This window comes from Corynebacterium callunae DSM 20147 (assembly GCF_000344785.1).
Taxonomy (GTDB): domain Bacteria; phylum Actinomycetota; class Actinomycetes; order Mycobacteriales; family Mycobacteriaceae; genus Corynebacterium; species Corynebacterium callunae.
On record NC_020506.1, the window covers coordinates 1959483 to 2839551 of the forward strand.

General features: G+C 52.3%; 761 protein-coding genes, 20 tRNA genes, 9 rRNA genes, 1 other RNA gene, 16 pseudogenes and 1 riboswitch (1 of these 808 running past the window's edge). Of the genes and pseudogenes, 308 read left to right on the forward strand and 499 right to left on the reverse strand.

All coding sequences use genetic code 11. The features are described 5' to 3' along the window. The 6 genes from H924_RS09205 to H924_RS09230 form a co-directional block, all read right to left on the reverse strand. Window positions 1-2094: the 5' portion of a peptidoglycan D,D-transpeptidase FtsI family protein gene (locus tag H924_RS09205; protein WP_015651691.1), read on the reverse strand. The gene continues 9 nt to the left of window position 1, outside the view; 2094 of the gene's 2103 nt are visible here — the first part of the coding sequence; it begins with the start codon at window positions 2092-2094; its stop codon lies off the left edge, out of view. Further along, window positions 2091-2927, reverse strand: a complete 837-nt coding sequence (locus tag H924_RS09210) for a hypothetical protein (RefSeq protein WP_015651692.1) — start codon at window positions 2925-2927, stop codon at window positions 2091-2093. Before H924_RS09210 ends, H924_RS09205 begins: the two co-directional genes overlap by 4 nt. Continuing rightward, on the reverse strand, window positions 2924-3937 hold the full coding sequence (gene rsmH / locus H924_RS09215; RefSeq protein ID WP_015651693.1) for a 16S rRNA (cytosine(1402)-N(4))-methyltransferase RsmH: 1014 nt from the start codon (window positions 3935-3937) through the stop codon (window positions 2924-2926). Before rsmH ends, H924_RS09210 begins: the two co-directional genes overlap by 4 nt. A gap of 238 nt (window positions 3938-4175) precedes the next feature. Further along, the gene (mraZ, locus tag H924_RS09220) at window positions 4176-4607 is read right to left on the reverse strand and encodes a division/cell wall cluster transcriptional repressor MraZ (protein WP_015651694.1); all 432 of its coding nucleotides are present in this window, start codon (window positions 4605-4607) and stop codon (window positions 4176-4178) included. A gap of 641 nt (window positions 4608-5248) precedes the next feature. Further along, entirely contained in the window at window positions 5249-5638 is a 390-nt protein-coding gene (locus H924_RS09225; protein WP_015651695.1) for a DUF3040 domain-containing protein, read from the reverse strand. Between the two features lie 130 nt (window positions 5639-5768). Then, window positions 5769-6194, reverse strand: coding sequence for an SAV_6107 family HEPN domain-containing protein (locus H924_RS09230; RefSeq protein ID WP_015651696.1), 426 nt, complete (start codon window positions 6192-6194; stop codon window positions 5769-5771). Between the two features lie 188 nt (window positions 6195-6382). Between H924_RS09230 and H924_RS09235 the strand changes: the two genes are divergently transcribed. After that, entirely contained in the window at window positions 6383-6955 is a 573-nt protein-coding gene (locus tag H924_RS09235; RefSeq protein ID WP_029703288.1) for a GNAT family N-acetyltransferase, read from the forward strand. Here H924_RS09235 and metF read toward each other — a convergent pair whose 3' ends face one another. Next, entirely contained in the window at window positions 6956-7936 is a 981-nt protein-coding gene (metF, locus tag H924_RS09240) for a methylenetetrahydrofolate reductase [NAD(P)H] (RefSeq protein WP_015651698.1), read from the reverse strand. Between the two features lie 112 nt (window positions 7937-8048). Here metF and H924_RS09245 point away from each other — a divergent pair, with 112 nt between their 5' ends. After that, window positions 8049-9149: a polyprenyl synthetase family protein gene (locus H924_RS09245; RefSeq protein WP_015651699.1), complete on the forward strand. Its 1101-nt coding sequence runs from the start codon at window positions 8049-8051 to the stop codon at window positions 9147-9149. A gap of 5 nt (window positions 9150-9154) precedes the next feature. Beyond that, window positions 9155-10720, forward strand: a complete 1566-nt coding sequence (locus H924_RS09250; RefSeq protein WP_015651700.1) for an alpha-(1->6)-mannopyranosyltransferase A — start codon at window positions 9155-9157, stop codon at window positions 10718-10720. 70 nt (window positions 10721-10790) lie between these two features. Here the strand turns inward: H924_RS09250 and H924_RS09255 are convergent, their stop codons facing one another. Next, window positions 10791-11162, reverse strand: coding sequence for an Rv2175c family DNA-binding protein (locus H924_RS09255; protein ID WP_015651701.1), 372 nt, complete (start codon window positions 11160-11162; stop codon window positions 10791-10793). Window positions 11163-11360: 198 nt separating this feature from the next. Between H924_RS09255 and pknB the strand changes: the two genes are divergently transcribed. The 3 genes from pknB to H924_RS09270 all read left to right on the forward strand — a co-directional run bounded on the left by pknB (window position 11361) and on the right by H924_RS09270 (window position 16271). Further along, window positions 11361-13586: a Stk1 family PASTA domain-containing Ser/Thr kinase gene (gene pknB / locus H924_RS09260; RefSeq protein WP_015651702.1), complete on the forward strand. Its 2226-nt coding sequence runs from the start codon at window positions 11361-11363 to the stop codon at window positions 13584-13586. A gap of 6 nt (window positions 13587-13592) precedes the next feature. Next, complete coding sequence (locus H924_RS09265) at window positions 13593-14816, forward strand: glycosyltransferase 87 family protein (RefSeq protein ID WP_015651703.1); 1224 nt, start codon at window positions 13593-13595, stop codon at window positions 14814-14816. A gap of 138 nt (window positions 14817-14954) precedes the next feature. Next, window positions 14955-16271 carry a glycosyltransferase family 87 protein gene (locus tag H924_RS09270; protein ID WP_015651704.1) on the forward strand — a complete coding sequence of 439 codons (1317 nt, stop codon included), beginning with the start codon at window positions 14955-14957 and terminating at the stop codon, window positions 16269-16271. Between the two features lie 68 nt (window positions 16272-16339). Here the strand turns inward: H924_RS09270 and H924_RS09275 are convergent, their stop codons facing one another. Beyond that, the gene (locus H924_RS09275) at window positions 16340-17728 is read right to left on the reverse strand and encodes a class II 3-deoxy-7-phosphoheptulonate synthase (RefSeq protein ID WP_015651705.1); all 1389 of its coding nucleotides are present in this window, start codon (window positions 17726-17728) and stop codon (window positions 16340-16342) included. 84 nt (window positions 17729-17812) lie between these two features. After that, entirely contained in the window at window positions 17813-18316 is a 504-nt protein-coding gene (locus tag H924_RS09280) for a polyadenylate-specific 3'-exoribonuclease AS (RefSeq protein ID WP_015651706.1), read from the reverse strand. A 130-nt stretch (window positions 18317-18446) separates the two neighbouring features. Between H924_RS09280 and H924_RS09285 the strand changes: the two genes are divergently transcribed. Next, window positions 18447-20870 carry a glycosyltransferase 87 family protein gene (locus tag H924_RS09285; protein WP_042392670.1) on the forward strand — a complete coding sequence of 808 codons (2424 nt, stop codon included), beginning with the start codon at window positions 18447-18449 and terminating at the stop codon, window positions 20868-20870. Window positions 20871-20899: 29 nt separating this feature from the next. Here the strand turns inward: H924_RS09285 and H924_RS14385 are convergent, their stop codons facing one another. The 13 genes from H924_RS14385 to ctaC all read right to left on the reverse strand — a co-directional run bounded on the left by H924_RS14385 (window position 20900) and on the right by ctaC (window position 34984). Continuing rightward, window positions 20900-21046 carry a hypothetical protein gene (locus tag H924_RS14385; RefSeq protein WP_015651708.1) on the reverse strand — a complete coding sequence of 49 codons (147 nt, stop codon included), beginning with the start codon at window positions 21044-21046 and terminating at the stop codon, window positions 20900-20902. Between the two features lie 36 nt (window positions 21047-21082). After that, window positions 21083-22306, reverse strand: a complete 1224-nt coding sequence (locus H924_RS09290; protein WP_029703295.1) for an acyltransferase family protein — start codon at window positions 22304-22306, stop codon at window positions 21083-21085. A gap of 285 nt (window positions 22307-22591) precedes the next feature. Next, entirely contained in the window at window positions 22592-23326 is a 735-nt protein-coding gene (locus H924_RS09295; protein WP_015651710.1) for a lysophospholipid acyltransferase family protein, read from the reverse strand. A gap of 139 nt (window positions 23327-23465) precedes the next feature. Next, entirely contained in the window at window positions 23466-24428 is a 963-nt protein-coding gene (locus H924_RS09300; RefSeq protein WP_015651711.1) for an ROK family glucokinase, read from the reverse strand. 79 nt (window positions 24429-24507) lie between these two features. Continuing rightward, window positions 24508-25653, reverse strand: coding sequence for a glycosyltransferase family 4 protein (locus tag H924_RS09305; protein ID WP_029703297.1), 1146 nt, complete (start codon window positions 25651-25653; stop codon window positions 24508-24510). Window positions 25654-25680: 27 nt separating this feature from the next. Next, a complete protein-coding gene (locus tag H924_RS09310) occupies window positions 25681-26700 on the reverse strand; it encodes a C40 family peptidase (RefSeq protein WP_015651713.1) in 1020 nt (339 codons plus the stop codon). 211 nt (window positions 26701-26911) lie between these two features. Beyond that, window positions 26912-27547 (reverse strand): C40 family peptidase, encoded by a 636-nt coding sequence (locus H924_RS09315; RefSeq protein WP_015651714.1) that lies wholly within the window; start codon window positions 27545-27547, stop codon window positions 26912-26914. A gap of 11 nt (window positions 27548-27558) precedes the next feature. After that, window positions 27559-27730: riboswitch (cyclic di-AMP (ydaO/yuaA leader) on the reverse strand. 736 nt (window positions 27731-28466) lie between these two features. Then, window positions 28467-30080 carry a cytochrome bc1 complex cytochrome b subunit gene (gene qcrB, locus H924_RS09320; protein ID WP_015651715.1) on the reverse strand — a complete coding sequence of 538 codons (1614 nt, stop codon included), beginning with the start codon at window positions 30078-30080 and terminating at the stop codon, window positions 28467-28469. Beyond that, window positions 30077-31303: a cytochrome bc1 complex Rieske iron-sulfur subunit gene (gene qcrA / locus H924_RS09325; RefSeq protein ID WP_015651716.1), complete on the reverse strand. Its 1227-nt coding sequence runs from the start codon at window positions 31301-31303 to the stop codon at window positions 30077-30079. The genes qcrB and qcrA overlap by 4 nt, the downstream gene beginning before the upstream one ends. Continuing rightward, window positions 31300-32190, reverse strand: coding sequence for a cytochrome bc1 complex diheme cytochrome c subunit (gene qcrC, locus H924_RS09330; RefSeq protein ID WP_211208100.1), 891 nt, complete (start codon window positions 32188-32190; stop codon window positions 31300-31302). Before qcrC ends, qcrA begins: the two co-directional genes overlap by 4 nt. An 81-nt stretch (window positions 32191-32271) precedes the next feature. Next, window positions 32272-32889 (reverse strand): aa3-type cytochrome oxidase subunit III, encoded by a 618-nt coding sequence (gene ctaE / locus H924_RS09335; RefSeq protein ID WP_155861951.1) that lies wholly within the window; start codon window positions 32887-32889, stop codon window positions 32272-32274. 566 nt (window positions 32890-33455) lie between these two features. Continuing rightward, window positions 33456-33887 (reverse strand): aa3-type cytochrome oxidase subunit IV, encoded by a 432-nt coding sequence (gene ctaF, locus H924_RS09340; protein ID WP_015651719.1) that lies wholly within the window; start codon window positions 33885-33887, stop codon window positions 33456-33458. 17 nt (window positions 33888-33904) lie between these two features. Further along, window positions 33905-34984, reverse strand: a complete 1080-nt coding sequence (ctaC, locus tag H924_RS09345) for an aa3-type cytochrome oxidase subunit II (RefSeq protein WP_015651720.1) — start codon at window positions 34982-34984, stop codon at window positions 33905-33907. 520 nt (window positions 34985-35504) lie between these two features. On the opposite strand from ctaC, the gene asnB reads away from it, so the two are divergent. After that, complete coding sequence (gene asnB / locus H924_RS09350) at window positions 35505-37427, forward strand: asparagine synthase (glutamine-hydrolyzing) (protein WP_015651721.1); 1923 nt, start codon at window positions 35505-35507, stop codon at window positions 37425-37427. A gap of 159 nt (window positions 37428-37586) precedes the next feature. Here asnB and H924_RS09355 read toward each other — a convergent pair whose 3' ends face one another. Next, complete coding sequence (locus H924_RS09355; protein WP_015651722.1) at window positions 37587-37931, reverse strand: HesB/IscA family protein; 345 nt, start codon at window positions 37929-37931, stop codon at window positions 37587-37589. A 331-nt stretch (window positions 37932-38262) separates the two neighbouring features. Here H924_RS09355 and H924_RS09360 point away from each other — a divergent pair, with 331 nt between their 5' ends. Further along, the gene (locus tag H924_RS09360; RefSeq protein ID WP_015651723.1) at window positions 38263-38991 is read left to right on the forward strand and encodes a DUF3043 domain-containing protein; all 729 of its coding nucleotides are present in this window, start codon (window positions 38263-38265) and stop codon (window positions 38989-38991) included. A gap of 110 nt (window positions 38992-39101) precedes the next feature. Then, a complete protein-coding gene (gene cobT / locus H924_RS09365) occupies window positions 39102-40175 on the forward strand; it encodes a nicotinate-nucleotide--dimethylbenzimidazole phosphoribosyltransferase (RefSeq protein WP_015651724.1) in 1074 nt (357 codons plus the stop codon). Here the strand turns inward: cobT and H924_RS09370 are convergent. Further along, the gene (locus tag H924_RS09370) at window positions 40172-40888 is read right to left on the reverse strand and encodes an SDR family NAD(P)-dependent oxidoreductase (protein ID WP_015651725.1); all 717 of its coding nucleotides are present in this window, start codon (window positions 40886-40888) and stop codon (window positions 40172-40174) included. The two genes, cobT and H924_RS09370, sit on opposite strands and share 4 nt — an antisense overlap. A gap of 219 nt (window positions 40889-41107) precedes the next feature. Next, window positions 41108-42211, reverse strand: coding sequence for a branched-chain amino acid aminotransferase (locus H924_RS09375; RefSeq protein ID WP_015651726.1), 1104 nt, complete (start codon window positions 42209-42211; stop codon window positions 41108-41110). A gap of 185 nt (window positions 42212-42396) precedes the next feature. Here H924_RS09375 and H924_RS09380 point away from each other — a divergent pair, with 185 nt between their 5' ends. Next, window positions 42397-43944: a leucyl aminopeptidase gene (locus H924_RS09380; protein ID WP_015651727.1), complete on the forward strand. Its 1548-nt coding sequence runs from the start codon at window positions 42397-42399 to the stop codon at window positions 43942-43944. A 7-nt stretch (window positions 43945-43951) separates the two neighbouring features. Here H924_RS09380 and H924_RS09385 read toward each other — a convergent pair whose 3' ends face one another. Next, entirely contained in the window at window positions 43952-44347 is a 396-nt protein-coding gene (locus H924_RS09385) for a hypothetical protein (RefSeq protein WP_015651728.1), read from the reverse strand. Between the two features lie 126 nt (window positions 44348-44473). On the opposite strand from H924_RS09385, the gene sucB reads away from it, so the two are divergent. The 5 genes from sucB (at window position 44474) to H924_RS09410 (ending at window position 51326) form a co-directional block, all read left to right on the forward strand. Further along, complete coding sequence (sucB, locus tag H924_RS09390) at window positions 44474-46552, forward strand: 2-oxoglutarate dehydrogenase, E2 component, dihydrolipoamide succinyltransferase (protein WP_015651729.1); 2079 nt, start codon at window positions 44474-44476, stop codon at window positions 46550-46552. A 116-nt stretch (window positions 46553-46668) separates the two neighbouring features. Then, window positions 46669-47424: a lipoyl(octanoyl) transferase LipB gene (gene lipB / locus H924_RS09395; RefSeq protein WP_015651730.1), complete on the forward strand. Its 756-nt coding sequence runs from the start codon at window positions 46669-46671 to the stop codon at window positions 47422-47424. A 124-nt stretch (window positions 47425-47548) separates the two neighbouring features. Beyond that, complete coding sequence (gene lipA / locus H924_RS09400) at window positions 47549-48595, forward strand: lipoyl synthase (protein WP_015651731.1); 1047 nt, start codon at window positions 47549-47551, stop codon at window positions 48593-48595. Between the two features lie 162 nt (window positions 48596-48757). After that, window positions 48758-49540 (forward strand): DUF4191 domain-containing protein, encoded by a 783-nt coding sequence (locus H924_RS09405; RefSeq protein ID WP_029703630.1) that lies wholly within the window; start codon window positions 48758-48760, stop codon window positions 49538-49540. A 166-nt stretch (window positions 49541-49706) separates the two neighbouring features. Beyond that, window positions 49707-51326 (forward strand): aspartate:alanine exchanger family transporter, encoded by a 1620-nt coding sequence (locus H924_RS09410; protein WP_015651733.1) that lies wholly within the window; start codon window positions 49707-49709, stop codon window positions 51324-51326. Between the two features lie 58 nt (window positions 51327-51384). Here the strand turns inward: H924_RS09410 and H924_RS09415 are convergent, their stop codons facing one another. Further along, window positions 51385-51858, reverse strand: coding sequence for an RDD family protein (locus H924_RS09415; protein WP_015651734.1), 474 nt, complete (start codon window positions 51856-51858; stop codon window positions 51385-51387). Window positions 51859-52185: 327 nt separating this feature from the next. On the opposite strand from H924_RS09415, the gene glnA reads away from it, so the two are divergent. From glnA to H924_RS09430, 3 genes are all read left to right on the forward strand, one after another. After that, window positions 52186-53619: a type I glutamate--ammonia ligase gene (gene glnA / locus H924_RS09420; protein WP_015651735.1), complete on the forward strand. Its 1434-nt coding sequence runs from the start codon at window positions 52186-52188 to the stop codon at window positions 53617-53619. A 240-nt stretch (window positions 53620-53859) separates the two neighbouring features. Continuing rightward, on the forward strand, window positions 53860-54162 hold the full coding sequence (locus H924_RS09425) for an ACT domain-containing protein (RefSeq protein WP_015651736.1): 303 nt from the start codon (window positions 53860-53862) through the stop codon (window positions 54160-54162). Window positions 54163-54234: 72 nt separating this feature from the next. After that, window positions 54235-54933: a hypothetical protein gene (locus H924_RS09430; protein WP_015651737.1), complete on the forward strand. Its 699-nt coding sequence runs from the start codon at window positions 54235-54237 to the stop codon at window positions 54931-54933. Window positions 54934-54998: 65 nt separating this feature from the next. On the opposite strand, the gene H924_RS09435 is transcribed toward H924_RS09430, so the two are convergent. From H924_RS09435 to thrC, 4 genes are all read right to left on the reverse strand, one after another. After that, the gene (locus H924_RS09435; protein WP_029703635.1) at window positions 54999-55844 is read right to left on the reverse strand and encodes an SGNH/GDSL hydrolase family protein; all 846 of its coding nucleotides are present in this window, start codon (window positions 55842-55844) and stop codon (window positions 54999-55001) included. Between the two features lie 25 nt (window positions 55845-55869). Continuing rightward, the gene (locus tag H924_RS14190; protein ID WP_015651739.1) at window positions 55870-56037 is read right to left on the reverse strand and encodes a hypothetical protein; all 168 of its coding nucleotides are present in this window, start codon (window positions 56035-56037) and stop codon (window positions 55870-55872) included. A 306-nt stretch (window positions 56038-56343) separates the two neighbouring features. Next, a complete protein-coding gene (locus H924_RS09440) occupies window positions 56344-56877 on the reverse strand; it encodes an NUDIX hydrolase (RefSeq protein ID WP_015651740.1) in 534 nt (177 codons plus the stop codon). A 117-nt stretch (window positions 56878-56994) separates the two neighbouring features. After that, window positions 56995-58440 carry a threonine synthase gene (gene thrC / locus H924_RS09445; protein ID WP_015651741.1) on the reverse strand — a complete coding sequence of 482 codons (1446 nt, stop codon included), beginning with the start codon at window positions 58438-58440 and terminating at the stop codon, window positions 56995-56997. Between the two features lie 144 nt (window positions 58441-58584). Here thrC and H924_RS09450 point away from each other — a divergent pair, with 144 nt between their 5' ends. Further along, the gene (locus H924_RS09450) at window positions 58585-58833 is read left to right on the forward strand and encodes a hypothetical protein (protein ID WP_015651742.1); all 249 of its coding nucleotides are present in this window, start codon (window positions 58585-58587) and stop codon (window positions 58831-58833) included. An 88-nt stretch (window positions 58834-58921) separates the two neighbouring features. After that, entirely contained in the window at window positions 58922-60271 is a 1350-nt protein-coding gene (locus H924_RS09455) for an MFS transporter (protein WP_015651743.1), read from the forward strand. Between the two features lie 61 nt (window positions 60272-60332). Here the strand turns inward: H924_RS09455 and H924_RS09460 are convergent, their stop codons facing one another. The 4 genes from H924_RS09460 to H924_RS09475 form a co-directional block, all read right to left on the reverse strand. Continuing rightward, on the reverse strand, window positions 60333-60794 hold the full coding sequence (locus tag H924_RS09460; protein ID WP_015651744.1) for a hypothetical protein: 462 nt from the start codon (window positions 60792-60794) through the stop codon (window positions 60333-60335). 158 nt (window positions 60795-60952) lie between these two features. Beyond that, window positions 60953-61615, reverse strand: a complete 663-nt coding sequence (locus H924_RS09465; protein ID WP_404825320.1) for a biliverdin-producing heme oxygenase — start codon at window positions 61613-61615, stop codon at window positions 60953-60955. Window positions 61616-61741: 126 nt separating this feature from the next. Continuing rightward, the gene (locus tag H924_RS09470) at window positions 61742-64879 is read right to left on the reverse strand and encodes a bifunctional [glutamine synthetase] adenylyltransferase/[glutamine synthetase]-adenylyl-L-tyrosine phosphorylase (protein WP_015651746.1); all 3138 of its coding nucleotides are present in this window, start codon (window positions 64877-64879) and stop codon (window positions 61742-61744) included. A 29-nt stretch (window positions 64880-64908) separates the two neighbouring features. Next, window positions 64909-66249: a glutamine synthetase family protein gene (locus tag H924_RS09475; protein WP_015651747.1), complete on the reverse strand. Its 1341-nt coding sequence runs from the start codon at window positions 66247-66249 to the stop codon at window positions 64909-64911. Between the two features lie 198 nt (window positions 66250-66447). Between H924_RS09475 and H924_RS09480 the strand changes: the two genes are divergently transcribed. Next, window positions 66448-67482, forward strand: a complete 1035-nt coding sequence (locus H924_RS09480) for a hypothetical protein (protein WP_015651748.1) — start codon at window positions 66448-66450, stop codon at window positions 67480-67482. 214 nt (window positions 67483-67696) lie between these two features. Then, window positions 67697-69505, forward strand: a complete 1809-nt coding sequence (locus tag H924_RS09485) for a CYTH and CHAD domain-containing protein (protein WP_015651749.1) — start codon at window positions 67697-67699, stop codon at window positions 69503-69505. A gap of 92 nt (window positions 69506-69597) precedes the next feature. On the opposite strand, the gene H924_RS09490 is transcribed toward H924_RS09485, so the two are convergent. Next, window positions 69598-69780 carry a hypothetical protein gene (locus H924_RS09490; RefSeq protein ID WP_015651750.1) on the reverse strand — a complete coding sequence of 61 codons (183 nt, stop codon included), beginning with the start codon at window positions 69778-69780 and terminating at the stop codon, window positions 69598-69600. Window positions 69781-69941: 161 nt separating this feature from the next. On the opposite strand from H924_RS09490, the gene H924_RS09495 reads away from it, so the two are divergent. Beyond that, window positions 69942-71246, forward strand: a complete 1305-nt coding sequence (locus tag H924_RS09495) for a galactokinase family protein (RefSeq protein WP_015651751.1) — start codon at window positions 69942-69944, stop codon at window positions 71244-71246. A gap of 37 nt (window positions 71247-71283) precedes the next feature. Here the strand turns inward: H924_RS09495 and H924_RS09500 are convergent, their stop codons facing one another. The 5 genes from H924_RS09500 to H924_RS09515 form a co-directional block, all read right to left on the reverse strand. Continuing rightward, the gene (locus H924_RS09500; RefSeq protein ID WP_015651752.1) at window positions 71284-72693 is read right to left on the reverse strand and encodes a ribonuclease R family protein; all 1410 of its coding nucleotides are present in this window, start codon (window positions 72691-72693) and stop codon (window positions 71284-71286) included. Between the two features lie 39 nt (window positions 72694-72732). Beyond that, window positions 72733-73149, reverse strand: an RNA gene (gene rnpB / locus H924_RS13735) — RNase P RNA component class A. A gap of 95 nt (window positions 73150-73244) precedes the next feature. Further along, a complete protein-coding gene (locus tag H924_RS09505) occupies window positions 73245-74429 on the reverse strand; it encodes a bifunctional RNase H/acid phosphatase (RefSeq protein ID WP_015651753.1) in 1185 nt (394 codons plus the stop codon). Between the two features lie 23 nt (window positions 74430-74452). After that, a complete protein-coding gene (locus tag H924_RS09510; protein ID WP_015651754.1) occupies window positions 74453-75172 on the reverse strand; it encodes a zinc ribbon domain-containing protein in 720 nt (239 codons plus the stop codon). A 21-nt stretch (window positions 75173-75193) separates the two neighbouring features. Continuing rightward, complete coding sequence (locus H924_RS09515) at window positions 75194-76351, reverse strand: Nif3-like dinuclear metal center hexameric protein (RefSeq protein WP_015651755.1); 1158 nt, start codon at window positions 76349-76351, stop codon at window positions 75194-75196. A 99-nt stretch (window positions 76352-76450) separates the two neighbouring features. Between H924_RS09515 and H924_RS09520 the strand changes: the two genes are divergently transcribed. Genes H924_RS09520 through H924_RS09530 form a run of 3 tightly spaced genes read left to right on the forward strand, consistent with a single transcriptional unit; the run spans window position 76451 to window position 78674 of the window. Further along, on the forward strand, window positions 76451-77107 hold the full coding sequence (locus H924_RS09520; RefSeq protein WP_015651756.1) for an HAD-IA family hydrolase: 657 nt from the start codon (window positions 76451-76453) through the stop codon (window positions 77105-77107). Further along, on the forward strand, window positions 77094-77594 hold the full coding sequence (locus H924_RS09525; protein ID WP_015651757.1) for a low molecular weight protein-tyrosine-phosphatase: 501 nt from the start codon (window positions 77094-77096) through the stop codon (window positions 77592-77594). Before H924_RS09520 ends, H924_RS09525 begins: the two co-directional genes overlap by 14 nt. 33 nt (window positions 77595-77627) lie before the next feature. Then, the gene (locus H924_RS09530; RefSeq protein ID WP_015651758.1) at window positions 77628-78674 is read left to right on the forward strand and encodes an SURF1 family cytochrome oxidase biogenesis protein; all 1047 of its coding nucleotides are present in this window, start codon (window positions 77628-77630) and stop codon (window positions 78672-78674) included. A 162-nt stretch (window positions 78675-78836) separates the two neighbouring features. Here H924_RS09530 and H924_RS09535 read toward each other — a convergent pair. Both H924_RS09535 and H924_RS09540 read right to left on the reverse strand, forming a co-directional pair. After that, window positions 78837-78909, reverse strand: a tRNA-Val gene (locus H924_RS09535). Window positions 78910-79027: 118 nt separating this feature from the next. Then, on the reverse strand, window positions 79028-79459 hold the full coding sequence (locus H924_RS09540; protein ID WP_015651759.1) for a DUF3052 domain-containing protein: 432 nt from the start codon (window positions 79457-79459) through the stop codon (window positions 79028-79030). A 710-nt stretch (window positions 79460-80169) separates the two neighbouring features. Between H924_RS09540 and aceE the strand changes: the two genes are divergently transcribed. Beyond that, a complete protein-coding gene (gene aceE / locus H924_RS09545; RefSeq protein WP_015651760.1) occupies window positions 80170-82938 on the forward strand; it encodes a pyruvate dehydrogenase (acetyl-transferring), homodimeric type in 2769 nt (922 codons plus the stop codon). A gap of 108 nt (window positions 82939-83046) precedes the next feature. Here the strand turns inward: aceE and H924_RS09550 are convergent, their stop codons facing one another. Genes H924_RS09550 through H924_RS09560 form a run of 3 tightly spaced genes read right to left on the reverse strand, consistent with a single transcriptional unit; the run spans window position 83047 to window position 85721 of the window. After that, window positions 83047-83838 (reverse strand): ABC transporter ATP-binding protein, encoded by a 792-nt coding sequence (locus tag H924_RS09550; protein ID WP_015651761.1) that lies wholly within the window; start codon window positions 83836-83838, stop codon window positions 83047-83049. Window positions 83839-83844: 6 nt separating this feature from the next. Continuing rightward, entirely contained in the window at window positions 83845-84732 is an 888-nt protein-coding gene (locus tag H924_RS09555) for an ABC transporter permease (RefSeq protein ID WP_015651762.1), read from the reverse strand. Then, on the reverse strand, window positions 84729-85721 hold the full coding sequence (locus H924_RS09560; protein ID WP_015651763.1) for an ABC transporter substrate-binding protein: 993 nt from the start codon (window positions 85719-85721) through the stop codon (window positions 84729-84731). The genes H924_RS09555 and H924_RS09560 overlap by 4 nt, the downstream gene beginning before the upstream one ends. A 269-nt stretch (window positions 85722-85990) precedes the next feature. Between H924_RS09560 and H924_RS14590 the strand changes: the two genes are divergently transcribed. Beyond that, a complete protein-coding gene (locus H924_RS14590) occupies window positions 85991-86752 on the forward strand; it encodes a DUF1707 SHOCT-like domain-containing protein (RefSeq protein ID WP_015651764.1) in 762 nt (253 codons plus the stop codon). Here the strand turns inward: H924_RS14590 and H924_RS09570 are convergent. Further along, a complete protein-coding gene (locus H924_RS09570) occupies window positions 86749-87780 on the reverse strand; it encodes an alpha/beta fold hydrolase (protein ID WP_015651765.1) in 1032 nt (343 codons plus the stop codon). The genes H924_RS14590 and H924_RS09570 overlap by 4 nt on opposite strands. 57 nt (window positions 87781-87837) lie before the next feature. Here H924_RS09570 and H924_RS09575 point away from each other — a divergent pair, with 57 nt between their 5' ends. The 3 genes from H924_RS09575 (at window position 87838) to H924_RS09585 (ending at window position 90250) form a co-directional block, all read left to right on the forward strand. Beyond that, on the forward strand, window positions 87838-88212 hold the full coding sequence (locus H924_RS09575) for an acyl carrier protein (RefSeq protein ID WP_015651766.1): 375 nt from the start codon (window positions 87838-87840) through the stop codon (window positions 88210-88212). Between the two features lie 125 nt (window positions 88213-88337). Then, window positions 88338-89162: an HAD-IIA family hydrolase gene (locus tag H924_RS09580; RefSeq protein ID WP_015651767.1), complete on the forward strand. Its 825-nt coding sequence runs from the start codon at window positions 88338-88340 to the stop codon at window positions 89160-89162. A 41-nt stretch (window positions 89163-89203) separates the two neighbouring features. Then, window positions 89204-90250, forward strand: coding sequence for an App1 family protein (locus H924_RS09585; protein ID WP_015651768.1), 1047 nt, complete (start codon window positions 89204-89206; stop codon window positions 90248-90250). 6 nt (window positions 90251-90256) lie between these two features. On the opposite strand, the gene H924_RS09590 is transcribed toward H924_RS09585, so the two are convergent. The 4 genes from H924_RS09590 to H924_RS09605 form a co-directional block, all read right to left on the reverse strand. Then, a complete protein-coding gene (locus tag H924_RS09590) occupies window positions 90257-91198 on the reverse strand; it encodes an aldo/keto reductase (RefSeq protein WP_015651769.1) in 942 nt (313 codons plus the stop codon). Window positions 91199-91370: 172 nt separating this feature from the next. Further along, window positions 91371-91799 (reverse strand): hypothetical protein, encoded by a 429-nt coding sequence (locus H924_RS09595; protein ID WP_015651770.1) that lies wholly within the window; start codon window positions 91797-91799, stop codon window positions 91371-91373. Between the two features lie 311 nt (window positions 91800-92110). Beyond that, complete coding sequence (locus tag H924_RS09600) at window positions 92111-92920, reverse strand: serine hydrolase domain-containing protein (protein ID WP_015651771.1); 810 nt, start codon at window positions 92918-92920, stop codon at window positions 92111-92113. Between the two features lie 205 nt (window positions 92921-93125). Then, a tRNA-Ile gene (locus H924_RS09605) sits at window positions 93126-93199 on the reverse strand. A 160-nt stretch (window positions 93200-93359) separates the two neighbouring features. On the opposite strand from H924_RS09605, the gene H924_RS09610 reads away from it, so the two are divergent. The 5 genes from H924_RS09610 to H924_RS09630 all read left to right on the forward strand — a co-directional run bounded on the left by H924_RS09610 (window position 93360) and on the right by H924_RS09630 (window position 97549). After that, window positions 93360-94925 (forward strand): alkaline phosphatase D family protein, encoded by a 1566-nt coding sequence (locus tag H924_RS09610; RefSeq protein ID WP_015651772.1) that lies wholly within the window; start codon window positions 93360-93362, stop codon window positions 94923-94925. Window positions 94926-95001: 76 nt separating this feature from the next. Further along, window positions 95002-95074: transfer RNA gene (locus tag H924_RS09615), tRNA-Asn, on the forward strand. A 149-nt stretch (window positions 95075-95223) separates the two neighbouring features. After that, window positions 95224-95296, forward strand: a tRNA-Asn gene (locus H924_RS09620). A gap of 118 nt (window positions 95297-95414) precedes the next feature. Then, window positions 95415-97253: a glycoside hydrolase family 15 protein gene (locus H924_RS09625; RefSeq protein ID WP_015651773.1), complete on the forward strand. Its 1839-nt coding sequence runs from the start codon at window positions 95415-95417 to the stop codon at window positions 97251-97253. Between the two features lie 53 nt (window positions 97254-97306). After that, a complete protein-coding gene (locus tag H924_RS09630; protein ID WP_015651774.1) occupies window positions 97307-97549 on the forward strand; it encodes a hypothetical protein in 243 nt (80 codons plus the stop codon). Here H924_RS09630 and dnaG read toward each other — a convergent pair. Beyond that, window positions 97546-99447, reverse strand: coding sequence for a DNA primase (gene dnaG / locus H924_RS09635; protein ID WP_015651775.1), 1902 nt, complete (start codon window positions 99445-99447; stop codon window positions 97546-97548). The two genes, H924_RS09630 and dnaG, sit on opposite strands and share 4 nt — an antisense overlap. 39 nt (window positions 99448-99486) lie before the next feature. On the opposite strand from dnaG, the gene H924_RS09640 reads away from it, so the two are divergent. Together H924_RS09640 and H924_RS09645 are read left to right on the forward strand one after the other, a co-directional pair. Continuing rightward, a complete protein-coding gene (locus H924_RS09640) occupies window positions 99487-99993 on the forward strand; it encodes a ribonuclease domain-containing protein (protein ID WP_015651776.1) in 507 nt (168 codons plus the stop codon). Further along, window positions 99994-100236, forward strand: coding sequence for a hypothetical protein (locus H924_RS09645; protein WP_015651777.1), 243 nt, complete (start codon window positions 99994-99996; stop codon window positions 100234-100236). A gap of 69 nt (window positions 100237-100305) precedes the next feature. Here H924_RS09645 and glmS read toward each other — a convergent pair whose 3' ends face one another. The 4 genes from glmS to H924_RS09665 form a co-directional block, all read right to left on the reverse strand. Next, window positions 100306-102177 (reverse strand): glutamine--fructose-6-phosphate transaminase (isomerizing), encoded by a 1872-nt coding sequence (gene glmS, locus H924_RS09650; RefSeq protein ID WP_015651778.1) that lies wholly within the window; start codon window positions 102175-102177, stop codon window positions 100306-100308. A 178-nt stretch (window positions 102178-102355) separates the two neighbouring features. Further along, window positions 102356-102904, reverse strand: coding sequence for a mannitol dehydrogenase family protein (locus H924_RS09655; protein WP_404825321.1), 549 nt, complete (start codon window positions 102902-102904; stop codon window positions 102356-102358). 336 nt (window positions 102905-103240) lie between these two features. Next, window positions 103241-104521, reverse strand: a complete 1281-nt coding sequence (locus tag H924_RS09660; RefSeq protein ID WP_015651780.1) for a deoxyguanosinetriphosphate triphosphohydrolase — start codon at window positions 104519-104521, stop codon at window positions 103241-103243. Beyond that, window positions 104522-105193, reverse strand: a complete 672-nt coding sequence (locus H924_RS09665) for a YdcF family protein (RefSeq protein ID WP_029703646.1) — start codon at window positions 105191-105193, stop codon at window positions 104522-104524. A gap of 40 nt (window positions 105194-105233) precedes the next feature. Here H924_RS09665 and H924_RS09670 point away from each other — a divergent pair, with 40 nt between their 5' ends. Then, the gene (locus tag H924_RS09670; protein WP_029703648.1) at window positions 105234-107276 is read left to right on the forward strand and encodes a TPM domain-containing protein; all 2043 of its coding nucleotides are present in this window, start codon (window positions 105234-105236) and stop codon (window positions 107274-107276) included. Between the two features lie 3 nt (window positions 107277-107279). Here H924_RS09670 and H924_RS09675 read toward each other — a convergent pair whose 3' ends face one another. From H924_RS09675 to H924_RS09685, 3 genes are all read right to left on the reverse strand, one after another. Then, complete coding sequence (locus tag H924_RS09675) at window positions 107280-107777, reverse strand: hypothetical protein (protein ID WP_015651783.1); 498 nt, start codon at window positions 107775-107777, stop codon at window positions 107280-107282. A 17-nt stretch (window positions 107778-107794) separates the two neighbouring features. Further along, window positions 107795-108367, reverse strand: coding sequence for a hypothetical protein (locus H924_RS09680; protein WP_029703650.1), 573 nt, complete (start codon window positions 108365-108367; stop codon window positions 107795-107797). Window positions 108368-108434: 67 nt separating this feature from the next. Continuing rightward, window positions 108435-109820 (reverse strand): glycine--tRNA ligase, encoded by a 1386-nt coding sequence (locus tag H924_RS09685; protein ID WP_015651785.1) that lies wholly within the window; start codon window positions 109818-109820, stop codon window positions 108435-108437. A 386-nt stretch (window positions 109821-110206) separates the two neighbouring features. Between H924_RS09685 and H924_RS09690 the strand changes: the two genes are divergently transcribed. Beyond that, window positions 110207-110593, forward strand: coding sequence for an ArsR/SmtB family transcription factor (locus H924_RS09690; RefSeq protein ID WP_015651786.1), 387 nt, complete (start codon window positions 110207-110209; stop codon window positions 110591-110593). Window positions 110594-110632: 39 nt separating this feature from the next. Beyond that, window positions 110633-111046: a Fur family transcriptional regulator gene (locus H924_RS09695; protein WP_015651787.1), complete on the forward strand. Its 414-nt coding sequence runs from the start codon at window positions 110633-110635 to the stop codon at window positions 111044-111046. On the opposite strand, the gene H924_RS09700 is transcribed toward H924_RS09695, so the two are convergent. From H924_RS09700 to hemW, 11 genes are all read right to left on the reverse strand, one after another. Further along, window positions 111043-112116, reverse strand: a complete 1074-nt coding sequence (locus H924_RS09700; RefSeq protein WP_015651788.1) for a VIT1/CCC1 transporter family protein — start codon at window positions 112114-112116, stop codon at window positions 111043-111045. The genes H924_RS09695 and H924_RS09700 overlap by 4 nt on opposite strands. Window positions 112117-112118: 2 nt before the next feature. Then, complete coding sequence (locus tag H924_RS09705; protein ID WP_015651789.1) at window positions 112119-112868, reverse strand: isoprenyl transferase; 750 nt, start codon at window positions 112866-112868, stop codon at window positions 112119-112121. A gap of 9 nt (window positions 112869-112877) precedes the next feature. Next, window positions 112878-113606: a DNA repair protein RecO gene (gene recO / locus H924_RS09710; RefSeq protein ID WP_029703654.1), complete on the reverse strand. Its 729-nt coding sequence runs from the start codon at window positions 113604-113606 to the stop codon at window positions 112878-112880. A gap of 19 nt (window positions 113607-113625) precedes the next feature. After that, window positions 113626-114543, reverse strand: a complete 918-nt coding sequence (era, locus tag H924_RS09715) for a GTPase Era (RefSeq protein ID WP_015651791.1) — start codon at window positions 114541-114543, stop codon at window positions 113626-113628. Window positions 114544-114707: 164 nt separating this feature from the next. Continuing rightward, window positions 114708-116030: a hemolysin family protein gene (locus H924_RS09720; protein WP_015651792.1), complete on the reverse strand. Its 1323-nt coding sequence runs from the start codon at window positions 116028-116030 to the stop codon at window positions 114708-114710. Beyond that, entirely contained in the window at window positions 116031-116633 is a 603-nt protein-coding gene (gene ybeY, locus H924_RS09725) for an rRNA maturation RNase YbeY (protein WP_015651793.1), read from the reverse strand. It abuts the gene before it with no gap. Then, window positions 116633-117652 (reverse strand): PhoH family protein, encoded by a 1020-nt coding sequence (locus H924_RS09730; protein ID WP_404825334.1) that lies wholly within the window; start codon window positions 117650-117652, stop codon window positions 116633-116635. The genes ybeY and H924_RS09730 overlap by 1 nt, the downstream gene beginning before the upstream one ends. Before the next feature lie 78 nt (window positions 117653-117730). Then, window positions 117731-118456, reverse strand: coding sequence for a 16S rRNA (uracil(1498)-N(3))-methyltransferase (locus H924_RS09735; RefSeq protein WP_015651795.1), 726 nt, complete (start codon window positions 118454-118456; stop codon window positions 117731-117733). Then, window positions 118456-119598: a molecular chaperone DnaJ gene (gene dnaJ / locus H924_RS09740; protein WP_015651796.1), complete on the reverse strand. Its 1143-nt coding sequence runs from the start codon at window positions 119596-119598 to the stop codon at window positions 118456-118458. Before dnaJ (H924_RS09740) ends, H924_RS09735 begins: the two co-directional genes overlap by 1 nt. A gap of 87 nt (window positions 119599-119685) precedes the next feature. Beyond that, window positions 119686-120714, reverse strand: a complete 1029-nt coding sequence (gene hrcA / locus H924_RS09745; protein ID WP_015651797.1) for a heat-inducible transcriptional repressor HrcA — start codon at window positions 120712-120714, stop codon at window positions 119686-119688. Between the two features lie 30 nt (window positions 120715-120744). Then, entirely contained in the window at window positions 120745-121887 is a 1143-nt protein-coding gene (hemW, locus tag H924_RS09750) for a radical SAM family heme chaperone HemW (protein WP_029703656.1), read from the reverse strand. 86 nt (window positions 121888-121973) lie between these two features. Between hemW and H924_RS09755 the strand changes: the two genes are divergently transcribed. Continuing rightward, a complete protein-coding gene (locus tag H924_RS09755) occupies window positions 121974-122501 on the forward strand; it encodes a hypothetical protein (protein ID WP_015651799.1) in 528 nt (175 codons plus the stop codon). Window positions 122502-122519: 18 nt separating this feature from the next. Here H924_RS09755 and H924_RS09760 read toward each other — a convergent pair whose 3' ends face one another. The 3 genes from H924_RS09760 to H924_RS09770 all read right to left on the reverse strand — a co-directional run bounded on the left by H924_RS09760 (window position 122520) and on the right by H924_RS09770 (window position 125698). Continuing rightward, on the reverse strand, window positions 122520-123200 hold the full coding sequence (locus H924_RS09760) for a hypothetical protein (protein ID WP_015651800.1): 681 nt from the start codon (window positions 123198-123200) through the stop codon (window positions 122520-122522). Between the two features lie 285 nt (window positions 123201-123485). Continuing rightward, complete coding sequence (locus H924_RS09765; protein WP_029703658.1) at window positions 123486-123854, reverse strand: hypothetical protein; 369 nt, start codon at window positions 123852-123854, stop codon at window positions 123486-123488. Further along, window positions 123851-125698 carry an AMP-dependent synthetase/ligase gene (locus tag H924_RS09770; protein ID WP_015651802.1) on the reverse strand — a complete coding sequence of 616 codons (1848 nt, stop codon included), beginning with the start codon at window positions 125696-125698 and terminating at the stop codon, window positions 123851-123853. The genes H924_RS09765 and H924_RS09770 overlap by 4 nt, the downstream gene beginning before the upstream one ends. 322 nt (window positions 125699-126020) lie before the next feature. Between H924_RS09770 and malQ the strand changes: the two genes are divergently transcribed. Both malQ and H924_RS09780 read left to right on the forward strand, forming a co-directional pair. Continuing rightward, entirely contained in the window at window positions 126021-128168 is a 2148-nt protein-coding gene (gene malQ, locus H924_RS09775) for a 4-alpha-glucanotransferase (protein ID WP_015651803.1), read from the forward strand. A 165-nt stretch (window positions 128169-128333) separates the two neighbouring features. After that, entirely contained in the window at window positions 128334-130199 is a 1866-nt protein-coding gene (locus H924_RS09780; RefSeq protein ID WP_015651804.1) for an ABC transporter ATP-binding protein, read from the forward strand. Window positions 130200-130257: 58 nt separating this feature from the next. Here the strand turns inward: H924_RS09780 and H924_RS14195 are convergent, their stop codons facing one another. The 3 genes from H924_RS14195 to H924_RS09795 are packed head-to-tail and all read right to left on the reverse strand — an operon-like array spanning window position 130258 to window position 132676. Then, window positions 130258-130398, reverse strand: coding sequence for a hypothetical protein (locus H924_RS14195; RefSeq protein ID WP_015651805.1), 141 nt, complete (start codon window positions 130396-130398; stop codon window positions 130258-130260). 6 nt (window positions 130399-130404) lie between these two features. Next, window positions 130405-130614, reverse strand: a complete 210-nt coding sequence (locus H924_RS09790) for a hypothetical protein (RefSeq protein ID WP_015651806.1) — start codon at window positions 130612-130614, stop codon at window positions 130405-130407. 25 nt (window positions 130615-130639) lie between these two features. Next, entirely contained in the window at window positions 130640-132676 is a 2037-nt protein-coding gene (locus H924_RS09795; RefSeq protein WP_015651807.1) for a M3 family metallopeptidase, read from the reverse strand. 32 nt (window positions 132677-132708) lie between these two features. On the opposite strand from H924_RS09795, the gene H924_RS09800 reads away from it, so the two are divergent. From H924_RS09800 to H924_RS09810, 3 genes are all read left to right on the forward strand, one after another. Next, on the forward strand, window positions 132709-133887 hold the full coding sequence (locus tag H924_RS09800) for an alpha/beta fold hydrolase (protein ID WP_015651808.1): 1179 nt from the start codon (window positions 132709-132711) through the stop codon (window positions 133885-133887). Window positions 133888-133952: 65 nt separating this feature from the next. After that, on the forward strand, window positions 133953-135749 hold the full coding sequence (gene treS, locus H924_RS09805; protein ID WP_029703660.1) for a maltose alpha-D-glucosyltransferase: 1797 nt from the start codon (window positions 133953-133955) through the stop codon (window positions 135747-135749). Between the two features lie 3 nt (window positions 135750-135752). Beyond that, on the forward strand, window positions 135753-136850 hold the full coding sequence (locus H924_RS09810) for a phosphotransferase (protein WP_015651810.1): 1098 nt from the start codon (window positions 135753-135755) through the stop codon (window positions 136848-136850). Window positions 136851-136853: 3 nt separating this feature from the next. On the opposite strand, the gene idi is transcribed toward H924_RS09810, so the two are convergent. The 4 genes from idi to H924_RS09830 all read right to left on the reverse strand — a co-directional run bounded on the left by idi (window position 136854) and on the right by H924_RS09830 (window position 140303). Beyond that, on the reverse strand, window positions 136854-137420 hold the full coding sequence (gene idi, locus H924_RS09815) for an isopentenyl-diphosphate Delta-isomerase (RefSeq protein ID WP_015651811.1): 567 nt from the start codon (window positions 137418-137420) through the stop codon (window positions 136854-136856). 27 nt (window positions 137421-137447) lie between these two features. Further along, complete coding sequence (locus H924_RS09820) at window positions 137448-139112, reverse strand: hypothetical protein (RefSeq protein ID WP_015651812.1); 1665 nt, start codon at window positions 139110-139112, stop codon at window positions 137448-137450. Then, complete coding sequence (locus H924_RS09825; RefSeq protein ID WP_029703662.1) at window positions 139109-139678, reverse strand: DUF3558 domain-containing protein; 570 nt, start codon at window positions 139676-139678, stop codon at window positions 139109-139111. Before H924_RS09825 ends, H924_RS09820 begins: the two co-directional genes overlap by 4 nt. Window positions 139679-139778: 100 nt before the next feature. Next, on the reverse strand, window positions 139779-140303 hold the full coding sequence (locus tag H924_RS09830; RefSeq protein ID WP_015651814.1) for a hypothetical protein: 525 nt from the start codon (window positions 140301-140303) through the stop codon (window positions 139779-139781). A 53-nt stretch (window positions 140304-140356) separates the two neighbouring features. Here H924_RS09830 and H924_RS09835 point away from each other — a divergent pair, with 53 nt between their 5' ends. The 3 genes from H924_RS09835 to H924_RS09845 are packed head-to-tail and all read left to right on the forward strand — an operon-like array spanning window position 140357 to window position 143745. After that, entirely contained in the window at window positions 140357-141463 is a 1107-nt protein-coding gene (locus H924_RS09835) for a MalY/PatB family protein (protein ID WP_015651815.1), read from the forward strand. Continuing rightward, a complete protein-coding gene (brnQ, locus tag H924_RS09840) occupies window positions 141464-142753 on the forward strand; it encodes a branched-chain amino acid transport system II carrier protein (RefSeq protein WP_015651816.1) in 1290 nt (429 codons plus the stop codon). Between the two features lie 11 nt (window positions 142754-142764). Beyond that, window positions 142765-143745: an LLM class flavin-dependent oxidoreductase gene (locus H924_RS09845; RefSeq protein ID WP_015651817.1), complete on the forward strand. Its 981-nt coding sequence runs from the start codon at window positions 142765-142767 to the stop codon at window positions 143743-143745. Between the two features lie 30 nt (window positions 143746-143775). On the opposite strand, the gene H924_RS09850 is transcribed toward H924_RS09845, so the two are convergent. After that, window positions 143776-144294 (reverse strand): hypothetical protein, encoded by a 519-nt coding sequence (locus H924_RS09850; protein ID WP_015651818.1) that lies wholly within the window; start codon window positions 144292-144294, stop codon window positions 143776-143778. An 11-nt stretch (window positions 144295-144305) separates the two neighbouring features. After that, complete coding sequence (locus tag H924_RS09855; protein WP_029703668.1) at window positions 144306-145241, reverse strand: AEC family transporter; 936 nt, start codon at window positions 145239-145241, stop codon at window positions 144306-144308. A gap of 106 nt (window positions 145242-145347) precedes the next feature. On the opposite strand from H924_RS09855, the gene H924_RS09860 reads away from it, so the two are divergent. From H924_RS09860 to H924_RS09875, 4 genes are read left to right on the forward strand one after another with little or no spacing between them, the layout of a single operon-like run. Beyond that, window positions 145348-146850, forward strand: a complete 1503-nt coding sequence (locus tag H924_RS09860; RefSeq protein WP_029703670.1) for an ABC transporter substrate-binding protein — start codon at window positions 145348-145350, stop codon at window positions 146848-146850. Continuing rightward, window positions 146847-147788, forward strand: coding sequence for an ABC transporter permease (locus tag H924_RS09865; protein ID WP_015651821.1), 942 nt, complete (start codon window positions 146847-146849; stop codon window positions 147786-147788). The genes H924_RS09860 and H924_RS09865 overlap by 4 nt, the downstream gene beginning before the upstream one ends. 13 nt (window positions 147789-147801) lie before the next feature. After that, window positions 147802-148629: an ABC transporter permease gene (locus tag H924_RS09870; RefSeq protein WP_015651822.1), complete on the forward strand. Its 828-nt coding sequence runs from the start codon at window positions 147802-147804 to the stop codon at window positions 148627-148629. Then, the gene (locus tag H924_RS09875; protein ID WP_029703673.1) at window positions 148616-150055 is read left to right on the forward strand and encodes an ATP-binding cassette domain-containing protein; all 1440 of its coding nucleotides are present in this window, start codon (window positions 148616-148618) and stop codon (window positions 150053-150055) included. Before H924_RS09870 ends, H924_RS09875 begins: the two co-directional genes overlap by 14 nt. Here H924_RS09875 and thpR read toward each other — a convergent pair. Next, entirely contained in the window at window positions 150052-150603 is a 552-nt protein-coding gene (gene thpR, locus H924_RS09880; protein WP_015651824.1) for an RNA 2',3'-cyclic phosphodiesterase, read from the reverse strand. The two genes, H924_RS09875 and thpR, sit on opposite strands and share 4 nt — an antisense overlap. A gap of 494 nt (window positions 150604-151097) precedes the next feature. On the opposite strand from thpR, the gene H924_RS09885 reads away from it, so the two are divergent. Beyond that, window positions 151098-151859, forward strand: coding sequence for an aldose epimerase family protein (locus H924_RS09885; RefSeq protein WP_015651826.1), 762 nt, complete (start codon window positions 151098-151100; stop codon window positions 151857-151859). Here the strand turns inward: H924_RS09885 and glcB are convergent. Then, the gene (glcB, locus tag H924_RS09890; RefSeq protein ID WP_015651827.1) at window positions 151856-154069 is read right to left on the reverse strand and encodes a malate synthase G; all 2214 of its coding nucleotides are present in this window, start codon (window positions 154067-154069) and stop codon (window positions 151856-151858) included. The two genes, H924_RS09885 and glcB, sit on opposite strands and share 4 nt — an antisense overlap. A gap of 496 nt (window positions 154070-154565) precedes the next feature. Between glcB and aceA the strand changes: the two genes are divergently transcribed. Beyond that, window positions 154566-155864 carry an isocitrate lyase gene (gene aceA / locus H924_RS09895; RefSeq protein ID WP_015651828.1) on the forward strand — a complete coding sequence of 433 codons (1299 nt, stop codon included), beginning with the start codon at window positions 154566-154568 and terminating at the stop codon, window positions 155862-155864. A 1219-nt stretch (window positions 155865-157083) separates the two neighbouring features. After that, window positions 157084-157464, forward strand: a pseudogene (locus H924_RS14735) (FUSC family protein); the annotation flags it as partial. 367 nt (window positions 157465-157831) lie between these two features. On the opposite strand, the gene H924_RS14200 reads toward H924_RS14735, so the two are convergent. Next, on the reverse strand, window positions 157832-158479 hold the full coding sequence (locus H924_RS14200) for a metallophosphoesterase (protein ID WP_015651830.1): 648 nt from the start codon (window positions 158477-158479) through the stop codon (window positions 157832-157834). Between the two features lie 99 nt (window positions 158480-158578). Here H924_RS14200 and H924_RS09910 point away from each other — a divergent pair, with 99 nt between their 5' ends. Next, entirely contained in the window at window positions 158579-160444 is a 1866-nt protein-coding gene (locus H924_RS09910) for a BCCT family transporter (protein WP_015651831.1), read from the forward strand. A 56-nt stretch (window positions 160445-160500) separates the two neighbouring features. Here H924_RS09910 and H924_RS09915 read toward each other — a convergent pair whose 3' ends face one another. Further along, a complete protein-coding gene (locus H924_RS09915) occupies window positions 160501-160773 on the reverse strand; it encodes a three-helix bundle dimerization domain-containing protein (RefSeq protein WP_015651832.1) in 273 nt (90 codons plus the stop codon). Between the two features lie 428 nt (window positions 160774-161201). Here H924_RS09915 and H924_RS09920 point away from each other — a divergent pair, with 428 nt between their 5' ends. The 4 genes from H924_RS09920 to H924_RS09935 all read left to right on the forward strand — a co-directional run bounded on the left by H924_RS09920 (window position 161202) and on the right by H924_RS09935 (window position 165593). Then, window positions 161202-162200, forward strand: coding sequence for a hypothetical protein (locus H924_RS09920; RefSeq protein WP_015651833.1), 999 nt, complete (start codon window positions 161202-161204; stop codon window positions 162198-162200). A gap of 88 nt (window positions 162201-162288) precedes the next feature. Then, window positions 162289-163911 carry a lamin tail domain-containing protein gene (locus H924_RS09925; RefSeq protein WP_015651834.1) on the forward strand — a complete coding sequence of 541 codons (1623 nt, stop codon included), beginning with the start codon at window positions 162289-162291 and terminating at the stop codon, window positions 163909-163911. Between the two features lie 106 nt (window positions 163912-164017). Continuing rightward, window positions 164018-164401: a hypothetical protein gene (locus tag H924_RS09930; RefSeq protein WP_015651835.1), complete on the forward strand. Its 384-nt coding sequence runs from the start codon at window positions 164018-164020 to the stop codon at window positions 164399-164401. A 307-nt stretch (window positions 164402-164708) separates the two neighbouring features. After that, window positions 164709-165593, forward strand: coding sequence for a hypothetical protein (locus tag H924_RS09935; protein WP_015651836.1), 885 nt, complete (start codon window positions 164709-164711; stop codon window positions 165591-165593). 63 nt (window positions 165594-165656) lie between these two features. Here the strand turns inward: H924_RS09935 and lepA are convergent, their stop codons facing one another. Further along, window positions 165657-167504 (reverse strand): translation elongation factor 4, encoded by a 1848-nt coding sequence (gene lepA, locus H924_RS09940; protein ID WP_015651837.1) that lies wholly within the window; start codon window positions 167502-167504, stop codon window positions 165657-165659. Window positions 167505-167742: 238 nt separating this feature from the next. Here lepA and H924_RS09945 point away from each other — a divergent pair, with 238 nt between their 5' ends. Beyond that, window positions 167743-168345, forward strand: coding sequence for a type II toxin-antitoxin system PemK/MazF family toxin (locus H924_RS09945; RefSeq protein WP_015651838.1), 603 nt, complete (start codon window positions 167743-167745; stop codon window positions 168343-168345). Between the two features lie 197 nt (window positions 168346-168542). Next, window positions 168543-168806 (forward strand): 30S ribosomal protein S20, encoded by a 264-nt coding sequence (gene rpsT, locus H924_RS09950; protein ID WP_015651839.1) that lies wholly within the window; start codon window positions 168543-168545, stop codon window positions 168804-168806. Between the two features lie 53 nt (window positions 168807-168859). Here the strand turns inward: rpsT and H924_RS09955 are convergent, their stop codons facing one another. From H924_RS09955 to obgE, 16 genes are all read right to left on the reverse strand, one after another. Then, the gene (locus H924_RS09955) at window positions 168860-169531 is read right to left on the reverse strand and encodes a LysE family translocator (RefSeq protein WP_015651840.1); all 672 of its coding nucleotides are present in this window, start codon (window positions 169529-169531) and stop codon (window positions 168860-168862) included. A gap of 4 nt (window positions 169532-169535) precedes the next feature. Beyond that, the gene (locus tag H924_RS09960; protein ID WP_015651841.1) at window positions 169536-169937 is read right to left on the reverse strand and encodes an ankyrin repeat domain-containing protein; all 402 of its coding nucleotides are present in this window, start codon (window positions 169935-169937) and stop codon (window positions 169536-169538) included. Between the two features lie 54 nt (window positions 169938-169991). Then, a complete protein-coding gene (gene holA / locus H924_RS09965; protein WP_029703677.1) occupies window positions 169992-170939 on the reverse strand; it encodes a DNA polymerase III subunit delta in 948 nt (315 codons plus the stop codon). 55 nt (window positions 170940-170994) lie between these two features. Beyond that, entirely contained in the window at window positions 170995-172647 is a 1653-nt protein-coding gene (locus tag H924_RS09970; protein WP_015651843.1) for a ComEC/Rec2 family competence protein, read from the reverse strand. Continuing rightward, window positions 172644-173339: a ComEA family DNA-binding protein gene (locus H924_RS09975; protein WP_015651844.1), complete on the reverse strand. Its 696-nt coding sequence runs from the start codon at window positions 173337-173339 to the stop codon at window positions 172644-172646. The genes H924_RS09970 and H924_RS09975 overlap by 4 nt, the downstream gene beginning before the upstream one ends. Before the next feature lie 64 nt (window positions 173340-173403). Then, window positions 173404-174228 (reverse strand): DegV family protein, encoded by an 825-nt coding sequence (locus H924_RS09980; protein WP_029703678.1) that lies wholly within the window; start codon window positions 174226-174228, stop codon window positions 173404-173406. A gap of 30 nt (window positions 174229-174258) precedes the next feature. Continuing rightward, on the reverse strand, window positions 174259-174969 hold the full coding sequence (locus H924_RS09985; RefSeq protein WP_015651846.1) for a histidine phosphatase family protein: 711 nt from the start codon (window positions 174967-174969) through the stop codon (window positions 174259-174261). 13 nt (window positions 174970-174982) lie between these two features. Continuing rightward, window positions 174983-175456 (reverse strand): ribosome silencing factor, encoded by a 474-nt coding sequence (gene rsfS, locus H924_RS09990; RefSeq protein WP_015651847.1) that lies wholly within the window; start codon window positions 175454-175456, stop codon window positions 174983-174985. A gap of 178 nt (window positions 175457-175634) precedes the next feature. Further along, a complete protein-coding gene (nadD, locus tag H924_RS09995; protein ID WP_015651848.1) occupies window positions 175635-176294 on the reverse strand; it encodes a nicotinate-nucleotide adenylyltransferase in 660 nt (219 codons plus the stop codon). 56 nt (window positions 176295-176350) lie between these two features. Continuing rightward, the gene (locus H924_RS10000) at window positions 176351-177349 is read right to left on the reverse strand and encodes a hypothetical protein (protein ID WP_155861953.1); all 999 of its coding nucleotides are present in this window, start codon (window positions 177347-177349) and stop codon (window positions 176351-176353) included. A 48-nt stretch (window positions 177350-177397) separates the two neighbouring features. Next, on the reverse strand, window positions 177398-177976 hold the full coding sequence (locus H924_RS10005) for a PE-PPE domain-containing protein (RefSeq protein ID WP_052160420.1): 579 nt from the start codon (window positions 177974-177976) through the stop codon (window positions 177398-177400). Between the two features lie 17 nt (window positions 177977-177993). Further along, window positions 177994-178341 carry a hypothetical protein gene (locus H924_RS13675; protein WP_211208101.1) on the reverse strand — a complete coding sequence of 116 codons (348 nt, stop codon included), beginning with the start codon at window positions 178339-178341 and terminating at the stop codon, window positions 177994-177996. Between the two features lie 135 nt (window positions 178342-178476). Continuing rightward, complete coding sequence (locus H924_RS10010; RefSeq protein ID WP_015651850.1) at window positions 178477-179775, reverse strand: glutamate-5-semialdehyde dehydrogenase; 1299 nt, start codon at window positions 179773-179775, stop codon at window positions 178477-178479. Between the two features lie 114 nt (window positions 179776-179889). Further along, complete coding sequence (locus H924_RS10015) at window positions 179890-180804, reverse strand: D-isomer specific 2-hydroxyacid dehydrogenase family protein (RefSeq protein WP_029703682.1); 915 nt, start codon at window positions 180802-180804, stop codon at window positions 179890-179892. Window positions 180805-180868: 64 nt separating this feature from the next. Continuing rightward, window positions 180869-181978, reverse strand: coding sequence for a glutamate 5-kinase (proB, locus tag H924_RS10020; protein WP_131385812.1), 1110 nt, complete (start codon window positions 181976-181978; stop codon window positions 180869-180871). A 229-nt stretch (window positions 181979-182207) separates the two neighbouring features. After that, the gene (obgE, locus tag H924_RS10025; RefSeq protein WP_015651853.1) at window positions 182208-183716 is read right to left on the reverse strand and encodes a GTPase ObgE; all 1509 of its coding nucleotides are present in this window, start codon (window positions 183714-183716) and stop codon (window positions 182208-182210) included. Between the two features lie 229 nt (window positions 183717-183945). Here obgE and H924_RS10030 point away from each other — a divergent pair, with 229 nt between their 5' ends. Continuing rightward, on the forward strand, window positions 183946-185880 hold the full coding sequence (locus H924_RS10030) for a solute carrier family 23 protein (RefSeq protein WP_015651854.1): 1935 nt from the start codon (window positions 183946-183948) through the stop codon (window positions 185878-185880). A gap of 63 nt (window positions 185881-185943) precedes the next feature. Here H924_RS10030 and H924_RS10035 read toward each other — a convergent pair whose 3' ends face one another. Further along, a complete protein-coding gene (locus H924_RS10035; RefSeq protein WP_015651855.1) occupies window positions 185944-186861 on the reverse strand; it encodes an aldo/keto reductase in 918 nt (305 codons plus the stop codon). A 64-nt stretch (window positions 186862-186925) separates the two neighbouring features. Between H924_RS10035 and H924_RS10040 the strand changes: the two genes are divergently transcribed. Next, complete coding sequence (locus tag H924_RS10040) at window positions 186926-187582, forward strand: hypothetical protein (protein ID WP_015651856.1); 657 nt, start codon at window positions 186926-186928, stop codon at window positions 187580-187582. 77 nt (window positions 187583-187659) lie between these two features. Here H924_RS10040 and rpmA read toward each other — a convergent pair whose 3' ends face one another. From rpmA to H924_RS10055, 3 genes are all read right to left on the reverse strand, one after another. Next, window positions 187660-187926, reverse strand: a complete 267-nt coding sequence (gene rpmA / locus H924_RS10045) for a 50S ribosomal protein L27 (protein WP_015651857.1) — start codon at window positions 187924-187926, stop codon at window positions 187660-187662. Between the two features lie 49 nt (window positions 187927-187975). Beyond that, window positions 187976-188281: a 50S ribosomal protein L21 gene (gene rplU, locus H924_RS10050; RefSeq protein ID WP_003859302.1), complete on the reverse strand. Its 306-nt coding sequence runs from the start codon at window positions 188279-188281 to the stop codon at window positions 187976-187978. A gap of 226 nt (window positions 188282-188507) precedes the next feature. After that, complete coding sequence (locus H924_RS10055) at window positions 188508-191531, reverse strand: translation initiation factor IF-2 N-terminal domain-containing protein (RefSeq protein WP_015651858.1); 3024 nt, start codon at window positions 191529-191531, stop codon at window positions 188508-188510. Window positions 191532-191736: 205 nt separating this feature from the next. On the opposite strand from H924_RS10055, the gene H924_RS10060 reads away from it, so the two are divergent. The 3 genes from H924_RS10060 to H924_RS10070 are packed head-to-tail and all read left to right on the forward strand — an operon-like array spanning window position 191737 to window position 193977. Further along, a complete protein-coding gene (locus tag H924_RS10060) occupies window positions 191737-192438 on the forward strand; it encodes a hypothetical protein (RefSeq protein WP_015651859.1) in 702 nt (233 codons plus the stop codon). 42 nt (window positions 192439-192480) lie between these two features. Further along, window positions 192481-193524: a pirin family protein gene (locus tag H924_RS10065; RefSeq protein ID WP_015651860.1), complete on the forward strand. Its 1044-nt coding sequence runs from the start codon at window positions 192481-192483 to the stop codon at window positions 193522-193524. After that, complete coding sequence (locus tag H924_RS10070; protein ID WP_015651861.1) at window positions 193525-193977, forward strand: carboxymuconolactone decarboxylase family protein; 453 nt, start codon at window positions 193525-193527, stop codon at window positions 193975-193977. It begins immediately after the preceding gene. A 52-nt stretch (window positions 193978-194029) separates the two neighbouring features. Here the strand turns inward: H924_RS10070 and ndk are convergent, their stop codons facing one another. Both ndk and H924_RS10080 read right to left on the reverse strand, forming a co-directional pair. Further along, on the reverse strand, window positions 194030-194440 hold the full coding sequence (ndk, locus tag H924_RS10075; protein WP_015651862.1) for a nucleoside-diphosphate kinase: 411 nt from the start codon (window positions 194438-194440) through the stop codon (window positions 194030-194032). A 48-nt stretch (window positions 194441-194488) separates the two neighbouring features. Continuing rightward, entirely contained in the window at window positions 194489-194809 is a 321-nt protein-coding gene (locus H924_RS10080; protein WP_029703692.1) for a hypothetical protein, read from the reverse strand. A gap of 49 nt (window positions 194810-194858) precedes the next feature. Between H924_RS10080 and H924_RS10085 the strand changes: the two genes are divergently transcribed. Next, the gene (locus tag H924_RS10085; RefSeq protein ID WP_015651864.1) at window positions 194859-195200 is read left to right on the forward strand and encodes a GNAT family N-acetyltransferase; all 342 of its coding nucleotides are present in this window, start codon (window positions 194859-194861) and stop codon (window positions 195198-195200) included. A 56-nt stretch (window positions 195201-195256) separates the two neighbouring features. On the opposite strand, the gene H924_RS10090 is transcribed toward H924_RS10085, so the two are convergent. The 4 genes from H924_RS10090 to H924_RS10105 all read right to left on the reverse strand — a co-directional run bounded on the left by H924_RS10090 (window position 195257) and on the right by H924_RS10105 (window position 201537). After that, window positions 195257-195682, reverse strand: a complete 426-nt coding sequence (locus tag H924_RS10090; RefSeq protein WP_015651865.1) for a DUF4233 domain-containing protein — start codon at window positions 195680-195682, stop codon at window positions 195257-195259. Then, entirely contained in the window at window positions 195679-197154 is a 1476-nt protein-coding gene (gene folC, locus H924_RS10095) for a bifunctional tetrahydrofolate synthase/dihydrofolate synthase (RefSeq protein WP_029703694.1), read from the reverse strand. The genes H924_RS10090 and folC overlap by 4 nt, the downstream gene beginning before the upstream one ends. Before the next feature lie 26 nt (window positions 197155-197180). Further along, window positions 197181-199892: a valine--tRNA ligase gene (locus H924_RS10100; RefSeq protein ID WP_029703696.1), complete on the reverse strand. Its 2712-nt coding sequence runs from the start codon at window positions 199890-199892 to the stop codon at window positions 197181-197183. Window positions 199893-199959: 67 nt separating this feature from the next. Beyond that, window positions 199960-201537 (reverse strand): peptide ABC transporter substrate-binding protein, encoded by a 1578-nt coding sequence (locus H924_RS10105; RefSeq protein WP_015651868.1) that lies wholly within the window; start codon window positions 201535-201537, stop codon window positions 199960-199962. Window positions 201538-201735: 198 nt separating this feature from the next. On the opposite strand from H924_RS10105, the gene H924_RS10110 reads away from it, so the two are divergent. Then, a complete protein-coding gene (locus H924_RS10110; RefSeq protein WP_015651869.1) occupies window positions 201736-203190 on the forward strand; it encodes an Hsp70 family protein in 1455 nt (484 codons plus the stop codon). On the opposite strand, the gene H924_RS10115 is transcribed toward H924_RS10110, so the two are convergent. Both H924_RS10115 and H924_RS10120 read right to left on the reverse strand, forming a co-directional pair. Beyond that, window positions 203187-203774, reverse strand: coding sequence for an LOG family protein (locus tag H924_RS10115; protein WP_015651870.1), 588 nt, complete (start codon window positions 203772-203774; stop codon window positions 203187-203189). The two genes, H924_RS10110 and H924_RS10115, sit on opposite strands and share 4 nt — an antisense overlap. A gap of 9 nt (window positions 203775-203783) precedes the next feature. Next, window positions 203784-204755 carry a malate dehydrogenase gene (locus tag H924_RS10120; protein WP_015651871.1) on the reverse strand — a complete coding sequence of 324 codons (972 nt, stop codon included), beginning with the start codon at window positions 204753-204755 and terminating at the stop codon, window positions 203784-203786. A 390-nt stretch (window positions 204756-205145) separates the two neighbouring features. Between H924_RS10120 and H924_RS10125 the strand changes: the two genes are divergently transcribed. Further along, on the forward strand, window positions 205146-205919 hold the full coding sequence (locus tag H924_RS10125; protein WP_015651872.1) for a TetR/AcrR family transcriptional regulator: 774 nt from the start codon (window positions 205146-205148) through the stop codon (window positions 205917-205919). 21 nt (window positions 205920-205940) lie between these two features. Here the strand turns inward: H924_RS10125 and H924_RS10130 are convergent, their stop codons facing one another. Together H924_RS10130 and clpX are read right to left on the reverse strand one after the other, a co-directional pair. Beyond that, window positions 205941-206873 (reverse strand): AEC family transporter, encoded by a 933-nt coding sequence (locus H924_RS10130; protein ID WP_015651873.1) that lies wholly within the window; start codon window positions 206871-206873, stop codon window positions 205941-205943. Beyond that, a complete protein-coding gene (clpX, locus tag H924_RS10135) occupies window positions 206874-208157 on the reverse strand; it encodes an ATP-dependent Clp protease ATP-binding subunit ClpX (RefSeq protein WP_015651874.1) in 1284 nt (427 codons plus the stop codon). A gap of 144 nt (window positions 208158-208301) precedes the next feature. On the opposite strand from clpX, the gene H924_RS10140 reads away from it, so the two are divergent. Continuing rightward, on the forward strand, window positions 208302-209411 hold the full coding sequence (locus tag H924_RS10140) for an SGNH/GDSL hydrolase family protein (RefSeq protein ID WP_015651875.1): 1110 nt from the start codon (window positions 208302-208304) through the stop codon (window positions 209409-209411). Here the strand turns inward: H924_RS10140 and H924_RS10145 are convergent. Both H924_RS10145 and H924_RS10150 read right to left on the reverse strand, forming a co-directional pair. After that, window positions 209408-210046: a CoA transferase subunit B gene (locus H924_RS10145; RefSeq protein WP_015651876.1), complete on the reverse strand. Its 639-nt coding sequence runs from the start codon at window positions 210044-210046 to the stop codon at window positions 209408-209410. The genes H924_RS10140 and H924_RS10145 overlap by 4 nt on opposite strands. Next, on the reverse strand, window positions 210046-210789 hold the full coding sequence (locus H924_RS10150; protein ID WP_029703698.1) for a CoA transferase subunit A: 744 nt from the start codon (window positions 210787-210789) through the stop codon (window positions 210046-210048). The genes H924_RS10145 and H924_RS10150 overlap by 1 nt, the downstream gene beginning before the upstream one ends. Before the next feature lie 70 nt (window positions 210790-210859). Between H924_RS10150 and H924_RS10155 the strand changes: the two genes are divergently transcribed. Genes H924_RS10155 through H924_RS10170 form a run of 4 tightly spaced genes read left to right on the forward strand, consistent with a single transcriptional unit; the run spans window position 210860 to window position 215740 of the window. Then, window positions 210860-211627 carry an IclR family transcriptional regulator domain-containing protein gene (locus tag H924_RS10155; protein ID WP_015651878.1) on the forward strand — a complete coding sequence of 256 codons (768 nt, stop codon included), beginning with the start codon at window positions 210860-210862 and terminating at the stop codon, window positions 211625-211627. Window positions 211628-211650: 23 nt separating this feature from the next. Then, window positions 211651-212883, forward strand: coding sequence for an acetyl-CoA C-acetyltransferase (locus H924_RS10160; RefSeq protein ID WP_015651879.1), 1233 nt, complete (start codon window positions 211651-211653; stop codon window positions 212881-212883). 3 nt (window positions 212884-212886) lie between these two features. Continuing rightward, window positions 212887-213639 (forward strand): 3-oxoadipate enol-lactonase, encoded by a 753-nt coding sequence (pcaD, locus tag H924_RS10165; protein WP_015651880.1) that lies wholly within the window; start codon window positions 212887-212889, stop codon window positions 213637-213639. Window positions 213640-213649: 10 nt separating this feature from the next. Next, window positions 213650-215740 (forward strand): helix-turn-helix domain-containing protein, encoded by a 2091-nt coding sequence (locus H924_RS10170; protein WP_015651881.1) that lies wholly within the window; start codon window positions 213650-213652, stop codon window positions 215738-215740. On the opposite strand, the gene pcaC is transcribed toward H924_RS10170, so the two are convergent. The 8 genes from pcaC to catA all read right to left on the reverse strand — a co-directional run bounded on the left by pcaC (window position 215729) and on the right by catA (window position 222350). After that, window positions 215729-216100, reverse strand: coding sequence for a 4-carboxymuconolactone decarboxylase (pcaC, locus tag H924_RS10175; protein ID WP_015651882.1), 372 nt, complete (start codon window positions 216098-216100; stop codon window positions 215729-215731). The genes H924_RS10170 and pcaC overlap by 12 nt on opposite strands. Then, window positions 216100-217182, reverse strand: a complete 1083-nt coding sequence (gene pcaB, locus H924_RS10180; RefSeq protein ID WP_015651883.1) for a 3-carboxy-cis,cis-muconate cycloisomerase — start codon at window positions 217180-217182, stop codon at window positions 216100-216102. The genes pcaC and pcaB overlap by 1 nt, the downstream gene beginning before the upstream one ends. Further along, window positions 217179-217793 carry a protocatechuate 3,4-dioxygenase subunit alpha gene (pcaG, locus tag H924_RS10185; protein ID WP_015651884.1) on the reverse strand — a complete coding sequence of 205 codons (615 nt, stop codon included), beginning with the start codon at window positions 217791-217793 and terminating at the stop codon, window positions 217179-217181. Before pcaG ends, pcaB begins: the two co-directional genes overlap by 4 nt. Before the next feature lie 11 nt (window positions 217794-217804). Continuing rightward, window positions 217805-218497 carry a protocatechuate 3,4-dioxygenase subunit beta gene (gene pcaH / locus H924_RS10190; RefSeq protein ID WP_015651885.1) on the reverse strand — a complete coding sequence of 231 codons (693 nt, stop codon included), beginning with the start codon at window positions 218495-218497 and terminating at the stop codon, window positions 217805-217807. 158 nt (window positions 218498-218655) lie between these two features. Then, window positions 218656-219816 (reverse strand): HNH endonuclease signature motif containing protein, encoded by a 1161-nt coding sequence (locus tag H924_RS10195; RefSeq protein WP_015651886.1) that lies wholly within the window; start codon window positions 219814-219816, stop codon window positions 218656-218658. Between the two features lie 160 nt (window positions 219817-219976). Further along, window positions 219977-220270, reverse strand: coding sequence for a muconolactone Delta-isomerase (gene catC / locus H924_RS10200; RefSeq protein ID WP_015651887.1), 294 nt, complete (start codon window positions 220268-220270; stop codon window positions 219977-219979). A 16-nt stretch (window positions 220271-220286) separates the two neighbouring features. After that, window positions 220287-221408 carry a muconate/chloromuconate family cycloisomerase gene (locus tag H924_RS10205; protein ID WP_015651888.1) on the reverse strand — a complete coding sequence of 374 codons (1122 nt, stop codon included), beginning with the start codon at window positions 221406-221408 and terminating at the stop codon, window positions 220287-220289. An 84-nt stretch (window positions 221409-221492) separates the two neighbouring features. After that, window positions 221493-222350 carry a catechol 1,2-dioxygenase gene (gene catA / locus H924_RS10210; protein WP_015651889.1) on the reverse strand — a complete coding sequence of 286 codons (858 nt, stop codon included), beginning with the start codon at window positions 222348-222350 and terminating at the stop codon, window positions 221493-221495. A gap of 463 nt (window positions 222351-222813) precedes the next feature. Between catA and benA the strand changes: the two genes are divergently transcribed. The 7 genes from benA (at window position 222814) to H924_RS10245 (ending at window position 232790) form a co-directional block, all read left to right on the forward strand. Further along, window positions 222814-224307, forward strand: coding sequence for a benzoate 1,2-dioxygenase large subunit (gene benA, locus H924_RS10215; RefSeq protein WP_015651890.1), 1494 nt, complete (start codon window positions 222814-222816; stop codon window positions 224305-224307). Between the two features lie 34 nt (window positions 224308-224341). Further along, window positions 224342-224848, forward strand: a complete 507-nt coding sequence (gene benB / locus H924_RS10220) for a benzoate 1,2-dioxygenase small subunit (RefSeq protein ID WP_015651891.1) — start codon at window positions 224342-224344, stop codon at window positions 224846-224848. Between the two features lie 11 nt (window positions 224849-224859). Beyond that, window positions 224860-226398, forward strand: a complete 1539-nt coding sequence (benC, locus tag H924_RS10225; protein WP_015651892.1) for a benzoate 1,2-dioxygenase electron transfer component BenC — start codon at window positions 224860-224862, stop codon at window positions 226396-226398. Further along, window positions 226395-227225: a 1,6-dihydroxycyclohexa-2,4-diene-1-carboxylate dehydrogenase gene (locus H924_RS10230; protein WP_015651893.1), complete on the forward strand. Its 831-nt coding sequence runs from the start codon at window positions 226395-226397 to the stop codon at window positions 227223-227225. The genes benC and H924_RS10230 overlap by 4 nt, the downstream gene beginning before the upstream one ends. 72 nt (window positions 227226-227297) lie before the next feature. Next, window positions 227298-229991: a helix-turn-helix transcriptional regulator gene (locus tag H924_RS10235; protein ID WP_015651894.1), complete on the forward strand. Its 2694-nt coding sequence runs from the start codon at window positions 227298-227300 to the stop codon at window positions 229989-229991. A 146-nt stretch (window positions 229992-230137) separates the two neighbouring features. After that, complete coding sequence (locus H924_RS10240) at window positions 230138-231487, forward strand: MFS transporter (protein ID WP_015651895.1); 1350 nt, start codon at window positions 230138-230140, stop codon at window positions 231485-231487. A 76-nt stretch (window positions 231488-231563) separates the two neighbouring features. Further along, complete coding sequence (locus H924_RS10245) at window positions 231564-232790, forward strand: benzoate/H(+) symporter BenE family transporter (protein WP_015651896.1); 1227 nt, start codon at window positions 231564-231566, stop codon at window positions 232788-232790. 63 nt (window positions 232791-232853) lie between these two features. Here the strand turns inward: H924_RS10245 and H924_RS10250 are convergent, their stop codons facing one another. From H924_RS10250 to H924_RS10270, 5 genes are all read right to left on the reverse strand, one after another. Beyond that, window positions 232854-233480 (reverse strand): ATP-dependent Clp protease proteolytic subunit, encoded by a 627-nt coding sequence (locus tag H924_RS10250; protein ID WP_015651897.1) that lies wholly within the window; start codon window positions 233478-233480, stop codon window positions 232854-232856. A gap of 34 nt (window positions 233481-233514) precedes the next feature. Continuing rightward, window positions 233515-234108, reverse strand: a complete 594-nt coding sequence (locus H924_RS10255) for an ATP-dependent Clp protease proteolytic subunit (protein WP_015651898.1) — start codon at window positions 234106-234108, stop codon at window positions 233515-233517. Between the two features lie 190 nt (window positions 234109-234298). Beyond that, entirely contained in the window at window positions 234299-235642 is a 1344-nt protein-coding gene (tig, locus tag H924_RS10260; protein WP_015651899.1) for a trigger factor, read from the reverse strand. A gap of 113 nt (window positions 235643-235755) precedes the next feature. Continuing rightward, window positions 235756-235829 (reverse strand) — tRNA-Pro (locus tag H924_RS10265). A gap of 547 nt (window positions 235830-236376) precedes the next feature. Then, window positions 236377-236451: transfer RNA gene (locus H924_RS10270), tRNA-Gly, on the reverse strand. A 561-nt stretch (window positions 236452-237012) separates the two neighbouring features. On the opposite strand from H924_RS10270, the gene H924_RS10275 reads away from it, so the two are divergent. Then, entirely contained in the window at window positions 237013-237279 is a 267-nt protein-coding gene (locus H924_RS10275) for a helix-turn-helix transcriptional regulator (RefSeq protein WP_015651900.1), read from the forward strand. Window positions 237280-237452: 173 nt separating this feature from the next. Beyond that, window positions 237453-238292 carry a hypothetical protein gene (locus tag H924_RS10280; protein WP_015651901.1) on the forward strand — a complete coding sequence of 280 codons (840 nt, stop codon included), beginning with the start codon at window positions 237453-237455 and terminating at the stop codon, window positions 238290-238292. Between the two features lie 63 nt (window positions 238293-238355). Here H924_RS10280 and H924_RS10285 read toward each other — a convergent pair whose 3' ends face one another. The 4 genes from H924_RS10285 to H924_RS10295 form a co-directional block, all read right to left on the reverse strand. Then, a complete protein-coding gene (locus tag H924_RS10285) occupies window positions 238356-238829 on the reverse strand; it encodes a ribose-5-phosphate isomerase (RefSeq protein WP_015651902.1) in 474 nt (157 codons plus the stop codon). A 74-nt stretch (window positions 238830-238903) separates the two neighbouring features. Next, entirely contained in the window at window positions 238904-239248 is a 345-nt protein-coding gene (locus H924_RS13680; RefSeq protein WP_052160422.1) for a CPBP family intramembrane glutamic endopeptidase, read from the reverse strand. 8 nt (window positions 239249-239256) lie between these two features. Continuing rightward, window positions 239257-239628 (reverse strand): CPBP family glutamic-type intramembrane protease, encoded by a 372-nt coding sequence (locus tag H924_RS13685; RefSeq protein WP_052160423.1) that lies wholly within the window; start codon window positions 239626-239628, stop codon window positions 239257-239259. 195 nt (window positions 239629-239823) lie between these two features. Then, on the reverse strand, window positions 239824-240435 hold the full coding sequence (locus tag H924_RS10295) for a mycothiol-dependent nitroreductase Rv2466c family protein (protein WP_015651903.1): 612 nt from the start codon (window positions 240433-240435) through the stop codon (window positions 239824-239826). Window positions 240436-240575: 140 nt separating this feature from the next. On the opposite strand from H924_RS10295, the gene pepN reads away from it, so the two are divergent. After that, window positions 240576-243173 (forward strand): aminopeptidase N, encoded by a 2598-nt coding sequence (gene pepN / locus H924_RS10300; RefSeq protein WP_015651904.1) that lies wholly within the window; start codon window positions 240576-240578, stop codon window positions 243171-243173. Window positions 243174-243322: 149 nt separating this feature from the next. Continuing rightward, the gene (locus tag H924_RS10305; protein ID WP_015651905.1) at window positions 243323-244408 is read left to right on the forward strand and encodes a type I restriction enzyme HsdR N-terminal domain-containing protein; all 1086 of its coding nucleotides are present in this window, start codon (window positions 243323-243325) and stop codon (window positions 244406-244408) included. Here H924_RS10305 and H924_RS10310 read toward each other — a convergent pair. The 8 genes from H924_RS10310 to H924_RS10345 all read right to left on the reverse strand — a co-directional run bounded on the left by H924_RS10310 (window position 244405) and on the right by H924_RS10345 (window position 252789). Next, a complete protein-coding gene (locus tag H924_RS10310; RefSeq protein WP_015651906.1) occupies window positions 244405-244608 on the reverse strand; it encodes a helix-turn-helix transcriptional regulator in 204 nt (67 codons plus the stop codon). The two genes, H924_RS10305 and H924_RS10310, sit on opposite strands and share 4 nt — an antisense overlap. A gap of 9 nt (window positions 244609-244617) precedes the next feature. Beyond that, a complete protein-coding gene (locus tag H924_RS10315) occupies window positions 244618-245073 on the reverse strand; it encodes a hypothetical protein (RefSeq protein ID WP_015651907.1) in 456 nt (151 codons plus the stop codon). A gap of 95 nt (window positions 245074-245168) precedes the next feature. Continuing rightward, window positions 245169-246287, reverse strand: coding sequence for an MFS transporter (locus H924_RS10320; protein WP_015651908.1), 1119 nt, complete (start codon window positions 246285-246287; stop codon window positions 245169-245171). Between the two features lie 79 nt (window positions 246288-246366). Beyond that, entirely contained in the window at window positions 246367-247602 is a 1236-nt protein-coding gene (locus H924_RS10325) for an alkylhydroperoxidase domain protein (RefSeq protein ID WP_015651909.1), read from the reverse strand. Window positions 247603-247615: 13 nt separating this feature from the next. Then, window positions 247616-249244 (reverse strand): dipeptide ABC transporter ATP-binding protein, encoded by a 1629-nt coding sequence (locus H924_RS10330; protein WP_015651910.1) that lies wholly within the window; start codon window positions 249242-249244, stop codon window positions 247616-247618. Between the two features lie 3 nt (window positions 249245-249247). Next, complete coding sequence (locus H924_RS10335) at window positions 249248-250132, reverse strand: ABC transporter permease (protein WP_029703704.1); 885 nt, start codon at window positions 250130-250132, stop codon at window positions 249248-249250. Window positions 250133-250137: 5 nt separating this feature from the next. Then, window positions 250138-251079 (reverse strand): ABC transporter permease, encoded by a 942-nt coding sequence (locus tag H924_RS10340; RefSeq protein ID WP_015651912.1) that lies wholly within the window; start codon window positions 251077-251079, stop codon window positions 250138-250140. Continuing rightward, window positions 251080-252789 carry a TIGR04028 family ABC transporter substrate-binding protein gene (locus H924_RS10345; RefSeq protein WP_015651913.1) on the reverse strand — a complete coding sequence of 570 codons (1710 nt, stop codon included), beginning with the start codon at window positions 252787-252789 and terminating at the stop codon, window positions 251080-251082. It lies immediately after the preceding gene. Window positions 252790-252935: 146 nt separating this feature from the next. On the opposite strand from H924_RS10345, the gene H924_RS10350 reads away from it, so the two are divergent. Both H924_RS10350 and H924_RS10355 read left to right on the forward strand, forming a co-directional pair. Next, a complete protein-coding gene (locus H924_RS10350) occupies window positions 252936-254885 on the forward strand; it encodes an FAD/NAD(P)-binding protein (RefSeq protein WP_015651914.1) in 1950 nt (649 codons plus the stop codon). Window positions 254886-254989: 104 nt separating this feature from the next. Continuing rightward, entirely contained in the window at window positions 254990-255733 is a 744-nt protein-coding gene (locus H924_RS10355; protein WP_015651915.1) for a DedA family protein, read from the forward strand. A 2-nt stretch (window positions 255734-255735) separates the two neighbouring features. Here the strand turns inward: H924_RS10355 and H924_RS10360 are convergent, their stop codons facing one another. Further along, window positions 255736-256461 carry an SDR family oxidoreductase gene (locus H924_RS10360; protein WP_015651916.1) on the reverse strand — a complete coding sequence of 242 codons (726 nt, stop codon included), beginning with the start codon at window positions 256459-256461 and terminating at the stop codon, window positions 255736-255738. Between the two features lie 116 nt (window positions 256462-256577). On the opposite strand from H924_RS10360, the gene H924_RS10365 reads away from it, so the two are divergent. Continuing rightward, entirely contained in the window at window positions 256578-257063 is a 486-nt protein-coding gene (locus H924_RS10365; RefSeq protein WP_245533863.1) for a TetR/AcrR family transcriptional regulator, read from the forward strand. Then, on the forward strand, window positions 257053-257307 hold the full coding sequence (locus H924_RS14595) for a hypothetical protein (RefSeq protein ID WP_245533864.1): 255 nt from the start codon (window positions 257053-257055) through the stop codon (window positions 257305-257307). The genes H924_RS10365 and H924_RS14595 overlap by 11 nt, the downstream gene beginning before the upstream one ends. A 2-nt stretch (window positions 257308-257309) precedes the next feature. Here H924_RS14595 and H924_RS10370 read toward each other — a convergent pair whose 3' ends face one another. Continuing rightward, window positions 257310-258470: a cystathionine gamma-synthase gene (locus H924_RS10370; RefSeq protein ID WP_015651917.1), complete on the reverse strand. Its 1161-nt coding sequence runs from the start codon at window positions 258468-258470 to the stop codon at window positions 257310-257312. Window positions 258471-258652: 182 nt separating this feature from the next. On the opposite strand from H924_RS10370, the gene H924_RS10375 reads away from it, so the two are divergent. Genes H924_RS10375 through chrA form a run of 3 tightly spaced genes read left to right on the forward strand, consistent with a single transcriptional unit; the run spans window position 258653 to window position 261260 of the window. Next, window positions 258653-259690: a mechanosensitive ion channel family protein gene (locus H924_RS10375; protein ID WP_015651918.1), complete on the forward strand. Its 1038-nt coding sequence runs from the start codon at window positions 258653-258655 to the stop codon at window positions 259688-259690. Between the two features lie 11 nt (window positions 259691-259701). Continuing rightward, the gene (locus tag H924_RS10380; RefSeq protein WP_015651919.1) at window positions 259702-260103 is read left to right on the forward strand and encodes a globin; all 402 of its coding nucleotides are present in this window, start codon (window positions 259702-259704) and stop codon (window positions 260101-260103) included. A gap of 26 nt (window positions 260104-260129) precedes the next feature. After that, complete coding sequence (gene chrA, locus H924_RS10385) at window positions 260130-261260, forward strand: chromate efflux transporter (protein WP_015651920.1); 1131 nt, start codon at window positions 260130-260132, stop codon at window positions 261258-261260. Here chrA and H924_RS10390 read toward each other — a convergent pair. From H924_RS10390 to H924_RS10410, 5 genes are all read right to left on the reverse strand, one after another. Next, window positions 261257-261886 (reverse strand): hypothetical protein, encoded by a 630-nt coding sequence (locus H924_RS10390; protein ID WP_015651921.1) that lies wholly within the window; start codon window positions 261884-261886, stop codon window positions 261257-261259. The genes chrA and H924_RS10390 overlap by 4 nt on opposite strands. Next, window positions 261886-262347: an acyl-CoA thioesterase gene (locus H924_RS10395; protein WP_015651922.1), complete on the reverse strand. Its 462-nt coding sequence runs from the start codon at window positions 262345-262347 to the stop codon at window positions 261886-261888. Before H924_RS10395 ends, H924_RS10390 begins: the two co-directional genes overlap by 1 nt. A 180-nt stretch (window positions 262348-262527) precedes the next feature. Further along, window positions 262528-264198 (reverse strand): energy-dependent translational throttle protein EttA, encoded by a 1671-nt coding sequence (ettA, locus tag H924_RS10400; protein WP_015651923.1) that lies wholly within the window; start codon window positions 264196-264198, stop codon window positions 262528-262530. Window positions 264199-264313: 115 nt separating this feature from the next. Beyond that, window positions 264314-264865: a single-stranded DNA-binding protein gene (locus tag H924_RS10405; RefSeq protein ID WP_015651924.1), complete on the reverse strand. Its 552-nt coding sequence runs from the start codon at window positions 264863-264865 to the stop codon at window positions 264314-264316. Window positions 264866-265035: 170 nt separating this feature from the next. Then, on the reverse strand, window positions 265036-267159 hold the full coding sequence (locus H924_RS10410) for a cytochrome c oxidase assembly protein (protein WP_015651925.1): 2124 nt from the start codon (window positions 267157-267159) through the stop codon (window positions 265036-265038). 201 nt (window positions 267160-267360) lie between these two features. Between H924_RS10410 and H924_RS10415 the strand changes: the two genes are divergently transcribed. The 4 genes and pseudogenes from H924_RS10415 to H924_RS14205 form a co-directional block, all read left to right on the forward strand. Beyond that, window positions 267361-267433 (forward strand) — tRNA-Arg (locus H924_RS10415). 329 nt (window positions 267434-267762) lie between these two features. After that, window positions 267763-267835, forward strand: a tRNA-His gene (locus tag H924_RS10420). 123 nt (window positions 267836-267958) lie between these two features. After that, window positions 267959-268858, forward strand: a pseudogene (locus H924_RS10425) (ABC transporter ATP-binding protein); the annotation flags it as partial. Continuing rightward, a pseudogene (locus H924_RS14205) lies at window positions 268858-269013 on the forward strand (RNA polymerase-binding protein RbpA); the annotation flags it as partial. The pseudogenes H924_RS10425 and H924_RS14205, both read left to right, overlap by 1 nt. Before the next feature lie 102 nt (window positions 269014-269115). On the opposite strand, the gene musI reads toward H924_RS14205, so the two are convergent. The 7 genes and pseudogenes from musI to H924_RS10465 form a co-directional block, all read right to left on the reverse strand. Further along, window positions 269116-269757, reverse strand: coding sequence for an ABC transport system MusEFGK2I component MusI (musI, locus tag H924_RS10435; RefSeq protein ID WP_003860887.1), 642 nt, complete (start codon window positions 269755-269757; stop codon window positions 269116-269118). Between the two features lie 22 nt (window positions 269758-269779). After that, window positions 269780-270694 (reverse strand): carbohydrate ABC transporter permease, encoded by a 915-nt coding sequence (locus H924_RS10440; protein WP_015651928.1) that lies wholly within the window; start codon window positions 270692-270694, stop codon window positions 269780-269782. A 3-nt stretch (window positions 270695-270697) separates the two neighbouring features. Then, window positions 270698-271543 carry a carbohydrate ABC transporter permease gene (locus tag H924_RS10445; protein WP_015651929.1) on the reverse strand — a complete coding sequence of 282 codons (846 nt, stop codon included), beginning with the start codon at window positions 271541-271543 and terminating at the stop codon, window positions 270698-270700. Window positions 271544-271731: 188 nt separating this feature from the next. Beyond that, a complete protein-coding gene (locus H924_RS10450; RefSeq protein ID WP_015651930.1) occupies window positions 271732-273063 on the reverse strand; it encodes an ABC transporter substrate-binding protein in 1332 nt (443 codons plus the stop codon). A gap of 363 nt (window positions 273064-273426) precedes the next feature. Beyond that, entirely contained in the window at window positions 273427-274671 is a 1245-nt protein-coding gene (locus H924_RS10455; RefSeq protein ID WP_015651931.1) for a DUF4032 domain-containing protein, read from the reverse strand. Window positions 274672-274753: 82 nt separating this feature from the next. Then, a complete protein-coding gene (locus H924_RS10460) occupies window positions 274754-275884 on the reverse strand; it encodes an ABC transporter ATP-binding protein (RefSeq protein ID WP_015651932.1) in 1131 nt (376 codons plus the stop codon). Between the two features lie 205 nt (window positions 275885-276089). Continuing rightward, a pseudogene (locus tag H924_RS10465) lies at window positions 276090-276839 on the reverse strand (glycosyltransferase); the annotation flags it as partial. Between H924_RS10465 and H924_RS10470 the strand changes: the two are divergent. The 3 genes and pseudogenes from H924_RS10470 to H924_RS13975 all read left to right on the forward strand — a co-directional run bounded on the left by H924_RS10470 (window position 276837) and on the right by H924_RS13975 (window position 279366). Beyond that, complete coding sequence (locus H924_RS10470) at window positions 276837-277520, forward strand: tyrosine-type recombinase/integrase (RefSeq protein ID WP_245533865.1); 684 nt, start codon at window positions 276837-276839, stop codon at window positions 277518-277520. The pseudogene H924_RS10465 and the gene H924_RS10470 overlap by 3 nt on opposite strands. A 302-nt stretch (window positions 277521-277822) precedes the next feature. Further along, window positions 277823-278110: pseudogene (locus H924_RS14740) on the forward strand (lactate racemase domain-containing protein); the annotation flags it as partial. 64 nt (window positions 278111-278174) lie between these two features. Further along, window positions 278175-279366, forward strand: a pseudogene (locus tag H924_RS13975) (IS3 family transposase). A gap of 43 nt (window positions 279367-279409) precedes the next feature. On the opposite strand, the pseudogene H924_RS14210 reads toward H924_RS13975, so the two are convergent. Next, window positions 279410-279573: pseudogene (locus H924_RS14210) on the reverse strand (TIGR00299 family protein); the annotation flags it as partial. A 153-nt stretch (window positions 279574-279726) separates the two neighbouring features. Between H924_RS14210 and H924_RS10485 the strand changes: the two are divergent. From H924_RS10485 to orn, 3 genes are read left to right on the forward strand one after another with little or no spacing between them, the layout of a single operon-like run. Then, on the forward strand, window positions 279727-280494 hold the full coding sequence (locus tag H924_RS10485) for a hydroxypyruvate isomerase family protein (RefSeq protein WP_015651937.1): 768 nt from the start codon (window positions 279727-279729) through the stop codon (window positions 280492-280494). Between the two features lie 56 nt (window positions 280495-280550). After that, window positions 280551-281351 carry a mycolate reductase gene (gene cmrA, locus H924_RS10490; RefSeq protein ID WP_015651938.1) on the forward strand — a complete coding sequence of 267 codons (801 nt, stop codon included), beginning with the start codon at window positions 280551-280553 and terminating at the stop codon, window positions 281349-281351. Window positions 281352-281353: 2 nt separating this feature from the next. Beyond that, window positions 281354-282013 carry an oligoribonuclease gene (gene orn, locus H924_RS10495; RefSeq protein WP_015651939.1) on the forward strand — a complete coding sequence of 220 codons (660 nt, stop codon included), beginning with the start codon at window positions 281354-281356 and terminating at the stop codon, window positions 282011-282013. A gap of 9 nt (window positions 282014-282022) precedes the next feature. Here the strand turns inward: orn and H924_RS10500 are convergent, their stop codons facing one another. Next, complete coding sequence (locus tag H924_RS10500; RefSeq protein ID WP_015651940.1) at window positions 282023-283267, reverse strand: enterochelin esterase domain-containing protein; 1245 nt, start codon at window positions 283265-283267, stop codon at window positions 282023-282025. A gap of 191 nt (window positions 283268-283458) precedes the next feature. Then, window positions 283459-284610 carry a L,D-transpeptidase gene (locus H924_RS10505; RefSeq protein ID WP_404825335.1) on the reverse strand — a complete coding sequence of 384 codons (1152 nt, stop codon included), beginning with the start codon at window positions 284608-284610 and terminating at the stop codon, window positions 283459-283461. Window positions 284611-285209: 599 nt separating this feature from the next. Here H924_RS10505 and H924_RS10510 point away from each other — a divergent pair. The 3 genes from H924_RS10510 to H924_RS14215 all read left to right on the forward strand — a co-directional run bounded on the left by H924_RS10510 (window position 285210) and on the right by H924_RS14215 (window position 286147). Further along, a tRNA-Lys gene (locus tag H924_RS10510) sits at window positions 285210-285282 on the forward strand. 91 nt (window positions 285283-285373) lie between these two features. After that, window positions 285374-285449, forward strand: a tRNA-Lys gene (locus H924_RS10515). Window positions 285450-285793: 344 nt separating this feature from the next. Further along, on the forward strand, window positions 285794-286147 hold the full coding sequence (locus H924_RS14215) for a hypothetical protein (RefSeq protein WP_015651942.1): 354 nt from the start codon (window positions 285794-285796) through the stop codon (window positions 286145-286147). Window positions 286148-286204: 57 nt separating this feature from the next. Here H924_RS14215 and betT read toward each other — a convergent pair. The 3 genes and pseudogenes from betT to H924_RS10540 all read right to left on the reverse strand — a co-directional run bounded on the left by betT (window position 286205) and on the right by H924_RS10540 (window position 290887). Next, window positions 286205-288351: pseudogene (betT, locus tag H924_RS14745) on the reverse strand (choline BCCT transporter BetT). Between the two features lie 514 nt (window positions 288352-288865). After that, window positions 288866-289528, reverse strand: coding sequence for a hypothetical protein (locus H924_RS10535; protein ID WP_035108097.1), 663 nt, complete (start codon window positions 289526-289528; stop codon window positions 288866-288868). 90 nt (window positions 289529-289618) lie between these two features. After that, window positions 289619-290887: a glutaminase gene (locus H924_RS10540; protein WP_015651946.1), complete on the reverse strand. Its 1269-nt coding sequence runs from the start codon at window positions 290885-290887 to the stop codon at window positions 289619-289621. Window positions 290888-291181: 294 nt separating this feature from the next. Between H924_RS10540 and H924_RS10545 the strand changes: the two genes are divergently transcribed. Together H924_RS10545 and H924_RS10550 are read left to right on the forward strand one after the other, a co-directional pair. After that, complete coding sequence (locus H924_RS10545) at window positions 291182-291712, forward strand: gluconokinase (protein WP_015651947.1); 531 nt, start codon at window positions 291182-291184, stop codon at window positions 291710-291712. Between the two features lie 51 nt (window positions 291713-291763). Beyond that, complete coding sequence (locus H924_RS10550) at window positions 291764-292324, forward strand: nicotinamidase (RefSeq protein WP_015651948.1); 561 nt, start codon at window positions 291764-291766, stop codon at window positions 292322-292324. A gap of 54 nt (window positions 292325-292378) precedes the next feature. On the opposite strand, the gene H924_RS10555 is transcribed toward H924_RS10550, so the two are convergent. Beyond that, a complete protein-coding gene (locus tag H924_RS10555; RefSeq protein ID WP_015651949.1) occupies window positions 292379-292654 on the reverse strand; it encodes a DUF3618 domain-containing protein in 276 nt (91 codons plus the stop codon). A 176-nt stretch (window positions 292655-292830) separates the two neighbouring features. On the opposite strand from H924_RS10555, the gene bcp reads away from it, so the two are divergent. Both bcp and H924_RS10565 read left to right on the forward strand, forming a co-directional pair. Next, entirely contained in the window at window positions 292831-293307 is a 477-nt protein-coding gene (gene bcp, locus H924_RS10560) for a thioredoxin-dependent thiol peroxidase (RefSeq protein WP_015651950.1), read from the forward strand. A 26-nt stretch (window positions 293308-293333) separates the two neighbouring features. Next, complete coding sequence (locus tag H924_RS10565; protein ID WP_015651951.1) at window positions 293334-293999, forward strand: TetR/AcrR family transcriptional regulator; 666 nt, start codon at window positions 293334-293336, stop codon at window positions 293997-293999. Here H924_RS10565 and acpS read toward each other — a convergent pair. Together acpS and H924_RS10575 are read right to left on the reverse strand one after the other, a co-directional pair. Beyond that, complete coding sequence (gene acpS / locus H924_RS10570) at window positions 293996-294400, reverse strand: holo-ACP synthase AcpS (protein ID WP_015651952.1); 405 nt, start codon at window positions 294398-294400, stop codon at window positions 293996-293998. The genes H924_RS10565 and acpS overlap by 4 nt on opposite strands. A gap of 10 nt (window positions 294401-294410) precedes the next feature. Then, window positions 294411-295853 carry a DHA2 family efflux MFS transporter permease subunit gene (locus tag H924_RS10575; protein ID WP_015651953.1) on the reverse strand — a complete coding sequence of 481 codons (1443 nt, stop codon included), beginning with the start codon at window positions 295851-295853 and terminating at the stop codon, window positions 294411-294413. A 694-nt stretch (window positions 295854-296547) separates the two neighbouring features. Between H924_RS10575 and H924_RS13690 the strand changes: the two genes are divergently transcribed. Then, complete coding sequence (locus H924_RS13690; RefSeq protein WP_015651954.1) at window positions 296548-297072, forward strand: hypothetical protein; 525 nt, start codon at window positions 296548-296550, stop codon at window positions 297070-297072. Between the two features lie 1235 nt (window positions 297073-298307). Next, a complete protein-coding gene (locus H924_RS13695) occupies window positions 298308-299534 on the forward strand; it encodes a hypothetical protein (RefSeq protein ID WP_015651955.1) in 1227 nt (408 codons plus the stop codon). Between the two features lie 198 nt (window positions 299535-299732). On the opposite strand, the gene H924_RS10590 is transcribed toward H924_RS13695, so the two are convergent. Further along, window positions 299733-308720 (reverse strand): type I polyketide synthase, encoded by an 8988-nt coding sequence (locus H924_RS10590; RefSeq protein WP_015651956.1) that lies wholly within the window; start codon window positions 308718-308720, stop codon window positions 299733-299735. A 650-nt stretch (window positions 308721-309370) separates the two neighbouring features. On the opposite strand from H924_RS10590, the gene H924_RS10595 reads away from it, so the two are divergent. Next, on the forward strand, window positions 309371-309973 hold the full coding sequence (locus H924_RS10595) for a M23 family metallopeptidase (RefSeq protein WP_015651957.1): 603 nt from the start codon (window positions 309371-309373) through the stop codon (window positions 309971-309973). A 263-nt stretch (window positions 309974-310236) separates the two neighbouring features. Here H924_RS10595 and H924_RS10600 read toward each other — a convergent pair. Continuing rightward, a tRNA-Leu gene (locus H924_RS10600) sits at window positions 310237-310321 on the reverse strand. 111 nt (window positions 310322-310432) lie between these two features. On the opposite strand from H924_RS10600, the gene H924_RS10605 reads away from it, so the two are divergent. Next, window positions 310433-310873, forward strand: coding sequence for a hypothetical protein (locus H924_RS10605; protein ID WP_015651958.1), 441 nt, complete (start codon window positions 310433-310435; stop codon window positions 310871-310873). A 132-nt stretch (window positions 310874-311005) separates the two neighbouring features. Further along, window positions 311006-311302 (forward strand): DUF3817 domain-containing protein, encoded by a 297-nt coding sequence (locus H924_RS10610; protein ID WP_042393001.1) that lies wholly within the window; start codon window positions 311006-311008, stop codon window positions 311300-311302. Between the two features lie 63 nt (window positions 311303-311365). Here H924_RS10610 and rdgB read toward each other — a convergent pair whose 3' ends face one another. From rdgB to murI, 4 genes are all read right to left on the reverse strand, one after another. Continuing rightward, a complete protein-coding gene (gene rdgB / locus H924_RS10615) occupies window positions 311366-311971 on the reverse strand; it encodes an RdgB/HAM1 family non-canonical purine NTP pyrophosphatase (RefSeq protein ID WP_015651960.1) in 606 nt (201 codons plus the stop codon). Then, window positions 311972-312709 (reverse strand): ribonuclease PH, encoded by a 738-nt coding sequence (gene rph / locus H924_RS10620; RefSeq protein ID WP_015651961.1) that lies wholly within the window; start codon window positions 312707-312709, stop codon window positions 311972-311974. It lies immediately after the preceding gene. Between the two features lie 116 nt (window positions 312710-312825). Further along, window positions 312826-313593, reverse strand: a complete 768-nt coding sequence (locus H924_RS10625; RefSeq protein WP_015651962.1) for an MBL fold metallo-hydrolase — start codon at window positions 313591-313593, stop codon at window positions 312826-312828. Between the two features lie 113 nt (window positions 313594-313706). Next, window positions 313707-314558: a glutamate racemase gene (gene murI, locus H924_RS10630; protein ID WP_015651963.1), complete on the reverse strand. Its 852-nt coding sequence runs from the start codon at window positions 314556-314558 to the stop codon at window positions 313707-313709. Window positions 314559-314638: 80 nt separating this feature from the next. Between murI and H924_RS10635 the strand changes: the two genes are divergently transcribed. Continuing rightward, window positions 314639-315295 (forward strand): hypothetical protein, encoded by a 657-nt coding sequence (locus tag H924_RS10635; protein ID WP_035108099.1) that lies wholly within the window; start codon window positions 314639-314641, stop codon window positions 315293-315295. Here H924_RS10635 and H924_RS10640 read toward each other — a convergent pair. From H924_RS10640 to clpS, 5 genes are all read right to left on the reverse strand, one after another. Next, entirely contained in the window at window positions 315292-315783 is a 492-nt protein-coding gene (locus H924_RS10640; RefSeq protein ID WP_015651965.1) for a MarR family winged helix-turn-helix transcriptional regulator, read from the reverse strand. The two genes, H924_RS10635 and H924_RS10640, sit on opposite strands and share 4 nt — an antisense overlap. A gap of 107 nt (window positions 315784-315890) precedes the next feature. Next, a complete protein-coding gene (locus H924_RS10645; RefSeq protein WP_015651966.1) occupies window positions 315891-316628 on the reverse strand; it encodes a rhomboid family intramembrane serine protease in 738 nt (245 codons plus the stop codon). After that, window positions 316618-317559, reverse strand: a complete 942-nt coding sequence (locus H924_RS10650; protein WP_029703939.1) for a P1 family peptidase — start codon at window positions 317557-317559, stop codon at window positions 316618-316620. Before H924_RS10650 ends, H924_RS10645 begins: the two co-directional genes overlap by 11 nt. Before the next feature lies 1 nt (window position 317560). Further along, entirely contained in the window at window positions 317561-318103 is a 543-nt protein-coding gene (locus H924_RS10655; protein WP_015651968.1) for a DUF2017 domain-containing protein, read from the reverse strand. A gap of 8 nt (window positions 318104-318111) precedes the next feature. Further along, window positions 318112-318408 carry an ATP-dependent Clp protease adapter ClpS gene (gene clpS, locus H924_RS10660; protein ID WP_042393004.1) on the reverse strand — a complete coding sequence of 99 codons (297 nt, stop codon included), beginning with the start codon at window positions 318406-318408 and terminating at the stop codon, window positions 318112-318114. A gap of 275 nt (window positions 318409-318683) precedes the next feature. Between clpS and H924_RS10665 the strand changes: the two genes are divergently transcribed. The 4 genes from H924_RS10665 to H924_RS10680 all read left to right on the forward strand — a co-directional run bounded on the left by H924_RS10665 (window position 318684) and on the right by H924_RS10680 (window position 323662). Beyond that, the gene (locus tag H924_RS10665; protein ID WP_015651970.1) at window positions 318684-319235 is read left to right on the forward strand and encodes a CAP domain-containing protein; all 552 of its coding nucleotides are present in this window, start codon (window positions 318684-318686) and stop codon (window positions 319233-319235) included. Next, complete coding sequence (locus H924_RS10670) at window positions 319232-320569, forward strand: nicotinate phosphoribosyltransferase (protein WP_015651971.1); 1338 nt, start codon at window positions 319232-319234, stop codon at window positions 320567-320569. Before H924_RS10665 ends, H924_RS10670 begins: the two co-directional genes overlap by 4 nt. A 180-nt stretch (window positions 320570-320749) precedes the next feature. Further along, complete coding sequence (locus tag H924_RS10675; RefSeq protein WP_015651972.1) at window positions 320750-321517, forward strand: SDR family NAD(P)-dependent oxidoreductase; 768 nt, start codon at window positions 320750-320752, stop codon at window positions 321515-321517. A gap of 144 nt (window positions 321518-321661) precedes the next feature. Continuing rightward, window positions 321662-323662, forward strand: a complete 2001-nt coding sequence (locus H924_RS10680) for an ATP-dependent DNA helicase (RefSeq protein ID WP_015651973.1) — start codon at window positions 321662-321664, stop codon at window positions 323660-323662. Between the two features lie 73 nt (window positions 323663-323735). Here the strand turns inward: H924_RS10680 and H924_RS10685 are convergent, their stop codons facing one another. From H924_RS10685 to nrdF, 5 genes are all read right to left on the reverse strand, one after another. Then, entirely contained in the window at window positions 323736-324617 is an 882-nt protein-coding gene (locus H924_RS10685; RefSeq protein ID WP_015651974.1) for a DUF2189 domain-containing protein, read from the reverse strand. Between the two features lie 69 nt (window positions 324618-324686). Continuing rightward, a complete protein-coding gene (locus tag H924_RS10690; protein ID WP_015651975.1) occupies window positions 324687-325427 on the reverse strand; it encodes a peptidyl-tRNA hydrolase in 741 nt (246 codons plus the stop codon). Next, window positions 325420-326715, reverse strand: a complete 1296-nt coding sequence (gene serB, locus H924_RS10695) for a phosphoserine phosphatase SerB (RefSeq protein WP_015651976.1) — start codon at window positions 326713-326715, stop codon at window positions 325420-325422. Before serB ends, H924_RS10690 begins: the two co-directional genes overlap by 8 nt. Before the next feature lie 113 nt (window positions 326716-326828). Further along, window positions 326829-328583, reverse strand: a complete 1755-nt coding sequence (gene ctaD / locus H924_RS10700; protein WP_029703934.1) for an aa3-type cytochrome oxidase subunit I — start codon at window positions 328581-328583, stop codon at window positions 326829-326831. Window positions 328584-329123: 540 nt separating this feature from the next. Further along, entirely contained in the window at window positions 329124-330128 is a 1005-nt protein-coding gene (gene nrdF, locus H924_RS10705; protein WP_015651978.1) for a class 1b ribonucleoside-diphosphate reductase subunit beta, read from the reverse strand. Window positions 330129-330657: 529 nt separating this feature from the next. Here nrdF and H924_RS10710 point away from each other — a divergent pair. Together H924_RS10710 and H924_RS10715 are read left to right on the forward strand one after the other, a co-directional pair. Further along, the gene (locus tag H924_RS10710; protein WP_015651979.1) at window positions 330658-331146 is read left to right on the forward strand and encodes a ferritin; all 489 of its coding nucleotides are present in this window, start codon (window positions 330658-330660) and stop codon (window positions 331144-331146) included. A 161-nt stretch (window positions 331147-331307) separates the two neighbouring features. After that, the gene (locus H924_RS10715) at window positions 331308-332057 is read left to right on the forward strand and encodes a FadR/GntR family transcriptional regulator (protein WP_015651980.1); all 750 of its coding nucleotides are present in this window, start codon (window positions 331308-331310) and stop codon (window positions 332055-332057) included. 52 nt (window positions 332058-332109) lie between these two features. Here the strand turns inward: H924_RS10715 and nrdE are convergent, their stop codons facing one another. The 4 genes from nrdE to ykgO form a co-directional block, all read right to left on the reverse strand. Continuing rightward, window positions 332110-334215: a class 1b ribonucleoside-diphosphate reductase subunit alpha gene (gene nrdE, locus H924_RS10720; protein WP_042392718.1), complete on the reverse strand. Its 2106-nt coding sequence runs from the start codon at window positions 334213-334215 to the stop codon at window positions 332110-332112. An 85-nt stretch (window positions 334216-334300) separates the two neighbouring features. Next, window positions 334301-334744: a class Ib ribonucleoside-diphosphate reductase assembly flavoprotein NrdI gene (nrdI, locus tag H924_RS10725; protein WP_015651982.1), complete on the reverse strand. Its 444-nt coding sequence runs from the start codon at window positions 334742-334744 to the stop codon at window positions 334301-334303. A gap of 118 nt (window positions 334745-334862) precedes the next feature. Then, the gene (nrdH, locus tag H924_RS10730; RefSeq protein WP_015651983.1) at window positions 334863-335096 is read right to left on the reverse strand and encodes a glutaredoxin-like protein NrdH; all 234 of its coding nucleotides are present in this window, start codon (window positions 335094-335096) and stop codon (window positions 334863-334865) included. A gap of 408 nt (window positions 335097-335504) precedes the next feature. Continuing rightward, window positions 335505-335627, reverse strand: a complete 123-nt coding sequence (gene ykgO, locus H924_RS13985; protein ID WP_003857945.1) for a type B 50S ribosomal protein L36 — start codon at window positions 335625-335627, stop codon at window positions 335505-335507. Window positions 335628-335786: 159 nt separating this feature from the next. On the opposite strand from ykgO, the gene nadE reads away from it, so the two are divergent. Then, window positions 335787-336617, forward strand: coding sequence for an ammonia-dependent NAD(+) synthetase (gene nadE / locus H924_RS10740; RefSeq protein ID WP_015651984.1), 831 nt, complete (start codon window positions 335787-335789; stop codon window positions 336615-336617). Here the strand turns inward: nadE and H924_RS10745 are convergent, their stop codons facing one another. From H924_RS10745 to pgm, 8 genes are all read right to left on the reverse strand, one after another. Then, window positions 336618-337367, reverse strand: a complete 750-nt coding sequence (locus H924_RS10745; RefSeq protein WP_155862021.1) for a fructosamine kinase family protein — start codon at window positions 337365-337367, stop codon at window positions 336618-336620. It abuts the gene before it with no gap. A gap of 2 nt (window positions 337368-337369) precedes the next feature. Next, entirely contained in the window at window positions 337370-337783 is a 414-nt protein-coding gene (locus H924_RS10750; protein ID WP_015651986.1) for a pyridoxamine 5'-phosphate oxidase family protein, read from the reverse strand. A 103-nt stretch (window positions 337784-337886) separates the two neighbouring features. Beyond that, window positions 337887-338909, reverse strand: coding sequence for an MDR family oxidoreductase (locus H924_RS10755; RefSeq protein WP_015651987.1), 1023 nt, complete (start codon window positions 338907-338909; stop codon window positions 337887-337889). A gap of 44 nt (window positions 338910-338953) precedes the next feature. Then, on the reverse strand, window positions 338954-339178 hold the full coding sequence (locus H924_RS14220) for an LLM class oxidoreductase (RefSeq protein ID WP_131386815.1): 225 nt from the start codon (window positions 339176-339178) through the stop codon (window positions 338954-338956). Between the two features lie 274 nt (window positions 339179-339452). Further along, window positions 339453-339525 (reverse strand) — tRNA-Ala (locus H924_RS10765). A gap of 43 nt (window positions 339526-339568) precedes the next feature. Further along, window positions 339569-339641: transfer RNA gene (locus tag H924_RS10770), tRNA-Ala, on the reverse strand. 184 nt (window positions 339642-339825) lie between these two features. Then, complete coding sequence (locus H924_RS10775) at window positions 339826-340554, reverse strand: DsbA family protein (protein WP_015651989.1); 729 nt, start codon at window positions 340552-340554, stop codon at window positions 339826-339828. A gap of 453 nt (window positions 340555-341007) precedes the next feature. Then, entirely contained in the window at window positions 341008-342648 is a 1641-nt protein-coding gene (gene pgm / locus H924_RS10780; RefSeq protein ID WP_015651990.1) for a phosphoglucomutase (alpha-D-glucose-1,6-bisphosphate-dependent), read from the reverse strand. A 108-nt stretch (window positions 342649-342756) separates the two neighbouring features. On the opposite strand from pgm, the gene H924_RS10785 reads away from it, so the two are divergent. Both H924_RS10785 and H924_RS10790 read left to right on the forward strand, forming a co-directional pair. Then, complete coding sequence (locus H924_RS10785; RefSeq protein WP_015651991.1) at window positions 342757-343053, forward strand: fluoride efflux transporter family protein; 297 nt, start codon at window positions 342757-342759, stop codon at window positions 343051-343053. Beyond that, window positions 343050-343376 (forward strand): fluoride efflux transporter FluC, encoded by a 327-nt coding sequence (locus H924_RS10790; RefSeq protein ID WP_015651992.1) that lies wholly within the window; start codon window positions 343050-343052, stop codon window positions 343374-343376. The genes H924_RS10785 and H924_RS10790 overlap by 4 nt, the downstream gene beginning before the upstream one ends. Here the strand turns inward: H924_RS10790 and H924_RS10795 are convergent. The 4 genes from H924_RS10795 to H924_RS10810 form a co-directional block, all read right to left on the reverse strand. Next, entirely contained in the window at window positions 343373-344104 is a 732-nt protein-coding gene (locus H924_RS10795; protein WP_015651993.1) for a DUF1648 domain-containing protein, read from the reverse strand. The two genes, H924_RS10790 and H924_RS10795, sit on opposite strands and share 4 nt — an antisense overlap. A gap of 69 nt (window positions 344105-344173) precedes the next feature. After that, on the reverse strand, window positions 344174-345550 hold the full coding sequence (locus H924_RS10800) for a dicarboxylate/amino acid:cation symporter (RefSeq protein ID WP_015651994.1): 1377 nt from the start codon (window positions 345548-345550) through the stop codon (window positions 344174-344176). A gap of 176 nt (window positions 345551-345726) precedes the next feature. Further along, window positions 345727-348288, reverse strand: coding sequence for an ABC transporter permease (locus tag H924_RS10805; protein WP_015651995.1), 2562 nt, complete (start codon window positions 348286-348288; stop codon window positions 345727-345729). After that, the gene (locus H924_RS10810; protein WP_015651996.1) at window positions 348285-349133 is read right to left on the reverse strand and encodes an ABC transporter ATP-binding protein; all 849 of its coding nucleotides are present in this window, start codon (window positions 349131-349133) and stop codon (window positions 348285-348287) included. The genes H924_RS10805 and H924_RS10810 overlap by 4 nt, the downstream gene beginning before the upstream one ends. Window positions 349134-349469: 336 nt before the next feature. Here H924_RS10810 and ilvD point away from each other — a divergent pair, with 336 nt between their 5' ends. Beyond that, window positions 349470-351188 (forward strand): dihydroxy-acid dehydratase, encoded by a 1719-nt coding sequence (ilvD, locus tag H924_RS10815; RefSeq protein ID WP_015651997.1) that lies wholly within the window; start codon window positions 349470-349472, stop codon window positions 351186-351188. A 146-nt stretch (window positions 351189-351334) separates the two neighbouring features. Here ilvD and rrf (H924_RS10820) read toward each other — a convergent pair. The 3 genes from rrf (H924_RS10820) to H924_RS10830 all read right to left on the reverse strand — a co-directional run bounded on the left by rrf (H924_RS10820) (window position 351335) and on the right by H924_RS10830 (window position 356567). Beyond that, window positions 351335-351451: ribosomal RNA gene (rrf, locus tag H924_RS10820) — 5S ribosomal RNA — on the reverse strand. Between the two features lie 124 nt (window positions 351452-351575). Next, window positions 351576-354657: ribosomal RNA gene (locus tag H924_RS10825) — 23S ribosomal RNA — on the reverse strand. A 386-nt stretch (window positions 354658-355043) separates the two neighbouring features. Further along, window positions 355044-356567, reverse strand: a 16S ribosomal RNA gene (locus H924_RS10830). Together the 16S, 23S and 5S rRNA genes form the textbook arrangement of a ribosomal RNA operon. A gap of 2 nt (window positions 356568-356569) precedes the next feature. On the opposite strand from H924_RS10830, the gene H924_RS10835 reads away from it, so the two are divergent. Next, window positions 356570-356836 (forward strand): hypothetical protein, encoded by a 267-nt coding sequence (locus H924_RS10835; protein ID WP_015650010.1) that lies wholly within the window; start codon window positions 356570-356572, stop codon window positions 356834-356836. A gap of 349 nt (window positions 356837-357185) precedes the next feature. Here H924_RS10835 and murA read toward each other — a convergent pair whose 3' ends face one another. After that, a complete protein-coding gene (gene murA, locus H924_RS10840; RefSeq protein WP_015651998.1) occupies window positions 357186-358442 on the reverse strand; it encodes a UDP-N-acetylglucosamine 1-carboxyvinyltransferase in 1257 nt (418 codons plus the stop codon). 60 nt (window positions 358443-358502) lie between these two features. Here murA and H924_RS10845 point away from each other — a divergent pair, with 60 nt between their 5' ends. Next, window positions 358503-359105: a cob(I)yrinic acid a,c-diamide adenosyltransferase gene (locus H924_RS10845; RefSeq protein ID WP_029703049.1), complete on the forward strand. Its 603-nt coding sequence runs from the start codon at window positions 358503-358505 to the stop codon at window positions 359103-359105. Between the two features lie 28 nt (window positions 359106-359133). Here H924_RS10845 and ramA read toward each other — a convergent pair whose 3' ends face one another. After that, complete coding sequence (ramA, locus tag H924_RS10850) at window positions 359134-359979, reverse strand: acetate metabolism transcriptional regulator RamA (protein ID WP_015652000.1); 846 nt, start codon at window positions 359977-359979, stop codon at window positions 359134-359136. Between the two features lie 676 nt (window positions 359980-360655). Between ramA and cysK the strand changes: the two genes are divergently transcribed. Both cysK and epsC read left to right on the forward strand, forming a co-directional pair. After that, window positions 360656-361591, forward strand: a complete 936-nt coding sequence (gene cysK, locus H924_RS10855) for a cysteine synthase A (protein WP_015652001.1) — start codon at window positions 360656-360658, stop codon at window positions 361589-361591. 108 nt (window positions 361592-361699) lie between these two features. Further along, window positions 361700-362266, forward strand: coding sequence for a serine O-acetyltransferase EpsC (epsC, locus tag H924_RS10860; RefSeq protein ID WP_015652002.1), 567 nt, complete (start codon window positions 361700-361702; stop codon window positions 362264-362266). Between the two features lie 64 nt (window positions 362267-362330). Here the strand turns inward: epsC and H924_RS10865 are convergent, their stop codons facing one another. From H924_RS10865 to H924_RS10915, 11 genes are all read right to left on the reverse strand, one after another. Continuing rightward, complete coding sequence (locus H924_RS10865; RefSeq protein WP_015652003.1) at window positions 362331-362624, reverse strand: GNAT family N-acetyltransferase; 294 nt, start codon at window positions 362622-362624, stop codon at window positions 362331-362333. Between the two features lie 105 nt (window positions 362625-362729). Beyond that, a tRNA-Phe gene (locus H924_RS10870) sits at window positions 362730-362802 on the reverse strand. Window positions 362803-362834: 32 nt separating this feature from the next. After that, a tRNA-Asp gene (locus tag H924_RS10875) sits at window positions 362835-362908 on the reverse strand. Window positions 362909-363038: 130 nt separating this feature from the next. Continuing rightward, window positions 363039-363923, reverse strand: a complete 885-nt coding sequence (sucD, locus tag H924_RS10880; RefSeq protein ID WP_015652004.1) for a succinate--CoA ligase subunit alpha — start codon at window positions 363921-363923, stop codon at window positions 363039-363041. Window positions 363924-363948: 25 nt separating this feature from the next. Next, a complete protein-coding gene (gene sucC, locus H924_RS10885; RefSeq protein WP_015652005.1) occupies window positions 363949-365136 on the reverse strand; it encodes an ADP-forming succinate--CoA ligase subunit beta in 1188 nt (395 codons plus the stop codon). Between the two features lie 286 nt (window positions 365137-365422). Beyond that, a tRNA-Asp gene (locus tag H924_RS10890) sits at window positions 365423-365496 on the reverse strand. A gap of 44 nt (window positions 365497-365540) precedes the next feature. After that, window positions 365541-365613: transfer RNA gene (locus H924_RS10895), tRNA-Glu, on the reverse strand. Between the two features lie 162 nt (window positions 365614-365775). Then, entirely contained in the window at window positions 365776-366513 is a 738-nt protein-coding gene (locus H924_RS10900) for a DsbA family oxidoreductase (RefSeq protein ID WP_015652006.1), read from the reverse strand. Window positions 366514-366732: 219 nt separating this feature from the next. After that, window positions 366733-367446 (reverse strand): CPBP family intramembrane glutamic endopeptidase, encoded by a 714-nt coding sequence (locus H924_RS10905; RefSeq protein WP_029703048.1) that lies wholly within the window; start codon window positions 367444-367446, stop codon window positions 366733-366735. A 206-nt stretch (window positions 367447-367652) separates the two neighbouring features. Further along, window positions 367653-367725, reverse strand: a tRNA-Lys gene (locus tag H924_RS10910). Between the two features lie 139 nt (window positions 367726-367864). Then, complete coding sequence (locus H924_RS10915) at window positions 367865-369373, reverse strand: acetyl-CoA hydrolase/transferase family protein (protein WP_015652008.1); 1509 nt, start codon at window positions 369371-369373, stop codon at window positions 367865-367867. Window positions 369374-369786: 413 nt separating this feature from the next. Between H924_RS10915 and dusB the strand changes: the two genes are divergently transcribed. Next, window positions 369787-370932 carry a tRNA dihydrouridine synthase DusB gene (gene dusB / locus H924_RS10920; protein ID WP_015652009.1) on the forward strand — a complete coding sequence of 382 codons (1146 nt, stop codon included), beginning with the start codon at window positions 369787-369789 and terminating at the stop codon, window positions 370930-370932. Window positions 370933-371027: 95 nt separating this feature from the next. After that, the gene (gene phoU / locus H924_RS10925) at window positions 371028-371777 is read left to right on the forward strand and encodes a phosphate signaling complex protein PhoU (protein ID WP_015652010.1); all 750 of its coding nucleotides are present in this window, start codon (window positions 371028-371030) and stop codon (window positions 371775-371777) included. A gap of 94 nt (window positions 371778-371871) precedes the next feature. Here phoU and pstB read toward each other — a convergent pair whose 3' ends face one another. From pstB to mshD, 5 genes are all read right to left on the reverse strand, one after another. After that, a complete protein-coding gene (gene pstB, locus H924_RS10930) occupies window positions 371872-372645 on the reverse strand; it encodes a phosphate ABC transporter ATP-binding protein PstB (RefSeq protein ID WP_015652011.1) in 774 nt (257 codons plus the stop codon). 42 nt (window positions 372646-372687) lie between these two features. After that, on the reverse strand, window positions 372688-373611 hold the full coding sequence (pstA, locus tag H924_RS10935; RefSeq protein WP_015652012.1) for a phosphate ABC transporter permease PstA: 924 nt from the start codon (window positions 373609-373611) through the stop codon (window positions 372688-372690). Between the two features lie 15 nt (window positions 373612-373626). Beyond that, window positions 373627-374694 carry a phosphate ABC transporter permease subunit PstC gene (gene pstC, locus H924_RS10940; RefSeq protein WP_015652013.1) on the reverse strand — a complete coding sequence of 356 codons (1068 nt, stop codon included), beginning with the start codon at window positions 374692-374694 and terminating at the stop codon, window positions 373627-373629. Between the two features lie 135 nt (window positions 374695-374829). Further along, window positions 374830-375960, reverse strand: coding sequence for a phosphate ABC transporter substrate-binding protein PstS (pstS, locus tag H924_RS10945; RefSeq protein WP_015652014.1), 1131 nt, complete (start codon window positions 375958-375960; stop codon window positions 374830-374832). A gap of 319 nt (window positions 375961-376279) precedes the next feature. Beyond that, on the reverse strand, window positions 376280-377158 hold the full coding sequence (mshD, locus tag H924_RS10950) for a mycothiol synthase (protein ID WP_015652015.1): 879 nt from the start codon (window positions 377156-377158) through the stop codon (window positions 376280-376282). A 59-nt stretch (window positions 377159-377217) separates the two neighbouring features. Here mshD and H924_RS10955 point away from each other — a divergent pair, with 59 nt between their 5' ends. After that, complete coding sequence (locus H924_RS10955; RefSeq protein ID WP_015652016.1) at window positions 377218-378003, forward strand: LmeA family phospholipid-binding protein; 786 nt, start codon at window positions 377218-377220, stop codon at window positions 378001-378003. A 7-nt stretch (window positions 378004-378010) separates the two neighbouring features. Here the strand turns inward: H924_RS10955 and H924_RS10960 are convergent, their stop codons facing one another. Beyond that, window positions 378011-379081, reverse strand: a complete 1071-nt coding sequence (locus tag H924_RS10960; protein WP_015652017.1) for a diacylglycerol/lipid kinase family protein — start codon at window positions 379079-379081, stop codon at window positions 378011-378013. Between the two features lie 40 nt (window positions 379082-379121). Between H924_RS10960 and H924_RS10965 the strand changes: the two genes are divergently transcribed. Next, window positions 379122-379811 carry an FABP family protein gene (locus tag H924_RS10965; protein WP_015652018.1) on the forward strand — a complete coding sequence of 230 codons (690 nt, stop codon included), beginning with the start codon at window positions 379122-379124 and terminating at the stop codon, window positions 379809-379811. Between the two features lie 5 nt (window positions 379812-379816). On the opposite strand, the gene H924_RS10970 is transcribed toward H924_RS10965, so the two are convergent. Beyond that, the gene (locus H924_RS10970) at window positions 379817-380761 is read right to left on the reverse strand and encodes an aminodeoxychorismate lyase (protein ID WP_015652019.1); all 945 of its coding nucleotides are present in this window, start codon (window positions 380759-380761) and stop codon (window positions 379817-379819) included. A 106-nt stretch (window positions 380762-380867) separates the two neighbouring features. Between H924_RS10970 and ygfZ the strand changes: the two genes are divergently transcribed. Together ygfZ and H924_RS10980 are read left to right on the forward strand one after the other, a co-directional pair. Further along, window positions 380868-381980: a CAF17-like 4Fe-4S cluster assembly/insertion protein YgfZ gene (ygfZ, locus tag H924_RS10975; protein WP_042393007.1), complete on the forward strand. Its 1113-nt coding sequence runs from the start codon at window positions 380868-380870 to the stop codon at window positions 381978-381980. Between the two features lie 252 nt (window positions 381981-382232). Further along, window positions 382233-382451 (forward strand): DUF3073 domain-containing protein, encoded by a 219-nt coding sequence (locus H924_RS10980; protein WP_015652021.1) that lies wholly within the window; start codon window positions 382233-382235, stop codon window positions 382449-382451. Window positions 382452-382877: 426 nt separating this feature from the next. Here the strand turns inward: H924_RS10980 and purM are convergent, their stop codons facing one another. From purM to H924_RS10995, 3 genes are all read right to left on the reverse strand, one after another. Then, window positions 382878-383954, reverse strand: coding sequence for a phosphoribosylformylglycinamidine cyclo-ligase (gene purM / locus H924_RS10985; RefSeq protein WP_015652022.1), 1077 nt, complete (start codon window positions 383952-383954; stop codon window positions 382878-382880). Between the two features lie 73 nt (window positions 383955-384027). Further along, complete coding sequence (gene purF, locus H924_RS10990; RefSeq protein WP_029703047.1) at window positions 384028-385524, reverse strand: amidophosphoribosyltransferase; 1497 nt, start codon at window positions 385522-385524, stop codon at window positions 384028-384030. Window positions 385525-385613: 89 nt separating this feature from the next. Continuing rightward, window positions 385614-385991 (reverse strand): sterol carrier family protein, encoded by a 378-nt coding sequence (locus H924_RS10995; protein ID WP_015652024.1) that lies wholly within the window; start codon window positions 385989-385991, stop codon window positions 385614-385616. A 37-nt stretch (window positions 385992-386028) separates the two neighbouring features. Between H924_RS10995 and H924_RS11000 the strand changes: the two genes are divergently transcribed. Further along, window positions 386029-387036, forward strand: coding sequence for an acyl-CoA thioesterase (locus tag H924_RS11000; protein WP_015652025.1), 1008 nt, complete (start codon window positions 386029-386031; stop codon window positions 387034-387036). Between the two features lie 132 nt (window positions 387037-387168). Here H924_RS11000 and trhA read toward each other — a convergent pair whose 3' ends face one another. From trhA to H924_RS11025, 5 genes are all read right to left on the reverse strand, one after another. Further along, on the reverse strand, window positions 387169-387948 hold the full coding sequence (trhA, locus tag H924_RS11005; protein ID WP_015652026.1) for a PAQR family membrane homeostasis protein TrhA: 780 nt from the start codon (window positions 387946-387948) through the stop codon (window positions 387169-387171). A 113-nt stretch (window positions 387949-388061) separates the two neighbouring features. Then, complete coding sequence (gene purL / locus H924_RS11010; RefSeq protein WP_015652027.1) at window positions 388062-390350, reverse strand: phosphoribosylformylglycinamidine synthase subunit PurL; 2289 nt, start codon at window positions 390348-390350, stop codon at window positions 388062-388064. A gap of 16 nt (window positions 390351-390366) precedes the next feature. After that, window positions 390367-391038, reverse strand: coding sequence for a phosphoribosylformylglycinamidine synthase subunit PurQ (gene purQ / locus H924_RS11015; RefSeq protein WP_015652028.1), 672 nt, complete (start codon window positions 391036-391038; stop codon window positions 390367-390369). Beyond that, window positions 391035-391280 (reverse strand): phosphoribosylformylglycinamidine synthase subunit PurS, encoded by a 246-nt coding sequence (gene purS / locus H924_RS11020; RefSeq protein ID WP_015652029.1) that lies wholly within the window; start codon window positions 391278-391280, stop codon window positions 391035-391037. The genes purQ and purS overlap by 4 nt, the downstream gene beginning before the upstream one ends. Window positions 391281-391367: 87 nt before the next feature. Further along, window positions 391368-391847, reverse strand: coding sequence for a glutathione peroxidase (locus H924_RS11025; protein WP_015652030.1), 480 nt, complete (start codon window positions 391845-391847; stop codon window positions 391368-391370). A 201-nt stretch (window positions 391848-392048) separates the two neighbouring features. Here H924_RS11025 and H924_RS11030 point away from each other — a divergent pair, with 201 nt between their 5' ends. Further along, window positions 392049-394652, forward strand: a complete 2604-nt coding sequence (locus tag H924_RS11030; protein WP_015652031.1) for an ExeM/NucH family extracellular endonuclease — start codon at window positions 392049-392051, stop codon at window positions 394650-394652. Window positions 394653-394700: 48 nt separating this feature from the next. Here H924_RS11030 and H924_RS11035 read toward each other — a convergent pair whose 3' ends face one another. The 8 genes from H924_RS11035 to purD all read right to left on the reverse strand — a co-directional run bounded on the left by H924_RS11035 (window position 394701) and on the right by purD (window position 405071). Continuing rightward, window positions 394701-395384, reverse strand: a complete 684-nt coding sequence (locus tag H924_RS11035) for a DUF2334 domain-containing protein (RefSeq protein ID WP_015652032.1) — start codon at window positions 395382-395384, stop codon at window positions 394701-394703. A 44-nt stretch (window positions 395385-395428) separates the two neighbouring features. Next, window positions 395429-396781 (reverse strand): C4-dicarboxylate transporter DctA, encoded by a 1353-nt coding sequence (locus H924_RS11040; RefSeq protein WP_015652033.1) that lies wholly within the window; start codon window positions 396779-396781, stop codon window positions 395429-395431. A 297-nt stretch (window positions 396782-397078) separates the two neighbouring features. Continuing rightward, window positions 397079-399202 carry a S9 family peptidase gene (locus tag H924_RS11045; protein ID WP_015652034.1) on the reverse strand — a complete coding sequence of 708 codons (2124 nt, stop codon included), beginning with the start codon at window positions 399200-399202 and terminating at the stop codon, window positions 397079-397081. Between the two features lie 269 nt (window positions 399203-399471). Then, a complete protein-coding gene (locus H924_RS11055; protein ID WP_015652036.1) occupies window positions 399472-400365 on the reverse strand; it encodes a phosphoribosylaminoimidazolesuccinocarboxamide synthase in 894 nt (297 codons plus the stop codon). Window positions 400366-400611: 246 nt separating this feature from the next. After that, window positions 400612-400761, reverse strand: coding sequence for a hypothetical protein (locus H924_RS14390; protein ID WP_169330526.1), 150 nt, complete (start codon window positions 400759-400761; stop codon window positions 400612-400614). 390 nt (window positions 400762-401151) lie between these two features. Further along, window positions 401152-402591, reverse strand: coding sequence for an adenylosuccinate lyase (purB, locus tag H924_RS11060; RefSeq protein ID WP_211208130.1), 1440 nt, complete (start codon window positions 402589-402591; stop codon window positions 401152-401154). A 34-nt stretch (window positions 402592-402625) separates the two neighbouring features. After that, complete coding sequence (locus tag H924_RS11065) at window positions 402626-403735, reverse strand: pyridoxal phosphate-dependent aminotransferase (RefSeq protein ID WP_029703044.1); 1110 nt, start codon at window positions 403733-403735, stop codon at window positions 402626-402628. A 70-nt stretch (window positions 403736-403805) separates the two neighbouring features. Beyond that, entirely contained in the window at window positions 403806-405071 is a 1266-nt protein-coding gene (gene purD / locus H924_RS11070) for a phosphoribosylamine--glycine ligase (protein WP_015652039.1), read from the reverse strand. A 121-nt stretch (window positions 405072-405192) separates the two neighbouring features. Between purD and H924_RS11075 the strand changes: the two genes are divergently transcribed. Next, on the forward strand, window positions 405193-405606 hold the full coding sequence (locus tag H924_RS11075) for an HIT family protein (RefSeq protein ID WP_015652040.1): 414 nt from the start codon (window positions 405193-405195) through the stop codon (window positions 405604-405606). Here the strand turns inward: H924_RS11075 and bioD are convergent. Then, on the reverse strand, window positions 405586-406161 hold the full coding sequence (gene bioD / locus H924_RS11080; RefSeq protein ID WP_015652041.1) for an ATP-dependent dethiobiotin synthetase BioD: 576 nt from the start codon (window positions 406159-406161) through the stop codon (window positions 405586-405588). The genes H924_RS11075 and bioD overlap by 21 nt on opposite strands. Window positions 406162-406234: 73 nt before the next feature. On the opposite strand from bioD, the gene H924_RS14225 reads away from it, so the two are divergent. Next, a complete protein-coding gene (locus H924_RS14225) occupies window positions 406235-406372 on the forward strand; it encodes a hypothetical protein (protein ID WP_015652042.1) in 138 nt (45 codons plus the stop codon). A 55-nt stretch (window positions 406373-406427) separates the two neighbouring features. Further along, window positions 406428-406568 (forward strand): hypothetical protein, encoded by a 141-nt coding sequence (locus H924_RS14230; protein WP_155861957.1) that lies wholly within the window; start codon window positions 406428-406430, stop codon window positions 406566-406568. 436 nt (window positions 406569-407004) lie between these two features. Here H924_RS14230 and H924_RS11085 read toward each other — a convergent pair whose 3' ends face one another. The 5 genes from H924_RS11085 to H924_RS11105 all read right to left on the reverse strand — a co-directional run bounded on the left by H924_RS11085 (window position 407005) and on the right by H924_RS11105 (window position 412923). After that, window positions 407005-408351 carry a sensor histidine kinase gene (locus tag H924_RS11085; protein WP_318532990.1) on the reverse strand — a complete coding sequence of 449 codons (1347 nt, stop codon included), beginning with the start codon at window positions 408349-408351 and terminating at the stop codon, window positions 407005-407007. A gap of 185 nt (window positions 408352-408536) precedes the next feature. Further along, a complete protein-coding gene (locus H924_RS11090; protein WP_015652044.1) occupies window positions 408537-409244 on the reverse strand; it encodes a response regulator transcription factor in 708 nt (235 codons plus the stop codon). 109 nt (window positions 409245-409353) lie between these two features. Next, window positions 409354-410109, reverse strand: coding sequence for a MerR family transcriptional regulator (locus H924_RS11095; protein ID WP_015652045.1), 756 nt, complete (start codon window positions 410107-410109; stop codon window positions 409354-409356). Between the two features lie 43 nt (window positions 410110-410152). After that, complete coding sequence (locus tag H924_RS11100; RefSeq protein WP_015652046.1) at window positions 410153-411187, reverse strand: alanine racemase; 1035 nt, start codon at window positions 411185-411187, stop codon at window positions 410153-410155. Next, window positions 411184-412923, reverse strand: a complete 1740-nt coding sequence (locus H924_RS11105; protein ID WP_015652047.1) for a pyruvate dehydrogenase — start codon at window positions 412921-412923, stop codon at window positions 411184-411186. Before H924_RS11105 ends, H924_RS11100 begins: the two co-directional genes overlap by 4 nt. A gap of 207 nt (window positions 412924-413130) precedes the next feature. Between H924_RS11105 and H924_RS11110 the strand changes: the two genes are divergently transcribed. From H924_RS11110 to H924_RS11120, 3 genes are read left to right on the forward strand one after another with little or no spacing between them, the layout of a single operon-like run. After that, the gene (locus H924_RS11110) at window positions 413131-414633 is read left to right on the forward strand and encodes an MFS transporter (RefSeq protein WP_015652048.1); all 1503 of its coding nucleotides are present in this window, start codon (window positions 413131-413133) and stop codon (window positions 414631-414633) included. Next, window positions 414623-415153 carry a TetR/AcrR family transcriptional regulator gene (locus tag H924_RS11115; RefSeq protein WP_015652049.1) on the forward strand — a complete coding sequence of 177 codons (531 nt, stop codon included), beginning with the start codon at window positions 414623-414625 and terminating at the stop codon, window positions 415151-415153. The genes H924_RS11110 and H924_RS11115 overlap by 11 nt, the downstream gene beginning before the upstream one ends. Window positions 415154-415179: 26 nt before the next feature. Beyond that, window positions 415180-416505, forward strand: coding sequence for an MFS transporter (locus H924_RS11120; protein WP_015652050.1), 1326 nt, complete (start codon window positions 415180-415182; stop codon window positions 416503-416505). Here the strand turns inward: H924_RS11120 and H924_RS11125 are convergent. The 15 genes from H924_RS11125 to H924_RS11190 form a co-directional block, all read right to left on the reverse strand. Then, window positions 416502-417317: a Cof-type HAD-IIB family hydrolase gene (locus tag H924_RS11125; protein ID WP_015652051.1), complete on the reverse strand. Its 816-nt coding sequence runs from the start codon at window positions 417315-417317 to the stop codon at window positions 416502-416504. The genes H924_RS11120 and H924_RS11125 overlap by 4 nt on opposite strands. Window positions 417318-417397: 80 nt before the next feature. Further along, window positions 417398-417829, reverse strand: coding sequence for a hypothetical protein (locus H924_RS11130; protein ID WP_015652052.1), 432 nt, complete (start codon window positions 417827-417829; stop codon window positions 417398-417400). Between the two features lie 91 nt (window positions 417830-417920). Continuing rightward, on the reverse strand, window positions 417921-419189 hold the full coding sequence (efeB, locus tag H924_RS11135; RefSeq protein WP_015652053.1) for an iron uptake transporter deferrochelatase/peroxidase subunit: 1269 nt from the start codon (window positions 419187-419189) through the stop codon (window positions 417921-417923). Between the two features lie 2 nt (window positions 419190-419191). Further along, window positions 419192-420340 (reverse strand): iron uptake system protein EfeO, encoded by a 1149-nt coding sequence (efeO, locus tag H924_RS11140; RefSeq protein WP_015652054.1) that lies wholly within the window; start codon window positions 420338-420340, stop codon window positions 419192-419194. Further along, window positions 420333-421193 carry an iron uptake transporter permease EfeU gene (efeU, locus tag H924_RS11145; protein ID WP_015652055.1) on the reverse strand — a complete coding sequence of 287 codons (861 nt, stop codon included), beginning with the start codon at window positions 421191-421193 and terminating at the stop codon, window positions 420333-420335. Before efeU ends, efeO begins: the two co-directional genes overlap by 8 nt. A 568-nt stretch (window positions 421194-421761) precedes the next feature. Next, window positions 421762-422154, reverse strand: a complete 393-nt coding sequence (locus H924_RS11150) for a hypothetical protein (RefSeq protein WP_015652056.1) — start codon at window positions 422152-422154, stop codon at window positions 421762-421764. 114 nt (window positions 422155-422268) lie between these two features. Then, on the reverse strand, window positions 422269-422952 hold the full coding sequence (locus H924_RS11155; protein WP_015652057.1) for a hypothetical protein: 684 nt from the start codon (window positions 422950-422952) through the stop codon (window positions 422269-422271). An 82-nt stretch (window positions 422953-423034) separates the two neighbouring features. After that, on the reverse strand, window positions 423035-423508 hold the full coding sequence (locus H924_RS11160) for a hypothetical protein (protein WP_015652058.1): 474 nt from the start codon (window positions 423506-423508) through the stop codon (window positions 423035-423037). A gap of 12 nt (window positions 423509-423520) precedes the next feature. Then, on the reverse strand, window positions 423521-423643 hold the full coding sequence (locus H924_RS14695; RefSeq protein ID WP_281167546.1) for a hypothetical protein: 123 nt from the start codon (window positions 423641-423643) through the stop codon (window positions 423521-423523). Then, entirely contained in the window at window positions 423640-423834 is a 195-nt protein-coding gene (locus H924_RS14235) for a helix-turn-helix domain-containing protein (RefSeq protein ID WP_155861958.1), read from the reverse strand. The genes H924_RS14695 and H924_RS14235 overlap by 4 nt, the downstream gene beginning before the upstream one ends. 203 nt (window positions 423835-424037) lie before the next feature. Beyond that, complete coding sequence (locus H924_RS11170; protein ID WP_015652060.1) at window positions 424038-425153, reverse strand: AAA family ATPase; 1116 nt, start codon at window positions 425151-425153, stop codon at window positions 424038-424040. A 3-nt stretch (window positions 425154-425156) separates the two neighbouring features. Then, window positions 425157-425624, reverse strand: a complete 468-nt coding sequence (locus H924_RS11175) for a hypothetical protein (RefSeq protein WP_155861959.1) — start codon at window positions 425622-425624, stop codon at window positions 425157-425159. A gap of 506 nt (window positions 425625-426130) precedes the next feature. Next, window positions 426131-426718 carry a hypothetical protein gene (locus H924_RS11180; protein ID WP_015652062.1) on the reverse strand — a complete coding sequence of 196 codons (588 nt, stop codon included), beginning with the start codon at window positions 426716-426718 and terminating at the stop codon, window positions 426131-426133. A gap of 37 nt (window positions 426719-426755) precedes the next feature. Then, window positions 426756-427136, reverse strand: a complete 381-nt coding sequence (locus tag H924_RS11185) for a hypothetical protein (protein WP_155885564.1) — start codon at window positions 427134-427136, stop codon at window positions 426756-426758. Beyond that, complete coding sequence (locus tag H924_RS11190) at window positions 427114-427302, reverse strand: helix-turn-helix transcriptional regulator (RefSeq protein ID WP_015652064.1); 189 nt, start codon at window positions 427300-427302, stop codon at window positions 427114-427116. Before H924_RS11190 ends, H924_RS11185 begins: the two co-directional genes overlap by 23 nt. 142 nt (window positions 427303-427444) lie before the next feature. Between H924_RS11190 and H924_RS11195 the strand changes: the two genes are divergently transcribed. Beyond that, complete coding sequence (locus H924_RS11195) at window positions 427445-427999, forward strand: hypothetical protein (protein ID WP_015652065.1); 555 nt, start codon at window positions 427445-427447, stop codon at window positions 427997-427999. Between the two features lie 242 nt (window positions 428000-428241). Beyond that, window positions 428242-429210 carry a tyrosine-type recombinase/integrase gene (locus H924_RS11200; RefSeq protein WP_245533870.1) on the forward strand — a complete coding sequence of 323 codons (969 nt, stop codon included), beginning with the start codon at window positions 428242-428244 and terminating at the stop codon, window positions 429208-429210. 72 nt (window positions 429211-429282) lie between these two features. Here H924_RS11200 and H924_RS11205 read toward each other — a convergent pair. Continuing rightward, window positions 429283-429355, reverse strand: a tRNA-Thr gene (locus H924_RS11205). A gap of 147 nt (window positions 429356-429502) precedes the next feature. Here H924_RS11205 and thrE point away from each other — a divergent pair. The 5 genes from thrE (at window position 429503) to otsB (ending at window position 434218) form a co-directional block, all read left to right on the forward strand. Then, window positions 429503-430969 carry a threonine/serine exporter ThrE gene (gene thrE, locus H924_RS11210; RefSeq protein WP_029703038.1) on the forward strand — a complete coding sequence of 489 codons (1467 nt, stop codon included), beginning with the start codon at window positions 429503-429505 and terminating at the stop codon, window positions 430967-430969. 83 nt (window positions 430970-431052) lie between these two features. Then, window positions 431053-431385: a hypothetical protein gene (locus tag H924_RS11215; RefSeq protein ID WP_015652068.1), complete on the forward strand. Its 333-nt coding sequence runs from the start codon at window positions 431053-431055 to the stop codon at window positions 431383-431385. 11 nt (window positions 431386-431396) lie between these two features. Next, entirely contained in the window at window positions 431397-432860 is a 1464-nt protein-coding gene (locus tag H924_RS11220) for an alpha,alpha-trehalose-phosphate synthase (UDP-forming) (protein WP_015652069.1), read from the forward strand. After that, window positions 432847-433338, forward strand: coding sequence for a hypothetical protein (locus H924_RS11225; RefSeq protein WP_015652070.1), 492 nt, complete (start codon window positions 432847-432849; stop codon window positions 433336-433338). The genes H924_RS11220 and H924_RS11225 overlap by 14 nt, the downstream gene beginning before the upstream one ends. Window positions 433339-433447: 109 nt before the next feature. Further along, window positions 433448-434218, forward strand: coding sequence for a trehalose-phosphatase (gene otsB, locus H924_RS11230; RefSeq protein ID WP_015652071.1), 771 nt, complete (start codon window positions 433448-433450; stop codon window positions 434216-434218). Here otsB and H924_RS11235 read toward each other — a convergent pair. Then, window positions 434215-435318, reverse strand: coding sequence for a LacI family DNA-binding transcriptional regulator (locus H924_RS11235; protein WP_404825336.1), 1104 nt, complete (start codon window positions 435316-435318; stop codon window positions 434215-434217). The genes otsB and H924_RS11235 overlap by 4 nt on opposite strands. A 112-nt stretch (window positions 435319-435430) precedes the next feature. Here H924_RS11235 and H924_RS11240 point away from each other — a divergent pair, with 112 nt between their 5' ends. Genes H924_RS11240 through H924_RS11250 form a run of 3 tightly spaced genes read left to right on the forward strand, consistent with a single transcriptional unit; the run spans window position 435431 to window position 437921 of the window. Next, a complete protein-coding gene (locus H924_RS11240) occupies window positions 435431-436336 on the forward strand; it encodes a metal ABC transporter solute-binding protein, Zn/Mn family (protein ID WP_015652073.1) in 906 nt (301 codons plus the stop codon). Window positions 436337-436346: 10 nt separating this feature from the next. Next, window positions 436347-437039: a metal ABC transporter ATP-binding protein gene (locus H924_RS11245; protein WP_015652074.1), complete on the forward strand. Its 693-nt coding sequence runs from the start codon at window positions 436347-436349 to the stop codon at window positions 437037-437039. Beyond that, the gene (locus H924_RS11250; protein WP_015652075.1) at window positions 437040-437921 is read left to right on the forward strand and encodes a metal ABC transporter permease; all 882 of its coding nucleotides are present in this window, start codon (window positions 437040-437042) and stop codon (window positions 437919-437921) included. 58 nt (window positions 437922-437979) lie between these two features. Here H924_RS11250 and rlmB read toward each other — a convergent pair whose 3' ends face one another. From rlmB to H924_RS11280, 6 genes are all read right to left on the reverse strand, one after another. Then, a complete protein-coding gene (rlmB, locus tag H924_RS11255; protein ID WP_015652076.1) occupies window positions 437980-438921 on the reverse strand; it encodes a 23S rRNA (guanosine(2251)-2'-O)-methyltransferase RlmB in 942 nt (313 codons plus the stop codon). A 34-nt stretch (window positions 438922-438955) separates the two neighbouring features. Then, the gene (cysS, locus tag H924_RS11260; protein ID WP_015652077.1) at window positions 438956-440338 is read right to left on the reverse strand and encodes a cysteine--tRNA ligase; all 1383 of its coding nucleotides are present in this window, start codon (window positions 440336-440338) and stop codon (window positions 438956-438958) included. A 126-nt stretch (window positions 440339-440464) separates the two neighbouring features. Beyond that, window positions 440465-442444, reverse strand: a complete 1980-nt coding sequence (locus H924_RS11265; protein ID WP_015652078.1) for a sucrose-specific PTS transporter subunit IIBC — start codon at window positions 442442-442444, stop codon at window positions 440465-440467. Between the two features lie 167 nt (window positions 442445-442611). Beyond that, window positions 442612-443877, reverse strand: coding sequence for a glycoside hydrolase family 32 protein (locus tag H924_RS11270; RefSeq protein WP_015652079.1), 1266 nt, complete (start codon window positions 443875-443877; stop codon window positions 442612-442614). 48 nt (window positions 443878-443925) lie between these two features. Then, on the reverse strand, window positions 443926-444690 hold the full coding sequence (gene nagB / locus H924_RS11275) for a glucosamine-6-phosphate deaminase (protein ID WP_015652080.1): 765 nt from the start codon (window positions 444688-444690) through the stop codon (window positions 443926-443928). Then, on the reverse strand, window positions 444691-445815 hold the full coding sequence (locus tag H924_RS11280) for an N-acetylglucosamine-6-phosphate deacetylase (protein WP_015652081.1): 1125 nt from the start codon (window positions 445813-445815) through the stop codon (window positions 444691-444693). A 207-nt stretch (window positions 445816-446022) separates the two neighbouring features. Between H924_RS11280 and H924_RS11285 the strand changes: the two genes are divergently transcribed. Genes H924_RS11285 through H924_RS11295 form a run of 3 tightly spaced genes read left to right on the forward strand, consistent with a single transcriptional unit; the run spans window position 446023 to window position 448642 of the window. Beyond that, complete coding sequence (locus tag H924_RS11285) at window positions 446023-446967, forward strand: dihydrodipicolinate synthase family protein (RefSeq protein ID WP_015652082.1); 945 nt, start codon at window positions 446023-446025, stop codon at window positions 446965-446967. A gap of 3 nt (window positions 446968-446970) precedes the next feature. Continuing rightward, on the forward strand, window positions 446971-447894 hold the full coding sequence (locus H924_RS11290) for an ROK family protein (protein ID WP_015652083.1): 924 nt from the start codon (window positions 446971-446973) through the stop codon (window positions 447892-447894). Between the two features lie 49 nt (window positions 447895-447943). Further along, on the forward strand, window positions 447944-448642 hold the full coding sequence (locus tag H924_RS11295; protein ID WP_015652084.1) for an N-acetylmannosamine-6-phosphate 2-epimerase: 699 nt from the start codon (window positions 447944-447946) through the stop codon (window positions 448640-448642). Here the strand turns inward: H924_RS11295 and H924_RS11300 are convergent. Further along, window positions 448611-449819: a sialidase family protein gene (locus H924_RS11300; RefSeq protein WP_015652085.1), complete on the reverse strand. Its 1209-nt coding sequence runs from the start codon at window positions 449817-449819 to the stop codon at window positions 448611-448613. The two genes, H924_RS11295 and H924_RS11300, sit on opposite strands and share 32 nt — an antisense overlap. Next, a complete protein-coding gene (locus H924_RS11305) occupies window positions 449809-450531 on the reverse strand; it encodes a FadR/GntR family transcriptional regulator (protein ID WP_015652086.1) in 723 nt (240 codons plus the stop codon). The genes H924_RS11300 and H924_RS11305 overlap by 11 nt, the downstream gene beginning before the upstream one ends. A gap of 310 nt (window positions 450532-450841) precedes the next feature. Here H924_RS11305 and H924_RS11310 point away from each other — a divergent pair, with 310 nt between their 5' ends. The 4 genes from H924_RS11310 to H924_RS11325 all read left to right on the forward strand — a co-directional run bounded on the left by H924_RS11310 (window position 450842) and on the right by H924_RS11325 (window position 456419). Then, window positions 450842-452458 carry an ABC transporter substrate-binding protein gene (locus tag H924_RS11310; protein WP_015652087.1) on the forward strand — a complete coding sequence of 539 codons (1617 nt, stop codon included), beginning with the start codon at window positions 450842-450844 and terminating at the stop codon, window positions 452456-452458. 192 nt (window positions 452459-452650) lie between these two features. Then, complete coding sequence (locus H924_RS11315) at window positions 452651-453616, forward strand: ABC transporter permease (protein WP_015652088.1); 966 nt, start codon at window positions 452651-452653, stop codon at window positions 453614-453616. Then, complete coding sequence (locus H924_RS11320) at window positions 453616-455610, forward strand: dipeptide/oligopeptide/nickel ABC transporter permease/ATP-binding protein (RefSeq protein ID WP_015652089.1); 1995 nt, start codon at window positions 453616-453618, stop codon at window positions 455608-455610. The genes H924_RS11315 and H924_RS11320 overlap by 1 nt, the downstream gene beginning before the upstream one ends. After that, on the forward strand, window positions 455610-456419 hold the full coding sequence (locus tag H924_RS11325; RefSeq protein WP_015652090.1) for an ABC transporter ATP-binding protein: 810 nt from the start codon (window positions 455610-455612) through the stop codon (window positions 456417-456419). Before H924_RS11320 ends, H924_RS11325 begins: the two co-directional genes overlap by 1 nt. Before the next feature lie 9 nt (window positions 456420-456428). On the opposite strand, the gene ispF is transcribed toward H924_RS11325, so the two are convergent. Genes ispF through H924_RS11340 form a run of 3 tightly spaced genes read right to left on the reverse strand, consistent with a single transcriptional unit; the run spans window position 456429 to window position 458284 of the window. Continuing rightward, the gene (gene ispF / locus H924_RS11330) at window positions 456429-456911 is read right to left on the reverse strand and encodes a 2-C-methyl-D-erythritol 2,4-cyclodiphosphate synthase (protein ID WP_015652091.1); all 483 of its coding nucleotides are present in this window, start codon (window positions 456909-456911) and stop codon (window positions 456429-456431) included. Beyond that, window positions 456904-457674, reverse strand: coding sequence for a 2-C-methyl-D-erythritol 4-phosphate cytidylyltransferase (ispD, locus tag H924_RS11335; RefSeq protein WP_015652092.1), 771 nt, complete (start codon window positions 457672-457674; stop codon window positions 456904-456906). The genes ispF and ispD overlap by 8 nt, the downstream gene beginning before the upstream one ends. Before the next feature lie 13 nt (window positions 457675-457687). Continuing rightward, window positions 457688-458284, reverse strand: coding sequence for a CarD family transcriptional regulator (locus H924_RS11340; protein ID WP_015652093.1), 597 nt, complete (start codon window positions 458282-458284; stop codon window positions 457688-457690). A 497-nt stretch (window positions 458285-458781) separates the two neighbouring features. Here H924_RS11340 and H924_RS11345 point away from each other — a divergent pair, with 497 nt between their 5' ends. From H924_RS11345 to disA, 3 genes are all read left to right on the forward strand, one after another. After that, window positions 458782-459363: a hypothetical protein gene (locus tag H924_RS11345; RefSeq protein ID WP_029703030.1), complete on the forward strand. Its 582-nt coding sequence runs from the start codon at window positions 458782-458784 to the stop codon at window positions 459361-459363. Window positions 459364-459502: 139 nt separating this feature from the next. Beyond that, a complete protein-coding gene (gene radA / locus H924_RS11350) occupies window positions 459503-460897 on the forward strand; it encodes a DNA repair protein RadA (protein WP_015652095.1) in 1395 nt (464 codons plus the stop codon). 36 nt (window positions 460898-460933) lie between these two features. Then, window positions 460934-462019: a DNA integrity scanning diadenylate cyclase DisA gene (disA, locus tag H924_RS11355; RefSeq protein ID WP_131384256.1), complete on the forward strand. Its 1086-nt coding sequence runs from the start codon at window positions 460934-460936 to the stop codon at window positions 462017-462019. An 87-nt stretch (window positions 462020-462106) separates the two neighbouring features. Here disA and H924_RS11360 read toward each other — a convergent pair whose 3' ends face one another. Next, window positions 462107-462820, reverse strand: a complete 714-nt coding sequence (locus H924_RS11360) for a hypothetical protein (RefSeq protein WP_155861962.1) — start codon at window positions 462818-462820, stop codon at window positions 462107-462109. A 73-nt stretch (window positions 462821-462893) separates the two neighbouring features. Beyond that, complete coding sequence (locus H924_RS11365; protein ID WP_015652098.1) at window positions 462894-463523, reverse strand: carbonic anhydrase; 630 nt, start codon at window positions 463521-463523, stop codon at window positions 462894-462896. A 66-nt stretch (window positions 463524-463589) separates the two neighbouring features. On the opposite strand from H924_RS11365, the gene H924_RS11370 reads away from it, so the two are divergent. Next, a complete protein-coding gene (locus H924_RS11370) occupies window positions 463590-464471 on the forward strand; it encodes an HhH-GPD family protein (RefSeq protein WP_029703026.1) in 882 nt (293 codons plus the stop codon). Here H924_RS11370 and H924_RS13990 read toward each other — a convergent pair. Both H924_RS13990 and H924_RS11375 read right to left on the reverse strand, forming a co-directional pair. Continuing rightward, the gene (locus H924_RS13990) at window positions 464450-464620 is read right to left on the reverse strand and encodes a DUF4236 domain-containing protein (RefSeq protein WP_015652100.1); all 171 of its coding nucleotides are present in this window, start codon (window positions 464618-464620) and stop codon (window positions 464450-464452) included. The genes H924_RS11370 and H924_RS13990 overlap by 22 nt on opposite strands. A gap of 85 nt (window positions 464621-464705) precedes the next feature. Next, window positions 464706-467489 (reverse strand): ATP-dependent Clp protease ATP-binding subunit, encoded by a 2784-nt coding sequence (locus tag H924_RS11375; protein ID WP_015652101.1) that lies wholly within the window; start codon window positions 467487-467489, stop codon window positions 464706-464708. 288 nt (window positions 467490-467777) lie between these two features. Here H924_RS11375 and H924_RS11380 point away from each other — a divergent pair, with 288 nt between their 5' ends. Continuing rightward, window positions 467778-469211, forward strand: a complete 1434-nt coding sequence (locus H924_RS11380) for a GuaB1 family IMP dehydrogenase-related protein (RefSeq protein WP_015652102.1) — start codon at window positions 467778-467780, stop codon at window positions 469209-469211. 110 nt (window positions 469212-469321) lie between these two features. Here the strand turns inward: H924_RS11380 and H924_RS11385 are convergent, their stop codons facing one another. From H924_RS11385 to dacB, 16 genes are all read right to left on the reverse strand, one after another. Then, window positions 469322-470773 carry an MDR family MFS transporter gene (locus H924_RS11385; RefSeq protein ID WP_015652103.1) on the reverse strand — a complete coding sequence of 484 codons (1452 nt, stop codon included), beginning with the start codon at window positions 470771-470773 and terminating at the stop codon, window positions 469322-469324. A 41-nt stretch (window positions 470774-470814) separates the two neighbouring features. Then, window positions 470815-472350, reverse strand: coding sequence for an MDR family MFS transporter (locus tag H924_RS11390; protein WP_042392742.1), 1536 nt, complete (start codon window positions 472348-472350; stop codon window positions 470815-470817). A 141-nt stretch (window positions 472351-472491) separates the two neighbouring features. Next, window positions 472492-473412: a DUF559 domain-containing protein gene (locus H924_RS11395; RefSeq protein WP_015652105.1), complete on the reverse strand. Its 921-nt coding sequence runs from the start codon at window positions 473410-473412 to the stop codon at window positions 472492-472494. 189 nt (window positions 473413-473601) lie between these two features. Further along, entirely contained in the window at window positions 473602-475188 is a 1587-nt protein-coding gene (lysS, locus tag H924_RS11400) for a lysine--tRNA ligase (protein WP_015652106.1), read from the reverse strand. Between the two features lie 40 nt (window positions 475189-475228). Then, window positions 475229-476047: a pantoate--beta-alanine ligase gene (locus tag H924_RS11405; protein WP_015652107.1), complete on the reverse strand. Its 819-nt coding sequence runs from the start codon at window positions 476045-476047 to the stop codon at window positions 475229-475231. Continuing rightward, window positions 476044-476745, reverse strand: a complete 702-nt coding sequence (locus H924_RS11410) for a 6PGD fold domain-containing protein (RefSeq protein ID WP_015652108.1) — start codon at window positions 476743-476745, stop codon at window positions 476044-476046. Before H924_RS11410 ends, H924_RS11405 begins: the two co-directional genes overlap by 4 nt. After that, on the reverse strand, window positions 476745-477530 hold the full coding sequence (locus tag H924_RS11415) for a DUF6779 domain-containing protein (RefSeq protein WP_015652109.1): 786 nt from the start codon (window positions 477528-477530) through the stop codon (window positions 476745-476747). Before H924_RS11415 ends, H924_RS11410 begins: the two co-directional genes overlap by 1 nt. Before the next feature lie 10 nt (window positions 477531-477540). Next, window positions 477541-478008, reverse strand: coding sequence for a DUF3180 domain-containing protein (locus H924_RS11420; protein WP_015652110.1), 468 nt, complete (start codon window positions 478006-478008; stop codon window positions 477541-477543). A 4-nt stretch (window positions 478009-478012) separates the two neighbouring features. After that, window positions 478013-478501, reverse strand: a complete 489-nt coding sequence (gene folK / locus H924_RS11425; protein WP_015652111.1) for a 2-amino-4-hydroxy-6-hydroxymethyldihydropteridine diphosphokinase — start codon at window positions 478499-478501, stop codon at window positions 478013-478015. Next, complete coding sequence (folB, locus tag H924_RS11430) at window positions 478501-478881, reverse strand: dihydroneopterin aldolase (protein ID WP_015652112.1); 381 nt, start codon at window positions 478879-478881, stop codon at window positions 478501-478503. Before folB ends, folK begins: the two co-directional genes overlap by 1 nt. Then, complete coding sequence (gene folP / locus H924_RS11435) at window positions 478874-479728, reverse strand: dihydropteroate synthase (RefSeq protein WP_029703019.1); 855 nt, start codon at window positions 479726-479728, stop codon at window positions 478874-478876. The genes folB and folP overlap by 8 nt, the downstream gene beginning before the upstream one ends. Next, a complete protein-coding gene (folE, locus tag H924_RS11440; protein WP_042392747.1) occupies window positions 479729-480334 on the reverse strand; it encodes a GTP cyclohydrolase I FolE in 606 nt (201 codons plus the stop codon). It lies immediately after the preceding gene. Then, window positions 480312-482831: an ATP-dependent zinc metalloprotease FtsH gene (gene ftsH, locus H924_RS11445; RefSeq protein WP_015652115.1), complete on the reverse strand. Its 2520-nt coding sequence runs from the start codon at window positions 482829-482831 to the stop codon at window positions 480312-480314. Before ftsH ends, folE begins: the two co-directional genes overlap by 23 nt. Before the next feature lie 155 nt (window positions 482832-482986). Then, window positions 482987-483571 carry a hypoxanthine phosphoribosyltransferase gene (gene hpt / locus H924_RS11450; protein WP_015652116.1) on the reverse strand — a complete coding sequence of 195 codons (585 nt, stop codon included), beginning with the start codon at window positions 483569-483571 and terminating at the stop codon, window positions 482987-482989. A 51-nt stretch (window positions 483572-483622) separates the two neighbouring features. Then, window positions 483623-484567 (reverse strand): tRNA lysidine(34) synthetase TilS, encoded by a 945-nt coding sequence (gene tilS, locus H924_RS11455; protein ID WP_015652117.1) that lies wholly within the window; start codon window positions 484565-484567, stop codon window positions 483623-483625. After that, a complete protein-coding gene (gene dacB, locus H924_RS11460) occupies window positions 484568-485851 on the reverse strand; it encodes a D-alanyl-D-alanine carboxypeptidase/D-alanyl-D-alanine endopeptidase (protein WP_015652118.1) in 1284 nt (427 codons plus the stop codon). Between the two features lie 122 nt (window positions 485852-485973). Here dacB and H924_RS11465 point away from each other — a divergent pair, with 122 nt between their 5' ends. Beyond that, the gene (locus H924_RS11465; RefSeq protein WP_015652119.1) at window positions 485974-486450 is read left to right on the forward strand and encodes an inorganic diphosphatase; all 477 of its coding nucleotides are present in this window, start codon (window positions 485974-485976) and stop codon (window positions 486448-486450) included. 71 nt (window positions 486451-486521) lie between these two features. Here H924_RS11465 and H924_RS11470 read toward each other — a convergent pair whose 3' ends face one another. From H924_RS11470 to H924_RS11505, 8 genes are all read right to left on the reverse strand, one after another. Continuing rightward, a complete protein-coding gene (locus H924_RS11470) occupies window positions 486522-488063 on the reverse strand; it encodes a polyamine aminopropyltransferase (protein WP_015652120.1) in 1542 nt (513 codons plus the stop codon). Next, on the reverse strand, window positions 488051-488476 hold the full coding sequence (locus H924_RS11475) for a DUF350 domain-containing protein (RefSeq protein WP_015652121.1): 426 nt from the start codon (window positions 488474-488476) through the stop codon (window positions 488051-488053). Before H924_RS11475 ends, H924_RS11470 begins: the two co-directional genes overlap by 13 nt. Window positions 488477-488493: 17 nt before the next feature. Next, window positions 488494-488907, reverse strand: a complete 414-nt coding sequence (locus tag H924_RS11480; RefSeq protein WP_015652122.1) for a DUF4247 domain-containing protein — start codon at window positions 488905-488907, stop codon at window positions 488494-488496. Further along, a complete protein-coding gene (locus tag H924_RS11485; protein ID WP_015652123.1) occupies window positions 488904-489404 on the reverse strand; it encodes a DUF2617 family protein in 501 nt (166 codons plus the stop codon). The genes H924_RS11480 and H924_RS11485 overlap by 4 nt, the downstream gene beginning before the upstream one ends. Then, window positions 489405-490013 (reverse strand): DUF4178 domain-containing protein, encoded by a 609-nt coding sequence (locus H924_RS11490; protein WP_015652124.1) that lies wholly within the window; start codon window positions 490011-490013, stop codon window positions 489405-489407. It lies immediately after the preceding gene. A gap of 38 nt (window positions 490014-490051) precedes the next feature. Next, on the reverse strand, window positions 490052-490930 hold the full coding sequence (locus H924_RS11495) for a PRD domain-containing protein (RefSeq protein WP_029703016.1): 879 nt from the start codon (window positions 490928-490930) through the stop codon (window positions 490052-490054). Between the two features lie 8 nt (window positions 490931-490938). Beyond that, window positions 490939-492381 (reverse strand): glycoside hydrolase family 1 protein, encoded by a 1443-nt coding sequence (locus H924_RS11500; protein ID WP_015652126.1) that lies wholly within the window; start codon window positions 492379-492381, stop codon window positions 490939-490941. A gap of 79 nt (window positions 492382-492460) precedes the next feature. Then, on the reverse strand, window positions 492461-494431 hold the full coding sequence (locus H924_RS11505) for a beta-glucoside-specific PTS transporter subunit IIABC (RefSeq protein WP_015652127.1): 1971 nt from the start codon (window positions 494429-494431) through the stop codon (window positions 492461-492463). A gap of 343 nt (window positions 494432-494774) precedes the next feature. On the opposite strand from H924_RS11505, the gene H924_RS11510 reads away from it, so the two are divergent. The 3 genes from H924_RS11510 to H924_RS11520 all read left to right on the forward strand — a co-directional run bounded on the left by H924_RS11510 (window position 494775) and on the right by H924_RS11520 (window position 499568). After that, window positions 494775-495065: a rhodanese-like domain-containing protein gene (locus tag H924_RS11510; protein ID WP_015652128.1), complete on the forward strand. Its 291-nt coding sequence runs from the start codon at window positions 494775-494777 to the stop codon at window positions 495063-495065. A 166-nt stretch (window positions 495066-495231) separates the two neighbouring features. Next, window positions 495232-495678 (forward strand): MarR family winged helix-turn-helix transcriptional regulator, encoded by a 447-nt coding sequence (locus H924_RS11515; RefSeq protein ID WP_029703014.1) that lies wholly within the window; start codon window positions 495232-495234, stop codon window positions 495676-495678. Between the two features lie 8 nt (window positions 495679-495686). Continuing rightward, complete coding sequence (locus tag H924_RS11520) at window positions 495687-499568, forward strand: Pls/PosA family non-ribosomal peptide synthetase (protein ID WP_015652131.1); 3882 nt, start codon at window positions 495687-495689, stop codon at window positions 499566-499568. A 62-nt stretch (window positions 499569-499630) separates the two neighbouring features. Here the strand turns inward: H924_RS11520 and H924_RS11525 are convergent, their stop codons facing one another. Continuing rightward, a complete protein-coding gene (locus H924_RS11525; protein ID WP_015652132.1) occupies window positions 499631-500875 on the reverse strand; it encodes a PucR family transcriptional regulator in 1245 nt (414 codons plus the stop codon). 269 nt (window positions 500876-501144) lie between these two features. Between H924_RS11525 and H924_RS13700 the strand changes: the two genes are divergently transcribed. After that, entirely contained in the window at window positions 501145-501366 is a 222-nt protein-coding gene (locus H924_RS13700) for an oxygenase MpaB family protein (protein WP_015652133.1), read from the forward strand. Beyond that, a complete protein-coding gene (locus tag H924_RS13705; protein ID WP_015652134.1) occupies window positions 501363-501560 on the forward strand; it encodes an oxygenase MpaB family protein in 198 nt (65 codons plus the stop codon). Before H924_RS13700 ends, H924_RS13705 begins: the two co-directional genes overlap by 4 nt. Before the next feature lie 166 nt (window positions 501561-501726). Here H924_RS13705 and H924_RS11535 read toward each other — a convergent pair whose 3' ends face one another. After that, window positions 501727-503307, reverse strand: coding sequence for a succinic semialdehyde dehydrogenase (locus H924_RS11535; RefSeq protein ID WP_015652135.1), 1581 nt, complete (start codon window positions 503305-503307; stop codon window positions 501727-501729). 187 nt (window positions 503308-503494) lie between these two features. Continuing rightward, entirely contained in the window at window positions 503495-504544 is a 1050-nt protein-coding gene (locus H924_RS11540; RefSeq protein ID WP_015652136.1) for an oxygenase MpaB family protein, read from the reverse strand. A gap of 99 nt (window positions 504545-504643) precedes the next feature. On the opposite strand from H924_RS11540, the gene H924_RS11545 reads away from it, so the two are divergent. Then, the gene (locus tag H924_RS11545; RefSeq protein ID WP_015652137.1) at window positions 504644-506146 is read left to right on the forward strand and encodes an NAD-dependent succinate-semialdehyde dehydrogenase; all 1503 of its coding nucleotides are present in this window, start codon (window positions 504644-504646) and stop codon (window positions 506144-506146) included. Between the two features lie 458 nt (window positions 506147-506604). Here the strand turns inward: H924_RS11545 and H924_RS14840 are convergent, their stop codons facing one another. Together H924_RS14840 and H924_RS11555 are read right to left on the reverse strand one after the other, a co-directional pair. Further along, entirely contained in the window at window positions 506605-506805 is a 201-nt protein-coding gene (locus H924_RS14840) for a hypothetical protein (protein WP_155861963.1), read from the reverse strand. Window positions 506806-507076: 271 nt separating this feature from the next. After that, window positions 507077-507922: a hypothetical protein gene (locus H924_RS11555; protein ID WP_015652139.1), complete on the reverse strand. Its 846-nt coding sequence runs from the start codon at window positions 507920-507922 to the stop codon at window positions 507077-507079. Between the two features lie 1298 nt (window positions 507923-509220). On the opposite strand from H924_RS11555, the gene H924_RS11565 reads away from it, so the two are divergent. After that, entirely contained in the window at window positions 509221-511383 is a 2163-nt protein-coding gene (locus H924_RS11565; RefSeq protein WP_042393015.1) for a catalase, read from the forward strand. A 96-nt stretch (window positions 511384-511479) separates the two neighbouring features. Here the strand turns inward: H924_RS11565 and ppk2 are convergent, their stop codons facing one another. From ppk2 to H924_RS11625, 13 genes are all read right to left on the reverse strand, one after another. Continuing rightward, complete coding sequence (gene ppk2, locus H924_RS11570) at window positions 511480-512379, reverse strand: polyphosphate kinase 2 (protein ID WP_015652142.1); 900 nt, start codon at window positions 512377-512379, stop codon at window positions 511480-511482. A gap of 128 nt (window positions 512380-512507) precedes the next feature. Beyond that, window positions 512508-512645 (reverse strand): PorA family porin, encoded by a 138-nt coding sequence (locus H924_RS11575; protein ID WP_015652143.1) that lies wholly within the window; start codon window positions 512643-512645, stop codon window positions 512508-512510. An 80-nt stretch (window positions 512646-512725) separates the two neighbouring features. After that, on the reverse strand, window positions 512726-512899 hold the full coding sequence (locus H924_RS14245) for a PorH family porin (RefSeq protein ID WP_015652144.1): 174 nt from the start codon (window positions 512897-512899) through the stop codon (window positions 512726-512728). A gap of 486 nt (window positions 512900-513385) precedes the next feature. Beyond that, window positions 513386-515029: a chaperonin GroEL gene (gene groL / locus H924_RS11580; RefSeq protein WP_015652145.1), complete on the reverse strand. Its 1644-nt coding sequence runs from the start codon at window positions 515027-515029 to the stop codon at window positions 513386-513388. Window positions 515030-515353: 324 nt separating this feature from the next. Next, window positions 515354-515635: a hypothetical protein gene (locus H924_RS11585; RefSeq protein ID WP_015652146.1), complete on the reverse strand. Its 282-nt coding sequence runs from the start codon at window positions 515633-515635 to the stop codon at window positions 515354-515356. Further along, window positions 515632-516954: a TRAFAC clade GTPase domain-containing protein gene (locus tag H924_RS11590; RefSeq protein ID WP_015652147.1), complete on the reverse strand. Its 1323-nt coding sequence runs from the start codon at window positions 516952-516954 to the stop codon at window positions 515632-515634. The genes H924_RS11585 and H924_RS11590 overlap by 4 nt, the downstream gene beginning before the upstream one ends. Continuing rightward, window positions 516951-517955: a hypothetical protein gene (locus tag H924_RS11595; protein ID WP_015652148.1), complete on the reverse strand. Its 1005-nt coding sequence runs from the start codon at window positions 517953-517955 to the stop codon at window positions 516951-516953. The genes H924_RS11590 and H924_RS11595 overlap by 4 nt, the downstream gene beginning before the upstream one ends. Continuing rightward, the gene (locus H924_RS11600) at window positions 517955-519919 is read right to left on the reverse strand and encodes a GAP1-N2 domain-containing protein (protein WP_015652149.1); all 1965 of its coding nucleotides are present in this window, start codon (window positions 519917-519919) and stop codon (window positions 517955-517957) included. Before H924_RS11600 ends, H924_RS11595 begins: the two co-directional genes overlap by 1 nt. Before the next feature lie 11 nt (window positions 519920-519930). Continuing rightward, on the reverse strand, window positions 519931-522132 hold the full coding sequence (locus H924_RS11605; protein ID WP_015652150.1) for a hypothetical protein: 2202 nt from the start codon (window positions 522130-522132) through the stop codon (window positions 519931-519933). Beyond that, window positions 522133-524937 (reverse strand): hypothetical protein, encoded by a 2805-nt coding sequence (locus H924_RS11610; RefSeq protein ID WP_015652151.1) that lies wholly within the window; start codon window positions 524935-524937, stop codon window positions 522133-522135. Then, window positions 524937-528533 (reverse strand): tubulin-like doman-containing protein, encoded by a 3597-nt coding sequence (locus H924_RS11615; protein ID WP_015652152.1) that lies wholly within the window; start codon window positions 528531-528533, stop codon window positions 524937-524939. The genes H924_RS11610 and H924_RS11615 overlap by 1 nt, the downstream gene beginning before the upstream one ends. Window positions 528534-528609: 76 nt before the next feature. After that, window positions 528610-531357: a vWA domain-containing protein gene (locus H924_RS14440; RefSeq protein ID WP_015652153.1), complete on the reverse strand. Its 2748-nt coding sequence runs from the start codon at window positions 531355-531357 to the stop codon at window positions 528610-528612. An 8-nt stretch (window positions 531358-531365) separates the two neighbouring features. Then, entirely contained in the window at window positions 531366-531920 is a 555-nt protein-coding gene (locus tag H924_RS11625) for a hypothetical protein (RefSeq protein ID WP_015652154.1), read from the reverse strand. A 261-nt stretch (window positions 531921-532181) separates the two neighbouring features. On the opposite strand from H924_RS11625, the gene H924_RS11630 reads away from it, so the two are divergent. From H924_RS11630 to H924_RS11670, 9 genes are all read left to right on the forward strand, one after another. Further along, the gene (locus H924_RS11630; RefSeq protein WP_015652155.1) at window positions 532182-533555 is read left to right on the forward strand and encodes a dipeptidase; all 1374 of its coding nucleotides are present in this window, start codon (window positions 532182-532184) and stop codon (window positions 533553-533555) included. A gap of 328 nt (window positions 533556-533883) precedes the next feature. Then, a complete protein-coding gene (locus H924_RS11635) occupies window positions 533884-534444 on the forward strand; it encodes a hypothetical protein (RefSeq protein WP_015652156.1) in 561 nt (186 codons plus the stop codon). A 389-nt stretch (window positions 534445-534833) separates the two neighbouring features. Continuing rightward, on the forward strand, window positions 534834-537911 hold the full coding sequence (locus H924_RS11640) for a Na+/H+ antiporter subunit A (protein WP_015652157.1): 3078 nt from the start codon (window positions 534834-534836) through the stop codon (window positions 537909-537911). Beyond that, on the forward strand, window positions 537912-538403 hold the full coding sequence (locus H924_RS11645) for a Na(+)/H(+) antiporter subunit C (protein ID WP_015652158.1): 492 nt from the start codon (window positions 537912-537914) through the stop codon (window positions 538401-538403). Next, window positions 538396-540165, forward strand: coding sequence for a Na+/H+ antiporter subunit D (locus H924_RS11650; RefSeq protein ID WP_015652159.1), 1770 nt, complete (start codon window positions 538396-538398; stop codon window positions 540163-540165). Before H924_RS11645 ends, H924_RS11650 begins: the two co-directional genes overlap by 8 nt. Continuing rightward, window positions 540162-540671 (forward strand): Na+/H+ antiporter subunit E, encoded by a 510-nt coding sequence (locus H924_RS11655; RefSeq protein ID WP_015652160.1) that lies wholly within the window; start codon window positions 540162-540164, stop codon window positions 540669-540671. The genes H924_RS11650 and H924_RS11655 overlap by 4 nt, the downstream gene beginning before the upstream one ends. A gap of 3 nt (window positions 540672-540674) precedes the next feature. Beyond that, window positions 540675-540950, forward strand: coding sequence for a monovalent cation/H+ antiporter complex subunit F (locus H924_RS11660; protein WP_015652161.1), 276 nt, complete (start codon window positions 540675-540677; stop codon window positions 540948-540950). Next, window positions 540951-541331 carry a monovalent cation/H(+) antiporter subunit G gene (gene mnhG, locus H924_RS11665; RefSeq protein ID WP_015652162.1) on the forward strand — a complete coding sequence of 127 codons (381 nt, stop codon included), beginning with the start codon at window positions 540951-540953 and terminating at the stop codon, window positions 541329-541331. Between the two features lie 174 nt (window positions 541332-541505). After that, window positions 541506-542720 carry an Nramp family divalent metal transporter gene (locus H924_RS11670; protein WP_015652163.1) on the forward strand — a complete coding sequence of 405 codons (1215 nt, stop codon included), beginning with the start codon at window positions 541506-541508 and terminating at the stop codon, window positions 542718-542720. Between the two features lie 13 nt (window positions 542721-542733). Here H924_RS11670 and H924_RS11675 read toward each other — a convergent pair whose 3' ends face one another. Genes H924_RS11675 through H924_RS11690 form a run of 4 tightly spaced genes read right to left on the reverse strand, consistent with a single transcriptional unit; the run spans window position 542734 to window position 545411 of the window. Next, a complete protein-coding gene (locus tag H924_RS11675) occupies window positions 542734-543336 on the reverse strand; it encodes an alpha/beta fold hydrolase (protein WP_015652164.1) in 603 nt (200 codons plus the stop codon). Window position 543337: 1 nt separating this feature from the next. Then, window positions 543338-544474 carry a glutamate--cysteine ligase gene (locus H924_RS11680; RefSeq protein ID WP_015652165.1) on the reverse strand — a complete coding sequence of 379 codons (1137 nt, stop codon included), beginning with the start codon at window positions 544472-544474 and terminating at the stop codon, window positions 543338-543340. Between the two features lie 53 nt (window positions 544475-544527). Then, the gene (locus H924_RS11685) at window positions 544528-545193 is read right to left on the reverse strand and encodes a LytR C-terminal domain-containing protein (RefSeq protein ID WP_015652166.1); all 666 of its coding nucleotides are present in this window, start codon (window positions 545191-545193) and stop codon (window positions 544528-544530) included. Between the two features lie 5 nt (window positions 545194-545198). After that, complete coding sequence (locus H924_RS11690; protein WP_029703004.1) at window positions 545199-545411, reverse strand: DUF3263 domain-containing protein; 213 nt, start codon at window positions 545409-545411, stop codon at window positions 545199-545201. A 16-nt stretch (window positions 545412-545427) separates the two neighbouring features. On the opposite strand from H924_RS11690, the gene H924_RS11695 reads away from it, so the two are divergent. The 4 genes from H924_RS11695 (at window position 545428) to cls (ending at window position 549420) form a co-directional block, all read left to right on the forward strand. Beyond that, window positions 545428-546009 (forward strand): peptide deformylase, encoded by a 582-nt coding sequence (locus tag H924_RS11695; RefSeq protein WP_015652168.1) that lies wholly within the window; start codon window positions 545428-545430, stop codon window positions 546007-546009. Next, window positions 545999-547015, forward strand: a complete 1017-nt coding sequence (locus tag H924_RS11700) for an N-acetylglutamate synthase, CG3035 family (RefSeq protein WP_015652169.1) — start codon at window positions 545999-546001, stop codon at window positions 547013-547015. The genes H924_RS11695 and H924_RS11700 overlap by 11 nt, the downstream gene beginning before the upstream one ends. A 91-nt stretch (window positions 547016-547106) precedes the next feature. After that, window positions 547107-547898 (forward strand): exodeoxyribonuclease III, encoded by a 792-nt coding sequence (locus H924_RS11705; protein WP_015652170.1) that lies wholly within the window; start codon window positions 547107-547109, stop codon window positions 547896-547898. Window positions 547899-547902: 4 nt separating this feature from the next. Next, window positions 547903-549420, forward strand: coding sequence for a cardiolipin synthase (cls, locus tag H924_RS11710; protein ID WP_015652171.1), 1518 nt, complete (start codon window positions 547903-547905; stop codon window positions 549418-549420). Window positions 549421-549433: 13 nt separating this feature from the next. Here the strand turns inward: cls and H924_RS11715 are convergent, their stop codons facing one another. Beyond that, window positions 549434-550630 carry a multidrug effflux MFS transporter gene (locus tag H924_RS11715; RefSeq protein WP_029703002.1) on the reverse strand — a complete coding sequence of 399 codons (1197 nt, stop codon included), beginning with the start codon at window positions 550628-550630 and terminating at the stop codon, window positions 549434-549436. A 278-nt stretch (window positions 550631-550908) separates the two neighbouring features. On the opposite strand from H924_RS11715, the gene H924_RS11720 reads away from it, so the two are divergent. Continuing rightward, window positions 550909-552219, forward strand: coding sequence for a Na/Pi symporter (locus H924_RS11720; RefSeq protein ID WP_015652173.1), 1311 nt, complete (start codon window positions 550909-550911; stop codon window positions 552217-552219). Here the strand turns inward: H924_RS11720 and H924_RS11725 are convergent. The 4 genes from H924_RS11725 to H924_RS11740 are packed head-to-tail and all read right to left on the reverse strand — an operon-like array spanning window position 552216 to window position 555286. Further along, the gene (locus H924_RS11725; RefSeq protein WP_015652174.1) at window positions 552216-553037 is read right to left on the reverse strand and encodes a PhzF family phenazine biosynthesis protein; all 822 of its coding nucleotides are present in this window, start codon (window positions 553035-553037) and stop codon (window positions 552216-552218) included. The two genes, H924_RS11720 and H924_RS11725, sit on opposite strands and share 4 nt — an antisense overlap. A gap of 10 nt (window positions 553038-553047) precedes the next feature. Then, on the reverse strand, window positions 553048-553806 hold the full coding sequence (locus H924_RS11730; protein ID WP_015652175.1) for a multidrug ABC transporter permease: 759 nt from the start codon (window positions 553804-553806) through the stop codon (window positions 553048-553050). Further along, window positions 553807-554754: an ABC transporter ATP-binding protein gene (locus H924_RS11735; RefSeq protein WP_015652176.1), complete on the reverse strand. Its 948-nt coding sequence runs from the start codon at window positions 554752-554754 to the stop codon at window positions 553807-553809. A 4-nt stretch (window positions 554755-554758) separates the two neighbouring features. Beyond that, entirely contained in the window at window positions 554759-555286 is a 528-nt protein-coding gene (locus tag H924_RS11740) for an NUDIX domain-containing protein (RefSeq protein ID WP_015652177.1), read from the reverse strand. Window positions 555287-555699: 413 nt separating this feature from the next. On the opposite strand from H924_RS11740, the gene H924_RS11745 reads away from it, so the two are divergent. Genes H924_RS11745 through H924_RS11755 form a run of 3 tightly spaced genes read left to right on the forward strand, consistent with a single transcriptional unit; the run spans window position 555700 to window position 560618 of the window. Continuing rightward, the gene (locus H924_RS11745; RefSeq protein WP_042393021.1) at window positions 555700-557037 is read left to right on the forward strand and encodes a membrane protein; all 1338 of its coding nucleotides are present in this window, start codon (window positions 555700-555702) and stop codon (window positions 557035-557037) included. A 1-nt stretch (window position 557038) separates the two neighbouring features. After that, on the forward strand, window positions 557039-558085 hold the full coding sequence (locus tag H924_RS11750) for a glutamate ABC transporter substrate-binding protein (protein ID WP_015652179.1): 1047 nt from the start codon (window positions 557039-557041) through the stop codon (window positions 558083-558085). Further along, a complete protein-coding gene (locus H924_RS11755; RefSeq protein ID WP_015652180.1) occupies window positions 558069-560618 on the forward strand; it encodes a serine/threonine protein kinase in 2550 nt (849 codons plus the stop codon). The genes H924_RS11750 and H924_RS11755 overlap by 17 nt, the downstream gene beginning before the upstream one ends. Before the next feature lie 125 nt (window positions 560619-560743). On the opposite strand, the gene H924_RS11760 is transcribed toward H924_RS11755, so the two are convergent. Both H924_RS11760 and pta read right to left on the reverse strand, forming a co-directional pair. Then, the gene (locus H924_RS11760; RefSeq protein ID WP_015652181.1) at window positions 560744-561943 is read right to left on the reverse strand and encodes an acetate kinase; all 1200 of its coding nucleotides are present in this window, start codon (window positions 561941-561943) and stop codon (window positions 560744-560746) included. 2 nt (window positions 561944-561945) lie between these two features. Continuing rightward, window positions 561946-563328, reverse strand: coding sequence for a phosphate acetyltransferase (gene pta, locus H924_RS11765; RefSeq protein ID WP_015652182.1), 1383 nt, complete (start codon window positions 563326-563328; stop codon window positions 561946-561948). 479 nt (window positions 563329-563807) lie between these two features. Between pta and H924_RS11770 the strand changes: the two genes are divergently transcribed. Together H924_RS11770 and H924_RS11775 are read left to right on the forward strand one after the other, a co-directional pair. Next, a complete protein-coding gene (locus H924_RS11770; protein WP_015652183.1) occupies window positions 563808-565175 on the forward strand; it encodes an FAD-dependent oxidoreductase in 1368 nt (455 codons plus the stop codon). Window positions 565176-565304: 129 nt separating this feature from the next. Beyond that, window positions 565305-565853: a GNAT family N-acetyltransferase gene (locus H924_RS11775; protein WP_015652184.1), complete on the forward strand. Its 549-nt coding sequence runs from the start codon at window positions 565305-565307 to the stop codon at window positions 565851-565853. An 80-nt stretch (window positions 565854-565933) separates the two neighbouring features. On the opposite strand, the gene purT is transcribed toward H924_RS11775, so the two are convergent. Together purT and H924_RS11785 are read right to left on the reverse strand one after the other, a co-directional pair. After that, window positions 565934-567148, reverse strand: coding sequence for a formate-dependent phosphoribosylglycinamide formyltransferase (gene purT / locus H924_RS11780; RefSeq protein ID WP_015652185.1), 1215 nt, complete (start codon window positions 567146-567148; stop codon window positions 565934-565936). Between the two features lie 200 nt (window positions 567149-567348). Continuing rightward, complete coding sequence (locus tag H924_RS11785; protein WP_015652186.1) at window positions 567349-568638, reverse strand: adenylosuccinate synthase; 1290 nt, start codon at window positions 568636-568638, stop codon at window positions 567349-567351. A 119-nt stretch (window positions 568639-568757) separates the two neighbouring features. On the opposite strand from H924_RS11785, the gene H924_RS11790 reads away from it, so the two are divergent. Then, a complete protein-coding gene (locus H924_RS11790; RefSeq protein WP_015652187.1) occupies window positions 568758-569609 on the forward strand; it encodes a hypothetical protein in 852 nt (283 codons plus the stop codon). On the opposite strand, the gene H924_RS11795 is transcribed toward H924_RS11790, so the two are convergent. The 8 genes from H924_RS11795 to H924_RS11830 form a co-directional block, all read right to left on the reverse strand. Further along, the gene (locus H924_RS11795) at window positions 569606-570781 is read right to left on the reverse strand and encodes an FUSC family protein (protein ID WP_015652188.1); all 1176 of its coding nucleotides are present in this window, start codon (window positions 570779-570781) and stop codon (window positions 569606-569608) included. The two genes, H924_RS11790 and H924_RS11795, sit on opposite strands and share 4 nt — an antisense overlap. 127 nt (window positions 570782-570908) lie before the next feature. Then, window positions 570909-571943 carry a class II fructose-bisphosphate aldolase gene (gene fbaA / locus H924_RS11800; protein ID WP_015652189.1) on the reverse strand — a complete coding sequence of 345 codons (1035 nt, stop codon included), beginning with the start codon at window positions 571941-571943 and terminating at the stop codon, window positions 570909-570911. Window positions 571944-572201: 258 nt separating this feature from the next. After that, window positions 572202-573419 carry a glycoside hydrolase family 76 protein gene (locus tag H924_RS11805; protein ID WP_015652190.1) on the reverse strand — a complete coding sequence of 406 codons (1218 nt, stop codon included), beginning with the start codon at window positions 573417-573419 and terminating at the stop codon, window positions 572202-572204. A 126-nt stretch (window positions 573420-573545) separates the two neighbouring features. Further along, window positions 573546-574217 carry a TrmH family RNA methyltransferase gene (locus tag H924_RS11810; RefSeq protein ID WP_029703000.1) on the reverse strand — a complete coding sequence of 224 codons (672 nt, stop codon included), beginning with the start codon at window positions 574215-574217 and terminating at the stop codon, window positions 573546-573548. Next, window positions 574201-574755 carry an orotate phosphoribosyltransferase gene (gene pyrE / locus H924_RS11815; protein WP_015652192.1) on the reverse strand — a complete coding sequence of 185 codons (555 nt, stop codon included), beginning with the start codon at window positions 574753-574755 and terminating at the stop codon, window positions 574201-574203. The genes H924_RS11810 and pyrE overlap by 17 nt, the downstream gene beginning before the upstream one ends. Window positions 574756-574892: 137 nt before the next feature. Next, a complete protein-coding gene (locus tag H924_RS11820) occupies window positions 574893-576302 on the reverse strand; it encodes a type III secretion system chaperone family protein (RefSeq protein WP_015652193.1) in 1410 nt (469 codons plus the stop codon). Between the two features lie 42 nt (window positions 576303-576344). Next, the gene (locus H924_RS11825) at window positions 576345-577169 is read right to left on the reverse strand and encodes a sulfurtransferase (protein ID WP_015652194.1); all 825 of its coding nucleotides are present in this window, start codon (window positions 577167-577169) and stop codon (window positions 576345-576347) included. 54 nt (window positions 577170-577223) lie between these two features. After that, window positions 577224-577949 carry a helix-turn-helix domain-containing protein gene (locus H924_RS11830; RefSeq protein WP_015652195.1) on the reverse strand — a complete coding sequence of 242 codons (726 nt, stop codon included), beginning with the start codon at window positions 577947-577949 and terminating at the stop codon, window positions 577224-577226. A gap of 167 nt (window positions 577950-578116) precedes the next feature. Between H924_RS11830 and H924_RS11835 the strand changes: the two genes are divergently transcribed. After that, window positions 578117-579523: an MFS transporter gene (locus H924_RS11835; RefSeq protein ID WP_015652196.1), complete on the forward strand. Its 1407-nt coding sequence runs from the start codon at window positions 578117-578119 to the stop codon at window positions 579521-579523. On the opposite strand, the gene H924_RS11840 is transcribed toward H924_RS11835, so the two are convergent. The 4 genes and pseudogenes from H924_RS11840 to H924_RS11855 form a co-directional block, all read right to left on the reverse strand. Next, window positions 579524-579925: a DUF4265 domain-containing protein gene (locus H924_RS11840; protein WP_015652197.1), complete on the reverse strand. Its 402-nt coding sequence runs from the start codon at window positions 579923-579925 to the stop codon at window positions 579524-579526. Window positions 579926-579930: 5 nt separating this feature from the next. Beyond that, entirely contained in the window at window positions 579931-582489 is a 2559-nt protein-coding gene (gene clpB, locus H924_RS11845; protein ID WP_015652198.1) for an ATP-dependent chaperone ClpB, read from the reverse strand. A gap of 18 nt (window positions 582490-582507) precedes the next feature. Next, the gene (locus H924_RS11850) at window positions 582508-582846 is read right to left on the reverse strand and encodes a hypothetical protein (RefSeq protein WP_015652199.1); all 339 of its coding nucleotides are present in this window, start codon (window positions 582844-582846) and stop codon (window positions 582508-582510) included. Between the two features lie 23 nt (window positions 582847-582869). Next, window positions 582870-584238: pseudogene (locus H924_RS11855) on the reverse strand (sodium/glutamate symporter). 160 nt (window positions 584239-584398) lie between these two features. On the opposite strand from H924_RS11855, the gene H924_RS11860 reads away from it, so the two are divergent. The 3 genes from H924_RS11860 (at window position 584399) to H924_RS11870 (ending at window position 588043) form a co-directional block, all read left to right on the forward strand. Beyond that, window positions 584399-585559, forward strand: a complete 1161-nt coding sequence (locus H924_RS11860; protein ID WP_015652200.1) for an NAD(P)-binding domain-containing protein — start codon at window positions 584399-584401, stop codon at window positions 585557-585559. 95 nt (window positions 585560-585654) lie between these two features. Beyond that, complete coding sequence (locus tag H924_RS11865) at window positions 585655-586698, forward strand: LLM class flavin-dependent oxidoreductase (RefSeq protein WP_015652201.1); 1044 nt, start codon at window positions 585655-585657, stop codon at window positions 586696-586698. 178 nt (window positions 586699-586876) lie between these two features. Further along, window positions 586877-588043 (forward strand): hypothetical protein, encoded by a 1167-nt coding sequence (locus tag H924_RS11870; protein ID WP_015652202.1) that lies wholly within the window; start codon window positions 586877-586879, stop codon window positions 588041-588043. Here the strand turns inward: H924_RS11870 and H924_RS11875 are convergent. Beyond that, on the reverse strand, window positions 588040-588828 hold the full coding sequence (locus H924_RS11875; RefSeq protein WP_015652203.1) for a carbon-nitrogen hydrolase family protein: 789 nt from the start codon (window positions 588826-588828) through the stop codon (window positions 588040-588042). The genes H924_RS11870 and H924_RS11875 overlap by 4 nt on opposite strands. A 92-nt stretch (window positions 588829-588920) precedes the next feature. Between H924_RS11875 and H924_RS14255 the strand changes: the two genes are divergently transcribed. Both H924_RS14255 and H924_RS11880 read left to right on the forward strand, forming a co-directional pair. Then, complete coding sequence (locus H924_RS14255) at window positions 588921-589166, forward strand: hypothetical protein (RefSeq protein ID WP_035107640.1); 246 nt, start codon at window positions 588921-588923, stop codon at window positions 589164-589166. After that, window positions 589163-590314 carry an alpha/beta hydrolase gene (locus H924_RS11880; RefSeq protein ID WP_015652204.1) on the forward strand — a complete coding sequence of 384 codons (1152 nt, stop codon included), beginning with the start codon at window positions 589163-589165 and terminating at the stop codon, window positions 590312-590314. Before H924_RS14255 ends, H924_RS11880 begins: the two co-directional genes overlap by 4 nt. Window positions 590315-590344: 30 nt before the next feature. Here the strand turns inward: H924_RS11880 and exaC are convergent, their stop codons facing one another. The 5 genes from exaC to dnaK all read right to left on the reverse strand — a co-directional run bounded on the left by exaC (window position 590345) and on the right by dnaK (window position 596548). Next, window positions 590345-591865, reverse strand: coding sequence for an acetaldehyde dehydrogenase ExaC (exaC, locus tag H924_RS11885; RefSeq protein ID WP_015652205.1), 1521 nt, complete (start codon window positions 591863-591865; stop codon window positions 590345-590347). Window positions 591866-592143: 278 nt separating this feature from the next. Next, window positions 592144-592581, reverse strand: coding sequence for a heat shock protein transcriptional repressor HspR (locus H924_RS11890; protein WP_015652206.1), 438 nt, complete (start codon window positions 592579-592581; stop codon window positions 592144-592146). A gap of 63 nt (window positions 592582-592644) precedes the next feature. Beyond that, window positions 592645-593835 carry a molecular chaperone DnaJ gene (gene dnaJ / locus H924_RS11895; protein WP_015652207.1) on the reverse strand — a complete coding sequence of 397 codons (1191 nt, stop codon included), beginning with the start codon at window positions 593833-593835 and terminating at the stop codon, window positions 592645-592647. Window positions 593836-594053: 218 nt separating this feature from the next. Continuing rightward, the gene (gene grpE, locus H924_RS11900; RefSeq protein ID WP_015652208.1) at window positions 594054-594701 is read right to left on the reverse strand and encodes a nucleotide exchange factor GrpE; all 648 of its coding nucleotides are present in this window, start codon (window positions 594699-594701) and stop codon (window positions 594054-594056) included. Beyond that, window positions 594701-596548: a molecular chaperone DnaK gene (gene dnaK / locus H924_RS11905; RefSeq protein WP_015652209.1), complete on the reverse strand. Its 1848-nt coding sequence runs from the start codon at window positions 596546-596548 to the stop codon at window positions 594701-594703. The genes grpE and dnaK overlap by 1 nt, the downstream gene beginning before the upstream one ends. Window positions 596549-596855: 307 nt before the next feature. On the opposite strand from dnaK, the gene H924_RS11910 reads away from it, so the two are divergent. Continuing rightward, window positions 596856-598307, forward strand: a complete 1452-nt coding sequence (locus H924_RS11910) for an AI-2E family transporter (RefSeq protein WP_015652210.1) — start codon at window positions 596856-596858, stop codon at window positions 598305-598307. Between the two features lie 90 nt (window positions 598308-598397). Here the strand turns inward: H924_RS11910 and adhP are convergent, their stop codons facing one another. From adhP to H924_RS11955, 9 genes are all read right to left on the reverse strand, one after another. Next, window positions 598398-599435, reverse strand: a complete 1038-nt coding sequence (adhP, locus tag H924_RS11915) for an alcohol dehydrogenase AdhP (RefSeq protein WP_015652211.1) — start codon at window positions 599433-599435, stop codon at window positions 598398-598400. A 269-nt stretch (window positions 599436-599704) separates the two neighbouring features. After that, a complete protein-coding gene (locus H924_RS11920) occupies window positions 599705-601978 on the reverse strand; it encodes a choice-of-anchor G family protein (RefSeq protein WP_029702994.1) in 2274 nt (757 codons plus the stop codon). Between the two features lie 615 nt (window positions 601979-602593). Continuing rightward, window positions 602594-603508, reverse strand: a complete 915-nt coding sequence (locus tag H924_RS11925; protein WP_015652213.1) for a sulfite exporter TauE/SafE family protein — start codon at window positions 603506-603508, stop codon at window positions 602594-602596. 46 nt (window positions 603509-603554) lie between these two features. After that, entirely contained in the window at window positions 603555-604280 is a 726-nt protein-coding gene (locus tag H924_RS11930; protein ID WP_015652214.1) for a sirohydrochlorin chelatase, read from the reverse strand. A gap of 112 nt (window positions 604281-604392) precedes the next feature. Next, window positions 604393-605706: a sulfate adenylyltransferase subunit 1 gene (locus tag H924_RS11935; RefSeq protein WP_015652215.1), complete on the reverse strand. Its 1314-nt coding sequence runs from the start codon at window positions 605704-605706 to the stop codon at window positions 604393-604395. Beyond that, window positions 605706-606620 carry a sulfate adenylyltransferase subunit CysD gene (cysD, locus tag H924_RS11940; protein WP_015652216.1) on the reverse strand — a complete coding sequence of 305 codons (915 nt, stop codon included), beginning with the start codon at window positions 606618-606620 and terminating at the stop codon, window positions 605706-605708. Before cysD ends, H924_RS11935 begins: the two co-directional genes overlap by 1 nt. Further along, a complete protein-coding gene (locus tag H924_RS11945; RefSeq protein ID WP_015652217.1) occupies window positions 606617-607414 on the reverse strand; it encodes a phosphoadenylyl-sulfate reductase in 798 nt (265 codons plus the stop codon). Before H924_RS11945 ends, cysD begins: the two co-directional genes overlap by 4 nt. Then, window positions 607411-607674, reverse strand: a complete 264-nt coding sequence (locus H924_RS11950; protein WP_015652218.1) for a ParB N-terminal domain-containing protein — start codon at window positions 607672-607674, stop codon at window positions 607411-607413. The genes H924_RS11945 and H924_RS11950 overlap by 4 nt, the downstream gene beginning before the upstream one ends. Beyond that, window positions 607671-609407, reverse strand: coding sequence for a nitrite/sulfite reductase (locus tag H924_RS11955; protein ID WP_015652219.1), 1737 nt, complete (start codon window positions 609405-609407; stop codon window positions 607671-607673). Before H924_RS11955 ends, H924_RS11950 begins: the two co-directional genes overlap by 4 nt. Before the next feature lie 415 nt (window positions 609408-609822). On the opposite strand from H924_RS11955, the gene H924_RS11960 reads away from it, so the two are divergent. Further along, window positions 609823-611196, forward strand: a complete 1374-nt coding sequence (locus tag H924_RS11960) for an FAD-dependent oxidoreductase (RefSeq protein ID WP_015652220.1) — start codon at window positions 609823-609825, stop codon at window positions 611194-611196. Window positions 611197-611299: 103 nt separating this feature from the next. On the opposite strand, the gene H924_RS11965 is transcribed toward H924_RS11960, so the two are convergent. Beyond that, window positions 611300-611716: a VOC family protein gene (locus H924_RS11965; RefSeq protein WP_015652221.1), complete on the reverse strand. Its 417-nt coding sequence runs from the start codon at window positions 611714-611716 to the stop codon at window positions 611300-611302. 71 nt (window positions 611717-611787) lie between these two features. On the opposite strand from H924_RS11965, the gene H924_RS11970 reads away from it, so the two are divergent. Next, the gene (locus tag H924_RS11970; RefSeq protein WP_015652222.1) at window positions 611788-612195 is read left to right on the forward strand and encodes a hypothetical protein; all 408 of its coding nucleotides are present in this window, start codon (window positions 611788-611790) and stop codon (window positions 612193-612195) included. Window positions 612196-612202: 7 nt separating this feature from the next. On the opposite strand, the gene H924_RS11975 is transcribed toward H924_RS11970, so the two are convergent. From H924_RS11975 to H924_RS11985, 3 genes are read right to left on the reverse strand one after another with little or no spacing between them, the layout of a single operon-like run. Continuing rightward, on the reverse strand, window positions 612203-613030 hold the full coding sequence (locus H924_RS11975; protein WP_015652223.1) for a nitroreductase family protein: 828 nt from the start codon (window positions 613028-613030) through the stop codon (window positions 612203-612205). A gap of 36 nt (window positions 613031-613066) precedes the next feature. Further along, the gene (locus H924_RS11980; RefSeq protein ID WP_015652224.1) at window positions 613067-613792 is read right to left on the reverse strand and encodes an AAA family ATPase; all 726 of its coding nucleotides are present in this window, start codon (window positions 613790-613792) and stop codon (window positions 613067-613069) included. Continuing rightward, complete coding sequence (locus tag H924_RS11985; protein WP_015652225.1) at window positions 613789-614502, reverse strand: AAA family ATPase; 714 nt, start codon at window positions 614500-614502, stop codon at window positions 613789-613791. The genes H924_RS11980 and H924_RS11985 overlap by 4 nt, the downstream gene beginning before the upstream one ends. An 18-nt stretch (window positions 614503-614520) precedes the next feature. Between H924_RS11985 and H924_RS11990 the strand changes: the two genes are divergently transcribed. After that, window positions 614521-615747, forward strand: coding sequence for an MFS transporter (locus tag H924_RS11990; RefSeq protein ID WP_042392772.1), 1227 nt, complete (start codon window positions 614521-614523; stop codon window positions 615745-615747). Here the strand turns inward: H924_RS11990 and H924_RS11995 are convergent. After that, on the reverse strand, window positions 615701-617026 hold the full coding sequence (locus H924_RS11995) for a M20/M25/M40 family metallo-hydrolase (protein ID WP_015652227.1): 1326 nt from the start codon (window positions 617024-617026) through the stop codon (window positions 615701-615703). The two genes, H924_RS11990 and H924_RS11995, sit on opposite strands and share 47 nt — an antisense overlap. Window positions 617027-617265: 239 nt before the next feature. On the opposite strand from H924_RS11995, the gene H924_RS14395 reads away from it, so the two are divergent. Beyond that, complete coding sequence (locus H924_RS14395; protein ID WP_015652228.1) at window positions 617266-618792, forward strand: cytochrome b/b6 domain-containing protein; 1527 nt, start codon at window positions 617266-617268, stop codon at window positions 618790-618792. Here the strand turns inward: H924_RS14395 and H924_RS12005 are convergent. The 4 genes from H924_RS12005 to H924_RS12020 all read right to left on the reverse strand — a co-directional run bounded on the left by H924_RS12005 (window position 618779) and on the right by H924_RS12020 (window position 622329). Then, complete coding sequence (locus H924_RS12005) at window positions 618779-619825, reverse strand: ATP-binding cassette domain-containing protein (RefSeq protein ID WP_015652229.1); 1047 nt, start codon at window positions 619823-619825, stop codon at window positions 618779-618781. The genes H924_RS14395 and H924_RS12005 overlap by 14 nt on opposite strands. Then, window positions 619816-620460, reverse strand: a complete 645-nt coding sequence (locus tag H924_RS12010; RefSeq protein ID WP_029702988.1) for an energy-coupling factor transporter transmembrane component T family protein — start codon at window positions 620458-620460, stop codon at window positions 619816-619818. The genes H924_RS12005 and H924_RS12010 overlap by 10 nt, the downstream gene beginning before the upstream one ends. Before the next feature lie 5 nt (window positions 620461-620465). Then, window positions 620466-621212, reverse strand: a complete 747-nt coding sequence (locus tag H924_RS12015) for a hypothetical protein (RefSeq protein WP_015652231.1) — start codon at window positions 621210-621212, stop codon at window positions 620466-620468. Window positions 621213-621390: 178 nt separating this feature from the next. Next, window positions 621391-622329: a nucleoside hydrolase gene (locus H924_RS12020; RefSeq protein WP_015652232.1), complete on the reverse strand. Its 939-nt coding sequence runs from the start codon at window positions 622327-622329 to the stop codon at window positions 621391-621393. Between the two features lie 161 nt (window positions 622330-622490). Between H924_RS12020 and H924_RS12025 the strand changes: the two genes are divergently transcribed. The 3 genes from H924_RS12025 to H924_RS12035 all read left to right on the forward strand — a co-directional run bounded on the left by H924_RS12025 (window position 622491) and on the right by H924_RS12035 (window position 624517). Further along, window positions 622491-623084 carry a DNA-3-methyladenine glycosylase I gene (locus tag H924_RS12025; RefSeq protein WP_015652233.1) on the forward strand — a complete coding sequence of 198 codons (594 nt, stop codon included), beginning with the start codon at window positions 622491-622493 and terminating at the stop codon, window positions 623082-623084. Between the two features lie 87 nt (window positions 623085-623171). Continuing rightward, a complete protein-coding gene (locus H924_RS12030) occupies window positions 623172-623774 on the forward strand; it encodes a DUF1707 SHOCT-like domain-containing protein (RefSeq protein WP_015652234.1) in 603 nt (200 codons plus the stop codon). A gap of 113 nt (window positions 623775-623887) precedes the next feature. Beyond that, window positions 623888-624517 carry an NADPH-dependent F420 reductase gene (locus tag H924_RS12035; RefSeq protein ID WP_015652235.1) on the forward strand — a complete coding sequence of 210 codons (630 nt, stop codon included), beginning with the start codon at window positions 623888-623890 and terminating at the stop codon, window positions 624515-624517. 12 nt (window positions 624518-624529) lie between these two features. Here the strand turns inward: H924_RS12035 and H924_RS14625 are convergent, their stop codons facing one another. The 5 genes and pseudogenes from H924_RS14625 to H924_RS12050 all read right to left on the reverse strand — a co-directional run bounded on the left by H924_RS14625 (window position 624530) and on the right by H924_RS12050 (window position 628780). After that, on the reverse strand, window positions 624530-624637 hold the full coding sequence (locus H924_RS14625; RefSeq protein ID WP_245533873.1) for a hypothetical protein: 108 nt from the start codon (window positions 624635-624637) through the stop codon (window positions 624530-624532). Then, a complete protein-coding gene (locus tag H924_RS12040; RefSeq protein ID WP_015652236.1) occupies window positions 624610-625392 on the reverse strand; it encodes a CAT RNA binding domain-containing protein in 783 nt (260 codons plus the stop codon). The genes H924_RS14625 and H924_RS12040 overlap by 28 nt, the downstream gene beginning before the upstream one ends. A 33-nt stretch (window positions 625393-625425) precedes the next feature. Further along, a pseudogene (locus tag H924_RS12045) lies at window positions 625426-626824 on the reverse strand (glycoside hydrolase family 1 protein). Between the two features lie 50 nt (window positions 626825-626874). After that, a complete protein-coding gene (locus H924_RS14630; RefSeq protein ID WP_245533874.1) occupies window positions 626875-627294 on the reverse strand; it encodes a PTS sugar transporter subunit IIA in 420 nt (139 codons plus the stop codon). Continuing rightward, window positions 627183-628780: pseudogene (locus H924_RS12050) on the reverse strand (PTS transporter subunit EIIC). The gene H924_RS14630 and the pseudogene H924_RS12050 overlap by 112 nt, the downstream one beginning before the upstream one ends. 403 nt (window positions 628781-629183) lie before the next feature. Between H924_RS12050 and H924_RS12055 the strand changes: the two are divergent. Both H924_RS12055 and H924_RS12060 read left to right on the forward strand, forming a co-directional pair. After that, window positions 629184-630497 (forward strand): pyridoxal phosphate-dependent aminotransferase, encoded by a 1314-nt coding sequence (locus H924_RS12055; RefSeq protein WP_015652238.1) that lies wholly within the window; start codon window positions 629184-629186, stop codon window positions 630495-630497. A gap of 70 nt (window positions 630498-630567) precedes the next feature. Then, window positions 630568-631827 (forward strand): YibE/F family protein, encoded by a 1260-nt coding sequence (locus H924_RS12060; protein ID WP_015652239.1) that lies wholly within the window; start codon window positions 630568-630570, stop codon window positions 631825-631827. Here H924_RS12060 and H924_RS12065 read toward each other — a convergent pair. Together H924_RS12065 and dcd are read right to left on the reverse strand one after the other, a co-directional pair. Then, window positions 631824-633143, reverse strand: coding sequence for a UDP-glucose dehydrogenase family protein (locus H924_RS12065; RefSeq protein ID WP_029702983.1), 1320 nt, complete (start codon window positions 633141-633143; stop codon window positions 631824-631826). The two genes, H924_RS12060 and H924_RS12065, sit on opposite strands and share 4 nt — an antisense overlap. 105 nt (window positions 633144-633248) lie before the next feature. Next, window positions 633249-633818 (reverse strand): dCTP deaminase, encoded by a 570-nt coding sequence (gene dcd / locus H924_RS12070; RefSeq protein ID WP_015652241.1) that lies wholly within the window; start codon window positions 633816-633818, stop codon window positions 633249-633251. 93 nt (window positions 633819-633911) lie between these two features. Here dcd and H924_RS12075 point away from each other — a divergent pair. Beyond that, a tRNA-Gly gene (locus tag H924_RS12075) sits at window positions 633912-633982 on the forward strand. A 106-nt stretch (window positions 633983-634088) separates the two neighbouring features. Here H924_RS12075 and H924_RS12080 read toward each other — a convergent pair. Together H924_RS12080 and H924_RS12085 are read right to left on the reverse strand one after the other, a co-directional pair. Next, window positions 634089-635786, reverse strand: a complete 1698-nt coding sequence (locus H924_RS12080) for a VanW family protein (protein WP_015652242.1) — start codon at window positions 635784-635786, stop codon at window positions 634089-634091. A 62-nt stretch (window positions 635787-635848) separates the two neighbouring features. Next, the gene (locus tag H924_RS12085; protein WP_029702981.1) at window positions 635849-637000 is read right to left on the reverse strand and encodes a glycoside hydrolase family 3 N-terminal domain-containing protein; all 1152 of its coding nucleotides are present in this window, start codon (window positions 636998-637000) and stop codon (window positions 635849-635851) included. Between the two features lie 166 nt (window positions 637001-637166). Between H924_RS12085 and H924_RS12090 the strand changes: the two genes are divergently transcribed. The 3 genes from H924_RS12090 (at window position 637167) to H924_RS12100 (ending at window position 641124) form a co-directional block, all read left to right on the forward strand. Then, a complete protein-coding gene (locus tag H924_RS12090) occupies window positions 637167-637613 on the forward strand; it encodes a universal stress protein (RefSeq protein ID WP_029702979.1) in 447 nt (148 codons plus the stop codon). 108 nt (window positions 637614-637721) lie between these two features. Next, window positions 637722-637925, forward strand: a complete 204-nt coding sequence (locus H924_RS12095; RefSeq protein ID WP_015652246.1) for a DUF2613 domain-containing protein — start codon at window positions 637722-637724, stop codon at window positions 637923-637925. A 124-nt stretch (window positions 637926-638049) separates the two neighbouring features. Next, window positions 638050-641124: an alpha-(1->3)-arabinofuranosyltransferase domain-containing protein gene (locus tag H924_RS12100; RefSeq protein ID WP_015652247.1), complete on the forward strand. Its 3075-nt coding sequence runs from the start codon at window positions 638050-638052 to the stop codon at window positions 641122-641124. On the opposite strand, the pseudogene H924_RS13995 reads toward H924_RS12100, so the two are convergent. Beyond that, window positions 641036-642091: pseudogene (locus H924_RS13995) on the reverse strand (acyltransferase family protein); the annotation flags it as partial. The gene H924_RS12100 and the pseudogene H924_RS13995 sit on opposite strands and share 89 nt — an antisense overlap. A 40-nt stretch (window positions 642092-642131) precedes the next feature. On the opposite strand from H924_RS13995, the gene H924_RS12105 reads away from it, so the two are divergent. Both H924_RS12105 and H924_RS12110 read left to right on the forward strand, forming a co-directional pair. Next, a complete protein-coding gene (locus H924_RS12105; protein ID WP_029702975.1) occupies window positions 642132-642950 on the forward strand; it encodes a porin PorA family protein in 819 nt (272 codons plus the stop codon). 2 nt (window positions 642951-642952) lie between these two features. Then, complete coding sequence (locus H924_RS12110) at window positions 642953-644395, forward strand: hypothetical protein (protein ID WP_015652250.1); 1443 nt, start codon at window positions 642953-642955, stop codon at window positions 644393-644395. Here H924_RS12110 and H924_RS12115 read toward each other — a convergent pair. Continuing rightward, window positions 644351-645469, reverse strand: a complete 1119-nt coding sequence (locus tag H924_RS12115) for a glycosyltransferase family 4 protein (protein ID WP_015652251.1) — start codon at window positions 645467-645469, stop codon at window positions 644351-644353. The genes H924_RS12110 and H924_RS12115 overlap by 45 nt on opposite strands. A 69-nt stretch (window positions 645470-645538) precedes the next feature. On the opposite strand from H924_RS12115, the gene H924_RS12120 reads away from it, so the two are divergent. The 4 genes from H924_RS12120 (at window position 645539) to H924_RS12130 (ending at window position 647478) form a co-directional block, all read left to right on the forward strand. Further along, the gene (locus tag H924_RS12120) at window positions 645539-646132 is read left to right on the forward strand and encodes a hypothetical protein (RefSeq protein ID WP_015652252.1); all 594 of its coding nucleotides are present in this window, start codon (window positions 645539-645541) and stop codon (window positions 646130-646132) included. Continuing rightward, window positions 646129-646893, forward strand: coding sequence for a class I SAM-dependent methyltransferase (locus H924_RS12125; RefSeq protein ID WP_015652253.1), 765 nt, complete (start codon window positions 646129-646131; stop codon window positions 646891-646893). The genes H924_RS12120 and H924_RS12125 overlap by 4 nt, the downstream gene beginning before the upstream one ends. 155 nt (window positions 646894-647048) lie before the next feature. Then, window positions 647049-647117, forward strand: a complete 69-nt coding sequence (locus H924_RS14810; RefSeq protein WP_404825337.1) for a hypothetical protein — start codon at window positions 647049-647051, stop codon at window positions 647115-647117. Beyond that, window positions 647098-647478, forward strand: coding sequence for a HigA family addiction module antitoxin (locus H924_RS12130; RefSeq protein WP_015652254.1), 381 nt, complete (start codon window positions 647098-647100; stop codon window positions 647476-647478). The genes H924_RS14810 and H924_RS12130 overlap by 20 nt, the downstream gene beginning before the upstream one ends. A gap of 148 nt (window positions 647479-647626) precedes the next feature. Here H924_RS12130 and H924_RS12135 read toward each other — a convergent pair whose 3' ends face one another. From H924_RS12135 to H924_RS12145, 3 genes are all read right to left on the reverse strand, one after another. Continuing rightward, the gene (locus tag H924_RS12135) at window positions 647627-649459 is read right to left on the reverse strand and encodes a phosphoenolpyruvate carboxykinase (GTP) (RefSeq protein ID WP_015652255.1); all 1833 of its coding nucleotides are present in this window, start codon (window positions 649457-649459) and stop codon (window positions 647627-647629) included. Between the two features lie 118 nt (window positions 649460-649577). Next, a complete protein-coding gene (locus H924_RS12140) occupies window positions 649578-649970 on the reverse strand; it encodes a hypothetical protein (protein WP_015652256.1) in 393 nt (130 codons plus the stop codon). 2 nt (window positions 649971-649972) lie between these two features. Further along, the gene (locus H924_RS12145; RefSeq protein ID WP_015652257.1) at window positions 649973-651121 is read right to left on the reverse strand and encodes a hypothetical protein; all 1149 of its coding nucleotides are present in this window, start codon (window positions 651119-651121) and stop codon (window positions 649973-649975) included. A gap of 399 nt (window positions 651122-651520) precedes the next feature. Between H924_RS12145 and trmB the strand changes: the two genes are divergently transcribed. From trmB to H924_RS12170, 5 genes are read left to right on the forward strand one after another with little or no spacing between them, the layout of a single operon-like run. Next, window positions 651521-652288, forward strand: coding sequence for a tRNA (guanosine(46)-N7)-methyltransferase TrmB (trmB, locus tag H924_RS12150; RefSeq protein ID WP_015652258.1), 768 nt, complete (start codon window positions 651521-651523; stop codon window positions 652286-652288). Beyond that, window positions 652288-652974 carry an NYN domain-containing protein gene (locus H924_RS12155; RefSeq protein WP_015652259.1) on the forward strand — a complete coding sequence of 229 codons (687 nt, stop codon included), beginning with the start codon at window positions 652288-652290 and terminating at the stop codon, window positions 652972-652974. The genes trmB and H924_RS12155 overlap by 1 nt, the downstream gene beginning before the upstream one ends. A gap of 7 nt (window positions 652975-652981) precedes the next feature. Beyond that, window positions 652982-655282 (forward strand): MMPL family transporter, encoded by a 2301-nt coding sequence (locus tag H924_RS12160; protein WP_015652260.1) that lies wholly within the window; start codon window positions 652982-652984, stop codon window positions 655280-655282. A gap of 4 nt (window positions 655283-655286) precedes the next feature. Then, complete coding sequence (locus H924_RS12165; protein ID WP_015652261.1) at window positions 655287-656369, forward strand: lysylphosphatidylglycerol synthase transmembrane domain-containing protein; 1083 nt, start codon at window positions 655287-655289, stop codon at window positions 656367-656369. Continuing rightward, window positions 656366-656731: a DUF3054 domain-containing protein gene (locus H924_RS12170; RefSeq protein ID WP_015652262.1), complete on the forward strand. Its 366-nt coding sequence runs from the start codon at window positions 656366-656368 to the stop codon at window positions 656729-656731. The genes H924_RS12165 and H924_RS12170 overlap by 4 nt, the downstream gene beginning before the upstream one ends. A gap of 401 nt (window positions 656732-657132) precedes the next feature. Here H924_RS12170 and H924_RS12175 read toward each other — a convergent pair whose 3' ends face one another. The 12 genes and pseudogenes from H924_RS12175 to H924_RS12225 all read right to left on the reverse strand — a co-directional run bounded on the left by H924_RS12175 (window position 657133) and on the right by H924_RS12225 (window position 676692). Then, window positions 657133-658683 carry an acyl-CoA carboxylase subunit beta gene (locus H924_RS12175; protein WP_015652263.1) on the reverse strand — a complete coding sequence of 517 codons (1551 nt, stop codon included), beginning with the start codon at window positions 658681-658683 and terminating at the stop codon, window positions 657133-657135. Between the two features lie 20 nt (window positions 658684-658703). Then, a pseudogene (locus H924_RS14815) lies at window positions 658704-659798 on the reverse strand (alpha/beta fold hydrolase); the annotation flags it as partial. Between the two features lie 95 nt (window positions 659799-659893). Next, a pseudogene (locus H924_RS12180) lies at window positions 659894-663527 on the reverse strand (beta-ketoacyl synthase N-terminal-like domain-containing protein); the annotation flags it as partial. Window positions 663528-663766: 239 nt separating this feature from the next. After that, entirely contained in the window at window positions 663767-665629 is a 1863-nt protein-coding gene (locus H924_RS12185; RefSeq protein ID WP_015652265.1) for a FadD32-like long-chain-fatty-acid--AMP ligase, read from the reverse strand. Window positions 665630-665819: 190 nt separating this feature from the next. Beyond that, the gene (locus H924_RS12190) at window positions 665820-666740 is read right to left on the reverse strand and encodes a cutinase family protein (protein WP_015652266.1); all 921 of its coding nucleotides are present in this window, start codon (window positions 666738-666740) and stop codon (window positions 665820-665822) included. Between the two features lie 3 nt (window positions 666741-666743). Beyond that, window positions 666744-667271, reverse strand: coding sequence for a hypothetical protein (locus H924_RS12195; RefSeq protein WP_015652267.1), 528 nt, complete (start codon window positions 667269-667271; stop codon window positions 666744-666746). Window positions 667272-667273: 2 nt separating this feature from the next. After that, the gene (locus tag H924_RS12200) at window positions 667274-669241 is read right to left on the reverse strand and encodes an alpha/beta hydrolase-fold protein (RefSeq protein WP_015652268.1); all 1968 of its coding nucleotides are present in this window, start codon (window positions 669239-669241) and stop codon (window positions 667274-667276) included. A 492-nt stretch (window positions 669242-669733) separates the two neighbouring features. Further along, the gene (locus tag H924_RS12205) at window positions 669734-670759 is read right to left on the reverse strand and encodes an alpha/beta hydrolase (protein WP_015652269.1); all 1026 of its coding nucleotides are present in this window, start codon (window positions 670757-670759) and stop codon (window positions 669734-669736) included. Window positions 670760-670909: 150 nt separating this feature from the next. Next, entirely contained in the window at window positions 670910-673072 is a 2163-nt protein-coding gene (gene zomB, locus H924_RS12210; RefSeq protein ID WP_281167548.1) for a flagellar motor control protein ZomB, read from the reverse strand. Window positions 673073-673227: 155 nt separating this feature from the next. After that, a complete protein-coding gene (locus H924_RS12215; RefSeq protein ID WP_015652271.1) occupies window positions 673228-674229 on the reverse strand; it encodes a decaprenyl-phosphate phosphoribosyltransferase in 1002 nt (333 codons plus the stop codon). Next, window positions 674226-674732: a phosphatase PAP2 family protein gene (locus H924_RS12220; protein ID WP_015652272.1), complete on the reverse strand. Its 507-nt coding sequence runs from the start codon at window positions 674730-674732 to the stop codon at window positions 674226-674228. Before H924_RS12220 ends, H924_RS12215 begins: the two co-directional genes overlap by 4 nt. Further along, the gene (locus H924_RS12225) at window positions 674722-676692 is read right to left on the reverse strand and encodes a glycosyltransferase (protein ID WP_015652273.1); all 1971 of its coding nucleotides are present in this window, start codon (window positions 676690-676692) and stop codon (window positions 674722-674724) included. Before H924_RS12225 ends, H924_RS12220 begins: the two co-directional genes overlap by 11 nt. A gap of 332 nt (window positions 676693-677024) precedes the next feature. On the opposite strand from H924_RS12225, the gene H924_RS12230 reads away from it, so the two are divergent. Beyond that, window positions 677025-678422 carry a DUF5129 domain-containing protein gene (locus H924_RS12230; protein WP_015652274.1) on the forward strand — a complete coding sequence of 466 codons (1398 nt, stop codon included), beginning with the start codon at window positions 677025-677027 and terminating at the stop codon, window positions 678420-678422. On the opposite strand, the gene H924_RS12235 is transcribed toward H924_RS12230, so the two are convergent. Further along, on the reverse strand, window positions 678375-678893 hold the full coding sequence (locus tag H924_RS12235; RefSeq protein WP_015652275.1) for a phosphatase PAP2 family protein: 519 nt from the start codon (window positions 678891-678893) through the stop codon (window positions 678375-678377). The genes H924_RS12230 and H924_RS12235 overlap by 48 nt on opposite strands. A 341-nt stretch (window positions 678894-679234) precedes the next feature. Between H924_RS12235 and H924_RS12240 the strand changes: the two genes are divergently transcribed. Further along, the gene (locus tag H924_RS12240) at window positions 679235-681010 is read left to right on the forward strand and encodes a flavin-containing monooxygenase (protein ID WP_042393027.1); all 1776 of its coding nucleotides are present in this window, start codon (window positions 679235-679237) and stop codon (window positions 681008-681010) included. Between the two features lie 89 nt (window positions 681011-681099). On the opposite strand, the gene glf is transcribed toward H924_RS12240, so the two are convergent. Continuing rightward, window positions 681100-682305, reverse strand: coding sequence for a UDP-galactopyranose mutase (gene glf, locus H924_RS12245; RefSeq protein WP_015652277.1), 1206 nt, complete (start codon window positions 682303-682305; stop codon window positions 681100-681102). A 375-nt stretch (window positions 682306-682680) separates the two neighbouring features. Here glf and H924_RS12250 point away from each other — a divergent pair, with 375 nt between their 5' ends. Then, on the forward strand, window positions 682681-684804 hold the full coding sequence (locus H924_RS12250) for an N-acetylmuramoyl-L-alanine amidase (protein ID WP_015652278.1): 2124 nt from the start codon (window positions 682681-682683) through the stop codon (window positions 684802-684804). Window positions 684805-684848: 44 nt separating this feature from the next. On the opposite strand, the gene H924_RS12255 is transcribed toward H924_RS12250, so the two are convergent. From H924_RS12255 to H924_RS12265, 3 genes are read right to left on the reverse strand one after another with little or no spacing between them, the layout of a single operon-like run. Next, window positions 684849-685607 (reverse strand): FAD:protein FMN transferase, encoded by a 759-nt coding sequence (locus H924_RS12255; protein ID WP_015652279.1) that lies wholly within the window; start codon window positions 685605-685607, stop codon window positions 684849-684851. Continuing rightward, window positions 685607-686083, reverse strand: coding sequence for an FMN-binding protein (locus tag H924_RS12260; protein WP_015652280.1), 477 nt, complete (start codon window positions 686081-686083; stop codon window positions 685607-685609). The genes H924_RS12255 and H924_RS12260 overlap by 1 nt, the downstream gene beginning before the upstream one ends. 16 nt (window positions 686084-686099) lie before the next feature. Next, a complete protein-coding gene (locus tag H924_RS12265) occupies window positions 686100-687578 on the reverse strand; it encodes a ferredoxin reductase family protein (protein WP_081602485.1) in 1479 nt (492 codons plus the stop codon). 10 nt (window positions 687579-687588) lie between these two features. Here H924_RS12265 and H924_RS14265 point away from each other — a divergent pair, with 10 nt between their 5' ends. Continuing rightward, window positions 687589-687741: a hypothetical protein gene (locus H924_RS14265; RefSeq protein ID WP_155861965.1), complete on the forward strand. Its 153-nt coding sequence runs from the start codon at window positions 687589-687591 to the stop codon at window positions 687739-687741. Between the two features lie 22 nt (window positions 687742-687763). On the opposite strand, the gene glpK is transcribed toward H924_RS14265, so the two are convergent. From glpK to serS, 4 genes are read right to left on the reverse strand one after another with little or no spacing between them, the layout of a single operon-like run. Next, window positions 687764-689293: a glycerol kinase GlpK gene (gene glpK / locus H924_RS12270; protein WP_015652283.1), complete on the reverse strand. Its 1530-nt coding sequence runs from the start codon at window positions 689291-689293 to the stop codon at window positions 687764-687766. A gap of 35 nt (window positions 689294-689328) precedes the next feature. Next, window positions 689329-690165, reverse strand: coding sequence for a Cof-type HAD-IIB family hydrolase (locus H924_RS12275; RefSeq protein ID WP_015652284.1), 837 nt, complete (start codon window positions 690163-690165; stop codon window positions 689329-689331). After that, window positions 690162-691052: a lysophospholipid acyltransferase family protein gene (locus tag H924_RS12280; protein WP_081602505.1), complete on the reverse strand. Its 891-nt coding sequence runs from the start codon at window positions 691050-691052 to the stop codon at window positions 690162-690164. Before H924_RS12280 ends, H924_RS12275 begins: the two co-directional genes overlap by 4 nt. Window positions 691053-691072: 20 nt before the next feature. Continuing rightward, a complete protein-coding gene (serS, locus tag H924_RS12285; protein WP_015652286.1) occupies window positions 691073-692332 on the reverse strand; it encodes a serine--tRNA ligase in 1260 nt (419 codons plus the stop codon). A 131-nt stretch (window positions 692333-692463) separates the two neighbouring features. Here serS and H924_RS12290 point away from each other — a divergent pair, with 131 nt between their 5' ends. The 3 genes from H924_RS12290 to H924_RS12300 are packed head-to-tail and all read left to right on the forward strand — an operon-like array spanning window position 692464 to window position 694786. Further along, on the forward strand, window positions 692464-693279 hold the full coding sequence (locus tag H924_RS12290) for a GntR family transcriptional regulator (protein WP_015652287.1): 816 nt from the start codon (window positions 692464-692466) through the stop codon (window positions 693277-693279). Between the two features lie 35 nt (window positions 693280-693314). After that, window positions 693315-694445 carry a septum formation family protein gene (locus H924_RS12295; RefSeq protein WP_211208103.1) on the forward strand — a complete coding sequence of 377 codons (1131 nt, stop codon included), beginning with the start codon at window positions 693315-693317 and terminating at the stop codon, window positions 694443-694445. Further along, the gene (locus H924_RS12300) at window positions 694442-694786 is read left to right on the forward strand and encodes a metallopeptidase family protein (RefSeq protein WP_015652289.1); all 345 of its coding nucleotides are present in this window, start codon (window positions 694442-694444) and stop codon (window positions 694784-694786) included. The genes H924_RS12295 and H924_RS12300 overlap by 4 nt, the downstream gene beginning before the upstream one ends. Before the next feature lie 5 nt (window positions 694787-694791). Here H924_RS12300 and H924_RS12305 read toward each other — a convergent pair whose 3' ends face one another. Both H924_RS12305 and pheA read right to left on the reverse strand, forming a co-directional pair. Further along, on the reverse strand, window positions 694792-695466 hold the full coding sequence (locus tag H924_RS12305; RefSeq protein WP_015652290.1) for a histidine phosphatase family protein: 675 nt from the start codon (window positions 695464-695466) through the stop codon (window positions 694792-694794). Window positions 695467-695472: 6 nt separating this feature from the next. Next, window positions 695473-696417, reverse strand: a complete 945-nt coding sequence (pheA, locus tag H924_RS12310; protein ID WP_015652291.1) for a prephenate dehydratase — start codon at window positions 696415-696417, stop codon at window positions 695473-695475. A 39-nt stretch (window positions 696418-696456) separates the two neighbouring features. On the opposite strand from pheA, the gene H924_RS12315 reads away from it, so the two are divergent. The 6 genes from H924_RS12315 to H924_RS12340 all read left to right on the forward strand — a co-directional run bounded on the left by H924_RS12315 (window position 696457) and on the right by H924_RS12340 (window position 702946). Further along, complete coding sequence (locus H924_RS12315; protein ID WP_015652292.1) at window positions 696457-697596, forward strand: amidase; 1140 nt, start codon at window positions 696457-696459, stop codon at window positions 697594-697596. Further along, the gene (locus tag H924_RS12320) at window positions 697593-698348 is read left to right on the forward strand and encodes a CPBP family intramembrane glutamic endopeptidase (protein ID WP_015652293.1); all 756 of its coding nucleotides are present in this window, start codon (window positions 697593-697595) and stop codon (window positions 698346-698348) included. The genes H924_RS12315 and H924_RS12320 overlap by 4 nt, the downstream gene beginning before the upstream one ends. Window positions 698349-698768: 420 nt before the next feature. Next, window positions 698769-699551 carry a class C sortase gene (locus tag H924_RS12325; RefSeq protein WP_015652294.1) on the forward strand — a complete coding sequence of 261 codons (783 nt, stop codon included), beginning with the start codon at window positions 698769-698771 and terminating at the stop codon, window positions 699549-699551. Window positions 699552-699694: 143 nt separating this feature from the next. Further along, window positions 699695-700909 carry an LCP family protein gene (locus H924_RS12330; RefSeq protein ID WP_081602486.1) on the forward strand — a complete coding sequence of 405 codons (1215 nt, stop codon included), beginning with the start codon at window positions 699695-699697 and terminating at the stop codon, window positions 700907-700909. Between the two features lie 143 nt (window positions 700910-701052). Beyond that, a complete protein-coding gene (locus H924_RS12335; protein ID WP_015652296.1) occupies window positions 701053-701427 on the forward strand; it encodes a hypothetical protein in 375 nt (124 codons plus the stop codon). Between the two features lie 307 nt (window positions 701428-701734). Next, window positions 701735-702946, forward strand: a complete 1212-nt coding sequence (locus H924_RS12340; RefSeq protein WP_015652297.1) for a DUF3500 domain-containing protein — start codon at window positions 701735-701737, stop codon at window positions 702944-702946. Between the two features lie 67 nt (window positions 702947-703013). Here H924_RS12340 and H924_RS12345 read toward each other — a convergent pair whose 3' ends face one another. Then, window positions 703014-703928 carry a DUF5926 family protein gene (locus tag H924_RS12345; RefSeq protein WP_015652298.1) on the reverse strand — a complete coding sequence of 305 codons (915 nt, stop codon included), beginning with the start codon at window positions 703926-703928 and terminating at the stop codon, window positions 703014-703016. After that, window positions 703912-704673: a glycerophosphodiester phosphodiesterase family protein gene (locus H924_RS12350; RefSeq protein WP_015652299.1), complete on the reverse strand. Its 762-nt coding sequence runs from the start codon at window positions 704671-704673 to the stop codon at window positions 703912-703914. Before H924_RS12350 ends, H924_RS12345 begins: the two co-directional genes overlap by 17 nt. 289 nt (window positions 704674-704962) lie before the next feature. Here H924_RS12350 and H924_RS12355 point away from each other — a divergent pair, with 289 nt between their 5' ends. From H924_RS12355 to H924_RS12370, 4 genes and pseudogenes are all read left to right on the forward strand, one after another. Beyond that, window positions 704963-705679, forward strand: a complete 717-nt coding sequence (locus H924_RS12355) for a FadR/GntR family transcriptional regulator (protein WP_015652300.1) — start codon at window positions 704963-704965, stop codon at window positions 705677-705679. Next, window positions 705676-706644: pseudogene (locus tag H924_RS12360) on the forward strand (asparaginase). The gene H924_RS12355 and the pseudogene H924_RS12360 overlap by 4 nt, the downstream one beginning before the upstream one ends. A 10-nt stretch (window positions 706645-706654) precedes the next feature. Beyond that, on the forward strand, window positions 706655-708061 hold the full coding sequence (locus H924_RS12365; protein ID WP_029702957.1) for an aspartate ammonia-lyase: 1407 nt from the start codon (window positions 706655-706657) through the stop codon (window positions 708059-708061). 20 nt (window positions 708062-708081) lie between these two features. Further along, entirely contained in the window at window positions 708082-709542 is a 1461-nt protein-coding gene (locus H924_RS12370) for an amino acid permease (protein WP_015652302.1), read from the forward strand. Between the two features lie 71 nt (window positions 709543-709613). On the opposite strand, the gene H924_RS12375 is transcribed toward H924_RS12370, so the two are convergent. From H924_RS12375 to H924_RS12385, 3 genes are all read right to left on the reverse strand, one after another. Then, window positions 709614-710867 (reverse strand): Nramp family divalent metal transporter, encoded by a 1254-nt coding sequence (locus tag H924_RS12375; protein ID WP_015652303.1) that lies wholly within the window; start codon window positions 710865-710867, stop codon window positions 709614-709616. A gap of 110 nt (window positions 710868-710977) precedes the next feature. Continuing rightward, complete coding sequence (locus H924_RS12380; protein ID WP_015652304.1) at window positions 710978-712831, reverse strand: pyruvate kinase; 1854 nt, start codon at window positions 712829-712831, stop codon at window positions 710978-710980. A gap of 276 nt (window positions 712832-713107) precedes the next feature. After that, window positions 713108-714055 carry an L-lactate dehydrogenase gene (locus H924_RS12385; RefSeq protein WP_015652305.1) on the reverse strand — a complete coding sequence of 316 codons (948 nt, stop codon included), beginning with the start codon at window positions 714053-714055 and terminating at the stop codon, window positions 713108-713110. Window positions 714056-714454: 399 nt separating this feature from the next. Here H924_RS12385 and H924_RS12390 point away from each other — a divergent pair, with 399 nt between their 5' ends. The 9 genes from H924_RS12390 (at window position 714455) to H924_RS12425 (ending at window position 723170) form a co-directional block, all read left to right on the forward strand. Beyond that, a complete protein-coding gene (locus H924_RS12390) occupies window positions 714455-715990 on the forward strand; it encodes an alpha/beta-hydrolase family protein (protein ID WP_245533875.1) in 1536 nt (511 codons plus the stop codon). A gap of 11 nt (window positions 715991-716001) precedes the next feature. Next, window positions 716002-716640, forward strand: coding sequence for an HAD family hydrolase (locus tag H924_RS12395; protein ID WP_015652307.1), 639 nt, complete (start codon window positions 716002-716004; stop codon window positions 716638-716640). Window positions 716641-716791: 151 nt separating this feature from the next. Then, a complete protein-coding gene (locus tag H924_RS12400) occupies window positions 716792-717337 on the forward strand; it encodes an NADPH-dependent FMN reductase (RefSeq protein WP_015652308.1) in 546 nt (181 codons plus the stop codon). Window positions 717338-717359: 22 nt separating this feature from the next. Continuing rightward, the gene (locus H924_RS12405) at window positions 717360-718052 is read left to right on the forward strand and encodes a FadR/GntR family transcriptional regulator (protein ID WP_015652309.1); all 693 of its coding nucleotides are present in this window, start codon (window positions 717360-717362) and stop codon (window positions 718050-718052) included. After that, window positions 718049-718837 carry a metallophosphoesterase family protein gene (locus H924_RS12410; protein WP_015652310.1) on the forward strand — a complete coding sequence of 263 codons (789 nt, stop codon included), beginning with the start codon at window positions 718049-718051 and terminating at the stop codon, window positions 718835-718837. Before H924_RS12405 ends, H924_RS12410 begins: the two co-directional genes overlap by 4 nt. Before the next feature lie 101 nt (window positions 718838-718938). Next, entirely contained in the window at window positions 718939-719919 is a 981-nt protein-coding gene (locus H924_RS12415) for a PepSY-associated TM helix domain-containing protein (protein ID WP_015652311.1), read from the forward strand. Between the two features lie 3 nt (window positions 719920-719922). Then, complete coding sequence (locus H924_RS14270; RefSeq protein WP_015652312.1) at window positions 719923-720348, forward strand: PepSY domain-containing protein; 426 nt, start codon at window positions 719923-719925, stop codon at window positions 720346-720348. A gap of 206 nt (window positions 720349-720554) precedes the next feature. Beyond that, window positions 720555-721865, forward strand: coding sequence for an MFS transporter (locus H924_RS12420; protein WP_155861967.1), 1311 nt, complete (start codon window positions 720555-720557; stop codon window positions 721863-721865). Window positions 721866-721907: 42 nt separating this feature from the next. Further along, window positions 721908-723170 carry an alpha-hydroxy acid oxidase gene (locus H924_RS12425; RefSeq protein ID WP_015652314.1) on the forward strand — a complete coding sequence of 421 codons (1263 nt, stop codon included), beginning with the start codon at window positions 721908-721910 and terminating at the stop codon, window positions 723168-723170. Between the two features lie 32 nt (window positions 723171-723202). Here H924_RS12425 and H924_RS12430 read toward each other — a convergent pair whose 3' ends face one another. Both H924_RS12430 and msrA read right to left on the reverse strand, forming a co-directional pair. After that, window positions 723203-724432 carry an amidohydrolase gene (locus tag H924_RS12430; RefSeq protein ID WP_015652315.1) on the reverse strand — a complete coding sequence of 410 codons (1230 nt, stop codon included), beginning with the start codon at window positions 724430-724432 and terminating at the stop codon, window positions 723203-723205. Window positions 724433-724485: 53 nt separating this feature from the next. Further along, window positions 724486-725148 carry a peptide-methionine (S)-S-oxide reductase MsrA gene (gene msrA / locus H924_RS12435; RefSeq protein WP_015652316.1) on the reverse strand — a complete coding sequence of 221 codons (663 nt, stop codon included), beginning with the start codon at window positions 725146-725148 and terminating at the stop codon, window positions 724486-724488. A gap of 316 nt (window positions 725149-725464) precedes the next feature. Between msrA and H924_RS12440 the strand changes: the two genes are divergently transcribed. After that, complete coding sequence (locus H924_RS12440; RefSeq protein WP_015652317.1) at window positions 725465-726067, forward strand: superoxide dismutase; 603 nt, start codon at window positions 725465-725467, stop codon at window positions 726065-726067. Window positions 726068-726180: 113 nt separating this feature from the next. Here H924_RS12440 and H924_RS12445 read toward each other — a convergent pair whose 3' ends face one another. The 3 genes from H924_RS12445 to H924_RS12455 form a co-directional block, all read right to left on the reverse strand. Next, entirely contained in the window at window positions 726181-726876 is a 696-nt protein-coding gene (locus tag H924_RS12445; RefSeq protein ID WP_015652318.1) for a potassium channel family protein, read from the reverse strand. Beyond that, complete coding sequence (locus H924_RS12450) at window positions 726869-728188, reverse strand: TrkH family potassium uptake protein (RefSeq protein ID WP_015652319.1); 1320 nt, start codon at window positions 728186-728188, stop codon at window positions 726869-726871. Before H924_RS12450 ends, H924_RS12445 begins: the two co-directional genes overlap by 8 nt. A 143-nt stretch (window positions 728189-728331) precedes the next feature. Then, window positions 728332-729252, reverse strand: coding sequence for a LysR family transcriptional regulator (locus H924_RS12455; RefSeq protein WP_015652320.1), 921 nt, complete (start codon window positions 729250-729252; stop codon window positions 728332-728334). Window positions 729253-729320: 68 nt separating this feature from the next. Between H924_RS12455 and H924_RS12460 the strand changes: the two genes are divergently transcribed. Then, complete coding sequence (locus H924_RS12460) at window positions 729321-730577, forward strand: MFS transporter (protein WP_042393034.1); 1257 nt, start codon at window positions 729321-729323, stop codon at window positions 730575-730577. A gap of 115 nt (window positions 730578-730692) precedes the next feature. After that, on the forward strand, window positions 730693-732309 hold the full coding sequence (locus tag H924_RS12465) for a cupredoxin domain-containing protein (protein ID WP_245533928.1): 1617 nt from the start codon (window positions 730693-730695) through the stop codon (window positions 732307-732309). On the opposite strand, the gene H924_RS12470 is transcribed toward H924_RS12465, so the two are convergent. Continuing rightward, window positions 732273-733685: a TM0106 family RecB-like putative nuclease gene (locus H924_RS12470; RefSeq protein WP_029702946.1), complete on the reverse strand. Its 1413-nt coding sequence runs from the start codon at window positions 733683-733685 to the stop codon at window positions 732273-732275. The two genes, H924_RS12465 and H924_RS12470, sit on opposite strands and share 37 nt — an antisense overlap. A gap of 220 nt (window positions 733686-733905) precedes the next feature. Here H924_RS12470 and H924_RS12475 point away from each other — a divergent pair, with 220 nt between their 5' ends. Further along, window positions 733906-734541 (forward strand): DUF6474 family protein, encoded by a 636-nt coding sequence (locus H924_RS12475; protein ID WP_015652324.1) that lies wholly within the window; start codon window positions 733906-733908, stop codon window positions 734539-734541. Between the two features lie 73 nt (window positions 734542-734614). On the opposite strand, the gene H924_RS12480 is transcribed toward H924_RS12475, so the two are convergent. Together H924_RS12480 and H924_RS12485 are read right to left on the reverse strand one after the other, a co-directional pair. Then, on the reverse strand, window positions 734615-735253 hold the full coding sequence (locus tag H924_RS12480; protein WP_015652325.1) for a LuxR C-terminal-related transcriptional regulator: 639 nt from the start codon (window positions 735251-735253) through the stop codon (window positions 734615-734617). A 139-nt stretch (window positions 735254-735392) separates the two neighbouring features. Next, window positions 735393-736640 (reverse strand): sensor histidine kinase, encoded by a 1248-nt coding sequence (locus H924_RS12485; protein ID WP_029702944.1) that lies wholly within the window; start codon window positions 736638-736640, stop codon window positions 735393-735395. On the opposite strand from H924_RS12485, the gene H924_RS12490 reads away from it, so the two are divergent. Further along, window positions 736639-737220: a DUF2020 domain-containing protein gene (locus H924_RS12490; protein WP_015652327.1), complete on the forward strand. Its 582-nt coding sequence runs from the start codon at window positions 736639-736641 to the stop codon at window positions 737218-737220. The two genes, H924_RS12485 and H924_RS12490, sit on opposite strands and share 2 nt — an antisense overlap. Here the strand turns inward: H924_RS12490 and H924_RS14275 are convergent. Both H924_RS14275 and H924_RS12500 read right to left on the reverse strand, forming a co-directional pair. Continuing rightward, a complete protein-coding gene (locus H924_RS14275; RefSeq protein ID WP_015652328.1) occupies window positions 737217-737369 on the reverse strand; it encodes a hypothetical protein in 153 nt (50 codons plus the stop codon). The genes H924_RS12490 and H924_RS14275 overlap by 4 nt on opposite strands. Continuing rightward, a complete protein-coding gene (locus H924_RS12500; protein ID WP_015652329.1) occupies window positions 737370-738218 on the reverse strand; it encodes a class E sortase in 849 nt (282 codons plus the stop codon). A gap of 175 nt (window positions 738219-738393) precedes the next feature. Between H924_RS12500 and yidC (H924_RS12505) the strand changes: the two genes are divergently transcribed. After that, window positions 738394-739707 carry a membrane protein insertase YidC gene (gene yidC / locus H924_RS12505; RefSeq protein ID WP_015652330.1) on the forward strand — a complete coding sequence of 438 codons (1314 nt, stop codon included), beginning with the start codon at window positions 738394-738396 and terminating at the stop codon, window positions 739705-739707. On the opposite strand, the gene H924_RS12510 is transcribed toward yidC (H924_RS12505), so the two are convergent. From H924_RS12510 to H924_RS14400, 4 genes are all read right to left on the reverse strand, one after another. Beyond that, window positions 739704-740345, reverse strand: a complete 642-nt coding sequence (locus H924_RS12510) for a TetR/AcrR family transcriptional regulator (protein WP_015652331.1) — start codon at window positions 740343-740345, stop codon at window positions 739704-739706. The genes yidC (H924_RS12505) and H924_RS12510 overlap by 4 nt on opposite strands. Before the next feature lie 266 nt (window positions 740346-740611). Further along, window positions 740612-740881, reverse strand: coding sequence for a GlsB/YeaQ/YmgE family stress response membrane protein (locus tag H924_RS12515; protein ID WP_015652332.1), 270 nt, complete (start codon window positions 740879-740881; stop codon window positions 740612-740614). A 372-nt stretch (window positions 740882-741253) separates the two neighbouring features. Then, window positions 741254-742150, reverse strand: coding sequence for a universal stress protein (locus H924_RS12520; RefSeq protein ID WP_015652333.1), 897 nt, complete (start codon window positions 742148-742150; stop codon window positions 741254-741256). Between the two features lie 287 nt (window positions 742151-742437). Continuing rightward, window positions 742438-742575, reverse strand: coding sequence for a hypothetical protein (locus H924_RS14400; RefSeq protein ID WP_015652334.1), 138 nt, complete (start codon window positions 742573-742575; stop codon window positions 742438-742440). Here H924_RS14400 and H924_RS12525 point away from each other — a divergent pair. Continuing rightward, window positions 742574-743575, forward strand: a complete 1002-nt coding sequence (locus H924_RS12525; protein ID WP_015652335.1) for a pseudouridine synthase — start codon at window positions 742574-742576, stop codon at window positions 743573-743575. The genes H924_RS14400 and H924_RS12525 overlap by 2 nt on opposite strands. A gap of 119 nt (window positions 743576-743694) precedes the next feature. Here H924_RS12525 and rrf (H924_RS12530) read toward each other — a convergent pair. The 3 genes from rrf (H924_RS12530) to H924_RS12540 all read right to left on the reverse strand — a co-directional run bounded on the left by rrf (H924_RS12530) (window position 743695) and on the right by H924_RS12540 (window position 748927). Beyond that, window positions 743695-743811 (reverse strand): 5S ribosomal RNA (rrf, locus tag H924_RS12530). Window positions 743812-743935: 124 nt separating this feature from the next. Continuing rightward, window positions 743936-747017 (reverse strand): 23S ribosomal RNA (locus H924_RS12535). Window positions 747018-747403: 386 nt separating this feature from the next. Then, window positions 747404-748927, reverse strand: a 16S ribosomal RNA gene (locus tag H924_RS12540). Window positions 748928-748929: 2 nt separating this feature from the next. On the opposite strand from H924_RS12540, the gene H924_RS12545 reads away from it, so the two are divergent. Then, entirely contained in the window at window positions 748930-749196 is a 267-nt protein-coding gene (locus H924_RS12545) for a hypothetical protein (protein WP_015650010.1), read from the forward strand. A gap of 746 nt (window positions 749197-749942) precedes the next feature. Here the strand turns inward: H924_RS12545 and H924_RS14750 are convergent. The 3 genes and pseudogenes from H924_RS14750 to H924_RS14760 form a co-directional block, all read right to left on the reverse strand. Beyond that, window positions 749943-750398, reverse strand: coding sequence for an integrase core domain-containing protein (locus H924_RS14750; RefSeq protein ID WP_318532973.1), 456 nt, complete (start codon window positions 750396-750398; stop codon window positions 749943-749945). Next, entirely contained in the window at window positions 750340-750816 is a 477-nt protein-coding gene (locus H924_RS14755) for an IS3 family transposase (protein WP_015650012.1), read from the reverse strand. Before H924_RS14755 ends, H924_RS14750 begins: the two co-directional genes overlap by 59 nt. Window positions 750817-750862: 46 nt before the next feature. Continuing rightward, window positions 750863-751226: pseudogene (locus H924_RS14760) on the reverse strand (transposase). Between H924_RS14760 and H924_RS14820 the strand changes: the two are divergent. Continuing rightward, window positions 751174-751413 carry a GNAT family N-acetyltransferase gene (locus tag H924_RS14820; RefSeq protein ID WP_404825328.1) on the forward strand — a complete coding sequence of 80 codons (240 nt, stop codon included), beginning with the start codon at window positions 751174-751176 and terminating at the stop codon, window positions 751411-751413. The pseudogene H924_RS14760 and the gene H924_RS14820 sit on opposite strands and share 53 nt — an antisense overlap. A gap of 364 nt (window positions 751414-751777) precedes the next feature. On the opposite strand, the gene rrf (H924_RS12560) is transcribed toward H924_RS14820, so the two are convergent. The 3 genes from rrf (H924_RS12560) to H924_RS12570 all read right to left on the reverse strand — a co-directional run bounded on the left by rrf (H924_RS12560) (window position 751778) and on the right by H924_RS12570 (window position 757010). Next, window positions 751778-751894 (reverse strand): 5S ribosomal RNA (gene rrf / locus H924_RS12560). Window positions 751895-752018: 124 nt separating this feature from the next. After that, window positions 752019-755100: ribosomal RNA gene (locus H924_RS12565) — 23S ribosomal RNA — on the reverse strand. 386 nt (window positions 755101-755486) lie between these two features. Further along, window positions 755487-757010: ribosomal RNA gene (locus H924_RS12570) — 16S ribosomal RNA — on the reverse strand. Between the two features lie 2 nt (window positions 757011-757012). Between H924_RS12570 and H924_RS12575 the strand changes: the two genes are divergently transcribed. After that, the gene (locus H924_RS12575) at window positions 757013-757279 is read left to right on the forward strand and encodes a hypothetical protein (protein WP_015650010.1); all 267 of its coding nucleotides are present in this window, start codon (window positions 757013-757015) and stop codon (window positions 757277-757279) included. A gap of 350 nt (window positions 757280-757629) precedes the next feature. Here the strand turns inward: H924_RS12575 and H924_RS12580 are convergent, their stop codons facing one another. After that, window positions 757630-758004, reverse strand: a complete 375-nt coding sequence (locus H924_RS12580; RefSeq protein WP_015652337.1) for a GntR family transcriptional regulator — start codon at window positions 758002-758004, stop codon at window positions 757630-757632. Between the two features lie 202 nt (window positions 758005-758206). Here H924_RS12580 and H924_RS12585 point away from each other — a divergent pair, with 202 nt between their 5' ends. Next, entirely contained in the window at window positions 758207-759715 is a 1509-nt protein-coding gene (locus H924_RS12585) for an NYN domain-containing protein (protein ID WP_029703546.1), read from the forward strand. 51 nt (window positions 759716-759766) lie between these two features. On the opposite strand, the gene H924_RS12590 is transcribed toward H924_RS12585, so the two are convergent. After that, window positions 759767-760597: a PspA/IM30 family protein gene (locus tag H924_RS12590; RefSeq protein WP_015652339.1), complete on the reverse strand. Its 831-nt coding sequence runs from the start codon at window positions 760595-760597 to the stop codon at window positions 759767-759769. Window positions 760598-760856: 259 nt separating this feature from the next. Further along, the gene (gene trxA, locus H924_RS12595; protein WP_015652340.1) at window positions 760857-761231 is read right to left on the reverse strand and encodes a thioredoxin; all 375 of its coding nucleotides are present in this window, start codon (window positions 761229-761231) and stop codon (window positions 760857-760859) included. Window positions 761232-761416: 185 nt separating this feature from the next. Here trxA (H924_RS12595) and H924_RS12600 point away from each other — a divergent pair, with 185 nt between their 5' ends. After that, a complete protein-coding gene (locus H924_RS12600; RefSeq protein WP_015652341.1) occupies window positions 761417-761623 on the forward strand; it encodes a heavy-metal-associated domain-containing protein in 207 nt (68 codons plus the stop codon). A 232-nt stretch (window positions 761624-761855) separates the two neighbouring features. Beyond that, the gene (locus H924_RS12605) at window positions 761856-763175 is read left to right on the forward strand and encodes an MFS transporter (protein WP_015652342.1); all 1320 of its coding nucleotides are present in this window, start codon (window positions 761856-761858) and stop codon (window positions 763173-763175) included. Here the strand turns inward: H924_RS12605 and H924_RS12610 are convergent. The 10 genes from H924_RS12610 to H924_RS12650 form a co-directional block, all read right to left on the reverse strand. Beyond that, on the reverse strand, window positions 763172-763702 hold the full coding sequence (locus H924_RS12610; RefSeq protein ID WP_015652343.1) for a PadR family transcriptional regulator: 531 nt from the start codon (window positions 763700-763702) through the stop codon (window positions 763172-763174). The genes H924_RS12605 and H924_RS12610 overlap by 4 nt on opposite strands. A gap of 196 nt (window positions 763703-763898) precedes the next feature. Then, a complete protein-coding gene (dnaB, locus tag H924_RS12615) occupies window positions 763899-765446 on the reverse strand; it encodes a replicative DNA helicase (protein ID WP_015652344.1) in 1548 nt (515 codons plus the stop codon). Between the two features lie 586 nt (window positions 765447-766032). After that, on the reverse strand, window positions 766033-766485 hold the full coding sequence (gene rplI / locus H924_RS12620; protein WP_015652345.1) for a 50S ribosomal protein L9: 453 nt from the start codon (window positions 766483-766485) through the stop codon (window positions 766033-766035). A 53-nt stretch (window positions 766486-766538) separates the two neighbouring features. Beyond that, a complete protein-coding gene (locus H924_RS12625) occupies window positions 766539-767150 on the reverse strand; it encodes a single-stranded DNA-binding protein (protein WP_015652346.1) in 612 nt (203 codons plus the stop codon). A gap of 36 nt (window positions 767151-767186) precedes the next feature. After that, window positions 767187-767474, reverse strand: coding sequence for a 30S ribosomal protein S6 (gene rpsF, locus H924_RS12630; protein ID WP_015652347.1), 288 nt, complete (start codon window positions 767472-767474; stop codon window positions 767187-767189). Window positions 767475-767599: 125 nt separating this feature from the next. Then, complete coding sequence (locus H924_RS14280; protein WP_155861968.1) at window positions 767600-767767, reverse strand: hypothetical protein; 168 nt, start codon at window positions 767765-767767, stop codon at window positions 767600-767602. A gap of 119 nt (window positions 767768-767886) precedes the next feature. Beyond that, window positions 767887-768078: a hypothetical protein gene (locus H924_RS12635; protein ID WP_015652348.1), complete on the reverse strand. Its 192-nt coding sequence runs from the start codon at window positions 768076-768078 to the stop codon at window positions 767887-767889. Continuing rightward, complete coding sequence (locus tag H924_RS12640; RefSeq protein ID WP_015652349.1) at window positions 768075-769532, reverse strand: glycosyltransferase family 87 protein; 1458 nt, start codon at window positions 769530-769532, stop codon at window positions 768075-768077. Before H924_RS12640 ends, H924_RS12635 begins: the two co-directional genes overlap by 4 nt. Before the next feature lie 76 nt (window positions 769533-769608). Next, a complete protein-coding gene (locus H924_RS12645; protein WP_015652350.1) occupies window positions 769609-771804 on the reverse strand; it encodes a transglycosylase domain-containing protein in 2196 nt (731 codons plus the stop codon). Between the two features lie 91 nt (window positions 771805-771895). Continuing rightward, on the reverse strand, window positions 771896-772258 hold the full coding sequence (locus H924_RS12650; protein WP_029703548.1) for a DUF5318 family protein: 363 nt from the start codon (window positions 772256-772258) through the stop codon (window positions 771896-771898). A gap of 144 nt (window positions 772259-772402) precedes the next feature. Here H924_RS12650 and H924_RS12655 point away from each other — a divergent pair, with 144 nt between their 5' ends. From H924_RS12655 to H924_RS12665, 3 genes are all read left to right on the forward strand, one after another. Further along, window positions 772403-772864 (forward strand): MarR family winged helix-turn-helix transcriptional regulator, encoded by a 462-nt coding sequence (locus H924_RS12655; protein WP_015652352.1) that lies wholly within the window; start codon window positions 772403-772405, stop codon window positions 772862-772864. Between the two features lie 27 nt (window positions 772865-772891). Next, the gene (locus H924_RS12660; RefSeq protein ID WP_015652353.1) at window positions 772892-773833 is read left to right on the forward strand and encodes a universal stress protein; all 942 of its coding nucleotides are present in this window, start codon (window positions 772892-772894) and stop codon (window positions 773831-773833) included. A 65-nt stretch (window positions 773834-773898) separates the two neighbouring features. Further along, a complete protein-coding gene (locus H924_RS12665) occupies window positions 773899-774387 on the forward strand; it encodes a hypothetical protein (protein ID WP_015652354.1) in 489 nt (162 codons plus the stop codon). Window positions 774388-774430: 43 nt separating this feature from the next. Here H924_RS12665 and H924_RS12670 read toward each other — a convergent pair whose 3' ends face one another. Both H924_RS12670 and trhO read right to left on the reverse strand, forming a co-directional pair. Then, complete coding sequence (locus H924_RS12670; protein WP_015652355.1) at window positions 774431-774760, reverse strand: antibiotic biosynthesis monooxygenase family protein; 330 nt, start codon at window positions 774758-774760, stop codon at window positions 774431-774433. A gap of 129 nt (window positions 774761-774889) precedes the next feature. After that, a complete protein-coding gene (trhO, locus tag H924_RS12675) occupies window positions 774890-775831 on the reverse strand; it encodes an oxygen-dependent tRNA uridine(34) hydroxylase TrhO (RefSeq protein WP_015652356.1) in 942 nt (313 codons plus the stop codon). Between the two features lie 242 nt (window positions 775832-776073). On the opposite strand from trhO, the gene H924_RS12680 reads away from it, so the two are divergent. Then, entirely contained in the window at window positions 776074-777165 is a 1092-nt protein-coding gene (locus H924_RS12680) for an inositol-3-phosphate synthase (RefSeq protein ID WP_015652357.1), read from the forward strand. A gap of 234 nt (window positions 777166-777399) precedes the next feature. Here the strand turns inward: H924_RS12680 and H924_RS12685 are convergent, their stop codons facing one another. Further along, window positions 777400-778887 (reverse strand): DUF1846 domain-containing protein, encoded by a 1488-nt coding sequence (locus tag H924_RS12685; RefSeq protein WP_015652358.1) that lies wholly within the window; start codon window positions 778885-778887, stop codon window positions 777400-777402. A 105-nt stretch (window positions 778888-778992) separates the two neighbouring features. Here H924_RS12685 and H924_RS12690 point away from each other — a divergent pair, with 105 nt between their 5' ends. Next, window positions 778993-779802 (forward strand): Fpg/Nei family DNA glycosylase, encoded by an 810-nt coding sequence (locus H924_RS12690; RefSeq protein WP_015652359.1) that lies wholly within the window; start codon window positions 778993-778995, stop codon window positions 779800-779802. A 214-nt stretch (window positions 779803-780016) separates the two neighbouring features. Next, entirely contained in the window at window positions 780017-780505 is a 489-nt protein-coding gene (locus tag H924_RS12695; protein ID WP_015652360.1) for a YdcF family protein, read from the forward strand. Here H924_RS12695 and H924_RS12700 read toward each other — a convergent pair whose 3' ends face one another. Further along, window positions 780506-780991 carry a methylated-DNA--[protein]-cysteine S-methyltransferase gene (locus tag H924_RS12700; RefSeq protein WP_015652361.1) on the reverse strand — a complete coding sequence of 162 codons (486 nt, stop codon included), beginning with the start codon at window positions 780989-780991 and terminating at the stop codon, window positions 780506-780508. Window positions 780992-780995: 4 nt separating this feature from the next. Continuing rightward, window positions 780996-782009, reverse strand: a complete 1014-nt coding sequence (locus tag H924_RS12705; RefSeq protein ID WP_035107907.1) for a zinc-binding alcohol dehydrogenase family protein — start codon at window positions 782007-782009, stop codon at window positions 780996-780998. A 127-nt stretch (window positions 782010-782136) separates the two neighbouring features. Between H924_RS12705 and H924_RS12710 the strand changes: the two genes are divergently transcribed. Further along, on the forward strand, window positions 782137-783102 hold the full coding sequence (locus H924_RS12710; protein ID WP_015652363.1) for an ABC transporter substrate-binding protein: 966 nt from the start codon (window positions 782137-782139) through the stop codon (window positions 783100-783102). 121 nt (window positions 783103-783223) lie between these two features. Further along, window positions 783224-784396 (forward strand): MFS transporter, encoded by a 1173-nt coding sequence (locus H924_RS12715; protein WP_015652364.1) that lies wholly within the window; start codon window positions 783224-783226, stop codon window positions 784394-784396. Window positions 784397-784399: 3 nt separating this feature from the next. Here H924_RS12715 and H924_RS12720 read toward each other — a convergent pair whose 3' ends face one another. From H924_RS12720 to H924_RS12735, 4 genes are read right to left on the reverse strand one after another with little or no spacing between them, the layout of a single operon-like run. Further along, complete coding sequence (locus tag H924_RS12720) at window positions 784400-785887, reverse strand: gluconokinase (protein WP_015652365.1); 1488 nt, start codon at window positions 785885-785887, stop codon at window positions 784400-784402. A gap of 39 nt (window positions 785888-785926) precedes the next feature. Beyond that, window positions 785927-786580 carry a VanZ family protein gene (locus H924_RS12725; RefSeq protein ID WP_015652366.1) on the reverse strand — a complete coding sequence of 218 codons (654 nt, stop codon included), beginning with the start codon at window positions 786578-786580 and terminating at the stop codon, window positions 785927-785929. A 10-nt stretch (window positions 786581-786590) separates the two neighbouring features. Further along, window positions 786591-787253 (reverse strand): VanZ family protein, encoded by a 663-nt coding sequence (locus tag H924_RS12730; protein WP_245533876.1) that lies wholly within the window; start codon window positions 787251-787253, stop codon window positions 786591-786593. Window positions 787254-787279: 26 nt separating this feature from the next. Then, window positions 787280-787915 carry a VanZ family protein gene (locus tag H924_RS12735; RefSeq protein ID WP_015652368.1) on the reverse strand — a complete coding sequence of 212 codons (636 nt, stop codon included), beginning with the start codon at window positions 787913-787915 and terminating at the stop codon, window positions 787280-787282. A gap of 118 nt (window positions 787916-788033) precedes the next feature. Here H924_RS12735 and H924_RS12740 point away from each other — a divergent pair, with 118 nt between their 5' ends. After that, window positions 788034-789344, forward strand: a complete 1311-nt coding sequence (locus H924_RS12740) for a dihydrolipoyl dehydrogenase family protein (protein WP_015652369.1) — start codon at window positions 788034-788036, stop codon at window positions 789342-789344. Here H924_RS12740 and H924_RS12745 read toward each other — a convergent pair whose 3' ends face one another. Both H924_RS12745 and H924_RS12750 read right to left on the reverse strand, forming a co-directional pair. After that, complete coding sequence (locus H924_RS12745; protein ID WP_015652370.1) at window positions 789345-790577, reverse strand: NAD(P)/FAD-dependent oxidoreductase; 1233 nt, start codon at window positions 790575-790577, stop codon at window positions 789345-789347. A gap of 121 nt (window positions 790578-790698) precedes the next feature. Then, window positions 790699-791010: a hypothetical protein gene (locus H924_RS12750; RefSeq protein WP_015652371.1), complete on the reverse strand. Its 312-nt coding sequence runs from the start codon at window positions 791008-791010 to the stop codon at window positions 790699-790701. Window positions 791011-791191: 181 nt separating this feature from the next. On the opposite strand from H924_RS12750, the gene H924_RS12755 reads away from it, so the two are divergent. Then, complete coding sequence (locus H924_RS12755; protein ID WP_015652372.1) at window positions 791192-791800, forward strand: malonic semialdehyde reductase; 609 nt, start codon at window positions 791192-791194, stop codon at window positions 791798-791800. A gap of 63 nt (window positions 791801-791863) precedes the next feature. Here H924_RS12755 and leuS read toward each other — a convergent pair whose 3' ends face one another. The 6 genes from leuS to H924_RS12785 all read right to left on the reverse strand — a co-directional run bounded on the left by leuS (window position 791864) and on the right by H924_RS12785 (window position 799127). Next, on the reverse strand, window positions 791864-794722 hold the full coding sequence (gene leuS, locus H924_RS12760) for a leucine--tRNA ligase (protein WP_015652373.1): 2859 nt from the start codon (window positions 794720-794722) through the stop codon (window positions 791864-791866). Between the two features lie 60 nt (window positions 794723-794782). Beyond that, window positions 794783-795154 carry a HigA family addiction module antitoxin gene (locus tag H924_RS12765; RefSeq protein WP_029703551.1) on the reverse strand — a complete coding sequence of 124 codons (372 nt, stop codon included), beginning with the start codon at window positions 795152-795154 and terminating at the stop codon, window positions 794783-794785. 249 nt (window positions 795155-795403) lie between these two features. Further along, window positions 795404-796138 carry a maleylpyruvate isomerase family mycothiol-dependent enzyme gene (locus H924_RS12770; protein ID WP_015652375.1) on the reverse strand — a complete coding sequence of 245 codons (735 nt, stop codon included), beginning with the start codon at window positions 796136-796138 and terminating at the stop codon, window positions 795404-795406. Beyond that, window positions 796139-796978: a fumarylacetoacetate hydrolase family protein gene (locus H924_RS12775; protein ID WP_015652376.1), complete on the reverse strand. Its 840-nt coding sequence runs from the start codon at window positions 796976-796978 to the stop codon at window positions 796139-796141. A gap of 6 nt (window positions 796979-796984) precedes the next feature. Then, complete coding sequence (locus H924_RS12780; protein WP_015652377.1) at window positions 796985-798112, reverse strand: cupin domain-containing protein; 1128 nt, start codon at window positions 798110-798112, stop codon at window positions 796985-796987. A gap of 223 nt (window positions 798113-798335) precedes the next feature. Next, a complete protein-coding gene (locus tag H924_RS12785; protein ID WP_015652378.1) occupies window positions 798336-799127 on the reverse strand; it encodes an IclR family transcriptional regulator in 792 nt (263 codons plus the stop codon). 64 nt (window positions 799128-799191) lie between these two features. On the opposite strand from H924_RS12785, the gene H924_RS12790 reads away from it, so the two are divergent. Both H924_RS12790 and H924_RS12795 read left to right on the forward strand, forming a co-directional pair. Beyond that, entirely contained in the window at window positions 799192-800538 is a 1347-nt protein-coding gene (locus H924_RS12790) for an MFS transporter (RefSeq protein ID WP_015652379.1), read from the forward strand. Between the two features lie 104 nt (window positions 800539-800642). Further along, window positions 800643-801977, forward strand: coding sequence for an FAD-dependent monooxygenase (locus H924_RS12795; RefSeq protein WP_015652380.1), 1335 nt, complete (start codon window positions 800643-800645; stop codon window positions 801975-801977). A gap of 392 nt (window positions 801978-802369) precedes the next feature. Here H924_RS12795 and H924_RS12805 read toward each other — a convergent pair whose 3' ends face one another. Further along, window positions 802370-803635 (reverse strand): dicarboxylate/amino acid:cation symporter, encoded by a 1266-nt coding sequence (locus H924_RS12805; RefSeq protein WP_015652381.1) that lies wholly within the window; start codon window positions 803633-803635, stop codon window positions 802370-802372. A 302-nt stretch (window positions 803636-803937) separates the two neighbouring features. Here H924_RS12805 and H924_RS12810 point away from each other — a divergent pair, with 302 nt between their 5' ends. Beyond that, window positions 803938-804453, forward strand: coding sequence for an SdpI family protein (locus tag H924_RS12810; RefSeq protein WP_015652382.1), 516 nt, complete (start codon window positions 803938-803940; stop codon window positions 804451-804453). A 130-nt stretch (window positions 804454-804583) separates the two neighbouring features. On the opposite strand, the gene H924_RS12815 is transcribed toward H924_RS12810, so the two are convergent. Genes H924_RS12815 through H924_RS12830 form a run of 4 tightly spaced genes read right to left on the reverse strand, consistent with a single transcriptional unit; the run spans window position 804584 to window position 807680 of the window. Next, a complete protein-coding gene (locus tag H924_RS12815) occupies window positions 804584-805492 on the reverse strand; it encodes an ABC transporter substrate-binding protein (protein WP_015652383.1) in 909 nt (302 codons plus the stop codon). 12 nt (window positions 805493-805504) lie between these two features. Then, window positions 805505-806212: an ABC transporter permease gene (locus tag H924_RS12820; RefSeq protein ID WP_015652384.1), complete on the reverse strand. Its 708-nt coding sequence runs from the start codon at window positions 806210-806212 to the stop codon at window positions 805505-805507. Further along, window positions 806209-806874, reverse strand: a complete 666-nt coding sequence (locus H924_RS12825; RefSeq protein WP_015652385.1) for an ABC transporter permease — start codon at window positions 806872-806874, stop codon at window positions 806209-806211. The genes H924_RS12820 and H924_RS12825 overlap by 4 nt, the downstream gene beginning before the upstream one ends. Further along, window positions 806871-807680: an ABC transporter ATP-binding protein gene (locus tag H924_RS12830; RefSeq protein WP_015652386.1), complete on the reverse strand. Its 810-nt coding sequence runs from the start codon at window positions 807678-807680 to the stop codon at window positions 806871-806873. Before H924_RS12830 ends, H924_RS12825 begins: the two co-directional genes overlap by 4 nt. Window positions 807681-808099: 419 nt before the next feature. On the opposite strand from H924_RS12830, the gene H924_RS12835 reads away from it, so the two are divergent. From H924_RS12835 to trpA, 6 genes are read left to right on the forward strand one after another with little or no spacing between them, the layout of a single operon-like run. Next, window positions 808100-809656 (forward strand): anthranilate synthase component 1, encoded by a 1557-nt coding sequence (locus tag H924_RS12835; protein ID WP_015652387.1) that lies wholly within the window; start codon window positions 808100-808102, stop codon window positions 809654-809656. Then, the gene (locus H924_RS12840; protein ID WP_015652388.1) at window positions 809653-810279 is read left to right on the forward strand and encodes an anthranilate synthase component II; all 627 of its coding nucleotides are present in this window, start codon (window positions 809653-809655) and stop codon (window positions 810277-810279) included. Before H924_RS12835 ends, H924_RS12840 begins: the two co-directional genes overlap by 4 nt. 36 nt (window positions 810280-810315) lie before the next feature. Further along, on the forward strand, window positions 810316-811356 hold the full coding sequence (gene trpD / locus H924_RS12845) for an anthranilate phosphoribosyltransferase (protein ID WP_015652389.1): 1041 nt from the start codon (window positions 810316-810318) through the stop codon (window positions 811354-811356). 2 nt (window positions 811357-811358) lie between these two features. Next, on the forward strand, window positions 811359-812783 hold the full coding sequence (gene trpCF, locus H924_RS12850) for a bifunctional indole-3-glycerol-phosphate synthase TrpC/phosphoribosylanthranilate isomerase TrpF (RefSeq protein ID WP_015652390.1): 1425 nt from the start codon (window positions 811359-811361) through the stop codon (window positions 812781-812783). Window positions 812784-812795: 12 nt separating this feature from the next. Continuing rightward, complete coding sequence (gene trpB / locus H924_RS12855; protein ID WP_015652391.1) at window positions 812796-814067, forward strand: tryptophan synthase subunit beta; 1272 nt, start codon at window positions 812796-812798, stop codon at window positions 814065-814067. After that, window positions 814067-814909 carry a tryptophan synthase subunit alpha gene (gene trpA, locus H924_RS12860; RefSeq protein ID WP_015652392.1) on the forward strand — a complete coding sequence of 281 codons (843 nt, stop codon included), beginning with the start codon at window positions 814067-814069 and terminating at the stop codon, window positions 814907-814909. Before trpB ends, trpA begins: the two co-directional genes overlap by 1 nt. A 140-nt stretch (window positions 814910-815049) precedes the next feature. Here trpA and H924_RS12865 read toward each other — a convergent pair whose 3' ends face one another. Both H924_RS12865 and H924_RS12870 read right to left on the reverse strand, forming a co-directional pair. Further along, window positions 815050-816585: a PTS ascorbate transporter subunit IIC gene (locus H924_RS12865; protein WP_015652393.1), complete on the reverse strand. Its 1536-nt coding sequence runs from the start codon at window positions 816583-816585 to the stop codon at window positions 815050-815052. A gap of 34 nt (window positions 816586-816619) precedes the next feature. Continuing rightward, window positions 816620-817417, reverse strand: a complete 798-nt coding sequence (locus tag H924_RS12870) for a PTS sugar transporter subunit IIA (RefSeq protein WP_015652394.1) — start codon at window positions 817415-817417, stop codon at window positions 816620-816622. Between the two features lie 191 nt (window positions 817418-817608). On the opposite strand from H924_RS12870, the gene H924_RS12875 reads away from it, so the two are divergent. The 4 genes from H924_RS12875 to H924_RS12885 all read left to right on the forward strand — a co-directional run bounded on the left by H924_RS12875 (window position 817609) and on the right by H924_RS12885 (window position 820482). Continuing rightward, window positions 817609-818493: an ABC transporter ATP-binding protein gene (locus H924_RS12875; RefSeq protein ID WP_015652395.1), complete on the forward strand. Its 885-nt coding sequence runs from the start codon at window positions 817609-817611 to the stop codon at window positions 818491-818493. 125 nt (window positions 818494-818618) lie between these two features. Further along, the gene (locus H924_RS13720; protein WP_155861970.1) at window positions 818619-819326 is read left to right on the forward strand and encodes a hypothetical protein; all 708 of its coding nucleotides are present in this window, start codon (window positions 818619-818621) and stop codon (window positions 819324-819326) included. 24 nt (window positions 819327-819350) lie between these two features. Next, window positions 819351-820061, forward strand: a complete 711-nt coding sequence (locus H924_RS13725; RefSeq protein WP_155861971.1) for a hypothetical protein — start codon at window positions 819351-819353, stop codon at window positions 820059-820061. Window positions 820062-820098: 37 nt separating this feature from the next. Then, window positions 820099-820482, forward strand: a complete 384-nt coding sequence (locus H924_RS12885; protein ID WP_015652397.1) for a Rieske (2Fe-2S) protein — start codon at window positions 820099-820101, stop codon at window positions 820480-820482. Between the two features lie 47 nt (window positions 820483-820529). Here H924_RS12885 and H924_RS12890 read toward each other — a convergent pair whose 3' ends face one another. After that, the gene (locus H924_RS12890; protein WP_029703556.1) at window positions 820530-821615 is read right to left on the reverse strand and encodes an NADH:flavin oxidoreductase/NADH oxidase; all 1086 of its coding nucleotides are present in this window, start codon (window positions 821613-821615) and stop codon (window positions 820530-820532) included. 482 nt (window positions 821616-822097) lie between these two features. On the opposite strand from H924_RS12890, the gene H924_RS12895 reads away from it, so the two are divergent. Continuing rightward, on the forward strand, window positions 822098-823072 hold the full coding sequence (locus H924_RS12895) for a bile acid:sodium symporter family protein (RefSeq protein ID WP_015652400.1): 975 nt from the start codon (window positions 822098-822100) through the stop codon (window positions 823070-823072). A gap of 151 nt (window positions 823073-823223) precedes the next feature. Then, the gene (locus tag H924_RS12900; protein ID WP_029703560.1) at window positions 823224-824000 is read left to right on the forward strand and encodes a DUF1684 domain-containing protein; all 777 of its coding nucleotides are present in this window, start codon (window positions 823224-823226) and stop codon (window positions 823998-824000) included. Between the two features lie 111 nt (window positions 824001-824111). Here H924_RS12900 and H924_RS12905 read toward each other — a convergent pair whose 3' ends face one another. Beyond that, a complete protein-coding gene (locus tag H924_RS12905; RefSeq protein WP_015652402.1) occupies window positions 824112-824300 on the reverse strand; it encodes a hypothetical protein in 189 nt (62 codons plus the stop codon). Between the two features lie 47 nt (window positions 824301-824347). After that, window positions 824348-824509 carry a hypothetical protein gene (locus tag H924_RS14285; protein ID WP_155861972.1) on the reverse strand — a complete coding sequence of 54 codons (162 nt, stop codon included), beginning with the start codon at window positions 824507-824509 and terminating at the stop codon, window positions 824348-824350. Between the two features lie 231 nt (window positions 824510-824740). On the opposite strand from H924_RS14285, the gene H924_RS12910 reads away from it, so the two are divergent. After that, complete coding sequence (locus H924_RS12910; RefSeq protein WP_015652404.1) at window positions 824741-825493, forward strand: SDR family oxidoreductase; 753 nt, start codon at window positions 824741-824743, stop codon at window positions 825491-825493. A 63-nt stretch (window positions 825494-825556) separates the two neighbouring features. Here the strand turns inward: H924_RS12910 and H924_RS12915 are convergent, their stop codons facing one another. Then, window positions 825557-827083, reverse strand: a complete 1527-nt coding sequence (locus H924_RS12915) for a peptide MFS transporter (protein WP_015652405.1) — start codon at window positions 827081-827083, stop codon at window positions 825557-825559. Between the two features lie 1021 nt (window positions 827084-828104). Here H924_RS12915 and H924_RS12920 point away from each other — a divergent pair. The 3 genes from H924_RS12920 (at window position 828105) to H924_RS12930 (ending at window position 834642) form a co-directional block, all read left to right on the forward strand. Continuing rightward, entirely contained in the window at window positions 828105-828587 is a 483-nt protein-coding gene (locus H924_RS12920) for an RrF2 family transcriptional regulator (RefSeq protein WP_015652406.1), read from the forward strand. A gap of 47 nt (window positions 828588-828634) precedes the next feature. Next, a complete protein-coding gene (locus tag H924_RS12925) occupies window positions 828635-829837 on the forward strand; it encodes a globin domain-containing protein (RefSeq protein ID WP_015652407.1) in 1203 nt (400 codons plus the stop codon). A gap of 470 nt (window positions 829838-830307) precedes the next feature. Next, window positions 830308-834642 (forward strand): lamin tail domain-containing protein, encoded by a 4335-nt coding sequence (locus tag H924_RS12930; RefSeq protein WP_042392801.1) that lies wholly within the window; start codon window positions 830308-830310, stop codon window positions 834640-834642. A gap of 124 nt (window positions 834643-834766) precedes the next feature. Here the strand turns inward: H924_RS12930 and H924_RS12935 are convergent, their stop codons facing one another. The 6 genes from H924_RS12935 to H924_RS14640 all read right to left on the reverse strand — a co-directional run bounded on the left by H924_RS12935 (window position 834767) and on the right by H924_RS14640 (window position 840875). Further along, window positions 834767-836266, reverse strand: coding sequence for an MFS transporter (locus tag H924_RS12935; protein WP_029703561.1), 1500 nt, complete (start codon window positions 836264-836266; stop codon window positions 834767-834769). A 622-nt stretch (window positions 836267-836888) separates the two neighbouring features. Then, window positions 836889-837701, reverse strand: coding sequence for a hypothetical protein (locus H924_RS12940; RefSeq protein WP_155861973.1), 813 nt, complete (start codon window positions 837699-837701; stop codon window positions 836889-836891). 44 nt (window positions 837702-837745) lie between these two features. Then, window positions 837746-838549, reverse strand: a complete 804-nt coding sequence (locus H924_RS13730; protein WP_155861974.1) for a HipA family kinase — start codon at window positions 838547-838549, stop codon at window positions 837746-837748. Between the two features lie 447 nt (window positions 838550-838996). Next, window positions 838997-839767 (reverse strand): slipin family protein, encoded by a 771-nt coding sequence (locus H924_RS12950; protein WP_042392804.1) that lies wholly within the window; start codon window positions 839765-839767, stop codon window positions 838997-838999. A 366-nt stretch (window positions 839768-840133) separates the two neighbouring features. Next, on the reverse strand, window positions 840134-840502 hold the full coding sequence (locus H924_RS14635; RefSeq protein ID WP_015652413.1) for a hypothetical protein: 369 nt from the start codon (window positions 840500-840502) through the stop codon (window positions 840134-840136). A 7-nt stretch (window positions 840503-840509) separates the two neighbouring features. Continuing rightward, complete coding sequence (locus H924_RS14640) at window positions 840510-840875, reverse strand: hypothetical protein (RefSeq protein ID WP_245533877.1); 366 nt, start codon at window positions 840873-840875, stop codon at window positions 840510-840512. A gap of 190 nt (window positions 840876-841065) precedes the next feature. Here H924_RS14640 and istA point away from each other — a divergent pair, with 190 nt between their 5' ends. Beyond that, complete coding sequence (istA, locus tag H924_RS12960) at window positions 841066-842625, forward strand: IS21 family transposase (RefSeq protein ID WP_015652414.1); 1560 nt, start codon at window positions 841066-841068, stop codon at window positions 842623-842625. Continuing rightward, on the forward strand, window positions 842622-843374 hold the full coding sequence (locus tag H924_RS12965) for an ATP-binding protein (RefSeq protein ID WP_015652415.1): 753 nt from the start codon (window positions 842622-842624) through the stop codon (window positions 843372-843374). The genes istA and H924_RS12965 overlap by 4 nt, the downstream gene beginning before the upstream one ends. Before the next feature lie 100 nt (window positions 843375-843474). Here the strand turns inward: H924_RS12965 and H924_RS14290 are convergent, their stop codons facing one another. The 4 genes from H924_RS14290 to thiD all read right to left on the reverse strand — a co-directional run bounded on the left by H924_RS14290 (window position 843475) and on the right by thiD (window position 850285). Next, window positions 843475-843708: a GIY-YIG nuclease family protein gene (locus H924_RS14290; RefSeq protein ID WP_015652416.1), complete on the reverse strand. Its 234-nt coding sequence runs from the start codon at window positions 843706-843708 to the stop codon at window positions 843475-843477. Between the two features lie 97 nt (window positions 843709-843805). Further along, window positions 843806-848740: a DEAD/DEAH box helicase gene (locus H924_RS12970; RefSeq protein ID WP_015652417.1), complete on the reverse strand. Its 4935-nt coding sequence runs from the start codon at window positions 848738-848740 to the stop codon at window positions 843806-843808. Window positions 848741-848803: 63 nt separating this feature from the next. Beyond that, window positions 848804-849313: a DUF4395 domain-containing protein gene (locus tag H924_RS12975; RefSeq protein ID WP_015652418.1), complete on the reverse strand. Its 510-nt coding sequence runs from the start codon at window positions 849311-849313 to the stop codon at window positions 848804-848806. A gap of 171 nt (window positions 849314-849484) precedes the next feature. Next, window positions 849485-850285, reverse strand: coding sequence for a bifunctional hydroxymethylpyrimidine kinase/phosphomethylpyrimidine kinase (gene thiD, locus H924_RS12980; protein ID WP_015652419.1), 801 nt, complete (start codon window positions 850283-850285; stop codon window positions 849485-849487). A gap of 75 nt (window positions 850286-850360) precedes the next feature. Here thiD and H924_RS12985 point away from each other — a divergent pair, with 75 nt between their 5' ends. Together H924_RS12985 and H924_RS12990 are read left to right on the forward strand one after the other, a co-directional pair. After that, window positions 850361-850705 carry a hypothetical protein gene (locus H924_RS12985; RefSeq protein WP_015652420.1) on the forward strand — a complete coding sequence of 115 codons (345 nt, stop codon included), beginning with the start codon at window positions 850361-850363 and terminating at the stop codon, window positions 850703-850705. Window positions 850706-850830: 125 nt separating this feature from the next. Then, complete coding sequence (locus H924_RS12990; RefSeq protein WP_003860938.1) at window positions 850831-851037, forward strand: heavy-metal-associated domain-containing protein; 207 nt, start codon at window positions 850831-850833, stop codon at window positions 851035-851037. An 81-nt stretch (window positions 851038-851118) separates the two neighbouring features. Here the strand turns inward: H924_RS12990 and H924_RS12995 are convergent, their stop codons facing one another. Next, entirely contained in the window at window positions 851119-852420 is a 1302-nt protein-coding gene (locus H924_RS12995; RefSeq protein WP_015652421.1) for an MFS transporter, read from the reverse strand. Window positions 852421-852872: 452 nt separating this feature from the next. Next, window positions 852873-853604, reverse strand: coding sequence for an isochorismatase family protein (locus H924_RS13005; RefSeq protein ID WP_015652423.1), 732 nt, complete (start codon window positions 853602-853604; stop codon window positions 852873-852875). 453 nt (window positions 853605-854057) lie between these two features. Here H924_RS13005 and H924_RS13010 point away from each other — a divergent pair, with 453 nt between their 5' ends. Continuing rightward, window positions 854058-857900 (forward strand): hydantoinase B/oxoprolinase family protein, encoded by a 3843-nt coding sequence (locus H924_RS13010; RefSeq protein ID WP_015652424.1) that lies wholly within the window; start codon window positions 854058-854060, stop codon window positions 857898-857900. 67 nt (window positions 857901-857967) lie between these two features. Here H924_RS13010 and H924_RS13015 read toward each other — a convergent pair whose 3' ends face one another. The 5 genes from H924_RS13015 to H924_RS13035 all read right to left on the reverse strand — a co-directional run bounded on the left by H924_RS13015 (window position 857968) and on the right by H924_RS13035 (window position 862177). Further along, a complete protein-coding gene (locus tag H924_RS13015) occupies window positions 857968-858717 on the reverse strand; it encodes an IclR family transcriptional regulator (RefSeq protein ID WP_015652425.1) in 750 nt (249 codons plus the stop codon). 318 nt (window positions 858718-859035) lie between these two features. Continuing rightward, window positions 859036-859383 (reverse strand): branched-chain amino acid transporter permease, encoded by a 348-nt coding sequence (locus tag H924_RS13020; RefSeq protein ID WP_015652426.1) that lies wholly within the window; start codon window positions 859381-859383, stop codon window positions 859036-859038. Continuing rightward, window positions 859376-860089, reverse strand: coding sequence for an AzlC family ABC transporter permease (locus H924_RS13025; RefSeq protein WP_015652427.1), 714 nt, complete (start codon window positions 860087-860089; stop codon window positions 859376-859378). The genes H924_RS13020 and H924_RS13025 overlap by 8 nt, the downstream gene beginning before the upstream one ends. Window positions 860090-860091: 2 nt before the next feature. Continuing rightward, window positions 860092-860697, reverse strand: coding sequence for a YqgE/AlgH family protein (locus H924_RS13030; protein WP_015652428.1), 606 nt, complete (start codon window positions 860695-860697; stop codon window positions 860092-860094). Next, window positions 860690-862177: a CCA tRNA nucleotidyltransferase gene (locus H924_RS13035; protein WP_015652429.1), complete on the reverse strand. Its 1488-nt coding sequence runs from the start codon at window positions 862175-862177 to the stop codon at window positions 860690-860692. The genes H924_RS13030 and H924_RS13035 overlap by 8 nt, the downstream gene beginning before the upstream one ends. 262 nt (window positions 862178-862439) lie before the next feature. Between H924_RS13035 and H924_RS14645 the strand changes: the two genes are divergently transcribed. From H924_RS14645 to H924_RS13070, 7 genes are all read left to right on the forward strand, one after another. After that, window positions 862440-863417: an NUDIX hydrolase gene (locus H924_RS14645; protein WP_029703570.1), complete on the forward strand. Its 978-nt coding sequence runs from the start codon at window positions 862440-862442 to the stop codon at window positions 863415-863417. Window positions 863418-863479: 62 nt separating this feature from the next. Further along, window positions 863480-866044 carry a hypothetical protein gene (locus H924_RS13045; RefSeq protein WP_015652431.1) on the forward strand — a complete coding sequence of 855 codons (2565 nt, stop codon included), beginning with the start codon at window positions 863480-863482 and terminating at the stop codon, window positions 866042-866044. Window positions 866045-866115: 71 nt separating this feature from the next. Continuing rightward, window positions 866116-869547, forward strand: a complete 3432-nt coding sequence (gene murJ, locus H924_RS13050) for a murein biosynthesis integral membrane protein MurJ (RefSeq protein WP_015652432.1) — start codon at window positions 866116-866118, stop codon at window positions 869545-869547. A 340-nt stretch (window positions 869548-869887) separates the two neighbouring features. After that, window positions 869888-870538 carry a sigma-70 family RNA polymerase sigma factor gene (locus tag H924_RS13055; protein ID WP_015652433.1) on the forward strand — a complete coding sequence of 217 codons (651 nt, stop codon included), beginning with the start codon at window positions 869888-869890 and terminating at the stop codon, window positions 870536-870538. A 176-nt stretch (window positions 870539-870714) separates the two neighbouring features. Continuing rightward, the gene (trxB, locus tag H924_RS13060; RefSeq protein WP_015652434.1) at window positions 870715-871668 is read left to right on the forward strand and encodes a thioredoxin-disulfide reductase; all 954 of its coding nucleotides are present in this window, start codon (window positions 870715-870717) and stop codon (window positions 871666-871668) included. Between the two features lie 178 nt (window positions 871669-871846). Next, on the forward strand, window positions 871847-872170 hold the full coding sequence (trxA, locus tag H924_RS13065) for a thioredoxin (protein ID WP_015652435.1): 324 nt from the start codon (window positions 871847-871849) through the stop codon (window positions 872168-872170). A 103-nt stretch (window positions 872171-872273) separates the two neighbouring features. Then, complete coding sequence (locus H924_RS13070) at window positions 872274-873464, forward strand: N-acetylmuramoyl-L-alanine amidase (protein ID WP_015652436.1); 1191 nt, start codon at window positions 872274-872276, stop codon at window positions 873462-873464. 53 nt (window positions 873465-873517) lie between these two features. Here the strand turns inward: H924_RS13070 and H924_RS13075 are convergent, their stop codons facing one another. The 8 genes from H924_RS13075 to rpmH all read right to left on the reverse strand — a co-directional run bounded on the left by H924_RS13075 (window position 873518) and on the right by rpmH (window position 879186). Next, window positions 873518-874153, reverse strand: coding sequence for a hypothetical protein (locus H924_RS13075; RefSeq protein WP_015652437.1), 636 nt, complete (start codon window positions 874151-874153; stop codon window positions 873518-873520). A gap of 16 nt (window positions 874154-874169) precedes the next feature. Then, window positions 874170-875327: a ParB/RepB/Spo0J family partition protein gene (locus H924_RS13080; RefSeq protein WP_015652438.1), complete on the reverse strand. Its 1158-nt coding sequence runs from the start codon at window positions 875325-875327 to the stop codon at window positions 874170-874172. Between the two features lie 60 nt (window positions 875328-875387). After that, a complete protein-coding gene (locus H924_RS13085) occupies window positions 875388-876311 on the reverse strand; it encodes a ParA family protein (protein ID WP_015652439.1) in 924 nt (307 codons plus the stop codon). A 127-nt stretch (window positions 876312-876438) separates the two neighbouring features. Then, window positions 876439-877068, reverse strand: coding sequence for a 16S rRNA (guanine(527)-N(7))-methyltransferase RsmG (rsmG, locus tag H924_RS13090; protein ID WP_015652440.1), 630 nt, complete (start codon window positions 877066-877068; stop codon window positions 876439-876441). A gap of 205 nt (window positions 877069-877273) precedes the next feature. Beyond that, window positions 877274-878227, reverse strand: coding sequence for a membrane protein insertase YidC (yidC, locus tag H924_RS13095; protein WP_015652441.1), 954 nt, complete (start codon window positions 878225-878227; stop codon window positions 877274-877276). Between the two features lie 96 nt (window positions 878228-878323). Next, window positions 878324-878596: a membrane protein insertion efficiency factor YidD gene (yidD, locus tag H924_RS14020; protein ID WP_245533931.1), complete on the reverse strand. Its 273-nt coding sequence runs from the start codon at window positions 878594-878596 to the stop codon at window positions 878324-878326. Window positions 878597-878603: 7 nt separating this feature from the next. After that, window positions 878604-879011, reverse strand: coding sequence for a ribonuclease P protein component (gene rnpA, locus H924_RS13100; RefSeq protein WP_015652443.1), 408 nt, complete (start codon window positions 879009-879011; stop codon window positions 878604-878606). 31 nt (window positions 879012-879042) lie between these two features. Continuing rightward, window positions 879043-879186: a 50S ribosomal protein L34 gene (rpmH, locus tag H924_RS13105; protein ID WP_003855320.1), complete on the reverse strand. Its 144-nt coding sequence runs from the start codon at window positions 879184-879186 to the stop codon at window positions 879043-879045. Window positions 879187-880069 lie beyond the last annotated feature (883 nt).

Sequence of the window (880069 nt, forward strand, 5' to 3'; positions counted from 1 at the left end):
TTGCAGCACTATCGGTTCTGGAACTTCAGACAGCGGAATATTGTCACGGTTAAGCAACCATGTAGCGATGTCCTTGAACAAAGGCGCGGCGGTTTGGCCGCCTTCACCGTGTACACCACGCTCTGGTTCATCGAGCATGATGGCCACCACAAAACGTGGATCATCTGCCGGAGCAATGCCCGCAAAGGTAATCCAATACTCGGAGTTGGAATATGCTCCGGTGTTTTCATCAATCTTCTGCGCGGTACCAGTCTTGCCAGAGATTTGATAGCCGTCGATAGCAGCACCAGTGCCGGTACCCTGCTGCACCCCGGTGGGGTCTGATTGGGTAACCGCACGGAACATATCAACGGTCATCTTCGCAGCTTCAGGGCTGACAACTTGAACCTTGTCTGGTTCTGCCTGTTCAATAACAGCTCCATCTGCATCGGTTGCGCTCTTTATGATGCGCGGTTCAATGCGCTCGCCACCGTTGGCGAGGGTTTGATAAATTCCCGCCATTTGCAAGGTGGTAATTGACATGCCCTGCCCAATTGGCAGGTTTGCAAAAGTACCACCTGACCATTGTTCTGGAGCTGGCAATAGGCCCTCGGATTCACTGGGCAATTCAATGCCAGTGGATTGACCAAGGCCAAAAAGATCCAAATACTGTGCAAATTTATCTTCGCCGAGGCGCTCTGCCAGCATCAGGGTTCCCACGTTGGAGGACTTACCAAAAACACCTGCGGTGGTATAAGGAACAACTCCGTGCTCCCATGCGTCCTTCACTGTGACTCCAGCCATCTCGATGCTGCCTGGAACCTGCAGGACCTCCTCAGGGGTGGTGAGGCCTTCTTGAATCACGCCAGCAGCGGTGATGATTTTAGCTACCGAACCCGGTTCAAAAGGATGGGTAATCGAGGGGTTATCGAAACTCTTGCCCTCTTCGATCTGCTTGGCGGTATCTTCGTTGGGATTAATGGTGCCTGTATTGGCCATTGCCAAAACCTCTGCAGTTTTAGCATCAAGTACTACGGCAGAAGCATCATCTGCTCCGGAAGCTGCTTTGGCTTGTTCGAGGGCCTGCTGCACATAAGTCTGCAAATCTAAATCAAGGGTGAGCTCAACGCTGGCGCCATCCACTGCTGGAATTTGATCCCTGAGAGTGCCCGGGATAGCTTGGCCCAGAATCGACATATCCTGAGTTGAGCGACCATTGTTTCCAGCAAGTAAAGAGTCATTTGAGGCTTCAAAACCAAATTGGCCGTTACCGTCCATGCTGATACGTCCGACGATATTTTCGCCAATGGCTCCGTTGGGATATTCGCGGATATCTTGATGGTCTGCTGCCACGCTGGGCAACTCATCGGTGATCTCAGTAGCGATGTCTGGATCTACGTTGCGAACCAAAACCTCGTATTGGCTTTCCGCATTGAGCTTTTCCAGGATTTCCGAGGAACGGATATCGCTGACATCCTTGCCATGGGATTTGATGATCTCAGGAATACGGGTGGCAATATTTTCCATCCGCTCCTTGACCTTCTCATTGAGGATGGTCTCTTTTTCCTCGCCGGAAGCGCGGTCATATGCCACACCTTCTTCAATGGTGACATAGCTGGCCACATTCGCTGGATCAGTTTCCTCGGCTGCCAGGCGTAGTGCCAGATCTGTGCCGGTGCGCAGCTCTGCGCGCATCACATTAGGTGACACTGTGAGGGAACGTGCCTGCATGGTGTATGCCAGTTGGTTACCTTCACGGTCGGTGATGGTGCCACGACGCGCCGGATCAACATAAACCCTCGTGCGCTGTTCAGAGGCATTGAGGGAAAGTTCTGGACCCCAAATTATTTGGACCCAACCCAGGCGGAAAATGAGCACGCCAGCTACCACTAGCGCGATGAGCGTAACGGCATTGACGCGACGCTTCTGGGCGCCAGTTTGGCTTGGTGATGTAGGTCTAAAAGTGGTTCCTTGGGACTCGGGAATTCCTTTGCGCCTTTTAAGTTCACGCTCCCGCGCAGCCCGACGACTCTCATCCTGATATGCCGAACGGCGGGACGTGTCCTCACGTCCCGCTCGTTGGTTTCGACTTCGTCCATCGCTGGGGAAAGTCACTGCCCTGCGCCACCTGCTTGGTTAGTTGTAGCAGCGTATGGAAGTGCGCCGCTCTGATAAGGAGGGGTAGCTGCAGTCTGTGGAACAGTTGCTGCTGGGGGAATTGCCTGCAGATTATTGGTCACTGCGTTGGTTTCATTGGGATTGCTAGAGGCCTGGTTAGGGGAAACCTGACCATTGATGTCAATTATAGGGCGAGTTTCCGCATCTGCTGGGCGCTTTTCAATGACCTCGCCATTGCCCTGAACTTCCAGGACACCTGGTTCAACTGGGGAGACCATGCCCATGTCAGCGGCATTGGCAGCCAGCGTCGAAGCAGAGCGAGCCTCTTCTACGTCGCGGGTCAGGGATTCAATGCGGTTGCTGAGGTCAGTTTCAGTGGACTGCAGCTCCTGCAATTGGAAAGTCTGCTGGGTTGAAGTACCGGAAAGTGCCATCGTTGCGAAAACACCACCGCACAGCAAAATCACGATCATGATTGCGGTCTTAATAACCTTAGGATCCGCGCGTTTAGCAACAACGCGGCGTCCGCGTACTGAAATTACCTGCTGCGACCCAGTTTTGTGCTGGAAACGGCGTTTGTGGGTCGGTTGCGCGCCCGGGTTTACCAGGGCCCGCGTGGTGTGACGACGCTGGTCTAGTGCGCGTCCGGTTTCAATGCTTGTCGACGCGCCCCTGCCCGCGGTAGAGAAGTCGCGACTGACTGACGCGCCGCGGGGGTTGCGGGGTTCCAAACGAGTGGCTTCAGGCCGGCGTGCTGTACGAACAGTGCGCGCGGTGCGTCGCTCACGGCGCACATCCGATTCAGTGCGGGAGCCGTTGGTCATTGTCATGATCGATCTCCTGGCTGGTTGGTGATTCTCTCGATGGCCCTCACCTTGACTGGTGCGGCGCGGGGGTTTTCTTCAATTTCTGCCTCTGATGCAGTTTCTGCACCGCGCGTAACCTGCTTAAAAAGCGGAGCGGTGCCCGGCAAATCCACTGGCAAACCTCGCGGGGTTTTGGAAGTGGTCAAATCGGTAAAGAACTTCTTCACCAACTTGTCCTCATGAGATTGATAACTCATAAACACTGCACGACCACCAACGTTGAGCGCATCAGTAATCTGTGGCAGCACATTCTTGAGGGAATCAAGCTCGTTGTTAACTTCCACGCGCAGTGCCTGGAAGGTGCGCTTGGCAGGGTGACCGCCGGTGCGTCGAGTAGCTGCAGGGATCGCGTCATAGAGCAACTCCACCAGGCGAGCGGAGGTGCTAAAAGGTTCTTTTTCGCGTTCTTTCAACACTGCAGAGGCGATCTTGCCGGCGAAGCGTTCATCACCATAGGTCTTTAGAATGCGAGCGATATCACCATGGGAATAGGTGTTGAGGATATCTGCTGCAGTGATGCCCTGGGAAGGATCCATACGCATATCAAGTGGTGCGTCGGTGCGATAAGCAAAGCCTCGCTCCACTTGATCTAGCTGCATAGAAGAAACACCGAGATCAAAAAGCGCTCCGGAAATGCCATGTTCGCGGGCGATATCAAAGATTTCGCCTTCCTCGTTTTCAAGGACTTCAGCGAGTCCATCAAAGCGAGTTTGAACGCCAACAAAGCGTTCGCCAAAGGGAGCTAGACGCGCGCGTGCATCACGCAGCGCATTTTCATCTCGGTCCAGGCCAATCAGGCGTGCCTGGGGGAAAGTATTCAAAAAGAATTCTGAGTGTCCACCCGCACCTAAAGTGGCGTCGACAATAACAGCGTTCTCCCCCATTGCTTCAACCTGCTTAGCAATAAGCGCTGCCATGCGGTCACGCATTACGGGAACGTGACCGTGGTTCCCATCAATTGAGAAATCTTCCATGAACGCCTTCCCCCCTTTTTCTCTCAACAATTAACAACAATCTGTACCCATGTTTTTGAACAAAAAAACCGCGTGACAATGTCAAAGCCACTAGTCACGCAGTCCTTTTTTCAATATTCATGGAGTGCGTACAGGGCCCCACCCGAGAAGTTCCGATCTGATGTTGGGGAAGTACACCAGAGCTCATCCTCCTCGAGCGGAGTCCATACACGCGCTCCCTGCCTAAAAGAATTACTCACTAGAGCAACCCTCCCAGGACATCATCTTCAGCTGCAGAGAATGCAGCCTCCGTCTCTTCCTGATACGTAGCCCAGGCCTGAGCGTCCCAAATTTCTAGAAAGTCCACTGAACCGATGACGACACATTCTTTCGTCAGCCCCGCATAAGTGCGATGTGCCGCCGAGAGCGTAATGCGCCCTTGGCCATCTGGTCTTTGTTCATCCGCGCTTGCTGCAAGGTTTCGAATAAACGCACGTGCCTCTGGATTTGTCCGGGATACCGCTGCCGCCTTGCGAGCCCTGGCAGCGAACTCCTCTTTTGGATAAACCGCGAGGCTGTGATCTTGACCTTTAGTGACCATCAGCCCTCCTGCTAGTTCCTCTCGAAACTTCGCAGGAAGAGTCAACCTGCCCTTGTCATCAAGTTTTGGGGTGTAGGTACCAAGGAACATCCTTGAGGTCCCCTTTCCCAGCAACTCTCCGGCATCGGCAGATCAGATTCATTTCTGACGGTGCGTAGTGATCTCTCATGCAAGACCACTATGCACCGCTGACGCCCACATTACCCCACTTTCCCCCACTTGAATCAAGTACTAACACCATTTTCCCCCAAAACACATCAATAACACCAGGTCAAAGCATCTAAATGAAAGTGGGGCACTTTATGTGTCGCCCCCATTTTCAATATCACATGACACACTTCGCTCCCCTCCTTTAACTTTGACCACTTAGGTTTAAAGTTCTTTCTTCCATCTCAAAAACCACCTTCTTACTGGGAAAAGTCGGGGAAGTCCCAGCTTAATCTCAGGAAAAAGGTTGTTTTTTAGATATTCTTTAATATCTAGTTATTTATTTCTTTTTGGGGAGTATGAAAGTGGGGGAAAATGGGGCAAAAGCTGGTTTCTTAGCCCTAAAGCACAAATGACACCCATCACACAAACAATTTCAACTACTCCTAGAATTCAAGGGCCGAGCGGGAAAACAAAAACACCTTGCCCTAATCCCAACTACTGCGGGATTAAAAACAAGGTGTTGATTATTAAAGCGCTAAAGCGTGATGCACCGCCCCGCCTTAGCGCTTATGGATGTGAAATTATTTTCCTTCAAAACGGCGACGGAAGTTCTCTTCCATTTTATCACCAATGGAAGATCCCCCATGGCCACGTGATGGCGTTGGAGAAGACATTGAAGAAAAGGAAATCTTTCCAGAGCCATTCCCACGCAACATCCACACACCCGAACCAAACATGACAAGAAATCCGATAATTCCAAGTGCAACAAACCACAAAGTCTGCTGACTTAGCGCAACTCCAGCGACCAGGAGAACAAGCCCCAGAACAAACAGTGCGATTCCCCTCAGGGTTAATCCACCGCCGCCCAGACCACTGTCACTTGTGACCACTTTTCCGAATTTCGGATCATCAGCCATAAGCGCCTGCTCAATTTCGCGCAGCGCCCGTTGCTCCTGCTCTGAAAGCGACATGATGTCCTCCCGGTACCTTTTGTAGAGACGTTTTACTTCTATGCCTTATTAACGCTCAGAATATCCGGAATGTTCCCCGCAATGTTAATAGTTTCCAAAAAGGGTTAATCGGTCCCTTTAGGTATGGAATTTAAGCAGCCTCCGTAGACCATCCCAATCCTTGTTCGACCTCGTCATGGAAATTACGAACCTTGCCCAGGAACTCATCCAAGCCTTCAGTACTGAGATCAATCTCTAGCCCACTGGCAGCCCGGGAGCGGATTTGAGAGTATTTCGAAAGCTCTTCTGCCCACATTGCCGATTGAGCATTTACCAAGCGCAACTGCTGCCAAGCACCACGTGGCTTACGCTTACGCTTGGACACAGGACTGCCAGCAATCACGGCACCTGCAGTACGTAGGGCCGATTGGTAGCCAATTTCAAGCGCGAGGGTGAGCTCCCCATCATTGCGATGCTTATGCGCCTGGCGAAGCAGGATGGCAGATTTGGCAAGAAACTCTGCCTCTTTGCCATTAGCCTGCATAAAACGCGTAGTTGCTGAAATGATCTCACCCATCACGCTCACGCCCTTCGTTTTCCAGTTCCTCGTCTTTTTCTTAACTTGGAACCAATGCTAAACGGTGAGGTGGACATCACTTTTAATTATTCGAACAATTGTTTTAAAAAATGCATTTTGGATGCACCCTTAAGACTTTTCAGCACAAGTGCCCGACCAATGGTGCAAGATCTGGTTTGATAGTGAAGGTGTCCCTTTTGATTCGCAGACTAAGCATTCCTGAATTCACCACCAATGCCCCAGTTCTTGTTGATGTTTACATCACGGCAATGGGTTATAGCCCCACCATTAGGGACACGCGGATCGCAGTTTGGCGTCGAAATTCCCAAAACCCTGGATTCACCTCAGTGTGCGCATTGCTTGATGACCAAGTCGTTGGTGTGGCCTATGGCTTTTATGGCAGTCCCGATCACTGGTGGCAACACCAATTGCGCCGCGGTTTACGCCATAAAGGCGGACCGACTACGGCGGAATTAGAAATTGTGCAAAATTACTTCGAGGTCGCTGAAGTACACGTTATGCCAGGATTTCAAGGGCATGGCATCGGTAGGAAAATGATGTTTGAGCTGTTGAGAGAGCAACAAAGAGCCCATGCGATCTTATCCACGCCTGAGGTGGATCAAGAGTCTAACAATGCTTTTGGGCTCTATCGCTCGCTGGGCTTTTATGATCTGTTGCGATCTTTCCGATTTGATGGAGACCTCAGAGATTTTGCCGTGCTAACAGTCGAGTTACCTCTTAAAGAGACAAAAACTCACTAATTAGCGCACGGCATCTTGGCCGTGTTCCGCACCCCATGCTGGAGCCATTCCTAGGTTGTGCAGCACTTCCTGGGTAGCTCTAGTGAAATTGAGGGTCATAAAGTGAAGGTCAACGGCACCTTCAGCAATAAGTCGCTCAGCCATTTGAGTGGTGTATTCAATACCCACCTTACGGATTTCATCTTTATTGGCTTCTTCATCACCATTGGCTGCCGCCAATAACCTTTCCTCAAGTTCCCGGGGCAGCTGCGCTCCAGAAAGCTCAACCTGGCGACGAACTGATCGCAAACTCGTGATCGGCATTAATCCAGGGATAATTGGCTTTGCACCATGGACAGGATCAGCCGCAACCAAACGATCGCGCAAGCGCAGATAATCTTCAACATCAAAAAACATCTGAGTAATCGAGTATTCAGCACCGGCACGCAGTTTAGCCAAGGTAAATTCGGTGTCTTCTTCTAAAGTACGGGCGCGGAAATGCCCCTCTGGGAAAGAAGCAATTCCTACGTCGAAGTGCTGAAACTCCGGAGATTGCTTAATCAACTCAATTAGTTCATTGGCATAATTAAGTCCGCCTGGAGTGCTCTGCCACTCCCCCAAAGGGTCTCCAGGTGGGTCACCACGCAAGGCCAATAGATTTGTGAGGCCAAGCTCGGAATACTCCTGCAGGATTTGTTCCATCTCTGCTCTGGTGTGGTTGACCAAAGTCAGATGCACCAATGTCGTCAAAGGCTGTCGAGATAACCGGCGTGCAATACGAGAGGTACGTTCGCGCGTTGATCCACCTGCTCCATAAGTAACAGAAACAAATGAAGCGCCGAGATCATGGAAAACTTCTGCCGCTCGGTAGAGTCGCCCTTCGGCTGCGTCATCGCGAGGTGGCATGAACTCCACGGAGAAGGGCACTCGACCTGGCGATGGGCGCTTTAATACATCACTAATAGCCCACTGAGACGAGGCTGGGATGTTAGATGACTGCATGCCTGAGTATCTTAGTGGGAGGAAGTCGTTTTTTTAGGACTATGCACCAGCATAAATTCAGGCCACTAAAACGCTCACAACTCGCACCACTATCTTGACGAAGGACGACCACTTGAGCACCCTTGATGCCCACGACCTTGACCTCAACCGCATTCCTACGGTTGTGCATGATCGTCTCAGCAAATTCCTCGATTCCAAAGAGGGTGATATCGCAGCAATTGGCACTCCGGTGTCAGAAGCAGTGGCCTATTTGCGTGCTTTTGTTCTTAATGGTGGAAAGCGCATCCGCCCGCTTTATACCTGGGCTGGATTTGTGGCTGCAGGAGGCCTGGAAAATAACACTGAAAAATTGGAAGCTGTTCTGGATGCTGCTGCCAGCCTAGAGTTCATCCAAGCTTGCGCACTTATTCATGATGACATTATTGATTCTTCCGATACTCGCCGTGGCGCCCCTACCGTGCACCGTGCTGTGGAGAGCTACCACCGAGAAAATAACCTCGAAGGAAATTCTGCTCACTTTGGCGAATCTGTATCCATTCTGGCTGGTGATATGGCTTTGGTCTGGGCTGAGGATATGTTGCAGGATTCTGGGCTTTCCACTGAAGCTCTCGCGCGTTCTCGCGCAGCCTGGCGCGGTATGCGCACCGAGGTTATCGGTGGCCAACTCCTCGATATTTATTTGGAAGCCCAGGCCAATGAATCAGTGGAATTAGCAAACTCGGTCAACCGTTTTAAGACGGCTGCTTACACCATCGAAAGGCCGCTTCATTTAGGTGCCTCAATTGCTGGTGCTAGCCCAGAGCTCATTAGTGCCTTGCGAAACTACGGTCATGACATCGGCATTGCTTTCCAACTCCGCGATGATTTGCTCGGAGTTTTTGGCGATCCTGCAATCACGGGAAAGCCTGCGGGTGATGACATTCGAGAAGGCAAGCGCACCGTTTTGCTTGCCAAAGCTTTAGAAAAAGCAGATAAAGAATCCCCGGTGGCAGCTGCAGAAATTCGCGCCGGTATTGGCCAGGTATCTGAACCTGCAGATATCGCGCAGCTTGCGCAGCTTATTCGAGATACTGGAGCTGAAGCTGAGGTAGAAAACCTCATCACGGATCTTACGACCTCCGGGCTGGCTCATCTAGAAGCTGTGTCCATGCCAGCTGAAGTCAAAGAGCTTCTGCGAAGTCTTGCCATCCGCTCTACTGAACGCCGGATGTAGCACAAATGAATAATTCTTTTCTAAAAACACTGCGCCACTCCAAGCTTTTTGAAACCTTCACCAATCCAGTTGTCCTTGCCATTTGTGCAGGAATCATGCTCTTTTTGGGATCTTTTGGCGGTGGCGCCATCCGCTATCGAGGCGGAATACTCGATGCTTTGGGTCTTAATTTCTTAGCTTTTGGCCACGGTCAGGGAATTTCCAATACGGTCCTGTGGATTGGTCAGATCCTTTTAATTGGTTCCTGGGTCCATTTGGGACATCGCCTTTTTAAGGCTGGTTTTGACGTCGAAAAGCGCCTTAACCTAGTTAAGCGCACCCTCGTTGCCTTGCTGGTACCCCTGTTTTTTGCAGCGCCTATGATGTCGCGCGATGTGTATTCCTACCTTATGCAGGGCGCTATGCTGCGCGATGGATTTGATCCTTATACCGAGGGCGCTGCGGTAAACCCTGGTCCGATGTTGTTGGAAGTCTCCCACGACTGGCGCAACACTACGACTCCTTATGGTCCACTGCATCTGTGGATTGGTGACATGATCACCACTCTGGTGGGAGATAATGTCACCCTCGGTGTACTTGCTTATAAGGTGCTCTCCATTGCTGGTTTTATTGCCATCGCTTATGGCGTTTCTGGAATTGCCAAGCATTTTGGGGCTGATCAGGCAGTTGCGCTGTGGATCGGTGTAGCTAACCCGGTAATGATCATTCACATGATCGGTGGCATGCACAATGAATCGCTTATGGTCGGGCTGGTCAGCTGTGGCCTCTTGCTGGTGTTGCGCAAGAAATTTGGGCTGGGTGTGGCACTAATTGCGGTTGCGGTTTCTCTTAAAGCTACCGCTGCAATTGCACTGCCTTTTGTAGTGTGGATCGGCATGTTTTTCCTGGCAGAGCACCTGGCCGAGAAAAAGGGAAACTCCACCCCTACCCTGGCGCAGAAATTTATCTCATTTGTGGCAGCCGGTGCAGCCGGTGTTGTCATCACTGGCGTAGTGGTCAGCGCAATTACCTGGATGTCCGGTGCGTCATGGGGTTGGATTAGCGAAATCAGTGGAAATAGCAAGGTTATTAACCCTCTGGCATTCCCGTCTTTGGTGGCAAGCCTCATTGGCATTCCGGCCAGTGTTTTTGTGAACGACTACGATTTTAATGGCGTTGTGGGGGTTCTTCGGAAGATTTCCATGGTGTTTATGCTGGTCGGCCTAATTGTGTGTTGGTGGCTTTTCCGTCGCACGCCCCGGCGCGCCATCGCAGGTACTGCAGCAGCCTATGCCGTTGCGTTTATTTTTAACTCTGTCACTTTGCCGTGGTACTACGCCAGCCTGTTTTCTTTGGTGGGCACCTTCAGTCCGCCATCATGGTTGCTGCGATTTTTTTCGGCTCTATCGGTTTTTATTGCGTTGATGTTTACCGGCAGTGGAAATCACCAGCTTTATAACATAGCGATGGTGATCATTTCAGGCCTTTTCGCGTGGATTGCCACTGTGGTCATTTTTGATGATGCCGAAGGTAATACCGTGAAATCAGCCAAGCCAGAACCGAGCCTTGACGGTCCCATGCTAAAGCCATAAAACGCTAACCAAAACAGCAGGGGCGAACTAGAAAACCTAGTTCGCCCCTGCTGTTTTTAAAGGATTTGGTCTAGAATGCCATCGCCTGTGCGCGGCGCATAACCTCACGAGCGAGATGGCCATGCAAAGCGTCAATAGGACGGCCTGGCAGGGTGTCATCCTCGGTGAAGAGGAACTTGAGGATTTCTTCGTCGGTGAAGCCGCCGTCGGAAAGCAAAGCGATAACGCCGGGGATAAAGCGGTTGGTATTTTCCTTCTTGGTGCTCAAGAAGGCTTCTGGGATATAACGGATACCATCGCGCTGGACGGTGATCAGCTTGTGTTCGCTGACCATATCCATCACCTTGGTCACCACAACGTTTAGACGCTCGGCGATTTCCGGAATGCTGAGCAAAGGCTCATCTGCGGGCAGGACTTCATGGGATGCGTAGTTGGAACTCACAGCACTAATTTAGCCTTAGATAGCCCATTCGGTGAATTAGCCCAGCTCGGAACTCTGCCAAAACTATATTTTCGCACTTTTGCGCTCCCCTAAACCAAACGATAAACCGCCACAAAAATCACCTCAAAATCACCGGAAAATCAGTCAAAGCGGGACCTCACTACCACTTTTAAGGCAGCTTCCGACATACTGGAACTCATGGCAAACTTGAAGGTCGGTGACGTTCTAGAGGACAGGTATCGGATTGACGCCCCCATCGCGCGGGGTGGCATGTCCACTGTTTATCGCTGTGTAGACCTCCGCTTGGGCCGGTCGGTGGCGTTAAAGGTGATGGATCGGGAATATGTTAATGATCCAATCTTCCGACAGCGTTTCCGGCGTGAAGCGCGCTCCATGGCGCAGCTTAATCACCCAAATCTTGTAAATGTTTATGATTTTTCTGCCTCCGGCGGCCATGTTTATTTGGTGATGGAGCTTATTACCGGCGGTACTTTGCGTGAGCTTTTAGCAGAGCGTGGACCTATGCCCCCTCATGCTGCGATCGCGGTGATGCGCGGGGTCCTTACTGGTCTTTCCGCAGCCCACAGTGCAGGCATGGTGCACCGCGATATTAAGCCTGACAATGTACTGATCAACAGTGATCACCGCGTAAAACTTTCTGATTTTGGTTTGGTGCGCGCAGCTTATGCTGGGCAATCCCAGGACAATCAGATTGTGGGAACTGTGGGTTACCTCTCCCCCGAGCAGGTGGAGGGTGAGGAAATCGGTCCGGCCAGCGATGTTTATTCCGCTGGCATTGTGCTCTTCGAGCTGCTCAGCGGCCAAACTCCATTTAGCGGCAAGGACGATATTTCCCATGCCTATGCGCGCCTTTCAGAGGTAGTGCCAGCACCGAGTTCGCTTATCGACGGCGTACCGTCCCTGGTGGACGAGCTGGTTGCCACGGCTACAGCGCGCGAGCCGGAAGATCGTTTTTCCGATGCTGCAGAGTTTCTTAATGCTTTGGAAGACGTAGCCGATGAGCTTCATCTGCCCCGTTTCAGAGTGCCGGTACCGGTTAATTCCGCAGCGCACCGCGCTAATGCCCAAGCGCCGGCTGCCCCGCCGACGGATATGTTCACTACCCAGATACCAAAGGTAGAAGCAGAAGACCACACGGCGGTCATCCCAGTGGCACCGACCCCAGGTCCAGAGACCTCTATTCTGCCTGAGTACAACCCGCCAGCAGCACCGGACTACGCCGATGTAGATTTTGCACCTGCTGCTGGCGCTGCCGCTTTCCCCGAAACCAATCTGCATGTGGAGGAACAATCGCTGGTTCCACAGGAGGAACCAGATATTCCGGCGGTAAGTAATCGTTCACGGTTAAAGGTCACGTTGTGGTCTATTTTTGTGGTGATCATCATTGCCGCGGTGGCTGTTGGTGGCTGGTGGTTTGGTTCGGGGCGCTATGGCGAAATCCCGCAGGTTTTGGGGATGGATGAGGTCCAAGCGGTTGCCATGGTTGAGGAAGCCGGCTTTAGTGCTCAAACGCAGCCGCAGTATGACAATGAGGTGCCAGCCGGTTCCATCATTGGTACTGAACCGTCTTTTGGTGAGCGCCTTCCTCGCGGTGAGGATGTAAATATCCTCGTCTCTCAGGGGCGTCCCGAAGTACCGGATCTCGGCGAGGACCGATCCGTGTCTGCCATTCGTACAGCTTTGGAAGATCGCACCCTTGTGTGGGTGGATGGTCCAGGAGAATATTCTGATGCTATTCCAGAAGGCCAGGTTTCATCCACTACCCCCAGTGCTGGAACTGACTTAGATGTCGGTTCCCCGGTGCAGGTTCATTTAAGCCGAGGTCCAGCACCAGTTGCTATTCCAAATGTGTCTGGAATGAAAATTGATAAGGCAATAAAGGTCTTGGAAGGTGCGGGCTTAGTAGTTGGCACCACCTCGGAAGAATTTGATGCTGCTACCCCAGCTGGAGAAGTTTTTGGCACCGAACCAGCCGCTGCCGCAGAGGTCAAACGTGGCAGCAGCGTGGTGATCAAGGTTTCTAATGCCATTGAAGTGCCAGATGTGCTGGGAATGAATGAGCAAGAGGCAACGGAAGCTTTGGCTGAAGCTGGCTTGGTTGTTGCGTCGACAAGCGTTATTCCCGGTGAGGCGGCAAGCTCGGCGGACACCGTCGTTACTGTCCGGCCTGAGTCTGGTGCATTGGTAGATCCGGCAAACCCGCAGGTTACCTTGGGGCTGGCAGGCGAGGTTGAGGTTCCGAGTGTGGTCGGCAGGAAAGTCAGCGATGCCCGCAAAATTCTGGAAGAGGCCGGATTAGTGCTGGTTGGCGAGGCCGATGATAAGGATCGCGTCTTTTCTCAGACTCCGCGTGCTCGCAGTGAGCTTTCGGTTGGTGGCGAAGTAACAATTAAGGCATTTTAGAAAATAATGTTCGGATTAAATAAGCAGGTGCTGGGCACGCTCGGCGCAATTTTAGTGTTCCTAGGAGTTTTGGCCACTCTCCTGTTCAGCTGGCCTTTAGGCTGGCGTACCCCCATTGACCTTGAGGTTTATTGGCAGGGTGCACGCCAATTTTGGACTGCCACCAACCTTTATGAGCTGCGCTATCCCACACGCACCGGCACCTTACCTTTTACCTACCCTCCTTTCGCAGCCATCATTTTCACTCCAGCGTGGTGGTTGGTAGATATCTTTGGCATTCTCTTCACCAGCCATATCTTCACTCTCGCCTCGCTGCTGATGCTTTTTGCCATCTCCAAACTGCTCCTCAGCATCGCCGGCATTCACGACCGTCGCTGGACCTTTATCGGCGGGGTGGCCATGTGCCTGAGCATGTCGGTTCATTCCACTCTCAGCATTGGCCAAATTAATATCGCGTTGCTTACTTTGACGCTTTTCGACGTCACCCGCTCGCATCACGTCGACAAGCTAAACGGGTGGGCACAGTGGGTGCCCCTCGGCGTTCTTAGCGGCGTAGCCGCCGCCATTAAGCTCACTCCCCTGGTCTTTGGGCTGTATTTCCTGATCTTATGGATGATCACAAAATCCCCGCGCGGATTAATTGGCATGCTGGGTGGCTTTTTCGGTGCGACTGGAATCGCCTTTATTTTGCAGCCTGCCACCAGTTTGAACTATTTCACCCAGGTACTCTTCGCCACGGACCGCATTGGTGATCAAAGCATTGCCAAAAATGTTTCACTGCGCGGTGTTGTAGAGCGTTTCCCAGAGCTTGGCGCTGCCGCGACTTGGGTTTGGTTAGTTGCAGTGTTGGTTGTATTGGCCCTAATTGCCCTAGCAACTTACCGCATCTTGGCCCAAGGCCAATCGCTAAAACATATTCTCCTCGCGGTTAGCGTAGTGTCTCTGGCTGCGCTCCTGTGCTCGCCGGTGAGCTGGTATCACCACTGGGTGTGGTTGGTACCGCTGGTGGTGGCGCTCTGGCTAAATGGTTTCCACAAGCTTGCACTCTGGGGAGTTTTTACCCAATCGCTGGGGTCTTTCCACATGTACCTGCCCACCGGAAATGGCGCTGAACTTCAGTGGAATCTGCTGATGCATCTACTTGCTACTCATTATTTGTGGTATTCCTTGGCGGTAATTGTGGTGCTTATTGTTAAGAAAATTCCGGTATCTCAGGCTGTAGCTCCTTAGCTCATGTACTTTAACCCCGGTGGGATGGTCTATAATGGCAGTTTTGGCACTTAATAACCGCATCATTCTCGCGACTTCCTAAGGGGTCACAAGGCTTGAATAATCTGCCAGATAATTATCAGGAAAGGACCTCTTATCTTGCCGTCTTCCAATTCCTCCTTAAGCAAGGAAGCACAGGATGCAGCACCAAGTCAGCTTTCCCCTTTTAACCTCACTTCGCGGGATTTACTGAGCTTTATTTCTTTGCTCGGAGTTGCTGCTGGACTCATTGCCAATAAATACCTGGTGGATAAACTGGATTGGCGTATTGATACTGCGGTATACCGCAAAGGCGCATTAGCGCTGGTAAACAACCAATCTCTTTATGAACATCCCTTTGACATGGGTGATATTGATCTTCCCTTTATCTACCCGCCAATTGGCGCTGCCATCTTTTATCCATTTGGCTACTTTAAGTTTTTTAATGATGAGCTCGCCAGCAATTTAATGGTGGTCATTTCTTCTTTACTTATGCTGCTCTGCCTCTATTTGGTGGCAAATGCAGTGCTCAAGGATCAAGACCGACAGCTGTCCTTTGCCATTGCAGCTATTGCCTGGCCCATTGTGCTGCTGATGGAACCAGTTATTCTCAATGCTGATCTGGGCCAAATTAACGTCATCATCATGGCCTTGGTGGTTTATGATCTTTTGCCCATCAAACGCCGAATTCCGCGGGGTGTCCTCATTGGACTCGCTGCAGCCATCAAGCTCACTCCTTTGGCTATGTTGCTGTACTTCCTAGTGAAGAAGGATTTCCGGGGAATTTTTAACGCGGTAATCTCCATGCTTGTTTTCACCGCCTTAGGCGCACTGATTACTTGGCAAAACACCAAAGAATTCTTCCTCACCACCTTGTTTAACCTCAATGCCGATGGTGAATCAGGTGTGAGTACTGTTTACCAATCCAATAGCTCTTTGCAAGCGATGATCTATCGCTGGTGGCCTTCCCAAGACGCTGCTACTGCTAGCTCACTACCAATGTTGCTGTGGATTGTACTTTCCCTCATTGCAATTGTGGCAGTAGGCCTGCTCATGCATCAGCTTTTTGCGCGTGGTTTGCAGGTGGAGGCAGTCATGGCCAATGCCATGCTCATGCTGCTTATCTCTCCTATTTCCTGGTCTCACCACTGGGTCTGGTTGCCATTGTGGGCGTTAGTCTTTTTCCTTCGTTATTTCCAGCATGCACAGCGTCCCCGTGCACTACTTATCAGCGGCATTATTCTGAGCGTCATTCAGCTGATCTTGCCACCCAAGTGGTGGTTTGGTCGCGATGGCGTCAATGTCTTCGATCTTCCACTGTTGGAGAAATTTATGATCTCTGACTGGACGTGGCTATCCATTGGGCTCCTTATTGCTTTGGCCGTCAGCCTGAAAGCCTTCCCGCGGTTGACTAATTCCGCAGCGACTCAAGCCTAAAATTAGCTACACGTTTAAAGCCCCGCCGATCTTTTTTCAAGATCAGCGGGGCTTTAGTGCGCTAACTACTAGTTACGTAGCATTTCTGCCACGAGGAAGGCTAGCTCTAGAGACTGCTGAGTATTCAGGCGAGGATCGCAAGCGGATTCATAGCGTCCTGGCAAATCAACATCGGTGATATCTTCTGCGCCACCGAGGCACTCAGTAACATCTTCACCGGTGAACTCAATGTGGATGCCACCTGGGTGGGTACCAAGGGCACGGTGAACCTCGAAGAAACCCTGAACCTCGTCGATGACCTTGTCAAAGTGACGAGTCTTATATCCATTGGAAGCAGTGAAAGTATTGCCGTGCATAGGATCAGACTGCCAAATGACCTTGTGTCCGGAAGCCTCGACGGCCTGGATAACACCCGGCAGGACGGAACGAACCTTATCGTGGCCCATGCGAGCAACGATGGTCAAACGGCCTGGCTCGAAGTTAGGGTCAAGTTTATCTGCATAAGCGATTGCTTCTTCAGGGGTGATGCCAGGACCAATCTTGATTCCAATTGGGTTAGCAATCATGGATGCAAAGTTCACATGGAAATCATCCATGCCACGGGTGCGCTCGCCGATCCACAGCTGGTGTGCGGAGAGATCATAAAGCTCCTCGTTGCCTTCTTCATCGGTAGCCAGACGCAGCATAGAACGCTCATAGTCCACCAGCAATGCCTCGTGGGAGCAGTAAATGCTGGCAGCACGCAGAGACTCATCAGAGACGCCACAAGCCTCCATGAAACGCAGGCCAGCGTCAATTTCACGAGCCAGTGCTTCATAACGAGCGCCGGCTGGAGAATTTGCTACAAACTCGCGGTTCCATTCGCTCAGGCGGTAAAGATCAGCAGTGCCGGAACTGGTAAGCGCACGAACCAAGTTCATCGCTGCGGATGCATTTGCATAAGCGCGAATCATGCGGGCTGGATCGTGACGGCGAGCCTCAGGGGTGGCTTCAACACCGTTGACGATATCGCCACGGTAGTTAGGCAAGCCATTGCCATCTAGATCAGAGGAACGTGGCTTGGCATACTGGCCAGCAATACGTGCCATCTTGATAACTGGAGTGGATGCGCCGTAGGTAAGCACTACTGCCATCTGCAGCAAGGTCTTGATATTAGCCCGGATATGAGGCTCGGTGTTGGACTCGAAAGTCTCAGCGCAGTCACCACCCTGTAATAGGAAAGCCTTGCCGTTAGCTACGTCTGCCAGCTTTTGCTTAAGTTCAATAACTTCTGGTGCCACCACAATTGGAGGCACAGACTCTAGAATCTTGCGTACGTTTTCAGCTTGGCTGCGGTCCCAGGTCGGCTGTTGTTTGGCGTCACGGGAAATGGTGTCCTCAAACTGCTGCTGCATGCCTTCTGGCAATGGTGGCAAATCAGGGAGAACTTCTTTAGGGATGTCTACTGTCCAACTCACACCCCTATTCATAGCACGATTGAGATGTTTTATGGAATGGAACTTTCAGCCATTTCTCTCCCGAAGTGTGAAACAGGCTGCTGGCTACACCCGGTTTCGGGCACCTAAAGGTAATGCCTGCATACATACTCGGAATTTTGCCAAGTTATGGCGGGCATCAACCAGAGCATCATGATTGCCCTGTGGCAGCGCTGGCAAGGTGGGATATCCGGCCATTTCCCAAAATTGCTTAAGTTCGCGGGTATAGCGCGGAATTTCACGAGGTAAACCAGCCATATCACCCCACAGTTGAGCTAATAAGACATGGTCATAAGCGCCCACCCAGGCCCAAAGTTCAATTGGCCCTTTACCAGCGGTGAGAAACTCAAAAACTTCCCGTCGAATAGTGTCATTGGACTTCCACACCGGGGAGGAAGGATTAGGCAGCTTATCCAATACATTAACCCGCACCCAGCTATTTGCCTTAGCCGGATCAAAGCTCGTGGAGACTGCATAATATTCGCGGCCATCTTCCGCGACAATGCCAATGGAAACTAATTCAATTGTGCGTCCATCTTCAATGAACTCGGTGTCATAAAAATAACGCACGGAATCAAAGGTCCTTTACAGCCGGAAATAAGTTAACTGTGTTTTATCCTAGCCGGTAATCCCTGCAGGGCTAGACAAAAGTCCACCTCTGAATCCTGAAGTTTGTCTGCCAACAGCTAGACTGCTTCTTATGTCCGGAGATCAGGCCCCAGCTGGAATAGCGGGAATAAACAGCACGTTTTCACAGGGTAATTATTTTACCCATCCCACTATCCGCAAGGTGCTTTTCATCTTGGCAGCAATTGCCACCACTCTTACCTTGTGGCCGTCTATTTTTAATGTGCGAGCTATTGAGCAATTCACCTTCTTTTATCACATCGATAGTGATGTTTATAGAGCAGGCGCCATGGCCTTTTTACATGGAGAAAACCTCTACACCCAGGATTATCAAGTAGGTGGCATTCAGCTTCCCTTCACCTATCCCCCAATTGCTGCTGCAGTTTTTGTACCGCTGGGAATAATCCCGGGAAATATCGCGGGAATCTTGCTCACATTGTTATCTGCTGTTGCATTGTGGTGGTGCATTGCCATTGTTTTGCGACGTACCCTTAGCAACTTTAAGGATGCAGATTCTCGCCTATTGAGCTTTATCATTTTGCCGCTCGCGCTTTCGACCGAACCGGTGTTTCAGACGATTCAATTTGGCCAGGTCAATATTTTCCTCATGACCTTGGTACTAATGGATACCTTCACCAAAAAGCCTTGGCTGCCCCGAGGTTTTTGGATTGGTTTGGCAGCATCCATCAAACTCACCCCGGCAGTTTTTGGTCTCTACTTCCTCATTAAGAAGGATTGGAAGGGCGCTGGCGTTTCTATCGCCTCCGGCGTTGGTTTTTCTGCCCTGGCATTCTTGCTGGCACCGGCGAGCTCCAAGATTTATTGGACTGAAACTCTTAGTGATCCCACCCGCATCGGCAACCTTTCCTATATCACCAACCAATCGGTTCGCGGTGCCTTGAGCCGATTGATGCATGAGAATCAGGGTCTCGTCGAAAAGCTCTGGTATGTGGCCGTGGTTGCCTGCCTGGTAGGTATTGCGGTGGCAATGTGGCGCGCAGTGCGCGCGGGCAACACCCATGGTGCGCTTTTGCTGAACTCACTGATCGCGTTGCTGTGTTCCCCGGTTTCCTGGTCACATCACTGGGTGTGGCTGATTCCTTTAACGCTGGCGTTGGCTGCAAGTGCGTGGAACCAGCGACATAGCGCTCCGGCAACAGCCGCAGCAGCCGCAGTACTTTCTACCTTGACCGCCGTGCCGATGTTTATTCCGACATTTTGGAATATGCCTTACGATCCTTCTGCAGCTCCATCCTGGCCACTGCTTTTGCAGCCCTCCGGGAACTCTTATGTGATGGTGGCATTAATTATTACAATTTGCGCCATTGTAAATCCAGGGATTTTTGGCAATTCCACCCCGGCCAACAATCCGGCTAACAATCCAGCCAAAAATCCGGCTGACAAAAAGGACTCTCCGATTTTGGAAGTCGCCTTGGGTCTGCTGGCTATATTCCTCGGTGCGAATATTTGGTTTAAGGGTAATGAGTTTAATGAGACCCTTGTTCAATATCCGCTTCAAACCCTAGATGGTCGTGGTCTCACTCAATTTGGCGATGTGCTGGTCACACCGCTTTATCACGTAGCCCCAGGGATGACGCTTGCGGTAGTTGCGGTGCTCAATCTGATTGCTTTACTGGGCATCCTCTGGCTGCTGGTGCAGCGTTTTGCTCCAGCACAGCGCCGTACGCTGATGCTTTTGGGTGCCTTGGTTTTTGCGCTGATTTCCTTCCCAGTCCAGGATGCGCTGCAATTTGGCTCTTTAACCTTGGTGTCACTGGCCTTAATCTGCATCGATATGTTCGGGCCGAAATCGCTTGGCCGCCATGGCCTATTCATTGGCATCGCTGCCGGAATTAGCGGTTGGCCAATTTTGATTGTGCTTGGCTTGCTCATTCTGCGTCGCTTCGAGGTAGCCATTGGGTCTTCCGTGACTGCCGTCGCGCTGTGGACGTTTGGCGCGTTTATCAACCCTAAAGAATTGAGTCGCGCACTCATCGAGCAATGGTTTAGCGGGCGTGATGGGCGCGATAATATCTCCATCTTTGCCTTTTTGGCGCGCTGGGTGTCAGACTCCCCCGCCATGATGATCTCCTGGTTCATAATCGGTTTGGCAATTGGCTGCTGGGCGATTTACCGTAGCTTTAACCGTGGCGATCTTGCCCTTGCCAGTGCACTGAGCATTGCTTTACCCGTTTTGGCGCTGCCCACCGTTGAATTACACCATTGGGTGCTGCTGATACCTTTGCTCGCAGTATTGCTACAAGGTGGTCGCTTGACCCAGTTCTATTTGCTGCTTTTTGTTTATGCCTTCTCTTGGACACCGCAGCACCTGTCCTATGGCAGCGTGTTTCCGCTTAATGATCCAGCCCCCACCAGCTACGTCGCCCACTTTGGCTGGTATCTCCTAGTTGAGCCACTGGCGCTGGCACCAGCCGCCATTGTGCTTGCACTCTTCATCAACACTGCATTGCCCTTAAAACACCAAAAAGGCGCCTAAAAGCGCTTTTCGACGAAAAGATGATGGTGTTATTTCTTCTTTCTTTGAGGGAAAAATAACACCGCAGCAATTGCAATAACCACCAATGGTGCAATTATCTCCCGTGCCCAATCTAAGGCTGCAACCAGGATATATACGAGGATTAGTAGAGAAACTGCAAGCAATTTAAAACGCATTGTCACATCCTTTTGGCTAATTTGGTTTTCTTGATCTTAGGCCTGGGATCGGGAATGTGAACGCACCAGGCGCTTGTTAGAGATCTCTAGCTTCTTTTGTTTTAGATCTACTGGAGCAGGCAAACGTGGTGGAACAACAGTCCATCCCAATACTGGAACTCTGGAAATCAAGTGCACCATATATGCACCGAGCATTGCACACATAAACGCGATAACCATCCAGGTACTAGTCCACTGCCACATACTTGGAGAAGTGTTATCAATATGCATAAAGTTCCAGCGCAGCCCATAACCAAAGAAGATGGTCAGACCCAAGGCGTGTCCAATGTAAATAGGCAAAGTGTGGCGGCCGAGAAACTTTAGCAAGGTAGCAACCGGAGGGATTTTGCCCAGCCATACACACAACACAATTCCAGCTGGCAGAGCCAACAGTCGGAGCAACAGTGCGGAAACATGGTCTAGATCCATGGGGGTTAATTGTCCGCCCAACGCAGTGGCAAAGCCATTCTTTGCATGAATTAGGGACCGCAAGATCACGCCATATGATTCCCGGTCACGTATGGAATCAGAAAAAACTTCCACTGCGAGACTTGCCACATAAAGCATAAAGGCGATAACAATGGTGGTGGGATTAGTTGCTGCCTTGGCAAAATTATTAATTAGAGGCCGGAAATAAGCGCCAATAAAAAATGCCGGCATAAAGATAATGGTCTTGCGCACCAGTTCATATTCACTAAAAGCTGGCATAAAAAGCCATGGCACAAACATCAACGCCACAATTGCCCAGCCAGGGAATTTACGAGTAGCCCAGAGTGCGATATTAAAAATCATCAGGAAGAAAAGGAACCAATACATATTCGCAGCCGTAACCATCACTGCGAGATACCGGTTGCTTTCTGGCAAAGGAACTCCAGCTACAACAAAGGCTTCCAGGTTGTAGGAGTAAAGATTGATGGGAGCCCAAAAGAGATAGGGCACCAAATAAAACCAGATTCGGCCTCGGAAAAGCTGGCCAAAGGATTGGTTAAGAACCTTTACTGAGAAAAATCCGCTGACCAAAAAGAACAGCGGCATGCGCAAGGGGTCGAGGAGCAGATTCAGGTGCGCTAAGAAGGTGTTATTGGCTTCTGGCACAGCCATGGTGACATGGAGCAGCACCACGCCAAGGATTGATAATCCTTTTGCGATGTCTGGCCAGTCCATCCTTTGTTTTGGGGCAGTGTCCTTAAGCGGTACTAGCCCCAAATCTCCAGTGTTCACGTTAACGCGAGCTCCTAGCATTCGGCAGCGAACTCAAAAAGCTCTGTTGAAAGCCTTTTTAAGGCACTCGCGCAACCAAATATCGAATCTTTAAGCAGACTTGAAACTGCCAGAAAATCATTGAAATTTCAGTAAATTCAGTGACTTTCCGAAGTCTTAACTTATTGTTCTCCTAGGATACCTGCCATTTAACAAAAAATAAAAAGCTAATAGGGCTTCTGAGTGTCATCTCACGCTCTTGCAAGAACCGCATGAGGCCACACTCACCCCTCCCCCGCTCTGCTTTTATGCAGGTTCAGTACCTGGTGGGAAGCCTTCGCCAGCGGCCAAAGACTTCTTCACATCAGCTGCATAGGCATCCACATATGGCTGGCCGGTGAGATCAGCCAAAATAAACATCACGTGATCAGTAAGCCGTCGCGCTGCTTCATAGCTGCCCAGTTCCAGCCCTTGTTCTGCAACAAAAGCGCGCGGATCGATGGGTGTTCCCACCTTCACCTTCACTTTGGCAGGGCGCGGAATAGTGGTGCCAATTGGGTTAGCATCGCGGCTGCCGATCATGGCGATGGGAATGATTTCCTCGCCGGTTTCCATAGCCACATAAGCCATGCCAGTTTTACCCTTGTAAATTCGGCCATCAGGTGAGCGAGAGCCCTCTGGATAAATTCCAAAGAGGTCTCCCCTACTCAATACCTTTTTGGCGGTATTCATGAGGGAATCCATGGCATTGTCGGCGGTGCGATCTAGCGGTTCCTGGCCAACTGCCGTGAAAAACCACTTTTGAAAACGGCCCTTGAGGCCAGTTCCAGTGAAGTACTCGGCCTTCGCTGGGAAGGTAATCTGCCGTGGGCACAACAAAGGGAAATAGAAGGAATCCATCACTGCCTGGTGGTTGGAGGCCAAAATGGCGGCACCTTCACTAGGGATGTTTTCTCCGCCTTCAATTTCTGGCCGATTATAAACACGCAAGAATGGGCCAACCAGGACGTATTTGAATACCCGGTACCAATTGTTGTTCATGGTTTCAAGGATCCCTTTCTCCGCATAAATTAGCCAGAGGTTGTACCTCCGGAGTTTCCTTTACAAGACTACTTCACCCTGCCAATAATTTGCCTTAACTTCCACGATTGCATGGCAGGGTGCGTCGAAAAGCACTCTTTTAAAGCGCTTTGCGCGCCAGGTCTGAAACGCCGATCATGCCGGCATCCGCGCCGAGCTGTGCAGTGCCCACGCGCGCCACGGGGCGGTAGCCTGCACCGACGATGCGGGTGGAAAAATGCTCCACCGCAGCTGGTAGATACAGGTCAGCGTCCTGCGAGACTCCGCCACCAATAACAATCAAACCAGGATCAAGCACATCAGCCACAATGGACAACGCCTCACCAAGCCAGGTGGTGAAATCAGCCATGACTGCCAAAGCCAAGGAATCACCCTCACGAGCAGCCTGCGCAATGGTCTTACCACTCACATCGGTTGCTGCTAAGCCATCAAGATGTTTGAGCAGCTCGCTGTCAGCAAAAATAGGCTGCGCAGCCAACTCGCGTGCAGTTTCAACCAGGGCTGTACCCGAACAATAACGCTCTAAGCAGCCACGTTTACCGCAAGGGCAGGGCCGACCATTAGGAACTACCCGCAGGTGCCCAAATTCAGGAGCCGTGCCATAAGCGCCGCGATAAATCTTGCCATCGGCAATCAGCGCAGCACCCACGCCAGTGCCGAGGGCTAACAGCACCCAATTGTCCTCGCCCTGCGCGCTACCAAATTGATATTCGCCCCAGGCTGCAGAGTTTGCGTCATGTTCAAGCCGAACTGGCAGCTGCAGCAAATCCTCCAGACGCGAGCGCACTGGCTCATCACGCCACGGCAAATGCGGAGCAAAGCGCACACGCTCACAATCAGGATCAAGAAAACCTGCGACGGCTAGGCCGACCGCATCAATGGGAAATTCCGCCTGCAGCTGTGCAGTTAGGCTGGCTATTCCCTGCTCGATGGCGTGGGTAGTGTGTGGTGAAGGTGCTGACAGGCTCTTAACAATTCGCCCGGTTTCGTCGATAACTCCCGCACGCATATTGGTCCCGCCAATGTCGAAGCCCACCGCATAGCTGGTCGGATTCAGTGGCATTTACTTGCGCCTCGCGTTCTTGACAAAGGTATTTTGAAAATAATCTTTCAAAGTATATCTAGCAATTGCCCATGAACCATCATTCTGGCTCTCCTTGCAAAATCTCTGTCAGGCGTTGCCCCATGATTTCCCAAGCCCACTTTTCCTCCACATGAGCCCGCCCCGCAGCCCCCATTTCCGCGCGGAGCTGCGGATTATCCAACAATTTCAACAATGCTTCAGAGAGCTTGTCGACGTCCCGTCCCTCAACAACAACGCCACTAGCGGGGGTTAAGGTTTCCGGGGCTCCGCCGGAGGTGCCGGCTATAACCGGCACCGCACAAGCTTGTGCTTCCAGATAAACAATTCCCAAGCCTTCAACGTCTAAGCCCTTGCCACGTGTACGTGCTGGCATGGCAAAAATATCGGCAGTTGCCAGGAGGTCAATCATCTCCTGATGATCTAAGCGTCCCAAAAATTGCACATTTTTACTCAGCTGCGTGGCAAGCTTGCGTAACTTTGCTTCATAGGGACCGCTGCCCACGATGAGTAGCTGCGCAGTTGGATACTTCCTTAACACCGCTGGAAGGGCCTTAATCAGGCTGTCTTGTCCTTTGCGCGGGACTAGCCGAGAAATACATAGAATCAACGGATCTTGCGAATCAAGACCGTGCGCTGCGCGAGTGTTGAGCTTTTGGATTGTTGAGGCAGGTTTAAAAGTATGAATATCCACGCCCGAGGGCAAATGGCGATATTTAGCGTCTTCGCCAAAGGCATCTTTAAAACGATGCAAGGTGTAATCCGAAATATAGGTGATGAGGTCCACCTCTTTGCCGATTTTTCCCAGCAGGTTCCGAGACACCGGCAACATAGACCAGCCCACCTCATGGCCATGGGTAGAAGCAATGATCATATTTGCGCCGGCCTGGCGGGCAGCAGGCGCCATAAGCGCTAAGGGTGCTGCTGCACCAAACCACACATTGTCAATATTTCTGGCCTTAATAATCTCTGCCATAGCCTGCGCGGTGGTGGGTGAAGGCAACATTACCGACCGTGGCCAGCGAATAACCTCAAAATCAAGAGTGGCATCATAGGCTTGTGCCTCCTGAGAATCTTGAGTGGAGGCAAAAACCGTGATTGTGGAGGGATCCTGCGTGCCGATAAAATCTCTTAGATAACTTTGAATTCCACCCACCCGTGGTGGGAAATCATTTGTTACTACTAGTGTTCTGCGAGATGTGGGCACGAAAGGCCTCCTTTGAAAGGTGAAAAACTAGTAGCGGCGGGCTCCATAAAAAGGTGCTGAATCAACAGATACCACCTGAACGGGAATTCCGTAATCCGAGGCGTGCACAATCTTGCCATCACCGATATACAACCCCACGTGAGTTGCCCCCGGATAATAGCCAATCACATCGCCGGGTTGCAGCTGGTCCTTGCTGACCGGGGTTCCACCTTCCATTTGAGCCTGCGAAGTACGTGGCAGGGTTTTGCCCATTTGCTGATACGCCCAATAGATTAGTCCAGAACAGTCAAACTCATTGGGGCCAATTGCTCCCCAGCCATATGGTGCGCCCAGCTTTGAAAGCGCGGCATCCACAGCTGCAGATGCTCCAGTTCCGGCACCGACAAAATCACTAAGGTTAATGTCCAATGGACCATTCTTAGCAATCCACACCTGGCGTTCCTCAGGTGACAGCTGGTTTACTCGATCCCTAATCTCAATTTGTTGGGCATCCAGCTCTTGCTTTTCCTGATTGAGTTTTTCCAACCGCGCTTTAAGATCCCCAAGTTGGAACTCTGCCTCGGCTTTCATCCGGTTAGCTTCATCCAAGGCATCTGCAGACTTCTTAGACTCTGCTTGGAGTGATTGCACTACTTCACTGGTGGATTTAGACAGAGTGCCAAGGTAGCTCATGCGATCGATGGCATTTTGGGGATTTTCTGCTGATACCGCAATGGTCAGGGGATCTAGCACCGTGCCACGATATTTGGCTTGTGCAATCTTATCGATGTCTCCCCGATTTGCCTGCACGTTTTGCGCAGCTTGATCAGCTTCCTGCTTAAGCTTGGATACCTGCTCTTGGATTGCTGCGACCTTAGCTTCACGATCAGTCACATCGATTTCTAATTGCTTGACTTCCTCATTCTGCGCTGAGACCGTTTGCGAAATAGTGTCCATCTCTGCGATGAGTTGGTCCACTTCGGTGGCAAAAGCTGCTTGTGGGCTTTGCAAAAGTGAGCACACCAGCACGCACGAGCTCACCAGACCAACCCAACGACGTGTAAACATAAAACTCCCTAATGCAGATTTCAGCAAAACAGCTAATACTCCCCCAGTAACCTTAGTGCGGTTACAAGTAGAAAAACTAGGTCCATCAATGTGGAAAATCTTAGCCTAGTTACTTATCTTCTTCCGGGAGCGAATCGTTTCATTTGAACATTAAAAATCCTCCACCTGAAAAGTACAGATGGAGGATCGTGCTGCAGGAGTTTCTAGGAAATTAGAAACGAACTGCAGAGTAGAAAGGCATGTAGTCGATTGGGCTCTCAGACAAAGGAGTGCTCTCGTTAAGTGCGTGGATCACGGTTCCGTGTCCGGAGTAGATTCCCACATGGCTAGCGCCAGAGTAGAAAGCTACGATATCGCCAGCCTGAAGATCAGAGTATGCAACTGGGGTGCCCTGTGCAGCCTGAGCCTGGGAGGTACGTGGGATAGACTTGCCAACCTGGCTGTATGCCCAAGAGGTAAGACCAGAGCAGTCAAACGCGTTAGGGCCAGCAGCACCCCAGCCGTATGGGGAACCGATCTTGGAACGAGCTACATCGACGATAGCTTGTCCGGTGCTTTGTGCAGGAGCTGCTTGAGCTTCTCCTGCAGGAGCATCAACAACTGCTGAGTAAGCAACAGGTGATGCCTGGTTTGCAAGGGATGGAATCCACTGATCAATACCAGGAACGTTATTAATTCCTTGTACGTTCTCAATGCCCGCAACCTCGACACTGTAACCAGTGTCAGGGATTACTACCTCTGCCGCTTGCGCTGGCTGCGCAATTGCTGCGGTAGCGCCGAGCGCAACTGCAGATGCCGCTACAACATTACGAGTTGCGTTCGAATTTACTTGACGGTGCTTGCCCACTGATGAAACTCCAAATCTTCCTGTTTGCCTACCGAGTTAGCTGTCGGGTTCGGAGCGGAAGGCCCCTATCTCCACTCTTTCCATCTGTGCATATACACATCCGGCCCTTGTGGGAAATTCACCCCAGGAACACGTGTGGTTCCCCGGCTCGCATCGTTGCTATCCTCTCGGCTTTGAGCCTTAAGAAATACCGCCTAGCGACTAAGCATTTTCTATTGTTTCTCTGATGCTGGCGGATTAGATATTTCCAATCCGTCCTGCAAGGTCTCAATAAGGTTACGAAACCGCATCAAGACTTGTCTAGTTCCGCTTTCAATTCCATGCCGTTACACAACTGTTATCGTTGATTGATTTGACCGAGACTAACTTGCATTACTCACTTATCTCCGGGACTATCTTTTAGCCCAAATACCACCGATTGAGCCCTTAACAGGGACTTCGACAACCATTGCGGTTTATCGAAATGTAATAAAAGCTCTTAAAAACGACACACCTTCCGCCACTGGGCAACCTATGTGACCTTTCCCACACTTGGATTTAAAAAGAGTCATTAAGCTTCACGAACCCTCAAAACTCGGGATTTTCCGGAGATTTTGAAAGCCATTTAAGATGCTTTTGGTGCGCCAAACGACAGAAATTTTCTCCGACTTTCACTCATTGAAATGAGCTTGATGACCAACTCAAAATAAGCGTCAGCTAAAGCAAGTTAATGACTGATTTTCTAGCATTTTTATACCTATATATAAGGAGTAAGTTTTACTGTCCCTCAGTCCTTCTAAAGGGGCTAAATAGTTCCTCCATACCAATCGCCAAAGATTCCAGCATAGCCCCACCATCGCAATATTGAGATACCTCACGGGCATGTAGACATAAAAAATGGACCCTCCGAAGAGAGTCCATTTCTAATTAAGCTAGTGACTTAGTGGTTTCCCTTGTCACGCTCAATATTTGCTTCGTTGAGGGCACGCAATGCTGCGGCCTCCTCAGCGTGGTTATCGTGCTGGATATGGCCAGCCTTTTCCCTGATATCAACAGGATCTGGGCTGAAGAATCCGCCGCGAGTCTCAACCTCTGCAAAGCCGAGCTGGTTCATCTGCTTTGGAACAGCTGCGCCGGCGTAAGGCAGTGGGATTGGGTGACCATGGTCATCCACAGGTCCCAGAGGCTGGTGAACTTCAATGAAGGCACCGTTTGGCATCTGCTTGATGATACCGGTCTCAATACCGTGCTCGAGAACCTCACGGTCAGAACGCTGCAAGCCAATGCAGATTCGGTAAGTGATGAAGTATGCGATCGCAGGAGCCAAGATCAGACCGATACGGCCGATCCAGGTCATTGCATTCAAGGAGACGTGGAACTGCATCGCGTAAACGTCGTTACCACCGGAGATGGTCAGCAGCCCGTAGAAGACCAGAGCCATAACACCAAGGGAGGTACGAACTGGAACGTCGCGTGGACGCTGCAGCAGGTTGTGGTGGGCATCGTCACCGGTGAACTTACGCTCAAGGAATGGGTAAGAGATGAGTAGGCCAACCAGAACCATCAGCATCAAAGCAACCCAGAACACTGCAGGAATGGTGTAGTTACCAAGGTAAAGCTCCCACGCAGGCATGACACGAGCAGCACCGTCAGTCCACAGCATATAAACGTCAGGCTGGGAACCAGCAGAAACCTGTGAAGGGTTGTATGGTCCCAAGGTCCAAATTGCGTTAATGGTGGTAACACCAGCAAGCAAAGCCAAGAAGCCGAAAACGATCAGACCGAATGCAATTGCCTTAACTGCGAACAGCGGCATAATGCGAACACCGACGACGTTGTTCTCTGCACGTCCAGCTCCAGGGAACTGGGTGTGCTTCTGGTACCACACGAGTGCCAGGTGAGCTGCGATCAGGCCAAGGATGATTCCTGGAATGATCAAAACGTGTGCGATGTAGAAACGATCCAGCATGACCTCGGATGGGAAGTCTCCACCGAAGATCATCCAGTGCATCCAAGTACCGATGATTGGCAGACCGACGATGATCGCGGACATAATGCGCAGACCAACGCCGGAAAGCAGATCGTCAGGAAGGGAGTAACCCATGAAGCCTTCGGCCATGCCGAGGAGCAACAGGACTACACCGATGATCCAGTTTGCTTCACGTGGGCGACGGAATGCGCCAGTGAAGAAGATACGGAGCATGTGAACCAGCATGGAAACCACGAAGAGCAGTGCTGCCCAGTGGTGCATCTGGCGAATGAATAGTCCACCGCGAACCTCAAACGAGAGGTTCAGTGCGGTCTCGTATGCACGAGACATCTCCACACCGTTAAGTGGAAGATAAGCACCGTCGTAAATGACCTTGGTGATAGAAGGGTCGAAGAACAGGGTCAGGTAGACACCGGTCAGCAACAGGACGATGAAGCTATAAAGCGCAATCTCGCCGAGCATGAAGGACCAGTGGGTCGGGAAGACCTTGTTGATCTGGCGACGGATACCCGCAGCCATGGTGTATCGGGAATCAAGATTGTTTCCCACGGTAGCTAGACTCATGACTTACGCTCCCAGAATGCCGGGCCGACAGGCTCAATGAAGTTACCTGCGGCTACGAGGTAACCCTCTTCGTCAACAGTGATCGGCAGCTGTGGCAATGCGCGGGCAGCTGGTCCGAAGACTGGCTTGCCGTAGTGCAAAGCATCGAACTGCGACTGGTGGCACGGACACAGGATGCGGTTGGTCTGAGCCTCGTAGAGAGAGGTTGGGCAGCCAATGTGCGTGCAGATCTTTGAATATGCGTAGTAATCGCCGTAGTGGAAGGTCTCTTGACCTTCGCGCTCAACAACCTTCTCAGCATCTGCAGTACGCAGACGGATCAACATAACAGCGTTACGAGGACCGTGAACCGAGTGCATCTGGTGCTCATATACGTCCTTTGCAGGATCGTATTCTGCACCATCGTTAACCATTTCTTCTGGCAATGGGAAGACAGTTTCCATGGAAGCTGCAGCGAGATCCTCAGGACGCATACGAACCAAGCGGGAAACACCGGTGGTTGACCAGTGCTCGCCGGTTGCATCGGTGTGAGACTCTGCAATTGCTGCGGTATCGCGGCCAAGGTAAACCTTGACGTTGTTCTCGATCAAGGTCCAACCGGAGGTCCACAAGGTGCCGTCGCCCTGAACATCCATTGGGCCTTCCTTGGGCTTCCAAGGGTTCTTGATCATGCCACCAAGTGGCGCAATGATCGTCAAACCTGCGAGGACTGCTCCACCGCCAGCAAGACCCATGAGCAACTTACGACGACCAAGGGTGGAAGTCTGCCAAGAATCGTTCAGCAAGGCAACGAGGGTACGGCGGTCAACTTCTTCAGAAGGACCATCGTGACGACGCTGTACTGCGATCTCCTCAGGAATGAACTTCTTTACGTAAAGAGTTACGGCGAAGCCAAGTCCCAAGATGCAAAGACCTGAGGTGATACCCAGCATTGGGGTGTAAAGGGTGTAAAGGAAAAGACCTTCGTCTCCGTGGCCCTTGTAGTGCCAAGGCCAGAAGATGTAGGTAGCAAGGAATCCCAGGCCGCCGATGATTCCCAGAATGAGCCAGAAGTTAATGAGGCGAGATGCTCGCTTCTCTGCTGGGTCATTAGCAATTGGGAAACGCTCTTTGCGGTAAGCGATGGTGACGTCGTCAAGCTCAGTGCCTAGACGAGCCAGATCCTCATTGCTCATAGCGTTGAGTTCTTGCTTGGTGTACTGCTTGTTGATGTTGTTGCTCATGAACGTGATCCAATCCACATAGCGGCGGCCACGAGGACCAAAATGCCGAATACCCACATGAAGAGTCCCTCAGCAACTGGGCCCAAGCCACCAAGTGAGTAGCCACCTGGGGACGGGGTTTCCTTGCTGGACTTAATGAACGCGATGATGTCCTTCTTCTCATCAGCGGAGAGCTGACGATCGGAGAACTTAGGCATGTTCTGTGGACCTGTGAGCATTGCCTGGTAGATTTCCTGCTCATTTGCAGCATCCAAGTTTGGTGCGTACTTACCGGAGGAAAGCGCTCCACCACGACCGGTGAAGTTGTGGCAAGATGCACAGTTCAGACGGAAGAGGTCTCCGCCGCGAGCGACGTCGGCAGGATCGATCTGTCCGTCATAGTTCTCGCCACGGAGTTCTTCCATGGCGAGGGTGCCGTCTTCGTTATAAACGAGTTCAGGTCCGCCACCATTGGCTGCAACGTATGCAGCAATAGCCAAGGTCTGTGCCTCGGTGTAACGAGGTGCCTTGCGCTCAGCCTGAGCTTCATTGCGCAGCATTGGCATACGACCGGAGTGAACCTGGAAGTATACGGCGCCTTCGCCAACACCAATGAGGGAAGGACCACGGTCCTGTACACCCTGGAGGTTGACACCGTGGCAAGTAATACAAGCAACGTCATAGAGGTCTTTACCCTCTGAGATAAGTGCTTGCTCATCAACATCTGCGGTTGCGATCTGGGCATCAGGAGTGATCGCGGTAGCGAGAATTCCTGCTCCGCTCAGTCCGATGGTCAGCGCCAAAGCGCCGGCCACTGTACGCCGGACTTTACGGCGATTCTTGACCTTCTTTGCCGAGGGCTTAGCCGTGGTGGCTGCCTCGGTGGTCTGCGGGTTGGTTTCCATCATTTCCCTTTGAATCTCGACTTGGAAGTGAAGGGCTTAGGGCTGCCACTCAGGGAATTCCCTAAGCGTTGGCAGTCTTCAGGCCTACTGAATGAAATAGATCGTGATAAAGAGGCCGATCCAAACCACGTCAACGAAGTGCCAGTAGTAGGACACAACCATTGCTGCGGTTGCCTGTGCCGGGGTGAACTTAGCTTTCTGGATTCTCATCAAGACAATCACGAAAGCAAGAATTCCTGCGATCACGTGGGCTGCGTGGAACCCGGTGGTAATGAAGAAAGCTGAACCATAGACACTGCTTTGAATGGTTAGTCCATGATGAACTAGTTCAATGTACTCATAGGTCTGACCCAAAACGAAGGTTGTACCCAGAATAATCGTTACCAAGAACCATTTGCGGAGGCCGTATACGTCACCCCTTTCGGCCGCAAAGACTCCGAACTGGCAAGTAACCGATGAGGAGACCAAGATGACCGTAATCAACAATGCCCAAGGCACGTTTAGGTGCTCGGACTGCTCTCCCCATGATCCATTTGCCAGTCCATTCGCACGGGACACGAAGTACATCGCGAACAAACCGGCGAAGAACATTAATTCCTGAGACAGGAACACAATGGTGCCAACACTGACCATATTGGGACGGTTCAGTGCTGCAACACGTTGTGGTGCTGCCATACCTGTATTTCCAACTGCGCTCGTCACGTTATCTAGTATGGCCGTTTAGCTCGCTAAAGTCACTTCATGCCCCCCGTTTCAATTGAAAGTTTGAACCCCGGTTTTTCGGTGAATTTGACCCACTTTTTCCAAATCTTTTTTGAATAATCGTGGAACTTTTAGGTACTTTCATCCGACTACTACATAAGTGCAGGTTAAAGCGTTCACAGCTAACGCAAATTTGAATCTTAAGCTCTACAATCTGCAATGCCAGCAATTTTGAGAGTGTAAATTAGCTTCCGCGCAGCATTTTGCATGAGATACACGTCACAAGCTTTTAGCCCGAAGCGGGAACTCTCTTCCAACTTTCGGTTGACCCCCGCGCTCCTGCGTTTTTGCAGCTTATTGCAGGGTTATTTAGCCCCACTCCCCCACTTCGCCGCACCACTACAGTTTTCTTTAATGGTGCGGGAACTTTTTAACTTGGAATTGCCTGGCATCTCCCCCATAAACCAAATTTGGAATCTCACTATTCCTTATTTAAAAGGCATTAGAAAACCCGCTTAACACAATGTGTTAAGCGGGTTTCAACTGTTAGGCATAAGCCTTAAGTCTTAGTGCTTCTCGCGTGGAACTCCGTACTGGAAGTTGAGCTTTGCAGTGGTGAAAACCAATAGCAGTGCGCCAACAACGATCATCCAGTAGTGGAAGTAAACCAGGCCGAATCCTAGGAATCCGACCGCGCCGGCCATAGCAGCAGGCCAGATGGAGCTTGGGCTGAAGAAGCCCAAGGTACCAGCCTTGTCAGCAACCTCTGCCTCTTCCCAGTCCTCAGGAAGAACGTCAACACGAACTTCGGTGAAGTGCAGGTAGACACCAAGCATCATGGTTAGACCAGCGGAGAGAACCAAAGCTACAGCGCCAACCCATTCAAGACCAGGGGTGCTGCCCTTATCATCAACGTGCATGGTTGCGAAGATGTAGGTAACAGCCATCGCGGCCAAGAATACGGTCAAGCCGTACATAATTTTTGCTGAAGACTTCATAGTTTTACAGCTCCTTCTTAAGCGTTGCTCTCGGTGTTTGCACCGTCGCGGGTCTCGGTACGCTCGGAAACGAATGGGCTGGTGGAGGTTGCGTAAGGAGCCTCACCGATGTGCTCAAGAGCCTCAGCGTTGGTTGCCTGTGGGTTTGCATCGCGGAAGCTGATGTACTCAGCGAAAGAGTCACGATCCACAACGCGAACTTCAAAGTTCATCATAGCGTGGTAGGTGCCACACATTTCAGCACAACGGCCAACGAATGCGCCTTCTTCCAAGATTTCAGAAATCTGGAAGGTTCGCTGAGACTGGTTAGCCTCTGGGTGTGGGTAAGCATCACGCTTGAATAGGAACTCTGGAACCCAGAAGGAGTGAGCAACGTCAGCGGAAGCGAGGTTGAACTCGATTGGGGTGTTGCTAGGAAGGACGAGAACTGGAATCTCATCGGTGGTGCCGAGAGTTTCGATTCGGTTGAACTCCAAGTAAGAAACATCGGACTTGGACTTACCGTGAATTGGGTTGTCGCCAGCTGGATCCTCCTGAGAAGCCTCGGCAGCTGCCTGACGCTCCGCATCGGTGCCCTGGTATTCCTGGTTGTTTGGTGCCAGATCAGCATTGATCTCGGAGTAACCGAACTTCCAGTTCCACTGGTATGCAGTCACATCGACGGTAACCTCAGGGTTCTTATCCAGGGCGGTAACCTTGTCCTGGGTCTGAACGGTGAAGAAGAACAAAACCATGACAATAATAATTGGCACGATTGTTAGTACCAGTTCCAAAGGAACGTTGTACTGCAGCTGCTTAGGGAATTCGCCCTCGCCGCGCTTTTCAGCCTTCTTTGCGTTCCACGCGAAGATGGCGGTGAGGAAGAGTCCCCACATGATGATGCCGATGATCCAGGCAGCAACCCAGACCCAGGACCAGAAGTTACCCATCTCGATTGCTTCAGGGGTGATGCCGTCAGGCCATCCCATACGGAGGAATTCTCCTAGCGCACCACCTGGAGGGGCCACTTCACAGCCTGCCATGGCGAGGCCACCTAAGCCCAAGACACCGCCAAGCAGGGCCTTGCGCTTTAAACCACGCTTATTTTGCTGTTCCACGTGTGTTCTGCCTTCCTGTCCACACAAAAACCAGAGACCTTACGGTCATTTCTATCTTCGCAGAATAGCCTATTTGCCAGCCGTTTCCATATCTTGCAATTGGGCATTTATTCTTCTGACACTTAAGTCTAAGCAGGCAGCAAAGCACGTCTAACTGCGCCGATAGCCAGGAAGTTAATGGTTATAGCGCAATTGACCGGTTAATACATGTTGGCCACGTCACATACCATCATCCTTTTGATTGCCCTTATAACTCCCCCACCATTACCCCCACAGGCCTTTTATGGTGCATTTATTGCTCTGACGTAGTCTTGCAACGCTTTTTTCAATTGCTTCACAGGTAAGTTTCTCTCCCCTACTCCGCCTTTTTACGCTGTTTAGGCGAGCCCTTTTTACTCTGTCTCGCAATTCGCCGTATCGTTGAGGTTGTTTTCACACCGGGTGTCATTAGGGTCGTAACTTTAAAAGTTCACAGATCCGATTAGAGATACCTTTCACCTATTTCAGGAGGACCTTTCCCATGTGCGGCCTGCTCGGCATTTTGACTGCTAACGGAAATGCAGAAGACTTTGTTCCTGCTCTCAAGCGGGCCCTTCCGTGCATGCGTCACCGCGGCCCTGATGATGCAGGTACCTGGCACGATGTGGATGCTGCTTTCGGCTTTAACCGACTATCTATTATTGACATCGCACATTCCCATCAGCCTTTGCGTTGGGGTCCAGCAGATGAGCCTGATCGTTATGCCATGACCTTTAATGGCGAGATCTACAACTATGTTGAGCTTCGCCAAGAGCTAATTGAACTTGGTTATTCCTTTAATACTTCCGGCGATGGCGAGCCAATTGTGGTGGGCTTCCACCACTGGGGCGAGTCTGTTGTTGAGCACCTTCGCGGTATGTTTGGCATTGCTATTTGGGATACCAAGGAAAAGACTCTCTTCCTGGCTCGTGATCAATTTGGCATCAAGCCACTGTTCTTTGCCACCACCGAGCAGGGCACGGTATTTTCCTCAGAGAAGAAGACCATCCTAGAGATGGCTGCTGAGATGAATCTAGATCTCAGCCTTGATAAGCGCGCAATTGAGCACTATGTAGATTTGCAGTACGTGCCAGAACCTGAGTCACTGCACGCTAATATTAGTCGTTTGGAATCCGGTTGTACCGCCACTGTAAAGCCAGGTGGAAATCTGGTTCAAAAGCGCTTCTTCAAACCACGCTTCCCAGTCCAGCCTGTAGTCAAGGGCAAGGAGCAAGATCTCTTTGATCGTATTGCTAGAGTGCTCGAGGATTCCGTCGAAAAGCACATGCGCGCTGACGTGACTGTCGGCTCGTTCCTGTCTGGCGGCATCGACTCAACAGCTATCGCGGCGCTTGCAAAGCGCCATAACCCAAATCTTTTGACCTTCACCACTGGTTTTGAGCGTGAGGGCTACTCCGAGGTTGATGTGGCTGCAGAATCTGCCGCTGCGATTGGTGCGGAGCACATCGTTAAGATTGTTTCCCCTGAGGAATATGCCAATGCCATTCCAAAGATCATGTGGTACTTGGATGATCCAGTAGCCGATCCTTCTTTGGTTCCTTTGTACTTTGTGGCAGCCGAGGCACGTAAGCACGTGAAGGTTGTGCTGTCCGGCGAGGGTGCAGATGAGCTCTTCGGCGGTTACACCATTTATAAGGAGCCTTTGTCCTTGGCACCTTTTGAAAAGATCCCTTCCCCACTGCGTCGTGGTTTGGGCCAGCTCAGCAAGGTTTTACCAGATGGTATGAAGGGTAAGTCCCTGCTAGAGCGCGGTTCTATGACCATGGAAGAGCGTTATTATGGCAATGCTCGCTCCTTTAACTTTGAGCAGATGCAGCGCGTTATTCCTTGGGCCAAGCCGGAATGGGATCACCGCGAAGTCACTGCTCCGATTTATGCACAGTCTCGCGGATTTGATCCAGTGGCTCGTATGCAGCACCTCGATCTATTCACCTGGATGCGTGGCGATATCTTGGTCAAGGCTGACAAGATTAATATGGCTAATTCCCTTGAGCTGCGTGTTCCATTCTTGGATAAGGAAGTTTTCAAGGTTGCAGAGACCATTCCTTATGATCTCAAGATTGCCAATGGAACTACCAAGTATGCGCTGCGCAAGGCTCTAGAGCAGATCGTTCCACCTCACGTTTTGCACCGCAAGAAGTTGGGCTTCCCTGTTCCAATGCGCCACTGGTTGGCAGGCGATGAGCTCTTTGGTTGGGCACAAGATACCATTCAGGACTCTCAAACTGATGAGATCTTTAATAAGAAGGCTGTTATGGAGATGCTCAACGAGCACCGCGCCGGCACCTCGGATCATTCTCGTCGTCTGTGGACCGTACTTGCCTTCATGGTGTGGCACGGCATTTTTGTGGAAAACCGCATCGATCCACAGATTGAAAACCGCGAATACCCAGTCGAGCTCTAAAAGCTTTAAAAGCTAAGAGTTCAAATTGGAGTGGGGACGCCGCCTAAAACCGGGCGTCCCACCCCAAAAAACCTAAGACCCACTAAAAGAAAATCTGCGCTGTGCCCTCCCCCAAAGGAAGGACACAGCGCAGATTTTTTAAGTTGTGGAGAGTACTTCTTAGTTGAAGGAGTCGCCACAAGCGCAGGAGCTGCCTGCGTTAGGGTTGTCGATGGTGAAGCCCTGCTGCTCAATGGTGTCAGCAAAATCGATCTGAGCGCCAAGCAGGTAAGGGGTGCTCATCTTGTCTACAACAAGACGGATACCGCCAATGTTGTCTTCCTTGTCGCCGTCCAGGGTGCGGTCATCAAAGTAGAGCTGGTAACGCAGGCCAGAGCAGCCACCTGGCTGAACGGCGATACGCAGTGCTAGATCATCGCGACCTTCTTGGTCAATGAGAGCTTTAGCCTTGGATGCGGCCGCCTCGGTCAGGATAACGCCGGTGTTGGTTGATGGAGCGGTCATCGCTTTAGTCTCCTTAACTATCGGCCCAATATGGGCCGGAACTTCAATGATGGCTTGCAGTTTACTCCCCGGGGCCTTAAATCCTAGGAGCCACAGCTCTAAAAGATTCAAGTGCTTGGGAAACAATGTTGATAGTGCCTACCCTACCTAGACTCACATGGTAGGTAAACCTTAGATTTTTTATGAAATTTTCCAGACCTTCATTTAAGGGACTCGACTTAGGCTTTCACCTGTGCAAATTCCTCCATTAAAAGGTCTTCTGCACAATTACAACAGCTCGATGGGCACCCCTATTCCCGAAATTTAAGGTTTTCCTTGTAGCCTGTTGAGTGTGAAACTTCCGTGGGATAAAAATAAGTCAACCGAAGGAGCAGAAAGCGCAGCTAATGGCGCGCAAAGCTCCACTCCTAGCTCAACCACTGCGCAAAGCTCAGAGCCTGCTCAGCCTTTACCAAAGGGTTATACCCCTCCAAAGGGTCGCCCAACTCCCAAGCGCCGTGAAGTTGAGCTGGAGCGTGGCATCGTTGGCCGCCAGTCTCTTGCTCCTACTGAAACTTATGGACAGCAGCGTCAAAAGCGCAAGGAGCTTAAGGCTTCTATGTCTAAGGAAGAGTACAAGGCTTATAAGCAAAAAGAGCGCGATGCTCGCCTCAAGCGCCAGCGTGAAGCACAGGCTGCGATGGATCGTGGCGAAGAAGCTTATTTGATGGATCGCGATAAGGGCGAGGTTAAGCGATTTGCCCGCGATTGGGTAGATGCCCGCCGTTTTGTCTCCAACTTCGTGATGCCAGTTGCCATTGCACTGTTGATCATCATGCTTATTGGTAACTTCTATCCAGAGTTTGCAGCCACTGCATCTATCTTTGCAATGTTGTTGATGGCAGTGTTCTTTGCGGAGGGTATCGCCACCGGTTTCCGCGTAAACAAGGCTGCTCGTGCGAAGTTCCCAGAGACCACCGAAACTGGCTTTGGCCTGGGCTATTACGCCTATTCCCGCTCCGTGCAGCCACGTAAGTGGCGCACTCCTCGCGCCCGCGTTGAGGTCGGCGCAGAGGTCTAGCACTGCGAACAGGGCGACGTCGAAAAGCGTGCTTTTCGACGCAACCCCGGCAGCCTTTGGCTCGATGGCGCTAGAGTTGAATTCGATTTGATCAACATTGAGGAGTTCCCATGGTTCCAGCTGAGCTTTTTGCGCGCGTAGATTTTCCCGATCATAAGGTTTTGGTCGCGGCACAAGAATTCCACGGCACTTTAAGCAAGCCGGCGGGATCTTTAGGCGTACTGGAGAAGCTGGGCGCATTTATTAGTGCTTGCCAGGGACAGGTTCCTCCGCATGCATTAGAGCGTGCGCGCGTGGTGGTTTTTGCTGGTGACCATGGCGTTGCCACTAAGGGCGTCTCTGCTTTTTCGCCTTCTCACACTGTGCAAATTGCGGAAAATATTGCAGCTGGTGGCTCTGCCATTAACGTCATTGCGCGCCAGTCAAACGCCGGTGTGCGCCTAGTAGATGTGTCATTGGACCATGACGCTTGGGGCGATGAGCGCGTTTCTCGTTCCTGTGGCTCCATCGATGTTGAAGATGCTATGACCGAGGAGCAATTGCTGCGTGCCATTGAAATTGGCAAGCGCATTGCTGATCAAGAAATTGATTCCGGTGCCGATATTTTAATCCCCGGTGATATCGGAATTGGCAATACCACCACCGCTGCTGCCCTCGTAGGTACTTTCACCCTGGCAGAGCCAGTTGTGGTGGTTGGTCGTGGCACCGGCATTGATGATGAGGCCTGGAAAATTAAGGTATCCGCGATTCGTGATGCCATGTTCCGCGTGCGCGAGCTACGCCAGGATCCGCTGGCCATTGCACAAAAAATCGCCTCCCCAGACCTGGTCGCCCTGGCTGCTTTTATTGCCCAGGCCGCCGTACGCCGCACCCCAGTGCTTCTCGACGGGGTGACTGTGACCGCCGCTGCTTTGTTAGCAAATAAATTTGCGCCAGGTGCTCGCCGTTGGTTTATTGCAGGCCATCGATCCCCTGAACCTGCTCATGCCATTGCACTTGATGCGCTAGCACTAGATCCCATCTTGGATCTCGGCATCAACTTGGGTGAGGCAGCTGGCGGTGCAGCTGCCCTGCCCATTCTCAAAATGGCCGTTGACCTCATGATTGATATGTCCCCTGCCCCTGCAGCTGCTGAGACTGCTGACCTTGAGGACTCTGAGGCAACTGAAGCCGCTGAGATTTAAACCTGATCGCGTGGGGTGATGCGAATCTTGTCCACATTCATATGCTTGGGCAAATTCGCAATCCACCGCACTGACTCAGCAATATCTTCCGCGCTGAGGTTCAATACATCCTCATAGACGGCGTCTGCCTTATCTTTATCTCCACCAAAACGCACCAAGGAAAATTCTTCGGTAGCAACACGGCCAGGCGCAATTTCGGTCACGCGCAAAGGCTGAGTGTGGGTTTCCAAACGCAACACGCGGTTAAAAGCTGCCACGCCAAATTTTGCTGCGTTATATCCAGCACCACCTACATAGGGGTTTTCACCAGCAACTGAGCCCACGTTGATGATCTGTCCATCACGGGCGATAAGACGATCCATAAATGCGCGGGTAACCCTCAAAGTTCCTAGCACGTTGGTGTCATACATCCACTGCCAATCCTCAAGGTTGGCATTGCGAATGCTATCGAGGCCTTTAGCGCCACCTGCATTGTTGACCAGCAAGTCCAAATCACCCACGGCAGCTGCAGCAGCGTCAACAGAATCTTGATCAGTTACGTCAAGTTGAATTGCAGTGCCACCGATTTCTGCTGCCAGCTTTTCCAGTCGGTCCAGGCGACGAGCGGCCACGTAAACATGCCAACCATCTGCAGCTAGGGCGCGGGCGCTTGCAGCACCGATACCACTTGATGCGCCAGTAACCAATGCAGCCTTTTGTGTGTTCTCACCCATGTGGGTCCTCCTCAGTTCGGTTTTACCTCGTCCAGGATGCCACCGCTCAAGCATTGCCGACACCCCCGCAGCCCCCGCCTGCTCCCCCACTTGCATTGCTGCGGTGGGGAGGCAAATTTTGACAACACAAAACCCGCTGAGAAAAGGCCTTTAAACAGGACTTTTTCAGCGGGCTTCAGAGATGATCAGCGAGGCTTCAACTCCTCGTGGTTAAAGAATTTAACCAACCAGGTTGTGCAGCCAATTGTGCTTATCTTCGACGGTGCCGTGCTGGATTCCGGTGAGGGTTTCGCGCAGCTTCATGGTGATCTCGCCAACCTCATTGTTGTTGACAGTGAATTCTCCATGCTTGGACATTACGGTGCCAACTGGGGTGATGACAGCTGCGGTGCCGCAAGCAAAAGCTTCAATCATCGCACCGGACTTAGCATCCTCTTCCCATTCGCTGGTGGAGATGCGGCGTTCTTCAACCTCATAACCCAAATCTGCAGCGACCTGCAGCAGGGAGTCGCGAGTAATACCTGGCAGCAATGAGCCGGAAAGTTCAGGGGTTACTAGTTTGACCTTATCGCCATTGCGGTAGATAAAGCCGAGGTTCATTCCACCCATTTCTTCGATGTAGCGGTGTTCGATGGCGTCAAGCCACACAACCTGATCGCAGCCCTTTTCCGCAGCCTGAGCCTGAGCCAACAGGGAGGCAGCGTAGTTGCCTGCAAACTTTGCAGCACCGGTACCGCCGGGAGCTGCACGAACATAGTCTTCACTGAGCCATACCGACACTGGCTTAATTCCGCCAGAGAAATATGCTCCAACTGGGGAAGCAATAACGATGAACTTATAAGCATTAGCTGGGCTAACACCCAAGGAGACCTCGGTGGAAATCATGAATGGACGCAGGTAGAGGGATGCTTCTCCACCACTTGCAGGTACCCAATCTTGATCAACCTCTACAAGCAGCTCCAATGCTTTGATGAAGGTTTCTTGTGGCAATTCCGGCATTGCCATTCGTGCTGCGGAACGCTGCAGGCGCTCGGCATTTGCTTCTGGGCGGAAGGTCTTGATGGAACCGTCTTCATGGCGGTATGCCTTGATTCCCTCAAAAATTGCTTGTCCATAATGGAATACCGTGGTGGCAGGGTCCATCGGGAGCGGAGCATAAGGTACTACCTGGGCATCATGCCAGCCTTCAGCTTCTGTCCAGTCGATGGTCACCATATGGTCGGTGAAGAACTTACCAAACTTAGGGGCGGTAAGAATTTCCTTCAAGCGATCGGGTGACGTCGGATTTTCGGTACGGGATACTGTGAACTCAATTGACGTCATAAAAATTAAGTTACACCCGCAGCCTTCTGTAATCACTAGCTGGGTGGACTTTTTGGGACAAATTTCAGATTTTGTCTCACGATTTTTCACGATCGCTAGGCTTGGAGAAAGTTGTTACTAGGAAAAGCCAGTGCCATCCACGCATTGCGCTGTCCCTTACCCATCTAGAAAGGAACGATCAGTTCATGGCTAAGCAGGCTTTTAGCACCCACGCCCCCAAGAAGGTCACTAAGGATGCCGCCCTTCCCGTACGCGGATATCTTGCAGAACTTTCCTTGGATAAAAAACTGCCAAAGGACATTGATGCACTAGTTCTAGCTGTTTTTGCTGGCGAGGACTCCCTCGAGCTCTCCGGTGGCGAACTCCTGGATTTCATCTTCAACACCGAGCAGCAGGCTGAAATCCTGCGCCAGCTGGAAGCTGTCGGCGCCACCGGCAAAAAGAGTGAAATCACCCGCATCCCGGGCGTCACCGGAGTCGGTCCAGTCATTGCTGTCGGCCTCGGCAAGGCTGAAGAGCTTGACGACGAAACTCTGCGCCGCGCCACCGGCACCGCTGCCCGTTCGCTTAAGGGGCTTGCCACTGTCGCTACCACCATTGGTGATTTGGGACTAGAAGCTGCAGTTGTTGGATTTGGTCTCGGATCTTACTCTTATACCGGCCTGCGCAAGGCCAAAGATGACGCCAAAGAAGAAAAGCCAACCACTATCCACTTCATCAGCACCAACAAGGCTGATAAGGATGTCTTTGTAGCAGCACAGATCATTGTGGAATCTGTGGTCTTGGCCCGCGACCTGGTCAATACCCCTTCCTCCCACCTCTACCCAGAGTCTTACTCTGTCATCGCTGCCAATGAGGCTGCCAAATTTGGCCTAAGCACCGAGATTCTTGATGAAAAGCAGCTTGAAGAGCAAGGCTTCGGCGGCATCTTGGCTGTCGGTAACGGTTCTTCCCGTAAGCCTCGCCTACTCAAGGTGGAATGGAAGCCACGCAAAGCCACCACATCTGTTGCTCTAGTTGGCAAGGGAATCACCTTTGACACCGGCGGAATTTCTCTGAAGCCAGGCGCCGGCATGGAAAACATGGTTTCTGACATGGGTGGCTCCGCCACGATGCTGGCTACCATTATTGGTGCAGCACGCCTGAATCTTCCTCTCAAGGTCACCGCTTATCTGCCAATGGCAGAGAACATGCCTTCCGGCGAAGCCTTCCGCCCGGGTGATGTGATTACCCACTTTGGTGGCCTTACCTCTGAAATCCTTAACACCGATGCTGAAGGCCGTTTGATCTTGGCCGATGCCATTGCATACGCCTCTGAAGACAAGCCGGACTACCTGCTTGATACTGCGACGCTGACCGGTGCACAGCTTGTCGCATTAGGCCTGCGCACCAGTGGTGTTATGGGTGATGGTCAGTTCCGCGACACCATTGCAGAAACCGGCCGTGGTGTCGGTGAACCAGCCTGGGCAATGCCAATCCCAGAAGAGCTTGATGAAGAAGTGAAATCCCCTGTTGCCGACATCCGCAACACCACCAACTCTCGTTTTGCTGGCATGTGTGCTGCTGCACGTTATTTGCAGGAGTTTGTGGGCGAGGGAATCTCCTGGGCTCACGTTGATATTGCAGGTCCTGCCTATAACACTGCGGGTGCCTATGGTTACACCCCGAAGCGCGCAACCGGTCAGCCGGTTCGCACCTTCATTCAGGTCTTGAAGGACCTGTCTGAAAAGTAATTAGGACTTAGCTATCAGGATGCTCGCCGCGCTCAAATTTTGCGCGGCGAGCTTTTTGTTCCTCGCGCTTTCTAATGATGCGTTCTAATTCTATTCTTTCGCGCATTCTTTGGGGGTAACCGGTTTCTTCAACGTCATAAACTGGAATTCCAAGTTTTTTGATAAGCACATCAATTCCTTTGGGGCCGCCAATTCTTCGGCGCACAAAAACTCCGCGATCATCAACAAGGACAACTGACATCTCATTGACCAGCGTTTCCGGCTCCACATAGGCCTCTACAAAGGGCTTATCTTTAATCCATTGCTGGAGAAATTCAAGGTCATGTGGGCGCACCGTATCGCCAGGACCGCGTGGCGGCCGCAGATTTGAGCGAGGTGCTTTACGACCAAATAAATTGAACACAAACCCATTGTAGGGGGCATTTGGGGAGGTTGATATGACCCGAAGTCCACACTTAGCAATTCAAGTCGGTATTCTTTGGTTATTAGTTTCCAAATTAACGACACGACTTGCGAGGAGTCTTAAATAATGGCGTTCTCCGTAGAGATGCCCGAACTGGGCGAATCAGTAACCGAAGGCACAATCACCCAGTGGCTGAAGTCGGTTGGCGACACTGTTGAAGTTGACGAACCCCTTCTTGAGGTCTCAACTGACAAGGTTGACACCGAAATTCCTTCTCCAGTTGCCGGCGTAATCCTTGAGATTAAGGCAGAAGAGGACGACACCGTCGATGTCGGTGGCGTTATTGCCATCATCGGTGACGCGGATGAGTCCGCGGATTCCGCCCCAGCAGCTGAAGAGACTCCAGCTGCCGAAGAGGCTCCAGCAGCAGAGGAAGCTCCTGCAGCTGAAGAAGCACCTAAGGCTGAGGCTGCACCAGCAGCATCCGGTGCAGCAACCGACGTTGAAATGCCAGAACTTGGCGAATCCGTCACCGAAGGCACCATTACCCAATGGTTGAAGCAAGTTGGCGACACCGTCGAAGTTGACGAGCCACTACTTGAGGTTTCCACCGACAAGGTTGACACCGAAATTCCTTCCCCAGTAGCCGGCACCATCGTCGAAATCCTGGCCAACGAAGACGACACCGTCGACGTCGGCGCAGTTATCGCACGCATCGGTGATGCAAACGCAGCTCCAGCAGCTGAAGCAGCACAAGCTAAGGAAGAGCCAAAGCAAGAAGCTCCAAAGGCTGAAGCAGCACCTGCCAAGGAAGAACCAAAGCAAGAAGCACCTAAGGCTGAGGCTGCACCAGCAGCATCCGGTGCAGCAACCGACGTTGAAATGCCAGAACTTGGCGAATCCGTCACCGAAGGCACCATTACCCAATGGTTGAAGCAAGTTGGCGACACCGTCGAAGTTGACGAGCCACTACTTGAGGTTTCCACCGACAAGGTTGACACCGAAATTCCTTCCCCAGTAGCCGGCACCATCGTCGAAATCCTGGCCAACGAAGACGACACCGTCGACGTCGGCGCAGTTATCGCACGCATCGGTGATGCAAACGCAGCTCCAGCAGCTGAAGCAGCACAAGCTAAGGAAGAGCCAAAGCAAGAAGCTCCAAAGGCTGAAGCAGCACCTGCCAAGGAAGAACCAAAGCAAGAAGCACCTAAGGCTGAGGCACCAAAGGCAGCTCCTGCACCTAAGAAGGAAGAGGCTCCAGCAGCTTCTGCTTCCGGCGACAACGTTCCTTATGTCACCCCACTGGTTCGCAAACTGGCTGAAAAGCACAATGTTGATCTCAACACTGTGACCGGTACCGGCATCGGTGGCCGTATCCGCAAGCAGGATGTCTTGGCAGCAGCCAATGGCGAGACCGCTCCGGCACAGGCTTCCGCTCCAGTATCTGCAGCTTCCACCAAGTCTGTTGATCCTGAGAAGGCTAAGCTCCGCGGCACCACCCAAAAGGTCAACCGCATTCGCGAGATCACCGCTAAGAAGACCGTTGAAGCGCTACAGATCTCTGCACAGCTCACCCAGCTGCACGAGGTTGATATGACCCGCGTTGCTGAGCTGCGTAAGAACAACAAGCCAGCATTCATCGAGAAGCACGGCGTCAACCTGACCTACCTGCCATTCTTCGTGAAGGCTGTTGTTGAGGCTTTGGTTTCCCACCCGAACGTCAATGCGTCCTACAACGCAAAGACCAAGGAGATGACCTACCACTCCTCCGTCAACATCTCCATCGCTGTTGATACCCCTGCAGGTCTGCTCACCCCAGTTATCCACGATGCACAGGATCTCTCCCTACCTGAGATCGCAAAGGCAATCGTTGATCTGGCTGACCGCGCTCGCAACAACAAGCTCAAGCCAAATGATCTTTCCGGTGGTACCTTCACCATCACCAACATTGGTTCTGAAGGCGCCCTGTCTGATACCCCAATCCTGGTTCCACCACAGGCTGGCATCTTGGGCACCGGTGCGATCGTGAAGCGTCCTGTTGTTATCACCGAGGACGGCATCGATTCCATCGCTATCCGTCAGATGGTATTCCTGCCACTGACCTACGATCACCAGGTCGTTGACGGCGCAGATGCAGGTCGTTTCTTGACCACCATCAAGGATCGTCTGGAAACCGCTAACTTCTTGGGTGACCTCGAGCTTTAAGCTCCCTGAAGTAGCACGTCAAACCGCTTAGTTCCCCTTCGGGAGCTAAGCGGTTTTTTGTATGGACCGGGCCGGTGTGACGAGACACCAAAAGAGGGCTAGGGTTGATAGTCATCATGACTGCACCACGAGACCCCTTCTTCCCCGCCGATCTCTCAATTAGAGCATCGGATCAACCCATTGAAATTCAGCGATTGGGTCTTATTGATTATCAAAAAGCCTGGGATTATCAGGCTGAGCTCGCAGCCCAGCGCGCCCGCGATGAAATCAATGACCAATTGCTCATCTTGGAACATCCTTCGATTTATACCGCTGGCAAACGCACTCAGCCGGAAGATCTTCCTACAAATGGCCTACCAGTAATTAATGCTGATCGCGGTGGTCGCATTACCTGGCATGGCCCCGGACAGCTAGTGATGTACCCCATCATCAAGCTGGCTGAGCCAATCGATGTAGTGGATTATGTACGTCGCTTAGAAGAAGCACTGATCCAGGTGGTGCGCGATATCGGAGTTTCCGATGCCGGTCGCGTGGATGGTCGCTCTGGTGTTTGGGTGCCAGCTCACGACGGTTGGGTTGATAGCAAGGTCGCGGCGCTGGGAATTCGTATTACCCGAGGCGTGACCATGCATGGTTTATCCATTAACTGCAATAACACCCTGGACTTCTATGAACACATTGTGGCTTGTGGAATTGCCGATGCCGGCCTAACCACCCTCACTCGTGAACTGGAACGCAATGTCACCACTGAGGAGTTAGTCGAGCCCATGATCAAAGCTTTAGATGACGCCCTCGCCGGACGGCTGATTGTGGCTAATCACAGTTTTGCTAGTGCTCCAGATCCCACCAAGGTTCGCCCTAATCGGGGGTAGCAGGTGAAATTAGCCTGCAACCCGCAGCGTTGCAGGAAAGAGCAACACCCTGACTCAGAACGTCGAAAAGCGTTTTTAGTTTCTCTTTAAAAATTAACTATTTGAAAGATGTAAGGTTGCATTTGTGACTATCGCACCTGAAGGACGACGACTATTGCGCGTCGAGGCACGTAACTCGGAAACCCCGATTGAGACGAAGCCTCGATGGATTAGAAACCAGGTTAAGAATGGACCTGAGTACAAGGACATGAAGGAAAGGGTCGCCGGCGCTTCTTTGCACACTGTGTGCCAAGAGGCCGGCTGTCCAAATATTCACGAATGTTGGGAATCCCGCGAGGCAACGTTCCTAATCGGTGGTGCTAACTGCTCCCGCCGTTGCGATTTCTGCATGATTAACTCTGCGCGCCCAGAACCACTTGACCGCGGCGAGCCACTGCGCGTCGCTGAGTCGGTGCGCGAAATGCAGCTTAATTACTCCACCATTACCGGTGTGACCCGCGATGACCTCGATGATGAGGGCGCTTGGCTCTACGCCGAGGTTGTACGCAAAATCCACGAGCTCAACCCAAATACCGGTGTTGAGAACCTGGTTCCTGACTTCTCCGGCAAAAAAGACCTGCTCCAGGAAGTTTTTGAAGCCCGTCCTGAGGTTTTTGCCCACAATGTGGAGACCGTGCCACGTATTTTCAAGCGCATTCGCCCAGCTTTCCGCTATGAGCGTTCCCTTGACGTTATCCGCCAGGCACGTGACTTTGGTCTAGTTACCAAGTCCAACCTGATTCTGGGTATGGGTGAAACTGCTGAAGAAGTTAACTCGGCACTGCAGGATCTGCACGATGCTGGCTGTGACATCATCACCATTACGCAGTACCTGCGTCCAGGCCCCCTCTTCCACCCCATCGAACGTTGGGTAAAGCCTGAAGAGTTCGTTGAGCATGCTGAGGCTGCTAAGGAAATGGGCTTCGCAGCTGTTATGTCTGGTCCTTTGGTTCGCTCCTCCTACCGTGCAGGTCGCCTGTACGCACAGGCAATGGAGTTCCGTGGCGAGGAAATCCCCGCTCACCTAAGCCACCTGAAGGATGGCGCTGGCGAGTCCACCGCGCAGGAAGCTTCCACTTTGTTGGCTCGTTATGGCGCTTCTGAGGAAACCCCAGTTGTAGCTTTTAACTAGTTTTTCAAGCTCGAGCGCACTTTAACCTGCCCTGAATTCTTATTATTCAGGGCAGGTTTTTTGCTGCTTTAAAGTTGTTATGAACTGTCTAAAGTGTTCCCGGCAAATCCTCAAAGTTCCTCTATTTTCGCAGTTCTTGCCATATCGCCTATTGTTAAGAACATGGCAGACGCGAAGAAGCAGGCGGATAAAGCCGCCAAGAAGCAGATCAGAGCAGCTAAGAGCGCACAACGCAAACAAACCTGGTCCCAAATGTGGCAGGTTTTCAAGATGCAGAGCAAGAAGGATAAAGCACTTATTCCTTTGATGCTGCTGTCTATTCTTGGCATCCCGCTTATTCTTTTCTTGCTCGGAATGATCTGGGGCGGCCAGTGGTGGATGCTTCCCATCGGTATCGCCGCCGGCATTGTACTGGCAATGTTTATTTTCACCCGTCGTGTTGAGCGCGATGTTTATAAGCAGGCCGAAGGTCAGCAGGGTGCTGCCGCATGGGCGGTAGAAAACCTCCGCTCCGGCGCTGGCATGACCTGGCGTACCAAGACTGGTATCGCAGTGACCACCCAAATGGATGCGGTTCACCGCGTTATTGGACTGTCCGGCGTGGTTTTGGTTGGTGAAGGTGCAGCTCACCGCCTCAAGCCTTTGATGGCTCAGCAGCGCAAGCGCCTCAACCGCGTTGCTCCTGGTGTTCCAGTTCATGAGATCATCACCGGCGAGGAAGAGGGCCAGACCCCTATTTCCAAGCTGCAGCGCGAGCTGGTCAAGCTTCCTCGCAACTACAAGAAGAATGAAGTTGCTTCTTTGGCCGCACGTATTGAAGCAATGGACAATGTTGGAAACGGCCCTGGTGCTGCTCTTCCAAAGGGTCCTTTGCCAAAGGGTGCAAGCATGTCCGGTATGAACCGTCGTGCTCGTCGCCAGGCTGAGCGTAAGGGCGATAAGTAACATTTCCGCCACTGCCTAAGCTTGAAGCAGTTTTTAAGCGCACTTTCCCACATTTGGGAGGGTGCGCTTTTTTGGATGATATACCTTTTTGCCCCCAAAGGTAGTATGTCTGGAACCACAGGTCATTACCGAGTAATTCCCCGCACAACGTGCGATTATTAGCTTTGTGAGCCTGCTTATTGAAAACCAATTATTAGCCTTGGCCTTAATCATGACCCTGGGATTGCTTTTGGGCCGAATCCGGGTTTTCGGATTCCGCCTGGGCGTCGCGGCGGTCCTCTTTGTGGGCCTAATTGTTACCACTATCGAGCCCGAGATCACCATCCCTCCCCTCGTCTACGTGATCGGCTTGTCCCTCTTCGTCTACACCATCGGCCTCGAAGCCGGCCCGGGCTTCTTTAAGTCCATGAAAGCAGTGGGACTGCGCAATAACAGCCTTGCTTTTGGCTCGATTGTGGCCGCCACCGCGCTGGCTTGGGCGCTAATCAAGCTCTTTAAAATCGACGCCGCCTCCGGCGCCGGTATGTTGACAGGTGCGCTAACCAACACCCCGGCAATGGCCGCAGTGGTTGATGCCCTACCGGCGCTTATCGACGACCAGAATCAGCTTCACGCCGTCTCTGAACTCCCCGTCATCGCCTATTCGCTGGCCTATCCCCTTGGTGTACTCATTGTCATCATCTCCATCGCGATCTTTAGCTCCGTGTTCAAAATTGACCACAATAAGGAAGCTGAAGAAGCGGGAGTTGCAGTACAACAATTGCTGGGCAAACGCATCCGAGTTACTCATGAAGATCTCCCCGCCATCAGCAATATTCCGCAGCTTCTTGATCTCCACATCATCGTTTCCCGCGTTGAGCGCGGTGGCACCCAGTTCATTCCTGAAGCTGGCGATAGAACCCACGCTGGTGATATCCTCACCGTGGTGGGTACCGAAGAAGAGCTCGACATTGCCCAAAACAAGCTGGGCGAGCTTATCGACGGACACCCCTACAAAAATCTGGACCTTGATTATCGCCGAATTTTTGTCTCAAATGGCGCCATCGTTGGCATTCCACTGAAGAATTTGCGTCCCCGCTTCCACGGCATGCTGATCACCCGCATTAGGCGCGGTGATACCGACCTGGTTGCCGATCCAGATATGACTTTGCAATTGGGTGACCGCGTGCGTGTGGTTGCTCCTGCAGAGCGCATGGATGAAGCCACTCGCCTCCTGGGTGACTCCTATAAGAAGCTTTCGGATTTCAACTTGCTGCCCCTCGTGGCTGGATTGGCACTGGGTGTACTGCTGGGCATGATTGAGATCCCACTACCTGGCGGTAGCTCCCTGAAACTAGGCAATGCGGGTGGACCGCTCATCGTTGCGTTGTTGTTGGGTTCGATGGGGCGCAGCGGAAAAATTGTTTGGCAGATCCCCTATGGCGCTAACCTTGCACTGCGACAATTTGGTATCACCCTGTTTTTGGCAGCTATTGGTACCACGGCAGGTGCGGGCTTCCGCAAGGCGCTTAGCGATCCTGAATCCCTCAAAATCATTGGTGTAGGTGCGCTGGTTACGCTATTTATCTCTTTGAGCGTGCTGATCATCGGCCATAAGCTCATGAAGATTCCTTTTGGTGAAACTGCAGGCATTTTGGCCGGTAGCCAAACCCACCCTGCGGTGCTGAGTTATGTTTCTGAAAGCACTAAAAATGAGCTCCCAGCCTTGGGTTATACCTCGGTATATCCCTTAGCTATGGTGTCAAAGATTCTGGCTGCGCAGGTGCTATTGTTCCTGCTCCTTTAGGTACCCCCATAAAAAACGCCCGGTAGCCTGCTGGCTCCGGGCGTCGAAAAGCGTGGTTTTAACCGCGAATAACGGCAGTACCGGTGGCTTTATCATGCAGGCCACGGCCATCGGAATCAACCATAACTGCAGGCAAAATCAAAATGGTCAGCAAGGAGCGGACCAAAGCGCGCCACCAGCCCACATGGGCGGTGGCGTCTACTCGTGCGATGCCCATGCCCAAGATTGCGTGGCCCGGGGTGCGCGCGAAGAACCAACCGCTGAGCCAGCCGAGGATAACAAAGATGATCAGTGTGGTCGTTGCGACATCGCCGAGAGCATCGGTGAAATTGCTGAGCACGATGGCGATGATCCAGGAGAAAATCCAGTCAATACACACGCCACCAATGCGGCGCATAACGGAAACTAGCGAGCCGGCACCGCTTTTGGGAAGTCCGAGTTTTTCTCCGGGCCAACGGCCGGGGGCATCGGGATCATCAAAGTCTGCGGGAATTTGAGGTCCGTCGAGCCAACTTCTTTTCGGCTTTGCCATTTCTAAAACCAAATCCAAACGTGTTGAGGGCGAAAATTCAAGGGATGCAGTCTGCATTTTTGCGCCTTTGAAAAACGACACTCAAAGGGGTTTACAGAGTGTCATAAATCGACAAAATTTCGCAGATTTTCCAAAATATAGAATTCTGTCGGTGCAGTTCAAAGATATTTTTTACAAAAGTTTTGATAGATCGACAGATAATGCTCTATACTTTAAAACGTCGCAAGGACTACATTTGCAGCCAAGTCTACTACCTGATCTCAAATGGTCGGGAATTGTGACAAAGCTTCAGATAAACCTTTCCGCCCATGTCAATGAGGAGTTACCGTGGCGTTTAAAACCCCGGAAGAAGTAACCAAGTTCATCAAAGATGAAAACGTCGAGTTCATTGACGTTCGATTCACCGACCTTCCCGGCACCGAGCAGCACTTCAGCATCCCTGCCGCTGCGTTCGATGAGGATGCAATCGAAGAAGGCCTGGCATTCGACGGATCTTCCATCCGTGGATTCACCACCATCGACGAGTCCGATATGAACCTGCTTCCGGACCTCACCACCGCCACCATCGATCCTTTCCGTAAGTCGAAGACCCTGAACATCAAGTTCTTCGTTCACGATCCTTTCACTCGTGAGGCTTTCTCCCGTGACCCACGTAACGTGGCTCGTAAGGCTGAACAGTACTTGGCATCCACCGGAATTGCAGATACCTGTAACTTCGGCGCAGAGGCTGAGTTCTACCTCTTCGATTCCGTTCGCTACTCCACCGAGATGAACGCTGGTTTCTACCACGTTGATTCCGATGAGGGCTGGTGGAACCGTGGCAACGAGTTCAACGTCGATGGCTCCCGCAACCTGGGTTCCAAGAACCGCGTCAAGGGTGGCTACTTCCCAGTTGCTCCTTATGACCAGTCCGTAGAAGTACGTGACGATATGGTTCACAACCTGACTGAAGCTGGCTTCAACCTCGAGCGTTTCCACCACGAGGTTGGCGGCGGCCAGCAGGAAATCAACTACCGCTTCAACACCCTGCTGCACGCGGCTGATGATATCCAGACCTTCAAGTACATCATCAAGAACACCGCTAAGCTGCACGGCAAGGCTGCAACCTTCATGCCTAAGCCACTTGCAGGCGACAACGGTTCCGGTATGCACGCTCACCAGTCCCTGTGGAAGGACGGCAAGCCACTCTTCCACGATGAGTCCGGTTACGCAGGCCTTTCCGATATCGCTCGTTACTACATCGGCGGTATCCTGCACCACGCTGGCGCAGTTCTTGCCTTCACCAACCCAACCTTGAACTCCTACCACCGTCTGGTTCCAGGCTTCGAGGCCCCAATCAACTTGGTTTACTCACAGCGCAACCGTTCTGCTGCTGTTCGTATCCCAATCACCGGTTCCAACCCTAAGGCTAAGCGCATTGAGTTCCGCGCTCCGGACCCATCAGGCAACCCATACTTGGGCTTCGCTGCAATGATGATGGCTGGCCTTGACGGTGTTAAGAACCGCATTGAGCCACACGCTCCAGTGGACAAGGACCTCTACGAGCTTCCTCCAGAGGAAGCTGCATCCATCCCACAGGCTCCTACCTCCCTCGAGGCATCCCTCAAGGCACTGCAGGAAGACTCCAACTTCCTCACCGAGTCCGATGTCTTCACCGAGGATCTCATCGAGGCATACATTCAGTACAAGTATGACAACGAGATCTCCCCAGTTCGCCTGCGCCCAACCCCACAGGAGTTCGAGCTCTACTTCGATTGCTAAGTCGAGCTAAAACAGGAATTAATTCCTAAACCTAGCCTCTGAGAATCATCGAGATTCTCAGGGGCTTTGTTGTGCTTGGATTTTTTGGGGGGTTTCTAGAAACTAAAGAAGATAGAAGCGCATGTGGTACCCACGATCGGGGTAGAAAAATACAAAATACTCTATTTACACAGCAAGTTTTCCGCGAATGTGAATTAACATGAATTGTTCATATTTTTCACATTAAACAGGGAGACTTTCTTGAAAAAGATTCCTGCGATCTTCACTGCCCTTGCCTTGGCAGGAACTTCAATCGCGATTCCACAGGCAGCTTCTGCGCAAACCATTTCATATGCCGACCTTTATACCCCTGAAGATTCTCCATATGGTGCATTAAATGCCTCCCCATCCCGCTCAATGGCCGCAGTGTTTGGCGGCCTTCCAAGCGACCGAAGCCTCTATTCATTCGAAATCACCTGGGGAAACTCGCCATACCCAGTGACATTAAGTGCCACAGGGTCAATCTACTTTGACAATTATGTTTACGTCGCTCTTGAACCTTAGGCTATCTACCCAGAGCATTTTGATGTTCCCTATACTGTTGTCGTCAACTACGCCGATGGAAGTACGGATACATTGAATGGACTTCTCGAAGTAAAGCCAGTGCAGGCTTTGGTCAAGGACGGCGAACCAATCCCAGAAGTTTCCACACCAATGGCAACTACCACCGTCACCACTACAGTGACCCCAGCCCCCGTAACCGAGACGGTCACTTTGGAACCAACTCCGACTACCGTCACCGAAATCGTTACAGAAACTGCTACTGAAACGGTCACCGAAATCCCTGAGACCTCCACAGTCACTGTAACCAAGGAGCCAACTCCTACCACTGTGACTGCAACCCAAACGGTAACCCCAGCCCCAGTTACTGAAACTGCAACTCAAACCACCACGGTTACGGAGCTTCCAGATCCAGCGACCATAACCGTAACTGAAACCGCTGCTGAGGCAACCTCCACTGTCACCGTGACTAAAGAGCCAACTCCTACCACTGTGACCGAGACAAAGACCGCAACTCAAACGGTCACCGCAGCTCCAGTAACCGAGACTAAGACTGCAACTGCGACCACCACGGTAACTAAGGAGCCAACTCCCACCACTGTGACTGAGACCAAAACAGCAGCTCCGGTCACCAAGACGGAAACCGTCACCACCACCGCAAAGCCTGCAGCTGAAAGCGGCAGCAGCGCAAATGGTGGCGTCCTCGCTGCCATTCTTGCTCTTATTGCAGCAATCGGCGGCGGCGCGTTCTTCTGGTTCACCAACCTTCAATAAGCACGAAGTCTCCACACGCTGAAGGCTACTAAGAACTTCTTAGTGGCCTTTTTGCATCCTTAAAACTACAACTCAATAACCGCCCGCACTGCGGCAGCCACAGCTTCGTGGCCGGCTTGGGTCATATGCTCTGGATAAGCATCGGTGTCAAAACCTTCAAAATCACCCCAGCGCTGTGCCGGAGGCGCACAAACTGTGTGTTCCGCAGCTCCAGAGGGCAAAACATAATCGGCACCGTTTCTCACCGCAGCCTCAGCAATTTTCTGGTTTAAAGAATTAGATAAATTCAGCGCCCATTGTTGATCCTCGGCCGATACCGCAGTCAACGCCGGACACTCCCCCGCTGCCAACAAAGACACATAGCCTGTTGAAATCACCTGAGCTTGCGGCGCACGCTGATGAATCTCAGCGTAGGCATTGTCCAAATTTGTGCCGAGTTCACTGAAATCAATAGACACTTGATCGCGACAATCCGCGGTGCCAGCCTCCATTTCCGCACGGATACAGCCGGTTACATCACCAAAACCAATATCGTTGGCCCCGATTGTTAATGTCACCAGCTTGGTATCTGAATTCAGCTCATCAAATTGTGGCGGAAGTGTTTCATCGTCAGTGTCGCGGGTATTAAAAAGATCGCCAATCATTGCGCCCTGACAGCTGACATCATCCACATCCGGATCCACCAACTGCGGATAGTTCCCCTCCGAACGCCGACAAAAAGAATCGCGCAGTGCACCAAACCGAGAACCCGTGGAAGCATAGGAATCACCGAGAGCCACGTATTTTGAGGCGCTTATCGACGCCCCCTCGCTAGGTGCCACCATCCCCTCAGGGGAGGTTAAGCGTGCAGGCTCAGCGCTACAGGCGCTGAGTACCAAAACACTAAGAAGGGTGCCGACTAATCGTTTCATACCCTTCTTTTTAGTCTTCTTTGCCTTAAATTCCGATTAGCTCGGATGCGATGACATCAGAAAGGCAGATTGTTCCATTTGGTTCGCCTCTAAAGAGGAGAAGGTGATCAGCATTGATGATGACTTCCAGCTGACGTTCAAGGGTGAAGGTCTCCCAGACCTTCATTTCATTTGCACGGATTCTTAATCCCATTTTTCCTTCTCCTCTCATAACTTCCCGGAATAAACATTTTGTGCTTCAAATCACTTTTTTAAACTCTTGCGTTGTACATCATTCTAGGGGGTAAACGTTGAAATCTTGAAGTTCATGATCGATACCACCCGCTTTTAACCCCGGAAATCACCCCTGATCAGGTGAAATGTGAGGGTTTATTCATGTTCCAAAACAGACATCCCCTTCAAGAACAAACATAACGGGGGTACTGTTTTTAATCAAAAAACCGTCACCCCGCACGGTTTGGGTGCGGGGTGACGGTGGAGGGCGGCGTCGAAAAGCGGTTTAAGCTTGTCGCTTTTCATAACCCATGCGGGGTTTAAAGCCCTGTGGGTGTTTGAGCTGCGCTACCGCATCGGCGATCACCATGCGGAAACGCTGGTTGGTTACCGGCATATTTGAAATCGGGAACCAAGCAACCTCAGTGTTTTCATCATCGGCTACAAAGGGCACATCCGAGGAACCGCTAACTACACAACGCATGGTGGTGTCCATATAGCTGGTGACATCACCATTGTCATAGGTAACTGGGCCAACCTTGCCCACCCCCAGCAAAGCCTCAACAGAAACCTCTAGACCGGTTTCTTCCAACACTTCACGCTGGGCCGCAATATGTGGCTGTTCACCTGGATCAACGATGCCGGTAGGAGGCGTCCACTCGCCGTTGTCTGCACGCTTAACCAGCAAAACATCGGGTACCACGTGGAAGGGAGATCCCGGGGGCACATCGCGAATAATCAAGGCCGTAACTGAAGGCAGCCACAGTGGATCATGGCCGATATGCTCACGCAATTTAACAATAAAATCTGGGATTGCCACTGGCTCTGTCCCCTTTCCCTTTTGGATTGCTTAATGTTTTTAGGCTACGCCATGCAGTGTAGGCATTTTTAAAGGCCAGGCCCCTTAGAACTGGGCCTGGCCTGATGCTTAGTTTCCTTATTTCACGGTGGAGTTTGCGATGGATTCCACGATGAATTGCTTTACTGCCTCGGTATCATTTGGCAGCTCACTAACCTTAAAAGGAGCGTCCATAATCTTGGCAAAACGCTCTGGCAACTCAGGCTCAGAACCAATAGCCTCGACGATGGTATCGGCAAACTTCACTGGCAGAGCGGTTTCCAACACGATGATTGGAGTGGAGATCTCTGCTGCCCACTGACGAGCCACGTGCACACCATCAGCAGTATGTGGATCAATCAGCACACCGTGTCGCTTATTAACATCCGCGATGGTCGCTACACGATCAGCGTGGGTGGAACGGCCGGAAGCAAAACCATATTCAGCTGCTGCCTGTGGGAACTGCGGATCCTGTGAAAGATCAAAACCGCCCTGACGGACCTGAGTGCCAAAAAGATCATTTACGCGCGCTGCATCGCGGCCCAAAAGATCAAAGATGAAACGCTCAAAGTTGGATGCGCGGGAAATGTCCATGGAAGGTGAAGAGGTCTCATAGGTATCTGCGGAACTGCGCACGCGGTATTCGCCGGTGCGGAAGAACTCATCGAGCACGTCATTTTCATTGGTAGCCACAATGAGACGATCGATGGGCAGACCCATTTGGCGGGCGATGTGGCCTGCACAAATATCTCCGAAGTTGCCGGTTGGTACAGAGAAGCTGACCTTTTGATCATTGCTTTCGGTGGTGCGAATCCAGGAGGAAACATAGTAAACAACCTGAGCCATCAGGCGTGCCCAGTTAATGGAGTTCACTGCGCCGATGCGCTGCTCACGCTTGAAATCTGCATCAGCAGAAACTGTCTTCACAACGTCTTGGCAATCATCAAAGACACCGTCAAGTGCAATGTTGAAGATATTCGGATCATCGAGGCCAAACATCTGAGCCTGCTGGAATGGAGTCATACGGCCGGCTGGGGTCAGCATAAAAACGCGAATTCCCTCGCGACCACGCATGGCATATTCCGCGGAAGATCCGGTATCTCCTGAGGTAGCACCAAGGATGTTGATGGTTTCATCGCGGCGGCGTAGCTCATATTCAAAAAGTTCGCCGAGTAGCTGCATGGCCATATCTTTAAAGGCTGCAGTTGGACCTTCGGAAAGGTGACCAAGGAAGATATTGCCTTCCAGCTTGGTTACCGGAACGATTTCTTCGCTAGAGAACTTAGGGAAGGTATAAGCGCGGGCAGTGATTGCCTTGATATCTGCTACGGGAATGTCATCGACAAAAAGGCTAATGACCTCAGCTGCTAGAGCTGCATAGCCCTCGGTTGCGAGCACCTCACGCCACTTGGTGAGAGCGGCATCATCAAGCTGAGGATATTCGGCAGGCAGGTAGAGGCCCCCATCTGGGGCGAGACCACCGAGCAAAATATCGCTAAAGCGGGCAGGGGTACGGCTAGAATCACGCGTCGAAATGTAGTCCACGCCTTATAGACTATCCCAAGGGGTGACACAATACTCCCCCATGCCGTCCCAAATTTCGGAGATTTACTCACTTTTAATGACTTAAGCAACGTGATCACCTAAAGTGTTCCTGATCACTCTCCGCCATAGTTTTAGGATGTGCCCATGGCTAGCTCCACTTCTTCACCGCAGAATGCCTCCCAGTCCCTCAATAAAGCAGACCAACGTCCAGGTGTTTTTGCTCAAAAATCCGAACTAACCGCGGTAGAGATTCTCAACCCAGAACCAGTATCCAAATGGAACCTTTTTGTTCTTATTGGTTGCAGCCTCTTGGTTGTTTTGTTGGTTTTCCTCGGCCCGTGGATTTACCCGCACGTAGCTGAACTCAGCGCTACGTTGTGGAATGCTTCCTAAAATTTAGTGGCTGTGAGCTTCGACCATATTCGACTAAAAAGACCCCCTGGTATTACTTTTTCTTCCTAGAGGTCTACCCTGAAATATTGTGAAGAACTCCGCCGAAAAAACTTCGCCCAATCCCAAAGAAAAAGTCACCGCACGAGCAATAATCGTGTGGGCAGCAGCCTGCTTGGTATATATCGCCGCAGTGACCAGCCGCACCAGTTTTGGTGTAGCTGGCGTTGAGGCGATTGATCGTTTCCAGGTAGATGCCACTCGCATTGCAGTTTTTACTTCAGTGCAGGTCGGCGTTTATGCCTTTACCCAAATCCCCATGGGCATGCTCATTGATAAATACGGCCCGCGCAAACTCCTTGCCATCGGCGCCCTGATTATGGGTGTTGGCCAGATCATTTTGGGCTTTACAGATGTTTATGGCATCGCAATTATCGCCCGCATTCTCATTGGTGCCGGCGATGCCTCTATCTTCCTCTCCGTAATGCGCATTTTGCCTTCATGGTTCCCACTCAAGGCAACCCCCATCTTCACCCAGCTCACCACCAGCCTGGGCCAGCTTGGCCAATTCATTTCCGCAGTTCCTTTCTTGGCGCTGCTGGGGGCATCCGGCTGGACCATTGCCTTTGTCAGCCTGGGAGCGGTGGTATCGATCATCGCCATTGCAGCGTTAATCGCTGTGCGCGATACTCCAGAGCTCCCCGCTCCTGTCGCTTCTGAAGTTGCGGTGGAAACTCAGCCCGTGGAAACCACCCACACCCCAGTGAAAAATAGCCTCGGCACCAGCTTAAAGCTCATCCTCCGAAATCCTTTGTGCTGGCAGGGCTTCTTTATTCACTATTCCCTCATGGTGTGGCTCAACGTGTTTAACCTGATGTGGGGCCTTCCAATGATGACCCTTGGTATGGGACTTTCCACTGCCACCGTAGGCATCGTGCTGAGTGTTAGTACTTTCTGTTTGGTTGTTTCTGCACCGCTAATGGGAATTATCTCCGCTCGCACCGGTTACCGACGCGATGTTATTGCAATCGCATTCTCCTGTGTGCAGGCTTTAGCGTGGCTTATCTTCCTCTCTTCTGAAACACCACGTGGCGTGGTTGCTATTGTGCTGGTCAACGTTGCTATGGGTCTTACCACCGCTGCCTCCAACTTTGGATTTGATAGCATCCGCGAACGCTTGGATCGCAATATCCTGGCTGCTGGCACTGGTTTGGCCAATATGGGTGGCTTTATTTCTGCGATGGTGGCATCCCAGATTGTCGGTATTTTGCTTGACCATTCCGCACATGGAAATACCTACACCTGGCATGATTTCCGCGTGGCTTACATTGCAGTAATCATTATTTGGGCCCTTGGTGTTTTGGGATTTGTGGTGGCCCGTCTCAAGGGTGGACCTGGTCGCCGTATGCTCACCCGCATTCGCCATTCCACTTCCCACTAAGCGCCAAGCACCCCAGCGGCCGTGGCCACTGGGGTGCGGGGATGCGTCGAAAAGCTAAAAATTAGAAGCGTGGACGGTTAGAACCTGGTCCAAAAGGGCCAAAAGGTCCACCGAAATTACCGTATCCGGGGCCGAATCCTGGTCCACGTCCACGACCGCGATCGCGGCCGGAAATTAGGCCTTGCACAAAGTTGTTGACAGCTTCGCCGATCTCACCGACCACGTCCTCGTTATAGGAACGCTCATCGCGGTGGCGACGGCGTGGCTCATCTTCTTCATCGATAAGATCTTCCACATAAATCGGTCCCTCATCAGAGATGCCCTCATATTCCATTTCAGCATCCTCAAATGGGGAGAAGACATCATCAGGCTGCAGATCGCCATCAAACTCGATGCTTAGAACATTGTTCTCAAAATGAATTTTTTCATCAGGGTCTACGCCAAGTTGATGTGCATAACCAATAACTGCACTGAGCTCAGCAAATGTTGCATCTGAAAGGTCGATGGAGAGTTTTATTGCCATGGTGGAATCCTTGCTGTTGAAGTCTGGTTAAGCTCTTGTCTCCGACAGTACGTCCACCAACATGGGCTGTAAACCGCTTAGGGGCAAAGATCAGGGAATTCCCCCAAAACTGGCAGCGACCCTGAGTTTTATCCCAGCGCGCTTTAGCCCAGCGTCCTTTATCTCAGCGCCGCGAAAACTTGCTGGTTGAGCTTGAAGGCAAGCGCTGCCTCATCCGCCATCGCCGCGCGCTCTGCTTCTTGAAGATCCAGAGCATCAAGCTGGGCGCGGTAATTGTCCTTATATGGCTTAATCTTGCCGATTTCCTCAAAATTATAAAAATTCAAGGCCTCATCAGGAATTCCATATTCACGGTTAACCAAACGCGCAATAACCTGCCCACCAGAGAGATCCCCCAGGTAGCGGACATAATGATGCGCCATCAAGCGAGGAAAATCCGCCGCGGCAGCAATCTCATCCAAGCGTTTGACATACTCCGCGGTGGCCGCGGTGGGTACCACTTGAGCCCGCCAGTCAGGATTGACGTTGAGGGCATCAAGGTCTTTTTCCAGCGCTTTTCGACGCTCCAACTTGCGGTCAATCAACGTCCGGGAGCGAGGATCAGCGCTGCAGCGCTGTGCTGCATTTTCCAACGCAGAATAAAACAGCCAAGATTGTTCCTGCAACGCAATAAAAGCACTTTTATCCAACTTTCCACCCAGCAAGTCATGGATAAAAGCTGAATTTTCCGCATCCTCATGTGCTTGGGAGGTGTGACTGCGCAACTGCTCAGAAAGGCTCGGAGAACCTGCTTGGGAGTTCTTCATAGTCGAGGTAGACATTGTGTTTCCTTAAGAAGGGACTAAATTGTGGGTAATCGGAGCACTTTTGAGGTGCTCGTTTTCCCTACCTTCAAGAAGACCTTAACTTAGGCTACCCACACTAAGATATCGCTCTTTAGTTTGAGGCTATTTTTCTCCCACGTCCATAGAATCCACGCCCCAGAAGACCTCATCTACCACCTGTCGACTCTTGCGAGTGACCTTCAGATAGTGCTCCAAATACTCCTGATACTCGTTAGGATCCCAGCCAGAAGCACCTGCAATCTGGGCCAACTGAGGGCCCGGAGTAGGAAGCTGATCGGCCTTTTTACCCTTCACCAGCACCAAAGCATTTCGTGCTGCCGTGGCAGTGAGCCATGCTTCCCGCAAGATTTGGGCCTGGGTTGGATTAATGATTTCCTTTTCTTCCACCACATCCAATACTTCCAAGGTGGAAGTATTGTGCAGCTCAGGAATCTCATGGGCATGCAGCATGGTGAGCAACTGGACCGTCCACTCGATGTCAGAGAGCGCTCCCCTACCGAGTTTGGTGTGAGTGTTGCGATCCGCACCGCGTGGCAGTCTTTCACTGTCCACGCGAGCTTTCATCCTTCTCACATCCCTAATTTGGGACTGAGATGCACCATTTTCGGGATAACGGAACCTATCAATAGATTCCAGGAAACGGATACCCAATTCTTTATCGCCAGCAACCCAGGCAGCACGAAGCAAAGCTTGAATTTCCCAGGTCTCGCCCCATTTTTCGTAATAATTTACATAGGACTCGATGGTTCTAACCACTGCACCTGAGCGACCTTCCGGACGCAAGCCTAGATCAACCTCAAGTGGTGGATCGCCTGATGGCTTGGCAAGGCGGGCGCGCATGGAATCGCAGATATCAATTGCCCAGGTAATTGCCTCATGCTCAGACACTCCCTCGGCAGGTTCACATACAAACATCACATCCGCATCTGAACCATATCCAAGTTCAGCACCGCCAAGGCGGCCCATTCCAATCACAGCAATCTTGGCTAGCGGATGATCTGGTTTTTGGGGATCCAAAAGGACGGCGCGAATTTCCGCATCAAGCGCAGAATCCAGCACCGCATCCCACACCAGCGACAAACTCCAACAAACTTCCTGAACGGTCAACATATTGAGCAGGTCAGCTGAGGCAATGCGAGCCAACTCTTGACGGCGTAGGGAGCGTGCCGCCTGGATGGCACGATCAGGAGAATCATGGCGCGAAACTGTTGCCTTGAGTGCCTTAATCACCTGATCAGGTGCAGTTTCCAACAATTTCGGGCCAGTTGCGCCATCACCCAATTGCTTCACAAAATCCGGGGTGGAAATAATGAGCTCAGAAATATATGGCGAGTTGCCCAAAATTCGCATGAGTCGCTGTCCCACGATGCCCTCATCACGCAACATGCGCAAGAACCAACTGCGATCTAAAGCAGCGTCGGAGAGTTTGCGGTAGTTCAACAACCCAGCATCGGGATCGGCTGTTTGAGAGAGCCATTCCATCAACGTAGGCAGCAACATCGACTGAATTTTTGCCTTACGGCTGGCACCGGCGGCAAGGGCGGTGAGGTGCTCGTAGGCACGAACCGGATGCTTATAGCCCAAGGCTGCAAGCTGTAGTTTCGCGGCTTCTGGTGAAAGTTTGATGGCGTCCACGCTGAAGTTGACCACAGAGTTAAGGAGTGGCCGATAAAACAGCTGGCTATGCAGGGATTGAATCTGCAAACGAACCTTGCGCAAGTGATTTTCCATGGCTCGGGCAGAGCTGTGCTCGCCTGATCCAGTAAAGCCGGAGGCGCGCGCCAACCATCGCATATTCATGCGATCTTCGTTCTTTGGCATCATATGCGTGCGCTTAACACGTTCTAGCTGCAGGCGGTGTTCCAATAATCGCAGAAACTCATAGGACTCAATGAGATTATTGCCGTCTTCACGGCCTACATATCCTTGTTTTACCAGGGCTTGAAGTGCCTTAACTGTGGAACGTACCCGCAATGCTTCATCTGATCGGCCATGAACCATCTGCAAAAGCTGCACGGCAAATTCCACATCCCTCAAACCACCGCGACCAAGTTTAAGCTCACGATCTCGGAGGTCTTCAGGGACGTTATCAAGCACCCTACGGCGCATTGCTTGGATATCCTCCACGAAGGATTCCCGCTGGCTAGCACCCCAAATAAGAGGTGAAAGTTGTGCTACATATTCCTGACCGAGCTTAATATCGCCGGTCATCGGGCGAGCTTTAAGCAGTGCCTGGAATTCCCACGTTTCCGCCCAGCGCTTGTAGTAGGCCATATGCGATTCAAGAGATCGCACCAGCGCACCGCTTTTTCCTTCGGGACGCAGGGCTGCATCAACTTCGAAGAAAGAACTGCATCCAATACGGATAAACTCGGCGGCCATACGGGTTGCGCGGGAGCTAGCTGGTTCTGCAATGAATACGACGTCAACGTCAGAAATATAGTTAAGTTCCTGGGCGCCACATTTACCCATGGCCATCACTGCCAAGGTGGCGTCAACTGGTTTTTCACCATAAACGTTGGTTATCGCAACTGATAGACCAGCCGTGAGTGCTGCATCGGCTAGGTCACTGAGCTGCATAGTAACGGTGGTAAATGGAAGTTGTTCCTGGCCGGTACGACGCGCGTCGTTGGGATAGGTACCCGCTAAGTCAAGTGCTGCAATGCGCATAAGGAGGGTGCGATAAGTCCACTTCAGCACCCTTTCAGCTTCTGCACCTGTAATGCCACTCTTATAAAACCCTGGAGTGGAGAGATCCTCGCTAGCTGGGTTTTCCGCCTCTGGATGATCTTCAACTTGAAGTTCAGCCGGGGTTGCCTCAACGCTCGACAACATGCGGTTGAACATCTCTTCCCTACTGGGGGCATCTTCGAGCAGCAACTTCCATTGCTCTGGATTAGCAACCAGGTGATCACCAATAGCTGAAGAACCCCCCAGCAAAGCGATAAGCCGAACTCTTAGCTTCAGATCAGTACGGATGGCTTTATCAAGCTCATCTTTAAGCCCCGGGTTCTTTTCTTCCAAGACTTGATAAAGCCTGATCAGGTGGTTAAGTGCCACGTCAGGATCGCCGGCACCGGAAAGCGCCCATAACAAATCAATGGATTCCACATTGCGCCATCCCAGCTGTTCAAGATCAGCCAAGGCATGCTCAGATTTCAGCGATAGCGAAGCTACCTTTGGCAAAGGGTCTCGGACGAAGCCGACAACTTTGCGATCATTAATTAGCGGGCCTGACATGTTAAAAGCACCTCTCCCCAAAAACCGGGTTAATAGTCAAGATTGTTACGAAGTTCCCATGGGGTGATCTGTTCTTGATAATCGCGCCATTCCTGCCACTTATTGCGCAGGAAATACTCAAAAACATGTTCTCCAAGAATATCGGCGACCAGCTCTGATTTTTCCATCAGTCGCAAAGCGTGATCAAGGCTGGAGGGGAGGTCATTGTATCCCATCGCGCGACGCTCGCGATAGCTCAAGTTGGAGATATCGTCCTCGGCTGGATCATCAAGTTCATAGCCTTCTTTAATACCTTTAAGACCAGCACCCAGCATGACAGAGAAAGCCAGATATGGATTACACGCAGTGTCAGGCAATCGGATCTCAACCCGGCGCGATTCTTCCTTGTTGAGTCGGTAAGTAGGCACACGGACTAGCGCTGAACGGTTGGAGACTCCCCAGGTTGCAGCAGTTGGAGCTTCATTTCCATAAACAATGCGCTTATAGGAGTTCACCCACTGGTTGGTTACAGCAGTAAATTCAGGGGCATGGCGCAAGATACCGGCGATAAATTGCTTTGCAGTCTTTGACAACATGTAGGGATCATCTGGATCGTGGAAGGCATTGGTATCGCCTTCAAACAATGACATGTGGGTGTGCATTGCGGAACCTGCATGCTCCTGGAAAGGCTTAGGCATAAATGACGCGCCCACACCCTGGTCTCTTGCGACCTGCTTCATGATGTAGCGGAAGGTCATGATGTTATCTGCCATGGTCAAAGCATCAGCATGGCGTAAGTCAATTTCTTGCTGGCCAGGCGCAGTTTCATGGTGGGAGAACTCAACTGGGATTCCGAGTTCTTCCAGTGCAACCATGGCGTTGCGGCGGAAATTCGGGGCCTCATTGAACGTTGCCTGGTCAAAGTACCCACCATTGTCAGTAGGAACTGGTGGCTGGCCGTTAGTTCTAAGGCTTTGCACCAGATAGAACTCAATTTCGGGTGAAATCATGCAGGTTAGGCCTTCATCGGCAGCTAATTGGACCTGTCGACGCAAAACCTGGCGGGGGTCCGAGAAGGAAGGTTTTCCATCTGGCATTGTCACATCGCAGAAAAGACGTGCTGCCTGCAGTTTGGAAACCCCAGCTTCTAATGGCAGCACCTGGAAGGTTGATGGATCGGGGCGCGCAATAGTGTCAGCCTCAGAAACGCGGGCATAGCCTTCAATGGCTGAACCATCAAAACCAATTCCCTCTTCTAGCGCAGATTCCAACTCTGCTGGAGCCACGACAACTGACTTCAAATGCCCAAGAATGTCGGTAAACCACAAGCGCACAAACTTGATATCGCGTTCTTCAATGGCGCTAAGGACAAATTGCTGTTGGCTGTTCATGTTCACTAATTTACGCAGCGACTGGACACCAATTGTGAAAACTACCCCTTCTTGCCACCTATGGGGGTAGGTTTTCAGGCTAACAGTGCATGTTATAAAGTTTTCCCTCCGCATGGGGGTAGGCGGAGTCCGATGTGGCTAGTTAATTAGGAAGTGCAAGAAAATTAGAACACATCTACGAACTAACGGAGTTTGATTGTGACCACTTCATATGAACTACCCACCAACCCTGGATTTTCCTCCTCTGAGATACGTTATCGTGCTGACCTGGTGGAAGAGATCATCAAGAAACTATCCTTGAGCGCACAAATGGGCTGGACGCCACAAGATCTACGGCATGAGCTCAAGGTCCATGTTGATCCGCTGCTTAATACTGTGATCAATGAGCAGGTTGGTGCAATTCCACCAGAGCTCTTTGATTATTGGTGGAATCAAACCACTCCGGATCCATTGCCGATGCCTTCTGTTACCACTTTGCAGGCTATTATCAACGGCCTCAACCAGCTTGAACCGCTACCTGATTGGCCTTTGCTCCCTTCCCCTTTTAGAAGTGAACTCGATTGCCCTGCTTTTGCAGATACTGCTCACTATGGAATTCGCCTCGAGATTTCGCGGCTACTCAAGAACGCAGAATCCACCAATCTGGAAGCAGAAGCCCAACATCTTCTCATGGAAGCAGAAAAGCATTATCAGCGACTTCGCTGCGAAACTCTCCTTCGCCGTTCTTATAATTCAACGTCGCTGCAAGAAGAGAAGGTGATAGCAAAGCGGATCTACTTACCTGCGCCCTGGGTTCGGAAACAGTTCCAACTCCTATTTGCTACCGCAGCAGCATATGACTGCGGGGCGTGGATTTTCACCAAGTCAGGGATTGCCACCGTAATTGGAGTTGAAGACGATGTAATTCATGTTGCCGAGCTCTTTGAAAGCCTTAATCGGCAAAGAGAACGCTTTATGAAGTTAATGTCGATCCAGCCAGTTGCCCACTCGACCGAATCCACTAGTTCCTTGCGCCGCACTTTTATGTCGAACTACACCGCGCAAATGTCTGAGATTCTTTTTGACGCTTTTAAATCCGTCTTAAGTGAGCTTGAAAAAGAAGCACCGAATGCTTCTCAATCACTCCATGCCGCCTGTGTGGATCGCCGGAATAATTTCCGTCTATCAATGCCGGACTTTTACTCTTCACGAAACAGCTGGGAGGAGCTAATGCGATATGCGATCGATAGGTAATCAGATTCTTGATCTCCCATAATTGATTTGATGCGACCTATTCAGAAATGATTATGAAAAGTGCAATCAACCGGGGGTTAACATGCTGTGCGGGAGTTTTCCCGCGTAGCATGTGAAGTACATAGAAGGTCCTTCACCGGCCACCTTTCTTGGTATCCGATCAACTTTGATCAATGACATATCACTGAGCAGCATGAGAAACGGGTAGGTAATAATGAACCAGCATTTGGAAGTGGAAGCAAAGTTTTCAGTTAGTGAATCCACACAGATTCCAAATCTTGGCGAGATCACAGGGGTTGACCGAGTAGATCGCACCGAGATTCATAACCTAAGTGCAGTTTATTTTGACACCGAAGATCTTCGACTTACCCGTTCTAAAATCACGTTGCGCCGTCGCACCGGTGGAAATGATGCTGGCTGGCACATTAAATTCCCAGGCGAAGTTGGTCGTCGTGAAGTTCAAGCAAGTCTCGACGCTGAAGGCGCTAGCGAAAGCAGCGCACCTAAAGAGTTACTAGGTCATATCCGTGCCTTGGTTCAGGGACGCCCCTTGCTTCCCATCGCACAGGTAGATAATGAGCGCCATATGTCTTACCTGGTTAACGCAGAAGGTGAACTACTTGCCGAGTTCTGTGACGACCATGTTTCCACAGTGTCTTATCTTCCAGGTGGCGTGCGCAAGCAATGGCGCGAATGGGAATTAGAACTCAGTGACGCCGCCCTGCAAGATGAAACTGGCATGGCATTGCTTGAAAATGCTTCCCAGACCTTGCAAGCGGCTGGTGCTTTCCCATCCTCTAGCCCTTCCAAGCTATCTTCTGCGTTAGATAATTCCATCAATTACGCGCCTACTCCTCCACAAATGGCAGAGCTAGAGGAGGGCGATCCGGCACGCGGTGTACTGGCTGCTATTGCGGCCAATGCCACCAAGATTGCGGAATACGATCCCAAGGTGCGTGCCGATGAGTATGATTCCGTACACCAAATGCGCGTAGCCACCCGGGAGTTGCGCAGCCACCTGCAAACCTTTGAAGGCATTCTCGGCGGCGAGGAATACCTCAAGATCGAAAAAGAATTAAAGGTTCTGGCCACTATCCTGGGTCGTGCGCGCGATGCAGAAGTTATTGAAGAACGCCTTGCTTCTTTGGTGGAAACTGAGATCGGTGACGCGATTGAAGAAAGCACCAAACAGGAATTGCTGGAAGATCTACGCGCCGAGTACCAGCGCGAGCATGCTCGTGTAGTACGTGCTCTCGATGATGATCGCTACACCAATCTTTTACAGTCTTTGGAAGATCTCCTAGTTAATCCCCCATTGGTCACTGAAGGAGAGGAAGAAGCTGAAAAGGCAGTAGAAATTGAACCTGCCACTGAGCAGTCTGAGCCTGCAACAGCAGAAGCTGCCTTCGTCGAAGAGACAGCCGACAACGCAGAAACTGAAGAAACCCCAGCTGATGATTCCGTAGAAGCAGCTCCTGAAGCTGAGGTTACTGAAGAGCCCGTCAATGCTGCACCTCAGGAAAATAAGGAAAAGAAGCCTGCCAAGGTTGATGCCGCGCTAGTGCTGCTCACCCACCTCGATAAGGCTCACGCCAAGCTCGTCAAACTGGATAAGAAGGCTCGTAAAGAGTGGGCAAACTCCGAGCTTTCTGCCCTAGAGCGCGAAGAAAACTACCATAACGTGCGTAAAGCTGCGAAGAAGTTACGCTATAGCGCCGAGGCAGTTTCCAAGGCTACTGATGTCAATACCAAGAAGCTCTACAAAGCTTGCAGCACGTTGCAGTCTGTACTGGGTGATTTCCAAGATGCGATTACCTCTCGCGAGGAGCTCTTGCGTCGCGCTAAGGCAGCCAGCCGTCAACAGCGCGACACCTTTGCCTATGGTGTGCTCTACCAGCATGAACACACACTTTCCCGCTCCTACTTGGAGGGCTACCCAGAAGCCTTCAAAGAAGTAGAAAAGGCTTATGAAAAGCTCGAGGAAGAAACCGCTAAGCGAGTTAAAAAGTCTCAGCGCAAATAATCACTTGCTGCGCTAGCACCTACACAAAGGTGGGCTGATCCAACATAGTTGTTGGATCAGCCCACCTTCGTTTTACCCCTCACACAACGGGATTAATCGTCTGCTTCATCCCAATCGTCCCCAGCTTCGGTGCGAGCTGCTGCAATTTCGATGGCTTTGCGTGCTTCAGCTTCGGAATCATAAGGACCCATGCGGTTTTCAAAACCAGCGCTTTTACCTTGGGAGACCTCTTTGGTGGAAAGATCATAAAACCACTTCTCGTCTGCATCACTCATACAGTCCAGCTCCAATCCCATGAATACGATTTTCCAATAGTCGCCCCCACTATAGTGCCGTCCTTTGTTGTAGCGCAGACACTGAAAAATCCGCGTCAGCCATACTCAGGCTAGAGTGGATCTGTTCTATTGTTTTCTATTTGGGGGAGGCTTTTAGCCCAATGGCCATTTGGCAGCCAGAATTACTCAATCCGCAGGGTCAACCCATTGAGTTAGCCCCGAATTCCATGTTGGAAACTTGCGTAGCACACCACCGGCATCACTTTAATAAGGAGCCTAAAGGTGCTGCTACAGCTCCCTCCACATGGTCGATGATCGGAGAACATACCGATTATGCAGGCGGCGTGGTCCTCAGCACCATGAGTAATTGGGCAACTGCGGTTGCCGTGGGTCCAAATTCTGAGAAAACAATCAATGTGGTCCTCATCGGGGCGCAGGGAAACGTCGAAAAGCACTCAATTAGCACCGCCGAGGTCAACGCGCGCGCCCAGGCCCAGTTGCTCACACATGATAATTTGGGTCGCGCGGTCACTCCCCCGCTGCCAGAGGGCGGTATTGCCGCCCGGCTGGGTGGCATTGCCTGGACCATGATCCATAAGCAAATGCTTTCCCGTGACACTAAAGGTCTTAATATCACTGCCCTAAGCAGCATTCCCAATGGCGTGGGTCTTGGCGAATTTGCAGCTTTGGACATTGCCTTAGCCCTGGCGCTTTTCCAGGAAGAAATTGATGAAGCTCCAGTTCGCGCCCGGATCGCTGATATTTGCTCTCATGCGGCGTTTATGTTTAGTGAGTCGACAGCTTTGCGTGCGCGCCACACCACAGCTTTGCGCGGGGAAAGCGGCAAGATGTCAGTTATTGATTATTCCGATGGCTCAGTAACTCAAGCACCCCATCCGGTTAGTCGGACTGCTGGTTTACAGGCCTACTTGGTTGCGGCGCCCCATGATCATAAATTGGACGTAGCGCTGCACACTCATCGTCGCCACGCTTTTATTGATGAGGCAAGCAGGGCTTTTAGTACGGAATCTTTGCGCCGGCTACCCGATGCCGCCACCCGCGTGGTGGATTGGCTGCAGGCAGTTTTGGAGGTCACGGGCCGTCAAGATCTGCCAACCGTCGAACAAGCTGGGCATTGGTTGCGGTTCTGGGAGGCAGAAACCCAGCGCGCACAACAGACCTCCAGCGCACTGCGCTCGCGTCGACTCCCCCAGCTTGCAGCTTTGCTGGCCACCTCGCAACGCGAATTAGACGAGGTCTACGGCATTTCCACGCCAGACAGCGCACTTGCGCAACTGTGCATGGAACGCGGCGCATTCTCGGCGCGCTGCTCCAGCGCCGGGGTGTCAAAGGGCATCATTGCGCTTATCGACGAAAAACGTGGTGGGAATTTCGCAGCTGACCTAGCTGCGGACGGACTAACTGTCATCCCGTTGGGCCACGGCGAAACCGCAGCCCAAGCCTAGTTCCTAATTAGTCAGCTTTAGTGAGCTTTAGTCAGCCTTAATCAGCGGGCCAGGCAAAAAGGACTTCCCTTTTCACCACATCTGCCTTAACTAGGGTTACCTCTTGGTGTGTTCCTTGCATCGGTGCGCCACTACATTTAGCCAACACCGGCGGATTGAGAATAAACAGTCGAGCCTGGTTTTTCTCAGGCTCACTAGTCAATACCACCGATTGGAAATTCTGACCCTCCCAGAATTTCAATACCGTTGCTTCTGCCAAATCCAGGCAAGCATTATCCACCTGGCTGGCATGGATGGAGGTGAATTTCATGGATTCCAGCACCTGCTCTTCCACGGCAGTCACCCAAGCTGGCACCTCGGTGTTGGTGGCAATAGCCAAACAATGCTCAGTAGCAAAGCGATCGATCAAACGCCTCAGAGGTGCGGTGACGTGGGAATAATAACCGCCTACTCCGGCATGAACCTCAGGGGTGCCATTATGCACACTGACATAGCCTGAACCTCTTAAAAGCTTTTGGGCCTCGCGCTGAATAGCCATTCCTTGGGGAGTATTGGGATCAACTCCTTGCAGGAATTCTCCTATGGCTTGCTCAGGCGCAATCTCAAAACCCAGCGCTTTTGCTTCTGCCCTAAAAGTGGCCTCAGCTTCTGGAGTTGCCGGAGCCAAAGTACGTAGTAAACCGTGTCCGGCCTGAACCATCATGTCCCCCGCAACCATGCCACAGAGTAGGGAAATCTCTGAGTTGTAGTCCATGATGGGCAGGCGAGGTTCAATGACAATTTCATAGTGCTCGCCAGCTTCTTCATTAGGTACTTTAACTACCCGTTGGCTGGGAATGGCCAAGTTGACAGCATCGCGGCGCAATGCGCTTTCTTGCCTTAATCGCCCAACTTCAGGCAGGTGAACAATAGAAGGATGCAGCTTTCCAGCTTCCAGATCTTGCTGAGCTTGTTCATAATCCAGGCGTGCCTGGGATTGCACCATGGCACGACGCACTGTGGAACTTTGGACTTCACCCAGGGAATCCAATTGGATTGACCACACCACTGCGGGCCTTAATTCTCCTGCAAGCAAACTCGCTGCGCCTTCGGAAAGTTCTTCTGGATGCAAACGAGCTGGAGCATCGGGCAGGTAAATGGTTTGACCGCGGGCGATTGATACCGCTTCTAATTCACTTCCGGGTTGCACAAAAGCTGCAACATCTGCAATGGCATAGTGCACCAAAAACCCGTTGTCGGTGGCTTCAATAAGCACTGCTTGGTCAAGGTCTTTGGAACCAATTGGGTCAATTGTGACAAAGGGAAGGTGGCTTAGGTCCTCGCGTTGTGCAGCAAAACGGTCGGTTGCCGTGGCTGCTTCCTGATGGATGTGAGGCTCAAAACCACGTACCACCCCGAATTCCTCTGCAACTGGATCAAAGTCTAGGGCTGCGGCATAAAGCTTCATGCGCTCCAATTGTTCCATACCTAAGGTGGCGATGCAGGGCGAATGAGCCGATCTATAAGCCGGATTCTGTCCCACCTGACTTAGCAAGCTAAGACTGTGGCGGTGATCATCCATCTCGTCGCAGCCATTGCTGACTGCCTCTAGCAGCTACCTGCAGGCTAGGCGAGCAGCCATAACACCTGCACAGACATACCATTAGATACGTCCTCATGCCTTGCTCCCGGTGGGGTTTACCTGGCCAGACCAGTCACCTGACCTGCCGGTGCGCTCTTACCGCACCCTTTCACCCTTACCGCCGGCAAAACCGACGGCGGTTTACTTTCTGTTGCACTTTCCCGCAGCTCGCGCCGGGTTGTCGTTAACAACCACCGTGCTCTGTGGAGTCCGGACTTTCCTCGGCCGATGCCTAATTGCTCACGCAACTGGTTCACCGAACGCAATCACCCAATCGACTCATTCGCAGAAACTCACATTACACCTGTTTCCACCAGCTTCTAAAATACCCCCAAACCTGAAGGTTCAGGTCTGAGGGTAAGTGCTATTAGCGCAGCTTAAGCATCCAAATGGGAGGTGTCATTAAAAAGACGCAAACAACTAGGACCATCGGCATGGAATTCCGTAATAGACAAGGAAGCCAAATCTAGGTGAGCTTTTTTGAAGAAAGCTGGACCAGCATCAAGGGCCTGCCTAATCAAGGACTTAATCGGGGTGACATGGCTAACCACCAGCACATTGGCAGCGCCGTATTCTTCTTGCAGCTCTTGCCTTACTCCCTTGATACGACGGTGTACTGCCTGCAAGGATTCACCACCAGGAGGTGCAACTGAGGTATCTTTAAGCCATTTATCGTGCAGCTCAGGATCCAAATCTCGGGCCTCATCAAAGGTCTTGCCATCCCAGAGCCCAAAATCAGCTTCGATCAGGCCATCCACAATGCGGACATCCATGCCCAATGCCTGAGCTACTGCCTCTGCGGTTTGACGGGTGCGTGTTAAAGGAGAGCTCACAATGGCATCAATGCCACCACGCTGGGCCAAACGTCGCGCAGCTGCAGCTGCTTGCTGCTCACCCAAAGATGACAGTGGCGGATTGGAACGACCGGAATATTGACGCGCCGCCGACATTGCAGTTTGGCCGTGTCGGAGCAAAAGGAAGCGAGTGGGATCGGTGGTGGCACCATTCCAATTTGCTGGTTTGGTGACATCACAGTTGAGGTCCTTGGCACTGCCCTCAGCGCCCGAGCCAGTGTCAGCGCCAGCGCCAGCGCCAGCGCCAGCGCCCGAGCCCGCAGCTGAATCAGAGCCACCCACCGGTCCTTCAGGCTTACCAGCTGCAGCTGCATCCATGGCCACGTTGGAAAGCGCGTCGGCACGCTTATTTTTCTCACGTGGAATCCAGGTGTAGCTCACCGGACCAATAGCTGCGGCAATCTCGCGGGCTTCGTTAGCCATGACCTTCATATCTGGATGCTTAATCTTCCAGCGTCCAGACATTTGTTCAACCACCAATTTGGAGTCCATATAGACATCCACCTCGGTGGCACCAAGTTCACGAGCAGCCTTGAGGCCTTCCAAAAGCCCACGGTATTCTGCGACGTTATTGGTTGCTTTGGTGCCCACCACATAGGCAATTTCACGGAGTACTTCAGCTTTGTTGTCTGAATACACCACGGTGCCGGAGCCAGCAATGCCAGGGTTTCCGCGGGAGCCACCATCAGCTTCAATAATTAGTTTCATAGAATCTGCCTCAGCCTTAAGTCTTAGGAAATATCGCGGATCAGGTAGGAACCGCACTCTGGGCAATGAGGAACTTCATTGGCAGGAGTGTTGCGGATCTCAGCGATGCCATTGGCTGGCAGCACCATCGCACAACCACCACAGGAACGGCCGTTAAAGAGAGCTGCGCCAATGCCATTTTCAATACGCTGCTCGCGGAATTCCGCGATGACATCTGCAGGTAATTCTTCTTCAAGGCGAGCGATAAGTACAGAAGGATCTTCTACTTCCCCGGCGCGCACGGTTGCTGCTGCAACAGCGTCGCGAGCCTCTGTAACCTTGCGCTCTGCATCCTTCACACGAGATTGGGAAAGGTCGCGGTTGTTGCGCAGCGCGTGGACTTCATTATGAGCTTCTTGGAGCTCGCTCATGAGGTCTGCGATACGGGACTTTGAGGTGTAGATATCGTGGGTGAGGTCGCGGCGACGGTCCTCATCGGTTTCCGCACCGAGAGCATCCTGGCCGTCCTTCTTGCGCAGACGTAGCTTGCGCTCATCAGCTTGGATGCGCAGGATTTCGGACTCCATGTCATCAACAGCCATTTGAGCAGCAGCTGCTGCATCACGCAGTCGGGTTTGTTCAGCAATTGCCTTGTCCAAAGCAACCTGTTCTGGGCTTTCCTTGGTGGCCAGCTTGGCGTCTTTTAGGCGCAATGCGGTTGCTAGATCGAGCAAAAGCTTCTGCTTTGACTGTTCCAATTTCATGGGGGTTCTCCTCTTTAGTTCTCAGTTATCGCCAACATCGTGCGCGGACTTTGTTGCCATTGTCCACGGATCGGTGCGGATGGAAAGTACAGTGACCTCGGTTTGTGGTGCCTGGGCCGCAAGCAGTTCTTTTACCTGCTGGGTCCAAGGGAATTCACTTGACCAATGCGCAGTATCTACTACTGCTGGGCCACCCTCGCGTAGATATTCGTCTACCGGGTGGTGCCGCAGATCGGAGGTAACGTACACGTCTACTCCGAGCTTAATCACGTCACTTAAGAAACTATCACCTGACCCTGATGAAACAGCTACGCGGGATACCATTTGATCAGGATCACCCGTTGCGCGCACACCCCAAGCCGTGGTGGGAAGTTGATCGGCAACTTGTTGCACAAAATCGTCCAGGCGCATTGGTGTTGGCAGATCTCCTACCCGGCCCAGACCATAGGCATTTTCCAAATCGCCAGTAGGTTCCATCTCCACGATGTCAAAGGCCGGTTCCTCATAGGGATGTTCCTCATGCAAAACCGCAATCAGGGCGCCGCGTAAGCGCCTCGGGGCGACAAATTCCAGGCGCAACTCGGCGTCTCTAAAGAGCTTTTCGACGCTTCCCTCCGTCGGATTGGCACCCTCCAAAGGCTTAAACTGCCCAGTTCCTTCGATTTCAAAGGCACATTCGCGATAATCACCAATGGCGCCGGCTCCTGCGTCGAAAAGCCTCTTTTTTAAATGCTCTGCATCTTTATGCAGCATGTGCACGCCCCATTTATCCATGGCGCCGAGATAACGCGGCGCAATAGGACGGCCCGGGGTGATGCCCACGAGCTCTGCGAGTTTGTCATTAACTCCAGGACGCGCGGAATCCGCATTGGTATGAGCGGCAAAAAGCGCAACACCTCCGCGGATGAGGGTGTGCAACACCTTACCTTTGGGTTCATCGGCAGCAACGGAAGTTACCCCACGCAGCAGGAGCGGATGGTGGATAATGAGCATGTCCGCGCCCATTTCCACGGCTTTTTCGGCAACTTCTTGGGTGCAATCAAGAGCCAGTGCGATCTTTTTAACCGAGTCTTGAGGATCGCCACAAATAAGACCAACCTTGTCCCAGCTTTCCGCAAGGGCTGGCGGATATGCCTGATCCATGAGGCGGCGAATATCTGCGACGGTTAAAACACTCACTATTTAAACTCCTGATCAGCTTTTTATGCCCGAGCTTTTATTCTAGCCGAGCCCAGAGACCGCCACCGGAGCGAAGGTTTTTCTGGCAAAGTAAAGACTATGAAAGATAATTCCAATAAGACCTTGCTCTTTGATCTTGATGGCACCCTGGTGGATTCCTTCCCGGGAATTCGCACTTCCTTCCTCCATACCTTGCAAGAAATGAACTGGGAGATTCCTACGGAGGAACGCATCAATCGAGTCCCTGGCCCTCCCATGGAATGGACTTTGCAGGATTTGGGTATGTCACCTGCCCAGGCTCAAGAAGGTCTCAAGATTTATCTCAAGCACTATGGCGAGGTCGGCTGGGATATGTCTTCTGATTTCCCAGGTATGCGCGATTTACTGCTACGCCTTCAAGATGAGGGCTTTAGATTGTGCACTGCCACCTCCAAGGGCGAGTTTTTTGCTGAGCAGGTTTTAAAGAAATTCAATATGTTTGAGCTTTTTGAATTTATGGGAGCTGCTCAGGAAGATGGTCCCCGTCGTACAAAACCTGCAGTTATTAAACATGTTTTGGATAGTGTGGGATTAACTGATCCAGCAAATATCCTTATGATCGGTGATCGTTCCCACGATATTGAGGGTTCAGCCGAATTTGGCATTGATTGCGTGGCAGTGACCTGGGGTTATGGTGAGGCTTCCGAGTGGGAAAAGGCTCGTTATACCGCAACCTCCGTCGCCGAACTAGAAGGGATTATCCATGAGTGGGTCTAATTTCACCTTGCCTCTAGAAATCGTTTTTGTTTGCACTGGCAATATTTGCCGTTCCCCCATGGCTGAGGTCATCGCCCGTGCCAAGGCGGAAGAAGCAGGTCTTGGAGATAAAGTGAACTTCTCCTCCTGCGGTATGGGTGATTGGCATGTGGGCCAGCCTGCAGACAAAAGAGCTGTAGCTGAGCTCAAATCCGCCGGCTACGACGGCTCCACCCACCGTGCAGCGCAACTCGGTCCGGAGCATATGCGGGCTGATCTTTTTGTGGCACTCGATTCCGGCCATGCCCACGAGCTTGCAGCCACCGGCGCACCCAATGACAAAATCCGCCTCATGCGTTCTTTTGATCCAGAGTCCGACCCTGAAGACGATGTTGCGGATCCTTATTATGGCACTCAGCAGGACTTTGCTTTGACCCGTCAAAATATTGAGGATGCAATGCCAGGTCTTTTGGACTGGGTTGTTAATCACACCTCTGATCGCACTTAGCTCTTTGGAGTTTTAAGTTCTAAGGTGTCAAGTGTGGAAAGCAAGCTGACTGGCACGCACACCGATGCCGAGAATAATCAGAAGAGCTCTGCCCATGCGAGCTATGCAGGCGCTTCTGGCGCTCGTGGCCCCAAGCCTAAGCACAAGGGGCTCAAAGCATTTTTAACCCCCGGGTGGATAATCTCTGTTCTGCTCATTGTCTCTTTTTCCTATGCCGCTATTTCTATGCTCGCCCCTTGGCAGCTGCATAAGGATGAAGACATCGTGGCCCGCAATGAGCAGATCAAGGAAGGCTTCGAGCGCGAGGTTGTCCCCTACTCTGAGCTTTTCGACGCGGCCGGCGTGGTCCCTCAAACCTCTGAGTACTTCCGGGTATCTCTAACCGGGCACTACCTGCCAGATAGTGAAGTATTGCTGCGTCTGCGCCCCGTTAATGATGGACCAGCTTTCCAATCATTAACCCCATTTGAGTTGGAAGACGGCCGCGTGGTACTGATCAACCGTGGTTTTGTCTCCTCGGAGGGCACAATCGTCCCGGAGATCACCCCAGCACCCTCCACTCCAACCACCATTGTTGGCTTTGCTCGCAAGAATGAAAACGTGCCGGGTTCTACTCCAATGGAAGACAGTGGATACAAGCAGGTCTATGGCATTAATACAGAGCAGATTTCAGAATTTACTGGACTAGATCTAGGCACTGACTTTGTACAGCTGGCAGAAAACCAGCCTGGTGTTCTCAGTGCTATGCCCATCCCGCAGCTCGACCGCGGCAGCCACCTCTCCTACGGCTTCCAGTGGATTGCCTTTGGAATTATGGCTCCCATTGGCCTGGGCTACTTTGTTTGGGCCGAGTTCCGCGAGCGTCGCCGCGAAAAGCTGGAGCAAGCAGAAATGGCGAATTTCAGCACTGCTAAGGATTCCGCTCCAGAGGAACTTGCACCAGCAGCTCCGCTTGTTGAACCCGCTGCAGAAAATACTGCACCCGCAACTGGCTCCACCCGCCGGATGCGTGCCCGCTATGGAAATCAGCACCCAAATCACTATGAGCAGCTATCCAAGCGAAATGATCAACGCTACTAAGGCACTGAACTAAACTTCCCCCAGGTTCCTTAAAAACCTGGGGGAAATTTTTATGCCTCGCTCCACTCAAACCCTAAACCTCGGATTCAAGATCTCGGATTCACGCAAAAAACCTCGGATTCAGCACTCTTTCCGAGGTATTGAATCCGAGGTTTTTAATTGTGCGCCCTGACGGGCTCGAACCGCCGACCTGCTGGGTGTAAACCAGCTGCTCTTCCAGCTGAGCTAAAGGCGCGCACGTGCTTTACAGACTGTCTGGCAGCTGTTTAAGCAACGAGAGAAATAGTAACACATCATTCCCAAAGTCTAAAAATCGCTGGTCAAACGCTATTTAGACGGGGTGAATGACGTTTTTACTCCTTCTTATTTCCGCGCTGTACAAGGCAAGAACCCTGCCAAGAGCCGAGGCGTTCAGCCTTGGTTTGCACCAAACCTGCCAATTGAGCGGATTCAGAGATAACTCCTGGAGTCAATGCTCCGTCTTTTCCTACACCAGGGCTCAAAAGCCAGATTCGACCGTTCTCTGCGAGGGAACGGATGGAATCCACCAGTCCGTCGACGAGATCACCGTCATCCTCGCGCCACCAGAGCAGCACGACATCGCACAGCTCGTCGGTTTCTTCATCGAGTAGTTCCTCGCCAATAGCGTCCTCGATGGACTCACTAATGAGCGAATCACAATCTTCATCCCATCCAACTTCTTGAACAGTCTGACCCGATTGAATGCCGAGTAGTTGAGCATAATCCTGGGCACCTTGCTTGACTGCGCCCGGAGCGTCGGCCACTTTAATGTTCCTCCTTGTGATTGGCCTCGTATTTTGAGATCTGCGAGCTTTGCTCTTCAGCACCTCCGAGGCGTTTTCTATATACGGAATGCACATTACCGCCCTACCCCCATAAAGAACCACATTTCAGGCCAAATTTTTTTCCTTTTTGCCCCCATTACCTCAAAAAACGGCGCTTTTCGACGCACCCCTCCCGCACCATTCAGCAACCTTGACGCCCCGCCGGGCGTCAACCATAAACATGGTCACTTCAGCTCCCTAAAGTGCAAAAACTATTTTTATGCGCATCAAAAATGTTTGTGAGAGAAAGGTCACATCGAACTACCCATTTTCCACATGGCGGAATTTAACCCCCTTAAAACTTAACAAAACTTTGCAGATGAGGGTGTAATTGCAGCTAGTTGTGTTAATAAAGAAAACTGCAACCTCAACAAAAATGGCGACTTTCCAAGTAACCCCCTCCAATGGTCACACTAAATCCATTAAGCATGGGTTAATGATTAATAGCTTGTTAAACACAGCACACAATATTGCGTATTCTGGGTGATGACTTATGCGTTCATCCAAACTCTGTTTTATGAATGTTCACTGCACTCACGCCAGTAGCTCTCTGGGCACCGGTATGAATGCCGTGAATTAAAACGGCGTGAAGGTGCCGGAGATCCGGAATTGCATAACTGAAATAAAACATTCCAACAGGAGGTGTGGAAATGGCCGATCAAGCAAAACTTGGTGGCAAGCCCTCGGATGACACCAACTTCGCGATGATCCGCGATGGCGTTGCATCTTATTTGAACGACTCTGATCCGGAGGAGACCAACGAGTGGATGGATTCCCTCGATGGACTGCTCCAGGAGTCTTCCCCAGAACGCGCTCGCTACCTAATGTTGCGTCTGCTTGAACGTGCATCTGCAAAGCGTGTATCTCTTCCCCCAATGACGTCGACTGACTACGTCAATACCATTCCTACCTCCATGGAGCCTGACTTCCCTGGTGATGAGGAAATGGAGAAGCGCTACCGTCGCTGGATCCGCTGGAATGCGGCCATCATGGTTCACCGCGCCCAGCGCCCAGGCATCGGAGTAGGCGGACACATCTCCACCTACGCCGGCGCTGCCCCACTTTATGAAGTTGGCTTCAACCACTTCTTCCGCGGCAAGGATCATCCAGGCGGCGGTGACCAGATCTTCTTCCAGGGTCACGCTTCCCCAGGTATGTACGCCCGCGCTTTCATGGAAGGTCGCCTCAGCGAGGATGACCTAGACGGCTTCCGTCAGGAAGTTTCCCGTGAGCAGGGTGGCATCCCTTCCTACCCTCACCCACATGGCATGAAAGACTTCTGGGAGTTCCCAACCGTGTCCATGGGTCTTGGCCCAATGGATGCTATCTACCAGGCACGCTTTAACCGTTACCTCGAAAACCGTGGCATCAAGGACACTTCAGAGCAGCATGTCTGGGCATTCCTTGGCGACGGCGAAATGGACGAGCCAGAGTCCCGTGGCCTCATTCAGCAGGCCGCACTAAACAACCTGGACAACCTGACGTTCGTGGTGAACTGTAACCTGCAGCGTCTTGATGGCCCTGTGCGTGGTAACACCAAGATCATCCAAGAACTTGAGTCCTTCTTCCGCGGTGCCGGCTGGTCCGTCATCAAGGTTGTTTGGGGTCGCGAGTGGGATGAACTGCTGGAGAAGGATAAGGACGGTGCACTTGTTGAGATCATGAACAGCACCTCCGATGGTGACTACCAGACCTTCAAGGCAAACGACGGAGCATACGTCCGCGAGCACTTCTTCGGTCGCGATCCTCGCACCGCAAAGCTCGTCGAGGACATGACCGATGATGAGATCTGGAAGCTGCCACGTGGTGGCCACGATTACCGCAAGGTTTATGCAGCTTATAAGCGCGCACTCGAGACCAAGGATCGCCCAACCGTCATCCTCGCGCACACCATCAAGGGCTATGGCTTGGGCCATAACTTCGAGGGCCGCAACGCCACCCACCAGATGAAGAAGCTGACCCTTGATGATCTGAAGCTCTTCCGCGACAAGCAGGGTATACCAATCTCAGATGAGGAATTGGAAAAGAACCCATACTTGCCTCCTTACTACCACCCAGGTGAGGACGCTCCAGAAATCAAGTATATGAAGGAACGTCGCGCTGCTTTGGGCGGTTACCTTCCTGAGCGTCGTGAAGACTACGAGCCAGTCGTGGTTCCGCCAATCGACAAGCTACGTTCTGTCCGCAAGGGCTCCGGTAAGCAGCAGGTTGCCACCACCATGGCTACCGTGCGTACCTTCAAGGAGCTTATGCGCGATAAGAACATCGCCGACCGTCTCGTACCAATCATCCCTGATGAGGCTCGTACCTTCGGTCTTGACTCCTGGTTCCCAACCCTGAAGATTTACAATCCTCATGGCCAGAACTACGTTCCTGTGGACCATGACCTCATGCTCTCCTACCGTGAGGCTCCAACCGGACAGATTCTGCACGAAGGTATCAATGAGGCTGGCTCCATGGCTTCCTTCATTGCAGCTGGTACTTCCTACGCCACCCATGGCAAGGCAATGATCCCGCTGTACATCTTCTACTCCATGTTTGGTTTCCAGCGCACTGGTGACTCCGTGTGGGCTGCAGCTGACCAAATGGCACGTGGCTTCTTGCTCGGCGCTACCGCAGGCCGCACCACCCTTACCGGTGAAGGCCTGCAGCACATGGACGGACACTCCCCTGTGTTGGCTTCCACCAACCCAGGTGTCGAGTCTTATGACCCCGCCTTCTCTTATGAGGTTGCACACCTCATTCACCGCGGCATTGATCGTATGTATGGTCCTGGCAAGGGTGAGAATGTAATCTACTACCTCACCATCTACAACGAGCCAGTTCCACAGCCTGCAGAGCCCGAGAACCTCGACGTTGAGGGTCTTCACAAGGGCATTTACCTTTACTCCCGTGGCGAAGGTACCGGCCATGAGGCCAACATCTTGGCTTCCGGCGTTGGTATGCAGTGGGCTTTGAAGGCACAGGGCATCCTCGAGGAAGAGTACGGCGTTCGCGCTAATATCTACTCCGCAACCTCTTGGGTTAACCTTGCTCGCGACGGTGCACGTCGTAACAAGGCTGCGCTGCGCAACCCAGGCTCCGATGTTGGAGAGGCATTCGTCACCACTCAGCTGAAGCAGACCTCTGGTCCTTATGTTGCAGTGTCTGACTTCTCCACTGATCTGCCTAACCAGATCCGTGAATGGGTTCCAGGCGATTACACCGTCTTGGGTGCAGATGGCTTCGGTTTCTCCGATACCCGTCCTGCTGCCCGTCGTTTCTTCAACATCGACGCCGAGTCCATCGTCGTTGCTGTGTTGAACTCCTTGGCTCGCGAGGGCAAGATCGACGTCTCCGTAGCCGCACAGGCTGCTGAGAAGTTCCAGATCAGCGATCCAACCGCTGTTTCTGTCGATCCAGATGCTCCTGAGGAATAAATTCCTTAATTAGAAGAAGGGCATGATCTCGATTTCAAATCGAGATCATGCCCTTCTTTTTGATGCAAGGCCACGGGTGGCTGCAGTTTTTCGTCGAAAAGCGGGGTTTTAACCCAAAAATGCCTTATCAGAAAGGGTCGCGCCCTTGATATTGGCGAACTCTTGGAGGAGGTCGCGCACCGTGAGTTTGGACTTGGTGGCCTGATCAGCCTGGTAGACGATCTGACCTTCATGCATCATGATCAGGCGATTTCCCAGACGCAAGGCCTGTTCCATATTGTGCGTGACCATAAGAGTGGTGAGGCCACCATCGGCCACAATCTTCTGGGTCAAGGTAGTCACCAACTCTGCGCGCTGGGGGTCGAGAGCCGCCGTGTGCTCATCAAGCAGCATGATTTTAGGTTGCGTAAAACCGGCCATCAACAGCGACAAAGCCTGGCGCTGACCGCCAGAAAGCAAGCCGACCTTAGCACCCAGGCGATCTTCTAGCCCCAGTTCAAGGCGTTCCAACTCGCTCTTAAAAAGCTGTCGACGCTTGGAGCTCAACGCCATTCCCAAACCACGGCCTTTGCCGCGAAGCAAAGCAATCGCAAGATTTTCCTCAATGGTGAGGTTGGGAGCGGTTCCGGCCAAAGGATCCTGGAAAACACGACCAACATAGCGGGCGCGCTTATGCTCAGCCATCCTGTTGACGTTGATGTTATCGATGCTGATATTTCCAGAATCAATTGTTAAACGGCCCGAAACAGTATTGAGCAAGGTGGATTTACCAGCGCCATTGGAACCAATGACGGTGACAAAATCTCCCTCAGCCATTTCCAAATTGAGGTTTTGCAAGGCGCGGCGTTCGTTAACCGTGCCTGGGAAGAAGGTCTTATTAATATTTTCGATCTTCAACATGGCTGCTTAACCCACCTTTCCGGAGGCCGTAGCTGCTGGCTTACGCTTGAACTTAGCTTTCCAGCGTGGCACGAGCATTGCAATAACCACCAAGATCGCGGAGATTGCCTTCATATCATTGGGGTCTAATCCCAAACGCAAAGCCGCGAAAATGATCAATCGATAAACAATTGCACCAATAATGACGGCGAGAACTGCCAACCACACGCGCCTTTGTCCAAAGATCGCCTGGCCGAGAATGACCGAAGCCAAGCCGATAACAATAAGGCCAATGCCCATGGAGATATCGGCAAAGCCCTGATACTGCGCAATGAGCGCACCGGCAAGACCAACAAAACCATTAGACAGGGAAATGGTAAGAACTTTGGTGAAGTCCGTGGACACTCCAAAGGACTGCACCATTGGGCCATTGTCACCGGTGGAACGCAATGCCAAACCGATATCAGTGTTGAGCAACCACACAACCAAGACACCCAGAACAGCTACTGCAACCGCAATAATTGCAGGTCCAGCCCAGGTACCCAGCAAACCAGCATCACGCATTGGGCTAAAGAGGTTATCCGTGCGCAAAAGTGGCACATTGGCACCACCCATAATGCGCAAGTTAATAGACCACAGCGCAATCATGGTGAGGATACCGGCGAGCAGTCCATCAATTTTGCCCTTGGTATGCAATAAACCAGTGATCATGCCAGCGATAAAACCAGTAACAAATCCAGCGATGGTAGCCAGGATGGGATTCCAACCGGCCATCAATGCCATCGCAGCGGTGGCGGCACCGGTGGTGAGGCTGCCATCCACTGTCAGGTCGGGAAAGTTAAGCACCCGGAAAGTGAGGTAGACGCCAAGCGCTACCACACCATAAAGAAGACCAAATTCTAAAGCGCCAATCATACGCGGTCGGCCTTGTCCAGGATCTCCTGAGGAATGGTGACACCCTGGCGGGAAGCTGCGTCTTCATTGATAACGTAGGTGAACTCAGTTGCAGTCTCAACTGGCATGGTGGCAGGATCGGCGCCTTCCTGAAGGATACGCAGTGCCATCTCGCCAGTCTGGCGGCCAAGCTCGGTGTAATCAATACCCAAGGTAGCTACAGCGCCACCCTCAACGGTGCCGGACTCAGCAGCGATAACTGGGATCGTCTTCTGCTCAGCTACCTGTACCAGGGAGGAGATGCCGGAAACAACCATGTTGTCAGTTGGAACGTAGATAGCATCAACATCGCCAAGTGCTTCCACTGCCTGCTGGATCTCGCTGACAGAGGTGACAGTCTGGGTCTTGACATCAATGTTCATGGACTTAGCAACCTCAGTTACCTCGTCTACCTGAACCTGGGAGTTAACTTCGCCGGAGGCGTAGACAATTCCGATATTGGAAGCATCTGGAACCAGTTGCTTAAGCAGATCTAGCTGCTCATCAATTGGAGCCATATCGGAGGTGCCAGTGACGTTGCCGCCAGGTGCTTCATTGGAATCAACCAACTCTGCAGAAACAGCATCAGTAACTGCGGTGAAAAGAACCGGGGTATCGGTGATGTTCTGAGCAGTTGCCTGCGCTGCTGGGGTGGCAACAGCCAAAACAAGATCAAGATCATCAGAGGCGAACTGCTGCGCAATGGTCAAAGCAGTACCCTGCTCACCATTGGCGTTTTGCTCCTCGAAGGTAACGTCGACGCCAGCATCTGCAAATGCCTCTTTGAAGCCTGCGGTAGCAGCGTCAAGTGCTGGGTGCTGCACCAATTGGTTAATGCCGATGGTGTAAGACTCCCCACCAGCAGAATCGGCGGTGGCTGAGTCCTCACTGGAATCGCTGGAGCACGATGCCAGGGTCAGTGCACCGACAGTGACAATGCCGGCAAGGATCTTCGAACGAGAAGAAAACATGGCATATCTCCTTATTTAAAAAAATGTGGGGCACAAAGTGTCGACTAAAGTCCCTTCGTGGAGCACCTTGTGAGGTGTCTCATATTTGAAGATACTTGTTCCTATATTCATATGTGCAATCTTTATTGCGGAGCGGGTACACCTTTCAATACCCCTATTGAAATTCACCTGTCCTAAAATCTGCTATATCCTGCTGAATTGGTCCTACCTGGAGCTCCTTATAAAGTCTCCAACATCTCCCCTTTGATGTCGCTAGAGTGGGATTTATCATGAATGCCTTCCCACAAAAGCCCAGTGATTCAGACCGTGAGTTTCTCCAAGCAGAACTCACACGTTTAGTAGGTCAAGGACGCTTGGATCTAGACACTTACCAAGACATTGTGGATGTAGTCTGGTCAACCGACGACAATGCCGAGCTTATGCGGATCCGCGCGCGATTCTTTGGCGCTGGCCCCGGAGGTATTCCCGGCTCCGCTCCCGGCGCGACCCCCAATGCGCCTTATGGTCCACAAGCCACACATTTTTCCGCCCAACCGCCCATTCCGTCGGCACAACCGCCTGCAACTCCCCCGGCACAGGCACCACAAAGCCACTTTCAAACAGGGGCTGGCATTCCCATGGGTGGACACTTGCCCCAATCATTCAACTCGGGACAGCAAGATATTCCAGAACAATCCAATATGGGATCCATTAAAAAGTCTGGTGAGTGGCTAGTACCTGCTTATTCTTCCTATAAACTTAATGGCGCAGATTTACATCTTGATCTGCGCAAAGCTACCGCTGCGGCATCAGTTATTACTTTTAATGTGACCATGAATATGTCCAGCATGGTGTTAATCGTTCCACCGGGTGTATACGTGGATGTACAGATGGCATCCAAAAACTGGTCTGAGTTTAAGGTTGATACTTCTGCCCCACTTCCCGGTGCGCCGCGGGTTATTCTCAGCGGAGTCTCTCGTGCCTCCACTTTGAAGGTAATCACCAAACACCCAAATGAGCCCCACGGCTTTTGGGAGCAGGTTTTTGGCTAGAGCTGGGTCGAGGTGATGCCTTGTTTTTCCAGCAGCGCCGCCAAGGCATTGTTCAAAATGGCTGGCGCTTCCAAAGGCAACATATGTCCAGCTCCAGCTGCCACCTGAAGTTTCGCCTCGGGCCACAGTTCACAAATTCGGTTGGCCTGGCTAATTGGGGTGACATCATCTTTTTCACCGGCCAGCACATAACCTTCCAAACCTTTTAGTGCAGGTGCGGCATCTAGCTCATCATGTTCTTGGAGATCATCAAAAAATCCCACAAAGGTATCAAGTGGGGTTTCATGAATCATGGCGGCATGAAAATTAATTACATCCGAGCTGGTATCCCTTTGAAAAACTGCGGTAGCTAAAGCTGGTGCCAAGAATTTGGTGGCATATTCGCGAAATTTTTGAGCGTCTTCCGGAGCTGCCTCAGCAGCGTTTTTCACATTATCGGCGATCGGTGAAGCCAATACCTGAGGCAACCCCTGCGCGGATAGAGATTCAATAGAAGTTGCTACTAAAACCAACCCCACAATTCTTTCTCGCAAAGCAGCAGGTGCTCTCTTAATAAGATTGAGCGCTGTTAAACCTCCCAGGGAGTGCCCGACTAAAATTAACGGGCCATTGGTGGCGTGAGCGTTGATGGCAGCTACGACATCATCAGCAGTCCCAGTTACCGTGCACCGCTCAGGCGCCACGGGGCCGGTGGCTCCGTGGCCGCGCGCGTCGATAAGCACGCTTTTAATCTGTGGAAAATAAGTTTCCAAGAAGTCAACCTGCATATAATAGACCTCGGCGGCAAGCGTAAAGCCGTGGATAAACACCACTGTAGCTTCAGGTTTATCCACTGACCTCGGCCCGACCACATAGGTGTGGATATCGATTCCACCCGATTTCACGGTGTTGTGGAGGTCCACATGTGAAAGCCCTGGGGTACGGCTTTGGCTATAGCGTTCACCTGTTTTAAGGAACTTTTTGGTCCTTCTTTTTTTGCTCAGACCGAGGTTTAATCCACGTACCTGCTTCTTTTTCTGCCAAGCCATGCCCCACAGCCTACAAGTGCGAACAGGGCTGTCTGCGCAATGGGGTAATTTGGGGGAATGAACTCTTTTGAAGGCAAATTAGACTCCTTTAGCTCCGCCAACTCCGCCAACTCCGCGAGCTCCATTTCAGGCACCGGCATTTCAGGCACTGGCGAGGCCAAGCATGCCAAGGCGGCTACGGAAGCTGGCGCCGATGGTGCTGTTTTTAAGGATTTGGCTCAAATTGTGCAGGAAATCGGCGGAATTTCTGCAGAAAATGTCTCGCCAGAATCCCGCTTTAGCGAAGACCTTGCCATTAGCTCCCTTAATTTAATTGAGCTTATTGTCAACGTTGAAGATAATTTTGGCGTGCGCATTGAGGATTCCGACGCCCAACACTTTAAGACTGTGCAAGATGTCACCGATTTCATTCAGGCGCATAGGGCTTCATAAAGTCCGCCCCAGAGGTCGCCTCAGAGTCCGCCTCAGAGTCCGCCTCAGAGTCCGCCCGGACATCTGAAAAACCAAAGAGCCAAAGCACCAGACATAGGACCCCAAAATAGAGCACAATAGAGTCCATGACTGTGAATATCTCTTATTTGACCGATATGGACGGCGTCCTCATTAAAGAGGGCGAAATGATCCCTGGCGCAGACCGCTTTTTGCAGGCACTAACAAATAACAACATCGAGTTTATGGTGCTTACCAATAACTCGATTTTCACCCCTCGTGACCTCTCGGCGCGACTGCGCACCTCTGGCCTTGATATTCCTCCAGAGCGCATTTGGACTTCTGCCACTGCCACCGCGCATTTCCTTAAAGCTCAGGTTAAGGAAGGCACAGCCTATGTTGTTGGAGAGTCAGGTTTGACCACTGCGCTGCATACTGCAGGCTGGATTCTGACTGATTCTCATCCTGAGTTTGTGGTGTTGGGCGAGACCCGCACATATTCTTTTGAGGCAATCACCACTGCTATTAACCTGATTTTGCAAGGTGCACGTTTCATTTGCACCAACCCAGATGTCACCGGTCCTTCCCCACAGGGCGTTTTGCCGGCCACTGGTTCGGTGGCAGCTCTTATTACCGCAGCTACCGGCGCTGAGCCTTATTACATTGGCAAGCCAAATCCGGTCATGATGCGAAGTGCGTTAAATACCATCGGCGCACACTCGGAAAATACCGTCATGATTGGTGACCGCATGGATACAGATATCAAGTCTGGTCTAGAAGCTGGTCTGCGCACTGTGCTGGTCCGCAGTGGAATTTCCGATGACGCTGAGATCCGTCGTTATCCTTTCCGTCCCACCCGAGTAGCCAATTCTATTGCTGATTTGGCCGATACCTGGCACGATCCTTTTGGCGATGGTTCTTTTGAGGCGCCGGAGTCTGCCGACGAGGCTTAAGTATCCTGCGAACAACCCGCTAGTTGTCTAGGGTTGAACCCATGGCACTTGCAGATATCGTTCGCAAAATTGAACACCGCACCAACGCCGCAACCCTTGAGTGGTCGCGCAATAAAGGCTGGAAACCAGAGGTCATTGGCTTTTCGGGTTATGGATCTGGCCACCGGGTGCGGGTGTTAGCCCGCGTTATCATGACAAACCCTAATAAGGAGCTTGTCGACGCCGCCTCCCGGACCGCTGCGGGTACCTTAACCGAGCAGGCCCAACGAGGTTGGCGCCAATTTTTCACCATTCAGGTAGGAAACCTCCCCGTCAAAGTCACCGTCGGTGATAAAACTGTGGAATCTCATACCGATCAAAGTGGCTATGTGGATCTACTCATTGAAGATCACAATCTAGAACCAGGCTGGCATGCAGTTGAAATTACTGCAGAGGGTTCAGAGACTGCTGCTGCGCGGGTTCTCATTGTTGATGATAACGCTCGTATTGGTCTTGTTTCCGATATTGATGACACCATCATGGTCACCTGGCTCCCCCGTGCGGTACTTGCTGCATGGAACTCCTGGGTGCGTCACACCAATACTCGCAAGCCAGTCCCCGGTATGAATAAGTTCTATGCTGAGCTGCTCAAAAATGACCCTCAAGCTCCGGTATTTTATCTTTCCACCGGTGCGTGGAATACCTTTGAAACCCTGCAGGATTTCCTAGCTAAGCATGATCTCCCCGATGGCCCCATGTTGCTTACTGACTGGGGTCCCACCCCGACTGGATTATTTAGGTCTGGACAGGAACACAAAAAGGTCCAGCTGCGTAACCTCTTTATTGAGTACCCCAATATCACCTGGATTTTAGTTGGTGATGATGGCCAGCACGACCCGCTTATTTATGGCGAGGCCGTAGCTGAACACCCCAATCGTATTGCTGGCGTTGCCATCCGCGAGCTCTCCCCTAGTGAGCATGTGCTTTCACACGGCACCACTGGAGCCTTGTCCACCATCACAACCAATGGTGGCCAAGGTGTCCCTATTGTGCATGGCAAGGATGGTTTTGAGCTCTTGCAGAACTATTCAACCAAGCCTTTTATCTAAATCCTGTTAGCTGGCCTGCGCAAAGGAATCTGAAGCTGCGTCAAGCGCCTCAACCTCTTCTGCCGAGAGCTTGAGGGTTGCTGCTGCAACCAGCGCAGGAAGCTGCTCTGGCTTGGAGGCAGAGGCAATTGGGGCGCTAACGCCCTTAGCCAGCTGCCAAGCCAGCGCAACAGTGGCAGGCTCAACACCGCGGGAGTCGGCGATTCCCACGAGCTTATCGACGACAGCAAAACCCGCATCGGTGGCATATCCCTCAACAAAACCAGCACGGTTTTGGCCTTCTAGATCAGCTGCAGAACGGTACTTACCGGTGAGGAAACCAGAGGCTAGCGCAAAGTAAGTAAAGGTGGCAATGCCATATTCTTTGGCCAGTGGCAAATAGCTTTGCTCAAAATCAAAGCGGTGCACCAGGTTATACTGAGGCTGGATCGCTGCTGGAAAAGTGAGGTTATTAGCGGTGGCATATTCCAGCCACTCACGAATGCGCTCTGGGGTGTAGTTGGAGAGTGCAAAGTTGCGTACCTTGCCGGACTTCACCAATGAATCATAAGTTGCTGCCTGATCTGCGATAGCCACATTTTCATCGTCATAGTGGCTATAAAAAAGATCAACATAATCAGTTTGTAGGCGCTCAAGGGATGCGTCTAGAGCGGCGACGACTGAATCATGCTGCTGATTGTCATAAGGAGCCAAGCCGCCCATCTTGGTAGCCAACATGATCTGCTCGCGGTTGCCGCGAGCAATAAACCATTCACCGAGAATGCGCTCTGACTGTCCACCGGTGCCGTCACCAATCCAGGATGCATAAAGGTCTGCGGTATCAATATGCGTGCCGCCTGCCTCTACAAAGGCATCGAGAACAGCAAAAGAGGCATCACGGTCAGAGGTCCAGCCAAAAGTGTTGCCACCGAGGACGAGGGGCAGTTTTGGGATGACAGTTGATGTCATGGAGAAATCCTTTTCCAGGAGTTTGTGTTTGGGGAATTTGCCTCAACAAGTCTAGGAGAAATAGCAAACCCCTGTGGGGCCTCTCTCTTCCTCTAGAGAGGCCCCACAGGGGCAAAGCTTTAGTACCTCGAATCCGGGAGGGATTCTAAATTGCTCAAGCAACTAACGGGAGTTAGTCAACAATGCGCAGCTGTACTTCAAACCGGTGTTCATCCGCTAGGTTTTCTAGTACCTCTCGGAACTTGTTTAGTTCCTGATGGGTTCCGGTAATCACCTCTCGGCACTCAATGAGGCCAAGTTCAAAAGGATCACGGCGCCAAGCCGTAAACCAATGAGCGGTGAGCGGATCCTTATTAGAACCACACAGTTCCGAAGGGCTCGGAATGCACACCACCATTGCGGATTCAATAGTCTGACGTAGCGCACTTGGCATAGCACTAATTTCTAAAACAGCAGTATGCGCGGGGCGTGCCACATCTTCAAAAGAATCTGCCACGGAGGTTTTTAGTTGGGGTAATCCCATGTCCTCCCAGAAGTCTGCCTTAAACAGGTCCGCCTGATGACGGGTCCGGGTGGGCACGGTTAATGCATTGTTCGTCATGTCGGGTTCCTTCGGCAACACTTGACAACCTTCAACCTTTCACCGCGCTAAAGCACAATAAAAAATTGAAGGAAGTAAGACGAGGTTCGTCTTCCCCAACGGCCTCGCGTGTGCGTCAATTTCCTTCAAAGACTTAAGGGCGATTTTGGTTGAGTTAAAGCCCCCCGGCAACCCTCAAGTTGAGGTTTATCCCCCATTTAATAAACCTCAAGTAGAGCTTTAAACTTTGCCCTATTTCCCCACCTTTTGCTCGTCACATGGTTCACAAAAGACTCAAATAGCCCCAGTTTCCCCAGCGCAAGCCCTAAAAATTAAGCGTTGAGCTCCGCCCACACCTCATCATTAAAAGGCATCCAAGCTTCTTTAGCCCAAGGGCCAAAGTCACGGTCGGTCAGTACCACACATGCCCGGCCAGTTCCCGGCACCATCCATAAGAAGGTTCCCGACTGTCCAAAATGTCCCACTGTGTCAGCTGGCAAAGTATTTCCGGTCCAGTGCGGATTCTTTTCACCCTTGATCTCAAAACCCAAACCCCAGGGGCACGGCTTTTGCATTCCATAACCTGGCACCGTGCCAATAAGGTCTGGAAATTGCACAGTGCAGGCCTCTGCAAAAGTCTCTGCAGCGATCAAAGTTGGTTTAATAATTTCTTGAGCAAATTTGCTGAGATCTGCAACGGTACTGCGTGCCCCAAAACCTGCAGAGCCCCACAGCTTGGAGTTCTTCATACCTAAAGGTGAAAAAAGCGCTTCTTGCAGATATTCCCTATAAGGCATTTCAGCCTCTTGGGCTACCGTATCTGCCAAAATATCCATGCCCGCAGAAGAATAGATTCGACGCTCCCCCACGCCTTTTTCTACAATCGGCATATTTGCCGCTACTCCAGATGCATGCGACAACAGGTGGCGCACGGTAGAACCCTCAGGACCCAAAGGGGTATCTAGCTCAAAAATACCTTCCTCAATTGCAATGAGGAAACCATAGGAAGCTAGCAATTTGGTCACACTCATCAGCTCAAATGGGTGGTCCACATCGCCGTGGGTATAAACCTTGCCATCAACAAGAACACTGGCCGCCACATTGGGAACGGGCCAGGTATCAAGTGTGTTGAAGCTTTGCATAGTCCCCGACACTAGTAAGCAATCTGTTAGATTCCTGGCAACACTTCCGCGACACGCCCAAAAACTAAGCACTTACCCCATGGTTACACCCGCACAATCCATCTGTTTCTCCGCCTCCACCGCCCCAGCAAGACAGATAAAAGACCAGGTAGATACACCAAACCCCACCTACGCCAAGATCTCTTAGGGTAAGTGGGGTATGTCGTGGGGCCACCGGGGCTCGAACCCGGGACCAATGGATTATGAGTCCACGGCTCTAACCGACTGAGCTATAGCCCCGACCGTTGCTTTTAGACAACGTGAACATTATAGCCACGCGCTGTGGCACACATTAAAACACCCACCCAAATTAGTGGATTGCACTGCACAACCAAGACAAGTGGAGGATTATCAAGCTATCCGGATTTCACCCAAGCCACTAAGCGGAATGAAAGACACCATGTCACACCTTCATTTATCCAGGCGTAGCTTCTTACAATCCTCAGCTCTAACCCTTGGTCTCGCCGCGGTTCCCATCGAGTTTGCCGAAGCTCAATCACTCGAGCACCGCTTTTTCCAGCATGGTGTTGCCTCCGGAGACCCGACTCCTACCTCAGTCATCATCTGGACACGCGTGAGCCCAACCCCGGAAGCTATCCCCGGCAGCGGACTTGGCCCCGACACCACCGTCACATGGGAAGTCTCTGCCTCCTCGGACTTCTCCACCATCACCCGGCGCGGCACCGCCACCACATCCGCAACCAGTGATCACACCATTCACATCGATGTCAGCGACCTCGAACCTGCCCGCCGTTATTTCTACCGCTTCATTGCCCCAAATGGCGAAATCTCCACCGCCGGCATCACGTCGACAAGCACGCTTTTCGACGAACCCCTCAGCCGATTGCGCTTTGCGCTTGCCTCCTGCGCCAATTGGGAAGCGGGCTATTTTGCCGCCTACGGCGACATAGCCCGCCGTGCACAGGCAGGTGAGCTGGATGTACTGATCTTCCTTGGTGACTATATCTACGAATATGCGCGTGGCATGTTCGCTGGGAAAAATGGCGCTGTACGTGATCATGAACCTGCCTGGGAGACTGTCTCACTGGCCGATTATCGGGTGCGTTATGGCCACTATCGCAGTGATACCCAGCTCCAAGCAGCACACGCGGCCTTGCCGTGGATTGCAATGTGGGATGACCATGAAACTGCCAATGATGCCTGGCGGGAGGGTGCACAAAACCACAGCGCCACTGAAGGTGACTGGCCAACCCGTAAGGCAGCAGGATTCCAAGCCTATCTGGAGTGGATGCCAATCCGCGCTACCTCTACCCTTTTCCGGTCTTTCCAATTTGGCGATCTGGCGACCTTGTCCATTCTTGATTTACGTAGTTTCCGAGATCTTCCACCGACGTATCAGCAATGGGCGCAGGGACAAAGAGCCACCACCATGATGGGAACCGAGCAATTTCAATGGCTGAAAGACACCGTGGAATCGACAACCACGGCCTGGAATATCATTGGCAGCTCAGTGATGTTTGCCCCTATGCAACTTTCCGGGGCGCCACTCGCGCAACTTCCCGAACCACTGCCTGCCAATTTGGATCAATGGGACGGTTACTCCCAAGAGCGTGACCGTCTGTTGAGCATCCTGGCTGGCACTGGCCTGCCAACATTGTTTTTGGCTGGTGATATTCACTCCGAGTGGGCCAATTCCATCAGGTTTAACAATCAAGAAATCGGCATGGAAGTAGTGTGTAGCTCCATCACCTCGGCCAATGTTGATGATTTCCTGCATATTGCAGAAGACAATCCAGTGTCGCTCAACGCAGAAAACTTCATCCGCGCGAATAGTCCCCTGGTGCGCCACGTTGATGTTGATTCCCACGGTTATTCCACCGTGATACTTTCCCGCGAGGCTGTGCAAGCTACATGGCATCGCGTGGCAGATCTTTCCCAAGCTGCTTCGCCAGTCTCCCCGATGATCCAATTAGAGTGGAAACCAGGCCAAGGATTTACCTCCTAAGCTGGCGATTTGTAACTCTTTTAGGCTTAAAGATATAGTTACATCTCGTTGCAGGGAAGAAATTCCAACAACGTATTCCTCCATAGCTCAGTTGGCAGAGCATTCGACTGTTAATCGAAGGGTCACTGGTTCGAGCCCAGTTGGAGGAGCAAATACTTTACCCACAGACTTTCAAAGTTTGTGGGTTTTTTGCTTGCTATAACCCGTTCCTACCCGTTCCTGCCTGCCGATTTTGCAATAGGTACAGTTCTGACTATGCTTGATCAACGTTAGATGGAAGCACTTCCAGACAACATATTCCTCTATAGCTCAGTTGGCAGAGCATTCGACTGTTAATCGAAGGGTCACTGGTTCGAGCCCAGTTGGAGGAGCAAATACTTTACCCACAGACTTTCAAAGTTTGTGGGTTTTTGCATTGTTTTCTATAGCACTAAAGAAATTCTGCACTTTTCCTTTCCCTGTAGAGCAGATTCGTTCTACGCTGGCTGCATGACAACTCCCAGTAACACCCAGCAGCACGATATTCCCCTCGATACTCTGCTTGAAGATTATGCGTTTATCTCCGATACGCACACGGGAGCACTGCTATCCAAGCTGGGCAGCATTGACTGGCTCTGCCTGCCACGATTTGATTCCCAAGCCATGTTCACCCGCTTACTCGGCGACCGCGAGCACGGCCACTGGAGCTTAAGAATCGCCAATGGTGAAGTAATTAGCCAAAGCTATTTGGGAGATTCCTTTGTTGTCCAAACCGTATGGCGCTCCCCCACAGGTACCGCGCGGGTAGTCGATTTTATGCCCATCCATGGAAACGAACAGCCAGATATCACCGATCTGGTGCGCTCGGTGCACTGCATTGAGGGTGAAGTGGAAGTTGAATCCATTTTGCGTCTGCGTTTTGATTACGGTGAGTCCACCCCGTATTTCCGCACCACCAATATTGATGGCATGAGCATTGTGCAAGCAGTAGCCGGCCCCAATGCAGTGTATGTACGCGGACCAGAAATGCCCCACCGCCCCTCCAAAGACTGCCACAGTGGATCTTTTATCCTCAAAGATGGAGACACCGCAGAATGGGTACTTACTTGGGCTCCCTCCTTTGATGAACATCCACCAATGCCCGATTACACGCAGTCTTTAAAGAGCACCCTGGCTTTTTGGTCCAGCTGGGCTGATCAGCTGCCACCCCAAAATCTTTATGATGCTGAAGTTCGCCGCTCCATGTTGGTGCTGCGAGCCCTCACCGATCTACGCACTGGTGGCATTGTGGCCGCACCCACTACTTCCCTACCTGAAGACTTTGGCGGTGTTCGCAACTGGGATTATCGCTTTGTCTGGCTGCGCGATTCCGCCCTGACCATTGAAGCCCTGGTGGAATATGGATTTTCCACCGCTGCTTTGCAATGGCGCACTTGGTTACTGCGCGCGATTGCAGGTGACCCGGAAAATTTGAGGATTATGTACGGCCTCGGAGGCGAAAGGCACCTGCCAGAGCGAGAACTCCACCACCTACGAGGATATGAGGATTCAACTCCAGTACGAGTGGGCAATGGTGCAGCTGAGCAATACCAAGCCGATGTTGTTGGCGAGGTTATGGTTGCATTGGAAACTATTCGCCGTGCAGGTTGTGCCGAAGATGAATTTTCTTGGGGCATGCAAAAGGCAATTTTGGAATTCCAAGAGGCCAATTTTGATCGCAAAGATCAGGGCATCTGGGAGATGCGTTCCGAGCCGCAATTTTTTACCCATGGCCGCGCCATGATGTGGGCTGCTTTTGATCGCGGCATCAAAGCCATCGAAGAATATGGCCTAGATGGTCCAATTGATCGCTGGCGACAGTTACGCGCGCAATTGCGCGAAGAGATTATGGAGCACGGCTTTAATACCGAGATTCAGGCGTTTACGCAGTGTTATGACAACACCACTATGGATGCCTCGCTCCTACAGCTCGCCCAAATTGGGTTTATCCCCTATGACGACCCCAAAATGCTCAGCACCGTAGCCCGCATTGAACAAGAGCTTCTCGACGCCGACGGCTTCCTACACCGCTATCCCACCGATGGCTCTGATGGACTAACCGGCGATGAGTATCCTTTCCTCATTTGTACGTTTTGGCTGGTGGAGCAATATGCCCACACTGGACGCCTGGAAGAAGCCAAAACAAAAATGGAGCGCATTCTCTCTATACAAAGCCCCTTGGGACTGCTTGCTGAGGAATACTCCACCACCCATAAACGCTTGGCTGGAAACTTCCCCCAGGCCTTTTCTCATATCGGCTTGATCAGCGCTGCAAGAGCCATCAACTTCGAGGAGGCACGAAACAGGTAAGATCGGACTTGTTATTGCCACATCACATCTTTTGTAGGGAGAGTTATCCACACATGATCCAGTTAGTGATCGGCGCTGCAGCTGGCTACGTTCTAGGAACAAAAGCAGGACGCAAGCGTTACCACCAGATCAAAAAAGGATATGAGGCTGCGGTCGGCTCACCCGCCACTAAAGCAGCAGTTAATGCTACTCGACGTGTGATTGCCAACAAGCTTGATCCGCAGCCCCGTATGAAAGAAGTAAAGAACCTGCGTACCACTGATGGGCACCAGGTTCTCGAGCCAGATCAGGACTAGCCCCGGAAAGCACGATCGAGTAATTCTCGACGTGCTTGTTCCAGCGCTACCAGATCGGCAAAAAGGGAATTATATGCCTGCTCATCATCTGAGGGGCGCATTCTTTGCAATTGACTCTTGAGAATAGCAATCTGATTGCCTACTCGAGTCTCTTGCAAACGCGAGAGCACACCATCGGTATATGATTCCAAATCTGAGGTTTCAACCTCGATCTCTTCCATGGCCAACTCTGACACCAAAGAAGTACCCAAGAGGTCAGTCATATTCTCCGAGACACTAGGCAGCCATTCTTTGCCGTCCAGTGCTTGGGCACAACCACCAGCAGCAGCAATGGCATCACGCACCATTCGATAAGCCGGATTGGTAAAACTATCCTGTGGCAAGCCATCAAAATATGAGCCGGCAAGCTCAGGGTATTGCAGGGCAATTTTTAGCGATTCCCTTTCCTGCCACAACACCGGGTTGCGTGGATTAGGTAGCGCCATCGTGGGGCGTGCCTGCTGGTTTTCTTGAGGCTTATCAAAGCGAGTTGCGCGCAGTGGTTTCTTATCTCGCTTGGGCCGGCGGACTTCATCATGGACCTGGCGTAGCACTTCGGCTGGATCAGCCCACCCCACCCAGCCAGAAAGCAAACGAGCATATTCTGACTGCAGCGTCTTATCGCGGATCTCGGCCACAATCGGCACCGCCCGTCGCAAAGCAGAAAGACGCCCTTCGACAGTATCCAGGGCATATTCGCTGATGATTGACTGCAACACAAACTCAAACATCGGAATGCGACGTGCCACCAGATCACGCACTGCAGCATCGCCACGCTCCAGGCGCAGATCGCAAGGATCCATGCCGTTAGGCGCAACCGAGACAAAAGACTGCCCCGTGAACTTCTGGTCGCCCTCAAAGGCTCGCATGGCGGCCTTCTGGCCAGCTTCATCACCATCAAAGGTATAGATGAGCTCTCCGCGGAAGTAATTGTCATCTAGCATCAGACGGCGCAACATCTGCAGGTGATCTTCACCAAAGGCAGTGCCACAGGCTGCCACTGCAGTATCAACGCCCGCAGCGTGCATTGCCATGACATCGGTGTAGCCTTCCACCACCACAGCCTGATGCCCGGCGGCAATGGCCTTCTTGGCGGTATCCAGGCCAAAAAGCACCTTGGACTTCTTATACAACAAGGTTTCGGGCGTGTTCATATATTTGCCCATTTTGTCGTCATCAAAAAGCTTGCGGGCTCCAAAGCCAATTACATCACCAGAAAGGTTTTTAATGGGCCATAATAAACGGCGCTGGAATTGATCGATGGGGCCACGCTTACCCATTTTGGTTAAACCTGCGGCCTCTAATTCCTTAAACTCAAATCCCTTTTTAAGAAGATGTTTGGTTAAAGTATCCCAGCCAGCAGGGGCATATCCGCATTCAAATTGGTAGATATGCTGCTGGCTAAAACCGCGCTGTAATAAGAAATCGCGGGCAGGTTGTGCCTCGGGGGTTTCTAATTGTTCACGATAAAACTGGTGTGCTGCCTTATTGGCTGCAATTAAACGCTGGCGGGTGCCAGGTTCTTCGCGGTTGCCAGGTCCACCACCCTGATAATTGATTTGGTAGCCAATTTTTTCAGCACAGATTTCCACCGCCTCCGGGAAAGAGATATGTTCCATTTCCATAAGGAAGGAAAACACGTCTCCACCTTTGCCGGTGGAAAAGCAGTGATAATAACCGCGGTTGGGACGTACGTGGAAGGACGGGGTTTTCTCATCTTTAAATGGGGAAAGCCCTTTGAGAGAATCTGCACCCGCTGTTTTAAGCTGTACATAATCTCCGACGATCTCTTCGATCGGCGTTCTTTCTCGGATTGCTTGGATATCACTTTCCGGAATGCGTCCCTTAGCCATGCCCATCACTTTAGCCCTTTCCAAGCGTGTGCCAATATTAGTGATATGCAAAATGGCAAGAAGGCTCTTGGCGGTGTGCTCGGATTCGTTGTGTTGCTTGGTGCAGCGTGGTTTGGCATTGACCTTAATGACTCCAATAATCAGGCAACAAGCGCATCGAGCACCCTTTCCTCTACTACTTCAGCTAAAACTTCATCCTCCAAAAGCTCCTCGCCCACCAGCTCCGCCGCTGCTAGTGGTACCAGTGGCTTAGATACCTGTTCTTTGGGCGAGTTGCCACAACAGGCAGATCTGGTGGTCGATGATATTCTCGCCGGTGGACCATTTGAATATCCCGATAATGATGGGGTGCGCTTTGGTAACTACGAGGGTGTGCTGCCCGATGAGTCCAATAATTACTATCGCGAATATACGGTGGAAACACCAGGGCTGAGCCACCGTGGACCCCAGCGAATTGTAACCGGCGGAACTAATCAAACTGATCCCGAAGTGTGGTACTACACCTCAGATCATTATGAGACTTTTTGTGAGATTACCGATGCGGAGAATTAAATGAACATCGTTCTTAGTGGAACGTTTAAGACTCGTCAGGACTTCTTTGTGCTCCTGGGACGCGCTGCCTGGGGTATTGAGCGCCCGGCGCCCACCAACTTGGATGGGATGGTTGATTTGATCCGCGAAACCGGTGTCAGCCGCATTAGCGTCACAGGCACCTGGTTGGTGGATGCGCGGGAATCCCTCAAAATTGAAGAGGTCTGTGATGATTTAGGCGTAACGCTTAACATCAACTTCTAAGACATCAAGAAAAAGAGCCTGTCAGGTGGAAAACCACCTGACAGGCTCTTTGCGTCGAAAAGCGCGCTTTTATTCGACGGTAACGGACTTAGCCAGGTTACGTGGCTGGTCGACGTTGAAGCCCTTTGCGGTGGCTACAGCGCAAGCAAAAATCTGCAAAGGCACGGTAGCAAGCAAAGGCTGCATCAGGGTTGGAGCCTGTGGGATGCGGATGATGAAGTTAGCGTAATCGTTAACAGCCTCATCGCCTTCCTCAGCAATAACGATGGTGACAGCGCCACGAGCACGGATTTCCTGGATGTTGGAAACAACCTTGGAGTGCAGGGAGTCACGACCACGTGGGGAAGGAACGATAACGAATACCGGCTGGCCTTCCTCAACCAAAGCGATAGGACCATGCTTGAGCTCGCCGGCAGCAAAGCCTTCAGCGTGCAGGTAAGCAATTTCCTTCAGCTTCAAAGCGCCTTCAAGGGCAACTGGGTAGCCGACGTGGCGACCCAAGAAGAGCACAGACTTCGCGTCAACCATGTCCTGGCCGAGCTTCTTGATCTGCTCTTCATTGTCAATGACCTCTTGGATCTTCTCTGGCATCTCACGCAGGCTCTGCAAGACAGTAGCTACTTCATCAGCAAACTGGTTGCCGCGCAGCTGAGCGAGGTAGAGGCCAAGCAGGTAAGAAGCGGTGATCTGAGCCAAGAATGCCTTGGTAGATGCAACTGCGATCTCAGGACCTGCATAGGTATAGATAGAAGCATCTGCTTCACGAGGCAAGGTAGAACCAACGGTGTTACAGATTGCAACAACCTTGGCACCCTGCTCGCGAGCGTGGCGCACAGCCATCAAGGTATCCATGGTCTCGCCGGACTGGGACAATGCCACAACAAGGGTCTTCTCGTTGAGGATTGGGTCGCGGTAACGGAACTCGTGAGCCAGCTCCACCTCGGTTGGGATGCGGCACCAGTGCTCAATTGCGTAACGAGCAACCTGGCCTGCATAAGCTGCAGTACCACAAGCAACAATGACGATCTTGTCGACGCTACGCAGAATAGCTTCATCGATGCGCAGCTCATCAAGAACGAGCTTGCCATCTTCATCAAGACGGCCCATCAAGGTATCGCGAACAGCTGCTGGCTGATCGTGGATTTCCTTCTCCATGAAGGAACCGAAGCCGCCCTTTTCAGCAGCTGCAGCGTCCCACTCCACGTCGAAAGGCTTGCCAACTGCTTCAGAACCATCAAAGTTGGTGATGGTGTAATCATCAGCGGTGATGGTAACAACCTGGTCATTAGCCAGCTCTACAGCCTTGCGGGTGTAATCAATAAAGCCAGAAACGTCAGATCCGAGGAAGTTCTCGCCCTCGCCGACGCCGATAACCAAAGGAGAGTTACGACGAGCTGCAACGATGCGGTCATCGTGATCAGCATGAATGGCTAGCAGGGTGAAAGCACCCTCAAGGCGCTGACCTGTCAGCTGCATAGCAAGGGTGAGGTCACCGTTTGCCTGAGTATTGTAAATTTCAGCAAGCAAAGAAGCAGCAACTTCGGTATCGGTATCGGATACAAAGTTGTAGCCCTTAGCGGAAAGCTCAGAGCGCAGTTCCGCAAAGTTTTCGATGATGCCGTTGTGTACTACGGCAAGCTTGCCATTGGAAACAACGTGGGGGTGAGCGTTGGCATCGGTTGGGCCACCATGAGTTGCCCAACGGGTGTGTCCAATTCCCAAAATAGAATCTGGAAGAGGTGCTTTAGCGATTTCTGCATCTAGTGCAGCAACCTTTCCGGCCTTCTTTCGGTAGCTAATCTCACCATTGGCGTGAATAGCAATACCTGCGGAGTCATATCCGCGGTATTCCAGGCGACGCAGTCCTTCAACGACTACATCTAGAGCAAAGTAATCACGGGAGTCGCCCGCTTGGCCAATATATCCAACAATTCCACACATGGGCAAGACTTTACAACAAGTTCCCTATAAATACTTGTTTAAGTCCCACCTTAGCGCACCCCTGGAGATTGACCTTGGGTTTGCCCAATTAATTGTAACCTAAATCAAACAGCACATCCCCCTGAAGGAGATGTGCTGTTGCTATTTTTGTCACAAGCTTATAGCTTTTAGCAAGTTTTTAAGCTTGAGCAAAAACACTGAAAAAAGCATCAAACAGTGGATGATCCGCTGCCACGCCGGTCAATTTCGTCACAAGCGCGTCGGTCTTTTCACGGTCACCCCGAGCGACCGCAAGCTGTTGCTGCAAAACCACGGCTTCCGGATCAGACTCGACATTAAATGCCAACGCTGCCCCAACTGCAGCAACCAGGTTGTCGGCTGCAAATCCGCGTTCGGCCAATTCTGCAGCTGGGCCGATGAGACGCTCGTTGACAGAAATCTTGCGGATTGGCGCACGTCCCACACGCTCGACGGTGTCAGGCAAGGAAGGATTGGCAAAACGCTTGAGAATCTTATCCACGTAAGCCTGCTGAATCTCCGGTGCAAAACCGAACTTTTCGACGAGCAACTGCTTGGTTTCATCAAGCACCGCGGCTACCTTTTGGTGCACTGCTTCATCTTCAAGCGCATCGGAAATCTTTTGGATTCCAGCTTGGTATCCAAAATAAGCAGTAGCTGCGTGTCCGGTGTTCACCGTAAACAGCTTACGGGTGATATAAGGAGCCAAATCCTCAACCCAGGTTATGCCCAGAACAACTGGTGTATTATAAACGTAGACATGTCTCTGCTCTTTCTACTGACAGGACAACTTAAGTTGTGTAAACGATTGCTTTACTCATAGCTAACCCCACGTCTAGTACAAATGTCCACACAGTAGATACTAAAAACGGAAATACTCCCACTCAAAAGTCATGGCGCAGCTCACAAAAATATGCCTAAATTTCCCAAAATGCACCTAACATGTGATCCACCCCACTTCGAATGTGGTTTTACCCCCCAACTCCGCCGAACACACCCCCGGGGTTATTTTCCCCTATCGGCCACTAGCTTAAGGCGTCGAAAACTAGCCTAAAAATCCAGAGATTTCGGCAGCATTTTTGGCCAATCTTTCCAGGCGCGATTCAGTCATCGAGGCAATTTGATCCACCACTACTCGCGCTCGTTCAGCATCAGAGGTGGCTTCTAAAAACCATGGTCTAAACATGGGATCCAAAGAACCCGGCGCGCCCAGCATGAGGTATTCATAAACTCGGAAGACACGCTCGCGCTGTCGATCTTGGCGCGCCATATGCCCAGGATCATCCATGACGTATAACACCGCCAGGGTTTTAAGGAGTTTCACTTCGCGCGCTGCTGCTTCTGGAATCACCAGATCACCATGCATCCGGCCAACCTCAATACCTTGTTCGCGGGCAGCTGCTTTGGTGGCTGCAATTGTGGCACCGACATAACGTCCCACCAGCTCTGAGGTCATCGCTTTAAGCGCCGAATAAGCACGCAAAGTGAAATCAAAGTCCGCGGCAGCTACCACCACAGGAAGTTCCCGCAGCGAAGCAGCACCTTCAATAAGTTCAGCTGGATCTCCGCCAAAGGCACGAGCGCCCTTGTGCGCTAGTGCTGCTAATTCCACCAAATCCCACAGCACTTTAAGATCAATGCGGCCTGAGACTATGCCATCTTCCACATCGTGCACGGAATAGGCAATGTCATCGGAGAAGTCCATAACCTGGGCTTCCATTGGCGGACGGAGATCACTATGCCCTTCGCGCAGCCATGCCAATAGTTCAGCGTCTTCGTCATAGGCGCCGTATTTACGGTTGACGGAACCATCAGCATTAGTTTTGGTCCACGGGTATTTGCACGCAGCATCCAAAGCTGCGCGAGATAGATTAAGTCCAAAACTCTTGCCCTCAGGAGAAACCACCTTGGGTTCCAATCGGGTAAGAATGCGCAGGGTTTGGGCATTTCCCTCAAAACCGCCACACGCTTGAGCGACTTCATTAAGGGCAGTTTCACCATTGTGTCCATAAGGTGGGTGCCCAATATCGTGACATAGACCTGCCAAGTCACACAGATCTGGATCAAGATCAAGGCCTGCACCAATGCCACGCGCAATTTGGGCAACTTCCAAAGAGTGAGTCAATCGAGTGCGCGGGGTATCTCCGTCATTGGGCCCAACCACTTGCGTTTTATCAGCTAGTCGTCGCAAAGCAGCGGAGTGCAACACGCGCGCCCGGTCGCGCGCAAAGGCGCTGCGGGAGTCGGGCACCTGATCGCCAAGCTGGCTTAATTTGGGTGCCTCGTCAAAAAGGCGCGCATTATCTGCAGGTTGATAGGGGTACATCTATTTCTTTAGCCTCCGCAGCTGGTCATGGCGGGCGCGCCGAGACGGCCTAATAAACGCCTGAATCGAGCGCAACATATCTTCAACCTTAACGGCCGCCCGCTGCCCCAGCACTCGCGACACGTCTTGCACCACTACCCCGCCCCACTCATGGGTCAAACTAATAAAATAGCTTTTCGACGCGCACCTGGTGGGGCTATAGGGAGTCGGGGCGGGAAAGGCCGCAAACCCAAGGCGGCGCGCCAAGCGCACCGCCCGATATGAATGATTGGGATCGGTAATAATAAGCACTCGTCCCACTTGTGCTGGATCAAGTGGCATATAAGAGGTATAGGTGTCATTGCCATGGGCAGAAATATGTAGCTTTTCCGCAGGAACCCCAGCTGCACGCAAATAAGTGCCAGCTACCTCGGCTTCACTAAAACGATCCCCGGGTAGATTTCCACCCACCGTAAATACCTGCTGACTTTGATGTTGCTGCCATAACTCAGCAGTGTGTTTCAGCCGAGCCTCAAATTGTTTGGAGGGCCGGCCATCATATTGTGCGGTTCCCAAAACAAGCAAAGAATCCACCTGTGTTGGGTCATTGGGCGAATGCTGTCGCGCGAAAAGCACAATGCGAGCTAGGGGCTGCGTGATTAGTAGACCTATGCCAATTAAGAATTTACTCATCCACACCAGTCTGCCAGGGGTTCTCGGTATGGTGGTATCCATGAATCCACGTTTGGTGCCTTTGCAAAAAATTGCTGCCCGTTCCTGTGTCTCCCTTGCTATCGGGGTTGGTGCATTATCTTTTATGGCGCTGCCCCTCGCCCAAGCTGAACAACTCTCAATTCTTGCGGAGGCGCCAGATTATTACACCGAAAACGTTACTGATTACACCGGCCTTTTAACCTCCGCGGAACAAAACGATATTCAAACCGCAATTGATGGCGTAAAGGCTTCCGAGCAAAAGGTTATTCTTGTCGTCTACCTTAACTCCTTTGATGGCACCGATGCTCAGACTTGGACTGAGCAAGCCTTGGATATTAACGGTTCCGGCAATGTGCTTATTTATGCTGTTTCCCCGGAAGAGCGTCAATATGGCATCGCTGGTGGGGATCAGTGGACTTCTACCGAATTAGATAATGCCAATGAGGCTGTATTCCAGTCGCTATCCCAAGATGATTGGGCAGGTTCCGCTTTGAACTTGGCAGAATCTATTAGTGGTGGTGGTTCCGGCGGTTCTGGCGGTTCCACAGGATCCTCTGATTCTGGACTGTGGTTGGGTGCGGCTGGTGTGGGTGCAGTAGCTGCCGGTGGTGGTCTGTGGGCTTATAACCGCAACCGCAAAAAGAAGAGCAACTCAACCACTTTGGAAGACGCGCGTAAAATTGATCCTCGCGATACCACTCGCCTCATTAACTTGCCGCTAGAGACTTTAGAGAGCCTGGCGCAGGAAGAACTTAGTTCAACTGATGAGTCCATTAGAAGGGCCAAGGAAGAATTAGATATTGCCACTGCTGAATTTGGGCCCGAGCGCACCCGCAGTTTCATTCGCGCGATGAATAACTCCACGGGTACTTTGCAAAAAGCCTTTGAGATCCAACAGCGCCTTAATGATTCCATTCCAGAATCCGAAGCTGAAAAGCGCTCCCTGTTGGTGGAGATTATTTCCTCCTGTGGACAAGCAGATGACACCCTCGATGCTGAAGCTAAAAACTTTGCCGATATGCGCAACCTGCTTATTAATGCCAGTTCACGCCTAGATGAGTTCACTCGTCAATCGGTAGATCTGCGCACCCGCCTGCCCCAAGCACATGCCACACTAGAAGGCTTGAGCAGCCGCTATTCCGCTGAGGTCTTGGAGAGCATCAATGACAACGTTGATCTCGCAACAGCCTCGGTAGAAGAAGCTGAAAAAGTATTGGCTCAAGCCTATGAATTGGAAGCAAAGCCTGCTGGTGAACAAGGTGGCCTAATTGATGCCATCCGTCATATCGAACATGCTCTAGCTACTGCCGATAAATTGCTTAAAGGTGTAGAAAACGCCGACACCAATATTGCCACCGCACAAACTAACATCGCAGCGCTGATCAAAGAAGTAGAAGGTGAAATTGCGGAGGCAGCTCAGCTGAAGGTTAATGCCTCCAACGATGGTGCCCATGCCGATTGGGCAGCTCTTGATGATGCTGTTCGTGCTGCATCGGCTGCGCTCAGTACCGCCTCTACCACTGCTAGCAGTGATCCCTTAGGCACATATACCAAGCTGGTCGATACTGACTCTGCACTAGATACTCAACTAGATGCCTTGCGAGCTTCTGCCACCGATCAGGCTAATCAGCTGCGTATTTTTGATCAGCAGTTGGCGGCAGCCCAGCAGCAAATTCAAAGCGCCGAGGATCTGATCTCAACTCGTGGACGCATTGTTAAATCTGAGGCCCGTACCCACTTGGCCAATGCCCAAAAGCTTCTGGCCATGGCACAACAAAACCGAGTACGCGAAACCCGCACCGGAATTGACTATGCCCGCCAGGCTGCAGTCGCCGCACAAAGAGCAAGCGCTGCAGCCAAATCCGATATCAACGATTACAACAACCGCGCACGCCGCAATAACTCAGGTGGAGGTGCAACCGGAGCCATTGTTACTGGCATGGTCCTCAATTCCATCCTCAACAGCGGCCGCGGCGGTGGATTCGGTGGCGGCTTTGGAGGTGGCGGTGGCAGCTTCGGTGGTGGTGGCGGTGGCGGAGGATTCCGCGGCGGACGCTTCTAAAACCTAGATTTTGGGTCTGCGTACAGCTGAATCAACAAGTACGCAGGCCCAGCTTAGGAATACCGCATCCACAAAAGGCAGAGCATCTTCGCCTGCGGTGCCCACAATAAACTCAACTTTGCCACTGGTCATGGGGCGCATGCGGGCTACTTCAAGACCATCATTGCTAATGATTCTTTCTTTGCGCCAAGGGGAAATGCGCTTTAGTTCATAGGTTCTTTTACCACATATTGCTTTGAGATCAGCAACGGTAAAAGACTCCTGCATGACGGTATAGACCTCGCCACCGGATAGAGTGGCACGGCACCGAAATTTCATAGTTCCGGGGGTTGATTCAATAAGGAGCCGTTCATCAGCAACATAAAGAACGTCTGAACGAACATCGGAAATTACCGCACCTGAGCCGTCGAAAAGCTCATTGCCTTGCCAAACCCAGGTTTCCTCGGCATGTCGCCCAAAAATACCTGCTTTTGGGCGCTCTAAACCTTCTCTACCTTCCATACCTAGATCCTCATCTACTAGTTGAAAGTCATGAAAATGATGATCGGGGTAAGGATGATCAAGAAAATAGTCAAGCCCCAGCTGGAACCCAACATCTTGGATTCCAAGGTTTTACGAGCAATCCAGGATAAGAAGATCTCCTGCTCTGCAGGTACATTAAGGCCCTCTTCAAATTCCAATACGGAAGCACGCATGCCATTATTGATGCCGCTAAATTGGGCTACCTTTTGGGAGTTGGCGTCATCGATAATCCAATTGCTTTTTTCCTCATTGATGGCGGTCATTTCAACACCTGCCATATCAATGTCAACGCGCTTGGACTTGGAAAAACCCTTGTCTGGAGCGCTGGCCTGGAAAACACGACCATCGGGCAGAGTGGCGGTAGCTTTTCCGGCGATGTCGAAGGATAGATCCCAGTGCTGCTCCCCTACCGTGGCAGTGGTGTCAAAGGCTTTAGCGGTTGACTCACCGAAGGTTGCAATTTTGGTTTTGTCTGCCCCACGAAGCAAATCAACAAAAAGCTTTCCTTCCTTCTTAAAGCGCTTGCCCCAAGAGGTGTAGGAATTCACAATCAGATCCTTCGTTGTCATGCGAACAGAATAGCACCGGCCAAGGGTTGGCCGGTGCTATACGTGATTTAGTAGGTTGCTCTAAAAACTAGCAACCAAGAAGGCGCTGAGCCAAGAAGCCCTGCAGCTCTTCAATTGGAACACGAACCTGCTCCATGGTGTCGCGCTCGCGCACGGTTACTGCCTTGTCCTCGAGGGTATCGAAGTCAACGGTGACACAGAATGGGGTACCAATCTCATCCTGGCGGCGGTAACGGCGTCCGATTGCTCCGGAGGTGTCGTAGTCAACATTCCAGAACTGACGCAGGGTTGCCGCCAATTCCTCGGCCACTGGGGTCAGGGTGTCCTTCTTGGACAGTGGCAAGACTGCGACCTTAACTGGTGCCAGGCGGCGGTCCAGCTTCAAAACAACGCGCTTATCGACGCCACCCTTGGAGTTTGGTGCCTCATCCTCGTGGTAAGCATCCATGAGGAACATCATCATTGCGCGGCCGAGACCAGCGGCAGGCTCAATAACATAAGGAATCCAGCGCTCGCCGGTTTCCTGGTCAAAGAAAGAAAGATCTTCGCCGGAACCTTCAGAGTGCACGCGCAGGTCATAGTCGGTGCGGTTAGCAATACCCTCTAGCTCGCCCCACTTGGTGTTGGCAAAGTTGAAGGCGTACTCGATATCAACGGTGCGCTTGGAGTAGTGGGAAAGCTTCTCTTTGGGGTGCTCATAAAGACGCAGGTTTTCTGGCTTAATACCGAGGTTGAGGTACCACTGGTGGCGGGTATCAATCCAGTACTGGTGCCATTCTTCGTCCTCGCCTGGCTTAACGAAGAATTCCATTTCCATCTGCTCAAATTCACGAGTACGGAAAATGAAGTTACCTGGGGTGATCTCGTTACGGAAAGACTTACCCATGTTGGCAATACCAAATGGAGGCTTCATGCGTGCAGAGTTCATCACGTTTTTGAAGTTGACGAAGATGCCCTGTGCGGTTTCTGGACGCAGGTAGTGCAAACCCTCTTCATCATCCACTGGACCCAAAAAGGTCTTGAGCATGCCGGAAAAAGCCTTAGGCTCGGTCCAGCTACCTGGTTGACCGGTCTCAGGGTCATTGATATCAGCAAGGCCGTTTACTGGTGGGTGACCATGCTTTTCTTCATAAGCCTCAAGCAGGTGGTCTGCGCGGTAGCGCTTGTGGGTGTGTAGAGATTCAACCAGTGGATCGGTGAAAACCTCAACGTGGCCGGAGGAAACCCAGACCTGGCGAGGCAGGATGACAGAGGTATCAACACCAACCACATCAGGGCGGGAGGTTACCATTGCACGCCACCACTGGCGCTTGATGTTTTCCTTTAGTTCAACGCCCAAGGGACCGTAATCCCATGCAGAACGAGTACCGCCGTAGATCTCGCCACAGGGGTACACCAGTCCACGTCGTTTACACAGGTTAACCACGGTGTCGATGATCGATTGCTGAGCCACGTCGGATGCTCTCCTCCAGGTCGAATGAAAATTACTCAAAGCTTTTAGTCCCCACTGGGGACATACTGATCCAATCTTAGACCAACTAGCTTCACCCTCGGCTGATAGGCCTTAAATTCTCCGAAACTTTTAGAAATTTTCAGCGCTAGCTATCCCGCTCTCTGCTCATATACATCTCTATTCGGCAGAAATCACTGAACAAAGAAAAACTTGCACGTTATTCAATTAGCACAATAAATACACGATATAATTATAAAAGCCCTTGTGACAAAAGGAAGGTGCACAAAAGGGTTTTAATAACCCCTATATAAAAACCTAGTATATTTCTGTGCTAGTTCCCTGAAATTCCTAACCACAGGATTTCATTATAGGAATGAGGTCTTCAAATGATTCCGAACTCCACACGCAACTTCTTTAGATCCGCAAATGATGGCCATGGCTCTCATTCTTATGGCGAGCTGAGCCCTGAGATATCCACCAATTTTGACACCAAAGAAGTGTCTTTGCTGGGCAATGTTATCCGAGCATTGGATTCCCCGCTGCGCATTGAAATTGTGCTGGCCCTCAATGAGCGACCTCATTTTGTGCATGAACTAGTCAAACGCCTTGATAGCTCACAGCCACTCATTAGCCAGCATCTTAAAGTTCTTAAATCCGCGCATGTGGTGGAAGCAGAACGAACAGGCCGTCAAATGACATACTTCTTGGCTGAGCCTCTGGTCATGGATATTTTCAGCTTGGCTCTCAAAGCTGCAAAATCTGAGCAAGTGTAGACTTCCACTAAACAAAATTCATGTTGAGGAGGACTTCCGATGGCTATTAAGCAAAGCTCCACTCCAAAGTTGGGGGTCCGCAGCACCCGACAGCGCAAAGCTGTAGTGGATGTGTTGGAAAACATGGATAACTTTGCTTCGGCCAAGGAAATTCACCTTGAGTTATCCACCCGGGACCACGCGGTTGGTCTCACCACGGTATATCGCACCTTGCAATCCTTGGCAGAAATAGGTGCCGTTGATGTTCTCAACGTCACCGGTGGTGAAACGCTGTATCGGCAGTGTCATGCAGCCGGCCATCACCATCACCTGGTGTGCACTAACTGCGGGCGCACCGTTGAAATTGACGGTGGACCAGTAGAAACTTGGGCTCAGGAAGTCGCACGGGAGAATGGTTTTAGTGTCAGCAGCCATGAAGCAGAGATTTTTGGCCTCTGCCAGAACTGTCGCTAAAGCACCATTCCAAAAGCTAAGCCCAGTACATAGGTAATTAGCGCTGCGCCATAACCAATTCCGAGTTGGCGCAGCGCTCTAAATGCAGGTGGCTTTCCAGATAACACACCAGTAATGCCACCGGTTGCCATCAAAGAGATACCAACCAGGAGAAGCGATACTACCGCTGCTGGCAGCTGATCCATGCCTAAGAGATAAGGCAGGATCGGGATAAAAGCACCTAAAGCAAAAGCACAGAAGCTAAAAAGTGCAGCTGAGCGTGCCGAACCTGCATCATGAACAATTGGATCGGCTAGCGTATTGGACTTAATGCGTTGTTGATTTTCAAACTTGAGGAACACCCCAGCAGCCTTTTCCCGCGCTTCAGCCTCGCTAAGGCCACGAGCCCGGAATACCAACTCAAGTTCATTTGCTTCCACATCAAGTTCACCAATAACTTCATGAGCTTTGGGATCTGGGGTGGAGGCATCAAGTAACTCCGTTTGGGAACGCACCGAGATAAATTCGCCCGCAGCCATAGATAATGCACCCGCCAAAAGCCCTGATACACCGGTGATAATTACCACCTGCGGTGCAACACCGCTGGCCATCACACCCATGACTAAGGCAACATTGGAGACCAGCCCATCGTTAATACCAAAGACTGCAGCTCGAAAATTGCCGCTCATTCTTTCCCGACCACGGCTGGCTAGGCCTCGGACAACCTCAGCGTGAATTCTCTCATCTGCTGACATTTGTTTGGCGGCATCTGCGTCGGAGTCATAGGGACTTCGAGATTCAGCAGATTGCAATAAAGCAAGAGTAAAAACTGAACCAAAACGACGGGCTAGAAAACCTAAGAGCCTCGTTTTTAGATCAGCCCGCGGGGGATTGAGGGCGGCGTCGCCAAGCTTATTTAACCAATAAGCCTCGTGGCGAGCTTCGGCCTCAGCCAGGGCAAGCAGAATTTCCCGCTCCTCACCCTGACGCCGATCGGCGAGGCCGCGGTAGGCGGCGGCCTCGGCTCGTTCATTAGCTAGGTAGCCACGCCACCGTTTAATTTGTTGGGCGGTTGGCTGATCCTGATTCATTTTTAGGCACTTCCGAAGCGACGATCACGCTGAGCGTACTCGAGAACCGCATCAAAAAGATCCTGTTGGGTGAAATCTGGGAAGAGTTTATCCTGGTAGACCATCTCTGCATAAGCAGACTGCCAAAGCAGGAAGTTAGAAGTGCGCTTTTCGCCCGAGGGTCGCAGGAAAAGATCCACATCGGGCATATCCGGCTCATCGAGGAAATTGGAGAAGGTTTTCTCATTAATATGCTCAGGGCGCAATTGCCCAGCCGCTGCTAAACGAGCGATCTCACGGGTGGCATCAATAATTTCAGCGCGACCACCATAGTTAACACACATGGCAAGTGTCATCTTGGTGTTGTTTTTGGTTAACTCTTCAGCAGCTTCCAGCTCCTGAATAACCGAACGCCACAGCCTTGGGCGACGGCCTACCCAGCGAACTCGCACGCCCTTTGCATTTAGAACATCACGCTGACGGCGCAAAACATCTCGGTTAAAGCCCATGAGGAAGCGAACCTCATCGGTTGAACGTCGCCAATTCTCGGTGGAGAAAGCATAGGCAGAAAGATAAGGAACACCCAGTTCTAGGCAGGCATCCACCACATCCATCAACACAGCCTCGCCACGTTTGTGGCCTTCGGTTCTTTTCATACCGCGCTCCGTGGCCCAGCGACCATTGCCGTCCATCACCAAAGCAATATGCTTGGGTAGAAACTTGGCAGGAATATCGGGTTTCACAAATTCGCTCACAAAGAACCATTGTGCCATGAACCGCACTTAAGCTTGGTCTAGTACTGCCAAAGTAGGCAGCTTCCTTTCCATATGCCACTGCAAATGTGCCGTAGCCAGACGATGCACAGTGGCCTGCAGCTCAGGATGTTCGGCAGTTACGCGCAGCGGTTGCCCATTTGCCACCAGCCACATCATATGCAAAGTTTCAGAAGATACCTCGGCGCTGCCTTGTGGCCTACAGTAAAGGCACACCGCTCCCCCAGCTCCGGGGTGAAAGGCAGTGTGCGGGCCACTGCGACCGCAGGCGGCACAGTCATAAAGGCTTGGTGCCCAGCCGGCGTGATTCATCGCCCGCAAAATAAACTCATCCAAGGCCAAAACGGGATGTTCGGCATCTTGGATAGCTTGTAGGGCGCGGGTGGTTTCCGCAAAAAGATGGGCGTCTTCATCCATGCCCACAATTTGGGTTGCAATATCTAAAATTGCCGAAGCACAAGAATAACGGGTGAAATCCTCAATAATGCCGGAGGCATAATAGGCCACAGTATCTGCGCCAGAAATGGTGGCCAGATTACGGCCGGGATACAGCTGGACATCAAGCTCAACAAAGAGCTGCAGCCGGGAGCCAAACCTCGATTTAGATCGACGTACTCCCTTGGCTACAGCTCTAACCATGCCATGGTCGCGCGTGAGTAGGACAATAATGCGGTCTGCTTCCCCATAATCATGGGTCTTCACCACCAGTGCTCTATCTCTAAAGCTTTCCCTACGCACCGCTTACCTTTAACTTTGTTTAGAATCCGAGGCGGTTAAGTGCCTTTGGATCGGACTGCCAGTTCTTCAAGATCTTAATACGCAGATCCAAGAAGACATTTTGGCCCAGAATCTTGATGATATCCTTGCGAGAATTGTGGATGATTCGACCCAGGCGCTGGCCATTGCGACCCACAATAATATCCTTTTGACCAGGACGTTCCACATAAATAATAGCGTGGACAGTCAAAACTCCATTGCGTTCTGGATCCGGCAGAATCTCATCAACTTCCACGGCAATTGAGTGTGGAAGTTCATCTTTAAGGCCAGCTAGTGCAGCCTCGCGGATGGCCTCAGAGATGCGGGTATCGCTATCTTCATCGGTGAGGTGATCGTCTGGGTAGAACTTTGGTCCTTCAGGAAGCTGGCTGGTCATGACCTCAATCAAGGTCTCAATGTTTTCGCCGGAGGTAGCCGAAACCGGTACCACCTCGCTCTTTCCGTCGAGAAGCTCATGGACAGCCATGAGCTGGGCCGCAACCAAGTCACGGGACACACGGTCCGCCTTGGTGACAATGCCCAAGATCTTGGTCTTAGGGGAAACGTTGCGCACAGCATCCAGGATCCAGCGATCGCCAGGACCAATTTTTTCATTGGCAGGGATGGTGAATCCGATGAGGTCAACATCTGCATAGGTGTCTTTTACTGCCTCGTTGAGACGCTCGCCCAGCAAGGTGCGGGGGCGGTGCAAACCTGGGGTGTCTACCACGATGATCTGCGCATCCTTGCGGTGTACCAAACCGCGAATAGGGTGGCGAGTGGTCTCGGGCTGGTTTGCGGTGATAGCAATTTTTTCGCCCACCAGGGCGTTGGTCAACGTTGATTTGCCGGTGTTTGGGCGTCCAACGAAGCTGACAAAACCTGAACGGAAACCTTCAGGGGTGTCATTAAAATTCATAAATCCTCTAACTGATTTGGGGATGTTCGAAATAGTTCTCCCCCTCTTGCACTGTCGCACCCCAAAAAAATTTGTGCTGCAGATAAAACAAAAGGGACTATTTACCTTGGTCTTCCAAGCATAGTCCCTTTGGGGGCCGATTCCCCCATCTATTTTATAGATCGTTATTCATCTTCTACTTCGCCAGGTTCTGAGACCACGACCACCACCGAGTGCATACGCAAACGTCCGCGACGATTTCGCTCGCCTTCGGCAGTTAGTTTTAAGCCCGAGCTTTCCACAGTTGCCCCTGGTAATGGCACGCGACCTAGCTCAAAGGCAATAAGGCCACCGACGGTATCCACTTGATCTTGGATCTCCTCAGAGAATTCTAGATCTTGTTCCAATTCTTCTTTAATATAATCTTGTAGATCTTCCAAAGAAAGCCTGGACACCACACGGTAGGTACGCTCCCCGATCTTTTCAATCGGAGCTACTTCGCGGTTGTCATATTCATCGGCGATCTCGCCCACGATTTCTTCCAAAATGTCTTCAATGGAAATCAGGCCAGCAACGCCACCGTATTCATCAATCAAGATGGCAATGTGGTTATGTTCCTCCTGCATTTCCTGCAGCAAGGCATCCAAGGACTTGGAATCTGGCACAAAGGTAGCTGGACGCATGACCTCATCAACAGTTACTGAACGTCCACCATCGGTAGCATAGTAAGTTTTTTGCACCAGGTCTTTGAGGTACACAATGCCGATGATGTCATCGACATTTTCACCAATAACTGGGATACGGGAGTGACCGGAACGCACACAAAGCGCTGTGGCTTGGCCTGCAGTTTTACCGGATTCGATCCAGATCATTTCCGGACGAGGCACCATCACCTGGCGCACCGTGGTGGAGGCGAGATCAAAAACGGATTGGATCATCCGCCTTTCTTCTATCTCCACAATGCCGTGTTCCTGGGCGATATCAACCATTTCGCGCAGTTCCACTTCAGTGGCGTAAGGGCCATTTCTAAAGCCTGGACCAGGTGCGATGATATTGCCCACCCAAATCAGCAAGCGAGCCAGTGGACCCAGTATCTTGGCAAAAATACCGAGCATTACTGCTGAGCGCAGCATCACGGTATAGGGGTTTTTCCTACCGACAGTACGGCCAAAAACACCCACTACGGCGAAGGTAACTAGGGAAACACTGATAATGGCAGCAGCGATTCCCCAAGCCCAATTGTCAATAACGCTAATGGCAATTGCGCCTGCCAACACCGCTGCAGAAGAATCCAGAAGAGTGCGCAACATGACGAGCATGTTGATATGCACAGCTCGAGAATCAATAACATGAAGTAGGGCCGCGGAGCCGGTTACTTCATCCTTATGCATTTGTTCTACGCGCGCCCGCGAGACCATAGACAGTGCTGATTCCACTGCTCCGAAAAAGCTCGAGAGCGTCAGCGCCAAAACCGTCGCAATGCCTAACCAAATGACATAGTCGTCCACTTAAGGTTTGTCCTCCGCAGTAGGCTCTGCAAAAGCGTCATGATCAGCATTCATCTGTTCATCCAGGTCCAAGCGATCAGCTGCAGTGGGGAAAGCACCCGCGCCTGAAGGCTTTGGCTGGAACTTAATTCCACGCGCCTCAACGTTGTCATACCAATCAGCCAAGAGTTCATTTTGCAATGCGAACATCTCGCGCTCCTCAGCTGGATCAACGTGATCATAACCCAGCAGATGCAAGCTGCCGTGCACGGTGAGCAAAGCTAATTCATGGGCTAGATCATGGCCAGCTTTTTCAGCTTGCTTGGCAGCAAACTCTGGGCACAGCACAATATCGCCAAGCATCGAAGGGCCTAAATCTGCACCATCCGGACGAGCATAGCCTGGGGTGAGCTCATCCATGGGGAAGCTCATCACATCGGTTGGGCCTTCCAAATCCAGCCACTTTAGGTGCAGATCAGCGATGGTTTCCAGGTCCACAATGTGAATTGAGGCTTCGGCATCAGGGTGAATATCCATTTCGCCGAGGGCAAAGGAAAGCACGTCAATGAGCATTTCCTCATTTACGCCGTCGTAACCTGATTCATTAAAAACTTCGATGCTCATTAGTTAGATTCCTCTCGGGATTCTTTTCGAGCTTCCTCACGAGCACGAGCCCGCTCCGCAGCACGCTTTGCTTCTAAATCTTCATAATCTTCATAAGCATCCACAATGCGTCCCACCAGCTGGTGGCGAACCACGTCGGCAGAATGCAATTCTGCGAAGTGAACATCAGCAACATCGCGGAGAATATGACGCACCAAGCGTAAACCAGATTTCTGGCCACCGGGCAAGTCAACCTGCGTGATATCGCCAGTTACCACCATCTTGGAACCAAATCCCAGTCGGGTAAGGAACATTTTCATCTGCGCAGGAGTGGTATTTTGCGCCTCATCGAGGATCACAAAGGCATCGTTTAGGGTGCGGCCACGCATATAAGCAAGTGGCGCAACTTCCACAATGCCGGCTTCCATTAGCTTTGGAATAACCTCGGGCTCGACCATATCGCGCAGTGCATCATGCAGGGGACGTAGATAAGGATCGATCTTTTCATTAAGCGTGCCCGGCAAAAAGCCCAGTTTCTCGCCTGCTTCCACAGCAGGGCGCGTCAAAATAATGCGACTAACCTGCTTGGCTTGCAGAGCTTGCACAGCCTTTGCCATCGCCAAGTAGGTTTTACCGGAACCTGCGGGTCCCAGTCCAAAGACAATGGTGTTTTCATCGATGGCATCCACATAGGACTTTTGACCTAAGGTTTTTGGGCGAATTACCTTGCCACGACGGGCGATAATGTCACCGGTAAGAATCTCCGACACGGTTTGCGGAGTTTCCACGTTGATAATGCTGATGACATTTTTAACCGTTTCAGGGCTGATCACATGGCCGCGACGCGCAATGGCTTGCAACTCGTCAAAGATCTTTCCGGCACGCGACACCTCAACGATAGGGCCGGTGAGTTCAATGCGGGTACCTCGGACGTGGATATCGCAATCAATTTGGTTGTCTAGAACGCGCAGGTTTTCATCATGAATACCTAATACAGTCTGGGCATATTCACGCTCTAGGTTGTAGATCGTGGTTACCACATCGGTGCGGGTGCTTCGCGGGGCGGTCACAGTGCTGTATTCGCCTGCTTTCTGGGATGGATTTTATTTGAATTAACACTACCAGCGCTCAGAGAGTACACCGATGGCTGCCAAAGCCACCATGCCTGCTGAGGCTGTTCTTAAGACTTCGGGTCCAAGCTTGACGGAATGTGCTCCGCGCGCACTAAAACGGGCGATTTCCTCCGGAGCAATGCCACCTTCTGGGCCAATAATGACCACCACATTGCCCGAAAAATTTAATTCTCGAATCGCCGCGGTTGCTTCCTCATGCAGGATAATTGCCAGGTCTGCGTCGTCGATAAGCTTTTCGACGTCCTCCGCCGCTGCCACCCCACTGATTTCAGGGATGGTTGAGCGCCGTGATTGTTTGGCAGCCGCTTCCGCGGCTGCCTGCCATTTGGCCAAGGATTTTGCTTCTTTTCCTGCCCATTTAGCCACACAACGGCTCGCCTGCCAGGCCACAATTTTATCGGCGCCACCCTGGGTGAGCAGATCAATGGTCAGCTCAGAGCGCTCCGATTTGGGGATGGCTTGCACAATGGTGACCTGTGGATTTGGCAGTGGAACTTGGTCCACCGAATCCACAATCACATCCATGCGGTCTTTACCGCTGAGGGCCTGAACCGTACAGGTTCTCGCGGTGCCACGGCCGTCGATAAGCGTAATCTTTTCCCCCACCGTTATGCGTTTAACGGTGACAGCGTGACGGCCTTCCGGGCCACTGAGGGTGGCTAATTCGCCGACGGCGGCCGTGGTGTCGGAAATGAAGACAGGAAGCGACATTACTTGCGGAACTTATTCTTCAGCTTGTCAAAAAATCCAGCTTCTTCGCCTTCGCGGTGTACCGAGGAATTATCCTTGCGGTGGCTGCGGATTTTCTCCAGCAATTCGCGGGTGCGATCATCCAGATCAGTAGGTACAAACAGATCCACATGTGCCATGAGATCGCCCTGGCCCTCAGCGCGCAGCCGTGGCATGCCCTCGCCGTCCAAAGTAATCACGTCGTTGGGCTGAGTACCTGCAGGAACGCTGATCTTAACTTCCTGGCCATTAAGGGATTCCACCTCTAGCTCGGTACCCAAAGCTGCATCGATCATTGGAACACGGATGCTGGCGTGCAGATTGTCACCATCGCGGGTGAACACTGCGTGTGGACGCACCATTACCTCAATGTAGAGGTCACCGGCAGGACCGCCACCAGCACCAACTTCGCCCTGGCCAGCCATGCGGATGCGCATACCTGACTGAATGCCGGCTGGAATACTAGCTACAATATCGCGACGGGCACGGACGCGACCATCTCCTGCGCACTCATCACAAGGATCAGGGATGATTTCGCCGGTGCCATTACAGGTATGGCAAGGGCGAGAAGTCATCACATTGCCCAGGAAGCTGCGCTGTACCTCTTGGATTTCACCGGCACCATTACAGGTGCCACAGGTAACTGGCTTCTTATCGGAGGCAGATCCGGCACCATGGCACTTGGTACACAGCACGGCAGTGTCCAAGGTGAGATCCTTCTTCACGCCACTAAAAGCCTCTTCCAAGGTGATGGACGTACGCCATAGGGTATCGCTGCCAGGCTGAACGCGGGAACGAGGTCCACGGGAGCCACCTGCTCCGCCACCAAAGAAGGCATCAAAAATATCGCCCAGGCCACCGCCACCAAATCCGCCGTCGAAGCCACCAGCGCCGGCGCCGCCACCTTGTTCCATGGGATCTCCACCCATGTCTACAATGCGGCGCTTATCTGGATCGGTGAGTACCTCATGAGCTACCGAAGCCTCACGGAATTTCTCCGCTGCTTCCTCGCTGGGGTTCACATCTGGGTGGTATTTGCGGGCAAGCTTTCGGTACGCCTTCTTGATCTCTGACTCGGTTGCATTGCGATCGATTCCGAGAATGCCGTAATAGTCACGTGCCACGGTGGGTGATACTTCCTTTGGTTAATTTAGAGGATGAAAAACTGACAAAAAAAGATTATGAAACAAGTGGTTTATTATACCCGCAACCTATTCTCCTGCGAGCACACGACCAACATACTTAGCAACGGCTGAAACCTTGGAAATTGTTCCCGAATAGTCCATATATGTTGGGCCCACCACACCTAAAGCACCCAAAGCACTGCCCTGAGAACCATAAGCGGTGGTAATCACCGAAGCACTATGCAACTCCACATCCTCATTTTCCCCGCCAATATGCACTCGCACCTGTTTTAGGTCAGTGACATTAGAAAGCAATTTGAGCATGACAACTTGTTCTTCTAAAGCTTCCAATACCATAGGCAATGTTGCCGAGGTCTCTCTATTAAGCCTGGTCAAATTGGAGGTACCGGCCAAAATCAGCCGATCAGAGGGCTGATCAACCAAGGTATTAACCAAGACATCACAACAGCGCCTTAACGCCCCGCGGATTTCCAAAGGTGCCCGCGAGGCCAATTCCCCCAAAGCAGCCGAAGCAGCAGTAAGAGTTTTTTCTGAAAGGGTGCCGTTGATTAGATCGCGCAAGACATTAACGTCTTCTGGAGCTAAAGGTTCTTCTAATTCCACATTGCGCTGATCTACTCGGCCGGTGTCAGTAATAAGAACCAGCAGCAGACGCATTGGTGAAAGGGATACCACTTCACAGTGTTTTACCCGCGCGGTTTTAAGAGTGGGTAGTTGCACTACTGCGGCTTGATGAGTGAGCTGGGAAAGTAGCTGCACCGAACGGCGCAACACATCCTCTAGATCCACTCCCCCTTCAAGAAATCCCAAAATGGCACGGCGTTCTGCCAGGGAAAGCGGTTTGATGTCATGGATGGAATCCACAAAAAGGCGATAGCCCTTTTCGGTGGGCACACGTCCAGAGCTGGCATGCTCCTGAACAATGTAGCCATCTGATTCCAAAACCGACATATCATTGCGAATCGTTGCAGAGCTAACGTTGAGCTTATGTCGCTCCAGAAGTGATTTGGATCCAACCGGCTCCTGGGAGGCGATATAATCCGCAACGATAGCCCTTAATACTTCGTATCTGCGCTTTTCCGTTGAGTTCGCCATGATTGCTACCCTACTAATCTTTTTGAGCTTTTAGGATTCTTCACTTAAGAGGATATCGGCGATGATCCCGTCGGCAAGCAAACGCCCAGCACTGGTCACCGCAATATTGCCGGCAGCCGTCACCTGCAACAAGCCGCCCTTAATATGGCGTTCAATAACTGGATGCGCCGCAGCCGAGAAAATTTCGCGTGGCAAGCCCTGCTTTAGACGCAAGCCCAACATCACTCGCTCAGTGTGATGATCTGCGGCGCTGAGGTGCTCAGTTTCCTTAATCGGCAGCTCACCCGCAGCAATCTGGGCGGCATATCGAGCGGGGTGCTTGACGTTATAAAAACGGCGATCCCCCATATGAGAGTGCGCGCCGGGGCCTGCACCCCACCAGTCACCGTCAACCCAATAGCCCATATTGTGCTTGCATTCCCCACCTGGCTTAGCCCAATTGGACACCTCATACCAATCAAAACCATTGGCGCGCAGGCGCTGATCAATAATTTCATAACGGTCTGCGTAGGTATCCTCATCCGGCTGAGGCAGCTCGCCTTTAGAAACCTTGCGGGCCATCGCAGTGCCATCTTCCACAATCAGGGAATAGGCAGAAACATGATCCACATCGGCTTCCAAAATGGCATCCAAAGTGGCACGCACATCATCATCGGTTTCAGTTGGCGTGCCATAAATCATGTCCAAATTGACATGTTCAAAGCCCGCAGCCTTTGCTTCCTTGGCCGCCGCGACTGGGCGCCCCGGGGTGTGCTTGCGGTCCAAGACCTTTAAAACGCTTGACGACGCCGACTGCATGCCCAAAGAAATTCGATTATATCCAGCCTCTTTAAGCTGGCTAAAAAACTCTGGAGAGGTGGACTCAGGGTTTGATTCCGTGGTGATTTCCGCGCCCGGGGCAATGCCAAAAGTATTGCGAATTCCATTAAGAACCCGGGTGAGGCCAGCGGCTCCAATGAGCGAGGGCGTGCCACCCCCGATGAAAATGGTTTCCGCAGCCTGTGGGTTCTCCAGGGAAGCCACAGCCATTTCCAATTCCACTTCCAATGCGTCCAGATAGCTATCTGGACCCGCAGATGTACCTAACTCACCTGCAGTATAGGTGTTGAAATCGCAGTAACCGCACCTTGTTGAGCAAAACGGCACATGAATATACACACCAAAAACTGACATACCCTCCAGCGTAGTGTGTACCCCCTATACATGATTAATTGACACTTAACATTCCAATTAGCTGTCAAAGAGGTAGAGTTCACCCTATGAACCGGAAGTTTGTTGCAGCCTCATTGGCCGCTGCGCTCCTATTCCACGCGGCCCCCGCTCATTCTTCCGTGACCCCTACCTCAACTAAGCCAGCTACCGTGGTTGATTCCGTGGTTAGTGATCCTGAGGTTGTTTCCCCTTCAGCCCCAAGTACCTCAGATTTTTGGCAAGATGCTGCAGGTCAACCGGGTGAAGTATTGCGCATCCCCTATCAGGGTGATCATCAACTTTCCGATATTAAGGTAGAAACCTCAAAGGCCTTTGATGATTTCCGCACCCTGGTGGAGCTGGACAATAATATTTTGGTTTATATCCCCAGTGACTTCCAGGGCGCTGCTCAAGCCTCAGCAGTTTTCACCGTCTCAGATGACTTTGGAGAGATCGATACCTTTGCCATCAAGGTGGATTACCCAAGCGGTGAGGTGGCTTTAGAAGAAAACCATTCGCTGCTTTTTAAGATCATTTGTGAGCTGGCTTATCGCCTACCCCAGCTGCCTTTTGCTTCCCGCATTTTCGGGATTTAGGCCGTTTTTAGCGCCTACTTAGGAAACAGCGTTGCGTTTTTGGGCGAGCTTATCGGCCACCCTAGCTACCACTGCATCCACCCGCGCGCGTTCCAATAAGAATGCTGGCGGATTGCTGCCACGCATGGTGCGCACATAGGCAGGATTAGCTGTTGCTACCGCTTCCATCCAAGCCCGGGTTGCACTTTCTACCACTGCTGCCACGCGCCCATAAAGCAAAGGCAAGGACAACGAGTCCAAATCATTGGCTACTTTATTGGTTTGCGCCAGCACCCAATCAACCGTTAATTCCAAACGCTTGACCACGGCCTCGGTGCGCGCATCCAAAGCAATTGAAAGATCACGAACGTCGATGAGTCCGCCATCAATTTCAAAGTCTTTTTCCAAATCTGGTGCGGTAAGCCTTTCGGGCTTGTCGACGTGCACCTCCACCGCGTCCCGGGCGCTTACAGTGCCCTGACGCAGTCCACTGGTCAGCGCGTGACGCAGACCAGAAAGTTCCGCAACAACTCCGCGCGAGTCATCGCGCGCCTCAGCCACAATCTCTTCAAATTCGGCAAGGCAGTCTTCTACCAATTCCACGTCCCAGTCGGAAATGGCTTCCATGAGGTGCTCAATGTATTCAGCGACTTCATCGCCGATATTGAAGATCTCCTGGGTGAGTTCGCGATGGCGTAGCTGTGCGGTGGTGCTGTTCATCTGTGCCGACACACCTTCCTTTTCTGCAATCCGAGCTGGTTTTTAACTAGCATTCACACCAGGAGTTAGCAATAACACCAATGGTTTTATTGCACCCCTTGAGACCCTCAAGTAACACTTGAGAGTTTTCTCTAACGGGTCTTGACTTTATGGGAATCAGCTTAGAAAAGCAGGGTGGCGCGCCGGTGAATTCTTGCAAAAATCTGTCAACAAAAAATCCCACTGGTGTCACTGTTTTTACAGTGACACCAGTGGGGTCTTGAGCACTTGTGTTCCTAAAGTGTTTTACCAGGGCAGCGGTGGGAATTTGAGCGCTGCTACAAGTTCATTAAGAATGTCGGTGGCTTCTCCACGTGGTTTCTCATCAGAAAGCCGCGAGAGATACTTATCCACTACCTTCAATGCTGCAGGCTGGCCCATGCAATCCACCACATACTGCGGATTATCCTGTGCAAAAAGCCATTCAGCATCACCAAAGGACAAGCCTGGGTTAGAGCCCAAGGTAAAGAACTCTTCATCATCATCTGCGCCGGTGGCGGTGATATAGGCAAAATCTTCCATTACTCCGACCGCGAAAATGGTGGATTCCTCACCAATTTCAGTTTTGGTCCACTGGGAACCATCCCAATCAAACTGCACGTCGCCCCCGCTCATCGGTTATAAATGTGGTCGATGGCATCTGCATAACGCTGCACAACAATATTGCGCTTCACCTTCAAAGTTGGGGTGAGCTCGTTGTCAGCCTCAGTGAGATCGCGGTCCAGAATATAGAATTTCTTGATCGCCTCTGAATGAGAAACCGTGGCATTAGCATTGTTAATTGCATCCTGGACCTCTGCACGCAGCGCTGCATCGGTAGCAATATCAGAGACCGAACGGGACTCCGGAATATTGTGGTTAAGCTTCCAGCGTTTGAGCATATCGGGATCAAGTGTGACCAACAGGCCAACAAAAGGCTTTCCATCGCCCACGATCATGGCCTGGCTAATCAGTGGATGAGCCTTAATAATGTCTTCCATTGGGCCTGGGGAAACATTCTTGCCACCTGCGGTAACAATTAAATCCTTCTTGCGGCCGGTGATCATCAAGTGACCGGTATCCATGAGCTCGCCGAGGTCGCCGGAGTTAAACCAGCCATCGTGCAAGGCTTCAGCAGTAGCTTCTGGGTTATTCCAGTAACCTTGGAATAGCATCTCGCCCTTGAGCAGGATTTCTCCCACTTCATTAATGCGAATAGTCATGCCACCCAGTGGTTTGCCCACGGTGCCGATTTTTTGATCTTCAAAGTCAACGGCAGCGGCTGCAGCTGATTCGGTAAGACCATAACCCTCATAAATTGGAATGCCGATGCCGCGGAAGAAGTGCAGCAATTCCTGACCCATTGCAGAGCCGCCAGTGATGGCATATTGCACCGAGTTACCCACTGCTGCGCGAATCTTGGAGTAGATCAGGCGATCAAAAACCTTGTGGGAAAGCAGCACCGAACGGCTTGGACCTTCTGGGGTATCCAAAGCCATGGAGTATTCAATTGCGGTCTTTTCAGCACGTGCAAAAAGTGCGGCCTTAATTGGACCACCATCAGCTGCATTAGAAGCTGCAGCATTGCGAACCTTTTCAAAAACACGGGGCACACCCAAAATCAGGTTGGGTCGAGAACGCTGGAATTCCAAGGTCAAGCTACTAAAATCTGACCAGTGGGACTGAGTTGCGCCGGCAATAGCAAAAGCCAGGTGTACCGCACGAGCCAGCACGTGAGCCAAAGGCAAGAAGGTCAAAAGGCGGGTACCAGGGACTGCGATTGCACCGATTGGATTGGTAAGCAGTCCGCGTACCTCAGCCAACCAGTTGTAGTGGGTAAGGATGCAACCTTTAGGACGACCAGTGGTACCGGAGGTATAAACCAAAGAAGCAAGATCAGAGGACTTGGTGTTGTGGATGCGCTCCAACACCAAATCATCCGAAAGGTCACGACCCTCAAATTTCAAGGTATCGAACGCGGAGGCATTAATTTCCAAAATGCGACGCAACTGGGAGGAAGAACCCTTCAAAGCTGGGGTTCCATCCTCACCGAGCACCAGATTCTTCATGAGATCGGTGTGATCAGGAGTTTCGGTGATTGCCAATACGGCGCCAGAATCTTCAATAATCCACTCCACCTGAGACAGTGAAGAGGAGCTATAAATTGGAACGCTGGCAGCACCAGCAGCCCAAATAGCAAAATCTAGGACGGCCCATTCATAACGGGTATTGGCCAACAAAGCGACACGGTCACCCTGTTCAACACCGGTAGCGATAATGCCCTTGGCTACCGCGAAAACTTCATCCTGGAATTCCTGAGCGGTAACGTTAACCCATTCAAAATTGGCGGGCTTAGTAAAGAGCACGCCATAGGGGCGAGCTTTTACTTGATCCAAAAGCGCAGTAAGGCAGGTTTCAGATTCCCCAATTGTGTATTGGGCAGGTTCTGAATACTCCTGCAGGGAGTTTTGTGCTGTCATCGTGAGATTCTTGCCTTTCAAATTTCATAAGGATGTGATTCCTACGGTGGGCAGGTGTTCTCTATTGCTCTATAGCTTAGGTGCCATCTTAAGGAATCTCTTTGTCCAGGTTGTCCAATACCCATCTCAGCAATGTGCATGCGAATGCAAAAAGTGCCCTAGTACTGAAATAATCTCGCACTCGTCGCTTTGTACACAGATCTCGCTTAGCTGCATTTATGCTGTGTCACTGCCATGTTTTGCAGTACAGCACTACCCTCATTTTCACCCATAATGCAGGATTAGGTGTCAGCGAGCGATATTAGTGGCATGATATTGACTTGTGACTGCACGAGGACCTTTGAATGAATTGGCCGTCCTATACGGCGTATCCACTTCCTACACCGATTACAAGGGCGCACATGTAGAGGTCAGCGACGACACTCTAGTGAAGATCCTCCGCGCCTTAAAGGTGGATCTTGGTGCCCCAGAGACCACCGACCCTAGCGATGAGGTACTCAACCAAGCCATTGCGCGCTTCCACGACCGCGAGTTCTCTCGCCCTTTGCCACCTTGTGTGGTGGCAATCCAAGGCACTGAAGTAACTTTCCCAGTCCATGTGCATGACGGTGCTCCCGCAGCCGTTCATATCACCTTGGAAGATGGCAGCACCCGCGAGACTTTCCAGGTAGAAAACTGGACGCCACCCCGCGAGATCGACGGCATTACCTGGGGCGAAGCCTCCTTTAAGATCCCAGCTGATCTGCCCTTGGGCTGGCACCAGCTTCACCTCACCTCTGATGAGTTGGAATATAGCTGTGGTTTGATCATCACCCCGGCGCGCCTGTCTACTGCTGATAAGTATCTGCAATCACCTCGTACCGGTGTGATGGCCCAGATTTACTCCGTGCGCTCTACCCTGTCCTGGAGCATGGGCGACTTTAATGACCTGGGCAAGCTGGCCAGTGTGGTGGCCCAAGACGGCGCTGACTTCCTGCTGATTAACCCCATGCACGCAGCTGAGCCACTGCCACCAACCGAAGATTCTCCTTATTTGCCAACTACTCGTCGCTTTATCAATCCGATTTATCTGCGTGTAGAAGATGTTCCAGAGTTCAATCAGCTTGATATTGAACTTCGTGATGATGTTGCCGAGCTGGCTGAGGAATTCCGAGAGCGCAATCTAAGCGCTGAGATCATCGAGCGTAATGATGTTTATTCCGCCAAACTGCAGGTTTTGCATGCTATTTATGATCTCCCCCGCACTGCTGAGCGGGAAGCATCCTTTGTGGACTTTGTGCAGCGCGAAGGACAAGGGCTCATTGACTTTGCAACCTGGTGTGCAGACCGTGAAATTGAGCAATCTGCCTCCGCCCATGCAGAATTGCCAGATCGCGATGAACTAACCATGTTCTATATGTGGTTGCAGTGGCTGTGTGATGAGCAGCTGGCCGAAGCTCAAAAACGCGCCCTTGATGCCGGTATGTCCATCGGTATCATGGCTGACTTGGCAGTTGGTGTGCACCCAGGTGGCGCCGATGCCCACAACTTGGAATATGTGCTGGCTCCTGATGCTTCCGTCGGAGCTCCACCAGATGGCTATAACCAACAGGGCCAGGACTGGTCTCAGCCACCGTGGCACCCAGTTCGTTTGGCAGAGGAAGGCTATATTCCTTGGCGTAACCTGCTGCGTACCGTATTGCGTCACTCCGGTGGCATCCGCGTAGATCACGTCCTCGGCTTGTTCCGCCTCTTTGTTATGCCTCGTATGCAGTCGCCTGCAACCGGTACCTATATCAAGTTCGACCATGAAGCTTTGGTTGGCATCCTGGCGCTTGAGGCAGAGTTGGCAGATGCGGTGGTTATTGGTGAGGATCTTGGCACCTTTGAGCCTTGGGTTCAGGATGCTTTGGCGCAGCGCGGCATTATGGGCACCTCAATCCTGTGGTTTGAGCATTCTCCAACCCAGCCTGGGCCACGCCTGCAAAGTGAATACCGTCCGCTCGCATTGAGCTCGGTCACCACCCACGATCTACCTCCAACTGCGGGATACTTGGCTGCGGAGCATATTGAGTTGCGTGAAAAGCTGGGCGTTCTCAGCACCGATCCAGAGGTTGAAGCAGCCGAGGATCTGCAGTGGCAGGCTGAAATTCTTGATGCTGCGGTAGCGGCTGGTGCCTTGGCTCCAAGTGCTCAAGAAGATGGCAGTTACGTGGGTCTCCCTCGTGAACAGCGCGGAAGCCTGCCAGAGCTCATGGCTGGTTTGCATGCTTTTGTTGCTGGTACACCGTCCGCACTGACCTGTGTATCCCTGGTGGATATGGTTGGCGATAAGCGCGCGCAGAATCAACCAGGCACTACTCGCGATCTCTACCCCAACTGGTGTATCCCACTCTGCGATAACGACGGCGAGCCAGTAAGTATTGAGGCACTTCGGGATAACGAGCTTTATCACACCGTGGCCGAGGCAGCCCGCCGCCCACAACAGTAGAAACTCCGCCTCATTTGCACTAACCAGCTGGGATTTAAGTTCTGCATGATGCAGAACTTAAATCCCAGCTTCTTTCTTAGGCTCACATAGCTTGTGGGCACTACATTTGTAGTGAACAATAAGCTTTTCTTTAACCGCCCACTTTTGTCTAGAAGGCCACCACCCATGCGACTTCTCGGTCGAATTCTTAAAACCACGTCTGCCCTTTGGCCCTATTATCTCGGAATTATTCTGGTCTCAATTGTGGTAGCTGGGCTATCACTTATTTCACCGTTTATTCTCCGCGAAGCTACCAACTCCATTGTTTCCGCGACAACCGGTGAATCTTCTATTGATACCGTTACTCGCACCATCATTTTCTTAGCCCTGGGGCTTTTTGCTGCCAGCTTGCTCAACACACTTATGAGCAATATCGGTGGCTATTTTGGTGATGTGATGGCATCGCGTATGCGCCAGATCTTGGCCACGCGTTATTACGCCAAATTGCTGGCGTTGCCGCAGAAATACTTTGATAATCAGGTCACGGGCACCATCATCGCCCGCCTTGATCGCTCCATTAATGGCATCACGCAGTTTATGCAGAGCTTCTCCAATAACTTCTTCCCCATGCTCATCACCATGGTGGCAGTACTGATTATTTCCGCGTTTTATTATTGGCCACTAGCTATTTTGTTGGCTGCGCTCTTCCCTATTTATATGTGGTTGACCGCGCTGACTTCCAAGCGCTGGCAAGTTTTTGAGGCCGATAAGAACAAAGAGATTGATATAGCCAATGGTCGCTTTGCCGAGGTTGTCGGCCAGGTCAAGGTTGTAAAGTCCTTTGTTGCAGAAACTCGGGAGCTCTCTGATTTTGGTGGACGTTACGGCCGTACCGTAGCTATTACTCGCCCGCAGTCCAATTGGTGGCACCGCATGGATACCTTGCGTGGTGCTGCACTAAATATCATCTTCCTGGCCATCCACCTGCTCATTTTTTATCGCACTCTGCATGGTTATTTCACCATTGGCGATATGGTGATGCTTATTCAGCTTGTCACCATGGCACAACAGCCTGTTTATATGATGAGCTACATTGTCGACGCCGCCCAACGCGCCATCGCTGGTTCCCGCGATTATTTCGAAGTTATGGCCCAGCCTGTTGAGCCCACCGCCAACAAGGAGCTCGTCGCAGCCACCGAAACCAGCGACACCCCACAGCTCAGCCCAGTCAACCCGGTACCACTTCCTGCCGGGGAACCCGCCTTACTTTTCGACGACGTGACTTTCGCTTATGAAGAGGGCAAGCCCGTTATTTCCAATGTCACGATCAGTGCCCGTCACGGTGAAAAGATCGCGCTGGTTGGTGAATCAGGTGGCGGTAAGTCCACACTGGTGAACCTGCTATTAGGTCTTTATAAGCCTAATTCCGGCAACCTTGCGGTTTGTGGTCAAGATGTTAGGGAGCTTACTTCGGAGCAGCTGCGTGCTTCGGTCGGTGTCGTCTTCCAGGACGCTAGCCTCTTTTCTGGAACCATCGCAGAAAATATTGCTTATGGTCGCCCCGGCGCTTCAAAAGAAGACATCATCAGGGTAGCTAAAAAGGCCAATGCTCACGAGTTTATTGCCAACTTCCCCGAGGGTTATGACACCATCGTCGGTGAGCGTGGTTTGAAGCTTTCTGGTGGCCAAAAGCAACGAGTGGCAGTCGCCCGCGCCATGCTCAAAGATGCACCCCTGCTTGTCCTGGATGAGGCCACCTCTGCGCTTGATACCAAGTCCGAGCGAGCTGTCCAAGCAGGTCTAGAGCAGCTTATGGAAAACCGCACCACCTTAATGATCGCCCACCGCCTGTCCACCATTGCAGGTGTGGACACCATTGTCACCATCAAGGACGGCAAGGTTGATGAGATCGGTTCACCAGCAGAGCTAGCTGCATCAGGCGGTATTTACGCCGAGCTCTTGCGCCTAACCAACTCTACTGCTGAGGCAGACCGCGAGCGCCTGCGTGCCTTTGGTTTTACTGGTGATGCACCCGTTGAGGAAGAAATCTAAAAAGCGCATAAAAATTCCGCCTCACTTGAAATCTCTCCAAGTGAGGCGGAATTTCTTTTTAGAACAAGGACACCAACCATGCGACAACCACAATGATCAACAAGACAACAAGTGCCTGAGTCACACGGGATTGTGGGTATTTACGCTTGCGCTTGGGAAGTTCTTGATCGCGTTTGCGGAGCTCTTCTGGATTAGCCATAAGACGTCAGTTTTCCTTTCGGGAAGCAATAGGTTGCTGTGGCTGTTCGCGGTGAAAGATCCGCAGTGCAGCAGCACCAGCGAGATCGATCACTCTTAACAAGGGAACTGCCAAAAGTGCGCAGACCAGCACTGATGCCATGATTACCAGTGGTGATTGGATCCACAGCGGGGCTGTCGTAAGGTGCTGTGTAATCCAGTCGAGGAATGCGGTCATGGCTGTTTAGCTTACACGCCGGGTATTAGATAGCCCCAGCCAAACCACGACGTCGCAACAATGGGTCAAGGTCTTTGCTCCGGCCGCGCAAGTTTTCAAAGGCTATGGAGTAATCAGTTGATGCACCCTTGGAAAGCACCAATTCCCTAAACCTGGCACCTGCCTGACGCGCAGCTTCCGCAGATTCCGCAGTACCTGCGGCGCCAGTTTCCACGAACCAATCAAAGCCATCGGCATCCAAGGCTTCAGCCCACAAATAAGAGTAATAACCTGCGGAGTAACCACCGGCAAAAATGTGGTTGAAGTAGGTGGAGCGATAACGCGGAGCTACCTTCTCCACATCCAGACCAGCTGCTGCCAAGGCATCTGCTTCAAATTGCTCGATGTCATTAACTGCTGCGGCTTCGGAAGCGCTGAGGCTATGCCAAGCCAAGTCAATGATGGAGGCTGCCAGATATTCAGCGGTGGCAAAACCTTGACCAAATTGCTTGGCTGTTTCAATAGCTTGCAACATGGAATCAGGGATCACGGCGCCGGTGTCCACATGGCGGGCATAGTTACGCACCACCGCTGGATCAAAAGCCCAGTTTTCATTGATCTGGGAAGGGAATTCTACATAGTCACGTGGTACGGAAGTTCCGGAGAAACTTGGGTAACGCACCTGGGAAAGCAAGCCGTGTAGGCCGTGCCCAAACTCATGGAAGATGGTGGTTACTTCATCAAGGCTCAACAATGCTTGGCCGGACGTGGGCTTATTAATACCCATGACGTTGACTACTACTGGCTTGGTACCCAGTAGTTCTGATTGATCAACAAAGCTCGACATCCAAGCACCACCGCGCTTGGAGGGACGTCCATGATAATCAGTCAAAATCAGACCAATTCCAGAACCATCAGAGTCCTTGACCTCCCACACATCAACACCTTCGGCATAGCCGCGCAAATCTGGACGAGCTTCCACAGTGATACCATAGAGGCGATTAGCGGCAAAGAAAACGCCATCTTCCAGCACCTGGTTCAGTGGGAAATATTGACGCAGCTGAGCCTCGTCAAGGGCATAGTCACGCTCGCGAACCTTGGTTTCCCAGAAGCTCCAGTCCGCAGCATCTACCTTTTGGCCATGGGATTCTGCTTCCTCGGCAGAAAGCTTGTACTCGGCTTTGGCATTTGCAGAGGCAGCAGGTGCGAGATCATAAAGCAGGGCGCGAACTGCTGCGACATCATCGGCGGTTTCTTCCTCGATGACATAATCAGCGTGAGTATCATAGCCCAAAAGCGCAGCGCGTTCTGCACGCAGGCGCACGGTCTCCAAAAGCACGTCCTTATTGGACAAAGCACCACGTTTTTGGGAAGCCTCATAAAGCTTGGCACGAGATCCAGGCGAGCTTAAAACAGCTTGTTCAGCCTGCACGGTGGGTAATTCCAAAGGAACCACATAACCTGCCGCACCGGTCTCCCGGGCGTAATCGGCAGCGGCAGAAATACGCGCCGGGCTAAATCCTGCTAATTCTTCCTCGGAAAAGTTAACGGCTAGTTCGCGGGTGTCTTTAAGGAGGTTGCGGCCAAATTCCTCAGACAGCGCCGAAAGGCGCTGGTTGATTTCAGAAAGCTGGGCCTTTCCGGCGGCGTTGAGTGCTGCCCCGCGGCGTCGAAAAGCTCTTTTGGTATGTGCTAAAAGGCGCTGAGATTCTTCATCTTCCGGCGCGCTCACTGCTTCCACGCGAGCAAAAAGTTCAGCATTATGGAAAATAGCGTCAGAATGCGCGGAGAGCTTTGGCGCAATTTCCTGGGCAATTTCATCCATCTCAGGGGAAGAATCGGTGCCCTGCAGGTTGAAAAAGACGGCCGCCACACGGTTAAGGGCCTGACCTGCACGTTCTAGGGCCTCAATGGTGTTTTCCCAGGTTACAGGCTCAGGATTAGCAGCAATGCCAGCGATCTCGGCATCGTGCTCGGCAAGTGCGATTTCAAAGGCGGGTAGAAAATCCGCGGTGGAAATATTGGCAAAATCGGGGAGCTGATAGGGCAGGTTACTTGGCTTTAGTAGATGATCAACAGTCATAAGGCTCGATCCTAGTTGCTAAGGTTTTGTCCATGTCTGTCACCTCAGTCACCATTACCTGCCCGGCAGGTCAAATTACCGGCGAGCCTCACTACTTTCGCTCCATTCCCTATGCCAGCGCGCAGCCTTTTGCGGACGCTCAAAAGCTGCCACCCCGTGACATCGACGCACGTGGCACAGTGCAGGGTTTGCAGCTCTCGGTTGCTACCCCGGAGGCGCGTTTTGGCGCTGATTTGCCGGTTATCGTTTATATCCACGGTGGCGGATATGACAGTGGTAGCCGTTTTGAACCCCGCACCGCACCGGAATTTATGGTCTCGCAGGGGTTTGTGGTGGTCGCGGTGGATTATCGGCTGAGCCTGGAGGGTTTTGTTCGCTTCCACGATGATGAACCGCACCGTTATCGCGGCATCGATGATTGTGTGCTCGCGTTGGAGTGGGTGCAAAAAAACATTGAGTTTTTCGGCGGCGATCCCACCAATGTCACCTTGATCGGCCAGTCCGCGGGCGCTGGTATTGCGCTCTGGCTTACTCGCCTTGACCACTATAAAGGCGCTTTTCGACGCGTGGTTGCGCTCTCCCCCAGCTTCCCGCGCCAGCCATTTCAGGCCCGAAAGGGTGCTTTGCGACGCAGCCTCGGAAAACCAGTCACTCGCAAAGCATTAGCTGCCTTGGATCCCGCAAAACTAGCAAAGAGTTATGGGCGATTTAAGCGACGCTTTTTTAATGATCTGCCCTTAGGGCCTTTTCCTTATGACCCCAATGAATTAGCCGATATTGACCTCATCATTTCCTCTACCCGCGATGAAATGTATCACCACGAGCTGGGGCAAAAACTAGATCAGCGTGGTGTTGGTACCAAACTCATTGCTCGCTTATTGGGTATTAAAAATGTCAATGATTACCTCAAAGCTGCGCGCACTATTGATTCCCGGGTGGTGGGTCGAACCATTGGTGATGCCATGATCAGAAAATATGTCGCGCAGACAGAAAAAGGCTGGTGGATTGAGTTCCCCGGGAGACATTGTGAAGACCTCACCTTAATCTTCCAACAAGATTCACAGGCACATCACATTATTGCTGATTTTGCGCGCGCTAAAAAGCCCACCTGGCCACTTTATGAACCCACAAAACGCCAAGCATTATCGCTGGTAGATGGCCACGCCAAGGTGGTGAGCGATCCACTGAAGATGGTGCGCCTGGCTTTTTAAGACAATGTGGGTGTTCTTTTGCTGCTCGCCTGCAAAGCTGCTGCGATATCTCTATTGTGGCTTTTATGACTGACACCTCACCGCTCGGTTCAGAGCTAATCCCCGAGTCCTCTGTCCGCCCTGTGATTGATGCCGAAGGTTATATTGTCGAGCATGAATCCGAGGAGTATCCCTCACCCACGCCCGCTCCCGGTGAGCAACCGTGGGAAAAGAGCCAAAGGGAATGGTACAAAGAGGCAGTCTTTTATGAGGTGCTGGTTCGCGCCTTTTATGACCCAGAAGGCAATGGATCAGGTTCTCTCAAGGGCTTGACCGAAAAGCTGGATTACATCCAATGGCTGGGTGTGGATTGTATTTGGATCCCACCTTTTTATGATTCCCCGCTGCGCGATGGTGGATATGACATCCGCAATTTCCGTGAGATCCTGCCTGAATTTGGCACGGTCGAAGACTTTGTGGAGCTTGTTGATCAAGCCCACCGCCGTGGACTGCGTGTTATCACCGACCTCGTCATGAACCACACCTCCGATGAGCACCCCTGGTTCCAGGAATCACGCCGCGATCCAGAAGGTCCATATGGAGATTTTTATGTTTGGGGCGATGATCCCAACCTCTATAGCGAAGCGCGCATTATCTTCATCGATACTGAGGATTCCAACTGGACCTATGATCCAGTGCGCAAGCAGTACTACTGGCACCGCTTCTTCTCCCACCAGCCAGACCTCAACTATGACAATCCTCAAGTCCAAGAAGCCATGCTGGATGTTTTGCGCTTCTGGTTGGATCTGGGTCTTGATGGATTCCGTCTGGATGCTGTCCCCTATCTCTTTGAGCGCGAGGGCACCAATGGTGAAAACCTCAAGGAAACCCATGACTTCCTAAAGAAGTGTCGCGCAGTTGTAGAAGCTGAATATCCTGGCCGAATTCTGCTGGCTGAGGCTAATCAGTGGCCACAGGATGTAGTTGAATACTTCGGTGAAAAAGAAAAGGGCGATGAGTGCCATATGGCATTCCACTTCCCTTTGATGCCACGTATCTTCATGGGTGCCCGCCAAGGATCCCGCACCCCTATTAGTGAGATCCTGGCCAACACCCCAGATATTCCTAAGACTGCACAATGGGGCATCTTCTTGCGCAATCACGATGAGCTCACCCTCGAAATGGTTTCCGATGATGAGCGCGCCTATATGTATTCCCAATTTGCTGTTGAACCACGTATGCGCGCCAATGTAGGCATTCGCCGTCGCCTTAATCCTTTGTTGGAAGGTGACCGCAACCAGTTAGAACTCCTGCACGGCTTGTTGCTTTCGCTGCCTGGTTCACCAGTGCTGTACTACGGCGATGAAATTGGCATGGGCGATAACATCTGGCTGCCTGACCGCGATGGTGTGCGCACTCCAATGCAGTGGTCCAGCGACCGCAATGGTGGATTCTCCAAGGCTGATCCTGAGCGTCTGTACCTGCCAGCCATCCAAAACGATCAATACGGCTACGCCCAGATGAATGTGGAAAGCCAGCTTAAGCGTGAGAATTCCCTACTGCGCTGGATCCGCAACCAGATTATGATCCGCAAGCAATATCCAGCCTTTGGTGCAGGTACCTACCGTGAGGTGGATTCCACCAATGATGCGGTATTGACCTTCCTGCGTGAACACCGGGGCCAAACCCTGTTGTGTGTTAACAATATGTCCAAGCACCCACAGGCTGTCTCGCTTGATCTGCGCGAATTTGCTGGACGCACCCCTCGTGAAGTTTCTGGTGGTCAGCTCTTCCCCACCATTGCTGAGCGGGAATGGGTTGTTACTCTGGCTCCACACGGTTTCTTTTGGTTTGATCTTTCCGAACACGATCAGGAGGACTAACACATGAGTATTGGTCAGCACATCATCAATGAGCGCTTTTATGGCGCTAAATCCCAGACCATCAACAATGTGGAAATTGTTGCCGCTGAGCCGATTGGTGAAAACACCCTTGCTATCGCACGCATCAATAGCACGCTCTACCAGCTCCTGGTCAATGTTGATGGCAAAGATGTGCTGCTCAATCATGTTGCTGAAGTAGGGCCTGGATTGGGCGAATGGGTTTCAAATTCGCCCTTCCCTACAGGTCCTTTTAGGGCGCTCAGCGGTGAACAATCCAATAGCTCCTTTATCACCACTGGTGAAGAGTCTGTGATTGTAAAATATTTCCGCAAATTGGAACCAGGACGCAATCCTGATGTGGAATTATTGTCCAAGATTCCCAACTGCCCCAATATCGCGCCAGTGCTGGGATTTTCCGAAGTGCTGCTGGGAAATTCTCGTTATACCCTGGTCATGGCGCAGCAATTTATCCCCGGTAAAGATGGATGGGCTCATGCGCTATCCACTACTGCAGATAGTTTTGGTGCGGATGCAGACCTCATCGGCCAGGCCACTCGCAATGTACATACTGCCCTGGCTGAAGCCTTCCCCACCGCAGTTGTCCCGGCGAGCGACATTGCACAGGGGCTTATCAACCGCTTGGAGTCTTTGATCTTCCAAGCTCCCGAGCTTGCACGTTTTAAAGAAGCAGCCACTGCGGTTTATCGCGGGCTCAGCCAAGATGTGCATATTCAAAGGATTCACGGAGATCTGCACCTAGGCCAAATGCTCAAGACCGATGACCGCTATATTCTCATCGATTTTGAGGGCGAGCCAGCTCGGCCTTTGGAAGAGCGCAAATTGCCCGACTCTCCGCTGCGCGATCTTGCTGGTGTGATTCGTTCAATCGATTATGCGGCACATTTTGATGGTGGCGCACATCAGAGCTGGGCTGATGAAGCAACTGCCATGTTCTTAGCTGGTTATGGCAGCATCGATGATCAAGAGCTGCTTAATGCCTATATTTTGGACAAAGCGCTTTATGAGGTTGCCTATGAAACAAATAACCGCCCCGATTGGGTTCATATCCCTCTCGAAGCGGTGCAGCGTGCTTTGAACTAAAGCCTAAACATCAAAAGCTTCCAAAATTGCCTGACGCAGCTCTGAATTGCTTAGCTGATCCACCATCCACGGTGAGAACGCAAAAGGAGCTGCATCCACGGCGTCGAAAAGCTTTTGGGGCTCAACCCACTCGAATTCCTCTACCTCGGCGGCAACCGGTTCCACGTGCTCGCCGATGGCGAGCCGAACCAGGTGGACCGGGCAAATTTCCCACTCCACGATGCCAGTCGCATCAACTGCGCGATATTGATAATCGCCGAGGATCTCCTCAATATCGAGGAAAGAATCCTCCTGCAAGTTCAATTCCTGCTGGCCACGGCGACGAATGGCATCCGCATTGGTTTCATCCGGAGCAGGATGCCCACACATGGAGTTGGTCCACACGCCTGGCCAGGTCTTTTTACCCAAAGCGCGACGCGTGATCAGCAGTTCTCCACGCGGATTAAGAATATAAGTGGAAAACGCAAAGTGGAGCGGCGTGTTCGTGGTGTGCACGGTGTCCTTGGGTGCAGTTCCGATGGCATTGCCTTCAGAATCCGCAAGGACAACCAGTTCAACCTCAGTAGTCATGCCCTCCACCTTAGCTAACTTCCCGCGCTAACCCCGCACCCAGTCACCAATCACGCCCGGAATCACCGGCCCACGATCGCCCAAAAGCGCTGCAATATTTCGATCCTCCTCCACCGCGGAAGTCACCGATTTAACCTTGCCCGTATTCTTTTGCCCGCCGGCCGGTGCACCCATGGGCATCATCGGCATCATTGAACGACCCATGCTTTGCGACGCCTTAACGCCGCCCGTCCCCGGCGCGTTGAGTGCATTGCTGCCATGCGCGCTTGAACCAACAACCGGGCTGGTTTGTTTAGATTGCAGACGAGACTTGCCAGCCGTTCCGGTCGAACCACCCAAACCTGCACCACCCATCATCGGTGTCATTGCGCTGCCCAGCGCCGAAGCGCTTTGGGTTCGTGCTCCCATTCCGGATTCTGATTTAAGTGCAGAGCCTGCCGGATTCATCTTCCCCAATGATGTGGAATTACCAAGGGAATGCTTGCCGGTGCCACTTCCCACCATGCCAGCGCCGGGAATTGCACTCATACTATTTAGTGCGCTGCCTGCTGTTGAACCGCCACCTCCCAAACCTGCGTTAACAGAGGTTGCAGCTGGCAGGGTGCTTGTTGAGCCAAATCCTCCGGTCGAGGCTGCCGACGTTAAAGCATCCCCAATTTCTAGCCCTTCCACGTTTTCTGCCACGGTGCCAAAAGAACCGGCACCTACTTGGGAAGCTGCCCCCACAGCTTGTCCAATACTTTGCAGACCTGCAGGAGTGAGACCCGCAGCGCTCCAAGACTGCCCACTTCCGGAAATCTCATCCATGCCCAAAGCGATCTCATCTGCCGAACCATCTGCGTTAGTTATCTGCATGAGGTTATTTAGCGGTGGCATTCCGGACATAACGTCAGTTTGGAAAGTTGCGTGGAATGATGCCAAGAATGCTTGTTCAGCAGCTGCTCTTTCTATTGGATCCACAATTGCGCGAATGGATGCCGCTGCCATCATGACCTGTAAACGATGGCCAGTGTAAATGCGATTTAGAGTGCCAACAGAAGCCGCCATCACCCTGGCATTGGCAGCAAAGGTTGCCCCCGCGTTTGCTACCTCTGCAATATTTTTTGCCGCCTGCTCAAAGGTTTCACCAGAGTTTTCCTCCTGCAATTGACGAGCAATGCTGGTCAACGATGCAGAAACATCACTAATTGCCGACGCCATAGAATTCCAAGAACCCTGCGCCTCCAGAACCGCCCCCGAGTTGGTTCCGGAAAATTGGCTGCTCAACCTATCAATGGATCCTACCGGCCTTACAACCGGAGGATTAAAAACAAACGGCTCAAATCGCGGTGTTGGTCTTTGTGGAAAAAGTACTGATTCCTCAGCAACTCGCCCACCGGTATCTGCAATGTCCATCCCCCTGGCAAAAAGTTCATCCTGCCCAGACAAAGCATCAACCGAGGCATTAAGCGCAGCTCTTAGCCATTCGATTTGTTCTGCATATGAAGCAAGAACTACTTGCGATGATCCCACGCCAGAAGTAATTACTGCAGAATGACTAGATCCCAGTTGATCTAGACCAGAAACACTCGAGAATGAATTGAGCAAGTTTCCTCGAGAAGCTAGTTGTGAAGCTGAAATTGCTTCTTGTTGTTGTTCGACGAGTTTTCCAATAGCACTGCTTACACTTGATAAGTTGATCTTTAAGTTCATGAAGATCCCCCCGCTCCCAAGATCAATTCTTCCAAAATCCTCACCGCTTCCGGGCATAAGACATTCGGTTCCCATCCAGAACCTACTTCGTAGTAATCAACTACAAATCTGCCCCAGTCATAGTCAACTGCCGCTTCGCATTGACGGGCTTGCGACGACATTTCGTGGATATAGAGCCCAGGAATCCTTGATTGATTCCAGTCGACTGGATTCAGTCCGGATTCTTGTACCCTGTCACGATTAATTTGGTCTGTCGCAATTAAGAAGACACCTTTAAACTTGTCGAAATCATTTGGGGCAAAACTGCACCCCATTGCTCCAAACTGCATATCACTGGAGTTCGCAAGCTGTCTTCCCAACCCAAGGCTGGAAAAGCGCTCATCACTGAACACTTCACAAGGATCAAATTGGCTGGCAAAAATCCCTTCTGTTGCTGGTTCCACGGCTAATGTCCCCGATGTGCTTTGGCTTTCGGTAACTGTCACAGTCGTTGAAGAGCTCGCCCCCGAGACACAGCCAGAGAGCATTAACGCGGTCATGCATAGAAGTAACCAGGCCCGCCGCATAGAAAACCCCGAATCTTTGTAGTCGTAATGAATGCCTTGGAAAGGCACTCATTAGGGTTAGACTGCGAAAGATCCGGGGTGGTTCCCAAAAATTTAAAACTTATCCAAGATTGTTCAAATTGCCACTATAAATGACATTTCCGATCTTGAATTCTGCTGACCATAAAGAGCTATTCGACGTATTAAAAGCGTATTGCAAGTTGGTCGTTGCACCTGCTCCTAAAGGAAGGTCGAGGGTGATATTGTCATCGCCGGTCAACGGTTCAATATCTGTCTTGGAACCATCGGAATCTTCCAACTTCAAAGTGGGGGTGCCAAGTGCGTCGGCAGGCAGCGGAGCGTCGTTAAGGTTCTTAATGGCTACATAAATAATGGATCCACCGTTGGTTCCATAACCTGTGCCCTGAAAAATAACTTCTAAGTGCAGACCTGGATCTTCAACAACTTCCTCACCAGTTGGGGCAGTAATCGGATCAACTTCTTCTGCTTGAAAAACGGGAGTTGCCGAGGTAGTTACCTCGATAGATTCAGTCGGTGTTACTCCTGCTTGGGTGTCACCATTTTCGCCCGAACAGCCTGCAAGAAGTGCAACTGCAAGTAGCGCGGGAATCGTCCTCAACTTCACGTCGGGCTCCTTCTTAGTTATAGGTTCTTAAAAAGTTTACTAGCCTAGATGGTATGCGCTTTCCGGAACTCCAAGAACTTAAAAACCGCCAAACCTTAAAATGGACCCGTTATTCACCCGATGTCCTCCCCCTGTGGGTCGCTGAAAGTGATTTTGGAACCTGTCCTCCACTTAAAGAAGCCCTCGCAGATGCCGTGGAACGTGAGGTATTTGGTTATCCTCCAGATCACACCGGTCTCAATGATGCCCTTGCTGGATTTTATGAGCGCCGTTATGGGTACAAGCCACAACCAGAAAATATCTTTGCCATCCCCGATGTGGTCCGTGGACTCAAGCTCGCGATTGAGCACTTCACCAAGCCAGGTTCTGCAATCATCGTTCCGCTGCCTGCATACCCACCATTTATTGAGCTGCCTAAGATCACTGGCCGGCAAGCAATCTACATTGATGCCTTTAAGTACGATCTCAAAGACATTGAAGAGGCTTTTGCCGCTGGCGCAGGCTCCATCTTGTTCTGTAACCCTCACAACCCACTGGGCACGGTCTTTTCTGAGGACTTCATCATCAAGCTCACTGACTTAGCTGCAAAATATGATGCACGCGTCATTGTTGATGAAATCCACGCTCCTATGGTTCTTGATGGCGAGCATGTGGTTGCCGCAGGTGTCTCTGAAAACGCCGCCAACACCTGCATCACCATCACTGCAACTTCAAAGGCCTGGAATACTGCTGGTCTAAAATGCGCGCAGATCTTCTTTAGTAATGAGGAAGATGTAAAGGCCTGGCAGGGTCTTTCTGGAATCACCCGCGATGGCGTTTCTATTTTGGGTCTGATCGCAGCAGAGACTTGCTATAACAAGGGTGAGGAATTCCTGGATGAGGAATTGGAGATCCTGCGTTCAAATCGTGACTTTGCAGCAGCTGAACTAGAGAAGCTGGGAGTGAAGGTTTTTGCCCCTGCAGCCACTTATCTCATGTGGCTCGATTTCTCGGAAACCAAGATCGCTGCAGCGCCTTCGGAAATTTTAAGGGAGCAAGGTAAGGTCATGCTGAACGACGGCGCAGCATTTGGAGGTTTCAAATCCTGCGCCCGTCTTAATTTTGCATGTTCCCGAGAAACCCTTGAGGAGGGGCTGCGCCGAATCGCCAGCGTCCTATAAATGAAAAAAGCTGTTCTTATCACTTCTTTGATGCTCTTTTCCATGTTCTTCGGAGCTGGAAATCTCATCTTCCCACCGATGCTTGGTTTATCGGCAGGTACTAATTATCTGCCGGCAATCCTCGGCTTCTTGACCACCGGTGTACTCCTCCCAGTTTTGGGAATTATCGCAGTGGTGGTCTCGGGAGAAAATGTTAAGGACATGGCTGGCCGCGGTGGCAAAATCTTCGGAATCTTCTTCCCGATTGCTGCTTATCTCTCCATTGGTGCCTTCTACGCTCTACCCCGCACCGGAGCGGTGAGTTATGCCACGGCGGTCGGCGTCGATAATGCGTTTTATTCTGGTATTTTTAACTTCATTTTCTTTGCGGTTGCACTGGCATTGTCGTGGAATCCGAATGGCATTTCAGACAAGCTCGGCAAGTGGCTAACTCCACTGCTATTGCTTCTTATTGTGGTTTTAGTGGCTTTGTCCATGCTGAAACTGCATGGCACCCCGGGTGCTCCAAATGAGGTTTATGCAGCTCAGCCTGCTGGTGCTGGTCTGCTTGAGGGTTACATGACCATGGACACCATTGCGGCTTTGGCTTTTGGAATCGTGGTTATTTCTGCCTTTAAGTACCAGAAGGTACAAAAGGTACGCACTGCTACTGTGTTGTCTGCGTTTATTGCCGGTGGCCTCTTGGCTGCTGTTTATTTGGGCTTGGGTCAGATTGGTCAGGTTATTGAGGGTGATTTTGCCAATGGCACTGAGATTCTTAATACTGCTGCGCTAATCACCATGGGTGAGCCGGGCCGGATTATCTTTGTGGCCATCCTCATTTTGGCTTGTATGACCACTGCGGTTGGCCTGATTGGTGCCACCTCTGAATTCTTCAACTCTTTGCTGCCTGGCATTAACTACCACACCTGGGCTGTAATTTTTGCGCTGGTTTCCTTTGGCGTAGCAACCACTGGTTTGGAAACCGTACTGGCTATTGCAGCACCTGTTATTGGCTTTATTTATCCAGCAGCAATCACTTTGGTATTCCTCACCCTGATTGAGCCTTTGCTTTTCCGCTTTAAGTGGACTTTCTTGTTTGGCATCTGGGTTTCTGTGATTTGGGCACTGTTTATGACAGTTCCTGCCCTGACTCCTTATGTAGAGTGGGCACCATTGCACAGCATGTCGCTCGGTTGGATTGTCCCTGTTTTGCTGGCATCAGTTATCGGAATGGTGCTAGATGGGAAAAATGGGAACAAAAAGAGCAGCCCTCGGGTTGGAAAGAAAGCTACTGTAGCCGTTTCCTAAGGAGAATTTAGTTGTCTATCCCACTTTCACTCATTGACTTCGCCACCATTTTCGAAGGTGAAAGGCCTGGTGATAGCTTCAAACGCTCAGTGAAGACTGCTCAAAAAGCTGAAGAACTGGGCTTCAAGCGCATCTGGTATGCAGAGCACCACAATATGGAGCACATTTCCTCAGCTGCTCCAGCCGTGTTGATCTCTCATATCGGTGCGTATACCAACACCATTCGTCTTGGTGCCGGTGGCGTAATGCTGCCCAACCACTCCCCTTATGTCATTGCAGAACAATTTGGTACCTTGGCTGAGCTCTACCCAGATCGCATTGACCTGGGACTTGGACGCGCACCAGGTACTGATATGAACACCCTGCGTGCCCTGCGCCGCGATCCTCAAGCTGCGGAAACCTTCCCGCAGGATGTTGTGGAACTGCACTCCTACCTCGCGGGCCGTTCTCGTCTGCCAGGTGTTAATGCCATCCCAGGCAAGGGCACCAACGTTCCGCTCTACATTTTGGGTTCTTCTCTCTTTGGTGCACAGTTAGCTGCGCAGCTTGGTTTGCCTTATTCCTTTGCTTCGCACTTTGCTCCAATGCATTTGGAACATGCAGTTGAGACTTATCGTAAGACTTATCAGCCTTCTGAAGCTCACCCTGAGCCTTATGTTATTGCTGCTGTTAATGTCACCGCTGCGGATTCTCGTGAACTAGCTGAGGAGCATTTTGCCAAGGTTGCACGCAAGCGAGTGCGCAGTATGGCAGCCCGTGGCCGTCGGGTTACTGAGGAACAGCTTGATGCGCTGATGGAATCTCCTGCGGGTCGCCAGATCGTGGATATGTTGCGTTATACCGCCATCGGCACCGGCGCAGAGGTCAAGGAATATCTCGAGGGCTTCACCAAAACTGCGCAGGCAGATGAGCTGATGATCTCCTTGCAGTCCCCAGATACTGAGGCAACCTCTCGCAATATGGAGATTCTGGCCGAGGCCTGGATTTCCTAAAGCATCAGTTTTTCGTCGAAAAGCGGGTTTTTAAAGCCGCCCCAAACGGTCAACCTCAAGTGTGTGGTGAGTTTCTAGAAGGTGCTCAACCAATTCAAAAGGTTGAGGTGCAGCGCCCTCCGGAAAAGTCACCACATAAGGCTTGATGGAGGAAACTCCATCACTTTCCACGCGCTCGCTGATATACGAAGGCAAAAACGCCATAAACGAGTGCAGCGCATGGTCGGACCAAAGCTGCACCCGCGTCAAATCCGACACCGGGAAATGCACCCCGGAATGGACAATGTTGATGGAATCATCAACCACCAACACCGCTTTTCGACGGCGCACCCACACGGTAATCATCGATAACACCGCGGCTAAAACGCCGCAGGCCGGGGCTGCTGCAGCAATCGCATAAAGAGTGCGCCAGGTACCGGTGGCTTCATCCCAAGCCACAATAAAGTAAAACAAAAATGGCAAGCAGACCAGAACGAACAAGATGCAGATCATCATCGCTTTGGATGTCATCAGTGCGGGGATGCCGGTTCGAACTTTAACTGCTTTCATGAGGCTTAATGCTAACCTGCTCCACCAAGTATCAAGGAGATAGCCACCAATACTGGGAAAGAAATCAGCGTTGAGACCACCCCGGTATCACGCGCCATCACCTCCGCTGTCCTAAATCTCAAGGCGTAGGTATACACATTTTGAGCAGTTGGCAGCGCTCCCAAAATAGTGGCAGCTAATAATGCCGAGCCTTCCATTCCCAAAGACCACGCCATAGCAGCCGCGACCAATGGGTGAATGAAATTCTTAAAAGCCACCGCCATAAATACATCCCGGCGCGCCACTTGGCCCTTTTCCAGGATGCGGCTATGGGAAAGCGAAAGCCCAAACACTACCAAAGCAAGTGGCACAGATGCGTTGGCCAACATGGAAATTGGTTGTTCAATAACAACAGGCACGCTAAATGGGCTAAGGGAAATTGCAATGCCGGCAATCGCAGCCAGCACCATCGTATTTGTTAATGGGGTGACCACCAGGTTGCGCAGCAGATTGGTGGACTGCTTATTGGTCAGCAGATCCATCATCGTCATGGTGACCGGCGCATAAAAAGCCACCTGGAATAAGATCACCGGCACTACTACTGTGAAATCATCCAGAATATAGGCAGCCAGCGGAATACCCAGATTTCCGGCATTGGCATAAGACGCGGCCAGCATGCCAATTATCGATACCGCAGCGCTTCTTTTCATAAAGAACTTCATCACGCAGAAGAAGGCGAAACCCACCACCAGTGCAGACATCGCAATGACCACGAGGTTTAATGAGAAGATCTGGGAGACCTCCGCTTTGGTGACACGATCAAAAAGCAGCGCGGGGGTTGCCACATAATAAACAAAAAGCCCTAAGCTTCTTTGTGCATCTTTACCTAGGGTGCCACGCCGGCCCAGTACTACACCCACTCCAATAACGATGAAGACCACTGTGAAGCCCATTAGCACCTGTTGCATGCTCGTTATTGTGCCACCACGCAAAGGTGAGCAGTGAGCTGATGGACTACCCCAAGCACCGCGCTGCATTTAGTTTCCTCAGTCACACCGACTAACCTCAGTTCTCATGAAGCAAGCGAGACGCATTCTGTCTGCGTTGGCGCTGGCGAGCACCCTCGGGCTATCGCTTGGTGCCTGTTCAGCAGGATCAACCGCCTATCAACAGCCTCCCGCAGTAGATCAATCCGCCATTGTGGTGGCCACGACTTCAGCACCTGCATCCCTTGATTTCACCCAAACCGCCGGTGCTGCTATTCCGCAAGCCCTCATGTCCAATATCTATGAGGGCTTGGTGCGCATTGATTCCGCGGGCCAGATTCAGCCACAGCTAGCCACCTCCTGGGATATCTCAGCTGATCGCACTGTGTATACCTTCCAATTGCGTGAAGGGGTGAGCTTTTCCGATGGTTCGCCCTTTAATGCGGAATCTGCCAAGTTCTCGATTGATCGCGTAAAAACTGAATGGACCAATGGCTTAAAGGCTGGCATGGACGTGGTTTCAGCCACCGAAGTCATCGATGAGCACACCCTAAAAGTGACCTTATCCAGACCTTCAAATAAATGGTTGTGGAGCATGGGTACTGCCATTGGAGCCATGATGACACAGTCTGGCGTCGATAAGCTTGCCACTGACCCAATTGGTACCGGCCCTTATACGGTGACCCACTGGGCAGTAGGCCAGGCTTTGGGTTTTGAGGCGCGTGCTGATTATTGGGGCGAGCGCCCTGCCAACGATGCCGCCACCATTCGGTATTTTGGTGATGCCACGGCCACCACCAATGCACTGCAAAGCGGTGACGTTGATGTTATTTGGGCAATGCAAGCCCCTGAGCAGCTATCAATTTTGGATGACTATGCCGTTGAGGTTGGCACCACCAATGGTGAGTTATTGCTGTCTATGAATAACCAACGCGCACCTTTTGACGATGTACGGGTGCGCCAGGCTGTGATGTATGCAGTGGACCGCCAAGCAGTTATTGATACTGCACTCGAAGGTTATGGCACCGATACTGGTGGAGTTCCGGTCCCGCCGACCGATCCTTGGTATGAAAAATCTGAGCAGTACCCCTATGATCCAGCACAAGCCCGCGCACTTTTAGAAGAAGCTGGTGCCGTGGGAACCGAGATCACCATGTCTATTCCTTCCCTCCCCTACGCCCAAGCTGTCTCTGAGATCCTCTATTCGCAGCTGAAAGCCGTGGGCTTTGAGCCGCGCATTGAGTCCGCCGAATTTCCAGCTGTGTGGCTATCCAAAGTGTTGAAGCAAAAAGACTACGACATGTCGCTCATTGCCCATGTAGAACCACGTGATGTGCCAACTCTCTTTGCACCCGGTTATTATCTCGGTTTTGAGGATCCGGAAACTCAAGCTTTATTAGCTCAGGCCGATACCTCTGAGGATGAAACTGCCGTGATGCAATCTGCTGTTGATCGCATTATGGATCAAGCCGGTGCAGATACCTTGCTGAATGTGGCAAATATTGTGGTGATGGATAAAGACATCACCGGAGTAGACCCCAATGTGGTCTCTGGAGCCTTGAATCTAGCGACAATTGGAAGGGCAAAATGATCTCACATTTCTCCCGCACTGCCCTGCGCTATGTGCTCACCATGATCATTGCCAGCGTGTTGATCTTTTTGCTGATGCGCGTTGTGCCCGGTGATCCGGCAGCCATTGCACTTGGAGTTACCGCAACGCCCGAATCTTTAGCAGCCCTGCAGGCCAAACTTGGTACCGATCAACCCTTGATCAACCAATATTTCAGCTGGGTCTCCGGCATGCTCGGCGGCAATTTTGGTACTTCCTTAAGTTCCGGACAAGATATTTCACCACTAATTGTGGATCGCCTCATGGTCAGCTTGATCTTGGTGGGTTCCTCGATGGTCCTAAGCTTGATTATTGCTGTTCCAGTGGGAGTTTTTGCAGCTCGCCGCGGTGGAGCGTTTATCTCCGGGCTAAGCCAAATTGGCATTGCTATTCCAAGCTTCCTGGCCGGAATTGTGCTGATCTCCATTTTTTCCCTCGGCTTAGGCTGGGTGCCAGCCAATGGATGGATCCCGCCAAATGAGGATTTTGGTGGTTTTCTCTCCCGCCTTATTTTGCCGGTTTTGGCACTTGCTGCAGTTCAAGGCGCCATTCTTACCCGTTATGTACGCTCTGCGGTAGTGGATGTTTCAAGTGAAAACTACATGCGCACTGCACGTTCCAAGGGAATGTCCCAAACTCGGGCGCTGCGGGTACATGGCCTACGTAATGCCGCTTTGCCAGTTTTAACCGTGACCGGTCTACAGCTCACCACTCTGCTTATTGGCGCGGTGGTTATTGAAAAGGTATTTGTGATTCCCGGTATTGGATCCATGTTGCTTGATGCTGTATCCAATCGAGATCTCATCACCGTGCAATCAATTGTGATGATCCTGGTGGCTTTTACCTTGCTGGTTAACTTTATTGTTGATCTGCTTTATCAAGTGCTTGATCCTCGTATCAGCCTGCGGACCGAAAACTAAAGGGGCATAAAAGATGACTTTTTCTAAAATGCCACTCATCGGCAAAATCGGTGGAGCCATTGTGCTGCTCGTTTTTGTACTGGCCGTGGTGTCCTTGGTCTGGACTCCTTATGACCCCGTCCAGGCTTTTCCTGCGCAGCGCTTAGCACCTAGTTCCTGGCAACACCTTATGGGCACGGATCGTTATGGTCGTGATGTTTTTTCCCAGATTATGGTCGGATCCCGGATTACCTTGCTGGTCGGCATTGTCGCAGTGGCAATTTCTGGGCTGCTGGGCACACCTTTGGGAATTATTGCGGGTATGCGCGGTGGCTGGTTAGAAGCTTTTATTATGCGCGGTGCTGATCTTTTACTCGCTTTTCCAGCCTTGCTTTTGGCGATTGTTTCCGGTGCAGTTTTTGGCGCATCAACTTGGTCGGCCATGCTAGCCATTGGTGTTGCTGGCATTCCAAGCTTTGCGCGCGTGGCACGCGCAGGCACCCTGCAGGTAATGAGCCACGACTACATCGGGGCGTCGAAAAGCGCTGGTGTTTCTGCTCCGGTTATTGCTTTAAGGCATGTGCTGCCCAATATTATGAGCATGCTCATTGTGCAGGCCTCGGTGGCTTTTGCCTTGGCGATTCTGGCTGAAGCGGCGTTGAGTTTCTTGGGGCTTGGTACTACCCCGCCTGATCCAAGTTGGGGCCGAATGCTGCAAACGGCGCAGGCTTCGCTGGGGGTTACTCCAATGCTGGCGATTTGGCCGGGTCTTGCCATTGCGCTGACTGTGCTGGGCTTTAATCTTTTTGGCGACGGACTCCGTGACGCTATTGATCCACAACGGGAGGTTGGCCGTGCTTAAAGTCGAAAATCTCAATATCGGCCCGGGTTTAGTCAAAAACATTTCCTTCGACATCGCCCCTGGTGAGCGCGTTGGACTCATTGGCGAATCCGGCTCCGGCAAATCGCTTACCGCGCTCACCATCATGGGCCTTACCGACCTCCCCCACACCGGCACCACCACCCTCGACGGCGAAGCGTCCTGGACACATCGCGGCAAACGAATCGCGATGATCTTCCAAGAACCAATGACAGCGCTTAATCCGCTGATGCGCGTGGGCAATCAAATCACCGAAATAATGCAGGTGCATGGGGTTTCTAAAAAAGATGCGCAGGCGCGCATGAAAAAGATGCTTCTCGACGTCGCCCTGCCGGAGCGAGTTGCGCGTGCCTATCCCCATGAGCTTTCCGGTGGTCAGCGTCAAAGAGCACTCATTGCGATGGCCATGGCAAATGACCCCGAGGTACTCATCTGTGATGAGCCCACCACAGCACTCGATGTAACCGTTCAAAAGCAAATTGTGGAATTGCTGCTTAAACTCAGCGCTGAACGTGGCACTGCCCTGCTTTTTATCACCCATGACCTCGGCCTTGTTGCCCAAACCTGTGCCCGCGTTTTGGTGATGAAAGCCGGCGAAATTGTAGAATCCGGACCGATCTCCACAGTGTTGGAAAGCCCGCAGCACGCCTATACCCAGCGCCTTTTAGAAGCCTCTGTGCTGGATACTCCAGAAATTGTAGAAAACTACGGCGAACCTGTTGTAGAAGTCTCTGAAGTTTCACGCCATTACAAAAAGACCACTGCACTAGATGCTGTTTCAGTAACCGTGCGCAAAGGCGAAAGACTGGGCATTGTTGGTGGCTCAGGTTCCGGCAAAACCACCTTGCTAAAACTCCTGGCAGGACTGGATAAGCCAAGCTCAGGCACCATAAAAGTAGCTGGCGGCACCCAAATGGTCTTCCAGGATCCACAATCCAGCCTTGATCCACGCATGAAAATTCGCGATATTGTGGCCGAAACCTTGATCGGCTGGCCTGCCGCAGAAAAGATTGCAAGGGTTAAAGAGGTACTTTCCCAGGTAGGACTGGGTGAAGAATCCTTAGATAAATATCCGCATGAATTCTCCGGCGGCCAGCGTCAAAGAATTTCCATTGCTCGCGCTCTTGCACCAAAACCAGCTATTTTGCTTGCCGATGAACCCGTCTCTGCACTTGATGTTTCCGTGCGTAAACAGGTGCTTGATCTGCTTTTCTCATTGATTTCGGAATATGGCATCACCTTGGTCTTTGTTTCCCACGATCTTGCTGTGGTTCGCCATATCTGCACCAGCGTCGTGGTAATGAATCAGGGAGAAATTATCGAGCGTGGCCGTGTTGATTTGGTATATGACAATCCGCAAAATGATTACACAAAACTGCTGCTAGATGCCGTGCCGAGGCTGGCTTAGACCAGCGCGGAGGACAAAGATAGCGTGGCAATAGTGGTATAAAGTGGCCCACCACTTCTACCTTTTCCTGGTTCGGAGGAGACCAATTCAATTTCCTCCACTGGCCAATCTGGGCCGTCGTATATTGAGAGCGCGTGTACCAAATCCGGGATAACCGGATCCCAGCCATTGCTTCTTTGCCGTGAAGATGGTCTTGCCACAGTTAAATGCGCTCTTTGGCGTTTGCGTTCTTCTGGATCCAATGAAGAATCTGCCATGAGCTGGCGCAACTTCTTGGTTTCTCCGCCGACACCCATCCACAGATTTTTGCGATTAAAAGATCCAGCGCCTTTAATCCGAATGGTGAAATCTTCATTTAGCCGGGCCACCTGGCTGAGATGCTCGATTAGATCTTCCACCGAACCATCGGGCATCTCCCCATAAAAAGCCAAGGTAATATGCCAATTATCGGGGTCTGACCAGCGCAAATCATCTTTATAGGGGCGCAGGGCAGTAACTAGATGCTCGGTAACCTCAACCGGCGGAGTGATGGCTGCGAACAATCTCATGCAGCCATCTTAGTCACCACTTCCCCACTTTTAGGAAGAAGTAATGTGCAAAAGAATGTCAGTGGAAAGAACTCGCTCCTCTGACACCTCAAAAATTTGGTTGAGGTACTCAACCTGAGCATCAAATTCATGTGCATTCATCATTGCTGACCATCATAGACCTCACCTTGCCCGAATACACCTCAGCAGGTCCCCCAAGGGTCCCGATTTACGCAGATTCCTGGCTTCAGTCTCGGTTTTGGGGTAAATCGGCACGCTTTGCCCCCTCCCAACCGAGCGGATTTACGCAGAACATTTGTTCGTTTAGTCCAATTTACGTAAATCGGCACGCCTTGTGAATAAAACCCCAATTTGGGCGAAAAACAAGAGGCTCCAGAATCGCTTCTGAGCCTCTAAATTTGCATAACCCGACCCAAAACTCAGAGGAAATTTCCAAGGCCGGAAATCGCCTTTATCCAGCGATACCCAATGGACACTGTTTAGAATTAACAACTATGAACTCTTACTTCTCAACCGATGCCCTGAAAATCTCCGCAGCCGGCGGCCATCTAGTTTCCGCAAACTCCACAACCGGCGAGCTACTCTTCCTAAGCTCCGCCACTGAGGATGGAGAAGGCAAAGCAATTCGCGGTGGCGTGCCAATCATCGCACCTTGGTTTGGCACCTTGCTCGGAATCGAACCTTCCCATGGCTGGGCTCAACGATCCGTCTGGGAAGTCACCGAAAATGAAGGTCTCCACGCCGCCTACTCACAAGCTGGTTTGACGCTAAATGTGCAGGTAAATGAATTGAAAGATGGTTTTAGCATCGCTTTACGCCTCACCAATGACACCGATAATGCAGAGACTGTACAACTGGCATTCCACCCCTATTTCAAAGTCTCCGATATTGCAGATGTGCAAGTAGAAGGCTTTGATGGGGTGGAAGTTTTGGATCGCCTCACTGATCAGGTGGCTCCCCAAGATGGCGCGATCTCTTTCACTGAGGAATTTGATCGCATTGCTTTGGGCACTCCAACTGCAATCATTTCCGATGCCGAGCGCACCATCACCATTACTGCTGAGGGCCATGATTCCACGGTTATTTGGAATCCGGGCGAAGCGCGCGCTGCCGAGATTAAGGATCTAGGCGCTGGCGAGTGGCGAGATTTTGTCTGCGTAGAACCAGCGCTTTTGGGTGCAGATCAGCAGGGAGTGAAGGTGGCTCCCCAAGAATCCATCACCCTTGAGATGACAGTGCGCGCGACTGCTCTTTAAGCCTGCGCCTTGAACTGGCGGCGGCGTGCATGCAGGATCGGCTCCGTGTAGCCAGCTGGGGATTCCGTGCCCTGGAAGATCAGGTCTTGCGCGGCCTGGAAGGCCACGGAGTCCTGGAAGTCCGGTGCCATGTTGCGGTAGAGCGGGTCCCCGGCGTTTTGCTTGTCGACGATAACCGCCATCCTCTCGAGCGATTCCTGCACGTCCTTCTCAGATACAACACCGTGCCTAATCCAGTTGGCGAGCATCTGAGAAGAAATACGCAGTGTCGCGCGATCTTCCATGAGATCAATGTTGTGGATATCGGGAACCTTGGAACAACCAACACCGTGTTCAACCCAACGAACCACATATCCCAAAATGGACTGGCAGTTATTGTCTAGTTCCTCGCGCTTTTCCGCAGCACTCCACTCGGTGTTTTGAGCCAAAGGAATGGTGAGGATTTTGCGCAGGCTATCGCGCCGACCGGCAGCACGCAGCTTTTCCTGAACTTTAAAAACATCAACTAGGTGGTAGTGGGTGGCGTGCAGGGTTGCACCGGTTGGTGACGGAACCCACGCGGTGTTTGCACCCTCACGTGGCTGAGCGATTTTCTTCTCCAGCATTTCTGCCATTTGCTCGGTCATTGCCCACATGCCCTTACCAATTTGGGCCTTGCCGGGTAGTCCGCGCTCCAAACCGGCATCTACATTGTTGTCCTCATAGGCCTGCTTCCATGGTGCGGTCTGCATCTCTGATTTACGAACCATCGCGCCAGCTTCCATGGAGGTATGGATTTCATCGCCGGTGCGATCAAGGAATCCGGTGTTGATGAAGGCGAGGCGATCGGCAACTTCCATGATGCAAGCATCCAAGTTGACGGAGGTACGACGCTCCTCATCCATAACACCAACCTTGAGGGTGTGTCGCGGCAAGTCCAGCAAATCTTCAACACGGCCGAAAAGTTCATTGGTGAAGGCAACTTCTTCTGGACCATGCTGCTTTGGCTTCACAATGTAGATGGAACCCTTGCGAGAATTACGCTTCTTGTTCTGCGGAGCAATACCTGGAATTGCGCAAAGTGAAGTCAATACTGCATCCATAATGCCTTCGTAGATTTCTTCACCATCAACCAAAATTGCCGGTGAAGTCATCAAATGTCCAACATTGCGAACGAACAGCAAGGAACGGCCATGCAAAACCAACTCGGTGCCATTGCGACCAATATAAACACGGTCATCGTTTAGCTGGCGGGTGAAAGTCTTGCCATTTTTGGTGATATCCTCATGCAGCTCACCGGTGTTGAGGCCGAACCAGTTTTCATAACCCAAGGTCTTGTCGTCTGCGTCAACTGCTGCAACAGAATCCTCGAAGTCCATGATGGTGGTGATTGCGGACTCTAGGACAATGTCTTTTAGCCCGGTCTTATCAGCCTGCCCAATTGGGTGAGTTGGATCAATAAGCAGCTCAATGTGGAGACCATTGGTTTCCAACAAGATGGTGTGTGGATCGAGGAAATTACCATTGAAGCCGCGGTAAGAATCGCGGTTTTTCAGGCGGTAGGTGTTGTCACCAATATGTGCAGCTAGCTTGCCATCGGTGACGTTGTACTTTTCAACATCAGAGTGGGAAGCTCCATCAAGGGGAACAACCTTGTCTAGGAAGTCTCTGCCCCATTCAATAACCTTCTGGCCGCGGATGGGGTTGTAGCCTTCTCCCCTTTCTGCGCCATCAGTATCAGGGATAGCGTTGGTTCCATAAAGCGCATCATAAAGTGAACCCCAGCGTGCGTTGGCTGCGTTTAGTGCAAAGCGCGCATTAAGGATGGGAACAACCAGCTGTGGGCCGGCAGTACGGGCGATTTCATCGTCAATATTTTGGGTGCGGATTTCTGCATTTTCCGGCTGCTCAACCAAGTAGCCGATTTCTTTAAGGAAAGCCTCATAAGCTTCTTGATCAATTTCACCGGGGTGCGCCTGGTGGTAAGCATCAATCTCGCGCTGCAATTCATCACGGCGAGCTAGTAATTCGCGATTACGTGGGGTGAGCTCACGAACGATATCGCCGAAGCCCTGCCAAAAATTCTCTGCCTCTACTCCAACGCGGGGGAGAACTGATTCGGTGACAAAGTCGTAGAGCACCTGTGCCACTTGCATTCCACCGGCATCGACGCGGACAGTGTTGTCGTTGTTCTTGGCTGCTTGAGCCAACAACTGTTGCTGTGTAGCCATGGGGATCTCCTTTTTTAAAGCGTGGATTTCAAGATCAAAGTGTGGGGAGAAGCTCCGCCAAACCTCGGGAAGGTTTGTGCGTTGGGATCAGACTAAGTGATCGGGGTCACCTAGCCAATAGCTTTGCCAACTTTACCTTCGCTTCACCCCCGCCCCACACCCCAACACGGGCGTTGAATTTGGAGATTATTCATCCAAACCGAGTTATGCAGGTATTTTCCTAAACCGTCCGTTTGTACTGCACAGGGCATTACGGCTCCACTTTTGTGAAGTATTTTAAAAATATTATCTTTGCAAACTTAACAACAGGGGTAGTTACCCCCGCGCAAAACTTAAAAAGCCAAAGCCATTGACCGCACCATGTCCGATAGCGCAAAGTGTGAACCACGCCACCACAGCACGAGGTGCAGATCACTTAAAGAACTCTCCCTCACACCACCTCACACCTGAGGATGGCAGCCCCCATTGCGTATTAGCACTTAAGGAAGTGACTCGGATGTCCAACGTAGGAAAGCCACGCACCGCACAGGAAATTCAGCAGGACTGGGATAACAATCCACGCTGGAACGGCATCACCCGCGACTACACCGCACAGCAGGTAGCAGAGCTTCAGGGTTCAGTTGTTGAAGAGCACACCCTGGCACGCCGCGGAGCTGAAATCCTCTGGGATGCAGTATCCCAAGAGGGCGAAGGCTACATCAACGCACTTGGCGCACTTACCGGCAACCAGGCAGTTCAGCAGGTTCGCGCTGGACTCAAGGCTGTTTACCTTTCCGGTTGGCAGGTCGCTGGAGATGCAAACCTCTCCGGCCACACCTACCCTGACCAGTCCCTCTACCCTGCCAACTCGGTTCCTTCGGTTGTTCGTCGCATCAACAACGCCTTGTTGCGTGCCGATGAAATCGCGAGAGTTGAAGGCGATGATTCCATCGACAACTGGCTCGTTCCAATCGTGGCCGATGGTGAAGCTGGCTTCGGTGGCGCTCTTAACGTCTACGAGCTGCAAAAGGCAATGATCACCGCTGGTGCCGCCGGCACGCACTGGGAAGATCAGCTTGCTTCTGAGAAGAAGTGTGGACACCTTGGTGGCAAGGTTTTGATCCCAACCCAGCAGCACATTCGTACCCTTAACTCCGCACGTTTGGCTGCCGATGTTGCCGATACCCCAACTGTGGTTATTGCTCGCACCGATGCTGAGGCTGCAACCCTGATCACCTCTGATGTTGATGAGCGCGATCAGCCTTTCATCACCGGTGAGCGCACCGCCGAAGGTTACTACCACGTTAAGAATGGTCTGGAGCCTTGTATCGCTCGCGCCAAGTCTTATGCTCCATATGCAGACATGATCTGGATGGAGACTGGTACTCCTGACCTGGAGTTGGCAAAGCGCTTCGCTGAAGGTGTGCGTTCTGAATTCCCAGATCAGCTCCTGTCCTACAACTGCTCCCCTTCCTTCAACTGGTCTAAGCACCTAGAGGCAGAAGAGATCGCTAAGTTCCAACGTGAGCTGGGAGCTATGGGCTTCAAGTTCCAGTTCATCACCTTGGCTGGTTTCCACTCCCTCAACTACGCAATGTTCGATCTTGCCTACGGTTACGCTCGCAATGGCATGACCTCCTTCGTTGACCTGCAAAACCGTGAGTTCGCAGCAGCGGAAGAGCGCGGCTTCACCGCCGTCAAGCACCAGCGCGAGGTTGGCGCAGGTTACTTCGACACCATCGCAACCACCGTGGATCCAAACTCTTCCACCACCGCCCTCAAGGGTTCTACTGAGGAAGTTCAGTTCCAGCACTAAAATCTCCTTATATATAAGGACAGCGGATCGCGCAGTCAGCAATGGACTGCACGGTCCGCTTTGTGCTGCACGCAGTGACTCCCCAATCACCTTCCAAAAGTCAAAGATATTTGATCACACTTAAGTCCTTGAAGTATCAACTTCCTACTTATTCGCCTTAGAATTGATTAAAGGCACAAGAGTGGAAACCGATACTCAAAGTGGCGTTTTTCTTTTTGTTCCAGCACCAGCAACCACTTGAAGAGAAACCCAGAGCATCCCATTGACACAACTGCACTATGAAAAACCACCACAACGGCCCAATCCGCTTAAGCTTTTTATGGCTTTTCACTCGCCTGGCCCTCGTTGGCCCGGCGCGCTTCGTGCAGCCCTCGCTTTGCTCATCCCTGGTTCCATCGCGCTGCTTTTTGGCTTTGAACAGGAGATGCTACTGATCGCAGCGGGTGGTTTTACTGTTATTTATGGCGAGGGCCATCCTTTCCGTAAGCGTTTTCAGGTCATGCTCATCGCTGGAATTTTGCTTGCAACTGGTGCGCTATCTGGCGCTTTAGTCGGTGAAGTAGTGTGGTCACACATCAATGCTGGCGATTCACACTGGTGGTTGTTAATCATCGCGCTTTTCACCACGGCTATTGCCACGGTAGGTGCCTGGATTCAAAATGCACTGCGCTTGCCACCACCGGGAAGCTTCTTCATTGTGATGGTGGCCGGTGGTTCCACCATGGTTGCCAAGCTGGGGCTTAATCCAATTGAAGTAAGTTTGTGGTCGCTAATTGGTGCTGCGACCGGTCTTACTCTTGGCATGTTGCCGATGCTGGTTAATCCACACCGCCCTGAGCAGCAAGCTGTAGAGGTATTGGAGAAGGCTGTTAAAGATTTTGCTAACTCCCCTGCTCCTTCAATTGCTAAGAATCACCAGGCCGAAACCGCACTTTCTACCGCGTGGTTTGCACTTTCAGATGCGGGAATTCTTTCTGGTGGCCGGGTGCGCCGCAAGAATCAAAGTGATTTGGTAGCCCGCGTTCACCGCGCACATACCAAGTTGGCCATTCTTAATACCCGCACCAAGCACACGGAATCAGATGATATTTCTGATAACCCCAACTACCTGGACTTATCGCGAACCGCAATCCCGCACAGCCGTCCGTCGATAAGCTATCGTTTTTACCGCAGTGCCTCCCTGTACAGCCACGCTACCCAGACTGCCTTGAAGGTAATGATGGCCTCGCTGCTGTGCGGCGTGGCCGGCATTGCACTCGGCATGGGTCGCCCTGACTGGGCAATTGTTTCAGCACTGCTGACGCTGCAATGGGGTCCAGATAAGATTCCGGGCACGATCCGTGGCTTGCACCGTTTGGTGGGTTCGATGGGCGGTATTTTGCTTTATGCCGTTTTCCACCTCGCTGGGGTGCATGGTTTAAGCCTGCTTATCGCGCTGGCAATTTGTCAGTTTTTTGCGGAGTTCTTTGTGGTCCGCAACTATGCCTTGGCCGTTATTTTCACTACTCCGCTAGCTTTGCTGATGGGTAATGCTGTCACTGAGCCACTGCGTGACATTATGGTTTCGCGCACCGTGGAAGTTATGCTGTCAATTTTGTTTGCGCTTTTGGTGCTGTGGTTCTTCCTGCCTGATACGGAAGCTAGGCACCATGATCGTTTGCGTCGCCGCACTCACCAGGCCATGGGCGCACTGCTTGGTCGTTTGCTTGCTGCAAAGCCGGCCGATGCTCTCAATGAGCGCCGCGATCTGCAATATGAGCTGCTTGGCGAGCGTCGCGCTGCGCAGACCTTGTCCAGCAATTACCCGGCCCAGGTGGAGCGTATTTGGCCAGAACACCTGAGGCTCCAGCGCGCGGGATATACCCTGCTGGATTACTGCACCACCAATGACACCCGCGAGCTCAGCCTCGAAGAAATTGGCCAACTAGCTGCGATGGTGCGTGAAACTACTGCAGTACCGGGCCGTTTTAGTACGGGAGCTCCAAAGAATCCCACAACTGCTGACGCAACAGATGCTCCGGCACCGGCTGCAGATTCCACGCCTCCACGCCCACATCAATCTGACCGCGGCCCGTCATCGGAAACTGCGAGTGCAGATGACCATGAACCAAAAGCGGAACATTAAGACGCAGCTCATCGTATCTAGAGGGCATGCCCGGATGATCTTGCCCCGGGCGCGGAAAATGCGATAAATATACATCTTCGCCCTCCCATTTCACCCGCTGAAAAGGCTGCACGGAATCAAAAACTTCCAAAAACCGTGCTTGACGCTGATAGGCCTCGCGAAACAGTGGGTGACAGGAATCATGATTTCCGGAAATAAGATGCTTTTCGACGTCGCCTAGCCGGTTGCCGATCAAGGTCAGCGCGCGCTCTTCAGCGCCGCGGCTGCCACTTGAAAGATCGCCCAAGATCCACAGCTTATCGCCTGGCTGCACCAGCTTTTCTAGACTTCCCAAGATGACCTCATCATGGTCATCTGGATCTTCGAAGCCACGCAGTGCGGCTACAAAACGATGCCCCAAGTGGAGATCTGAACTAAACCACGTTGCACTCATGTCGGCCAGTGTAGCTTTTGCTCTCTCGTGTTTGGCCAGCAATACTGGATTGTCCATGCTTGTGTAAAAAACACAGCGTCAATTTTTGTGATCATCCCCAACCAGCCCGAAACATCCTAAAAAGATGTCATTGTGCCTAAAGGAACAGGACTTACAGTGCCCACCACTGCTGGAAACAATCCGCCCCAAGAAGAAAGCGCGCATTATCCTCATGACACTCACCCTGGCTTGGTGCCAGGAATCTCAGTAGAAGATCAAAGAAATAACTTCGGTATCGATAAAACCGTCTTCGGCGTCACCGCCTTGCTGATTCTCGGCTTTATCACCTGGGGTATTTTGAGCCCGGAATCTGTGTCCTCAGTATCGTCCTCCATGTTCAGCTGGGCTATGACCAACACCGGTTGGTTGCTCAACTTTGTCATGCTCATTGGTTTGGGCACCATGGTTTATGTGGGTTTCTCCCGCTACGGACGAATCAAGTTGGGCACCGACGATGATGAACCCGAGTTTTCCCGCTTTTCCTGGATCGCCATGATGTTTGGCGCCGGCATCGGCGTGGGTATCTTCTTCTTTGGTCCGTCAGAGCCACTGTGGCACTATCTCTCCCCACCACCGCATACCGTTGCTGGTTCTACACCTGAATCCCTGCACCAGGCATTGGCGCAGTCTCACTTCCACTGGGGTTTGAGCGCTTGGGGCCTTTATGCTCTTGTGGGTGGTGCTTTGGCATATTCCAGCTATCGCCGTGGCAGAGTCACCTTGATCAGCTCGACTTTTAGGTCGCTTTTTGGTGAACGCACCGAAGGTATTGCTGGTCGTCTCATTGACATTATGGCAATTATTGCCACACTCTTTGGTACTGCAGCAACTCTTGGACTTTCTGCTATTCAAGTGAGCCAAGGTGTTCAAATTATTTCTGGCGCTTCAGAAATGAGCAATAATATTTTGCTCCTTATCATTGCAGTGCTGACCATCTGTTTTATTATTTCGTCCGTATCAGGTGTGGCCAAGGGTGTGCGTTATCTTTCCAACGTCAATATCACTCTTACCTTGGGGCTTATTCTTTTTGTATTTATCTGTGGCCCCACACTCTTTTTGCTGAATCTCATTCCTTCAGGCGCGTTGGAATATGCCAATCAGTTTTTGTCCATGGCAGGTAAATCCCTATCTTGGGGTCAAGAATCCATAGATTTCCAAGCTAGTTGGACCGCCTTTTATTGGGCTTGGTGGATTGCGTGGACTCCTTTTGTGGGCATGTTTATTGCACGTATTTCCCGTGGCCGCACCTTGCGCGAATTCACCTTGGTTACCATCGCCGTCCCCTCCTTCATTTTGATTTTGGCCTTCACCATTTTTGGTGGCACCGCAATTAGCATGAACCGTGATGGCATCGCTGGATTTGATGGAACCTCTTCTGAGGAGCAGGTGCTTTTTGATATGTTCGGCAATCTGCCGCTGCAGATGATTACGCCTTTTATCCTTATTTTTGTGTTGGCAGTCTTTTTTATTACCTCTGCAGACTCCGCCTCTGTGGTAATGGGAACTATGAGCTCCCGTGGCAATCCAGCACCTAAAAAATTGGTGGTGGTGTTCTGGGGACTGTGCATGATGGGCATTGCGATTGTCATGCTGCTAGCCGGTGGTGAATCCACCTTGACGGGCTTACAGAACCTCACTATTTTGATTGCAATTCCATTTGCGCTGGTACTAATCGTGATGGCAATTGCTTTTATTAAGGATCTATCCACTGATCCAGCGGCCATTCGCCATACTTATGCGCGCGCTGCCATCTCTAATGCAGTGGTGCGTGGTTTGGAAGAACACGGTGATGATTTTGAGTTGGCCGTGGAGCCAGCGGAGGAAGGTCGCGGTGCTGGTGCGGACTTTGATTCCACTGCCGATCACATCACCGAGTGGTACCAACGTACCGATGAAGAAGGTAATGATGTGGAATATGACTTCACTACTGGTGAGTGGGCGGATGGTTGGTCTACTGACGATGCCACAAAACCTAAGAGTTAGGGCATAAAAATTCCCGGATGTGCATATTGCACATCCGGGAATTTCTTTTTGTGGCTTTAAGCAGCCATGCCACGGTTAAGGGCAATGAAGTCAAGCAAATCTGCGTTGACGTTGCCTGCAACCTGCTGCAAAGCTGCGGTAGCTTCGCGGGCAATGAAGATCTTGCTGAACATGGTGATCTTGGCGTCGCGACCTGCAGCCACGGAGTCAAGAATTGCATCTACGTGGTGAGGGTCAACGAGGCCATCAAATCGTGCATGAAGGTCTTCACGCACGCTCCATAGGCTGTCGTGTTTTGCGCCGCTGATGGAAGTGATATTAGTAGCCATTGTCGTTTTCCTTTCTTGGTCCGAGGGAGTTTAGATTTATACCCCCGGTTGTTCATCTTCCGTTAACTTTAGTTCACCTATTAGCAATTAACAATGCTGAACTTAACCAAAGTAGTGGGATTGCCCCCATTATCTGCTCCCACCCTTTATCGGCCAGCCCCCAATAAGGTGAGTAGCAGATTTAACACCACTCCAACTATGCAGCTCAGCCCCTGTATCACAACTTCTTTTAATAGCCGCCTCACATCTGGGCAAAAAGGTGACCGATTCCACCCCCACAGGGTAAGAAAATAACCCAGGATTTCAATTTTTTAGTGCCATATTGGCCCGCTTATGCCTAAGCTTAAGGCCAAGAAATTCCTTCTTAGCACTTTCATTTGACGCATTTGAGGCAACAAATGCCTGGAACCACAAAGGCAGGGGTCGAGATGAACGACTTCGAAACCACTATCGACCGCATCACTAAGGAACAAGATCCTGCGATCCGTGGCCGCGTGCAGCAATTTATTGTGGAAACAGTGCGCGCCTTGCCCAACCTCACCACCAAACAAGGTGCTTCCCTCGCAATTCAATTGCTAGAAACCTTGCGTTTTGCAGATTCAGCTGGAGCATCCAGGGGTTCGTCGACAAGCGCCCACGGCGCCCAACTCCCCAGCTTTGACGCGCTGAGCACCTTAATTGCTGATCTCGATGTGCGCAGTGACGCCGAATGGCGTTCTTTTGGTTTTCAGCCCACGGAAGAGGCACATCCCCTGCTCATTGCCATTCCGGAAATTGAAATTTTTTACCGACACACCGATGTGGCGCCCACCAGCAGCGAATCTGCGGCGCCGAGCTTCCATGAAAATCAAGCCATGTGGCGGCGTCGCATTGGCTCAGTAACAGAACCCAACCTTATATATAAGGAATTCACCGGCCCTGGACGTGCGCAAAGGGCCGTGGAGATGCTGGGTAACCTGTGGAAAATTGGGGCCGTGGTCACCCGTGACACCCAAAGTCGCCTCGGCATGTGCACCCAGGTATACACCCCGGTCAAAGGCGAAAAGCCTATTCCGCTGATGAGTGAAAAAGACTGTTGGTACCACATTCAAGTCTCTGAAGGTATTGGTGAAAACCAAGTTCCAGAGATCGTGCGCTGTGTGGCCGAGATCTTCTGCGGATACGTAGCCCAAGTTTGGACCAATGATCCAATCCCCGCAGGCAAACTACGCATTCAAGAATCCGAGGCTGCTGCTTATATAGCCCTGGCACGTTTGGATCTACCTGCGCGCACCGGTAACACCACTTGGAGCAGCAGCTATTTATCTGCGCAGCCACTCTCCCCCGCTTTCCGCTGGGATGTGGTGCTAGAAGCTTCACATCAAATTGAAAATCTCCTGCGCGGAGATACAGCTCCGGTAACTGCAATTGGCCCCGAGGCGAGTTAATCAAGAGTTCACCTTAAGATAAATCGCCGATTACCAATCACACATAGGTTTTTTATGTTCCCTCATAGTTAATTTAAGTTTTGTGAAAGTGGTTGAAGTGAATAAGCGCACTCTCCTCGTCGCACCTGTTGTGGCTTCCCTCGCATTTTGCAACCTCGCTGTTGCACAATCCACCGCCCAGGAAGCAACCTCACCTGTTGTTATCAACGAGGTTGAGTCAAATGGCGATGCCATCGGTGACTTTGTCGAGCTAGCAAATACTGACACCAACAACTCTGTCGATATCTCCGGCTGGTCCCTCGTGGATGACAAGAACGAGAACCCCGTTGTACTGCCTGCTGGCACTGAGATCGAATCCGGCGGATACTTCCTTATCTACCCAGATACCGCTGGTATTTCCACCAATAACACTTTCGGCGCTGGCCACTTTGGCCTTGGCAAGGATGACACCGTTACTCTGCGCGATGCCGAGGGCAATGAAGTAGCTACCTACAGCTGGGCTGACCTCGGTGAGCACGCAGCAACCACCTATGGCCGTGTGCCAGATATGACCGGCGAGTTCACCACCACCGGCGCTTCCACCCCAGGCCTAGCTAATATTGCAGGTGCAGGCGAGGAGCAGCCTGAGGAAGAAACCGTCACCCCTAACGCGCAGCTTCCTTTCCACAACGCTGAGGTGCTTCCAGTAGAACTTGGTGGCGCTTTTGTTTCCGGCGATATGTCCGGTGTGGATTTTGATAATAATGGTGTGGCTTGGGTTGTAAACAATGGCAGCGGCGCTATCTACGCACTTGAGCACGATGCAGCAGCCAACACCTACACCTTGCTCGGCCAGTGGCAAACCACCTACCCAGAAGGCACCGGCACCCTTGACGCTGAGGGCATCGCAGTTGCAGACAACGGTGATATCTACTTAGCCACCGAGCGCAACAACTCTGATAAGAATGTTTCCCGCCCATCCATCGTGCGTTTTGCCAACCCATTGGATAAGGAAGGCACCCAGGTTGCATTGCAGGAATGGAACTTGGCTGAATTCACCGGCACCCTTGAGGCAAACGGTGGCCTCGAAGCTATCGCTCAGCTGGATGAAAACATCTTTGCAGTTGGCGTTGAGCAGACCGGCGATGTGCTCGTTGTAAACACCGCAGCTGAAGCTCCCGAGTTGCTTCAGCGTTATGATTCCGCATTCCCAGGTGTCATGGCACTTGATTACAATGCAGATTCCAAGAAGCTCACCGTGGCCTGCGATGAGGAGTGTGCTGGTGCCTCTGAGATCTTGACCTGGGACGGCACCCAGCTCACCAAGACCGATGACGCAATCTACGAGCGTCCTGCCAACCTCGGAAACTGGGCTAATGAGGGCTTCGCAGCTTATACCACCGAGCTTGAGTGCACCGATGGATCCACCACTACTGTAGCCAGCTACCTCTGGGCTGATGACGCAGCAACCAACAACTTCAATGCCTTGAATGCTGCACAGGTTGTGGAAGGCGAATGTGAAGTTAGCAACGGCAACGACGACGATGGCGACACCCCAGCTACCGAAACCCCTGCTAAGGACAATGGTTCCTCCACCTTTGCAGCCGGCAGCGTAGCTGGTTCCTTGGCTACCACCGTCCTCGCATTGCTCGGAATTTCTGCAGCTATAGGTGGATTTGTCCAGCAGATCCTCGCTGCTTTTCCACAGCTGAAGGCCTATATCCGCTTCTAATCACTCCATAGTTTTTAGCTCAACCGGCGCCTACTCTAGGTGCCGGTTTTTACTTTGAATGTACCTTTTTCAACCAATTTTCCGAGCATTCCGATACCATTAACACGTGTCTTTCCTCGAGCGTTTCCGCCGCAATAAGCCTGCGCTGATGTCATATCCAAACTCAATTACCCATATCGATGTGCCTTTACTCAAGGTCTATATGGCAGAAGATTTGGTCATCATCAATATCGACGCCAGCAGCGCGCAAGTGCTTATCGACGCCGCCCAGCATTCCATCCCCACCCGCCTCAGCGGGCCACAAGGCCGGCCGTTGAGCTTGATTCCAACGGCAGATTCCTCGACTCTTCCAACCCTAGATCCCAACCTCGGCTGGTTACTCCCCCTCTCCCCCGCGGTTAGCGCCGAGATTTTGGCATCAGGTTTGCCTGTTGGAGACACCGAACTTAGCAGTATCAATGTCGCCTTTGTGGTGGAGGCCCTGAAATAGAAAAGCGGGCCTTACTCCTACTTCCATGAGCATCCCCCAAGATTTGAAACCATAACCCCAAATATGGGATCATTATTTACGTTTCCCCAGGAACACTTTCAAAATTACCCACATAAAGGGGTATTCTTAAGCCCCTAATAAAGGGGTGGAAATCTAAAGTTGATCACATTTCGCATTAACTTCCAGGTGAAAGTATGCCCAAGGTTAGTAATTTTGCACTCCAGTGAAAGATTATCAAGTGTGTGATTTTTTATTTTTTTACTTATGGGTTTAGATTCTTTTACATGAATCCTCGTACACCTACTTAGTGGGCAGTCGCGACAGTCACCTGGAAGTCGAGTTCTCAGACTTAGCGGGGATCAAACAAGCTGTCGCCGAGAAATTTGCCAACATCCCAGAGCACCTCGATGCAGAATCCATCAAAGAAAAAATTGATAAGGATTTCTGCGAGGCCTTAGTTTTGGCACTCGACCCAAATTTGGGCGTAGACGTCGGCTCCAAAATCCAGATAACCCGGCAAACGGCTAAAATCATGTCAATACATGAGATCGAGCCAGCCAACGATGACAATTCCTCAGAGCTTGAACCTTTTAGCATTAATACTCTAATTGAAAAGTCCGCGATGGTCTCCAGCTTTGAGAACCTCTGCGAAAATTACCACTGGCCCCTTGACCCCATTGCCGCCAGTGAAGAACGCATGCGCATTGATGTATTGAAGGGCCTCCTGTGGCAAACCTCGCGCATGCTTACTGATGATCTTTTTTATGATCTGGAAATCTTAAACAACAGCGACAGCAACATCTCAGACACCCAAGTAATCTCTATGCTCCCTGCTCATTTTGCAGAGCATTATGCCGTTGAATTTGTTCGCCGTTTTTTGGTGTGCGTTGTTGAGGTTTCTCGATCCCTCACCGGCAAATGCATTATGCCCCCGACCATGGCGCACGCTTTGGCCCTACATGTACTTTTTGAGCAGGCTGCGTTTTATGGCGAGTTCTACAATCTCCCATTGCCGATCAAATGGCGTGATTGCCTAAACGATCTGGTATTCAAAGACATCGACATCCCTGCGCTTTATAGCCCAGATCCTGTCACGCTAACCTCTGACCTGCACCTTTTGCACCATGATTTCCTCTGGTGGTTTACCCCCCTGCACAGCGAAAATCTGGCATCGCCTTATACCACCGATTAAAAGAGTGCTTTTCGACGCCGCAAAGCCCCGCTGAAATTAAGATTTCAGCGGGGCTTAATGGTTTTAAGACTCGTCGGTGGAAAGCGCTGCGACGAATGCTTCCTGTGGAACTTCCACAGAACCGATATTCTTCATGCGCTTCTTACCGGCTTTCTGCTTTTCCAGCAGCTTGCGTTTACGGGAAATATCGCCACCATAACACTTGGCCAAGACGTCCTTGCGTAGTGCACGAATGTTCTCACGCGCAATAACCTTGGAGCCAATTGCTGCCTGAACAGGTACCTCGAACTGTTGGCGAGGAATAAGAGCCTTCAACTTCACGGTCATCTTATTGCCGTACCACTGTGCATTATCGCGGTGCACGATGGCAGAGAAAGCATCCACTGGCTCGCCCTGGAGCAAGATATCAACCTTCACCAGATCGGCTTGCTGTTCGCCAGCTTCCTCATAGTTCAATGAGGCATATCCCTTGGTACGAGACTTCAACATGTCAAAGAAGTCGAAGATAATCTCGCCCAAAGGCATGGTGTAACGAAGTTCTACACGGTCCTCAGAGAGGTAATCCATACCGCCCATTTGGCCACGCTTGGTTTGGCACAATTCCATGGTGGGGCCGACAAACTCAGAAGGCACAATGATGGTGACCTTAACGATTGGTTCATAAACCTCGCGCAACTTACCGCCTGGCCAATCCGAAGGATTATGCACACGGAATTCCTTGCCAGCTTCATCTACCACGCGGTAATTCACCGAAGGTGCAGTAGAAATCAGATCAAGACCAAACTCGCGTTCGAGGCGGTCACGAGTGATTTCCATGTGCAATAGACCCAAGAAGCCACAGCGGAAGCCGAAGCCCAAAGCCACCGAGGTTTCTGGCTCATAGGTCAGGGAGGCGTCGTTAAGCTGCAGTTTTTCCAGTGCGTCACGCAGATCGGGGAAATCAGCCTGCGAAATTGGGAATAGGCCGGAATAAACCATTGGGTTGGGATCTTCATACCCCTTTAGGGCTTCTTCAGCACCGTGTACGGCAGAGGTGACGGTATCGCCCACCTTGGACTGGCGTACGTCTTTCACACCAGTAATCAGGTACCCAACCTCGCCTGGACCTAAGCCAGCACACTTTTTTGGAGTGGGGCTAACGATGCCAATTTCTAGCAACTCGTGAGTCGCGCCAGTAGACATCATTTTGATCTTTTGACGAGGAGTAAGACGGCCGTCCATCACACGCACGTAGGTGACCACGCCACGATAAGTGTCATAAACAGAGTCAAAAATCATCGCACGAGCTGGTGCGTCATCAGAAATACCCCGGGAAGGTGCAGGAATAAGCTCTACAACCTTATCCAGCAATTCTGGCACGCCAACGCCGGTCTTGCCGGAAACACGCAGCACATCTTCTGGCTCGCAGCCGACGATATTGGCAATTTCTAGGGCATATTTATCAGGATCCGCCGCTGGCAAGTCGATCTTATTAAGCACAGGGATGATCTCAAGATCATTTTCCATAGCTAGGTAAAGGTTGGCCAAGGTCTGAGCTTCAATGCCCTGAGCTGCGTCAACCAACAAGATCGCGCCTTCGCAAGCTTCCAATGCGCGGGAAACCTCATAGGTAAAGTCCACGTGACCAGGGGTATCAATCATCTGCATGACGATTTCCTGGCCTTCGTATTCACCACTACGGGGTACCCAAGGCAGACGGACGTTTTGGGCCTTGATCGTGATGCCACGTTCACGCTCGATGTCCATATTGTCCAGGTACTGATCACGCATATCGCGAGCATCTACAACATTGGAGAGCTGCAAGATACGGTCGGCGAGTGTTGATTTACCGTGGTCAATGTGGGCAATGATGCAGAAGTTACGGATCATCGACGGATCCGTAAAAGTCTTTTCTGCAAATTTCTCTGCCATATGCGTTAGTGGTCCCTTCAATTAAATATCGAAGTCTTACTCTACCTGAGCTTTCCCCAGCTGTTAAACAGCCGTAGGAGAGGCAGATAACGCCAGATTTCCGGAAAGTAAATTACCCCTAAACATACCCCCCCTAAAGGTAACAAATGTTCAATGCTTGCGATATCACTTAAACAGACCCACAATTAGAAAATAGGGTTTAGCAGGAAGATCCACTTAGAGTTAAAGGTGAGATGCAATGAGCTCGTCGCTCGCACGCAAAGCTTCAGGCAATGGGAAAAGCCAGCCTGGCTTGATAAAGCGTGCCCTTCGCTTCCTCACCCATCCCCCACACAAACAGGTTGACAATAGTTTGGCCCATATTCGTGATGGCCTGGGCATTGGGGAAGTAAATAACACGGTGAAATCCTCTACTACAGCCACGTCAACATTCCATGAAGCTACTGAAATCAATGTTGTTCCTAGCGAATCCATTGCGCGCATGCTCTTTTATGCACCCGATATGGATGGCCAAGCCGATTCAGGTGAAGTCGTGTGGATTTGGGCTCCAGCTGAAGCCCCCGGCCGACCACCTCGCGAACGAGCCATGGTGGTTATCGGACGTAATCGCAGCTCCATTCTGGGACTCCTTGTTTCCTGCAATCCAGAACATCGTGGCGAAGAATCTTGGATTGATATCGGAGCCGGCGGATGGGATCCGCGCGGTCGCCAAAGCTGGGTTCGCTTAGATCGCGTTTTGGAGGTCTCTGAGCTGGGTATTCGCCGTCAAGGTGCAGTGATTCCGAAGGGCCGCTTTGATCGTGTGGCTAATCGCCTTCGCAGTGACTTTGGCTGGGTTTAGGCATTTTTGGGTTTAGCCCCAGTACCTGCTATTCTTGACTGCTGTTGTCCATTGTGGAATTTGAGTTTGTTAGTGACATACGAACAGGACCTTGGGTTCGTAGCACGGCAGGCCAAGCAGAAGAAAAATCTGCGGGAGAAACAATCCACCTTGGGTTTGTACACAACTTTAACAAGAAAGTTTAAGAGGCTACTTCGATGGCAAACATCAAGTCACAGATCAAACGTATCAAGACCAATGAGAAGGCACGTCTGCGTAACCAGGCTGTCCGTTCTGCAGTTCGTACCGAGATCCGCAAGTTCAACGCCACCATTGAGGCTGGCGACAAGGGTGCAGCTGAGACTCAGCTCCGCGTTGCATCCCGCGCACTGGACAAGGCAGTCACCAAGGGCGTCTACCACCGCAACAGCGCTGCAAACAAGAAGTCCAACATGGCACGTGCTTTCAACAAGCTTGGCTAATTTTGGCTCTTAAAAATGCGGTGTCCGTTCTTTTGAAACGGACACCGCATTTTTTAATTTATGAGGTGGATGGTGCCCTCATAAATCAAGGCGATACCAGCTAAAACAAAAACTACGCCAGCAAGCAGATCAAACCATGGTCCGGTGCGCAGCACTGCTTTGCGGATCTTCTCAGTTGAGACAAAAACACAGATCGTAGAAAACACCACAAAGGTCTGCACCAGAATTGCCACTACAATGCCGATTGCCAATAGCGGAGATGGATTTGCAGGCATTAACGGTGCCAAAATCGCTGCAAAGTACATCACCACCTTTGGATTGGAAAGATTGGTAGCAATACCTTGGCGATAAACCTGGGCATGAGTTCCCAAAAATTCTTCTGCATCTGGGATGGGTCGGGCTTCCGCATTAAATCGGAAGGAGCGTGCGTCGAAAAGCTCCGGCAACGCCGAGCGCAACATGCGGTACCCCATCCAAGTTAGGTAACTGCCGCCTACCAGCTGGATTATCCCCAAAATTGAGGGGTAGGTGGACAGCAACGCTGCCGCGCCGAAAACGGTAAGGGTGACCCAGACACTGAGGCCAGTGATGATACCGGCGACGCCAGCGATGGCATGTGTGCGAGAGCGGGTGGCTAGCCGAAGGAGGAAAAAGGTGTCTGGCCCCGGTGACAAACTGCCGACGATATTAAGCAGAATGAGGGTGCCAAATGCGGTCCATGCCACGCCTCTATGCCTCGAAGCGCGCTACGAGGTCATCTCGAGCAAACATTTTTGCGGTTTCTACCGCGCTCGGGGTGCCAGCTAGCGGATCAGCACCCGCTGCCAACAACGCCTCAATAACACCATCTTCCTTCTTAAAAATGGCACCTGCCAGTGGAGCTTGGTTACGACCATTAAGGCGGTTAACATCTGCACCCAGCTCAATGAGGGTCTGGACTACCTCTTCATGTCCGGCATAGGCCGCCAACATCAAAAGAGTGTTGCCGTCTTGGTTAGCCAGGTCAACGTCGACGCCATTGTCGATATAAGCCTTCAAGGTTTGAGCGGCTTCTGCGCCACCTTCACGTGCAAGTCCAAAAATTTTGTTGACAAGTTCCTGCACATCATCGGGTAATTGGGATTGTGTCATGGTGGCATATCTTACCCTGTGCTTATACCTGCATCTGAGCCCCCACTGCTGGCATTATTTACGAGCTAGCTCCGCTACTTTTCGAACCGCAAACTCAATGGCAAACTCTGCGTCGCCGCCCTGACCTTTCACCGCAGCATCCAGTTCAGCCATTAAAATCACCGCATCACTAACGGCAGCACCGGACCACTGCCGAGCTTGTTTAGCCACCTTCTCCACCACAAAAGGCGGCATTCCCAACTCGCCGGCCAGCTGATTGCTATTAATCCGACCGCGCGTGGAATAAAGCCTGGCGATCTGGCCCACCTTCATACTCAGCGCAGCTGCCAACGCCACTGGACTAGTGCCCAATTGCAAAGCTCGCCGAGTACTTGCCACCGCCTTAGACAGTTGACCAGCACATGCTAAATCGGCGACATCAAAACCGGAAACTTCCGCAATGCCCACATAGTAGGCACGTACCTTGGCAACTGTGACATCTCCACCGGTATCTGCCACCAACTGGCCCACCGCAGAGGCCAGTTCGCGAAGATCAGAACCCACACCTTCCAGCAGCGCGTGGACTACATCCGGGGTGACTTTGACATTATGGTTTCTAAATTCTTGTTGTACCCAAGCTGGACGCTCACGGTCTTTGAGCTTATAAGCCTCATGCACGGTGCTAATCTTTTCCAGCTTTTTCACCATGGCCTTGGTACGCCCACCACCAGAGTGCACAATCACCATATAAATACCTGGCGCTGGGTCAAGCGCTGCAGCTAAAACTAAGTCAGCTGCTTCTTGGCCTGCCTGATCCATATTGGTCAGTACGACCAAGCGATCTTCGGCAAAGAGCGAGGGGCTAAGCAAATCGAGGAGCTCACCTTTAGTGATCTCACTGGCCTTCATGGTGGAAACTTGAATTGTCTCTGCGCTGGCGGCACGCTCGCGAATATCTTGAATGATTTGCAGGCGCGCGCGTTCGGCGAGGAATTCATCATCCCCAAGGATGAGGTGAACCATGGGACGAGGTGAGGTGATTGCGGGTGACACGTAATCTATCGTGCCATACCCCACCCTAAAAACGCCCGTCGCTAGCATGTTGGGAACCGTCCGTGTGCAGGTTTACCTCCCCATCGCGATTGGGAAATAACACCGGAATCCCTGCCGGCGTAATGGTTGGTCGTTCAGCTGCCCGTCCCGTTGCATCACGCACAATAATTAGCTCTATGCCGGCTGGAACCTGCGAAATCTCAGATTCATCATCCAGCACCACGTAGTTCAACTCGCGTGGATCAACTTGTGGCGGCAGCCTTGCGTTCCACAGTCCCAGCATAAAAAACACTGCATAGGCCGCCAGTATTATTTTGATCAACCCATAGTGCAACGCAACGATTAGCCACATAACTGCACAGACAATCCATAAAATCCCCAACCATCCCGGCGCGACATCTATTGTGGAACGAGGTAGTCGCTGGCACCACGTTGCTACTTGAAAGATCCAATAAGTGCAGGGCTCAATGAGCTTTAGTGCGAAGAATTCTAGAGACCCCGGCAACATGGACAAAACCACAGCCATGAGCCCAATGAGGGTCACCGGTGCCACCATCGCGTCAACTAAGACATTGGCCAAGACTGCCACCAGGGAAAGTTGTCTAGACATCAGCGCAATAATGGGCATGGTTACTACATCTGCTGCAATTGCCACTGCCAAAGCACGGATAACAATATCCGGGGCTGGAATTCTTGCCAGTGCCTTATATAGCAATGGAAAAAGCAAGATAATCCCGGCAGTTGCGGTAATTGACAAAATAAAGCCGTAGTGGATTGCCAAATTTGAATCCCACAAAAGCAGCACAATTATGGCGAGGCATAATCCATGCATAGGCTCGATACGGGAAGAATTCAGCACTGCCAACAGGCTCACCATGCCGGTGGCAGCTGCTCGCAATACACTTGGTTCCCCGCCTACTAACAGCAGATATATGCCCAGCACCGCTAAGGAAACCACCACTCGAATGCGCGGGCCGACAGTAGCGTAATACAACACCACCACAACAGAGCTCACCAGAATAGCAACGTTACTGCCACTTACTGCAGATAAATGTGACAGGCCAGTATCTATATAAAGCTGGGTTTCAACTGGGTCTTGCAATCGAGTATCGCCAAGCACCATGCCAGGGATAAGTCCTTGAGAGGATTCACCAACTGTGTTAACCACGGCGGTTTGAAAGTTATCGCGGACACCGTTTACCCAGGCGGCATAGCCGCGCGGTGCGCTAATTACCTCCACCGATTGGGCAGTCATGGTGAATTCCCCAATTCCCACTCTGCTATCTGACTCGATTTTTCCAGCGACAGTCACTACTGTCTGTGGCTGTACGTTTTGATCACTATGTAAAAAAACCGGCAGATCCACGGGATAACCGGTCACCTGCAGATTAATCAATTGCACACCGGAGCCAAGGCGCTTGGTGGATTGCACGGTGCCTGCTACTGGTTGGGAAAGCTCAAAGCCCTCAGCAGTTTTTAGCCGGATCCAGGCAATCATCCCACCAACCGTACTAAGGCTGCCAATCACCAATGCTTGGCCCCATTCTTTAAGAACGGCTGCACATCCCACTCCTAACAGCACCAACAACAGGGGGAATAGCCAAGAACTGGAAATGATCATGCTTAGTACCACCAGCCATAACAATCCTGCTGCGGGCAATAAGCGCAGCTCTCTCATAAGCTCACCGCTGGCTTAATTTGCTCAAATTTAGCTTGGCCAATTCCTTTAACACCAAGTAATTCATCAATTGCTTTATAACCACCATTGGCATCGCGATAGTCAATTATTGCTTGGGCTGTTTTCTCCCCTACTCCAGGCAGCGTGACCAGTTCTGCGATGCTGGCGGAATTTAGCGAAATCAAACCTGTGCCCGCAGGATCCGATCCGCCTGACCTAGCAGTGCCAGGCGGTGGCGCCTGACCAATAGGAAAGACATTTATTTGGGTACCATCATTGAGAATCTGCGCCAAATTAAGTGCCGTGAGATCAGCATCGGGAAATACTTCTGCAGCCCCTAAAGCATCGGCAACTCGCTGGCCTTCTTGCAGCGTTACTAGTCCGGGTTTAGCCACATGGCCCACCACTGAAACCACAATTTCAGAGCTAGCTGGCTCCGTATTCATCACTTCAGAGTTCGCAGCAGAGCCGACGCTTGCGCTCTCACTAAGCAAAGAACTCACACCCGGCGGGGCGGACTGCTGCTGATAAAAAACCCAACCCGCACCTAAAACCACCAAAGCAATAGCTGCGATTATGGCGTGTTTGAGGGAAATATGAAACCGCGGGTTGGGATAATCCACCCGCAGCAAATCTTCAGTGCCGGTTTGTCTGGTGAGATCTTTTAAGCGGGCTGCCACATCGGGTTTCATGCCTGCAGGTTAAGCCAGCGCTCCCCTGCGCCAAAAACCCCAATATGGCCGTACTGTGGGAAAACTACTTCAGCACAGGTTTAGCTGTGGATAACTCTGGTGCCTCATTGGCAAACACTGCAGAAACTGATACCGCACCGGGTCCAGCATGTACCGCCAAGGTGGGATCCACATCAACAAACATAAAACTAGAGCCTTCTGGCAGGCTGACCTGCAACAAAGCCTCTAATTGTTTGGCAGCTTCGCGCGCTTCATTTTGGGTAATGGCCACAAAAACTGGCTGCCCCTCAGCCCTAATCTGTGCCATTTCCACCAATTTGGCAAAGGCTTTGGATTGGGTGCGGGTTTTGGCAGCAATCTCCATCCGTCCCCCATGAACACGCATGATAGGTCGGGTGGCCAAAGCTGTAGAAACTACCGCAGTAGCTGCAGAAATACGTCCAGATTTACGGATTTCATCAATACGATGCAAATAAATCCAGGTTTCAGAACGCCTAAGTGTGTCAACGGCAATGTCATAACACTCTTCTAAGGAAGCACCATCTTTGGCTAAACGCGCAGCTGCCATCGCCGCAGCTCCAACAGCCATTCCCAAAGAAGAGGTATCAACAACGCGCACTGCACCTTCTTCAAAAACTGCAGCCGCAGTTACCGCAGCTGACCAGGTCGAAGAAAGTTCTTTAGAGATGTGCAGAGCCAATACGCCCTCATCACCGCCACGTTCCAATTGGCGCGCATAGGCGGCAGCCAATTCCAACGAAGACAGTCCTGAGGTGGTGCGATCTTCGCCGTCTTGCATTACATGCAAATTAATAACGGCGATATCAAGCTCTGCCACCACTTCTTTGGGCAAACACGCCGAGGAATCAATAACTACCCGCACTGGCATGGCCACTGACCTCCTCTTTTGTGAAAACTACTATTCGTTAACGCCCATATTCCATCCATCCAAATACCACTGAGCATTGCCCACATTATTGCGGTCAAAGTTGGGTCCAGCGGTATGAATCTGAGTGTTTTTCAGATCCTCTTCAGGATTTTCACTACCAGCATAGTAGCGCGGACGCGCGGTTAGCTGCGCCCAGCAAGTATTACCCAGTCCAGAGAACATCGGGTACTGACTATAGTCCAAATCCAAAAGGTTCGAGGTCAGCGCGTTAATTGTGCCACCGTGGGCAACAATCAAGACAGTGCCATCATTCCAATCATCAAGAGAAACCATGATCTCATCAACAAATTGACGAGCCCGGCGCGCTACCTCAACTCGTGACTCGCCACCGGGTGGCGCCCATTGCGGATTGTGGCGCCACTGGGCGCGCGCGCCAGGATAAGCCGCATCAATTTCGCGGTGGGTACACGCTTGCCACTCACCCAGGTGCGTCTCCCGCAGACGCTTATCGACGCCCACCTCGGCGTCGATAAGCGCCCCAGCGGCCTTGGCCGTCTCATAAGCGCGGGTTAGATCAGAACTGAAGATGTGACTAATGCTCTGCTGTGCGAGCACAGCAGCTGCCCGCTGAGCCTGTAGAAACCCCAGCTCGGACAGATCAGTGTCCAATTGTCCCTGCATGCGGGAGGTGGCGTTATATTCTGTTTGCCCGTGACGGAGCAAAATCAGGCGGCGAGTCATGCGCGGTTAGTCCTTAGTCTTCCTCGTAGCCAGGCTCGTACTCAGCTGGCAGCGGTGGCAACTCATCGATGGTTGCGATGTTACGTACATCAGCCTCATCAGCCCAAGAAGCTTCACGCTTCATGGTCTCAATGCCTTCAACCTCAATAAGAGGGCAATCGCGGTAGAGACGATCCAAACCATAGAAATCACGCTCAGCCTGACGCTGGATGTGGATGACAATGATGCCATAGTCCAGCAGCACCCATCGGTTCTCGCGGTTGCCTTCACGACGCTTTGGTTCAAAACCAGCGGCGGTCATTTCGGTTTCAATTTCTTCAACGATTGCCGCTACCTGGCGCTCGTTATCGACAGATGCCAACACGAAGCAATCGGTGATTGCGATCATGTCGGAAACATCGATTACGGCGATGTCATCGGCGTTCTTCTCATCCGCTGCTTTAGCCGCGATAGTCGCGATGCGAATTGACTCATTTAGTGCAGACACAAAATTCCTTAAAAACTGCTCATTTAGCTCTTCCCGAGCAGGAAGAACCGACGCCAAGGAGAGATTCCTCGCGTCAACTCCTCCCAGTTTTCCACGAAGCAGGCCCAATCACCTACTTTTCCGCAGAAGTTGAAACTTTTCGACGATTTCCGCCCCTGAAAAGTCCACCTTTTGGTAGTTATTTTCCGGTGGGATCCATATCTTGGTCAGAGCCTTCTGGGCGATAAAGTTGGCGCTTGGCAATATATTGCACCACTCCATCAGGCACCAAGTACCACACGGGGCGGTCTTCACTGGCACGCTGACGGCAATCCGTAGAGGAGATTGCCATGGCTGGAATATCTACCAAAGAGACGCGATCCTTATGCACCTCAGGGATAATATTGGCATCAAGTTCATAACCTGGGCGAGTTACTCCAACAAAATTAGCCAACTCGAAAGTTTTCTCCCAGTCGCGCCAAGTGACAATCTGAGCCAACGCATCAGCACCGGTAATAAAGTACAGCTGCGCATTTGGATATTGTTTACGCAGGTCTTGGAGGGTATCGATGGTGTAGGTATCGCCACCGCGATCAATGTCTACCCGAGACACAGTAAAGCGCGGATTGGATGCCGTGGCGATCACTGTCATGAGGTAGCGATCTTCTGCAGGGCTTACTTTTTTATCGGCCTTTTGCCATGGCTGGCCGGTGGGTACATAAACCACCAGGTCCAAATTGAAGCGGTCGGCTACTTCAGAGCCTGCCACCAAGTGGCCATGGTGGATGGGATCAAAGGTTCCACCCATGATGCCAATGCGGTGTCGGCGCTGTGCCGGAGTGCTCGCCTGTGAGGTCATGAAAAGGAAGTATAATGACCTACCCCACAGCCACTCACAATTAAGCACCAAAGTTTCTAATTGCTGGCCTTCTTAATCCAAGATCCCACTGTCGCGTAGATTTCCTTATCCCAGGGTTTCTCGGTGCGGAAATACTGCAAATGCACCTGGTTTAGGCGAGCATCTTCAGTAAGAAATGGCTCCCCTGCCATCTCGGGTCCACTGGCAGATAGTTGCTGGATGCTGCGGTCACATACAATATCGCCGGGTAGACAATAATTAATTATTGGAGCACCTTTGTTGGGCTCTTCAAGTGAACTAAGAACCCCACCTCTTATTGGTTGGTGCCCAATTACGGTGGGATCATCAAATTGCAGGGCGGGATTAGCGATATATAAAGATCCGATGTATTGATTCCGCGCCTTGAGTTCTGCTTCGTATCCATCAAGCACCAAAACTCCTTGGGAATAGCCCACCAAGAGATACTGTGGGGTACAACCAGATTCCGCCTCAAAGTTTTCGTTGGTGGTCAGCACACTTTCCCGTCCGCTTGATAGGGAGGCACCAAATTCAATAGCGCTGCTGCCCTGTGAGGAAAGCGGAAGAGCTGCCGGATATTCGGCATCGCTTAGCCCCATCACATAGACATCCTTCATCACTGAATTACCGGTTGTCTCGAGTTGATATTGCTCCAGGTGTCCAAAGAATGCCCTGATAGTTCTTTCCTCAAATCCATTGGACGTCCAGGGCGACTCAGAGGTATAGCGGGTGGGTCGGATTTGAGAGTTTTGTTCGCTACCGCGTGCTACAACGGCTACAACTGCTGGGCATTCCCCAGGTTGCGGTGGGTCATAAACCTCCCCATATACCTCGGGGTTAAGGGCGGGATGAATTTTTAGGATGCTGTCATCTGTAGGGTTAACGATGCGCGCTAAATATTCCTCATGGGTTTCCGTGGCATTCGCACTCTGCCAGCTGCTTTGTGCCAGAGCTGAAGTGTTATCGCCTAAAATCCCCAGTGTAGAGATCGCTAAAATGCTTAAAAATGCCCGCCGAATTCTCATATTGATCTCCACAGCCTCTCCCAATTATGTTCCTAAGGTTACTGCGCGGAGGGGAAAATATTAATGCTCAACCGCTTTAATCCAGGATCCAACCGTGTCAAAGATTTCTCCGTCCCATGACCTTTCACTAACAAAATAGTGCGTGTGCTCCCAGCCACTGACTGCATCTCCACTGCTAAGAAATGCGGTGGACATAGAAGAGCCTGTGCCAAGGAAGTTCAAAAGCGTGCGATCACACACCAGATCACGGGGCAAGCAATAATTAATTTTGTTGGTGATGGCTGGGGATTCCGCACTTGAAGTTAATAGCCCACCGCGGGCTGGATCGTGTCCAATAATGGAAGGATCCCCGGGTTCCAGGGCCGGATTAGCAAAATAAAGAGATCCTAAAAACTGCCCTCGACTTATCAATTCGGCTTCTTGATCCTCTATCACCAAGGCGCCCTGAGAATAACCGACCATGAGATACTGCGGAGTGCAACCAGTTTCTGATTCAAAATTATCAATGGTGGAGAGCACTCCGGCGCGCCCACTTGAAAGAGAGCTGCTAAACCCAATCGCCGTGCTGCCTACCTCTGCAAGTGGCATAGAAGCTGGGTAAAGCTCATCGGGTAGACCCAGCACATATACATCTTTCATAATTGACGTACCATCGCTTAGCAGGTGAAATTGCTCCAACCTGGCGAAAAAGCACGCAGGTTTTCAGCTTCAAAACCATTGGAAGTCCAGGGCGCCTCGGTGCTATAACGAGTTGGGCGAATCTGAGAATTTTGTTCACTGCCACGTGTAGCAAGGGCCACCACTGCCGGACATTCACCGAAGGTAGGTAGATCCAGCACAGCCTGATAAAGCTCGGGATCTTTATCAGGATGGATCAAAATTTTGGTGGAATCATGTGGATCCACAATCTGTTGCAAATAGCCCTCATAGTCTGCAGGTTGTACCACTTGATCTTCCCTGCTTTGGGCAACTGCCTCACCTGGGGCGACAACTGCAAAAAGCATTGCCACAAGGATTCCCTTGGATAAATGCCTGAGGCCACGCATAGAAATCCCCTTCCACCAACGCTAATTTCACATAGATAATACTGCTAATATGCTACTGGCGCAGAGTGGAAGGGGAAATTCCTAAAGGTGCAGCTAAGGCCTGGTTTGACCAGTGCCCTGCAAAATCCACTTGGTGGAGGTTAGCTCTGGCAAAGCCATTGGGCCACGGGCATGTAGCTTTTGGGTGGAAATACCGATTTCTGCACCCATACCGTATTGCTCACCATCGGTAAAAGCGGTGGACGCGTTGATCATGATGGCTGCAGCATCCACTCGATCAGCAAAGCGCTGTGCCTTTTCAATATTCTTGGTGGCAATTGCTTCGGTGTGTTGGGTGCTGTACTTGGTGATGTGCTCAATTGCACCGTCCACGCCGTCTACTACTGCAACGGCAATGTCCATGGTGAGGTATTCGGAATCCCAGTCGGTTTCAGTTGCTTCGACAACATCGGTGGCGCCAAAAGCAGTCAATTCATCTACTCGTCCATGCACTGTTACTGCTGCGGACTGGAGGGCGCGCACAACCGCAAGCTTGTCTGAGTCGCTGAGGGCGGCGTCGAGAAGCGCAGTTTCAGTGGCGTTGCAGACGCTGGGGCGTCGGGTTTTGCCATTAAGGAGCATGGCGATGGCCTGCTCGAGGTTGGCTTCACTATCAATATAAAAGTGGCAATTGCCGGTGCCGGTTTCAATGGTGGGCACCGTGGCGCCGGTGACCACAGCATTAATCAGGCCAGCGCCGCCACGAGGAATAACTACGTCAACTAAACCGCGGGCGGTAATAAGATCCTGCACCGAATCACGGGTTTCACAAGGCAAAAGCTGCACAGCCTCGCGAGGAAGATTAAAGCTTGCTAAAACATCTTGCAAAATTTCAACCAGAATGGTGTTGGAATTAACCGCAGTGGAGGATCCGCGCAGCAAAGCTACATTGCCAGACTTTAACGCCAGGCCAAAGGCATCAACGGTGACGTTGGGGCGGGCTTCATAAACCATGCCCATAACGCCCAAAGGCACGCGGATCTGCTTCATCTGAATGCCATTTTCCATGACGTGGCCACGCAAAACCTCACCAACGGGGTCAGTTAGCGCTGCTACCTGGCGTAAACCGTTAGCAATGCCGACGATGCGAGATTCATCTAAAGAAAGGCGGTCAATAAGGGATGCTTCCATCCCAGCCTGCCGGCCTGCTGCGATATCAAGCGCATTTGCTGCGATAATTTCTGCTGCGCGCTTTTCTAAAGTGTCGGCTGCAGTATGCAGAATTTCATTTTTAATGCCGGTACCCAGCACTGCTATTTCAGGTGCGACCTTTTTGGCGGCGCCTGCCTTTGCTAAAACTTCTGCTCTTTCGATTTCGCGGATGTCTAGATCTTTGCTCAATGTTGAACTCATGGTTGTACAGTGTACAGACCTTGCAGCCGCCGGAGCTGAGTAAATTTCTCCTGCTCCGGCACAAGCTCCGGCTTTCAGCGCTGGCACAAGCTCCAACGGCTCAGCCTAAAAAGCCTAATAACCAGCGACCACGTCAACTTCGGTGAGCATCTTCTCCCCTGTTTGGAAAAGCTCAATATTTCGTAGTGTGAGATCGCCGGTTAAACTGCGGATACGCTCAGTGGTGTTGGCAACGTGTGGTGCAATAACCACATTGTCCATCTCCCACAGTGGATGTCCATCCGGCAGTGGTTCTGGATCGGTCACGTCTAAAGCAGCGCCCGCGATGGTGCCTGCTTGCAAAGCTGCAACCAGGTCATCGGTATTAATTAGCGGACCGCGGCCCACATTGACAATCACGGCACTGGACTTCATCTTGCCCAAGGTTTCAGTGTTAACAATATGGTGTGTATCTGCGGTTAGCGGCATAATCAGCACCAAGATATCGGCTTCTGACCATACGTGATCAGCCTCTGCCATAGCGAAGGTTTCATCGGCGCCAGCTACCGGGCGTCCAGAATTATTTACCGCAATGGTCTTTACGTTAAACGGCTGCAGCATCTCGATTAGGCGTACACCAATTCCGCCCGCGCCCATAATGGCTACCGCCTTGTTGTCATGCAGCCAGGTTTTCTTCTCTTCGACCTCATCACGTACATCCCAGGACTTAGCAAGGCGTGCAATGGCATGCTGATGCATTTGTGCCAACAACAAACCAAGGGTGGATTCTGCAACGGTATCGGCATAAAGGCCAGCTGCATTCGCCCAACGAGCCTTGTCATTGACTACCCCAGCGCGTACCAGGGCATCAATGCCAGCCATGGATGCTTGCACAAATTTAATATTGTCCGGCAATTCAGGAAACTCTGGGGCGGAGCCATTAAAGAAAAGAAAATCTGCCTCTTCAAGCTTTTCCACCCGCGTATGTCCGCCGCCCTCAATGACAGCAGCAGTAGATTCCCACAGGTGAGGATACATTTGAAACTTCATTTTTCTCCTTTAAAGATGCTTTTCGAGGCCGCCCCTCGCCTGCCACGCAGGCTAACAGCGGGGGTTAAGCGCGGCTTGCGTAATTAGATAAATAATCAGCATGGACAACAGGACGCTGCATGCCCTCTGGCAAATCCTGAGTCTGCTGGCCGACCATTGAAATCAAGGTGTCAGAGTCATAAGATACTTCACCGCGACCAATAATCTCACCACCAGGTCCCAGGATTTCAACGATCTCGCCTTGTTGGAAATCACCGATAATCTCCGTAATTCCCACTGCCAGCAGGGATTTTCCACCGGAGGTCACCGCATCTACGGCACCGGCATCTAGGCGAATCTTGCCAGCGGTATCTGCTGCATAAAGAGCCCAGAATTTCCAAGCGGAAAGGCGATTTTCTTTGGGGTGGAACACCGTTCCTACCTGCGCATGTTCCAGTGCTGGGCCAATATTTGCCGCTGAGGTCAACAGCACTGGCACACCACTGCGGGAAGCTAGGCGTGCAGCAGAAACTTTGGAAGCCATGCCACCGGTTCCCACTTTGCCGCCGTCTCCGGCGACCACACCTTTAAGGTCATTGCCATCACGAACCTCAGAAATAAAGCGTGCGGTGGGATCGGCTGGGTTCTTATCAAAAAGTCCATCAACATCACTAAGCAGCACCAATGCATCTGCAGAAACCAAATGTGCCACGATAGCGGCCAGGCGGTCATTGTCGCCAAAGTTCACACCGGTGGTTGCCACGGTGTCGTTTTCATTAACGATAGGTACTGCACCTAGCATGCGTAATTTATCAATGGTGCGCTGGGCGTTGCGGGCGCGGTCGCGCTTTCCAGCGTCTGCAGCGGTCAGCAAGACCTGGCCGATGGGGCGACCATAACGAGCAAAGGAACGTCCCCATTGGTGCATGAGGTGGACTTGACCAACGGCGGCTGCTGCCTGTTTAACGGCCAAATCAGTGGGGCGCACACTTAAGCCCAGCGGAGCCATACCGGCAGCAACCGCACCAGAGGACACCACAATGAGGTCAGAGCCAGCTTCCATACGAGCTTGGAGGGCATTGACAATGGTGTTGATGCGATTGGGATCCACCGTATGACCATCTTCATCATTGGTGAGTGAAGAAGATCCAATTTTTACCACCACGCGCTTGGCTTTGGTGATGCGCTCACGCATATCGGACTCATGTCCGTAGGCGGCGCTTTCTTTGGTTTCCGGGTCAACAGCCGGGAAGGTAGCGCCAATGCTAGCTTCCTGGCTGTAGGGGGTGACGGGAAGTCCCGTCACCGGCGCCATTTGGGTTGGCGTGGGAAGTTCATCCCGGAGTCGAACGCTTTCAGGAGTATTCTGCGTGTCATTCATAGCCCCACCATCGTATACACGCAGACACTCCAAATGTCGGGTTTTATCCCTCCCAGCGGTCGCGGGTAGCTTCCTGGCCTTCGCCGAAGTCGAGCTCATCAATAAGACCACGACGTACCTGAGATGCACGTTTACGTTCTGCAGCGGAGATACGGCCGGTCTGTTCGAGGCGCACGTCGGTGCCACGACCAGTGAGCAGTGGATCATCACCAGCAGAAGTCATTGGCTCCCATTCGAAGGTAACGCCATTGATGGTTACAGAAGCACCAACACGTGCTCCCGCCTTACGCAGGCCTTCCTCAATGCCGATCTTTGCCAAACGGTCAGCGAGGTATCCCACAGCTTCATCGTTTTCAAAGTCGGTCTGCAAAATCCAGCGCTCTGGTTTTTCACCGGTGATGACAAAGCCGCCGGGGATTTCTGGATCTTTATTGATCTGGAACTGGCCCTTGGTGCGGTGATCCACAGCCTTTGGCTTGATGATGACAGGTTCTGCCAACTTCTCCTTCGGACGCCTTTTGCGGTCCGCCTGCACAATTTCCAGCAGTTTGTACTTGAGTGGATCAAGTCCAATTCGGGCAACAGCAGAGATAATAAAGACAGGCCAGCCGAATTTTTCAGCGATCTCATCTTTTAGGAACTCAGCTAGTTCTGCAGCTTCGGGAACGTCAGCCTTATTGAGCACTACAACGCGAGGACGCTGGCTGAGGTCACCAAGTCCGGTGTCATCGTCCAATGCGGAACGGTAGGCATCAAGCTCTGCTTCCAAAGCTTCAATATCAGAAATTGGATCGCGACCTGGATCCATGGAAGCGGTATCAACCACGTGCACCAGTACAGAGGTGCGCTCAATGTGGCGGAGGAAATCAAGGCCTAGGCCCTTGCCCTCGGAAGCACCTGGAATTAGACCAGGAACGTCAGCCATGGTGAAGGTCTCATGGCCTACATTGACCACGCCAAGGTTTGGCTGCAGGGTGGTGAATGGGTAATCACCAATCTTTGGCTTTGCTGCTGACATCACAGAAATCAATGAAGATTTACCAGCGGAAGGGAAGCCAACAAGTCCAACATCGGCCATGGACTTTAGTTCCAGGGTGAGGTCGCGGATTTCACCCGGTTCACCAATCAAAGCGAAGCCTGGAGCTTTACGAGCCTTGGATGCCAAGGATGCGTTGCCCAGTCCGCCGTTGCCACCTGCTGCGGCAATAAACTTCATGCCAACGGTGGTGAGGTCTGCCAGGACTTCGCCCTTATCGTCAACAACAACAGTTCCTGGTGGAACTTCCAAGATGAGGTCGTCACCGCGAGCGCCTGCACGGTGATCGCCGGCGCCGTTTGCGCCTCGCTGGGCTTTAACGTGGGGGTGGAAGTGGAAGTCCAGCAGGGTATGAACCTGGGAGCTTACTTCAAGGATGATGTCTCCACCGTGTCCACCATTGCCGCCGTCGGGGCCGCCAAGTGGTTTGAATTTTTCGCGGTGCACCGAGACGCAGCCGTTGCCGCCGTCGCCAGCGGCGAGGTGTAGCACAACGCGGTCAATAAAGCGGTTCATAAGTCGGTGTCACTCCTGATCAAAAACTAATGCGAGCGCCCGTTCACCTATGAAATTTTAAGTGCGTTTGGTCCGAGCGCCAAGGTTCTTCGATCCTACCAGTGACAATGCCTTCTTGAATAACCGAAAATTTCCCTGTGGTACCCAGTATTTTGTCTGCCTTAGCAAAAAGGTGACAATAGGGGAGAATAAATTTCATATCGAGGACGAAGGGACACCGCCAATCGCCGTGACAATTTCAACTGAACCCCGGGTAAAACACCCGGTAGATCAGGTGCCTCCAGCGCCAAAACTAGCAGCTTTAGGGCTGCAGCATGTGCTTGCTTTTTATGCAGGCGCGGTTATTGTGCCACTGCTTATTGCACAGTCACTAAACCTTGATACCGCAACCACAATCCATCTTATTAATGCCGATCTGCTTACTTGTGGCATCGCAACACTAATTCAGTCGGTGGGACTAGGCCGCCACATTGGTGTGCGTTTGCCCATTGTCCAGGGTGTTACCACCACGGCGGTAGCTCCAATTATCGCCATTGGTTTGGGTGTTACTGATGGCGCCGGCGGAGTTGCAGCACTGCCTGCCATTTATGGCGCTGTCATCATTTCCGGTATTTTCACCTTCTTCGCAGCTCCTGTTTTTGCGCGCTTCCTGAAGTTTTTCCCACCAGTTGTCACCGGCACGGTGCTTTTGGTTATGGGTACTTCCCTGCTTTCGGTGTCTGCAAATGACTTTGTGAACTATGCAGAATCCACCCCTGCAGCCCGTGATTTGGCCTATGGTTTTGGCACCTTGGCTGTTATCATTTTGGCGCAGCGTTTCTTGCGCGGTTTCTTGGCCACCCTCGCGGTGCTTATTGGTTTGGTAGGCGGCACCGCAGTAGCTGTGCTACTTGGCGATGCAAACTTAGACAACGTCGGTACCGCTGAAGCTTTTGATGTCACTACGCCTTTCTATTTTGGCGTTCCAGAGTTTAATGCCGTGGCCATTTTCTCCATGATCATCGTCATGATCATCACCATGGTTGAGACCACTGGTGACGTATTTGCCACGGGGGAAATCGTCGGCAAGCGTACTCGCCGTGATGACGTCACGCGCGCCCTGCGCGCAGATGGCCTGTCCACCTTTATTGGTGGTGTGATGAACTCTTTCCCTTATACCTGCTTCGCTCAGAACGTCGGCCTGGTGCGCATTACCAACGTGAAGTCACGCTGGGTGGCTGCAGCCGCTGCGGTATTTATGATTATTTTGGGCGTGCTACCTAAGGCTGGTGCCATCGTTGCATCCATCCCCTCCCCAGTGTTGGGTGGCGCCTCGCTTGCCTTGTTTGCCAACGTGGCCTGGGTGGGTATTCAAACCATCGCTAAGTCTGATCTGCGCGATGGACGCAATTCCGTCATTGTTACTTCCGCACTGGGACTCGCAATGCTAGTTTCTTTCCGCCCTGAGGTTGCGCAGGCTTTCCCAGAGTGGGCTCAGATTTTTGTCTCCTCCGGAATGTCCGTGGGTGCCATTACTGCCATTATGCTTAACCTGCTGTTTTTCCATGTAGGCAAGCAAACCGGCGGCAATATTGCGACTTCTAAGTCCGGTGAGCACCTCAGCCTGGAGGCCGTAAACCAGATGAATCGCCAGACATTTGTTGATACCTTTGCATCTCTGTTCAACAGCAAGACCTGGCCGCTGGAAACTGCTTGGGAGTCACGTCCTTTTGCCAATGTCACGGAGCTGCGCGAGGCTATTCAGATTGCTGTTCTTACCGCTCCTGCCCAGGACCGCGAAGAACTTATCCGCGATTATCCCGATATGGCTCAGCTGCTGCTGGCCTCTGAGGAAGAAGCTGCGCTGATTTCCCAGGACCGTGGATCCCTTGGCCTCGTCGAGCTAGACGATGTGGACCGCGAAAAGCTGTTAACTGTCACCGCACAGTACCGTGAGCGTTTTGGGATGCCTTATGTGGCGTATTTTGACACCATGGACACCGTTGATTCGGTGGTTACCGCCGGTCTGCGCCGTCTGGATAACTCCAATGAGCAGGAGCACCGCCAGGCTTTGTCAGAGATCATTGAGATCGCCAATGATCGCTTTGATATGTTGCTGGCCGATGCCAACCCCGCGCGCACGGCCTTTGACCGCAAGTTCACCGATACCGATTTCATGAACTAAAGCGCTTTTCGACGCAAAAATCCCGCCCTTTTCGCATATGAAAAGGGCGGGATTTCTTATGGCCTAGTTGAGATCGTTAGGGTGTGCGCCACCGCGAGCATTACGCTCCAAGGCGGTAATCGCATCCATTTCCTCATTGCTCAGGAGGAAATCAAAGACATCCAAGTTCTCCGCCATACGTGATGCTGTCACTGTTTTAGGGAAAACAATGGTGCCATTTTGCAGGTGCCAGCGGATGACCACCTGAGCTGGGGTCTTGCCATGGTGCTCGGCAGCTGCAGCGATTGGAGCTTCGGCAGACAAATCGTATTTGCCCTGGCCCAAAGGTCCCCAAGATTCAATGGCAATGCCGGCAGCCTGAGAAGCCTCCACAGCTTCACGCTGCTGCAGCGCTGGGTGTAGCTCAATCTGATTAATCGTTGGCACTACGTCGGCGGCAGCCAAAAGCTTTTCTAGGTGCTCCGGCAAGAAGTTGCAGACACCGATGGAGCGGGCACGATCGCCCAGCTTTTCCATGGCTTTCCAAGCAGCGGCATAATTATCATTGGCTGGTGCGGGCCAGTGCAAAAGGTAAAGATCTACATATTCAAGGCCCAGTTTGGCTAAGGACTCCTCAAATGCAGCTTCCACATCGAGGTGACGATCATTCCAAAGCTTGGTGGTAATAAAGAGTTCTTCGCGGGGAATTCCAGACTTAGCAATTGCCCGGCCCACGCCTTCTTCATTGCCATAAATCGCAGCAGTATCGATATGACGGTAACCAACTTCCAGGGCTTCGCTGACAATCCGCTCAGCCTCTGCTGGGTCCACCTTAAACACGCCAAAACCTAACTGTGGAATGCTGTGGCCGTCATTAAGCGTGATCAGTGGAATTCCTTCTGGCTTGGATACCTTTTTCTTTTGATCCATCAAAGACTGCAGAAGCTTATCGCGCTCTTCCTCAGGGGATCCGAAAAAACTTCCAGTACCAACAACAGACATTAAAACTCCTTTAAGGTGATGTGAATTCGAGTGCCCAGGCTACACCTCCCTACACTGGCATACCATGAGCTATGACTTTGTCCTTTTTGAAACCGACGGCGACCCAGGCAGTGCGCGTATTTCTAAATCTCCACTGACCGAACGTATCGATTTTGCCACCCCTTCAAGCACTCCAGTGTTGGAATCCTTGGCTGCCGGGCTTGCTGCCACTGCGCCACTGACCGTAAAACTTGAAGAAGATGCCATTCAGCTTTCTGGAGATCGCTGCCTCTATGTGGTCACCTCCTATAACAGTGCAGAGGAAGCCGCGCAGTGGCTGGCTACCATCGCCCTGGATTATGGTCTGGGCTTGGCCGATATGAACTCAGATACCATTTTGCTTTTTGGCGATGAAGACACCGATGCGGTGGTGCAAATTGAGAATTGGTACTCACCGGCTTTTTCCGCCTATGGCCTACCCCACCTGCTTATTGAGGTGATGCGTCTTAAAGACACCCAGCTGCCTTATCTACGAGTAACTCGCACTGCGGATGATTCACAGTTCATCCAGACCCTCTACCAGGTAGCGGAGAAGCAATGGCTGGTCGAGTACTCCAGCGGCGCAGAGACCTTAGGCACCGAAGTAGCCACCCTTAAAGATGTCATTGGTCTTATTGAGGCTTGGTTTGCCGGCGCAGCTGATTTTGGGGCCGCGCACTCTTGGACTCCAGTAGAAAACTAAACATAAAAAAGCTACTCCCCACAAGCCTTAGAGGTTTGTGGGGAGTAGCTTTAGTTCGTTAAAACTTAGCAGCTGACTTAAGCGTCAACAGCCTCGGTCTCGACGATGTTCACCAGGCGACGGTTGCGCTTGGTAGAGAACTGGACAGCGCCAGTCTTCAGTGCGAAGAGAGTGTCGTCGCCACCGCGGCCGACGTTCTCACCTGGGTGGAACTTGGTGCCACGCTGACGGATCAAGATCTCGCCTGCGGAAACCTGCTGGCCACCGAATCGCTTCACGCCAAGGCGCTTGGACTCGGAATCACGACCGTTGCTGGAGCTGGATGCACCCTTCTTGTGTGCCATGTGGTAATTCCCTCCTTCAAAAGGAAAAACTCAAAGAAAGCCCAGGGGCTTACTTGATTCCGGTGACCTTCAGAACGGTCAGGGGCTGACGGTGTCCCTGGCGCTTCTTGTATCCGGTCTTGTTCTTGTACTTCAGGATCTTGATCTTCGGGCCCTTGGTGTGCTCGACGATCTCGGTGTTGACGCTCACAGAAGCGAGCTTGTCAGCGGCGGTTGTTACATCGGCGCCATCGACGAGCAGAACCGGGGTGAGAGCCACGGATGCACCCGGCTCACCCTCGATCTTCTCGACCTTAACGAGGTCACCTTCGGCAACCTTGTACTGCTTTCCGCCGGTCTTGACGATCGCGTACATAGAGGGCTACCCCTTATCTGATTCTCGGCTCAGGCACTCGGAGTTGAGTCCCTGATTGGACTTACGTTTTACAATTGCGTTCTAGGCATGAGAACGCCACAAAATGGCTTCCGTCACGCGCTCATTCGCCGCGATATTGGCTAATGGGCATTACGGACACAGCCTAAAACAGCGACTGTCCAAGATTACCCCTAAAGGCAGCTTTAATACAAACTGCCCTTATACCCTATCTGCGTGGGGACTTCTTGGTAGCCCGGCGACGGCGACCCGACTGCGCCTCTTTTACTGGCTCAGCCTGCTGTTTTTCCACTTTTTCCGCCTTTTTCACGGGCTGCGCTGCTGGCTGCTGCGCTTTTACTCGTACCACACGACGGCGATTCCGACGTCCGGCAACCTTCTGGACAACAACCTCAGGTTCTGGGGTGGAAACTACTTCTGGGGTGACTTCCGCAACGGCCTCAACCGCTGGTTCGGCCATGCGGCGTCGAATAGCGCGCCTTCTACTGCGTCCCGGCGCACCCGCGCTGAGCTCGCTAGGCAGGTTGCGGCGAGCCGGCTTCTCCGGCGCCTCAGACGCTGCTTTACGACGTCGCGGTGCGGCCACTTCAGCAACTGGCTTGAAATCCTCTGGCTGTGGAGCACGGTCAGAACGGGAATTTCCGCGGGTATTGCGGCGACGGCGGGGGCTAGCCTCAAATTCCGCCAAGGCTTCCTTATATCCCGCAGCAACCTGGGTAACAACCTCAGCCTTTTCTGCTTCCTTTTCTTCCTCCACAAAATCAGAGACATAGGAAGAACCTGAAGGCTCATCCGGATCCTCATCATCAGCGATCTCCACAGCAGCCGCAGCAATTGCAGCGATCTCATCAGCAGTATTTTCTACTGGATGAACTTCACGCTTTGCATCACGTTCCCGGCGTGCACGACGGCGTGGGCCTTCCTCCGGTTCAACGGTGGACTCCACGACAGACTCTTCAGCATCATCAGCATCATCAAGAACCAAAACAGAGGCAGCTAGCTCCTCAAATTCCTGATCCAAGTCATGCTCATCGTCTTCCACCAAATCACGCATAGCGACAACCATGGGGTGTTCTGCAGGATTTTCTTGCTCTTCCTCCATGCCACGACGGTGACGGCGAGAGCGCTCTTCAGCCTTGGCCTCCACACGCGCATCTACGTTATCTACTGGGTCTTCTTGAATAATGACACCGCGACCCGCACAGTGCTCACATTCGATGGTGAAGGTTTCCAGCAATCCAGCACCAATACGCTTGCGGGTCATCTGTACCAGACCCAGGGAGGTTACTTCTGAAACCTGGTGGCGGGTGCGGTCATTTTCCAAGGCCTCATTGAGGCGACGCAGTACTAGCTCCTGGTTTTCTTCCAGCACCATATCAATGAAGTCCACCACGATCATGCCGCCGAGGTCACGCAGACGCATCTGGCGCACGATTTCCTCGGCTGCCTCAATATTGTTGAGGGTCACGGTCTGCTCTAGGTTGCCACCACCCTTGCCGGTGTAGCGGCCAGTGTTGACGTCAATGACCGTCATTGCCTCAGTGCGGTCAATAATCAAAGAACCACCAGAAGGCAGATTGACCTTGCGGGAAAGCGCCTCTTCCAGCTGAGTGTTCAGGTTAAAGGCTTCAAAGGCATCCTTGCCATCAAAGTCGGCGCGGTTAAAGTGCTCCACACGGCTCACCAGATCAGGTGCCACAGATTGAATATAGGCACGCACAGTATTCCAAGCGCGGTCACCGTCAACGATGAGCGCGCTGAAATCCTCATTAAAGAGGTCACGAATAACCTTCACCAGCATGTCAGGTTCTTCATACATGGTGATTGGCTTGGCGCCGCGGTTCTTCTTTTCTTGTTTGGTGCGTTCCTGAATCTGCTCCCACAAGGTGTGCAGACGGTTCACATCGGCGGCGATATTTTCCTCGGATACACCCTCGGCAGCAGTACGAATAATGGTTCCACCGGAAGCTGGCACCACGCGACCCAAAATTTCCTTTAGGCGCTTGCGCTCTGGTCCAGGCAGCTTGCGGGAGATACCAGCGCTGCGACCGCCTGGTACATACACCAAATAGCGGCCTGCCAGCGAGATCTGAGTGGTCAGGCGAGCACCCTTGTGACCAACTGGATCCTTGGTCACCTGCACCAAAACTTGATCGCCAGACTTTAGTGCCTGCTCAATGCGGCGACCACGACCACCTAGCCCGGCAGCTTTCCAGTCCACTTCACCGGCATAAAGGACACCATTGCGTCCTTTTCCGATGTCAATAAAGGCAGCTTCCATACTTGGCAGCACATTTTGCACCTTGCCCAGGTAAATATTGCCCACCATGGACATCTGGGAATCAGAGGTTACAAATTGCTCGACCAATTTATCGTCTTCAATCACACCAACCTGAGTAACCAAACCGGGGTGATCGTGGCGCTGACGTTCGCGCACCACCATGCGACGCTCAATGGATTCACGGCGTTCCATAAATTCCTGAGTGCTCACCACATGGCGCTTCTTCTTATTTTCCTCACGCATTTCACTGCGACGACGGCGCTGCGCCTCCAGGCGAGTAGAGCCCTTAATTCCGATGGGTTCAGAAACCTGCTCTTCAACTTCGCTTGTCGACGCGACCTCCTTGGCGGGTGCCACCGTTTCTGCCTCGGTACCGCGTCCACGACTGGTACCCCGACGACCGCGGCGCTTGCGCGCCGAACGTTCGCGGGCTTGTTCATCATCGGTATCAGCAATGTCCTCGGTAGGAATCATGGCCGGCGCTTGGAAGATTGGCGCATAGATTGGTGCCTCAGCAGGAGCTGGAGTTACCTCAGGAACAATGTCTTCCAAAAGTTCTGCATGAGCTTCTTCTTTGACTGCTGCTTCAAAGTCATTGGGTTCGATGGCTGCTGCCAACTCGCGCTCAATTTTTTCTTCGATCTGGTGAATTTCATTGGCTACGTTTTTTTCCACGCGCCTTCTGATTTTCTCCACTGGTTCTACTTCAGTTACCACCGGCTGGGAAAGCGTATCGAGTAGCTTTTCCACTTCTTCTTTGCTCAAATTTGATTGGGCAACCTTGACCAGACCGATGCTATCGAGGGCTACCACAATATCTTTGGAAGCCAGGCCTAGTTTTTTAGCCAGTTGGTGCACACGGGTTTTCTCACCCAAGGTACTACGATCAAATTCCGCTGCTAAGACAGCTGAAGATGAAGCTTCAGTTTCATTTACCTGCTTTTTTGGCACAGCAACACTCCTATTTTCTTATCCCAAGATTGCGCAGAAGTCCCGGGCGCTGGCGGGTGAATAACACCCAGCCGCCGCCGCACAGGTAGAGCGACAATCAACACGTCTCTATAAAAAGTTATCGGCCTAATTTTCTATAGGCCTAATACCATTGTTCCACAACTTATGGTTGCGACTGGTATTGCTTTGGCTATAGTTTAAAGTCATGGGAGAAATATTTAAGCAACCACAGTGGTGGAAGTTTCTCCCTGCAACCGTATCTTTTACTCTTAGTCGCATTGCCATTGATGAAAATCTGATACTCGGTGTGCTTCTATTGGCACTCGGACTAGCGAGTTTGGTGCTTATTTTCCCTAGTTATTCTTTTGCTAAAGACATCGATTCCTGGAAAATTCACACCACCAAAGGTGATGAGCGTCGCGCCCTCATGCACCTAGCCGCACCAGCAACCGTATTCCTATTGGATATTGTCGGTGGCCAGACGAGCTTTAACGCTCCCCTACTTTATGGCGCAGCATATGGCGTGACAATTACCTACTCTGCATATCGTCAATCACGCATGCCACTTATTCAAAACCGTGAACGCCTGCAGGAACTCGTCGACAAGCTCTCTTTAGAAACGGTTAGTGCCGCGCAGCTCAATGTGATTGAGGCGCCCCGATCGCAAGCCCTTATTAAAACCCTTTTGGGTTTTGGTGCCATAGATGGCACACGTATTAGAGCACGGCAGGTAGCCCGGGTTTTAGATTGGGATCTTCGAGAGGTGCAGGAGGTAGCCCACTCTTTGCAAGAGCACGGCATCTTAAGTTCCTCGACGATCATGTCCGGTGGTGATCCTGCAAAAGTCTTTTGGGAACTCAGCATTGACGGACTAGCTGCACAGCAAGCTTTAAAAGACGGACGCTAGATAAACTCTAAACAAAACAATCCTTCAGCCCAGGAGACCGCCTTGTCCAATACTGAAACTGCGCCAGAAACCTTTGATTCTGCGCACAATGCCCCAGGTACCGCCCAAAATCCACAGTGTGAAGACGGCGCAAATGTAGAGATCATTACCGCACGTGAAGTTCCACTTGGTGGGCCGCGCGCAATGACTGTGCACCGCACGCTCCCCCAGCGCCAGCGTTCATTGATTGGCGCTTGGTGTTTTGTGGATCATTATGGTCCCGATGATGTTTCCCTGACAGGTGGTATGGATGTGGCACCGCACCCTCATACTGGTTTGCAGACGGTCACCTGGCTTTTTGAAGGCGAGGTCACCCACCATGACGCAGGTGGTAACCATGCTGTTGTTATGCCTGGCGAGGTCAACCTCATGACCGCCGGCGCGGGCATTTGCCACTCTGAAGTTTCCACCACCTCCACCACAACTTTGCATGGTGTGCAGCTATGGACCGTATTGCCAGATAAGGACCGCAATGGTCCACGCCGCTTTGATCACTTTGCACCGGAGGAAGTTGCTGTGGACGGTGGCACCGTGCGCGTATTCCTCGGTGACCTCTTTGGCCAAAGCTCACCAGTTCCAACCTTCACCCCACTGGTGGGCGCCGAAATTCACATCAATCCCGGCGAGACCATCACCTTTGACATCAACCCCGCTTTTGAACATGGTTTGCTTGTCGACGCGGGCGAGGTGCAGCTTGAAGGCATTAACGTCCGCCCCGCTGAGCTTGCCTATACAGGTATTAATGAAACCCAGCTGCGCATTAAGAACACCGGCACCACCCCGGCACGCACCCTGCTCATTGGTGGCGAACCTTTTAAAGAAGACATTGTGATGTGGTGGAATTTTATCGGCCGCGATCACGCTGAAATTGAGGTCTACCGAGAAGAATGGGAAAACCATTCCGATCGATTTGGCGCCACTCATGGATATGTCAGCCATGACCGCGATGGTTTGCACCGTCTGCCAGCCCCAGCGCTACCTAAGGCTGCCATTAAAGCCCGCGTGAATCCAGCACCAACTGCACGACCAGAAATGAGAATTGATTAAATGCGTTCCGAACATGGCCCATACATCGACAAGTTTTTCCCGGAGCCATATAAGAAAATGCGTGAGGTATCTAAAACCCTCCGCAAGATTTACCCCGAGGTAGATCTCCCCGAAGTCCTCATCGAACTTGTTAATGTGCGGGTTTCCCAAATTAATGGATGCGGTACTTGCCTGAGCATTCACGTGCCTCAAGCTCGCCGTGCGGGTGTACCGGAGTGGAAACTTGATGCGCTAGCTGCGTGGCATATGGTTAGCGAGTTCAGTGCCGAGGAACGTGCTGCGCTGCAATTGGCTGAATCACTGACCTTGTTGCAATCCCATGAGGGACACTTGGCTGCGCGTGCTGCTTGCAGTGTTTTTGCCGAAGAGCAGGTAGCTGCATTGGAATGGGCGATTATTACTATTAACGCCTTTAATAGAATCTCCATTGCCAGCGGACACCCACTGCTTTAGCGCATAAAAATGCTCCCAACAACTTGTGTTGGGAGCTTAATTTTTGTCTACTTTAGACGTTTGGGAACCAGATGGAGATCTCGCGCTCTGCGGACTCTGGGGAATCAGAGCCGTGCACAACGTTCTCGCCAACGGTCAAAGCGAAATCGCCACGGATGGTACCTGGGGTTGCTTTAGCAACTGGGTCGGTGCCACCAGCAAGCTGACGCCATGCATCGATAGCGCGCTCGCCTTCGACGATGCCTGCGATCAGCGGTGCAGAGGTGATGAAATCAACAAGCTCGCCGAAGAAAGGCTTGTCAGCGTGCTCTTCGTAGTGCTTTTCAGCGGTCTCGCGGTCTGCAACGCGCAGATCCAGCGCAGCCAACTTCAGGCCCTTGCGCTCGATACGTGCGATGATTTCGCCAACGTGTCCGTTGTTAACACCGTCTGGCTTGATAAGAATAAGGGTACGTTCAGTCATGTTGGAGAATTCTACCCAATGGTGTTCGAACCCGCGCACTAAGGCTAACTAGAGCTGCCTCACAGCATCTGCCACTGCCTCATTTGAAGCACCTCGACTCCACAATTGCGCCTGCCTAATCGCTGCAGCTTCCTGCCCTCGATTTTTTAATTCCACTAATTGCTGAGTTTGTTCCGCGCTAAAGACCACCGGTTTATCCTGCAAGGCAGCTCTACTGCGGATTTTCAGACCAACGCCTAAAGCGATAGCTGCCACCACAATGGCAAGAATTGGAACGATAACTGGGGATCCTGCAAAACGAGTAATTAGGGCAACTGCACAGAAAAGTACGGCTGCAGAAAACGCCAAAGATGACTGTGGATTGCGCATAAGCACTAAGTTACGGTGGATCGCCAAAATTTTCCATAAAGTACACAGCATGACTCTTGTAGACAAGCTCAATAATGAAGTTCAATTCAGCCACAATGAACACCGCAAACAATATGAAATCTCTTATGCCGCAGAAGACAAAGCTGCTGGTTTCACCGCTTATGTCGACAATGAAGGTGGCCGAATTTTCTACCACACTGTCGTAGGCGAAGAATACGGTGGACGTGGCCTTGCATCTATCCTCGTTAAGGCTGCTTTGGAAGATACCCACACAGCAGGACTAACCATTATTCCGCTGTGCCCCTTTGTAAAGGGATATTTGGAAAAGCACCCAATGGAGGGAGTTCGCCCCGGCACTCGCGAAGATATTGAGATCATCAAAAATCTTTAATTAAGCTGGCGGTCGACGTCGCAAAGCAAAAAAGAGGCCCTCGGGCCTCTTCTTTTTTATAGGTGCTGGGTGCTGAGCAAACCGCGTTTCATTCGGTCAATCAAATTTGAGCGCAGATACAGCAGGTAGGCCCAGACGATAACAAAAATTATCGCCGCGAAGCCCATCGAATAATGCACAAAAAATCCCAATAATGCAGCTACCTGCAAAGCAATATTGAGCGGAATTGCCCAACTGTACTTTTGCAAAAATGCCGCAACCAAGTGCGCAACTGCTAAAACAGTGACATAAACCCAGTTGAAGGTGGTCCAGTGGACACCATTATCAACTCTCAAAATCACCGTAAGCACGAGGGCGATGGTGATGGCCTCCATAACCAAGGTGCCAGCCATGACACCTCGGATACCTTTCATAGGATCCTTTACAGGAGCATGCCCAGGTCCAAGTGGTCCGTACTCCACCGCTTCATCGTGCTGGCTCATGCAGGTTCCTTTCCAAAGAGCGTGCGTGCATCACCGGCAGTAACAATGGAACCAGTAATAACCACACCAGAACCGGATTGTACGTCAGTATCCTCCGCCAATTCGATGGCCAATTCCACCGCGCCGGGGAGATCTTCCTGCACGTGAACGCGCTCATCACCATAAATTTCACGGGCATATTCAGCCAGTTCATAGGCATCAAGAGCACGCTCAGATTTGGTCTGTGTCACCACAACTTCATGCAGATAAGGCTCCAAGGCTTCCAAAATGCCACGGGCGTCCTTATCACCAAGAACACCAATAACACCGATGAGGCGACGGAACTCAAAGTCACGATCCAGCGCAGCACCTAGGGCAGCTGCACCATGTGGATTGTGTGCTGCATCAATAAAGACAGTGGGAGCTGAACGCAAGCGCTCCAAACGGCCCGGAGATTCCACCTGTGCAAAACCAGCGCGCACGGTTTCAATATCGAGCATGTGTCCAGCTGATGCACCAAAGAAGGCTTCTACTGCTGCCAACGCCACCGCAGCATTATCTGCCTGGTGTGCGCCAGCAAGAGGCAAGAAGATATCGGTGTATTCGCCACCCAATCCCTTGAGAGTTAGCTGCTGACCACCAACTGCAATGGTGGATTCCACCACACCAAATTCAGTGTTCAAACGAGCAACAGCGGCATCACAATCGATAGCCTGCTGCAAAATCACATTCATGGCCTCAGGCTCTTGTTTGCCCACAATAACCACGTTGCTCTTGGGGTTGATCTCATCTTCAGATGCCGGACGTGGCTTGATAATTCCGGCCTTTTCGCCAGCGATTTCTGCCAAGGTATTGCCCAGGCGGTCGGTGTGATCCATACCAACTGGGGTGATCACAGAAACTTCTGCGTTGATGACATTGGTGGCGTCCCAACGTCCGCCGAGCCCAACTTCCACCACGGCTACATCAACAGGGGCGTCAGCAAATCCGGCATAAGCAAGAGCCACGAGAGCCTCAAATTTGCTCATCTTTGGTCCGCCCTCAGCCTCAGACCAGGCGTCGGTCATCTCGATATAAGGCTTGATTTCCTCATAGATGCGTACAAAATCACGCGGGTGAATTGGCTTGCCATCAATAGCAATACGCTCGGTGACCAGCTGCAAGTGCGGGCTGGTAGTACGGCCAGTTCGACGGTGGAAAGCACGCAGTAAAGACTCCACCATTCGAGTGGTCGAGGTTTTGCCGTTGGTACCAGCAATATGTATCGCTGGGAAAGAGTTCTGTGGCTGCCCCATCAAATCCATCACGTAGCTCATCCGACGGAAAGTGGGATCGATCTTGGTTTCTAACCAACGCTGATCTAGTTCGATCTCGACGGCGGCCAGGCGAGCCAAATCCTCTGGAGTTACTTCCACAGGAGCTGGCTTCTCCCTTTCGCCGGCAAGTTCGATGGGTAGGGAAAGTCCGCTTTCCCCAAGCGTGACATCGCCCATGGTGATGTCATCTTCATGCTGAGCCACTAGGCCAATTCCTCCAGACGCTTATTAATACGTTCAACTTCTTCTTGAGCGACTTGTTGACGCTCACGAATCTTATCTACCACTGCATCAGGAGCTTTGGACAAGAAAGCCTCATTGCCCAGCTTCTTTCCGGTGGTATCCAATTCCTTTTGGGCCGCTGCGAGGTCTTTTTCCAAACGCTTGCGCTCTGCAGCCACGTCCACGGTGCCAGAAGTATCCAGCTCCACGGTCACAGTTGCAGTGCTCAAACGAATTTCCAAGCTGGCAGAGGCAGCAAAATCTGCTTCTGGAGTTTCAATACGAACCAGGGAACGCACGGACTCTTCCAGATCGCTGAGATCACAAGCTGCAAAATCCAGGCGTGCTGGAACCTTCTGAGAAGGCTTCACTCCCTGGTCAGAACGGAAACGACGAATCTCAGTAACAAGCTTTTCGACGTCAGCAATGCGTCGCTTAGCGTCTGCATCAATCTCAACGCCGCCGTTAGTATCGGCAGCGGTTGGCCAAGTGGACACCACGATGGATTCACCATCAGTCAATGCCTGCCACAACACCTCAGTAACAAAAGGCATCGCAGGGTGCAGTAAACGCAGCAGGGTGTCTAGGACATGTCCCAAAATCTTTTGGGTGTGTGCGCCACGTTGGGTGGTGCCCTCGCGAGGGATCTGTACCTTGGCAATTTCTAGGTACCAGTCACAGAACTCATTCCACGCAAATTGGTAGAGCTCTTCATTTGCCTTAGCAAATTGGTAGTTATCCAGGTAAGCGTCGACGTCGGCGCGGACTTCTTCAAGACGGTCCACGATCCAACGGTCAGCATCGGTGAGTTCTTCACGTGGTGGCAAACCTTCGGAAACAGCGCCGTTCATCAGCGCAAACTTCGTTGCGTTGAAAAGCTTGGTGGCGAAGTTACGGGAGCTTTGTGCAGAATCCTCACCAACTGGGAGGTCAACACCTGGGTTTGCACCACGAGCCAAGGTAAACCGCAGTGCGTCAGCACCGTAGTTTTCTACCCAGTCCATAGGGTCAATGCCATTGCCCAAGGACTTGGACATCTTGCGACCATGCTCATCGCGAACCAAGCCGTGCAGGAAGAGATCCTTGAATGGAATCTGCGGGCGACCATCGGTGCCGGTGCCCAAAATCTCTGGGGTTTCCTTGGCAGCGAAAGTGCCGAACATCATCATGCGGGCAACCCAGAAGAACAAGATGTCATAGGCAGTAACCAGCACTGAGGTTGGGTAGAACTTTGCTAGCTCAGCAGAGTTTTCTGGCCAACCCATGGTAGAAAATGGCCATAGTGCAGAGGAGAACCAGGTATCCAAAACGTCAGGATCCTGGACATAGCCTTCTGGAGCCTGCTCATCTGGACCAACGCAGACGATCTCACCATTAGGGCCGTACCAAATTGGGATGCGGTGGCCCCACCACAGCTGACGGGAAATGGTCCAGTCATGCATATTGTCTACCCACTCAAAGAAGCGAGGCTCCAAAGACTTGGGGTGAATAGTGGTGTCGCCGGAACGAACAGCATCGCCGGACATCTTGGCTAGCTCTTCAACCTTGACAAACCACTGCAGAGACAGACGTGGCTCAATGGCTTCACCGGAACGCTCAGAGTGTCCCACGGAGTGTACGTAGGGGCGAACTTCCTTAACAATGCGGCCCTGCGCTGCCAAAGCTTCGCGGATTTGAACGCGGGCTTCTTCGCGGGTTAGACCATCAAATTGGGTGCCGGTATCTGCGATCCTGCCGGTCTTGTCCATGATGGTTGGCATGTCCAGGTTGTGGCGCAGGCCAAGAGCATAGTCATTAGGGTCATGAGCTGGGGTGATCTTAACTGCACCAGAGCCGAACTCAGGGTCAACATAATCATCAGCCACAACCTTGAGGGAAAGGTCATCGCGGAATGGGTGTGGGAAAGTCTGTCCCACTAGGTCCTTGTAGCGCTCATCGTCTGGGTGAACAGCAATGGCGACGTCACCGAGCATGGTTTCCACGCGGGTGGTAGCCACGATCAGGTGTGGCTCATCATCGTTGAGGGAACCGTAACGGATGGAGACGAGCTCGCCTTCTACATCCTTGTAAACAACTTCAATATCAGAAACAGCGGTTTCAAGAACTGGAGACCAGTTAACTAGCCGGTGTGCTTGATAGATGAGGCCTGCGTCGAAAAGCTTCTTAAAAATGGTTTGGACGGCGCGGGAAAGTCCCTCGTCGAGGGTGAAACGCTCGCGAGACCAGTCCACGGAATCGCCGATGGCACGCATCTGGCCACCAATTTTGCCGCCGAATTCTTCTTTCCATTCCCAGACCTTGGCAATGAACTCTTCACGATCGTAGTCGTAACGAGTCTTGCCTTCGGTCTCCTTGAGCATTGCCTCAACCTTGGTTTGGGTTGCAATGCCGGCATGGTCCATGCCTGGAAGCCACAGCACTTCAAAGCCCTGCATGCGCTTACGGCGAGCCATAGCATCCATGAGGGTGTGGTCCAGGGCGTGTCCCATGTGGAGCTGGCCGGTTACGTTTGGCGGCGGCAAAACAATGGAGAATCCTGGCTTATCACTGGATGGATCCGCGGTGAAATAACCCGCATCTACCCATCCTTGGTAAAGATCCGCCTCCACAGCCTTGGGGTCCCAAGACTTGGGCAGTTTGTCTGCGCGGTTTTGGCTGGTGTTCTCATTATTCTGCTCAGTCACGCAGACCATCTTAGCCCCTGTGTCCACATATCAAGTACACGGTCTCTGATCTCTGGCCCAGGGGCTAAAAACTTAACTACTCTTTGGTAATTGCCCAGTAGACTGGAATAGCTTTCCAGTTGACTGAAACATTATCTACAGCCTCGGAATAGCCTCCGACAACATTCGGGTACCACAACGGAATAGCTGGTAGATCACTTAAGAGCAATTCTTGAGCTTGTGCATAGGCGACAAAAGTTTCTTCTTTGGTCGAAGCGGCAGCTGCATTAGCTATTAAGGCATCAAACTCAGGATTGCTGTACTTGGAGTCATTTGAGGCCACACCCGAGGTGTAGTTGGGCCCTAAGAAATTGCCGATGCTTGGGTAGTCAGCAAACCATGCCGTTCGATAAGCCCCGTCAAGACCGGTGGTCCGATATGCATCTCGGAAGGACTTGAAATCTGGGAAAGGATTGCCAACTGCGGCAACACCGAGTTCATTACTAATGCTGTTGGCAACGGCATCCACCCAATCGCGATTTGGAACGTCAGCATTATAGCTAATTTGCAATTCCCCTTCGAAGGGCTCAATTGCTTCTGCCTTATCCCAAAGTTCACGAGCCTTTTCTGGCTGGAAGGTCAACACATCATTTCCCGCAAGTTCGGCATTCCAGCCTTCTAGAACTGGAGAGGTGAAATCAACGGCTGGGGTGTAGGTTCCGTTGAAGATTTCTTGGGAGATCTCTTCACGGTTGATGGCCATGGAGATTGCTTTTCGACGGAGTGTTCCTGCTTCACCTTCAAAGTTTGGTGACTCCATTCGAATCGACAGCTCCAAATAGGATGCTGCTGGCTGATTGACGGAGCGTCCACCCAACTCTTCCTCATAGGTGGTGTAGGCAGATGGTGGAATCAAATCCAGCACATCGAGGTTTCCCGCCAAAAGATCAGAATATGCCGCATCGTTTTGGGCATAGAAAACATACTTCAATCCATCATTTTGAGCTTTACGAGGACCCTCATAATTTTCATTGGCAACGATACGCAATTCCATATTGTGGTCCCATTGCTCCAGCTTGTAGGGACCACTGGAAATAGGATTTTCACCAAAGGCATCGATGTCCTCCCGAGCTGAAGCTGGCATAGGTGCGAAACCGTAATAACCAATGCGCTGCGTGAATTCGGAATCCGGTTGGCCCAGTTCAATGGTGAAAGTGCGATCATCGAGAACTTTAAGACCTTCTAGCGTTTCTACGCCTTCTGCATAACCCTTAATTGGAGAAAAGAAGGAAGTATTTAGCAGTCCATTGGCCACGACGAAGTTCCAGGTATCAACAAAATCAGAAGCTGTAATGGCTGAACCGTCACTGAATTTGATGCCTTCGCGCAAAGTCACCTTGTAAGTGGTCTCATTATCCTGGGTGATGGTTTCTGCCAGATCGTTCTGTGCCACACCAGTTTCATCAAAGTAAACCAAGCCGGAGTAGAGCATATCCACCACTCGCCCGCCACCATTTTCATTGGTATCACCGGGGATTAGTCCGCGCTGTGGTTCAGTTCCATTTACGGATACATAATTGATTTCGGTACTGGGATCGGAGCTGGCACATGAAACCAGCCCGCCTGACAATGCTAAAGCAGTAATAACTGCCATTACCTTTTGGGTCCTTCGCATCTATTTCTCCTTTGGTCCGCCGCTGTTTGCAGCATTAAATCCAGGTCTTAAGCAGGTAACTGATTTGTAACCTTAATAACTTTCCAATCATATCGTGTGGGAACTCACACTTTTTGAAATTCGGGAATATTTTTAAACCCCTGGGACACCCCACATTCTTTCCCTGCGCTATAAAAAAATCCTGCTAGGGTCAAATGCATGCGATTTGGAATCGACGTCGGAACGACGCGCACTATTGTGGCAGTTGTCGACCGCGGAAACTATCCAATTGTCAACGTCGAAGATGCACTAGGTGATGCTCATGAATTCATCCCCTCTGTTGCAGCTCTTGATGGGGCAGAAATCAAGGCTGGCTGGGACGCCGTGACGCTGGGTACCGACCATCCCACCTTCACCCGTTCTTTTAAAAGGATCATGTCCGAGCCTTCGATAACCAGCCAGACCCGAGTGCAGCTTGGTGAGCACAGTCGCAGCCTTGGCGAAGTCTTAAGAGCACATGCCGATACTGTGGTGGCAGCAATTAAGAGCTATCAAGCTCAAAGTAGTGACACCTCGGAGATCGAAGCGGTGCTCGGTGTACCAGCTAATGCGCACAGTGCCCAGCGTCTCCTCACCCTCTCGGCGTTTAGCGAAGCAGGTATTAAGGTCTTGGGTCTCATTAATGAGCCCAGCGCTGCCGCTTTTGAATACACCCACCGCCATGCCAATACGCTTAATTCCAAGCGTCAATCAATTGTCGTTTATGACCTCGGTGGCGGTACCTTCGATGCCAGCCTCATCCGTATCGACGGCACCAGCCACGAGGTGATTTCCTCGCTGGGTATTTCCCGCCTGGGCGGCGATGATTTTGATGAGGCGCTGGCCAAGTGCGCCCTCAAGGCCGCCGGGCGCGAGAACGACGCCTTCGGCTCCCGGGCTAAAACCAAGCTTTTCGACGAAGCCCGCACTGCCAAGGAAGCCCTGGTCCCACAATCCAGAAGATTGGTTTTGGATCTTGGTGATCAAGATGTGCGCATCCCCGTGGCTGATTTTTATCAGGAAATCACTCCGCTGATTGAACAGTCTTTGTCAATCATGGATCCGCTCATTGGCACTGAAGATCTTAAAGACTCTGATATCGCAGGCATTTATTTGGTGGGCGGTGCCTCTGCCCTTCCACTAGTGCCTCGTATGCTGCGCGAACGCTTTGGACGTCGAGTCCACCGCTCACCTTATCCTTCCGGTTCTACAGCTGTGGGTCTTGCCATTGCTGCCGATCCATCCTCTGGATTCCACCTTAAAGATCGCGTGGCGCGGGGCATTGGCGTTTTCCGTGAATTTGATTCTGGCCGAGCAGTTAGCTTTGATCCGCTTATTGCTCCCGATGCTGATCGTTCCACGGTAGCCAAGCGAAATTATCGAGCTGCGCACAATGTGGGCTGGTTCCGTTTTGTGGAATACTCAACCGTTCACGCCGATGGCAGCCCTGGCGATATTTCATTGCTCAGCGAGGTGAAGATTCCTTTTGATGCCTCCATTTCAGATGTGGATAACACTCCAATTCAGAAATTTGCAGGTCCAGAAGTAGAAGAAACCATCACCGTAAACGATGATGGCGTAGCTTCAATTCAAATTAAGGTACTAGGCGGAGTAACCGTCGAGCACACTATCTAGTTCCACTTGGGAGCTGGTGGATTCCAGGCTCGCATGGCATTAAGCAGGTCATGTGGGTCTGATTCCACAATGAGGGATTCAAAGAAATCTCGCTTAATAAACCCACGCTGGGTCATTTGCTCAAGCATTTCCAATAGCGGTTGCCAAAAGCCATCCACATCATAAAGAGCGACAGGCTTTTGATGGAATCCCAGCTGCTGCCAGGTCCAGATCTCAAAAAGTTCCTCCAAGGTACCGGCACCACCGGGCATGGCAATAAAGCCATCTCCGAGTTCAGACATCCGTGCTTTGCGGCTGTGCATATCGGGCACAACTTCCAAACGAGTTAGTCCACTGTGGCCTAGTTCTTTTTCCATAAGGGATTCTGGGATGACACCTAAAACCTCGCCGCCCTCGGCGAGGAAAGCATCAGCCACAACTCCCATGAGTCCAACTTTGCCGCCGCCATAAACCAGACCGATGTCTTGAGCTACGGCTGCGGTGGCCAAACTCTGGGCAGCCAGGGAATAAACTGCAGTGCTGCCAAGAGCTGAGCCAGTAAAGACGGTTACATGATTAAGGATGCGGGGTTCGTCGAAAAGCACCCTTAAAGTCTAGAGCAGGTGGCTGACAGCCTCGCGCTCGGCCTGGAGCTCTGCAACGTTGGCGTTGATGCGCTCGCGTTGCCAGTCAGAGATCTCCAACCCTTCGACAATTTCCCACTCGCCATTGCGCGCAATGGTGGGAAGACCCACGATAATGCCCTCTGGAATGCCATAAGCGCCGGTAGAAGGCACTGCGGCAGATGCCCATTTTTCGGTTCCCTGCACCCAATCACGCATATGATCAACGGCAGAGGAAGCTGCGGAGGCAGCAGAAGACTTGCCACGCACCTCAATAATTTCGGCGCCACGGTTAGCTACGCGTGGAATGAATTCATTGCGGTACCACTCCTGATCAACAAGATCGCTGACCTTTTCTCCGCCCACGGTGGCGTAGGAAATATCGGGGAACTGTGTTGCTGAGTGGTTGCCCCATACCACGAGGTTTTCAAATTCTGCAGCACCGCGACCCAGCTTGGAGGCCAGCTGAGAGATCGCACGGTTGTGATCAAGACGCATCATGGCGTTAAAGCGAGACGCTGGAACATCAGGAGCTGCAGCGGAAGCAATCAAGGCATTGGTATTGGCTGGGTTACCAACAACCAGGACGCGAATATCGTCAGCGGCGTGGTCATTGATGGCCTTGCCCTGTGGTCCGAAGATCTTGCCATTATTGGCCAGCAAATCGGCGCGCTCTTCGCCCTTGCCACGCGGTTTTGCGCCAACCAGGAAGGCTGCGTTGGCACCATTGAAAGCTTCATTTGCATCGGCAGTGACAATGATATTGGAGAGCAGAGGCAGGGCGGAATCCTGCAATTCCATTGCCACGCCTTCGGCACCGCCGAGGGCTACGGGAATTTCCAAGAGACTTAAGGAAACTGGCGTTTCTGGTCCAAAGACTTCGCCATTAGCGATACGCCACAGGAGGGAATAAGCAATCTGTCCGGCGGCTCCGGTAACGACGACTTTTTTGGGGGAATTCATCAACTATCCTCAATCTTTCTCTTAAAACCTTATGGTTTTAGCGATTCTGATGCGATCTCTGCCGACTTAGATTTCCCACGTCTGCTCGACCACTAAAGCCCATGCTATAGGTGCACTGAGTTTCATACCACCGAATTGAAGGTCTGCTGGCTCACTTAGAATCGAATTTGCTCCAACCCGCTCTTACCCCCGTAGCGCCCAATTATGTACCCCTTATGAGGGAAATTTCTTCGCAGATTCACTTTATAGTGCGAGAAACGAGCATTTTGGAAAGAAATCGGGCACCATTTGTTATTGTGGATTGGGTTTTATTGAATGGTATGACCTAAAATTCCTTTTTCATACATATAGCTTCTACCATTCGTTACCTGAAAGGATTTTTGATCGATCATGCCATCCCTAGATCGTGATGCTGAAAACCCGCGTTTCGACGGTAACGACCTTACCGACTCCGAAACCACTGCAACGCCAGACAAGGTAATTGCTACTGCACTTGAGTTCTTCGCCGAAGAAGGCTTCACCGAAACCAAGCTCGAGAAGATCGCCAAGGCATCGGGTATGTCCAAACGCATGATTCACTATCACTTTGGCGACAAAATGGGTCTGTATACCAAGACCGTATCCTATGCACTGCAGCTGATTCGCCCCGATGCAGAGTCAATGCAGCTTGATTCTGCCGTCCCGGTCGAAGGCGTACGCAAAACGGTCGAGGCTGTTTATACCTGCATCACCAAACACCCAGAAGCAGTCCGCTTGCTGCTGATGGAAAACCTCCACAACTACGGCGGAGTCGAAGCAGCCAAGGCGCTTACCGATAAGTCCAATGTTTTGCTCAATCTGGATAAACTGCTCATGCTCGGCCAAGATGCCGGCGCTTTCCGCCCTGGCATTTCCGCCGAAGACGTTCTAGTACTGATCAGCTCTTTGGCTTATTTCCGTATCTCAAACAAGTCAACCATGCATAACTTGTATGATTTGGACCTATCTTCAGAGATCAATACCGCTGGAATGCAGCGCATTGTAGTTGATACCGTGCTTGCTTTCCTGACGTCAAACCTGCCAAATTCCGGCGCGTCCAGCTACCTCGTTGTCGGTGGTCAAAACACGGAACCCGAAAAGAACGACGCAGTTTATACCTTTAACACCGACGTATTTGAGGATTAAAGCGCTTTTCGACGCAACCCCCTAGCGTCCGAAAATCGCAGCAATCCCCAACATGGCAAACAATGCCAAAAAGGTAGTTAAAAACACCGTATCGCGAGCGAGAATTTCTCCTTTGCGATACGTTGCTGCATAGTTGTACACATTCTGCGCAGTTGGCAAAGCCGCCAAAATTACAGCTGCATAAAGCAGATCTCCCTCAAGCCCAAAAGCCTTGGCAATGAGCCACGCGATGGCGGGCATTCCCACAATCTTGATTGCAGTAGCTGTAATAACTCCGGCACGATCAGGTATCGAGGAAAGCACATTGGTGGATGGCAAGGAAGCACCAAAGCTCATCAGGATCAGTGGGATCGAGGCACCTCCCAAAATAGTGGCTGGTTCCATCACTGCTGTTGGAATTTTTATTCCACTCAAACACACAATTAATCCCGCAATGGAGGCCAACACAATGGGACTTAATAGTGAGCCTCTAATGGCTGCCCAAACTTTGGCGCCTCTTGAGCCAGCACCATCTCCGGAAGTTAAAGCAGCCAGAATCAAAGGCGCAAAAATAACCATTTGCATCACCAAAACTGGTGCCACATATGCTCCGGTTCCCAGCACATAGATGGAAACCGGCAGTCCAATATTATTGGAATTTACATAAGCCGAGGCAGCTGCACCTGTAGCAGTTGTCGCTACATCTTTTTTAAAGAAGATGGCAGAAATTATGCAATATAGTGCCGCGGTGGCAGCAGTGGCCAAGAAGGTCACCACAATTACCGGGGAGAGCAGCTCTGCGGGATCCGATTTTGCAACCACGGTAAAAAGCAGTGCTGGTGTTGCTGCATAAAAGGCAATGCGGTTGAGCACTAACCGTTGGCGGTCATCGGCAATTACACCGGTCTTGGCCAGAATCAGGCCAATGGCAATGACGCTGAGAATAATGGCAAAGCCGGTTATGATGCCCGCCATTTAGGCGGTTTTTTCTTCAGCTACCGATTCCAGCATCTCAGGCTCAGCTTCGCCACGAGCCACCGCGCCGGTGATAATAACCTCTGCCACATCATCACGATCAGGCAGGTCATACATAATCGGAACCAAAATTTCTTCCATGATGGCGCGCAGACCGCGAGCACCTGTCTTGCGTTCCAGAGCCTGATCAGCAATAGCTTCCAACGCATCGTCACTGAAGGTCAGCAGCGCATTATCCATCTCAAAGAGACGCTGATACTGCTTTACCAAGGAGTTGCGTGGTTCAGTAAGTACCTTGACCAAGGACTTTTGATCCAGGTTGGATACGGTGGCAACAACAGGCAGACGGCCAATGAATTCTGGAATCAACCCAAATTTCACCAGGTCCTCAGGGCGCACATCCTTGAAGATGTCAACAATATTGGCTTCTTCCTTCTTGGAATGAACCTCAACACCAAAGCCCAGGCTCTTCTTGCCATTGCGGTCTGCAATAACCTTTTCCAGACCAGAGAAGGCACCAGCAACAATAAAGAGAATGTTGGTGGTATCTAACTGAATGAAATCCTGGTTGGGGTGCTTGCGGCCACCTTGTGGTGGAATAGCGGCGACAGTGCCTTCCAAAATTTTCAGCAGGGCTTGCTGCACACCTTCGCCGGAGACATCGCGGGTAATGGATGGATTTTCCGACTTGCGGGAGATCTTATCTACCTCATCGATGTAGATAATGCCACGCTGTGCACGTTCCACATCAAAATCGGCAGCCTGCAGAAGCTTAAGCAAAATATTTTCTACGTCTTCGCCAACATAACCAGCCTCGGTAAGGGAGGTGGCATCAGCAATTGCAAATGGCACATCAAGCAGCTTAGCCAGGGTTTGCGCTAGGTAGGTCTTACCCGATCCGGTAGGTCCGAGCATAAGGATATTGGACTTAACCAACTCTGCCTCATCCTCGTCCTTGCGCCGACGTCCACCAATTTGTTCGCTGGCACGCAAACGCTTGTAGTGGTTGTACACAGCCACCGACAAAATGCGCTTAGCCTGGTCCTGGCCAATCACGTACTTGTCGAGGAAAGCAGAGATTTGTGAAGGCTTAGGCAGCTCACTGCGCTCTTCATCGTGGCCTTGAGCCTGACCGAGCTCCTCTTCAATGATCTCATTGCATAGCTCAATGCACTCATCGCAGATATATACTGCTCCGCCCGCGATGAGCTTTTTCACCTGCTTCTGGCTTTTGCCACAAAATGAGCATTTGAGCAGATCGGCGCTTTCCTGCATACGTGCCATAAGAGTCTTCAGACCCGCTTCCACAATTGAAAAGTTTTATTACTTACAACTCTAACCAACATTATTGGCAAGGGGTTGTTCTATCCTAGCGCTTATTTATTGCTCCACGCAGTTTGTGCAGTGCATTAACGTAGCATCTAATTCATGCAACATTATAGTGTCACTCCAAATTTCATCCACGGCGCCATCGAGTTAGAAGTCACAGACCGCGGCCTAGTCCCCCACCGTTTGCCGGCGCAGATTAGAAAGCAATTTCCGGATCCGCAATTAATGGCCATGGAACGCCAGCCCTCCGGAGTCCGCATAATTCTGCGCACCTCCGCCCAAAATATCACCCTGGAAACCTGCCACAGCCGTCTCATTTACCTCGACTCGGGGCGCCCGTCCGGGCGCATAGATGTGCTTATCGACGAAAAACTGCAGCTTTCTGAGCACACTACTGGCGGAACTAGCACAGAAGTAAATTTCATGAGTGGCGAGACCACCCAAAAAACCGAGGGCAATCACCTGTGTTCAGTAACTGATTTAGCTCCCACTGAAAAACGCGTGGAATTTTGGCTGCCTTATAACGAAGAAGTTGAAATTATTGCCATCCACGCAGACGCTCCCATTGCGCCCGTAGCACCCGGGACACGTTGGATTAATTACGGAAGCTCAATCAGCCAAGGATCCAATGCGGCTTCCCCAAGCCGGATTTGGCCTGCCTTGGTAGCTCAAGAAAAGCAATTGGATCTGCTCAATCTTGGTTTTGGTGGCAGTGCCATGTTGGATCCTTTTATGGCTCGGCTCATCCGTGATCAACAAGCCGATGTAATTTCGCTAGAGGTAGGCATCAACATTGTTAATAGTGATGCCATGCGTTTGCGCACCTTTAATGCCGCGCTGCACGGATTCTTAGACACAATTAGAGAAGGCCACCCCACCACTCCGATTTATGTGATCTCGCCTTTCTACTGCGAAATTCACGAGCAAAACCCTGGACCTGGCGCCTTTGATACCAGTTCTTTTGGCAGTGGCCAGATTCGATTTATCGCTCCCGAAAAAGATACCTCCAATGGTCGTTTGACCTTGGAGGTAGTGAGAACTGCAGTGCAGGACATTCTAGACAACCGCGCCGATGAAAATTTGCACCTTATTAATGGTGCAGAAATCTTTTCTGCCGCCGATGCGGCAGTGCATCCGCTGCCGGATAACCTGCACCCGGACGCGGCCAGCCATGAAATCATCAGTGGCCGCGTCGCAAAGCACTTTTAGGCTTTTACTTTAAAGGGAGCTTCGGTAATCTCGCGGAGCTCTTCGACGGTGACGCCATCAGCGCACTCAACGAGGGTGAGGCCTTCAACAGGATCAACATCAAAAACAGCGTGGGTGGTCACGATCATGTCCACGCACTTTGCGCCGGTCAGTGGCAGGCGGCAAGCCTCAAGGATCTTAGGCTCGCCCTTCTTGGTCACGTGATCGGTCATGGCGATGATCTTGGATGCGCCGTGGACCAGGTCCATTGCACCGCCCATGCCCTTAACCAGCTTGCCGGGGATCATCCAGTTGGCGAGGTCACCAAACTGTGAAACCTCCATAACACCAAGCACAGCCACGTCAACGGACTTGGAACGAATCATGGCGAAGGAATCAGAGGAGGAAAAGTAGGAAGCACCTGGATTAACCGTGATGGTTTCCTTGCCGGCGTTGATCAGCTCAGGATCAAGTTCCTCTTCGGTTGGATAAGGTCCAACGCCCAATACGCCATTTTCGGAGTGCAAAATAACCTCAAGGCCTTCTGGAACATATCCAGGAATGAGGGTTGGCATGCCGATGCCGAGGTTTACGTACTGTCCATCTTTAAGCTCTTTGGCTACGCGAGCAGCCATTTGATTGTGATCCCAAGTCATTACTTAGACACCGTCCTGTTTTCGATACCGGTTTCCTGTGGGCCAACGTGGACCACGCGGTTGACATAGATGCCCGGAAGATCAACATCTTCGGGATCAAGTTCGTCGACCAGGTGTTCAACCTGGGCGATGGTAATTTTTCCGCTCATAGCAGCATCTGGGTTGAAGTTCTGTGCAGTCTTACGGAAAACCAAGTTGCCAAAGCGGTCAGCCTTGTGTGCGTGAACCAAGGCGAAGTCAGCGCGGATTCCCTCTTCGAGGACATAGAGCTGACCATTAAATTCGCGGGTTTCCTTGGGCTTAGACACGATTGCCACGGTGCCATCGGTGTTGTAACGCTGTGGTAAGCCACCCTCTGCAACCTGAGTTCCCACACCTGCGGTAGTGAAAAATGCTGGAATACCAGCGCCACCTGCGCGCAGACGTTCTGCCAAAGTGCCTTGTGGGGTGAATTCCACGGTGAGCTCGCCTTCAAGGTACTGGCGGGCATATTCCTTGTTGGAACCGAGGTAGGAGCCAATGGACTTGGAGATCTTCTTGTCCTGCAGCAGCAAGCCGAGGCCAAAGCCATCGGTGCCGAGGTTATTGGAGATGATCGTCAAATCGCCAGCGCCTTGTTCACGCAGAGCTTCGATGAGCAGAGTTGGAATACCGACGAGACCGAATCCGCCAACGGCGATGGAAGCGCCATCTGGGATATCAGCCACTGCTTCGGCAGTGGATGCGAGTGTCTTGTTAATCATGAAGAACATGCTAACGTAATGTTCATCATATGCACAAGAGTTCGCAATACGAACAAAAGGAGTGGTGGTGATGACTGGAAACTCACCAGATTTCGTACAATCTTTTGCGCGCGGTCTCTCAGTAATTCGCAGCTTCAGCGCAGAAGCGCCGGCCCAAACCCTGTCGGACGTAGCGACCCGCACCGGACTCTCACGCGCCACTGCCCGTCGCTTTCTTCACACCCTCACCGACCTGGGATATGCAGTGAATGTGGATTCCAGATTTCAACTCACGCCACGGGTGTTAGAACTTGGAACCAGCTATCTATCTGCACTAACACTGCCTGCCATCGCCCAACCACGGCTGGAAGTACTCTCCCGCCAGGTCGGCGAATCTAGCTCCATGTCTGTGCTCGAGGGTGCCGATATCATCTACGTCTCGCGTGTGCCCGTGCGCCGAATCATGACAGTTAATATCACCATCGGCACTAAATTTCCGGCTTATGCCACTTCCATGGGCCGGGTACTTTTAGCCGGATTAAGTGAAGCCGAGCTGGAAGAAACCCTGGCAGCGTCGCCTCCACAGCAATTAACCACTCGGTCATTGTTCACAGTTCAACAAGTCCGAGAAGAGGTTGCAGCCACCCGTGAAAGGGGGTGGGCATTGGTAGACCAGGAATTGGAGCCAGGCCTACGATCGTTGGCAGCTCCAATCACTGGGCCCGATGGAGAAGTGGTCGCGGCAATCAACATTTCCACCCAATCCGCTTCCCATGCTGTGGAAGATATTCGCCGAGTTGTGCTGCCTCAGCTCCTCGAAACAGCACGGGCAATCTCCACCGACTTATCAGCTCTTTAAAACACACCTCGAAAGGTATTTTCATGTCCGAGAACCCACAAGACATCGTCATTTGCTCCCCACTACGCACCCCAGTTGGTGCTTATGGCGGATCCTTCACCAAGGTTCCAGTCCAGGAACTAGCTACCACCGTAATCAATGCCATCGTTGACGCCACCGGACTCACCGGCGACGACGTTGATGATCTGATCTTGGGCCAGGCTTCCCCTAATGGTGCAGCTCCAGCCTTGGGCCGTGTTGTTGCCCTCGATTCCAAGCTTGGCCAAAACGTTCCTGGCCTGCAGCTTGATCGTCGCTGTGGATCCGGCCTGCAGGCAATTGTTACTGCAGCAGCTCACGTTGCCACCGGCGCAGCTGACATCATCATCGCAGGTGGTGCTGAGTCCATGAGCCGCACTGAATTCACCGTTTCCGGTGATATCCGTTGGGGTGTTAAAGGTGGAGATATGCAGATGCGCGATCGTCTGGCCGAGGCTCGTGAGTCCGCCGGTGGAGTGAACCACCCAATTCCTGGCGGCATGATTGAAACCGCTGAGAACCTGCGCCGCGAATACGGCATTTCCCGTGAAGAGCAGGATGCACTTTCCGCAGCTTCCCAGCAGCGTTGGGGCAAAGCTGCTGATGCTGGGCTTTTCGACGCGGAGATCGTGCCAGTTACTGTTCCTGCCAAGCGTCGCGGCCAGGAGCCAACCATCGTGTCTCGTGATGAGCACGGTCGTCCAGATACCACCGTCGAAAAGCTTGCTGCACTGCGCCCAATTATGGGCCGCCAGGACGCAGAAGCCACCGTTACCGCAGGTAACGCTTCCGGCCAGAATGACGGCGCTGCTGCAGTGGTGGTTACCACCCGCGCCAAGGCTGCGGAAAAGGGCCTGACCCCAATGATGCGCCTGGTTAGCTGGTCTGTTGCTGCTGTTCCTCCAGAGACCATGGGTATTGGACCAGTGCCTGCCACCAAGAAGGCTTTGGAGCGTGCCGGACTTACCCTTGATGACATGGGTTCCATCGAGCTCAACGAAGCTTTTGCTGCGCAGGCACTGTCCGTGCTGCGCGAATGGGGAATCTCTTGGGAAGATGAGCGCCTGAACCCACTGGGCTCCGGCATTTCCATGGGTCACCCAGTCGGCGCTACCGGTGCTCGCATGGTTGTCACCTTGGCACACCGCATGCAGCGCGAAGATTCCCAGTACGGTCTGGCCACCATGTGCATCGGTGGCGGCCAGGGCTTGGCAGCAATCTTTGAAAAGGAGAACTAAAACATGGCGATTTTGCATAGCGTTTCCTATGGAACCGGTACTCCGCTCGTTTTTATTGGCTCCCTAGGTTCCACCACCGATATGTGGTTGCCACAGCTCGACGCACTGCACAAGGATTTCCGCGTTATCGCAGTTGACCACCGCGGACATGGCCTTTCCGAGGTCATCCACCAGACCCCTACGGTGGCAGATTTGGCCGAGGATGTGCTGGAGACCCTCGATTCTCTAGGCGTAGAGGAGTTTGGCGTTGTTGGTTTGTCCCTCGGCGGAGCGGTTGCACAGTACCTCGCTGCTACTTCCCCCCGGGTAACCAAGGCTGCATTTATTTGCACCGCTGCAAAGTTTGGTGAGCCCCAAGGCTGGTACGACCGGGCCGCTGCCACTCGCGAAAACGGCACCGCATCCCTCGCCGAAGCTGTTATCGAGCGTTGGTTCTCTCCAATTTGGTTGGAAAATAACCCAGCATCACGCGACCACTTTGAAGCAATGGTGGCTAGCACTCCTTCCGAGGGTTATGCACTGTGCTGCGAAGCACTCGCCACCTGGGATTTTAGCGATCGCCTCCAGGAGATCACCGTTCCGGTACTCACCATCGCCGGCGCTGATGATCCTTCTACCCCACCTGCAACCTTGCAGATTATTGCCGATGGTGTTGCTGGTGAATCCACCGCAAAGGTGCTTTCCCCGGCGGCGCACGTACCAACCATTGAGCAACCTGCCGAGGTCACTGCACTGCTAGCTGCACACTTCGCTTAATCTAAAGTGCATGCTTAGCACCAGTCTCCTGCCCCGCCGTCAGTTACTTTTGCGACGTCTTCTCGCTGAGTTCACCACTGATAAGCGGGGCAGGTTTTTGGTTGTTACCGGCCCACAGGGTGTCAACAAAGAGCATTTCATCCGTGAACTAGCTGCTGAGCTGGGCGAATTTGAAGTTATTCATGCCTTGCGCAGCACCCCAAAACTTCCTATCGTGGTGGCAGATGAAGTCCATTTGGCCAACCCTGAGGACCTAAAAACTGCCCTAGACCTGGTACATGGCCAAGGTCTTATGGTGTTGGCAACTGTGCCACACCGCATAGATGGCGCTACCGATGTGCTGGCATTACCACCATTAACAGTGGCCGAAACCGCCGCGCTCGCCCGCCAAATTGTCGGACATTGCACCCCGACCACCGCCCACCGTCTACATGACGCTGCGGGTGGGTTGCCCCAACTAATCAGGGAGCTTCTCGACGCACACCCCATCGATCATTGGTCCAGCGATCGCCCGAGTATCGCCATTCCAGAGCATTGGAAAACCTCGGTAAACATTAAGGATCCAGTGCTGCGTCAGGTTGCCTCGCATCCATTTTTTGAGGGTTGTCCTTTGGGAGATCTTGCTGCCGATGACTTAGTTGATGCTGGAACTTTAAGTTTTGAAGACGGCACCCTGAGATTTGTGCACCCCGCAGAACGCAGCTTGGTAAAAGCTTTTACGCCACCTTCCCAAAGCATCTCTAGGTCCGAATGGGAAACCACCCAAGCGGGCGTCGCAAAGCTTATTAGGGCTGGTGACCTCCCCCTTGCCCGGCTGCATGTAGCGGCACTTCCTCTTGAGGAAGCTCCGGAGGAGCGCGCCTATTTGGCGCTTTATGAGGGCCGCGATTTTGCGCATTCCCTCCCATCTTCCCCGCTGACGGCTTTTCATGGTTTAGCAAGTTGGAACCCAGCGGCTTTGCATGGGGTTAATCCCACTTTTGATATGTTTGTGCAGGCTTTGGAATCTGGCTCCTATAGCCCGGCGCCTTATCCTGAAGCGGTACGTGATCAGCAGATTCATGATCTGCTCAGTGGCTGGTTAGCGCTGGTTTATGATGATCCACTAACCGCCAAAAAGCTGCTCTCGCGGCGGCGTACTGGCGATTCTGAATTATTAAGTTTGTGGCAAACCGCCTTTTTGGCGCGTGCGCATTATGTGCTTGGTGAATTCCACGATGCTGCCGCGGTTGTGGAACGTGGCCTGGCAACAGGTGATCGTACTGGCGCCTCCCTCATGGAACCGGTGCATTTGTGGACCGGAGCCCAAGTAGCAGCGATGACCGGGCGCCAAGAATTAGCGCACCACTATCTCCAAAGGCTGACTGTGCCGGAGGATAGCTTTTTGATTCAGAAACTTTCCGCTGCGATGGGCAAATTAATTACTGCCTCGATGACCTCGGATACTCGTGCAGCAGCACTTGCTGGCGAAAGAATGGCAGCTATCGTTTACACCACCAATACCCAGCAGCCAGGATTTTGGCCGTGGGAAGATATGTATGCACTTTCGCTGATTCGTAATGGCCGTATTGATGCTGCAGCTGCCGTCATGGATGGCATTCCCGAATCCACTATTCCTTCTTTAAGAGCCCGTAATCTGGTTCCGCAGGCCAATATCCAAATCCAAAGAGGTGCCACGGCGCGCGGTGTAAAAATGCTCTCCGAGGCAGTTGATGCCATTACCTCGGTAAATATGCCAGCCTATGAAGCGCGCATTCTCTTTGAATATGGATTGGTGTTGCGCCGCATGGGGCGCCGCAGCCAAGCTTCTGAGATGTTTACCCGAGCTGAGGAAGTCTTTTTGGCCATGGGAGCTGTGAGTTTGGCAGCGCGTTGTGCCGGCGAAAAGAAGGTAGCAGGTGTGGGCCAGCGCCGTTCTGCGCAGGGCTTAACTCCGCAGGAAGAACAGATCACCGCCCTGGTTTTGGATGGCTGCTCCAATCAAGAAGTAGCCCGTGAGCTGTCCCTTTCGGCAAAAACCGTGGAATATCACCTGACCCGGGTATATAAGAAGTTCTCGGTATCTTCCCGTGCGGAGTTGCGCTCCCTCTTACTCAGCTAGCTCCTGCACGGCCTTATTGAGCAGCTTAAATCCGTGGTTGGAGTTAGGTACGCCCGCATAAACTGCGGTGTGCAAGATGACCTCGCCGATAGTCTCCTGGTCCACCCCGGCGCGCAATGCTGCCCGAATATGCATATCCAGTTCCCCATCATTTCCTACCGCAGTAAGAATGGCAATGGTCAGCAAACGGCGCTGAGTGTGATCCAATCCTGGCCGTTCCCAGATATCCCCCCAGGCAGTGCGTGTGATGAAGTCCTGAAACTTTTCCGTCACCTCAGTGGTATTTGCCACCGCCTTATCTACATGCGCATCACCCAAAACCGCACGCCGATTCTTCATTCCCGCTTCAAAACGATCCATTATTTCTCCCTCTCATAAATCACCAGCGCCCGCGCCGCCAGCTCGGCGGCGTGCCCGGTTTCCCCGCTTACGCGGCTGGCCATAACTTCAACGTTGACGATAATCCCATTAATGCTTTTCGATGCGCGACTGACCGCCGCGTGGGTTACTGCTGCGAGCTCGCGGGCAGTCGCCCACTCCGCATGCCAACTGCCAGTGCCTCTTTGCAAGCGACAATCCAAAGCATCAAATAGTGTGGCGACAAGACCCGGCGCGCGCCTGGCATAACCATCACAGGCAATTGCGGCTGCCGGATTCGCCTTATGAGGCATCGCAGAACTGCCGCCGGGTGACTGTTCCCGCAGCTCACCGACCTCTGATTGGGAGTAAAAAACGATATCTCCGGCAATTTTCCGCACTACTCCGGCGGCAGTGGCGAGGGCTGCTGCAATCTCCGTGATCGGAGTGCGATCGGAATGCCACACCCAACCGGGATCGCTGAGATTTAATTCGTGGGCAAGCTTGCTTTGGATGTCCCAGCCATGTGGGTACACCGCCGCCATATTTCCGCTCGCCCCACCATAAGACACTGGAAATTCCAGCAGCTTAAGTTTGCGCTTGGCATTAAGCACTGCCATGAGCCAGCCCGCGGTGATCGCACCAAAGGTAGTAGCCGTAGCGATTTGGCCTAGGGTTCTTCCCATAATGGGAGTTTCTGCATGATCTGAGGTGAGCTGCGCTAAATCCTGAGCGAGTTCTCCAAGGTTGGCGATGATCTCCATTGTGGCATCCCGCAGACACAACATAATTGCAGAATCAATAATGTCCTGGCTGGTAGCGCCGGGGTGGATCCCTTCTGGATTAATCGCTTTAAGATCTGCCACCAGCGGAATGAGCGGATTTCCACCTTCTGCTGCCCGGAGCGACAGGTCTGCCACGTCCAAGACATAGGATTTGATGGTTTCTGCAGCTGGAGATTCAGGCGCAGCGACGCGAGATAATGCAGCTTCAACGACCAGCAGATTTCCTAGAAACGCCTCGTCGGAAAGCATATCTAGGGTTTTTCCGCTGCCCGCCAGGTCAGAATAGAGTGAACGTGTCATAGGCCAAAGAAAGGGGTCTCGTTCGATTCTGCCTGTACCACGATATCAAAGCGGAAACCTGCATCCGTCTTCTTAGCGATAAGCAACTCTCGACGTTCTGCGGGCACTGCCTGAAGCACTGGATCATTACTTAGATCTGTGCCGGGCAAATAGGCGCGGGTATATAGACGCTCTAGGATTCCTCGTGCAAACAACCCAATCTTGAAATGCGGCGCTTCATCTTCAAAAGCCCCAGGCACTAAGGTGATAAAAGTTGCTTCGCCCGCAGGATTGGCCATTGCACGTCCCAAGCCACGGAAGCCCTCCACAGTTGCAGGCTTAATACGGTATGGATCTAGGTCAGAATTGTGCACTCCATCTGGCCCTGCCTGCCACAGCTCAAACATAGCGTCAGAGATTGGATCTCCGTTGCCATCGACGGCGGAAACTGTGAGCTCAATTGCTCCTTCAGTGCCCGGTTCGACTACATTTTCTGCGCCTTCAAGAGTTAGACCAATGTGCACATAAGGGCCAACGGTTTGAGATGGGGTGATTCCAAACTCTGCATCGTTTTGGTCCACGATGGTGGTTTGCGCGTAGCGGAACTCGCCGTTTTTTCCAGTATCAATCATGTTTTATCCCTTTACTCAAACGGAGTGGCGTTGCGGCCACGAAGGACAATGTCGAACTTATAACCAAGGGCAAAGTTCTCGCGGGTTTCGTCATAGTCAAAGGTGGCGATCATGCGTTCACGAGCACCAGCAGGAACTGCGTTATAAATAGGATCCTGGAAAAATAGTGGATCGTTTGGGAAATACATCTGAGTAACCAGTCGCTCAGTGAATTGGCGTCCATACAAAGAGAAGTGGATATGAGCTGGCCGCCAGGCATTGTGGTGGTTGCCCCATGGATAATTACCGGGCATCACAGTCCAAAAATGATAATGGCCGTCTTTGTCGGTGAGGGTACGAGCAACTCCGTTAAAATGCGGATCCAGCGGCGCCGGCCAGGAATCATTCTTGTGACGGTAGCGGCCTGCGGCGTTGGCTTGCCATGCCTCCACCAAGGTATGTGGAACAGGTTTGCCATCAAATCCCAGTACTCGGCCATGCACAAAAATACGCTGACCAATGGCCTCGCCACCATTGACGCGGGTCATGTCATTATCAATATCCCCTAAGTCACGGTCGCCAAATACTGGTCCTGTGGACTCGCCGAGGCGACTGGGGACCATGATGAGGTCGTTGCTTGGATTGCGCTTAATGGTGGTTCGGTACTCCGGGAAGTGCAAAGGAGCAAAGTCATCTCCGGTTGGGGCGAAGTGTGGAATCTCCATGAGAGGCCTTTCTACTGTAGTGATATGCATCTCAAAGTAGGTGTTAATGAGTGCTGTGACAACCTGTTCACATTGCGAACTAGTCAGCCCCTCCCAAGGATTACGCAACCAGCACAAACTAGAACACCCAGGGGTTAACCAGGGGTGTGCATAAGGGATTACTCTCCCTCCCTCTCCAATGAACTGCGCAGACGCTTCAAGCTAGCTTCCATACGATCAGCCAGAGTCTGACCCCACTTACCAGTTGGCATTTCTTGCGCCAACGGCCCACTAGGTTCAGTGACTACCGGCCGATTGCACGGTCCGATCCACGTCACCCAGCCCATGGCATCAATAGTCGCCTTAATCCTCTTGTCTGTTTTCATATTGTGGTGATGTGCACATAAACACTGGAGGTTCCACATCACCGTGAGCCCACCTTCCCCAAAGGGGATCACATGGTCAATCTGGCAATTCTGGGCCAATACCGTACACCCAGGATGTCGGCAGGTTCCATCCCTGACCATGACATAAAGTTTAAGCAAAGGACTTGGGGTATAGCCCTTTTCAACCCGGGTAGCAACATCATCCATTTCAATAGTGTGCGTTGCCATATCACCCAAAAGCGCAGACTCTTCCTGCGATAGAAATCCAGCACCCGGCAACCATGACACTCCCCCAACCAGTGGGGTAAAGAGATGTTCCACGATCTTTACTTCGGTCTTCCGATCCAGGAAATCCACCAAGGCATCAGCCAAATTACCACCTTTAACCCTTATCTTTTCCAAGACCTTTTGAAAGCGCTGACCAGTAACTGCATCAAAATCCCCACTAAAATATGTACGCCCCTCACTGTGGCGAAATACCAATGAACGGTCTTGCCCACTGAGCCCTTTCTTTTTGCCAGTAAAGGTGGGATCCAACTCTTTAATCCACCTGGTAATTAGCCCTGCCATCGCCGAAGCTTCCATTAGAATCTGCCCTGGAACTCGCGGACTCAGGCGCTCTGCGATACGTAGATCAAGCTCTGGCCACAGCTCCTCCTCCGCTTGTTTTACAGCTTGCATAATGCGTGCAAGGTAGGGAATGCGGATATGGAAATGAGTTTCCACCACCACCCGCAAAGCAGGAAGGCTTTTTAGAGCCCAAACTCCATCGATCGCCTGAGCGATAAAGCGTTTTGATTCTCCGGTAACGGACTTAAGTTCCATCATCAAGGAACTAGCATCCACTGATGGATCATCAATTAGAAGACACCAGCGCTGGATTTCCATTTGCGCTAGTTGGAAGTTAATTTTGCTTTCTGAACAGCTTGGATCTTGGTGTGAAAAGTACGCCATTCTTGACGCCCCCTAAGTTCAATTCCCCAGATTGATTACTATCACTAATCCTACTTCCCTATCGCTACACAAACAAGAGTTCTAACAAACAAATGTTCTAATTTTAAGCAAAATGAAAACCGCATCCCTCAGGCAGGGGAATGCGGTTTAGTTGAAGAATCTAGCCCTTAAGGTAGTACTCCAACGCATTTGGATGCTTTGCTAGCGCAGTAATTTTTACATTCATGTACTTAAACATGGGGAAACCGCTCAAGATAGCGTGCAATTCATCATGATCATCAACATCAAAGATGGAGTAGTTGGCATATTCCCCAACAACTCGCCAGATAGCCTTCATGATTCCACGAGACTGCAGGTCTGCAGAATAAGCCTTTTCCTTAACCTGGAAATCGGCCATAACCTCGGGATCCATGGAGTCCGGGAAAACTACGTCCATACGTGCCAAAAACAGCATTTAAACCTCCTTAAAATTACTTGCGGGTATAGAAGTTAACCTTATCCAGGTCAATATCGACGCCTAGGCCTGGACCTTGTGGGATTGCAACTTGACCATCTTTGTACTCAAACTCTTGAACCACATAGGTGTCCTTGAGTAGCTGCGGCCCAAAAAGCTCGGTGCCATAGGAAATAGCCTTAGTTGCAGCAGCAAATTGCAAAGACGCAGCAGTACCAATTGGGCCTTCAAGACTAGTTGCACCATGGCAAGCAAGGCCACCTGCTTCAGCAATGGCAGCGATTTTCTTAGATTCCAGAAGTCCACCATGCTTAGTGGTCTTCAGTGCAATAACGTCAGCTGCCTGAGCTTTTACCACTGCCAATGCTTCAGCTGGGGTCCATACGGACTCATCAGCCATCACAGAAACGTTGGTGCGGCGGGTGATCTCACGCAGAGTCTCAAGGTCATCGGCAGGGGTAGGCTGCTCAAAAAGTTCAACGCCAGCCTCAGCCAGGATTGGCAGGTACTGCAATGCGGTACGACGATCCCAACGTGCGTTGATATCAATACGAATGGACACCTTATCGCCCACCTCGCGGGTCAATTCTGCAACTCGGCGAGTATCTTCAGCCGGATCGCCGGCACCCATCTTGAGCTTGAAAGACTTGTTGCCAAATTCTTCAATGCGCTCCTCGATTTCCGCAACGGCAACGTCCAAAGGCAGAACGCCCAGCGCCCAGGTCACGTCAACCTTGTCGCGCACAGTGCCACCAAGCAGGTCCCGAACTGGAATATCAAGGGTGCGCGCCCAGGCATCGTGCATTGCGACGTCGACCGCTGCCTTTGCGTAACGGCCGCGCGCGACTACGCGCTCCAGGTCCGCCATGATCCCTGCAAGCTCAGAGACCCTACGACCCTGTAGCACTGGGGCGAGGTAGCCGTCGACAAGCGCTTTCATGGTTTCTACCGACTCGCCGCCCCACCACGGACCACCCGGGACAACGCCTTCGCCATAGCCAATAATGCCGTTTTCTAGGTGCACGGAGACGAGCAGAATGTGCTGCTCGGTGGAGACAGTGGTGGCAAAGCCGTGCGGGCGAATGAGGGGAACGTCAAGAATTCGGGATTCTACTTTTACAATTTTTAGACCAGACATAGATTCTTTCCTTTACGTATGAAAAGTCCCGTCACCATTAAGGTGAACGGGACTCTAGTTTATCGGGCAGAAATCAACGGAAGATTAGTCTTCCTTGTCCAGCACGAATGGGTAGGTGACGTGGTTGCCGTCTTCAGCTACGGACGGGTTCAGGATGAGCTCTGGCTTAACAGCGGTTGCAACGTCGTTCTCCACGTACTCGCCACCGTCGAAGTAAAGCTGGGTGGTGATGGTGCGGTAGCCAGGTTGGGAAACGCGCAGGTGGAGGTGAGCTGGACGCCATGGGTGTCCACCGTAGGATTCGATGAACCAGCCGGTTGGGCCGTCGTGAGGAATCTTGTAAGGAGCAGGCTGCAGGGTCTTGATGTTGTAGCGACCCTCTTCGTCGGTGACGATGGTGCCACGGAGGTTCCACTCAGGAAGACCTGGTGCGAACTGAGAGTAGAAACCATCCTCATCTGCGTGCCAGAGTTCGATCTCAGCGCCGCCGAGGCCGTTGCCCTCGAGGTCAGTAACCTGGCCCTCAAAGAAGAGTGGGGTGCAAGCCTTGTCCTTGTCACGCATTGGCATTTCGCCGTTCCAAGGAAGCTTAGGGGAGTTCTGTACGTAGTAAGGGCCTTCGATGGAACCCTTGGTGCCGGTGTAATCGTGGCGGTTGTAGTTGATCTCTTCGATCTCGTGCTCAACGAAAACATCGAGCCATAGTGGCCACTCGCCGTATTCTCCGACGTCGATCATCCACTGCTTGAGGACGTTGTACTCCTCGTAGGTGACCTCGTGCTTGTGAGCTACCTCAGCGATTGCGGCAAGCAGATCGGTGAAAATCGCATTTGCACGCTCCTTGGAGGTGTCGGAAGAAACGCGATTCGCCTTGAACTTGTCAGTGGCCTTGTTGCCCGAGTCCTGGGCGGTTGGATCGATGTTCTGCTCGACAGAGGTCATGCCATACTCCTAAATACAGAGGGTAATTAAAGGGGGTGGAGATACGTTCAACCCTCGCTAGTGGGGGTGATTTCGAAGCCAGTTTCCAAAAGACCTTCAACGAAGTTTTTCATTGTGATCCGATCAACTGGATAACAACACTGTGGCCTGATTCATGCGATCCGTCAATACCCCTAAAAAGTCATTTAAGCGGTTTTTGATGACATTTTTGTGCAAATTGAACATAAAAATCCTGGTCATTCCACATTTCGAACCCAAAAATACCACCTTGCGAACACAACCCCCCGAACAAACCCTAGAAATTCCCCTAATGTGATTCAGCTCATTCCTCAGGCATTGTTGGTGTTACGCCACCAGAGGGGTTCATTCAATCCCTCAAAAGTCACTTAGCGCTCTAGAGCCAGAACCAAACATGACAGCCGGTTGGCACTCCCTATTCAAAGACAGACCACGGAGGTTTCCAATGTCCACACCAATCGAGAACCTTGATAACGTTCAACAAGTTTTGGACCATGCACTCGAGGACCGCCCAGAAGAGGGTATTGTCCGTGTTAACCGCAACATCTTCACCGACCCAGAGATCTTCGAGCTGGAGATGCGCCACATCTTTGAAGGCAACTGGATTTACCTGGCTCACGAGTCCCAGATCCCTAATCCAGGCGACTACTTCACCACCTATATCGGACGTCAGCCAATCGTTATCACCCGTTCCAAGGACGGCACCCTAAACTGCCTAATCAACGCTTGCTCCCACCGTGGCGCAATGCTTTGCCGTCGCAAGACTGACAACCGCACCACCTTGACCTGCCCATTCCACGGCTGGACCTTCAGCAACGACGGTGCACTTATCAAGGTTAAGGATGAGAAGGAAGGCGCCTACCCAGAGAACTTCCGCCAGGAAGGCTCTCACGATCTGCGTCGCGTCCCTAAGTTCGAGTCCTACCGTGGCTTCCTCTTCGGTTCCCTCAACCCTGACGTTGTTTCCCTCGAGGAGCACCTCGGCGACACCCGCACCGTCATCGACATGCTGGTAGATCAGTCCCCAGAAGGCCTGGAAGTACTACGCGGTTCCTCCACTTACACCTACGACGGAAACTGGAAGCTACAGACCGAAAACGGTGCTGACGGCTACCACGTTTCCTCCACCCACTGGAACTACGCTGCAACCACTTCCCGTCGTGGCACCGGTGAATCCGCCAATGAAACCAAGGCAATGGACGCTGGCACCTGGGGCAAGCAAGGTGGCGGATACTTCTCCTACCCTTACGGCCACATGCTCCTTTGGATGTGGTGGGGCAACCCAGAGGATCGTCCTCTCCACGAGCGCCGCGAAGAGTTCAAGCAGCAGTTCGGTGAAGAAAAGGGCGAGTTCATGGTTGGCGCATCCCGCAACCTTTGCCTCTACCCTAACGTCTACCTGATGGATCAGTTCTCCTCTCAGATCCGTCACTTCCGTCCAATCTCTGTTGATCAGACCGAAGTCACCATCTACTGCATCGCTCCAAAGGGTGAGTCCGCAGAAGCCCGTGCTAACCGTATCCGCCAGTACGAGGACTTCTTCAACGCAACCGGCATGGCAACCCCAGATGACCTGGAAGAGTTCCGCTCTTGCCAGAAGACCTACCAGGCAACTGCATTCCCTTGGAATGACATGACCCGCGGTCTTGGCCACCAGGTTGAGGGTCCAAATGAAGTTGCAAAGGGTCTGGGCATGAACGAAGTTCTCTCCTCCGGCGCTCGTACCGAAGATGAAGGCCTCTACCCAATTCAGCACGCATACTGGCATGAACTGATGCAGGCTGCAGTGAACAAGCAGAGCATCAAGGAAAAAGAGCAGGCTGATGATCTTGCTACCGCAGCAGCAACTGTTGCAGCTGCACACAAGCGCGAAGAAGCAAAGGCTGCAGCCAAGTCTTCTGACGCTGAGCCACGCCGCCGTCGCCGTACCCGCAACTAATCGTCGAAAAGCATCTTTTTAAGGAGAAAAGTTCATGACCGCTGCAATTGCCACCATCACCCGTTCTGAGATCGAAGATTTTCTTTACTACGAAGCCCGCCTACTCGACGATCGCAAGTTTGAAGAGTGGATCCAGTGCTACCGCGAGGACGCTGAATTCTGGATGCCAGCCTGGGATGACAATGGTGAACTCACCGAGAACCCACAAACTGAAATCTCTTTGATCTACTACCCAAACCGTGGTGGTTTGGAAGACCGCGTATTCCGTATCCGTACCGAGCGCTCTTCTTCCACTTCCCTGCCTGAGCCACGCACCGGCCACAACACCACCAATGTGGAAATCCTGGAGCGTCGTGATGGAGAAGTTGATATCCGTTTCAACTGGATCACCTTCTACTACCGCTACAACACCACCGATACCTACTTCGGTCACACCTTCATGACTCTTGATGTTTCTGGCGAAACTCCCAAGATCCTGAAGAAGAAGGTCGTTTTGGCTAACGACTACATTCATCACATCGTCGACATCTACCACGTCTAGGAGGCATCTTAATGTCACACCAAATTGCACTTGCCTTCGAAGACGGAATCACCCGCTTCATTGATTGCGAAGAAGACCAAACCGTTGCGGATGCCGCCTACCAGGCACGTATCAACATTCCTTTCGACTGCCGCGACGGCGCCTGCGGAACTTGTAAAGCGTTCTGCGAATCCGGCGACTTTGATGAGGGCGAATACATCGAAGATGCACTCTCTGATGACGAAGCTGATGAAGGCTACTGCCTGCCTTGCCAGATGACTCCAAAGTCCGACCTCATCTTGCAAATTGCCACCACCTCCGTGTTGGCAAAAACCGGCGCTTCCACCTTTGATGGTGAGCTCAAGGAGATCAAGCGTTTCTCCGAGTCCACCATCGGCATTGAGATTGAGTTGGAAAACCGCGAGGACCTCGCATTCTTGCCTGGTCAGTACATGAACATTTTGGTTCCTGGTTCTGAGCAGACCCGTTCTTATTCCTTCTCTTCCTCCACCGAGTCTGATCGTGTTCAGTTCTTGGTCAAGGTCACCCCTGGCGGCCTTATGACCACCTACCTCACCGACAATGCACAGGTCGGCGACAAGCTCACCCTCACTGGACCAATGGGTTCATTCTTCCTGCGTGAGCCAGTTCGCCCCATCCTGTTGCTCGCTGGCGGTACCGGCTTGGCTCCAATCTTGGCCATCCTGGAAAAGTTGGCGCTAGACGATAAGCTCGATGTTCCAATTCGCTTGGTTTATGGTGCAAACTTCACTCATGACCTGGTTGAACTTAATCGCCTTGATGCTTTCAAGGAAAAATTCGACTTTGATTACATCACCGTGCTTTCTGACAAGGACACCGAGCACCCACGTAAGGGCTACGTTCCAGCTCACCTAACTGGCGAATATGAGCCAGATGAGGATACTGACGTTTACCTTTGTGGTCCTCCACCAATGGTTGAGGCTGTCCGCCAGTTCTTGAGCTCCCTCGAGAACCCACCTTTGGACTTCTACTACGAGAAGTTCACCTCCGCGGCCGCTCCTGCTGCAGGTCGCCCCGAGGTCACCGTGGAAGCTGAGGAAGTTAAGGAAGACTTCAACCTGGTTGAGGTTTCCACCCCAGGCATGGCAACCGGCGAGGTTCACTCCTCCGCTACCCAGTTGCAGGCTCGTATGGCTTTGGAGTTGGGCGCACTTGAGCTGGCACTACACAAGCTCAGCGATCGCGACATCGAGCGTTTCCGTTCCCTGGCCGAGACCGCAAACTCCTACCTGGATGGCGATAAGATCCTCGATGCAGTGAAATTCACCGAGGCAAACGCTGACTTCCACGAGTTCCTCTTCCGTCGTGCCGACAACGAAGCGTTGATGGCGGCATACCAGAACCTCGAGGTTGTTAAAGAGATGAAGGCTGCCCTTCCGGGCGCTGAGTGGATCGAGCCGGCAATTGCCACTGAGCACCTTGAGCTTGTCGACGCCGTGTCTCAGCGTGATTTGAATGCTGCGCGTGACATTATTCGTGCGCACGCAGATCACGGTATCTCCACCATGTCCAAGGCAACCGACAAATGAGCGCACCAGTAGGAAAAGGTATCTCTGAAAAGCCTTCCCACATCACCGCGGAGCGTTTTTATGGCCAAGGTGTTGTTGTTACCGGTGCAGCTCAAGGTATCGGTATGGCAGTGGCGCATCGTATTGCTCATGAAGACGGCAATCTGGTGTTGGTGGATCGCTCTCCCCTCATTCATGAGGTTGCAAAGCAATTGCAGGATGCCGGCGCTGGCACCGTCACCTCCTTCATTGCTGACCTTGAGACCTTTGAGGGTGCTACCTCTTCCCTGGAGTTCGCGACCCAAAACCTCAAGCACCTCGACGTTGTGATCAACAATGTGGGTGGCACCATTTGGGCAAAGCCTTATCAGGAATACACCGAGGAAGAGATCACTAAGGAGATCAACCGTAGCCTCTTCCCCACCTTGTGGATGTGCCGTGCAGCCTTGCCGATCCTCATTAACAACGGTGGTGGCACCATTGTTAATGTCTCCTCCATTGCAACTGGTGGCATCAACCGCGTGCCTTATGCAGCAGCAAAGGGCGGTGTTAATGGCATCGTGTCAGCTTTGGCACATGAGGCAGCACCTCACAAGGTTCGTGTGGTGGCAACTGCACCAGGTGGAACCTTGGCCCCAGAGCGTGCAGTCAAGCGCGGCCCCGGACCAGAGGGTGAGCAAGAAGAAAAGTGGTATCAGCAGATTGTGGATCAGACCATTGATTCCAGCTTGATGAAGCGCTACGGCACTTTGGAGGAGCAAGCTGCTCCGATTTGCTTCCTCGCTTCTGAAGAAGCTTCTTATATCACTGGCTCAGTTTTGCCAGTTGGTGGAGGCGACCAGGGTTAACCCTTGGAGATACTTAGGGATTCCTAGCTGTTTTAGCAGCTAGGAATCCCTTTTTTGTATTAGAATCGGACTATGGTTGCTTCAGTTCCTTTTACCCCTTCTTCCTCCCAGGCTTTCTTGCCTCGTGCCTCGATTGTGCTCCAGGAAATTAGCTCCCTAATTTCCCAGCTACCAGCGGGCGAAGGAAAACTCTTTCATATCAGTGGCCAAGCAGGCGCTGGTAAAACGGAATTTGGAACGCACCTCTCCGAAGCACTCCAAGGATGGACCGTTGTTCGAGTAACCGCCTTGTCATGGCTGCAAAACAGTCAACGCAACCTGCTCAACCACATTGCCCATAAACTGGGCGCACATTCCGCGAACTCTATTCGCGGAGTTATCGATCGCCGTGACGCCTCAACCGTCGTAATTATCGACGATGTCCACTGGGCCGACGTGGAATCTATGCAAAAGCTAATCGAATTTGCCATGCGCATGGTCTCTGGACGTTTTGTCCTAATTTTGATCGGCTTGGACAATGAAGAATTAGCTTTCCCGGACGCTTCAATATCATTATCCGAAATTGCCGATGCCTCATTTGTGCTCCCGCCTATGAGTATTGAAGAGATCCGCCAATTGGTTCTCACCACTGCTCGCGGTCGTATCAGTGCTAGTACCGCCACCGATATTCAAAGAATCACTGGCGGAGTTTATGGCCGCGTAAAGGAAGTTCTTTATGCGGAATCCCCTGATCACTGGAAAGCCCCTAATCCTAATGTGCCTATTCCACAAAGTTGGTGGGCCAATCTTAAACGTCGCCTGAGCATCTCGCCGCGGGAGATTTGGCAGGTTTTATTGGCGGTGGCCGTCCTACCAGCAGGTGGCCCTATTGATCTGGTTAAGCATTTGGGAAATGATCCCACCGGTGAACTCTGCGACCAAGCCATTCGGGAAGGATTTTTAAGAGTGCTGCCCTCTGACGGTGCACCTCGTCTCGATTTGGTTTTCCCCATCGACCGCGCAGTACTGCAATCACGCACCCCTATGAATACTTTGTCTGAGTTGCATCTGAAGGCTGCAGATTATTATCAGATATGGGATCAAATTGATGAATCTTTACAGCACCAAGCATTTGCAGCATTAGCGCCTGATAATCCTGCGGTGAAGGCTTTGGCCCAACGTGGTTATGAATTGGGACGTGCCGGGCACTGGATGGAAGCAGCTCATGCATTGTCTTTGGCAGCAAACCGCACGGCTCGTAATGAAGAAGCCAATAAGTACATGTTGGAGTCCATTGATTCCCTTATTGCCGCTGCCGACCTTCCCCAGGCCCGTATTCGCGCTGCCACCCTGGACCTTGGCGAACAAGGTATTCAACAAGATTCCATGCTGGGATATTTGGCAATTCACGAGGGCAGACAATCGGAAGCTCGCAGTCACTTGGAACGAACCGCTAAGGAGATCTTGCGCCAAGACCCCGTAGATCCTATTCACGGCCCGCGTCTAGCACAGCGCAAAGTGCTGCTCAACTTAGTGGATTGGCGCCCGGAAGAATTGCTAATCTGGGCCGAACGCGCAGTTGCCTGGGGTGAAAATGATGCTGGCGAAAAAATTGAGGCGCAGTCCATTTCCCTGATTGGTCAATCAATTGTGGATGGCAAACTACCTGAGGACATTCCTATTCAGGGTGAGACCACCTTGCATGCACAAAGGCGTCATATGGCTATGGGATGGCTGTCCATGGTGCATGATGATCCAGTAACTGCTCGTCAAAAACTGGAACGCCGCACCTTTATTAGTGGTTCTGAGCGTATTAGTTTGTGGCAAGACGGCTGGCTCGCACGTTCCCAACTACTACTTGGGGAATGGGAATCTGCAGCGCGCACGGTGGAAATTGGACTGGCCCGTGCCGAGCAATTTGGTATTAAGTTTTTGGAGCCATTGCTGTTGTGGACGGGTGCCACAGTTGCAACCGCGCGCGGCAACCTTGACCTCGCCCGTTCCTATATTCGCAGGCTTTCCACTGACCAGGATTCTTTTATTATTCAATCCATGCCTTCGGCGATGTGTCGCATGTGGGTGTATTCCCAGCGTAATGAGATGGCAGGAGCAATCGTTGCGGGTACTAATTTAGAAAAACTCAGCACTCAGAAATACGTTAATGCACCTGGTTTTTGGCCTTGGCAAGATGTTCACGCCACTCACCTCATCCGAATTGGTGAAATCAAGAAGGCGGAAACGTTGGTCGAACGCACCCGTAATGAGATTAAGAACTCGGATATTATGTCGATCCATGCCAAGATTTCAGTGCCTGAGGCAATGCTGTTAATTAACCGTGGGGATGTCAAGAGAGGTTTTAAGCTTTTCGACGACGCCCTCGATATGCTAACGCCCCTTACGCTTCCCTATTATCGAGCTCACGTTCATTTTGAATACGGTCAGGCTCTTCGTCGTCAAGGCCAAAGACGCCGAGCGGATGAACAGTTTGCCCGCGCTTCCTCCTTGTTCCAGGATATGGGCGCGCATGCCATGGTAACTTTGGCCAACCGCGAAAGGCGCGTGGGTGGATTGGGCCAGCGTAATGAACAGGCCGGTGGGCTTACCCCACAGGAATTTGAGATTGCACAGTTGGTGTCTACCGGACACTCCAATAGAGAGGTTGCGATGGAATTGTTCCTGTCCCCCAAAACTGTGGAGTATCACCTCACCCGGGTGTATAAAAAGCTCGGAATTCGCAATCGAATGGAGCTGGTAGAGGCCTTAAATAAGTACTCTCACCTCTCCTGACCGGGGGTTTATCAACGCACAGGTACCCCCTAGAACTGTTTAGGGCATTCCCTAGTTTCAGCATTTTTCATAAGCGGATTAAATGTGAATCACATCACCGGCAGGCAAATGAAAGCTATCAATTCACATTATTCAAGGAGAACGCCGTGTCCACCTCAATAACCAATAGCTGGCAAAGCCCTAAACACCGTGCCACTGTATATACGATCCTAGCGATCGTTGGCATTTCCATCCTTTTCGACGGCTACGATTTGGTCATCTACGGCGCAGTTTTGTCCACTCTGCTCGAAGATCCCACTCAAATTGGTGCCCTGAGCCCAGCAGTTGCAGGTACCCTCGGTTCCTACGCCATGATCGGCGTGATGATCGGCGCCCTTTCCGCCGGCGCTGTTGGTGACCGCCTTGGTCGCCGCAAGGTGATGCTGACTGCAATCGCTTGGTTCTCTGTTGGCATGGCGCTCACCGCATTTGCTAACTCCATCGCACTCTTCGGCTTCCTACGCTTCCTCACCGGGCTCGGCGTCGGAATGATTGTTGCAACCGGTGGCGCTATCATCGCAGAGTTCGCTCCTGCTAATCGCCGCAACCTTTTTAATGCAATTGTGTACTCCGGTGTCCCAGCCGGCGGTGTTCTAGCTTCCCTGCTGGCGCTGGTTCTTGAAGTACACATAGGATGGCGCGGACTCTTCCTCATCGGTGCTTCCCCATTGCTCTTCCTCTTCCCAATGGCTTTCTTCTTCCTTCCAGAGTCCCCACGTTGGCTCACTTCCCGGGGTCGTATTTCTGACGCACAGGCACTTTGTGCACGCTTTGCCCTGCCAGCAGAGCAATTTGTAGTGAACAATGTTGCAACTACCGCAACCCCAGCCAAGACCGGTTTTGCTGGCATCTTCTCCACCAAGTACCTCATGGGCACCATCTTGATCGGCGCAATGAGCTTCATCGGCTTGCTTTCCACCTATGGACTTAACACTTGGCTTCCAAAGATCATGGAGTCCAATGGCGCAACCTCACACGATTCCCTCTACTCCTTGCTCTTCCTCAACGGTGGCGCTGTTTTCGGTGGCCTGATCGCTTCTTGGTTCGCTGACAAAATCGGTGCAAAGACCATCATTACCAGCACTTTCCTCTTGGCTGCACTCTGCCTCGGTGCCTTGCCTTTCATCTCCTCTTGGCCACTAATGTACTCCGCAATCGCACTTGCCGGCATCGGCGTCCTGGGAACCCAGGTCCTTACTTACGGCCTGACCTCAAACTTCTTCGGAACTGAGTGCCGCGCAGCAGGTGTGGCATGGTGTGCTGGCTTTGGTCGCCTGGGCGGTATTGCCGGACCTGCTATCGGTGGTCTCATCATCGGCGCTGGCTTCGGACCTACCTCCGCATTCTTCCTCTTCGCAGGTGGCGCAGTTATCGGTTCCATCTGCACCTCCCTGATCCCTCGCTTCCCCGCAGAAGCTGAGGTCAAGATCATCGAGGAGCCACTGGCTCGCATCTAAAATCTGCCGGAACTTGGGAAGCTATTTATAGCTTCCCTTTTCTGCATTTCACCACAACCAGCATTGGAGTAAAACCTTGGCCAGCTCACTACTTTTGGCAGTTGAACCTCCCCAACTCCCCCGCCCCACCTTCGCCGAGATCCGTCGCGATCTCACCGCTCAAGAAATTGGCAATGGCTTAGTTGCGCTAATTTTTTCAGCATCTGGCCCAATTGCGGTTATTTTGGCAGCTGCGGCCGCTGGCAATCTCAGCCCCGATCAAACTTCCTCCTGGATTTTCGGAGCTTTTTTAGGAAATGGGCTGCTTACCCTTTTCCTTACTTTTATATACCGCAGCCCCCAAGCCTATTTTTGGACAATCCCTGGCACAGTTATTGTCGGTGATGCGCTCACTCACCTGGGCTTTGCCGAAGTCATCGGAGCATACCTCGTTACCGGACTAGTGGTATTTCTCCTGGGCTGGACCGGGCTTATTGGCCGAATCATGGCAGTTTTGCCACCCACCATTGTGATGGCTATGGTGGCCGGCATTTTCCTCCGCTTTGGACTGCAATTAATTGATGCCAGCGTGAGTGATCCCCTCATTGCCATTTCCATGATGGTGGTTTTTGTGGCTTTGAGCATTAATTCACGAATTGCGGCAATAGCACCACCAGTTGCTGTTTCAGCTGTTATCGGTACCCTCATTGCCATTGTGTCGGGCAGATTAGCACCTGGAATTTTAGACAATGGGATTATGGCAAAACCGGTATTTACCGCTCCGGAGTTTTCCTTAACTGCCATGATGGAGCTTGTAGTTCCGCTGGCTATCACAGTGGTGATTGTGCAAAATGGGCAAGGCATCGCGGTTTTGCGGGCAGCAGGCCATAAGCCGGGAGTAAATCTCGCAGCGGCTGCTTCTGGATTATGGTCACTACCGATGGCCTTGATTGGAAATGTTTCTACCTGCCTGACCGGTCCAACCAATGCACTTATCGTTTCTAGTCAAAAACCCGAGCGCCACTACACTGCCGCCATGGTCACCGCACTAGGCGCAATTACAGTAGGACTCTTTTCCCCTACTTTTGTGGGTTTTATGCTCGCTATGCCGGTATCTTTTATTTCTGCACTTGCCGGCATCGCCATGCTCACCCCATTAAAAAATGCCTTTGTCGCCGGATTTTCAGGAGTCTTTTCCACCGGCGCTTTGGTGTGTTTCTTAGTAACCGTTTCTGAGCTCAACCTATTAGGAATTACCGCTCCATTTTGGGGAATTGTGTTTGGATGTCTCATTGGCTGGTTGCTGGATAGAAAGCGAGTATAAAGAGCAGGCATAAGAAAAGGCCAGACCTTAAACGGTCTGGCCATTTGCTATCTAGCGGCTAATTTAGCGGCTGAGCTTGCGGTAATCAAAAACTTGATCCGCAATGCCATATTCAACTGCTTCTTCAGCGGTGAGGATCTTATCGCGATCGGTATCGATACGAACCTGCTCTGGGGTACGGCCGGTGTGATACGCCAAGGTGTTCTCCATGAGGCGACGCATACGCTCGATCTCTGCAGCCTGGATCTCCAGGTCAGAAACCTGACCCTGGGTACCCTGCGTAGCTGGCTGGTGAATCAAAACGCGAGAGTTTGGCAACACCGCACGCTTACCTGGAGCACCTGCAGCAAGCAAAACCGCTGCTGCAGAAGCTGCCTGGCCGAGGCAGACGGTCTGTACATCTGGGCGGACGTACTGCATGGTGTCATAAATTGCCATCAACGCGGTGAAAGAGCCACCTGGGGAGTTGATGTAAAGGGTGATGTCACGATCAGGGTCCATGCCCTCAAGCACAAGAAGCTGCGCCATGATGTCATTTGCAGAGGTGTCATCTACCTGGGTGCCCAGGAAGATGATGCGCTCTTCAAAGAGCTTTGCATAAGGGTTGGTCTCTTTGGTGCCATATGCGGACTGCTCAATAAAAGATGGCAGCACATAACGTGAAGATGGCATCTGGAATCCGTTGCTCATAATCTTTTTCTCTCCTTTAAAGTTTTCCGTGTGCCTAGTTGCTGATTGGGCCTTCAGCCAAGGTAATCACGTGGTCCACAAGTCCGTAATCCTTAGCTTCCTGTGCAGTGAACCAGCGGTCACGATCGGAATCCTTGGAGATCTGCTCAAAAGTCTGACCGGTGTGCTCTGCAATAAGCTGAGCCATTTCCTTCTTGGTCTGTGCAAATTGCTGGGCCTGGATTGCGATATCCGATGCGGTACCACCCACACCAGCGGAAGGCTGGTGCATCATGATGCGAGCGTGTGGCAGGGCATAACGCTTGCCTTTGGTACCACCGGAGAGGAGAAACTGACCCATTGATGCAGCCAAACCCATTCCGTAGGTGGCAATGTCGCAAGGTGAGTACTTCATAGTGTCGTAAATTGCCATACCCGCGGTCACAGAACCACCGGGAGAGTTAATGTAGAGGGAAATATCGCGGGTTGGATCCTCAGCAGACAGCAGCAGGATCTGGGCACACAGCTTGTTGGCGATCTCATCGTCAACCTGGCTACCCAGGAAAATGATGCGTTCGCGCAGCAGGCGGTCATAGATATCGCCGCCGAAGCCAACTCCGCCAGGTCCAGTCATCTGAATATCGCTCATGAAATCTGTCAACTCCTATAGTCCTTTAGTTTGTTCAGGGTTCATCAAGTTCAATGTCACCAGACTACCCCTCTATTTCCTCTGAACCCCCTCTGTTCGCTATCAGCGTTTGCAGGGGGATTAAAAAATAAAAAGAACGCTTTTCGACGCGGTGTTTTTGCGTCGAAAAGCGTTCTTTAAATGCTTTTATTTAAGCTTCGGTCTCTTCGACCTCTTCTTCGCCGAAGTACTGCTTAGGGTCAACCTCGTTGCCCTCGGAGTCCTTCACATTTACGCGACAGATTGCCTGAGCAAGTGCCTTGCCACGGCGAACGTCTGCGAAAAGGTTAGCGATCTGACCGGACTGCTGCAGCTGGCCGATGAACTGGTTTGGATCCATTCCATAGGACTGAGCGGTGAAGAGAATGTGGTCAGTAAGCTCCTGCTGGGAAACCTCTGGCTCTTCAGTCTCAGCAAGAACGTCGAGGAAGAGCTGGGTGCGAACAGCCTTCTCTGCATCCTCACGGTTCTGCTTCTCAAAGTCCTCGCGGGTGGTGCCCTGGGACTCGAGGAAGGAGTTAAGTGCAGCATCGTCGTGTGCGAGCTGGCCAAGCAGCTGGTGCAGCTGGGAGTGTGCCTGCTCTTCAACGATGGACTCAGGAAGAGCGAACTCAGCCTCAGCCAAAGCAGCCTTCAAGACCTCGTCGCGGATCGCAGCAGCCTGCTCGTTCTTGAGCTTTGCCTCTACATCGCCAACGGTGGACTCGCGAAGCTCTTCGATGGTGTCGAACTCGGAAGCGAGCTGTGCAAACTCGTCGTCAAGCTCCGGAAGTTCACGCTGCTTGGTTGCGGTGATCTCAACCTTAACCAGAGCTTCCTTGCCCTCGTACTCGCCGGAAGCAAGTTCGGTGGTGAACTCTGCGGTGTCACCCTTCTTCAGGCCGGTAAGAGCCTTGTCGAGTCCGTCGATCAGATCTTCGGAGCCGATTTCGTAAGAAAGACCCTCGGTGGAAGCTTCTTCAATGGTCTCACCATCGATGGATGCCTCAAGGTTGATGGTGACGAACTCACCCTTCTTCAACTTGTGGTTGTGATCCTTCAAGGTGGAGAAGCGAGCACGCAGGTTGTCGAGCTCTGCATCAACAGCTGCGTCATCAGCCTTGATTGCAGGAACCTCTACGTTGATTTCCTCAAAGTTAGGAAGATCGAACTCTGGGCGAACGTCAACCTCAGCGGTGAACTCAACGAGCTCGCCATCTTCGATCTTGGTGACCTCAACCTGTGGCTGTCCGATAGCCTTGATACCCTCAGCCTCAACAGCCTCGGAGTAACGAGTAGGAAGCATGTCGTTTACAACCTGCTCCAAAACTGGACCGCGGCCAAAGCGTGCGTCAATAAGCTGACGAGGAGCCTTACCCTTACGGAAGCCAGGAATCTGGACTTGCTGTGCCAGAGCGGCGTATGCCTGGTCGATTTCTGGCTTCAGTTCAGAAAATGGAACCTCAACGGTGATCTTTGAACGGGTGTCGCTCAGCTTCTCGACAGAACTCTTCACGAGTAAATCTCCTGGGTGGTCGGATAAGAAAAGTGTATGAACTATAAAAACAAGCCCGGTTTCCGACGATAATGCGATTTCTCGCTTCGTCCGAAACCGGGCTCGTCCTCAAGTCGGGGCGACAGGATTTGAACCTGCGACCCCCTGCTCCCAAAGCAGGTGCGCTACCAAACTGCGCCACGCCCCGATATTTAGTTGCCCCTTGGGACTTGAACTATCGTACACTATAAAAGCTTCTTTAAGAAACTCTCTAGCGGACTTCGTTGCGGTGTCCCTTGGTTCGCTTTAAAACTATACGTGCAATATGCCAACTAGAAAAATCGCCAGGTCAGAGCATGTTTTTCTCTTAGTTCTTAAGTATTTAGATCGCTTAAAGACACTCTGTTGAAAACATTGCACCCCTCAACCGCTTTTCGACGCGCCCCTCCAGGGTGCCAATCATCCAATCAGGCGCAGTGCCGGCCTCATTTATATAGAGGCAACTTTTTGGGGAGAGTTTTTAGGCAGTCAGTTGTGCTTAATTCATAATTCCTATGCACGCAATAACCCCCTCGCCACCGCCACCTATAGGTACTAGAAAGCTTTTCCCCTATTTAGACGAGAGCTGCATACCTCTTAAGAGCTTTTATCCCTTTTGAAATTTGAATGCATCCCCTTTCAGATATAAAGACAAACGAAAAACGCTCTTACAGAAAATTTCTGTAAGAGCGTTTTGTTATTTAAGTTTTAAAATTTGGAGGGAATGACGGGAATCGAACCCGCGTCATCAGCTTGGAAGGCTGAGGTAATAGCCATTATACGACATTCCCATTCAAGCAATTCCAAGAAATCTTGGCGATGCCTTGCTTGGTACGTTGGATATAGTAGCGCAATCTTAGGAATCTTAAAAATCTGCAGGCCACAGGCTTTGATTTAATTCCCATCCCCTCCCCTAGCGAAGTAGTGAAGCACTTAAAGGTTAGAAAATTAGCCATATATGAGAAAACTTAAGAAAAACTAAGAAGCTTAAAATGTCTCTACAAATCTGAAGCCTTGAAATTTGATTTATCGATTCAGATAACCGTAATTATTAACCGTTTATGTATTTCTAATTTCGCTTTTCACCTTTTAAGGTTACTGAAAGTTTCCAAAAGAATACGCACAAATGTACATTTAGCTGCAATTTTCCTAATAAGGAGTTAGGAAAGCTTAAAGAAATCTATGAGCTTGCCAGACTTTATACCGAAGTAAAGCTTTTTAAAACATTAACTCTCTTCTATATTGCGTGCTCAGTTCATGTATTTTAAATAGGTTTTTCAATTTGCCAGTTTGCTGTCAAATATAAGAATGATTTAGACATTCGAGTGATTCGTGGCGTAACCTGTCTAGCTATGAAGCCAAAAATCATCGATGCCGAGACCGGCAGAGAGCTCTGGACCGCGATCGAATGCGCGGAATTTTCCGGCACTGCCCGAGGAACCTTCACCAGCTACGCCGGTCGTGGACGAGCACCTAAGCCCGTAGCAAAGCATCATGGCCTAACCTTATGGGATTCTGAGATTATTAAGGAATGGGTCGATGAGCGTGCTGCTGGCAACAAGGGATTGACCTCCATCGGCGAGGAAACCGCCGACGACGCCCAGTCCGTCGCAAATTAAGCTAATCTCCTCCACCTCAACCTAAATTTCAGGCCACGCACTCGCGTGGCCTTTTTTAATACCCATGCTGGGGAACTTTCAGCCATGTCTGCTCGTTGCCCAAGTGATAAATAACCAAAACTGTGGAGGTCAACACACCCTCCATATAGATACTTGAGCGAGTTGAAGATTCCGTGGAAGCACTACTCCTGATAGCATTCGTCATCGGTGGTGGCGTTTTTGTCGCCTCGAAGATGGGTTCAAACAATTCCAAGAAGCAGGAAGAGGCGAAATTAGCCGACGCACAAGCAGATGCCCGGCGTTGGATTGAGCGTTTGGGTTCCCAGGTCCTCACCATTGCTGGTTCCGATGCCGCATCTACCCAGGCTATTGCCGATGCCTCTGAGCGTTTTAATGCCGCATCCTCCCAGATCTCTACTGCGAGCACCGTTCGCCAAGCAGAGCTTGCTCGAGAATCCGCTCTTGAAGGTCTGCACTATATGAATGCAGCCCGCGAGATTATGGGCATGCCAGCCGGTCCTGAACTTCCACCTCTGGAAGGGCAGCGTAAGGCAGGTCGTGTTACCGAAACTCGCACCATCGAGCAAGATGGTCGCCAAATTACTGCGTCTCCTGTTGCAACTGATAACACTCCAAACTACTACCCCGGTGGTACGGTTGCCGGTCGTCCGGTTCCTGCCGGCTGGTACTCCGAGCCTTGGTGGGCCAGCGCATTGCGTACCGGTTTGTGGACTGCAGGTTCTGTCATGATGTTCTCTGCACTTTTTAGCGGCATGTCAGGCATTGGATATTCTGCTGCAGCTTTTGAAAATGGCTACGGCGACGGTTATGAAGATGGCCTCGCAGCTGCAGAGGGTGGAGACACTGGTGAAGTAGATGGCGGTGAAGCCGATATGGGTGGCGCTGAAGGTGGCGACGACGGCGGGTTCTTCGGAGATGGTGGATTCTTCGGCGGCGATGACGGCGGCGGACTCTTCGGTGGAGACGGCGGCGGATTCGATTTCGACTTCTAAACTAATCCTGTAGAAATACTAAAAGGCGGTCAGTATGAACTGACCGCCTTTGCTTTTGTCTAATTAGTTCTGAGGTACAACTGGGGCAACGCCAGTGCGCTCATAATCAGAGAGAATATCGATACGACGCTGGTGACGCTCCGCATTGCTCCACTCTTGTTCGAGGAAAGCATCAACGATTGCCAATGCTTCTTCTTCGGAGTGCATACGTCCACCAATTCCGATGAGGTTGGCGTTATTGTGCTCACGAGCCAAGCGAGCGGTTTCTACGGACCAGGCAAGAGCACAACGTGCGCCCTTTACCTTGTTTGCTGCAATCTGCTCACCGTTTCCGGATCCACCGAGGACAATACCCAGGGAACCTGGATCATTCACGGTGCGGCTAGCTGCTTCAATACAGAATGCGGGGTAATCATCTTCCGCATCGTAGACATGTGCACCGCAGTCAATTACCTCATGGCCATGAGCCTTAAGGTGTTCTGCAATGGCATTTTTAGTTTCAAATCCAGCGTGGTCTGCTCCAAGGTATACGCGCATGATTGTTAGTGTACTGCAGGCTTTTTCTCTATGAGATATCCCCCGGAGTGGCAAGCCAGTGAGAGTAGTCTCTATCAAGGAGTTAAAGGTTTGGGAATTCCCTTAGACCCTTGCACGGTGAACCTAGTTTCATCCCTGCCGACACCATAAAAAAGCCAAGCTCCATAAATTATGAGGACCAAGATTGCCGGTATAAGTAGGTCAATACTTTCTGCTGGTGGACTGAACTCTGCCATGACGTTGTAGAGAATGTGGATCACAATTACCGCATGTAGGCTGCCAGTTTTAAGTACTACCGCGGTAAAGAGCAGTCCAACTATCATTGCGTTAATAATCTGCAAGGTGGTGTCTGCACTACTTTGCCCAATTAGAAGGCTAGCCGCGTGCCCAAATCCAAAGGTTAAAGCGGTGACAATCACCGCCCAATTTACTTTCCCTTCTGCAGTAAAGCATGGAACAAGAGTCCACGGAAAAGAACTTCTTCAAGGAAACCGACAAAAAGATAATGCAAGACGATCATAATTGCCACGAAGATGGTTAGATCATCACGAATTCCCTTGATCAAAGGCAGACCTGGAAGTATTAGCAGTGGCAGATAAATCCACATTTTTAGGATTGGAACCTTAGAAGTTACTCCTAGTCCAATCTGCGAACCGATCCCAGTGCGAAACAGATAAACAAGCAAAGTGATGCTCAGAACTACCAAGGCGATAACCGCGGCGGAGTGAATGGAAATCCCGCTATTAACTCCAATATTGAGGACCACAATAGGGGTCACCACATAAATTGCCAGCCACACCAGGGAATGTCTGATTTGGTTTTTCTGCTAAGGCGTTGCATGTTTTCACGGCCTCAGATAGTGAATTTCCTTGCCTTAGTAGATTTCATACATGCTCTGAACAGGTGTTTTTAATGGGCGCAATGCAACACAGTAGAAAACACAAAAGCAGGTTATAAGACCATGTGGTCTTATAACCTGCTTGACGCTAAGAGATTAGTTAAACTCTGGGCTCTCGGTACGGGAGCGCTTAATCTCGAAGAAATGTGGGTAGCTAGCAAGCTTGACGGAAGCGTCGAAGATCTCGCCAGCCTCCTCACCACGTGGGATACGAGTCAATACTGGGCCGAAGAATGCGGTGTCGCCGAACTTCACAACTGGAGTTCCGACATCGTTTCCGACCTCATCCATTGCACTCTGGTGGAATGCGCGCAATGCGTCATCCCATTCGGTGGAGTCAGCAACCTCAACAAGGGATGCATCTAGGCCAACCTCGGCCAAAGCCTCAGAGATAACTTCGTTATAAGAACCGTCTACAGCACCTCGGCCATCGTTGTGGATGCGGGTACCGGTAGCGGTGTAAAGCTCGCCCAGCTTCTCTGGGTTGTTGGTGGCAACTGCAGCGAAAACGCGAGCAGGGCCCCAAGCAGCCTTCATACGTGCCTGGTAATCCGCAGGAAGATCGCGGCCGTCGTTAAGAACAGCAAGGCTCATTGGAACCCACTGGATCTCAATATCGCGAACCTGCTCAACTTCCTTAATCCAGCGGGAGGTTACCCAACAAAATGGGCAAGTGGTATCAAACCAGAAGGTGACTTTTTCAGCCATTAAAATTTACTTCCTTTTCTCTACAGATTTTTAGTTTCTAGCACAACACCCATAGCGCGAACTATCGTGGTGTAATTGCGCAGTCCATGTTACTCGTGGGCGTACCGCACCAGCTTATATCCATCTATGAGGAGCAGTACATGACGTCTACTAATCTCACCAGGCAAGAAGCAGCTGAACGCTCACGCTTGCTCAGTGTCGAGAATTACGATATTTCTTTGGACTTAAATATCGGCGAAGAGTTTTTCAGCTCCAATACTTTGGTGCAGTTTACTGTTCGCGAAGCCGGTGATACCTTCATTGACCTGCGCGCAGCCAGCGTAGAAGAAGTCCGCCTAGACAATGAATCCATCAAGGAATCCGCACTTACCCTCAACGCTGATGGCTACGATGATATTCCCGGAATTGCTCTTAAAGGCCTAAATCCAGGAACTCACACCCTGCGGATTATTGCGACAATCCCCTATTCCCGCACCGGCGAAGGCCTGCACCGCATGGTTGATCCTGCGGATAATGAGGTCTACCTCTATACCCAATTTGAAACTGCAGATGCCAAGCGCATGTTTGCATGTTTTGATCAGCCTGATCTCAAGGCAACCTATGATCTCAACATCAAAACTCCTAAGGGTTGGAAGATCATTTCCAATGCGGTACAGGAAGTTTCTACCCAGCATCCGGAATATGACACCCATATCTCCCGCATCGCTTACCCACTTTCCACCTACTTGGTTGCAGTGTGCGCGGGTCGCTATCACGAGGTGCAGGATTCTTGGACCGGTACCCTGACCCACCATCCAGAAACCCCTAGTGATCAGCCCACCGAACTAACTGTTCCACTCGGCCTTTATTGCCGTCGTTCCCTGGCCAAGGATTTGGATGCAGAAAAGCTCTTTGCTGAAACCAAGCAGGGATTTGAGTGGTACCACCGTAATTTCGGTGTGGCTTATCCATTTGGCAAATACGATCAGATCTTTGTGCCAGAGTTTAATGCCGGCGCCATGGAAAACGCTGGTGCAGTGACTATTCGTGATGAATATGTCTTTGCTTCCAAGGCCACTCGTTATCGCTATGAGCGCCGCGGGGACACCATCCTGCACGAGCTTGCCCATATGTGGTTCGGCGATCTTGTCACCATGCGTTGGTGGGATGACCTGTGGCTGAATGAGTCCTTTGCCACCTGGTCTGCTGCGATTTCTCAGGCTGAGGAAACGGAATATGACACCGCCTGGGTCACCTTTGCCAATGTGGAAAAGTCTTGGGCTTATCAGCAGGATCAGCTGCCTTCTACTCACCCTGTGTTCTCTGATGGTTATGACATTGAAACTGTCGATCAGAACTTCGATGGCATCACCTATGCCAAGGGCGCTTCGGTGTTAAAGCAGCTCCAGGCATATGTCGGCCGCGAAGCATTCCTTGCCGGCGTACGTCGCCACTTTGCCAACCACTCTTGGGGTAATGCCACCTTTGATGATCTGCTCGGTGCTCTTGAGCAAGCATCCGGCCGTGATCTTTCCGATTGGGCAGACCAGTGGCTCAAGACCACCGGTATCAATACCCTCGGCGCGGATTTCACCGTTGAGGATGGCAAGTACACCTCCTTTGCCGTTACTCAGACCGGCGCCGCCCCGGGTGCCGGTGAGCTGCGTACCCACCGCTTAGCGGTGGGCCTTTATAAGCTTGTCGACGGGTCCCTCGACCGCTACGCACGCGTCGAACTTGACTGCAGTGGCGCGTCGACAAGCGTAGAAAAGCTTATTGGCACAGAAGCAGCTGATTTTGTGCTGGTCAATGATGATGATCTCACCTATGCACTGCTCGATCTTGATGAGGCTTCACGCACCTTTGTTGTAGACAATATTGATAAGTTCTCGGACCCTATGCCACGTACTTTGGCCTGGTCAGCAGCCTGGGAGATGACTCGCTCCGGCCAGATGAAGGCTCGTGATTTCATTGCGTTGGTGGCACGCGGTGCTGCTGCGGAGACTGAGATCGCGGTGCTGGAACGCATTTTGATGCAGGCTACCTCGGCACTGAAGAATTATGCAGATCCGCAGTGGACTGAGGGCAAGGACTTGCTGGCAAATGCCTTGCTTGAGGGTGCACAGCAGGCCGAAGCAGATTCTGATTCCCAATTGGCGTTCATCCAGGCTTTGGCAAAGGCTCCGCTCAATGATGCGGCCGTTGCATTCTTCCGCGATGTTCTTGCGGGCAAGGTAAATGGGCTAACTGTTGATCCTGATCTGCGTTGGTGGGCGCTGACTGCGTTGATTGCCCATGGTGCCGTGGAGAATCCAGCAGAGGCAGTTGCTGAGGAGCTTTCTCGCGATAAGTCCAATGCTTCCTACCTTGCTTCACTACGCGCCCGGGCCGCCATTAACACTGGTGATAACAAGGCTGAGGTTTATCAGGAGGTAACTTCATTGGACAATAACCTGTCTAACCTCGAGTTGCGCCATAAGATCGAAGGCTTAACCTTCACTGGTTCTGCTGATCTGCTGGCCACCTACAACAATCAGTATTTCGAGATTCTTGATGAGGTGTGGGCAAAGTTCTCCGGCGAAATGGCTCAGCAGGTAATTTTGGGTCTCTTCCCTGCTTGGAATATTTCCACAGAAGGACTCGAGCGTGCCGATTATTTCCTCGATGGTGAGCATGCAGCGGGTATCAAGCGCATTGTTGCTGAATCCCGCGATCGTGTGGCTCGCGCCGTACGTAACCGCGAAGTTGATGCCAGCTAATTAGGCTATTCGGCGCTTAGCCCTCGCTCATTTTCGAGCGAGGGCTTTTATTATTCGAACATGTGATACTTACGTGTCCACGCTGCCCCTTAAGCTCCAGAGGAGTTCAGCCATTAGGCATCCCCCACTGGTTCTAAGAAAGGGCCATCATGTCCATCGAACAAGCAATTACCGCTTTGGCAGCTCGAGTTCGCGAGCTCAAACCCATCATTGAAACCGAGGAAGCCACCAAAACTGCTTTCATCATTCCCTTTATCAGTACTGTCCTGGGATATGACGTCACCGACCCACGCGAAGTTATCCCTGAATACACCGCTGACGTGGGAGTAAAGAAAGGTGAGAAGGTTGATTTTGCTATCAAGTCTGGGGATGATTTCCACTTTCTCATTGAATGTAAGAAGGTTGGCGAACCCCTAAACTTGGACCACGCTAATCAACTTGTGCGCTATTTCAATGTCACCGATACGGAATTTGCGATCCTCACCAATGGCGAAATCTATCAATTTTATGCGCAGCTCGACGCGGTTAATCGCATGGATGAAAAGCCCTTCATGACCTTGGATCTATCCAATATTGATCCGCGGCAATTTTCCCATCTAGAAATGTGCACCCGCGCACATTTCAATCCACAAGCTCTGGCTGCCAATGCGGAGGAGCTTAAGTACATCGCCGAGCTAAAGAAGCTCATTGCACTGCAATTTCAAGAGCCAGATACGGAAATTGTCAAGATGCTGGCCTCCGCTGTTTCCACAAAGCGCATGACGGCAGCCAATTTGGAATACTTCACGCGATTGGTTTCTACCGCATCCTCGCAATTCCTTAAGGATGAGGTCAATCGACGTCTACGCTCCGCTCAGGATTATGATGATCCCTCCCCTTCACCGTTGGAGATTGCCCCAGTAGAAAATTCCACTCCGGAAGTTGAGGAACCGGTTTCTGAAGTTCATACAACTGAAGATGAAATCTACGGACACTCCATTGTCCGGGCAATTTGTTGTTCGGAGGTACCAACTCAGGACATCACCATGCGAGATGCCAAGTCCTATTGCGCCATTCTTTTCCAGGACAATAATCGCAAACCTATTTCTCGATTCTTCTTCGACCGAAAGGTTCCACGTATCTCTATCTTCAATCCAGAAGGTGAAGCTGAACATTTCGATCTGGAGTCTATTGAAGATATCTACCTTTATGCAGACCAGCTAAGGGCCCGGGTTAATTCCCTCAAAGCAGTTTAGGGTGCTTCTTCTTCAAAAATGAAGAGGTCTTCAATTTGGCAATTAAACTCGCGAGCTAGCTGGAAGGCCAAGGGCAAAGAGGGGTCATAACGGCCTTTTTCAATGCTGATGATGGTCTGCCGGGAGACTCCCAACGCGTCTGCCAAACGCTGCTGGGAAAGACCAAGTTCTTCCCGGTAGGCTCTAAGGTGGTTCTTCATTCAAGTGTCCTAGGCCGCCCGGTGCTTGCGGATGCCATAGCTCATCCAAAAACAGATCTGCATTAAGACCAATAAGATTAATAAAGCGTTGGACATGGCGATCTCCATGGGACGCACGCTGAACACAATGGATCCGATTCCTCCGATAACCATGAGCATGTGGAAGGTATCTTGGGCCGCTGCGGCATACCAAGTATTTTCCACGCTATTTTCTGGGTTTCGGATGACACCTTTGATAGTTTCGCGGTCCACCAATGCTAACCAGGTCAGAGCCACCGCAACGGGCAGCATCACTATGAAATAGATAGCCAAAAATAGCCAATAGCGTTCCGGGTTAAGCAAGCTCAGCATAAGCAGGGAAAAGACTGCAGAAAAGAATGCTCCTCCACCTAGCGATGCAGCGATTAAGCCAGCTGCACCTCCTCCAAATTTTGAACGTCCAAATATTGTTTTGGTGCTAGACATTTTCAGCTCCTCCAACTATGTTAAGCGTGCTTTACATCTCAAGATTAAAGTAAAGCACCCTTTACAGTCAAGGGTGCTTTACAACTCTTTTGAAATTAGCGGATACTCTTTTGTGGATTAAGCCACTGAGTTAATGCCACCACCAACAAGGCAGCCGCGCAGACCCAAAAAGCTTGCGCTCCTATGGCCATATAAATAGGCAAGAATGATATCGGTGCCGCAGCTGAGCCAAAGAACCTAAAAGCTTGCACGGTAGACAACAAAGACGCTCCACCTGGGCTAGCAAGCACCGCAAGGTTGACCGTTGCCTGAATGCCTTGAGCAGCAGCAACAGAAATTGCCCATAGCAATGCAACCAGCACGATCCAAGGAGAAATTGGAATGCAGGCCAATGCCAGCGCTGCGATTAAAGCGCTCACTACTAATACTGCGCGTACCCCAAACTTGTCTGCCATTTCCCCGATTTTGCGAGAACCAAAAAATGCTGCTGCGCCACCGCACATGACAACAAGACCACGCGCTGCTGCATCGAGTTCAAATCGATCACCTACGTGGAGAGATGTCATAAATCCAACGCCAATAACTCCCACTCCCACCACAAATCCGGAGAGCATATGAATCAACGTAGGAAGCCATTGCACCTTTCCTGCGACATTTTGGCGGGACGCTGAAGGTGCTGCGACCACGGGGAGTCTTGCCAAAAGGATAAAAGCTGCAGCACTGGCAGTAACCAAGAAGGTTAACCGCCAATTCACCACAGATGACAGTCCCGCAACAAAGGGCGCTGATAACATTCCCAAGGATTGCATCGCCGCATAGGTTCCCAGGGCTTTACCTAAGTTCTCTGGTGGAGTGAGCTCACGCAACATCATCTGCAGCACCGGCGTAGTAAACGCATTAGCCATGCCAATAACTGCATAACAAGCGACAAATAGCCACCAAGAAGGCGTGATTAACAACATCAAAGCCAAAGGCAGAGTCACTATATATGCCCAGGAAACTACCTTATGTGGTGGAATTCCACGTACTAACCGCCCAGAAATGAGCATCATGGTGGCAAATGGAAAAAGATAAAAAGACATGGTGAGGGCAGCTTGCCCCACACTGACATCAAAAGTATCTGCAAATTCTGGCAGAACCACTGCGAGCGCCTGACCAGTAAAGGGCCCAACAAATCCTCCGACCAAAATGGCCGCCATCTGCAGTTTCTTCATAGTGCCTTACTCTAGGCTCAACCCCCTGTTTGTTCCCACAAAAGGAAAAACAGGGGGTAAAAGGTCACTGGTGGGGAAATTATAAAAAGCGCTTAGGCACTTCTGGCTCGCCAAGGGACAGCATCAAGCGGTTAGCCCAGTTGAAAAAGGCCACAGAGTTGATGAGATCTACAATTTGCAGATCGCTAAAGCCCACGCCGCGCAGCTTCTTAATGCAGCCCTGGTTAAAGGCAGCTGGGGTGGAAGTCAGTGCGCGCGCTGCATCACGGATGACATTCCATTGTGCAGAACCCAAATCAGAGTCAATGCTTTTCAACAGCGCATTTACATCCGCGCCACGTCCTGATTCTTGCTCCGCACGGCCAGCGTGTACGGATGCGCAGTACACACAACCGTTAAAACGAGAAGTAACGGTTGCACCAAGTTCGCGCTCTGCCCGACCCAGGCCTTCCCCATCGGTATTAAAGAAGATATCCAGATCGGTCAAAGTGCGCGCTTTTAATGCCGCAGGATCACGTGCAAGCAATCGGAAATACGGCATATCAGCACGCTCAGGTTGAATGAGAGAATCCAGTTGAACCTCGGTGAGATCTGCTTTTGCTACCGGTGGTACCCAAGGCTTCCATCCAAGGGAATGGTTCACAAATTTTTCTGGTCGGTTGAGGTCTTCATAAGTGGAGATCTCAAAGCCCTCATTAGACAATTCCCAGGGGGTTTCAGGGATATTCAAACGTGCGCCAGCAGCCTGAATATCCTCACCATTGAGAGTGCGCAAGCCATAGGCCACCCGAAGTTGGAAAGCTAGGAAGGAAATCAATTGGGCCAAAGATACTGTGTCATCGGCAGACCACCCCGCTCCGGAAAGTCGGCCTAAGACCTCAGGACGTGAATCTCGTGGATGGAAGACTAACAGATGCGCATAATCAAAGGCAGCGGCAAGACGCTTTCCCAAAACCGTGGCATCATTGCGAACTGATCCGCCCGGCTCAGATTCCGCACTAAGTTCTGGTTCACGGTAGGTGCCATAAGGACCAGAGGAAATACCCTGTTCAATGGCATCTGAAACAGCAGTAACAACGGTGGTGGGGGCTTCGTCAAGAAGCAAATCTTGATAAAGATCCACTGCCGGGGAAAATTGATGCAGGCCAGCGACATAGGTGGCCACGGCATAACGCTCAGCAAAACTAAAAGTGCCAGGCTCACTGGGTTCTAGCAATGCTTCAAAACTCTTATGGGCATTGTCCCGCGCTTGGGGGCGGTTATCACGTAGCTCTGGAAGATCTGTTCCCACGAGCATATCGATAAGATCTGACATAGTAGAGGCTCTCCTAAAGTCCAAGATTGAGTTCGCCACCACGATAACGCGATCCCGGGATTGCGTCGATGAGGCGGGAAGTAAATTCGCTTTGTGGGTTCTTAAACACTTCGGCAGTCTTACCCACTTCCCCTTGGCTGCCGCGACTCATCACAGAGACGGTGTCTGAGATTTCACGAACCACAGCCAAATCATGGGAAATGAAAACATAGGTTAATCCTAGCTCTCGTTGTAGATCATCGAGCAGGCGCAGAATTTGGGCCTGCACAGTGACATCAAGAGCAGAAACAGCCTCATCAAAAACAACCAATTCAGGTTCCAAGATCATTGCTCGCGCAATTGCTACACGCTGGCGCTGACCACCAGAAAGCTCACGTGGACGGCGGCTACCCAACTGTGGATCCAGGGCCACCAAGTCCAGGTGATGATCTACTTTTTCTGAAACCTCTGCCTTGCTCAATTTGGTGAAATTGCGCAGGGGCTCGGCAATGATGCCCGCAATTGTTTGACGTGGATCCAAAGAAGAAAATGGGTTTTGGTATACCAACTGAATCTGCTGGCGCAATTGACGCTGAGCCGTGGCAGATAATCCAGTTATCTCCGTACCGTCAAACTTAATAGACCCCGAGGTGGGGGTATTAAACATAGAAATGGCTCGGCCTAATGTCGTTTTTCCGGAGCCTGATTCACCAACAATGGCATGGGTGCTACCACGCAGCACCTCAAATGAAATATCATTGGCAGCCACAAAAACGTCGTCTTTGCCTCGGGAATATTCTTTGCGGAACTTATCAACTACCAAAAGTGGCTCGGAAGTGGCACCTGCCGCTACTCGCGTGGGGATCTCGCCGATGCTCAGCGAGGGCGCGTCGGCAAGCAACTTTTTAGAGTATTCATGCTGGGGTTCGGTCAAGACCGAAGCCGCGTAACCACTTTCCCGGACCTCACCATTTTGCATGACGACGATTTGATCCGCCCGATCACCGGCAACAGCGAGATCATGGGTAATAAATAAAATTCCCATGCCTAGTTCCCGCTGCATATCTTCTAGCAAATCCAGAATGATTTTCTGCACGGTCACATCCAGCGCGGATGTAGGCTCATCGGCGATGATCAGCTCTGGCTCAAGTGCAATGGCAGCTGCGATCAACGCGCGCTGCTTCATGCCACCAGACAGCTCATGCGGGTACTGGTCATAGCGGACCTCTGGGTTATCAATACCCACGCGTTCTAGAAGCTCAATGACCTTCTTCTTGCGCTCCGCGGCAGTTCCACGCTTGTGGATAGCCAAGCCCTCCCCCACTGACGCACCAATGGTTTTCACTGGGTTCAGGGAGTTGTTGGGGTCCTGCGGAATCAAACCAATCTTGGTGCCGCGAACGTTTTTCCACTCGCGTGCGTTCAAGCCAACCAGCGAACGGCCGTTGAAGGAAATCCGACCAGAATCTACCTCAGCGTTATCAGCCAGCAAACCAATCACGGCCTGCGCAGTGGTGGATTTACCAGATCCGGACTCACCAACAATCGCGGTGATCTGGCCAGGATGCACCTCCAGGCTGACATTGTTGACAGCATGCACCAAACCTTTAGCAGTTTGATAAGAGACAACCAGATCGTTGATCTCTAACAAGGGGGTAGTCATTTTCTATGCCTCCTTCTGGATGATGCGGCTTAGATAGTTGGCAGACATAACCACGGCGATGATGACAAAACCAGGCAGCACAGTCAGCCACCATGAGGTTGCCATGTAGTCACGGGCATCAGAGATGAGCAGCCCCCACTCTGGAGTTGGCGGCGGAGCACCGTAGCCCAAGAATCCCAGCACGGACAGCTGCAAAATAGAGGAGCCGAACTGTAGGGCAGCAAGAGCGAACACTGGGGTCAGGGAGTTAGGCAGAATGTGGCGGAACAACACCTGTGCCTGGGTACCACCAGAACCATAGGCTGCCTCCACAAAATCAGAACCTGCAACCGTCATCACTTGGGAACGAGCTAAACGGGCAAAAGTAGCAACTGAAGTAATACCAACGGCGATCGCAGCATTCATCGTGCCGAATCCCAAAAGAATAACGACAGTCAAGCTGAGCAGCAGCGCCGGAATAGACAACAGTACGTCCACAAAACGCATTAGTACTGTGTCCAACCATCCACGTTGTGCGCCTGCGAGCAAACCAATCAAGGTGCCCACAATCAGTCCAACTAACACCGCAATTAATGCGCCCAGCAGGGTTTCCCTGGCGCCGTAGACAACACGGCTATACAGGTCACGTCCCACAGAATCCGTGCCAAACCAGTGAGTTCCGCTTGGGCTCAGCAGGGCCACATCATCGCCGGTAAACGGATCCTGGGAGGTAAATAGGCTTGGGATCAGTGCCATCAGCACAGCGACGACCAAAACCACAATAGAAAGCACAGCGGCAGGCCTTGTCCAAGGATTGCCCAACGCTTTACGCTTGCGCGACGGATCAGCTGATCCAGTTCGAGGATTTGCAGACACCGGTTTCTTAGATGAAATAGGAGGGTTACTCATGGTATTTATGCCCTTTCCCTGCGGCGCAGACGGGCATCGAGGACTGGGTACAACAAATCCACGATGAGGTTGATCAAAACATAAACAGCAGCTGCAATTACCACGATGGCAAGCATCACTGGCATATCGCGGTTGGCCACGGCGTTGACTGTCAACTGGCCAAGACCAGCACGGCCGAACACAGCCTCGGTAACCACGGCACCGCCAACAAGTTCACCAAATAAAATGCCTGCGATAGTCATGGTGGGCAATAAAGCATTGCGCAAAATATTGCGGAAGAAGATCCACATTTCACCTGCACCGCGTGCTCGAACAGCTGCGATAAAAGGTTGGTTTTTTACTTCTTCAATGGAGCGAATCAGCACCTGTGCAAGTGGTGCGGTAATCGGAATAGACAACGTGATTGTGGGCAAGATCAATCCCTGTGCCGGGGTGGAGCCAATGACTGGAACCCAACCCAAGCGGAAAGAAACCACCTGAATCAGCATGATGCCCAACCAGAAGCTTGGAAGAGAGACGAAAAATGGGGGCAGTGCTTGGAAGAATCCCTTGATCCAGGCAAAGCGGTCCATGGTGGCAAGAATGGAAATGACCAGCGCCAGGATGGCTGCAAGCAAGAACGCCAAGATGGCCAAGGTGAGGGTGCCAGGCATTGCTTCTGCCAATTGGGTAGCCACAGCTGTACCAGTTTGTACCGAGTAGCCGAAATCGCCCACTAGGAAACCAGTCAGTGTTGTGAAGTACTGAGCAATTAGGGATTCATCGGCACCGTAGGATTCCCGGATTTGTGCGATTTGTTCTGGTGAAAGACCCAGGTCTGGGCTGGAATAACGTGCAGTCACAGCATCGCCAGGAAGGGCAGAAAGCATGATGAATGCGAGAGTAAAAGTGACCAACAAAACCAAAAGGGCTTGCCCGATTCGGCGCAGGATCTGCGAGGTAGTCATTTACTCCTCCTCACTGGAATCGTTACTGGAATGGTCAAGGTATGTTTCATAAAAACTTGGGCGTCCGATAACTTCGGGGCTAAAGCCCTTCACATAGGGCTGCACGCCGTAGACAACTGGCTCTTCAAACAGTGGCAAAACATAGGCTTGTTCGGTGATGTAGTCCTGTGCGGCGGCAGATGCTGCTGCGCGGTCGGCTTCATTTGGGCTGGATGCAATAGCCATGAGGAGTTCCTCCAAATGAGGATCGCCAATGTCAGCGGTCTCCCCTTCCATGGTCATGTTCAGCAGTTCATTGCGGTTGGTGGAGTACAGCTGAGATTTCAGTACGTCGTAGTCTGCGCGTCCAACCATGGTGTGGCGGACCTGAATTTTATCTAGGTCCTTCGAATCAGCGTCTTGTGCTGCTTGATCACCTGGGTTGAGGTTAACTTTGATGCCTATATCGCCTAGTTGTTCTTGAACCATTGTGACCACTTCGCGGGAGCGTGGCTGTGGGAGGGCTTCGTTGAAGGTGAGTTCTAAAAGCTCACCGTCTTTGCGTCTCATGCCGTCAGAGTCCACAGTCCAGCCGGCTTCATCTAAAAGTGCGGTGGCTTTATCTAGGTCATAGATATAGGCATCAACCTGTTCTTTGTATCCAAGTGCGTTTTGCCCCAGCACTGAGGTAGCTAGTGGGTAAGACTCACTAAACAGCACGCGCATGATCTTTTCACGGTCGATGGCGTGGATGAGCGCTTGGCGGACTCGAATATCTGACAGCTTGTCGTTTTTAAAACGGAAGTTGAAGCTGTTGTTCACACCGTTGGTGGCGGCGGAAATGATGGAAATGCCTTCATTTTTAAGGTGCGCTTCGACGGGCGCTTCGATTTGGCGGGCAATATCTGCCTGGCCCGCAACGATTGCGCCGATGCGAACTGACTCCTCGCCTGCTAGCACGTAGTTAACGGCATCAAGTTTTGCGCGGCCTTGGTGTTCGCGGGCAGGTGGTGCCCAATCGTAATCTTCGCGGACGCTCAAAGTGAGGTTGGTGCCCAGAGTTTCATCAGTGATGAGAAAAGGACCGGAGCCGATGACGTTTTTGGCATTGCCAGGTGCAAATTCTTCATTAGCAAAATCCAAGGTGGAATCAGCATAAAGGCCAGCATTGAATGAGCTGGTAGCCTGTGCAAATCCTGGAGCGGGTTCAGAGAAGTGGAATCGGACGGTGTCCTCATCGATTACTTCGCCGTGGTCATAGTTGGTAATTTGCTCCGAGATGGTGAGGCGTCGATCTTTATCCCCAAGTCCATAAAGGTCAAAGTTCTTCACCACATTTTCAGCGGTCAGTGGGGTGCCGTCCGAGTACGTGACGTCGGTGCGGATGTTGAAGGTGAACTCTGTTGCATCTTCATTGACTTCCGGCAGATCGGTGGCGATCCATGGGCTAAGTTCCAGGGTTTCTGGATCCTGGTAGAGCAAGCGGTCTGCAATGTTGTTGACCACGCTGCCGTTGGGATAAAAACCTGCTGATGGTGGATAAAGGGTTCGGAAGAACTGTGGTTCCAGGTAAGTGAGGGTGTTGTCCTCGCCTTGTGCTGGTTGGACAGTGCATCCAGAAAGCATGGCTAAACCGGCCAGTGTGGCGGCTACTGCGGTGAGCAACCGGCGGGTTTTCAAGCGTGGTTTATTCTCGGGGGAGCCGAGACCGTGCCTGTGCTTTTTAAACACTAGGCTTACCTCCAGTGAATATTTAAGTTACTTTACGTGTCAGCTAATTAATGTCCCAGAACTTAACACACTTTTAGACTAAGCGGTACATTGGTTTAGACTAATCTGTCTAAATCGCACCAATAATCCACTACGCAGGAGTTTTTGTGAGCACGAACGATAAGCAGGTGGCCATCATCGGCGTAGGCCCCAGGGGCATTTCAGTATTAGAAAGGATTGCAGCAGCTCTCAATACTGTTTCTAGGCCACAACAGGGTCTTACCATTCACCTTGTCGAAGATTCTCAAATGGGCGCAGGCAACGTGTGGCGCACCGATCAAACCAGGACACTGTGCATGAATACGCTCGCTGGTGCGGTGACAATATTCACAGAGCCAGGTTCCACTGTGACCGCTCCAGTGGTGGAAGGACCACTGCAATTTGATTGGATCCGCCTGCTGCGCGGCGATGAAGATTTGAGTGGAATTCCAGAAAAAGCCATCGAGCTGTTCCGCACCTATCCCCCGACTGCATCCGTGGCGGAGGATTTCAAGCAAGAATTAGCAGACACTGTTATCCAGTCTAATCCTTCCCGCGCGCTGTACGGCGCTTATTTGCGGTGGGCTTTCGATGTTGCCCTGCAGCTACTGCCGCAGTGGGTAACGGTGGAGCAGCACAACACACGCGCGATCGGCATCCGCGAAGATGGCGACCGCGATGTTATTACCTTAGATAATTCAGAAATGATTTCTGCCGATTCCACGGTGTTGGCGGTCGGTTGGCAAACTCCTGCTTTTAACGCTGAAGAACAATCCATCCTCGCAGCTTTAGAAGAGTACCCTGATCTGGTGTGGGTAAAGCCTGGCAATCCGGTGGAACAAGATGCCAGCCTTATTCCTGCTGGTGAGCAAGTACTTGTGCGTGGTTTAGGCATGGGCTTTTTCGACATCATGGCACTGACTACCATCGATCGAGGTGGCATTTTCCACGAGGACCAAAGCACCCGCTCTGGACTTCGATATGAGGCCTCAGGAGAGGAACCACTCTTTATAATTTCCTCCGGCCGCGGCTACCCTTATCTTCCAAAATCCGACTATAAGTCTCTTCCACCTGGCGCAAAATTAGCGCGCCTGAAGGCAGTAATTTCCACAATAAACTCTCAAAAACGCGGGATTGCCTCAATTAACTATGACACCGAGGTATGGCCAGCTGTCGTTCGTGATGCTTATGAGGCTTATTATGACAACCTCAATCGGGTTAACCCTGAGGCAATCTATACGAGTCTGGAAAAAATTATCGAGGTTATCGATGAGGTAGACGTCGACAAGCTCCCCAAAGCACTGGCCGCGCACACCGCGGACATCTTTGACCTGCAGGCCTGGGAATTCCCGCTGGCGGGAATTAATGAAAGCGTTGAGGAATTAACCGCGCGCATCGCAGCTGGCTTAAGCCACGATATTCACCATGCTGAACTTGCGTGGGATAGCCCACTAAAGTCAGCTCTGTGGTCAATATCTGCCGCCCGCAAACCCAGCTCCATTCTCGGCGCGGAAGGCCGCTTCACTTTTGAATCGCGGCGCAATCGCTTCGCCGCAGTAATGGCCATTGGCCAGATGGTCGGCTCCGGCCCACCCCTTTTCCGAACTCGGGAATTGTTGGCGCTTGTCGACGCGGGCCTGGTGCACTTCATCGGCGCCCGCCCCCGCCTCAGCGTCCACGATGGGCTGTGGCAGCTCACCTCCCCCACCACTGGGGAGACACCGCAGCGTTCGCGGGTGCTCATTGACGCCTGGATGCATAATCCCGATGTGCGTCGCAACGCCGACCCTTTGGCGCTCACGCTAGAAGAAGCCAACCGAGTTCGTCCCTTTAATGTCTATTCCAGTGACGGCACTGCAGCCCCCACAGGTTCCCCGGAAGTTGATCCCGCTACGCACCTATTGGTGCACCCCAATGGCAAGCTTGATCCGCGGGTACGCCTAATTGGTATTCCCACTTATGCGCAATTGCCCGACACCACCATTTCACCGATGCCGGGAACGAACCCTCTTATGCTGCAAGAAACGGATAAAGCTGCAGTGCAGGTGCTCCGCCAATTGGGATTCATAGATGCTTAATACTGAGAGACAATTACCTTTAAACCCCTAAAAAAACCCTGAACTTTCCCCAAACTACCTTTCCCCTTGGAGAAAGTTCCCCTAACCAGGGTAGTCTGTTCTGCATGTATTTAACCCTTGCGGACTCCGTTTCCCAGGTAGCACTGGGTCCATCTTGGATGGACCCAATGTACCTCTTGTCAGGTTCAGGCCCTTTTGGCGATTTTGTCTTACCCGCGATGCTGGCGATTGTCTTTATTGAATCTGGCTTGCTCTTCCCACTATTGCCTGGTGATTCTTTGCTATTTACCGGTGGTTTGTTGGCAAACCAGCCGGATCCTTTTGCTCCACTATGGTTGGTTCTTATCCTCTGCCCCATCGCCGCAATTTTGGGCGACCAGGTGGGCTACTGGCTGGGACACAAATTCCACCCCAAGCTGGTCAATCGCCCTGATGGACGCATCTTCAAGCAGGAATACCTCAAGCAGACTGAGGACTTCTTTGAAAAGCACGGCCCCATCACCATCATTCTGTGCCGTTTTGTGCCCATCGTTCGCACCTATGCACCTTTGGTAGCTGGCATGGCCGGTATGCGCTACCGCACCTTCTTTATCTATAACGTCATCGGTGGCATTCTCTGGGGTGCCGGCGTAGTTGCTCTAGGCGCAGCTCTTGGTCAGTTCGACTTTGTCCGCAACAATATCGAAGCGATCTTCCTGGTCATCGTATTCATTTCCATCGTGCCTGGCCTGATCGGTTTTGCTCGCAAACTTGCAAGCAAAACCCCAGCAGAACCAATTTCAGAGCCCGTTGCCGAAGCGTCCACTGAGTCTAAGATTGCCGAGCCGGTAGAGCGCCCAGCTCAATAATTTTATTTGCGATCGCCCAGTTCAATTCTGGGACGAACATCCACATTGGTAATTTGCGTGGATGAGCCAGCGTCAACCACAAAACGGATGGCGCTGGCTATTTCTTTTGCGTCGATATACAACTCAGGCTGATATACAGTCCCCTGGGCAGCCATAAGCCCGCGCAACATCTCGGTGTCAGTCGGGCCGGGGGAAATCGTCGAAACGCGCACTCCCACGCCAGCTTCCTCCTTGCGTAAAGAGTCCGCCAAACCCCGCAGTGCGTGCTTGCTCGCGGTATAAATCGTGTTACCCGGATGGGCTCCAGTACCCGCGCCAGAATTAATAAAAATAATTTGGCCCTGCGCCTTGCGTAGCGCAGGCAGCAATTGCCGTGTCAGCTCAGCCGGCACAATAACATTAAGCTCCAAATGCGCGCGCCACTGCTCCACAGAGGAGCTTTCCACGCTGTGGTTGCGGGCCACCGCCGCAGCGTGGACCAGGGTGTCCACGCGCTCTAGTTTAGAGAGCTTTTCGACGCCTCCCCGATCTAAAACGTCGGACAAGATATCGCTCTGGATGCCCACAACTCCTGAAATATCCTCAAGTTTTTGCAAAATTTCCAAATTTCGTCCCAATGCAAAAACAAGATGGTCGGTGGCTAAATCCTTAACAATTTCTAAGCCCATTCCGCCTGTCGCACCCGTTACTACCGCGACTTTCTTAGCTTTTTCTTGGTTTTCTGACATCATTTCAGTCTCCCAGGTTTTTCTTTAATTAAATGCATTCAACTTACAAGTTGCTATGACCACTATTCTATTAAATGGACTCGTATTGATTAAACTCATGACGTACCCTTTAAATCATGCCAAGTGAAATTATCAAGCCCTCTGTGGCCGTAGCACCCACAAATACTGGCCGTCGCCCAGGGCGTCCTACACAACGCATTCTGACAATTGATTCAATTGTTGAGCGCACATTGGCCATTGCGGGACGTGAAGGTTTTGCTGCAGTTACCATGAACCGCCTAGCGCGTGACATGGGCGTCACCCCGCGTGCACTTTATAACCACGTTTCCAACCGTCAAGAAATTGTTGACCGCGTATGGGTTAAGGTCGTTGAAGGTATCACCCTTCCTGATCTAGATCCAGCTGATTGGCGCAATAGCTTCCACGTGTTGTGGAACTCCCTGCGTGATCAATTCCGCACTTTCCCACGTGTTCTCCTCGTTGCGCTTGATGAGCAGATCAGCCCCCAGGGCACCTCTCCTTTGCGCCTCAAACTTGTTGAAATTGCATTGGATTTCTTCCAGCATTGGGCTATCCCTCGAGGACGCCGTTGTGGTCCGTGAAATGCTGCTAGCTGATCTTTTCAGCTTCGCACTCACCGCAGATTTCAGCTATGACCTGCGCAGCGATGAGGACAAAGCAACAACCTTCCACCCAGTCCCCGAGGTCTGGCTGGAAAAGCTACCAGAGGTTGAAGCCCCACTTACCCGTCAAGCACTTAAGGTGTCCCCCCGCACTGCGGACGAACTCTTTAACAAGATGGTTGAAGCCCGAATTGCTTATGTAGAAAAGCTGCTCGGACTCTAATTTTACAGTTGGTCGAGGGCCTGCTCAACATCGGCGAGCAGGTCCTCAATATCTTCAATGCCAATGGAAATACGCACAAGGTCACGGGGGACCTCCAGCTGTGAACCAGCGGCAGACTGGTGAGTCATGGTTGCTGGGTGCTCCAGCAAGGATTCCACACCACCGAGAGATTCCGCCAAGCAGATTAACTTGGTAGAGGTGCAGAACTTCTTTGCTGCTTCTTCGCCACCAGCAAAACGCACTGAAATCATCGCGCCAAAGCGCTTCATCTGCTTAGCTGCAACCTCATGGCCAGGGTGAGAAGCCAAGCCTGGGTAGAGCACAGTGGATACCTCTGGGCGGGAATCTAACAGATCAGCTACCTTTTCTGCGTTATCGCAGTGGCGTTCCATACGAACAGCCAAGGTCTTAAGACCACGAGCGGTCAAATAAGCATCAAAAACAGATGGGATTGGGCCGACGCCGCCCTGAAGGAAAAGTAGCTCCTCGTCGAGTGCTGCATCATTGGTCACCACGATGCCGCCGACCACGTCGGAGTGTCCACCGATGTACTTGGTGGTGGAATGCAAAACAGCATGTGCACCCAAGGCCAGTGGCTGCTGCAAATATGGTGATGCGAAGGTGTTGTCTACAACGAGCTTGGCATTAGTACCCTTGGTGAGCTCTGCAATTGCTGCAATATCAGTGATGGACAATGCTGGGTTGGTGGGGGTTTCCACCCAGATTAACTTGGTGTTTTCCTTGATTGCTGCTGCAACTTCTGCTGCCACTGCAGTATCAACCACGGTGTACTCCACGCCCCAGGCAGTGAAAACAGTATCGATAAGGCGAAAAGTTCCACCATATGCGTCATTGCCCAAGATGATGTGATCGCCTGGCTTGAGCAAAATGCGGAAGAGAATATCGGTTGCTGCCATTCCAGAAGAGAATGCCCGACCAAACTGCGCACCTTCCAAAGCTGCAACGGTCTTTTCTAGGGAGACGATTGTGGGATTTCCCACACGAGTGTATTCAAAACCATTGCGCAGATCATTTGGACCATTCTGGGCAAAGGTGGTGGAGGCGTAAATAGGGATGTTGATCGAACCATAAAACTCATCTGGCTCATATCCTGCATGAATGGATGCAGTGGAGAAACCCTGGGCGTTGGGGTTGGAAGACAAGGTAGATCAACTCCTGAAAATTTTTAAGTCGCTGTGCAGCCAGATCGGCTCTGTGGCAATGATAGACCAAGCTGTCCATTCTAGCCCAAATATCATGTCTTTTCATGCACACTTTTAATCCCGTTTATGCAGGCCAATCTCTGCCGTGAGAGATTTCGCCAAAAGTATTACGGTAGAAACCGATGATTATTTCTCGTGCTAACTCAGGGTCAGATGTCAATCTTGTCGAAGATGTCTCGAGCTGGTGGGACGACCCCACCACTAAGGAATGGCTCATCGACAAACCAATTTCTATTGCAGTCACAATTATGGTGGCGCTTATTGCTCATTGGATTTTGCGCAAGCTTATTACCAAGGCAGTAGAACGCGGCGCCAATAGAATGGGTGAGCAAGAGAAGCCGAAAAAGCCTTCTCTCATTAGGACTCCCTTTGGAAAATCTTCTTCCCAAACTGAAGAGATTCCACTTGATGTGCAGGTTTTGCGTCGTTCGCAGGAACAACGCCGCCAAGCACGTATCCGCACCCTAGGTGCGGTGGGTAAATCAGCTGTCGCAATCTTTGTCTGGACTTGGGCGGTACTGGCCATTTTGTCCACCATTGGGGTGAATGTGGCTCCACTTATCGCCTCTGCCGGCGTGGCTGGTGTTGCTCTTGGTTTTGGTGCACAATCCCTGGTCAAGGACTTCCTCAGCGGTATTTTCATGCTGATTGAAGATCAATATGGCGTGGGTGACACCATCGATGTTGGAGATGGAATTGTCGGAGAAGTAGAAGATATCAGCATGCGTATGACTACTCTGCGCGATATGGATGGCACCGTGTGGTACATCCGTAATGGAGAGATTCTGCGCGTAGGTAACTTCTCTGATGAATACGCCATCGCCCGATTTGAAGTTCCTGTTGGACTATCCAATGACACTGAGAAGGCCTGGGCAGTTATTGAAAAGTCCTTCCAGGAGGCGGTAAAGATGCCAACTGTTAAGAACTCCATCTTGGAAGAACCAGAGATGAAGGGTATCTCCGCCTTTGAGCCAGACCATATGACCTTCCGAGGTGTGGTGAAGACCTTGCCTGGTTTCCAATGGGAGGTACAGCGCCACGTGTATGCCAAGGTTCTTAGCGATATGCAACGCGAGGGAATCACCACTCCATATCCCAATGGAATCGGTGCACTTTCACCCAGGCAGCTCGAGGCGAAACGTTCGGGAGAAAAGGCCTAGAATCTTTAGGCATGACAGTCCCCGAGAATTTTTATGATGCAGTGGGCGGTGAGGAGACTTTCTCCCTCATCGTCCACCGTTTTTATGAGCAGGTCCGCACCGATGACATCCTTGGTCCCATGTATCCCCCAGATGATTGGGAGGGTGCGGAGCAGCGCCTTAAGATGTTCCTCGCTCAGTATTGGGGTGGACCTAGCGATTACTCGGAACAACGTGGCCACCCGCGTCTACGCATGCGCCATGCTCACTTCCCCATCGGCGTTACTGCGGCACAGCGCTGGCTGGAACTCATGGATAAGGCCATGCAGGATGTGGATATCACTCCGGAGCAGCATGAAGCCATTTGGGATCATATGCTGCGGGTAGCCGATATGTTGATTAACTCCAATCCGGATCCCCACGAAAAGCGCTAACCCAGAAGGCACCTTAAAGTTAGGCTGTGCCCAAAGTTTTAGAAGTTTTAAAAAGTTTTAGTTTGTTGGGGTTCACTGCCTTTGGTGGCCCCACTGCCCACTTAGGATATTTCCGAACCGAATTTGTTGAGCGTAAGAAGTGGCTCGACGATAAACAATATTCCGAAATTGTTGCCATTAGTCAGCTCCTCCCCGGACCTGGATCCTCGCAGGTCGGACTAGCGCTGGGTTATCAGCGCGCCGGTTTTGTTGGCATGGCCGCTGCTTGGTTCGGCTTCACGTTGCCGTCCGTTGTGCTGATGACAGCATTTGCGCTACTCTTCGACGCCAGCAATGCGGGTTGGACACTCGGCCTGCTCGCCGCAGCGGTCGCAGTAGTCTTTCACGCGGTTTCTGGCATGGCACGCACGATGGCTGACACTCCTCTAAGCGCCACCATCGCGGTATTTTCCGGCATCGCCGTGCTCGCAATCCCCTCTGCTTTTACCCACCTCGGCGTAATTTTGGCAGCCGGGGTTATTGGTATCTTTGCCTTCAAAAAGCTTGTCGACGAAACCCCGCCTGCCGCGCCCCTGCGCGCTATTCCAGCGTGGGCTGGAATCGGCGCGCTAATCATCTTCTTCTTGGGTCTTATTGCTGCCATTGCAGCTGGTGGTTTTTATCCCGCCTTTTATCAAGCCGGATCCACCGTTTTTGGTGGTGGCCACGTGGTTTTGCCATTGCTAGAAAAACTAGTGGTGGCAACTGGATGGATTCCAGAAAATGAATTCCTTGCAGGTTATTCTGCCGCGCAGGCTGTCCCGGGGCCGATGTTTACCTTTGCCTCTTACCTCGGTGCCGTCAATGGTGGAGTGCTTGGTGCACTTTATGCCACCTTGTTGATCTTTATTCCCGGCGCGTTGTTGACCATTGCGGGACTGTATTTCTGGGGACGCTGGCGGGAAGCTCCCTTACTACAAGCTGCCATTCAGGGCGTTAATGCTGGTGTAGTTGGCCTTTTGGGAGCAGCGCTTTATGATCCGGTGTTTACACACGGTATCACTGGGGTGGCATCACTGGCGATTGCAGCAATGTGCTGGTTGGGTCTTGCAAAATGGAAAATCCCACCCTGGGCAATCGCACTTGGTGCTGCGCTTGCCGGGTGGGTGCTGCTTTAAAAAACGCTTAATCCCAAACCTGCGGAGTGATAAACACTGCCATAAGGTGCATCAATTCGGGTCCAACGTCCATTTACCGAAACTCTTAAATGGCGTGGGATCTCATTGGGAGCCTCAAAGCCTGGGATTAATCCCAAAGAGGTGCAGGTAAAAACAGTACGCATGGCAATTGATGCAGTTTTGCCATTACCTTCAGCCTTAATTACCTCTTGGTCCATCAGCGATGCTGGGGGCCCAAGGGGCCCGGAGAACTGGCGCGCTAGCGCTTGGCCTTGATCAGCCAGCGACCTTACTACCTGAGTGGGGAGCTCGTCGACAAGCGTAAAACCGGTGCTGGGGGGCAGTGAACCTGGCCAACTAGCGTCGCGTGCGGGGCCGATATCGGGGGTTCCGGCATTGAGCGCTGCCAATAAATCAGCGGCCCCCACGGCTGCGCCATCGCGACTGGCCACCCCAGCAACTCGGCGTGAGGCCGTCACGTTGAAAGGCGTGGTGACAAAAACATCCACTAATTCAGGCGCAATTTGCCGAAAACGTGCGCTAGCTAATTCATCAATTCCCACCGCCCGGGCCACCAGTGCCTGGAGGCCGCGGGCGCCGGAGGTAATGCTTAAAGATTCTGGCACTAGTTTTCCAGAGCTTCCTGGGCCTGGACTTCGCTGCTTGCAACGGCAGTAAGTACCTTGCGCTCAACCTTGCTGATGGAACGTGGTGCGGCGGTCTGGATATTAACGGTGACCTGCACACACTCAACAACGCAGCAAACTCGACCATTACGGTCTTTAACTTCCTGGCGGGTTCTGAAGGAAGTATTGCCCAGCTTGGTGACCTGGGTTTCCACAATCACCTTGGTGGTATCAGGCAAAATTGCGCGCAAATAATCCACTTCCAAGTGGCGCACAAAAGCTGCGGGGATTTCATAACCGCGCTCACGGAATTGATCCTCGGCAAAAATAAGACGAGCTTCTTGAGCGATTTCGATATAAGCAGCGTTGTTTACGTGTCCGAAACGGTCGAAATCGGACCAACGGAGATCAACCTCCGTGACGTGGAAGTTCTTTTGGGTGTTTTCCTCAGTGACTGCCATGGTTTTAGCCTCGGCCTCTTTCTATCTAACTTCGGGTTATTCGAGCGTCTCGCAAGCATTCTACCGACCACCCGACTGCGTGCGCATTCCTGTGTAAATCTCAAACAAAAGGCCTGCATACTCCTAGAATTTTAAATGGGAGTATACAGGCCAATTCTAACTAATTTCCGCTTCGTAGAATTAGCGCGTCAGCTTACGGTGCGTCACTCGGGATGGACGAGCTGCGTCAGCACCAAGGCGCTCAACCTTGTTCTTCTCATAATCTTCGAAGTTGCCTTCGAACCAGTACCACTGGCCTTCGACAACGTTGCCTTCCCACGCCAAGATGTGGGTACAGGTGCGGTCCAGGAACCAACGGTCGTGGGAAATGACCACGGCGCAGCCTGGGAAGTTTTGCAGTGCATTTTCCAAAGAGCCCAGGGTTTCGACATCAAGGTCGTTTGTAGGCTCATCGAGCAGGATCAGGTTTCCGCCCTGCTTCAAGGTCAATGCCAGGTTGAGGCGGTTACGCTCACCACCGGACAGAACCTTGGAAGGCTTTTGCTGATCTGCGCCCTTAAAGCCAAAGGCAGAAAGGTATGCACGAGATGGCATTTCATTTTGGCCAACGATGATGTAGTCAAGACCATCGGAAACAACTTCCCAAACAGTCTTTTCAGGATCAATGTTTTCACGGCCCTGGTCAACGTAGGACAGCTGTACAGTCTCTCCGATTTCCACGGTGCCTGCGTCTGGCTTTTCAAGGCCAACAATGGTCTTAAACAGGGTGGACTTACCCACACCGTTAGGGCCGATAACACCCACGATGCCGTTACGAGGCAGGGTGAAGGAAAGATCCTTGATCAGGGTGCGTCCGTCGAAGCCCTTCTCCAGGTCCTTAACCTCTACAACCTTGTTACCCAGGCGTGGAGGAGTTGGGATCTGGATTTCTTCGAAGTCGAGTTTGCGGTACTTCTCAGCTTCCGCAGCCATCTCCTCATAACGGGACAGACGAGCCTTGTTCTTAGCCTGGCGTGCCTTAGCACCGGAACGAACCCAAGCGAGTTCTTCCTTCAGACGCTTTTGCAGCTTCTGATCCTTCTTGCCGGCAACTTCCAAACGATCAGCCTTCTTCTCCAGGTAGGTGGAGTAGTTGCCCTCGTATGGGTGCAGCTGACCGCGGTCAACTTCACAGATCCACTGTGCAACGTGATCAAGGAAGTAACGGTCGTGTGTGACGGCAAGGACAGCGCCCTTGTAATCAGCCAAGTGCTTTTCCAACCACAGCACGGACTCCGCGTCCAAGTGGTTAGTAGGCTCATCGAGCAGCAGCAGGTCAGGCTCGGAAAGCAAGAGCTTTGCCAAAGCCACGCGGCGACGCTCACCACCGGAAAGGTGGGTTACGGCCTCATCGCCTGGAGGACAACGCAGTGCGTCAAGAGCTTGTTCGATCTTGGAATCAATTTCCCAAGCATCTGCGGCGTCGAGGGCTTCCTGAAGGACACCCATTTCTTCCATGAGCTCATCGGTGTAGTTGGTAGCCATTTCTTCTGCAATGGCTTCGAAGCGTTGCTTCTTTTCGAAGATCTCGCCGAGACCTTCTTCAACGTTCTGGCGAACAGTCTTTTCCTCGTTCAGCGGTGGTTCCTGCAGCAAGATGCCAACAGTTGCGCCTGGATCGAGGAATGCTTCACCATTAGATGGCTGGTCGATGCCGGCCATGATCTTCAGAATTGATGACTTACCAGCGCCGTTAGGACCAACGACACCGATCTTGGCACCTGGGTAGAAGGACATGTAGACATTGTCCAAGATGACCTTGTCACCGATTGCCTTACGCACGTTCTTCATCGTGTAGATGAACTCGCCCAATGTAACCCCTTTAACTGCGATTTTGCGTTTAAGTACTCAGCTGTCAAGGTTACATGAGCCAGCCCAAATAAGGGACCTTGGCCAATAAAGTAGGCTTCCGGCCCCTCTCGGAAAACTATTCTTCGGTGTGCTCGCTAGCTCCAACGCTTACTAGCTGACTTTCCTCCCCCACTGCTGCTCCTTCCTCGGTGCCATTGTCTTCGCTGTTATTAAAATGCCGCGCTTCTGGGTTTGGATAATGAGATGACGTATCTTCAGGAATGGTTACTCCATCGGGGACGTTTTCTAGTCGCGGACGAGAATCAACAAATCCCACACGATAAGTATTAAGATCAATGCCAATAGACAATGCTCGCATCCGCACCTCTTGGCGCTTATTGAGCTTGTCTGAATCCCCCTCAGTTACAGCCCATTCATTGGTATAAAGCATTCCTTGAATAATCACTGATACTCCAGTGGTCAAAGATTGGTGCGCGTTAATTCCAAGGCGACCCCATGCCTCTACATTGATATAGAGCTGATCAGTGTTATGCCACTTTTCGCCCTGGCGGTAGGAGCGTGAAGAAGCAATACGCAGCTTTAGCACTCCGTCACTATTGTCTTTCTTTCCAATATAAAGCGGGTCGCTGCAAACTCGGCCGACGATGGTAATTGGTGAGTTAATCATGTCTCGGTGATCCATTTCTTTTGTGGTAGTGGATGTACTTTCACCAGGCAGTGTGCCAGTTGATCACCAAGACGTAAAACACCCCAGCAGCCAATCTGTGGATAACTTCAAACTAGTGAGAGTTATCCACAGGCAGGGCTCCTGGGGAGCGCAAGGAGGCGTCGAAAAGCTTATTCTTTGTCTTTAGGGTCCTTGGACTCGAAAGTTTCGTTGTAATAATCCGAGTGCAGATCGTGGCCCTGGCTCATCCGCGCCAGCATCTTGTTGTATTCCTCAGCGTCCTCAAAATTTGTTTCGCGGGCGCGCTTTTCATAGTTCTTTTCATTGTTTCGCTCTTCGCGCAACCAACCACGGAAGAGGTATCCAAAAACAATAATCAGCGGGAAGGAACCAGAAGCCCATGCGATGCCACCACCAACCAGCTGGTCATGAGCCAAATCAACCGCCCAAGGGAGGTCAAGACGAGTATAAAAATCTTCCGCCAAAATGACCTTGAGCTGCATGAGGTAAACGCCAAAGAAGAGGTGGAAAGGCATAGAGAAGCTCAGCCACGCCAGCCGCGAAACGTGTGTGCGTTCCTCCGGCTTTGGATCAGGACCGATCATTTCCCAGTAATAAATGTATCCCGAGAACACAAACACAAAGTTCATGATCAAGTGACCAGCATGCTCAGACACCATGACCTCATAAAGCGGGGTGAGGTACAGCGCATAAAAAATAATGATGAACTGAATCGTGTTCACTGCTGGGTGCATAAGGAACTTCAAAATTGGGTTATCAGCCAGGACTGCAGCCCATTCATGCCAGCCTGGACGGCCAGGTTCGCCCGGCTCAACTGCTTCCATAATCAAGCTCAAAGGCGCGCCCAGCACCAAAAATACCGGCACAACCATGGACAACAGCATGTGCGCCACCATGTGCATGGAGAAAGTCGCCGGCATATACATGCCGATTCCGGAAGAAACGGTGACCCCCAGGGTGGCACAGCCGAGCACCCACCAGAAGGTGCGTAGGTGGTTCCACGGCTTTGCTTTACGACGCAAAACTCGCAGCCCGTGCATATAGAAAAGGAAAAGCAAGATAGCCACAGTGCCCAGCATCAAATCAAAACGCCACATGGTAAAGACATTTGTCATGGTGGGTTCAATATTTAAGGCATAGCCAATTTCAAGAGCCATCACAGAAAGATCTGGCGTGTCAGGGGTTGGCGGTGGGGTACGACCCATAGAAATAGCGATGCCCAAAATGGCTGCCATAATGAGGACTTCGCCGATAGCAATGCGCGCAAAAACTTGGGGATTTCCAGGTAGCTGTGGAATGGAAATTCGCCTATGCGCCAAACCGACAACGCCCAATAAAATCACACCGACGGTTTTTGCCACCACTAATAAGCCATAGTTTGTGGAGAACAAATCCTCGAAATCCACCCGCAGCAAAGCATTAACAACACCAGAAATCGCCATGCCGGCAATACTGAAAGTTGCTAGTGCTGAATAGCGCTTTACCGCAATATCCAAATCTGGGCCCAGTCTGCGGCAATGTGCAATTAGTGCCATGAGACCACCTACCCACACCAGCATAAGAAGCAAGTGCCAGAGCAAAGAGTTGGTACCAAAATCATGGTCACCACCTGATGCTGAGTGACCTTCCAAACCAAGCGGAATAATCATTACAAAAGCACCAAAAAGCAAAACCGGTTGCATAATCCAGCTCCGCACAAAAAGACCAATAATACCGGTAGTAAAGGCAAAAACTGCTACCCACCCCCAAGCCTTGGCAGTAGCCACTTGTTCAAATGCTATTGACCAATTTTGTGGCTGAATTGCTGAGCTAAAAGGTTGACCAGAAAGATCTGACATCACCAGCGGGATCATCACGATCGCAATAAGTCCAAAACAAATAGCTGCGAGAGCTCCGGTGCGGCTAGCGAGAGCTCCATCTACTGAGAGAAGTGCCTTTTGCAGGTTGTTTTTTCCATCAACAGTGCGTGGCGCAATAAAGAAGGTGGAGGCTAAGAAGCTCCCCACCGAAAGCGAGGCCACGATCCAACCAACGGCTCTTAAGAAAGGTAAGCCAGCAGTAGTGACTGGGCCGGGATCGGCAATTCCTAGCGCTGAAAGAGATTCAGATAAGAACCCCCAGGCCAAAATCGCTCCAACAAGTCCCGCGACAAGGGCAAAAAGAAGATAAAGAGGCCACGTATTTCGGACCCTACTCTTTTTGTTTTCCCCTGTTTTGGCACGATTATCGACACTATTAGGCATAGCGCCTTCGGCAATTACTTGCTCATCCATGCCACCAATCTAACCCCCTCCCCTACGTCTTCCCTAGTTGAGTGAGCTTTTTACTAACCGAACCCGGGTGTGCGATGGAGTTCCACGTTAGTTAAAATTTGTGGGAATTCACACAGCTGCGCTCCGTTTTGGATTCATGTGCGTACTTTATATAAAGTACTTCTCAGAAGTTGCGAGCGTTTTTCCTTCGCTATTTCTATTGCCTCCATAGCTCAGTGGACAGAGCAACCGGCTTCTACCCGGTTGGCCGCGGGTTCGAATCCTGCTGGGGGCACTTCGTTTTTACTGGTCAGGACACCTTTTCAGATTGAAGGGGTGTCCTGATTTTATGTGGATACACTTTGGGCACGTTCAACTTGGGCGGAACTAGTTTCCAAGTTCTCATATTTCATTGGCAGATCCCGGTCTTGCTTATTCCGATTCCCCCACTGGCGCAGCAGTCATCGATCAAAACTCCTTAAGGCAGCGATAGACAGTTCGAGCGTTGTGCATTAGTGATGGGAGTACACAATTTGAAAACACCTAGTTTTTCAGTCTGACCTGCCGTTTTGGCGAAAACACGATGGTGCATTAACATAATCCGTGCTGCTTAACACAGCAATGGTGGCTGTAGTTCAGCTGGTAGAGCACCAGGTTGTGATCCTGGGTGTCGCGGGTTCGAGCCCCGTCAGCCACCCCGAATAATCCCCTTACCTGCACAAACAGGTTGGGGGATTTTTACATTTTCAGCCGCCTACGCTTTAACCTACGCTTAAGGTTCGGTTTTTCACTGTTCCGCCTCGCCCCCAAAGGCCGCAGCAACGCCGCCATGGTTTTCCAGAACTATGCTCTCTACCCCCACATGACCGTGGGCGAGAACATGGGCTTCGCACTGAAGATCGCCGGCAAGTCCCAAGACGAGATCAATAAGCGCGTCGACGAAGCCGCCGCCACTTTGGGCCTGACCGAATTCTTGGAGCGCAAGCCGAAGGCCCTGTCCGGTGGTCAGCGTCAGCGTGTGGCCATGGGCCGCGCCATTGTTCGCAACCCGCAGGTCTTTCTCATGGATGAGCCGCTGTCTAACCTCGATGCCAAGCTGCGTGTTCAGACCCGTACCCAGATTGCAGCCCTGCAGCGCAAGCTTGGGGTTACCACCGTTTACGTCACCCACGACCAGACGGAGGCCTTGACCATGGGTGACCGCATCGCGGTGCTGAAGGATGGCTATCTGCAGCAGGTTGGCGCGCCCCGAGAGCTTTATGACCGCCCCGCCAACGTCTTCGTCGCCGGCTTCATCGGCTCCCCAGCCATGAACTTGGGCACCTTCTCGGTCAAGGATGGTGACGCTACCTCTGGTCACGCTCGCATCAAGCTTTCCCCGGAAACCCTCGCCGCCATGACGCCGGAGGATAATGGCCGCATCACCATTGGTTTCCGCCCGGAGGCACTGGAGATCATTCCGGAAGGCGAGTCCACCGATCTTTCCATCCCAATCAAGCTCGACTTCGTGGAGGAACTCGGTTCCGATTCCTTCCTCTACGGCAAGCTGGTAGGCGAGGGCGACCTTGGATCCTCCAGCGAGGATGTCCCCGAGTCCGGCCAAATCGTCGTCCGCGCTGCTCCGAACACCGCGCCTGCTCCGGGCAGTGTTTTCCACGCACGCATCGTGGAGGGCGGCCAGCACAACTTCTCGGCGTCGACTGGCAAGCGCCTCCCTTAAGCCCGCGTACCCACTGGGACATGCTGCGCGAGCGCCGCTCCATTGAGGAGTTGGATGAACTCTTGACCGAGCGCATCGAGAATCTGCGTTCTCGTCGCCGCGCGGCTGCCCGTCTGCTCAAGGAGCAGAAGGCGCAGGAGGAAGGCGAAGCTTAAAGAGCTTCTAGGAAGCCCACAAAGACCACAGGGTAGTGGTTCCACGATGACGTGGATACCACTACCCTATTTCTCGTTTTAGGCCAGCTGGCGCGCACCGCGTTATGCAGAGGGGCTATCGGGCGTTTGCGAATTGAGTTCGGGCCACTGCAGCACTAGCTCGGCGAGATAGACCGCGAGAGCCGGGCCGAGCACTGCGAGGAAGAACAGGTAGCCTCCCCACTGCGCTGGGAAAAAGACGGGGTACAAAACAAGCACTATGCCAGGCAATATTGCCAAAAGAGTACGCGGTAGGTGCCCTACCGCCTTCATCATGGCCTGTGTGATTCTTTGGCGGAAGCCGAGCCCCGGTGCATCGAGATGGAAGAACCATACGCTGACAGAGCCCAATACGATAAGCCCCGAGATCAAGGCTGCGCGCAGTATCAGGCCCATTGAACCCAGATCTGCCTTGGCAATGATAGCGAATTCATACGCGGCTAAGGCGGCGACGGCGAGGGAAATGAGCCACCATGCGGTGTTGACCCCGGGACGCGTCAAAAGGCCCCGAACGAAGGCCGAGCCGCGGCGAGAACCTTCCTCGCGGACCATCTGGCCGGTCACCGCGTGGGCGGTGCGCAAGGACATTCCCCCGGTGAATACGGGAAAGCACGTTATCACCAAGAGAACATTCACGATGACTAGGTCAGCGAAGAGGCTCAGAGCAGCATAGAACTTCGATTCGGGGCCGAGTATGCGATTCATGATTTTAACCTATCGCAACCTTTTAACCCTTCACGGCACCGGCAGCCACACCTTCGATGATGTGCCTCTGCGTGGAGAAGTAGAAGATGACGATGGGGATGATGGCCAAGACCAGCATGGCCATCATGGCACCCATATCGCGGTTACCGTTGGAGCCAACGAAGGATTGGATGACCACCGGGATGGTCTTGTATCGCGTGGACAGGCCAATGACCAAGTATGGCAGCAGGTAGTCGTTCCACACCCACATGGCATTGAGAATGGCCACGGTGATGGCAGTTGGCTTGAGCATAGGCCAGACTACCCGGAAGTAGTTCTGGAGCGGACCACAGCCGTCGATCATCGCAGCTTCCTCAACATCCAGAGGAATGGACTTGACGAAGCCCGCAAACATGAACACCGACAGACCGGAACCGAAACCGAGGTAGAGCACCACGATGCCGATCGGGTTGTTGAGGTGGAGCATGTCTGCAATCTTGACCGTCGGGAACATGACCATCTGGAAGGGGATGATCATGGAGACCACGAAGAGGTAGTACAGAAGGTTTGTCCACCAGGTCTTGACGCGCGTGATGTAGTAGGCGGTCATCGCGGAGAAGAACACGATGACGATGACGGAGAGGATCGTGATGATGAAGGACCACAATGTGGCCTCCAAGAAGCCCTGCTTGGTCAAGCCCACCATGAAGTTCTCGAAGCCGACCCAGATTTCACCGATGGGAAGGGAGAAAGGATCGGAGGAGATGGCGAACTTGGACTTAAAGGAGTTGATGAAGATGAAGAGGATCGGCCCCAAGAAGACGATGGTGAAGAACGCCAGAATGGCGTAGACCACGAACTTGGCGCTGCCAGACATGTGGGTCTTATTATCCGAGGGAAGCTGGTGATCCTTCTTCTTCGAGGCCGGAGCAGCCTGCGCTGAAGTGCTGGTAGTCATAACTTAAGCCTCGATTTCCTTGGAGCGGGTCGCGCGCAGCTGGAAGTACGCGATGAAGACCACAACGACGACGAAGATAACGGCCTTGGCCTGACCGACGCCCTCGACATTCATACGGTTAAACAGCGTGTTGATGATGTTGAGCGCCACCATCTCAGTTTGCCCGCCAGGAGCGCCGTTGGTCAGCGCCAGGTTCTGGTCGAAGAGCTTAAAGGAGTTCGACAAAGTCAAAAAGAGGCAGATGGTGATGGATGGCATGACCATCGGAATAGTGACGTGCCGCAGCATCTCCCACTTGTTGACGCCGTCGAGTTCGGCAGCCTCAATGAGCTCTGGTGCGACGTTTTGCAGGCCGGCGATGTAAATGATCATCATGTAGCCGATGAGCTGCCAGTTAAGTAGCATGATGAGGCCGGCGTAGCCGAATTTCCAGTCCGCGCTAATAGTCGTGGCATAGTGCGAAAGCACGGCGTTGATCATGGTCTGCCAGGTATAACCCAGCACAATGCCGCCGATAAGGTTCGGCATAAAGAAGACTGTGCGGAAAAAGTTGGTACCGCGGAGTTTGCGGGTCAGCAACCATGCCAAGAGGAAGGCGAAGAAGTTGACTGTGATCACGGAGACGATGACCACGAGGACGGTGAAACCGAAGGCTGAGATGAAACCTTCGCGTTGGGAGAAAGCTTTGACGTAGTTGTCTATGCCAACCCACTTGGCGTTGGTGATAGTGGTGAACTTCGTAAAGGAGAGGAAGAAACCCACGATGAACGGCACCAAGAAGGCAATCATGAATGCCAGAAGGGTGGGCAAGACAAAGACTGGGAAGTACTTCTTCAGCGTTGCTTGCATGGTGGTGAAACCTTAATTTCAGGTCGTGCCACACGTTTCCCAGCGGGGAAGGCGGTGAGGAGAGGAGGCTGAGGATGTGGAATAACTGCTCGCGCACAAGCTCGCGACGCGGGCCACAACCCTCACCTACTCCCCTCCCCGCCCTCCGCTATTGGAAGGAGTGTGGCGAGGGGGACGGGAATAGAGCTTTAGCCCCAGTTGGATTCCTTCTCAGCAGCCCAGTTGTCCTTGAAGTGCTTGACGACGTCCTCCCACTTCAGCTTTCCGGAGGCGTACTGCGACAGATCCTGGCCGAAGTCATCCTTGAACTGCTGGGACGGGAAGTACTGGAAGTTCCACGGGTAGGTGGTCAGATCCTTGTTAGCGATAGCTTCCGCGACTTGCTCAGCAAGGGGGTCATTCGGGGTGTCCTCAGCGGTGTAGCTTTCGAACGGTGCGATGAAGCCAAGGTCCTTCACCACGTGCTCCTTGCCAGCTTCAGAGGTAAACAGCCAATCCACGAAGTCCTTGGTGGCCTGCTGGTCGACCTCGGAGGCATCAGAGTTCACGCCCAAATAGTTCTCGGTACCGACGTTGATGCCGTGCTTTTCTTCATCTGGCAGACCCATGTACATGGGCAGGAACTTGATCTTGTCTTCCTTGACCACGTTGCCAGAAGTCTCGGAAATCTGGGACCATGCCCAGTTACCGTTCTGAACCATAGCGGCCTTGCCCTGTGCGAACTCAGCCATGGAATCAGACACCGTCTTAGACGGCGCAAGAGACTTTTCTACGGTGGAGTTCTCAAGGTAGAGATCGAAAAGGTTCTTGTACTCCTTGTTGTAGGAGAACTCGATCTCGTTGGTGTCCTCGACTCCCTTGTCCTGGTACTCCTGCCAGATCGGAGCGTTGGCCAGGTGGGTCTGCCAACGCCAGTCCTCACCGGATGTCAGCGAGGTGGAGGCGAAGGCGCCTTCGATACCGAGCTCGTCCTTCTTTGCCTGCATATCCTCGGCGACTTCCTTGAGCTTCTGGTAGCTGGTGATCTCATCCGTGGACTTGATCTTTGCGCCGGACGTGGCGATGTACTTGTCGAAGATCTCGTCGTTGTAGATGATGCCGAAGCCCTCGACGGCGAACGGAACGCCACGTACCTCGCCATCCTCGGTGGTCAGCGGCGGAATGTCGTCGGTCAGCTGCTTAGCTACCTCGGTGTCCGACATATCTGCCATGTAGTCCTGCCAAGTGATGAAGCCGGCTGGGCCATTGACCTGGAAGAGAGTCGGGGCTTCGTCCTTGCCAATCTCGGCCTTGAGGGTCTGCTCATAGGAGCCGGAGGCGGCAGTAACGACCTTGACCTTAACGCCGGTCTCTTCAGTGTAGGCCTTTGCGATTTCCTGGTATGCCGCGTCCTGTTCAGGCTTGAAGTTCAGGAAGTAAACATCGCCTTCCTCGTCGGTGGAGCCGGAGCACGCGACGAGACTTGCGGCGGCGAGCATGGAGGCCATGCTGATGGATGCGATGCGAGCAAGACGCTTCATGAGGTCCTCATCTTTCTTGATAAAAAGCGGGGTGATGAGCCGAGATGGATATCCGGCCCGTATTCGATTGTGTCTGGGAGACCTCCCATAACGAAGGCTTCTTCCCAGCGCCACCAAGTACTCCATAGCGGATTGCAGTCCAACTGTGAACTGGTTAGCCTCCCTTCCACCTTAGTGAGGTATTCCACATATTCAAAATAAATAGGACCCAAAACACCCGATTGTTACCATATCTACATTCGGGCATTGAAACCCTCCCCAATTATGGGGCAATCGGGCCTAAAACATACAAATACATATAAAAACAGTTGAGGGAAGCAGGGAGGATTTTTGATCGTAGGAGCCGTTGGGGCACGCGAGAGGTTATGACAAGTCTTCGTCTGAAGGGTTTGTGCTGAGGAGGCGAGCCTCGTCGCGGCGGGCCGGAAGCACGGATTCAAGATAGGATGCCGTGGCCTCTGGGAGGGTGACAGCCCCTCCCCTTTCTTGGGCGAGGAACCAGCGGTGGTCGACGATTTCGTGGAAGAATTGTGCTGGCTCCAGCTTGTCTAACATCTCCACGGGGACGGCGGCGATAGTCGGTTCGTATTCATTCGTCATCCAGAGATGCGCGGCTTGGGTAAGACCTACATGCGGTCCGCATTCGACGGCCTGATAGGCCTGGATCGAGCCCAATAGGCGTTGGGCCTGGTGTTCCTCGACGCTCAGCCCGGTTAAGCTCAATAGCTCTGCACGATAGTGGCCCGGATCCACCACTACAGGGCGAATGCGCACAACCTGCCGCGAATCGTCCTTCGTGACCTTGAGCTCCCCTACGTCAAAGCCCAGTTGATTGAGCCGGTCAATTCTCTCAGAGACGCGCCAATATTCACTGGCATCGACGGATTCCTCCGCGGTGAGCTCCGTCCACAATTCAAGATAAGAGCTTTCGACAAGGCCTCCTAGGGCGATGACATCGATGGACTTATCTAGGCATTCACCCGCCTGTAGGTCCATGAGTTCGCCAATGATGTTGACGCGGGCGATGTCGACGTCGTAAAGCCTGCGTGATTCAGAGAGGTTGGGCTGGAACTCCCCGGTTTCGGCATCGACGAGATAGGCGGAATAGGTTTCAGCATCGCGACGAAAGAGAGTATTAGACAGTGACACATCTCCCCAGTAGAAGTTGAGCAGATGCATCCGCACCAACAGCACGGACAGGGCGCGGATGAGCTTCTCCGCTTCCACGACCGTGAGGTGCCGAGAAAAGATCTCGCGATAGGGCAGGGAAAACTCCAAGTGCTCGGTCACCAAAGCTGCGGTGAGCTCCCCGTAGTCTTCCTCTGCCGGATGGCGTCCGGTGATCACGGCTACGGGGCGCACACTGGGGGCACCAAGGCGCTGCAGTTCACGCAGCATCTTGTACTCGTGGTGGGCGGTACGCGCACCAATTTCTTTGACCGCGACGATGCCACGGTTGATCCCCACGAAACGCACGATGTGCCGGGAAATACCCCTGGGCAGCGCGGCGATGAGATTATCGGGCCACTGTTCCAGGGGTGTACCCCAGGGCAGTGTCAGCAGTGCCGACGCGTACGTCGACGAGGTGATGCTCATGGACTCTTTCATGGCGAATCACTCCACCTTTTCTGCTGATTATGGCTAGAACTGCCCTACTCATTACGTGCCTCGGGGTAGCCGGTACGCGGGCTTAAGGGAGGCGCTTGCCAGTCGACGCCGAGAAGTTGTGCTGGCCGCCCTCCACGATGCGTGCGTGGAAAACACTGCCCGGAGCAGGCGCGGTGTTCGGAGCAGCGCGGACGACGATTTGGCCGGACTCGGGGACATCCTCGCTGGAGGATCCAAGGTCGCCCTCGCCTACCAGCTTGCCGTAGAGGAAGGAATCGGAACCGAGTTCCTCCACGAAGTCGAGCTTGATTGGGATGGAAAGATCGGTGGACTCGCCTTCCGGAATGATCTCCAGTGCCTCCGGGCGGAAACCAATGGTGATGCGGCCATTATCCTCCGGCGTCATGGCGGCGAGGGTTTCCGGGGAAAGCTTGATGCGAGCGTGACCAGAGGTAGCGTCACCATCCTTGACCGAGAAGGTGCCCAAGTTCATGGCTGGGGAGCCGATGAAGCCGGCGACGAAGACGTTGGCGGGGCGGTCATAAAGCTCTCGGGGCGCGCCAACCTGCTGCAGATAGCCATCCTTCAGCACCGCGATGCGGTCACCCATGGTCAAGGCCTCCGTCTGGTCGTGGGTGACGTAAACGGTGGTAACCCCAAGCTTGCGCTGCAGGGCTGCAATCTGGGTACGGGTCTGAACACGCAGCTTGGCATCGAGGTTAGACAGCGGCTCATCCATGAGAAAGACCTGCGGGTTGCGAACAATGGCGCGGCCCATGGCCACACGCTGACGCTGACCACCGGACAGGGCCTTCGGCTTGCGCTCCAAGAATTCGGTCAGGCCCAAAGTGGCGGCGGCTTCGTCGACGCGCTTATTGATCTCGTCTTGGGACTTGCCGGCGATCTTCAGTGCGAAGCCCATGTTCTCGCCCACGGTCATGTGGGGGTAGAGAGCATAGTTCTGGAAAACCATGGCGATGTCACGGTCACGCGGTGCAATGTGGGTAACGTCCTTGTCTCCGATGAAAATGGCACCGTCAGTAACGTTTTCCAAACCGGCCAGCATGCGCAGCGTGGTGGATTTACCACAGCCGGAAGGGCCGACGAGGACGAGGAACTCGCCATCGGCGATTTCCAGGTTGAATTTCTTGACGGTGGGTTCCTTTGCTCCCGGGTAGGTTAGGGAAGCATCTTTGAACGTTACGGTTGCCATTGCAGAATCTCCTCCATCGGCAGGTACGTGCCGAACGATCCGTAGTGTGAGAAACAGTGAAGTGAGTCACTGTGCGCCATCTAGAGTGCTGCCTATGACATTAGCACTAGTTTGGACCCTATGACAAAGCCCGGAAGCCATGCCGTGGCTTCCGGGCTTAGTTCTTCTAATTCATGGGCGTGGATGAGACGCCGCGGGCATCGAGTTACTTCTTGAAGGTGCCTTTAGCTAGGTTAGAGACTTCGGAAACGAAGTCCGATACAGCGTTCTTGGCCGTGGTGGCCTTAGGGCCAAGCTCCATGTCCTTGACCGTGCGGGAGGCGATCTTGGATACTTCCGATGTGAAATCGCTGATCTGCTCGGAGCGGTGAGCCACTCCCCACTTGGTTACTTCGAGCAGGGAATCCTTGACAAAGGAGCCGTCCAGCTTGGATTCACCAAGCTCGCGCTCGGTGAAGGTGATCGGAACCTCGCGGACATCGAAGCCATCCTTGATGGCGCGGAAGGCAACGTCCACCTGGAAGATGTATCCGGCGTTGGAAAGCTCCTCAAAGTCGAGGTGCTCAAGCAGCTCACGCCGGAAAGCACGGTAGCCGGCAGTCATGTCATTGATGCCGGCACCCAGGGCAACAGAAATGTACTTGTTGCCCAAGCGGGACAGCAGTTCGCGGTTGGCAGGCCAGTTCACTGTCTCTCCACCCGGTACGTAGCGGGAGCCAATGACCAGATCTGCGCCCTTTTCAATTTCCTCAAGCAAGAGGTGGAGCTGTTCTGGTGCGTGGGAGCCGTCGGCATCCATTTCGCACAGAACATGGTAATCCTTCTCTAGGCCCCACTCGAAGCCGGCGATATAAGCGCCAAGAAGGCCCCCCTTGCCTTCGCGGTGCAGCACGTGCAGGTGAGAATCCTCAGCAGCGAGCTTGTCTGCAGCCTCTCCGGTGCCATCCGGGGCGTGAACCTAGATATTGCAGCACCGAAGCCCAAGAAGTCAGGCCGCCGCACACTCACAAAACCCGAATGGGATGCCGTCATTAAGCATCTGTTAACGCGGGATACCGAGCCACTGTTAACCCCCACCAAGCACAAGAACATCCGACAAAGCACCAAGAACATCCATGCCCGCATTGTGCGGCTCACTCTCCTCCAAGCCGTTTCAGGGCTGAGAATTGCCGAAGCCAATCAATTGCAGTGGAAGCACATCATCGACGGTGACGATGGCATGCTCATTAATGCCAGCGCCGATATTGTCAAGGGGCGAAAAGGCAAGGAAAGAGGGCGGTATATCCCTATCCTGAGGGCCGACGTAGCGGAATACCTGCGTACACACCGCGAGGACGACGAGCATTTCATCGTAGGCTCACCGACGACGACCGCGAGGCCCTGGGACGCGACGAACGCAGATGACAAGGTGCCCGAGCTATACCGGCAAATTGCAGAAGCTACAGGCGTGAAGATTCTTCAAGACCTCCGAAGCCACTCCTGGCGTGCGACGCTGCACGGTGTGTACGCGGACGTGATGGACCCAGCTACACGCGCCGCCATTTTCGGCCACACCGAGCAGGTAGCTGAGGAGTACTACAACGACCGCCAAAATATTGAATCACTCATGAGACAAGTCAAGCGCGCCTACGCGTAACTACGCTTAAGACTACGCGTAAGACTCGGGATTTTGCGGGAATCACACGGAACACCAAGGAACATAAAACGCCCACACGCTGCATGTTCCCTACCATTCCCGCATGTGCCCTAAGTTCATACCGAGACCCTGGGTGTGGCGGGTTCGAGCCCCGTCAGCCACCCCTAAGAGATCCCCTCTAATCTTGCAAAACAAGATTAGAGGGGATTTTTTGTGCCCCATTCCATAACCTAAGTTCAGAGGGTCGTTGCAACACTCTGCAACTAGTTGCTTAGGTTCTATGATCTGAGCACACTAGTTTTATGAGCCACAAGACTATTAATCTGCCAATTCCTGAAGGCCTTGCGGAATCCGCTGCCCTGCTCGGTAGTGCTACTGAAGTCCTTACTGAAGAACAAGCTCGTCAATTTATTCTTGAGGAAATTTCCAAGCTTGATATTGATGGCAAGTAAGTATGTATTCCCATCCCTGATGGCACTCGCTCTGGTCCCCACGGCCTGATGATCAAAGCTGTTTATGACGCTATCGCTGATCGTGCCAAGTCCATCACCATCTTGATCGCACTCGGTACTCACGCTGCAATGGACGAACTGCGCCCGTGTGGTGATTTGAGACAGGGTCTATGAGAATTAGTTCCATGTCGAATCGCACGTCATCTTCACCGAAGAATTCAAAGCAGGAGCTGTGCAACTCGTCGTCTCCTCAGGGCGCTCGGTCAAGGAAGTGGCCACCGAGTTGGGTATCAAAGAAGGAACACTGAGCGCGTGGGTAAGAACCTGGAGGGCCGAGCATCCAGACGCCGGTGTGGATGAACCAGGCCCAGTCGAATGGGCGAAATACAAGGCCCTGCAGGCTGAGAACGCCGCGTTGAAACGGGAAAACGAGTTTTTGGGAAAAGCCAGCGCCTTCTTTGGAAGCCGAAGCACCTGTAGAGGATCTCTCAGCGTTCATCGAGCAAGAGAAGGCGTCGTTTCCCATTACATGGATGTGCACAAAGTTGGGCATGTCCAGAGCGTCGTATTACCGGTGGGCCAAGCCTGCGGGTCTGACTCCGACAGCCATAAGGCATTTAGAACTCAGGGCTGAGGTTGCCCAGGAGTTTGAAAAAAGCAACCAGATGGCTGGCAGGGATCAGCTGACCACGTTGCTCAACCAGCGTGGTGTCAAAGTTTCTACTGGGACTGTGGGATCAATTATGAACGAATTAGCAGTGCGTGCCAGACGAATGCGGGCCTGGAAGAACACCACGGTCAGTGACCCTTCTGCCCGGACCGAGCATATTAAAAATCATATGCTCGATAGCCAAGGGAAACGAGACTTTACCGCTACCGTGCCTGGGACCAGGCTCGTTGGTGACATTACGTACTTAAAGACGGGTTCCGGGTGGCTGTATGTGGCTACCGTGATCGATTTGGCTACGCGGATGGTGGTGGGGTGGTCTATGGATTCCAATATGCGCACACCGTTGGTGATCAACGCGCTGGCCATGGCACGTAATCATGGGCGTCTTCATCCTGAAGGCGCAATTTTTCACTCCGATAGAGGATCGCAATACACCTCCGAGCAGTTCCAGACATGGTGCGCCGGCAACAAGATCACCCAATCCATGGGATTGACCGGGGTATGTTGGGATAACGGAAGTCGCGGAGAATTTTTTCTCACATTTGAAGACCGAAATGTATCACCACTACGACTTTAACAATCACCTGTCGGCCCGAACCGCGGTGATGGAGTACATCGAGGGGCAGGTCACAACCGGCGCCGCCCGCATAGCAATAACCAGGGGCTCTCACCGGCTAGTGCTTTGACCGCATATCAGCAGCAGTATGGATTAGCAGCAGCGTAAGAAGAAAAATCAATCAAGCTGTCTCAAAAACTTGACGAGCGCATTTGATGCTACGTTGGCCTTGACGGACAACTTCTGAGGTTTCTAGCTTGATGTCGCCCGGGATTACGGCCTCAATTACCGACTGAATGCGCGTTAGATCAGCACCAGCATCAATTAATGAATTCACCCTGCAATGCCAGCGGTGGCATCAATCCACAAACCCACTTTTATCCCCTTCAAATCCTCTAAAAAAACTTTTTGTCTGTCCAGCTTAGGTCTATCGACGGGGTTAAAAAATCAACCCCGTGTCCCAGGTACTTATTAGACTCAGGCCACAAACAAAATTCACTGACTTTTAGGATACTTCGGAGGGGTCACATGCCAAGGTTTGCTGCCAATTTATCGCTACTTTTTAATGAGGTAGATTTCTTAGAGCGCTTTGCACACGCTGTACGTTATTCCTTTAGTGCCGTGGAATTTATGTATCCCTATGACCTTAACGGCACTGACATTAAAGCTGCAGCCATCGAGGCCGGTTTACCCATTGCGCTCTTTAACGCGCCAGTGGGAGAAACTTTTGGTTTTGCAGCGCTGGTGGAATTAGAAGAATTCAAAGTTCTTATGCAGCCTGCCTTAGATTATGCGGCTACTTTAAGGCCTGAAAAGATGCATATTCTCTCCGGTCTCGCCGAGGCTGATGACCACGCTGACACACGTTATGCCACCAATATCGGCTGGATCGCCGCGGAATTGGCCAAGCTTGATGTCCTAGCAGTTATTGAGCCCATTAATAGTTACTCAATTCCCGGCTATTTTCTTAACAATCTTAAGCAAGCCTTTGACCTCATCAAAAAGATTAACCATCCCAATGTGAAAATCCTTTTTGATATTTTCCATATTCAACAAATCCACGGAGATCTCTTACACCAGCTTCAAAAAGTTGCTTCAGCTGGCCTTTTGGGCCATGTACAGGTGGCAGCAGTCCCGCACCGACACGAGCCAGGCAGCGGCGAGGTCAATGAGGCATTTATTTTCCAGGCCTTGGATGAGCTGGGTTATGGCGGTTATATTAGCGCGGAATATAACCCTGCTGGCGCCACTACTGAGGGTCTGGGTTGGTTGGACAATCACGTGTCCACCCCATGACGTACCATTAATTGCGATAGTTTTTAGCCATTTAATCAGCACCGAAGGAGCCTGACATGGCGTTACCCATTCCCAGCAAAAGCGCTCGAGCGCTCGTCACTGGCGCTAGCCAAGGCATTGGTCTAGCCATTGCCCGTGATCTAGCAAGGTTTGGCCACAACCTCATTCTGGTGGCCCGCCGCGAAGAAATCCTCAAGGATATCGCCGCTGACTTGGAAAACAAGCACGGCGTCATCGTTGAAGTACGCGCAGTTGATTTGGCAGATCAAGATCAGCGTGCGGAATTGATCGAGGAGATTAAAGACCGCGAAATCAACATCATCATTAACTCCGCAGGTATCGCTAGTTTTGGACCGTTTAAGGACCAAGATTGGAACTACGAATCCAAGCAATTTGCGCTAAACGCCACCGCGGTTTTTGAGCTCACCCACGCTGTGTTGGGCGGCATGTTGGAAAGGGGCACCGGCGCTATTTGCAATGTTGGCTCTGCCGCCGGCAACGTGCCAATTCCAAACAATGCCACCTATGTACTTACTAAGGCTGGCGTAAATGCCTTTACCGAGGCCTTGCACTATGAACTACGTGGTACCGGCGTATCTTGTACTCTGCTGGCTCCCGGCCCCGTCCGTGAAGCTGTTGTTCAGGCCGAGGATATGTCCATTGTGGATAAGGTCGTGCCAGGTTTTCTCTGGACCACCTATGAATCCTGCTCTGCAGAAACCCTGCAAGCACTCTCCAAGAACCGTCGCCGAGTTGTCCCCGGACCACTGGGTAAGGCCATGAACACTGTATCCAGTATTGCTCCAACCGCTGTGCTCTCCCCTGTTATGGGCTGGGTCTATAAGAAGATGGGTTAAATATGACTGAAGCTGATAACAACGCCCCCACCGTAGCTGCACGCGATGATCGCCTGGTATGGATTGACCTTGAGATGACCGGCCTCGATCTGCAAAAACACGTCATTGTTGAGGTCGCTGCCCTGGTTACTGATGCCAACCTCAACATCATTGGCGAAGGCGTTGACCTCGTTGTGCACGCCACCGATGAAGAACTTGCACAGATGGATGACTTTGTCACCAATATGCATGATTCTTCCGGCTTGACCGAGGAAATCCGCAGTTCCACAGTGTCTCTTCAAGAGGCAGAGGATGCAGTGCTAGCTCTAATCGCTGAGCATTGTGATCCTGCACATCCAGCTCCATTGGCTGGAAATTCCATTGCCACGGACCGTTCTTTCATCCGCGAGCAAATGCCACGCCTGGATGCTGCCTTGCACTACCGCATGGTCGATGTTTCTTCCGTAAAGGAACTTGCGCGTCGCTGGTATCCTCGTGTTTATTACAAGCAGCCAGAAAAGGGCCTGTCCCACCGCGCCTTAGCCGATATTGTGGAGTCTATCCGTGAGTTGGACTACTACCGTCGCTCATTTTTTGTTGCAGCTCCTGGCCCTTCAACAGAAGACTGTACTGCTGATGCGCAGGCCGCAACTGAGCGTTTTGCCCCTTATCTTGAGGCCTAAGCTCAAAGTTTAAAAAGAATTTAGGAGCCTGGTGAGCTCGGTGAGCATATGCACCCGCCACCAGGCCCAATCGTGGCCACCGTGCACACCACGCACGCGGACCTCACGGATATCCCCCGAAAGATCCTCTGCAAGCTGATGTGAAAGGCGCAGCATATCGCCCTCATATTTGCCGGTTTGGAGATGAATAGAGCTCCAATTTTCCGCAGTGGAGAGCGCGTCGGCAATATTAAAACGCCATAAGCTGGGCGATTGCGCAATGGCATGACCAATTTCGCCATCACCTAAAGCCAGCGCCCACAAAGCAGCCAAGCCGCCGAAGCTAGCGCCGGAAACAATCGTGTCTTCCCCACGGGCGGAAACGTTGTAGGTTGCACGAACGTGCGGCAGGATCGCGTCGATAAGCGCATCAACCTGGCCACCTGGGACGCCGAGGGTCTCCCAGCGGCGCTGCGTGTCTACGGAGTCCAGCATCAAAACGCTCACCGGTGGCAGCAAGCCAATGGCGATCGCGGCGTCAATATGCGCTGCTATATTCATGTTTTCATGCCAAAATTGGCCATCAAACAGAATCAGCAATGGCGCTTTAACCGGTGCTTGATAAAACCAAAAACGCTCGCCAGCGACGGTCTCTTCCACTACCTCTACGCTTGTCGACGCCCCTCCCCAGCAATTGGGCAAGGCATCAGGGCCTTCCACGAGGGAGGAATTCATGACCGCGCCGAGGGCGCGGGAATCTGGACGGGCACTGGCCTGAATGGCCTGTCGAATCTCCAAATAATCAGTGCTTTGGCGCCACGGTGGTGTTTCTTGAGATTCCCAAGTACTGATGGTGTAGCTGGCGCGCCAATCTGAGGGCATACGCAAGCTTAGAATCCACAGGTCAGAGCCCTCAAGGCGGTGCATCTCTGAATCAGCAATGCGATTTGGATCAAAAACGCCATTAACCCACAACACCACTGCGGTGGCACCGGGGCACTCAACAATCCAGGTATAAAGGCATATATCTGGATTGCCTTCAGGATCGTCGGCAATGAGCGGATTTGGTTTGGCAAGAGCCCTGACAGCCATGTCGCCACAAAGGCGGGCAGAGTGCTCGCCACCTTCTTGGACTGCGTTTTGCCAGGTCCGTTCCATCACATCAATGATGCGCGTGTTGGCTGGAGCGTTGGAAAATGACACAGTTGGCTGCAGCTCCTGGTGGGAAAAACCGAAACGGTCCACCCACTCCTTGGTCTGCCTCAACGGTGGCATCTAGTTTCCCCTTGGCCTGGTCAATTAACAATCTAAAAGCTATAAACGTGCACAACCGGCCGACATTTACCCCTCACCTTGCTGCTGTGTAGGTGAAAATGTCCGCCGGTTTAAAAACAGGTTGTCAGTCTAGTTCAGAGGATTAGCGCAGGCAATATTAGTATTGTATTCCAAATTAATTTGATTATGCCTTAGCTAAAGTCCGCGTTTCCCGCACTCCACTCAGACCAAGGAGTATTCCAATCGCCCAAGCCATCGGTTCCGCTCAAGGTTGAGCCCACAGTGTTTTTCACGGTGACAATATCGCCACGTTTCACAGTCTCTTGGAACCATTGTGCATTCTCGGTTGAGACGTTAATGCAGCCATGGGAGACGTTGGTGTTTCCCTGCGAACCAACGGACCACGGAGCGGCGTGCACATAAATTCCGGAGTAAGACATCTGGGTGGCGTATTGCACAGAGGTGCGATATCCACCTTCCTCATAACCCAAGCCAAAAGTGGTGGAATCCATAATCATTGATTCATTACGATCGCCGATGATGTAGGTGCCATTAGGAGTTGCAAACTCGGCGGTATCTCGACCAAAAGAGACTGGCATGGTGCGCAGCAGCTCACCATTTTTATAAACACTCATGGTTTTGGTGGCGTCATCAGCAACTGCTTCGACACGATCGCCAATAGTGAAGTTGGTGGCGTTATTAGTTTCGCCCCACAGCCCATCGCCAAGTTTCTCGCCATAAATATTGGCTTCTACAGTGACCGAAGTACCTGGAGCCCAATATTCTTCTGGACGCCACCGGACTTCATATTCATTTAGCCAGTAGAAGGCACCATCTACATGAGGCGAAGTTTCCACAGTTAGTGCTGCTTCGGCAGCTTCCCGGTCTCCCACTGGAGTACCAAAACGGAAGCCAATGGTTTGACCAACACCAACGACAGAATCAGCCAAAGGTGACAGCGCTACTGAAGTGGTTGAAGAAGGTGTAATGGTACTAAAAACGGTGGTGGTGGATTCGCCGTTCTTATCTGAGGCCTTGATGGTGTACGTGCGGTTATATCCGAGGGTTTCAGCGGTGGTCCAGGTGCGCCCATCTGCAGAAAGCTCCGATTCCACCTCATAGCCTTCTTCATTGGTCATGGTGACCTCATCAAGACCCTCACCCATGGATTTTACGATGACAGGTTCCGCAGGATTAACGTTTTCCGCATCATCATCTACTGAGACCACGGGAGCCAGCAGCTTTTCTTGAGTTACTGTCGCTTCTTGAGCGTCAGCCTCTTGGGCGTCAACATTTCTGTCGATGGTGCAACCTGAAAGAGTGAGTGCTCCGACGGTGAGCATCGCAAGCAATGATCCCGCAACGACCTTGCGCTTTTTAGCAAAAACCTGCAACTACTTCGCCCTCCTGGCACAAACTGCAAAAAATAAAACATCCGCCAGCTGGCTCATTAATCCCTAAAGACAATCGAGAAAACTGACTAAAATTCAAAGACAAACGCTACAAGATTAAACACCTTTTAAAAGGGAAACATTCCACTAGTAATCAAATCGTTAGAAGAACGACACCAATAAGTAGCCAGACTTTCGAACATATCCAATAACCTGCAAAAACATAAGGCTTTAAACCTTGTGTAGAACTACTTTACGCCTTGCAGCGCAAATTCTAAGCACCAGAAAAATCCCCGGAATTTTACAAGTTGCCCCACAGTCTTTTGAGCATTTTTAAGCGAACTTGAGACAGCAATTTTCTAAATACCTCCCATCATCACCGAATTTGCTCTAGAGTTGATTAACTTTTTTCAAGATCCACAATTCTCACCCCAATTAGCACCAAGTCGAAACTTAAATAGGCCTTTGACCTGTGGATTTTACATTGATTCCATTTAGCTGTTATATTTTTCTTCGTTGCAAGCGAGGTATTCAACTCAAGCACACAGCATGCGTCATTAGCTCAATTGGTAGAGCATCTGACTCTTAATCAGAGGGTTCGGGGTTCGATTCCCTGATGACGCACAGTTGAGAAATGAACCGCAGCCTGTGAATCACAGGCTGCGGTTTGCTTCTTGAATACTTCATCGAGTAAATTAACTCAAGCAAGCAATATGCGTCATTAGCTCAATTGGTAGAGCATCTGACTCTTAATCAGAGGGTTCGGGGTTCGATTCCCTGATGACGCACCAACTAAAGCTCCAATCACTTTCGTGATTAGAGCTTTTTTGCGTCCCTAAATCCATAACCTAAATGCATCACATGACATTTATTTTATGTCTTGAACTACGCTTTTTGGGTTGAGCGTGAAAACACCATTGGTGGGCAAATGCGCGCCTGGGCAGCGTCTAGCTACCTGAAGATGTAAATCGAGCACATGATCAACTTCTACAAGGTCGAGCTCAAGCGTCTCAATGTTGATATGCAGCTTAATACCGATGCCATCGGTGTGGATTTGGATGGCTTCGACTAGGTCCTACTGGCAACCAGCACCAATGCGGGTAAACGTCCAGCTGATACCTTTGATGCTGGAAGCATGCTCATTGCTGGCGAGAAGCCTGCAGATCATGCACTTACTGTCTTTGGCGATACCGAAGTAGCGATGTTCACCGCATTGTGGCTGGCAAAGCAAGGTCTTAGCCTGACGCTAAGCTCCCCTGCCGACCAAGTTGGAGTAGATACCAACGATATGCAAAACGATCGTTTATTGCAGCTGCTGCCCAGCAATTTGAAGCCGCTGGCGGCACATTGCCCAGCCAGCCGGTTGATCTACCCGGAGCAGATGCAGGTCCCGGTAACCAATATCTTTATGCCCGTGCGCCTTGGGGCAGCACTATTGAATTGCTGTCCTGCCCCTCACCACAAGCTTATGAAGCTCATACGGAGTTAAGGAGGTGGCGCCCCGCGCAATAAATGAGGCAACGGGGGTTCGTCGAAAAGCGTGTTTTTAATGTTTTTCCGGATTCCCACTCTCCTCTAAGGCAGGCTCGGCGACGGGTGGAGCGGGCGGAGTAAGCAGCGAAGGATTGTCGGCATTAGAAGTGACGGTTAGGAACGCAATGTGGGTTTCATAACGGTCGATGACATCATCAATAATTTGCTGCTTGCTCAAGCCCATGAGGTCATAGCCCTCCGAACCGGTGAGGTTAAAAACTTCCAGGCGATAATAATTCTCTGCGGTCTGCGCGCGACGGCCACCAAAAGAAGGAATCGGAGTGGACACCGGGGAAACGAAGTACTGGAAGCGACGCTGGTTTTCAATATTTACCAACAAAGCATGGGTTGGGATATTGGAATGCGGGTCAACATCGCTAATCAACTCAGTTGAATAACCCAAGCGGGCAAATTCCTTATACACATCTTGCAGCGCAGGCTCCACTGTGGACTCCACAAATTTTTGCCACCTGCTGCTTACTTGGATAAGAACGCAAGCTGGCCACACGCTGACGCCAGGTCTTCTCCGGAGCATTGCCACCATCGCTTGCCACATAACGATTGTGCAGGCGACGGCCTTCCATCTCCGCGCGTTCCATCCGCAGTACCTTAAGGAATGACGCCATCACCAAATATGCAATTACAGTTACCGGCAGCGCAAAGATCAAAGTTGCATATTCCATAGTGGTCACACCACCAGCCAACAACATTGCAATGGTCAAAATTGCGGTCACCACAGCCCAGAAAATACGCAACCACTTGGCACCATCTTGGCTGGGATCTGGAATAGAAGAAGAGAAATTAGTCATTACCATCGCACCGGAATTAGCGGAGGTCAGGTAGAACAAAAGGCCAGAAATGGTGGCCAGGCCAATCAGGAAAGTGGCGCCGGGGAACATCTCAAGCAGGGTGTACCAACCTTGTTCTGGTGACTCCATAGCCAGCTTGGCAAAAGCGTCATTGCCATTAAGCACCTCATACATTGCAGAGTTGCCAAAGGTAGTGACAATCAAGAAATCGCAGATCACGGGCACAGTAATAGCTGCAATAACAAATTCACGCAGGGTACGGCCACGAGAAATACGAGCCAAGAACACGCCCACAAATGGCCCCCAGGCCAGCCAGAATGCCCAGAAGAAAAGCGTCCAACCGGCCATCCAGTCGGCTCCACCTTCCTCATAAACCATCGTCTGCAAAGAACGCTGCGGCAAAGTGTTAATAAAACGGCCGAAATTCTCCACCATGCCATTTAGCAAGAATGAGGTGTGGCCAGTGACAATGATGTAGAGAATCATCGCACCTGCACTCCATAGGTTCAGCTCAGAAATTAAGCGAATGCCCTTATCAACACCCGAGGTACAGGCAGCGATAGTAATAACAACTGCCACCATCACCAATGCGATTTGCAGTGCCAGGCCATCTTGCAACTCAAAGAGCGTGGAAAAACCTACTGACAACAACACCACACCGATACCCATTGAGGTGGCAACACCCATGACCGTGCCGACCAGAGTGATGATGTCAATGGCATCCCCGGCGCGACCTTTTACCCTTTTACCCAAAAGTGGATACAGCGCTGCGCGAATAGACAGTGGCATACCCCAGCGATAAGCAAAATACCCATGGCCATACCCAGCAGGGAGTACATAGCCCAGCCACCGATGCCATAGTGGAACATTGTCCATACCACGGCGTCACGGGCAGCTTCTGCAGATTCAGGAGCTGCATCAGGTGGGGTGACATATTGGGTAATGGGTCCGGTTACCGAATAAAAGAGCATGTCAATGCCCACACCAGGGGCAAAGAGCATGGATACCCAGGTGAAAAGGTTATAGTGCGGGCGAGAGTGATCAGGTCCCAAGCGAATTTTGCCCATGGAAGACAGCGCAACCCACAGCACAAAACAAATAACGATAAAAACTGTTAGGACGTAGTACCAGCCGAGGCTTTCACCAATAAATCCCACAATTGATTCCATGGTGCTAAAAGCGTGATCTGGGGCAAACATTGCCCACATGGAAAAGCGAGAATAATAATGGCGCTGATGGAAAGAACTGCCCAGTTAACTTTGGCTTCACCAAAAACTTGAGCACCCTTGGAAAGCTCATCACGGGATACCGGCGGTCGGTTTTCCCGCTTTTCCTCATTTTTGCATAACATTTGGCTTCCGCCTAGCTCATCGCGCTTAATCGATTCTCGGAGCGTTTGAGTGTTTTCATCTTTTTTCTCGCTCACTCACAACTCCTTCCATGTTCAGTTACATTCGCCTCGGCGCCCTTAGGTGGGCAATGCGCCAGCAAAACTTCCGACCTCTATAAAACCGAGGTCTATAAAGAGGCGGGGCGGCACATTAGCTCGCTGTCATTTAACGCAGATTCTGATGGGAAAAAGGGGCATCGATTTCAGATGCCAACACATTTTCCCCAGGATCGCCGCGAGATATTGTTCTCAGCGGCTTACCTTTTTTTGGGGACAACAAAGTATTACCTTATAGGTATCGAGGGCGAACCCCAAACGCTAATAGCGCTTGCTACGTTCGCAATAACCCATGCTGCGCTGCAAAAACCTGCACCTGCCAGCTATTTTCAAGCTAGGTAATACTTTAAAAACACTGAAGGGATTAAGCCATTTTTCCTATTTAAAACCCATATCAACTTAAAGGCTGAGTCTGAGGCTAGGCGCCTTCTAAGGCGGCGTTGAGTTTTGCCACCTGAGCGTCGAAAAGCTCTTTGGTGGTTGCCTCATCGGTTTCTAAACCTGCGACGATGACATGGTGATTGCCAATCTGCTGCAGCATCATCACGGTTGAGGCCTCATTTCCAGGAGTGACCGCAATGTCATATTTAAAGCCAGTGACATCGTCGGAGGAATTCTCTAAAGGAGTAAAGGAATATTCGGCACCGGTATCTGCATCTTTAATGGGCTCGGTGCAGGATTCTGCAATCTGAGAATAGAGGTCAGTGAGAGAAACTTCGTTGTCCTCCGGGTTGGACATCAGTGCAATAGAAACAGTGCCCTCCCCTATTTGATAGGTCCGGGCCGCTGAAGCAACAGTAGGAAGTTCGGCATCTTCTGCAGCTTGCAGCGCCTCACCACAGGCTCCCTCGAACTTGGCGGCATCGTGCACCACAGCAAGTGGCATGGATTCCCCGGTCAATGAGGTGTCATTTGCGGTGGTGACATCAGGCTTTCCCGTTTCTTCAACGCTCAACAACTGCTCATGCAGCGGAGCTGTCTCAAGTGGTGCCGCAGCTGGCTCACTGCTGCACGCACTGAGCAACAATCCAGCGCTGAGCAGTGGGGCAAAAATGATGGCTTTTTTCATGGTTTTAGTCACCGAAACTCCTGAAACTTAAAGGAACGAACTCTAAAGGTACCCCAAAATCTGCTCCGCAACCGCGCAATAAAGATTGCCTTATTGATCTCGCTATAAATCTCGCTCCGAAGCAAGCTGGGCGCAAAGGGTGCCATCAGAGAAAGTAAAATTCGGCAAAACATTATCCGGATCAACAATGGCAACCTTAAATCCAGCATCGCGGATACGCTTGAGACCTTCTTTAATCATGCGCATGGCCATAGGGTGGAGAGTAATCACACGGCTGAGATCCAATACCACCATCTCGCCCTCAAACTGGTGCTGCTGAATCTCATGCAGGAAATTCTCCCCGGCAGAGAAGTTCATAGCGCCTTGAAGACGAATGGTGGTTACCCCATCCTTTTCAGTAATCGTGCGCACCGCATGAACTGCAACTGGTTCAGTGGACATCAGGTGCAGGCCCATATCGTCAGAAAGGGTTTTGAAGATCTCTACGCCGCGCACACTATTTCCTTGGGCATTTAGCCGGGGCGAGAAGGTGGAAATACCCAATTGACCAGGCAAGATACCAATTAATCCGCCGGCAACTCCAGATTTTGCTGGAATTCCCACGGTGGATAACCACTGGCCTGCCTCGTTATACATACCGGCAGAAGCCATTACTGAAAGAGTTAAACGGCAAACCTTGGTATCAATTAGTTTTTTGCCGGTGATCGGTTGTACTCCACCAGCTGCCAGCGTTGCTGTCATAACGGCCAAATCCCGCACGGTGATTTTAATGGCACACTGCAAGGTATAGCTGAGCACTGCGTCATGGGCATCATCATCAATGACGCCATAATTGCGCAGCATATGGGCAATCGAGAGATTGCGGTCAGCGCCTACTAATTCAGATTCGGTCAAGCGCCGATCAATCATGAGCTCACGGCCCGCAAGCTCAGAAAAGTACTTTCTAATCTTCTCCACGCGGTCTTCCACCGAGGAATCTGAGCCATTAATTAGCTGGTTAATAGCAATGGCTCCCGCATTAATCATGGGGTTCATGGGCCGATTTGAACCATCTAGGGAAAGTTCATTAAATGCCTCGCCGGAAGGTTCCACGGCAACGGTGTCAAAGACCTGATCAGCGCCACATTCTTGAAGTGCCAGCGCATAAGCAAAAGGCTTGGAAATACTTTGCATGGTGAACTCAACTTCATCATCACCAGCACTATAAATGCGTCCATCCACAGTGCAGATGGCAATAGCCAGCGGATTAGGGTCGGCTTTTTTAAGTTCAGGAATGTAATTAGCTACCTCGCCAGCGGTGTTTGCACGCACTGATTCGAGAATTTCGGAGAGGTATTCGGGAATGGGCATGGTCAACTTATTGGCACACATGCCAGCCAGCCTACGTTTTTCGGCAGGTGCGCGGCACCCGCGCCCCAGAATTTGGCGCTGTTAAAACGCTTTTCGACGAACCCCTCGCTCTCAGTGGCTATCTAAAACTCCGATCTTGCCGCAAAAGACAAGGTACTGAGCATATTTACATTCCAGACATTGATTGTGTTGGCCATCACTTGAGATAGCTTTTGCTATTGCGCTTCACATTTTGGCCTAAAACCCGTTATGATATGACCATTAAATTTTGTGGGTGTTTTTAAGCCTCCACGTTTCAACATGAGAGGAATAGATATGACAACACCTGAAGGCGTGCACATTGTAGTCATGGGAGTTTCCGGCTGTGGTAAATCAACCGTGGGTGCCCTCCTTGCCGAAAAACTCGGTCTCGAGTTTAAAGATGGCGATGAACTCCACCCCCAGTCCAATATCGACAAAATGGCCGCTGGACATGCCCTCGATGATGATGACCGCGCTTGGTGGTTAGTCCAAGTTGGCAAATGGCTACGCGATCGCCCCAGTGGTGTGATCGCATGTTCCGCTCTCAAACGCTCATACCGAGACCTCATCCGTACCAAATGCCCCGGCACCGTTTTTGTACATTTGCGCGGATCCTATGATTTGCTGCTTTCCCGCATGAAAGCTCGCGAAGATCACTTCATGCCCGCTACCCTCTTGGATTCGCAGTTTGAAACTCTGGAGTTGCTTGAGCCAGATGAGGATCACCGCGTTTTTGATGTGGCAGATACCCCCGCGGAAATTGCCGAGCGAACCGCAGAGTGGATTCTTTCGCAGCAAACTAGCGTTACACTTGGATCTAAGTAAAAGCACCTTTTAGGATCCAGCAGTTTTTGACGTGGAAAGGTCCGCATTCTCATGGCTCGCGCATTGATTATCGTTGATGTTCAAAAGGATTTCTGCCCCGGTGGTTCCCTAGCCACCGCCCGTGGTGATGAGGTAGCAGGCCTTATTGAGGCTTATCTCCTCTCCCACGGTGGCGAATATGACACTGTGGTCGCAACCCAGGATTGGCATATTGATCCCGGCGAGCACTTCTCTGACAACCCTGATTATGTAGATTCCTGGCCGGTTCACTGCAAGGCCGATACTGATGGCGCTGCTATTCATGAGCGCATTGACCTTGAGCTTATCGAGGAATTCTTCCGCAAAGGCCACTACACCGCTGCCTATTCCGGTTTTGAAGGAACAGCAACATCCGAGGAGCTCCTACTGGCCCCTTGGCTCAAGGCCCGTGACATTACAGAGGTAGACATCGTGGGTATTGCTACCGACCACTGTGTCCGTGCCACCACTTTGGATGCCATCAAAGAAGGTTTTGAAGTCCGCGTTCTTAGCGATATGTGTGCTGCCGTAGATGTTCATGCAGGCGATCGCGCCTTGGAAGAAATGCATGACGCCGGCGCGCTGCTGGTCTAAAACTCAAAAAACCGTATCCCTTAAATTTAGGGATACGGTTTTTGTTTTGTCGATTTAGCGCTGGGAAAGCAGACGCTGAATCTCTTTAAGATCATTAGCCTTCTTACGGCCACGCACGATGCTGAAGACGATTGCTCCTGCTACAACGCCGGCGACACCAAGCAGAATCTTCTGCACATTAGGCTCCTGCAGCTTTGCAGTTGCCTGGGTCTTGGCATCATCTACCAGGTTTGCAGGCTTGCTGCGGTCTGCCAGTTCGTCGAGGGTATTTGCCAGCTGTCGGCGGGTGCGCTCAATATCGCGCTGGATGTCTTCAATGTTGCGTGCCACTGCGCTACTCCTGATTTGGTGTATCTGTGATCAACTATTTTTGTTTAACGCGTCATGAAAACCCGTTACTGGGTTTCCATATTACTTAACTCCTTGACTTTAGGTTCATTGGTCCCCAAAAACCTTTGCTGAACTCAAGGTATCCCTCAGGTTAGCCACCCGCTATTGTGGAATACATGACTGAAGCACAGCGACTAAATATCGGAGACACCCCACCCGCTTTTACCCTGCCCAATGATCAGGGCAGCACCACGTCGCTTAGTGATTTTGCAGGTCAGCAAGTTCTTGTTTATTTCTACCCCAAGGCAAACACCCCAGGTTGCACCAAAGAAGCCTGCGATTTCCGCGATTCTTTAAGCCAACTTAATGATTTGGGTATCAAAGTTATCGGCATTTCCCCCGACCCAGTAGCCAAACTAATTAAGTTCCGCGAAGACCATGAACTTAATTTCCCTCTGCTTTCTGATGAAGATAAATCAGTTATGACTGCTTGGGGTGCCTTTGGTGAAAAGAAAAACTACGGCAAAATTGTCCAGGGCGTTATTCGCTCCACTTTTGTTATTAATGCAGATGGAACCGTTGGCATGGCTAAATACAATGTGCGCGCCACCGGTCACGTCGAACGCCTCCTGCGCGAATTTAACGCTGCCTAAGATAAGCCACCTAGATCATTAAATCCATGGAACCCCAGAAACAGGACGCCGCGGAAAATCCTGCCGGTACGGAAATTCTCGTACCTCGACGCCGCCCCGCCCAGCAACGTAGCCGTGAGCGCTTTAATCGCATTCTCACCGCTGCGCGTTCTGTGCTTGTTGATCTCGGCTTTGAATCCTTCACCTTTGATGAAGTAGCCAAACGCGCCGAAGTACCAATCGGTACGCTTTATCAGTTTTTCGCCAATAAATACGTGCTCATTTGTGAACTTGACCGCGTAGACAATGCTGAAGCCGTTGCCGAGCTTAAGAAATTCTCCGACCAGGTCCCAGCTCTGCAGTGGCCAGAAATCTTGGATGAATTCATCGAGCACTTGGCCAGGCTGTGGCGCGAGGATCCTTCCCGGCGCGCGGTATGGCATGCCATTCAGTCAACTCCTGCTACGCGTGCCACTGCCGCAGCAACTGAGAAGGAAATGCTGGAAATCATTGCGGAGGTCATGCGACCACTAGCCCGCGGTGCTTCTTATGAAGAGCGCATGTCCCTAGCTGGTTTGCTGGTGCATACTGTTAGCTCCCTGCTCAACTATGCGGTGCGCGATGTAGATACCACCGATGAAGCCTTTGCCAGCATCGTGGAGGAAATCAAACGTATGTTGATCTCCTACCTCTTCTCTGTCGCAACTGGCTAGTTCTGCAAAACGCAGGTTGCCACCACATAGTCACCATCGTGGCTAATGCTGACGCTGCTATGGAATTGACCAATAGAGTCATGCACCTGCTTTGCTAAAGCGGGGTGCAGTTCAATGGAAACCCTCCCCCAGGCATCAGCACGGACTTCAATTTCACGCCATTGCACATGTTCTTCTGCAATTACCGGAGGTTGTCCATAAATCGCCTGCGACCAGGCCTTAATAAAGGCTTCTTTAGCAGCCCACCGGCCCGCTAGGTGTTCCGCCTGGCGAGTTTCTGCGCGGAAGGATGCCAAGCGGCGTTCACTGGCAGAAAACACCTGCATGAAGGAACTGCCCGGTTGGGCTAGTTGCTCTGCGAACGCCGAAATGTGAACGAGGTCGGTTCCAATGCTGATCATGCGACCTAGCTTAGCGGGCTGGCCTCTTTACAAAGAAGCCCACGATCAGTGCAAACACTGCCACGCACGCTGAGGCGAAGAATGCAGAGTTGGCGCCGTCGGCGAGGGCGGTTTGTTGGGTTGCGCCGTCGATAAGCGCGTTGTTGCTGACGGTGGAATAAACCGCAATCATGACCGCGGTGCCTGCGGCGCCGGCGAGCTGTTGGAGGGTGTTGAGGATCGCGGAGCCGTGGCCGTACATGTTGTCGGGGACGGATGCGAGCGCGACTGTCATCAGTGGGGTGAACAGCAGCGCAAGGCCGATGGAGAACACGATGTGTACGCCGATGATGAACCACACGTTGGCGAATTCATCGACGGTGGACAGTGCAAACAGGGAGATCACAACGAGTGACATACCACCGATCACGAGTCCGCGTGGACCATGACGATCATAAATTCGACCCACAAATGGCGACAGCACACCTTCCAAAAGACCACCTGGCAACAGCACTAGACCCGCGACCAAGGCGGTGACCATCAAGGATCCCTGCAGGTAGAGTGGCAGCGTATTCATGACACCGAGCAGCGCACCGAACAGCGTCAAAAGCACAACCAGCGGAATGGTGTACTCACGAATCGCCAACGGACGCAGATCCAACAGCGCCTTATCCTGCTTACCCATGGAAATCTGGCGCCACACAAACACCACCAACGCAATGATGCCGACAGCCAACACGACCAACGCGCTTCTGTCACCTTCCAAAATGATGCCAATCGAGCTCAAAGCGTACACAAGGCCACCGAAAGCCACTGCGGAAATCAGGAAGGAAATGACATCCAAAGGAGTCTTTTTGGGCTCACTGACGTTGGTCAGACGCAGGGTACCGATCAGGCTTGCCACAAACACCAACGGAACCATAACCCAGAAAATCGCGTGCCACGAAGACAAGCTGAGTACGAAACCAGCCACACTAGGTCCAAGAGCAGGACCAACGGCCATCACGACCGCAATCAAACCCATGACGGCGCCACGGCGCTCTGGAGGAACAACGGTCATCGCGACAGTCATCAGCAGCGGCATGATCACAGCGGTACCAATCGCCTGAGCGACGCGGGCTGCAAGCATAATCGCAAAAGTAGGAGACAACGCAGCCGTCACAGTACCGATCAGGAAGACCACCGTGGCGAAAATAAACACACTACGAGTGGTAAAACGTTCCAACATCCAACCAGTAGCTGGAAGAACCACAGCCATGGTCAACATAAAACCAGTAAGCAACCACTGCGCAGTATTCGCCTCAATGTCAAAGTCCGCCATGATCGACGGCAACGCGACTGCCAGAGTGGTCTCATTCAACATCATGACAAAGGCTGTAAAAACTAATACAGCCAAGATGATGACAACATTTCTCGGGATCCCAACCGATTCTGGGGTGGGATTACTGGAGGTGGGGTTGCTGGAGGAAGACAAGGCTCCAGCTCCTTTCTAGAATTAAAGGGCGCTATCGCGAGGTAAATGCATACCGCCCCGGTTCCTGCGACGTGCAGAAAACGGGGGCGGATAGTTGCTTAGGAAACATTATCAACAATTAGTGCATGCGCACGTTCTTGTGTGTGATTTCACTGGCAATAGTGTTTGTGAGGTTTTGTGGGCTTAGGAAACCTTAGCGTGATCCAAGAATATGGATCTATTGCATTAATGAAGCTTTGAAACTCGAAGATTCAAATACGGAAAGAATAATTATCAAGCAGCGGGATGAACGGCCACGACCTCTCCCCGGCCGGTTTAGCAAGGCACAATACCAAAAGAGAACAAAACGAGAATGCTGCAGAAGTGGCCACTTCAGATCATCATTCCTACCCCCAAATGAGATCAGTGAGCTCAGTAAGACCGGTTGCAATTGTCACTACAATTCCGAATCCAAAAGCCCTTGATCCTACCGAGTTATTGTTATGAATAGTTGGATCGAATCCTACATTCAAGGAACTATAAATATCACCAGTAATACTAATTATCCTAAAGAACTCACTTGACTTGTCACTTTTGTTAAGTGCCAGCACGCTAACCACAACAAAGTAGCTTAAAGAAACAACTGAATCTACGCGGTGACCACTCCATCCTTAAATAGGACAAACAGGTGCTGAGGAAACGGTAGAATCAGTCTATGGGAATAGAAAAACCAGCACCACTACTTATGAACGAAGTATTAAAAAATTCGCAATCACACACTTGGGAGAAAGCGATTGCTGAGTGGGAGGTCTCAGGGCAGGATGAAGACTTTGAAAGTTTGAGTGTATGCGTCTGTGGCAAAACGGGGCTCCGGTATAAGTACATCATCACCAATACTATGACAAGGACACAATTGCACCCGATTGGCAGTGAGTGTATCCGTCATTTTGGAAGCCAGAATATGGTAGATACCGTAGAGTATTTGAGAAAAATCACCGAGCTCCGGAAAAGGAATTTGGGGAGTATCACATTCCAAGAGATCAAGGATGCTGGGATTCTTTCAAGAAAATTCATTACCGCCCTTTATGAGAAGGGACTTTTCCAGCCAAATAAGTTCAATAGAAATGACGGAAAAAATGATTTTCAATTCTATTTGAATATGTTTAATTCCCGCTCCATGAGCGATAAACAGCGAAAAAAGGCTGATGTGCTTACACGCGAATTACGCAAATTAGTTTAAGCGCCAAACATGCAGCGAAAACACTCGGACAACGGAGATGCAAACTGTCACATAAATCCCTGCTTATCATATTCTTGCAGGACCATTCGCGATACTGGTCCAATGATGTAATTGCGCCACACTGTCCACAAGTCAGAATACAAGCATTGAGTTCAAAGCAGTATTGAACTTATACAAGGTCACGACACTATTAGGCACCCTGAATAGCAGTGAACAGATATGAAAATTCCGTATGCAACAGTAAGTAAAGCTGATCTCAACAATCCTTTTCTGAGCGCCTATGCCTCAAGTTTCTCACTTGCACAAGATGCCGGTGAGAATATCAACTCGGTACTCTGTGCACAATAGAGCAGACGGCCATCCCGTTATGGATGTTCACCATCGTTAATGAGAACCTCACTGTCATACATTGGAATTAATAAGTAGCGTGAACTCCGCCATCGAAACACCTGGGAGCTTACCCTCCAAACACCATTTCGAGGCAGCACGTGGTTAAGAAGCTTCCTGATCGATAACGTTGGAGTATCAATTGTTTGTTGCTCGCTAAGTAGCTGATATTAGGATGAGGTATGAGTTTGGATCACAGCTCGCAAGCAATAGGAGCCTATCCGGATAACGGTAAGCATCGGTAGTTTCCCAAGACGATTTAAGCTCAATGAGATGGTCAAGTAATCTTTACCTCTTGCAAGCTATGTCAGGACTATTACTATCGGCCTTAACCCGGACAGACTACTGACTCTCAAGGGTAGATGGAGCAGTAAGTTCGTCCTTAGGGCGTTCTCGATCGTTAAGCTAGAGTTCCTGCCTTCTTGAGGCGAAATCATAACAAGCCTTGGAGCCAATGCTCAAAAGCAATGGTTGGGGATCTTAGTGAAAACACGGGGATTCTACTGGGCACCACTTAAAGATTTGCCGGAATACTTTTTCCATCGTTGTTCGTTGTAGCGCAGATTTTCGCGCCCTTACCCTCGTAGCCACCAGCAAAAGGCGAATATCTATTATTCAATCTGGAGCTGTGGCTAAGCGAGGAAATGAAAATTCATCGCTAAATAATCACCGTTGGAGGGTACGGAACTCACCTTCAGCCAAGAATATATGGACTTAATCAAGATATAGAATTGACAACAGCCAAATTCCGACGCTAGAATACCGCGATTTACTTAAAACTATTTCTCATCGCCTACCATTAAGGCATGGTACACCAAAGCGGAGCGGTAGTAGGGCATACTCCCAAAATGATGAACTTCAACTTAGCCATCGGGCTTATTTCAATTCTATCATTAGGAGGAATTTGGGGAGTTTTCGTAGTATTCCTTTTGCTAAGTGGAGTGGAAGTTAATGGATTCGGATGGCCAAATGAATCTCTTTCACCCTCACAGATCTTAGATACTGCCCGGGCAACAGGCACCATATCTGCCTTGTTCGGCGGAATCTTCGCAATGTTATATTCATACAGGAAGCAAAGAATTTCAGAAGCTGAAAGCTTAAGATCTGATGCATCTTCTTTGGTTGAGCGTTACCGGGCCGCATGTGAGCAAATTGGAAGTGAAAATGCTTCAGTTCAACTTGCGGGCATTTACGCCTTAAGCTGGCTTGCCGATGAATGGGTAGGGCATCGACAACAGTGTGTTGATGTATTGTGCGCCTATCTTCGCTTGACTGGTTCCGCCAACAATATGACTTCAGAAGTCCCTGTGCGTACTGTCCTGAATCTAATTGAATCGCACACCTCAGTGCTAAATCCGGAGTTTACAAGTTGGTCTGATTTGACGATTGATTTAACCGGGGCATCTCTACCAGATTTTTCCTGGAATCAGGTAAAAATTCAGAAGCTCATTCTAGACCGGGCTGAGTTTGAAGAAGAAGTGAATCTCATATTCGAATTCGATAATAGTTCAGTCTCAATACGCGATGTCACCATTGCGGCGAACCTCTTTATTGCAAGCACGGGCAAAGGACGTATCTCCTTAATGAGAAGTGGTGTTATGTCGGGAGCAGAGGTCCAAATCTCACCAAGTTTAGAAACACAGCTAAATTGTATGGCCGTTCGAATAGAGGATGATTGTCTTATTAGAATTAATCTGGGTGCCTCTGGAACCGAAGGTCAAATTGACTTTAGTCATGCACATATCATTGGCCGTCTTTCATTTTTTGGTGACGGACGAGAGTATGAAACAGGAACCATTCTATTGCAAGATGCGATCACTTCAGGCGAAGGGCTAGTAGGCTTCCAAAAAGACCTCTTTTTTGAAGCTGACGAAGGGTTTTATTATGTTCCAGTATCTTCTCCAGATGGGACTTCCTATTCCAAGTTTCGCAAAATAACCGATAGAAGACGAAGTGTTTTCCGTCCAGATTCCCAGTATTTAAAAAATTGCAAACTTGCTACCTTTGAGGTCAGTTCAATTGAGCCTGTTCCTAAGTGGCATGGGGCTGAACTGGAACCAAAAAGCAATGCCTAACTCCGTAATAACTGCAGTTTGGAAACCTTCGAACATCCCCTCACTGGTGACGCAGCTGCCATCAGCTAGAAGTTAAACCACCTTCCCTTTCCAGAGGCTTCCACCTATAAGGACGAACCTATGTCGGGCAAACCAAAAAGCCCCTCACACGGCATCCCAACAAGGGACACCGCATGAGGGGCTCAACGCAATAACCAACTAGCCTTCGGCGCGGAGGACACCGTCAACTAGGCGGGCGCGGGAATCCAGGAGGACTGCAGCTTCTACTTCCTTAGCTGCGTCTCCGTGGACACCGAGGTTGCGCTCGACTGGGCGTTCGTACAGTACGCCACCGTGCATACCTGCGACGATGGTGCGAAGGCCTGCTTCTTCGCGAGCGATCGCGGAGGCACGCCATGCGTCAGCTGCCTCAGCACCACGTGCCACCCGGACTGCCTCGTAGAAGGCATCTGGGTGAACAACAGCGACCATTGCGGAGACGTGTCCGAAGCCGAGGGAGGTAACAAGACCTGCCTTTGGTGCCTTCGCACGAAGGTCTAGTGGCTTGCGCAGCCAGACCAGGTGGGAGTGCTTGGACAGTACTGGGTCAACGCAGTCGAGTGCGCGGTTGGCTGGCACCAGTCCAGATCGAAGGACCTGGGTGAGACCGATCATCTGGAATGCTGCTGCACCACCCTTGGCGTGTCCGGTGAGTGACTTCTGGGAAATCACGTACATCGGGTTGCCGTCTGCACGACCGATGGCGGTTGCGATGCGCTCATGCAGGTCGGACTCGTTTGGATCATTCGCGTTGGTGGAGGTGTCGTGCTTGGAGATAATGGAGATCTCATCAGCGGAGACACCGACGGAGCGCAGTGCTACTGCGAGGCGGGATTCCACACCATCGCGGGCAGCACCAAGGGCACCGAGGCCTGGGGCTGGGATGGAGGTGTGGGCACCGTCTGCGAAGGACTCTGCGAATCCGATGACACCGAGCACTGGTAGTCCCAGGTCAGCTGCGAGTGATGCGCGTGCCAGCAGGACGGTTCCGCCACCTTCGGATTCGATGAATCCACCGCGGCGACGGTCGTTGGCGCGGGAGAAGAAGCGGTGCTCAATTCCCTTGCCTTCCATCTCTGCGGAGTCGGCGGTTGCTGCCATGTCGCCGAAGCCGGTGATGCCTTCAACGGACAGGGCATCGAAGCCACCTGCGACAACGAAGTCGGACTTGCCGATGCGGATCTTGTCCAGTGCTTCTTCCACAGAAACAGCTGCGGTTGCACAAGCTGCGACTGGGTGGATCATCTGTCCGTAGCCACCGACGTAGGACTGCATGACGTGAGCTGCAACAACGTTGGGCAGTGCTTCCTGCAGAACGTCGTTGGCGCGTGGCTCTGCCAGGATGCGGTCGACGTAGATGCCGCGGAGGGATTCCATGCCGCCCATGCCGGTGCCCTGTGTGGAGGACACGCGAGCTGGGTGCACGGATGCGAGCAGTTCAGCCGGGGTGAAACCAGCGGACAGGAAGGCGTCGACAGTACAGACAATGTTCCACAGCGCGACGGTGTCCAGGTTGTCCACCATGTCTGCTGGGATGCCCCATACAGCTGGGTTGAAGTCCTTAGGAACCTGTCCACCAACGAAGCGGGTCATCGCCATGCGGCGAGGTACGCGGATTGCGGAGCCTGCCTTGCGAGTGACCTTCCACTCCCCTGCTGCTTCGTCGAAAGAAGCAAAGGTGAGTTCTGGCTCGGAGTCGACGTAGGTCAGTGCCTCTTCGCGGGATCCCACGTTGAAGGTGAGGTCCTGGTCGAGGTAGACGGTGGTCAGCTCTGGTGCGAAGTTGTCGATCATGCCGTACTCAGGCATGTCATTGTACTTGCGGACACCAACGCGTGCCATGACTTCGTCGTGGTAGCGGTCGAAGATGTCTTCTTCGGCCACTGCCTCGTCGGAGTCGTCGTACCAGCCTGGCTTTGGATCTTCATCCCAGTGGATAAGTCCCATGGTCCATGCAAGTTCGATGACACCCGCGGCGGAGAGGGAACCGTTGAGTTCGGCGTCGAAACGCGTACGTGCAGAACCCAGTGGACCGAGCTCGCCGGCGCCAACGATGACGACCATCTCGTCGAGGTTTTGGGTGACTTGACCTGCGAAATCAGGGGTGGTTTGAATCACTGGTCGGTAAGGAGTTGGCAGTGCTGCCACGGTGCGTGGAACCTCAACCACTGGTGTGTTAGCTGCCTTAGCTGCTTCTGCACGTGCCATTTCCGCCAGGTTCAGATCAGATTCACCAAGTCCGCCGGTGAAGTCGACGGTGATTGGCGCGGATGCTGCCTGCTCGCGGACAGTGGAAGTTGCCTGGGACAGCAGTTTCTCTGCAATTTCTTGGGTGGAGTAGGTTTCCACGCCTACTTCTTCAGCTGCCTTGACCAAAGGATCGTTGCCGCCCATGAGGCCGGTGCCGCGAACCCAACCGATGTGAGCGTGCACGAGGGAGGTGTTTGCTCCCCATGCGCCCTGCTCGGCGTTCCAGCGGGTGACCACTGCGTCGAGAGCTGCCTTGGATTCACCGTATGCGCCGTCGCCACCGAAGCGTCCACGGTTTGGTGAACCTGGGATGACCACGTGCAGGCGGTGACCCACGTTGATGGAGGAACCCAATGGCGCAAGACCTGCGATGAGGCGCTCAACAGACCAGAGCAGAAGTCGCATCTGGGATTCTGCCTGTGGGCCTGCATCTGCCATGGATCCGGACACGCGAGGTGCCGCGAATGGGAACAGCAAGGTAGGGACCAAAGCTGGCTTGACCAGCTTGGATGCGCCGTTGACGGTGGTGGTCTGCTCGGATCCGACCCAGTTGATGATGGCGTCAATGTCTGAGTAGGAGCTCAAGTTAGCCGCCGCGATCCACAGTGCTGCCGTGCCGCGTGCGGAACGTGCGTAGAGATCCTTGTAGAACTCCAGGCGGTCATGGCCGAGGTTGGAGGTCGTAGCAATGACAGTTGCACCGCCAGCAAGAAGCTTTTCGACGACTGCCGCCGCGATCGAGTTCGGCGATCCGCCGGTTACGACCGCAACATCGTCGGCGTAGTCCAAGGAGCTTTGGTCGCGAGCCTGAGCTGCGAGATCATCAAGTCCAAAGAATTCAGCCTGTGCTGCAACAGCTTCGCCTGCACCTGTGACATCGATATCAGTTGCTGCGAGTTCGCCAAGAGCAACGCGGGAGAGATCCTCACGCGCAGAAGCCCAACGGTCATCAAGCAGAACAACCTTTTCTTCATCGAAGCTTGGTGCAACCTGACGTGGCCAATCAGAACCGAGTTCCTTGGAGACCAACTCGTAGAGGTCTTCCTCTGCGGTGTCTTCCACGGAAACGGTTGCTGGCTTATCAAGACCCAGCTGGGTCAAGATGGTGCGGGCTGCCTGAGCAAGCACACCAGCTTTACCGGTAACCTGCTCTGCGAACTCACCAAGAGCTGCAGAATCCACTACTCCACCACCGGCACCGCCAGCGGAAGGCAGGGACACTGCCACCCCGCGCCGGGCAGCAACTGCCTGCACGGCGGCGTCGATAAGCGCATCTAGTTCAGTGGTATTGGAAGGCGCTGCAGGCGCCAGGGACGCCAAGTCACCGCCACGCAGGGAAGCACCTTCGCGGGCGCCGACAACAACCTCAGCGACCACATGGTCAGCCCAGCCCTGGCCCAATTGCCAGGTGCCGGTAACACGTTCTGCCACATAAGCTGGACGCTTTCCGGTAGGTCCGCTAATGCGACGCAGCGCATCGGCCGCGGAATCAGAAAGCACTGGACCAAAGGCTTTGTAGCCCTTTGCCATCTTGGAGACAGTAACCTTCAGATCGCCGAGTTCTGCATCGGCGGCGCCATCGATAGCACCCAGGCCGAACTCCACACCAAGATCCAAAAGCAGCTGGTTACGGCGTGAAGAAACACCTTCTACCAGGGACTCAATGGAGTCGGTGGCACCCATTTGATCAGGGCGTACCTTGGTCCACAAGGCGATGAGCATCTCAGTAGCATCAGCTGGAGTGAAGGAAATATCGTCCGGGCGAGGTCCGCCTACAGCAACTGGTGCTGCAGCCTCGACAGCTACGGCAACCGGTGCAACCTCGACGGTGTCTGCAGCTGGAGCTTCAGCAACTTCTTCTGCCTCAATGGTGCGCACAACCTCATCGGTAGCAAAAACTACTGGGCGATCGCGCTCAATGTTAAGCACCTCAATTGGGCACTCACGGTACTGCGGCAGACGCAAGGTTTGCCCCATCATATTGGCCAAGGTAGGAGCAGATCCCACACCAACCTCAACAAAGCGCTCCGCCTTCAAGCCCTTAAGCAGCAAGTCCTGGGTTTCAATCCAGCGCACAGGGGAAGCGAACTGCCATGCCAAAAGCTCAATCAGCAGGGTGCGAGCCAGCTGCTGTGGGTTTGCGGAAGCTGCCTCAAAATCGCTCAAGATCTCATTGATGTACGGGGAATCGACCACTTCAGTCATGGATTCCACAAACTCACGAGAAAGCTCAAATGGGCGAGCTACCAGGTTTGGAATATAACGGTCTACCAGCACATCAAGATCTAGCTCAGCAGGGATCAGAGAATCTAGGTGCTCGCGGAAAGCTCCCACACCATCGCGCAACTTAGAGGAGTGGAATGGCACATCAATGCCTGGAATCATGATGAAGGCACGCTGGCCGGGAGCGCGCTTTTCAGCATCGGCACGCAGTGCTGCCAATCCTGCCTGGGTACCCGCAACGGCATATTGCAAGCCAGCGAGGTTGTAGTTCACAATCTCCAAGAACTCACCGGATTGCTCAGCAATGTCTGCAACATAGTCAAAGACATTGTCAGCAGTAAGACCCATCTTGTTGGGACGCAGGGCTGCCAAGCCATAGTTGGACAAACCTTGTTCATCACGATCAACCAGACGGTGCATGGTGAGTCCGCGTCGGTAGACGATCTCCAACACAGATTCCAGGGAAAGCACACCGGCATAAGCGGCAAGTGCGTTGTACTCGCCTACGGAGTGACCAGCAAAGTAGGCACGCTGGTTGAGTGCACCTGCTTCGCGCATTTCAGCAATTTGGGCAACGCCCAAAGTTGCCATGCCCACCTGGGTGAACTGGGTGAGGTACAAAACGCCATCAGGGTGGAAGAACTTCTCCCCTGCCACGGTGACTTCGCGTGGGTTGTTCTCCACAATCTCCACAATGGAGAAGCCCAGCTTATTGCGGGTGTGTGCATCTGCACGATCCCAAATAGCACGAGCTGCAGCGGAGTTGCGGCGAGCTTCCATGCCCATACCTGGGGACTGAATGCCCTGGCCTGGGAAGGCATAGAAGGTGGTGGGAGCTGCCACAATAGCGGTGGCATTAAGTACTGGGTTGCCATTAACGGTGGCGCTAATTGCACGTACTTCGCCACGGCCTGGGCGGTTATCAACTGCCGAGCGCTCCACGGTGAAGGTGATGGTTTCACCTGGGAGAACTGGAGCCAGCATGGTGGCGCTGAATTCCACAACGCGCGCAGCTGGGGTGTGGGTTTGCTCATCTTTGAACTCTGCACCGGCAATAAGTTCTGCAATGGCAGAAGTCCACATGCCGTGCACAATCACGCCTGGCAGGCCAGCCAAAGCAGCGGCGGTATCAGAGACGTGGATGGGGTTGCGATCGCCAGAAACAATGGCGAATGGACGCATGGATTCTGGTGCCACAACCTCCGCAATCGCACGCAAAGAACGTGGGGTATCAATGGTGGTGGTCTGCGCAGAGGTATTGGTACGCGCCACAGCATTGCCCTTGCGCCCGCGGATGGCAAAACGCTCAGCCAGGGTGGCGATCTTGGTGCCCTCAGCAGAGGTGATCTCGGCGCGGATAATCACCAAGCGGCCTAGATCAGTATCGGAAACTTCATCAGCCTTGGCCGTGACATGGAGTGCGCCGGAGGTCGGTACCTCCGCATGCAGCACAATGTGGTGTTCTAGGTGAACCAGAGAGAGCATGCCCTCAACCACGGATGCGGAATCAGCGCCAGGGATGGTGGCAGACTGCACGGCTGCAAAAACTGCTGGCCAAGCTCGTCCCACCAAAACATCAGGGGCGGTGCTTGCTGGGATAACGGTAGCTGGCAAATAGCCTGCGGTGACATTGTTGTAGTCGGCGATAATCCCAGCATCGAGGGTGGTTTCCCATACTGCGGTGCCGTTTTCCAGGGTAGCTAGAGTTCCACCGGCAGCGATGCGGGTGAGCTCACCCATGGCAGCTTCGGCATCTTTTTGGGTGACCAAAGGTACAGCACTTGGGAGTGCATCAATTGGGCTGGTGATGCGGATTTTCAGCTCTGCGGTGGTGCCAAAGGCGGTGGATCCGGCTAGTGGAACGGTGAGCATAACGTGCTCGGCGTCCTCATAAACCAGGGTGGCGCCACTTGGTGCGTGGAACGCTTCAAATTCAGTGCGAGACCACTTATCGCTATCACCTAGACGGTGCACGATGGAAGGGATATTGCGATCTGCCCAGAAAGTTCCAGGGGATGAAAGTACCTTGCCCATGATGTCGCGGGAGACAGAATCATGATCCTCAATGCGGGCAATGGAAGCATCCACAAAGCGGTCAAGCAGCTCGGCAACTGGCTCATTGGCGCGGGTAATACCGGCCACAGCAACCACACCAGGAATAATGGCCACCTGATCAGCGTCATAACGATCATCATGAGACTGCCACAAGGAGTCAGAACGCCACCAGCGGCGCACGTCCTTGTCTATAACTGGCACAAAGTTCACCGGTTTGCCCGGCGTACGGCACAGACCGAGGAACCAGGCCGCATCGGCTGGGGTGAGTAGTTGGGTTGCGGCTTGTGGGAGTGCCGCAAGAAGCTTGTCGACGTCGCCAGCCTCGCTAAAGGATGGTTCAAAGGTGCCGTGGTCTTGCTCGATGAGACGAGCTTCGGTGCGCTCGAGCATCTGGCTAAAACGAGCTGCCCAAGAAGCATCAATCCACTGGCCATCCCGGGGTCCAGAAAGTTCCAAATAACGCTTGAGCCACTGCTCATAGGTCATGGATTCCACATCGCCGAAGTACTGCTTGGCGGTCTTGCCAATAGCCTCGATGATTTCAGCACGGCGCTTTTGCACTGCGGTCTCGTCGCCGGCAACTTCATCCAGCAAACGACCAGCCTTGGCAAAAGAGTTGTCGATCTCGTGAATATCGGCACCTAGCTGGGAACGGCCAGAGGCCATGCCATTGTTGGCACCACCGGCAGGAACCCATTGCTCAGAACCTGCGGTTGCAACCAGCAAGTCCTTCACGGACTGAGAGGTGGTTGCTTCCTTGGTGGCCATGGCAGCGGTACCCACCAAAATGCCGTCCACTGGCATCGCAGGCAGGTCATAAACCTCAGACCAAGAACCGGTGATGTAATCGGCTGCGCGCTCTGGGGTGCCAATGCCACCGCCAACACACAAGATCACATTATTAAAGGAGCGGATCTTGGCATAGGTAGCGATCAGCAGCTCATCAAGATCTTCCCAAGAGTGGTGTCCACCTGCGACACCTCCCTCAAGCTGCATAATCACAGGTAGCTCAGGGATTTCCTGGGCGATGGCCAAAACAGCATTAACGTGCTTTACAGCGCCTGGCTTGAAGGCGACCCACGGGAAGCCGCCGTCGATAAGCTCTTTAACGAGCGCTACGGCCTCGTCCTTTTCCGGGATACCTGCAGTGATGACCACGCCGTCAATGGGAGCGCCGTTGGCGCGCGCCTTAGGAACCAGGCGCTTGCCGCCGATCTGCATCTTCCACAGATAAGGGTCCAGGAACATGGAGTTAAACTGCGCGTTGATACCTGGTTCGAGCATCTCAGTGAGCTGCTCGATGTGGGTTTCTAGGATTTCTGGGGTGACCTGACCGCCACCGGCCAGCTCAGCCCAGTGTCCACCATTGGCGGCAGCAGCCACAATAGCAGGATCCACAGTGGTCGGAGTCATGCCAGCGAGCAGCATTGGAGTGTATCCAGTGAGCTCACTAAAACGGGTAATCAGGCGCGGAGTGCCATCCACGTGCTCAACACGAGGCGCAAATTCCGCATAGTCAACCGGCAATTCCGGAGCGACACCAGCATCAAAAACCTTGGCCTGACCAGCAGCTTCACAGACGTCAAAGGAGTCCGCGCCACGGCCTTCCAGAATTGACTGAGTAAGCTTTACGACGCCGCCATCGGGACCAACATCAAGGAACCAGCGGGCGCCAGCGCCGTAGGCCTCATTGACCTCTGCAACCCAGTCAACTGGGTTAACCAGTACGTCAGCGGCAATTTCACGAGCGCTTTCCACATCAAAGCCACAAGCCTTGGCCCATGCCACCGCTTGCTCCACAGCCATCGACATAGCTGGGTGATGGAAAGCAGCCTGGACTTTCAGCGGGCTAATACGCGGTGCAAAAGCAGAGCCGCCGCGCTGCTTATTCTCAATAGCTTTTTGATCCTTCGCTGCCATTGCATTTAGCACCGCAATTACGCGCGCATTGTCATCTGGACGGCCGACCAAAACATAGGAATCGCGAGCATTGCGCAGACCAATTACTGGACGAATTTCCGCAGGAACCTCCGCAGCAGCCTGTGCAATAGCCTTTTCGAGTTGTTCCTTTTTAATACCGGCGATGGCAATCATCGGAGCGCTCTCCCCCTGCGCAATCAAGCCGGTCATGCGTGCAGTACGAGAAATCGCAGCACCAATAAGCTGTGCCAGAGCAACTAATTCATCAGCGCGAGTGGGATCCTTCAGCAGGTGAACACCGAGTACACCCTGGGAATGCCCAATGGTGGCTACAGCTTGTTCAACATCAAGACGCTGCGCCTCAAGGGAATCCAAAGTGGCGATTTGGGAGACGAAGATTCCAGGCACGCTAATAGCGGATTGTGCGCTATCAAAGTTGGGAGCCTCCGCACTATTGGCCCAGGTTAGTGGATCAAAGCCGAAGGGGAAGGTGCCAGCAAGTTCATCTGCCACAGGTGCAAGGAGTTTCTCAGCACGCTCGACAATTTCCTTGACGTTTTGTCCTGCGCCTGCGGAAACGGCAGTGCGCAGGGTTTTCAACCAGTCATAGCCTTGTCCCGCAAACACAAAAGCAAAGGGCTCTTGGTCGAAACGATTAATTAGTCGGCTAGCCCCGAAGTTCTTGCTCAGTTCGGTCACGTGAGAACTTGCTCCTTGCTTAACTCAGTCTGGACCTTGCAGGCCCGTCTGACTGTGTATGTTCGGATAATTAAAGAAATCTGGCGCGGCGATTTTTGGCACCGCAACAATGTTTAGAAAATAATATGCCACAAATCATGAGGAAAACGTCATATTTTGCATGTGTGCGGTGACCTTATACCCAGCCACAACCCTCGGCACTACTCTTCTCTCCCCTATCGTGCCACCTAAAGCTGCGTTGACAAAACTTTTAAAAGGAAAGAATTTCTCCACAGTTTCCACTGCTTAGCGCGGTGTTTGGAGCCCACCCTGAGCTCAATCCTGGGCACGATCTCAAATTTTCCCATGCCTGCAGCTCTGTGGCTCTTTTCATAACGACGACACCTCAGGGGTTATTCTCACATTCTGCTTGCGGAAGCTTTTTAGCAGTTTTCATTTAATGAGAGCTCTTGAAGTGATGTAACTAACACCCATTGCCCAACCCCCTGCTTAGGACGCCGCAAATGGTCGTATCACTTTTGCCATTTGAGCATTTTTAATGCGGGAGTTAGACAAAGTGAACGATAACCCCTAGCGTGGTCACAACTTGATAACGGATAGGTTACAAAATGATCTAATCCGAAACTACATATCCACCTTTAGGAATCCTCATGCACCACGCCCTTAGTCGCCGACTCACTCTTAGCGCCCTCGTAGCCGGCACAATCGCCACCGTTGGATTGAGCGCCATCCCCCAAGCGAGCGCCCAGGTTTTTCTTTCTTCTGAAATTAACAACACCATCTATGGCGCTAGCCAAACCGTGGTCAGCCCAACCACCGGCACATTGACCTCAGGTTATGGTGCACGTTGGGGAACAAGCCACAACGGAATTGATATTGCCAATGCAATTGGCACCCCAATCTACTCCGTCATGGACGGCACTGTCATCAGCTCAGGTCCAGCATCCGGCTACGGACAGTGGATTCGCGTGCAACACGATGATGGTTCCATCGCAATCTACGGACATATGGAGTACCTCTATGCCTCCGTTGGCGAAAGAGTCTACGCCGGCCAAGAAATCGCTGGCATGGGCAGCCAGGGATTCTCCACCGGCTCCCACCTCCACTTTGAGATCCACCCTGATGGCTACACCCCAGTAGATCCCCAAACATGGCTAGCCAACAATGGGATCTACTTCTACCCCCTTCCCTGTCTCCTAGCTTTTAGGCCAGAATTTTCAGAATCTGATCTTGGAAAAACCATCGTTAGATAAGACCGTTAACAATAAACTGAGGTGAAATTTACCTTCAAAAGATCGGAGTGCGTTGTGGCACAAACAAAAGATGGCAAGAAGCGGGTCTTCGTACATGGTCACGAGCGCAATGGCTTTAAAGTTCGAACTCATTATAGATCAACGCCAAACCCCCGCAGCGTTAGAACTGAATCCACAGGCTTCTTATCCAGCATTCTAAAAGGCCTTTTTAGACGCTAAGAAAGCAAAAGAAGGGCCCCGGTAAAAACCGGGGCCCTTCTCAATGGTGCGCCTGGAGAGACTTGAACTCTCACGTCCTAAGACACTGGAACCTAAATCCAGCGCGTCTGCCAATTCCGCCACAAGCGCTTCGTGCGGGTTTTACTATACATGCTCTTGCGCAAATCAAATAATGCGGGGTGACTAATTGCACCCGAAGGGAATTCGCTTCTAGCAATAAGGCAGCTAGAATAGCCTTTTATGAGCGAGCCAGGCAGCGTCGGAGTGAAACAAAAAAAGACCGTAAAACTAAGTCATATCGTTTTCTTAATCATCTGTTTTTGTACAGCCCTGGCTTTGGCTTGGTGGCAGTGGTCGCGTTTCCAATCCGGATCCGGCACCTTCCAAAACCTCGGCTATGCCCTCCAATGGCCGTTTATCGGTGGATTTTTGATCTATGCGTATCGCAAATATTTGCAATACGAAAACGAATCCATTGAATTAGAAAACCTGGAAGCTCAAAGTGCAACAGCACGTCCAATTGCTCCCGGAGAAGAATTTATTTCCCAGCGCCCCAGCTTGGTTCATGATGACGGCGTGAAAGAAATTGACGAATCTTTCCTTCCGGAACGACCAACTTTGGACGTCGAAGAATTTAATAAGCTGAATGATCCCCGGGCAAGAAGGCGTCGAAAAGCTTAAAACCTGGAACTTTCCGCACTGCTTAACCGACTACTTTCTCAGATAAGTAACCCCAATCCCCCAAGGAAGATCTACGTGTCAACCACTGCAATTCACCCAGAGCGCAAAAAGCGCGTCCGCCAAGCTCTCACCATGTTTTCTATCGCAGCATGGGTGACGGGTGTTTTTCTGCTTGCACTCACCGTGCGTATAATTTTGGAAAAGGTCGTAGGCATGGATATGCCTGGCTGGGCTACGTTTATCGCTATCTTCCACGGTTGGGCCTACATTATTTACCTGCTGACCACCCTTAACCTCGGCCTGAAGGCACGATGGGAGCCGATGCGCTGGTTCACCACCGCCATTGCTGGTGTCGTGCCGCTATTGTCCTTCTTTGTGGAACATAATCGACGCAAAGAAGTAACTGAAGTTTTCCAGCTCAATTCCTAAAATTTGCAATCGATAAAGCCGGGTGCTCAAGAAATGTCTTGAGCACCCGGCTTCCTTATTACATTAGGCAGCTAGTTTGGCGATGATGTCGACCAATCCCCGCAAAGCTTTACCACGGTGGGAAAGGGCATCCTTTTCCTCCGCGGAAAGCTGAGCTGAGCTGCGCGTAGCTTCTTCTGTAGGTTGGAATAGTGGATCATAGCCAAAGCCATTCTCCCCTACGGGCTCTCGCAAAAGTGTGCCTTCCCAGCGACCCTCTTGGATAAACTCCTGGCCGTCTGGCAGCACCAAAGCACATACTGAAACAAAGGCTGCGCCACGACGTTCAGCAGGAACATGATCCATCTGCGCCAGCAAGAGATCATTATTTGCTTGGTCATTGCCATGAGAACCAGACCAGCGTGCAGAAAGCACACCTGGCATGCCATTGAGCTCTTCAACAGTGATACCAGAATCATCAGCGATGGTGGCAAGACCAGTATGCGCAACCCCGGCACGTGCCTTGATCAGCGCGTTATCTGCAAAGGTGCGCCCATTTTCAATGGGTTCGTCATATGCAGTTACGTCCGCAAGAGCGAGTAGTTCAACAGACTCCAAGCCCTCCTGATCTAGGATGCGCTGAAGCTCTTTAAGCTTCTTTGCGTTATTGGAGGCAAGCAACAACTTCATTTAGATTCCCAGTGCTGCTTTTTGTGCGGCAACCAATTCGGTGCAACCCTTAGCTGCGTAATCGAGCATCTCATTAAGCTGCTCGCGGGTGAAGGTGGTTGCTTCGCCGGTGCCCTGGATTTCTACAAATTCACCGTTTTCAGTCATAACGACGTTGAGGTCAACATCAGCACGGGAATCTTCCTCATAAGGAAGGTCGAGGCAAACATTGCCATCGATAAGGCCAACAGAAACAGCAGCTACTGGAGCAAGCAGTGGGTTTCCCGGAACAACTCCCTGTTCCTGCAGCACCTTGATGGCATCTGCCAGTGCGACATAAGCACCGGTGATAGACGCGGTACGGGTACCGCCATCTGCCTGCAAAACATCGCAGTCGATGGCGATGGTGTTTTCACCAAGCTGGGAAAGATCTACTGCAGCGCGCAGGGAACGACCGATCAAACGAGAAATTTCGTGGGTGCGGCCCTTAACCTTGCCAGCCATGGATTCACGACGATTGCGCTCTGCAGTTGCAGCAGGCAGCATGGCATATTCTGCGGTGAGCCAGCCTTCGCCGGAGTCACGCTTAAAACGAGGAACGCCCAGTTCCACAGAGGCGGTGCACATAACACGGGTGTTGCCGAATTCTACAAGCACGCTGCCTGCAGGGTTAGAAGTAAAACCACGGGTGATTTTGACGGCGCGCATCTGATCCTGAGCGCGACCATCAAAACGGGTAAAGCTAGAAGATGAAGTCATAAGGTACAGGGTACCTTTATGAATTCCACGGGAGCACGTCGAGAAGCGTATTTGGTGTTTTATTCCAGCCGCCCCTCACCCTAAAAGCACCCGTTTAGGGTGCTGATGTGGTGGTTTTAGATATCGAAGTGCATCCCCGAACGAGCCAATTCAATTGGGCCGTTATAGTACTGCGCAGCAGCTTCCAAGGCGCGAGCTGGGTCAACCCATGGCGGAATGTGGGTGATAACCAGCTTTTTTGCACCAGCAGCGGCAGCTAATTTGCCAGCATCCTGCGCACACATATGCATGCCAGGAGCCTTGCCATCGCAGGAGTCTCCCCAGGTTGCCTCGCAAAGGAAAATATCTACGTCGCGGGCAGCATCAATTAGGGCTTCGGTATAAGCGCTATCACCGGAATAAGCCAAGGTTACGCCGGTGCCGTGTTCTTCAACTCGCAGCGCGTAGGTCTCGATGGGGTGAATAACCCTAAATGGAGTGACCTTGTACTTATCAATCAGCTCAGGCTGACGTTCTTTCCAGGAATCAAAAGCAAAGGTATCAGACATATCATCAACGCCATCGGGCTCATCGGAGCTCAATCGACCCAAACGATTAGGGGTGTCCTGAGGTCCAAAAAGCAGATTCCTACTCTTGGCTGCTTTGGTGGGGTGGAATCGGCGCCACACCATCAAAGAAGCAAAATCTGCACAGTGGTCGGTATGCAAATGGGAGAAAATAACATGCGCATCGGAAGGATCTTGAATTTCTTGCAAAGAGGCAAGGACGCCAGGTCCCATATCCATAATCAAGGATGGGGAATCTGGAGAATTAATCACATATCCAGATGCGGGGTTACCTGGAGCAGGAACGCTTCCAGAGCTTCCGAGGATGGTAAGTCTCATAGGGATACTGTGCCACGGCTCAGCAGTTCATGTGTACTTTTCGGGTGAAAAAGAAGCCTAATTGTGAGCATTTAACCCCCTTTTTAAATCCGGGATAAATCACACACCTGCCATTAGCTTTCGTTTTGCCTCACCTGGGAAACAATTGGTCCGAGGAAACGGCGGCTAAGTTGAGCAAAAATTTCCGGATCACCAGTTGATTCAAAGCTATAAGAGGGCTCTGGATGTAATTCAGGATCAGCCAACAAGTCTTTTTCACTCAAAATGCGCAGCACATCTTTGGCAGTTTCCTCAGCACTGGACACCAGAGTGACATGATCGCCCATAGCCAATTGAATGACACCTGAAAGCAAAGGATAGTGAGTGCACCCCAAAACAAGAGTATCCACGCCTTTGGCTTGCAGAGGTTCCAAATAGCCTTCTGCGATATTAAGGATTTGACGGCCGCTGGTGATGCCTCTTTCCACAAAGTCCACAAAACGTGGGCAGGCGGTAGCGCTAACTTCTATCGATGGACTTGCCGCAAAAAGGTCCTGGTAGGCACCAGAGTTAATAGTTCCTACCGTGCCAATCACACCCACTTTTCCATTGCGGGTGGCAGCTACTGCACGACGCACAGCCGGCAAAATTACCTCCACTACGGGAACGTCATAACGCTCGCGAGCATCTCTTAGGAAAGCAGCTGATGCGGTGTTACAAGCGATGACGATCATTTTGCAGCCGCGTTCCACCAGCTCATCAGCAATGCGTAGGGCGTGTTCGCGCACTTTCGCAATAGGCAACGGACCATAAGGGCCATTGGCGGTGTCACCAATATAAATAATTGATTCATGGGGCAGCTGATCAATAATGGTTCGCGAAACGGTCAGTCCGCCAACACCTGAATCAAAAATTCCAATGGGCGCATTAGCGCCTGGAATAGGACGCTCAATCATAGAACCGCTGTAATCAGTCACATTATTCATACTAGGCACACCTCAAAACCTTTCGGCCATCACCGGCCAGCTCTTCTTTTTCTACTCCGCCAATGTGCCACAATATGGCCATGGCTGATTCTGTAGATCCGGAGACCACACAATTTCCCCCAGTGCGCGCAACCCCACAAGCGATTAATTTGGGCAGCTCCGCACAATTGCAGGCATCTCCACAGGGCAATAATCGAGGCAACAATAGGGGCAATGGTCCCGTTATAGCTTTGCTGAGCCTTTTGCTTGTCATTACCGTGGCAGCTGGCGTGTGGCTATTGGTCGGTTTGGACGGCGATAAGAACAGCTCAGAGTCTTCCGCACTGGCAACGGATTCCTCAATAACTGCAACGCAACCTACACAACCTGCTGAAAGTGAAGAAGCTGCAGCAAGCTCTGCAACAACCCAAGCGGAAGAATCGACAGCAGCACCAAGTGGCCGTCCGGCCCAGCCCACACTCCCTGATGGCGCTATGCCAGCTAATGATGCTGCAGCGTCCAATGCAGATGCCGGAAACCTCAATAATGTTTATTCCGGATCGGTGGTTACCTCAGCAGAATTTGCGCGCGCAGTACGAGATGCCTTTGTGCTTCATTATCTTGACACCAACGAACTCTCCGGGCAGATCCAGGCGACCAGCCCAGTAACCGGAGATACTTATTCCTTAAGCTGCGAGGATAATGGGCAGTTTGTCACCTGCAGCGGTGGCAATAACGCTGTTGTTTATATTTCCTAAACGCGTGGGAAGCGTGGTGGATCGAGGGCTGCCACAATCTTTTCCATCGCAGTACCCAAGACCTTGAGCTCATCATCATCGAGACACTCAAAGACCAGGCGTTTAACTTCTTGGACGTGGCCTGGGGCAGCGGCTTCGACCTTGTCCCAACCTGCATCGGTAAGCACAGCTACAGTTGCGCGTCCATCGTCTGGATCGGGCTCGCGGCGAACCCATCCGGATTTCTCCAGGCGGGTTACCACACGGGAGAGGTGTGAGAGAGTCATATCGGAAAGCTCGGCAAGTTCACTCATGCGGATTTTACGATCCGGAGCCATAGAAATCTGAGCCATGGCAAAATAGTCAAATATATTTAGCCCGGCGGATTCCTTGAGCTGGGCATCTAGGCGAGCAGGCAGCCAAACGCGCAGGGACCACACATTAAGCCACACGTCTTGTTGCTCTTGAGTCAGCCAGATGTCTGGGGATTCTGTGTTTTCGCTTGTCATGGCAATCAATCTTAGCCGTTTGACATCAAAAGCGCTGCACTTTGCCCCACCAAGTGCCCCACCAAGTGCAGCGCCAATTGCCCCATCAGTCGCCCTACCTCAAATTTTTAGAAACCGCGTTTTTGACGTTGCTGCGCTAATTTCTTTTGTTGCCTTTTAGCTTTTAGAGCTGCTGGATCATCGGAGGTAATAAAGGCGCCAGCACAAATTCCGCCAAGGGCACCAAAGAGGTGTCCCTGCCAAGAAACACCTGGTTGAATTGGCAAAAGTCCCCAGAAGAGGCCGGAATAAATGAAGGCCAACACCACACCGAGCAGGAATTGCCGGAGATCTCGGTTAAATAATCCGCGCACAATAAGGTAGCCCAACCAGCCATAAATCAGGCCGGAAGCACCGATGTGATTGGTGCCGATTCCACCAAAGAACCAGGTTCCTAGACCGCCCACCAGACCGGCGATCAACGTGACCTCCCAGAACACTCTTTTGCCGCTCATACCGATGATGAAGCAGAAAATCGCGCCCGGAATTGAGTTACCAATAAGGTGTTCCCAACTTCCATGCAGCAGTGGCGAGGTCACAATATGCCATAAGGAGCTGGGGTCAAGCGGATGAATTCCGTAATAGCTCAGCAGACCACCGGTGAGCACATTGGCAAAATGCACCACCCAAATAACCACCAAAAATCCAATGGCGAAACTCAATCCGGTGCGCAGTGAAGACTTATTCTTTAACTGTTGATTAAGCTGCGGGCTTGGTTTATTCCAGGGTCGCACAGGGCCGGAAGTATTGGGGTTAAAACCTGAGGTTCCAAAACCGGTGTTGTGGTAGGGGCTGTTATAACTCATCTGTTAATTCCCTCAAGGTGTGTAGTTCGAGTCCCGGACTCGCGGAAGTTATGGCGTCGATAATAGCGTCCTGCACACAATCAGCCGCCGCCGCGCACAATTGCGTCAAAAGTTCATCACTAACCCCACTGCCGTCACCAGAAGACAGGGCAAACAAAGTATCACCATCAAAAGGCGAATGCGCTGGCCGAACTGCACGCGCCAAACCATCATGCGCTGCCAAAGCAACCCTTTTGGCCTGCGCCTTTGTCAAGGGTGCCGTCGTTGCAATAACCCCGATGGTGGTGTTCAGCGTGGTTGCCGCCGGTGCTAGCTTTTTAAGCTTGTCGACGTCCACCGCCGCAGCACTCGGCCGCCCATAAAGGCGCCCGGTTTCCGGGTCGACTACTTCTCCGACAGGATTCGCCACGATTGCAGCAGCGATGGGATATTCATCAACCCGGCGCGAGGCTTGGCCAAATCCACCGCGTAATTTTCCAGCAGTAGCTCCCATACCAGCACCAATGCTGCCGGATGCCGTATCTGCACCGGCGAAAGCATTTTCTACTGCTGCTGCCCCATCAGATGAAGTGGGTCGATTGTGGGGATCTCCTACAAAAAGATCAAAAATAACCGCAGCCGGCACGATCGGGACTCTTAGTTCAATCCCTGGGCCGCGCACTGGAAATCCGATTCCACGTTCTTCCAAAGCAGTCATCACACCATCGGCAGCTGCTAAGCCAAAGGCAGATCCACCACATAAGGCAACCGCATGAACTGCTTGAACGGTGTTGTGGGGTTCTAAAAGGTCAGTTTCTCTAGTGCCTGGTCCCCCACCGCGCACATCGACGCCCGCAATTGCACCTTTAGGTGCAATGACCACTGTGCAACCGGTATCCCCCTTGCTCACGTGGCCTAAAAGGAACCCGGGGACGTCGAAAAGCGCACTCATGTTAATCCATCATCGCTTCTAGCAGGGATTCCTGGTTATAAGCCAGCCATTGCACCAGGTTTTCGCGTTCATCGGCTGCGGCTTCACCACCACCATGCATTTCAGCAAATGCTACATAAAGGCGAATATCGTTTAGCGCTGCCAACCAGGCATGGGCCTCTGCTTCGGTGGCAGTGACAGCAACATTGCCGTCAGGCCCCAATGCATCATTAATGACTCTTAGGTTAGCCAGCTTGGCGCGAGTGATATCACCTTCGTGCAGGGAACGCAGGAAAGAGTTATCACCCTCATATTCCTCATCGCCAGCATGCTGAAAATCTGGCAATAGACGAGCTAGCGCAGGATCTTCAGGAGCTTCTTTGTGGCCGCCCACCATGCCCGTGAGCTCAGCCAGCGGATCTTTGGGAACAGACTGCGCTCTTTGAATAAGTGCTTCTGAAACTGCTGCCGAAAGATCGCCCAGCACTTCCCTTTCCATGGGTTCAAAAATTACGCTAAAGCGCGCCTGCCTGCGTAAACCCTTTTTCTTTTTCCACTGTTGCATAGTTTTTCCTAGCCTGCCTGCTGCATGGTGGCCCATAAACCAGCGGTGTGCAGCTTTTTTACATCGCCTTCAACTTTGTCTTTCTCCCCCGAGCTCACAACCGCTTTACCTTCGGTGTGGACCTGCATCATCAATTCTGTGGCCTTCTTCTTGCTAAAGCCCAAGACGGTTTGAAAAACATAGGTGACATAACTCATCAAATTCACTGGGTCATCCCAAACGATGCACAACCAGGGCAAATTCTCGCTGGAAAGAGTGTGCACGTTCATTTCCACATCGGGAGTGGCGATGGGCGCTGACGGCATGGAGACCACTGGAGAATCTGCCACCTTAAAGATATCGGTGCTATTAACCGCCGGTGTGGCGTAGGTGTGGTTAAGCCTGTTCATGCCAAATAGCCTAGTCAAATACCTTGCAGTGGCGCAGCGCGGGACATTTTATTCACTTATTCACCGACCTAATTGGCGCTAGCTCTGATAGTCTTGGCTGCAACAATTTGGCATATTCTTAAGCAATTCTTAAGCCAGGTGGTGTGTGGCTCATCTCCTATGGAGCGCAACCACATTGGAAGGATCCTCAGATGCAAAACCTAGAAAACCAAGTACGTACCTGGCTCCAACAATTTGGGGTGCAACCTTCCCAAGCCGACATTATTAGTTCCCTGTCTCGTGCTATCCCCATCTTGTCGATCTTACTGACCGCAATTCTTAGCTTTAATGCGATCTCCAGCGGTAATACCTCCCAAGCACCGCAGCTTGATCAATTACGCACTGATGTTATTGCCAAGATCAATTATGAACGCAACCAGCAGGGTCTCTTATCTATTACGCCTGGTGTTGATTTGCATAATGCGGCGCAAAAAGAAGCCGAGGAAAATGCGGCCACCGGCACCGAAGGTCCGGTGGCTGATCCAGCGGAAGATTTAGTGGTCTTGCAGATTAATATGCCCTATGGGCAGGCCAACGCCGACTATATTGTGGACACCCTTTTGGCCTCCCCGGCGCACCGCGATTTACTGCTAGCACCTAGCTATCAAGCAGTCGGAGTGGGAGCTGCATATAAGGGTGATCGTGTCTGGGTAGTGGTCGAGTTCACTATAAATGCCACAAATTCCGTAGAATTAACAGGGTGAATCTAAACAACTCCTCCATTCCGGCTAATCGCTCCACGGCTCTGCTCACCGATAAATATGAGCTGACCATGTTGGAAGCTGCTCTTATTGATGGAACAGCAGAGCGCCCAGCAACCTTTGAAGTTTTCAGTCGCAGGCTCCCCAATGAGCGTCGCTATGGTGTTGTTGCAGGTACGGCTCGCGTTCTTAACGCCATCCGTGACTTTGTATTCACCGAAGACCAGTTAGCTGATCTAGATTTCCTCAACGCAGACACCCTGGAATACCTACGCAATTACCGCTTTAAGGGCCAGGTTGATGGTTACCGTGAAGGCGAAATCTACTTCCCTAATTCCCCGCTCCTTACTGTGCGTGGCACCTTTGCTGAGTGCGTCATTTTGGAAACTGTCATCCTTTCCATCATGAACGCTGACTCCGCAGTAGCTTCTGCAGCTGCCCGCATGGTCACTGCAGCCGATGGACGCCCAATCATTGAGATGGGTTCCCGACGTGCACATGAGTATGCAGCAGTAACCGCATCCCGTGCCGCTTATTTGGCAGGTTTTGTGGCCACTTCCAACTTGGAAGCTGCTTACCGTTATGGCATCCCTGCCTCCGGTACTTCTGCCCACGCTTGGACCTTGTTGCATATCAACGAAGATGGCACCCCAAATGAGGCAGCAGCCTTTAAGTCCCAGATTGAATCTCTAGGCGTTGGCACCACCTTGCTGGTTGATACCTATGACATCACCCAAGGTGTTGCCACTGCCATTGAAGTTGCAGGTACCGAGCTTGGTGGCGTGCGCATTGACTCCGGCGACCTCGGCGTGATGGCCCGCAAGGTACGCAAGCAGCTTGATGATCTCAACGCTCACAACACTAAGATTGTGGTTTCTTCTGACCTTGATGAGTTTGCTATCGCAGGTCTGCGCGGTGAGCCAGTTGATGTTTATGGCGTTGGCACCTCTGTGGTTAATGGCTCAGGTGCTCCAACCGCTGGCTTGGTTTATAAGCTCGTTGAGGTCAATGGTCACCCTGTTGCCAAGCGTTCCCGCAATAAGGAAAGCCATGGTGGTGCTAAGCGTGCGGTTCGCACCCACCGCGATACCGGCACCGCTATTGAAGAAGTTGTATTCCCCTTCAACAATGACACCCCGGACACCTGCAAACTTAATGTCTTGCAGTTGACCATCCCACTTATGCGCGATGGTGAGATCGTTCCAGGTCTGCCAACTCTGGAAGAATCCCGAGATTACTTGGCCAAGCAATTGGTTTCCTTGCCTTGGGAAGGCCTTGCGCTTTCCCGTGACGAGCCAGTTTTGCACACTCGTTTCTCTGGCTTCCCTGACGCTTAAGCCCCCTTTTTTTAGATCCTCTAAATTCCTTCGTTAGCTATTGTGAGCAGGTATTTTAGGGGATCTTTTAATACCCCTTAAAACTTTGTTGACATATAAACAAAAAGGGTTATAGTGGAAATTACAAACAAAGAAAGACCTAGAAAACAACGAAAGTTGTTTAGCTTAGAAAGGAATATCATGTCCACCAAAAATGATTTTTCAGGAAAAGTAGCTCTCGTCACCGGTGCAGCATCCGGCCTCGGCGAGGGAATCGCCAAGGACCTGGCAGCTCGCGGAGCTAAGGTCGTTGTTACCGATATCAACATTGAAGGCGCAGAAAAGGTTGTTGCCGACATCCAAGAAGCCGGCGGGGAAGCCGCAGCTTTTAAGATGAACTCCGCTTCCCGCGAAGACAATAAGAAGGCCGTTGAATTCGCCGTCGAAAAGTTTGGTGCTTTGCACCTGGCAGTTAATAACGCCGGCATCGGCGGCAAGTCCCACAAGGTTGGTGAGATGGATCTTGATGACTGGGATCGCGTAATCTCCATTAACCTCAGTGGTGTTGCTTATGGCAACCACTTCCAGATCGAGCAGTTTCTCAAGCAGGATGATCCTTCCAAGACTGCAATTGTGAACATTGCTTCCATCCACGGCACCGTTGCAGCCCCTGGCAACTCTGCTTATACCGCAGCTAAGCACGGTGTTGTTGGTCTCACCAAGAACGCTGCTGCAGAATACGGTGAAGTTGGCATCCGCGTAAACGCTGTTGGACCGGGATACATTAAGACCCCACTCCTGCAGAACCTTCCTGAAGAGCACTACAACGCTCTTGCCGGAAAGCATGCACTGGGTCGCCTTGGTGAAACCCCAGAGGTTGTTGCCCTTGTAAACTTCCTCCTCTCTGAGGATGCTTCCTTTATTACCGGCTCCTACCACTTGGTAGATGGTGGTTACACCGCTGTATAAGCGCCCTTAATTCCCTGTTGGTTCACTAAAGTTTTAGCCCTTGGTTGTCTTCCCTGACAACCAAGGGTTTTTGCCTACGCTGGAAGTCTTTGAAACTGACCTTGCACTTCGTGTTCTTTAGCCCGGAAAGATAGACTAAAACAGATGTCTGACGCCGAAAACACTCAACAGCCCACACCGAGCGAACCGCTAAATGCCGCTACGGTGGAATTACTAAACGCAGCAGTTGAGTCCCTCGGCGGAGCCCGGCGCGCTGGGCAGGAAGCCATGGCGGAAGCAGTTACCAAGGCTTTTGAAAATAAGCGCCACCTAGCTGTCCAGGCTGGCACAGGTACTGGTAAATCTTTGGCATATTTGGTACCTTCCATGCGCTTTGCCCAAAATACTGACTCCACAGTGATCGTCTCTACCGCTACTATCGCCTTGCAGCGCCAGTTGGTGCATCGCGATCTCCCCCGCTTGGCAGATGCCCTGGAGCCTTTAATGGAGCGCCGCCCCACCTTTGCCATTATGAAAGGCCGATCCAATTATCTGTGTATGAATAAGGTGGCGCGACAAGAGGAACTTGCTCAGGAAGACTCGCTTATTTCTGAGGAAGATATCTCTTGGTTGGGCAAGCACATTGTGCGACTTAATGAATGGGCTAATGAAACCGAAACTGGCGATCGTGATGATCTCGATCCTGGTGTTCCTGAGCTGGCGTGGAAGCAAGTCAGTGTGACTGCTCGGGAATGTATCGGGGCCAGCAGGTGCCCGCATGGCGAGGATTGCTTCGCCGAGGTGGCTCGTCGCAAAGCAAAAGAAGCTGATGTGGTGGTCACCAATCACGCCCTCCTAGCTATCGATGCACTCTCCGATGTGGCCGTGCTCCCCGAGCACGAGGTTGTGGTTATCGATGAGGCACACGAACTAGATGGCCGCATCACCGCGGTTGCTTCGGCGGAAATCACTGTTAATTCCCTTAATCTCGCAGCGCGCAGAGCCAGCAAATTGGATTCTGATAAACGCGAAGACAAGGTTAATGAGCTCGCTGGCGATCTGGAATTGCTACTGCAAAGTATGCAACCGGGCCGGTGGAATGACATGGATGAAGGATCTAAGGGCACGCTCGTTGCGCTCAAGGATGCGCTGTGGAATTTGCGTGCGCAGATTTCCAGTTCTCCAGAGGGCGAAGCCGCCAATGATCCGGAGCGATTTGCTGAGCGTCAGAACTTAAGCAATCACCTCATGGAGATCCATGATGCCATTGTGAGAATTTTGGAGGTTTTTGAGGAAGAAGACCCCGCCAAACAACTCGACGTGGTCTGGCATAACCATGATGAGCGACGCGGAGATTCCCTCAATGTGGCGCCACTTTCCGTGGCAGGCCTTTTGCACGACAAGCTTTTTACGGACAATACCGTGGTATTGGCCAGCGCCACCCTAACCATTGGCGGAAACTTCAATGCCATGGCTGCCAGCTGGGGCTTACCTAAGGGCACCTGGGATAGCCTCGATGCTGGCACGCCTTTTGATCCAGCCCGCTCCGGCATTCTCTATACCGCAAAGCATCTGCCAGATCCCGGCCGCGATGGGTTGCCTGAGGAAACTCTGGATGAGATTTATGAACTCATCATGGCTGCTGGTGGCCGCACACTGGGGCTCTTTTCATCACGCCGGGCGGCTGAGCAAGCTACCAAGGCTATGCGTGCCCGTCTGCCTTTTGATGTTTTATGCCAAGGTGATGACAATACGGCAGCTTTGGTGAAGAAGTTCTCGGACAGTGAAAATACGTGTCTTTTTGGCACCCTCACGCTCTGGCAGGGTGTGGATGTGCCGGGCAAGTCTTTGTCATTGGTGATTATTGATCGTATCCCATTCCCCCGACCTGATGATCCACTATTGCAGGCTCGAAAAGAAGCGGCGGATGCTGAAGGCCGTAATGGTTTTATGGAAGTAGCAGCCACTCATGCTGCTCTATTAATGGCGCAGGGAGCTGGCCGTCTACTGCGACATGTGGGCGATCGCGGTGTGGTTGCAGTGCTTGATCATCGACTTGTCACTAAACGATATGGCAGTTTCCTCCGTTCATCCATGCCCCGTTTTTGGGAAACCACCAAACCAAAAGTAGTGCGCGACGCACTTAAACGCCTGGTGGCTCAATAAGCCGGTGACGTAAAAGTTGGTCGCGCATTACAACTGCGCTAATTCCGCGAACCCCGGATGCTAGACCTGGGTGCTAGACCCTAGGGGCAATTGGGCCACGGATAATGGTCTGGAATGCGTAGGCATAAAGCAGGTAGGTCAAAGGAGTGGTTACCAGCATTCCCACAATTGTGAAACTGCCGATGAAATTCAAAGCAAACACTGCCAGCAGCAAAAGGATAGTTGGTACCCAGTTACTGGAAACTGCCTTGCAGCTGGCTTTTAGAGCTTCGCCGACACCTAAGTTAGCAATGTGGAAGGACGCAGGCACTGCAAAAACCAGCAGATAAGCTATGACTAAGCCTGGCACATAAAGCGCAATCATGCCGATACCGACCAAGATGCCAACAATGATATAGACCAAAACTGGTTTGCCCAGTCCTTGAACCTTAAAGAAGCTAGCAAAGCTGATCTCTTCACCACGCACCACGGCCAGGGCATTGCGGTAACAATTAAGTGTCCAAATAAATGTCACCACCATGGCCACCAGCATTCCAATAAAGCCAAGCACACCAACTGTTCCAAAGATGCCAGTGGCTACCGCAGTACTGCTTTCGCTGGCTGCGACCATGGCTCCCATCAAGGGAACCATGAGGACTGCCAGGCTGATGGTAAGTACCGCGAAGAAAACTAGAGCGGAGACTACCCACGCAACCCAGGTAGCAGAAAAACCTTTCCAGGCTTTGCTAAAAACATCGCCGATATCAAAGGTTCCCCATTGAACCTCTTGTGCCTGAGGTTGCGGGCCACCAGCCGGCGCTGGCGCATAACCATCAAAAGCATAGGCCGATTGCTGAAAGGGCTGACCATAAGGGTCAGAGGGACCAGGCTGAGCGGGTTGACCGGACTGGCCATAAGGCCATTGTTGATTTTCATCGTCTTGACCTGGATATTGAGAACCATATGGATTGGTCACAATTCCTCCTTGCGATAGGTGGGGGTTAATTTACACCCTACAAGCTAGGAGTCCGGAGCACAGCGGACGTTATGGAATCGCAACAACAGTCACAGTATTGGGTGCAACCTCAGTAAATCCACCATCGCGCACCGGAACTGCACCCGGGGCTGCTAAAAATTCCGCAAATTCCGCAGTCGAAACTTCACGCACATGCAAAGCAAAATCAGCCTGCGCCCAAGCTGCTACCCATTCATAAGACTGGTGGGCAGCCAATAACATCGAAGCATGACCCACCTGGGCAGCAGCTTTGCCCAAGGTCATGTCCAAAGATCCATCCACATAAATCACGGGTGCATCGTCGGAAATATCATTGGGGTGATCCAGCGGCAATTCGGTGCCCGAAATCTGCAGTTTCCGAATATCCGCCGGCACTTCACTGACCGCACTTGGCAAAAATGCACGTACCTGCGCCCCATCATCATCGACGGTCACACCGGTTAAATCCTGCACCTTTACCCAGGCAGTATTGCGCGCGCGCCGCGCCACCTTGCGGATCAAATGGCCATACCAACGCTCCAGCGCCGCCCGAAACTCCGGGTCAGTTGCCACTCGCTCATCAAGACAGAGCTTTACGACGGCGCGAGCCGCCGCTTCCAGTACATCAGTCCGGCGCGGGGCATCCTGTTTGGGGATATGCAGGGCAATTTGCATTGCCTGCACCGTTGCCGGGTCATTAGGATCCTCGCCGTGCGGGCCGTCGCCCGCGCGCTCGGACAATAATGTGTGAGCGATGCGCAGTGGTTCGTCGAAAAGCGCTTCTTTAGGCATTGTTAGGCAAAGGAACGCGGTGGAAGGTTCCATCCTCAAGGTCAGCGAGGTCAATTTCATCGCGGGAAATGCCCATAATGTGCAAAACCTCATCCAAGAAAGGATGGTTCACTGAGGTATCGGCGATCTCCTTCAGCGCAGGCTTAGCGTTGAATGCAATACCAAGACCCGCTGCGGAGAGCATATCGATGTCATTTGCACCATCGCCAACAGCGACAGTTTGGTGCATCTTCAGTCCGGAATCTGCGGCGAACTCAGCGAGGAACTCAGCCTTGGCAGCGCGGTCCACAATCTTGCCAATAACGTTGCCGGTGAGCTTGCCATCAACAATTTCCAAAGTGTTGGCACGTACATAATCCAGGTCTAGTTCTTCAGCAAGACCTTCCAAAACCTGGATAAATCCGCCGGAAACCACAGCAGTCTTATAACCCATGCGGTTAAGGGTACGAATGGTGGTGCGAGCACCTGGGGTGAGCTCAATTGCGGCTGCAACTTCATCGATTACAGAAGCATCCAAACCGGCCAAAGCCTTAACACGCTCGCGCAGGGACTCTTCAAAGTCGAGCTCGCCGCGCATTGCACGCTCAGTAACAGCAGCTACTTCTGCTTCCTTACCGGCATAAGCTGCCAGCATCTCAATAACCTCACCGGTGATCAAGGTGGAATCGCAGTCAAAGCAGACCAGGCGCTTGGAACGGCGCAGCAGACCGGAGCGCTCAATAGCGATATCGACATTCAGCTCTGCAGTCAGCGCAGCCAAAGCTTTACGAATCTTCTGCGCACCACCAGGGCTAGTATCTGGCACGGTGATCTTCAGCTCGAGGCCGGTTACTGGGTAATCAGAAAGTCCACGGATGGTATCGATATTGGCATCATAATCAGCCAAGGTCTGGCCAATGCGGGAAATATCCATTGCATCAACTGGGTCACCCAAAACCACCACAACGTGTGAGGAACGAGGGCGGGAAGATTGCACGGTGTCCTGAATTTCTACGAGGACAGACTGGCCATGCACCTTCAAGGTATCGGTGAGTCCGGTGGTGACAGTTTCCACCTTCTGCGGTGCAATACCGACAAAGGCTGCCAAGTTAAGGAAGCCACGGAACATAGATTGCTCTACATCCAGAACCTGCACCTGGTTAGCAGAGAGGACCCGGAAAAAGGCGGCAGTAACGCCATGGCGGTCCCTTCCACTGACCGTAATTACAGCCGGCAGGTAGCCTTCACGCAATGCTACGTGCTGGCCGGCTAAGTTATCTTGATCTTCAGTCTGGATGAGTTCAGTCACGCAAATTATTGTCTCATGTCAGCACGCAGATTACGACATTGGAGTTGTGTTTAGATACGACAAAACCCCGACAAATTGTCGGGGTTTCATCTAGTCAGGTTGTTGCTGTCACGTTATGAACGTGGACCAGCAGCATGGATCGGGGCTGAACCCGTCGCTGGAGCATCGATATCGTTGTGATGTCCAGTGTGAGCCTCAGCACGCATGCGCTCAATCATATGAGGGTAGTGCAGCTCGAAAGCTGGACGCTCGGAACGGATACGTGGCAAAGAGGTGAAGTTGTGGCGTGGTGGTGGGCAGGAGGTTGCCCACTCGAGGGAGTTGCCATAACCCCAAGGATCATCAACGGTAACGAGCTCACCGTAGCGCCAAGACTTGAAGACATTCCATACGAATGGGATGACAGACAGTCCAAGCAGGAAGGAGAACATGGTGGAAACCTGGTTGTAGATGGTGAAACCATCGGAATCAAGGTAGTCAGCGTAACGACGTGGCATACCCATGTTTCCTACCCAGTGCTGGATAAGGAAGGTGCCGTGGAAGCCGATGAAGGTGAGCCAGAAGTGAATCTTGCCCAGACGCTCGTCGAGCATGCGGCCGGTCATCTTGGGGAACCAGTAGTAAACGCCTGCACAAGATGCGAACACCACGGTACCGAAGAGGGTGTAGTGGAAGTGCGCGATCAGGAAGTAGGAGTCTGACAAGTGGAAGTCCAATGGAGGGGAAGCCAGCATAATACCGGTCAAACCACCGAAGAGGAAGGTTGCCATGAAGCCAACAGACCAAATCATTGGGGTTTCCCAGGTGATGTGGCCCTTCCACATGGTGCCTACCCAGTTGAAGAACTTAACACCGGTAGGAACGGAGATCAGGAAGGTCATGAAGGAGAAGAACGGCAGCAAAACCGCACCGGTAACGAACATGTGGTGAGCCCACACAGCCATGGACAGTGCGCCGATGGACAAGGTTGCGAAAACCAGGCCAACGTAGCCAAACATTGGCTTACGAGAGAACACAGGGATGATCTCAGAGACGATGCCGAAGAATGGCAGTGCCAGGACGTAAACCTCAGGGTGTCCGAAGAACCAGAAGAGGTGCTGCCATAGAAGGGAGCCACCATTTGCTGGATCGTAGAGGTGTCCACCGAGCTTGCGGTCATAAAGCACACCCAGAGCTGCAGCGAGCAGCAGTGGGAAGATCAGCAGTGCCAAGACGGAAACAACGAAGATGTTCCAAGTGAAGATAGGCATGCGGAACATGGTCATACCTGGTGCACGGAGACACAGGATGGTGGTCAGCATGTTAATTGCAGAAGCAACAGAGCCAACACCGGTAGCGCCAACGCCGACGATCCACATGTCAGAGCCAAGGCCTGGGGAGTGAATTGCATCGGAAAGTGGGGAGTACATGGTCCAGCCGAAGTCTGCCGCACCACCAGGGGTGAGGAAGCCAGTCAGCATTGCGACACCACCAACGGTGGTGATCCAGAAACCAAAGGCGTTCAAACGTGGGAAAGCTACGTCAGGTGCGCCAATTTGCAGTGGCAAGACGTAGTTGGCGAAACCCCAGACGATCGGGGTTCCGTAGAGCAGCAACATAACAGTTCCGTGCATGGTGAACAGCTGGTTGAACTGCTCATTGGACAGGAACTGCAAGCCTGGGGTGAAAAGCTCAGCTCGAATAAGCAGAGCCATCAAACCACCGAGGAAGAAGAAGCTGAAAGACATAATGATGTACATAATGCCCAGCTGCTTGTGGTCGGTGGTGGTCAACATCATCCACGCTTTGCTGCCCTTGCGAGCATGTCCTGTCGGCTCGGGCCTCTGTGGGGCGACGTGCCCGTCGACCCTAGGCGCCACAGCGGTCATAGGTTCCTCCTGACTACGGGACGATCCATTCGGATTTAAACCGTCCTTTAACAACACTGCCTGATCTTATGTGACAAGCAGGATCCGATGCCAACCCAAAATGGGCGGTATGCAGCTAACTGTAATCCCTTTTCAGGCCTAAAAAAAATGTTTTCCCAACTTTATCCAACCCACACCCCAGGCTCATTTAGCCCTGGGCAGTGAGTTTCATTCAAAGTTGTGAAGGGTTTCACATTTTTCTATTCCTTTCCCCAGCACACCACTCCCCCACCAATAAATTTCCAGCTTCTGCAATTCTCCCCCCGCGGGGGTTCAACCTAAAGGTTGAGGGGTACCCCACCTGACCTTTTAAGCTCTATAAGAACCATTAAGAATTGAAAGCCGCCAGTACCTCAAATCTATTTTCCAAGCTTTAAAAAGGCCGACTATGCGGCCAAAGATTGCACCCTAAATGCAGCTCTTCTCTGCATTGCAAAATCAACAAAGGCCACACCCCCCGCAGGAGGTGTGACCTTAAGTGAATCTAAAAGCTTTTAGGACTTAGAAGTCCCAGTCGTCGTCCGTAGTATTTTCTGCCTTGCCAATAACGTAGGAAGAACCAGAACCAGAGAAGAAGTCGTGGTTTTCATCTGCGTTGGGGGAAAGTGCAGAAAGGATATTAGGAGAAACCTTGGTTTCATCCGCTGGGAAAAGACCTTCATATCCAAGGTTGTTCAGTGCCTTGTTGGCGTTATAACGCAGGAAGCGCTTGACGTCTTCGGTCCAGCCGAGTTCATCATAAAGATCTTCGGTGTACTGGGTCTCATTGTCATAGAGATCATAAAGCAGATCGAAGGTGTATTCCTTCAGTTCTGCCTGACGCTCTAGAGATTCCTTAGCTATTGCCTTTTGGTACTTATAACCAATGTAGTAACCGTGCACAGCCTCGTCGCGGATGATCAAACGGATCACGTCGGCGGTGTTGGTCAGCTTGGAGTGGCTGGACCAGTACATAGGAAGGTAGAAACCGGAGTAGAAGAGAAAGGACTCCAGGATCACAGAAGCAATCTTGCGCTTCAGAGGATCTGTACCCTCATAGTAGGAAAGAATAATCTTCGCCTTGCGCTGCAAGTTCTCATTTTCCTCAGACCAACGGAAAGCATCATTGATCATTGGAGTGGAAGCAAGGGTCATGAAGATATTGGAGTAGCTCTTTGCGTGAACAGACTCCATGAATGCAATGTTGGTCAACACTGCTTCCTCATGCAGGGAATCAGCGTCAGGGAGCAAAGAAATTGCGCCGACAGTGCCCTGAATGGTGTCAAGCAGGGTCAGACCGGTGAACACACGCATGGTGGCTTGCTTTTCCAACTCACTGAGAGTGCCCCAGCTCTTGATGTCATTGGATACTGGCACCTTTTCAGGAAGCCAGAAGTTGCCGGTGAGGCGTTCCCATACTTCGAGATCCTTGGAATCTGGGATGGAGTTCCAGTTAATTGCCTTCACTGGTGCAGTGTGGGCCTTTAGGTAGGAATCGTGGGTGTTCAGATCAGAATCGGCAGCCATATGGTGCGCTCTCCCCTTCTAACTATTGGTTTTAAGTGCTACTCCGGGAGCCCTCGTGAAGTACTAGGGTCATTCCGCGCAGAGTGGACACATTTAGGAACCAAGCATACCTGGGTTCTATTCCCCGAGAGACGCTCGCCTCGGGTCTTTTTGAAGTGCCCTTCCCGCACGCCACATACGCAACTTTCCCCACAGGATTTAATGTTAAGTTTCTCACATTATCAACTTTATGTGAGTCCATTTTTCAATCGCGGGCTATTATCCCGCCACTCTTAAGCTATTTACCTTGACACGCCGCGCCTCTCAATGCCACTCGCTTCAATCGGCTTTAATTATTGCTTTAAGCTTGCCGTTTAGATAAACCTTTAAATCATTTTCCTTGAATTTTGGTCATTTTAGGCCTCTAAAATTCCCTACTTTTAAGGTACAACTAACCTTAGATAACTTAGCCAACCCAAAGGTAAAAATGCGGGTTATGCTGGGCTAACCTTTGCTGACAGCCTCCAAAAGCTTGTGTAACTTAGGGGCCATGACAATCAACGAGAAGATCGCATCAGCATTCAACAATCAGGTCACCGCAGAGCTTGAAGCTTCTATGGTTTACCTCCAACTCTCCTACGTTTTGGATGACTTGGGCCTCACCGGTATGCGCGACTGGATGAAGGCACAGAGCGAAGAAGAATTGGTACACGCTCAGAAGTTTGCACAGCACCTGCTGGACCGCGACTACACCCCCCAGATTGGGGACATCGCTCCACCAAAGCTGGATGTTCATTCCGCACTTGACGCTTTCGAGGCTTCCTTGGCTCATGAGCAGAAGATCTCCGGAATGATCCGCGAGCTAGCGGCCATCCAGGACGCTGAGAAGGACTACGATTCTCGCGCACTTATTGACTGGTTCCTCAACGAGCAGATCGAAGAAGAAGCAACCGTAAACGAGGTTATCGACCGCCTGCGTATCGCTGGCGATTCCGGTTCCGGAATCCTCCGCATTGATGGAGAGCTCGGCTCCCGCTAAGCCACTCCCATAGCTTCAGCCCTATCTTCCTGCAAAGGAAGGTAGGGCTTTTGTTATTAATGATGATTTTCTGGGAAATTGCCCAACATTAATCCTCAAACAAGACATAATGGTAATTACATTAAATTTTTTCGCTGACAATATTTTATAAGGAAGCAACAATGACCTCGACACCGGAGAATATCGATTCATCGATTGCTGCCACCCCCAATCCTGCAAAGCCGCTACTAGATAGCATTCTTGATGAACTAGGCCAAGAAATTGTGAGCGGCAAGGTTGCCGTAGGCGAAACCTTTAAACTCCAAGATCTCGGGGATCGTTTTGGTATCTCCCGCACTGTCGCCCGTGAAGCAATGCGCGCTTTGGAGCAGCTTGGGTTGGTTGCTTCTTCTCGTCGCATCGGAATTACGGTGTTGCCAACTGATCAGTGGGCAGTTTTTGATAAGTCAATTATCCGCTGGCGCCTTAATGATGAAGGCCAGCGCGAGGCTCAGCTGCAGTCCCTGACTGAGCTTCGTATTGCTATTGAGCCAATTGCCGCCCGCAATGTTGCATTGCATGCTTCCACCGCGCAAATTGAAAAGCTGAAGGCACTAGCTACGGAAATGCGCCAATTGGGCGAATCTGGCAAGGGTGCTTCCCAACGCTTCCTGGAGGCTGATATCACCTTCCATGAAATGATCCTGCGCTATTGTCGCAATGAGATGTTTGCCGCCTTGGTTCCGTCGATTAGCGCCGTTCTTGAAGGGCGCACCGCGCACGGTCTGCAGCCCGACACCCCTGAGCACGACGCCCTTGACAACCACGATAAGCTTGCCGACGCTCTCCTCGCCCGCGACGCAGCCGCTGCGGAGGAGGCATCGCGCAATATACTCAACGAAGTACGCAATACGCTGTCACCCCGACGATAAAACACCAAAAAGCGGCTCGCACTATAAATAGTGAGAGCCGCTTTTTTAGACCTTAAAGCATGCAGCTAACGCAGCCGTCAACCTCGGTGCCTTCGAGGGCAACCTGGCGCAGACGGATGTAGTACAAGGTCTTAATGCCCTTGCGCCATGCGTAGATCTGAGCGCGGTTGATATCGCGGGTGGTGGCAGTGTCCTTGAAGAAGAGGGTCAAAGACAGGCCTTGGTCAACGTACTTGGTTGCCACAGCGTAGGTGTCAATAATCTTCTCATAGCCAATTTCATAGGCATCTTCGAAGTACTCAAGGTTGTCATTATCCATATGAGGCGCTGGATAATAAACGCGACCAATCTTGCCTTCCTTACGGATTTCAATCTTGGAAGCGATTGGGTGGATCGAAGAGGTGGAGTTGTTGATGTAGGAGATTGAACCGGTTGGTGGAACCGCCTGCAGGTTGCGGTTAAACAGACCGTGCTCCATTACATCTGCCTTGAGCTGTGCCCAGTCCTCCACAGTTGGGGTGTGGATATTGGAGTTGGCAAAGAGCTCCTTGACCTTGTCAGTTACTGGCGCAAACTCAGTTGGATCGAACTTGTCAAAGTACACGCCGGAGGCATAGTCAGAGTTTTCGAAGTTAGCGAAACGCTGGCCACGCTCTTGTGCAATGGTGTTGGATGCGCGCAGGCACTGGTAAAGCACAGCTGCGAAATAAGCGTTGGTGAAGTCCAATGCTTCCTCGGAGCCATAGTGCATATGCTCGCGACCAAAGTAACCGTGCAGGTTCATCTGGCCCAGGCCAATTGCGTGTGCTGCCTCGTTGCCCTTGCGGATAGAAGGCACCGAATCGATGCTGGTCTGCTCAGAAACAGCAGTCAAACCACGGATAGCGGTCTCAATGGTCTTGGCAAAGTTAGGGGAATCCATAGCCATGGCAACGTTGAGGGAGCCAAGGTTACAAGAAATATCCTCGCCAACCTCTGCGTAGGTGAGATCATCGTTGAACTCTGAAGGGGTGGATACCTGCAGGATCTCGGAGCACAGGTTGGAGTGAGTAATGCGGCCTTCAATTGGGTTGGCTGCATTTACGGTGTCTTCATACATGATATATGGGTAGCCGGACTCAAACTGGATTTCTGCCAGGGTCTGGAAGAACTGACGTGCGTTGATCTTGGACTTACGGATGCGGTCATCATCAACCATCTCGTCATAAAGCTCAGTAACGGAGATATCCGCAAAAGGCTTTCCATAGATGCGCTCAACATCATATGGGGAGAAGAGGTACATATCATCATTGCGCTTGGCTAGCTCAAAGGTGATGTCTGGGATAACAACGCCGAGGGAGAGGGTCTTGATACGGATCTTCTCATCAGCGTTTTCGCGCTTGGTGTCCAAGAAGCTCAGGATATCTGGGTGGTGAGCATTCAGGTACACAGCGCCAGCGCCCTGACGCGCACCCAGCTGGTTTGCGTAGGAGAAAGCATCTTCTAGCAGCTTCATCACTGGGATAACACCAGAAGACTGGTTTTCAATCTTCTTAATTGGTGCGCCGGCTTCACGCAGGTTGGAAAGCAGCAAAGCTACGCCGCCGCCACGCTTGGACAGCTGCAATGCAGAGTTGATGGAACGTCCAATGGACTCCATGTTGTCTTCAATACGCAGCAAGAAGCAGGATACGGGCTCGCCACGCTGTGCTTTGCCGGAGTTAAGGAAGGTTGGGGTAGCTGGCTGGAAACGGCCAGACATGATCTCATCAACCAGGTTGGAAGCTAGCTCGCGCTCGCCATCAGCCAGGGTCAAGGCAACCATACAAACGCGATCTTCAAAGCGCTCGAGATAACGGCGACCATCAAAGGTCTTCAAGGTATAAGAGGTGTAGTACTTATATGCACCCAAGAAGGACTGGAAGCGGAACTTATAAGCATAAGCCTGCTTGAAGAGGTCCTTGATGAAATCAAAGTCGTACTTCTCCAGCACGATTGGATCGTAGTAGTTGTTTTCTACCAGGTAATCCAGCTTCTCCTGCAGGTTGTGGAAGAAGACGGTGTTTTGGTTAACGTGCTGCAAGAAGTACTGGTTTGCAGCCTCGCGATCCTTCTCGAACTGGATCTTGCCTTCATCATCATAAAGGTTAAGCAGCGCGTTGAGGGCGTGGAAGTCCATCTGATCTCCACGAGGTATGACGGTGGTTCCCGTTGTAGACAAAGGAATAATCCCTTTCGAAGAAGTTTGAAAAAGGTTTTTTAAGTTATGAGTTGGTGGTTTCTTGTGGTTCCAAGCCTAGAGCTTGGGCGTTGTTAATGAGTCCGTTGCGGAGGACTTCCACATCTTCCTCATTGCCCATGAGTTCAAAGCGGTAGACATAAGGAACTTTACATTTTTGGGAAATGATATCGCCGGCGCGCCCATAGTCCGCACCAAAATTGGTGTTTCCGCCGGCAACCACAGCTCGAATGAAGCTGCGATTGTGCTCGTCATTGAGGAAGCGAATCACTTGCGGGGGCACTGGCCGGGCATGTTCCCCGGACATCGTTACCCCGCCCCCATAAGTCGGAACCACCAAGGTATAAGGTTCATTAACTTTAAGTGGCGCATCCACTCTGGTGAGCGGAATCCGCACATTGGGCAAACCCAGTTTTTGCACAAAACGATGGGTGTTGTTGGTGGCCGAGGAGAAATAAACAATAAGCATCCTCGAACTCACTTCCCTTCTACATGTGAAATACGAAACGCCGCCCACAAAGGCGACGCGGGGGGGGAAGGTCAAGAGATTGATCTACTTGACGCCTCAAAGTGCGGTGTGACTGAGCTTAAGCAGCTGCGGTAGCCATCTCACGGATGCGCTCTGGGCGGAATCCGGACCAGTGTGCGCCATCGGCGACTACGACTGGGGCTTGGAGGTATCCGAGTGCAAGAACGTACTCACGAGCCTCATCGTCAAGGCTGATATCGACGAGCTCGTATTCGAGGCCTGCACGATCAAGGGCTTTCTTGGTTGCGTTGCACTGAACGCAAGCTGGCTTGGTGTAAACGGTGATCGCCATGATCTCGGACCTTCCCTCTCGGCTCCTGTAATTCATCAGGAGCCTCATCTCACTATTTTTCTGGCTGTTTTTTAAAGTTTATGTGTCGCTCTCAGCGACTCCTTCAGACACTATACTTTGTGGTCAATTAGTGCAAGAAACACTATATATAGTAGTTACACGTTGAGTATTCCCAGCACATCACTTCTCCAGCCCCCACATGTAGCGATATGTTTCCAAGCGAAACCCAATGACTGTAACTACATTTTTGTTATTTACCCAGCTCGCCCAAATTCTTAAGGCAACACCGTTATCAAATTGTTATAAAGAACGCTTTTCGACGAAGAGCTGATGCATCTGGACATAAAAATGCCACTGCCACCCTCGTGTTTCCAAGAGGATGGCAGTGGCTTTTTATCTACCGGAGAATTAACCCTGGCGAGCCTTGAAACGTGGCTCTTTCTTGTTGATCACGTAGACTTTGCCACGGCGACGCACGACCTGGGCGCCCGGCTTGTTCTTCAGCGACCGAAGGGAATTGCGTACCTTCATTCGGGCGCTCCTTTCTTTCATGCGCTATTTAAGGCTATTGAAGCTGTGTAGATATGCCTGAAAAATCGGGCATGTCATACCAGCTATGACACGAGGAACTATCTTAACCGACAGGCACCTTAAACTCCAAAACCCTTTACTAAGTCTAGTATGAACGTCATGACTTCTACACGCTCAGAGATCATCAATGAACTAGGCGTTTTACCCACCATTGATGCAGCCGCCGAAATTGAAGCACGCGTCCAATTCCTCGTGGATTATCTCCGCACCTCCGGCGCTAAAGGATTCGTCCTAGGCATCTCCGGCGGACAGGATTCAACCCTTGCTGGCCGCCTTGCCCAACTAGCTGTGGAAAAGATTCGTGCCGAAGATTCCAGCGAGCACACCTTCTATGCGGTGCGTTTGCCTTATGCCATCCAGGCCGATGAAGACGATGCTCAGGTATCCCTTGATTTCATTGCTGCCGATCATGAAGTCACCGTCAATATTAAAGACGCTACCGACGCCACTGACGCTGCCGTTGCTGCAGCCCTTGGCTTGGAAGAACTCACCGACTTCAACCGCGGCAATATCAAGGCTCGCCAGCGCATGATCGCGCAGTACGCCATTGCCGGTCAGTTTGGACTTTTGGTTATCGGCACTGATCACGCCGCCGAGAACGTTACCGCATTCTTCACCAAGTTTGGCGATGGCGCAGCTGACCTTCTACCACTCGCTGGTTTGAGCAAGCGCCAAGGCGCTGCCCTCCTCCAGGAATTGGGCGCTCCAGAAAGCACTTGGAAGAAGGTTCCTACCGCGGATCTGGAAGAAAACCGCCCAGCACTTCCCGATGAGGAAGCACTTGGCCTGAGCTACACCCAGATTGATGATTACCTAGAAAACAAGGGTGAACTAAGCCCTGAGGCTACCGCCCGGATCGAGCACCTGTGGACCGTGGGACGCCACAAGCGTCACGAGCCAGTTACTCCTAAAGACACCTGGTGGCGCTAGTTAGCTAAGCAGCTCGAGTACTTCTAGCGCTGTTTGGTGCAGCTGCCTGCCATAACTTGGCCCATGGGAGGCAGCGTGCACTGCTAAAGGATGGAGTTGATGCATGGGGGTTCGCTCACGCCATCCAGTTGGCAAAGGATTAATTTCTTCATAGCCAACTTGAATTTCTAAAAGATAGGGTGCTCCAAATAGTTCGAGCATGGCCAGGTCTGTTTCGGGGTGACCACCATGAGCTGCTGGATCAATAAACACCGGACCAAACTCTCCAAAAAGCAGATTGCCAGACCATAAATCTCCGTGGATGCGTGCTGGTAAAACGGTATCTTCCAACCGCTGGATTTGCCCACATACCAAGATCAAAAGATCTAAGGTGTCGCCGTTAATGTGATTTAGCTTTTTAGCCTTATGAGCGAAAGGTAAAACCCTTTGGGTGGAATAAAATTCACCCCAGGTTTTCGTCGCAAAGCAACTTTGTTGCTGAGTACCTATATAGTTTGGCCCTTCCCACCCAGCTGGTGGGCACCCGAAGGCGGGCGCCCCGGCGCGGTGAATGTGGGCAAGCGCGTGGCCAGCTGACCGCGCGGCTGCTGGAGTGGGTTGCACCAAAGTTACGGCGCGGGTGGAAATATGGTGATCTCCAACGGAGACCACCTCTGCTACCTGTGCAGATGCTTCCCCCAACCACCTTAAACCGGCCGCTTCAGCCCGTGCGGACTGTGGTTCGGCCGGTCTTTTAGTGAAAACTTCCACCATTAGTAACGCTCAGGCTCCTCGCCCAATACAAATGCGCGACCGGAGACGTCGGTGGGCACAATACGAACGTAGTTGTATTTGAGGGTAGGAATCCAAGGCTTGAGATCGAGGGTGTCAGCGTGGGCGATCTCCTTAAGATCCTTCACCAGCTCAGCCTGACCGCGGATAACAACGGACCAGGCCTTGCCGTCCTTAACCTCATCGGCTTCAAAAAGGACGTCGTGATTGAGGTTGATGCTAAAAAGCTTATTTCCCTCTGCAGTGCGGAAATAGATATTGCCCTCATCAATTACGTAATTAACTGGGAAAATATCCATATCATCGCTGCGGCGCACCACAATGCGGCCGAGGCTTAGGCTTTCCAGCTTCTTGAGGGCCTCTTGTTCATTAAGGATTTCTACGGGGTTTTGCATTGTGTTTCCACTCCCAATCACAGTCCTGAGGAACCAACTTTTCTCGCTTTTAAAGGTGAAGCGATACTGCCAAGTGTAGTCCTCAAGACCATGCCTGGTGGGGTTAATTAATACGTACTGCAGTGCGACCGTGCAGCTTGCCGGCCATCAAATCAGCACCGGCCTGAGCAATATCTTCCAGGTTTACTACGGTGGTCATGTCATCGAGCACCGCCGTATCCAGCTTCTCTGAAAGCAACGCCCAAGCACGTCTCCGCAGTTCAAAGGGTGCGTCTACCGAGTTAATGCCCACCAAATGCACCCCTCGCAAAATAAATGGCAATACTGTTCCAGGCAGATCTGGGCCTTGGGCTAGACCGCAGGCAGTAACCACTCCACCCCACTTTGTTTGAGCCAAAGCGTTGACCAACGTGTGCGATCCCACAGAGTCAATCACACCCGCCCATCGTGCTTTTTGCAGGGGGCGTCCAGCATCGGAAAATTCCGCGCGCTCCAGGATTTCACTAGCACCAAGGCTGCGGAGGAATTCACCATGTTCTGCTACACGTCCGGTCACCGCCGCGGTGGTAAATCCGAGTTGTTTGAGCAGATGCAAAGAGATCGCTCCCACGCCTCCGGTAGAGCCAGTTACTAGGATCTCACCATCTTCGGGCTTCACGCCTTGTTGTAAAAGCGCATCCACGGACAGAGCTGCGGTATATCCGGCGGTGCCCAATGCGCCAACCTGTTGGGCACTGAAGTTATAAGGGATATGCAATAGCGGTGCAGCAGGCACTTTCAGGCGTTGAGTGAATCCGCCATGGCGGTTTTCACCAAGACCTGCGCCATTAAGAACAACTTCATCGCCACGGCCGAAGCGAGGGTCAGCGCTTTCAATGACCGTGCCCACGGCATCAATACCTGGAATTAGTGGCCACGTGCGCACTACGCCTTTATCCCCGCGCAGTGCCATCGCATCCTTGTAATTCAGGCTGGACCAGCCGACCTCAATGAGGACATCACCATCACCAAGGAAAGCTGGATCATGGGAGGTATCTAGGTAATCGGTGCGTGGAGTTCCATCTTCATCCTGTCTAAGGACAACACTGTGGATGGGATCAAGCGGATCAGAATGTACTGGTGTCATAACGCCCGAGTCTAGTGAAAAGCCTGCGCCATGACATTGCCTTTTTACTTTTCTAAAGCCTCAACAACAATCTCATGGGAACGAATGCGGGCAGCGTGATCAAAAATCTGGGCCTGTACCAGTATTTCATCGGCGCTAGTTCTGGTTGCGAGATGTTTAAGGCCGTGCGCTACTTTCGAGGCTTCGCCAATAATTGTTTCGCTTAATTGAGATTCTGCCGAGTAACGCTGTTGTTCATTCCAGTTTTCCCATAATGACTCCGGCGCCACTGGTGGTTGCCAAACGCTCGGCTTCTGCTTGACTATCTGCAGCGAAAACCCTTATTGCACCTATTACATAAGGCTTTTCGAGAGTTTCAGAGGGGACAAAGCTCTCACGGTAGGCATGCATTGCTACTTCCATATTTGCCGGGGCAAAGTTACATGCGAAAGTAAAGGGCAACACTAGTTCGCCGACCAATTGCGCACTATTGATACCTTAACCATGAAGCCACAAAAGAGCCTGCTCTACCGTGAAGTAGAACAGGCTCTTTTTATGAGGAAGTGGAGCTAACGGGATTCGAACCCGTGACCCCCACACTGCCAGTGTGGTGCGCTACCAGCTGCGCCATAGCCCCTTTGGGTAATTCAATTGTGCAGATCATTTTAAAACGATCTGAGTGGAGCTAACGGGATTCGAACCCGTGACCCCCACACTGCCAGTGTGGTGCGCTACCAGCTGCGCCATAGCCCCAAATTTCAACTCTTGTAAATCTAGTCGAGGGCTTATCATTTATCCAAATCGTGTGCTTGTGCGCAACTCAAACCTCGAACCACCAGGACAAGGGCATAAAAATATCCCCTATTCCACCAGTTTTTTCGTCGAAAAGCGCTGCGAAAATAGCTGATGAATTAGGGGAATTTTTAAGGGTTAGACCTTAGGAGCCGAGCACTGCTGGGATCCACTGGCTGATGTCCTGAACGTCAACATCCTTGCCGTCCTGGAGTACGCGTGGGGAGGACAGGCTGCCGGTCTGAGCGGTAAGCTCCTCGCCGTTAGCTGTAGCTAGGGTGTTTGCTGCGTCCACTCCGGAGCCGCTGCGAACGGTCTCAACAGTGGCGGAATCTACGCCCTTTGCCTCGAGAGCATCGGCGAAGTCTTCATCAGACCACAGGTTAACGATCTCATCCTGCTCCTCGAGAAGGAAGGTACGGAAGTTCCAGAACATTGCAGGATCGTTGGTATCAGCAACCGCCATTGCAGCAGCTAAAGCATGGGTGGAGTGTCCATCGATGTTTCCGCGGTCGAGGAAGTTAAGTGGCTTGATCTCGACGATCAGGTTGCCGGCCTCGATCTCAGACTTCATCTCAGCATCAGTTGCTTCTGCAAGTTCTGCACAGTGAGAGCAGGAATAGTCTTCATAAAGCTGGACAGTCTTTGCATCTGCCTTCGCATCAGGAGATGAAAGAGTAATGGAGTCTTCGGAAACTTCCATGGTCATGGTGGTGTCTGCAAATTCGCGGTCTGCAAAGAGGGCTGCTTTCTTACCCTGGCCGTTAACCACGATGAAACCCACGACGACGATGGCGATGACGACAATTGCCACCAATGCCCAGAGGAAGTTCTTGCTTCCACCTTGGGTCGGATTCTGGACTTTATTGCTCACTTGTTGCCTTACCTTGTTCTGTTTTATGTGCCGGACTTGCGCCCGATTTTCAAAACTAACTACCTGCTAGGGTTCTCGCACATTCCTGCCACCAGAGTTGCCCTCAAGAGAAACTCTCAAAAGGAATCCTTCAGAAGTCCGCGCGCTTGAACCCAGCACCAACTCAGTTTGAAGATTGCCGACTAAATGCTTTAACTCACAACCACTAAAAAGTAGCTATGCAATTACAACAATTAGATACCCCATCGACCTTAAACCATATGCCGATTATTTGACACGTCCACTACATACTCGAGACAAGATTCACAGCAGAAATCCTAATTAGGTCGGAAGCTGGCAAAAAATAATCAGCTTGATCCCAGGTTCGCCCTCTAATCCGGAACCGTAAGGACTCAAGGCCCCCGCGGGTCACTCAGCTGGAAGGGCTCCTGGAATTCAAACTGACTATCTAAATTACTGTCCGAGTACTGCGCTAACTAGAGCCTGTGCTTCTTCCTGAACCTGCTTGAGGTGCTCTGCTCCCTTGAAGGACTCAGCGTAAATCTTGTACTTGTCTTCAGTACCGGATGGGCGTGCTGCAAACCATGCGTTCTCGGTAGTGACCTTCAGGCCACCAATTGCGGCACCATTTCCGGGAGCTTCGGTGAGCTTTGCGGTGATTGCTTCGCCGGCTAGTTCAGTTGCGGTGACCTGCTCTGGGGAAAGCGCCTTGAGCACTGCTTTTTGTTCGCGGTTGGCCTCTGCGTCGGTGCGGGCATATGCCGGTGCACCAAATTCTGCAGCGAGTTCTGCATAACGCTGGGATGGCGTCTTGCCGGTCACGGCGATGATTTCTGCTGCAAGCAGATCCAAGATGATGCCATCCTTATCGGTGGACCAGGTGGTGCCGTCCATACGCAGGAAAGATGCGCCTGCGGATTCTTCGCCACCAAAGCCGATTTCGCCAGAGATAAGTCCTGGCACAAACCACTTGAAGCCCACGGGAACTTCTACCAGGGTGCGGCCAAGTTTTGCGACCACGCGGTCAATCATGGAGGAGCTGACCAAAGTCTTACCCACAGCGGTATCTGGGGACCAACCTGGACGGTGTGCAAAAAGGTACTCAATGGCAACAGCCAGGTAGTGGTTAGGGTTCATCAGGCCGGCGTCTGGGGTGACAATGCCGTGGCGGTCCGCATCGGCATCGTTGCCGGTGGCGATATCAAACTTGGTGGCACTATCAATTAGTGATGCCATAGCGTGTGGGCTGGAGCAGTCCATACGAATCTTGCCATCGGTATCGAGTGTCATGAAGCGGAAAGTGGCATCCACGTTGGGGTTTACCACTGTCAGATCCAGATCGTAGGTGGAAGCAATAGCACCCCAGTAATCCACGGAAGCACCACCCATTGGGTCCGCACCGATGCGTACGCCAGCCTTGCGGATAGCCTCAATATCAACCACATTTGGCAGGTCAGCGATGTAGGTGCCCTTGAAGTCATAGCGGGTAGCACGCTCATCCAAAACGCCAGAAACAGGAACGCGCTTAACGCCCTCGAGCTCGGCGCGCAGCAGATCATTGGCGCGCGCAGCGATCCAGTCAGTGGCATCGGTATCAGCAGGGCCACCGTTGGCGGGGTTGTACTTAAAACCGCCATCGCGTGGTGGGTTGTGTGAAGGAGTAATTACAATGCCATCGGCCAGCGCGGTGTCAGCCGCGTTTGCGTTATGGCGCAAAATGGCATGCGACACTGCCGGGGTTGGGGTGTAGCGGCCGTCAGCGTCGACAAGCACTTCTACCCCATTAGCCAACAAAACTTCCAGTGCAGAGACCATAGCTGGCTCCGACAAAGCATGAGTGTCGCGGCCAATAAAGAGTGGACCTTGCACACCCTGGGTGCTGCGGTAATCCACAATGGCCTGCGTGGTGGCCAGGATGTGATTTTCATTGAAGGCATTGTCAAGGGCAGAACCACGGTGTCCAGAGGTGCCAAAAACCACCTGCTGATCCGGATTGTTTACGTCAGGTTTACGGGTGAAATATGCCGTTACCAATTCCGCAACGTCAATAAGATCCGCTGGCTGTGCCAACTGCCCGGCGCGCTCATGTGCCATATCTAAAATTCCTCCAAGATTCAGTGCCAATTACTTCCTTTCATCTTCCCCTCAAAAACATTTACGCGCAGAACTTATGCAAAATTTCACCCTGTAAGGTGTACTTTTATGCAGAAATTGGGAGCAGGTATGGCCGTCGGCGCAGGTGCTGCCCTCGGCGCATGCACCCGTCTAGCACTGACAATGCTGCTGGGGGGCCTATGGCCGATTTTGGCAATAAATATCCTCGGCGCATTTTTTATGGGCTGGCGCCGCCCCGGCGCCTTCTGGGGCACCGGTTTCCTGGGCGGTTTCACCACCTTCTCAGCCATGATGCTTGTCGACGAAAACCTCCTGCCCTACCTGGCATGCACCACACTGGCCTGTATCTCCGCGTGGTTTATTGGCGATCGGCTAGCCTCATGATCTTTATTTATGTAGCAGTTGCCGCCTTTGTTGGTGGTTTCTCACGATGGGGATTAGCACAGCTTTTCCCCGGCAAAAAAGCCACACTTTTGGCCAATACTCTGGCGTGCTTAGTAGGTGGCTTTGTTATCTCCCGTGATTTTTCCGCACAAGAAACCGCTCTGCTGATCACTGGTTTTTGTGGCGCACTTTCCACCTGGTCCACTTTGGCAAAAGAACTTGGGCTCCTTATTAAGGGTGGCCAGTGGTGGCAAATGTTGGCTTATTTGGCCAGCACCGTGGTTCTAGGTTTTGGTGCGGTACAGCTAGGTGCTGCTTTTTAGGCGATAATCAGCCACAGAAAGAACACAAGTGGTGCTCCAAAAAGGATAATTGCCCAGATTTTTCCGGCAGGCCGACCAATATTCAAGGTGAAATGAGTGCCTGAGCCGGTGTCAATCAAGATGCGTTTATCGGCTGGATCATTATAAAAAATGCCCCAGGTTTTTCCTTGTTCTCCTTCTGGCTTGGGATACTGTTGCTCAATCTGTTTGGACTCTTTGACCATAATCCACATAAAAACCGCGGTGGCCAGGATTAAGCCTCCAAGAGCAATAACGATGCCTACTGTGGAGGGTGCTGGCCGGTAGGAATCCAAGAGCAGCACCATCACACTTAAGTTAATGGCGAACATGTACCAACCCAGGTGCCTCATTGCGGAGTGCAGTCCCCACCAGGTGCGATATGCCTCATTAACAGTTCTGGCCCCACCTGGATCAGTAATATGAGCTGCTTGCATGCGGATAAGAGCCTGGGAGCCAATCAACGTCAAAAGGATGATCGCTGGGCCCAGCAGAATTAGCGAGACAAAGGTCTGCAGGGATTTTGGTTCCCAATTATCTGCTTCACCCGCGGCATTCCAATGCACCGGCATTGGATCTGGAAGTCCGGGATAGTAGGTGCTAATCAGCACTGCTACGATAATCGCAGTGGTTGCCACGATGGCAATAATCCAGGTCCACTTGAACTTGAGAGGTGGTAGCTTGGGCATCTTTTCTGCAGGTCCGCTCATGTCTTCCACTATAACGAGCAGAAAAAAACTCGGAACGCCTCAGCGATCCGAGTTTTTCTAAAACTTTGTTTATTTAGCGATTTCTGCAGGTTCCGGAACAATTGCCTTATCTACTGCAGCGCTGCCCTTTTCAGCAGCGTCCCAAAGAGCCTTATCCCAAATACCTTCGCGCTTTGCGACAACCAAAGGAACCAGTGCCTGACCAGTCACGTTGGTTGCAGTACGGCCCATATCGATGATTGGCTCAATAGCCAGCAAGAGGCCAACGCCAGCCAAAGGCAGCCCCAAGGTAGATAGAGTCAGGGTCAACATAACAGTTGCACCGGTGGTACCTGCAGTTGCTGCAGAGCCCAAAACGGAAACTACCATGATCAGTACATAATCCATCAGGCTGAGGTCAATGCCATAAAACTGAGCCACGAAGATTGCTGCGATAGCTGGGTAAACTGCGGCGCAGCCGTCCATTTTGCTGGTAGCACCCAAAGGCACTGCAAAGGAGGCATATGCACTTGGCACGCCAAGCGATTGCTCGGTAATACGCTGAGTTACTGGCATAACGCCCATGGAAGAACGGGTAACGAAGCCAAGGCTGGTTACAGGCCAGACGCGCTTAAAGAATCCAATAGCTGAAAGTCCGTGCAGCTTAAGCACAACTGGGTAGATAACCAGCATAACAATGGCCAGGCCAATATAGATTGCGAGCACAAACTTGCCCAAGGAACCCAGTGCAGACCAACCATAAACAGCAACTGCCTTACCGATCAATGCTGCGGTGCCAATTGGAGCCAGGCGGATGATCCACCACAAAATGGTCTGAACGATCTTGAGGAAAGACTCGGTAAATTGCAGGAATGGTTCTGCAGCCTTGCCGGCCTTAACTGCAGCAACACCAATAGCGATGGAGATAACCAAAATCTGCAGCACATTAAAAGTAAGGCTCACACCGGAGGTTTCACTATAAGAACCGGAAAGTCCCAAGATGTTGACTGGAACGATGGATTCCAAGAAGCCGTACCAGCTACCAACGTGAGAAGGTTCTGCTGCATTTGCTGCATCGATGGAAGATCCCACACCAGGTTGCATGATCAGTGCTACGGCAATACCTGCCAGTACAGAGAAGAATGCGGTGATGGCAAACCACACCAAGGTGGATACTGCCAAGCGTGCTGCGTTGGTGACTTCACGCAGCTTAGCGATACTTGTAATAACTGCGCCAAAAACTAGTGGCGGAATCATTACCTTCAACAGCGAAACATAAGCGGATCCCACGCCTTCCAGCAAACCGGTTAGCCAACTGCTTTCGCCTTCTGCAGCGCCACTATCCATTCCGCGAGCGATGAAGCCGAGGATAAGACCAATAATTAAGCCGGCGATAACTTGGGCTCCAAACCCTGTCATCCAGCCGGGCAGGCCAAAGCGGCCTGTTTTCGCGGTGGCGGTTGCCATGCGTAGCACTCCTTTGAGTCGTGCGGGTGAATTGAATTCATAAACCTTAACTGCACCCGCATAAAATAGCCAATCCAGTCTGTTTTAATTAGACAGACCAGTCTAAGTATTACTAAAAGTGCAACACTAAAGGCCTTGAGAAAATTCCTTCTCAAGGCCTTTAGTGTTAAAAAATTTTAGTCAGTAATCGCTTCCAGCGGAGGTGTCCGCGAAGCTTTAGCGGCAGGCCACAAAGCTGCAATCACACCAACTACCGCAGAACCAAGCAGCATCAAAGCAATTTGATCCCATGGCACCGCGACCGCGGCATCAAGCCCCTCACCTGACATCACGGTGACAAAGGCCCAGCCCAGTCCCAAGCCAATGGCAATGCCGATCACCGCACCATAAATAGCAATTTGTACGGATTCCAAAGTGATCATGGTACGCACCTGGCCACGCTTAACGCCAACTGCACGCAACATGCCAATTTCTTGACGACGTTCAATCACATTAAGCGCCAAGGTATTGATAATGCCGATAATGGCCACAATCACCGACAACGCCAACAGTGCATAGAGAATATTCATCATGGTGTTGATCATTGACACGGTGGCGCCAGCACTTTCTGCTGCCGACAACACCTGAATGACAATATAATCAGCCACCGCATTCTCCAGATTGCTGCGCAACTGCTCCAGGTCAAAGCCTTCCTCACCATTAACCAGCATCATCTGCGGAATGGTTTGATCGGCAGCAACAGTATCTGCCAAGGATGCTTCAGAGATCAGCATGGTGCCAATAGCATTATTTCCGCTATAGGTGCCCACCAATTCAACCTGTCCAATTTCTTGGCCCAGCACACTTAAAGGAACAGACTGTCCTACAGTCCAGCCATTTTGTGCCGCGAAATCTTTATCGGCTACAAAACCTGGCTGCGAAAGATCCAAGGTGCCTGCAGTTTCTTCGGACTTGATTACCGTACCCAAATCACCATCAGCCACAAAGCTAAAGCTCTGTCCTATTTGTGAATAAGAGGACTGGCCATCAACAGCTGCGGTATTCATACCAATCATGACCACATTGGCCACACCTTCAGCTGCCCGGACATCATTTACAGATTCCTTTGGCATGGTGATGGACGCATTGGAAGGTCCCTGCAGCACATAATCTGCAGTGATTTGTTCTTCCATCATGTCAGCTACGGCATCCTTCATAGTTGCCGACAGCATTCCAATCGCGGTCACCAGTGCAATACCCAAGGTCAAAGCGAAGGCGGTGGTTGCGGTGCGCCGCGGGTTGCGGCGCGAGTTGGTAGCGGCAAGCTTTCCGACGCTTCCAAACGGCGCTCCCAACACTCGACCAAGTCCGCCCACGACTGGCATGGACAAAGCTGGCGAGAAGAAGAAGGTGCCAACGATGACAAAAAGTGCACCGACGCCAACCAAGATGGAGCGCACCGTGGTTGAAGAATCACTCATCTGTGCACCCAAGATGGCTAGCAATGCACCCAGCGCCAAAATAATTGCGCCGACAATGGTACGACCCAGCATGGAGCGCACCGTGGTGGTTTCCATATTGCGCATTGCTTCAACAGGCTTAACTTGACCTGCGCGACGAGCTGGAGCCCACGCACTAATCACCGTGACAACAGTGCCAAGAATAAGTGCCGTGATGACTGCAGTAGGAGTCAATCCCACGCTTGAGCCCATTGGCATACCGAAGTGGTTGAGCACCGCGGAGATAACCCAAACCAAGCCCATGCCACCCAAAACACCCAGCGCAGAACCAAAGAGGCCAACAATAATTGCCTCAAAGACAACCGAGCGGGTGAGCTGACCTGGAGCAGTACCCAGCGCACGTAGCAGCGCAAATTCACGCATACGCTGCGCCACAATCATGGAGAAAGTATTGGCGATAATAAAGGTACCGACCAATAGTGCAATCAGACCGAAAGCAATGAGGAAGTATTGCACGAAACTAAGTGCATCGCGGATCGCACCAGTGGTTTGCTCAACCAGCGCGGCGCCGGTTTCCACCGAATAATCTGCACCCAATTCGGCGCTGAGTGCGTCGACAAGCGTCTCGGGGCTCGTGCCCTCGGCGGCTGAAATTTTCAGGCCCGGTACCGTGGCACCATCGGTGTAACGCTCCAGGTAACCGCTTTCTGCCATGAAAAGGTTCAGCGCGGTTTCGGAATCAGTTTTGGAGGACACTAGACCGGTGACAGTGACGTTATAACGGCCAGTAGAATCAACTACCAGCAGTTTATCGCCCACGCCAATGCCACGGGATTGCGCACCAGCCTGGGTGACAGCGACTTCCTCAGTACCTGTGGGCCAGGCACCTTCGGCCAGCTCACCATTGGTGCCCACAGCTTCCTCGGGGTTATATGCAATGCTCAGCGAGGTGCCATTAGGAACCTGAATAGCTTTGGAATCAGCATCGGCGAGCACCACGGACTGTGACGCATTGATATTAACGCCATCAATGCGTGAATCCTCGCGCAGCTTATTCACGGTATCCACGGGAATTCCGGCAGCCGTGCCAGTGCTATTGGTACTGACCACCACATCAACGCCGTCGAGGCTATCGGAAATAGCTTCATCAAATGTTGAGGACAGCGCATTGGTAAACATCATTGCGCCGGAGACAAAAGCGGTACCAAGAACCACGGCCAAAACCGTGAGCAGGAGACGAACCTTATGTGCTCCGATATTGCGCAAACTGATTGTGCGCATTGTCGAGCCTGAACTCATCGGGCAATATCCTCGATTCCGTTCATGGTGGCCAGGATGTCTTCAATCTTGGGATCAAAGAGCTCATTAACAATGCGGCCATCGGCGAGGAAGATAACGCGGTCTGCATAGGACGCAGCGCGCGCATCGTGGGTAACGATCACTACGGTTTGATCATCTTCATCAACAGCAGTGCGCAAAATATCAAGCACTTCAGCGGAGGAATTGGAGTCCAAGTTACCGGTTGGCTCATCGCCGAAAATGATCTCTGGGCGTGATACCAAGGCGCGAGCACAAGCTACACGCTGCTGCTGACCACCAGAAAGCTCGGCAGGACGGTGCTTTAGTCGATCGGACAGCCCCAAACGATTGGTGATTTCATCAAACCACGCCTGATCAACCTGACGGCCTGCAATATCAGTTGGCAGAGTGATATTTTCAGCGGCGGTGAGGGTTGGAACCAGGTTAAAAGACTGGAAAATAAAGCCCAGACGATCGCGGCGCAGGGAGGTCATTTCCTTGTCTTTAAGGCGGGAGAGATCGGTATCTCCAATAAAGGCAGAACCAGAGGTTGCAGCATCAAGACCAGCCATGCAGTGCATCAAGGTGGACTTACCAGAGCCCGAAGGTCCCATGATGGCGGTGAACTTGTTCTTTTCAAATTCCACATTGACATGGTCCAGGGCAGTAACCGTGGTATCACCCTGGCCATAGGCCTTATACAAATTCACTGCCCGGGCAGCAGCCTCGCCCATAACGGGACGAGTGGAATCAATATCTGTTACTGGGGTGAAAGATGTATTCTCCTTCTGCTCCACCCGGTCATCCGAGTTGTGGTTTGGGGTGCTCGCGGCAGGATTAGTCATGAACTACGATGCTTTCCTTCTGTACGTCTTATGGAAATAGGAACTAAAAACTTAAACATCCACTAGACAGCAGGATGCCAAGTACTAGTGCCAATCTACCGGAGGACTGGGACACAGAAATCAGGGAAGACCCCCAGATCTCTCATAAAGTCATATTCCCCTGTGTTTATTAGGCCGACCACTATGAGAAATTCGCACTAAATGCCTGCTCAGGACATAAAATGCCAAGCAACTTTGGATAGCCTGCCAGTTATACACAGGCCTACACAGGGGCAGATCTAGGCGCTTATTAGAACAGAGGTGTCTTAATTCACGAATATGCGTAGGCTCATTGCTATGAATCAGCCACAGAACGATCCTCAAAAAGAGGTAGATATCAAACCTCGCTCCCGCGATGTCACCGATGGAATTGAGCGCTCCGCTGCCCGCGGCATGCTCCGTGCCGTCGGTATGGGTGACGATGACTGGGCCAAGCCCCAGATCGGTGTTGCCAGCTCCTGGAATGAAATCACTCCCTGTAACCTCACCCTGAAAAAGCTCGCTGGCTTTGCCAAAGAAGGCATCCATGCCGCCGGTGGCTATCCCCTCGAGTTCGGTACCATTTCAGTTTCCGATGGCATCTCGATGGGACACGAAGGAATGCACTATTCCCTCGTCTCTCGCGAAGTCATCACCGACTCTGTTGAAACCGTCATGAGCGCCGAGCGCCTTGATGGATCCGTCTTGATGGCAGGTTGCGATAAGTCCATTCCTGGCATGCTCATGGCTGCCGCCCGTTTGAACCTCTCCTCTGTATTCCTCTACAACGGCTCCACCATGCCAGGCACCGCACGCCTATCAGATGGCACCGAAAAAGAGGTCACCCTCATCGACGCTTTTGAAGCCGTCGGAGCCTGCCGTGCCGGCAAAATGAGCGAAGCAGACGTAGACGCCATCGAGCGAGCAGTCTGCCCAGGCGAAGGTGCCTGTGGTGGCATGTACACCGCCAACACCATGGCATCAGCCGCAGAGGCAATGGGCATGTCACTCCCAGGTTCTGCTGCCCCACCAGCCATCCACCGCGACCGTACCCAGTACGCACGCCGTTCTGGCCAGGCTGTTGTTGGTTTGCTAGAAAAGGGCATCACCGCCCGCGACATCATTACCCGCGAATCCCTGCTCAACGCAGTCGCTGTAGTCATGGCGCTCGGTGGCTCCACCAACGCCGTCCTCCACCTCATGGCAATTGCCCACGAGGCAGAGGTTGACCTTAAGCTCTCCGACTTCAACGAAATCGGCGATAAGGTTCCACACCTTGGCGACCTCAAGCCATTCGGCCGCTACGTCATGAATGACGTATTTAAGATCGGTGGCATTCCGGTAGTCATGAAAGCGCTTCTCGACGCCGGCCTCATCGACGGCAGCTGCCTTACGGTCACCGGCAAAACCGTTGCAGAAAACCTGGCGGACATTAACCCACCAGACCCTGACGGCAAGATCCTGCGTGCAATCAATAACCCAATCCACGCCACCGGTGGACTCAGCATCCTCAGCGGCAGCCTTGCCCCAGAAGGTGCTGTTGTAAAGTCCGCTGGATTCGACGCTGACCGCTTTGAGGGCACTGCACGAGTATTTAACCAAGAGCAGCCCGCCATGGATGCAGTGCTTAATGGAGAACTTAAGAAGGGTGATGTTGTCATCATCCGTTATGAAGGTCCAAAGGGTGGTCCTGGTATGCGAGAGATGCTTGCTATCACCGGCGCTATCAAGGGTGCTGGCATTGGTAAAGATGTCTTGTTGATCACCGACGGCCGTTTCTCCGGTGGTTCCACAGGTTTGTGCATCGGCCACGTATCCCCAGAAGCTGTCGACGGCGGACCTATCGCACTGGTAGAAGATGGCGACCCCATCTTGGTTGATATTCCATCTAGGCGTATTGATCTTCTAGTTGATGAAAGTGTCCTGGAAGAGCGACGAACCCGACTTGTTCACCCTGATAACCATCGTCTGCATGGTGTCTTGGGCAAGTACGCAAAGCTCGTTCAATCGGCTTCAGTAGGCGCAATCACCACCTAAAAAACCAAAAGGAGGGGTGGAGCGCACAAATAGTGCGCTCCACCCCTCCTTCTTTTTGTCGTTTGTTTTGTTGCATGCGAAAAAGCAGTGCTGGGAACAAGAAAAGAATTCTTGTTCCCAGCACTGCTTTTTCTAATTAAGTTTTAGGTCGGCGGTAACCTACTCTCCCACACCCTCCCGAGTGCAGTACCATCAGCGTAACCAGGCTTAGCTTCCGGGTTCGGAACGGGACCGGGCGTTTCCCTGCTACTATCACCACCGACACAACCAACCACCACACCACAAAAAATGATGCGTGTTGTGTCAAATACTGCATAGTGGACGCGAGCAAATCTTTTTGCTATTTTTCGTTACGTTTTGCGTATCACCAACAACCCTAAAGTTGTTTGTGTTTTGTTGTCGGTAAATTAGTACCAGTCACCTCCACACCTTACAATGCGTCCAGATCTGGCCTATCAACCCCATAATCTATAGGGAACCTCAAAAGAAACCTCATCTCGAAACAGGCTTCCCGCTTAGATGCTTTCAGCGGTTATCCCTTCCGTACGTAGCCAACCAGCCCTGCTCCTGGCGGAACAACTGGCACACCAGAGGTACGTCCGTCCCGGTCCTCTCGTACTAGGGACAGCCTTCCTTAAGTTTCAACGCGCGCGGCGGATAGAGACCGAACTGTCTCACGACGTTCTAAACCCAGCTCGCGTGCCGCTTTAATGGGCGAACAGCCCAACCCTTGGGACCTACTCCAGCCCCAGGATGCGACGAGCCGACATCGAGGTGCCAAACCATCCCGTCGATATGGACTCTTGGGGAAGATCAGCCTGTTATCCCCGGGGTACCTTTTATCCGTTGAGCGACACCACAACCACAAGTTGGTGCCGGATCACTAGTCCCGACTTTCGTCCCTGCTCGAGTTGTCACTCTCACAGTCAAGCTCCCTTGTGCACTTACACTCACCACCTGATTACCAACCAAGCTGAGGAAACCTTTGGGCGCCTCCGTTACATTTTGGGAGGCAACCGCCCCAGTTAAACTACCCACCAGGCACTGTCCCCAACCCAGATCATGGGCCAAGGTTAAGACATTCAATCCGATCAGAGTGGTATTTCACCAACGACTCACACACAACTAGCGTCATATGATCGAAGTCTCCCACCTATCCTACACAAACCGAATCAAACACCAATACCAAGCTATAGTGAAGGTCCCGGGGTCTTTTCGTCCTGCCGCGCGTAACGAGCATCTTTACTCGTACTGCAATTTCACCGGGCCTGTGGTTGAGACAGCAGGGAAGTCGTTACGCCATTCGTGCAGGTCGGAACTTACCCGACAAGGAATTTCGCTACCTTAGGATGGTTATAGTTACCACCGCCGTTTACTGGGGCTTAAATTCTCAGCTTCGCCTTTAACAGCTAACCGGTCCTCTTAACCTTCCAGCACCGGGCAGGCGTCAGTCCGTATACATCAACTTAAACGTCTTCGCACGGACCTGTGTTTTTAGTAAACAGTCGCTTCCCTCTATTCTCTGCGACCACCACACGCTCCCACCGCAAAGGTGTTCACCTATGATGGCCCCCCTTCTCCCGAAGTTACGGGGGCATTTTGCCGAGTTCCTTAACCACAGTTCACCCGAACGCCTTAGTATTCTCTACCTGACTACCTGTGTCGGTTTAGGGTACGGGCCGAATATGTACATCGCTAGAGGCTTTTCTCGACAGTACAGGATCACCAACTTCACCCCAAAAGGGCTCTGCATCACGCCTCACACATTAATAGTTGGCGGATTTACCTACCAACAGTGCTACACGCTTACACCACAATCCAATAAGTGGCTTAGCTACCTCACTGCGTCACCCCATCACTTAGCTACTACCAGATCAGGTCCCACGCAAACCACAACCACACATCATCAAAGATGACACATGGAAGCATTCGGGTGGTTAGTATCACTGATTCACCATGGTCGCACACACTCGGGTACGGGAATATCAACCCGTTATCCATCGACTACGCCTGTCGGCCTCGCCTTAGGCCCCGACTCACCCTGGGAAGATTAACTTGACCCAGGAACCCTTAGTCATCCGGCGGATGAGTTTCTCACTCATCATTCGTTACTCATGCCTGCATTCTCACTCGCACACACTCCACAACACCATTACCAGGCTGCTTCAACGCGTGCACGACGCTCCCCTACCCAACAACACAATAAAGTATCATTGCCGCGGCTTCGGCGGTGTGCTTAAGCCCCACTACATTGTCGGCGCGGAATCACTCGACCAGTGAGCTATTACGCACTCTTTCAAGGATGGCTGCTTCTAAGCCAACCTCCTGGCTGTCTTCGCGACCCCACCTCCTTTTCCACTTAGCACACCCTTAGGGGCCTTAGCCGGCGATCTGGGCTGTTTCCCTCTCGACTACGAAGCTTATCCCCCGCAGTCTCACTGCTGTGCTCTGACTTACCGGCATTCGGAGTTTGGCTGATGTCGCTAAGATGTTGGTCCCGCTAAACCATCCAGTAGCTCTACCTCCGGCAAGAAACACACAACGCTGCACCTAAATGCATTTCGGGGAGAACCAGCTATCACGGAGTTTGATTGGCCTTTCACCCCTACCCACAACTCATCCCCTCAGTTTTCAACCTAAGTGGGTTCGCGCCTCCACAAAGTCTTACCTCTGCTTCACACTGGCCATGGGTAGATCACTCCGCTTCGGGTCCAAGACATGCCACTAACACACCCTATTAGGATTCGGTTTCCCTACGGCTACCCCACACGGGTTAACCTCGCGACATGCCGCTGACTCGCAGGCTCATTCTTCAAAAGGCACGCCATCACCCCACAAGTGAGGCTCTGACGGATTGTAAGCACACGGTTTCAGGTACTATTTCACTCCCCTCCCGGGGTACTTTTCACCATTCCCTCACGGTACTAATCCGCTATCGGTCATATCAAGTATTCAGGCTTACCGGGTGGTCCCGGCAGATTCACAGCAGATTCCACGAGCCCGCTGCTACTTGGGAAAAACAACCACACACACCAACTGATCTTCGCGTACAGGACTATCACCTTCTACGGCAGGCGTTTCCACACCACTTCCACTAATCAATTAACCATGTGCCAGTGTCCGGCAGAACACACACGCTGTAACCCCACAACCACCTACATGTAACCCCTGCCGGGTATCACACACATAAGCTTTAGCCATCATCCACGTTCGCTCGCCACTACTAACGGAATCACAATTGTTTTCTTCTCCTACGGGTACTGAGATGTTTCACTTCCCCGTGTAAACCTCCCAACCGGCTATATATTCACCGGCAGGTAACCACACATTACTGCAGCTGGGTTTCCCCATTCGGACATCCTCGGATCAACGCTTAGTTGGCAACTCCCCGAGGCATAACGCAGCCTCTCACGTCCTTCATCGGCTTGATATGCCAAGGCATCCACCGTGTGCTCTTAAAAACAAAACACTAAGACAACACACCAACAAACACTCAAACAAGCATTCATCGTGTGTCACGTTCGGATACACAAAAAAATATACAAAAAATAAAGATGCTCGCGTCCACTATACAGTTCTCACACAACACACCATCACCACCACCAACCACACACAACCGTGCACAATCACTGGATAATCATGATCTGATGAAGAAACAACACATTACATGTCATTTCAGACACCCAACAGCATGCCACCTATTTTTATCTTCCCCCACAGAGAGAAGTGTTTACCACACCAAGGGTCATCTCCACCCGATTAATTTGTGTTGATGGCAACCACACATGGGTTCCAACACCAACAACCCATACAACCCAACAACTGTTGAGGATGAGTTTATTTAAAGCTCCTTAGAAAGGAGGTGATCCAGCCGCACCTTCCGGTACGGCTACCTTGTTACGACTTCGTCCCAATCGCCGATCCCACCTTCGACAGCTCCCCCCTAAAAGGTTGGGCCACTGGCTTCGGGTGTTACCAACTTTCATGACGTGACGGGCGGTGTGTACAAGGCCCGGGAACGTATTCACCGCAGCGTTGCTGATCTGCGATTACTAGCGACTCCGACTTCATGGGGTCGAGTTGCAGACCCCAATCCGAACTGAGGCCGGCTTTAAGAGATTAGCTCCACCTTACGGTGTGGCAACTCGCTGTACCGACCATTGTAGCATGTGTGAAGCCCTGGACATAAGGGGCATGATGATTTGACGTCATCCCCACCTTCCTCCGAGTTAACCCCGGCAGTTTCTCATGAGTGCCCACCATCACGTGATGGCAACATAAGACAAGGGTTGCGCTCGTTGCGGGACTTAACCCAACATCTCACGACACGAGCTGACGACAACCATGCACCACCTGTATACCGACCACAAGGGAAAACGTATCTCTACGCCGATCCGGTATATGTCAAGCCCAGGTAAGGTTCTTCGCGTTGCATCGAATTAATCCACATGCTCCGCCGCTTGTGCGGGCCCCCGTCAATTCCTTTGAGTTTTAGCCTTGCGGCCGTACTCCCCAGGCGGGGCGCTTAATGCGTTAGCTGCGGCACAGAAGACGTGGAAGTCCCCTACACCTAGCGCCCACCGTTTACGGCATGGACTACCAGGGTATCTAATCCTGTTCGCTACCCATGCTTTCGCTCCTCAGCGTCAGTTACTGCCCAGAGACCTGCCTTCGCCATTGGTGTTCCTCCTGATATCTGCGCATTTCACCGCTACACCAGGAATTCCAGTCTCCCCTACAGCACTCAAGTTATGCCCGTATCGCCTGCACGCCCGGAGTTAAGCCCCGGGATTTCACAGACGACGCGACAAACCACCTACGAGCTCTTTACGCCCAGTAATTCCGGACAACGCTCGCACCCTACGTATTACCGCGGCTGCTGGCACGTAGTTAGCCGGTGCTTCTTCTCCAGGTACCGTCAATTTAACTCTTCGTCCCTAGCGAAAGGAGTTTACAACCCGAAGGCCTTCATCCCCCACGCGGCGTCGCTGCATCAGGCTTTCGCCCATTGTGCAATATTCCCCACTGCTGCCTCCCGTAGGAGTCTGGGCCGTGTCTCAGTCCCAATGTGGCCGTACACCCTCTCAGGCCGGCTACCCGTCGACGCCTTGGTAGGCCATTACCCCACCAACAAGCTGATAGGCCGCAGGCTCATCCCACACCGCAAAAGCTTTCCACACACCACCGTAAAGATAGTGTGTCCTATTCGGTATTAGACCCAGTTTCCCAGGCTTATCCCAAAGTGCAGGGCAGATTACCTACGTGTTACTCACCCGTTCGCCACTAATCCACCTAGCAAGCTAAGCTTCATCGTTCGACTTGCATGTGTTAAGCACGCCGCCAGCGTTCGTCCTGAGCCAGGATCAAACTCTCCACAAAATATGAAAAAAAATCAAGGCCGTGAAAAGCCCAAAACCCAGCCAACAACAAACAACCAACCACCACAAAAAAGGGTGATTGACTGGCTGTTAACCAAAAATAATGGTTATAAAAATAAAACAAAAAACGTTCCCCACCAACCCGACGGGGTCAAAGAGTGGGAAACAAAAGTGTTCTACCACAACCATGCACAAAAACTAAAACACACCCCAAAGAGCATGTTCCTTATTTACAGTGGTGGGATATATGCAACCCACCACCCGGCATGACCAACCCCAAACCATGTTTGGGGATTATGGTAAACATAATAAAATAAATGGCACACTATTGAGTTCTCAAACAACATACACATACCCAGTCAACATCAATCTAAAGTTTGATTTTGCCTTAAGCAGCTTGTTTGACTCTACACTCTATGTTCAGAAGAAAGCAACTTGGCTTAACTTCCGAAGAAGATTTGGAGTCTGTCTGCGTTTTCTTTCTGCTTTGCTCAGTTGTTTTAATTTCTGAACCGCAGTCGGTCGCGCTGACTTGGAATAATTTACACAGACCGCCGAGCATTAACAAACCTCCAGGTCAACCGAGGTTTCACTGGAGGTCTTTTAAGGCTATGCAGGTTTAGGAGCTCACTCTTTCAATCTGAGCACCTAGTCTTTGCAGATTTTCCACAAAGTTGGGGTACCCGCGGTCAATGTGGAAAACATCGTGAACCTCAGTAACTCCATCCGCACACAGCGCAGCAAGGACCAAGCCGGCGCCTGCTCGAATATCGGAGGACCAGACAGAAGTAGAAGAGAGCTGTTCAATTCCTCGGATAACTACATGGTGTCCATCAACTGCCGCGTCTGCCCCGAGGCGCATCATCTCATCAACAAACCGGAAGCGGGATTCAAAAACATTCTCCGTAATAACAGAGGTGCCTTCGGCAACTGCGTTGATACCAATTGCCATGGGCTGCAGATCGGTAGGAAATCCGGGGAAAGGAAGAGTCTGATAGTCGGTGGCATCAGGACGGCGGTTCATTTGCACGCGGAATCCGTTTTCAAAGGTTTCCACCTTGGCGCCAGCCAACTTAAGCTTTTCCAAAGGCAAATGCAGGTAACGCGGTGCGATTCCGCCAACGGTGATATCACCACGGGTCATTGCAGCAGCGTAAGCCCAGGTACCGGCAACGATACGGTCACCAATAACTTCGTGGTTGGTAGGGGAAAGCTTTTCTACACCGTCAATGATGATGGTTGGAGAACCTTCTCCCTCAATCTTTGCGCCCATGGAACGCAGCATGCGGCAAAGATCAACAATTTCAGGCTCGCGAGCTGCGTTATCCAATACTGTGCGGCCTTCTGCCATGACAGAAGCCGTCAGAATATTTTCGGTGGCACCAACGGATGGGAAATCCAACGTAATTTCGGCACCAACCAAGTGCTCAGCCTCGGCAACTACTGCACCGTGGGAGATGCGGGTGGTCGCTCCCAGTTTTTCCAGGCCACTTTGGTGCATGTCCAAGGGGCGAGATCCAATAGCATCGCCACCTGGCAAGGACACCACTGCCCTACCGCAGCGTGCAGTAAGTGGTCCAAGAACACAGACAGATGCACGGAATTGGGTAACTGCTGGGAAATTGGCATCGGAACTTAAGTCGGCTGGAGTTGTGATTGTCACGGTTGAACCGTCAATCTCCACTTCACAGCCAAGTCCGACCAAGACATCACGCATCAGCGGAACATCAAGAATTTCTGGGCAGTTGGTGAGGGTGGTTGTTCCCTCTGCCAAAAGTGCTGCTGCCATGAGCTTCAAAACACTGTTTTTTGCACCATCGACTTTCACTGATCCGTGTAGTCGGGCTCCGCCTGTCACTAAAAATCTGTCTTTCACCAGCCCCACCTTAACCGTCTCTGCAACGGCAAGTGGAAATGCCCGCTAAATTTGGAAATTATGGCTGTTCACCTCACTAAAATTTATACGCGCACCGGCGATGATGGCAATACCGGTTTGGCGGATTTTTCCCGCGTCTCTAAGGATGACCCCCGCCTTATCGCCTACGCAGACACCGATGAAGCCAATTGCGCCATCGGCACTGTGCTCGCACTAGGCAACCCGCCTGCAGAAATGACTCGCCTGCTCCAAGCAATTCAAAATGACCTTTTTGATGTCGGTGCGGACCTGGCAACCCCAATCGAGGAAAACCCTAAATATCCACCATTGCGAGTGCTGCCGGGTTATATCGACAGATTAGAAGCAGAATGCGATAAGTGGAATGAGGATCTTCCACCTTTGGATTCCTTTATTTTGCCGGGAGGTACGCCAGCGGCTGCACTGCTACATAATGCGCGTGCAATTACCCGCCGAGCAGAACGCGCAGCATGGGTCGCCCACCGCGAATTCCCCGATTCCACCTCAGCTTTACCCGGAAAATATCTCAATCGGCTGAGTGACTTGTTATTCATATTGGCCCGTGCCACCAACCTAAAAGAAGGTGACATCAAATGGATTCCTGGTGGTCAGCATCAAAAAAATATCCCTGAGCAGCCAGAATAAAGGCCACGCAGGGGTAAAGGGCTAAAGATCAGGGCAAAGCGCCAATGCGTCGAGCTGCATTAACTGCTTCATAGCGAGTATGTGCACCCAGCTTGCGCATCACCGAGCGCAAGTAGCTCTTAACGGTTTCTGCGCCGATGCCCATTTCTTCGGCGGCTTCGACATTGGTGTGTCCCAGCGCAACACAAGCCAGCACGTCGAGCTCACGGGCAGACAACTTGGTGGTTTGCTTGATGCGAACTGGAGTGACCATTTGATCGCAAAGCTCTTCGAGGTCGCGACGTAGGTCTTCGTCGGTAACGCGGTTTGCCAACATGCGCAGCTTGGAGTGGGTGGAGCGCACCTGCTCCCACTCCGCCCCGTTCATGATCCGGTTAGATTTCAGGGAACCGCGACCGTCTGCGGCGCCGGTGCGTCGCAAAGCAGAGTTAATTGCAAGGTTTTGTTCCAAGGTGCGAGCGGTCATGGTCACTTCTTCAATGACGGTATCGCCCAAACGAACTGAAGAATGCACACCCACATAAAGCACGCCACGGATTTCACGGTGCACAATTACGGGAACAGCGACGATGGAATGCAGCCCCTCGTCCTGGATGGCGGCATCTTTTTCATGGGAGATGACATTTGCGCGGGTGTAATCACTCACGCCGACGGGACGGCGGGTGGCAACAACGCGTCCACCCACACCAACACCTGGCTCAATCACAAGATTTTGCAAGGCAGGAGTCCGCAGACCCACCCATTGAGTAATCTGCAGCCTATTGTCCGGCAAAACGGTGGCAAACATTGTCACTGGAATGCCGGTGGCAGTTTTCAGAGATGTTAACGCCGAACGAATAGCATCTTCATCATCTTTGATCCGCTGGGTATCCACCTGTAGATCTCCTCCTGCTTTACACCCGTGCTGGTACACCCGAAGATCTCCACACGAATTACATTCTTCCAACAGACGTACAGTATACCGCCCCTTTGGGGGTGAACATAGTCGGACGTAAATGCAAATTTGTTGGCAACACTTATTGGATCTATTGATTTTCGGGGGTATTTTAGAAAGTTCCCCACCCCCTATCCAATACCCCCGCACATTCTACACGGTTGCCCCCGTTACATAATCTGCAGTTCACACTACTTTTTGAAGCGAAACCCCACACTGCAAGCCAAGGTCAAAGCGCAAACACGTCGTTCACCCCCATTTGTGGTGATCGACCCCCTCCCACTAGGGCAAAAAAGTGGCATAGAACACTTTTTAAGAGCAGGAAATCCTGAAATTATTGGACCACTCTGGAAAAAATTGCATAAATTCCTGAAATTACCCCCGTCGAAAATGCTTTAAAAACCCGCTTTTCGACGCCGCCCTGCGGGCGGATGCTTAAACAAAAAAATTCACCTCAAATAAACAATTCTAGCTGCAAGAACTTACCTGTCTATAGAATATGGACAGGACTGTCTATTTGCGCGACTTGTTTTTGTGTACACTTTCCTATTAGAGGCTGCTTCGCGTAGTCCCGATGAACTTTAAAAAACCACTTCTCGTTAGGAGCACACCCTTCATGGGCAACGTGTACAACAACATCACCGAAACCATCGGTCGCACCCCACTGGTCAAGCTCAACAAGATTACTGAGGGTCTGGACGCCACCGTTTTGGTTAAGGTTGAATCCTTCAACCCAGCAAACTCCGTTAAGGACCGTATCGGTCTAGCAATCATCGAAGCTGCTGAGAAGTCCGGCGAGCTTAAGCCAGGCGGCACCATCGTTGAGGCTACCTCCGGTAACACCGGTATCGCACTAGCAATGGTTGGCGCTGCACGCGGCTACAACGTTGTGCTCACCATGCCAGAGACCATGTCCACCGAGCGTCGCGTTTTGCTGCGCGCTTATGGTGCAGAGATCATCCTGACCCCAGGTGCTGCCGGCATGCAGGGCGCAAAGGACAAGGCAGACGAGATCGTTGCAGAGCGCGACAACGCAATTCTTGCTCGCCAGTTCGAGAACGAGGCAAACCCAGCTATCCACCGCGCAACCACCGCTAAGGAAATCCTCGAAGACACCGACGGCAACGTTGACATCTTCGTAGCAGGTTTTGGTACCGGCGGAACCATCACCGGCGTTGGCCAGGTCCTCAAGGAGAACAACGCAGACGTAAAGGTTTACGCTGTTGAGCCAGAGGCTTCCCCACTGCTGACCACCGGCAAGGCTGGCCCTCACAAGATTCAGGGCATCGGCGCTAACTTCATCCCTGAGGTTCTTGACCGCAAGATCCTGGATGATGTTTTGACCATCTCCAACGAGGATGCTGTTGCATTCTCCCGCAAGTTGGCTGTTGATGAGGGTATCCTCGGCGGTATCTCCACCGGCGCAAACATCAAGGCTGCGCTGGACTTGGCTGCAAAGCCAGAGAACGCTGGCAAGACCATCGTCACCGTCATCTGCGACTTCGGTGAGCGTTATGTCTCCACCGTTCTTTACGAAGACATTCGCGACTAATCTTTAAGAGATAAAAACCGCCGGTGTTTTATACACCGGCGGTTTTTTGATGAATATTTCTCTGTCACCGTTCAACTTCGTCTAGAAGGTCGCTGTTAGACTGCCCATATGCTTTCGTTCCTAAAGATGATCCGTGAAGACCTCGCCAACGCCCGTGACCATGATCCGGCAGCGCGAGGCGACTTAGAAAATGCGATCGTCTATTCTGGCCTGCACGCAATTTGGGCACACCGAGTAGCTCACCGCCTGTGGAAGGCCGGATTCCGTGGGCCCGCACGTGTTCTTTCCCAGGCCACTCGCTTCCTCACCGGAATTGAAATTCACCCCGGCGCCACCATTGGCCGCCGTTTCTTTATTGACCACGGTATGGGCATTGTTATTGGTGAGACTGCCGAAATTGGTGATGGCGTAATGCTTTATCACGGTGTCACCTTGGGTGGACAGGTACTTACCCAAACCAAGCGCCACCCCACCTTGGAAGATAATGTCACCGTCGGCGCTGGCGCGAAGGTGCTTGGCCCTATCACCATTGGTGCAGGGTCTGCTATCGGTGCCAATGCCGTTGTGACCAAGGATGTTCCAGCTGAGCATATTGCAGTAGGAATTCCTGCAGTTGCGCGTCCACGTGGCAACGCGGAGAAAATTAAGCTTGTTGACCCTGACTACTACATCTAAACATCGCTTTTAGCCCGCCTCCACAAGATCCAGTATGGCGGGCTTTTTGCGTCGAAAAGCGCTTTTATTTTTTGAGGTCTTGGTATTCCGGATTCTTCTTAATAAAAGCAGCCACTGCCGAGCAAGCATCATGAATTCGAATGCCGGCGGCGCGGGAATCATCAAAGGCAAATTTAATCAGCGGTGCTGACAAGCCCTGGCCCCGGAATTCTGGCTTAATGACGGTGTGGTTGAAATTGCGGAAGTCAGTGCCGTCCACATAGCTAGAAAAACCGGCTGGAGTGCCGTCTACGCTAATAACATAACGTTTTTGTCCCTCATTGTGGACAACTTCAATGTTGCCGTTATTTTCGCTCATGCGCGTGCTCCTCAGGTTGGGGTGAAAATCCGTTGTTTCCTTTTATACCTGAGAACGCAAAATCACCCCGGCCTATTCCATGAGAATAAACTGGGGTGAATCTTGTGGCTAGAGCCGGGATCGAACCGGCGACCTTCCACTTTTCAGGCGGATGCTCTACCGACTGAGCTATCTAGCCAGGGGCTGCTCTACATTGTAGACCAACTCCAGCGACCCTGACGGGACTTGAACCCGCGACCTCCGCCGTGACAGGGCGGCGCGCTAACCAACTGCGCCACAGGGCCTTAAAGCCGTGCACCTTTTCAGTGTTTGTCACACTGTCCTGCGCACAGATGAATACTCTACACAGACCGCCTTAAATGCCACAAATCAGCAGGTAAAGCGCAAAAACTAAGGCTCTAAAACACACTTTATTTACAAGGTTGCAATTACTTCTCTCATCAAACGTGCAGTTTCGCTAGGAGTGGTACCTACCCGCACCCCTACTGCCTCCAAAGCTTTCTTCTTTGCTTGTGCGGTACCTTGAGAGCCATTCACAATGGCGCCAGCATGTCCCATGGTTTTACCCTCCGGGGCGGTAAAGCCCGCCACATATCCAACTACTGGTTTGGTGACATGCTGTGCAATATAGTCCGCAGCGCGCTCCTCAGCATCGCCTCCGATCTCACCGATCATGACAATGGCGGAGGTCTCAGGATCCGCTTCAAAGGCTTCCAGCGCGTCAATATGGGTGGTTCCAATGATGGGGTCACCTCCGATGCCGATAGCTGTGGAAATGCCAATATCAGCAAGCTCGTACATCATCTGATAAGTCAGCGTGCCCGACTTGGAGATCAAACCAATTGGACCTTTGCCAGCGATGGTGGCCGGGGTAATTCCCGCCAAAGATTCTCCCGGAGTAATAATCCCTGGACAATTAGGCCCAATAATGCGGGTTTTACCCACCTTTTTGACATAAGCCCAGGCCTCTGCAGTATCGCGCACTGGGATTCCCTCTGTAATAACCACACAAAGCGGAATATGAGCATCAATTGCTTCAATGATGGCGTCTTTAGCAAAAGCTGGTGGTACAAAAATAACGGTCACATCAGCGCCAGTTGCTTCCATTGCGGCTGCCACGGTTCCAAAAACTGGCAGTTCCTGATTATTAATAAGCACGGTCTGGCCAGCTTTGCGGGGATTTGTACCGCCAACCAGCTGCGCTCCGGAGGCTAAAATTCGGCGCGCATGTTCAGAGCCTTCTGAACCAGTAATACCTTGGATAATGATGCGGGAATCTGCATTAAGGAAAATAGACACTTTTTAATCCTTTTTCTAGCGTGGCTTAGTTATCGGCAGTTGCAAAACGCTGGGCGGCGAGCTCTGTAGCTTTATCAGCTGCAGCGTCCATGCCGTCTACCAAGGTGACAAGCGGGTGGTCATATTCCGCCAGAATCCGGAGGCCTTCCTCCACATTGTTGCCATCAAGGCGCACTACCAAAGGCTTGGTTGCATGCTCCCCGAGTGTCTCCAAAGCGCCAACAATCCCTCGAGCCACCACATCACATGCAGTGATGCCCCCAAATACATTGACAAAAATGCTTCTTACCTGCGCGTCCCCCAAAATCACGTCAAGTCCAGCAGCCATTGATTCAGCAGAGGCACCGCCGCCAATATCGAGGAAATTCGCCGGTTTTTGACCACCGTGCTTCTTGCCAGCCTCAGCAACAATGTCCAAGGTGGACATTACTAGTCCGGCGCCATTGCCAATAACTCCTACCGAGCCATCAAGTTTGACGTAGTTAAGGTCATTTCTCTTGGCTTTAAGTTCCAACAGATCTAAACCACCAGCAGATTCCGCCAAAGCTGCGCGGTTTTCATGGCGAAAGTCGGCGTTTTCATCCAGCGTGATCTTGCCATCCAGCGCCACAATTTCTCCAGCAGTGGTGAGCACCAAAGGATTTACTTCCACCAAGGTGGCTTCTTCTTCGTAATAAACTTTATAAACCTGCATTAGCACTGGAATCACTTTTTCGGCAGTTTCAGGCTCAAAGCCGGCAGCCTGCACAATTTCGCGTGCCTTGGCCTCATCAATACCAACAAGTGGATCAACTTCTACTTTGGCAAGTGCAGCAGGATTTTCTTTTGCAAGAAGTTCAATATCCATTCCGCCTTCCACCGAGCACATTGCCAGGTAAGAGCGATTCGCGCGATCTAACAGAATGGAAAAATAGTATTCTTCCGCGATTTGTGCACCTTGGGCCACCATTACTTGATCTACAACATGGCCTTTAATAGACATTCCAAGTATTTCACTGGCGGCGGCATAAGCCTCTTCAGGAGTAGACACCACCCGCACTCCGCCAGCTTTGCCACGGCCGCCCACTTTTACCTGAGCCTTGATAACAGTTACCCCACCGATTTCAGCCGCTGCCTCGCGCGCGGAATCGGGAGTAGAAGCAACAATTCCTTTGAGGACTGGTACTTCATGAGCTGCAAAAAGATCGCGTGCCTGAAACTCAAAGATGTCCATTGTTCCCCTCTTCCAGCCCGCAGCAAGGTGGGCCTAAAACTCCAAATCTGGTGATGCTGCACGCGGAATTTTGGGAAGTTACCCAACACATATGGTGTAGCTCACTTTTTATAATTTCTTGTGAAGTCTAACACTTTAGGATTAGCAAGAAACAACACTTGGAGATTTATTAAGGGACTCTTAGATATTCAAGCCAATGGGTCACGGCAACGCTATGCCTGGAAAACAAAAAAACAGAGGGTGCCCATTCAATAAAGAATGTGCACCCTCTGTATATGCATTATTGCGACCCTGACGGGACTTGAACCCGCGACCTCCGCCGTGACAGGGCGGCGCGCTAACCAACTGCGCCACAGGGCCTAATTGCTGCATTTCACTGCTGCTACCCCTCAAAGGGGAAGCAGTACTCCCAACGGGATTCGAACCCGTGTCGCCGCCGTGAAAGGGCGGTGTCCTAGGCCCCTAGACGATGGGAGCTCGTCGCTCTCGGCGACTGGATAAGAATATACGTGACTTTTTTTAATACGCAAAATCGCGCGCTGAGCTGCGGTTTTAGTGGCCACTTTGCAACACCTTATGACACCAAAGACTGCAAAAGGCACCCACTTAAAAAGTGAGCGCCTGGTTCAGCGGGAGTAACTAGTTGCAGTTTCCATCAATGGAGCAGGAATCGCCTTCAATTACCTCAAATGGGCTTTGGGGGTTTGCTTCCGCCCACTCATCAAATGACTTTTCGATCGTTCCAGCAAATACCTCTGGCTGCTGGGCACCGCTAATGGCGTATTTGCGGTCAAAAACGAAGAATGGAACACCCTGCACACCCAGCTGACGAGCTTCAAAAACATCCTGCTGGACTTCATTGGTGTAGGCATCGGATTCCAAAACTTCGCGCACCTTAGCGCCATCCAGACCTACAGACTCCGCAACCTTGACCAGCTCATCAAGGTCATCGATATTGCGACCATCCACAAAATGAGCCTTGAACAAAGCCTGCGTAACTTCTTTTTGCTTGCCTTGTTCCTTGGCAAAGTGGGTCAGGCGGTGCGCATTAATAGTATTAGCAGCCAAGGTTTCTTCAGAGTTCATTTCCAAACCTGCAGCTTGAGCCATCTGCTCAACACGTGCGTTCATCTGCTTTGCCTGTTCAACAGTCACACCCTTGGTTTCGGACAACATCTCCGAAGTAGAGCGAAGTGGATAGGTTTCTAAACCTGGCGAAAGTTCAAAGCTCTTGTACTCAACTTCGATGCGGTCATCATTAGCAAATTCTGCAAGCGCATCTTCAAGGCGCTTTTTGCCGATATAACAAAATGGGCACATGATGTCGCTCCACACTTCAATTTTCATTTTGGTGGATGCGGGAGTGGAAGTAGTCATAGCAAAACCTTCTTCTAAGTTGCGTTAGTCTCTTCTTCCAACCGCTTCTCCCCCATTGCTATTCCCGCAGCATTTGGGATTAAGGAATGCGCAACCACCAGCAGGTAGGCGTCGAAAAGCGTTTTGGGGTAGTTGCGCCCTTAAGGGCGCGTTAATGCTTTTCGACGTCGGCTTCTAGCAATTTTTTTGGGGTCAGCTCTGCGTTGGCCAGCGCCGAGTTTAAACAAAAATGACGGCGAACATTACGATTGCAGCCCCGAGTGAAGTAATTGTGGTGCCTAAATTATCTCCACGATCGAGCGTGGCAAAGATAAGATTTAGCCCCAAATGCACAATTGTAGCCGGGATAAGACGTTGCAGCAGTGAGCCTTGAAAAATTGTAGTGATGGTTAAACTCATAAAAGTAGTGGTCAAGGCAAAAATTAGGACCGGAACTAGGCCTAATCCCCAATAGCCGAGGTGAGTTGCACCAAAGATGAATCCGGCAATTGCTGAAACTACTGCGGGCCGGGCAAGCTCTTCTCCGGTTTGCTGTACAACGCCGCGCCAACCACATTCTTCTGCAAAGGCACCCAACAGTTGCAGCCCCAAAAACACCACAATAGGTGCTCCCGCATTAATTCCTGCAAAGTGTGGAGTCCTGCCTGATATGAGCATCAAGATACTGCTAAACGTTAGTACTGCAATGAGTGCAAAAACCGTGCTTTGTGTTAGACGCCTGGTTGAAGTTCCAGTCCAGCTCCACGGAAACGAGGAGGGACGCAGCCACACAATAATGCTCGCAGCTAATGGCGCCAGCATCACGACGGAAAATACGTCAAAAGGGATGTTTAAAGCATCTTGTACCAGCGGTGCAAGCGCGGCGAAAACCGCTAGCAGCACAGTCCAAACTGCCAACAATAATTTTGGTCGGCCTCTGAGGTCACTCGTCACCGGAATCGCCTCCTAATTAGTGATCACAGAGATCAATGGCATGAGCTTATGTAATTCTAGGAAGAGGATAAATTCTTGGACTTATATTTAAGTGAACTCTGTCGAAACTCTTGGTCCGGTTCCTGGTTCGGTCCTCAGCCTGCTACGGCAGACACCCTGGACATAGGAAAACCCTCGCTCACTTAAACAGTGAACGAGGGTAATTGTGGGCCCATTGGGACTCGAACCCAAGACCTGCGGATTAAAAGTCCGTAGCTCTACCAACTGAGCTATAGGCCCAACTCAGACAATATTAGTACATCTATCTTGCGCTTAAAAATCGACCCCCAGTTTCTTTCAACCAAGGCTCTTAGCTGCAGATATGGAAAAACCATCACTCTGCAAATGTACCGAGTGATGGTTTCGACTCATGGAGGAATTAGCCCTTCATGGAGCCGTTCTTCGCGAGGTTGATGTGGAAATCAAACGCGGTTGCAAGGTCATGAGGGGTCTGCATGAACTTGTTGTCGCCGGAGGTTGCGCGCTCGTAGTACTCCTCCAGCAGTGGGCGGTAATCAGGATGTGCCAAAGCAATCATCTTGGAAACGCGCTCACGTGGAGCCAGACCACGCAGGTCAGCATAACCGTACTCAGAGATAACGACCATAACGTCGTGCTCGGTGTGGTCAATGTGGGAAGCGAAAGGAACGATCGCAGAGATTGCGCCGCCCTTTGCCTCTGAAGGGGTGATGAAGCTGGAGATGTAGCCGTTCCGGGTGAAGTCGCCGGAGCCACCGATGCCGTTCATGACGCGGGAGCCGGAAACGTTGGTGGAGTTAACGTTGCCGTAGATATCAGCCTCGATAAGACCGTTGGTGGCAATGAGGCCGACGCGACGGATAACCTCTGGGTGGTTGGAGATCTGCTGTGGGCGCAGGATGATGGACTCGCGGTAGCGCTTAGCGTCGTTGTTCATCTTCTCTGCGTACTCAGGAGAGAGGGAGAAAGAGGTTGCAGAAGCAACGGTCATCTTGCCGGCGTCGATAAGGTCGACCATGCCATCCTGGATAACCTCGGTATAAGCCTGAATGTTCTCAAACTTGGACTCCAGCAGGCCTGCCATCACAGCGTTAGGCACGTTGCCCACGCCGGACTGCATGACATAACCATCGTAGGAAAGACGGCCAGCCGCAACTTCACTTTCGAGGAAGTCAAGGAAGTTGCCCGCGATCTTCTGAGAGACCTCGTCGACAGGCTTAAATGGCGCGTTACGGTCTGGGGTGTTGGTCTCAACAATTGCGACAACCTTGTCGGTGTCGAATTCAATGTACGTCTTACCAATGCGGTCACCTGGTTTGTTGATCGGCACAGCAATACGGTTTGGCAGTGCAGGTACAGACCAGATGTCGTGCATACCCTCGAGCTCTGCGGACTGCCAGGAGTTGACCTCGATGATGACCTTTTCGGCAGCGTTGAGGTACTCCACATTATTACCAACGGAGGAAGAAGGAACTAGGTAGCCTTCTTCGGTGATGCGGGTTGCTTCAATAATGGCAACGTTAAGCTTGCCAAAGAAGCCTTCTTCAACCTGCTGACCAGAGTGGGAAAGGTGGATATCGGAGTATCCCATCTTGCCCTCGTTGATCTTGCTACGCATGATTGGATCAGAGGCATAAGGCATACGCCAGCGAACTGCATCGGCTTCAGCCAAGACGCCATCGCAGTCAGGTGCGGTAGAGGCGCCAGTGAACAGGTCGATGGCGTAATCATTGCCCGCATTGTGTGCTTCTTTAGCGCGGTTTGCAATAGCGGTTGGCAAAGCCTTTGGGTAGCCAGCGCCGGTAAATCCTGACATGCCCACCTTGTCACCAGGGTTGACAAACTGTGCAGCCTCTTCAGCGGACATGATCTTGGAGCGCAGCTTCTCCGAAGCAATGCGATCAGACATTCTTTACCTCCTCAGGTAGTTGGCTCTAGTCCAGCCCATAACACCACCTTTAAAAGAAAGGCAGTAGTTTTCAGCGGTTTAAACCAACGGTCACGTTGATGTAGAGCACCTCAACCCCAGGACGTGCAGCATTGGCAGTAATCAAATAGAAGATACGGCTAAGTCACGACTTGAAGGGTCTTATGATGTACCCCACTTTTAATATGTTGTGTCACCAGAATAAACCATTACGCGATGAAATGCCCGAATTCACCTGTTAGAGAGGTGTTTTGAGCAGTGCACATGCGTTTTTGGCACGTGGAGCCTATTTAAGGGCATAGGTGATCCGCATTGTCCCATATATAAAAGCGCGAATCTTTCACATACCTCATCGGGCATTTTGCCTTTAGCACAATGAGAGAGACAATAGTTAGGTGACTCTTAAGATCGGCCCCTTTGACCTCTCCTCCCCCGTGATCCTGGCTCCCATGGCCGGGGTCACTAACGTTGCGTTCCGCACCCTGTGCCGCGAACAAGAAATGCAGCGTACCGGGACGGTTTCTGGCCTTTATGTCTGTGAAATGGTGACCGCACGTGCCCTCGTGGAGCGCAATGAAAAAACCATGCACATGACCACTTTTGCACCTGATGAAAATCCTCGCAGCTTGCAGCTTTATACGACCGATCCCAAGTACACCTATGAAGCAGCGCGAATGATCGTCGAGGAAAACTTGGCCGATCATATTGATATGAACTTCGGCTGCCCCGTGCCAAAAGTAACTCGCCGCGGTGGCGGATCTGCGATCCCTTATAAGCGTCGACTCTTTGAGAACATCGTTTCTGCTGCCGTTAAAGCAACTGAGGGAACTGATATTCCGGTAACCGTGAAGTTTCGCGTGGGTATTGATGATGAGCACCATACCCACCTGGATGCTGGCCGCATTGCCGTTGATGCAGGTGCCAAGTCCGTTGCTTTGCATGCCCGCACCGCAGCTCAGCGTTATTCCGGCGACGCTAATTGGGATGAGATCACTCGCCTCAAGGAGCACCTAGCTGATACTGGCATTCCGGTACTGGGCAATGGCGATATTTTTGCTGCTGCCGATGCCACCCGCATGATGGAACAAACTGGCTGCGATGGTGTAGTTGTAGGCCGTGGCTGCTTGGGCCGCCCATGGCTTTTTGCAGAGCTTTCGGCAGCTGTACGCGGTGTGGAAATTCCTGCAGAACCTACCTTTGGCGAAGTTACTCGTATCATTTTGCGCCATGCTGAGCTGTTGATGCAGCACGATGGCGAGACCAAAGGCCTGCGCGATTTGCGTAAGCATATGGGCTGGTACTTGCGCGGATTCCCAGTGGGTGGAGATTTCCGCGCTAACCTGGCGCGCGTATCCACCTATCAGGAACTCGAAGGCTTACTGGCTCCTTGGGCTGACTCCACAGCACTAGCAGTCGATGCTGAAGGTGCTCGTGGACGCCAAGGCGCACCTGCAAAGGTAGCCCTTCCAGATGGTTGGTTGGATGATCCAGAGGATGCAACTGTGCCTGAAGGTGCAGAAATGGAAAACTCCGGCGGCTAACTCCAATAGTGGGACTAGCCCCATTATTAGGTAATTCCATTACCACCTTTCCGTTGAGAGCGCGCAATGTCACAATCGCGCTTATAGTGAAATTCATGCGCACTGCATATAGACAGCAATTGGACGAATTCGCACATGACCTCATCATTTTGTGCGATGTAACGAAGGACTGCATCACTAAGGCAACGGATGCTTTGATGCGCACTTCCCTGGCTTCTGCCGAAGGTGCGCTTTCAAATGCTGACCAACTAGAAGAAGTACGCCTGCGTTGTGAATCCCAAGCTGTTGGTCTCTTAGCACTGGAAACGCCCGTGGCTCGCGATCTGCGCCAAGTAGTCTCCTCCATTTATATTGTGGAGGATTTCACTCGTATGGGTGCACTCGCCATCCACATCGCCAATTCTGTGCGCCGCCGCTACCCAGACCCAGTGGTCCCTGATGATATGCAGGGGTTCATCAGGGAAATGGCGCGCTTGGTTAGCTCAATGACTGATAGCATTCGGCAGATTCTGATTGACCCCAATCCCGATGTGGCTTTGGAGATGACGGCCAATGATGACGCTGTGGACGATCTCCACCAACATATTATGCGAGTGCTCACTTCCCGCCCGTGGCCTTATAGCACACGCTCTGCAGTGGATGTAGCTCTGCTCTCGCGTTTCTATGAGCGCTATGCTGACCACACAGTCAATGTCGCAGCACGCATCATTTACCTCGCTACTGGTCTGCAGCCCGAGGAGTACATACGCAAGCGTGAGCAGAAGCAGATCGAAGCGGACGTTGAAAAGCGCTGGGCTGAACTGGAGCGACAGTTCCGCAATAGCAATAAAGACCGCGAGATTTAGGCGTCGAAAAGCGCTTTTCGACGTGCCCCAGGTGCGCAAAAACCGCCGCCCCAGCGTAAGTGCTGGGGCGGCGGTTTTTTTGAGTTTTTAAAACTTATCCGAAGCGGCCGGAGATGTAATCTTCGGTTTCCTTCTGATCTGGGTTCTCAAAGATCTTCTTGGTTGGTCCGATTTCGACCAAGCGACCTGGCTTGCCAGTGGCCTCCAAGGAGTAGAACGCAGTCTGATCGGACACGCGTGCAGCCTGCTGCATGTTGTGGGTAACGATCACGATGGTGAATTCTTCCTTGAGCTCGTGGATTAGGTCCTCAACAGCCAAGGTGGAGATTGGGTCTAGAGCGGAGCAAGGCTCATCCATGAGCAGAACTTCTGGTTCAACCGCAATTGCGCGAGCGATGCATAGACGCTGCTGCTGACCACCGGAGAGGCCTCCGCCTGGCTTGTCCAGACGATCCTTTACCTCTTCCCAGAGGTTTGCGCCACGCAAGGACTTCTCCGCGATTTCCTTGAGCTTCTTCTTGTTCTTCTCACCGGAGAGTCGCAGACCTGCAACCACGTTGTCCTCGATGGACATGGTTGGGAATGGGTTAGCCTTCTGGAAAACCATGCCGATGGTGTTACGAACGGCTACTGGGTCGATCTTGGAGCCATAGATGTTCTCGCCATCAAGCAGAATGTCACCCTTGACATAAGCACCTGGGGTGACCTCGTGCATGCGGTTGATGGAGCGTAGAACGGTGGACTTACCGCAACCGGAAGGTCCGATGAAAGCGGTGACAGAACGTGCAGGTACTTCGAGGTTGACGTTCTGAACGGCGTGGAAATCGCCGTAGTAGATATTGACATCACTGAGCTTGAGCTTCGACATCGCTGTGGATTCTCCTGTTGTTTTTCTTAAAAGATTTGTGGTTTATTGCTTGACTGAGAACTTGGCGGAAATGATGCGTGCGCCGATGTTCAATACGGCGATGATGAGCACCAGGGTCAGTGCCGCGCCCCACAGCTTGTCCAGCGTTGCTGGAGCGGTACCGGCCTTGTACATATCAAGCATCATCAGTGGCAAGGAAGCCTGTGGTCCAGCAAATGGGTTCCAGTTGATGGCCTGGGAGGAACCAACCAAGACTAGAACTGGTGCGGATTCACCCATCACACGAGCAACTGCCAGCATGACACCGGTGACAATGCCGGAGAGTGCGGTTGGGAGCACGATCTTGGCGATGGTCTTCCACTTAGGAACACCCAATGCGTAAGAAGCTTCACGCAGGTCCTGTGGCACCACGCGCAGCATTTCTTCGGTGTTGCGGATGATAACCGGAACCATGAGGATAACCAGTGCCAAAGACACTGCGAATCCGGAGCGCTCGAAGCCAAAGAGCACAATCCACATGGAGTAGACGAACAAAGCGGCAACGATGGAAGGAACACCGGTGAGGATGTCAACCATGAAGGTGGTGATGCGACCCAAGCGGTTTCCATTGGAATACTCCACCAAGTAGATGGCGGTGAAGATACCGATTGGGATGGAGATTACAGAGGTGATCAGTGCCTGCATGAAGGTACCGATCATTGCGTGTGCAGCGCCGCCACCTGGCAGCATCAGCATGACGCCGGCCTGAGATTTTGTCCACCATTCGGCGGTCAGGGTTGGAGCCAGACCCTTGGAGATTACGGTCCACAGCACCCAAACCAAGGGAACTGCAGCCAAAGCCATCGCAAAGTAAATGATGACAGTAGCGAAAGTGTTTACGGACTTACGGCTAGAGGAGATATCAGAGAAGGCAGAGCTCTTCTTCAATGGCTCATCCATGCGCGGAGTGGCGATATTGTTAGTCATATTCTTTGGCCTCTTCTACTTTCCGCGGTTAACCATGGCGCGAGCGCCAGCGTTGACGATAAAGGTGAGGGCGAACAGCACCAGACCAGCAGCGATATAAGCGCCTGCGCGGGTATTGTCATTGAACTCAGGTGCAGCGTTCGCGATGGCAGTTGCAAAGGTTGTACCGCCGTCGAAAAGTGAGAAGCGGAATGCCGAGGATGGGGAAACCACCATGTACAGTGCCATGGTCTCACCCAGTGCACGTCCTAGACCCAGCATTGCGCCGGAGACATAACCGGACATACCGAATGGCAACACGGTCATGCGGACAACTTCCCAGCGAGTAGCACCGAGGGCAAGAGCTGCCTCAACGTGGCCCTTTGGAGTCTGCACAAAAACCTCACGTGCAGTTGCAGCGATAACCGGCAAAATCATCACTGCCAGCACGATGCCACCGGTGAGCATGTTACGGCCGGTAGCAAAGGATGGGGAGTTTGCGTAGGTAGCAAAGAGGAAGAATCCGCCGCCCCAGCTGGAAACCCATTCATAAAAACCAGAAAGTGCTGGTCCGAGCACCTGCCAGCCCCAGAGGCCATAGACGATGGAAGGAACTGCGGCAAGCATGTCCACCATGTATCCAAGTGGCTTAACCAAGCGCTTTGGAGAGTAGTTAGACAAGAAGATTGCAATTCCAAGTGCAATTGGCATTGCAATAAGCAGCGCGATTACTGAGATCAGCAAGGTTGCCGCAAGCAGATTTGGAATACCGAAGTACATTGCTTGAATGTTCCTGGTGTCCCAGGCTTCGGAATAAGTAAAGAATCCGCCAAAACCTTCTGCGTTGCGCATCAAGGCTGGGATGGCACGCCAGATAAGGAATGCTGCAATAGCCACAATAATGACGGAGATGATTGCTGCGGAAGCAGTGGACAGGAACTCGAAAATTCGGTCGCCGGGGCGCTTAACGCTTCCGCCACCTTCTGCGACGATTTTCTTGGAAGGCTTTGTCTGAGCGGAGTTAGCGTTTGTAGGCACGCTATGTGCTTCGACTTTGGATGAATCCAAGTCTCGCTGCTCCGTTACTGACTCATTACTGGCCATTTGTGGTTGATTCCTTAACTGGCGTGTTGTCAAAAAGCTTTAAGGGAAACCATAGGCGCCCTCCCCCAAATTGCGGGGAGAGGGCGCCCGAGGTCACAATGCACAATCTCTAGGAGATGATGCGTGCAGCGTTAATTACTGAATTGCTTCAACAGCTGCAACAAGGCGGTCGTAGTGAGCGCCGGAAACTGGGATGTAGCCAAGAGCTGCAAGCTGATCATCCTGGGAGTTAAGTGCAACGGTCAGGAAGTCCTTAACCTGGTCGCGGGTGGTCTCGTCATAACCTGCGGAGCAGACGATCTCGTAGGTGGTCAGAACCAGTGGGTATGCGCCAGCTTCGTTCATCGCGAACAGAGCGTCGGTGTCGACAACCATGTTGTGGCCTTCGGTCTTGAAGGTCAAAGCGTCGAGTGCAACTCCAACGGAATCAGCGTTGAGCTCAACTGGGCCTGCACCGAAGTCAAGGTTAGCGATGCCCAGGCCAGCCTGGTTTGCGAAGCCAGCTTCAACGTAGGTGATGCCACCCTCGATAGCTGCAGCCTCAGAAGCTACACCGTTGGAGCCCTGTGCGCCTGAACCAACTGCGGTTGGGAAGGACTGGCCTTCGGTCTCCCAGATGTCGGTAGCAGCGCCGAGGAACTTCTGGAAGTTGTCGGAGGTGCCGGACTCTTCAGAGCGGTAAAGAACGGAGATGTCCAGATCAGGAAGCTCGGTGCCCTCGTTCTGAGCGGCGATTGCTGCGTCGTTCCACTTGGTGATTTCACCCTTGAAGATCTTGGCAACGGTCTCGATGTCCAGGTTGATGGACTCTACGCCAGGAACGTTGTAGGCAACGGCAACTGGGCCGATAACGAAAGGCAGGTGCCAAGCTTCGTTGCCACCACAACGCTGTGCAGCTTCTGCAGCCTGGTCATCCTTCATTGCGGAGTCAGAGCCACCGAAGGCAACCTGACCTGCAACGAAGTTGGTACGACCGGAGCCGGAGCCGGACGCAGTGTAAGCGAGGGAAGCGCCCTCAACAGCCTCGGCGTACTTGATGCCGAAGTAGTCCATTGCAGACTGCTGAGAAGAAGCACCTTCTGCTACGAGCTGACCGGTGGTACCGGAAAGACCCTCAATAGCTGCGGCGTCGGTGCCACCCTCGGAGGAAGCGGAAGAAGAAGTAGCGGAGTCAGACTCGGTAGAGTCAGAGCAAGCAACCAATGCGAAGGAGCCTGCGGTTACTGCGCCCACGAGGGCGATAGAGCGCTTAAGAGTGAGGTTCACGGGGAAGCCTTTCCGGTGTAATTGTAGACATCGTTAGAGCAACTCCAAGATCTTTGAGGGGCTAGTTAAACCCTCGGGGTTGCTCACCAGAGAAAACCTAAGGCCTGGAAATGACTAACGAAGGCCGAATTGGTTAACACAGTGTGAACAATGGGAAAGCGTTTCAAGAATTATCTTGATTGATTACTCTCAATTTCATTAAGGAGAGACGCCCATCACCTTAAGCTGCAATTTAGGTCACTCCAATAAAATTTCCGTTATACTTATATACTCTTTTAAGCTTTTTCAGCTTTTTGCCATACTTTTAAAGGGCCTCGCCCTACTTTTCATAAACCACATGGCGTTCTACAACGGTGAAACCAAGCTTTTCATAGGCACTAAGTGCTGGAGCATTGTCCGCTTCCACATACAAAATGATCTCCTTTGCACCTTGTGTCACCATATGATGCAAGCCCAAACGCACTAGCGGATCTCCCAGACCTTGGCCACGGAAAGCAGCAGCCAGGCCCACCACATAAATCTCTTGCAAGGTGGCAGAGTGCTTTTTCACCCAGTGAAATCCAGCTAGTTCTTCTCCCTGCCAAAGGAAAAGCACATCCTCATCGCGGTACCAACTTGCTTTTTGTGCCTGGTGTAAACGATGAATATCCCAGCCACCCTGTTCTGGATGCCAATCAAAAGCCTCGTTATTAGCTTGCAACCACTTTTCTTCTGCTTTTTCACGGGCAATTGGGGCGTTTGCCAAGGAACTGTGGCCAAATCCCGCTGGATCGGAATAAACAGCTGCTTTATTAAGGGCATTTCCTGAAATTTTCATAACCAAAAGCTCGCGGGTCTTTTTCATTCGCAAGCTGGCAGCCAATGCTTGAGCTGCATCTGTATTTCCATGTGCCCAAATGCTTGGGGTGGGGGTTGCGTCGATAAGCGCTTTACCGATGCCCTGCCGGCGCTGCGCCGGGTGCACTGCTAACTCACTACTTTCTCCGTCGGAGGCTGCTAAGCCGACTAACTTTCCACCAATATTGACCACAAAATGGCTGTGGCCAAGTCCCGGCTCCGCCAAACCCCGGACAAATTGTTCAGACAAAGGATCCACACCATCAACGGCCCTGACCTCTTGAAGCAACAAAAGTGCCTGTTCACGAAGGTCTCGATCCAATGCAATGTGGGTTTGATTAATTAACTCAGAGGAATTCATGGCCCCAGGGTAGCCCCAAACTTCATGTTCTTGCAGCCAAGTGCGGTAAAGATATAGGTGTGCAAAAATCCAGAACTAAGGCCTTGAACATCGCAGCTGCCACCATTGGTGTGTGCGCAGCAGTTGGAGCAACGTTCTGGGTTGTTGATTCAGCCGTCGCTGCGCGCGCCGAATACCATATTTCTAAGGCAGTCGCAGAGTCTGCAGATTTGACCAACAGCCCGCGAGTTTTTGCAGGTAGCACCATCTATTCCATGGCATTTTTCACCGGTGAATTAGATAAAGTAAGCATTGACATGCTCGATGTTGAGGTGCCAGGAGTTGGCATGGTTAACGCCAGCACCGAGGTAGAAAAAGTAGCTGTCACACCAGAACAATTATTATCTGGTGATCTCGAAGGCACCACCGCAGAGCTTTTTACCCGTGATTTACGTATGGACGGTGTTGCGATCGGCGCTCAGCTGGGCATTACTGACCTCGATATCGCCCACCCCAATGACGTTTCCCCTTCCGGTGGCCTAGCCTCCGAGGCCGTCCTCACCGGCACTCCCCAAGGACACATTGATCCAGTAAGTGTTTTGGTGACTCTGCGTTTGGTCGGCTCCGAATTCCGCATGACCCCCATTGAGCTTATCGACGCCGCCCCTGACCTCAGCCTCGACGATGTCAGCGGAGCTTTTAGTTGGCGGGTGGACACCCGCCAACTTCCGTTGGCAGACCGCGCGATGGCAGTCTACCTTTCCGGTGGTTCCATCCACTTCCAGTCCGAAGCCCGCAATGTCACGTTAACTACTCGTGAGCTTTCCCCGCTTGCAGCTCCGGAAGAAGATTCCAGCACCTCTTAGAAGTTTTTTAAACCGCCCGCACCCGAATAAAGTCACGCACATACTTCGCAGCATGGCGTGGCCAACTCATGGTGGGAGGCAAAGGAACCTCATGTGGCGCAAAAACTTTTAAAACATCGGGAATTGATTCCAATTCCACTCGGGTGGGTTTGCCCTCATATTCCCCATCCACCTGGAAGCGCTGACCACTGCGGCATTCCAATAAAACCTGCTCTGCATCATCAAAAATAATGGTGCGCTTGGCAATCAATTTTTCAATCCCACGACCATGCCCCACTCCGATAAGGTGCATCATCGCGGCGACTCCACCAAAACCGCGCAAGCTGGTCAATCCAAAAAGCCCAAGTCCAGAATCAAAAGAGTTCCCCGGATTGGTCACCACCGGCAACGGCCCTAAGAACGTCCAAGGGTTGGTATTGGAAGCCAACATCATGGGCACATCCTTATGGCTCATCTCTTCGCCATCAGTGCTGGTAGCCTGCACCGAAATCTGTGGTGGATGCAACTGCGCCTTCATCCATGCCCGCACACTCACCTGCAAATACAACAGTGGAGAGGCAGCAAAACCACGGGAGCGAGCGCGTTCAACTCGCGCAATAACCTCGGCATCAATGCCAAAACCAGCATTAACGGCAAACCACCGTTTTTGCTCCTCATCGCCTTTCCAGGTGCCCAAGGTGATGGTTCGAGTACTTTTTTCTCGAATCAAATCTACCAACATTTGTGCCGCCGCATAGTTGTCAGCTGGGTAGCCCAAGGCGCGCGCAAAGACATTTGCTGAACCAGTTGGAAGCACTGCGAGGGCTGGTAATTCGCCATGGGGGCGAACATCACCATCGGCTGGTCCAAGTAATCCATTTATCACTTCATTGACCGTGCCATCACCTCCGGCGGGGATAATGACATCAAAATCCTCCCGTGTCATTCCCTGCACCATTTCCTCAGCATGGCCTGCGTAGTGCGTAAACCGTGCTTCGAGGCGGAGATCTTCAATCTCCATGAGCTGTGGAATGACCCGACGGAAGAGTTCTTCGGTCTGGGTTGTCGATTCCGGGTTTGCGATCAGTAGAACATGCACGTTGCCTAAGCTTAGTGGCTAAACGCTAGTCTTGGATGTCATGAGCGAAAATGAATCTATTAATAATCCAATAGTTCCCGGGTCGGGAGCAGACGCCCCTTCCCTGTCCGATTCCGCATCCATCAGTGGCTCCGATGCCGTGAACCTTGCTGCCGAGCAGTCCAAGAGCACCGCGCACCGCAATATCCCTGGTCTTGGCGATCTTCCAATCCCAGATGACACCGCAAACCTGCGCGAGGGCCCAAACCTGCACGATGGCCTGCTAGCCCTTTTGCCTTTGGTTGGCGTATGGCGTGGTGAGGGCAAGGCTGATACCGCCGAAGAGGGTCAATATGCCTTTGGCCAGCAGATCACCTTCGCCCACGACGGTGAAAACTACCTCACCTACGAGTCCCGCATGTGGAAGATCAACGAAGAAGGCGAGACCGTTGGTGTTGACCACCGCGAATCCGGCTTCTGGCGAATCAACCTCAAGGATGAAATTGAATTCATCTGCACCCACGCCAGCGGAGTTGTAGAAATTTTCTACGGCCAGCCTCTCAATGAGCGTGCTTGGGAGCTGGAATCTGCTTCCACCATGGTCACCGCCACCGGTCCCACCACTCTGGGACCAGGTAAGCGCCTCTTTGGTCTACTGCCCACCAACGAGCTTGGTTGGGTTGACGAGCGCCTTGTCGGTGCCGAGCTGAAGCCACGCATGTCTGCTCAGCTGCAGCGCGTAATCGGTTAATTTCTTTATCCAAGGGCCTTGTTAATCAAGGCCCTTATTTCTTTTTCATTATTGGGCTTGGGCAGTTTTTGCCCATCCAATTTGGTCACGCGAGTTGCAATGCGTACTGAGGACACCAACCACACGCTATCTGCGCCATAAAGGTGGTCCAGGCTCAGCTCGCGAGCTTTACAGCGCCATCCCTTGGCAGATGCGTATTCAAAAAGCGCAGCCTGCGTGGTTCCAGGCAAAATGTCGCCACCGGGGGTTGGCGTTCTTAATTTATCCCCTTTAAAGCTGACAACTGTTGATGTTGCGCCTTCCAAGACACGTTCGCCGTCGGTGAAAATAACATCATCAAACCCATTGGCATTGGCATAACGCAGTGCCGCCATATTGGCTGCATACGCCAAGGTTTTTGCTCCTACCGTCATCCATGGTGCAGGATTTTTCGGGATCTTTCCTTTGGCCTCACCTGTTGCTACATCAATGCCTGGCAAATAATCTTCCACGGTATAACCACGGGAACTCGTCATCACCGACACGCCTTGTTCCCGCTGTCGGATCTTCTCTGCAGAAATTGGCTGTACTACCAACCAGCCGGAGGCTAATCCGGTGGAGGCGCGACCACGGCTTAATGTCCAGGTACAAGAAGCTTCTCCGGCATGAGGATGGGAAAACCACGCTTCCAATGCCATATGGGTTGCTTTTTCCCAGTCTGCCAAAATTGGTTCTGGAAGGCCGAGCAGAGCTGCCGAAGCTTTAAAACGAGCACCATGGCGTTCCAAGTTGCAAATACGTCCCTCGCGGATCAGGAGGGTTTCAAAAATGCCGTCACCACGGGTGAGTGCAGCATCGTCCCAAAAGACCATGGGAAGATTAGGATTTTGCTGACGGATTGATCCGCCATAAGGCTCAACAATCATGATCACCGGAGCTGGCACGGGTAAACGATCGGGTTCAAACACCATAACGCCTGATTATGCACCCAAATTTGAGTTTTCGCTCGCTGGTTCTAACCACTGGTGCAAAAAGTGAAATAACCCTTCACCGCATTTTGTGCGTATCATTGACTTTGTGGCTAACGAACTCTCCGAGGTCGCGAACGACACCACTCAGGATCCTCAGCGCTATCTCTCCCCCCTGCTTTCGCGGGATGGAGCTGCAGAAGCTCAGGATGCCGCTGCTCAAGCGGGTACTGAAGGCGTCGCGTGGCATTACGGTTCCCCTCTCGTCGAGCAACGCATCTTCGAAACCGGAACAGGTCTAGTCGACCGTTCTAATCGCAAGGTGATTAAAGTCGACGGACCTGATGCCCCAGCGTTCCTCAATAATATTTTGTCCCAAAAAGTTGATACCGCCGAAGACGGCTACAGTGCAGGCGCACTTAATCTTGATGCCCAAGGCCGTATTCAACACACCATGCAAATCTCTGTCGTTGACAAGGTGTTTTATCTTGACACCTCGGCAGCTGAATTCGATTCCCTGCTGTCATATCTCCAAAAGATGATCTTTTGGTCAAATGTCACTGTCAGTGAAGCCGATATCGCCATTGTTACCCTCCTTGGCAAAGAACTCCCCCTTCCAGAGCACGTTTTCCAGCGCAAAGTCGACTGGAACGGCCCTACTCGCATTGACCTAGGTCTCGAGCGCAGCTCCCTCCAAGAGGGCGTCGATAAGCTCTTAGCGGCTGGTGCGCGCCTGGCTGGACTCATGGCCTACACGGCCGAGCGGGTTAAAGCTCAGGATCCTGAGCGTGGCATTGATTTGGACGATAAAGCCATCCCTCATGAGATTCCACACTGGATTGGCAATGACGAGCATGCCGGTGCTGTACACCTGCACAAGGGCTGCTATCGCGGCCAGGAGACAGTGGCGCGGGTAGATAATCTAGGTCGCTCTCCACGTTTGCTGGTGCTTTTGCATCTCGACGGCTCGGCGCCGCAAGACCCAGTGCCCGGAGCAGAGATCAAGGCTGGCAGTCGCACGGTCGGCCGTCTTGGCACGGTGGTACATGATTCCGATTATGGCCCCATCGCACTTGGTCTAGTAAAGCGCAGCGCTTTGGATTCTGACCTGCATATTAACGAGGTTGCAGTCAACGTTGATAAGGATCTCATTCCCAATGATGACGGTGTAGCACCTGGACGTTTGGCAGTTAATCGTTTCAAGGGCAAGGACCTTAACTAGCTGTTTTTGGGCTGCAGTTTTTAGTAATTTTTCTGCAGTTTAAACCCCTCCAAAGAGGCGACTTTTTAATGTGATGAAAGTCGTCTACTTTGGTGATTCCACATTCTCTTTGCGCAGGTCAGACCCCCGTTGCGGAAATTTTCCTAAGAACAGGCTATTGTGTCTATCAGGAATACAGTCAAAACATCTTGAAAAGCCCATGGGCCATCCGAATTCCCAGGATTGGCCCGCTCACTCCAAGGGGGTCAGGCAATGGGTCGCGGTCGCGCGAAGGCAAAACAGACCAAAGTTGCTCGCCAGTTGAAGTACAGCTCTCCAGACATGGATCTAGATTCACTGCAGCGGGAGCTGGCCAACCAGTCTCCCCGGCGTTCCTACTCCGATGCCCCTGATGAAGAGGACCAGTACGCAGATTATGCGGACTGGGACGAGGGCGATGACTCAAACCAGCGTGCCTTTGGCACCCGCTAGTCACTGAGTAGTCCATTGCGATTCTAAGTTTTGTTGAGTGTGCTCCTCCTGAGGTGTTCACTCACCACAGGCTTAGATAAGCACCTTTAACCTCATCATCCGGTGGCTTTGAGACCGTTTCAAGGTGTAACTTTCACCTCTCTAACGGTCAACGTCCCGTTCACTACTACCGTCAACGACGGCACATGGTTTTTCCCGGACAAGTTTGTGGAGTACTTCCCTCTGTGTTCCCGCACTCCAAGGACTTCGCCCGAGACAAGCCGTGTGCCGTCGTTGGCGTTTTCAAGCCTTCCACCGCCCTCTGAGAGCGGTTTTAACCCCCTAATAGATGTGTTTGACAATGGTGGGTATAAAAATGATCTGATCCCCCACACTACTGAGGGAGATCAGATTATTTTTGGTTTTTAAGCTTAAAACACTTCGTGCTTAGTAGCCTGGGTGCTCACCGTTAAGAATAACGCGAGCTTCGCCGGTCTCACCGTTGCGTACGGTGCCCAGCTCCCAGCAATCAATGTGGCGAGCAGTCAGCATTGCCAAGGCGCGATCGCGGTCCTTTTCAGCAACAACTGCAACCATGCCAACACCCATGTTGAAGGTCTTTTCCATCTCTTCGCGAGGAACCTTGCCCAAAGAAGCAATGGTGCGGAAGATCTGTCCAGGGGTCCAGGTACCGCGAGACATCTCAGCAACAAGACCTTCTGGGATAACGCGCTCCAGGTTGCCTGCTAGTCCACCACCGGTGACGTGGCAGAAGGTGTGAACTTCGCACTCAGCGATAAGTGCAAGGCAGTCCTTGGAGTAAATACGAGTTGGCTCTAGTAGCTCTTCGCCGAGGGTGCGACCAAGCTCTTCGATGTGGCCATCGAGGGATAGACCAGCCATTTCCAAAAGGACGTGGCGAGCCAAAGAATAACCATTGGAGTGCAGACCAGAAGAAGCCATACCGATAAGGACATCGCCCGCGCGAACACGATCAGGTCCCAGCAACTCATCAGCTTCTACAACGCCAACTGCAGTTGCAGAGACATCGTAGTGGTTTGGCTCCATAACGCCTGGGTGCTCTGCAGTTTCGCCGCCGAGCAAAGCACAACCAGCCTGGATACAACCTTCTGCGATGCCGGAGACGATCTCAGCGACATGCTCTGGAACAACCTTGCCGATAGCAATGTAATCCTGCAGGAAAAGTGGCTCAGCGCCGGTGACCACGAGGTCATCAACGCACATTGCGACGAGGTCAATACCAATGGTGTCGTGTTTGTCCATCATCTGGGCAATAACAAGCTTGGTTCCAACTCCATCAGAGCCAGCAGCGAGAATAGGGTTCTTGTACTTACCGAGCTCAAAAAGGCCGGCAAAGCCGCCTAGGTTACCCCGAACCTCGGGGCGGGTAGCACGCTTTGCCAGTGGAGCGAACAATTCGACGGCGCGATCGCCGGCTTCAATATCGACTCCGGCAGCTGCGTATGAAACGCCTTCGGCGGTGGTGTCCTGGTGATCACTCATCGTGTTCTTCGCTTCTCCTGCTTGGGTTTTGGATTAAGAATTTTCAAAATAAAGGTTGTGAACTAAAAGCTACTTAGTTCGCAATCTTATCCTGGCGTGCAGCTTGCATCTTGCGCACCAGGTCAGCATTGCTATTGCCCTGTGGCAGTCCCATTGGGTAATTGCCATCAAAGCAGGCTAGACACAGCTCATTAACCGGCTGTTCCGTTGCCTCCACCATACTGTCAATGGAGACATAACCGAGAGAATCGGCACCGATGGCGGAACGTACGGCTTCCACCATTTCCTTCTCATTGTCACTTGTTACAGCATTGGCAATAAGCTCACCTGGAGTAGCAAAGTCAATGCCATAGAAGCAAGGCCACTTCACAGGTGGGGACGCGATACGTACGTGTACCTCAGCAGCGCCAGCCTCACGCAGCATGCGAATTACCGCGCGCTGGGTGTTACCACGGACGATGGAATCATCAACCACAACAAGGCGCTTGCCGGCGATAACTTCGCGCAAAGGGTTGAGCTTGAGGCGGATACCCAATTGGCGCAGAGTGTCAGAAGGCTGAATAAAAGTACGTCCGACATAGGCATTTTTCACCATGCCTTGGCCAAAAGGAATGCCGGATGCTTGAGCGAAGCCCACTGCAGCTGGAGTTCCAGATTCTGGAGTTGGAATAACAAGGTCGCCCACTGCAGGAGCTTCCTTGGCTAGCTTGCGGCCAATCTCAAGACGCACTTCATTGACATTGCGTCCCTTAATCACAGAGTCCGGGCGCGCGAGGTAAACGTATTCAAATACGCAACCCTTGCGCTGGACCTCTGCAAAACGAGTGGAGGTAAGACCAGATTCATCAATGGCAATCAGTTCGCCTGGTTCAACTTCGCGCACCAATGATGCACCAACGATGTCCAAAGCGGAGGTTTCGGAGGCAACTACCCAACCGCTGGACAAACGTCCAATGGAAAGAGGGCGGATGCCATATGGGTCACGAGCTGCATAAAGGGTGTGCCCATCGGTGAAAGTAAGGCAGTATGCGCCTTCTACCTCTGGGAGCAAGGCCTTGGCTGAATCAAAAAGGGTGCGACCTTCTCCGACGCCATTAGCCATAAGTGCGGTGAGAACATCGGTATCGGAAGGCTTTTTAAGTGGATCTACCAGACCAAGTTTGGTGGCGCGATCACGTAGTTCAATGTGGTTAATAAGGTTGCCGTTATGACCGAGGGCAATATCTGTTCCATCCGGCGCCATGCGGAACATGGGCTGGGCATTTTCCCAGGTATTGCCACCTGCGGTGGTGTAACGGGTGTGTCCGATAGCAATATTGCCTCGGAGTGATTCCAAAATTGGTTCATCAAAAACTTGTGACACTAGGCCCAAGTCTTTAAAGACCAAAATTTGTTCACCATCACCCACAGCAATGCCGGCAGCCTCTTGGCCACGGTGCTGGAGGGCAAAAAGTCCGAAATAGGTTAGCTTTGCAACTTCTTCGCCCGGTGCCCACACACCAAACACGCCGCATTCTTCACGCGGAGCTTGTTCGTTGTGATCATCGTAGGGATAATCGGTGTTTACCATAGAACCAGGGAGCGTGTGCTGATCATTTAGTGCCACATGCACAAATCGTAGTCTTTCACTTCCTCAGAAACTAATACGCTTCTAAGAACCTAAATTGGCACCACTGGCAACCACTGTGCAATCTCCCCTGTGCGGGTACCAGAAGCACTGATCTTGCCGCTTGCCACGCCCTCTTCAAAGGTTATTTTTCCTGTTGCCAGGCTCAACCAGGTGTGCGCATCGGTTTCCACAACATTGGGTGGTGTGCCACGAGTGTGGCGTGGTCCTTCGATACATTGCACTGCCACAAATGGGGGTACTCGAACTTCGACGCTGTGCCCCGGCGCGTCTTGTGCTAACAGTCGGGCGGTGAGCCGGGTGGCGTCGGCAAGCAGCTTTTTACCTGGCTTTTCGGTATTTTCTATGTCTTTAATCCAGTCTTGCACGGCAAGAACTGCGGCTCGCGTTTCGGCGGGATCAATCCTCATGAGCACTTACCCTAGTACGAACCGTTAAAGTATCCCTATGTCTGAGACGCACTCCGAAAATAACACTCGCTCACCCGAGGTCACCCTCCGTTTTATGGCCGCCCCAACTGACGTGTTGATGGCTGGTAGCCACGGCGTTGGCGGTGGTCGTGTGCTGGAGTGGATCGATAAGGCAGCTTATGCCTGTGCCACCCAATGGTCTGGCACTTATTGCGTGACTGCATATGTTGGTCACATTCATTTCACCCGCCCGATTCCTTCCGGACACATGGTTGAGGTGCGTTCCCGCGTGGCAATGACCGGCCGTTCTTCCATGCACATTGTTAATGAAGTGCTCTCTGCTGACCCTCGTGATGGCCGTTATACGCGCGCCTGCGACTGCCTGGTTATTTTCGTGGCAAAAGATACTGCTACTGGCCGCGCACAAGCTGTACCGACCTTTGTGCCTAAGGATGAAGAAGAGCAGCGTGTTTTGGAGTCTGCACAGTCTCGCATTTTGTTGCGCAAGGCTATTGAGGCAGAAATGGAAAAGCAAACCTACGATGGTCCTTCTGAGGCACCTCGTTTGATTACGCGTTTCTTGGCTAAGCCAACCGATGTTAACTGGGGTGGAAAAGTCCACGGTGGTACTGCCATGGAGTGGATTGATGAGGCTGGTGCTGCCTGCACCATGGAGTGGTCTTCCAATCACACCGTCGCAGTTTATGCCGGTGGAATTCGTTTTTATCAGCCCATTCAAATCGGTGACCTCATCGAAGTTGATGCCCGCCTAATGCGTACCGATAAGCGCTCAATGCAGATGTCGATTCATGTCCGTGCCGGAGATGCCCACCGTGGCCGCGCCGAGCTCGAAACCGCTATCCATGCCACTGTTACCTACATTGGCATCGATATTGATGGAGAACCGTTGCCAGCACCACAATTTGTGCCACGCACCCCAGAGGATATCCAGTTGGCCGAACACGCCAACATCTTGCGCGAACTGCGTGCAGAGTACTCCCCTATGCCTCTCTTCCCTCGCCTCGTTCCCATGCAGATTGACTAGCCAAAACTGGGCTGAGCAAAGCTAACCTAGTCTGAGCAAACACAAAAATATTCCCGTTAGTTAACAAGAGCTTTAGTTAACTAACGGGAATATTTTTACCCCCTGTGTTTAAATTGCTGCGCTTAAAAACGTTTAAGCGTTGGCAACAACCATCCACACTGCTATGAGGTGGATTACTGCGGCCACGATTGTCGCCAAGTGGAAATGCTCATGATAACCCAGAATTCTGGCATTACGTCCTGGCCAGCGGAATCCATAAACCAGTGCACCGAGGCTATAAACAATGCCACCGACTAACAGCAGCCACACGACGGTATGTCCAGCTCCAGCCCAAAGCTCAGGAATCAAAGGCACAATCAACCAACCCAAGGCGAGGTACACCGCGACACTGAGCCAGCGTGGGTGGTTAATCCACACCATGTTCATGATGACGCTGGCGATGGCACCAATCCACGCAATTGTTAACATCCAGGCTGCTGTTCGCGGCTCCAGCACCAATAGACAAAGCGGGGTGTAGGTCGCTGCGATAAACACCGCGATGGTGGAATGGTCTGCACGACGCCACCAAGCCACGGTGCGCATACGCCGCCATGGCCCACGGTGATAGGCCGCAGAGACTCCAAAGAGTCCCAGCATTGCGACGGCATAAATGGTAACGCCGAGCGCTTGCCACCACTCCAAATCAATCCAAGCGATGGTCGTTAAGATTGATCCCGAAATCACACTGAGGAATGCCGCAATTAGATGGAAGAGCCCGCGAGTAACGGGCCTTTCGCCTCTATCAAGCACATATTTTCTGAGCTCAATAAGGGGTTCATCAAAATGCCCCCCGGTAACTCTGCGGACTGCTTTTTTGAATTCTCCTGGCTCTTGAGTGTCTTTGTGGATATTCTTTCCCTGATCACGTGCCATTTCCCGTTTCCTCCTTCCACTATTAATACATTCTCAATATATTTTAAGGGACAAAAAACCCGGGCTCACAACTGCGAGCCCGGATTAATTCTACGGCGTCCTAAGACTGTTTTTTATTGAACTACAGAATTAGCGCCGACGGCGTGTCCAAAAGCCTCTGGCAAGGTGTTGGTCCAAGCCTCGCGAAGCTCTTCTACAGACACCTCAACAGTGATATCTGCGCCCTGGACGCTGATCACTGCAGAGTCATTGGTGCGACCCAGCTTGAAAGCAGGAACACCAAGTTCTGCTGCGCGTGCTTCTAGTTCTGCGCCACGGTTGGTTGCAACCACGATGCGAGAAGCAGATTCTGCAAACAAAGAGGTGAACAAGGATGGGTGAATCTGTGCAAGATTAGCCTCAATGCCCTTGTTGGCATGGATTGCCAGCTCAGCCAAGGTCTGACCCAAGCCGCCTTCGGAAAGGTCATGGGAAGCGGTGAAGAGATCAGAACCTACAAAGAGTTCTGCCAGACGCTGCTCATTAGCGAGATCAACCTGTGGTGGCAGACCGTTAAGTCCAGCGCCGGAGATCTGCTGCCAGACGGATCCACCGAATTCATCGAAGGTCTCGCCGAGCAAGTAGAGATCCTGGTCTTCTGCCGGAAGCACGTTTCCGATGCTGTTTTCTACATTGTCCAACACGCCAAGCACGCCAACTACAGGAGTAGGCAGAATTGGCTCTTCGCCGGTCTGGTTGTAGAAGGAGACGTTTCCGCCAGAAACTGGAATGCCCAGTTCCTTGGAACCGTCAGCAATACCGTGGACGGCTTCCTTGAACTGCCACATCACACCTGGGTTCTCAGGGGAACCGAAGTTCAGGCAGTTGGTTACTGCTACCGGACGAGCACCGGTGGAAACCACGTTGCGATAAGCCTCAGCCAAAGCCAGACGAGCACCAGTGTTGGGCTCAAGCTTGGTGTAACGACCAGAAGCATCTGCGGAGATTGCAACACCACGGTTGGTCTCTTCGTCGATACGCAAAACGCCAGCATTGGCGTTCTTGGCCTGTACGGTGTTGCCACGCACATAGCGGTCATACTGCTCGGTGATGAAAGCACGGGAGCACAGGGCTGGGGAAGATACCAGCTGCAGCCATGCGTTCTTGATCTCTGCAGCATCTACTGGGTGCGCAATTTCAGCTTCCAGCTGCAGCTCATCCTGGTTCTCAGGGCGAGCTACTGGGCGGTTATAAACTGGGCCTTCATCGATGGTTGCAGCAGGTGCGTCGATAACAACTTCACCGTTGTGGAGGACCAAGTAACGGCCCTTCTCATCGGTAACTTCGCCGATTTCAGCACAGGTGACATCCCACTTAGCGCAGATCTCCAAGAAACGATCAACGTTTTCTGGGGTCACAACAGCACACATGCGCTCCTGGGACTCAGAAGCCAAGATCTCAGCTGCAGACATGTTCTCTGCACGCAGTGGAACATTGTCCAAGTTGACGCGCATTCCGCCGTCGCCAGCAGCTGCCAGCTCAGAGGTAGCGCAGGCAAGTCCGCCGCCACCGAGGTCCTGGATACCAACCACAACGCCAGCCTTATAAAGCTCGAGGCAGCATTCGATAAGGACCTTTTCAGCAAATGGGTCACCAACCTGGACGGCTGGAAGCTTGCGCTCCTCGCCTTCCTCGAAGGAAGCAGAACCCAAAACGGATACGCCGCCGATGCCATCAAGGCCGGTGCGGGAACCGAAGAGGATAACCTTATTGCCGGTACCGGAGGCAAAAGCCAGCTTGAGGTCTTCAACCTTCAGGGTGCCCACGCAGAGTGCGTTAACCAGTGGGTTGCCAGCGTAGGAATCATCAAAGACGGTCTCGCCACCGATGTTTGGCAGGCCGAGACAGTTGCCGTAGTGGGAAATACCGTCAACTACGCCAGGCAAAACGCGCTGGGTATCAGGGTTGTCTACTGCACCAAAGCGCAGCTGATCCATCACAGCAATTGGGCGTGCACCCATGGCCATGATGTCACGGACAATACCGCCGACGCCGGTTGCTGCACCCTGGTGTGGTTCCACGAAGGATGGATGGTTGTGGGACTCAACGCGGAAGGTCACAGCGTTGCCGTCTCCGATGTCGACCACACCAGCGTTTTCGCCAATGCCGGCCAAGATCTTTTCAGCCATCTCCGGGGTGGTGGTTTCACCGAAGTAACGCAGGTGAACCTTGGAGGACTTGTAGGAGCAGTGCTCGGACCACATTACGGAGTAAACGGTCAGCTCAGCGTCGGTAGGGCGGCGACCAAGGATTTCTTTGATGCGGGCGTACTCATCGTCTTTCAGGCCCAAAGCAGCATAAGGCTGCTCCAGGTCTGGGTTCTTGATGGCGTCCTCGACAGTGTCGTTGATAAAGGTGCTCATATTTTTCTCTGACTCCTTAGGCAGCGATGGTGCCGATGGCGGACAGGAAGAGCTCAAGGCCGTCAACAGACGGGCCAGTGAGCTTTTCGACGGCGTGCTCTGGGTGTGGCATCAAGCCGACAACACGTCCGGTCTTATTGGTAATACCGGCGATTTCATTGACGGATCCGTTGAAATTATCGGTATAGCGGAAAACCACGCGGCCTTCGCCTTCGAGTTCTGCGATGGTTTCTGCATCAGCCTGGAAGCGGCCTTCGCCGTGCTTAGCTGGGATGAGGATCTTCTGTCCCTGTTCCAAGGTGTTGGTCCAGGCAGTGGTGTTATTTTCCACAACGAGGTGGGTATCCACGCAGTGGAAGTGCAGACCCTGGTTGCGGGTCAATGCGCCGGGCAGCAAACGAGCCTCGGTAAGAATCTGGAAGCCATTGCAAATTCCGAGTACTGGCATGCCCTTTCCGGCCTGCTCAATAACAGATTGCATAACTGGAGCTAGTGCAGAAATAGCACCGGTGCGCAGGTAGTCACCATAGGAGAAACCGCCGGGCACAACCACGGCGTCTACTCCCTTGAGATCTTCATCTGCATGCCAGAGGCTGATTACTTCTGCGCCGGCAATGCGTGCGGCGCGTGCTGCGTCGACGTCATCTAGGGTTCCTGGGAAAGTAATTACACCGATTTTGGCGCTCACTTGGCGATCTCAACTCCTACAACATCGAAATCCTCGATGACGGTGTTTGCGAGGAGCGTTTCAGCGACCTTCTGCAGATCAGCTTCGGTGACGGAATCATCAACTTCTAGTTCGAAGCGCTTTCCCTGACGCACATCGGAGACTCCAGTTACTCCAATACGTCCAAGGGCGCGGTGTACCGCCTGCCCCTGGGGATCCAGAATCTCAGCCTTAGGCATGACATTGACAACAACACGGGCCACGGTATTTTCCCTAACTCAAGAAATGGGGACGACAATGTTTTACGTGCACAAGTGTAACCCGTGGCACTTGGCAAACCTAGCCAGCTCTTAAAGGGGTAAGTTTGCCTCGATAGCGCGCACAGTCTCCTCTGACTCTGGTTCTACCTGCGGTGCAAAGCGCTCAATAGTATTACCATCAATTTTTAGCAGGAATTTCTCAAAATTCCATTGAATCTCCGCCCCACCGGTTGCTGATTTTAATTCCCGATAAAGGGGGTGAGCATTCTCCCCATTAACCTCAGTTTTTGCCAAAAGCGGGAAGCTAACACCGTAATTATCTTGAACAAAGGCACAAACCTGGGCATCAGTTCCTGGTTCTTGACCTTTAAATTGATTGCATGGCACACCTAGCACAACAAGGCCACGGTCTTGGTACTTCTCATAAAGGCGCTGCAGCCCTTCATATTGCGGAGTTAAACCACATTGCGAGGCCACATTAACTACCAAGAGCAATTTATCGGCCCATTGGCCCATCGTGGTCTCGGTTCCGTCGTTAAGCGTTATTTTTTGATCTTTTAAGGTACCCATAAACGCCACCCTAGTTGAGGGGTTGAACCCAGGGAGTTTTGCGGAGAAAAATTTAATCGGCGACAGAATATAAATGAACTTTTGGCAGCGCTTGCGTAAACTCCCAGCTGAATTAAAACTCGCACTCAGCGCAGCTTCAGTTTTTCCGGTAAGTCATACGTTTGTTAAGGATTTTTCTCATCTGAACAAAGGTCTTCGTACATGACTCGCATTTCTGCGCGCACCCTGGCACTGGCACTTGCTGGTGCAACCGCTGCCAGCCTGGCTGTAGTCCCACAGGCAACCGCTGCTCCAAGCAACACTCTCCCGGTTATCAATGAGGTTTATGGAGGTGGCGGAAATAATGGCTCCGTCTATTCCAATGACTTCATCGAGCTTTATAACCCGACCGCAACCGCTGTTTCCCTAGATGGATGGAGTGTTTCCTACTACTCTTCCAGCGGCAACCTGGGTGGCACCACCACCTTGTCCGGCAGCATCGCTCCAGGTAGCTACTACCTCATTCAACAATCTGCAGGTGCAAATGCAACTGGCGCACTGCCCACCCCGGATGCCACCGGAACCTTGACCATGAGTGGTACCAATGGCGCAGTTGAGCTGAAAAATGGCAGTGGCGAGGTTGTTGACCTTATCGGTTTTGGTAGCGCCAATAAGTTTGAGGGCGCAGCAACTGCAGCCACCAGCAACCCCGTGTCCGCACAGCGAATTACTGCAGGTGTAGATACCGATAACAACTTTGTAGATTTCCAGGTAGCAACTCCCACCCCAACTGCTTCCGGCACCACCCAAAACCCAGAAGACCCTGAAGATCCAGAAGATCCGGTAGTCCCTGGAACAATCACCCCTATTGCAGAAATTCAGGGCACCGGCGCGGAAACCCCACTGGCAGGCCAGCTGGTTACCACCGAAGGTGTGGTCACCGCAGTTTATGCAGAGGGCGGATTTAATGGTTACTACCTCCAGACTGCTGGCACCGGCACCGCAGAAAAAACTGCAGGTCAGGCCTCTGATGGCATCTTTGTTTATGTTGGCAGCAATGGCAGCTACCCAGCAGTAGGCGATTCCCTCACCGTCACCGGAACGGCTGCAGAATACTATGGAATGACTCAGCTCTCCGGCACCACCTTTGCACCTGCTGCAGCACCACTAGCTCCGGTGACCCCACTTGCATTGGATACAGTTCCTGCAGGTGATGATATCCGCGAGGCTTATGAGGGTATGTTGTTGCAGCCCACCGGCGCACATACCGTGACCAACAACTACGGGCTGAATACCTATGGTGAAATCGCCCTGGCCCCTGGCACCGAGCCCCTCTACCAGGCAACTGATGTGGTAGCTCCAGGTCAGGCTGCAATTGATTATGAAGCAGCCAATGCAGCCAAGGAAATCACCCTTGATGATGGTCGCTCCGGCAACTACACCCGTGGCGATAAGACCATTCCAATGCCCTGGATCGTGCAAGATGGTGGCTCCACCGTAAAGGCTATTCGGGCTGGCGATCAGGTTGATTTCCAGGCTCCTGTAATCTTTGATTCCCGCTATGACCTGTGGAAATTCCAGCCCACCACCCCAGTAACCGGCAATGCTACTGCTGCCCAGCTGCCTATTACTTGGGAAGATTCCCGTGCGACTGAACTTGCTTCCATTGATGCAGTAGCTGGCGAGTACCACATCGCCAGCTTCAACGTGCTCAACTACTTCACCTCCCTCGGCATGAATGAGGAAGGCTGCGAGGCTTATACCGATATCAATGGCACTCCAGTAACCGCCAATAACTGTGATGTCCGTGGTGCTTATACTGCTGAAGCTTTGGCTGATCAGCAAAGCAAGATCGTCGACGCCATCAACCGCTTGGACGTTGATGTTTTGGGCTTGGAAGAAATTGAGAACACCGCAACTGTCACCGGCGATATCACCCGCCGCGATGAAGCGCTGAATACCCTGGTTGATGCTCTAAATGCAGCTGCTGGCACCGAGCGTTGGGCTGCTGTGGAATCCCCCACCCAGCTTGGCACCGATGAGGATTATATTCGTGTTGCTTTCATTTACGACAAGACCACGGTAAAACCAGTTGGCGAATCCCGCATCTTTGATGATCCTGCTTTCACCGGCACCGCACGTCAGCCTTTGGCCCAGGAATTCCAGCCACTGGATGAAACCAAGGAATCCTTCGTGGGCGTAGTTAACCACTTCAAGTCCAAGGGTTCTGTTGCCAATGGCGATGCCGACACCGGTGATGGCCAGGGCAACAACGCAAATATCCGCGTCGCTCAGGCGCAGGCGCTTATTGACCACCTGGAGAACCAGGATGACTGGGCTTCCAAGCCAGTGTTTATCCTGGGCGATACCAACTCCTACAGCAAAGAAGCTTCAATGACCACCCTTTATGGCGCTGGTTTTAGCAATATTGCCGAGCAGTTTAATGCTGGCCAGAGCTACCAATTTGATGGTCGCATTGGTTCCCTCGACCACGCGTTGGGCAATGCTGAAGCAATGGACAACGTGGTCGACGCCGAGGTCTGGGATATCAACGCCGATGAATCCATCGCTTTTGAGTACTCCCGTCGCCTCAACAACACCACCGATGTTTTTGCGGCTGATCCTTTCCGCTCCTCAGACCACGATCCCATCAAGGTTGGTTTCAACCTTGAGTCCGTGGACGCCCCAGTCGTCCCTGGTGATGACAGTGATGACAGTGATGACGAAGACAATGCCACCGGCAGCTCCCCCAGCCGCACCGTGTGGGCTGTCATTGCCGCCATCTTGGCAGCAATCGGCTTCGCTCTGCCATTCCTGAAGTTCTAAGACGCTTTTCGACGCCTCCCCCTGCAGACCTTAGGGTCTGCAGGGGGTTTAGCGTTGCATGGCTTGAGAATAACTTTGCGGTTGTGCACCTAGTGCTAAAGCGCCCAATGCTGCATTGCGAAAATCACGTGCCACCTTCGGATTCTCCAAGTTTCGAGCCGAGGCGGATAAACGCACGGTATTGCCACGTGCTGCGCCACGTGAGACTGCATTAATGACATTTTTGCGCCACCATTTAGCTGCACCAAAACCTTCACCGACGGAAAGATTGCGGCAGGCAAGAAAGTCCCCTGTTTTTAAGTTATGCATTCCCCTGGTGGAGGCCGCAAAATCAAAATCAAACTCACTTAGAACCTCAAAGGTCCCCTCTGACATGCGCCACCTAGGTGGGGCAAAAACACTAAAGTTGAAGCCGATTTTTTCCATTTGCCTAATTGCTCCAATAAGGCGCAGTCGCGCTTCATGGGCTTCCAAACTGGCAAACTCGGAACGTCGGCCTTGGACTGGCTGATCAAATCCATTAAGGATCAGCTCATGGCCAATTTCGCGGTGTTTTTCTAACCACTTGCGGGTTTCTTTATCTTTGGCAAGGCGCCAATCCCCGTCAATACGGGGCGCAACCAAAAGTGAGACCTCGATCCCGTCGGCGCGCAGGTCTTTAATAAGCCCGTCGGCCGCTGATCGGGTCTGGTCGAAAATACTGGAAACAGATACAAGAAGACGGCCGGACATGCATATTATTCTTGCACGTCCGGCCGTTATCGTCTTGTTGAAAGCTAATGAGTGTTAGCTTCTGATTCTTCAACCTCTACATAGGGGTTTTCACCATTAAGTACACTGCGTGCTCGTGCTGAATCCAAAGTGCCAGTCCACTTGCCAACCAACAAGGTTGCCACTGAGTTACCAGCAAAGTTGGTCAGTGCACGGGCCTCAGACATGAACTTATCAATACCCACGATGACATCCACACCATGCAGAAGTTCTGGGCGGTGAGAGGACAAACCAGCGGCAAGAGTTGCAATACCCGCACCGGAGACACCAGCTGCACCCTTAGAAGCGATGATCATAAAGACCAGGAGGCCAATTTGCTCACCCAGGCTCATCTCTACATTCATTGCATCAGCAATAAAGATGGATGCCATGGTCAGGTAGATTGCGGTGCCATCCAGGTTGAAGGAGTAACCGGTTGGAACAACAATGCCGACAGTTGGCTTTGCAACACCAATGTGCTCCATCTTGCGCATCAAGCTTGGCAGTGCGGACTCGGAGGAGGAAGTTGCAAAAATCAGCAGGAATTCCTTGCCCAGGTAGCGGCACAGCTTGAAGATATTAAAGCCGGTGAAGGCCTTAAGAACTGCACCCAAAATACCGAAGATGAAGATGAAACAGGTGATGTAGAAGGCCAGAATCAAAATGCCCAGCTGAACAACTGCATCAAATCCGGTTTCACCGACAACACCGGCCATGGCGCCAAAGGCACCAACTGGAGCCAACCACAAAATCCAGTTCAGGATCTTGAAGATCAACTTCTGCATATGAGACACAAAGTCCAAGATGGGCTGGCCTTTATCTCCCATGGACTGCGCAGCAAAACCAACCAAGATGGCAATAAAGAGCACCTGCAGCACAGATCCGCTGGTAAATGCAGAGAAGAAGGTATCAGGGATGATGGACTGAATAAAGCCCATCAAGCCTTCGTGGCTTTCTTCAGGCTTAGCAAAAGTAGATTCTGAATCCACTGGAATGTTCAGACCTGAACCTGGCTGGATGAGGTTGCCTACGACCAGGCCGATAGCCAGTGCGAAGGTGGACATGGTGATGAAGTACGCCAGTGCGATGCCGCCGGCACGACCAACGGTGGCTGCTGCCTTAACTGAGCCAATGCCCAGCACCAAGGTACAGAAGATAACGGGTGCGATGATCATCTTGATCAAAGACACAAACATGGTTCCCAGGACTTTAAGCTCTTTGCCGAGTTCTGGGGAAATTAGACCAACAGTAATGCCAGCGATCAATGCAATGATTACTGCGATGTAGAGCCAGTGGGTGCGATCCTTCTTTGCCGGTTTCGCTACCACGATGTGCTCATTTTTAATGTCGCTGTGAGATGACTCAGGATGCGAGCTCATGAGAATCCTTCTTCAAGCTAAGGGAAAGCATCGTTTCAGCAATGCCACTAATTGAGCTGCCAGGTGACATTTAAATATCAGCACCCTGACAGGAATGGGAAAATTATGTAAAAGTTTGGGCCAAGACGCAAAGTGCGAATTTTGTGGCGCAGCGCATTAATTGGTGCTAATTTATGGCACCGCACGTCAGGGGCCTAAATCGGGTGTAATGTCAAACTTTGCAAATTTCTACTAAAATACAGAAATACCCCCAAAAGTGTTTTTGGGGGTAAAATCTTGTTCGCTTGGCGAACAGTCTTATTCTGTTACGCCCGTGGCCTGGTTAATCAGCCAACCGTATTCAAAAGCGGTCTCGCGCCACTTCTCATAACGTCCCGACACTCCACCATGACCAGCAACCATTTCGGTCTTTAGGAGGAACTCTCCACCGGTAGCAGTTGATCGCAACTTGGCCACCCATTTTGCTGGTTCCACATAAAGCACGCGGGTGTCATTAAGTGAAGTTACTGCCAAGATATTGGGGTATTTCTTGGCCTCCACATTTTCATATGGAGCATAGGAAGCCATGTAGTCATAGACCTCCTTATTGTGCAAAGGATCGCCCCACTCATCCCACTCAATAACTGTCAAAGGCAACTCTGGCATCAACATTGAAGTCAAAGGATCCACAAAAGGAACGTTGGCTTCAATTGCTTTAAAACGATCCCCTGCCATATTGGCGATAGCACCCATGAGCATGCCACCTGCCGAACCACCCTCCGCAACCAACATGTCAGGTGCAGTAAGTCCCTGTGCAATGAGTGCATCAGCGACATCAATAAAGTCAGTGAAGGTGTTTTTCTTGGTCAGCATCTTGCCATTGTCATACCATCCGCGGCCCATCTCGCCACCACCACGAACGTGAGCAATTGCGAAAATCATTCCACGATCCATCAAGGACAATCGTGCAATGGAAAACCCTGGATCAATGGAGGATTCATAGGATCCATATCCATATAACAATGCCGGGTTTGGCTTAGTTAGATCCATATCTGCACGGTGCACCAAAGATACGGGAATCTTGGCACCATCGGCAGCAGTTACCCACAAACGTGAAGAAGTGTAATCGGCTCGGTTGTAGCCGCCTAAGACTTCCTGCTGCTTGAGTAAGGTGCGCTCGCCAGTTGCAATCCAATAGTTGAAAAGCTGGGAGGGCGTAGTGAAAGAGCCATAAGAAATGCGGATAACCGGAGCATCCCATTCTGGATTTCCACCGGAGGCAACGGTATAAATTTCTTCATCAAATTCCAATTGCTCAAATTCACCAAAGGAACCGTCGACAAGCTTCATGATGGCCACCTGGCCAATTGCATTAGACCTGTACCCCAGGATGATGAAGTCGCGGTAGGTATCAACACCTTCAATACGTACCGAATCCTCATGTGCCACCAAGCTATGCAAGGACTCCAGAGAATTAAGTTCTGCAACTGGCGCCCAGCCCACTGAGAAATTGGGGCCTTCTGCATTGTGGGTGACCAGCCAGACATCTTCGCCATCAATTACTGCATGGTCAATGTCATATTCCACGCCTTCTGCACGGGGAATCAGCACCTGGGGCTCGCCCTCTGGCTGCTCAAATGGCAAAACGCGAACTTCGGAGGTGATCTTGGAGGCACAGCCCATAAGAATGTACTTATCTGAACGTGTGGTTCCCACCCAGGTGGAAAAACGCTCATCTGGTTCGTGATAAACCAAGACGTCTTCTTCTACCGGGGTACCGATCTTGTGACGCCAAATGGTATCTGGACGCCATGCATCATCCACCCGCTGGTAGAAAAGATAATCTTCGCCCACCCAAGTTGCACCATAGAAGATGCCCTGCAGGGTGTCGTCGAGAAGCTCTCCGGTCTTTAAATCTTTAATGCGCAAGGTAAAGCGCTCTTCGCCGGTGGTGTCAATGGAATACGCCAAATAGCGGCCCGAAACAGTGACCGAGGACGCTCCAATAGAGAAGAAATCATGGCCGGCAGCTAGTTCATTGGCATCGAGGATAATCTCCTCCCCCACTGCTGGCTTCCCTTCGGGAATCGTGGGAGGAGTCCACTCATCAGAGCCTTCAGCTACTGGAATACGGCAGGAATAGCCATAGCTTTTTCCCTCTTCAGTGCGTGAGTAATACCAATACTTACCAGCGCGAACTGGGATGGACATATCGGTTTCTTTAATGCGCGATTTCATCTCTTCATAGATATTGTCGCGCAGCGTTGCTAGGTGCTCAGTTTCCTGCTTGGTGAACGCATTTTCCGCTTCCAAATAATCCAGGGTGTCCTGAGATTCTTTATCCCGCAGCCATTCATAATCATCTTGGAAATCGATGCCATGGAAAGATCGAATGCTGGGTCGGATTGGGGCGACCGGTGGAGTTAAACGTTCAGAAGACATAAGCCCCGATCTTAGCGCTCTGAATGCTAGGGAGGGTCTTTGTTCGCCACAGGCGAGCGTCGCGAGTGCTATGGGAGTGACCAGATTCCGCAAAAATCTCACTTTTCAACTTATTTGTGTGGTTTGCGGTTCCCTTAGTGGCCTCAAAAATGACAGAATCCCACACAAATCGCTGTTTTGAGGCCATTGTGCGAAATCGAGCATGTAACCCTCGCCCTGAAATCACAAAGGGCCTGAAGGAAATCCCTTCAGGCCTTCGAAAAACAAGGTTAAACGCAGCTACCGATCCACTCGGAGAACTTCTTGCCAGAAATTAGTTCATAAGCTTCAACATAACGATCGCGAGTTGCTTCAATTACTGAACCAGGCAGGGCTGGAGGCGCAGAACCATTGTTCTTATCCCAACCGGACTTTGGCCCGGTGAGCCAATTGCGTACAAACTGCTTATCAAAGCTGGGCTGGACAGTGCCGGGCTCATAACCTTCTGCCGGCCAGTAACGGGAAGAATCCGGGGTGAGGACTTCATCTCCTAGAACAAGATCGCCATTTTCATCGATACCAAATTCAAACTTGGTATCAGCCAAGATAACGCCGCGCCCGAGAGCAACTTCTGCGGCTTGGGCGTAAATCGCAATGGAAGCATCGCGGAGCTGGTTGGCACGAGCTTCACCGAGGCGTTCTTCAACAACGTCAAAAGAGACGTTAATATCATGGTCTCCGATATCAGCCTTTGTTGCTGGGGTGAAGATAGGCTCAGGCAGGCGAGATGATTCCACCAGGTTTTCCGGCAAGGAAACACCACAAACAGATCCACTTTGCTTGTACTCCTCCAAGCCGGAGCCGGTGAGGTAGCCACGCACCACACATTCAAAGGGAAGCATATTGAGCTTCTTGCAGACCATAGCGCGACCCAAGACCTCTTCGGGGATGCGGATATCGTCGATATCGCCAGCCAGGTGGTTAGGGAAGTTAATAGTGTCAAAGAAGAACTGGCTCATCGCAGTGAGTACTCGACCCTTGTCAGGAATTTCGGTATCAAGGATAAAGTCGTAGGCCGAAATACGGTCAGAAGCAACCATGAGAATGTGCTTCTCATCGATTTCGTAGATTTCACGAACCTTGCCTGCGGACAAGTGCTTGTACTGGGAGAGTTCAGGACGCATGATAGTGAAGTCTAGACCTCATTGAGGTGTTCGGAAAATTGTAGTGCGTTATTTAGTATTAAGAGCTTCAAAAGCCACTCACATCTTTCCAAGGCTATTCGAACAAAACTTAAGCAATATTCAGTAAAAACTAAATAAAAATCAAAAAAGACGAACACCCTCTCATGGAGAGTGTTCGTCTTAAGTGTCCCCAGCTAACCGGAGTTAGCTGGTCCCAATACCGTTAACCCGAAGGCTAACAAGTGATTAGGAGGAAGCGGACTCAAGGGTATCGATGAAGCCCTGAACGCCTTCAACGCCAGCGCCTAGGAGGCCGGAAACGCCGTTGAAGCCAGCGCCAACAAGGCCGGTGATACCGTCGAAGATGGACTGTACGAGTGCGAAGATCTCAGTCATGGAGAATCTCACTTTCTATGTTCGCCAGGCTCTTGCTGCCTGACTGGGATGACTCAAGTGTGGCCTAAAACGCCAAGCCCATGCAACCCTCCCCTCAAAAATCGGCCAGTTTTTGAACACCGTTCAATTGGTGTCAAATAGATACCTTTAAGGGCAACTGCGTTTTATTCATAAGTAAAAATTTATCTAAATTTTTTTCGAAAAAGGCCAAAAATCACCAAAACTTAAGCTAATTTCTCAGATTTGATGTCGTTTTTTTGACACTTTTTGGTCATCTATTAGCTACCTATTTGCCCAAAACTGTCCAAAACTGTCCCCAAGCTCTCCCTAAAACAACAAAAATCGGGTTGTTAGTCCGTCAAGGACTAACAACCCGATCGTTAAAAAGCTTTAGAGAATCTCGCCTGGACGGTACTCAGCGGCGCCGGGGTGGGCGTCGACAAGCTTCTGAATGCGGTCAAGCACGCGCGCAACCTGAGACTCCGCAGCACCAATAAAGGCGTGGCGGTCGGCCAAAGCTGCTGCGAGGTCATCCTCAGTCATTGGGAGACGCTCATCAGCGGCCAGTCGCTGGATCAGATCCTGTCCGCCACCGTTTTCCCGCATGTTTAGCGCCACAGCCACGGCGTTTTCCTTAATTACCTCGTGTGCGGTCTCGCGGCCAACGCCGGCACGCACAGCTGCCATGAGGATACGGGTGGTTGCCAGGAATGGCAGGTAACGCTCAAGTTCGCGCTCGATCATGGCTGGGAAGGCGCCAAATTCATCAAGCACTGTTAAGAAGGTCTCAAACATGCCGTCGATGGCAAAGAAAGCATCTGGCAGGGCAACGCGGCGGATAACGGAGCAGAATACGTCGCCTTCATTCCACTGCTGACCGGAAAGATCAGCAACCATGGTGAGGTAACCGCGCAGAATAACCTGCAGGCCTCCCACGCGCTCACAGGAGCGAGCGTTCATCTTATGAGGCATGGCAGAGGAACCAACCTGGCCTTCTTTGAAGCCTTCGGTGACGGTCTCATTGCCAGCCATCAAGCGGATGGTGTGGGAAAGAGAGGAAGGACCTGCACCCAGCTGTACCAATGCGGAAACAGCGTCAAAGTCGAGGGAACGTGGATAAACCTGGCCGACGGAGTCGAAGACACGATCAAAGCCAAGGTGCGCGGCAATGCGGGTCTCCAGCTCTGCCAACCGAGCTTCATCGCCATCCATTAGATCGAGCATGTCCTGTGCAGTACCCATTGGACCCTTGATGCCACGCAGTGGGTAACGCTGCAAAAGTTCAGATACGCGCTCAATGGCAACCAGCATTTCATCGGCTGCGGAGGCAAAACGCTTGCCCAAGGTAGTGGCCTGAGCTGCCACATTGTGGGAACGACCAGCCATAACCAAGCTTTGGTACTGCGCGGCGCGGGAACCAATGGCCGCAACCACGGCGATACCCTTATTACGGACGAGTTCCAAAGAGCGGTGGATCTGGAGCTGCTCCACGTTTTCAGTGAGATCGCGTGAGGTCATTCCCTTGTGGATGTGCTCATAGCCAGCCAGTGCATTAAATTCCTCAATGCGGGCCTTCACATCGTGGCGGGTGACGCGCTCACGGTCTGCTATGCTGCCCAGATCAACTTGGTCAATGACAGCTTCATAGGCAGTAATAGCTTCGGCTGGGATCTCTACGCCCAGATCTTTTTGGGCTTTCATCACGGCGATCCAAAGCTGGCGCTCCATGATGATCTTCTCTTCCGCACTCCATAGGTTGGAAAGTTCCGCGGAGGCGTAACGGTTCGACAGGACATTTGCGATCTTCTTTTTATCAGCCACGCAAATTATTATTCCCCACGAACCGAAACTAACCTAGTCGCATTTACTTTTTAAGGAATTCCCCAATGCGGCGTACACCCTCAAGGGTGTCTTCTTTGCTGGCACACAGGCTCAAACGGATCCATTTGTGGCCTAATTCGGGATCAAAATCTACACCCGGCGCGACCGCTACCCCGGCCTCCTCAATTAATTGCTGAGCCCAGACTTCAGAGTCCTCGGTGTACTCGGACACATCCACCCACAGATAAAGGCCGCCATCCGGGTCGGCGAAAGTGCCCAACCCGATTTCCGGAAGCTTTTCGACGAAAACCTCTCGCGCCTCGCGGTAGGCCTCCACATGTTCATCCAATTCGGCGGCAGCTTCCAAAGTAAAAGCTGCGCGACCTGCTGCTTGCCCAATGGCTGGTGCACACAAAGCTAGGGATGCCTGCAGATTTTCAATTGGAGTAATCAACTCATCTGGCACAATGATCCAGCCCACGCGCCAACCGGTCATGGAAAAGTACTTGGACAGAGTTCCCACCACGATGGCGTTTTTGGAGAATTGATGTGCCGTTGCCAAAGGACGGCCAAAGCTCATGCCGTGGTAATCCTCATCGGAGATTAGTACTGCATCATTGTCATCACACCAGGCTGCAATCTTTTCCAACTCAGCTGGATCAATAATGGTGCCAGTGGGATTGCCGGGGCTGGTAACAATGACGGCCTTGGGCTTATGAGGCAGCTCTTCCAACATTTGTGCAGTGGGCTGGAAACGGGTTTCCGCAGTACAACGCAGGTTGAGGATCTTCGCACCTAAGGATTCCAAAATATTGCGATAGGCGGGGTAGCCCGGGGTGGACATGGCTACATAATCGCCATGATCCAAGGTGGCCAAAAATGCTGCCACAAATCCCCCGGAGGAACCAGTGGTGACAATAACGTTGTCTGCACTGGTTTCTACGCCATAGGTTGCTGAATGCCAATCGGCAACGCGCTCACGAAACTCCCGGTCACCGACAACTTCGGTGTAGCCTAAGGTGCTGGAGCGCAAGGCGATTTCAGCTTCATTAATAACTGCTTCCGGAGCGCCCGTGGTGGGCTGCCCGGCACAGAACATAATGGTGTCTTTGCCTTCACGCTTGCGACGGTGGACTTGGTCCAGCATTTGCATCACACGGAAGGGTTGAACATTACTTCTTTGGCTTGGCTTCATAAAGGACAAGCCTAACTGGCTTCGCCTTTTAGATCGAGATTCGACCCTCAACTGCGGGTAATGCGATATCAGTGCGGTAGTGGCTACCGTCTAGCTCAATATCCTTGATGGTGGCATAAGCATTATCACGTGCTGCCTCCAGAGTTTCACCCACGCCAATAACGTTGAGTACACGGCCACCTGCAGAGACCAGCTCACCATCAGCATTAAGCGCAGTGCCTGCGTGATAGATATTGTCGGCATCGGCGTTGCGGATAACATCGCCGGTGCGAGGTGCCTCTGGGTAGTTGTGGGATGCCAAGACGACGGTCAGCGCGTAGCCATCTTGCCATTCCAGAGGTGGCTGCTCAGCCAAGGTGCCCTGCGCGACGGAGTTGAGCAGTCCGGCCAGAGGAGTCTTGAGCAGGGCCAATACAGCTTGGGTTTCTGGATCACCAAAGCGACAGTTAAATTCCACCACGGCAGGACCCTCCTTACCCCAGGCAATACCGGCGTAGAGCAGGCCGGAATAAGAGCAACCGCGAGCCACCATTTCCTGTGCCACTGGTACGCAAATCTCATCAACAATGCGCTGGACGCCATCAGCTGGTAGCCAAGGAAGGGGAGCGTATGCGCCCATACCACCGGTGTTGGGGCCTTCATCATTGTCAAAGACACGCTTGTGGTCTTGAGCTGGCAGCAAAGGAATTACGGTTTCACCGTCAACCAGGCAGAAGAGGGAAACTTCTGGGCCGTCGAGGAAGGATTCCAAAAGCACTGGGTTGCCACCTTCGAGGACGGCGTCAACGTGGGCGCGGGCTGCGGCACGATCGGGCGTTACGACGACACCCTTGCCAGCTGCCAGACCATCATCTTTAACAACCCAGTTTGGACCAAAATTATCCAATGCAGCTTCGATCTCAGCATCGCTCGCACCTGGCTGGATGGCCTCAGCAACAGCGGTCTTTACCCCACGCGCTGCCATAATGTCCTTGGCAAAAGCCTTGGAACCTTCAATTTGAGCAGCATCTTGGTTGGGGCCAAAAACGGCAAAACCGGCAGCGCGCAAAGCATCTGCAACACCTGCTACCAAGGGGATCTCAGGGCCGATAACTACCAGGTCAGAGTTAAGTTCCTGAGCCAGAGCGGTGACCTGTGCTGGATCATCAGCCTTGATTTCAGGGTGGACGGTGGCTAGCTTGCCAAGTCCAGCGTTGCCAGGAGCAACATGAAGGTCAGTTGTTGCAGGATCGAGGGAAAGTCCACGGAGGAGGGCGTGCTCACGGGCGCCCGAGCCGATTACCAGAATGCGCATGGTTGTTGAGTTTATCCTGCAAAACTTATTCAGAGCTATTCCTGTTTATTAAGCATGAAATCTAAGGGCGGATCTTTGCGTCGAAAAGCGCTGGTGCCCTGTTCGGTAGTACCCTAAATATATGGCTTCCGTATTCACGAAAATTATTAATGGCGAGCTCCCGGGGCGCTTTGTCTACCGCTCTGAAAATGTGGTGGCATTTTTGTCCATTGAACCGCTCACTTATGGCCACACCCTCGTGGTTCCGGTGGCTGAGGTTGATCGCTGGACCGATCTTCCCCAAGGCATTTGGGCGGAAGTAAATGAAGCAGCCCAGCTTATTGCTAATGCAATTATGAAAGCTTTTGATGCGCCACGCTGTGGATATATTATTGCGGGCTTTGATGTGCCCCATACCCACATCCACCTCTTCCCTACCGACAAGATGGCTGACTATAACTTTGCCAATGCGCTGGCAGCTGATGCCACCGATCCAGCCAAGATGGATGATGCTGCAGCTCGCATCGCCCAAGCTTTAGAGGGTTTGGTCGACTAATTCCGCTACTGCCTTATCCAAGGCAGGAAAGCCGAGATTGTGCACCAGCGCGCCGAAGTCTGCACTGCTGAGCGCACCGGCGCCTTTGGGAACCGCTCCTAAAAAGGGCACCTGGGAGATTTTCTCAAATTCTTTAAGGTTTAGCCGCGTTGCCAAATCTGGCGCATTGTCTATTGAGCCACCTAGCAGCCCAATTACTGCAAGCTGCCGGTGGCGGGCAGCTTCCACTGTTAACTCTGCAGCATTAAGACTGCCCAAGCCGGTGCTGGTCACAATTAATAAGGGTGCATCCAATTCGCGGGCGAGATCAGCGATAGTAAATTCTGCCCCCAAACGCACCAACAATCCGCCTGCGCCTCCAATAACAACCAGCCTCTGTGGTGCATCTTGATCTTTAAGCCAGCTGATCAAAGCTGCAGGATCTAGCGGTTCTGCACATTCCTGAAGTGCTGCCAAGTTGGGTGCCAAAGGATCACGGTAGCGTATCCATTCTTTCCCCTTAAGACCAGTGAGTTTTTCAATGGTGAAAATATCCAATGGAATTTTGCTGATCACTGCACTCGCCGCGCTGTGACTGTTTATCCTCCCACTGCAACACCGCGATGCAAGCCCAGCTGAGAAAAAGAAAGTGCTGGGTTCTATCCCTATCTTTATTTGCTCCACTGCTTTTGGGACCTTGCAGGGGCAAACCTATGGCGTATTAGCTGTTTATTCCCAAGAACATGTGGACCGCATGTTGGGTTCTTTTGAGGTACCTACTGCTTAGTCACCGTCCCTCAATCCCTTTTATATCCTGGCGTTTTCTAACCTTAGCAATGGGAATGTCTCTTGCCGGCACGATGTCGGAGTTTTATGATCCTTCAACGCCTGCCACGGAAGTGAGATATTTTGCCACTGTAGCTGGTGCCACCATCGCGATTGGCGCTGCAACGCTACTGCTCAGCCTGCGCAAACCGGCCTAAGCCCTCACGCCACAAAGCGTTGCCAGACCTCGCGGTTTGGCAACTCCATTTTCTAAGGAACCACTAGTCATTGCGTCCAGATCACGCTTATCGACGAAGCGATGCTCTAAATTGAAGCAGCTTCCAAATCAGGATTACTCAGTTTTTCCTGATAAAAATTCTGTTTAAAATGCAAAAGCCTCATCTGCCTTTTGAGGTTTTTCATCTTCTGCATAAGTACCGCTTCTTGTTTTCAAACACGCAATCAAAAACAACCACGGATGCCTTTACCTTTGTGATGCCACGGGTTACGGCCTTTGAGACTGGTAAAACTCTTCTCCAAAAACTAAAGCACTTGATCCCACGCAAGCTTTCCGCGCGATCCTAGCTTTGGATGATAAACAGAAAGCAGCTGCACATTTTCAAAAATGTGCAGCTGCTTTAGTTTTTTAAGCGCTTATTCAGCAGCGGGCAATATGATGCTAAACACTGTGCCTTTACCTAGCTCACTGTCCACGGTGATGGTTCCGCCATGGCCTTCAACCAGAGACTTAGTAATAGCCAAGCCCAAGCCAGAGCCGCCGGAAGCACGGGATCTCGAGGTATCAGCGCGGTAGAAGCGTTCGAAGATATGCTCCGCGTCTTCCTTCGACATACCCACACCATTATCGATGACCAGGATCTTCACCTTGTCATCAGCGGTTTCTACCTGAATATTTACCTCTGCTTCAGGACCACCATGGTTAAGCCCATTGGCAACTAAGTTGGTAAGCACCTGATGCAAGCGGGTGGGATCACCCTCCACCACCGGAATATTTTCTGATCTATTAGCCACATTCACGGTGCGGTCTGGCCACGCAGCCTTCAAGGAACCACGTACTGCCAGTGCCAGTTCGAGCATATCGACGCGATGCTTTTCCATTTGCTGACCTTCGGCACGAGTTAATGAAAGAAGATCCTCCACCAACACACTCATACGCTGGGCCTCTCCACCAATCTTGGACAGCACCCAATCAGCGTCTTGAGTCGCTCCTGAGGAATAGAGCTCCGTAAAGCCCTTTACCGAGGTCAATGGAGTGCGCAGCTCATGGGAGGCATCGCCCACAAAGCGACGCATCTGTGCCTCTTTTTGCTGCGCATTCATAATTGAAGTCTGCAGCTGTTCCAACATGATGTTGAGGGCATTGGCCAATTGTCCAACTTCAGTTGTCATCGGCCACTGTGGAACACGCCTATCTAGTTCACCGCCAGCAATTCTGGAGGCGGTTTCTTCTACCTCGCGCAGCGGCTTCAAAGAACGTCGCACCAGGAAGAATGATCCGATCAAGATCGCAATTAGAATCAGCACACCGATGACCATTTGGACTACCACCAAGCGATAAAGCAGTGTGGACTCGCGACCCATGCTTTTACCAACCACGGTAATCACATCGCCGTTTTTGGCAGCCATAACGCGCCAGTGTGTGGAAGATGCTGAACCTTCGGCAGCTTCTACAGTGTGTGGACCTGTACCAATGGTGGTTTGTCCGAGGTCAGGGGCAGATTCAGCATCGTTGAAAATGATGCTGGATCCATCGGGGAAAACCTTAGCTACGTAGTAGTCGCTGGGCGGGCCTTGGCGAACACCATCAAAGTTAAAAAGCTCAACATTTCTGACCCACGTGCCCATGGCAGATTCCAGATCCTGATCCATGCGGGTATAGGAGACTTCACGCATCAAGCTCGACACGGCAACTGCGTTCACCAAAAGGCCAAGGCCTGCAATACCTACCACCAGCAAAATGATGCGGGTACGCAATGGCATTGCGCGGCCAGCGGTTCGAATTGGACCTACTTTTGGCTCAGCAGTGGCCGGGGTGCCTATCCCATCATTATTTTGAGACACCTCGGTGGAGTCGGAGACAGCGGAGTCGGTATCTTTTGCGCCAAAGTTTGAGTTTTTATCTAGGGCAGCAACATAAGGATTTTCCATAGGTCAAAAACCGACCTTTAAGAACGTGGGGTACGCAGTACGTATCCAACGCCTCGAACGGTCTGGATTAGCTGTGGCTCATGGGTATCAACCTTGCGACGCAGGTAGGAGATGTAGGACTCCACCACGTTGCCATCGCCACCGAAGTCGTAATGCCATACGTTGTCCAGGATCTTCGCCTTGGAGAGCACAACTTCAGCATTCAGCATGAGGTAGCGCAGCAGGTTGAACTCGGTAGGGGAAAGATCAACGAGCTCGCCAGCTTTGGTGACCTCGTGGGTCTCATCATTGAGGGTGAGGTCTGCATACTGCAGGGTTGCAGAAGAGTTCTCTTCGATGGTGCCACCACGGCGCAGGATGACGCGCAGGCGAGTGATTACTTCCTCCAAGGAGAAAGGCTTGGTCACATAGTCATCGGCACCGATGGTAAGACCATGAATGCGGTGCTCAACGGCATCTTTTGCAGTCAGGTATAGAACTGGGCTGTCCAGACCTTCGCCGCGCAGCTTGCTGAGCAGTTCGAAGCCGTCCATGCCCGGCATCATGACATCGAGGATGTAGGCATCCGGACGGAATTCGCGGGCGATCTTGAGGGCTTCATTGCCATCGTTGGCAGTCATCACAGAGAAGCCCTGGAACTTCAGGCTTACGGTGAGCAGTTCAACAATGTTGGGCTCGTCATCAACAACAAGGACGCGGATTTGTCCGTCGGCTTGGTTTTCCATTTTTTATCTCTTCCAGATGGGAATGATCAACTTCTACATAGTCAACACCCTTGAACTGCACCACTACTGGTTACTAACTGTGAATGTACTGAGAGAGTTAAAATGTGATTTATTCCCACTCCACAGCTTCCAGATCCACGCCCTCAGACTGCGCCCAAGCTTCCACCAAACTGCGCAAATAATCGGCTTGATCTTGGTAAGTCTGATTAAAACGCGCATCTTCGACATACATGCGCGCCAAAATTACCTGCTTGCTGGCACTTACCGGATACCACTGGCCAATGAGGCCACGGTGGGTGCGCGCGAGGTTGTTGCCCGCTGGCGAACCTGGTTTAACACCCGCAGTGGCGGCGTCGACAAGCATTTTTATGAAGTCCTCGTGCGCGGCTTTGGCAGCCTGCATATCGTCCTTGTCCATGGAGGAAAGGACCTGCTGAGATTGCTCCCATTCCGCGGTGTTACCCCAACGCTCGAAGGCTTCTTGCTGGTACTTGGGCATATCTTCACCAAAAATTTCGATTTGCTCGCTCACGCTAAATTGCTCCTGTTGCAAGATTTCATCTACTGCGCGGACCATCCGATGCAGCTGACTGATCTGATCTTTAAGCAGTTCGCGTTGCCGCAGCAGATGCTGCTGGGCAGTTTCTGGTTGCTCCAGCAGCGCTGCGATCTCCTTTAACGGCAGGCCAGCGGCCCGATATACCAAGATCTGCAATGCTTTTTCCAGATCTTCCTCCGTGTAGAGGCGGTAATCGCTGCCGCTGCGCCACTGGGGAGACAACAACCCGATATCATCCCAATGCCGCAGGGTACGAGTAGTTAATCCGAGTAGTTGAGCGGCTTCGCCAATGCTTCGATCAGTCATGGTGATAGTTAAGTCCTTGACGTCGCGTTAAGGTCAAGCCGTTTTAAGAATTTTGACCACGCGCCACCACTGGCCAGCTAGTTTCTTCCCCAGCTACATAAACGCGATCCACCAGATTAATCACATTGCAGGCATGGTTGGGAATCACCTCAAGCTGCGCGCCAATCTTGGGAAGTTCCAGCTCAGCTGGCCAAAAGAGGGTGGCATGATGTTCTGAAAGCGCACTAATTCGCAGGTCTGGATGACCTTTAACAAAACCGTGTCCATTAATCCACGTAGGTTTATCAGTGCTCAGAATTTTGCTGCCCGCATCTACAATCACCCGGCGGTCTGCCACATTGCGGCTCACCACCGTACTCAACACGGTCAGCGCAATATCCGCCTCCGTGCATGCCCCAGAATCCAATTGCTGAGCATCATTAAATGTATAAACACCCGGTCGCATTTCATCAATGCCCCTGGTCAAGGCCGCCGTAGGTGAGGAACCACCAGAGCTTAAACCCCCACCAAGCTTTTCGACGCACGCCTGCAGGGCGGTAGTTTCTGCTAGTGCCGCGCCGGCAGCGTTGCCGGGACCATAAGAGTGTCCGGGGAAGGTAAAAACACCGGCATAACGCTCACCTAGTGCAGCGTGGATTTCTGTTAATTCAGCAGAATCGGGCAACACTCCACTACGCCGGTGCCCACAATCGACCTCAATGAATGCCTTGATATCGGCGCGTACCCCCACTAGATTTTCCGCAGCTTCTACCGAATCCACCCCAATTGTCACCGCACCGGGCAGTGCATTTAAACGAGCCTTAGCAGCGGAGCCAAGATGTAGTGGATAAGCGATAAAAATATCGTGGAACCCGGCGCGCGCAAACACCTCTGCTTCACCGATGGTGGCGCAGGTAATCCCCTGCGCACCAGCAGCCACCTGCAGCTGGGCGATTTCGGGAATTTTATGTGTTTTAACATGCGGACGCAGCTTGATACCTTTATCCGCTGCTAGCTGTGCCATCCGAGAAATATTGGAGAGCAACTGCGGGCGATGGATAAGGACTGCTGGAGTTTCTAGGGAAGTGTGTGCGTTCATGGTTTTGGAATATTACGCAGGTTGGAACGTGCCAAATCCAACATGGCTCCCACTCCGCCCCCAAAGACAGTGCGTGTTGCTGCCTTGCTAAAGCCCATTACTTGTTCCCAGGTAATGGTTGGTGGAATAGATAGTGCATTGGGATCGGTGACAACATCGATAACCACAGGTCCGGGGTAAGCCAAAGCTTCAGCCAATTGCTCACGCACCTTCTTGGGATCTGTAATTCGCACCGATTTAATACCGGCGGCAGCGGCAATATCAGCAAAGTTGACCTGCTCATGGTCGGTGCCAAATTCAGGTTGTCCCTCTACCAGCATTTCCAGTTTGACCATGCCCAAGGAGCTGTTATTAAACACCACCGCCTTGAGCGGAAGTTGGTGCAACTTCACGGTGAGAAGTTCTCCCAACAGCATGCCCAGGCCACCATCGCCACACATAGCAATTACTTGGCGTGTGGGATCTGCAGCTTGGGCGCCAATGGCATGTGGCAGCGCATTGGCCATGGTGCCGTGACGGAAAGACCCAATAAAGTCCCTGGTACCGGCGGGATTGTTGATATAGCGTGCCTGCCAGACATTGCACATGCCAGTATCTACGGTAAAAACGGCATCTGGAGCTGCGAGCTCATCAAGAATGTCAGCAACATATTCGGGGTGGATGGGAGTGTGCTTGTCTACTTTGTGGGTATAAGCCTCCACCACGGTGCTTAGTTTGTGCTCATGTTCTTTGAGCATGCGATCAAGGAAGGAACGATCAGTCTTTTCCTCAATATGGGGCAAGATATTTTCAATGGTTGCTGCAACATCACCGGTAACTGGGTATTTCACAGTGGTACGGCGGCCAATGTGGGAGCCATCAATATCTACCTGTGCCACATTGTCTTTGGGCAGGAAGGCTGAATAAGGAAAGTCTGTACCCAGCAGAATCAAAAGGTCTGCTTCATTGGAGGCGTCCACGCAGGCGCCATAGCCCAAAAGGCCAGACATTCCCACGTCAAAGGGGTTGCCGTGTTGGATATATTGCTTGCCACCCAGTGCGTGACCTACTGGGGCTTTAATTTTTTGAGCTAGGTCCAGAACCTGCTGGCGCGCATTTTTTACACCGGCACCACAGAAGAGGGTGACAGAATCTGCCTCATTAATGGCTGCAACCAGGGCTGCTGCCTCAGTTGGGTCTGGGAACGCAATGGGGCGCGCAGTAGAAATGGTGGAATTTACATAGGTTCCATCACTGGCTTCTTCTTGGGCAATATCACCGGGGATAACCATAACGGATACGCCTTTACCCGCCATGGTGGATTGGATGGCTTGGTGCAAAACGCGTTCGCCCTGTTCCACACTATTGACCATTTCGCAATAGCCAGAGCATTCCTTAAAGAGGATTTCAGGGTGGGTTTCTTGGAAGAAGGTAGAGCCAATTTGCACGCTTGGAATGTGGCTGGCGATGGCTAGCACCTTGGCACCATTGCGGTGGGAATCATAAAGTCCCTGGATAAGGTGGGTATTTCCAGGACCACAGGAGGCAGCGCAGACTGCTAGTTCGCCGGTAATTAACGATTCCGCGCCAGCAGCAAAAGCTGCCGCTTCCTCATTGCGCACGTGTACCCATTCAATTTCGGATTGGCGTACCGCATCAACAATGGGGTTAAGACTATCGCCCACGAGGCCATAAATTCTTTTGACACCCTGCGCTTCAAGAGTGTCAATCAATTGTTCTGCGTAGCTGTGTGCCATATGCACTCCCTCGATTGATCAAGCTGTGGAATTTGTAATTCTTACGCTCCCAATTGTGCTCTTCCTTTTCTGATCCTGCCACAGATAACGCCCTTAGCAGTACATTTAGCCCGCAATAGTGCATACCTGCAGCATTTAACGTGTGCTTTAAAGCTGCGGAGGAAGGAGAGTTGAAACTGTACCGACCATTCGTTACAGTTTGACCTTGTGAACCTCACCACCAAGGAAAGCTTCCCAGCAAGCTACACACCGCAAACCACCCCAGCCCAGCGCTGGGGCTTTTTGGCGGTTATCAGCACGGGACTTCTGCTCATCGCGCTCGACAATTCCATTCTTTATACGGCACTGCCGGTTCTGCGCGAACAGCTCCATGCCACCGAAACCCAATCCCTGTGGATTATCAACGCCTATCCACTCATGATGGCTGGTTTATTGCTTGGTACTGGCACCCTGGGCGATAAAATCGGTCACCGCAGAATGTTTCTCAGTGGCCTAAGTATCTTTGGTTTAGCCTCCCTTACTGCAGCTTTTGCTCCCGGCGCCGGGGCGCTGATCATTGCCCGCGCTTTCCTCGGACTAGGCGCCGCGGCCATGATGCCTGCCACCTTGGCACTTATCCGCCTTACTTTCCGCGATGAACGCGAAAGAAATACCGCCATCGGCATCTGGGGTTCAATCGCAGTTATTGGTTCAGCGCTTGGTCCTATCGTCGGTGGCCTGCTGTTGGAATATTTCTGGTGGGGCTCAGTCTTTCTTCTTAACGTCCCCATCGCAGTGATTGCTCTCATCGTGACGCTGGCCGTAGCACCTCCCAATATCGCCAATCCAGAGAAAAAATGGGATTTCCTCTCCTCTTTCTTTGCGCTGCTCACCTTGGCATTCCTCATTATCGCTATTAAAGACGCCGTCTCCCCTACCCGCAGCCTGCCTCTGATAGCGCTCGCCGCTGGAATTTCCTTGATAGCAGCGGTCAGCTTTGGCTGGCGCCAAAAAAGGATTCAAGAACCGCTTCTCGACGCCTCCCTGTTCCGGGATCCACTGTTTAGCGGAGGCGTGATCGCCGCGGGCTTCGCGATGTTCACCATCTCTGGCATAGAAATGACCACCTCCCAGCGTTTCCAACTATCCCTCAACTTCACCCCACTTGAAGCTGGGTTATTGATGCTGCCCATCGCTTTCGGCAGCTTCCCCATGTCCATTATCGGGGGCGCCAACCTGCACCGATGGGGTTTTAGAAATCTGCTCAGTGGTGGATTCCTTTCCTCATCCTTAGGCATCACACTGTGTATCTGGGGAACCACCCACAACACTGCATTAGCCTTTTTTATCTGCGGGTTATTCTTTATCGGAATCGGCACCGGAGCTGTTTTTGCGGTTGCCTCCACGGCGATTATTGGCTCCGCACCTGTATCCAAAGCCGGAATGGCTTCCTCCATAGAAGAGGTATCCTATGAATTTGGCACCTTATTATCGGTAGCAATCTTGGGTAGCCTCTTCCCCGCCTTTTATGCCCGATTGGCTCCAACCGAAGTGGCAGATAATTTTTCCGCTGGCGTACACGATGAAGTTTTTGGAGCAGCAGCTCGCGCTGCCTTGGATTCGGCCTATAACAATATTTTGTTCATCGCCTTAATGTGTGCCCTTCTTGCCGCCGTACTTACTGCGATTTTCTTCCGTGGAAACCCTAAAGGAACAGCTCATGCGCACTAGTAAAAAAGAAATGATCCTGCGCACTGCCATTAATTTTATTGGCGAGCACAGTATCGACTCCTTAAGTTATGATTCCCTCGCAGCAGCAACCGGCCTATCCAAATCTGGTTTGATTTATCATTTCCCCAGCAAACACGAGCTTTTATTGGGAATGCATGAACTCCTTGCCGCAGATTGGGAAGCCGAACTCACCGCCATTGCCGGCGATTCCTCCGACCCCATGGAGCGCCTGCGCGCAGTTGTCATCACCTTGACCGAGAATGTTTCGCGTCCCGAACTCCTTTTGCTTATCGACGCGCCCTCCCACCCCGATTTCCTCAGCGCTTGGAGGCGAGTCAACCGTCGCTGGATTCCAGAGGCCACAGGCCTCGAAAGCAGCGCACAACAGCGCGCAATTTATTTGGTGCAACTTGCCGCCGATGGCCTTTTTGTCCATGACTACATTCACGATGAAGTCCTCCAGTCTGCCCAGCGCCAGGCCATGCTGGAGACAATTTTGGATCTCATCCCCAGCAAATAGGGGTTTTCTACCCTAAAGTCTTAGCCATGACTGTCACGGCTACGGAGAAAACTACATCAAAAGCCCCCATTATTTCCTGGGCTTTTTGGGATTGGGGTTCAGCATCTTTTAATGCAGTGCTGGTGACTTTCATATTCTCGGTTTATCTCACCGAGTCAGTGGGTGTGACTTTGCCTGCAGGTTCCAATGCGACCTCGCTTTATTCCACGGCTGTGGCTATTGCTGGTGTAGTGGTGGCTTTGGTGGCACCAGTGATGGGCCGCCGCTCAGATATTCGTGGAACCCGACGTAAATCTCTGCGGATCTGGACAATGCTCACTATCTTTATGATGTTTTGTCTCTTTGCCGTTAAAAACACTGACCCTAGCTATTTCTGGTTGGGCGTAGCCCTCATGGCATTGGGCAATATTGCCTTTGAATTTGCCGAAGTGCAGTACTACGCCCAGCTCAGCCAGATTTCCAACCGAAAAAATGTCGGTAAGATCTCCGGCTTTGGCTGGTCAATGGGCTATTTCGGGGGCATCATTTTGCTCCTGCTGTGTTATTTCGGATTTGTCGCAGGTGAGGGCGAGAGCCGAGGATTCCTCAATTTACCCATAGCCGATGGTTTAAATATCCGCATGGTCGCTATTTTTGCCGCCTTGTGGTTTTTAATTTCCGCCATTCCAGCGCTGCTGCGGGTACCGGAGATCCCCGCCCAGGTAGAAGCCGATAACCAGCCAAAGGGAATTATCGCAGCCTATGCCGATTTATTGCAGCAGATTAAGCAGCTGTGGAAGCGCGATCCTAATTCTGTCTTTTTCCTCATTGCTGCAGCTGTATTCCGCGATGGTCTCGCCGGTGTATTTACCTTCGGCGCCATTTTGGCAGTCTCGGTTTATGGTCTTTCTGCTGGCGATGTTTTGTTATTTGGTGTGGCAGCCAATGTGGTTTCTGCTTTGGGAGCTATCGCAGGTGGCTTTTTAGATGACAAAATAGGACCAAAACCCATCATTATTGCCTCGCTGGTCCTGATGATCATTGACGCAGTTGTGCTCTACTTTGTTTCTGGTCCACTGAGCTTTTGGATCTTTGGCCTCATCCTTTGTGCCTTTGTTGGACCGGCACAGTCGGCGTCGAGAAGCTTTTTGACACGCCTTTCCCCCGAAGGCCAGGAAGGCCAGCTCTTTGGCCTTTATGCCACCGCGGGACGCGCGGTGAGTTGGATTTCGCCCGCGCTTTTTGGCATTTTTGTCGCCTTCAGCGGCACTGATCGCAGCGGTGTTTTAGCGATTGCACTGGTGCTTTTGCTTGGTGTGGTTTTGCTGCTGGGGGTTAGACCCCCGCAGCATGCTTCACAACCGCGCACCTAGGCGTCGATAAGCTCCAAGGTGATAAATGCCTTGCGCAGACCGTCTTGGTCAACGGCGTCGGTGACCAAATCCGCTGCTGCTTTAAGAGAATGGGAGGCATTGCCCATGGCAACGCCATAAGCGGCTGCCTCAAAAAGCGAAAGATCCTCATCGCTATCACCAAAGGCGATGGTGTCAGCACGATCGACGTTGAGGTACTTCAACAGCTGGTCAACGCCGATCTTCTTATTAACGGCAACTCCGATAGTGCCAAAAAGTGCACCATGAGTGCCACCCCAGGTGGTGTGTTCCAAATCAGGAAATGCCTCACGGGCAGCCTGTAGATCTTCTTCGGAATTGAAGATATAGCTGATCTTATTTACATCATCGCGCTGCAAACTCTGATTCCAAAACATCTGTGGATACATCTCATCAACGGTGACTGTGGACTTATCTGACAGCTTGGCTAAGACAGGCTCCGCTGCCGTGCGAAAATTACGGCTGGCATAAAGTCCATTATTGGATTCCAAATAAAATTCCAGGCCACGATCATAAAGCCACTGACTAATTTTTGTAGTTTCTTCGCCAGAGAGTCTGCGGTGGAAAACAGATTCCTGCGCGCTTTCCACATAACCGCCATTGGCCCCGATCAGGCCATCAACGCCGATGCCCCAAAGTTCTGAGCTCACCTCAGCGCTACTGCGACCGGAACTTAAATAAACACGGTGCCCATTGGCGCGGGCCTGACGGATTGCCTCAATAGCCGAGTTCGGAAGTTCATTGGAGTAGTCCACGAGAGTGCCGCCGATGTCTACGAAAAGTAACTTTCCCATGCCATAACTTTACGCGCTTAAAGCTAGCGGAACTGTGAAAAACTGATTTTCCACTTAGTTTTTCAAACTTTGGGGGTCCTTTAGCCTGCTGCTTTACTCACCAACCCTCGCAGCTTTGCCTCAAATTTATCGCTGATCGCCAAAACTGCATAAGAAGTGGGCCAAAACTCCCCATCATCTAAAAAGGCATCTTCATTAAAACCAATTGATCCATAACGGGTGCCAAATTTTGAGGCTGGTTGGTAGAAAACCACTACCTTGCCATCACGGGCGTAGGAGGGAAATCCGTACCAGGTTTTGGGATCAAGATGTGGTGCTTCTTCCCTAACCACGCGATGCAGCAATTGGGCAATTTCTTTATCAGAGCCTGCTAAAGCTTCGATGGCAGCAGTACAATCAGCTGCTTCCCTTTCCTTCTTTTTAGTTCCGGTTCCCCCGGCTGCAGCAGCGCGTAATTCAGCAGCGCGCTGCTGCATATCTTCAATTTCTGCGGGGCTAAATCCTGAGCTCATAATTCCTTACTCCCCTTCATTTTGCTGGATTTCTACTCACGCCCAGCTTAGAGAAAAGGGCGCTTCCTCTGTGGCAGCGCCCTTGAATGATCTAGCTATTAAAAAGTTGCGAACCCCAGTCTTCGCCATCTTTCAGTCCACGGGGACAAGCAAAAATGGCCTTGGATTCATAACGTACATATTCATTCATGCGGTCATTGCGAGCGAGTCGCATCTGAATAGGAATGAAGGTCTCATCTGGATTAGCCGAAAAGGCAATAAAGAAGAGCCCCGCCGATAGATGCCCAAAAGTGTCCGAGCCTTCCACAAAGTTATAAGCGCGGCGCAAAATACGAACACCACCATTATTTTCTGGATGTGACAAGAACACATGAGAATCCACCGGAACGGCAGGCTCACGACCATAAATCAGGTTGAAGGGAACCGCTGCAAATTCTTGTTCCGGATCATCTGAGGTACCAAGTGGTGCACCAGAAGAACGGAATCTCGCAAAAGTAGCCTGCTGTTCGCCTAAGTTTTGACGATCCCATAGTTCTAGCAACATGCGGATACGGCGGGCACATAAATAAGAGCCACCATTCATCCAATCAGCTTCATCGGCCCATACAAATTCTTGGAGATCTTTAGTTTCATCAGAACGGATATTGCGGGTGCCGTCTTTAAAGCCAAAGAGGTTACGCGGCGTGGATTGTTCTGAACCAGTTGAGCTGGCTCGGCCATATCCAAGCTGTGACCAGCTCACCTCTACCACTCCACTACCTGCACGTACCAAGTTTCGGACTGCATGCACTGCAACCTGAGGATCATCAGCGCAAGCTTGAATGACAATATCGCCATCACAAAGTTCTTCGCGTAACTGATCGCCTGGGAAGGTGGGCAAAGGGTTGAGGTGGACCGGCTTTTTGCCTTCTAACCCAAAGCGGGCGTCGAAAAGCGTCGGACCGTAACCGATGGTAACGGTAAGGTTTTGCGCACCGAGGTCATGCGCCTCGCCGGAATCGACGGGGACGCTGTACTCGTTTTCCGCGCCCTCTTCCGCAGCTGGCAGCCCCTGCGTCATTCTTTCTGCCATTTTTGACCAGGTGGTGAGCATGTTTTTTAGCTCATTGGCATCTTCAGTGAGCACATCGAGGGCCACAATATGCAGGTGATTTTGTTGCGCCGTGGTGATTCCAGCTTGATTTGCACCGCGGAAAGCAATGGTGAACTCGCTGGAATCTTGTTCGGTGACCTGGGATAAAGCCACTGCTCCGCCACCTCCTGCAAGGACGCCAACGCCGGCGCCAATGCCCATGGCAGCCAAAAAGCCGCGGCGGCTTACGCCCTTGGAGGATTCATTCTCATTGATGTTTTCAGACATAACTATTCAGAAATTACGCTTTGTACCTTAGAAACTTCTTCGGTCAGGTGATCAAGCGCGGTGGACAGAGCCTTGCGCTCAGTGTCATCTACCTGGTCATAGCTGACAAATCCATCACCTTCGCGGTGCTTGTCCAGCTCTTCCTGCACAGCATCAAAGCGAGCATTGATCTCAGACAGCATGCCTGCCTTGCGCTCTTCCAAAGGCTTTTCCAAGGATGCAATAGCCGCACGGCTGCCATCTAGATTGGCCTGGAAATCATAGAGGTCAGTGTGGGAGAAAATGTCTTCCTCACCAGTGATCTTGGAGGTTGCGATCTCATCCAACAGGCCTTGAGCGCCAGAGGCGATTTGAACTGGAGTGAGCTGAAATTCTGCGGAGTTCACACCGTCGACAAGCTCCTGCAGGTCCTTGGACAGCTGATCGGCAAGCTGTTTGGTGTTATCGGTGATCGCACCATTAACCCAAAGGTCTTTTTCAATGGCGTGGAAACCGGTCCAGGTATCGCCCTCTGCCAGGTCAGCTTCACGCAGGTCAAGGCGGGGATCAAGATCGTTGGGGAAGGATTCTGCCACTGGTTCAATGCGCTCATAAGGAGTACGTACCTGTGCAAAAAGGGATTTAGCCAGCTCTACATCGCCAGCATTAATGGCATCAACAAAGGCAGCGCTGACACCTTGCAGGTTCTCGGTTTGGGAACGTACATAGGAGGTGTAGCTATCGACTGCTTCGGTTAGTGCTGCATCACCCTCGGTCGAGTTCACAGAATCACCGGTGACCTGCAAGGTTCCAGTAATACCATCGCCCACCATGCCGGGCTTGCACAGAGTGGTGTATTCGCCGGCTTCTTGGAATTCCACAACCAAGGTGCGGGAAGCTCCAGGTCCAATGTTTTCCACTTCGCCCAAAACACGTCCGCCACTGGTCATAATGTAAAACTCATTGGTCTTGGTACCGTTGTTGACCACGTTGAAGGTGGTGGAACCAGTGGAGAGATCAGTGGTTGCTACTGCACAGGTGGTGTCATCTGCTTGGACATCAATGGTGGAAGCACCAACAGCTGCCTTATCAGCACAGCCAGCCAGCAAAAGGGAGAGTGCCAGGGCGGTCGGAACTGCGCGGAGGGAAAGGGAAACAGAACGCTTAGACATTATTGTGGGTTACTTTCTCTGGAGCTGAAGTTTCAGGAGTTGCAGGTGCTGTCTTTTTAGGAGCTGGCTTATTTGAGCGCAGGAAGAGGTACATCACGATTACCAGGTATAGCGCCCAAGCAATAAAGGACAGTGCCGTTGGTTGTGGCACAAAGTTGAATACGCCTTCAATGGCAGTTGCAAACCACGTACCCGGAACCAACACGGAGGAGATATCAAAGGCATAGGTGTGCAGACCAGGCAAAACTCCCGCTTCTTGGAGGTCGTGAATGCCATAGCGCAAAATTCCGGCGGCAACCAGCACCAACATGATGCTCAAAATGCGGAAAAGCTTTCCGATGTCCACGCGAATTGCACCCTTGTACATCAGGACACCGATGATCACTGCCACTGCGATACCAAAAGCTAGGCCAATAAATGGAGTGCTATTGCTGGAAGTGACGGAATCAAAAATCAAAAGGATGGTTTCAATACCTTCACGGCCAACAGCCAGAAAAGCGACAAAGAAGACAGCCTTAGGTCCCACTGCTGCTTCCATACGGCCTTTAAGTTCTGCCGACATATTCTTGCCAGCTTTGCTCATCCACAGCAGCATCCAGGTAATCATGGCGACGGTTACCAGGGAGGCGATGCCACCGATGAGTTCTTGGCCTTGGGTGGTGAGAGTTTTGGTTCCAAAGTGCAAGATGGCGAAGCTGATTGCGGTAAAAACCAGCGCTGCAGCTACACCGCCGAAAAGGAAGGGACGTTCATTTTTACGACCAGTCTTAGTCAGATACGCCGCCAGGATGGTAACCACCATGGTGGCTTCCAGACCTTCGCGCAATCCGATGAGGAGATTGGCATAAAGCACGAGTGCCTCGGTTCAGTAGGAAAGCAGACCACAGAAGATGAGCACTTAGGCAAGGCCATCTAAAGTTAATGTAGCCTATCTTTAGTGAATATTAATAGGGATTGAATGTAGTGCATAGGTCGCAATATATGCAATAGGTTTTTAGGATATTTCCCATTTCGGGGGTCTAACCTGCATTTTCTACCCCCATAAGCAGACATAAAACACGGAACATAAGTATCCGATTTTCGCTATAGAAATTCGGCTATCACTTTTTCAGAGCTGAAAGCGCCTGCAGTTTCGCGTCGAAAAGCACCGTGGTTTAGCCCCCACTAACCCGCACCTGCCCTGCTACCCCATTAAAAATCCCCAAGACCTTTAAGGTCTTGAGGAAAATGAGCTGGAGATGGGACTTGAACCCACAACCTACGCAATACGAATAGTATGTTTGTGCTAGTTGTCATTAAGTCATAAGTATTGTCTTTCTGGCTCAAATATTGCGTTGACCTGCTGTTTTCATGCAACATTAGGGGCGATTACTGGAGTATCATCTCGAACAAAGTTATGAGTAAGTTATGACTTGGTAGGGCTATTCCACCGTGTCGAACTGCGCTAAAAGTTCGACTACTTCACGCCAATTATGGCCGTAGCGGGTAGACTCCCCCGCCGCTTCAATTAGGTGTACAGACTGCAAACGAGAGTGCACCTCGTCTAATTGCCAGTTATCGTGAGTGGCTTTCTGGAATTCAAAAAGCCAATGGCGCAACACTCTTTCAATGTGGTGTGTCTCGTCCTGGTGCGCTAAATCCTTTTTCCCACGCCTAAGCCGCTCGTCTGCCCACTTATTCAACGCTACGGCTATCGCTTGGGCGGTCTGTTTGGCCTGCTCGTCGGTGCAATAGTTTTCATTCCAAGCAATAATCAGGCCTATCAGTGCCGCTTCAATATCGTTCGCAGTGAACGTCTTTACTGGTTTTGTCATATCCCCAACCATTGAAAAAGGCGACTAGGACGCTGTTTAACGCCCTATCCGCCCTTATGCTGACTCAAGTAACCAACACCCACTTTACCCTGTATAGCGGGCTTTTAGGGGGTTCTAGCGTGCCCTGTACACGGTTTCTGCGTTCGTTGGCTTCCAAGGAGAAACGAACACATGGCCGGGCACTTCCATGTCATAATCTGCATCGGAACGAGTAAGACTTACCCAATGGACAAATACCGCTTTACGATCATTAAGCGCCTTATTCGTCGTTTGCAGGTTATAAGTAAACACACTTGCGATCCGCACATGTTGAACCATCATTGAAGTGAGTGCCGCAATCTCCGGTGAGTTCTCTTCTAGAATGCCGCTGATCATCTCACTACTAAGATGCCCCCGGGCTTCCAATTCATGAATCAAGGCGGTGCGGGTAGGTGATGGTTCCATAGACGTGACCAGCCTGTACAGGCTACCAATGTCATCAGGGATACCCCTGCTAATAATCCGCTGCAATTCCATTTCGGCAACCAATTTGCCAGTGTCTGCCGTAGCCGTGGGGAGTGCCTTGTCACGTGCCGCATTGAATGCCTTGTCAATGTTCTTACTAATGGTTTCAAGGGCTGTTTCAACCTGTGCGACATAGGCGCGGTGCGGGGCAGTGTAGCGAGTCCACGCGTTGTTTTTACCGTCATCTGATAGATCATTATCCGCGTTCACGGCATTAGCGATAATTCCTAGCGATTCTCTAACCTTTTCGAGCTGTTCAGCGAGATTACGGAATGGTTTAGATGTAGTAGCCATATTGGGGGGTTCCTGTTCTGTTTAGGGGTGTGGTGTGAGTGTCTACGGGGTTGCAGGCGGTGCCCTACCCGGCCTTGTGGGGTTAGTGGTCATCAGGCCTGCCTTTGTCTAGGTGCACGGCCGCTTTAGTGGCGTACATGAAACGGTCTAAAGCTGCTGCCGCTTCCGCTTGACCTGCTACCTCTTCGGGTGCCCCGGTGGACTCTGTGAGCTTTAAAAACTTGTCGGTCGATATGGCCGCAATCATGATTTGGTCACGCCGTTCACCCGGTGTCGTGCAGTCTGTTTTTAGGACGGAATCAAGTTCTAAGCTGGCGATTTTCCTAAATTTGTCCGCTAGGTCTAACTTCGCGCTTTTAAGCTGTTCTGCGCGGGCGCTATTCGCTTTAGCAACATGATCGCCGCCCCAATCAATGTTGAGGGCTTTAGATATGTTGTCTATTTGGCGGGTCGATACCTGCAACCAGTTCGCGGTGGCGTTTCGCCCCATGCCGTAGCTTCGGCACCTAAGGACTTCTTGTTCTAGTTTTTGCTGGCGTGTCAGTTCGTCGGACATAAATCACCGTCTTTATTTTCCGTACACAATCCAGTTTGCGACCTCAAGGAATGCTTTCAATTCGTCGAAAGAGTCCACGATTTTCAGACCCTCGGTGAGTTCATCTTTCACTGCTTTGAATGACTCGGTACTCATGCGGACACCTCGATAGGGGCGTAGACACCATAGAAACTGCGCTCGATAAGTCCGTTTTTGGCTAGGTGCCATAGGGCGTTTTTGGTTCGTTGTGGGGTAGACCCGATTTTTTCGGCTACTTCCACGGGGGTCATTGGCTTATCCAAGGCGGCGAGCACTTGAGTACGAAAGATGCTTAGTCGTGTGGTCATGCGGGCTAGTGTGCCACCGGCCAAAGGTTGTTTAGGTTGGTGAAGTTTACAGGGGTGAAAGTGCCTAAGATCCCGTTTCCAAAATGTTGCACCTATATCTCTGGGAAGTGGGATCTTGGGATCTTGAAATATGACGGGATCTTGAAACATGCTTTGATCTGGAAGATCCCAAGATCCCGTTTCTAAACAAATAGATATAACATCTAGGAAGTGGGATCTTGATTTGGGATAAACCACTCCCAACCATCCTCAGTCTTAAACGTTTCAATACCCCAATCTCTACGTTTATTTGAGATCGTTTTCCAGGACGGTTTTCTGTTTTCTCTGTTCCAGAACTCTTCAACCATTTTTGCCGGGGCGGTGCCGTTGTGCATACGCAAAAATTCTTTAACGAGATCCTTAGCGTCCACCGTTTCAGGCTTGCCGGATTCCAGGGCTATCGCTGCTTTTTGTTCGATCAACTCAGTTGCGGTGTATTCCGATTGCCCCGCATACTCGAGATAGGGCACAGTATCCGTGAAACCGGTAGGGGTTGCAGCATTAAACCGGAACTGGTCTGCCTTTGTTCCAGTGGGGACTAGGTTGGACTTCTCAGCCCCTACAATCAGATACCCTGTTTCATCGTCCTGCTGGGCGTACAGTGTCATGCGTGCCGTTTGACGCAGTGCCGCTGTTGCCCCGTATTTATCGCGGGCGTTTGGGGTAGACATACGGTTAGTGTGGGCAATGAGTAGAACACTCGTATTGCGTTTAATGGCAAGCTCACGCCACGGCCTTAACGCCATCTTTGCCTGTTGAGTGTCCTTGATATTGAAGTGGCCGGGAACGGTATCGAGCCACGGATCCGCAATAATAAGTGCGGGCTTCACCGGCATTTCTTCAATCTTTTGCTGAATGTCCCCCGTGAATGTTCCCGACCCGGTGCCGTCCTTATTGGTGGCAATTACCCATACGTAGTCTAGGTTTGCTCCGGCTACTTCCAGGCGGGGGCGATCCATATCCGACCAGCCGTTTTCGGCGAGGAATAGCAACACATGGCGGGGTTCACCTTGAGGAATACCGGCAAAAGGGGCACCTTTACCAGTAGTGAGAGCCACAACCAGCCATACCCAATACAGCGACTTTCCGATTCCCTCATCTCCAACCAGCACAGTCATGTTGCCACGTGGTAAACGATGGCGCGCCAGCCACTCAATTTGTTTTGCCGGGGCTAGGTCTTTCGCATTCCAGGGGCGAGGCATATTGGTCACTGTGACATTATCGTCCGGTACTGCGGACAGTCCTACAGCTTCAAAGTGGTCATTAAGGTTTGCAGTCATTGGTTAGGCCGTCTTTCTATCGGAAATTCTGGTTACAGGCTGCTTGGGGGCGGGTGGTGGATACCCTCGAGACGTCCTTAACTGGTCGGTGAAGCGTCGAATGATGATGTCTAGTTCGTCCAAGCTGTGATCATTCGGGTTGATCTGTGCCCACTGTTGCCCCACCTCAATAAATGTTGCTTTGAAGTGTTCGTTCTCGAGATCCCGTTTCAATGCCGGGAAGTGGTGGGCGGTGGTTACACTCATGGCGCTAATTATCTGCAAGAACATGCCACGAATGCCGGTGTCTGAGTCGGGAAAGTTGCCCTGTTCGGCAAGAATGCTTTTGACCACGACGGGACTTAGGGATACACCATCGTCTTCGTGTCGGCTGGCGTGCTCATAGATTGCTTTGACGATGGTGACCGCGTTGGGGGTGAGTGTATCTTCCCGGATGGAATCAATCGCGGCGATGGCTTTCGCAGGGGTCATGTGCAACAGGCTGGCAAGTAGGTGCTGCTCTGTGTCTAGACTCTGTGGTAACATTTGGGGCAACATTTGATTTGGCTCTTTCTCCCCCGTGGTTACTTGGTCGTTTCCCACGGGGGATAGTCTTTTTGTGCTTGTCTCTACGGTAGATTGGTTTTTCAGGCGACTAGAAACGCCCACTTTTGTTGCGCATAAATTGCAGCGCCACCACAACAAAAGCTCTTGAAGTGGTGGCGTTTTTCATCTTTCTACCCCGCGCTATCTACCCGCATATCCAGGCCGTCGAACTCGGTCAACTCATAATCAATGGGGTCATTTTCGCATACGGTCAACCACCCCAACAGGGTAAGTATGTAGGGGACAGACTTTAACGGTGTATGATTCATTGAAGTAATCCATTCTGTTGGTTGCTTGTGCTAGCTGTTCTTAATCTCGGTGGTCGCTTGGGGCGACTACCGAGATTTTTCTTTGTCGAGAACCTAGGGCTTCCCTCGCACTACTGAACATCGCTAATCCTCTGTGCGAAATGCGGGGTGCCTACGGAAACCATCGGGGTAAAGCGTGGTGACGTAGTCATGTATGACCAGCGCGGTTGTTCCGTCATCTTGTGGTTCAGTTCCCGGCTTTTGGTAGTGCTCACGCACTGGAGTGCCGTTGCTGTATTTGGCTCTACCTGCAAGTCCGTGAACTCCCACCTCTAGGCGGATTAGATTCTGCGCTGTGTGAATCATGGCAATACCGTTTTGAAGATGTTCGGGCAGTTCGTCGGTGTTTAAGGCCGTTTCTGTTGACACTCCGTGGATCTCTTCATCTGCGGCTTCAAGTAGCCCCACAACTTCATGGTTGAGGAAAACTAGGGAATCTTGTGGGGTGTGGGTTGCTTCGTCTCGTTCGTAGTGGTTGAAATCAAGGGCGGTGAATGCTTTTAGGGTGGCGGGAACCAGATCATCGGCCATTGCCATGTATGCGAGTCGATCATCTCCGATAAACTCTTTCAGCGCTTTACCGATAGCGGACTGTAGATAGTCGCTTAGGGTGCCGTCGTGCCTTTCTGTAGTAGTAAACTCTGTTGCCGCGTTTGGTGGGTAGATAGACATTTGAAGTGCTTCTTTCTCTTAGATGTTGGATAGGCCGTTAAGCGGCGTTGAGTTCTTGTAGGTCGATGGTGACGCGTGCAGGCTTCTCGAGATCCACGGTTACGGCGGCTCCGCCTGCAATGACACGAAGTTGCGGGCGTCGCGGTGGGGTGACCACACTGCGCGGTATTTCGCGGGTGTTGGTGATCTCGAGCAAGTCACCACGACGGTTAGCAAAGGCGACTAGCCACGTCTTATTGCCGTCCTGGTCGATGTGCTGGTTCCCCCATGCAGCCCAGTCGCGTTGTACGTGCTCTATGTCTTGGTCTGTGAGATTGTCGCCGGGTACAAGGTCAGCGCCTTGTCGGATAAGTAGTAGATCGAAATCATTGAACATGGTGGTTTTCTCTTTCTCTTTACGCTGCGTTGATTTGGTCATTGATCCATTGGTTTACGTCTGACTTGAGGTAGTAGACGCGCCCCATGATTCGCACGAACTTCGGGCCTTTCCCCCTGCTTCGCCATGTGGCAATGGTGTTGATACTGAATCCGGTGGACTCTGCGAGCTCTGCCGGGGTTACTGCATCTTGCTTCATGTCGAACATTTGAAGACCTCTCTTTCTGGTTCAAACCTGCACTCTTGTCGTTGTTATGACTAAGCTATGCCAAGTGGCACTGTCTTGTCAACCCTATGACAACTTTGTATGCTTATTGCAAAACTGAACAGGGTAAAGACACAATGGGTAAATGCTCGAGTGGGAAATCTTGGAAGTCGGCCTTGAGGATGAGGAACATCATCCGCTTTATGTCGTGACCCTTGGATATGGGGAAAGTCAGACACGGGAAAAAGTGCAAGAGATTCTTAGGAAAAAACTTGATGTATCGCTTCCAAAAACACCCGCATATGCGGAAATGAAGCTCTTTTTAGACCCGGTTGCAGGACATGCGAGTGTGGTGGAAATAACCGTTAGCGGTGAGGAAATTACAACCTCACTGCTTCGAACACTTCCACTATCAAAGGTGGTTTCAGAAGCAATTGAGTTCATTCAAGAACAGAAAAAAGAGCAATTTGCACTACCGGGATTCCAAGAAATTGAAGTAACAGCAGACGACCGGAAACAGTGGCCACGTGGTGACAAGAAACGTGTATCAGTGCTGGTTGCAGATATTTTTAATCACGCAAAAGCCTTACGCATTCCTCCGATTCCTGAGATTGCAAAACGGTTTGAAGTCAGTAATCGAACAGCGTCAAGGATGGTTGCTTACTCCCGCGAAATAGGAGATTTGCCCACTGTGTCTTAACCCTCCAAAAGGATTAAGAAAGGCACAGAAAGACGATGGCAAGGAAGAAACTACCGATAGGTGAATTAGGGAACATTAGATTCACCCAATTGGAACACCGGAAATGGCGAGCACGCGGCCAAGTCCGCACCTACTCCGGTAAGCGCGTCCAGGTACAGGGCACAGGACGCACCCAGTCGCTCGCTGAGGAATCTTTGCGGGTCAATGCGAACATTAGGGTGTATGAGAACGACGGTGCCCCTATGGACTCCAACAGCACCCTAAATCAACTGCTTGAAGAAACGCTTGAAGCTATGCGCAATGGCACTGTAGGCAACAGGCTACGGATCCAGTCGGTGAACACGTATGAACGACAGTTGTCACTATTCGATGGCAAGCGCGGCGACCAGGCTATCGGGAACCTACATCTTTACGAATGCACTAAAACAGTGCTCACCCATTGGCTGATGAAGCTATCAGAACGCACCCCCGGCAATGCAAGACTTGCTAAGGTGCTTCTTTCTCGAGCTTATGACGTGACTGTCATGAACGGCCTGGAGATCTGGCCTAGTAACCCAACTCATGGTGTGAAGCTGAAAGGCAACGACAGTGACGATGGTGAACCAGTAGCGCTCTCCCTTGGTGAAGTGGGCGAGATCTGGAAGAACGTCCAGGCGTGGCAAACGCCCTACAAACGCACAGACCTAGTGGGCATTGTGGGGGCGTGTCTGGCTACTGGTTTCCGCATTAACGAAGTGCTTGCCATTCGTTGGGAAGATGTGGATCTAAGCGCTTCTCCGGCGACGATAGCGAACACCGGGACGATCGTTAGGCAAGACGGGAAACTCATTAGACAGTCTAAGACGAAGACGAAGAACGGTTACCGCATTGTGAAGCTTCCCGAATGGTTTAAAGAAATGTTGATCCTGCGTGTTCAGATGGCAGAAAGCACGCTCGTATTTCCCAACGACCGGGGCGGGTTCATGGATGCGGTGAATATCCGTACCCGGTTCAGGCAAGCCAGGGGCGAGGTTTTTAGCCACGTCCAATTGAAGTCATTCCGTTCATCTGTTGCTACTGCGATTGCGAACACCTCGAGCCTGGAGGACGCGCAGAAACAGTTAGGACATGGATCTAGTGCGATTACTCAACGCTATTACGTCCCTCGAGCGGTGGACGCTGGCGACAATACGGCCATCTTGGAATTGTTCGCACCGGATTCAATGTTATGACTAAGTTATGACTTGCCCTACTTGTAAACTTTTACCCCTTTACCAAACATGCAGGTAAAGGGGTATTTATTGAGCTGGAGATGGGACTTGAACCCACAACCTACGCATTACAAGTGCGTTGCGCTACCAATTGCGCCACTCCAGCACCGCATTTGATGCTGAGCATCAGATACAAAAAGGTATCGTAGCGCATTGCTTAGCACCAAGGGAATTCGGCGCTAAAGTGGCAGGTACACCCTGCGAACAAACAATCGTGATTGGACTTAGATCCTTGCAAGAAACTCTCCAACGGATAATAAGTTTTGCCACCCGACGCGGTCGCATTTCTACCGTTGACGCTGCAAAAGCCGCTCCACCACCATCACCACTTGCCCCCATTGATCTCACCGATCATAGCCAGGTAGCAGGCGTGATGGATCTCGCTGCGCGGATCGGGGATATTTTGTTATCTTCCGGCACTTCCAACAGTGATACCAAAGTCCAAATTAGGGCAGTTACCTCTGCTTATGGTCTTTATTATGCTCACGTGGACATCACGCTAAATACGATCACCATTTTCACCAATATTGGCAGTGAAAAGAAGGTACCTGTCAATATTTTCCGCGTGGTGGGCAAGCTGGACACTAACTTCTCCAAACTCTCTGAAGTTGACCGCCTGATTAGGTCTATTCAAGCAGGCGCTACCCCACCTCAGGTAGCGGAAAAGATTTTGGATGATCTGGAACAGTCCCCCGCTTCCTATGGCTTCCCCACTGCTTTATTGGGTTGGGCAACCATGGGAGGCTCGGTGGCAGTACTGCTCGGCGGTGGTTGGCAGGTATCCCTCATCGCCTTCCTTACCTCGGCGATCATCATTGCTACCTCTGCTTTTTTGGGAAAGCATGGCTTGCCGCTGTTTTTCCAAAATGTGGTGGGTGGACTTATTGCCACTATCCCAGCTGCAGTGGCCTATAGCTTGGCAATGCACTTTGGCTTGGAAATTAAACCCAGCCAAATTATTGCCTCAGGAATTGTGGTGTTGTTGGCAGGTTTGACCTTGGTGCAGTCCCTACAAGATGGCATCACCGGCGCCCCGGTAACAGCGAGTGCTCGATTTTTTGAAACCTTGCTTTTTACCGGTGGCATTGTGGCAGGTGTTGGTTTAGGAATTCAGCTTTCGGGAGCTTTAGATATTTTGCTGCCACCAATGGAAACTGCCACCGCCCCTAATCCTTCCTCTATATTGGCGCGAGTTATTGCAGGTGGAATTGCAGCAGCAGGCTTCTCTGTTGGTTGTTATGCAGAATGGTCTTCGGTGGTAATTGCTGGTCTTACCGCATTTATGGGTTCTGCGTTTTATTATTTTGTGCTGGTTTATGCAGGTCCCGTTTCAGCAGCTGCGGTGGCTGCAACTGCGGTTGGTTTTACCGGTGGCCTGTTGGCACGTCGCTTCCTCATTCCGCCGTTGATTGTGGCGATTGCTGGCATCACGCCGATGCTTCCCGGCTTGGCAATTTATCGTGGCATGTATGCCTCACTTAATGAGCAAACGCTTATTGGCTTTACCAATATTGCGGTTGCTTTGGCTACTGCTTCAGCCCTGGCTGCTGGCGTGGTACTGGGTGAATGGATTGCGCGACGTCTGCGCCGTCCGCCACGCTTTAACCCTTATCGTGCTTTCACCAAGGCCAATGCCTTCTCATTCCAGGACATTCAGCCCAAGCCACGACGTCAACGACGCAGAATGAAGAATAATCTCTACAACCAGCCCCGCAGCTGAGGTACGCACTTGGCCACTTAGCCACATAGCAAAAAGTAGCGTAGAATGCAGGGTCGATCGCTTTTTACCCTTCAGGAGGATCCTTGCCGGCCAAAATCACGGACACCCGTCCCACCCCAGAGTCCCTTCACGCTGTTGAAGAGGAGACCGCTGCCGGAGCTCGCAGGATTGTCGCCACCTATTCCAAAGATTTCTTTGATGGTGTGACCTTGATGTGCATGCTCGGCGTTGAGCCACAGGGGCTTCGTTACTCCAAAGTAGCCTCTGAGCATGAAGAATCTCAGCCAAAGAAGGCCGCTAAGCGCACCCGCAAGGCACCTGCAAAGAAGGCCACCAAGAAGGCCACGGCTAAGAAAACCACAGCTAAAAAGACTACAAAGAAGACCACTGCTAAGAAGACGACTAAGAAGTCCTAAACTTAGAGTTTATGGAAGCCTCCAATAGTTTTGTTGTAGTTGCCAATCGCCTACCGGTGGACATGACCGTCCACCCAGATGGCTCTTATAGCATTTCCCCTAGCCCCGGTGGCCTTGTCACGGGGCTTTCTCCCGTTCTTGAACAACATCGCGGATGTTGGGTGGGATGGCCTGGAACTGTTGATGTTGCTCCAGAACCTTTTCGCACCGATACCGGAGTGCTCTTGCATCCCGTCAAACTCACCTCAAGTGATTTTGAAGGATTCTACGAAGGTTTTTCCAATGCGACCCTGTGGCCACTATTCCATGACCTCATTGTGCAACCGGTGTACAACACCGATTGGTGGCAGGCTTTCCGCGAGGTCAATCTAAAATTCGCAGAGGCTGTGGCACAGGTTTCTGCACCCAACGCAACAGTGTGGGTGCAGGATTATCAGTTGCTTTTGGTGCCAGGCATTTTGCGCCAACTGCGTCCTGATCTCAAAATTGGCTTCTTTTTGCATATTCCTTTCCCCTCCCCCGATCTTTTCCGCCAGCTGCCTTGGCGTGAAGAGATTGTGCGCGGCATGCTCGGTGCTGATTTGGTGGGCTTCCACCTTATTCAAAATGCGGAGAATTTCCTGGCGCTAACCAAGCAGGTGGCAGGTACTGCAGGATCTCATACTGGGCAACCAGATGAGTTGGAAGTTCATGGCACCGCCAAGGTTCGTGAGCTTGGTGCTTATATTCGCACCCCTGATGCTCGAAATGTTGGGGTGGGAGCCTTTCCAATTTCCATTGACGTCAGTGCCTTCGGGAAGGCGTCGAAAAGCTCTGTTTTAAATCTTTTAAATGATTTGGGAAACCCCGAAACCACTTTCTTAGGCGTTGATCGCCTGGATTATACCAAGGGAATTTTGCAACGCCTGCTGGCTTTTGAGCAGCTTTTGGAAGCTGGCGCTTTGGACCCAGAAAAAGCGGTGTTATTGCAGGTTGCCACCCCATCGCGGGAACGTATTGATCATTATCGGGTCTCGCGATCACAGGTGGAGGAAGCTGTGGGGCGTATTAATGGCCGTTTTGGTCGAATGGGCCACCCAGTGGTGCATTATTTGCACCGTTCTTTGCCTAAGTCTGAACTGCAAATTCTTTATTCCGCAGCCGATGTCATGCTGGTGACGCCTTTTAAAGATGGCATGAACCTGGTGGCCAAGGAATATGTGGCCAACCATCGTGATGGCAATGGAGCTTTGGTGCTTTCAGAGTTTGCTGGTGCTGCAGCGGAACTCAGCGGTGCTTATTTGTGTAATCCTTTTGATTTGGAATCCGTTAAGCGTCAAATGGTGGCGGCGGTTTATGATCTGCGGCAAAACCCAGCCTCTGCGCGCGCTCGTATGCTTGCCAATAGTGAGCAGGTCTATTCCCATGACGTAAATGTGTGGGCAAATAGTTTCTTGGATTGCCTCAAGGAAGCAGGAGAAAATGCCAAAGCCTAAACTCCTCACCTCCCTGGCGCTGATTCCACTGGCACTGGGCTTAGTTTCTTGTGGTTCCGATGAGGTAGAAATGACTGATTCCACCTGGTTGGTCACCAATATTTACACCTCCCCCACCGAGGCAAATGCCATTAGTGATCTGGTAATTTCCCAGCCCAGCTTAGATTTTGGCATGGCTTCACTATCTGGTTTTAGCGGTTGTGTGCCTTTTACTGGCAATGCTGATTTTGATAAAGCTGGCCAAAAATCCACCGTCACCGAGGCTGAAAAAGTTACTTTTAGCGAACTCGATTTTGCTGAGTTGCCGGAAGATTGCCAAGGTCAAGAGCTTATGGTTCATGATCGCCTAGTGGATCTTTTGCCAGGTACTTTTGAGATCAGCCGGAAATCTGACACCGAGATCCTGCTGACCAAGGATGTTGAGGATTTGGATAAGCCATCTATCCGCCTGCTTTCTTGGGTTGCGCCCGCGCCTTAGCGCCCGCGCCTTAGCGCCCGCGCCCTAGCACTCAGTCCTAGCGGCTCAGCTCTGCGGGTGCCGGAAAATATCCGCCATAGGTCGCACCTAAATACGTACACTAGACGGCATGACTTTAAGTATTGAAGAGCTCGCGCAAACCCGCACCTTATTGGTGGTATCTGATTTTGATGGCACTATTGCTGGTTTCAGCAAAGAAGCCTACCAGGTCCCCATCAATCAAAAATCCCTTAAAGCCATTAAGGATTTGTCCAATCAGGCCAATACGGATGTGGTCATTTTGTCGGGCCGCCACCTCGAGGGACTGAACAAGGTTTTGGATTTGGGTGACTATCCCATCACCAAGGTCGGCTCCCACGGTTCTGAGGATTCTTCTCGTCCGCGCACCCTCACTGACCGAGAGCAAGAGCGCCTGGAGCATATCCATGCCGAGCTAGAGCAAATTGTCGAAGGCATCTCCGGCGCATTTGTTGAGGTCAAGCCTTTCCACCGCGTTTTGCACTTCTTCCGAGTCTCCGAGCCCGCATTGATCGAGCGCATTGTGGAAGCATCCACCCACGTAGATACCACGGGTCTCAAAGTAACCAAGGGCAAGAACATCATCGAATATTCCATCAGCAGCACCACCAAGGGCAGCTGGTTAGATGATTATATTCACCGCACCGAGCCCACTGGCGTTATTTTCATTGGCGATGACACCACCGATGAGCATGGTTTTGAGGTGCTTGTCGACGACCCCCGCGCCGTGACCGTGAAGGTGGGAGCGGGAGATACGGCAGCTAATACCCGCGTTGTGGGCATTGAAGATGTTGGCGATTTGCTGGAAAAACTGGCTTATGAGCGCATGCAGTACAACGAGCAGAAAAGCCTCGGGCTCTAAGCTTCATCCTTATCTACGCCTCTAAGCTGGGCAACGGTGCTGCCCCGGTTAAATTCCGTGGGCAGCACAATGGGGTGTTCTACATATTCTTCTTCAATAAGGCTCAGCAATAACTCGCCAGCCTTAAAACCTTTGAGTTTATTGGGCTGAATGACGGTACTAAGATCCCTGGCCAAGGCAAACTGGGTGCCATCGTAGCCAGTCAAAGAAAGATCCTCTGGCACCGTTTTTCCTACCGTTTTGAGATACTCCAACACACCAAAAGCCAGCGAATCGGTAGTACACAACACTGCGGTGAGCTCTGGGTGTTGTTCTAAAAGAGCCTTGGCAACCTTGAGGTTATGAGCGCGATCATTAATCCAGCATTCCATCACCGGCACGGTATCTGCAGCGATGCCTGCCTTATCAAAAACTTCCAAGGCTCCTTGTACGCGGGACTGCTGGACCTGATATTGGGCAGCATTTAAGCGCTCCGGAGAAACATATCCATCATTGCGCACGCGGTCCAGGCGAATCGACAAAATTCCAATTTTGCGGTGCCCAGCGTCAACTAATAATTGTGCGGCTGGAGCGATAGCAGCTTTATCATCCACGCCTACCCATGGCACCTCTTTTTCCGATACTGGTTGATCGGCAATAACTGCTGGTAATCCGCGTGATTTTACCGCTTCTAGGTGCGGGTCACCTTGAGCTACTGAGTAAATAACAAAACCATCTACCGCTGCTTGATTAACCAATTGCTGCGCAGAAATATGATCCACACTGCTTTCTGGGGAAGCAGGGATCAAGGTTAGCTGGGTATTTCCGGCGGCTTCGGCAACACCTGCCAAAAAGTCCACTGAGGCCATATCTTCGAAGGCATAGGTGAGATCTTCAGTCAGCAGCACGCCGATGGCTCCTGCCCGGCGCGTCCTCAAGCTACGCGCCACGGGGTTGGGGCCTAAGTAACCCATCTTTTCAGCGGTGTCCAAAATGCGTTGTCGCAGTTCCGCTGAAAGTTGCTCGGGGCGATTATATGCATTGGACACGGTGGTTCTTGAGACTCCAAGGGTTGCTGCAATAGATGCGAGCGTTCCATATTGTTGTTTCCGCGCCATAATGAGCCAAATCTACCAGGAGTATTCATCAGGCAGTGAGCTTTACCCTCTCAGGCTTACCCCGGTGCATTTTCAATAGGTTTTCATGTTGACAGCGCTTTTCAATAAGCATTAAATGGAATTTATGAAAAAACTCCTGTGGACTCTTCCCCTCCTTCCCCTAGCTTTGGTGGGATGTTCTTCTACTAACGCAGATTCTGCGGGATCAGCTAGCGAAGACGGCGCCCTTAATGTGGTTACCTCCACTCAGGTGTGGGCTGACGTGGCAACGGCAGTATCCCCCGATGCCAATGTAGAAGCCCTTATTAGTGGCGGTTCAGCGGATCCACACTCTTTTGAACCTTCTGCAACAGATATGGCCAAGATTGCCGAAGCAGACATTATTATCGTCGGCGGCGGTGGTTATGATTCCTGGCTTTATGATTCTTTAGAAGCTGATGACTCTCGCATTGTGCATGCCATGGACTTAAACGAGCATGACCACAGCGAGCATGCTGCAGATGCCCACGAAGCTGAAGTAGACAATGAGCACGTATGGTATTCCACCGATGCGGTATCCGAGGTAGCAAGCGATTTTGCGGCAAAGGTTGTTGAACTTAATGCTGATGCCACGGTTACCCCAGAGGCTGTTACTGCCAAAATGGATGAGCTGCACGCTGAGATCGCAGCCCTTCCGGCAGTTAAAATCGCCCAAACTGAGCCGATTGCTGATCACATTATTAGTGAATCCCAGCTTATTGAGTCCACTCCTGCGGGATACCGCGCAACGACTCTAAGCGAGGGTGAAGCAACTGCCTCCGATGTTGCTGCCTTCCAGGAAATTATCCGTACCCATGGCATTGATGTGCTGATTTATAATCCGCAGTCCGCCTCACCAGTTGCCACTAGCCTGAAGGAATTGGCGGAGGAGAACAATATCCCGGTTGTGGAGATTTCGGAGACGCCCGAGGGCAGCGAGAACTTCCTTGACACTTTCACCAAGGCAGTCACCGATCTCGCAGCTGCCGCACAGGGAGTTTAAGATTATTTAAATGTTGCTGACTTTTAAAGATGCAGCCGTAGATCCCCTCTGGCGCGACTTGAACTTGGAGTTGCGCCAGGGGGAATTTCTGGCCGTACTAGGCCCCAACGGTGTCGGAAAATCCACCCTCATCGGCACAATTTTAGGAACCCGTAAGCTCACCAGCGGTTCGGTGTCCACCGACGCACGCCTGGGGTATATCCCCCAACAGCGCATTTTCGACGTCCCCCTGCGCGCCCGAGATCTGGTTTCACTTGCTGCGTCTCATGGTGTGCTTAAAGGTCGCACCCCGAGCAAGGGTGTCGTCGACAAGCTTCTTGCGCGCGTTGGCGCGACCGGAATCGCCGAGCGGCGCGTAGGCGAGCTTTCAGGTGGGCAGCAACAGCTTATCCGCCAAGCTCAAGCGCTTGCCACACAGCCTCAACTGCTGCTTGCCGACGAACCCCTGCTCAGCCTGGATCCTGGCATTCAACAGCGCACGGTCTCCCTTTTTGGCGAACTCAAAGCCGAGGGCGCCGGAATTGTGGTGGTCACCCACGATATTAATCCGCTTATCGGGCTGGTAGATCGCATTTTATACCTGGCTCCCAATGGGCATTCCATCGGCACTATCGATCAAGTTATGCAATCTGAGAAGCTCTCTGAGCTTTATAATGCGCCGGTGACAGTGGCGCACATTAATGACCGAATTGTGGTGGTGTAGGTGAATTTAACAACCTGGATTTCTGATACTCAGTACCTACTGAGTGTGGAATTTGTCCAACATGCCATTATCGCTGCTGCCTTGTTGGGACTACTTTCTGGTGTTATCGCACCGCTAATTGTGGTGCGCCAGCAGTCTTTTGCGGTGCATGGCACTGCCGAACTTGCCCTCATGGGCGCGGCCGCCGCACTGCTTTTTGGCCTTAATGTAGGCGGTGGCGCGGTTATTGGTTCCGTGGTGGCCGCAGTTTTATTGGCGCTGCTAGGTATGAAACAACAAGATGCTGCCGTGGGTGTGGTGATGAGCTTCGGTCTGGGCCTGTCAGTGCTGTTTATTCACCTTTACCCAGGGCGTAGCTCCACCGCATTTTCACTGCTGACCGGCCAAATTGTGGGTGTGTCGGCAGCGTCCTTGTGGATTTTGGTGGCGGTAACGGTTGTTGTGGTTGCAGCTGTAGCTATTTTCTGGCGCCCTTTACTTTTTGCTAGCGCCGATCCGCTAATGGCACAGGCATCAGGTATTAAAGTTCATGCCATTTCCGTTGGATTTGCCGTGCTCGTGGGCTTAACCACCTCCCAATCTGTGCAGATTGTGGGTGCCCTTTTGGTTATGGCTTTGCTGATTACTCCAGGGGCAGCGGCCGTGGCGATTACCGCAAATCCCCTAAAAGCTGTGGCTCTCGCGGTTATTTTTGCCGAGGTCTCGGCAGTGGGTGGACTTTTGCTGTCTCTCGCCCCTGGCCTACCAGTCAGTGTTTTTGTGACCACCATTTCCTTCCTTATTTACCTGGTGTGTCGCCTAATTGCTTGGGTACGAGGCCGTGGCGCCCAACGTGATGAAGACGCTTTAAAGCGTCGCCTGCATGATCAGCATCATCATTAAAAAAAGGTATTGCTCCAAACCGTGTGGTTTGGAGCAATACTTTTTTGTGTTTTAGGCTTTAGCCTTTGATGCGGCGCTGACGTGCAAACTCAGAAAGCACAACACCTGCTGCAACAGATGCGTTGAGGGACTCAACCCAATCCTCAGTAGGAATGGACATGATGGTATCGCAGTTTTCGCGAACCAAGCGGGAAATACCCTTGCCCTCAGAACCAACCACGATGACCACGTTGTCGGTGCCATCGTAGGTGTCCAGGGTGTGGTCTCCACCAGCATCCAGGCCAATAACCTGGTAACCGTTTTGCTGGAATTCCTTCACAGTACGGGTCATGTTGGTTTCTTTAGCCACTGGAACGCGCGCTGCGGTACCTGCAGAGGTACGCCATGCAACAGCGGTAACAGAGGCAGAACGACGCTCAGGGATGATAACGCCATTGCCGCCGAATGCACCCACAGAGCGGATTACTGCACCGAGGTTACGAGGGTCAGTGATGTTGTCCAAGATGACAAACATGGCAGGCTTATCAGAAGCTGCAGCACTGGCGATGAGATCTTGTACATTCGCATACTCAAATGGTGGGATGGACAGACCAATTCCCTGGTGCATGCCATTGCGGGTCATGCGGTCGAGCTCAAGCTTGTTGACCTCAAGCACTGGAATACCGTGGCTGGCTGCCAAACGGACGGATTCGCTGAGGCGCTCATCGTTGGTGGCGCCTTCTGCAACATAAAGTGCAGTTGAAGGTACGCGAGCCTTGAGGCACTCAAGGACCGGGTTACGGCCTACAACCAACTCTGGCATTTCCCTATCGTGGCGGCCACGATCGCGACGCTCGCGCTCGACCTTGCGCTTGTGTGCTGCGTGGTAAACGCGGTCCTCTGCCTTAGGGGTTGGGCCCTTGCCCTTGAGTCCGCGACGAACCTGTCCACCGCTGCCCTTGAGGGCGCCCTTTTTATTAGTTTTGCGCAAACCGCCGCGGCGGCTGTCATTTCCTGCCATGTTTAAAACTTCTCCTTCTTAAGAGTTACAAACTCTACTGCAATTTCCAGGTAGCACCATCAGCGGTGTCCACGACGTCGATTCCGGCGGCTGCTAGTCGATCACGAACTTCATCAGCAACTGCCCAGTTTTTCTCTGCGCGAGCATTAGCCCGGCGCTCAAGTTCTGCTGACACCAACACGTCTAGTGCCTTATCTGACTTCTCGTCAGTATTTGTTCCTGCCCCCCATTCAACAGGATCGAAGCCCAAAACACCCGTCATGGCTCGCACGGCGCTTGCTAAAGCTTGTGCAGTTTCCTTATCTCCCTTGTCAAGGGCAGAATTTCCCTCGCGCACCGCATTGTGAATTTCTGCAAGAGCTTTAGGAACAGCGATATCTTCATCCATGGCAGCTGCAAAACCTGCGGTCCACTCACCCACTGGTACTTCTCCCACGCGCTCCAAGAAACTTTCGATGCGACGGTAACCAGCGGCTGCTTCTTTAAGCGCATTTTCGGAGTATTCCAGCACTGAACGGTAGTGGGCGGAACCTAGGTAATAACGCAATTCGACGGGACGAACCTGCTTGAGCATTTCAGGTACAGAAAGCACATTGCCCAAAGACTTAGACATCTTTTCACCGGCCATCGTGACCCAGTGATTGTGCATCCAATAGTTGGCAAATTTATCGCCGGCTGCATGTGCTTGGGCAATTTCATTTTCATGGTGCGGGAATTGCAGATCCAAACCACCGCAGTGAATATCAAATTGTTGACCCAAATAATAGGTAGCCATAGCGGAGCACTCCAGGTGCCAACCCGGACGGCCTTCACCCCAAGGGGTTGGCCATGAAGGTTCACCAGGCTTAGCGGCTTTCCACAGTGCAAAATCCTGTGGTCCGCGCTTGCCAAAGTTATCGGTTTCGCCCTGTTCCATATCTTCTACTCGGTTGCCAGAGAGAGATCCATAATCAGAGCCCTCCGCCTTGGACCAGGCTGCGACATCAAAGTAGACGGAACCATCAACGGCATAAGCAAAGCCATTGTCGATCAAGCGCTGCATGTACTCCACCATTTGGGTGACATGGCCAGTGGCACGCGGCTCAACAGAAGGAGGCAAAACTCCTAAGGTGTTATAGGTCCAGGTGAATTCACGTTCATAGGTGGAAACCCATTCCCACCAGGGACGGTGATTTTCTGCTGCTTTGGTGAGAATTTTGTCATCAATATCGGTGACATTGCGAACAAAGGCAACGTCTAGGCCTTGTGCGATTAGCCAGCGACGCAAAATATCAAAGGCTACGGCAGAGCGAACATGTCCGATATGGGGCAGGGCTTGGGGCGTGGCACCACACAGGTACACCGAGGCATGCCCAGGTGTAACAGGCTGAAATTCTCGAAGCGTACGGGTACCGGTGTCAAAAATGCGTAGAGTCACGCCACCTAGTCTAACTGGCGATAAGCAAGGTGTTGTGCAAACAGTGGACAAAGGCCTTTAAGAACAAGCGAACCCCGCGATGCGCCTTAAAGGCGTTCTGCGGGGTGTGCTTAAAAAGTGACTGTATTATTTGGCAGCTTCTGCAAGTTCTTTGACGCCGACACTCAGTAATTTGTCTCCGGCCGCTATGGAACCTGCAGCCAGGCTAGCTACTGGACCGGTCTTACGTGAGTTGGAAATGACAATGGGAGTTGTGATTTCATAACCAGCTGCTTTGATGGATGCGATATCAAACTCGCAGAGCAACTCCCCTGCTTGTACCTCATCACCCTGCTTTTTAAAGGCTTTAAAGTGCTGACCCTTCAGGTTTACAGTGTCAAAGCCAATGTGCATGAGAACATCGATGTCTTTGCCATCAGTTCCCTTAGTGCGCACAGCAAAGGCATGACCGGAGGGGAAAGCTACGACAACCTTGCCACTAACTGGAGAAACCAGACGGCCTTCGCTTGGAACGATGGCAATACCTGCGCCAAGTTTGCCGGTGGCAAACATTTCATCGCTCACGCTGCCCAATTCAATGGCTTCGCCAGTTAGTGGTGCCTGAATAACAGTGGAATCGGCTGCCAGATAGTTTTCTAAGTGTGTAGTTGCCGCTGGAATGACGGCTGCACGTGGGCTTGCGTCTGGGTCGATGGTGCCGTCTCTCTTAATGAGGTAGAAACCATAAAACAGGGCGGAAGCAAAGGCCAGCACGAAGGTGATAACTGCGCAGACCAAGAACATCGCCATGTCTGGAGCGTCAATGGAAACCACTCCGAGGAATCCTGCAGCACCGAGGGCAACTGCCTTGATATTAAAGATGGCGATTAGTGCGCCTCCAACCGCTGCGACACCGATGCCGATGAAGAAAGGCCAGCGCAAACGCAGGTTCACGCCAAAGATGGCAGGTTCGGTAATTCCGAGTACTGCAGAGATTCCAGAGGCTCCAGCGAGGCCTTTGAGCTTTTCACTCTTGGCCAGGAAGAAGACGGCCAAACACACAGCGCCCTGAGCAATATTGGCCATGGAAGCGGTGGCAAAGATGAAGGATCCACCCTGGTTAAAGAGTTCCAGCTCAATTGGTGGGAAGGACTGGTGCAATCCGGTGATGACGATTGGGGAATAAACCAGACCGAAGAGCAAGCCACCGATAGGGCCACCGAATTCATAAATGTTAAGCAAGCCACTCGCCAGCCAATCGCCAATAAAGCGCATGGCAGGGCCGATGGCAATGAAGGTGAGGAAGCCAGTGATAAGCAGCGTAAGAACTGGGGTTACCAAGAAATCTGCAGTGCCCTTGAGCCTGCGGTGGAAGAACTTTTCAATGGTTGCCAACACCCAGGCAACAACCAGCACAGGTAGTACCGTGCCCTGATAGCCAGCTTGTGCAACTTCGAGACCAAAGAGGTTCCATACTGGCATTTCACCGGCAGCCATGGTGGTGGCCACGCTGTAGCCATTAACCAGACTTGGGTAAACCATGGCCATACCCATGCCCGCGCCAAGGAACTCATTGCCACCAAAACGCTTGGTGGCGGTAAAGCCCACCAACACTGGGAGGAAGGCAAATGGTGCAGAAGCAAGCAGGTTGATCATCTCGGCTGCGCCACTGATTTGTGGGTACATCTCGACCAAAGACTGTGGTCCAAAGAGATCTGCTGCGGTGAGCACGTTATTTAGTGCCATGAGCAAACCGCCACCGACCAAGATCGGAATCAGCGGGACGAAGATATCGGCCAGTGCTTTAACACTGCGGCTAAACCAGTTGCCACTATTAGCTGCCACGTCTTTGAGTTGCTCGGTGGATACTGCGATGTCTTTGGAGGTAGCTGCGTCCATTTCCCTAAAGACGTTATCTACGTCGCCTGGGCCAACGATGACCTGGAACATGCCACCCGTTTCAAAGGTGCCTTTGAGGTCTGGGTCATTGTCGAGCAATTCTCGGTCAACGTTGTTGGAATCTTTTAAAACCATGCGCAGGCGGGTAGCACAGTGGGCGGCGGCGAGAATATTTTCTTCGCCGCCAACACCGCGGATAACCCGCTGTGCAACGTCTTTGTGGTCCATAGACCTCTCCTTAAACGGGGATTTTAAGAACAAAACATCATGTTTGTTCGGAAACTACCCCTCATTAAACATGCTTGTTTATGCCCGTTCAAGGGTTTTGGGCAAAAATGTGTAAAAACTATCACATTTTCACTAAAGGTGTGATCTATTTTACTTTCTAAAGAAACTTAAAAGGTTCGGAGGGAATATAAAAACCTGCCATCACCTGCACTTATTTCAATTGCAGTGATGTCATCAGCAATTAATAGCTCACCACCATCGAGAGCAACTTGGCGCCTATCCCCAGCACGATCCACCGACAAAACCTTCCCATCCCACGCAACGGCGATGTTTGGTCGGATGTCTACTCGGACAGGCTCGCGCCCAAGCTCAAAACGGCTCACTCCCTCTTCCCCGGCCGGCAAAAGTAGCTCTTGATAAAGCTCATGCCCTTTAAGGCTGAGTCGACGCGGAACCGTAAGACAATGCACCCATCCTTCCGCTTCCACGGTGGGGTGATCATCTTGGGCAGGCAGTCCCATCCAGCCAATCAGCCAGGTTTGCACACCGGATACCGCTACCTGTGGTGCATAAAATTCATGGCCATAATCCAACTCGCTAAAGCCACGCAGCACGGTAAATGTTGTGCCTTCTAACCGACCAACCACATATCCGCACTGGTCAGAGCTGGCATAATGCGTGGTCTCAGCATCAATTCTTTCCAAGCCCTGAGGGCAGAAAATAAGCACATCAAGATCTTCGCCAGTTTCCAAATCATGCATAGTGAAGAGGTTTGGACATTCCCACATATAGCCACCGGGGATCAAATCTGGAGATACCCCAGGCTCCGCTTGGCTGAGATCAAAAGTGATCTCGCCACTGAAATCCCAATTTTCCAAATCAGCAGAGCGGTACAAGACAACGGTTCCTGTTTCATCTTCCCGCTGGGCGCCGAGCACCATTTTCCACCCAGCGCCGTCGACGCTGATCATAGGATCGCGGTAGTGAGCCGTAAACCCAGGCGCGGGCCCGTCGATAAGCGGGTTTAATGCTGATCGACGATGGACACCGCCCATTTCCCCAGCCGGATCTTCCACCTCAACCAAGTTTTGGGTGGCGCGGCGCTGGCCGTCAACTTTGAGATTGCCGGTATAAAAAAGGCGCAGTTTATTGTCATGGACCACGGCACCGCCGGAATAACATCCGTGCAGGTCATAGGAGAAGTCCGGATACAGCGCGTTGGGAAAATGGCGCCACTTTAAACGCTCTGGGCCTCGTAATTCAGTAACCGCATGACCCCAACCGGTGCGCTTAGGCGCATAGGGAAAACCGGGATCATGCTGATAATAAACATGAAGATTATTGCCATCAATGTAGACACCGTTGGGGTCATTGAGTCGCCCCTGGGGCGGGGTGAGGTGATAACTGGGGCGCAAAGATGCGGAGTTGGACATAGTTTCACACCCTACTTATTCACCGCTTGTAGCAGGCGGCTTTGTTTCTTATTCGTTCAAATTTGCCTGTTCCACATGCCGGTAATACTCAACATTGTCCAAGCGGCTAGCTGCAGCTTCATCAATAATCACAGTCACGGCTGGATGCATTTGCAAAATGGAAGCCGGGCAAGAGGCAGATACTGGACCTTCCACCGCTTGGGCAATGGCTTGGGCTTTGCTCTCCCCTACAGCCAATAAAAGAATGTTCTTGGCGCGAGAAATTGTGCCAAGTCCTTGCGTAATCGCATGGGTTGGTACTTCATTTTCAGATGCAAAAAACCGCGCATTATCGGCAACTGTTTTAGGATGCAGCGCTTGAACTTTGGTCAGCCCACTTAGTGAAGAGCTAGGCTCATTAAATCCAATATGCCCATTGGCACCAATTCCTAAAATCTGAATATCCACACCGGCCCCAGAAACTTGATTTTCATATGCTTGGGCAGCTGCAAAAGAATCTCCATGGTCGCCAGCAGGACTAAAAACGCGGTCATCGGCGATATCAATGTGGCTGGTTAAAGTATCGCGAATGGTCTGGTAATAGCTATTTGGATCGGTACGGCTAATGCCCACATACTCATCCAAGAGGAATGCTTGGCACTGTTGAAAAGATATTTCCGCATCCTGATTTAGTCGAATTAGCTCTGCGTAGGTGGATAGTGGAGTTGATCCCGTGGCCAGGCCCAAGGTTGCTCCGCGGTTGATAAAAGGACTCATTAACTGAGCTGCACTTTGTCCCACAGCTTCGTTGTTTTTTCTAATGAGGATGCGCATTTAGATCTCCTTCACATAAACAGCTGCGACTTGACCCTGGGAATCCAAAGCCACGATATTCAAGGGAGCATTTACTTCAATAGCATGCTGCCTAAGGCCTAGTACGCGGGAAGCAGTTGTAGAACTGAGCTGGGTTGCGTCGCAAAGCGTCATCCCCCTGGCAACGTGGCGCCTAAATTGCTGCGCTATGGTGCTGGTGCCGCCAGCGATGGCGCCGCCGTTTTTGAGGCGTGCCACGCCTCCTTGTACCTCAACTTCCAGCACACCGAGGATGTAATTTCCATCCGGCATCCCGGCAGCCTCGATGGCGTCACTAACAAAAAATGCACGCTCAGAGCGGGCAAAATCGACGGTGCCGTCAGATAAATGAACACCATCTGCCACCAATTCCACAAAGGCCTCGCCGTTTCGCGCGGCTGCCAACATGGCACCGGCAGCACCTGGGGCGCGGTGGTGCAGCGGAGGCATCGCATTAAAAAGGTGGGTGGCAGTAACCTTTAGCCCTAGCGCTGTGGCCTGGGAAATTGCGTGCGTGGTGGTCTCAAAATCAGCATCGGTGTGGCCAAATGAAACGATAATGCCGTGCTGCACACAAAGTTCAAGCAGTGCAACCAGGTTGGGAGTTTCTGGGGCGATGGTGATGGACTTAATCCAGCCCGCAGCAGCTCCAATGATCTGCCCAAAATCTTCCGGGTTGCCAGGATAAATAAAATCAGGGTTTTGGGCACCACAACGGCAAGCGTTAATAAAAGGACCCTCTAGGTGAATACCAAAAAGCAAGCCTTCCGCACACAGCTCTTTCAGCACTTCTACCTGCTTTATGAGCTCTTCCGGCGGCGCGGAAACCAAACTTGCCAGCAAAATTGTGGCGCCTTGGGAACGGTGAAATTGGGCAGCCCGGCGCGCCTGTTCCACAGTTCCAGTGGGAAAAGCTCCACCCAAGCCACCGTGATTATGCAGATCAATAAAGCCTGGTACAAGGGTTAATCCTGTACTTGCCAAGCCATTATCTGCTGCCGGGTTTCCGGATACCGCCACAATGTGTCCGTCTTTGAAGGACACAGTGCCATCAATAATTCCGCGGGGAGTAACAATCCTTCCGCTAATCTCACCGGTGCTTTTCACTTTGATTTTTATCCCGTCCGCTTTTGAAGCTTGTGGATCATTCTTTGATTATTGTTCTTCCCTCAAACAAGCATAGGACGTATGATGTCTTATGTCCATCGTTTTTGTTGGTCATCCCAGAGTAAAAATCCCCACAAAGCTCGCTACAACCTGCAGTATCGCCAAATCAATCCGTGGCGCTCATACCCCTCACCCCAAGGAATCAAGATGACTTCTCCAACTTTCACCGGCGTCATTCCCCCAGTAATGACCCCGCTAAACACTGATGGCAGTATTGACTTTGACAGTCTGAAAAACTTGGTGGATCACCTCATCACCGGTGGAGTCGATGGCCTTTTTGCACTCGGTTCTTCAGGTGAAGCAGCATTCCTCACCCGCACACAACGCAAAGAAGCATTGCGCACCATCGTGGAACACACCGCAGGTCGCGTCCCCGTCACCGCAGGAATCATCGAGACCACCACCCCGCGAGTATTGGAACTTGTCAAGGATGCGCAGGAAGTGGGTGCACAAGGCCTGGTTGCGACCGCCCCGTTTTACACTCGCACCCATCCAGTGGAAATTGAAGAACATCTGCGCAAGATTCACGCTGTGGCCCCTGACCTGCCACTATATGCATACAACATTCCAGTTTCTGTGCACAGCAACCTCGAACCTGAAATGTTGCTCCGCCTGGCAAAAGATGGCGTGCTGGCAGGTACCAAGGATTCCAGTGGCAACGATGGTTCCATCCGCGCCCTCATAGAAGCGCGTGACGACGCCGGCCTGCAGGATAGTTTCAAGGTGCTCACCGGAAGTGAGACGACCGTTGACTTCGCATACCTTGCAGGCGCGGATGGAGTAGTCCCGGGGCTGGGCAATGTTGATCCGGCAGCCTACGCCGAGTTGGCACGCCTATGCCTGGCCGGACAATGGGATGAGGCAGCTGTACTCCAAAAACAGATCAACCATCTTTTCCACATTGTTTTCATCGGCGACGGTGCACGCATGTCTGGCTCTTCTGCAGGCCTCGGAGGCTTCAAAGCAGCCCTTAAACACCTTGACGTAATCAGCAATTCCACCATGGCTGCTCCGCATCAGGCACTCGATGATGCAGAAGTCTCCCGCATCGGTGAAATTGTCGATGCCTTCCTTTACCGCCCCGAGGTTTAAAACTTGTCTGCCACTACCCTCCCTACTTGTACCCTCGCTCTTGACATTGGGGGCACCAAGATAGCTTTTGCCTTGGTGCCAGATGCTAACCCCACCACCACAATTGGCACAGATCGACTAAAAACCAAAGCTGGCGATGGCCCGCTGGAGCAAACGCGACAGGCGCTCATTTCTGGCTTAGCTAAAGCACAAGAATTAGGGTTTCACATTGCCCGGGTGGGTATTGGCGCGCCGGGAGTTATTTTGGCTCCCCGCGGAGAGATTGCCTATAACGGTGACACCCTTAGCAACTGGGCGCGTACTGACCTGCGGGGATTGGTTCAAGAAGTCCTTGGCGTTCCATTGGCGGTACATAATGATGTGCGAATTTGGGCCTATGGCGAGCATCATCTAGGTGCTGGGCAAAGCCTCCAAGGCCGAGTACTTTATGTTTCTTTGGGCACTGGAGTGGGCGCTGCAGTAATTGATAATGGTGAACTCATGTCCGGACCTACTGGATCTGCTGGTGAATTCGCAGAAATCCGCTGTTCAGACTTTGCTGGACGCAGTGATCGTTGTGAGAACATAGCTAGCGGAACCGGGCTAACTAAGTATTATGTTGAAGCGACAGGCAATCCTTTAGAACTTCCCGATATTATGCACAAGTGGCATGAGGAGGATGAGCTAACACGACGCATCATCAACGGAAATCTACGAGGATTTGGCCAAGCACTTGGAGCTTTAGTGACATTCTTGGATCTTTCCGCCGTCGTAATCGGTGGTGGGGTATCAGGCATCGGGGCGCCTGTTATTGATCCCATTTCGGAAGGTATTTCAGACACAATTCTGAAGCCCAACGTTGGTGTTCGAGTCTTAACCACAAGTCTTGGCTCGGATGCTGCGGTACTCGCTGCTGCGTGTTATGCCCGTGATCATGCTTTTTTATAAATTAATTTGTGCACGTCTTTAGTACTGCCACCTTAGGAGATTGATCTTCATGGACCTCAATCAACAACGCGAACTTTTGCACTCAACTTTAAGAGGACAGCTCATCGTTTCTGTCCAGGCGCCAGCCGGACATGCAATGCGCGATACCCATACCCTTACCCATGTGGCCGCTGCTTGTGTTGATGGTGGTGCACCAGCAATTCGCTGTGGTGGTTATGGAGGATTAGATGACATCCGCGCTATTTCAGAGCGAGTGGATGTACCTGTTTTTGGATTAACCAAAGAGGGCACTGAAGGCGTTTACATTACGCCAAGCCGTGACTCCGTGCGTGCTGTTGCAGAAGCAGGTGCTGCTGTGGTTTGCGCGGATGCGACCTTCCGTCCCCGTCCAGATGGTTCTACCTTTGCAGAATTGGTGAAGGTAGCTCATGATTCTGGAGTGTTAATTATGGCCGATTGCGCAACTCCCGAGGAAGTTGTGGCAGCTCACCGGGCTGGTGCCGATTTTGTGTCAACTACTCTGGCTGGATACACCAAGCACCGCGCCAAGACAGTGGGGCCAGACTTAGACTGCTTGCGTGAAGCTCGCGATTTAGTACCAGAAGCTTTCCTCATTGGTGAGGGTCGTTTTTCTACTCCTGCCGATGTGGCACATGGTCGCCTTATTGGCGCTGATGCCATTATCGTGGGAACGGCGATTACTGATCCAGGTTTTATTACTGGACAGTTTGCTTCACTTTTGAAATAGGCCTGCCATCATAGGGCACGCTTAAGCCATAAATAATCTCTGATCCGCGCCGGATATCAAAGACCAGTTCATCACCAATTTCTAGATGGTGCCGGGCTGGTTTTCCTCTGGTGCGGATCTTTTGGGTGCTGGCGCTAGGGTCAGAGACAATCTTAAAAACACCTTCACCCCACGCGCTGGAATCCGGAAGTGGAACCTCTACTCCTGCAAAATCATCTCGAGGAACCACATGGCGCAGCGATACACAATCAACAAGTTCTTCCGGCACCCGGCGTTGCATATCTGCTTCTGAAATTACGGTACATTTCAAAGCTCGCGTGCCTTCTGCCTCCCACACCACAGCAACCTTGCCATCAGGCATCTCTACCGCAGTGGAATAAGCGGCCTCAGCTCTTTCAATGGTGATGCGATGAGTCCAAGTTTTGCCATCATCTGCAGATAAATCCACCACCAAATGGCGCCGCAAATGTGGATCTGCCAGGTGAATGGCAGCCAGCATTTTCGCCGATTTCCAATAAAAAACATGCCCATTACAACCTGGATCAAGTAATTCTGGAATATCTTCCAAAGGGCTAAAGCTTGCGCCATTGTCATAGGAATAACTCACCTGCCTATGCCCCACTCCTCGCGAATGTAGCACCACCGTCCCATTAGGTAATTGCGCCATTGCGGATTCATTGCCGCCAGCAATATCAGCAGTATGGCCATCACTACGAAGCACCCTCACAAAGATTTCAGTACCTTTGCGCAGCACAAAACTTTGTAACCAGCGTCCATCTTTCAACACCAATCCAGTACCAGAAGAGGCAAAGGCGGCATCTACATCTGCAAAATATGAAGAGATGCTTGTCGACGCCCACCTCCGCCCCTCCCGGCGCGCCAGCCGGGGGTCAAGGTCTGTGGGGTTTTCAAAAAAACCAGATAAATTAGACAATCCATAAAACGCTAAATCACCGCGTACCAAACAAGCATCGCCCACACCGCGGTGTCCGGACTGCGTTATCTCCGGCTGAGGCGGTGACCAGTGGATACCATCCGCCGAGCGGGCAGACCACAGATCCACCGGCGCCGGCAGATCGTCAACGCCGAGGCGGGCGTCGAAAAGCATAAAAAGACCGTCATCCCAGGCAAGGGCAGGGATGCGATAAAGCCCGCGGACAATGGTGCTAGTTTTCATCAAGCATGCCGGCAATCATGCGACGAAACGGCGCATAGTGATTGAGCACGGCTGCGCGGTAGGCCTCCGCATCGCCTTTACTAAGCGCCTCAACAATATCAATGTGCGCCTTAATTGTTTGATCAATATCAGCTGGCATGGCCATATTTAGCAGCGGTTGAGCTTCCGTCTGAATCCGCCAAAAAGCGTCATTGAGCTCGCGGATCAGTGGATTTTTGGTACGCGATAAAAGAGTGCGATGGAAAGCTTGATCTTCTGCCACAAAAGGTTCACCACGGTCATTGTGCTCTCGCATCTTTTCCACCAGATCCAACAAAGCTTGGCGGTCGGAATCAGTGAAAACCTCAATAAGCTCCGCGCCCAGGGAAAGATCTAAGATTTCACGGGTATCCACCACATAAAACATATTTTCTACTGAGGTGTCATTATCTAATACCGTGCGGAACACCATTCCATTAATAAGCGGCTCCAGCGACATGGATGAAACGAAAGTGCCATAACCATGGCGAACTTCCACGATATCTAGGGTTACTAGTGCCCGAATTGCCTCTCTAATTGCTGAACGCGAGCACCCCAATTCCTCACAGAGCACAGTCTCCGAAGGCAAGATATCCCCAGTTCGCAGGTGATTGTCGCGGATATATTTCTTAATATCGCGCACTGCATCTTGGGTGGTCGTTCTGGATCGTGCTGCCTTTCGAGGTGCTTCCATGGTGTGTCCCACTTTCCTATTAGTAACGCTTTTATTTTAGTTGTTAAACCGCAAAGAAATTGCAGCATTAGTGCTTTTTAAACTGCCCTGGCGGAACTTAAATATCTGTTCACCTGGTCACTGTTTAAAGACTTTTCAGTTTTTTGGTACACATTGTCAAAATGTCGAGAAAAACCATTCCTAAACGTCTGACGTCTGATGTATAGTGAGTTTACCCCAAACACATGACCCCCATCACATTTTTATTGGATTGACTGTTCTTAAAGAAGTTTTCCTCTGTCGACCTCCTTAATTGAAAAGGATGCACACCATGAGCACTCCAGTTTCGCGCCGTAACTTCCTCCGAGCAACAGGCATCTTGGGTGCTGCCGCCGGCATAGGCGCCACCCTTGCAGCATGTGCGCCTGACAACACTGGCACTTCAGGTTCTTCCAGCTCAAGTTCCACAGCCACCGGTACAGCAAATGAAAACGGCACTATCACCGCCGCCATTTCCTATGAACTCGGAACAAATGGCTACGACCCGATGACTACCTCTTCCGCCCTCACCGTGGCTGCCAACTGGCACACCCTTGAAGGCCTCACCGAAGTTGACCCAGCCACCGGCGAAACTTATGCGGCACTGGCCAGCACTCTTCCCAGCGGTGATGCCACCTCCGTTGACGTAAAACTCCGTGATGGCGCCACCTTCTCTGATGGCAAGGCCGTCACCGCAGATGACGTGGTCTTCTCCTTCCAACGCGTGATGGACAAGGCAAATAACTCCCTTTATGCTGCTTTCATTCCTTTTATTAAGGCAGTAACCAAAAAAGATGACAGCACCGTCACCTTCGATTTGGAATACGCCACCGGAATTCTGGCCAAGCGTCTGGCAGTGGTAAAGATTGTTCCTAAGGCTGCCGTCGAAGCAGATGCCTCCGGCTTTGATGCCAATCCAATCGGTTCAGGCCCCTATAAGATGACTGACAATGGAGGTGCCTCCAAGGTTCTCAAGTTTGAAAAGAATGCCTCTTATAATGGTCCCCGCCCAGCACGTGCCGCAGCCATGGAATGGCAAATCATTCCCGATGCATCTACCCGCACCAATTCCCTGCAATCGGGCAGTGCAATGGCCATCGACTCCGTTCCTTATCTCTCCATCCCGCAGGTACAAGCAACCAGCACTGTAGAGTCTGTCCAAGGATTTGGCCTCCTCTTTGCAATGTTTAACTGCTCCGCTGACAATCCTTTTAATGATGTGCGCAACCGCCAAGCTTTCCTTTACGCACTGGATATGCAAAAGGTTGTCACCACTGGCATGGCTGACCAAGCAACTCCGGCCACCTCCTTTGTGCATAAGGATCACCCCAACTACAACGAGGCATCCACGGTCTATGCTCTCGATGCTGCCAAGGCTAAATCTCTCATCGCAGAAACTGGCCTGACACGTATTAACCTGCTGTGTACCGATCATGACTGGGTGAAAAACTGCACCCCATTGATTCAAGAATCCCTCAAGGCAATTGGCCTCGAAGTGGAATTCACCGAGCGTAAATCAGCCGATGTTTATTACACCATCGACGGCAAACCAGAAGCCTTTGACGTTGTCATCGCCCCGGGTGATCCTTCTGTCTTTGGTAACGATCCCGACCTCCTCATGCGCTGGTGGTACGCAGCCGATGTTTGGACCGATTCCCGTATGCACTGGAAAGGTTCCGAAAGCTACGAACAAGTTCAGATGCTGCTCAACGAAGGTATACGCGCCACCGACGAGGCCGAGCAACAAGATATTTGGAACCGCACCTTTGATGCGCTTTCCGAAAACATCCCCCTCTATCCGCTCTTCCACCGCAAGGTTCCAACCGCATGGAATGCTGACTCCCTGGTGGACTTCAAGCCAATTGCGCTTACCGGCTTGAGCTTCTCTGGTGTAGCAACCACCGCTTAAAGCCTGAATATCCGGCAGATTAAAGCCCGGCGTAGCAAACACACAGCGCCGCGCCGGGCTTTAATCTGTTTCAACTATTTAGCTTTTGACTTCTAGATTCCACAAAGTCCCCCATTTCTAAGCAGCATTTAGTTGGCGCTCACCCAGCGCCAAAGGTGCCCCCTTCTTTCATTCGAAAGCGCGATACCAACTATGTCTAACCTTTTAAGACTTATCGGTCGACGGCTGATTGCACTGCCCATCATGATCATCGGTGTCACACTCTTAGTCTTCATTGTTATGTCCTTTTCCCCAGCCGATCCGGCTCGCTTAGCACTGGGTGAATCTGCCTCACAAGAAGCCTTGGAAGCCTACCGTGAGGCAAATGGACTTAATGATCCACTCATGATCCGCTATCTAGATTTCATAGTGGGCATGTTGCGCGGCGACTTGGGCACTACCAGTGGTGGCGTCACAGTAACTGAAGTTGTATCTCGCGCTTTCCCCATTACTTTGCAGCTGACTTTTTGGGGCTTAATAATCGCAGTCATCTTGGCGTTAATTCTTGGTGTTATCGCAGCTCTTTATCGTGACCGCTGGCCTGATCAACTCATTCGAATTGCCTCTATCGCAGCTTTAGCTACTCCTTCTTTTTGGTTGGCAATTTTGCTCATCCAATGGCTTGGCACCATTCCAGGAGCGTGGGGGCTCTTCCCCGCACTGGTCACCAAATGGGTTCCATTTAGTGAAAACCCTGCGGTGTACTTCAATAACATCGCTTTACCTGCAATAGCGTTGGCAATTCCGGTTGCAGGTTCCTTGGCTCGTGTTGTCCGCACCTCCATGGTGGAAGAACTAGATAAGGATTATGTCCGCACTGCAATCGGTGCTGGTATTCCCAAAGCAGAGGTTATTTCCCGCAATGTCTTGCGCAATGCACTGATTACGCCCATTACGGTAATTGGTTTGCGCGTCGGTTATCTCATGGGTGGTGCGGTCATTATCGAGATCATCTTCAATATCCAAGCCATGGGTCAGCTCATCCTTGATGGTGTCACCCGAAATGACGTTTATTTGGTTCAGGGTGTCACTCTCACCGTGGCTATTGCATTTATCATCGTCAACATCGCCGTGGACTTACTCTATGTCCTGGTCAACCCACGGATTAGGAATATCTAATGCGCCGCAAACTGACAACTAAGCTGGAAGCTCGCACCGGTTCACGGCTAGGCGGATTCAAAGCACTGCCTCTGCCATCCAAAATTGCCGTATTTTTCATCAGCATTATCTTCCTCATGGCAATTTTTGCCCCACTCGTCACGCAATATGATCCGCTAGCTTCAGGTACCCCAGTTCAGCCACCAAGCGGAGAACACTGGTTTGGCACCGACGCCATTGGCCGAGATATTTTCTCTCGTGTAGTCCACGGTGCACGCGCATCCCTCATTATTGGTCTCTGCGCCACTGGTTCCGCACTGTTAATTGCAGCAGTACTCGGTTCTATCGCGGCAACAGCAAACCGCGTCATCTCAGAAGTACTGATGCGTGTGCTGGATGTCATTATGTCATTCCCCGGCATTGCTCTGGCAGCAGTTTTTGTGGCAGTTTTTGGCAATGGAGTTCCCGTTATTGTTTTTGCCATTGCATTCTTGTACACCCCGCAGTTAGCCCGAATTGTGCGCGCTAATATTTTGTCCCAATTTGGCGAGGACTACGTCAATGCTTCCAAAGTGGTGGGTGCATCCACCACGCATATTTTGATCAAGCACGTAGCAAGAAACTGTATAGCTCCCATCTTGGTCTTTGCCACAGTGCTTGTTGCCGATGCCATTGTTTTTGAAGCATCCTTGTCCTTTATTAATGCCGGTGTTAAACCACCTTCACCATCCTGGGGCAATATTTTGGCCGATGGTAAAGCCTTGCTACTCGGTGGTGCTTGGTGGCCTACTTTCTTCCCCGGTTTGATGATCCTGGTTACGGTGTTGTGTCTTAATATCCTCTCCGAAGGACTGACTGACACCCTAGCCAGCCCTACGCCAAAACCTGTTCCACCATCTTTGAAGAAAGCAGAAGAAGGCAAGGAGGTTATCGATTCAGATGCTCTAGTACTGGGACAAACCTCTCGAGAAGAAGCTAATGTTGCCTTGGCAGTTTCACTGGCGGCACTTTCTGCCAGCGAAAACAACACAAATTCTCGTCTGGTTTTCACAGGTGACCCCACCCCCTTGCTAGAAGTTAAGAACCTCAAGATCTCCTTCCCCAGCGCGCATGGAGAAACTCCTATTGTTGATGGCGTAAGTTTTAATATCGCCCCAGGCCAAACCATGGGATTGGTTGGTGAATCTGGATGTGGAAAATCCATTACTGCAATGTCGATCATGGGATTGCTGCCAGCAAATGCCAAAATCGAAGGCGAGATCTTATATGACGGGAAGAATCTTCTCACTCTAAAACCAGAAGAGCTCAATGCCTTGCGTGGTCATGAAATTGCCATGATTTACCAGGATGCTCTATCGGCACTGAACCCATCAATGCTGATTAGCGCCCAAATGAAGCAACTTACTAAACGTGGTGGCAAGCGCACTGCCGAGGAACTTTTGGAATTAGTTGGACTTGATCCCAAGCGCACCCTACAGTCTTATCCGCACGAGCTTTCCGGTGGCCAGCGTCAGCGCGTGCTAATTGCTATGGCACTAACTCGAAATCCACGTTTGCTCATCGCTGATGAACCAACCACAGCCTTGGATGTAACCGTGCAGCAGCAGGTGGTTGATCTGCTCAATGAACTGCGTGACAAGCTCGGTTTTGCCATGATCTTTGTTTCCCACGACCTCGCATTGGTGGCGCGCCTCGTCCATAAACTAACGGTCATGTACGCAGGTCAGGTAGTTGAGCAAGGTAATACCCGAGAAATTCTCACAGATCCACGCCATGAATACACCCGTGGATTGCTCGGCTCAGTGTTGTCTATTGAGGCTGGTGTAGATCGCCTCTACCAAGTTCCGGGCACGGTTCCTTCCCCGAAGGATTATGTAGCTGGAGATCGTTTTGCACCGCGTTCTTCCTTCCCAGAGATCGGACTAGATGAAAAGCCCACACTGCGTCCTATACCTGGTACGGAACATAGTTTTGCTGCCACCGATGAGTTACTGGCACTTAAAGGAGAGCACTAATGAATGAGCCTCGAATTCCCGTCATCGAGCTGCGCAATACTAATGTCATCCATAAAACACGTGGTGGCAAGCTTTTTAAGCCTGATACCGTGCATGCTAATAAAAACATCAACTTTAAGGCTTATCGCAATGAAGTCGTTGGGATTGTGGGTGAATCCGGTTGCGGAAAATCCACTTTGGCACGCGTAATGGTGGGGCTACAACCTATTACCTCAGGTGAGGTCTTGTTTAAAGGAAAGCCTATGCGTACCCGAGGCTCCCAACGTAAAGAAATTGGCAAAGCCGTATCGGTGGTTTTCCAGGATCCTTCTACGTCTCTAAATCCCCGAATGACAGTGAGAGATCAGTTGCTTGATCCTTTGCGGATCCACGGCGTGGGGACGGAAGCTACTCGCAAGCAAAGAGTTGCAGAGCTTATCAATATGGTCGGCTTGCCGCAATCTGCGTTGGAGGTGCTCCCCCGCCAGGTTTCTGGTGGTCAGCGCCAGCGTGTAGCTATTGCACGCGCCTTGGCTTTGGAACCAGATATCATCATCGCCGATGAACCCACCTCTGCACTGGATGTGTCGGTGCGTGCCCAGGTTCTCAATCTTTTGCTAGATCTAAAAACTGAGTTGGGCCTGGGATTGGTCTTTATTTCCCACGACATCAATACAGTGCGTTATGTTTCTGACCGCATCGCGGTGATGTTGGCTGGTGAGATCATCGAAGAGAACACCACCTCGGAGATTTTTAATAACACTCAGCAGGAGTACACCCGCACTCTGCTTAAAGCAACGCCTTCGCTATTGCACAAAAACCGCCTTTAAAAGCGTGCTTTACGACGCCCACACCACCGCAGTGGCCACTGCCGCGCGGCCTTCGCCGCGTCCAGTAAAGCCCATGTGATCGGTGGTGGTGGCAGAAAGTGAACACGGAGCGCCGAGAATCTCAGCGATAACGTGCTGGGCTTCTTCGCGACGCGGACCAAATTTAGGAGTTTGGCCAATTAGCTGCGCTGCAACATTGCCAATAATAAAGCCTTTGGATTCCACAAATTCGCTAACTTCTTTGAGCAACTGGGTTCCAGAAACGCCGTCATATTCCGGGCGGCCAACTCCTACGAAAGAACCGAGATCACCAAGACCAGCAGCGGATAGCAGCGCATCAACAATCGCGTGTGCCACCACATCACCATCGGAGTGACCTTCGCAGCCGGCTAAATCTTCAAAAAGTAGGCAAGCCAACCAGCAGGCTTTTCCCTCTTCAATTTGGTGTGCATCAGTGGCAATGCCAACGCGGGGAATAATGGGGTTAGTCACTGGGTACCTCAAAAATTGTTGGTTCGGCTTCATCGGTTATACGCTGGGCCAGCATCATATCAATTGGAGTGGTCACTTTAAAGGCCATGGGATCACCTTGTACACATTCCACATCAACGCCATACCATTCCATCAAGCTGGCATCATCAGTGGGAATGAACCCGGGATTGGGGTCAGCGAAGTACTTTTCATTTGCTGCTATCAGCTCTGACAGCAAAAATCCCTGTGGGGTTTGAACGGCACGAAGTTCCGCACGGTTTGGGGTTTCCACCACCAATTTTCCCTGCTCATCAACTCTTTTGATGGTGTCTGCCACTGGCAAAACTGGAATAACAGCCTTTGCGCCTTCAGAAACCTTGTGTACTACTCGAGCAATTAATCCGGGAGGCGTTAGCGCACGAGCACTATCGTGAATTAACACAATTGCATCAGGGGTTTCGTCGTCAAGCTTAATGGCCTTAAGTCCCGCCCACACTGAATCGGCGCGCTCACCGCCACCATACACCAGGCGTACTTTGACTCCCTCTGGGGAGTCGAGCAAGCCCCGCTTGTTGAGGAGTTCGCGCGCATAGTCTTCCATGTCGGGGCTGACCAGGATGATAATTTCATCGACGCTTTGGGAGGTCAACATAGCTTGGAGCGAACGCTCAACAAGGCTACGTTCCCGCAGGGTGACAAAGGCTTTGGGGATTGGTCCGCCCAGGCGCGTGCCACGGCCCGCCGCCGCAAGTAATGCGATGACGGGCATTGAAGGAGTAGACATAGGTTTTTAAGGCCTAGTCTTCGTCGTCGAAGCTCAGATCGTCAAGATCCACGTCGGAATCATCAAAGTCATCAAAAGCGTCCTTCTTCTCTTCCTCTTCACCAAAGAGGTCAGCGCGGTGACGAGCAATAGTCTCATCAACCTCAGCCAAGAAGGAGTCAGCCTTTTCTTCATCGACGGTTTCTGCTAGTGCTAGCTCACCAACCAAAACCTGACGAGCCTTGGAAAGCATGCGCTTTTCACCAGCGGAAAGGCCACGGTCCTGGTCACGACGCCATAGATCACGCACAACCTCAGCAACCTTGTTCACATCGCCGGAAGCAAGACGCTCCTGGTTTGCCTTATAACGGCGTGACCAGTTGCCAGCTTCTTCCACATCAATTTCGCGCAGCACGGAAAAGACTTTTTGCAGGCCTTCTTCACCCACAACATCGCGCACGCCAACCAGCTCAGCATTCTTGGCAGGTACGCGAACAACGAGATCGGAATGGTTAATCTGGAGAACTAGGTAGTCCACCGTCTCACCATTCATTTCACGCTGCTCCAGGGCTGAAACGATTGCAGCTCCGTGGTGCGGGTAAACGACGGTGTCTCCGACCTTGAATTCCATTCCCACTCCTTCTATTGGTCAATATCTTCAAAAAGAACTGACCCCTGGCACCTTAAAAATGGCGCTTTAAAACAAAGACAAAATACTTAAACCCGTTCCAGCGAAAACATAGGAAAACTTGGGAGTTTCTCATAGGGTTTCGCGACAGGCCTCAACCTTCGGAATTCTACCATGTTTATACAGCTTTAGCAGCTTGCAGGCATATATAGGCACTTGCCCGGCCTTTGAACATTTTAGGCGGGACCTCACTTTTACATCCTGATATTTACCTAGCAACACCTCTTAAAGGTCGCGTGGACCGGCGTTAAAGGAAAATCTCGCGTGAAATAGCTGACATTTGCCGGATTTTGCCCATTTTTGCCAGGTTTATGCCCCTTTTGTTTGCCCCCGTTTACACCCTCGGTTAGCCCAATCAACTGTGTTAAAGAGGTTTTAAAGACTAGGGTTAGTTGCAGCATATCCAGATTTTCTGGATGAATCCTGGAATTTATACCCCAATGGAGGACGAACCCGTGAAGTCCCTGAACTCGGTTGCCCGTCGTGGCGCGATCATGACTGTGGCTGCTGCGTCAGCTCTTGCGCTTGCTTCCTGCAGTGCAGGACAGATCACTCAGACCTCGAGCCAGGTTGCTGCCGTTGATGGCAACCAAGCTGCAGCAGAAAGCGGAGCTGTTGTAGTCCGCGACGTAACTGTTCACCTCACCGAAGAGGGCGAAGCTGGCGTTAAGTTCACTGCAATCAACCAGGACACCGAGAACGTCTCCCACAACCTGGAGTCCGTCACCGTTGATGGCAAGGAAGTTACTCTCGGCGATGTAGCTCCACTGGAGCGCAACTGCTCCCTCGTCGCAGATATTGAGTCTGAACTTGCATTGCTTGAAGAGCCTGAGGTTGGCTGCATCCAGCACGTTGCAACCTCCGTTGAGAACCCAGGCTTCGCATATGGTGGAGTTGTTCCTGTGGTTTTGACCTTCGACACCGGTGAGATCACCGTTGACGCTACCGTCTCCGCACCAGTTCTGGAGTCCGGCCAGGTTAGCCGTGAAGTTGGAAGCGGCGAAGAAGAATCTAGCCACTAATCTTTAACTAGCCTTTAAAAATGCACACCTCGTTTGAGGTGTGCATTTTGCTTTTCCTAAGTCTTCACAATTTCCCAAACCACCCCTATTTTCGAACATAGTTTCCCCTATGTCCCAATGGTGGTTTAAGGTTGTGGGCATGGCTAAAAAAGCACGCAGCGTACACACTTGTTCAGAATGTGGTTATTCCAGCCCCAAGTGGTTGGGTCGCTGTCCCGAGTGCGGTTCCTGGGGTTCCATGCAGGAACATGCCGTGGGTGAAACCGGCGGAGCTGCCCGCGCCGCAGTGTCTGGCGTAACTCCCGCAGGTCTGACACCTACCTCCCCAGCTGTCCCCATCGGCCAGGTAGTTGCCTCCTCTGCCACCAGCATTTCCACCGGCATCGGTGAATTAGACCGCGTACTGGGCAATGGCATTGTGCCAGGCTCAGTTGTACTTATGGCTGGTGAGCCAGGTGTTGGTAAATCAACACTGCTTTTGGAGGTAGCCAGCCGCTGGTCATCCATGCCAGAAGGAGATGGCACTCGTACCGCACTTTATGTCACCGCAGAGGAATCTGCAGGTCAGGTGCGCCTGCGTGCAGAAAGAACTGGAGCGGTTAAAGATACCCTTTATCTCGCCGCTGAATCTAACTTGGATGTAGTTTTTGGCCATGTCTCCCAGCTCAAGCCCAGTTTGCTCATTGTGGACTCGGTCCAAACCATGCATGCCGCAGGTGTCGAGGGCGTTGCCGGCGGTGTGGCACAATCTCGTGCCGTCACAGCAGCCTTGACCACCTTGGCTAAAACCTCTGGCATTCCCATTTTGCTTGTTGGCCACGTCACCAAGGATGGCAATGTGGCAGGTCCACGCGTTTTGGAACACCTCGTGGATGTGGTGTTGAACTTTGAGGGTGATCGCCACTCTTCCCTACGTATGCTGCGCGGTATTAAAAACCGCTATGGTGCCACCGATGAAGTGGGCTGTTTTGAGCAACAATCAGATGGCATCAAAGAGGTTCCAGACCCCTCCGGACTCTTCCTCTCCCACCGTGGCTCCACCCCTGATGGCACTGCCGTTACCGTCGCCATGGACGGCGTGCGCCCACTATTGGCCGAGGTCCAAAGCTTGCTTGTCGACGCCCCCTCGAAGAATCCCCGCAGGGTTGTCACGGGGCTCGACGCTAACCGGGTGCCGATGGTCTTGGCGGTACTGTCCGCGCGCGCAGGGCGCGCTACCCAGGGCAAAGATGCCTATGTGGCAACTGTCGGAGGAATGAAGGTTGGGGAACCAGCCACTGATCTAGCAGTAGCTCTAGCTACGGCATCGGCCCTTGCTAAAAAACCTCTGCCCGATAAAACGGTGGTACTTGGTGAAGTTGGCCTAGCCGGTGAAATCCGCCGAGTTCCAAATGTGGAAAGGCGCATTGCTGAAGCCGAACGCCTCGGTTATCAAAAAGCCATCGTGCCTGCAGGTTCCAATATCAAAAACTCCTCGCTGAAGATAATGGAAGCAGCAACGCTAGTTGATGCATTGGCAGCGGTAAGCTTATAACTCATGACACCAACCTCCCCTCAGGGTTCTACCGCCATGGCAGCAGCCGGTGCCGATACCGGCCTTTTAGGAACCCAGGATGTACATACTCTCAAAGCCACGTTGCATCGCTTAGCTCCTGGAACTCCCCTGCGTGATGCACTAGATCGCATTGTGCGCGGACACACTGGAGCTTTGATTGTTATTGGAGATGATGAAAACGTCACCTCCATTTGTGATGGTGGCTTTGAATTTGATGTACCTTTTGCAGCGACGCGCCTTCGCGAGCTCTGCAAAATGGATGGTGCAGTGATCTTGTCCTCTGATATTGAACGCATTAAGCGCGCCAATGTTCAGCTGCTTCCCTCCCCCACCTGGCCTACCCAGGAATCCGGCACCCGCCACCGCTCAGCAGAGCGCACTGCGCTACACACGGGCGTTCCCGTAATTGCCGTATCGGAATCACAAAACACCATTACCCTCTACGTCGAGGGCAAAGCTCATATGCTGGAACAGCCATCAACCCTGCTTAACCGCGCAAACCAAGCCTTGGGCACCATGGAGCGTTATCGCGATCGCCTTGATCAGGTTGATAGCCGTCTTCATCTGGCAGAGTTACACAGCTATGTCACCGTCATTGACGTGGTTTCTGTAATTCAGCGCGAAGAGATGCTGCGCCGTGTGGGCGAAAGCATTGACGGCGATGTTTTGGAATTGGGCAAAGACGCCAAGCAGATTCAGATTCAGCTCAGCGAATTGCGTGGTGATAATGACCGCGAGCGCGAGGCAATTATCGCAGATTACCTGGTTACCGATGGTATTCCTGCGGATGATGAAGTTCACGCAGCTTTGGAATCAATTTCCGAGCTTGATGATAAAGCCTTGATGAAGCCCGCTAATATTGCTCGTATTCTGGGACTTCCTCCCACCGAGGAAGCACTTGATGAGCCAGTGGTTCCACGCGGATACCGCACGCTAAACCGTGTGCCTCGTGTACAGAAATTCCTCATGGATAAACTCATTGTGGAATTTGGCAACTTGGATGCGCTGCTTAATGCCAGCACCGAGGATCTCAGCGCCATTGAAGGTGTCGGTTCCCTATGGGCCCGCCACATTACCGATGGCCTCGGCCGACTCAGCTAGTCTCAGCTAGTCTCAGCTAAAAGGGCTTAAACGACAAAAAGCGCCTGTATTCCCGAAGTTTTGGGAATACAGGCGCTTTATGTGTTTTTAGGCCAGGTTAAAGGTCACTGGAACTGAAGGATTAGATCCGATCACAGTATGTAAGAAATATGCTCCAGCAGGAACTGCTTGGCGGTTATTGCACTGCCCGGGGGCAGAGTTGGTGCGAGACCAGGTGGCCTGGAAATAACGATCCTTACCAGCAGGGAAAACACTGGTGCCATCTTCAATTGCTGGATTACAGTCAACGTCGGACCAAATACGGGCATTGGTGGCCAGATCATAAACCTCAAAACGCAAGACGTTTTCTTCCAGGTTGATCTCACAATCAACGGCAGTTGGATTATGCACCGTCATAAACAATTCGGGCTGTTCCCCGCTGGCAAAGCTGGTGTTATTAGTGTTGGCCGTAATAACAAGATCTTTAAGTTCACAGGTCTTCTTAGCATCGGCAGCTGCCGTGGTGGAAGCTTTAGGATCTGCCGAGGTTGATTCCTTGACAGTAGAAGCCTCAGAGGCAGAATCCGAAGCAGATGGAGAGGCACTAGAGCTGGTGAGATCTACCGGCTTAGAGCTTTCCACTGCTGAGGTAACGGCAGCATTGGTCGACTGATCTTCTTCAGTTTTTTCAGAAGATCCGCCCCCTAATGCCACAACTGCCCAAATAATTAGGGCAATGACGACGAGCAGAACTGCAAGCGCGGCCATGCGACGGCGCCTATAAATGGCTTCATTATGTCTCGGCGTTCCCACATCCACCACTCTATAACTTGCAGCTCATTGGTACACGGATTAGCGGTGTGGGCGTGTTGAAAATTAACCCGCCCAGCAGCTTTTAATCCAAACCTACATTGCGGCTAATAACCGGCATGGTCTTGCCATCGGAAAGCTGGTAGCGCAGGCCGATAATGCCCACCTTGCCAGCGTTGACCTTATCGTGAATCTCAGGGGAACGAGAAAGAATCTGGTTCACCGTTGCTACTACATGGTGCTTTTCAAAATCTTCAATGCTGGTTTTGCCATCAGCCTTGGCCTCAAGAATGGAAGGAGCTACCTTTTCTACCAATACGCGCTGGTAACCACCAGGGATTGCACCACCATCAAGAGCGCTGGCAGTAGCAGCGACCGCACCACAGGATTCGTGACCCATGACGATAACCAGTGGCACACCAATGGATTCAATGGCGTATTCGATGGAGGCAAACACTGCCTGGTCCAAAATTTCACCGGCGGTACGAACCACAAAAAGATCACCGAGTCCAACGTCAAAAATCAGCTCAACGGGCACGCGGGAATCAGAGCAGGAAATGACAACTGCAGCGGGCTTTTGGCCATCACGAAGCTCACGGCGACGAGGTGCATCCTGGTTAGGACGGTCCTCGTTGAAGTTCATAAAGCGCTCATTACCGGCAGCAAGTGCCGTCCACACAGCAGAAGGGGTTCTCTCAACATTTCTCAAAGGCATAAATAACATTGTGTCACTTAGTGTGATTGGGAACCTAATAGATTGGGCATTAAAATTTTTCAGGACATGTCATATAAACCACTGCACACAGCCCTTTTAACCTGGTTTCGCAGCAATGCGCGCGAGCTAGCCTGGAGAAATCCCAACACCAGCGCCTGGGGAATTCTCATTTCTGAGGTGATGAGCCAACAAACTCCCGTTGCCCGTGTGGAACCAATTTGGTTGGAATGGCTCAAAAAATGGCCCACCCCTGTGGATTTTGCTGCTGCCTCCACCGATGAAGTGCTGCGTGCCTGGGGCAAGTTGGGTTACCCCAGACGAGCCTTGCGTTTGAAGGAGTGCGCGCAAGTGATCGTCGACAAGCATGGTGGTGAGGTCCCGGATTCGGTGGAGGAACTGCTGGCGTTGCCGGGAATTGGTGATTACACCGCGCGGGCGGTGGCGGCTTTTCATTTTGGGCAGCGTGTACCGGTGGTTGATACCAACGTGCGTCGCGTGTATCAGCGCGCCATAAATGGGCGCTACCTTGCCGGTCCGGCGAAAAAACAGGAGCTTGTCGACGTCGAGTTGCTGCTTCCGGAAAAAGACGCCCCCGAATTTTCCGCAGCGTTGATGGAATTGGGTGCTTTGGTATGCACTGCAACCTCGCCTAAATGTGGCAGCTGCCCTTTGGTGGAGCTGTGCCAATGGCAAAAATTGGGATGTCCCAGCCCCAGTGAAGAAGAATTGGCATCCGCTAAAAAGCGGGTGCAGAAGTTTGTGGGGACTGATCGCCAAGTGCGTGGTTTGATCATGGATGTACTACGCGGGGCAGATGCACCAGTACCACTTTCAGCAATTGATGTGGTGTGGCCGGATGCTGCCCAACGCTCCCGCGCGCTTTATTCCCTGCTCCAGGATGGACTTGCCGAGCAAGATGATCAGGGTTATTTCCACCTGCCGCGGTAGGTGAATCCACCGGGAAGCTTCACGGTGATGCCACCGCGAGTATTAAAGGTAACCGGCCCGATCCTCTTGGAACCAGATACTCCGGACTTGGAGACATTAATCCAGCTGTCTTTTCCGGTCTTAATTACTTTTCGATAATTTAATCCCATAACACTTGAGCCTAATCAATTGTGGGGATAAACAAAGAACTGCCCCACACCATGGTAAGTGTGGGGCAGTTCGTCGAGAAGCGCTTTACTGCTCGCGCTGTGGCGCTGCGCCACCGGACTGACCGTCGGTGCCGTAGAAATCATTGGATCCACGGTCGATATCAGTGCCCTGCTCAGCATCAGCATCGAGCTTTTCAAGCTGATCGATGTCAATGCCATCCAGGGAATCAGTCTCTGGAACGTCGCCGTCGGCTGCAGAATCTACATCTTTAATAGCTTCTGCTGCTTCCACGGAGATCTCCGAGAACTTACCCTCTGGCAGTGGCTTTGGGCGAGGGGTGAAGGTGAACTTGGCCTTGTCCGTATCCTTGGACTCGCCATCCCAGCCTTCAACATCCACGCTGACGATCTCGCCGGCACCGATTTCACCAAAGAGGATCTTCTCAGACATCTGGTCCTCGATCTCCCGCTGAATGGTACGACGCAATGGACGTGCACCCAGTACTGGATCAAAGCCACGAGTTGCCAGCAAAGCCTTAGCCTTATCGGAAAGCTCGATGCTCATATCCTTGTCAGCAAGAGCCTTGGAGACACGGCCGATAAGCAGATCCACCATCTGAATGATCTGATCCTTGGTGAGCTGGTGGAAGACCACGATCTCATCAATACGGTTCAGGAACTCAGGGCGGAAGTGCTTCTTTAGCTCATCGTTGACCTTGTTCTTCATGCGGTCATACTGTGCTTCCGTATCGGTAGCGGTAGAACCGGAGAAGCCCAAGCCCACAGCCTTGGAGATATCAGAGGTACCCAGGTTGGAGGTGAAGATAAGAACAGTATTCTTGAAGTCCACTACGCGACCCTGGCCGTCGGTCAGACGTCCATCTTCTAGCACCTGCAGCAAGGTGTTGTAGATCTCCTTGTGAGCCTTCTCGATTTCGTCGAAAAGCACCACAGAGAATGGCTTGCGGCGAACCTTCTCAGTCAGCTGGCCACCTTCTTCATAGCCAACGTATCCCGGAGGGGCACCGAAGAGTCGAGACGCGGTGAAGCGGTCGTGGAACTCGCCCATGTCGATCTGGATGAGGGCATCATCGTCACCGAAGAGGAAGCCAGCCAAAGCCTTGGACAGCTCCGTCTTACCAACACCGGAAGGACCAGCGAAGATGAAGGAACCGGAAGGACGCTTAGGATCCTTCAGGCCTGCACGGGTACGACGGATTGCACGAGCCACTGCCTTAACTGCATCATTTTGACCGATGATGCGCTTGTGCAGCTCCTCTTCCATGTTGAGCAGGCGGGAGGACTCAGCCTCGGTGAGCTTGAAGACAGGAATACCGGTCCAGTTGGCCAGAACTTCTGCGATCTGCTCTTCGCCGACTTCTGCGATCTCTTCAAGATCACCAGAACGCCATTGCTTTTCCTTCTCAGCGCGCTCTTCGCCTAGCTTGCGCTCCTTATCGCGCAGGCCAGCTGCCTTTTCGAAGTCCTGAGCATCAATTGCTGCTTCCTTCTCACGACGGACATCAGCAATGCGCTCATCAACTTCGCGCAGAGACTCAGGAGCAGTCATACGCTTAATGCGCATGCGTGCACCTGCTTCATCGATAAGGTCAACGGCCTTATCTGGCAAGAAGCGGTCATTAATATAACGATCAGCAAGCTGAGCTGCAGCAGCCAGCGCGCCATCGGTAATGGAGACACGGTGGTGTGCCTCATAACGATCGCGCAGACCCTTAAGGATCTCAATGGTCAGCTCAACAGAAGGCTCAGGAACCTGAACTGGCTGGAAACGACGCTCAAGGGCCGCATCCTTTTCGATGTGCTTACGGTACTCATCAAGAGTGGTAGCACCGATGGTCTGCAGCTCACCACGAGCCAGCTTTGGCTTCAGCAAAGAAGCGGCGTCAATTGCACCCTCAGCTGCACCAGCACCAACCAAGGTGTGGATCTCATCGATAAAGAGGATGATGTCACCGCGCTGGTTGATCTCCTTAAGAACCTTCTTCAGGCGCTCTTCGAAGTCACCACGGTAACGGGAACCTGCAACCAAAGAACCGAGGTCTAGAGAATAAACCTGCTTGTCCTTCAAGGTCTCAGGAACCTTGCCATTAACGATATCTAATGCCAGACCCTCAACAACGGCGGTCTTACCAACGCCAGGCTCACCAATAAGCACTGGGTTGTTCTTGGTACGACGGGAGAGCACCTGCATAATGCGCTCAATTTCCTTATCGCGACCAACAACTGGATCCAGCTTGCCATCCTTGGCAGCCTGGGTCAGGTTACGACCAAACTGATCCAACACTAGTGAAGTAGAGCGCTCGCCCACACCACCGGAGGTAGGACGACCACCAGGAGCAGCACCTGCACCAACGGCATCTCCAGCACCTGGAGCGCTCTGGCCGGCCTCAGGGGAACCACCCTGACCGCCTTCATAACCGGAAAGCAACTGAATAACCTGCTGGCGTACGCGAGGCAGATCAGCACCAAGCTTGACCAAAACCTGAGCAGCGACGCCCTCGCCCTCACGAATCAGGCCGAGCAAAAGGAACTCAGTACCGATGTACTTGTGTCCCATCTGCAGACCTTCGCGGAGGCTGAGCTCCAAAACCTTCTTAGCGCGGGGAGTAAAAGGAATATGACCAGTGGTTGGCTGAGTGCCGTGTCCAATGATCTCTTCAACTTCTTGCCTAACAGCGTCCAGGGAAATACCCATGGACTCCAAAGCCTTAGCGGCTACACCCTCACCCTCGTGGATGAGGCCGAGCAGAATGTGCTCGGTGCCAATGTAATTGTGGTTGAGCATGCGCGCCTCTTCTTGCGCGAGCACAATCACGCGGCGTGCACGATCGGTAAACCTCTCGAACATGTCTCTCCCCTTAATCCTTAATTTCTAAATTCGCTTTCACCTACTCTAACGCCACACAAGTACAAAGCTTCCCTAGTTTTTGCAGCGGCTTTAAGTTAGAGGCTGGAATTATGTACATTCCTGCAGCTTAAACATCATTTTTGGGGCCTTAAACCCCCTGTACGCCTGTAGCGAACACGGCGTTTGGGCGTCGAAAAGCGGTTTTTAAGGGCGCTTTGGAGTACCCTGGTCGCGTTCGTGGGTGTGCTCAAAAAGGTGCGCTCATTTTCGAATGGATTGGATTAACCTATGCGTTTTCTCAATGATTCACCAGCTCCCTATGAGCTGACCTATTCCGACGTTTTTATGGTGCCTTCGCGTTCCGACGTCGGCTCGCGCATGTCTGTAAACCTGCGCACCAATGACGGCACCGGAACCACAATCCCGCTGGTTGTGGCCAATATGACCGCTGTGGCCGGACGCCGTATGGCAGAAACTATCGCGCGACGCGGTGGCATTGCCATCCTCCCCCAGGATGTGCCTGCTGAGATCGCTGCAGAGACTATCGCCAATGTGAAAAAGGCTGATCTGGTTTTTGATACCCCAATTACCGTCAAGCCACACCACACTGTGGGATACACCCGGAATCTGCTGCACAAGCGCGCACACGGTGCTGCCATTGTGCTTGAAGGCGATAAGCCAGTTGGCCTGGTTACCGATAAAGACCTCGAGGGTGCAGATAACTTTACCCAGGTAGGAACCCTGATGAGCACCTCCCTGCTCACCTTGCCTGATGATATTTCCCCCGAAGAGGCCTTCGGAATTTTGCATGATGCCAGCCGTAAGCTCGCCCCTGTAGTGGCAGCCGATGGCACCCTGCGCGGCATTCTTACCCGCGCTGGAGCACTGCGCGCCACCATGTACACCCCAGCAGTTGATGCACAGGGTCGTCTGCGTGTGGGCGCTGCAATCGGCATTAATGGTGACATTGAAGGCCGCACCAAGACGCTGCTCGACGCCGGTGCCGATGTGCTCGTTGTTGATACTGCGCACGGCCACCAAAGCACCATGATTGAAGCTCTAAAGCGCATTCGTGCCATGGGTGTTGACGTGCCAATCGTCGCCGGAAATGTGGTCACCGCTGCTGGTGTGCGTGACCTAGTGGAAGCCGGTGCTGACATCATCAAGGTCGGCGTGGGACCAGGCGCAATGTGTACTACCCGAATGCAAACCGGTGTGGGCCGCCCACAGTTCTCCGCAGTGTTGGAATGTGCTGCCGAAGCCCGCAAACTGGGCGCCCATGTCTGGGCCGACGGCGGTGTCCGCGATCCGCGCGATGTTGCCTTGGCACTAGCTGCCGGCGCTTCCAATGTGATGGTCGGATCTTGGTTCTCCGGAACTTATGAATCCCCTGGTGACCTGCGCTTCGAATCCGATGGACGCATGTACAAAGAGTCCTTTGGTATGGCTTCACGTCGCGCTGTGGAAAACCGCAATCAGAAGGTCGAGGCCTTTGAAAAGGCTCGTCGCGCCATGTTTGAAGAGGGCATTTCCACCGCTCGCATTTACATTGATAAGCGCCATGGCGGTGTGGAAGACCTGGTAGACAAGATCATCTCAGGTGTGCGTTCTTCCTTCACCTACGCCGGTGCAGATTCCATTGATACCTTCTTTGAGCGTGCCACCGTTGGCGTGCAGTCCACTGAAGGTTATGCCGAGGGCAAGCCACGTTCTTCTAGGTAATTTGCCACAACATAACTAAAGGGAGGTTGGACATTTGTCCAACCTCCCTTTGTGCTGAGAAAACCGCACATTGCATCAGTTTTGCGTCGAAAAGCAGCTTTTAAAAGCTTTTAAGCAGCGTGCTCTTCTACCTCAATGCGGGTAACAAAGAGCGAGGTTACCAAGGAAATCAGGGCGATAATTGCGGCTGCAATAAACGCCACGCGGGTACCGGCTGCAACAGCATCAGCTTGCGCGGTGCCACCCTGAACCGCGAGGGCGGTGCCAAAGGAAAGAGCGGCAATCATAATGGCGGTACCAGCGGCACCAGCCAATTGCTGCAGGGTATTCATGATGGCAGAGCCGTGACCATAGAGGTTCTTGGGCAGTGCGCCCAAGGCAGTGGTCATCAGCGGGGTCATCATCAAACACATGCCGATGGAGAAAAGCACATGCAGTGCCACAACCATCCACACTGGAGTTTGGCCATTAAGGAAGGTCAGCGCGGCAGCGGCGACAACAAGCGCTACGGCACCTGGAATCAACAGCGGACGGGGACCAACCTTGTCATAAAAACGACCGATGAAGGGAGAAATTAAGCCCTGCATCAAACCACCTGGCATCACTACCAGGCCAGTGACCAGCGCAGATACTCCCAGGGAATTCTGCAGGTAAATCGGCAGCACCATAACGGTTCCGAGCATCGCGCCAAAGGCCAAAAGAATGGAAGCCAAGGAGAAGGAGAAGTTGCGAATCTTGAAAGGCCGCAGATCCATCAAAGCGCGGTTTTGTTTGCCCAGCTGGATTTGACGCCATCCAAAAACCAGCAGTGCCACAACGCCGACTAGCAGCGCGATGATGCCAGTAGTGCCCTCGCCCTCCAGGATTGCGCCGATGGAGCTGAGTCCATAAACCAAGCCACCAAAGGCAAAAACAGAAAGGACCACTGAAAGAATATCCAGCGGAGTAATCTTGGTTTCGCCAATGTTTTTAATAAAGAAGAAACCGATAATTAGTGCAGCTGCAACAATGGGCACCATGACCCAAAACAGCCAGTGCCAGGTCAAAGAGTTAAGAATAAAGCCTGACAGTGTTGGTCCAAGTGCTGGTGCCACGGAAATCACGATGGAAATAATGCCCATCATGGAGCCGCGTCGCTCAGCTGGGACCACAGTCAAAGTTACTGTCATCAGCAGTGGCATAACCAGCGCCGTTCCCACCGCTTGAATAATGCGGGCAATAAGAAGGACTGCAAAAGTTGGCGCTAAGGCTGCTGTAATCGTTCCTACCAGGAAGAACAGCAGCGCAGTAACAAAGATCATCTTGGTGCTGAAACGATCCAGCAGATAACCGGTGGTTGGAATAACCACTGCCATGGTGAGCATAAAACCAGTGGTTAACCACTGTGCGGTGGTTTCAGGAACCGCAAAATCTTCCATAATCGATGGCAGCGCCACTGAAAGAATAGTCTCATTGAGGATCATGATCATCGCGGAGACAACAAGAATAGCTAGGACAACAACGACCTCCCGCGGCAGCTTTGTGGGCTGCGGGGAGGTCTGATTATTAATTTGGGATTCCATTTAAGGGAAACAAGCCTTTCGGCAAATAAAGTATGGGAAAACTAGATAATCGTGCCACAGCTTGCTCCCCTTGGCAATAAATACCGCGCTTTTCGACGAAAAGACGATGCCTGATGTGGTGCTTCCTGCTCAACCACTTTCGTACGCTGAGGTGCCTGGATAAATAGCGCAGCAACCAGCGCAATAGCAGCCAAAATGCCACCGGCAATAAATGATGCACTAGTACCATCCGCTTGGGCTGCAGCCATCGACGTGGCAGATGAATTCTTCGCACCAATGGTCATCGCTGCAATGAGGATCGCTGTTCCGGCGGCGCCACCCAGCTGCTGCAAGGTATTCACGATTGCCGATCCATGTCCATAAAGATGCTTGGGCAATACGGAGAGGGAAAGAGTCATCATTGGAGTCATCACCAGGGCCATGCCAATGCCAAAGAGCACGTACATTGCGATAACAGTCCACACTGTGGTGTTTTCACTCAGGCCAAAATGCATCCAGATTTGGGAAGCCAAGAGAATGAGGGCACCGGGAATAACCAATGGCCGTGGGCCTACTGAGTCATAAATTCGGCCAATGAATGGTGAAACCAAACCCTGAATAAGTCCACCTGGCAACAAAGCCAAACCAGTAACAAGAGCCGTGATGAGCAATGCAGACTGCATATAAAGCGGCAGCACAATTACGGTACCGAGCATGGTTGCGAAAGCCAGCGAAAGCACAGTGACAGACAAGGTGAAGTTCAAGACACCGAATGGAGCCATCTCCAGCAGTGCTTTGCCACTACGGCTGAGCACAATCTGACGACGCACAAACACTGCCAAGAACACAGCACCTGCAATGAGCGCTACAACTGGGATCCAGGATTCACCAGTTACAAGCTGTCCGATAGTGGAAAGCCCATAAACCAATCCACCAAAGGCAAGCGCAGACAAAACTACAGAAAGGATGTCAAAGCCAATCTTCACGGGCTCTGCAATATCCACGATCAAGAAGAAGCCGGCAATCAAACAAACCAAAGCGATTGGAACCATCAACCAAAACAGCCAATGCCAGGTCAAAGAGTTAAGAATTAAACCTGACAAAGTAGGACCCACTGCTGGTGCCACCGACATCACGATGGAGTTAATGCCCATCATCATTCCGCGGCGTTCAGGCTCAACCAAAGTGAGAGTGACTGTCATAAGCAAAGGCAACACGATGGCAGTACCAATCGCCTGAATAACTCGTCCCAACAGAATACACACAAAAGCTGGAGCTACCGCTGCGATAACCGTACCCGCGATAAAGAGCACCAAAGCTGCGAGGAAAAGGGTGCGAGTGCCGAAGCGCTGCAGTAAGAAGCCAGTCGTTGGAATAACAATGGCCATGACCAGCATAAAACCAGTGGTTAGCCATTGCACGACATCAGCGCCAACGCTGAAATCCTCCATAATTGCCGGGAGTGCCACGGAAAGAATTGTTTCATTAAGAATCATGATCATCGCTGATACAACAAATACTGCGATGACAAGATTGACCCGTTTTGTACTCATCCGGGGTTGTTGATCACGCTTTGTGGAGGACGTCGCTACTGACATTCACGCACCTTTTCTATGCCGATTTTTAAATTGCCGAAGCTTGCATGTTAATCCCCCTGCGCAGTGCTTCATAAGCTGGGACTACCCCGTTAGTAACCCGTTTGTGACGATCTTCTACCCACCCATAAAACCTCGCTGACCTCACATTCTGCTCTCTAAATGCTGTCGTAGCAGGCGAATAAACTCACTCTCCCCTGTTCTTTCTTCCAATTGTTTCGGCGTAATCCGCAAAACGATATAGCCCAAGTTGCTCAAGTATTTCTCCCGTTCTCGCTCTGCGATAATCACCTCTTCAGTGCGCGCAGCAGAATTGCGTTGGTACTTCACTCGCCCATCAATTTCCACAATGATCTTGTTATTTATGAGGATGTCCACCAGATAGAACGTCCCGATCTCTGGCCGATCAAATGGCGCTTGTAGAAGCAGTCGTTTGATTTCCGGAATCCTTGCCTTCTGAATCAGCAATCGAGCCTTAGTCTCCTGCGCGCTATCAGAACAATGCACCGAAAGAGCAATAGCGCTTTTTAACACCTTCAGCCCAGCCCGCCCCCGAAACGGATTGGCTTCTTCCAAAAGACGCTCTTTGGTTAATTCTGGCCATCTACGCCGCGCCGAATCAATGACCACCACCGCCGCATCAAGGCCGTCATAACGTGCAATATCCAGGAAAGTGCAGATCAACGAGGTAATACGCATCCCTTGAAAGGTCTCAATATCGCTCTCTCGCAAATACCCGCTCCGGTAGACAACACCTTTTTTCCACTTCTTTCTAGACGAAGGGACCTTGGCTCCGGGTAAATAGCACACAACGTGCGATTCAATTTCCAAAACTTGTAATCCACGCAGTCTGGCCGCTGCTTGACCAGAAATAACTGCCACATCAACTGTCATTCCAACAGCACATGCTCTGGCAGCAGCTTTATCCCAAGGGGGTAGGTTTTGATAAGTTTCGGCATCAATAACCACTTCTGCGGTGAGGTAGTGGACATTTCCTTGTGGCTGATCTTTAAGGGCGAGATGTCTCAGGCCAATGAGTCCGAATTTCTGTTTCCAATCTTCCATGAGTGAGACTCTTGAGGAAACTACCTCACTCTGCAAGTGTGCTACCGCTCAGATTGTGGATAACTCTCGCCGTTTAGGATCTATCCACAAAATCCTTCGGATTCAGGACCTCGGAAGGACGCAAAAAACCTCGGATTCAGCACTCCTTCCGAGTTATTGAATCCGAGGTCTGCGCTCGCTGGCGAGGGACTACTTCTGCTCTGGCTTCACCATTGGGAAAAGAACAGTCTCACGAATGCCCAAGCCGGTCAAGGCCATAAGCAGACGGTCGATACCCATGCCGTTGCCGGAGGTAGGTGGCATGCCCTGTTCCATGGCGGAGAGGAAGTCCTCATCCAAAACCATGGCTTCTTCATCGCCACCGGCGGCCAGGCGAGCCTGATCTTCAAAGCGCTCGCGCTGGATAACTGGGTCAACAAGCTCGGAGTAGCCAGTTGCCAATTCGAAGCCACGGACGTAGAGGTCCCACTTCTCGGTGACGCCTGGCTTGCTGCGGTGCTGACGGGTCAAAGGACTGGTCTCAACTGGGAAGTCCTTGACAAAGATGGGGCCATAAAGCTGATCTTCGCAGAGGTGCTCCCAGATTTCCTCGACAAGTTTGCCGTGGCCCCAGCCGCCCTTTTCAGGCACGGAAAGACCAATTACTGCGGCGATTGCCTTGAGCTCTTCGACGGTGCTGTCGATGGTAACCTCTGGCTGACCTGGGAATTTGCGAGCCAAGGCCTCGTTGAGGGAAGGATACATCTCAATAACCTTCCACTCGCCACCCAAGTCATATTCAGTGCCATCGGCCAGGGTGACCAAGGTGGTGCCAAAAACTTCCTGAGCGACGGACTGGATAAGACCCTTGATCAGGGCAGCACCGGTTTCATAGGTGCCCCAAGCTTGGTAGGTCTCCAGCATGGCGAATTCTGGGGAGTGGGAGGAGTCAACACCCTCGTTGCGGAAGTTGCGGTTAACTTCAAAAACGCGCTCGATGCCACCAACTACACAACGCTTGAGGTAAAGCTCAGGCGCAATGCGCAGGTAGAGGTCAATATCGAGGGCATTGGAGTGGGTTTCAAAAGGACGGGCTGCGGCGCCACCATGCAAGGTCTGCAGCATAGGGGTCTCAACCTCAAGGAAGTCCTGGTCCTCCAGGTAACGGCGCAGGGCGCGCATAACCTTAACGCGGGTCAGGGCATTTTTGCGGGCCTGTTCGCGCATGATGAGGTCGGTGTAGCGGTGACGCACACGGGTGTCTTCGCTCATATCGGCAAAGGCAACCGGCAAAGGACGCAAGGACTTGGATGCCATCTGCCAAGAATCAGCCATGACGCTGAGCTCGCCACGCTTGGAGGAAATCACCTTGCCGCGGACACTGACGATATCGCCCATGTCTACGTCCGCTTTCCAGGACTTGAGGGATTCTTCACCAACAGCAGCCAAGGAAAGCATGGCCTGCACGGTGGTGCCGTTTCCTTCTTGGAGGGCGGCGAAGCAGAGCTTACCGGTGTTGCGGATGAACATAACGCGGCCAGCAACGGCTACTTCGACGTCGGTTTCTTCGCCAACTTCGAGGTAGGTTACGCCATCAATACGCTGTTCAACGGGGTTGTCTTCGGTGACAACAACAAACTTTTCGCGCAGTTCCGTGATGGAGATGGTGCGATCTACCTCAACCGGGTAGGCATCCAATCCACTGTCCAGAATGCGCTCGCGCTTTTCGCGACGAATTCGCAGCTGCTCGGGCAAATCGGCGGAATTGTTTTTGGAAGTGGAATTGGATTCAGTCACGTTTGTTAAGGGTAGTCGATAGCAGGTGCAACTGCGTAAATTAGCCCTGGGCAGCTTCGATATTTTTAAAGCCAATGCCCAAAGGCAAGCCCACATTATCGGAAATTTGCACGTCTCCAAGGGTCAGAGCAGCAAAAAGGCGGGCATCACCAAGCGCTGGAGGCTCGCCGAGATCAAGGCCACGGAGTTCCACATAGTCGGCAGTTAGGCCAGCTGCACCCAATACCGATTCCACAGTTTCAACCACCACGGCAGCACCATGTTCGGCAGCATGGGCGCCGGCGGTCAAAGCGGCGGACAAAGCCACTGCGGAGTCCCTAAATTCCACCGGAATCAAAGCATTGCGCAGGGAAATTGCCAGGCCATCCGGCATGCGGACAGTAGGTACGCTGTGCAGCTTCACCGGCAGAAAAAGGTCATTAAGGGCACGTTGGACTGCCACAACTAGCTCATAATCCTTCTCTCCCAAGAACACATCGGTGGCGCCGGTGAGGGAAATCATTGCAAGTACTCGGCTAACTTCCGCACCCAAGCCAACAGTTATGCCAAGAGTTGTCCCACCATTTACTTCAACCCGCAGTCCATTAGGCCAGAGTGTGTCGGAAGAATACGTGAAGATCGCGTCGATAAGCTCTTGTTCGAGACGCTCATGATCGGCCTCCGGGCCTGCGTAGGAAACCACAACCACCGCACCGGGGATGCGCTTAGCAGCCCTGGTCATGGCAATATGCCCTGCGTGCAGGCCTAATCCGAGGGGGACCAACACCACAGGTTTGCCGGTTTTGCGCAGCGCGCGGCCAAACATCCGGATTCCTTCAACGGAATCATAAACTCGGCCTTGGCCATGCTGAAAGCTCATTGGTCCTCTTTCTGAATTGCCCACAGCTCAATGTCTTGGGCGCGCGAAATTTCTGCCTGTCGGCGTGCCAAATCCCGAAACAGCCGGCGCCGCCCGAGATTGTCAATGGAATCATACTGCTGGCTAAGCTCGCCAAGTTGCGGGAGTTGCTGTAAACCGCCAAAAGTGGAGCTGACCAGGTCCGCAGCGGTGTCATAATCCTGCAAAAATTCATCCAAATAATTGGTCGCATCGGTGCGCAAGGTATTAATAAAGCCCACATAAGTCAGTGCGGCAGCCAATTGCTGGCGCTTGGATTCAGGAATTTCCACAATGGAACCGCCCAGCTCCCCCACCAGCAAACCTACGATGGTTTCACCAAGTTCATCCAGCGCAGTTGCCACCCAGCGGTCCTCGCCCAGCGGGTGCGCAGCCATCACAATTGCGCCCTCGGTCTCCAGCGGATCCATGATTTGAATGCCGTGCGCGAGCGAGGTGTGCAAAAACATTTGACCCGAGCGTGCAAAAAGAGAGAGCTTTTCGACGACACCTGCCAGGTGGTCATCGCTCACGGAAATCACAATCAACTCATAATTGTTGATTTCGCTGAATTCCGAAACCGGGGCCACATGATGGCCGACCCCGGCGAGCAGCTCTCCCATTCGCACGCGATCTTGTCCATCAGCAATAAGTGCAATGTTAAGTCGCGGTGCCCGCACTAGTTCTTTTCCTGCTTTCGTGCTGAAGCCAGCAAATCTGCCACGCTCAAGCCTCCTTGACGCTCATCCCGACGACGCCTTCCGCCACCTTCATCAGCAACGGCATGGCGGGAGCGACGACGAGGTTCAGCCTCCTGCTTTGGCTCCTCAGCTACATCAATGTCAACCACCTCGCGTGGGGTTTCCACTGGCTGAGACACCACAGGGCTGGCTACTGGTTCTGGAATTGGATCTGGTTCCATCTGCTCAACTGGCTCCGGCACAATTGGATCTGGAATCTTGGCTGCAGTTTGGCGCAGCTGCTCAGATTCCAATTCCAAAATGCGGCGGGCTTCAGCATGCAGCATGGTGGGCTCATAGCCCCATTCGCGGCCAGATAGCTCGGAGAGTTGGGTGCGCAGTTCCTCTAGTTGAGTCTTGATTTGCTGCAGGGTTTCATTTTCCTGTTGGCGCAGCTTCTCAGAATCAGCTACCTGTGACTGCAATTGTGCAGCACGCTGTTCGCTTTCCAGGCGGGAAAGTTCCGTCAGATGGGCTTGTTCCAATGCCTCGGATTCCCGAACAGTGGCTTCTGCAACCTTGCGGTATCGATAAACCATGAAAAATCCAATGATCGCCGCCCACAGAGCAGCGAGGAGCGCAATCTTCATCGCGCCCTCGCTATCTGCAAGGAGCATAATCACGCTGGCGATCAACGCGAGTCCAATGAGGACTGCCAGCAGGATCTGTCCACGGTCAACAGAATTGCCGTCGCCGGAATCCTCGTGTGACAGTTCGTGAGTCATGGGTTCCAATCTAGCCGATCGTTTCCCCAGATTGGGGAGGCGGTGCCTGGCAGCTGCGTTCTAGATAAAGTCCAGCCACTGCCAAAGCGATTCCGCCCAGCGCAGAGGCCAAAACTCCGGGCAAATCCGCAGCTGCTGCACTTAGTTCTCCGACACGCGGAATGACAAAACTTGCAATGCCCACATAAATTCCGCCGACAATTGCCCCACCCCAGGCACAAGCTCGGCCCAGCATGGCCAAATAAGCGATGGTCAGCGGATTCATTTGAGAGGAATCCTGCCCCACCAAACCTTCACCAATCCTGCCCTGCACCCGTACTGCGGCCAGGCCACAGATAATGGCCAAAATCCACAAGGTGATGGACACAGTGGCTGGAATGGTGGACATTGCCCCATAAAAACGCCAGGTCAAAATAGCTGCCACGGCGGCAAAGAAACCGCCAGTGGCGATGAGCCAACCTATGGACGTTTTTTGCATGAGCCTAGAACTCCTGAATCTTGGTGACGCCTTCAATATCGGTGGGATCAAGGTTATCTACATGCTCGGCAACGGTGGTGCCGTGCAATATAGCGTCAGGTTCTACTTCCAACCATGGAATCAAAACAAAGGCGCGCTGCCAAGCCCACGGGTGTGGCAAGGTCAGCTCTGGGTCATCGGAAAGGATTTCTTCATCATCTGCGCGCACCTGCACAATATCAACGTCCAAAGTACGTGGACCCCATTTGCGAACGCGCACCCGTTCAGCGGCTTCCTCCAGCTTTTGACCACGTCGCAGCAGTTCCAAAGGGGTGCTATTTACATCAACAACGATGACGGCATTAAGGAATTCATCTTGGTCGGTTACACCCCACGGCGGGGTGGCATAGATGGACGACTGCGCAACAATTTCAGAGGAAAACTCATCAAGCACTGTCTTAAGCAGCGCATAACGGTCATCCATATTGGAACCAATGGATAGTACAGCGCGCATTAGTTCACACCTCTTTTATTGCGGGAGCGACGAGCCACTACTGCCACATCGGCAAAGGTTCGTGGGATCGGTGCCTTTGGTTTGTGAATTGTTACTTCCACAGCATGCAAGGCAGCAAAACGCGCCATTAAAGTATCGGCAGCTTCGGTAGCAACAGTTTCAATAAGGTCGCGGGATGGGCCTTCCACAATGTCGGCCACCAGCAGAGCTAGCTCACCATAATCAACGGTGTCGCTGAGATCATCGCTAGCTCCGGCGGAGGAAAAGTCCATCCAGCAGATGACATCCACAATGAAGGGCTGTCCCTGCTCTTTTTCAAAATCAAAAACGCCGTGGTGCCCAAAGCATTCTAGGCCTTTAAGCTCGATGCGATCAGCCATGGTACTGGCCTCCGCTGCGCCATAGAGCAGCCACATCAACGGCGTCGCGGGATACTGGCACATTGTGCACTCGTACTCCCCAAGCACCCATTTGTGCGGAAACTGCGGTCACTGCTGCGGTGGCAGGATCTGCATCCAAAGGGGTTACTTCCAAGCCCCGTTCTTTGCGCACACCTGCCAAGAAACGCTTGCGGGAAGCTCCCACCAGCACTGGGAAAGGTCCGTCAATAAATTCTGGGAGGGCCTGTAACAAACGCCAGTTATCCTCGCGGGTCTTAGCAAAACCAAGACCTGGATCCAGCACAATTTGGTCCTCGGCAACACCTGCTGCGGTGGCCTTTGCCACCAAATCATCAAGCACGTGGTGCACATCTGCAACTACGTCATCGCCATGATCAGCATGTCCGGCAGCATCGCCAAATTGCAGGGTGCGCCAGTGCATCAGGCATACCGGGATCTGCGCATCGGCCATCACTGCAAACATTTCAGGATCAGCCAGGCCGCCGGAAACATCGTTGATCATGGAGACGCCAGCTTCTGCAGAAGCTGCTGCAACTGAGGCGCGCATAGTGTCCACGGAGGTAGGAATTCCTGCCTCATGGAGAGCCCGAATTACCGGAACTACTCGGTCACGCTCCAGGTTTGCGTCGACACGCACTGCCCCGGGGCGGGTGGACTCGCCGCCGACGTCAATCATATCGGCGCCCTCTGCGACAAGTTCAAGGGCGTGTTTAATGGCGGCATCGGTGTCGATGTAGCGCCCGCCATCGGAGAAAGAATCCTCGGTGACATTAACGATTCCCATTACCAAGCAACGTCCTGGGATTGTCAACGAAGCTACATTCATTTAACGGCCTCTAATCAGGGTAAAGACCTCCGCGCGGGAGGCAGCGTTGTTCTTAAAACCGCCGCGCACGGCAGAGGTGGTGGTTACGGCGCCCGGCTTGCGGATACCGCGCATTGCCATGCACAGGTGCTCAGCTTCAATCACCACGGCCACGGCCTGGGCATCAAGCTTTTCGACGAGGGCATCTGCAATTTGAGAGGTCAAACGCTCTTGTACCTGAGGGCGCTTGGCATACATATCAGCCAAACGCGCCAACTTGGACAAACCGGTGACCTTGCCGGACTTTCCAGGGATATAGCCAATGTGAGCTACCCCGAAGAATGGCACCAGGTGGTGTTCACAGGTGGAATAGATGGGGATCTCGCGCACCAGCACCAGTTCCTCATGACCCTCAGAGAAGGTCTTTTCCAAAACCTCAGTGGGATCTTCATGCAGGCCAGCAAAGATTTCCTTATATGCCCGTGCCACACGAGCTGGGGTTTCTTGCAGGCCTTCGCGCTCTGGATCCTCGCCTACTGCAATGAGCAACTCGCGGACGGCAGCAACGGCGCGTTCCTCATCAAATTCCCGGATTGCTACGTGATCATCCACGGGTTTCACCTTCATTATCAGAGCTCTCATCCTTGTTTTCGGTGCCATCGATCATGCGGGGGCGTTCCTCCACGATGGGCATTTCAGTGGTTTCTGAAGCACTGGCAGAAGGACGCTCTGGATAATCAGGGCGCTCATGCTCAGGCAGGCGGAAACCGATAATTTCAGTTGGGGCAGCACTTGGGGTTGCACCTGGGGTCTTAGGCGCAGCTGGGGAATGCTCTGCGCCGGTGGTTTGATCCATAAGTTCTGGATCGCCAAAGCCATAGGCCTTCATACCTGGGTGCTCGCCGGCATTTTCTCCTGCAGCAGTGCCAGTCTGGGCATAAGGGTTCGGACGAGTGCCACCTTGGGAAGCATTATCGGCAGCGTTATCAGCATGGTGCTTGCCGGAGGCAGAACCTGGAACCGTCCAATTAGCAGGAGGTGGGGTGCCATAAGTAGGCGCTGCTGTTGGGGTGGCAGGAGCAGCAGGTACAGCGGGGCTCAAGGGAGCCTTGCCCTGTGCTTCCAATTCCTGACGGCGGCGCTCACGGGTAGCACGGGAAGCTTCCAAGATGGAGAACTTCTTTGGTGGTTCTTCGCCACGTTCCAAAGCAAGTTCCACTGGAGTTTTCACGGGCTCACGGCCTTCTTGGCGTGGGAACCTGGTGGATTCTTCAGGGAATACTTCAGAGACCTTGCGTGGCACGATGTCGGTAAACAGTGCTTCCAAGTCTGGGCGACGCAGAGTTTCCTTTTCCAACAGCTTTTCAGCTAGGCGGTCTAGGTGATCGCGGTGCTCAGCCAGGATGGCATAGGAAATTTCATGTGCCTTATCCAGCAGGAACTGCACCTCGGTATCGATGGTGGCAGCTATTTCCTGGGAATAGTCCAGGTTTCCGCCACCGCCTCGGCCGGAGAATGGATCGCCTTGTTCTTGGCCATATTTCACCATGCCGACAGCAGGTGACATACCGTATTCGGTCACCATGGATCGAGCGATCTTGGTGGCCATTTCAATATCGGCAGACGCGCCGGTGGTGGGCTCGCCAAAGACAAGTTCCTCAGCGGAGCGGCCACCCGTGGCAAAGACCAATCGCGCAAAGAGTTCATTGCGGTTGTACATGCCCTTGTCATCTTCTTGGGCAGTCATGGCATGTCCGCCAGTACGACCACGCGCCAAGATGGTGACCTTGTAGACGCGTTCAATATCTTCCAAAGCCCAGGCAGAAAGGGTGTGGCCACCTTCGTGGTAGGCAGTGACCTTCTTTTCCTTTTCGGAAATGATCTTGCCGGAACGGCGCGGGCCGCCAACAACGCGGTCAGTTGCTTCTTCCAAAGCATCGCCAGTGATCACATTGCCACCCACACGGGCGGTCAGTAGGGCTGCTTCATTCAGTACGTTGGCCAGGTCAGCACCGGACATACCGGCGGTGCGCTTGGCCAAAGACTTGATATCTGCATCGGGAGCAAAAGGCTTGCCCTTGGCGTGAACTTCCAAAATCTGTTCACGGCCACGCAGGTCAGGGTTGGTTACTGGGATCTGGCGGTCAAAACGGCCCGGACGCAGCAACGCTGGATCCAATACGTCTGGACGGTTGGTAGCTGCCATCAAGATGACGCCCTGGCGATCGCCGAAGCCGTCCATCTCCACCAGCAGCTGGTTCAGGGTTTGTTCACGTTCATCGTGTCCGCCACCCATTCCTGAGCCACGGGCGCGACCAACAGCGTCGATCTCATCGATGAAGATGATACAAGGGCTGTTTTCCTTGGCTTGTTTGAAAAGGTCACGCACGCGGGAAGCACCCACACCCACAAACATTTCCACAAAGTCAGAACCGGAAATGGAGTAGAAAGGTACGCCAGCTTCGCCAGCTACCGCACGGGCCAGCAGGGTCTTACCGGTACCGGGAGGACCATAAAGCAGTACACCACGAGGGATCTTCGCACCAAGGGCCTCATAGCGGGATGGGTCTTGGAGGAAGTCCTTGATTTCTTGAAGTTCATCCACTGCTTCTTCAGCACCGGCCACATCAGAGAAGGTGTTGGTAGGCATGTCCTTGGTCAATTGCTTGGCCTTGGAGCTGCCAATGCCCATCATTCCGCCACCCTGCATGCGGCTCAGGAAGAACATCAGCAGTCCGAAGATGATCAGCATCGGCAAGATGAGGCTGACCATGGACATCAGGAAGCTTTCCTGGGTCACATTGGTGGTGTAGGAATCGGGATTTGCTGCCTCTACCTTTTCAAAGATGGTATCGGCAGTGCGCGCTGGGTATTGCGCAATGATTTCTTCAACACCCTCACGTTCTTCCACGGTAATGGGCTCGCGCAAGGTGAGTCGCACGCGCTGTTCGCGGTCGTCAATTTGAGCTTCGGCGACGTTGCCGGCGTCGAGCTGTGCCATTGCGACGGAGGTGTCTACCTCCTGGAAATTCCTGGTATCGCTGCTAAACAGGGAAACCAAAAATAACACGATGAGGACTACGGCTGCGATGCCGCCAATCTGCAGGTATTTCTTGTTCTTCATGCGCAGTGGCCAACCAGCCGGAGCCGATCAGCCCGTGCCTTTCTCGGGTTAAAGGGGGTGTGAATTAGGTGCAGGACAATGATGTGACAACGGTTAACAAGGCCAAATCGTTCCCACCGCGGGTCAATTCAACTGAGCCCGGGACAAAATAAGGATTAGTCCGAGTAAACGCGAGGCTCTAGGGTGCCAACATATGGCAGGTCGCGGTAGCGCTCAGCAAAGTCGAGGCCATAGCCCACAACAAATTCATTTGGAATATCAAATCCGATGTCGAACATGTCAATGTTAGTGGTCAAACGCTCTGGCTTACGCAGCAAGGTAATGACATTGAGGGACTTTGGATTGCGGTTACGCAGGTTGCGCATCAGCCAAGAAAGGGTCAGGCCGGAGTCAATAATGTCCTCCACGATGAGCACATCGCGGCCTTCGATTTCTTTGTCCAGGTCCTTGAGGATACGAACCACTCCGGAGGAGGAGGTGGAGTTTCCATAGGAGGACACAGCCATAAATTCAGACTGGGTTGGGATATCGAGCATGCGGGAGAAATCAGCAAGGAAGTAGAAAGCACCCTTGAGGACACAGACCAAAATGAGGTCGTCTTCAGCGTCTTTGAATTCCTCAGAGACTCGCTTGGCCATCTCAGCGATGCGCTGCTTGAGCATCTCTTCGCTGATGAGGACGGATTCGATGTCATCTCCATAAGGATTTGCTGGAACGTTGAAGTCCTTTTTATCCGCCATCTCGATGTTATTGCTCATAGCCACATTCCCCTTATTTTCAATAAATTGGTGTTAATCGTTGATCCTAAGCTTGCCACTTTGACGCACCACTTCCAACCTCCCAGTTGCCGTTTTACCCACGGCCACTGGTCCTTGGCCATGCCAATCAACAAGGAGGTGGTCAATTGCCTCAAGTTTGCGCGAGTTTACCTTGATGTCATAACCACGGAGAAAATCCGCCAACATTCGATGCCGCACGGCCCGAGGCTCGGCTGCCAAAGTCACCGGAAAACCATTTTTCCACTCTCCCCTGCGCTTTTCGACGACGCCCTCTAGTACTTCGGCAGCCTCGGCAGCGCGCCGCGCTGCCAGTGCCAAACCAGGTATGGGATCGCCTCCGTGGACCTCGCCTAAAAGGGGCAATACCTGAGTGCGCATGGCGACTCGTCGAAAAGCGCTATCTGAGTTTTGGGGATCCTGCCAAGGAGTGAGCCCCAGCTCTGCGCAGGCGCCTTGGGTGTTGGCACGCCGGGCTCCCAGGAGGGGGCGGATGACGGTGAGATTGGGGCGTCGAGAAGCGTCCAACATGCCGGTGGAATTGCCACGCAAACCGGCCAAAAGGTAGGTTTCAGCCTGATCATCCATCGTGTGCGCTACCCAAATCTCGGTGCTGAAATGCGCAAATGCTGCATAACGAGCCTCCCGCGCCGCAGCCTCCATCCCCTGCCCCGGCGTGACCTCAACGCTGTGCACAATGGCTTTTGCGCCCATTAACTCAGCCTGCGCCGCGGCTTTTTCCGAAATCTCGCGCGAACCTTCTTGTAAATTATGGTCAATACAAATCGCGGTGACGGCTGCCCCCTCAGCTCGCGCGGCGGCTATCAGGCTTAAAGAATCCGCCCCACCAGAAAGTCCCACAAAGATGTGTTCTTGCAGGTAGGGGCGGATATTATGACGCAAAATCAGAAAGTTGGGACTCTGATCCGGCAATTCCAGCTGGCCGATACGAGCGGGCATTTAATAATCCCTCAGCACAGAAGCCATCTCATCCAAGGCCTCTCGCGCAGGCAAAATTGCCGATTCATTAGACACAAAAGCAAAGGTAAACACCCGTCCCGACTGTGAGGTCACCACGCCGGCCAACGCTGAGGTATCCGTCAAGGTACCGGTTTTGGCACGCACCCAGCCGGCTCCCGAAAGACCTTCATAACGATCCTCCAAGGTGCCGGTTCCATGTGCGATTGGCAAAGAAATCAGCAGCGGCTTGAGCTCCGCCTCGGTAGCAGCGCGGGTGAGAATATCATCCAAAAGCTGCGGGGTAATCAAGTTATCGAAGCTCAGGCCCGAATTATCCACGATGGACACCCCGGTGAGATCAAACCCATGCTGCTGCAAGATCTCCAACGTCATCTGTGCGGTGCTGGCCGAATCAGTTGCTTTGCCTTGTTTAGCCGCAACTTCTTTAGCCAGGCCCTCTGCCATAACATTGTCAGAATCCTTCATCATGCGAGCTAAGCGCTCCACCAGCGTGTCCGAAGTGATGCTGGCCAACACTTCTTGATTAGAGGTAGTTCCTGTTCCAACTTCGGTGGCACCGACGCGATCAGCCACCGCTTGGGCGACGTCGAGTGCAGGAGTATGGGAGCGTGGCAGGTCTCCCTCTGCCCCGCCGAGACGACCACCTTCAATCATGGCTGGTTCCACCGAGGTGATATAACCTGCATCAATATCGACTGGATCCCACGTTTCAGCAAATGCAGCATCCGGCCAAATAGAGGTATCGATCAATACCTTGGAGATATTTTGCCCCGCTAATTGCTGGCCTAGATCATCCAATTGTTCCTGGCTGATGGTGACATCGCCAGCAGCCTTAATAACGACAGTTCCGGCTTCATCACCAGCCACCACATCGGTGGTGATGGTGTCATTTGCTCCTAATTGATAGAGCGCCATGGCTGCCGTAAGAATTTTGGTTGCCGAGGCCGGACGCACCGCCACCTCCGGATTGTGCTGCCACACTACTTCCCCAGATTCCACATCGCGGGCAATTCCGACAAAAGTACCTAGGCGGGAATCAGTAGCTTTGGCATTAAGTTGTTCTGCTAGGGCATCAAAGTCAGGAACTTCCGTGGCAGCTGGATCAATAGCAGAACTAAAAAGTGGTGCTGGCATTTCCGCAGTTTGAGCGGGCGGATGATTCAGCCCAAAACCGCTGCTATTAACCCAAATTCCCGCTCCAATGACCGAGCTGACCACGACAAGAGCGCCCACCGATGAGCTCACCCACAACGCCTTTTTCATGGGCTCTCCTTCCTGTGTGGCTTCAAGTGTTTAAGCTTATATCGCGTGCCAACCTAGCTGGAATTACGCAACACGCTAGAATTACCTATTAAGTATAAAAACCTAAGAAGAAGAGGACTTCTATGAGAGTCGAAGTAACCGTCGAAATCCCTAAGGGTTCACGCAATAAGTACGAGATCGATCACGAGACCGGCAAGGTATACCTCGATCGTTACCTGTTCACCCCAATGGCGTACCCACTGGACTACGGATACATCGAGCACACCCTGGGTGAAGATGGAGATCCATTGGACGCCCTGGTCATCCTGCCAGAGTCCGTATTCCCAGCAGTTGTTGTTAAATCCCGCATCATCGGCGTCTTCAAGATGACCGATGAGGCCGGTGGAGATGACAAGCTGCTCGCAGTTCTTGACGATCCTCGCTACGACCACATCCAGGACATCTCCGATGTTTCTGACTTCCTCAAGGATGAGATCGAGCACTTCTTCGTCCACTACAAGGACCTAGAAAAGGGCAAGCACGTTGATGGCTCCGGTTGGGGCGACAAGGCTGAGGCTGAGAAGATTCACGCTGAGGCAATCGACCGCTACAAGGCTTAAGCCTTAAGTTTTTCACATACCCCGAGTTCACCCTCCCGAGCGGAGTGGCTGAACTCGGGGTATTTTTGCAGCTACTCCCCTGATTGGCGATAACCGCGGTGCAAATCTTCCACAACTCTTGGATGATCCAAGGTTGAAGGTTCTAAATCCTTAGGCTGGTTATCCTCCCCAAATACAGCAGCGGCTGCGAACACCTCATTATTAAGGTATTTCAGTGCTGGGGTATCTGACCGCAGCTGCAAATTCATCGTGTTAGGGCCGCACAATTGGAATCCCCAGTCCCCAAAGGTGGGCACGTGCACATGATAGGGAATGGTTTGGGCACAGCCTGCTGCTTTGAGAGTTGAGCCCACCCGCCAAAACACATCCGGAGTGGAATAAGCGCTGGAAGATTGCACCACCATGCGCCCATTGTCATTGAGCCGAGCACGAGCCAGGGCATAGAACTCCTGGGAATAGAGCCTAGCCATCGTGTCATTATTGGGATCTGGGAGATCAATAATGACGGCATCGTAGGTTTCACCATTGTTGCCACCACTGCGCAGCCAGGTGAAGGCATCATCGATAACAATTTTTACCCGGGGATCCTCCATGGATCCGCCATTATCACTGCGTAACACCGTATTGGCCACATTGATTACTTCGGGATCGAGCTCCACCTGAGTAATGGACATCTCAGGAAATTTAAGCAATTCGCGCGCTGCCAAGCCATCTCCACCGCCGATGATCAAGACTGATGAAGCATCATCAGAAAGCGCAGGATATACCAAGGACTCTGTATAGCGGTGTTCATCCCGAGTGGAATATTGCAGTCCACCGTTGAGATAAAGCCGGCGATCTTTTCCCCGCTCTGTCACCACAATGTCCTGATAAGCGGATTGATGGGAATAGATAACAGGATCACGATAAAGCTGCGCCCGCGCACTTGCCACGATTCCATCGGAACGCACCAGCACTGTTAATAACAAGCCAATAGCCAGTAGCAATGCCACAACCGCGGTGATGAAATGAGCTCGGGGAAGCAAATGCCGCAGCAGTACACAACCCACAAAAAGCGCTGCCAAGAGGTTTATCATGCCGGCAGCTGCAGCACCTCGCATCATTCCAAGCCACGGCAAAAGAATAAAAGGCCAGGCCAAACCACCAAGCAAAGCTCCCAAGTAATCGGCGGCATTTAATGTAGCCACCAAGGATCCGGTGGTTCGAGCGTCTGCCAGGCGACCTTGTTGGATCATGGTCATCAGCAATGGCAATTCCGCGCCCACCAAGATGCCAATGGCGGCGGTGGCGAAAACCAAAATCCCCAAAGACTGCCCAATGGTGGCGAAGGTAAAGTACAGCACCAGTGCAGAGCAGCCACCCACCAATCCCAGCAGGGTTTCCACGCCGAGAAAGGTTTGAGCAGGCCATGCCAAAAAAGGTTTAACCAGCAGTGCACCCAAACCAAGGGCTGCAACATAACCTGCAACGATAAGTGAAGTCTCCACAATGCCACCGCCATTGAGACTGGTGGAGAGAGAGACTAAGGCTAGCTCATAAACCAGGCCGGAAGCTGCGCAAATAGCAACGGAAACCAGCAACAACCAGCGCCAAATGGGACCTAGATCAGACATGCAGCGTTAACGGCTCCGACAACAACCAAAATGACGGCAACTACTACAGCTCCGGAACGGAGTTTGGGATCCTCCACCAAATCACGGAAACGCCCAGGAATTAGCGCCTCAAGAACCACCATGACAACTACTTGAATTAGTAGCCCCAGCACTCCGAATATGGCGGTTTCCACCAGGCCTTCGATAATAATTTCGGAGGAGGTCAAAACCGCGGTGACCACAATGATGCCAATGGAAATTTGCTGGCCAGCGGTGATAATTGCAGCATTGGGCAGGTGATGAACAAAAACTAATTTATGTAATTTGCCGGGTGTGATGAGGTCGAGAATGACAAAACCAAGCACCAAAATGGCGGCGGCGAGGACAAAATAAGCCAGGGTGCCAATCACGCCATCGATAAGATATTCACTCATGTTGTAGTTCCTTTAGGCTATTTGACTCCGCCGCTAGACCCGGAGGACCCGCCGCTGGAATTACTAGGAGATGAAGGGCCAAATCCGCCACCCAACCAAATGAAGGTGCCGTTGTTAATACGATCTAAGCCTTCTACGGTGATGCGACAATTGGGAGTGCCTTCACCGCTGACTGTGACCAAGTTTTTGCGATAACGCAGGTAAGTGTCACCAGTGGCGGGATCTACTGCTTGATCCATTGGCTTGGACATGGCCACAATCTCATCCACCACGCCCGTTTCATTGGCGCAGGAATACTGACCATTTATGCCTTCCCAACGATCAGAGATTTGGCTGCCGACGGCGGGACGTGCAACCACCGCTGCGATCAGGCACAACACCGCAAAAAACAGCAATATGAAACCGATTGTTCTTAAGGTTTTTGCACTCATGGCTGATAGATACTCCTCGTGCTCACGATGGTGCGCTCAGCAGGATAAAGATGGTGTGACCACCACTGCCAGGCACCATGGGAATATTCAGCACTCAGAGCAGTCAGGTGATGGGGACCAGCACCTGGAAAACTCACAATCAACCAATCATCACCAGCTGTGGCGATTTCGGTTGCGGCTGCTTCAAAATCCTCTGAATCCAACACGGATACTTTGGTTTGAAGCACGTAGTTTTCACGGCTCATGCTTTCTGGAAGTGGAAAACGCGCATCTTCTTGGAGCGGAGCATGGCAAGAAATTTCTTCTCTAAAGCGCCCAGCGGGCGCTTCTACGGTGACCACGTGGGATGCGCCAATCACGGCTAAATGGCAAGTACTGGGGTGTGGGGCTGCGTCGATAAGCGTCTCAGCAAGAACCTCTGGCAGTTCGCCATTCCAGCTCACCCCGAGATCCCCGGCGCGCACGTCGGCCGGCAGGCAGTCGATTGAAGTATGCATTTAGGCCTCGGGAGCTGGGTAAACCTTGAGTTCACCGGGTAGAATTTTCCAGCCTAAAGAGGCTTCAAGCGGGCCGTCCGCACCATAGCGTTCCAGGCTAAAGAGCCTATTTCCACCAGCTTCGGCCATATCCCAGTATTCATACTCGCCAGAGTCCGCGAGACCGGTGGTGCCTTCGGAGGTGAAAGTGCCCATACCAGATTCGGTTTTGCGATAACGCACGCCTTCGACAGTAACTTCGCGCTCGGGTGTGACATCGAGGTCGGGACGGGAAATCCACCAACCCAGTTTCAGCTGGCCTTCGTCATATTCCACGCTGAGATATTCGCTGCCCTTGCCACCATCAAGCAGGTATTCGTGCCAAATATATTGGCCTTGACGCAATTGGATCGCACCGCGGCAGACATAGTCCACCGCACCATAGGTGATGATCGCGCCGGGTCCCAGTATGCGGGCATTAAAATCCGCAGAGCCATCCGCAAATTTCAGAGGATCTTGGCGCTGCCGGGGTTGTTGAGGTTCGCTCTTCTTTTTCTTCTCAGCCAGGTACAAAAAGATCACTGCACCGATGACCAGGATTACTGCGAGGATCAGCCAGGTGATATTCATTTAAAACTCCAGGTTGGTTGAGTTCTTTCACATCTACCCTACCTGGGAGTCCGCATCAAGCGAGCGATATGGAGGCTGAGATACACCACCTCATCATCAGAACAATTGGTATCTAATTCCATTTGCAGCATCATGATCACTTTTCCCGCAATGTTATAAGCCACCGGATATTCATCAGCCACCTTGGTGGACAGACTCAACATGGCATCCTCCACCTGATGTGGATCGCGTCCCCTGCCAATCATTCTTTGCAGGAGATACCGCAGGTGAGTCACAAAACGGGCGGCAGCGGTGGAATCTCGATCAATCTCATGGTTCGGCAAAGCGGTTTCAATGACATCAAAAACCTGGGAAAGCAGACTGGTTAATTGCGCCGTACGCGTCATGGTGTTCTGTGCTGAGTTTTGCGCAAATTGGGCATTAACAATATGCAATGCCAAAGAGATAGCTTCTTCCTCAGGCAGGGACACCCCCGCAGCTTTTCTAATGTGCCCTAGAGCTTTAAGTCCAAAGGAATACTCCCGTGGATAAAACTGGCTAACCTCCCAGCGCAGCGGATTAGGCATTCTAATTCCCTGCGCTGCTCGATCAATGGAGAATCGAATATGGTCAGCCATGGCAATAACAGTGGAATCGGGAATCTCCACATCACACATAAACTGTGCATTTTCAGCCAGCTCGCGAGCCAGTGCGATGATTTCTGGGTTTAGCTCCGCGATTAATCGTGCGAGGTGTTCTGGTGGTTGTAAGCCTCCCGCGCGAAAATGCTCCTGCACAGCACTTTCTTGCACGGCTGCGCCAGCTGCTCGACCAAAGCCAATGCCTCGGCCGAGCAGCACTGCGCGATCGGCACCTCTTTCGGCGAGGACCACATTGTTGTTGAAGACCTGCACGATCTTCCAGGCTGTTGTTGTCACGGCTCTAATTATGCTTTAGTGCCGGCTTCAACAGATACGGATTCAGGCAGCGCATTATTGGCAATAACCTGTTGATACCAAAAGAAGGAGTCCTTCTTAATACGTGCCAGTGACTTCAGATCAGTATCGGTGCGGTCGACGTAGATAAAGCCATAACGTTTTGCTACACCTTGGTGGGTGGATACCAGATCAATGGCAGACCACGGGCAATAACCAAACATCTGCACACCGTCTGCTAGGGCATATTGAATTTGCTCAATATGCTTGCTGAGGTATTCAATGCGGTAATCATCATGCACTCGGCCGTCGTCAGTTAGGGTGTCGAACTCGCCCAGACCATTCTCAGTGAGAATCATTGGAAGTTGGTAGCGGAACCAGATTTGGCGCATAACGGTTCTAAAGCCATGCGGATCAATCCCCCACCCAAAACTTGTCATTTCCAGGTGGGAATTCTTCACCGCTTTATAAAGGCCTTTTTCACCCCACGCAATTTGCTGGTCGCCACTGCCATCGTTGATATCCTCGTCCTCTGCAATGGCGGCCACCGTTTGTGAGTTGTAGTAGTTGAAGGCAATAAAATCTGGCTGCGCTGCTTTCATTAGATCCATATCGCCGTCTTCAATGGTGGGCTCCCAGCCACGTTCCTTAAGATAAGCCCAAGCGATGCCGTTATATTCACCGCGCACTGCAAGATCCAGATAAAGCCAGTTGCGAATAGCCCACCAGTTATCGGCTGTGACCACATCTTCCGGGGATTCAGTGGCAGGATAAACCGGCGCAATGTTGGGAGCAGGTCCGATGAGGGCATCGTCAAGCATTTCATGGCAGGCAATCATGGCTTTAGCCTGTGCCACAAACATATTGTGGTTTTGCTGGTAGAGATCCTTTTTGGCAGCTAGCCCGCGCAGTTTTGTGGTTCCCAATGCATCACCATGCAAAATCATCATGTTCTGCTCATTGATGGTCAGCCATCTTTTTACCTTCGAGCCATATTCCCGGAACAAAATTTTGGCAAAACGCTCGAAGGCATCAACAGTGGCACGATTTCCCCAACCACCTTTTTGGTCCAGCGCTGCCGGTAAATCAAAGTGATACATGGTAACCAGTGGCTCAATGCCATATTTGTTGAGCTCATCAATCAGCCGGTGATAAAAAGCAATGCCGGCCGGGTTTTCTGCACCGTCTCCATCGGGAATAATGCGGGTCCACGCGATTGAGAAGCGATAAGTTTTTAGTCCTAGCTCCGCAAAAAGCGCCACATCTTCTTCCACGTGGTGATAGGTATCAGTGGCCACGGTGTAATCACAGGTACCCTCCGGATAACTTTCCCGCGCATCGATCACCGACGGCCCTTTGCCATCTTCATTCCACGCACCCTCCGTCTGATATGCCGAAGTCGACGCACCCCAGAGGAAGTTTTCAGGGAATGGAGGAAGTTGAGAAATATGCATGATTGCCTTTCTTAAAAGCTGCTTTTCGACGCACCCTACCCCGCAGCACACAAGGTTGCTGCGGGGTACGAGGTGGGTGCTAAACGGTGGCGGTGGATTGAGCTGGTCTAACCTGAATTACCTGCGTGTGAGGATTAACCTCTCTGGGGGTAACAAGGAAATCCATGCGGAATTTCGCCGAGTTGGTCAACAACATGATGGTCGTAGAGTCAATGCCTTTCGCAGCCATCAATTCAAGATCAACCTCCGCGAGCAAGTCACCGGCTTTCACTTCTTGGCCACGGGTGACATGAGGAGTAAATCCTTCACCTTTTAGCGCCACGGTATCGATACCAATATGGATGAGGATATCGACACCGGTGTCAGTTCGCAGTCCAAAAGCGTGTCCTGACTTCATTGCAACCTTGACGGTTGCATCGCAAGGAGCATAAATCTTTCCGGAGGTAGGCATGATGGCAATTCCATCGCCCATCTTTCCGCTGGAGAATACCGGATCAGCGACCTCCGCCAAGGGAATCAAAGTTCCAGCTACAGGTGCGTTGAGTTCTAGTTCATCCAATTCCTGCGAAACAGCGGCCCCAGCAACTTCTGCGGAAGCAACAGCTGGCTCAGGTTTAGCCGTAGCCTTGTCCTTGGCAATATCTTCTGCAGACATTCCAAAGAAATAGGTCAATACAGCTGCCAGCACGAAGGAAACGGCTGTGCCTGCAACCAACCATCCGATTGTGTTGTTCGCTCCACTTGGATCAATACCAATTGGCAGAGTGAGCAAACCTGGGGCACCAGTTCCATAGACCATGGTGGAGGTAGCTCCGATGATTGCACCACCAACTCCAGCGGAAATTACGGCAATTACGAAAGGACGCTTACGTGGCAGGGTGACACCATAAACCGCAGGTTCAGTGATACCGAAGATTCCCGCCAGGGCGGCAGAACCAGAAAGCGCTTTTTGTTGCTGATCACGCAGACGCAGGAAGAGCCCAAAAGCTGCACCTGCCTGAGAAAGCACAGCTGGGAAACAGGCTGCCTTAAGGGGATCAAATCCGTTGAGGGAAACATTGTTAATAAAGACGGGAACGATACCCCAGTGCACGCCGAAAATGACCATGATCTGCCACAACATTGCAATCAAAATGCCAGATGCGATTGGGGAGAAGTCATAAGCAGACTGCAATACGGAAGCGAGCGCATTGCCCAGCCACACACCTGCGGGCCCCAACGTCAATAAAGTCAGAGGCACCATGATGACCAGCACAATCATCGGGGTGATGAAGTTGCGGATGGACTCATGCAGGAATTTATTAAGCGGGCGTTCCAGCAAAGATTGCACCCACACCGCGATGATAATCGGGATAACAGTGGAGGTATAGGACTGCAAAACCACTGGAATACCCAAGAAAGTGACGTCATTCCCAGCCTGTTGGAAGGCCAACAAAGTCATCTTCTGTACTTCACCGTCCACAAGCACGGAAACTGCCTGCAATTGGGTGTAAAGCAAGGCACCTGCCAAGGTCACTGCGGTAAAAACACTGGCACCGAATTTACGCGCGGCCGTAATTGCCAAGATGATTGGCAGGAACATAAAGAAGGCGTCGCCAGCGGCATAAAGGATTTGGTAGGTGGTGGAAGTGTTTTCAATCCAATTGGCAACAACTGCTACCGCCAACAGGCCTTTAAGAATACCGACGCCTGCCATGGCTCCCAACACTGGAGCAAAAATGGAGGAGACAATATCTACAGCCTTGCCGAGGAAGTTTCCTGAACCGCTCTGCTCATTTTTGCCTTGTGCATCTGCGGTTAGCGATGCTGGCAGTCCGGCATAGACCAATGGGACGTTATTACCGATTACAACCTGGAATTGCCCACCGGATTCCACCACCGTGATTACACCAGGTAATCGCTTGATTGCCGCTTCGTCCGCCCCCGAGCGATCCTTAAGCACGAACCTCAGCCGAGTAGCACAGTGAACGACTGAAGAAATATTGTTTTCGCCTCCCACCAGCTTGAGAACATCAGTGGCAAGGGATTGGAAATCTACTTTTGTAGCCATGCTTCACCTCTCTTTAAAAGGAATTGGGGCGCCTTCAGGTCTTCTAGAAATGCAAAAAACCTGACCTCTCCACGCGGTTGGCGTGCCAGAGGTCAGGCAAATCAACTGCAAAGAGAGGCCAGGTTTTGCTTCCTGTGATCGGAATAACAACCCTGACTTGAATGTTGTTTGTATTACTTGATTTAGACCTTAGGGGAAAGTATCCGGATTTAGCAAGATTTTCGAGTGAAATTATTTTCACATCACACATTCCGCCCGCTAAAGCCCCCTTTCCCCACATCCCCTCCCGGGTATGACTATCCTCGAGAACACATAAATATCCAATTTTTAAGGAGTACTGCACATGCAGGAAGTAACTGTTAATGAAGTTCCAGAAGGCGTTCAGCTGATTGACGTTCGCGAAGCTGACGAATACGCCGAGGTTCGCGCTAAGGGTGCTATCAGCATTCCAATGAGCGAGATCGTCGGACGCGTTGATGAGATCGATCAGGATCGCGATATTTACCTCATCTGCAAGGCTGGCGGTCGTTCCCAGAAGGTTGGCGAATACCTCGAGCAGCGTGGCATTGACGTTATTAACGTTCTTGGTGGCACCGATGGCTGGATTGCAGCAGGTCTGCCTACTGAAAAGTAGGAGCTTTAAAGCCCTGAAGGAACCTCGAGCATCTTTTGGTGCCTCGAGGTTCTTTTCTTTTCATCAATGCCATCATCTGCATAAATAGCTCATTATCAGTCGTTTTAAAATAATTGGTTCCCCCAATGATTCGCGAAATCCTATATTTGGAATTACTCTGGTAGGCATGGCTACGCACCCAGACATCCCCACTGAGTTGCTCGAATCCCCCAGCTACCAACTCGAACGCCTGAGAAGGCGAACCCGCGATCATGTGGAGAGCCAATTGTCCTCCCATGAAACCACCATGCGGGAGTACTGGACTTTGACGTGCCTCGTACATTCAGATGCAGCAAGCCAATCAGCTCTCTGTGAGCTCTTGGCCATCGATGCATCTGACATGGTCAGACTCGTTGATTCCCTCGAGAAGCGTGGCTGGGCAAAACGCGAACGTGATCCTAAAGATCGCCGCCGTCAGATTGTTACATCAACGAAGAAAGGCCGAAATGCCCAAGCTGAGCTTCACAAAGTGGTGCTCGAAGCTGAGGATGTTGCCCTTGATGAATCCACATCAAAACAACTTAAGCACCTTCGTAAACTGGCGGCCGCAATTATTTCCACTGAAGAGGACTGATTTTCAACGTGGCTTTGAGCAGTGTTCCAGCCCAGTTCCTTAGGTCCGCAGAGGCACCGCCAAAGCGCACGCTATGGGACATCCTTGTCCAAGTTGCATCCACCTACCCCGAAGCAGCGGCGATTGATGACGGGCAAATCATCACCTATGCCGAACTTATTGAAGAGGTAACCGCCCTCGCAGATTCCATGCATGCCCAAGGCATTCGCCGGGGGGACCGCATTGGTATCCGCATGCCTTCTGGCTCCAAGGATCTCTACATCTCAATTTTGGCTACTTTGGCGGCAGGTGCTGCCTATGTTCCAGTTGATGCCGATGATCCTGATGAACGTGCTGAAATGGTTTTTGGGGAAGCCAATATCAATGCCGTTTTTGATGCGTCTGGTTTCCGCATTCTGCGCGCTACTCCCGGTGGTGATACCCGCCGTCCGCGCTTGGATGACACCGCCTGGATCATCTTCACCTCCGGTTCCACCGGCAAGCCCAAGGGTGTCGCGGTATCTCACCGTTCAGCAGCAGCCTTTGTTGATGCTGAAGCACAGATGTTCCTGGTTAATCACCCTTCTGGCCCGCTGGGGCCAGAAGACCGCGTTTTGGCTGGCCTTTCTGTAGCTTTTGATGCTTCCTGTGAGGAAATGTGGCTGGCCTGGGGACATGGCGCTTGTTTGGTTCCTGCGCCACGTTCACTGGTGCGTTCTGGCATGGACCTTGGCCCATGGTTGATTCGCCGCGATATTTCGGTCGTTTCCACTGTTCCTACCTTGGCGGGACTGTGGCCTGCAGAGGCTCTTTCACAGGTCCGTCTGCTTATTGTCGGCGGCGAAGCTTGTTCCCAGGAACTCGTCGAACGCCTATCCACTCCTGATCGTGAAGTCTGGAATACTTATGGCCCTACCGAGGCTACGGTGGTAGCTTGTGCAACCCAGCTCCATGCGGGTCAGCCAGTAGGCATTGGTTTGCCACTAGCTGGCTGGGACCTCATTGTGGTTGATGAGGCTGGAAATCCAGTAGAGGTTGGCCAAGTTGGTGAGCTTGTCATTGGTGGCGTGGGCTTGGCCCGTTATTTGGATCCTGAAAAAGATGCCGAAAAATACGCTCCCCTCCCTTCTGCCGGCTGGCACCGTGCTTATCGTTCCGGCGACCATGTGCGCCTGGAAGAAGATGGGCTTTACTTTGTAGGCCGTGTTGACGATCAGGTAAAAATCGGCGGACGCCGCATTGAGCTTGGCGAAGTTGATGCCAATGTGGCAGCCCTGCCAAATGTGCGTTCCTCTGCAGTGATTGTGCAAACCACTGGTGCTGATCAAAAAGTGCTGGTTGCTTATGTTTCTTTGCAGGATGCAGCGGTAGGTTTTGATCAAGAAGAAGCCCAAGCACGCCTGGCAGATTCCATGCCAGCAGCGTTGGTGCCCCGTATTCATGTGATGGATGAGCTACCGGTTACTACCTCCGGCAAAGTTGATAAGAAGTCTTTGCCGTGGCCACTTCCTGGCACTGCTGTTGAAGCCAATGACCTTAACTCCACCGAAACCTGGCTTGCTCAGATGTGGGTGGATATTTTGGGCACCTCAGTGGCGGATAAGGATGCGGACTTCTTTAGCTTGGGCGGAACTTCCCTGGCAGCGGCTACTTTGGTGGGCCGTGTTCGCGAGAAGGTACCAACCGTTGCAGTACGAGATCTCTATGATCATCCCCGCTTGGAAAAGCTGGCGGAACGGGTGGAAACCATTGCCACTGATACCGGAGTTTCCCTCGAAAAGCCGAAACAAGTAAAGCAACGCGTCGTAAAGCCTGTTTCTTTAGGCACCCGCATTGCTCAAACCATTATCCAAGTTCCAATTATGACGCTGCAGGCAGCGCAATGGATCGCCTGGTTGCTTTTGGGCAACAACATCATGTCAGCTCTTGGTTTTGAGTGGGCACAGCCTGTTCCATGGCTGTGGGTTATTGGCATGATCGTCATTTTTGCAACACCCGTCGGCAGGCTCCCTATTGGTGGTTGGGGTGCGCGCATCCTAACAGCGGGGCTTAAGCCCGGCAATTATAAGCGCGGCGGTTTTAACCACCTGCGCATCTGGACTGCTGAGCGCTTGGCTGATGCCTCGGGTTCCCGCAATATTTCCGGCGCGACCTGGGTGAACTATTTTGCGCGTTCCCTGGGCGTAAAAATGGGCAAGGGTGTGGATTTACACTCCCTGCCACCGGTAACTGGCATGTTGACTTTGGGCTCCAATGTGTCCATTGAACAAGAAGTTGACCTGCGCGGATATTGGATTGACGGCGATATTTTGCGCGTCGGCCCCATCGAGGTCAAAGATAATGCCCGCATCGGCGCACGTTCAACGCTGCTACCCGGCACTGTCATTGGCAAGGGCGCACACCTGGAGCCAGGTTCCACAGTTACTGGTGATAAAAACATTAAACCGGGTTCGCGCTGGGCTGGTTCGCCGGCGCAAAAGGTAGGCCGTGCCAAGCACAGCTTCCCTGATACCCATCCCCCACGTCGCAGCCGCTGGGTTCCAATCTTTGGCGCAACCTCCATCGTATTGTCCTTGCTGCCACTAATTGCGTTGGGCGCAGGTGCTGCCTTTACCCTGTGGCTGGCTTATCTTGGCCCATTTAACCTGGCCATAGGCGTATTGGTTTTTGCCACCCTCGGCGCATTGGTAGCCTTTGCAACCTACACCATCATGATCTGGATTTTGGTGCGTGTACTGTCCATTGGAATTAAGGGCGGAATTACGCCAGTGCGTTCCCGTTTGGGCTGGCAGGTGTGGGCGGTAGAACGTCTGATGGATGATGCTCGCACTTACCTCTTCCCGCTTTATGCCTCCCAGCTCACTCCTTTATGGTTCCGGAGCTTGGGCGCCAAGATCGGCAAGGATGTAGAGATCTCTACCGCGGTGATGGTGCCTAAACTGGCGGATATCCGCGAGGGCGCATTCCTGGCCGATGACACCCTCATCGGCGGTTATGAACTGGGCAATGGTTGGCTGCTCACCGGTGAAACCCGCATTGGTAAACGATCCTTCTTGGGCAACTCCGGCATTGCCGGTCCAGAGCGCAAACTGGGCAAAAACTCCCTGGTTGCAGTGCTCTCCTCCACTCCTAAAAAGGCGAAGGCCAGCTCCAACTGGTGGGGTTCACCTCCAGAGCGGATGCGTCGTGTCACCGTGGAAGTCGGCGAAGGCGAATCCAAGACCTATAACCCTGGCATTGGCGTGAAGATCGCCCGCGGCATTGTGGAAACTGCACGTTTGCTCGCACCGATGGTTTCTGGTGTGCTGGCTGCGCTAACCCTGTTGACCTTGCAGTTCCTGCTCACCACCTTCAACTGGTGGATTGCTTGGCTGGCTGGTGGCATCGTGCTGATGGCAGTGGGTATTCAGGCCATGGCCATTACGGTGATTATGAAGTGGCTCTGCGTGGGTCGCCATAAAACTGCAGATCACCCGTTGTGGAGCCCCTTTGTCTGGCTTAATGAGCTACAAGATGCCTTTGTGGAATCGGTGGCAGGCCCGTGGTTCCTGGTTCCCAACTTGGGCACCGGCATGTTGAACTTTGGCTTGCAGGCCCTCGGTGCGCACATCGGCCGTGGCGCTTGGGTGGAGTCTTATTGGTTCCCCGAAACTGACCTTTGTTATGTCGGTCCGGGTGCCACCGTAGGTCCTGGCGTGGTTGTGCAGACCCACCTCTTCCAGGACCGCGTGATGAGCTTGGATACTGTAACCATCGCGGCAGGCGCTACTTTGGCAGACCATTCTGTGGCGCTGCCTGCAGCTTTTATCGATACCTCGGCCACTATCGGCCCAGGTTCCCTGGTCATGCGCGGCGATCGAGTTCCTGCGCACACCAGGTGGCAGGGCAATCCGATTGAGCCCTGGCTTTAAAACCACGCTTTTCGGCGCCCACCTCGGCCACGTTGCATCTTGTGCAGCGTGGCCGAGTTCTTTTATTGAGCCGGGCGCAAAACCTCAGATCCAAACCAATGGGCCAATTCTAAGGCGGTCCGGAGATCGGTAGCGGTGGAATTATCCTTGCCCACCACCTCACGGAATTTATCCAAACGGTACTTCACGGTATTGCGGTGGGCCACCATTTCGGTAGCAGCACCAGCAATTCCATGCCGGAGGAAACTACGTGCTGTGGCTCGAATGACGGAGCTATATTCATCGTCTTTAGCTAGCTCGCCGAGGGTAACCTCCACAATTTCACTGGCCAAAGGAATGCGGTCAACAAAGGCTGCAACCGTGAGTGCACCATCCATTCCCGCATCAATAAAGTTGCGATTTGAAGTGGTATTGCGCTCTGCCACCCTTCGCAAACGCTGCGCCATTTGATGACTACTTCTAAAGCCAGCAACTCCTGTTGCGATCGGACCAATGGCTGCACTAACACCGGCTGGCAAAATTTCCTTGAGCGCAGCCTTTGCGATGATTGCCTCGCCACGACCCCCGCGATTATCCGCCACGGTTTCTGGTCGGCACCATACCCACAAGAGATTAGGCGAGCTAAACACCATCAATGGCTGGGCTTTAGCTCCAACTTCCGCAGAAATTTCCCGTGCTCCACGCAATAGGGTCTCTGAGTTTTGCGGGTTACCCGGCGCGCCCCATAACAAAAATGCCAATTGTGGACCTGCAAAAACATGCCCGCCGATGCTTTCCGAGGACTCGCGATCGCGCAGCACTCTTTGTACTTCTGCCAAGAGGCCTGGATCTCCCGGTACCTGCAGCCTGGCGACTTCTTCAGCAAATACCGCAGGTAACTGATCGGAACGCACATTGACACAACTATTTGTCATTACGCGCAGTTCCGAGAGAAACTTCATGAGTTCGTCAGAGTTGGAACCTACAAATAGGTCATTGGCAATATTGAGAAGCTGGAATTCCAAAATATTGTGCGCGCGGTGAAAGAGCATGATCAAAGTGGATAGTGGTTGGCCGCGCGCGGCCAGGGAGCGCGCCATTATGCGGATTTGAGGACCACTGCGAATTGCTCGTTTATCGCCTTCCATGGCAATAAAATCCCTAAATAATTCCACATTGCTCAGCGCACTATCACGCATCACTGAAGACATAGCAGGATTAACGAGCTCTGGCATCTCCCGCGATGCCTGAAGAACAATCTGATCAGCCAATTCTTCGCCACGGCGGTTAAGTTCTTGGGTGAACTTCTTCCTATATTTTGGATCCAACTCTCTTCCTCCCCACGCCTTTAACTATTGCTAATGACTTCTATATTGCTTTGAGAAAATTGTAGTTTAAATCACTGTGCCTAATGCACAAAACTAGAGAGATGCTTACCTTCGACTTGGCCAAGAGAGCCTTTTTAAGTTCACCTCCGAGAGAAAACTCGGTAACTTTCCAGCAATTAAGGAATATGTGACTTACATCTCCAGAAAAAGCCTTAGCAATGTAAAGCATGCCAGATATCTAAAGGGGTCCACATGGGACGAATCAGTAGATGGAAAGCCACACTTGGTACCTCTACTACGGAGTTGCGGAACCCAAAAATGTGCCAAAGAACTACAAAGAGTTCAAGACCTATATGGAAAGCTTCTTTGAAAATAAGCTCTACCACACCGAAACTGTGGAACGCTCCCGCATTGTGCAGCGCCTCGATATCGATCCACCAATCGCTGCCATCTCAACCTGGCTATGGCGTTCAATCCCCCACCCCTGGTGAACCTGTTGATTTGGGTTAACACCGCGCTCCTCCCAGAACAGATCCGAAGCCGTATTGGTTGGGAATGGACCAAGAAAGATCAGATCAAGTTTGTGATCTTCTCCCACACAGTGCGCTCTATCTTCTCGGTTCTGCCTCGCAAGGTACGCATGGTTGCCTTTGCAGACCGCGCATTTAAGCGCGCTGGCCGCTAAATAGCCCCAGAGCAGACCTTGAAGTCAGTATTTACTGGCCCCCAGGGCCTTTTTATTGCTTGTCGACGCAACGACGGTGGTCGACAAAGTTGCGGCTGATCATAAAAATAGGCGCCGGGAAGAGGATTCTCTTCCCGGCGCCTATTTAGCTGCCTAGCTTTTTAGACTAAGGCAGGAAACGCAACTTCTTACCCAGCTTCAGTGCGGTGACCATCGCATCGGCATAAACCTTGCGGGAGATTACGGCAGGGCCACGCATAGAGATAAAGCGCTGCTCTGCCACATTGCGGATTTCGGTGTACTTGAGCAAGCCGTCTGGTCCGTGGCGACGTCCCATTCCGGACTGCTTCATGCCACCAAGCGGTACGGAAACAGTAGCCCAGGATGCTGCATAACCATCGTTGATGCCCACGCCGCCTGCTTCAATCTGGCTGGCGATCTTGCGTCCGGTTTCAGGGGCTGCAAATACGGAGGCATTCAGACCATAGGACGTGCCATTAGCCTTCTCCACGGCCTCTTCAAGGGATGCAACCTTTTCAATGTAGACAACAGGACCAAAGACCTCGTCGCTAAGCACTGGGGTACCGGCAGGGACGTCAACCAGCACGGTTGGCTCATAGAAGTACGGACCTAGGTCCGGGCGGGCTTTGCCGCCCGCCAACACCCTGGCGCCGTGTTCGCGGGCTTCATCAACAAAGCGGGAGACGGTGTCTAGCTGGGTTTGATTGATAAGTGAGCCCATATCAATATCCCAGTTAAAACCGCTGCCAATCTTCATGGCTTCTACCGCTACCTTCATGCGGTTAACTACCTCGGTGTAGACCGGTTCTTCGACGTAGATGCGCTCAATGGAGACACATAACTGGCCGGAGTTGGAGAAACATGCGCTGGTGATTTCGCGCATCACCAAATCAAGATCGGCATCTTTGGCAATAATCAGTGGGTTTTTGCCACCTAGCTCTGCAGAGTAACCAATCAGGCGCTCGCCAACCTGGCGGCCGAGGATGCGACCGGTCTTGGTGGAGCCGGTGAACATAAGGTAATCACAACGGTCAGCAATAGCACTACCAACAACAGTTCCAGAACCGGTAACTACCTGCATCAGATCGCGGGGCAAGCCGGATTCATAGAGGAAGAGGACGGCGATCAGGCAGGAGAAAGGAGTATTGGAATCTGGCTTCGCCACCACACCATTACCGGCAAGCAGTGCTGGAATTGCATCAGAAATACCCAAAGCAAGAGGATAATTCCACGGGGTAATCTGTCCAACCACACCCTTGGGAATATGCTGCTCCACGCTGCGGGTGGCAATTGGAAGGGCACCCGGGCGCTTCTTTTCTCCAATGAGCTTGCCGACATTATTTGCGTAATAACGGGCGTTGATGGCCACGTCCATAACCTCATCCAGGGCAGAAGCACGGTTTTTGCCGGTTTCTAGCTGGACAATGTCCATAAGCAATTCGCGGTTATCAAGCACGCGGTCATGGAAGGCGCGGAAGATTTCCTGGCGCTGTTCAATAGGAGTTTGAGCCCACTTTTGCTGTGCAGCACGTGCCAGCTCAAAGGCGTATTCCACATCTTCCACAGTGCCGGATAAAACGGTGCCGATGGTTTCACCATTAAATGAGGATTTAACATCTACTTTTTCAGCATCTGCTGCGCCAGCAGTTTTGGTGTTGGTGGTGAGGTTGAGCAGTTTGCGGTGCAGATCTTCCGGCAAAGGGCCCATGGGGAAACGCTTATGCATTATTTTTTAGCTTTCTTTTTAGAGGAGTTTTACTAAAGGCTATGTAGTTTTGCACGCCCAGCGCCACACAGTCGCCACATCAGTGCCACACAAGCAGCGCCAGTTAACGCAGATAGCGGAGATAACCCCGTCGCAGCAGTTGAAAAACTGCCCACAGAATCATCTCCGCATTTCAAGATGCAGGATCTTAGAAAGGACATCCTGCAGCGCGACGTTCCTGAATGGACATGGTCTCGCTGGCCAAAGGCTCATGCGCAGCGGCATCTTCCTTAGGGTTCTTCTTGGAAAGAGTTGCGGTGGATACGCGCTTATCCCAGTTTTGGACAGCCTCGCGCTGTTCCTCCGCACCAAGCATGCCATGGTAGGCCATAAATTCGCGGCCCGGGCTCATGTAGCGGGATTTCAGCGGAAGCTTCGGGAAGATAAAGCGAATAACCTTGCACAGGCGTTCAAAGCGCTTGATGTCTTTTTTGCTCCAGTCCAGCTGCAAAATATCACGCTGGGAATCTTCCAAGGTGCCCACGGTTACCCAGATCAAGCTGCGCATGGCGGGCTTCCAGATGATGTCCCATACCTTCTTTGGAATGCCATCTGGGCACTTTTGCTGCTCAACTCGGGCGGTGCGCAGCGCAAAGTCCACGGTGTCATTGCGCTCCAGCTCGGTTGCAGTCATGTGCTCGATATAGGCGATGAGATCGGCATAGTTATCAATAACTGGGCGGTTGGACATGCCGTATTTTTCCCACCAGGTCACGCCTTCACGAACCAGCTGGTCACGCTGCTCAGCGGTGAATGGGGTGCCAAAAAGATCCTGGGTGCGGATTACGCGGTACACAAATGTGGCGTGTGCCCACCAGAAAATCTCTGGGTTAAGTGAGTGGTAGCGGCTGCCATCGCGCAAGGTTCCTTGAATATCTACGTGGTAGTCACGGATGCGCTGTGGCAGCGGGTTTCCCTCTTCAACGTAGATCGACTCAATGATCTGCGGGGTGGATCGCTGCAAACGCGCGAATGGCTCCTCGAAGAACTTGGAGTGGTCCAGTAGGGACTGACCAATCGCGGGGTGCATATTCTGCAAAATTCCGGTGTATCCACGCAGCAAATGAATTCGGGCGTCTGCTCCGTATTGCCACAGGAGAGAGTTGGGGCCGAGTTCCGCACGGCGGAGGTCATCCCTTTGGGAGTGTGCACCATCATCAGGATTATGGTTGGTGTCTGGGTTGGCAGCGGTAGTCATTATCGCTTCCTTTCTCGGGCTGTCTATGTTGCCAAATCTAGTGACTTAGGCGACACTGGACAATCAAAGTTGACTCATACCACAAGGAGTTGTCCAAAAGTGACAAATGCAATTAACACCCTAAGCGTCAGTGCACAACGGGTTTCAGAAATCCTGGCGGGCATCCCTACCCAATTGCTTATCGACGGGGGCTTGCAGGACGCAAGCGATGGCGCAACCTTTGAGGTCTTAAACCCGGCCACCGGGGAAAAGCTTTGCGACGTCGCCTCAGCAAGTGGACTCGACGCAATCCAGGCGATGGTCGCAGCCCACAACGCCCAAAAAGAGTGGGCACACACCCCAGCACGTACCCGTGCCAGCTTGCTGCACAAGCTCTTTGATTTAATCCAGGAAAACGCCGAAGAACTCGCCGTCATTATGACCCTTGAAATGGGCAAACCCCTGGAGCAGTCCTATGGCGAAGTTACCTATGGTGGCGAATTCTTCCGTTGGTTTGCTGAGCAAGCAGCCCACCTAGATGGCCACTATTCCGATACTCCAGAGGGCAATCTGCGCATGATGGTTAGCCATCAGCCAATTGGCCCAACCTATGCGGTCACTCCATGGAATTTCCCACTAGCAATGGCCACTCGCAAGCTCGCACCGGCCTTGGCAGCTGGTTGCACCACCATTGTGAAGCCTTCTGAGCTCACCCCACTTACCACTCTTAAGCTGGGACAACTGATCCAAGAAGCCGGTTTCCCTGCAGGAGTTGTCAACATTTTGCCAACCCTTGATGCTCCTGCAGTGTCCGATGCAATCATGAGCGATCGTCGGCTGCGCAAGATTTCCTTCACCGGTTCCACCGAAGTTGGACGCCACCTGCTACGCAGCGCTGCCGATAACATCTTGCGTACTTCCATGGAATTGGGCGGTAATGCACCATTTATTGTGCTGGAGGATGCCGATCTTGAGCTCGCCGTAGAAGGTGCTGTAGCTGCGAAAATGCGCAATATGGGTGAGGCTTGCACCGCTGCCAACCGCTTTATTGTGCATGCCTCCCTGGCGGATCAATTCGCTTCCCGTTTGGCCACCAAGTTCCGCGATATGAAGGTGGGCAATGGCCTTGATCCAGAAACCTATTGCGGACCACTGATCTCTGAAAAAGCGCTTGAGCGAGTGGCTGGACTGGTTGAAGATGCAGCCCAAAGAGGCGCGCAGATTTTGTGCGGTGGACACAAAATTGAGGGCGCAGGCAATTTCTATCCTCCCACCGTTTTGCACAATGTTCCAGCCGGTTCTCGTGTACTAACAGAGGAGATTTTTGGACCTGTCGCACCGATCATCAGCTTCCAAACCTTGGAAGAAGCAATCGAACTGGCCAATGACACCGAATACGGCTTGGCCTCCTATCTTTACACCCGCGATGTTCAGCTCGGCCTGGAAATCAATGAGCACCTAGAAGCAGGACTTATGGGTCTCAACGTTGGTGTTATTTCCAATGCGGCGGCACCTTTTGGTGGACTTAAGCAGTCCGGCATGGGCCGTGAAGGTGGCCAAGAGGGCATCCATGACTACATGGATACTCGTTATGTTGGTTTACCCCGCAGCAACCGCCTCTGAATAGCGAAAACGGGGCTCAGTTCAATGCGCCTGTAGACCCCCTCTTTAGTTGCATCGCACTGCAGGCATCCACCAATCGGAGCCCAGACAAATTTCCCTTTTGTTGGTAGGTATCTAATACGGATAGAAGCTAGGTCGAGATTGAGTGATACCTAAATGTCAGGGGAAAGACGTTTAGGCATCTCGAATGTTTGCTCGGCTTTGTCTCATAATTTCTCTTCATGCAAACTGCAATATCCGAAGAGCGCTTGAAGTAGTAGATTCCATGTTTAAAAGCCGTCACCTTACTTGTTTTCAATACCCCTAAGCTGACATAGAATAAATGACGGATTAAGTGACAATGTTTTCGGGCGTGGGTGTAGTGATTGCGGTTGGCACGTAAACGATCGTATTTATGATGGGATAATACTATAGCGTTGATTGGCTATATGCGGGTCTCGAAGTCGGATGGATCCGGACTATTTATATGAAGACCGGGCGTCGGGCAAACAAGAAGATCGCCTGGAATCAGCCAGGGCCTGCGGGCGTAAGGGAGGGCGACCATTCAAGATGACCGCGGCCAAGGTGAGGTTGACGATGGCCTCGATGAGGCAACCAGAGATCAGTGTTGCTGCCTTTGCCCGGAGTTGGGGATTACCCGAGAGATTCTCTACCGGCATGTCTCACCGACAGGAGAGTTGCGCGAAAACGGTCGGAAACTGCTCGCTGGCAGCTGACCACCAGTGACGAAGCACTGTCCCGGTGGGAGGGATCATCTCCGCGATTGGGAAACCGATCCCAGTGCGTAGGCTGAGAAAAACTGGGGGACGGGCAGGTTGCGCGCTACCGCACGCTTCTCAGTGCAATCCAGATGGATGGAATAACTACTTTCTTTGTGCTGCAGGCTAATCAATGGAGAGCAGGGAGAAGGTCCTAGGTACAGTGCCTAATTTAGTTACCTTTTTCCATCTCTTTCATCCGCTTTTCGAATCGGCGGAACAAGTTTTCAAATGCCTGCTTACACCGCTTCTTTACGGCGCGTGGTAGTCGTAAAGCCGTTCCCTCGTGGTGGGCGAACTGGTGGAATGCCCAGCTATCCAGCTCGGAATTCCGCCATCGCTTAATAGTCTCGCTAACGCGTGGTCCCTGCGATTCACCAATGTGCTCCACCAGGAGAAGATCTTTATACGTCATCAGGGCCAGGGGCAAGACATTGTGCTGTTGAAGAAGGTTCTTGCGTTCTAGGAATTCCTGGGTCGTAGCTGCTACCGGAAGTGTCCATGGCAGCGAGTAGTCCCCGGAAATGATCAAAGGAATGAACGTAGGATCACCAGACAGTGGGCTCCCAATCAATGGAGATGCGTCTTTGGTGAGCAACTCAACCATCGAGTTGAGTTGATCGGCTTTTCTATCCGTCATCAACATGGAGACTTCCTTACTAAGTCTTTCCACGTCGGATTGTCCGTGAGTTACCCGCCTAATCGGTTCCCTGAAAGTAGCATCAATGATGAGCCAGGTGTTGTCGAACTGTAGGACGAAGTCGGGGATCTTGGGCTGCTGTCTTTTACTACCTGAGCTAGCAAATGCCGATTCCAACTCAGTTTCATCCCAGACTCGGCTGGTCAGTTGATCAGTTTTGCTGCGTCTTTCATGGAAGGTACGTTCCAATACTTCAGATACGTCGGCTTCGAACTGGGCTCCAATGGCACGGTGAAATGCATCTTTACGTTCAGTGCCCTGCTGCTGGTCAAAAATCTCCAAATACTGACGCACTTCGTGGGAGAAGTGCTCGCGCATAGACCGTTTGACCAGCCATCCCAGATGGATGACGAGATAGGATCCGTCTTTTAAGCGGAGAAGTGGGTTCTGCTTGATGGCGTCGAAGTTACAGTACTGTCCTGACGTTTCATGTAGCTCTTGTTTAAGCGTGGGTACATCAGTGCTTAATGCCTGTAGTGCTTCTTCGTGTGAGGTATCAGTCAGGTGCGCCCAGGTTATGAAGTGAGGCGGAAAACCAAATGCCGACCTTTGAGGTGCTGTGCAATGAACTACTACAGGGCAATGTCAATGAAAGCCTCGATATCAGAGCCCGTGGCCTCAGGGAATAATTCCCGGGGCTCGCCCTTATTTTCTGTTGAGTCGCAGCATCAACATTGTCGTTCCAGGTGTCCCCCACAGTCATTCAGAGGTACGAGCCACAAGATAGGGCAACGGAAGCTGCTGATTGAAGTAGATATTGGCAATTAAACCCGTCGCCAGAGGCTCTGCGAGGTGTCCCTATCGGGTGACATCCGGGTTGTCCGGCCAATCCTGGGGCAAATCACCAGAATCATCTAGGTCCTCGGCCACCCCAGGAGCGCACAGATCAGAAGATCCAGATCATTCTCTCCATCATCAAGCCCATCGTCTTCGTCCCTGAGCAGAAGGAACTCGCGCATTGTCGTTAAAACTACCTGTGGAGCGATGAGGCGATGACCTTGTGTGAGTGCGCGCTCCACCGAGAATCGAAGCTTTGTGTCTTTTATACGTCCGCCCACAGCCGATCCGTAGTTGAAGCAGTCCCCGATTCGGAGCTCACGTCGGCGAGCATCAGAGCGAAGCGTGCCAAAGTTTCTCTAAAGGGAAGCTGTTTCCATACTTGTTCTTTCTACTCTTCGTGGTCAAGACAGTCATCCTTTGCATGTGGAGAGTGTGTGATGGATGTGGACGCTACCTCCCGCAGGAGGCGTCTGCACGACCCGGGGAGCCCTTTTACGTTGCGCGATCGGCTTCACCCCACATGGTCAGAGGTGCGTCGTGTAGCAACGCTTAGGAAGTGGAGCGTCCCCGCGGTTGTAGCAGGGCCTCGTCGCGTTCGGGCGCTTGCCACTTCAGATTCCCCTGATCAACGCGGCACGCAGTCGGGGCACGCGCGTGAGCTTGTGGAGGCGGCGCTGGGCCAGGTGGGAGTCGACAAGCTTGTGAACCCGGTAAACCGCCACAACACCTATCGGGATTCGAAAGACCCCAGGTGAAGGTGTAGAGGCTGAACGGTGAGGCTGTTTTTCTCTACTCTGGCCTATGTAACCAATAACCGATTTGTAGCAGGTGAGAAGATGACCCCGAAGAACAATCCCGCAGCCTCCCCGCAGGGCGACAAGGCCCCCGGTACCCCGGGCAACGCCACCCCAGATAAGAACGAGCCCACTACCCCGGCCACGCCTCCCGTACCGAAACCGGATCAGCAGGCGCCGCGGGCGGTCTCCCCGACCGGCTGCCCGTTCCACATCGGCGCCGGCGAGCCCGATCCCCGCGCCCAGCAGGGTGAGTACCTGACCACCGCTCAGGGTGCACGTCTGAGCGAGAGCAGCCACTCGCTGCGCGCTGGAACCCGTGGCCCCCTACTCATGCAGGACCACCATTTCCGCGAAAAGATCACCCACTTCGACCACGAGCGCATCCCTGAGCGCGTGGTCCACGCCCGTGGTGCAGGCGCACACGGCATGTTCAAGGCCAATGGTGCAGCCTCTAAGATTTCCAAGGCGGGTGTGTTTACCAAGGACAAGGAAACTCCCGTATTCGTGCGCTTTTCCACTGTGTTGGGTTCCCGTGGCTCCGCCGACAGCGTGCGCGACACCCGCGGCTGGGGCGTGAAGTTCTACACCGACGAAGGCACCTGGGACCTGGTGGGCAACAACATCCCAGTTTTCTTCATCCAGGATGGCATCAAGTTCCCGGACGTCGTCCACGCCGCCAAACCGCACCCAGACAGGGAGATCCCCCAGGCACAAAGCGCGCATGACACGTTCTGGGACTTCGCGGGCCTTCACACGGAGGCTACTCACCACACCTTCTGGAACATGTCGGACCGTGGAATCCCCCGTTCCTTCCGCACCATGGAAGGCTTCGGCATCCACACCTTCCGCATGATCAACGACGCCGGCGAGACCACCCTGGTCAAGTTCCACTTCAAGCCACGTCTCGGCGTCCACTCCCAAGTGTGGGAGGAAGCGCAGATCACCGGTGGCGTGGACCCGGACTTCCACCGTCGCGATCTCGCCGACGCCATCGAAGCCGGCTCCTACCCCGAGTGGGACCTGGGTGTTCAGGTCTTCCCGGACACCAAGGAGCAGATGTTCGAGGGCATTGATCTACTCGACCCGACGAAAATCGTCCCGGAAGAGCTCGCCCCGGTGGAGATCATCGGCACCCTGACCTTGAACAAGAACCCAGGAAACTACTTCGAGGAGACCGAACAGGTCGCCTTCCACCCGGGCCACCTAGTTCCCGGTATTGACGTGACCAACGACCCTCTGTTGCAGGCACGCCTTTTTTCCTACCTGGATACCCAGATCAGCCGGCTGGGCGGGCCGAACTTCTCCCAGCTGCCCATCAACCGCCCGCACGCGCCCGTCAACGACAACCTCCGAGACGGCATGTACCAGCAGGGCGCACACACGGGCGTCGCACCCTACAAGCCGAACAGCCTGGACGAGGGCAACCCCACCGAGGCAAGCGTCAACGAGGGTGCACTTATCGATGTCCCGCAACCCGTTGAGGGCCACATCACTCGTGAGAACCCGGCCTCCTTCGAGGACCACTTCTCGCAGCCGCGCATGTTCTACCTGTCCCTGTCGGAGGTGGAGAAGAAGCACCTGACCGACGCATTCTCTTTCGAGCTGGGCAAGTGCTACGAGGAGAACGTCAAGCTCCGGTACCTTGACGTTCTGGCCCACGTAGACCAAGGCCTGGCAGAAGCCGTCGCGGACAACCTAGGCCTGCCTCACCCGGAGCCTCAAGAAGTCGCCGACGTGCAGCCATCGCCTGCTCTGTCCCAGGTGGGCGACACCTGGCCCGTCGACGGCCGTCAGGTCGCGGTTCTGATCAACTCCGGAGCAGACCTCCGTGGTGTGGGTGCGCTTCTCGATACCCTCTTCGACGACGGCGTGACCCCGCTGATCGTCTCGGATAAGGGCGGCACCGTTACTACAGATGGCGCGGAGGTCTCCGTGTCGCGCACCTACCTCACCGCCCGCTCCATCGAGTTTGATGCTGTCGTGGTGGTCAACCCTCCTGCTATCCCGGAGGTGGCCACAATGTTGGGTGAATTTGAGCGCCACAAGAAGGCAATCATCCTCGCTGGGCCGGATGCCCCCGTCGCACTGGGTGCTGCTCGCGTCGAAGTCAACCAGCCCGGTATCGTCGCCGTCGCCTCCCCATCCGAGGCTGCGGCCCCGGTGACGGAGCTTCTCGCTTCCCACCGCGTCTGGGAGCGGTAAGAAGCAAATATTGATATCGTGGCACCCGGAAAATTGCCCGACCTGCCGGGTGCCATGAGGGGGTTCAGTTCAGTTCATATGAACTACCCCTTTTATTTAGTCACCGATCTGATCGCGACCGCGCAGCACGATCAAAGGGTCAGGCTCGCCGACTAGTTCATAGTCTTTGTCGGTGTAATCAAACTTGGACAAAACATAACGCATCGCGTTGATTCGAGCGCGCTTTTTGTCATTTGACTTAATGGTGATCCAGGGGGATTCATCAGTGTCGGTGTAGCGGAATTGTTCTTCCTTAGCGCGGGTGTAATCATCCCAACGATCCAAGGAGGCCAAGTCCATTGGAGAAAGCTTCCACTGACGAACTGGGTCTACCTGACGAATCGCAAAGCGGGTGCGCTGTTCTTTACGGGTCACCGAGAACCAGAACTTGGTCAAGCTAATACCAGAGCCCAAGATCATGTTCTCCAGCATTGGTACCTCACGGAGGAACTCAGCGTGCTGTGATTCGGTACAAAAGCCCATCACGCGCTCCACACCAGAGCGGTTGTACCAGGAGCGGTCAAAGAAGACGATCTCGCCGGCTGAGGGGAAATGCTGGATATAACGCTGGAAGTACCAGGAGGTGGACTCACGTGGAGAAGGCTTCTCAAGCGCCACTGTGCGGGCACCACGGGGGTTTAGGTGCTCATTAAAGCGCTTAATGGTGCCACCCTTACCAGCAGCATCGCGGCCTTCAAAGAGGATGATGTGGCGCTGGCCAGTTTCCTTGGTCCAGTTCTGCCACTTCAGCAGTTCGATCTGTAAGGAACGCTTGACCTTTTCATAGTCCTCGCGGTTAACGCGCTCTTGATAAGGATAGTTTTCCCTCCAGGTTTCAATGGCTGTGCCATCTGGACGCAGGAGTACCGGATCATCCTCGTCTGAATCATCAACTACATAGCCTTCAATCTTTGCAAGATCGATGACGGGGAGATCATTATCGTTGGTATTAGCCATGCTGAAAATCATACCTACCTCCCGCACATTAGGCGCGATGTGTAGCGTATTTAATGTAGTGCTCACAACAAAAAGCTCCGATCCTGTTAAGGATCGGAGCTTTAAGGATTTAAACCTAAGGGTTTAAATTACTTAACCAGTCCGAGGAGGTCAGCAACTGCGCCAGCCCACTTGCCGGAAGCAGTAAAGAAATCAAGAAGCTCAGCAACGAGGCCGGTGGAAGAAAGGGTGTTTACGTTGTCGAGGAATTCAACAAAGTTGTCCATTTTTAATCTCCTTTAGAGAATTTTAAATACGGGTGAAGGGAAAAGGCTTCTAGGCACTTACCTAACAGCCATATTGAAAATTAAGAGGAGAGGCCTTCGAAAGCAGCGCTGGTTGCGTCAGCGTTGTCACCGAAGTTCTCGAAGAACGCGATGATGCCCTTGAGTAGATCAGGGATCATGGTAAGAGCGGTGCCGATGTTGCCACCAAAGGTGGAGTAATCGTCAAGGTTGTCTGCGAGAAGGGAAAGATCCATGAGAAATCTCCTTAAGAGGACCAGCAAGGAGCTGGTGAAGGTTGCCAGTTTGCTAACGTCCTCAGGACGTCACTCACACATTCAATCACATTTTTGACAACCGTCAAGACGATTTGCAAAGTTTTTTATCTTCCATCAAGCTCTAATTTATTAATTTTTCATAAATAAAATTGCCAAGTATTTTAGCTTGAACTGGGGATATGTGGATTTTTAAGGCTAACTTAAGGAAAACTTTTCTATACAACTATCAAAACATGTAACAAGAATTTACAAGGCTGCGATTAAGGCCACACAACTTGATAGGATCATTTTTACCCACCCCCATCAGAGGGTAAGTGGTGAAAATCTTAACCCACCCGGCGGTAATTAAGAGATCACCTCTAATGCTACGGTGGCCAGGAAATCGTCGAAAAGCGCCCTAAAACGCCAAATAAGCTCCTCCCGCAAGAAGCGGGAGGAGCTTATCGGTATGAGAGGTTAGAAGGCTTAGAAGCCGCCCATGCCACCCATCTCATCAGCGCCTGGCATTGCGGCACCTGCTGGCTGTGGCTTGTCAGCAACGACAGCCTCAGTGGTCAGGAACAAAGCTGCAATGGAAGCAGCGTTCTGCAGTGCAGAGCGGGTGACCTTTACTGGATCATTGATGCCTGCAGCCATGAGGTCAACGTACTCACCGGTAGCAGCGTTCAGACCCTGGCCCTGTGGGAGCTGGGAAACCTTGTGTGCCACAACGCCTGGCTCAAGGCCAGCGTTATAAGCGATCTGCTTCAGTGGAGCGTTAAGAGCCTCGCGAACGATGCGAACGCCGATTGCTTCATCGCCAACAAGCTCAAGATCGTTGTCAAGAACGTGTGCAGCCTGCAGCAATGCAACACCACCGCCGGCAACGATACCCTCTTCAACAGCTGCCTTTGCGTTACGGACAGCATCTTCGATGCGGTGCTTGCGCTCCTTGAGCTCAACCTCGGTAGCAGCGCCAACCTTAAGAACTGCAACGCCGCCGGCAAGCTTTGCCAGACGCTCGTTGAGCTTCTCACGGTCATAATCGGAATCGGAGTTCTCGATCTCAGCACGGATCTGGTTTACGCGACCCTGGATCTGAGCCTCAGCGCCGGAGCCGTCGATGATGGTGGTGTCATCCTTGGTGACAACAACCTTGCGAGCCTGGCCGAGCAATGGGAGGTCAGCGGTCTCGAGGGAAAGTCCAACTTCCTCAGAGATAACCTGGCCACCGGTCAGAACAGCGATGTCCTGCAGCTGAGCCTTGCGGCGATCGCCGAAGCCTGGAGCCTTAACAGCAACAGACTTGAAGGTGCCACGGATCTTGTTGACAACGAGGGTCTGCAGAGCTTCGCCCTCAACGTCTTCAGCAATGATTAGCAAAGGCTTGCCAGACTGCATAACCTTCTCAAGCAGTGGCAGCAGATCCTTGATGTTGGAGATCTTGCCGGAAACCAGCAGGATGTATGGATCTTCTAGAACAGCCTCAAGGCGCTCCATGTCGGTTGCGAAGTAACCGGAGATGTAGCCCTTATCAAAGCGCATGCCCTCAGTAACCTCGAGCTCAACACCAAAAGTGTTGGACTCTTCAACGGTAATAACGGAATCCTTGTTGAGCTTGCCGCCGCCAACTGCGTACATTGCCTTAGCAATCTGTGCACCAATAGCTGGGTCAGCTGCGGAGATACCAGCAGTAGCAGCGATCTGCTCCTCGGTCTCAACTTCCTTAGCTGCCTCGAGCAGGCTCTCGGTAACCTTGGAAACTGCCTTTTCAATACCGCGCTTAATACCCATTGGGTTAGAGCCGGCAGCTACGTTACGTAGGCCTTCCTTAACCAAAGCCTGAGCCAAAACGGTTGCGGTGGTGGTGCCGTCGCCAGCTACGTCGTCAGTCTTCTTGGCGACTTCCTTAACTAGCTCAGCACCGATCTTCTCGTATGGGTCATCGAGCTCGATCTCGCGAGCGATGGTGACACCATCATTGGTGATGGTAGGGGCGCCCCATGCCTTTTCCAAAACTACATTGCGGCCCTTAGGTCCTAGGGTTACCTTAACGGCATCAGCCAAGGTATTAAGACCGCGCTCCAGGCCACGACGTGCTTCTTCATCAAAGGCGATGATCTTTGCCATGTGTTTGTGCTCCTCAGAATTTGTAGGACGACACTCACGTCATCTGCCCGGTAGGCGCCCGCGACGGCACGGTTAGTGAGTGTGGACCAACCTCACCCACCAAGCAGTTCATGATCATTTATTAGCACTCATACGAGCAGAGTGCTAACCTCTTTTCTAGCACTCTAAGGGCTTGAGTGCAAGATTTCGCACTACTAAGCAGCAGCATTCCAGGCAGCCTTTTAACTCCCTCTGCCCCGATTGCCAGAAACCTCAGCGTTTCCAGGCTTTTTAAGAGCCTGGAAACGCGCGTTATTTGCTCTGGACACAGCTTGGTTTGAGGCCTTAAACAAAGTAATCAGTACTCCACCACAGCATCATTAATGCAGCCACCACCAGCACCGCACCAACGGCAGTAACAATCCAAATGGCGAGCTTAATGCGACGCTTACGGTTTTCTTTCCGAACCGCCGCTAGCCTTTCCTCGGATTCTCTTACATGGCGAATATCGGTGCCTTGTTCCGCAAAAAATCCATCATTAAAATCTGCTCCGCCAAATCCGCCAGTGGCTTTTTTAGCTGCGGGAGCTTCGCCCCACACAGGGCCTTGAGAATGTCGCGGGCTCATCGTCCCCACCTCCAGAATCGACGTTTTTTAGGTTCAGCTGCGGTCTCGGTAGCTGGGTTTGAGAGCGGTGCTTGTTCAGCGGCGAGCGCCTGCTCTATTCCCCCACCCATAACTGCTGCTTGGCCAGGGAATTGGCCGGGGAACTGGCTGGTGACCGGTGCTGTTCCTAAGGCCGCTGCATTACCCCACATCACCTTGGGCAATTCTTGATAAACCGGGCCATTAAAAAGACCATGCTCAGCCAAAACATCACGAATGGGATCTAAGCATCTAAATGGCGCAATGCCGGTACGCGCAATACGATCGCCCTCCGGTGGCGCACCCAAAGCTGAGACCGCAAAGCAGGAAAAATCATAATTTTGCACACCCAACAAGGGTTGATTGAGCTGGTTAAGCAATTGGGTGGCATCTAAACATTCCAACATGCTGCGGATTTCTAGATCCAGCAGTTGAATACCGGTGCGATCAAAAGGTTGATCAAGGGCTGCGCTATCGCGTCGGAAGGTGGCGCCGAAATTACGCATAACCCGCTGCCAATTGACCATATTTGGACCGCTATAGTGCAGATGCTGCTGGTTAACCTCAGAAAGCCGCTGCATGGTGTCAAACTTGGAAAGGCACAGTGAAATCTTAGGTCGGTGTTCCTCACCCAATACCCTCAATACGTTGCGTAACACGATGGTGGGGCCATCTTCCCCTACCTCGGGGCTTTCTACGGAGCCTTCCAAAAGCTGGCGAATACGTGGTACTGCCATGGGGTCAAAAAGGAAGATAATGCGGTCGGCGTATTTGAAGAAGTCCAGCTCGCTTTGGCGTTGTGCAAAATTTTCTTCCTGCAGGTCTTCACCCGCCACATCGCGGAACACCACAAAGAGGCGCTGGCCCTGATGCGCTGGGGTGGAGACATCAAAAATTAGCGGGCGGGTTTGGTGTGCATCCGCAGAAGAAGCCGGAGGCGTAGGAGGCAAAAGACCCATCTGTGCAAACAGTGGGTTCTCATATTTGTCCTCATAAATGCGGCGTGTGTGTTCATCAGCACTGCGGAAAGAACCACCGTTGGCAATAACCAGCTTGCGCAGCAGCTTCACAATCACTGCAATATAAAGGCTTTTTCCGGAGGAACGGTCGCCTGCCATGGCAAAGGTAATAGTGCCAGAGCCCTGCCAGCCTTCGGGAAGTTGGTATTCTTCACGGTCTTCCACATAAGGGGAAACAACTGCGTCGGCCGGCATTTCCTTAAAGGTAAAAGGACATTTAGTGGGCAGCAGTGCTGATTCTGGGCCTTGGGTTTCAGGCTCTTGAGTTAAATGATCAATCATGAACTTTTCTTCTCTGTAGCTAGCTGCTGGTTTTCAAGATCTGGAGCAGGAGGTGGAGTCCATCCGGTTAGGGCATCAAACATGGCGCGAGCTGGAATTGCCAGGCTCATAAGATCTTGGGCTTTAAGAGCCTCAATAAGTTTTGCATCAACGTGGGTAACACTAATGCCGTGGTCCACCAAGGGTTTACGAGAGCTCAAAAGGTGCACCTTCTTATTGGGCAGATTAACCACTTCAATGGGAAGGTCATCGGAAAGCACCAACACAGCGTCGCCTGGATCAATTTGGGCTAGGTCAACATTCCAGCCCACCTCGCGTGCGGGAGTAATTCGGCTGCTCAAAGCCCGGATAACTTCGGGGGATTCCAGCATTTCCATAGGCCGGGAGGAACTGCTGGTGAGCAGCCGGATGGATCTACCCTGGCTGGAGGTGGATAGCACTCCGGTGGCAAAGGCGCACATTGCATCAAAAACTTCACTTGAGGTGCTGAATTTCATGGAGGCTGAAATATCAACCAGCACGCTAACAGCGGTACGCGGTGGTTCAGAAACACCATCCCGGTCCAAGGTGCGGCGCAGTGCAGAGCGCACCCCGGAGGCATAAACATCCAAGGAACTATCGGTATTGGCATCGCCTGCTTGCAAGCGCACAATCTCAAATGTGGTGAAGATGCCTAACACCGGGAAAGACCGCAAGCCACCGATAGCAAAGGTAGGAAGATCTAGGCGCACTTCATCGCCATTTCCGTCATTTAGGGTGATGGAGACAAAAAGCTGGGTGTCGATGGGAAATTCACTGCGGGTGTGATCAGGCACGATGGAAATTTCAGAATTTCCAATAGGATTTCTAATCGCCAAAACATTGCCACGGCGATTAGTTTCCATGCGTCCGGCCTCGATCTCAAAACCGGTTGGGCCCGTAATATCAAATTCAATACGCGCAATAAAACCGCGGATGGGAACCTCAAAAGATTGCCCTGAATCCAAACGAATATTGTTCATCAGCGCTTGTCCCTTCCTGAAGTGGGTTGACCACCATTAATTCTTTGTCTTTCGGCCAAAATTTCTGCAGCTACCAGCACAAAAACATCTGTAATGGCTGTTTTAAAGTGTAGATACTTCGGATCGGTATTTTTTTGAATCTCTGCAATATAGGCATCTTGGCGCCCACCCATATCCACAGCGTCCACGTCCTTAACCGCAATTCTGCGCGCGACCTGAACAAATGGCTCGGCATTCACGATGCCCCCACGCTGCAATTCAGCATTTACATGGCGTTGCACGGCATCAAAACACAGTGCACCAATCGTGGCCGCAATTTTATTATCGCGCTTAGCTCTACCGGAAATAACTGGCTTAAAAAGCAAACGCAAAGCCACCGCATAATAAAGCCGCAGCATAGAAGCAGCATGGGAATTTGACGTGCTTTTTAGATACTGCTGCTCCATCATCTGCTCCATGGCAGCAATATTTTCATCACGTTTCAGCCAAGCCAACACACTGCCCAAAGGCATTGACCAGTGCAATTGATTAAGCACGGTATCAAAACTCGGCGAAGTAGGTTGCTTTTCGACGCGGCGCTGCTGCCTCACTGCGTTGCGCGCTACCTCGCGCAAAAGGTAGTGCTCCTGGGGCAAAACTGGTGTTTTTTCCCAATTACTCAAAGAGTGGAAATTGCTCAAAGAATCCAGGAATTTCCTATCCTGCGCTGTAGCTTCGCTAAGCAAACCGGTTTCCAAAAGGAAGTTAAGATAAGACATCAGTATCCGTACCGAGGCATCATGCAGAGTGTACAAAGCAGCCAGGGCACGAGCTGAAAGTGCAGGATCAACCGGCAATTCCGGCCAGCTAGATTCTTCTAAGGCAAGTTGCGGATTATCAATAACATCATTGATAAATTCCATATCAATTGCTTGATAGGAGGTGGGCACAAATTCCTCCTCCAAATGCTGCTCGGCGACGTCGAAAAGCGCTTGGGTAACCCCATCGCCGCGGTTCTTAATCACCCGCGCCAAGCCATCGCCCAATTGGGCATGGCTTATCGCAAAATCCGAGATACCAGTGTTGATCTGGATTAATTCATCAACAAGCTGCTCTGAATCACTGCCCTCGACAAAAACCCCGGCGGTCATCTGCGCCCAGGTGCCATGCTGAGTTGGCGTGATATTTGCTGGATCAATCAACTGTACATCGACAATTTCGCGCAACGCTGCGGCATCTTCCGGCGGACACACATAGACCGTAGAGAAAGTGGCATTAGCGATGGCCTGAGGGAAGGTGGCGGCGCGCTCAAAAGTGGAAAAATGCAGCAAGGTGCGAGCTTCCTCAGGTGTCAAAGTAGAGGACAAAGCCTCAATCCAATAAGCCGCCTCATTGGAACTCTTAAGCAATAACACCGCACGCTTACACCCAGCTTGCAGGACATCTTGGAGCTGGTAAAGCACTTCTCTGCGATCGCCAAAGAGCTCATCAACCATCATCCAGGCCATCGAAATATCAGCAAAAACCCCAGGTCTTGGCTCTGTTAGTGCAGCATTAAGCTCCACCGCGTTAACCGCCTGTGCGCGAAATGGGGTCAGCAAATCCGGCGAGCGATAAAGATCAATGGGATAAATTGCTCCCATCGGCTCATCAAGATCTTGATCAATAAAAGCATGGGTAAAAACATTTCCCGGGCGCCCGGTAGCATCCTTGCCGGCTGGAACTGACTGCAAAAAAAGCGCCGAATTGCTACGTGGCCGGTATTCAAAACGCCGTGGCAAAGCATCAATGTCAGTGCTACTAATAAAATCATCGAAGCTTTTTACCGGCACCAAACTGGTTGGCGCCGCAGCAGAAACATCTTGTTGATCCTGCACACTTGCCCGCAAGGTGGGACCAACATTCCACCCACTGCGTCGGGTTTTGCTCTTAAAAGAGGCATAGGTAACGTGCGCCCAGCGTTGGTTCAGGGCACTTTCCATCATGGGGTCACCGCCTATCCCCTATTCCAGGTGTTCAGACGCAGTTGCGCAGGATCCGGATCAATCAAAGCATTAACCGGCGCCATTGAATCAGCAGGTTGACGGATAAAAAGTCGCATCAGTGAGCTAGCTGGGTAGCTAAGAATCTGGGGATCAATTTCCCAATACTTCACTACCTGCTGGTCAACTGGACGCAAAGATCCAGCGCTAATGCCAGGGCTAAACTGCGCCTCATCTGGTTCATTGGTGGTGCCATCAATCATGCGAGTAAGCACCTCATCACCATCTTCTGGTTCCAAGGGCAAACGGCTGCGGTGAATACGCAAAGTAAATTGATCAAGCTGCTGGGAGGCTGGTTGATCACGATCAGAGAAAATGGCCAAGAAGAGCCTTCCTCCAATCACCTGCAGCTGATAGCTAAATTGGCGCACGCCACGGTAGTGCAATACCACTGGCTCGCCCCAAATCTGGTGTCCCTCATAAACACGAGAAGCAAAAAGTGCGATATCTCCAGGTCCAGGCAGTGGGAAACGCATTCCACCCTCATCTTGATAAGCCTCCTGATGGATGCTGACCAAGCTGGTTCCCGGGGTTTCTGGGGTCGGTCCAATGTGCTGCCCGGTGCCGGTTTCGCCAAAAACAGCCGTCACCTCATGAGCTTCCTCCGACCAACCGAAAGTAAGCAATTGGCTATTCACCCGCTCATGCAAGGTGGCATTGGTAATGGCGCCAACGCGCACCCGCGAATGGGTTTTACCAACCTGAGCTTGGTTACCCACCACGTTTACTGGGGTAATAAAGATGGAATACCAATCATCAGGCCAGGTCACCGTGCAGGAGGATTTTTCCCCCTCGAGGTCATTGGCCCAATCGCGACGCGCCAGACCAAAGCCCTCCAACTGATCAACTTCAATTTCATTAAATTGCAGGTCAGGATCAGGGGCCGTGGCAGTGCGATAAATCCTTACTTCACCAGAATGCGGTGGTTGCCAGGTCACCTTGAAGGTGGTGTCAAAGCCATCATCTTTTTCCACCACCTGAATAGGCACTGCCATGACCTCCGCAGGAACATTAATGGTTACTTCTTCTGAAGGAGCCGAAGCCAATTCCAAACCATTAATGGTGACAAAGCGCTGCGCGACAAATTTATACTCTCGACCACGATGTTGTGGCTGGAAACGGAAACCCTGCAAATTAGCAGTATCGGTGGCAATCTCATTACGCCTAGCCAAAGTCAAGCGCTCATTTTTGGGCACGGCAAAAACAGCAACCCGGTGGGTATGTTCAGCTGATTCCCACTGGCCTTTGACCTCTGAACCTGCGGCAGAGAGCTCAATTCCCGAAATGGGATGGATATAGGATTTCTCCCCAATCAACACCGGTTGAGATTGCACTGCATCATGTTCGGAATTCCCCTCATACATCCACACCTGATACATACGATAAGCAGTGGTCAAAGGAGCAGAATCTACCCATTTGGTGCCCACGGTAACTGCACGATGCTCACCAAAATCTGGATCCAGCTCAAAGGTTTGTTCATCACTGACAATGCGGAAAAGACGTGCCTTTTTTTGAGGAAGTTCTGGCAGTTCCCAATCCAGGCTTAATCCGCCCTGTTGATCTGGAACAACGCGCAAGCCCGCCCCAGCCAAAGGTTCTGGCCTGGCGAAGGCATCAAGGCGGGCAAATTCAAAGGCCGCCCAAGAGCGCAGGTTTTTATCTTCCTGTGCCGAATTATCTGCCTTGGCACGACGTTTGCCACCACGGCGTGATCCAGACTCAGTTGCTTTGAGGATATCTTTAGCAGCGGTGGCGGCAGGATTATCCTCCCTATGACGAGAATGCCTCCGCGGAGTTGGTTTGGATTCTGCCGGAGGAGTTTCAACCAGAGCTTCAACTGGCGCTTCAGGCTCTGCAGTCTTTTCTGAGGGTTCTGCTTTAGGCACTTCTACGCTCAGGTCTGGTTGAAAAAGCAGCGGGTCACTGCCGTCTTCAATGATGTCGGTGGTGCCCACGCGGGCATAACCGACAACACGACGCAGTGGCTTTGCCCAAACTAAAAGCTCAGGAAATTGTCCACCGGTTTTGAGTAGTTCCGGGTTTTCCGCAGCAGCAATAAGTGCCTCATCTTCGGGAAGTGAGTCCGCAGAATAACGCTCTCTGGCAACATCACGCCAGGTTCTAAAAGCACTAAGGATTTGGTATTCGGTGGACATTTAGAACTCCCCCATTCCTGGCAGCTGCGAGTTTTTGTTATTGCGGGCAGTGAATCCACCGTTATTAAAACGGTTGGGATCGACACCAGAGGTTTGGAAGTTTTCATCGACTGGCATGCCAGCAATTAGCTCCTGTGATGGCCCCGTTGGGTCAGGGAGTCGGAATGCAATGTCTTCCTTATTAACTGGCCCACTGACCTGCAGCAACACTTCACTCAAGCCGATGGAATCAAAGGCATTGATATGGGATTCGTATTTGCACAGACTTGGATCCAAATCCAAAATGTCATGCACGCGACCAAGTGGCGTAGCAATTTCACCATTAAAGGAACCTGTGGTGAGGTGCTCTTTAAGAGAAGAATAGGTGGGCGCAGGTACCTGTTTTCCGGCACGGTAAATAGTCAAAGAATCTAGTACACCAGAGCGCTGATTTTCTGAATCATTAACCAGCTCGCGGGTAATATTTTTCCAAGTGAACAAGCTGCGATCTTGGGCTAGGAATGCTTCATCATCAAAGCTGGCGGCCAGTCGGCCCAAATCACCAAAGGTGTTCTGGCCGGTGGAAGCCAGATAAGTTTTGGTATTTACCGGGCTACCGCTGCGATCAGCAAGGAGCTTGGCAGCACTTTCTATGCCGGCGTTTATATGTTCATCCAGCCAGCCTTGTTCAAAAACATCCCGGCGGAAGCGACGTGCTAGTTGCTCCACGGCTGCGGAATCTGGGGTGGCTTCAGCAAAAACCACAGAATCTGGAACAGAGTTTTCCAGAATTAGCGGGGCTTCGCTTTCCTTGCTAATGCGACCGAATGGCTGTGCCAAAAGGGTGCCCATGATCTTAGAAACTGCCAAGAATTGCTGGTATCCCACGTTGAGTCGCACAATGGACTTCTTTACCAACTCTAGGTTTTCTCGCGCAGTTTTGAGCTCTTGCATGGTGGTATCGCGGAACGCCTGGCGGCGAAGATCATCACGGGTGAGGCCAATATTTTGGAAAATTAAGCACAACAGCCAAAGGGCAAACCACACGCCAAACAGGGTCCACTTCTTGGTAGTAGAGACACTATTAAGGTGCAAGACCCAGGTATCAAGGGTGCCACCTGGTTCCAGGTTGGCATTTTTAAACCACCATACCCCGGCAAAAAAGATTGCCGACCAGAAAACTACATAACCCAACCAGCGGAAAATGCTGGCCATTTTACTGCTCTGGGAGCCTCGCTTTGTGCGTAGCTCTAATTGCGCAATAGTTGATTCCAGCTGACGGGCCTGCATATTTTGGTGCTGAAGACGATCCCGCAAACCCTGGGAGACAAAGTAGGCGAAGGACTTGGAGTTTTCTTCCTTCCACTGTTTGAATTCACCAATGGCGGCACCGATACTGCGTTGTCCACTATCGCTGTGGCGAGCTAGTTTTTCTTCAAATTTTTCTTGTCCCAGTACGTCATAGGGAGCTACTTCCCCATCATCCACGCGTACTTTGATTTCTACGGGCAGGGTGGAGCCATAGTTTTCGCTCGGTCCGGGGATTACGTCGGAAGCTTTGCGGGCAACAATGACGCGCTCTGAGGCATTTGTTTTCACCACGGCGGGGCGTCGAATAGCGTCCTTACCAAGCCCCATAAAGCGCGCATCTGCATCTAAGAGGCTTAGCGACATATTGGCATAAGCAGCCCACATACTGCCCAGATCGGAAGCTGCTTTAAGTTCAAGCTCCACTTGATTGGCCTGGGTACTGCGGTTTTCACGGCCATAATCCGCGCCTACTCCGCCGTGCCCAATGTGGGCCGCGGTGGAGGAAGTGCCATAAACACCTGCTTGAATGGCATCTTCTGCCAAGGTGGTGGTTTCCGCACGTAAATCCCGCCAGGCACGACCAGGGGTGGGAATAAGGTTCTTCCACCACGCGCCTGCAAACTCCTTGAGAGCTTGGCCGGAAGTAAGATTCCTAGTCTTTTTCACCAGGGTGTTCTTGGTTTCAGCCACTAAAGTTTTATCAAATTCCCCAAAAAGTTCAGCTGCGGCCTTATGCGCAAAATCCTCGGGGTTTTCGGTATATTGCGCGGTGAATTCAGTGCCAGGCTGCTCCTTGATTTTGGGCAAGGGGTTATCTGCAGTGGCCAGGATGAGATCCTTAAGGCGCGCTTGTACAGCTTGGCCATCAATATGCCGGTAGAAGGCACGTACCAGGCGGAAGCTTCCGCCCTTTGCTGGTTCTAGATCAGCGATCGGAGCGCTAGTACTGCCCTCCCAAAGTCCAAACAGGGACGCAATTCCTGCACTGCAGTGCAGTACAAAGCTATGATCTAGGTCGTCATAGTGATAAGCCACAGTTGAAGCATCGGGTCCGGGGCTATCTTCCGGCGCCAACATCAAGTTGAGATAACCGCTCAAAATTGGCAGTTGCCCCACCAAAGGAGCATTTACCGCAGTGATCATCAGGTTGGTGCGGTGAATCTCAAAATTCGAGCACACCGAATCAATCGTGCGAACCAAAGGCGATAGTTCCGCAAAGCCCAGAGTTCCAGCTGCTGAATCGACCACATTGATAACGCCGAGGTTCATCTTCTGCACGCCAGAGCGCGAGACCAGCTCATTAAAAGGCCGGCGCTCAATATGCGGTTGACCATGATCATCAACGCGCAGTTCAGTAACCAAGGAAGCCGAGTTTTCAAAAGCATCGGCATCCACCCACACCAGGTTGCGGATTAATCCGGTGGCGGTGAAATCTTCGATGGTTTGTCGAATGCCTTGGGAAAGCAATCCGCGCCCCAAAAATATGGTGAGCGTTTTATCAAAGGAATCTGCCACTAGAACTCCCCTTGACCGGGCAGGGTGGGACCAGAGTTAGTGGGGCGTGTGGGCGCGCCAAAACCAGTGGGCTTGTCGACGGGGGCTCCCAGCTTATAACACGCCTCAAGAACCTCAATCAGCTCAGCTGTTGCATCTGCAACGTCGACGGCAATGTCATGGAATACCGGAATCTGGGATGCCAAGGCTCTATCGGTGATATCCCCATAGGGGCGCTCAGCGAAGTTAAACATTTGGCCTTGGCCCAATTTATCGCTTGGCACATAGTGCTGCGCGATCTCATTTTGGCGCTGCAGCCATGCAACTGCATTCTTGAGGCGCTCCTCCGGAGTGACTCCGACTTCGGTTCCCTCGATCTGCAAGGCCTCCCCCGACTGGCGTTCGCCGTCGAAAAGCCACTTGTGCAGCAAACGACGCCCCTTGGTGGTGCGTCCCTCGCGGGATGGGCTTGGCGCGTCATCCCAGAGGTGGCGCAGCTCAATGTAGGGCTGTACCGAGGAAAATACTGGCTGTGCACCTGCGCGGGCCCAGGCCAAAGATACCGATTCCAGCAGGTTGGGCAGCCAATCCAAGGTAGCGCGGAAGCGGGAGGCGGGGGTCAACATTGGGGTGTCAAAGTTGATCCAGCTATTGCTGTGCTCATCAAAGATCTGTACCGGGGTGAGATCTGAGGTGTCCAAGGTGCCGGGGAAGAATACGCGACCGACCAATCGACCCACATACCAACCGCGCACCATGGCGTTTCTTTCCACATCGGTCATTGGCAGCGCTGCAGGAAGCGGACGGGTGCGGCGGCCATGCCAGAATTCCTCGCGCGTACCGGTGGTTTGGCGCCACTGCTTTTCAATCGGTGGCAACAAGGATTCAAAGACGATTGGCGCATAGTTGGGGTAGGAACCAAAGATGTCGATGGAACGCTCTTCACCCTGGTTAACCAAGGCCTTGCCCAAAGGTTTGGTCACATCAGCGGGGCGGTGGTTGGGGTAATCGCGCACTGCTTGCTCCAGGCTGGCACCGACTTCATCACCACCAAAAGGAATGCGTGAGAAGTTAAACTGGTAGCGCACCTCATCGTTGTAGATGGCACGCACCAATTGAGTATTGATCTGGGCTAGTGGCAAAGCGTAGGTCATTGCCTCGCTGAACTTACTCAACACCTGCTGGCGACGAGCCCGGCGCTCATGTTCAGACAATCCTGCTGCGGTAACAAATTCACGCAAAGAGCTGGAAATAAACTGCTGGAAGCTAAAGCCCGGACGGCGAATGTACTGACGTGAGCGCTCCAAAACAGCATCGGTTGAGATGTTGATATCAAAACGGGCGGGGCGGGGATCGCGGATAGCGTTGGGGTTGTTGGGATCGTGGGTAAGTTCACGGGAAACCCAAGTATCTTGCAAGACAATGAGGTCACGTGGTGCTTGCTCAGAACCAGAAAGTGATTCCCATTCGCCACTGACCACGCGGCTTGCAGATTCTGCCAAAGCAGAGGTGTAGTCGAAGTCTTGGCGCTGTTCGCTTTGAGCGGATTGAATAATATCTGCTTCAAATTGGCTCGGGAAGCTCTCCACCTGAGTAAGGAAGACTTCATTGGCAGCCTGGCTGAAGCGACGTGGCACCTCAGTTTGGCTTTCATCTGGCCACAATGCTGGAACATTAGTCTTGAGCTGGGAAACACCCAGGTTCACATCGGTGGTGAGCTCACTGAATTTCTCCAGATCGCGGTGTTTATCCGTGATGCTTCGCTGCAATGGAGAGAGGAAGTTATTGATGAAATCACGCAAGACACTGTGCATGTGGTGCGCAATATGTTGGGCACCACGTAGGCGCAGCGGAGTGGTATTTTCATCAGAAATTTCTGCGATGAGCTGGGCGGAATCATCTACTCTGCCCTTTGCACCCTCCAGCTGCATGCGCCTTTCATCAGAAAGTCCCACAGCTTCGGGGGTGCGCTGTTCCCAAATGCTATTTAATGCTGGAAGGGTGGAGATTTCAATCTGGTTGCGGATTTTATCAACTACGGCCTTTGCATAAGCCACACCATATTTACCAATTTCAGCGCGCACCATGTTCAAAATATGGTTCTGCAGCACTTCGGAGCTAGCCCAGAAGGACACACCACGGTAGAGCTCGCCCTTGGCGTCAAGATCAATCTGACGGCTGGCTTCTTGGAGTCCGCGCACAACATCGCTAACCCATTCATTGCCACGCTTGTTGTTAGCTTCGGGGATCTGTTCCTTGATCTTTTGGGCCATGCGGCGAGACCAGGATTCAATAACCTCACCGAAGTTGCCTCCGATCCAGTTAAGCTCATTGCCGCGTTCTGGAATTACTGCACTTAGCTGCGCCAAGAAGCTTTGTTCATTATTGCCCAAGCGCTTGGTGATTTGCTGGTCGGCTGAAGCATCATCACGCGGATCAATGTGTCCGTTCAGCAGGCGTTCTACCGATGAACGAGCCAGTCGCTGCGCTGCATATTCGGCATAACGATCACGGCCCATGGAAAGCTGTGCATATCCATAAGTACCCCAAGGAACGTTTTTGGCTTCTGCTGCACCCCAGGCGTATTTGCTCTGGTCAGCGCCTGATCCACCGCGGTTACCCAAGGTGAATTGCTTGTAATTATCCATGGAAACTTCATCGGACATCAGAGCTGCAAGGCCACGGCCGAGTGCGCGATAAACAGTATCTGGTTTGCCGTCACCGAGGAGTGCGCCGTTTTCACCGGAACGCACACCCACTGGGAAGATACGGCCGACTGGGATGGAATCATTTCCCACCGGAACGCCAAGGGCATTAAAGATGCGCTGGTCAGACTCTGTTGCAGAACCCAGCTGTGCTGCTACGAGCTCTGCGAACATAGCCAAAGCGTTGGGGTTGGTACCTGCAACTGCATCTGGAGAGAGTTGGGAGAAGATATCTGGGGTCACCATAAATAGGGAGCTTTGGCCAACCGCATAACCCTCCAGGCCGGTGAGCAAACGGCAGATATCCAAAGCCATCGAAGCACCAGCGCCACCAGCCATGGAAGAAACCACAAAAACCATAGGTTGTTCTTTGGAGGTATCGCCTGAAGAAACGGAGCGGCCATAAAGCTGGGAGCGGAGATCCGCTAGTTCACGCTCGGTTTCACCGGTAAAAAGAACATCCCAAGATTTACGTAGCTCCTGCTGGATTTCTTGTAATTTGCTCAGGATAAGCATGCGTCCAATGGAGCGATACTGGCCTGCACCTGCACTAATTGGGGTGGTTTCAGATTCTGGATTATCTAAAGCCCAGGTAGCAATGCTGCCCTGCGCACGGCGGGTGGCCAATTGGTTTGTCACTGCAGTGTCAACCGTGGCATAGCGGTCGGAGGAACCACAGGAAATATAACGTCCACCAGCTTCAGGGACGTTGGGAAGATTCGGTCCAGGGCGTTCCGGGGTGGTGGGAACGTCAACGGAAACAAATTGCCATGCACCTGGAAGTTTTACGTCTTTGGGGCTGTCATAACGCTCAGGCAAACGGTCCGCCAGGGTGGATTTAAGCTGATCCATCATATAAGCGAGGGTTTTGGCACCTGAGCCACCACAACCGACGACGAGAACTTTATGCATGTGAGTTTCCTTTAAAAATAAATAAATGAATCAGAGTTATACGATTTTATCGTTTGGGGCCAAGGCCCGCAGATTTCTACTGCGAGCCGAAGCCACCCGAGCCAAATCCTCCGGACCCAAATCCGCCAGATCCGAAACCACCTGAGTTACCTCCAGAGTTTCCACCAGTGTTGCCGGAACCTCCAGAGCTGGAACCACCGGAACCGAACCCGCCAGACCCGAATCCACCTGAGCCACCAAAAATCGTGGGGTCTGCTTGTGGGGTGCCCTTATTTTCTGCAGGGGCAGTCGGAGTAGCAGGCTTTTCCGGCGCAGCCCCACCGGATTTCTTGGTGCCGCGCTGCGGCTTGGTGGACTGCGCGGAGGCGGCGTCGCCAAGCATGTTTTTCAGCTTTTGGGCAAGTTCTGGCGCCTTGTCCTTAATGTCACCAGCCATGTGATGCAGCTGCTCCGGATCGGCAGGCAGCACGGGCAGCGCGATGAGATCAATGTGCTCAGGGTCGGTGGCCACCAGGAACCAGGTGCCCTGCACCACCAGTGGGAGCTTGGCCTTAGCATTTTCGGACTTGCTGTCATTGCTTATCGACGCCACCGTCTGCACCAGCGCCACGGGGGAAGCAATCGGGTTGAGCTGGAAGCGCTTGACCTTCACCTGGTGACCTGCAGCGTTAAAGGATGTGCCCTGGTGATTTACTTGGTTGGAGGCCGTGGTCTGGGAAGCCAACTCAGGGTATTGTTGATCTGCGAACCTGATCAGATCGCCCTCAAAAGTCAGCGGGATTCGAACCGCAGCAAAAGATTCAGATGGAATCTTGGAGGTGAAATAACGGATCGCGTACAAAATTGCCAGCGGAATAAGTAGTGCAATTAATAAAGCCAAGATAAATGCGAGCGCAAATTGCTTTGCGTCGAGGGGAACGCTCAAACTGCCTTCGGTTGGAATATTAACGGTAGTTTCATTGCCGCCTTCAGGATTGGAAATCTGAATGGACAAAGTACCGTTGACCAGGCCGTCGCGTAGCTGGCTCATGGTCAATTGCACTGGCAGGGTGCCTTTTTCATCAAGGCCCAGCACCAGCGCATTTTCTGCACTATCAAATTGGCTGCTTGCCGCAATGGAATCCACACCATCTGGCAAACTTCCGGACACGGACGTTCCTGCAGGTAGCCATACCTTTCCAGGGCCACTAATTGGAACCTCAACGGTGACTACCTCTTCTGAAGCACGGAAATTAAGGGAGCTGGGGACAATCGGCATATCCCTTTGGGTCACGCTAAGCCCGGTGCTATTGAGAATTGGGCTCAACGCTGTTCCTGGTTGGCCATCAACACCGGCAGTGGTGATAAAAGTGCTGGCATTTAGGGTGCCTAGGGCTGGGAATTCCGAGATCATGCTGAGTGGAAGTTCTGCTTGACCTGAGGTGATATCTAGGCCCTGTGCCAGGGAAACTTCTGCACCAGTATCTGCGCGCGTGAAGCTAAGATCCACCGTTGCAGAGCCTTCTAGTGCGCGTGGATTTCCTTCGCGGTCAACCAATTGCAGCTGCAGTGGCTGATCATCGCGCAGGTTCAGGCCAGTATCGCTAGCTTCACCGCCGCTAAATTGCAGCTGCAAATCAGGCTGAATAGACACTGAGTTAAACACTCGTCCATCGGCCTTAGAGGCATCAAAGCCTTCAAACTGCAGCTGCCAGACGCCCTTCCAATCCCCGCCAGCTGGCAGAGTTAAGGTGCCATCAGCCAATTGCACTGGAGAATTTTGTGATTCCCAAGTGATGTCTGCAGAGTTCAGACTGCCGGAACCATTTTCTACCAGCGAGATCTTCTCGCCGTTGGGGGCAGTTACCACCAAATGTGCCTGCTCACCCAAATCATCCTTAGCGATAACTGAAAAACGCACCGAATCCACGGAATTATCCAGGGTAAACACAAAAGGATCCCCGGCGCGTGTTTCACTCATGAGCTCACCACCGGTTGCCAGCGCTTCGCGGAAAGCGGCAAAAAGCCCGCCCACATTGTCGGCGGTAAAGAACGCGCCATTGGACGCTTCCACACCACACCGATCGCCGCCGGCTCCCGCACCTTCAGTGATACCTTGCAGCAAGCGGAAGTCAGAGGGGTTGCTTGGCGACGACAAACCGATGCCAATGTGGGTAATGCCACCTGCGCGCAAGCGATCGCTCACTCCACTGGGAGCACATAGTGCCTGTTGAGCTGTGTCTGCGCCTTCTTCGGCGGTAAGTGCGCCATCAGTGAAGGTGACCAACATGCGGCAGGCATCTTGGGATTCTGAACGGGAGAAATCTTGGTAGGCGCCATCAAGTGCAGCAGCATAATTGGTGTATTGCTCTGAAGTGCGCTCTGAAAAAGCCTGGATTTCTTGCAGGGTGCCATCCACAGAAGATTGGGAAAGCTCGGTCCATAGCCCATAGTTTTCAGCATCGGTGGTGCCTGATTTATAACTTTGGCCGAAACCTGCAACGCGTACCTTGGTTTGGAAACCTTCATCCTCCTGCTTATTCAGTAGCTCTTTAATAAAGCTCTGAGCTGCAGGGACACGGTTATGATCCGCATCTGCACCAGGGACGTTGGTATTTACATTGCCATCGCGGGCTTCGTGGATAAGTGATTCAGTTTCATCGATCATCACGATGACATCAAGGGCGCCTTTTTGCGCAATACAGGCGCCTACCTGATTAAGATTTCCACCTTGGCTAACTGGGGTTTCTTGAGCTACCGCCCCCGGAGCTGAAATCACGGCTGCGAGGATTCCCGCAGCTAGTACTGCCAATCCCCGAGAAACTTTAGGTGAGAAGGTAATCATGGATCTCCTTATAATTTCCCGAAGAACTGCGCGATATTAAACGCTGACCACACCACTGCAATGAGCAAGGCAACTGCGGTGAGATAAAAGAAGGCTTTGCGGCCAGGTTCATCACTAAAAATGCCATTTGCCTTCTTTTCATTAAGGCTCTTGAAATACCAGCTCAATGCGGAGATTCCGACAATTCCGGAAAATACCCATGCCGCCAAAGCAAAAATGAGGAATGAGGTATCTGTAGCAACTTGATCACTTATTAACAGCCACACATTCAGCACAATGCCTATTGACGCCAGCACCAGACTGGGAATGAGCTTTTCAACCGGAGCCTTAGTGATTCCACGTTTGCGGGAAGCTACCGGAGCAGAATCAAAGGAAGGCGCTGAGAATCCGCTATCGCCGCCACCAAAGGACCCACCGGCTGCTGGCCCTGCACCAAATCCACCAAAACCACCTGAATTTCCTGAGCCCGCCGAAAAACCGCCTTGGCTAGTGCCAAAGCCTGATTGGCCGCCGGAGGGAGATCCAAAAGAACCTCCAGACGGTGGATTAAAACCTTGAGACATAAGCAACTCCGCGATCGATCGGGGATTTCAAGTGGTACTCCAATCAAGGAAACCAGCTGGACTAAAAAGAACCAACTTTTAGATATCAACTATTTCCCGAAGTTTACTCAGCCTCCGGACACAAATTGGCTACAGCCTAAATTATTCGAACACTTCCTACAGGTTGTCTGGCCACAAGCAGGTGTTCCTTCTATAGTGCTCGCGAGTGCTAGCGTTGGGCTGCTTATCACTTGCTGCTCAAGATATATAAGGTGGAAAGGCATGAGCCAATTCAGCAATGTTCAAGAAATCAAAGGCCATCTCGAGGGCCAAAGGGATCAGATCTTCCAGCAGCTAAAAGAAATTGTCTCTTTTAACTCCGTGCACAGCGATCCAGCACTCCTTGACGACTACGAGGGTGCCACTAATTGGGTACGCACCGCACTCACGGATGCCGGACTTTCTGTCACCGAATACCCCGCCGAAGATGGAACCACCAACTTTATTGCCACCAAGGCTGGTTCCCCCGATGCGCCAAAGGTGATGCTCTACAGCCACTTTGACGTTGTCCCAGCTGGCCCCCTCGATCTGTGGGATTCTAACCCCTTTGAACTCACTGAACGTGACGCCGGCGAAGGTACTCGCTGGTATGGTCGCGGCGCAGCAGACTGCAAGGGCAACCTAGTTATGCACCTGGCTGCATTGCGCACCGTCCAGTCCCTCGGCGACACCAACCTCAACCTCACCTACGTCATTGAAGGCTCCGAGGAAATGGGAGGTGGTGCGCTCAGCGCGCTCATTCAGGAAAAACCAGAGCTTTTCGACGCGGATGTCATCCTCATCGCCGATAGTGGTAATGCCGCTGTTGGTGTTCCAACACTAACCACCACATTGCGCGGTGGTGGACAGATCACTGTCACCGTAGATACCCTCAAAGGCGCTGTTCACTCCGGCCAGTACGGTGGAGCTGCTCCAGATGCAGTCGCTGCACTGGTTCGTATTTTGGATACTTTGCGCGATGAACATGGCCGCACTGTCATTGATGGTGTGGATTCTTCTGCAGTGTGGGAGGGCGCTCCTTATGATCCTGAGACCTTCCGCACCGATGCCGGCATCCTCGATGGTGTTGAGATCATGGGCAATGGTGACAATCCTTCCAGCATGCTGTGGTCACGACCTGCAATTACCGTCACCGGTTTCACCTCAACTCCAGTAACTGAGGCACTTAATGCGGTACCAGCAACTGCCTCCGCGAAGCTTAATCTGCGTGTTCCAGCCGGCCAGGATGCCCATGAGGTCGCTGCAAAGCTCAAGGAGCACCTGATTAATCACGCTCCTTGGGGTGCCAAGGTTTCTGTAGAGATCGCTGATATTAATCAGCCTTTCTCCACCGATATTTCCGGCCCTGCCATGTCCACCCTGTCCCAGTGCTTGTCCGCTTCCTATGACAACAAGGAAACCGTCACTGAAGGTAGTGGCGGTTCAATTCCTTTGTGCACGGAGCTTATTGAGGTAAATCCTCACGCTGAGCTGGCACTTTATGGCGTCGAAGAGCCATTGACTGTGATCCACTCAGCCAACGAATCTGTGGATCCTCATGAGATTCGCGATGTTGCCACTGCGGAGGCACTCTTCCTACTCAACTACACAATGTAGCTTTTTAAGAAGTAGTACTTAACACATTACCCACCCCCGCAAGGGGGTGGGTTTTAACATTCTCCACTAGGACCTCTTGATCAATAATGTGACCGCCGTTACCATGGCGAACGTGACTAAAAACATTGACCTTAAGCGAGTAGCCAAGGCTACGTACCCTACGGCGGGATGAAGGACTGACTCCCCGCACTAGGGAAGTAGTCGTTAATCATCACCCACAACGCTTAAGAGTCGGTCCTCCACCTAACAGGATCCTGTACACACATTCTTTTCCAGAACCAGAAAAGAACGATCCTGCACTCCCTTAAAGACGCAAAGGACCGTGTCAATGTCTCTCTACCTCCGCACACAAAATTCCCGCCACTCCACCATCATCAACTTTCCACAGCGGGAAACCCACCCCCTCACTGCACCGCAGCAAACCCCCACTCAGCACACTCCAAACTCTGATCCTTTCCAGGATCGCTTTGGACACCAATTGCCTCGTGGCCTGCGTGAAGAAGCTCGAGGAATGGAATGGCGTACCTTCATCAACACCTACGCTCCCATGGGAAACCTGCGCATCTCCAACTTGGAATTTGAATCCCGCCGGGGCGGAATGTTCCACTACACCGCCACTATGATCACCAATTCCGAGCACCACCGCAGCACGTTTGACACTGAGATCATTGCTACCGGCCCAGTTTCTGCTTGCACCAACTTGCTTGCCGACGCCGGCCGTCGCATCGAAATCCTCGAATTCCATCAATTTGAGATCTTCGAAGCAACTGTCACCTTCATCTACACCTGCAACAACGTTCACCGCACCTGGGCTATGGGTTTTGGTGGCACCGCTGAACATTCCGCTGCAGCTGCAATGAGTTCGGCAGCCCACCTCATCTATGGGTAGTCGCTAAAACAAAAACCAACAGAGCAAAAACTAGTTCCCCCTCGAGAGCACTTTCTGGTGCACCCGCGGTGGAATTATTTTTCGCTCGAAAAACCACCATCTCGCTACGCAATGAACTGCATAAACATGAATTTCGAGTGCGTAATAGCCCTATATTAATACAGTGAAATTCGTTTTTCCGTTGGGAACACAGGCAAACGATGGGTAGACTTCATAAATATTGGTCGCGCCCTGATGCGACGCCGACCGAACTTGGGTGTTTCTCAGTTATCAACTTCGTTCTCGACATCGACGTGTGTTTCTAGCTGGGGGGTAGCACACGCGTCGGCGTTGTAAAAAGGTGTGGCTCCAGACAAATCCACAATGCGCAAAGGGGAACTGGAGATCGCGTGCTAATTCTTTTTCTCGCCCTCACTGCTGCCGCAGTGATCGCCCCCGTCCTTATCCGTACCGTCGGTCGCCCAGCATTCGGCTTGCTCGCCCTCGTGCCAGCAGCAGGATTCTTTTGGGTTACCTCGGAGTTTCTCAACGGCACCTTCCAGAATGGAGGTGAACTCCTCCTCCACTATGAGTGGATGCCCTCGGCACACCTGGATATTAACTTCCGCATGGATTCCCTGGCTGCACTCTTTTCCCTCATCATTTTAGGTGTTGGCGCGCTCGTCTTGCTTTATTGTTGGGGTTACTTTGATTCCAACCCTGGACGCCTAAGTGCCTTTGCTGGTGAGCTCACCGCCTTTGCGATGGCTATGTACGGCCTGGTGATCTCCGACAATATGCTGCTGATGTACGTGTTCTGGGAAATCACTTCTGTGCTTTCCTTCCTATTGGTCGGCTACTACGGCGAACGCGCATCTTCACGACGTTCAGCAGGACAAGCACTGATGGTGACCACCCTGGGCGGTTTGGCCATGTTGGTGGGCATTATCCTCATGGGAACCCAAACAGGCATCTGGAATTTCTCCGATATTCCCACCTATGAAGGTTCCTGGGCAGACGCACCATTTATCTCCGTTGCCGCTGCATTATTGCTGGCTGGCGCACTATCTAAGTCTGCTATCGCCCCCACCCACTTCTGGTTGCCAGGCGCGATGGCTGCGCCAACTCCAGTGTCTGCGTATTTACACTCCGCAGCGATGGTCAAGGCTGGCATCTATCTGGTAGCTCGTTTGGCACCTGAGTTTAATGTGGTGTCTTCGTGGTATTTGATTATCCTTCCGCTCGGCATGCTCACCATGATCATGGGCGGATGGATGGCATTGCGTCAAAAAGATCTCAAGCTCATCCTGGCCTATGGAACTGTTTCCCAACTGGGCTTTATTATTTCCGTCATAGGCATCGGCACCCGGGAAGCACTACTTGCAGGTCTGGCGCTTACCTTTGGTCACTCCCTGTTTAAGGCCACCTTGTTTATGACAGTCGGCGCCATTGACCACACCACCGGCACCCGAGATATTAGGAAGCTCTCTGGGCTGTGGCGCAAACAGCCCATTTTGCTGGTGGTTGCAGCAATTTCAGCAGCGTCCATGGCTGGTATTCCCCCGCTGTTTGGGTTTATCGCTAAGGAATCTGCTCTAACTGCAGTGCTCAATGAGAACATGCTGCACGGCATGCCAGGACGGCTTATGTTAGCGGGAATTGTGTTGGGCTCAATTTTCACCATGGCTTATTCTTGTTATTTCCTCTACGGTGCTTTTGCTACCAAGCTTGCTCTTTTCCCTGAGGAGCACGGTCAGTCACCTGCTGTGGCGAATATGCACAAGGTGAAATTTAAGCTGTGGATTGCACCAGTAGTTCTGGCTATCCTCAGCGTCGGATTGGGTCTCTTCCCCAAGCCCATCTCCAATGCCATTGTGACGCACATAGATAATGTCACCCCGGCTGCCCCTGATGCGCATAAGACGTATCTTGCACTGTGGCATGGATTTAATCTGCCACTGCTGCTCTCCACTGTCATTATCGTCATGGGCTTCCTGCTTTATTGGAAGTTGGAGACGGTGGAAAAGCTGCGCCCCAAGACTGCAGCTTTTGGTAGTGCAGATACCGCCTATGATGCGGTGCTGGATTTCTTGCGTGTGCTCTCCCTGCGTTTAACGGCATCCACCCAGCGTGGTTCGCTGACTTTGAACGTTGGAGTGATCTTCTTCGTCCTAACAGTGGTACCGCTGATTGCTTTGATCAGTGGAGATCGCAGCGCGGTGCGCATGGAATTGTGGGACACCCCGTTACAAGGATTTATCGCCAGCATCATTATTGTGATGGCGATTGTGGCAACCCGCATGGACAATCGTCTCTCGGCATTGATCATGGTTGGTGTTACTGGTTATGGCATTGCAGTTATTTTTGCCATGCACGGTGCCCCGGATTTGGCGTTAACCCAAGCTCTCGTGGAAACCATCGTCATGGTGGTATTCATGCTGGTCTTGCGTAAAATGCCAACGGAAGTTTCCTGGAAAGCTGACCCCAAAAACTCTCGTTTAAGGGCCTGGTTGGCAGCAGCTACTGGTTTCTCTGTTGTGATCATGACGATCTTTGCCATGAACGCCCGTGTCAGTGAACCGATCTCGGTGTACATGCAAAAACTTGGATATGAGATCGGGCATGGCGCCAACACCGTCAATGTTTTGCTGGTGGATCTACGTGGCTTTGATACCTTCGGCGAAATCTCCGTGCTGGTTATTACGGCAACGGGTATTGCCTCTTTGGTTTATCGCAATCGCAGTTTCCGCAAGGATTCGCGTCGCCCCACCCTTGCTACTGCAGGTCGTCGCTGGTTGGCAGCTGCGGTGGATACGGAAAGGGCGCAGAACCGTTCTTTGATGGTGGACGTGATGACCCGCCTGCTCTTCCCATCCATGATCTTGTTGTCGGTGTATTTCTTCTTTGTTGGCCACAATTCTCCAGGTGGTGGCTTTGCCGGTGGTTTGGTTGCCTCACTAGCTTTTGCCCTGCGTTATCTGGCCGGTGGTCGTGATGAACTTGAGGAAGCACTGCCCATTGATCCCGGCCGTATCCTCGGCTCCGGATTGTTAATTTCTGCCACGGCAGTGTTGTGGCCCATGCTCATTTTGGGTGAACCACCGCTGAGCTCCCATATTTTGGATCTTAAACTGCCCCTTATTGGTGAAATGCATATTCCATCAGCACTGATCTTTGACCTCGGCGTATACCTCATTGTGATTGGTTTAGTTATGCATATTCTCACCAGTTTGGGCGGCCAGCTCGACCGCGATGAGGAAATGCGTAAGCAGCGTGCCCGCGATCGCGCGCGCCGTCTGGCGCGCAATATGCGTCGCAAGCAGACAGCAACGGTTGGCGCGCGCAGCAGCGCCACTGCCGGGGAGAAAAAGCCCCGCCCACTCCCTTCTATTAAGCCGCAACAAGCTGAAGGCAGTGTGCCGAGTGAAAACCGCAATGATGGAACGTCGATAAGCACCCGTGAAATTACCCAAGAAAAGGAACATTAAATGGTAGCCAACCTTTTCCTCTTACTTGCTGCGGGAACACTCATTGCTGCGGGTGTATATCTTTTGCTTGATCGTGCGATGACCAAGATGATTATGGGTCTGATGCTGATGGGCAACGGCGCCAATCTGCTGATTTTGGTCTCTGGTGGAACAACTGGTTCGCCACCAATTTTGGGACGTGAAAATGAGCTTTATGGCGATAAGATTTCTGATCCGCTCGCCCAAGCCATGATTTTGACAGCCATTGTGATTTCCATGGCGATGACAGCGTTTATGCTCTCTTTGGCGTATCGCCAATACCGCTACCGTACTGAGGACTTTATTGAAGATGACACCGAGGACGTTGCCATCACTGTGCGCCCCAATTTGGCTTCGGCAGCACCCGATCACGATGCTTCCGATGATCCAGAAACCGGGCGTATGACCTCCAGTGGCGATGTTTTTGGACCTGAGTCCTTTGAATCACCAGTAAAGGGGGCCAAAGATGAGTAATGATCTTTATAACTTCTTGGTTCCCCTCCTGCCTTATATGGTGTCAATGCCCGTTATTTTGCCAGCAGTGGCAGCTGCACTCACACTGATTTTGTCCAAATATTTAACTGCCCAACGTATAGTCACCATGACTGTGCTGCTGTTTCTTATTGGGCTTAATGCCACCATGTTGTATTTGGTGGACCGCGAAGGTATTCAAACCCTGCAAATGGGTGGCTGGGATGCGCCGGTCGGCATTACCCTGGTGGCCGACCGCCTTTCCGTATCCATGCTGACGGTTAGTTCCATCGTGCTCTTTACCGTGATGTGGTACGCCATCAGCCAGGGCATTAGGGACGGTGGCAAAGATGAGCCAGTGGCCGTGTTCCTGCCTACTTATCTACTGCTATCTATGGGTGTGAACCTGGCCTTTTTAGCAGGCGATCTTTTTAACCTTTATGTTGGTTTTGAAGTTTTGCTGGTGGCCTCATATGTGCTGCTCACCCTGGGTGCCTCGCCGGCGCGTGTGCGTTCTGGAGTGGGTTATGTGATGGTTTCCATGTCCTCTTCCATGGTGTTCCTCTTTGGTTTGGCCATGGTTTATGCCTCCGTAGGCACCTTGAATATGGCACATATCGGCCTGCGGATGGAGGAAATTCCTTCCGGCACTCGCGCTGCCATTTTTGCGGTGCTTTTGGTGGCCTTTGGCATTAAGGCTGCAGTGTTCCCGCTGGATTCTTGGCTCCCAGACTCCTACCCTACTGCTCCTTCGCTGGTCACCGCGGTGTTTGCGGGCTTGCTAACCAAGGTGGGTGTGTATTCGATTATTCGTGCCCGCTCGATTATTTTCACCGATGGTTCCTTGGACACCATGTTGATGTGGGTTGCTTTGGCGACAATGTTAGTGGGCATTCTTGGCGCTATGGCGCAAAATGACATTAAGCGTTTATTGTCATTTACCCTGGTCAGCCACATTGGTTATATGATCTTCGGTGTTTCCTTAGGCTCTGCGCAGGGTCTTTCCGGTGCCATTTTCTACGCTATCCACCATATTTTGGTACAAACCACTCTCTTCTTGGTGGTTGGTTTGGTGGAGCGCCAAGCAGGTTCTTCTTCACTGCGTCGCCTCGGCTCCTTGGCTTATTTGTCCCCTCTGCTGGCCTTTTTGTACTTCATTCCGGCCATCAACCTGGGTGGCATTCCACCTTTCTCTGGCTTCTTGGGCAAGGTAATTTTGCTGCAAGCTGGCGCGGAAGAAGGCAGTTGGATGGCTTGGATTCTCATTGCAGGTGCAGTAATTACCTCTTTGCTAACCCTCTACACCATGGTATTGGTGTGGTCTAAGGCTTTTTGGCGCGATCGTAAGGACGCTCCCGACGGCGCCACTGTATTGGCCCGCCCGGCACCTTTAATAGATGTGCAGGATGAGGTTTCAGTAACAGACCGCACCGATGTGGGTCGCATTCCCTTCGGCATGGTGGCCTCAACGTCCGTCCTGGTCCTTTCATCGCTGGCGGTATCTGTGCTAGCAGGGCCACTTTCCTCAATCACGGGCCGGGCGGCCGAATCTGCCCAAGACGTCAGCATTTACCGCACCGCAGTGCTGGGCCCCAACTATGAGGACCCCTCCCGCACCTTGGAAATGGAGCGTTATGACGCCAACCGCGATGACATCAGCCACCGCATTGACGCCAACAACGCAGGATTAAAAGAACAAGAGAGCTTTTCGACGGACACCTCGCCCTCGGAGTCCGGAATTATTTCCGCGGAGGATCCATCATGATCGAAGGATTAAAAAGGCGCTTTCGCCCCTACTTTGTTGTCTGGCTAACCCTCATGTGGGTCATGCTAATGGCCGAATTTACTTGGGCTAATTTTATTGCAGGCCTCCTGGTAGCTCTTGCTATTGTGCTCTTTTTGCCCATGCCTGCCATGCCGGTGGCTAACCTGTCTATCCGATGGAAAGCTCTTTTTGCTCTGATTCTGCGCTGGTTTTGGGATTTAGCAAAGGCGTCGGTGAAGGTTGCATGGCTGGCTTTGCGTCCAGCTGATCCTCCTAAAACAGCCATTCTCAAAGTGCCAATGCGTGTAAATAATGAGCTGGTCTTAGCTATCGGCACGGTGCTATATAACTTGCAGCCTGGTGGCACGGTCACCGATATTGATATTGCTAATCGTATGTGGACAATCCACGTTTTGGACGCCGATGATGAAGCTGGTATTCAACGTGAAATTAACAATGTGGCAGAGCTTGAACGTCGCTTAATCTACGTCTTTGAAAGGAGCTAAGCGATGGATCCTAATCTTTATAACATCGGGCTGACAGTAGCTGCAGCTTTCTTCATGCTGTCTTTTATCTTTGCCAGTTATCGCATTGTGGTCGGCCCAAATTCCATCGACCGCTTACTCGGACTTGATGGCACAGTTTCCATGATTCAATGTGCCATGGCCACCTATATTTGCTGGACGCTGGATACCACTGTCAGCAATGCCATGATTGTGATTGCCCTTTTAGGATTTATTAGCTCGGTCTCGGTTGCCCGCTTTAGGAAGAGGGATGGTGCCTAAATGAGCATTCAATTAATTACCGATATTGTCTCCTTGGTTTTTATTATCCTCGGCGCATTTTTATCATTTTCCGCTTCTGTTGGCCTATTGCGATTCAAAGACTCCATGTCTCGTGTGCATGCCATGACAAAACCCCAGACCACAGGACTAATCCTTACTGTGGCAGGTGCTGTTATTCGCATTTTGGGCCATGAAGATTTTAATCAATCCCACCGCAGTGATCTTGGTCTTCTAGTACTGCTGGTAGTTTTTGCCCTGCTGACCAGCCCAGTTACCGCACAGCGTGTAGGCCGTGTCTCCCGACGTGAAGGCCTTTACGGAGCCAAAGAAGATATGACAGCTAATGCCGCACCGGCCGAAATGAACATTAAGGGAAAATAACTAGCGTCCCTCATTGATCCCCCGCACTGGCTTTAACAGTGTCGGGGGATTGCTGTTTTTAAGCCCACATAATTTCACTGCGCCGAACCTTGACGAAGACTGCGCCTGCAGGAGTATCCTCAAAACATTAGAATGTTCAACTGCTTGAAGTCTTGACTTCAAGAAAGGATCAGCATGACGCAGCACAAGGTTTCACTCGCCCGTGTGATCGGTCCGGCGTTTGTAGCTGCCGTCGCTTATGTCGATCCTGGCAATGTAGCTGCCAATATTTCCGCCGGTGCACAATATGGATACCTCCTGGTCTGGGTTCTCGTGCTATCCAACCTCATGGCCATGCTGATCCAATATGAATCCGCCAAGCTTGGCATCATCACTGGAAAGTCACTGCCCCAGCTTCTCGGTGAAAGGCTAAACAAACCAGCCCGTTTAGTCTTTTGGCTCCAAGCAGAAATCATTGTTATAGCCACAGACTTTGCCGAAGTTATCGGCGGAGCAATTGCGCTAAATCTACTTTTTGAACTGCCGCTTTTATGGGGTGCCGTTATCACCGGGGCGGTCTCCATTGTGATTTTGCTTGTGCAAGGAACTTCCAGACACCGCGCCTTCGAAGCAACCATCATTGGTTTATTGGCCATTATTTGCATCGGCTTCCTCGCCGGATTATTCCTCAATCCACCAGATGCAGCAGGTGTTGCAGCTGGCCTAATCCCCCGTTTTGCAGGCCCGGAAACAATCGTCCTCGCGGCCTCCATGCTGGGAGCCACCGTTATGCCACACGCAATCTATCTGCATTCTTCGCTGGTCCGTGACCATTTCCATGGGAACAACACCCGCCCTGAAATAACCCAATTGCTCTCGCACACCCGCAAAGATATCTTCATCGCACTTGCCATCGCCGGTGTGGTGAACATTGGGCTGTTGTTACTTGCAGCTAGTTCACTTTTTGGGGTGAGTGGCACAAATACCATCGAAGGTGCACACGCCGCCATTGTGGATAATTTAGGAAATGCCATTGGCATGCTTTTTGCCATTGGGCTCTTAGCCAGTGGTTTAGCATCCACCTCAGTTGGTGCCTATGCAGGCTCTGAAATTATGGCTGGCTTATTGCATATGCGTATCCCGGTACTAGCTCGTCGCATCATCACCGTCATTCCGGCACTGATCATTATCGCTGCCGGAGTTGAGCCCACCCGCGTCCTTGTTATTTCCCAGGCATTGCTGTCAGTGGGCATCCCCTTTGCGATCATCCCGCTATTTCGATATGCAGGTTCACACCAGATCTTGGGCGTTTATGCTTCCAGAACCTGGGTTCGAGTGTTGTGCTGGCTTATCGCTGCAGTCATCGTCACCCTCAATGTGGCATTACTGGTGTCAGCCTTTAAGGCTTAATTCGCACTGGCTTCTAGCTCTTTAAGAAGTTATTCAGTGCCCAGCCGGTTTCACTGCCATGGGTGCGGTAAGTCAAATGCCCTGCCCCATCGATGAGGTGGCTCGTTACCTGTGGCAACTGCTCAGCCAAAGCAGTACCCTGAGCATTTTTGGCAGCGCCGCCTTGGATAATCAAGGTCGGAGTGTGCGCTTGGCCAAACGCCGGGGTGGGTTCTTCCTGAGCCTTATCCAACTGGCTGAGCACGTCTTTTTTGCTCTGCTTGCGGAATAAAAATCCAGGAATCACCTTAAGCGCCGATTTAGCCTGCTTAAGCTGCTTTTTATCGAGGAGCACCAAGGGGGAATCAAGGATGAGTTTTTCCACCCGCTGTGGTTGCTGCGCGGCAATTTTTAAAGCCACACCGGCTCCACTACCCGCAGCTACCAACACCACTTTGCGGATTTCCTCGCGGTCTAGATAGGACTCCACCGCGCGAATTCCATCATCGAGGGAACCCGACCACGGCATAATGCGTGGCTTTAACCCAAGTTCCGGTGAGATTTCATTGACCACATCGGTAAAAACATCAGGCATCTCGCGGTTTTCCGGAATGAAAACAATATGACGGCTGTGCACGCTATTCTCCTCCGAGAGGCCTGAGCTGCTCCATTTCTGAACACGCAAGGTCTACGGCAGCGAGCCAACTACCAGTGCGTTCAAATTCCCTGCGCTGGCGTTCATATCCGCCACCACGCTCCAGGATTTCCAAAACAAGCTCAAGCTCACCAGAACATCCCAGCTCAGCAGCCAAAGGATGCAGCTGCGCTATCGTGCGGCGTAGTTCATCTTGCACCATGGCTTCATCCGTATCGCGGGAAATAATAATTTCCGCATCCAGGCCATATCGTGCAGCACGCCACTTGTTTTCAGAGACATGCCAAGGCTGCAGCGTTGGCAAAGTTTCACCGCGGTCAATCATGCGGTCGTAGTGCACCACGAGGCAATGAATTAGTGCCACCACTGCAGAGAGCTCGCGCAGGTTGGAGGTGGAATCGGCAATACGCACCTCAATGGTGCCCCACTTGGATGCAGGACGGATATCAAAGTGCATTGAACCAGTGTGGTTAATAACGCCTGATTTATCCTGGTCAGCCATATAACTTACCCACTCACCCCAGCTTTGGAATTGGTAGGGCAAACCAGCGGTGGGAAGCTGCTGATACAACATGGTGCGGTTGGAGGCATAGCCGGTATCAATGCCATCCCAAGCCGGTGAGCTCGCAGAAATTGCCAGGATATGCGGGTAGTTAGTCACCAAAGCATTGATAATTGGCCAGACTCGGTCTTCATGGCTAATGCCCACGTGCACATGAATTCCCCAAATGAGCATTTGGTTTCCCCAGTACTGGGTACGCGCGATGATCTCATCATAGGAACCTTTTTCTGACACCGGGTTTTCCCGGAAATCAGAAAAAGGATGTGAACCAGAGGTCCATAAATTCAGGCCCAGCTCATCGGCTGCTTCTTTAACAGCGGACAAGCTGTGGTCAAGATCAGCAATGGCTTCCGGCACGGTGTGGCAAATTCCGGTAACCAATTCCACGGTGTTTTGGAGAAATTCTCTTTCCAAATGCACATCTGGGTGGCGCTTGCTCACAATATCCAAAATCTCCGAGGCGCGTGGCGCGAGGTCGCGGGTTTCTGGATCAACCAGTGCCACCTCCCATTCCACACCGAGGGTCGGTTGCGGTGAACGCTTAAACTCAATGCCCATGGCGTGAGCCTCCTCAAAACTTTTGGGAATTATTGCTTAAAAACTAGGGGTTTCTACAGTGCTACGTCTTGGGTCAAAACCAAGACAATGGCGTCATTTCCTTCGGTTTCCTTAGGCAGAACGTCGGTACGCGCTACGGCAATGCCACCAACACGGTCCGCGAGTTCACGAGCAGCCTCTTCAGCAGCAGTATTACCTGGGGTGAAGTACACGGTGTTTTCTGGCACAACTACATCGGAAAGGTTGCCGGATTCTACGTGCTCATAGTCACCCTTGAGTTCATCAGCAACACGTGCTGCCAACTGTGGAACGGTGGAGTTATTAAGCACGTGCAGGGTGGTTACCGGGGTACCTGCAGCATTAGCGGAACCAGCAGCACCGGTTGCACCAGCAGCAGGCGCACCTGCCGCAGCAGTTGCGGGAGCAGAAGTGTTAGCACCTGCAGCAACCGGCGCAGAACTAATTGGAGCAGCAGCTACGGAGCTTTGTGCGGGTGCTTGGGAAACAGCCGTTCCAGCGACAGTAGTTGGAGATTGGGTTTCGGTGGTGGCAACCGTTGAAGAATCGTCTTTGCTGGTCATTGACCAAAGTGCCCAGGCACCCAAAAGCACTGCTACTGCGATCAAAATCATGGCAAAACCACGCATGGGTAGCCCACCTGCGGCAGGGCCAGGGGTGGGAGTGGGATCCTGTGGAGAATTCTGCATGTCCGAAGTCATGGTGATTAGTCTATCTTTCCAGCGCGTCGCCGTAACCTGGACACCAATGTTGGGTTTAGTTTCATGGCGTCGGGGGTATCAATAATGAGGTTAAGCCGCTGATAATAACGCACCGGGGCTATATCAAAAGTGGCCCGAATGGCCTCCTCTTTTGCACCTACACCGCGGGGTGCGGAGGCCTCAAAGTTGAGGATCTTTAAATCATCTGCGGATAGCATGCCTAAACTGTAAAGCATGACTGTCCGACCAATTGTTATTTGTGGTGATCCTGTTCTCCACAACCCCACCGCACCTGTTACTGAAGATGTCTCTGAGCTGCAAGAACTCATTGCAGATATGTTTGAAACCATGGATGTAGCCAATGGTGTGGGCCTTGCTGCCAACCAGATTGGTGTATCCAAGCGCATCTTTGTCTATGACTGCCCAGATGATGAAGGCAATATGCACAAGGGTTGTTTTATTAACCCAGTGTTAGAAACCTCGGAAATCCCCGAGACCATGCCCGCTGATGATGGCACCGATGAAGAAGGCTGCCTCTCAGTTCCTGGTGAAGGTTTCCCCACCGGCCGTGCTCATTGGGCTAAGGTTACTGGCCTGAATGAAAAGGGTGAGGAAGTTTCTGTTGAGGCTGAAGGTTTCTTGGCACGTTGCTTCCAACATGAGGTCGGCCACTTGGACGGTTTCCTTTATACCGATGTGCTTATTGGTCGCTGGAAGCGCATGGCAAAGAAGACCATTAAAGCCAATGGTTGGACTGAAGCTGGTTTGACCTGGATGCCAGGCGAAGATGAGGATCCTTTCGGGCATGACGCCTAGTCTTCCGCGTTTTCGCAGCCAGGAGCCTAAAATCGGCGATCGTATAGTTTTGCGGCGCCGTATTCCTGGAGCAACTCCTGAGGCAGTGCACTGGACCGATGTCATCGGACACGTCTTAGGAGTGGATCCATTGGTGGTGCGGCCGCAGTCAATTGGTGGCATGCCCTCCGAGGCTGCGGAAATCACGGTGTCTGCCGAGCAAATTGAGGTCATCAAGATCCTCTCCCCGCGCACCATTCGTAATTCTGATATTCGGGCAGTGGAAGTTGCTACCGCCAAGGCTTTTCCAGGTTTGGTGCATGAATGGTCTAATGGCTGGTTGATGCGCGCCGGCGATGGCATTACGGAGCGTTCCAATTCTGCTTCCCCATTGGGGCCAAGTGTCGGATTTGAGTCGGTCCCCATGGCAGATATCGCGCGTTTTTATGCGGAGCATAATTTGCCAATGCGTCTGCATATTCCAGAGCGCATTGGCCGCCCCGCTCAAAAGGTGGTTGATGCGGCTCCACAGGAGTGGATTATGGGCCCAGAGATTGTGGTTATGACCAAGTCTTTGGAGGCCATTCCGCAGCCTGAAATGCCAGCAGATTTGGAATTTAGTGTGGATGCGCAGCCAGATGCTGATTGGCTGAATATGTACCATTTCCGTGGACAGGCGCTGCCTCCGGAGGCTTTGGAATTATTGCGCACCCAGATTGAAGGACAGATGGGCTTTGGTCGTTTTACTACTCCAGCCGGTGAAACGGTGGCCATTACCCGTGCCACCATCACAGCCGCCGAGGAGCGTCACTTCTTGGGTTATTCAGCGGTTGAGGTTGCCCCTGCTTTTCGACGCCGGGGGCTGGGCACCGCGCTCGGCGCACTGATTCAGCAGTGGGGCGCCGAAATGGGTGCCACGGAGGCATATTTGCAGGTGGTAGCTCATAATGAGGCTGGAATTGGGCTTTATCATAAGCTCGGTTTCACCGAGCATCACCGCCACCGCTATGCGGAACACCGCCGTTAACCTGGGGTACCCCAGGTGCCGGGGCGGCGTCGAAAAGCGCTATTCGACGCCGACTCGGTTGCGCAATTTTAAAAGCGCTACTGTATAAGACATGCGCATTGTTAATTGGAACGTCAACTCAGCCCGCACCCGTGTGGACCGGATGGTCGACTTTTTGCTTCGCCATGATGTTGACGTGCTGGCAGTGCAGGAGACCAAGTGCAAAGATGAGCAATTTCCTTTTGAACGATTTACGGAGATTGGTTATGAAGTAGCCCATTTTGGGCTTAGCCAGTGGAATGGTGTGGCCATTATTTCCCGCGTGGGGATTACTGATGTTCAGACTCATTTCCCAGCTCAGCCTGGTTTCCACAAAGATCCCACCAAGGAACAAGACATTGAGGCTCGCGCCATTGGTGCACGCTGTGGCGGAGTGCAGGTGTGGAGCCTTTATGTGCCTAATGGCCGTGAAATTGCCGATCCACACTATGACTACAAACTGCGTTGGCTTTTTGCGCTGCGCAATTATGTGGTGGATACCTTGGCGGAAAACTCGGCAGAGAAATTAGTGCTTTTAGGCGATTTCAACATTGCCCCCACTGATTTAGATGTGTGGGATGTGGCAGCTTTTGAGGGTAAAACCCATGTCACTGAGCCGGAACGTGCGGCCTTTGAAGCGCTTTTGGAGGCTGGCTTAAAGGCGACAACTCCCGGCCCTGGCACTTATACTTATTGGGATTATAAGGGCGCGCGTTTCCTTAAAGGCGAGGGCATGCGCATTGATTTCCAGCTCGCATCACCCGCACTTGCGGCCCTCGCAGGCCACACCTTTGTTGATGCGGAAGAGCGTGCTGGTGAACAAGCCTCTGACCATGCTCCTGTAATTGTGGATTATTCGGTGTAATGCAATGTCTTTTGAGGTAAATCTGGAACTATGGCAGTCCATAGGCCTCCTTATTGATTATTCAATTAAGATCCTGGCCATTGGATATGTTCCAGAGGGTCGCCGACCCAGTTCCTCAACGGCTTGGTTGCTGGCAATTTTGTTAATCCCTTTCCTGGGCTTGCCACTATTCCTTTTGATGGGTTCGCCCTATATCAACCGTCGACGCCACCGCATTCAACAAGAAGTTAATGATCTTATTGAAAATGTGCACGAGGATGTGCCCGATTCCCCAGTAGGCATGGAGCTTTCCCCGGAGCTGCGCTCTGTAATCCGCCTCAATAGGCGCCTGACCAGCATGCCAGCATTAACAGGCGTTAATCACGGGGTGTATTCCGATTATCGGGAAACCCTCAACCGCATGACTGAAGTGGTAGATAGCGCCAAGCACTATGTGTATGTAGAGATCTACATTATGGCGTGGAGCCCGCTGACCAAACCATTTTTTGAATCTTTGGAACGTGCCGTGCAAAGAGGTGTAAAAGTGCGCCTACTTTTTGATCATGTAGGCAGCTGGAAATACCCCGGTTATCGGAAACTCAAAAAACAGCTCACCCTCATGGGTATCGATTGGTATCTCATGTTGCCGCTACAGCCGTGGCGTCGTCGCTTCCGTCGCCCGGATCTGCGCAACCACCGCAAAATGCTCATTGTGGATGGGCACACCGGTTTTATTGGCTCCCAGAACATGATCGATCCCAGCTATTTGATGCGTCGTAATGTCAAAATTGGGCGTGAATGGATAGATGTCATGGTGGAGATGTCCGGCCCGATTGTTTCCTCTTTGGAAATGACTTTCGCTGGCGACTGGTTTGTGGAATCCAATGAAGCCTTGGATATTTCTGACCACCAAGAAGCGCATGAATCCACTCCAAATACTGACCAAAAATCAGATACCAATGTGGTGCAGATTGTCCCCTCCGGGCCCGGATATACCACCGAGCCCAACCTGCGCATGTTCAACTCCATTGTGCACCACGCCAAAAAACGTTTGGTGCTGTGCAGCCCCTACTTCATCCCCGACGAATCCCTGCTGGAGGCCGTCACCTCTGCTTGTTATCGCGGGGTTCGGGTAGAACTTTTGGTCTCTGAACAGGCTGATCAATTTATGGTGGATCATGCCCAGTCTTCTTATTATCAAAGCCTGTTAGAGGCTGGGGTGATCATTTATCAATTCCCCAAGCCCACCGTGCTGCATTCCAAGTTTGTGCTGGCAGATCCCGATATTTCCGATGATCCTGCAGCTCCAGTATTGGAACCCCTAGGTGTAGTTGGGTCCTCCAATTTGGATATGCGCAGTTTTGGTTTGAATTACGAGGTCTCCATGATGATTGCCAAGGGCAATCTCATCCAAGACCTCAACAAGCTCACTGCTCAGTACCAGGCCAAAAGCACCCGCCTGACCTTGGATAAATGGAATCAGCGCAGCTGGGGCCGACGTTATGTGGATAATGTCATGCGCTTGACCTCTGCCCTGCAATAATTTCAGAGGTGTTTTAGGCCATCGTTGGTAAGCCTTTACGTCCTGCTAAGTAGGAAAATCCAAGGGCACACAAGGCAGAAATGGCCATTGCCAGCGCCATTGTGAGGGCTTTATCTGAGCCCAAGCCGACCAAAGGACTAACCAGTGCTGCCATGGAAAATTGGGTAAATCCCAAAATGGCCGAGCCGGATCCCGCCCGAGCGCGCACAACTTCTGTGCCCAGTGCGGTGGCATTAGCCATAATCATCGGAATATGGGACATAAGTAGGAAAAGCAGCACCAAAAACAGTGGCGTCCACTGCACAAAAAGCACCTCTAGCAGTAATAACAGGCAGAGAATAACAAAACTCAGCAGTACCGTGCGCATCACTTTATGCGCATGCACTTTTTGCAAAAGCCGTCGATTCACCATTCCGCCAATAATTAAGCCACAGGCATTTACTCCAAAAATCAGCGAAAATACACCCACTGACATTCCCATTTGAGTTTGAATAACAAAAGGGGAGGCCGAAATATAAGAAAAGAGCGCACCAAAGGCGAAAGCTAGAGTTAAAACATAAGCCAGGAATTGCCGGTTGCCCAGCACAAATGCGTAGTTAGCCAACATGCCTCGTACTCCGGCGGCGCTGCGTTCCTCCACCGGCTTAGATTCCCTAATACCAAAGATCACCACCATCAGTTGTGCCACGTTAATAAGCGCCAAGGTCCAAAAAATTCCGCGCCACCCCACATGTTCCACCAGCACCCCACCAAAAAGTGGGGCGGCCACCGGTGCCACACCTTGAATAATCATCAGCAGTGCAAAAGCCTGCGCAGCTTTTTTACCACGCGCCAGATCAGGCACGATCGCGCGTGAAATCACCACGCAGGCGCCACCGCCGAGACCCTGCAGGATTCGGGCAGCAATTAAAACGCTTATCGACGGCGCGACTGCACACAGCACACTAGCAATCAGCGCAGCTACCGCTCCGCCGATAAGAAGGCCTTTACGGCCTAATTGATCTGAAATAGGTCCAATAATTAGTTGCCCAATAGCCATTCCCGCCATGAATGCTGAGAGTGTCAGCTGCACCAAGGGCGTCGTGGTATTTAGATCTGCAGCAATGCCTGGCATCGCCGGCAAATACATATCGGTGGATAGTGCAGGGCTTGCTGCTAGGAGGGCCAACCCCCAAATGAGGGGTGTGCTTAGTCGTTGTGGTGTTCTCATCCTCGGCCATACATTCCGTGAGTTTTTCTAAGGCTAAGTTAAAGAGGTTAATCGCTGCCTGAAATTGAGCCAACTAAAATGATGTTATCTATCAATGAAAAGTGATAGATAAGGTAGCACCTTTTAAGCATCTGAGCTTCATGAATGCTTTGTTATTGGTTTGTTTACCCAAATGCAATGTAAGATTAAGATAAAACTTCGCGAGTGAATGCAATTAGAATGCCCCTCTCGATAATTTTTACCAATCATTTTCTATATCGTTAAGGGAGGGTCGCTGCGTGGCTAGCAGCTTTGAATTTGTCCAGCATCCGCGCCGCACCCTACCGCCCCCGATTCCAACCAATCAGGGTCCAGCAGCGGCATTTTTGCCTGGTACCTTTCACCCGATAAATCCCAAGAACATAGCCGCCGGCCAAGACCAAGTTTTATTGTCTGGCTGGGGCAAGCTCGTTCGCTGGATCCTTGTTGTCATCGCAGTTTTTGCCATTAGCCTTGGCATTAACCTCATCTTGAATGGCGTGTATGCAACCGGCACCTCCACTGCCAACCGCATGTACCAATTCGCCCAAGATCCCCTCACCGGCTTGGCGATCGGCATTTTAGCCACAGCTTTGGTGCAATCATCTTCGACCACCACGACACTCACAGTCACAGCGGTGGGCTCGGGATTGGTCTCAGTTTCGGTGGCGGTTCCTTTAATTATCGGCGCCAATATCGGCACTTCCATCACCCCGATGCTGGTGGCCTTTTCCTATATTGGTGAACGCAGAGAATTCAAAAAAGCCTTTACCACTGCAGCTATGCACTCTTGGTTTAATATTCTCACCGCAGCAGGATTCTTTGTTATGGAAATTCTTTTCCATCCACTCCGCAGCATTAGTGGTTATTTTGCCACTCTCCTTGCCGAAGATACTCCTGGTGTGGTTCCTACCAGCGAAATCATCACCAAGATTTTGAATCCTTTTGTCGAGGCAATCGGCATGCAAGGTTTGATCGGCAACGTGGGAAATCACAACCTGGCTGTCATTATCTGTTTGAGCCTTGGCACCCTGCTTATTCTGGTCTCTGTGCGAGTGATGAGTGCGCAAATCCGCACCATTACCGCAGCAACCGCGACATCCATCATTGATAAATTGGTCAATACTGGTGGCAAAACTCGGGCGAGTGCCCGCTCCACCATTGTCAGCTTCGGAATGGGCCTGATTTTCACCTTCTTGGTTACAGCATCTTCTGTCACCGTGGCGTCTATGCAGCCAGTGGCGGTATCTGGAACCGTTAGGCGACGCCCCGTGTTGGCCGTAATTTTGGGCGCCAATGTGGGTACCACCTTCACCGCTCTTTTTGCCACCTTGGCCATTGTGAGCAGTCTCAGTGAATTTGCGATGCAGGCAGCCCTGGTACACACCATCATGAATGTGGTGGGAGCAGCCGTAGTGCTGTGTATTCCACAGCTCTCCCGCCAGCTGATTAGATTGTCCTCGGCAACTGCGCGCATTGCTTCACGCAGTTACGTCAGAACATTGATGATCATTTTTGGGCTGTATATCGCCCTGCCATCAATTGTGTTGGCCTGCTACACCCTGCGCTAAAGTATGGCTTCGCCCCGGAAAATGGTACGCGTGCTGCCACCTACCCATACAGTTTCACCTGCAATGTCGATCATGATTTCTCCGGCGTGCTGAAGTTTTTGGCCCTGGGTAGCGCGATATCCAGCACCTGCTCTTCCTTCCCGCTGCAGCCATTGCGCAATAGAAGCATTGAGGCTGCCAGTTACTGGATCTTCCCCAATTCCAGGGGCAAAGGCTCGTACCTCAAAAGCTGCCGGGGAACCAGCCGGATAAGCGCCCAAAAGTCCTGCCTTGGCCTCAGGGAAGCTAGAAAAATCGGGTTCTACGGCAAGTACTTCCTGAGCTGAAGCAAGCTCCACCACTGCCCAACCTGGCCCATTATCCACCCACTGGTGGCCGATGACGGACTCCGGTGACACCCCGAGAGCGCCGCATAGGCGCTGCAGGTGGGCGTCGAGAAGCGGTCCTTTTTTGATGGTTGGTGGTGCCTCAAAAGCAAGACCTTCGCTGGTGCGCACCCGCACTAAACCAGCGGCACATTCCTGAATAACAACGCCCTCTGTTTTGGGTTTGCCGCCGAGTTCGAGGAAAGCATGCGCGGTGCCGAGTGTGGGGTGGCCGGCGAAGGGAAGCTCGCCGGTGGGTGTAAAAATGCGGACGCGGTAGTCGGCATCTTTGGTGGTGGGCTCTAACAAAAACGTGGTTTCCGAAAGATTGGTCCAGCGTGCAATGCGCTGCATATCCTGCTCGCTGAGATCATCAGCTGCGGCGATGACCGCCAAAGGATTTCCCATCAAGGGCTCAGTGCCAAAGACATCTACTTGGAAATAGGGTTTCATTTAAGCTCCTCTAGGCATCGCGCTTTTCGAGCACCACAATACCCAGGATAAATAGCACCACTGCCCACACCCCGAAGTACAGGCCACCCATCTCTACAGACCAGCCCGGATCAACCGACTGATAATTGGTGATAAAGCCATAAAGATTGGTGAAGGGGCCATATTTACCCACAAATTCTCCAATTCGGGGCAACAAAGACAAAAGATTTTCTAGCGCAAAATGCCACACCAATACCACTGCCACCGCACCTGCAGTGTGTTTAAGCAAAAGCGCAATTCCAGCGCAGAATGTAACCAGAAGTGCTGCTGCCAGCGGATACTGCCACATTATGCGACGCGCCTGCTCATCCTCCCACACCACCAGGATGGAGCTTGCGGTATCTGAGGCTAGAGCTTTTGCCGTATAGAAGCACAGCAACACCGTGATAAAGGTAAGTACCACGGCAATGACCAAATAAAGCAGCCATTTTGCCACTGCCACCTGCCATCTTTTAGGGGTGGCAAGAAAAGTCTGCTGTTGGAAGCCGAAGCGGAACTCGGTGGTGTACATCATGATCGCTTGAATCATGATCATCAAAAAGCCCAGCAGATAGAGGCCAGTTACGGTATTTCCGGCAAAGAGGAATACGGTGGCCAAGCTATCGCCGGTGGCCATCGTGCCAGCTAGGGCTGCGTATCCCAAACTAAAAAGCAAAAATAGTGCAGTAGTCCAGATAAAGGACTTGGTGGTAGATAGTTTGATCCACTCAGAACGAAGAGTATTAATCATTTACTTATTCCCTTCCAACTGGGTGTGCTGTGGAGCGGTGGCTTGATATTGCACTGCATCGCCAGTGGTCTGGAGGAATGCTTCTTCCAAGGAGGCGCGATGCTCTGATAGTTCAAGCAACGCAAGGCGATTTTCAAAGGCCAATGTGCCGATCTCATCAGAGCTTGAAGCTTGAATAACAAAAGTTGGGCGATTGAGATCATCTAGGTGCTGTTCAAAAACAATCCCGGCGCGCTTTAGTGCTGTTGCCAGCGCATCCTGTTCCACAGCGCGGACTATGACAGTGGTGGCTGAATGAGTACGAATAAATTCCTGCATAGGGGTATCCGCAACAAGTTTGCCGCGACCAATCACTATTAGGTGATCAGCAGTCTGAGCCATTTCGGACAAGAGGTGCGAGCTGATCAGCACCGTTCTGCCCTCCTTGGCGAGGTTTTGTAGCAGGGTGCGTACCCAGTGAATACCTTCGGGATCGAGGCCATTAACTGGCTCATCCAAAATGAGATATTCCGGATCTCCCAACAACGCCGCAGCCAGGCCCAAACGCTGGCCCATGCCGAGGGAGAAACCACCGGTTTTCTTTTTAGCAACCTCGCTCAGGCCTACCAATTCCAAAACCTCATCCACCCGCTTGGATGAAATTCCATTGGCTTGGGCGATCCATTTTAGGTGGTTTTTAGCCGAGCGATTGGGGTGGGTGGCTTTGGCATCAAGTAATGCACCAACGCGGGTGAGGGGATTTTTTAGCTCACGATAAGGTTGGCCATCTATCGTCGCGTGGCCAGAGGTGGGGTTATCCAGACCCAAAATACACCGCATGGTGGTGGATTTACCTGCACCATTGGGCCCGAGAAAACCAGTCACAATTCCGGGTTTGACCGCAAAATTGAGGCCATCAATTGCGCGGACCTGACCGTATTGCTTGCTGAGGTCTACAACATTGATCATTCCCCTAGTGTGTCATAGCTAGCTCACCAAGGAGTGCACGCAGCTGTGGCCAAGCCTTGTGGAAAGCTGGCATCAAAGGCATCTCTGCTACCTCTGATAGTGCTACCCAGCGCAATTCCAAGGATTCATTATTGGCGGTGGTCTCTAGCTCTTCACCGTCAATGGTGCGGGCAATAACTGTGGTGTAGCTCCACTCCCCTGGCAGTTCCGGGCGCTGTGGATCCTTAGGGAAAGGACCTGCAGTAACTACTGCCTTTAAGATTTCTACTTCGGTGGCATTAATGCCAGTTTCTTCATGTGCCTCGCGTAGGGCAGCGTCTGCTGCACTTTCATGAGAATCCCTTGCGCCTCCGGGTAGAGCCCAAGTTCCGCCATTATTGGTCCAATGCGCGCGGTGCTGCATCAGCATGGTCCAGGAATCAAGGTCTTCCCCATCATGACCCGCCAATAGCAAAATTCCAGCAGCACCGTTTTTACCCCACATCGCTGCACCATTGGGGCCTGCAGCCCAGCCATCACCATCACCCTTCATAGTGTCCACAATAGGCTAGATGCAGGTGTTATTCAGGAATTTTGGCCCTTTTCAAATTAAGTCACAATAAGAGAAATCGCCGGACTGCCTCACTACTTTCTCCCACGGTGTAGTCAAGCTATCCTAAAACAATGACCCGGGATGGAAATGGGGAGCACACACAAGTGTCAAGCTCAACACATGACGCTCAAGGCTCTGGCATGTCCACGCCCGATGAAGATGCGCAACCGATTATTGTGCCCAATGAGAGTGACAAGCCAAAGAAACGTCAGACATCAGATAATGTCTTGCCACCTACCCCCTATAAAAATGGGAAAAAGTCTTTACAACCACCCGGCGCCGTAGCTCACGATGAAGCAGCAGGTGAAGAGGAAGAAGAGCCAGACCATTGGCTTGATCCTATAACCTCCAAAATGTCCTCCAAGAGAGGCATTTTAAACTCCATTATTCAAGAGTCTTTTGGGCAACCACTTTTTGTGTTGCGTAAAGCCTGGGGTTTTATCACCACCTCACCGGGCAAAATTACCCTGCTCACCGTGGTGATTTCTTTAGCAATTATGGCAGCCGGTTATGCCATGTCAGTCTCCTCTGACTCCAGGAAAGCCCGCCTTGATGAACTTATTACCAACGCGGAGCCTGTTTCCTACAACGCTCACGTGCTCTATACCTCTTTATCAATCGCAGATACCACCGCTACCACGGGATTTGTGCAGGCTGGTGTGGAAAATCCCACCAACCGCATCAAATACAACACGGCCATTGATCGGGCCACCATTGCGGCAACCCACACTGCGATGTCCACTGATTCCACCGATGAACACCTCATGGATTTGGTGATTGAGATTCAGCGCCAATTGCCGGTTTATACCGGGCTGGTAGAAACAGCGCGTACCAATAACCGTGCTGGCAACCCGGTCAGTGTGGCTTATATGGCAGAAGCCAGTGCCATGATGCGTAATGACATTCTGCCTAAGGCATCTGAGCTTTATACGCTAACCAGTAGGAATGTGGCAGAGCAGCAAGAAACCGTCAGCCGGCCACAATGGATCCCACTATCAGGTCTGGTAGCTGCAATTTTGATGTTGTTGGTTGCGCAGTGGTGGCTTATGCGTAAAACCCGGCGTCGCATAAACAAGGGTTTTGCGCTAGCGAGCATTTTGATGCTCACCGCTACACTGTGGGTGTCTGCTGCCAACTGGGCAACCTGGCAAGCTGGCACCAAGGGTTTTGAAGAGGCTTCCGGTCCCCTAAACTCCATGACCACTGCGCGAATTTATGCACAGCAAACCCGAACTACTGAAACGCTTTCTCTCGTGCGCCGCCAGTCCATCCAGGGCAGCGCCACTGGTTTTAATGCCACCAGCAATCAAATTAAGCGGGCGCTAGATGAGTATGAAAACACAGTGCAGTCTCAAACTCCTGAGCACCAGGAAAAGGTTACTGAGGTACGTAACGCCTTGGCAGCGTGGACTAGTGAACATGATCGCTTTACTGCCCAGCTCTCTGCTGGTGATTACAACAGTGCCGTGCAAACAGTGCTAGCCACTGATGCAGAGGGTAAATCCAGTTTTGATAGCCTAGACACCGCCATGGCCGAACTGATTACGGATTCCAGGGCCTCGATGCGTACCTACATTAAGAGCGGGCTTGAAGCTACTGCGTTGGTCTCGATTATGGTGCTTATTATGTCGATTGTTTCCGTTTTAGCACTTTGGATCGGCATTCGTCCGCGGCTGCAGGAGTACTTATAACATGTTCATCTTCCGCAGCCCTGCAATCTTCCAGGCACGTACTACACGCGCCATTTGTGCCAGTGCACTCTGTGCCACACTCTTGGCATCATGTGCCGATCAGCCAGTGGAGGAAACGGAAACACTTACTGCTCTTAATCCTGAAGCAGGACCACCTTTGCCGCCCGAAGCAGAGCTGGAAGAAGCTGGATCAATTGCCCCAATTTTGGATAGTGATAATGACTGGGCTGGGTCCTTACGTCCGGATAATCTCACCCCTGAAGAACGCATCCCGCTGATTTATAAGCGCGGCCGCATCATCGTTGGTGTTGATCAATCCCAAAACTTGCTCAGCTTCCGCGATCCCGTCACCGGCGAGCTCCGTGGCTTTGAGGTGGAATTAGCGCGCGAAATCGCCCGCGATATTTTTGGCGATCCAGAGCGAGTGGATTTCCGCTTTGTAGATACCAATGATCGCTTCCGCGCCTTGGAACAAGGTGATGTGGATATTGTTATTCGCTCGGTAGCGATAACCTCGGAAAGAGCAAAGCGTGCGGAGTTTTCCACGCCCTATTTCCGCACCCAAACCAGGCTTTTGACCATGGATTCCTCCGGTATTGCAGGAATTGGAGATCTAGCAGGCCAAACAATCTGCGTGACCGAAGGATCCACTGCTCTCCAAAGAGCGCGCTCGATTGCTCCCCAGTCCCCAATTCTTAAAACACGGAATTGGTCTGACTGCTTAATGGCCTTGCAGCAACATCAAGCACAGGTGATTTTGGGTGATGACGCCATACTATCTGGCATTGCGGCCCAAGATCCCTATACCCATATCCTGCCGATTTCCTTGGCTACGGAGTCTTATGGCATTGCTGCAGCTCCCAGCAACTCAGGCAATGATTCCTCCGGATTAATCAGACAAGTAAATTCCACCATTGAAAGGGTCCGCTCGGACTCCACATGGTGGACAATGTTTAATACCTGGTTTGGCCCCTACTTGGCCACATATGGTCCCCCACCACTGCAATATAAATCGGAGGAAGGTGAGCAAAATGTTGAAGCACAATAGACCAGAACCACAAGATTCTCCCGCCACTGAGGCTGTGAAATTTGATCCTTTTGCCGATGACAATCAAGGCTCACCAGCTACCGAAGCAGTGCCTTATAATCCTTTCGCCGACGACGATGATGAAGACGATCTAGTACCAGACAGCCCCGGCACTGCCGCTGTTAAATTTGATCCCTTCGCTGATGATGACGAGGAAGACGAGTTTGAGGGCGAAGGCCTCGACTTTCTCTTGCGTGACTTGGATCAATTACGTGCTACCCATGGCCAATTAGTCCAAGAGCCTGCTGAAGAGACAGCTACTACTGGTTCCACCGAACAACCTAGTGCTACAACCGCAGCCACTGCGGCGTCTGCCAGCCCCCGCCGGCCTGTGGACCCGAGTGAGAGGAGTCGTCGACAAGCAATTTCTTTATTCCGGGAACGTCGCCGTATCAAGCGCGAGTCACGCCAAGTTGCCGACGGCATGGTGGAATTGCCGTTTATTACGCCCACCCCGGAAAACGAACTGCTTATTGACCCAGCTGCCAAGCGCAAACCCGGCATTGAACCGCCGCAGCTTAACCCTGGCGATATTGTGGCTGAGCAGTATGAAGTGCTTGGCGTTATTGCCCACGGCGGCATGGGTTGGATCTATTTGGCCAATGACAATAATGTGTCGGGCCGCATCGTGGTGCTCAAGGGCATGATGTCCCAAACTTCGGTACAAGATCAAGGCACCGCCGAAGCCGAACGCGAGTTCCTGGCAGACATCACCCACCCTGGAATTGTGAAGGCCTATAACTTCATCGACGATCCGCGTGTACCCGGCGGCTTTATTGTCATGGAGTACGTCAACGGCCCTTCGCTTAAAGACCGTTGTAAAGCACAACCCGATGGTGTGCTTGATGTTGATCTAGCGATTGGTTATATCCTCGAGCTTTTGCCAGCCATGGATTATTTGCACCAACGTGGCGTGGTTTATAACGATCTCAAGCCAGAAAATATCATTGCCACTGAAGATCAAATTAAGCTCATTGACCTCGGAGCAGTCACCGGCATCGGCGCCTTTGGTTATATTTATGGCACCAAAGGCTTTCAGGCTCCGGAGGTATCTACCGAAGGCCCTTCCATTGCCTCGGATATTTTCACCATCGGTCGTACCCTCGCTGCGCTAACCATAAAACTACCGGTGGAAGATGGCGTACTTGCACCGGGAATTCCTTCGCCCAGTGATGTGCCGCTGCTGCGCCGTCACCTGAGCTTTTATCGTTTATTGCAAAGAGCAACAGCGCCCGATCCCAAAAAGCGATTTTCTTCAGTGGTGGAACTGCGCACCCAGCTTTATGGTGTGCTGCGTGAAATTCTGGCAGTTCGCGATGGCAAACAATTCCCCGCGCAGCATTCGCTCTTTTCCCCACAACGAAGCACCTTTGGCACCAAACACCTGGTGTTTCGTACCGATAAGTTGATCGACGGCATTGAACGCCAAGTCCGCATCACCTCCCCCGAAGTGGTTTCAGCGCTACCAGTGCCTTTGGTTGATCGCACCGATTCCGGCGCCCGCATGCTTTCTGGTTCTTCCTATGCCGAGCCTTCTGAAACCTTGCAGACCTTACGCAACGCTATGGAGGATGAGCAGTACCGCGATTCCATTGAAATCCCACTTGGCGTGGTGCGTGCCCTGCTTGACCTCGGCTTTACCCTTGAGGCGCGCGCTTGGCTTGAGACTTTAGAAGAGCAGCTGGGCAATGACTGGCGTCATCAGTGGTTTTCAGGAATCACGCATTTGCTTCTCGACGACTACCCCAGCGCACAAGTTTATTTCAACACGGTACTAAACATCCTCCCGGGCGAAGCAGCGCCCAAGTTGGCGATGGCTGCTGTTGATGAACTCCTGTTGCAGCACATGGGCGAAGAAAACAATGCCCTGCTCACGCCAGAAATTGCCAGCGCCACTTCCACCCTAGGCACGGATTTTGAAGATCTAGATCCTTCCGCCTTTGCAGCCTTAAGTGATACCTGGTCACATATCACCAGTGATCCCCAAGTACTGCGCTTCCACACCATGCGTCTTTATGCCCTGGTATGGGCAACCAATCCGACAACTGTGTCCTCTGCTTTTGGACTAGCCCGTCAACTCATGGCTGAAAACCAAATTGAGATGGCGGTACAAGCTTTAGATAAGTTGTCACAGTCCTCCACGCACCACCGCATGGCCGTGCTCACCACCATTTTGCTGCTGGTTAGCTCCAATTTGAGTGAATCCCGTATCCGCCGCGCAGCCCGCCGTCTTTCTGAGATTCCGACCAATGAACCGCGCTTTAATCAGATCAAAATTGCGGTGATGTCAGCTGGTTTATCGTGGCTGCGTGATAGCAAACTAAACGCATCTGCCTCTGATAACCCGCTTTTTGAATATCCATTCTCACAACGTGGCCTGCGTTCTGGAATTGCGGAGGCTTTGCGCTTCCAGGCACGTTCCGCGCCTTTTGCCAAGCACCGATATGCGCTGGTTGATATGGCTAATTCAGTGCGGCCACTGACCTGGTTCTAGGTTTTTCATCTCCCGGCACCGCAATCCCGGCACCGCAAAAGGCCAAAAGCACAAACGGAAGGTGGACTCCAGTTCAACCTTGGAGTCCACCTTTTTATCCCTCTAGCCCTCTAGCTCTCAGCCATTTAAGCTTTGGCAAATTTCACTGCATAGCGCGCAATAGCCAATTCCTCATTGGTAGGAATGACATAAACCTTGATCTTGGAATCATCGGTAGAAATCAAGCGCGGTCCCTCATTTGGCAAAGCATTACGCTCCGGATCCACCTTGATGCCATACATTTCTAGTCCAGCCAGGGCATCTTCACGCACAAACTGTGCATTTTCACCCACACCGGCGGTAAAGACAATAACGTCAACTCGGCCCAAAGCAATCATGTATGAGCCAAGGTAGCGGCGTAGTTGGTGGATATAAACGTTGTAGGCAGACCATGCATCTTGGTCACCTTCGTCAATCATTTGGCGTAGTTCGCGGAAATCATTAACTCCAGAAAGTCCCTTCACACCGGACTTTTTATTCATGAGGTTATCAATTTCATCAATGCTCATTCCAGCATTGCGAGCCAGGTGGAAAACCACACCCGGATCAATGTCACCGGTACGAGTACCCATGACCAAACCTGCCAAAGGTGTCATACCCATTGAGGTATCAACGGCACGGCCACCTTCAACAGCGGCCATTGATGCACCATTACCCAAGTGGCAGGTGATGATATTGAGGTCAATTGCTGGCTTTTCCAAAATTTCTGCAGTGCGCTGGGAAACATATTCATGGGAGGTGCCATGGAATCCATAACGGCGCACTCCATATTCCGCAGCTACCTCACTGTTGATGGCATAAAGCGCAGCAGCTGGTGGCAGGGAGTGGAAGAACCCGGTATCAAAAACAGCAACGTGCGGCACATCAGGCAAAATCTTGCGGGCAACTTCAATGCCATCAATATTTGCAGGATTGTGCAGCGGTGCCAGCGGGATGAGGTCCCTGATCATTTCCACAATCTCATCGGTGATGAGCTCTGGAGCAGAGAACAAAATTCCGCCGTGCACTACGCGGTGTCCCACAGCCACAATGTCTACCTGGGAGGGTCCACAATTGTGTTGATCCATAAGATCAAAGGCCAGTTTCAGGCCAGCGGAATGGTCTGGAATGGGAGCTTCTAACACATGCTTTTCGCCTTCAACTTTAAGCACAATGCGGCCGATGGGCTCACCGATTTGTTCCACTAGCCCTGAGGCAAAAGGCTCGTCAGTGGCGTGATTTTCCGGGTTTACCAGCTGAAACTTAATTGAAGAGGAACCGGAGTTAAGAACCAGTGCTAAGGCCATGATCAGCGCCCTCCTGCCTGAATAGCGGTGATTGCAACAGTGTTTACGATATCTGGCACCGTTGCACCACGGGAAAGGTCATTGACTGGCTTATTAAGGCCCTGCAGAATTGGCCCCACAGCCAGCGCATGTCCGGTGCGCTGGGCAGTCTTGTAGCCAATGTTTCCGGCCTCAAGATCGGGGAAAATAAAGACATTTGCGTGGCCGGCAACTTCAGAATCCGGCATCTTCTTCTTTGCCACGCCTGGATCAACGGCTGCATCAAATTGCAGAGGTCCATCAACTTTCAGCTCTGGGTCAAGGCGTTTAGCCTCTGCCAAAGCCTCAATGGCACGGTCCACATCAGGGCCAGTGCCAGAGTTTCCAGTGGAGTAGGAAAGGATGGCAACGCGCGGATCAATACCAAATTGAGCTGCGGTTTTGGCGGAAACTACGGCGATTTCACCAAGCTGAGCAGCGGTGGGATTGGGGTTAACGGCGCAGTCACCAAAGGCCCACAAACGACCTTTGAGAACCATGAGGAAAATGGAGGACACCACAGAAGCTTCAGGGACGGTCTTAATAATCTGGAAGCTAGGTTTAATGGTGTGCGCGGTGGTGTGCGCAGCGCCGGAAACCATGCCATCGGCATCGCCATTGTGCACCATCATGGTGCCAAAATAGGAGATATCTTTGAGGGTTTCACGGGCTTCTTCCAGCGTGATTCCCTTGGCTTTACGCAGTTCATAGAAGTGCTCTGCGTATTCATCAAGCTTGGGATCAGTCAGCGGATTAACCACGTATGCGGTTTTTAGGTGCAGCCCGAGCTCAGTGGCGCGCTCATTAATAGCAGCGGGATCACCCAAAATGGTGAGATCACAAATATCTTGTTCCAGCAGCTGGTGTGCCGCCATCAAAATGCGGTCATCATCACCTTCGGGCAACACAATATGTGCACGCTCCTGGCGAGCTCGCTTGAGCAGCCAACTTTCGAAAAGCTCGGCGCTCATCACTGACTCAAGCTGGGAGTTATTGCGTACTGCCTTGCGTAGTTTCGCCGGCGCAGCCTCCTGATCAGCACTAAAAGCCGCTGCGACTACCGCACCAGCGTTACCCGCCTGTGCGCGCGCCAGGGATACATGTTTACCAAGCTTATCGACGAGAAGCAGCAGTGGAAGACCCAGCGCAGCGGCTACTTGCGCATCAAAGTAGGTATTTCCAGCACCGACAATGAGGGCAGGGCCAGCTGCTAGCAGATCAGCATTGAGGACTCTGGAGAGCTCTAGTTCCTCATCAGGTAGGTGAACAAGCCGCACTTCAAGATCTGCCGCCAAAGCGTTGAGATCAAATCCTTCAAAGCTGCGATTTACCGTCGTAATAAGGGCTGAGGTTGGGGTGTCAGACATTTAACGCCTTTCTATGCTCCACCTGAACTCTACCGAACTTCCAGTGCAGGTATATGCCGTTCAACACATTGTGGTGAGTGTTGTGATTCTTTACATATTCTAGCGTCCCAATCCCTAGTGCACAGCACCCTTGGAAAACTTTTCTTCCACCACTTTAAGCAGCGCTTTTAAAATTTGTCCTGAGCTGCATTAACTAAGAATTAACAAGAAAACAGAACGTACCTATTACAAGTTGCGAAGCCTACTTTGCAAAGTTTCTCCACTCGTCGAGAAGCTTATTTTATCCCTTTAAGGCGCGCAGGGTGGCGCCTTAACGCCCATCCACAACCCCGGCCCAGATGCTTAGGGTTACATAAGCGACCCCGCCCCGGCCTTTATTAGTCTGCACTAAGCACGTAACATAATGGGCTGATAGCTCAACCCTTAGCTTTTTTCATTAGTTCATTCACATTCACCATGAATAAGGAAAAGTACTTTATATGTCTCGCACTTTGCGCGTCGCAGTTGTAGGCGCAGGCCCCGCTGGAATTTATGCATCTGACCTCCTGATGAAGTCTGACCAGGATGTTCAGATCGATCTTTTTGAGCGTATGCCCGCACCTTTCGGCCTGATCCGTTATGGCGTCGCACCTGATCACCCACGCATCAAGGGCATTGTTAAGTCCTTGCACAATGTCTTGGACAAGGAACAACTGCGTTTCTTGGGCAATGTGGAGATCGGCAAAGATGTCACCGTTGAAGAACTCCGCGAATTCTACGATGCAATTGTGTTCTCCACCGGCGCAACCGGCGACCAAGATCTCCGTGTTCCTGGCTCTGACCTCGAGGGTTCCTTCGGTGCTGGTGAATTTGTGGGCTTCTATGACGGCAACCCAAACTTTGAGCGCAGCTGGGATCTCTCCGCTGAAAAGGTAGCCGTCATTGGTGTTGGTAACGTTGCTTTGGACGTTGCCCGCATCTTGGCAAAAACTGGTGATGAGCTGCTGGTTACTGAAATCCCAGACAATGTCTACCAGAGCCTGTCTCAGAACAAGGCTAAGGAAGTTCACGTCTTTGGTCGTCGTGGCCCAGCCCAAGCCAAGTTCACCCCGCTGGAACTGAAGGAACTTGATCACTCCCCAACTATTGAAGTTGTGGTCAACCCTGAAGATATTGATTATGACGCTGCTTCTGAGACCGCACGCCGCGAGTCCAAGTCCCAGGATCTGGTCTGCCAGACCCTCGAGCAGTACGCGATGCGCGATCCTAAGGGCGCTCCTCACAAGCTTTTCATTCACTTCTTCGAGTCCCCAGTAGAGATCCTCGGCGAAGATGGCAAGGTTGTAGGAATCAAGACCGAGCGCACCCAGCTTGATGGCAATGGTGGCGTTACCGGCACCGGCGAATTCACCACCTGGGATGTCCAGGCTGTGTACCGTGCAGTGGGCTACCGCTCCGATGCTGTTAGCGATGTTCCTTTTGATGAGCAGCGCGCAGTTATTCCAAACGATGGCGGCCACGTCATTGATCCCGCAACCGGCGAGGCAATCACCGGCCTCTACGCCACCGGCTGGATTAAGCGCGGTCCAATTGGCCTGATCGGCAATACCAAGTCCGACGCCAAGGAAACCACCGAGATGCTGCTTGCCGATTACGCTAACGGCGCCTTGCCTGCACCTGCTAAGCCTGAGACCGAAGCAGTCCTAAACTTCTTGGACGGCCGCGACATCGCCTACACCACCTGGGATGGCTGGCACTTGCTTGATGCTGCAGAGCGTGCACTCGGCGAACCTGAAGGCCGCGAGCGCAAGAAGATCGTGGAATGGGATGAGATGGTTCACCACGCTCGTTCCACCCAGAACTCCTAGTAAAACCGCTGCTTAAAGGCACTGCTATCAGCTGATAGGCAGTGCCTTTTGGCATGTTAGTAGTGAATATTCGGTGAAAGATAGCTCATTCAGTGGGGCTTTTGGTATGTGGCAGGCTAATCTTTTCTCATGACCCGTTACTTCGCTGTTTCTAACCTTCTAGAACTCAGTTCCTTAGAGGTACACAAGCTGTACAAGCTTCGTGTTGATATTTTCGTACACGAACAAGCCACCCCGTATGCAGAAATCGATGATATCGATGCCGCCCCCACCACCAACCACATCCTCGCTTGGCAGCGCCACGAGACTCTCCCTTCCACCCTCGAAGGTTGTGCGCGCCTGGTCCCCACCACCGTCACCGAACTCTCCGCCTACACCGGGGTAAAGATTGAGCTTGACGACGCCGCCCCGCTCTCACAGCTCGGCCGCCCAGCGGTAGCCAAGGCCGAACGTGGCACCGGCCTTTCCACCGAACTTATGCACAACGCCCTACGCCTGGCATATGAGCAATACCCCGAGCGTGATGTAGTGCTTAACGCACAGCTTCCCCTCGTAGACTTTTATAAGGAATTTGGATTCGAAGCCTGTGGCCCAGAGTTCTCCGATACCGGAGTTGCCCACCTCCCCATGGTCCTCGACGCTGAAAAGCTCGATAAATTCGCTGATCTTAAGAATTAAACTGCTCTAATCGCCAAAAGGTGGGTCCCCTCTTAGGGGACCCACCTTTAAGCATTGGGGCGTCGAAAAGCGCCTTAAAGTTACTCCGCGGGGTGGACCTTAATGGCCGCCGCAGCCAAGGTGGCGCGGTCCCGAGCAGCAGAAACGTTCTCTGCAGTGGAGAAAACCACGCCCATGCGACGCTTGGTGAAGGCCTCAGGCTTGGCAAAAATACGCACATCAGTCTCAGCAACTGCAAGTGCCTCGGCCAGGCCGGAGTAGCTCACGCCGACTGCGTCAACGCCACCATAAACCACTGCCGAAGCACCTGGGGATACCAAAGTGACATCCACTGGCAGACCCAAAATCGCCTTTGCATGCAGCTCAAACTCAGAAAAACGCTGGGTTCCCAGAGTCACCAAACCGGTATCATGCGGGCGTGGGGATACTTCAGAGAAATAAACATCATCGCCAGAAACAAATAGCTCCACGCCAAATACGCCACGGCCACCGAGTGCATTGGTTACGCGGGCTGCCACTGAGCGCGCATTTTCCAGGGCGCGAGGAGTCATAGCCATAGGCTGCCAAGATTCCACATAATCGCCATCTTCCTGACGGTGACCGATAGGCTCACAGAACCAGGTGGCATCTTTGCCGGTGGTGGGATCAATGGAACGCACGGTGAGCAGGGTGATCTCATAATCAAACTCCACAAACTGTTCCACGATAACGCGGGCATTGCTCACGCGCGCACCGCTCATGGCATAATCCCATGCTTTGTGCAGATCTTCCGGGGATTTCAGCACAGACTGGCCCTTGCCGGAAGAGCTCATGACTGGTTTGACCACATTGGGGTATCCCAGTTTGGTGGCTGCAGCCTCAAATTCTTCAAAGGTGGAGCAGAATTCATAATTTGAGGTGGGCAGGCCCAGTTCCTCTGCAGCTAGGCGACGAATACCCTCGCGGTTCATGGTGAGCTTGGTGGCGCGCGCGGTAGGAACTACGGTTGCCAGTCCTTCTTCCTCAATCTTGAGCAGCTCATCAGTGGCCAATGCCTCAATCTCAGGAATGACAAAATCTGGCTTAACTTCAGTGACCAGGCGGCGGATTTCTGCCGGATCGCTCATGTTGATTACATAAGCAAAGTGAGCAACCTGGTGTGCTGGTGCATGTTCATAACGGTCAACGGCGTGGACTTCAACACCCAGGCGCTGGAAAGCGATGGCAACTTCTTTGCCCAGCTCACCAGAGCCGAGCAACATCACTTTGGTGGCATTGGGGCTAAGCGCGGTGCCGATTTTCTCCGGAACATACATAAGGTTTCTCCCTCAAATAAAATCAGTTTCTTGGCTAACTCTATCGGAGCTATTCCCGCTGCACTATGAGTACATCGGCTTTAGCTGGGTGGCCAAGACAGTGTGGGTGGTGTGAGTTTTAGGGTTTAAAAAAACAATCCCAGCGCAGTTCTTAAGCGAACGCGCTGGGATTGTCATATGTCATGGCAGTCTAGGTGGACCTAGCTAGCCAATACATCGTGCAAGACGATGGTCTGATCGCGACCTGGTCCCACGCCGATGTAGGAGAAGCGAGCTCCGGAGAGTTCCTCCAGGCGGCGGACGTAGTCCCGGGCCTTTTGTGGCAACTCTTCGAAGGTCTTGCAGTTGGTGATATCTTCATCCCAAGCAGGCATGGTCTCAAAGATTGGGACAGCATGGTGGAAATCGGACTGCGTCATTGGCATTTCATCGTGGCGCACGCCATCAACGTCATAAGCCACACAAATTGGGATTTCACCGATGCCGGTGAGCACATCCAACTTGGTGAGGAAGTAATCGGTAAAGCCATTTACGCGGGAAGCATAACGCGCAATAACGGAGTCGTACCAGCCACAACGGCGCTTACGGCCGGTGTTAACTCCGACCTCACCGCCGACGGTCTGCAGGTACTCTCCCCACTTATCAAACAGCTCGGTGGGGAATGGGCCGGCACCAACGCGGGTGGTGTAGGCCTTGATGATGCCCAAAGAGCTGGTGATCTTGGTTGGTCCCACACCGGAGCCCACACAAGCACCACCGGCGGTGGGGTTGGAGGAGGTCACGAATGGGTAGGTGCCGTGGTCAACGTCAAGCATGGTGGCCTGGCCGCCTTCCATGAGCACGTGCTTGCCCTGGTCTAGTGCTTCATTAAGCACCAGGGTGGCGTCGATGACCATAGGGCGCAAACGATCTGCGTAGGAGAGGAAGTACTGCACGATTTCCTCAGCGACAACAGCCTTGCGGTTGTACATCTTGACCAAGACTTGGTTCTTGACATCAAGTGCAGATTCAATCTTCTGACGCAGGATTGATTCGTCGAAAATGTCCTGCACGCGGATACCTACGCGGGAAACCTTATCCGCATAGGTAGGTCCGATGCCACGGCCGGTGGTGCCGATGGCACGCTTGCCCAGGAAGCGTTCCTGCACACGGTCCATGATCTGGTGATAAGGAGCAACAAGATGCGCGTTGGCAGAAATACGCAGGCGGGATGCATCCGCGCCACGTGCTTCTAGGCCATCAATTTCCTCAAAGAGAGCCTCGAGGTTGATAACAACACCATTGCCCAGAATTGGGGTAGCGCTGTCTGAGAGGACACCGGCAGGAAGGAGCTTGAGCTCGTACTTCTCACCGCCGACCACAACAGTATGTCCAGCATTGTTGCCGCCATTGGGCTTAACCACGTAGTCGACGAGTCCGCCGAGAATATCCGTGGCCTTACCCTTGCCTTCATCGCCCCACTGGGCGCCGACAATAACGATTGCAGCCATTGATTTACGTCACATCCGATCCGTGAAGTAGGAGTATGCACGCGTGTGCGCACACAGACGTTATTTCATCTTACTAGCCAATGGATAGTTTTTAATCATTGCAATACTAAGCTTGCGGTATGCGTCTTGTGGTCCTGCGTTGTGATGCCCCTTCAATAAGCGATTTTTCCGTCGCTCCAGTCCCTCCGGAGGTGCATGATCTTCCTACAATTCCCGCCCGGCGCGACCTTCGCGTGATCGATGACGCTGCCTTTGATGTACTCCCCGTAGACCCCACCCCTTCGCTGGATGACATTGCCAAACAGCCCGATGTGGCACACCTTGGCACCCCGCAATTTGCGCCCCAAAAACCTGAGCGACCTTTGCGCATTGTAGTTATTGGTTCTGATGCAGCGCTTTCTGCAGTGCTCACCCGCCTGATGCGGGCGGATAATATGTGGGCGGAAATCGGCTTTGTGCCACAGGGGGAGTCCATTGCGGCCACCAGTTGGGCACTGCCCAGCGATCCGCAGGAAGCCTTGAACTTCGCGCTTACCCAGCCGGTGCGTCCAGTACCGCTGATCCGTGACGATGCTGCGGTGGCAGTCGCAGGTGCTGCCACCATCACCAACTGGGATAATGCTGAGATCACCGGTGAGATTATCGTGGATGACCACGTGCAGATCCGCCATGAAGCCAGTGCCAAGATTCCCCGTCGTGGAATTTTCGGAGCCCGCTTGGTGCCCATGCTGGACGCCCCTGGCATCGCCGCTGTCACCATGGACACTCCCCTGCCCGGCGCAGTGCCCTCCCGTGGCCTTTTTCCGCGTAAATCCGGCACCGTTATTGCCCAAAGCTTATCGACGGGGCGAGCTTTGCAGGCTGGCGGCCTGTCCCTCCGGGTACAGGTTGACGGCACCTCACGTAAAAGGCCGGTAGAAAGGGTTACTTTCTACCGGCACCTGCGTGATCTTCAAATTGTGCGGCCCTAAACCTCGTCCTCTTCGTGCCACACCTCTGGTGGGTATGCGGGACTATCAGAGGTAGGCACCAGCACTGCCACTGCGGATTCGCGGGACATGCCGCAGATTTGCAAAAGATCCACGATGATCGAGCGTGACTGCGCCAAAATCACCTGGGCGGAAAGTACATTTCCTTCCGCTACTTCTGTTCCCACATGGCTGCCTAGTTGGCGGAGACGACGTACAAGTTCTGGGATTTCAATGGCTTCACTGATTTCTTTATGGCGTTCATAGAGATCAGAGAGATGCAGGGAAATATCTGCGATTTCCTCAATGATCTTAATTTGTTCTTCACTCACGCTATCGCCATCTTCTGTAAGCACCACTGCACGACGGGCCAAGACGCGGGAATTGCGGACCACGTTGTCCACCGGCCCCAAAATGCGAAATAGCGAACGGATTCTTCCTCTATCACCCCAAAGGAAAGGTGAAATGGTGGTCATTTCCTTGCCTGAGGAGGCAGCTGTGGTCAGCTTATCCACCGAGGCCTGGGATTTACGCAGGGCATCCAAGGCTTGATTAAGTTTGGCGGTGTCATGGGCACGGAGTGCATCAGCCACATCATCCAACACACTAGAGGCAATGCCCAACACATTGGATACCTGATGACGGCCAGCATTAAGCGGCGAAGTGGGCAGCAGAGCAATAACCAAAATACCCACTGCGCCACCAATAAAAGCGTCCACCATGCGGTCGACGCCGCCACCATTACCAGGTGGGAAGATGGTGGCAATGAGGATGCCGCCGATGGCCATTTGGTTGCTTACCAATGGCGCAGGTGACACAAATGAAGCCACTAACAGGGCTAATCCAACCACTACAAAAATTTGCCAATAGCCGGTGCCAATTTGCATGACCAAGAGATCCCCCAGGCCAACGCCCAAAGAACAGCCCAGTGTTAACTCAGTGGCTCTCTTGATTCGATCACCACCAGAGAGTCCCAGGATGATCACTGCAGCCATGGGGGCAAAGAATGGTTCAGTGTGGCGCACCACTTCAACAGCAATTAAATAGGCGACACCAGCGCCAATGGCGGAATGCAAAATAAAGAACAGGCGCGAACGTACCCGCAGCACCCTATTACGCAGGGATTTATCTAGCTCAGACAGGCGCGCAACTGTCCCGAGTCTCTTCTTCGGCATTGCCCCAGATTAGCGATTCTTAAAACTCTAAGCATTTTTACTCCCCCATCACCAAACCCCCGACCAGCTACAAGAGCTGAATCGGGGGCTGGAAGTAGCTAGATCCCTAAAATGCTGGGGAAATGACTTACTTAGCGGTGGTCTTACCCACGGAGTGCAGGTCCTGGCAAGCCTCAAGCACGCGCTCGGACATACCCTGCTCTGCCTTCTTCATGTAAGAACGAGGATCGTAGACCTTCTTGTTGCCAACTTCGCCGTCAATCTTGAGAACACCGTTGTAGTTCTCAAACATGTGGGAGACGATTGGGCGGGTGAAAGCGTACTGGGTGTCGGTGTCAACGTTCATCTTGATAACACCATAACGCAGTGCCTCTTCGATCTTTTCCTTCTCGGAGCCTGAGCCACCGTGGAAAACGAAGTCGAATGGCAGAGCCTCATCAGAAAGACCAAGCTTCTTGCGAGCAACCTGCTGGCCCTCGAGGAGCACCTCTGGGCGCAGCTTGACGTTGCCTGGCTTGTAAACGCCGTGGACGTTACCGAAGGTAGCTGCGAGCAGGTAGCGGCCGTTCTCGCCGGTGCCGATTGCGTCGATGGTCTTCTCAAAGTCCTCAGCGGAGGTGTAAAGGTTTGCACCAGCCTTAGCTTCAACGCCGTCTTCTTCGCCACCGACAACGCCGATTTCAACCTCAAGGATGATATTGGCGGCCTTAGCCTTAGCCAGCAGCTCCTGAGCGATCTCAAGGTTCTCAGCGATTGGAACAGCGGAGCCATCCCACATGTGGGACTGGAATAGTGGAAGCTCGCCGCGGTTTACGCGCTCCTGGGAGATAGCAATCAGTGGGCGAACGTACTCGTCCAGAACTTCCTTCTGGCAGTGGTCGGTGTGCAGGGCAACGTTGATGCCGTAGCTCTTGGCAGCCTCGTGTGCGAATGCTGCAAGAGCGACTGCGCCCTTGACCTTGTCTTTAACCGCTAGGCCGGAACCGAACTCAGCACCACCGGTGGAGAACTGGATAATTCCGTCGGATTCAGCCTCTGCGAAGCCCTTAAGAGCTGCGTTGATGGTTTCCGAAGAGGTGCAGTTGATGGCTGGGAAGGCGAAGCCGCCTTCCTTAGCGCGATCGAGCATCTCGTTGTAGACCTCGGGAGTTGCGATAGGCATAGAGTGTCTCCTCCAAAAGGTGACTGTTGCTGAACAATATGTTTATGAGAACTGCTTTTGGAAAAGTTTCCAGGCGCAGAACGTGCGAGCCACATAGTCCACATGATGATGTCCGATCATTTCCGATCAGACAGGGCCTGTGGTCTTAATGACTGCCTAACGTCAATTATGCCTGCATCACTCGCATTTTGCCCTGTGATCTTTCACGAGACTGCAGAATCTTTTAAAACCCCAGGTCAATGCCCCACACCAATGGGGTTAGAGGCCTCTTCCAGTGAATTCACCCTCATTACCCTCGAGTTTTTCCACCACTCGTGCTGCCGCTTCCATAAGCATCCAACCGGACAATTGCACGGAAAGGTCCCGTTCATCCACCCGAACCACGCTGACCAGGTCACTCAGGCCAGAGGAACTAAGACCAAAGTTTTGCGGCAAACGGGCATCGGTAGTCCAGTCGGTGGCAAAAACGGGCAGACCATCAACTTCAAGACGGTGGTTCCAGACACTTTCGGCAGATTCAAGGACCATGCGTGCAGCTAGCTTTTTGGTTTCGCGGTTGCTGGGGGAATCATCCGGCAAACGCACGGCTATATCGGCTAGGTAGCGCACCAAAATGCCCTTAAACAGTCCGCCGTCTCCATCGCCGGTATTCCAGTCAATAACCCCAGCAGAATTTGTCATTTTGCGAGAGACCGCATTAACCAAAGCATGGATATGCGCATAATACTGAAGCGCATCTTCCAATTTGTCAGCTTCACTCCAGTGCTCCACGGTGGTTCCGCTAACACCGGCACGTTCCTGCAGCTTGAGGCCAATTTCCAAACATGCGCCCAGGGCCACACCTTGGCAATATGGGTGAATATTGCTGACTAATTCCGGGCCGTGCATACGCATGCGCAGACCATCCATGACCAAGCCGTCACCATCAATGAGGGTGTCGAAGATCCAGTCAGTAATTTGGCGGGCTTCTTTTAAGCGCCCGGTACGCGCCATCATGATGGCTGCGGGACCATTGGAGGGCACGTTATAGAAGGTTTCTCCAGAACGCCATGGCAATACCCCGGTAAGGGAATCAATGCCGGCGACAATATCGGTTTCCAAAGGCGCAAGAGACTTTGGTGCACGAACTTTGCGCACTTTCCCTGCGCGTCCTAAAGCAAGTGCTAACCAGGCTTTATCGTCATAATAACGATTGGTGGTCAGCTTTTTAACGTTGCGCACGGAAATACCACGCATAGTGTCACGAATGCGATCACGGCGGGCTTTAGTGGTGCGGCGGCGGGCTGCATCAACTAAACAATCTAGATAATGCGCCTGCCACCAGTAATGCCAGTGGATAAAGAGTTTTTCTTTGGCGTTTGCCGGCCATGCCACATGCCCGAGGTTGGTTCGGGGCAGACCCCAAACCCGAGCAGCATGGCGCTCGTTAATGGCGGATTCCGCCAAATCAGCTCTATTAACCCATTTGTGTATCACTGAAAGTTTCTTCGCTCCGATGCAGTCTCGCTGGGGTGATCTGGAGATCAAACTAGACACCAAAAGTATAACGAAAGACTAACAATGCGGAAGCGGAAACTATCCCTAAAATCTACCCCCTCTTAGCTACCAAGCTTGGGAGAGATCAGCGTGCTGGCGAATCCAGGCATGCATGGCAATACCAGCAGCTACACCAGCATTAATAGAGCGCGTAGAACCGAACTGCGCAATTGAACAAGTCATCAGCGCACCGGCGCGAGCTGCTTCGGTAACTCCCGGACCTTCCTGACCAAAAAGCAATAGGCACTCTTTAGGCAACGTGGCCGTTTCCAAAGGAATTGAACCTGGGGTGTTATCAATGGCAACCACGGTGAGATCATTGTGGATTGCCCAGGCCAATAGGGATTCCACATCTGGGTGATGCATCAAGTGCTGATAACGGTCAGTGACCATAGCACCCCTACGATTCCAGCGACGTCGGCCCACAATGTGCACTGTATCCACGGCAAAGGCATTGGCAGTGCGTACTACCGTGCCGATATTGGCATCGTTTTCGAAATTTTCGATAGCAATATGCAAAGGATGACGGCGGGTGTCAATATCATTGACAATCGCTTCGCGAGTCCAATATCGATAGGCATCAACCACATTGCGGCGATCACCCTCGGTGAGCAGGGTTTCGTCGAAAAGCGGGTCTGTAGGCCGAGGTACGCCGGGGTTTTCCTCTTCCCAAGGACCTTTACCCACGCGGCTTTCGCCCCACTCGGTGGGGCCTGGGGTGTTACTTGAGTCCAAGATCTTCAAGACCCAAAAGGCTACGGTATGGCAGGCCCTCAGCAGCAATAACCTCATCGGCGCCGGTAGCACGGTCAACCACGGTGGCCACGCCGACAACCTCAATGCCCTCAGCGCGCAAGGCAGCAACTGCGGTGAGCGGGGAATTTCCGGTGGTGGTGGTATCTTCCACCACGAGCACCTTCTTGCCAGTTAGGTCTGGGCCTTCGATGCGACGCTGCATACCGTGCTTTTTAGCCTCTTTGCGGACCACAAAAGCGTTGATATCGCGACCATCTGCATGCATGATTGCGGTGGCGACAGGATCAGCACCCAAGGTCAGACCGCCCACAGCGTCATAATCCCAATCGGCGGTGGCCTCGCGCAAAAGCTGGCCAATCAGACGAGATGCACGTGCGTGCAGGGTAGCGCGGCGCACGTCGATGTAGTAGTCAGCCTTTTTGCCAGAGGAGAGGGTAACTTCTCCATGAACAACGGCCAATTCCTTAATAAGCTGCGCCAACTCAGCACGAGCGGCAGCATTAATGCTTGGAGCAGACATCCAAGGCCTTCCCTTCTAATAGATCCCAGAATTCTTTTTAAACTCGTGTTCCAGCATAGAGGCTGGGGTGGACACAACCTGCCACCACTTAAGTTTTAAACCTGCGCGCCTTACTTGCAGGCACTAGCCTGCAGGCCTTAGGACTGCCAAGGCTGTGGAGGTTCATTGCTCTCTGGCGAATCCTCAAAGATGGAGGACTTGCCATTAAGATCGCGCACTACCCGCGTGCCATAAAGGTCTGAAGGTGTTTGTGGGCTGCCATCTGCGATGGACTCCACAGCATCAGCACCCAAAGAACGTGGCTCAACTACTCCCCGGCTTTCCTGATGTCCGCGCACCGGCATCTGCAAAGGCTCCTCCGGGCGAATCACCAGTGGCTGGGAAAGATCGGCTTCCGCAGGCTCAATGGTGTGCTCTGGTTTTGGGGGTGCAGTGGGCTTCAAACGCGTTGGTTCAAGCAGCTTCAAATCCGCCTCCACCTTGTCAAAAGAACGTGGGGGCAAAGTAAAGGAAGCATCGGTGAGCAGTGCTAAAGGATGTAAAATCTCTTCCCAATCCTCCGCCGTTGAGCCCTTAATGGTCTCTGCCAGCACCCATTCAGATTCCAGCCATACAGCGGTAACTGCCTCTGGCATGGCTTCAAAAGCTGCCAAAACACGTTCATCCACAAATCGCTGAGCTACACCGGCATCATTACTGAGCAGGCGAAACTCTGAAACATTGGCAATTTCTACGAGGTCTTCAGACTCCTCGCGCGCAACATCCGCCGCTGGCTCCCCACGACGAGCATCAATAACCAACTCCGAGTTGGTGCCACGACGCATCGCCATCACCGGAACCCCAGCTAGATCGACCAAATGGGTTTCGTAACCAGCAGCCATTCCGCTGACTACATCGCGGGCCACCGCTCCGGTTGAGGCCGCTCCGCGTGACCACTCATCAGTTAAGAAAGCGTCTTCTTTAATAAAGTCAAAATTGTGGCGCGCAGCCCAGTGCTTGCGTTCGCGGCGCTGGGAGCCGGGCAAAGAATTCAAAAAAGAGTGCTTTTCGACGCCCCGCTGCTCCTCATCCAGCGTGGCAGCGGGCTCTACCGTTTCAAGGGGTTCTGCTGCCGGTGGAATAGGTGCGGGAGCCGGAGCTTCCTCCGCTTGCTCAAATTGCGCAGCACTTACCTCAGGGACTGCCGCTAAATCAGCTTCAGCTGCAGTATCTAGCTCTTCAGCATCATCTTCATAAAAATCAGCTGCGCGATCAGGCTCAGCAGCCCGGCGCGCTGGCTGTTCTTGCGGTGCCTGAGCTGCCTCATCGCGCACAATTGGCTGCGGTGCAGTTTCATCCCAGGCCTGCGGCTTAGATGCCACAGGCTCAGCTTCTACGAATTCAGCTGCTGCTGGAGAATCCTCAAAAGTGTCTTCCTCATATGCGGAATCCACCTCTGCCACTGCAGCAGAACGCGTGGCGCCACCGCGCTTTGCGGTATCTGTACGCCATAGAGCAATACCAGCCATCAGGATTAAGACGGCAAAGACCAACACCAGAGTTTCCATCACACCTGACACCTTACTGGCTGTTGGTGTACAAACCGAGGTTTAGGACTCCACAGGGTTACGTGGATTGGCGCTCCACTGCGACCAACCAGCAAAATAATGAGATGCGCCAGTGATTCCAGCGTGCTCCATTCCCAATAAAACTTGGGAGGAGTGGTTGCCTGAACCGGAGTAAACAATGACGTTCTCGCCACTTTCTACGCCGATTGCTGCAAAGATATTCCGAATTTCTTCCGGGGTCTTAAAAGTATTGTCCGCATTAAGCAAAGAGCGTGCTGGCACATTTATCGCGCCTGGAATATGACCGGCTTTAAGGTCCAACATTTCACGACGTCCCGCAAAACGGTCCGCGTCACGGGCATCAATCAAAATACCCTCGTGGTTTTTTACATCATCAATGTTGGATACCGGCATTTGTCCGGGGTTGGGGCGAACATTGCAAAAATGTGGGAAATTTCCCGGTCCACCTGCATGGCCGAGGTTGTGGTCTTCCCATTTTTGAAAGCCACCATCAAGAAATGACACATTTGGCATGCCAGCCCACCGCAGGACCCACCAAGCACGAGAAGCATAAAGGCCACGGCCTTGGTCATAAACCACAATGTCACGATCGGTGTTCAGACCCCAGTGTCGGAAAGAACGCTCCAGCAGCGCCATTGTGGGCAGTGGATTGCGGCCATCAGCGGAAGAAGGAATGCCTGCTAGTTCAGTTGCAGGATCACAAAAGATAGAGGTGGGAATGTGTTCGGAACAAAAAATGGTACGTCCGGCACCTTCAATCGGCGCCCAAAAAGAAGCGAGGACGGTGAGTTTATTACCAGCGTGGATTGATTCAGCAAGGGCAGTTGGGTGCATCAACACTGTCATGATTAATGAGCCTATGCGTATTTATCCACTTGTGCAGAAGTAGCGCTTTTCGCCCTAATTCTGCCAGCTTTGGGTAAGGAATTCCGCGGCTTCAAAAAGGCGCAAGCTGTGCAGATCAATAACTAATTGCACTGGCGCTACAAAATTTAAGCCATCTTGTGCAAAACTGCCCACCAGTTCAGTTGCTCCGATAGGCACAAAAATAACATTTGCTTGCGCAGGATCTGTGACTTTTTGGCCAAATCCGGCATCGGCTAACTCCGCAATACCCTCATGCCAAATAACAGTGGGTCCTGCCACTTCCCTGCCCATAATTACAGAGGCAGCAGCCGCTCCCGAGATTGCCCACGCCAGATTCTCTCCAATAAAAAACTGTGGCAAGGTAGCTAATGGTAAGGCCTCAATGTGGAAATACTGAGCTCCATTGCGATTGTTTATGCCTTGTAGAATGCCGGCCTCTGCCACCAAGGTCAAAGGATCGTTGATATTCCAGCGTGCAAAGCGATCCAGCCAAGCGACAATATTGTCGTCTTGAGGATCTTCCGGAAGGGCATCATCAATAAGGGTTCGTGCTGCTGCAACGGCATAGGGATCCGAGGCTGGCACCGCTGCCACATCCAAATCCAGACCTAAAGCTAAGGCAACTTCGCGGAGTGTGGACAAGGTGGGTTCACTGGTTTTATCCCCCACTCTTTTTAGGGTGGATCGAGAAACCCCGGATCGCCGGGAGATGCGCGTTGGTTGTTCGGCTGCAAGCGCAATGAGTTCATCGATTTTCACACTTAATAATGCTAATGGCTCGCTTTTTCCTAAGTTTCACTGACCGTTCTTTGGAAACTCGGAGGTTTGCCTACCTGGCCCAACTCTGCTGTGCCGTATATTTTAGCAAGAAACAAACAGCTAATTTATAATTATTAGCTTTGCTCCCCACCTTTCGGAGGCCCCTTGTGAAGACCTTTCACAAAGTCCTGATCAACACCATGATCGCTAATATCACCACTGGCTTTTTATTTTTCGCTTTGGTCTTTTGGATCTATTTGGAAACCCATGACGCTGCCCTCACTGGCATTGTCAGTGGCGTGTATATGGGTCTTATCGCGTTAAGCTCCATCTTCTTTGGCACTGTCGTGGACCATAATCGCAAAAAGTCGGTGATGGTTTTCTCCTCCATCATCACTTTGCTCTTTTATGTGTTGAGCGCCGTGGTGTGGGTGTTGTGGATGGATACTTCCCAGTTGAGCACCAGTTATGTGCCCTTGTGGTTCTTTATGAGCTTTATCATTATCGGTTCCATCGTGGAACATATGCGCAATATTGCTCTCTCCACAGTGGTGACCTTGTTAGTTCCAGAAGCAGAACGCGATAAGGCAAATGGTCTAGTCGGTGCCGTGCAAGGCGTGGGATTTTTGGTCACCAGTGTGATTGCGGGTTCTGCCATTGGTTTCCTCGGCATGGAGGCCACCATGTGGATCTGTGTGGGATTGTCTTTGGTGGCACTTATCCACCTGCTGCCCATCAAAATTGCCGAGCCGGAAATTATCTCCCACGACGATGCGCAGGCTGCGGTACAAGCAGCTACCACCGCAGAAGACGGTGAAGTGGCAGTTCCTAACCCGGCCAGCGATCTCTCCATTGTGTCCAAAGGAATTGATCTAAAAGGCTCAATGAAAATTATTTTGAGCGTGCCGGGACTTTTGGCGCTAGTGCTTTTTGCTTCTTTTAATAACCTAATCGGTGGCGTGTACTCCGCGCTGATGGATCCCTACGGCCTGGAGCTTTTTAGCCCGCAAGTGTGGGGTCTGATGCTAGGCCTGAGCAGCTTAGGCTTTGTGATAGGCGGTGGCTTAATTTCCAAAACCGGTCTAGGTAAGAACCCGGTGCGCACCTTGTTGTTGGTCAATGTTGGGGTGTCTTTTGTCGGCATGTTTTTTGCCATCCGCGAATGGTGGTGGCTCTATGTGCTGGGTATTTTCATCTTCATGGTTATTACCCCGGCTGCCGAAGCCGCAGAACAAACCATCCTCCAACGCGTTGTCCCCTTCCGCCAACAGGGTCGAGTTTTTGGCTTAGCCATGGCGGTGGAAATGGCTGCCAATCCGCTTTCCACAGTGGTTGTGGCCATCATTGCGGATGCCTACTTAATTCCGTGGATGCAGGGCGCTGGTGCAAACTCCATCTGGGGCACTATTTTGGGCGAGGGTAATGCCCGTGGCATGGCCTTGATGTTCTTTATCTCTGGTGTGATCATGCTGGTTGTGGTGCTGCTGGCGTTTATGTCGCGTTCTTATCGCAAGCTCAGTGAGCACTATGCCACCTCGAGCCAAGACATAGCTGAGGCGGCAAGCACCACATAGTTAAAGCGCGCGGTAGATAATTCCCTCGGTATGAAGGCTATCCAATAGGATTTCCAAACCATGGGATGGGGAATCCGGCGCGATATTTACAGTGAGCATTTCTGACATTGGTGCTTCCACGTATAGACCCAATGCTTCTAATTGCACTTGAACATGTGTTGCAGCGATTGCGTCGACAAGCACTCTGAGGGTTTTGTTGCCACCGGCAACTGCCACGCTGTGAAATTCCAGCACTTCATCCACGCGGTGCGCCCGCACCACGTCGCCTAAGGCGCAGTCGCGGGCAACCGCCGGGAGGGTGACTACTAGGTAGTAGCCCTCCGCAAGCGGTTCCACACTGACTTCTTCGGATTCCACTCCTGGAATATCAAGCGGAATGCGTAGCTTTTCCCGTTTTGGCACCTGCCTTAGGCCGCCCGAGAAACTTCGAGTTTCTGACCACCGTCGGCGACGTCGACAAGCACCCCGTCACCATCGCGGATCTCACCGGCCAGGAGTTCCTTGGCCAGCGCATCGCCGATGGCTTGCTGGATGAGGCGACGCAGTGGACGAGCACCATAAGCTGGGTCATAACCGCGTTCTGCCAGCCAAGACTTGGCACTATCGCTAACGCGCAGGTTCAGGCGACGGCTGGAAAGACGCTCTCCCAGCTGCTTAATCTGGATGTCAACAATGCTGCGCAGCTGCTCCTCAGATAGTGGATCGAAGATGACCACATCATCAAGACGGTTGATGAACTCCGGCTTAAATGCACGCTTAACAGCGTCCATCATCTGCTCCTTGGTACCGCCGGCACCGAGGTTGGAAGTCAAAATCAAGATGGTATTGCGGAAATCAACAGTCCTGCCCTGGCCATCGGTTAAGCGACCTTCATCAAGAACCTGCAGCAAAATGTCAAAGACATCAGAGTGAGCCTTTTCTACTTCATCGAAAAGCACCACCGTATAAGGGCGACGGCGCACGGCCTCAGTGAGCTGACCACCCTGGTCGTAGCCGACATATCCCGGAGGGGCACCGACCAGACGAGCAACCGAGTGCTTCTCGCCATATTCCGACATATCAATGCGAATCATGGCGCGGTCATCATCAAAGAGGAATTCTGCAACAGCCTTGGCCAGCTCCGTCTTACCCACACCGGTAGGTCCCAGGAAGAGAAAGGAACCGGTAGGACGGTTAGGATCAGCAACACCGGCACGTGCTCGGCGCACCGCATCAGAAACTGCAGTCACCGCAGCCTTTTGGCCAACCACGCGGTTGCCCAAAACACGCTCCATGTCCAGCAGTTTCTCGGTTTCACCCTGCATCATCTTGCCGGCTGGAATACCGGTCCAGGCGGCAACAACCTCAGCGATGGTATCTGGGGTAACTTCCTCAGACAGCATGGAGTTTTCATTAACTCCCACTTTGTTTTCTGCTTCCTCAATCTGCTTTTCCAGCTCGGGAATGCGGCCATAGCGCAGTTCGGCTACGCGGCCATAGTTTCCTTCACGTTCAGCGATATCGGATTCAGAACGCAGTGCTTCCAGCTCTTCTTTAATTCCGCGCACATCATCAATGGCAGATTTTTCATTCTGCCAACGTGATTTGAGCTCGGAGAGCTTTTCACGCTCATCGGCTAGCTCTGAACGCAGACGCTCCAAACGTTCCTTGGAGGCAGCGTCGGATTCCTTACTTAGTGCAACCTCCTCAATTTCTAGACGACGCACCACACGCTCAAGTTCATCAATTTCCTGCGGAGAGGAATCAATTTCCATGCGCAGACGAGATGCTGCCTCATCTACCAGGTCAATTGCCTTGTCTGGGAGGAAGCGACTGGTGATATAGCGGTTGGAAAGCTCAGCTGCGGCAACCAGTGCAGAGTCCTGAATGCGAACACCGTGGTGGACTTCATAACGTTCTTTAAGTCCACGCAGAATACCAATGGCATCTTCTACCGAAGGCTCACCTACATAAACCTGCTGGAAACGACGTTCCAGGGCAGCATCCTTTTCGATGTACTTACGGTACTCATTCAAGGTGGTGGCACCAACCAGGCGGAGTTCACCACGGGCTAGCAGTGGCTTAATCATATTGCCGGCATCCATTGCGGATTCACCGGAAGCACCGGCACCCACAATGGTGTGCAGCTCATCAATAAAGGTAATTACTTCACCATTGGCTCCCTTGATTTCATCAAGCACAGCCTTGAGACGCTCCTCAAATTCACCACGGTATTTAGCACCGGCAACCATGGAACCAAGGTCCAGGCTGATCAGTGTCTTGCCCTTGAGTGATTCTGGGACATCCCCTGCCACAATGCGGCGTGCCAGGCCTTCGACGATGGCAGTTTTACCAACGCCTGGTTCACCAATCAGCACTGGGTTGTTCTTGGTACGACGGCTCAGCACCTGCACCACGCGGCGGATTTCCTGGTCACGGCCAATTACCGGATCAATCTTGCCCTCACGAGCGAGTTTGGTTAGGTCAGTGGAGTACTTCTCCAAAGCCTGGAACTGGCTTTCTGGATCCTGGGTGGTCACACGCTGGGAACCACGCACGGATGGGAACGCAGCCTTGATCGCATCATAGGTTGCACCCTTAGCTTTAAGTACGTCTGCGGCATCAGATTTACCGCGCGCAATACCTGCCAAAAGCACCTCAGTGGAGACATATTCATCACCGAGCTCGCCCGCTAGTTCCTGCGCAGCGGTAAAGGCATTAAGCGCATCCCTATTGAAGTTAGGGTTGGCCATATTAGTGCCCGAAGCCTTGGGATAAGTGCTTACCAGGCGCTTTGCTTCCGCAAGGACAGCCTTAGGGTCAACACCTACAGCGGTGAGCACTGGGGAGGCCACACCATCAGCTTGTTCCAAGATGGCAGCAAGCAGGTGGGCGGGACGAATATCAGGATTTCCGGCAGCAGATGCCTGTTGCAGCGCAGCCTGGAGTGCCTCATTGGTTTTGGTGGTTGGATTGAATGAACTCATGTCATTGCCCTTTCTCTTTCAGGCGCCAACCTTTATCAATACAGGTAAACGCCTATTTTTTGCTTCTCTACTAATTATAACGCATAAATAGTTGAGCCTGTTCCACTCAAGGTGAAAAACTTTAAAAATTTTTTCAGCAAACTTGAGTGGACTCGAATCAATCTTAAGCAATTGTTCAAGTTTTAGCATCAGGGTCATCCCCCAAACTAGTCGCCAGCTGCCCAACCCGGTGGCAATCAAGGCACACAGCGCACGTAGCCTGGCATTTTCCGCGCAATACTGCGCTTTTCGACGCAACCCCGATGCTAAAGGCGCTTTAAATAACAAAATCCCAGCTGCATAGCCGAAGCTTTGCACCTGGGATCACTCAGGAGAGTTTCTTATTCAACTTCTAATGGAGTGCCCTGAGCACGAACATGTCCACGAACATGTCCACGTTCCGGCAACCATTTAAGAGCCCACACCAAAACCATAATTACAACTGCCAACAGCAGCGCGACCCAGCCAAGTCCCATGCTAAATCCACCAATAACCGCAATTGGCGCAATAATTGTCATTCCGATTTCAAAGGGAGCAAAGCCAATGTAGGCCACGCCGTATTCATTAAGCGTGCCGGATTTAAGTTTTGGATCCACGATCTTGAGCAGCGCAATGCCGGTTGCCACTGCAGCTGTTGCCCAGCCCCAACCAAAGACCGCGCGCTCCAGCCACTTTTCACCAAAGAAGCGTGGTGCCACCCAGAAGAAAAAGAAGCAACAGTAGACAACACCAATCACAAAGAGCACCACCAGCGGAATCCAATAATCCGCAATGGCAGCAGGTGCAATGGAGGCAATACCAAAGGCAATGAGGTAATCAGTTGCTGCACCGGAAACTGAATTTACAGTCTCTCGATCCAAGTAATCTGGCTTTTTCAGCAGGCGCATGAGCGCCATGCCCGCAATGCCCACCACAAAGGACATGGCAAATAGTGGAATGGACACAGAGGGGAAAGCTCTTTGAGCCAACCATTAATGGCATAGGCAATAGCTACGGTAAAGAAGATGATTCCGGCATGCAGCGCCAGCGGTTCAATAGCCGAAGGGTTGGTACTGGCCTTACCAATTGAGGGACGCTCGCCGAGTTTATCGATATATCCAGAGCGCAAATCCCATGGCAATTGCGCAGGCATTGCTGAGGTTTTACCCTTTTTGATTCCCCAGGTGGTGAAGATAATGCCACCAACAATCGCCGCAAAAGTACCCACAGTTGCCGAGGTGAAGCCCAAGGAAATTGCAGCTTCCGCACCAGCAGCTTCCAGGGAAGTTCCTACTGCCGCTGCGGTTCCAAATCCACCCACAAAGCCAACTGGCAGCATCATGCCAAACCAGTCTTCAGTGCCCCATACTGGTTCAAAGAGATAAATGCCGAGCAGAATAAATAGACCCCATTGGCCGACAAACATGGCAGTAGAAAAAGCCCACATTGTTTTCACACCGCTGCGCACACCACGGTCAAATTTCATGGAATATGGCATCGCCGCAAAAACAATGGCAATAAGTACGGTGGTGTAGGTGGAAATATGCTCAGACCAGCTAATAAAGCCCAGAACTTTAGGACCTAGGATCATGCCAATCAAACCAGCTGTAATAGAGGAAGGAATAAGCAAGGTCTGGAAAAAGGAATCTTGCGTCGCATAATGCTGCCGATAAGCATTAAGCCCGAGATCCACCCCACACCCAAGATCAAACTGTACGGTGTGTATTCCATACCCAAAACACTTCCTTCCATCTAAGCTCGAAGCGAAGAATCTATTTGATTCCCCGCATATAAGTTTCGAATTGTTGAAAAAAACAGTGACTTTAGTCGAGCGATCCATTTCTTCCACATTCCCTTAACATATCAAGGAATCCCTGTTACGATTGTTGACATGTCAAGTATCTATGATGCAATCATCATTGGCGCAGGTCAGGCCGGACTTGCAGCCGCTCATGAGCTTGCCCGTCGCAACCTTAAGCCCGGCATCAACTTCCTCGTCCTCGATTCCAATAAAGGCCCCGGTGGCGCCTGGCGTCACCGTTGGGATTCCCTAACTCTCGGCAAGGCGCATGGCATTGCCGATCTCCCCGGCCTTGCCATGACGTGCCCCGACCCTGCCATCCCCGCTTCAAAATTAGTCACCGAATATTACAATTCCTATGAACAGGAATTTGATCTCCAGGTGGTCCGTCCAGTCCAGGTCACAAAGGTCTCCCCCACCGATGACACTGACCCCACCTCGCCTCTAAAAATTGAAGCCAAAGATGGTCACGAATGGCAGGCTCGTTTTGTACTAAATGCCACGGGCACCTGGACTAATCCTTATGTGCCTTATATCCACGGCATTGATAAGTTTCAAGGCAAACAATTACATACTGCGGGTTATCACAAGGCTGAGGACTTTTCCGGCCAAAAAGTGCTAGTAGTTGGCGGTGGTTTAAGTGCCGTGCAATTTCTGCTGGAGCTTGAAAGAATTGCCGATACCGTCTGGGCAACTCGTCGTCCACCAAACTTCACCAGCCGCGAATTTGACGCCGGCTGGGGCTTGGCGGTGGAAAAGGCAGTGCGTGAGCGCACCTATTCCGGCAAAGCCCCGGTCAGCGTGGTGCGCACTACTGGCATTCCACAACTTCCCGATTATTTGGCAGGTGTGGAGCGTGGCCTGATTGTCAGCCATGGCATGTTTGATGAGATCACTCCCACTGGCGTGGTTTTTGGCGAACCCCACACCCATATCTCCCAAGGCTTGGGCCCCTCAGCAGGTTCAACGCTGGCAGTCCCACAAAGTTGGGACCCTTACCCTGCCGGCACCGAAGTAGATGTTGATGTCATTTTTTGGAATACCGGATTCCGCGCAGCCTTGCGCCATTTAGCACCCATGAAATTGCGCGGCACCGGTTCAGGCCGCGGCATCGAGCTCAGCGATGAGGTCAGCCCCACCGCCGACCGTCGCGTCCTGCTTGTCGGGTATGGCTCCACGGCATCCACCATCGGCGCCACCCGCGCGGGCCGCATTGCCGGCAAAGCCACCGCCGAGCGGCTCGGCCTTTAACGCTTTTCGACGAAAACCTGCAGGTATTTCGCGATGGAATTTCTGCACTACAATTTTAGTTGACATGTCATAGAAATAGTGGAAAGGTTCAAACCATGAAGGCATTTGGATTTTTAAGTTTTGGCCATTATCAAATTGGTCATGAACGCTCCATGCTGAAACAAGCATTAGAGCTGTCAAAGAAAGCAGACGCCATGGGTGTTAATGGCGCCTATTTCCGCGTGCATCACTTCGCCCCGCAAGGTGCTTCCCCCATGCCGCTTTTGGGTGCCATTGTTGGCGCCACCAAGCACATTGAGGTCGGTACCGGTGTAATTGATATGCGCTATGAATCTCCTCTCCATCTCGCGGAGGAAGCAGCAGCTTTGAACCTGCTTGCTGACGGTCGAGTGGCATTGGGAGTATCCAGGGGATCACCCGAGCCAGCTGAAAAGGGCTGGGAAGCCTTCGGTTATGACGGCGGCGATGACCCCAAGGCTGCTGGTATGGCTCGTGAAAAGTTCCAGCGGTTCCTTAATGCCATCGATGGTTATGGGATGGCTGTTGCTGCAGAAAACCAGTATCCACGCCTTTACACCCCAGGTACTCCATTGCCTGTTTTCCCACATGATCCTGACCTGCGTAAATCCATTTGGTGGGGTGCAGGCTCCCACAGCACTGCCGAACAGGCTGCTCGCGATGGTGTAAACCTCATGAGCTCCACCCTGGTCGCAGAAGCAACGGGACAGGCTTTTGGTGATCTGCAAGCTGATCAGATCGCCTTTTATCGTGCTGCATGGAAGGAAGCCGGACACGATTGGACTCCTCGTGTGTCTGTGTCTCGTTCCGTCTTCCCAATTGTTACTGACCGCGACCGTGAGCTTTTTGGTCTACAAGGTCAGGGTGGAGATCAGATTGGCTTCCTTGATGATTCCCGCACCACCTTCGGACGTACCTATGCCGGTAGCCCCGATGAGCTTATCGATCAGCTGAAGAATGACCGCGCGGTCATGGAGGCTGATACCTTGATGCTCACTGTGCCTAACCAAATGGGTGTGGAGCTTAATGCTTCTATTTTGAAGAATTTTGCTGAGCACGTGGCTCCGGAACTTGGCTGGAAGCCAAACACTGAGGGTCTTGTTAGCGGTTATGAATTCTAATTCTTAGATAAAGACCCTTTTTCTCGGCACCATCGCTGCTTTGGAGCTCAAAATCTCCTGCGCGATGGTGCCGATTTCATAGTAGAAATTACCATCAGAGGTGGCGTCGAAAAGCGCTTTAAAAACGCCCCGACACGCGCAAGGTGCGCGCCACCTTTTTTACTGAGTTGGGGGCACAATGGTTTTTGTGACACCTCGACCTCTTAAAGCTGTCGTTGACCTCATTGAGGACAATGCCTCCACATTTCTTGATGCAATTGCGCAGCGGTTGCTCTCTTTGGAGCCCGGCGCGCGCGGACAATGGCCCAGCCCCGATGATCAAACTCATGTCAGCCTTGCTGAATTGTTGACCTCCTTGCTTGATGACACTGGTCCAGAAGGCAAGGTTGAGCAAGAAACGCTTGATTATTTTAAAGAGCTGGCTGTGGATTATCGCCGTTTTGGAGTTTCTCCGAAGTCGCTTTTGGCTTTGGGTGAGGCTATCCGAATTGAGCTGCGAATTTTATGCGCTGATTTACCTTTTGAAACGGTACTTTTTGCAGAACGAGCAGTTTCTGCCACTGCGCTAGCGATGTCTGCCAGTGCCCAAAAAGCCGAGGATGAAGGTGTGCTGCCTTTTATTTCTGCCCAGGTTGTAGAGGTGGAAAAGCGCAGCCGCAGGTTTTCGGTGGTGCGTTTACAAGCTGAGCAGCCACTTCCCTATCAAGCTGGCCAATTTGTGCCGGTGAGTACGGATTATTTGCCCAATACCTGGCGCTATTTTTGCCCCTCCATTCCTGCAAATAAATGGGGTCAGGTGGAGTTTCATATTCAATCCGATGTGGATGATATTTCTAGGTTGTTGGCCACCACCCACCCTGGGGATAGATGGATCATTGGCCCCGGCCAAGGCGATTTTGGGCAAGTAAAGATGTGCGAGCCCAATGATTTGTTATTTATTGCCCATGGCACCGGTCTTGCACCCCTGCGCGCTTATATGTTTGAGCTGCTTAATCAGGCAACTCCGCCGCGCTTGCACTTTTTTGTGGGCGCCGATTATCCCGGTGAACTTTATGACTTAATGGGCATGTGGAATTTTGCCGCCGCCAGCCCCTGGTTATCGGTGGTTCCAGTGACCACACATGAAAAAGACGAGTGGTGGGTGCAGTCCACCGAGGCCTCCAAACCACCGCGTGGCCTGCACTTACAGCAAGTTGGCTCAATGGCCAAGATTGTCACTGATGTGGGCGCCTGGGCGGATCGTAATGTTTTAATTGCCGGACCTGAGCAGTGGGCCCGCGATATTAAAAGAGCAATGATCCGCCGTGGCACTCCAGCTGGACAGATTGAGATTTTGGGATTTTAAAGTACCGGAATACTATTTCGGACTTTTTCTAGCTCGCTGAGATCAATATCCACAATGAGGGTTTCCTCCTCATAACCAGCCTCAGCCACTACTTTGCCAGTGGGATCTACCACCACGGAATGGCCAGCCCCGGTTGGACCTTTGCGCTCTTCCTGGGGACGGGCCTGATCGCATGCAGCGATCCAGGTGGTGGAATCCAAGGCACGAGCACGGCTGAGTACCTGCCATTGCTCCACCTTCCCCGGACCATCTTGCCAAGAGGTAGGCACCACAATAATTTGTGCACCTTCTCGCGCCAACTGCTTAAACTGCTCCGGGAAACGGATGTCATAACAAATAGCCACGCCGAAACTCACACCATCAACCTCAAAGAGCATAAGCTCCTCACCAGGCTTAACGGTGTCTGATTCCCGATATCCAAAGGCATCATAGGTATGAATTTTGCGATACCCCTGATGTAAACCAGCACCGGTAATCAGTGCCGTATTGTGCACGCGATCAATTTTTTTACCCTCTTTTTCCACCGTGTCAGCTGGCACAAACATTCCAGCAACAATGACAACGCCCAGCTCAGATGCTAATTCCCGAACTGCAGTGGCAAATTCGCCATCGAGGTTTTCAGCTTGTTTATCAAGCCGGCCAGTGCCAAAAGCTTGGGAGGTAGCTTCCGGGAAAACCAACACCCGAGCACCTTTTTTCGCAGCATATTCGGCAGCCTGGCGAAGATGCTCAAAATTAGCCATCTTATCGGCATTTGTTGTAATTTGCAGCAGGGCAATACGCATAATTCACAGCCTAGGCGCTTGGTGGAGAGTTATGCACAGGTTCGCGGGAAGCATTCTTGCTCAAATATTCATTTCCGGCTTTGATAGCAACTATGTACCTTCATAAAAACCTCCCTGAACTGCTCTTTCTTAAAGATTTCCCGATTCCCCGGCTAAATCTCTTAGCGCCACCCAGCCACACCCACACCGCGCTTAGCAGCGCTGATCACGAGTGGGCCACGACGCTTTTCGACGTCAACCGCTCGCTCTTAGAACACCTACACCAGATGCGCAGCCTAGGCTTTGGACTATTAAGTATCGATGAAGATTTAAGTGCCTCTTTAGAAGCCTTGCCATGACGCTGCGCAGTAGGTTCTTAGAACAAGCTGCTGTGGAGCTTTCTGAAGCAGCTGGTGAGTTATCGCAGTCTTATGACACACGGGAAAAGTCCTGGTTGGAGCTGGAATCTTTAAGCGACGCCACATCCTTCCGGGTGGGTTTTCAGCAACTTTCCTCCTTTAATATGCCCACCGTTGCAGTAGCCGAACAGATGCAACGAGTGGCGTCTACCCTTTTAGATACTGCCGATACTCTGCGCTTAATAGAAAGGTATGTCTCCTATTTGGAGAACTTTAGCGATCAATCGCAGGCAGTCAGCTTTTTACTGCGCTACTTGGGCAATCTAGGAAATTTATTGGACTTTATGTGCGCCCGCGAGATCTCCGCGCTGTGCACTGCCATTAGCCCGCCACCACTAAAATATCTCGATTCTTTTGCGGGGCTTTCAGCTGCTGAGATTCATGAATTTCATTTGCTCTATTCCCCACCAGAGATCCAACAATTGGCCCACGACAATCCCGATATGCAAATATTAGAAGCAGGTGATGGCAATTTGGTGGCAGCCTTTGGAGGTATTGATAATGCTGCTACCGTGACCACCATTGTGGCAGGTGTTGGTTCTTCCCAGCCGGAACAATGGCCAGCTTATCTGGGGCGCGCCCGCACTATTCAGGCCACAACTGGAGGTGCGACAATCATGTGGTTAGGTTATTCCGCTCCCCCAACTTTGGCGCATGGTTTGGCGCGCGCACCTGCTGCATCAGCCGCAAATAAATTACAAGACTTCCAAACCGCTTTGCGGGCACGTAACCCACAGCAACGCCAGGTGCTGCTTGGTTATAGTTATGGCTCCACCGTGGTCGGAGCAGCTGCAGGTATTTTGGAAGAAGACGCTGTGGTTTTGGTTGGTAGCCCTGGTGTTGGCAGTGGTGTTTTCCATGCTTCTGATTTAGGGGAGGAAGTTTATGCCATAACCGGTAGCACCGATCCTATTGGTTTTGCAGCCACCCAATACGACGGCGTTCATGGGATTGATCCCACCTCCCCCAGTTTTGGAGCTACCGTTTTGCCCTCTCAAGCTGATCATTCTGGTTATTGGGAGGATGAAAAGTTTTTGCAGCAACTACGCGAAGTGGTTGCTGGGAACGCAAAGAAACCGCCACCATAAATGGTGACGGTCTCAGTCCTACTTAAAGGATCAGAACAAACCGGTTGGGTTTGGATCATAGGAGACAAGCAGGTTCTTGGTCTGCTGGTAGTGGTTCAGCATCATGAGGTGGTTCTCACGGCCGATACCGGACTCCTTGTAACCACCGAAAGCGGAGTGCGCTGGGTAGTTGTGGTACTGGTTTACCCACACACGACCAGCCTGGATGGCGCGGCCTGCACGGTAAATGGTGTTCTGATCGCGGCTCCAGACGCCTGCGCCAAGACCATAGTTGGTGTCGTTGGCGATGCGGATTGCCTCATCAAAGTCCTTGAAGGTGGCAACGGAAAGAACTGGTCCGAAGATTTCCTCGCGGAAGATTCGCATGTCATTGTTACCACGGAAGACGGTTGGCTCAATGTAGTAACCGTTTTCCAGGCCTTCGATCTTGTTGATGTGGCCACCGGCGAGGGTCTCTGCGCCTTCCTCTGGACCAATCTTTAGGTAAGAGCTGATCTTGTCCATCTGCTCCTGGGAGGCCTGCGCACCCATCATGGTCTCGGTGTCCAAAGGATTACCAAGCTTAATGGACTTTACTCGCTGTACACCAAGCTCAAGGAACTCATCTGCGATGGACTCGTGTACCAAAGCACGGGAAGGACAGGTACAAACTTCACCCTGGTTAAGAGCGAACATTGCAAAACCTTCTGCAGCCTTCTTTGCATAGGCATCGTCCTTGGCCAAGACATCTTCAAAGAAGATAGAAGGTGACTTGCCGCCAAGCTCCAGGGTTACCGGAATGATCTTGTCGGATGCAGCGCGGTTGATGATCTTACCAACCTGAGTGGAACCGGTGAATGCAATCTTGCCAATGCGATTGGAGCTTGAAAGCGCGGTACCGGCTTCTTCACCAAGGCCGTTGACGATGTTAAGAACACCAGCTGGGATGAGATCACCAATAATGTTGATCACGTAAAGCAGAGAAGCTGGGGTCTGCTCAGCTGGCTTCATGACGATGCAGTTGCCGGCAGCAAGTGCGGGTGCCAGCTTCCAAGCAGCCATGAGGATTGGGAAGTTCCAAGGAATAATCTGGGCAACAACACCAATTGGCTCATTGTAGTGATAAGCAACGTTGTTGTGATCGAGTTGGGAGGAACGATCCTCTTGTGCACGGATCGCACCCGCAAAATAACGGAAGTGATCAATAGCCAATGGGATATCAGCTGCCAGGGTCTCACGGACTGCCTTACCGTTTTCCCAAGTTTCAGCAACTGCGATTTCCTCGAGGTGCTCTTCCATGCGGTCTGCGATGCGGTGTAGCATCAAAGCGCGCTCTGCAACTGAGGTCTTGCCCCATGCATCGGCTGCCTTATGTGCAGCGTCGAGTGCTAGCTCAATATCAGCAGCGGTACCACGTGCCACCTCACAGAAAACCTCGCCGGTAACTGGAGTGATGTTTTCCAGGTATTGACCCTCTACTGGTGGAACCCACTGGCCACCGATGTAGTTGTCATAGCGCTTCGCATAGTTGACGATCGAGCCTTCAGCTCCTGGATTTGCATAAACAGTCATTGGGTCTCCTTCAAACCGTCAGCCACACACTCCAATGTGTGCTAGGTGACATATGTTCAAGTTGTGTGATGGTGAGCACATTCGCACTCTTAGCAGCAACCATAGGTGGCAAAAGTTAAGGAGGCTAGAGTGGGGTCGAATAAATACCCCCTGAAAAGTTGTTTTTGCTGTTCAAAGCAAACATAAGCGCGGAAATCATCACCCCCGCACACAAAAATAGGGTGTTATCTCTTAAAAGAAATAACACCCTTTAAAACTTGACTGTCTTTAATCAGACCCTAATTGGAGCGTCCTTTTCGACGTTCCCACATCACCACAGCTGTGGAACAAGGAACGTGAACGAGTTCCCCACGAGGCCTGCCATTACGCACTTGAGTCTTGAGCAACTCATTTTCAGCCTGGGTTTTGCGCAAAGATTCTTTGAGATTTCGATTTTCTTCACCGAGCTCAATAATCGCCTTGATACCAGCGAGATTGACGCCTTTTTGGCTGAGATATTGAATCTTGCGGAGCAACTCCACATCTTCGCGCGAGTAGCGGCGCCCGCCTCCCCGAGTTCGCGTGGGAGTAACCAATCCCATGCGATCATAGGTTCTTAAAGTTTGCGCGTGCATACCGGCAAGTTCCGCGGCGACAGAAATGGCGAAAACTTCACTCTGGAATTCAACTTGATCAAAATGTGCTGTATTTTCTTGATTTTTTTCCTTCGTTGCCATTTCTCTCCGTCACCTCCTTTCACGCGATTTTATGCCGTTGTTATTAGAAATTTCTAGCAGTTTTTAGCCATTTTTACCTGGCCAATTAGCGCGGGGGTCAAAACCTGATTCAGTTTCTGCTTGTGCATAGGCTTGTAATGCCGCAGTTGCTTTTTCATCAAGATCTTTTGGCACTGCAACCTGCACTGTCACCATCAAGTCACCGGTGTTGTTGCGGGTTTCAATGCCACGACCACGTACTCTTAGAGTTCGCCCATTAGGGGTACCTGCGGGCAGCTTCAACTTCACTGGCTTATTCAAGGTAGGTACAGAAATTGCACCACCAAGAGCAAGTTCGGAGAAACTTACTGGCACGCTAACCAGGATATTGTTGCCCTCGCGGGTGAAAATATCATCTTTTTTCACATGCACTTTGACAAACAAATCGCCGGCTGGCTTGCCATTAGGGCCTGCTTCACCTTGGCCTGCAAGGCGCACCTTTTGGCCATCTTCCACGCCTGCAGGAATACGCACGGTGATAGAACGAGATTTGCGGACAGTTCCGGTGCCATGGCAGTTATCACAAGGATCGGTGATTACTTCGCCACTGCCACCACAGATAGTGCAAGGTGCAGAGAATCCAAACGCACCCTTGTTTTCGGAGGTAAAACCGGTGCCTTTACAGGTTGCACACAGGGTTGGGTGTCCAGATTTAGAACCTGATCCATGACAGGTATTACACGGGGCATCACCGGTTAGTTCCACCGGGATGGTCGTGCCTTTTGCAGCCTCCACAAATTCAAGAGTGATATTGGTTTCTACATCCGCACCCCGCGTCGGCCGAGCTGACTGGCGAGGACCAGCGCCGCGGTTGAAAATGCCACCGAAGATATCGCCCAAACCGCCGTCCGCAGAAAATCCTCCACCTTGTCCGGCTCCTGTGAAGAGGTCGGAGGCGTCGAATCCGTTCGTCGACGTGCGAAACCCTCCGGGGAATCCCGCACCTCCATTTCCGAATCCACCACGGATTCCACCGGATGCTAGAAGTGCCTTGAGTTCGTCATATTCTTTACGCTTTTTATCATCGCCGAGTACATCGTAGGCCTCGGCCGCCTTCTTGAAGCGATCTTCAGCGGCCTTATCACCGGGGTTTTTATCGGGATGGTTTTCCCTGGCGAGTTTGCGATATGCCTTCTTGATCTCTTCATCAGTGGCGGACGAGGAGACCCCCAGGTCTGCGTAATAGTTCTTATTTGCCCATTCGCTGTTATTCACTGGGCATCCCCTCCTCTCATCGTCTTAAATATGGGGATTGTTGTGTAGTTATTTGTACTTCTTAAAGGATTATCGTCTTTACATTATTAACTATTTGTTGTCCATCCACCGGCGAACAATCCCGTTTAGGGATGCCCGCCGGTGTACAAAGTGTGGCCGTGGACAACGGCGAAACGACTGGGCGGAGATCATGTTCTCCGCCCGATCTTTTTAGAGAACTAGTTCTCTGGATCTGCAATGATCACCATTGCAGTGCGGATGACACGGTCACCGAGGCGGTATCCCTTACGCAATACCGTGCCGAGTACCTTGGTGTCACTCTGGGAGAGATCCTGGACAGCCTCGTGAACCTCTGGATTGAATTCTTCGCCAACAACGCCGAAGGATTCCACCTTAAGTCCGCTGAGGATGCTGGAAAGTTTGTCGGAAAGGGCCTTCATAGGTCCTTCCTGCAAGTCGCCATGCTGTGCAGCAAGATCTAGATCATCAAGCAGTGGGAGTAGCTGTGACACCATTCCAGCCTTGGCATTGTCAACAATGCCTTGGCGTTCACGCTCGGTGCGACGACGGTAGTTAGCGTATTCGGCGGTCACGCGCTGCAAATCTTCAGTACGTTCTGCCAGCTGGCTTTCTACTTCAGTTGCCGCCCCCTCAGCTTCAATATCAGCGAGTGCTTCGTTGATTTCTGCCTCGAGCTCTGGATCAATATCAGCTGCATCCTCTGCCGGTTGTCCAGCCTCAGGATCCTCTGCCTGACGGGCAGCTGATTCCTCAGCTGCACGCTCGGCGCGATCCGCGGAGGTAGCCTCTGGATCGGTGTTTTCAGGATCGCCGGGGTTATCGGGCATTCCGTTAGGGGTTGTCATTACTTCTTGTCCTCACCGTTGTCAGCTGCGTCATCTTCCACGACCTCAGCGTCCACAACATCGTCATCAGCTGCAGCTGCATCTGCTTGGGTTGCGCCAGCAGCAGCGTCAGCCTCGTAGATAGCCTTACCCATTTCCTGGGATTCGATGTTGAGCTTTTCTACTGCAGTCTTGATGGACTCGAGGTCATCACCCTTGAGTGCTTCCTCAACGCCTGCGGCAGCTGCCTCAACCTTAGTCTTGAGATCTTCGGAAACCTTCTCGGAGTTCTCTTCGACAAACTTGCGGGTCTGGTAAACCAGGGACTCAGCGTTGTTGCGAACTTCCTGCTCTTCGCGACGCTTCTTGTCCTCATCAGCGTGAGCTTCCGCATCCTTGATCATGCGATCGATCTCTTCCTGGGAAAGACCGGAGCCGTCCTGGATGGTGATGGTGTTTTCCTTGCCGGTGCCCTTGTCTTTCGCAGTGACGTGAACGATGCCGTTTGCGTCAATGTCGAAGGTGACCTCGATCTGAGGAACGCCACGTGGTGCAGGTGCAATACCGCCAAGCTCGAAGGATCCGAGCAGCTTGTTTGCAGATGCGATTTCGCGCTCACCCTGGAAGACCTGGATCTGTACAGAAGGCTGGTTGTCTTCTGCGGTGGTGAAGGTCTCGGAACGCTTGGTTGGGATGGTGGTGTTGCGCTCGATGAGCTTGGTCATAACGCCACCCTTGGTTTCGATACCCAGGGACAGCGGGGTGACGTCGAGAAGCAAAACGTCCTTAACCTCGCCGCGCAGCACGCCGGCCTGAAGGGCGGCGCCGACTGCTACGACCTCGTCAGGGTTAACACCCTTGTTAGGCTCGCGGCCACCGGTGAGCTCCTTGACCAGATCGGTCACCGCTGGCATACGGGTGGAACCACCAACAAGCACAACGTGGTCGATCTCAGAAACGGAGATGCCTGCATCCTTAATAACCTGGTTGAAAGGATTCTTGGTGCGGTCAAGCAGATCCTGGGTGATGCGCTGGAATTCTGCACGGGAGAGGTTCTCATCCAAGAACAGTGGGTTCTTGTCAGCATCAACGGTGATGTAAGGAAGGTTGATGTTGGCGTTCTGGGAAGAGGAAAGTTCAATCTTTGCCTTCTCAGCAGCCTCACGCAGACGCTGCAGGGCCATCTTGTCCTTGGTCAGGTCGATGCCATTAGCGGACTGGAACTTCTCTACCAACCAGTTAACGATGCGCTGATCCCAGTCATCGCCACCAAGCTCGTTGTCGCCGGAGGTTGCGCGAACCTCAACAACGCCATCGCCGATTTCCAGCAGGGAGACGTCGAAGGTACCGCCACCGAGGTCGAATACCAGAATGGTCTGCTCTTGCTCGCCCTTTTCCAGGCCGTATGCAAGCGCTGCAGCGGTTGGCTCGTTAACAATACGCAGCACGTTTAGGCCTGCGATCTGGCCAGCTTCCTTCGTTGCCTGACGCTGGGAGTCCTCGAAGTATGCAGGAACAGTAATAACTGCATCGGTGACCTCTTCGCCCAGGTAAGCCTCAGCGTCGCGCTTCAGCTTCATCAGGATACGAGCGGAGATCTCCTGTGCGGTGTAATTCTTGTCATCAATCGCTACGGTCCAGTCGGTGCCGATGTGGCGCTTGACGGAGCGGATGGTGCGATCAACGTTGGTAACTGCCTGGTTCTTAGCGGACTGGCCAACCAGAACCTCACCGTTCTTTGCAAATGCAACCACGGAAGGGGTGGTGCGGGAGCCTTCAGAGTTAGCGATAACTACTGGCTCGCCGCCTTCAAGTACGGAAACCACAGAGTTGGTGGTTCCCAGGTCGATTCCTACTGCACGTCCCATTTTGGTGCCTCCTGTTTTAGGTGATTTTGTATTGTCCACGGCTTGAGCTTTGGTGCTTCCGCACTAAGTTTTTAAACCCAGTACAAAAAGCTCTTATTGAGCCTGCCTGACTCAAGCTTACATCTCTTACAACGGACAATTCTACAAAGTTGTTCCCACTTCGCTCAACTTTCTTTATTTCCCCAGGTCAAAAGCCTTCAACTAGGGGAAAGATGGGGGTTCACCCTGATATTTTTTACTCCCTAAAGCACCCAATTCACTAAAAATATGTGGATTAATACAGTCCCCTCCAAAAGGACGACTACTTATGTCCCATGGCTATGGCATAGTGATTTTTGTGAGCACTGAATCTGAGAAGAACCCCAACAAAGAAGCAGTTTCTGGCTATACCCCGCTCAAAGACCTTCCTGACACCATCTTGGATGCTGTTGAAGGAAATACGGAACCGGGACTAAATGCCGCAGGCACTGCCGGAAAATCCACCACTACTTTTAATGCTGAATCAACCGGGCAAACAGAAAATCTAGTTGGACCAGGCGCAATCGGCCCGGAGCCGGTGACTGACCGCGCTGTCATCCTCGGCAAGGATGGCCGTTGGCTTTCCGGCTGGGCTTTGCGTTTTATCGTTCTGGTCATCGCCGGCTTTATTGCCCTCAAGATGCTGGGCTTCATCTGGGTTGGCCTACTGCCAGTCTTACTTGCACTTTTGGTTTGCACCGTGCTGTGGCCACCAGTTAAATGGCTGCGCAACCATAAGGTTCCCGCAGCTCTTGCAGTATTGATAACTATTATTGGCTTCTTTGCCATCATCGGTGGCATTTTTGCCTCCATCGCTCCAAGCGTGACAGCTCAGACTCGCGAAGTTATTGATCAGGCAACCATTGGCCTGAAAAGCCTTAACGATTGGGTGCAGGGCCCACCGCTCAATCTTGATATGTCGCAATTTGAGAACACTATCAATGAGTTCACCTCAATGCTGCAGTCCCAGTCCTCCACTATTGCTTCTGGCGTGTTCTCTGGACTTTCCACCGCATCATCGCTTGTTGTTACCTTCGCCATCATGTTGGTACTGACCTTCTTCTTCCTCAAGGATGGCCCCCGCTTCCTACCTTGGATGCGCAGCTTCACCGGCGAAAATGCAGGCTGGCACCTCACCGAGGTTCTTACCCGCACCTGGAACACCTTGGCAGGATTTATTCGTGCACAGGCCATGGTTTCCCTGGTTGACGCCATTTTCATCGGCCTTGGCTTGGTACTCCTTGGGGTTCCAATGGCACTCGCACTGGCAGTAATCACCTTCTTCGCTGGCTTTATTCCCATTGTTGGTGCGTTCTCTGCCGGCGCATTGGCTGTGGTTATCGCCCTGGTCACCAATGGTTTGACCAATGCCCTTTTGGTGCTGCTGCTTATCATCGTGGTGCAGCAGATTGAGGGCAACATCCTCTCCCCAATGCTGCAGTCTAAGGCCATGAACCTACACGCAGCCGTTGTTCTGCTTTCCGTGACCGTTGGTTCCACACTCTTTAATATCGTCGGCGCTTTCCTTGCCGTACCAGTTGCGGCAACCATTGCAGTGTGGATCCGCTACCACTCCGAGATGGTCGCGTTGCGCGCAGGCGAAATTTCCATTGAAGATATTGAAGAGGCCACCGCTAAGGGTGCTCCAGGTGGCATGAATAGCCAGGAAGCTCTCGCTGCCATCCGCAAGCGTTTCAGCAGTATCGGTCGTCGTCGGACGGCAACGGAGTCAGTTAAATAAGCTTTTCGACGCTCACCTCCACATGAAAAAGCCTTTGTTTCTCCCCACTCCCAAGGGGAAAAACAAAGGCTTTTACGGTTGTGGAAACTTTTAGTACTTGATTGCTACTCGGCCATCAATCTTACCCTGGCGCATACGCTCCAGAACCTCGTTGACCTCGCCAAGTTCACACGAGGACACGGTTGGCTTGATAAGTCCACGTGCAAAGAAGTCCAAAGCCTCAGCCAGGTCCTGACGGGTACCCACCAAGGAACCACGGATGGTTAGGCTCTTGAACACGATGTTAAAGATAGATGCAGGGAACTCTCCTGGTGGCAGACCATTAAAGACAATGGTGCCATCACGGCGAGCCATATCTAGCGCCTGACCAAAAGCTGCCTCGTGCACTGCGGTCACCAAGATGCCATGAGAGCCACCATTGGTGTACTTCTGCACAGCCGCACCTGGATCTTCTTCACGCGCATTTACGGTAAATTCCGCACCGTGCTTGCGAGCGAGAGCGAGCTTATCCTCAGCAACGTCGACGGCAATAACGCGCATACCCATGGCAACTGCGTACTGCACTGCAATATGGCCTAGTCCGCCAACGCCGGAGATAACCATGAATTGACCCGGACGAGTCTCAGAAACTTTAAGGCCCTTATATACAGTGACACCAGCGCACAGAATTGGCGCAGCCTCTAGATAATCCACGCCATCTGGAATGCGAGCAGCATAACGGGTATCAACCAACATGTACTGGCCGAAGGAGCCATTTTGGGTATATCCGCCATATTCAGCCAAGTTACACTGAGTCTCACGGCCGGTGATGCAGTACTCACAGGTTCCACATGCAGACCAAAGCCATGCATTGCCGACGATATCGCCAACCTTTACATCATGGTCACCAGGGCCTAGCTCAATTACTTCACCGATGCCTTCATGTCCAGGAACAAAAGGAGGCTCAGGCTTCACTGGCCAGTCGCCTTCAAGAGCGTGGAGGTCGGTGTGACAGATGCCGGATGTAAAAACTTTCACCAAGGCCTGGAAAGGACCCGGCTTTGGCATATCAATATCTTTGATCGCAACTTCGTGGCCAAACTTCTCCACAACAGCAGCGGTAAATTCCTCGGGTAGAGCAGTGGTCATGCGATCTCACTCCTTATAGTTTGGCTTAGCGGTCAAACCTCGAGTTGGCAGGCTTAGCTTAGGGAAACCACTTTAACGTGTCCCACACTACAACTGATTGCCTTTTGTGATGTGCACCATAATTTAATGGCTACTGGACACTATAACGACTAAACCTTCGCAAGTCATCAAATTTTTTGCATTTACTTTATTTTTGCAGGTCAAAGACATAAAAAACCGACCCCTTACTGGATGAAACCAGTTAAGGGGTCGGAATTAAGGGAAAAACTTTAGCTGGAGCTTGAGCTAGATCCACCCATGCCACAGAGCACAGGAATGGAAATCAGGGCCAAAGCACCGGCAGCGTAGAGCCCCTGGGACGCAAGATTAGGATTCACATTATTTGCAGCATCGGCAAGTGAACGGTTAATACTTTGCAGCCACTCAGGCTGGTTTGGCTGACGGATACCCGCAGTATCAATAATGTGGCGAGTTTGACGCTCGATCTCCACATTGATGGAACGTGCGATTGGCTCCAAGGCTGGGCCTGCGACCTGGCCAAGAGCACCCAATGCGATCAGCAGCGCCGCAATGCCGGCTGCTGGGGAACTTAGACACTGCTGCAGGAAGTCAGTGGATCCGTTTGCACTTCCGTTATTACCGGTACCACCATCAATATCGAGGACGGTGATGATGAAAGTCTCAGTCACAGAATTGTTTCCGTTGGTTGCGGTAACAGTGACTTCATATTCACCAACTTCGGTTGGAGTTCCTGAAATTTCGCCATCTTCATAGGTCACGCCATCAGGCAGACCATCCACTGTCACTTCGGATCCCTCAGGGGCACTTACCGGAATAACGTTGTCGATTGCGTCACCGATAGTGATGGTTTGGTCATCGATTGCGTCGATGGCAATGCCACCGACAGGAGCCCAATCCTTGTCAGCATCAACGGTAACGCGGGAGATTGGCAGATCCACAAGACCATTAAGCACGTTGACTCGAATTGCTGAAACAGTAAATGCATCAGCTGGAGTAGTGATAGCTCCAGTCTTGGAGTTTGGACGAGCAGGAATGGTGTTTACTGCGCCCACCTGTGGGTTTGGCTGATCATTCAAGGTGATGCGAAGAATGCCAGGATCACCCAAGACGCCGGTCAAACCCTGTACCAAAGGTGCAATAATGCCGCTAACACCCTCATCAAGAGTGTTGTTAATCAGTGGATCAACAACCTTATTCAGGGCGGTCTCCAAGGTGGTTCCCACAGTTCCCAGCAGGGCAAGTACTGCATTGGTTACCAAGCTAGCGTTTCGGCCGAAAGCCTCTACACTTACAGTGGTTGCATCACCATCGAGGAGCTGGTTAAGAGTTCCGTCGATATCAACCTGTGCCAAATCTACGCCCAGGACCTTCGCACCAAGACCAAGGGTTACATGAGTTTCCAGCAGGCCTTCATCAACAGCAGCACGGACATCAGTCAACAGCTGGTTGAGCAGAGTTTGAATTTCACCCTCAATCTGCTGCACTGCTACATCGGTAAGCAGATCAGTGTTGGGATCGACAGCGGAGGTTCCACCCAGAGCTTCGAGGTTGACGTTTACAGTGCCAGTGGAAAGGTCAATGGACACGGCATTACCTTGCAGGGTTCCGCCCACGAGTGGAACCAAAGCTTCTTGAATATTGGAGTCCAAGGCCAAGGTTGGCTCTTCGACGTCAATAACGCCCAAAACGTTGAGAACATCAAACACTCCACCAAGTAACCCGGTCAGGGGGTTGAGCAAGCTGTCATCACCAGCCACCTGAGTTACAGCGGTATCAATGGAGACACCCAAACCGTTTTCTTCACCGATGAGGAGTTCGGTAACGTCCGCTACTAGCGGGCTCTTGACCTGAAGGTCAACGTTGGAAAGTGCATATTCAGAAGTGACCTGATCGCCAGTGCGGGAAGCGGAGGCGCTGGCTGCACCGATACGCAGGGAAAGTGCACTAATAACGTCTTCAGAGATCACATCTGCACTACCCAGGATATTACTGAGATCCAAAGTGGTATCCACTGCGGAACCATCCTGGTGTGCACCAAGATCAATGGAGCCATCTTCATTAACCACACCAGCAGCACCGGAAGCCTTGTTTCCAGCTGGAGTGCTGGCATTTGCGCCAAGTACACCTGCATTACTGTCAATGCTGAGGATGTCAGTTAGTGGAATCTTAATACCACTAACAATGGTGTCAATACCCTCGAGGGCGGTGAGGTCAATATCGGCGCTATCTGCGGTATCACCAGGGAATTGAGCCTCGGCGCGAATTGCTTCCAGAACATTTAAGAAAGCAGCGCTAACGGCTGGATCAACAGAATCTTCGAGGAGCTTGAGGTCAATAACCTGACCCGTTGCAGTGGCGAAGGGGGCTGAAGCTTCTTGAGCATTGGCAACTGCAGTCATTGAGAGCAAAGGATGGGCAGGTACTGCCACCAAAACACCACCCAGCAATGCGGTGCTGGTGATGGTTGCAATGCCAATTCTCATGCTGCGGTTAAGTGCTGAAGCCGAATTCTTGATTTTCAACGGGTCCTCCATGGTTTTTAAGGGCCACTCCCCGAAATGGAAGGTGCACGATTTGGTAATTGAGAGCCAAACCGCACATTAACCAGATAGGTTCCAAAAATGGATAGAACGTTAGTTCTATTAAAACTTCAACCCGAAAGGCTATTAAATATTAAGTAATGGAATTTATAAGCAAAAGCCCAGCTTATTCTAATAAAAAATATAAAGAAAATAACATTTAGCCAATTGGCACATAAGAAACTCTTAAAAAATTAACACTGCCTCCACCCCCAAAACCTCACCCCCAGGAAGTGTTCTAGATTACTTACTTAAAATGATTTCCCCTAGTGAACACCAAAATCGGCAAGAAAACCTAAGAGGAATCAATATCAAGTTTTTCCAAATCGTCAGTAGGTAAACACACTCAACTGGGTTTCATTTTAAATTAACCTAAAGTTTCATTAAATAAAACTGGCAAATAGCTAACGTTTCTTATCCAAACGACTATAGACTTAAAAGGTAATTCAAAAAAGAAATAATAGAACATATTGCCTAAAAATTCTTTGCTGCGTTTTTGCGTCGAAAAGCGCCCTAAAAACACTAATCCCCGCAAGGTTGAACCTTGCGGGGAAAGCTCTAAGGGGCTTTGACGATTTCCGGTTGCGGGACCGGGGTCTGCACATCCTCCGCCAGATGCGCGCGGTAGCGGCGGAAGCCGAGATATGTCAAGCCAAGTCCGAGCACCATGATGATGGCTGGCAGCACGCCGGTGGGGAATTCGACTCCTATGGCGGCAAGCGCCTTTGGCAAGTTGAGGGCCACAATCAAAGTGCCGACAAAACCGCCCAAGACCGTGGCATTCACCCGAGAAATCATCCACGCACCAATTGGCGCTGCAACCGCACCACCGATGAGCAGTGCAATAACCGCGGCGAAGTTGGCCACAAGGTCTTCCCACAGCCCCACCACAAAGCCAAGGGTGGCAGCCAGCGAAACCAAAAATTCCGCGGTATTAACTGTGCCGACCACCTTGCGAGGTTCGGTACGACCCAGTGACAACAACGTTGAGGTAGTCACTGGACCCCAGCCACCGCCACCGGAAGCATCAATAAAACCACCTAGCAGGCCTAAGATTCCTAAAAATCCGCGACTATGCGGGCGCTCATTAAAACTGCGTCGCACCCGACCTTTACTAAAACGCCACACCAAGTTGATGCCGATGAGCGCCAAGATCATGGAGGTCACTGGAGCAGCAGCTGCGGTAGAAATATTGGACAAAAAGGTCGCGCCGGCGAAGGCACCGATGGCACCTGGAACGCCGAGGCGCAGCACCACTTTCCAATCCACATTGCCAAATTTCCAGTGACTAATGCCCGATACCAAGGTGGTGCCAACTTCGGCGGTGTGCACAACTGCAGAGGCCTGAGCTGGGCCAAGTCCAGCCAGCATAATCATGATGGTGGTGGAGGTGACGCCAAAACCCATGCCGAGACCGCCGTCGACAAGCTGCGCTGCGATACCTGCAATCGCGATAAAAATGAGAGTCCGCATTGGCCTAATCCTTCAAAAGGTTCTGATACATGGTCCCGCTAGAGGGTTAGAAAGCTGCCAACAGCTCGGCCAGAGCTGCGCGATAACGGGCAGCTACCAAAGGGGCAAGAGCAGTGCTAAGTGGAGTGGAGAAAGTAAGTGCAGCGCCGGTAGCGGCACTAATATTGGGAAGTTGATCAAGGACGCGGTCCAACAACAAACCCTCGGTGACAAAAAGTGGCAAAATGTGTACCACCTTATGTGCTGCAGCTACCTCAATAACTCCAGCTCCACCAGCACCGGCGCCGCCAGTAGCGGGAACAACTTCAACGCTGTGACCGCGGAGTCGGCTCAGGGTCTCCCCCAGCTCAATAACGGCTTCATTTGCTGAAATGTGGGAGCTTCCCACGGAGTACAAGATCACATGAGCATCGGCTGGGGCATCTGCTTTAAGCTTCTCCCCCAACACGGCTGCAACATCTGAACCAGTTCCCAAATGTGGACCAACCAGCAGTTCAACGCCATATTTTTCTTGGGCATCTTTAACTGCTGCTGGCACATCTACTTTGGCATGAAAAGCATTGCTAAAAAGCAGTGGAACTAATCCGGCCTTAGTTACGCCTTGCACACTGAGCTTCCGCACCACGTCATCAAGTGATGGTTCGGAAAGATCAAGATGTGCTTCCACTGCATCCACACCCAGCATTCGGCCAGTCTCCTGCGTTAATGCAGTAATGCCAGCGGCGGCGGATGCTTTGCGGGAACCGTGGGAAAGCGTAATCAAGGGGATCATGGGTTTTTCCTAATTTTGGTGGCCTTGCTGGCCACTAGCAGCCGTAGAAGCTGCTAGCAGCCCTCGGGCCCTCCGCCCCTAACTGGGCAAAATGCCGAGCTAGATCTAGTTACTAGATCTGCCAGTTGTTGCGGAGACGGTGGCCAACAAGACCAGCGGCGAGGGTATCGCCAGTGGACTGATCGATAAGGAGGAAGGAGCCGATTGCGCCGCGAGCAGCATAATCTTCAACTTCGAGTTCGCCGGCTACATCGATACGCACATGAGCGATGTCGTTGAGGCCGTAGGAAGCAGGAGCTTCATTGTCATTCTTGCCATCAATGTCGATAACACGGTCGATGGCGCCAACACGGCCGCGTACCAACTGGGTGCCATAACGAACCTTGACAGCAGCACCTGGTTTGATGTCGCGATCTGCAAGACCAACCACGGTGGCGTTGAAGGAGCGTACGGATTCTGGGCGGTCAGCACCGGAGATCAGCTCGCCGCGGATCAGGTCAATTTCCTGAGCCAGGCGCAGTACTACAGCGTCACCAACGGCAGCGGTTTGTAGTGGGCCATCGGCAGAGTCAATGTGAGTGACCTCGGTGGTACGGCCTTCTGGCAGGTAGACAGTATCGCCTACGGAGACAGAACCAGCATTGATGGTGCCGGCATAACCACGGTAATCGGTGGCATGCTCACGGATGACGTACTGGATTGGGAAACGGAAGCCCAGGTCATGCGCACGTCCACGGGAAACCTCAACAGTTTCCAGGATGTCCAAGACGGTAGGTCCGGTGTACCAATCCATGTTGGTGCTTGGCTCTGCAACGTTGTCGCCTTTGAGTGCAGAGATTGGAACCACGTGAGAATCGGTGACGTCCAGTGCCTTTGCCAGGGAGTTGAAGTCCTTTTCAATGGCGCGGAATTTCGCTTCGTCATAGTCAACCAGGTCGATCTTGTTCACTGCCAAGATAACGGTGCGTACACCCAGCAACGCTGCCACGGAGAGATGGCGGCGGGTCTGCTCAACAACGCCGTGACGTGCATCAACGAGTAGTACAACCACCTGGGAGGTGGATACGCCGGTAACGGTGTTACGGGTGTACTGCACGTGACCTGGGGTATCTGCCAGGATGAAGGTGCGCTTGTCGGTGGCGAAGTAGCGGTATGCCACGTCGATGGTGATGCCCTGCTCACGCTCAGCACGCAGGCCGTCAACCAGGAGGGAAAGGTCTAGGCCTTCAAAACCACGGTCTGCGGAGGTGCGCTCTACAGAGGCGAGCTGATCAGCCAAAACTGATTTGGTGTCATGCAGCAAACGACCAACGAAGGTGGACTTGCCATCATCGACGGAGCCTGCGGTGCACAGACGGAGGGTTTCGCGCTCGGCGATTTTAGCTGAAGCTTTTTTATTAGCTCCATCAAGTGTTGCAGCAGTCATCAGAAGTAGCCTTCCTTCTTACGGTCTTCCATGGCGGATTCGCTGAGTCGGTCGTCTGCGCGGGTTGCGCCACGCTCGGTGAGGGTAGAGGTTGCGATCTCTTCGATCACATCGTCGATGGTGCGAGCTTCGGAAAGCACAGCACCGGTGCAGGACATATCGCCTACGGTGCGGTAACGCACGGTCTTGGTGACAATCTCCTCGCCCTTCTTAGGGCCGCCCCACTCGCCAGCGGTGAGCCACATGCCATCGCGCTCAAAAACTTCGCGCTGGTGGGAGAAGTAAATTGGAGGCAATTCGATATTGCGAGCACCGATGTACTCCCAGATATCAGCTTCGGTCCAGTTGGAGATGGGGAAAACGCGGATGTTTTCGCCTGGCAGGTGTCCACCGTTGTAGAGGTTCCACAACTCTGGACGCTGACGGCGTGGATCCCAACCACCGAAGGAATCGCGCACCGAGAAGACACGCTCCTTGGCACGGGCACGCTCTTCATCGCGGCGGGCACCACCAAGCACGGCGTCATAACCTTGCTCAGCAATGGTTTCTACCAAAGGTACGGTCTGCAGTGGGTTGCGGGTGCCGTCTGGGCGTTCCTGCAGGTCACCGCGGTCGATCCAGTCCTGAACCTTTGCAACACGCAGGCGTGCTCCGGTGCGAGCAACTAGGTTGTCGCGAAATTCCAAAACCTCTGGGAAGTTGTGGCCGGTATCCACGTGCAGCAGTTCAAAAGGCACGGTTGCAGGTGCAAAAGCGCGACGAGCTAGCTCATAAACCACCACAGAGTCCTTGCCGCCGGAGAACAGCAGTCCAACCTTGTCAAATTGGCCTGCCACTTCGCGGAGGATGTGGATGGACTCGTTTTCGAGGTCTTTTAGGTGTGGGGAGAGTTCGGTGTTTAGTGATGTGGTCATGATGAGTGAAGTCCGCATTCTGTCTTGGCGTTTCCAGCCCAACGGCCGGCCCTAGGGTCTTGTCCTTCTGCAACCGGAAGGGTGCAGGTTTCGCATCCGATGGATGGGTAACCCTGATGGGTCAAAGGGTGATCGATAAGGTTGTTGGCTTTGATGAACTCATTGGTTTCTTCCAAAGACCAGGTGATAATCGGGGAGATTTTCAAACGGCCAGTGGCATCTAAGCTCAAGGCAGGTGCCTGTGCACGAGTTGGTCCATCTGAGCGACGCAGTCCGGTAATCCAACCGGCATAAGGGCTCAAGGAAGTAGCCAGTGGCTCAACCTTGCGCATCCGGCAGCAGGCGGTCGGGTTGGACAAATAGAGGTTCTTGCCATAAATGGAGTCCTGCTCAGGGCGGCTGAGCAGCGGCAATGCGGTTACCAATTCCTGTGGGTAACGCTGATCCACGGCACGGGCAACCTCGAGGGTTTCCTTGAAGTGGTAGCCAGTATCCAGGAAGAGGAAATCGGATTCTGGCAAAAACTGCGATGCCAATTCCGCGAGCACAGTGTTCTCCATGCTCAAGGTCACTGCAATTTTGCCGGGTGCGTGCTCGGCCGCCCATTCCAAAATGGTTTGTGCGCTGGCGTTATAGAGCTTTTCAGCGTGCTTTTCGACGAGCTCTTCATTGCGGGCCGCGATGTCGGCCGGCAAAGGCTCGGTAGTGCGGGGACCCTCCGGGGAGACCTCCGGGTCTTTGACAGGACCAGTGTTCTTCAGAACATTGATGCCGTTGATAGATGGGAAAGTCATTGTGGAGTGTCGCCTCCTTCGTTTATTAGGTGGCCGTGTTTGGCCAGTGATTCTTTAAGTGCTTCTGAAGTTGATTTTGCTGGTGCTGGGCGCTGCTCTGGATCATCTTGGCCGTAGTACTTCACTTCGAAGATCCGGGTGCAGTCTGTGCAGAACCAGGCAAATTCTGTTTCCTCATTGGGAAAAAGAGTTTCTCCGGCGCAATAGGGGCAGTAGAGCGGGTGATTGCGGTTCGGGTTGGGTTTGCGACGCAGACTCAACTCAAATCCTCATCCGTGGCGCGCTGTACCCAATCGCGGAATTGCTCTTCTTCACCACGCTGTTCCTTGAACTTGGTGACAACGCGGGTGACGTAATCGCCTACTTCATCAGCAACAACCTTGTGGCCCTTAAGCTTGCGACCAAAGTTTGGATCAATGTTCATGGAGCCGCCCAGGTGAACCTGGAAACCTTCTACGCGGTTGCCCTCGGAATCGGTAACGATCTGTCCCTTAAATCCAATGTCTGCAACCTGTGTACGAGCACAGGAGTTGGGGCAGCCATTAAGCGCAATCTTGATTGGTACATCCAGATCACCAATACGCTCTTCCAACTCATCCACTAGCTGGATTGCGCGTGCCTTGGTGGTGGTGTGTGCCAACTTGCAGAACTCCAAGCCGGTGCAAGAAATGATGCCGCGACGGAATTCCGAGGGAGTGGAATATAGTCCAACTTCATCCAGATCACGAGCCACCTCGGTGAGCTTTTCACGCTCAATATCCAGGAAGATCAGTTCCTTTTCCACGGTGGTGCGGATACGGCTAATGCCATGCTTTTCAGCGATATCGGCAATAGCAATTAGCTGCTCACCAGAGGTGTGACCCACAGTTGGCTTCACACCGAGGTAGAACTTGCCATCCTTTTGTGGGTGAATACCAATGTGATCGCGGTAGCCAGGGTTGGTGGTGATCTCTGGGCCGTCGATGAGTTTGCGCTCTAGGTACTCGGTTTCTAGTACCTCACGGAACTTCTCAATTCCCCACTGTGCCACCAAGAACTTGAGGCGAGCACGGTTGCGCAGACGACGGAAGCCATAGTCGCGGAAGATTCCGGCGACACCAGCCCATACATCTGGAACTTCTTCGATTGGAATCCAAGCACCAAGTGGTTGGGCCAACATTGGGTTGGTGGAAAGGCCGCCACCAACGAAGCATTCAAAACCCACGCCGTGTTCTGGGTGTACAGAAGGCACAAAGGCGATGTCTTGGATTTCGTGGGTGACATCCTGGCGAGAGTTACCAGTAATAGCGGTCTTAAATTTACGAGGTAGGTTCGTAAATTCATCGTCGCTGAAATAACGCTGGTGGATTTCCTTGATAGCTGGGGTTGCGTCGATAAGCTCCTCAGCAGCAACACCTGCAACGGGTGAGCCGAGGATAACGCGGGGGACGTCACCGCATCCGAAGAGGGTGGTAAGTCCAACGGACTCCAACTTATCCCAGATGGTGGGGACATCTTCAATACGAATCCAGTGCAACTGGATGTTTTGACGGTCGGTGAAGTCCGCGGTGGAACGTGCATAATCGCGAGAAATCTCGCCGACGGCACGCAGCTTTTCTGGAGACGCCAGGCCACCATCAAAACGCACGCGCATCATGAAGTATTCATCCTGCAACTCAGCGTCTGGGACGTGGCCGGTGAGCTCACCGCCCAGATCCTGCTTGCGCTGGGTGTAAATGCCCAACCACTTAAAGCGAGGGGCAATATCATCCGGATCAATGGAAGAAAAGCCCTGCTTGGAGTACACATCAATAACGCGCTGCTTAACTGCAAAAGCAGGCTCGTCTTGCTTTACCTGTTCGGTGTGGTTCAGCGGGGTGGTGCCATCAATTTTCCACTGACCCTCTGGCTTGGGCTTGCGTGGTTGACGAGCTGGACGCTCTGCAGTTGCAGAGGTAGCAGGGGCTGCTGCCTTATCCTCTGCTGACTGCTCAGATGTTGTAGGTGATGCCATGGGTGGATGACGCTCCTCAAAGCTTGGGGCTTAAAACGTGATGAATCTTTGTAAATCTTTATGTTTAATCTACGGAAGAACTTAGACGTACCGCTCTGTCTACAACAACATTTAGATTCACACCCTCCCGTTCGCAGATTTAAGGAAAATCAACTTTCGGCATTTTACCTGCATAAACTGGGTAATAACCACAATGAATAAAATAGACCGGACTGTCTACTCCTTCTAGAATCCATGAATTTAATTAGCGGAAATTATTTGCAAGCGCCGCTTATGCTGCTAGCTTTACAGACCAAGCGGTCTACAAGATGGTCTATTTCGCTAGACAGGCCCTTCTAAAAAGTCCTCGCCCCGAGGTTTTAAAGACCCACCCCACATCACAGCCCCACATTTTGGGAACGAAAGGTAAAAGCAGATGACCACTCCCCTGCGCGTTGCCGTAATCGGCGCCGGCCCCGCCGGAATCTACGCATCTGACCTCCTCATCCGCAATGAAGAGCACGAGATCTTTGTTGACCTCTTCGAGCAGATGCCAGCACCTTTCGGCCTCATCCGCTACGGTGTTGCACCCGATCACCCACGTATCAAGGGCATTGTGAAGTCCCTGCACAATGTGCTGGACAAGCCACGTTTGCGCCTGCTGGGCAATATCACCGTCGGCCGCGATATCACCGTTGAAGAACTCCGCGAATACTATGACGCAATTGTGTTCTCCACCGGCGCAGTAGCTGACCGCGATCTCAACATTCCTGGCATCGAGGCCGAAGGCTCCTATGGCGCTGGTGAATTTGTTGGATTCTACGACGGCAACCCACGTTTTGAGCGCTCTTGGGATCTCTCCGCTGAATCCGTTGCCGTCATCGGCGTCGGAAATGTGGGCCTTGACGTGGCTCGTATCTTGGCAAAGACCGGCGATGAACTTAAAGTCACCGAAATTCCAGACAATGTTTATGAGTCCCTGAAGGAAAACAAGGCCACTGAGGTGCATGTTTTCGGTCGTCGTGGCCCAGCCCAGGTGAAGTTCACCCCACAGGAACTTAAAGAACTTGATCATTCTTCCACCATCAATGTGGTTGTTGATCCAGAAGATATCGATTATGACGCTGCCTCCGAGGAAGCACGCCGCGCATCCAAGTCCCAGGACTTGGTCTGCCAGATCCTCGAGCAGTACGCCATCCGCGAGCCAAAGCAAGCTCCACACACCCTGCAGATCCACCTTTTTGAAAGCCCAGTTGAGGTTTTGCAGAAGGACGGCAAGGTTGTTGGCCTGCGCACCGAGCGCACCGCACTTGATGGCAACGGCGGCGTCACCGGCACCGGCGAATTTAAGGATTGGCCAGTTCAGGCCGTCTACCGCGCAGTTGGTTATAAGTCCGATGCCATTGCAGGTGTACCTTTCGACGATAAGCGCCACGTCATTCCAAACGATGGCGGACACGTCCTCACCGCACCAAATGCGGAAAAGGTTCCTGGCCTTTATGCCACCGGCTGGATTAAGCGTGGACCGATCGGTCTAATCGGTAATACCAAGTCCGATGCCAAGGAAACCACCGATATGCTCATCGCCGATGCTGCAGCTGGGGCTTTGGAAGCACCAAAGCACAGCGATGAAAACGCCATCATTGAGCTGCTGGATTCCCGCAGCATTCCTTTCACCACCTGGCAGGGTTGGTACAAGCTGGATGCCGCAGAACGTGCACTTGGTGAGGCCGAAGGCCGCGAGCGCAAGAAGATTGTGGACTGGGAAGAGATGGTTCGCCAGGCTCGCGAAGCTCCAGCCATCGTCTAAAAAGCTGTTTAAGAAAAACTAAAACAGCATAAAAGTGGGAACCGTCGTATCCAAAGGACAGTGCCCACTTTTTGTTATTTAAGCTGGAATTTAAACCCAGCGCTTAGCCACCAATATTGAACATCCAGTGGGTACCAAATCGGTCCTCCAAGGCACCATAAATTGCGCCCCAAGGAGCAGTTTCCAAAGGCATGGTGATGTTGCCACCCTCAGCAAGCTGCTCCCAATAGCCGCGGATTTCTTCTTCCAGCTCGGTGCCACCGGTGATGGACAGCGGAGTGTCTTCGCCCTTCATGCGCTGCATAAAAGAAGGAATATCGGAGCCAAATAGGAATTTCTTGCCATCAATGCGCAGCTCAGAGTGCATAATTTTATCACCCTCGCCGCCTACTTCTTCCTCAGAATGCATGGTACTAAATGGCATTAACTGGAGTTCACCGCCAAAAACCTGCTGATAAAATTCCATGGCTTCTTTGGCGTTGCCATTAAATTGACGATAAGGAGTGAGATCTGCCTGCATGGGGGTTCCTTTGGCTTGGGGATCGTGAATTTTCCTCCCCCAAGGTAGTCAATTTCACTACCCTCGGCAGCATGGAAACCTCAGATTCCCGTCATATTAGCGTGCTCAGCAGCGCCGATGTCCAAACAATTTATGATCTCGCCCGCGACCTCCCGCAGCTTCCCACCTGGGCGTCCGGCTTAGCAGCCGGCAACCTCAGGCTTATCGACGAAAACCGCGTGGAACTTGACTCCCCGATGGGACAAGTTCTCACAACTTTTACACCCCGCAATGACCTCGGAATTCTTGACCATATTGTGGTTCTCCCCGATGGCCAAGAAGTCTTAAATCCTTTTCGCGTAGTCCCCCACTTCTTAGGTTCCGAGCTGATTTTCACCGTTCGTCAAGGTGGTGACAGCGAGGAAAACTTTGCTGCCGATTGCCAAGCAGTCCAAGCCGATTTGGAGCGGCTCGTAGCTTTAGCCGAGGGCCAAGGTTAAAGAGCACTTAACGCAAGCCAAAGCCAGCTTTTTCCATTACTTTCCGCAAGAACTGACGGTTGGTTTTTTCCGTGGCTTTGGCAGCTAATCGTGCCACTAATTGTTTGGTCCATAATTGGTGCTGGCCATAACGCGAGAAATAATGGTCCAAAGCCTGGTTGTAGTCGTCGAAAAGCTCCTGGGTGGGTGCCTGATAGCTGTCCCATGACAGCACCAGCTCTTGGGGCAGGCGTGGTTTAATGCCTGCTGGTTCGCTGGGGTCCGGGTGGCCGAGGGACAAGCCGATCACCGGAACGACAGTCTCGGGGAGGTTCAGGATCTCCTGCATCCGTGCCGCATCATTGCGCACCGCTCCAATATGAACAGTGCCAAGGCCCATTGATTCTGCTGCTAAAGCCGCTGTTTGGGAGGCAATTCCGGCATCCATAAATCCGATGGCAGCCTCATCAAGATAATCAAAGGCACCAGTTTTAGCATCATCTGCTGCCGCCAAGAACTTGGCGCGAGTGATATCAATGCACCACACCAACACCACCCCAGCTTCCCGAATATGCGGAAACATTTGGCGCGCTACCTTGGCGATTTCATCTTTAAGCGCAGGATCTCGGACGGCAACCACAGAAATATATTGCTTATTAGAGGAGCTGGGTGCCGATTGCGCAGCTGCCACAATGGTGCGAATCGTATCTGTGGAAATTGGTTTATCCAACCAACGGCGTACCGATCGATGCCTATAAATCACCTCTAAAGTGTCATTCCACTTATCCGGTTGCCACTGCTGTTCCTTGCCATAACGTGCAGTGAGGAATTCTTTGGCAGTTTTTGGATGATCCATGCTCTCCCCTATTGATAGTGCCCTAAGCACTCAAAATTACTCCGGTCGAGTTACCTCAACCATATAGTCGGCGATCTCTACCGGATCAGCCATAAAATCACGCAATGCCCGAAACGCAATGGTTTCCTCCAATTCCACCCCGCGGCGCATTTGTCCATCGGCACTAAAATCCCAAATTTCGGCACCGGGAATAGCTAAAAGCACTGGCGAATGGGTCACCATAATGATTTGCGAGCCACCTGCAGCAATGTCATGTAATTGCGCCAACAATGTCATTTGACGGATAAAAGACAAACCTGATTCCGGCTCATCCAATAAGTACAGCCCAGGTCCCACAAAGCCCTGCTGGACAATGTGCATCACCGATTCTCCATGAGACATCTCATGCAGGTTCACCCAGCCCGGGGCTTCTGCCCCATAGGTAGCTGCAACATTAAAGTAGGATTCCGCCCTTAAGAAATATCCCGCCATAGGTTGTGGACCGAAGTGCGCTTTTGCCACGTTACGCAGGGGATTTTCAAAACTATTAAAGCTGCCATCAAAGGGTCCACCGTGGACTCTAAAGCCAGCATTCACCGCAATAGCTTCCAAAAGCGTGGATTTACCCACTCCATTTTCCCCAGTGATTAAGGTGACGGGGTGCCTGAAATCAAAAATCTGCGAGCGCTGCAAAGCTTTAAAAGCTGGGACCTGCACAGTCCACAGGGCAGCCTCCCCAATTGGGCTCTCCAGAGCCACGATGTCCTTAATATAAAGGCTCATTGGGTGTCCTCTACCAGGAAAGCTGCGGTGCCGCGGGGATCATTGAGAAATTCCCGGGCAGCCTGCACCGCCTCAGTGTCCTCAAAAGACACCCGGCGCAGCCCTGCATCCGTGACCTCAATAATGTCTGCTCCTGGGGTAGCCAAAAGAATCGGCGAATGTGTGGCTACAATAATCTGCGATCCTGCTGCTGCCAGGTGCACTAGATTTCCCATAAATTCCAATTGGCGCAGCTGCGATAAACCGGCTTCTGGCTCATCTAAAATAATCAGTCCAGGCCTGCGCAGCCGGCGTTCCACCAGCGCCATTATGGATTCCCCGTGGCTCATCTGTAAAAGATCCGACAGCGGATCTCCCGCCAGTCCACCATGATAGGAAGCCAGGTTATAAAAGGTTTCACCCCTGAAGAAGTAGGCATCTTTGGGGTTTGCCCGGCGCGTTAACTTCAGTGATTTATGTAATTCAGAAACAATATCCTCGCTGCGCCCAAAGTTGGCGTGTCTGGATCCGCCGGCGGGATTAATGCGCATCCCCACTGCTAGGGCTTCCACCAATGTGGATTTACCCACCCCATTATCCCCGGTGATTACCGTAATGGGGGTTTTAAACTCCAGCGGTTTTTGAAACAAAGAGTGCACCACCGATAGCTCTGATAAATATCCCGCGAGGCTATCGGGGCTATCCACCAAGGCCACCTTTGTTAAAAACATAGCTCCCAGTATAGATGCATGAATTACCCTAAATCCATGACAATTGCCGTGCATCCACAGCGCTCTAAGGTTCTCAGTGGCCTGATCATTGCCCAGATTATGGTGGGAGCTTCCAATGGTGTCACGCTGTCCATGGGCAGTTTGTTGGCTGCACATTTAGCCGGTGCTGCCTGGGGTGGTTCGGCAGCTACCTTTACCACCATTGGTGCAGCACTATTTTCCATTCCTTTAGCACGAATGGTGCAAAAATATGATCGTCGCACCTCGCTGACCACGGGAATGCTGCTGGGTTGTCTTGGTGCGCTGGCAGCCATGTTGGGTGCTCAGTTTGGGATTTCCCCGGTTATTTTGCTGGGCTTTTTGTTCTTGGGCGCCATGAGTGCCGTTAATTTGCAGGCGCGATTTGCGGCCACCGATGTTGCTAGTGAGGAATCCAGAGGTCGCGATTTATCCCTAGTGGTGTGGTCAACCACTATCGGCGCTATTGCGGGGCCAAATCTTTTTACTCCCAGCGCACGCTTTAGCGAGTGGCTAGGTCTAGAGCAGCACGCGGGCGCTTATCTGCTCTGCCTTTTCGGACAATTGGTTGCCATTGGCGTGTGGCGGTTCACGCTGCCCAAAGGCCTTAAACCTGCAGGTACCAACACCACCCAGCTAATAGTTAAGAAGCTGACGGCCGGCGCGCGCCGGGCGATTTCCACAGTTGCGGTTGCTCATTTCTCCATGGTGGGGCTGATGTCCATGGCAGCAGTACACATGGATCATCTAGGACTAAGCCTGAGCATCATTGGCTTCACCATCAGCCTGCACGTAGCAGGAATGTATGCATTATCGCCGGTCTTTGGCCTGCTTAGCGATAAAATCGGCCGCCGTTTTGGCATCTTTTTAGGCCTGGGAATGCTCGGCGCAGCAGCCCTCTTTATGATCTGCTGGCCCGATCCGCAGTGGTCAGTCGTCACCTCAATGATTTTGCTGGGCTTGGGCTGGAATTCCGCGCTTGTTTCTTCCTCTGCGTTGCTTATCGACGAAACCTCCGCCCCAGCACGGACCTTTGCACAGGGGCGCAGCGATTTAGTGATGAACCTGGCCGGTGCCAGTGGTGGAATCCTGGCAGGTCCCCTCATTACTCTCGGCGGAATGCCACTACTAGCTGGCGTTGTTGCAATAGTGGTGGCAATCCAGGCAGTGTTTAACCTTCCTAGGAAAGGAACTGCTTCACCACAGCCTCATATCCTTGCACAGTGAGTTCTAAATCTTCCAGGTGCAAGGCCTCATCATGGGAATGCAATTGCCCCATGGCATAAGCCAAGGTGCGCTCAGGTGCGTGGACGGCAAAACCATAACCCACTCCTCCCTGCTTGCGGGCAAAGCGTAGATCCGAACCTCCGGTAGAAATCACCGGCACCACGGGGCTGTCTGGGAAGAAGTCACCCAAAACGGAAGTTAGGGTCTGATAAAGCGGGAAATCAGTGGGGCTTAAAGTCGCTTCCTCGGAAATCAGGTGCTCAATTTCCACCTCTGCAGCTAAATCGCCCAACGCAGTGCGCAACACCTCATCAACATAGTCATTGCTTTGGCCTGGCAAGGTGCGGATATCTAATTCCAAATAGGCGTGTGATGGCAAAACATTAATGGCTTGACCTGCACGAACCACAGTCTGTGCGATTGTGAGGTGGGAAATAGCATGAGCAATGCGGGAAAGCTCACCAAATTCTGCATAGGCTGCTGGGTCAGTGCCTTCCAAAAGTGCCTTTTCCGTAGCGGGATCAAAGCGGTGTGCCTGCACCAAACCTTGCCAAATATCGTCCTTGGCTACAGCAATCTCAGCAGCATCAATACGGCGCGCTACCTCGGCAATCTTAACGATTGCGCTATCCCGGTCAAAGGGAATGGAACCATGTCCGGCATCACCGTTAACATGCAGACGACGTTGGGCAGCGCCCTTTTCACCCACGGTAATCACCACGGAATCACTGCCATCGGTGGCATGCAGATGCGATCCACCAGATTCAGAGAGGCAGTTTTTCCAGCTAAAGAGGTGAGGATGCTCTTCCATTAGCCATTTGGCACCGAGCCCACCTCGCGCTTCCTCATCAGCAACACCGACAAAAGTAAGGGTGCCACGCAGTCCCCCGGTGCGGGCGACTTCACGGGTGACGGCTGCTTGCGTTGCTGTAATAAAGAGCATATCGACGGATCCTCGTCCCCAGATTTTTCCATCCGAAATCTCGGCAGCAAAAGGATCCTTGGTCCACTTGGGGCGATCTACAGTGACCACATCGGTATGTCCCAGCAGGGTAAGTGGTTCCGCAGCGGGATCAGAACCTGGCACCGTGACGATAATTGAGGTGCGACCTGGGCGTGGCTCTAATTTTGTTATTTCCACATTGGGGGTGCCAGCAAAAAATCGTTCTAAGGTTTCGGCATTTCGAATCTCTTGTCCTGAATCTGGGGTGAGATCGTTAACGCAAGCGTTTTGGATAAGTTCCTGCAGGAGTTGGCGGGTGTCGTCGAAAAGCGTCATCTTTTTCCTTAATTTTGTGGTTTAAGCATCAAAGTACACCGTTTTATGGACTAAGGAGTTCAATCAAATTAGACTGAACTGTCTATAGAAGTTATGTCCAGTGAAACAAAACCTTGTTTAATGTGGATTTTTAGCCCCTGGGCATTACCCTAAATATCCACATGGAGTTTGCATTTTCAGTCATTCTAGCGACTCCCTCCAGACCCCGATCCAAGATGCAGTAAGGGACAACACCTCATATGGACGGCACTGCGCCTGAAAATAAGATTGCCAACACTCCGCCTGCTCCAGGAGGTGCGATTCCAGCACCTGGAGCTGCAATTCCTGCTCCTGGCGCAGCTGTTCCAAATACATCTGTCCCAGCGCCGGGTTCCAGCATTCCAACTCCCGGGGCAGCTATTCCAGCACCCGGTTCTGCATTCCCCGCACCTGGTACGAGTGTGCCTATTCCGGGTGCAGCCGTCCCTGGTTCTGTTATCCCAGCTCCTGGAGCTGTGGCGCCTGGCGCGGCGATCCCTGTTCCCGGCGCGAGCATCCCAACCCCTGGTTCTGCCATCCCTGCACCTGGCACTGCAGTACCGGCACCGGGTGCAGTGGCCCCAGGTTCGGCTATCCCAGCTCCTGGAGCTGCTGCACCTGGCGCGGCGATTCCGGTCCCCGGTGCAGCAGCTCCCGGTATGGCAGTCCCAGCCCCGGGTGCAGTAGCCCCTGGCGCAGTGGCTCCGGGCGCGGTTCCAGTACCGGGTGCAGTTGCTCCCGCTGCGACACCAGCAACCAAGAGCGCTCCCAATATTCCTGATGCGGAAAAACGCCAACGCACTGATCACTCCGGCAATGCCAAAAAAGATGTACCTTTGCGAATCCGCCTGGCACGCCCAATTACCCGCAAGCAGTGGATCCTCACTCTGGGCGCAGGCCTAGTCGGAATTGTCATTCTGGCGGCAATTGTCGTGGGTCTAACCAGGTTGCTTTTGGGTACCGACACCATGCAGGACTTCATCACCACCTATCCGGGAGAGTATGAAAAGCCAAGTTCCTTGGAAGAAGGTTTCCCTGCATGGTTGAGCTGGCAGCACTTCCTCAACATGTTCTTCATGATCTTGATCATCAGAACTGGTATCCAAATCAACCAAACCCGCAGGCCTAAGGGATATTGGACTCCTAAAAAGGGTGGCAAGAAGATTTCCCTGACCTTGTGGACTCACCTATCCCTTGATCTGCTGTGGATCATCAATGGTGCTGTCTTCTTCATCATGCTCTTTGCCACCGGTCAATGGATGCGTATTGTGCCCACCAGCTGGGAAGTCTTCCCCAATGCACTGAGCGCTGGCCTGCAGTATCTTTCCCTGGATTGGCCTACGGAAAGAAGCTGGGCAAGTTATAACAGCCTGCAGGAACTTACCTACTTCCTTACTGTATTTATTGCTGCACCGCTGTCTATTATTTCCGGCTGGAGAATGTCCAGCTACTGGCCTAAAAACAATGCTGCGCTCAACAAGATTCTGCCCATTGGCTTTGCCCGCGCCATCCACCTACCAGTGATGGTCTACTACGTGGTCTTTATCTGCATCCACGTGTTCTTGGTCCTGGCTACCGGAGCGCTACGCAATCTCAACCACATGTATGCCGGCCAGGATGTCGAAAACTGGGTAGGTTTCGGCTGGTTTGTGGCATCGCTCATTGTGATTATCGCCGGTTTCTTTGCTATTCGACCAGTTATTATCGCACCAATTGCCAAGCTTTTTGGTCAGGTTACTGCTCGCTAATATCTACGCTTTCCACGGTGGCATAACTGCGTACTTCCTGCACAAACTGCTCATCGTGGCAGCTGAGCACCAATGCGCCACCATGGCCAAGGTAATCGGCAAATTTTTGATGCAGCTGGCTACGGCCAATAACATCAAGTCCCACATCAGGTTCATCAGCTAATAACACCTGCGGCTGGGTGCTTAATGCGCTATCGCATTGCACCAGCCGCAGGTCTTTTTGTGAAAGATCCAAAGGGTGGGTGTTGTCACTACTTCCCGGCACCATATCCGCCACAGTGGCATCAATAACCTGGTCATGTGGGTTTTGCAGCATCAATGACACACCTGGTTCATCGGCCATGGCACGCAAAAGCGTGGACTTTCCCGCACCATTTGCACCCTGCATCCACAGCACGCCACCCACTGGCACCGCAAAATCACGCGGCCCAATAGAAAATTGTGGGGCTGGTTCACGGAACTGCCACCAGCGGCGTTTATCCTGCCCGCGGTGTCCAATGATCCCACGAAACTCGCGGTATCCGGGCTGCCGATTCACATAAGCAGGCAGTTCCAAGACCTGGGGCTCACCCAAAAAAGTAGTGGGTACTCCTCTGAGATAATCGCGGTGCCCTGCCACCACCACATCGCCGTCATAATCGCGCAGCAACTGGCACAAAAGTTCCCGTGAGGCGGAATCAAGACCGGCGAAGGGTTCGTCGAGAAGCATCGTTGGGGTGCCCAAAATGGCCACGGTGCCGATTGCCAACCGCCTGGTTTGCCCGCCGGATAACTCAGTGGGGCTGCGATCTAGCAGCCCTTCCAGGTCCAGCGCGCGGGCCATGCTGTCCAGCTCAACCCGCATTTTTTCCACCGTTATCCCGCGCTGCTCTAGCCCAAAAACCAGCTCCTCCGCAACGGTTGCGCGCAGATAAGTGATGTGGGCGCGCGGATCGGCGGTCAGCATCACCGCGCCGGGCGTGCTGCGATAAAGCTGCTCCAGAGTACGGCTCAGCCCCGCGCCCGAAGCGCCAATAAATTGGGTTATAGCCACCAGACCACTCCTATCGCCAACAGCGGAAATAGCCACCTTAAGAGCTTTTCGACGCGCCCCTCCCGCACGTCGACCAATAAGGTACGAGGTCCTTTGCGGTCCAGGCCCGCAACCTCCAGGGGAATTGCGCGACTGGCGCCCGCATTAAGCAAACGGGTAATTAGGGGCAATCCAATATATTTTAAGGAACGCACTGGTCCACGGGTATTTCTACCGCGCAGCTTATTGGCATCCCTTACTGAAGCCAACGCTTCCCTGCCCTGCGGCAACATCTGCACGGCTGAGCCCACCACATAGGCAAAACGTGGCCAGCGGTATAAGGCTTTTACGAGCTCAGGCACCGTAATGGCAGTTGCTGCCACCAAAAAGACCGACATAAGCGCAGTAAAACGCAAGGTCAAGGCCAGTGCCAAGTGCCACCCGCCCTGACCAAAAGGAACATGAACCAGCACCATGGATAAAAAGACAGGAACGGATAGCACAACAGTATTGGCCAGCACTGAAATATTACGAACGCGCACTATGCCCACTACTTGGGCACAAATTGCGATGGCAGCACTAAGCCATAGTTGATTCACGCCAAGCACGATAATCCACATGCTTGTCGCCCCTACAATCCACGTCAGCGGGTTCACTTAATTTAAGCCTGTGTCTGCGCTTCCGGAGCAAGAGCCCTCTTGGTGCGCTGTGGCAAGGACTTCACCACCACAAAAACAACCAGCATCACAATCGCCTTATCCAAAGGATCAGAGATAAAGGACTGCCAGGTGACAGAGGCAAGCAAGGAATTGCCCATTTCACGGAAGAGGCTCACCAATGCGCCAGTACCAACACCGGCGGTACCACCATAAACAAAGGCCGCCACCGGCGCTGCCACAGCACCAGTAATCAAACCGATGACGGCACCAGAAACAATTGCCAAGAAGATGTTTTTGAAAGCACCCTTGCGGATAGCGATACCAGCCAACCAACCAGTTAGCGCAGAACCAGCAGCAAAAGGCAAGGCAAGCGGGTTAAATAGCGCCCACACCACAGAGCTCAAAGCACCAGTGGCCAAACCTGCACTCGGGCCAGCAAGAGCAGCAACCAGCACAGTGCCCACGGCATCAAGATAGAGGGGAATACCGATGGAACCGGTGACCTGGCCAAGCAAAATATTTAGAATCAGCGCCACTGGAATGATGGCGATGGTACGCGCTGGCAAAGTAGGCAAAACGCCAGCAAGCAGTGCGAGGGTACCGCCCACATAACCCACCAAGGTAATAATTGCCTCGGTAGATCCACCTACTGATTCCCAGTCGGTGGGGCGAACAAGAACGAGGTACAACCAAGTTGCAGCAATAATAAGGCCACCCAGGGCGACCAATGAGCGTTGGGTTCGTGACATGCCAAATTCCCTCTAGTAGTGGGGTGGGTTTAGGGTACGCGCAAGAGCCCTGCACTATGTCACCTCGTGTAGGGATTGGAACGATTGAAAAGTATAACCGACGCTGGCTAAAAAACGTCTAGTGGCAACCCCCGCCACCTTGAGGGCATTGGTGGAGGGTGGCGTCGACAAGCACGTTTTAAAGGTTGGTGGCTGCGTGCAAGGTGCGCAGCAATTCGGCATGAGCCGCCGCAATATCTGCGGTCTGGACCAGATTGGCGTTGGCAGGCCGGCCCCAGTGGCCGCGGATATCAGCAATTGTGGTGCCACGCAGCAACTCAGACTCCGCTTCCACATCAATGGTTAGCTCGCGCGCAGTGAAGGGAATTTGCTCCAAAGCGATCATGCAGGTGAGCAGATCATGGATCTGCGCCAGATAGCCCTCGCCCTGCGCCTCGTGGAACTCAAAATAAAAACGCAAAATCTCCGGCAAATACTGTGCGATTGGAGTCCTGCCAAGTGCTGCAATCACAGCATTAAGGCTTGTTGGATTTATTGTGAACTGCTCCGTGACACCCAGAGAACATACCTTAATAGGGTCTGTGGCCTGGGCAAAAGCTTGTTTTGCAGCATGTGGATCCACCCAAGAATTCCATTCTGCGGTGGGAGTGGTGTTTCCCGGATAAAGATACGCACCGCCCATCAGTGTGGTGCGCGAGACGGGGCCAAAGGTCGCCAAGTTGGTGGCTGGCCCGGTAACGATTAAACGCAGGTCAGGATAGGTATTGATAGCTTCATGCCAGAGCTCTTGCCAAGAAGCTGCCGGGATCTGCGTATGAAGTTCTGGAGTGATATATCCAGTGATATATCCCAAGCCGTGCTGCCCGTGCGTTTCAGGGGTGGTTACCAATGGCACCTCGAGGGGAACCGCTTGACCTGCCACAACCGGGATTTCCTTGAGATCACACTGTTCTAAAACCCACTGGGTATTAAGCGCCGTTTGTGCGACATCAACATTTCCCGCGGTGGTGCTAACCCCAACTAATTTAATAGTGCCCAACTTATGGAGCGCAGCCAGGTAAACCAGCGCGAGGGCATCATCAATGCCGGTGTCACAATCAAGCAGAACAGGGATCATGTTTTTAGTTTAATGGGCGGGCGCGTGCGCCCTAAAAAGCTTTTCGACGCTTTTCGACGAAACCCCTTAATGTGATATCACTGCCACTAGCAATCTCAGCTCGATCTGCCTTGGAGTTTGGCTAAGCAGGCTTCTCAACTAAGACATTCAAAGAAATACCCGTGAATAACGATCTCATCATCGGCCCTGATGGACTTAGCCGTCCTATCTGGGCTGCTAGTGATCCTCTTTTGCAGGATTACTATGACCGCGAGTGGGGTATGCCCATTAGAGATAAACAGGGCCTTTTTGAAAGAATCAGCCTGGAAGCATTTCAATCGGGTTTGTCTTGGTCCATAATTTTGCGCAAACGTGAGAATTTCCGCGCTGCATTTTCACACTTTGACCCCGATAAAGTAGCTGAGTTTGGCGAAGAAGAAACAGCCAAGCTACTTAATGATTCAGGCATTGTGCGCAACCGTCGGAAGATTCTTGCCACCATTAATAATGCTAAAGCCACAAAGCGCTTGCGCGAAAAAGCCGGACTGGTAGATCTGGTGTGGAGTTTTCAGCCCTCATCCACTCCCCGACCACAAACCCTTGCAGAGATCCCTACCCAATCTGCAGAGTCTTTGGCACTGTCCAAGTCCCTTAAAAAAGAAGGCTTTAGCTTTGTTGGTCCCACCACGATGTTTGCCCTGATGGAGGCTATTGGGATGGTAGATACGCACCTTTTGGGAAGCCACCGACGTGGCAGCTCTGGGATTTGGAATTAATGAGAATGCTTCACCCTGATAGCTACTTTGAGAATTGGGGGAAAGCCCGGATACTCATGTACTTTTCACACAGCTAAGGTGGTCACTATGGGTGCACACTTTCCAGGCGATAAAGATATTCGAGTAAGCGATAATGAACGCTCCACTGCATTAGCTGCACTTGGCCAGTTTTATGCCGAGGGCAGACTAGCTATGGAGGAAACCGATGAACGCTGTGCAGCCGTTGCTGAAGCCACAACTCGTGGCGACCTCAATGACATCTTCTTTGATCTCCCCCACAACAGCGGTGGTGTGGTTGGACTACCCGAAAAAACCTATACCGCTGCAGAGGTTGCTGAGCTACACCGCCAAGGTGCCCGACCACGCGCTGGCATTTTGGGATTAAGCACCGTAGTGGCAATTACTGGTACTGCTATCTTGGCGCAATCAACAGTTTTTGCGCCGGTCTTGCTAGCAATTATCCCCATCGTATTTATCCTGCTTTATGTCATGAAGGTAGGACCCGCCAAGTGGTATGCCCCCACTCCCCGCCAAATTGAGCGCCGTCGTATCGCGGCTCTGCGTAAAGAAGATAAACTGCGCAATTTGGAGTTAAAGGCCCAACGTCGCGAGCGCAGCCACGCCCTGAAAACCAAAGCTCTCGATGCTGCGGAAAATGTTATTTCTACAAAGCCCTGGAAGCAGCGCTAGATAATTCGGAAATATTTAGAGCTATAGCCTTGTTGATGGAAGATAGAAAAGTTCATAGCTTTTAGTTTTAGCTTCCCTTGCCCCCATCACAGTGAAATCAGGTCTTTAAACTTATGTCTAATGCGCTTCCTACCATTGCCATCCTAGGTGCTGGAAAAGTAGGTTCTTCCATTGCTCGTGCTGCCGTAGCTGCTGGTTATCAAGTGCATATTGCAGGTTCCGGAGCTGTGGAAAAAATTGCACTTACCGCAGAAATCCTCATGCCAGGAGCTCAGCCCAGCACTGCAAAAGACGCAGTAGACGGTGCCGATATTGTTATTTTGGCAGTCCCCCTGCACAAATACCGCAGCATTGATCCCACCGGCACGGAGGGAAAGATTGTCATTGACACCATGAATCACTGGGTACCGGTAAATGGTGAAATGGACGAACTCACCGCTGATCCCCGCAGCTCTACCGAAATCATTGCGGATTATTTCCCCGGCGCGCGCATGGTGAAAAGCCTCAACCACATTGGCTATCACGAGCTAGAAGAAGATGCGAACACCGGTCGTGCCATTGCTTATGCCACTGATGATGAGGCTGCTGGCGAAATCGTCGCACAGCTTATTGAGCACTTTGGCTTTGACCCCATCAATATTGGAGCCTTGGCCAATGGTCGTATCCTCGAGCCTGGCCAGCCCGCTTTTGGTGCGCACCTCAGCAAAGACTCCGATCTAGGATTGGCAGCACTCAAAAGCTAGGGTTCCTAGGAGCTAGGCAACACCTTTATCTTCAGCTAAACGGGCAACATGCAGGGCAAGGTATGTTTGCTCATCGGTTGAAAGCTCTTTGCCTAAACGAAGTTCCAAGACTTGGGACAAACGTTCTGCACATAAAATTGATGCAGGATGTGAGGCTTCCAGGCTGGTGCGCAGCACTGACATTCCGTCATTAAGCTGCGCATTATTTTTACCCGCACAAAGAAGTAGCGCATATGGGTAATAAAGCGCGCGGCGTTAACCGAGTTTCGATCCAAGGTAATGCCAAAGGCTAAATCAATTACATCAAAAAGCTGGCTAAACACCCCAGTCATCACATAGGTCTCAGCCAGGTCTTCATTCCGAAAACGAGCATTTACCAGGTGTAATGAAATCGCTACGGATTCAGATTCCGGAAGGCTAGCCACATTACGGGCAGCCAACCATTGGTTGGTGCGTTCCAGAATCTGAGCAGCCAGCTTAGTTTCCGTGGGATATAGATGGTGGACTTCTTCCTGCAAAGGATTAGGCTGCGCGCTGAGTTCTGGTTCTAACTCATTGCGTTTTACTGCCATTTGCAGGTGGTCTGCCAAGGCCACGATGGTGGCACTGCCTACTGGAGCGTCAAGATCAGCAGAAACTGAGGCAATAAGCTCGGTAGACAGGTCCAAATAGTCCAGGGGGACTTCGGCGAGCAGGGTGGCCATATGGTCCGCATCGCGGTTGTTTTCCGGAACAAAAACCTGCGTGATTTTTTCCCGGTCAACATCTTGGCCGGGCTTCTTTTGGAAGCCGATACCCCAGCCAGTCAGCACCACCTCGGTGTCATCCTTGCTGGCAAGCACCACATTATTATTTAGTACTCTGAGGATTTTCACCGAGCTAGCACTGCCCTTTCGTGATCTTAAAAACTAAGCCTCAAGTGAGGCACCATTGCTGGCGATAACCTGACGGTACCAATCAAATGACTTCTTCTTATAGCGTTTGAGGGAACCACTGCCGTCATCGTTACGATCAACATAGATGAAACCATAACGCTTGGACATCTGCGCAGTTGAGGCAGATACCAAGTCGATTGGACCCCAAGAAGTGAAACCAAGAACCTCTACGCCATCTTCAATAGCTTCTCCCACCTGCACTAGGTGATCATTGAGATACTGGATTCGGTAACCATCTTCCACAGTGTCATTTTCCAGCACATCCTTGGCGCCCAAACCATTTTCCACAATGAATAGTGGTTTTTGCCAGCGATCCCAGAACTCGTTGAGGATAATGCGCAAACCTACAGGGTCAATCTGCCAACCCCACTCTGATGCTTCCAAGGTGGGGTTAACAATTCCGCCGATTAGGTTGCCGCCACCGGTGGTGTAGTTCTCCGGATCAAATGCTTCACAGACGGACATGTAGTAGGAGAAGGATACAAAATCCACGGTGTTCTTGAGGATTTCGCGATCTTCATCGGTGATGTTCAGGGTGATGCCATGCTCACGGAAGTGACGCAGCAAATAGCCTGGGTAGTAGCCACGCACGTGGATATCACCAAAAGCGTAATCAAATTGGGAACGTTCTTGCGCAACACGCTGGTTACGAGGATCAGGGTTAATTCCATATCGCGGAATAGCAAGGATCATGCAGCCCACCTTGATCTCTGGATCCACCTCGTGGGCAATTTTGGTTGCCAAGGCACTGGCCACCATCTCATGGTGCACTGCCTGGTAGAGCTCGGATTCAGAAAGCTCTTCGCGCGGAACCTCAATGCCACCGGCCAAAAATGGCTGGTGCAGCACTGCATTGATTTCATTGAAGGTCAACCAATAACGCACGCGACCTTTATAACGGGTGAAGACAGTGCGCGCATAACGGGCATAAAAATCGATGAGTTCGCGGTTTCGCCAACCACCGTATTCACGCGCAAGAGCCAGCGGAGTTTCATAGTGGCTGAGAGTTACCAAAGGCTCGATGCCGTGCTTTTCTAGTTCATCAAGCACCCGGTCGTAGAAAGCGAGGCCTTCTTCATTTGGTTCTTGCTCATCACCACGTGGGAAAATGCGGGACCATGCGATGGAGAAACGGAAGGTCTTAAAGCCCATCTCTGCAAAAAGTGCGATGTCTTCAGCGTAGGTGTGGTAAAAATCAATGCCCTTGAGCTTGAGGTTGTCCTCAGTGGGAGCTTCCGTAGGAGGAGTTGTCACACCGTTTTGGCATCACATCTTGAATAGATAGGCCCTTGCCGCCTTCGTTATAGGCGCCTTCGATTTGGTTGGCAGCGGTAGCGCCACCCCAGAGAAAACCTTGTGAGAATGCAGTCATGATAAAAACTCTCTTTCTATATTCTTTAGCGTGCCGAGCGGTTTGAGAACTTAACTATCTAGACGCATCACCACATCACCCGCAGCGAGCTCACCTGCAGTTTTGACAATTTGTAGATTCTCCAGCTTACGAGAATTGGTCACGATCACAGCAGTGGTGTTATCAAAACCAGCTTTTTCCACAGCTGCCAGGTCAACACGACCCAGCACCTGACCAGCCTCAACATGGTCACCGCGAGCAACCAGAATCTCAAAGCCCTCGCCGCCCATTTTGACGGTGTCGATACCAACGTGCACCAAGATCTCAATGCCATTATCACCGCGGATGCCATAAGCATGTCCAGTTTTTTGCACTGCAATTACTTTGCCGGCGACCGGAGCCACAATTTCACCATTTGCTGGGCGGATACCAAAGCCTGCACCCATAGCGCCGGAAGAAAATACCTTGTCATCAATCTCGTTGAGTGGCACGTAGGTGCCACTAATGGCAGCAGCGACCTCGGGTGCGGCGTTAGGGGCAACCTGGGGGCCGCGTCGACAAGCTTTTCGACGTCTTTTTGCTCTTGTTCCTTCTTTTCTGCCCGACTAGCAAAAACAATGGTCAGGATGAAGGCCAGGACGAGAGCAACGGAGGAGCCAATCAGCTGCGCCACAAAGCTACCAACGTTCAAGGTAGCCGCAAATGCCATCACGGATGGGAATACAAAGGCATCAAAGGCGTTGCCACCGACTGCGATGATGGCGCCACCAATACCGCCGGCAATAATACCTGCGTAGAAGGGGTATTTCAGAGGCAGGTTCACGCCGTAGATGATGGGCTCAGTAACACCAGCGAGGAATCCGGAGAGGATACCGGGGCCCGCAACCTTACGACGCTCAGGATTCTTGGTGCGCACCCAAACTGCTGCCGCTGCGCCAACCTGGCCGAAAATTGCTGCCATCAAAGGAGCCATCATGTAGGAGAAGCCTTGGGTAGCGATGTCATTGATCATGACTGGAACCAAGCCCCAGTGCAGACCAAAGAGCACAAATACCTGCCAGAAGGCACCCAAAATAGCGCCTGCAAGCCAAGGCACGGTTTCAAAGAGGAAGGTGATTCCGGAAGATACCGCGTTGGACAAACCGAGGGTGACAGGGCCGACGGTGAACAGCACCAAAGGCACCATAATCAGCAGTACTACAAGTGGGTGAAGAAGTTACGGATTGCACCTGGAAGTACCTTCTCCAACCAACGCTGCAGGTAGCCCGCCAACCAGACAGCCACAACCACAGGGATAACCGAGGAAGAATAAGACATCATATTCAGTGGCAAACCAATGAAGGTAAGTCCTTCTTGTCCAACCAGTGCAGTCAACGTGGGGTGCAGTAGTGCTGCCACGATTGCCATAGCAATGAACTGATTAACTCGGAATTTCTGAGCTGCAGTTACTGCCAAGAAGAAAGGCAGGAAGTAGAAGAGACCATCAAACATGCCATTAAAGACAACGTAGCTAGTAGAGGTGGTCTCCAAAAGGCCAACGGTCGTGGCAAGAGTTAGACCTGCCTTGCCCAAACCAATGCCAGCCAAAGCCCACACAATCGGGGAGAACAGTGCAGAGATTAGGTCAATAAACTGGTTAAAGAGGTTTTTCTTTTCCTTTGGTCCATCATCTTCGGCTTCCTCAGGACCTGCATTGCCATCTTTGATGCCCTTGGAGCGCATGCCTGGTGCATCCATCAAAGCTGCATAAGCGAGGGGAACGTCATTGCCCACCACAACTTGCTGCTGGCCACCGGCTGCGATTGCGGTAATAACGCCGGGGATTTCGCTAGCCTTCTTAAGGTCGGCTTTTTCCGTGTCCTTTACCTTAAAGCGCAAACGAGTGGCGCAGTGAGTCACGCTGCGCACATTTTCTGGCCCACCGATGGCTTCTGCAACACTTGAGGTCAAAGGCCCGAAGTCAGTTTTTGTTGCCATTTTCTTGTCCTTTCTGAACAAGTACACCTACATGTTGAGAATTCTTTGCTACGGGTGGATCGCAGGACCCCAGAAACGACAAAAGACCCGAAACAACAGACGATAAAAATCATCTACGTTTCAGGTCTTGCCCCTTGCGGGTTACAATCCTCAAGCTCTGCGCTTCAGTGGCCGAGCTCATTCTAGGACCACGTCGGTGAAAGCTATTGACATCATTATGTATGACTCGCAAGAAAAAAAGCAAGCCCTATGTTGTGGGTCACAAAAAATGCCTGCATGCGTGGTGAATTTGGGAGCAGCTACGAGGCCAGCTGGACACCCCTGTGGTGAATTTAGGCCTCATTTGGGTGCAATCCTCGTGTTTTACTTCCAACTTGGCATACAAAGTGGCAACATTGACCGAGTGACTACAGACAAGCGCAAAACCTCTAAGACCACCGACACCGCCACCAAGGCTGTGGGCGCGGATCAGGCGGCGCGTCCCACTCGACGGCCTCGCCGTCGCATCTTCGATCAGTCGGAGAAGATGAAGGACGTGTTGTACGAGATCCGTGGCCCGGTGGCCGCGGAGGCGGAACGCATGGAACTTGATGGACATAATATCCTCAAGCTCAACACCGGCAACCCCGCAATCTTCGGCTTTGATGCCCCCGATGTGATCATGCGCGACATGATTGCCAACCTCCCGCTTTCCCAGGGTTATTCCACCTCAAAGGGCATTATTCCAGCCCGGCGCGCAGTGGTAACCCGCTATGAAGTGGTGCCCGGATTCCCCCACTTTGATGTTGATGATGTCTTCTTGGGCAATGGTGTTTCTGAGCTAATCAGCATGACCACGCAGGCTCTCCTCAATGATGGTGATGAAGTGCTAATCCCAGCACCGGACTATCCATTGTGGACCGCAGCAACTTCCCTTGCTGGTGGCAAGCCTGTGCACTACCTCTGTGATGAGGAAGATGATTGGAATCCTTCTATCGAGGACATCCGATCCAAGATCACCGACAAGACCAAGGCCATTGTGGTGATCAACCCCAATAACCCAACTGGTGCGGTATATCCGCGCCGGGTTTTGGAGGAGATCGTAGCTATCGCCCGCGAGCATGATCTATTGATCCTGGCTGATGAGATCTATGACCGCATTCTCTACGATGGTGCCGAGCACATCAGCCTGGCAACTCTCGCCCCTGACCTGCTCTGCATCACCTATAACGGCCTCTCCAAGGCTTATCGTGTGGCCGGTTACCGTGCTGGCTGGATGGTCATTACCGGACCTAAGCAATATGCTCGTGGCTTCATCGAGGGCTTGGAGCTCTTGGCCGGTACTCGCCTCTGCCCCAATGTGCCTGCGCAGCATGCGATTCAGGTGGCTTTGGGTGGACGCCAGTCCATCTATGACCTCACCGGCGAGCATGGCCGCCTCCTGGAGCAGCGCAATGTGACCTGGGAAAAGCTCAATGAGATTCCAGGTGTCAGCTGCGTTAAGCCAATGGGTGCGCTTTATGCCTTCCCCAAGCTGGATCCCAATGTCTATGAAATTCACGATGACACCCAGTTGATGCTTGATCTGCTGCGCGCTGAGAAGATTCTCATGGTGCAGGGCACCGGTTTTAACTGGCCACATCCAGACCACTTCCGCGTGGTCACCTTGCCATGGGCTTCCCAATTGGAAAACGCTATCGACCGTCTTGGTAACTTCCTATCAAGTTACAAGCAGTAGGGATGAAAAATATCCCACTCCTGGGTTAGGCTTCACTATGTTCTAGTGCCTGCCCAACCCAGGAGATACAGTGGCAAAACACGCAGTATCCGAGTCAACAACTCAACGCTCACCGTGGCGTATTGGGTTGTTGACCTTTTTAATTTCTTCCGTCATTGCCACCGCCGTCGGCCTTTTTGTGCTGTGGCCCGATGCCGATGAAGTAGTTATTTCCGAAGACTTTGCTCAAACATTCTCGGGTAACTATGAGCAGGTAGACGGCACAATTACGCTTGTCGACGGCGCGGCGTGCAATTCCCCCGACACCGGCAGGGCGTTTAGCGATAGCCCTAGTGTGCCGCTCGATACCGGCACCGTGGACTGTATCCGCGCACTGGTTGACATCACCTCAGGTGATAGCGCCGGTATGAAAACCCAATTGGTCACCTATGGCCAACCTGGTGAACCGGTATTTGAAGTTGGCGATAAGATCCGCCTGGTCCAAACCCCTGCGGTAGATGGCTCCACCATGTTTACCTTCGCTGATTATCAGCGCGGAACTTCGCTTATGGTGTGGGGGCTCATTCTCATCGTGGCCATGGGAGCCTTTGCTGCCTGGCGCGGTGTGCGTGCGCTCTTTGGACTGGTGCTCACTTTGGGAATTGTTGCTGCTTTCCTACTCCCAGGCCTAGCCAGCGGACATGATGCCATGTGGTTGGCACTAACCTGTGGCGCTGCCATTTTGATTATTGTGGTGCCGATTGTGCACGGACTTAATTGGAAATCTGCAGCAGCACTAGCTGGCACTTTGGTGGCGCTGGTGCTCTCCGCGGTGTTGTCCTGGCTCAGTATTAACAGCACTAATCTGCGTGGCCTGGGCGATGAAAACCACCTAAAGATCATTAATTATCTGCCCGAGGTCTCTATCTCTGGGCTACTTTTGGCATCTTTTATTATCGGCACCCTGGGCGTGCTTAACGATGTCACAATCTCGCAAGCCTCCACCATTAATGAGTTGGCAGAAATTGATGAAGACGCCACCCCATGGCGACTTTTCACCGGCGCCATGACAGTTGGCCGCGATCATATTTCTTCTATGATTTACACCCTGGTGCTGGGTTATACCGGCGCTGCGCTGCCACTGCTCCTGTTGCTCTCGCTGGCTGAGCGCCCACTTTTACAGACGCTTACCAGCGATGTTATGGCCGGTGAGCTACTGCGTTCCGGCGTCGGCGCGCTTACCTTGACCTTGGCAGTCCCGATTACCACGCTGATTGCAGCGTGGACCGTGCCCGGCGATGAACCCCACCCGCCGAGCGATGGCAAGCCCCGCCTAGTTCACCGCCATTAAAGGTTGCGGCCCAGCGCGTGGACTTCCCAGCCCGCGCCCTGCCACTTGGCAACGTCAAGAACGTTGCGGCCGTCAATAATAACGGGCTTGTCGACGATTCCCGCCGCGGCTACCGGATCGAGATCGCGGAACTCCTGCCACTCCGTTGCCAAAACGACCAGGTGGGCGTCGGCAAGCGCCTCTTGGGTATTTGCGGCGTAGCCCAACGTTGGGAATACCCGGCGCGCATTGTCCATGGCCTGAGGATCATAAACTGAAACCGCAGCACCCTGCAGGGACAAAGAGCCAGCTACTGAGAGCGCTGGGGAATCGCGCACATCATCAGAATTAGGCTTAAATGCAGCACCCAGCACCGTCACGCGCTTGCCCAACAGCGATCCGCCACAGATCTCCTTTGACAATTGCACCACGCGATCACGGCGACGCATATTGATGGAGTCAACCTCGCGCAGGAAGGTCAGCGCCTGATCTGCGCCGAGCTCGCCGGCACGCGCCATAAATGCACGGATATCCTTTGGCAGACATCCGCCACCAAAGCCCAGGCCAGCGCCCAAAAACTTGCGGCCAATGCGGTCATCATAACCGATGGCATCAGCCAGGCTGACGACGTCTGCACCGGTTTGCTCGCAGATCTCCGCAACAGCGTTAATAAAGGAAATTTTGGTGGCCAAGAAAGCATTGGCAGATACCTTGACCAATTCCGCGGTGGCAAGATCGGTGACCAAAAATGGCGTATCCGCAGCAATTGCAGTGGCATAAACTTCCCGTGCTACCTCTGCAGCCTGGGAGCCAGCACGCACACCGACCACAATGCGATCAGGGGTGATGGTGTCCTTAACTGCATATCCCTCGCGCAAAAACTCAGGGTTCCACGCGATTTCTACCTCGGTACCCGGCTTGGCCAGGGAATCTGCCAGTTCCTGCAACTGCGCGGCAGTACCTACGGGGACAGTGGATTTACCAAAGATGATGTGTTTGCCCTCAAGCAAAGGCACCAGATTTTCAATTACCTGACGTACATAAGTGAGGTCTGCTGCAAAAGAACCCTTTTGCTGCGGGGTGCCCACACCTAAAAAGTGCACCTGCGCAAAGCTCGCAGCATCGGCATATTCCGTGGAAAAGCCGAGACGACCATTGGCGATATTGCGTTCCAATACCTCTGGCAAACCTGGCTCAAAGAACGGCACTTTGCCATCTTTAAGTGAAGCAATCTTTGCCTCATCAACATCAACGCCGAGTACCTCATGGCCCAGCTCAGCCATGCATGCAGCATGGGTTGCGCCCAGGTATCCCGTGCCAATCACTGTCATCCGCATATAGGGGGATTCCTTTCAACGAAGTATGAACCGAAGTTCATCTCAACACGTTTTATAAGCACGCGCGACCTGAACAAGCCAAACAGGGGCAAGGCGTGTTACAGGTTACTCATTGATGAAGTTCAGATATGCCTTAGATGCAGTAGGTCCGCGCTGGCCTTGGTACTTAGAGCCAAGTTTTCCAGATCCATAAGGGGTCTCAGCAGGTGAGCTCATCTGGAAGAGCGCCAGCTGGCCAACCTTCATGCCCGGCCACAGGGTGATAGGCAGATTTGCCACATTTGAAAGCTCCAGGGTGATGTATCCGCTGAAGCCGGGATCAATAAATCCAGCGGTGGAGTGAGTCAAAAGACCCAAGCGTCCGAGGGAGGATTTACCTTCCAAGCGGCCTGCCAAGTGAGCGGGCAGGGTGAACTTTTCCAAGGTGGAGGCCAGCACAAACTCACCTGGGTGCAGCACAAAGGGATCGCCTTCGGCTACTTCCACCAGGCTAGTGAGCTCATCTTGGTTCTGTTTGGGATCGATGTGGGTGTATTTGGAGTTGTTAAAAACTCGGAAATAACGGTCCATGCGAACATCGATGCTCGACGGCTGGATTAGTTCAGGATCAAAAGGCTCAATCCCAAGGTCGCCGGAGTCAATTGAATTGCGAATGTCTCGATCTGATAGCAGCACGCCCATTAGTCTAGTCCTTTTGATCGCGACCCCAATCTTGGACGTCACAGAAGCAGTGCTAACGTTTGTGGGGAAGCCTTTTAAAGGCCTCATGCCGGTGTAGTTCAATGGTAGAATTCCTGCTTCCCAAGCAGGAGGCGCGGGTTCGATTCCCGTCACCGGCTCAAGATCTACAAAACTTCTCGGATTCACGCCCTCGGATTCACGCAAAAAACCTCGGATTCAGTACTCCTTCCGAGGTATTGAATCCGAGGTTTTTGTTATTGGTGCTTAGGAGCAGACCACGTTGGGGGAAGGATCATAAACCGTGGTGGTGGTTTCGCGGCTAATCACATTTCCGGCAAGATCACTGATGATGCGGGTATCTGAGGTAGTAAAGCCAGGAGCACCAGTAGATGCTGCACAAGTATCACCAGAAAGACGCATAGTGGTTGGCTGAGTAGTCGCCCACCTGCCATTGTTGATGGACTCTACGCTCGTGGTATCCACACCCATGATCTGCACGGTTACTGAGGAAGAATCTGCAGAGGTCTTGATCATAACTGGGTATGGAGTGTTGTTGCGGAACTGCAGGTCGATGGCACCATCAAAGATTGTGGCTTCACGGCCGGCTGGATAACGCGAAATATAGTAGCTGTGTGGAGTGTGGGTGATGTCCTCTAAGCCTGCAAAGTAATAAGCGTTGTACAAGGTGGTGGCAAATTGGCTAATTCCGCCGCCGACAGCTTTGTCTGAGTGGCCGTCGAGAATAATGCCGGATTCCACAAATCCCTGGGCTGCGCCACGAGGACCGGTGTAGTTGTTCAGGGAGAAGGTTTCACCTGGGGAAACCACAGCACCATCAACCATTTGCGCAGTGAGGCGAATGTTGGTGCCAGATGCTGCAGAGAATCCACCGGTGGTGAACTCGCCCATCACTTCATCAAAGGTCGCAGCCTGTGCATCAGCTGCGGTAAAGGTAGCTGGGGTGTCTTCATAAATGGCATCGATGGTGCGCTCGCCATTGCCGGTTAGGCTCTCAGTCAAGCTGGCCAGGGTTTGCTCCCAATTGATTTCATGGCCATTTACTTCTGGAGTAACCACGCGGGAACCGCTGGAAAAACTGATCTTGGCGTTGGTGGGTTCGGTTTCAGTATCTTCCAAACCGGCTGCCAAAATTTCCGTAGCTACCTCGGTATTAACGTCTACCCGGAGTTGACCGTTTTCCTCAGGGAAGGTCACAACCTCGCCCATGCGCTCCACTGGAATGGTGCCTTCTGCACCTTCGTCACCGCGCACGACAAAAGGTTCGGAAACTGCCTTTGCAGCAGGTCCTTCCGCCAATTCATTAAGGGTGTCTTGGCTAATAGCTGCAGGAACTACTGAGGTTTCTACAGTCACGCCTTCTGGGTTTAGCCAGTGTTCGGTGACTTCTGATTCCAAAGCAGCACGGTCCACGGCTTGACCGTCCACAGTGTTATTAACGACAACTTTGCCAGCGTCAATACGCAGGTTACCGGAAACTGGCTCACTATGAAGTTCGGTGACCATGCGGTCCAAAGTGGGGCCAAAAGCGGCAGGATCAACGGTGCTGACAATTGGAGCTTCAGATTCCTGGAAGAGTGCCTTAAAGCGCGTAATTGGGTTCCAGGATTGCTCACCTGCACCTGCGATTGTGGCGTTCCAGTCAATACCTACACCTGCGGCAATAGGATCAAATTGGGTATTTTTAACACCCGCAATGACTTTGACCGGCTGCGCTACCGTATCGGCTAGTTCGCTTTCCAAAGTGTTGCGAGCTTCTTCTTTGCTCATATTGGAAATACTCACGCCACCAACCGTGGTGCCACGGGGGATGTTGTCCTTATTTAAGAAAACATCCACGGCATAAATGCCAGCAACAATCACAAAAAGACCAACGAGAATCCCAACAAAGACACCCGTAGTTCGATTCTTGTTGATCGCCGACTTTTTTCCAGATTGTTTCACATGAAAAAGGCTAGTTGCACTCCTGCAAAAATCCTACTCAAATAGGTTTTAAGGAGATAACTTCACTCTTTCTGTTGACCTGTGACGTGCAGCAATTGCACCCGATAAGCAGAGGCCAGCATCTGTTCGCGCGGATATTCTCGACTATTTACCGCACTATCAACCCGATCAATTGCTGCAGTGAGGGAACTATAATCAATCCATAATGCCTGGTCAGCACCCGCTTTAAGCGCAGCAAGTACAGCATCGGCCGGAGCATAATTGGCAGAAATTGCATTCATGCCAGAAAGATCATCGGTATAAATCACCCCATCGTAGGGGGTACCGCCAGGATAATCGCCACTGCGCAGCAATTGGTAGGTAGCGGGGTTGATAGTGGAAGGAACTCCCTCCTCACCCAAACCAGGCACGATCATATGACCAACCATGACGGCACCATCGGTTTCCGCAAGTGCCTTTCCATAAGGAATGAGGTCATAGGTTTTTAGTTCCTCCAAGGAGGGCGTTACTACGTCCTGCAGGTGAGAATCTCCACTGGCACGGCCGTGGCCTGGGAAGTGTTTAAATACCGGGGTAATTCCAACCTTGCTCAATCCCTTGGCAAAGGCAGTGGCATAGGTAGCGGCAACGGCTGGGTCGTTGGAAAATGAGCGGTCACCCACGATAGGTAAACCCCAGGCATCCACATCAACAACTGGCGCGAAGTTAACGGTCACGCCATGAGCTGCCAAGCCGGTACCCAGGATCTCAGCCAGGTCTTCTACCTGCTCAGGTGTCATGGTCTGGGCCATTACGCGGGGGGAAGGGAAATCTCCCAAGATGTTGGTGGCTCTTTGTACTCGGCCGCCTTCAAAGTCAATGCTTACGGAGAAATCACGGCCAACTGCAGCACGCAATGCTGCGATATTTCGGCCTTCTTCTGTCAACAAGGTTTCATCGGTCCAGGAACCAATAAAAATTCCACCCACACCTTGGTTGAGGGCTTCCAAAGCTTGGTCATAATTGGAAACGCCCACCATCATCAGGGATGCCACCTGGGCACGCTGCTCGGCTGGGATTTGCGCACGCACCAAATCCTCCACCGTTGGTTCCGGGGTGGGGGTTGTCGAGCTCGGTGCGGTAGGCGCGGCGGTAGTCGTCGACAAGCTTGGTTCTGCAACTTCCTCAGAGCATGCCGATAATAGCAATGTCGCTGATAGGAGTGCTGCGGACATTGTCTTTTGGGAATTGCTCTTTTGCTGCCACACGCTTAACTACTATAGAAACAGCGCGGGCATTTATTTCAATTGAAGCTAATGAATCGCCACATCTCCATCCATTAAAAGTGCAAAAATTAGGGAGCTCACTGTGCCGGAACCACATCCAGCCACCGAAACCACCATGCTTATTGCTTTTGATGGCTCGCAGGAATCCCGGCGCGCGCTGGAATATGCAGCAGCTTTATTGCGTCCCAAAAATGTAGAAATTCTTACTGCTTGGGAACCTTTGCACCACCAGGCAGCGCGCGCGGTGACACTAACAACCTTGGGTGATGCTGCAGCAGACCCAGCCCAGGCAGCTGCTTTGGAGATTTGCCAGCAGGGTGTGGCCCTGGCGGAATCCTTAGGGCTCAACCCGCGGGCACATTTGGTGGAGTCTGCCACTGCAATTTGGAGCGCGATTGTGGATGCAGCCGATGAGTTACGTCCCGACGTTATTGTTACAGGCACCCGTGCTATTTCCGGATGGAAGTCACTGTGGCAGTCTTCTACGGCAGATAATGTGCTGCACAATGCGGGTATTCCGGTTTTTGTAGTGCCTCCTGCGCACGAAGAATCCGCAGATTAAGACACTGCTTAAGACGCCGCTACTGCTGACCCGGAGCACCGCGCCTTTAAAATCGAGCAAAAAATATTGGCTGTAATGGCCTAAAAACTGGTAGTCTCGTGATCTGTCATGGCATATGAAACAGATTCCCTCAACCGGCGAACCCTCGGCCCTGCTATCGCCAGCGCCGTTGTGGGTATTGCTGTCGGTGTTGTCGCGGTCCTTGGAGTTTCAGCGATCTCCGGACAAGATACAGTGCCCACGGGTAATGCAGTAACCGCCGATAGTGCATTGCTTGGTGGCCCGGAGTATGGCTCACGCGAAGCAAACTAGGCCCGGCCGGCGCACCCACAGCAGTAAAAGCCTTAGCAGCGCCAACCTCACCCTAAGCGCCTTAAGCGCCTTAAGCGCCAGCCCCCGGCTCCTGCAAAAACTAGCCCGCTCTCCGCATACCTTAATGTGGATTGTGCTGGGCTTTTTGGCATTTTTACAACCTCTGGGCCAGGTGGCAGCCGATACCAAATTGGATCTTATGCTCAACCCTGCTGGGTTTTTGAGCGGTGCGCTGCATGCTTGGACTGATACTTTCACGATGGGCCAATTACAAAACCAGGCCTATGGTTATCTTTTCCCGCAGGGTCTATTTTTCCTGCTCACAGACTTCCTTCCGGATTGGATTGCCCAACGCCTATGGTGGTGGCTGCTTTTGGGCATCGGTTTTTCCGGCTTCCTGAAGCTAGTAACTCAGCTTCGGATAGGTACTCCCGCTTTTCGAATAATCGCAGCGCTGCTCTTTGCGCTTTCCCCGCGTACGTTGACCACTCTGACTGCTATTTCCTCCGAGGCCTGGCCAATTATGGTGGCGCCATGGGTGTGTTTGCCGCTGCTCCGCTTAAGCCTTGATCTCCCTGCTTTTGCGCTTTCTCTTTTCCCTGCAGCCTGCATGGGTGCGGTTAATGCCACCGCCACCATGGCAGCGCTCCTACCAGCTACGTTGATCCTCTTGTACCGGCTTCTCCCCCACCCTAAACAGTGGTGGCAGCTGCCTGTCTGGGGGCTGGCGATTGTGGCGGTTAATTCCTGGTGGGTGGGCCCGCTGATTGTGCTGGGCCGTTATGCCCCGCCTTTTACGGAGTTTATTGAAAGTGCCTCAGTAACCACTGCCTGGCTTAATCCGATTGAGATTTTGCGCGGTACCACCAGCTGGACAACCTTTGTAGATACCGAGCGCCAAGCTGGATATTTGCTGGTTAATGATGCTCTCTTTGTCATGCTTAGCGTGTTGGTGGCAGCAGCTGGACTGGCGGGTTTGGCGTTGCTGAAACCGCGTGGCCTGTGGGTTTTTATGCTCAGCATCGGCCTGCTCATTTTGGGCAGTGCCCATTTGCCCGCCGTGCAATCCTTCCTCGATGGCGCCGGCGCTCCGCTACGCAATATCCACAAATTTGACCTGTTGGTGCGCCTGCCGTTGATGGTTGGCGTTGCGGCGCTCGGCTCTTACCTCCCCCTACGCTTGTTGACGCGGCCTCCCAGCCACCCCACCACCCCACAGCCGGGGCAAAAGCGGCAGGCAGCTGCCGTATTAGTGGTGTTAATAGCGCTCGGTGCTATTGCTCCGGCGTGGTCAGGCCGCTTACTCCCGCAGGGCACCTGGGATGAAGTTCCCGCATATTGGTATGAGGCTACAGAGTTTATTAATAACAACGCCACCAATACCCGCACTCTCATTTGGCCAAGTTCTTCTTTTGCCCGCCAAGATTGGGGATGGACCCGCGATGAACCTGCCCAACCACTTTTAGAAGTGCCGTGGGCTGTGCGTGATGCCATCCCATTGGTGCCACCAGAAGCTATCCGTGGTTTGGACGGCTTGGAAAGCTTGGCGGAAAGCTCTGCGCAAAGTCTGCCTGCGGAATCCCTCAAACGCCTCGGAATTGGTGTGGTGTTGGTGCGCCATGATCTAAGTACAAACTCCTCCCCCAAGGTGAAAATTGAGGGCGAAAAACACACCTTCGGCGAGGTAGATGTCTACGTGATTAATCCCAAGCAGGATATGATGCTTGCCGATTCCACCGACGTTCCCACCGTAGCTGGTGGTGGCGAAATCCTCGCGCTCCTAGATTCCATTAATGGCTATTCCCCGCATACTCTAACCAGCGCTAATGCCGATATCGTCAGCGATACTCCACAACTGGTGGGCACTAACTATGGCGATGGAAAAAGCTCTGCAGCGCTAGCCAGCCTCGCGGAAACCGAGGTGAAAAACCGCATTGTGGATTACCCATCTGCAGGTCCCCGCACCCAAGTTGTCACCGAAGGCTCCATCGTGGCTTCCTCTTCTGGTTCCGATGCCACTTCTTGGGGCGGTGCGATTCCAGATCGTTCCATTAACTCCCTGGTAGATGGCCGTTTTAATACTGCTTGGTTCCCCACCCCAGGCGATAGCAAACCCTGGTTGGAAGTCCGTGGATCTGGTACAACTCTCAGTATTTCTCCCCGCGATAATGTCACCGTCACCATTACCTCGGGCGATTCCGTGATGGTGCGTGAACTCAAAAAAGGCCAAAGCACCACCCTAAAACTCGCAGCTCCTGAAGCTCGCCTGGAGTTTGATCATTTTGTGGGCATCTCTGAATTGCAGATGGATGGGCTTTCCCGCACCATCACGGTGCCCGATACTTCCCCTGAGGTGCAGCAATTTATTTTCCAACGCCTGACTGTGCCCACCGCCTACCTGGACCGTGCTTTCACCGTACCCCGCTATATGGAGGTCACCCTCGCAGCGCAATCCTGCCGCAATATCGAACTTGATGGTCAACGTGTCGATTGCGGTCCACTTAATTTAAGCGCAGGCACCCACATGCTGCGCACCCAATCCGAGTGGGTCACCTTCACCGCCACCACTCCACGTACCGCGGTAGAACCCCTCACCAACATCCAGGCAGCACCCACCGACCGTCTGTTGCTGACCACGCGTGCTTTTAATTCCGGTTCCCAAGCGCTTCTCGACGAAACCCCTTTGCAGGCGGTGGAAATTGATGCAGGCGCCCAAGCTTTTGTTATTCCAGCAGGTTTAAGCGGTGAACTAAATTTTGGATTTGCTGGCGAAAAACCCTATCGCTTTAGTCTTTTTGGCGGCATGGAATTAACACTGCTGGTGTTGGCAGCTGCGGCCTGGATATGTAGTCGCCGCAAAGTTTCAGCTGAGCCTTGGCAGGACAATTCAAATGCACCTTGGTCTGCTCTGTTCTTGATTCCAATGCTGGGTTGGTGGATTATTCCGGCAGCAGCCAGCTGGCTAATTTTGCGATTTACCCTGATTCCGCGCTGGGCGCTCGCGGCAGTGCCCGTAGGAATTTGTGGACTGTGGCTAGCCCAAGCACCTTGGCCCGACGCTAGTTATCCAGGAGATTCTCCTGCTTTGACGCTCTTGGCTGGGATTGGCGTTTTAGCACTTTTTGCACCCACTGTTGCACCGGCTGCTCCACCAAAACATAACTTGCCGCAGCCACCGGAATCGTCAACAACACCGTAGCCACGAAAACCAGCAAGAAGTGTCCGTCGAAAAGCGGAATACCTAAAAGTGGGAAAACGATGGTCAAAACTGGCAGGTGCCATAAGAAAATGGAATAGGACCACAAGCCCAGTTTTTGCATCGGAGCAGAGCTCAATACCGCCGAAGGTGTGCCCAAAGCTAGCGGTACTACCAAAACCGCAGCAAAGGCTGTGCCAGCTAAAATCCTCAAGTTAAATTCCGCGGGGCTAGGGTGAACAAGCCCCAAGGGGCCGTACCATTCCTGGCCAGCCACCCACGCAATAATCAGGCTCAGCACCACCCAGATGCCATAGGGAATCTTTGGGAAACGCATGCCTTCTAGCTCTGCGGCAATTAATCCCACGGCAAACCAGCACATATAAGACGGTGGCCAAATCTGCATATTGGCCAATCCGCGGTCCGTCGCAGATTCCACAATAGGCAGCCAGGCCCAACCCAGGCTTAACAAAGAGAATCCGAGGATCAATAAGATGCGCTGTTTTTTGCCGAACCTATCCAACAGCAGCGCAAAAAGTGGAAGCACCAGATAAAAAACCATCTCCACGCACAAAGACCACAGATGGGTAAGGCCTGTCATGAGCCCACTTGGCCAAAAGATTTGGGTGAGGCTGAGGTTAGCTAACCACGGTCCGCTTGGGATAAACAGCAGCACAGCCAATACACACACCCAATAAGCAGGCATAATGCGGGAAAAACGCTTGAAGTAATACTGTGCCCAGGCTTGTCCGGCACGACGGCGCCACAAAACAAAGGCTGAAAGAGCAAAAAACACTGCGACGAAAAAATCGAAACGCGCTAGTACTGCGCCCACTGCGGTAGCGGGATCAACGGCCGTTTGGAAAGCGACATGGGTAGCCAACACTCCGAGGGAAGCTAGTGCGCGAAGGCCCTCAAGAGAGCTAATGAATCCGTGGCGCCGGGTGGGTGCATATGATTGGGTAGACATTGTTCAGAATGCGAGCTTAGCGGAAAGGAGTAAACACACAATGAAAAGATCAGCCGTGATATTAATGACCACCGGCGTGCTGTTTCTCATTTTCGCTCTCATCGTGCCTCCCTTCATGGTTGGACAGGCAAGAACCTTGCCCAAAGACTTGGACTTAACCATTGTGAGTGAAAGCCCACAGGGGCTAACTCGCACTGAACATATTGTGACGGCCAAAACTGAGAAAATTGATGAGATCGCCACGCATGTGGAGATCACCATTACAGATCAGGCCGGCGAGGTTGTCTCTGATATCACCGATGATCTCACGCTCATTGGGCATTCCCGTTTCCCCGCAATTGAGCCAACTGCCTCAATTGTTGGTTCCCCGGCAGACCACAGCAATGAAGTCCGCGAAGGACTGCACTATTTCTTCCCGGCTAATACCTTGCGCAATTCTTATCCTTACTATGACATCACCTTAGGTTATGCGGAACCGCTGGATTATGTCTCCCGAGATGGCGATATTTATAGCTTCTACCAGGATCTTCGTTATATCCCCTTAGATGACAATCGCAATTATTCCGCGGAACGCACCCTGGAAGTTGAAAAGAACTCTGGGTTTATTGTTAATAAGCATGAGGTCTTAACCATCCACGATGTCAGTGGAGATCAAACAGTGGAATTTAGTTATACCGATGATACTCGCACTGATCTGCAAGAACGTGCAGCTGACATTGATCAAAAGATTGAATTAGCCAAGGCTTTGGATTTCTTTATCAAGTTTATTGGCTCAGTATTGCTGGCCCTCGGTGCTTATAAGACTGGAATTTTTAAACGCGGTCAGTTGACCAAGACTGTGCAAAACCTCGGGCGCTAAACATGTCTGCCACCCACAGGATGCTGCTCTGGGCCTGGAGTACCCTGCTGGTGGGTTCTTTGTTGTGGCCTTTGGCAGGTCCTGGGGAATTATTGCTACGTGATATGGCGGTGGTGGATAATCCCGCACTTTCGCTAAATGCCTTAGGTTTTGGTGACCTCCCGGCGCGTAATGCTCCCCAAGATGGTGTGCTGGCTCTGCTGGGTTTCCTCCCCGTCAGCTGGCTGGTGCGATTGCTTTTGGTAGTTGCCGGATTAGCGGGTGCGTATGGAGCCATGCGACTGGGAAAAATGCCTTTTGCTGCGGTAACCATTGCCATCTACAACCCCTTTGTGGTGGAGCGATTACTCCAAGGGCATTGGTCTTTGGTGATGGCTGCTTGGCTTTTGCCGCTGATCATTTCCTTGCGCAAGCACCCACGTTTACAGATTGTGGCCATGTGGGCAGCAGCGCTTTCTCCCACCGGGGCTTTTGTGGCGGTGATTGTGGGTGTTGCATCGTCTCGTCGCAAAGCACTAACGGCAATTTTTGGACTCTTAAGCTGGCTACCGTGGTTGATTCCTGCTCTCTTGGCGCCCCCAGCGGCAGCGGGGGTATCGGTATTTGGCATCCGCGCTGAAGGGTTCGCCGGCACCCTGGGCACCGCACTCGGCTTGGGTGGCATCTGGAATGCAGGCGCAGTTCCGGCCTCGCGAGAAGCCGGCTTCGCCATCGCCGGATTTTTGTTATTTGTTATTTTGCTGGCCGGTTTCCGCAATTGCCCGTGGCCTTTAATGGTGCTGGCAGTGGCTGGTTTATTGGGTGCTTTAAGTCCCTGGCTGCTGCCGGAATATTTCACCTGGGTTATCGCGCATATTCCGGGCGCAGCGCTTTTCCGAGATTCTCAAAAACTTTTGGTGTTTGCCATCCCAGCTTATGTGTCTATGGCAGCTGGTCTGCATAAACCTTTGGCTTGGGTGGCAACTTTGCTGGCGCTGTTGCAGATCCCCGATGCTGCGCGCGAGGTTGCTGTGTTGCGCCCCAGCTCTGCCCACGTGACAGCCACCGCGGAACTTGCCCAACTTGCGGCAGGCCGTGATGTGTTGCTGGTTGGGCAGTCCACGCTGGTGCAGCGCGCCGATGGCATTGTGGTGGTTGATCCGCGCACCAAGGCGCTCTCCCTGGTGGAATCTGGCGAGCTGCGGGTTGACGGCGTGGTCACCGATGCGCCTTCGTCCAGGTGGGTGGCCGCTAATCAGGCGTGGCAGCGCGGCGACCTCGCTGAATTGGAAACCCTCGGTGTGGGCCTAATTATCGACGGCGACACCGTGGTAGAAACCTCCGCCCCACCGCAGCGCGGCTGGCGTTTTTATCTAGGCACCAGCCTCAGTGTCGGCTGGCTCCTATTGCCTTTCGCGCTGTTATTTTTCCGCCCACGCAGATCCTTTTCCAAGGTCAAGGAGTAGCTGCTCAAATTGAGCACCAGCGGTGTCCCAGCTATAGGTGCTGGCGCGCTGAGCCGCGGCGCTGCCTAGTTGGGCACGCAGGGGCGCGTCGAGAAGCAGCTTTTTAGTGATGGCAATCAACTGTGCCTTGGAATCAACAAGGATTCCGGTGTGGTCGTCGTCGATGGAATCGCGCAGGCCGCCGGAGCTGCGATAACCGATGGTGGGCACGCTGTGTTGGGCGGCTTCGGTGACGGCCAAACCCCAGCCTTCTTTGCGGGAGGGCATGAGATGGATGGTGGCGCGCTCGAGGAGGGCATGTTTATGATCCTCAGCCACCTGACCGTGGAACACCACCCGATCGCTCACACCGAGCTCGCGGGCATAGGCCACCAATTCTTCCTGCCACCAGCCACTGCCCACCACATCGAGCACCACGCCATCAAGGGCTGCCACCACATCCATGGCATGTTCAATCTGCTTATGGGGCACCAAGCGCGAGAGCGTAATCAAATGCACGCCATCACGGTCCAGGCGAGGCAGATGAGCTGGCACCAGATCCAGGCCATTGCGGATAATGTGAATGCGCTCTGGCTCCACACCAAGATTGCTCAGTTCCTCTGCACTAGGCGCGGAAACCGTGACATAAGGTGCATTTTTATAGGCGCGGGGTGCAACTTTAGATTCCAAAAACCAACCCACGCGCGCCAGGACCGGGCCGACCACTGGCCACTGCTCGCGGTGACAGTGATGGGTAAGCAAAATGGTGGGCTTGCCGGAGAAAAACCTGCCAAAAAAAGGAATGCCATTTTGGGTATCTACCACCACATCAACCTTGGCAAAGGTGCCGATACCCAACCTGCCTAAAGTCATGGCAGCCCAAGCCTTGGGATAAACGCTGAATTTCTCCCCGCTGCGCGAATAGCGCACACCATCGCGGAAGGAACGCCGCGGGGCATCGGTATGTCCTGCCGTGCGGAAAATAACCTCATGGCCTTGGGAAGCCAGATATTCCCCCACTCGTTCCAGGTAGCGTTCACTACCGCCACCTTGGGGATGAGTGGTATCGCGCCAGCACAACAAAAGGATCTTCATAGGGTTTCCAAGTTTAGCTGCATGTGCCCCGGATTCCCGCCTCCAGCCCAAACCCGTCATAATAGTTTTATGACTTCCAGCAGCTCAGAAACCATCACGATTTTTTCGCCTTTCCGCGCCCCCGGCCACAGCCCGGAGGAGATCCGCGAACTTATTTTGACTGCAGCCCGCGAAGATGGCGCCGACTTTATCGGGGTGCCTTTTGCCAATACCGATAATGTCACCATTGAAGTCTCCTCCGAATTAATCAATGACAATCTCGGCTGGCTCGATGATTTTGTGCTGGCTGAAGGCCTGGGTCTGCAGCATAATGGCGAAACCCTGCGCTTTGGCGATGAAGACATTAACTTCACCATCAAAATGCGTGGCGATGACGATGCCCGCATTGGCGCCTCCCGTCTGGGGCTAGAGCCACTGATGACTCTTATGCATGAAGATGAGGACTTTATTGTCATTAGCCGCTTTGACCTGGATAACCCGGCCGATGAGTCCACCTATATCAAAGCCCGTAGCTTTGATGAATTAGCTGGTTGGACCCTGGAATATGGCGTTGCAGGCGTTAGCCACACCACCATCGTTCCCGATGTCTCCACCGCAATTACTACCGTTCTGCGCTGGATGAATGGTGAGGATATCCGCGATCTGGACTGGTCCACCAATTGATCCCTGCGCACACCCGCCGCTTGGCCACCCTGCGCCGCGCGCTGGGTTTACTCAGCGATTTCCGCTTTGAGCAAACCCGCCCCGATATCTTCTACGGCAACTTAGCCCAAGACACTGCCACGCTTATCGACGCCATCAGCCACGACATCACCGGCCACTCACTGGCCGGCAAGGTTGTTGTTGATGTGGGCGGTGGACCTGGCTATTTCGCCTCAGCTTTCCGCGCGCGCAAAGCGCAGTATTTTAGTGTGGAACCAGACGTTGGCGAGATGGCAGCAGCTGGCATTAAGGTGCGTGGCTCGGTCCGCGGATCCGGCCTTGACCTGCCACTTTTAGATAACTCCTGCGATATCATCTATTCCTCCAACGTGGCAGAACATCTAGCTGATCCCTGGCGCATGGGCGATGAAATGCTGCGTGTCACCAAACCAGGTGGCATTGCGATTTTGAGCTATACCATCTGGCTAGGCCCTTTTGGTGGCCATGAAACAGGCATCTGGCAGCACTATGTGGGTGGCGAATTCGCGCTTAAGCGCTACCTTCGCAAACATGGTCACCTGCCGAAGAATGTTTTTGGCCAATCTCTTTTTGATGTCTCCTGCGCTGCGGGTTTGAACTGGGCAAAACAAGCTACAGATGCTCAGTTGGTACTTGCTTTTCCGCGTTATCACCCCACATGGGCTTGGTTTTTAGTCCGGGTACCGGTTTTGCGTGAATTCTTGGTGAGCAACCTGGTGTTGGTGCTGCGCAAAGGTGAGTGAAGTGGGGTTAGGGATTGTGTTCCCTCCAAGCGAAAAAGTCTGCGCCCATTTTCGACTTTAAGAGTGCAACTTCTTCAGCGGGCGACTTTGCGAAAGCTTGAATTGATTCATGCGGCAATGGGTATTGGTGCCTTAAGATTCCACCAGGAAACCATTTGGAACAGTTATCTGGCGACCAACGCGGACGACATAGTATTCGTGTGAATGCTCAATGGTGTCTCTGATGTATCTGGAATAAAGAAGGTGCGGATAAGGTCGAACTCGTCGACTTTCATTGAAAATGAACTGGACAAACCAGGTGAGTTTATTGAGCCGATCCACCCAGGTGAGATCCTGATGGAAGATTTCATCACCGGCTTCGGGATCACACAAAATAAGCTCGCTGTAGCAATTGGCGTACCACCACGTCGAATCAGCGAGATCGTGCATGGCAAGCGGGGTGTCAGCGCTGATACTACTCTTCGCCTGGCACGGTATTTTGGTACATCCGCCGAGATGTGGATGAATCTGCAGACGAACTATGAGCTACGGCTGGAGCGTCGGGCACTGCATGAGAAGATCGCTGGTGTGGGATCGAAGCAGTGAAAGGGCAGGATATAATTCCTTTTCCATTGCAATAGATTGCCGCGTTCATTTCCACGATCACTGGAACTTAGGTTGGTTCTAAAACAGCAGAAAACCCCGGATTCAGGCACCCTTTTGGGTTTCTGAATCCGGGGTCTCCGGAGCTGTACTAAGCCTGTGCTGCGTTGATGCGCTTCTTCAGTGCTTCGAACTGCTCATGAACCTCGGTTGGAACCTTTGGTCCCAAGAAGGTGAGGTACTCAGCATTGTCCTCAACATCAGATGCCCACTGGTGTGCAGGAGCGGTAAGTGCTTCCTTCACATCCTCAAGTGGGGTGTCTAGACCTTCGAGGTCCAGATCCTCAGCCTTTGCGGTGTAACCAACGATGGTCTCGTCGGCGCCAACACGGCCTTCAATACGGTCGATGACCCACTTCAGAACGCGGGAGTTGTCACCGAAGCCAGGCCACAGGAAGCGTCCATCTTCGCCACGGCGGAACCAGTTGACCATGAAGATGGATGGCAACTTGTCGCCACCCTTGTTGCCCATGTCGATCCAGTTCTGCAGGTATTCACCAGCGTTGTAACCCATGAATGGCAGCATTGCCATTGGATCGTGGCGCAAGGTGCCGACCTTTGCCTCAGCGTCAGCTGCGGTCTGACCGGATGCGAGGAGGGCGCCAACCATGGTGCCGTGCTCCCAGTCGTAGGTCTGGGAAACCAGTGGAACGGTGTCAGGGCGACGTCCACCGAAGAGGATGGCGTCGATCTTTACGCCGTGCCAGTCGTTGAACTCTGGTGCAGCTGCTGGGGACTGCTCGATCGCTACACAGTAACGGGAGTTAGGGTGAGCAGCGTTTTCATCAGACTCTGGGGTCCAGTCGTTACCCTTCCAGTCGATGAGGTGAGCAGGAGTCTCGCCATCCATGCCCTCCCACCAGATATCGCCATCGTCGGTAAGCGCGACGTTGGTGAACAAGGTGTTTCCGGGCTCCATGGTCTGCATCGCAATTGGGTTGGATGCGTAGTTGGTGCCAGGAGCAACACCGAAGAAACCGTTTTCTGGGTTGACGGCGTAGAGGCCATCCTCGTGTAGTTTCAGCCATGCAATGTCATCGCCAACAACCTGAGCGGTCCAGCCTGGGATGGTTGGAGTGATCATGGCAAGGTTGGTCTTACCGCAAGCAGATGGGAATGCTGCAGCGATGTGGTAAGCGCGGCCTTCTGGATTGATCAGCTTCAGGATGAGCATGTGCTCAGCCATCCAGCCTTCTTCACGAGCCATGACAGAAGCGATACGCAGTGCGTAGCACTTCTTAGCAAGGATGGCGTTTCCGCCGTAGCCGGAGCCGTAGGACCAGATTTCCTTGGTGTCAGGGAACTGGGTGATGTATTTGGTGTCATTGCAAGGCCATGGAACATCTTCCTGACCTGGCTCCAAAGGTGCACCAACGGTGTGCAGGCACTTAACGAAGGTGCCGTTCTCACCGATCTTCTCCAAGGCTTCAGCACCCATGCGGGTCATGATGCGCATGGACATGACAACGTACTCAGAGTCGGTTAGCTGAACACCGAGCTTTGGCTCAGGATCGCTGATTGGGCCCATGCAGAAAGGAACCACATACATGGTGCGGCCCTTCATGGAGCCAGCGAAATGCTTGGACATTTCGTCCTTCATCGCCTGTGGCGGTGCCCAGTTATTGGTAGGACCTGCATCTTCTTCCTTCTCGGAGCAGATGAAGGTACGGGATTCAACACGTGCAACATCGGAAGGGTTGGAACGTGCCAGGAAGCTATTGGGGTGCTTCTCCTCATTTAGCTTAATGAGGGTTCCAGCCTCAACGAGCTCCTCCGCCATGCGATCCCACTCTTCTTGGGAACCGTCTGCGAAGACAACTGCTTCTGGCTGAAATAGCTCGACCGCGTCCGCGATCCAGCTCAGCAGTTCCTCATTGTTAGTTGGCGCCTCACCTTTAAGGCCCCTGATTGCAGCTGTAGTCATCACTTCTCCAGACAATTTGTCACTCGACTGAGTTCTCGAAATCCAGCGTAGCTTTTAGGACCGGAACTAGTTAATAAGTCTAATGAGACACATGCCACATTTGTCATTACCAGTGCACTTACCCCCTGTCCACACGCATCCATAGACTTTTATTGTGAGTAAAATTCCCGTTTGACTGCCCCTTTTCGGGGGTAGATTCGGGCACTAGCCCCCATGTTTCAGAGCGCTCATTAATGTCATTTTGCGCTAAACCCCAATCATTTTCCGGCATTTGTGTAGCCCACACCTCATAAGTACCCGAAAAACTATGCATGCTTATGCGGTCTACAACTCCATCCCCGTCCAGATCAGCGAGAATGGTAATCCCTTTCTCGCTGCTGAAGGTGACAGATTCCTCCCCCACATCCCCTATCTCAAGGAAGCTTCCCTCAAATTCCAGGGCTAGGCCGCCGGGCACCCCTACGGCATCCGCCAATAATTCCCCAAGTCCGTTTAGCCATGTGTACTTCATTGTTACTTTTCACTATCCAAACGCTGTTGACGCAACCACTTCATTGGCCCCAATTTATCCCCTGCGGTTCTACTGGTTATATCTAGTTGAAGCATTTTTTGGGCCTGATTCCACCATTTCGTCACTTTGCTACGCCGTGCATTAAGCACTTGGATGAACACCATAAGCAGTACCAAAGGCAGCGAATCTAAGCGAAGTAAAGTTGTAACAAGAATTGCAAAGGCTGCCATGATAAGCACTTGTGTAGCAATTCTTGGCTCACCTGGAAAAGCTATATTCCACCGCCTACGCACCCCCTCGCGATCATTATGCAGGCGAAATTTTTGGAATTCTAAATCATCTTTTCGCTCCCAGCGCGCCACCACTTGATCCCACCGTCCGCTCGGCACTTGGGGGAATTGCTCTTTAATTGGCATTCGTGCCAGCTTTAACACGGTTTCCACGATGTCCGAGCCAGCAGGAACCGCACCTGGGCACACACCAACGGGCAGAGGCGAGCACACAACCAGTCGGCCCACGCGGTGCCAAGCGTCCTGCAAGATGGGGGCGTCGACAAGCAAAAAACCTGTGGGCCCAGCAACCGCAACCACAACGTCAACCCCGGCGGAATCACTGAGCTCAACGTGGGGTGCAAGCTGTGTACGCAGCAGCGCAACGGCCTGCATATCTGGACCGATGACTGCCACCCGCGGAATTTCTGCCACCGGTTGGCGTGACACTAAAATACCAGGTGTGAGCTGGGGAAACAGTCGGGATAATGCCTGTAACTCACCAATTAGCAGGCGTTCCCGGACTTTAATGAGCTCGGAAATTTCAACTGTGTAATTTGAGAGCTTGTCCTTATCTTCTATATGCACAAAAAGTTGGGGGCCAAATCGCATCCGCGAACGGACCCGGCCGCTAAGCTCGCCGGGGTGCACCAACAGCACCACATCGGCACCCGAACCCACCGCGGGCCAAGTAGTTCGCACCATCACCGCGCCTGGAATGGAAATATCAACCGCAGCATCTAAGGTGCACACCCCAATGCGAGGCGGACCCGTGAGCTGAAATAAAACCTGTTGCACCGCACGTGCTGCCGGATCGCTCAAAGGCTGACTTTCCGCCCACGCCGCGGCTTTGAGAAAAACTGCAGGAACCGCTGTTCCCATATGCCCACCCCTAGACACTAATTTTGCGAAGATCCCCATCCCCCTGCGCAGCTTTTAAAGCTTAAACACCATCGAACCCTAGAGTTAGCAACTGCGCAACTGCCTCTGTGGATAACTTCGATGTGTGCGCAGCACAACAGACATATTAGAGTCCAAACTGTAGGATTAATCCATAAGCGCAACTCCCATCTACCTTGAAAAATGGGAAAGTTGCCAGGATTTCATTTTTAGGTCAGTCTTATATGCCGACATCTTTTGGCTTTGGCAGCACTGCTCCCAGCATCGAGGGAAATCCTCATATCTTTTGTTGGAAGATTCTTTAAGCCTGCAGACTGGCAAAGTCCATGCATAATCGCACAATATTGAAGTTTTACATCTAAACAGGAAAAATAACCACTAATGTCTATTTCTGATAATTCCCGAGATCAACTGGGTGAACTGCCAGCTGGCCGTCCCCTCCAATCCGATTTTGATAATGACCTGGACTACCCACGTCTAGGTAGCGTCACTTTCCGTCGCGGTACCCTCACCGAAAACCAGCAAACCATGTGGGATGAAAAGTGGCCAGAACTTGGTCGCATCCTCGAAGATGAGCTCATTGACCTAGATAGCTGGTTTGGTCGCAGCGGCGCTCGCACCATTGTGGAAATTGGCTCCGGTACCGGCACCTCCACTGCAGCTATGGCCCCGCTGGAAGCTGATACCAACATCGTTGCCGTTGAGTTGTACAAGCCAGGTTTGGCCAAGCTCATGGGCTCTGTGGTGCGCGGTGGCATTGACAATATCCGCATGGTGCGCGGTGATGGCATTGAGGTTCTTAACCGCATGTTCGCCGATGAATCCCTCGACGGTATCCGCGTTTACTTCCCGGATCCTTGGCCTAAGGCTCGCCACAACAAGCGTCGCATCATCCAATCTGGTCCTTTGAACCTCTTTGCTAAGAAGCTCAAACCAGGCGGAGTGCTGCATGTGGCAACCGACCACGCCGACTATGCAGAGTGGATCAATGAGCTTGTCAACGTTGAGCCTTTGTTGGAATACAAGGGCTGGCCTTGGGCAGAATGCCCACAGCTCACCGACCGTCAGGTCATCACCAAGTTTGAGGGCAAGGGTCTAGAAAAAGACCATGTCATCAACGAATATCTGTGGCAGAAGGTTCAAAACTAATGACTGATGTCCACGAGATCATTCATAGCTACAACCCAACTGATCAAGCAGGCCCAGAAAACCTGCTTTTGGTCTGGGATGCCCCCAACCTAGATATGGGACTGGGTGCGATCCTCGGTGGCCGCCCCACAGCTGCCTACCGCCCCCGTTTTGATGCCATTGGTCGCTGGCTGCTAGCTCGTGCTGGCAAGCGCGCCCATGAGTTGGGCCGCCACATTGAACCTGAGGCCACGGTCTTTGCCAATATCACCCCAGGTGGCGCTGACGTTGTTCGTCCTTGGGTAGAAGCCCTGCGTAACGTAGGTTTTGCGGTCTTTGCCAAGCCGAAAATCGGCGAAGATTCCGATGTCGATCCAGACATGATCGCCCACATCAAGCGTCGCCATAATGAGGGTGTCTTGCGTGGTGTAATCGTTGCCAGTGCCGATGGCCAGAACTTCCGCGAAACTCTCGAAGAGTTGGTCGCAGAAGGCATTCCAGCCACTGTTATTGGTTTCCATGAGCATGCCTCTTGGGCAGTTGCTCATGAGCACATTGAATTTGTGGACTTGGAAGAAATCCCGGGTGTATTCCGGGAGCCGTTGCCACGTGTCAGCCTGGATAACCTGCCGGATAACGGCGCATGGCTCCAGCCTTTCCGTCCTTTGACTGCACTTTTGTCCAACCGCCACAATCCTCAGGAGTAAAGCACCCGTGTTTTCGAGATGGGGCCATTTTGCCTATCGCCATAGGCGTATTGTTCCGCTGTTTATCATCCTCGCTATTTTGGCGCTTTATGTGGCGTTCGGGCTCAAACTAGGCGATCGCATGAGCCAAGAAGGTTGGGATGATCCCGGATCAGACTCAACCGTGGCTTCCTCCATTGAGGCGGAGACTTTTGGCAGGGACAACAACGGCGACGTCGTCTTGCTTTTTACCGCTCCTGCTGGCACCACCTTTGATGACCCGGAAGTTTTTGCAGGTCTTTCTGATTACCTCGACGGGCTTATAGCCAATAACCCCGACGAGGTCAGCCATATCAATAGTTATTTTGATACCCGCAACCAGAATCTGCTCAGCGCCGACCGTACTCAGACCTTTGCAGCTCTTGGCCTTAAAGGTGATGGAGAACAAACTCTTAAAGATTTCCGCGCCATTGAGGATCAACTCCACCCAGAGTCCCTTCCCGGCGGAATTACCACTGAGGTAGCCGGTGCCACCGCGGTGGCAGATGCCCTCGATGAAGGCATGGCTGGCGATATTAAACGCGCCGAAGTTTTTGCCTTGCCTTTTGTTGCAGTGCTGTTGCTCATCGTTTTTGGTTCAGTTGTAGCCGCCACCATGCCACTCATTGTGGGCATTTTGTCCATTCTGGGATCTTTGGGCATTTTGTCCATTTTGGCTGGATTTACCCAGGTCAACGTCTTCGCTCAATCTGTGGTCACACTGCTGGGCTTGGGCCTGGCTATCGATTATGGCTTGTTTATGGTCTCGCGATTCCGCGAGGAAATGGACAAGGGCACTCCGGTACAACAGGCAGTTGCCACCACCACTGCCACCGCAGGTAAAACAGTGGTGTTCTCGGCAGCGATGGTTGCCGTGGCGCTATCTGGACTTTTTGTCTTCCCCCAGGCCTTCCTCAAGTCCGTAGCCTTCGGCGCGATCTCTGCCGTGGGCTTGGCAGCACTGATGTCTGTCACCGTCTTGCCATCAATCTTTGGCCTACTCGGCACTAAGATTGATAAATGGAGCTTGCGCCGTACCTCGCGCACCGCCCGCAAGCTGGAAGATACCATCTGGTTCCGCATCCCTGCATGGGCCATGCGCCATGCCAAGGCGCTCACCGTGGCTATTGTATTGCTGCTGCTCGCCCTCACTATTCCGCTGAGCGGCGTGAAATTTGGTGGCATCAACGAGACTTACCTACCTCCAGCCAATGACACCCGCGTTGCCCAAGAGCATTTCGACGAGGCCTTCCCCACTTTCCGCACTGAACCAGTAAAGCTCGTGGTCACCGGGGCGGATAATAATCAGCTCATCGATATCTACGTGCAAGCCAATGCGGTTGAAGGACTCACCGGACGTTTTAGCGCCGGAGCCACCACTGAGGACGGCACCACCGTGCTTTCCGCAGGTATTCAAGACCGTTCCGTTAATGGGCAGGTGGTTAATCAGCTCCGTGAGATCACCGTGCCAGAAGGAGTGAACGTCTACATCGGTGGTACCCCAGCAATGGAAATTGAATCCATTGAAGCGTTGCTGGAGAAACTACCGTGGATGGCAATTTATATTGTGCTTGCCACCTTCATTTTGATGTCGCTGGTTTTTGGCTCGATTATTTTGCCAGCCAAGGCCATCATTATGACCATCTTGGGTATGGGTGCCACCTTGGGCATTTTGACCCTAATGTTTGTGGATGGTGTTGGCGCAGGCCTACTCAACTACTCGGCTGGACCATTGATGAGCCCCGTTTTGGTGCTGATCATGGCCATTATTTACGGTCTATCCACAGACTATGAGGTCTTTTTGGTCTCCCGCATGGTGGAAGCCCGTGATAAGGGCGAGTCCACCGATGATGCAATCCGCTATGGCACTGCCCATACCGGCTCGATTATTACCGCTGCCGCGTTGATCATGATTGTGGTTTGTGGAGCCTTTGGCTTCTCTGAAATCGTCATGATGAAGTACATCGCCTTCGGTATGATCGCAGCGTTGATTTTGGATGCCACTATCATTCGTATGCTGTTGGTTCCAGCAGTTATGCACCTGCTGCGCGAGGATAACTGGTGGGCACCTGGCTTTATTAAGAAGGCTTATGCCGTAATGGGCCATGGCTCAGAGGTCGCTCCAGCTGTTACCCCAGCAGCAGAGCCCACTGATGTGGCCATTCATGAAGCAGTGCCTGCAGCTGAAACTGTGGCATCTCGCAGCGGCCGCAGCACCCAGGAAGATGAGGAACTCATCTCCTTTGCTGAGCTGATGGCAAAGCTGGAAAATCGCAAGGAGCGCGATTAGTTAAATGCGCGAAATTTTAGCTAACCCCTGGGTTCGTTGGGCGCTGTCCCTGGCGATCCTGGGGGCGCTATTGTATTTTCTGCGCGATCAACTGGATTTCCTTAAAACTGGATTACAACAAATCCACCATGCGCATCCCACCGGCATCGTTTTAACTATTGTGAGCTTGGTATTTTCCTTTGTGGCGATGGCTCGCGTGATGCAAATTATGTTGGATGCTGGCGGCACCCCAACCAGCCTCAAAGCAGCCACTGCGCTGACATTTGCCTCTAATTCTTGGTCTGCCACACTACCCGGTGGTGCTGCGTTTTCCGCCATTTTGACTTTTAAAGTGCAGCGTAGCTGGGGCGCCAGCGTGGTGTTATGTTCCTGGTTCTTCTTACTTTCCAGTGCTTTGTCCACGGTGTGGTTGGTAGCACTGGGCCTTATTGCCGTGTTTTATATGGGCGCTTCACTCAATTTGTGGTCGCTTATCTTAAGCCTTTTAGGCATGGTTGGCCTCTCGGTCCTGGTTTTTTGGGCTTCCAAAAATCCTGATATCTTGGCGCACTGGGTGCGCAAGTTAAGCAGAAACCGCAAGCACGGAGTCGTCGACAAGCTCTTAGACCAGATTGAGCAGCTCCGCACCGTAACCCTCAGTGGGCCCCGGTTTGCGGTCGCTGCGGCGTGGTCACTGGTTAATAGGCTTCTCGACGCCTTCTCTTTGTGGATTTGCATTTGGGCGGTGACCGGCTCAGCCCCATTTTGGGATGCGCAGGAAAATAACACCACCATCGCGGGTGTGCTCTTGGCCTATACCACCGCTAAAATTGCGGGCTCATTGCAAGCGACCCCAGGCGGAATTGGCCCGATTGAAGCGGCGTATATCGCAGCGTTGGTGGCAACCGGTATGACAGCGGTGCATGCTGCAGGTGCCGTCATCATCTACCGCTTGTGTTCCTTTATCCTCATGGCGCTGGTGGGATGGGTCATCTATTTTATCTATTTCACCCCCAAGGGCATTGAGCTTAATGAGGATAACCCCGCAGAAAGCGATACCATGGACGCACAGTCTTCCTCTGCACATTCTGAAAGGCCGAACTCGTGAACCGCTGGACGTCTTTAACCATTGATGCCATCGCCATCGGTCTCTTTGCCCTGTTTGCCAGGGTGGCCCACCAAAGTGCAGAGATGCCCCTTAACCTCCACGGCTGGTTTTTTACCTGGCTCCCCTTCCTAGCAGGCGTTTTTATCGCTTATTTGGTGATTATTCTGCCGGCTAAATTGGCCAGTGAAAGGATCCGTCCGGCGGGCTTAAGCGTATGGGCTTTTGCCGTGGTGATTGGTTTGACCATCTGGGGCTTTAATAACGGCGCGGTCCCCCACTGGTCATTTATGATCGTGGCCACCACAGCTTCTGCCATTTTGGTTTTGGGTTGGCGTGCACTCTTTAAAGTTATTTCCCGCTAAGAGTCTCCATAAAAATAAGCCCGTGACCTTGATATCCAAGGTCACGGGCTTTTTGGGTGCTTAGTAAGCAGGGATGAAGGATTCCAGTGGTGGGATCAAGCCGAGGAAATCCAGAATAAAAGCGACAAGCAAAGCAGTAGATAACATGATGTACTCCTTAGGTCTGCGAATGTTAGGTTCAGGATAACAATAATTTAAAGCTATGTCAGCAATTATTTTTGGGTATAGAAAAACCCGTGGCCTTAAACTTCAAGGCCACGGGTTAAGTCTTGCTAGTAGCTAAGCAACCCTTGAATATAGGGAAGAATTGCTCCAAAAATGTCTAGCCCTAACAGAACTGCGATCACAGTGGACATAATGTTCTCCTTAGATCAGCGAATGTTCTCCCCCACCCTACGGGATTACATTGGCATGATGGTGTGTTTTTTCTCCAAATCCACCACGGTTTTGTTCTCCAATTGACGCAAAGCTTTACGCAATACCAAACGAGTTTCCGCTGGCTCAATCATGGCGTCGATGTATCCACGCTCAGCAGCCACATAAGGGCTGGTCATGTTCTCATCATAGAAGTCCATGAACAACTTCTTCATATAACCGCGCTGCTCTGGTGGCGCTGCCTCCAGCTGCTTGCCCTGGATCAACACCACCGCAGCGGCTGAACCCATCACGGCGATCTGCGCAGTAGGCCACGCAAAGTTGAGGTCACCACTGAGGTTCTTAGAACCCATGACGGCATAAGCTCCGCCATAAGCCTTACGCACGATGAGGGAAATCTTTGGCACTGATGCTTCCACCACAGCGAAGGCGAGCTTGGCACCGCGGTGAATCAGTCCGACCTTTTCCTGATCAACACCAGGCAGGTAGCCCGGGGTATCCACAATAAAGAACAGCGGAATGTTGTAGGCATCGCAGATACGAATAAAGCGCGCGCCCTTGTCAGCAGCATCAGCGTCGATGCAACCAGCCTTATCCATAGGTTGGTTTGCCACCACACCTACTGCTTTGCCATCAACACGGGCAAAGGCAGTAATGAGGTTGGGTGCAAACTCAGCCTGGATTTCTAGCAGGTTTTCATCATCAAAAAGCTGCTCCAAAAGATCCAACATGTCATAACCCTGGTTGGTGTCATCGGTCATGAAGGAGTTGAGGGATGCATCATATGCAATCTCCTCATCTGTGGGGGCAGCAAAAACTGGTGCTGGATCCTTGCAGGTCAAAGGCAGGTACTCGAGTAGATCCTTAACCATGCTCAAGGCTTCTTCCTCACTGGCAGCCAGATAAGAAATATTGCCATTTTGCATTTGCTGGACGGCGCCACCAAGGTCAGCGGAGGTGATTTCCTCACCGGTGACCTCTTTAATAACGGCAGGTCCGGTGACATACATTTCGGTTTCACCAGCCACACCGATAACAAAGTCAGTGGTAACCGGAGCATACACGGCGCCACCAGCAGACTTGCCCAGCATCACGGAAATCTGTGGGCTATGTCCTGAAAGCGGCAGCTGGCGGCGCGCAATTTCGGAATACATGGCCAATGAGGTCACTGCATCTTGAATACGTGCGCCACCGGAGTCCTGGATACCCACCACAGGGCAGCCAATCCGAATGGCCATATTCATAACTTCACTGACCTTGCGGCCGAAGGTCTCGCCCACGGAACCACCGTAGACAGTTTTATCGTGTGCGTAGATGACTACTGGGCGACCGTCGATACGGCCATAACCAGTAACTACACCATCGGAATAGGGAGCGTCGGGATCATTCGGGGTACGGCCCAAAGCGCCGATTTCCACGAATGAACCTGCATCGAGCAAGGAATTAATGCGCTGACGAGGGGTGGTGCGTCCCTCATCATCACGCTTTTTGCGTGCGCGTTCGCTACCTGGATCTTTAGCAATCTCCAGACGAGCGCGCAGATCCGCGAGCTTCTCTGCAGTAGTGGTGTTACTCAACTTCCCTCAGCTTTCCGTTCCTAATTCTTCCGGGAAATCTCTTCAATGCGACGGCTCAAGTGAGCGCCAACTTTGCCGATCTCCGGTTCGTCGACGACCGCTAGGTGGTCACCCTTAAGCTGAATAATTTCCAAATCATCAACGATATCTGACCAACCACCATCGTGATCAATGTGGGCATAGCTTGGCTCCAATTCAATGGCGCCATCATGCATACGTTCCGCGCGGAACAACATGACAGGTGCATCAACATCTGCCCACTCAGCAAAACTCAGTTTAGCCAGGATACGGTTGTCCACAAAAGACGCACGCTGGTGCTCAAGCACACCGGCAGAAAGACCATGCTGGGAAGCATCGGTATTAGCCAGGAATTCACCCATCATGGTGAGCATGCCGTCTTCGCCCATGGAATCTAGCAGCTCATAAGGAACCTCAAATTCCAGACCATAGGTCTTCTTGGCAAAGCTGGAATAACGCTCCCAACGAGCACGGGTTTCTTCTGGGGTGTCCTCGGCTGGCTGTGCTGCCTGCACGGTGTCTAGCAGCGCGATGGTTGCAACCTCAACGTCAGTATCAACCAACTGGTGCGCAACTTCATAGGCCACGGCGCCACCAAAGCTCCAACCACCCAAAACAACTGGCAGTCCATCGGAGTAAGTGATGATGTCCTTGACGTACTCTGCGGCACGATCCTTAAGTTCACCTTCCAGACGCTCCACGCCATACACTGGCACATCGGCTGGCAGACGGCGCATCAATGGCTGGTAAACCACGGAGGAGCCACCGGCTGGGTGGAACATAAACACAGCAGGCTTTTGGGAACCTTCTGGGCGCGCACGCAGCACGCGGATATTGCCTTCAACCTCAGTCTCTAGGCCTTCGCGGACCAGGTCAGACAAAGGCTCGAGGGTTTCAGCAGCCAAGACTTGCTCGGTGCTGATTTCCACGCTGGAACGCTCGGTTAGACGCTCTGCAATTGCAGTTGCGGTATCCACATCAATCTTTGGCAAGGTGCTGGTAATACCGGCAGCAGCTGCGCCAGTCAGTCCGGCCCAGGTTGCAAAAACAAGGCGTTCGGAGGCATCTCGTGGGGCGACGCCCACGCCCTGCGCACCAGCATCAGCATCAGCATCAGCGTCAGAAGCCGCAGCCTCCGCTGGGGCGGTGGCGGTCTCCGGAGCTGGGGCGGCGTCGACAAGCGTCTCGGCAGAACGGCCAGCAACCAGGTCCTCTACGAGAGTGACAACGTCAGCCACGGAAGCATCGCGCAGGGCTTGGACCTGCAGCGGTGGGATCTGGAAGTCATTTTCGATGCGGTTTTTAATGCGCATGCCCATGAGGGAATCAAGGCCGAGGTCAATCAGTGGAAGCTCGCGTGGGAGGTCATCTACGTCATAACCCATAGCCTCGGAAACGATGGTGCGCATACGCTGCTCCACAGTTTCCACGGCTGGATCCCAACGCACTGCTTCCACATCAAGTGGAATATCAGAGAGCGGATCCGGCTGATTAGCGTCATAAGCTGAAGCTTCAAAAGCTGGAGCGGATGCGGAGAAACCAGCGGAGGCAGCAAAGCCTTCAGCAACCAAGCTGGTGTTGCCACCGATAACCTTGTACACGCTCAGGCTCAAACCACCCAAGGTGCGGTTGACGATGGTGGTGATCTCGCCGCTTGGAGGCAGCTGGTCACGTTCGTCAACAGCGTCCAGGGAAGATCCTGGCAGCACTGCCATGGCGGCAGCTTCCATAATCGCAATGGCAGAAGGCGCAAGCTCAGCTGCAGTGCTAAAAGCTACAGAGTTATTTGGCAGGTTGACGCGGAATCCTGGCAGATCCAAAGATGCACCGGAGGATGGGCGTGCGGAGGTCCAGAAACGCTGATGCTTCCAGGTGATATGTGGCGGATCAATGATCTTGCCCTCACCATAAAGCAGGGTGAAGTCAACTGGTGCGCCATTAACATATAGCTTTGCCAACAGCTCACGCAGGGATTCAGTCTCGGGTACCTTGCGCTTTAGCGCGAAGAGCAGCTGTGCATCTGGTTTGCCCACACTGAAAGCAGTGTTCATCATGCCCATGAGTGCAACTGGGTTTGGTGAGATTTCCACCAGGGTGTTGAAGCCAGCAGCAAAGGCAGCTTCAGTGGAATCCTGGAAGTACACCGACTGTCGGGTGCAACGCAGCATGTAGTCAGCGTCGTGCACAACTTCACCTGGGCGGTAGGTTACGCCTTGGTCAACAGAGCTAAATAGTGGGATCTGCAAAGGCTGTGGCTCAATGCCAGCGATTTCAGCAGCCAGCTCACCGAGCAATGGTTCCACTGCAGAGGTGTGGCCTGCACCCTTAACATTTAGCAGGCGGGCAAATTTATTTTCCGCCTCCAGCTTCTCCACAAATTTAACTACTGCTTCACGGGGGCCACCCACGGTGGTCATGCCTGGACCTGCATAAACAGCAGGCTCAATGCCCTGGTACTCAGGGTTTTCGGCAATGAAAGCATCCAGGTCTGCAGAGGCGAATTCCACCACTGCCATGGCACCGAGCTGGTCCTCAGGCAGGGACTTTTCACCCTCACCCATCAAACGGGAGCGGTGGCTAGCGATAAGCATGGTGTCGCGGTCGCTTAGACCGCCAGCTGCATAAGCTGCAGCGATTTCGCCCATGGACATACCCATGACAGCTGCTGGCTTAATACCGAAGCTGGCCAGGAAGTCAGTCAGGGCAATCTGGATGGCGGTGATGGCAACCTGTGCAGTTTCGGTGTCATAGGTTTGTTCATCATCGAGCACCAATTCCATGATGGACCAGCCGGATTCGAACTTAACCATCTCATCAAGTTCTTCCATGCGCTCGCGGAATTGGGTGGAGAGGGAGCACAATTCCTTGATCATCAGGCGGTGCTGGGAGCCAAAGCCGGAGTAAACAAATACGGGACCCTGTGATGCAGGGGCATCAGCTGCCACGATACCGACGCTGACCTTGCCGTCTGCAACTTGGCGCAAGCGTTTAACCGCTTCTTCCACGGTGTTGGCGAGCACTACGGCACGGGAGCGGCCGTGGTTGCGGTTGGCCAATGCACGCGCAACAGGGATGAGGTCATCCTCGGAGCGGCCTTCCAGGAAGTCCGCCAAGTCCGCTGCTGCTTGTCGACGCCTCGATGGCAGGTGGCCCGACACCTGCAGGGCTACCTGCTGGTCAGCAAGCTGCGCTGCCTGTGGAGCACGCACCTCATATTCATCAGGGTTGTAGGCGCTCATTACTACGTGAGCGTTGGTGCCGCCGAAGCCGAAGCCAGAGACACCAGCTACTGGGTAGCCGTTATATTCTGGCCATTCGCGTGGATCTTCTACAACTTCCAATCGCTCAGCATCAAAATCAATATAGCGGTTTGGCTCAGTGAAGTTCACGGTTGGTGGCAGGGTCTTGTGCTGCATAGCCAAAATCACCTTGATAACACCTGCAATACCGGCGGCAGATTCAGTGTGGCCAAAGTTAGTCTTTGCAGAACCCAAAAGTGTAGGAGCGGACTGGTCGCGGCCTTGTCCCAGCACTGCACCCAAAGCGGTGGCCTCAATAGGATCACCCAAGATGGTGCCAGTGCCATGAGCTTCCACATAATCCACGGTGGTGGGATCAACGCGGGCATCCATATAAGCACGCTGCAGCACATCAATCTGTGCCTCAGGGTTTGGTGCGGTCAGGCCATTGGAGTGTCCGTCAGAGTTAACTGCGGAACCCTTAATGACGGCGAGGATTTCATCGCCGTCCTTGATGGCATCTTCCACACGCTTAAGCACTACAACGCCAGCTCCATCGGAGCGGACAAAACCATCGGCATCATCAGAGAAAGCATGGATCTTGCCACTGGGGCTAATCACACCAAGTTCAGCAAAGGCGGTGGTAACAAAAGGAGAAGCCAGGATGTTCACGCCACCAGCGATGGCATGATCGGCATCGCCTGCGCGTAGGGCACGAACTGCCTGATGTACTGCAACTAGGGACGAAGAACATGCGGTATCTACGTTGACAGATGGGCCGCGGAAGTCAAAGGCATAGTTAATGCGGTTTGCCACGACTGCGCTGGAGGTACCGGTTAGTGCATAAGGGTGTGCCTCGGCTGGATCTGCTGCGATCATCATGCCGTAGTCATTGTTGGAGGAGCCGATAAATACACCGACTGCCTCGCCACGCAGGCTATTCGGTGCGATGCGAGCGGTTTCTAAGGCTTCCCACGTAAGTTCCAAAAGGATGCGCTGCTGCGGATCCATATTGGCTGCTTCTAGCGGGGAAAGTCCGAAGAACTCAGCATCAAAGCTGGCGATATCTGGAAGGTAACCACCGATGGTGGAGAATTCTTCCATTTTGCGGGCCATAACTTCATCGCCGGAGTATTCAGACCAGCGTCCGATGGGGAGCTCGCTGATGCCATCGCGGCCTTCAACAAGCAGCTTCCACATCTCGTCGAGGTTTTCTGCACCGGGGAAACGGGCAGCCATACCAACGACGGCAATATCGTGGGTGCCAGGGGAATCATTGATTTCGGTGAAGTTGAGCTGACGTTTAACGTTGGAACGCTCAGGCTCACCATCAACAATGCGTTGCGCCAGGCCACGAATCGTCGGGTACTCATATGCAATGGTGGCGTCCAGGGTGATGTCTAGGAGGTTTTCTAGTTCACCGGACAGCACAACAACATCGCGGGAGGAAAGGCCGAAGTTCTCCAAAGCTTTGTCATCCGTTACTTCTTCCTCAGGAAGTCCAGTAGTGCGAATAACCCAGTTGCGGAGCCAGGTGCGAACCTGGTCTACGGTCATCTTTTGTTCCGACGATTGGCTCTGTTCCATATTGATGGCCTCAGCCTTTCACATCGATTGATTTTGACTTTATTACTTTTAATTTTCCACATTTTTTAAGGTTGGGAAACCTCAATAAAAAAGGAATATCCAGACCTATATCGCCCCTGCCTCTAAAAGTGTTTCATTTTGGAGGTCAAAAGCCATAAGAATTTGATTTTAGAGGACTAACCTTGCGAAGCGAAAAGCCTCTGATAGGAAATCCATCAGAGGCTTTAAATAATTGCTAATTAATTTGCTTGCTCAGCAATATAATTTCGCTGGTTAACGCGACGTGCAATCTTGCCAGAGGAGGATCGAGCGATCTCATCGGCTGCTAAGATTCGGATCTCTTCTGGAACCACACCATGGGCAGTACCCACTGCAGCGCGGATTGCTTCAATCGCAGCTTCATCATTGGCAGGATCAGCGGTGCTATCGCGTTCTGCCAAGATGATGAGCTTTTCAATATCCTCCGCAGGAACAGCAAAGGCAGCTACGGAATCCACGCGGATGTGGCTGGATGCAGCCTGAACGGTGTACTCAATATCCTGTGGGTAGTGGTTACGTCCTGCCACCACGATGAGGTCCTTGATACGGCCGGTGATGTAGAGCTCATTGTCCAAGATGACGCCCAAGTCACCGGTTGCCATCCAGTAGTTGTCATCGGCAGCGCCAGCGGCACGGGAGTTTTCTTCCAAGCGGCTCAGTAGACGGTTACGGAAGGTTTCTGCAGTATCTTCCTCACGATCTAGGTAACCGGCTGCGGTGTTTTCACCGTGAGTCCAGATCTCACCAATCTGACCTTCTGGCAGCTCAGCCTTGGTTTCAGGATCAACGATTACCATTTGCTGCGGGGTAACAACCTGACCATTAGATACAAATGGAACGGCATTAGCGGCACCCTTCTCCACCAATTCCACGCGGTGCTCCTTCAGAACCTCGCGGTCAAAGTATGCAACTACTGGGCGGTTTTCGGTCTGTGGGGTAGCCACCAGCAGTGATGCCTCCGCCAGACCATAGGAAGGACGCATGGACTGAGTTGGCAAGCCATAAGGCTCAAAAACTTCACGGAAGCTTTGCAGAGCAGAAACGGTGACTGGCTCAGAACCAACCACCACTGCGTCAACGTTGGAAAGATCGAGTTCTTCACCCTCAGCTGGCTTGGCATAACGGGCAGCCAATTCCAGGGCGAAGTTAGGAACCACGGTGTAAACATTCATGTCAGTTTCATCGGCGCGGCGTGCCATCTGCTTGATCCAGCGGGAAGGCTGCTGCACGAAGTCACGTGGATTCATGAACTCATTGTCCAAGCCAAGCATGGTAACAAAGGCAGCCAGAATAATGCCCATGTCATGGTGTAGAGGCAACCAAGACACCAAACGCAATGGAGTTTGCAGCTGCACGCCCTTAAAGATCTGCAGCACGTTGGTCAAGATCGAGCGGTTGGTCAGCACCACACCTGCTGGGGTGCGGGTGGAACCGGAGGTGTACTGCAGGAATGCGGTGAGGTCGATGGGAGCAACCTGGCGCATGGCGATAAGGCGCTTGCCGGCCTCGGTCATCATTGGGTTCTCATAGGACTCAGCCAAGGAATCTGGCAGGGAGTCTACGGCGAGAATGCGTGGACGCTCCTTGGCAGGAAGAGCGGAGAAGTGCTTACGTACGGCACCTGCGGAGTGGGTGTTGGTCAACACCACAACTGGGCTGGAGTCAGCAAAAACCGCATTGAGGTGGTCAGCATGACCAGGCTCGGTGGGATCATAAAGCGGAACTGGAACCAGACCTGCATAAAGGGCACCGAGGAAGCTGAAGATGTACTCCGGGCTATTGTTAGCCAAGATGGCAGCGCGGTCACCAATGCTGGCTACCTGCTGCAAACGGCCAGCAACGGCCTTGACGCGGGTGTCAATTTCAGTGCGGGTGTATTCAATGAGCTTGCCTTCGCGGGATTCGGAGAAATCCCAGAAGTGCATGCGCTTCTTGTCTCCGCCGCCCTCAGCCACATCAGCCTGGTACATGAACTCTGCCATGGCTGCCAGGGTCATAAATGGTGGCAGGTTGATGTCGCCATTCTCATCAAAGAATGAGCCAATAGCCTTTTGTAGATCCATGTGGTTACCTAACTCCTCGCTACGTTGTCATCGCCATATGTACTGGGATGCGACGCGAGACTCGTTGGTGCCCCACGTCGGAAAATTTTCAATTTATATTACTTTTGGAAACTAACACTACTTGAGCACCCACCATGAGCTCCAAAACCGAGCCTTTTGCCAGTCCACCAGTTTTTCGTCGAAAAGCGTTTTAAGCGTTGTCAATGAGGTTAGTAGCCCAGTCAACAAGCCACTTATCAGTGGTTGTACCTGGGAAAACATTGGGGTTGGTGGCATATTGCGCATGGATACCATTAGCCGCAACCATGGCCATCGCGCGTTCTAGTGCATTGCCCACATTTGCTGGCGCATCGCAGATGGTGTCATCGGGAGCGCAAATATCTTGCACTCGATCATTAAGCACACCAAAGCCACCCTCGCGGGCACCACGCATGGTGGCGCCGGGGACGATGGGCTGAACCAGCAGGTTTAGCGGCTGCAGTGCAACCTCGGCACCTACGCCGGAGACAAAGGTGCCCGGGAATTGGCCAACACCAGGTACCCGGCGACCGTCAGCAACCAGGGCGACACCCCTGATGCGTTCGGCGGGAATTGCGCCTTGACCTGATCCAATTTGGGCAGCAAGGTCACCGGCAATAACGGCTCCCTGGGAGAATCCCGCAATGATGAAGTCTGTTGCGGGGCACTGCTGGTTCATGCTGACGAGCTCACCGGTGAGCGTAGACAAGCCCTCATTGCGGGACTGGTCATAGGTCATCTCATCGGGCGAGTTGATATTGCGGAATTGCGCGGTATAGGGCAGGGTCCATACCTTGACGTCCTCTGCTGGATAGCGTTCCTGCAAAGGGCGCGAGAAATTGAGCATGAAGGACAAAGGGTTTGCGGTGGGATTGATAGGATCATCATTTGCCGCAGATTCCCAGGTGCCTGGTGCAGAAATTACCTCTACATCAGGGCACCAAGCAGGTTGCTCAGGCGCTGCCGAAGTTTCGGTGCCGTCTGGAATTCCTGGGATGCCAGAATCCTTAGTAGTGTTCACATACTGCACAATGCCCACGCCAATGAGGACAAGAACAATCAGTACAGCAATAACGGTGATGGTTTTCCTCATCGGTTAACAATACGTCCGTTCCGCGGTTTCTTTCAGCAGGGTGGAAATTTTCTCCGCCTCTGCTTCGGTCACTTTGGTGCGTCCCTGCACAATGAGCTGGCCAGCAACAGCGTCCGGAGTGACATTGGCATCCTTGTTCTCCGAATTGCAATAATTCGAGGCCGTGGAGATCATGAGGTCTTCAAGGCCATCAACATTAATGCCGCCATCTTGTAGTCCCTTAAGAAATTCCTTCTCTTCGGTGCTACGTTCCGCGTTAGTGGTAGGAAGTTTTGACACCTCCGCTGCTGCGCCATCCTTAGTCGATCCACTGCTCTTTTTTGAGCTTGTCGACGCCTCCGTGCTGCCATCCTTTGCCGTAGTGGAGGCACTACTTGAGCCCTCCCGGGCGAGTGAATTCGCCGCTGCGCCAGAGTTGTCAGCATCGGTGGAATCGCCTTCCACTGTCACACCGCCACAGGCGGTGAGCAGTGAGGCCATTACAACAACAGTTAGGCCCTTAAAGGTTGGGATCGACTGCGGAAACTTCACTGTTAGCGGGACTCCTCGATATTTCCGTTTACCTGGCGGATGGTGCCATTTTCAAAATCAATGGTCTGTCCACCGGAGGTGATGGCAGTCTGGTCAGTGGTTGGGAAGCCATATGCGCCCTGTTCCCAGCCCTTTGCGCCCCAGGCGTTGAAGATATCGCCGGTGAGGATGAAGTGCGCACCAGTTTCTGCGGACCAGTAGATGTTGCCCTTTTCAAAGGTTTGGAAAGCTCCACCATTGATCAGCTGCTCATTGCCGGTTGGGAAACCGAGCTTTGCAAAGACGTCATCTGCTGCGTATTTCTTGGCGATTTCACCACGCACCCAGTAGGTAGCGTTGGTGTTGGTGCGGTAAATGTATCCACCCTGGAATTCCTGACGGTATCCACCGTTGTATTCCACTGCAGCACCGGTTGGGTAGCCGAGGCTGCCCTTTTCAAAGTCCTGGGTGCCCCATGCTGCAAGCATGTCAGATGGGATCTCCCATGGGCCGGTGGTTGCGGTCCAGTAGATGGAACCGTGCTCGAAAGTGACGTAACGGCCAACTCCATCAGGGGTGGTCATCTCATTGGAAGTTGGGAAGCCCAACCAGGAATCTGGGCCGCCAAGCTCGGAGTAACGAGCGTTGATGCGTCCGTAGAGGCCAAAGGCGCCGGTATTAGCGGACCAATAAGCGCGACCATTAGCAAAGTCCTGTGCGCGACCGGTGGAGCTTGGGTACTCATTGGTCAAGCAAGCACCAAGTGTGCCGTTAGCGGTTGCTTCAGCGATTGCGCCAACTGCGGTGCACTCTGCGCCACGGTCATCGGTGGATAGTCCCAAAGCATCAGCCATGTATGGGAAAGCCTGAGTCATCTCAAACTGCCAGTATGGCCATGCGTGCACGCCGGATGGGCGGAAGCTGGAGACGACGTTAACGCCAGCATTATTAGCTGCATCAACGAAAGTCTGGGTGCTCATGCGGGAAATGATTTCCAGGCCAACACCAGCAGGGTTAGCTGGACCGGTAGCAACAGAACCCTCGGTACCAAAGTCATCTGCACCGTTACCAGCGGAAACGTAGATGGACTTGCCCTTAAGTTTTGCGACGTTAGTCTTTGGATCGTTTTCATACCAACGCTCAGAGCCTGCAGGACCCCACATTGCGTTGACATCGTATCCGCCGGCATCTGCCAGTGCTGCAGAAATTGCAATTGGCATACCGGTGGAAGTGGTGTCTAGGTAGCCGGAGAAGGAGCCGACAAACTTGAACATATCTGGGTAGTGGGTTGCGATATTAACTGCAGCAGTACCACCCATGGAGATACCGGTGATTGCACGGTTGGTGTTGGAGCGGAAGCCCTTATCCAGGATTGGTGCCAATTCCTGAGTTAGGAAGGTTTCCCACTTGTAGTTCTTGCCGTTGTTTGGCTCATTCCAGTCAGAGTAGAAGGAGCTTTCGCCACCGACTGGGAGGACAACCATGACATTCTTATCGGCAAAGTACTGCTCAATGTTGGTCTCAATGGTCCAACCGCTCTGCTCTTCGATGGCGCGCAGACCATCAAGTGCCCAGATTTCTGGGAATTCGCGGGTTGGGTCAGAGTACCAATCGCGTGGCAAGAGGACCTGCACCTTGATGGGGGTCTCTGGCATTGCTGCGGACTGGATGGTAAGGACTACGTGCTTGGAAGTAGACCATTCTGCGCTGATAACGCGCACACCTTCAGGAAGACCAGCGATTTCTGGGTAGGTAACCTCACCGGCAGGAATCTCTTCCACATTTGGCTGCAGGTAGTCAGTCAATCCGTCGGTAATTGCACCAATTGCACCATCGGTGATTGCCGAAGAAGATGACAGGTTGGAGGACTGCGCCATCGCAGATGGAGCCGTCAGAGACATGGTTAGCGCAATGGCGGTTGGAATAGCGCCAGCTGCGATCCAGAGGGAACGGCTCCTGGACTTGGTGGAACGAGATGCGGTGTCGCGCATGAAGTTATCCTTCTCAATTGTTTTTGGTCTGCTGCATACACAGGCTAGTCCAGTACAGAAGGCATTGGCGCGTCGAACTGAAAGTTCCCCGCTTTCATCCAGCACCAATGATTTCCACACTATTAAAAATGGACTATGCCTTGAGAGTCTTCAGTTCTATCCAGCTTGTCGTAAAACCAACACAGAAAGTTACACACAACATTGCGTGATTATCCCTATGCAGGCCACAACTCCAGAATGCTCTCAATCTTAAGTACAACTTGAGGGTTTTAACAATGCCACACCGGAAATTACGGCATTAATCATAAAAAATTGGGGTTTTATTAGGCATATTCACCTAAATGCTTAACGCGTTAATTTACACCGCAAGTTATTCCTTATATATAAGGAATAACCCCCAGATTGAGCAACGATCCGGAAAGTAAAAACGCCGCGCTCCCCGCAGTGATGCGGGAGGCGCGGCGCTGGGTGGCGTCGAAAAGCGCAGCAGTTTTACCAGGCGTTCATAACGTTAAGAACGCGACCCTGAGTCTTAACCAGCTGGGAATTGAACTGCCCCCAGCCGTGAATACCGGTTGCAGGGTAATCGGCAGTAACGTTAAGACCCTGGAGGCGAGCCTTAGATTCCCACAGGCGAGTGGAGATTAAGGAGGTAACCTCAAGCACAGAGCCAGTCAGGCGGTGATCTGCGCGCACACCGTTATCTTCTGGACCCCACAGGCCGGAAGCTGCAGAGATGTAGACATCGGTATTGGCTAGACCGCCCATGTTCCAAAAAGGATCGTTTTCAAAACGGCGTGGGTTCACGATGGAACCATACATAGCGTTGACGTTAAATCCGCCGGTATCCAGCATGGCCAGACGCAAGAGGGTCTGCATACCCGGAGCAGTGGTGTTGAGGTATCCAGACCAAGACATGGCCTGACGGAACTGATCAGGGTGCTTTGCAGCAAGGTTCAGCGCAGCAGTGCCACCCATGGACAGGCCACCGATGGAGTTGTTATTACGCGCCACACCGAAGTTCTGCTCGAGGTAAGTAGGCAGTTCCTGAGTGAGGAAGGTTTCCCACATGTAGATCACTGGATCAGAGGAGGAGAGGGAAGCCTGGCCGTTCCAATCTGCATAGAAGGAACCGGCGCCACCCACTGGCATAACCAGGGTGATGTTATTTGGCGCATAAAGTGCAGCAGCATTGGTATCTACCAGCCATGCATTGGAGGCATCGGTAGCACGCATGCCATCAAGGAGGTAGAGACCAGCATTGCCACCACGCTCAGCAGGCTGAATCTGAACCGGGATATTGCGACCCATTGCCTGAGACCAGACATCGCAGCGCTGCACCCAGTAGCCCGCACCATCCCAATCACAGGTTCCAGAGTTATCGCCGCGCAGCCAGTCACGGTTGGCAGCTGCCGCGGTACCAGTTCCGACCACCATTAGTGCAGCTGCGGTAGCGATGGCCACCAAAATGGCTATGAGCTTCGAGCTAGCTGCGCCAGCATGTGAACGTAGGGACATGATTCTCCTCCGGGCAAAAATGGATACGAACTACTCGACAGCTCGGACCGTCGATACCTCTAGTTGCCTATCTTGTTTTCCGGCAGATACGTTACCAACTCGTGACTCTCTTGGGAAGTTTTAAGGAATTACTGAGCTGTAATTAAGCGTTTACTGAGAGGCGTATAAAGGCTCGCCACGGGGCTCATCCAGCTTTATATCCACAGGCCAGGATATTTCTGGGAGTCCTTGCTGGTCCTCCGCAGGAGTGGCCTGAAAATCTTTCAAAAGATCTGCCGGCTCATCGGAGATTTCCAAAGTTCTACCCTCAGTGAGGGCAAATTTAATATTGTCCACAAAGCGGTGATAAGACATTGGCTCACGATAAGTCTGGAACAGATGCACCAGTTCCGGATGACGCAAAGCCTGCCGCGCCTGATAGATCTTCTCCCCATCAAGCCAGCCCGGGCTATAAGCCAAAGGCGTTGCGGATTCTGCGACCTGCCATTCCAAAGCCATCAACTTATCGTGGCCAATACGTCCGCCCTCAATACGTGGCTGGCGAGCAGCCAAAGGAGTGGCCAAACCAATGAGATCTGTAATGCGCACATTAAGTGGCGCATTCATAGAAGTCATGCCGAGGTTCACGTGGAAGATAGTTGGTGGCAAATTAGCCAAGTCACCAGCTTCTGTGCCCTCCACCCGCGGCGTAGTAATCCAAGAAAACTCGCTGGGATTATCCATGGTCAAAATGCTGAGCTGTTGGCCAGTAGGCTGCGCCAAAGTTTGATCCCGCATAACTTCCACATAGTCATTGAGGGAATCAGCGCCCAGGAAGTCCTCCGCATAAAGCGGTGCATCGCCAGGCTCACGGTTGGTGAAATCAATCCAAAAATCGCGCTCATCCACCACATTTTGGCCAGTGTTTTCCCACGGGTGGCCTTGCACAAAAATCACTGTAGACCACGCCCACGTAGCAAAAACCATGGCAAGAGCTGCGAAATCCTGCCAGCTGCGGTTGATTACACTGATGGGAATAACAGCCACCGGCAACAAAATAGCGAAAAGTGGCAGCAAGAGCATACGACCATGCATAAAGTCACCGCCTACCCGGATGACATAAAGGAAATGCACCAGCGCACAGATCACAATGACAGTGATAGACATACCTGGAGTACGCAAACCCAATCGCCCCTGCGGGAATTGCACCCGAGCATCCACCCGCCACACGGTAAAAGCTGCCGCACCAAGCAACAGCGCCAAGCCCAGCCAGAGATTATATGGGCCAGTGAAATCCTCCACATAAGCCCAGCCTGTCCCCCACACTGCATCTGAGGCAGACTTAGCCACCGCAGTATGTGGCACCATCAGCCCGTAATAGCCCATGCGAAAAATTTGATAAGCGCCCGGAATTGGCAAAGCAACGGCCAAAATACCCAGCATTACCCGCCAACGCGGGGCGCTAATCAGCAGGAGCAATCCAGTTAATCCACCATAAAGGGCAAGTTCAGGGCGGACAAGCCAACTCAAACCAGACCAGAAGGCCAAGAGATAGGTGATGCCACCGGCACGCACAAAGTTATTGTTGGCTAGGCCTGTGCCCTTAGCTCCAGCGCCCTGGATTCGAGCGCCCTGCTCGCGCGGACCCGAGGTTGCCCACAGCACCAGCAGCAGCCACTGCACGGAAATCCAAAAAATTGCCAAGCCCCATTCCAAACCGGAGGTGGCAAAATCTCGTGCAGGCGAAAGGCTGAAATAGCCAATTATGCCGGCAGGGAGCATGAGCGCAACTTTTTTGCGGTGCAAATGCGCAGTTCCCAGCACACCAATTACGGCAGCTGCAGTGGTGAAAATCAACGCCAACCACAGCGCAATATCTTCTAGCCGCAAATCGGTGACCAGCGCAACTACATAAATGCAGTACTGCCAAAGGGTAGAAGTATTGGCCTCCACCCTCTCCCCCGCGTTAAAAACTGGACCGTTTCCAGCCAGCAGGTTTCGCACGGTGCGCAGGACAATGAGGCCGTCATCGCTAATCCATTTGCGGGTCCATCCGGCCCAGAAAGCAAAGATGCCTGCAGTGATCGCTGCCAAGCAGGTGGTGAGGAAAGTTATTTCAGCACCGGAAAGCTTTGGGGTTTTAAAGGTTTCACGGTGCACACCCACGGCTTGTGGCCGACGCAGTGTTGTGGTCGCGGCATTTTGCGCACGGGTATTTTCGCGGTCACTACCAGCAGAGTCAGCTGCTTCACCTTGCGGCGCAGCTGATTGTTGGGGCGCTGATGCTGAGGAATTCCCGGGCTCAAATTCCGGACGCGGGGTGCTAAACGTCATGAGGGCAAATGCTAGCACCGTGGGTAGCTGAATACCTCAATGGACATGCTGGTCAGCGCATATACATTGTAGATTATTTATTCTTGGAGTATTAGCTGCAATAAAAATGGACGCTGCCAGTTTCCCAGCAGCGTCCATTTTAAAAGTTCGTAAAACTAGATCATTGGCATGACATAAACAGCCATGACAATGCAGAAGATCCAGCCGAGTGCCAGAACCTGCAGCACCTTATCACCGAGTGCTACTTCATCTGGAGCTCCACCGTCACCGGTATCCACACCAGCTGCATAACGCAAGATGGCGATGGTGAAAGGAACCATAGAGATTTGGTACCACGGACCTGCATCATGGGATTGCTGGGAAAGGTCGAAGCCCCAGAGTGCATAGGACATAACCACAGCGGTTGCTGCCAGAGTCCACACAAAGCGCAGGTAGGTTGGGGTGTAGCTTTCCAAAGACTTGCGGATCTTGGCACCGGTACGCTCGTGCAGCAGAATTTCTGCATAACGCTTACCGGAGGCCATAAAGAGGGAGCCAAAGGCTGCCACCAGCAAGAACCACTGGGAAAGATCAATTCCTGCAGCTACGCCGCCGGCCATGGCGCGCAGCATAAAGCCTGAGGACACCAGTGCAATATCAATCACTGGCTGGTGCTTCCAGCCAAAGCAATAACCCAGCTGCAGCACGATGTAGACACCGATAACAGAGGCCAGAGCTACGCCGTCGGTGGCCAAGAAGGATAAGCCAACTGCCAGCACGATGAGGATAATGGCCATGGCATAGGCCATACCTACTGGCAGCATGCCTGCAGCGATGGGGCGGAAACGCTTGGTTGGGTGCGCGCGGTCAGCTTCAACATCGCGGGCATCGTTAACCAGGTAAATAGCGGAGGCGCCAAAGCAGAAAACGATGAAAGCTAGAGCAACGTCGAGCAAAGTGCGCTGGTTGAAGATTGCTTCAGCACCGGCTGCCAAAGGTGCGGCCAAAACCAGGACGTTTTTGACCCACTGCTTGGGGCGCAGTGCCTTGATCATGGCATCAGCCAGGTTTTTAGGTGGCTGCTTCTTTTTGCCATCAAGCTCAAGTGCTGAGGTATGCGGCTCAGAGGTCAGGAAATCCTCGTGCTCGTGCTGGTTCTCAGCTACGTTATCGCTCACTTCTTGGACCTTTCAATCTTGTGGACGGTCTCTGCGGTTGCTGCACCCAGCAGTGCTCCGGCAAGCACGTCTGTTGGGTAATGGACTCCGAGAACCATACGCGAAAGTGCCATCACGGGGATACCCAGCAGGGGCAGCGGAGACTTGGTGATACGAGCCAGGTAGACCATGGTGGCGGTTGTTGAGGTCGCATGGGAGGAAGGGAAGCTCAGCTTGGAGGGAGTTCCCACACCAATTTTGATGGCAGCATCATGAGGTCGCGGACGGCGCACCACACGCTTGATAATCACCGAAGCAGCGTGGCTGGCCAAAGCCGCAACAAAAAGCCCAGCCCAAGAGTTGCGGCGTTTTTTATCCACCACAGCACCAGTTGCGCCAATGGCCATCCAGCCTGCAGCGTGTTCGCCCACCAAGCTTAGAGTGCGAGCGGTGGGAATAACTCCAGGTAAATCCACCAAAGCATCCTGGATTTGCACCAGAATCTGGACTTCCTTATTGCTCATCAAAAACCTTTCCCCATGCCTCACGGCTCACGAGTTCTGCATGTGCTGCGCGGTATCGGGTGCGTAGTTCGTCGAAACGCTCTGCTACCTGCTTCTGCAGGTCGCGAGCCTCCTTGCCCAGCTCCTTGGCCTTGTCGCGGTCGCGCTTGCGGTAGACCACACCGCGGCCATCGGCCGTGGTGACAGTAGCGCCGTCAACGCGGGAAAGGCTAAACCAGCGTGCCTCGATTGGTGCGAAGTTCGCCTGTGGCACCTCGTGGTGAGCTGGATCTTCCTTGGACAGGGAGTGCTTGAGACCCTTAGCCAGCCACATTGCCTTCTTGATTGGTGCGAGACGTCCGCCAATGTCCTTGGTGGGCACACCAGGTGCACCGGTGGCATTAGGCAGTTCGGTAGCGCTTGGCAAGACCACAGCATCTGGGTAGGTCTTGCGGATCGCAGCGATGCGAGGCAAGGAGGTTTCCAGAATGTCAAAGAGCTTTTCTGGTCCGGCCAGGAAGTCCTTCATGGCTTCATTTTGAATAGCCACGGTGGAGTATTCCAGGCAGAGCAAGTGCTTAAAAGTAGCCTTTTGCATGGACTTTACAATTCCAGCAACGTCACCGTCGTGGTGAATAGCTGCAACTACCAGGCGGTTACGCAGGTGAAAATAGGCTTGCCAGTCAATGGCGTCATCCTTATCGGACCAAGCCATATGCCAGATGGCAATGCCAGGCCAGGTGGCGGTGGGGAATCCTGCTGCCTTGGCACGTAGACCGTATTCGGCGTCATCCCACTTAATAAACAGTGGCAATGGCTGGCCGATCTTTTCTGCAACCACGCGTGGGATCATGCACATCCACCAACCGTTGAAATCTACATCAATGCGGCGGTGGAGATCGCGGGAGTTGGGAGCATCTGGCTTGTCGCCAAATTGTCCGCGGTCGTGCAGTGGGTGCTTGGAGAAGTCATGGTCATAGTGCACATGAGGCGCAGAGGTCCACATGAAGTCATGGTGTCCCACAACCTCGCCCATGGAGTGCAGGTGGCTGCGCTCCTGGAGGTTGAGCATTTGTCCGCCAACCAAAATTGGGGACTTTGCATAACGAGCTACCTGCAACGCACGCAGCACGGAGTCCGGCTCGATGGCAATGTCATCATCCATGTACAGGATGTAAGGGCTTTGTGCTGCACCAGCTGCGCCCTTGCCGTCAACGCCGCCCAAGGCCTCAAACATGATGCGAGAATAACCGCCGGAGCCGCCGAGGTTGCCCTGGCGGAATTCATAAAAGCGCTCGCCAAAGTGCTCTACTGCAGCCTGGTAACCAGGCTCATCAGCGGGGTGCTTATTTCCCTGATCAGGCATGATCAAGGTGTCAATAACAGCGTCCACAGCCGGGTCAGAGGCAAGGGCCTCCAGTGCTGCCACGGCATCTGCCGGACGGTTGAAGGTTGGAATGCCGATGGTTGCGCGAGCTTCAAAAGGTCCAACTTCAGTGCCATCAGGCATGATTTGAGCCTTTGGCGCACATGGTGCAAACCAGCCAGCTTCTTCAATGGTGGCGTCGGTTTCGGCGGTGAGGTCGAACCAGATCCAGCCACCGTCTTCAAAAGGCGCTAGTGACACTTCAAATTCAATGACATCATCTTTAACAACGGAACCGGTGATTCCGATGCGTGCGCCATCAATTTTGGAGCGATAAAGGTCCACACGGGCTTCGCCGGAAACCTTCAGCTTGAGTACTACAGAATCGAGTTGGGACCAGCGGCGCCAGTAGCTTGCGGGGAAGGCATTGAAGTAAGTCTGGAAAGACACCTCTGCACCCGCGGGGATAGCAACGCTGAAACGGTCATCCCATACCAAGCGTTCCTTATTATTTTCAGCTTCAAGCAGGTATAGGGACCTGACATCCGCCGGCTCGCCGCGCCTCGGCAGGAGCACGCGCTGTAGCTGCTCAACCGCCAGGTTTGTTGCGCTCATTGACGTATCTTCACCCTTCATTGAACTCACAATTATTCGTCTCAAGCGTAGTATCAGGCAGCCTCATTCACAGAACTTACGCGCCGTAAAGCCCTGATAAAGATCTGTTAATGCACCACCCCCATTCACATAATCCCTGCTCCTGCCCTTAGGGGCAGGCCATGCAGGGCAATTTTAGAGACCTCGGATTAAGCGCCCAGCGATAGCGAAATCCATCACCCCAACGTTAAAAAGACGCTTTTCGACGCAACCCCCTACGCCAAATGTGGAGATATGGTCACAATATCTTCATCTGCTTATTTTGCCTCAGGGCTCGACTTAGACTAAGCCTTATGGCACTTCAATCACTGACCAAGACCACCTGTGGACTAGCAGCCGGCGCATTGATAGTGATGGCCGCTCCCCTTGCTGCACCCGCATTTGCCCAAGACACGATGACAGATCCAGGAGTTATCGAGGTAAGCGTCCTTGATAACGCAGATAAACTAGCAGCCTCTGATGAGGACTTCTTAAGCTCCGATACTCAGAAAATTGACTTCCCTGCCGAAGTTAAATCCGTGCACTACATCACCTTCGCCGACGGCAGCGAGAACACTAATGATGATGTGGAAAACTTCCTACGCGCGCAACAGCCCGCACTAATCCAGGAAGACTCTTTTGCACCTGGGGTTGTCATTATTGCCGTGGGTTTTAATCCCAACACCATGGGTGCGTATGCCGGAAATGATGTTGCAGCAGCTACCGGCATTGCTGAACAAGATCGCATTGATGGAATTACAGACGTTATGCGTCCACTACTCCAAGATGGCAAAACTTCATTGGCCATGTTGGAGGGGGCTAAATCAGTAGCTGATACCTCGGTGGTAGCTGAAGATAACAGCCTCGGCGCAGGTTGGATCGCAGGCATTGTCGGTGGCATCGCTGCGTTGACGGCTGCCATTGTGGCCTGGGCTTGGGGCCATGAAAGAAAGAAAAAGGCCCGTACCGCGCGCGAGAACTTCGATTATGCACAGCGCCATTATGGTGAGGTTGCCCAGCAGCTTGATGGCATTAATGTGCGTGCCCATTCCCTGACCTCACCATTGGCTAATGATGAACTACGCCGCCAGTGGGATGATGTGCATGGCAGGTTCCTCGAGGTCAACGATATTTTTGGGAGTTTGGAAGGTCTTAAGGCCAGCTCTCCTGATAAGGATTTTGTCAAAGCTTCAGACGATATCTCCAAGGCACATACTGCAATTAGCCAGGTGGAAAAAGCTCAGGAAAATATCGACACCCTCTACAACATGGAGCATGGGGATGAAGGAGTGCGCCGCCGTGAGCTCACTCGTTTACGTGAAGATATGCAAGAGGCACGACAAGATATTAACGATAAAAATTCCCTGGTGGATGACACCTTGCGCACGCTCATTTCACGCACTGAAGGCCTTTCTCCTGCATCACCAGCTTTTATGGATGACTACGCCCGCTTGATTCGCGATTATGCGGTGGCGCTTCGCGGCGTCGAAAAGCAACTTGGTGAAACCAAGCAAACCACTGACCGCACTGCCCCTGCCATCTACGATGACAACTGGCGGGTTGGCACGGGATACAACGCCTTTGTGCCTTATTACATGATCAGCACCTGGCATGCAGCCGATGTTAGCGCTGCTTCTAGTGCTTCCTCAGGCAGCGCAAATACCTCATTTAGCAGTGGTTTCTCTGGCGCTGGCGGTGGCTCCAGTTGGTAATTTTGCCAGTCTAAAAATGCCATAAATTCCCAGTACAACCATGCAGCCCAGCGCCCAGCCTGCCAGCAGGTCGCTGGGCCAATGTACGCCCACATACAGCCGTGCCAGGCCGATGAGCAGGGCTATTAACCACACAATCATCAGCCACCAACGACGAAATATGAGGGTGAGCACCGTGGCCAGAGCAGCAGCGCCCACCGCATGACCTGAAGGCAGCGAAAAATTGGTCTCAGTAACCAAATGTGGCGCCAACTGGGGTCGCGGACGCTCCAATATGGCTTTAAGCAGCGTGCTGGATAAATTAGCAAAGAGCACGGCCGCTGCCGGGAAGGCACTACGCTTACTGATACTTAGGACCCCGGCCAATAAAAACATCACAGTTGGGCCGGTGACCTGTGTAAAGATGACAATAATGGGGTCTAATGCGGGGTTTCTTAAAGAGTTAAAAAATTCCATAATCTGCCGATCCACCACATCGCTCCTTATTTGCTGACTTAGGTGGAGTTTAGGCAAGGTTCGGCCGACGACACCCCACCCGGCGCGGGGGCGTCAGCGCTTGCCAGCGCGGGGGTGCACATTCTTCTGATATTTCACTTTGCTATTTCTTGCTAAAAGTCGAGCTAAAGGCCAATTTTTGGAGATTTTTAAGAAAATATCAAAGCTAAACAAACGGGGGGATTTTTATGTCCTGCGCCACACTCAATCTAAAAGGGTGATGTAAACCACTATGTAGATGTATTGATCTTGTCTTCGAAAATTTTAAGGAGCTTTAAGTGTCTGCTACAGAACTCAACATTGCGGCTGAAAAGTGGCTGGAATCCCTCGAGCAAGCCCTCGCCGCACCAGATGCCACAAGCGCAGCAGCTGCCGTGGTGGAACTTTTCGAAGCAGAAGGTTATTGGCGTGACCTCCTAGGTTTTAGCTGGAACCTCACCACCGCCGAGGGTGCTGCGCAGATTTCCGATTTGATCAGCTCCACCTGGCCCGACAGTGCGCTGCGCAATATTTCTCTCAAAGGTGACGCCGCTGATGAAGGCGAAGGTGTAACCCGCGTGCACTTTAGCTGCGAATCTGCACACTTTTCCTGCACGGGAATTGTGCGCCTGCGTGATGGCAAAGCCTGGACCATGCTCACCTCTGCCCGCGAATTGCTGGAATACCCAGAACCTAAGGGACGTCGCCGCGAGCTAGGCGCAGTGCATGGACAAACGGAAGATACCCGCAACTGGAGCGATCGCAAGAAGGAACGTCAGGAAGCTCTGGGTAATACCGAGCAGCCTTATGTGTTGATTGTGGGTGGTGGCCAAGGTGGCATTGCACTTGGCGCACGCCTAAAAAGGCTTGGAGTTCCAGCCCTGATTGTGGATAAAGCTGCCCGCCCAGGCGATCAGTGGCGCAGCCGTTATCGTTCCCTCTGCCTGCACGATCCAGTCTGGTACGACCACCTGCCATATCTCCCCTTCCCTGATGACTGGCCAGTGTTTACGCCTAAGGACAAGATGGGCGATTGGCTGGAGCACTATGTGGGCATTATGGATCTGGATTATTGGACCAACACTGAATGCCTCAACGCCACTTTTAATGAAGCAGAACAGCGCTGGGATGTGGCAGTAAACCACGATGGCACTGAAACCACCTTGCACCCCACCCAGTTGGTGATGGCAACCGGCATGTCAGGCTCCCCCAACCGCCCACACCTTAAAGGTGAAGAGAATTTCCGCGGAGAAATCCGCCACTCCTCTGAGCACCGCGGTGGCGACGCCGACCGTGGCAAGAATGTGGTCGTGCTTGGTGCCAATAACTCAGCCCACGATATTTGCGCTGATCTTTATGCCAATGGCGCAAAACCTGTGATGATTCAACGCACCTCCACTCATATCGTGCGTTCCGAATCCCTTATGCGAGAGGTTTTCGGCCCGCTTTATTCCGAGGATGCGCTTGAAGCGGGCATTGACACCGATACCGCTGATCTGCTCTTTGCTTCTTGGCCTTATAAAGTGCTGCCCGGAATTCAAAAAGGTGCCTTTGACAAAATCCGCGAGGATGACAAAGAGTTCTACGAGAAGCTGGAAAAAGCTGGCTTCCTCCTCGACTTCGGCGATGATGATTCCGGCCTCTTCCTAAAATACCTGCGTCGCGGCTCCGGCTACTACATCGACGTGGGAGCCTCTGAACTCGTGGCCGATGGCAAGATTCCGGTTCGTTCCGGTGTGAGCATTGCAGAAGTTAAGGAAAACTCGGTGCTTCTCACCGATGGAACGGAACTGCCTGCCGATGTAATTGTGCTGGCCACTGGCTACGGCAATATGAATAACTGGGTAGCACAGCTGGTTAGCCCAGAAGCTGCCGAAAAGGTGGGTCCTTGTTGGGGCCTTGGCTCTGATACCACCAAGGATCCCGGCCCTTGGGTGGGAGAGCTGCGCAATATGTGGAAGCCCACTACCATTGATGGCCTATGGTTCCACGGCGGCAACCTACACCAGTCCCGCCACTACTCCCGTTACTTGGCGCTGCAGCTCAAGGCACGTTTTGAGGGCATGGAGACCCCGGTGTACAGCAAGACTGAGAGTGCCGAGGTTTCGGCATAAGGGTTAAACAAACCAAAAAGAAATCCCGGTTTCAGCATTCCTTGAAGGAGTTCTGAAACCGGGATTTTGCACTTTTAGCTAAAAGCTAATTAGTGTCCGCGCTCTTGCTCTAGTGGTGCGCCTTCGTTAAAGAAGGGTGCGAGCTTGTTGTCGAACATGCTCAATGCGGCACCAATAGCCATGTGCATATCTAGGTACTGGTAGGTGCCAAGACGTCCACCAAAAAGCACCTTATTATTAGCAGCCTCAGCAGCGGCACGCTCGCGGTACCTCTTTAGCATCTCGCGGTCATCTGGGGTGTTAATGGGGTAATAAGGCTCGTCATTACCTTCAGCAAAGCGAGAGAACTCACGCATGATGACGGTTTTGTCCTTGGGGTACTGCTCTTCACGCTCTGGGTGGAAGTGACGGAACTCGTGGATGCGGGTGAATGGCACATCTGCATCGTTGTAGTTCATCACTGGAGTGCCCTGGAAGTCGCCGGTTTCTACAACTTCAGTTTCAAAGTCGAGGGTGCGCCAGCCCAGCTTTCCTTCGGAGTAGTCAAAGTAGAGGTCTAGTGGTCCGGTGTAGACCACTGGTGCGTCTGGGTTAGCGCGGCGGATTTCATCGCGTACTTCAAACCAGTCGGTGTCCAGATGAACATCGATGAGCTCATTGTCAGCCATGCGCTCGAGCCAGGCGGTGTAGCCGTCTACTGGCAGACCTTCATAGGTGTCGTTGAAGTAGCGGTTGTTGAAGTTATAGCGCACTGGCAGACGGGTGATGTTGCCAGCTGGCAGGTTCTTTGGATCGGTCTGCCACTGCTTTGCGGTGTAATCGCGGATGAAAGCTTCATACAGTGGGCGGCCAATCAAAGAGATGGCTTTTTCTTCCAGGTTGGAAGCTGCAGCTGAATCAATCTCAGAGGACTGCTCTTTGATCAGCTCACGGGCCTCATCTGGGCTGTAGTACTTGCCAAAGAACTGGTTAATCAGGCCAAGTCCCATTGGGAATTGGTAGGCGGTGCCATCGTGCATGGCAAAAACGCGGTGCTGGTAACCGGTGAAGTCGGTGAACTGGTTGACGTATTCCCACACGCGCTGGTTGGAGGTGTGGAATAGGTGCGCACCATATTTGTGGATCTCAATGCCAGTTTCTGGCTCAGCCTCGGAGTAGGCATTACCACCGAGGTGGGAGCGACGCTCAACAATGAGGACTTTTTTGCCCAGTTGGCTGGCGGTTCTTTCCGCCACGGTGAGTCCAAAAAGTCCAGAGCCTACAACGATGAGATCGTAGTTTTTTGATTCCGTCATGGCTTTGACACTAACCCACTACTGGCTCGCGAGAACTTTAAACACCCCAGAAAACCCTATTTAGGGCAGGTTTCACGGCCATTTTTCACTTTTGCCGCATTTCCCTCGCATTTTCCTCGCGATTTTGGGGCAGTTTTATTACACCCACATTTCCCCCGCAACATCCACGGTGCTGCCGCTGCATCCGATAAAACCTCTGGACAACGGATTTATAGCAATTCAGCCAAATTTTGGGTTTTCACAGCGTCAATTCAAAAATCCTCTCACTCTACAAAACTTCAGTCACATAAGTATCATTATCCCCAGAAGTGCACTAGGCTTCTCAGTTGTTTCTTAAAGTCTCAGCAGCACCACAAACATCAGGGAGAATTTATCGTGCAGCAAAGACGCCGCATTAGCGAGGAAAGGCGAAAGCCCATACTCGCAATTATTTTGTCTACAGCGCTGGCCGCTTCTGGCCTTGTCGCTGCAGGCACGCAGTACCTCAATACTCAGAGCGAGGGCATTGGCCCAGTAGCTGTGGAAAATGTGTCAGAATCCTTCTCCAACGGCACCAACGTTGTTGTTGAAGATGCCGCAATCACCGCACAGGGTGAGGATTCCGGTCCCCGTACCGTCAAGGAATTCCAGCGCGCTGAGCCATTTTCCATGTTCGCACTGACCTGGACCGGCCCAAAAGATGTCACCGCCTTTGTCCGCGCAGAACAGGCTGATGGCAGCTGGTCCCAGTGGTACACCATGGAACCACTGGCCACCCAGTCCAGCGATCCCAACGGCAAAAACGGCACCGACCTCATCTGGCACGGACCTACCACCAAGATCCAGGTAGCCACCCACAACGTTGAGCTTTTCGACGACCAGACCGCCGTAACCGGTGCGGATGAAGCCGGCGTTGCGGTTCCAGCAGCCGAGGCTCCTGTTGCAGAGGCACCAGCTGAGGCTGCCCCTGCAATTGAGGCTCCTGCTGTTGAGGCTCCAGCAGCCGAAGCAGCACCAGTTGCGGAATACTCCGCTGATACCCAGGACACTCCAGCAGCAACCGATGGATTGGCACCACTGCCTTCCAACTATGGCGAGATCCAACCAGTTGCTGATGTTGATGCAGGCCTAGACGCTGTCTTTATCGATGGCAATGAAGAAGCTGGCGTTGGCATTGACAACGTTGCTGATACCGATGGCATGCCAAAGGTTATTTCCCGTGCAGGATGGGGTGCAGATGAAACCCTACGCTGCTCCGATCCCACCATTGATGATGGCGTTTCGGCGATCACCATTCACCACACCGCCGGCAGCAATAACTACACTCCTGCGCAGTCCGCTGCCCAGGTTCGTGGTTACTACAACTACCACGCCGTAACCCTCGGCTGGTGCGATATTGGATACCAGTCTTTGGTCGATAAGTACGGCACCATCTACGAAGGCCGTTACGGCGGAATGACCCGCGCAGTGCAGGGCGCACACGCTGGTGGCTTTAACCAGAACACCTGGGCCATCTCCATGATGGGTGATTACTCCACCGTGCAGCCATCTAGCGCTACCATTCAGTCTGTTGGTGAGCTCGCAGGCTGGCGCGCAAAGGTAGCAGGTTTTGATCCAACTGGTTCAGATACCCACTTCTCTGAGGGCACCTCCTATTCCAAGTACTCCTATGGCACCTCGGTGACTCTGCCAAATATCTTCGCGCACCGCGATGTTGGCACCACCTCTTGCCCAGGTGATGCAGGTTATGCGCAGATGTCCACCATCCGCAGCATTGCCAAGGCAAAGTACACTGCCTTGCAAACTGGTGTGACCACCAGTGCTCCGCAGTCCACTGCAACCAGCACGCCGACTACCACCAAGGCCACTACCCCAGCGACCACCACCGCTGCGCCTACTACTGAGCCAGCGTCTCAGCCAACCGCACCAACCCCCGGTACCGATGATCAGCTCGCTGAACTGCTGGCTAGCGGCTCCGCTGATTCCAACACCATGGCACTGCTTACCGGCTTGGGCTCTATCGCTGCAGTGATTTTGGCAGCCGTCTTGGGTTCCAATGACATCTCTGCTTTGGCTTCCAACATTGGCAATAACAATGGTGTACCAGTACTCAATGATCTCAAGATCAGTGAAGTCATCCCAGTTGTAAATACCGTTATCAACCTCACTGGCGATAACAAGTACTCCCGTACTTGGAATGATCTCAATAGCACGCTCGGCCCAGTGCTCGGCGCTGCAACTGGTGGCGAAACCACTGTGAACTACACCAGCGATCAAAACTCCGAAGTTTCCTTCGTACCTTTTGAAAATGGTCTCATGATCTCCTCCCCGGAGGCTGGCACCCATGCACTATGGGGTGCGATCGGTGACGCTTGGGCTGCACAAGGCGCAGACCTTGGACCACTTGGCCTACCAACCAGCAATGAATACACCGTTGGCAATCAGCTTCGTGTTGATTTCCAGAATGGTTATATCACCTTCGATAAGACCACTGGAAACACCGAGATTCATAGCAACTAGTTTCTAAGCCCTAACCCCGCTGCTTTCCCTGAGGCAGCGGGGTTTTAGTATGCCTTTCGCTGATCAATTACCACCGTGCAGCCATGATCAGGCGTAACTTCCGGGCTAGCAAAAGCGGCCGTTGCCCAAATATCTGCCCAGGTCAGCGTTGGCCCGCTAACTGTTAAAGAACCCTCCCACGGCGCTGGCATATCCAACAAAGGCGAATAAATATGCTGACCACGCGCATAGGTTCCAGAGGTAGCAACCGCCCCATTACGCACCTTAATGACGGTGGCAATTTCTTGAGGATTGGCAGCATTTTCAATGCCTACATTCCAGCCCTCCGGATCATTCTCCGCGGTACGCATCCATACATCACCACCAGCATTGACACATACACTCATACCTAGTTCCACCAGGCGCTCCAACTCTGCCGTCGCTGCTTCCTCCACTGCCCAACCCTTCACCAAACCAGTGGGGTCAAAATGGGCAGATACGTGTTTTCCATTGATAATCGGGCGGTAGTCGTCGCTAAGCCCAAAAGCGGAATAGGCACCCTCGGTGGCCTGTTGTGCGTGCTCAGCCAGCTCCCACACCTTATTAACCAGCGGATCTAGCTGGGCCACGCCAACCTCGCCGCGCGCTAAGCGCGAAATATCAGAGTCCGGACGCCACAGGGAAAAGATGTGGTCAGCGCGTTTCAGGTGCTCAAAAAACGCCGTTGCGCGCTTTTCGACGCACCCCTGATGCTCCCCAACGCCACGCACATGAAGGGAAATTGGCAGACCCATAATCTGCTCCACGTGCACCCACGGTTGCATTAGAGTCCCGCCTGGTCAATGGCTGATTGCAGGGAGGTGATATAACCATCGGTGGTATAGGTTGCGCCAGAAACGGTGTTGATATTTGCCGACTGCGCAGCCACTGCTTCTTGGTTGAGCTTCGGGATAGCGCGGGAGTTAATCTGCTGGTCTTTGCCATTACTGGTCGGATAATCGATGGCTTCCACGGCAGTGATCTGGCCGTCGCTAACAGTAATTTGCACCTGTACCGGACCAAATTTAGTAGGTGCCGAGACTCCCGTATAAGTGCCATCATTGCTGGACACGGTGGTTTCCGCTGCTGTGGCGGCTGTAGTTGCAGTAGTTTCTTCGGGGTCTGCACCACCCGCAACAGCGGGGCCTACTGCCACAGTTTCAGAAACGAGGGCAGGTTCTGTGGCAGAGCTGGTGCGATATCCCAAAATTAGGACGCAGGCAGTGAGGGTGGACATCAGCCACCAGGCGATCTTTTTCATGATTCTTTTCCTTAAGTTAGATGGAGAATTTCTCAGCGTGAATGGTGCCTGCGCCCGCCTTGCGAGCAGCCGAGGTAGCCAGATTCATCCAGCCTGTTGAGCCGCAGATAAAAACATCGGTACGCGCAATATTGGGAATAATTTTGGAAAACGCTTGGCTTAGTGTCGCTGGCCTATAGGCCAGATCCTTCCGCGAACCGCCCATGACCACTACCTTCACTCCGAGCTGCTGGGTGAGCTGTTGCACGCGCGCAAAATATGGCGAGGTTTCCACATTGCCGGCGCGCAGAATAAGTACAGCACCGCGAGCTTGTTCACCCATAGATTCCATCAGCGAGATAATCGGCATAATGCCGGTACCAGAGGCAATAAAAGCAGTATTTGTATAAGCCTTGGCATATTTATGGAAGCGACCATAAGGGCCTTCGATAAACACCCGCGTGCCTGGTTTAAGGCTTGCCAACCTGGTGGTTTTTGGTCCCCGTACTGCTGCGGTGATCTCCAAACGCTCAGCAGTTGGATCAGCCGAAAGTGAAAGTGGCAAAGCCCTGGTTACACCAGCTCCGGCAAAGCGGAAGTTAAAGAATTGCCCACCGGCAACACGCATACGATCCAACTTGCGGCCCCGCAAAACTACCCGAACCAAAGGTTCTGCACCGGGTACCGCTGGAAAGCTAATAGATTCCACCCTGAGGTCATGCCTTAAAGATACAAAGGCAGGTAGCAGCAGGCGGTACACAATTACCGATCCTGCGGAGGCGATCCACAAGCCCCACCAGAAAGTTTGAGCCAGTGGCGAGCTTAAGAAGGAGGTACCTGTCCACAACTGGTGAGGCTGAGCAAAAGCCACACCAAGATAGGCATAAAGGTGAATAAGGTGCCAGTTTTCATAACGCATGGAGGATCGTGCTGCTTTGATACTGGTGAGCACCACCATGATCAACGCCGCAGTTCCAGCAACCGCCATAAGCATGCCTGGATAATTCCACGTCATATCCCAGAAAGTGGCAATAAATCCGACGGCTGGGTTGTCGGTCAAATCAACTTGAGCAAAGACCACCAAGACAATATGCGCCAGTATGAGGAAGAAGGAGCTAAAGCCCAAAATGCGGTGCATATAGGTAAGGCAATCGTGGCCGAGGGCTTCCTCCATGATGGGGATACGCGCCATGAGCAGCACCTGGATTAATAATGCAGCACTGGCAATAAGGCCCAATAGCCTGCCGAGGGAATTAAGGGATTCAGAGCTAGCGGGATCATCAAGTAGCGATTGCACACCGCCGGCCTGCGTCCATAAATAAAGAACAAAGAGCATAACCAGCCACGCAGCACTATAAACCACAGAGGCCGACCATGAAGGCAATGCCCTAGCGCGTGGGGTGAGGGGCGTTTTGTGTCCACCGTGGCGCTTTTCAGCGCTCTTGGTGTGGGTGACGGCAGCATTGGCGGACGCACTGTGGGAAAGACCCGGGGCCGTCGTGAAGTTTGTTGTCATGGGAATTAGTATGAGCGCTAAAATTCCCAAACTACTGGGGCTGACCCAGCAAGTTATATGCAAGTTTTTTGTGAGCTTGCTGGATATAAAAATTGCTGGGTTGACCCCTCTAAAAAGCCTGTGGCTAGCCCCTGAACAGGCATTCAGTCAGCTAGAAAATTAAGGTAGCCAAAGTCTTTGAAGGTCTATGCCTGATCATAGGAACACTCGACTGCCTTATTCCATTCGGCAAATTTCTCCTCGCGCTGGGTTTCATCCATCTGCGGATTCCACACGTGCTTCACTTTAATAAGCTCCGAGATTTCCTCCATGGAAATAAAGAATCCAGAGCCCAGGCCGGCGGCAAAAGCGGCACCCACGGCAGTTGTTTCCACATCCTCAAGCCTTTGCACATTAATGCCCAAGAAATCAGCCTGCATTTGCATCAACAAGCTATTTTCCACCATGGCCCCATCAACGCAGAGGGTTTCCAGGGTTTTTCCGGCGTCTTTGGCCATCGCATCTACGACCTCGCGGGTTTGGAAGGCATTTGCTTCCAAGACAGCGCGCGCAATGTGTTTGCGGTTGGCGTACCGGGTCAGCCCAGTGATAATGCCACGGGCATCAGGACGCCAGCGTGGTGCAAAAAGTCCTGAAAATGCAGGAACCACATGGACTCCGCCATTATCTTCAACTTCACGGGCGAGGTTTTCAATAGCTGGTGCATTGGGAATGATCTGCAGATTATCGCGTAGCCACTGCACCAGGGAGCCACCCATGGATACTGATCCTTCCAGTGCAAACACTGGATCCTTGCCCTGGATTTGATAAGCCACGGTAGAAAGCAAACCATGCTCAGAAATCTTGAGTTCTGTGCCGGTGTTCATCAGCAAAAATAGGCCGGTACCGTAGGTGTTTTTAGCATCTCCGGCCGCAAAACCACCTTGACCAAAAAGTGCAGCTTGTTGGTCGCCCAAAACTCCGGTGATGGGAACATCCGCCAGGGAACCACGGTGGCGCACCGAGCGGAAATCACCAATGGATGGACGAATCTCAGGGAGCATGGACATCGGAATATCCAAGGCTGCACAGAGTTCCGGATCCCATTGCTGGGTACGCAGATCCATTAATAAGGTGCGCGATGCATTGGTTACATCGGTGACGTGCAAGGCTTCTTCGCCATCATCACCACGCACACCACCGGTGAGATTCCACAGCAACCACGTATCGATGGTGCCAAAAAGCAGCTCGCCCTTTTCTGCGAGTTCGCGGGCTCCTTCTACATTATTAAGAATCCAGGTGACTTTAGGGCCTGCCGGATAAGAGTTAATCAACAAGCCGGTGCGGTCTAGCCACTTTTGTTGGCCTTCTTCACCTGCTAGTTCCTTGCAATAATCTGCAGTGCGGGTATCTTGCCACACAATGGCGTTATAGATGGGTTGACCAGTGCGTTTATTCCACACCACGGTGGTTTCACGTTGGTTGGTCAGACCCACCGAGGCTACTTCATAGGGCGTAATGTCGATCTCTGCCATGGCTTGGCTCACCACGGATCGCACATTGTTCCAGATTTCCAGAGCATCATGCTCCACCCAGCCGCGCTGCGGGAAGATCTGTTTATGCTCTTTGGAGGCAGAAGCTGCCACGTTGCCCGCGCGGTCAAGAAAGACGCAGCGAGTGGAGGTGGTTCCTTGGTCAATTGCTGCAATAAAAGAATTGGCCTTTGTGGTTGTCATGCGTTTATCTTTTCATGACTTCCACTATTTAGCTGTTAAAACCACCATTCCAAAACATCAGCCACCCCAGCCTCATCATTGGTGGCGGTGACATAATCAGCTACCGCTTGCACCTCTGGGCGAGCGTTGCCCATGGCGATTCCACGACCAGCCCATTGCAACATCTCAATATCATTGGGCATATCGCCAAACGTTATAACGTCTGCCTGCGCAATTCCCAGGCGCTCAGCCAAAAGGGAGACACCCAAAGCTTTGGTCACGCCAGGCGCTGCGATCTCCAGCAGGCCACCGGACATTGAGAAAGTCACATGTGCTTGATCCACTGGAATTGCAGGGCGGATAATGTCAAACATTTCCTTGGATTCCAGAACACCACTACGCAGCAATAACTTGGTGGCTGGCTCGGAAAGCAGCATTTCTTCTGACACTGTGCCGTGTTCTACGGAAGGCCAGGCATGACTATATTCCTCGGTCACCAAAAAGAGATCCTGGGCGCGATCATAGGCGGAAACTCCAGCGCGTTCAGCAGCTAGCCCTACCCCACCAAAATCCTTCATGGCTTCCTGCGCAGCCATAACGGCCTTCGTCATAACCTCGGGACTAAGGGTGTGAGCTGCGATAATCTCATCGGTGGCGGAATCATAAAGCACCGCACCATTGGCACAAACACACACCGGACGCACCGAAAGTTGATCAAGCACGCTATAAATCCAGCGTGCCGGCCGGCCGGTAGAAAGCGCGAGAGTGGCGCCCTCAGCCGTCATCCGCGCGATCGCCTCACGCAGGCGCTGCGGAACTCGCTCGGAGCTATTAATGAGCGTGCCATCAACATCGGTGGCCACCAATTTGGGGGCTGGGCCAGGAAGGATCATTTTTTAAAGAACCCGCGCAGTTTCCCGAGCAGGCCTTTGCGGCCACCTTGCGCTTTTTTGGCCGCTTTTTTTGCTTGTCGACGTTCCTTCTCGGCGATCTCCAACAGTTTCGCTCTTTCCAATGAAGGAGCGCTACCGCCTAAGGATTCTGGTCGCCAAGGTTCGCCACCGGGGAATGGACCAAACTCTGTCTCATACTGCTGGCGGGTTTCGTCGAGAAGCGTTTTCATCGCCTCGAAGAGGCGCTCAGTGGCTGCGGCAGGGTCGCCGCTGGGGTCAATTGGGGCACCAACGCGCACAAAAATTGGAGTGTGGGAGCGCCCCAGGTTGGGGTCAATGTCTTTGGTGATAACGCGCTGGCTACCCCACATAATTAGCGGGATTAGTGGAGTGTTGGTGCTATCGGCAATGCGCACAGCACCGGTTTTAAGTTCCTTAATTTCAAAAGAACGTGACACCGTAGCCTCGGGGAAAATACCTACCAAATGGCCATCGTTTAGGTGCTTGCGTGCATCTTCCATGGAACCAGCGCCAGCGGAGCGATCCACCGACACATGCTTCATGGCGCGCATCAGCGAACCGACGATGGGGGTATCAAAAATTTCCTTTTTGGCCATAAAACGCACCAGGCGTTTGCCGCGGACATAAGCCGGAATACCACCCACGATGAAGTCGTAGTATCCGGTGTGGTTCATGGCAAAAACGGCCCCACCTTCGGTTGGCACATTTTCCGCGCCGAAGATGTAGATTTTTACCCCTTGTGCTTTAAGTACGCCACGAATTGCGTTGATGATAATCCGCGCATAAACAGGCTCCCGGGATTCACTGGGGTGCAGTGGAACCTTGGGCAGATCCTTTTCAACAAAGAATCCATACCTTTTAACCATGTTGTCCATGAAAACTCCGACTACTTAATTGGCTTCAAAACATCCTTGCCCACGAATGGGCGCAATGCCTCAGGAACGATAACCGATCCATCAGCCTGCTGGTTATTTTCCAAAATTGCTACCAGCCAACGAGTGGTAGCGAGGGTGCCGTTGAGGGTTGCAGCGATTTGTGGCTTGCCATTTTCATCGCGGTAACGGGTCTGCAGACGACGGGCCTGGAAGGTGGTGCAGTTGGAGGTAGAGGTGAGCTCACGGTAGGTCTCCTGGGTTGGAACCCACGCCTCAGTATCAAATTTACGAGCAGCAGAGGATCCCAGATCTCCACCAGCTACGTCAATCACGCGATAAGGAACGCCAACTGCAGCGAGCATTTCCTTTTCCATCTGCAGCAACTGCTGGTGGATGTCTTCTGCTTCTTCAGGCTTGCAGTAGACAAACATCTCAACCTTGTCGAACTGGTGGACACGCAAAATGCCGCGAGTGTCCTTGCCATAGGAACCTGCTTCACGACGGAAACAAGAGCTCCAACCAGCGTATTTCACAGGGCCTTCGCTGAGATCAATGATCTCATCCTTGTGGTAACCAGCCAAAGCAACCTCGGAGGTACCAACTAGGTACATATCATCGCGCTCGAGGTAGTAGATTTCCTCTGCGTGAGCGCCGAGGAATCCGGTGCCTGCCATGATCTCTGGGCGGACTAGCACTGGTGGAATCATCATGGTAAAACCAGCTTCGCGAGCCTTTTGGGCGGCGAGCATCAACATGCCCAGCTGCAGCATGGCGCCATCACCGGTGAGGTAGTAGAAACGAGCGCCAGAAACCTTGGTGCCGCGCTTCATATCAATAAGGCCGAGGGACTCGCCGAGCTCTAGGTGATCCTTAGGCTCAAAATCGAAGGTGCGTGGCTCGCCGATGGTCTCCAAGACAATGAAGTCATCTTCGCCGCCAGCAGGTGCACCGCTGACCACGTTGGAAAGCTTCATTTGCAGGGCAGTGACAGCTTCTTCGGCTGCGGTCTGTGCTTCTTCGGCTTCTTTTACACGTGCTTTGAGGTCATTAGAGTTCTCCAGCAGTGCAGGGCGTTCCTCAGGAGAGGCCTGCCCGATCTTCTTTCCAAATGCTTTGTGCTCAGCACGAAGATCATCGGCGATTTTAATAGCTTCACGCCGAGATTCATCAGCACTAATTAGCTGATCTACAAGTGCAGGGTCTTCCCCGCGAGTGATCTGCGAGGCACGAACAACGTCCGGATTATCACGGAGGAATTTCAGATCGATCATAAGGAATAATCTACCGTGCTCTTTAGCTCCGTGGAGAGTAAGGCTGTGTTTCCCCCAAACTTCTGCTCACTAAAAAACTTCACACCCCAAGAGCACACCTGGTTATGACCAGATCAGCTAGAGTAATCAGTATGTCTGAGGAAACCCACAACCAGGACGGAACCCCCACCGATTCCCATGGGGTTTCAGGAAAAGGCGCAGCTGCCCCGCATCTGCCCCATCGTTTATTAAATGATCCCAATATCCCAAAACACCAACAGTTGCGGGAAATCTTGGAAGAACTGTGCACCACCCAGCTCCAACCTGGAGATATGCTGCCTGGTGAGCGTGTTTTGGAAGAAGAATATGGGGTTAGCCGCATTACGGTACGTCGCGCCATTGGTGATCTTGTCGCCTCTGGCAGATTAAAAAGGGCGCGTGGCAAAGGCACTTTTGTGGCGCACTCACCATTGGTATCGCGCCTGCATTTGGCCTCTTTTTCTGCTGAAATGGCAGCTCAGAATCTAGCTGCCAGCAGCAAAATTTTAAGTTCTTCCCGCGGCCCGGCCCCAGATGATATTTCTGACTTTTTTGGTACAGAAAGAGGCACTCAGCACATCACCTTGAAGCGTTTGCGCTTGGGCAATGGCCGCCCCTATGCCATTGATAATGGCTGGTACAACTCAGTTTTTACACCAGACCTTTTGGAAAATGATGTGTATAACTCGGTGTATTCCATTTTGGATCGGGTTTATGGTGTTCCAGTGACCCAGGCTGAGCAGACTGTCACCGCAGTTGCCGCTGATGAAGAGACTGCAAAGCTTCTCGACGTCACCCCCGGTTCACCTCTTTTGCGGATCTTGCGGCAGTCGGTTTCGGGGGGAAAGCCCGTGGAATGGTGCGTTTCTTTGTATAGAACTGATCGCTATTCTTTAAAAACCTTGGTCACACGCTCTGAAGATCTCTGACTTGAAGGCCAATGCGTGGCATGATGGTGTCAATCATGAGTACGTTCACTGATACCTCAAAGTCACCACAGGGTGAACCACTAGCGCCAAAGAAAAGGGCTAGGGGCAGCAGCTTCCGCACGGCAGCTGCTACCCAAACCATGCTTGTGGCTGCACTCGCGGCCACGGCAGCTGTTGGCATGTACTCCTACAACGTTCAAGATACCGCCGGTGGAGAATCCCAAAACGCTACGGTTTCCACCCAGTCCAGTGCCGCAACCACCACCGCTGTGGCATCCTTTACCACCGCCGATGTGGGTCAGTGCGCCACTTGGGAAGTAAATGACAATGGTCAGGTTTCCGGCTTTGAGCAGGTCAGTTGTGATCAAGAACATCGCTTTGAAATCTCCGAGCGGGAAAACCTAGCCACCTACCCCAGCTCAGAATTTGGTCCAGACGCGCAACCGCCAAACCTCACCCGCCAGGCACAACTGCGCGAAGAGCTGTGCCAGGCTCCAACCTTGGCTTATCTAAACGGCCGCTTTGATCCTTCCGGCCGCTACACCATTGCCCCAATTTTGCCACCGGCAGAAGCTTGGGCTGCAGGCGATAGAACAATGCTGTGTGGACTGCAGGTAACTGATGCTTCTGGTACTCCGCAGATTGCGGTTGGACCAATTTCCGCCAATGATCAGGCCCGCGTTTTTAATGCTGGTGCGTGTATTCGAGTGGAATCTTCCGCAGAGTTTAAGGAAGTTGATTGCGGTGAAGACCACCACCTAGAGGCCGTGTCCACCGTGAACCTTGGAGTGCCTTTCCCACAGGGTGTGCCAAGTACCGATGAGCAAAATAACTTCCTGGGCACCACCTGTACCCAGGCAGCCATTGATTATTTGGGTTCTGAGGAAGCTGTTTACCAGTCCACTTTGCAAATGTTCTGGCCCACTATTACATCCAACTCGTGGCTGGGTGGATCTCATAGTGTGAACTGCTACTTGATGTCTCCATCAACCACCGGCGAAGATACCTTTAATACGCTTAATGGTTCGGCGCTCAGTGGATTTACCATCAATGGTGCGGTTCCACCGCCACAGCCAGCACGTGATCCAATTCGCGATTCCGCCACCACAGATACTGCTGCAAATGCGGCTGCCGTGGCAGCTCCAGTGGAGGCCAATACGCCATGATTGACGTGAGCGATGAGCGTTTTGAGGAACTTGTCGATCTCGCCTTTGATCAAATCCCGCAGAAGTTTTTAGATAATCTGCGCAATGTGGTGTTCCTCATTGAGGATTTCCACCCGCGTTCCCCCTATATCCTGGGGCTTTTTAATGGGGTGGCGTTACCTGAACGCACCTTTAATCATGGTGGTTTACCGGATTCCATCACCATTTATAAAGGTGCGCTCAAAAGCTATTGCAATTCTGAAGAGCAATTAATTGAGCAGGTGCGAGTGACGGTACTGCATGAGATCGGCCATTATTTTGGACTCGATGAAGAGGATCTGCACCGCCTCGGTTATGCCTAAACCCCTTAGCGCTTCAGCTCCGGCAAAGGACTTCCCGTCCAATGCACCACATCCCATTGCCCAAAGCTCTTGCCATTGGGCTCGAGAACTACATAGCGGCAATTGCCCAGGTAGGTGTTAAAAGCAAAGCTGGGGTCAACGCCGCTGGCATGGGTGGCCACAATGCGGATCACTGCGCCGTGGCTGACAATCGCAACATCGCGGTCTTCATCAAGATCATGGCTGTCCATAATCTCATCCAAGGTGGGCTGATAGCGATTCAGCACGTCTTGGTAGGTTTCACCACCGGGCAATGCTGCTGCGGGGTCACCGTGGAGCCAACCGTTGAGGGCGGTGGAATAGTGCATATGCGCTTGTTCATCACCGCGCATTTCAAAATCTCCCACGTTGATTTCATGAATGCCGGAGACGACATCTAAAGGCACGCTGCCAACGGGAAGATCGCGGGCTTTTTCAAAGGTGGAGGTTGCCAGCACGGCGGTTTGCTGGGCGCGCAGCACAATGGAGCTATAAACGTGGGAGAGGCGTTCGCCGGAATAGTTGGCTAGTTCATGGCCTACGTCGAGGGCCTGCTGGCGGCCGAGTTCAGTAAGTTCTGCTCCCGGTGGGCGGGTATCAAGCAGGTGTTTTACGTTGTTGTGAGTTTGCCCATGCCTGAGCAAAATGATTCTTCCGGCCATGTTGTTCTAAAGCTCCTTTCCAGCGCTGGCGGCGCGTACCCATTCATCTGCTTTGCGTAGTCTAGCCAGTTGATCTGCGCCCGGCGCGCTATCGCCGCTGCGGTTGGATGGCCAAGAGCCCAGGAATACGAGGTCTTCGGCGTGTAGGTAGAGCGCGCGCAGTGCTTCGGCGACGGGAATATCGTGAATATGGCCTACGACGTCCAGGTGGAAGCGGTAGGTGCCAAAAATCTTGCGGGTGGGGCGGGACTCGATGCGGGTGAGATCCACACCGCGGATGGCAAATTCATTAAGTGCGGTAACCAGGCTGCCTGGCACATTGGGCAGGGAAAAGACCACGGAGGTGCGGTCATGGCCGGTAGCTGTAGGAACTGCGGTGCGGGCTTGAACTGCTACAAAGCGGGTTTTAGCACCGCGGACATCGGCAACATCATCGGCAAGGCGTTCCAGACCAAAGAGTGCTGCTGCTCTTTCTGGGGCGGCTGCAGCATCGGCGCCACCTTCGGCTACTAATTGGGCAGCTGCTGCGTTTGAGCTGGCGGGCACATACTGTGCCTCCGGGATGTGGCTGGCCATCCAGTTTTTCACTTGCTGATACCCAACTGGGTGGGTAGCCAGCGTTTTTACGTCGACAAGCGTCTTTCCCGGTGCAACCATGATGGAAAAGGCAATGTCGAGTTCCTCTTCGGCAATGATTTGCACGGAAGAGCCCTGGTCAAGGGCGTCGAAGGTGGGGGTGACGGGGCCGTCCACAAAGTTTTCAATGGCGACTACCGCAAAGGCGGCGGTGCCTTCGCGCACGGCGTCGACTGCCTGTTGGGGGGAGTTCAGCGGTAGCGTCACAATGGGGTTGCTGCCAAATACGCCGGCGTCGGCAAATTTATAGAGGGCAGCTTCGGTAAAGGTTCCTGCTGGCCCCAAATAGGCCACAACTGTTTGTGCGTCACTCATGGTTACACAGCTTAACCCGCGCCACTATGGTGGGTGTTCATGTCCGTTGCCCAACTTGCTCGCCGCCTTGCAAAACTCACCCCTGCCGAACACGGTTTTGCCTGGTTTGATCCCCATATCACCGCCGGCCACGGAAAAGGCCCACTAGATGGGATGATTATCCCTGCTAAAGACCTCAACGATGTTGCTGGGATGCCTACCTCTTTGGGCAATAGCGCGCGGCGCACGGTGGCGCAGACCACGGACCCTTTTATTCAGAATCTGATTGATCGTGGCGCGATTATCGCGGGCAAAACCCAAACCAGTGAGCTGGGCATGACGGCTTATTGTGAGCCGGTGGGTATGCCGGCGCCGGAAAATCCCCTGTTCCCTGGCCATACCCCGGGCGGCTCTTCGGGTGGGGCGGCGGTTGCTGTGGCACGTGCGCTTGTCGACGCGGCCCATGCCTCAGACGGTGGCGGTTCCATCCGGGTTCCTGCTGCAGCCTGCGGGCTGGTCGGGTTTAAACCCGCCCATGATTCCCGCGGTGGTAACCCTGCCACCCAGGGTTTTATTACTCGAGATGTAGCCACCCAAGCGCGCCTTTATGCCTTACAACCACGCCGGCGGGTATTGCGAATTGGGGTGTTAGCTGATCCTATTCATGCTCCTGCCGCAGTACATGGAGCTTTTTTAGACACCGTGGAGGAAGTAGCTCGACTTTTTGAAAAGGCAGGCCATGAGGTGGTTTCGGTGCCACTTCCCTATGGTCCCTGGGCTTTTGAGGCTTATACCGAGGTGCTCATGATGAAGTCTGCGGCGATTGCCCAACCTGGCAGTGCATTGGTTAAGTGGTTGGTTGCTTCAGGTCGGGGCTTGTCTGCAGAACAACGCGCAACCTGTATTGCAGGCTTTGATTCAGTGCGTGAGCATGTACTGGAGGCCTGGGATATTGATGTTTTATTAAGCCCAACGCTTGCTTTTAGCCCGCCTGCCATTGGCTATTTTTCATCGCTTTCCCCGGAACAGGACTTCCTTGCTCAAACCCATTGGACACCTTGGGCCACGCTTTTTAATATGACCGGTGGTGCTGCCATTAGTGTTCCGGTAAATGGGGTGGGTATTCACTTGGGTGCTATTCGTGCTGATAATGCCGATATTTTGGGGTTGGCGGCAGCTCTTGAGGAGGCTCAAAGATGAGTGATTTGGCTACCTCGGCAAAGGGTAATCCAGTAATTTCCTCCAGGCGCATCAAGCTGGAGATTCTTATAGTTCTTGGCATCACCTTTGGCATGAGTGGGTTGCGCTCTTTGCTACGGCTTATTGATGATCTCCTATCCCCTGTAGCGCTTAATGAGCAGTCCGTGGCGCTCAACACCTCCCTTGCCAACTCCGCCTGGTTGGATCTGGCCCTGCAATTATGTTCTGCCGGAGTACTTTTTGGTTGGGGCGCCTTAGCGATCTACCTGCTTGGCCAAGCTTTCCGCGGTATTCAAGTGCGTGATGTGGGCTGGGGCATGGGGCTTGCAGCTCTCATTGGAATCCCAGGGCTTATTTTCTATGCCAGTGCGGTGCATGTGGGGTTTTCCAAAGAGGTTGTTCCCACCACGTTGGAGAGCTGGTGGGAGATCCCCGTGCTGCTGGTGTGGTCTGCTGCCAATGCCTTTGGTGAAGAGATTGTGGTGGTGTTGTGGTTATCTACTCGTCTGCGCCAACTGCGTTGGAGTATTCCCTGGATAATTGTGGCCTCTGCGGTGTTGCGCGGTTCTTATCACCTTTACCAAGGTGTATCTGCCGGCTTTGGCAATATCATCATGGGCGTAGTTTTTGCGTATTTTTATCAGCGCAGCGGCAAGGTTTGGCCTTTGGTGATCGCGCATTTTCTAATCGATGCCGTGGCTTTTGTGGGCTATTCGGCCATTGGTGGGAATTTAAGTTGGTTGGGTTTATAACACTCAACGCTAAATACATAAATAGGTAAAAACTCATAAAAATTAGCTGTCGAATATACAGTCGATTTTTAAGAAGTTCGAAACTGCAGGTTTAATATATATTTTCTCATGTAAAAAGTATGGCCTGGGCCACTTTTGAGCCCAGGCCATACAGCGGTCCCCTTGTTTCGGGGGTAGTTACAGCCACAGCAATCACCTTGCCCGATAGCCACGATGGAACTTATTCAAATGCAGGAACATTTTTGGTCAATCTTGGCTTGACTGCTTACTGCCACCAACCTTTATCCCGATGCAAATGATGCTGTATTAGAGGTTATGCTTCCAGAGACCGGCCGCACCAGTTTAGTGTGGGTTTTGGGTCGGGGAATTCTAGCAGCACTTAGCGCTGTGATCATGTACATCAGGAGCAGGAGGCAGTAAATGTCTCGGCATCGTAAAGAAGCACCCAGGAGTAGTGCGGGTAAAGGATCTCGCATTACCTCCTTGATCCTGCTCATAATTAGTCTGGCAGTCCTGTTTTATCCCATCGTGGCAACAGTGCTTGCGGACTATCAAAATAGTGAAGCAGCACGCCGTTATGACGAAGAAGTAGGTGAAGCTGCCACCCCAGAAATTATTGAGCAGCTACGCCAACGGGCTTCGGACTATAACGCGGAATTGTGGGCAACGGATCACCCAGTACGTAAGGAAGATCCTGAGGATCCTATCTACCAGGACTATAAGCAGCAGCTTTTGAGCAGTGACCAGTCAGAAACGATGGCTCGTATTCAGATCCCAGATGTGGGTATTGATTTGCCCATCTACCACGGCACCACTGAGGGGATTCTTTATCGTGGTGCGGGGCATATGTATAACTCGGATCTGCCCATTGGCGAGGATAGTTCAACCTCGGTAATTACTGCCCATACTGGCATGGTTAATGCCAGTATGTTCGATAACCTGGGCAAACTTAAAGAAGGCCAGCCGGTTTATATCAGTGTGCTGGGTGAAAAGCTGCGCTACCGCATGACTGGATCGCAGGTGGTGAAGCCCGAGCATTATGAGGCTGTTACCTATGAACCTGGTGTAGACAAGATCGTCTTGATTACCTGTACTCCTTATGGCATTAATTCTGACCGTTTGTTAGTAACAGCAGTACGTGACTACTCCCCTATTACTGAGGATGAAGTTCCAAGCGGTTGGCAACTGCAATTGTCATGGTGAATGAAATTGGACTTGGCAATCATCGCATTGATTATTTTGATCGCACTATGGGCCACGTTGCGCGGCCGCAAACTAAGGCAAGAGGAACCACCAGCGGAACTTCTTAATGCTTAGGTAGTCCGGTAGGCGCTACTGTATTAAACATGGATTCACCAGGACAAGGCGATATCGCCCGGGATAGTCAGGGCCGCCCCATTGTCGATCGTTTTGGTCGGCCGGTTCGAGCGCGTCAACCACAGCGCCCGAACCCTCCACGCACCCCGCGTCAGACACCGCCACCTCCGGTTAATGAGACTCGTGTTTTTCAGTCCGGGCCACCTCGTCAAACACCACCGAGGCAGCAGTATGTGCCTCAACAACCTGGCCAAATTGGGCATTTACGCCCCCAGCCACCGATCATCGCCAGCCCACCCGCGCCACCTGCGGGTGGCGGGCGACGTCGAAAAGCGTTTAATTTTAAGCCCCGTGGCTGTTTAGGTTCCATCGGACTTGTGCTGGTTGCGGTCTTGGTACTGAGTGTGGTGGTGGCGCTGTGGGCGGATTCGCAACTCAACCGAGTGGACGCCACGCCAGCTGAGCAAATTAGCAATACTGCCGGCACCAACTGGCTGCTGGTGGGTTCAGATTCCCGCCAAGGATTGAGCGATGAAGATATTGCGCGTTTGGGAACCGGTGGCGATATCGGTGTGGGACGTACCGACACCATTATGCTGCTGCATCTGCCCACCACCGGGGAGGCGACGTTGATGTCGATCCCGCGTGACTCTTATGTAAATATCCCAGGGTGGGGCATGGATAAGGTTAATGCTGCCTTTAGCGTAGGCGGGCCGGAATTGCTGACTCAAACTGTGGAGGAAGCTACCGGACTGCGAATTGATCACTATGCGGAAATCGGCATGGGTGGACTTGCCAATATGGTCGATTCCGTGGGTGGTGTCGAAATGTGTCCGGCTGAGCCTATTCAAGATCCGCTAGCAAACCTGGACATCCAAGCCGGATGTCAAGAATTTGATGGGGCAACCGCACTGGGTTATGTACGCACCCGCGCCACTGCCCTCGGCGATTTGGACCGTGTGGTGCGCCAACGCGAGTTCTTCTCTGCGCTGCTTAGCACCGCGACCTCCCCCGCAACCCTGCTTAATCCTTTCCGCTTCTTCCCCATGATCAGCAATGCAGTGAGTACGTTTAGCGTGGGCGATGGTGATCACGTCTGGCATTTGGCACGCATGGTGCTAGCGATGCGCGGTGGAATTAAGACCGAGACTATTCCTATTGCCTACTTTGAAGATTATGACGTGGGCAATGTTGCTATCTGGGATGATGTTGGTTCTGAGGCACTGTTTGAGCAGATGCGTTAAGGCTGGGTGTTTGGGCGGGTTTAACCCAGCGTGTCGCTCACAGGAATCGCCCAGTTAGCTTCTAGGGAACCACATTCACTTCCCTAGAAGCTTGCAAACAAGCATCCACGTTCCACCTAAGAACGCGCTTTAAGGTGGTGCTCATGCGCCAGAAGAAACTTACCCCCTCCGCGATCGCCGGCATCCTACTCGGCTCGGTCGCTCTTGTTGGTTGTTCCACCACTACCGCTACCTCTGCACCCACCGTCTCCTCCGTGATGACATCTACCCCTACCTACACTTCTTCCGAAGGAAACGCTGCGGGTAACTCCGAAGGCAGTCATGCGGGAGGGGCAGAACATACTTCCGCAGGCAGCTCCTCCTCTGTAATTTCATCAGAAGTCAACCCTGCACCTTCCAAGGAAGTTGAATCTTCAGCCACTGCCTTGGATGTGGCAAAACAAAACACTCTTCTTTATGACTTCAATGCGGAAAACAAAGCCGCAGCAGAATCCACCATTTCACTTTTCAATGTGTAGTGCGTGAATACCTGGTAAGTATGAACCAGTCCCATAACACCAACTAAATAAAAATTTGACGCATATATGTGAGCCTTGTGCTGTTGTTCTTTGAACTTCAGTACAAGGCTCTTTCATTTTGAGCTACCGTTCCAATCCAAAACCCACCACAGCTTTGAGAAATGAAGACACTCCCGAGAAAAGGTTTCCCCAGCTCAACACTCACAGTAACCATTCAGTAAGTGTACGGTGAACTATCTGAAACCCCCTAGAAGCTTCGCCATTAGCTCTCACGATCCACTCATCAAAGCGCTTTAAAGTATTGCTCATGCGCCAGAAATTCATCCCCACCGTGATCGCCAGCTTCCTCCTCGGCTCCGTCGCCCTTGTTGGCTGTTCATCCGCTGCAGATACCACTTCTGCAGATGCCTCCACTTCCACCTCCTCTTCCACATCTTCTGCGACCACACAGACCGCCTCCACTGGATCCTCCGATACCACCGCCGGCACTATCGCTGATACCACCGCAGCTGCCGAGGCATTCATCACCACCTTGAGCACTGAGCAGCAAGACACCCTGCTCTATGACTTCACCGATGAAAATAAGTCAACCACCTGGTCCAATTATCCGGTCACCTTCGTCGAGCGCGCCGGACTTAACCTCAATGACCTCACCGAGGAGCAGCAAGCAGCAGCCCTCAATGTGCTCAAGTCCCTGCTAAACGACGATGCCTACCAGCAAATTGAAGACATCATGGCAGGCGATCAATACCTCAATGATGCAAGTACCTCATCTGAAGATTCCCTCGGCCAGTACTACATCGCCTTCTACGGCAGCCCCTCCACTTCTGAATACTGGTCCGTGCAATTCGGTGGCCACCACATCGGCATCAACGCCACCTTCTCTGGCGGCGACATCACCTTTGCCCCTACCCACCTCGGCGTTCAGCCAGCAGAATGGGTAAATAGTGAGGGCGAAACCGTCAGCGCTTTTGACGCCACCTATGAAGATGCTTTCAACTTCTATGACAGCCTCACCGAAGAACAGCTTGCTTCCCTTTACCAAAGTGAAGAAGTAGCAACCATGGTCTGCGCACCAGGTGGCACCTGCGATTACCCAACTGGCACTGGCCTGAAGGGTTCTGACCTCACCGACGAGCAAAAGGATCTACTGCTTGAGCTCATCTCCAACTGGGTCGGCCTTGCTGACACCGAGACCACCACGGAAGAACTTGCTGCCATCAGCGAGACCTTGGATGACACCTACATCAACTGGTCTGGTGCTACCAGCTATGACACCAGCACCGGTGAAGGAATCTACTTCCAGATCAGTGGACCAAAGGTCTACATTGAGTTCGCCAACCAGAACGGTTCTGCAGGTGCCGACATTAGTGGCGTAGTTACCGCAGGTTGGGGCCACATTCACTCCATCTACCGCGATCCCACCAATGACTATGCCAACTCTGTCACCCAGGGTGAAGCCAGCATGAGTGGCGGCCCCGGCGCAGGCGATATGACTGGCACCGCACCGGCTGCCTAAGAAGTTTCAGGCGCAATAAAGGCCTATGCTGCAGAAAATAATCTGCAGCATAGGCCTTTAGTTTCTTTTAGCGAATAGTCACCTGACGGGACTTGATGTTCTCCAGCTGACGACGCTCATCAGCATTAAGCTGTGCATCATTTTCCAGCTCAGCCTCAATCTTCTTATTGAGTGCTTCCACATCTGCGGCGTAGTCAGTATGTGGACGCTCGGTGTCCAAATCCCACACTGGAACTACAATGCCGTGGGTACGGAAAGCGCCAGCAAACTTGGTTTCCTCACCAAGCTTGAGCTCATCGCGGGCTGCGATGCGCGCCAAAGCATTGAGCAAAGCGCCCTCGTCCTCGGTGCGGACCCAACGGATATGAGCCTTGCCACCTGGGTTAACCCACCACACAGCACCTGGAACCTCTGCCTCAACCTCAAAAGAAGGAAGGATAGATTCATTAGCTGCCTGCATGTGCTGGGCAACCTCAGGGGAGACGTTGTCATTTTCTGCCAACCACCAGTTGAAGTCCTGGTGAGCGGTGATATCCAGGGTGAGGGAGGCGTCGAGAAGCTCAGACAGTTCTGGCTGGGTGCCGTCGGCGGTCGCCAACGCCAAGGACTGACCAGCTTCGGCGTTTTTCACCCAGTTAAGGGCAAAGGCCAGGTCTTTGCCTGGATTGTTGGAGCGCACAGCCTGCTGCAAAGCCACAAAAGCCTCGCCACCATAGGACTCATCGCGCACCAATGCAGCAGCTGCACCCGGCAGCACGGTGCACAGGGTCACCTTGCGATCGGTTCCAGCGATGGTGATGGGAGCCGTTGCGGAGGGGATAAATTCCTGCAGCGCAACCAGCTGAGATTCCATCTTTAGTCCCGCAAACGGGCGAGGTTCGCGGTCCAGGGCAGCGCGCTCAGCGGCGCGGGCTGCCAGTTTTGCTTGACGACGACTCATGCCATCAGGCAACTGCTCATTCTTCTTATTCTTCTTTGCCATGCGCATTAGCGTACATGGGAGGCTGCGGTGCTGCTTTCAAAAGCTCCACAGCGCGCTCAGGATAATTGGTAGCCAACATATCCACACCATGTTCCAGTGCCCACTGCATATCTTTTTGCTTATCCACCGTAAACAAATAAGTAGGCAAACCCTTGGCTCCAATAAGCTTGGGATCCACCTTGGCACGCTCAATTGACACACCCAAACCGGTGGGCGTTCCGCACCTATGATCGCCCGGATTTCCCCAACGTTCCCAAGACCTACGCAAATGAATGCGATCCAGCTCAGGGGCCAGGCGTGACATGCGCTGGATTGCTGGCAATGCGAAGGAAATAATGTGAATCCGCGGATCTTTTTCCAAACCGCGGTAGCGCAAAATCTTGGTTACTTCTTCTTCCAGCATGATGGCATAGCGCATAGGGTGTTTGGTCTCAATGTAAATGTGCTTATCTGGATAGTCTCCTAAAATATCCAGCAAATTATTTAGGGTGAGCACTTTTTCAGGTGTTTCTTTGGTGCCAAAGTTGAGGTCCAGCAGTTCTTCCAGGTTCAACTTGGACACCCGGCCAAAGCCATCTGATACGCGGTCCACGATGGGATCATGAATGTTGACAACTTCACCGCATTTACTAAGGCGAACATCGGTTTCAATGCCATGGATAGGTAACTCTAAAGCTGCACGGAATGCCGATTCAGTTAGTTCAGGGAAGCGAGATGACAACCCACGGTGCGCGATGATTTTCATTGGTCACGTCTCTCCTACGCCTGGGCCGATACGCCCATCTTTGGCCAGCGAGGTTTTCCTCCTCTTTAGTATTCACCCATTTGCCAGAATTTGCAGCACAAGGTGGAAAACCTGCTGCGGACTGCAAAGACCTCGGATTCAATACCTCGGAAGGACGCAAAAAACCTCGGATTCAGTACTCCTTCCGAGGTATTGAATCCGAGGTTCGGGTGGAGGTTTGGGCAGGGCCTGCGCGGCAGTATGTCCGCCATGACATAACAGCCTCTCGACGTAAGCCGGATCACACTGCATGATGTTCATTATGAACCTGTCTGACAGCTGGACACCTAGACAGCAGGTGGTCTCCCGCACCAGTGCTGCCGAGGAAGTCTTCAACACAATTCGCAAAGGAATTCACAGTGGCGAAATCCCACTAGGAACCAAACTCAGCTCCGAAGCCACTTTGGCAGCCTCTTTTGGAGTTAGCCGCTCGGTTATCCGCGAGGCCTTGCGCTCCACCGCCACCTTGGGGCTTACCAAGACCGAAACCGGGCGTGGAACTTTTGTCATTTCCGCTCATCCCACCAATGACCTCATGCTGGGCACCTACACTGCGGTTGATCTTTATGAGGCCCGTCCACATATTGAAATCCCGGCAGCAGGCCTCGCAGCCACCCGTCGCACCTCGGATGACCTGGAACAACTCCAGGGCATCATCGCAGAGATGGAAGCTGAAGATGATCACTTGGCGTGGGTGGAATTGGATACGGAATTCCACGCAGCAATTGCCAAGGCCAGCAAGAACTCCCTTTTTGCACGCATCGTCGGTGATATCCGTGGATCTTTGGCAAGGCAATCGGAAACCGTGAATGTGGTCTCCGGCCGGCGCGAACCCTCCAATAAGGAACACCGCGCCATTGTGGACGCCATCGCCGCTCAAGATAAAGCTGCAGCTGAAGCGGCCATGGCATTCCATCTGCGTGCGGTGCAAGTAGCCGTGGACCATATCCTGGGCAAGGATTCATGAATCCCCAGGTTCTCCCCCGCCACCAGCCATTAGTTGCCCAAACCCGCGGGAATCTCATTGAGTCCATCCACTATGGCTCCGCCATTTTGCTGGCTGCAGATGGCACCGTGGCACAAGCACTAGGCGATCCCGAGGCGCTGTTTTATCCTCGCTCCGCGCTCAAACCACTTTTTGCAGTAGGCATGCTGCGTGCTGGGCTGCAGCTAAACTCTGAACAGCTCGCCCTGGCAGCAGCCAGCCATTCTGGTTCAATCCGCCATCAAGAAGTTGCCCTGAGCATGCTTGTTGACGCTGGCCTCAAAGCCAGTGACCTGCGCAACTCCACAGACCTTCCCTATGGCACAGCAGAACGCGAAGAACACCTGCGCGCCGGTTTTCAGGCCACTCAGCTGGCCCAAAATTGCTCTGGAAAACATGCAGCACTTTTGGCGTTATGCCAGCTCAAAGGCTGGGACACCAAGAATTACCTAGCTCCCGAACATCCCATTTCTCAGCTGTTGCGCGAGACCATCGCCGAACTTTGCTAAACCGAGATAACTGCAGAAAGCACCGATGGCTGTGGCACCCCGGTGTATCCCATCAGTCTCAAAGCCTTGGCCCGCGGATATTCCAAGCTGCAGCAATCCACACCAGGCAGCGCAGAAGCACAGGTAGCCCAGGCCATGTCCGCACATCCTGAGTTGGTGGCGGGTGAAAACCGCGATGTCACCGCACTTATGCGCGCGCTACCCGGCGCGATTGCCAAGGATGGTTTTGAAGGAATCCAAGCAGTAGCTCTCCCCGACGGCCGTGCACTTGCTCTCAAAATCGCAGATGGTGGCGATCGTGCCCGCCTTCCCATCACAATCTCGCTCCTCAGCAACCTCCTCCAATCAGCAACCCCGATGGCCTTGGAATCCCTGCGCACCCTGCCGGTAACGGCTGGCGTGCGGCAGGAAAACGTCGGCAAGCTCTATGCCCTTTAAGGAAAAAATTATGACGACCACCATGAATACCCGCCTGGAACACGATCTCATCGGTGACCGCGAGGTCCCGGCTGAGGCATATTGGGGTGTGCATACGCTGCGCGCGGCGGAGAATTTCCGCATCACCGGCCAGACTTTGGCAGATAATCCGCACCTCATCGTGGCTTTTGCGCGGGTGAAGCAGGCGGCAGCGCGCACTAATCATCAGCTCGGATTGTTGAACGATACCCGCGCCACCGCCATTGACCAGGCTTGCGAGCGCGTGGCCAACGGCGAGTTTAATGATCAGTTCATTCTGGATCCGGTGCAGGGCGGCGCTGGTACCAGCACAAATATGAACGCCAATGAGGTTATTGCCAATGTGGCTCTGGAGATCTTGGGCCATGCCAAGGGCGATTATCAGCACCTGCACCCCAATGACCACGTTAATCTTTCCCAGTCCACCAATGATGCATATCCCACCGCGGTGAAGATCGCCACGTGTTTTGCCGCCCGGCCGCTGCTGGCGGCCATGGGGGAGCTAGAAGATGCTTGTCGACGAAAAGCTGTGGAATTTCGCAGTGTGGTCAAAATGGGAAGAACCCAATTGCAAGATGCAGTGCCCATGACCGTTGGCCAAGAATTTGAAGGCTGGGCGGTAACCCTGCGCGAAGATCATGATCGTCTTTCCGAATCCTTGCAGCTAGTAACCGAAATCAACCTTGGTGCCACCGCCATTGGTACCGGTCTGAATGCTCCCGTGGGATACACCGAAGCCGTCTGTTCCCACCTTGCGCAGCTCACCGGATTACCGCTGAGCACCAGCCCCAACCTGGTGGAAGCAACCAGCGACGTCGGATCCTTTGTGCATCTCTCCGGTGTGCTCAAGCGCGTGGCCATCAAACTTTCCAAAATCTGCAATGATTTGCGATTGCTATCTTCTGGCCCGCGAGCTGGCCTAAATGATATTCAGCTGCCTGCCGTGCAATCCGGATCCTCGATTATGCCCGGCAAGGTCAACCCTGTTATCCCCGAGGTAGTTAACCAAATTGCCTATCAAGTAGTGGGTTATGACGCCACCGTCACCATGGCCGCTGAGGGCGGACAGCTCCAACTCAACGCCTTCGAACCAGTGATTTTGCATTCCATCGGCTTGTCCATGAAACACCTAACCAATGGTTGCACCACGCTGGCTCAAAAATGTATTTCCGGAATCACGGTTGATGAAGACGCCCTGCGCCGCCAAGTGGAGCAATCCATTGGCCTGGTCACCGCCTTGAACCCAGTCCTGGGATATGCCCAATCCACCATGATTGCCATGGAAGCGCTGCATTCTGGCCGCGGTGTTGCCGAGCTCGTGCTCGAATGCAAACTCCTCACCGCCACCGAACTCGCGGAACTCCTGCGCCCCGAGCGCCTCGCCAACCTCCAAAAATAACCTAGATTGTTGAGAACATCATGACTCAAACACTGCAAGAAACGGCTCTGACCGCCGGTGACAATGACTATCACAAGGGACTAAGCACCCGCCAAGTCAACATGATCGCCATTGGCGGAGCCATCGGCACCGGCCTCTTCATGGGAGCCGGTGGGCGCTTGGAACAAGCCGGCCCCGGCATCGTCATTAGCTACGCTATCTGTGGCGTCATTGCCTTCCTCATCCTCCGCGCGCTTGGCGAGCTCGTCATGTACCGCCCAAGCTCTGGATCCTTTGTTTCCTATGCTCGTGAGTTTTATGGCGAAAAAGCTGCCTTCGCCACCGGTTGGCTCTACTGGCTGAACTGGTCTATGGCCGCCATTGTGGACATCACCGCAACTGCCCTCTACATGAACTTCTTTGGCCGCTACCTGCCATGGATTTCCGCAGTACCACAGTGGATCTGGGCTCTTGCAGCACTGATCTTGGTGCTGGGCATGAACATGATCTCAGTGAAGGTCTTTGGTGAACTCGAGTTCTGGTTCGCTTTGATCAAGGTCATCGCCCTTTCCGCATTCCTGGTTGTGGGTTGCTATTTTGTCATCTTCGGCACTCCAATCGAAGGCCATGACACTGGTTGGTCACTCATTCAAGACAACGGCGGACTACTGCCAAATGGTGTCTTACCGGTGTTGGTGCTGATGCAGGGTGTGGTCTTTGCCTACGCTTCTATTGAGCTGCTTGGCACTGCTGCTGGCGAGGTAGAAAACCCAGAGAAGGTTATGCCAAAAGCGATCAACACCGTGATTGTGCGAATCGCAATCTTCTACGTTGGTTCTTTGGTACTACTCTCTATGCTGCTTCCATATACCGCATACCATGCAGGTGAAAGCCCCTTTGTTACCTTCTTCAGTGCCATCGGCATTCCGGGGATGGACGTGGTGATGAACCTCGTAGTGCTCACCGCCGCTATGTCTTCCCTCAACGCTGGTCTCTACTCCACCGGCCGTATTCTGCGCAGCATGTCACTGAATGGTTCCGCACCAAAGTTCGCTGGCCGCATCAGCGCCTCTGGTGTTCCCTATGGTGGAATTGTCATCACTGCGGTTATCGCAGCAGCCGGTGTTGGCCTTAATGCTTTGGTTCCTGCGCAGGCCTTTGAGATTGTGCTCAACTTTGCAGCAAGCGGCATTATCGCGTCCTGGGGCATGATCGTGTTGTGCCACATCGCACTGGTACGAAAGTCCAAGCGTGGCGAACTCACCCGCCCCAGCTTCCAAATGCCCTTTGCTCCCTATTCCAGCTGGGCGGTGCTCATTGCGCTGGTTCTCATCGTGGTACTCATGGCCTTTGATAGCCCTGTTGGTACCTGGACGGTGGCTGGCATTGCCGTGATCATTCCACTGCTGGTTACCGGTTGGTACGCCTGCCGTGGCCGTATCAATGAAATAGCGCAAGCTCGCGCAGCAGGAAAGTTTGTAGAAGATATCTCCTTAATCTAGAACACCAAAACTAAAATGACCTTGCACTCATACGAAAGAGTTCAAGGTCATTTTTTATTATTGGGGTTGTCTTAGAACAGACCCACAAGTTGATTGATACAGAGATATAAGAATGCAGCAGAAATAATTGCCATAAAGGTATTGCTCAACCAGCCATTACGCCACTCTTTGGGAGTGCGGTCAGTATTAAGCAAAATAAGCAAGGTTAATCCCAAGAAAGGCATAAAGAGTGCACCGAGCACACCGTAGGTAATGATCAACCCCGTAGGTTTGCCCAACAGCAGCAAAAGCATGGGAGGGAAGGTCAGCCAGATGAGATAAACCCGGTAGTACTTTCCACCAGAGCGAGTATCAGGATGATCAGCTGGCAGCTTCTTGAGGTGGCCTACATAGTCAGCAAACATCAAGGACACACCATTCCACACACCCAGGACTGAAGAAACCGCTGCAGCCAAGAACCCCACCAAGAATACTTTGGACATCACGAGCCCATAACGATCCTCCAGCACATAGGCCATATCAACGAGACCTTGGTCATTATCAGCAACAGCGAGGTTTGCGGTATAAAGCATCTCCGCACCAAGGATCAGCATGGCAATAACGAAGACGCCGGTGATGGCATAAGCCACGTTGTTATCGAGGCGCATAACCTTCATCCACTTTGGTGAATACCAGCCCTTTTCACGCAGCCAGTATCCATAAGCAGCCAAGGTAATGGTGCCACCCACTCCGCCAGCAATGGACAACACGTAGACAAATGATCCATCTGGAACGGTAGGCACCAAGCCTTTAAGAATTTCCGGGATATTTGGAACTGAGAGAATTGCAATCCCCACTACGGTCACAAACATCACGCCAACCAGTACCGCGATTAGGTTCTCAAAGATCTGGTAACGACCCAACCACATCAGCCCGAAACACAGCAGGCCAGTAAGTACGGCCCACATCGTAAGGCTGGTACCGGGGAAAAGAGCGGCCATCGCAAGTCCCGCGCCCGACATTCCGGCGGCTCCATAAACCAAGCCCCAAATCACAATGTAGGGAGCAAAATACCAGGAGGTCCACTTACCAAGCTGGCTCCACCCATGAAAAATAGTATTTCCAGTGGCAAGTGTGTACCTACCAGCACCTTCTACCAAAACGATTTTCATGAGAGTTCCGGCAATGACCGCCCACAACAAGGCGTATCCATAACGTTGGCCGGCAATCATCGTTGCCACCATGTCTGCTGCCCCAACAGCAGTTGCGGCAGCTACTAAGCCTGGTCCAACTAAAGTCCATTTAATTTTTTCTGGAGAATCTTCTTGCACTTTTTCTGAGACCAAGGTTTAACCTTTCGACGGGAAGTTTTCTTAAGGAACACTGAGAGCCTAAGACAGCGCACTTATAGATGTTCGCTTATAAGAAAAGTTCCCCTCAATCAGGTGTGCCTAATTTATTCCTCCCAACTACGCACCTTGCGCAACAATAAACGGCTCTTACGCTGGGAAGCGCCTAACTTTTTGCTCATGAGCGTCAGCACCTTAATGGCATCGTTAATGTGGGGCCCCTTGTTGAGCATGACGCATTCGGCACGCAGTGCCATGGCAGCATCCGTGATTTCAGCGCGGGAGGGCAGACCGTTCTTGGCCATATTTTCCAGCACCTGAGTAGCTAGAATTGTTGGCACGTGAGCTGCTTCCGCCATGGACATAATCAACTGTGGGACTTCAGCCATGCGCTCAAAGCCCAGCTCAACAGCCAGGTCACCGCGGGCGATCATGATGCCAAAGTTCTCGTGCCTCATACCTGCGAGCAGCACGTGCGCCAGATTTTCATAACCTGGGATGGTCTCAATTTTTAAGACCAGACCCAGCCGTGCCGCATCAGAGGGCTCTGCAACTTCACGCAGGGTTTTAAGCACATATTCCACATCGGCAACATCGCGGATAAAGGAAATGGCTGCGATATCTGCGTGAGCTGCCACAAATTTGAGGTGTCGAACATCTTCTTCAGTCAGGCTTGGCAGTGGCAACTTGGAATCTGGCAGGTTAATGCCCTTATATGCGGCAAGGTTTACACCTTGGGGACGGGCGCGGGTGACTTCTAGCTCAACATCCGCAATGCCATCGGCATCCTTTTTGGATACGCACACTGCAGCGATGGAGCCATCATCAAAAAGCACACGGTGGCCTACTTCAATGGCGCCCACAGCCTGGGGCAAAGTGCAGCTAATGCGCGGTATAGCATCGGGGTTGGCATGCGGATCATAAGTTACTTCCTCAGAGGTAAGCACCAGACGGTCACCCACTTTGAGGTTAATACGCTGTGCACCTGCAGGAATGCCATAAACCCGAGAACGTTCATAATCGTGTTCCAAAAGGGTGCCGTTGGCGATATAGGCCTTTTGCTGACCTTCGGCGAGCAAGCCGTCGTCGAAAAGCTCCGTTACGGTGAAGGAGCGGCGCGAGCCGCGCGTGTCATGCAAGTTAATAACACTGCCCACCTGCAGTTTTTCATACCAGGCTGGATCAACCTGGAAGGCAAGCGCAGGGCGGCCGGGCAGACCGGCTGGCGGCTGGCTGACGGTAGGGGCTGGGGTGATCCAGAGTTTGGCGGTGGTCAGCACGGTGCCGATTTCATCGCGGGTGACGCGCGCCGCGCCAACTTCAGGGCCCGGCGCGATGGCTCCGGTACGTACCTTTGGGCCAGCGAGATCCATATTGATGCGGATCTCGCGGCCCTCTTCGGCAGCCACCGTTCGGACATTATCAATCATCTGCTGCCACATGGTTTCATCATCATGGGCACAGTTGATACGGGCGAGATCCATGCCGCTCTCCGCGAAGCCGCGGACCAGGTTGATGTCAGTGGCCGCTCCCGTGGGGAGGGTGACCATAATGCAAGAAGGAGTGTCCGGCAACGGAGCGCCAAGCAGGATCTCTGCATGCTCATCGAGGATTTCATCGGCGTCCTCAAAAGCGTGGACAACCTCTGCAGGCATATACAGCGGACCTTCACCTGCAAATGCGCCAATGACATTGCGAGCTGCTTTGAGTCGCGCCTGCACGGCTGGCTCGGTGGTAGTTAAGCGGGTAGCGCCCACTGCTGCTAACTTTTGTTGCAATCCGCGCAGGTCACGACTACGCAGATGGGCATAGTGCATGAGGTTGCGAGCACCCACAAAGTGCGTGGGGGACACCTTGGAAATCTCATCCCGGTGCGCCTCAGTTACCTCATCTAATTCAAGGATCAAAGCATCCAGCTCTTCTTTGATCTCCTGCAAAATAGCCTGATCAAACTGATTCATGTGCGCTCCTTTAAAGCCACTTTTAAAAACCACTTGAAAAACCACAGTTAAGAGCCAAAGATTTTTGCCCCTGACTGCGAAACTTTTTCAAGCAAAGTAGGCCGGGAATTCTCCGACCTGCCTAGCACCTCCCCGGGCGTTCCCTCAAACAGGACCACCCGGGAAGTTTTCTAAGCAGGGCTTCTTAGCAGGGCTTCTTTAAATCTCACCCATATTTTGCACCCAAAAAGCAGATCCGGCAGCGCAACTAGGACAACATCACACCTGCGCAGAGATTTAGCTGAAAATCTGTTCCTGAATAGCACGCAAAGTATTAGCGGAGTGCTTGAAGCGCTCCATCTCATGCTCGCTGATTTCCAGTTCTACCACGCGGCGAATACCACGGCGGTTAATGATGGCCGGGGTACCAATATAAATGTCTTCTTCCCCATATTCGCCATTGAGCAGCGCAGATACGGGAAGCGCCACGTCTTGGTTTTGGATAACCGCGCGGGTGATACGCGCCAAGCCCATGCCAATGCCATAAGAGGTTGAGCCCTTGGCATCGATGATGTGATAGGCAGCGTCGCGAGTATCTTCAAAGACTTTTTCCAAGCGGCCATCTAGCTCTGGATCCTTTTCCAAAAGCTTGCGCAGGGAAACACCGGCGATGGTGGCGGAAGAAAGCACTGGGAGTTCGGTATCGCCATGCTCGCCAATAATGTAGGAGTGAATGGAGCTTGGCGCTACCTCATAAAGCTCGCCCAGCATATAGCGGAAACGTGCGGAGTCCAAGACGGTGCCCGAGCCGATTACGCGGTGCCAGTCCAAGCCGGAGAACTTCCATACTGCATAAGTGAGGATGTCTACGGGGTTGCTGGCTACCAGGAAAATTCCATCAAAGCCGGCGGCCATGACCTCGCCAACAATAGACTTCATGATCTTGACGTTTTTATCCACCAGCTGCAGGCGAGTTTCGCCTGGCCTTTGGGCTGCACCTGCGCAAATAACCACCATGGCAGCGTCTTCGCAGTCTGCGTAGGTTCCCTTGGTTACGCGAGTACGGGATTCCGACCACACCACACCGTGGTTTAGGTCCATGACATTGCCTTCGAGCTTCTTTTCATCAATGTCAATGATGGCTAGGTGATCGCAGGTTCCTTGGTTAATCAGCGCATAAGCATAAGCAACTCCGACATCACCTGCACCAATGAGAACGATCTTATTTCCGACGGTCTTTTTCATATCTAGCCCAATTCCTAACTTGCCTTGGCCGGGCAGGCTCAGAGTTTCTGTGGAGCTTATGCCCGGAAATCTTCTTACATGTTCAATTATGCCCGCTTTAGGCACGAAAAGCAGTCCGAACGGACATTTCTTCAGGGTTGAAAACATCACATATTTTCCCCGACTTTTAAGCCACCATCGGACTAAAATATTTGCACTGTAGGCCATCAAAACTTCTGACATCATGCAAAGTATGGTTTCGCTCTCTAGACTAGCGTCACTGCTGCGCACCTGCCTGGCCTCGGCGAAAACCCCCGGACACCCGCACCACATTCAGCCCGACAAGCAGCCAAGCAGCTCACTAAAAAGGCCCTACTTTTTGGTTTGCGCCTCAGCGCCGAGCTCATCCCAGGCGTGCGTATGTCCCCCAGTCATCACAAAATCCTGCCAGCCAATATGGGCGCTGGATTCCTGGGAGCAGAAATAGCAACGTGGTGGGCTCTATCCCCCTCACTTTTGCCCCGGCCGTGGTGGGTGCAGGCCTCCAATTTGGCAGTATTGCAAACAGTTGGCCATGCAGCTGCGACCGCGATTCACTCACTACTCCCCCATCCCCGGCGTGGCCCTTTAAAGCAGTTGAACCGCGGTTTTTACACAGCGTCTCATATCCTCATCGGCACCACCACCGCAGTGACCATCGCTGTCGGCTTAAAGCGTCAAAATACGCAGAACCAATTATTGGGCGTCTGCAAAGTCGGCTTACCCAAAACTGCAGTCGCCATTGCTTTGGGCACTGCTGGTTATGCATCTGCGCTGGTTGCCGGTGAAGTCCTGCAAAACGCCACCGACCACACCCATACGCTGGCTCTCAAATTTTTGCCGCCCTGGGTGCGCTGGTTGAGCTGGCCCCTGTCCATTGCAGCCCTTAGCGCGGTGCCAATATTGCTCAGTAATCGCGTCTTCCTTCAAAGAACTCTCAACAAAGCTGCGCGCCAAGCCGAATACCTCAATCAGCTAATTTTCCCAGGCACCGCGCAACCTTGGGAACCAGAACGCTCGGGCAGCCCCTGGTCCTACGAAAGCTGGAGTGCGGTCGGTTCCCAGGGACGCGCTGTATTATCAGGCGGACCGCGGCGACGCGATATTGCCAGCACCATGGGCTTGCCCCTCACAGAGGTTCATGAACCCATCCGCATTTTCACAGGTCAGGTCCCCGGTCACACGCGCGCAGAACAAATCCGACTCATCATCGCCGAATTACACCGCACCGGTGCCCTGAACTGGTACAAAAACAATGACGCTCCCATTAACGCAGCCCGTTTGCTTATCGACGCCGTCCGCGCCGAGCTGGCACAGCTACCCACCGGGGCGGGCGCGCCCCGGTTGTATCTGGTGGGTGAGTCCCTTGGGGCCTATGGAACTGCGGCGGCATATGGGCACGTCGAAAAGCTTTTGGAGGTGGCTGACGGCTTCCTTTTATCTGGCACCCCGCGGTGTTCGACGGCCATTCAAGAATTTTCAAATAAGCGCGATGCGGGATCCTCGCAGCGTATGCCGGTTTTTGAGGGCGGACGCCAGATTCGATTTGTGGCAATGCCAGAGCATTTGCAAATGGCGCGCGAGTGGGAATTTCCGCGCATGATTATTGCCCAGCATGCCTCCGATCCCATTGCGTGGTGGGATTTATCGCTTTTTGTGAGGCGTCCGGAATGGCTGAAACACCCAGCTCACGACCATGTCGATGTGTTTCCGCGACTGCGCTGGCTGCCTTTTGTGACCGGCTGGCAGATCGCGTTGGATTTAGCCAGCTCGGTAGCGGTTCCCGGTGGTCACGGCCATAATTACCACGCAGAATTTATCGATTATTGGGCAGCGCTATTGGGTGATGTGGAGGTTAGTGCGCAGCAACGCGCCAACATTATAAATTGGATCCGCCGGAACTCGATTAAGCGCTAATCTGAGAAACCATGACCCACGCGATAATTTTTGACCTCGATGGCACCCTTGTTGATCACCAGTCTGCAGCTCAAGCTGCTTTGGAAGTATGGTCACCTACCTTGGGTATTGAGCCCGATTTTCCGCTGTGGGTGGAACTGGATAAATGGGGTTTTGGCCGTTTTGAAAGAGGCGAAACCACCCAAATGGGACAGCGCCGCGACCGCATCAAGGCTTATACCAAGCGAGAGCTTAGCGACGACGAATGTGATGAAATCTATGCCGGATATTTGCGCGCTTATGAGCAGAATTGGACTGCATATCCCGATGCTGAAGCTGCATTATCAAAGGCTATAGCGACCGGTTCCCCGGTGGGGATTTTGACCAATGGTGCTCAGGCTATGCAACAAGACAAACTTGATCGGACTGGTTTAGCCCGACCAGAGCTCGTTATGTTGGCTGCCAGCACCTTGGATTCCGCAAAGCCCCGGCCCGAAATGTATAGCCGCGCTTTGGAATACCTCAACGCCACCTCGGCCACCATCATTGGCGACGACTGGATCAATGACGTAGAAAAACCGCGCGAGTTGGGCTGGACGGCAGTCTATATTGACCGCAGCGGTACCGATCCACGCGCAGATATTCAGTCTTTGGATGAGCTGGCTTTCTAGGAAGTCAACGATGGAAAACTCATTGTTTTTAGTCCTTCACGTGGGGCACCTCAAAGAGGTGTATCGCCATTTTTAATTAGGATTAATTTTTGAGGCCGGTATCTTGGCCGACTCAAACGCATTTTCATTGTGCAATCTTAAGGAGAAATACATGAAAATTGGTGTCGTACTAGGAAGCATCCGCGAAGGCCGTTTTGGTCAGGGCGTTGCCGAATGGGTTATGGATCAGCTCGCAACCCGCAACGATGAGGGTGTTGAGTATGAACTCATCGACCTCAAGTCTTTTAATGTTCCTTTGCTGGAGAGCGCTGTAGTCCCAGGTGCTGCCAACAAGCAGTACGACGATGAGAATGCCACCAAGTGGTCCCAGGCAATTGATGCTTGCGACGCTTTCATTTTCATCACCGCTGAGTACAACCACGGTGTTCCCGGTGCTTTCAAGAATGCTTTTGACGTTCTTGGTTCCGAGTGGTTCAACAAGCCAGTTGGCTTCGTTTCCTATGGTGCAGCTGAAGGCATCCGTGCAGTTGAGCAGTGGCGTCAGATTATTGCTAACTTCAACATGTTTAACGTGCGTGCACAGGTCAGCTTCTCCATCTTTAATGAAGCTAATGAGAGCGGTTTCGCCCCTAACGAGCGTCGCGCTGGCGAATTTGCTGGTGTTGTTAAGTCCCTCCTGCAGGCACTGAATAAGTAGTGCTCATGTCATACTGGGTGATGTGAAAGCACATGAAATCGTGATGGACTGGGTCACCGCGGAACTTCAAAGCGGTCGGCTCAGCATCGGCGATCACTTGCCCAGCGAGCGCACTCTTGCAGAAACACTCGGGGTTTCCCGCAGCTCTTTGCGGGAAGCCCTACGTGTGCTGGAAGCGCTTGGCACCATTACTAGCAGCACAGGTTCCGGGCCGCGTTCCGGAACAATTATTAATGCTGCCCCCAGCCAAGCGCTTTCATTGTCGCTGACCCTGCAATTGGCTACTAGCCAAGTTGGGCACGGCGATGTTTATGAAACCAGGCAGCTTTTAGAAGGCTGGTCAATGCAGCATTCCGTGCCCGCCCAGGGGGATTGGGAGCAGGCCGAAACGCTTCTCGACGCGATGGATGATCGTGGTCTTCCTCTCGAAGAGTTTTTAAGAATGGACGCAGAATTTCATATCGTGCTCTCCAAGTCTGCTTCCAATCGGCTTATTAGTACGTTGATGGATGCACTTCGAACTTCTGTTGCAGAACACACCGTGGCCCGCGCCCGTGCATTACCCAATTGGCCAGACACTGCTGCGCGTCTGCAACAAGAACACCGTGCTATTTTGGCAGCTCTTAAGGCTGGTGACCGCACGCTCGCAACGTCTTTAAACCAGCAGCATATTGCTGGTTATTATGAAGAAACCGCCGGGGCGCTTGCATCATGACTAAAACTCTCTGGGCTACCAGTGATTTACATGTCACCTTCAAGGAAAATCAGGCCACCGTCGATAAGTTAAATCCTAAAGCCCCTGGTGATTGGCTCATTGTGGCAGGGGATGTGGCAGAACGTATTCCTGATGTCGTGCGCACCATGGGGCAATTGGTCCAGCGTTTTCACACCGTTATTTGGGTGCCGGGAAATCACGAACTTTTTAATCGCAGCACCGATCGCATTAATGGCAAAGCTCGTTATCGATCCCTCGTGGGCCAGCTAAGAGCTTTGGGAGTTATTACTCCGGAAGATCCTTTTCCCACCTTCGGTAGCGTGACGATCTGCCCGCTTTTTACGCTTTATGATTACTCTTTCCGGCCAGTTGGTTTAAGTGCAAAGCAGGCGGTTGCACAAGCAAAGGTCAAGCTAGATGATGAGCTCTCCATTGCTCCCTATGTGGATATTCAGCAATGGTGTGCTGAGCGCTTGGACTATTCCAGGACCAGACTTAATGAGGTAAAGGGGCCAAAAATTTTGGTCAATCACTGGCCTCTTGTTATTGAGCCAACCCATCGCTTAATTAATCGCGATATTGCATTGTGGTGTGGCACCACTGCTACCCGCGATTGGACGCTGAAATACAACGCACTTATGGCGATTCACGGACATTTACACATTCCTGCGGAAACCCGAGTTGATGGGATTAGCCATGTGGAAGTCTCATTGGGCTACCCCTTTGAAAAGCACCCTCCTCATGTGCAACGGCCGTGGCCTTTCCCGGTGATGGAAATTTCTTAATTTTTTTAGCCCGGCGCGGGAGCTTTCCCAGTGGGCATTTTGGGGGTGCAGTTAAAAATCGGCTTGGGAACTGAAAACCTTGACTGCTCGACTATTAATCCATGACCAGTTCAATTCAAGATTCCCCGGCACATTCCGCGCCTGCGCCAGCAAAGCAGTCCGGCCTGTGGAGCGCCACCGCTATAGTGCACCGCTTGCACACCATTGCCGGTATTTTTGTGGCACCATTGCTGCTCATCGCAGCTTTTAGTGGTTTCCTCTACGCACTTTCTCCAACGCTGGAAAATGTGGTTTACCGAGATGTTCTCACCGCAGATTCCGGTTTACCAGCACAACCCCTCGCAGAACAAATTGCGCGCGCAGAAGCAGTACATCCAGATTTGGAATTTAGCGCGGTGCAGGTTTCTAATGACCCCACCGCCACTACCCGCGTGTTATTCAACGATCCTTCTTTGCTGAGCTCCAGCTATCGCCAAGCAGTATTTGTTGATCCGGGCTCCCTGGAAGTCACTGGTGAACTGGTGCAGTACGGTTCTTCCCGAGCATTGCCGCTGCGTGCGTGGATCTCTGAAGGCCACCGTCGCTTATGGTTGGGTGAACCAGGCCGGATCTATTCCGAAACTGCAGCATCTTGGCTGGGAATTCTAAGCTTGGCCGGCGCCTGGATGTGGTGGGTGCAAAGGAAAAAGAGGGCGGGAACCTCCCAACGTGCGCGCACCAAGAAGCTGCACTCCACCTTGGGAATGTGGCTGCTTCCTGGCTTTCTATTCCTCACGGTTACCGGACTTACTTGGTCAATGGTTGCCGGAACCAACCTGGGCGAACTGCGCACCAACTTGTCCTGGGTTGAACCAAAACCCGATGTCACACTCAGTGCTACTGCTCACAATATGGAGAGCATGGCCAATATGAGTGCCCACCAGCATCATATGAATAGTGCCACTTGGACTGGCGTTGATACCACCCAGGCCGACGAAGTAGTGTCCGCAGCGCGCCAAGCAGGACTAACTGCCCTGCTCGATGTTAATGCGCCTGCCAATGCCAATAGCGCATGGATAATAAAAGAGGGCCGTGAATCATGAAAATTGGCCAATGATGCAGTAGCCGTTGATGGCAACACTGGAGAGATCGTGAGTACCGTGAATTTCTCTGATTGGCCATTGGCTGCCAAACTCACTGCCTGGCTCATTCAACTTCATATGGGCACTCTATTTGGACTGCTCAACCAGCTTGTTTTGGCATTCATTGCGCTTGGATTGGTGGGCATGATTGTGCTGGGTTATCTCATGTGGTGGCGCCGCGGAAAGTCCGGCCAACCAGGGCGCCTGCCAGCTGCTGGCCAGTGGCACAAAGCCTCTCCTCTTGCTTTGGCGGCAGTCGGAGTTTTCATGGTGGCCTATGCGGTCATGGCTCCACTTTTTGGCATGAGCTTGATCATATTTGTGGTGCTTGATGCAATTTTCCAACAATTGAGCTCAGGCAAGCAGCGCAAGAAGATAGCTAACCCCTAATCCCGCAGCCCCCACCAGTGAACTATTGCCACTGAGCGGGGGTTTTCTGTGAACTGCCAATATATTCACCCCCACTCATCACCCCTATCACCTCCGCCTCATTGACTTTAAAAGGTGACGCGCCTTACATTCTTGTGGTCAGGCCACATGGTCTGGCCACACGGCCGGCGACCACACCGCCAACCCTGCATCGAGATGAGGTCACTTTGACAACCACAACCCCCACCGGGGCCCTTGGGTCTACGGACACTCCCAAGCTCAACAAGCGTGTCTTGCTGGGCAGCTTGAGCGGTAGCGTTATCGAATGGTTCGACTTTTTGGTGTACGGAACCGTCGCCGCCTTGGTGTTCAACAAGATGTATTTCCCCAATGACAATGAATTTGTCTCCACCATCTTGGCCTATGCCTCATTTTCCTTAACTTTCTTCTTCCGCCCACTCGGTGGTGTTATCTTCGCTCACATCGGCGACCGCATCGGACGTAAGAAGACACTATTTATCACCCTCATGCTCATGGGCGGTGGCACCGTAGCAATCGGCCTATTGCCGGACTACAACGCCATCGGAATCTGGGCCCCAATCTTGCTGATGTTCCTGCGCATTTTGCAGGGAATCGGTATCGGCGGCGAATGGGGCGGCGCCCTACTTCTGGCCTATGAATACGCACCAAAGAAGCAGCGCGGACTCTACGGCGCTGTTCCACAAATGGGTATTTCACTCGGCATGCTGCTGGCAGCCGGCGCAATTTCGGCACTGACTCTCATGCCAGAAGAGGACTTCCTCACCTGGGGTTGGCGCATTCCATTCATCGGTTCCATTGTCTTGGTCTTTATTGGCCTAGCCATTCGAAATGGACTCGATGAAACCCCAGAGTTCAAGCGCATTCGTGAATCCGGCAACCAGGTAAAGCTGCCCATCAAGGAAGTTGTCACCAAGTACTGGCCAGCAGTGTTGGTTTCCATTGGTGCAAAGGCAGCAGAGACCGGACCGTTTTATATCTTCGGAACCTATGTTGTTGCTTATGCCACCAACTTCCTGGGTATCCGCTCAAACTTGGTACTCCTGGCAGTTGCTTGCGCAGCATTGGTCGCAACCATTTGGATGCCACTGTTTGGCGCTTTCTCTGACCGTGTTAATCGCGCAGCGCTTTACCGCGCTTCCGCAATTGCCACCATCATTTGCATCGTTCCTTATTACCTGATCCTCAACACTGGTCACGTGTGGGCCTTGTTCCTCACCACCGTCGTGGGATTCGGCATTCTCTGGGGCAGTGTGAACGCCATCTTGGGAACTGTGATCGCAGAAAACTTCGCTCCTGAGGTGCGCTATACCGGTGCATCCCTGGGTTATCAGCTGGGCGCTGCTATTTTCGGCGGCACCGCACCCATCATCGCAGCGTGGATGTTTGAAGCTTCCGGTGGTCAGTGGTGGCCAATCGCGCTGTATGTCACTGGTTGCTGCTTGATTTCTGTCATTGCTTCATTTTTCATCAAGCGCGTAGCTCATCAAGAGAACTAGCCTTAATTTATAACGTCTCAAAGATCTAGAAAGGACCACACCATGGTTCAGCGTCAGCTCCCTCACCCCATTGAGCTTTTAGAATTGATGAAGTTCAAAAAGCCAGAACTTAATGGCAAAAAGCGTCGCCTTAGCTCTGCACTCACCATTTATGATTTGCGCAAGATTGCTAAAAGGCGCACCCCAGCAGCTGCTTTTGATTACACCGATGGTGCAGCTGAAGGTGAAATTTCCATCAAGCGAGCTCGCGAAGCTTTTGAAAATATTGAATTCCACCCAGATATTTTGAAGCCCGCCACCAACGTCGATACCTCCACCCAAATCCTGGGCGGACCATCGGCACTGCCTTTTGCTATCGCACCAACTGGCTTTACTCGCCTCATGCAAACCGAGGGTGAAATCGCAGGTGCGGGTGCTGCAGGTGCAGCCGGTATTCCTTTCACCTTATCCACCTTGGGCACCACCTCTATTGAGGATGTTAAAGCCACCAATCCTAATGGTCGCAACTGGTTCCAGCTCTACGTTATGCGTGAGCGTGAAATCTCCTATGGCCTTGTAGAACGTGCTGCCGCTGCAGGTTTTGATACCTTGATGTTCACCGTGGACACCCCAGTTGCCGGCTACCGCATCCGCGATTCCCGCAATGGTTTCTCCATCCCGCCACAGCTGACCCCGGGCACTGTGCTTAATGCGATTCCGCGTCCTTGGTGGTGGATCGATTTCCTCACCACCCCAACCTTGGAATTCGCCTCTCTCTCCACCACCGGCGGCACCGTAGGCGAGTTGCTCAACAACGCCATGGATCCCACCATTTCCTTCGAGGATCTCAAGATTATCCGTGAGATGTGGCCCGGTAAGTTGGTTGTTAAAGGTGTGCAAAATGTCCCCGACGCAGTAAAGCTTATCGACGAAGGCGTCGATGGCCTCATCCTCTCCAACCACGGTGGACGTCAGTTGGATAGGGCTCCGGTTCCATTCCAGCTGCTGCCACAGATACGTCGCGAGGTTGGCGCAGATCCCACCATCATGATTGATACCGGCATTATGAATGGTGCCGATATTGTGGCTTCCATCGCCATGGGCGCGGACTTCACCCTCATTGGCCGTGCATATCTTTATGGTCTGATGGCTGGCGGTCGCGCTGGTGTGGATCGCACCATCGAGATCCTGCGTTCGGAGATCACCCGCACCATGGCACTTTTGGGAGTTTCCAGCATCGAGGAGCTGGAACCCCGCCACGTCACCCAGCTGACCAAATTGGTTCCGGTTTCGCAGAATGTTAAAAACTTAAGCGATCTGGTCTAAAGGCATGCGGGTTTGCGTCGAAAAGCGCTCTTTTAAAACAGCCACTCCGCGGCTGCCACAATGAGTGCTGCGGTGCCGCGATCCAAGGTGGGCTGCAGGTCAGGCACAAATTCCGGGCTATGATTGCCCGGCGCGTTAGCCTGATCTGCAAAACCGCCCAAGCCCCAGAAAGTATAGGGCGTGCCAAAAGCGTCGGGGATAATAGAAAAATCCTCCGAGGCCGGCACCGGCGCCAACTCCACCGAATCCGCCCCAAAAAACTCATCAAATGCCGCCCGCACCCGCAGGGTGGCATTTTCATTGTTGTCGGTCAGCGGAAATTGGTCATAATAACGGAACTCCGGCGGTTGCGGGCAACGTGCAGCCTCACATTCCTTAATAACAATGCGCTCAATCGCTTCATGCAGCTGAGCTGCAACTTCTTTGGTAAACGCGCGGGTATTAAGCTGCAGCACAGCAGTTTCGGGAATGATATTGGACTTGGTGCCAGCGTGGAAACTACCCACCGAAATCACCGCGGTCTCAAAAGGCGGCACCTCGCGGGACACCACCGTTTGCAAACGCGAAATAATAGAGGCACCAAGCACAATCGGATCCACACTCAAATGTGGCATGGACCCGTGGCTGCCTTTACCAAAAAGCGTGACCTCAATCGAGGACGCCTCAGACATCACCGCGCCAACGCGCGTGCCCACCGCCCCACCGGGCAAGCTGGCCAGCACATGCTGACCTAGGTAGACATCAGGCTTAGGGAGCTTGTCGACGATTCCCTGCTCGACCAGCAATTGGGCGCCAGCGGCAATTTCCTCAGCCGGTTGAAAAACCGCCATAAAGGTGCCCGACCACGCTGCGCGCTGCTGCATGAGGGCCTGGGTGGCACCCAACAGTGCCGTGATATGAAAATCATGGCCACAGGAGTGCGCCACTGGAGTCTCTTTACCTGTGGTTTTATCAATCTGGGTTGCCCCGGTAGCTGCATATTCCTTATCAGAACGCTCCGCCACCGGTAGCGCATCAATATCACCGCGCGCAGCCACCACTGGACCTTCGCCATTTTCAATCAACGCCACCACGCCAGTGTCACCCAGGCGATAGATGGTGCTCACCCCATAGGATTTCAGCTCTTGCTCAATGCGATCTGCTGTTTCAAATTCCTGCAAAGACAATTCCGGATGCTGGTGGAAGTGCTTATAAAGCGCTTCGCGGTAGTCCCGATTGTTATCAAGTTCGGCTAAAACAGCTTCAAGCTGGGGGTGGCCCATGGGTGGTCTCCTCGGACTAAAGTGGGCGGATCTTAGTGCCCAAAATAGCCGTTTTAGCCCTGCTGTGCATCCACTCCACAAGGAATACCTGTTGAGTGATGAGGGCAATAGCCATCTGGATTTTTGTCCAGGTACTGCTGGTGGTAATCCTCAGCCAGGTAGTAATCCTCCGGTTTAATAACAGCGATCTCCGTAGTAATCGCACCAAAACCGTGCTGCTTTAGGGTCTCTCCATAAGCGTCTACCACCTTGCGAACCTGCTCTGCCTCAGCTTCAGTTTCGGTGTAATAGGCCGAGCGATACTGGGTGCCCACGTCATTGCCCTGGCGGAAACCTTGGGTGGGATCATGTGCTTCTAGACCACGTGCAACCAACTGCTCTAGGGAGATTTTGGCTGGGTCATAAACAACTTCCACAATCTCAGTGTGGCCAGTTCTACCTGAACAGACCTCGCGATAAGTGGGGTTTGGAGTATAACCGCCGGCGTAACCAACGGAGGTGGACTCAACACCCTCCATCTTCCAGTACATTTGCTCGACACCCCAGAAACAGCCCAAGCCGATCCAAATGCGCTTTTGGCCTTCTTTCCACGGACCAGTAACAGGGGTTCCTAAAACGGTATGCGGTTGGGGATCTTCCAAGACTGGATGACGTCCACCTTTAAGCGCTTCTTCGGGGGAGACCATCACTGGTTCTGGAGCAAAAAACCATGCCATTGCGTGGTGTTCCTTTCAGCTTTTAATTGTTCTTTTAATGGTTCTTAGGTGCGACTCTACTCCCCCTTATAACACCGCTGATCAGCCAAATATTTCCTACAGATTCAGGTATTGACGGGTACTCCACTTAGTTTTGGGTGCGATAAATAGGAATTCTTAACAAGTTGTTGCATTATCAACAAAAAGGCCTATCATTGTAAATATCGTTTCCGAGCAATGAGAAAAGATCTCAGTGGATAGCCTTTTGAACTGGTCTTCTGAAGATTATCCAAAAGATGTATATGCTCGGTGCCGTACCCTACGAAAGGAAACACACATGGCTGTTTATGAACTTCCAGAACTTGATTACGCATACGACGCTCTCGAGCCACACATCGCTGCAGAGATCATGGAGCTTCACCACTCCAAGCACCACGCAACCTACGTTGCTGGCGCTAACGCTGCACTCGAGGCTCTAGAGAAGGCACGTGAAGAGGGCACCAACCCTGATCAGATCCGTGCACTTTCCAAGAACCTTGCCTTTAACCTTGGTGGACACACCAACCACTCCATCTTCTGGAAGAACCTTTCCCCTAATGGTGGTGGCGAGCCTACCGGTGAGCTAGCTGAGGCTATCAACCGCGACTTCGGTTCTTTTGCTAAGTTCCAGGATCACTTCAACTCCGCAGCTCTCGGCCTTCAGGGTTCCGGCTGGGCAGTTCTTGGTTACGATCACATCGCAGGTCGCCTCGTTATCGAGCAGCTTACCGATCAGCAGGGCAATATCTCCGCTGACCTGACCCCACTGCTTATGCTCGATATGTGGGAGCACGCTTTCTACCTGCAGTACAAGAACGTTAAGGCTGATTACGTCAAGGCTGTTTGGAACGTCTTCAACTGGGATGACGTTGCAGAGCGTTTCGCTGCTGCTTCCAAGTAAGCAACTTCCCTTGAAGCTCCTTTAGAGCTTGGGGAAATACTTAAGCCACTGCCCTTAGGCAGTGGCTTTTTGCATGGCATTTTGCATGCTCTCTGCTGGTTTTAACGCTGGTTTTAACCGCGGTTTTCGCCGAAAACTTCCAAGTCTTCCGGTGCACCGGCGACAATAATCTGATCCCCAGCAGATAATGCACTGACATTATCAACAGGTTGCCACATACCTTGAGCTGGCCGAATAGAAACCACCCGTACCCGGAAACGCTGCCACAATTTTTGCGCATCAATGGGCTTACCCAGCATTGATGCAGGAGGCGAAAGCTTGATCATGCCGTAATCCTCATCAAATTGCGCAAAGTCTTTAAAGCGTCCACCAATTAGGTGGGCCACGCGACGGCCGGTATCACGCTCAGGGCGCACCACATTATGAACCCCAACCTGGGTAAGGATCTTGGCATGAGCATCAGAGTCAGCCTTCGCCCAAATATTTGGCACTTCCAAATCAACCAGGTTGGAAGCTGTTAGAACGGAAGCCTCCAACGATGAGCCAATGCCTAGAACCACACGTTCCACCTCGTGCACACCAAATTGGATGAGGGTTTCGCGGTCGGTGGTATCACCTGTGGCGGCATCAGCCAAGAAGGTCGAGCACTCTTGAACCAGGCGTGCATCAGAGTCCATTCCCAGTACTTCCACGCCATGCAGTGAGAGTTCTTCGGCCAGTGAGGCTCCAAAGCGTCCCAGGCCGAGCACCACCACTGGTGGAATATCGATGCGTCCGCGGATGCGATTTTGGCGATTTACATTAACCAATGAATGGCCTTTCTTCGGGGTATTCGAAACGTCGGGAGCTATTTCGGGCAGCTAATGCCACCACCAGGGTGACTGGTCCAATACGTCCCAAATACATGACAAAACAGAGAATTACTTGAGAAAAATCGCTGAGGGCTGCGGTAATTCCGGTGGAAAGACCCACCGTTGCAAAGGCGGAAATTACCTCAAAGATTACTTGATCCCCCGTCATTTCCGGGTTCAAAATTCGCAACGCACCCACTGCCAATGTCACCAAGGTCAGGCTGAGGGCTGCAACTGCAAAGGCCTGTCGGACTACTGGTTGGCCAATGGTGCGATGGCTAATGGTGGCATTTTTATTACCACGAACCTCCGCCATGATGACTGCAAAAAGCACTACAGCAGTGGTGATTTTGATACCACCAGCAGTACCTGCAGATCCACCACCAATAAACATCAGCAGATCCGTGCCCATCAAGGTGACCGGATGGAATTGCGCATAGTCAAGAGAGTTAAAACCGGCAGTTCTAGGGGTGACACCTTGGAAAAATGCCGCCAAAAGTTTGGTGCCCCAGGGTAGGCCAGCGAGGGTGTTGCGCCATTCAAAAATCAGCACCATAAAAAATCCTACGGCGATCAACACTGCTGAGCCCACCACGGTAATGCGAGTGGTGACAGAAAGGCGACGGTTGCGGTAATGCCTATGTCCGCGCACCATATCCATGCCACGCTTCCATAGTTCGGCAACTACTGGAAAGCCCAGTCCGCCAACAATAAAAGAGGCAGCTAGAGGCAAAATAATCCAGGCATCTCCCACATAGGACATGAGGTTGTCACTACGCAATCCAAATCCGGCATTGTTGAAGGAAGAGATAGCGTGGAAAAACCCATTCCACAGAGCTTCACCAGGGCTCATGTCATATTTTTGCCAGAACCTCAATCCGGTAATAGCGGTGACGATAGCTTCGCTGACCACCAAAATAAGTAGGGTGACCAGCAGCGTCCTACCAATATCGCCGGTGTTAAGCGAACGGTTTTCAGCGAGAGTATTCCGGCGGGCGCGCAGCCCAATCCTGCCGGTGACCAGCATGCCCGCCAAGGCAGTAAGGCTCATAATGCCAAAACCACCAGCTTGGATAAGCCCTGCAACAATGAATTGGCCGAGGCCACTCCAATAGCTGCCGGTATCAACAACCACCAGTCCCGTCAGAGTGACGGCGGAGGTTGCGGTAAAAAAGGCAGTTAGCAATTCCGCCCGATCCCCGCTCACAGTGGCAATAGGCAAGCTGAGCAGTCCAGTTCCGACAGCTATGAGAAAGATAAATCCGATCACCACGGTTTGAGGTGGTGAGAAGTTAAAACTTCTTTGCCGCCGGAAGCGGTCTAAGAGTCGATTTTGGCTTAAGTGCACCGCGCTGATGGTAGTCCTATAAATGATCACTGCCAATACTTATTGGACACTAATTATGTATTGGGTTATTTTTCTAGGGCAAAACGTGAGGTAGCCACAAAATCACGAAAAACCTCCACCGCCGGCGCGGGTCCTGCATCCAAGCGCCACACCAGGCCTAAATCCCGAAAAGCCTCCGGCTCCAGGGGTCGCAATACAATCCCCACGGTGGGCAAATAGGGATCATCAAGGGGCACAATGCCCACTCCCAATCCCGCGCTGACCAGGCCCGCAACCGTGGTTAACTCCATGGATTCAAAAACCACCTGGGGTACAAAACCGGCCTGTGCAGCAAGTAAATCCATAAGCAAGCGCGTTCCAAATCCCACCCGCATGGCTACGAAAGGTTCATCTTTGGCCTCGCGTAAATCAATTGGGCCATCGCCTACCAACGGATGCCCTTCCGGGACTGCCAGTGCCAAACGCTGTCGCAAAAGTGGCACCCAACCGAGCTTCTCACCAACATCCACAGGTCGCGGGCCTACCAAAGCCAAATCTGTCTCATCCGCCAACACTCGATCAACCAAATATGTGGCTGCAGCCTGGTGTAATTGAAACTCCACCTGCGGATGTTCCCCGCGGAAAGTTCTAATCAGCTCTGGCACCATCCAGGTACCCAAAGAATGCATAAAGTCCAACCGAATTGTGCCACGTTCCGGATCCATCAAGCGCTTAATCTCAGTGTTTGCAGCCTCCACCTGCGCCAAAATTGTGCGCGCATGCGCATAAAAAGCATAACCGCGCTGGTTAAGCACCAGGGTGCGCCCGGCGCGATCAAAAAGTGCGGTTCCAACGTGCTTTTCGACGCGACCGATGCGCCTGGACAAAGTTGGCTGTGGAAGCCCCATACGATCAGCAGTCTCACTTAAATGCCCGGAAGCTGCTACCTCAATAAAGCTGCGGATATCCACAATTCTTAAATCTTGACCCTCAAAGACCATGCCCATAGCCTATATGCACAAAATGCATGGAAAATAGTGATTTTGAACATTTTACTAATACTTTTTTGAGGCGCATGATGGTTTCCATGAGTCAGGTGCAGGAAAAACTACAGGTCCCATCCACTGGAATCAGCCGTGGGACATCCACCTATAAGCGTGCGGTTTTAGCTATTTTGGCCGCCGGTCTTGCCACCTTTAATGCGCTTTACTGCACCCAGGCGTTACTGCCCACCATTACCCATGAACTCAATATCTCCCCCAGCCAATCAGCACTGACAATTTCAGCAACCACTGGAATGTTGGCCTTGTGCATCGTGCCGGCCTCAATTTTGTCGGAGAAATTTGGACGTTCCAAAGTCCTTATTACTTCATTAACTTTGGCCGTTTTGGTGGGCCTCATCCTGCCTTTTGTCCCCAATATCGCAACACTAATTGCGCTGCGTGGCCTCCAAGGTGCTCTCTTAGCCGGAACCCCAGCTGTTGCCATGACCTGGCTTGCCGAGGAGATCAATCCCAAAGATTTAGGCCACGCGATGGGAGTTTATATCGCTGGCAATACCGTGGGCGGACTTATGGGGCGCATGATTCCTGCTGGTCTTTTGGAAATTACACATTGGCAAAACGCACTTTTGGGGAGCTCCCTGGCAGCACTTGTCTTCGGATTAATCATGGTGCTTTTATTGCCTGCCCAACAGAACTTTCATCCAAAGAAGATCACCCTCAAGCGCGAGTTAAACGCCATGGCCACACACTGGAAAAATCCTCGGCTCGCCCTCCTTTTCGCAGTAGCTTTTGTGGCCATGGGCAGCTTTGTTTCGCTGTATAACTATCTTGGCTTCCGTATGATTCACCAATTTGGACTCAGTGAAGTGCTGGTGGGAGCAGTATTTTTGATGTATCTCTCCGGCACTTGGAGCTCCACCCAAGCCGGAAAATTGAGGGACAAATTAGGCAATGGCCCTGCAGCTATCTTCCTCACCCTGACCATGTTGCTGGCGCTGGCTGGTTTGAGTATTAATAATCTCTGGACCACCATCATCTCCCTCTTTGCATTTACCGCAGCATTTTTCGCCTTGCATTCCAGTGCTTCAGGTTGGGTGGGACTAATTGCCACCACAGATCGTGCCGAGGCCTCCAGCATGTACCTTTTTTGTTATTACCTGGGTTCTTCACTTATTGGTTGGGTATCTGGAATTATCTTTAGTTATCAATCCTGGGTTGTATTTATCGCCTGGTTGGGGCTGCTTATCTTGGGGCTCCTGGCCATCACAATTGCCTTGGCCAAATTAGAAAAACAGCGTTTGGCTAAATCTGTAATCGCCGCGGTCTAATGTTTAATACATGGGAACATCGCCACGGACTATAGCTTCCACAGAAGCTAAGTGGAGCAAACAAACCTGGCATAGAAAAGCCACCAAACCGGTCACACTATGGCTGTTGGCATTGGTGATAGCAGGACTTATTCACCCTTTGCTTCCAGAGTTTCGCTGGGTACTCATCCACCTCTTCACACTGGGAGCCATCACCAATTCCATTGTTGTGTGGTCACAGTACTTCACTGAGAAGCTCCTAGAACTCCACATTCCCGATTCTCAACGCGGGCCTCAGCTCCTTAAAATCCGCATACTTAATGCTGGAATTATTGTCACGCTGGCCGGGCAGCTACTTTCCCAAGCATTTGCACAGCACTGGATCATCACCTCCCTGGGCGCTTTGTTGATTAGTGGTGCACTGCTCTGGCATGCGCTTTCCCTCGCCCAGCAGCTTCTGAAAGCACCCCCAGGTCAGCGCTATCGCGGCGCCATTGTTGCCTATGTTGCCAGTGCTAGCTGTTTACCTTTTGGCGCGCTAGCTGGTGGTTTCTTAGCCAAGGAGTTATCCAATACCGGGCAGGAGCGGGTGGTTTTAGCCCACGTCATTATTAATATTTTGGGCTTTGTGGGCTTTGCAGCCTTGGGTTCTTTGACATTTCTTTTTGGGCGTGTTTGGCACACCGCACCATCCAAGGATTACACGCGTTTTTCTGTGGCACTGATGGTTCCTAGCTTGCCCATTATGGTGGCTGGGGCATTATTTAATCAAGGCTACGTGGCAGCAGCTGGGCTCATACTCTATACATTCGCCTGGTTGCTGGGGATTTTTAGCTGGGCTCGCATTGTGTTGGAAGCTTGCCAGGATCCAGGAGATCGCATTAACTTCGCGGCAGCATCGGTAGCAACGGCACCGCTGTGGTTGCTCGGCAGCCTGATATACCTGATTATCCAAACATTGAGCCATCCCGATACGCTCTTTCACCTGAGCCCACCCACTTTGGCCTTGCTTATTGGATTTGGTGCGCAGTTACTTTTTGGTGTGATGAGCTACCTTCTGCCTGCAACAATGGGCGGGGGCGAGGCTGCCATTAGGACTGGAACCTATCGGGTTAATGTGGCCGGACTTTTTAGATGGACACTACTTAATGGTGGATTGCTCATTTGGCTGAGCACGGAAAACTCTTGGCTGCGGGTTTGTGCGTCCTTGCTCAGCATCGGTGCACTCGTTGCTTTTATTCCGCTGCTTGCAACGGCGGTCAAAGCCCAACGTGGTGTTATCACCAAAAAGCGCACCGCCGCTCCCCTCCAAGAACGTTCGCACTTTAACCAGATCACGGCGGGGATCTCGTTATTAGCGCTGCTTATCGCCTGTTTTGGCGGGCTCAACCTCGATAGCTCAAACTCCAGCACCACCATCAACACCCCTGCCCCCGGCGAGCTTAATGATAATACCTATGCAATCACTATCTCTGCTGGAAACCTCATTTTCACCCCCAAGATTATTGAGGTCCCCGCTGGCGCCATTTTGGAGGTCACTCTGGTTAATGAGGACACCATGGTTCATGATCTGAAATTTGCCAATGGGGTGCGCACCGGGCGAGTGGCTCCGGGTGAAAAAGCCACAGTCACAGTCGGCCAAATCACCACGGATATGGAAGGGTGGTGCACTATCGCAGGCCACCGTGCGCAGGGCATGGTGCTCAACGTGCGGGTTCAGGATCCCAACACCGGCGCAGAAAGCGCACCCTGACGCAACCAATGACGAATCGCGGCGGTGGCTCGACAATCATCGCCGTTATAACTAAGCAGCTGAGCCCGTGCAGCTTCTGCTTCGGCATCGGGAGTAGTAGCTGCAATGAGGAAAGCATGCAGGCTGTCTTCGCCTGCAAAATCCTCTTCCTCCCAGTGGAAACCAGCAGCTGGCGCCAGTTGTTTTAGGCCTAAACCGCCAGGTCCCACTAGTTGGGAACGGGCCACCGCAAACATGTCATTCCAGCGGTCTGAGCTGATGAAGTCACGGACTTCTTCCTCACTGGGCACCCCTTTGACCTTGCCATAAAAGCGGCGGGCGGTGGATAACATCCAGTGGTTTTCACCATTGCTGGCATAACAAAAAACGCCGAAGGTTTGTCCCTCTTGGTGGGCTTTATCCCGACGCGAACGTAACCAGGTCCAGAATTTGGCAAAGTTTTCACCTTCGGCTGCTTCACCAAGACCAGACCAAATGACAAAAGGTCGGTATTCTTCACCATCAAAAGTGCCCCATAAATAGGCGCCAAGGTCCAGGTAGGCTTCTACGTCAACATCAATTTCCACATCAAAACGCGGTGCTGCGGTGCGCGCTACGCGGCGCAGCACCGGGATTTCGGCGCGCCAAGCCTGCGCAATGTGGGAGATATCGCCCAGGGAGGCGTCGATAAGTGCCTGTGTGGTGTTGATTCCTTGCTCACGGTAGATATCGGCACGGTCACCAGAAAGAAAGAGGCTGATGTCATCGGCGGCACGCAGTTCGGGTTCACAGTGGGACCAAAAGCGGCAGCTGGCGCATTCTTTAACCCGGCGCGGCCCAGTTGACGGAGGTTTAAGCAGGGCGCGGATGGTAGCGGGTGCGTAACGGGAGACATCAATAAGATAAGCCCATTCACGATCTTGGCCGATCACACCACCTAAATTGGTGGAGGGTGCACATCCCGCGGCCTCCAACCCCATCAACGCTAGGGTCAAACGATAGCCATCAATGGTGTGGTGGCGCGGGGCGGCGTGCACTTCTAAAGCGTGGCCCATGCCCAGCCGCGTGGTTGCCAGTGCCAGCATGGTGCGGTGTGGGTTGGGTCGAGCCACGCGGTGGTTGCTCACCATAATGGGTGTATAACTACCGTCTGCATTTCGCACCAGCAGATCGGCGGTAACTTGCCATTCGACGCCCTCTAAAACACCACTAAACACCGCACCGGTGATTAAAGTTGCCTGCACGGCTAAGGCTTCGAGGGTGTCAAATTCCGCCAATTCAGCAGCGGAATCTAGGTCAATTCGCACAAAGGGAACACGCCCGCGCTTTACTGGTTGTACAGGAACTCGATTAAGCACCTCGCTCAAACCAACCTGTCTGCGCACCCTACGCTGCACCGTTGCCTCCAAAGGCTGCACCTCAGGGAAGCGTTGGCGCTGCACCTGACGGTATCTACAACCCACCAGATCACTGGGGGTTAAGCGCGGTGTTTGTTCCGCTTCTGAGCTTGACGAGTGCATTGTTCCCACAATGACATGAGCTTATTGCAATATCGTGGGTAAAGTTGAATCGAGAAGTCGAGAATAAGCCGACAGCAGAAAGAGTTGAGATTAAAAAATGGGCATCTTTGAAAAGGTTCGTGCAGCCAGGGCCAAGACCAAGGCCGAGATCAAAGCAGCAGAGCTGAAGGTTAAAACCGAAGCTAAAAATAAGGCAAAGCTCGATCTAAAGCGCGAAAAGCTCCTGGTACAGGCAGAAAAGAATCTGCTTAAGGCTGAGGAGAAAGGCCTGAAAAAGCGCAATAAGCATGAGCTGAAGATGGCAAAGAATATTCTGGAGCAAAAGCGCCAGGGTCGCCTCAACAAGGATAAGGTCAAGCGTTGGACCGGCACCGCGCGTTTGCTTGCGCCTTTGCTGCTGCCTGTTTTTTATCGCGTTTCCACCGAGGCTCGCAACCAGATTGTGAAGACCAAGGCTAGCCGCGCTGGCGTTACCCCAGAGCAGCTTGCCCAGTTTGCAGGCCACTCCGCCGCCCTCAAGGCTCGTATCCAGGGCGTTCGCGAAAACGCTGAGTCCGCAGCTTTGCCACACGGCTTTATCCAAGACGTTAAGGAGCGTCTAGACGAGCTCGAGGCCGCAGCTGAGAACTCCGAATTTATGTCTCCCCAGCAGCGCAATCGCGCACACCAGTCCATCAACCGCGATCTGGCGCAGGTGTCCGATCAGATCCAGGATCGCTTGTTGGACAAATAAAAAATAACGCTTGTCGACGCTGCCCCTCACCGTCTGCGGTGAGGGGCAGGGGGTTGCGTCGATAAGCGTCTTTTTAAAGCAGACCCTGCTCGCGGGCTGATGCGACTGCTGAGGTGCGGGAGCGCACGCCCAATTTGTCATAAATATGGACCAGGTGGGATTTCACCGTGGCCTCGGAAAGGAAAAGAATCCGGCCGATATCGCGGTTGGAGGAACCACTTGCCACCAGCTTTAATACCTCTAGCTCGCGGGGAGTCAACGAGGTTTTGGGGGTGCGCACCCGCGTCATCAAGCGGTTTGCCACAATCGGAGACAGCGTGGAATCGCCCTCCGCAGCTGAACGTACCGCGGCGAGGAGCTCTGCCGGTGGGGCATCTTTAAGCAGGTAGCCGAGTGCACCCGCTTCAATAGCACCCAAAATATCGGCATCGGTGTCATAGTTGGTGACAACCAAGACCCGTGGTGGGTTTTCAATATTGCGCTTAATCGCAGCGGTAGCATCAGCACCGGTGGACACCTGAGTGCCCTGTACACCGGGCCCAAAACGCAGATCCATCAAGATCACATCAATTCCGCCTTCATGGGCTGCTTGAACAGCGCCCTCGGCGGTGGAAACCTCCCCCACAACTTCGATGTCAGCTGCGCTTTCTAGAACAGCTCGGAGGCCGAGCCGGACAATCTCATGGTCATCAGCGAGCAAGACACGGATCATGGTGTGAACAAAGTCCTTCCCAATGGATTATCACCCCGGCGCGAAATGCCGAAGCTTTACCTTCAAGAGTGTAGGTGGGTAGATCAGTCGTACTTTAGTCTAGCCATAGCCTTCAACAGTTGGAGAATTCCCTCCATTGTTAGTTGGCATCTACCGGCAGTGCTACTGACACCGCAGTGCCCTGCCCATAAGCCGATTCCACCACTACTTCTCCATTTAATTCCCGCGCACGCTGATGCAGCGCACTAAGCCCAATATGGCCCAAACCTGCAGGTTGAGCGCGTACTTGCTCCGGATCAAAGCCCACTCCATCATCCACCACATCTAAGCGCACTTCATTTTCCTCATAGGTTAAGGTGACATGGCAGTTTTTAGCCTCTGAGTGTTTTGCCACATTGGCAATGGCTCCCTGAGCAATACGCAACAGCGTGGCCTCTGTCTTCATGGGCAATTGACGTACATCTCCATCCACATTGATAACAAAGTGAATGCCCAAAAGAGGCTGGGTGACGCGGTGTAGTGCATCTTCCAAAGAAGTCTGCGAAAGCGCTGCTGGCTGCAAAGCCGCAATCATGGCGCGAGCTTCACTGAGGTTATCGGAGGCGGTATTACGCGCCAATCGGATCTTGTCCAGTGCCGCAGCATGGGGATTTTCCACTTCATCCTTTGCCAAGATCTCTTGCTCGGCTACATGCAGCAGCATCTGAATAGAGGACAGACCCTGCGCCACGGTGTCATGGATTTCATGGGCGATTCTTTGACGCTCGGCTGCAATACCGGCGTTTCTTTCTGTCTCTGCCAGCTGCGAACGGGTTTCAATGAGCTGATCAATAAGCTCCTGTTTTTCATTATTAACCCGCCACAAGGTGCGGAAAGCATAATCAATGGCGATGGACACAATGGCAGATACCGCAGGTCCCATCACACCACCCACAGTCAGCCCATTGGGATACTGGCTGGCAATTGCGATAGACGTAGCACCAATAACCGCAATAATGCCGCGTACATCGGGCATCACCTGCAGATACAGGAAAAACAGGGGGAAGAGCATATAGATGGAGATCGGCACAATGGGCACCATGATGATCCACACCAAAGTCAGCAAAAACAGCCAGGCCAACTGCATGGGGTGGCTAATATCAACCCGCTTGGACGATCCCCAAAAGTATAAAAATCCCCAGGCCAGCAGCAATACACAAGCCAAGGCAAAAAGCGGCAGCGATAAGCGCGCGGAGGCACCTAGTCCCACCACCAGCAAGGTTGCGGTCATAATGTGGATGCTATTGCGATAACTCATAGCACCTGGCTGGCCACCGCGCTTTGCCAAATTTTCAACATCAAGTTCATTGCGCATGGATACCCGCTTAGGATCTAGGCTTGACTGCATGCGTCGTACATTACCCATTTCCGCGTTCAGCTCCATCATGCTGGCCACCGTTATGGCAAGTTGTTCCAGCCCCGCACCAGAAACCTCCGCCACTGCCACTCCCGCAGCCCCCGTGACGCCGGCGGAAGTCACGGACGGGGTGGGCGTCGATAAGCTGCCCTTTGATGCGATGCCCACCGTCGCGCGCGAGGCCCAGGTTGCCTGCCCCTACCTGGATACCGAGTGGGTGGCCGAAACCAACGGCCAGCGCGTCACCGGTTACGGCACCGACGAGAGCTTTTCGACGCCTGCTTGCGTCTATTATTCTTTCCCCGAAGAACCCCAGCTCACCGTGATCGTCCGCGAAATGGACTCAGTTGCTGAAGCCACCCAGGTTGTCGACTGGGCAGCTCCAATCGATTCCACCGAACCTGCCGAAGAACCCGCAGGTTGGTCAGGTGGCCGTGGCGGCGGACAAGGCCAGGGTGCGCTTTATGCCGTCTCCAAAAACAACACCGCGGTGGTGGTTTTTAGCAACCAAGAACAATCCCTCAAAGCCCAATTAGTGGCCGAGGAAGTAATCAAAAACCTGGGCCTTTAAAAAGCCACATCGTTATAAGGCATGAGGGTTGATACCCATGGGAAGACAAATTCCATCAGCCCAAAAAACACCACAGCCAGCAGTCCCAGCACAATAAGCAATTTTAGAAACCAGGGTCCAGGCAGATAATGCCACAAAAGGGAATACATTTAATTGCTCTCCAATACTGCTGGGGTGCTGCCCTCTGTCTTAGGAACTTCTTCCACCAACATGCCGTGCACAATCATGCGCTGGGCATTAGAAAACTGCGGATGGCACGTGGTCAAGGTAATCAAAGATTCCGCATCCGGAGCCACCGTGGTGTCTGTGGTCTCCGCAATGCCAGGATTCGGATAAGTGACCTCAATATGATCCGGGGTAGTAATCATTCGCCCTTGCACATAGGCATAATCACCGCTGCTCATGCGCTGCACCTGCGTCTCATTAAAACACTGCGTGGCCTCTGCCTGCCGCGATTGGGCATCCGTACTCATGGGCATCACTCGATAGACATCCCAAGAATCATAAGTCTCAATAACAATGGCATCACAGACATTAAGATTTCCCAGATCATTAAAAGGCGCGCCCTTGCCCACACGGTGGCCAGCTACTGCAAAGTTGCCTGCCTCGCCCGGCATTTGAGAATTCACATAACGGCCAGGCCCCGCCAAAAGATCCTCCTCGCTGGTGCCCTCCACTACAGCAAAGTTAAAATCCGAACCAAAACTTGGGATATACAAGCGCGCAAAAGCCTCACCCAATTCCGGATTGAGCTGTTGGCGCGGATTAGCCCTTTGTTGATTCCATCGCTCATCAAGCTCAGTGCCAGCGACCTCTTGCTTCTGACCAGCTTCCAAATTAGTCCAATAAGCCTCATAAAATGCAAAAAGAAGGGCAAGAACTCCAATGGTTAAAAGCAGCTCACCAAGGATGTGGGAGAAACTAATCCGAGGCCTTTTCCCCCGACTTTTCCCATGTCGGGGGCACTGCGCATCAGTATGATCAAGCGTTTTGGTCATCTTCACAATATCTTTTTAAGGGGTCTGAGTATTTAGGTACCCAATGAATACTGCACGTACCATGAACTAGGTGCAATAGAGACGAGGTCTTCGTGGGAAATTGTACCCCTGCTCAACTCACTTTCTCTTGTGAATTTGTGGCCCTTTTAGGCTGTCCAGAAAGGCGAACACGATAGTGCTCGATATTTTGATTTATCCGGTGTCCGGTGTGATGAAGCTGTGGCACCTTTTATTACACAATGTCATCGGTATGGACGATTCACTAGCGTGGTTTTTGTCCCTCTTTGGCCTCGTGATCACCATCCGTGCCATCATCGCGCCATTTACCTGGACGATGTTTAAAGCTGGTCGCAATACCAGTCAGCTCCGCCCCAAACGAGCAGCAATCGAAGCTGAATACGCCGGCAAACACGATGAAGCCTCCATTCGCGAGATGCAAAAGCGCCTCAAAGACCTCAACAAAGAGGAAGGTGTGAACCCTTTTGCGGGTTGTGTGCCAGCGCTGATTCAAACCCCGGTGATTATTGGTCTCTATTCAGCGCTGATTCAAATGGCGCGACCTGAAGGTGGACTAGAAAATCCGATTCTGCAACCAGTGGGCTTCTTATCTACCGCGGAAGTGCAGTCTTTCCTCGACGGGCGCATTAATAACGTCCCCCTGCCAGCTTATGTATCCATGCCCGCTGAGCAATTGGCGTACTTGGGAACCACCAAGGCTGAAGTCCTGGACTTTGTACTGCCACTATTTATTACCGCAGCCATCCTGACCGCCATCAACATGACGATCTCTTTGATGCGCAGCTACCAGACCAATAACTTTGGCTCCGGCTTTTCCAATGGCCTCTTCAAAGTCATGGTTGGACTATCCATCATTGCCCCGATCTTCCCGCTTTCTTTGGGGCTAACCGGACCTTTCCCCACGGCAATCGCACTTTATTGGGTAAGTAACAACTTCTGGACCTTCGCCCAAAATGCAATTATGACCCTAATTCTGCACAAGAAATACCCGTTGACCGAGGAGTTCAAACAGCACCAGCGGGTGCAGCGCGAGCAATACCGTGCCGAGCTTAAAGAGAAAAAAGAGTTCCTTAACGCCCGTCGCAAAAACCGCGTGCTGATGGTCTTGCAACCTTGGAGATCTAGCGAACTGCATTCCGAGAATGTGTCAATGACAAATGCTCGCAATGAAAAAATCAATGAAGAGAAAGCCACCCGCAAAGCAATCGTCGAAAAGCGCCGTGAAACCCAGCGTGAAATGAACCGCGCCTCGATGGAAAAGCTCAAGCAGCGCCGCGCTGAAGTGCGGGCTAAGAAGAAGGCCGGTCCGCGACACGCGGCCTCCGACAGCGGCAGCAGTAGCAGCAATGTCTCAGTGGATTCCGCGATTGACTCAGACCGCCGAGCCCATGATTCCTCTTATGATGGCCCCTCAGATGCCGGAAGCTCCAGCAGTGATGGAGGCGGTGGAGACTCCGGTGGCGGAGACTAAATCGAGTAGTCAGCTGGCGGAGCAGAGAGCAGCTGCTTAGCCAGTTCGCGCGCAGTTTCTAGCGGTCCAATATTTTGCACCAGACGAGAACCAGCCAGGCCACCGTCAAGGAAAACCAGCAGTTGGTTGGCCTGAGTAGTCCCCGGATAGCCATTCTTAGCGGTCAGCAGGTCAGTGAGGGTTTGGTGACACCACTTACGGTGCTCCATCACTGCAGCCACAATGCCTTTTTCACTATCGGATTCGGGGCGTGGGTATTCATTGGCAGCATTTTGGAAATGAGAGCCACGGAAGCCCTTTACAGGTTCTTCTGCAATACACTGATCAAAGAACCCGATGATCTTATCTTCAGGATCTTTAAGAGCATCAGTGCGCTCATGCCAGTCCTCGCGCCACTTTTGGTCGAGGTGCTCCAAATATGCAATCACGAGGGCGTCTTTAGAACCGAAAAGAGAATAGAGACTCGCTTTAGCAACATCTGCTTCACGGAGAATGCGATCAATGCCGATGACACGAATTCCCTCGGTGGTAAACAGGTGTGTTGCGCTATCGAGTAGTCGCTGACGGGGGCTTGGTCGATTGCGACGACGACTTGCCCCGGCACTCGTTTTACTCTTGCCTGAAGCGGTGGCAGCCAAGGTTGGCCACGTCCTTTCGGTTGTTAAGACACTTGTTAAGACACTGTGGTGCAGGAAGATTTCCTACGGTTGAAAACTTACCTCTTAACAATATAGACAAACTGGTTTGTATAGTTTTAATCTACAGGCCAGTACAGGAACTTTTCTAGTTCTGGGTGACAAACTTTCACAATGGAAAAAGTGGCTGTGGCACTTGAGATTTCTCTCAAGTGCCACAGCCACTTCTTTATATTTTGTCACTGATTGTTAAAACCAGTGCCTCACTGTTATTTCTTTGCGCGATTAAAGAACTGCACGATGGTAAGCAGAATAACTGCACCAATCAAGCAGGTGATGAAGCTGAAGATCCAGCCAGCGCCAGCAACGTCAACGCCGAAGAGGCTGAGCAGGAAGCCACCGAGCAGACCGCCGATGATACCAACAACGATATTTAGCAGAAGTCCTTGCTGAGCATCAGTGCCCTTGATCTTGGAGGCAATCCAGCCAGCAAGTCCACCAATAATGATCCATGCAATCCAACCAAGTCCGAGTGTCATAATGTTTCTCCTTCGTAAGATACTGCGATTTCAGGTGAAGATTTTCTACACAACGCATAGTATCTTAATGGATATAGATTTATTGTGCATCTTTACTTATGGGTTTTGGCAGTATTGTTATGCAAAAGATTTAAATAGTTAATGCTCTATTTCCCCTCTTAGCTGGGAGGAAATAGAGCATTAACTATTTTGAAGCTTTTTTGGCTGGTCACTGAATTTTTTAGAATAAAAACTTAAATTAAGCCTAATTTAGACCCAAGATAAGCCTAAATTTAACCTTAGTTTAGGCTTAAAAACTCGGCCATAATCCTTATTTGGTACCTGCTGACGGCGAAGCGGGAGCCGAAGCTCCCGGAGCACCTTTAAACACTCTTAAGCGCTTTGTGGACGAACTACCATCATTGGGCATGGAGCGGACTGCAGCAAGGCGCGAGAGGTGGAACCAAGCAGCATGCCCTTGAATCCACCACGGCCGTGGGATCCAACAACCAAAAGCTGAGCACCCTCGGAAGCTTCTGCCAGCGCACGTACTGGACGATCACGGGTGATAACCTTCTTCACCTGAACATCTGGATACTGCTCAACGAGTGGAGCCAAACGCTCAATCAGGAGGTTGGTCTGCTCACGCTCGACATCATCCCACTGCTGTTGCGCAGCTGCAAGGCCAGCTAGGGAAGCCTGCACCTGCATATCCATCCAGGTGTGTACAGCTACCAGCTCAGCACCGCGGGCAGAAGCCTCAGCGAATGCGTACTCGGTTGCCTGCTGGGAGACATCGGAACCATCAACACCGACCACAACTGGGCCGTACTTGGTGGACTCATTAACGGAGCTATCGGCACGAACCACAACAACTGGGCACTTAGCGTGGCTTACAACCGCACCAGAAACAGAACCCATAACCATTCCAGAAAGTCCGCCGAGACCACGGGAGCCCATGACAATCATGGTGACGTCATTGGACATTTCCAGCAGCATATCGATAGGGCTGCCTTCTGCGATGGTGTGGCCGATCTTGATTTCCGGGGCTACCTCGTGCGCAATGTCGCGAGCTTCATTTACCTTCTCCAGTGCCTCTGCCTGAAGGTCATCAAAAAGCTCCTGTGGAGGAACCATTCCTTCTGCGTAAAGGAACTGCGGCATGGTGTAGCTGGAGGCCAAACGGAGTGGAATTCCACGCTTATTGGCGGTATTTGCAGCCCACCGAACGGCTTGCTTTGAAGCATCCGAACCATCTACTGCGACTACTACGATGTCTTCTTTGCTCATCTCGGTCGACCTTTCTCGACTTGTGAATCGCAGTTAACATATAGCCACGATTCATGATCTCTGACGCCTCTTATTGTAGCGCTTATGCCCGGCTCAATGTTCCGGTTAGTACCAGTTTCGGGGGTAAAAACTATGAGTTCTATAACTCACTTTTTTCGAACTCTGACCTGCGCACAAAGCAAGGCCATGCACTAAGCTTTATCAGCTCAATACATGGCCTTGCTACAGCGCGCATAATCGTGATTTGCGCACCTCAGCCCTTAAACTAGAAGGACTAAAACAAATTCCTAGCCGTTGACCACAGGAGCGTCGGCGTTAGCTGGGAACAAAAAGTCAAAAATTGTTCGACCAACTTGGGCGACGATCGCACCGAGGTCAGTAGCAAAAAATTCGATGATTGGGTTGATGAGAAGATTGAAGTCCATGTCCAATAGGGTAGTACAAAAACCTAAGGCAACGGCACCCCTCCCCATTCGAGAGGGCCTCAACCCCTCCCGCGTGCGACTTCCCCTGGAAGTTAACCCCATAAAAGCCATAGATTTTGTGGAATACCTCATTTCCATCCAGCGTCACCGAAACCCTATTGACGACCAAAAAGCTTTAAAAGAGCGTTTCGACGAAAAACTGGTGGTTGATTCTTTAGGAAACCCCTTCTCCCCCGAAGATATGGTTGCTCCTGGCACCGATGTGTGGTTTTACCGCATGCCGGCCTACGAGCGACCAATCCCCTACAAGATCCACATCATTCATGAAGACGATGACATCCTGGTCATCGATAAGCCTCCGTATTTAGCTACGATGCCGCGGGGACGTCACATTACTGAGACCGCCCTGGTGAAAATGCGAGTACAAACCGGCAATAATGACCTCACCCCAGCACATCGCCTCGACCGGCTAACCTCCGGGGTCTTGGTAATGGTGAAAAACCCTGCACTGCGCGGTGCTTTTCAGACGATCTTCGCACGCCGTGAAGCCACCAAAACCTATGAAGCAATTGCCGACTACATTCCCAACCTCATTTCGGATACAGAGCCCACGATCTGGGAATCCCGCATTGAAAAACAGCGCGGCGTAGTCCAAGCTTTTGTTGTTGATGGCCCTGTAAATACCAAGACTCGTTTAGTCTCAGTAACTCCGGTCAGCGACACTGAACAAGCGGAATTAGAAGCTCTCCACGGCCCCTTGGCTCCTCAAGCACGCTATGTGCTTGCTCCAGCAACGGGTAAGACTCACCAGCTTCGCATTCATATGCGTGACTTTGCCGCACCAATCCTGGGAGATCCCCTTTATCCGGTACTCCACGATGTTGACGATGAAGATTACACCACCCCGATGCACCTCATAGCCCGTACCTTGACCTTTGTAGATCCCCGTACCAACGAAGAAACTACTTATACCAGTACCCGGCCTACAGGCAGCCTTTAAAACACAAAAGGAGGGGCTATAGAGCATATTCGCTCTATAGCCCCTCCTTTTAGACATGACTAAAGCCCGTATAACACAACGTGTCATACGGGCTTCAGCGTTTATCTAATTAAGTTTTAGGTCGGCGGTAACCTACTCTCCCACACCCTCCCGAGTGCAGTACCATCAGCGTAACCAGGCTTAGCTTCCGGGTTCGGAACGGGACCGGGCGTTTCCCTGCTACTATCACCACCGACACAACCAACCACCACACCACAAAAAATGATGCGTGTTGTGTCAAATACTGCATAGTGGACGCGAGCAAATCTTTTTGCTATTTTTCGTTACGTTTTGCGTATCACCAACAACCCTAAAGTTGTTTGTGTTTTGTTGTCGGTAAATTAGTACCAGTCACCTCCACACCTTACAATGCGTCCAGATCTGGCCTATCAACCCCATAATCTATAGGGAACCTCAAAAGAAACCTCATCTCGAAACAGGCTTCCCGCTTAGATGCTTTCAGCGGTTATCCCTTCCGTACGTAGCCAACCAGCCCTGCTCCTGGCGGAACAACTGGCACACCAGAGGTACGTCCGTCCCGGTCCTCTCGTACTAGGGACAGCCTTCCTTAAGTTTCAACGCGCGCGGCGGATAGAGACCGAACTGTCTCACGACGTTCTAAACCCAGCTCGCGTGCCGCTTTAATGGGCGAACAGCCCAACCCTTGGGACCTACTCCAGCCCCAGGATGCGACGAGCCGACATCGAGGTGCCAAACCATCCCGTCGATATGGACTCTTGGGGAAGATCAGCCTGTTATCCCCGGGGTACCTTTTATCCGTTGAGCGACACCACAACCACAAGTTGGTGCCGGATCACTAGTCCCGACTTTCGTCCCTGCTCGAGTTGTCACTCTCACAGTCAAGCTCCCTTGTGCACTTACACTCACCACCTGATTACCAACCAAGCTGAGGAAACCTTTGGGCGCCTCCGTTACATTTTGGGAGGCAACCGCCCCAGTTAAACTACCCACCAGGCACTGTCCCCAACCCAGATCATGGGCCAAGGTTAAGACATTCAATCCGATCAGAGTGGTATTTCACCAACGACTCACACACAACTAGCGTCATATGATCGAAGTCTCCCACCTATCCTACACAAACCGAATCAAACACCAATACCAAGCTATAGTGAAGGTCCCGGGGTCTTTTCGTCCTGCCGCGCGTAACGAGCATCTTTACTCGTACTGCAATTTCACCGGGCCTGTGGTTGAGACAGCAGGGAAGTCGTTACGCCATTCGTGCAGGTCGGAACTTACCCGACAAGGAATTTCGCTACCTTAGGATGGTTATAGTTACCACCGCCGTTTACTGGGGCTTAAATTCTCAGCTTCGCCTTTAACAGCTAACCGGTCCTCTTAACCTTCCAGCACCGGGCAGGCGTCAGTCCGTATACATCAACTTAAACGTCTTCGCACGGACCTGTGTTTTTAGTAAACAGTCGCTTCCCTCTATTCTCTGCGACCACCACACGCTCCCACCGCAAAGGTGTTCACCTATGATGGCCCCCCTTCTCCCGAAGTTACGGGGGCATTTTGCCGAGTTCCTTAACCACAGTTCACCCGAACGCCTTAGTATTCTCTACCTGACTACCTGTGTCGGTTTAGGGTACGGGCCGAATATGTACATCGCTAGAGGCTTTTCTCGACAGTACAGGATCACCAACTTCACCCCAAAAGGGCTCTGCATCACGCCTCACACATTAATAGTTGGCGGATTTACCTACCAACAGTGCTACACGCTTACACCACAATCCAATAAGTGGCTTAGCTACCTCACTGCGTCACCCCATCACTTAGCTACTACCAGATCAGGTCCCACGCAAACCACAACCACACATCATCAAAGATGACACATGGAAGCATTCGGGTGGTTAGTATCACTGATTCACCATGGTCGCACACACTCGGGTACGGGAATATCAACCCGTTATCCATCGACTACGCCTGTCGGCCTCGCCTTAGGCCCCGACTCACCCTGGGAAGATTAACTTGACCCAGGAACCCTTAGTCATCCGGCGGATGAGTTTCTCACTCATCATTCGTTACTCATGCCTGCATTCTCACTCGCACACACTCCACAACACCATTACCAGGCTGCTTCAACGCGTGCACGACGCTCCCCTACCCAACAACACAATAAAGTATCATTGCCGCGGCTTCGGCGGTGTGCTTAAGCCCCACTACATTGTCGGCGCGGAATCACTCGACCAGTGAGCTATTACGCACTCTTTCAAGGATGGCTGCTTCTAAGCCAACCTCCTGGCTGTCTTCGCGACCCCACCTCCTTTTCCACTTAGCACACCCTTAGGGGCCTTAGCCGGCGATCTGGGCTGTTTCCCTCTCGACTACGAAGCTTATCCCCCGCAGTCTCACTGCTGTGCTCTGACTTACCGGCATTCGGAGTTTGGCTGATGTCGCTAAGATGTTGGTCCCGCTAAACCATCCAGTAGCTCTACCTCCGGCAAGAAACACACAACGCTGCACCTAAATGCATTTCGGGGAGAACCAGCTATCACGGAGTTTGATTGGCCTTTCACCCCTACCCACAACTCATCCCCTCAGTTTTCAACCTAAGTGGGTTCGCGCCTCCACAAAGTCTTACCTCTGCTTCACACTGGCCATGGGTAGATCACTCCGCTTCGGGTCCAAGACATGCCACTAACACACCCTATTAGGATTCGGTTTCCCTACGGCTACCCCACACGGGTTAACCTCGCGACATGCCGCTGACTCGCAGGCTCATTCTTCAAAAGGCACGCCATCACCCCACAAGTGAGGCTCTGACGGATTGTAAGCACACGGTTTCAGGTACTATTTCACTCCCCTCCCGGGGTACTTTTCACCATTCCCTCACGGTACTAATCCGCTATCGGTCATATCAAGTATTCAGGCTTACCGGGTGGTCCCGGCAGATTCACAGCAGATTCCACGAGCCCGCTGCTACTTGGGAAAAACAACCACACACACCAACTGATCTTCGCGTACAGGACTATCACCTTCTACGGCAGGCGTTTCCACACCACTTCCACTAATCAATTAACCATGTGCCAGTGTCCGGCAGAACACACACGCTGTAACCCCACAACCACCTACATGTAACCCCTGCCGGGTATCACACACATAAGCTTTAGCCATCATCCACGTTCGCTCGCCACTACTAACGGAATCACAATTGTTTTCTTCTCCTACGGGTACTGAGATGTTTCACTTCCCCGTGTAAACCTCCCAACCGGCTATATATTCACCGGCAGGTAACCACACATTACTGCAGCTGGGTTTCCCCATTCGGACATCCTCGGATCAACGCTTAGTTGGCAACTCCCCGAGGCATAACGCAGCCTCTCACGTCCTTCATCGGCTTGATATGCCAAGGCATCCACCGTGTGCTCTTAAAAACAAAACACTAAGACAACACACCAACAAACACTCAAACAAGCATTCATCGTGTGTCACGTTCGGATACACAAAAAAATATACAAAAAATAAAGATGCTCGCGTCCACTATACAGTTCTCACACAACACACCATCACCACCACCAACCACACACAACCGTGCACAATCACTGGATAATCATGATCTGATGAAGAAACAACACATTACATGTCATTTCAGACACCCAACAGCATGCCACCTATTTTTATCTTCCCCCACAGAGAGAAGTGTTTACCACACCAAGGGTCATCTCCACCCGATTAATTTGTGTTGATGGCAACCACACATGGGTTCCAACACCAACAACCCATACAACCCAACAACTGTTGAGGATGAGTTTATTTAAAGCTCCTTAGAAAGGAGGTGATCCAGCCGCACCTTCCGGTACGGCTACCTTGTTACGACTTCGTCCCAATCGCCGATCCCACCTTCGACAGCTCCCCCCTAAAAGGTTGGGCCACTGGCTTCGGGTGTTACCAACTTTCATGACGTGACGGGCGGTGTGTACAAGGCCCGGGAACGTATTCACCGCAGCGTTGCTGATCTGCGATTACTAGCGACTCCGACTTCATGGGGTCGAGTTGCAGACCCCAATCCGAACTGAGGCCGGCTTTAAGAGATTAGCTCCACCTTACGGTGTGGCAACTCGCTGTACCGACCATTGTAGCATGTGTGAAGCCCTGGACATAAGGGGCATGATGATTTGACGTCATCCCCACCTTCCTCCGAGTTAACCCCGGCAGTTTCTCATGAGTGCCCACCATCACGTGATGGCAACATAAGACAAGGGTTGCGCTCGTTGCGGGACTTAACCCAACATCTCACGACACGAGCTGACGACAACCATGCACCACCTGTATACCGACCACAAGGGAAAACGTATCTCTACGCCGATCCGGTATATGTCAAGCCCAGGTAAGGTTCTTCGCGTTGCATCGAATTAATCCACATGCTCCGCCGCTTGTGCGGGCCCCCGTCAATTCCTTTGAGTTTTAGCCTTGCGGCCGTACTCCCCAGGCGGGGCGCTTAATGCGTTAGCTGCGGCACAGAAGACGTGGAAGTCCCCTACACCTAGCGCCCACCGTTTACGGCATGGACTACCAGGGTATCTAATCCTGTTCGCTACCCATGCTTTCGCTCCTCAGCGTCAGTTACTGCCCAGAGACCTGCCTTCGCCATTGGTGTTCCTCCTGATATCTGCGCATTTCACCGCTACACCAGGAATTCCAGTCTCCCCTACAGCACTCAAGTTATGCCCGTATCGCCTGCACGCCCGGAGTTAAGCCCCGGGATTTCACAGACGACGCGACAAACCACCTACGAGCTCTTTACGCCCAGTAATTCCGGACAACGCTCGCACCCTACGTATTACCGCGGCTGCTGGCACGTAGTTAGCCGGTGCTTCTTCTCCAGGTACCGTCAATGTAACTCTTCGTCCCTAGCGAAAGGAGTTTACAACCCGAAGGCCTTCATCCCCCACGCGGCGTCGCTGCATCAGGCTTTCGCCCATTGTGCAATATTCCCCACTGCTGCCTCCCGTAGGAGTCTGGGCCGTGTCTCAGTCCCAATGTGGCCGTACACCCTCTCAGGCCGGCTACCCGTCGACGCCTTGGTAGGCCATTACCCCACCAACAAGCTGATAGGCCGCAGGCTCATCCCACACCGCAAAAGCTTTCCACACACCACCGTAAAGATAGTGTGTCCTATTCGGTATTAGACCCAGTTTCCCAGGCTTATCCCAAAGTGCAGGGCAGATTACCTACGTGTTACTCACCCGTTCGCCACTAATCCACCTAGCAAGCTAAGCTTCATCGTTCGACTTGCATGTGTTAAGCACGCCGCCAGCGTTCGTCCTGAGCCAGGATCAAACTCTCCACAAAATATGAAAAAAAATCAAGGCCGTGAAAAGCCCAAAACCCAGCCAACAACAAACAACCAACCACCACAAAAAAGGGTGATTGACTGGCTGTTAACCAAAAATAATGGTTATAAAAATAAAACAAAAAACGTTCCCCACCAACCCGACGGGGTCAAAGAGTGGGAAACAAAAGTGTTCTACCACAACCATGCACAAAAACTAAAACACACCCCAAAGAGCATGTTCCTTATTTACAGTGGTGGGATATATGCAACCCACCACCCGGCATGACCAACCCCAAACCATGTTTGGGGATTATGGTAAACATAATAAAATAAATGGCACACTATTGAGTTCTCAAACAACATACACATACCAACAACAAACCCAATTTTTTATCTCGAGTAGGTGTTTGGCAGCTTGATCAATCTTAGTAACTGGTAGTCAAGAAAGCAAATTCCTTGTTTTTCCTGTTTTCTATGATTGTGTTTGTCGATCCGCTTGTTTTCCTTTCCGCCTCATCAACCAGTGTGACTGGCGGGGCGTTGTCGGTCGCGGCGACTTCCACTAAGTTACACACACTCACCGATGTTTTCAAATGCGCAGGTCACAGCCCCACAGAGCAACGTCGAAAAGCATCTTTTTAAATGCTTTGTGTCATTCGGGAGTCTTAACCCGAATTCTCAATCCGAAAAGATCCGCTGCATAGTTGCCGGCGCTGATTCGGGTTGGGTATTGCGGCGCAACGCCATCGAGCAAAGGTGAGCAGTCGATCCGCAATCTTAAGCTTGCAACGAAAGATGCAATTGCTGGAGAGAACTAGTCCCTCTTCAACTCAGTGCTGTTGAGGCTCGCTCTCTCGTAGATGTGCTCGCCTATGAATACTCAACGCATAGAGCCCAGAGGAAAATGATCCATTCCCTCCATTTATCTTTGAAGCGCCCTACGGAGATGTCTTACTCCTCCAACGTTGTGCAGCGACTGAAGATTGAAGCAGATCTGGACATCCAAGGATTGAAGTGCCCCGGGTTTTGTTCCTAGGCGTTTGCCTTGATTTCTATTATTTCTTGGCCCGGGTTGCTCTGGCAAAATTCTGATTCAACTTCATCTGGCGTGCGGTAGCCCAACCCTTGATGGATTCTGGTCTCATTCCACCAAGTAACCCATTCGAATGTCGCTATTTCCACGTCGACAACGTCATCCCACGTCCTGTTATGGATAAGCTCGTTTTTGTACGAGCCGTTGACGTTTTCCGCTAGAGCATTGTCATAGGAATCACCCACCGTTCCTGTGGATGCAACGATTTTATGCTCAGCAAGACGCTCGTTATAGACAATGCTGACGTATTGCGATCCGTGGTCTGAATGGTGAATCAGTCCAGCCGTTTCCTCAGCGCACACAATCGCTTGATTCAGTGCCTGCAAAGGCAAAGCCTCAGTGCGAATCGAATCGGACAAGGCCCAGCCAACAATGCGGCGAGAAAACACATCCATGACGAAAGCGGTGTACACAAAGCCTTTTCGGGTTCGCACATAGGTAATATCGCCCAACCCACAACTGATTCGGCCTGTGCGCGGTAAAGTCGCGATTGACCATGTCAGGACGATTATCCGGGCCTTTGGGTTTACGGGTCGTTATCGGCGCTCGGCCTTTGGGCTTACCTGCTACGCCAGCCAGTCGCATCAAACGAGCGGTTTGCTCACGACCAATATCAATCCCCTGGCGAGCAAGAGTGTGCCACATCTTTCGTACTCCATAAACACCGTAATTTTCAGCGTGGATCTCGCGGATGTGTTCTACCAAAGCAATATCGCGCAGACGACGTGAGCTTAGCCCGCGAGCCTTGGACTGGCGATAGCCGCGGGAGGTGATAAAGCCGCCCGCACGGTGGGTGTTCAACGTCCTACGCACATGAACTCGATTGAGAAACGATCGCGGTGTTTGTCAATGAACTGGATCATTTCCGACGTTTTGGGTCGAGTTCCGATGCGAAAAAAGCCGATGCAGCCTTGAGCAATTCGTTGGTGTCTCGCAGCTCTTGATTCTCACGGCGCAGCTTGGCAACTTCAGCGACTAAGTCTTCTGGCTGGTGTTGGTGAGTGAGACCATCACGGCGAGCCTGCTGCGTCCATTGCCTGGCCGTGTGCCACGAGACGCCCAGTTTTGGTGCGACTGCTTGGCACGCTTGTTGCATCGAAAGGTTCTCGGCCAAGATACGATCCTCTACCAGGCGGACCACACGGTCCTTGGCTTCCTGGTCAAACTTCTTTGGCATGTACTAGATTTTCCCATCTACTCAGACGGAACAAAACCTGGGACAGTTCAGATTATCGACGCCGAGGTCTATCTCGTCGAATTATAACAGCGCTGGAAGATGCGGCTGCTGAGTTTGGTTATCGACGGTTTTACTTCACACGTGAACCTCGCCGGCGGGAAGCAGAAACCTATATCTACCAATGGGCTACTCACCACTATTTGATGTCCATGAAGATCCCAAAAGGTAACTGAAGCCCAGCGCATCCGTGTAGAGATTAGGGGTCACGTCCAGAAGCTCGACTTTCCACTGTTAAGGCAAATGCTAATTTTCATAATGCAAAAAGATACTGAATAACACTGACTGCCACTGATATCTACTACTAAACGCAATTAAGGAGAGGGAGAGGAATGTTTTGGTCCTCTCCCTCCCCTTATATACGCCCTATATCAAGGCATGCGAAGGGGGTGTGAGAAACAAAACTGTTTCTCACACCCCCCAACACACAAGAAAAGGAAGAACACCACAACGATGTTCTACCCCTCCTTTTAGACATGACTAAAGCCCGTATAACACAACGTGTCATACGGGCTTCAGCGTTTATCTAATTAAGTTTTAGGTCGGCGGTAACCTACTCTCCCACACCCTCCCGAGTGCAGTACCATCAGCGTAACCAGGCTTAGCTTCCGGGTTCGGAACGGGACCGGGCGTTTCCCTGCTACTATCACCACCGACACAACCAACCACCACACCACAAAAAATGATGCGTGTTGTGTCAAATACTGCATAGTGGACGCGAGCAAATCTTTTTGCTATTTTTCGTTACGTTTTGCGTATCACCAACAACCCTAAAGTTGTTTGTGTTTTGTTGTCGGTAAATTAGTACCAGTCACCTCCACACCTTACAATGCGTCCAGATCTGGCCTATCAACCCCATAATCTATAGGGAACCTCAAAAGAAACCTCATCTCGAAACAGGCTTCCCGCTTAGATGCTTTCAGCGGTTATCCCTTCCGTACGTAGCCAACCAGCCCTGCTCCTGGCGGAACAACTGGCACACCAGAGGTACGTCCGTCCCGGTCCTCTCGTACTAGGGACAGCCTTCCTTAAGTTTCAACGCGCGCGGCGGATAGAGACCGAACTGTCTCACGACGTTCTAAACCCAGCTCGCGTGCCGCTTTAATGGGCGAACAGCCCAACCCTTGGGACCTACTCCAGCCCCAGGATGCGACGAGCCGACATCGAGGTGCCAAACCATCCCGTCGATATGGACTCTTGGGGAAGATCAGCCTGTTATCCCCGGGGTACCTTTTATCCGTTGAGCGACACCACAACCACAAGTTGGTGCCGGATCACTAGTCCCGACTTTCGTCCCTGCTCGAGTTGTCACTCTCACAGTCAAGCTCCCTTGTGCACTTACACTCACCACCTGATTACCAACCAAGCTGAGGAAACCTTTGGGCGCCTCCGTTACATTTTGGGAGGCAACCGCCCCAGTTAAACTACCCACCAGGCACTGTCCCCAACCCAGATCATGGGCCAAGGTTAAGACATTCAATCCGATCAGAGTGGTATTTCACCAACGACTCACACACAACTAGCGTCATATGATCGAAGTCTCCCACCTATCCTACACAAACCGAATCAAACACCAATACCAAGCTATAGTGAAGGTCCCGGGGTCTTTTCGTCCTGCCGCGCGTAACGAGCATCTTTACTCGTACTGCAATTTCACCGGGCCTGTGGTTGAGACAGCAGGGAAGTCGTTACGCCATTCGTGCAGGTCGGAACTTACCCGACAAGGAATTTCGCTACCTTAGGATGGTTATAGTTACCACCGCCGTTTACTGGGGCTTAAATTCTCAGCTTCGCCTTTAACAGCTAACCGGTCCTCTTAACCTTCCAGCACCGGGCAGGCGTCAGTCCGTATACATCAACTTAAACGTCTTCGCACGGACCTGTGTTTTTAGTAAACAGTCGCTTCCCTCTATTCTCTGCGACCACCACACGCTCCCACCGCAAAGGTGTTCACCTATGATGGCCCCCCTTCTCCCGAAGTTACGGGGGCATTTTGCCGAGTTCCTTAACCACAGTTCACCCGAACGCCTTAGTATTCTCTACCTGACTACCTGTGTCGGTTTAGGGTACGGGCCGAATATGTACATCGCTAGAGGCTTTTCTCGACAGTACAGGATCACCAACTTCACCCCAAAAGGGCTCTGCATCACGCCTCACACATTAATAGTTGGCGGATTTACCTACCAACAGTGCTACACGCTTACACCACAATCCAATAAGTGGCTTAGCTACCTCACTGCGTCACCCCATCACTTAGCTACTACCAGATCAGGTCCCACGCAAACCACAACCACACATCATCAAAGATGACACATGGAAGCATTCGGGTGGTTAGTATCACTGATTCACCATGGTCGCACACACTCGGGTACGGGAATATCAACCCGTTATCCATCGACTACGCCTGTCGGCCTCGCCTTAGGCCCCGACTCACCCTGGGAAGATTAACTTGACCCAGGAACCCTTAGTCATCCGGCGGATGAGTTTCTCACTCATCATTCGTTACTCATGCCTGCATTCTCACTCGCACACACTCCACAACACCATTACCAGGCTGCTTCAACGCGTGCACGACGCTCCCCTACCCAACAACACAATAAAGTATCATTGCCGCGGCTTCGGCGGTGTGCTTAAGCCCCACTACATTGTCGGCGCGGAATCACTCGACCAGTGAGCTATTACGCACTCTTTCAAGGATGGCTGCTTCTAAGCCAACCTCCTGGCTGTCTTCGCGACCCCACCTCCTTTTCCACTTAGCACACCCTTAGGGGCCTTAGCCGGCGATCTGGGCTGTTTCCCTCTCGACTACGAAGCTTATCCCCCGCAGTCTCACTGCTGTGCTCTGACTTACCGGCATTCGGAGTTTGGCTGATGTCGCTAAGATGTTGGTCCCGCTAAACCATCCAGTAGCTCTACCTCCGGCAAGAAACACACAACGCTGCACCTAAATGCATTTCGGGGAGAACCAGCTATCACGGAGTTTGATTGGCCTTTCACCCCTACCCACAACTCATCCCCTCAGTTTTCAACCTAAGTGGGTTCGCGCCTCCACAAAGTCTTACCTCTGCTTCACACTGGCCATGGGTAGATCACTCCGCTTCGGGTCCAAGACATGCCACTAACACACCCTATTAGGATTCGGTTTCCCTACGGCTACCCCACACGGGTTAACCTCGCGACATGCCGCTGACTCGCAGGCTCATTCTTCAAAAGGCACGCCATCACCCCACAAGTGAGGCTCTGACGGATTGTAAGCACACGGTTTCAGGTACTATTTCACTCCCCTCCCGGGGTACTTTTCACCATTCCCTCACGGTACTAATCCGCTATCGGTCATATCAAGTATTCAGGCTTACCGGGTGGTCCCGGCAGATTCACAGCAGATTCCACGAGCCCGCTGCTACTTGGGAAAAACAACCACACACACCAACTGATCTTCGCGTACAGGACTATCACCTTCTACGGCAGGCGTTTCCACACCACTTCCACTAATCAATTAACCATGTGCCAGTGTCCGGCAGAACACACACGCTGTAACCCCACAACCACCTACATGTAACCCCTGCCGGGTATCACACACATAAGCTTTAGCCATCATCCACGTTCGCTCGCCACTACTAACGGAATCACAATTGTTTTCTTCTCCTACGGGTACTGAGATGTTTCACTTCCCCGTGTAAACCTCCCAACCGGCTATATATTCACCGGCAGGTAACCACACATTACTGCAGCTGGGTTTCCCCATTCGGACATCCTCGGATCAACGCTTAGTTGGCAACTCCCCGAGGCATAACGCAGCCTCTCACGTCCTTCATCGGCTTGATATGCCAAGGCATCCACCGTGTGCTCTTAAAAACAAAACACTAAGACAACACACCAACAAACACTCAAACAAGCATTCATCGTGTGTCACGTTCGGATACACAAAAAAATATACAAAAAATAAAGATGCTCGCGTCCACTATACAGTTCTCACACAACACACCATCACCACCACCAACCACACACAACCGTGCACAATCACTGGATAATCATGATCTGATGAAGAAACAACACATTACATGTCATTTCAGACACCCAACAGCATGCCACCTATTTTTATCTTCCCCCACAGAGAGAAGTGTTTACCACACCAAGGGTCATCTCCACCCGATTAATTTGTGTTGATGGCAACCACACATGGGTTCCAACACCAACAACCCATACAACCCAACAACTGTTGAGGATGAGTTTATTTAAAGCTCCTTAGAAAGGAGGTGATCCAGCCGCACCTTCCGGTACGGCTACCTTGTTACGACTTCGTCCCAATCGCCGATCCCACCTTCGACAGCTCCCCCCTAAAAGGTTGGGCCACTGGCTTCGGGTGTTACCAACTTTCATGACGTGACGGGCGGTGTGTACAAGGCCCGGGAACGTATTCACCGCAGCGTTGCTGATCTGCGATTACTAGCGACTCCGACTTCATGGGGTCGAGTTGCAGACCCCAATCCGAACTGAGGCCGGCTTTAAGAGATTAGCTCCACCTTACGGTGTGGCAACTCGCTGTACCGACCATTGTAGCATGTGTGAAGCCCTGGACATAAGGGGCATGATGATTTGACGTCATCCCCACCTTCCTCCGAGTTAACCCCGGCAGTTTCTCATGAGTGCCCACCATCACGTGATGGCAACATAAGACAAGGGTTGCGCTCGTTGCGGGACTTAACCCAACATCTCACGACACGAGCTGACGACAACCATGCACCACCTGTATACCGACCACAAGGGAAAACGTATCTCTACGCCGATCCGGTATATGTCAAGCCCAGGTAAGGTTCTTCGCGTTGCATCGAATTAATCCACATGCTCCGCCGCTTGTGCGGGCCCCCGTCAATTCCTTTGAGTTTTAGCCTTGCGGCCGTACTCCCCAGGCGGGGCGCTTAATGCGTTAGCTGCGGCACAGAAGACGTGGAAGTCCCCTACACCTAGCGCCCACCGTTTACGGCATGGACTACCAGGGTATCTAATCCTGTTCGCTACCCATGCTTTCGCTCCTCAGCGTCAGTTACTGCCCAGAGACCTGCCTTCGCCATTGGTGTTCCTCCTGATATCTGCGCATTTCACCGCTACACCAGGAATTCCAGTCTCCCCTACAGCACTCAAGTTATGCCCGTATCGCCTGCACGCCCGGAGTTAAGCCCCGGGATTTCACAGACGACGCGACAAACCACCTACGAGCTCTTTACGCCCAGTAATTCCGGACAACGCTCGCACCCTACGTATTACCGCGGCTGCTGGCACGTAGTTAGCCGGTGCTTCTTCTCCAGGTACCGTCAATGTAACTCTTCGTCCCTAGCGAAAGGAGTTTACAACCCGAAGGCCTTCATCCCCCACGCGGCGTCGCTGCATCAGGCTTTCGCCCATTGTGCAATATTCCCCACTGCTGCCTCCCGTAGGAGTCTGGGCCGTGTCTCAGTCCCAATGTGGCCGTACACCCTCTCAGGCCGGCTACCCGTCGACGCCTTGGTAGGCCATTACCCCACCAACAAGCTGATAGGCCGCAGGCTCATCCCACACCGCAAAAGCTTTCCACACACCACCGTAAAGATAGTGTGTCCTATTCGGTATTAGACCCAGTTTCCCAGGCTTATCCCAAAGTGCAGGGCAGATTACCTACGTGTTACTCACCCGTTCGCCACTAATCCACCTAGCAAGCTAAGCTTCATCGTTCGACTTGCATGTGTTAAGCACGCCGCCAGCGTTCGTCCTGAGCCAGGATCAAACTCTCCACAAAATATGAAAAAAAATCAAGGCCGTGAAAAGCCCAAAACCCAGCCAACAACAAACAACCAACCACCACAAAAAAGGGTGATTGACTGGCTGTTAACCAAAAATAATGGTTATAAAAATAAAACAAAAAACGTTCCCCACCAACCCGACGGGGTCAAAGAGTGGGAAACAAAAGTGTTCTACCACAACCATGCACAAAAACTAAAACACACCCCAAAGAGCATGTTCCTTATTTACAGTGGTGGGATATATGCAACCCACCACCCGGCATGACCAACCCCAAACCATGTTTGGGGATTATGGTAAACATAATAAAATAAATGGCACACTATTGAGTTCTCAAACAACATACACATACCAACAACAAACCCAATTTTTTATCTCGAGTAGGTGTTTGGCAGCTTGATCAATCTTAGTAACTGGTAGTCAAGAAAGCAAATTCCTTGTTTTTCCTGTTTTCTATGATTGTGTTTGTCGATCCGCTTGTTTTCCTTTCCGCCTCATCAACCAGTGTGACTGGCGGGGCGTTGTCGGTCGCGGCGACTTCCACTAAGTTACACACACTCACCGATGTTTTCAAATGCGCAGGTCACAGCCCCACAGAGCAACGTCGAAAAGCGTTATTACTGGTAGAGCCCCCGACTCTCCGCAACTTGGTCAAAAAGCTCGTGCACCCCAGAACGGTTGAGGCCAAGTTTGATGGCCTCGTCAACCAAGGGGGCGAGGAATACCGCGGCGAACTCTGCCCGCCGACGCTCGATAATGAGATGCGCTGCCTGTGCGGTCACAAACATCCCAATGCCGGGCTTCTTAATAAGGACACCTGCGCTGACTAGGAGTGCCAAGCCCTTGCGGGCGGTGGCCGGATTGATGTTGTGGAAGGCCGCGAGTTCATTCGTGGACGGCGCGCGCTGAAATGCCGTTAAAGAGCCTTCAACAATTGAGTCCTCTATGAGGGTGGCGATTTGGCGGAAAAGGGGGACGTTCGATTCCTCCACGTCAACTCCCCACCAGTTGGCTACTCATGTAACTAACCTTAACAGGTGTTGAAACATTCACATTCGCCTCATACGACATCGACTTATGCTTTCTTTAACATTGCAGCCGCCTTTATCCACCTGAAATAGACGAGTAATCGCAAGATAAGGCATGCTTGGATAAAAAGATTAATAAAACTCAACAGAATCGGAACTAGGAGCCATGCTTGAACGCACACAGGTATTCGTGGATACGTCCTACCTACTCGCAAGCTTTTATAACTCTTGGGAGACAGGGGCACGTGCCCAATTAGAAATTGACCTCCCCGAAGTAGTCGGGGTTTTAGGAAGGATGATCGAGCAACAACTTAAACAGCCAGTTCAAAGGCAAATGTGGTACGACGGAATCCCTGATTCCGGTCCCCACCGTTATCAGCGTGCCCTAAGAACCTGCGATGGTGTGCAGCTGCGCGCTGGACAGCTCATCGAATGGGGCGAAAGGCGTACCCAAAAAGCAGTGGACACCCGCCTGGTCGCTGACCTGGTGCTAGCTGGTGTGCGCGGACAATGTTCCGACATTGTATTAGTCAGTGGTGACGCCGATATGATCCCCGGTGTCCAAGAAGCAGCCAATGCAGGCTTGCGTGTTCACCTTTATGGTTTCGGTTGGGATTCAATGTCTTCGCAGCTACGCCATTGTTGCGATACCACCACCATCTTGGACCCACGCGAAGACTTTGCGGATTGTATGCAGTTGCAGGTGCTGGAAGGTCCGCTTCCCCCTGTTGTCAGAGTCAAGCCAATCGGTGACGCCGAACCAATCGAGGAGCTGGATTTCACTCCGGTTCCTGGAGTAGCCACGCCAGAACCTACTGCGGAAACAGCTGTGGAAACAGCCGCGGAGACCACCGCGGAAGATTCCGCAGTAGATTCCGCTCCGGAATTCAAGAACACAGCTCCTTTCAGTGCAAATGATGTTGCTGAAAAACTGTCTCCTCGCCCTGGTGAGCCTTCGGAAGCATTTGAAGATCAGCAATGCGAGGCGCAAAGCAGTATCGACAAGCGCGCGCAAAAGATTGCCGAACCTGCACTAGCAAAGCCGGAAACCGAAGCACCTACCCCGGCGCCGGCAGACGCAGCGCCGGAAGTTTCTGCGCAGCCATCACCAGTTGAACAGGCAGAACCAAAGCAGCCAACCACCCCAGCTTCTGCTCCGAAACCTGGCACCGCCGCGAAGCCAGTAAAGCCTGCTCAACCAAAGGCTCCAACGCCTAAGACGGTTGCGCAGAGCTCCGAGGCCTCACTGTCAACTGCACAAACACCCGCTACCAGCGAAGATTCTGCAGTTGAGGGCCATGTTGAAGATCATGTTGAGGAGACGCGGGCGAAAATCCCGAATCCTTCCATGATGGCTCCTCGCCGAAAACTGCGCTCTCGTTATGTACCGCTGCCAAATGAAGTATGGGCAACTGCTGGTTTCCAAACGCCTTATGACGTTGGCCAGCAATATGCTTCTTGGTGGTTTGAGAACGCTGCCACGGCTACCCAACGCGATCAAGCCCATCTACTCTCCGGCGGTGGCCTTCCTCCTGAGATTGATCGGCCACTTTTGCAATTCGCCTGTGAAACCTTGCATGAGTACACCTTGACAGAAGCCCAGCGTGTAAGCCTGCGCGATGGTTTCCATTCAGGTATTCGTGCAGTGTTGCTCAATATTCGCAACAGTCAGTAGGCACACTAAAGGCGGGACATCTCAACCAGAGATGCCCCGCCTTTTGCTGTATTACTTCATTGCGGAACCGTTAGTGCCGGAAGCATCCGGGGTTTCGTCGACAAGCTCCTTTGCGTCAGTAACACCGGACTCTAACTGACCCGTGGCGGCAGGCGCAGTGCCCAGCGCTTCGGCGCGCAACTGCTCAAGGCGGACGGCGGCGCGCTGATCGGTGCCGGACTGCTGAATCTCAGCCATGCGGTCGCTAACGGTGTTTTGGGTCAGCTCCTGGGCTCCCAAAGCATCTGCATAACGACGCTCGATCTTTTCGCGGACTGCGTCGAGGGTCGGAACGGAACCGTCGTTGCCACCGAATTGGTTGAGGCTGTCCATTGACTTGGTAACGGTTTCCTGCATCTGGGCCTGATCAGCCTGGGCGCGGAGAGCATCAATCTGAGACATCTGATCTTTAAGACGCATCTCAGATTCCTTGGATTTTGCAACCGCATCCTTAGCGGCAGCCTCAGCCTGCTGATGCAAAGCAGTAGTCTGCTCCAGCTGCTGCTCCACGGCTACGAGCTGGGAAGCAAAAACCTCAGCGGTGTTGTTAAACTCCTGCGCCTTGGTGGCATCTCCTGCAGCAGCGGATTTATCGGCGAGCTGAATTGCCTGACGAGCCTGATCCTGCAGCTTATCGCGGTCAGATACCAGGCGATTGAGCTTCATTTCGAGCTGCTTTTGCTGGCCGATAATCTGCGAGGCATGCTGCATAATTTGCTGGTGCTGCTGCTGCGCAGCCTCGGTAGCCTGCTGAATTTGTACCTTCGGATCGGCGTTTTCATCAATTTTATTGTCAAAAGATGCCATGAGGTACTTCCAGCCCTTGCTGAGCGGATTAGCCATAGTCAGTCACTTCCCTAAGGTTTGTGGAGATGGTCTTTAAATATTTAAAAATTGGAAGAAATTTCGCGGAACCAAATGAGGTTCACTCGGTAAATCCCCAGTCTACGCAAAAGTGCCCACTCCCACCGCCCAAGTTCTTAGATTTGGGGGCCAACCCTGAGATGTCCCTGAATCCACAAGCGCCTGCAGCAAGCGGATAGCAAAAAAGAGGGCCACCGACGTTTTGTCGGTAGCCCCCTGTTTGGACTTAAGGAAAATCTTAAGCCTCTGCGGATCCCTGCTGCTCTGCGATCTGACGGCGCACGTCTTCCATATCTAGACCCTTAACCTGGTTAACCAGATCATCAAGGGCTGGAGCTGGCATGGTGCCGGCTTCGCGGAAAACCATGATGCCATCGCGGAAAATCATCAGGGTTGGGATGGACTGAATTTCCAGGGCAGCGGTCAGGCTCTGGTTTGCCTCGGTATCGAGCTTTGCAAAGACAGCGTCGCTGTGGGTTTCAGAAACCTTCTCATAGGTTGGAGCGAACTGGCGGCAAGGACCACACCAAGATGCCCAAGCATCTACGAGGACAATTCCCTCACCGGTAACAGTTTGCTCAAATGTGTCTTCGGTTACTTCGATAGTCGCCATGGATAAACTCCGTTCAATATTTGTATGGTCTGTATAGAAACCAACTCAAAGCGGTAGCAGGTTATTCCCGCCGATTCATTTTCTTTATTCAGCGTGGTACCGCCTGACTCATTGCATATCGTACAGTGCTTTAAATGCCTTTTACAGGTACCGCTGGGAGTTACCATGTTCAAAGAAAGGGAGTTATGAGCACAAAAAACTACCAAGTCGAGGGTTTGACCTGCGAAAATGGCGCAGCCTCGGTGGAGGATGAGATCAGCATTGTGCCCGGCGCCCAAGGCGTAGATATTGATGTGGAAAATGGTCGCATTGCTGTCACCGGCGAAGGTTTCAGCGATGATGACATCATCAAAGCTGTGGAACTTGCGGGTTGCAAAGTAATTCCGAATTAACAGTGCCATTAAATACCAAAGTTGGTATTTGGATAAAAATCACCCCCGTTATGGGGGCTTTTTTATTGGTTATATCTTTCAATTGCTAGTTAAAAGTACAGCTAAATAACCAACCAGCTAATAAAAGAGTGCTTTTCGACGCGCCCCTGCCCCAGTAACCCGGCCAGAGCCCGGGGGTTCCAGGTGAGATTAAATCTCACTTTTGTCTCAAAAAAGAGTAATCTTTCCCGGCATGACACTAACTCGCAATGACAGGCTTGATCGCCTGCCAGTCACCTCAAAGCATAAGAAACTCCTAGGTGGTTCCGGCATTGGATGGGCACTTGATGCCATGGATGTCGGATTAATTTCTTTTGTCATGGCTGCACTTGCGGTTCAATGGAGCCTAAGTCCAACCCAGACTTCCCTACTCGGCTCAATTGGCTTTGTTGGTATGGCTATCGGTGCTTCCCTTGGAGGCCTGCTTGCTGACAAGTTGGGCCGTCGACAAGTTTTTGCTCTTTCCCTCCTTATTTACGGCATCGCCACCGGCGCTGCTGCACTTTCTGTCTCTTTGGGCATGTTGATGGTGCTGCGCTTTTTGGTCGGCTTGGGCCTTGGCGCAGAGTTGCCTGTTGCTTCTACCCTGATTTCCGAGTTTTCCCCACGCAAGGTACGCGGCCGCATGGTGGTTATTCTCGAAGCGTTTTGGGCTTTGGGGTGGATCCTCGCCGCAATTATCGGCACTTTTGTGGTCACCAGCTCCGATAACGGCTGGCGTTGGGCACTGGCTCTTGGCTGCGTTCCAGCTGCTTATGCCGTTTATGTCCGTCTTGGCTTGCCAGAATCTGTGCGCTTTTTGGAAAAGCATGACCGTCACAAAGAAGCTGAAAAGATTGTAGAATCCTTTGAGCGTGCGGCTCTTGATGAGGGCAAGACTTTAGATAACACCGCTCCAGAAGTCCGCGATGTTGAGGTCGCAGATTCCCAATCCATCTGGTCCCAGGCCTTGCGCAAGCGCACCGTAGCCCTGTGGATTGTGTGGTTCTGCATCAATCTCTCCTATTACGGAGCTTTCATCTGGATCCCATCGCTGCTGGTAGCCGATGGTTTTACCCTGGTGAAGTCTTTCCAATTCACCTTGATCATCACCTTGGCACAGCTGCCTGGTTATGCCGTTGCCGCCTGGCTTATTGAAAAGTGGGGCCGTCGCAGCACCCTGGCTACCTTCTTGGCAGGTTCTGCAATTTCCGCAATGCTCTATGGCCTCGCCGATGTGGAATGGCAGATCATCGTTGCCGGCTGCCTCTTATCCTTCTTTAACCTGGGCGCATGGGGCGCACTTTATGCCATCGGACCTGAGCTCTACCCCACCAATGTGCGTGGTACCGGAACCGGCGCAGCTGCCGGTTTTGGACGCATCGCATCTATCATCGCGCCGCTAATTGTGCCTCCGATTATCGCTTTTGGTGGCCCAATTGTACTGTTTGCAGTTTTTGCCGCGGCTTTTGCGATCGCCGCCATCGCAGCATATACGCTGCCTGAACAAAAGGGCAAAGCGCTGGCTGATTAATCAGAAAGCTTCTTAATCTCTTCCGCTGCCCTCTGCAGGATGTCGACAATTTCCGCCGACTTATCCTGGGGGGCAGCTTTTATTGCTTCACGCACCTTGTGGAACTCCGCGCGGAGGTTAAAAACCCGGCCAAAATCCGCTTGAGGGTTGCGATAAGCCTCCAAAATGGAGCCCCATTCCGCACGGTTGGCGGCAACAAGTTCTTTACCTTCATCACTTAGACGCGCCATCTTTCGACCCATCTCATTGGAAATCAAGATGAGACCTTCATCCTCCAACATGGACAAAGTTGGATAAACAGTTCCCGGGCTGGGACTCCAATTACCTTCTGTTTTTTCGCTGATCATGGTGATGATTTGATAACCGTGCAGGGATTCAGCTTCCAAAAGCGCCAAAACTACATTGCGGAGATCACCACGGCCTGCGCGCCCACCACGCCCTCGGCCTGGATGGCGTCCGTGATGGCGACGATCATGATCACGGTGCGGATGGCGGCGACCACATTCAAATTCTTTTTCGAAGTACATTTCTGATTCCTCTCTAAGGTTTTCAATTTGAAAGTTAACGATATATCTTTACATATCGTTAAGTCAATGAATCACTTAGAGATAGTCCGCCTTCGCAGGTGAAGCTATATCTTTAACTGCCAAGGTGTATCTAAAAAGCAAAAGGCGGGGCACAGTTTTAGGAAACTGTGCCCCGCCTTTTGCCACCTCTTGTGGCTTAGCCGCGAGCCATATCCACAAATCGGGAATAGTGCAGCTGGTGGGCCACCTGGACGGTGTCAATGGGACCACCACGGTGCTTTGCCAAGATGATATCGGCCTCGCCGGCACGCTCATCATCTTTATCCTGGGAATCTGGACGATAAAGCAGCATTACGATATCCGCATCCTGCTCCAAGGAACCCGATTCACGAAGGTCAGCCAATTGCGGACGCTTATCGGTACGCGACTCCGGACCACGGTTAAGCTGCGAAATTGCAATAAGCGGCACATCGAGTTCCTTGGCCAGCAACTTGAGCTGACGGGAGAACTCTGAAACTTCCTGCTGGCGGGATTCCACACGCTTACCGGAGCTCATCAACTGGAGATAATCCACCACGATCATTTTCAGGTCGTGTTTTTGCTTGAGTTTACGAGCCTTGGACCGAATTTCCATCATGGTCAAGTTGGCGGAATCATCAATAAACAATGGAGCCTTGGCTACTTTGTCTAGCTTTTGCACCATCTTTTCCCACGCAGCCTCATCCATTTTGCCACCGCGCATATCGGAAAGGCGGATTTCGGTTTCTGCAGAGAGCAAACGCATCACAATTTCTGACTTGGACATTTCCAAGGAGAAAATCACAGAAGCCATATTGTGCTTAATGGAAGCAGATCGCATGAAGTCCAAAGCGATAGTTGACTTACCCACACCAGGTCGCGCAGCCACGATAATCATCTGACCACCGCGCAGACCGTTGGTGAGATCATCAAGGTCTTTAAATCCTGTTGGAATACCTGTTGCTAGACCACCATCGGTGCTTAGCTGCTCCAGCTCTTCCATGGTATCGCCCAAAATATCTGCCAGGACTGCATAATCCTCGCTTTGATTCTTTTGAGAAACCGCAAAAACCTCTTGTTGTGCGCGGTCAATAACGGCGTCAATCTCCGCGCCATCATCGCCTTCATAGCCCAATTGCACCACACGAGTACCGGCATCTACTAGGCGGCGTAGCACTGCCTTTTCAGAGACAATCTCCGCATAGTAGCGAGCATTTGCTGCAGTAGGTACAGATTGGATGAGCGTATAAAGATACGCACCGCCACCAACTCGCTCCAGGTCATTTGTGCGATCCAAGCGACCAGAGACAATAACCGGGTCAATGTCTTTGTTATCGCTAAAAAGATCAATAATCGCCTGGAAAATTAGCTGGTGGGAAGGCTTATAAAAGTCCTCTGGGGTGAGCACATCCAAGATGTCAATGACCGTATTGGGACTAAGGAGCATGGCGCCCAAAACGCCCATTTCCGCGTCATTGTCATAGGGAGGGGAGCGAAAATCGCGATATTCGCGAGCTCCATCACTGCGCCCTTTTCCTTTGCGGGATCCAGACTCAAACTTCTTGGCACCAAAATCCGAGCCAGAGTTACCTTGTGGAGGGGAAAAATCCTCAAAGGCAGGAGTGGGAAAAGAAGATTCATGTGCCTCATCAGAAAAAGAGTCGCCGGGCTCTGGCGGGGGCACAAAGGCATCATCAAAACTTGCGGCTGGTACATCAGCAGACATTTAAATCCCCAATCATCATTCACACTCACTCTAGTAGCTAAAACCGGGGAAAGATAAAACAGCAGGGGAGAAGTAATTCTCCAATGATCTCACTCACAACCCGGCCGAATTGAGAAAACTATCCACAGTTTCTTTGGTTAACAACAGTAGTTTTATCCCCAATTATCCCCAGTTTTTCCACGTTGCTCACAATTGACCCATATGCCTGTGGATAACTTGTGGATAACTTTCCCCAAACACCACAGAATAATTGCATACATACTGGTCAGGACGGCGATTCGGGCTGTGGATAGATTTATCAACTCGGTGGATAACTATTCTCACCAGGCGTTTTAGTGGGTCGGAAACTCGCTTTGTACCGCTACGCAGGCCTTTTGCATCGAGCAAACTCTAGGTTAACTATCCACAGGAGACTGGAGTTATCCACAGACGGGGGATAGCAGTTTTGCAACTTATCCAACAGGCCAAAAGACCCAAGAAATACTTCAACCCCACTCCTGCTGTTTGGAGTGGGGTTGAAGAATGCTGTTGTCGTTGGGTGGCTTAGAAATTGTTCTAAGTCACCGCCGTCGCGCGCGTGTTGTCGTTACGCTGCGACGACCTCAAACTTCACGCGGGAGACGATGCCCTCGGTGATTTTTGCTTCTACCTGGTACTTACCGGTGGTCTTAACCAGGTTCTTCGGGAGAACAATGGCACGCTTATCCAGGTTCGGGCCGCCAGCTGCCTTGACTGCAGCGACAATGTCGTCAGTCTTAACGGAGCCGAATAGCTTTCCGCTCTCAGAGGTGCGGACTGCAACGGAGACACCCTCAAGTGCCTCGAGCTGAGCCTTTACTTCGCGAGCATGGTCGAGGTCGCGGATTGCGCGAGCCTCTTGGGCACGTTTGATGCCCTCGATCTGCTTCTCAGCACCCGGGGTGGCTACGATGGCCAGGCCACGGGGGAGCAGCAGGTTACGTCCGTAGCCGTCTTTAACCTCTACGATGTCGCCAGCGACACCGAGGTTTTCTACGGCGGCGGTGAGGATCAGCTTCATGATCCCTGCCTTTCGTGGTTTATGAGTGTATGTGAATTTTAGGAAAGAAAAGTTTAGAACGGAGGCTCATCATCTGCGCCATTAAAGCCGCTACCGGCTGGTGGTGCAGAGTTCCAAGGATCATTATCTGGTGCAGCCTGTGGGCTACCTCCGCCAAATCCACCTTGGTTGAAGTTGTTGCCCTGGGATTGATTCTGGTTTCCACCAAAGTCACCCTGGTTCCGCTGCTGATTGCCGCCGAAGCCGCCACCTTGGTTATTGGATCCGCCACCGAAGTTTCCGCCGTTTCCACCACTCCGAGGAGTGCGCGTGACCTCTGCCTTAGCAAAGGACAAGGATGGACCGACTTCATCAGCTTCGACCTCGAAGACACTGCGCTTCTCACCCTCGCGGGTTTCATAGGAGCGCTGTTTGAGGCGACCGGTGACGATAACGCGCATACCCTTTGACAGGGATTCTGCGACGTTTTCTGCAGCCTGACGCCAAACGTTCACGGTGAGGAAAAGGGCTTCGCCATCTTCCCACTGATTGGTTTGACGATTGAACGTGCGGGGAGTTGAAGCAATGCGGAAGTTTGCCACTGCTGCACCCGAAGGGGTGAAACGCAATTCCGGGTCAGCAACGATGTTGCCGACAACGGTTATGTTGGTATCTCCGATTGCCATATTCCTTCAACTACCTCTCTAGAGCTGAAAAGTTCTTTACTTGTCGAGTCGTAGAACCTTGGTGCGTAGGACACCGTCGTTCAGGTTCAGGACACGATCGAGCTCGAGCACGGTTGCAGACTCGCACTTGAGATCGACGACGGCGTAAACGCCCTCTTCCTTCTTGTTGATTGGGTAAGCCAAACGGCGCTTGCCCCAGACATCAACCTTCACAACGTCACCCTTGTCCTTGCGGACAACCTCGAGGAATTTATCCAGGGACGGGGCAACAGTGCGCTCATCCTGAGAAGGATCGAGAATGATCATGAGTTCGTATTGACGCACGGACCTCATCACCTCCTATGGTCTAGTAATTGTTTCGGCCACGCCTTTTGACGTAGCAGGAGGGTCGTTGCGTCAGCAACCTTTTAAAGGTACACCAAACGCGCGGAAATGTCGATTCCTAATTTTTAGGATTTTTCAACCGAGGCGCCGGCATGAATTCCGGGTGGGGAATCGGGGGCGCTGGAAAGTTCTTGATCTGCAGCGCGCACACCGGTAGTTGACATACTTGCGAGGGTCAGCGCAGATACAGCCAGAATCCCTGCAATTGACGTAGAGCTCTTTGCCTTTTTCACCAGGCATCTACCTTTCGCCGTGGTCACTGTGATGGTGGTCCTATTTTCATTAACGCACGCGGCCACAGCATAGTTCCCAACTTTTAGGAAACGGCGCGGTTTTTCGTCGAAAAGCGGTTTTAGGTGGGGTTTGAGGCCCAAAAAACGGCGATGATCACAGGAATAATGGTGATGAGCACAATCGCTACGCTAAATAGCGCCCAAATTTGGACATTTGATTTTTTATACATGAAGCTTGCGAAAGCGCCTCCGAAAAAGAGGAATCCGATAAACACGCTGGTCATCGTGATCAGCAAAACTGTATTGCTCAATTAACTTCCCTTTTTTGCTTTTCGACGCCGGCTGCGCGCTGAGGGTTTGGCAGCAAAGGATCAAGACCCTGATGAGCATCCACAACTGGATCGGCGGCCAAGCCGCACATCTGTCGAATAACCAACACCACCATGGCCACGATAAAACCATCACGCAGCAGCACAATTAGATCGAGCATTTCATGGGGAATTCCCATGTTCTCTGCACCCAGCATATGCCACATCAAAATCGGCCACACCATGGCGTCTACCACCATCCACGTCAGCAAAAGCTTCCAACGAGGCAGTGCTAACACGGCCAGTGGCACCAGCCACAAAGAGTATTGCGGGCTCCACACCTTATTAAAAAGCAAGAATGCAGCAACAATGAGGAAAGCTAATTCTGCCACTCGAGGTTGACGCTGCACTCGCAATCCAAAAATCGCGATTGCCAAGCAGGAGAGTCCAAAGAGGGCAAAACTGATGACATTAAGGGTTGCTGGGTCATTAAAAGACAGCGGAATGTTGCGGTCAATAACCTGATAAATGGTAGTCCACTCCGCGCCTCTTTCGCGGTTAAGCCGGAGGAATTCATTCCAGGCGTTCGGATACATCAGCATCACAGGCGCATTAACTACTACCCAGCTCACCACCGCAGCAGCAAGCATTTTGAGGAAATTGGGCAGTTTTCCGGTGCGCACGGACAGCACTAAATACGCACCCAAAAGATATAGTGGCCACAGTTTGAAGGCAGTGCCAAGCCCGATGAGCACACCGGCCCACATAAAATTGCCCCGTTTTACAGCCAACATCGCAGCAACCACGGCGGTGATGGAAGGGATATCCCAGTTGGTAAAAGCATGAACCGCAACAAGGGGAGAGGCTGCAACCAGCACCGTATCCCAGACTCGATTGCCAGTTAGCTCTGCCACCATGCGAATGACCAACACCCAGAAGAAGCTCAAAGCCAGAGCTGTCACAATGAAATAGAGGCCAGCTTCGGGGAGGGAATGAAAAGGCAGGGCATCAATAATGGGATAGATAAAGCGAGTAATAATCGCGCAAATCCACTGAAAAATACCGCCCAGAACCGGGTATTCCATATACCTGGTGAGATCACCCTCCTGCCAAGAAAAGGCATAGGGGAAGCCAGGCATATCCAGCCCGCGGCCGGCGTATAGCGGAACGATGTCGTTATAACAGGCGGAAGTGTATTGCCGGTTTCCCGACCAATTGAGGGAAATTACGCCTTCCGGACTGCGCGAGCCCTGAATGCAATTGGCTTTTGTTAAGAACCCACCGGCAAGAAACAGCAAAGATGTAAAGATTAAAACGCGCAGGGGAGTCCAAAAACGCTGGCTTCCAACTTGCGCAAAACGACCAAAAGGACCGCCGATTGCGTTGATGAAATCATGTGCCACAGGTTCGGTAGCTCCCGGGGAGACTCGATTATTTACCTGTTTGTGCAGCGGCATATGGCTTCCTCATTACATTCGGCGGTCCGTTTATTCGACTTCGCGAGCCCCTTAGCGCGGATAGCTCAGTGCTAGTTTAACCCGCTCCGATCAACTCGCCCGGAATGGTAATGCCGGGGAGAATCTCCACCGCGCCACCACCAGTATCAGCTGGCTGCTCTGCAGCAGGGGCAGCCGGTGCTGCGGGAGTTACTGGCTGTACTGCTGAGGTAGCAGGTACTGCAGCATCAACGCTAGGCACGGTGTCCTGAACGGTGCCGGTGTCTCCATAAGAATCACTGGTGTATGGGGTTGGGCTCCATACATAATCAGCTGCTGGAGGATTGCCATATCCCAAGGCCGGTGCTGCTGGCCAAGATTCCAAAGGAGAGGTTTCCAGGGCATTATCCATGGTGGCCTTCCAGATGGAGGCTGGGGTGTTGGAGCCGTACATGAGGCCACCCCACTGGTTATAGAGTGCAGTGTTATCAGCGGTACCAACCCACACTGCGGTAGCTAGCTGTGGGGAAGCGCCAACCATCCAGGCGTCCTTGTTGTTGCCGGTATCACCAAGCTGAGTGGTACCAGTCTTTGCAGCAGATACCTGGCCATCGGCAAGCCCATTGTTATTAGCACTAGCCGCAATTGGGGCCATCGCATCAATGAGGTTCAAAGCAACCTTCTCAGAGACACGGCGCTCACCCTCGCCATCTTCAAACTCATAGAGCACTTCGCCACTGCGGGTTTCCACCTTGGAGACAAAGTGTGGGGAATGCCAAACACCTTCATTTGCGATGGTGGCCATTGCAGAAGCCATATCCAAAGGACGGGATTCGTACTGGCCCAAGATGATGCCCTCATAAGGAGTCTCACCATTTTCGGTCAGGGTCTCTGGGATGCTTGGCAAAGATTCAGCAATACCCAGTGCATGTGCCATATCAGCAGTATCCTGTGGACCATTTTCCAGATCCTGCTGCAAGCGGATAAAGCTGGTGTTATAGGACTTCTTCAGTGCTTCCTTGATGGAACAAGCACCACAGGTAGCGTCGTTGGCATTGTAAACAGTGATGTCACCGGTGGTTACTGGCTCAGAGCTATAGATCTGAGAGGTTGGAATACCCTGCTGCAGCGCAGCGGCTAGACCGAAGATCTTAAAGGTAGAGCCAGTCTGAATTGGTGCATTGGCATAATCCCAGCCAGCTGCGTCCTCGCCACCGTAATAGGCACGAACTGCACCGTTATTGGGATCGATGGACACTACAGCAGCACGGTTGTTATCAGTCAGGGTTGCCAGCTGATCGCGTACCGCATCAACCGCACCTTGCTGTGCCTTTGCGTCGATAGTCGTGGTGATCTGCAGGCCACGAGTTTCCACATCTTCTTCTGTGATGCCGAGCTCGCTCAGTTCTGCCATGACATTGTTCTTAATCAAACCATTGGTGCCGGTTGCCTCGGTATAAGCGCGGTTGTTGGCAGGGTCAGTGGTCTGCGGATAGGTAGCCTGTGCACGCTCTTCAGCCGTGATGGCTCCGATTTCTGCCATGCCGTCCATGACATAGCTCCAGCGAGTCTCAGCCTCTTCTGGGTTGGTCCATGGATCTAGCTCGCTGGGGCGCTGAATACTTGCTGCCAAAACAGCACCTTCAGCTGCGGTCAGCTGGTCCACTGGCTTATCAAAGAAGGCATGGGCAGCTGCCTGGACACCATAGGCATTGCGGCCAAAGTAAACAGTGTTGAGGTATGCCTCAAGCACTTCATCCTTTGACCACTCATTTGCCATCTTGGCGGAGTAGACCAATTCCTTAGCCTTACGGATCAAGGAACGCTCGTCACCAACCACGGCTTTCTTCACATACTGCTGGGTAATGGTGGAGCCACCGCCAGCAGCAGGGTTACCGGTAATCACGCCGATTGCGGCACGTGCATAACCGGTGATGGAGAATCCGGGGTTTGAATAAAACTCACGGTCCTCGGCAGCGAGCACAGCATTGCGCACAACTTCGGGAACCTGGTCAATAGAGACCATTTGGCGGTTACCTTCAGGTGGGACAACGCGCGCGAGCTCAGTGCTGCCATCAGAGGCGTAGATCTGCGAGACCTGTGGGGAAACCAGTTCCTCAGGCTCGGGAACATCGACGATGATGTAGGCGCTCATAAAAACTAGGGCAGGGATGAGGATAACCGCAGCGATAGCGCCGAGGAAGGCGTTTCGCTTGGTTAAGCTCTTCTTGGCACTTTGTGCTCTTCGTTTGCCACCGCTTGTTGGGGCAGCGGAATTATTGCTATTCGTCAACTGGAGTGTCCGTTCAATCAGATTTGGTTCTTATCTGAGGTGTTTGCTGTAAAGAATACTGTGCTTATGGTAATTCGCCTGAATCTGGGAATTAGCTGGCCATAGCAGTTTCCGCCTTGAGTAGGTGATTCCATTTACAAGCAGGGCATACTTCGACTGTGTGGACAGTGCATTGAGGAGCTTTAGCTACCAGCAATGCGATTTCCTCTTCGCTTCTTGCTGATCCAGCTGCTTTTCCAATTTCCTCTCCATAAACCCATAAAACAATGCGTAGCTGATCACTTTCACAGATCGGACACGGATAGCTGGCTGGCTGCCCGTGATAACGACCTGCAGTGACTAGTAGGAAATCTGCATCACAAATCGATGCTTGTGACACCAGCCCGGCACGAAACTGACGAATCGTCTGCCGGCGCGCGAGCTGGTGACTGATCTCATTTCGATATTGCACCACGCGTACTAGTGTAACCCCCGCAGGCGCGCGCTCTAGACCCAGGAATATTCCTTTAAATTGTATTTTCCCTGTGAAAATATTGGAATTCATTGTATATAGCTTCAGGAACGGAAATTACCAAGTATTCGGGCTAAACTGGCATCCATGACTGACGCAAAAACAGAGGATCTTGCCTCCCGCGTGCGACCCGCACTAACGAAGCTCTATGTCCTCTATCTCCGCCGTTCTGCAAACTCCGACCTTTCCGGTCCACAATTGACAATCTTGAGTCGCCTCGCAGAAAACGGCCCCTCGCGAATCAGCCGCATTGCTGAACTTGAAGATATTCGTATGCCTACCGCTTCCAATGCTTTGCACCAACTAGAGCAACTGGATCTGGTTGAGCGCATCCGTGACACCAAGGATCGCCGTGGCGTTCAGGTACAGCTGACCGAACATGGTCGCGCCGAATTGGACCGTGTTAATAAGGAACGCGATTCTGAAATGGCTCAGCTACTGGATATGCTCAGCCCAGCACAGCTTGAGCGTGCCGAAGATCTGGTTGATATCATCACCGAATTAGCTGAGGTGTACGGTAACTGGAAAGAGCCTAAAAGCGATTCCTAAGTTCCCCAACCCTGACTCCGGAAATTGATGAACGAACCTCTCCGCGTACTTGTATCCTGCCGCCCCGAAGAATCCCCGGGGGGCAATTCGGGTAAACCGAATGACTCAGTATTTGAGTTTGCTGCGTGGCTAGCACGCACCTCGGAAATTAACGTGCGGGGAATTACCACCTTCATTAGACCTTGGCCTTCCTCCTCAATTAGTAAATTGGGTGGGAAGTACCAAAAGTGGTTTAAGAATTTGGATTCTTTTTATCGGAACCAAATCATTAAATGCCTCAAAGATGCCGGCGTCAGCAAGTCTCAGTGGGATGAGAATGTATCGGTATTTGTTGATGGCCCTTCGGAATCCTCACTGCTTACCCATGCCGCCAGGGATTTTGAAGCTGACCTTATTCTGCTGGGCTCCGATGCGACCGCACCCAAAGGTCGCTTCCTCGCTAGCTCCACTGCCGATGCACTCCTGCACTCTTCACCTGTGCCACTGGGTTTGGTGCCACGGGGAGTCAAACTTTCTAAAAAGGGTGTCACCCGAGTTAATTATGCTTTCACCAGTGAAAGTGAAGACTTTGGTCCGGGATTAAGTTACGCAGCAGAACTTGCCAATACTTGGGAAGTTCCGCTGCGTATTTTGTCATTTTCCCCCACTGGCCTCACTGACTCACCAATGTCGGACAAGCTGGATCTCACCACTGAGCTTTCAACTGAGTGGCGCGAAATCACCCTCGCTCTCCTTGATCGTGCCCGCGATGAAGTTCTTAATGTGTATCCAGGACTGAATGTCAGCAGTGAAATTGGATCAGGTTGGGGCTGGAATGGTGCCATCGAAGCCCTGAAGTGGAAGAAGGGCGATCTTTTGTGCCTCGACTCCCATCGCACTGATACCTTTTCCCGCGTTTTTGTGGGTTCGGAAACCATGGAGATTATCCGCAACTCCCCAGTGCCCACCATCATTTACCCAGGGCCCTAGCCGGTGTGTGTACCCCACAGCGGGGGAGAAGACTAGTATTAAAGCCTCTAGAGGAGGAAAATTCCATGGCCAAACAGCCACGCCCGCTCAATCCTGAACACCCGGAAAATGACCTCAGCGAAGAAGCTGATTATTCCAACCGTCCGCGCCCTATGGCCGCCGATGTGGAAAGCCTCGCGGATTTCCCTGATCCAGCCGAGCTACATCGCAAAAATCAGCATTCCTCAAAACAAGCCATCCTTTATGGCTTGGCGGTTCCCCTCGTCACTTTTATTTCCGCCTATATTTTGGCGTGGGTAGCGCGCCTGCAGGGTGGTCCGCTTTGCGACGCCGGCACAGCCACCTGGATTTGTTCGCGCTCAGCCGAGCTCTGGTGGCCGATTTCCACCAGCATCATCGCCTTTGGTGGCATGCTCGGAGGGGCCTGGATTCTCTATGACAAATACCGCAACTACCTGCGCTGGCGCGCGTGGATGGGCGTGCTGTGGATTTTGATTCCTTTTAGCATGCTGTGGGCAACATCCGTTTTGCCACTGTCCATTTTGGGACATTAAAAAAATTAACCCTTAAGCACGCTTAAGGGTTTTGTCATTTAGATTATTCTGCGGTGTTTCCAGCGGAGCCGAGCACAACCTCGAACTCCAAAAGTGAGGCGCCGGAGGCAACAGGCTTCTTCTCAGAACCGTGTGCACCCTGGCCGTGGCCGCCCTGTGCCTTTTCAGCATCACGCCACGCGTTATAGCTGGCTTCATCAGCCCACTGAGTGACCACAAAATAGCGGTCTTCACCAGCAACTGGACGCAGCAATTGGAAACCTTCAAAACCAATTGCAGAATCTACTGCATGCTGGCGGGCGACAAAGCGCTTTTCCAACTCAGGGCCAGCGCCTTCGGGAACAGAAATTGCGTTAATTTTTACGATGCTCATGCTTTGCCACCGTACCGTCCAGACAATAAAGAATGATTAAAAGCTCCTGTGACAATTGCCTCAGGAGCTTTAAAGTGGCGCCCCGCCTGGGGCAATGCGCCCCACCGTGGAGGGGCGCGTCGACAAGCGCTAGTTTGTTGCTACTAGTGGGTCTACGCCACGAGCTGCATAATCTGCAGCGATCTCGGCGCAGCGCTCGCGCTTGCAGTGCCGGGTTTCCACATTTTCGAAGCAATCAGGGCACATGAGGACTAGCTCGCGGCAATCATCTTCATTGATGCAGTGCTCGAACTTGTTTGTCGGGGTATCGCAGTGAATGCAGTGGCCAAGGCGCTTATAGTCCTCGCCGAACTCCATGTGCATGCGCTTGTCAAAGACGTAGAGGGAACCCTCCCACAGGCCTTGGTTGCCAAATTGCTCGCCATAACGAACGATGCCGCCATCAAGTTGGTAGACCTCTTTGAAACCGCGGTTGATCATCAGGGAGCTCAAGATCTCGCAGCGAATACCACCGGTGCAATAAGTCACCACTGGCTTATCTTTGAGGTCATCGTATTTGCCGGATTCAATTTCCTTGATGAAGTCATGGGTGGTCTCAACATCCGGAACTACGGCGTCTTTGAACTTACCGATCTGCGCTTCCATGGCATTGCGTCCATCAAAGAACACAACCTCATCGCCGCGCTTTTCAACTAGCTCATTAACCTGCTGTGGTTTCAGGTGCACGCCACCGCCAACGATGCCGTTTTCATCAACCTTGACCTCATCAGGAGCTCCAAAGGCCACAATTTCTTTGCGAACCTTCACGCTGAGCTTAGGGAAGTCTTCCGCGCTACCCTCGGACCACTTAAATTGCATACGGCTGAAGCCGGGGTGCTCACGAGTTTTCTTGATATATGCCTTGCAATCATCAATATCGCCGCCGACAGTGCCGTTGATTCCGTGTTCCGAAACCAAGATGCGTCCGCGCAGGTTGAGTGACTCACAAAGCGTACGCTGCCACAGCTGAACCGCCTTCGGATCAGACAAAGGGGTGAATGCGTAATAAAGAAGAATTTTTCCGGTAGCCACGGTTTTATTCTAATGCCCACAGTGTCCAGCTAAAAACCACAGGGATCTAGTGCCATCCAAGTACACCGCGCTCCCCATTTGGGGGTGAAGCTTTATCGATCAACCGCTCTTGCTTAATCGATCATGATCTTTGTGCACCTCAATGGGCATTTTTGAAGACGTAGCCTAGCTCAGTGGGTGGCGCTGCTCGAAGGGTAGCGCTGCCGTCATATTGTCTTTTATGCCTTTTAGAGGAGTTTTAGATGTCTTCCAAAACCATTCGGGTTGCTATTGCTGGCGTTGGTAACTGCGCTACGTCATTGATCCAAGGTGTGGAATTTTACCGCGATGCCGACCCTGCAGAGACCGTCCCTGGACTAATGCACGTAAAGTTCGGCGATTACCACGTGGGTGATCTTGAATTTGTTGCCGCATTTGATGTCGACGCCGAAAAAGTAGGCGTTGACCTCGCCGACGCCACCGAAGCCTCCCAAAACTGCACCATCAAAATCGCCGACGTTCCCACCACCGGCGTTACTGTCCTCAGAGGTCCCACCCTAGACGGGTTGGGAGACCACTACCGGGCGATGATCGATGAGTCCACCGCCGAGCCAGTCGACGTAGCCCAGGCGCTTATCGACGCAAAAGCAGATGTTTTGGTGTCTTATCTCCCAGTTGGTTCAGAAGAAGCCGATAAATTTTATGCTCAAGCAGCTATCGACGCTGGCTGTGCCTTTGTCAACGCACTTCCTGTATTTATCGCCTCTGATCCCGAATGGGCCCAGAAGTTTAGCGATGCCGGACTTCCCATCGTTGGCGATGACATCAAATCCCAAGTCGGCGCAACCATTACCCACCGCGTGCTAGCTCGCCTTTTTGAAGAACGCGGCGTTCGAGTTGATCGCACTATGCAGCTGAATGTAGGTGGCAATATGGACTTCAAAAACATGTTGGACCGCAACCGTTTGGAATCCAAGAAGATCTCCAAAACTCAGGCCGTTACTTCCAATATCACCGATGGCCCGCTAGCTGGGAAAATCTCAGATAGAAACGTCCACATCGGACCTTCTGACCATGTGCAATGGCTAGATGACCGCAAGTGGGCTTATGTTCGCCTCGAGGGCACCGCTTTTGGTGGCGTGCCTCTGAACTTGGAATACAAGCTCGAGGTATGGGATTCACCTAACTCCGCCGGCATCATTATCGACGCCGTTCGCGCCGCCAAAATTGCACTAGATAGAGGCATCGGCGGACCGATCCTGCCTGCGAGCTCCTATCTAATGAAGTCTCCTCCAGAGCAGCTTCCTGATGATATTGCGCGAGAGCACCTAGAAGCCTTCATTATTGGTGAATGACTTCTAACCTCAAGTGGGGCAGTTTAAGGCCTTAGAAAGCCAACTAGTGCCCCACTTTTCCGGGGTGAAAGGTGTTATATTCACCAACCGTGCCAATTTACCCAAAAACTGGAGTCCGGCACAGATTTTTGCGTAAATACGGACCGCGCAGGGCCTAATGTGGAGCCCAATTCACCCAAAAACTACCTCCAAGGCATCCTTTTGGGGTGAATTGGGACTCTTCCCTTAGTGCCCTTAGCGCTTGCGGTAGAGCGCCTTGCGCTGATACTTGGGCTCGGAAGTCACCAAAACGCCTAGGTTGCGGAAGATGGCCTCGTCTACAGATCCCAAAATGGTGGTGGTGTGGACATCACAGCCCTGCAGATTCTTCAGTTCTTGCAGGGCCAGTCGGGCATTTTCGGAATTCGCGGCAGAAACCGAGAGTGCGATGAGCACTTCATCGGTGTGCAGGCGTGGATTGCGGGAGCCTAAGTGCTGAGTCTTCAGAGATTGAATGGGTTCGATGGATTCGGGGGAGAGCAAGTCCACGGAACGATCAATACCGGCGAGTTCTTTAAGTGCATTAAGCACCATGGCGGCTGAGCAACCGAGGAGTTCAGAGGTTTTACCGGTCACCAGGCGTCCGTCGTGAAGCTCAATGGCTGAACCCGGCGCGCCGGTGGCCTCTTCGACAGACAGTGCGCTGGCAACCACGCGGCGGTCGTCGACGGTGCAGCCGGCTTTGCTCATAACAATGGCGACGCGGCTGGAGATGGTGTCATCGAGGCCATCGCGGCGCTCATCAACTAGGGCTTTGAAGTAGCGGCGCACAATTTCTTGGCGGGCGGCCTCACGGCAGGCCTCGTCATCGGTGATGGCGTAACCAGCCATATTAACGCCCATGTCAGTGGGGGAGTTATAAGGTGAGGATCCAGCAAGGATCTCCAACATGGTCTTGAGCAGCGGGAATACTTCCACATCGCGGTTATAGCTGGTGGCCTTTTTGTCATAGGCAGCGAGGTGGAAAGGATCGATGATGTTGATGTCGTCGAGGTCCGCGGTGGCTGCTTCATAAGCAAGATTGACGGGGTGCTCAAGTGGCAGATTCCAGATGGGGAAGGTCTCAAACTTGGCGTAGCCAGACTTGATGCCACGCTGGTGATCGCCATAAATCTGGCTGAGGCAGGTAGCGAGCTTTCCAGAACCAGGGCCCGGCGCGGTCACAACAACGAGGTTGCGGCTGGTTTCTACATACTCATTAAGACCGAAGCCTTCTTCGCTGACAATGCGGCGTGCATCGGTGGGGTAACCCGGAATAACGCGGTGTACTGCAACTTTGATGCCCAGGCGCTCCAAACGCTGTTTAAAGGCAAGTGCTTGGTAGTTGTCATCTTCAAGCTGGGTGAGTACTACGTGTTCTGCCAAAAAGCCCAGCTCACGGAATACGTCAATGAGGCGCAGGACATCTTCTTCATAGGAGATGTCGAGGTCAGCGCGGGTTTTCTTGCGCTCAAGATCTTTGGCATTGATGGCCACGAGGATTTCCAGCTCATCTTTAAGTTCCATGAGCATGGCGATTTTATTGTCGGGGGTAAACCCAGGCAGCACGCGGGAGGCATGCATGTCGTCGAAAAGCTTTCCACCCATTTCTAGATAAAGCTTGCCGCCAATTTGTTCGCGTCTTTCATTAATATGCTCTGACTGCATCTTGATATAAAGGTCGCGATCGAATCCGGTGCGCATAGCGTCAACTCCCCAGTTGCTTCAGCTGATTTTTAACCCTTTGGACTCTACCCTCTGCTTTAGCTATTGCTGAATACGCTGTTGTGCTGGCTAAAGTTAGGTTTTATGCCAGAAGGACACGTGATTCATCGCCTCGCTCAAGAGCTGCATAAAAATTTCGGCGACGCCGAGCTGGAAGCTACCTCGCCCCAGGGGCGATTTGCCCGCGAAGCAGCGCTTATCGACGCAACCCCCATCTCACGTGCAGAGGCTTTTGGAAAGCACCTCTTTGTGGAATTTGAAAGTGCCCATCCGGAAAATATTGTGTACATCCATCTCGGTTTGATTGGCACCTTACATTTTGAGCCAGCTACAGAGACTCGTGGCCAGATCCGTTTGCACCTTTCCAATGGTGAAATCGCAGCTAATTTGCGTGGCCCGCAATGGTGTCGCCTCATTACCGATGCCGAGCGCAGTGCTGCCATTGCCAAATTGGGTGCCGATCCCATTCGTGATGACGCTGATCCATTGCCGATTCGGCTGAAGGTGCAGCGTTCACAACGCAGCATTGGATCTTTGCTTATGGACCAAAAACTCTTTGCAGGTGTGGGCAATATCTACCGTGCTGAAACCCTTTTCCGATTGGGGATTTCACCTTTTACTCCCGGTTCGCGCATAGGTACTGCGCAGTTTGAAGCAATGTGGGACGACCTAGTGTTGCTGATGAAGGCGGGTGTGGTTGCAGGGCGAATTGATACTGTGCGCCCTGAGCACACTCCCGAAGCTATGGGCCGACCACCCCGCAAAGACGATCATGGGGGAGAGGTATATACCTATCGGCGTGCTGGCCAACCTTGTTTGGTGTGTGGCACTCCAATTCGGGAGCAAGTTATGGAAGGCCGCAATCTCTTTTGGTGCCCCAGCTGCCAGACTTAAACCTGGGTTAGGTGTTAAAAGTACCTAAGAACTTGCCTTCTCGACCGGGCTCTTTATGCTTGCGCCGGTATAGTTCGGGAAGTACATGCAGAAAAAACAATGGTTGGGAAGAATAATGCGACTGCGCCGGACAATTGCCCGGAAACCGATAAATATTTCACGGCTACTTCTGCTCCGAATTCTGCCCGTTTTAATCATCCTGGGCATCATCTGCGTGTTGATTGTTGCCTTCTTTGTATATCCCGCCAAGGCGCAGCCTCATAAGGTTGACGCCATTTTGGTTCTAGCAGGCTCCAGTGATGGCCGCCATGAACTTGGTGCTCAGCTAGTGGAGCAAGGCTATTCAGATAATTTTGTAGTTTCCAATCCAGAAGGTGCCAAAGACAAAGTAGGTTATGCCCACTGCGCTGGCAACAAACGTCCGGATGGGGCGACTTCCTATTGCATGGATCCTTATCCTGTTATTACCTCAGGCGAGGCGCGCACCTTTAATATCCTGGCCCAGGAACATGGGTGGGAAAGTGTCATGGTGGTAACCAGCCGTACCCACACGCAACGTGTTCGCACCATGTTTAACCAGTGTTATGGTGGCGATTCCACGGTTTATAGTCTGCCCAAGGCTATCAATAGGCAGGCTCTTAAAGACGCCATCCTCCATGAGATTGGCGGCTTTGTGAAGTTCTGGATTACCTCTCCTTGCTAATTAGGTGGCAGAGTGACCTTCCAATTCCAAAAGCCACTGCTTAGCTTCCAGCCCGCCGCGGTAACCCCCTAAGGTTCCATCAGTGCGCAACACTCGGTGGCAAGGGGCAAAGATTGGCAGGGGATTGGTGGCGCAAGCAGTGCCCACTGCTCTAACTGCTCCGGTGTTGTTGAGCTCCGTTGCAAGCGCTTTATAGGTGCGAGATTCTCCATAAGGAATGCTCAACAAATGTTGTTGGACTTTGCCACGGAAATTGAAATTCGCCTCGCTGGGCCACTGCAGAGGAGTCGAAAATTCCTTGCGCTTGCCACCAAAGTATTCTCCAAGCTCACTGATCGCTTGTTCCAGAATAGCGTTTTCTCCAGGGACAGAGTCAACAGTGCAGGCGGCGTAGTTTTCATCGGCAAAAGCCACATAGGTTAAGCCTTGATCATTGGCCACCAGAAGTAGCTCGCCAATGGGTGATTCATATCGAAGATGGTGCATGATCTTAAGCCCTCACAACAATCTTTCCTATTGTTTTTCCTTGTTCCACCATGCGGTGGCCTTCCATGAGGGAAGCTGCATTAAGTCCGGTGAGCATCTCATTTTTAGGGCTCTTGATTTTCCCCTCATCCACCAGCGCCGCAATCTTATTAAGAATTTTTCCCTGCTCAGCCATATCTGGAGTTTCAAACATGGCCCTGGTGAACATAAATTCCCAGTGCAAAGCGATGGACTTCTGCTTAAAGGCCCCCAGATTTGGTGCAACTGGGTCGTCGATAAGCACAAGGTGTGACTGTGGCTTCATAAGCTGGGCTAATTCCACCTCACGGCCGGTGGTCCAGGAGCTAAACACATAATCCACATCCTGAATTTGCTCACTGAGATTGTGTGAATGATCAATAACCTCATGTGCCCCCAGCTCTTTTACCCAGGCTTGGGATTCCGGACGGGAGGCAGTGCCCACAACCTTAAGCTTTGTGAGTGTGCGTGCCAGTTGAATGATCAGCGAGGGCACCCCTCCGGCTCCACCCAGTACCAAAAGGGTTCCCTCTGAATCTGCAGAAACACCCAAACGATCAAAAAGTGCTTCCCAGGCGGTGAGTGCTACTAAAGGCAGAGCGGCTGCTTCAGTGTCTGAAATATTACGTGGAGCTGTGCCGACAATTCTTTCATCTACCAGCTGAAACTCCGCATTGCTGCCTTGGCGCTGATTTGAACCGGCATAAAAAACCTTATCGCCAGGAGTAAAGAGCGTGACTTCCTTGCCCACTTCAACAACAGTGCCCGTGGCATCAAATCCCAAAATCTTCGGAGTTTCTTGCTTCCCGGCGCGCATGCGTGTTTTGGCATCAACTGGATTGATGGAAACAGCAGCAATTTCTACCAGTACATCCCGCGGACCTGGGTTTGGTCGCTCCACCTCTACGTCAATGAGAAAATCTGGATGATCAGAGGGCAAAGAATCCAGCATTGCTACAGCAGACATTGTGGGCCTAAAAGTGTCCTGGTGCACGCTCATGCACCCGATGTTAGCCCTCGAGTGCTTTTCCTGCCGATAATTTATGTCACCTTTGAATAAGTTTTTGGTTAACTATCGTCTTTTGTAGGTAAAACCTCAACTTTAAGTTAGTGTAGGCTAACTTTACATGAATAAGAGACTGTTAGTTCCCCTGCTAGGCACTGCCCTCCTGCTGAGCGGATGTGGGGCTACAAATGAAGATCCCACTGCACCCTCAGAGTCCTCTGCAACCACTGCAGGGAACACCGTAGAAACTGCCCTTGGCACGATCACTGTGCCTAAAGAAGTCAACTCTGTAGTCATTCTTGAAGGCCGTCGCGACCTTGACATTGCGCTCGCCTTGGGCTTGCCAGTTGTGGGGTACCCCTACGAGGAAGCAGGATCGCTCGAGCTGGAATCTCCATTGGCAACCCAATTGGAGCAGGCTAAAACCAATGGGGCAAAGGAAATTTTCGCAGCCGACAACATCAGCCTTGAAGCAATTGCAGCAGCAGATCCGGATCTCATCATCTCGAGGCTCAGTGACATCGAACCCATCCAGGAGCAATTAGAGACCATTGCCCCTGTTCTCCCCATTGGCGAACAAGACACCAGTACCTGGCAGGATGATCTTCGATTGGTAGCCCAAGCCACGGGTACGGAAGCACGCGCTGCGGAGCTAATTGCAGACTATGACTCCCGCGTGGAAACGCTCTCCACTCAATATGCTGACACACTTGCAAATAACACATTCGCGCCGGTGAGCTTTAATGGTGGAACCTTCGAAACACGCCCAAATAGATTGCTTTCTGTTGTTTTACAAGATCTGGGAGCCACCCCATCCCAAGCTTTTGCCACAGCTATTGACGGTGAAGAAACCGAATACAGCCCCGAGCAATTGCTTTCAGGTTTCAGCGATGCAGATGCCTTGATCATGTTGGTTAGTAGTCCCCAGACTTGGCAAGACCTGCAGGATGACCAGCTCTACCAACAATTACCCGCAGTCTTAAACCATCATGTCATGCGTTCTGATAAACAAACTCATGAAGGCGGACCGCTCACTGCATTGCACGCTTTAGATGTCATTGAAGAATTGCTAAGAACCTACAAGTAGTTTGCTTTTATCTGGTCGAACTCCTGCTTCCTAACTATTGTTGTGCGAGTCTAAGTAGCACACCAGGCAAGCAGTGTGTGACAGGCTTATGCCACGTCAACCAGCCAGATAAGGAAAAGCCATGAACACCAATCACGCATCTGAAGCCCGGTTTCCAATTGTTCCTTTGACTGCGATGAGTTTTGCGGCTTTTGTCTATGTCACTTTTGAAATGTTTGCGGTGGGACTTATTCAGCCAATGGCGCAGGATCTGGGTGTGACAGAGTCTCGTATCGGTTTGCTCATGACGGCATATGCAGCTGTGGTTGCGGTGATTACTATTCCGCTCATGATGTGGGTGTCGCGTTTTAATAAGCGCACCGTTTTCCTTGTTACATTGGGTTTTTTGCTCATAGGAATTGTCATTCAAGCTCTCACCATCAATTATACGATGTTGGCGATTGGCAGAATCACCGCAGCACTAACTCATGGCATCTTTTGGGCCTTGGTTGGTCCTATGGCAGCACGAATGTCACCTGGACATACTGGCAAAGCAGTGGGAATCGTCTCTATTGGATCCACCATGGCATTGGTTATGGGCTCACCATTGGCAACCTGGATTGGCGAGCTAGTTGGCTGGCGCGTCGCATCCTGGATTTTGGGAGCACTGACGGTTGCAGCGATAGCCGTGCTCATACCTACTGTGCCATCCTTGCCACCGCTGACCAGTACAAAGGACAACACCAAGAAGCAACTGTCCTGGGGACTTATTTCTTTGATAGTTTTCCTACTCCTAGCAGTAACAGGAGTGTTTGCCGCCTATACCTATTTGGGCTTGATTTTGGCAGCGAATGCGGGGAGCGCTCTTGTTTCCACCGGACTTTTTGTCTTTGGCGCAATGGGGCTCATTGGCGTAACGGTAGCTACCCGCACAGTGGATCGTCGTATGTTGCGTGGCAGTGCCCACACCACCACCTTGTTTATTGTGGCAGCAGTTTTAGGACATCTCGCTTTTGCCAGCGGTGGAATGCTGGCCACAGTGCTTGTTTTTGCCGCAGTGGCAGTTTTTGGAGCAGCTTATGGTGCGCTTCCCACTCTTGGTACCACTATCTTCTTACATGCGGGCCGTGAAAACCCTGATTCGGCCTCCTCGATCTACGTGGTGACCTATCAGGTGGGAATTGCATCCGGCGCAGCACTTGGCGCACTGGTGGTGGATGCCAACTGGATCGCCGGAACTTTGTGGATCCTGGCCGGGCTGTCTTTGGCTTCCACCTTGGTTTTAGCGCTGTGGGCCCGTCCGCTTTTGCGTTAGTGCTTAATCAACCAGCTTCTCATAAAGATCATCAAAGATCTCTCGTGCCTGCACATAGTGCTCGCTATAACGAGGTTGCAGTTCTTCGCCAAATGGTGGCAGCGCACGGTCCCCACCTGCATCAAGAACCTCCAAAGCAATCAACGCCGTGCCCCGCAAGGTGGCACGCTTCATCTCAAGTGGAAGCACCGGGGTGCTGAGTGCGTCGCAAAGCATATGGAGGAATTCGGGGTGGTCGGTGGCCACGCGGCCGGAAGCAATGACGCGCTCCGGGGTGGCGCCGGCGAGCTCCATGTGATGCCAAACGCGCTGGTAGGAGAGGGCAAGGGATTCAAAAACGCCGCGCCATACTTCTGCCGGGCCGCTGTTGGTCTGCAGGTTAGTGATGCTGGCGCGCGCGGCACTGGCCCAGCCGATGGAGCGTTCGCCGCTGAAAAATGGCAGCACGGAGGGCACGGTGTCCATTGGTGGGCCAGCCAGGATTTCGCCCAGGTTGTCTGGCTTAATGATGGTGGCTTCCAACCAGCTCACTGCGCGTCCGACATCGTTGAGGGCACCGCCCACAATGCACTGTTTGGCAGATACCCGGTAGCACCACAATCCGAAGGGGATTTCTGCAGGTACGCCTGGCAAAATAACGCGCATGGCACCAGAGGTGGCAGCTGCGACGGCAACCGTTTTAGAATCCACCGCGCCGGGACCGATATTGGAAGGCCAGCCATCTGGAATGGCATGGAACCAAGGAAGCTGCTCTAGGAAAGCCCACTCAGGATTTTCGAGATTGGCGGAGGTATCAGGCTGATCGGGGTCAAAAATTCCAGAGAATAACGCTGGATCAACGCCGATATGCTCTAGGATTGGCAGGTCCAATTCACCAGTGTGAGCATTAAGAATGCCACTCCAGGCAGCAATAGAGGTGGACATGCCTTTGATACCAGCGATCTTAAAGTAGACATATTCACCGATGGTCATCACATGAGCAGCTTGGGCAAAAAGCTCAGGGAATTCAGTTTTCAGCCACAAAAGGCGTGCTGGGTGATAGGAAGGATGCAGGCGCACGCCGGTGCGGGCGTGGTATTCATCCTCGGAAATTTCAGTGCGCAGCTGTTCCACATACTTGGCAGATTGCGCATCCGCATAGGTATAACAAGGGGTCAGCGCATTCCCAGCGGCATCAACCAAAATAAGTGATGATGCAAAAGAATCCAGCGCAATACCTGTGATTTTATCTTTCACGCCATGCGCTTCGGGCTGTTCAATAATGCCCGCCATGACGCTGCGAATTTCTTCTACAACCTGATCTGGGTCAATGGTGGAGCTACCTTCTCCAGCATTAAAAGCATGAGAAACGCGCTGCTTAGAGGCTTTAATCGGGCAACCTGAAGCATCATAAAGACCACCTCGGGAAGCTGTTGATCCAATATCCATCGCGAGCACATAAGGAGCGCGAGAGTTTTCAAATTCAATGGACATTGTTGGAATGGATCCCATGAAGCTTCCTTTAATGGTCTGACTATTAGGCGGTTTTAGTTAAGGATATAACCCAAGCTCCACGGTCAGAACATCCGGCAGCCTCATACCCACATCAACAACCTTATCCGGATCACCCAACCGCGGACCTAAAGCAACCAATACCGCGAAGATTACTGCCAAAAATAGCGCCAGCACCACCCATATCCAATAACTTCCCTTACCAAGGATACGTGCACCTACCTGGGCAATAATGGCGCCACAAAGTGCCCCCAAGGCATTAAAAATAACATCGTCAATATCGGAATATCCCAAGCGGAAAGCATATTGTGCGCATTCGATGAGCACACTAAAAAGTGCGCCGAACAAGGTTGTTTTCAGCAATAAAGGCCGAGATAATAGTGGCCACGCTAATAAAGGCCGTGTCCCAGTTCCTCTCGGAGATTCTGACAATTTGTCCAGCAACGCGTAGAGCAAAACCCCAAAAGGAACAAAGAAGGCAAAGTTTCCGCCATAGCCAAAAAGTGGTGAAAACCAACTGCCTGGTTCCCCGAAGTCATTAAGGGGAGCTAGCGAAACTGAGCGATTGCGGTGTGCAGCAGGCTCCCACAGCAGACCAATTACAAAAAAAGATTTCAACATGGTTAAAGAAACCATTACCGCACTATAAGCAAGTAACGCACCAGCTAAGAGCTGCTTACTAGGACTCTTCATGTCCCCAAGATTAAATCCTTGGTCCCAAAATAACGAGGACTAAGAAAACCACAGCCACCGCAATGGCAAGCGCCACCCACAGCCCATTAGCGCGCGGACCAGCAACTTTGGCAATGAATGCACCTATAAAGGCACCCAAAGTATTAAATAAAATATCGTCAATATCGGTATATCCCAGGCTGAAAATATACTGCGTTATTTCAATGGCGATGCTGCATAATGCGCCCAACAAAGTCGTCTTAAGCAGGGGAAACCTGCCCCCACGGCGCAATCGATGCACCCCGGCGCGCCCGCTTCCGCGCCCACCGAGCCCGCTAAGACCACTAGACCAACGCCAACCACCTCCGCGCAGCAACGCATAAACCAGCAGTCCAAAGGGCACAAAGAAGATGAAGTTTCCGCCATAACCAAAGAGCATGCTCTGGAAAGATTCTCCCACCATTGCGTCATTAAAAGGAACGAGGGAGACTACCCGGACGCGACCAGATTTGTAGCCCCAAAGCAGGCCAATCGCTACAAAGGGTTTAAACACTGTCAGCAGTGCCATGACCCAGCCATAAACAAAAAGGGACAGCACAATTAACGGAGCGCCGACACCAGCACCGCCAGAGACACCAGCACCACTAGGGCGACCCGGAACACCAGCACCACTAGGGCGACCCGAGCTAGCCAAACCGTGAAATTTTCTCGCCACCGAATTTAACCCGCCATGCTGGAATAAACCATCAACCCTGCCACCGCTAGGCTACCGCCGAGGATAATCCAGGAGAGTTTTTTCAGTGACCTCGCACCAACTGTCATGGCTACCAGGCCACCGAGTAATCCGCCGATGGTATTAAGCAGCAAATCATCAACATCGGTGTAACCAAGCGCAAAAACCCATTGCAGCACTTCAATTACCATGCTGATCACGGCGGAGTAGAGGGTGACCTCCACAATCGTGAAGTGGCTGCGGCGATGTTTGCGCAGGATTTGGTAGAGGTAAAAGCCCATTGGCATAAAGAGGGCGATATTGCCGAAGGTATTGGTCCACGGTCCCCACCAAATGGGTGCGTCGACAAATCCATTAAAGAGTTGGAGGTCTAGGGAGCGATAGTGGTGTGCCTCGGTATTCCATAAACCACCCAGGGACAATCTGCTCTTTAAAAGCGTAAGCATCGCCAACAGCACTGCATATACACCAAAAGCTAGCCCGGTTAGCAAGGTAGAGGCACCTTGCTTCTTGGGCGACGTCTTGCGCGACGTCTTACGCGGCGCATCGCGCATACTCGTATCCTGGGTGGTGTCATAATGCATTGTTGCGTGGCGATTTTCTCGGAGTTGGGTGGTTGACATGAGAGTCCACCATAGAAGCCTCTGCTGTATGTCTGCTGACAGTCTCCCTGAAAGAAGCTGCAGATGCCTATGCAGCTCACCTCGAAGTCTGCACACTTAAGCATAAGGAGTTAATAATATGGACCAAAATTTTGATCTCTTAGTCCTGGGTTTCGGCAAGGCTGGCAAGACCATCGCCATGAAACGCTCTGCTGCTGGTGACAAGGTGGCTCTCATTGAACGTAGCCCCCAAATGTACGGCGGAACTTGCATCAATATCGGATGTATCCCCACCAAAAAGCTACTTTTTGAGACCTCCCAGGGAAAATCCTTCCCCGCAGCGGTAACAGCCCGCGACCAGCTGATCGGCAAACTTAACGCCACCAACCTCAAGATGGCACAGGATAAAGGTGTCACGGTTATTGATGGCACCGCCCGTTTTAGCGGCGACCACGAAGTCACTGTTACTGCAGGTGAAGATACCCTCGTCCTCAGTGCGCCAAAAATTATCATTAACACCGGTTCCACCCCAGTTTGGCCGGAGTGGCCGGGCATCGATAATCCCAAGATTTATGATTCCACCAGCATTCAGCACATTTCTCCGACGCCTAAACACCTAGCCATCATCGGCGGTGGCCCCATTGGCCTGGAATTTGCCACCCTTTTTAGCGGTCAGGGCACCAAGGTCACCATTCTTGATCACGGCGCCACGCCCCTGAAGAACTTTGATCAGGATATCGCGGAGCTCGCCACCGCAGATCTCGTCGAGCGCGGTGTGGAGTTTCGCACCAATGCGCAGGTCACCGGCTTTAGTGGCGATCTCACTGTGCACCTCGAAGAAGATTCCATCGAGGTTGATGCAGCGCTTATTGCCGTCGGCAGGCGCCCGGCCACCGCGGACCTCAACCTCGCTAACGCGGGTATCAAGACCGGCCAGCGCGGCGAAGTGCTTGTCGACGAACACCTGCGCAGCAATATTGAGGGCATTTTTGCCGTAGGCGATGTCACCGGAGGCCCGCAGTTTACCTATGTTTCCTATGATGATCACCGCATTGTGCTGGATCAATTAGCAGGAAAGGGCACTCGTTCCACCCGGGGACGACTGATTCCCACCACCACATTTTTGGAGCCACCACTAGCCACCATCGGGCTGGGAGAACGCGCAGCCCATGAAGCTGGACACAACATCACCATTAAGAAGGCTGAAATCGCCAAGATGCCGATTGTGCCACGGCCCAAAATCATCAATCAGACTCGTGGCATGGCAAAGTTCATTATCAATAAGGACAATGATCAAATCCTCGGCGCCTCGCTTTATTGCGCGGATTCCCAGGAGCTCATCAATATGGTTGCGCTTGCCATGCGCCACGGCATCACCGCTTCTGAGCTAGGGAGTGGCATTTACACCCACCCAGCTAGCTCTGAAATCTTTAACCAGCTGCTGGAGTGATCATCGCAGGGGATTAAAAGGTTTAATAATCGGGTTGGTCTGACCAGTATCCATTAGCTCTGCCAGGTATTTTCCACTGGCAGGCCCCAGCACCATGCCCCACATGCCGTGACCACCAGCTACATAAATATCCTTAGCCTTGGTTTCTCCAAGGAGTGGCCGACCATCTGGGGTAACTGGCCGCGAACCAACCCACTCATCCTGGCGCTCAGCAAAATCTATGCCCCGCATCAAACGACTTGCCTGGTTCACAATTGCTGTAATGCGACGTTGTTGCAAAGGCTCATCTGGCCCGCGGAACTCCATAGTTCCAGCAATGCGGAAACGTCCCTGATAAGGCGTGCATGCCATGCGGTGGTGTGGCAAATACACCGGGTGCTGGGCTGGGATATCGGTAGCAACCGAAAATGAATAACCACGCCCAGCCTGAACCAGCGTTTTTACCCCATATTCTCGAGCCAACTTCGGCAGCCAAGCACCAGTGGCAATTACCACTTTGTCAGCCTCTTCGCGGCTGCCATCGGCCAAAATCACGGCAGGTCGCGCACCTGCAGCAACGTGGGTAACCTCCACGCCAGTGCGAATTAGCCCACCACGCTTTTCGACGTCCGCCGCCACCGCGGCCACATAAGGCCCGGGTTCAATAAACCGCTGACCTTCCAGCCGATATGCTACGGAAACCTCAGAGCTGAGCATGGGAGCTAGCTCTTGGGGATTTTCCAAGCGAGACATCTCAGCAATTTGACCATAGCGCACCACGCCCGCAACTTCCCGTGCAAAGCCTCGAGATTGCTCCTCATTTTCAAAGCCAATGACAAAAGGGCCTTCATGGCTGATACCAGTAACTCCACCAAGTTCCATTTCATCAAAGGCTGCAAGTGCAACCCTATCGATGGCGGTGAGGTCCGCCATGGTGGAATCCCATTTGCTCTCAAATGCCTGGGCCATAAAGCGCGCTAGAAATTCCCAGAGTTTGGGTTCTACTCGCAGTGGCATATGCAAGGGAGAATCTGCATTAAAAAGTGCTTTGGGTCCATAGGACCACAGGCTGGAATCTGAAAGTGGAATGGTTTTCGCAGGTGCAAGCCAGCCCGCATTTCCCCAGGAGGAACCAGCTGCCACCCCAGTTTTATCAAGCACACTCACCTCAAATCCCCGTTCCTGGAGGTACCAGGCGGTGGATAATCCCACCATGCCAGCGCCGATAACGATGGCTTTGCGGGGCGTGCTCATGAAACCCTCCTGGGTGTGGGATGGACTCCTGTTATTACCAGTATGGCGAAGATTTTCTAGAAATGTCGGAGAATTGCTAAAGCCCTGACATCAGGTGATGTCAGGGCTTTGAGGAGGTGCTTTAGACGCCTGGGACGTCCAGGGTGATACCGAACTGAGCTGCAGCGTTCTCAATGTTGGTGGCGTTAGCCCAGACTAGGCCGGCAGCTGCTGCTGCGGTGATAGCCAGGGTGTAGCCGTACCAGGTAACGCCGAATTGGGAGACCTCGTCGAGGTTCTTGGAGGAGCCCCAGATGTCGCGCTCGTACTCGGTTGCGCTGGAAGCGTTTCCGACCTCAGAAGAACCCGAGGACTGTGCCATTGCTGGGGTAGCGGTCAGGGTCAGTGCGCCTGCGGTGAGCAGGGCGATGGATGCGTTGCGAAGCTTAGACATAAATAACTCCTTCAATATGGAAAACAATACGTTCCCTCAGAGATTATCAAGATTGACACCATTCGGCAGCACTTTATTCATCGCCCCATACATTTGTCGCCACTTTTTAGTAATTGCGTGACGCGTCACACAAATTGCTTGATGTGGGAACAAAGATTTTGGGAAGGTAGTTAGACAAAGCATGACTACTGTTAATGAAACCCCGCTTGTGCTTGATGCAGAAGCACAGGACCTGCTCTTCCGTGAAGCTCGCACCGCCAACGCTTTCACCGATGAGCCAGTTACCGATGAGCAGATCCAGGCAATCTTCGAGCTCGTCAAGTGGGCTCCAACCGCACTGAACTCCCAGCCACTACGCGTTGTGATCGTGCGTTCCGAAGAGGCTAAGGCTCGTTTGGTTCCTTTGATGGCTGAGGGCAACCAGGCTAAGACTCAGGCTGCTCCTGCAACCGCTCTCTTGGCTGCTGACGTTGACTTCCACGATGAGCTGCCACAGCTCTTCCCACACTTCCCAGGTGCTCGCGATATGTTCTCTGACGAGGCTGTTCGCGCCTCTGTTGCAGAGATGAACACCGGCCTGCAGATTGGTTATGCAGTTCTCGGTATCCGCGCTGCAGGTCTGGCCGCTGGCCCAATGACCGGCATGGATGCAGAAGCTATCTCCAAGGAGTTCTTCCCAGACGGCCGCCACCGCGTGCTCGTTGCCATCAACTTTGGCAAGCCAGCTGAAAACGCTTGGTACGATCGTCTGCCTCGCCTCGCATTTGATGAGGTTGTTGAGACCATCTAAGGTTTCTTAATAAAAATAAGCCGATGCCCTTCATGGGCAGCGGCTTATTTAGCTTTTTAGGGCTTATTTGACCACGAGGTTAACCATGCGTCCGGGGACAACAATCTGCTTGAACAGATTCTTTCCAGCAATATGCTCCTGGATCTTTTCGTCGTTAAGCACAATCTCCATGATCTGCTCCTGGGTGGCGTCGGCTGCAACGGTGACACGACCGCGGACCTTGCCGTTGACCTGTACTGGCAGCTCAATTTCATCATCCTTGAGCCACTTCTCATCGAAGGTGGGGAAAGGCTGGTAGGTGATGGTGTCATCGTGACCAAGCTGCTTCCACAGTTCCTCGGCGATGTGCGGAGCAACAGGGGAAACCATGATGGCCAAAGGCACTACAGCCGCTTCTGGAACAGCCTTGGGGTAGGTCTTGGTCAGGTAGTTGACGTACTCAATCAACTTGGAGACCACGGTGTTTACACGCAGGTTGGTGTAATCATCGGTCACGCCTGCGATGGTGCGGTGCAGCTGCTTATTATCTTCATCGCTCAGCGCTGCATCGTTAACAAGCACCTCGCCGGTGTTTTCATCCACAACCAAACGCCACAGGCGCTGCAGGAAGCGCTGAGCGCCAACAACATCCTTGGTTGCCCATGGACGGGAAGTGTCCAAAGGTCCCATGAACATTTCATAAACGCGCAGGGTATCGGCACCGTAGTTGGCGCAGATATCATCAGGAGCTACGGCGTTCTTGAGGGACTTGCCCATCTTGCCGTATTCCTGGTTGACTTCCTCGCCCTGGTAGAAGAATTTTCCATCCTTTTCCTCAACCTCTTCCGCGGGCACATAAACGCCACGGGAATCGGTGTAGGCATAAGCCTGGATGTAGCCCTGGTTGTAGAGGCGTCGATAAGGCTCTTTGGAGGACACATAGCCCAGGTCAAAGAGCACCTTGTGCCAGAAACGGGAGTAGAGCAGGTGCAAAACAGCGTGCTCAACGCCACCGACGTAGAGGTCAACTCCGCCGGGATCGTTTGGACCATGGACGTCTGGGCGAGGTCCGGTCCAATAACGCTCGTTCTCAATATCGCAGAACATTTCGTCATTGGAAGGATCGATATAACGCAGCTGGTACCAAGAAGAACCGGCCCACTGTGGCATAACGTTGGTATCGCGGGTGTACTTCTTTAGGCCATCGCCCAGATCCAATTCCACCTCAACCCACTCGCGTGCCTTCGCCAGGGGAGGGGAGGGCTCAGAGTCAGCATCATTAGGATCGAAGGAGACTGGCTTATAGTCTTCTACCTCTGGCAATTCCACTGGCAGCATGGATTCTGGCAGGGAGTGTGCGAGACCGTCCTCGTCATAAACCACTGGGAATGGCTCGCCCCAGTAACGCTGGCGAGCAAAGAGCCAGTCGCGCAGCTTGTACTGAATGGTGCCACGGCCTGGTCCCTTGGACTCCAACCACTCGATGGTCTTGGCAATGGCATCTTCTTTAGCCAAGCCGTTAAGATCCAAGCCCTGGTCATTGGCAGAGTTCACAGCGGCGCCGGACTCGGTGAAAGCAGCCTCGGCGATGTTGCCGCCAGCCACAACTTCCTTAATTGGCAGGCCAAGAACGGTAGCAAACTCATAGTCACGCTCATCGTGCGCAGGAACTGCCATGATGGCACCGGTGCCGTAGCCGGTGAGCACATAGTCCGCGATAAACACTGGAATCTGCTCGCCATTAACTGGGTTGGTGGCATAAACGCCAAGGAAGACGCCGGTCTTTTCCTTGTTTTCCTGGCGCTCCAGGTCAGACTTCGCAGCAATGCCAGCGCGGTAGGCAGCTACGGCCTCAGCTGGGGTGGCTTGGCCATTGGTCCAGCGTGCGTCGGTATTCTCATAGGCGCCAGCACGGGCGGTGAGGGTATCAACCAGCTCATGCTCAGGAGCAAGCACCATATAGGTGGCACCAAAAAGGGTGTCAGGGCGGGTGGTGAAGACGGTGATGGTTTCACCTTCAGCAGTGAAGTCCACCTCCGCACCGCGGGAGCGACCGATCCAGTTGCGCTGCATGGACTTCACCTTGTCTGGCCAATCCAGCAGGTCAAGATCATCAATGAGGCGATCGGAATAAGCGGTAATACGCATCATCCACTGAGAAAGGTTCTTGCGGAATACCGGGAAATTGCCGCGCTCCGAGCGACCGTCGGCGGTGACCTCCTCATTTGCCAGCACGGTGCCCAGACCTGGGCACCAGTTCACCGTGGAGTTGGAGCGATAAACCAGGCGGAACTCATCCACTGCCTTTTGCTTTTCGACGCGATCAAGCTGGTTGTAATCGGCGCCGTCTTTCGTGGCAACCGCACCAGACTCGAGCAAAGGAATCAACTCGGAAATAGGACGAGCCTTTTGCTGTTCCTGGTCAAACCAGGAATTAAAGATCTGCAAGAAGATCCACTGGGTCCACTTATAAAACTCAGGATCGGTGGATGCCACGGAACGGCGTGGATCATGACCAAGACCCAAAGCGCCCAGCTGGCGCTTCATGTTCTCAATATTGGCCATGGTGGTGGTGCGTGGGTGAGTGCCGGTTTGAATGGCGTATTGCTCAGCTGGCAGGCCGAAAGCGTCATAACCTAAGGTATGCAGCACGTTCTTGCCCAGCATGCGGTTGTAGCGGGCGAAAACATCTGTGGCGATATAACCCAGTGGGTGGCCAACGTGCAGGCCAGCACCTGAAGGGTAGGGGAACATATCCTGGACAAAGAGTTTGTCATCGGGAAGAGCGTGCCCATCAGCAGGTGCTAGATCACCCTTGGGATTGGGGGCATTAAAGGTGCCGTGTTCTTTCCAAAAATTCTGCCACTCGCCCTCGATTTTATTAGCTACTTCCGGGGTATAACGGAACGCTGGTGTCGAGGTGCCTTCGCTCGGATTAGTCATGCTTAAACAGTGTAGTAGGTCTATGGGACATCACCGCTTCGAGGGCAAAACTCACAGCCCTTAGCGGGAGCGCTCCTGCAAAGGATTCAGCTTGCGCAACACATTTTGCTGACGATCATAGGGCTTAATAGCCTCCAATAATTCCTGCGTATTTAGATAAGCCATGGAGAGGTCATAGTGGGTTTGCAGGTTGAGCCAAAATTGTGGATCAGGACCTAAATAAGCCGCTAAACGCAGGGCAGTATCTGCAGTAATAGCCCTTTTACCGTGCACAATTTCATTGATGCGGCGCGGTGGAACTCCAATGGCGCGAGCCAGCCCATTTTGGCTTAAACCCAGTGGTTCCATGAACTCTTCCCACAAAATTTCACCCGGCATAACGGGGTGTTCTGTGGTGTGATTATTGCCTGCATCCTGCACTTGTTTATCCATCCCCTTGATTGCGCTAAATGATAAAAATTCATCTTAGCGTTCCCAACTATACCTATAACGCATTGGGGGTGTAGTGCCCTTTAGCTGAAATATGACGCATAGCGTCATAACAACTTTAATGCCAGGCGGCATATAACGAGATGCGGCATAGGTAATTATTGAAGGTCATTTTGAGAACAAAATATTAGCCTTGAAAAAGGTAAAAAATGACCCCTTCCAAAACTTGGAAGGGGTCATTCTATTAGAGGGTTAGAGCCAGCGTGGTGGTTCTGGAACCTCTCCAGATTCCACAGTGACACCCTCGACGCCGCGACCCGCAGCATAGCGGACGATGCCTGCGAGGCTGCCGCTAATAACCGTTTCGGACTCGCCTGCTGCGGCCGGTGCGGCAGCGTAGCGCGTGCGGGAGGACTCGTCGACAAGCACAAGTCCTTCGCCGACACCCTGTCCAGCCCATTTCTGGGTGATTTCAGCGGCCAGGGTCTCGAGGATCACGGTCGGAATGTTGCCGAAGCTGGCAACGGCGCCGAGATCAACAGCGTGGATCCAGACCTCGCGGGAACGCATCCACAGGGTTTCACTGGCAGGAACGGTACGTCCCTGCGCGGTGAGAACCTCATGAGACCAGGATTCCGCGGAGGAATCTCGCCATGCGACGTCTAGACGGGCTACGGAGTGCTCGTGCAGGTTGCGCAGTGCATCCGGAATCAGGGTTGCTCCATAGGCGATTTCCTCATTGCGTGCTCCGGGGGAGGAGTACATGGGAGTTTCTTCGCCGGTGTTGGCCCAGTGAATCAGGTTGCAAATGGCAATGGCGTTATAAGCCACATGCGCGATCACATGAGAACGGGTCCAACCTGCAAGGTTGGTGGGCTCATCAAAGTCAGCGTTGTCAATGAGCGACAGCTGACGTGAATAGTGGGAAGTGCCCAACCTAACCAGAGCCAGCCGCTCTTCAAGCGGTAGTTCGTGGAAAGTTGTCATTTACTCGAACACCGTCTTGTTCTCGATGAAGCCGAGGCCCTCGATCTCAACCTTTACGGTCTCGCCATCACCGATGTAGCGCTTAGGGTTGCGAGCATGGCCAACGCCACCTGGGGTACCGGTTACGATAACGTCGCCGGCATCCAATGGATAAAGGTGAGTGATGTACTCAATGAGCTTTTCTGGGCTGAAGACCAGGTCATTTGTTGGGGTGGACTGCATCTTCTCGCCCTCGAGGTAGGTAGAAAGCTCGCCACCGAACTCGAAGGAATCTGGGGTGGTCATCCAAGGACCGAAGCCTGCAGACTTTTCCAAGGACTTGCCCTGGTGCCACTGTGGGGTTGCGGCTGGTGCGCGGTACTGGAAATCGCGCAGGGTGTAGTCATTGATGACTGCGTAGCCAGCGATGTAATCCTTAGCATCAGTTTCCTGCACACGACGTGCGCGCTTGCCGATAACAACTGCCATCTCGCCTTCCCAGTCAAGAGCCTTGTTAGCCCACTCTGGAACGACAACATCATCAAATGGTCCGATAAGAGCATCTGGGTACTTAACAAAGAGGGTTGGATCCTCAGGAAGATTACGACCCATCTCCTTGATGTGGTTTGCGTAGTTCAGACCAACACAAACGATCTTCTTAGGAGCTGGAACGACAGCGTCGAGGTCCTTGTTCTCAAAGGTAATTGCTTCAGCGGATGCAGCTTCAGCAAGCTCACGCCAGTTGCTCTCCTGGAGCAGCTCGCCGACGTTTGCGTAGCCCTCGATTGGGGTTGCGGTGTTGTCAGACTCTACGCGGGCCGCGATGGTGGAGCCATTTTGGCGGATTGTTGCAAGACGCATCTTGAATTAGATTCCTTCCGGAGTAAATGAACGAGCAAGGTTAAGAGCCTCAAAGATTGGGGCATCAGAGAAGCAGAAAAGATCAACGCCGTCTTCGCCGGCGATGACATTCCACTTCTGCCACGACGGTACATTGATGACATCGCCGTGGTTTGCCTCGAAGGTCTTATCGCCAACATTGATGGTGGCGGAACCCTCGAAGACCTGAAAGCAACGGTTACCAACCTCATGGATTGGGGTGGTTGCAGCACCTGGGCGTAGGCGGTGGAACTCTGCACGGATGGTGGTCATAACATCGCCACCGGTGGTTGGGTTGGTGAAGCGGATGGCAGCGTGGCCTGGAGCGACGGTGCCTGGGTGGCCGGCTTCTTCCAATGCGAGCTGATCGTTCAGTGCTGCATCGGTGTGCTCCCAAGCGTAACGGCCGATTGGGGAGTAGGAGGTCTTACCTGGGAATGCGACAGGGCGCAGACCTGGGTGTGCCCACAGGCGCTCAGAGCGGGACAGATCTGGGGTGGACTCATCGGTGAGCTTCTCGGTGCCGTACTCGAAGAAGCCGGTGTCCATCTGATAAGCAAATGGAATGTCCAGGCCGTCGAGCCAAGCCATTGGCTCGGTCGCAATGTTGTGGTGGCCGTGGTAGTTCCAGCCTGGGGTGAGCAGGAAGTCGCCACGCTTCATTGGAACTGGATCGCCGTTTACAACGGTCCAAACGCCTTCGCCTTCGATGACAAAGCGGAATGCGTTCTGGGAGTGGCGGTGCTCAGGAGCGTTCTCGCCAGGTGCGAGGTACTGGATCGCAGCCCATAGGGTAGGGGAGATGTAGGTGTTACCGTCTAGACCTGGGTTTGCCAGGCCGATGGCACGACGTTCGCCGCCGCGACCAACTGGAACGAGCTCACCGGAACGCTGTGCCAGCTTGAGCAGCTCGGACCAATCCCACTTGTGTGCAACTGCACGTGGCTCAGGGTGGTTAGGCATGAGCCCACCAATCTGGGTCCACAGTGGCTTGAGGTGGATCTCATCCATCCTCTGGTACATGGCGTCGAGCTCTGCCTGCTCCTCTGGGGTAGCTGGTGGAACTTCCTGCTTGACGTGTTCAGTTGAGTAATCAGTATTCTTTGGGGCACCCATTGTGGAGTCCTCCTCAATTCTCATTGTGAAGTTCCGGATTTACGTTTCTGTACGTACGAGGTGTGCGCAAAGAGTGAGTATTTCCAGAAAACAGTTGTGATTAACAGTTAAGGATCTCGACTGCTTGTGAGCTCGAACATATTGACCTTCGAAACGTGACTCAACGTATTTCCGCCATACGGAAAGTTCATTTAATGGGGGTGATCCAGGGGTAGGTTTAAGACTAAAGACGCCGCAAAGGCTGCTTTTCAGAAATGCGATATGAAGCTAATGCCCTGTTCAGGTCCCGCATGTGCCCTTGCAGGGACTCCACACACCTCGGATAAGCCCCTCTAAAACGCCCCGATGGCACCGCCAAAGAGAGTGCGCCCAGGACATCTCCTACCTCGTTAACCAGGGGTTCTGCCACTGCACTGACGTCTTGTTCAAAGAAGCCAAAGTTGGTGCCATGACCCCTATCGCGAGTGCGGCGCAGACGCTTGCGCAGGTTCTCAAATTCCTCATCACCCAAGCTGGAAAAAAGCGAACGCAGCTCACCTGACGACATTTCCGCAAGCATCACCAATCCACCGGCATTTTGAGTGGCGGGCATGACCTGACCTCGGCGATTACCAACACGCACCGGCAAAGACCCCTCTACGGAGTGGATAAAGTGCACTGAAGAGCCCTGCAAAATAACCAAATGGCAGGTCTCTCCGGTTTCTTTAGCCATTGCCTCCATATGGTGCCTGCACACACTGGTGAGATCTGCACCCAACCCCGGCTGTAGGGCAGAGGTAGACAATGCGGGACCGGGCAAATAAACCCGTGATTCACTACGCACCGCAAAACCGCGATAGACCAACATGGCCATGGATCTATGCACAGTAGAGAGACCAACTCCGAGCTCCTCGGCAGCTCCAGAAATAGTGAGCCGACCAGAATCTCGGAGCAGCAAAATCAGCTGTAAAGCCGTGTCAACAGAACTCAAAAACGCCTTCGGGGGTAGCCCATGGGTGGGTGCCACGCTATCCATAATCCTACTTTCCACATAAAGGAATTCCTTTGATTGTAACTTAGCCCACTAAGAACATATAGCTATGACCTCACACGCGACAGGACACGGGAGCGCCGCAGCGCACCCGCAGGGAAACTCAGCAACAGGCGCCGGTCCCTCCTACTCAGAGATTGAAAACAAGGGTTTCACGTTTCTGGGCATCAGTGGCAGGCGACTTGCTGCCGTACTCATTGGTTGGTTCTTCGTCGTCTTCGACGGCTACGACCTCATCGTCTATGGAACAGTTCAGTCCGCTCTGGCTAAAGAGTGGAACCTCAGCTCTGCAACTCTCGGCACCATCGGCTCCACTGCATTCTTCGGCATGGCCATCGGTGCAATTGTCATCGGTCGCCTTTCTGACCGCATTGGACGCAAGGCAGCCGTTATTGGCTCCGTCCTGATCCTCTCAGTCTTCACTCTGCTCTGCGCCTTTGCCCCTAACCCATGGGTTTTCGGCCTACTCCGTTTTGTCGCAGGTCTAGGCCTTGGTGGCCTGGTTCCATCGGTAAACGCGATGACCTCTGACCTAGTGCCACGCAAGACTATGTCTGCATGGGCCACCATCATGATGTCCGGTGTGCCACTAGGCGGTTCCATCGCAGCCATCCTGGCACGTTTCATCATCCCATCCTCTGAAGAGTGGGGCTGGCGCTTCATGTTCCTCGTCGCGGTGGTGCCTTTGATCATCGGTCTGCCAATCGCGATGAAGGTTATCCCATCTGACAAGGCCATTAAGGCTGATCACGAAGCTCGCGAAGGTCACTCCGCGCCTGCTGGATTCAAGGATCTATTGGTTTCTCGTTACCGCTGGATCTCTATCTGGTTTGCACTGGCCACCTTCGTTACCCTGCTGGCTTGGTACGGCCTGGGCACCTGGCTGCCACGTCTGATGGAAACCGCTGGCTACAACTTCGGCCACGCACTTATGTTCACCCTGGCGCTTAACCTCGGCGCCATCATCGGCTCCATTGTTACGGCATGGGCAGGCGACCGTTTCGGACCCATCCGCTCCGGCATCGTTGCTGCTGGTGTGGCTGGCATCGCCCTGCTCCTGCTGCTTACTTACCCACCAGTTGTTGCCGTTTATGTCATCCTCATCTTGGCTGGCGTTGGTACTCACGGCACTCAGATCCTGATCATCGCTGCAGTTGCCAACTTCTACCCAAGCAACATGCGCGGTACCGCTTTGGGCTGGGCCTTGGGCGTTGGACGTATCGGCGCTGTGGTTGCACCGCAGCTTGCAGGTCTACTACTGGCGTGGAACCTCGGCGTGAACTCCAACTTCATCATGTTCGGCGCTGCAGCCTTGCTCTCCGCCATCTCCTTGAGCGTATTGCTACGCCTCCAGCGCAACTTCGGAACTAATAACAACGTCGAAGTACAAGGCTAAAAGTTTTAAACACCAGTGGGCTGGGCATTCATAAAGTCCCCAGCTCACATGGCTTCAAACAGCTCCCCAGATTCTTCAAACAGCACTTTTAGGAAGTCTTTCTTATGTCACACCTCCCAAAGACAAATGAACTTGAAGGCCAAAAAATCATCATTTCCGGTGGCGGAATTGGTGGCGCAGCTGGCGCTCTAGCGCTGGCGCTGCGTGGCGCAGATGTCACCCTTTACGAGCGTGCACCTGAATTCAAGGAAGTTGGCGCTGGCCTGCAGATCGGACCTCACGGTTGGCGCATGCTGGAGTCTTGGGGCTTGTTGGATCAGATTGTTGCTGCTGGCTTCCTGCCAGAGGATATGCAGTTCCGCGATGCCATCACCCGCGAAACCATCCTCACCCTGGACTTTGATGAAGAGTTCCAAAAGCACTACGGCGGACGTTACCTGGTTATCCACCGCTCCGATCTGCTGAGCATCTTGGTTAAGAACGCTATTGAAGCTGGTGCAAAGCTCCACAATGGTGTGCTGGTTACCGATTCCCACACCATCGACAATGGCATCGAGGTAGACATTGAAAGCGCTGTAAACCCCGGCGAAGACAAGGAAACCCACATCGCTGATATCTTCTTGGCATATGACGGAATCCACTCCGTTATGCGCAAGAAAGTTGTTGAGGATGAGCCAGTTGCTTCCTCCTACGTGGCTTACCGTGGCACTTCCAAGCTTGCTGATGAGCCAGAGATGCAGGGTCTGAAGTCTGTTATCGGCTACATCGGACCTCACGTTCACTTCATTCAGTACCCACTGCGTGGCGGCGACCTGCTCAACCAGGTTGCTGTGTTTGAGTCCAAGCGTTACCTTGAGGGTCGCGAAGCCGGCAACATCCCTGAGGACTGGGGCAACCCTGAAGAGCTGGAGCAGGCATACGGCCACTGCGATGAGTTCATCCAGAGCCGCCTGGGCACCATGTGGCGCAACAACTGGTGGCAGATGTCTGACCGCGAGCCACTAACCCAGTGGAAGGTTGGTCGCATGTTGCTCGTTGGCGACGCAGCTCACCCACCATTGCAGTACCTGGCTTCCGGCGCTGTTATGGCTATGGAAGATGCCGAGGCTATTGCCCTCTTCGCTGCTGACGCAGCCAAGGCTGGCAACCTGGATTGGGACGCTGTCCTCTCCGAGGTAGAGGCTGAGCGCCTGCCACGCACCAAGCGCATTCAGACCGTGGGTCGTTTCTGGGGCGAGCTATGGCACCTTGATGGCACCTCTCGTTTGATCCGCAATGAGCTCTTCCGTCAGGCTGATCGCACCGGTTGGTTCCGCTACGCAGACTGGCTGTGGGGGTATGACGCTTCCAAGCGTGAGTACATTGCAGATCCTTCCAAGGGCGATGTTCCTCAGGGCTTGGAGGAATGGCGTTACGCTCTCCTCGAGCAGAATAAGTAGACGTCGAAAAGCATAAAACGTTGCCACACAGGTACTTGTACCTGTGTGGCAACGTTATTTTTAAGGCGCTTTTCGACGCACCCCTCAATCCCTAGTGATTACTGGGGAGGGCAAACGATTGGCTTAATGACAGAGCCGTTAGCGGAGTCTTCGAAGCCCCGGTTGATGTCCTCGAAAACGTAGAACTTAACCAGCTTGTCGAATGGGAATTGACCTTGCTCCCACAGCTTTAGCAAACGAGGGATGAATACCTGAGGAACGGAGCTGCCCTGCCATATGGATAAAGATTAATTAATAATCATTTTCATTAAGAGCGTTTAAGTAGGCACGCAAAAACCCAGCGGCACCTGCGAGAGGTGACTGCTGGGCTCTTAATTTTTGCTGTGTGGTTTTTAAACCTTAGGGGAGTGGTGATGCTCTACGTCGCCAGGGGTGACGTCAAAAGCAACACGATCTTCTTCCTCAATTTCATCGGGGGAAGTTCCGTGCAGCTGACCCTTTGCAAACTTGTTCACGATGACTGCAATCGCGCCGTCACCGGTGACGTTAGCGGCAGTACCGAAGGAGTCGATTGCGATATAGGCAGCGATCATCAGTGCAACTTGGTTCTCATCAAAGCCAAGCATGGATGCAAGCAAGCCGGTAGCTGCCATAATTGCGCCACCTGGAACGCCAGGGGCTGCCACCATGCTGATGCCCAACATAAGCAAGAAGCCGATAGCTAGGGCAGGGGAGACTTCCATGTCATAAAGGAAAACTACGGCAAAAGCGAAGAGCGTAATTTTCATCATGGAGCCAGCCAAGTGAATGGTCGCACAGAGCGGAACAACAAAACCTGCGACGTTAATATCAACGTCATTCTTCAAGGTCTGCTGGTAGGTCACTGGAATGGTGGCAGCCGAGGAAGAGGTTCCCAGGGCAGTGAAGTAGGCAGGAAGCATGTTCTTAAAGAGCTTCCACGGATTCTTCTTGGCGATTGCACCAGCAATGATGAACTGGATTGCCAGGAATACAAAGGTACCGATAACTGCGACAACAAGGACCTTACCGAAGGCAGAGATAATCTCAATGAGACCACCGTTCATACCCATACCCAAGAAGATGCCGAAGATGAAGATTGGCAGCAGTGGAATAACAAAGGCGGTGATGGTCTTCATGACCACACGCTCAAGCTCGTGAGTAACCTTGTAGAGGTTGTCAGACTTCACCACAGCCATACCCAAGCCCAAGCAGAAAGCCAAGAGCAGAGCCGTCATCACTTCAAAAGGAGGTGACACCTCAATGGTGAAATAAGGCTGGAGGGTATCTGCATCAAGATCAACAGCTCCCACATCGGCGTGGTTAGCCAGCAACCATGGGAAGATAGCCTGGGAAGCACCATAAGCAATCAGACCTGAAAAGATCGTGGATGCATAAGCAATGCCAGCCACGATGCCCAACCACTTGCCGGCACCTCGACCGAGGCCTGCAATAGCTGGTGCAATGAGGGAGAAGATCAGGACTGGGATGAAGAATCCAAGGAAGTTGCTAAAAAGGCCGTTGAAGGTGGTGAAGATCCGGGCAAGCCACTCCGGGAAGAAGAGACTGCAGATAATTCCGAGAATGATCGCGATGACCACCCGGAACAGCAGCGACGAGCTCAAGCTCTTGATGTCCATGGTCGTTCCTACGTGTTATCGGGGCCTCTAAGAAAGGGGCACAAGAAGAGTTAAATTGGGTGCGAAGTGGTCCAGAGTTTTACCTCCCCACCCAAACACCAGATTCTGATGCGCGGTGAAGGTTTGTGGTATACCAACTAACCAACTGCGTCGTGAGTCAGATTACTGCACGTTGCGGGCTTGACCTATTTAATACGGGGGTAAACCCTGTCGACCTATAGAAATTATTTCCCCAGCTTCCCCCAACGCGGGGTTACTTAATGATTATCAGCGGAAATGTTTAGCGCATTAGAGTTGTTGGCATGACGGTGATTGGCATTATCTTAGGAACCCTGTGCGGCATCCTCGCAGTTGTTCTCTTAGTCGTAGGCGTACTCGGATGGACAGCTAAGTTACCGGGCAACCCCATTTTTGGAATTCGTGTCCCCGAGGTCCGTAAATCCAAGGAATTGTGGGATATGGCGCACCGCGTAGCGGGCCCCCTGTGGGCTCTTTCTGGCCTGGCTTGGGCTATTGCTGCGCTGGTCGCTTTCACTGCGTCTGGCTGGATGTGGCTGGTAGTGGGCATGGGCATTATCGCCGGCCTGGTATTCCTAGGCATGGGCGCTGGTATGGCTGCTCATACGGTGGCGATGGTTGATAACAAGCGCCACCGTGAGGAAATCCAAGCCACCCGAGATGCCCACCCTAAGCCTGTGGATCCGGAAGCTGGCCAAGATGCCGATTCGATTGCTCCAGCAGCTGAGGAAGAAGCTCCAAAGCCTAGCGTTGATTTTGCAGCTTTGCGCCGCGCCATCGAAAATAGCGATCAACAATAAACCTTCTTAAATGGTGAAATTCCCCTCGTTTAGAACGAGGGGAATTTTTTATCTCCTAGCTATGAATAAATTTCAACTAAGAGTCATGAGCCAAAGCTCGGTTTTTCGTCGAAAAGCAGCTTTTTTGCTTTTAAACTGGGTTCTCTTCCAACCAACCAGCTGCAATATCTGCAGCATTAGCCTGGTCATTGACACTTTGTGCGTTAAGCGCAATGAGCTCTTCAGGGCTCATCTCAGTGCTGACCTTGTTGATGATCTCCTGTGCTGCTGGATCCAGATCAGCACTTGCTACTGGAACAACGTGGGAAGCCAAGAACAGACCCTTGGTATCTTCTAGTACCACAAGATCATTGTCGGAGATGGTGGGATCAGCGGTGTAAATGATAGCCAGCTGAATCTGGTTATCGGTCAGCGCCTTAACGGTCAAAGGTCCGCCACTGTCTTCAATTGGGGTGAATCCAACGTTGATGCCATAGGCAGAAGCCAAGCCCTTTGGGCCGTTAGGGCGGTTTTCGCCCTCAGAGTTACCGCCCAAGGTCAGGGGAACATCAACCTTGGCTAGATCCTCAATGGTCTTCAGGCCGTATTGCTCAGCGAAAGCACGGGTGACTACGTAAGCATCCTGGTCAGTAGCTTCGCTCTGCTCAAGAATCTTGAGGTTTTCAGGAGCTGCTGCCTCAAGTGCGGTATAAACGTCTTCGCTTAGACGAGCCTCAGTGTTTGGCTCCCAGTACTGGAGTAGGGGACCGGAGTACTCAGGGAAGAGGTCGATGGAGCCGTTTTCAATTTCGCTAACATAAACTTCACGCTGGCCAATGCGGAAGTCCCTTTGGACTTCATGTCCACCGGCTTCTAGTGCCTGAGCGTAAATTTCTGCGATGATTTCATTTGAGTAATAATCCTGGGAGCCGATGACAATTGCCTCGGACTCGCTGGATGCACTGCTATCTACGGAATCGCTGCTGCCACAGGCAGTCAGCAAAGTTGCGGAAACAACTACTGCCAAAGGGGCGAGGAGTCGAGAACGAGTGATTTTCATGAATTATGCCTTTCACGGCTTATTTGATGAGGTGGCTGCGTGCGACGCAAAATTGCGACGAAACCAACCAACTAAAGAAAATACTACTTCGATCAATAAAGCGAGAGCGATAACTAAAATCGCACCGCCGAGCATTTCTCCATAATCCCGCGATTTCAGTCCGGAAAAGATGTACCTGCCCAAACCTGCATCAGCGGTATATGCAGCTAGTGTAGCTGTGGCGATCACTTGCACGAGGGCTGAGCGAACACCACCGAGAATAATTGGTCGTGCCAAAGGCAACTCCACACGCTGAATAATTTGTTTTTCAGTCATGCCAATAGCCCGAGAAGCTTTAACAGTAGCGGGGTCCACGCTGGCAATTCCGGAATAAAAACCAGCCAGCAGTGGGGGAATTACAAGAACCACCAAGGCAATCATTGGAGCAAGCAAACCAATGCCAAGCCACAGTCCTAAAAGGGTCAGTAGACCCAGAGTTGGGATAGCGCGCCCGGCACCAGCTAAAGCGGTAACGCATGCACCAGCGAATTCCTTTCCACGCCCGGCGCGCGGGCTTTTATGCCCAATCCACACGCCAAGTGGAAAAGCCACCACCATGGCGATAAGGAGTACCACCAAAGAGATTCCAATATGCTCGGCCAAACGCTGCGGAATTGATCCAGAGCCACTCCAATTTTGGGGGTCACTGAGCCATTGCATACTTAGGGCAAAAAGGTTCATCGTGCCGCCTCCGCAGGAGCGGAGCCTGCGGCATTCCGGGTCCATGGCAAAAGCAACTTGCCACCCCATACGCACGCAGCGTCAAGCAGCAACGCCACTACGACGGTGAGCAATAACCCACACACCACCTCTGCGATGATGCCACGTTGGAATCCATCGGTGAATAAAAATCCAAGGCTTTGGATGCCAACTACAGCTCCAACAGTCACCAAACTGACGGTGCTTACAGTGACAACTCTTAAACCCGCCAAAATGACAGGAGCTGCCAAAGGAAGCTGTACCGCCCAGAATTTTTGACGTGAGTTATAGCCAATTCCCTCGGCAGCCTTTAAAGCAGCAGCTGGCACGGATCCAAAACCATCAGTTACCGAACGCACCATCAAGGCAATGCCATAGAGGGTAAGCACAATAACCATGGTTGCCCCGGAGCGAATGTCGGTACCTACTAAGGCCGGTACCAGGATAAACATCGGTAGGGAAGGGATTGTGTAGAGCAAACCAATAAGGGTGAGAAGTGCTGCACGGCTAATTTTCCACCGGTGAGCTGCCCAACCAATGGGGATGGAAATAACCAGACTCAGCACAATTGCGGGGATCGCGTACATCAGATGCACCCCCATGAGCTGCAAAATCAGCTCAACGTTGTTGGAAAGCCACGTCATTTAAGCACTCCCAACGGCCGGCCACTAGCGTCCACCACGATGCTCACGCCATTTTCTTGACGCACCTGCAAAGAGCGTGCCCCTGATCCAAGGCCAATAAATTCGGAAACGAAGTCATTGGCAGGGGAGGAGAGAAGCTCCTGTGGCGTGCCTTTTTGTGCGATTTGCCCGAGTGGGCTCAGCACCACCACTTCGTCGGCAAGCGTAAAAGCCTCATCGATGTCATGGGTGACCAGGAGCACGGTCTTGCCCAGGTCTTTTTGGAGGCGGATGAGCTCTTGCTGGAGCTGAACGCGGACGATAGGGTCCACGGCGCCAAAGGGCTCATCCATGAGCAGGATTTCGGGGTCCGCAGCCAGTGCGCGGGCCACACCCACTCTTTGCTGCTGACCACCGGAAAGCTGCGCGGGATAACGCTGTGCCAGTGCGACATCAAGCCCCACTACCTCGAGCAGCTTGAGGGCGCGTGCCCGGGCGCGAGATTTAGATTCACCTTTAAGCACTGGAACGGTGGCAATATTGTCCAGCACCGTGCGGTGAGGCATCAGCCCGCCAGCCTGCAATACATATCCGATGGAGCGACGCAGCTGCACCGGATCCACGGTGGCCACATCGGTGCCGTCTACCAAAACTTTGCCCGAGGTCGGATCAATCATCCGATTAACCATGCTGAGCAGCGTAGATTTACCTGAACCGGAAGATCCCACCAGGGCAGTGATGGTGTGGGACTCTACTTTGAAGGAAACCCCATCCACCGCTTTCCGGCCCGATGCATAAGATTTGGAAACATTATCAAATTCGATCATGCGTTCACCTCGGGCTCCTTGTCTGGCATGAATGCATGCCGGTTATCTATACGGTACCGGGATTTTCGAGGGGCCACCGCACTTATACATACGCATGAAAGTGAGACAAAATTCCCACCACGTGATAAAGTGCCTTTTTGTGAACAACATTTGTCTATTCAATGGCACCCCATGCCAAGGCACCCAGTGGTGGTGGCGCGCTGTTTAAGCGAGCCTGATACCTCACGTTGATTTTTCACGGCTCGTACTTCGTTCGGCGAAGAAGCGGGCCTTTTGTGGTTTAAAGACCACAACCGGCAAGCCCCGGGTTCGAATGAAGCTCAAGCTAAATTTTTAGAGTTGTAATTTGATATCCCAGCGAAAGGCTTTCCCCACATGTTCCCCCACATGTTTTCCCCCACCGCACCGGCGGTGCTCTCATGAGCGCTAGCCCGCAGGTTATTAGCCGTCACGTGCGCTACCACGAGGATGCTTCCAGCTTGTTCGCTCACCTCGGCGGCACCACAGCTGATGATTCCGCACTCTTGGAAAGCGCCGATATCACCACCAAAAATGGCATTTCCTCTTTAGCAGTCCTGAAAAGCTCCGTACGCATCACCTGCTCGGGCCAAACCGTGCGTACCGAGGCCCTCACCCCTTCCGGTGAGCAAGTTATTGCACGCCTTAACGAGCAGCTCGCCACCTATAGCAACGGCGACAACTCCTTTACTTTCCCGGTCTCCGAGGCTGTCGACGAGCGCGAGCGCCTCACCGCAGTCAGCACCATCGAGGTTTTGCGCAAGCTGCAATTTGAATCCGGCTTTGAAGAATCCGGAATGCCCCTGCTCATGGGCGGTTTTGCCTTTGATTACTTAGAAACCTTCGAGGCGCTGCCCGCCGTCGAAGAGAGCATCAACACCTACCCCGATTATCAATTCCTGCTCGCCGAAATCGTGCTGGACATTAACCACCAAGAGCAAAAAGCGCAGCTCACAGGCGTATCCAGCGATCCAGCCGCACTAGAGGCCGAGCTCAACCAGCTTGCCACGCTTATCGACGATGCCCTCCCCGGGAGCGAGCACGCCTATCAGGTCACCCTGCACGAGGGCGACACCCTTCGGGTGCACGCCGATATTCCAGATGCAGAATTCCGCAAGCAGATCGTTGATCTCAAGGAAAATATCTACAACGGCGATATTTACCAGGTAGTACCAGCTCGTACCTTTAGCGCTCCATGTCCAGACGCTTTTGCTGCTTATTTGCAGCTCCGCGCCACCAACCCTTCCCCTTATATGTTCTATATCCGGGGACTTAATGAGGGTCGCTCCTATGAACTTTTTGGTGCCTCCCCCGAATCCAATCTGAAATTCACGGCAGCTGATCGTCAACTGCAGCTTTATCCCATTGCCGGTACTCGTCCTCGTGGTCTTAACCCTGATGGCACCATTAACGATGAGCTTGATATCCGCAATGAACTAGATATGCGCACCGACGCCAAGGAAATTGCCGAGCACACCATGCTGGTTGACCTTGCCCGCAACGATCTCGCCCGCGTTTCCGTCCCAGCTACGCGCCGGGTTGCCGATCTACTCCAAGTGGATCGCTACTCCCGCGTTATGCACTTGGTTTCCCGCGTGACCGCAGAACTAGATCCTGAACTGGACGCACTGGATGCCTACCGCGCCTGCATGAACATGGGAACCTTAACCGGCGCTCCAAAGCTGCGTGCTATGGAGCTGCTGCGCGGCGTCGAAAAGCGTCGTCGTGGTTCTTATGGTGGGGCAGTGGGGTACCTGCGTGGCAATGGCGACATGGATAATTGCATTGTTATCCGCTCTGCTTTTGTGCAAGATGGCGTGGCTGCGGTGCAAGCCGGCGCTGGTGTGGTGCGCGATTCCAACCCACAATCCGAAGCCGATGAAACATTGCACAAGGCCTATGCCGTACTGAATGCCATTGCACTTGCTGCTGGATCCACCTTGGAGGTCATCCGATGACTCACGTAGTTCTCATCGACAATCACGATTCCTTTGTTTATAACCTGGTTGATGCCTTCGCGGTGGCCGGTTATCGCTGCACCGTATTCCGCAATACCGTGCCAATTGAAACTGTTTTGGCAGCTCAGCCAGATCTGATTTGCCTGTCCCCAGGCCCAGGTTATCCAGCAACCGCCGGCAATATGATGGCGCTAATCGAGCAAACCCTGGGCAAGATTCCACTTTTGGGCATTTGCCTGGGCTACCAAGCTCTCATTGAGCATCATGGTGGCACCGTGGAACCTTGTGGGCCAGTACACGGCACCACCGATGACATGATCCTCACCGATGCTGGTGTGGCTCATCCTGTTTTTGCAGGTCTTGCCACCGATGTGGAGCCGGATCACCCCGAGATCCCGGGCCGCAAGGTGCCAATTGGGCGTTATCACTCTTTGGGATGTGTTAAGGAACCAGCCGGAATTATTTCCTTGGGCACCTGCCACGCGGAAATCGGCGAGGTCATCATGGCGGCAGCCACCACCGATGGCAAGGCCATTGGCCTGCAATTCCACCCTGAATCAGTGCTTAGCCCCTCCGGCCCAATCATTTTGAGCCGTTGTGTGGAAGCCCTGCTTAACAACTAATTTTTTATCGATTTTTTTGAAGGAGATTTTGACACCATGACATCTGCAGCAACGCTCAAGACCCTGAATGCTTACCTAGATAATCACAACCCCACCTTGGAAGAAGCCATCGAGGTTTTCACCCCGCTCACCGTGGGTGAATATGATGACGTCCACATTGCTGCTTTGCTGGCGACCATCCGCACCCGTGGCGAAACCTTCGCTGACATCGCTGGTGCAGCAAAGGCTTTTATTGCAGCTGGCCGTCCTTTCCCCATCACAGGTAAGGGCATTATGGATTCCGCTGGTACCGGTGGAGATGGTGCAAACACCATCAACGTCACCACCGGTGCTTCTTTGATCGCAGCTTCTGGCGGCGTGAAGATGGTCAAGTGCGGTAACCGTTCCGTGAGCTCCAAGTCCGGCTCTGCCGATGTTTTGGAAGCGCTTAACATTCCTTTGGGGCTTGATGTTGACCGTGCTGTGAAGTGGTTTGAGGCTTCTAACTTCACCTTCCTTTTTGCCCCTGCCTACAATCCTGCGATTGCCCATGTGCAGCCAGTGCGCCAGGCTCTGAAGTTCCCAACCATCTTTAATACCCTTGGGCCTTTGCTTTCCCCGGCGCGCCCGGAGATGCAGATCATGGGTGTGGCCCGTCCGGAGTCCGGCCAGCTTATTGCTGAGGTTTTCAAGGAACTTGGCCGCAAGCGTGCATTGGTCGTCCACGGCGCCGGCACCGATGAGATCGCAGTTCATGGCACCACCTTGGTATGGGAGCTGAAGGAAAACGGCGAGATCGAGCATTACAGCATCGAGCCAGAGGATCTGGGCTTGGGCCGTTATGAACTGGCGGATCTTGTTGGTGGCGTCGGTGCAGAGAACGCTGCTGCGATGCGCGCTACTTTTGCTGGCACCGGCCCTGATGCACACCGCGACGCCTTGGCTGCTTCTGCTGGTGCCATGTTCTACCTCAATGGTGATGTTGCCACTTTGAAGGAGGGTGCACAGAAGGCTTTGGGTTTGTTGGCTGATGGCACCACCGAGCAGTGGTTGGCAAAGCATGAGGAGATCGATTACTCAGATGAGGAGCAGAACTAAGAATGACCAGCAATAATTTGCCCACTGTTCTTGAGGGCATTGTGGAGGGTCGTCGCGGCCACCTCGAAGAGATCCGCGCTCGCATTGCACATGTGGATGTAGACAGCCTGCCTAAGTCCACTCGTTCCCTTTTTGATTCTTTGAATCAGGGTAGGGGAGGAGCGCGCTTTATTATGGAGTGTAAATCCGCCTCGCCTTCTTTGGGCATGATCCGTGAGCACTACCAGCCGGGTGAGATTGCCCGCGTGTACTCCCGTTATGCCGCTGGCATCTCGGTGCTGTGCGAGCCGGTACGTTTTGGTGGCGATTACAACCACTTGGCTACAGTCGCTGCAACCACCCACTTGCCGGTGCTCTGTAAAGACTTCATTATTGATCCCGTTCAGGTGCATGCCGCGCGTTACTTCGGCGCCGATGCCATCTTGCTTATGCTTTCTGTTTTAGACGATGCAGAGTATGCAGCGCTTGCTGCCGAGGCTGAGCGTTTTGGCTTGGATGTGCTCACCGAGGTAATTGATGAGGAAGAGGTTGAGCGCGCCATCAAGCTGGGTGCCAAGATTTTTGGTGTTAATCACCGCAACCTGCATGACCTTTCCATTGACCTGGATCGTTCTGCTCGTCTTGCCAAGCTGATTCCTGCTGATGCCGTGCTGGTTTCAGAGTCTGGCGTGCGTAATACCGAAACCGTGCGCCAATTGGGCGGCCACTCCAATGGCTTCCTGGTGGGTTCCCAGCTGACCAGCCAGGAAAACGTGGATCTCGCTGCCCGCGAACTGGTCTATGGCCCCAACAAGGTTTGTGGCCTCACCTCTGAAACAGCAGCTCAGGTGGCTCGCGCTGCTGGTGCGGTATATGGTGGCCTCATTTTTGAAGAGGCATCTTCTCGCAATGTTTCACGTGAAACATCGCAAAAAATCATCGCCGCCGAGCCTAGCCTGCGCTACGTTGCGGTGAGCCGCCGTACTTCTGGTTATCAGGAATTGCTTAGCGACGGCATCTTCGCCGTACAAATCCACGCCCCACTGCAGGGCAGCGTGGCTGCCGAGAAGGAGCTTATCAAGGCCGTCCGCGCCGAGGTCGGCGCAGACGTTGAGGTCTGGCGTGCTATTTCGATGTCTAGCGAGCTCGGCGCCGAGATTGCCCTGGCGGTGGCGGGAGACGTCGATAAGCTGGTTTTGGACGCCAATGATGGCGGCAGTGGCCAGACTTTCGACTGGTCCACTATCCCTGCTGAGGTGAAGGCGAAGGCCTTGTTGGCTGGCGGAATTTCCCCAGCGAATGCCACTGAGGCTTTGGCTGTGGGCTGTGCCGGTTTGGATATTAATTCCGGCGTGGAATACCCAGCTGAGGCAGGGCAGTGGGCTGGCGCCAAGGACGCAGGCGCTGTGCTAGAGATTTTTAAGACAATTTCGAACTTCCACTATTAAAGGTTAAAAAACATGACTGAAGAAAAGAAGCTCGGTGGCAGCACCTTATTGCCTGCCTACTTTGGTGAATTCGGCGGACAATTTGTTGCTGAATCCCTGCTGCCTGCGCTGGACCAATTGGAAAAGGCCTTTGTTGACGCCACCAATGATCCTGAATTCCGTGCGGAATTGGCTGGCTATTTGCGTGACTACTTGGGACGTCCCACCCCGCTGACCGAGTGCTCCAACCTGCCATTGGCAGGCGCTGGCAAGGGTTATGCACGGATCTTCCTCAAGCGCGAGGATCTGGTGCACGGTGGTGCGCACAAGACCAACCAGGTTATTGGTCAGGTATTGCTGGCTAAGCGCATGGGCAAGACTCGCATCATTGCAGAGACCGGCGCTGGCCAGCACGGCACTGCAACTGCACTAGCCTGCGCCCTGATGGGTCTGGAATGTGTCATTTATATGGGCGCTAAGGACGTCGCCCGCCAGCAGCCAAATGTTTATCGTATGCAGCTGCACGGCGCAAAGGTGGTTCCAGTAGAGTCCGGATCCGGCACCCTCAAGGATGCCGTGAATGAGGCACTGCGCGATTGGACCGCAACCTTCCACGAGTCCCACTACTTGCTTGGCACTGCTGCTGGCCCACACCCATTCCCCACGATTGTGCGTGAATTCCACAAGGTGATCTCCGAAGAGGCCAAGGCGCAGATGCTGGAGCGCACCGGCAAGCTTCCTGATGTTGTGGTTGCTTGTGTGGGTGGCGGTTCCAACGCCATTGGCATGTTTGCGGACTTCATTGATGAAGAAGGCGTTGAGCTGGTTGGTGCTGAGCCTGCCGGTGAAGGCTTGGATTCTGGTAAGCATGGTGCGACCATCACCAACGGCCAGATTGGCATTTTGCACGGTACCCGTTCTTATCTCATGCGTAACTCCGATGGCCAGGTTGAGGAATCCTATTCCATTTCCGCTGGTTTGGATTACCCAGGTGTGGGCCCCCAGCACGCATATTTGCACTCCATTGGACGCGCAACCTATGTGGGCATCACCGACGCCGAGGCACTGCAGGCATTCCAGTACTTGGCTCGTTATGAGGGCATCATTCCGGCTCTCGAGTCCTCCCATGCATTTGCCTACGCACTGAAGCGCGCTAAGACCGCTGAAGAAGAAGGCAAGCAGATCACCATTTTGGTTTCTCTTTCCGGCCGTGGCGATAAGGATGTTGACCACGTCCGCCACACTTTGGAAGAGCACCCAGAACTAGTCCTTGCTCGCGATGAAGCAGAAAGCGCGGAAAACTAATGAGCCGTTATACCGACCTTTTCACCCGCCTGGACGAAGCAGGGGAGGGCGCTTTTGTTCCCTTCGTGATGCTTGGAGATCCTGACCCTGAGGCTTGCTTTGAGATCATCTCCGCCATCATCGAAGCCGGTGCGGATGCTTTGGAATTGGGTGTGCCTTTTTCTGATCCCGTAGCCGACGGCCCTACCGTTGCCGAATCCCACCTGCGCGCCCTAGACGGCGGCGCCACCGTGGATAGCGCATTGGAGCAGATTAAGCGCGTGCGTGCTGCCTACCCAGAGATTCCAATTGGCATGCTCATTTACGGCAATGTGCCTTTCACCCGTGGCCTCGAGCGCTTCTATGAAGAATTTGCTGCAGCTGGTGCCGATTCCATTCTGCTGCCAGATGTGCCAGTCCGTGAAGGCGCACCATTTTCTGCAGCGGCCGCTGCTGCCGGAATTGATCCCATTTACATCGCACCAGCCAACGCTAGCGCCACTGTTCTTGAGGGTGTGTCCGCTGCTTCCAAGGGCTATATTTACGCGATCTCCCGCGATGGTGTGACCGGTACCGAGCGCGAATCTTCCACCTCTGGTCTTGCAGACGTGGTGAACAATATTAAGAAGTTCGAGGGCGCTCCGATTCTTTTGGGCTTCGGCATTTCCTCCCCACAGCATGTTGCCGACGCGATTGCTGCGGGCGCTTCTGGAGCCATTACCGGCTCTGCGATCACCAAGATCATCGCCTCCCACTGCGAGGGCGAGCATCCTAACCCTTCCCGGGTGAAGGATATGGAGGGTCTGAAGCGCGAGCTCAGCGAATTCATTTCTGCAATGAAGGCCGCAACTAAGAAGGCTTAAACCTCTTTGGCTCAGATTTAGGGCGCAAAAAAGGGCGCAGAAAAAGGGCAATGTTTCACGTGAAACATTGCCCTTTTTGTAATTCTCCTACGCTTTTCGACGCCGCCCAGCGGGGTGCCGCTGGAGGTTTGCGGCGGGGTTTAGGCTCGAGCTGGGGGAGTAGGGGCTCCTGCGGGTGGAGCAATCTTGGGGTAATTGCCAGCACTGACGGCTGGCGCTGCTTCTGCCTTTAGAGCACGCTCACGGTTGGGGGCCGGATCCCAATTGCCCTCAACCGCACGCTTCTGGAAGAACATAGCTCCGCCGAGGACGATGGCAGCGATAATCAGAAGCAGAATCACGCCTCCGATACCCTCCACCTTTGCAGCTGAACCAACAGCAATGCCGAACCAGCCAAAGTCAGCGTCACCAAAGGTGGTGTTTTCAGAGCCGAAGGAACCGAGCACTCCCAGCAAGAAAGCTGGCAGGAAAGTAATTAGGAGTCCATTAGCGAATGCACCGAAGACTGCTCCGCGTCGACCACCGGTGGCATTGCCATACACACCAGCTGCACCACCGGTGAAGAAGTGAGGCACCAGACCGGGGAGAATTAAGGCCACACCAAAAGCTGGGTTTAGCCAAGAAGCCAAAACTGCCAGGCCGAACAAACCACCCACAAAGGAGGAGATAAAACCGATTAGAACAGCATTCTGCGCATATGGGAAAACGATAGGAGCATCCAAAGCTGGAATTGCACCAGGCACAACCTTGGCTGCAATGCCTTGGAAAGCGGGCACCAGTTCACCCAAGATCGTGCGAACACCAAAGAGAATAACCGCTACGGCAACACCGAACTGCAAACCTTGGGTGAAGGCTTGCATGATGTAGTTGCCAACATTTGTGGCACCATTCGGGAAAGCAGTAAAGGCTTCTTCGGTGCCGGAGCGAACCATGAACAAGATCGCGAGAATGATGTACATGATCGCCATGGACAATGCGGTGGATACCATGGAATCGCGCAGGAAGCGTAAGCCTTCCGGAACTTTCAATTCCTCAGTGGAAGGGCTAGATTTCTCTCCCTTTCCTCCAACAAGTCGGCCAACTGCACCAGCTGCAACATAACCGGCAGTACCAAAGTGTCCAATTGCAATGGAATCATCACCGGTGACGCGGCGAGTCCATGGGTGCGCAAAAGCCGGCAAAGACACCATGAGGATGCCGAGCAGGAGAGCGCCAACGCCGACCACAACCCATGAATCAAAGCCTGCCGTAGCCAAAATGATGGTGAGCATAGTTGCCATGAAAAGCACATGGTGTCCGGTGAGGAACACATAACGCAGGTTTGTGAAGCGAGCCAGCACCAGGGATATGGCGAAGCCAAGAATCATCAACCACGCAACTTGAGCTCCGTATTGTGCTTGCGCGATTCCGGCGATTGCTTCGTTAGTTGGCACAACACCCTTCATGCCAGTGGCGCCCATAATCATCGCGCCCATTGGCTCTAGTGAAGTAGTGACCAAGGTAGCGCCCGCGCCAATGAGCAGGAATCCAAGAGTTGCTTTGATCGCTCCGCCAATGACTTGACCGGTGGAACGTCCCATCGCACCCAGTCCCACGGCAGTGATGATGCCGATAAGAAAAGCGGGGACTGCGAGGATTTCATTTACCAGAAATAGCGGAATGGTTAACCAATCCATTTTTATCAATCCTTATGTATGAGAGTTAAGCGACTTAAATGTCATAAAGTTCACGGAGTGCTGCATCAATTTCATCAGTGCTAGTGAAGTCATTGATCACATGAACAGGGATTCCGACATCTCCCAAAGTGCGAGCGATTTCTCCAGAAGTCATGATCAAGTCAGCTTCTTTGGCTTTGCCCTTGGCTGAAATGGTGTCGGTGGCTTCGACTGTCATATACGGGCCCCAACCCCAAACATCAAAAACTTGCTCGAGGGTGTTCTTCAGGAAGAGGGAAGTGCCCAATCCATTTCCGCATACGGTGAGAATCTTGTCGTATGTTTTGGTCTGCGTTGGGGTTTTTACCGCAGCTGAGGGAGAAGTTGCCGCTTTCTTTGTGGCAGGCGCTGCTGCCTTTTCCAAGATGGCCTGGATTTCTTCAGGGCTCTGAGCTTCATTCAGATCCTTGCGATATTTTCCTAAGGCCTTTGCAAGAGCAGCCATTGCTTGGTTGTGTGCAGTAGCGTCCTTGGCTGCCAGTGCCACGATCAAATCAACCGGATCGTTTTTCTCGTGGCCGAAATTCACCGGACTAGCCAAGCGCACCCAGGACATTGCTGTCTCATGTACAGCTGCGCTGGGCCGTGCATGTGCGAATGCAAATCCTGGAGCCACCACGATATATGGCCCATTTTCTTCCACGCTGGCGATCATGGCCTCGGTATAACTGGATTCGATGCTGTGCGTCTTCTCTAGAAGAGCACCTGCGGCGCGAATACCGTCGCGCCAATCGGTGGCCTCTCGATCAAGGTCTATGCGTTCTGCTGTCAGCAGCTCTTTGAATACAGACATAGCTTGAGACTAGTTCACAATGGTGTTCTTTAAGTGGGTTCGGACACATATCCACATGCAATAAATTCACATTCAAACAAAAGGCCAATGTTTCACGTGAAACATTGGCCTTTTGAGCACCTCTAAATAAGTCTCATTAGTCACCGCCAAACCTCTATCCTTTCCCCTCCGAGGGGAGTTCAATTAGGAGTATGAGCACACTGGCAATTCAAGTTCGTGGACTCTTTAAAAAGTTCGGTCATTTTGTGGCGCTTGATCATCTCTCTTTTGATGTTGCTCAAGGCAGTATTCACGGTTTCCTCGGGCCCAATGGCTCTGGAAAATCCACAGCAATCCGTACCCTCATTGGTGTTCTCACTCCCACAGCTGGACAGGTGGAAGTGCTGGGACAAGACCCCATTAAAAACCCACGAGTTTTAAAACAGGTGGGTTATGTTCCTGGAGATGTTTCCCTCTGGGAGAACCTCCGGGGTGGGGAAGTGCTACGCGCTATGGAATCGCTGCGTGGCATTAAGAACGATCCAGTCCGCGAGGCGGAATTGATCGAAGCATTCGCCTTTGACCCGAGGAAGAAAGTGCGGGAGTACTCCACCGGAAATCGTCGTAAAGCAAGCATCATTGCCGCAATGGCGCATCGCCCTGAACTGCTCATCCTTGATGAGCCCACCGCCGGGCTGGATCCTTTAATGGAGCAGGTGTTTATGCGTGAAATTCGGCGCGCTCGTGATGAAGGCGCAACTGTTTTTCTCAGCAGCCATATCCTCAGCGAGGTGGAGGCCTTGTGCGATTATGTCACCGTACTCAAAGAGGGTCGCGCTGTAGTCTCCAACGAGGTCAGCTATCTGCGCCAAATCTCTGCCCACCATATAAGTGCCAGCATCGCCGATATTCCACTCCTGCTGCGCCGGGATCCCAAGGTGGAGTTTGATAAAGGGCAGTTGAGGATTACCACCACAGCGGAAAATGTCCCGAATATTTTGCGCATCATTATTGATGCCGGTGGCCAAGACATCACCAGTACCCCGGCTTCATTGGAGGAAATGTTCTTTAAAAACTTTGAGAGGCGGGAGTCATGATTCGCCTTAATCTCCGTTTGAAGCGCGTTCTCATTATCTGCTGGCTGCTGGGAATTTGGGCAATGTTGGCAATCACTCCTAGCTCCTATTTGAGTTACTAACCGGAACTTACAGACCGCACCCAGATGATCGCAGAAGTACAACACAATTTGGGCACGCAAGCCATGTATGGAGTCCTGCATTCTCCCGGAAATATTGGACAATTAACCAATTGGAAGACGGGCGCCTGGTTGACAATCCTCTCTGCCATAATGAGCGTTTTATTGCTCAGCTCGCTGCATCGCGCAGCAGAATTCAAAGGCACCGGCGAGCTCATCCAATCAACTGGACATCGTCGCTCCAAAGTCTTAAAGGCGGCGCTGCTCAGCGGCGGGGTAGTGGCTCTCATTAATGGCATGGTCTCCGCACTAATTTTGATCGTCTTGAGATTCCTGCTCACCCCAGAACTCACCATCGCGGGGTCTATTAGCTATGGCATGAGCATCACGCTCACAATGTTGGGTGTGATGGCACTTGCCAGCATTGCACAGAGTTTGTGGGGCAATTCTCATAACCTCAATCGGCTCGGCCTGCTGGTTATTGCCGTCGCCTTCCTAGTGCGAGTTTTTGCCGATACCTCCACGCAGTCCTGGGCGCATTACCTAAATTGGGTTTCGCCCTTGGGCTGGCGTTCAGTGATCGATTCTTTTGGCAGTGAGAACTGGGCCAGCATTATTGTCTTCACATTGGCATGCATCGGACTATCCGGCATTGCGTTGTGGCTTAATTCCGCGTGCGAATTCAACTCCCATCTCATCCACTTGCCTCGCACACTCCAGCTACGCCAACATTAAATCCGCGGTCTGCTGAGCCTTAACTTGCTGCTGCACCGTGGCAGTATCATCACCTGGTCGCTGGTGGTCGGCCTCATGTTGCTCACCTTTTTACCGCTTATCGATTCCCTCATACCGCTGCTCCAAGAAGATGAAGCCACGCGCCAAGCACTGCAATCCTTCATTCCCTTGGACGACCTCCAGCAAGCTTTTATCACCTACGCCTTCCAGCTTTGCGCCGTACTGGTGACCATTGCGTGCATCGCGCCGATCGTCAACTACATCACCGAAGAGCACCGCGGCACCGTCGATCTGATCCGCAGCGCAGGCACCGCCCGTTACGCGCCCTTAGAGGGCGCTGTAGTAATAAGCTTTGCGACGCTTGCTTGCTGCACGATCTTCGCTATCGCTGGAGGCTTAGTCGCGCTGCAAATACAAACCTCGACGGTAGAGCAGGGAAGTACCTTAATCCTCGTCGCTTCACTAAAGCTCTTCCTGCAAGTTGTGGTGTTCATTGGGATAGCAGTACTTATCGCTGGCGTCGCTCCACACCTCATTCACTTTTCCTGGCTTCCGATTGTTGCAGCAACAGTATTTTCCGTTTTTGGCCAAGTTCTCGGGCTTAGCCAGCAGACAGTTGAACTATCGCCCTTTAGCCAAACAGATCTTTCCATTCTGCTTGCCTTCGCAGGTTTTGGGGTTATAGCGGTGGGAGCCGGTTTGTGGGGATCGTCTCTGAGAGAAATTTCCAAATGAGGGGCATTACCGGACATTTAGGAGAATACTTAAGACTATGACTGAATCCGCCCTTCCTTGCAGCCGCCGTACCTTCCTCCTGGGTACCGCTACCACCTTCGCAGGCGCATTCCTCGCTGCCTGTGGCACCAGCCCCAATAATGAAGTTGCTGCCACGGATGTTCCCGTGGGCAGCGCTGTGGCCCTCGAGACCGTCATCATTGCGCAACCTACAGCGGGCCATTATGTTGCTTACTCAGCTACCTGCCCGCATGCCGGAAGTCGTATCACCAAGGTTGACGGCGATACCGTGCAATGCCTAAACCACAATTCCGTCTTCAAGATTTCTGACGGCTCTGTTGTTTCCGGACCCGCCCAAACTGGCCTCAAAGCCGCAACCCTCACCCAAAATGGAGACACACTCAGCGCCACCGAGTCTTAGCTATCAAATAAAAAGGCAATGTTTCACGTGAAACATTGCCTTTTTATTTACCAGACTCCGCGCCAGTAGGAACGAGGGTAGTGGATCTCTTCAGTTTTAAGCCCTAATTGATGAGCTGCCTTTAGCGGCCAAGAAGGCTCCCTTAGAGCCGCGCGACCAATGGTAATGATATCCGCATCGCCATTATCTAGGTGCTGCTGCGCTTGCTGAGCCTCAGTAATCATGCCCACGGCAGAAGTCGGGATTCCAACTTCTTGCTTAACCTGTCGCGCAAATTCGACCTGATAGCTTGGACCAACCGGAATGCGAGCTGCTGCCACACCGCCGGTTGAGATATCGACAGCATCTACACCAAGCTCCTTGAGATCAGCTACAAGCTTGACGGTTTGATCGCCATCCCAGGAAGGTTCATCATCAATCCAATCCGTGGCTGAGATGCGAGCAACCAGTGGCATGCCTTCTGGGATGACGCTTCGAATCGCAGTGGCCACCTCACGGAAGAGGCGAGTGCGGTTTTCAAAACTGCCGCCATATTCGTCGGTGCGCTTATTGGAGATGGGGCTTAAGAATTGGTGCAAAAGGTATCCATGCGCACCGTGGATTTCGATGACATCAAATCCCGCTTCAACTGCACGCTGTGCTGCAGCAGCAAAATCAGCGACGACTTTCTTAATCCCATCAATGGTCAATTCTTGTGGCGTATCCAATCCTTCTTGGGCCACCGCACTAGGAGCGAAGGTCTGCCATCCACCTTCTGCCTCCGATTGAGTGCCATTGGGGACGCCAGGGAGCCAAGGATAGGTGCTTGCCTTACGGCCGGCGTGATTTAATTGAACTCCCATTTTTGCTCCCTGAGAATGTACAAAATTTGTAATTTTCTTCCAGGCAACAACTTGCTCATCATTCCACAGCCCAGTGCAATTGGGGGAGATTCGACCTTCGGGACTGACACCAGTGGACTCTGCAATGAGTAATCCAAACCCTCCGACAGCTCGAGCACCATAATGAACCAGATGCCACTCATGAGGAACACCGTCATTTTTATCAACTTGATACTGACACATCGGCGCCAGCCAAATTCGATTTGAGATCTCTAGGGACCGCAGAGTGATAGGGGAGAGGAGTGAAGTCATGATCACGACGATAGCTCACCCTCGTTTCATAGGCACGGAAAGGGTGAAAATTGGCCCGCCAGTCCCGTCTCGAAAGTACACTCATACCTGTTTGATTATCGACACTGTGACAAAAAGAAAACTTAGGTATGGAGGAGCGTTAAGTCTGCCCCACGGAGCGTAACGACACTTTTTAGTGGGCTTAACCCACTATCTGGTAATCCCATGATTGTGAAACCTAATAGCAGAGCTAACCAATTTTTGGAGTTTTGGAATATCGAGGAGGCCATAAGTTGCGCGCAATCGTTTGCAGGCTGCTATTTCTCAAACCCGGAAGAATGGAACGAAATGTGCGTCCATCGAATAAAAGAACTAATACCTGAACCCTAGCCTACCTTGCACAGGAATAACAACCGCAACATCTCGCCCCAAAAGGGGTCAAAGAGCCCTAAAATGACCTGGACCCTGTCCCCACGCCACCCCTGCGCCGTACACTAAAACCCATGCTTGCACGCCTAAAACGATTAGACCCCCTCATTGTCCTGATTGTGCTGGCAGTCATCATTGCAATCATCATCCCGGTACGCGGCGTCGCTGCTGAATGGTTTGATATCGCAGTGAAGATCGCCATTGCAGTCCTCTTCTTTCTTTATGGTGCCCGCCTATCGACGCAAGAGGCCCTCAACGGCCTCAAGCATTGGCGTTTGCATGTCACCATTTTGCTCATCACTTTTGTCATTTTCCCGCTCATCGGCATCGGCCTCGAGCCGCTTACATTCTTCATCTCCGATGATATTTACAAGGGAATCCTCTTCCTGACGCTCGTTCCTTCAACCGTGCAGTCCTCGGTGGCGTTTACCTCCATCGCCAAGGGAAATGTGGCGGGTGCGATTGTGGCGGCGTCACTTTCCAATCTGGTTGGAGTGTTTATTACACCATTGCTGGTCATGCTCATCATGTCTGCCGGCGGGGGAGTACATGTTGATCCAAAGGTCTTCCTCGACATCGCTGTCCAACTGCTTTTGCCCTTCATTTTGGGACAGCTGTGCAGGCGCTGGGTAAAGAACTTTGCAGCTAAGAAGGCCACCAAAATCGTTGACCGCGGCTCGATTGCCATGGTCGTTTATTCAGCGTTTTCTGCAGGCGTGGTGGGAGGAGTTTGGTCTACCGTTCAACCATGGGAAGTCCTCTTCCTTATCGTCTTCGCAGCCGTAATGGTGAGTGCGATGTTGTGGTTCACCATGTTTGTGGCAACTCGCATTGGATTTAACCGTGCAGATTCTATTGCTATTCAGTTCTGTGGCACCAAGAAATCACTAGCTACTGGTTTGCCAATGGCGGCAGTTATCTTCGGTGGCGCCAATATTGGCCTCCTCATCTTGCCCCTGATGATCTTCCACCAGGTACAGTTGATGATCTGTGCTTGGCTGGCTGCTCGTTATGGCAAGGACGCTCAGGAGCAAAAAGCTCAAGTTTAAAGCGTTGCAAAGCATTCAATTAGTAGCGGTGTTCACCTCCAAAAGGAAGGGAACACCGCTTTTTTAGTTCCCTGAATAAAACCATATCTAAAAATAGACAGCTTGGTCTACCCTTGCGGAAAGCTAAAATACTTTAGGAATTGAGGGCACCATGATCAGCATTCGAGAAAAGACCTTAACTTTTGACGAGCACGCATGGGCCACATGGCATCAAGAAAGAATTAAGGCGGCATCTAGCCCACTTGGCCCTACAAGTCTGATTGCCACCCGCTGGATTAGTGCTACTACGTTGTCTAACGCTCACGAGTTTCCCAACCTGCCGGGACGCTGGTATCGCCGAGGCGGGGGAGTAGTGGGAATTCACCTTCCACCGTCTTTTACAACAACTGGCACACTACAAATCCTGCCCGGGGAAATTGCCCAAACCACGTCATTTAACCTCGCCATTGCTGAGCGTATCGGAGAAATCGCACTGGAAGTTTATGATCGACAATCTCCAGCGGAGACAAGGTTTAGGACCATCGAGACTTATCCTCCAGCTGCTCATTGGCAGCTACGAGCACGCTTTTATCCCCAGGCAGAAAGTGTTAATCTCACTGCCGCGGATGGCCTTATAGTGCCTACCCCAACCGTGGGTTGGGTGGTTTTTGAGAAGGAGGGACGCGAATTCCGTTTGAGAGTGTGCAATGTGGGACAAAGATTGCGAGCGGTTTTTAGCGATAAGACGACGTCTCAAGGTGTATTTCGCTTTAGATGTTTAGATATTGAAGCTCCCGACATTAATGGTGAGACCGTCGTGGACTTTAATCGGGCTTATCTACCCGCGGTCGCTTTTAGTGAGCACTTCTTATGTGCCGGCCCTTCCATCGCAAATGGACTTAACCTCGAGGTTGAAGCTGGTGAAAAGTGGGTGGTGGGAGATTTTTGACAGCAAAAAAGGGCAATGTTTCACGTGAAACATTGCCCAGCTGGCAGCCAAAGCTCACCATGAAGTGGTGAACCTTAGGTCGAGGAGGTGTCGACAAGCCTCCTGCCTAACTTAGGAAGAAAGGTTGCTGAGGAGGTTCTGCGCTGCTGGAGCCTCGTGAGGTGCAGGTGCTGCCTGCTGTACTGGAGCAGCCTGCTGGAACCATTCCTGAACCTGTGGGACTGGGTTGAAGTTCTGAACCCACTGGGAAGGCTGGAACTGCTGTGCAACTTCGGTGAAATGCTGGATCTGATCGAACATGTGGAAACTCCTTTGTGAGAAATGGTTTTAAGGTGGGATTCTTCCAATTAGGAAGAAAGAACTACTGCGGAGAAGATCTCAGAAACGCTGTCGAGAACGGTGTTGAAGATGTTGACGATGTAATCCATATGAGGATCCTTTTCTTTTGAATCGAGAGAATCTTTTGATTCCCCAGCAGCGGCGTTTCCGTTGCCGTAATGAAGAGTCAACACCTCAAAGAAAAAACAAGCAAACAGCAAAACAGCCCTTCAAAAGGCGTGCGACCAGGCAATATGCAAAAATTCTGGAGTTCATGTGAAGTTCACAGCACCATCATCTAGCTGTGTTTTTTGGTCATTTCTTTAAATACATCGATAACTCCCAGAAACCTTGGTTATGAAAATACTGTTAGACTGCTAGTTTTTACATCGTCCCAGCTAAAAGCACCTAGACGCGGAACAATGAAATCGATATTTATTTCCGGAGCAGCCCAAGGAATCGGCCGTGCAGTAGCAGAAAAGTTTCTTTTGGAGGGATGGCAAGTAGGCGCATACGACATTGCGAGCATCGAATATGAACATCTCAACCTCCACAAGGGACGGCTCGATGTCACTAAAGCCGAGGAGTGGGAGAGTGCTCTTGCGGACTTCGCTGCAGTTACTGGCGGAACCATTGATGTGGTGGACAACAATGCAGGAATCATTATAGATGGGCCTCTTGCCAAAGCCGAGGAAGGCGACGTCGAAAAGCTTATTGCAGTAAACGTGGCCGGAGTGACTCTTGGTGCCCGCGCGGCGCACCCCTATTTGAAGCGCACGCCGGGCGCACATCTGGTGAATATGGCTTCGGCATCGGCAGTTTATGGGCAGCCGAATATTGCGGTGTATTCCGCCAGTAAGTTTTATGTGGTGGGTTTGACGGAGTCTTTGGAATTGGAGTGGCGCCGTGATGGCATCCGAGTCGTTGATATTTGGCCACTGTGGGCGAAGACTTCGCTGGCGCAGGTTGACGCTGCGTCGACGCGCCGTTTAGGAGTGCGGATTACGCCGGAACAGGTTGCGGAGGCCGTGTGGGCGGCGGTGCATCCGAAGAATCGCTGGGCGCGGGGCAAGGTTCATTATGGGGTTTCTGCGCTGGATAAGGCTTTGTATGTGGCGAAGTCCTTGGCGCCAGACCGCATGACGCGCTTTTTGACCAAGATTGTGGCTGGGTAAAGCAAATAAAAAAAGTCTGGATCTTCATGGAAGAGCCAGACTTTTTTGTGCTTTGAATGTTGTTTAGCGGACGTCGATAAACTTCTTCAGGACCCAGTTCTTGGATGCAATGATCACAAGACCAATGATGATGGTGATAACACCAACGGTGATGAAGAAGGTCTTCTCAGCGCCAGCGTCGGTGGGGTCGTAGTAACCGCCGAGGGTGCCGGAGAGGGAAGTACCCATGGAGACTGCCATCAGCCACACTGCGAACATGCGAGACTGGAAGGCCGCTGGAGCGACCTTGGTGGCAAGGGAGTTGCCAACCGGGGAGAGCAGGAGCTCGGCGATGGTGAAGAGGAAGTAGACCCAGATAATCAAAGCCATTGGAGTGGAGTTGTCTCCGCCGCCTGCGAAAGGCAGGAAGAAGAACAAGGCAACACCGATGACGATATTTGCCACACCGAACTTCACTGCGGTAGACCACTGCTTAGCGCCCAGCTTGGTCCACAAGGTGGCGAAGATACCAGAGAAGACGATGATAAAGATTGGGTTGAAGGAGTTGATCAATCCTGGGGGCAGATCAATTCCGAAGAAGTTGCGGTCCAAACGAGTGTCGGAGTACACAGCCAAAACAGTGAACTGAGTCTGGAAGATCGCGAAGAAGAGCACACCACCAATGAACATTGGGATGAAGCCCAGCAGGCGAGACTTCTCGGCAGCGCTGGTGAGAGGGGAGGTGTACATCTGAGCAAGCAGGCCGATAGCTGCAATCAAAGCGATAAGCGCGGTGATGTTAGAGAGCCATTCCAGCTTGATAATGCCGGTGGCAACCAAAGCAACAACGATGGCCACAACGACGAGAGCGCCGATAAGCCAGGCGGCGTACTGGCTCTTTGGAAGTGGGTTTGGAACATCGTGTCCAGCAGCGCCAATAGTGGTCTTACGCATTGCAACGTACTGGATAAGGCCGAGCGCCATACCAACTGCTGCGATACCGAAGCCCCAGTGGAAACCACCCCAGCCCCAGATAGCGTTGGTGATCAGTGGTCCGAAGAGGCCACCGATGTTGACACCCATGTAGAAGATGGAGAAACCTGCATCGCGACGAGGGTCAGTGTGGGAGTACAGCTGACCGAGCACAACCTGAGCCGCAGTCTTAACGCCACCGGAACCTAGGCCGATGAGGACCAGGCCGATGGAGAGGCCAACATAGCCCGGGATGAGTGCCAGCGCGAGGTGGCCAATCATGACGACGATGGCGGAGTAGAAGAGGGTCTTCTCAGAACCGAATACACGGTCTGCCAAGAAGGAAGCCACCAGGGACGTCATGTAGACAAATCCGCCGTAGGCACCCACGATGGAAAGAGCTGCCGTTTGATCCATACCCAGGCCACCTTCGGTGACTGAGTAGTAGAGGTAGAAGGCGAGGATGGACTGCATGCCGTAGAAGCTGAAGCGCTCCCACATTTCCACGCCGAAGAGGTTGGCCAGGCCCCATGGCTGGCCAAAGAACTGTTTCTCGCGGTGAGCGTCAGTAGCTACAGAACCACTACTAGGTTCAGTAGGCTCCGGTACCACACCACCTTTGCTTGTGTCGGTATTCATTCGATTAATGATTCCGCACCATAAAGCACAATTCCAATCCCAATCCCAGCTTGAACAGCGCAATCTCAGCTCAATTTCGATTTAATGTTTCACGTGAAACATTCTTAATAGCTTTTCACAGGCTTTTAGATGGAGCGGAAAGCGCGTCTTCTAATTCGGCAGGTTTTTGTTTTGTGGATAGAATGTGGGAATTTCAGCCACATTTACCCCATCAAAGGGGTGAAAAATGGCTTGTTGAGGTACATTAAACACCCTCTTTAAGGACCGACTCCAATATTCCCAGAGTGTGCCAGGGGTGAGGGGACTATGCATATTCAGGTGAAGGCCATTACATTTATCATTGATCTTAAAATAAGTCACAAATGGGAATTATGTTGCACCTGAAGTGGTGAATCCAATGGACTTAAAAGCCTCACGGTCGAACTAGCTGGCTTTTGAAGATCTCATCTAAAGGTAGTGGTCACCCCGGCCAAGCAACAGAGTTATTTTCAAGCACCTTCTAGAAAGGGTTTCAGTCCAGCCCCATCTTCAACCCGTTAGTAGTGACCGCTTGTTTGTCCGGCGGTGCGATTATCCGACCGCCTGCCTACGAGAGTGGAGGACAGGGTAGTTGTTCCATTACTCCCATGGGATGTCCGGGCCAGTTCAGCCCTGGCGGCTTTTTGGTTCTCACAGTACAAAACTCTACGTAACCTTAGGCCTCTTCAAGCGAGGTTATAAAATGAGCTCGGAGAGCTGCAGTGAGGGCTAGTGGGGGACTAATGCGGAAAATTTCACACCGGGATCCTTGCCGAACCCTCTGGGAATTTACCCGGGGTCAGACATTTAAGGGCATTTAATAAGTTGGCCCATGGGCCCAGCGATATAGTCCCACGACCGGACAACAACTAACGTCAAAGACCGTAAACTTCTATTGAGATATTCAGCTTTCTTTTGCACCCCAAATAGCTGTGATCCAATTCACTTAAATAAAAGGTGTATTTCATATACATCTTTAACTTCTAGAACTTAGGATGAGACCATGCACTTGACCACCTTTGCTGATCTTGGACTTCGGTCCATGATGATCTTGGGAGATCTGCCGGCAGGGCAGCGCCTCACGATCTCAGAATTAGCAAAGGCAACCAATGCCTCGGACAACCATCTTGCGCGCGTCGTCGCCAAGTTAGTGGACATGGAATTGGTGACTTCCATTCGTGGAAGAAACGGTGGAGTGCATCTGCCAGACTCGGCCCGTGGGGCAAGCGTGGGGCAGATCCTCCGAGAACTTGAAGGCCCCGGGGAAGTGGTGGACTGCCAAGGTGCAAAGCCGTGCCCCTTGGCAGCACATGACTGCAAGTTGCGCCATCGATTGGCCGCAGCGCGGGAAGCCTTCTTTGCTGAACTTGATGGAGACACCATCGGAGATCTGATTCGCGTCAATCGTGTGGCAGCACAGCCTAATTCCGAGGAAGCCCACGGTTCCTCTACTTCTCTAGGTCTACCCACCTTGTGGAATAACTAGCCTTGTGACTCACCCATGAGGGCTACCGAACACGGAAAGCGAATCCTATGTTTACTCAGCAAGCTCCCAACACTGCCCGCGCTCAGCTCTCTGAGGGGAATGTGGAAATCATCCGCCAGACTCTTCCAGTGATTGGCGCACACATCAATGAGATCACCCCGGTCTTCTATCGCACGATGTTTGCCAATCACCCAGAGTTAATTGCCGACACTTTCAACCGCGGTAACCAGCGTTCCGGCGAGCAGCAGAAGGCGTTGGCCGCCTCTATCGCCACCTTCGCCACGATGCTTGTTGATGAAAACGCACCCGATCCAGTAGAAATGCTTTCCCGAATTGGCCACAAGCACGTATCCCTCGGCATCACCGCAGACCAGTACCAGATTGTCCACGACAACCTTTTCTCAGCCATCGTCGAAGTGCTCGGCGAGGCTATTACCCCAGAGATCGCCGGCGCCTGGGATGAGGTTTATTGGCTCATGGCCAACATTCTTATCAGCTTTGAAAATGATCTCTACAGCTCCGCTGGGGTAGCAGCGGGCGACGTCTTTATCAAGGCGGAACTAAAGGAAAAGACTCAACTAAGCCCACTAGTCACTGAGTACACCTTCTCCGGCCAAGGTTTTGAAAAGGCGCTTCCAGGCCAGTACACCTCCATTGGTGTGACGCTTCCTGACGGTGCTCGTCAGCTTCGGCAATATTCCCTCATCAAGACTGACGAGAATTCTTTTTCCATTGCAGTCCAAAAGGACGGCGAAGTATCCAACTTCCTTCTGGAAAACGTTGACCTCAGCGACGTTGTAGACGCAACCCTGCCAGCTGGCGATCTAGTCCTAGAAGACAATGCAGCACCACTCGTTCTTGTCAGCCAGGGCATCGGTTCCACTCCAATGACCGGAATGCTTTCCCACTTGGTGGCAACTCAGAACCCACTCGACCGTGAAGTTGTTGTCCTTCACGCCGATGCAAACGAAGCTGAATACGCTCAGCGTGAGAACACTAACAATCTTGTCGCAGCACTGTCCGAGCGTGGCAAAGCCACCCACATCGCCACTTTCCGCGAGCAGGATGAATTACTCAACTTGGACCAGCTCTTCCAAGAAGGCAAGGTTCCAGCAGAAGCTCAGTGGTACCTCTGCGGTGGAAACACCTTCCTGCAGGACATCCGCGAGCAATTAGAAAAGAACACCAAGCTTGCCCCTACAAGCATCCACTTTGAACTCTTCAGCCCTAACGACTGGCTGGTTAGCTAATCTCAAAACCACCCAGTAGGACATCATCGCCGATCATAACCACCATGATCGGCGATTTTTTCATGCCGCATCCAGGTCACCATCTAAGACGCGCGAGGAAACGATGTTTCACGTGAAACATTAAAAATGGTTATGTCGTGCAATTTTCAAATTCTTGCTCATTTGAAAATTTTAAGCAACGCAACGTGCATAAACAGTTTTCACACAGTTCATTAAGAGTTAATGAAACGACCTTAATCTAACCTTCAGCAGTCGGACAGTGCGCATTCATCAATAAGCGCAAAGCACCTCTTTCATGCCCACCATGCCTTCCCCAAAGGTGCGGTGGTCTTTTAACATGCTCGCGCTTTTACTCCCGACGCAAAAACTTAAACAATAAACTCAACAATATAAGAGGATCCACCGTGAACCCACGAAGAAATGGTCTTCGCTTGGCAATAGCCATTACGGCTACTAACACAGCCTTTGCTATGGCCAGCGGACATGTTTCCTATGCCCAAGACATTAATTTAGAACAGCTAAATGCAGCTCTTACTGACCTGGAAGCTCTTGCACCAGTACCCAATGACCTTGTTGTCACTGAGATCCTGCCTGATACCACCAGTTATGACAATTATGAGTTTTTTGAAGTTCATAACACCGGCTCTCAACCAGTCACCATTGGGGCAGGGGAATATAGCTTTTCCTATTCCTATTCGGATTCCATTGATACCACTCAAGACAAAGCACTATCCCTGGGCTCCGATGTCACAGTAGCGGCGGGCGAGACCATTGTGGTTTGGATTGAATACAGCACGAGCACCGTGAATACGGCAGCATTAAGTGACCAGAATTTCCGTGACTTTTATGGCATGGACTCCAGCATCAGAATTTTCCGCGCAACTGGCCAGGCAGGCTTAGCCAATGGTGGGGATCGTGGCATCCGAGTTCTTTATAACGGAGAAGTTTCCAGCTGGTCGCATTATCCAGCTGGAAGCGCCGCTGTACAAAAGGGCATTGATTTTGCCCTACCTAGAACCGGTGAGCAAGCAGCTGTGGCTATCCACACCCAAGTTGATCCCACGCCTGGAATTGTCACTGTAGATCAGCTTCTTCCGGGTGGAGTCGATGAGCCAGTAGATCCCCCTGCTTCCACTGATCCCATCTTTGATAGCCAGACCTCTCCAACTTCTGCAGCTCCTTTAATACTTACTGAGCTAATGGTGAACTCCACCAATATCGAAACAGCAGATGGTTTTGAATACGTGGAGATCAGCAATACCACCGCAGCACCTATCGACTTTTCCGACTACACCCTGAATTATCTTTATCCACAGGATGAGTTCACCAATACCAATGCAGCGGTATGGGCTGCCACCCCCAGCGATACGATTATTGAGCCTGGTAAATCCTTGATTTTCTGGATCAAAAATGGTTCAAATGACGCTTTGACCGTGGCTGATTTTAATACCGAATACGGTACCAATTTGGTCGCAGACAAGGACATTGTTGAGGTCAAATCCGGTGGTATGGCCAATGGTTCCGCACGTGGCATGCAGATCCAAACCAATACCGGTGAGATCGTCAACCGTGGCTATTACAACATGGCTGGCGCCTCAGATGTAGCTGCTAATAGAGGCTTGCAATATGCCGTTGACCCCAGCGATCTAAGCAAGCAAAAACTGCTCGGCAACGGCGCACCTACTCCTGGGGCTACCGATAAGTCCCAGATTCCTCATCCTTTGCAGCCTGTCGTGGCAGATACCAGCGCTCCCAAAGTCACTGACAACACCATCAAAAGCGTCAACCCGGCAGAACCTTTTGTCTTTTCCTTTGCAGTAACCGACGACACCCAGGTACGCACTGTTACCCTGCATATAAAGTCCAGCGCAGATCAAGCAGCACGCGATATCAACCTCACCGTGTCTGAAGGGCAGTACAAATGGGAACTTCCTGCAGCCGATATCACCGGAAAATCCTGGTTCGAATACAGCCTGAGCATTTCTGATGGCACCCACACCACCAACACCGATCCCATAAAGGTGGGCGTTGAAGGCGCAAACACTGATCCCGTACTCCTCAATCTTGAAGAGAATCAGTGGGTTAATGGCACCACCGATATCATCGGCGCCTCAGACAACTTCGGCGATAAGGTCGAGATGCTTATCGACGCCGCCCCTGTTGCTGCCACCTCCAGTTTGCCGGCGGCCCCAACATTTGCGATGGAAGTTACACAAACCGACGTGTTCTTCCGCAATGGCATCCTTGCCGGTGGGGAAGAGCTACTTATTTTTGATAAGGGCACCTACGCTAACACGGAGACCGTCTCCACCGAAGTTCCGCTGTATCACATCAATGCTGATGGTACCCTCACTGTGAGCGTTTACGCTGGCACCAAAGCTGCTCCCGCCATTGATCTCAATGAAAATAACGATGACTTCCAGATTCGGAATTTGCGTTTGGTCCTTCCTGATGGTCGTACCCTCACCCCTATCGGAATCGATGATTCTGAATCTTGGATCAGCATGGGCGACAGCACTGGTAAACACGACTATGTTGATGCCACCTTCCAGATTCCATCCGATGCTTTTACCGGTGTGGCGCATGCTTGGGACACCACCAAGGTTTCTGACGGCGAGCACCGCGTGCGGGTGGCCCGAACTGATGGCCAGTTTGTAGAGCACACGGTACGTGTAGATAACACTGGCCCAATTCTTGATGTCACTGGAGTTGCAGAAGGTCAAGAACTACGTGGCACTGTGGACATTAACGCCACCGCCACCGATGCTGGCGCTGGTTTGAAGAACATTGAAACGCTTCTCGACGGCGAACGTGTAGAGCTTCCTTTCACTACTGGTTCCCTCGCCCTCGAAAAGGGATCGCACACCTTGGTTGTACGTGCCGAGGATGAGGTAGGAAACCGCAGCGAAGAAACTATCAATTTCACCACTCCAGAAGAAATCCCCATCAGTGGTGACTTCGGACCTACCAATAATCAGGTAGTTAGCGCTGGCGATGTTACTCTTAACGCCCGAGCTATCGATCCCAACGGCGATGCCGTGGATATGACATTCTTGGAAGCTGATACTCCTTCCCTAGATAGCGGACGAGTTCGGATGTCTTCAGGAACCGTTAGTGATGCTGCGACGACGGATCGCTCCGAAGCCGTCAACCTGACGCGGGAGGACGTCGAAAAGCTTGCGGGCACAGATGGACTGGGGGCCGAGGTTGCCACCGACAGCGCGCTGCCATATCAGCTTTTTGAGGTCGATGCGAGCGACGAGCTCGCTGATGATACCCAGTTGCGCGTGAATTGGGCGGGTGCCGCCGACAGCAAGGCGCAGATTATTTTATATGCCTTGAAGGATGGCGCGTGGGTGGAATTGGATCGTCATCGGACCGGTGAGACCATGGAAGAATTCACTTTGCAGGGCACTGTAAGCGCTGCAGATTTTGCGGTTGATGGCACCATTACTCTCTTAGTGCAGCACTCTGAAGGATTTGCTGGTGCTGACTTGAGCACCCGTGACTCTGCCATTGAGGAAGCCAATCTAGAAGATGTTCCGCGCTCTGAGTATGACTTCACCCTAGCCTGGGAATCTGATACCCAGTACTACAACGAAGAGTTCCACGAGCACCAAAAGAACATTCATGATTACGTCTTGGCGCAGCGGGAAAACAAAAACATTCAATTCCTCTTCCATACTGGCGATGTTGTAGATGACTTCGACCAGCCTGCGCAGTGGGAAGCTGCCGATCCTGAGTATCGTCGCTTGGACGAAGCGGAAATGCCCTATTCAGTACTAGCTGGAAATCATGATGTGGGGCACCAATCAAATGACTTCACGGAATTTAGCCGCTACTTTGGCGAGCAGCGCTATAACGATAACCCTTGGTATGGCGAATCCTATCAAGACAACCGTGGCCATTATGATCTCTTCTCTGCGGGTGGAGTTGATTTCATAAACGTCGCGATGGGCTGGGCTCCTGATGATGATGCTATTGCGTGGATGAATGAGGTACTGGCTAAATATCCAGAACGCGTCGCCATCATTAACCTCCACGAGTTCATGCTTACAACTGGTGGTTTGGGTCCAATCCCACAACGAATTTTGGATGAAGTTGCAGCCACCAATCCAAATGTTCGCATGATCATGTCTGGCCACTATCACGATGCTTATAAGCGCACCGATTCCTTTGATGATGATGGCGACGGGGTACCAGAGCGTACTGTCACCTCCATGCTTTTTGATTACCAGGGACTCCCTGAAGGTGGTCTTGGCTACCTCCGACTCATGCACTTTGATAACGAGGGACAAAAGATGATGGTGCGCACCTACTCGCCATCATTGCAGGACTATAACTCTGATGAGGCTTCCCTCATGGGACCTGTGGATAACCCAAATGTGTACCAGGACTTTGATGTCTCCTATGAGCAATTGGGCATTAAGCCAGAGGGTCGCACTCTTAAGAGCGATTCCTTCAGTGCTGACTTTTTGACTAGCAATGAGATTGGTTCTGCCTCTGATACGCCTTCTGGGGACATTGCTTCCGTCGTTTGGAAAGATGTCGCAGAAGGTCGCCATAGTTGGTATGTGCGTACCGAGGACCCTTATGGCGGTGTCGAAGTATCGGCCGTGCAATCATTCATTGCAGGCGAGGAAGCACTTGGAAATGATATCTCGAGCGGCAGCTCTTCCGGCAATAATTCCGGGTTCTGGGCAGCGCTCGGTGGATTCGTTGCTGGCGCAGCTGCACTTGCAGGCGCAGTAATCACTTTTGTTCCAGGCATCTGGGACTACGTGGTGAATGCGTTCAAACGTTAAGCACTACAGCAAAACTCCCGTACCCAAGGTCTGTAAGCCTTGGGTACGGGAGTTTTTCAATGTTTCACGTGCTCTAAGTTCAGAGGGTCATGGCAACACTTTCCCTTTTAGGAGGGTTTAGCTCTTAATTGCGGGTTTCTGTGCTTTCGGGGAAAGGCATGTGGGTGAGATCGATATTTGGATCTTCATCCTGAGTTGCCACAATCTCGCGAGCCTCAGAGTTGGTCTCCACGGTGGGGAAAGAACCAGGCAAAGGCTTCTGTGAAGTTTCCTTCATAAACAGCAGCGCAATACCGGCGATCGCAGAGAAGAACATGATGTACAACGCTGGCACAATATCTAGGCCGGTCTTTTGCAGCAGGAACTGGGTAACCAGCGGGGTGGTGCCACCAAAGAGGGAAACGGAGATATTGTAGGAAATTCCCATGCCGGAGAATCGGGAAGCGGTGGGGAACAGCGCTGGCAGTGCGGAGGCAGAAAGTGCCACGTAGAGGCCAGTTGGGATAGCAACCATCGCCAAGGCGATCATCACAGCTGGGATGGTGCCGGTGTTCATGATCAAGAAGGCAGGAACCATCAAGATCAAGGTCGCAGCAACTGCTGCGGCATAAACCGGCTTGCGGCCCACCTTGTCACTCCACTTACCAACCAAAGGCAGCAGCAAGGACATAACAACCAGCACCGGCACAGTCACCGCTGCAGCGGATGCAGAGTGCAGGCCAACCTGTTCCTCCAGGTAAACCGGCATATAGCTAGTTAGTGCATAACCTGCAGTGTTGGTCGCAGCCACAATGGCGATACCAATAAGCAGCGCGCGCCAGTGGTGGCGGATAACGCCCATGAGGCCCAGGCGGGCATAAGGATCGTCATCATCCTTTTCAATAACAGCCGTTTCCTCGGAGCTCTGGTTCTCAAAGGAAGGGGTTTCCGGAATACGAGTACGCAGGTAAACCGCAATAATGCCCAGTGGAATGGCAGTGAGGAAAGGAATGCGCCAGCCGAAATCCTCCATGGCAGTTTCACCATAAAAGTGCGTGCTGATCCAAGTGGTTAGTGCCACCACGGTCGCACCAGCGGCAAAGCCCAGGTAAGAGCCCATATCCAGGAAGGAACCAAAGTAACCACGGCGACGGTCCGGGGAGAATTCTGCAACATAGGTGGTTGCGCCGGCGTATTCACCACCGGTGGAAAAGCCCTGAATCATCTTCAGTAGATAAAGCAGCACCAAAGCCCATGCGCCAATCGAGGCAGCTGTAGGCAGCAGTCCAATCAAGGCGGTGGAAATAGCCATCATGGCCATGGTTACATAAAGAACTTTTTGGCGGCCGACTTTATCGCCAAGAGGTCCGAGCACCAGGCCACCGAGTGGGCGCACCAGGTAGGACACGGCAAAACCGAACATTACAGCCAAAAGTTGCCATTGTTGGGGCAGGCCTTGAGTAAAAACAGCCGTCATGGTGACTGTTAAGTAGCCATAAATTCCGAAGTCGTACCACTCCATAAAGTTGCCGACCACAGTACCTTTAATGGCCGGACGGATCTTCTTTGGCGGAACAACGTTGACGTCTTCGACTGTTAGTCGGGGTTCGTCTGCGATTTTCTTTTTTGAGCGAATCGGGCTCACGAGTTTAAACCTCTCGTCTTCTTTATAGGCGCAAGCCATGCGCGGTGGTGCATGGAGCTTTTGGGTGATCTTCACCCGGCGCGCCTGGGGGCGGTGTTAACTTCTTCCTCTCAGCCTCCTTAAAGCTTTTCCTATGAAAGGGCCTCAAAAGGGGAGTTGAGTCACCGCCCTTTTTTTCAACATCTAAAAACCCTACTCACCCCCGAGTGCAAAAGTCAGATCGAAATCATGTCTTAGAGCTGCATAAATATAAAAAGACCCCGTTCCGACGCAGGTGAACGGGGGTAGGTAACAGCTTGGTTACGGTTTCTGGACTTTCTTAAAAATCAATAAATTAGAGCTAAGTGGGGGCTGTGTGGGCCCGGCGGTCGCTTGAGGGTTGCCCGGGTTTCAGGGCCCTAAAAACGGCGCTTTTCGACGCCGCGGTGCGGGTTGAATTGTACGAGATCCCCTTCTTTTCCTAAATGAAATAGACCCTAAATATTAAGGTTTTGATGCTCCTCAGTTTCATTCTGAAGTGGGCGGATTCTAGGGATCGTGGAAATACCCAACAGCGATTAGACTGCTGGGTATTTTGAATGCCTCTTTGATCGCCCCACTTCGTGCAATCACTACTTAATTTCTAGGCAATCTTCCGCGCTAATTGGTTTGCATGTTGATGAATGTTCTCCATTTGAAGAATCTCAATATCCAGAACGTCCCACTTTTTGGTAGAGTTTTCGAACATTTTCTTCTGCTGTTCAGTTCGAGGTGGCCATATGGTAGCGACAACTGGTGTCTTAGGGGATAGGCCGATTACCTCTTCATTATTTTTGAAGAGCGTCCCGCCGTCCTTTCTAAGATTCTCAATTTTCCATGTCCAAGCCTCCACTCGATCCTGGAAAGAGGTGAAACTGTCCGTTTCAAATGAAAAGGCGGTATTAAGCTCAAAGACAGTCTTATCTGAAAGCACTGCCAAATCTGTCCTTCGTTCCACCAGATCATTTGAAATATAATGCGGAGATTCCAAAAGCGATTCACGGATAAGTTCATTTGATTCATACTCGGATTTCACAAGTCTACGTACCTCGGTGATCTTTGATCTACGTTCCTTCTTGTCAATACCTACGAGGATGTTAAAGAGCTTTTTCAGCGCTACGGAAGGTGATTCCATGGCTGCATATTCTTGTTTCTCTACCACGATCATGTTGTTCCAATGATCAGATAGAAAACTTAGAAGTTCCGGAGCGGAAGAGTGCTGGTCGATTTCGAAAGTTCGATTTGGCGTATTGAATGAATCCAGTGAGGTTTGAAAATTCTTAATATCTCGATCAAGAGTTGCCGGAAACTTGAATAGTTTCAATGATGAACTAGGGTTTTCTAAAAAACGGGTCAAGACTTCGCCTGTACGTGGATCTTCAACCACCACACCTATCCCGATCGAGGTAAGGCTCATAGGTGTAGGAACCGCTCTAATTCCCCAATACCGAATTCTCACTTTTACCTCCTCCCATGACGAATTCGAAACTCTTCCAGACGACTAATTGCATATTCCTGCCGATTGTAAGCGAACTCAATCAACCTATTTGTATCCACTTCTGAAATTCCCCATTCCGTCGGGATTAGGGCTTTCGCTTTTACGCTCAAATCCTTTGGAAGACTGCGAATTGCAGAAATAGCTTTTTCCCAATGAACATTTTCAATCCGAACTGTTAAAGATGGAACTGAGGTACGCCCATAGAGAGTATTTTCAGATTGAAGAACCCAAGGGAATTCATCTGAACCAAACCACATTCCATGGTCAATAGACCAAATCGAATTTTCAGCTGAAGAATCGTACATAATTTGGAAGTCTTTTCCATTACACAAGATCAACAGAGCAATTAAAAGGGGAATTCGATTGTAATTTCCATCATCATCCACAAACTTAAAAACTTGAGGGTCAGGGTCTAAGTCAGCATTATGTAGTGCTTGTGACCCAAAAAGCGGAGTGCCATCTAATCGATAGTTCCCGTCTTTGACTAGATGATTATGAAATTCTGGTGGTACTTCAATTATCTTCCAATTCCTTATTGGAGCACCCAATGCTTGTCCGACTATAGAGACAACAACCTCGTTTACGGTTGATTGCCACAGATGGTCATTATGGAGTCTTTTACACCAGTAGAAGTTGTTGTCAGAAGCTTGAGCCAAGAATGGTTTAGTTCCGGTATTTGCAACCTGACCGATTATTTGAAGAGTTGTTCGGGAACTATTTGGACTAGGGCGGTGGTCATCAAGGTTTATTACATTGTCATTTAACAATAGATTTACCTTTAAGCGCCTTCTAACCTGGAAACTTAATCTGATTTCTACCGCGACGACCATAAGGTGAAAGGATCGCTCAAACGTTAAAGGGATCTTTAACGACCTGCATAATATCATTCAAGATCATCATATTTGATACTTAAAGATGTTTTCTTCTTATTAGCTCATTAGTGCAGCGTAACTATATTGAATGCTTACTCCATTCGAATGTTCAATGAGTAAAAAATTGCTCTACTCGTGCCCTCGCGCATTTCGACGAACTGATATTCCGGGTCTAGAACCTTCTTAAGAAATCAAATTTTCACAACCAAATGCAAAAGCCTCACATCTCTGTGAGGCTTTTGCGCTATTAACGAACAGTTCTTGTCTGCCGTTGTTCAAATATGCAGTTTAGCTAATGAGCAAGGCCCTTTTCAAGCATCAGCACTAAACTGTTCACTGACTCTAGCGATCCTCGTCCCGAAGTTCGGAGCCCCGGACCCCAGACTCCCGCACCTCAATAGTGGACCCCGGTGGCAAAGCCTCCAACATACGAATCTTGGCCAGAATCGGATTTTGCTCCAATACCTTGGCGGTAGCCAAACGCGCACGAGTGGTTTTTACCTCATTGCGGGCCTTTTCCAGCTCAATTTCCGAGTTCACCTTAGTCACCTGTGCTTCCTGCAAAGCTGCGGAATACTCCCGTGGCAGGCTGACATCCTTAAGCAAAACCGAAGAAATCTCCACGCCCACCGCGCTGCCAGCCACCCGCGCAGCCTCCAACACTGGGGCAAGATCAATGCGCGTGCCCACAAAAGCCTCCAATGGCATAGTATTTACCAGCTCACGTAAAGCAATCTGCGCTGCCAAATAGATTTCCTCATCAGGGCCTTGGGAATCAGAGACAAAAGCCACCGGATCCTGGGTGACTGCCGTAAGTGCCAGGGTAATAGTCACGGTCAGAGCATCAGCAGTAGGAATTTGCTGCGGATGCATTTGAATCAAACGCCGACGCAGATCCACTTGTGCATAAAGATCACCCGGTCGGGAAAATTCACGGCCTTTCATGCGCGAGATCTCACCGGCACGCTGGCGCAACACAGCATGGCCAACCCGAGCAACCGGCGAGCGCAGGGCAGAAGTGCGCCACAGCCCCTGACTGGGATCATTGATGAGCTGGCCAGCCTGGTGCATGCTCCACCCAAAATCCTGCGACCGCGACCTGAAAATACCCATACAATCACCTCAAACGTTTAGCGATTATCGCCGCTCCGGAACCACCAACAGCGGGGCAGCGGTGCGTCCCCCAAAACTTATAGTTTTAGGATCGGGCCGGGCCACAGGCTATGAGCAGCAAAAATCCGTAGCGACGATAACCTATTCAATGAGTAGTGGGACTTGAACCCACTTAGATCCTGAAATCTGTGCCAATGCCATCGCATCAGTTCAATCGGGAACACCCCGGAAATCCGGAAGCGCCCAGCAACCACAATGCGAAGCACCCGCCAGAATAGCGCAGCCCCTATCCAAAGGATAGGGGCTTAATCAATTTGTTGTGATTAGCCAACCAAAAAGGCGCTTTTCGACGTCGCGGTGCTGGAATTAAGTGCGAGCTCCCCATTGAAGTGAAGTCGCCAATAGATCCGCTGCCAGCAGATTATTGTGAAACTTCCGGAAAATTGTTCCACCATGGCGCATGAGCTTGACGTTTAGCTCATAAGCTAGATCTAGCATGAGGTCCATATGTGGAAATTCCAAGTCCCCAAAAATGATGGCCTCTAAACCTTCCAGGGTGAAATACCATGCGGTCACTTCAGAAGCTTTATATCGATTATGGTGTTCCACTTGCCAAAATCCATCGGGGTGGGATAGCTCATCTGCCGGTACTGAAGAGCGGGCAGTATTGATGAAAATTTCAACATTCGGTACCGGGTTATCCCGGTCATCAAATGCAACAAACGTTTCCAGCATCCCAGCGCTAAGCGCTAAGCGCTAATAAGCGTTGATGGTTCTTAGACTTATTAGTGGCGGGCACTGCTGAACAAACCCATAAATGACGTTGGGTATTAAACGGGTCTGGATAGGTTTGATAGAGGTACCACCCAACCACATCTCGAAGTGCACCATAATTTGGCTGTTGTGAAAGCTGAACAAATTTGGCGGACTCTTTACTAACTACATAGCTACCTGGTGGAATTCTTTTCTCACGATCCCAGGACAATGGGGAAGAGACTCCATTTTCACTATTAAAAACAAAGTCTTCCTCCCCACGAGGTTTGCCCGCATCCCTGATATTTCGAACTGAGGTGGATTCCTCAGTTATGGAAATCAAGGTCTTTTCCAAAGGATTCAAGTCTTCAACCGCAAAGGTGAATATTCGTGGTCAGAAGAGCCGATGATGGTGTGCTTGAGAACCACTTGCCTCTGAGTGCTATTGGTCTCGTTGGGAGCCATTCCTGGTGTCTAGCAGAGCCACCATCTTTAGGCTCCTTTAAGTCATATGAGAGGCATATGACTTAAAGGAGCTACCTCTGATGGTAAATCGAATACCGGCGAAGCGTGTACTTCGCCTCCGCGCAGAAGGGCTGTCACAGCGAGCAATCGCCGCGTCACAGCACATCTCACGCAACAGCATCACCGCGGTTTATGATGCCGCAGACAGGCTCAACATCGATTTCGAGGACATCGCCGACGTTGATGACGCCGATGTCTACGCCCTGCTATTTCCAGGACGCGGTGAACACACGAGTGTCTTCGTCCAACCAGACTGGGCTCAAGTGCACAAGGAACTGGCCAAAGTCGGGGTGACTCTGAAACTCCTCCACGGCGAATACACCGATCAGGTCTTGGCATCTGTCGGGGTGCCCATGAGCTACGACCGTTTCTGTCGCGGTTATGAGCGCCACGTCATGGTCACCGGAGTGGACTCCAGGGTCGGGCATAAGGCTGCACGTACTGTTGAAGTTGACTGGTCAGGCCCGACAATGGAGTTGCTGGATCCTGTCACTGGTGAAACCCGGAAAGTGTATCTTTTCGTCGCCTGCCTGGCGTTTAGCAGGTTGGCGTTTGTCGAACCGACCCTGGGTATGAAGCAAGATACCTGGCTGCGTGCGCATGTGTCGATGTTTGAGTTCTTCGGTGGTTCAGTCCCCAGGATTGTGTGTGACAACTTGAAAACCGGGGTGATCTCCCATCCCCGTGACGGGGAGATCGTGCTTAATGACGCTTACCGGGAACTGGCTGCTCACTATTCTGCCGCGATTCTACCGGGCAGGGTCAGAGCACCAAAGGATAAACCCGCGGTGGAAAACACCGTCGGCCATGTCGCCACGGTTGTGATCGCAGCCCTGCGGCACCAGACCTTCGCGAGCCTGGCAGAGCTGAAAATAGCAATCCATAAGCGGATCACGGCGTATAACGCGCAGGCGTTCCAGAAACGCCCCGGTAGTCGCCACAGCGTGTTCCAAGAGGAAGAAAAGTCCCTGTTACGGCCCCTGCCGGTGGTGGCCTATGAGATCAGCACCTGGGCCAGGCGCCGTCGGGTGGCCCGCAATGGTCATGTGACCTGGGCGAAGAACTACTACTCGGTGCCCTACATCCATGTCGGTGAACACGTTGATCTAAGGATCACCGCCCAACTGGTGGAAGTCTGGCAACGTGACCGGCGCCTGGCATCGCATGTGCTGCTTCCTGCCACCGCGATCAATCAGTACGCCACCAGGGAAGCAGATCTTCCTGAAGGTAAGCCGTGGCGGGAATGGGATCGTGAGCGTTTAACGCAGTGGGCAACACGAGTCGGGCCACAGACAGCGCAGGTGGTGGAGCGGATGTTTGAATCCGTGCCCGTGGATGACCAGGCAGTCAACCCTGCACTGGCGGTCCTGCGCCTGTCCCGACGCTATTCCCCCTCCCGGTTGGAAACCGCTGCCAGCATCGGACTAGCCAGCGGGATCTACTCACCACGCTACGGCCACCTTCACCCGATCCTGGCCACCAACAGGGATAAGGCCGGCACCACTGAAGTATCAGAGCCTGACCACGAACCTGCTGGTTATGTCCGCGGGGCGTCTTACTATGCAGGAGGAGAGAAATGAGCATCATTGATATTTCCACCAAGGCGAAACTGCGGGAAATGGGGGCAGGGGAACTGCTCACAGCCCTGGAAACCCAGGATGATCACCTCACGATGGATCTGCCCTTCGCTGAGCGGATCCGTTTGGCTGTTGATGATGCCTACACCGCGTTTACCGATACCAAAGTCACCGGGTTGATCAAACGTGCTGGTCTGCGCTATCCAAATGCGGATCTGCGCACCATTGATCTGATTGAGCAGCGCGGTTTGGATCGATCGGTGATCGCGGAGTTGGGGGCCTGCAGCTTTGTGGGAAACCACCGCAATATTGTGTTGCAGGGGTTTACCGGATCAGGCAAGTCTTATTTGGCGTCAGCGATTGCCAAAGCCGCCTGTCATCACCGATACCGGGCGCATGTGATTCGGATGCCTGATCTAGCCGAGGCGTGGCGCATGGCTGCGGATCAGCCACAGGGAGCAACGAAGTTCATCCGGAAGTACACCGCATTTACCGTGCTGGTGCTGGATGAATGGTTATTGGAGAAACCTGATGAGCACATTCTGGGTATGTTGCTGGAGTTGATGGAACGCCGGTATGACGCGACGTCGACGATCTTTGCCACGCAGTATGCGAAGAAGGATTGGCATGCCCGTCTTGGTGGTGGGGTTCATGCTGATGCGATTATGGATCGGATTGTTCATAACGCCACCTGGATCAATACCGGGGAGGTTAATATGAGGGAACACGCCGCGGCTAAAGCCAGGGAGTAATTGGTTGTAGTGCTTGGGGAGCGGTAGTGGTTCTGATAGAGACCACTACTGGTTCCCATCCGCACCATCGCCGGCCCCGAAGGGCACGAACAGGTGGCTCCTATAAGAGCGAATATTCAAAGGGGAAGAATTCCAGGGAAACAATGTCATCCCATCGTCGACGATGCCCCGTAAAGCGGTTCACCACATTCACCGACTGCCCAACATAGGCTTCACCTGTAGCAAAGCTCAGCCGATAAAGCCCTCTAAAATGTGGCTCATCACGAAGTACAAAAGCGATCGATTCCAAATCCCGGACATCGAACCTTTTCCCTGTGAAAGACTGCTTTTCCATAGTTACATACTGCGCTACATCTGCTTAGAAAGTCCGAAATTGAACATAAAATTGCAGCTTCCAGAAGTCACACTTCTGGAAGCTGCAATAGGAAAACTTAAAAGTCCTCCACAATTCTCATGGTCTCAACAGCAACGCGGGTGACCTTGGCAATTAGTTCCACAATGTACTTGGGGTTTCCAACCTCGTCTGCCCAATCATTGGGATCATTAACAATGCCAGAAGCCTTATCGGTTTTTACCTGGTAACGGTCAATAAGCCACGCGATAGCAGAACGTGCACCTAGTTGATAACTTTCTGCTTCTTCTGGGATACCGCTGATGGTGATTGAGCTGTTGTAAATTAAGGTGGTGTGATCATCAATCTTCTTGGAAGTTTCAGGATCCTGTTTCTTCGCCCACCGCATCTTAGCAACTTTCCAAGTATCCCGATCTTCTAGATCTGCACCCTTTTTAGCCTTGATCTCAATTGGCCATGGTTCAACATCTTCATAGTTGATATGAAGATCCATCAGTTTCTTGCCAGCATCTACTAGCTGATCAAAGCGTGCGCGATCAGTAGGGGTTTCAATATGTGGCAGCATCTTCTTTAGATCAGCCGCATAGGCCTCACGGTAGGCAGGATCATGCAACTGTGCATAGACAAAGTAGAAGATGTTGTCTTTGGAGACGTCTGCCCCAAGGCTTGATTGGTAGAGCTTTAAGATCTCGTCGGTGATGTTATCCACACGCCGGTAACCATCAAGAATCTCGCCTTCTACACCGCTTTCTGGAGTTGTCGAGAAAAGTGCATTGCCGAGATCTAGTTCGCCTTCACGCGTTTCGATAGGTTCCCAAGTCCAACGTGAGAATAGTTGGACTGGATCCATGAATAATCCCAGGTTTGGAAGAAGATTAAGAGCTAGAACACTGAAAGGTGTTCTCGTTGATGCAGATACAACTCCAATGCCGAAGTTATCATGTTTCAGAGTGGGAAACATTGACGGTAACTGGTATCGACGCTGGTTCAATGAAACATGGAAGTATGTCTGTTGAGGGAAAAAGGGCCGATACAAGGACATTTGGATGCTGCTTGGATCAAAAGAAAAAGTATCACCGCGTGACAAGGACATTTTTAGATTGGAATCCCAGGATATTTTCTTGCTATCCGCTAAATCAGGGTTCTGCTTAAGGAATTGATTAACGTCAGCTTCCTTTGGAGAATTCACCCCGTTCTCAACAGTCCACGAGTCAAATCGTTGTTGAGCTTGTTCATAAGTTCTCAACAACTTAGTAACGTTAGTTGCAATCTGTGTTGACGTTGACCCATAGCACCAGGCATCGCGGGCAGTTTTTAGACCAGCAGAAAAGGTTTGAAAAACCTTTAATGCAGATTTGTTTTTCTTATCACCGAGTACTGGCCAGGTTTCAAAATCTACAGACCGCTTATTAAGCCAATCCCCATACTCGTTAGGAGAAATGATCTCCCAATCCATCGTTGGAACCTCAGATTTAGCAACGATGCCAAGCTTTTCCTCGGCGGAAAGATAATCACCAATATCTCGGTAAAAAATCTTGCAACCAGTAGAACCAGCACGCTTTACACCAATGAAAATAGCCACTGTATTGCGACTACCCGAGCCAAAGACCTTGCCACCTTCCTTTCGCGACAGTTCACCTGCAGTACGCTGATTACCACGTAGGTTAAACACGTAAATCTCAGAAAAATCTTCAGCAAGACTTAGGCGGACTCCATCCGCGGTGTTGCCATCAAGCCAGCCACCATTGGAAACAAAAGCAACCACACCTTGTGTATGAATTCGATCGGTTGCCCACCGGAAAGCACGCAGATAAGAGTCATATAAAGAGTTCTTATTTGTTGCGGTCGAATGCTTCACATAAGAATCTTCAATACGTCGATCAAGAGTGGGGTACTTGAGGTTTGCGTTATTGTCATTAGCACTTGATTGACCCACAGAGTAAGGCGGGTTACCGACAATAACCTGCACAGGAGTGAGCTTCTGTCGCTCCATACGATCATTGTTAGCAGTAAAAACATCTAGATCGAGTTTGTCATCGTCTTCATACATCTGGAAGGTATCACCCAACACAATGCCATCAAACGGCTCATAGACTGGCGCATCTTCACCATTACGCAGAGCACGCTCTCCCTCGAGACCAAAATAAGTCGTCTCAATGTTAACGGCCGCAACATAGTAAGCAAGCAACATGATCTCAGTAGCATGCAGCTCATTAGCGTATTTACGAGCCAAATCTTCCGGCTTAATCAGACCTGACTGCAACAAACGCACCATAAAAGTACCCGTACCGGTGAAAGGATCAAGAACATGGACACCTTCATCGCTTAAACCACGACCAAAATGCTTCTTCGACACATCATCGGCAGCTCGCAGAATAAAGTCCACAATCTCAACAGGGGTATAGACAATACCTAGGGCTTCAGATTGCTTCTTAAAGGCCTTTTTAAAGAATCGTTCGTAGAGGTCTTTAATTACTGCCTGTTTACCAGCTGCGGAGCTTACTTCAGCAGCACGGATACGAACAGAGTCATAGAACTTTTCAAGTTTTTCCGTTTCAGAGTTAAGTTCGGCGCTATTAAGGGCGTCTGCCATACGTTGCATGACCTGGGAAACAGGGTTTTGCTTGGCAAAGCTTGATTCAGCAAATAGAGCGTCAAACACTGGTGCGGTGATCAGATGTTGTGACAGCATGCTGATTGCTTCGTCGTCAGAGATGGACTCATTGAGGTTGCCACGTAGACCTTCAACAAATCGCTCGAACTCTTCTTTGATCGTTGGTGAAGCATTGTCTAAGAGCGCTTTAATACGGGTTATTTGTGCTTGGGCAATGTCAGCAACATCATCTGCCCAATCTTCCCAGTAGGTTCGAGTACCAACTTTATCTACAAGCTTGGTGTAGATCGCTTCTTGCCACTGTTCTAAAGAGAACAGTACGTATTGTGTAGCGGATTCAGCACTGTCATAGGGTGCGTTATCTCTATCTTTACTTGTAGGGCCGGTATGCTCAGTCTCAACAGGTAGATCCTTGATATTTCCCTCATTGAGCGCAATGGAGTTCACTATTGCGTTAAAACGGTCATCGTGAGCACGAAGGGCGTTAAGAACCTGCCATACAACCTTGAAGCGGCGTGAATCATTTAGCGCAGCTGATGGTGCAACACCTGGGGGAACAGCAACTGGCAAGATGATATATCCGTAATCCTTACCTGGAGATTTACGCATAACTCGGCCAACCGACTGAACCACATCCACCATGGAATTACGGGGATTAAAGAAGATTACGGAATCCAAAGCCGGTACATCGACACCCTCAGAAAGACAGCGCGCATTAGTAAGGATCTTGGTTTCCATTGACTGGGTAGGAGCCTTAAGCCAAGTTAAACGAGAGTTTCGTTCCAGCGCATTCATTGATCCATCGACATGCTGGCATGCCACGCTCAAATTAAGGTTGTGCTCATCTACTTCATCGTTTTTAACCTCAAGCTCAGTCGTATAAGCATTGACAACTCGTGGAAAAGACTCCGCGATTTGCTGAGAAGTCTTAATGTCTCGCGCAAATGCAACAGCTCGTTCCATTGCTGCGTCAGAGCTTGAGAAACCAGTCTTGGTGTCTTGCTCTTTACCCGAACGCTTTGCCAGGCCATTCCACGCGCCAATAATTGCGGAGGTCATGTCCAGAGTGAGTTCTTCACCAGGTGTTGAACCCAAAACAGTTAAGGCATTGGCTGCGACTTGCTCATCAACTGTCATCACTACAACTTTGTAGTCAGTAAGCAGGCCTTTTTCTACTGCTTCTCCAAAACCCAGCCGGTGAAATTCGGGTCCGTAGATTGCTTCATCATCCATGGAAGAAACTTCCGCTGAATGATCTGCAGCCTTGCCCTTCACGGAGTCGTCGAAAAGCCTTGGGGTTGCCGTCATGTACAGCCGCTTTGCTGCCTTGATATAAGAAGCGTCATGAATGCGGGTGAAGTTTGAAGGGTCTTCTCCAGCCAAGGTGATGCCTGTGGTGCGGTGGGCTTCATCGCAGATGACAAGATCAAAGGGCTCAGCCCCAGCTTCTTGAGCCGCGTGAACAGCAGGAAGGGACTGGTAAGTAGAGAACACCACGGTCAATCCTGCTGCTCGCTTACGATGCTCCAGTTTTTCCGCAATCAATGCACCATCAGTACTTACCGGAACTTCAAGATCATAGGCAGCGATATCTTCTGCAGCCTTGGAGACCTTGGAGTCAGAACATACGGCAACAGGACGAAGATCCATTGTCTTTTGTGCAGTCCACTCTTTGAGTGTTTGCGAAAGCAAGCTGATGGAAGGGACTAGAAAAAGAATGCGAGCTTTATTGCCATTGAATCGCGCAACCTCTTCAGAAAGACGCAGGGCAGTAAAGGTTTTTCCGGTACCGCAAGCCATGATGAGCTTGCCACGGTCATGAGTTTGGAAGCCTTCAATTGCTTTTTCAATAGCAGTTTGCTGGTGAGGACGAGGGCTATACGGCTCTTTAAGCTGCAGGTTAATAGTTAATTCAGAACCTGGATAGGCAATATCCCAGTCAATCGGGGATTCCGCAATTGCAGATAGACCAATGCGGTTAGTTGGAATGGTTTGGTTCTCCAACATCTTTTCCGCATTTGAACTCCACTTATCAGTAGTGGAAATAACGAGTCTATTGCTAAAGGAGCGTGTTCCTTCAGGGGTTTCAAAAGTGCGTCCCGAGGCTTCAAAGAAGGAATCTAGCTGTCCTTTTGCCAGGGAAGTAGTGGGAAGATAAAACTTGCACTGGATCGCCGTATAAGCATCATCGTCCTTGTTATAAGCCACTAAGTCGATGCCAGTATCCATGGTGCCACCGTTATATGGCCAATCGACCCAACGATGGACTTCATCAAACTCAGTGGAGAGAGTGGGGTCAGACTTAATGAAGTTGACCATGAGTTTTTCAAAAGCCAAACCCTGCGCAGACTGGGAAGGCAGTGTGCGCAGGGCGGATACAGCATCAGTAATCGTGGACATGCATTCCATTGTGTCCTATTCACTCAAAGGACATGTCCATTTGGTGGTCTTAAATTCGAAGTGCTACTTCAGGCTAACGAGCCAGCCGGTGCGGGAGGATTCCTTCTGGAAGCACTGCTCGCAAACGTCTTCTGGGATGACGCCGTAGCGCATGAGCTTGCCAAATCCCCAACAACCGAGGCAGATACCGAAGACGGATTCTAGAGTGGCTGCTGCGATGAGCATGACTAGGACTACGGAAGCTGCAACGTTAAATCCGAAGGCCATAAGGATGAGGGAAGTACCGCTAAAGACCAGGCCGATGGTCTGCGCGAAGCGCTTTGGTGGACCAGGGGTCAGGATCGGTGCTTTCTTCAGCAGTGGTACAAGCACGTGTACTGAAAGGCGTCCAAAGGGGGAGTAACGAGGTCCGCCGGCGACGCGCAATGCGAAGCCGAAGGTCAAGATGCTTGCCAAAATAATACGAAGGTCACCAGAGGCAAAAAGCGTGGCGGCGCTCAGCAAAACAACCAAACCCGCAGTGCAGCGAGCTGCATATTCGTTAACGGGGTTAGGGAAATCAAAAACGGCCATCGCTGGGTTCTCCTGTAGAGAGGTGATAAATTCTTAAAACTAATCACTTATGAACTAGTTGTTCTATGAAGCATAGACCTATTGGTCTACTTAGGCAATAGGCGCTTTAAGCAGCGGAAATCCCCGTGTTAGCAGTCACTAACACGGGGATTTGAGAGGTATTTTAAAACTCTAGTTGTTGTCCTCAGCAAGCCATACGGAGGTAAAAGGTGCGTTGGATGCAACAGCATCCTGAACCGCACGGGTAACCACACGCTTTGCGGTTGCCACTGCGTCTACAACCTCAGCACCCTTTGCGAGCTCTGCGGTGATAACAGCTGCGAAGGTGCAGCCTGCGCCGGAAACGCGCTCTTCACCAATCTTTGGTTCAGAGAAGACGTGGTAGGAGGATCCGTCGAAAAGCACATCCACGGCGTTCTCGCCGGGGAAGTCCATGCCACCCTTAACGACTACGTACTGAGGGCCCTGCTCATGAATGAGGCGGGCAGCCTCCTTGAGGTCCTCGACGGTCTCAAGCTTCTCGAGGCCGGAGAGGGTGGTGGCCTCGAAGTTATTTGGGGTAACGACGGTTGCCTGAGGCAGTACCTTGGCGCGCAAAGCGGTATCGGTATCAAGCGCTGCGCCGGGCTCCTGACCCTTACAGATCAGCACTGGGTCAAGCACAACATGCTTGAACTTGTTTTCCTCCAACGCGGTAGCCACGGTATCGATGGTTGCCGGGGTGCCCAGCATGCCAATCTTGACCACGTCTAGATCGTGAGCTGCAGTAGCAGCCTCAATCTGGTTGGCGATAACCTGCGCGTCAACCGGCACAAAACGGTGATTCCAATTGTCCTTGGGATCAAAGGCTACGAGGCAGGTGATTGCCCCGATGCCATAAACGTTAAGGTGCTGGAAGGTCTTAAGGTCGACCTGGATGCCGGCGCCACCGGTTGCTTCTGAGCCTGCGATAACAAATGCGTAATTAACCACACTTAAAACTTAGTCCTATGGGCTTAGGAACTTGGCATTCGCTTGGAAAAATTTTCAGCCGTACCCTATATAGCTATGAGCAAACTAATTCACGTACGTACTGAAATTGAAATTCCCGGACACCCTTCAGCCATTCACATCGCTGAAATGCAAGAGCTAATTCATACCACTCCTGGTGCACCTGCCATGTGCAAAATGCTGCGCATTATGGAGCTAGCAGGATCCAAGAGTGGAGAGACTGTTACCGGTGCCGGCACTCTAGACGGCAAGACTTTTGGATTAGCTAATGAGCCAAATGAATTTGTGCCGCACCCAGATACCTACGCAGACTTCCCCGATATCGAGGCGAAGGTCATTAGCGCAGAAGAGTTCGAGGGCTTGTGGGTGGAGGCGCTAACTAAGTTCCCTGAACTGGGTTAATTACCCTAATCGTAGGTTTTCTAATGGATTAGAACTCTAATGGATTAGAACCAAGCCTTGCCCTCATACCCCATAGGGGTATAGCCTTGGGGGAGAGAATACTTCACCTGAAAGGGGCCAGTGACATGGCATTAAAGAACTACACCGTTGAGGGCATGACCTGCGCGCACTGCGTGGCATCGGTAACTGAAGAGGTAAGCGAAGTTAATGGCGTTAGCGCTGTTGACGTCACTCTAGAATCCGGAAACGTCGCTGTCAGTGGCGAAGGTTTCAGCGATGCAGAGATCCAAGCTGCCGTAGAGGAAGCCGGCTACAAGATCGTTGCCTCCTAAAGCACCCAAAACATTTAGAAACCTGCCTCTTCACCATTTACACGTGGTGAAGAGGCAGGTTTTTTCGTCGAAAAGCGTGGTTTAACCCTGCTTGACCAGCACCTTTGGTGCCTTAATTGCCGGGGTGGATGTGACAAAAACTGGGGAGGTTTCGGGAATGAAGCGGGACGCGGTGAAGGCGAAGAGCGCGATGATGATCATGTAAACCGCGGGAGCCAGCGGACTGCCGGTCCAGGAGACCAATGCGGTGGAGATAAATGGCGCTGAGCCGCCGAAGATTGCGTAAGTGACGTTGTAGGTAATGCCGGCGGAAGTACCGCGGGTGGCCTCTTGGAAGACCTCGGCCATCATTACTGAGGTAACGCAGTTAGCGGTAACCGCGCCAATTCCAAGCATTACCTGCGCTGTCAAAGATGCAGTCAAAGTACCCTGACCTGCAATGATGTAGGCCGGGATCGCCATAATTACTGTGCTTAAGGCAGCGAAAGCCATGACGTTGCGGCGGGGGAATTTATCAATTGCGCGGCCAACAAATGGGGCTGCGATTGCTGCCATGCTGAGAGCGATGATGTTTCCGGCCAGTACTAAGGTGCCCTCCAGGCCGACGGTGCTGCGCAGGAAAGTGGTCATGTACGTGGTGAAAATGTAGAAGCTCAGGCCGGTGCAAGAGATAAAGCCACCTACTCGCAACATCATCTTCCACTCAGTACGCAATGCCTGTTTAATAGGAGCTTCGGGGCGTTCGGATGCAGGGCGTACATTTTCCTGGGCACCGGTGCGGATCCACCAGCCGATAAGCCCAAGAGGCACGGCCATCAGGAATGGAATGCGCCAGCCCCATGCAACCATTGCTTCTTTACCGATGCTGAATTCAATGGCCCATACCAATGCTGCTGCAATTGCGAAGGAAAGGAAGGTTGCCATAGACAATTTTGAACCATGCGTGGCACGCTTTTTGGGATCTACATTTTCAATCAAGTACGTTGCCGCGCCGGAATATTCACCACCCGCAGTGAATCCCTGCAGGCAGCGGGCCAAAGTAAGCAAAATTGGTGCGAAGATGCCGATGGTTTCCGGAGAGGGGATAAGTCCAATAAGTCCGGTGGAAAATGTCATTAATAAAACAGTGACGGCAAGTACTTTACGGCGCCCAATGCGGTCTGAGAGCGAACCGAAGAACATGCCTCCCAAAGGCCTAAGTGCAAAAGCCACCGCAAAAACTGCGAAGGTTTCCAAAAGTGCGGTTACGCCGGAGGAATTAGGGAAGAACACAGCTGCCAAAGTGGTAGCCAAGAAGCCGTAGATGGCAAAGTCGAACCATTCCACAACAGTGCCCACGGTTGCCGCGAGCGAAGCTGAACTGGCCTTTTTAGATTCATACATGAGGGGCTCCTCTTTAGGGTTTTGCTGCGTTGGCTAGCCGGCTTGGGTAGGCCGAGCTCGTTTGCGCTGGTCTGGGCCAGCTTTAGCAGGTTTAGGCAGCAGGATTTTTACCACTGGTGGGGATATTTGATGGTTGTGCTCGATGGTGCGGTTTCCTGCGGGGCTGCGGTTTCCTGCGGGGCTGCGGGAGCTGAGGGACTTCCGACACCGCAGGAAACCGCACCGCAAAAAGGGGATTTGGAGCTGTTTGTGTGGGATTTGGTCACTTTTGAGGCTGGAAAAGTGACCAAATCCCGCACAATTCATCTCAGTTAGAGGGGTTGTGGTGTATCTGCAGGTCACGGGATTTTCGCGGCATTTTTCATGCAGCAAAACCAGCACCTTTAGAGACCACAAATCCCCGGCGCGCTAGTGGGCGAACCGGGGAACAAGTGGTGGGGTAGAAGGGCTAATTAAACCAGTGCTGGGTTACCGGTGAGGGCATCCTTGAAGGTTGGCTGCTGCTCGTTGAAGTCTGGAAGAGAGTTAAGGTAAGCCACGATATCCTCGGTGTTTTCTACATCGCCGAACTTTGCGTCCATGTCGAAGAGGTTCCAAGCAACTACACCGGCTACGCGGTCGCCGACAGCTTCGCGGGCGATAATTGGGCGGAAGCCTGCAGCGATTGCGTCTTCAGCGGAGTGGCGGACACAACCTGCTGCGGTAACACCGGTCAAGATGACGGTATCTACGTGAGCTGCGGTAAGGATCTGTGCCAGGTTGGTGCCGGCGAATCCGGAAGCGCGCTTCTTGGTGATAACGATCTCACCCTCAGCTGGCTCGAGGCGGGAGTCAATCTGTACTGCTTCGGAGCCTACAGCCAAGGTCTCTAGTGGGATCTTGTGAACCCATAGGCCCATGTCGTTTGGCTTTTCAATGTCAGTTACTTCATAAGCGGTGGTGGTGTAGATAACTGGGATGCCCTTGGCGCGAGCTGCCTCGGAAAGTGACTGGCAAGCAGGGATGATGGTGTCCATGTTTTCGCAGGTGAAAGCGTGGCCTTCGCGGGTCCAAGCGTTTGCCATATCGATGTGGACGATTGCTGGGCGGGTGCCATAACCGACGCGGCGCTGGAATCCGCGCTTCTGGTATTCAGCGGAGTTCTCTTCAAAAGCCTGGGTCAGAAGATCGTTGAGGTTCGACATGGTATTGAGCTCCTTTTAAAAAGCGGTGTGGGGTTGTGGTTGGGCCGGCGGGTTGCGGTGGATTTGCAGTTAAAGTGTCTTGCTCTTCTGTGAGCAACACCGTTGGCGTAGTTGCAACAATATGGCCAAGCAATAAAGCGCGCAAGCCCTTTTGAAAAGTTTTCGATAGAGCAATAGAAATTTCCCAGCTCAAAAGGTGGTTTAGCTGCACAAAGTACATACCCGCTGATCAACCCCCCGGGGGTGATTTTCTATCGTGTGATAGGTTTAATTCTGTTGCGCTATAGAAAAAGCGCCGGAGACGGACTATGTTCAGAAATGCAACAACGTTCTACGAGTTGGAACAGTGTTGTTAACGCAACAGAAAATCAAGCTCACGGAGACTACACACTGTCGTCACGGGGAATTTCCCCACCGGCAGCACCAAAAGAGCACCACAAGAAAGGCACGGCCATGAAGCGAATTGGAATTGACGTCGGCGGCACTTTTACCGATGTGTACTTGGATCTTGACGGCAACGTAACTGTGGAAAAAGTACCTTCCACCCCAGATGATCCCGGCCGCGCTGTTATTGAGGGCATTTCCGCCATCTGTAAAAAAGCCAATGTGCAGGTCAGTGACATTGATGAAATCGTGCACGGAACTACTGTTGCCACCAACATCGCACTCACCGGCAAAGGTGCCCAGGTCGGACTAATTACCACCGAGGGTTTCCGCGATATTCTCCACATTGCTCGTCACAAAAAGCCTTTGAACTTCTCCCTCCAGCAGGAACTGCCGTGGCAGGCCCGCCCATTGGTTAAGCGTCGCAATCGCCTCACCATTAAAGAGCGAATTAGTGTTCCAGATGGGGAAGTAGTCACCCCAATTAATGAGGATGAGGTGCGCGAACAGGTCCGCATCCTGGTTAATCGTGGTGTTGAAGCAATTGCAGTGTGCTTGCTGCACTCCTATCTCAACCCCGAACATGAACAGATAGTCGCACGCATTATTAAAGAGGAAGCCCCAGACGTTTATCTCTCCGTCTCCTCTGACGTAGTTCCGCTCTACCGCGAATATGAGCGTTTCTCCACCACCGCGCTTAATGCTTTTGTGGGACCTTCCGTTAGCCGTTACCTTTCCCGCTTGCACGATGCTGCTCGCGATCTTGGATTCCGCCATGAAATTCAGATCATGCAGTCTTCAGGCGGCATGACTCCTATCTCCACCGCAGCTCAGCGCCCCGTTACCCTCATGATGTCCGGCCCGGTTGGTGGCCTAATCGGAGGCATTTGGTCCGCTGGCCTCTCCGGCTTTGATTCCACCATCACCCTCGACATCGGCGGTACTTCTGCCGATATTGGTGTGGCTGTCGGCGGCAAGCTGCGCATGAAGCACCTGCTAGATACCAGCATTGGCGGTTACCAGGCCATGGTGCCAATGGTTGATATCGATACCATTGGCGCAGGTGGTGGCTCTATTGCTTATGTCGATGAAGGCGGCGTTTTCCGCGTCGGCCCGGATTCCGCCGGTGCGCGCCCCGGCCCTGCGTGTTATGGCCACGGCGGTACTTTACCTACTTCCACCGACGCCCAAATGGTGCTGGGTCGTCTGCGTGCAGACCGCGGCCTAGCCTCTGGCGACTGGAAGCTAGACCGCGAGGCAGCGGAAGCGGCCTTCGCCCCCTTAGCCGAAAAATTGGGCCTCACCATTACCCAAGCTGCCGAAGGTGCGCTGCAGTTGCAGCGTTTTGAAATGGCCCAGGCCGTGGAGCGCAACTCCACCGCCCGCGGATATGACCCCCGCGATTTTGCGCTGGTCGCCGCCGGCGGAGCTGGCCCCCTGTTTAGCTGTGAGCTCGCCGCCGAGCTGGAAATCCCAACCGTTATTATCCCTGCTCACCCCGGTATTGTGGCCGCAACTGGCCTGCTTGCCACCGACCGCATCGTGGAAGAAGTGGCCACCGCGCGCCACCTACTCACCTCCACCACCGCACCGGTAGGCGTCGAAAAGCAATATCAGGAACTGGAAGCGCAGGCGCTGGCCAACCTTGAGGGCCAGGGCACCGCGGTGCGCCTGGCAGATTGCCGCTACCCAGGTCAGGGCTATGAGGTGCGCTTTGAGGTTCCAGAAACCGCGCTTGTCGACGCCGCCATGCCCGAGTTTATTGAGGCATTCCACCGCGCCCACGAGCACGAATACGGTCACCGTTTTGATTCTGACACCATCGAGCTGGTTAATATTCGCGTCCGCGCATCTCAGCCTTCTCCTGAACTACCTGCTCCTGGTGTAACCGGCGCCGGCTCCCTAGAAAACGCCCTGGTCGGACATGGTGTGGTGTGTTTTGAGGGTGAAGATGTGCGCACTGCCTTCTATGATCGCGATCTGCTGCCAGCAGGTGCCCAGATCACCGGCCCGGCAATTATCGAGCAATACGACACCACCACCGTGGTTCCGCCACGCTTTGAGGTTTCCGTACGTGAAGATGGCAACCTGGTTATCGCCGTACCACTGCAGCAAAAAGCCGCAGATAATGAGGATCTAGCTGCACCAATCCTCATGCGTGTGATCGGCGGTGCAATCAACTCCACCGCTAAGGAAATGGCCACCGTGATGCTGCGCATGGCTTATTCCTCCATCATCCGTGAATCCGAGGACTTGGGCGCCGGCATCTTCGACGCCGATGGCAACACCTTGGCCGAATCCGATACCACCCCAATGTTTATGGGATCTATGCCCAAGATCGTCAAGGGTGTTATTGGAATGCTTGACGGTGACATCCAAGAAGGCGATGTCATTTTGCATAATGACCCTTATGCCGGAGCAACCCACTCCCCAGACGTTGCGGTAGTTGTGCCAATCTTTGACAAGGGTGATTTGGTGGCCTGGGCTGGAGCTTCCGGCCAGCTGCTTGATATCGGTGGCGCCCACGCTGGCCTCATGGTTGATATTTCCGACGCCCAATCCGAAGGCCAGATCTTCCGCGCCCTCAAGATTGTCAAGGCCGGCGAACGCCAAGATCAGCTGCTAAACCAGATCCTCTCCAACACCCGCACCCCGAAGTCGAATGCCGGTGACCTCGAAGCAATGATGGCGGCCTGTGAACTAGCCCGCCACCGCTTCCTCACCATTATCGATAAGTACGGTCGCACCGCAGTGCAGGATTCCTGCTCTCAGTGGCTGGATTACTCCGAGAAGATGATGCGCTCTCGTATCGCTGCGCTACCTGATGGTGAATACACCACCGATACCGGCTGGCTTGATGATGATGGCCGCAACCGTGGCGTGAAACTGCCAATCCAGGTCAAGGTAATCATCGAAGGCGACACCATCACCTACGATCTCACCGGTTCCTCACTGCAGGTTCCCACCGCCTATAACTGCGCCTTTGAAGGCACCACTGTTTCCGCCTTCTCCTTCATCACCCGCATGATCTTCTTGGATGAAGCCACCTCCGAGGTGCACGTTCCCCAAAACGAAGGCATGCTGCGCCCCATTAATGTCATCGCACCAAAGGGCACCATCTTCAACCCGAATTACCCAGCAGCCACCTTCGCCCGCTTCAACCAGGTACAGCGCGCAGTAGACCTCGCCTTGAAAGCACTGGCCCCCATCATGCCCGGTCAGGTCACCGCCGGTAACTCCGCACACCTACACTTTGTGTCCTACTCCGGTTGGGATCCACAGGCTTCCGAGTACTGGGTCTACCTGGAGTGCGATGAAGGTGCCTACGGCGGACGCCCAGAATCTGATGGTCCTGACGCAGTAGCCAACCTTATCGACAACACCCGCAACAACCCCATCGAAGAACTCGAATGGCGCTTCCCAATGATGGTAGAACGCTATGAACTCCGTGATGACCCAGCAGCACCCGGCGAACACCGCGGCGGCATCGGCATTGTCCGTACCTCCCGCTTCCTGGTGGAAACCGAAGTCACCTGTGAAGGCGACCGTCACGATGGTGACAAGCCATGGGGCATCTTCGGCGGCCACGAAGGAAAGAACGCTTCTATCGTCCGCAACCCTGGCACCGACACTGCAGAGAACTGGCCTTCCAAGGTCACCGCTGCAAAACTCGGCGCCGGCGATACCCTCCAAATCACTGTCCCCTCCGGCGGTGGATATGGCGATCCAGTCAAGCGCAACCCACAAGCAGTATGTGATGACGTCATGGATGGCTTCAGCACCCTGGAGCAGGCCGAAAACATTTACCGCGTGGCATTGCGCGGCAATATGATCGACGGCTTCGAGGTAGATGAAGAAGGCACCCGCGAACTCCGCGATAGTGAACTAGCAATCCGCGAACTAGTTGGCTAAAACCCGCTAAAAAGGAGGCTGCGGCTTGAGATTTTCTCTCAAGCCGCAGCCTCCTTTTTAGGTATTTTTAACTGCCCAGGCGCCGGGAAATCTGCTCGGCTGTAGCAACTGCGCGCTTTGGCAGATCCTGCGCCATCGCTGGAGTCACCCTAAACCGCGGTACGGAAATTAATACCGCACCCACACAATCCCCGCGGAAATCCCTAATAGGGCTGGCAACCGACCACTCTTCAGGATCAGTATCGCCATCATTAATGGCATAACCACGCTTAATGATCTCCGCATAGGTGGCATCAAACTCATCGGCAAATTGCTCATAATCAGGGTTCAGCTGCGTACGCTGAGCCTGATCAACCTCCGCCAAAAACACCTGCACCGAGGCCGAACGCGGACGGGCAATACGAGTACCAATCGGCGTAATGTGCTTGACCAAACGTGGCGAATCCACATGGTCAACTACAATGCCTTCGCGTCCAGTCCACGCAACCAGGGCACAGCTCTCATTTGTTGCTTCACTAACAGCCTGGATGAGATCACCACCAGCGCGCGGCAAATCCATACGCGCAAGCAAAGGGCCTGCCAATGCAACAAGTCCCACACCCAGGCGGAACTTCCTGCTGGCACCATCTTGTTCCACCAGCTGATATTCCTCCAGCGTGGAGAGAACTCGCGAAACTGTCGATTTATGCAGCTGCGTTTGAGCTGCAATTTCCGTGACGCCTCGCAAACCGCGTGCTGCCGAAAGCACCTCTAAGATATTGAGTCCATTGGCCAAGGCCGAAATCGAACCGCGTTTATTTGCCGATGCTTCTTCCATGGAGAACTCCCTGCAGTAATTTCGCTTTTGCAACTAATACGCACAAAATTCCGTGCGCCGGGTGATTTTGTTTCACTCTACGCAACAGCGATTCATAAGTGAAGGTAGTTTGTGCTACTTGCACAGGGAAGTCCCAAACTTTGAACACATTCACCACACAAAAGGGCAAAAAAGAGCAATTTGTGCGGGATTGTGCACTTTTTTGAAGCTAAAAAGTGCACAATCCCGCACAAACCGCCAAAATTCAGCAGGCTGCGGTGTATCCCCAGCTCGCTTGGCTCACCCAACACCCGCCGAGCCCCTGCAGTACCCCGCAACCTAAAAAACCACATTCACCAAAAACATATAGGCCACAGTGCCACTCACAATGGACAACCCTGCGGAACCACGCCACCAGTGCAGCAGCGCGGTAAAAGCAATCGCCACTAAGGAAGCAAAAATGCCGCCGGGCGCACTGGACTGGCTAAAAAGTGTGTAGATAACCAGCACCAACATCACACCCACTGGCATCGTATTGCCCAGCACCGCCATGAGCTGATTGTTTTTAATTTTCCGCATGGCCACAAAGGGAAAAAGGCGCAGCAGCACAGTAATCACCGCAATTGGAATGAGCACCGCAGCGATGTCGATTAGCCCCACTCCGGGCGGGAGGCCATAATTACTCATCGCGGGCCCGCAATTCTAGGGCTGCATCAACGCGCGGGAAGCGGAAGCGCAGCAACAATATGACAAAATATGCCGTTAGTGCCAGCACCAGCATTTGGGCCGGTGCTAAAAATCCCGCAGCTACTGCCAGCACCAATGCGCTCAAAGGCAGTGAATAATCTTTGTTGTTTTTAAAAGCTTCCCAGGCCAACACCACAAAAAGCGCGGTGAGTGCAAAGTCCATGCCCTTAATTCCGGCAGGTAGTGCTTGGCCAGCCACTGCGCCAATGATGCCGGGGATAACCCACAGCATTTGGCAGAAAATCTGAATGGTTAAAGTGCGCACCCCGCTGATATGTCCCGGGGGCCTGGCCGAAACAATCGCATAGGACTCGTCGGTAAGCGCGTAGGTAGAGTACGCGCGCCCCGCGCGGGATTTAATGGAATGGCGTGGGAAGCTGAGGCCGTAAAAGATGTGCCTAAAATTAACCATAAATCCGGTCAGCGCCGCCGAAATAGGGCCTACACCTGCGGTAACCATGCCGATGGCCAGAAATTCCATGGAGCCGGCGTAGATGACGATGGAGAAAATCGGCGTCCACCACCAAGCAAAACCGCTTTGCACCATCAGCAGCCCAAACGCCAGCCCCAGCGGAATAAGCCCCAGTCCGACGGCTGAGGTTTCAGCAATTCCGGCGCGTATCTCCTTTAGGGTCTCCGCACTCATTTCTAGTTATCAGAGGGGTCAGAGGGATAGGAGGCATATAAAGGCAAAGGCATTGCTTGTCGACGCATCACATCGCCCCAGACATCCACCCGCCCCGGCGCGATAATGTCGGAGGGCAGTGCGGGTGCAACAAACCAATCACCCTGCTCGATTTCCTCATTAAGCTGACCCGGAGCCCATTCGGCATAACCTGCAAAAAAGCGCATACCTTCCAGGTCCGGTGCCACGGCCTCGGGTTCAGAGCGCAAATCGACGTGAACTAGACGGTTAGCCAACTTATTAAAGTTTGTGGAGGCTGCAATATCCACACCCGGCTTGGTAACTCCCAAACCAACTACCGCTTGCTGGCTTAAAGGTCCACCAATATAAAGTGCCTGTGGCTTGGAGGTTAGATTCACCCATTCCGGCAGCACATTAGCCACCGCAACATCGGAGCGGGAGGCGATATTCACGCCAAAGGTGGTCACTGGCGAATGCTCAATGACCAAAATGACGCTGCGCTCAAAATCTTCCGATGCCATATCCGGCGCGGAGACCAGCAGCATGCCAGGGGAGACCTCATTGCGTTCCAATGCGTTAAAAAGCCTATCTGCATAAAAATCACTCATTGTGTTCTCCTTCCCACCATGCTTTAAGTTCAGCGATGGCAACATCACGTTCCAGCGGTCCGCGCTCCAAACGCAGTTCCTTCAAGAAATTCCATGCCTTACCCACCTGCGGGCCGCCGGGGATTCCCAGAATCTCCATAATCTCATTGCCATCCAGATCAGGACGGACTTTCGCAAGATCTTCGCGTGCTGCAATATCTTCGATGCGCTCTACCAAATGATCATAAGTTGCTTGCAGACGCGCAGCCTTACGTTTATTTCGCGTGGTGCAATCGGCACGTACCAACTTATGCAGCCGTGGCAGCAGTTCACCGGCATCAGCCACATAGCGTCGCACTGCCGAATCAGTCCACTGGCCTTCGCCAAAACCATGGAAGCGCATATGCAGGAAAACCAGCTGTCCGACATCGCTGACCATATGCTTTGAGTACTTCAGCTTACGCATTCTGCGACGCACCAACTTAGCACCAACCACCTCATGCTGATGGAAGCTCACCCGGCCATCCTCACTGAATTCGCGAGTATCCGGCTTGCCACAGTCATGCAGCAGCGCTGCCCAGCGCAGCACCAAGTCAGGCTCTTCTTCTTGATCAATGGCCTGGCGCATCACCTGCAAAGAGTGGGCATAAACATCTTTGTGCTGCATATGCTCATCTTGGGTCATCTTCATAGCTGGGATCTCAGGGTAGATGATCTCTGCGATGCCAGTTTCCACCATGAGGTCAATGCCATCTTCTGGGCACTTGCCCAAAATCATCTTGTCCAATTCAACCTGCACACGTTCGGCAGTAATGCGAGTGATCTGGCTTGCCATGTCAGTCATGGCGCTAACTACCCGCGGCGCCACCTTAAATCCAAGTTGGGAGACAAAACGCGCAGCGCGCAGCATTCTCAGTGGATCATCATTAAAAGACTGCTCAGGAGTGGCTGGGGTGTCTAGGCGTTGCAGCAGCAAATCATCCAAACCGCCCACTGGATCATGGAAGGTCAGGGCACCATCTGCGGCAATTTCCACTGCCATGGCATTAACTCTGAAATCGCGACGAATCAGATCACCTTCGAGGGTGTCACCAAAGGTGACCTCGGGATTGCGGGAATTGCCATCATAAACATCAGAGCGGAAGGTAGTGATCTCAATTTGCTGACCATGCTTTTCCGCGGACAGGGTGCCAAAGGCGATACCGGTATCCCACACCACATCGGCATAGGCATCCAAAATATCGCGGGTGTCCTCGGGACGGGCGTCGGTAGTGAAATCGAGGTCATGGCCCAACTCACCCAAAAATGCATCGCGGACAGAGCCACCCACTAAATAAAGTGAGTGACCTTTCTTATTAAAGGCCGCGGCAAGGGGAGTAAGAATCTCTGAAAGGTTCCCAACTGCTTGGTGCGCGCGTGCCATGAGGGCGAGGCGATCTGTTTCTACTTCGACAGTCGCCCCGGGGTCTTGAACATGGTTTTGAGCATCCTGGGAATTCACGAATCTGAGTCTACCCAGTAAGCAGCCCAGCAAAAACTACGCTCCGGGCCAATGGCTGCGTGCCCGCACCACAAAACCTCCATTTGTGGCGCCTTGTGCGGGATATGGTCACTTTTCCGGCCCCAAAAGTGACCATATCCCGCACAATCCACCTTTTTAGCGGTCGATGTGGTGCGAACCAGACTGACTTATAGGGGTAAAGCCACCGCAATTAGTGGTTCATTAATACCGAATAGCCAACACTCGCGATACGATTGCTTGAATGAGTGACTTGAAGCCCGAGGGGAACACCAGCGGGGCGCCAAAAAGAAGGCGTCGCCGCCGCTCTCGTCGTCCTTCAGGTCAAAATCAGGCGCAAAACCAGCAGAACCAGCAAGGCCAGCAGAACGCTCAGCCCGCAGCAGAAGCCTCTACCAAGAGTGCGCCACCCCATAACACTGCTGCCAGCAGCGGAAATGAAGAGCAGAAGCCAAATAGGCGGCGCCGTTCGCGACGTCGGGGTAATCGCAAGAGCACTAAAGATGTGCAGCAGGGCCAAAAGCAGCTCAACCCCGACAAAACCGAAAAGCTCGAAAAAGCGGTAAAGGTAGAGGTCACTGCAGCAGACACTCGCGAAAAGCCGGTCAAGAATAAGGGATCTAAAGATAAGTCCAAAAATGATCGCAATCGCCGGAAGTCTAATTCTCAGCGTCGTCGTCCCAATAACCGTGTGCACCAGGCGGGGCAGCAGTCTCGCATGGTCACCTCGGATGAAACTTCTGCAGGTGGTTTGGTAGTTTCTGGTCTCGCAGAATCTGTTAATGAGCACGGCGAGGTAGATCTTTCCAAGGTCTATGTAGCGCTTATTGGCCGTTTGGACCGTCGCGGTCGTCTGCTGTGGTCTATGCCTAAGGGTCACGTTGAGCCTGGCGAAGGTAAGGCAGCTACTGCCGAGCGCGAAGTGTGGGAAGAAACCGGTATTCACGGCGAGGTCTTTACTGAGCTGGGTGTTATTGATTATTGGTTTGTTTCCGAGGGCAAGCGCATTCATAAGACTGTGCACCATCACCTGTTGCGTTTTGTCGACGGCGATCTTAATGATGAAGATCCGGAGGTCACGGAAGTGGCATGGATTCCTGCGCATCAGCTCATTGAGCATCTCGCATTTGCCGATGAGCGCAAGCTAGCGCGCATGGCTCATGATCTTTTGCCTGAATACGCCCGTAAGGAAAAGGCGGAGGGAAGGGCTACTCCGCGGTGAGGTCTCCACATGGCGCAAGCCAGACCCCAAGATCACAGGGGTCACGAGCCCTCATTTCAAGTGTGACTGCAACCACAATTTTGGGTGCAAGTGCACTTTTTGGCGCCTCAGCGCTGGCTTTACCCTTGCCGGTTGAACCGACTGATCCCGTGGTCAGCGAACTCTGGGTAAACCCAAATGCCCGCGCTGATGATTCAGTTTCAGATGTTGATGTAGAGGTCCTCGATTTTGAGATGCCCTCCGACAAGCTCAGTGTAAATGTGGGGGAGACCTTCACTGCGAAGGTGAAGATCACCAATCACACCAATGAAGAGCTGACAAATATTACGCTCTCAGTGCAGCGCCAAGAGGCCTCCGCTGATGTAGCTACCGCACGCGTTGCTGCTACCAGCGATTATTACCCTTATTATGGCCCCAACCTCACCCTCGATGATGAGCTCGCGCCGGGTGATTCCCTGGAAACTGAGGTAGAAATCCCCACCGACAGCCTCACCATCAGCCAGGCTGGCACCTATCCCATCAGCATTAATCTATCCGGTCAGCTGGATGGCGTGGCGCGTTATTTAGATTCGCAGCGTTTCCTGCTGCCGGTGCTCGGGGAGACTAAAGACACCGAGGCCACGCCGACCACCATGATTTATCCGCTCAGCGCGCAAACCCATGTGCTCGGCGGGGAGACTGGCACCGCGCCCGAAGATCCGCCACTGCTGGTCAGTTCGGATGAGTTGGCGGGCGAGTTGACGGCCGAAGGCCGTTTAAGTGTGCTTCTCGACGCCTACCTGCAAGCTTCAGAAGAAGTTCGCGATGCAACCTGTCTGGCTATCGATCCTCAATTGCTCGATGTGGTCGAACGCATGACGCAGGGCTATACCGTCGCAGAAAACCGCGTGAGCACGGTACGCCAAAGCCAACGACTGCGTGATTTATGGACCGCGGATAATCAACCCAACGTCGGTGTTCCAGGCTCTGGCTCAGCCGATGCTGCGGTGTTTTTGGAAAAGCTGCGCACTGCCGCAGCTGATAGTTGCACAGTGGCTTTGCCCTGGGCCAATGCTGATTTGGATGCCGTGAACCAAACCAATAATCAGTGGTTGATGCGAGAGGCTATCCAGCGTGGCAGCACCACTATCACGGAAATTCTCGGAGTTACCCCCCAAACCAATGTGGTTATTCCGGGCAGCGGCTTTATCAGCCCAAATGCGGCTCAAGATTTGGGCTGGGCTGATGCCTCGGCAACTGAAAGCACACCTGAGCACGCCTGGGAGATTCAAAGTGGCAGTGCTGAAATTTTGGCACATTCAGATCAAAGTGCTTTGGATAATCCCAAACCAACTCCAGGTGAGGTAGCAGCACCAACTCCCACCACACCAGTGTCGGTATTGGTGGCGGAGAATACGGTGTGGCGCACTCCTAGTGCGGATCGTTTCCATGCCTTAGCTACCGGAATTACGGCAGTGACCTATCAGGGTTCATTGTCTGCAACTCTTGCCACCTTGGGTGAGAATCCAGAAACAGTGGGCTATTCCAATCCGGATTCTCGTTATGATTACTCCCTCGATACCGCAGCCTCTCGTAATTTAAGCGGTCAGGCCTCTTTGCGTTTGGCAGTGGAAAATAGCGATGCTGAGACCCCAGTGTTGGTAATCCCTTCAGCCACCTTGGATGGAGCAGATGGTGAGATGCTTTTGGATACCACTGCAGATCTCATCAATTCCGGAGCAGCCAGCCCCTTTACTTTGCAGCAATATCTCACTGCCGATGAAGAGCAACGCAACCAACTTGCCGAGGCCGTCACCACCGATGGCTTGCCGGATGAAACCTCTTTTGGTGCACCCTATGCAGACCCAGCATCGCCAACAGAATCAGAGGTGCTGCGTGCAACTCAGCAAGCAGCCTATATTGATGACCTCACCGGCATTATGTTTAATGATCCCGGCATTGTGCTTACCCGTTATGGCTTTACGGCACCGTTACGCCAGGACCTTTTGCGCGCGCTTAGCCTGATTAATCGCCGTTCTTTTGCACAACATAGCGCAGCCACTGCGGAATCCGATACGGTGCTTAATGACAATCGCGATGCCTTACAGCAATTGCGCAGCTCGGTAGCTTTGTTGCCACCAGGCAATGTATACACCCGCACCTCGGATTCCTCGCCGCTGATTATCGTGGCGCAAAATGGCTTGCCGCTACCCACCGAAACGCAAATTTTGTATTCCGGTCCCGATAATGCGCTGATTAATACCCCAGGCGTAGTGCGTATTCCAGCACTGGGTTCGATCACCTTGCAGATGACGGCTGATCTACCCGATGACAATGAGCGCACCGATCTCACCTTATGGTTGGCTTCCCCCGACGGCGCCACCATCAGTGAGCCGGTGGATATTTCGGTGCAACCGCGTCCCAATGTCACCGGCACGATGACGATTGTGGCTTTGGGCATTGTCACCTTGGGTGGATTGATATTCTTGCGCTTTTTTCGCAAGAAAAAAGCGGCCCGCCTAAAAAACCTGGCACCCTCAGACCAGCCCAAGGTCCGGGCAGGGAGGCGTCGACAAGCGTCTGGACACAGCCGCAGCGGCCGCGCCGATGATGGGTCGGGGTCGCCGAAACCGCCCGGCGCCCGCTAACGTATCCGTTCTAATAGTCTTATTCGCCGTGCTCCGCCCAAAGTGGGACACATGTATACGAATGGTCACCAGTGAGTTCTGCCAATGCGCACCAACCCGAGCAACAAGTGGGACAACGCTCCCGCATTGTTCCTCCCACGCCTCCGTCCCCTGTGCCGGAGGCTCGCAAGAAAACCTCAGCCGCCGTTGAGGATCGTTCCAAGCTGAAAAGCTCGCCCGCCCCGGAAACGTACCCCGCGTCCCCTGCGTCCCCAACTTCTCAGGCTTCCGCGCAGGCTTCCGCGCAGAGATCGGCGCAGAGATCAGCACCAGCTGCCCACGTTGCCGCGGTCGCCAACTCTGCAAACAAGCCACATGGCAAAGCAGCCACCAGTGACAATGATGTGGTGCGCTCCACCGGCTCAATGGCGCTAGCTACTTTGCTCAGCCGTATCACCGGTTTCTTGCGCACTGTCATGATTGGTGCGGCACTGTCGCCGGCGATCGCTTCGGCCTTTAATACGGCTAATACGTTGCCCAACCTGATCACTGAAATTGTGCTCGGCGCGGTGCTGACATCCTTGGTTATTCCGGTGCTTACCCGCGCGGAAAAAGAGGATGCCGATGGCGGCTCTGGCTTCTTTAGACGCCTGCTGACACTCTCGGTGACACTGCTGGGTGGTGTGACCATCTTGTCCATTATTGGCGCGCCACTACTGACTCGGATGATGCTTTCTTCTGAGGGCCAGGTCAACGTGGTGATGTCCACGGCATTTGCCTATTGGCTGCTGCCACAGATTTTCTTCTATGGACTCTTTGCACTGTTTATGGCAGTGCTTAATACACGTGAAATCTTTAAGCCAGGTGCCTGGGCGCCCGTGGTCAACAATGTAATCACCCTGGCAGTCTTAGGCATTTACATGCTGTGGCCTGCACGTTTGTACCCAGATCAACATGTCAGCATTTTTGATCCACAGATTCTATTCCTGGGCATTGGCACCACCTTGGGCATTGTCGCGCAATGTCTGATCATGGTTCCTTATCTGCGTCGCGCCGGGATTGATATGCGCCCGCTGTGGGGAATTGATGCCCGCCTCAAGCAATTTGGTGGCATGGCCTTGGCGATTATCGTCTATGTGGGCATCTCCCAATTTGGCTATATCATCACCACTCGTATCGCTTCCTTGGCTGATGATGCCGCGCCATTTATTTACCAACAGCATTGGATGCTGTTGCAGGTTCCTTATGGAATTATCGGCGTTACGCTGCTTACTGCCATCATGCCGCGCCTATCGCGTAACGCTGCAGAAGGCGACGATAGGGCAGTGGTTTCCGATCTTAAACTCGGCTCCAAACTCACTTTTATTGCCCTGATTCCGATCGTGGTGTTCTTCACCGCCTTTGGTGTTCCTATTGCCAATGCGCTTTTTGCCTATGGCCAATTTGATTCCAATGCCGCCAATATCTTGGGCTGGACTTTAAGTTTCTCTGCTTTCACCCTGATCCCTTATTCCTTGGTGCTGCTACATCTGCGTGTGTTTTATGCCCGCGAGGAAGTGTGGACACCAACTTTCATCATCGCCGGAATCACCGCCACCAAGGTTGTGCTTTCCCTGCTTGCTCCAATGCTCTCCAGCTCCCCGGAGCGTGTGGTGGTGTTGCTGGGTGCAGCCAATGGTTTCAGCTTTATTACCGGTGCTGTTATCGGCGCTTATTTGCTGCGTAAGAAGCTTGGTCTTTTGGGCATGCGCTCTTTGGCAAAGACTTCCCTGTGGGCACTTGGTTCCGCGGTGGCAGGTGCTGCTGCGGCGTGGGTTTTGAGCTGGATTATCCAAGCCATCATGGGCGATTTCCTGCTGGGCACTTTGGGCTCCGTTGGTTATCTGCTCTTCCTTGGTGTGTTAGGTGTTTTCTTCCTCATCGTCACCGGCTTGGTGCTATCGCGTTCCGGTTTGCCAGAGGTGCAAAACCTGGGCCAGGCCTTGACGCGCATCCCTGGCATGCACCGCTTCATTCGCCCCAACTCCAAGATTTCTTTGGATGTGGGCGAGGTGTCCGAACAAGACTTCTCCACCCAGTTGGCAGCTTCCAGTGAGTTTGCCGCCACGCCAGTTCCACCGCCGATGTCTGCCGGTATTGTGCGCGGTCCCCGCTTGGTGCCCGGCGCGCCAGTTTCTGATGGCCGTTTCCGCTTGCTGGCCGATCACGGTGGCGTGCAGGGTGCTCGTTTTTGGCAGGCCCGCGAGATTGCCACCGGCAAGGAAATTGCCTTGGTCTTTGTGGATACCTCCGGCAATGCACCTTTTGCCGCACTCTCTCCAGCCGCTGCCGCCGGCATTGCCTATGAGGTGCAGCGTCGCACCAAGAAGCTGGCAGCACTTAACAGCCCCGCGATTGCGCCAAATATCCGCACCGAGGCCTACCGCAATGGTTGTTTGATTATGGCTGATTGGGTGCCAGGTTCCAGCCTGGCTGCTGTTGCCCAAGATGGCGCCGATCCGCGCGCCGCTGCCTACGCCTTGGCTGAGCTTTCCGAGGCAACGGGGGCTGCCCACAATGCTGGTGTGGCGCTCGGTTTGGACAATAAGTCCCGCATCCGCATTAACACAGACGGCATTGCTGTGCTGGCCTTCCCGGCAATTTTGCCGGAGTCCACTTTCCACCGCGATGCGCGCTGCTTGGCCGCCGCAGTTGAGATGCTTATCGACGAAAAGACGGCGCCCAATGATGTGAAAGATTTGGTCGCACAGGCGCGCAAGCTAGCCTCCACTGAAGAGCCAGCTCCGGCAGATGATTTTAATGCCTTGGCATTATCCATGCGCACCTGTGGACTCTTCACCGAGGAACCAGCTCAGTTGGTGGTGAAGAAGGAAAAGACTCCAAAGCCTGCCAAACGTGATGGTTTTGGTGCCTCCGATTATTCCCTCAAGGGCATGGCAACCATTGCCATTGTGGTTATTTTGCTGGTGTCCATGGTTGCTGCGGTCACTGCCTTCCTGACAAGTTTCTTGGGCAGCAATAATGAGGAATCTCCCCTTGCGACTGTGGAATCCGCCAGTGCTAGTGCAACCACTGAACCAGTTGGCCCGCCTTTGTACTTGCCCATTACCCAAGCCTTCAACTGGGATGAGGGTGCAGGTGCTGCCGAAGCTGATGTCATTGACACTGATCTAGACACCGCCTGGACTTCTACTGGCGGCACTGGCTTATTGGTGCAGCTAGAAAACCCTGCCACCTTGGATCGCTTGATCTTGAGTGCTGGAACTTCCGCCGATACCGCAGTGAACTCCACCGTGAAGATCTATGCCTTCCAGGATGAGAAGCCCACTGCACTTTCCGCGGGCATTGAAATCGGCGAGGTGGAATATTCCGGCGAAAACCTCAGCCATGACATTGGCGATTCCACAAAGCTGCCCGGCAAGGTGCAGTCCTTGGTGATCTTGGTTGACGATGTTTCCGCTGAAGATTCTGCTGCTAGTGATCCTGCAGCGCAGATTGCAGAAGTTGAAGTTGTGGGCTGGTAAATTTTTCCGGCTTAGTTAGAACCAGCTGCCTTGTTTGAAAAAACGAGGCAGCTGGTTTTTGTTATTTCAGGTGGTTTTTCAACCCCGACTGGGTGCAACTGGCTTGGGGTTACACTGTGTTGCGTTGCCTAAGTGCGTGCTTAAGAGTCTCTGAGAGCAAATGGGCATAAACCTGCTCATTGGGTCTGCCACCGCTTAAATCACCTTAAGGATTGGTAGATCCTGTTCTACACCTCCCACTGTGGTGGGTATTGAAGGTAGGGAAGTAGCACCGATACTAAACCTCACAGCGACATTCAACTGGGATACGGAGTGTATCCCATTGCACGCCGGGGGCCCCATGAAAGTGTTACCACAGCCGACTGCCATCAGTTCCGACCTTAGTGATGCACAACTAGTAAAAAACTTTGTTTCCGGCGATCCGGATGCCTTTGGCAGCATCATTAAAAGACATCACCGCCATATGCTGCACGCCGCTCAAAGATATGGCCGTAAACCTGAAGACACTCAAGATATTCTCCAAGAAGCGCTTTTTAGAGCTAGTCGCAATATGCACCACTTCCGTGCCGAAGCAGCATTGGGAACTTGGCTCCATAAACTTGTCCTCAATTCTGGATGGGACTGGGCCAAACATCGCAGCCGCTGTGAACTCGCGGTATTGGATGAACCAACCACCAATCTTGACGATGATCCGCGGCTAGCTATCGATCCACTGGGATACCTCGATGTAGCACTCACTATCCGGCAAGCAATTGATACCTTGCACCCAGATCAAAGAATCGCCTTAATTTTGGTGGATTTGGGCGGATATAGCATTGAGGAAGTTGCTGAAATTGAAGGCGTCAAAGTGGGAACCATTAAATCGCGGCGGGGGCGCGGGCGAAAAATTCTTCGAGAACTTTTGCATACTGATTTTTTGGGGGAAGATCAGCCGCCTCGCTGTGAAAAAAATGCACAGCTACAAAACGATCAGGCCCTAAATGTGAAATAGCAAACACCGTGCGCAGCCTGTGACATTTCAACCAGTGGGAACCTTTTTGCCCTGCCATAGCGTTGACTATGACAGCTCCACAAATAGGGTGGTTTGATTAAAGCACCTAGAATTTAAGGTGAGATGTGCAGAGCACCTGCACTCACAAAAAGCACCAAGAGGGAATTAGGAAATCAATGTCTGAAGAACAATCTGCAGCAACCCCCACCATTCACGATGTTGCCATCATTGGCTCCGGCCCAGCTGGCTATACCGCAGCTGTTTATGCCGCCCGCGCTGACCTCAAGCCCATCATGTTTGAAGGTTATGAATTCGGTGGATCCCTTATGACCACCACCGAGGTGGAGAACTTCCCTGGTTTTGAAAACGGCATTATGGGCCCTGAGCTTATGGAAAACATGCGTGCTCAGGCCGAGCGCTTTGGTACCGATATGCGCATGGAGCTTGTTGACCGCGTTGACCTCACCGGTGAGATTAAGAACATCTGGGTTGGCGATGAGGAATTCCAGGCTCGCGCTGTCATCTTGGCCATGGGTTCTGCACCTCGTTACCTAGGTGTTCAGGGCGAGAAGGAATTGCTCGGCCGCGGCGTTTCTGCCTGCGCTACCTGCGATGGTTTCTTCTTCCGCGACCAAGACATTGCTGTTATCGGCGGTGGCGATTCCGCAATGGAAGAAGCCACCTTCCTTACCAAGTTCGCACGCAGCGTGACCATCGTGCACCGACGTGAAGAGTTCCGCGCCAGCGCCATCATGCTGGAGCGCGCACAGCAAAATGAAAAGATCCGCTTTGTTACCAACAAAGCCGTTGAAGAGGTCCTCGAAGGCGAAGGCAAGGTAAAGGGCCTGAAGCTGAAGGACACCGTCACTGGTGAAGAGTCTGTTCTTGATGTCACTGCGATGTTCGTGGCCATTGGACATGACCCTCGTTCCGAGATGATCAAGGGCCAGGTTGAGCTGGATCCTGCCAACTATGTGCTGGTTGCAGAGCCTTCCACCCGCACCAACCTGGATGGCGTTTTTGCCGCTGGTGACCTGGTTGATAGCCACTACCAGCAGGCTATTACCGCTGCTGGTTCGGGATGCCGTGCTGCCATTGACGCTGAGCACTATCTCGCCGCACTAGGCTAACCCTTACTAAACGGCCACAGGGAGGCAAAATGTTGCCATCCTGTGGCCATTTCGTTGCCATTCTTAAGAGCTAGCTGAGAGATTCACAGTTAGCCTTAATTGAAACCGTGTATCAATGACTAACGGGCTAAATAAAGCTGTTTTTATTATTCATTGTCACATCTAGAGGAGAAACACCATGAGCAACGTTGTTGCTGTTACCGAAGAGACTTTTAAGTCCACCGTCATTGATTCCGATAAGCCAGTTATTGTAGATTTTTGGGCTGAGTGGTGTGGGCCTTGCAAGAAGCTCAGCCCCATCATTGAAGAGATCGCTGGCGAATATGGCGATAAGGCTGTTGTCGCTAGTGTTGACGTAGATGCAGAACGTACCCTGGGTGCAATGTTCCAGATTATGTCCATCCCTTCAGTACTCATTTTCAAAAACGGTCAGAAGGTTGATGAGTTTGTGGGATTGCGTCCTAAGGGCGAGATTGTGGAAAAACTAGAACAGCACCTCTAACTGGTAGTCTGTCTAAATTCCGTTGGAAAGACATTCCAACATGAAGATTCCACAAAACCCCGCTACCCATGGGTTTTTTAAGAAGAAATATGAAAGGAGCAGGGTGTCCAACGTCCTGAGTGTCGGCGATCGCAGCCCACGCGTAGCCGAAGTTCGCACTACGCTCGCACGCCTTGGCGTGATTGAAGGCTATGCCCGGGATGTCTCTGCCAAGACTGAATCCCCAAAGTTCCACGAAGAAGAAACGCTTTTCGACGAGGACCTCAGCTTCAGCATTAAATCTTTCCAGCAGGCCCGCGGAATCGTGCCTTCTGGACTGATCGACGATCTCACCCTGCGAGTCCTTCGCGAAGCTTCTTATACCCTGGGTACCCGTGTCTTGTCCTACCAGCCTGGCAATCAGCTGGTCGGCGATGACGTCGTCGAAATCCAAACCCAACTCCAAGAGCTGGGCTTTTATACCGACCGTGTGGATGGCCACTTTGGTGAAATCACCCACAAGGCCGTCATGAACTACCAGCTCAACTACGGCATGCAAGCAGATGGCATCTGTGGCCCAGAAACCATCCGTGCGCTGTCCCGCCTCGGACTGCGCATTAAGGGCGGTTCCGCACAGGCTATCCGTGAGCGTGAGCGTATGCGCAGCGCTGGCCCACGTTTGGCCGGCAAGCGTGTGGTTATTGATCCTGCCCTCGGTGGAAGCAATAAGGGACAGCTTGTTAAAGGCCCTTATGGTGAGATTTCTGAATCGGAAATCCTCTGGGATCTTGCTACTCGCCTCGAAGGCCGAATGATCGCAGCAGGTATGGAAACCATCCTCTCGCGCCCGCATATGGATGATCCCAGCAGCCGTGACCGCGCCTCCATTGCCAATGCTTTTGGCGCTGATCTTATGCTCAGCCTCAAATGCGATTCCTACCCCAATGAAAAAGCCAATGGCGTAGCCAGCTTCTACTTTGGTTCAGAAAATGGCACCAACTCACTAACCGGTGAAACTCTCTCCGGTTATGTGCAAAAGGAAATTGTGGCGCGCACCCCGCTGACCAACTGTGGCAGCCATGCACGCACCTGGGAGCTTTTGCGCCTGACCCGCATGCCAATGGTGGAGATCGTCACCGGCTACCTCACCAATCCTGGTGATCTAGCGGTGCTGACTGACCCCAAGATGCGTGACCGTATCGCAGAGGCCATTGTGGTGGCCGTGAAGCGCCTCTACCTCCTAGATGAGGCCGAACAGCCAAAGACTGGTTCTTTTAAGTTCAGCGAGCTTCTCAAGTCCGAAAACGCGTCTTAACAAACGTAGTAGAGCCCAGCCCGAGAGTTTCTCGCGCTGGGCTCTACTGTTATTTAAAAAGCTCCCATTTCCGCCAACATAATTTGCGCCTCTTTGGCAGCAAGCATGCCACTGGCAGGTGGCAATTCCATACGCAGGCGTGGCAACACAGGGTGATCTGCTACAACTTCAAAACCTGCAGAACGCAGCGCTTCAAAATCAATAAGTCCGATTTTGTAGCGCTTTTTCACAATTTTGCGCAGCCTCCCGGTTTCCGGGAGGGGTGCGTCAGCACGTAACCCAAACGCCTCGACGGCGGGGTAGTCCCGCTTAATAAGCTCCATGAGAGCCGCGTCGAGAAGCGCTGCTTCCATGCCCACGCCCCGGAAAACCTCTTCAATAAAAAGGCTGCTAATGATGGCGGCGTCTTCGGAAATGGGGGCGCTGGGTAGGGCTTGGGCGCCCGGCGCGGAGCTGCGATCGCAGAAGATGATGGTGGCGATCGCCGCGGTGCCATTGCGGTAACCGATATTAAAACCGCAGCTACCCTCCGCTAAAAGGGTGGTAGACAGCCACGCTTCCTTCTCGAAGGCGGCATCGGTTTTGGCCACCGTCTCCGGCGCAAACTCCCAGAACACCGATTTCCGGGCCTGGGGATGGACCTCATCAAGGTGGTCGGGTGTGATGGGGAAGAGGGCAGCGTGCATCATTTAGCTCGCCCGCAGATTAACGTCCCTGGATAAGGGACATGATGCGCTCAAAGTCATCCTTATCCCCAAATTCCACCACGAGCTTGCCCTTGCGCTTGCCCATCATGACAGAAACCTTGGTATCCAAATTATCGGCCAAGGATTCCGCCGCACGGGTAAACACCTCAGGAGTCGCAGTCTTGGCACGTGGTGGCTTCTTTTCCTCGTGGTCACCGCGGTTGTGCAGCAACACGACCTCTTCGGTAGCGCGCACTGAAAGACCCTCGGCAATAATGCGGGTAGCCAGCTCCTCTTGCGCTTGCTCGCCGGCCTTAAGGCCAAGTAAAGCACGGGCGTGACCTGCAGAAAGTACGCCGGCTGCCACCTTAGTCTGTACATTAAGCGGCAAACCGAGGAGGCGAATCATATTGGTAATCACCGGACGGGAACGGCCCAACTTATCGGCTAGTTCTGCCTGCGTAACACCAAATTCCTCAAGCAACTGCTGGTAGGCAGCAGCCTCTTCCAAAGGATTAAGTTGTACCCTGTGGATATTTTCCAGCAGCGCGTCACGCAGCATGGCGCCATCTTCAGTTTCCCGAACGATGGCAGGAATAACGTCTAGACCAGCACGTTTGGATGCACGCCAACGGCGTTCACCCATAATGAGCTCATAACCCTCAGCAGCTTTACGAACCACAATCGGCTGCATAAGACCAAATTCACTGATCGAATGCACCAGTTCATCCAGCGCCTGCGGATCAAATTCAACCCTTGGCTGCTGCGGATTTGGGCGGATCTGCTCAATGGGGATCTCTAAATAGGTAGCCCCAAATTCGCTTGTCGACGCCCCACTCTGCGGCTCCCGGGCCGCCGCAGGGGAGGCCGGGGAGGCTGGGGTTTCCTGAGTCGTCGGGGTGGCTGCTGGTTGAGCCTCCGGCTGGGCTGGCTTTTCATCTGCTTGGGGTGCAGCTGGTTGTGCTTCAACTGGTGGCACAACTGCTGGCTTTGGCTTTTTTGCCTGTTCAGCGGTGCGACGCGCACCCACGGTACCACCGAGGATAATGTCAGCCGCTCCACCACCTAGGCCGGGGGAGTTACTCGGGCCTGAGGGAATAAGTGCGGCCAGACCGCGCCCCAGACCGCCCTTACGCTTTTCCGCCTGGGACTTGTCGGAACCCTTGTTCTGGGCCATCGCTCTTAGACGCACCTTTCGTACAGCATGATGATTTTTCGTATCTAAAGAAGTTTACTGCTATTGCGCAGGTTTTAGGCCGATCGGACCAGATTCGGCACTGGGTTGGAAATCTCCGCGCAGCGCAAGTTCCTTAGCAGCATCCAAATAAGCCATAGCTCCACGAGAACCTGGATCATATTCAATAACTGTCTGACCATAACCCGGAGCTTCCGAAACCTTCACCGAACGAGGAATCTTATTCTTCAAAACAACCTCACCGAAGTGGGAGTTCACCTCAGTGGCTACCTGCTCCGCCAGGTTAGTGCGGGCATCGTACATCGTCAGCAAAATTGCCGAAATATGCAGCTCGCGGTTGAGGTGCTGACGCAACATGGTGATGTTGTTAAGCAACTGACCCACGCCCTCCAGTGCGTAATACTCACACTGAATAGGAATGAGCACCTCATTAACCGCGGTCATAGCGTTAATGGTGAGCAGTCCAAGAGATGGTGGGCAGTCAATAATGAGGTAATCAAAGCCGTGTTCCTCAATAAAATCCCGGCCCAGGGCATCTGCCAGGCGGTATTCACGGCGGACCAGGCTTACCAATTCAATTTCCGCACCGGCCAAATCCAAAGTAGCTGGGATGCAGAAAAGGTTTTCATTGGCGGTGGAAGGCTGCATCGCTTCTTCAGCGGTGCATTCACCAATGAGTAGTTCATAGCTTGAAAGGGTGCCAGAGCGGTGCTCCACACCTAGTGCGGTGGATGCATTGCCCTGTGGGTCAAGATCAACAACCAACACTTTTAGGCCGTGAATAGCCAAAGAAGCTGCCAAGTTAACGGTAGAGGTGGTTTTTCCCACTCCGCCTTTTTGGTTGGCAATGGTGATCAACCGGGGTTCCTTCGGCTTTGGCAAGCTCAGGGAATTGGGGGTCATCACCTGCGCTGCGCGACGAGCTGCCGCAGCAATTGGTGTGTCTTCCCAGGTATTGTCATCCATCGACGTGTTCCATCCCTTTATCTCCTTGTGGATCACATCCACATTAATGCTTAAAGCCCTATCCATTCCACCACAGTTGTTCGAACTGTGAGTGGGTGAAAATTATTCGCCCAGTTTTATGGGGAAATTACTTCTCACGACGAATTGAAATCAAGGTGGTGGGCTCACTCAAAAGTGCGGCTCCCACCTCAAAGACTGCCACATCTGCGCCGCCAGCCTTCGCAATTTCTTTAGCGTCGCGTTCAATTTCCTCGGCCACGCTCGAGCCCTTCATGGCAATCATGCGTCCGCCGATTTTGGTCAAGGGCAAAGACCAACCAGCCAGCTTGCCCAAAGGCGCTACTGCGCGGGAGGTAACAACATCAACCAAACCGACCTGCTTGCGTACTGCTTTTTCCTCAGCACGACCTCGAATAACAGTGACATTATCCAAGCCCAGTGCCTCTTTTACCTCGTTGAGATAAACCGAGCGCTTGAGCAAAGGTTCAATGAGCGTGATGTTGAGATCTGGGCGCGCAATGGCGAGCGGGATACCTGGCAGTCCGGCACCTGATCCGATATCTGCAACTGTGATGCCCTGATCCATGGCCTCGCCAATAACACCGCAGTTGAGAATGTGGCGATCCCACAGACGGGGCACTTCGCGAGGTCCGATAAAGCCACGAATTGAACCATCGCTTGCTAGCGATTCGTGATAAGCAATTGCCTTGTCGAGGTTATCCCCAAAAAGTTCAGCGGCTGCTGGTGGCGTTGTCATGAAAAGGCTCTCCTTAAAGAGTGCTAGCGGTACAAACTACAACTATAACGACAACTGGATTAGAGCTTTAGCGCCGGTAGCTTAAATAGTGCCCACGGCGTCTTTTGGGGGCTCTTATGCTGCGCACTCCGGGTCTTATTCCACCTGCCAAATAAAAAACTGGCCGCCAACCTCGGTGGAGGTTGACGGCCAGTAAAAAAGCTTTTTACTTCTTACGCTTCTTTGGATTTTCTGGCTTTGCGCCAGGCTTTGGAGCGGTGGAACGCTTTGCTTCGCGCTTTGCCTGCTCTTCGGCTTCTTCTTCAGCATCCATCTTGCCGAAGATATAACGCTGCTGGAAGAAGGTCCACACGTTGTTGGCCATCATGTAGACCAACAAACCGATGGTCCAGATGAAGCCGGTGAACAAAATGGTTGCTGGCATGAACCAGAGCATCATCTTGTTCATCATCTGCATCTGCATAGCCATTTGGTCATTGGCAGGAGCCTGCTGCTTGCCAGCTGCCTTGCGGGCTTCCTGGCGATTCACGGACAAACGTGCGTTCATGTGGGTTGCAACAACGATGATCAAAATCATTGGAGCTGCAACAAGCGCAATGTTCAAGCGGGAAACATCGAGGCCGCGGAAAGCGTCGAAAGCTTCGGTTGGCATGGTGATATATGCCGACAGTGGCGCACCAAAGAGGTCTGCCTTGAGGAAGGACTGCACCTCAGGAACACCGAAGATGTAGTTTGCGGTGTTGGCGTTTTGCTCGACAGTCATACCCAGCTGGCCGACACCTTCGCCGGTGCGGTTGAAGGAACGCAGCACGTGGAACAGACCAATAAACACTGGAATCTGCACCAACATTGGCAGACAGCCCGCAATTGGGTTAACACCCATGTCCTTTTGGAGCTTGCGGGTTTCCTCCATCATCTTCTGCTGGTCATTTTTGTATTTTTCGCGAATGGCCTGCATTTTTGGAGCCATGTCTTGCATCTTGCGCTGGGAGCGCATGGTGTTAACCATAGGCTTGACCAACACCAGACGAACGGTGAAGGTCAGGAACATGATCGACAAAGCCCATGTGAGTCCGGAATCCGGGCTCAGCACAAGGCTAAATGCCTTATGCCAGAACCACAGGATGGCCGAAATCGGCCAATAGATGAAATTGAGCACTGTGAGTCGATACTCCTCGATTGTTAATGGGGACTATGTACTTATGTGGCTGAGTTTCTTGAGCTTTCACCTGCGAAAATAGCCAAGTCTTTGGTTTTAGGTCACTGTTTCCGTGAACCAAAATCCGCGTTTAGGCACAGGATCGTATCCTCCAGGATGCCAAGGTCCACATTTAGCTAACCGAGCGCTGGCGAGAATAGTTCCTTTAAGTGCCCCGTGTACTGAAACCGCGTGCAAGGCATAGGTGCTGCACACGGGATCAAAACGACAGGTCGAACCCATCTTAAGTGCTGAAAGATACTTTTGGTAGAAACGAATGGCAGAGGCTGCTGCTTTAGCTGGCAAGCCTTGAGGTGCCGGAATCTCCAGAGGTTGTTCACCTGTTGTTTTTGGGGCGCACACGTTGTGCTTTTCCTAGTCCATAGACGATATCTCTTTCGAGATCTGCAGAACTTGCCTGCCCAGCTGCTGCTAAAGCCCTAATCACAATGTGGTGAGTGGGGGAGAGCAGCTCTGGATTATTGGCCACAATTTGTGTGCAGACATGACGAAGCCGTCGGGAGGTACGGTGACGAATCACCGCGTTTCCGACGGCTTTTGAAACGATAAGGCCGAATCGTGGTCCACCAAAAGAGGCAACATTGCCTTGATTATTGGTAGAATCCAGCGATTCGGCACTATCCCACAGGTGTACTACAACAGTTTTGCTTCCTGCACGACGCCCTTTTCTCAGTACCGTGCGAAATTGCAGGGATGAGTTCAGTTTGTTTTGCGCAGGAAGCACTGTGCCGACACCTTAAAAAGTGGTGACGCGATTACGCGGTCAGCTTTGCGCGACCCTTACGGCGACGTGCAGCAACAATTGCACGACCTGCACGGGTACGCATACGAAGACGGAAGCCGTGAACACGTGCACGACGACGGTTGTTCGGCTGGAACGTCCGCTTTCCCTTTGCCACGTTAAACACTCCTAAATATTTTGTTGTCAGATCACCGGACACACCGGTTGGACGACATTTACAAAGACCTGTGGAAATAGTCTCGCAGCAGCCCGATTCCGGGGGAACGATCACCCAACGTTGGATGATTTATTAATGAGATGCGGTTTCATGGTTGAACCCGCCGCTGCACTCCATGTGAAGTGCTGCTCTCAAAGCACATTCGTTGTGATTGGAGATTTTGGGGTAAAAATCCAATTCAATTCGATGTGACAGACTGGTTTAGCTTACGGGAAGTTGACCTGCGAAAACAAATCGGTCCAATTGCAATTCGACGGGGGCACCCGTAATTACAAACGTGGCATTAACTACAGGTGAGAGCCTAAATCGCCCGCCCAAACGCTTTTCGACGCCGCCCTTTGCGGGGCGCAATGCAGCAAAACCTGCCACGGCCTTAAAAACTATTCACAAGGGTTGGACATGTGGATTGAACTGGGAGTAACAATAAAAACAGCACACATCATTAACAGGTTGTGGAAACTTCTACCTGTGGATAACACGGACAACTAACCCTCAACTCATGGGTCAGACCAATAAAACCGCAGGTAGACGCAATTTCTGAAATGATGCATAAATTCCACAAGGTATAGGCTATCCTGTGGATAAATGAATTTAGGAAAGTTATCCACAGCTGTGGACAACATTGTGGAAACAATGGTGAGAGACGTTTCAAGGTGTGGAAGCGCTTGTAGAAACACCCCAGACGTCCGGTGGATAACAATGCGGAAAATTTTGTGTTTTTTGTAATTTCCACGCCTTCAAAAACACGGCTGAATTTAATTCCTTTGCATCCGCAAAGGGCGTCAAAAAGATCAAGTTTCGCCATAAGGAGATACCCGAAATA

Excerpts from the sequence above, each read along its gene's own strand:
- H924_RS12460 (WP_042393034.1), top strand. The coding sequence starts at position 729,321 with ATGATGGTTTCCATGAGTCAGGTGCAGGAAAAACTACAGGTCCCATCC.
- H924_RS11170 (WP_015652060.1), bottom strand. The coding sequence starts at position 425,153 with ATGACTGCAAACCTTAATGACCACTTTGAAGCTGTAGGACTGTCCGCA.
- H924_RS12665 (WP_015652354.1), top strand. The coding sequence starts at position 773,899 with ATGGCCAAACAGCCACGCCCGCTCAATCCTGAACACCCGGAAAATGAC.
- H924_RS11380 (WP_015652102.1), top strand. The coding sequence starts at position 467,778 with ATGCGTTTTCTCAATGATTCACCAGCTCCCTATGAGCTGACCTATTCC.
- H924_RS11985 (WP_015652225.1), bottom strand. The coding sequence starts at position 614,502 with ATGTTTTTAACAAAGGTGGCCTTGGTGGATAGCCCCGATAGCCTCGCG.
- H924_RS14400 (WP_015652334.1), bottom strand. The coding sequence starts at position 742,575 with ATGGACTTCAATCTTCTCATCAACCCAATCATCGAATTTTTTGCTACT.
- H924_RS13720 (WP_155861970.1), top strand. The coding sequence starts at position 818,619 with ATGATCGCAGAAGTACAACACAATTTGGGCACGCAAGCCATGTATGGA.
- epsC (WP_015652002.1), top strand. The coding sequence starts at position 361,700 with ATGCTTTCGTTCCTAAAGATGATCCGTGAAGACCTCGCCAACGCCCGT.
- H924_RS11045 (WP_015652034.1), bottom strand. The coding sequence starts at position 399,202 with ATGTCTTCTGAACGTTTAACTCCACCGGTCGCCCCAATCCGACCCAGC.
- H924_RS12265 (WP_081602485.1), bottom strand. The coding sequence starts at position 687,578 with ATGACAACAAACTTCACGACGGCCCCGGGTCTTTCCCACAGTGCGTCC.
- H924_RS13990 (WP_015652100.1), bottom strand. The coding sequence starts at position 464,620 with ATGGGATTAAATTATCGAAAAGTAATTAAGACCGGAAAAGACAGCTGG.
- H924_RS10160 (WP_015651879.1), top strand. The coding sequence starts at position 211,651 with ATGTCCGAGAACCCACAAGACATCGTCATTTGCTCCCCACTACGCACC.
- H924_RS13695 (WP_015651955.1), top strand. The coding sequence starts at position 298,308 with ATGATGAACTTCAACTTAGCCATCGGGCTTATTTCAATTCTATCATTA.
- H924_RS10810 (WP_015651996.1), bottom strand. The coding sequence starts at position 349,133 with ATGACTAATCCTGCCGCGAGCACCCCAAACCACAACTCGGATGACCGG.
- H924_RS09310 (WP_015651713.1), bottom strand. The coding sequence starts at position 26,700 with ATGTTTACACGTCGTTGGGTTGGTCTGGTGAGCTCGTGCGTGCTGGTG.
- H924_RS09695 (WP_015651787.1), top strand. The coding sequence starts at position 110,633 with ATGGCTATTAAGCAAAGCTCCACTCCAAAGTTGGGGGTCCGCAGCACC.
- H924_RS11595 (WP_015652148.1), bottom strand. The coding sequence starts at position 517,955 with ATGAACAATATTCGTTTGGATTCAGGGCAATCTTTTGAGGTTCCCATC.
- H924_RS09595 (WP_015651770.1), bottom strand. The coding sequence starts at position 91,799 with ATGACGAACAATGCATTAACCGTGCCCACCCGGACCCGTCATCAGGCG.
- pknB (WP_015651702.1), top strand. The coding sequence starts at position 11,361 with ATGGCAAACTTGAAGGTCGGTGACGTTCTAGAGGACAGGTATCGGATT.
- H924_RS11795 (WP_015652188.1), bottom strand. The coding sequence starts at position 570,781 with ATGCCGAAGAAGAGACTCGGGACAGTTGCGCGCCTGTCTGAGCTAGAT.
- H924_RS14590 (WP_015651764.1), top strand. The coding sequence starts at position 85,991 with ATGAATGCCTTCCCACAAAAGCCCAGTGATTCAGACCGTGAGTTTCTC.
- H924_RS11870 (WP_015652202.1), top strand. The coding sequence starts at position 586,877 with ATGGTTTTTGTGACACCTCGACCTCTTAAAGCTGTCGTTGACCTCATT.
- pcaD (WP_015651880.1), top strand. The coding sequence starts at position 212,887 with ATGGCGATTTTGCATAGCGTTTCCTATGGAACCGGTACTCCGCTCGTT.
- H924_RS12950 (WP_042392804.1), bottom strand. The coding sequence starts at position 839,767 with ATGGGTATTTTCAGGTCGCGGTCGCAGGATTTTGGGTGGAGCATGCAC.
- H924_RS10635 (WP_035108099.1), top strand. The coding sequence starts at position 314,639 with ATGGCTGATTCTGTAGATCCGGAGACCACACAATTTCCCCCAGTGCGC.
- H924_RS10085 (WP_015651864.1), top strand. The coding sequence starts at position 194,859 with ATGACTCTTGTAGACAAGCTCAATAATGAAGTTCAATTCAGCCACAAT.
- H924_RS14195 (WP_015651805.1), bottom strand. The coding sequence starts at position 130,398 with ATGGCTAATCCAGAAGAGCTCCGCAAACGCGATCAAGAACTTCCCAAG.
- H924_RS09475 (WP_015651747.1), bottom strand. The coding sequence starts at position 66,249 with ATGAACAGCCAACAGCAATTTGTCCTTAGCGCCATTGAAGAACGCGAT.
- H924_RS09975 (WP_015651844.1), bottom strand. The coding sequence starts at position 173,339 with ATGAAACCCGATGTGGCAGCCCGCTTAAAAGATCTCACCAGACAAACC.
- H924_RS11790 (WP_015652187.1), top strand. The coding sequence starts at position 568,758 with ATGCGTCTTGTGGTCCTGCGTTGTGATGCCCCTTCAATAAGCGATTTT.
- nrdE (WP_042392718.1), bottom strand. The coding sequence starts at position 334,215 with ATGGACTTCCACGCCCTCAACGCGCTGCTTAACCTTTATGATGATGAA.
- H924_RS10130 (WP_015651873.1), bottom strand. The coding sequence starts at position 206,873 with ATGGCGGGCATCATAACCGGCTTTGCCATTATTCTCAGCGTCATTGCC.
- H924_RS13010 (WP_015652424.1), top strand. The coding sequence starts at position 854,058 with ATGAAGCGAATTGGAATTGACGTCGGCGGCACTTTTACCGATGTGTAC.
- H924_RS12410 (WP_015652310.1), top strand. The coding sequence starts at position 718,049 with ATGACTAAAACTCTCTGGGCTACCAGTGATTTACATGTCACCTTCAAG.
- fbaA (WP_015652189.1), bottom strand. The coding sequence starts at position 571,943 with ATGCCTATCGCAACTCCCGAGGTCTACAACGAGATGCTCGATCGCGCT.
- H924_RS09495 (WP_015651751.1), top strand. The coding sequence starts at position 69,942 with ATGGCCATTTGGCAGCCAGAATTACTCAATCCGCAGGGTCAACCCATT.
- catA (WP_015651889.1), bottom strand. The coding sequence starts at position 222,350 with ATGACCTCTGTCGAGCAGAACATCGATCCAACCGCCCAGGACTCGGGC.
- H924_RS09580 (WP_015651767.1), top strand. The coding sequence starts at position 88,338 with ATGACTGTGAATATCTCTTATTTGACCGATATGGACGGCGTCCTCATT.
- H924_RS10785 (WP_015651991.1), top strand. The coding sequence starts at position 342,757 with ATGCAGAAATTGGGAGCAGGTATGGCCGTCGGCGCAGGTGCTGCCCTC.
- H924_RS11700 (WP_015652169.1), top strand. The coding sequence starts at position 545,999 with ATGACGCCTAGTCTTCCGCGTTTTCGCAGCCAGGAGCCTAAAATCGGC.
- H924_RS09665 (WP_029703646.1), bottom strand. The coding sequence starts at position 105,193 with ATGAGTAAATTCTTAATTGGCATAGGTCTACTAATCACGCAGCCCCTA.
- H924_RS09870 (WP_015651822.1), top strand. The coding sequence starts at position 147,802 with ATGACTTTTTCTAAAATGCCACTCATCGGCAAAATCGGTGGAGCCATT.
- trxA (WP_015652435.1), top strand. The coding sequence starts at position 871,847 with ATGAGCAACGTTGTTGCTGTTACCGAAGAGACTTTTAAGTCCACCGTC.
- serS (WP_015652286.1), bottom strand. The coding sequence starts at position 692,332 with ATGATCGATCTGAAATTCCTCCGTGATAATCCGGACGTTGTTCGTGCC.
- H924_RS12655 (WP_015652352.1), top strand. The coding sequence starts at position 772,403 with ATGACTGACGCAAAAACAGAGGATCTTGCCTCCCGCGTGCGACCCGCA.
- ilvD (WP_015651997.1), top strand. The coding sequence starts at position 349,470 with ATGAATCAGCCACAGAACGATCCTCAAAAAGAGGTAGATATCAAACCT.
- H924_RS09555 (WP_015651762.1), bottom strand. The coding sequence starts at position 84,732 with ATGATTGGCGCTTTAGAATTTGGTCTTCTTTATGGTGTGGTAGCGCTT.
- H924_RS10335 (WP_029703704.1), bottom strand. The coding sequence starts at position 250,132 with ATGAGTAACCCTCCTATTTCATCTAAGAAACCGGTGTCTGCAAATCCT.
- H924_RS10595 (WP_015651957.1), top strand. The coding sequence starts at position 309,371 with ATGCACCACGCCCTTAGTCGCCGACTCACTCTTAGCGCCCTCGTAGCC.
- H924_RS09570 (WP_015651765.1), bottom strand. The coding sequence starts at position 87,780 with ATGGCTTGGCAGAAAAAGAAGCAGGTACGTGGATTAAACCTCGGTCTG.
- H924_RS09465 (WP_404825320.1), bottom strand. The coding sequence starts at position 61,615 with ATGTCTACCTCGACTATGAAGAACTCCCAAGCAGGTTCTCCGAGCCTT.
- H924_RS09550 (WP_015651761.1), bottom strand. The coding sequence starts at position 83,838 with ATGTTGAAGATCGAAAATATTAATAAGACCTTCTTCCCAGGCACGGTT.
- H924_RS09970 (WP_015651843.1), bottom strand. The coding sequence starts at position 172,647 with ATGAGAGAGCTGCGCTTATTGCCCGCAGCAGGATTGTTATGGCTGGTG.
- H924_RS09735 (WP_015651795.1), bottom strand. The coding sequence starts at position 118,456 with ATGTCGCTTCCTGTCTTCATTTCCGACACCACGGCCGCCGTCGGCGAA.
- H924_RS10715 (WP_015651980.1), top strand. The coding sequence starts at position 331,308 with ATGACCTCGACACCGGAGAATATCGATTCATCGATTGCTGCCACCCCC.
- H924_RS11480 (WP_015652122.1), bottom strand. The coding sequence starts at position 488,907 with ATGAGTGCAAAAACCTTAAGAACAATCGGTTTCATATTGCTGTTTTTT.
- H924_RS09470 (WP_015651746.1), bottom strand. The coding sequence starts at position 64,879 with ATGTCAGGCCCGCTAATTAATGATCGCAAAGTTGTCGGCTTCGTCCGA.
- H924_RS09520 (WP_015651756.1), top strand. The coding sequence starts at position 76,451 with ATGAAAGATAATTCCAATAAGACCTTGCTCTTTGATCTTGATGGCACC.
- H924_RS10800 (WP_015651994.1), bottom strand. The coding sequence starts at position 345,550 with ATGGCAACCGCCACCGCGAAAACAGGCCGCTTTGGCCTGCCCGGCTGG.
- H924_RS09405 (WP_029703630.1), top strand. The coding sequence starts at position 48,758 with ATGGCAGACGCGAAGAAGCAGGCGGATAAAGCCGCCAAGAAGCAGATC.
- H924_RS10120 (WP_015651871.1), bottom strand. The coding sequence starts at position 204,755 with ATGAATTCCCCCAAAAAAGTCGTCGTTACCGGAGCCGCCGGACAGATT.
- H924_RS13055 (WP_015652433.1), top strand. The coding sequence starts at position 869,888 with ATGAAAGTGTTACCACAGCCGACTGCCATCAGTTCCGACCTTAGTGAT.
- H924_RS12805 (WP_015652381.1), bottom strand. The coding sequence starts at position 803,635 with ATGGACATCAAGAGCTTGAGCTCGTCGCTGCTGTTCCGGGTGGTCATC.
- H924_RS12835 (WP_015652387.1), top strand. The coding sequence starts at position 808,100 with ATGAGCGCTAGCCCGCAGGTTATTAGCCGTCACGTGCGCTACCACGAG.
- H924_RS11725 (WP_015652174.1), bottom strand. The coding sequence starts at position 553,037 with ATGAAACCCTATTTCCAAGTAGATGTCTTTGGCACTGAGCCCTTGATG.
- H924_RS10090 (WP_015651865.1), bottom strand. The coding sequence starts at position 195,682 with ATGAGCCAGCACGATGAAGCGGTGGAGTACGGACCACTTGGACCTGGG.
- H924_RS12035 (WP_015652235.1), top strand. The coding sequence starts at position 623,888 with ATGTCTAATGCGCTTCCTACCATTGCCATCCTAGGTGCTGGAAAAGTA.
- H924_RS12140 (WP_015652256.1), bottom strand. The coding sequence starts at position 649,970 with ATGAAGTACACATGGCTAAACGGACTTGGGGAATTATTGGCGGATGCC.
- H924_RS09835 (WP_015651815.1), top strand. The coding sequence starts at position 140,357 with ATGCGCTTTCCGGAACTCCAAGAACTTAAAAACCGCCAAACCTTAAAA.
- H924_RS09295 (WP_015651710.1), bottom strand. The coding sequence starts at position 23,326 with ATGAACAACAATTGGTACCGGGTATTCAAATACGTCCTGGTTGGCCCA.
- H924_RS12610 (WP_015652343.1), bottom strand. The coding sequence starts at position 763,702 with ATGTACTTCGAAAAAGAATTTGAATGTGGTCGCCGCCATCCGCACCGT.
- cysD (WP_015652216.1), bottom strand. The coding sequence starts at position 606,620 with ATGACCACATCACTAAACACCGAACTCTCCCCACACCTAAAAGACCTC.
- H924_RS11695 (WP_015652168.1), top strand. The coding sequence starts at position 545,428 with ATGACTGTCCGACCAATTGTTATTTGTGGTGATCCTGTTCTCCACAAC.
- istA (WP_015652414.1), top strand. The coding sequence starts at position 841,066 with ATGGTAAATCGAATACCGGCGAAGCGTGTACTTCGCCTCCGCGCAGAA.
- H924_RS11750 (WP_015652179.1), top strand. The coding sequence starts at position 557,039 with ATGTTCATCTTCCGCAGCCCTGCAATCTTCCAGGCACGTACTACACGC.
- H924_RS09590 (WP_015651769.1), bottom strand. The coding sequence starts at position 91,198 with ATGACATCAACTGTCATCCCAAAACTGCCCCTCGTCCTCGGTGGCAAC.
- H924_RS10355 (WP_015651915.1), top strand. The coding sequence starts at position 254,990 with ATGTATTTAACCCTTGCGGACTCCGTTTCCCAGGTAGCACTGGGTCCA.
- H924_RS12520 (WP_015652333.1), bottom strand. The coding sequence starts at position 742,150 with ATGAGCAAAGAAGACATCGTAGTAGTCGCAGTAGATGGTTCGGATGCT.
- H924_RS10310 (WP_015651906.1), bottom strand. The coding sequence starts at position 244,608 with ATGAAGAACCACCTTAGAGCCTACCGGGAAGAACTTGGTCTTTCCCAG.
- mshD (WP_015652015.1), bottom strand. The coding sequence starts at position 377,158 with ATGAATTCCTCTGAGTTAATTAATCAAACCCACATTGCATTGGATCGA.
- H924_RS12390 (WP_245533875.1), top strand. The coding sequence starts at position 714,455 with ATGTCCCCCAGTCATCACAAAATCCTGCCAGCCAATATGGGCGCTGGA.
- H924_RS10995 (WP_015652024.1), bottom strand. The coding sequence starts at position 385,991 with ATGAGGATTGATCCCGCCGAAACGCGAGCCGCAGTTCTTGCCGTGCAA.
- H924_RS11125 (WP_015652051.1), bottom strand. The coding sequence starts at position 417,317 with ATGGGAAAGTTACTTTTCGTAGACATCGGCGGCACTCTCGTGGACTAC.
- H924_RS10170 (WP_015651881.1), top strand. The coding sequence starts at position 213,650 with ATGCTTAGCACCAGTCTCCTGCCCCGCCGTCAGTTACTTTTGCGACGT.
- H924_RS11820 (WP_015652193.1), bottom strand. The coding sequence starts at position 576,302 with ATGGAAACTCTGGTGTTGGTCTTTGCCGTCTTAATCCTGATGGCTGGT.
- pyrE (WP_015652192.1), bottom strand. The coding sequence starts at position 574,755 with ATGTCTGCTCCAAGCATTAATGCTGCCGCTCGTGCTGAGTTGGCGCAG.
- H924_RS13030 (WP_015652428.1), bottom strand. The coding sequence starts at position 860,697 with ATGAGTGATTTTTATGCAGATAGGCTTTTTAACGCATTGGAACGCAAT.
- rplU (WP_003859302.1), bottom strand. The coding sequence starts at position 188,281 with ATGTACGCGATCGTCAAGACCGGCGGAAAGCAGTACAAGGTTGCCGAA.
- H924_RS10455 (WP_015651931.1), bottom strand. The coding sequence starts at position 274,671 with ATGAAAGAGTCCATGAGCATCACCTCGTCGACGTACGCGTCGGCACTG.
- H924_RS11745 (WP_042393021.1), top strand. The coding sequence starts at position 555,700 with ATGTCCTCCAAGAGAGGCATTTTAAACTCCATTATTCAAGAGTCTTTT.
- H924_RS11035 (WP_015652032.1), bottom strand. The coding sequence starts at position 395,384 with ATGTCCGGCCGTCTTCTTGTATCTGTTTCCAGTATTTTCGACCAGACC.
- H924_RS12640 (WP_015652349.1), bottom strand. The coding sequence starts at position 769,532 with ATGCCGCTGCACAAACAGGTAAATAATCGAGTCTCCCCGGGAGCTACC.
- adhP (WP_015652211.1), bottom strand. The coding sequence starts at position 599,435 with ATGACCACTGCTCTACCCGAGGAATTTACCGCTGCTGTTGTGGAGAAG.
- trxB (WP_015652434.1), top strand. The coding sequence starts at position 870,715 with ATGTCTGAAGAACAATCTGCAGCAACCCCCACCATTCACGATGTTGCC.
- H924_RS12425 (WP_015652314.1), top strand. The coding sequence starts at position 721,908 with ATGGTTCAGCGTCAGCTCCCTCACCCCATTGAGCTTTTAGAATTGATG.
- proB (WP_131385812.1), bottom strand. The coding sequence starts at position 181,978 with ATGCGTGAGCGCATCACCAAAGCCAAGCGCGTGGTGGTAAAAATTGGA.
- H924_RS11715 (WP_029703002.1), bottom strand. The coding sequence starts at position 550,630 with ATGAGAACACCACAACGACTAAGCACACCCCTCATTTGGGGGTTGGCC.
- H924_RS12130 (WP_015652254.1), top strand. The coding sequence starts at position 647,098 with ATGCTCAATGGTGTCTCTGATGTATCTGGAATAAAGAAGGTGCGGATA.
- H924_RS09755 (WP_015651799.1), top strand. The coding sequence starts at position 121,974 with ATGAACCGGAAGTTTGTTGCAGCCTCATTGGCCGCTGCGCTCCTATTC.
- pcaG (WP_015651884.1), bottom strand. The coding sequence starts at position 217,793 with ATGATTGATACTGGAAAAAACGGCGAGTTCCGCTACGCGCAAACCACC.
- H924_RS12335 (WP_015652296.1), top strand. The coding sequence starts at position 701,053 with ATGCGCCAGAAGAAACTTACCCCCTCCGCGATCGCCGGCATCCTACTC.
- H924_RS12995 (WP_015652421.1), bottom strand. The coding sequence starts at position 852,420 with ATGTATGAATCTAAAAAGGCCAGTTCAGCTTCGCTCGCGGCAACCGTG.
- mraZ (WP_015651694.1), bottom strand. The coding sequence starts at position 4,607 with ATGTTCCTTGGTACCTACACCCCAAAACTTGATGACAAGGGCAGGTTG.
- H924_RS11500 (WP_015652126.1), bottom strand. The coding sequence starts at position 492,381 with ATGCATATTTCTCAACTTCCTCCATTCCCTGAAAACTTCCTCTGGGGT.
- H924_RS11625 (WP_015652154.1), bottom strand. The coding sequence starts at position 531,920 with ATGTCTCAAGGTTTTAATCCACCGTCTGGAGGTTCTTTTGGATCTCCC.
- folK (WP_015652111.1), bottom strand. The coding sequence starts at position 478,501 with ATGCGCGCTGTACTATCCATTGGTTCCAATATGGATGACCGTTATGCG.
- H924_RS14750 (WP_318532973.1), bottom strand. The coding sequence starts at position 750,398 with ATGGATGTGTTTTCTCGCCGCATTGTTGGCTGGGCCTTGTCCGATTCG.
- H924_RS12825 (WP_015652385.1), bottom strand. The coding sequence starts at position 806,874 with ATGACGTGGCTTTCCAACAACGTTGAGCTGATTTTGCAGCTCATGGGG.
- tilS (WP_015652117.1), bottom strand. The coding sequence starts at position 484,567 with ATGCCCGCTCGTATCGGCCAGCTGGAATTGCCGGATCAGAGTCCCAAC.
- H924_RS12275 (WP_015652284.1), bottom strand. The coding sequence starts at position 690,165 with ATGATCCTTCCTGGCCCAGCCCCCAAATTGGTGGCCACCGATGTTGAT.
- H924_RS14395 (WP_015652228.1), top strand. The coding sequence starts at position 617,266 with ATGGACGGCACTGCGCCTGAAAATAAGATTGCCAACACTCCGCCTGCT.
- H924_RS12545 (WP_015650010.1), top strand. The coding sequence starts at position 748,930 with ATGAAAAAAAATCAAGGCCGTGAAAAGCCCAAAACCCAGCCAACAACA.
- asnB (WP_015651721.1), top strand. The coding sequence starts at position 35,505 with ATGTGCGGCCTGCTCGGCATTTTGACTGCTAACGGAAATGCAGAAGAC.
- H924_RS11875 (WP_015652203.1), bottom strand. The coding sequence starts at position 588,828 with ATGCGTATTGCCCTGCTGCAAATTACAACAAATGCCGATAAGATGGCT.
- H924_RS12910 (WP_015652404.1), top strand. The coding sequence starts at position 824,741 with ATGAAATCGATATTTATTTCCGGAGCAGCCCAAGGAATCGGCCGTGCA.
- H924_RS12820 (WP_015652384.1), bottom strand. The coding sequence starts at position 806,212 with ATGAACCTTTTTGCCCTAAGTATGCAATGGCTCAGTGACCCCCAAAAT.
- pcaB (WP_015651883.1), bottom strand. The coding sequence starts at position 217,182 with ATGACACGTTCACTCTATTCTGACCTGGCGGGCAGCGGAAAAACCCTA.
- H924_RS11040 (WP_015652033.1), bottom strand. The coding sequence starts at position 396,781 with ATGAGCTCGCATCCTGAGTCATCTCACAGCGACATTAAAAATGAGCAC.
- H924_RS11760 (WP_015652181.1), bottom strand. The coding sequence starts at position 561,943 with ATGGCCTTAGCACTGGTTCTTAACTCCGGTTCCTCTTCAATTAAGTTT.
- H924_RS12990 (WP_003860938.1), top strand. The coding sequence starts at position 850,831 with ATGGCATTAAAGAACTACACCGTTGAGGGCATGACCTGCGCGCACTGC.
- H924_RS11975 (WP_015652223.1), bottom strand. The coding sequence starts at position 613,030 with ATGGATCATCCAAAAACTGCCAAAGAATTCCTCACTGCACGTTATGGC.
- H924_RS11365 (WP_015652098.1), bottom strand. The coding sequence starts at position 463,523 with ATGCCTTTGAGAAATGTTGAGAGAACCCCTTCTGCTGTGTGGACGGCA.
- H924_RS12115 (WP_015652251.1), bottom strand. The coding sequence starts at position 645,469 with ATGAAGATCCTTTTGTTGTGCTGGCGCGATACCACTCATCCCCAAGGT.
- H924_RS11240 (WP_015652073.1), top strand. The coding sequence starts at position 435,431 with ATGGAATTTATGAAAAAACTCCTGTGGACTCTTCCCCTCCTTCCCCTA.
- H924_RS11740 (WP_015652177.1), bottom strand. The coding sequence starts at position 555,286 with ATGAAGGGTGATGGTGATGGCTGGGCTGCAGGCCCCAATGGTGCAGCG.
- H924_RS10485 (WP_015651937.1), top strand. The coding sequence starts at position 279,727 with ATGCCAAGGTTTGCTGCCAATTTATCGCTACTTTTTAATGAGGTAGAT.
- H924_RS11195 (WP_015652065.1), top strand. The coding sequence starts at position 427,445 with ATGCTCGAGTGGGAAATCTTGGAAGTCGGCCTTGAGGATGAGGAACAT.
- H924_RS10305 (WP_015651905.1), top strand. The coding sequence starts at position 243,323 with ATGTCCATCGAACAAGCAATTACCGCTTTGGCAGCTCGAGTTCGCGAG.
- purL (WP_015652027.1), bottom strand. The coding sequence starts at position 390,350 with ATGAGCACCTTTATCAACGACACTGTCGAGGACGCCATCAAGAACCCA.
- H924_RS10060 (WP_015651859.1), top strand. The coding sequence starts at position 191,737 with ATGGGAGAAATATTTAAGCAACCACAGTGGTGGAAGTTTCTCCCTGCA.
- H924_RS09885 (WP_015651826.1), top strand. The coding sequence starts at position 151,098 with ATGAACTCTTACTTCTCAACCGATGCCCTGAAAATCTCCGCAGCCGGC.
- H924_RS11030 (WP_015652031.1), top strand. The coding sequence starts at position 392,049 with ATGACTCGCATTTCTGCGCGCACCCTGGCACTGGCACTTGCTGGTGCA.
- H924_RS13075 (WP_015652437.1), bottom strand. The coding sequence starts at position 874,153 with ATGATGCACGCTGCCCTCTTCCCCATCACACCCGACCACCTTGATGAG.
- nadD (WP_015651848.1), bottom strand. The coding sequence starts at position 176,294 with ATGACCTCACAGGCGAGCACTCCGGCACAGCGCCGACACCGCATTGGC.
- H924_RS12315 (WP_015652292.1), top strand. The coding sequence starts at position 696,457 with ATGTCCGTTGCCCAACTTGCTCGCCGCCTTGCAAAACTCACCCCTGCC.
- H924_RS11505 (WP_015652127.1), bottom strand. The coding sequence starts at position 494,431 with ATGGCTACAAAAGTAGATTTCCAATCCCTTGCCACTGATGTTCTCAAG.
- H924_RS10010 (WP_015651850.1), bottom strand. The coding sequence starts at position 179,775 with ATGAGTTCAACATTGAGCAAAGATCTAGACATCCGCGAAATCGAAAGA.
- qcrB (WP_015651715.1), bottom strand. The coding sequence starts at position 30,080 with ATGAGTCTAGCTACCGTGGGAAACAATCTTGATTCCCGATACACCATG.
- H924_RS09630 (WP_015651774.1), top strand. The coding sequence starts at position 97,307 with ATGATCCAGTTAGTGATCGGCGCTGCAGCTGGCTACGTTCTAGGAACA.
- H924_RS14290 (WP_015652416.1), bottom strand. The coding sequence starts at position 843,708 with ATGGAAAAGCAGTCTTTCACAGGGAAAAGGTTCGATGTCCGGGATTTG.
- H924_RS13690 (WP_015651954.1), top strand. The coding sequence starts at position 296,548 with ATGGGAATAGAAAAACCAGCACCACTACTTATGAACGAAGTATTAAAA.
- trpA (WP_015652392.1), top strand. The coding sequence starts at position 814,067 with ATGAGCCGTTATACCGACCTTTTCACCCGCCTGGACGAAGCAGGGGAG.
- H924_RS09500 (WP_015651752.1), bottom strand. The coding sequence starts at position 72,693 with ATGAAGCTTTATGCCGCAGCCCTAGACTTTGATCCAGTTGCAGAGGAA.
- cmrA (WP_015651938.1), top strand. The coding sequence starts at position 280,551 with ATGGCGTTACCCATTCCCAGCAAAAGCGCTCGAGCGCTCGTCACTGGC.
- H924_RS12260 (WP_015652280.1), bottom strand. The coding sequence starts at position 686,083 with ATGAAAAAGATCGCCTGGTGGCTGATGTCCACCCTCACTGCCTGCGTC.
- H924_RS12190 (WP_015652266.1), bottom strand. The coding sequence starts at position 666,740 with ATGAGGAAAACCATCACCGTTATTGCTGTACTGATTGTTCTTGTCCTC.
- H924_RS11200 (WP_245533870.1), top strand. The coding sequence starts at position 428,242 with ATGGACTCCAACAGCACCCTAAATCAACTGCTTGAAGAAACGCTTGAA.
- purT (WP_015652185.1), bottom strand. The coding sequence starts at position 567,148 with ATGTATGTTCCGGAGAAAATCGGCACCGCGCTTAGCCCCAATGCCACC.
- H924_RS11705 (WP_015652170.1), top strand. The coding sequence starts at position 547,107 with ATGCGCATTGTTAATTGGAACGTCAACTCAGCCCGCACCCGTGTGGAC.
- H924_RS10565 (WP_015651951.1), top strand. The coding sequence starts at position 293,334 with ATGGAACCCCAGAAACAGGACGCCGCGGAAAATCCTGCCGGTACGGAA.
- H924_RS12745 (WP_015652370.1), bottom strand. The coding sequence starts at position 790,577 with ATGAGCACGCCCCGCAAAGCCATCGTTATCGGCGCTGGCATGGTGGGA.
- H924_RS12500 (WP_015652329.1), bottom strand. The coding sequence starts at position 738,218 with ATGACCAAAACGCTTGATCATACTGATGCGCAGTGCCCCCGACATGGG.
- H924_RS10325 (WP_015651909.1), bottom strand. The coding sequence starts at position 247,602 with ATGTCAGATCTTATCGATATGCTCGTGGGAACAGATCTTCCAGAGCTA.
- H924_RS11965 (WP_015652221.1), bottom strand. The coding sequence starts at position 611,716 with ATGCAGGCAGATCTCACTCCTTATCGTCAATTTAATGGCAACGCCAAA.
- H924_RS12575 (WP_015650010.1), top strand. The coding sequence starts at position 757,013 with ATGAAAAAAAATCAAGGCCGTGAAAAGCCCAAAACCCAGCCAACAACA.
- aceE (WP_015651760.1), top strand. The coding sequence starts at position 80,170 with ATGGCCGATCAAGCAAAACTTGGTGGCAAGCCCTCGGATGACACCAAC.
- H924_RS12700 (WP_015652361.1), bottom strand. The coding sequence starts at position 780,991 with ATGCACCATCTTCGATATGAATCACCCATTGGCGAGCTACTTCTGGTG.
- H924_RS12660 (WP_015652353.1), top strand. The coding sequence starts at position 772,892 with ATGAACGAACCTCTCCGCGTACTTGTATCCTGCCGCCCCGAAGAATCC.
- H924_RS12110 (WP_015652250.1), top strand. The coding sequence starts at position 642,953 with ATGTCTGCCACCCACAGGATGCTGCTCTGGGCCTGGAGTACCCTGCTG.
- H924_RS11130 (WP_015652052.1), bottom strand. The coding sequence starts at position 417,829 with ATGAGCTCAGGATTTAGCCCCGCAGAAATTGAAGATATGCAGCAGCGC.
- H924_RS10315 (WP_015651907.1), bottom strand. The coding sequence starts at position 245,073 with ATGTCTAGCACCAAAACAATATTTGGACGTTCAAAATTTGGAGGAGGT.
- H924_RS12185 (WP_015652265.1), bottom strand. The coding sequence starts at position 665,629 with ATGGATCTACAAAAGGCTATTGGCTCATTCTTTGATGAGAATGGCGAC.
- H924_RS10285 (WP_015651902.1), bottom strand. The coding sequence starts at position 238,829 with ATGCGCGTATACCTTGGAGCAGACCACGCTGGATTTGAAACTAAAAAT.
- H924_RS12815 (WP_015652383.1), bottom strand. The coding sequence starts at position 805,492 with ATGAAAATCACTCGTTCTCGACTCCTCGCCCCTTTGGCAGTAGTTGTT.
- H924_RS11115 (WP_015652049.1), top strand. The coding sequence starts at position 414,623 with ATGCGCACTAGTAAAAAAGAAATGATCCTGCGCACTGCCATTAATTTT.
- H924_RS12985 (WP_015652420.1), top strand. The coding sequence starts at position 850,361 with ATGAGCAAACTAATTCACGTACGTACTGAAATTGAAATTCCCGGACAC.
- dacB (WP_015652118.1), bottom strand. The coding sequence starts at position 485,851 with ATGAAAAAGGCGTTGTGGGTGAGCTCATCGGTGGGCGCTCTTGTCGTG.
- H924_RS12780 (WP_015652377.1), bottom strand. The coding sequence starts at position 798,112 with ATGGGTGCCCCAAAGAATACTGATTACTCAACTGAACACGTCAAGCAG.
- H924_RS12400 (WP_015652308.1), top strand. The coding sequence starts at position 716,792 with ATGAAAATTGGTGTCGTACTAGGAAGCATCCGCGAAGGCCGTTTTGGT.
- H924_RS11535 (WP_015652135.1), bottom strand. The coding sequence starts at position 503,307 with ATGCATAAGCGTTTCCCCATGGGCCCTTTGCCGGAAGATCTGCACCGC.
- trmB (WP_015652258.1), top strand. The coding sequence starts at position 651,521 with ATGTCTATTTCTGATAATTCCCGAGATCAACTGGGTGAACTGCCAGCT.
- H924_RS11990 (WP_042392772.1), top strand. The coding sequence starts at position 614,521 with ATGAATTACCCTAAATCCATGACAATTGCCGTGCATCCACAGCGCTCT.
- H924_RS14265 (WP_155861965.1), top strand. The coding sequence starts at position 687,589 with ATGAGCGCTAAAATTCCCAAACTACTGGGGCTGACCCAGCAAGTTATA.
- H924_RS09800 (WP_015651808.1), top strand. The coding sequence starts at position 132,709 with ATGTCTGTCACCTCAGTCACCATTACCTGCCCGGCAGGTCAAATTACC.
- phoU (WP_015652010.1), top strand. The coding sequence starts at position 371,028 with ATGCGCACTGCATATAGACAGCAATTGGACGAATTCGCACATGACCTC.
- era (WP_015651791.1), bottom strand. The coding sequence starts at position 114,543 with ATGAATTTTAATGACACCCCTGAAGGTTTCCGTTCAGGTTTTGTCAGC.
- nagB (WP_015652080.1), bottom strand. The coding sequence starts at position 444,690 with ATGCGCATCCTCATTAGAAAAAACAACGAAGCTGTGGGACAAAGTGCA.
- H924_RS13015 (WP_015652425.1), bottom strand. The coding sequence starts at position 858,717 with ATGGAAGAAGCATCGGCAAATAAACGCGGTTCGATTTCGGCCTTGGCC.
- pcaH (WP_015651885.1), bottom strand. The coding sequence starts at position 218,497 with ATGGAGATTCCACACTTCGCCCCAACCGGAGATGACTTTGCTCCTTTG.
- H924_RS12295 (WP_211208103.1), top strand. The coding sequence starts at position 693,315 with ATGAGTACGTTCACTGATACCTCAAAGTCACCACAGGGTGAACCACTA.
- H924_RS10710 (WP_015651979.1), top strand. The coding sequence starts at position 330,658 with ATGACAATCAACGAGAAGATCGCATCAGCATTCAACAATCAGGTCACC.
- H924_RS12605 (WP_015652342.1), top strand. The coding sequence starts at position 761,856 with ATGACACTAACTCGCAATGACAGGCTTGATCGCCTGCCAGTCACCTCA.
- clpS (WP_042393004.1), bottom strand. The coding sequence starts at position 318,408 with ATGCCGTCAGCGCCCATCGCCACTCCCGATGTGGAAATGAACGTGCAC.
- H924_RS10395 (WP_015651922.1), bottom strand. The coding sequence starts at position 262,347 with ATGGCAGTCACTGAGGAAAACACCCAAAAGAACTTCCACGTCACGGAG.
- H924_RS10405 (WP_015651924.1), bottom strand. The coding sequence starts at position 264,865 with ATGATTAACTCACCAATTACCATCGTCGGCCGAGTTTGCAGCGACCCG.
- acpS (WP_015651952.1), bottom strand. The coding sequence starts at position 294,400 with ATGATCAGCATTGGAACCGACCTCGTTCACATTTCGGCGTTCGCAGAG.
- H924_RS09505 (WP_015651753.1), bottom strand. The coding sequence starts at position 74,429 with ATGAAACTAATTATTGAAGCTGATGGTGGCTCCCGCGGAAACCCTGGC.
- H924_RS12905 (WP_015652402.1), bottom strand. The coding sequence starts at position 824,300 with ATGTTCGATCAGATCCAGCATTTCACCGAAGTTGCACAGCAGTTCCAG.
- H924_RS12720 (WP_015652365.1), bottom strand. The coding sequence starts at position 785,887 with ATGGGATCCATTCCAACAATGTCCATTGAATTTGAAAACTCTCGCGCT.
- H924_RS11175 (WP_155861959.1), bottom strand. The coding sequence starts at position 425,624 with ATGACCCCTGCGAAAGCCATCGCCGCGATTGATTCCATCCGGGAAGAT.
- H924_RS11220 (WP_015652069.1), top strand. The coding sequence starts at position 431,397 with ATGGAAGCCTCCAATAGTTTTGTTGTAGTTGCCAATCGCCTACCGGTG.
- H924_RS09855 (WP_029703668.1), bottom strand. The coding sequence starts at position 145,241 with ATGCAACAGGTGCTAATGGGCTTCACAGTGGTCTTCATCGTTATTGGA.
- H924_RS12685 (WP_015652358.1), bottom strand. The coding sequence starts at position 778,887 with ATGCGCACCGGATTCGATCGCGACCTTTATATCAAGATGCAGTCAGAG.
- H924_RS11370 (WP_029703026.1), top strand. The coding sequence starts at position 463,590 with ATGTCATATAAACCACTGCACACAGCCCTTTTAACCTGGTTTCGCAGC.
- radA (WP_015652095.1), top strand. The coding sequence starts at position 459,503 with ATGGCTAAAAAAGCACGCAGCGTACACACTTGTTCAGAATGTGGTTAT.
- H924_RS12255 (WP_015652279.1), bottom strand. The coding sequence starts at position 685,607 with ATGCAACCGTGGGTGCACGTGGAGCAGATTATGGGTCTGCCAATTTCC.
- H924_RS12490 (WP_015652327.1), top strand. The coding sequence starts at position 736,639 with ATGCGTCGTACATTACCCATTTCCGCGTTCAGCTCCATCATGCTGGCC.
- H924_RS12725 (WP_015652366.1), bottom strand. The coding sequence starts at position 786,580 with ATGAAGAGTCCTAGTAAGCAGCTCTTAGCTGGTGCGTTACTTGCTTAT.
- H924_RS10250 (WP_015651897.1), bottom strand. The coding sequence starts at position 233,480 with ATGAGCAACGGATTCCAGATGCCATCTTCACGTTATGTGCTGCCATCT.
- H924_RS12965 (WP_015652415.1), top strand. The coding sequence starts at position 842,622 with ATGAGCATCATTGATATTTCCACCAAGGCGAAACTGCGGGAAATGGGG.
- H924_RS11245 (WP_015652074.1), top strand. The coding sequence starts at position 436,347 with ATGTTGCTGACTTTTAAAGATGCAGCCGTAGATCCCCTCTGGCGCGAC.
- H924_RS10655 (WP_015651968.1), bottom strand. The coding sequence starts at position 318,103 with ATGCAACAGTGGAAAAAGAAAAAGGGTTTACGCAGGCAGGCGCGCTTT.
- H924_RS11615 (WP_015652152.1), bottom strand. The coding sequence starts at position 528,533 with ATGCATAAAGTTCTCGTCGTCGGTTGTGGTGGCTCAGGTGCCAAAACC.
- trhA (WP_015652026.1), bottom strand. The coding sequence starts at position 387,948 with ATGGCACGTGATCAGGGAAAGAATATCCACAAAGACACTCAAGAGCCA.
- H924_RS10340 (WP_015651912.1), bottom strand. The coding sequence starts at position 251,079 with ATGACTACCTCGCAGATCCTGCGCCGAATCGGGCAAGCCCTTTTGGTT.
- ppk2 (WP_015652142.1), bottom strand. The coding sequence starts at position 512,379 with ATGGCTAATACCAACGATAATGATCTCCCCGTCATCGATCTTGCAAAG.
- trpD (WP_015652389.1), top strand. The coding sequence starts at position 810,316 with ATGACATCTGCAGCAACGCTCAAGACCCTGAATGCTTACCTAGATAAT.
- H924_RS10445 (WP_015651929.1), bottom strand. The coding sequence starts at position 271,543 with ATGCAAGCAACGCTGAAGAAGTACTTCCCAGTCTTTGTCTTGCCCACC.
- H924_RS10365 (WP_245533863.1), top strand. The coding sequence starts at position 256,578 with ATGCCAAGTGAAATTATCAAGCCCTCTGTGGCCGTAGCACCCACAAAT.
- H924_RS09850 (WP_015651818.1), bottom strand. The coding sequence starts at position 144,294 with ATGAAAGCAGTTAAAGTTCGAACCGGCATCCCCGCACTGATGACATCC.
- H924_RS14275 (WP_015652328.1), bottom strand. The coding sequence starts at position 737,369 with ATGTATTCCCTTTTGTGGCATTATCTGCCTGGACCCTGGTTTCTAAAA.
- nrdH (WP_015651983.1), bottom strand. The coding sequence starts at position 335,096 with ATGGCGATCACCGTTTACACCAAGCCAGCTTGCGTTCAGTGCAACGCA.
- dnaK (WP_015652209.1), bottom strand. The coding sequence starts at position 596,548 with ATGGGACGTGCAGTAGGAATCGACCTGGGAACCACCAACTCTGTGGTT.
- H924_RS09600 (WP_015651771.1), bottom strand. The coding sequence starts at position 92,920 with ATGCAAAGCTTCAACACACTTGATACCTGGCCCGTTCCCAATGTGGCG.
- H924_RS12790 (WP_015652379.1), top strand. The coding sequence starts at position 799,192 with ATGACCTCACACGCGACAGGACACGGGAGCGCCGCAGCGCACCCGCAG.
- nrdF (WP_015651978.1), bottom strand. The coding sequence starts at position 330,128 with ATGGCTGCCGATTCTGATCTGAACACCCACGATTCCTACCTAAAGGCC.
- H924_RS10550 (WP_015651948.1), top strand. The coding sequence starts at position 291,764 with ATGGCTCGCGCATTGATTATCGTTGATGTTCAAAAGGATTTCTGCCCC.
- H924_RS10440 (WP_015651928.1), bottom strand. The coding sequence starts at position 270,694 with ATGACTACCAGCACTTCAGCGCAGGCTGCTCCGGCCTCGAAGAAGAAG.
- H924_RS11630 (WP_015652155.1), top strand. The coding sequence starts at position 532,182 with ATGAGCCAATTCAGCAATGTTCAAGAAATCAAAGGCCATCTCGAGGGC.
- H924_RS11660 (WP_015652161.1), top strand. The coding sequence starts at position 540,675 with ATGGATCCTAATCTTTATAACATCGGGCTGACAGTAGCTGCAGCTTTC.
- H924_RS12925 (WP_015652407.1), top strand. The coding sequence starts at position 828,635 with ATGTTTACTCAGCAAGCTCCCAACACTGCCCGCGCTCAGCTCTCTGAG.
- H924_RS11180 (WP_015652062.1), bottom strand. The coding sequence starts at position 426,718 with ATGTCTATCTACCCACCAAACGCGGCAACAGAGTTTACTACTACAGAA.
- H924_RS10125 (WP_015651872.1), top strand. The coding sequence starts at position 205,146 with ATGCCATCCCTAGATCGTGATGCTGAAAACCCGCGTTTCGACGGTAAC.
- H924_RS09375 (WP_015651726.1), bottom strand. The coding sequence starts at position 42,211 with ATGACGTCAATTGAGTTCACAGTATCCCGTACCGAAAATCCGACGTCA.
- pepN (WP_015651904.1), top strand. The coding sequence starts at position 240,576 with ATGACGTCTACTAATCTCACCAGGCAAGAAGCAGCTGAACGCTCACGC.
- ctaF (WP_015651719.1), bottom strand. The coding sequence starts at position 33,887 with ATGAAGTCTTCAGCAAAAATTATGTACGGCTTGACCGTATTCTTGGCC.
- holA (WP_029703677.1), bottom strand. The coding sequence starts at position 170,939 with ATGGTTCACCTCATCCTTGGGGATGATGAATTCCTCGCCGAACGCGCG.
- H924_RS11690 (WP_029703004.1), bottom strand. The coding sequence starts at position 545,411 with ATGCTATCCGCAGATGATTTAAAGATCCTCAACTTTGAGGCCTCCGCA.
- H924_RS14840 (WP_155861963.1), bottom strand. The coding sequence starts at position 506,805 with ATGCCGGTAGAGAATCTCTCGGGTAATCCCCAACTCCGGGCAAAGGCA.
- H924_RS11485 (WP_015652123.1), bottom strand. The coding sequence starts at position 489,404 with ATGCATACTTCAATCGACTGCCTGCCGGCCGACGTGCGCGCCGGGGAT.
- H924_RS09945 (WP_015651838.1), top strand. The coding sequence starts at position 167,743 with ATGAGCTCGTCGCTCGCACGCAAAGCTTCAGGCAATGGGAAAAGCCAG.
- H924_RS09265 (WP_015651703.1), top strand. The coding sequence starts at position 13,593 with ATGTTCGGATTAAATAAGCAGGTGCTGGGCACGCTCGGCGCAATTTTA.
- H924_RS11300 (WP_015652085.1), bottom strand. The coding sequence starts at position 449,819 with ATGAAAACTAGCACCATTGTCCGCGGGCTTTATCGCATCCCTGCCCTT.
- H924_RS11555 (WP_015652139.1), bottom strand. The coding sequence starts at position 507,922 with ATGCGCGAGCACTTCTCCCACGAAGTGCGTCAGTATTTGGAGATTTTT.
- H924_RS11225 (WP_015652070.1), top strand. The coding sequence starts at position 432,847 with ATGCCAAAGCCTAAACTCCTCACCTCCCTGGCGCTGATTCCACTGGCA.
- zomB (WP_281167548.1), bottom strand. The coding sequence starts at position 673,072 with ATGACGTTTAGCACCCCGCGTCCGGAATTTGAGCCCGGGAATTCCTCA.
- H924_RS09250 (WP_015651700.1), top strand. The coding sequence starts at position 9,155 with ATGAATAATTCTTTTCTAAAAACACTGCGCCACTCCAAGCTTTTTGAA.
- rpsT (WP_015651839.1), top strand. The coding sequence starts at position 168,543 with ATGGCAAACATCAAGTCACAGATCAAACGTATCAAGACCAATGAGAAG.
- H924_RS11605 (WP_015652150.1), bottom strand. The coding sequence starts at position 522,132 with ATGTCCACCGAATACCAAATCCTTAGTGCTTTTAGAACCTGGCGTGAT.
- rph (WP_015651961.1), bottom strand. The coding sequence starts at position 312,709 with ATGACTTCATCTTCTAGCTTTACCCGTTTTGATGGTCGCGCTCAGGAT.
- H924_RS10665 (WP_015651970.1), top strand. The coding sequence starts at position 318,684 with ATGCAAAACCTAGAAAACCAAGTACGTACCTGGCTCCAACAATTTGGG.
- H924_RS10790 (WP_015651992.1), top strand. The coding sequence starts at position 343,050 with ATGATCTTTATTTATGTAGCAGTTGCCGCCTTTGTTGGTGGTTTCTCA.
- H924_RS11065 (WP_029703044.1), bottom strand. The coding sequence starts at position 403,735 with ATGCAAATGCTGGACCAAGTCCACCGTCGCAAGCGTGAAGGCAAAGAC.
- pstA (WP_015652012.1), bottom strand. The coding sequence starts at position 373,611 with ATGACTAACAATATCGCCACTCCGCGCATGGATGAGCCATTGAAGAAG.
- H924_RS12875 (WP_015652395.1), top strand. The coding sequence starts at position 817,609 with ATGAGCACACTGGCAATTCAAGTTCGTGGACTCTTTAAAAAGTTCGGT.
- rlmB (WP_015652076.1), bottom strand. The coding sequence starts at position 438,921 with ATGGCAGGAAATGACAGCCGCCGCGGCGGTTTGCGCAAAACTAATAAA.
- H924_RS11305 (WP_015652086.1), bottom strand. The coding sequence starts at position 450,531 with ATGGAAGCACCTCGAAAGGCAGCACGATCCAGAACGACCACCCAAGAT.
- glpK (WP_015652283.1), bottom strand. The coding sequence starts at position 689,293 with ATGACAACCACAAAGGCCAATTCTTTTATTGCAGCAATTGACCAAGGA.
- pheA (WP_015652291.1), bottom strand. The coding sequence starts at position 696,417 with ATGAGTGACGCACAAACAGTTGTGGCCTATTTGGGGCCAGCAGGAACC.
- sucB (WP_015651729.1), top strand. The coding sequence starts at position 44,474 with ATGGCGTTCTCCGTAGAGATGCCCGAACTGGGCGAATCAGTAACCGAA.
- H924_RS12385 (WP_015652305.1), bottom strand. The coding sequence starts at position 714,055 with ATGAAAAAGACCGTCGGAAATAAGATCGTTCTCATTGGTGCAGGTGAT.
- H924_RS12930 (WP_042392801.1), top strand. The coding sequence starts at position 830,308 with ATGGCCAGCGGACATGTTTCCTATGCCCAAGACATTAATTTAGAACAG.
- H924_RS11960 (WP_015652220.1), top strand. The coding sequence starts at position 609,823 with ATGACCACTCCCCTGCGCGTTGCCGTAATCGGCGCCGGCCCCGCCGGA.
- H924_RS11100 (WP_015652046.1), bottom strand. The coding sequence starts at position 411,187 with ATGAACGCACACACTTCCCTAGAAACTCCAGCAGTCCTTATCCATCGC.
- H924_RS10080 (WP_029703692.1), bottom strand. The coding sequence starts at position 194,809 with ATGCGCAATCCACAGTCATCTTTGGCGTTTTCTGCAGCCGTACTTTTC.
- H924_RS12480 (WP_015652325.1), bottom strand. The coding sequence starts at position 735,253 with ATGATCCGTGTCTTGCTCGCTGATGACCATGAGATTGTCCGGCTCGGC.
- H924_RS13080 (WP_015652438.1), bottom strand. The coding sequence starts at position 875,327 with ATGGCCCAGAACAAGGGTTCCGACAAGTCCCAGGCGGAAAAGCGTAAG.
- nadE (WP_015651984.1), top strand. The coding sequence starts at position 335,787 with ATGACTTCTACACGCTCAGAGATCATCAATGAACTAGGCGTTTTACCC.
- H924_RS12440 (WP_015652317.1), top strand. The coding sequence starts at position 725,465 with ATGGCTGTTTATGAACTTCCAGAACTTGATTACGCATACGACGCTCTC.
- H924_RS14255 (WP_035107640.1), top strand. The coding sequence starts at position 588,921 with ATGTACCTTCATAAAAACCTCCCTGAACTGCTCTTTCTTAAAGATTTC.
- H924_RS10900 (WP_015652006.1), bottom strand. The coding sequence starts at position 366,513 with ATGACTACTTCCACTCCCGCATCCACCAAAATGAAAATTGAAGTGTGG.
- H924_RS11320 (WP_015652089.1), top strand. The coding sequence starts at position 453,616 with ATGCGCCGCAAACTGACAACTAAGCTGGAAGCTCGCACCGGTTCACGG.
- H924_RS14235 (WP_155861958.1), bottom strand. The coding sequence starts at position 423,834 with ATGACCACACGACTAAGCATCTTTCGTACTCAAGTGCTCGCCGCCTTG.
- H924_RS09980 (WP_029703678.1), bottom strand. The coding sequence starts at position 174,228 with ATGCCAGTGCGGGTAGTTATTGATTCCTCGGCGTGTTTGCCCAAAGAA.
- H924_RS11930 (WP_015652214.1), bottom strand. The coding sequence starts at position 604,280 with ATGATCCCCTTGATTACGCTTTCCCACGGTTCCCGCAAAGCATCCGCC.
- folP (WP_029703019.1), bottom strand. The coding sequence starts at position 479,728 with ATGAATGTAGCTTCGTTGACAATCCCAGGACGTTGCTTGGTAATGGGA.
- cysK (WP_015652001.1), top strand. The coding sequence starts at position 360,656 with ATGGGCAACGTGTACAACAACATCACCGAAACCATCGGTCGCACCCCA.
- H924_RS12475 (WP_015652324.1), top strand. The coding sequence starts at position 733,906 with ATGGGCATCTTTGAAAAGGTTCGTGCAGCCAGGGCCAAGACCAAGGCC.
- H924_RS10155 (WP_015651878.1), top strand. The coding sequence starts at position 210,860 with ATGACTGGAAACTCACCAGATTTCGTACAATCTTTTGCGCGCGGTCTC.
- H924_RS10835 (WP_015650010.1), top strand. The coding sequence starts at position 356,570 with ATGAAAAAAAATCAAGGCCGTGAAAAGCCCAAAACCCAGCCAACAACA.
- H924_RS09575 (WP_015651766.1), top strand. The coding sequence starts at position 87,838 with ATGAACTCTTTTGAAGGCAAATTAGACTCCTTTAGCTCCGCCAACTCC.
- H924_RS10360 (WP_015651916.1), bottom strand. The coding sequence starts at position 256,461 with ATGTCAGAAAACCAAGAAAAAGCTAAGAAAGTCGCGGTAGTAACGGGT.
- H924_RS10380 (WP_015651919.1), top strand. The coding sequence starts at position 259,702 with ATGACAGTCCCCGAGAATTTTTATGATGCAGTGGGCGGTGAGGAGACT.
- H924_RS12230 (WP_015652274.1), top strand. The coding sequence starts at position 677,025 with ATGGCACTTCAATCACTGACCAAGACCACCTGTGGACTAGCAGCCGGC.
- H924_RS12145 (WP_015652257.1), bottom strand. The coding sequence starts at position 651,121 with ATGGGAACAGCGGTTCCTGCAGTTTTTCTCAAAGCCGCGGCGTGGGCG.
- H924_RS11270 (WP_015652079.1), bottom strand. The coding sequence starts at position 443,877 with ATGTCCAACTCCGCATCTTTGCGCCCCAGTTATCACCTCACCCCGCCC.
- H924_RS09415 (WP_015651734.1), bottom strand. The coding sequence starts at position 51,858 with ATGGCAAAGCCGAAAAGAAGTTGGCTCGACGGACCTCAAATTCCCGCA.
- H924_RS12735 (WP_015652368.1), bottom strand. The coding sequence starts at position 787,915 with ATGTCAACCACCCAACTCCGAGAAAATCGCCACGCAACAATGCATTAT.
- obgE (WP_015651853.1), bottom strand. The coding sequence starts at position 183,716 with ATGAACCGCTTTATTGACCGCGTTGTGCTACACCTCGCCGCTGGCGAC.
- H924_RS10015 (WP_029703682.1), bottom strand. The coding sequence starts at position 180,804 with ATGAAGTTTCAAATGTATCCTCACCTGTGGGAATCTACTGCTGCTGTC.
- H924_RS10865 (WP_015652003.1), bottom strand. The coding sequence starts at position 362,624 with ATGAGCGAAAATAACGGCAACATTGAAGTTGTCCACAATGAGGGACAA.
- H924_RS14645 (WP_029703570.1), top strand. The coding sequence starts at position 862,440 with ATGAGTGACTTGAAGCCCGAGGGGAACACCAGCGGGGCGCCAAAAAGA.
- trpCF (WP_015652390.1), top strand. The coding sequence starts at position 811,359 with ATGACCAGCAATAATTTGCCCACTGTTCTTGAGGGCATTGTGGAGGGT.
- H924_RS09645 (WP_015651777.1), top strand. The coding sequence starts at position 99,994 with ATGAACATCGTTCTTAGTGGAACGTTTAAGACTCGTCAGGACTTCTTT.
- H924_RS14200 (WP_015651830.1), bottom strand. The coding sequence starts at position 158,479 with ATGGACAATCCAGTATTGCTGGCCAAACACGAGAGAGCAAAAGCTACA.
- H924_RS09370 (WP_015651725.1), bottom strand. The coding sequence starts at position 40,888 with ATGGGTGAGAACACACAAAAGGCTGCATTGGTTACTGGCGCATCAAGT.
- aceA (WP_015651828.1), top strand. The coding sequence starts at position 154,566 with ATGTCCAACGTAGGAAAGCCACGCACCGCACAGGAAATTCAGCAGGAC.
- msrA (WP_015652316.1), bottom strand. The coding sequence starts at position 725,148 with ATGGCATGGTTTTTTGCTCCAGAACCAGTGATGGTCTCCCCCGAAGAA.
- H924_RS10255 (WP_015651898.1), bottom strand. The coding sequence starts at position 234,108 with ATGAGCGATATTCAGATGACTGGACCTGGCGGAGTTGGCTTCGGCGGC.
- H924_RS12455 (WP_015652320.1), bottom strand. The coding sequence starts at position 729,252 with ATGGGCATGGTCTTTGAGGGTCAAGATTTAAGAATTGTGGATATCCGC.
- efeB (WP_015652053.1), bottom strand. The coding sequence starts at position 419,189 with ATGTCTGAAAACATCAATGAGAATGAATCCTCCAAGGGCGTAAGCCGC.
- H924_RS11925 (WP_015652213.1), bottom strand. The coding sequence starts at position 603,508 with ATGCGGACTCTCATTTTTATCGCGATTGCAGGTATCGCAGCGCAGCTT.
- H924_RS12705 (WP_035107907.1), bottom strand. The coding sequence starts at position 782,009 with ATGAGCGTGCACCAGGACACTTTTAGGCCCACAATGTCTGCTGTAGCA.
- H924_RS09680 (WP_029703650.1), bottom strand. The coding sequence starts at position 108,367 with ATGACAACGAAGGATCTGATTGTGAATTCCTACACCTCTTGGGGCAAG.
- H924_RS10145 (WP_015651876.1), bottom strand. The coding sequence starts at position 210,046 with ATGACTTGGGATCACAATCAAATGGCTGCTCGCGTAGCCAAAGAGCTT.
- clpB (WP_015652198.1), bottom strand. The coding sequence starts at position 582,489 with ATGAGTTCATTCAATCCAACCACCAAAACCAATGAGGCACTCCAGGCT.
- H924_RS10460 (WP_015651932.1), bottom strand. The coding sequence starts at position 275,884 with ATGGCAACCGTAACGTTCAAAGATGCTTCCCTAACCTACCCGGGAGCA.
- H924_RS11025 (WP_015652030.1), bottom strand. The coding sequence starts at position 391,847 with ATGGGTACCTTAAAAGATCAAAAAATAACGCTTAACGACGGAACCGAG.
- H924_RS09960 (WP_015651841.1), bottom strand. The coding sequence starts at position 169,937 with ATGACACAATCCCAATTACCCGATGATGTGCAGGAACTTGTCAACAAA.
- H924_RS13020 (WP_015652426.1), bottom strand. The coding sequence starts at position 859,383 with ATGAGTAATTATGGCCTCCCGCCCGGAGTGGGGCTAATCGACATCGCT.
- clpX (WP_015651874.1), bottom strand. The coding sequence starts at position 208,157 with ATGGCACGTATGCAGGAAAGCGCCGATCTGCTCAAATGCTCATTTTGT.
- otsB (WP_015652071.1), top strand. The coding sequence starts at position 433,448 with ATGACTTTAAGTATTGAAGAGCTCGCGCAAACCCGCACCTTATTGGTG.
- H924_RS12085 (WP_029702981.1), bottom strand. The coding sequence starts at position 637,000 with ATGTCCGCAGCACTCCTATCAGCGACATTGCTATTATCGGCATGCTCT.
- H924_RS12975 (WP_015652418.1), bottom strand. The coding sequence starts at position 849,313 with ATGGCCGTTTTTGATTTCCCTAACCCCGTTAACGAATATGCAGCTCGC.
- H924_RS11265 (WP_015652078.1), bottom strand. The coding sequence starts at position 442,444 with ATGGACCACAAAGACGTTGCACAGCGGGTTATCCGCGGTGTTGGCGGC.
- H924_RS11670 (WP_015652163.1), top strand. The coding sequence starts at position 541,506 with ATGACGCAGCACAAGGTTTCACTCGCCCGTGTGATCGGTCCGGCGTTT.
- H924_RS12775 (WP_015652376.1), bottom strand. The coding sequence starts at position 796,978 with ATGCGTCTTGCAACAATCCGCCAAAATGGCTCCACCATCGCGGCCCGC.
- purM (WP_015652022.1), bottom strand. The coding sequence starts at position 383,954 with ATGAGTGATCACCAGGACACCACCGCCGAAGGCGTTTCATACGCAGCT.
- H924_RS09765 (WP_029703658.1), bottom strand. The coding sequence starts at position 123,854 with ATGAGCGGGGGCGACGTGCAGTTTGATTGGGATGGTTCCCAGTGGACC.
- H924_RS10505 (WP_404825335.1), bottom strand. The coding sequence starts at position 284,610 with ATGCTCACCGTCGGAGCACTCACTCTTTCAGGTTGCACCATCGACAGA.
- H924_RS12715 (WP_015652364.1), top strand. The coding sequence starts at position 783,224 with ATGAACACCAATCACGCATCTGAAGCCCGGTTTCCAATTGTTCCTTTG.
- H924_RS12430 (WP_015652315.1), bottom strand. The coding sequence starts at position 724,432 with ATGGGCCACCCCCAGCTTGAAGCTGTTTTAGCCGAACTTGATAACAAT.
- H924_RS12680 (WP_015652357.1), top strand. The coding sequence starts at position 776,074 with ATGTCTTCCAAAACCATTCGGGTTGCTATTGCTGGCGTTGGTAACTGC.
- qcrC (WP_211208100.1), bottom strand. The coding sequence starts at position 32,190 with ATGATGGAAACCAACCCGCAGACCACCGAGGCAGCCACCACGGCTAAG.
- H924_RS12205 (WP_015652269.1), bottom strand. The coding sequence starts at position 670,759 with ATGTCCCTACGTTCACATGCTGGCGCAGCTAGCTCGAAGCTCATAGCC.
- H924_RS10320 (WP_015651908.1), bottom strand. The coding sequence starts at position 246,287 with ATGAAGAAACTGCAGATGGCGGCCATTTTGGTCGGAGGATTTGTTGGG.
- H924_RS11995 (WP_015652227.1), bottom strand. The coding sequence starts at position 617,026 with ATGACGCTTTTCGACGACACCCGCCAACTCCTGCAGGAACTTATCCAA.
- ispD (WP_015652092.1), bottom strand. The coding sequence starts at position 457,674 with ATGTCTACTCCTTCAATGCCCGTCATCGCATTACTTGCGGCGGCGGGC.
- H924_RS11415 (WP_015652109.1), bottom strand. The coding sequence starts at position 477,530 with ATGACTCACGAACTGTCACACGAGGATTCCGGCGACGGCAATTCTGTT.
- H924_RS12915 (WP_015652405.1), bottom strand. The coding sequence starts at position 827,083 with ATGAATACCGACACAAGCAAAGGTGGTGTGGTACCGGAGCCTACTGAA.
- H924_RS11390 (WP_042392742.1), bottom strand. The coding sequence starts at position 472,350 with ATGTCAGTAGCGACGTCCTCCACAAAGCGTGATCAACAACCCCGGATG.
- H924_RS11575 (WP_015652143.1), bottom strand. The coding sequence starts at position 512,645 with ATGGACAACTTTGTTGAATTCCTCGACAACGTAAACACCCTTTCTTCC.
- H924_RS11150 (WP_015652056.1), bottom strand. The coding sequence starts at position 422,154 with ATGACAAAACCAGTAAAGACGTTCACTGCGAACGATATTGAAGCGGCA.
- glcB (WP_015651827.1), bottom strand. The coding sequence starts at position 154,069 with ATGGCTACACAGCAACAGTTGTTGGCTCAAGCAGCCAAGAACAACGAC.
- groL (WP_015652145.1), bottom strand. The coding sequence starts at position 515,029 with ATGGCAAAGATCATCGCCTTTGATGAAGAAGCACGTCGTGGCCTGGAG.
- H924_RS11860 (WP_015652200.1), top strand. The coding sequence starts at position 584,399 with ATGTCAAGTATCTATGATGCAATCATCATTGGCGCAGGTCAGGCCGGA.
- H924_RS11655 (WP_015652160.1), top strand. The coding sequence starts at position 540,162 with ATGATCGAAGGATTAAAAAGGCGCTTTCGCCCCTACTTTGTTGTCTGG.
- H924_RS11540 (WP_015652136.1), bottom strand. The coding sequence starts at position 504,544 with ATGACTACCGCTGCCAACCCAGACACCAACCATAATCCTGATGATGGT.
- H924_RS11600 (WP_015652149.1), bottom strand. The coding sequence starts at position 519,919 with ATGATGGAAAGTGCCCTGAACCAACGCTGGGCGCACGTTACCTATGCC.
- H924_RS11970 (WP_015652222.1), top strand. The coding sequence starts at position 611,788 with ATGGAAACCTCAGATTCCCGTCATATTAGCGTGCTCAGCAGCGCCGAT.
- H924_RS09675 (WP_015651783.1), bottom strand. The coding sequence starts at position 107,777 with ATGGAAGGTAGAGAAGGTTTAGAGCGCCCAAAAGCAGGTATTTTTGGG.
- grpE (WP_015652208.1), bottom strand. The coding sequence starts at position 594,701 with ATGACAACCCCTAACGGAATGCCCGATAACCCCGGCGATCCTGAAAAC.
- H924_RS12830 (WP_015652386.1), bottom strand. The coding sequence starts at position 807,680 with ATGATCGAATTTGATAATGTTTCCAAATCTTATGCATCGGGCCGGAAA.
- H924_RS12920 (WP_015652406.1), top strand. The coding sequence starts at position 828,105 with ATGCACTTGACCACCTTTGCTGATCTTGGACTTCGGTCCATGATGATC.
- H924_RS12365 (WP_029702957.1), top strand. The coding sequence starts at position 706,655 with ATGACGACCACCATGAATACCCGCCTGGAACACGATCTCATCGGTGAC.
- H924_RS11490 (WP_015652124.1), bottom strand. The coding sequence starts at position 490,013 with ATGAATATCACCTGGCTGATCCTCGCAGTAATCCTGGTCATCGGTGCA.
- hrcA (WP_015651797.1), bottom strand. The coding sequence starts at position 120,714 with ATGGCGAACTCAACGGAAAAGCGCAGATACGAAGTATTAAGGGCTATC.
- H924_RS11955 (WP_015652219.1), bottom strand. The coding sequence starts at position 609,407 with ATGGCATCACCTACAACATCTGAGCAGTCAGCAGAGGATAAGGCAGCA.
- metF (WP_015651698.1), bottom strand. The coding sequence starts at position 7,936 with ATGCAGTCATCTAACATCCCAGCCTCGTCTCAGTGGGCTATTAGTGAT.
- H924_RS14215 (WP_015651942.1), top strand. The coding sequence starts at position 285,794 with ATGCTCATTGCTGGCGAGAAGCCTGCAGATCATGCACTTACTGTCTTT.
- H924_RS12770 (WP_015652375.1), bottom strand. The coding sequence starts at position 796,138 with ATGACAACTTTCCACGAACTACCGCTTGAAGAGCGGCTGGCTCTGGTT.
- thpR (WP_015651824.1), bottom strand. The coding sequence starts at position 150,603 with ATGAGATTGTTCGCAGCCATCACTCCGCCGGTTGAGGTTACCGAGCAT.
- orn (WP_015651939.1), top strand. The coding sequence starts at position 281,354 with ATGACTGAAGCTGATAACAACGCCCCCACCGTAGCTGCACGCGATGAT.
- pta (WP_015652182.1), bottom strand. The coding sequence starts at position 563,328 with ATGTCTGACACCCCAACCTCAGCCCTTATTACGACGGTAAATCGCAGC.
- H924_RS11315 (WP_015652088.1), top strand. The coding sequence starts at position 452,651 with ATGTCTAACCTTTTAAGACTTATCGGTCGACGGCTGATTGCACTGCCC.
- pcaC (WP_015651882.1), bottom strand. The coding sequence starts at position 216,100 with ATGGATCGTTTTGAAGCGGGAATGAAGAATCGGCGTGCGGTTTTGGGT.
- H924_RS11755 (WP_015652180.1), top strand. The coding sequence starts at position 558,069 with ATGTTGAAGCACAATAGACCAGAACCACAAGATTCTCCCGCCACTGAG.
- H924_RS12710 (WP_015652363.1), top strand. The coding sequence starts at position 782,137 with ATGAATAAGAGACTGTTAGTTCCCCTGCTAGGCACTGCCCTCCTGCTG.
- H924_RS11375 (WP_015652101.1), bottom strand. The coding sequence starts at position 467,489 with ATGTTCGAGAGGTTTACCGATCGTGCACGCCGCGTGATTGTGCTCGCG.
- H924_RS12590 (WP_015652339.1), bottom strand. The coding sequence starts at position 760,597 with ATGGCTAATCCGCTCAGCAAGGGCTGGAAGTACCTCATGGCATCTTTT.
- H924_RS09450 (WP_015651742.1), top strand. The coding sequence starts at position 58,585 with ATGGCTAGCTCCACTTCTTCACCGCAGAATGCCTCCCAGTCCCTCAAT.
- H924_RS09300 (WP_015651711.1), bottom strand. The coding sequence starts at position 24,428 with ATGCCACTGAATCCGACCAGCTATGCGGTGGGCTTCGACATTGGCGGG.
- H924_RS10750 (WP_015651986.1), bottom strand. The coding sequence starts at position 337,783 with ATGCAAAACCCCGTAGAAATCCTTAATGAACAAGAGGCCCTCAAGAAG.
- H924_RS10650 (WP_029703939.1), bottom strand. The coding sequence starts at position 317,559 with ATGAGTGCGCTTTTCGACGTCCCCGGGTTCCTTTTAGGCCACGTGAGC.
- H924_RS12755 (WP_015652372.1), top strand. The coding sequence starts at position 791,192 with ATGACTACTGTTAATGAAACCCCGCTTGTGCTTGATGCAGAAGCACAG.
- H924_RS11510 (WP_015652128.1), top strand. The coding sequence starts at position 494,775 with ATGCAGGAAGTAACTGTTAATGAAGTTCCAGAAGGCGTTCAGCTGATT.
- H924_RS09525 (WP_015651757.1), top strand. The coding sequence starts at position 77,094 with ATGAGTGGGTCTAATTTCACCTTGCCTCTAGAAATCGTTTTTGTTTGC.
- H924_RS09355 (WP_015651722.1), bottom strand. The coding sequence starts at position 37,931 with ATGACCGCTCCATCAACCAACACCGGCGTTATCCTGACCGAGGCGGCC.
- H924_RS12225 (WP_015652273.1), bottom strand. The coding sequence starts at position 676,692 with ATGAGCGCAACAAACCTGGCGGTTGAGCAGCTACAGCGCGTGCTCCTG.
- H924_RS09700 (WP_015651788.1), bottom strand. The coding sequence starts at position 112,116 with ATGAATCAGGATCAGCCAACCGCCCAACAAATTAAACGGTGGCGTGGC.
- H924_RS10330 (WP_015651910.1), bottom strand. The coding sequence starts at position 249,244 with ATGACTACCCCCTTGTTAGAGATCAACGATCTGGTTGTCTCTTATCAA.
- H924_RS10545 (WP_015651947.1), top strand. The coding sequence starts at position 291,182 with ATGACAACACCTGAAGGCGTGCACATTGTAGTCATGGGAGTTTCCGGC.
- H924_RS10235 (WP_015651894.1), top strand. The coding sequence starts at position 227,298 with ATGGTTGCTTCAGTTCCTTTTACCCCTTCTTCCTCCCAGGCTTTCTTG.
- H924_RS12105 (WP_029702975.1), top strand. The coding sequence starts at position 642,132 with ATGAAAAGATCAGCCGTGATATTAATGACCACCGGCGTGCTGTTTCTC.
- H924_RS12895 (WP_015652400.1), top strand. The coding sequence starts at position 822,098 with ATGCTTGCACGCCTAAAACGATTAGACCCCCTCATTGTCCTGATTGTG.
- H924_RS09380 (WP_015651727.1), top strand. The coding sequence starts at position 42,397 with ATGGCTAAGCAGGCTTTTAGCACCCACGCCCCCAAGAAGGTCACTAAG.
- H924_RS12355 (WP_015652300.1), top strand. The coding sequence starts at position 704,963 with ATGATGTTCATTATGAACCTGTCTGACAGCTGGACACCTAGACAGCAG.
- H924_RS11090 (WP_015652044.1), bottom strand. The coding sequence starts at position 409,244 with ATGGAAAACCAAGCCGACGGACAAATCCGCGTCCTTGTTGTTGATGAC.
- H924_RS12320 (WP_015652293.1), top strand. The coding sequence starts at position 697,593 with ATGAGTGATTTGGCTACCTCGGCAAAGGGTAATCCAGTAATTTCCTCC.
- rsmH (WP_015651693.1), bottom strand. The coding sequence starts at position 3,937 with ATGGAAGATTTCTCAATTGATGGGAACCACGGTCACGTTCCCGTAATG.
- catC (WP_015651887.1), bottom strand. The coding sequence starts at position 220,270 with ATGCTGTTTTTGGCACGTATGGACGTAGTTTTCCCGGACTCCATGGAT.
- H924_RS11910 (WP_015652210.1), top strand. The coding sequence starts at position 596,856 with ATGTCCCATGGCTATGGCATAGTGATTTTTGTGAGCACTGAATCTGAG.
- trxA (WP_015652340.1), bottom strand. The coding sequence starts at position 761,231 with ATGGCGACTATCGAAGTAACCGAAGACACATTTGAGCAAACTGTTACC.
- H924_RS12095 (WP_015652246.1), top strand. The coding sequence starts at position 637,722 with ATGGCATATGAAACAGATTCCCTCAACCGGCGAACCCTCGGCCCTGCT.
- H924_RS11825 (WP_015652194.1), bottom strand. The coding sequence starts at position 577,169 with ATGACAGTGTTGATGCACCCAACTGCCCTTGCTGAATCAATCCACGCT.
- H924_RS10230 (WP_015651893.1), top strand. The coding sequence starts at position 226,395 with ATGAGCGCACCAGTAGGAAAAGGTATCTCTGAAAAGCCTTCCCACATC.
- H924_RS11785 (WP_015652186.1), bottom strand. The coding sequence starts at position 568,638 with ATGGCTGCAATCGTTATTGTCGGCGCCCAGTGGGGCGATGAAGGCAAG.
- H924_RS12840 (WP_015652388.1), top strand. The coding sequence starts at position 809,653 with ATGACTCACGTAGTTCTCATCGACAATCACGATTCCTTTGTTTATAAC.
- H924_RS10450 (WP_015651930.1), bottom strand. The coding sequence starts at position 273,063 with ATGAAGCGTCTTGCTCGCATCGCATCCATCAGCATGGCCTCCATGCTC.
- rdgB (WP_015651960.1), bottom strand. The coding sequence starts at position 311,971 with ATGAAGTTGTTGCTTGCCTCCAATAACGCAAAGAAGCTTAAAGAGCTT.
- H924_RS12380 (WP_015652304.1), bottom strand. The coding sequence starts at position 712,831 with ATGAATCAGTTTGATCAGGCTATTTTGCAGGAGATCAAAGAAGAGCTG.
- H924_RS10610 (WP_042393001.1), top strand. The coding sequence starts at position 311,006 with ATGTTTTCTATCGCAGCATGGGTGACGGGTGTTTTTCTGCTTGCACTC.
- H924_RS10915 (WP_015652008.1), bottom strand. The coding sequence starts at position 369,373 with ATGTCTGATCGCATTGCTTCGGAGAAGCTGCGCTCCAAGATCATGTCC.
- H924_RS12885 (WP_015652397.1), top strand. The coding sequence starts at position 820,099 with ATGACTGAATCCGCCCTTCCTTGCAGCCGCCGTACCTTCCTCCTGGGT.
- H924_RS09690 (WP_015651786.1), top strand. The coding sequence starts at position 110,207 with ATGATTCCGAACTCCACACGCAACTTCTTTAGATCCGCAAATGATGGC.
- trpB (WP_015652391.1), top strand. The coding sequence starts at position 812,796 with ATGACTGAAGAAAAGAAGCTCGGTGGCAGCACCTTATTGCCTGCCTAC.
- ybeY (WP_015651793.1), bottom strand. The coding sequence starts at position 116,633 with ATGAGCATCGAAGTTTTTAATGAATCAGGTTACGACGGCGTAAATGAG.
- H924_RS11395 (WP_015652105.1), bottom strand. The coding sequence starts at position 473,412 with ATGGAAGATTGGAAACAGAAATTCGGACTCATTGGCCTGAGACATCTC.
- ykgO (WP_003857945.1), bottom strand. The coding sequence starts at position 335,627 with ATGAAGGTACGCAATTCCCTTCGGTCGCTGAAGAACAAGCCGGGCGCC.
- H924_RS10375 (WP_015651918.1), top strand. The coding sequence starts at position 258,653 with ATGATTATTTCTCGTGCTAACTCAGGGTCAGATGTCAATCTTGTCGAA.
- H924_RS10295 (WP_015651903.1), bottom strand. The coding sequence starts at position 240,435 with ATGGCTGAAAAAGTCACCTTCTGGTTTGATACCACTTGCCCATTTTGT.
- brnQ (WP_015651816.1), top strand. The coding sequence starts at position 141,464 with ATGAAAAAAGCTGTTCTTATCACTTCTTTGATGCTCTTTTCCATGTTC.
- H924_RS10275 (WP_015651900.1), top strand. The coding sequence starts at position 237,013 with ATGAAGCCAAAAATCATCGATGCCGAGACCGGCAGAGAGCTCTGGACC.
- H924_RS09985 (WP_015651846.1), bottom strand. The coding sequence starts at position 174,969 with ATGACTCGCCGCCTGATTTTGCTCCGTCACGGGCAAACAGAATATAAC.
- H924_RS12220 (WP_015652272.1), bottom strand. The coding sequence starts at position 674,732 with ATGAGCAATAAGGAAGTCCAGATTCTGGTGCAAATCCAGGATGCTTTG.
- H924_RS10795 (WP_015651993.1), bottom strand. The coding sequence starts at position 344,104 with ATGAGCGGACCTGCAGAAAAGATGCCCAAGCTACCACCTCTCAAGTTC.
- H924_RS12670 (WP_015652355.1), bottom strand. The coding sequence starts at position 774,760 with ATGAGCATCGTAAAAATTAACGCAATTTCTGTTCCCGAAGGCGCTGGC.
- H924_RS13700 (WP_015652133.1), top strand. The coding sequence starts at position 501,145 with ATGGAAAGCCACACTTGGTACCTCTACTACGGAGTTGCGGAACCCAAA.
- H924_RS11285 (WP_015652082.1), top strand. The coding sequence starts at position 446,023 with ATGACTTCTCCAACTTTCACCGGCGTCATTCCCCCAGTAATGACCCCG.
- H924_RS10980 (WP_015652021.1), top strand. The coding sequence starts at position 382,233 with ATGGGTCGCGGTCGCGCGAAGGCAAAACAGACCAAAGTTGCTCGCCAG.
- H924_RS09770 (WP_015651802.1), bottom strand. The coding sequence starts at position 125,698 with ATGACAGCACAAAACTCCCTGCAGGAGTATTCAGAACCTGCCCAATAC.
- H924_RS14245 (WP_015652144.1), bottom strand. The coding sequence starts at position 512,899 with ATGGATCTTTCCCTTCTCGCAGACAACCTTGACGATTACTCCACCTTT.
- H924_RS10680 (WP_015651973.1), top strand. The coding sequence starts at position 321,662 with ATGTCTGACGCCGAAAACACTCAACAGCCCACACCGAGCGAACCGCTA.
- H924_RS12890 (WP_029703556.1), bottom strand. The coding sequence starts at position 821,615 with ATGACTTCACTCCTCTCCCCTATCACTCTGCGGTCCCTAGAGATCTCA.
- H924_RS11420 (WP_015652110.1), bottom strand. The coding sequence starts at position 478,008 with ATGCAAAAAACGTCCATAGGTTGGCTCATCGCCACTGGCGGTTTCTTT.
- disA (WP_131384256.1), top strand. The coding sequence starts at position 460,934 with ATGGCAGCAGCCGGTGCCGATACCGGCCTTTTAGGAACCCAGGATGTA.
- H924_RS10690 (WP_015651975.1), bottom strand. The coding sequence starts at position 325,427 with ATGCCTAAAGAAGCGCTTTTCGACGAACCACTGCGCATCGCTCACACA.
- H924_RS12155 (WP_015652259.1), top strand. The coding sequence starts at position 652,288 with ATGACTGATGTCCACGAGATCATTCATAGCTACAACCCAACTGATCAA.
- H924_RS12290 (WP_015652287.1), top strand. The coding sequence starts at position 692,464 with ATGTCTGAGGAAACCCACAACCAGGACGGAACCCCCACCGATTCCCAT.
- leuS (WP_015652373.1), bottom strand. The coding sequence starts at position 794,722 with ATGACTAATCCGAGCGAAGGCACCTCGACACCAGCGTTCCGTTATACC.
- H924_RS11075 (WP_015652040.1), top strand. The coding sequence starts at position 405,193 with ATGGCTTCCGTATTCACGAAAATTATTAATGGCGAGCTCCCGGGGCGC.
- H924_RS12785 (WP_015652378.1), bottom strand. The coding sequence starts at position 799,127 with ATGGATAGCGTGGCACCCACCCATGGGCTACCCCCGAAGGCGTTTTTG.
- H924_RS11650 (WP_015652159.1), top strand. The coding sequence starts at position 538,396 with ATGAGTAATGATCTTTATAACTTCTTGGTTCCCCTCCTGCCTTATATG.
- H924_RS11890 (WP_015652206.1), bottom strand. The coding sequence starts at position 592,581 with ATGGCAACGAAGGAAAAAAATCAAGAAAATACAGCACATTTTGATCAA.
- lipB (WP_015651730.1), top strand. The coding sequence starts at position 46,669 with ATGACTGCACCACGAGACCCCTTCTTCCCCGCCGATCTCTCAATTAGA.
- H924_RS13025 (WP_015652427.1), bottom strand. The coding sequence starts at position 860,089 with ATGAGTGCGGAGACCCTAAAGGAGATACGCGCCGGAATTGCTGAAACC.
- cobT (WP_015651724.1), top strand. The coding sequence starts at position 39,102 with ATGGTTCCAGCTGAGCTTTTTGCGCGCGTAGATTTTCCCGATCATAAG.
- H924_RS11095 (WP_015652045.1), bottom strand. The coding sequence starts at position 410,109 with ATGACTGATCGAAGCATTGGCGAAGCCGCTCAACTACTCGGATTAACT.
- H924_RS09860 (WP_029703670.1), top strand. The coding sequence starts at position 145,348 with ATGAAGCAAGCGAGACGCATTCTGTCTGCGTTGGCGCTGGCGAGCACC.
- H924_RS12870 (WP_015652394.1), bottom strand. The coding sequence starts at position 817,417 with ATGTCTGTATTCAAAGAGCTGCTGACAGCAGAACGCATAGACCTTGAT.
- pstB (WP_015652011.1), bottom strand. The coding sequence starts at position 372,645 with ATGTCGAAGCTCAAGCTCAGTGATGTCAATATCTACTACGGCGATTTC.
- H924_RS10970 (WP_015652019.1), bottom strand. The coding sequence starts at position 380,761 with ATGGTGTTTGAACCCGATCGTTTACCCGTGCCAGCTCCGGTGATCATG.
- musI (WP_003860887.1), bottom strand. The coding sequence starts at position 269,757 with ATGAATCGCATACTCGGCCCCGAATCGAAGTTCTATGCTGCTCTGAGC.
- H924_RS11405 (WP_015652107.1), bottom strand. The coding sequence starts at position 476,047 with ATGAGCTTTCAGCATGGCCAAGGCCGAGTTTATGATTCCGTTGAAGGA.
- H924_RS11565 (WP_042393015.1), top strand. The coding sequence starts at position 509,221 with ATGACCCCGAAGAACAATCCCGCAGCCTCCCCGCAGGGCGACAAGGCC.
- H924_RS10035 (WP_015651855.1), bottom strand. The coding sequence starts at position 186,861 with ATGTCTGTTGTTGGTACTGGAAGTTTTTTCGGATCCCCTGAGGAAGAG.
- benA (WP_015651890.1), top strand. The coding sequence starts at position 222,814 with ATGTCCACACCAATCGAGAACCTTGATAACGTTCAACAAGTTTTGGAC.
- H924_RS10110 (WP_015651869.1), top strand. The coding sequence starts at position 201,736 with ATGCGATTTGGAATCGACGTCGGAACGACGCGCACTATTGTGGCAGTT.
- H924_RS09225 (WP_015651695.1), bottom strand. The coding sequence starts at position 5,638 with ATGTCGCTTTCAGAGCAGGAGCAACGGGCGCTGCGCGAAATTGAGCAG.
- H924_RS09640 (WP_015651776.1), top strand. The coding sequence starts at position 99,487 with ATGCAAAATGGCAAGAAGGCTCTTGGCGGTGTGCTCGGATTCGTTGTG.
- H924_RS12600 (WP_015652341.1), top strand. The coding sequence starts at position 761,417 with ATGAGCACAAAAAACTACCAAGTCGAGGGTTTGACCTGCGAAAATGGC.
- ndk (WP_015651862.1), bottom strand. The coding sequence starts at position 194,440 with ATGACTGAACGTACCCTTATTCTTATCAAGCCAGACGGTGTTAACAAC.
- H924_RS12970 (WP_015652417.1), bottom strand. The coding sequence starts at position 848,740 with ATGTCCACGATTACTGATGCTGTATCCGCCCTGCGCACACTGCCTTCC.
- H924_RS10805 (WP_015651995.1), bottom strand. The coding sequence starts at position 348,288 with ATGAGTTCAGGCTCGACAATGCGCACAATCAGTTTGCGCAATATCGGA.
- H924_RS10140 (WP_015651875.1), top strand. The coding sequence starts at position 208,302 with ATGCAACATTATAGTGTCACTCCAAATTTCATCCACGGCGCCATCGAG.
- treS (WP_029703660.1), top strand. The coding sequence starts at position 133,953 with ATGACTGACACCTCACCGCTCGGTTCAGAGCTAATCCCCGAGTCCTCT.
- H924_RS11730 (WP_015652175.1), bottom strand. The coding sequence starts at position 553,806 with ATGATTAATACTCTTCGTTCTGAGTGGATCAAACTATCTACCACCAAG.
- H924_RS11120 (WP_015652050.1), top strand. The coding sequence starts at position 415,180 with ATGACTGTCACGGCTACGGAGAAAACTACATCAAAAGCCCCCATTATT.
- rpmA (WP_015651857.1), bottom strand. The coding sequence starts at position 187,926 with ATGGCACACAAGAAGGGTGCATCCAGCTCCAGCAACGGTCGTGATTCC.
- H924_RS11590 (WP_015652147.1), bottom strand. The coding sequence starts at position 516,954 with ATGATTGATCATTTAACTCAAGAGCCTGAAACCCAAGGCCCAGAATCA.
- hemW (WP_029703656.1), bottom strand. The coding sequence starts at position 121,887 with ATGTCAGTTTTTGGTGTGTATATTCATGTGCCGTTTTGCTCAACAAGG.
- H924_RS12345 (WP_015652298.1), bottom strand. The coding sequence starts at position 703,928 with ATGGCAAAGAAGAATAAGAAGAATGAGCAGTTGCCTGATGGCATGAGT.
- glmS (WP_015651778.1), bottom strand. The coding sequence starts at position 102,177 with ATGTGTGGAATTGTTGGATATATTGGCCAAGCGGGCGACTCCCGTGAT.
- H924_RS09435 (WP_029703635.1), bottom strand. The coding sequence starts at position 55,844 with ATGAAACGATTAGTCGGCACCCTTCTTAGTGTTTTGGTACTCAGCGCC.
- ctaD (WP_029703934.1), bottom strand. The coding sequence starts at position 328,583 with ATGACCGCTGTGGCGCCTAGGGTCGACGGGCACGTCGCCCCACAGAGG.
- H924_RS10500 (WP_015651940.1), bottom strand. The coding sequence starts at position 283,267 with ATGCCACCGTTGAGGCAGACCAAGGAGTGGGTGGACCGTTTCGGTTTT.
- H924_RS12485 (WP_029702944.1), bottom strand. The coding sequence starts at position 736,640 with ATGCAGTCAAGCCTAGATCCTAAGCGGGTATCCATGCGCAATGAACTT.
- bcp (WP_015651950.1), top strand. The coding sequence starts at position 292,831 with ATGACTGAAGCACAGCGACTAAATATCGGAGACACCCCACCCGCTTTT.
- H924_RS09790 (WP_015651806.1), bottom strand. The coding sequence starts at position 130,614 with ATGACCGCATTCCTCGACTGGATTACACAGCACCTTACGACAGCCCCG.
- folB (WP_015652112.1), bottom strand. The coding sequence starts at position 478,881 with ATGGCTGATCGCATCGAGCTTAAAGGCCTAGAATGCTTTGGGCACCAC.
- H924_RS11980 (WP_015652224.1), bottom strand. The coding sequence starts at position 613,792 with ATGAGCCTTTATATTAAGGACATCGTGGCTCTGGAGAGCCCAATTGGG.
- H924_RS10540 (WP_015651946.1), bottom strand. The coding sequence starts at position 290,887 with ATGTGTGCCAATAAGTTGACCATGCCCATTCCCGAATACCTCTCCGAA.
- H924_RS12340 (WP_015652297.1), top strand. The coding sequence starts at position 701,735 with ATGCGCCAGAAATTCATCCCCACCGTGATCGCCAGCTTCCTCCTCGGC.
- H924_RS10605 (WP_015651958.1), top strand. The coding sequence starts at position 310,433 with ATGAGCGAGCCAGGCAGCGTCGGAGTGAAACAAAAAAAGACCGTAAAA.
- H924_RS09795 (WP_015651807.1), bottom strand. The coding sequence starts at position 132,676 with ATGACTGTTGATCATCTACTAAAGCCAAGTAACCTGCCCTATCAGCTC.
- H924_RS11155 (WP_015652057.1), bottom strand. The coding sequence starts at position 422,952 with ATGGCTACTACATCTAAACCATTCCGTAATCTCGCTGAACAGCTCGAA.
- benB (WP_015651891.1), top strand. The coding sequence starts at position 224,342 with ATGACCGCTGCAATTGCCACCATCACCCGTTCTGAGATCGAAGATTTT.
- murI (WP_015651963.1), bottom strand. The coding sequence starts at position 314,558 with ATGAATAATGTGACTGATTACAGCGGTTCTATGATTGAGCGTCCTATT.
- H924_RS11385 (WP_015652103.1), bottom strand. The coding sequence starts at position 470,773 with ATGGAATCCCAAATTAATAATCAGACCTCCCCGCAGCCCACAAAGCTG.
- rsmG (WP_015652440.1), bottom strand. The coding sequence starts at position 877,068 with ATGACAACGCCACCAGCAGCCGCTGAACTTTTTGGGGATAACCTCGAC.
- H924_RS09780 (WP_015651804.1), top strand. The coding sequence starts at position 128,334 with ATGCGACTTCTCGGTCGAATTCTTAAAACCACGTCTGCCCTTTGGCCC.
- H924_RS11735 (WP_015652176.1), bottom strand. The coding sequence starts at position 554,754 with ATGATCAATGTTGTAGACCTCAGCAAGCAATACGGTCAGGTCCGCGCA.
- rplI (WP_015652345.1), bottom strand. The coding sequence starts at position 766,485 with ATGAAGCTGATCCTCACCGCCGCCGTAGAAAACCTCGGTGTCGCTGGC.
- H924_RS10150 (WP_029703698.1), bottom strand. The coding sequence starts at position 210,789 with ATGATTAACAAGACACTCGCATCCACTGCCGAAGCAGTGGCTGATATC.
- H924_RS12525 (WP_015652335.1), top strand. The coding sequence starts at position 742,574 with ATGTCCAATAGGGTAGTACAAAAACCTAAGGCAACGGCACCCCTCCCC.
- H924_RS12515 (WP_015652332.1), bottom strand. The coding sequence starts at position 740,881 with ATGACACTCGGACTTGGTTGGATTGCATGGATCATTATTGGTGGACTT.
- H924_RS11340 (WP_015652093.1), bottom strand. The coding sequence starts at position 458,284 with ATGGAATTCAAGGTCGGAGACACCGTCGTTTACCCGCACCACGGAGCT.
- H924_RS11310 (WP_015652087.1), top strand. The coding sequence starts at position 450,842 with ATGAGCACTCCAGTTTCGCGCCGTAACTTCCTCCGAGCAACAGGCATC.
- H924_RS12065 (WP_029702983.1), bottom strand. The coding sequence starts at position 633,143 with ATGCGGATGACAGTGATTGGCACGGGATACCTGGGCGCAACCCATGCT.
- H924_RS11635 (WP_015652156.1), top strand. The coding sequence starts at position 533,884 with ATGTCTCTCTACCTCCGCACACAAAATTCCCGCCACTCCACCATCATC.
- lepA (WP_015651837.1), bottom strand. The coding sequence starts at position 167,504 with ATGGCAGAGAAATTTGCAGAAAAGACTTTTACGGATCCGTCGATGATC.
- H924_RS11465 (WP_015652119.1), top strand. The coding sequence starts at position 485,974 with ATGAGAGTCGAAGTAACCGTCGAAATCCCTAAGGGTTCACGCAATAAG.
- H924_RS09705 (WP_015651789.1), bottom strand. The coding sequence starts at position 112,868 with ATGGCACAATGGTTCTTTGTGAGCGAATTTGTGAAACCCGATATTCCT.
- H924_RS12415 (WP_015652311.1), top strand. The coding sequence starts at position 718,939 with ATGACCAGTTCAATTCAAGATTCCCCGGCACATTCCGCGCCTGCGCCA.
- H924_RS10625 (WP_015651962.1), bottom strand. The coding sequence starts at position 313,593 with ATGAGACTTACCATCCTCGGAAGCTCTGGAAGCGTTCCTGCTCCAGGT.
- H924_RS12015 (WP_015652231.1), bottom strand. The coding sequence starts at position 621,212 with ATGTCACGAACCCAACGCTCATTGGTCGCCCTGGGTGGCCTTATTATT.
- H924_RS11475 (WP_015652121.1), bottom strand. The coding sequence starts at position 488,476 with ATGAGTGAATATCTTATCGATGGCGTGATTGGCACCCTGGCTTATTTT.
- H924_RS10410 (WP_015651925.1), bottom strand. The coding sequence starts at position 267,159 with ATGGATGAGCAAGTAATTGCCGAAGGCGCTATGCCTAATAGTGTCGAT.
- H924_RS11160 (WP_015652058.1), bottom strand. The coding sequence starts at position 423,508 with ATGTCCGACGAACTGACACGCCAGCAAAAACTAGAACAAGAAGTCCTT.
- benC (WP_015651892.1), top strand. The coding sequence starts at position 224,860 with ATGTCACACCAAATTGCACTTGCCTTCGAAGACGGAATCACCCGCTTC.
- H924_RS12135 (WP_015652255.1), bottom strand. The coding sequence starts at position 649,459 with ATGACTACAGCTGCAATCAGGGGCCTTAAAGGTGAGGCGCCAACTAAC.
- H924_RS09825 (WP_029703662.1), bottom strand. The coding sequence starts at position 139,678 with ATGCGGCGGGCCTGGTTACTTCTATGCATGACCGCGTTAATGCTCTCT.
- H924_RS11945 (WP_015652217.1), bottom strand. The coding sequence starts at position 607,414 with ATGACTTTCCCATCTATCAACGGCATCAATGTTCTGAAGAACACTGGT.
- H924_RS14390 (WP_169330526.1), bottom strand. The coding sequence starts at position 400,761 with ATGACTGAGATCTTCGCACTCGTACAGTCCATCTTCGACGGTATCACC.
- H924_RS11000 (WP_015652025.1), top strand. The coding sequence starts at position 386,029 with ATGTCTGAGACGCACTCCGAAAATAACACTCGCTCACCCGAGGTCACC.
- dnaG (WP_015651775.1), bottom strand. The coding sequence starts at position 99,447 with ATGGGCATGGCTAAGGGACGCATTCCGGAAAGTGATATCCAAGCAATC.
- H924_RS11325 (WP_015652090.1), top strand. The coding sequence starts at position 455,610 with ATGAATGAGCCTCGAATTCCCGTCATCGAGCTGCGCAATACTAATGTC.
- H924_RS12090 (WP_029702979.1), top strand. The coding sequence starts at position 637,167 with ATGCTTATTGCTTTTGATGGCTCGCAGGAATCCCGGCGCGCGCTGGAA.
- H924_RS09210 (WP_015651692.1), bottom strand. The coding sequence starts at position 2,927 with ATGACAATGACCAACGGCTCCCGCACTGAATCGGATGTGCGCCGTGAG.
- purD (WP_015652039.1), bottom strand. The coding sequence starts at position 405,071 with ATGCGCATTCTGGTAATCGGCTCGGGCGCCCGTGAGCACGCCCTCCTC.
- H924_RS12810 (WP_015652382.1), top strand. The coding sequence starts at position 803,938 with ATGACGGTGATTGGCATTATCTTAGGAACCCTGTGCGGCATCCTCGCA.
- H924_RS12940 (WP_155861973.1), bottom strand. The coding sequence starts at position 837,701 with ATGAGCCTTACCTCGATCGGGATAGGTGTGGTGGTTGAAGATCCACGT.
- H924_RS11085 (WP_318532990.1), bottom strand. The coding sequence starts at position 408,351 with ATGCCATTGCGTACCCGCATCATTTTGCTGGTGGTAGGTATTGCAGGC.
- H924_RS14230 (WP_155861957.1), top strand. The coding sequence starts at position 406,428 with ATGTCTCTTGCCGGCACGATGTCGGAGTTTTATGATCCTTCAACGCCT.
- H924_RS11775 (WP_015652184.1), top strand. The coding sequence starts at position 565,305 with ATGACCCGTTACTTCGCTGTTTCTAACCTTCTAGAACTCAGTTCCTTA.
- pstC (WP_015652013.1), bottom strand. The coding sequence starts at position 374,694 with ATGGCCAGTAATGAGTCAGTAACGGAGCAGCGAGACTTGGATTCATCC.
- H924_RS11645 (WP_015652158.1), top strand. The coding sequence starts at position 537,912 with ATGGTAGCCAACCTTTTCCTCTTACTTGCTGCGGGAACACTCATTGCT.
- H924_RS10195 (WP_015651886.1), bottom strand. The coding sequence starts at position 219,816 with ATGGCGTACTTTTCACACCAAGATCCAAGCTGTTCAGAAAGCAAAATT.
- H924_RS14385 (WP_015651708.1), bottom strand. The coding sequence starts at position 21,046 with ATGCGTTTTAAATTGCTTGCAGTTTCTCTACTAATCCTCGTATATATC.
- H924_RS12865 (WP_015652393.1), bottom strand. The coding sequence starts at position 816,585 with ATGGATTGGTTAACCATTCCGCTATTTCTGGTAAATGAAATCCTCGCA.
- H924_RS09610 (WP_015651772.1), top strand. The coding sequence starts at position 93,360 with ATGTCACACCTTCATTTATCCAGGCGTAGCTTCTTACAATCCTCAGCT.
- H924_RS11345 (WP_029703030.1), top strand. The coding sequence starts at position 458,782 with ATGGAGGACGAACCCGTGAAGTCCCTGAACTCGGTTGCCCGTCGTGGC.
- H924_RS10105 (WP_015651868.1), bottom strand. The coding sequence starts at position 201,537 with ATGCGAAGGACCCAAAAGGTAATGGCAGTTATTACTGCTTTAGCATTG.
- purF (WP_029703047.1), bottom strand. The coding sequence starts at position 385,524 with ATGGTAAACACCGATTATCCCTACGATGATCACAACGAACAAGCTCCG.
- H924_RS11685 (WP_015652166.1), bottom strand. The coding sequence starts at position 545,193 with ATGACTTCGGACATGCAGAATTCTCCACAGGATCCCACTCCCACCCCT.
- H924_RS09510 (WP_015651754.1), bottom strand. The coding sequence starts at position 75,172 with ATGAAATTGGAACAGTCAAAGCAGAAGCTTTTGCTCGATCTAGCAACC.
- H924_RS11515 (WP_029703014.1), top strand. The coding sequence starts at position 495,232 with ATGGCTACGCACCCAGACATCCCCACTGAGTTGCTCGAATCCCCCAGC.
- H924_RS12765 (WP_029703551.1), bottom strand. The coding sequence starts at position 795,154 with ATGGATAAACAAGTGCAGGATGCAGGCAATAATCACACCACAGAACAC.
- H924_RS11585 (WP_015652146.1), bottom strand. The coding sequence starts at position 515,635 with ATGAGCCCGCGACATTCTCAAGGCCCTGTGTGGGGCGAAGCTCCCGCA.
- H924_RS12030 (WP_015652234.1), top strand. The coding sequence starts at position 623,172 with ATGGGTGCACACTTTCCAGGCGATAAAGATATTCGAGTAAGCGATAAT.
- idi (WP_015651811.1), bottom strand. The coding sequence starts at position 137,420 with ATGACTACTGAGGTTGAACTGGTTGTCCTTGCGGATTCTGAAGGCAAT.
- H924_RS11185 (WP_155885564.1), bottom strand. The coding sequence starts at position 427,136 with ATGACCAAATCAACGCAGCGTAAAGAGAAAGAGAAAACCACCATGTTC.
- folC (WP_029703694.1), bottom strand. The coding sequence starts at position 197,154 with ATGGGCGATGTCACGCTTGGGGAAAGCGGACTTTCCCTACCCATCGAA.
- H924_RS09485 (WP_015651749.1), top strand. The coding sequence starts at position 67,697 with ATGAACCAGCATTTGGAAGTGGAAGCAAAGTTTTCAGTTAGTGAATCC.
- H924_RS09490 (WP_015651750.1), bottom strand. The coding sequence starts at position 69,780 with ATGAGTGATGCAGACGAGAAGTGGTTTTATGATCTTTCCACCAAAGAG.
- H924_RS09670 (WP_029703648.1), top strand. The coding sequence starts at position 105,234 with ATGAATCCACGTTTGGTGCCTTTGCAAAAAATTGCTGCCCGTTCCTGT.
- H924_RS09865 (WP_015651821.1), top strand. The coding sequence starts at position 146,847 with ATGATCTCACATTTCTCCCGCACTGCCCTGCGCTATGTGCTCACCATG.
- H924_RS12200 (WP_015652268.1), bottom strand. The coding sequence starts at position 669,241 with ATGCGCGACACCGCATCTCGTTCCACCAAGTCCAGGAGCCGTTCCCTC.
- glf (WP_015652277.1), bottom strand. The coding sequence starts at position 682,305 with ATGACGGAATCAAAAAACTACGATCTCATCGTTGTAGGCTCTGGACTT.
- pgm (WP_015651990.1), bottom strand. The coding sequence starts at position 342,648 with ATGGCACATGAGCGCGCCGGGCAGTTGGCACAGCCAGCGGATCTTATT.
- H924_RS11935 (WP_015652215.1), bottom strand. The coding sequence starts at position 605,706 with ATGACTGCTGCAACACTTGATGGAGCTAATAAAAAAGCTTCAGCTAAA.
- H924_RS12690 (WP_015652359.1), top strand. The coding sequence starts at position 778,993 with ATGCCAGAAGGACACGTGATTCATCGCCTCGCTCAAGAGCTGCATAAA.
- H924_RS12740 (WP_015652369.1), top strand. The coding sequence starts at position 788,034 with ATGGACCAAAATTTTGATCTCTTAGTCCTGGGTTTCGGCAAGGCTGGC.
- cls (WP_015652171.1), top strand. The coding sequence starts at position 547,903 with ATGTCTTTTGAGGTAAATCTGGAACTATGGCAGTCCATAGGCCTCCTT.
- H924_RS11865 (WP_015652201.1), top strand. The coding sequence starts at position 585,655 with ATGAAGGCATTTGGATTTTTAAGTTTTGGCCATTATCAAATTGGTCAT.
- H924_RS09760 (WP_015651800.1), bottom strand. The coding sequence starts at position 123,200 with ATGAACAGCACCACCGCACAGCTACGCCATCGCGAACTCACCCAGGAG.
- H924_RS12900 (WP_029703560.1), top strand. The coding sequence starts at position 823,224 with ATGATCAGCATTCGAGAAAAGACCTTAACTTTTGACGAGCACGCATGG.
- H924_RS12395 (WP_015652307.1), top strand. The coding sequence starts at position 716,002 with ATGACCCACGCGATAATTTTTGACCTCGATGGCACCCTTGTTGATCAC.
- H924_RS09230 (WP_015651696.1), bottom strand. The coding sequence starts at position 6,194 with ATGGGTGAGATCATTTCAGCAACTACGCGTTTTATGCAGGCTAATGGC.
- H924_RS11680 (WP_015652165.1), bottom strand. The coding sequence starts at position 544,474 with ATGGGCATTGAGTTTAAGCGTTCACCGCAACCGACCCTCGGTGTGGAA.
- H924_RS11105 (WP_015652047.1), bottom strand. The coding sequence starts at position 412,923 with ATGGCACACAGCTACGCAGAACAATTGATTGACACTCTTGAAGCGCAG.
- H924_RS12120 (WP_015652252.1), top strand. The coding sequence starts at position 645,539 with ATGACTTCCAGCAGCTCAGAAACCATCACGATTTTTTCGCCTTTCCGC.
- qcrA (WP_015651716.1), bottom strand. The coding sequence starts at position 31,303 with ATGAGCAACAACATCAACAAGCAGTACACCAAGCAAGAACTCAACGCT.
- H924_RS13005 (WP_015652423.1), bottom strand. The coding sequence starts at position 853,604 with ATGTCGAACCTCAACGATCTTCTGACCCAGGCTTTTGAAGAGAACTCC.
- H924_RS09285 (WP_042392670.1), top strand. The coding sequence starts at position 18,447 with ATGTCCGGAGATCAGGCCCCAGCTGGAATAGCGGGAATAAACAGCACG.
- H924_RS10005 (WP_052160420.1), bottom strand. The coding sequence starts at position 177,976 with ATGAAAGATGTATATGTGCTGGGTCTACCCGATGAGCTTTACCCAGCT.
- H924_RS09810 (WP_015651810.1), top strand. The coding sequence starts at position 135,753 with ATGAGTATTGGTCAGCACATCATCAATGAGCGCTTTTATGGCGCTAAA.
- H924_RS10845 (WP_029703049.1), top strand. The coding sequence starts at position 358,503 with ATGGCTGTTCACCTCACTAAAATTTATACGCGCACCGGCGATGATGGC.
- H924_RS10040 (WP_015651856.1), top strand. The coding sequence starts at position 186,926 with ATGAGCTATGACTTTGTCCTTTTTGAAACCGACGGCGACCCAGGCAGT.
- H924_RS12165 (WP_015652261.1), top strand. The coding sequence starts at position 655,287 with ATGCGCGAAATTTTAGCTAACCCCTGGGTTCGTTGGGCGCTGTCCCTG.
- H924_RS10640 (WP_015651965.1), bottom strand. The coding sequence starts at position 315,783 with ATGACAAGCGAAAACACAGAATCCCCAGACATCTGGCTGACTCAAGAG.
- H924_RS09820 (WP_015651812.1), bottom strand. The coding sequence starts at position 139,112 with ATGAACTTAAAGATCAACTTATCAAGTGTAAGCAGTGCTATTGGAAAA.
- nrdI (WP_015651982.1), bottom strand. The coding sequence starts at position 334,744 with ATGCTTATTGTTTATTTCTCCTCGGCCACCAACAACACCCATCGTTTT.
- H924_RS09920 (WP_015651833.1), top strand. The coding sequence starts at position 161,202 with ATGAACGACTTCGAAACCACTATCGACCGCATCACTAAGGAACAAGAT.
- H924_RS10205 (WP_015651888.1), bottom strand. The coding sequence starts at position 221,408 with ATGTCTGGTCTAAAAATTGTAAAAGTAGAATCCCGAATTCTTGACGTT.
- H924_RS10645 (WP_015651966.1), bottom strand. The coding sequence starts at position 316,628 with ATGAGTTATAACAGCCCCTACCACAACACCGGTTTTGGAACCTCAGGT.
- H924_RS14440 (WP_015652153.1), bottom strand. The coding sequence starts at position 531,357 with ATGATTACCTTCTCACCTAAAGTTTCTCGGGGATTGGCAGTACTAGCT.
- H924_RS14695 (WP_281167546.1), bottom strand. The coding sequence starts at position 423,643 with ATGAGTACCGAGTCATTCAAAGCAGTGAAAGATGAACTCACCGAGGGT.
- H924_RS10100 (WP_029703696.1), bottom strand. The coding sequence starts at position 199,892 with ATGGTCTGCGTGACTGAGCAGAATAATGAGAACACCAGCCAAAACCGC.
- exaC (WP_015652205.1), bottom strand. The coding sequence starts at position 591,865 with ATGACTGTTTATGCAAATCCAGGAGCTGAAGGCTCGATCGTCAACTAT.
- dnaB (WP_015652344.1), bottom strand. The coding sequence starts at position 765,446 with ATGTCTGCTGATGTACCAGCCGCAAGTTTTGATGATGCCTTTGTGCCC.
- H924_RS11190 (WP_015652064.1), bottom strand. The coding sequence starts at position 427,302 with ATGTTCGACATGAAGCAAGATGCAGTAACCCCGGCAGAGCTCGCAGAG.
- H924_RS14635 (WP_015652413.1), bottom strand. The coding sequence starts at position 840,502 with ATGCTGGAAACGTTTGTTGCATTTGATGACCGGGATAACCCGGTACCG.
- H924_RS12330 (WP_081602486.1), top strand. The coding sequence starts at position 699,695 with ATGGATTCACCAGGACAAGGCGATATCGCCCGGGATAGTCAGGGCCGC.
- H924_RS09560 (WP_015651763.1), bottom strand. The coding sequence starts at position 85,721 with ATGTTTTCTTCTCGTTCGAAGATCCTTGCCGGCATTGTCACTGTCGGT.
- H924_RS12325 (WP_015652294.1), top strand. The coding sequence starts at position 698,769 with ATGTCTCGGCATCGTAAAGAAGCACCCAGGAGTAGTGCGGGTAAAGGA.
- H924_RS12750 (WP_015652371.1), bottom strand. The coding sequence starts at position 791,010 with ATGTCTAAGCTTCGCAACGCATCCATCGCCCTGCTCACCGCAGGCGCA.
- ftsH (WP_015652115.1), bottom strand. The coding sequence starts at position 482,831 with ATGAAGAACAAGAAATACCTGCAGATTGGCGGCATCGCAGCCGTAGTC.
- H924_RS12020 (WP_015652232.1), bottom strand. The coding sequence starts at position 622,329 with ATGATCCCTGTTCTGCTTGATTGTGACACCGGCATTGATGATGCCCTC.
- H924_RS11470 (WP_015652120.1), bottom strand. The coding sequence starts at position 488,063 with ATGTCTGATCTAGGTCCCATTTGGCGCTGGTTGTTGCTGGTTTCCGTT.
- H924_RS11295 (WP_015652084.1), top strand. The coding sequence starts at position 447,944 with ATGGACCTCAATCAACAACGCGAACTTTTGCACTCAACTTTAAGAGGA.
- H924_RS10755 (WP_015651987.1), bottom strand. The coding sequence starts at position 338,909 with ATGACACCAGTACATTCTGATCCGCTTGATCCCATCCACAGTGTTGTC.
- H924_RS12350 (WP_015652299.1), bottom strand. The coding sequence starts at position 704,673 with ATGAAAATCATCGCGCACCGTGGGTTGTCATCTCGCTTCCCTGAACTA.
- sucC (WP_015652005.1), bottom strand. The coding sequence starts at position 365,136 with ATGGACATCTTTGAGTTTCAGGCACGCGATCTTTTTGCAGCTCATGAA.
- H924_RS12625 (WP_015652346.1), bottom strand. The coding sequence starts at position 767,150 with ATGGCAATCGGAGATACCAACATAACCGTTGTCGGCAACATCGTTGCT.
- H924_RS11880 (WP_015652204.1), top strand. The coding sequence starts at position 589,163 with ATGACGCTGCGCAGTAGGTTCTTAGAACAAGCTGCTGTGGAGCTTTCT.
- efeO (WP_015652054.1), bottom strand. The coding sequence starts at position 420,340 with ATGTCTAAGCGTTCTGTTTCCCTTTCCCTCCGCGCAGTTCCGACCGCC.
- H924_RS12585 (WP_029703546.1), top strand. The coding sequence starts at position 758,207 with ATGCTTGAACGCACACAGGTATTCGTGGATACGTCCTACCTACTCGCA.
- H924_RS11770 (WP_015652183.1), top strand. The coding sequence starts at position 563,808 with ATGTCTCGCACTTTGCGCGTCGCAGTTGTAGGCGCAGGCCCCGCTGGA.
- H924_RS09660 (WP_015651780.1), bottom strand. The coding sequence starts at position 104,521 with ATGTACCCCTATCAACCTGCAGATAATGCGCGCCTTTTTGACGAGGCA.
- H924_RS13085 (WP_015652439.1), bottom strand. The coding sequence starts at position 876,311 with ATGGATGACAATACCTGGGAAGACACACCAATTGCTGCGGCAGCTCGT.
- H924_RS11055 (WP_015652036.1), bottom strand. The coding sequence starts at position 400,365 with ATGCGTCCTGAACTCTCCCAGTACAAGCACTTGTCCGCAGGCAAGGTT.
- folE (WP_042392747.1), bottom strand. The coding sequence starts at position 480,334 with ATGAAGGTGAAACCCGTGGATGATCACGTAGCAATCCGGGAATTTGAT.
- H924_RS12305 (WP_015652290.1), bottom strand. The coding sequence starts at position 695,466 with ATGGCCGGAAGAATCATTTTGCTCAGGCATGGGCAAACTCACAACAAC.
- H924_RS09625 (WP_015651773.1), top strand. The coding sequence starts at position 95,415 with ATGACAACTCCCAGTAACACCCAGCAGCACGATATTCCCCTCGATACT.
- H924_RS12280 (WP_081602505.1), bottom strand. The coding sequence starts at position 691,052 with ATGGTTAAAAGGTATGGATTCTTTGTTGAAAAGGATCTGCCCAAGGTT.
- mnhG (WP_015652162.1), top strand. The coding sequence starts at position 540,951 with ATGAGCATTCAATTAATTACCGATATTGTCTCCTTGGTTTTTATTATC.
- H924_RS09585 (WP_015651768.1), top strand. The coding sequence starts at position 89,204 with ATGGCACTTGCAGATATCGTTCGCAAAATTGAACACCGCACCAACGCC.
- H924_RS10675 (WP_015651972.1), top strand. The coding sequence starts at position 320,750 with ATGTCCACCAAAAATGATTTTTCAGGAAAAGTAGCTCTCGTCACCGGT.
- H924_RS12100 (WP_015652247.1), top strand. The coding sequence starts at position 638,050 with ATGTGGATTGTGCTGGGCTTTTTGGCATTTTTACAACCTCTGGGCCAG.
- hpt (WP_015652116.1), bottom strand. The coding sequence starts at position 483,571 with ATGGCGGATAAAAAGGACTTCAACGTTCCAGCAAATCCTTATGGAGAT.
- H924_RS14190 (WP_015651739.1), bottom strand. The coding sequence starts at position 56,037 with ATGGGATTAAGAATCCGTGCAAATGAAATGAAGGTCTGGGAGACCTTC.
- H924_RS12370 (WP_015652302.1), top strand. The coding sequence starts at position 708,082 with ATGACTCAAACACTGCAAGAAACGGCTCTGACCGCCGGTGACAATGAC.
- H924_RS10965 (WP_015652018.1), top strand. The coding sequence starts at position 379,122 with ATGAGCGAAAATGAATCTATTAATAATCCAATAGTTCCCGGGTCGGGA.
- H924_RS09915 (WP_015651832.1), bottom strand. The coding sequence starts at position 160,773 with ATGGCTACTAATATCACTTCCATCAGCGGCGCAAAACACGACAGCCTA.
- H924_RS13675 (WP_211208101.1), bottom strand. The coding sequence starts at position 178,341 with ATGCTTTTTGCAGTTGTCGCCCCAGGTGAGGCAGTTGCCCAAAGCAGG.
- H924_RS12795 (WP_015652380.1), top strand. The coding sequence starts at position 800,643 with ATGTCACACCTCCCAAAGACAAATGAACTTGAAGGCCAAAAAATCATC.
- H924_RS12300 (WP_015652289.1), top strand. The coding sequence starts at position 694,442 with ATGATTGACGTGAGCGATGAGCGTTTTGAGGAACTTGTCGATCTCGCC.
- H924_RS09460 (WP_015651744.1), bottom strand. The coding sequence starts at position 60,794 with ATGGCAATAAAACTCTCCATCGACCTTTCAGATGCAACATTTGCTGAG.
- H924_RS10070 (WP_015651861.1), top strand. The coding sequence starts at position 193,525 with ATGCGTTCCGAACATGGCCCATACATCGACAAGTTTTTCCCGGAGCCA.